General features: G+C 66.7%; 738 protein-coding genes and 9 pseudogenes (1 of these 747 only partly in view). 351 read left to right on the top strand and 396 right to left on the bottom strand.

The window, feature by feature from the left end; translation table 11 throughout:
* Nucleotides 1–106: 106 nt before the first annotated feature.
* Nucleotides 107–1,006 (top strand): polysaccharide deacetylase family protein, encoded by a 900-nt coding sequence (locus MKD50_RS04005; RefSeq protein WP_252666467.1) that lies wholly within the window; start codon nucleotides 107–109, stop codon nucleotides 1,004–1,006.
* A 168-nt stretch (nucleotides 1,007–1,174) separates the two neighbouring features.
* On the opposite strand, the gene MKD50_RS04000 is transcribed toward MKD50_RS04005, so the two are convergent.
* From MKD50_RS04000 to MKD50_RS03985, 4 genes are all read right to left on the bottom strand, one after another.
* The gene (locus MKD50_RS04000; RefSeq protein WP_371925272.1) at nucleotides 1,175–3,280 is read right to left on the bottom strand and encodes a heavy metal translocating P-type ATPase; all 2,106 of its coding nucleotides are present in this window, start codon (nucleotides 3,278–3,280) and stop codon (nucleotides 1,175–1,177) included.
* Nucleotides 3,281–3,635: 355 nt separating this feature from the next.
* Entirely contained in the window at nucleotides 3,636–4,046 is a 411-nt protein-coding gene (locus MKD50_RS03995) for a VOC family protein (protein WP_252666466.1), read from the bottom strand.
* 120 nt (nucleotides 4,047–4,166) lie between these two features.
* The gene (locus MKD50_RS03990; RefSeq protein WP_115701120.1) at nucleotides 4,167–5,624 is read right to left on the bottom strand and encodes a heavy metal sensor histidine kinase; all 1,458 of its coding nucleotides are present in this window, start codon (nucleotides 5,622–5,624) and stop codon (nucleotides 4,167–4,169) included.
* Nucleotides 5,621–6,310: a heavy metal response regulator transcription factor gene (locus MKD50_RS03985; RefSeq protein WP_018008628.1), complete on the bottom strand. Its 690-nt coding sequence runs from the start codon at nucleotides 6,308–6,310 to the stop codon at nucleotides 5,621–5,623. Before MKD50_RS03985 ends, MKD50_RS03990 begins: the two co-directional genes overlap by 4 nt.
* 209 nt (nucleotides 6,311–6,519) lie before the next feature.
* On the opposite strand from MKD50_RS03985, the gene MKD50_RS03980 reads away from it, so the two are divergent.
* Complete coding sequence (locus tag MKD50_RS03980; protein ID WP_252666465.1) at nucleotides 6,520–6,963, top strand: hypothetical protein; 444 nt, start codon at nucleotides 6,520–6,522, stop codon at nucleotides 6,961–6,963.
* Nucleotides 6,964–7,004: 41 nt separating this feature from the next.
* Here MKD50_RS03980 and MKD50_RS03975 read toward each other — a convergent pair whose 3' ends face one another.
* A complete protein-coding gene (locus MKD50_RS03975) occupies nucleotides 7,005–7,256 on the bottom strand; it encodes an H-NS family nucleoid-associated regulatory protein (RefSeq protein ID WP_371925271.1) in 252 nt (83 codons plus the stop codon).
* Nucleotides 7,257–7,561: 305 nt separating this feature from the next.
* Here MKD50_RS03975 and MKD50_RS03970 point away from each other — a divergent pair, with 305 nt between their 5' ends.
* Nucleotides 7,562–7,837: a hydroxyquinol 1,2-dioxygenase gene (locus tag MKD50_RS03970; protein WP_252666464.1), complete on the top strand. Its 276-nt coding sequence runs from the start codon at nucleotides 7,562–7,564 to the stop codon at nucleotides 7,835–7,837.
* Nucleotides 7,838–7,880: 43 nt separating this feature from the next.
* On the opposite strand, the gene MKD50_RS03965 is transcribed toward MKD50_RS03970, so the two are convergent.
* Together MKD50_RS03965 and MKD50_RS03960 are read right to left on the bottom strand one after the other, a co-directional pair.
* Nucleotides 7,881–8,768, bottom strand: coding sequence for a beta-keto acid cleavage family enzyme (locus MKD50_RS03965; RefSeq protein ID WP_115701132.1), 888 nt, complete (start codon nucleotides 8,766–8,768; stop codon nucleotides 7,881–7,883).
* Nucleotides 8,765–9,742 (bottom strand): 3-hydroxyacyl-CoA dehydrogenase family protein, encoded by a 978-nt coding sequence (locus MKD50_RS03960; protein WP_252666463.1) that lies wholly within the window; start codon nucleotides 9,740–9,742, stop codon nucleotides 8,765–8,767. Before MKD50_RS03960 ends, MKD50_RS03965 begins: the two co-directional genes overlap by 4 nt.
* Nucleotides 9,743–9,875: 133 nt before the next feature.
* On the opposite strand from MKD50_RS03960, the gene MKD50_RS03955 reads away from it, so the two are divergent.
* Both MKD50_RS03955 and MKD50_RS03950 read left to right on the top strand, forming a co-directional pair.
* On the top strand, nucleotides 9,876–10,823 hold the full coding sequence (locus MKD50_RS03955; RefSeq protein ID WP_240070837.1) for a LysR family transcriptional regulator: 948 nt from the start codon (nucleotides 9,876–9,878) through the stop codon (nucleotides 10,821–10,823).
* Nucleotides 10,820–11,017, top strand: coding sequence for a hypothetical protein (locus tag MKD50_RS03950; protein ID WP_252666462.1), 198 nt, complete (start codon nucleotides 10,820–10,822; stop codon nucleotides 11,015–11,017). Before MKD50_RS03955 ends, MKD50_RS03950 begins: the two co-directional genes overlap by 4 nt.
* A gap of 214 nt (nucleotides 11,018–11,231) precedes the next feature.
* Here the strand turns inward: MKD50_RS03950 and MKD50_RS03945 are convergent, their stop codons facing one another.
* Nucleotides 11,232–11,402 carry a hypothetical protein gene (locus MKD50_RS03945; RefSeq protein ID WP_252666461.1) on the bottom strand — a complete coding sequence of 57 codons (171 nt, stop codon included), beginning with the start codon at nucleotides 11,400–11,402 and terminating at the stop codon, nucleotides 11,232–11,234.
* A 254-nt stretch (nucleotides 11,403–11,656) separates the two neighbouring features.
* On the opposite strand from MKD50_RS03945, the pseudogene MKD50_RS03940 reads away from it, so the two are divergent.
* Both MKD50_RS03940 and MKD50_RS03935 read left to right on the top strand, forming a co-directional pair.
* Nucleotides 11,657–12,544 (top strand): annotated as a pseudogene (locus tag MKD50_RS03940) (NAD(P)-dependent oxidoreductase); the annotation flags it as partial.
* 170 nt (nucleotides 12,545–12,714) lie between these two features.
* Complete coding sequence (locus MKD50_RS03935) at nucleotides 12,715–12,891, top strand: glycine zipper 2TM domain-containing protein (RefSeq protein ID WP_115701144.1); 177 nt, start codon at nucleotides 12,715–12,717, stop codon at nucleotides 12,889–12,891.
* Between the two features lie 58 nt (nucleotides 12,892–12,949).
* Here the strand turns inward: MKD50_RS03935 and MKD50_RS03930 are convergent, their stop codons facing one another.
* Entirely contained in the window at nucleotides 12,950–13,765 is an 816-nt protein-coding gene (locus tag MKD50_RS03930; RefSeq protein WP_240070841.1) for a glycosyltransferase family 2 protein, read from the bottom strand.
* A 39-nt stretch (nucleotides 13,766–13,804) separates the two neighbouring features.
* Nucleotides 13,805–14,065 (bottom strand): phosphopantetheine-binding protein, encoded by a 261-nt coding sequence (locus MKD50_RS03925; RefSeq protein ID WP_062802929.1) that lies wholly within the window; start codon nucleotides 14,063–14,065, stop codon nucleotides 13,805–13,807.
* Between the two features lie 311 nt (nucleotides 14,066–14,376).
* On the opposite strand from MKD50_RS03925, the gene MKD50_RS03920 reads away from it, so the two are divergent.
* The 9 genes from MKD50_RS03920 (at nucleotide 14,377) to MKD50_RS03880 (ending at nucleotide 24,288) form a co-directional block, all read left to right on the top strand.
* The gene (locus tag MKD50_RS03920; protein ID WP_240070842.1) at nucleotides 14,377–15,060 is read left to right on the top strand and encodes a COG4648 family protein; all 684 of its coding nucleotides are present in this window, start codon (nucleotides 14,377–14,379) and stop codon (nucleotides 15,058–15,060) included.
* Between the two features lie 49 nt (nucleotides 15,061–15,109).
* Nucleotides 15,110–16,858 (top strand): AMP-binding protein, encoded by a 1,749-nt coding sequence (locus tag MKD50_RS03915; protein WP_252666460.1) that lies wholly within the window; start codon nucleotides 15,110–15,112, stop codon nucleotides 16,856–16,858.
* Nucleotides 16,852–17,826 carry a lysophospholipid acyltransferase family protein gene (locus MKD50_RS03910; protein ID WP_252666459.1) on the top strand — a complete coding sequence of 325 codons (975 nt, stop codon included), beginning with the start codon at nucleotides 16,852–16,854 and terminating at the stop codon, nucleotides 17,824–17,826. Before MKD50_RS03915 ends, MKD50_RS03910 begins: the two co-directional genes overlap by 7 nt.
* Nucleotides 17,827–17,843: 17 nt before the next feature.
* Nucleotides 17,844–18,470 (top strand): LolA-related protein, encoded by a 627-nt coding sequence (locus tag MKD50_RS03905; RefSeq protein ID WP_115701157.1) that lies wholly within the window; start codon nucleotides 17,844–17,846, stop codon nucleotides 18,468–18,470.
* On the top strand, nucleotides 18,467–20,881 hold the full coding sequence (locus MKD50_RS03900) for an MMPL family transporter (protein ID WP_252666458.1): 2,415 nt from the start codon (nucleotides 18,467–18,469) through the stop codon (nucleotides 20,879–20,881). Before MKD50_RS03905 ends, MKD50_RS03900 begins: the two co-directional genes overlap by 4 nt.
* Entirely contained in the window at nucleotides 20,878–21,726 is an 849-nt protein-coding gene (locus tag MKD50_RS03895) for a polysaccharide deacetylase family protein (protein ID WP_252666456.1), read from the top strand. Before MKD50_RS03900 ends, MKD50_RS03895 begins: the two co-directional genes overlap by 4 nt.
* A 65-nt stretch (nucleotides 21,727–21,791) precedes the next feature.
* The gene (locus MKD50_RS03890; RefSeq protein ID WP_115701166.1) at nucleotides 21,792–22,994 is read left to right on the top strand and encodes a beta-ketoacyl-[acyl-carrier-protein] synthase family protein; all 1,203 of its coding nucleotides are present in this window, start codon (nucleotides 21,792–21,794) and stop codon (nucleotides 22,992–22,994) included.
* Between the two features lie 9 nt (nucleotides 22,995–23,003).
* Nucleotides 23,004–23,816 carry a beta-ketoacyl synthase chain length factor gene (locus MKD50_RS03885; RefSeq protein ID WP_252666454.1) on the top strand — a complete coding sequence of 271 codons (813 nt, stop codon included), beginning with the start codon at nucleotides 23,004–23,006 and terminating at the stop codon, nucleotides 23,814–23,816.
* Nucleotides 23,809–24,288 carry an ApeP family dehydratase gene (locus MKD50_RS03880; protein ID WP_252666452.1) on the top strand — a complete coding sequence of 160 codons (480 nt, stop codon included), beginning with the start codon at nucleotides 23,809–23,811 and terminating at the stop codon, nucleotides 24,286–24,288. The genes MKD50_RS03885 and MKD50_RS03880 overlap by 8 nt, the downstream gene beginning before the upstream one ends.
* A 24-nt stretch (nucleotides 24,289–24,312) precedes the next feature.
* Here MKD50_RS03880 and fahA read toward each other — a convergent pair whose 3' ends face one another.
* From fahA to MKD50_RS03865, 3 genes are all read right to left on the bottom strand, one after another.
* Entirely contained in the window at nucleotides 24,313–25,575 is a 1,263-nt protein-coding gene (gene fahA / locus MKD50_RS03875) for a fumarylacetoacetase (protein ID WP_252666450.1), read from the bottom strand.
* Between the two features lie 128 nt (nucleotides 25,576–25,703).
* On the bottom strand, nucleotides 25,704–27,023 hold the full coding sequence (gene hmgA, locus MKD50_RS03870; protein WP_252666448.1) for a homogentisate 1,2-dioxygenase: 1,320 nt from the start codon (nucleotides 27,021–27,023) through the stop codon (nucleotides 25,704–25,706).
* Between the two features lie 410 nt (nucleotides 27,024–27,433).
* On the bottom strand, nucleotides 27,434–27,817 hold the full coding sequence (locus tag MKD50_RS03865; RefSeq protein ID WP_018008605.1) for a helix-turn-helix domain-containing protein: 384 nt from the start codon (nucleotides 27,815–27,817) through the stop codon (nucleotides 27,434–27,436).
* A gap of 338 nt (nucleotides 27,818–28,155) precedes the next feature.
* On the opposite strand from MKD50_RS03865, the gene MKD50_RS03860 reads away from it, so the two are divergent.
* From MKD50_RS03860 to MKD50_RS03850, 3 genes are all read left to right on the top strand, one after another.
* Nucleotides 28,156–28,770 carry a TetR/AcrR family transcriptional regulator gene (locus tag MKD50_RS03860; protein WP_252666446.1) on the top strand — a complete coding sequence of 205 codons (615 nt, stop codon included), beginning with the start codon at nucleotides 28,156–28,158 and terminating at the stop codon, nucleotides 28,768–28,770.
* A 166-nt stretch (nucleotides 28,771–28,936) separates the two neighbouring features.
* On the top strand, nucleotides 28,937–29,953 hold the full coding sequence (locus MKD50_RS03855; protein ID WP_252666444.1) for an alpha/beta fold hydrolase: 1,017 nt from the start codon (nucleotides 28,937–28,939) through the stop codon (nucleotides 29,951–29,953).
* Nucleotides 29,954–29,967: 14 nt separating this feature from the next.
* On the top strand, nucleotides 29,968–30,300 hold the full coding sequence (locus MKD50_RS03850) for a DUF2917 domain-containing protein (protein ID WP_252666443.1): 333 nt from the start codon (nucleotides 29,968–29,970) through the stop codon (nucleotides 30,298–30,300).
* A gap of 183 nt (nucleotides 30,301–30,483) precedes the next feature.
* Here MKD50_RS03850 and aliA read toward each other — a convergent pair whose 3' ends face one another.
* Genes aliA through badH form a run of 4 tightly spaced genes read right to left on the bottom strand, consistent with a single transcriptional unit; the run spans nucleotide 30,484 to nucleotide 34,937 of the window.
* A complete protein-coding gene (gene aliA / locus MKD50_RS03845; RefSeq protein ID WP_252666441.1) occupies nucleotides 30,484–32,127 on the bottom strand; it encodes a cyclohexanecarboxylate-CoA ligase in 1,644 nt (547 codons plus the stop codon).
* 51 nt (nucleotides 32,128–32,178) lie between these two features.
* Nucleotides 32,179–33,330 carry a cyclohexanecarboxyl-CoA dehydrogenase gene (aliB, locus tag MKD50_RS03840; protein WP_115701188.1) on the bottom strand — a complete coding sequence of 384 codons (1,152 nt, stop codon included), beginning with the start codon at nucleotides 33,328–33,330 and terminating at the stop codon, nucleotides 32,179–32,181.
* A gap of 21 nt (nucleotides 33,331–33,351) precedes the next feature.
* Complete coding sequence (gene badI / locus MKD50_RS03835; RefSeq protein ID WP_115701191.1) at nucleotides 33,352–34,134, bottom strand: 2-ketocyclohexanecarboxyl-CoA hydrolase; 783 nt, start codon at nucleotides 34,132–34,134, stop codon at nucleotides 33,352–33,354.
* A 35-nt stretch (nucleotides 34,135–34,169) separates the two neighbouring features.
* Nucleotides 34,170–34,937 (bottom strand): 2-hydroxycyclohexanecarboxyl-CoA dehydrogenase, encoded by a 768-nt coding sequence (gene badH, locus MKD50_RS03830; protein ID WP_115701194.1) that lies wholly within the window; start codon nucleotides 34,935–34,937, stop codon nucleotides 34,170–34,172.
* A 140-nt stretch (nucleotides 34,938–35,077) separates the two neighbouring features.
* On the opposite strand from badH, the gene MKD50_RS03825 reads away from it, so the two are divergent.
* The 5 genes from MKD50_RS03825 to MKD50_RS03805 all read left to right on the top strand — a co-directional run bounded on the left by MKD50_RS03825 (nucleotide 35,078) and on the right by MKD50_RS03805 (nucleotide 39,878).
* Nucleotides 35,078–35,599: a MarR family winged helix-turn-helix transcriptional regulator gene (locus MKD50_RS03825; protein WP_115701197.1), complete on the top strand. Its 522-nt coding sequence runs from the start codon at nucleotides 35,078–35,080 to the stop codon at nucleotides 35,597–35,599.
* Between the two features lie 237 nt (nucleotides 35,600–35,836).
* Nucleotides 35,837–36,130, top strand: a complete 294-nt coding sequence (locus tag MKD50_RS03820) for a GYD domain-containing protein (RefSeq protein ID WP_115701199.1) — start codon at nucleotides 35,837–35,839, stop codon at nucleotides 36,128–36,130.
* 171 nt (nucleotides 36,131–36,301) lie between these two features.
* A complete protein-coding gene (locus MKD50_RS03815) occupies nucleotides 36,302–36,526 on the top strand; it encodes a DUF2188 domain-containing protein (RefSeq protein WP_115701201.1) in 225 nt (74 codons plus the stop codon).
* A 68-nt stretch (nucleotides 36,527–36,594) separates the two neighbouring features.
* A complete protein-coding gene (locus MKD50_RS03810) occupies nucleotides 36,595–37,641 on the top strand; it encodes an AI-2E family transporter (protein WP_252666440.1) in 1,047 nt (348 codons plus the stop codon).
* A 137-nt stretch (nucleotides 37,642–37,778) separates the two neighbouring features.
* Nucleotides 37,779–39,878 carry a TonB-dependent siderophore receptor gene (locus tag MKD50_RS03805; RefSeq protein WP_252666438.1) on the top strand — a complete coding sequence of 700 codons (2,100 nt, stop codon included), beginning with the start codon at nucleotides 37,779–37,781 and terminating at the stop codon, nucleotides 39,876–39,878.
* 50 nt (nucleotides 39,879–39,928) lie between these two features.
* Here the strand turns inward: MKD50_RS03805 and fdhF are convergent, their stop codons facing one another.
* From fdhF to MKD50_RS03780, 5 genes are all read right to left on the bottom strand, one after another.
* The gene (fdhF, locus tag MKD50_RS03800) at nucleotides 39,929–42,751 is read right to left on the bottom strand and encodes a formate dehydrogenase subunit alpha (protein WP_252666436.1); all 2,823 of its coding nucleotides are present in this window, start codon (nucleotides 42,749–42,751) and stop codon (nucleotides 39,929–39,931) included.
* A gap of 26 nt (nucleotides 42,752–42,777) precedes the next feature.
* Nucleotides 42,778–44,487 carry an NADH-ubiquinone oxidoreductase-F iron-sulfur binding region domain-containing protein gene (locus tag MKD50_RS03795; protein WP_252666434.1) on the bottom strand — a complete coding sequence of 570 codons (1,710 nt, stop codon included), beginning with the start codon at nucleotides 44,485–44,487 and terminating at the stop codon, nucleotides 42,778–42,780.
* A 182-nt stretch (nucleotides 44,488–44,669) separates the two neighbouring features.
* Nucleotides 44,670–45,989 carry an oxalate/formate MFS antiporter gene (oxlT, locus tag MKD50_RS03790; protein WP_252666432.1) on the bottom strand — a complete coding sequence of 440 codons (1,320 nt, stop codon included), beginning with the start codon at nucleotides 45,987–45,989 and terminating at the stop codon, nucleotides 44,670–44,672.
* Between the two features lie 648 nt (nucleotides 45,990–46,637).
* Nucleotides 46,638–46,856 carry a hypothetical protein gene (locus MKD50_RS03785; protein WP_025584906.1) on the bottom strand — a complete coding sequence of 73 codons (219 nt, stop codon included), beginning with the start codon at nucleotides 46,854–46,856 and terminating at the stop codon, nucleotides 46,638–46,640.
* 132 nt (nucleotides 46,857–46,988) lie between these two features.
* Nucleotides 46,989–47,912, bottom strand: coding sequence for a LysR family transcriptional regulator (locus MKD50_RS03780; protein ID WP_115701216.1), 924 nt, complete (start codon nucleotides 47,910–47,912; stop codon nucleotides 46,989–46,991).
* A 311-nt stretch (nucleotides 47,913–48,223) separates the two neighbouring features.
* Between MKD50_RS03780 and MKD50_RS03775 the strand changes: the two genes are divergently transcribed.
* Nucleotides 48,224–49,165, top strand: coding sequence for a LysR family transcriptional regulator (locus MKD50_RS03775; protein WP_115701218.1), 942 nt, complete (start codon nucleotides 48,224–48,226; stop codon nucleotides 49,163–49,165).
* Nucleotides 49,166–49,281: 116 nt separating this feature from the next.
* Nucleotides 49,282–49,587: an HAD family hydrolase gene (locus MKD50_RS03770; protein WP_012356314.1), complete on the top strand. Its 306-nt coding sequence runs from the start codon at nucleotides 49,282–49,284 to the stop codon at nucleotides 49,585–49,587.
* Between the two features lie 54 nt (nucleotides 49,588–49,641).
* On the opposite strand, the gene MKD50_RS03765 is transcribed toward MKD50_RS03770, so the two are convergent.
* Together MKD50_RS03765 and MKD50_RS03760 are read right to left on the bottom strand one after the other, a co-directional pair.
* Nucleotides 49,642–50,100 carry a DUF2269 family protein gene (locus MKD50_RS03765; protein WP_240070862.1) on the bottom strand — a complete coding sequence of 153 codons (459 nt, stop codon included), beginning with the start codon at nucleotides 50,098–50,100 and terminating at the stop codon, nucleotides 49,642–49,644.
* Nucleotides 50,082–51,362: an SDR family oxidoreductase gene (locus MKD50_RS03760; protein WP_252666430.1), complete on the bottom strand. Its 1,281-nt coding sequence runs from the start codon at nucleotides 51,360–51,362 to the stop codon at nucleotides 50,082–50,084. The genes MKD50_RS03765 and MKD50_RS03760 overlap by 19 nt, the downstream gene beginning before the upstream one ends.
* On the opposite strand from MKD50_RS03760, the gene MKD50_RS03755 reads away from it, so the two are divergent.
* Nucleotides 51,342–51,917: a hypothetical protein gene (locus tag MKD50_RS03755; protein WP_252666428.1), complete on the top strand. Its 576-nt coding sequence runs from the start codon at nucleotides 51,342–51,344 to the stop codon at nucleotides 51,915–51,917. The two genes, MKD50_RS03760 and MKD50_RS03755, sit on opposite strands and share 21 nt — an antisense overlap.
* Before the next feature lie 289 nt (nucleotides 51,918–52,206).
* A pseudogene (locus MKD50_RS03750) lies at nucleotides 52,207–53,105 on the top strand (manganese catalase family protein).
* Nucleotides 53,106–53,160: 55 nt separating this feature from the next.
* Here the strand turns inward: MKD50_RS03750 and MKD50_RS03745 are convergent.
* Together MKD50_RS03745 and MKD50_RS30660 are read right to left on the bottom strand one after the other, a co-directional pair.
* Nucleotides 53,161–54,441 carry an Nramp family divalent metal transporter gene (locus MKD50_RS03745; protein WP_115701229.1) on the bottom strand — a complete coding sequence of 427 codons (1,281 nt, stop codon included), beginning with the start codon at nucleotides 54,439–54,441 and terminating at the stop codon, nucleotides 53,161–53,163.
* Nucleotides 54,442–54,460: 19 nt separating this feature from the next.
* Complete coding sequence (locus MKD50_RS30660; RefSeq protein WP_256461647.1) at nucleotides 54,461–54,586, bottom strand: hypothetical protein; 126 nt, start codon at nucleotides 54,584–54,586, stop codon at nucleotides 54,461–54,463.
* A 268-nt stretch (nucleotides 54,587–54,854) separates the two neighbouring features.
* Between MKD50_RS30660 and MKD50_RS03740 the strand changes: the two genes are divergently transcribed.
* Nucleotides 54,855–55,469, top strand: a complete 615-nt coding sequence (locus MKD50_RS03740) for a TetR/AcrR family transcriptional regulator (RefSeq protein WP_252666427.1) — start codon at nucleotides 54,855–54,857, stop codon at nucleotides 55,467–55,469.
* On the opposite strand, the gene MKD50_RS03735 is transcribed toward MKD50_RS03740, so the two are convergent.
* The 11 genes from MKD50_RS03735 to MKD50_RS03685 all read right to left on the bottom strand — a co-directional run bounded on the left by MKD50_RS03735 (nucleotide 55,436) and on the right by MKD50_RS03685 (nucleotide 70,397).
* Complete coding sequence (locus MKD50_RS03735) at nucleotides 55,436–57,013, bottom strand: AMP-binding protein (protein WP_252666426.1); 1,578 nt, start codon at nucleotides 57,011–57,013, stop codon at nucleotides 55,436–55,438. The genes MKD50_RS03740 and MKD50_RS03735 overlap by 34 nt on opposite strands.
* A 138-nt stretch (nucleotides 57,014–57,151) precedes the next feature.
* Nucleotides 57,152–57,589, bottom strand: coding sequence for a PAS domain-containing protein (locus MKD50_RS03730; protein ID WP_252666424.1), 438 nt, complete (start codon nucleotides 57,587–57,589; stop codon nucleotides 57,152–57,154).
* Nucleotides 57,590–57,745: 156 nt separating this feature from the next.
* Nucleotides 57,746–58,996, bottom strand: coding sequence for a formyl-CoA transferase (frc, locus tag MKD50_RS03725; protein WP_240070869.1), 1,251 nt, complete (start codon nucleotides 58,994–58,996; stop codon nucleotides 57,746–57,748).
* 40 nt (nucleotides 58,997–59,036) lie between these two features.
* Complete coding sequence (gene oxc / locus MKD50_RS03720; RefSeq protein WP_115701241.1) at nucleotides 59,037–60,776, bottom strand: oxalyl-CoA decarboxylase; 1,740 nt, start codon at nucleotides 60,774–60,776, stop codon at nucleotides 59,037–59,039.
* Between the two features lie 501 nt (nucleotides 60,777–61,277).
* Entirely contained in the window at nucleotides 61,278–62,624 is a 1,347-nt protein-coding gene (gene oxlT, locus MKD50_RS03715) for an oxalate/formate MFS antiporter (RefSeq protein WP_172582388.1), read from the bottom strand.
* A gap of 317 nt (nucleotides 62,625–62,941) precedes the next feature.
* A complete protein-coding gene (gene pntB, locus MKD50_RS03710) occupies nucleotides 62,942–64,339 on the bottom strand; it encodes a Re/Si-specific NAD(P)(+) transhydrogenase subunit beta (protein ID WP_252666423.1) in 1,398 nt (465 codons plus the stop codon).
* Between the two features lie 16 nt (nucleotides 64,340–64,355).
* Entirely contained in the window at nucleotides 64,356–65,915 is a 1,560-nt protein-coding gene (locus MKD50_RS03705; protein ID WP_252666421.1) for a Re/Si-specific NAD(P)(+) transhydrogenase subunit alpha, read from the bottom strand.
* Between the two features lie 37 nt (nucleotides 65,916–65,952).
* Nucleotides 65,953–66,735 (bottom strand): fumarylacetoacetate hydrolase family protein, encoded by a 783-nt coding sequence (locus MKD50_RS03700; protein ID WP_252666419.1) that lies wholly within the window; start codon nucleotides 66,733–66,735, stop codon nucleotides 65,953–65,955.
* Nucleotides 66,736–66,884: 149 nt separating this feature from the next.
* Complete coding sequence (frc, locus tag MKD50_RS03695) at nucleotides 66,885–68,117, bottom strand: formyl-CoA transferase (protein WP_115701250.1); 1,233 nt, start codon at nucleotides 68,115–68,117, stop codon at nucleotides 66,885–66,887.
* Nucleotides 68,118–68,431: 314 nt separating this feature from the next.
* Nucleotides 68,432–69,151: a GntR family transcriptional regulator gene (locus tag MKD50_RS03690; RefSeq protein WP_115701253.1), complete on the bottom strand. Its 720-nt coding sequence runs from the start codon at nucleotides 69,149–69,151 to the stop codon at nucleotides 68,432–68,434.
* A 268-nt stretch (nucleotides 69,152–69,419) separates the two neighbouring features.
* Entirely contained in the window at nucleotides 69,420–70,397 is a 978-nt protein-coding gene (locus tag MKD50_RS03685) for a 2-dehydropantoate 2-reductase (protein ID WP_115701256.1), read from the bottom strand.
* A gap of 186 nt (nucleotides 70,398–70,583) precedes the next feature.
* Here MKD50_RS03685 and MKD50_RS03680 point away from each other — a divergent pair, with 186 nt between their 5' ends.
* The 3 genes from MKD50_RS03680 (at nucleotide 70,584) to MKD50_RS03670 (ending at nucleotide 73,891) form a co-directional block, all read left to right on the top strand.
* A complete protein-coding gene (locus tag MKD50_RS03680; protein ID WP_252666417.1) occupies nucleotides 70,584–71,348 on the top strand; it encodes a TerC family protein in 765 nt (254 codons plus the stop codon).
* A gap of 107 nt (nucleotides 71,349–71,455) precedes the next feature.
* Nucleotides 71,456–73,069, top strand: a complete 1,614-nt coding sequence (locus tag MKD50_RS03675; RefSeq protein WP_252666415.1) for an OpgD/OpgG family glucan biosynthesis protein — start codon at nucleotides 71,456–71,458, stop codon at nucleotides 73,067–73,069.
* Between the two features lie 129 nt (nucleotides 73,070–73,198).
* Nucleotides 73,199–73,891 (top strand): GntR family transcriptional regulator, encoded by a 693-nt coding sequence (locus MKD50_RS03670; protein WP_115701264.1) that lies wholly within the window; start codon nucleotides 73,199–73,201, stop codon nucleotides 73,889–73,891.
* A 22-nt stretch (nucleotides 73,892–73,913) separates the two neighbouring features.
* Here MKD50_RS03670 and MKD50_RS03665 read toward each other — a convergent pair whose 3' ends face one another.
* Both MKD50_RS03665 and MKD50_RS03660 read right to left on the bottom strand, forming a co-directional pair.
* Entirely contained in the window at nucleotides 73,914–74,789 is an 876-nt protein-coding gene (locus MKD50_RS03665; protein WP_252666414.1) for an EamA family transporter, read from the bottom strand.
* A gap of 214 nt (nucleotides 74,790–75,003) precedes the next feature.
* Nucleotides 75,004–75,189, bottom strand: coding sequence for a hypothetical protein (locus MKD50_RS03660; RefSeq protein ID WP_115701270.1), 186 nt, complete (start codon nucleotides 75,187–75,189; stop codon nucleotides 75,004–75,006).
* Nucleotides 75,190–75,796: 607 nt separating this feature from the next.
* On the opposite strand from MKD50_RS03660, the gene MKD50_RS03655 reads away from it, so the two are divergent.
* On the top strand, nucleotides 75,797–76,405 hold the full coding sequence (locus tag MKD50_RS03655; protein WP_172581824.1) for a TetR/AcrR family transcriptional regulator: 609 nt from the start codon (nucleotides 75,797–75,799) through the stop codon (nucleotides 76,403–76,405).
* Nucleotides 76,406–76,517: 112 nt separating this feature from the next.
* Here MKD50_RS03655 and MKD50_RS03650 read toward each other — a convergent pair whose 3' ends face one another.
* The 9 genes from MKD50_RS03650 to MKD50_RS03610 form a co-directional block, all read right to left on the bottom strand.
* Nucleotides 76,518–77,681: an alpha/beta hydrolase family protein gene (locus MKD50_RS03650; RefSeq protein ID WP_252666412.1), complete on the bottom strand. Its 1,164-nt coding sequence runs from the start codon at nucleotides 77,679–77,681 to the stop codon at nucleotides 76,518–76,520.
* 348 nt (nucleotides 77,682–78,029) lie between these two features.
* Nucleotides 78,030–79,700 carry a GMC family oxidoreductase gene (locus MKD50_RS03645; protein ID WP_252666411.1) on the bottom strand — a complete coding sequence of 557 codons (1,671 nt, stop codon included), beginning with the start codon at nucleotides 79,698–79,700 and terminating at the stop codon, nucleotides 78,030–78,032.
* A 61-nt stretch (nucleotides 79,701–79,761) separates the two neighbouring features.
* On the bottom strand, nucleotides 79,762–80,046 hold the full coding sequence (locus tag MKD50_RS03640) for a YciI family protein (RefSeq protein WP_115682716.1): 285 nt from the start codon (nucleotides 80,044–80,046) through the stop codon (nucleotides 79,762–79,764).
* Between the two features lie 12 nt (nucleotides 80,047–80,058).
* On the bottom strand, nucleotides 80,059–80,367 hold the full coding sequence (locus tag MKD50_RS03635) for a Dabb family protein (protein ID WP_115682717.1): 309 nt from the start codon (nucleotides 80,365–80,367) through the stop codon (nucleotides 80,059–80,061).
* A complete protein-coding gene (locus MKD50_RS03630) occupies nucleotides 80,364–81,245 on the bottom strand; it encodes an intradiol ring-cleavage dioxygenase (protein WP_252666409.1) in 882 nt (293 codons plus the stop codon). The genes MKD50_RS03635 and MKD50_RS03630 overlap by 4 nt, the downstream gene beginning before the upstream one ends.
* Nucleotides 81,246–81,281: 36 nt before the next feature.
* Nucleotides 81,282–82,250, bottom strand: a complete 969-nt coding sequence (locus MKD50_RS03625) for a sugar ABC transporter substrate-binding protein (RefSeq protein WP_115682719.1) — start codon at nucleotides 82,248–82,250, stop codon at nucleotides 81,282–81,284.
* 40 nt (nucleotides 82,251–82,290) lie between these two features.
* Nucleotides 82,291–83,262, bottom strand: coding sequence for an ABC transporter permease (locus MKD50_RS03620; protein WP_115682720.1), 972 nt, complete (start codon nucleotides 83,260–83,262; stop codon nucleotides 82,291–82,293).
* A complete protein-coding gene (locus tag MKD50_RS03615; RefSeq protein WP_252666408.1) occupies nucleotides 83,259–84,266 on the bottom strand; it encodes an ABC transporter permease in 1,008 nt (335 codons plus the stop codon). The genes MKD50_RS03620 and MKD50_RS03615 overlap by 4 nt, the downstream gene beginning before the upstream one ends.
* The gene (locus MKD50_RS03610; protein WP_252666407.1) at nucleotides 84,259–85,767 is read right to left on the bottom strand and encodes a sugar ABC transporter ATP-binding protein; all 1,509 of its coding nucleotides are present in this window, start codon (nucleotides 85,765–85,767) and stop codon (nucleotides 84,259–84,261) included. The genes MKD50_RS03615 and MKD50_RS03610 overlap by 8 nt, the downstream gene beginning before the upstream one ends.
* Nucleotides 85,768–86,061: 294 nt before the next feature.
* On the opposite strand from MKD50_RS03610, the gene MKD50_RS03605 reads away from it, so the two are divergent.
* The gene (locus tag MKD50_RS03605) at nucleotides 86,062–86,976 is read left to right on the top strand and encodes a LysR family transcriptional regulator (RefSeq protein WP_115713007.1); all 915 of its coding nucleotides are present in this window, start codon (nucleotides 86,062–86,064) and stop codon (nucleotides 86,974–86,976) included.
* A 26-nt stretch (nucleotides 86,977–87,002) separates the two neighbouring features.
* Here the strand turns inward: MKD50_RS03605 and MKD50_RS03600 are convergent, their stop codons facing one another.
* From MKD50_RS03600 to MKD50_RS03590, 3 genes are all read right to left on the bottom strand, one after another.
* The gene (locus tag MKD50_RS03600) at nucleotides 87,003–87,875 is read right to left on the bottom strand and encodes an NAD(P)-dependent oxidoreductase (protein ID WP_252666405.1); all 873 of its coding nucleotides are present in this window, start codon (nucleotides 87,873–87,875) and stop codon (nucleotides 87,003–87,005) included.
* A 34-nt stretch (nucleotides 87,876–87,909) separates the two neighbouring features.
* The gene (locus MKD50_RS03595) at nucleotides 87,910–88,983 is read right to left on the bottom strand and encodes a maleylacetate reductase (protein ID WP_252666404.1); all 1,074 of its coding nucleotides are present in this window, start codon (nucleotides 88,981–88,983) and stop codon (nucleotides 87,910–87,912) included.
* A 153-nt stretch (nucleotides 88,984–89,136) separates the two neighbouring features.
* Complete coding sequence (locus MKD50_RS03590; RefSeq protein ID WP_115682725.1) at nucleotides 89,137–90,087, bottom strand: Bug family tripartite tricarboxylate transporter substrate binding protein; 951 nt, start codon at nucleotides 90,085–90,087, stop codon at nucleotides 89,137–89,139.
* Between the two features lie 190 nt (nucleotides 90,088–90,277).
* Between MKD50_RS03590 and MKD50_RS03585 the strand changes: the two genes are divergently transcribed.
* Complete coding sequence (locus MKD50_RS03585) at nucleotides 90,278–91,015, top strand: hypothetical protein (RefSeq protein ID WP_252666403.1); 738 nt, start codon at nucleotides 90,278–90,280, stop codon at nucleotides 91,013–91,015.
* A 174-nt stretch (nucleotides 91,016–91,189) separates the two neighbouring features.
* On the opposite strand, the gene MKD50_RS03580 is transcribed toward MKD50_RS03585, so the two are convergent.
* The 4 genes from MKD50_RS03580 to MKD50_RS03565 all read right to left on the bottom strand — a co-directional run bounded on the left by MKD50_RS03580 (nucleotide 91,190) and on the right by MKD50_RS03565 (nucleotide 96,904).
* The gene (locus MKD50_RS03580) at nucleotides 91,190–92,224 is read right to left on the bottom strand and encodes an isopenicillin N synthase family dioxygenase (RefSeq protein ID WP_252666402.1); all 1,035 of its coding nucleotides are present in this window, start codon (nucleotides 92,222–92,224) and stop codon (nucleotides 91,190–91,192) included.
* 55 nt (nucleotides 92,225–92,279) lie between these two features.
* Nucleotides 92,280–93,986 carry a CocE/NonD family hydrolase gene (locus MKD50_RS03575; RefSeq protein ID WP_252666401.1) on the bottom strand — a complete coding sequence of 569 codons (1,707 nt, stop codon included), beginning with the start codon at nucleotides 93,984–93,986 and terminating at the stop codon, nucleotides 92,280–92,282.
* Between the two features lie 26 nt (nucleotides 93,987–94,012).
* A complete protein-coding gene (locus MKD50_RS03570; RefSeq protein ID WP_252666400.1) occupies nucleotides 94,013–95,359 on the bottom strand; it encodes an MFS transporter in 1,347 nt (448 codons plus the stop codon).
* A 660-nt stretch (nucleotides 95,360–96,019) separates the two neighbouring features.
* Nucleotides 96,020–96,904, bottom strand: a complete 885-nt coding sequence (locus MKD50_RS03565; RefSeq protein WP_252666399.1) for an SDR family NAD(P)-dependent oxidoreductase — start codon at nucleotides 96,902–96,904, stop codon at nucleotides 96,020–96,022.
* Between the two features lie 275 nt (nucleotides 96,905–97,179).
* On the opposite strand from MKD50_RS03565, the gene MKD50_RS03560 reads away from it, so the two are divergent.
* The gene (locus MKD50_RS03560; RefSeq protein ID WP_252666397.1) at nucleotides 97,180–98,373 is read left to right on the top strand and encodes a chromate transporter; all 1,194 of its coding nucleotides are present in this window, start codon (nucleotides 97,180–97,182) and stop codon (nucleotides 98,371–98,373) included.
* 60 nt (nucleotides 98,374–98,433) lie between these two features.
* On the opposite strand, the gene MKD50_RS03555 is transcribed toward MKD50_RS03560, so the two are convergent.
* The 7 genes from MKD50_RS03555 to MKD50_RS03525 form a co-directional block, all read right to left on the bottom strand.
* Entirely contained in the window at nucleotides 98,434–98,820 is a 387-nt protein-coding gene (locus tag MKD50_RS03555; protein ID WP_240070876.1) for a hypothetical protein, read from the bottom strand.
* 53 nt (nucleotides 98,821–98,873) lie between these two features.
* Complete coding sequence (locus MKD50_RS03550; protein ID WP_252666396.1) at nucleotides 98,874–101,978, bottom strand: efflux RND transporter permease subunit; 3,105 nt, start codon at nucleotides 101,976–101,978, stop codon at nucleotides 98,874–98,876.
* Nucleotides 101,979–101,987: 9 nt separating this feature from the next.
* Nucleotides 101,988–103,109 carry an efflux RND transporter periplasmic adaptor subunit gene (locus MKD50_RS03545; protein WP_115701282.1) on the bottom strand — a complete coding sequence of 374 codons (1,122 nt, stop codon included), beginning with the start codon at nucleotides 103,107–103,109 and terminating at the stop codon, nucleotides 101,988–101,990.
* The gene (locus MKD50_RS03540; RefSeq protein WP_252666395.1) at nucleotides 103,109–103,681 is read right to left on the bottom strand and encodes a hypothetical protein; all 573 of its coding nucleotides are present in this window, start codon (nucleotides 103,679–103,681) and stop codon (nucleotides 103,109–103,111) included. Before MKD50_RS03540 ends, MKD50_RS03545 begins: the two co-directional genes overlap by 1 nt.
* On the bottom strand, nucleotides 103,678–104,895 hold the full coding sequence (locus MKD50_RS03535; RefSeq protein ID WP_252666394.1) for a TolC family protein: 1,218 nt from the start codon (nucleotides 104,893–104,895) through the stop codon (nucleotides 103,678–103,680). Before MKD50_RS03535 ends, MKD50_RS03540 begins: the two co-directional genes overlap by 4 nt.
* Nucleotides 104,896–104,993: 98 nt before the next feature.
* Nucleotides 104,994–105,338, bottom strand: coding sequence for a hypothetical protein (locus MKD50_RS03530; protein ID WP_240070881.1), 345 nt, complete (start codon nucleotides 105,336–105,338; stop codon nucleotides 104,994–104,996).
* 171 nt (nucleotides 105,339–105,509) lie between these two features.
* The gene (locus MKD50_RS03525) at nucleotides 105,510–106,676 is read right to left on the bottom strand and encodes an acyl-CoA dehydrogenase family protein (protein ID WP_252666392.1); all 1,167 of its coding nucleotides are present in this window, start codon (nucleotides 106,674–106,676) and stop codon (nucleotides 105,510–105,512) included.
* 323 nt (nucleotides 106,677–106,999) lie between these two features.
* Between MKD50_RS03525 and MKD50_RS03520 the strand changes: the two genes are divergently transcribed.
* From MKD50_RS03520 to MKD50_RS03510, 3 genes are all read left to right on the top strand, one after another.
* Nucleotides 107,000–108,304 carry an acetyl-CoA hydrolase/transferase family protein gene (locus MKD50_RS03520; RefSeq protein ID WP_240072130.1) on the top strand — a complete coding sequence of 435 codons (1,305 nt, stop codon included), beginning with the start codon at nucleotides 107,000–107,002 and terminating at the stop codon, nucleotides 108,302–108,304.
* 40 nt (nucleotides 108,305–108,344) lie between these two features.
* A complete protein-coding gene (locus MKD50_RS03515; RefSeq protein ID WP_252666391.1) occupies nucleotides 108,345–109,553 on the top strand; it encodes an acetyl-CoA C-acetyltransferase in 1,209 nt (402 codons plus the stop codon).
* A gap of 82 nt (nucleotides 109,554–109,635) precedes the next feature.
* Nucleotides 109,636–111,168, top strand: coding sequence for a class I adenylate-forming enzyme family protein (locus MKD50_RS03510; protein ID WP_252666390.1), 1,533 nt, complete (start codon nucleotides 109,636–109,638; stop codon nucleotides 111,166–111,168).
* A 25-nt stretch (nucleotides 111,169–111,193) separates the two neighbouring features.
* On the opposite strand, the gene MKD50_RS03505 is transcribed toward MKD50_RS03510, so the two are convergent.
* The 3 genes from MKD50_RS03505 to MKD50_RS03495 all read right to left on the bottom strand — a co-directional run bounded on the left by MKD50_RS03505 (nucleotide 111,194) and on the right by MKD50_RS03495 (nucleotide 113,787).
* Entirely contained in the window at nucleotides 111,194–112,096 is a 903-nt protein-coding gene (locus MKD50_RS03505) for a LysR family transcriptional regulator (protein WP_115701299.1), read from the bottom strand.
* A 74-nt stretch (nucleotides 112,097–112,170) separates the two neighbouring features.
* Nucleotides 112,171–112,743, bottom strand: coding sequence for an AraC family transcriptional regulator (locus MKD50_RS03500; RefSeq protein ID WP_240070885.1), 573 nt, complete (start codon nucleotides 112,741–112,743; stop codon nucleotides 112,171–112,173).
* A gap of 135 nt (nucleotides 112,744–112,878) precedes the next feature.
* Nucleotides 112,879–113,787 carry a LysR family transcriptional regulator gene (locus tag MKD50_RS03495; protein ID WP_252666389.1) on the bottom strand — a complete coding sequence of 303 codons (909 nt, stop codon included), beginning with the start codon at nucleotides 113,785–113,787 and terminating at the stop codon, nucleotides 112,879–112,881.
* A gap of 161 nt (nucleotides 113,788–113,948) precedes the next feature.
* On the opposite strand from MKD50_RS03495, the gene MKD50_RS03490 reads away from it, so the two are divergent.
* Nucleotides 113,949–115,130 carry a M20 aminoacylase family protein gene (locus MKD50_RS03490; RefSeq protein WP_240070886.1) on the top strand — a complete coding sequence of 394 codons (1,182 nt, stop codon included), beginning with the start codon at nucleotides 113,949–113,951 and terminating at the stop codon, nucleotides 115,128–115,130.
* Nucleotides 115,131–115,156: 26 nt separating this feature from the next.
* Nucleotides 115,157–116,167 carry a Bug family tripartite tricarboxylate transporter substrate binding protein gene (locus MKD50_RS03485; protein WP_252666388.1) on the top strand — a complete coding sequence of 337 codons (1,011 nt, stop codon included), beginning with the start codon at nucleotides 115,157–115,159 and terminating at the stop codon, nucleotides 116,165–116,167.
* A gap of 27 nt (nucleotides 116,168–116,194) precedes the next feature.
* Here the strand turns inward: MKD50_RS03485 and MKD50_RS03480 are convergent, their stop codons facing one another.
* The gene (locus tag MKD50_RS03480; RefSeq protein ID WP_252666387.1) at nucleotides 116,195–117,694 is read right to left on the bottom strand and encodes a PQQ-dependent sugar dehydrogenase; all 1,500 of its coding nucleotides are present in this window, start codon (nucleotides 117,692–117,694) and stop codon (nucleotides 116,195–116,197) included.
* Nucleotides 117,695–118,091: 397 nt separating this feature from the next.
* Here MKD50_RS03480 and MKD50_RS03475 point away from each other — a divergent pair, with 397 nt between their 5' ends.
* The 3 genes from MKD50_RS03475 to MKD50_RS03465 all read left to right on the top strand — a co-directional run bounded on the left by MKD50_RS03475 (nucleotide 118,092) and on the right by MKD50_RS03465 (nucleotide 120,164).
* Complete coding sequence (locus MKD50_RS03475) at nucleotides 118,092–118,769, top strand: hypothetical protein (RefSeq protein ID WP_240070889.1); 678 nt, start codon at nucleotides 118,092–118,094, stop codon at nucleotides 118,767–118,769.
* 92 nt (nucleotides 118,770–118,861) lie between these two features.
* Complete coding sequence (locus MKD50_RS03470) at nucleotides 118,862–119,473, top strand: hypothetical protein (RefSeq protein ID WP_252666386.1); 612 nt, start codon at nucleotides 118,862–118,864, stop codon at nucleotides 119,471–119,473.
* A 55-nt stretch (nucleotides 119,474–119,528) separates the two neighbouring features.
* Nucleotides 119,529–120,164: a uracil-DNA glycosylase family protein gene (locus MKD50_RS03465; RefSeq protein WP_252666385.1), complete on the top strand. Its 636-nt coding sequence runs from the start codon at nucleotides 119,529–119,531 to the stop codon at nucleotides 120,162–120,164.
* A gap of 42 nt (nucleotides 120,165–120,206) precedes the next feature.
* Here MKD50_RS03465 and MKD50_RS03460 read toward each other — a convergent pair whose 3' ends face one another.
* The 3 genes from MKD50_RS03460 to MKD50_RS03450 are packed head-to-tail and all read right to left on the bottom strand — an operon-like array spanning nucleotide 120,207 to nucleotide 123,737.
* Nucleotides 120,207–121,205: a tripartite tricarboxylate transporter substrate-binding protein gene (locus MKD50_RS03460; RefSeq protein WP_252666486.1), complete on the bottom strand. Its 999-nt coding sequence runs from the start codon at nucleotides 121,203–121,205 to the stop codon at nucleotides 120,207–120,209.
* Between the two features lie 31 nt (nucleotides 121,206–121,236).
* Nucleotides 121,237–122,736, bottom strand: coding sequence for a M81 family metallopeptidase (locus tag MKD50_RS03455; protein ID WP_252666384.1), 1,500 nt, complete (start codon nucleotides 122,734–122,736; stop codon nucleotides 121,237–121,239).
* A 26-nt stretch (nucleotides 122,737–122,762) separates the two neighbouring features.
* Complete coding sequence (locus MKD50_RS03450; protein ID WP_252666383.1) at nucleotides 122,763–123,737, bottom strand: Bug family tripartite tricarboxylate transporter substrate binding protein; 975 nt, start codon at nucleotides 123,735–123,737, stop codon at nucleotides 122,763–122,765.
* Between the two features lie 172 nt (nucleotides 123,738–123,909).
* Here MKD50_RS03450 and MKD50_RS03445 point away from each other — a divergent pair, with 172 nt between their 5' ends.
* Complete coding sequence (locus MKD50_RS03445; protein WP_252666382.1) at nucleotides 123,910–124,917, top strand: LysR family transcriptional regulator; 1,008 nt, start codon at nucleotides 123,910–123,912, stop codon at nucleotides 124,915–124,917.
* Between the two features lie 22 nt (nucleotides 124,918–124,939).
* On the opposite strand, the gene MKD50_RS03440 is transcribed toward MKD50_RS03445, so the two are convergent.
* Nucleotides 124,940–125,764, bottom strand: a complete 825-nt coding sequence (locus tag MKD50_RS03440; protein WP_252666381.1) for an IclR family transcriptional regulator — start codon at nucleotides 125,762–125,764, stop codon at nucleotides 124,940–124,942.
* A gap of 128 nt (nucleotides 125,765–125,892) precedes the next feature.
* Here MKD50_RS03440 and MKD50_RS03435 point away from each other — a divergent pair, with 128 nt between their 5' ends.
* The 3 genes from MKD50_RS03435 (at nucleotide 125,893) to MKD50_RS03425 (ending at nucleotide 129,799) form a co-directional block, all read left to right on the top strand.
* Nucleotides 125,893–127,548 (top strand): GMC family oxidoreductase, encoded by a 1,656-nt coding sequence (locus tag MKD50_RS03435; protein WP_252666380.1) that lies wholly within the window; start codon nucleotides 125,893–125,895, stop codon nucleotides 127,546–127,548.
* A 111-nt stretch (nucleotides 127,549–127,659) separates the two neighbouring features.
* Entirely contained in the window at nucleotides 127,660–128,988 is a 1,329-nt protein-coding gene (locus MKD50_RS03430; protein ID WP_115701341.1) for an MFS transporter, read from the top strand.
* 76 nt (nucleotides 128,989–129,064) lie between these two features.
* On the top strand, nucleotides 129,065–129,799 hold the full coding sequence (locus tag MKD50_RS03425) for a GntR family transcriptional regulator (protein ID WP_240070896.1): 735 nt from the start codon (nucleotides 129,065–129,067) through the stop codon (nucleotides 129,797–129,799).
* Nucleotides 129,800–129,811: 12 nt separating this feature from the next.
* Here MKD50_RS03425 and MKD50_RS03420 read toward each other — a convergent pair whose 3' ends face one another.
* Nucleotides 129,812–130,543, bottom strand: coding sequence for a BON domain-containing protein (locus tag MKD50_RS03420; protein WP_115701346.1), 732 nt, complete (start codon nucleotides 130,541–130,543; stop codon nucleotides 129,812–129,814).
* Between the two features lie 167 nt (nucleotides 130,544–130,710).
* The gene (locus MKD50_RS03415; RefSeq protein ID WP_240070898.1) at nucleotides 130,711–131,379 is read right to left on the bottom strand and encodes an alpha/beta hydrolase; all 669 of its coding nucleotides are present in this window, start codon (nucleotides 131,377–131,379) and stop codon (nucleotides 130,711–130,713) included.
* A 435-nt stretch (nucleotides 131,380–131,814) separates the two neighbouring features.
* Here MKD50_RS03415 and MKD50_RS03410 point away from each other — a divergent pair, with 435 nt between their 5' ends.
* The 5 genes from MKD50_RS03410 (at nucleotide 131,815) to MKD50_RS03390 (ending at nucleotide 137,628) form a co-directional block, all read left to right on the top strand.
* Nucleotides 131,815–134,280: a DUF3772 domain-containing protein gene (locus MKD50_RS03410; protein WP_240070899.1), complete on the top strand. Its 2,466-nt coding sequence runs from the start codon at nucleotides 131,815–131,817 to the stop codon at nucleotides 134,278–134,280.
* A 169-nt stretch (nucleotides 134,281–134,449) separates the two neighbouring features.
* A complete protein-coding gene (locus MKD50_RS03405; RefSeq protein ID WP_252666379.1) occupies nucleotides 134,450–135,337 on the top strand; it encodes a LysR family transcriptional regulator in 888 nt (295 codons plus the stop codon).
* A gap of 59 nt (nucleotides 135,338–135,396) precedes the next feature.
* Nucleotides 135,397–136,512 (top strand): NAD(P)H-dependent flavin oxidoreductase, encoded by a 1,116-nt coding sequence (locus MKD50_RS03400; RefSeq protein ID WP_256503207.1) that lies wholly within the window; start codon nucleotides 135,397–135,399, stop codon nucleotides 136,510–136,512.
* 169 nt (nucleotides 136,513–136,681) lie between these two features.
* Nucleotides 136,682–137,032 carry a mechanosensitive ion channel protein MscS gene (locus MKD50_RS03395; RefSeq protein WP_252666378.1) on the top strand — a complete coding sequence of 117 codons (351 nt, stop codon included), beginning with the start codon at nucleotides 136,682–136,684 and terminating at the stop codon, nucleotides 137,030–137,032.
* Nucleotides 137,033–137,043: 11 nt separating this feature from the next.
* Nucleotides 137,044–137,628, top strand: a complete 585-nt coding sequence (locus tag MKD50_RS03390) for a methyltransferase domain-containing protein (RefSeq protein WP_115701358.1) — start codon at nucleotides 137,044–137,046, stop codon at nucleotides 137,626–137,628.
* Nucleotides 137,629–137,882: 254 nt separating this feature from the next.
* Here the strand turns inward: MKD50_RS03390 and MKD50_RS03385 are convergent, their stop codons facing one another.
* The 4 genes from MKD50_RS03385 to MKD50_RS03370 form a co-directional block, all read right to left on the bottom strand.
* A complete protein-coding gene (locus tag MKD50_RS03385) occupies nucleotides 137,883–140,999 on the bottom strand; it encodes an efflux RND transporter permease subunit (RefSeq protein WP_115701360.1) in 3,117 nt (1,038 codons plus the stop codon).
* 6 nt (nucleotides 141,000–141,005) lie between these two features.
* Nucleotides 141,006–142,166, bottom strand: coding sequence for an efflux RND transporter periplasmic adaptor subunit (locus MKD50_RS03380; protein WP_240070903.1), 1,161 nt, complete (start codon nucleotides 142,164–142,166; stop codon nucleotides 141,006–141,008).
* Between the two features lie 2 nt (nucleotides 142,167–142,168).
* A complete protein-coding gene (locus MKD50_RS03375) occupies nucleotides 142,169–143,614 on the bottom strand; it encodes a TolC family protein (RefSeq protein ID WP_240070904.1) in 1,446 nt (481 codons plus the stop codon).
* A gap of 217 nt (nucleotides 143,615–143,831) precedes the next feature.
* Nucleotides 143,832–144,242, bottom strand: coding sequence for a cobalt-zinc-cadmium resistance protein (locus MKD50_RS03370; RefSeq protein WP_115701367.1), 411 nt, complete (start codon nucleotides 144,240–144,242; stop codon nucleotides 143,832–143,834).
* Between the two features lie 306 nt (nucleotides 144,243–144,548).
* On the opposite strand from MKD50_RS03370, the gene MKD50_RS03365 reads away from it, so the two are divergent.
* Nucleotides 144,549–144,779 carry an antitoxin of toxin-antitoxin stability system gene (locus MKD50_RS03365; RefSeq protein ID WP_252666377.1) on the top strand — a complete coding sequence of 77 codons (231 nt, stop codon included), beginning with the start codon at nucleotides 144,549–144,551 and terminating at the stop codon, nucleotides 144,777–144,779.
* Complete coding sequence (locus tag MKD50_RS03360; protein WP_252666376.1) at nucleotides 144,772–145,131, top strand: type II toxin-antitoxin system PemK/MazF family toxin; 360 nt, start codon at nucleotides 144,772–144,774, stop codon at nucleotides 145,129–145,131. The genes MKD50_RS03365 and MKD50_RS03360 overlap by 8 nt, the downstream gene beginning before the upstream one ends.
* A gap of 6 nt (nucleotides 145,132–145,137) precedes the next feature.
* On the opposite strand, the gene MKD50_RS03355 is transcribed toward MKD50_RS03360, so the two are convergent.
* The 3 genes from MKD50_RS03355 to MKD50_RS03345 all read right to left on the bottom strand — a co-directional run bounded on the left by MKD50_RS03355 (nucleotide 145,138) and on the right by MKD50_RS03345 (nucleotide 148,692).
* Entirely contained in the window at nucleotides 145,138–146,760 is a 1,623-nt protein-coding gene (locus MKD50_RS03355; RefSeq protein ID WP_252666375.1) for a rhodanese-related sulfurtransferase, read from the bottom strand.
* Nucleotides 146,757–147,374 (bottom strand): cysteine dioxygenase family protein, encoded by a 618-nt coding sequence (locus MKD50_RS03350; protein WP_240070907.1) that lies wholly within the window; start codon nucleotides 147,372–147,374, stop codon nucleotides 146,757–146,759. The genes MKD50_RS03355 and MKD50_RS03350 overlap by 4 nt, the downstream gene beginning before the upstream one ends.
* Before the next feature lie 106 nt (nucleotides 147,375–147,480).
* On the bottom strand, nucleotides 147,481–148,692 hold the full coding sequence (locus MKD50_RS03345) for an acyl-CoA dehydrogenase family protein (protein ID WP_252666374.1): 1,212 nt from the start codon (nucleotides 148,690–148,692) through the stop codon (nucleotides 147,481–147,483).
* A gap of 191 nt (nucleotides 148,693–148,883) precedes the next feature.
* Between MKD50_RS03345 and MKD50_RS03340 the strand changes: the two genes are divergently transcribed.
* The 8 genes from MKD50_RS03340 to MKD50_RS03305 all read left to right on the top strand — a co-directional run bounded on the left by MKD50_RS03340 (nucleotide 148,884) and on the right by MKD50_RS03305 (nucleotide 158,360).
* Nucleotides 148,884–149,981: an LLM class flavin-dependent oxidoreductase gene (locus tag MKD50_RS03340; RefSeq protein ID WP_252666372.1), complete on the top strand. Its 1,098-nt coding sequence runs from the start codon at nucleotides 148,884–148,886 to the stop codon at nucleotides 149,979–149,981.
* 34 nt (nucleotides 149,982–150,015) lie between these two features.
* A complete protein-coding gene (locus MKD50_RS03335) occupies nucleotides 150,016–151,032 on the top strand; it encodes an ABC transporter substrate-binding protein (RefSeq protein ID WP_252666371.1) in 1,017 nt (338 codons plus the stop codon).
* Nucleotides 151,033–151,036: 4 nt separating this feature from the next.
* On the top strand, nucleotides 151,037–152,095 hold the full coding sequence (locus MKD50_RS03330) for an ABC transporter permease (RefSeq protein WP_252666370.1): 1,059 nt from the start codon (nucleotides 151,037–151,039) through the stop codon (nucleotides 152,093–152,095).
* On the top strand, nucleotides 152,089–152,967 hold the full coding sequence (locus MKD50_RS03325; RefSeq protein WP_252666484.1) for an ABC transporter ATP-binding protein: 879 nt from the start codon (nucleotides 152,089–152,091) through the stop codon (nucleotides 152,965–152,967). Before MKD50_RS03330 ends, MKD50_RS03325 begins: the two co-directional genes overlap by 7 nt.
* 40 nt (nucleotides 152,968–153,007) lie before the next feature.
* The gene (locus MKD50_RS03320) at nucleotides 153,008–154,180 is read left to right on the top strand and encodes a c-type cytochrome (protein WP_252666369.1); all 1,173 of its coding nucleotides are present in this window, start codon (nucleotides 153,008–153,010) and stop codon (nucleotides 154,178–154,180) included.
* A 391-nt stretch (nucleotides 154,181–154,571) separates the two neighbouring features.
* Entirely contained in the window at nucleotides 154,572–156,338 is a 1,767-nt protein-coding gene (gene xsc / locus MKD50_RS03315; protein ID WP_115702560.1) for a sulfoacetaldehyde acetyltransferase, read from the top strand.
* 223 nt (nucleotides 156,339–156,561) lie between these two features.
* Nucleotides 156,562–157,593, top strand: a complete 1,032-nt coding sequence (gene pta / locus MKD50_RS03310) for a phosphate acetyltransferase (protein WP_240070912.1) — start codon at nucleotides 156,562–156,564, stop codon at nucleotides 157,591–157,593.
* Nucleotides 157,590–158,360, top strand: coding sequence for a sulfite exporter TauE/SafE family protein (locus MKD50_RS03305; RefSeq protein WP_115701393.1), 771 nt, complete (start codon nucleotides 157,590–157,592; stop codon nucleotides 158,358–158,360). The genes pta and MKD50_RS03305 overlap by 4 nt, the downstream gene beginning before the upstream one ends.
* A 27-nt stretch (nucleotides 158,361–158,387) precedes the next feature.
* Here MKD50_RS03305 and MKD50_RS03300 read toward each other — a convergent pair whose 3' ends face one another.
* The 10 genes from MKD50_RS03300 to MKD50_RS03255 all read right to left on the bottom strand — a co-directional run bounded on the left by MKD50_RS03300 (nucleotide 158,388) and on the right by MKD50_RS03255 (nucleotide 168,288).
* The gene (locus tag MKD50_RS03300; protein WP_252666367.1) at nucleotides 158,388–159,692 is read right to left on the bottom strand and encodes an MFS transporter; all 1,305 of its coding nucleotides are present in this window, start codon (nucleotides 159,690–159,692) and stop codon (nucleotides 158,388–158,390) included.
* 45 nt (nucleotides 159,693–159,737) lie between these two features.
* On the bottom strand, nucleotides 159,738–161,231 hold the full coding sequence (locus MKD50_RS03295; protein ID WP_252666366.1) for an amidase: 1,494 nt from the start codon (nucleotides 161,229–161,231) through the stop codon (nucleotides 159,738–159,740).
* 257 nt (nucleotides 161,232–161,488) lie between these two features.
* Nucleotides 161,489–161,665 (bottom strand): hypothetical protein, encoded by a 177-nt coding sequence (locus tag MKD50_RS03290; RefSeq protein ID WP_252666365.1) that lies wholly within the window; start codon nucleotides 161,663–161,665, stop codon nucleotides 161,489–161,491.
* 164 nt (nucleotides 161,666–161,829) lie between these two features.
* On the bottom strand, nucleotides 161,830–162,540 hold the full coding sequence (locus MKD50_RS03285) for a GntR family transcriptional regulator (RefSeq protein ID WP_115701401.1): 711 nt from the start codon (nucleotides 162,538–162,540) through the stop codon (nucleotides 161,830–161,832).
* Nucleotides 162,541–162,610: 70 nt separating this feature from the next.
* Entirely contained in the window at nucleotides 162,611–163,609 is a 999-nt protein-coding gene (locus MKD50_RS03280; RefSeq protein ID WP_252666364.1) for a 2Fe-2S iron-sulfur cluster-binding protein, read from the bottom strand.
* A 21-nt stretch (nucleotides 163,610–163,630) separates the two neighbouring features.
* Nucleotides 163,631–164,110: a GlcG/HbpS family heme-binding protein gene (locus tag MKD50_RS03275; RefSeq protein ID WP_252666363.1), complete on the bottom strand. Its 480-nt coding sequence runs from the start codon at nucleotides 164,108–164,110 to the stop codon at nucleotides 163,631–163,633.
* Between the two features lie 28 nt (nucleotides 164,111–164,138).
* Entirely contained in the window at nucleotides 164,139–165,584 is a 1,446-nt protein-coding gene (locus MKD50_RS03270) for an aldehyde dehydrogenase family protein (RefSeq protein ID WP_252666361.1), read from the bottom strand.
* 25 nt (nucleotides 165,585–165,609) lie between these two features.
* Nucleotides 165,610–166,341, bottom strand: coding sequence for an iron-containing redox enzyme family protein (locus MKD50_RS03265; RefSeq protein WP_115682785.1), 732 nt, complete (start codon nucleotides 166,339–166,341; stop codon nucleotides 165,610–165,612).
* Between the two features lie 172 nt (nucleotides 166,342–166,513).
* A complete protein-coding gene (locus tag MKD50_RS03260; protein ID WP_240070918.1) occupies nucleotides 166,514–167,446 on the bottom strand; it encodes an ornithine cyclodeaminase family protein in 933 nt (310 codons plus the stop codon).
* 59 nt (nucleotides 167,447–167,505) lie between these two features.
* On the bottom strand, nucleotides 167,506–168,288 hold the full coding sequence (locus MKD50_RS03255; protein WP_252666360.1) for a sulfite exporter TauE/SafE family protein: 783 nt from the start codon (nucleotides 168,286–168,288) through the stop codon (nucleotides 167,506–167,508).
* 287 nt (nucleotides 168,289–168,575) lie between these two features.
* On the opposite strand from MKD50_RS03255, the gene MKD50_RS03250 reads away from it, so the two are divergent.
* From MKD50_RS03250 to MKD50_RS03235, 4 genes are all read left to right on the top strand, one after another.
* Nucleotides 168,576–170,114 carry a hypothetical protein gene (locus MKD50_RS03250; RefSeq protein WP_240070920.1) on the top strand — a complete coding sequence of 513 codons (1,539 nt, stop codon included), beginning with the start codon at nucleotides 168,576–168,578 and terminating at the stop codon, nucleotides 170,112–170,114.
* Between the two features lie 61 nt (nucleotides 170,115–170,175).
* Nucleotides 170,176–170,511, top strand: coding sequence for a 2Fe-2S iron-sulfur cluster-binding protein (locus MKD50_RS03245; protein WP_115701418.1), 336 nt, complete (start codon nucleotides 170,176–170,178; stop codon nucleotides 170,509–170,511).
* A gap of 1 nt (nucleotide 170,512) precedes the next feature.
* On the top strand, nucleotides 170,513–170,830 hold the full coding sequence (locus tag MKD50_RS03240) for a ferredoxin (RefSeq protein WP_240070921.1): 318 nt from the start codon (nucleotides 170,513–170,515) through the stop codon (nucleotides 170,828–170,830).
* 33 nt (nucleotides 170,831–170,863) lie between these two features.
* On the top strand, nucleotides 170,864–171,193 hold the full coding sequence (locus MKD50_RS03235; protein WP_240070922.1) for a 2Fe-2S iron-sulfur cluster-binding protein: 330 nt from the start codon (nucleotides 170,864–170,866) through the stop codon (nucleotides 171,191–171,193).
* A 13-nt stretch (nucleotides 171,194–171,206) separates the two neighbouring features.
* On the opposite strand, the gene MKD50_RS03230 is transcribed toward MKD50_RS03235, so the two are convergent.
* From MKD50_RS03230 to MKD50_RS03220, 3 genes are all read right to left on the bottom strand, one after another.
* On the bottom strand, nucleotides 171,207–172,928 hold the full coding sequence (locus tag MKD50_RS03230) for a cobaltochelatase CobT-related protein (RefSeq protein WP_252666359.1): 1,722 nt from the start codon (nucleotides 172,926–172,928) through the stop codon (nucleotides 171,207–171,209).
* The gene (locus MKD50_RS03225) at nucleotides 172,925–173,944 is read right to left on the bottom strand and encodes an AAA family ATPase (RefSeq protein WP_115701430.1); all 1,020 of its coding nucleotides are present in this window, start codon (nucleotides 173,942–173,944) and stop codon (nucleotides 172,925–172,927) included. The genes MKD50_RS03230 and MKD50_RS03225 overlap by 4 nt, the downstream gene beginning before the upstream one ends.
* Before the next feature lie 66 nt (nucleotides 173,945–174,010).
* Nucleotides 174,011–174,859, bottom strand: a complete 849-nt coding sequence (locus MKD50_RS03220; protein WP_371925269.1) for an IclR family transcriptional regulator — start codon at nucleotides 174,857–174,859, stop codon at nucleotides 174,011–174,013.
* 333 nt (nucleotides 174,860–175,192) lie between these two features.
* On the opposite strand from MKD50_RS03220, the gene MKD50_RS03215 reads away from it, so the two are divergent.
* From MKD50_RS03215 to pdeM, 8 genes are all read left to right on the top strand, one after another.
* Nucleotides 175,193–176,629: an amino acid permease gene (locus MKD50_RS03215; protein WP_115701432.1), complete on the top strand. Its 1,437-nt coding sequence runs from the start codon at nucleotides 175,193–175,195 to the stop codon at nucleotides 176,627–176,629.
* 131 nt (nucleotides 176,630–176,760) lie between these two features.
* Nucleotides 176,761–178,323, top strand: coding sequence for a MocR-like pyridoxine biosynthesis transcription factor PdxR (gene pdxR / locus MKD50_RS03210; RefSeq protein WP_115701435.1), 1,563 nt, complete (start codon nucleotides 176,761–176,763; stop codon nucleotides 178,321–178,323).
* A 140-nt stretch (nucleotides 178,324–178,463) separates the two neighbouring features.
* Nucleotides 178,464–178,865, top strand: coding sequence for a nuclear transport factor 2 family protein (locus MKD50_RS03205; protein ID WP_115701438.1), 402 nt, complete (start codon nucleotides 178,464–178,466; stop codon nucleotides 178,863–178,865).
* A gap of 16 nt (nucleotides 178,866–178,881) precedes the next feature.
* Nucleotides 178,882–180,327 (top strand): NAD(P)/FAD-dependent oxidoreductase, encoded by a 1,446-nt coding sequence (locus MKD50_RS03200; RefSeq protein WP_240070926.1) that lies wholly within the window; start codon nucleotides 178,882–178,884, stop codon nucleotides 180,325–180,327.
* 285 nt (nucleotides 180,328–180,612) lie between these two features.
* Complete coding sequence (locus MKD50_RS03195; RefSeq protein WP_256503200.1) at nucleotides 180,613–181,716, top strand: ligase-associated DNA damage response exonuclease; 1,104 nt, start codon at nucleotides 180,613–180,615, stop codon at nucleotides 181,714–181,716.
* Nucleotides 181,713–183,386: an ATP-dependent DNA ligase gene (locus MKD50_RS03190; RefSeq protein ID WP_240070928.1), complete on the top strand. Its 1,674-nt coding sequence runs from the start codon at nucleotides 181,713–181,715 to the stop codon at nucleotides 183,384–183,386. Before MKD50_RS03195 ends, MKD50_RS03190 begins: the two co-directional genes overlap by 4 nt.
* Nucleotides 183,383–186,091, top strand: a complete 2,709-nt coding sequence (locus MKD50_RS03185) for a ligase-associated DNA damage response DEXH box helicase (RefSeq protein ID WP_197716309.1) — start codon at nucleotides 183,383–183,385, stop codon at nucleotides 186,089–186,091. The genes MKD50_RS03190 and MKD50_RS03185 overlap by 4 nt, the downstream gene beginning before the upstream one ends.
* On the top strand, nucleotides 186,088–186,807 hold the full coding sequence (pdeM, locus tag MKD50_RS03180; RefSeq protein ID WP_115701449.1) for a ligase-associated DNA damage response endonuclease PdeM: 720 nt from the start codon (nucleotides 186,088–186,090) through the stop codon (nucleotides 186,805–186,807). Before MKD50_RS03185 ends, pdeM begins: the two co-directional genes overlap by 4 nt.
* On the opposite strand, the gene MKD50_RS03175 is transcribed toward pdeM, so the two are convergent.
* Together MKD50_RS03175 and MKD50_RS03170 are read right to left on the bottom strand one after the other, a co-directional pair.
* Nucleotides 186,792–187,565, bottom strand: a complete 774-nt coding sequence (locus tag MKD50_RS03175; RefSeq protein ID WP_252666356.1) for an SDR family NAD(P)-dependent oxidoreductase — start codon at nucleotides 187,563–187,565, stop codon at nucleotides 186,792–186,794. The genes pdeM and MKD50_RS03175 overlap by 16 nt on opposite strands.
* 529 nt (nucleotides 187,566–188,094) lie before the next feature.
* Entirely contained in the window at nucleotides 188,095–189,012 is a 918-nt protein-coding gene (locus MKD50_RS03170) for a helix-turn-helix transcriptional regulator (RefSeq protein ID WP_252666355.1), read from the bottom strand.
* 436 nt (nucleotides 189,013–189,448) lie between these two features.
* Between MKD50_RS03170 and MKD50_RS03165 the strand changes: the two genes are divergently transcribed.
* The 10 genes from MKD50_RS03165 (at nucleotide 189,449) to MKD50_RS03120 (ending at nucleotide 199,712) form a co-directional block, all read left to right on the top strand.
* The gene (locus MKD50_RS03165) at nucleotides 189,449–189,982 is read left to right on the top strand and encodes a (2Fe-2S)-binding protein (RefSeq protein ID WP_252666354.1); all 534 of its coding nucleotides are present in this window, start codon (nucleotides 189,449–189,451) and stop codon (nucleotides 189,980–189,982) included.
* Nucleotides 189,979–190,956, top strand: coding sequence for an FAD binding domain-containing protein (locus tag MKD50_RS03160; RefSeq protein ID WP_116314631.1), 978 nt, complete (start codon nucleotides 189,979–189,981; stop codon nucleotides 190,954–190,956). Before MKD50_RS03165 ends, MKD50_RS03160 begins: the two co-directional genes overlap by 4 nt.
* A complete protein-coding gene (locus MKD50_RS03155) occupies nucleotides 190,953–193,064 on the top strand; it encodes a xanthine dehydrogenase family protein molybdopterin-binding subunit (protein ID WP_252666353.1) in 2,112 nt (703 codons plus the stop codon). The genes MKD50_RS03160 and MKD50_RS03155 overlap by 4 nt, the downstream gene beginning before the upstream one ends.
* Before the next feature lie 69 nt (nucleotides 193,065–193,133).
* Nucleotides 193,134–194,063 carry a LysR family transcriptional regulator gene (locus MKD50_RS03150; RefSeq protein ID WP_252666352.1) on the top strand — a complete coding sequence of 310 codons (930 nt, stop codon included), beginning with the start codon at nucleotides 193,134–193,136 and terminating at the stop codon, nucleotides 194,061–194,063.
* Between the two features lie 250 nt (nucleotides 194,064–194,313).
* The gene (locus tag MKD50_RS03145; RefSeq protein WP_115701465.1) at nucleotides 194,314–194,667 is read left to right on the top strand and encodes a Zn-ribbon domain-containing OB-fold protein; all 354 of its coding nucleotides are present in this window, start codon (nucleotides 194,314–194,316) and stop codon (nucleotides 194,665–194,667) included.
* A gap of 29 nt (nucleotides 194,668–194,696) precedes the next feature.
* Nucleotides 194,697–195,842 (top strand): thiolase family protein, encoded by a 1,146-nt coding sequence (locus MKD50_RS03140; RefSeq protein ID WP_252666351.1) that lies wholly within the window; start codon nucleotides 194,697–194,699, stop codon nucleotides 195,840–195,842.
* Between the two features lies 1 nt (nucleotide 195,843).
* On the top strand, nucleotides 195,844–196,608 hold the full coding sequence (locus MKD50_RS03135) for an SDR family oxidoreductase (RefSeq protein WP_115701471.1): 765 nt from the start codon (nucleotides 195,844–195,846) through the stop codon (nucleotides 196,606–196,608).
* Nucleotides 196,609–196,618: 10 nt separating this feature from the next.
* Nucleotides 196,619–197,422 carry an enoyl-CoA hydratase/isomerase family protein gene (locus MKD50_RS03130; protein WP_115701474.1) on the top strand — a complete coding sequence of 268 codons (804 nt, stop codon included), beginning with the start codon at nucleotides 196,619–196,621 and terminating at the stop codon, nucleotides 197,420–197,422.
* A 32-nt stretch (nucleotides 197,423–197,454) separates the two neighbouring features.
* On the top strand, nucleotides 197,455–198,438 hold the full coding sequence (locus MKD50_RS03125; protein WP_252666350.1) for a tripartite tricarboxylate transporter substrate binding protein: 984 nt from the start codon (nucleotides 197,455–197,457) through the stop codon (nucleotides 198,436–198,438).
* Nucleotides 198,435–199,712, top strand: a complete 1,278-nt coding sequence (locus MKD50_RS03120; protein ID WP_252666349.1) for a CaiB/BaiF CoA transferase family protein — start codon at nucleotides 198,435–198,437, stop codon at nucleotides 199,710–199,712. Before MKD50_RS03125 ends, MKD50_RS03120 begins: the two co-directional genes overlap by 4 nt.
* Nucleotides 199,713–199,763: 51 nt before the next feature.
* On the opposite strand, the gene gcvA is transcribed toward MKD50_RS03120, so the two are convergent.
* Nucleotides 199,764–200,660 (bottom strand): transcriptional regulator GcvA, encoded by an 897-nt coding sequence (gcvA, locus tag MKD50_RS03115; protein ID WP_115701483.1) that lies wholly within the window; start codon nucleotides 200,658–200,660, stop codon nucleotides 199,764–199,766.
* 193 nt (nucleotides 200,661–200,853) lie between these two features.
* Here gcvA and MKD50_RS03110 point away from each other — a divergent pair, with 193 nt between their 5' ends.
* Both MKD50_RS03110 and fusA read left to right on the top strand, forming a co-directional pair.
* The gene (locus MKD50_RS03110) at nucleotides 200,854–201,738 is read left to right on the top strand and encodes an oxidoreductase (RefSeq protein WP_252666348.1); all 885 of its coding nucleotides are present in this window, start codon (nucleotides 200,854–200,856) and stop codon (nucleotides 201,736–201,738) included.
* Between the two features lie 201 nt (nucleotides 201,739–201,939).
* Entirely contained in the window at nucleotides 201,940–204,003 is a 2,064-nt protein-coding gene (gene fusA / locus MKD50_RS03105) for an elongation factor G (protein ID WP_252666347.1), read from the top strand.
* Between the two features lie 98 nt (nucleotides 204,004–204,101).
* Here fusA and boxA read toward each other — a convergent pair whose 3' ends face one another.
* From boxA to MKD50_RS03085, 4 genes are all read right to left on the bottom strand, one after another.
* Nucleotides 204,102–205,382, bottom strand: a complete 1,281-nt coding sequence (gene boxA, locus MKD50_RS03100) for a benzoyl-CoA 2,3-epoxidase subunit BoxA (RefSeq protein WP_252666346.1) — start codon at nucleotides 205,380–205,382, stop codon at nucleotides 204,102–204,104.
* Between the two features lie 186 nt (nucleotides 205,383–205,568).
* On the bottom strand, nucleotides 205,569–206,996 hold the full coding sequence (boxB, locus tag MKD50_RS03095; protein WP_252666345.1) for a benzoyl-CoA 2,3-epoxidase subunit BoxB: 1,428 nt from the start codon (nucleotides 206,994–206,996) through the stop codon (nucleotides 205,569–205,571).
* A 45-nt stretch (nucleotides 206,997–207,041) separates the two neighbouring features.
* Entirely contained in the window at nucleotides 207,042–208,700 is a 1,659-nt protein-coding gene (gene boxC, locus MKD50_RS03090) for a 2,3-epoxybenzoyl-CoA dihydrolase (RefSeq protein WP_115701496.1), read from the bottom strand.
* A gap of 159 nt (nucleotides 208,701–208,859) precedes the next feature.
* Nucleotides 208,860–209,822 (bottom strand): helix-turn-helix transcriptional regulator, encoded by a 963-nt coding sequence (locus tag MKD50_RS03085; RefSeq protein ID WP_252666344.1) that lies wholly within the window; start codon nucleotides 209,820–209,822, stop codon nucleotides 208,860–208,862.
* Nucleotides 209,823–209,911: 89 nt separating this feature from the next.
* Between MKD50_RS03085 and MKD50_RS03080 the strand changes: the two genes are divergently transcribed.
* The 4 genes from MKD50_RS03080 (at nucleotide 209,912) to MKD50_RS03065 (ending at nucleotide 215,026) form a co-directional block, all read left to right on the top strand.
* Complete coding sequence (locus MKD50_RS03080; RefSeq protein ID WP_252666343.1) at nucleotides 209,912–210,376, top strand: DUF4863 family protein; 465 nt, start codon at nucleotides 209,912–209,914, stop codon at nucleotides 210,374–210,376.
* Between the two features lie 8 nt (nucleotides 210,377–210,384).
* Nucleotides 210,385–211,932 carry a 3,4-dehydroadipyl-CoA semialdehyde dehydrogenase gene (locus MKD50_RS03075; protein ID WP_252666342.1) on the top strand — a complete coding sequence of 516 codons (1,548 nt, stop codon included), beginning with the start codon at nucleotides 210,385–210,387 and terminating at the stop codon, nucleotides 211,930–211,932.
* An 86-nt stretch (nucleotides 211,933–212,018) separates the two neighbouring features.
* Complete coding sequence (locus MKD50_RS03070) at nucleotides 212,019–213,623, top strand: benzoate-CoA ligase family protein (protein ID WP_115701505.1); 1,605 nt, start codon at nucleotides 212,019–212,021, stop codon at nucleotides 213,621–213,623.
* A gap of 47 nt (nucleotides 213,624–213,670) precedes the next feature.
* Nucleotides 213,671–215,026: an MFS transporter gene (locus tag MKD50_RS03065; RefSeq protein ID WP_115701507.1), complete on the top strand. Its 1,356-nt coding sequence runs from the start codon at nucleotides 213,671–213,673 to the stop codon at nucleotides 215,024–215,026.
* A gap of 102 nt (nucleotides 215,027–215,128) precedes the next feature.
* On the opposite strand, the gene ycaC is transcribed toward MKD50_RS03065, so the two are convergent.
* Entirely contained in the window at nucleotides 215,129–215,755 is a 627-nt protein-coding gene (gene ycaC / locus MKD50_RS03060) for an isochorismate family cysteine hydrolase YcaC (RefSeq protein WP_115701509.1), read from the bottom strand.
* 86 nt (nucleotides 215,756–215,841) lie between these two features.
* A complete protein-coding gene (locus tag MKD50_RS03055; RefSeq protein ID WP_115701511.1) occupies nucleotides 215,842–216,519 on the bottom strand; it encodes an isochorismatase family protein in 678 nt (225 codons plus the stop codon).
* Nucleotides 216,520–216,667: 148 nt separating this feature from the next.
* Between MKD50_RS03055 and MKD50_RS03050 the strand changes: the two genes are divergently transcribed.
* From MKD50_RS03050 to MKD50_RS03035, 4 genes are all read left to right on the top strand, one after another.
* Nucleotides 216,668–217,576 carry a LysR family transcriptional regulator gene (locus MKD50_RS03050; RefSeq protein ID WP_240070947.1) on the top strand — a complete coding sequence of 303 codons (909 nt, stop codon included), beginning with the start codon at nucleotides 216,668–216,670 and terminating at the stop codon, nucleotides 217,574–217,576.
* 452 nt (nucleotides 217,577–218,028) lie between these two features.
* Complete coding sequence (locus tag MKD50_RS03045) at nucleotides 218,029–218,262, top strand: isochorismatase (RefSeq protein ID WP_115682814.1); 234 nt, start codon at nucleotides 218,029–218,031, stop codon at nucleotides 218,260–218,262.
* Between the two features lie 108 nt (nucleotides 218,263–218,370).
* Nucleotides 218,371–218,592, top strand: a complete 222-nt coding sequence (infA, locus tag MKD50_RS03040) for a translation initiation factor IF-1 (protein ID WP_008646230.1) — start codon at nucleotides 218,371–218,373, stop codon at nucleotides 218,590–218,592.
* Nucleotides 218,593–218,675: 83 nt separating this feature from the next.
* Complete coding sequence (locus tag MKD50_RS03035; protein WP_115701516.1) at nucleotides 218,676–218,930, top strand: translation initiation factor 1; 255 nt, start codon at nucleotides 218,676–218,678, stop codon at nucleotides 218,928–218,930.
* A gap of 54 nt (nucleotides 218,931–218,984) precedes the next feature.
* Here MKD50_RS03035 and MKD50_RS03030 read toward each other — a convergent pair whose 3' ends face one another.
* The 3 genes from MKD50_RS03030 to MKD50_RS03020 form a co-directional block, all read right to left on the bottom strand.
* Complete coding sequence (locus tag MKD50_RS03030; RefSeq protein WP_018008445.1) at nucleotides 218,985–219,359, bottom strand: hypothetical protein; 375 nt, start codon at nucleotides 219,357–219,359, stop codon at nucleotides 218,985–218,987.
* A 302-nt stretch (nucleotides 219,360–219,661) separates the two neighbouring features.
* Nucleotides 219,662–219,961: a hypothetical protein gene (locus MKD50_RS03025; RefSeq protein ID WP_115701518.1), complete on the bottom strand. Its 300-nt coding sequence runs from the start codon at nucleotides 219,959–219,961 to the stop codon at nucleotides 219,662–219,664.
* 177 nt (nucleotides 219,962–220,138) lie between these two features.
* Nucleotides 220,139–220,342 (bottom strand): cold-shock protein, encoded by a 204-nt coding sequence (locus MKD50_RS03020; protein ID WP_020202065.1) that lies wholly within the window; start codon nucleotides 220,340–220,342, stop codon nucleotides 220,139–220,141.
* 281 nt (nucleotides 220,343–220,623) lie between these two features.
* Between MKD50_RS03020 and MKD50_RS03015 the strand changes: the two genes are divergently transcribed.
* The gene (locus MKD50_RS03015) at nucleotides 220,624–220,842 is read left to right on the top strand and encodes a hypothetical protein (protein ID WP_018008441.1); all 219 of its coding nucleotides are present in this window, start codon (nucleotides 220,624–220,626) and stop codon (nucleotides 220,840–220,842) included.
* An 81-nt stretch (nucleotides 220,843–220,923) separates the two neighbouring features.
* Here the strand turns inward: MKD50_RS03015 and MKD50_RS03010 are convergent, their stop codons facing one another.
* Complete coding sequence (locus MKD50_RS03010; RefSeq protein ID WP_115701521.1) at nucleotides 220,924–223,161, bottom strand: NADP-dependent isocitrate dehydrogenase; 2,238 nt, start codon at nucleotides 223,159–223,161, stop codon at nucleotides 220,924–220,926.
* Between the two features lie 344 nt (nucleotides 223,162–223,505).
* A complete protein-coding gene (locus tag MKD50_RS03005) occupies nucleotides 223,506–225,047 on the bottom strand; it encodes a methyl-accepting chemotaxis protein (protein WP_252666483.1) in 1,542 nt (513 codons plus the stop codon).
* Between the two features lie 276 nt (nucleotides 225,048–225,323).
* Here MKD50_RS03005 and MKD50_RS03000 point away from each other — a divergent pair, with 276 nt between their 5' ends.
* On the top strand, nucleotides 225,324–225,758 hold the full coding sequence (locus MKD50_RS03000; RefSeq protein ID WP_115701526.1) for a phasin family protein: 435 nt from the start codon (nucleotides 225,324–225,326) through the stop codon (nucleotides 225,756–225,758).
* 23 nt (nucleotides 225,759–225,781) lie between these two features.
* Here MKD50_RS03000 and MKD50_RS02995 read toward each other — a convergent pair whose 3' ends face one another.
* From MKD50_RS02995 to MKD50_RS02970, 6 genes are all read right to left on the bottom strand, one after another.
* Entirely contained in the window at nucleotides 225,782–226,087 is a 306-nt protein-coding gene (locus tag MKD50_RS02995; protein WP_252666341.1) for a DUF1272 domain-containing protein, read from the bottom strand.
* Between the two features lie 91 nt (nucleotides 226,088–226,178).
* A complete protein-coding gene (gene gdhA / locus MKD50_RS02990; protein ID WP_115701531.1) occupies nucleotides 226,179–227,522 on the bottom strand; it encodes an NADP-specific glutamate dehydrogenase in 1,344 nt (447 codons plus the stop codon).
* A 379-nt stretch (nucleotides 227,523–227,901) separates the two neighbouring features.
* Nucleotides 227,902–228,657, bottom strand: a complete 756-nt coding sequence (locus MKD50_RS02985) for a DeoR/GlpR family DNA-binding transcription regulator (RefSeq protein ID WP_115701533.1) — start codon at nucleotides 228,655–228,657, stop codon at nucleotides 227,902–227,904.
* Nucleotides 228,658–228,821: 164 nt separating this feature from the next.
* Nucleotides 228,822–230,285, bottom strand: coding sequence for a phosphonoacetaldehyde dehydrogenase (gene phnY / locus MKD50_RS02980; protein WP_252666340.1), 1,464 nt, complete (start codon nucleotides 230,283–230,285; stop codon nucleotides 228,822–228,824).
* Between the two features lie 62 nt (nucleotides 230,286–230,347).
* Nucleotides 230,348–231,610, bottom strand: coding sequence for a phosphonoacetate hydrolase (gene phnA, locus MKD50_RS02975; protein WP_252666339.1), 1,263 nt, complete (start codon nucleotides 231,608–231,610; stop codon nucleotides 230,348–230,350).
* A 61-nt stretch (nucleotides 231,611–231,671) separates the two neighbouring features.
* Nucleotides 231,672–232,388 (bottom strand): phosphonate utilization associated transcriptional regulator, encoded by a 717-nt coding sequence (locus MKD50_RS02970; protein WP_252666338.1) that lies wholly within the window; start codon nucleotides 232,386–232,388, stop codon nucleotides 231,672–231,674.
* 264 nt (nucleotides 232,389–232,652) lie between these two features.
* Between MKD50_RS02970 and MKD50_RS02965 the strand changes: the two genes are divergently transcribed.
* The 5 genes from MKD50_RS02965 (at nucleotide 232,653) to MKD50_RS02945 (ending at nucleotide 238,882) form a co-directional block, all read left to right on the top strand.
* A complete protein-coding gene (locus MKD50_RS02965; protein ID WP_116380007.1) occupies nucleotides 232,653–233,687 on the top strand; it encodes a putative 2-aminoethylphosphonate ABC transporter substrate-binding protein in 1,035 nt (344 codons plus the stop codon).
* A gap of 94 nt (nucleotides 233,688–233,781) precedes the next feature.
* Entirely contained in the window at nucleotides 233,782–234,903 is a 1,122-nt protein-coding gene (locus MKD50_RS02960) for a putative 2-aminoethylphosphonate ABC transporter ATP-binding protein (protein WP_252666337.1), read from the top strand.
* Nucleotides 234,894–236,735, top strand: a complete 1,842-nt coding sequence (locus MKD50_RS02955) for a putative 2-aminoethylphosphonate ABC transporter permease subunit (protein WP_252666336.1) — start codon at nucleotides 234,894–234,896, stop codon at nucleotides 236,733–236,735. The genes MKD50_RS02960 and MKD50_RS02955 overlap by 10 nt, the downstream gene beginning before the upstream one ends.
* A gap of 38 nt (nucleotides 236,736–236,773) precedes the next feature.
* Nucleotides 236,774–237,907 carry a 2-aminoethylphosphonate--pyruvate transaminase gene (locus MKD50_RS02950; protein WP_252666335.1) on the top strand — a complete coding sequence of 378 codons (1,134 nt, stop codon included), beginning with the start codon at nucleotides 236,774–236,776 and terminating at the stop codon, nucleotides 237,905–237,907.
* A 123-nt stretch (nucleotides 237,908–238,030) separates the two neighbouring features.
* A complete protein-coding gene (locus tag MKD50_RS02945; protein ID WP_252666334.1) occupies nucleotides 238,031–238,882 on the top strand; it encodes an EamA family transporter in 852 nt (283 codons plus the stop codon).
* Between the two features lie 30 nt (nucleotides 238,883–238,912).
* Here the strand turns inward: MKD50_RS02945 and MKD50_RS02940 are convergent, their stop codons facing one another.
* Complete coding sequence (locus MKD50_RS02940; RefSeq protein ID WP_305882066.1) at nucleotides 238,913–239,821, bottom strand: LysR family transcriptional regulator; 909 nt, start codon at nucleotides 239,819–239,821, stop codon at nucleotides 238,913–238,915.
* Nucleotides 239,822–239,943: 122 nt separating this feature from the next.
* Between MKD50_RS02940 and MKD50_RS02935 the strand changes: the two genes are divergently transcribed.
* From MKD50_RS02935 to MKD50_RS02900, 8 genes are all read left to right on the top strand, one after another.
* Nucleotides 239,944–240,852, top strand: a complete 909-nt coding sequence (locus tag MKD50_RS02935) for a sterol desaturase family protein (RefSeq protein ID WP_252666333.1) — start codon at nucleotides 239,944–239,946, stop codon at nucleotides 240,850–240,852.
* Nucleotides 240,738–242,318 (top strand): coniferyl aldehyde dehydrogenase, encoded by a 1,581-nt coding sequence (locus MKD50_RS02930; RefSeq protein ID WP_252666332.1) that lies wholly within the window; start codon nucleotides 240,738–240,740, stop codon nucleotides 242,316–242,318. Before MKD50_RS02935 ends, MKD50_RS02930 begins: the two co-directional genes overlap by 115 nt.
* 125 nt (nucleotides 242,319–242,443) lie before the next feature.
* Complete coding sequence (locus MKD50_RS02925; protein ID WP_252666331.1) at nucleotides 242,444–244,930, top strand: GcvT family protein; 2,487 nt, start codon at nucleotides 242,444–242,446, stop codon at nucleotides 244,928–244,930.
* A gap of 327 nt (nucleotides 244,931–245,257) precedes the next feature.
* Complete coding sequence (locus MKD50_RS02920) at nucleotides 245,258–248,092, top strand: xanthine dehydrogenase family protein molybdopterin-binding subunit (protein ID WP_252666330.1); 2,835 nt, start codon at nucleotides 245,258–245,260, stop codon at nucleotides 248,090–248,092.
* Entirely contained in the window at nucleotides 248,089–248,649 is a 561-nt protein-coding gene (locus MKD50_RS02915; protein WP_252666329.1) for a (2Fe-2S)-binding protein, read from the top strand. Before MKD50_RS02920 ends, MKD50_RS02915 begins: the two co-directional genes overlap by 4 nt.
* The gene (locus tag MKD50_RS02910; protein WP_252666328.1) at nucleotides 248,649–249,932 is read left to right on the top strand and encodes a cytochrome c; all 1,284 of its coding nucleotides are present in this window, start codon (nucleotides 248,649–248,651) and stop codon (nucleotides 249,930–249,932) included. Before MKD50_RS02915 ends, MKD50_RS02910 begins: the two co-directional genes overlap by 1 nt.
* A gap of 306 nt (nucleotides 249,933–250,238) precedes the next feature.
* Nucleotides 250,239–251,759 carry an aldehyde dehydrogenase gene (gene adh, locus MKD50_RS02905; RefSeq protein WP_252666327.1) on the top strand — a complete coding sequence of 507 codons (1,521 nt, stop codon included), beginning with the start codon at nucleotides 250,239–250,241 and terminating at the stop codon, nucleotides 251,757–251,759.
* A gap of 2 nt (nucleotides 251,760–251,761) precedes the next feature.
* Nucleotides 251,762–252,163 carry a DUF779 domain-containing protein gene (locus tag MKD50_RS02900; RefSeq protein ID WP_252666326.1) on the top strand — a complete coding sequence of 134 codons (402 nt, stop codon included), beginning with the start codon at nucleotides 251,762–251,764 and terminating at the stop codon, nucleotides 252,161–252,163.
* 74 nt (nucleotides 252,164–252,237) lie between these two features.
* Here the strand turns inward: MKD50_RS02900 and MKD50_RS02895 are convergent, their stop codons facing one another.
* Nucleotides 252,238–252,480: a hypothetical protein gene (locus MKD50_RS02895; protein WP_010812795.1), complete on the bottom strand. Its 243-nt coding sequence runs from the start codon at nucleotides 252,478–252,480 to the stop codon at nucleotides 252,238–252,240.
* 190 nt (nucleotides 252,481–252,670) lie between these two features.
* On the opposite strand from MKD50_RS02895, the gene MKD50_RS02890 reads away from it, so the two are divergent.
* The 3 genes from MKD50_RS02890 to MKD50_RS02880 are packed head-to-tail and all read left to right on the top strand — an operon-like array spanning nucleotide 252,671 to nucleotide 257,056.
* The gene (locus MKD50_RS02890) at nucleotides 252,671–253,636 is read left to right on the top strand and encodes an alpha/beta hydrolase (protein WP_252666325.1); all 966 of its coding nucleotides are present in this window, start codon (nucleotides 252,671–252,673) and stop codon (nucleotides 253,634–253,636) included.
* A 32-nt stretch (nucleotides 253,637–253,668) separates the two neighbouring features.
* Entirely contained in the window at nucleotides 253,669–255,768 is a 2,100-nt protein-coding gene (locus tag MKD50_RS02885; RefSeq protein WP_252666324.1) for a penicillin-binding protein 1A, read from the top strand.
* 34 nt (nucleotides 255,769–255,802) lie between these two features.
* Complete coding sequence (locus MKD50_RS02880; protein ID WP_240070966.1) at nucleotides 255,803–257,056, top strand: arsenic transporter; 1,254 nt, start codon at nucleotides 255,803–255,805, stop codon at nucleotides 257,054–257,056.
* A 6-nt stretch (nucleotides 257,057–257,062) separates the two neighbouring features.
* Here the strand turns inward: MKD50_RS02880 and MKD50_RS02875 are convergent, their stop codons facing one another.
* Entirely contained in the window at nucleotides 257,063–257,254 is a 192-nt protein-coding gene (locus MKD50_RS02875; RefSeq protein ID WP_115701582.1) for an arsenite efflux pump ArsB, read from the bottom strand.
* Between the two features lie 297 nt (nucleotides 257,255–257,551).
* On the opposite strand from MKD50_RS02875, the gene folE reads away from it, so the two are divergent.
* Together folE and MKD50_RS02865 are read left to right on the top strand one after the other, a co-directional pair.
* Nucleotides 257,552–258,298, top strand: a complete 747-nt coding sequence (gene folE, locus MKD50_RS02870; RefSeq protein WP_115701584.1) for a GTP cyclohydrolase I — start codon at nucleotides 257,552–257,554, stop codon at nucleotides 258,296–258,298.
* A gap of 51 nt (nucleotides 258,299–258,349) precedes the next feature.
* Nucleotides 258,350–258,793 (top strand): BLUF domain-containing protein, encoded by a 444-nt coding sequence (locus tag MKD50_RS02865; RefSeq protein WP_115701587.1) that lies wholly within the window; start codon nucleotides 258,350–258,352, stop codon nucleotides 258,791–258,793.
* A gap of 17 nt (nucleotides 258,794–258,810) precedes the next feature.
* On the opposite strand, the gene MKD50_RS02860 is transcribed toward MKD50_RS02865, so the two are convergent.
* Nucleotides 258,811–259,065, bottom strand: coding sequence for a hypothetical protein (locus tag MKD50_RS02860; protein ID WP_115702572.1), 255 nt, complete (start codon nucleotides 259,063–259,065; stop codon nucleotides 258,811–258,813).
* A 144-nt stretch (nucleotides 259,066–259,209) separates the two neighbouring features.
* Nucleotides 259,210–259,374, bottom strand: coding sequence for an FmdB family zinc ribbon protein (locus tag MKD50_RS02855; RefSeq protein ID WP_018008406.1), 165 nt, complete (start codon nucleotides 259,372–259,374; stop codon nucleotides 259,210–259,212).
* 421 nt (nucleotides 259,375–259,795) lie between these two features.
* On the opposite strand from MKD50_RS02855, the gene MKD50_RS02850 reads away from it, so the two are divergent.
* The 3 genes from MKD50_RS02850 to MKD50_RS02840 all read left to right on the top strand — a co-directional run bounded on the left by MKD50_RS02850 (nucleotide 259,796) and on the right by MKD50_RS02840 (nucleotide 265,373).
* Complete coding sequence (locus MKD50_RS02850; RefSeq protein WP_240070968.1) at nucleotides 259,796–260,443, top strand: response regulator; 648 nt, start codon at nucleotides 259,796–259,798, stop codon at nucleotides 260,441–260,443.
* Nucleotides 260,444–260,455: 12 nt separating this feature from the next.
* The gene (locus MKD50_RS02845) at nucleotides 260,456–263,848 is read left to right on the top strand and encodes an ATP-binding protein (protein WP_252666322.1); all 3,393 of its coding nucleotides are present in this window, start codon (nucleotides 260,456–260,458) and stop codon (nucleotides 263,846–263,848) included.
* A gap of 133 nt (nucleotides 263,849–263,981) precedes the next feature.
* A complete protein-coding gene (locus tag MKD50_RS02840) occupies nucleotides 263,982–265,373 on the top strand; it encodes an MFS transporter (protein WP_115701596.1) in 1,392 nt (463 codons plus the stop codon).
* Nucleotides 265,374–265,484: 111 nt separating this feature from the next.
* Here MKD50_RS02840 and MKD50_RS02835 read toward each other — a convergent pair whose 3' ends face one another.
* The 3 genes from MKD50_RS02835 to MKD50_RS02825 form a co-directional block, all read right to left on the bottom strand.
* Nucleotides 265,485–266,462 carry a Bug family tripartite tricarboxylate transporter substrate binding protein gene (locus tag MKD50_RS02835; protein WP_240070970.1) on the bottom strand — a complete coding sequence of 326 codons (978 nt, stop codon included), beginning with the start codon at nucleotides 266,460–266,462 and terminating at the stop codon, nucleotides 265,485–265,487.
* Between the two features lie 94 nt (nucleotides 266,463–266,556).
* A complete protein-coding gene (locus MKD50_RS02830) occupies nucleotides 266,557–267,369 on the bottom strand; it encodes an SDR family oxidoreductase (protein ID WP_115701601.1) in 813 nt (270 codons plus the stop codon).
* A gap of 49 nt (nucleotides 267,370–267,418) precedes the next feature.
* Nucleotides 267,419–268,348 (bottom strand): IclR family transcriptional regulator, encoded by a 930-nt coding sequence (locus MKD50_RS02825; RefSeq protein WP_252666321.1) that lies wholly within the window; start codon nucleotides 268,346–268,348, stop codon nucleotides 267,419–267,421.
* Nucleotides 268,349–268,691: 343 nt separating this feature from the next.
* Between MKD50_RS02825 and MKD50_RS02820 the strand changes: the two genes are divergently transcribed.
* Complete coding sequence (locus tag MKD50_RS02820) at nucleotides 268,692–269,033, top strand: YciI family protein (RefSeq protein WP_252666320.1); 342 nt, start codon at nucleotides 268,692–268,694, stop codon at nucleotides 269,031–269,033.
* Between the two features lie 150 nt (nucleotides 269,034–269,183).
* On the opposite strand, the gene MKD50_RS02815 is transcribed toward MKD50_RS02820, so the two are convergent.
* From MKD50_RS02815 to MKD50_RS02790, 6 genes are all read right to left on the bottom strand, one after another.
* On the bottom strand, nucleotides 269,184–270,245 hold the full coding sequence (locus MKD50_RS02815; protein WP_252666319.1) for a VWA domain-containing protein: 1,062 nt from the start codon (nucleotides 270,243–270,245) through the stop codon (nucleotides 269,184–269,186).
* A 945-nt stretch (nucleotides 270,246–271,190) separates the two neighbouring features.
* Nucleotides 271,191–271,892, bottom strand: a complete 702-nt coding sequence (locus MKD50_RS02810) for an NAD(P)H-dependent oxidoreductase (RefSeq protein ID WP_252666318.1) — start codon at nucleotides 271,890–271,892, stop codon at nucleotides 271,191–271,193.
* Between the two features lie 30 nt (nucleotides 271,893–271,922).
* Entirely contained in the window at nucleotides 271,923–273,110 is a 1,188-nt protein-coding gene (locus MKD50_RS02805; protein WP_252666317.1) for an acetyl-CoA C-acyltransferase family protein, read from the bottom strand.
* Nucleotides 273,111–273,390: 280 nt separating this feature from the next.
* Nucleotides 273,391–274,401, bottom strand: coding sequence for a GlxA family transcriptional regulator (locus tag MKD50_RS02800; protein WP_252666316.1), 1,011 nt, complete (start codon nucleotides 274,399–274,401; stop codon nucleotides 273,391–273,393).
* A gap of 959 nt (nucleotides 274,402–275,360) precedes the next feature.
* Nucleotides 275,361–276,575: a M20 aminoacylase family protein gene (locus MKD50_RS02795; protein WP_252666315.1), complete on the bottom strand. Its 1,215-nt coding sequence runs from the start codon at nucleotides 276,573–276,575 to the stop codon at nucleotides 275,361–275,363.
* A gap of 8 nt (nucleotides 276,576–276,583) precedes the next feature.
* Entirely contained in the window at nucleotides 276,584–277,588 is a 1,005-nt protein-coding gene (locus tag MKD50_RS02790; RefSeq protein ID WP_252666314.1) for a Bug family tripartite tricarboxylate transporter substrate binding protein, read from the bottom strand.
* A gap of 124 nt (nucleotides 277,589–277,712) precedes the next feature.
* Here MKD50_RS02790 and MKD50_RS02785 point away from each other — a divergent pair, with 124 nt between their 5' ends.
* The 3 genes from MKD50_RS02785 (at nucleotide 277,713) to MKD50_RS02775 (ending at nucleotide 280,777) form a co-directional block, all read left to right on the top strand.
* A complete protein-coding gene (locus tag MKD50_RS02785) occupies nucleotides 277,713–278,624 on the top strand; it encodes a LysR family transcriptional regulator (protein WP_240070974.1) in 912 nt (303 codons plus the stop codon).
* Nucleotides 278,625–279,157: 533 nt separating this feature from the next.
* On the top strand, nucleotides 279,158–280,171 hold the full coding sequence (locus MKD50_RS02780; RefSeq protein ID WP_240070975.1) for a 1-aminocyclopropane-1-carboxylate deaminase: 1,014 nt from the start codon (nucleotides 279,158–279,160) through the stop codon (nucleotides 280,169–280,171).
* 417 nt (nucleotides 280,172–280,588) lie between these two features.
* Complete coding sequence (locus tag MKD50_RS02775) at nucleotides 280,589–280,777, top strand: DUF1484 family protein (protein WP_252666313.1); 189 nt, start codon at nucleotides 280,589–280,591, stop codon at nucleotides 280,775–280,777.
* Between the two features lie 37 nt (nucleotides 280,778–280,814).
* On the opposite strand, the gene MKD50_RS02770 is transcribed toward MKD50_RS02775, so the two are convergent.
* Entirely contained in the window at nucleotides 280,815–281,072 is a 258-nt protein-coding gene (locus MKD50_RS02770; protein WP_252666312.1) for an ATP-binding protein, read from the bottom strand.
* A gap of 81 nt (nucleotides 281,073–281,153) precedes the next feature.
* Nucleotides 281,154–282,050: a LysR family transcriptional regulator gene (locus tag MKD50_RS02765; RefSeq protein WP_252666311.1), complete on the bottom strand. Its 897-nt coding sequence runs from the start codon at nucleotides 282,048–282,050 to the stop codon at nucleotides 281,154–281,156.
* Nucleotides 282,051–282,162: 112 nt separating this feature from the next.
* Between MKD50_RS02765 and MKD50_RS02760 the strand changes: the two genes are divergently transcribed.
* Nucleotides 282,163–283,149: an NAD-dependent epimerase/dehydratase family protein gene (locus tag MKD50_RS02760; RefSeq protein WP_252666310.1), complete on the top strand. Its 987-nt coding sequence runs from the start codon at nucleotides 282,163–282,165 to the stop codon at nucleotides 283,147–283,149.
* A gap of 136 nt (nucleotides 283,150–283,285) precedes the next feature.
* Here MKD50_RS02760 and MKD50_RS02755 read toward each other — a convergent pair whose 3' ends face one another.
* From MKD50_RS02755 to MKD50_RS02745, 3 genes are all read right to left on the bottom strand, one after another.
* Nucleotides 283,286–284,680, bottom strand: a complete 1,395-nt coding sequence (locus tag MKD50_RS02755; protein ID WP_252666309.1) for a class II fumarate hydratase — start codon at nucleotides 284,678–284,680, stop codon at nucleotides 283,286–283,288.
* 3 nt (nucleotides 284,681–284,683) lie between these two features.
* Nucleotides 284,684–285,670, bottom strand: coding sequence for a tripartite tricarboxylate transporter substrate-binding protein (locus tag MKD50_RS02750; RefSeq protein WP_252666308.1), 987 nt, complete (start codon nucleotides 285,668–285,670; stop codon nucleotides 284,684–284,686).
* A 183-nt stretch (nucleotides 285,671–285,853) separates the two neighbouring features.
* A complete protein-coding gene (locus MKD50_RS02745; RefSeq protein ID WP_252666307.1) occupies nucleotides 285,854–287,227 on the bottom strand; it encodes a class-II fumarase/aspartase family protein in 1,374 nt (457 codons plus the stop codon).
* A gap of 143 nt (nucleotides 287,228–287,370) precedes the next feature.
* Between MKD50_RS02745 and MKD50_RS02740 the strand changes: the two genes are divergently transcribed.
* The gene (locus tag MKD50_RS02740) at nucleotides 287,371–288,105 is read left to right on the top strand and encodes a GntR family transcriptional regulator (RefSeq protein ID WP_252666306.1); all 735 of its coding nucleotides are present in this window, start codon (nucleotides 287,371–287,373) and stop codon (nucleotides 288,103–288,105) included.
* Between the two features lie 90 nt (nucleotides 288,106–288,195).
* Here the strand turns inward: MKD50_RS02740 and MKD50_RS02735 are convergent, their stop codons facing one another.
* Complete coding sequence (locus tag MKD50_RS02735) at nucleotides 288,196–288,912, bottom strand: TetR/AcrR family transcriptional regulator C-terminal domain-containing protein (RefSeq protein WP_240070983.1); 717 nt, start codon at nucleotides 288,910–288,912, stop codon at nucleotides 288,196–288,198.
* Between the two features lie 144 nt (nucleotides 288,913–289,056).
* Here MKD50_RS02735 and MKD50_RS02730 point away from each other — a divergent pair, with 144 nt between their 5' ends.
* The 4 genes from MKD50_RS02730 (at nucleotide 289,057) to MKD50_RS02715 (ending at nucleotide 293,345) form a co-directional block, all read left to right on the top strand.
* Entirely contained in the window at nucleotides 289,057–289,842 is a 786-nt protein-coding gene (locus tag MKD50_RS02730) for an aldolase (RefSeq protein ID WP_252666305.1), read from the top strand.
* 79 nt (nucleotides 289,843–289,921) lie between these two features.
* Nucleotides 289,922–291,466: an FAD-dependent monooxygenase gene (locus MKD50_RS02725; RefSeq protein ID WP_252666304.1), complete on the top strand. Its 1,545-nt coding sequence runs from the start codon at nucleotides 289,922–289,924 to the stop codon at nucleotides 291,464–291,466.
* Nucleotides 291,466–292,941 (top strand): aldehyde dehydrogenase family protein, encoded by a 1,476-nt coding sequence (locus tag MKD50_RS02720; protein WP_252666303.1) that lies wholly within the window; start codon nucleotides 291,466–291,468, stop codon nucleotides 292,939–292,941. The genes MKD50_RS02725 and MKD50_RS02720 overlap by 1 nt, the downstream gene beginning before the upstream one ends.
* The gene (locus tag MKD50_RS02715; protein ID WP_252666302.1) at nucleotides 292,941–293,345 is read left to right on the top strand and encodes a RidA family protein; all 405 of its coding nucleotides are present in this window, start codon (nucleotides 292,941–292,943) and stop codon (nucleotides 293,343–293,345) included. Before MKD50_RS02720 ends, MKD50_RS02715 begins: the two co-directional genes overlap by 1 nt.
* Nucleotides 293,346–293,488: 143 nt before the next feature.
* Here MKD50_RS02715 and MKD50_RS02710 read toward each other — a convergent pair whose 3' ends face one another.
* From MKD50_RS02710 to MKD50_RS02695, 4 genes are read right to left on the bottom strand one after another with little or no spacing between them, the layout of a single operon-like run.
* A complete protein-coding gene (locus MKD50_RS02710; protein WP_115701637.1) occupies nucleotides 293,489–294,517 on the bottom strand; it encodes a tripartite tricarboxylate transporter substrate binding protein in 1,029 nt (342 codons plus the stop codon).
* 44 nt (nucleotides 294,518–294,561) lie between these two features.
* Nucleotides 294,562–297,033 carry a CaiB/BaiF CoA-transferase family protein gene (locus MKD50_RS02705; protein ID WP_252666301.1) on the bottom strand — a complete coding sequence of 824 codons (2,472 nt, stop codon included), beginning with the start codon at nucleotides 297,031–297,033 and terminating at the stop codon, nucleotides 294,562–294,564.
* Nucleotides 297,034–297,078: 45 nt separating this feature from the next.
* A complete protein-coding gene (locus MKD50_RS02700) occupies nucleotides 297,079–300,396 on the bottom strand; it encodes an acetyl-CoA carboxylase family protein (protein ID WP_252666300.1) in 3,318 nt (1,105 codons plus the stop codon).
* Between the two features lie 56 nt (nucleotides 300,397–300,452).
* The gene (locus tag MKD50_RS02695; RefSeq protein ID WP_252666299.1) at nucleotides 300,453–302,003 is read right to left on the bottom strand and encodes an acyl-CoA carboxylase subunit beta; all 1,551 of its coding nucleotides are present in this window, start codon (nucleotides 302,001–302,003) and stop codon (nucleotides 300,453–300,455) included.
* 176 nt (nucleotides 302,004–302,179) lie between these two features.
* On the opposite strand from MKD50_RS02695, the gene MKD50_RS02690 reads away from it, so the two are divergent.
* Nucleotides 302,180–303,943: a sigma-54 interaction domain-containing protein gene (locus tag MKD50_RS02690; RefSeq protein WP_252666298.1), complete on the top strand. Its 1,764-nt coding sequence runs from the start codon at nucleotides 302,180–302,182 to the stop codon at nucleotides 303,941–303,943.
* A 226-nt stretch (nucleotides 303,944–304,169) separates the two neighbouring features.
* Here MKD50_RS02690 and MKD50_RS02685 read toward each other — a convergent pair whose 3' ends face one another.
* The 7 genes from MKD50_RS02685 to MKD50_RS02655 all read right to left on the bottom strand — a co-directional run bounded on the left by MKD50_RS02685 (nucleotide 304,170) and on the right by MKD50_RS02655 (nucleotide 311,154).
* Nucleotides 304,170–305,204, bottom strand: a complete 1,035-nt coding sequence (locus MKD50_RS02685; protein WP_252666297.1) for a Bug family tripartite tricarboxylate transporter substrate binding protein — start codon at nucleotides 305,202–305,204, stop codon at nucleotides 304,170–304,172.
* A gap of 95 nt (nucleotides 305,205–305,299) precedes the next feature.
* On the bottom strand, nucleotides 305,300–306,211 hold the full coding sequence (locus MKD50_RS02680) for an HpcH/HpaI aldolase/citrate lyase family protein (RefSeq protein ID WP_252666296.1): 912 nt from the start codon (nucleotides 306,209–306,211) through the stop codon (nucleotides 305,300–305,302).
* Between the two features lie 63 nt (nucleotides 306,212–306,274).
* Nucleotides 306,275–307,516: a CaiB/BaiF CoA transferase family protein gene (locus MKD50_RS02675; RefSeq protein WP_252666295.1), complete on the bottom strand. Its 1,242-nt coding sequence runs from the start codon at nucleotides 307,514–307,516 to the stop codon at nucleotides 306,275–306,277.
* A complete protein-coding gene (locus MKD50_RS02670) occupies nucleotides 307,513–308,001 on the bottom strand; it encodes a MaoC family dehydratase (protein ID WP_115701649.1) in 489 nt (162 codons plus the stop codon). Before MKD50_RS02670 ends, MKD50_RS02675 begins: the two co-directional genes overlap by 4 nt.
* Nucleotides 307,998–309,212: an acyl-CoA dehydrogenase family protein gene (locus tag MKD50_RS02665; RefSeq protein ID WP_240987493.1), complete on the bottom strand. Its 1,215-nt coding sequence runs from the start codon at nucleotides 309,210–309,212 to the stop codon at nucleotides 307,998–308,000. Before MKD50_RS02665 ends, MKD50_RS02670 begins: the two co-directional genes overlap by 4 nt.
* A 26-nt stretch (nucleotides 309,213–309,238) precedes the next feature.
* Nucleotides 309,239–309,775: a MaoC family dehydratase gene (locus MKD50_RS02660; RefSeq protein ID WP_252666294.1), complete on the bottom strand. Its 537-nt coding sequence runs from the start codon at nucleotides 309,773–309,775 to the stop codon at nucleotides 309,239–309,241.
* Entirely contained in the window at nucleotides 309,772–311,154 is a 1,383-nt protein-coding gene (locus MKD50_RS02655; RefSeq protein ID WP_252666293.1) for an MmgE/PrpD family protein, read from the bottom strand. The genes MKD50_RS02660 and MKD50_RS02655 overlap by 4 nt, the downstream gene beginning before the upstream one ends.
* 235 nt (nucleotides 311,155–311,389) lie before the next feature.
* Here MKD50_RS02655 and MKD50_RS02650 point away from each other — a divergent pair, with 235 nt between their 5' ends.
* On the top strand, nucleotides 311,390–312,292 hold the full coding sequence (locus tag MKD50_RS02650) for an HpcH/HpaI aldolase/citrate lyase family protein (protein ID WP_252666292.1): 903 nt from the start codon (nucleotides 311,390–311,392) through the stop codon (nucleotides 312,290–312,292).
* Nucleotides 312,293–312,308: 16 nt separating this feature from the next.
* On the opposite strand, the gene MKD50_RS02645 is transcribed toward MKD50_RS02650, so the two are convergent.
* From MKD50_RS02645 to MKD50_RS02620, 6 genes are all read right to left on the bottom strand, one after another.
* Complete coding sequence (locus tag MKD50_RS02645; RefSeq protein ID WP_240987495.1) at nucleotides 312,309–313,034, bottom strand: IclR family transcriptional regulator; 726 nt, start codon at nucleotides 313,032–313,034, stop codon at nucleotides 312,309–312,311.
* A gap of 132 nt (nucleotides 313,035–313,166) precedes the next feature.
* Nucleotides 313,167–313,775, bottom strand: a complete 609-nt coding sequence (locus tag MKD50_RS02640; protein ID WP_252666291.1) for a TetR/AcrR family transcriptional regulator — start codon at nucleotides 313,773–313,775, stop codon at nucleotides 313,167–313,169.
* Between the two features lie 195 nt (nucleotides 313,776–313,970).
* On the bottom strand, nucleotides 313,971–314,933 hold the full coding sequence (locus tag MKD50_RS02635) for a Bug family tripartite tricarboxylate transporter substrate binding protein (RefSeq protein WP_252666290.1): 963 nt from the start codon (nucleotides 314,931–314,933) through the stop codon (nucleotides 313,971–313,973).
* A 45-nt stretch (nucleotides 314,934–314,978) separates the two neighbouring features.
* Complete coding sequence (locus MKD50_RS02630) at nucleotides 314,979–315,761, bottom strand: enoyl-CoA hydratase/isomerase family protein (protein WP_252666289.1); 783 nt, start codon at nucleotides 315,759–315,761, stop codon at nucleotides 314,979–314,981.
* On the bottom strand, nucleotides 315,754–316,899 hold the full coding sequence (locus tag MKD50_RS02625) for an acyl-CoA dehydrogenase family protein (RefSeq protein WP_252666288.1): 1,146 nt from the start codon (nucleotides 316,897–316,899) through the stop codon (nucleotides 315,754–315,756). Before MKD50_RS02625 ends, MKD50_RS02630 begins: the two co-directional genes overlap by 8 nt.
* An 8-nt stretch (nucleotides 316,900–316,907) precedes the next feature.
* Nucleotides 316,908–318,047 (bottom strand): acyl-CoA dehydrogenase family protein, encoded by a 1,140-nt coding sequence (locus MKD50_RS02620; RefSeq protein WP_115701664.1) that lies wholly within the window; start codon nucleotides 318,045–318,047, stop codon nucleotides 316,908–316,910.
* 90 nt (nucleotides 318,048–318,137) lie between these two features.
* On the opposite strand from MKD50_RS02620, the gene MKD50_RS02615 reads away from it, so the two are divergent.
* From MKD50_RS02615 to MKD50_RS02605, 3 genes are all read left to right on the top strand, one after another.
* Nucleotides 318,138–319,325: a CaiB/BaiF CoA transferase family protein gene (locus MKD50_RS02615; protein ID WP_252666287.1), complete on the top strand. Its 1,188-nt coding sequence runs from the start codon at nucleotides 318,138–318,140 to the stop codon at nucleotides 319,323–319,325.
* A 267-nt stretch (nucleotides 319,326–319,592) separates the two neighbouring features.
* On the top strand, nucleotides 319,593–320,540 hold the full coding sequence (locus MKD50_RS02610; RefSeq protein WP_252666286.1) for a lactate/malate family dehydrogenase: 948 nt from the start codon (nucleotides 319,593–319,595) through the stop codon (nucleotides 320,538–320,540).
* 56 nt (nucleotides 320,541–320,596) lie between these two features.
* Complete coding sequence (locus MKD50_RS02605) at nucleotides 320,597–322,075, top strand: DASS family sodium-coupled anion symporter (protein WP_252666285.1); 1,479 nt, start codon at nucleotides 320,597–320,599, stop codon at nucleotides 322,073–322,075.
* A 73-nt stretch (nucleotides 322,076–322,148) separates the two neighbouring features.
* On the opposite strand, the gene MKD50_RS02600 is transcribed toward MKD50_RS02605, so the two are convergent.
* A complete protein-coding gene (locus MKD50_RS02600; protein WP_252666284.1) occupies nucleotides 322,149–323,690 on the bottom strand; it encodes an MltF family protein in 1,542 nt (513 codons plus the stop codon).
* Nucleotides 323,691–323,855: 165 nt separating this feature from the next.
* On the opposite strand from MKD50_RS02600, the gene MKD50_RS02595 reads away from it, so the two are divergent.
* Entirely contained in the window at nucleotides 323,856–324,407 is a 552-nt protein-coding gene (locus tag MKD50_RS02595; RefSeq protein WP_252666283.1) for a GNAT family N-acetyltransferase, read from the top strand.
* Nucleotides 324,408–324,437: 30 nt separating this feature from the next.
* Here the strand turns inward: MKD50_RS02595 and fabI are convergent, their stop codons facing one another.
* The 9 genes from fabI to MKD50_RS02550 form a co-directional block, all read right to left on the bottom strand.
* Nucleotides 324,438–325,220 (bottom strand): enoyl-ACP reductase FabI, encoded by a 783-nt coding sequence (fabI, locus tag MKD50_RS02590; RefSeq protein WP_252666282.1) that lies wholly within the window; start codon nucleotides 325,218–325,220, stop codon nucleotides 324,438–324,440.
* Between the two features lie 73 nt (nucleotides 325,221–325,293).
* Nucleotides 325,294–326,484, bottom strand: coding sequence for an acetate/propionate family kinase (locus tag MKD50_RS02585; RefSeq protein WP_252666281.1), 1,191 nt, complete (start codon nucleotides 326,482–326,484; stop codon nucleotides 325,294–325,296).
* A 4-nt stretch (nucleotides 326,485–326,488) separates the two neighbouring features.
* Nucleotides 326,489–327,427, bottom strand: coding sequence for a phosphate acetyltransferase (locus MKD50_RS02580; RefSeq protein WP_115701680.1), 939 nt, complete (start codon nucleotides 327,425–327,427; stop codon nucleotides 326,489–326,491).
* A gap of 75 nt (nucleotides 327,428–327,502) precedes the next feature.
* Complete coding sequence (locus MKD50_RS02575) at nucleotides 327,503–329,818, bottom strand: DUF3141 domain-containing protein (RefSeq protein WP_252666280.1); 2,316 nt, start codon at nucleotides 329,816–329,818, stop codon at nucleotides 327,503–327,505.
* 302 nt (nucleotides 329,819–330,120) lie between these two features.
* Nucleotides 330,121–330,954 (bottom strand): poly(3-hydroxyalkanoate) depolymerase, encoded by an 834-nt coding sequence (gene phaZ, locus MKD50_RS02570; RefSeq protein ID WP_115702590.1) that lies wholly within the window; start codon nucleotides 330,952–330,954, stop codon nucleotides 330,121–330,123.
* Nucleotides 330,955–331,018: 64 nt separating this feature from the next.
* Nucleotides 331,019–331,459: a phasin family protein gene (locus MKD50_RS02565; protein ID WP_240070998.1), complete on the bottom strand. Its 441-nt coding sequence runs from the start codon at nucleotides 331,457–331,459 to the stop codon at nucleotides 331,019–331,021.
* Between the two features lie 85 nt (nucleotides 331,460–331,544).
* Nucleotides 331,545–333,254 (bottom strand): alpha/beta fold hydrolase, encoded by a 1,710-nt coding sequence (locus tag MKD50_RS02560; protein ID WP_252666481.1) that lies wholly within the window; start codon nucleotides 333,252–333,254, stop codon nucleotides 331,545–331,547.
* A gap of 121 nt (nucleotides 333,255–333,375) precedes the next feature.
* Entirely contained in the window at nucleotides 333,376–333,840 is a 465-nt protein-coding gene (locus MKD50_RS02555; protein ID WP_115701686.1) for a MaoC family dehydratase, read from the bottom strand.
* A gap of 302 nt (nucleotides 333,841–334,142) precedes the next feature.
* The gene (locus MKD50_RS02550; RefSeq protein ID WP_115701688.1) at nucleotides 334,143–335,162 is read right to left on the bottom strand and encodes an AraC family transcriptional regulator; all 1,020 of its coding nucleotides are present in this window, start codon (nucleotides 335,160–335,162) and stop codon (nucleotides 334,143–334,145) included.
* Nucleotides 335,163–335,410: 248 nt separating this feature from the next.
* On the opposite strand from MKD50_RS02550, the gene MKD50_RS02545 reads away from it, so the two are divergent.
* Nucleotides 335,411–336,169, top strand: a complete 759-nt coding sequence (locus tag MKD50_RS02545; RefSeq protein ID WP_252666279.1) for a DsbA family oxidoreductase — start codon at nucleotides 335,411–335,413, stop codon at nucleotides 336,167–336,169.
* 106 nt (nucleotides 336,170–336,275) lie between these two features.
* On the opposite strand, the gene MKD50_RS02540 is transcribed toward MKD50_RS02545, so the two are convergent.
* On the bottom strand, nucleotides 336,276–338,027 hold the full coding sequence (locus tag MKD50_RS02540) for a SulP family inorganic anion transporter (RefSeq protein WP_115701692.1): 1,752 nt from the start codon (nucleotides 338,025–338,027) through the stop codon (nucleotides 336,276–336,278).
* A gap of 236 nt (nucleotides 338,028–338,263) precedes the next feature.
* On the opposite strand from MKD50_RS02540, the gene MKD50_RS02535 reads away from it, so the two are divergent.
* Nucleotides 338,264–338,611: a hypothetical protein gene (locus MKD50_RS02535; RefSeq protein WP_252666278.1), complete on the top strand. Its 348-nt coding sequence runs from the start codon at nucleotides 338,264–338,266 to the stop codon at nucleotides 338,609–338,611.
* Nucleotides 338,612–338,657: 46 nt separating this feature from the next.
* Here the strand turns inward: MKD50_RS02535 and MKD50_RS02530 are convergent, their stop codons facing one another.
* Genes MKD50_RS02530 through MKD50_RS02520 form a run of 3 tightly spaced genes read right to left on the bottom strand, consistent with a single transcriptional unit; the run spans nucleotide 338,658 to nucleotide 341,392 of the window.
* Complete coding sequence (locus tag MKD50_RS02530) at nucleotides 338,658–339,044, bottom strand: hypothetical protein (RefSeq protein WP_115701696.1); 387 nt, start codon at nucleotides 339,042–339,044, stop codon at nucleotides 338,658–338,660.
* A gap of 20 nt (nucleotides 339,045–339,064) precedes the next feature.
* Entirely contained in the window at nucleotides 339,065–339,982 is a 918-nt protein-coding gene (locus MKD50_RS02525; RefSeq protein ID WP_115701698.1) for a DUF2950 domain-containing protein, read from the bottom strand.
* Between the two features lie 18 nt (nucleotides 339,983–340,000).
* On the bottom strand, nucleotides 340,001–341,392 hold the full coding sequence (locus MKD50_RS02520) for a DUF3300 domain-containing protein (protein WP_252666277.1): 1,392 nt from the start codon (nucleotides 341,390–341,392) through the stop codon (nucleotides 340,001–340,003).
* A gap of 338 nt (nucleotides 341,393–341,730) precedes the next feature.
* Here MKD50_RS02520 and ppk2 point away from each other — a divergent pair, with 338 nt between their 5' ends.
* A complete protein-coding gene (gene ppk2, locus MKD50_RS02515) occupies nucleotides 341,731–342,642 on the top strand; it encodes a polyphosphate kinase 2 (protein ID WP_115701702.1) in 912 nt (303 codons plus the stop codon).
* A gap of 33 nt (nucleotides 342,643–342,675) precedes the next feature.
* Here the strand turns inward: ppk2 and MKD50_RS02510 are convergent, their stop codons facing one another.
* Nucleotides 342,676–343,062 carry a hypothetical protein gene (locus MKD50_RS02510; protein WP_252666276.1) on the bottom strand — a complete coding sequence of 129 codons (387 nt, stop codon included), beginning with the start codon at nucleotides 343,060–343,062 and terminating at the stop codon, nucleotides 342,676–342,678.
* Nucleotides 343,063–343,071: 9 nt separating this feature from the next.
* Complete coding sequence (locus MKD50_RS02505; protein ID WP_111516891.1) at nucleotides 343,072–343,326, bottom strand: cytochrome c-type biogenesis protein; 255 nt, start codon at nucleotides 343,324–343,326, stop codon at nucleotides 343,072–343,074.
* A gap of 295 nt (nucleotides 343,327–343,621) precedes the next feature.
* On the opposite strand from MKD50_RS02505, the gene MKD50_RS02500 reads away from it, so the two are divergent.
* Nucleotides 343,622–344,653 (top strand): hypothetical protein, encoded by a 1,032-nt coding sequence (locus tag MKD50_RS02500; RefSeq protein WP_252666275.1) that lies wholly within the window; start codon nucleotides 343,622–343,624, stop codon nucleotides 344,651–344,653.
* Nucleotides 344,654–344,724: 71 nt separating this feature from the next.
* On the opposite strand, the gene MKD50_RS02495 is transcribed toward MKD50_RS02500, so the two are convergent.
* The 3 genes from MKD50_RS02495 to MKD50_RS02485 form a co-directional block, all read right to left on the bottom strand.
* The gene (locus MKD50_RS02495) at nucleotides 344,725–345,237 is read right to left on the bottom strand and encodes a GAF domain-containing protein (protein WP_252666274.1); all 513 of its coding nucleotides are present in this window, start codon (nucleotides 345,235–345,237) and stop codon (nucleotides 344,725–344,727) included.
* A gap of 1 nt (nucleotide 345,238) precedes the next feature.
* Nucleotides 345,239–346,207 carry a Bug family tripartite tricarboxylate transporter substrate binding protein gene (locus tag MKD50_RS02490; RefSeq protein WP_371925276.1) on the bottom strand — a complete coding sequence of 323 codons (969 nt, stop codon included), beginning with the start codon at nucleotides 346,205–346,207 and terminating at the stop codon, nucleotides 345,239–345,241.
* Between the two features lie 66 nt (nucleotides 346,208–346,273).
* Complete coding sequence (locus MKD50_RS02485) at nucleotides 346,274–348,103, bottom strand: gamma-glutamyltransferase family protein (protein WP_115701712.1); 1,830 nt, start codon at nucleotides 348,101–348,103, stop codon at nucleotides 346,274–346,276.
* Nucleotides 348,104–348,229: 126 nt separating this feature from the next.
* Here MKD50_RS02485 and MKD50_RS02480 point away from each other — a divergent pair, with 126 nt between their 5' ends.
* Nucleotides 348,230–349,180, top strand: coding sequence for a LysR family transcriptional regulator (locus tag MKD50_RS02480; protein ID WP_240071006.1), 951 nt, complete (start codon nucleotides 348,230–348,232; stop codon nucleotides 349,178–349,180).
* A gap of 48 nt (nucleotides 349,181–349,228) precedes the next feature.
* Here MKD50_RS02480 and MKD50_RS02475 read toward each other — a convergent pair whose 3' ends face one another.
* The 3 genes from MKD50_RS02475 to MKD50_RS02465 all read right to left on the bottom strand — a co-directional run bounded on the left by MKD50_RS02475 (nucleotide 349,229) and on the right by MKD50_RS02465 (nucleotide 352,959).
* Nucleotides 349,229–351,439: an amylo-alpha-1,6-glucosidase gene (locus MKD50_RS02475; RefSeq protein WP_240071007.1), complete on the bottom strand. Its 2,211-nt coding sequence runs from the start codon at nucleotides 351,437–351,439 to the stop codon at nucleotides 349,229–349,231.
* 32 nt (nucleotides 351,440–351,471) lie between these two features.
* Entirely contained in the window at nucleotides 351,472–352,551 is a 1,080-nt protein-coding gene (locus tag MKD50_RS02470; RefSeq protein WP_115701718.1) for a glycosyltransferase family 4 protein, read from the bottom strand.
* A 195-nt stretch (nucleotides 352,552–352,746) separates the two neighbouring features.
* On the bottom strand, nucleotides 352,747–352,959 hold the full coding sequence (locus tag MKD50_RS02465; RefSeq protein WP_147299787.1) for a hypothetical protein: 213 nt from the start codon (nucleotides 352,957–352,959) through the stop codon (nucleotides 352,747–352,749).
* Between the two features lie 207 nt (nucleotides 352,960–353,166).
* Between MKD50_RS02465 and MKD50_RS02460 the strand changes: the two genes are divergently transcribed.
* The 5 genes from MKD50_RS02460 to MKD50_RS02440 all read left to right on the top strand — a co-directional run bounded on the left by MKD50_RS02460 (nucleotide 353,167) and on the right by MKD50_RS02440 (nucleotide 357,913).
* On the top strand, nucleotides 353,167–354,030 hold the full coding sequence (locus MKD50_RS02460; RefSeq protein WP_111516884.1) for a branched-chain amino acid ABC transporter permease: 864 nt from the start codon (nucleotides 353,167–353,169) through the stop codon (nucleotides 354,028–354,030).
* A 10-nt stretch (nucleotides 354,031–354,040) separates the two neighbouring features.
* Nucleotides 354,041–355,072: a branched-chain amino acid ABC transporter permease gene (locus tag MKD50_RS02455; protein WP_240071008.1), complete on the top strand. Its 1,032-nt coding sequence runs from the start codon at nucleotides 354,041–354,043 to the stop codon at nucleotides 355,070–355,072.
* A complete protein-coding gene (locus MKD50_RS02450) occupies nucleotides 355,065–355,829 on the top strand; it encodes an ABC transporter ATP-binding protein (protein WP_012356559.1) in 765 nt (254 codons plus the stop codon). The genes MKD50_RS02455 and MKD50_RS02450 overlap by 8 nt, the downstream gene beginning before the upstream one ends.
* The gene (locus MKD50_RS02445; protein ID WP_115683440.1) at nucleotides 355,816–356,523 is read left to right on the top strand and encodes an ABC transporter ATP-binding protein; all 708 of its coding nucleotides are present in this window, start codon (nucleotides 355,816–355,818) and stop codon (nucleotides 356,521–356,523) included. The genes MKD50_RS02450 and MKD50_RS02445 overlap by 14 nt, the downstream gene beginning before the upstream one ends.
* Before the next feature lie 217 nt (nucleotides 356,524–356,740).
* The gene (locus MKD50_RS02440; protein ID WP_240071009.1) at nucleotides 356,741–357,913 is read left to right on the top strand and encodes an ABC transporter substrate-binding protein; all 1,173 of its coding nucleotides are present in this window, start codon (nucleotides 356,741–356,743) and stop codon (nucleotides 357,911–357,913) included.
* An 89-nt stretch (nucleotides 357,914–358,002) separates the two neighbouring features.
* On the opposite strand, the gene MKD50_RS02435 is transcribed toward MKD50_RS02440, so the two are convergent.
* Together MKD50_RS02435 and MKD50_RS02430 are read right to left on the bottom strand one after the other, a co-directional pair.
* Nucleotides 358,003–360,705, bottom strand: coding sequence for a DUF6600 domain-containing protein (locus tag MKD50_RS02435; protein WP_252666273.1), 2,703 nt, complete (start codon nucleotides 360,703–360,705; stop codon nucleotides 358,003–358,005).
* Between the two features lie 284 nt (nucleotides 360,706–360,989).
* Nucleotides 360,990–362,318, bottom strand: a complete 1,329-nt coding sequence (locus MKD50_RS02430; RefSeq protein ID WP_115701727.1) for a putative bifunctional diguanylate cyclase/phosphodiesterase — start codon at nucleotides 362,316–362,318, stop codon at nucleotides 360,990–360,992.
* 210 nt (nucleotides 362,319–362,528) lie between these two features.
* Here MKD50_RS02430 and MKD50_RS02425 point away from each other — a divergent pair, with 210 nt between their 5' ends.
* From MKD50_RS02425 to MKD50_RS02390, 8 genes are all read left to right on the top strand, one after another.
* Nucleotides 362,529–364,223 carry a methyl-accepting chemotaxis protein gene (locus MKD50_RS02425; protein ID WP_115701729.1) on the top strand — a complete coding sequence of 565 codons (1,695 nt, stop codon included), beginning with the start codon at nucleotides 362,529–362,531 and terminating at the stop codon, nucleotides 364,221–364,223.
* 39 nt (nucleotides 364,224–364,262) lie between these two features.
* Entirely contained in the window at nucleotides 364,263–364,736 is a 474-nt protein-coding gene (locus MKD50_RS02420; protein ID WP_115701731.1) for a chemotaxis protein CheW, read from the top strand.
* Entirely contained in the window at nucleotides 364,733–366,028 is a 1,296-nt protein-coding gene (locus MKD50_RS02415; protein ID WP_252666272.1) for a CheR family methyltransferase, read from the top strand. The genes MKD50_RS02420 and MKD50_RS02415 overlap by 4 nt, the downstream gene beginning before the upstream one ends.
* Nucleotides 366,021–366,719: a chemotaxis protein CheW gene (locus MKD50_RS02410; protein ID WP_252666271.1), complete on the top strand. Its 699-nt coding sequence runs from the start codon at nucleotides 366,021–366,023 to the stop codon at nucleotides 366,717–366,719. Before MKD50_RS02415 ends, MKD50_RS02410 begins: the two co-directional genes overlap by 8 nt.
* On the top strand, nucleotides 366,716–369,022 hold the full coding sequence (locus MKD50_RS02405; RefSeq protein ID WP_252666270.1) for a hybrid sensor histidine kinase/response regulator: 2,307 nt from the start codon (nucleotides 366,716–366,718) through the stop codon (nucleotides 369,020–369,022). Before MKD50_RS02410 ends, MKD50_RS02405 begins: the two co-directional genes overlap by 4 nt.
* Nucleotides 369,019–370,056 (top strand): chemotaxis response regulator protein-glutamate methylesterase, encoded by a 1,038-nt coding sequence (locus tag MKD50_RS02400; protein WP_115701739.1) that lies wholly within the window; start codon nucleotides 369,019–369,021, stop codon nucleotides 370,054–370,056. The genes MKD50_RS02405 and MKD50_RS02400 overlap by 4 nt, the downstream gene beginning before the upstream one ends.
* A 53-nt stretch (nucleotides 370,057–370,109) precedes the next feature.
* A complete protein-coding gene (locus MKD50_RS02395; RefSeq protein ID WP_371925265.1) occupies nucleotides 370,110–371,147 on the top strand; it encodes a diguanylate cyclase in 1,038 nt (345 codons plus the stop codon).
* A 316-nt stretch (nucleotides 371,148–371,463) separates the two neighbouring features.
* Nucleotides 371,464–372,246, top strand: a complete 783-nt coding sequence (locus MKD50_RS02390; protein WP_115701741.1) for a DUF4397 domain-containing protein — start codon at nucleotides 371,464–371,466, stop codon at nucleotides 372,244–372,246.
* A gap of 74 nt (nucleotides 372,247–372,320) precedes the next feature.
* Here the strand turns inward: MKD50_RS02390 and MKD50_RS02385 are convergent, their stop codons facing one another.
* The 4 genes from MKD50_RS02385 to MKD50_RS02370 all read right to left on the bottom strand — a co-directional run bounded on the left by MKD50_RS02385 (nucleotide 372,321) and on the right by MKD50_RS02370 (nucleotide 376,770).
* The gene (locus MKD50_RS02385; RefSeq protein ID WP_115701743.1) at nucleotides 372,321–372,647 is read right to left on the bottom strand and encodes a helix-turn-helix transcriptional regulator; all 327 of its coding nucleotides are present in this window, start codon (nucleotides 372,645–372,647) and stop codon (nucleotides 372,321–372,323) included.
* A 220-nt stretch (nucleotides 372,648–372,867) separates the two neighbouring features.
* Nucleotides 372,868–374,370: a tripartite tricarboxylate transporter permease gene (locus MKD50_RS02380; RefSeq protein WP_092310851.1), complete on the bottom strand. Its 1,503-nt coding sequence runs from the start codon at nucleotides 374,368–374,370 to the stop codon at nucleotides 372,868–372,870.
* A 13-nt stretch (nucleotides 374,371–374,383) separates the two neighbouring features.
* Nucleotides 374,384–374,845: a tripartite tricarboxylate transporter TctB family protein gene (locus MKD50_RS02375; RefSeq protein WP_115701745.1), complete on the bottom strand. Its 462-nt coding sequence runs from the start codon at nucleotides 374,843–374,845 to the stop codon at nucleotides 374,384–374,386.
* A gap of 434 nt (nucleotides 374,846–375,279) precedes the next feature.
* On the bottom strand, nucleotides 375,280–376,770 hold the full coding sequence (locus MKD50_RS02370) for an MATE family efflux transporter (RefSeq protein WP_252666269.1): 1,491 nt from the start codon (nucleotides 376,768–376,770) through the stop codon (nucleotides 375,280–375,282).
* Nucleotides 376,771–376,998: 228 nt separating this feature from the next.
* Between MKD50_RS02370 and MKD50_RS02365 the strand changes: the two genes are divergently transcribed.
* The gene (locus MKD50_RS02365; RefSeq protein ID WP_111516869.1) at nucleotides 376,999–378,426 is read left to right on the top strand and encodes an NAD-dependent succinate-semialdehyde dehydrogenase; all 1,428 of its coding nucleotides are present in this window, start codon (nucleotides 376,999–377,001) and stop codon (nucleotides 378,424–378,426) included.
* 66 nt (nucleotides 378,427–378,492) lie between these two features.
* Here the strand turns inward: MKD50_RS02365 and MKD50_RS02360 are convergent, their stop codons facing one another.
* From MKD50_RS02360 to MKD50_RS02335, 6 genes are all read right to left on the bottom strand, one after another.
* The gene (locus MKD50_RS02360; RefSeq protein WP_115701749.1) at nucleotides 378,493–378,879 is read right to left on the bottom strand and encodes a cytochrome C oxidase subunit IV family protein; all 387 of its coding nucleotides are present in this window, start codon (nucleotides 378,877–378,879) and stop codon (nucleotides 378,493–378,495) included.
* Nucleotides 378,880–378,887: 8 nt separating this feature from the next.
* Nucleotides 378,888–379,595, bottom strand: a complete 708-nt coding sequence (locus MKD50_RS02355; protein ID WP_240071013.1) for a heme-copper oxidase subunit III family protein — start codon at nucleotides 379,593–379,595, stop codon at nucleotides 378,888–378,890.
* A 23-nt stretch (nucleotides 379,596–379,618) separates the two neighbouring features.
* Nucleotides 379,619–380,266, bottom strand: a complete 648-nt coding sequence (locus tag MKD50_RS02350) for a cytochrome c oxidase subunit 3 family protein (protein WP_240071014.1) — start codon at nucleotides 380,264–380,266, stop codon at nucleotides 379,619–379,621.
* Complete coding sequence (gene ctaD, locus MKD50_RS02345) at nucleotides 380,263–382,020, bottom strand: cytochrome c oxidase subunit I (RefSeq protein WP_115701755.1); 1,758 nt, start codon at nucleotides 382,018–382,020, stop codon at nucleotides 380,263–380,265. The genes MKD50_RS02350 and ctaD overlap by 4 nt, the downstream gene beginning before the upstream one ends.
* Before the next feature lie 10 nt (nucleotides 382,021–382,030).
* Nucleotides 382,031–383,389 carry a cytochrome c oxidase subunit II gene (locus MKD50_RS02340; RefSeq protein WP_252666268.1) on the bottom strand — a complete coding sequence of 453 codons (1,359 nt, stop codon included), beginning with the start codon at nucleotides 383,387–383,389 and terminating at the stop codon, nucleotides 382,031–382,033.
* Between the two features lie 213 nt (nucleotides 383,390–383,602).
* Nucleotides 383,603–384,106: a hypothetical protein gene (locus MKD50_RS02335; RefSeq protein WP_115701759.1), complete on the bottom strand. Its 504-nt coding sequence runs from the start codon at nucleotides 384,104–384,106 to the stop codon at nucleotides 383,603–383,605.
* A gap of 283 nt (nucleotides 384,107–384,389) precedes the next feature.
* Between MKD50_RS02335 and MKD50_RS02330 the strand changes: the two genes are divergently transcribed.
* Both MKD50_RS02330 and MKD50_RS02325 read left to right on the top strand, forming a co-directional pair.
* Nucleotides 384,390–384,569 carry a hypothetical protein gene (locus tag MKD50_RS02330; RefSeq protein WP_012356585.1) on the top strand — a complete coding sequence of 60 codons (180 nt, stop codon included), beginning with the start codon at nucleotides 384,390–384,392 and terminating at the stop codon, nucleotides 384,567–384,569.
* 44 nt (nucleotides 384,570–384,613) lie between these two features.
* Entirely contained in the window at nucleotides 384,614–384,778 is a 165-nt protein-coding gene (locus MKD50_RS02325; protein WP_172582403.1) for a hypothetical protein, read from the top strand.
* Between the two features lie 241 nt (nucleotides 384,779–385,019).
* On the opposite strand, the gene MKD50_RS02320 is transcribed toward MKD50_RS02325, so the two are convergent.
* Together MKD50_RS02320 and MKD50_RS02315 are read right to left on the bottom strand one after the other, a co-directional pair.
* Complete coding sequence (locus tag MKD50_RS02320; RefSeq protein WP_018008339.1) at nucleotides 385,020–385,217, bottom strand: rubredoxin; 198 nt, start codon at nucleotides 385,215–385,217, stop codon at nucleotides 385,020–385,022.
* A gap of 106 nt (nucleotides 385,218–385,323) precedes the next feature.
* Entirely contained in the window at nucleotides 385,324–389,277 is a 3,954-nt protein-coding gene (locus MKD50_RS02315; RefSeq protein ID WP_252666267.1) for a DUF748 domain-containing protein, read from the bottom strand.
* A gap of 272 nt (nucleotides 389,278–389,549) precedes the next feature.
* On the opposite strand from MKD50_RS02315, the gene MKD50_RS02310 reads away from it, so the two are divergent.
* Nucleotides 389,550–390,476 carry a transcriptional regulator GcvA gene (locus tag MKD50_RS02310; protein ID WP_252666266.1) on the top strand — a complete coding sequence of 309 codons (927 nt, stop codon included), beginning with the start codon at nucleotides 389,550–389,552 and terminating at the stop codon, nucleotides 390,474–390,476.
* Between the two features lie 34 nt (nucleotides 390,477–390,510).
* Here the strand turns inward: MKD50_RS02310 and MKD50_RS02305 are convergent, their stop codons facing one another.
* The 5 genes from MKD50_RS02305 to MKD50_RS02285 form a co-directional block, all read right to left on the bottom strand.
* On the bottom strand, nucleotides 390,511–390,921 hold the full coding sequence (locus MKD50_RS02305) for a thioesterase family protein (RefSeq protein WP_240071017.1): 411 nt from the start codon (nucleotides 390,919–390,921) through the stop codon (nucleotides 390,511–390,513).
* An 87-nt stretch (nucleotides 390,922–391,008) separates the two neighbouring features.
* Nucleotides 391,009–391,938, bottom strand: coding sequence for an amidohydrolase family protein (locus tag MKD50_RS02300; protein WP_252666265.1), 930 nt, complete (start codon nucleotides 391,936–391,938; stop codon nucleotides 391,009–391,011).
* A 4-nt stretch (nucleotides 391,939–391,942) separates the two neighbouring features.
* The gene (locus MKD50_RS02295; protein ID WP_371925275.1) at nucleotides 391,943–392,917 is read right to left on the bottom strand and encodes a Bug family tripartite tricarboxylate transporter substrate binding protein; all 975 of its coding nucleotides are present in this window, start codon (nucleotides 392,915–392,917) and stop codon (nucleotides 391,943–391,945) included.
* 55 nt (nucleotides 392,918–392,972) lie between these two features.
* On the bottom strand, nucleotides 392,973–394,205 hold the full coding sequence (locus MKD50_RS02290; protein ID WP_240071020.1) for a CaiB/BaiF CoA transferase family protein: 1,233 nt from the start codon (nucleotides 394,203–394,205) through the stop codon (nucleotides 392,973–392,975).
* 69 nt (nucleotides 394,206–394,274) lie between these two features.
* Entirely contained in the window at nucleotides 394,275–395,054 is a 780-nt protein-coding gene (locus MKD50_RS02285; RefSeq protein WP_240071021.1) for an enoyl-CoA hydratase-related protein, read from the bottom strand.
* A 270-nt stretch (nucleotides 395,055–395,324) separates the two neighbouring features.
* Here MKD50_RS02285 and gbd point away from each other — a divergent pair, with 270 nt between their 5' ends.
* The 9 genes from gbd (at nucleotide 395,325) to MKD50_RS02240 (ending at nucleotide 404,352) form a co-directional block, all read left to right on the top strand.
* Nucleotides 395,325–396,464, top strand: a complete 1,140-nt coding sequence (gene gbd / locus MKD50_RS02280) for a 4-hydroxybutyrate dehydrogenase (RefSeq protein WP_252666264.1) — start codon at nucleotides 395,325–395,327, stop codon at nucleotides 396,462–396,464.
* A gap of 38 nt (nucleotides 396,465–396,502) precedes the next feature.
* The gene (locus tag MKD50_RS02275) at nucleotides 396,503–397,468 is read left to right on the top strand and encodes a Bug family tripartite tricarboxylate transporter substrate binding protein (protein ID WP_252666263.1); all 966 of its coding nucleotides are present in this window, start codon (nucleotides 396,503–396,505) and stop codon (nucleotides 397,466–397,468) included.
* 1 nt (nucleotide 397,469) lies between these two features.
* Nucleotides 397,470–398,660, top strand: coding sequence for a fumarylacetoacetate hydrolase family protein (locus MKD50_RS02270; protein ID WP_252666262.1), 1,191 nt, complete (start codon nucleotides 397,470–397,472; stop codon nucleotides 398,658–398,660).
* Nucleotides 398,661–398,736: 76 nt separating this feature from the next.
* A complete protein-coding gene (locus MKD50_RS02265) occupies nucleotides 398,737–399,723 on the top strand; it encodes a DctP family TRAP transporter solute-binding subunit (RefSeq protein WP_115701780.1) in 987 nt (328 codons plus the stop codon).
* 9 nt (nucleotides 399,724–399,732) lie between these two features.
* A complete protein-coding gene (locus tag MKD50_RS02260) occupies nucleotides 399,733–400,665 on the top strand; it encodes an amidohydrolase family protein (protein ID WP_252666261.1) in 933 nt (310 codons plus the stop codon).
* A gap of 27 nt (nucleotides 400,666–400,692) precedes the next feature.
* Entirely contained in the window at nucleotides 400,693–401,193 is a 501-nt protein-coding gene (locus MKD50_RS02255; protein ID WP_115701784.1) for a TRAP transporter small permease, read from the top strand.
* Between the two features lie 16 nt (nucleotides 401,194–401,209).
* Nucleotides 401,210–402,487: a TRAP transporter large permease gene (locus MKD50_RS02250; protein ID WP_252666260.1), complete on the top strand. Its 1,278-nt coding sequence runs from the start codon at nucleotides 401,210–401,212 to the stop codon at nucleotides 402,485–402,487.
* A gap of 40 nt (nucleotides 402,488–402,527) precedes the next feature.
* Nucleotides 402,528–403,685, top strand: a complete 1,158-nt coding sequence (locus MKD50_RS02245) for an alpha-hydroxy acid oxidase (RefSeq protein WP_252666259.1) — start codon at nucleotides 402,528–402,530, stop codon at nucleotides 403,683–403,685.
* A gap of 55 nt (nucleotides 403,686–403,740) precedes the next feature.
* The gene (locus MKD50_RS02240) at nucleotides 403,741–404,352 is read left to right on the top strand and encodes a PPC domain-containing DNA-binding protein (RefSeq protein WP_240071028.1); all 612 of its coding nucleotides are present in this window, start codon (nucleotides 403,741–403,743) and stop codon (nucleotides 404,350–404,352) included.
* A 127-nt stretch (nucleotides 404,353–404,479) separates the two neighbouring features.
* On the opposite strand, the gene MKD50_RS02235 is transcribed toward MKD50_RS02240, so the two are convergent.
* Genes MKD50_RS02235 through MKD50_RS02215 form a run of 5 tightly spaced genes read right to left on the bottom strand, consistent with a single transcriptional unit; the run spans nucleotide 404,480 to nucleotide 410,615 of the window.
* A complete protein-coding gene (locus MKD50_RS02235; protein ID WP_252666258.1) occupies nucleotides 404,480–405,298 on the bottom strand; it encodes an enoyl-CoA hydratase in 819 nt (272 codons plus the stop codon).
* 36 nt (nucleotides 405,299–405,334) lie between these two features.
* Entirely contained in the window at nucleotides 405,335–406,765 is a 1,431-nt protein-coding gene (locus MKD50_RS02230; protein ID WP_252666257.1) for an aldehyde dehydrogenase family protein, read from the bottom strand.
* Nucleotides 406,762–407,532 (bottom strand): enoyl-CoA hydratase/isomerase family protein, encoded by a 771-nt coding sequence (locus MKD50_RS02225; protein WP_252666256.1) that lies wholly within the window; start codon nucleotides 407,530–407,532, stop codon nucleotides 406,762–406,764. Before MKD50_RS02225 ends, MKD50_RS02230 begins: the two co-directional genes overlap by 4 nt.
* 4 nt (nucleotides 407,533–407,536) lie before the next feature.
* Nucleotides 407,537–409,618: an acetate--CoA ligase family protein gene (locus MKD50_RS02220; protein WP_252666255.1), complete on the bottom strand. Its 2,082-nt coding sequence runs from the start codon at nucleotides 409,616–409,618 to the stop codon at nucleotides 407,537–407,539.
* The gene (locus MKD50_RS02215) at nucleotides 409,611–410,615 is read right to left on the bottom strand and encodes a Bug family tripartite tricarboxylate transporter substrate binding protein (RefSeq protein ID WP_252666254.1); all 1,005 of its coding nucleotides are present in this window, start codon (nucleotides 410,613–410,615) and stop codon (nucleotides 409,611–409,613) included. Before MKD50_RS02215 ends, MKD50_RS02220 begins: the two co-directional genes overlap by 8 nt.
* A 125-nt stretch (nucleotides 410,616–410,740) precedes the next feature.
* Here MKD50_RS02215 and MKD50_RS02210 point away from each other — a divergent pair, with 125 nt between their 5' ends.
* Entirely contained in the window at nucleotides 410,741–411,646 is a 906-nt protein-coding gene (locus tag MKD50_RS02210) for a LysR family transcriptional regulator (RefSeq protein ID WP_252666253.1), read from the top strand.
* Between the two features lie 179 nt (nucleotides 411,647–411,825).
* On the opposite strand, the gene aac(3) is transcribed toward MKD50_RS02210, so the two are convergent.
* From aac(3) to MKD50_RS02180, 6 genes are all read right to left on the bottom strand, one after another.
* Nucleotides 411,826–412,653 carry an aminoglycoside 3-N-acetyltransferase gene (gene aac(3), locus MKD50_RS02205; RefSeq protein WP_252666252.1) on the bottom strand — a complete coding sequence of 276 codons (828 nt, stop codon included), beginning with the start codon at nucleotides 412,651–412,653 and terminating at the stop codon, nucleotides 411,826–411,828.
* A gap of 79 nt (nucleotides 412,654–412,732) precedes the next feature.
* Nucleotides 412,733–413,821 carry an extracellular catalytic domain type 1 short-chain-length polyhydroxyalkanoate depolymerase gene (locus MKD50_RS02200; protein ID WP_252666251.1) on the bottom strand — a complete coding sequence of 363 codons (1,089 nt, stop codon included), beginning with the start codon at nucleotides 413,819–413,821 and terminating at the stop codon, nucleotides 412,733–412,735.
* 174 nt (nucleotides 413,822–413,995) lie between these two features.
* Nucleotides 413,996–414,874 (bottom strand): DUF2950 domain-containing protein, encoded by an 879-nt coding sequence (locus MKD50_RS02195; RefSeq protein ID WP_252666250.1) that lies wholly within the window; start codon nucleotides 414,872–414,874, stop codon nucleotides 413,996–413,998.
* A 3-nt stretch (nucleotides 414,875–414,877) separates the two neighbouring features.
* On the bottom strand, nucleotides 414,878–416,224 hold the full coding sequence (locus MKD50_RS02190; RefSeq protein ID WP_252666249.1) for a DUF3300 domain-containing protein: 1,347 nt from the start codon (nucleotides 416,222–416,224) through the stop codon (nucleotides 414,878–414,880).
* Nucleotides 416,225–416,276: 52 nt separating this feature from the next.
* A complete protein-coding gene (locus MKD50_RS02185; RefSeq protein WP_252666248.1) occupies nucleotides 416,277–416,648 on the bottom strand; it encodes a hypothetical protein in 372 nt (123 codons plus the stop codon).
* Nucleotides 416,649–416,715: 67 nt separating this feature from the next.
* Nucleotides 416,716–417,006, bottom strand: a complete 291-nt coding sequence (locus MKD50_RS02180; protein WP_172582408.1) for a transposase — start codon at nucleotides 417,004–417,006, stop codon at nucleotides 416,716–416,718.
* Nucleotides 417,007–417,791: 785 nt separating this feature from the next.
* Between MKD50_RS02180 and MKD50_RS02175 the strand changes: the two genes are divergently transcribed.
* Both MKD50_RS02175 and MKD50_RS02170 read left to right on the top strand, forming a co-directional pair.
* Entirely contained in the window at nucleotides 417,792–418,751 is a 960-nt protein-coding gene (locus MKD50_RS02175; RefSeq protein WP_115701805.1) for a LysR substrate-binding domain-containing protein, read from the top strand.
* A gap of 419 nt (nucleotides 418,752–419,170) precedes the next feature.
* Nucleotides 419,171–419,836 (top strand): response regulator, encoded by a 666-nt coding sequence (locus MKD50_RS02170; RefSeq protein ID WP_115701807.1) that lies wholly within the window; start codon nucleotides 419,171–419,173, stop codon nucleotides 419,834–419,836.
* A 36-nt stretch (nucleotides 419,837–419,872) separates the two neighbouring features.
* On the opposite strand, the gene MKD50_RS02165 is transcribed toward MKD50_RS02170, so the two are convergent.
* From MKD50_RS02165 to MKD50_RS02140, 6 genes are all read right to left on the bottom strand, one after another.
* Complete coding sequence (locus MKD50_RS02165) at nucleotides 419,873–420,334, bottom strand: MarR family winged helix-turn-helix transcriptional regulator (protein ID WP_092310935.1); 462 nt, start codon at nucleotides 420,332–420,334, stop codon at nucleotides 419,873–419,875.
* Between the two features lie 33 nt (nucleotides 420,335–420,367).
* Nucleotides 420,368–421,963 (bottom strand): MDR family MFS transporter, encoded by a 1,596-nt coding sequence (locus MKD50_RS02160; protein ID WP_252666247.1) that lies wholly within the window; start codon nucleotides 421,961–421,963, stop codon nucleotides 420,368–420,370.
* Nucleotides 421,964–422,087: 124 nt separating this feature from the next.
* Complete coding sequence (locus tag MKD50_RS02155) at nucleotides 422,088–422,879, bottom strand: DUF2182 domain-containing protein (RefSeq protein ID WP_252666246.1); 792 nt, start codon at nucleotides 422,877–422,879, stop codon at nucleotides 422,088–422,090.
* A gap of 10 nt (nucleotides 422,880–422,889) precedes the next feature.
* Nucleotides 422,890–423,534 carry a DUF1326 domain-containing protein gene (locus tag MKD50_RS02150; RefSeq protein WP_252666245.1) on the bottom strand — a complete coding sequence of 215 codons (645 nt, stop codon included), beginning with the start codon at nucleotides 423,532–423,534 and terminating at the stop codon, nucleotides 422,890–422,892.
* Between the two features lie 302 nt (nucleotides 423,535–423,836).
* Nucleotides 423,837–424,805, bottom strand: coding sequence for a tripartite tricarboxylate transporter substrate binding protein (locus MKD50_RS02145; RefSeq protein WP_240071039.1), 969 nt, complete (start codon nucleotides 424,803–424,805; stop codon nucleotides 423,837–423,839).
* A gap of 26 nt (nucleotides 424,806–424,831) precedes the next feature.
* On the bottom strand, nucleotides 424,832–425,953 hold the full coding sequence (locus tag MKD50_RS02140) for a pyridoxal-phosphate dependent enzyme (protein ID WP_252666244.1): 1,122 nt from the start codon (nucleotides 425,951–425,953) through the stop codon (nucleotides 424,832–424,834).
* Between the two features lie 118 nt (nucleotides 425,954–426,071).
* Here MKD50_RS02140 and MKD50_RS02135 point away from each other — a divergent pair, with 118 nt between their 5' ends.
* Nucleotides 426,072–427,016: a LysR family transcriptional regulator gene (locus MKD50_RS02135; RefSeq protein ID WP_252666243.1), complete on the top strand. Its 945-nt coding sequence runs from the start codon at nucleotides 426,072–426,074 to the stop codon at nucleotides 427,014–427,016.
* Nucleotides 427,017–427,040: 24 nt separating this feature from the next.
* Here MKD50_RS02135 and MKD50_RS02130 read toward each other — a convergent pair whose 3' ends face one another.
* The 9 genes from MKD50_RS02130 to MKD50_RS02090 all read right to left on the bottom strand — a co-directional run bounded on the left by MKD50_RS02130 (nucleotide 427,041) and on the right by MKD50_RS02090 (nucleotide 442,242).
* Nucleotides 427,041–430,349, bottom strand: a complete 3,309-nt coding sequence (locus tag MKD50_RS02130; RefSeq protein ID WP_252666242.1) for a hybrid sensor histidine kinase/response regulator — start codon at nucleotides 430,347–430,349, stop codon at nucleotides 427,041–427,043.
* A gap of 53 nt (nucleotides 430,350–430,402) precedes the next feature.
* Nucleotides 430,403–431,110, bottom strand: a complete 708-nt coding sequence (locus tag MKD50_RS02125) for a response regulator transcription factor (RefSeq protein WP_252666241.1) — start codon at nucleotides 431,108–431,110, stop codon at nucleotides 430,403–430,405.
* 198 nt (nucleotides 431,111–431,308) lie between these two features.
* A complete protein-coding gene (locus MKD50_RS02120; protein WP_115701824.1) occupies nucleotides 431,309–431,950 on the bottom strand; it encodes a response regulator in 642 nt (213 codons plus the stop codon).
* 132 nt (nucleotides 431,951–432,082) lie between these two features.
* Nucleotides 432,083–435,475: an ATP-binding protein gene (locus MKD50_RS02115; RefSeq protein WP_252666240.1), complete on the bottom strand. Its 3,393-nt coding sequence runs from the start codon at nucleotides 435,473–435,475 to the stop codon at nucleotides 432,083–432,085.
* Nucleotides 435,476–435,647: 172 nt separating this feature from the next.
* Nucleotides 435,648–438,233 (bottom strand): fimbria/pilus outer membrane usher protein, encoded by a 2,586-nt coding sequence (locus MKD50_RS02110; protein ID WP_252666239.1) that lies wholly within the window; start codon nucleotides 438,231–438,233, stop codon nucleotides 435,648–435,650.
* Between the two features lie 145 nt (nucleotides 438,234–438,378).
* The gene (locus tag MKD50_RS02105; RefSeq protein WP_115701830.1) at nucleotides 438,379–439,137 is read right to left on the bottom strand and encodes a fimbria/pilus periplasmic chaperone; all 759 of its coding nucleotides are present in this window, start codon (nucleotides 439,135–439,137) and stop codon (nucleotides 438,379–438,381) included.
* Between the two features lie 135 nt (nucleotides 439,138–439,272).
* Nucleotides 439,273–439,821, bottom strand: a complete 549-nt coding sequence (locus MKD50_RS02100) for a fimbrial protein (RefSeq protein ID WP_305882064.1) — start codon at nucleotides 439,819–439,821, stop codon at nucleotides 439,273–439,275.
* A gap of 295 nt (nucleotides 439,822–440,116) precedes the next feature.
* On the bottom strand, nucleotides 440,117–441,526 hold the full coding sequence (locus tag MKD50_RS02095; RefSeq protein ID WP_252666238.1) for a sensor histidine kinase: 1,410 nt from the start codon (nucleotides 441,524–441,526) through the stop codon (nucleotides 440,117–440,119).
* Nucleotides 441,523–442,242, bottom strand: coding sequence for a response regulator transcription factor (locus MKD50_RS02090; protein ID WP_252666237.1), 720 nt, complete (start codon nucleotides 442,240–442,242; stop codon nucleotides 441,523–441,525). The genes MKD50_RS02095 and MKD50_RS02090 overlap by 4 nt, the downstream gene beginning before the upstream one ends.
* 245 nt (nucleotides 442,243–442,487) lie before the next feature.
* Here MKD50_RS02090 and MKD50_RS02085 point away from each other — a divergent pair, with 245 nt between their 5' ends.
* Entirely contained in the window at nucleotides 442,488–444,476 is a 1,989-nt protein-coding gene (locus MKD50_RS02085; RefSeq protein WP_256503135.1) for a ligand-gated channel protein, read from the top strand.
* 580 nt (nucleotides 444,477–445,056) lie between these two features.
* Here MKD50_RS02085 and treF read toward each other — a convergent pair.
* The 3 genes from treF to MKD50_RS02070 form a co-directional block, all read right to left on the bottom strand.
* Entirely contained in the window at nucleotides 445,057–446,850 is a 1,794-nt protein-coding gene (treF, locus tag MKD50_RS02080) for an alpha,alpha-trehalase TreF (RefSeq protein ID WP_252666235.1), read from the bottom strand.
* Nucleotides 446,851–446,978: 128 nt separating this feature from the next.
* A complete protein-coding gene (mdtD, locus tag MKD50_RS02075) occupies nucleotides 446,979–448,403 on the bottom strand; it encodes a multidrug transporter subunit MdtD (RefSeq protein ID WP_252666234.1) in 1,425 nt (474 codons plus the stop codon).
* 101 nt (nucleotides 448,404–448,504) lie between these two features.
* Complete coding sequence (locus MKD50_RS02070; RefSeq protein ID WP_252666233.1) at nucleotides 448,505–450,694, bottom strand: TonB-dependent receptor family protein; 2,190 nt, start codon at nucleotides 450,692–450,694, stop codon at nucleotides 448,505–448,507.
* 310 nt (nucleotides 450,695–451,004) lie between these two features.
* On the opposite strand from MKD50_RS02070, the gene MKD50_RS02065 reads away from it, so the two are divergent.
* Nucleotides 451,005–451,625, top strand: coding sequence for a flavodoxin family protein (locus tag MKD50_RS02065; RefSeq protein WP_115701846.1), 621 nt, complete (start codon nucleotides 451,005–451,007; stop codon nucleotides 451,623–451,625).
* A gap of 10 nt (nucleotides 451,626–451,635) precedes the next feature.
* Here MKD50_RS02065 and MKD50_RS02060 read toward each other — a convergent pair whose 3' ends face one another.
* The 5 genes from MKD50_RS02060 to MKD50_RS02040 all read right to left on the bottom strand — a co-directional run bounded on the left by MKD50_RS02060 (nucleotide 451,636) and on the right by MKD50_RS02040 (nucleotide 457,796).
* Nucleotides 451,636–453,036 carry a DUF3526 domain-containing protein gene (locus MKD50_RS02060; RefSeq protein ID WP_252666232.1) on the bottom strand — a complete coding sequence of 467 codons (1,401 nt, stop codon included), beginning with the start codon at nucleotides 453,034–453,036 and terminating at the stop codon, nucleotides 451,636–451,638.
* Nucleotides 453,033–454,451 carry an ABC transporter permease gene (locus MKD50_RS02055; RefSeq protein ID WP_252666231.1) on the bottom strand — a complete coding sequence of 473 codons (1,419 nt, stop codon included), beginning with the start codon at nucleotides 454,449–454,451 and terminating at the stop codon, nucleotides 453,033–453,035. The genes MKD50_RS02060 and MKD50_RS02055 overlap by 4 nt, the downstream gene beginning before the upstream one ends.
* Nucleotides 454,448–455,164, bottom strand: a complete 717-nt coding sequence (locus MKD50_RS02050) for an ABC transporter ATP-binding protein (RefSeq protein WP_252666230.1) — start codon at nucleotides 455,162–455,164, stop codon at nucleotides 454,448–454,450. The genes MKD50_RS02055 and MKD50_RS02050 overlap by 4 nt, the downstream gene beginning before the upstream one ends.
* 21 nt (nucleotides 455,165–455,185) lie before the next feature.
* Complete coding sequence (locus MKD50_RS02045; RefSeq protein WP_252666229.1) at nucleotides 455,186–457,300, bottom strand: TonB-dependent receptor; 2,115 nt, start codon at nucleotides 457,298–457,300, stop codon at nucleotides 455,186–455,188.
* Nucleotides 457,301–457,433: 133 nt separating this feature from the next.
* Nucleotides 457,434–457,796, bottom strand: a complete 363-nt coding sequence (locus MKD50_RS02040) for a hypothetical protein (RefSeq protein ID WP_147299789.1) — start codon at nucleotides 457,794–457,796, stop codon at nucleotides 457,434–457,436.
* 188 nt (nucleotides 457,797–457,984) lie between these two features.
* Between MKD50_RS02040 and MKD50_RS02035 the strand changes: the two genes are divergently transcribed.
* Complete coding sequence (locus MKD50_RS02035) at nucleotides 457,985–459,076, top strand: methyl-accepting chemotaxis protein (RefSeq protein ID WP_115701858.1); 1,092 nt, start codon at nucleotides 457,985–457,987, stop codon at nucleotides 459,074–459,076.
* 221 nt (nucleotides 459,077–459,297) lie between these two features.
* Here MKD50_RS02035 and MKD50_RS02030 read toward each other — a convergent pair whose 3' ends face one another.
* From MKD50_RS02030 to MKD50_RS02000, 7 genes are all read right to left on the bottom strand, one after another.
* A complete protein-coding gene (locus MKD50_RS02030; RefSeq protein WP_252666228.1) occupies nucleotides 459,298–460,635 on the bottom strand; it encodes an aspartate aminotransferase family protein in 1,338 nt (445 codons plus the stop codon).
* Nucleotides 460,632–462,143: an N-acyl-D-amino-acid deacylase family protein gene (locus MKD50_RS02025; protein ID WP_252666227.1), complete on the bottom strand. Its 1,512-nt coding sequence runs from the start codon at nucleotides 462,141–462,143 to the stop codon at nucleotides 460,632–460,634. The genes MKD50_RS02030 and MKD50_RS02025 overlap by 4 nt, the downstream gene beginning before the upstream one ends.
* Nucleotides 462,144–462,170: 27 nt before the next feature.
* Entirely contained in the window at nucleotides 462,171–463,160 is a 990-nt protein-coding gene (locus tag MKD50_RS02020) for a Bug family tripartite tricarboxylate transporter substrate binding protein (RefSeq protein WP_252666226.1), read from the bottom strand.
* Nucleotides 463,161–463,333: 173 nt separating this feature from the next.
* The gene (locus tag MKD50_RS02015; RefSeq protein ID WP_252666225.1) at nucleotides 463,334–464,689 is read right to left on the bottom strand and encodes an AtzE family amidohydrolase; all 1,356 of its coding nucleotides are present in this window, start codon (nucleotides 464,687–464,689) and stop codon (nucleotides 463,334–463,336) included.
* Nucleotides 464,679–464,858, bottom strand: coding sequence for a hypothetical protein (locus MKD50_RS02010; protein WP_252666224.1), 180 nt, complete (start codon nucleotides 464,856–464,858; stop codon nucleotides 464,679–464,681). The genes MKD50_RS02015 and MKD50_RS02010 overlap by 11 nt, the downstream gene beginning before the upstream one ends.
* Nucleotides 464,859–464,861: 3 nt before the next feature.
* Nucleotides 464,862–466,184 (bottom strand): MFS transporter, encoded by a 1,323-nt coding sequence (locus tag MKD50_RS02005; protein WP_252666223.1) that lies wholly within the window; start codon nucleotides 466,182–466,184, stop codon nucleotides 464,862–464,864.
* Between the two features lie 210 nt (nucleotides 466,185–466,394).
* Nucleotides 466,395–467,411: a helix-turn-helix domain-containing protein gene (locus tag MKD50_RS02000; RefSeq protein WP_115683496.1), complete on the bottom strand. Its 1,017-nt coding sequence runs from the start codon at nucleotides 467,409–467,411 to the stop codon at nucleotides 466,395–466,397.
* Between the two features lie 232 nt (nucleotides 467,412–467,643).
* Here MKD50_RS02000 and MKD50_RS01995 point away from each other — a divergent pair, with 232 nt between their 5' ends.
* From MKD50_RS01995 to MKD50_RS01965, 7 genes are all read left to right on the top strand, one after another.
* Nucleotides 467,644–468,765, top strand: coding sequence for an aromatic ring-hydroxylating oxygenase subunit alpha (locus MKD50_RS01995; protein ID WP_115701872.1), 1,122 nt, complete (start codon nucleotides 467,644–467,646; stop codon nucleotides 468,763–468,765).
* A gap of 28 nt (nucleotides 468,766–468,793) precedes the next feature.
* Nucleotides 468,794–470,260 (top strand): aldehyde dehydrogenase family protein, encoded by a 1,467-nt coding sequence (locus MKD50_RS01990; protein ID WP_115701874.1) that lies wholly within the window; start codon nucleotides 468,794–468,796, stop codon nucleotides 470,258–470,260.
* A gap of 86 nt (nucleotides 470,261–470,346) precedes the next feature.
* A complete protein-coding gene (gene betA / locus MKD50_RS01985; RefSeq protein WP_252666222.1) occupies nucleotides 470,347–472,077 on the top strand; it encodes a choline dehydrogenase in 1,731 nt (576 codons plus the stop codon).
* 176 nt (nucleotides 472,078–472,253) lie between these two features.
* Nucleotides 472,254–473,141 (top strand): TorF family putative porin, encoded by an 888-nt coding sequence (locus tag MKD50_RS01980; protein WP_252666221.1) that lies wholly within the window; start codon nucleotides 472,254–472,256, stop codon nucleotides 473,139–473,141.
* A gap of 46 nt (nucleotides 473,142–473,187) precedes the next feature.
* On the top strand, nucleotides 473,188–473,499 hold the full coding sequence (locus MKD50_RS01975) for a CBU_0592 family membrane protein (RefSeq protein WP_240071069.1): 312 nt from the start codon (nucleotides 473,188–473,190) through the stop codon (nucleotides 473,497–473,499).
* Between the two features lie 336 nt (nucleotides 473,500–473,835).
* Complete coding sequence (locus MKD50_RS01970) at nucleotides 473,836–475,494, top strand: trimethylamine N-oxide permease (protein ID WP_371925264.1); 1,659 nt, start codon at nucleotides 473,836–473,838, stop codon at nucleotides 475,492–475,494.
* A 106-nt stretch (nucleotides 475,495–475,600) separates the two neighbouring features.
* Complete coding sequence (locus MKD50_RS01965; protein WP_252666220.1) at nucleotides 475,601–476,554, top strand: PDR/VanB family oxidoreductase; 954 nt, start codon at nucleotides 475,601–475,603, stop codon at nucleotides 476,552–476,554.
* 13 nt (nucleotides 476,555–476,567) lie between these two features.
* Here the strand turns inward: MKD50_RS01965 and MKD50_RS01960 are convergent, their stop codons facing one another.
* The 10 genes from MKD50_RS01960 to MKD50_RS01915 all read right to left on the bottom strand — a co-directional run bounded on the left by MKD50_RS01960 (nucleotide 476,568) and on the right by MKD50_RS01915 (nucleotide 486,469).
* The gene (locus MKD50_RS01960; RefSeq protein ID WP_252666219.1) at nucleotides 476,568–477,596 is read right to left on the bottom strand and encodes an NAD(P)H-dependent flavin oxidoreductase; all 1,029 of its coding nucleotides are present in this window, start codon (nucleotides 477,594–477,596) and stop codon (nucleotides 476,568–476,570) included.
* A 4-nt stretch (nucleotides 477,597–477,600) separates the two neighbouring features.
* Nucleotides 477,601–478,578 (bottom strand): NAD(P)H-dependent flavin oxidoreductase, encoded by a 978-nt coding sequence (locus tag MKD50_RS01955; RefSeq protein ID WP_252666218.1) that lies wholly within the window; start codon nucleotides 478,576–478,578, stop codon nucleotides 477,601–477,603.
* 20 nt (nucleotides 478,579–478,598) lie between these two features.
* Entirely contained in the window at nucleotides 478,599–479,348 is a 750-nt protein-coding gene (locus MKD50_RS01950) for a TetR/AcrR family transcriptional regulator (RefSeq protein ID WP_115701887.1), read from the bottom strand.
* 36 nt (nucleotides 479,349–479,384) lie between these two features.
* Nucleotides 479,385–480,386, bottom strand: a complete 1,002-nt coding sequence (locus MKD50_RS01945) for an ABC transporter ATP-binding protein (protein WP_240071073.1) — start codon at nucleotides 480,384–480,386, stop codon at nucleotides 479,385–479,387.
* Complete coding sequence (locus tag MKD50_RS01940) at nucleotides 480,383–481,402, bottom strand: ABC transporter ATP-binding protein (RefSeq protein ID WP_252666217.1); 1,020 nt, start codon at nucleotides 481,400–481,402, stop codon at nucleotides 480,383–480,385. Before MKD50_RS01940 ends, MKD50_RS01945 begins: the two co-directional genes overlap by 4 nt.
* Nucleotides 481,399–482,214 (bottom strand): ABC transporter permease, encoded by an 816-nt coding sequence (locus MKD50_RS01935; protein ID WP_115701891.1) that lies wholly within the window; start codon nucleotides 482,212–482,214, stop codon nucleotides 481,399–481,401. Before MKD50_RS01935 ends, MKD50_RS01940 begins: the two co-directional genes overlap by 4 nt.
* 2 nt (nucleotides 482,215–482,216) lie before the next feature.
* On the bottom strand, nucleotides 482,217–483,173 hold the full coding sequence (locus MKD50_RS01930) for an ABC transporter permease (RefSeq protein WP_252666216.1): 957 nt from the start codon (nucleotides 483,171–483,173) through the stop codon (nucleotides 482,217–482,219).
* Nucleotides 483,170–484,756: an ABC transporter substrate-binding protein gene (locus MKD50_RS01925; protein ID WP_252666215.1), complete on the bottom strand. Its 1,587-nt coding sequence runs from the start codon at nucleotides 484,754–484,756 to the stop codon at nucleotides 483,170–483,172. The genes MKD50_RS01930 and MKD50_RS01925 overlap by 4 nt, the downstream gene beginning before the upstream one ends.
* Nucleotides 484,757–484,875: 119 nt before the next feature.
* Nucleotides 484,876–486,024: a thiolase family protein gene (locus MKD50_RS01920; RefSeq protein WP_252666214.1), complete on the bottom strand. Its 1,149-nt coding sequence runs from the start codon at nucleotides 486,022–486,024 to the stop codon at nucleotides 484,876–484,878.
* 46 nt (nucleotides 486,025–486,070) lie between these two features.
* Nucleotides 486,071–486,469, bottom strand: coding sequence for a Zn-ribbon domain-containing OB-fold protein (locus MKD50_RS01915; protein WP_252666213.1), 399 nt, complete (start codon nucleotides 486,467–486,469; stop codon nucleotides 486,071–486,073).
* A gap of 235 nt (nucleotides 486,470–486,704) precedes the next feature.
* On the opposite strand from MKD50_RS01915, the gene MKD50_RS01910 reads away from it, so the two are divergent.
* From MKD50_RS01910 to MKD50_RS01855, 12 genes are all read left to right on the top strand, one after another.
* The gene (locus MKD50_RS01910) at nucleotides 486,705–487,850 is read left to right on the top strand and encodes an acyl-CoA dehydrogenase family protein (protein ID WP_115701901.1); all 1,146 of its coding nucleotides are present in this window, start codon (nucleotides 486,705–486,707) and stop codon (nucleotides 487,848–487,850) included.
* A gap of 24 nt (nucleotides 487,851–487,874) precedes the next feature.
* Complete coding sequence (locus tag MKD50_RS01905) at nucleotides 487,875–489,440, top strand: class I adenylate-forming enzyme family protein (RefSeq protein WP_252666212.1); 1,566 nt, start codon at nucleotides 487,875–487,877, stop codon at nucleotides 489,438–489,440.
* Nucleotides 489,437–490,228, top strand: coding sequence for an SDR family NAD(P)-dependent oxidoreductase (locus MKD50_RS01900; protein ID WP_252666211.1), 792 nt, complete (start codon nucleotides 489,437–489,439; stop codon nucleotides 490,226–490,228). The genes MKD50_RS01905 and MKD50_RS01900 overlap by 4 nt, the downstream gene beginning before the upstream one ends.
* A gap of 9 nt (nucleotides 490,229–490,237) precedes the next feature.
* On the top strand, nucleotides 490,238–491,026 hold the full coding sequence (locus tag MKD50_RS01895; protein ID WP_240071079.1) for a crotonase/enoyl-CoA hydratase family protein: 789 nt from the start codon (nucleotides 490,238–490,240) through the stop codon (nucleotides 491,024–491,026).
* Nucleotides 491,027–491,184: 158 nt separating this feature from the next.
* Complete coding sequence (locus MKD50_RS01890; protein ID WP_252666210.1) at nucleotides 491,185–491,649, top strand: SRPBCC family protein; 465 nt, start codon at nucleotides 491,185–491,187, stop codon at nucleotides 491,647–491,649.
* Nucleotides 491,630–491,977 (top strand): ArsR/SmtB family transcription factor, encoded by a 348-nt coding sequence (locus MKD50_RS01885; RefSeq protein WP_115701911.1) that lies wholly within the window; start codon nucleotides 491,630–491,632, stop codon nucleotides 491,975–491,977. The genes MKD50_RS01890 and MKD50_RS01885 overlap by 20 nt, the downstream gene beginning before the upstream one ends.
* A gap of 155 nt (nucleotides 491,978–492,132) precedes the next feature.
* On the top strand, nucleotides 492,133–493,347 hold the full coding sequence (locus MKD50_RS01880) for an efflux RND transporter periplasmic adaptor subunit (RefSeq protein ID WP_115701913.1): 1,215 nt from the start codon (nucleotides 492,133–492,135) through the stop codon (nucleotides 493,345–493,347).
* Between the two features lie 11 nt (nucleotides 493,348–493,358).
* Nucleotides 493,359–494,051 carry an ABC transporter ATP-binding protein gene (locus MKD50_RS01875; protein ID WP_115702604.1) on the top strand — a complete coding sequence of 231 codons (693 nt, stop codon included), beginning with the start codon at nucleotides 493,359–493,361 and terminating at the stop codon, nucleotides 494,049–494,051.
* 12 nt (nucleotides 494,052–494,063) lie between these two features.
* Nucleotides 494,064–495,218, top strand: a complete 1,155-nt coding sequence (locus MKD50_RS01870; RefSeq protein WP_111516808.1) for an ABC transporter permease — start codon at nucleotides 494,064–494,066, stop codon at nucleotides 495,216–495,218.
* A gap of 15 nt (nucleotides 495,219–495,233) precedes the next feature.
* On the top strand, nucleotides 495,234–496,400 hold the full coding sequence (locus tag MKD50_RS01865; RefSeq protein ID WP_252666209.1) for an ABC transporter permease: 1,167 nt from the start codon (nucleotides 495,234–495,236) through the stop codon (nucleotides 496,398–496,400).
* A 273-nt stretch (nucleotides 496,401–496,673) separates the two neighbouring features.
* Complete coding sequence (gene gltS, locus MKD50_RS01860; protein WP_252666208.1) at nucleotides 496,674–497,864, top strand: sodium/glutamate symporter; 1,191 nt, start codon at nucleotides 496,674–496,676, stop codon at nucleotides 497,862–497,864.
* A 13-nt stretch (nucleotides 497,865–497,877) separates the two neighbouring features.
* The gene (locus MKD50_RS01855) at nucleotides 497,878–499,428 is read left to right on the top strand and encodes a TAXI family TRAP transporter solute-binding subunit (RefSeq protein ID WP_252666207.1); all 1,551 of its coding nucleotides are present in this window, start codon (nucleotides 497,878–497,880) and stop codon (nucleotides 499,426–499,428) included.
* Nucleotides 499,429–499,446: 18 nt separating this feature from the next.
* On the opposite strand, the gene MKD50_RS01850 is transcribed toward MKD50_RS01855, so the two are convergent.
* Entirely contained in the window at nucleotides 499,447–499,680 is a 234-nt protein-coding gene (locus MKD50_RS01850; protein WP_115683523.1) for a CDP-diacylglycerol pyrophosphatase, read from the bottom strand.
* 162 nt (nucleotides 499,681–499,842) lie between these two features.
* Between MKD50_RS01850 and MKD50_RS01845 the strand changes: the two genes are divergently transcribed.
* Entirely contained in the window at nucleotides 499,843–500,316 is a 474-nt protein-coding gene (locus MKD50_RS01845) for a DM13 domain-containing protein (protein WP_252666206.1), read from the top strand.
* Nucleotides 500,317–500,509: 193 nt separating this feature from the next.
* Here the strand turns inward: MKD50_RS01845 and MKD50_RS01840 are convergent, their stop codons facing one another.
* Nucleotides 500,510–501,577 (bottom strand): porin, encoded by a 1,068-nt coding sequence (locus MKD50_RS01840; RefSeq protein ID WP_252666205.1) that lies wholly within the window; start codon nucleotides 501,575–501,577, stop codon nucleotides 500,510–500,512.
* A 333-nt stretch (nucleotides 501,578–501,910) separates the two neighbouring features.
* On the opposite strand from MKD50_RS01840, the gene MKD50_RS01835 reads away from it, so the two are divergent.
* Nucleotides 501,911–504,547, top strand: a complete 2,637-nt coding sequence (locus MKD50_RS01835) for a penicillin-binding protein 1A (protein ID WP_252666204.1) — start codon at nucleotides 501,911–501,913, stop codon at nucleotides 504,545–504,547.
* A 49-nt stretch (nucleotides 504,548–504,596) separates the two neighbouring features.
* Here the strand turns inward: MKD50_RS01835 and MKD50_RS01830 are convergent.
* The 4 genes and pseudogenes from MKD50_RS01830 to MKD50_RS01815 form a co-directional block, all read right to left on the bottom strand.
* A pseudogene (locus MKD50_RS01830) lies at nucleotides 504,597–505,002 on the bottom strand (type II toxin-antitoxin system VapC family toxin).
* Nucleotides 505,002–505,244, bottom strand: a complete 243-nt coding sequence (locus MKD50_RS01825) for an antitoxin (RefSeq protein ID WP_240071090.1) — start codon at nucleotides 505,242–505,244, stop codon at nucleotides 505,002–505,004. Before MKD50_RS01825 ends, MKD50_RS01830 begins: the two are co-directional and overlap by 1 nt.
* A gap of 125 nt (nucleotides 505,245–505,369) precedes the next feature.
* Nucleotides 505,370–506,701: a DUF1501 domain-containing protein gene (locus MKD50_RS01820; protein WP_252666202.1), complete on the bottom strand. Its 1,332-nt coding sequence runs from the start codon at nucleotides 506,699–506,701 to the stop codon at nucleotides 505,370–505,372.
* A 17-nt stretch (nucleotides 506,702–506,718) separates the two neighbouring features.
* A complete protein-coding gene (locus MKD50_RS01815) occupies nucleotides 506,719–508,323 on the bottom strand; it encodes a DUF1800 domain-containing protein (RefSeq protein WP_252666201.1) in 1,605 nt (534 codons plus the stop codon).
* Nucleotides 508,324–508,520: 197 nt separating this feature from the next.
* Here MKD50_RS01815 and MKD50_RS01810 point away from each other — a divergent pair, with 197 nt between their 5' ends.
* Nucleotides 508,521–509,444 carry a DMT family transporter gene (locus MKD50_RS01810; protein WP_252666200.1) on the top strand — a complete coding sequence of 308 codons (924 nt, stop codon included), beginning with the start codon at nucleotides 508,521–508,523 and terminating at the stop codon, nucleotides 509,442–509,444.
* Nucleotides 509,428–510,192 carry a helix-turn-helix transcriptional regulator gene (locus MKD50_RS01805; protein ID WP_252666198.1) on the top strand — a complete coding sequence of 255 codons (765 nt, stop codon included), beginning with the start codon at nucleotides 509,428–509,430 and terminating at the stop codon, nucleotides 510,190–510,192. The genes MKD50_RS01810 and MKD50_RS01805 overlap by 17 nt, the downstream gene beginning before the upstream one ends.
* Before the next feature lie 32 nt (nucleotides 510,193–510,224).
* On the opposite strand, the gene MKD50_RS01800 is transcribed toward MKD50_RS01805, so the two are convergent.
* Nucleotides 510,225–510,674, bottom strand: a complete 450-nt coding sequence (locus tag MKD50_RS01800; protein WP_252666197.1) for a group I truncated hemoglobin — start codon at nucleotides 510,672–510,674, stop codon at nucleotides 510,225–510,227.
* A 214-nt stretch (nucleotides 510,675–510,888) separates the two neighbouring features.
* On the opposite strand from MKD50_RS01800, the gene MKD50_RS01795 reads away from it, so the two are divergent.
* Nucleotides 510,889–511,692 (top strand): BPL-N domain-containing protein, encoded by an 804-nt coding sequence (locus tag MKD50_RS01795; protein ID WP_252666196.1) that lies wholly within the window; start codon nucleotides 510,889–510,891, stop codon nucleotides 511,690–511,692.
* A 12-nt stretch (nucleotides 511,693–511,704) separates the two neighbouring features.
* Here MKD50_RS01795 and MKD50_RS01790 read toward each other — a convergent pair whose 3' ends face one another.
* Nucleotides 511,705–512,859, bottom strand: a complete 1,155-nt coding sequence (locus MKD50_RS01790) for a hypothetical protein (RefSeq protein WP_252666195.1) — start codon at nucleotides 512,857–512,859, stop codon at nucleotides 511,705–511,707.
* 181 nt (nucleotides 512,860–513,040) lie between these two features.
* Here MKD50_RS01790 and MKD50_RS01785 point away from each other — a divergent pair, with 181 nt between their 5' ends.
* Nucleotides 513,041–513,355 (top strand): DMT family transporter, encoded by a 315-nt coding sequence (locus MKD50_RS01785; protein ID WP_115702607.1) that lies wholly within the window; start codon nucleotides 513,041–513,043, stop codon nucleotides 513,353–513,355.
* A 24-nt stretch (nucleotides 513,356–513,379) separates the two neighbouring features.
* Here the strand turns inward: MKD50_RS01785 and bcsS are convergent, their stop codons facing one another.
* Together bcsS and MKD50_RS01775 are read right to left on the bottom strand one after the other, a co-directional pair.
* Nucleotides 513,380–514,051: a cellulose biosynthesis protein BcsS gene (gene bcsS, locus MKD50_RS01780; protein WP_252666193.1), complete on the bottom strand. Its 672-nt coding sequence runs from the start codon at nucleotides 514,049–514,051 to the stop codon at nucleotides 513,380–513,382.
* Nucleotides 514,052–514,115: 64 nt separating this feature from the next.
* On the bottom strand, nucleotides 514,116–516,260 hold the full coding sequence (locus tag MKD50_RS01775) for a glycosyltransferase (protein ID WP_252666192.1): 2,145 nt from the start codon (nucleotides 516,258–516,260) through the stop codon (nucleotides 514,116–514,118).
* Between the two features lie 341 nt (nucleotides 516,261–516,601).
* Between MKD50_RS01775 and MKD50_RS01770 the strand changes: the two genes are divergently transcribed.
* The 5 genes from MKD50_RS01770 (at nucleotide 516,602) to MKD50_RS01750 (ending at nucleotide 522,666) form a co-directional block, all read left to right on the top strand.
* The gene (locus MKD50_RS01770; protein ID WP_115701941.1) at nucleotides 516,602–517,591 is read left to right on the top strand and encodes a sigma-54 interaction domain-containing protein; all 990 of its coding nucleotides are present in this window, start codon (nucleotides 516,602–516,604) and stop codon (nucleotides 517,589–517,591) included.
* A 195-nt stretch (nucleotides 517,592–517,786) separates the two neighbouring features.
* Nucleotides 517,787–519,148, top strand: coding sequence for an acyclic terpene utilization AtuA family protein (locus MKD50_RS01765; RefSeq protein WP_252666191.1), 1,362 nt, complete (start codon nucleotides 517,787–517,789; stop codon nucleotides 519,146–519,148).
* The gene (locus tag MKD50_RS01760) at nucleotides 519,145–519,546 is read left to right on the top strand and encodes a DUF4387 domain-containing protein (protein ID WP_371925263.1); all 402 of its coding nucleotides are present in this window, start codon (nucleotides 519,145–519,147) and stop codon (nucleotides 519,544–519,546) included. The genes MKD50_RS01765 and MKD50_RS01760 overlap by 4 nt, the downstream gene beginning before the upstream one ends.
* A 109-nt stretch (nucleotides 519,547–519,655) precedes the next feature.
* Nucleotides 519,656–520,684: a tripartite tricarboxylate transporter substrate-binding protein gene (locus MKD50_RS01755; RefSeq protein WP_252666189.1), complete on the top strand. Its 1,029-nt coding sequence runs from the start codon at nucleotides 519,656–519,658 to the stop codon at nucleotides 520,682–520,684.
* A 125-nt stretch (nucleotides 520,685–520,809) separates the two neighbouring features.
* Nucleotides 520,810–522,666, top strand: coding sequence for an ABC transporter ATP-binding protein (locus MKD50_RS01750; protein WP_252666188.1), 1,857 nt, complete (start codon nucleotides 520,810–520,812; stop codon nucleotides 522,664–522,666).
* A gap of 32 nt (nucleotides 522,667–522,698) precedes the next feature.
* Here MKD50_RS01750 and MKD50_RS01745 read toward each other — a convergent pair whose 3' ends face one another.
* The 4 genes from MKD50_RS01745 to MKD50_RS01730 all read right to left on the bottom strand — a co-directional run bounded on the left by MKD50_RS01745 (nucleotide 522,699) and on the right by MKD50_RS01730 (nucleotide 527,164).
* Nucleotides 522,699–523,505 carry a sterol desaturase family protein gene (locus MKD50_RS01745; RefSeq protein ID WP_240071103.1) on the bottom strand — a complete coding sequence of 269 codons (807 nt, stop codon included), beginning with the start codon at nucleotides 523,503–523,505 and terminating at the stop codon, nucleotides 522,699–522,701.
* Nucleotides 523,506–523,644: 139 nt separating this feature from the next.
* The gene (locus MKD50_RS01740) at nucleotides 523,645–525,024 is read right to left on the bottom strand and encodes an MFS transporter (protein WP_115701951.1); all 1,380 of its coding nucleotides are present in this window, start codon (nucleotides 525,022–525,024) and stop codon (nucleotides 523,645–523,647) included.
* A 158-nt stretch (nucleotides 525,025–525,182) separates the two neighbouring features.
* Nucleotides 525,183–526,457, bottom strand: coding sequence for an iron-containing alcohol dehydrogenase (locus tag MKD50_RS01735; RefSeq protein WP_252666187.1), 1,275 nt, complete (start codon nucleotides 526,455–526,457; stop codon nucleotides 525,183–525,185).
* Between the two features lie 35 nt (nucleotides 526,458–526,492).
* Entirely contained in the window at nucleotides 526,493–527,164 is a 672-nt protein-coding gene (locus MKD50_RS01730) for an alpha/beta fold hydrolase (RefSeq protein WP_256503259.1), read from the bottom strand.
* A 190-nt stretch (nucleotides 527,165–527,354) separates the two neighbouring features.
* Here MKD50_RS01730 and MKD50_RS01725 point away from each other — a divergent pair, with 190 nt between their 5' ends.
* The gene (locus tag MKD50_RS01725; RefSeq protein ID WP_115701954.1) at nucleotides 527,355–528,068 is read left to right on the top strand and encodes a GntR family transcriptional regulator; all 714 of its coding nucleotides are present in this window, start codon (nucleotides 527,355–527,357) and stop codon (nucleotides 528,066–528,068) included.
* Between the two features lie 110 nt (nucleotides 528,069–528,178).
* On the opposite strand, the gene MKD50_RS01720 is transcribed toward MKD50_RS01725, so the two are convergent.
* Complete coding sequence (locus tag MKD50_RS01720; RefSeq protein WP_115683540.1) at nucleotides 528,179–528,505, bottom strand: hypothetical protein; 327 nt, start codon at nucleotides 528,503–528,505, stop codon at nucleotides 528,179–528,181.
* A 32-nt stretch (nucleotides 528,506–528,537) separates the two neighbouring features.
* On the bottom strand, nucleotides 528,538–529,572 hold the full coding sequence (locus MKD50_RS01715) for a helix-turn-helix domain-containing protein (protein WP_371925262.1): 1,035 nt from the start codon (nucleotides 529,570–529,572) through the stop codon (nucleotides 528,538–528,540).
* Between the two features lie 89 nt (nucleotides 529,573–529,661).
* Between MKD50_RS01715 and MKD50_RS01710 the strand changes: the two genes are divergently transcribed.
* From MKD50_RS01710 to MKD50_RS01670, 9 genes and pseudogenes are all read left to right on the top strand, one after another.
* Nucleotides 529,662–530,900 carry an MFS transporter gene (locus tag MKD50_RS01710; RefSeq protein WP_240071106.1) on the top strand — a complete coding sequence of 413 codons (1,239 nt, stop codon included), beginning with the start codon at nucleotides 529,662–529,664 and terminating at the stop codon, nucleotides 530,898–530,900.
* A 71-nt stretch (nucleotides 530,901–530,971) separates the two neighbouring features.
* Nucleotides 530,972–531,820, top strand: coding sequence for a dihydroorotate dehydrogenase electron transfer subunit (locus MKD50_RS01705; RefSeq protein WP_252666186.1), 849 nt, complete (start codon nucleotides 530,972–530,974; stop codon nucleotides 531,818–531,820).
* Complete coding sequence (locus MKD50_RS01700; protein WP_252666185.1) at nucleotides 531,813–532,763, top strand: dihydroorotate dehydrogenase; 951 nt, start codon at nucleotides 531,813–531,815, stop codon at nucleotides 532,761–532,763. Before MKD50_RS01705 ends, MKD50_RS01700 begins: the two co-directional genes overlap by 8 nt.
* Nucleotides 532,764–532,779: 16 nt before the next feature.
* Nucleotides 532,780–534,051 carry a hydantoinase/carbamoylase family amidase gene (locus MKD50_RS01695; RefSeq protein WP_252666476.1) on the top strand — a complete coding sequence of 424 codons (1,272 nt, stop codon included), beginning with the start codon at nucleotides 532,780–532,782 and terminating at the stop codon, nucleotides 534,049–534,051.
* Nucleotides 534,048–535,091 carry a dihydroorotase gene (gene pyrC, locus MKD50_RS01690; protein ID WP_252666183.1) on the top strand — a complete coding sequence of 348 codons (1,044 nt, stop codon included), beginning with the start codon at nucleotides 534,048–534,050 and terminating at the stop codon, nucleotides 535,089–535,091. The genes MKD50_RS01695 and pyrC overlap by 4 nt, the downstream gene beginning before the upstream one ends.
* Nucleotides 535,092–535,122: 31 nt before the next feature.
* Nucleotides 535,123–536,544 carry an aspartate ammonia-lyase gene (aspA, locus tag MKD50_RS01685; RefSeq protein WP_256503128.1) on the top strand — a complete coding sequence of 474 codons (1,422 nt, stop codon included), beginning with the start codon at nucleotides 535,123–535,125 and terminating at the stop codon, nucleotides 536,542–536,544.
* A gap of 14 nt (nucleotides 536,545–536,558) precedes the next feature.
* The gene (locus MKD50_RS01680; protein WP_252666182.1) at nucleotides 536,559–537,236 is read left to right on the top strand and encodes an orotate phosphoribosyltransferase; all 678 of its coding nucleotides are present in this window, start codon (nucleotides 536,559–536,561) and stop codon (nucleotides 537,234–537,236) included.
* 85 nt (nucleotides 537,237–537,321) lie between these two features.
* Nucleotides 537,322–538,584: pseudogene (locus tag MKD50_RS01675) on the top strand (malic enzyme-like NAD(P)-binding protein); the annotation flags it as partial.
* 61 nt (nucleotides 538,585–538,645) lie between these two features.
* Nucleotides 538,646–539,713: a porin gene (locus MKD50_RS01670; protein WP_252666181.1), complete on the top strand. Its 1,068-nt coding sequence runs from the start codon at nucleotides 538,646–538,648 to the stop codon at nucleotides 539,711–539,713.
* 49 nt (nucleotides 539,714–539,762) lie between these two features.
* Here MKD50_RS01670 and MKD50_RS01665 read toward each other — a convergent pair whose 3' ends face one another.
* A complete protein-coding gene (locus tag MKD50_RS01665; protein ID WP_371925261.1) occupies nucleotides 539,763–539,972 on the bottom strand; it encodes a type 2 periplasmic-binding domain-containing protein in 210 nt (69 codons plus the stop codon).
* Nucleotides 539,973–539,976: 4 nt separating this feature from the next.
* Between MKD50_RS01665 and MKD50_RS01660 the strand changes: the two are divergent.
* A pseudogene (locus MKD50_RS01660) lies at nucleotides 539,977–540,072 on the top strand (transporter substrate-binding domain-containing protein); the annotation flags it as partial.
* Nucleotides 540,073–540,088: 16 nt separating this feature from the next.
* On the opposite strand, the gene MKD50_RS01655 reads toward MKD50_RS01660, so the two are convergent.
* Entirely contained in the window at nucleotides 540,089–540,913 is an 825-nt protein-coding gene (locus MKD50_RS01655; protein WP_252666180.1) for a substrate-binding domain-containing protein, read from the bottom strand.
* Between the two features lie 39 nt (nucleotides 540,914–540,952).
* Nucleotides 540,953–541,915 carry a Bug family tripartite tricarboxylate transporter substrate binding protein gene (locus tag MKD50_RS01650; RefSeq protein WP_252666474.1) on the bottom strand — a complete coding sequence of 321 codons (963 nt, stop codon included), beginning with the start codon at nucleotides 541,913–541,915 and terminating at the stop codon, nucleotides 540,953–540,955.
* Nucleotides 541,916–542,039: 124 nt separating this feature from the next.
* On the opposite strand from MKD50_RS01650, the gene MKD50_RS01645 reads away from it, so the two are divergent.
* Together MKD50_RS01645 and MKD50_RS01640 are read left to right on the top strand one after the other, a co-directional pair.
* Nucleotides 542,040–542,942 (top strand): LysR family transcriptional regulator, encoded by a 903-nt coding sequence (locus MKD50_RS01645; protein WP_115701967.1) that lies wholly within the window; start codon nucleotides 542,040–542,042, stop codon nucleotides 542,940–542,942.
* A 258-nt stretch (nucleotides 542,943–543,200) separates the two neighbouring features.
* Complete coding sequence (locus tag MKD50_RS01640; protein ID WP_252666178.1) at nucleotides 543,201–544,145, top strand: DUF808 domain-containing protein; 945 nt, start codon at nucleotides 543,201–543,203, stop codon at nucleotides 544,143–544,145.
* A 96-nt stretch (nucleotides 544,146–544,241) separates the two neighbouring features.
* Here the strand turns inward: MKD50_RS01640 and MKD50_RS01635 are convergent, their stop codons facing one another.
* From MKD50_RS01635 to MKD50_RS01615, 5 genes are all read right to left on the bottom strand, one after another.
* Nucleotides 544,242–545,165: an SMP-30/gluconolactonase/LRE family protein gene (locus MKD50_RS01635; protein WP_252666177.1), complete on the bottom strand. Its 924-nt coding sequence runs from the start codon at nucleotides 545,163–545,165 to the stop codon at nucleotides 544,242–544,244.
* Nucleotides 545,166–545,179: 14 nt separating this feature from the next.
* On the bottom strand, nucleotides 545,180–546,151 hold the full coding sequence (locus tag MKD50_RS01630) for a Bug family tripartite tricarboxylate transporter substrate binding protein (RefSeq protein ID WP_252666175.1): 972 nt from the start codon (nucleotides 546,149–546,151) through the stop codon (nucleotides 545,180–545,182).
* An 83-nt stretch (nucleotides 546,152–546,234) separates the two neighbouring features.
* Nucleotides 546,235–547,170: a hydroxyacid dehydrogenase gene (locus MKD50_RS01625; protein WP_115701973.1), complete on the bottom strand. Its 936-nt coding sequence runs from the start codon at nucleotides 547,168–547,170 to the stop codon at nucleotides 546,235–546,237.
* A complete protein-coding gene (locus tag MKD50_RS01620; RefSeq protein ID WP_115701974.1) occupies nucleotides 547,167–547,850 on the bottom strand; it encodes an RraA family protein in 684 nt (227 codons plus the stop codon). Before MKD50_RS01620 ends, MKD50_RS01625 begins: the two co-directional genes overlap by 4 nt.
* 42 nt (nucleotides 547,851–547,892) lie before the next feature.
* Nucleotides 547,893–548,870: a Bug family tripartite tricarboxylate transporter substrate binding protein gene (locus MKD50_RS01615; protein ID WP_115701975.1), complete on the bottom strand. Its 978-nt coding sequence runs from the start codon at nucleotides 548,868–548,870 to the stop codon at nucleotides 547,893–547,895.
* A gap of 96 nt (nucleotides 548,871–548,966) precedes the next feature.
* On the opposite strand from MKD50_RS01615, the gene MKD50_RS01610 reads away from it, so the two are divergent.
* The 3 genes from MKD50_RS01610 to MKD50_RS01600 all read left to right on the top strand — a co-directional run bounded on the left by MKD50_RS01610 (nucleotide 548,967) and on the right by MKD50_RS01600 (nucleotide 552,630).
* Nucleotides 548,967–549,740 carry an IclR family transcriptional regulator gene (locus tag MKD50_RS01610; RefSeq protein ID WP_115701976.1) on the top strand — a complete coding sequence of 258 codons (774 nt, stop codon included), beginning with the start codon at nucleotides 548,967–548,969 and terminating at the stop codon, nucleotides 549,738–549,740.
* 273 nt (nucleotides 549,741–550,013) lie between these two features.
* Nucleotides 550,014–551,393, top strand: coding sequence for an amino acid permease (locus MKD50_RS01605; protein WP_252666174.1), 1,380 nt, complete (start codon nucleotides 550,014–550,016; stop codon nucleotides 551,391–551,393).
* Nucleotides 551,394–551,469: 76 nt separating this feature from the next.
* Nucleotides 551,470–552,630 (top strand): glycosyltransferase, encoded by a 1,161-nt coding sequence (locus MKD50_RS01600; RefSeq protein WP_252666173.1) that lies wholly within the window; start codon nucleotides 551,470–551,472, stop codon nucleotides 552,628–552,630.
* A 9-nt stretch (nucleotides 552,631–552,639) separates the two neighbouring features.
* Here the strand turns inward: MKD50_RS01600 and hpnA are convergent, their stop codons facing one another.
* Entirely contained in the window at nucleotides 552,640–553,647 is a 1,008-nt protein-coding gene (gene hpnA, locus MKD50_RS01595) for a hopanoid-associated sugar epimerase (protein ID WP_252666172.1), read from the bottom strand.
* Nucleotides 553,648–553,866: 219 nt separating this feature from the next.
* On the opposite strand from hpnA, the gene ispH reads away from it, so the two are divergent.
* The 6 genes from ispH to MKD50_RS01565 are packed head-to-tail and all read left to right on the top strand — an operon-like array spanning nucleotide 553,867 to nucleotide 560,608.
* Nucleotides 553,867–554,865, top strand: a complete 999-nt coding sequence (ispH, locus tag MKD50_RS01590) for a 4-hydroxy-3-methylbut-2-enyl diphosphate reductase (RefSeq protein ID WP_115701978.1) — start codon at nucleotides 553,867–553,869, stop codon at nucleotides 554,863–554,865.
* A 20-nt stretch (nucleotides 554,866–554,885) separates the two neighbouring features.
* On the top strand, nucleotides 554,886–556,058 hold the full coding sequence (hpnH, locus tag MKD50_RS01585) for an adenosyl-hopene transferase HpnH (protein ID WP_240071116.1): 1,173 nt from the start codon (nucleotides 554,886–554,888) through the stop codon (nucleotides 556,056–556,058).
* Between the two features lie 10 nt (nucleotides 556,059–556,068).
* Nucleotides 556,069–557,295 carry a bacteriohopanetetrol glucosamine biosynthesis glycosyltransferase HpnI gene (gene hpnI / locus MKD50_RS01580; protein ID WP_252666171.1) on the top strand — a complete coding sequence of 409 codons (1,227 nt, stop codon included), beginning with the start codon at nucleotides 556,069–556,071 and terminating at the stop codon, nucleotides 557,293–557,295.
* Entirely contained in the window at nucleotides 557,292–558,716 is a 1,425-nt protein-coding gene (gene hpnJ, locus MKD50_RS01575) for a hopanoid biosynthesis associated radical SAM protein HpnJ (protein WP_252666170.1), read from the top strand. The genes hpnI and hpnJ overlap by 4 nt, the downstream gene beginning before the upstream one ends.
* A 50-nt stretch (nucleotides 558,717–558,766) precedes the next feature.
* On the top strand, nucleotides 558,767–559,582 hold the full coding sequence (gene hpnK, locus MKD50_RS01570) for a hopanoid biosynthesis-associated protein HpnK (RefSeq protein WP_172582467.1): 816 nt from the start codon (nucleotides 558,767–558,769) through the stop codon (nucleotides 559,580–559,582).
* Between the two features lie 9 nt (nucleotides 559,583–559,591).
* Nucleotides 559,592–560,608: a lysylphosphatidylglycerol synthase domain-containing protein gene (locus MKD50_RS01565; protein ID WP_240071119.1), complete on the top strand. Its 1,017-nt coding sequence runs from the start codon at nucleotides 559,592–559,594 to the stop codon at nucleotides 560,606–560,608.
* Between the two features lie 26 nt (nucleotides 560,609–560,634).
* Here MKD50_RS01565 and MKD50_RS01560 read toward each other — a convergent pair whose 3' ends face one another.
* Nucleotides 560,635–561,279: an MlaC/ttg2D family ABC transporter substrate-binding protein gene (locus MKD50_RS01560; RefSeq protein ID WP_252666169.1), complete on the bottom strand. Its 645-nt coding sequence runs from the start codon at nucleotides 561,277–561,279 to the stop codon at nucleotides 560,635–560,637.
* Nucleotides 561,280–561,467: 188 nt separating this feature from the next.
* On the opposite strand from MKD50_RS01560, the gene hpnN reads away from it, so the two are divergent.
* Complete coding sequence (gene hpnN / locus MKD50_RS01555; protein WP_252666168.1) at nucleotides 561,468–564,104, top strand: hopanoid transporter HpnN; 2,637 nt, start codon at nucleotides 561,468–561,470, stop codon at nucleotides 564,102–564,104.
* Between the two features lie 36 nt (nucleotides 564,105–564,140).
* A complete protein-coding gene (locus tag MKD50_RS01550; protein ID WP_252666167.1) occupies nucleotides 564,141–564,956 on the top strand; it encodes an MlaA family lipoprotein in 816 nt (271 codons plus the stop codon).
* Here the strand turns inward: MKD50_RS01550 and MKD50_RS01545 are convergent.
* Nucleotides 564,953–565,405, bottom strand: coding sequence for an FKBP-type peptidyl-prolyl cis-trans isomerase (locus MKD50_RS01545; RefSeq protein WP_240071120.1), 453 nt, complete (start codon nucleotides 565,403–565,405; stop codon nucleotides 564,953–564,955). The genes MKD50_RS01550 and MKD50_RS01545 overlap by 4 nt on opposite strands.
* Nucleotides 565,406–565,613: 208 nt before the next feature.
* Here MKD50_RS01545 and MKD50_RS01540 point away from each other — a divergent pair, with 208 nt between their 5' ends.
* From MKD50_RS01540 to MKD50_RS01530, 3 genes are all read left to right on the top strand, one after another.
* Entirely contained in the window at nucleotides 565,614–566,948 is a 1,335-nt protein-coding gene (locus MKD50_RS01540; RefSeq protein ID WP_115701995.1) for a tetratricopeptide repeat protein, read from the top strand.
* Between the two features lie 81 nt (nucleotides 566,949–567,029).
* Nucleotides 567,030–567,410, top strand: a complete 381-nt coding sequence (locus tag MKD50_RS01535) for a DUF6152 family protein (RefSeq protein ID WP_252666166.1) — start codon at nucleotides 567,030–567,032, stop codon at nucleotides 567,408–567,410.
* A 13-nt stretch (nucleotides 567,411–567,423) separates the two neighbouring features.
* Complete coding sequence (locus MKD50_RS01530; RefSeq protein WP_240071123.1) at nucleotides 567,424–567,936, top strand: DUF6644 family protein; 513 nt, start codon at nucleotides 567,424–567,426, stop codon at nucleotides 567,934–567,936.
* 60 nt (nucleotides 567,937–567,996) lie between these two features.
* Here MKD50_RS01530 and copD read toward each other — a convergent pair whose 3' ends face one another.
* Genes copD through MKD50_RS01510 form a run of 4 tightly spaced genes read right to left on the bottom strand, consistent with a single transcriptional unit; the run spans nucleotide 567,997 to nucleotide 572,289 of the window.
* Nucleotides 567,997–568,935 carry a copper homeostasis membrane protein CopD gene (gene copD / locus MKD50_RS01525; RefSeq protein WP_252666165.1) on the bottom strand — a complete coding sequence of 313 codons (939 nt, stop codon included), beginning with the start codon at nucleotides 568,933–568,935 and terminating at the stop codon, nucleotides 567,997–567,999.
* Nucleotides 568,936–569,322, bottom strand: a complete 387-nt coding sequence (gene copC, locus MKD50_RS01520) for a copper homeostasis periplasmic binding protein CopC (protein ID WP_305882063.1) — start codon at nucleotides 569,320–569,322, stop codon at nucleotides 568,936–568,938.
* 49 nt (nucleotides 569,323–569,371) lie between these two features.
* A complete protein-coding gene (locus tag MKD50_RS01515) occupies nucleotides 569,372–570,367 on the bottom strand; it encodes a copper resistance protein B (RefSeq protein ID WP_252666164.1) in 996 nt (331 codons plus the stop codon).
* A 26-nt stretch (nucleotides 570,368–570,393) separates the two neighbouring features.
* Entirely contained in the window at nucleotides 570,394–572,289 is a 1,896-nt protein-coding gene (locus MKD50_RS01510) for a copper resistance system multicopper oxidase (RefSeq protein ID WP_371925260.1), read from the bottom strand.
* A gap of 179 nt (nucleotides 572,290–572,468) precedes the next feature.
* Between MKD50_RS01510 and MKD50_RS01505 the strand changes: the two genes are divergently transcribed.
* Nucleotides 572,469–573,194: a heavy metal response regulator transcription factor gene (locus tag MKD50_RS01505; protein ID WP_252666161.1), complete on the top strand. Its 726-nt coding sequence runs from the start codon at nucleotides 572,469–572,471 to the stop codon at nucleotides 573,192–573,194.
* Nucleotides 573,191–574,588 (top strand): heavy metal sensor histidine kinase, encoded by a 1,398-nt coding sequence (locus MKD50_RS01500; protein ID WP_252666160.1) that lies wholly within the window; start codon nucleotides 573,191–573,193, stop codon nucleotides 574,586–574,588. The genes MKD50_RS01505 and MKD50_RS01500 overlap by 4 nt, the downstream gene beginning before the upstream one ends.
* A gap of 226 nt (nucleotides 574,589–574,814) precedes the next feature.
* Here the strand turns inward: MKD50_RS01500 and MKD50_RS01495 are convergent, their stop codons facing one another.
* The 10 genes from MKD50_RS01495 to MKD50_RS01450 form a co-directional block, all read right to left on the bottom strand.
* The gene (locus tag MKD50_RS01495; protein WP_252666159.1) at nucleotides 574,815–577,256 is read right to left on the bottom strand and encodes a CHASE2 domain-containing protein; all 2,442 of its coding nucleotides are present in this window, start codon (nucleotides 577,254–577,256) and stop codon (nucleotides 574,815–574,817) included.
* Nucleotides 577,234–578,925 carry a FecR family protein gene (locus tag MKD50_RS01490; protein ID WP_252666158.1) on the bottom strand — a complete coding sequence of 564 codons (1,692 nt, stop codon included), beginning with the start codon at nucleotides 578,923–578,925 and terminating at the stop codon, nucleotides 577,234–577,236. The genes MKD50_RS01495 and MKD50_RS01490 overlap by 23 nt, the downstream gene beginning before the upstream one ends.
* Entirely contained in the window at nucleotides 578,918–579,643 is a 726-nt protein-coding gene (locus MKD50_RS01485) for a response regulator transcription factor (protein WP_018006383.1), read from the bottom strand. The genes MKD50_RS01490 and MKD50_RS01485 overlap by 8 nt, the downstream gene beginning before the upstream one ends.
* A 238-nt stretch (nucleotides 579,644–579,881) precedes the next feature.
* Nucleotides 579,882–581,252 (bottom strand): exopolysaccharide Pel transporter PelG, encoded by a 1,371-nt coding sequence (gene pelG, locus MKD50_RS01480; RefSeq protein WP_115702015.1) that lies wholly within the window; start codon nucleotides 581,250–581,252, stop codon nucleotides 579,882–579,884.
* A 2-nt stretch (nucleotides 581,253–581,254) separates the two neighbouring features.
* The gene (pelF, locus tag MKD50_RS01475; protein WP_252666157.1) at nucleotides 581,255–582,850 is read right to left on the bottom strand and encodes a GT4 family glycosyltransferase PelF; all 1,596 of its coding nucleotides are present in this window, start codon (nucleotides 582,848–582,850) and stop codon (nucleotides 581,255–581,257) included.
* Entirely contained in the window at nucleotides 582,847–583,833 is a 987-nt protein-coding gene (locus MKD50_RS01470) for a tetratricopeptide repeat protein (RefSeq protein WP_115702019.1), read from the bottom strand. The genes pelF and MKD50_RS01470 overlap by 4 nt, the downstream gene beginning before the upstream one ends.
* On the bottom strand, nucleotides 583,826–585,265 hold the full coding sequence (locus tag MKD50_RS01465; protein WP_252666156.1) for a PelD GGDEF domain-containing protein: 1,440 nt from the start codon (nucleotides 585,263–585,265) through the stop codon (nucleotides 583,826–583,828). The genes MKD50_RS01470 and MKD50_RS01465 overlap by 8 nt, the downstream gene beginning before the upstream one ends.
* Before the next feature lie 65 nt (nucleotides 585,266–585,330).
* On the bottom strand, nucleotides 585,331–585,897 hold the full coding sequence (locus MKD50_RS01460) for a penicillin-binding protein activator LpoB (protein WP_371925259.1): 567 nt from the start codon (nucleotides 585,895–585,897) through the stop codon (nucleotides 585,331–585,333).
* A gap of 67 nt (nucleotides 585,898–585,964) precedes the next feature.
* Nucleotides 585,965–590,044 carry a tetratricopeptide repeat protein gene (locus tag MKD50_RS01455; RefSeq protein WP_252666155.1) on the bottom strand — a complete coding sequence of 1,360 codons (4,080 nt, stop codon included), beginning with the start codon at nucleotides 590,042–590,044 and terminating at the stop codon, nucleotides 585,965–585,967.
* Nucleotides 590,007–592,772, bottom strand: a complete 2,766-nt coding sequence (locus MKD50_RS01450; protein WP_252666154.1) for a bifunctional glycoside hydrolase/polysaccharide deacetylase family protein — start codon at nucleotides 592,770–592,772, stop codon at nucleotides 590,007–590,009. The genes MKD50_RS01455 and MKD50_RS01450 overlap by 38 nt, the downstream gene beginning before the upstream one ends.
* 1,107 nt (nucleotides 592,773–593,879) lie before the next feature.
* On the opposite strand from MKD50_RS01450, the gene MKD50_RS01445 reads away from it, so the two are divergent.
* From MKD50_RS01445 to MKD50_RS01430, 4 genes are all read left to right on the top strand, one after another.
* Complete coding sequence (locus tag MKD50_RS01445; RefSeq protein WP_010810931.1) at nucleotides 593,880–594,083, top strand: cold-shock protein; 204 nt, start codon at nucleotides 593,880–593,882, stop codon at nucleotides 594,081–594,083.
* A 221-nt stretch (nucleotides 594,084–594,304) separates the two neighbouring features.
* Nucleotides 594,305–595,168 carry a presqualene diphosphate synthase HpnD gene (hpnD, locus tag MKD50_RS01440; RefSeq protein WP_252666153.1) on the top strand — a complete coding sequence of 288 codons (864 nt, stop codon included), beginning with the start codon at nucleotides 594,305–594,307 and terminating at the stop codon, nucleotides 595,166–595,168.
* Between the two features lie 58 nt (nucleotides 595,169–595,226).
* Entirely contained in the window at nucleotides 595,227–597,269 is a 2,043-nt protein-coding gene (gene shc / locus MKD50_RS01435; RefSeq protein WP_115702027.1) for a squalene--hopene cyclase, read from the top strand.
* Entirely contained in the window at nucleotides 597,266–597,958 is a 693-nt protein-coding gene (locus MKD50_RS01430) for a phosphorylase (protein WP_115702029.1), read from the top strand. Before shc ends, MKD50_RS01430 begins: the two co-directional genes overlap by 4 nt.
* 80 nt (nucleotides 597,959–598,038) lie before the next feature.
* Here the strand turns inward: MKD50_RS01430 and MKD50_RS01425 are convergent, their stop codons facing one another.
* Complete coding sequence (locus tag MKD50_RS01425) at nucleotides 598,039–599,304, bottom strand: Hsp70 family protein (protein WP_115702031.1); 1,266 nt, start codon at nucleotides 599,302–599,304, stop codon at nucleotides 598,039–598,041.
* A 232-nt stretch (nucleotides 599,305–599,536) separates the two neighbouring features.
* On the opposite strand from MKD50_RS01425, the gene MKD50_RS01420 reads away from it, so the two are divergent.
* Both MKD50_RS01420 and MKD50_RS01415 read left to right on the top strand, forming a co-directional pair.
* Nucleotides 599,537–600,736 (top strand): CaiB/BaiF CoA transferase family protein, encoded by a 1,200-nt coding sequence (locus tag MKD50_RS01420; RefSeq protein WP_252666152.1) that lies wholly within the window; start codon nucleotides 599,537–599,539, stop codon nucleotides 600,734–600,736.
* Nucleotides 600,733–601,596: a citryl-CoA lyase gene (locus MKD50_RS01415; protein ID WP_252666151.1), complete on the top strand. Its 864-nt coding sequence runs from the start codon at nucleotides 600,733–600,735 to the stop codon at nucleotides 601,594–601,596. The genes MKD50_RS01420 and MKD50_RS01415 overlap by 4 nt, the downstream gene beginning before the upstream one ends.
* A 46-nt stretch (nucleotides 601,597–601,642) precedes the next feature.
* On the opposite strand, the gene MKD50_RS01410 is transcribed toward MKD50_RS01415, so the two are convergent.
* Both MKD50_RS01410 and MKD50_RS01405 read right to left on the bottom strand, forming a co-directional pair.
* Nucleotides 601,643–602,890 (bottom strand): GGDEF domain-containing protein, encoded by a 1,248-nt coding sequence (locus tag MKD50_RS01410; protein ID WP_252666150.1) that lies wholly within the window; start codon nucleotides 602,888–602,890, stop codon nucleotides 601,643–601,645.
* Nucleotides 602,891–603,101: 211 nt separating this feature from the next.
* Complete coding sequence (locus tag MKD50_RS01405) at nucleotides 603,102–603,851, bottom strand: IclR family transcriptional regulator (protein ID WP_252666149.1); 750 nt, start codon at nucleotides 603,849–603,851, stop codon at nucleotides 603,102–603,104.
* Between the two features lie 418 nt (nucleotides 603,852–604,269).
* On the opposite strand from MKD50_RS01405, the gene MKD50_RS01400 reads away from it, so the two are divergent.
* Nucleotides 604,270–604,503, top strand: coding sequence for an IclR family transcriptional regulator (locus MKD50_RS01400; protein WP_231942229.1), 234 nt, complete (start codon nucleotides 604,270–604,272; stop codon nucleotides 604,501–604,503).
* A 162-nt stretch (nucleotides 604,504–604,665) separates the two neighbouring features.
* On the top strand, nucleotides 604,666–605,031 hold the full coding sequence (locus tag MKD50_RS01395; protein ID WP_115702625.1) for a LysR family transcriptional regulator: 366 nt from the start codon (nucleotides 604,666–604,668) through the stop codon (nucleotides 605,029–605,031).
* A 2-nt stretch (nucleotides 605,032–605,033) separates the two neighbouring features.
* Here MKD50_RS01395 and MKD50_RS01390 read toward each other — a convergent pair whose 3' ends face one another.
* The 7 genes from MKD50_RS01390 to soxC (MKD50_RS01360) all read right to left on the bottom strand — a co-directional run bounded on the left by MKD50_RS01390 (nucleotide 605,034) and on the right by soxC (MKD50_RS01360) (nucleotide 611,611).
* Nucleotides 605,034–605,804 (bottom strand): class I SAM-dependent methyltransferase, encoded by a 771-nt coding sequence (locus MKD50_RS01390; protein WP_252666148.1) that lies wholly within the window; start codon nucleotides 605,802–605,804, stop codon nucleotides 605,034–605,036.
* Nucleotides 605,805–605,865: 61 nt separating this feature from the next.
* A complete protein-coding gene (locus MKD50_RS01385) occupies nucleotides 605,866–606,747 on the bottom strand; it encodes an ABC transporter permease (protein ID WP_240071143.1) in 882 nt (293 codons plus the stop codon).
* Between the two features lie 15 nt (nucleotides 606,748–606,762).
* A complete protein-coding gene (locus MKD50_RS01380) occupies nucleotides 606,763–607,599 on the bottom strand; it encodes an ABC transporter ATP-binding protein (protein ID WP_252666147.1) in 837 nt (278 codons plus the stop codon).
* Nucleotides 607,600–607,601: 2 nt separating this feature from the next.
* On the bottom strand, nucleotides 607,602–608,612 hold the full coding sequence (locus tag MKD50_RS01375; protein WP_240071145.1) for an ABC transporter substrate-binding protein: 1,011 nt from the start codon (nucleotides 608,610–608,612) through the stop codon (nucleotides 607,602–607,604).
* Between the two features lie 79 nt (nucleotides 608,613–608,691).
* Entirely contained in the window at nucleotides 608,692–609,624 is a 933-nt protein-coding gene (locus MKD50_RS01370; protein ID WP_252666146.1) for a TauD/TfdA dioxygenase family protein, read from the bottom strand.
* 171 nt (nucleotides 609,625–609,795) lie between these two features.
* A complete protein-coding gene (locus tag MKD50_RS01365; RefSeq protein WP_371925258.1) occupies nucleotides 609,796–610,383 on the bottom strand; it encodes a c-type cytochrome in 588 nt (195 codons plus the stop codon).
* Nucleotides 610,370–611,611, bottom strand: coding sequence for a sulfite dehydrogenase (gene soxC / locus MKD50_RS01360; protein WP_252666145.1), 1,242 nt, complete (start codon nucleotides 611,609–611,611; stop codon nucleotides 610,370–610,372). The genes MKD50_RS01365 and soxC (MKD50_RS01360) overlap by 14 nt, the downstream gene beginning before the upstream one ends.
* 215 nt (nucleotides 611,612–611,826) lie before the next feature.
* On the opposite strand from soxC (MKD50_RS01360), the gene MKD50_RS01355 reads away from it, so the two are divergent.
* The 7 genes from MKD50_RS01355 to MKD50_RS01325 all read left to right on the top strand — a co-directional run bounded on the left by MKD50_RS01355 (nucleotide 611,827) and on the right by MKD50_RS01325 (nucleotide 619,332).
* Nucleotides 611,827–612,957, top strand: coding sequence for an ABC transporter substrate-binding protein (locus MKD50_RS01355; RefSeq protein WP_252666144.1), 1,131 nt, complete (start codon nucleotides 611,827–611,829; stop codon nucleotides 612,955–612,957).
* A 4-nt stretch (nucleotides 612,958–612,961) separates the two neighbouring features.
* Entirely contained in the window at nucleotides 612,962–613,795 is an 834-nt protein-coding gene (locus MKD50_RS01350) for an ABC transporter permease (protein WP_252666143.1), read from the top strand.
* 12 nt (nucleotides 613,796–613,807) lie between these two features.
* Nucleotides 613,808–614,605 (top strand): ABC transporter permease, encoded by a 798-nt coding sequence (locus tag MKD50_RS01345; RefSeq protein WP_115702056.1) that lies wholly within the window; start codon nucleotides 613,808–613,810, stop codon nucleotides 614,603–614,605.
* A gap of 33 nt (nucleotides 614,606–614,638) precedes the next feature.
* The gene (locus MKD50_RS01340) at nucleotides 614,639–615,433 is read left to right on the top strand and encodes an ABC transporter ATP-binding protein (RefSeq protein ID WP_115702058.1); all 795 of its coding nucleotides are present in this window, start codon (nucleotides 614,639–614,641) and stop codon (nucleotides 615,431–615,433) included.
* 26 nt (nucleotides 615,434–615,459) lie between these two features.
* A complete protein-coding gene (locus tag MKD50_RS01335) occupies nucleotides 615,460–616,422 on the top strand; it encodes a TauD/TfdA dioxygenase family protein (RefSeq protein WP_252666142.1) in 963 nt (320 codons plus the stop codon).
* 31 nt (nucleotides 616,423–616,453) lie between these two features.
* Nucleotides 616,454–617,827 carry an LLM class flavin-dependent oxidoreductase gene (locus MKD50_RS01330; RefSeq protein WP_252666141.1) on the top strand — a complete coding sequence of 458 codons (1,374 nt, stop codon included), beginning with the start codon at nucleotides 616,454–616,456 and terminating at the stop codon, nucleotides 617,825–617,827.
* A gap of 230 nt (nucleotides 617,828–618,057) precedes the next feature.
* A complete protein-coding gene (locus tag MKD50_RS01325; protein WP_252666140.1) occupies nucleotides 618,058–619,332 on the top strand; it encodes an O-acetylhomoserine aminocarboxypropyltransferase/cysteine synthase family protein in 1,275 nt (424 codons plus the stop codon).
* Nucleotides 619,333–619,423: 91 nt separating this feature from the next.
* Here the strand turns inward: MKD50_RS01325 and MKD50_RS01320 are convergent, their stop codons facing one another.
* Genes MKD50_RS01320 through MKD50_RS01310 form a run of 3 tightly spaced genes read right to left on the bottom strand, consistent with a single transcriptional unit; the run spans nucleotide 619,424 to nucleotide 622,038 of the window.
* Nucleotides 619,424–620,395 carry a lysylphosphatidylglycerol synthase domain-containing protein gene (locus MKD50_RS01320; RefSeq protein ID WP_252666139.1) on the bottom strand — a complete coding sequence of 324 codons (972 nt, stop codon included), beginning with the start codon at nucleotides 620,393–620,395 and terminating at the stop codon, nucleotides 619,424–619,426.
* Nucleotides 620,392–621,627 (bottom strand): cardiolipin synthase ClsB, encoded by a 1,236-nt coding sequence (gene clsB / locus MKD50_RS01315; RefSeq protein ID WP_252666138.1) that lies wholly within the window; start codon nucleotides 621,625–621,627, stop codon nucleotides 620,392–620,394. The genes MKD50_RS01320 and clsB overlap by 4 nt, the downstream gene beginning before the upstream one ends.
* A gap of 54 nt (nucleotides 621,628–621,681) precedes the next feature.
* Nucleotides 621,682–622,038 (bottom strand): hypothetical protein, encoded by a 357-nt coding sequence (locus MKD50_RS01310; RefSeq protein ID WP_252666137.1) that lies wholly within the window; start codon nucleotides 622,036–622,038, stop codon nucleotides 621,682–621,684.
* Nucleotides 622,039–622,216: 178 nt separating this feature from the next.
* Here MKD50_RS01310 and MKD50_RS01305 point away from each other — a divergent pair, with 178 nt between their 5' ends.
* The 5 genes from MKD50_RS01305 to MKD50_RS01285 all read left to right on the top strand — a co-directional run bounded on the left by MKD50_RS01305 (nucleotide 622,217) and on the right by MKD50_RS01285 (nucleotide 627,049).
* Nucleotides 622,217–623,038, top strand: a complete 822-nt coding sequence (locus MKD50_RS01305) for a MetQ/NlpA family ABC transporter substrate-binding protein (protein WP_240071155.1) — start codon at nucleotides 622,217–622,219, stop codon at nucleotides 623,036–623,038.
* Between the two features lie 236 nt (nucleotides 623,039–623,274).
* Nucleotides 623,275–624,360: a pyruvate dehydrogenase (acetyl-transferring) E1 component subunit alpha gene (pdhA, locus tag MKD50_RS01300; RefSeq protein ID WP_240071156.1), complete on the top strand. Its 1,086-nt coding sequence runs from the start codon at nucleotides 623,275–623,277 to the stop codon at nucleotides 624,358–624,360.
* A gap of 61 nt (nucleotides 624,361–624,421) precedes the next feature.
* Nucleotides 624,422–625,399 carry an alpha-ketoacid dehydrogenase subunit beta gene (locus MKD50_RS01295; protein WP_252666136.1) on the top strand — a complete coding sequence of 326 codons (978 nt, stop codon included), beginning with the start codon at nucleotides 624,422–624,424 and terminating at the stop codon, nucleotides 625,397–625,399.
* A 45-nt stretch (nucleotides 625,400–625,444) separates the two neighbouring features.
* Nucleotides 625,445–626,563 carry a dihydrolipoamide acetyltransferase family protein gene (locus MKD50_RS01290; protein ID WP_252666135.1) on the top strand — a complete coding sequence of 373 codons (1,119 nt, stop codon included), beginning with the start codon at nucleotides 625,445–625,447 and terminating at the stop codon, nucleotides 626,561–626,563.
* Between the two features lie 291 nt (nucleotides 626,564–626,854).
* On the top strand, nucleotides 626,855–627,049 hold the full coding sequence (locus tag MKD50_RS01285) for a ribbon-helix-helix protein (RefSeq protein ID WP_115702077.1): 195 nt from the start codon (nucleotides 626,855–626,857) through the stop codon (nucleotides 627,047–627,049).
* A gap of 1 nt (nucleotide 627,050) precedes the next feature.
* Here the strand turns inward: MKD50_RS01285 and MKD50_RS01280 are convergent, their stop codons facing one another.
* Entirely contained in the window at nucleotides 627,051–628,736 is a 1,686-nt protein-coding gene (locus MKD50_RS01280; RefSeq protein ID WP_115702079.1) for a SulP family inorganic anion transporter, read from the bottom strand.
* 215 nt (nucleotides 628,737–628,951) lie between these two features.
* Between MKD50_RS01280 and MKD50_RS01275 the strand changes: the two genes are divergently transcribed.
* The gene (locus tag MKD50_RS01275) at nucleotides 628,952–629,389 is read left to right on the top strand and encodes a universal stress protein (RefSeq protein WP_115702081.1); all 438 of its coding nucleotides are present in this window, start codon (nucleotides 628,952–628,954) and stop codon (nucleotides 629,387–629,389) included.
* 105 nt (nucleotides 629,390–629,494) lie between these two features.
* Nucleotides 629,495–630,151 carry a peroxiredoxin gene (locus tag MKD50_RS01270; protein ID WP_115682393.1) on the top strand — a complete coding sequence of 219 codons (657 nt, stop codon included), beginning with the start codon at nucleotides 629,495–629,497 and terminating at the stop codon, nucleotides 630,149–630,151.
* A 325-nt stretch (nucleotides 630,152–630,476) separates the two neighbouring features.
* On the opposite strand, the gene MKD50_RS01265 is transcribed toward MKD50_RS01270, so the two are convergent.
* On the bottom strand, nucleotides 630,477–631,454 hold the full coding sequence (locus MKD50_RS01265) for a chemotaxis protein (protein WP_252666134.1): 978 nt from the start codon (nucleotides 631,452–631,454) through the stop codon (nucleotides 630,477–630,479).
* A gap of 295 nt (nucleotides 631,455–631,749) precedes the next feature.
* Here MKD50_RS01265 and MKD50_RS01260 point away from each other — a divergent pair, with 295 nt between their 5' ends.
* The 8 genes from MKD50_RS01260 to MKD50_RS01225 are packed head-to-tail and all read left to right on the top strand — an operon-like array spanning nucleotide 631,750 to nucleotide 639,009.
* Complete coding sequence (locus MKD50_RS01260) at nucleotides 631,750–632,553, top strand: GntR family transcriptional regulator (protein WP_252666470.1); 804 nt, start codon at nucleotides 631,750–631,752, stop codon at nucleotides 632,551–632,553.
* A complete protein-coding gene (locus tag MKD50_RS01255) occupies nucleotides 632,550–634,328 on the top strand; it encodes a fumarate reductase/succinate dehydrogenase flavoprotein subunit (RefSeq protein ID WP_115702087.1) in 1,779 nt (592 codons plus the stop codon). The genes MKD50_RS01260 and MKD50_RS01255 overlap by 4 nt, the downstream gene beginning before the upstream one ends.
* Nucleotides 634,329–634,341: 13 nt before the next feature.
* Nucleotides 634,342–634,587 carry a 4Fe-4S dicluster domain-containing protein gene (locus tag MKD50_RS01250; protein ID WP_252666133.1) on the top strand — a complete coding sequence of 82 codons (246 nt, stop codon included), beginning with the start codon at nucleotides 634,342–634,344 and terminating at the stop codon, nucleotides 634,585–634,587.
* Between the two features lie 40 nt (nucleotides 634,588–634,627).
* The gene (locus MKD50_RS01245) at nucleotides 634,628–636,049 is read left to right on the top strand and encodes an ABC transporter substrate-binding protein (protein ID WP_240071159.1); all 1,422 of its coding nucleotides are present in this window, start codon (nucleotides 634,628–634,630) and stop codon (nucleotides 636,047–636,049) included.
* Nucleotides 636,050–636,063: 14 nt separating this feature from the next.
* Nucleotides 636,064–636,909 (top strand): ABC transporter permease, encoded by an 846-nt coding sequence (locus MKD50_RS01240; protein ID WP_252666132.1) that lies wholly within the window; start codon nucleotides 636,064–636,066, stop codon nucleotides 636,907–636,909.
* On the top strand, nucleotides 636,906–637,712 hold the full coding sequence (locus MKD50_RS01235; RefSeq protein ID WP_252666131.1) for an ABC transporter ATP-binding protein: 807 nt from the start codon (nucleotides 636,906–636,908) through the stop codon (nucleotides 637,710–637,712). Before MKD50_RS01240 ends, MKD50_RS01235 begins: the two co-directional genes overlap by 4 nt.
* Before the next feature lie 26 nt (nucleotides 637,713–637,738).
* The gene (locus MKD50_RS01230; protein WP_252666130.1) at nucleotides 637,739–638,737 is read left to right on the top strand and encodes a HEAT repeat domain-containing protein; all 999 of its coding nucleotides are present in this window, start codon (nucleotides 637,739–637,741) and stop codon (nucleotides 638,735–638,737) included.
* Nucleotides 638,738–638,745: 8 nt separating this feature from the next.
* Nucleotides 638,746–639,009 (top strand): gamma-butyrobetaine hydroxylase-like domain-containing protein, encoded by a 264-nt coding sequence (locus tag MKD50_RS01225; protein WP_252666129.1) that lies wholly within the window; start codon nucleotides 638,746–638,748, stop codon nucleotides 639,007–639,009.
* Nucleotides 639,010–639,016: 7 nt separating this feature from the next.
* Here MKD50_RS01225 and MKD50_RS01220 read toward each other — a convergent pair whose 3' ends face one another.
* Nucleotides 639,017–639,277, bottom strand: a complete 261-nt coding sequence (locus tag MKD50_RS01220; RefSeq protein WP_115702099.1) for a MoaD/ThiS family protein — start codon at nucleotides 639,275–639,277, stop codon at nucleotides 639,017–639,019.
* Nucleotides 639,278–639,306: 29 nt separating this feature from the next.
* A complete protein-coding gene (locus MKD50_RS01215) occupies nucleotides 639,307–640,464 on the bottom strand; it encodes a WD40/YVTN/BNR-like repeat-containing protein (protein WP_252666128.1) in 1,158 nt (385 codons plus the stop codon).
* Between the two features lie 579 nt (nucleotides 640,465–641,043).
* On the opposite strand from MKD50_RS01215, the gene MKD50_RS01210 reads away from it, so the two are divergent.
* Nucleotides 641,044–641,667 carry an N-acetyltransferase gene (locus MKD50_RS01210; RefSeq protein WP_252666127.1) on the top strand — a complete coding sequence of 208 codons (624 nt, stop codon included), beginning with the start codon at nucleotides 641,044–641,046 and terminating at the stop codon, nucleotides 641,665–641,667.
* A gap of 14 nt (nucleotides 641,668–641,681) precedes the next feature.
* Here the strand turns inward: MKD50_RS01210 and MKD50_RS01205 are convergent, their stop codons facing one another.
* Nucleotides 641,682–641,891, bottom strand: coding sequence for a hypothetical protein (locus MKD50_RS01205; protein ID WP_252666126.1), 210 nt, complete (start codon nucleotides 641,889–641,891; stop codon nucleotides 641,682–641,684).
* A gap of 468 nt (nucleotides 641,892–642,359) precedes the next feature.
* Between MKD50_RS01205 and MKD50_RS01200 the strand changes: the two genes are divergently transcribed.
* On the top strand, nucleotides 642,360–643,763 hold the full coding sequence (locus tag MKD50_RS01200; RefSeq protein ID WP_115702107.1) for an NCS2 family permease: 1,404 nt from the start codon (nucleotides 642,360–642,362) through the stop codon (nucleotides 643,761–643,763).
* 146 nt (nucleotides 643,764–643,909) lie between these two features.
* On the opposite strand, the gene MKD50_RS01195 is transcribed toward MKD50_RS01200, so the two are convergent.
* Nucleotides 643,910–644,320, bottom strand: a complete 411-nt coding sequence (locus MKD50_RS01195; protein WP_115702109.1) for a VOC family protein — start codon at nucleotides 644,318–644,320, stop codon at nucleotides 643,910–643,912.
* Between the two features lie 327 nt (nucleotides 644,321–644,647).
* Here MKD50_RS01195 and MKD50_RS01190 point away from each other — a divergent pair, with 327 nt between their 5' ends.
* Nucleotides 644,648–644,956, top strand: coding sequence for an H-NS histone family protein (locus MKD50_RS01190; RefSeq protein WP_111516681.1), 309 nt, complete (start codon nucleotides 644,648–644,650; stop codon nucleotides 644,954–644,956).
* Nucleotides 644,957–645,042: 86 nt separating this feature from the next.
* Here the strand turns inward: MKD50_RS01190 and MKD50_RS01185 are convergent, their stop codons facing one another.
* A complete protein-coding gene (locus MKD50_RS01185; RefSeq protein WP_240987509.1) occupies nucleotides 645,043–645,768 on the bottom strand; it encodes a hypothetical protein in 726 nt (241 codons plus the stop codon).
* Nucleotides 645,769–646,157: 389 nt separating this feature from the next.
* Between MKD50_RS01185 and MKD50_RS01180 the strand changes: the two genes are divergently transcribed.
* The gene (locus MKD50_RS01180) at nucleotides 646,158–647,186 is read left to right on the top strand and encodes an AraC family transcriptional regulator (RefSeq protein WP_252666125.1); all 1,029 of its coding nucleotides are present in this window, start codon (nucleotides 646,158–646,160) and stop codon (nucleotides 647,184–647,186) included.
* 12 nt (nucleotides 647,187–647,198) lie between these two features.
* On the opposite strand, the gene MKD50_RS01175 is transcribed toward MKD50_RS01180, so the two are convergent.
* Nucleotides 647,199–648,119 carry a LysR family transcriptional regulator gene (locus MKD50_RS01175; protein WP_240071170.1) on the bottom strand — a complete coding sequence of 307 codons (921 nt, stop codon included), beginning with the start codon at nucleotides 648,117–648,119 and terminating at the stop codon, nucleotides 647,199–647,201.
* Nucleotides 648,120–648,225: 106 nt separating this feature from the next.
* On the opposite strand from MKD50_RS01175, the gene MKD50_RS01170 reads away from it, so the two are divergent.
* Nucleotides 648,226–649,455: an MFS transporter gene (locus tag MKD50_RS01170; RefSeq protein WP_252666124.1), complete on the top strand. Its 1,230-nt coding sequence runs from the start codon at nucleotides 648,226–648,228 to the stop codon at nucleotides 649,453–649,455.
* Nucleotides 649,456–649,472: 17 nt separating this feature from the next.
* Here MKD50_RS01170 and MKD50_RS01165 read toward each other — a convergent pair whose 3' ends face one another.
* Nucleotides 649,473–650,699: an NnrS family protein gene (locus MKD50_RS01165; RefSeq protein ID WP_115702631.1), complete on the bottom strand. Its 1,227-nt coding sequence runs from the start codon at nucleotides 650,697–650,699 to the stop codon at nucleotides 649,473–649,475.
* 227 nt (nucleotides 650,700–650,926) lie between these two features.
* Between MKD50_RS01165 and MKD50_RS01160 the strand changes: the two genes are divergently transcribed.
* The 19 genes from MKD50_RS01160 to cobA all read left to right on the top strand — a co-directional run bounded on the left by MKD50_RS01160 (nucleotide 650,927) and on the right by cobA (nucleotide 672,018).
* The gene (locus MKD50_RS01160) at nucleotides 650,927–652,207 is read left to right on the top strand and encodes an MFS transporter (protein WP_115702116.1); all 1,281 of its coding nucleotides are present in this window, start codon (nucleotides 650,927–650,929) and stop codon (nucleotides 652,205–652,207) included.
* Between the two features lie 60 nt (nucleotides 652,208–652,267).
* Nucleotides 652,268–653,653, top strand: coding sequence for a NarK family nitrate/nitrite MFS transporter (locus MKD50_RS01155; protein WP_252666123.1), 1,386 nt, complete (start codon nucleotides 652,268–652,270; stop codon nucleotides 653,651–653,653).
* Between the two features lie 189 nt (nucleotides 653,654–653,842).
* Entirely contained in the window at nucleotides 653,843–657,592 is a 3,750-nt protein-coding gene (locus MKD50_RS01150; protein WP_252666122.1) for a nitrate reductase subunit alpha, read from the top strand.
* Nucleotides 657,589–659,139, top strand: a complete 1,551-nt coding sequence (narH, locus tag MKD50_RS01145) for a nitrate reductase subunit beta (protein ID WP_115702122.1) — start codon at nucleotides 657,589–657,591, stop codon at nucleotides 659,137–659,139. Before MKD50_RS01150 ends, narH begins: the two co-directional genes overlap by 4 nt.
* 27 nt (nucleotides 659,140–659,166) lie before the next feature.
* Nucleotides 659,167–659,832, top strand: coding sequence for a nitrate reductase molybdenum cofactor assembly chaperone (gene narJ / locus MKD50_RS01140; protein ID WP_115702124.1), 666 nt, complete (start codon nucleotides 659,167–659,169; stop codon nucleotides 659,830–659,832).
* Nucleotides 659,833–659,946: 114 nt separating this feature from the next.
* Nucleotides 659,947–660,630 carry a respiratory nitrate reductase subunit gamma gene (narI, locus tag MKD50_RS01135; RefSeq protein WP_115702126.1) on the top strand — a complete coding sequence of 228 codons (684 nt, stop codon included), beginning with the start codon at nucleotides 659,947–659,949 and terminating at the stop codon, nucleotides 660,628–660,630.
* Nucleotides 660,631–660,658: 28 nt separating this feature from the next.
* Nucleotides 660,659–661,411, top strand: coding sequence for a peptidylprolyl isomerase (locus tag MKD50_RS01130; RefSeq protein ID WP_252666121.1), 753 nt, complete (start codon nucleotides 660,659–660,661; stop codon nucleotides 661,409–661,411).
* Between the two features lie 15 nt (nucleotides 661,412–661,426).
* Nucleotides 661,427–662,134 (top strand): carbonic anhydrase, encoded by a 708-nt coding sequence (locus MKD50_RS01125; RefSeq protein ID WP_252666120.1) that lies wholly within the window; start codon nucleotides 661,427–661,429, stop codon nucleotides 662,132–662,134.
* A gap of 4 nt (nucleotides 662,135–662,138) precedes the next feature.
* Complete coding sequence (mobB, locus tag MKD50_RS01120) at nucleotides 662,139–662,693, top strand: molybdopterin-guanine dinucleotide biosynthesis protein B (protein WP_115702132.1); 555 nt, start codon at nucleotides 662,139–662,141, stop codon at nucleotides 662,691–662,693.
* Between the two features lie 217 nt (nucleotides 662,694–662,910).
* Nucleotides 662,911–664,587: a nitrite reductase gene (locus MKD50_RS01115; RefSeq protein ID WP_252666119.1), complete on the top strand. Its 1,677-nt coding sequence runs from the start codon at nucleotides 662,911–662,913 to the stop codon at nucleotides 664,585–664,587.
* Nucleotides 664,588–664,661: 74 nt separating this feature from the next.
* On the top strand, nucleotides 664,662–664,976 hold the full coding sequence (locus tag MKD50_RS01110) for a c-type cytochrome (protein ID WP_115702136.1): 315 nt from the start codon (nucleotides 664,662–664,664) through the stop codon (nucleotides 664,974–664,976).
* Nucleotides 664,958–665,332 (top strand): c-type cytochrome, encoded by a 375-nt coding sequence (locus MKD50_RS01105; RefSeq protein WP_240071179.1) that lies wholly within the window; start codon nucleotides 664,958–664,960, stop codon nucleotides 665,330–665,332. Before MKD50_RS01110 ends, MKD50_RS01105 begins: the two co-directional genes overlap by 19 nt.
* Nucleotides 665,332–666,507 (top strand): cytochrome D1 domain-containing protein, encoded by a 1,176-nt coding sequence (locus MKD50_RS01100; protein ID WP_252666118.1) that lies wholly within the window; start codon nucleotides 665,332–665,334, stop codon nucleotides 666,505–666,507. The genes MKD50_RS01105 and MKD50_RS01100 overlap by 1 nt, the downstream gene beginning before the upstream one ends.
* A gap of 8 nt (nucleotides 666,508–666,515) precedes the next feature.
* Nucleotides 666,516–667,502 (top strand): siroheme decarboxylase subunit beta, encoded by a 987-nt coding sequence (ahbB, locus tag MKD50_RS01095; RefSeq protein ID WP_252666117.1) that lies wholly within the window; start codon nucleotides 666,516–666,518, stop codon nucleotides 667,500–667,502.
* On the top strand, nucleotides 667,499–667,993 hold the full coding sequence (locus tag MKD50_RS01090; protein ID WP_371925255.1) for an Lrp/AsnC family transcriptional regulator: 495 nt from the start codon (nucleotides 667,499–667,501) through the stop codon (nucleotides 667,991–667,993). The genes ahbB (MKD50_RS01095) and MKD50_RS01090 overlap by 4 nt, the downstream gene beginning before the upstream one ends.
* On the top strand, nucleotides 667,993–668,502 hold the full coding sequence (ahbB, locus tag MKD50_RS01085) for a siroheme decarboxylase subunit beta (protein WP_252666116.1): 510 nt from the start codon (nucleotides 667,993–667,995) through the stop codon (nucleotides 668,500–668,502). Before MKD50_RS01090 ends, ahbB (MKD50_RS01085) begins: the two co-directional genes overlap by 1 nt.
* A gap of 40 nt (nucleotides 668,503–668,542) precedes the next feature.
* On the top strand, nucleotides 668,543–669,706 hold the full coding sequence (gene nirJ / locus MKD50_RS01080; protein ID WP_252666115.1) for a heme d1 biosynthesis radical SAM protein NirJ: 1,164 nt from the start codon (nucleotides 668,543–668,545) through the stop codon (nucleotides 669,704–669,706).
* A complete protein-coding gene (locus MKD50_RS01075) occupies nucleotides 669,703–671,211 on the top strand; it encodes a nitrite reductase (RefSeq protein WP_252666114.1) in 1,509 nt (502 codons plus the stop codon). Before nirJ ends, MKD50_RS01075 begins: the two co-directional genes overlap by 4 nt.
* A 33-nt stretch (nucleotides 671,212–671,244) precedes the next feature.
* Nucleotides 671,245–672,018, top strand: a complete 774-nt coding sequence (gene cobA, locus MKD50_RS01070; RefSeq protein ID WP_252666113.1) for a uroporphyrinogen-III C-methyltransferase — start codon at nucleotides 671,245–671,247, stop codon at nucleotides 672,016–672,018.
* Nucleotides 672,019–672,053: 35 nt separating this feature from the next.
* On the opposite strand, the gene pobA is transcribed toward cobA, so the two are convergent.
* Nucleotides 672,054–673,223 carry a 4-hydroxybenzoate 3-monooxygenase gene (gene pobA / locus MKD50_RS01065; protein WP_252666112.1) on the bottom strand — a complete coding sequence of 390 codons (1,170 nt, stop codon included), beginning with the start codon at nucleotides 673,221–673,223 and terminating at the stop codon, nucleotides 672,054–672,056.
* Between the two features lie 127 nt (nucleotides 673,224–673,350).
* On the opposite strand from pobA, the gene MKD50_RS01060 reads away from it, so the two are divergent.
* Complete coding sequence (locus MKD50_RS01060; protein ID WP_240071187.1) at nucleotides 673,351–674,259, top strand: helix-turn-helix domain-containing protein; 909 nt, start codon at nucleotides 673,351–673,353, stop codon at nucleotides 674,257–674,259.
* On the opposite strand, the gene pcaDC is transcribed toward MKD50_RS01060, so the two are convergent.
* From pcaDC to pcaH, 4 genes are all read right to left on the bottom strand, one after another.
* Entirely contained in the window at nucleotides 674,247–675,422 is a 1,176-nt protein-coding gene (gene pcaDC / locus MKD50_RS01055; RefSeq protein WP_252666111.1) for a bifunctional 3-oxoadipate enol-lactonase/4-carboxymuconolactone decarboxylase PcaDC, read from the bottom strand. The two genes, MKD50_RS01060 and pcaDC, sit on opposite strands and share 13 nt — an antisense overlap.
* 42 nt (nucleotides 675,423–675,464) lie before the next feature.
* Nucleotides 675,465–676,862, bottom strand: coding sequence for a 3-carboxy-cis,cis-muconate cycloisomerase (locus MKD50_RS01050; protein WP_256503094.1), 1,398 nt, complete (start codon nucleotides 676,860–676,862; stop codon nucleotides 675,465–675,467).
* A gap of 68 nt (nucleotides 676,863–676,930) precedes the next feature.
* Complete coding sequence (gene pcaG, locus MKD50_RS01045; RefSeq protein WP_252666110.1) at nucleotides 676,931–677,512, bottom strand: protocatechuate 3,4-dioxygenase subunit alpha; 582 nt, start codon at nucleotides 677,510–677,512, stop codon at nucleotides 676,931–676,933.
* A gap of 4 nt (nucleotides 677,513–677,516) precedes the next feature.
* A complete protein-coding gene (gene pcaH / locus MKD50_RS01040) occupies nucleotides 677,517–678,218 on the bottom strand; it encodes a protocatechuate 3,4-dioxygenase subunit beta (protein WP_252666109.1) in 702 nt (233 codons plus the stop codon).
* A 94-nt stretch (nucleotides 678,219–678,312) separates the two neighbouring features.
* Between pcaH and MKD50_RS01035 the strand changes: the two genes are divergently transcribed.
* Complete coding sequence (locus MKD50_RS01035; protein WP_252666108.1) at nucleotides 678,313–679,266, top strand: LysR substrate-binding domain-containing protein; 954 nt, start codon at nucleotides 678,313–678,315, stop codon at nucleotides 679,264–679,266.
* A gap of 15 nt (nucleotides 679,267–679,281) precedes the next feature.
* On the opposite strand, the gene MKD50_RS01030 is transcribed toward MKD50_RS01035, so the two are convergent.
* Nucleotides 679,282–680,661, bottom strand: a complete 1,380-nt coding sequence (locus tag MKD50_RS01030; protein ID WP_252666107.1) for an MFS transporter — start codon at nucleotides 680,659–680,661, stop codon at nucleotides 679,282–679,284.
* Nucleotides 680,662–681,114: 453 nt separating this feature from the next.
* Here MKD50_RS01030 and MKD50_RS01025 point away from each other — a divergent pair, with 453 nt between their 5' ends.
* The gene (locus MKD50_RS01025; protein ID WP_115702168.1) at nucleotides 681,115–681,324 is read left to right on the top strand and encodes a DUF2905 domain-containing protein; all 210 of its coding nucleotides are present in this window, start codon (nucleotides 681,115–681,117) and stop codon (nucleotides 681,322–681,324) included.
* Nucleotides 681,325–681,340: 16 nt separating this feature from the next.
* On the opposite strand, the gene MKD50_RS01020 is transcribed toward MKD50_RS01025, so the two are convergent.
* The 3 genes from MKD50_RS01020 to MKD50_RS01010 all read right to left on the bottom strand — a co-directional run bounded on the left by MKD50_RS01020 (nucleotide 681,341) and on the right by MKD50_RS01010 (nucleotide 685,876).
* The gene (locus MKD50_RS01020; RefSeq protein WP_252666106.1) at nucleotides 681,341–683,293 is read right to left on the bottom strand and encodes a methyl-accepting chemotaxis protein; all 1,953 of its coding nucleotides are present in this window, start codon (nucleotides 683,291–683,293) and stop codon (nucleotides 681,341–681,343) included.
* 188 nt (nucleotides 683,294–683,481) lie between these two features.
* Nucleotides 683,482–684,744 carry a phospholipase D-like domain-containing protein gene (locus tag MKD50_RS01015; RefSeq protein ID WP_252666105.1) on the bottom strand — a complete coding sequence of 421 codons (1,263 nt, stop codon included), beginning with the start codon at nucleotides 684,742–684,744 and terminating at the stop codon, nucleotides 683,482–683,484.
* A 109-nt stretch (nucleotides 684,745–684,853) separates the two neighbouring features.
* Nucleotides 684,854–685,876 carry a LysR family transcriptional regulator gene (locus MKD50_RS01010; protein WP_252666104.1) on the bottom strand — a complete coding sequence of 341 codons (1,023 nt, stop codon included), beginning with the start codon at nucleotides 685,874–685,876 and terminating at the stop codon, nucleotides 684,854–684,856.
* Between the two features lie 105 nt (nucleotides 685,877–685,981).
* Here MKD50_RS01010 and MKD50_RS01005 point away from each other — a divergent pair, with 105 nt between their 5' ends.
* Nucleotides 685,982–687,202, top strand: a complete 1,221-nt coding sequence (locus MKD50_RS01005) for an MFS transporter (RefSeq protein WP_252666103.1) — start codon at nucleotides 685,982–685,984, stop codon at nucleotides 687,200–687,202.
* Between the two features lie 13 nt (nucleotides 687,203–687,215).
* On the opposite strand, the gene MKD50_RS01000 is transcribed toward MKD50_RS01005, so the two are convergent.
* A complete protein-coding gene (locus MKD50_RS01000; protein WP_252666102.1) occupies nucleotides 687,216–689,093 on the bottom strand; it encodes a sensor histidine kinase in 1,878 nt (625 codons plus the stop codon).
* 7 nt (nucleotides 689,094–689,100) lie between these two features.
* Nucleotides 689,101–689,775 (bottom strand): response regulator, encoded by a 675-nt coding sequence (locus tag MKD50_RS00995; protein WP_252666101.1) that lies wholly within the window; start codon nucleotides 689,773–689,775, stop codon nucleotides 689,101–689,103.
* Nucleotides 689,776–690,088: 313 nt separating this feature from the next.
* On the opposite strand from MKD50_RS00995, the gene MKD50_RS00990 reads away from it, so the two are divergent.
* From MKD50_RS00990 to xth, 7 genes are all read left to right on the top strand, one after another.
* A complete protein-coding gene (locus tag MKD50_RS00990; protein ID WP_252666100.1) occupies nucleotides 690,089–690,811 on the top strand; it encodes a penicillin-binding protein activator LpoB in 723 nt (240 codons plus the stop codon).
* Nucleotides 690,795–691,280, top strand: coding sequence for a hypothetical protein (locus MKD50_RS00985; protein WP_240071199.1), 486 nt, complete (start codon nucleotides 690,795–690,797; stop codon nucleotides 691,278–691,280). Before MKD50_RS00990 ends, MKD50_RS00985 begins: the two co-directional genes overlap by 17 nt.
* Before the next feature lie 59 nt (nucleotides 691,281–691,339).
* Nucleotides 691,340–692,161 (top strand): hypothetical protein, encoded by an 822-nt coding sequence (locus tag MKD50_RS00980; RefSeq protein WP_252666099.1) that lies wholly within the window; start codon nucleotides 691,340–691,342, stop codon nucleotides 692,159–692,161.
* 11 nt (nucleotides 692,162–692,172) lie between these two features.
* Nucleotides 692,173–693,555, top strand: a complete 1,383-nt coding sequence (locus tag MKD50_RS00975; RefSeq protein WP_252666098.1) for a COG3014 family protein — start codon at nucleotides 692,173–692,175, stop codon at nucleotides 693,553–693,555.
* Nucleotides 693,556–693,698: 143 nt separating this feature from the next.
* Nucleotides 693,699–694,301: an OB-fold protein gene (locus tag MKD50_RS00970; protein ID WP_115702188.1), complete on the top strand. Its 603-nt coding sequence runs from the start codon at nucleotides 693,699–693,701 to the stop codon at nucleotides 694,299–694,301.
* 292 nt (nucleotides 694,302–694,593) lie between these two features.
* On the top strand, nucleotides 694,594–695,676 hold the full coding sequence (locus tag MKD50_RS00965; protein WP_252666097.1) for a BON domain-containing protein: 1,083 nt from the start codon (nucleotides 694,594–694,596) through the stop codon (nucleotides 695,674–695,676).
* A gap of 72 nt (nucleotides 695,677–695,748) precedes the next feature.
* On the top strand, nucleotides 695,749–696,561 hold the full coding sequence (xth, locus tag MKD50_RS00960; protein WP_240071203.1) for an exodeoxyribonuclease III: 813 nt from the start codon (nucleotides 695,749–695,751) through the stop codon (nucleotides 696,559–696,561).
* On the opposite strand, the pseudogene MKD50_RS00955 reads toward xth, so the two are convergent.
* The 5 genes and pseudogenes from MKD50_RS00955 to MKD50_RS00935 form a co-directional block, all read right to left on the bottom strand.
* A pseudogene (locus MKD50_RS00955) lies at nucleotides 696,558–696,770 on the bottom strand (LysR family transcriptional regulator); the annotation flags it as partial. The gene xth and the pseudogene MKD50_RS00955 overlap by 4 nt on opposite strands.
* Before the next feature lie 1,374 nt (nucleotides 696,771–698,144).
* Entirely contained in the window at nucleotides 698,145–698,948 is an 804-nt protein-coding gene (locus tag MKD50_RS00950; RefSeq protein WP_252666096.1) for a hypothetical protein, read from the bottom strand.
* Between the two features lie 418 nt (nucleotides 698,949–699,366).
* Complete coding sequence (locus MKD50_RS00945; protein ID WP_252666095.1) at nucleotides 699,367–700,158, bottom strand: hypothetical protein; 792 nt, start codon at nucleotides 700,156–700,158, stop codon at nucleotides 699,367–699,369.
* A gap of 161 nt (nucleotides 700,159–700,319) precedes the next feature.
* Entirely contained in the window at nucleotides 700,320–701,345 is a 1,026-nt protein-coding gene (locus tag MKD50_RS00940; protein ID WP_252666094.1) for a sensor histidine kinase, read from the bottom strand.
* Nucleotides 701,342–701,983, bottom strand: coding sequence for a DNA-binding transcriptional response regulator (locus MKD50_RS00935; RefSeq protein WP_252666093.1), 642 nt, complete (start codon nucleotides 701,981–701,983; stop codon nucleotides 701,342–701,344). Before MKD50_RS00935 ends, MKD50_RS00940 begins: the two co-directional genes overlap by 4 nt.
* Before the next feature lie 175 nt (nucleotides 701,984–702,158).
* Here MKD50_RS00935 and MKD50_RS00930 point away from each other — a divergent pair, with 175 nt between their 5' ends.
* Nucleotides 702,159–703,853, top strand: a complete 1,695-nt coding sequence (locus tag MKD50_RS00930; RefSeq protein WP_252666092.1) for a hypothetical protein — start codon at nucleotides 702,159–702,161, stop codon at nucleotides 703,851–703,853.
* A complete protein-coding gene (locus tag MKD50_RS00925; protein WP_252666091.1) occupies nucleotides 703,850–705,586 on the top strand; it encodes a hypothetical protein in 1,737 nt (578 codons plus the stop codon). Before MKD50_RS00930 ends, MKD50_RS00925 begins: the two co-directional genes overlap by 4 nt.
* 157 nt (nucleotides 705,587–705,743) lie before the next feature.
* Here MKD50_RS00925 and MKD50_RS00920 read toward each other — a convergent pair whose 3' ends face one another.
* From MKD50_RS00920 to MKD50_RS00905, 4 genes are all read right to left on the bottom strand, one after another.
* Entirely contained in the window at nucleotides 705,744–706,400 is a 657-nt protein-coding gene (locus tag MKD50_RS00920; protein WP_252666090.1) for an HNH endonuclease, read from the bottom strand.
* Between the two features lie 136 nt (nucleotides 706,401–706,536).
* Nucleotides 706,537–706,857, bottom strand: coding sequence for an H-NS histone family protein (locus MKD50_RS00915; RefSeq protein ID WP_252666089.1), 321 nt, complete (start codon nucleotides 706,855–706,857; stop codon nucleotides 706,537–706,539).
* A 716-nt stretch (nucleotides 706,858–707,573) separates the two neighbouring features.
* On the bottom strand, nucleotides 707,574–714,011 hold the full coding sequence (locus tag MKD50_RS00910) for an NACHT domain-containing protein (RefSeq protein WP_252666088.1): 6,438 nt from the start codon (nucleotides 714,009–714,011) through the stop codon (nucleotides 707,574–707,576).
* A gap of 386 nt (nucleotides 714,012–714,397) precedes the next feature.
* Nucleotides 714,398–714,637 carry a hypothetical protein gene (locus tag MKD50_RS00905; protein WP_252666087.1) on the bottom strand — a complete coding sequence of 80 codons (240 nt, stop codon included), beginning with the start codon at nucleotides 714,635–714,637 and terminating at the stop codon, nucleotides 714,398–714,400.
* On the opposite strand from MKD50_RS00905, the gene MKD50_RS00900 reads away from it, so the two are divergent.
* On the top strand, nucleotides 714,629–715,762 hold the full coding sequence (locus MKD50_RS00900) for a hypothetical protein (protein ID WP_252666086.1): 1,134 nt from the start codon (nucleotides 714,629–714,631) through the stop codon (nucleotides 715,760–715,762). The genes MKD50_RS00905 and MKD50_RS00900 overlap by 9 nt on opposite strands.
* A gap of 33 nt (nucleotides 715,763–715,795) precedes the next feature.
* Nucleotides 715,796–716,623 carry an LOTUS domain-containing protein gene (locus tag MKD50_RS00895; protein WP_252666085.1) on the top strand — a complete coding sequence of 276 codons (828 nt, stop codon included), beginning with the start codon at nucleotides 715,796–715,798 and terminating at the stop codon, nucleotides 716,621–716,623.
* A 65-nt stretch (nucleotides 716,624–716,688) separates the two neighbouring features.
* On the opposite strand, the gene MKD50_RS00890 is transcribed toward MKD50_RS00895, so the two are convergent.
* Entirely contained in the window at nucleotides 716,689–717,111 is a 423-nt protein-coding gene (locus MKD50_RS00890) for an HU family DNA-binding protein (RefSeq protein ID WP_111517022.1), read from the bottom strand.
* Nucleotides 717,112–717,780: 669 nt separating this feature from the next.
* Between MKD50_RS00890 and MKD50_RS00885 the strand changes: the two genes are divergently transcribed.
* Nucleotides 717,781–718,014 (top strand): H-NS family nucleoid-associated regulatory protein, encoded by a 234-nt coding sequence (locus tag MKD50_RS00885; protein ID WP_240988341.1) that lies wholly within the window; start codon nucleotides 717,781–717,783, stop codon nucleotides 718,012–718,014.
* A gap of 360 nt (nucleotides 718,015–718,374) precedes the next feature.
* Here the strand turns inward: MKD50_RS00885 and MKD50_RS00880 are convergent, their stop codons facing one another.
* From MKD50_RS00880 to MKD50_RS00860, 5 genes are all read right to left on the bottom strand, one after another.
* A complete protein-coding gene (locus MKD50_RS00880; protein ID WP_252666084.1) occupies nucleotides 718,375–718,683 on the bottom strand; it encodes an H-NS histone family protein in 309 nt (102 codons plus the stop codon).
* A gap of 118 nt (nucleotides 718,684–718,801) precedes the next feature.
* Nucleotides 718,802–719,080, bottom strand: a complete 279-nt coding sequence (locus MKD50_RS00875; protein ID WP_111517020.1) for a DUF1488 family protein — start codon at nucleotides 719,078–719,080, stop codon at nucleotides 718,802–718,804.
* 90 nt (nucleotides 719,081–719,170) lie between these two features.
* Entirely contained in the window at nucleotides 719,171–719,593 is a 423-nt protein-coding gene (locus MKD50_RS00870; RefSeq protein ID WP_252666083.1) for an NUDIX domain-containing protein, read from the bottom strand.
* Nucleotides 719,594–721,672: 2,079 nt separating this feature from the next.
* On the bottom strand, nucleotides 721,673–722,683 hold the full coding sequence (dmpG, locus tag MKD50_RS00865) for a 4-hydroxy-2-oxovalerate aldolase (protein WP_252666082.1): 1,011 nt from the start codon (nucleotides 722,681–722,683) through the stop codon (nucleotides 721,673–721,675).
* Nucleotides 722,684–722,692: 9 nt separating this feature from the next.
* A complete protein-coding gene (locus tag MKD50_RS00860; protein ID WP_371925274.1) occupies nucleotides 722,693–723,568 on the bottom strand; it encodes an acetaldehyde dehydrogenase (acetylating) in 876 nt (291 codons plus the stop codon).
* Between the two features lie 546 nt (nucleotides 723,569–724,114).
* Between MKD50_RS00860 and MKD50_RS00855 the strand changes: the two genes are divergently transcribed.
* Nucleotides 724,115–725,245: an IclR family transcriptional regulator gene (locus MKD50_RS00855; RefSeq protein ID WP_371925253.1), complete on the top strand. Its 1,131-nt coding sequence runs from the start codon at nucleotides 724,115–724,117 to the stop codon at nucleotides 725,243–725,245.
* Between the two features lie 239 nt (nucleotides 725,246–725,484).
* Here MKD50_RS00855 and MKD50_RS00850 read toward each other — a convergent pair whose 3' ends face one another.
* On the bottom strand, nucleotides 725,485–726,384 hold the full coding sequence (locus MKD50_RS00850) for a LysR substrate-binding domain-containing protein (RefSeq protein ID WP_252666079.1): 900 nt from the start codon (nucleotides 726,382–726,384) through the stop codon (nucleotides 725,485–725,487).
* 164 nt (nucleotides 726,385–726,548) lie between these two features.
* Between MKD50_RS00850 and MKD50_RS00845 the strand changes: the two genes are divergently transcribed.
* Together MKD50_RS00845 and MKD50_RS00840 are read left to right on the top strand one after the other, a co-directional pair.
* Nucleotides 726,549–727,391, top strand: coding sequence for a class II aldolase/adducin family protein (locus MKD50_RS00845; protein WP_111517013.1), 843 nt, complete (start codon nucleotides 726,549–726,551; stop codon nucleotides 727,389–727,391).
* Between the two features lie 124 nt (nucleotides 727,392–727,515).
* Nucleotides 727,516–728,835: an MFS transporter gene (locus MKD50_RS00840; RefSeq protein WP_111517012.1), complete on the top strand. Its 1,320-nt coding sequence runs from the start codon at nucleotides 727,516–727,518 to the stop codon at nucleotides 728,833–728,835.
* A 13-nt stretch (nucleotides 728,836–728,848) separates the two neighbouring features.
* On the opposite strand, the gene MKD50_RS00835 is transcribed toward MKD50_RS00840, so the two are convergent.
* Nucleotides 728,849–729,532, bottom strand: a complete 684-nt coding sequence (locus MKD50_RS00835; RefSeq protein WP_111517480.1) for a GntR family transcriptional regulator — start codon at nucleotides 729,530–729,532, stop codon at nucleotides 728,849–728,851.
* A 178-nt stretch (nucleotides 729,533–729,710) separates the two neighbouring features.
* Here MKD50_RS00835 and ilvC point away from each other — a divergent pair, with 178 nt between their 5' ends.
* The 3 genes from ilvC to MKD50_RS00820 all read left to right on the top strand — a co-directional run bounded on the left by ilvC (nucleotide 729,711) and on the right by MKD50_RS00820 (nucleotide 733,483).
* The gene (ilvC, locus tag MKD50_RS00830; protein WP_252666078.1) at nucleotides 729,711–730,727 is read left to right on the top strand and encodes a ketol-acid reductoisomerase; all 1,017 of its coding nucleotides are present in this window, start codon (nucleotides 729,711–729,713) and stop codon (nucleotides 730,725–730,727) included.
* Nucleotides 730,728–730,858: 131 nt separating this feature from the next.
* Nucleotides 730,859–732,418, top strand: a complete 1,560-nt coding sequence (locus tag MKD50_RS00825; protein ID WP_111517010.1) for a Rieske 2Fe-2S domain-containing protein — start codon at nucleotides 730,859–730,861, stop codon at nucleotides 732,416–732,418.
* Nucleotides 732,419–732,490: 72 nt separating this feature from the next.
* Nucleotides 732,491–733,483: a PDR/VanB family oxidoreductase gene (locus tag MKD50_RS00820; RefSeq protein ID WP_111517009.1), complete on the top strand. Its 993-nt coding sequence runs from the start codon at nucleotides 732,491–732,493 to the stop codon at nucleotides 733,481–733,483.
* Nucleotides 733,484–733,932: 449 nt separating this feature from the next.
* Here MKD50_RS00820 and MKD50_RS00815 read toward each other — a convergent pair whose 3' ends face one another.
* The 3 genes from MKD50_RS00815 to MKD50_RS00805 all read right to left on the bottom strand — a co-directional run bounded on the left by MKD50_RS00815 (nucleotide 733,933) and on the right by MKD50_RS00805 (nucleotide 739,803).
* The gene (locus tag MKD50_RS00815) at nucleotides 733,933–737,358 is read right to left on the bottom strand and encodes an adenylate/guanylate cyclase domain-containing protein (RefSeq protein WP_111517479.1); all 3,426 of its coding nucleotides are present in this window, start codon (nucleotides 737,356–737,358) and stop codon (nucleotides 733,933–733,935) included.
* A 36-nt stretch (nucleotides 737,359–737,394) separates the two neighbouring features.
* Entirely contained in the window at nucleotides 737,395–737,544 is a 150-nt protein-coding gene (locus MKD50_RS00810; RefSeq protein WP_181461134.1) for a hypothetical protein, read from the bottom strand.
* A gap of 129 nt (nucleotides 737,545–737,673) precedes the next feature.
* A complete protein-coding gene (locus MKD50_RS00805; protein ID WP_256503244.1) occupies nucleotides 737,674–739,803 on the bottom strand; it encodes a DUF6351 family protein in 2,130 nt (709 codons plus the stop codon).
* Between the two features lie 1,320 nt (nucleotides 739,804–741,123).
* Between MKD50_RS00805 and MKD50_RS00800 the strand changes: the two genes are divergently transcribed.
* From MKD50_RS00800 to MKD50_RS00785, 4 genes are all read left to right on the top strand, one after another.
* Nucleotides 741,124–743,322: a DUF6351 family protein gene (locus tag MKD50_RS00800; protein WP_252666076.1), complete on the top strand. Its 2,199-nt coding sequence runs from the start codon at nucleotides 741,124–741,126 to the stop codon at nucleotides 743,320–743,322.
* 208 nt (nucleotides 743,323–743,530) lie between these two features.
* Nucleotides 743,531–744,163, top strand: a complete 633-nt coding sequence (locus tag MKD50_RS00795) for a Crp/Fnr family transcriptional regulator (RefSeq protein WP_252666075.1) — start codon at nucleotides 743,531–743,533, stop codon at nucleotides 744,161–744,163.
* Nucleotides 744,164–744,385: 222 nt separating this feature from the next.
* Nucleotides 744,386–745,693, top strand: a complete 1,308-nt coding sequence (locus tag MKD50_RS00790; RefSeq protein ID WP_111517006.1) for a GDSL-type esterase/lipase family protein — start codon at nucleotides 744,386–744,388, stop codon at nucleotides 745,691–745,693.
* A gap of 220 nt (nucleotides 745,694–745,913) precedes the next feature.
* Nucleotides 745,914–746,855 carry a helix-turn-helix domain-containing protein gene (locus tag MKD50_RS00785; RefSeq protein ID WP_252666074.1) on the top strand — a complete coding sequence of 314 codons (942 nt, stop codon included), beginning with the start codon at nucleotides 745,914–745,916 and terminating at the stop codon, nucleotides 746,853–746,855.
* 1,496 nt (nucleotides 746,856–748,351) lie between these two features.
* Here the strand turns inward: MKD50_RS00785 and MKD50_RS00780 are convergent.
* From MKD50_RS00780 to MKD50_RS00740, 9 genes and pseudogenes are all read right to left on the bottom strand, one after another.
* Nucleotides 748,352–749,178: pseudogene (locus MKD50_RS00780) on the bottom strand (Bug family tripartite tricarboxylate transporter substrate binding protein).
* 554 nt (nucleotides 749,179–749,732) lie between these two features.
* The gene (locus tag MKD50_RS00775; protein WP_111517004.1) at nucleotides 749,733–751,232 is read right to left on the bottom strand and encodes an amino acid permease; all 1,500 of its coding nucleotides are present in this window, start codon (nucleotides 751,230–751,232) and stop codon (nucleotides 749,733–749,735) included.
* Between the two features lie 689 nt (nucleotides 751,233–751,921).
* Entirely contained in the window at nucleotides 751,922–753,028 is a 1,107-nt protein-coding gene (locus MKD50_RS00770; RefSeq protein WP_252666073.1) for an alkene reductase, read from the bottom strand.
* A gap of 73 nt (nucleotides 753,029–753,101) precedes the next feature.
* The gene (locus tag MKD50_RS00765) at nucleotides 753,102–753,656 is read right to left on the bottom strand and encodes an OsmC family protein (RefSeq protein ID WP_111517002.1); all 555 of its coding nucleotides are present in this window, start codon (nucleotides 753,654–753,656) and stop codon (nucleotides 753,102–753,104) included.
* Nucleotides 753,657–753,793: 137 nt separating this feature from the next.
* Nucleotides 753,794–754,468, bottom strand: a complete 675-nt coding sequence (locus MKD50_RS00760) for a DsbA family oxidoreductase (protein WP_252666072.1) — start codon at nucleotides 754,466–754,468, stop codon at nucleotides 753,794–753,796.
* Nucleotides 754,469–754,574: 106 nt separating this feature from the next.
* On the bottom strand, nucleotides 754,575–755,135 hold the full coding sequence (locus MKD50_RS00755) for a TetR/AcrR family transcriptional regulator (RefSeq protein WP_240988307.1): 561 nt from the start codon (nucleotides 755,133–755,135) through the stop codon (nucleotides 754,575–754,577).
* A 195-nt stretch (nucleotides 755,136–755,330) separates the two neighbouring features.
* On the bottom strand, nucleotides 755,331–755,900 hold the full coding sequence (locus MKD50_RS00750) for a c-type cytochrome (RefSeq protein WP_111517000.1): 570 nt from the start codon (nucleotides 755,898–755,900) through the stop codon (nucleotides 755,331–755,333).
* Nucleotides 755,884–757,104: a sulfite dehydrogenase gene (gene soxC / locus MKD50_RS00745; protein WP_371925273.1), complete on the bottom strand. Its 1,221-nt coding sequence runs from the start codon at nucleotides 757,102–757,104 to the stop codon at nucleotides 755,884–755,886. The genes MKD50_RS00750 and soxC (MKD50_RS00745) overlap by 17 nt, the downstream gene beginning before the upstream one ends.
* A gap of 270 nt (nucleotides 757,105–757,374) precedes the next feature.
* A complete protein-coding gene (locus MKD50_RS00740; RefSeq protein WP_252666070.1) occupies nucleotides 757,375–757,953 on the bottom strand; it encodes a TetR/AcrR family transcriptional regulator in 579 nt (192 codons plus the stop codon).
* Nucleotides 757,954–758,330: 377 nt separating this feature from the next.
* Here MKD50_RS00740 and MKD50_RS00735 point away from each other — a divergent pair, with 377 nt between their 5' ends.
* Complete coding sequence (locus MKD50_RS00735; protein ID WP_252666069.1) at nucleotides 758,331–760,280, top strand: sigma-54-dependent Fis family transcriptional regulator; 1,950 nt, start codon at nucleotides 758,331–758,333, stop codon at nucleotides 760,278–760,280.
* Between the two features lie 76 nt (nucleotides 760,281–760,356).
* Here the strand turns inward: MKD50_RS00735 and MKD50_RS00730 are convergent, their stop codons facing one another.
* From MKD50_RS00730 to MKD50_RS00705, 6 genes are all read right to left on the bottom strand, one after another.
* Nucleotides 760,357–761,106, bottom strand: coding sequence for a TSUP family transporter (locus tag MKD50_RS00730; protein ID WP_252666068.1), 750 nt, complete (start codon nucleotides 761,104–761,106; stop codon nucleotides 760,357–760,359).
* Nucleotides 761,107–761,222: 116 nt separating this feature from the next.
* Nucleotides 761,223–762,533 (bottom strand): MFS transporter, encoded by a 1,311-nt coding sequence (locus tag MKD50_RS00725; RefSeq protein ID WP_252666067.1) that lies wholly within the window; start codon nucleotides 762,531–762,533, stop codon nucleotides 761,223–761,225.
* Between the two features lie 111 nt (nucleotides 762,534–762,644).
* The gene (locus MKD50_RS00720) at nucleotides 762,645–762,962 is read right to left on the bottom strand and encodes a Rieske 2Fe-2S domain-containing protein (RefSeq protein WP_111516994.1); all 318 of its coding nucleotides are present in this window, start codon (nucleotides 762,960–762,962) and stop codon (nucleotides 762,645–762,647) included.
* 18 nt (nucleotides 762,963–762,980) lie between these two features.
* Nucleotides 762,981–764,021, bottom strand: a complete 1,041-nt coding sequence (locus MKD50_RS00715; RefSeq protein ID WP_252666066.1) for a 2Fe-2S iron-sulfur cluster-binding protein — start codon at nucleotides 764,019–764,021, stop codon at nucleotides 762,981–762,983.
* A gap of 12 nt (nucleotides 764,022–764,033) precedes the next feature.
* Nucleotides 764,034–764,495, bottom strand: coding sequence for an aromatic-ring-hydroxylating dioxygenase subunit beta (locus tag MKD50_RS00710; protein ID WP_111516992.1), 462 nt, complete (start codon nucleotides 764,493–764,495; stop codon nucleotides 764,034–764,036).
* 44 nt (nucleotides 764,496–764,539) lie between these two features.
* Nucleotides 764,540–765,757, bottom strand: coding sequence for an aromatic ring-hydroxylating oxygenase subunit alpha (locus MKD50_RS00705; protein WP_111516991.1), 1,218 nt, complete (start codon nucleotides 765,755–765,757; stop codon nucleotides 764,540–764,542).
* 462 nt (nucleotides 765,758–766,219) lie between these two features.
* Between MKD50_RS00705 and aldA the strand changes: the two genes are divergently transcribed.
* Nucleotides 766,220–767,656: an aldehyde dehydrogenase gene (aldA, locus tag MKD50_RS00700; protein ID WP_111516990.1), complete on the top strand. Its 1,437-nt coding sequence runs from the start codon at nucleotides 766,220–766,222 to the stop codon at nucleotides 767,654–767,656.
* 447 nt (nucleotides 767,657–768,103) lie between these two features.
* On the opposite strand, the gene MKD50_RS00695 is transcribed toward aldA, so the two are convergent.
* From MKD50_RS00695 to MKD50_RS00670, 6 genes are all read right to left on the bottom strand, one after another.
* Entirely contained in the window at nucleotides 768,104–768,784 is a 681-nt protein-coding gene (locus MKD50_RS00695) for a Crp/Fnr family transcriptional regulator (protein ID WP_111516989.1), read from the bottom strand.
* A gap of 76 nt (nucleotides 768,785–768,860) precedes the next feature.
* Nucleotides 768,861–770,843 (bottom strand): acetate--CoA ligase, encoded by a 1,983-nt coding sequence (gene acs, locus MKD50_RS00690; protein ID WP_111516988.1) that lies wholly within the window; start codon nucleotides 770,841–770,843, stop codon nucleotides 768,861–768,863.
* Between the two features lie 114 nt (nucleotides 770,844–770,957).
* Complete coding sequence (locus MKD50_RS00685; protein ID WP_111516987.1) at nucleotides 770,958–771,959, bottom strand: AraC family transcriptional regulator; 1,002 nt, start codon at nucleotides 771,957–771,959, stop codon at nucleotides 770,958–770,960.
* Nucleotides 771,959–772,948 (bottom strand): LysR substrate-binding domain-containing protein, encoded by a 990-nt coding sequence (locus MKD50_RS00680; protein ID WP_111516986.1) that lies wholly within the window; start codon nucleotides 772,946–772,948, stop codon nucleotides 771,959–771,961. The genes MKD50_RS00685 and MKD50_RS00680 overlap by 1 nt, the downstream gene beginning before the upstream one ends.
* A gap of 136 nt (nucleotides 772,949–773,084) precedes the next feature.
* Nucleotides 773,085–773,879, bottom strand: coding sequence for an enoyl-CoA hydratase (locus MKD50_RS00675; protein ID WP_111516985.1), 795 nt, complete (start codon nucleotides 773,877–773,879; stop codon nucleotides 773,085–773,087).
* 246 nt (nucleotides 773,880–774,125) lie between these two features.
* Entirely contained in the window at nucleotides 774,126–775,451 is a 1,326-nt protein-coding gene (locus tag MKD50_RS00670) for a sigma-54 interaction domain-containing protein (protein WP_220085013.1), read from the bottom strand.
* A gap of 270 nt (nucleotides 775,452–775,721) precedes the next feature.
* On the opposite strand from MKD50_RS00670, the gene MKD50_RS00665 reads away from it, so the two are divergent.
* The 3 genes from MKD50_RS00665 to metC all read left to right on the top strand — a co-directional run bounded on the left by MKD50_RS00665 (nucleotide 775,722) and on the right by metC (nucleotide 779,261).
* On the top strand, nucleotides 775,722–776,621 hold the full coding sequence (locus MKD50_RS00665) for an MBL fold metallo-hydrolase (RefSeq protein ID WP_252666065.1): 900 nt from the start codon (nucleotides 775,722–775,724) through the stop codon (nucleotides 776,619–776,621).
* Nucleotides 776,622–776,698: 77 nt separating this feature from the next.
* Entirely contained in the window at nucleotides 776,699–778,009 is a 1,311-nt protein-coding gene (locus MKD50_RS00660) for an NAD(P)/FAD-dependent oxidoreductase (RefSeq protein WP_240988309.1), read from the top strand.
* A gap of 76 nt (nucleotides 778,010–778,085) precedes the next feature.
* Nucleotides 778,086–779,261 carry a cystathionine beta-lyase gene (gene metC / locus MKD50_RS00655; protein WP_111516982.1) on the top strand — a complete coding sequence of 392 codons (1,176 nt, stop codon included), beginning with the start codon at nucleotides 778,086–778,088 and terminating at the stop codon, nucleotides 779,259–779,261.
* 50 nt (nucleotides 779,262–779,311) lie between these two features.
* Here the strand turns inward: metC and MKD50_RS00650 are convergent, their stop codons facing one another.
* Nucleotides 779,312–780,937 carry a 3-(methylthio)propionyl-CoA ligase gene (locus MKD50_RS00650; protein WP_252666064.1) on the bottom strand — a complete coding sequence of 542 codons (1,626 nt, stop codon included), beginning with the start codon at nucleotides 780,935–780,937 and terminating at the stop codon, nucleotides 779,312–779,314.
* A gap of 249 nt (nucleotides 780,938–781,186) precedes the next feature.
* Between MKD50_RS00650 and MKD50_RS00645 the strand changes: the two genes are divergently transcribed.
* Nucleotides 781,187–781,405, top strand: coding sequence for a tautomerase family protein (locus MKD50_RS00645; RefSeq protein ID WP_111516981.1), 219 nt, complete (start codon nucleotides 781,187–781,189; stop codon nucleotides 781,403–781,405).
* 262 nt (nucleotides 781,406–781,667) lie between these two features.
* Here the strand turns inward: MKD50_RS00645 and MKD50_RS00640 are convergent, their stop codons facing one another.
* The 10 genes from MKD50_RS00640 to MKD50_RS00595 all read right to left on the bottom strand — a co-directional run bounded on the left by MKD50_RS00640 (nucleotide 781,668) and on the right by MKD50_RS00595 (nucleotide 792,292).
* Nucleotides 781,668–782,057 carry a DUF779 domain-containing protein gene (locus MKD50_RS00640; RefSeq protein ID WP_111517474.1) on the bottom strand — a complete coding sequence of 130 codons (390 nt, stop codon included), beginning with the start codon at nucleotides 782,055–782,057 and terminating at the stop codon, nucleotides 781,668–781,670.
* An 87-nt stretch (nucleotides 782,058–782,144) separates the two neighbouring features.
* On the bottom strand, nucleotides 782,145–783,488 hold the full coding sequence (locus tag MKD50_RS00635) for an MFS transporter (protein WP_252666063.1): 1,344 nt from the start codon (nucleotides 783,486–783,488) through the stop codon (nucleotides 782,145–782,147).
* 191 nt (nucleotides 783,489–783,679) lie between these two features.
* The gene (locus tag MKD50_RS00630; RefSeq protein WP_252666062.1) at nucleotides 783,680–786,004 is read right to left on the bottom strand and encodes a molybdopterin-dependent oxidoreductase; all 2,325 of its coding nucleotides are present in this window, start codon (nucleotides 786,002–786,004) and stop codon (nucleotides 783,680–783,682) included.
* Nucleotides 786,005–786,105: 101 nt separating this feature from the next.
* On the bottom strand, nucleotides 786,106–787,626 hold the full coding sequence (gene adh, locus MKD50_RS00625) for an aldehyde dehydrogenase (protein ID WP_111516979.1): 1,521 nt from the start codon (nucleotides 787,624–787,626) through the stop codon (nucleotides 786,106–786,108).
* 91 nt (nucleotides 787,627–787,717) lie between these two features.
* Nucleotides 787,718–789,394: a cation/acetate symporter gene (locus tag MKD50_RS00620; protein ID WP_111516978.1), complete on the bottom strand. Its 1,677-nt coding sequence runs from the start codon at nucleotides 789,392–789,394 to the stop codon at nucleotides 787,718–787,720.
* On the bottom strand, nucleotides 789,394–789,702 hold the full coding sequence (locus MKD50_RS00615; protein ID WP_111516977.1) for a DUF485 domain-containing protein: 309 nt from the start codon (nucleotides 789,700–789,702) through the stop codon (nucleotides 789,394–789,396). Before MKD50_RS00615 ends, MKD50_RS00620 begins: the two co-directional genes overlap by 1 nt.
* Before the next feature lie 36 nt (nucleotides 789,703–789,738).
* A complete protein-coding gene (locus MKD50_RS00610) occupies nucleotides 789,739–790,182 on the bottom strand; it encodes an OsmC family protein (protein ID WP_111516976.1) in 444 nt (147 codons plus the stop codon).
* Nucleotides 790,183–790,713: 531 nt separating this feature from the next.
* On the bottom strand, nucleotides 790,714–791,025 hold the full coding sequence (locus MKD50_RS00605; protein WP_234825090.1) for a carboxymuconolactone decarboxylase family protein: 312 nt from the start codon (nucleotides 791,023–791,025) through the stop codon (nucleotides 790,714–790,716).
* A gap of 103 nt (nucleotides 791,026–791,128) precedes the next feature.
* Nucleotides 791,129–791,464: a carboxymuconolactone decarboxylase family protein gene (locus MKD50_RS00600; protein ID WP_078199044.1), complete on the bottom strand. Its 336-nt coding sequence runs from the start codon at nucleotides 791,462–791,464 to the stop codon at nucleotides 791,129–791,131.
* A gap of 33 nt (nucleotides 791,465–791,497) precedes the next feature.
* Entirely contained in the window at nucleotides 791,498–792,292 is a 795-nt protein-coding gene (locus MKD50_RS00595; RefSeq protein WP_252666061.1) for an SDR family NAD(P)-dependent oxidoreductase, read from the bottom strand.
* A 485-nt stretch (nucleotides 792,293–792,777) separates the two neighbouring features.
* On the opposite strand from MKD50_RS00595, the gene MKD50_RS00590 reads away from it, so the two are divergent.
* Nucleotides 792,778–793,596, top strand: a complete 819-nt coding sequence (locus tag MKD50_RS00590) for a sulfite exporter TauE/SafE family protein (RefSeq protein ID WP_252666060.1) — start codon at nucleotides 792,778–792,780, stop codon at nucleotides 793,594–793,596.
* 236 nt (nucleotides 793,597–793,832) lie between these two features.
* On the opposite strand, the gene MKD50_RS00585 is transcribed toward MKD50_RS00590, so the two are convergent.
* On the bottom strand, nucleotides 793,833–794,399 hold the full coding sequence (locus MKD50_RS00585) for a TetR/AcrR family transcriptional regulator (protein WP_111516973.1): 567 nt from the start codon (nucleotides 794,397–794,399) through the stop codon (nucleotides 793,833–793,835).
* An 80-nt stretch (nucleotides 794,400–794,479) separates the two neighbouring features.
* Between MKD50_RS00585 and MKD50_RS00580 the strand changes: the two genes are divergently transcribed.
* A complete protein-coding gene (locus MKD50_RS00580; RefSeq protein ID WP_252666059.1) occupies nucleotides 794,480–794,824 on the top strand; it encodes a hypothetical protein in 345 nt (114 codons plus the stop codon).
* A gap of 566 nt (nucleotides 794,825–795,390) precedes the next feature.
* Here MKD50_RS00580 and MKD50_RS00575 read toward each other — a convergent pair.
* From MKD50_RS00575 to MKD50_RS00565, 3 genes are all read right to left on the bottom strand, one after another.
* On the bottom strand, nucleotides 795,391–796,032 hold the full coding sequence (locus tag MKD50_RS00575) for a hypothetical protein (protein ID WP_252666058.1): 642 nt from the start codon (nucleotides 796,030–796,032) through the stop codon (nucleotides 795,391–795,393).
* Nucleotides 796,033–796,085: 53 nt separating this feature from the next.
* On the bottom strand, nucleotides 796,086–796,625 hold the full coding sequence (locus MKD50_RS00570) for a hypothetical protein (protein ID WP_252666057.1): 540 nt from the start codon (nucleotides 796,623–796,625) through the stop codon (nucleotides 796,086–796,088).
* 1,714 nt (nucleotides 796,626–798,339) lie between these two features.
* Nucleotides 798,340–798,846, bottom strand: coding sequence for a DUF6471 domain-containing protein (locus tag MKD50_RS00565; RefSeq protein ID WP_256503064.1), 507 nt, complete (start codon nucleotides 798,844–798,846; stop codon nucleotides 798,340–798,342).
* Between the two features lie 721 nt (nucleotides 798,847–799,567).
* Between MKD50_RS00565 and MKD50_RS00560 the strand changes: the two genes are divergently transcribed.
* The 4 genes from MKD50_RS00560 (at nucleotide 799,568) to MKD50_RS00545 (ending at nucleotide 805,592) form a co-directional block, all read left to right on the top strand.
* Nucleotides 799,568–800,020 (top strand): hypothetical protein, encoded by a 453-nt coding sequence (locus MKD50_RS00560; protein ID WP_252666055.1) that lies wholly within the window; start codon nucleotides 799,568–799,570, stop codon nucleotides 800,018–800,020.
* 601 nt (nucleotides 800,021–800,621) lie between these two features.
* Entirely contained in the window at nucleotides 800,622–803,237 is a 2,616-nt protein-coding gene (locus MKD50_RS00555; RefSeq protein WP_252666054.1) for an integrase catalytic domain-containing protein, read from the top strand.
* A 33-nt stretch (nucleotides 803,238–803,270) separates the two neighbouring features.
* Nucleotides 803,271–804,317: an ATP-binding protein gene (locus MKD50_RS00550; RefSeq protein ID WP_252666053.1), complete on the top strand. Its 1,047-nt coding sequence runs from the start codon at nucleotides 803,271–803,273 to the stop codon at nucleotides 804,315–804,317.
* Between the two features lie 9 nt (nucleotides 804,318–804,326).
* Nucleotides 804,327–805,592, top strand: coding sequence for a TniQ family protein (locus tag MKD50_RS00545; RefSeq protein ID WP_252666052.1), 1,266 nt, complete (start codon nucleotides 804,327–804,329; stop codon nucleotides 805,590–805,592).
* 114 nt (nucleotides 805,593–805,706) lie between these two features.
* Here the strand turns inward: MKD50_RS00545 and MKD50_RS00540 are convergent.
* Nucleotides 805,707–806,417 (bottom strand): annotated as a pseudogene (locus MKD50_RS00540) (LysR substrate-binding domain-containing protein); the annotation flags it as partial.
* Nucleotides 806,418–806,534: 117 nt separating this feature from the next.
* Here MKD50_RS00540 and MKD50_RS00535 point away from each other — a divergent pair.
* The 3 genes from MKD50_RS00535 (at nucleotide 806,535) to MKD50_RS00525 (ending at nucleotide 809,540) form a co-directional block, all read left to right on the top strand.
* A complete protein-coding gene (locus tag MKD50_RS00535) occupies nucleotides 806,535–808,001 on the top strand; it encodes an amidase (RefSeq protein ID WP_252666051.1) in 1,467 nt (488 codons plus the stop codon).
* Nucleotides 808,002–808,063: 62 nt separating this feature from the next.
* Nucleotides 808,064–809,047, top strand: coding sequence for a Bug family tripartite tricarboxylate transporter substrate binding protein (locus MKD50_RS00530; protein ID WP_115702199.1), 984 nt, complete (start codon nucleotides 808,064–808,066; stop codon nucleotides 809,045–809,047).
* A 106-nt stretch (nucleotides 809,048–809,153) separates the two neighbouring features.
* Complete coding sequence (locus MKD50_RS00525) at nucleotides 809,154–809,540, top strand: nuclear transport factor 2 family protein (RefSeq protein WP_012356871.1); 387 nt, start codon at nucleotides 809,154–809,156, stop codon at nucleotides 809,538–809,540.
* A 31-nt stretch (nucleotides 809,541–809,571) separates the two neighbouring features.
* Here MKD50_RS00525 and MKD50_RS00520 read toward each other — a convergent pair whose 3' ends face one another.
* Nucleotides 809,572–810,024, bottom strand: a complete 453-nt coding sequence (locus MKD50_RS00520; protein WP_115702637.1) for a RidA family protein — start codon at nucleotides 810,022–810,024, stop codon at nucleotides 809,572–809,574.
* A gap of 170 nt (nucleotides 810,025–810,194) precedes the next feature.
* Here MKD50_RS00520 and soxR point away from each other — a divergent pair, with 170 nt between their 5' ends.
* Nucleotides 810,195–810,677 carry a redox-sensitive transcriptional activator SoxR gene (gene soxR / locus MKD50_RS00515; protein ID WP_115702203.1) on the top strand — a complete coding sequence of 161 codons (483 nt, stop codon included), beginning with the start codon at nucleotides 810,195–810,197 and terminating at the stop codon, nucleotides 810,675–810,677.
* A gap of 26 nt (nucleotides 810,678–810,703) precedes the next feature.
* On the opposite strand, the gene MKD50_RS00510 is transcribed toward soxR, so the two are convergent.
* Entirely contained in the window at nucleotides 810,704–811,084 is a 381-nt protein-coding gene (locus tag MKD50_RS00510) for a c-type cytochrome (RefSeq protein ID WP_252666049.1), read from the bottom strand.
* A 175-nt stretch (nucleotides 811,085–811,259) separates the two neighbouring features.
* Here MKD50_RS00510 and MKD50_RS00505 point away from each other — a divergent pair, with 175 nt between their 5' ends.
* Nucleotides 811,260–811,667, top strand: a complete 408-nt coding sequence (locus tag MKD50_RS00505) for a hypothetical protein (protein WP_172582420.1) — start codon at nucleotides 811,260–811,262, stop codon at nucleotides 811,665–811,667.
* Between the two features lie 143 nt (nucleotides 811,668–811,810).
* A complete protein-coding gene (locus MKD50_RS00500; protein ID WP_115702209.1) occupies nucleotides 811,811–812,467 on the top strand; it encodes a DsbA family oxidoreductase in 657 nt (218 codons plus the stop codon).
* Between the two features lie 78 nt (nucleotides 812,468–812,545).
* On the opposite strand, the gene MKD50_RS00495 is transcribed toward MKD50_RS00500, so the two are convergent.
* On the bottom strand, nucleotides 812,546–814,834 hold the full coding sequence (locus tag MKD50_RS00495; protein WP_115702211.1) for a nitric-oxide reductase large subunit: 2,289 nt from the start codon (nucleotides 814,832–814,834) through the stop codon (nucleotides 812,546–812,548).
* Nucleotides 814,835–814,868: 34 nt separating this feature from the next.
* Nucleotides 814,869–815,591, bottom strand: coding sequence for an iron-sulfur cluster repair protein YtfE (gene ytfE / locus MKD50_RS00490; protein WP_252666048.1), 723 nt, complete (start codon nucleotides 815,589–815,591; stop codon nucleotides 814,869–814,871).
* 152 nt (nucleotides 815,592–815,743) lie between these two features.
* On the opposite strand from ytfE, the gene norR reads away from it, so the two are divergent.
* From norR to MKD50_RS00475, 3 genes are all read left to right on the top strand, one after another.
* The gene (gene norR, locus MKD50_RS00485; RefSeq protein ID WP_371925252.1) at nucleotides 815,744–817,309 is read left to right on the top strand and encodes a nitric oxide reductase transcriptional regulator NorR; all 1,566 of its coding nucleotides are present in this window, start codon (nucleotides 815,744–815,746) and stop codon (nucleotides 817,307–817,309) included.
* 148 nt (nucleotides 817,310–817,457) lie between these two features.
* Nucleotides 817,458–817,886, top strand: a complete 429-nt coding sequence (locus MKD50_RS00480) for a phasin family protein (protein ID WP_252666468.1) — start codon at nucleotides 817,458–817,460, stop codon at nucleotides 817,884–817,886.
* 197 nt (nucleotides 817,887–818,083) lie between these two features.
* Nucleotides 818,084–819,673, top strand: coding sequence for a histidine kinase N-terminal 7TM domain-containing protein (locus MKD50_RS00475; RefSeq protein ID WP_252666047.1), 1,590 nt, complete (start codon nucleotides 818,084–818,086; stop codon nucleotides 819,671–819,673).
* A 7-nt stretch (nucleotides 819,674–819,680) separates the two neighbouring features.
* Here MKD50_RS00475 and ubiT read toward each other — a convergent pair whose 3' ends face one another.
* The 3 genes from ubiT to ubiU form a co-directional block, all read right to left on the bottom strand.
* The gene (gene ubiT, locus MKD50_RS00470; protein WP_115702221.1) at nucleotides 819,681–820,145 is read right to left on the bottom strand and encodes a ubiquinone anaerobic biosynthesis accessory factor UbiT; all 465 of its coding nucleotides are present in this window, start codon (nucleotides 820,143–820,145) and stop codon (nucleotides 819,681–819,683) included.
* On the bottom strand, nucleotides 820,142–821,074 hold the full coding sequence (locus MKD50_RS00465) for a U32 family peptidase (RefSeq protein ID WP_240071212.1): 933 nt from the start codon (nucleotides 821,072–821,074) through the stop codon (nucleotides 820,142–820,144). Before MKD50_RS00465 ends, ubiT begins: the two co-directional genes overlap by 4 nt.
* 64 nt (nucleotides 821,075–821,138) lie before the next feature.
* Nucleotides 821,139–822,197, bottom strand: a complete 1,059-nt coding sequence (gene ubiU / locus MKD50_RS00460) for a ubiquinone anaerobic biosynthesis protein UbiU (RefSeq protein WP_252666046.1) — start codon at nucleotides 822,195–822,197, stop codon at nucleotides 821,139–821,141.
* Nucleotides 822,198–822,469: 272 nt separating this feature from the next.
* Here ubiU and MKD50_RS00455 point away from each other — a divergent pair, with 272 nt between their 5' ends.
* The gene (locus MKD50_RS00455) at nucleotides 822,470–823,642 is read left to right on the top strand and encodes an NAD(P)H-dependent flavin oxidoreductase (RefSeq protein WP_115702225.1); all 1,173 of its coding nucleotides are present in this window, start codon (nucleotides 822,470–822,472) and stop codon (nucleotides 823,640–823,642) included.
* Between the two features lie 72 nt (nucleotides 823,643–823,714).
* Here MKD50_RS00455 and MKD50_RS00450 read toward each other — a convergent pair.
* Nucleotides 823,715–825,001: pseudogene (locus MKD50_RS00450) on the bottom strand (hypothetical protein); the annotation flags it as partial.
* A 342-nt stretch (nucleotides 825,002–825,343) separates the two neighbouring features.
* Here MKD50_RS00450 and MKD50_RS00445 point away from each other — a divergent pair.
* The 4 genes from MKD50_RS00445 (at nucleotide 825,344) to MKD50_RS00430 (ending at nucleotide 828,748) form a co-directional block, all read left to right on the top strand.
* Nucleotides 825,344–827,383, top strand: coding sequence for a type IV pili methyl-accepting chemotaxis transducer N-terminal domain-containing protein (locus MKD50_RS00445; protein ID WP_252666045.1), 2,040 nt, complete (start codon nucleotides 825,344–825,346; stop codon nucleotides 827,381–827,383).
* Nucleotides 827,380–828,033, top strand: a complete 654-nt coding sequence (locus MKD50_RS00440; RefSeq protein WP_115702230.1) for a response regulator — start codon at nucleotides 827,380–827,382, stop codon at nucleotides 828,031–828,033. The genes MKD50_RS00445 and MKD50_RS00440 overlap by 4 nt, the downstream gene beginning before the upstream one ends.
* 207 nt (nucleotides 828,034–828,240) lie before the next feature.
* A complete protein-coding gene (locus MKD50_RS00435; RefSeq protein WP_012356889.1) occupies nucleotides 828,241–828,399 on the top strand; it encodes a DUF3309 family protein in 159 nt (52 codons plus the stop codon).
* Nucleotides 828,400–828,559: 160 nt separating this feature from the next.
* Nucleotides 828,560–828,748: a DUF3008 family protein gene (locus MKD50_RS00430; protein WP_012356890.1), complete on the top strand. Its 189-nt coding sequence runs from the start codon at nucleotides 828,560–828,562 to the stop codon at nucleotides 828,746–828,748.
* An 84-nt stretch (nucleotides 828,749–828,832) separates the two neighbouring features.
* Here the strand turns inward: MKD50_RS00430 and MKD50_RS00425 are convergent, their stop codons facing one another.
* From MKD50_RS00425 to MKD50_RS00415, 3 genes are all read right to left on the bottom strand, one after another.
* A complete protein-coding gene (locus MKD50_RS00425; RefSeq protein WP_252666044.1) occupies nucleotides 828,833–829,606 on the bottom strand; it encodes a ParB-like protein in 774 nt (257 codons plus the stop codon).
* Nucleotides 829,590–830,039, bottom strand: a complete 450-nt coding sequence (locus tag MKD50_RS00420; protein WP_115702234.1) for a hypothetical protein — start codon at nucleotides 830,037–830,039, stop codon at nucleotides 829,590–829,592. Before MKD50_RS00420 ends, MKD50_RS00425 begins: the two co-directional genes overlap by 17 nt.
* Nucleotides 830,040–830,205: 166 nt before the next feature.
* Nucleotides 830,206–831,063: an SDR family oxidoreductase gene (locus MKD50_RS00415; RefSeq protein WP_183284453.1), complete on the bottom strand. Its 858-nt coding sequence runs from the start codon at nucleotides 831,061–831,063 to the stop codon at nucleotides 830,206–830,208.
* Between the two features lie 348 nt (nucleotides 831,064–831,411).
* On the opposite strand from MKD50_RS00415, the gene MKD50_RS00410 reads away from it, so the two are divergent.
* On the top strand, nucleotides 831,412–832,620 hold the full coding sequence (locus tag MKD50_RS00410) for a BON domain-containing protein (RefSeq protein ID WP_252666043.1): 1,209 nt from the start codon (nucleotides 831,412–831,414) through the stop codon (nucleotides 832,618–832,620).
* Between the two features lie 84 nt (nucleotides 832,621–832,704).
* The gene (locus MKD50_RS00405; protein ID WP_115702240.1) at nucleotides 832,705–833,298 is read left to right on the top strand and encodes a ParB-like protein; all 594 of its coding nucleotides are present in this window, start codon (nucleotides 832,705–832,707) and stop codon (nucleotides 833,296–833,298) included.
* Nucleotides 833,299–833,316: 18 nt separating this feature from the next.
* Here the strand turns inward: MKD50_RS00405 and MKD50_RS00400 are convergent, their stop codons facing one another.
* Genes MKD50_RS00400 through MKD50_RS00385 form a run of 4 tightly spaced genes read right to left on the bottom strand, consistent with a single transcriptional unit; the run spans nucleotide 833,317 to nucleotide 837,094 of the window.
* The gene (locus MKD50_RS00400; RefSeq protein WP_115702242.1) at nucleotides 833,317–834,402 is read right to left on the bottom strand and encodes a DNA topoisomerase IB; all 1,086 of its coding nucleotides are present in this window, start codon (nucleotides 834,400–834,402) and stop codon (nucleotides 833,317–833,319) included.
* A 12-nt stretch (nucleotides 834,403–834,414) separates the two neighbouring features.
* On the bottom strand, nucleotides 834,415–835,272 hold the full coding sequence (locus MKD50_RS00395; RefSeq protein ID WP_115702244.1) for an alpha/beta hydrolase family protein: 858 nt from the start codon (nucleotides 835,270–835,272) through the stop codon (nucleotides 834,415–834,417).
* Entirely contained in the window at nucleotides 835,259–836,464 is a 1,206-nt protein-coding gene (locus MKD50_RS00390) for a DUF3182 family protein (RefSeq protein WP_115702246.1), read from the bottom strand. The genes MKD50_RS00395 and MKD50_RS00390 overlap by 14 nt, the downstream gene beginning before the upstream one ends.
* 60 nt (nucleotides 836,465–836,524) lie before the next feature.
* Nucleotides 836,525–837,094, bottom strand: a complete 570-nt coding sequence (locus tag MKD50_RS00385) for a low affinity iron permease family protein (RefSeq protein WP_115702248.1) — start codon at nucleotides 837,092–837,094, stop codon at nucleotides 836,525–836,527.
* Between the two features lie 363 nt (nucleotides 837,095–837,457).
* Here MKD50_RS00385 and MKD50_RS00380 point away from each other — a divergent pair, with 363 nt between their 5' ends.
* Complete coding sequence (locus MKD50_RS00380) at nucleotides 837,458–837,925, top strand: CBS domain-containing protein (protein ID WP_115702249.1); 468 nt, start codon at nucleotides 837,458–837,460, stop codon at nucleotides 837,923–837,925.
* 23 nt (nucleotides 837,926–837,948) lie between these two features.
* Nucleotides 837,949–838,275 carry a BON domain-containing protein gene (locus MKD50_RS00375; RefSeq protein ID WP_252666042.1) on the top strand — a complete coding sequence of 109 codons (327 nt, stop codon included), beginning with the start codon at nucleotides 837,949–837,951 and terminating at the stop codon, nucleotides 838,273–838,275.
* 84 nt (nucleotides 838,276–838,359) lie between these two features.
* Here the strand turns inward: MKD50_RS00375 and MKD50_RS00370 are convergent, their stop codons facing one another.
* The 5 genes from MKD50_RS00370 to MKD50_RS00350 form a co-directional block, all read right to left on the bottom strand.
* Nucleotides 838,360–838,821 (bottom strand): PRC-barrel domain-containing protein, encoded by a 462-nt coding sequence (locus MKD50_RS00370; protein ID WP_018005539.1) that lies wholly within the window; start codon nucleotides 838,819–838,821, stop codon nucleotides 838,360–838,362.
* A 59-nt stretch (nucleotides 838,822–838,880) separates the two neighbouring features.
* The gene (locus MKD50_RS00365) at nucleotides 838,881–839,471 is read right to left on the bottom strand and encodes a DUF6861 domain-containing protein (RefSeq protein ID WP_240071221.1); all 591 of its coding nucleotides are present in this window, start codon (nucleotides 839,469–839,471) and stop codon (nucleotides 838,881–838,883) included.
* Between the two features lie 107 nt (nucleotides 839,472–839,578).
* Nucleotides 839,579–840,310, bottom strand: a complete 732-nt coding sequence (locus MKD50_RS00360; RefSeq protein WP_252666041.1) for a hypothetical protein — start codon at nucleotides 840,308–840,310, stop codon at nucleotides 839,579–839,581.
* A gap of 217 nt (nucleotides 840,311–840,527) precedes the next feature.
* Complete coding sequence (locus MKD50_RS00355; RefSeq protein WP_252666040.1) at nucleotides 840,528–841,439, bottom strand: sensor histidine kinase; 912 nt, start codon at nucleotides 841,437–841,439, stop codon at nucleotides 840,528–840,530.
* Nucleotides 841,440–841,598: 159 nt separating this feature from the next.
* Nucleotides 841,599–842,999 carry a sigma-54-dependent transcriptional regulator gene (locus MKD50_RS00350; protein ID WP_018005543.1) on the bottom strand — a complete coding sequence of 467 codons (1,401 nt, stop codon included), beginning with the start codon at nucleotides 842,997–842,999 and terminating at the stop codon, nucleotides 841,599–841,601.
* Nucleotides 843,000–843,383: 384 nt separating this feature from the next.
* Here MKD50_RS00350 and MKD50_RS00345 point away from each other — a divergent pair, with 384 nt between their 5' ends.
* Nucleotides 843,384–844,442 carry a sigma-54 interaction domain-containing protein gene (locus MKD50_RS00345; RefSeq protein WP_115681915.1) on the top strand — a complete coding sequence of 353 codons (1,059 nt, stop codon included), beginning with the start codon at nucleotides 843,384–843,386 and terminating at the stop codon, nucleotides 844,440–844,442.
* Here MKD50_RS00345 and MKD50_RS00340 read toward each other — a convergent pair.
* Together MKD50_RS00340 and MKD50_RS00335 are read right to left on the bottom strand one after the other, a co-directional pair.
* Nucleotides 844,427–846,322 (bottom strand): hybrid sensor histidine kinase/response regulator, encoded by a 1,896-nt coding sequence (locus tag MKD50_RS00340; RefSeq protein ID WP_252666039.1) that lies wholly within the window; start codon nucleotides 846,320–846,322, stop codon nucleotides 844,427–844,429. The two genes, MKD50_RS00345 and MKD50_RS00340, sit on opposite strands and share 16 nt — an antisense overlap.
* 324 nt (nucleotides 846,323–846,646) lie before the next feature.
* The gene (locus MKD50_RS00335; protein WP_252666038.1) at nucleotides 846,647–847,651 is read right to left on the bottom strand and encodes an SDR family oxidoreductase; all 1,005 of its coding nucleotides are present in this window, start codon (nucleotides 847,649–847,651) and stop codon (nucleotides 846,647–846,649) included.
* 290 nt (nucleotides 847,652–847,941) lie between these two features.
* Between MKD50_RS00335 and ligD the strand changes: the two genes are divergently transcribed.
* The 4 genes from ligD to ku all read left to right on the top strand — a co-directional run bounded on the left by ligD (nucleotide 847,942) and on the right by ku (nucleotide 854,876).
* The gene (gene ligD / locus MKD50_RS00330) at nucleotides 847,942–850,734 is read left to right on the top strand and encodes a DNA ligase D (protein WP_252666037.1); all 2,793 of its coding nucleotides are present in this window, start codon (nucleotides 847,942–847,944) and stop codon (nucleotides 850,732–850,734) included.
* 127 nt (nucleotides 850,735–850,861) lie between these two features.
* Nucleotides 850,862–851,263, top strand: a complete 402-nt coding sequence (locus MKD50_RS00325) for a hypothetical protein (protein WP_115702264.1) — start codon at nucleotides 850,862–850,864, stop codon at nucleotides 851,261–851,263.
* Nucleotides 851,264–851,573: 310 nt separating this feature from the next.
* The gene (locus MKD50_RS00320; RefSeq protein WP_252666036.1) at nucleotides 851,574–853,610 is read left to right on the top strand and encodes a hybrid sensor histidine kinase/response regulator; all 2,037 of its coding nucleotides are present in this window, start codon (nucleotides 851,574–851,576) and stop codon (nucleotides 853,608–853,610) included.
* A gap of 216 nt (nucleotides 853,611–853,826) precedes the next feature.
* Nucleotides 853,827–854,876, top strand: coding sequence for a non-homologous end joining protein Ku (gene ku, locus MKD50_RS00315; RefSeq protein ID WP_115702266.1), 1,050 nt, complete (start codon nucleotides 853,827–853,829; stop codon nucleotides 854,874–854,876).
* 119 nt (nucleotides 854,877–854,995) lie between these two features.
* Here the strand turns inward: ku and MKD50_RS00310 are convergent, their stop codons facing one another.
* Complete coding sequence (locus tag MKD50_RS00310) at nucleotides 854,996–855,430, bottom strand: BON domain-containing protein (RefSeq protein WP_115702656.1); 435 nt, start codon at nucleotides 855,428–855,430, stop codon at nucleotides 854,996–854,998.
* A 280-nt stretch (nucleotides 855,431–855,710) separates the two neighbouring features.
* Nucleotides 855,711–855,983 (bottom strand): hypothetical protein, encoded by a 273-nt coding sequence (locus MKD50_RS00305; protein ID WP_197716311.1) that lies wholly within the window; start codon nucleotides 855,981–855,983, stop codon nucleotides 855,711–855,713.
* Nucleotides 855,984–856,246: 263 nt separating this feature from the next.
* Between MKD50_RS00305 and MKD50_RS00300 the strand changes: the two genes are divergently transcribed.
* The 5 genes from MKD50_RS00300 to fliD form a co-directional block, all read left to right on the top strand.
* Nucleotides 856,247–857,203 carry an oxygenase MpaB family protein gene (locus tag MKD50_RS00300; protein ID WP_115702268.1) on the top strand — a complete coding sequence of 319 codons (957 nt, stop codon included), beginning with the start codon at nucleotides 856,247–856,249 and terminating at the stop codon, nucleotides 857,201–857,203.
* A gap of 844 nt (nucleotides 857,204–858,047) precedes the next feature.
* Entirely contained in the window at nucleotides 858,048–858,374 is a 327-nt protein-coding gene (locus MKD50_RS00295) for an RNA chaperone Hfq (protein ID WP_115702270.1), read from the top strand.
* Between the two features lie 225 nt (nucleotides 858,375–858,599).
* A complete protein-coding gene (locus tag MKD50_RS00290; protein ID WP_252666035.1) occupies nucleotides 858,600–859,889 on the top strand; it encodes a FliC/FljB family flagellin in 1,290 nt (429 codons plus the stop codon).
* Between the two features lie 147 nt (nucleotides 859,890–860,036).
* The gene (locus MKD50_RS00285; protein ID WP_115702274.1) at nucleotides 860,037–860,393 is read left to right on the top strand and encodes a flagellar protein FlaG; all 357 of its coding nucleotides are present in this window, start codon (nucleotides 860,037–860,039) and stop codon (nucleotides 860,391–860,393) included.
* 33 nt (nucleotides 860,394–860,426) lie between these two features.
* On the top strand, nucleotides 860,427–861,074 hold the beginning of the coding sequence (gene fliD / locus MKD50_RS00280) for a flagellar filament capping protein FliD (protein WP_252666034.1). Its footprint extends 759 nt past the window's final position; 648 of the gene's 1,407 nt are visible here — the first part of the coding sequence; it begins with the start codon at nucleotides 860,427–860,429; its stop codon lies beyond the right edge, outside the window.

Raw genomic sequence — 861,074 nt, 5'->3', positions numbered from 1 at the left:
CGAGATCGGCATGGAAGCGGCGCTGCGCCGCATCTTCGAGGCGTACCGGGGCAAGGTGGTCGAGGCCCGCACGCTGGTCGATTCCGGCAACTGAGCACGCACGCACATGGCACGGATCGCCCTGAAGGTCGACGTCGACACGCTGCGCGGCACGCGCGCAGGCGTGCCCCGGCTGCTGTCGCTGCTGGCGGCCGCGCAGGCACAGGCCACCTTCCTGTTCAGCCTGGGCCCTGACCATACCGGCTGGGCGCTGCGGCGCGTGTTCCGCCGCGGCTTCCTGCAGAAGGTGTCGCGCACCTCGGTGGTGTCGAACTACGGCTTGCGCACGCTGATGTACGGCGTGCTGCTGCCCGGACCGGATATCGGCCGCAAGGGTGCCGCCGAGATGCGCGCCGCGCGCGCCGCCGGACATGAATGCGGCATCCACACCTGGGACCACGTCTACTGGCAGGACAACGTGCGCGAGCGCGATGCCGCCTGGACCCGCGACCAGATGCAGCGCGCCTTCGCACGCTTTCGCGAGATCTTCGGCGAGCCCCCGGCCACGCACGGCGCCGCCGGCTGGCAGATGAACGAGACCGCGTTCCGCCAGATCGACATCTGGGACATGGCGTACGCGTCCGACGGCCGCGGCGACGCGCCCTATATCCCCACCATCGGCGGCGTGCCCTGCCGGCATGTGCAGATGCCGACCACGCTGCCGACGCTGGACGAGCTGATCGGCACCGACGGCCTGACCGAGGACAACGTCCACACGGCCCTGCTGAAGCTGACCGACGGCACGCGCGACCATGTGTTCACGCTGCATGCCGAGCTTGAAGGCGGCAAGCTCGCGCCCGTGTTCGAACGGCTGCTGGCAGGCTGGCGCGCGCAGGGGCACGAGCTGGTGTCGATGGGCACGTGGTATCGCGGGCTGGATTGCGCGACGCTGCCGCGCCTGCCGGTGACGTGGGGGGAGATACCGGGGCGAAGCGGGGAGTTGATCGTGCAGCCAGCACCCGGCTGACAAGCGGGCGCCAGCCGACCGTTGTGTACTCCCTCACCCGCTTGCGGGAGAGAGTTGGGGTGAGGGCCGGAGCTTCCACGAAGTTCGAACGCCCAGTGCTTGCCACGCGCCCGCCCTCACCCCCGCCCCTCTCCCGCTTGCGGGAGAGGGGAGCAAACCAACGGATGATCACCCGCCGCGCCGCGCCCCCACCCGCAGCCCGTTGAACACCACCAGCAGGCTCGCCCCCATGTCGGCGAACACCGCCATCCACATCGTCCCCATCCCCAGCACCGTCAGCACCAGGAACACGGCCTTGATGCCCAGCGCCAGCGCGATGTTCTGCCTGAGGATGGTGGCGGTGCGGCGCGACAGCCGCACGAAGGCCGGGAGCTTGCGCAGGTCGTCGTCCATCAGCGCCACGTCGGCGGTTTCGATGGCGGTATCGGTGCCGGCGGCGCCCATGGCGAAGCCAACGTCGGCACGCGCCAGCGCCGGGGCGTCGTTGATGCCGTCGCCGACCATGCCGATGCGGCCGCCGCGGGCATGGGCCGCGTCGGCCAGCGCGGCGATGGCATCGGCCTTGTCCTGCGGCAGCTGATTGCCGCGCGCTTCGTCGATGCCGACCTGCGCCGCGATCGCCTGTGCCGTGTGCGGGTTATCGCCGGACAGCATCAGCGTCTTGACGCCCAGCGCGTGCAGCTCGGCAATTGCCTGGCGGCTGGTATCGCGCACGGTGTCGGCCACCGCGAACAGCGCCAGCGCGGTGGCCGCGCCGCGGCCGTCCACCCGCGCCAGCAGCACCACGGTCTTGCCCTCGCGCTCCAGCGCTTCGAGCCGCGCTTCCAGCGCCGGCGAGCATGCGCCCATCTCATGCACCAGCCGATGGTTGCCGAGCCGGTATTCGACGCCCTGCACCGTGCCGCGCGTGCCGCGCCCCGCCAGCGCCTCGAACGCTTCCACCGGCAGCGTGGCAATGCCGTCGGCCTGCGCCGCCGTGGCCACCGCGCGCGAGACCGGATGGTCGGAGCGCGCCGCCAGGCTGGCAGCAATGGCGCGCGCATGCGGGACATCGCCGGCCAGCAGCGCGTGGTCGGTCTGCGCCGGCTTGCCGTGCGTGATGGTGCCGGTCTTGTCCAGCGCCACCCAGGCCAACTCGCGGCCCTGCTCCAGGTACACCCCGCCCTTGACCAGGATGCCCCGCCGCGCGGCCGCGGCCAGCCCGCTGACGATGGTGACCGGGGTCGAGATCACCAGCGCGCACGGGCAGGCGATCACCAGCAGCACCAGCGCCTTGTAGATCCAGTCCACCCAGCCGCCGCCCGCCAGCAGCGGCGGCACCAGCGCCACCCCCAGCGCGATCGCGAACACCGTGGGCGTGTAGATGCGCGCGAACCGGTCGACAAAGCGCTGCGTGGGGGCGCGGCTGCCCTGCGCGGCCTCCACGGCGTGGATGATGCGCGCCAGCGTCGAGTCGCTGGCGGGCGCGCTCACGGTGTATTCGAGTTCGCCGGACTGGTTGATCGAGCCCGCGTAGAGCGCATCGCCTTCGGCCTTGTCGACCGGCACGCTTTCGCCGGTGATGGGCGCCTGGTCCAGCGCCGACTGGCCACGCACGACCTTGCCGTCGAGCGCCACGCGCTCGCCCGGGCGCAGCCGCACCAGCGTGCCGACGGCCACGCCGGCGGCCGGCACGGTGTCCCAGCTGCCATCGGCGCGCCGAACCGTGGCCAGTTCCGGCGCCATCGCCATCAGGCCGCGGATGGCATTGCGGGCGCGGTCCAGCGACGCCGCCTCGATGCGCTCGGCCAGCGCGAACAGCACCATGACCATCGCTGCTTCGGGCCACTGGCGCAGCAGCAGCGCGCCGGTCACGGCGATGCTCATCAGCGCGTTGATGTTCAGGTTGCCGTTGCGCAGCGCGATCCAGCCCTTGCGGTAGGTGGTAAGCCCGCCCAGCGCCACCGCCGCCAGCGCCAGCACCGCCGGCAGCCACGGCAAACCCAGGCCCAGCCATTCCGTAGCCTCGGCCCCCAGCGCGGCGACACCGGCCAGCGCCAGTGGCCACCACGGCTTGCGTGCGGCGGTTTCGGGCCACACTTGCTGCGCGGCCTCGGCGCTGAGCGGGACCGGCCGCATGCCCAGGCTTTCGATGGCGCGGGCCACCGGCTCCGCCGACGGCAGCGTGTGGTGCACCGTCAGCACGCGCTGGATCAGGTTGAATTCGAGCGCGGCGATGCCGGCCATGCCGCCCAGCTTGTTGCGGATCAGCGTTTCCTCGGTGGGGCAATCCATGGCGTCGATGCGCCAGGCAGCGGTGCTTGCGCCGGCCGGTATCTCGACCCGAGCCGGCGGCGTCAGCGCGACGGTGGAGGCGCACCCGCCGCCGCAACACGCGGCAGGTGCCGGTTCCGGGGCGGCGTGACTGTGACCGTGAGCGTGGCCGTGGTGATCGTGGTCATGCGCATGGCAGGCGCCATGCGACCTATCGTGCTGTACGGCGTGATCGTGTGGAAGAGCGTCTTCAGGTGACGTGCGAGCCATGTCTTGTTGTTCGCGCTGGTTTGACCTGATGACATTGAAGACCCTGTAGCGGCTACAGAGTCAAGCGGCATGGCCGTCGTGATGCCGGCCCTGCCGCGGCGGGCCGCTAGTGCTCGCAGTTGACCATCCACGACATGCCGAAGCGGTCCACCAGCATGCCGAAGCCTTCGGCCCAGAAGGTCTTCTGGTACGGCACCACTACCTGGCCACCCTGGCTCAGGCCATCGAAGATGCGCTGGCCTTCGTCGCGGCTGACCCCGCCTACCGACAGGCTGAAGCCGCTGAAAGCCGGGCGCTCGCCGGGACGGCCGTCGGACGCCATCACCTGGTTCCCGCCAATCTGGAGATTGGCGTGCATCACCTTGTCCTTCCAGTCATCGGGCACCGCCATGCCCTGGTCCTGCGGCGCGTCCTTGTAGCGCATCGCAAACGTGACCTGCGCTCCCAGCACCTTGCCGTAAAAAGCCACCGCCTCGTCGAAGCGGCCGCCGAAGTCCAGATAAGGTTGCACCTGCATGTTGCTCTCCTGGTTGTCCATCGGGTTGCATGACATGGAACTGCTGCCGGACGCGCCGCAGCAGGGGCGGCCGGCACGCGCGCCATTATCCGCGCGCGCAAGGCAAGTGCAAGAGCGGACTCAGGATACGGCGGCGGGGGCGGAAGGCAGGGGCATCGGCACCGGCTCGGCCGGGAACTGCAGCGTGAACACGGTCAGTCCGTCGACGCTGCGCACCGTCACGCTGCCGCCGTGCAGCCGCATGATGGTGTCGACGATGGCCAGGCCCAGCCCGGTCGATGCCGCCGAGTTGCGCCGCGACGGATCGGCGCGATAGAAGCGGCCGAAGATATGCGGCAGCGTCTCCGGCGGGATCGCCGGACCGGGGTTGCTGACACGGATGCTGGTGCCCGTAGCGCTGCCGGCCGCCATCGGCGCGCGCGCGACGTCGACCCGCACCGTGCTGCCCGCCGGCGCATGGCGCAGCGCGTTGTCCAGCAGGTTGGTCACCGCGCGCCGCAGCAGCGTCTGGTCGGCCTCCACCGGCGCGGAGCCGGAGACCGTCAGCACCACCTCGCGGTCCGCCGCCACGGCTTCGAAGTACTCGGCCATCTTGTCGAGCTCTTCGCGCGCATCCAGCGTGCGCACGTCCAGCGCCACCTGCGCATGGTCGGCGCGCGCCAGGAACAGCATGTTCTCGATCATGCGGGCCAGGCGCTCGTACTCCTCCAGGTTGGACTCGAGCAGCGCTTCATACTCGGCGCTCTTGCGGCTCTGCGCCAGCGTGACCTGGGTCTGCCCGATCAGGTTGCTGATCGGCGTGCGGAAATCATGGGCCAGGTCGGCCGAGAACTCGGACAGCCGCGAAAAGCTGTCCTGCAGCCGCGCCAGCATGTCGTTGAGCGCGGCCGCCAGTTCGCGCAGCTCCGCCGGCGCGCTGCCCACGTCGAGCCGCGTGGCCAGGCGGCTGGTGGTCACCGCGGCGGCATCGGCGGCCATGCGCCGCAGCGGGCGCAGCGCGCGCCGCGCCAGCGCAAAGCCCAGCCCGGCGGCCACCGCCGCGCCGCACAGCGTGGCCCACAGCAACTGGTGGCGATACTCGCGGATCAGCGCGACGCGATAGCCGGCATCGCGCAGCACCACGATTTCGACGGCCTTGTCCGAGTCGCCCAGCTGGCCCAGCGCGGCAATGCCGCGCGAGGGCACGCCGTTCTTCGGGCGCCAGGTCTGCAGCATGCCCTTTTCGGGCTGCGTGGTGGCCGGCAGCACGCGCAGCGGCGGCACGGTCTCGTTGCGCGGGTTCAGCGTCACCAGCGGCTCGCCCTGGCGCGTGCGCACCACCAGGATCAGGCCCTCGTGGCCCATCGCGATATCGGCAAAGCGGTGGGTATCGGCGCGGATCTCGGCTTCGCTGCGCACCTCGCGCAGCAGGTGGCGCACCAGCAGCACCTCGCCCACCAGTTCGCTCTCGTCGCGCCCTTCGAGCTGGGCCGACAGCGCGCTCGACAGGTAGGCCGCCACGCTGGCCAGGATCGCCGCGGTGGCCAGCCCGTAGGCCAGCGCCAGCCGCGTGGTAAGCGAAGACGGCAGCCGCATCATGCGTCCTGCACCCGCTCGTCGCCGTCGTCCAGCACATAGCCCATGCCGCGGCGCGTATGGATCAGCTTGCGTGGGAACGGGTCGTCGACCTTGGCGCGCAGGCGCCGGATCGATACGTCGACCACATTGGTGTTGCTGTCGAAATTGACATCCCACACCTGCGAGGCGATCAGCGAGCGCGACAGCACCTCGCCGCGCCGGCGCGCCAGCAGGTACAAGAGCGCGAACTCCTTCGAGGTCAGGTCGATCTTCTGGCCGGCGCGCACCACGCGGCGGCGGATGGCGTCGATCTGCAGGTCGGCCACTTCGATGAATTCGCTCTCGCGCAGCGGGCCGCGGCGCAGGATGGTGCGGATGCGCAGCACCAGCTCGGCAAAGGCAAAGGGCTTGACCATGTAGTCGTCGGCGCCGAGCTCGAGGCCCTTGAGTCGGTCCGACAGCTCGTCGCGCGCGGTCAGGAACAGCACCGGCGTGTCGCGCTCGCGGCGCAGTTCGCGCAGCACCTCCCAGCCGTCCAGGCCAGGCAGCATCACGTCCAGCACGATCAGGTCATAGGGATGCTCGCGCGCGTGGGCCAGGCCGTCCGCGCCGTCGCGCGCCAGGTCCACCACGAAGCCGGATTCGGTCAGGCCCTTGTGCAGGTAGTCGCCTGCCTTGGGTTCGTCCTCGACAATCAGGATACGCATGATTCAGTCACTTTCGGGCGGCCCAGTGCCGCCATGGCGTAACGCTAGCCGAGGATCGCGGCGAATGGGTAAAGATTGCAGAAATGTCATCGCCATGCCAACGCATTGCCACGGCATGGCAGCGCAAATCACCGGTAGAATGCGCGCTCACCTCCCGTGCGCGCGACTGTCCCGCGCGCATCGTCTCCCATTCTGCCGGTTTCCCTGCGATGAAGCGCCTGCCTGACTCCTTGTTGCTGTCTCTTGCCCTGCTTGCGCTGCCCACTGCGGGCGCCGCGGCGGCGGACACCCGGATGTGCGGCGCGGTGCAGGCGGCTGGCCTGTCGCTGCCGGACCGCCATGTCGCGGCCAAGCTGGCAGCGGAAGCGTCGCTCGGCGGCGCCGCCGACGCGGGTTGCGGCGGCAGCGCGGTGCGCGTGATGGCCGAGCCGGCCGGCACCGGCGCGCCGTTGCAGCTGGGCGAACCGGAGGCTGCGCAGGACACTGCCGCGGGCGCTGCCGCGCAGCCTGCCGCGGCTACCGACGTGCTGCGCGAACTGCCGCCCGAGGTGTTCGTGCACCGCTCTCATGTGGCACCCATGGCCACGCCGGCGGCATTCACCGGCATCCTGCCAATGCTGCCGGTGCTGCGGCTGCTGCCCCCGCACTGCTGAGCTCGACGCGCACAGGGAATTAGCAGGGACCTGGCAGCGACTTAATCGACGCGGAAAAATTCGATCGACTGCCCGGCGTTGACCGCCCGCTGCAGCCAGTCAGGATATTCGCCCTGCCCGTCCCAGCTCTGGCCCAGGGCATTGCGGTACAACGGCCGCGCGCCCGCGGGCTTCGGCGCCGCGGCGGTGGCCGCCGACGGCGCGGGTGCTTCGGCGCCTGCCGATGCCGTCGCAACGTTGTCGAAGCACCCGGCCTCGACCAGGTCGTCGAGGGTCAGGGCATGACGGTCCATTTGCTCGCGGATCCACGCCACCGCAGCGAGTTTGGCTGAATCAGACTCGGACATGACTCTTGTGAGAGGCCCGCTGCATTTCCGCGGGCAATGAAAAACCGGCGATGGAACCACAGGCCGGTCGGACAGCCATGATTCTACAGCCTTTGCCCGGCGGCAGCTTCTCCGGCGTGCTCGCGGTGCCGACTAATGCCCGCGGGATGACGGCATTGTCATGTGGCAGTCATGCTCGTGTGGGGGGCCGACACCTAGACTAGCCACACCGCCGCCCATTCCGGGCCGGCAACCTTACGGAGAAGCGATCCATGCATGCACTCAGGCAAGTCTTTGTCGCCACCGCCCTTATTGCCGGCGTTGCCGGCGCCGCGCAAGCCGCGCCGCGCAGCGTCGATCCGTTCAGCGATGGCGCGCACGGCATCACCAGCACGCGCAGCCCGTTCACCGACGGTGCCAACGCCGCCACCGGCACCCGCAGCAGCTTTACCGACGGCGCGCACACCGCGACCGGTGCGCGCAACCCGTTCGCCGACGGTGCCCACAACCCCAACGGCCCGCGCGACAGCTTCAGCGACGGCGCCTGATAGCCCCTGACGGCTCATTGAAGCGCCGCGCGGCGCGCCTTCGTCAGCGCACCTCGCCGTAGATGCGGCGCGCATCGGCCGCGTCCGCGATCGGCCGGCCCAGCGTCAGCCCGCCCTGCACCGCCTGCGCCACCAGCGCATGGTTGCCGGGCGCACGGCTGCCGTCGCGCAACAGCAGGTTGTTCTCGAAGCCCACCCGCACATGGCCGCCGAACGCGGCGGCCGCGGTCACGCAGGCATTCTCCTCGCGACCGAACGCGCAGATCGCCCACGGCAGCGCATCGCCGCCCTCGGCCGCGGCCTCCAGGAACGGCAGCAGGTCGTGCGGCGACGACACCTGTCCCGCCGCGTAGCGTCCCAGCACATACAGCACCGACCACGCGCCCGGCGGCACCATGCCGCGCGCGCGCATTTGCTGCCAGCGGCGCACGTCGGCCGCGTCATACAGGATCACCTGCGTCATCACGCGTTCGCGCGCCAGCCAGGCGAAGAACGCCGCCAGCTCGCTGTCCGCGACCTCTGGCACCGCCACTTCGCGCAGGCCGACCGAGACCGCTTCGGGGCGCAGCGCGCGCACCATCGCCATCTGCTCGGCGGCCTGGTACACGCCGGCGGCCTCGCTGGTCACCTGCACCAGCAGCGCGTCGCCGACCGCCTGCCTGACCGCCGCCAGCGCGTCGCGGTAGGTCTGCACGTCGAGCGAATGGCGGCCGTCGGCATCGCGCACGTGCATATGCATCATGGCGGCGCCGGCATCGAGGCAGGCACGCGCTTCCGCCGCCAGCGCCGCCGCGGTCAACGGCACCGCGGGATGGTCGCTGGCGCGCTTGTAGGCGCCGTTGGGCGCCACGGTGACGATCAGCGGCGATTCGGCCAGTGCGGCGCGCTGCGGGACAGGCCGGGTGCCGGCTTGGGATGGGGTATCGGTCATGGCTGGATCTCGGGCAGTTCGGGAGCGATCAGCGCCAGGCCGGCGCGCAGCAGTTGGTCATAGCGCGCGCGCTCGGCGGCAATGGTTTCGGGCGTCCATGCGTAAAAACCTTCGCCGCGCTTCATGCCGTGGCGGCCGTCGGCGGCGCGCTCGGACAGGCAGCGCGCGGGATGGTCGTCGTTGCAGAAGGTCGGGTACATGGTGGCGCCGGCGGCTGCATGCACGTCGATGCCGGCGTGGTCGCGCTGCAGCACCGGTCCCGCCGCCAGGAAGCGAAAGCCGAAGCCGAAGCGCACCGCCGCGTCGACGTCCTCGGGCGAGGCAATGCCGCGGTCGATCAGGCTGAAGGCCTCGCGCGACAGCGCATGCTGCAGCCGGTTGGCGAGGAAGCCAGGCAGGTCCTTGCGCACCTTCACCGGGACCATGCCGCAGCGGCGCATGAAGGCGGCCAGCACGTCGGCATGGCGCTCGTCGCTGGCCTCTCCCATCACCACCTCGACCAGCGGCACCAGGTGCGCCGGCATGAAGAAGTGCAGGCCGAGCATGCGTTCGCGCGTGTCCAGGCCGGCGCCGATCGCGCTGATCGGGAAGCTGGAGCTGTTGCTGGCCAGCAGCGTGTGCGGGCGCGCGCGCGCCACCAGCTCGGCAAACAGCGCCTGCTTCAGCGCCAGGTCCTCGGGAATGCATTCGATCACCAGGTCGACCGAGGCCCAGTCCACGACGTCGGGCGTGGCCGCCACCGCGAGGCGTTCCGCGCCCGCTTCACGGCCGATTGCGACGAGGTTGGTGCGCACGCGCGCGGGCAGCGCGCCGGCACGCCCGGCATCGGGTTCGACAATGGTGGTGCGGCACATCGCGCGGGTCAGCACCACGGCGACATCGGCGCCCATGGTGCCGCCGCCCACCACCACGGCATGGGTGGCGCCCGGCCGGCTCAGGATGGATGGCGTTGCGGCGGGGGTAGCGTTCGGCATGTTTTCTCCTGGCATCCCGCCAGTGTAGAGAACCCGCTTTGATTGAAGAAGTCGATTCTCTGGATAAAATGATCACCAAATCAGATCAATCGACTTGAGGTCCGGCCACGGATGCCGCCGGACCGCCGCTCCCATGAACATCAACCTGTCGATGCGCGACATCGAGACCACGCTGGTACTGGGCCGCACCCTGAACTTCCGCCAGGCCGCCAGCCAGCTGCACCTGTCGCAATCCGCCCTGTCGACGCAGATCCTGCGCATCGAGGAAGCGCTGGGCGTGCGCCTGTTCGACCGCACCACCCGCACCGTGCGCCTGACCGCGGCGGGCCAGGTCTTCATGCAGCAGGCTGCGCTGCTGCAGGCGGCGTTCCGCGGCGCCATCGACGCCGTGACCGGCATCGCCAGCGCCGAGCGCGGCCAGGTGGCGGTGGCCGCGCTGCCGTCGCTGGCGGCGCGGGTGCTGCCGCGGGTGCTGATGGCCTACCACCAGGCTCGTCCCGAGGTCGCGCTGAAGGTGTTCGACACCCTGTCCGGGCCGGCCTTCGACCTGGTGCGCGCCGGCGATGTGGATTTCGCGCTGACCGCCGCCAACCCGCAGCAGGCGGACTTGCAGTACGAGCCGCTGCTGTCGGACCGCTTCGTGCTGCTGATCCCGTCGGCGCACCCGCTGGCGCGCAGCCCGGGCCCGCTGCGCTGGGCCGATACCGCTGCCGCGCCGCATGTGTCGATGACTCATCCCAGCAGCGTGCGCCAGTATGCGGAATGGGCCTTCCTGCAGAACCGCATCCGCTTCCAGCCGGTGTTCGAGGCAGAACGCCTGGCTACCATCGCGGCCATGGTTGAATGCGGCTTCGGCGTGGCCGCGCTGCCCGAGATCGCCGCCGGCACGGTGCGCCAGCCCGGCATTGTCGAGCGGCTGCTGACCGCGCCGGTGACCGAGCGCTCGATCGGCCTGGTCACGGCGCGCAACCGCAGCCTGTCGCCGGCGGCGGCCGAACTGGCGGCGGCCGTGCGCGCGCGGCTGGCAAGCCCGCCGCTGCAGGATGCGGCGCCGGCGGCGGCGCCGGAGACCGGCGCATGAGCATCATCGTCGATATCCTGATCCTCGGCGTGCTGCTGGCCATCGTCGCCGTGGTGCAGGTGGCCGCGGCACGGCTGGTGCTGCCCGGCCATCGGCATCGCCATCGGCGCCGGATATCGCCGCTGCCGAAGGACTGGCCGACATGCGCGGCAAGTTTGGCGCCTATACCGTGGGACTGGAGCGACGCCTGCTAATGCTGTTCGCGCTGCGCAAGGGCCGGCTGTCGCTGGAAGCGATGCGCGAGGAGGCGGTGATTCCAAGGAAGCGTTCAACCAGATCGCCCAGGTGATCCAGCACGCGTGGAACGCCAGCCTGGTGCGCCCGCCGCTGCGCGACGTGACGGAAGCTGCGGCCGGGCCCGGCATGGCCCCGGGACCGCAGCCGCAAGGCGGGGTGCCAGGCGTGGCGTCAGGAGGGATCTTTGGTGCGAGTACGCGAGACGGCCGCCATGATGCCGATGCCGAGCACGATCAGACAGGCAATGCCGATATAGACCGGCGCCAGTCCGGCCGTTGACAGGCCCCAGGCGATGCCGCCCACCAGGACCAGCAGGCCGATGATATATAGCGCGAATGACATGAGTCGGCTCCTTCGGGTGTGCAACCTGTGTTCAATGTAGGCAGCGTGCGCGGCGCAAGGGATAGGACAAGGGCGGATGCTGGCGTAGGCGGGTTCTGACCCGCTAGTGACTTGTCAGGATCCTCGCCGACCCCACGGGCTGTCATGCCACGGTGCCGGCGGTTCTGTATCTGTCCGCGGCGCCACCCGGCCCGTATACTCGCGGGACCGGCGCAGTCGCGCCGCACCGATTCCAGACATCAAACAAGCAACGGAGCAGCAGCATGCGTGTCGCATTCCTCGGACTGGGCGTCATGGGTTTCCATATGGCCGGCCACCTGGCCGCCAAGGGCCACGAGGTCACGGTCTATAACCGCACCGCCGCCAGGGCCCAGGCCTGGGTCGAGCGCTTCGGCGGCAAAGCCGCCGCCACCCCCGCGCAGGCGGTGCGCGACGCGCAGGTAGTCTGCTCCTGCGTCGGCAACGACGACGACCTGCGTGCGGTGCTGACCGGACGCGACGGCGCCTTCTTCGGCGCGCCCAACGGTTGCATCTTTGTCGACCACACCACCGCCAGCGCCAACGTCGCGCGCGAGCTGTACGCGGCGGCCGGCGAGCGCGGCCTGCACTTTGTCGATGGCCCGGTCTCGGGCGGCGAAGTCGGCGCGGAAAAAGGCATCCTCACCATCATGTGCGGCGGCGACGCCGACGCCTTTGCGCGCGCCGAGCCGGTCATCGGCGCCTACGCGCGCGCCGTCACCCGCATCGGCGAATCCGGCGCGGGGCAGCTGGCCAAGATGGTCAACCAGATCAGCATCGCCGGCCTGATCCAGGGCTTGTCCGAGGCCATCGCCTTCGGCGAGCGCGCGGGCCTGGACATGCGCCTGGTGCTGGACGTGATCAGCAAGGGCGCAGCCGGTTCCTGGCAGCTCGAGAACCGCGGCCCCACCATGATCGACAACCGGTTCGACTTCGGCTTCGCGGTGGACTGGATGCGCAAGGACCTTGGCCTGTGTCTGGACGAAGCCCGCCGCAACGGCGCGGGCCTGCCGGTCACGGCGCTGGTGGACCAGTTCTACGCCGACCTGCAGCAGATGGGCTGTGGCCGGGCCGACACCTCGTCGCTGATCAAGCGGCTGCGCCAGCACAGCGGCCAGGGCTGAGGCCACGGGCGCGCCACCCTGCCGTCGTCCATTTCCTACAGACCAATCGGCGCCCCACGGAAGGGCCGCGCCGCATCACACGCCTAAAGTGGACGCATGAGGGCCGCGGCCGCTGCGATGTCTTCCCGAGACGTCGTGCGGCGGGCCCGGCCACGAGGCAGGAGACCATCATGTGGAAACTCGCAGGCGCGCTTCTGGTAGGCGCAAGCATGGCGCTGGCCGGCTGTACGGCGGCGGGCGCGGTCGCCGGCGGTGTCGCCGGCCATGAACTGACCGACGGCAGCGCCGCCGGCACCGTCGGCGGCGCCGTGGTGGGTGGTGTGATCGGCCACGAACTGGGCAAGTGACGAGCCGCTACAGCGTCATCGCATCCAGGCCGCCGCGTGCGGCCTGTTTTTGTTTGCGCTAGCGGTGGCTTGATGGCCGCTGCAGGCGCCGCCACAGCAGCACGGGCAACCGCCCCACGAAACCGGCCAGCAGCCGCAGGTGCATGCCGGTCAGCAGCAGGTTGTCGCGCAGGTAGCGGAAGTGGGAGACGCCGCCCTCGCGCCGGCCGAAGTAACGCACCGGCGCGTCGAGGTTGACAGGACGCACGCCGCGCCAGCACAAGCGCACCGCCACCTCCGGGTCGAAATCGAAACGCCGCATCCAGCGGCTGCCCTGCATCACCGCACGCAGGGGCGCGATCGGGTAGACGCGAAAGCCGAACAGCGAATCGCCGATGCCGGCCCACAGCGTCTCCACGTCGACCCAGAAATTGGACATGCGCCGCCAGTAGACCCGCTCGCGCGGGGCGCTGGCGTCGAAGCGCGGTCGGCCCAGCACCATCGCACCGGGGTCGTGCTGCGACGCCGCCATGAACTCCGGGATCAGGTGGGCCGGATGCTGGCCGTCGGAATCCATCACCAGCACATGCGTATAGCCTGCCGCCGCGGCCCGTTCGATGCCGTGCAGCACCGCGGCGCCCTTGCCCTGGTTGCTCGGCAGCACCAGCACCCGCAGCCCGGGGTCGGCGGCGGCCTGCGCCTGAAGCCACTGCGTGCTGCCGTCGGTGCTACCGTCGACCACTACCCATACCGGGGTCCAGGCCACGCGCGCGCCGCGCAGCACCTCGTGCAGGCGCTCGCCGGGGTTATAGCTGGGGATCAGCACCAGGTGGGTCGCCGAAGGCTCGGCGCCGCCTTCCACCAGCGCCGGTGCGGGCGTGGCTTGCTGCGGCATGTCGTGGTCCTGTCCGGGCTAAAGGAAACGGTGGCTGGGCTAGCGCGTGCGGTGTTGCGCCAGGTAGGCGGCCAGGCTGCCCAGGGAGGTGAAGATGGTCTTGTTGTCGGGATTGTCCGAGCGCAGCTCGACGCCGTACTTGCGCGATACCAGCAGGGCGATCTCGAGAATATCGATCGAATCCAGCCCGAAGCCTTCTCCGTAGAGCGGGGTGGCGGCGGTGATGTCCTCCAGCCGCAGTTCGGCGATGTCGAGTTCGTCGAGGATCAGGCGGGCAAGTTCGGTTTCGAGTTCGGTCATGTTGCTAGATGGCTGGAACGCCGCTGCGCCACCCGTGCCGGGCAAGTCGATCCCGGTGCGGGCGTCGGGCACCCGAATGCTATCAAACGGGGCATTGCCGGGCCAGTCGAGAGAAGTTTAGTAACAACATCAACGACCTATTGGGGAATCATGATCGCGTCCGGAGGGTCTTTTGGGGTATAAAGCGTTCGCTTCGCGTGCCACTTGGCGCCTTTCCCGGCGCACCGCACCCCAAGCGCCTTACGCAACACACCAAGCTCCCACAGATGCCTTCGAGCCAGCCCGTCCACCGCCGTTCCCTGACCGCCGCCATGCCTGCGCCGGACGCCGCCGCCCCATCGTGGCGGCGCCATGCGTGGATCGGCGCGGTGGCGGCCTTCGTGGCCTATGAATCGGCCCTGCATCGCGCGGCGCACCAGCCCGGTGCCGAGGTAGCCGCCCTGTGGCTCGGCGCGGCGCCGTTCCTGCTGATCGGCTTCGTGGCCTGCCGCCGGCTGGCCGGGCGCGTGCCCGCCCTGCTGGCGCTGCTCGCCGCGTGTGCGGCGCTGTGGCTGTGGCGCGCGCCGCTGGCCGGCCATTTCGGCTGGACTTACTACCTGCAGCATGCGGGCGCCAATACCGCGCTGGGCGCGATGTTCGCCTTAAGCCTGCGCCGCGGCCGCACCCCGCTCTGCACCCAGATCGCCACCGCCATCCACGGCACGCTGTCCGCCGCGCACGTGCGCTACACGGTGCGCGTGACCCAGGCCTGGACGCTGTTCTTCGCCGCGATGGTGGGCGTGTCGACGCTGCTGTTCGTGCTTGCGCCGGTGGCGGCCTGGTCCAGCTTCGCCAACCTGGCCACGCCGCTGCTGATCGCGTTGATGTTCGCGGGCGAGGCCCTGTACCGCCGCATTGCCTTTCCGGACATGCGCCACCGCGGCCTGCTCGATGCCGTGCACGGCTACCGCGCGCTGATGACGGCCCGTGCGGCCCGGCCCGGGTTGCCGCGCTGAGGCGCCGCCATCCGGCCCCGGCCCCGCGCAAAAGGCACAGGCTCCGTCCATGACCTCACTCCCCATCGTTGCCCACGCTACGCCCGACGACATCATCGCCTGGGTGCACGGACGACCCGTCACCGTGCGGCAGTTCCTCGCCGATGCGGCCCGCCTGGCAGCGGCCCTGCCTACCGGTACCCGTGGCGGCCACGTCTTCAACGCCTGCACCGACCGCTACCGCTTTACCGTCGGCCTGTGCGCGGCGCTGCTGGCGGGCAAGCCCACGCTGCTGCCGCCGTCGCACACGCCCGAGACGGTGCGCCAGCTGCTGGCCTTCGCGCCCGACGCCTTCTGCCTGCATGACCAGCCCGACGCGGCCTTCGACATGCCGGCGCTGCACTACCACGATGGCCTGGCCGCCACCGCCGCCGACGGTCCCTTCGAGATCCCGCAGATCCCGTCCGCGCAGGTCATGGCCTACGTATTCACGTCCGGATCGACCGGCACGCCGGTGCCGCATCGCAAGACCTGGGGCGCCATGGCTGGCAGCGCGCGCGCCGCGGCGCAACGGCTCGGCCTGCTCGACGGGCGCGCGTGGACGCTGGCCGGCACGGTGCCGCCGCAGCATATGTTCGGCCTTGAAGCCACCGTGATGCTGGTGCTGCAGGGCCGCGCGGCGCTGGTGGCCGCGCCGGCGTTCTATCCGGCCGACGTCAGCGCGGCACTGGCCGCGGTGCCGGCGCCGCGCGCCCTGGTCAGCTCGCCGGTGCACCTGCGCACGCTGGTGCAATCCGGCCAGGCGATGCCGGCAGCCGACCTGGTGCTGTGCGCCACCGCGCCGCTTGGCCGCCAGCTGGCCGCCGAGACCGAGGCGCTGTTTGCCGCGCCGCTGTGCGAGATCTACGGCAGCACCGAGACCGGACAACTGGCCACCCGCCGCACCGCGCAGGAAGACACGTGGACGTTGGTGCCGGGGGTGCGGCTGCAAGCCCGCCCCAACGCCGCCGGCGACCCCGGCACAGCCGGCGACGATACCGAGACCTGGGCCGAGGGCGGCCATATCGAGCAGCCGGTGCCGCTGGGCGACGCCATCGCCCCGCTGGATGCGCAGCGCTTCCTGCTGCATGGGCGCAAGGCCGACCTGCTCAACATCGCCGGCAAGCGGACTTCGCTGGGCTACCTGAATTACCAGCTCACCGCCATTGACGGGGTGCGCGACGGCGCGTTCTTCATGCCCGCCGACGCGCATGAAGGCGACACGCACGGGCACGTGGTGCGGCTGGTGGCCGTGGTGGTGGCGCCGGGCGTGGCGCCGGCGCGGTTGCAGCAGGCGCTGCGCGAACGGATCGACCCGGCCTTCATGCCGCGCCCGCTGTACTTTGCCGAGCGCCTGCCGCGCAATGCCGCCGGCAAGCTGCCGCGCGAGGCGCTGGCCGCGCTGGTGGCAACCCTGTCCGGCGCGCAGGACCGCGCTGCCGCGTTGCCACCGGGCTTTGTCATCGACCCCGCCCACCCTGCCATGGCTGGCCATTTCCCGGGCCATCCGATCGTTCCTGGCGTGGTGCTGCTGGACCATGCCGTGCTGGCGCTCGGCACTGCGCTGGGCCGCCCGCTTGCCGTCGCGCAGGCGAGCCTGCTGAAGTTCCTGAGCCCGGTGCGCCCGGGCGAGCGCGTGGAGGTGCTGCACCAGTCCGAGGCGGCAGCCGATGGCGCCGAGACCATCCGCTTCACGCTGCGCAGCGCCGGGCGCGATGTCGCCAGCGGCACGCTGCAGCTACGCGGCGTCGCGGCGCAAGCGGAGGCACGGTCATGCTGAGCTGGCTGTGGCGGCGCCAGGCGCCGCTGGACACGGAATGGTCCCGCCGCGAAGAGCGCGGCAGCATTACGCTGCTGCGCGTCATGACGTGGATCTCGCTGGCGCTGGGCCGGCCCGCCGGGCGCGTGGTGCTGCGTGCGATTGCCGCCTACTTCATGCTGTTCGCGCCGGCGGCGCGCCATGCCTCGCGCGCGTACCTGGACCGCGTGCTCGGACGCCAGGCCCGCTGGAGCGACGGCTACCGGCATGTGTTCACCTTCGCCTCGACCATCCACGACCGCATCTACCTGCTCAACGGCCGCTTCGACCTGTTCGACATCCGCCTGCATGGCGAGCACCTGCTGGAAGCCGCGATGGCGCGCGGGCGCGGCGCCATCCTGCTGGGCGCGCACCTGGGCAGTTTCGAGGTGGTGCGCGCGCTGGGTCGGCGCCATCCGGACATGGAGGTCGCGATCACCATGTACGAAGAGAACGCGCACAAGCTCAACGACGTGCTGCAGTCGATCAATCCGGCGATGCGCCAGGACGTGATCGCGCTGGGCCGCTTCGACACCATGCTGCGCGTGCGCGACTACCTGGACCGGGGCTATATGATCGGCATGCTGGCCGACCGCACGCTGTCGCAGCGCGCCACCGACCCGGTGCAGCAATGCAGTTTCCTCGGCGCGCCGACCGGCTTTCCCACCGGCCCGCTGCGCATGGCGGCCATGCTGCGGCGGCCGGTGTTCTTCATCACCGGCCTGTATCGCGGTGGCAACCGCTACGATGTCCATTTCGTGCCGCTGGCGGATTTCACCGAGACCGCGCGCGGCCAGCGCGAAACGGCGGTGCAGGCGGCGCTGGCGGACTATGTGAGGCTGCTGGAGCGGTTCAGCCGCAGCGCCCCGTACAACTGGTTCAACTTCTATGATTTCTGGCACGCCGGCCCGCCGCTGTCCGAGCAGCCGCCGCCGGGGAACGAGCCCTAACCCGTGAGCCGCCTCTGATGAGCTTCTCCGCGCGCCCTGTCCGCTATCTGTCGTCGACCCTGCTGGCGAGCGCCCTGCTTGCGCTGGCGCCGCTGACGGCCACGGCCGCACCCGCTGCGCCGGCGGCCACCGCCGCGTTCGGCGTCGACCAGCTGATGTCCACGCTGGCGCAGCGCAAGTCCGGGCGCGTGCTGTTTACCGAGACCAAATACCTGGCGCTGCTCGACAAGCCGGTGCAGTCCTCGGGCGAACTGCGCTTCACCGCACCCGACCACCTGGAGAAGCGCACGCTTTCGCCCAAGGCGGAGAACCTGGTGCTGGACGGCGACATGCTGACGGTCGAGCGCGACGGCAAGCGCTACACCATGCCGCTGCAGAACTACCCCGAAATCGCCGCCTTTATCGAGAGCATCCGCGCCACGCTGGCTGGCAACCGCGATGCGCTGGAGCGCTACTACAAGCTCGGTGTCGAGGGCCGTGCCAGCCGCTGGACCCTGACGCTGACGCCGGCGGACTCGCGCATGGCCGCGGCCGTAAGCCAGGTGCGCATCGACGGCCGGCAGGATGCACTGGACCAGGTCGAGATCCGGCAGGCCGACGGTGACCGCTCGGTGATGAAGATCCGGCCGGCCGCGAGCCGATGAGCGCGGCACCGCGCCGCCTGGCGCTGGGGCTGTGGATGCTGGCACTGCTGGCCTGCGCCGCGGTCGTCAGCCGCACCAGCTTCACCGCCGACCTGTCCGCCTTCCTGCCGCGGCTGCCCAGCGCCGAACAGCAGTTGCTGGTGAACCAGCTGCGCGACGGGCTGGTATCGCGCCTGATCCTGGTCGGCATCGAAGGCGGCGATGCCGATGGCCGCGCCAGGGTCTCGCGCGCGATGGCGGCGCAACTGCGCGGCGACCCGCGCTTTGCCTCGGTGCAGAACGGCGAGCCGGTCAACCAGGCGGCGGACCGCGAATACGTGTTCGCGCACCGTTACCTGCTCAGCCCGGAGGTTACGCCGGAGCGGTTCAGCGAACACGGGCTGGCCCAGGCGGTGAATGATTCGTTCGCGCTGCTGGCCTCCTCGGCCGGGCTCTTCACCAAGTCGTTGCTGCCGCGCGATCCGACCGGCGAGGTTGCGGCGATGCTGGCGCAGCTCGATGCCGGCCAGCGCGTGCCGATGCATGCGGGCGCGTGGGCCTCGCGCGACGGCAAGCGCGCGCTGCTGCTGGCGCAGACCGCCGGTGCGGGCTCGGACACCGATGCGCAGGCAGAGGCCATGGCGGCCATGCAGCAAGCCTTTGCCAGCGCCGCCGCGAACGGCCCCTACCAGTTGGTGATGACGGGCCCGGGCGTGTTCTCGGTCAAGGCGCGCGACACCATCCGCCACGACGTCGAGCGGCTCTCGACCATCGGGCTCGCCATCATCGTCACGCTGCTGCTGGCGGTGTACCGTTCGGTGCCGCTGCTGGTGCTTGGGCTGGTGCCAGTGCTCAGCGGCGCGCTGGCGGGCATCGCCGCGGTCAGCCTGGGTTTTGGCGGTGCGGTGCATGGCCTGACGCTGGGCTTTGGCACCACGCTGATCGGCGAGGCCGTCGACTATTCGATCTACCTGTTCGTGCAGTCCGCGCAGTACACAAGCAATGGCCGGCGCGACGAACGCGCCTGGCTGGGCGGCTTCTGGCCGACGGTGCGGCTGGGAGTGCTGACGTCGGTGTGCGGCTTTGCATCGCTGCTGCTGTCGGGCTTCCCGGGGCTGGCGCAGCTGGGCCTGTATTCGATCGCGGGGCTCGCCACCGCCGCGCTGGTCACGCGCTTCGTGCTGCCACAGCTGGTGCCGGCCACGCTGCAGCTGCGCGACGTCGCACCGCTCGGCCGCAAGCTGCAATGGCTGACGCAGCGCGCGCCCCGGCTGCGCTGGCTGGTGCTGCTGCTGGTAGTGGGCGCCTGCGTAGTGCTGGTCCAGCATCGCGGCACGCTGTGGGGCCGGGAACTGCAGGCGCTGAGCCCGGTATCGGCGAGCGACCAGGCGCTGGATACCTCGCTGCGTGAAAACCTCGGCGCACCGGATGTGCGCTTCCTGGTGGTGGTATCGGGCCCGGACCAGGAATCCGTGCTGCAGGGCGCGGAGCGCGTCGCGCATGAGCTGGAACCGCTGGTGGCGCAGAACTTTATCGGCGGCTACGAGAGCCCGGCGCGCTACCTGCCCAGCGCCGCCACCCAGCGCGAGCGCCAGGCCAGTTTGCCGCCCCCCGATGTGCTGGCGCAGCGGCTGCAGTCCGCGATCGCCGCGCAGCCGGTACGCGCATCGGTGTTCGCGCCGTTCCTGGCGCAGGCCGAAGCAGCCCGCACCGGACCCCTGCTGCAGCGCGAGAGCCTGCGCGGCACCTCGATGGCGCTGGCGGTCGACGCGCTGCTGGTGCAACGCAACGGCCGCTGGAGCGCGACGCTGCCGCTGCGCGCGCCGGTGCATGCGCCGAGCCCTGTCAGCGCGGCCGACGGCGTCGACAGCGCCGCGGTGCGCGCGGCGATCCAGCGGGCCGACGTGGCCGATACGCTGTTCGTCGATCTGAAGGGCGAATCGGACCGGCTCTATGCCGGCTACCTGCGCGAGGCCCTGCTGCTGTCGCTGGCCGGACTGCTGGCGATCATCGCCCTGCTGGCGCTGGCGCTGCGCTCGCCGCGCCGGGTGCTGGCGACGGTACTGCCGCTGGCCGCCGCCGCGGTGGTGGTGCTGGGCGGCCTGGCGGCGCTGGGCCAGCCGCTGACGCTGCTGCACCTGGTGGGCCTGCTGCTGCTGGCCGCGGTCGGCTCCAACTACGCACTATTCTTTAATGGCCCGGCGGCAGACGGCCAGGCGGCAGGCGCTTCGCCGCACACGCTGGTGTCGCTGCTGCTGGCCAACCTGACCACGGTCGCCGCATTCGGCCTGCTGTCGCTGTCGAGCCTGCCGCTGCTGCAGGCCTTCGGCCTGACGGTCGGCCCCGGCGCCGTGCTGGCGCTGTGGTTTGCGGCCATCCTCGCGCCCGCGGCCTCGTCCGCGGCAGCGGGGAAGGCCGGGAGTGCAACATGAAGCCGCTATCCGCACCGGGCGTTGCCTTGCCCGAGGGTTCTCCCAGCCGCCCCTGGCGGCCCACCCCGCTGCTATATGGCGCTGCCGCGGTGCATGTGGGCGCCGTCGGCGCGCTGCTCGCCTACCCTCAGGGCGTGGGCTGGGCCGTGGCCGGCGTCGGCGCGACCCATGCGGCGATGTGCGCGGCTGGCCTGTGGCCGCGCAGCACCTGGCTCGGCCCCAACCTGCTGCGCCTGCCGCCATCGGCGGAAGGTTGCGTGGCGCTGACCTTCGACGACGGCCCCAACCCCGACCTGACGCCGCAAGTGCTAGACCTGCTCGACCAGCACGGCGCCAGCGCGACGTTTTTCTGCATCGGCGAGCGCGCCGCGGCGCATCCCGAACTGGTGCGCGAGATCGTGCGCCGTGGGCACGCCGTGGAAAACCACAGCATGTACCACCGGCTGCACTTCTCCACCTTCGGCCCCGGCCGCATGCAGCGCGACATTGCCGCCGCGCAGCTGCTGCTGACGGAGATCACCGGCCAGGCGCCGCGCTTCTTCCGCGCCCCGGCGGGCCTGCGCAATCCCTTCCTGGAGCCGGTGCTGTGCCGGCTCGGGCTGCAACTGGCGGCCTGGACCCGGCGCGGCTTCGATACCCTCAGCGGCAACAACGCCGCGCGCGTGGCGCGGCGCCTGGCCGGCAGGCTGGCCGGGCGCGACATCCTGCTGCTGCACGATGGAAATCCCGGCCTGGACCCTGCCGGCCATCCCCATTGCACCACCGTGCTGCCGGGCCTGCTGGACGCGATCGAACGGGCCGGGTTGCGCTGCGTGACGCTGCGCGCCGCCGTGCCGCCGGGCTGAGCCGCCGCGGCTTGTTACAATTGGCGCTGCCTTCAGAGATTCCTTCCATTCGCCTCACCGAAGCTGTGTCCCCGCTCCTGTTCTCGCATTTCACGGCCACCAGCTGCCTCGGCGCCGGCCTCGACGCCACGCTCGCGGCGCTGCGCGCGCAGCGCGGCGGGCTGGCGCCGTGCCGCTTCGGCGACGTTGCCCTCGATACCTATGTCGGCGAAGTTGCCGGCCTGGACGCCGTCACGCTGCCGGCCGCGCTGGCCGAATTCGACTGCCGCAACAACCGGCTGGCGCAGCTGGCGCTGGAGCAGGACGACTTTGCCGCACGCGTGCGCGAGGCGGCGGCGCGCTACGGCGCCCACCGTATCGGTGTCTTTCTCGGCACCAGCACGGCAGGCGTGCTGCAGACGGAACTGGGCTACCGCCAGCGCGATCCGGCCAGCGGTGCGCTGCCGCCGGACTTCCACTACGGCGGCACGCACAACCCCTACTCGCTGCCGGCTTTCCTGCGGCAGCAGCTGGGCCTGGCCGGGCCCGCGGCGGCGGTTTCGTCGGCGTGCTCGTCCGGAGCCAAGGTGTTCAGCTCGGCGCGGCGCATGCTCGAGGCCGGGCTGATCGACGCGGCCGTGGTCGGTGGCGTGGATTCGCTGTGCCACACCACGCTGTACGGCTTCAATGCGCTGGAGCTGTTGTCGCGCCAGCCGTGCCGGCCCTACGACGTGGCGCGCAACGGCATCTCGATCGGCGAGGGCGCGGTGTTCGGCCTGCTCGAGCGCGTGACCGGCACGGTGGCGGACGATGCCATCCTGCTGGCAGGCATCGGCGAATCGAGCGACGCCCACCATATGTCGACGCCACACCCCGAAGGGCTCGGCGCGCGCATGGCAATGGCGCAGGCGCTGGCCGGCGCAGGCATCGCGCCCGCGCAGGTCGGCTACGTCAACCTGCACGGCACCGCCACGCGCAGCAATGACGCCGCCGAAGCGCTGGCCATGGCCGCGGTGCTGCCCGGCACGCCGTGCAGCTCGACCAAGGGCGCCACCGGCCATGCGCTTGGCGCGGCCGGCGCGCTCGAGGCCGTGATCTGCGCGCTGGCGCTGCGCCACGGCCTGGTGCCGGCCGGCATCAACACCACGCAGCCAGACCCCGCGCTCGATGTGAACTACCAGCTCGCCAACCAGGACACGCCCTTGCGCTTCGCGATGAGCAATGCGTTCGGTTTCGGTGGATCCAACTGCAGCCTGCTGTTCGCCCGTGCGGACGCGGTTGCTCACTGAGCCAGCGCCATGCCGCAGCCCATCTATATCGAAAGCATCGGCCTGCTCGGCCCCGGCCTGAGCGGCTGGCAGCAGTCCAGTGCCGTGCTCGCCGGGCGCGCGCCCTACGCGCACGCGCCCACCGAGCTGCCGCCGCCCGCCGGCCTGCCCCCGGCTGAGCGCCGCCGCACCGGACCCACCGTCCGGCTGGCGCTGGGCATCGGCCAGCAGGCAGTGGCGGCCAGCGGCTGCGATGCCGCGCAGCTGCCGACGATCTTTACCTCGTCCAGCAGCGATGGCCACAACTTCCACGCCATCTGTGAAGCGCTGGCGCAGCCCGAGCCGCTGATGTCGCCCACGCGCTTCCACAACTCCGTGCACAACGCGACCGCCGGCTACTGGTCGATCGCCGCCGGCGCGATGCGCGCCTCCAACGTGCTGTGCGCGATGGACGGCAGCTTTGGCGCGGGGCTGCTGGAAGGCGTGCTGCAGGCCAGCGCCGACGCCGAGCCCTGTCTGCTGATCGCCTATGACACCGGCTATCCGGAGCCGCTGCACAGCTGCCGGCCGATTCCCGATCCGTTTGGGGTGGCCCTGCTGCTCACGCCGCAACCGAGCCCGCACTCGCTGGCGCGCATGGCGGTGGGGCTGACACAGGCGCCGGCCACCACGATGCCGGACACCGCGCTGGAAGCGCTGCGCCAGTCGGCCCCGGCCGCGCGCGTGCTGCCTCTGCTGGCCGCCATCGCCCGCGGCGAGACCGGCACGGTGGTGCTGGATTATCTGGACACGCTGCGGATCGAAGCCGACGTCATCAGCCTCGGCAGCCAGGCCGATGCCTGAAGCGATCAGGGACCGCGCCTGGATCGCGGCGCGCATACCGCACCAGGGCAGCATGTGCCTGCTCGACGGCGTGGTGGCGTGGGACGCGGCATCGATCCGCTGCACGGCAACCAGCCACACGCACGCGGAGAACCCGCTGCGCGCGCAGGACCGGCTGGCAGCGGTATGCGGGATCGAATATGCCGCGCAGGCCATGGCCGTGCACGGCGCCTTGCTGGCCGAGGCCGGGCAGGCAGGCGGCGCGCAGCAGCGCCCGCGCACGGGCTATCTCGCCAGCGTGCGCAAGCTGGTGCTGCAGGTGGAACGGCTCGACGATATCCCGGCGCCGCTGGAAGTCGCGGCGGAGCGCATCAGCGGCGAAGGCGCCACCGTGCTCTACGCCTTTGTCGTCAGCGCCGCGGGACGTACGCTGCTGTCGGGCCGCGCGGCGGTCATCCTTGATGCCGCCGCGCTTGGCGCTGACGCAGGCTGAAGCCTGCCGGCCAGCGCCCTCGCTTCAGCGCGCCGGCAGGATCTTGCCCGACACCGTACCGAAGCCGACGCGATAGCCGTCGCCCTGGCAATAGCCGGTCATGATCACGTCGTCGCCGTCCTGCAGGAAGCTGCGCTGGCTGCCATCCGCCAGCGTCAGCGGCTCGGCGCCGTTGCGGGTCAGCTCGAGCAGGCTGCCGTAAGAGTCCGGCGTGGTGCCGCTGATCGTGCCCGAGCCCATCAGGTCGCCCACGCGCACGTTGCAGCCCGACACCGTGTGGTGCGCCAGCTGCTGCGCCATGGTCCAGTACATCGCCTTGAAGTTGGTGCGGCAGATGGTGCTGGGGACCGCCGCGCCCGCGGGCTGCAGCGCGACTTCCAGCGCGATGTCGTAGGCGTTCTTGCCCTGTTGCTGCAGGTACGGCAGCGGCTCGGGCGATTGCGCGGGATTGTCGCGGCGGAACGGCTCGAGCGCTTCCATGGTGACCACCCACGGCGAGATTGAGGTACCGAAGCCCTTGCTGTTGAACGGCCCCAGCGGCACGTATTCCCATTGCTGGATATCGCGCGCGCTCCAGTCGTTGAGCAGCACCATGCCGAACATATGCGCCGGCGCGTCAGCGGTGCTGACGGGCTCGCCCAGGGCCGAGGGCTTGCCGACGATAAAGCCCATCTCCAGCTCGAAATCCAGCTTGCGGCAGGCGCTGAAAACCGGGCGCGCCTCGTTCGGCAGCTTGATCTGGCCATTGGGGCGATGCAGCGGCGTGCCGCTCACCACCACCGAGCTGGCGCGGCCGTTGTAGCCGATCGGGATTTCCAGCCAGTTCGGCAGCAGCGCATTGTCCGGGTCGCGGAACATGCGGCCGACGTTGGTGGCGTGCTCCTTCGACGAATAGAAATCCGTGTAGCCCGGGATCTCGACCGGCAGGTGCAGGGTCGCGGCCGACATCGGCACCAGCGCCCGGTCGCGCAAGGCGGCGTTGTCGCGCAACGCGGCGTCCGCGCCGGACAGCAGCGCCGTCAGGCGCCGGCGCGTTTCATTCCAGACCGGCTGGCCCAGCGCGATGAAGCGATTGAGACTGTCCGCGGCAAAGGTGCCCCGGGCCGCTTCAGGCAGCAGGCCCGCCTGGTCCAGCGCGGCGAGGTCCAGGACCTGGTCGCCGATGGCGACGCCAACTCGGGGCGCCTGGCCTTGGGTGGAAAACACGCTGTAAGGCAGGTTTTGCAACGAAAAATGGGTGTCGCCGTCGTTGGCGCTGTCGATCCAGCTGGTGTGGGGGGCGGTCATCGGGTGCTCCGGAAATTCTGGCGGCACGGGCGGCGTGCCTGCGGTTGTCTTGGGTGGTGGGCGTCTGCCTTCCCCCTCTCCGGCAAGCAGGCGCGGAGAAAAACGGCGGGATGGCAGGCGCTGCCGATTTAGCGGACGTTCGGGTTGAAATGCTTCTTCAGCCCCTGCCAGCAGGTGTAGTACTCCTGCTGCAGCGACGCCGACTGCGCCGCGTACGGCGTCGGGCGGATCACGCCCGGTGTTTCGAACATGAATGCCATGGTGTTTTCGATGTGGTGCGGCGTCGAGGTGTCGGCGACGCTGGCCTTCTCGAAGGTTTCCGCATCGGGGCCGTGGCCGCTCATGCAGTTGTGCAGGCTGGCGCCGCCGGGCGCGAAGCCTTCGGCCTTGGCGTCATAGACGCCGGAAATCAGGCCCATGAACTCGCTGGCGATATTGCGGTGGAACCAGGGCGGGCGGAACGAGTCCTGCATGGCCAGCCAGCGCGGGCCGAAGATGACGAAGTCGATGGTATCGACGCCCGGCGTATCCGACGGCGACTGCAGCACCAGGAAGATCGACGGATCCGGATGGTCGTAGCTGATCGAGCCAATGGTGTTGAAGCGGCGCAGGTCGTACTTGTACGGCGCGTAGTTGCCGTGCCAGGCCACCACGTCGAGCGGCGAGTGACCGATGTCGGCGCGCCACAGGTTGCCCTGGAACTTGGCCACCAGCTCGAAGCTGCCCTCACGGTCTTCATAGCTGGCCGCCGGTGAGAGAAAGTCGCGCGGGTTGGCCAGGCCATTCGAGCCGATCACGCCCAGGTCGGGCAGCCGGAACAGCGCGCCGTAGTTCTCGCAGATATAGCCGCGCGCCTCGGCGTCGGGCAGCTCCACGCGGAAACGCACGCCGCGCGGGATCACCACGATCTCGTGCGGCTCGACTTCCAGGCGACCCAGTTCGGTCACCATCAGCAGCCGGCCCTGCTGCGGCACGATCAGCATCTCGCCGTCGGCGTTGTAGAAAAAACGGTCCTGCATCGAGCGGTTGGCCAGGTACAGGTGGATGCCGCAGCCGGTCATCGCCTCCGGTCCGCCATTGCCGGCCATGGTGACGATGCCATCGACAAAATCGGTCGGCACGGACGGCATCGCCGGCGGGCTCCAGCGCATCTGGTTCGGCGACGGCGGCACCTGGTCGAAGCGGCTCAGGAAACGCGACTGTTCGATCAGCGTGAACGGCTTGTGCATTGCCGCCGGGCGAATGCGGTACAGCCACGAGCGGCGGTTGTGCGCGCGCGGCGCCGTGAACGCCGTGCCCGACAACTGCTCGGCATACAGGCCATAGGGCGCGCGCTGGGGCGAGTTCTGGCCCACCGGCAGCGCGCCGGGCAGTGCCTCGGTGGCGAATTCATTGGCGAAGCCGGACATATAGCCGTGCTCGACAAGCTGGGTATGCGTGAGGTCCATGGTGGGTCTTGCGTCTCCGGGGTGGGTCCATCAGCGCAGCGCTGGCCGCACGGCGCTTTAATTACGTATTGTGCAATGAATTTACCATATCGTAATCATCGAAACCGGGCGTGTCAAACCGCGGACGTGCGCGGGCAGCATGCGGCGCTCTTGCAGTTGTAGGCGGCGAATCGGGAAATGGGGAGGACGCCGCTGGGGGTGCCAGAAGCGGAAGAAGACAGTAAAGCTTGAAAGCGCCGGCTCAGGCAGTCAGGCCTGCGGCGTCATGGCTGTCCGTTGCCAGAAACGGCTCTCGGGACAAAAGCGGCTCGGCGCGCGCCGGAGGGCACGCGCCGCTTGCGGAGGGTGGCCTGGAGGCCCGCCGCCGGACCGACCCGCACAAGCATGCGGCCGGCCAGGCAGAAGGCGGATCAGACCGGTTTGTGGCCCTCGCCGGTACCGGGGCCGAAACCGCCGCCGGAGGCCGGTGTCGCGGCCGGTGCCGGCGCGCTGCCAGCGGGCTGGCCGGCCATCGAGGCAGCGGTCACGCCGCCGTTGCGGCTGGCAATGAAAGCGTTGACGTCAGCGGCAAGGTGCTGCGGCGCCAGCACCACTTCGAGGCCCAGCGCCTCGCAGGCCGCCAGGAAGGTCGACATGCGGGGGTCGGCCTGGCCTGATTCTGCCCGGAGGTAAGCCTCCCGGGAAATGCCCGCCTTGCGGGCAACGTCCTCCTGCTTGAGCTTGCGCGCGCGGCGCAGCGCCCGCAGTTGCCGGAACGGTTCGCTAGCGCCTCTCGGCACGGCTGTACTGTTCATGTCGGTCTCCAGTCACCAGTGAAAAAAAGTGCGCGGACGTGCATTCGAGTATAGAGCACGCAAAGCGTTCCGTATGTAACCGCCGAAACACTTTGTGCAGATTTATTGCTGGCCCGTCATCTTGCGCCGGCATCTACCGGAAGGCGTCCATCCAAGCGTTGGACAGAGCACAACGCCTTCCCGACGCCTTGACAGTAACGGGCCCTCGGAATTTGCGTTGACGTCACATGCATAGCTGTATGACGTTATGGCCTCCCCAGCACAACAACGCAAGTCGGGGCAACTACCATGCATCCGGTTTCGTTGACAAGCCGACCGGTCGTGCTATTCTTCGCTGCATGCAGAAAGGACACCTCACCCGCAAAGCCATCATCGAGCAGGCGCTGGACGCCGCCGCCAAGGTCGGCTTCGAGCAGTTGTCGCTGGCCACGCTGGCGGCCGATACCAATATGTCCAAGAGCGGCCTTTACGCGCACTTCAAGTCCAAGGAGATGCTGCAGCAGGCGGTGCTGGACCTGGCGGTGGAGCGATTCGGCGACATCGTGATCCGGCCGGCAATGCGCCAGCCGCGCGGCATGCCGAGGCTGCAGGCGCTGTTCGAAGGCTACCTGGAATGGCTGGGCGGCACGGTGACGCAGGGACGGTGCCTGTTTACGGCACTGGGGCAGGAATATCGCGACCGGCCCGGCTCGATCCGCGACTTGGTGGTGCAGTCGCTGAAGGACTGGCACAGCACCGTCGCGCGGGTGGTGGGGGACGCCATCGAAGAAGGCCAGTTTGGGCCGCACGTCGACCCGCGCCAGTTCGCCTTCGAGCTGTCCGGCATCGGCATGGCCTTCCAGCAGTCGTTCAAGCTGCTGGGGCGGCAGGATGCGGAAGCGATGGCACGGCACGCCTTTGCGGCCCTGGTCGCGCGCGCCTCGGCAGGCGCGCCTCATCCCGCGCGGACATGACATCGGCGCCGGCGCTATCCCGCCGGCGGGCAGCAAACCGCTCCGGCGGGCTTTTTTTCTATCAAAAAAAGCACGACTGGTCGGTCTTATAGAAAGCGCGAGACGCCTCCGGCCCGCCCGGTTCCGATGACGCCGCGCAATCCAGAATCCATTGGAGGTCCAGGTCGTGACGCAAGCAGTCTCTTCTCCTTCCCCGGTTTCCCCTTCTCCCGCCGTGGCGGCGGCAGCATTGCGCACCACCGATGCCACGCCTCCGGTCAGCCGCGACGGTACCTTGCAACGTGCCCTGATGGGCCTGCAACGCTTGCGCTGGCAAGCCGGCAGCGTGCTAATGCCTGCGGCGACGGCACGCCGGCTCGAGCGCATCTGGTTCTGCCCGCCGCGGGGCGCCGCCACCTCCGCTGCCCGGCATGCGCTGGACTGTGCGCGCGCCGACTGGGCCCTGGTGACCGGCCATGGGCCCAGCCGGCGCGTGCGGGTCTACCGCTGGGGCAGCGCCGGTCCGGCGGTGCTGCTCGCCCATGGGTGGGGCGGCCATGCGGGCCAGTGGCATGCGGTGATCGATGGCCTGCTGGCGGCGGGCATGCGGGTCGTCGCCTTCGATGCGCTGTCGCATGGCGCCTCCGATGCCGGCGCACGCGGCGCAGCGCAGACTTCGGTACTGGAGATGTCGCGCTCGCTGCTGGCGGCCGCGTGGCATGCCGGCCCCGTCCACGCCGTGGTGGCGCATTCCCTCGGCGGCGCGGCGGCGGCGCTGGCGCTGCGCGAAGGCCTGCCCGCACGCGCCGCGGTGCTGCTGGGCGCGCCCGCCGACATGCGCGCGGCATGCGCCGCGCTGGCGTGGCAACTGGGCGTGGCGCCGGCGGTTCTGGCCCGCATGCAGCGCCACAGCGAACGCTGGCTGGGCATGCCATGGTCCGCCTTCAACGTGCCGGACCTGGGCCGCGACCGCCCGGTGCCACCGACTCTGGTAATCCATGACCGCGACGACAAGGAGGTGCGCTGGGAAGACGGCGCGGCCATCGCCGGCGCCTGGCCTGGCGCGCGGCTGGAGACCACCACCGGCCTTGGCCATCGCCGCATCCTGCGCGATGCCGCGGTGATCCAGCGCATTGCCGGATTCATCCGGCCGCCGTCCGGGCCGCGTCAGCTACCGGTATCCGCCGGCCTGGCCGTAGCCTGAACCAGGAGACCATCATGTACCTGGCAAGCAACGATATGACCGCCACCCTGCCCGCCCGCAGTTCACTGCGGCTGGTCGCCGGGCCCGGCGAACGGGTGGCGGTGCGCTGCACCGCCGGCGAGCTGTGGCTGATCCGCGATGGCGATCCGAAGGACACGGCGTTGACGGCAAGCGAGTGCTTTACCTTGTCCCACGCCGGCCATGTCGAGCTGTATGCGATCACCGCCGCCTCTCTGCATGTCACCCGCTGCAAGGCAGCGCCGGAGCCAGCTCGCGACGCATGGCGACAGCGGCTATGGCGCTGGCTGGGCCCACGCAGCCACGGCTACACCGGCGCCGGCCACTGACCCGAGCCACTGCCTCCATCCGCCTCCGACCGCCGCGTCTGCCGTCCGCCGGCAAACCCCTGCCCGCTTGCCGCGCCTGAGCGTTGGCGGACGGGTACGGTTCATGGCGGTTAATTGCGTAATTGCCGTTGGCAAAACGTCGGTGAGCTTGCGCCCGCGTGCCGGCTACCGGCTGGCGCAGCGTCAGCCCGCATCGCCCAGCAGCATCTCGCGCAGCCGGAACTTCTGGATCTTGCCGGCTGGCGTGGCCGGCAGTGCGTCCCGCACCACCAGTTTCTCGGGGATGTATTGCAGTGCCATCTTTTGCTGTTTGAGCCAGTCGACCATGCCCGCCAGGTCGATGGACTGCCCCGCCCGCGGCACGACGAAGGCGCATGCACGCTCGCCGAGGCGGGCATCGGGATAGGCCACGATCGCCACCTGCGCCACCGCGGGATGCCGGTAGAGCAGGGTCTCGACTTCCAGCACGGGGATGTTTTCGCCGCCACGGATGATCACGTCCTTGCTGCGGCCGGCGATGCGCAGGTAACCGTCCGCGTCCAGCCGGGCCAGGTCACCGGTGTCGAACCAGCCATCGCCATCGGTGCCGTTCAGTTGCGGGCGCTTCAGGTAGCCGCCGAAGTTGGAGCAGGCGCGCACCAGCAGCCGGCCGGTCGCGCCCGCCGGCACGTCCGCGTCGGTGCCGTCGACCACGCGGATCGCCACGCCGGGCAACGGGCGGCCATCGGTGGTCGACGCGCGCTCGTCGCTGTCCTCGGGCAGCGTGGTGGTGACCGCGCCGTTCTCGGTCATGCCCCATGCGGACACGATCTGCGCGCCCAGCGCCTGCCGTGCCTGCTCGACCAGCGTGCCCGGGATCGGCGCGCCCGCGCACAGGAAGATCCGCAAGCTCGGCACCGGCACGCCGGCCTCGGCCACCACGCGCGCCAGGTCGGTCAGGAACGGCGTGGAACCCATGGTAAAGGTCACGCCCTCTTCGCGGATCAGCGCCGCCGCGCGCGTCGGATCCCAGATGTCCTGCAGCACCGCATGCGCGCCCAGCATCACCGGCATCATCAGGCCGTACATGAAGCCGGTCTGGTGCGCCATCGGCGACGCCATCAGTACCACGTCGTCGCCGGTGAGATGCAGCCGGCCGGCATAGGCGACGATGTTGGAGAACAGCGTGTTCGCGGTATGCATCACGCCCTTGGGCTCGCCGGTGGTGCCGGAGGTGTAGATCAGCTGCGTGACGTCGTCCGGACCAGGGCGGCCGCGCTGCAGGATGGTGGCGGCATCGGGGGCGTCTTCCCAGGACGGGCCGCTCAGCAAGGCCTCGAAGCTGTCCTCGCCATCGCCATCGACCACGACGATATGGTGCAGCGCGGGCAGCGCATCGCGCAAAGGCCTCAGCATGTGCGCATGATCGAAGCCGCGGAACAGCTTCGGCACCACCACCACCTTGCTTTGCGCGTGCGCCAGCATGAACGACAGCTCGCGCTCGCGGAAAATCGGCATCACCGGGTTGAGCACCGCGCCCAGGCGCGCGCAGGCCAGGTACAGCACGCTCAGGTGCCAGCCGTTGGGCAGCTGGCATGAGACCACATCGCCAGACACGATGCCGAGGCGGGAAAGGCCCACCGCCACGCGGTCGGCCATGCGCGCCAGCTCCTGCCAGGTGAAGCGCATCACGTATTGACGATCGATGCTGAGCGCGGTCAGCGCGGGGGCGTCGGGCCGGTCACGTACGCACTCGGCAAGATAGTCGTTGATGGTACGGTCCTGCCAGTGCCCGGCGGCAATGCTGGCGGCACGGCGCGGCGCGATCAGTACGGCGTCGAAATCCATGGCGGTCTCCTCGTTGTTGTGTGCTGCCAGTCGCTGCGTCAGGCGCGCGTGTCAGGCGGGTACCGCTTCGCGCCCCGCCCGCGTGCGCGCGATGATGGTCTTCATGATCTGCGCGGTGCCGTCGCCGATCTGGAAGCCGAGCACGTCGCGCAGGCGCTGCTCCATCGCGCCGCGGTCATAGCCCCCGTGGCCGAACGACAGCAGGCACTGGTGCACCACGTCGTACGCCAGCTTGGGCGCCCACCACTTGCACATCGCCGCTTCGGCGGTATGCGGCAGCCCGCGGTCCTTCAGCCACAGCGTCTGCAGGCACAGCAGGCGCGCGCCCTGCACCTGGGTCTCGAAGTCGGCCAGCGGGTGCGACACGCCCTGGAATGCCGACAGCGGCTTGCCGAAAGCCTGGCGCCCGGCCACGTAGTCCCAGGTCTCGTCCAGCGCCACCTGCGCCACGGCCAGCACCTGCAGGCCAATCAGCGCGCGCGAGAAATCGAAGCCCTGCATCACCTGCACGAAGCCCTCGCCTTCCTTGCCGAGCAGATGGCTGGCCGGCACGCGCACGTTCTCGAAGAAGATCGAACCGCGCCCGATGGCGCGCTGGCCATGGCAGTCGAAACGGTTGCGCGTGATGCCCGGAAGGTCCATCGGCACCAGCAGCGCCGACACGCCGCGCGCGCCCGCCGCGACCGGGCCGCTGCGCGCGAACACCACCGCGGCATCGGCCTGGTCGGCAGCGGAGATCGAGGTCTTCTCGCCGTTGAGCACATAGTGGTCGCCATCGCGCTCCATGCGCAGGCGCAGGCTGGCCGCGTCCGAACCGCCGCGCGGCTCGGTCAGCGCGATCGCCAGCAGCGCCTCGCCGCGTGTCAGGCGCTGCAGCCAGGGGCCGGCGATCTCCGGCCGCGCGTGGTGCGCCAGGATCTGCCCGTTCAGCGAGGCCAGCAGGTTGATGTACGACAGGCTCAGGTCGGCGCGCGCCACCGCTTCGTGGATCACGCCGGCCGCGAGCGAGCCCAGGCCCTGCCCGCCATACTGTTCCGGCAGCTCGGGCGCGATAAAGCCCATCTCGCCCATCTCGCGCATCAGCGCGCGGTCGAGCACGCGGGTGCGGTCGCGCTCCAGGTAGCCGGGCGCGACGCGGGCGTCGGCAAAGCGGCGGGCATGCCCGGCCAGCGCCGACAGGTCTTCGTCAAGGTAGGGATTCATGGCTGTCTCCGCTGGCTCCGTTCACTTCGCGTACTTGCGGAAGTCCGGCTTGCGCTTTTCCTGGAAGGCGCGCACGCCCTCGCGCGATTCCTCGGTGTCGTAGTAGAGCTTGAGCGCATACATGCCCATGCCGGCAATGCCGCCCTGGTGCGCCGTATCCATATTGAAAGAGCGCTTGGCGATGGCGAGCGCGGTCGGGCTCTTTTCCAGGATCTCGTCGCACCACTTCTGCACTTCGGCGTCGAGCTGCTCGTGCGGCACCACGGCATTGACCAGCCCCATCGCCAGCGCTTCGGCGGCGGGATAGCGGCGGCACAGGTACCAGATCTCGCGCGCCTTCTTCTCGCCGACCACGCGTGCGAGGAACGCAGTGCCATAGCCGGGATCGACCGAGCCGACACGCGGGCCGACCTGCCCGAACACGGCCTTGTCCGAGGCGATGGTGAAATCGCAGATCGTGCACAGCACGTTGCCGCCGCCGATGGCATAGCCCTGCACGCGCGCGATCACGGGCTTGGGCACGTCGCGGATGGCGTTGTGCAGCTCTTCCATCGGCAGGCCGATGGTGCCGCGGCCGTCGTACTGGCCTTCGTGCGCGGACTGGTCGCCGCCGGTGCAGAAGGCCTTGTCGCCCGCGCCGGCCAGCACGATGGCGCCGATCTCGCGGTCATAACCGGCGCGGTTGATGGCGTGGATCAGTTCGTCGCAGGTGCGGCCGCGGAAGGCGTTCATCTTTTCCGGGCGGTTGATGATGATCCAGGCCGCGCCGTTGCGCACTTCATAGCGAATGTCTTCGTATTGCATGGTGATCTCCGTTGTCAGTCTGGGATGGGTTGCGCTCAGCCGTTCATGGTCAGGCCGCCCGACACGCTCAGCACCTGTCCGGTGATGAACGACGCATCGTCGCCGGCAAAGAACAGCACCGCGCCAGGCAGGTCGTCGGGCTGTCCGATGCGACCCAGCGGGATCGAGCGGGTGAAGGCTTCCACCAGCTTCTCGGGGTTGCCCGCGCCCTGCTTGTAGTCTTCGAACAGAGCGGTCTCGGTCGGCCCCGGGCACACCACGTTCACGGTGATGCCGTGGCGCGCATGCTCGCGCGCGATGGTCTTGGAGAACGACACCAGCCCGCCCTTGCACGCGGCATATACCGCTTCGCCGGAAGACCCCACGCGCGCGGCATCGGAGGCGATATTGACGATGCGCCCGCGCTTGCGCGCCACCATGCCGGGCAGCACCGCGTGGTGCATATGCAGCGCGCCGGTCAGGTTGATGGCAATCAGCCGCTCCCACTGCGCCGGCTCGGTCTTGACGAACGGCCGGAACACGTCCCAGCCGGCGTTGTTGACCAGCACGTCGATCGGGCCCAGCTCCTGCTCCACCGCAGCCACCGCCGCCTCGACGCTGGCGCGATCGGTAATGTCGCAGCGCACGGCCAGTGCGCGGCCGCCGGCATCGCGGATCTGCGCCGCCACGCGTTCACCTGCCTCCGGGTTCAGGTCGAGCACGCCTACCGCCGCGCCCGCACGCGCAAAGCGCAAACAGGTTGCGCCGCCGATACCGCCACCACCGCCGGTCACGATGACCGTCTTGCCTTCGAGTCCTTGCACAGCCGTTCTCCTTTCAGGGTTCCGGTGCTATCGTGCCGGCGGTGTCGCCGCCACATGCGCCACTTATTTAGGTAAATATATTGACGTATAATAGGCGTGACCGACACCGCGTGCAAGGCCGCTATCCTTTGGAAATCACTATGGTTAACCCCGACCAGGGAGGTGAACTCCCGACTAACGCGCGCATGGAACTGGCTAACCGGCTGTTCTTCCGCCTATACCAATGCGCAAACATGTTGCATAAAACCGGTTCACGAGCCGTCGAAGCGGAAGGACTGACGACACAGCAGTGGGCCGTGCTGGGCGCGTTGTCGCGCCCTGAAGCCGCCGATGGCATGAGCGTCGGCGACCTGGCCCGTTACCTGATGGTGAGCCGCCAGAACCTGTCCGGGCTGGTCAGCCGGATGGAACGGGACGGTCACATCACGCTGGCGCCCGACGGGCGCGATCGCCGCTCGCGGCTGGTGCGGATGAGCAAGCCGGGCCGCGAGGTGTGGCTGCACCAGGCGCAGCCGAAGATCCGGCAGTACTACGAGCAGGCGCTGGACGGCTTCTCCACCAACGACCTGACGCACACGCTGCATTACCTGCTGAAGCTGCTGGACAACATGCGCGCGCTGGACGCGCCGGAGGGTGGCGACGGCGGGCCGGCACAGGACTAAGGCGGATCGCTGTATCAGGACTGATACACAGCAGCCCATCCCGAGCCGTGGGGCACCGCGGCATTTCCCGCGACGCGGCCCACCACGTCGGCTGGCGCGCAATATGCGTCGGTATGGGGTTGCTCAGGCCCCCGGCGCTGCGCCGGGACTCCCTGAACCACTGCCCCGGCTTGCTGCGAGCGGTCGCGTGCGCGCAGCCGGGACGGCGTTCGATCGATCCTTACCGGAGATCCCGCCATGACCCGCTATATCGTGCTCGCCAGCTTCACCGACCAGGGCATCCGCGCCGTCAAGGACACCACCAAGCGCGCCGCCGCGGTGCGCGAGATGGGCGCGCGCTTCGGGGTGCAGATGAAAGACATCTACTGGACCCTGGGCAAATACGACATCGTGCTGACGGTCGAGGCCCAGGATGACGCCAGCATGACCGCATTCGGCCTGGCGGTGGGCGCGCTCGGCAACGTGCGCACGCAGACGCTGCGAGCCTTCAATCTGGACGAGATGCAGGGGATTATCGACAAGATGAGTTGAGCCACCTTTGCACTGCCCCTGCAATCAAGAGCGCCCGCCAGGATCCTGGCGGGCGTTGTCGCTTCCGGCTGGCGCTCTGTTCCGGATATCCGACGGCCTTGTCAGACGGCGCCCGATACCTGGTCCGCGGCACAGCGCTGAAACTCATGCTGCCAACTTCCGGAGAGCGCCATGCCAGGCAAGAATATCCATGTCGTGCCGACCCATAACGGCTGGGCCGTCGAAGCGGAGGGACGCTCCGGCAACCAGCAGCGCTTCACTTCGATGGCTCATGCGATCGCTACCGGCGCGGAAAAAGCCCGGCGCGCGCAGGTCGAGTTGCTGATCCATGGCAGGGATCACCAGATCCTGGAGCGCAACTCCTTCGGCAAACCTGCCGGCGACGCCGACGGGTAGTTGCCGGGCACCGCCGTGCAGGGCACCATCGGCATCGTTCCTGGACGAATCTACTCGCGGACCATCCGATGCGCAATTTGAAAGGCTTTTACATCCTTCTGGTCGCCGTCACCATTGCGTTCATCTGGATACTGCTGCCCTTCTACAGCGCGATCCTGTGGGGCACCATACTTGCCATCCTGTTTCATCCGATGCACCGCAAGCTGACGGTGCGCTTCGGCAACCGGGAAAATCTCGCAGCACTGACCACGCTGCTGGTCTGCGTGCTGATGGCCATTGTCCCGGTATTCCTGATGATTGCCACGCTCGCACAGGAAGTGGCCTTTGCCTACCAGCAGATCAAGACCGGCAAATGGGATTTCGGGCAGTACTTCCAGACCGCCGTACAAGCCCTGCCAGCCTCCATCGAGAACTGGCTGAACGAAATCGGGTTGGCCGACGTCGCGGGCTTGCAGGCAAAACTGACCGAAGGGGCCGCCCGCATCAGCCAGTTCATGGCGGCCCAGGCTGTCGCCATTGGCCAGAACACGCTGCAGTTCGCGGTGGGCCTTGGCGTCATGCTGTACCTGGTGTTTTTCCTGCTACGTGACGGCGCGGTGATTTCCCATCGCTTGCGCGAGGCCATGCCGCTGAGCGACGCCCACACCCGCCGGCTGGTCGGCCGGTTCACCACCGTGGTCCGCGCCACGGTCAAGGGCAACGTGGTGGTGGCGGCGGTGCAGGGCATTCTGGGCGGCCTGGCTTTCCTGCTGCTGGGCATCAACGGCGCGCTGTTGTGGGGCACGCTGATGGCGTTCCTGTCGCTGCTGCCGGCCGTCGGCGCCGCGCTGGTCTGGGGCCCCGCCGCGATCTATTTCCTGCTGGCAGGTCCCGTATGGAAAGGCATCGCGCTCATTGCCATCGGCACCCTCGTCATCGGCGCGGTGGACAACCTGCTGCGCCCTGTGCTGGTCGGCAAGGACACCAAGTTGCCGGACTGGGTCGTGCTGATCTCGACCCTGGGCGGCATGTCGGTGTTCGGCATCAACGGCTTTGTGATTGGTCCGCTGATTGCCGCGCTGTTTATGTCGTGCTGGGATATATCGGTGATCGAGGATCGCGACGACGCCATGTGACCGGTTCACGCAGCCATTTCGCCATGTCGCGGCGTCGGGCACGTTGACAAAGCAACTTCGCATACCCGGACCAAAGCCCTAGAAACACGAATTATTCTCATTTATTATTCGGCCTTTTGCTTTTATCCCGGGCCGCCATGCTTTTCCGCCGACTTGCCATACCCGCCGCTGCCAGTTCCCTGCTGCTGCCTGCCGTTGTCTCCCACGCCGCCGAAGAACTTGCCACGCTGCCATCCGTGACGGTCAGCGCCGCCAGTGACGGGCCGACCGACGTCGGCTTCGCCACGCGGCGGGCGGCCGGCGTGACCAAGTCGGGCGAATCGGCGGCCGACGCCGCGCAGTCGATCACCGTGATCACGCGCGACCTGCTCGACAGCCAGCAGGCGCAGAACCTCAGCGACGCGCTGCAGAATTCGGCCGGCGTGGTCACCAATACCTATGGCCGGCGCGGCTGGGACGATTTCATCATCCGCGGCCAGCGCGCTTCGGAATCGGTCTTTGCCGACGGCTTGCTGGTCGACAGCAACAACCGCGTGGCGCAGGAGCTGTTCGGCGTGGAGCGCGTGGAAGTCCTCAAGGGACCGGCCTCGATACTGTTCGGTGCGGTGCAGCCCGGCGGCCTGGTCAATATGGTCAGCAAGCGCCCGCGCGCGGAATTGTTTGGCGAACTGGGCCTGACCGTCGGCAACTATGGCTTCCGGCAGATGACGGTCGACGTTGGCACCCCGCTGGCCAAGGACAGCAAGGCCGCGTTCCGCCTGAACGGGCTGATGATGAACAGCGACGATCCGACCGACTTCGTCTGGTATCGCAACCGCTGGATCGCGCCGTCGCTGACGCTCGAACTTGGCGCGCGCACGGACTTCACCATCCTGGCCAGCCACAACCAGCGCAACTACGTGCGCCAGCAGGGCCTGCCCGTGAATGGCACGCTGGTGCCGAACCGCAATGGCGTGGTGCCGGCCAACCGCTTTATCGGCGAACCGAATGCGCCGTCCTATGACGGCGAGCAGAACCGCATCGGCTACGCGCTGACGCACCGGTTCGACTCGGGCTGGACCCTGAACCAGAACCTGCGCTACCAGACATCGTCGCTGACCGGTACGCTGGTATCGGCCGGCACCATGGCGGTCAACAGCCAGTCGATGAACCGCAGCGGCACGCAGCAGAACTTTTCCGGCAATTCATTCGGCGTCGACACCAACGTGCAGCGGACTTTTGCGTTCACGGGCCATGCCCACAACGTGACCTTCGGCATCGACTACCGGCATACCAAGGAAGACCGCCTGCAGAAGACGTGCCGCGTGGCCGCGCTGAACGTCTACAGCCCGGTCTATGGCGCCAGCATCAACTGCCCGTCCGCCTATAGCGTGGATGCGACCGATACGCTGGATGCGCTGGGCCTTTACCTGCGCGACCAGGTCCGCATCGGGCAGCGCTGGACCGTCACCGGCGGCGTGCGCTACGAATCCGCGCGCACGGGCACAACCGACCGGCTCGCCTCGTCGCGTACCGACAACGACAACAACGCCGTCACCGGCAGCGCCAGCGTGATGTACGACCTGACGCACTGGGCGCGGCCGTACGCGAGCTTCGCCACGTCGTTCCTGCCCAACGCCGGCACCGATGTCAGCGGCGCCACCTTCAAGCCCGAGAAGGGCCGCCAGTACGAGGTCGGCATCAAGTTCGACATGCCAGACAAGTCCGGCCTGCTGACGCTGGCGGCGTTCGACCTGACGCGCACCAATGTGCTCGGCAGCGATCCGGTCAACACGGGTTTCAGCATGGCCGTGGGCGAGCAGCGCTCGCGCGGGCTGGAAGTGGAACTGACGCAGGACCTCGGTTACGGCCTCAGCGTATCGGCGGCCTACGCCTACATCGCCAGCGAAGTCACCGAGGACACCACCGCCGCCAACGTCGGCAAGCCGCTGAACAGCGTGCCGCGGCACAGCTTCTCGGTCTGGAGCCAGTATCGCCTGCGTGGCGCGCTGGCGGGCTGGTACGTCGGTGCCGGCGTGCGGGGCGAGAGCGCCAAGCGCGGCTACAGCTTCAACTACACCGTGCCGGGCTACGCCGTCGCCGATCTTGCCGTCGGCTACGTGGCCTCGCACTGGCGCGCGGCATTCAACGTCAAGAACGTGTTCGACAAGATGTACTACGCGGGTGGCCTGAACAACAACGTGCTGCCGGTGGGCAATCCGCGCGTCGCCATGCTCAACGTGACGATGAGCTATTGAGGCTGGGGTGGTGTTCCGCCGGCGATGCGGAACACCACCGCTCCTTGGGGCTAGGCCGAAGCCGGCTCCAGGATCTGCCCGCCGCCATAGCTCGACTGCACCGGCACCGGTCCGCCCGCCGTCATCCTGATTGCGCAGTACTTGAACTCGGGAATCTTGCCGAACGGGTCCAGCGCCGCGTTGGTCAGCTTGTTGATCGCCGCCTCGTAGTAGCAGAACGGCACGAACACGGCGCCGCGCGGCGTGCCGGCATCGGCGCGGGCATAAAGCGTGACCTCGCCGCGCCGCGACGACAGCGTGACCACGCCGCCCGGCGTGCCACCGAGCGCATCCAGGTCGAGCGGATGCACCAGCGCGACCGGATCGGGCTCGATCGCGTCCAGCACGCCGGCGCGGCGCGTCATGCTGCCGGTATGCCAGTGCTCGAGCTGGCGCCCGGTGATCAGCACCATCGGATAGTCGGCGTCGGGCCGCTCGGCCGCCGGGATGATATCGGCCGGCACGAAACGTCCCCGCCCCGTGGCGGTCGGGAAGCTGTCGGTGAAGATCACCGGCTCGCCCGGATCGCCCTCTTCCTTGCACGGATACGTCACCGCGTGTTCGCGCTCCAGCCGCTCCCAGGTCACGCCGCCGATGCTCGGCATCGCCTGCCGCATCTCGTTGAACACGTCCTCGACGCTGTCGTAGCGCCAGTCCAGCCCCAGCTGCGCCGCCATCTGCTGGATGATCCACAGGTCCTGGCGCGCCTGCCCCGGCGGATTCAGCGCCTGCCGTCCGAGCTGCACGGTGCGGTCGGTGTTGGTGAAGGTACCGGTCTTCTCGGGGAAGGCCGAGGCCGGCAGCACCACGTCGGCCAGGTACGCGGTCTCGGTCAGGAAGATGTCCTGCACCACCAGGTGGTCCAGCGATGCCAGCGCCTCGCGCGCATGCTCGGCGTCGGGGTCGGACATCGCCGGGTTCTCGCCCATGATGTACATGCCGCGCACTTCGCCGCGCTCGATCGCCTGCATCACCTCGACCACGGTCAGGCCGGGCTGGCGGTCCAGCGGCATGCCCCACAGCGCCTCGAAGCTGGCGATCGCCAGCGGATCGTCGACGCGCCGGTAGTCCGGGTACATCATCGGGATCAGGCCCGCATCGGAAGCGCCCTGCACGTTGTTCTGCCCGCGCAGCGGATGCAGCCCGGTGCCGGGCCGGCCGATCTGGCCGGTCATCAGCGCCAGCGCGATCAGGCAGCGCGCGTTGTCGGTGCCATGCACGTGCTGCGACACTCCCATACCCCACAGGATCATCGAACTCTTCGCGGTGGCATAGACCCGCGCGACCTCGCGGATGGTTTCGGCGTCGATGCCGCAGATCGGCGCCATCAGCTCGGGGCTGTAGGCGGCCACGTTGCGCTGCAGCTCGTCGAAGCCGATGGTGCGGCTGTCGATGAAGTCCTGGTCGACCAGCCCTTCGTTGACGATCACATGCATCATCGCGTTGAGCAGCGCCACGTCGGCATCGGGCTTGAACTGCAGGAAGCGCCAGGCAAAGCGCGCCAGGTCCGAGCGGCGCGGATCGGCCACGATCAGCTTGGTGCCGTTCTTCACGGCGTTCTTGATCCAGCTGGCCGCGACCGGGTGGTTCACGGTCGGGTTGGCGCCGATCACGATCACCACCTCGGCCTTGTCGACATCCATCACCGGGTTCGACACCGCGCCCGAGCCGATCCCTTCCAGCAGCGCCGCCACCGACGAGGCATGGCACAGCCGCGTGCAGTGGTCGACGTTGTTGCTGCCGAAGCCGGTGCGCACCAGCTTCTGGAACAGGTAGGCCTCTTCATTGCTGCCCTTGGCCGAGCCAAACCCGGCCAGCGCGCGCTTGCCATGGGCATCGCGGATCTGCGCGAGCTTGCCGCCGGCCAGCGCCAGCGCTTCTTCCCAGCTGGCTTCGCGGAACACGTCCATGACGTGGTCGGGATCCATGACGAAATCGCCCTGCTTCGGCACGCCGTCGCGGCGCACCAGCGGCACCGTCAGCCGCTGCGGATGCTGGACGTAGTCGAAGCCGTAGCGGCCCTTCACGCACAGGCGCTGGTGGTTGGCCGGGCCATCGCGCCCTTCCACAAACTGGATGCGGTTGTCCTTGACGTTGTAGGTCAGCTGGCAGCCGACGCCACAGTACGGGCACACCGATTCCACCTGCTTGTCCGGCACCGCCAGCGCGGCATCGCGCGCGGGCATCAGCGCGCCGGTCGGGCAGGCCTGCACGCATTCGCCGCAGGCCACGCAGGTGGAAGCGCCCATCGGGTCGTCCATGTCGAACACGATGCGCGCGTCGTCGCCGCGCAGCGCCAGCCCGATCACGTCGTTGACCTGTTCGTCGCGGCACGCGCGCAGGCAGCGGGTGCACTGGATGCAGGCATCCAGGTTGACCGCGATGGCCGGATGCGACAGGTCCGCCGCCACGCGTTCGCGCGGGGCGAAGCGTGGCTTGCCGACTTCCAGCCGGGCGGCCCATTGATCAAGCTCGTTGTGGCGCGTGTATTCCGCTTCCGGCATGTCCGACTGCAGCAGTTCCAGCACGGTGCGCTGGGCGCGGCGGGCGCGCTCGGATTCGGTCTGCACCTGCATGCCTGCGGCGGGATAGCGGCAGCAGGACGGCGCCAGCACGCGCTCGCCCTGGATCTCGACCATGCAGGCGCGGCAGTTGCCGGCGGGCTCGAGGCCGTCCTTGTAGCACAGGTGCGGCACGTCGAAGCCTTCGCGCTGCGCCACCTTCAGCAGGCTTTCGCCGGGCTCGGCGCTCACCTCGCGGCCGTTGAGGGTGAAGGTCACGGCTGGTTCGGCGGATTCGACAAGCGCGCGTTCGGCGCGGGTCAGTGCATTCATGTCTGTCTCTCAGGCTCGGGCCGGCATCAGGCCAGTTCGTGCGGGAAGTACTTGATCACGCAGTCGACGGGGTTCGGCGCGGCCTGTCCCAGGCCGCAGATCGAGGCATCGCGCATCACCGCGGACAGGTCATCCAGCGCCGCCAGGTCCCACTTGGGCTGGCGGATCAGGTCGAGCGTCTTGGCCGTGCCGGTGCGGCACGGCGTGCATTGTCCGCACGACTCGTGCTTGAAGAAATGCATCAGGTTGCGCGCCGCCTGCGTGGCGCTGTCGTGGTCGGACAGGATCACGATTGCGGCCGAGCCGATAAAGCAGCCGTAGGGCTGCAGCGTATCGAAGTCCAGCGGGATATTGCCCAGCGCCGCGGGCAGGATGCCGCCCGACGCCCCGCCCGGCAGGTAGCCGTAGAACGCATGGCCGTCGAGCATGCCGCCGCAGTATTCGTCGATCAGCTCGCGCACCGTGATCCCGGCCGGCGCCAGATGCACGCCAGGTCGTTTGATCCGGCCCGAGACCGAGAACGAACGCAGGCCCTTGCGCCCGTTGCGCCCTTGCGCGGCAAACCACTCGGCGCCCTTCTCGAGGATGTCGCGCACCCAGTACAGGGTTTCGAAGTTGTGCTCCAGCGTCGGCCGGCCGAACAGGCCCACCTGCGCCACATAGGGCGGACGCAGCCGCGGCATGCCGCGCTTGCCTTCGATCGATTCGATCATCGCCGATTCTTCGCCGCAGATATACGCGCCCGCGCCGCGGCGCAGCTCGATGCGCGGCAGGCCCGGGACCGGCGGGTCCCGCTGCAGCTGCTGCAAGGCTTCGGCCAGCAGCGCGCGGCAGCCGGCATATTCGTCGCGCAGGTAGATGTAGATCGCCGCCACATCGACCACCTGCGCCGCGATCAGCATGCCCTCGAGGAAACGGTGCGGATCGCGTTCCAGGTAGACGCGGTCCTTGAAGGTGCCGGGCTCGCCCTCGTCGATATTGACCGCCATCAGCCGCGGCGCGGCTTCGCCGCGCACGATGCGCCATTTGCGTCCGGTCGGGAAGCCCGCGCCGCCCAGGCCGCGCAGGCCGGAATCCTCCATCGTGGCCAGCACCGCGGCCGGGTCGAGCCCGCCGCCGGCCAGCGCCTTCAACACGGCATAGCCGCCGTCGCGCCGGTAGGCGTCGTAGTCGATATGCGGTTCGGGCGCATGGCGCACGGCCTTGGCCTGCACGGCGGTGCCGATGGCCTCGGCGGTTGCATGGTCGACCGGGTTCTGGCCGACCAGCGCGGCCGGCGCCTTCTCGCAGCGGCCGATGCAGGGCGCGGCGATCACGCGCACCTCGGTGCCGAGCAGCGCCGGCAGCTTGTCGATCAGGGCCTGCGCACCGGCCAGCTCGCAGGCAATGCCCTCGCACACACGCACGGTCAGCGCCGGCGGCGGCGCGATCTGGCCATCCGCATCCTCGCGCACCACGTCGAAGTGGTGGTAGAAGGTGGCGACCTCGTAGACCTCGGTCATCGACAGCCGCAGCTCGCTGGCCAGCGCGACCAGGTGCGGCATGGCCAGCTGGCCGTAGCGGTCGTTGATGCAGTGCAGGTGTTCGATCAGCAGGTCGCGCCGGCGGGGCATGTCGCCCAGCGCCACGCGCACTTCGGCCAGCGCGGCCGCGTCGACCTGCCGGCCCTTGGGCTGGCGGCGCTTGCGCTGCCGGCTGAGGCCCGTCGCCTCGAGGGGAATGACAACCTGGTTCATGGCGTGCCTGGGTGTTGTTGGTGGGGTTGCGCTGCACGATCAGGAAGGCGCCCGGCGGGCCGCCCTCCTGTCGTGCCTTGTTGTTGTCGTATTGTGCTACCGGGCGCGGCGGCTGTGCAGGCATCGCAGCCGCACGCGTCCGGGTACTGCCGGCGCCGGTGGGCGCCGTACTGCCTTCTTCATCAGGTCAGGTCTTCGGGCACGGTACGGTAACCCATCGGCGCAGCGGTGTTGGCATGCACGTACTTGCGGGCATGGGCCTCGCGCATCGGCTTGAGCACGAACAGCGCCATCGCCGCGGTCAATGCCGCCATGCCCGAGGCCACCATGAACACCGCGTGCCAGTTGCCGGTGGCGGCGGTGATCACGCTGGAGAACGGCACCAGCAATGCCGCCGTGCCCTTGGCGGTATACAGCAGGCCGGCGTTGGTGGCGGCAAACTTGGGCCCGAAGGTGTCGCCGCAGGTGGCCGGGAACAGGCTGTAGATCTCGCCCCAGGCGAAGAACACCACCCCCGTCAGGATCACGAAGGCAACCGGATGGTGGCCGTACTTCGACAGCAGCAGGATGCCGACCGCCTCGACGCCGAAGGCAAAGAACATGGTGCGTTCGCGGCCGATATGGTCGGAGATCCAGCCAAAGAACGGACGCGTCAGGCCATTGAGCACGCGGTCGATGGTCAGCGCGAAGGTCAGCGCCGGCAGGGTCAGGCCGAGGATGGAGATCGGCGCCTCATGCAGGCCGAAATCCTTGGCGATCGGACCCAGCTGCGCGGTGGCCATCAGGCCGCCGGCGGCCATCATCACGAACATCGCGTACATGACCCAGAAGATCGGCGACTTCAGCACCTCGCGCGGCGACGCGTTGTAGGTGGCTGCCGCCTTCAGCGTGCTCTTGACCTCGCTCAGGATCTTGGCCGACGGCGGGTACAGGGCCATGCCGAGGATGAACACCACCAGCCCCTGGCCCAGGCCGAACCACAGGAAGGCCGCTTCATAGCCCGAGGTCTTGATCATGTTGGCGATCGGCACCACGGTGAGCGCCGAGCCGGCGCCGAAGCCCGCCGCGGTAATCCCCGCCGCCAGGCCGCGGCGATTCGGGAACCACTTCAGCGCATTGCCCACGCAGGTGCCATACACCGCGCCCGCGCCCAGGCCGCCAATGGCCGCCGCGACGTACAGCATGGGCAGCGAGGACGCTACCGAGTTCAGTGCCCAGGCCACTGCGCACAGCAGGCCGCCGCCCACCACCACCGGGCGCGGGCCGTACTTGTCGACCAGGTAGCCCTCGATCGGCACCAGCCATGTTTCGGTCACAACGAAGATGGTGAATGCGACCTGGATCGCGGTACGGCCCCAGCCGTATTTGTCGTCGATCGGGTTGACGAACAGGGTCCAGCCATACTGCATGTTGGCAATCATCGCCATGCAGATCACGCCGAATACCAGTTGCACCCACGGCGACGCAAAGCGCGACGTGGACTCCCTCTGCTGCAATTCCATGATGTCTCCTTATAGCGGCGAACCGCCAAGGTGGAAGATGGGCGCCTTCAGACGCCTCTGCGTGACTCTCGGTCGAAGAACAGCTTAGCCGTTCTAGTGCTATACGGTATGTGATATATCAGGTAAGTCAAGCGTATTCTTCGCGGCTGTGCAGCATGCCGCCGCTTTACCTGGTGCCCTAGCCGTCATGGACCGCCCGCGAATGGTGCGCAAGCGGAATCAATGGCAGTTCCGGCAGCATCAAGAGTCCTTGGGAATCAAGCAGTTGCCTTGCGTCTAAGCATAAATCGGCCAGCGCCCGGCAACCGCAAGCATGCCGGGGATCTCGCCATTGAAAAACCGGGAAAACGATCGGTTGGGGAAAGTCCCTAGATGCAGACATGGAGGCCTGCGGGTGTACGTATCCATATGGAATGGCCGGGGATCCACCCGGACCGGGCACACAAAGCGCCGATGGCAGGACAAGGAGCGCGCAAGGAACGCGCAACGAAGCGCCAGGGCGTCGCTTGCGAACAGAGGGGAAGGATAAGGAGGGAGGGAGACGAGCAGCGTGGCGGCCGTGCTCGCCGTGATGGTCGCAAGGGATGCCGGCCGCTACAGCCCTTGCCATCAGCGCTTCAGCGCGAAAGCGCCGCGCGCCAGCGGCCTTCAGGCATAGGCGAGTTCACCGGCGGCCGGCACGATGCGCGACGCGCTGGCGCGGCCCACGCCGTCGCTGTGCTGGTTCGAGCCGAGGCCGGCAAAGCGGCCGTGGTCCTGCGCGGTAACCAGCACATCCATGGGCAGGCGCGTGGCCAGCAGCGTGGTCACGCCCACACCGACAGCAATCAGGGCCAGGCCAAGGGCGACGAGAAGAGCGACTTCCATTTGAAAACTCCAGTAGCGTTGTGATCAGGAGTTTTCATTATATGCTGCGCCGCACTATGTGTAAATATCCTGTATGTAATATATCAGTAGAGGTTTTGCACTAATCCAACATGCCTCCGCCGGGCCTCCTGCTCACACCGTCGTGGCTTCGCGCGCGCGCACTGGTGGCTCCTGGTACTCCTGGCCGCGCAAGGCGTCCCAGATCGCGGCGGCGTTGGGCTTCAGCGAGCGGCTCTTGCGCCGCACCAGCATGACCGTCGACGTCACCTGCGGCCGCAGGGGCCGCATCACGGCGGCCGGATGCATGCCGCCGGCCTGTGCCCGCGACGGCAGCACGCCGATGCCGAGGCCCAGCGCCACCATGCCGAACACCGCAGCGAAATGGCCCAGCAGCTGCAGCGAGCCCGCGCGCACGTGATAGCTGCTGAGCGCCTTTTCCACCGCGGGCTGCACGCCGCACTGCTGGTCCAGCGTCAGCACGCTGGCGTCGCAGAGGTCGCCCCACCCTACGGTGTCGTGCTGGGCCAGCGGATGCTTGGCGGGCAGCACGGCGTGATAGGCGTCGACACACAACGGTTCGCAATACAGGTCGTCGCCGGCGCGCGGATCGGTGGCGATGCCGAAATCGACCTCGCCGCTGCGCACACTCTGCAGCACCGATTCCTGCGAACGGTCCTTCAGGTGGATGGCGATCGCCGGCCACGCCTGCCGGCACCCGGCCAGCCAGGTCGGCAGCGACATCGAGCTCAGCACCGGGTCCGAGGCGATCTGCACCAGGCCCTGGCATGGCCGGCTGGCGCTCTGGCTGTCGCGCAGGGTCTGCTCCACCTCTTCGATCAGGTGGCAGATGCGCTGGGACAGGTGCTGGCCGGCGTCGGTCAGCTCCACCTGGCGCGTGGTGCGGTCGAACAGGCGCTGGTCGATCTCTTCTTCCAGCTCGCGCACGCTGCGGCTGACCGCGGATTGTGTCAGCCCCAGTTCGACCGCGGCGCGGGTAAAGCTCTTGTGCCGCGCCACCGCGGCAAAGGCCTTCAGTTGCGGGAGCGAGATATTCATGGCCTGCCCCCCTGCCCCGCGCCGGCATGGCTGAGGCGAACCCTGTCTTCGGGCATGGCACGGCGCTGCGGGGGCCGCGCGGCTGCGTTCGGTCCGGTCACGATAGTCTCCTTGGTGTTGATCGTGGCTGTGGGCAGCCATCGTTGTTTTTTGGCCATGCTGGTGGCCGGCGGCTGGCTCCCGCGCTGCTGGAGTGCCGGGTTCGGACGGGACATGCAAGGCTGGCGATTGATGCTACTTGAATCTAAGATCAGCACTGCATAAAGTTTTTTATCGTTTATATAGCTGATCGTTTATAGGACGGGAGCCGGATGAAGAACGCCACGCTGCGGCAGCTGAAGGTCTTCGAGACCGTTGCCCGCCATATGAGCTTTTCCCGCGCCGCCGAGGAACTGCACCTGACCCAGCCCGCGGTGTCGACCCAGGTGCGGCAGCTGGAGCATCACGTCGGGCTGCCGCTGTTCGAGCAGCTCGGGAAAAAGATCTATTTGACCCCGGCGGGCCATGAAATGCTGCATTACAGCCGCAGCATCATCCAGCAGTTCCGCGAGGCCGAAGACGCCATGTCGCAGCTCAAGGGCATCTCCGGCGGGCGCCTCAATGTCGCCGTGATCAGCGCCGGCGACTATTTCTTTCCGCGACTGCTGGCGGAATTCATGGACCGCCATGAGGGGGTGACGCTGAACCTGGCCGTGCACAACCGCGAGGAACTGCTGCACCAGCTGGCCGGCAACCTGACCGACCTCGCCGTGATGGTGCGCCCGCCCGAGGGCATGGACACCATCAACGAGGCCTTTGCCCCGCACCCTTACGTGATCGTCGCCGCGCCCAGCCACCCGCTGGTGGGCGTGCGCAATATCCCGCTGGCCGAACTGGCCGACGAAGCCTTCGTCTCGCGCGAGAAAGGCTCGGACACCTGGAACTCGATGCAGGAAGGCTTTGCCGGCCGGCTGTCGAACCTGCGCATCGCGATGGAGATCAAGAGCACCGAAACCATCAAGCAGGCGGTGATCGCCAACATGGGCATTGCCTTCCTGTCAGCCCATACCGTGGGCCTGGAGCTGCAGGCCGGCAAGCTGGCCGTGCTCGATATCGAGGGCTTTCCGGTGATGCTCAACTGGTACGTGGTGCACCGCAAGAACAAACGGCTGCCGCCGGTGGCGCTGGCGTTCAAGCAGTTCCTGATGGAAGAAGGCGCCGACCTGATCCAGACCATCACGGGGGTGGCAGGCTTGATCCGCCAGGATGCCTGAATGGTTTCATAAACGATTACTTATGGTTTTGCTATGAAACTTTAATTATCGTAAATCGTTCACCCTCCCTATGCTTGTCTCAACCCAACTGCCAGCGCGCATCCGAGGAGACCAGCATGAACCCCGCCCAGCAGGAAAGCCGCCACGCCGCCATCACGGTCGGTGCCGACAACCAGCCGATCCCGCGCGAGACCCAGCTCGCGGCGTATAACGCGGCCTTCATCGAACTGGGGCTGCGCTTTCGCTGGGACGCCGCCATGTATGAGTGGCTGTGCGGCATCGAATGCGAAAAGGGACGCGTGGCCCGCTATATCGAGGAACATCACCCCCACCTGCTGGCCGCGTACGACGCCGCGTTCCTGAGCGGGCTGATCTTCGAGAAAAAGAACGAGTACCTGCGCGCGGTCGGCCACCTCAACTGAGCGGCCCGATCGGTTCACGGCGAGGCGCGCGACAGCGGCCTCGCCGTTTTTTGTTCAACTGACCTTGGCCACCATCAGGTAGAAGATGACCAGGAACGAGAACAGCGCCGGGAAGCCCAGTCCGAACCACCACCAGAACAGGCGCCAGTAGGCGCGCGGCAGCCGGGGCCCGTTGCAGTCCAGCGCCACGTCGCGCATGCGCTTCTGCAGCCAGACCACCGGCAGCCAGCAGGCAATGGCGACGGCGTAAAGCACCACCGACCACTTCAGCCACGGCACCGACCACGAGAACCCGGCCATCTTCACCAGCGCATAGCCGGTCAGCGGCTGCAGGATGGCGGTGGAGGCGGTGAAGATCCAGTCAGCGATCACCACCATGCGTGCGGTCGCGGCAACCGTGCGGACATTGCGCGTCAGCGTCGCGCCGACCAGGTAGAAGGCGCTGCCCACGCCGGTGCCGAACAGGAAGGTGGCAGACAAGATATGCAGCCATTTCAGCGTGACGTAGTCCATGCCCGCTCCTCGGTCAGGTGCAGCCACCACAGCACGACCAGCATCGGCACGTTCTTGCTGAGCGGGCCATACGGATGCAGCCAGTATTCCGGCAGGCGCACGCTGATGATGCCGGTGTAGCCCAGGATCAGCGCGATCTGCGCCAGCCACAGCCAGCGCGGGCGCCGCGGCACCACGCACAGCACGCCGAAGGCCAGGTCGAGCAGCGCGGCGCCATACAGCGCCAGCGGCTGCAAGGCCGGCGGCACGCCCGCGCGCGCCAGCAACGCATAGCTGTCGGCCACCGGGTACAGCCCCAGCGAAACCGCCGCGGTGACGATCCACACAAAGGCCAGGCTCCAGCGCAACAGCGGATGGATCCAGCGCTGCAGCGCCTGCGCACGCAACGCGCCGCGCAGTCCCGGCGGGATGAATGCGGGCACCGCCCGCGGCGGCCGCCCGAGCACGCGGGCAAGGCCGGACGGATCCGCCACGCTGCCCTGGTCCAGCATGGTCAGCGCATCGCGCCCGAGCACGCCGCCGGTGGCGCGTTCGGCCAGCGGCATCACCGCCCGCGCCAGCGCGCGCGGCAGCGGCACCAGCCAGGCCTTGCCGCGCAAACCCAGGCCATGGCGCAACGCCTCCAGGTAGTCGGCCAGCGGCAGCGGCGCCGGGCCCACCAGCGCCAGCCGCCCGGAGCGCCAGGGCGCTGCGCCGCCCCATCCGGCCAGCAAGGCCACGATGGCCTGCGCCACGTCGTCGACATGGACCGGCTGCACCGGCTGCCTGCCGCCACCCGGCAGCGCCAGGCAGGGCAGCGTCGCCAGCGCGCAGAACAGCTGCGCACTGGTGCCGTCGGCACCGAACACCAGCGACGGCTGCAGCACCACGGCATCGATGGGCAGGCCGAGCAGGTGCTGGTCGGCCGTGCGTTTGCTGCGATGGAAGTCGGTCAGCGCATGTTCGTCGGCACCCAGCGCCGACATCTGCACCACCAGCCGCACCCCTTGCCGCAGGCAGGCATCGAACAACGCCTGCGGCGCGGCGCGGTGCAGCACGTCGAAGCGCTGGGTCGCGGTCTCGCGGAAGATGCCGATCAGGTTCACCACCGCCTCGACATCGGCCAGCAACGGCGCCCAGTCTGCCGCCGCGGTCATGCGCGCAAAATCGACGGCACGAAATTCGCTTGCCGTGCAGGCATGGCCGCCATGCGGCGCTTCGGGTGCATCGTGCGCAGGCACGTGCCGCACCCCCGCTATCACATGGAATCCTCGATCCAGCATTGCGGCACAGGCATGCCGGCCGATAAAGCCGCTGGCGCCGAGCACGAGCACGCGCTGGATGCGGCCACGGTGCTGCGCCGGGCCGCGGTCTCGGGCACTTGCGCCAGCCTGTTGTCCACCGCCATGCTCGCCTGCGGTGGCAGCGTCGACTGCGGCAGCGCCTTCGCGCCCGTCAACGCCGTCAGCCACTGGATCTGGGGCGAACGGGCCATGCACGTCAACCGGGCGTCGGTGCGGCATACCGTGCTGGGCTATGTCATCCATCATGCGATGTCGGTGTTCTGGGCGGCGTTCTACGAAGGCGCGATGGCAGTCGGCGACGCCCATCGCACTGCTTGCTCCAGCGCCCGCCCCACCGCGCCGGCGCGCGTGCTCGGCGGCCTGGCGATTTCCGGCATCGCGTGTTTCGTCGACCTGAAGTGCACGCCCCAGCGCCTTACGCCCGGCTTCGAGCGCCGGCTGTCGCCCGGCATGCTGGCGCTGGTCTACGTCGTCTTCGGGTTGGCTTTGCCGCTGGGTGCGATGCTGCTGCGGCACGCCGCAAAGCGCGCCTGATTCAGGCCCCCGCCCACGGTCTTTGTCCGTGCTGCTGCACGCAGCGCCAGTAAATTTCACACGGCTCTCCCGCTTTTTACCGTTCCCGTCGCGCCCGCGCGGGTCTTTGCGCTGCGCCCGGCAACGCGCTGTATCAGCCGTGCAAGCTCCACGCCACCGCGCCCGGCCGGATGGTGGCAGCCGGGCATGATCGTTGCGGCCGCGAGCCCCCGGTCGGTCCGTCGCCTCCATACCGCCTGACTCGACCGCTGCGACACGCCTCCCGCTCACCTCTACCGGAGAATCCACCATGTTCATGCACAACAAGCGACTGCAGTACACCGTGCGCGTCTCGCGTCCCGACCCCGGCCTGGCCAACCTGCTGCTGGAGCAGTTCGGCGGCCCGCAGGGCGAGCTGGCCGCGGCATGCCGCTATTTCACGCAGGCCCTGGCCGAGGAGGATCCGGGCCGCAAGGACATGCTGCTCGATATCGCCACGGAGGAACTGAGCCACCTGGAGGTGATCGGCTCGATCATCGCCATCTCAACCGCGGCGCCAAGGGCGAGCTGGCCGAAGGCCTGGACCAGGAAGCCGAGCTCTACCGCTCGCTGCAGGGCGCGGGCAACGACAGCCACGTGACGCAGGTGCTGTTCGGCGGCGGGCCGGCGCTGGTCAATTCGGCGGGCGTGCCGTGGACGGCCGCCTATGTCGACACCATCGGCGAGCCCACCGCCGACCTGCGCTCCAACATCGCCGCCGAGGCGCGCGCCAAGATCATCTACGAGCGGCTGATGAACGTGACCGACGATCCCAGCGTGCAGGAGGCACTGGGCTTCCTGATGACGCGCGAGATCTCGCACCAGAAGTCGTTCGAGAAGGCGCTGTATTCGATCACGCCCAACTTCCCGCCGGGCAAGACGCCGGGCGATCCGCAGTTCGCCAACGTCTACTTCAAGATGTCGCAGGGCGAGGCGATGCGCGGGCCATGGAATGCGGACCGCAACTTCGTCTTCGTCGAAAGCCCGACGCCCGCGGTGGATGGCGGCGATGGCACCGCCCAGGTCGACCTGCCCGCCGAGCAGCAGGACACGCTGGAGGCGTTTGCAATGCGCGGCGCGTCCGACCCGCAGAGCGATCCTGTGACCGGCGCCGAACTGGGATCGGGCGAGGCCGAAGCCGACGACCTGCAGCAGAAGCCGCAGCCCTGACATGCGCGGCGGGTCCGGCACGCTATGGCCGAACTACGTCGGCACTACGTCGGCACTACGGCCGCCACGCCGTCAGCGTCATCGCCACCATCGCCACGTTCATGGCGACGATGATGCCGACGGCCAGCGTGGCCAGCACGAACACCGTGCGCGAATTGGCGTAGCGGCCCATCAGCCTGCGGTCGCTGGTAAAGCGCAGCAACGGGATCGCGGCGAACGGCAGCTGCAGGCTCAGCATCACCTGGCTGACCAGCAGCAGCTGCGCCATGCCGCGCTCGGCAAACAGGATGGCGACCACCAGCGCCGGCACGATCGCCACGCAGCGTGTCAGCAGGCGGCGCGCCCACGGCGGCAGCCGCGTGCGGATAAAGCCTTCCATCACCACCTGCCCCGCCAGCGTGGCGGTGACGGCCGAGCACTGCCCGGACGCCAGCAGCGCGACGCCAAATACCACGCTGGCCCAGGTGGCACCGGTGAGCGGACTGAGCAGGCGATAGGCGTCCTGGATCTCCGCCACATCGGTGCGGCCGGCCGCATGGAACACCCCGGCGGCGGTGACCAGGATCGCACTGTTGATGACGAAGGCAACCGCGAGCGCCGTGACCGTATCGAAGGCGATATAGCGCAGCGCGCGTTCGGTGCCCTGCCGGTCCGCGTGCGGCAGCCGCGTCTTGACCACGGCGGAGTGCAGGTACAGGTTGTGCGGCATCACCGTGGCGCCAATGATGCCGGTGGCGATATACAGCGCGCCGGCGTCGCCCAGCACCGCCATGCGCGGCACCAGGCCCGCGGCCAGGTCCGGCCACGCGGGCTGCGCCAGCGCCAGCATCAGCAGGAAGCAGCCCAGCACCAGCACCACCATGCTGATGACGAAGACTTCCAGGCGCCGATAGCCGCGCTGCTGCAGCACCAGCACCAGCAGCACGTCGAGCACCGTCAGCGCCACGCCCCACGGCAGCGGCAGCCCGAACAGCAGGTTCAGCGCAATCGCGGTGCCGATCACTTCGGCCAGGTCAGCGGCGCAGATCGCCACCTCGCACAGCACCCATTGTGACCACGCCGACAGCGGCGACGCGTGCCGCCGGCACGCCTGCGCCAGGTCCAGCCCGCTGACCAGGCCAAGGCGGCTGGCCATGACCTGCAGCAGCATGGCCATGGCGCTGGCCATCGCCACCACCCACAGCAGGCGATAGCCGTAGGCCGAGCCACCGGCAAGATCGGTGGCCCAGTTGCCAGGGTCCATATACCCGACCGCGACCAGGTAGCCGGGCCCGGCAAAACGCGCGAAGTCGCGCCATGCGTAGGCCGGCGGCGCGGCGGCCAGTTCGGGAGGCATCAGCGCACGGCCAGCGGCGCTACACCGGGGGCGGCAGCAGCCGCGCCAGCATGGAGGCGGCCCCCGCCGCGACGATGAACAGGCCCAGTGCCAGGCGCACGGGATGGCAGCGCCAGCGCCGCCAGAACCAGCCGTCTCGATCCATCGCCGTTCTCCCGGTGGGCCGGACCACTGCGGTGCCGGCAGACTGGCGCAGCGCAAGGATCGTTCCCGCGCGGCAAAGCCCGCCACGCGCTCGCCGCGGCGCACGCGGCGCGCCGCGTGGTAATTCCGGCGCTGCGGCGGTCATGCGGACTTGCAAGCTTTACGCGGGGGAGCGCCGGGTGATGGCGCGTGCGGAAAATCGTCGTAACATACCGCTCCCAACCTAGATCGAACCGGCCGGCGGCAGCCGGACGCATCCCGCCCGCTTCATGGCCACGCGACGCACCGACGAAGACTTTATCCAGGACCTGACGCGCCTGCTGTGCAGCGAAGGCGTCTCGTCGCTGACCATCGGCGAGATCGCGCAGCGCATGCGCTGCTCGCGGCGGCGCCTGTACGAGATCGCGCCGACCAAGGAGGCGCTGTTCGTCGGCATCTGCCGCGATGTGCTGGCGGCCAACCTGGAGCGAGGCTTCGCCGCGGCGCACGCAGAGATCGATGCCGCGCGCGCCGTGTCGGCCTACCTGCACGCCGCGCTGAATACCTCGGGACTGAGCAAGGCGGCGCTGGCCGACCTCGATGCCATCGACAGCGGCCGGGCCGTGTTCGACGCATACCAGCTGGCGCGCGTGCGCGGGCTGGAAAGCCTGCTCGAGGCCGGCATGCGGCAAGGACTGATGGCGCCGCACAACCCGCGGCTGGTGTCCGAAGCGATCCTCGGCGCCGCGCATCGCCTGCGCAGCCAGCAGTTCCTGAAGGACACCGGAATGAAGATGGGCGATGCCTTCAGCGAGTTCTACGAGATCATCCTGAACGGCCTGCTGTGCCGGCCGCACGCCACCGGCGCCGCTCAGGCCACCTGCCGCTCCTGTCCGCCCCAGTAACGCCGGCGGATGGCCTTGCGATCGATCTTGCCCAGCGCCGTCAGCGGCAGCGCATCGGCGAACACCACCTGCTTGGGCGCATTGACCACGCCCTTGTGCCGGGTCACGTGGGTGATCACGTCGGCCTCGGTCAGGCCGGTGCCGGGGCGGGCCACCACCACGGCGGTCACGGCTTCGCCCCACTTGGGGTCGGGCACGCCGATCACCGCGGACATGGCGATGGCGGGATGCAGCGCCAGGCAATGCTCGACTTCGCTGGGGTACACGTTGAAGCCGCCGCTGATGATCATGTCCTTGGCGCGGTCGACCAGGTACAGGAACCCTTCCCTGTCGCAGCGCGCCATGTCGCCGGTGTGCAGCCAGTCGCCGGCAAAGATCCTGGCGTCTTCCTCGGGCCGGTTCAGGTAGCCCTCCATCACCAGCGGGCCGCGCACGCACAGTTCGCCCACCTCGCCCGGCGCGACTTCACGCATCTGCGGGTCGAGCAGCCTGACCTGGTTGCCGGGGATCACCTTGCCGCACGAGCGCAGGCGCTCGGGGTGGTCCGCATCGTGGTCGCGCGGGCTCAAGTAGCTGATGCACATCGGCGCTTCGGCCTGGCCGTAGATCTGCCCGAACACCGGGCCGATGCGGCGCAGCGCGTCGGCCAGGCGCACCGGTGCGATCGGCGCCGCGCCGTAGAGCACCAGTTCCAGGCTGGACAGGTCAGCCGTGTCCAGGCCATCGCAATCGAGCAGCCCGTAGATCTGCGTGGGCACCAGGAAGGTCAGGTTGATGCGGTGCTCGGCCACGCGTCGCAGGAAATCCGCCGGGCTGAACTTGTCGCACAGGTAGATGGTGCCGCCGCGCAGCAGCGTCGGCAGGAACAGGCTGCCGGACGCGTGCGAGATCGGCGTGGTCACGAGGTAACGCACCTGCGCCGGCCATTCGTAGGTGGCCAGCATGTACTGCAGCATCGTCACCGAGGTCCGGTGAGTATGCAGGATGCCCTTCGAACGTCCGGTGGTGCCGCCGGTGTACGACAGCTTGCTGATCTCGGTCGGGTCATCGCCGGGGACCACGGGCGCGTCATCGAAGGCCGCGGCGGCGTGCGCCAGGCCGGCGCCAAACTCGCCGTCGTCGAGCGGTAGCACCTGCAGCCGCGTGCCGGCGGCGAGCGCGCGCGCCCGCTCGGCGAAGCGGGCGTTGTCGACCACCAGCGCCTGCACCCCCGCGTCTTGCAGCACGAAGGCATGGTCCGCTTCCGCCGCCATCGGATGCAGTGATACGGCCTTCAGCCCGGCCAGTTGCGCGGCGATGATGGCCGCCACCGCCTCGGCGCGGTTGCCGACCAGGAAGGCCACGGCGTCCTGGCGCGCCAGGCCGCGCGCAGCGAACAGCCGCGCCATGCGTGCGCTGTGGCGGGCCAGCGCCTCATAACTCAGCGTGACGTCGTCGCCGACCACGGCGGGTACGCCAGGCCGCGCGCGCAGCGCCGCCGTATAGAGCTGGCCGACGGTCGCGCCGCCGTGGACGACCGCAGCCGCCGGAGCCTGACGGGCCATGTTGTCTCCCCTGTAATTGTTGTGGTCAGGCTCCCAATGTAGGGGCCGCCCGGTACCACGTCAACGCTTTTGGTACCGAGAAGGCCGGGTTAATACAGGCTGAAGCGGTGTGCAGAAGTCATTCAGGCAGCGGGAGCCTCAGACCTGTTCCTTGACCTGGTTCTCCAGCTCGACCAGCCGCTTCTTCAGCGCCCGCTCTTCCTGGAAGCGCGCGGTCTCGTCGCGGATCACCGCGACGATGCCGGTAATGGCGCCGGCGGCGTCCTTGAGCAGCGCCACGGTGAAGGCGATCGACATCGCCTTGCCGTCCTTGTCGACCGCCGGCACCTTGAGCAGGTCATGGCCGTAGCGGGTGATGCCGGTCGCCATGGTCTTGTCGTAGCCCTCCCAGTGCCGCCCACGCAGCCGCTCGGGGATGATCAAATCAAGCGACTGGCCCATGGCTTCGGCCTGGGTAAAGCCGAACATGCGCTCGGCCGCCGGATTCCACAGCGTGATGGCGCCCTTGGCGTCGGCGATGATGATGGCGTCGCCAATGGCGGACACCAGTTGTGCGTAGTCGATCTGCTCTGTCATGGGGATTCCCTCTCGTCATCTACAAACGGCAGCGGCTGGGGCGCGCCGGTGCCACCAGGCTAGCGTGCCACATCGCGACGCCACAAGCAAAAACGCCGGAGCCCGCTGTGCGCGCGGCCCCGGCGTCGACGCCGGCACGGATGCCGGCGGTCGGCGTCAGATCACCTGGGACTCGCGCAGGCGCTTGATGTCTTCCGCACCGTAGCCCAGGCCGGCCAGCACCTCTTCGCTATGCTCGCCCAGCAGCGGCGAACCCGTGATCTCCGGCTTCAGGTCGGAGAACTTGATCGGGCTGCCCACCGTCAGGTAGCTGCCGCGCTCCTTGTGCGGCACCTCGGTGATGCTGCCGCTGGCGCGCAGCGACGGATCGGCGGCGATCTCCTTCATCGACAGCACCGGCGAGCAGGGGATGTCGAACTTGCGCAGGATGTCGACCGCCTCGTACTTGGTCTTGTCGGCCAGCCATTCCTCGATGGTGTTGAAAATATCGAAAATATGCGGCTGGCGCGCCTTGGGGGTGGCGTAGTTGGGATCGTCGATCCATTCCGGCTTGCCCAGCGCCTTGCAGATCGGCTCCCAGGCATGGCCCTGGATGGTGAAGTAGATATAGGCGTTGGGATCGGTCTCCCAGCCCTTGCACTTCAGCACCCAGCCCGGCTGGCCGCCGCCGCCAGCGTTGCCGCCGCGCGGCACCACGTCGCTGAAGCTGCCATGCGGGTACTGCGGGTACTCTTCCAGGTAGCCCAGGCGGTCCAGGCGCTGCTGGTCGCGCAGCTTGACGCGGCACAGGTTCAGCACCGCGTCCTGCATCGACACCGCCACCTTCTGGCCCTTGCCGGTCTTGTCGCGGCCGATCAGCGCGGTCAGGATGCCGATGGCCAGGTGCATGCCGGTGTTGGAATCGCCCAGCGCCGCGGCGGAGACCGTGGGCGGGCCGTCCCAGAAGCCGGTGGTCGAGGCCGCGCCGCCGGCGCACTGCGCCACGTTTTCATAGACCTTCAGGTCTTCGTAGTGGTGGCCGTCGCTGAAGCCCTTGACCGAAGCCACGATCATCTTCGGGTTGAGTTCGTTGATGCGCTCCCACGAGAAACCCATGCGGTCGAGCGCGCCTGGACCGAAGTTCTCGACCAGCACGTCGGACTCGCGGATCAGCTGCTCCAGGATCTTTTTTCCGTCCGGCTTCTTCGTATCCAGCGTCAGGCTGCGCTTGTTGGAGTTGAGCATGGTGAAGTACAGCGCGTCGACATCCGGGATGTCGCGCAACTGGGTGCGCGTCACGTCGCCGGAACCCGGGCGCTCGACCTTGATCACGTCGGCGCCGAACCATGCCAGCAGCTGCGTGCAGGCGGGACCCGCCTGGACGTGCGTGAAGTCGATGATCTTGATGCCGTTGAGTGGGAGGTTCACGTTCGTCTCCTATTGGATTAGGGGGTGAAATTCGGGTGGATTACTTCTTGGCCGAGCTTTGCGGATTCAGGTTGGTCAGGCGACCGCTTTCGGTGCCGGCTGCCGGATCGATGACGGCGTTGACCAGCGTGGGCTTGCCCGAGCGCAGCGCTTCGTTCACCGCGGCCTCGAGTTCCGCCGGCGTGGTGACGTTGGCGCCGACGCCTCCGAACGCTTCCATCATCTTGTCGTAGCGCGCACCCGGGACGAAGGTCGTGACCGCCGGGTCGGTGCCGCCGGTGGGGTTCTTGTCGATGCCCTTGTAGACGCCGTTGTTGTTGAAGATGACGATGCAGACCGGCAGGTTGTAGCGGCAGATGGTCTCGACTTCCATGCCCGAGAAACCGAAGGCGCTGTCGCCGCACAGCGCCAGCACCGGCTTGCCGGTCTCGACCGCCGCGGCCACCGCATAGCCCATGCCCACGCCCATCACGCCCCAGGTACCCACGTCCAGGCGCTTGCGCGGCTCGTACATGTCGATCACGGCGCGGGCGTAGTCCAGCGTGTTGGCGCCTTCGTTGACGAACGAGATGCCGGGGTTGGCCTTGACCACATCCTTCAGCACGCTCAGCGCGCCGTGGAAGTTCATCGGCGCGGCATCCTTGGCCCTGGCCAGGGTCTCGGCCATCTTCGCCAGGTTGGTGTCCCTGCGGTCCGCCACCGCGTTCAGCCAGTCGGCGCCCGGCTTGGCGAAGTCATTGCCGATCTTGTCGAGCAGCGCCGATACGCATGAGCCGATGTCACCGACCACCGGCGCGGCGATGGCGACATTGCTGTCCATCTCGGTCGGCGCGATGTCGACCTGGATGAACTGCTTGGGCTTGCCCCAGGTCTTGCCCTTGCCGTGCGACAGCAGCCAGTTCAGGCGGGCGCCGACCAGCAGCACCACGTCGGCCTCCGCCAGCACATAGGAGCGCGCGGCCGAGGCCGACTGCGGATGCGTATCGGGCAGCAGGCCCTTGGCCATCGACATCGGCAGGTACGGGATGCCGGTCTTCTCGACCAGCTTGCGCAGGTCCGCCTCGGCGCGTGCATACGCCGCGCCCTTGCCGAGCAGGATCAGCGGGCGCTTGGCGGTCTTCAGCAGCGCAACGGCGCGGTCGATCGAATCCGGTGCGGGCAGCTGGCGCGGCGCCGGATCCACCACCTTGATCAGCGACTGCTTGCCCTTTTCGGCTTCCAGCGACTGGCCCAGCAGCTTGGCCGGCAGGTCCAGGTACACGCCGCCCGGGCGGCCCGACACGGCGGCGCGAATGGCACGCGCGACGCCGACGCCGATGTCCTCCGCGTGCAGCACGCGGAACGCCGCCTTGGCGTGCGGACGGGCGATGGCCAGCTGGTCCATCTCTTCGTAATCACCCTGCTGCAGATCGACGATCTCGCGCTCGCTCGAGCCGCTGATCAGGATCATCGGGAAGCAGTTGGTGGTGGCATGCGCCAGCGCCGTCAGCCCGTTCAGGAAGCCCGGCGCCGACACGGTCAGGCATACGCCCGGCTTCTGCGTCAGGAAGCCCGCAATCGCCGCGGCGTTGCCGGCGTTCTGCTCGTGGCGGAAGCTGATGACGCGCATGCCGTTGGCCTGCGCCAGACGGGCCAGATCGGTGACCGGAATGCCGGGCAGGCCGTAGATGTTTTCGATGCCGTTCAGCTTCAGCGCGTCGATGACCAGATGAAAACCATCGGTTTGTGCCTGATGTTCTTCCGCGGCGTGACGCTGCAGCTCGTTTCCGACTTCTGCCATGGTTGCTTCCTTCTATGCAAATTGACTGGGGTGGGAATTTTTGTGACTCAGGCTGCCGCGGGAGTGCTCGGGGCCCGCTTCGCTACGACTTCCGACATGCTTGGTCTCCTTATGGACTTGTGTTCGTGGTGCGCGGGGGCTGTGCCCTGCTGCGGTCGGTGCCGGTTCTCGTTCGACCGGTCTTGATGACATACGGTATGTGATATATCAGAGAACGGCAAGCTATTTTCCATCTCTGCGCCCAACTTTCGTCAGTGCACCGCAGCAAACGCGGTCGGATCTGCGCGCAAATCAGCGCAATTCCTCAATGGCAAGGCATTCATTCGCGTTTTGCACAGATACCGGCTGCTATACGCAAACGCACCGCACCGACACACCCGACCACGCAGATATATCACATACACTGTTTCTGACAAGCGAGGGGCCCATAGGCCGCGCCTGTCGGAGCAGCCAGGACATTCCCCTGCCTCGCTTCTTGCGGCATCACGCCCGCGCTGCGGCCTATTCAACGCGGCTGGCCGATGGGTTCGTCGCCAGGCCTCCCTCGGCCACTGGCAGCGCGGAAACCGGGTGGCCGATAATGAATCGCTTGCGCATGGGCGCCAGCACCAGTTTCGCCGACAGCCCCGCCGCGATCGTTACCACCGCTGCCACGGTGAATACCGCTTCCCAGCCCCCTCGTGCCGACAGGACCGAGGCCAGCGGCACCAGCATCGCCGCAGTCCCCTTGGCGGTGTACAGCGTGCCCGCGTTCGCCGCGGCGAACTTGCTGCCGAAGGTATCCGCGCACAGCGCCGGGAAGATCGAGAAAATCTCGCCCCAGAACAGGAAGGTCAGCGCCGCGAAGAACATGAACCAGTACGGGTTGTGCCCTAGCTGCATCAGCCCCAGGAGCGCCAGTCCCTCGCCGATGAAGATCACGAACATCGTGTTCTCGCGGCCGAACCGGTCCGACAGGAAGCCGCACAGCGGCCGCGTGAAGCCATTGCACAGGTTGTCGATCGACAGCGTCATCGTCAGCAGCGGCAAGGTCAGCCCCAGCAGCGTCACCGGCATCGACGCAAAGCCGTAGTCCTTGGCGATCGGCCCCAGTTGCGCCGTCGCCATGATGCCGCCCGCCGCCACCGCGACAAAGCAGGCATAGATCAGCCAGAACACCGGCGTCTTCACCATCTGCCCCGGCGTGTACTCCACCGGGTTGGTCAGCACCGCCTTCGCCGCCACCGCGCCCCTGGGCGGCGTGGGCTTCACCAGCAGCAGCGCCAGCACGAAGATGCTCACCCCTTGCAGGATGCCGAAGAACAGGAACGCCTTCTCATAGCCCGCGCTCTGGATCATGTTGGCGATCGGAATCACGGTGATGGCCGCGCCCGCGCCAAAACCCGCCGCGGTCAGGCCGGCAGCCAGGCCGCGCTTGTCCGGGAACCACTTCAGCGCGTTGCCGACGCAGGTTCCGTAAACGCCGCCGGCGCCGATACCGGCGATCACGGCGGCCACGTACAGCTCCGGCAGCGTGGTCGCATACGCGTTCATCACCCATGCCAGCCCCGCGCAGATGGCCCCGCCGGCCACCACCGGGCGCGGGCCGAACTTGTCGACCAGCCAGCCTTCCAGCGGCACCAGCCAGGTCTCGGTGACGATGAAAATCGAGAATGCCACCTGGATGGCGGAAGCGCCCCAATGGTGCCTGGCATCCATCGGTGATACGAACAGCGTCCAGCCGTACTGCAAATTCGCCACCAGACCCATGCATACCACACCGATTGCCAGCTGGATCCAGCGGTTCCCCAGCCCGCGTCCGTTCACGTCATCGCGACCGGCGGGGGCCGATGCTTCCCATTGCGCCATCTGTCTTGTCTCCAGGTTCGTTCTTGTTTGCGCCCTGGCGGGCACATCAGGGCGTTGTGGATTGCCCTTCTCGCAGTTGGACCGGCGCCTGGCATTGCGGCACGTGAAGTCGTGGATTGATGCTACCCGAAGCTTAATTTGACAAGTCTTAAAGTTTTTTATCGTTTCTATTCACGACCCTTTATATAAAGCGGAACTGGCATGAATCGCCGCCGGCGACGCTCATGCCTGCGGCTTGCCAATGCAACAAGCCACCGGGGCCGCCGGAAAGCGGGCCGCGGTGGCTTGCTGAATCGATACCGCGCCTCGACAGGCGATCAGGCCGGCGCTTCCTCCAACTGCCGCAGCAGTGCATCGACGCTGCCCTTGGCATCGCCAAACCACATGCGCGTGTTGTCCTTGTAGAACAGCGGGTTGTCGACACCCGCGTAGCCGGCCGCCATGCTGCGCTTGGACACCACCACGGTCTTGGCCTTCCACACCTCCAGCACCGGCATGCCGGCAATCGGGCTGGCGGGGTCTTCCAGCGCCCCCGGGTTGACGATGTCGTTGGCACCGACCACCAGCACCACGTCGGCCTTGTCGAAGTCGTCGTTGATCTCCTCCATTTCCAGCACGATGTCGTACGGCACCCGCGCCTCGGCCAGCAGCACGTTCATGTGCCCCGGCAGGCGGCCGGCCACCGGGTGGATGCCGAAGCGCACGTTGACGCCCTGCGCCCGCAGCCGCCGCGCAATCTCGCTGATGGTGCCCTGCGCCTGCGCCACCGCCATGCCGTAACCCGGCACGATGATGACCTCGTTGGCGTCCTTCAGCAGGCTGCTGACTTCCTCGCTCGACACCGGCAGCACCTCGCCCTGCTCGGTCGCCGCGCCCTGGGCCTGCACCGCGCCGAAGCCGCCCAGGATCACTGACAGGAACTTGCGGTTCATGGCCTTGCACATGATGTAGCTGAGGATGGCGCCGCTCGACCCCACCAGCGCGCCGGTAATGATCAGCAGGTCATTGCCGAGCATGAAGCCGGTCGCCGCTGCCGCCCAGCCGGAGTAGCTGTTCAGCATCGACACCACCACCGGCATGTCGGCGCCGCCGATGGCCAGCACCAGGTGCGCGCCGACCAGTAGCGCGATCACCGTCATCGCCGCCAGCGGCACCAGCCCCTGCTGCGGGTCCGGCGCACTGAGGAAGGCATAGCCCAGCCACACGCACACCACCAGCGCGCCGGCGTTGAGGACGTGTCGCCCCGGCAGCAGCATCGGCTTGCCGCCCATGGTGCCCTGCAGCTTCAGGAAGGCGATGATCGACCCGGTAAAGGTGACCGCGCCGATCAGGATGCCGAGGTAAGTTTCGACCTCATGGATCGCCTTCTCGGCGCCGCTGAGCGTGGTCGGCTCCAGGTAGCTGGCGTAGCCGACCAGCACCGCGGCGAGGCCGACGAAGCTGTGCAGCACCGCCACCAGTTGCGGCATCTGCGTCATCTCGACGCGCCGGGCCAGCATGGCCCCGGCAATGCCGCCCACCACCATCGCCACGATGATGATGGCGATGCCGTCTGGACTGCCCGCCAGCACCGTGGTCATGACCGCGATCACCATGCCGGCGATGCCGAGCATGTTGCCGCGCCGCGCGGTGGCGGGATGGCTCAGCCCGCTCAGGCTGAGGATAAACAGCGCACTGGCGGCGAGGTAAGCGATATTGCTGATTCCGGATGGCATGGTTCTCTCCCTGGCCTTAGTCGCGCTGGAACATCTTCAGCATGCGCTGCGTCACCAGGAAGCCCCCGGCGATATTGATGGTGGCCACCAGCACCGCGCAGCCGGCGATCACCGCCGTCAGCAGCGACGGCTTGCCCAGCTGCACCAGCGCCCCCACCACGATGATCCCGCTGATGGCATTGGTCACGCTCATCAGTGGCGTGTGCAGCGCCGCGGTGACGTTCCACACCACCTGGTAGCCGACGAAGATGGCCAGCACGAACACCGTGAAATGCGCCATGAAGGCCGGTGGCGCGACCGCCCCCAGTCCCAGCAGCGCAGCGGCCGCCAGCGCCAGTGCCATCAGCGTCGTCCCGGTGCGGCTGCGCGGCGGCGCGGCTTCGGCCGGCGCCGGGACCTCCGCCGGCGCCTGCTGCTGCGGCACCGCCACCGTCAGCGGCGGTGGCGGCCAGGTCACCGCGCCCTGGTGCAGCACGGTCGCGCCGCGGATCATCTCGTCGTCCATGTCCACCACCAGCTGGCCGTCCTTGCCCGGCGTCAGCTCACTCAGCAGGTGGCGGATATTGGTGCCATAGAGCTGGCTGGCCTGCGCCGCCATGCGGCTGGGCAGGTCGGTGTAGCCGATGATGGTGACGCCGTCGCGGCGCACGCTTTCACCCGGCACGGTCAGCACGCAGTTGCCGCCCTGCTCGGCGGCCAGGTCGACCACCACGCTGCCGGCGCGCATCAGCCGGACAGTGCCGGCTTCCAGCAGCTTGGGCGCCGGCTTGCCGGGGATCAGCGCGGTCGTGATGATGATGTCGACCTCGCGCGCCTGCTCGGCAAAGAGGCGCATCTCCGCTTCGATAAAGGCCGGGCTCATTTCCTTGGCATAGCCGCCGCTGCCGCTGCCATCTTCTTCGATCTCGACCGTGAGGAACTCCGCGCCCAGGCTCTCGATCTGCTGGCGCACCACCGGCCGCGTATCGAAGGCGCGCACCACCGCCCCCAGGCTGCGCGCCGCGCCGATCGCCGCCAGCCCCGCCACCCCCGCGCCGATCACCAGCACGCGCGCCGGCGGGATCTTGCCCGCGGCGGTGATCTGCCCGGCGAAGGGCCGGCCGAAAGCGTGCGCGGCTTCGATCACCGCGCGGTAGCCGGCCATATTGGCCATCGAGCTGAGCGCATCCAGCTTCTGCGCGCGCGAGATGCGCGGCACGCAGTCCATCGCCAGCACCGTGGCGCCGCGCTGCGCCAGGCGCTCCAGCATTGGCATCTGCTGCGCCGGCCAGACAAAGCCGATCAGCGCGGCATGCTTCTTCAGCAGCGCCGCCTCTTCCACCCCCAGGCTGGGATGGACCTGCGGCGGGCGCACCTTGACCACCACGTCGACCGAGGCCCACAGGCTGGCCGCATCGACAATGGCCGCGCCGGCGGCGCGATAGTCGTCGTCCGAGAACGACGCTTCCAGCCCGGCACCGGTCTCGACTACCACCTGATAGCCGAGCTTGAGCAGTTCCTTGACCGAGTCCGGGGTGGCGGCAACGCGCCGCTCGCCCGGGTGGACCTCGCGCGGCACACCGATCGTCATTGGCATGGCATTCACCGTTTCAGGAAAGGGATCTGGCGCCGGCTCAGCCGCGCACGTGGTTGACCAGCGAGCCGATGCCGGCGATCGACACCTCGACCACGGCGCCGTCCTTCATCGAACCAACGCCCAGCGAGGTGCCCACCGCGATCACGTCGCCCGGCATCAGCGTCAGGTCCTGCGAGATCCGGCTGACCTGTTCCTCGGGCGAGAAGATCATGTCCGACAGCGCATAGTTCTGCCGCTCCACCCCATCCAGCCGCGTGACCACGCTGGCGGTCTTCCAGGCAAAGCCGGTGACGATGGCGGGGCCGATGCAGCCGAAGGTGTCGAAGCCCTTGGCGCGGGTCCATTGCGGGAAATTCGGATCGGCCGTGATCAGCTCGGCCGCGGTCACGTCGTTGACGATGGTGTAGCCGAAGATATGCGCGCCGGCTTCCGCCACGGTCACGTTGCGCGCCTTCTTGCCGATGACGATGCCCAGCTCGCCCTCGTAGACGATCTTGCCGTCGTAGCTCTTGGGGCGCTGCACCGCGTCGTTGGGACCGGCCAGCGACGACGCCGGCTTGATCAGGAACAGCGGGTGCGTCGGCACCGGCTTTTCCAGCTTGCGCGCGAGCGCGTGGAAGTTGTTCCACAGCGCCACCACCTTGCCCGGCGCGCACGGCGCGACCACGGTCAGCGCGGCGCGGTCATGCACCGCGCCGGTGAGGCTGGGATTGTCGAAGCCGTCGCGGTCATATTCGACCACGCGGTTGTGGTCGGCCTCATCGATGCGGCCATGGCCGATGCTGCCGTCGGCGCGGCGAAAACGTATCCAGGTTTGCACAGCATGCTCCTTGCGCAGGCAAAGGAAGGCCCCGCCTGCGCCGATGTCGGTTGCAGGAATCGTGGAAAGGGAGGAAGAACGGGACGGCGCGGCGCGCCCGTCATTCCCGCGCGGGCGGGAATGACGGCGGCCATTGCATCAGGCCGGCCTCATACCGCGCCGGCCAGCTTCATCGCGGCGATCTGCGCGGGCGTGCGGCCCAGCCACTCGAGAATCTCCTCGGTGTGCTCGCCCAGCAGCGGCGAGCGTTCCACCTGCACCGGCGAGGCCGACAGCGTGATCGGGCAGCCCAGCTGCACGTAGTTGCCGCGCTGCGGATGCTCGAGCTCGACCAGGTAGCCGCGCTGGTACAGCGACTCGTCCTCGATCAGGTCCTTCATCGACAGGATCGGGCCGCACGGCACATCGACCTCGTTCAGCGCCGCCATCACCTCGAATTTGCTGATGCCGCGCGTCCATTTCTCGATCACGGCGAAGCAGTCGGCCAGGTGCTTGAGGCGTGCTTCCGGCGTGGCGTAGTCCGGATTGGTGATGAGGTCTTCGCGCCCGCACAGGCGCATCAGCGGCTCCCAGCCCTGCGGCTGGATGATGACGTAGACATAGTCGTTGGGGCCGCCCGGCGCGCAGCGCAGCGCCGCGCCCGGCTGCCCGCCGCCCGAGGCATTGCCCGCGCGCGGCACGTGGTCGCCGAAGTCCTCGTTGGGATACTCACGCAGCGGTCCGTTGGCCAGGCGCTGCTGGTCGCGCAGCTTGACCCGGCACAGGTTCAGCACCGCGTCCTGCATCGCCACTTCCACGCGCTGGCCGCGGCCGGTGTGCTCGCGCTGCAGCAGCGCGGCCAGGATGCCGACCACCGCATGCACGCCGGTACCGGAGTCGCCGATCTGCGCGCCGGTCACCGTGGGCACGCCGTCGGCGTCGCCGGTGGTCGACGCCGAGCCGCCCATGCACTGCGCCACGTTCTCGTAGGCCTTGCAGTCGGCGTACGGGCCCGGGCCGAAGCCCTTGATCGAGGCATAGACCAGGCGCGGGTTCAGGTCCTGCATGTGGTCCCAGTCGAAACCCGCGCGCGCCAGCACGCCGGGACCGAAGTTCTCGATCAGCACGTCGCTGCGCTGGATCAGGTCCTCGAGCAGCGCCTTCCCTTCGGGGGTCTTCATGTTAAGCGTCAGGCTGCGCTTGTTCGAGTTGAGCATGGTGAAGTAGAGGCTGTCGGCGTTGGGCACGTCGCGCAGCTGGCTGCGCGTGATGTCGCCGCGTCCCGGCATCTCCACCTTGATCACGTCCGCGCCCAGCCACGCCATCAACTGCGTCGCCGACGGGCCCGCCTGGACGTGGGTCATGTCCAGGATGCGCACTCCTTGCAGGGCTTTGGTTTCCATTGCGAAGGGTCTCCTCTTCCGCTATTTGTAGTCTCTGATGACATACGGTATGTGATATATCAGAAGAGAGCAAGAGGAGTTTGGCGCTTTCGGGGCAAATATCGACGATGCGACGCAGCACGCGCGGGCTATATAGCGGCAAGAAGCATAAAAGCGGACGTTTTCAATGCTGATCTGACATAAAGGCCAACGCGCTTTCCACATTGATATATCACACACCATTTAGTGAAATGCCTTTCGCATGCATGGCGCAGGCCCAAAAGCAAAGCGGCGGACCGAAGTCCGCCGCCTTATGCCCCTGGCTGGTGTCTGTATCAGTCCAGGAAATCGCAGTGCTTCTCGACATAGTCGGCCAGGTCCAGCGAATGCTGCCGCACCAGCCGCTCCGCCAGTTCGGTGTCCCGCTTCTCCAGCGCCTCGATGATGCGCAGGTGGTCAACGATCGATCGCGCCGCGCGATCGCTCTGCGAAATGGTCATCTTCCGGATCGCGCGCACGTGGATAAAGATGTTGCGGATCGTGTCCATGATGATCTGCGACTTGGACAGTCGCACGATCGCCTGGTGGAACACGATATTGGCGTCGGAATACTCTTCGATATGCTCGGCCGGGGTGGAATCGCGGAAGCTGTCGAACATGCTGCGCAGCTGTGCGATCTCGGCGTCGGTGGCATTCTTGGTGGCCAGCCGGGCCGCCATGCTTTCCAGCGCGGCCCACATCTGGATCATCTCGACGATCTCGCGCTTGGTCTTGCGCATGATGTAGATGCCGCGCCGCGGCACGGTGCGCAGGAAGCCTTCCTGCTCCAGCAGCGTCATGGCTTCGCGGATCGGCGTGCGGCTGACGCCCATGGCCTCGCTCAGCACCCGCTCATCCAGCCGGATCTCGTCGCGCGACTGGTAGATGTCGGCGTCGGCGATGGCCTGGCGCAGCATGGCGTAAGCCTGGTCGCGCAGGCTGGCGCCGGCGTTGATCGGTTGTACCGACAGGGACAGCCCGTTGGGCTGGACGATGGATTGGCTTTGCGCAGACATGGATGTGCTCGTGTGAGACCGGCGGCCGGGCGGCCGGAATGGCGCCCTCCGCATTGCTGCACAGCTTAGCAAAAACGCCTGACCCATTATGAAAACGCATCAAATGATGCGCAATCCACATGCATCGGCACAAAAGCGGTGCGCGGCCTGTCGTATATGGTATATCACAATCGACCAGCCTTCCCGTTTCGCGAGCCGGGCAAGCGTCACGTCGCGTGCCCGGCTCGCGCCCTGGAGGACGCCCGACCCGGTGGCGTCCCGCGGCGTCTCAGGCGGCAAGCTTTGCCATCGCGTCGCGCTGCTTGATCAGTCCGAGCACGGCATCGCACATCGGCGTCGGCTCGCCCACCAGCCGCCCCATTTCCTGCACCACCGTCAGCAGCGGATCGATTTCCATGGCCCGCCCCGCCTCCAGGTCCTGCAGCATCGAGGTCTTGTGCGCGCCCACGGCGCCGGCGCCGTCGATGCGACGTTCCACGTCGACGCGGAACTTCACCCCGAAGCGCTCGGCGATGCCCTGGGCCTCCACCATCATCTGGCGCGACAGCGCGCGCGTGGCGGGGTCGGCGGTGATGACATCGAGCGTGGCGTGGGTCAGCGCGCTGATCGGGTTGAAGCACAGGTTGCCCCACAGCTTGAGCCAGATCTCGTCGCGGATGTTGTCGCGCACCGGCGCGTCGAGGTCGGCGGCCATCATCATTTCGCTGAGCCCGGTCACGCGCGCGGAGCGGCTGCCGTCCGGCTCGCCCAGCGGGAACTTCTTGCCGTAGACATGCTTGATCACGCCCGGCGCGACGATTTCGGCGGCCGGATAGACCACGCAGCCGATGGCCCGCTCCGGCCCCAGGCGCTGCCACTGGCGCCCGCCGGGATCGACGCTCTCGAGCGTGCGGCCGGCCAGGTCGCCGCCATGCTTGTAGAAGTACCAGTAAGGAATGCCGTTGACGCCGGTCACGATCGCGGTGTCCCGCCCCAGCAGCGGCTGCAACTGGTCCACGACGCCGGGCACCGAATGCGCCTTGAGGGTGATGAACACATAGTCCTGGGGACCGAGTTCACGCGGATCGCTGGTGCAGCGCACCTTCGCCACCCGTTCCTCGCCATCGATCAGCAGCTTGACGCCGTGCTCCTGCATCGCCGCAAGGTGGGGTCCGCGCGCGACAAAGCTCACCTCGGCCCCCGCCCGCGCAAGCTGCGCCCCGACATAGCCGCCGATGGCACCGGCGCCGTAGATACAGACTTTCATATGCTGCCTCCTTGATGGCTCGATTGGATCTTTTGATATATCACATACTATATTCCGTGACGGCACATGGCAACCTGCAATAGTCCGGTCGGGCGCGCCTTTATCTTTATGTGACAGGCTGCGCGTCCAAGGGGCGCTGCGCTAACATAAAACCTGCATGCGCCTTCCCATCACTCCGGAGCCCTCATGGAAGCGACGTTGGCATTGCTGCAGGATCCCGCCGCCTGGGCGGCGCTGGCCACGCTGGTGGCAATGGAAATCGTGCTGGGGATCGATAACCTGATCTTTATCTCGATCCTGACCAACAAGCTGCCCGCGGAGATGCGGGAGAAGGCCCGCAAGATCGGCATCAGCCTGGCGCTGCTGCTGCGCCTGGGCCTGCTGGCGACCATCGCCTTCATCGTCACGCTGACCCAGCCGCTCTTTACCGTGCTGGGCCATGAGCTGTCCTGGCGCGACCTGATCCTGATCGCGGGCGGCGGCTTCCTGGTGTGGAAGGCCACGCGCGAAATCCATCAACACGTCACCGCCGCCGAGGAAGGCGAGGAAGGCGGCACTACCCAGGCCGTGCACAGCTTTGCCGCCGCCATCGGCCAGATCCTGGTGCTGGACCTGGTGTTTTCGATCGACAGCATCATCACCGCGGTCGGCATGACCGAACACGTGCAGATCATGTTCGTGGCCGTGATCGCGGCGGTGATGGCGATGCTGTTCGCGGCGACCCCGCTGGCCAACTTCATCAACCGCAACCCGACCATCGTGATGCTGGCGCTGGCCTTCCTGATGATGATCGGCATGACGCTGATCGCCGAAGGCCTCGGCACGCACGTGCCCAAGGGGTACATCTATACGGCGATGGCGTTCTCGGCCTCGGTCGAGGGGCTGAACATGCTGGCGCGACAACGGCGCCGGCAGCGCCGCGCCGCGCGCCAGGCGAGCGAGGTGCGGTGAGGCGCTGGCGCCACCCGCTGTAACAGAGGGTGTCCGAACTTTTCCGCGGCGCCGGCGTCTTTTACAGTTCTGCTCAATCCCGGACAATAAAAGGACGCTTTCACCACATGATGAACCGCCGAACCCTGCTGGTCTCCGCCACCGCCTCTGCCGCGCTTGCCGCGCTCGGCATTACCCCATCGGTGCTGGCAGCCGGCCGGATCAAGCTAGGCGAGGCCCAGCCGTTCGGCTTCGACGCCCTGATCGAGCGTGCCCGCGCCCTGGCCGGCAAGCCTTACGCCCCGCCGCCCGCGCCGCCCGCGGACGTGATGTCCAGGATCGACTACGACGCCCACGGCAAGATCCGCTTCCGCACCGAGGACGCGCTCTTTGCCAGCGGCCCGGGCCAGTTCCCGGTCACGTTCTTCCACCTCGGCACCTACTTCCGCAGCCCGGTGCGCATGCATGTGATCGAGCGCGCCAAAGGTGGCACCGGCAAGGCCCGCGAGATCGTCTATGACGATGCTTACTTCGACATGCCGGCCGACAGCCCCGCGCACAAGTTGCCGCCGGGCAGTGGCTTTGCCGGCTTCCGCTTCCAGGAAAGCCGCCTGGGCGACCAGAAAACCCGCGACTGGCGCAAAAACGACTGGGTGGCCTTCCTCGGCGCCTCGTATTTCCGCGCCATCGGCGAGCTGTACCAGTATGGCCTGTCCGCGCGCGGCATCGCCATCGACGTCGCCGAAGCCGGCAAGCAGGAAGAATTCCCCGCCTTCACCCACTTCTGGTTCGAGACCCCGGAGGGCAACAGCGACACCGTCACGGTCTACGCGCTGCTGGATGGGCCAAGCATTTCCGGCGCCTACCGCTTCGTCATGCAGCGCGCCAAGGCCGTGATCATGGATGTCGAGTGCGTGCTGTTCCTGCGCAAGGACGTGGCGCGGCTGGGGCTGGCGCCGCTGACCTCGATGTACTGGTTCTCCGAAAGCATCAAGGGCACCGCTGTCGACTGGCGCCCCGAAGTGCACGACTCCGACGGCCTGGCGCTGTGGAACGGCGCCGGCGAGCATATCTGGCGCCCGCTGAACAATCCGCCACAGACCACGGCGTCGGCCTTCGCCGACGACAACCCGAAGGGCTTCGGGCTGCTGCAGCGCGACCGCCTGTTCGACCATTACCAGGACGGCGTCAACTACGACCGCCGCCCGAGCCTGTGGGTGGAACCGCGCGACGGCTGGGGCGCCGGCTCCGTGCAGCTGGTGGAGCTGCGCACCGACGATGAGATCCACGACAATATCGTCGCCATGTGGGTGCCGAAGGCGCCGGCCAAGGCCGGCAACACCTACCGCCTGCGCTACCGGCTGCACTGGGCGGCCGACGAGCCCTACCCGTCGCCACTGGCGCGCTGCGTCGCCACGCGCCTGGGCAACGGCGGCCAGCCAGGCCAGCCGCGGCCCAAGGGCGTGCGCAAGTTCATGGTCGAGTTCAAGGGCGCGCCGCTGGAGAAACTGCCCTTCGGCGTCAAGCCCGAAGCGGTGCTGACCGCCTCGCGCGGCACCTTCTCCTATGTTTTCACCGAAGCCGTGCCCAACGGCGTGGCCGGGCACTGGCGCGCCCAGTTCGACCTGACCACCGACGGCACCCAGCCGGTCGACCTGCGGCTGTTCCTGCGCCTGAACGGCAAGCCGCTGTCGGAAACCTGGCTGTACCAGTACCACCCGTTCCAGTCGCCGGCGGGCTGACGCCCCTCACCGCGCGGGGCTGGCGCCGGGCCAGCCCCTTTACACCTTATTGCGACACCGTGATGTCAGGCGGGCGCGAGCGGGTATGATGGCTGGCTACGACAGTTACACCGCATCCGCCAGCCTCACATGATTTCTCAAGAGTTCAACGGCGCCGCCGACAGCGGCCAGGCTGCATCGCTCCCGCGCTCGGAGCGCGCCTACCAGCAGTTGCGCGCCGCCATCCAGGCCGGCCAGCTTTCCCCCGGCACCCGGCTGCGCGAGGTGGAACTGGCCGAATCGCTGGGGTTGTCGCGCACGCCGGTGCGTGAAGCGCTGTCCAGGCTGGAATCCGAGGGCCTGGTCGTCAACGAGCCCAACCGCGGCATGATGGTGACGCAGCTCGACGCCAGCATGGTCAGCGAGCTGTACGTGATGCGCGAAGTGCTGGAAGGCACCGCCGCCGCGCTGGCCGCGCGCCACGCCACCGACGTCGAGATCTCGCTGCTGCGCGATATCGTCGAGCGCGATCTCGCCATCGCCGACGATCCCGACCGGCTTGCACTGAACAACCGGCTGTTCCATGAGACCCTGCACCGCTGCGCCCACAACCGCTACCTGCTGAAGACGCTGCGCTCGCTGCACGAGTCCATGGCGCTGCTCGGGCGCACCACGCTGGCGGTGCCGGGGCGTGCGCGCAGCTCGTACGAGGAACACATCTCGCTGGTGGAAGCGCTGGAACAGCGCGATCCGACGCTGGCCGAGCAGATCGCGCGCCGGCATATCCAGCAGGCCTACAAGGTCCGGCTGTCGCTGTGGATCCAGGAGCAGTCGGGCCGCTGAGGGCCCCGCCCGCACAGCGCCGTCAGGCCGCCTGGGCCCGCGCCGCGCGTAGCGTGCCCAGGCTCAGCACAAGCAGCGCCGCAAGGATCAGCACCACCGCGCCCAGCGTCTGCGGCGCGATTTGTTCACCGCCCAGCCATGCGCCCATGGCCAGCGCCACCGGCGGGTTCACGTAGACATAGCTTGCCGCCAGCGTCTGGCTGACCGCCGAGACCAGGTACATGTAAGCGGAGAAGGCTACCAGGGACCCCGCCACCACCAGGTAGACCCAGGCCCAGCCGGCCTGCGCGCTGACGGAAGACGGCCACGGCTCCTGCCGCAGCAGCGACAGCGCCATCAGCACCGCGCCACCGATCACCATCTCCGCGGCAAACGCTGCAGCCCCCGGCGGCAGGTCGAGCCGGCGCGCCAGCTGCGAGCCGAAGGACCAGCTCGCCACCGCCAGCAGCAGCGCCACCACGCCGCCGGTGCTGACCTGGAACTCCGCGCCCGCGGTCAGCACCAGGATGCCGGCGCTGCCGATGGCAATCGCCACATACTCATACCACTTCGGCCGGTTGCCGAAGCATGCGCCCCAGATCAGCGCGAAGATCGGCATCGACCCGATCATCACCGTGGTGGCGCCCGAAGAAATCGTCTGCTCGGCGATGGCAGTGAGTCCCATGCCGCCCACCAGCAGGAACAACGCCGGCACCGCGCAATGGCGCAACTGCCGCCCCGACGGCATCGGCGTGCCGCGCCATGCCAGCCACGCGCTCAGCAGCAGGCCCGCGCACAGGAAGCGCGTGCCCATCATGAACAGCGGCGGAAAGCTCTCCAGCGTAAAGCGGATCGCCAGGTAGGTCGTGCCCCAGACCACATAGGTGATCAGCAGGCACAGCAGCACAAGCGGGGACATGGGCGCACGGGATTCCGGAAAGGCATCCAAGATAGCCCCGTCCGCCACTTTGGCAAAACGAAAAGCACTGGCAAGCCTTGTGAAAGTTGTTCACAAAGCACTCAACTGCCGCAGGCAAAACAAAACCGGCCGCGTTCACCCGGGCGGGCGCACTGATGGCCGGTTCTTCAACGCAGCCCTGAAGGGCCGCAAACTACCGTACTGCCGCCAGGGCTCAGCCGTTGGCGTAGACCACCTTGGCGTTGCGGGCCTGGCTTTGCAGGCGCTCGATCACCGACTGCACGGTGGCGATGGCGCGCTTCACGTCATGGGCGAAGCCCAGGCTTTGCGTGCCGAGCTCGCGCTCGATGAGTTGGCGTTCGAGTTGATCGGTCAGCTTGATATCGGATTGGGTGTTCATGGCGTCCTTCCTTTCGGGATTACCCTCATGGGGTTTTCCCTGATTGTAGCAAAAGAATTGACGCATTGCAGCATTAGGTGAAAGTACGTATGCCCGCTCATGGTTAAGTGATGCTTGCAGCATGGACGTTGCGGGGGATCAGGTGAACCTTGGCGTCCGAAGGGATAGCTGCCGGGCCAAGCGTGGCGGCGCCGTCCCTGGCACCGCGGCGCCGGATCCTGCTGGGCGACATGTTCCATGACGGCATTGATTTTTGACGGCATTCCCACCACTGGGTACCAGTCGCCGGCAGTGGCAAAGGCCGGCCGAACCGCAGCGAGGAATTCACGCGGCGATTGGCAGCCCCTGCGTGCGAGCCAGTGATCTCGGTATCGAGATTGGCCCGGGAGCACGGGCTGCAATCGATATCGGGTCTCGTTAGCTGTACAATTGACCCAAATTCTTTCGAAAGCCGGTCAAAAGAGGGCCGTGGAAGTCGATAGCTCAGATACCGATGAAAAATTCACCGAGTGCTGCCACAAGCGAGCGGACCAAGCCAGCCGCAGGTAGCGTTCCTGGCGTCATTCGGACCAATACGAGAAAGGCTGGGGACGCGACGCGCGATCGCATGCTCGATGCCGCGGAGGCATTGTTTGCAAGGAACGGATACCACGGGACCTCGATGCGGGATGTGGCAGAGGCAACCGATACCCGGATTGCTCTGGTTACGTATCACTTTGGCACCAAGGACGTTCTCTTCAACAAGGTTATCGAACGTCGCGCTTCCTATATGGCGCATCAGCGCATTCTCGCCCTCGATGCAGCACGAACTCGCGCAGGCGACAATCCTGTCCCGCTCGAAGACCTGATTACCGGTTACGTTTATCCGTTCGTGGAACGGAGTTCGCACGGAGGACAGGGCTGGAAGAACTATTCACTGCTGATCTCTCGCGTCTCCAATTCTCCCGATTGGGCGAAGTTCATCAGCGACCACTATGACCCCATTGCGCGTCAGTTTGTCGCTGAATTCCGCCGGAGTTTGCCAACAATCCCCGAAGAGGATATCTACCACGCCTTCAGCTTTATGGTTGGCGCGATGGTTGCCCTGGTGTCGGAACCTGGAAGAGTCGAGAGCCTTTCGCTGCGCAAGTTCAAATCCACCAACCTGGAACAGGCTTTCAAGTGCATGCTCCCGTTCCTGGCCGGCGGTTTTCGGGCGCTCGTTGACAGATCATGACCGTCTTGCCTGGCGGGTCCCGCAGGGGCTCTCACCGGGCATCGCTACAGGAAGTTCTGCGAGGCCGCGGTGAGGGTTCTGCATCAATTTGATATGCAGCGACGCTTGCACGTCATGACTTGGCGGCACGGTTTGCCGCGAGTACATCGGCAATCCAGTCCGCCATGTAATCCGTTGCAAGACTCATGTTGCCGATGCTGCAGTGTTGCTCGCCGCCCTCCTCGGCCGTGAAGATCCGCAGTTCGCGACGCGGGCTGTTGATGCAATCCTCATAGGTCAGATACGCCGACTCCACCGGAACCTGACGATCCAGCTCGCCGTGGTTGATAAGAATCGGCACGCGGATACGGTCGAGAATCCCTTTCAGGGTGAAGCCGCTGGCAGTATCGAGACATGCCTCCACTGATTGCGCGCCAAGCACCCATTGCACGTGCTCAACAAAATGCGGAACCGACTTTTGCGTGCCCTGACCTTCCAGCCGCATGCGGAAGCGCTTGCCGAAGTCGTAGTTCGCCCCCCAGGCGACGCAGCATTTGAAGCGCGGCTCGAATGCGGTGGCGCGCGGTGCATGATAGCCGCCCATACTCAGCGCAATCATGCCAATTCGATCGCGATCTACCTCCGGGCGACGCTCAAGATAATCGATACACGCAGCAGCGGGAACCTCAGCTTCCGGGAAGTTGTGCAGGCCGTGCTTGCGCAACGCTTCTCCGACTCCGGGATTGTCGACGATCAGCGTAGAGATGCCGCGTTTTGCCAAAGCCGCGGGGAAGCCTGACATAAACAAAAATTCTTTGACGCCATCCAGGCCATTGAAGTGCACCATGCAAGGTGCCGGCGTTGCGCCTTCTGCCTTGACCAGCAAAGCTGGCAATACAGCGTCTTGGTAGGGAACCATGACGCGCTCACAATTCACGTGGCCGAGCCCCACATACTTTGCAAAGTAATGGAGCATGCGGTCATACGCCTCCAGACGAGGAGGATAATTGTGGTGCGGCATCCGCTCCGCGGTGATGAGCATGATCGCCGCGCGTCGGTACTTCTCCGACGCCGTCAGGCCATGCCCGGCTTCTTCGTCGCCCGCGGCGCTTGCAGCCAGCTTCTGACCCGCGTCATACCACGCGTGAAAAAACGCCTGGGCCGGGTCCATGCCTTCCGGAATTTTTCCATCGCGTAGCGAACGGGATGCCCGGTCGATCTCATCCATGTTCGCGCCCATATCCAGGGCCATGGAAAGCGACAGGTTCCAGGGGTAATCCGAAAAGTATTCAAGCATCCTCTACCTCTACTGTTTCAACAACAAGCCATCAATCTGTGAGTCTGCGCGCAGTAGCTCCACGGTGAAATCTACGGCGAGCGACAGACAACACACAAATTATCTGTACAGATGACCAAATTGGTATACCTAGGGATTACCCGCTGCAGCCAGACAACGCAAAGCCAACTCGTCGAAGTCGAGACCAATGGCCATTCAATATACCGACGAAATCCCGTCGATATCGGCATGGATCCCCAGATTGCATCGCCCCTCAAGGCGGGTCGAACATTGATGAAAATCCGTGTTTAATTGGTCACATGCACAGCTTACAACTTGCCTGTGTCATCCGAATGGCAGGAATCCGCATCAAACGCGGGCCTTGATCAGGTCAGCAGCCCTCTCTGCCACCATGATGGTTGGCAGGTTGGTATTCGCGCTTGGCACCGACGGCATGACCGAAGCGTCCACGACACGCAGGCGCTCAAGGCCGATGACCCGGCAATGCGCATCGACCACCGCGTCCGGGTCACTGGCATTGCCCATCCGGCAAGTAGACGCCACATGTCCCATGGGTGCCACCGCGCCGAGAATTTCATCGTCCGAAAGGCGCCGCTGCCCCGCCCGATTCGCGATCCATTTGCCCGGCTTCAGTGCCCGGCCAAGCAATGCACGCGAGACGAAGCCCGGCGAGTTCAACGCAACCTTCGCTCCCAACGCAAGCAGGTGCCCGCGTACACCGCCTCGATTGAACTGATTCGCCGCCATCACCGGAGGCAGAATAAAGGCGTCGTGGTAGCAAGTTACGAACTCAGGGGCGGCCAGCAGCATTTCGACCAGCCGAGCCGCCTGCAGCATCCGGGGTGCATCACGCGGGTCGTCGAAGAACCGAAAGTCGATCAAAGGGGTGACATCCGGATCCGGCGATGCCAGGCTGACACGGCCGCGGGAGAACGGCGCATACAGGGCGGCACTGAGCATGGCGAGATCGGTCCCGAAACCGCGCGGTCCGACCCGGCCCAGCAAGGAAAGGAACAGGTCACCATCGGGACTCTCCGCCTGGCCCGACGAGTGCCTCAGCCCGGCGCAGGCAAAGGTGCGCAGCGCCGCGGACTGACGCGCATGGCGCGGCATGGTCATCGCGAACTGCAGATAGGGATGGTTCTGCAGATGGCGTCCCACGCCTTTGAGATGAAGCCGAGGTGCAACCCCCAGTGCCCGCAGGCATTCGGCATCGCCAATACCGGAGCGCAGCAGGATCGCAGGCGAATGGACACCACCCGCGCAAAGGATAATCTCCTCGGCAGCGACACGGGCACGCTCGCCTTTGCTGACGTAGACGGCGCCGGTGACCCTGCCACCGTCGATCTCGAGGTGGTGGACGGTGGCATCGGCCAGGATGGTCAGGTTCGGCCTGGCACGGACTTCCCGGGTCAGATAGCACGATACCCCCGAGGATCGCTTGCCACCGCTTGCAGCGTAAGGCATGGCGAAGAATCCACACCCCGGCTCCTCGTTGATGTCGTCGATAGTCTGAAACCCTCGTGCGTTGAGCACCTTCTCAGCGGCGGCCGCAAATCCCGGCCACTCCGGGCGCGGCGGGCGGCGGATCACGAACGGGCCCGATTGACCGGGTCCAGGTCGCCTGCCGACATCCCCCTCGGCGCGCCGGAAGTAAGGCAGAACATCGTCCCAGCCCCAGCCCGCCGCCCCGGCTCTCACCCAACTGTCGTAGTTGGCCGGCAGTCCCCTCAGCGTCCACATGCCATTGATGCTCGAGCCGCCGCCGAGAACCCTAGCCTGGGGATAGGGGTATTCGTCGCCGTCGGAGCGCCGACGCGCGCGCAAGTCCTTCCAGAAATAGGCCGGATTCAGCGACGCGCTCGGAAAGTCGTCATCGATGTCCGAAGGCACGGCATCCGGTCGGATGTCGGGTCCCGCTTCGAGCAGGCACACCGTAGCCGAGGGATCTTCCGACAATCTCGCCGCGAGCACTGCGCCGGCCGTCCCGCCGCCGATGATCAGGTACGTTACTTTCACTGCGTTCCAGCCAGGATCAGGCTGCGCGACACGTCGGGTTGCGCAAGCCTTCGTTAAGGGTTTATCGATTGTCGACGCGCTTGTTGAATGCATGGATGCTGACTTGCTGCCAGAGTCCGGCGTGCGCAAACGGGTCATTGGCGTTAAAGGCTACGGCATCCCCCTTGTTCTCTGCCTCCACGAGGAAGAACGAGCCGATCATGGTTTCACCGTCATCAGCAACGAGTGGACCAGAGATCAGTGTCTTGATGCGGGCCTGTGCAAGATAGGCCTTGTGCGCATCGTAGTTCGCCAGGCGCAGGGACAGCGCATCCGGCTTGTCGACGGCATGAATGACGTAGAACATTGTTACTTCTCCTTAGTTGGCAATGTAATCAACCTGATATCGGGCGATCCGCAAGTCACCGAGTTCGCGCTTGACACGCTGGTGCTCAGGGTGGCTTGCATAGTCTTCCAGCGCGCTGCGCGAAGCGAACTCTGTATAGAGAACGACATCGCACGCATAATCAACGCGGCTTGAATCCACGCCGATCTCAAGGTGCAGAAGTCCGGGAATCCGGCCGCGCAGGCTCTCGAAGGCGGACTTGAGCCGCGCCACCGCGGAACGCTTTTCGCCCTCGCTGTCGCCACGCAGGTTCCACATCACGATGTGCTTGACGATGGTCACGGCTTCCTCCGCGCCTGGTCGGTCGCCGGATTCAGTACAAAGTCGAAATCCAGCGTGTAGAACGGCGTAGCCGATTGATCGCCATCCGGCGTCGTGCCGGCCGCATGCTCTACCCAGTCCGCGATCAGCGAGGACCGCACACCGAACACCGCATCGCTATCCAGATATTCACCGCCCTCCCGGAATACATGCGTGACCAGCGTCTCGTAACCGGGGGCCGATACCATGAAGTGCAGGTGCGCTGGCCGCCAGGGATGACGCCCCATGGCATCAAGCATCCTGCCAACCGGTCCGTCGTGCGGAATCGGATAGCTTTCCGCGACGATGGACTTGAAGTGGAAATGTCCGGTCGCGTCGGCTACCAGTGTCCCGCGTCCCTGGACATGCCCTTGCGCGAGCTGGACATCATAGAAGCCTTCGGAGTCCGCCTGCCACACCTCCAGCTTTGCACCGGGAATCGCTTCGCCAGAAATCCCGCGGACCTGTCCGCTCACGAAGCAGGGTTGTCCGGCCATGCCGTTGCCGACGTCCGCGCCAAGCTCGTATTCGGGCGCGTCATCGACATAGAACGGCCCGAATACGGTTGCCTCGGTGCAGCCCTGGGGCTTGCGGTGATTCTGCGCGGTGACCAGCGTCGACAAGCCAAGGGTATCGGAAAGCAGGATGAACTCCTGCCGCGTCGGCGAACACGTCTGCCCCACCTCGGTCAGGAACCGGATGCCGGCGGCCCACTCAGCTTCAGTCAGCTTTGTTTCGCGGGCAAAGGCATGAAGGTGCTGGATCAGGCTGGTCATGATTTCCCGGAGCCTCCTGTCCTTCATGTCGATGTTGCGCGCCAGTACCGCCTGGGTAATGGTCTCCTCATTGAGGTTGCGCATGATGGTTACTCCTGAGTTGCAAGATAAAAAGGGGGATCAGGTTTTGCTAACGTCTTCCCAGCTGGGGCAGGTGCGCTTGTCAGCAGGAATATCGAGTGCCTGAAAGTTGGACTTGTCGATCACGGTGGCCGGCAGCACGATCTCTTGCCGGACCGGCAGCCCTCGCAATTTGCGGATCGCGGTCATGGTGCCAAGGCAGCCCTGCACAAAGCCGTTGTAGTCGCCGGTCGCCAGCATCGTGCCATTCTTGATCGCGTCGATCGCTTCCTTGGTGCCATTGATGCCGGAAACCAGAGCCTTGCGATTGGCGCCTTGCAGCGCCTCGATCGCTCCGATCGCCATCGCGTCGTTCGCGGCGAAGACCGCGTCAATCTGCGGATATGACTGCATCAGGTTTTCCATCACCTGCAGTGCCTGCAGACGCTGGTAGTTGGCAGGCTGCGACGCCAGCAGCTTGATGCCGGGGAACGACTTCAGCGCCTCTTTCACCCCGCGCACGCGATCGATGCTGGTGGCGGATCCCTTGACACCTTCCAGCAGGATCAGGTTGCCCTTGCCGTCCATGACCTTGAACAGATGCGTCGCGGTCTTCAGGCCCAGTTCATAGTCGCTCGCGCCGACGAATGCGACGAAGCTGCCGGAGTCACTGCGATCCGTCACGTTGACGACCGGGATGTTCGCAGCATTGATCTTCTTCACGCCCGGCCCCATCGCCTTGTAGTCGACCGGGACGAACACCACGGCGTCAGCCTTCTTGACGACGACGTCTTCGATCTGGCTCATCTGTTCCGGAATGCTGTCCGGCTTGGTAGGGATGTAGTGCGTAGTTTTTGCATTCATGCCCTTCGCCGCCGCATCCGCACCCTGCCGCAGCGCCTGGAAGTATGGATTGGTCTGGTTCTTGGTAAAGACCGCAATCCGTTCACCGTCCGCATGCGCCGCCGTCATGGCGAGCATGCCGAAGCTGGCCAGGGCCGCTAACTGCTTGAGATGTCGGGTATTCATGAGATGTCTCCTGCTATCGGGTAAGTATTGGAATTGAAGTTCAGCGCGTACCGTTGCGGCGACGGGAAATGGTGTCGAGGAATACCGCCAGCACGACGATGACGCCAGTGAGCAGCGGCTGCCAGTTCGCGCTGATGGTCAGCAGATTCATGCCATTGAGCACCAACGTCAGAATGATGGCGCCGATCAGCGTGCCCGAGACCCTGCCCACGCCCCCGAACAGCGACGTCCCACCGATCAGCACCGCGGCAATGGCCGGCAAGGTCAGCGCCTCGCCGATATCGCCCTCGGCCGAGTTCAGGCGCGCGAGGAACACCAGGCTTGCAAGCCCTGCCATGGCACCGCTAACCATATAGACCAGCACCAGGCGCCGCTTGACCGGAACGCCGGACAGGCGCGCGGCGACGGGATTTGCGCCGATTGCATAGATCTCCTGTCCGAACGTGGTCTTCTGCGATACCGCCATGCCCGCAAACAGGAAGACCAGCATCAGGAATACGGGGATCGGCACCCCCAGCAAGTAGCCGCTGCCAATGGCACGGAACGCCGGCGAGAATCCGTGAATCGTTTCACCGGCCATGAACCAGTATGTGAGTCCGTGGAGTACCCACAGCATGCCGTAGGTGGCGATAAACGGTGGAATCCGCAGGGCGGCCACCAGCACGCCATTGGCAAGCCCGATCAGCATGCCGCAGCCAAGGCCGACCCCGACCCCGAGCAGCGTGGAGCCGGTAGCCTTCATGACACTTGCCGCCAGGCAGGCAGACATTGCGACATTCGCACCAACCGACAGATCGAGTCCCCCGGTCAGGATCACCAGGGTGAGGCCCGAGGCGAGCAGGAACAGCAGGCTGGCCTGGCGCAGCACATTGAGCAGGTTCCCGGTTGTCAGGAACGCATCCGATGCGATGGCCAGCAAGGCACAGAGCAGGCCGAGCGCCCCGAGCCGGTACGCGAATGAACGGGCATCGGCGGAAAGCGCAAAGCGCGGCGTGAGCGCGTGGGTGTTCATGCCTTCTCCTTATTCTTGTACGACTCGATCAGCAGGACCACGAGGACGAGCAGCCCGATGGCGGCAACTTGCACCGCGGAGGGCACGCCGAGCAGATTGAGTCCGTTGCGCAGCACACCCACGGTCAGCACACCGAGAAGCGTGCCGGGCAGCCAGCCATTGCCGCGATCGAAGGTGGTACCACCCACCGCCACCGCCGCGATGGCATCGAACTCGAGCCCGATGGCAGCGGTCGGATGCCCGGCGTTCATCCGCGCAGTTAGCAGCAATGCTGCGAGACCTGCCATCAGCCCGCCCAGGGCATAGACCGCGATCAGGTAGCGATTGACGCGAACGCCGGCAAACTTGAGTGCTTCGCGATTGCCACCCAGGGCAAAGACATAAGCTCCGAATCGGGAGCGGTAAAGCAGCCAATGGAACAGGCCGTAGCAGGTTGCGGCAATCCAGAGCGGGATCGGGATACCGAGCCACGCGCCGGCATAGATCGCCGGAATCGTGTCGCCGATGCCGACGACGCTCTGGCCGTCGGTCATCACCAATGCGAACCCTTGCGCCACACCGAGGGTGCCAAGCGTTGCCACGAATGGCGGCATGCCAAGCCACGCAACCAGTCCGCCATTGAGCAGCCCAAACGCGACGCCCACACCCAGGGCGGCCGCCAGGGCGAGGCCGACCGAACCTGTGCCAATCACAACCGTTGCCAGCACCACGCCGCATAGCGTCAGCACCGCGCCGATCGAAAGATCGAGTCCCTCCGTCATGATGATCAGCGTCATCGGCAAGGCAACCAGCAGCAAGATCGTGGATTGAGTGCCGACGTTGAGCAGATTGGCGACACTCAGGAAGCCCTGGCCGGACACGCTGAACACGAGCACCAGCAGAAGCAGCACCCAGGCCGAGCCTGGTACGCGCGCCAGCGCGGGGGTGAGCAAGCTGACAGGCGATGCAGCGGGCGGTCGCGACATGGCGTGCGACAACATTTGGGTATCAGGCGTATCAGACATCGTTCATCCCCAGTTGCAGAATGCTTTCCTCACTCATCTGGCCGTGCGCGAGTTCGCCGGCAATCCGGCCTTCCCGCATGACATAGGTGCGGTCGCAGACATTGATGATTTCCGGCAGCTCGGAACTGATCAGCAGCACCGCAGCGCCTTGCTTCACAAGCCCGTCGATCAGCGCGAAGATCTCGGCCTTGGCGCCGACATCGATGCCGCGAGTCGGTTCGTCGAAGATAAAGAGGCGCGCCTCGGCAAGCAGCCACTTTCCGATCACGATCTTCTGCTGGTTGCCGCCCGAGAGGTTCTGCGCGAGCTGGTCGCCATTGGGGGTTGCGATGCGCAGCCGCTCGATCTCCCTGGCGGACATGACCTCCGCCTTGCCATGGCGGTACCACTGCATCGGAAATGCTCGGTTCAGCCCGGCCAGCAGCAGGTTGTCGCGCACCGAGCGAATCAGCGCCAGACCTTCGGTCTTGCGGCTTTCCGGAATCAACGCCGCGCCGAGCGCCCTTGCCTTTTCGGGTCCCCCGCGCATTGCCTGGCCAAAGATCCGGATCTCGCCCTCACGGATCGGGTCCGCGCCGAACACCGCGCGCGCGACTTCGCTGCGTCCCGAACCGACCAGGCCGGCAAGGCCGACAATCTCTCCTGCGCGCACCTGCAGGCTGACGTTCTCGATGCCATTTCCCGCACTGACGTTGCGCACATCCAGCACCAGCTCGCCGGGCAGCTCGCCCCGCTCGCGGCAATAGCTCATGTCAACCTTGCGGCCAACCATGCGCGTGACGAGCTCGTCGGGCGTCGCGTCGCCGGGTAGATAGCTGCCGACCTTGCGGCCATCACGCATCACCGTAATGCGGTCGCCGAGCGCAAACACTTCGGCCATCCGGTGCGAGATATAGATCAGCGATACGCCGTCGGCCTTCAGCCGGCCGATCACATCGAACAGCCGCTCTGTTTCGCGGTCGGAGAGCGCAGCGGTCGGCTCGTCGAGCACGAGAATGCGCGCATCCTGCGACAGCGCCTTGGCGATCTCGATCATCTGCTGCTGGGCCACGCCAAGACGATGCACCGGGGTATGGGTGCTCAGATCCATGCCGAGCATGTCGAGCAGGCGACGCGCCTCGGCGTGCATCCGTTTGTGGTCGACCGAGCCGGGAAGGCGGCCGCGCGGTTCGCGTCCGAGAAAGATGTTCTGCGCGATATCGAGATACGGGACCAGCGAAAACTCCTGGAAGATCACGGCAATGCCGAGCCGCATCGTATCTGCGGGACCCGACACCTTGACCTGCCTGCCTTCATGGTAGAACTCACCCGCGTCCGCGGCATAGACGCCGCACAGGACTTTCATCAGTGAGGATTTTCCCGCTCCGTTCTCCCCCAGCAGCATATGCACCTCGCCGGGATAGACCGAGAACGAGATATCGTCCAGTGCCCTGACCCCGGGAAAGGTCTTCGAGATGCCACGCATCTCGAACAGCGGTGTGATTTCTTGGATTTTGTTCATGGTCTCCTCTTATGCGCGGTGCCCGATGGCGGAAATAGGTTCGCCTTTCCATCAGCATGTCGACAACCAGATCGCCATGCATGGCATCCATCGTGACGAGCGCAGCGCTGCGAACCGGTGTTCGCATCATGACGTTGCCTCCTTCCTCCTGCATCAGCACTAATTGTTCATTCATTGATGACTGGCTGATTGCAAAGAAGTCTATACTTTAAAAAAACAAAAAAAAATCGCATAAGGGAAATCAATCTTCCTCGCCGCGAGAAAATTGAACGACGCAAGTGTTGGAGACGCTGCATGGATCGGTGGACGGAAATTGAGTTGTTTGTGCAGACCGCGGAATTGGGAAGCCTCACCAAGGCCGCCGAGAATCTGGAAATGTCGAATGCCGCGGCGAGCCGCCACCTGACCTCGCTCGAGCGCAGGCTGGCTGCACGCCTGATCGAGCGAAGTACGCGCCGCCTCTACCTGACGCAGGTCGGAGAGCAATTCTTCAGGCGCTGCAAGGACTTGCTTTCAGAAATGAAGGAAGCAGAGGCCGATGTCAGCGCCAACGTGCTGGAACCGGCCGGCACCCTGACTGTGACGGCATCCCTGTCGTTCTCGATGCTCCACCTGGCGCCGCTGATTCCGGAATTTACCGAGCGCTATCCGAAAGTCAGCGTGAATATCGTTGCCGCTAATCGCTATTACGACATCATGGATAGCGGTATTGATCTCGCCATTCGCACCCGCGAGTTCGAGCCTGATTCCAATCTCACCGTGCGCCGCCTGGCGCAAATGCGCCGCGTGCTGGCGGCATCGCCCCGCTATCTTGAGCGCAAGGGGATGCCTCGCACCATCGAAGATCTCGCCAGTCATGCCATGCTGATCTATTCCTATGCGAATCGCCCCAACGAACTCACGTTCAGCCGCGACGAGGTACAGCAGACCATCAATGTGCGCAGCACGCTGGAATCGAACGACGGTCAGGTACTTCGGGCCGCCGCCCTCAACGGCATGGGCATTCTTGTGCAACCGAAGTACATCGTGTACGACGACATCGTCGCCGGACGGCTCGTGCCGGTGCTGGACGACTGGGACCTGCCACGGCTCACCGTCAATATCGCGTTCCAGACCCGTACACACTTGCCCGCACGGGTTCGGCTGTTTATCGAGTTCCTGGTGGACCATTTCCACCAGATGGACTACGAACGGAAGTGGACGACCTGAACGGTTATCGCGGTCACGACCAGGAATTAGCGCTGCAGGACTCCTGCCGCTTGCCCGGCGAACTTGATCACGGCTGCGTAGTCCTCGCCAGCAAAGCCTTGCGCTGCGGCACCTTGCAGCATCTGGCCAAGCAAAGCGGTCAGGCCCATTGGCACCCGCAGGTCCGCGCCGGCGTCGAGGATCAGGCCGACATCCTTGAGCATCTGGTCAACCGTAAAGGTCGGCGCGTAGTCGTGCACCGCTAGCTGTGCGGACTTCGCCTTGACAATGGGCGATGCGACCGCACTGGCTGCAATCACTTCCCACATGGCCTTCCAGTCGAGCCCCCCCTTCTGGCCAAGCGTCAGCGCTTCCGCGAGCATCCCGGAGGTCAATGCAATCAGCAGGTTGATGACCAGCTTCATCAGGCGGGCTTGCTCCGCGTCACCGAGATAGAACTGGGTCGGGCCGAACAGCGCGAGCAAGGGCTTGACGTGCTCAAACGCCGCGGCGGGACCGGACACCATCGCGGTCAGGTTCGCCGCCTCGGCCATATGGTTGTTGCCCGACACCGTCACCCGCAGGTACGCGATATTGCGTGCCGCCAGGTGCGAGGCCGCGGCAGCCGAAGCCGCCGGAGAAATCGTGCTGGTGTCTACGTAGATGGACCCTGGCGTCGCGCAGGCCGCGACTTCAGCGGATACGGCGGCAAACGCCGCGTCGTGCGGCATAGAACTGAATATCACCTGCGCCGGTGCGACAGCATCGGCAAGCGATGCCGCAATCGCAAGGCCGGCCTCACGTGCCAGTGCAAGCTGGGGTGAGGCGATATCGAACGCCACAACCTCATGCCCACCACACGCCATGTGCCGTGCCATCGGCAAGCCCATCTTTCCTGTACCCAGGAACGCTATCCTCATGCACTCACTCCATTCTTCTCTGTCGTTCGCGTCGTCATGCCGGGCGACTACCGTCGTATGCCGCCTGCAACAATGCCCGGATCGGTTCGCGCTCAATCGGACGGGGATTCCAGTAGGGATTGGCAAGCGCCTGCTCGACTGCGACGTCGATGTCCTGGGCGCGCATGCCGATGTCGCGCAGCGCGAGCGGCGCGCCGTGTTGCCCTGCCAGGTCGTACAGCGCAGCCGCGGCGGAGGTCTGATGGTTGCCAACTGCGCGCTGGATGCGGAACATCGCCTCAGGGGCGGCCGCGGCGTTATAGGCCAGCGCATGCGGCAGCACGATGGTGTGCGTTTCCGCATGCGGCAAGTTGAAACTGCCACCGAGCGTGTGACATAGCTTGTGGTGCAGCGCCATGCCCACGCTGCCAAGTACGGTGCCACACAGCCAGGCGCCATAGAGGCATTGCGCCCGGCCCTCGAGGTTATCCGGCGTCGTCACAACGGCAGGAATGCCTGCGGCCAGGGCGCGAATGCCCTCTTCCGCCATCAATGCCATCACCGGATTGGTGTCGCGCGCATAGAGTCCTTCGGCCGCATGCGCAATGGCATTGAGCCCGCTCGTCACGGTAAGCTGTGCGGGCAGCCCGACGGTCAGCTCCGGATCGTAAAGCGTGACACGGGGCAGCACGCGCGGATTCCGCCCGGTCTTCTTCTGCCCGCCCGCAGTCAGGCCATAGATCGGCGTCATTTCGGATCCCGCATAGCTGGTCGGGATGGCGATATAGGGCAGTCCCGTCTCCAGCGCTATCGCCTTGGCCAGGCCAGTCGTGGAGCCCCCGCCGATCGCCACCGCGCCGTCGGCATCAAGCGCGCTTGCCCGCGCAACCGCCTCCTCCGCACTCTCCTCCGGAACGTGCATGACGGCGCCAGCGTGAATCCCGGCGCAACGCGAGCCAAGCAGGTCTGCGACACGCTGCGCCTCGGATCGCTGATTCGGCGTGCTGAGTACCAAAGCGCGACGCAAACCGAGGCGCTCGGCTTCCGCCGCGACCTGCCGCAGTGCGCCAGCACCAAAAACTACGCGAGCCGCGTTCGCCTCATAGACGAATGACTGGACCGGTTCCATATGTCTCCTGTTAATGCCAGATGGCACGCGGGAAATCCGTTATCGAGACCTTACACGCACGCTGGTTGCGTCGAAACGGCGCGGGCGGAAAACAGATTTCTGGAAAGTGGAAGACTTCTCGCACCGAGCGTCGGACACAACTGCAGGTCGCACTTACTCCATCTGGATACCGAGTGACGGCAGTTGCGTCTTGAACCTCACTACTTCAGACTCCAACTCCTTCGCGAACTGATCCGGGGCCATCAGCACAACGTTCGCCGCATTGATTTTCAGGCTTGCCTGGAACTCAGGCGTCTTTACAGCCTGCTGCAAAGCAGCGTAGAGCTTCTTAACGCTTTCCGGCGACATGCCTGCGGGCCCCAGCAATCCCGACCACGCGGGCACGTCAGCGCCTTTAACCCCGACTTCTTCAAAGGTCGGCACATCCGGCAAGGTCGGGGAGCGCTTCGAAGCCGAAATGGCGAGTGCACGAACCTTTCCGTCCTTGAGCAGAGGCATTGCGGTCGACTCTCCAATGAAGATCGAGTCCACTTGCCCGCCAAGGAAATCACTGACGGGAGACCGGTACGGGACGTGCAGCATCTGAACGCCTGCACCCCTCGCGAACAATGCACCTACCACGTGCGTGGTGTTGCCGATACCGAAAGAGCCAAAGGAAACCGATCCGGGTTTCGACTTCGCTGCGGCAATCAGGTCGCGCACCGTCCGGAATGGCGAGTCAGCACGAACCAGCAGGACGAAGCCGCTGCTTTGCGTGATCATGCTGATGGGTGTGAAGCTCTTGATGCTGTCGTACTGAAGCTTGGCGTGCAGCGCAGCGTTGGTCGCGTGGCCCGCGGTGGTGTACAGCAGTGTCAGCCCATCGGGCTTGGCACGAGCAACCTCTGCAGTACCGACTATGCCGCCGCCGCCCGGCCGGTTATCGACGATGTAACTTTGCCCGGTCGCCTTGCGCAATGCTTCGGCAAGCACGCGTGCGGAGGTATCGAAACTGTTTCCAACGCCAATAGGCACTACGATTCGAACGACTTGCCCCTGCGCCATGGCCGCATTGGCGGCAAACAGGCAGAAGCACGTCGCGAGGAAGATGAACTTGCGTAACATCGATGTCTCCTTTAGCCAGACCGAATATTACACTGTACGCTTGACCAAGTTCAAGGAAGGGTTTCCACCATCATGCTTTAAGCTTTTTGCGCACCACAAAGCGCGCAATTGTCCACATTAGCCCGTCCGTCTTTCCATGTAACTTGGTCACTCGTACCTCTACTGAGCAGCCTCCGAAAAAAAATTTTCGATGAAAACTAAGATGCATGTCAGCCCGGCAATCCGAACGATCATCAACGGTCGCGAAATCCCTCGCCAGATGGTCCTCGAGTGGGAGCAACGCCGCGCACAGATTGTTCTGGGAAAACTGGGCGCCCGCCCTGCCAGCCTCGACCTGGCGGCCATTCGTCGACAATTGCTAGCCCTCAAGCTGGAGCTCGGCGCGGAGGGCTTGATGAAGACCTTGCGTCTTGAGTTAGGGATCTCCTCGCCCCTTGCCGAGCTGACGGCTGCCATGTCTCGCGGCTCCCGCCGCTTCTCCGTGACAGAGCTGATTGTCTCCGGGGGTACAGCAGAACATTTCGTAGACTGGTTCCAGGCGCGCACGCTGAGCAACGACGAGCTGGCGATGCTGTCGGCCGCACCAGACCACTACATGATCCGCACGGGCGCTGGTGGTATTCAAGAAGTCATCGAAACGACTGGAGGCGCGCCATTTTCCACGCGCTTCTTTATCGACTATTCCGACCTGTCGAGCCTGCGATCCCCGCCAGACCAGGCGTACCCGCACCAGATTGCCGGAGTGGCCAGAAGTGCCAAGGGCACTGCTTTAGGAGGCGTTCGCCATCAGTTTCGCAACGAAGGCCAGGGCTTCAGAGCTAAACTCCTGGTCGAGTTTCCCCTGTTGATCCTGCCGCAAGTCGTTTCGGGCCATCAATGGCACCTGGCAAGTGAATTTGGGAATTGGATCGATGCGTGCTTCGCATAATGCAAAGCACTCAACCCTGCACAGACCCGCGCAATGCGCCGAGGGCACAACATCACCGTCGCATGTACCAAGGGTAGGAAACTCGCGGGGCGGGTGCACCTGCCTGGCTTCAGATATGGCTTCGTGCTCACGCGGCCGGCGACAAGACAAAGTTTGCGCGATTGCGGGGATACCTCAAGCCTTTTTCTCGGCGTAGCCGAAGTTGCGGGCGGAGTATCCGGCATAGAAATCCGCGAACGTCAGGTCCGCGTATTTCCTCGGCTGGTCTTCACTGCAGCAGCTCGGCACGCATGAGATGACAGCATCCAGATTCGGGTAAAGGAAGAAGATGGCCGAATAGCGCTCTTCCCTGGTCGAGGCGACCACACGATGCGGGGTAGCGATAAACTGGTCATTGGACCAGGTCCGCAGGGTATCGCCTGTGTTCACCAAAATGCCACCCTCGACGATCGGCTGGTCTATCCACGTGCCGGCCGCAGTCAGAATCTGCAGCCCGGGAGCCGTGGCCGGCGGAATCATGGTGAGGAAACTCAAATCCGTGTGACCGGGCAAACCAAACTGGTTTTCCTCCGGCTTGACCACGGGATAGAAAGCGCTTCGCATCACGGAATCGCTTTTACGGAATGCCTCGTCAAAGAAGTCCGGGGACTGACCCAACGCAACCGCGACCGGCGCCAGCAGGCGCTTGGCAAGTTCGTTGAACTCCGCGTGATAGCGCAGGAACGCTTGTTTATCTTCTTCGGGCAGGGCTTCCGGCCATTGGTTATGCCCGCGAAAACGCTTGCTGCCCCGGAAATCCGGGTCCGTCGGCCCAAGTTCCGGACCGAATTTGAATGCCTCCGTGGCTTGTGGCTTTACCACCTTGTCGAAGCTGTCGCCATGAATGGCGACATTCGGTGCCTGCCAGCCCGACTGGTGCTCGTTCATGCGCACCTTGATTTTTTCGGATGCGGGCAGCGTGAAGAAACTTTCCATCGCCTTGAACACCCGGCCCACGGTCGCCTGAGATGCACCGTGATTGACGATATAAAAGAAGCCAATCTCGGTACAGGCCTCGCGGATTCGCTCACCTACATTTGCGAGAGCCCCGGGAACACCCGCGAAGTACGGCCCCACGTCGATAATGGGAATCTCCTCGGTGATGGCCTGCGACTGCTGGCCTCCGACATTGACTGAAGTCACTTCCTGCCTGCGAAGAACCTTGTTCATGGGAATCCCTGTATGTAAAGCAAATGAAGCTGGGTTAATCGGTTCGTGACACGCTCTAGCGCTGCGGAACGACGGGCAGCAGGAGATACGGGACCATGTCTTCGCCTGCATGCAGCGTGGTCCGGCCTCCAAAAACGGACGGCGGCCGGTCTTCCGGATCGTCGTGCAGGAATGGCCCGCACCCCTTCATCGGGAACTTCACGTTCGACAAGTGCGTAGCTGCTCCCGCGTACTCGTAGTCCTTCCCCCGGACAGTCAAGCCGATGCGCCAGCCGGCAGGTACAACGATGCAGGTGGGCCAGATCTCAACGTCTAGCTCGACCGGCTTTCCCGGCTCAAGCGGCTGCTGCCGCCGGTGCGCATGGTAGGGGCGCCACGGCAGCGAGCGCGCCGTGTCCAGTTCCCGGTGCGATGCGCGCAACCAGCCCTGGGCCACGGGCGTGTGCGGGTCCAAGGCCCCCTGGAAGACCACTTCCTTGTCTTGCGGATCGAACAGACCGAGCACCAGAAAGATGTCCGCGTCGGTGGTCGATGAGGACACGAACAGCTTGCAGGCGAGCGGTCCGGTGATTTCCGTTTCGCCCTCGAACGGCGCGGACATGAAGCGGATGCCGTCCCCCATCGCATCGAAAGTCGCCGAAGCCGGCTCCTCGCTGCCCTCGCTCGACAGCGACTGGCGCTTCAGGTCCAGGTGCATCCTGGTCCATTGCGTGCGCCCCAGCGGCCATTCGCTTTCCGCGCGTTCGACGAACTTGTCCACATGGCGCACGTTCAGCAGGATTGGCGGGCGCTTGTTCCAGCCGTTGTCCTCGCCCTTCAGGTAATGGCCAAAGAACTGCTTCTGCAGGCCCACACCGTAGCGGGTGTAGAACGAGGTCCAGTGCTCCTCACCGTGTATCTCCAGCCATTTCTGCTTCGACCCGGCCTGGACGAAACCCTCTACGTTCCCGCGCAGATGCAGCCCCTGCCCTCCCCAGTTGGCGGCGGACAGAACCGGCACCGTGATTTCGTCCAGCCGCGCCCGGCGCCGCGCATAAAAGTCATCGTCAAACCGGTGGTCATTGGAACGGCCCGATATTTCCGCCCGGTTGGCCTTCAGTTGCGCTTCGCTGAGCGCCTCGTCGCCACACACCAGCTTGCCAGTCACCTTGCTGCGCGGCGCGCTCTCGCCCCGCCCGTACTGGACGGTCTTGACCTGAATCTCCTGCCAGTTCTTGCCAAACGTGCACAGGATGCCGCCGTGGAACGCTGACTCCCGGTAGCCGTCGCTGAAGCCCTCCCAGGGGCAGATCGCGGCCAGATGCGGCGGCCGCATCCCCGCGACAACCCATTGGTTGGCCCCGTAGTACGAGATCCCGTTCAAGCCCACCTTGCCATTCGACCAGGGCTGAACGCCGGCCCATTCGATGCACTGGTAGTAGTCGAGTGCCTCTCGCTCGGAGAAGTGGTCGATGACCCCGGGCGAGCGCCCCGCGCCGCGCGAATCCACGCGCACGACGACGTAGCCGTCCGGCACCCATTTTTCCGGGTCGGCCACCTCCCACGCCTGGTAGAGGTTCGACGAGCCCTCCAGCGCATCCGGGTAGCGCGCGGCCATCAGATCCCAGGCGGTCTTGTAGCCCTCCTGGAAGGACAAGCCCTTACCGTAGGGTCCATAGGTCATGATGACAGGGTAGCTGCCCGGCGCAATGGGCCTGTACACGTCGGCCCGCAGCACGATGCCATCGTCCATCTCGATCGGTACGTCCCAATCGATGGCCATGCAGTCTCTGATTTCCCTTGCTTGTGTCATAGCGCAGATACTCCTTGAACCTGATATTGAAGTTTCGGGCGCCGGGCGGCGAAGACCATGATGACGGCCGCGGCGGCATAGAGCGCGACCACCAGGAGGAGGCTGGAGGCGTTGCTGCCCGTCGAGGTTCGCAGCCAGGTGCTGAGGGAGGGCGTCACCATCGGCGCGATGTTGGCGAGCGAACTCACCAGCGCGAGGCCGCTGGCCGCCTGTTCCTTCGGCAGGTACTCGCTGACGAAGGAGAAGAACAACGGTGTCATGGAAGCCGTGCCGATGGTCGCGATCGAGAGCAGCGCAATTGACACAGCCACGCCACCGTTCAGCCAGGCGATCCCGAGCAGACCGGCCGCGATCAGGGCCACGCCGGCTACGAAATGCCATCGCCGTTCGTTGTTCCGGTCGGAACTGCGGCTCATGAGAATCATGCCCACGGCGCCGACGATGTTCGGGATGGCTTGCAGCAAACCTATGTGAAACACGTCCTTCACACCCCAACTCTGGATTAGCGTCGGTACCCAGAACACCAGTACATAGACCGCGCCGAGGTACAGGAAGCAGATGAACGAGAGCACATAGACCTTGGGATCGCGCAGCAGCGCCCCAAGAGCGCCCTTGTGGCTGCCTCCACCGGACCCACCGCCCCTGGCGAGTCGATCGGCCAGCAGCTTCTTCTGCTCGGAGGAGAGCCATTTGGCCTCAGCCGGCCTGTCGCTCAGGCAGAGGTAGCAGAGAAAGCCAATCAGCAGGCAGGGCGCACCATTGACAATGAACATCCACTGCCAGCCCTGGTAGCCGAGAAAGCCGTGGCCGAACTTCATCAGCGCGCCGTTGACCGGACCGATGAGGATGCCGGAGACAACCGTGGAGGTCATGAACACCGCGATGGCCCGGCCGCGCCGGGCCGGCGGGTACCAGTAGGTGAAGTAGAGAACAACGCCGGGAAAGAAGCCCGCCTCGAAAGCGCCAAGCAGGAAGCGCAGCGTATAGAACTGCCAGGGCTCCGAAACCCAGGCCATGCCGGTAGCACAAGCGCCCCAGCACAGCATGATGCGCAGGATGGTCTTGCGTGCCCCGATCCTCTCCAGCAGCATGTTGCTCGGCACCTCGAACAGGAGGTAGCCGACGAAGAACATGCCCGCGCCGAGAGCAAAGACCTGATCGCTGAAATGGAGCTCGCCCTTCATCTGAAGCTGCGCAAAACCGATGTTCACCCGGTCGATGAATGCAAAGCAGTAGGCAATCAGCAGCAAGGGCAGGATGTGCCAGTTGATCTTGGAAAAGAGCGCCTTTTCCTCCGGGCTCTCAACGAGAACGTCGCTTTTCGGAACGGATATTGCTGTCATGGATAAGCTCCTACCTGGTGTTCGAGCCCGACCGCGATGGCGCACCGCGTCTCGCACTATGCACGATATTATCTGTACACTTGAACAATTATCGTAATCGGAAGAAACCCTGTAGGCATGGAGCGACATCTGGGAAGCTACGGATGTCAGTGGGCGTTCCATCGTGTCGACGAATCCCGATCAGCTTAGCGAGCCAGGCGAACGCGAGCTGCACTCACCGACGGGGGCCTGGTGTCGAGTGCCACGGGTGAAGGCTATATAGGCTCAGGCGGTCGGCACGTACTCGATGGAATCCCTCTCTTTTTATTGGTCACGAGTACAGTCTAAAAATTCGGCAAAGCAGGCAGATGCCGGAGATGCAGGTCAGCTCATACCTTTCATGGCGAGTTGGAACTGGCTGAGTTCATCGGGTCTTGCTGTCACCTTGCGTCATACAAGGGACGCGTCGGTCAGCCTTCAACGCATGAATAGATGCGAATGAAGGGGACGCCAAGCCGAGCGAAGAAGGCGAGCGAGCGGTATGAACCATGCCGGCGAGAATGCCGCAAGGAACAGCGCAAACGATATCAATCAGCGATCAGAGGCAGCTTGCTCTTCGCGACGAATTCCAAGGCGCGAAACCAGCCCTTCGCCCTTGTCCATTCACCTGACCTTTGTGCCTCAGACCAGCCTTGTCCCTGTCGCGCGGGCCAGCTCGCCGAGCAACCGATCTTGATATCGCGTGCCGTGGACGGCGGGGTGCGGCTGCTGCAGCCGCTGGTGGTACCAATACCCTCCGCTGGTCAACGCCTGCGGATCGTTGCTGGTCGCCAGCCACTCCTGGGTTAGATGTCCCAGTCGAAGGTCATCTGGCGCATTCGCGCCGCCCATCTTGGTGGGAACCCAGCCCGGATCGACTGCGTTGCTGTACACGGTGGGCCATAGCCGCGCCACGGCGGCCGCCAGGGTCGTGATGAAAAGCTTGCTTTCCGAATAGGAAGCAGGCCCGGTACGCCCGGACCAGTCGATGCCGTCAAGACTCGTCCGGCCACCTTTGTGCATGCTGCTGCTCAGGTAGATCAACCGCCTGGGGCGCTGGATCAGCGCCGTGAGCAAGTACGGCGCGACGACGTTCACCACCAGGACTTCGGGTCCGGACAAGACTCCCGCGTTGTGGATCACCGCGTCCATCGTGCCAATGGCGTTGACCTGCCGGGCCAGATCCCGAGTCTGCCTCAGGTCGGAAAGATCGCCGATGGTTGCGATGGCGCCCTGCTCCACAAGCTCCCTGACGGCGGGCAGCCGTGCGTGGGAGCGGACGTGCACCACGACCTCATGCCCGCCGCCGAGCAGCGTCCGGGCCGCGGCATGGCCGAGACCATCGGATGAGCCGGTGATGAAGATGCGGGATTTTCGTCCGGTGCTCCGTTGCGCGGGCGTCATGGCGGAAGCCTTCGCGGGATTGGATGGGGATTGCGCCATCGCAGCAGCGACGGCCGGCAACGGCGCCATGGCCAGCCCCGCACCCAGTTGCACACCGTTCAGAATGAGTTTGCGGCGGTCCATGGCTCCTCCTGCGTCAGTCGTTAAGGGCTGCGCTGTCGATGATAAACCGGCAGTTCCCGTGGAGCTTCAACACTGCCCTGCATCCATATGCCGATCCAGGCGCACCTTGTAGAGATCTCTACAGCGTTGAAGTGCTGGCTACGGGGCTCTATCATGCGCAGCATGACCGCGCTTACTGGCCGAAGCCGCACGGTGCTGGACTCGCTTTACGCGCACTTCTCGGCTAACAGAAAGGCCTGAGGAAAGCCTGAACTTCCACCTCTTTTCAACCTCGCATGCAACCTTCCGACACGGCTTTAGCGGAACGCCCGGAGCCGCCTGCCTACACTCTCTGGCAGCTGGTGCTGTATTTCCTGCGGCTTGGCACGCTCGGCTTCGGCGGGCCGGTTGCGCTGGCCGGTTATATGCACCGCGACCTGGTCGAGCGGCGCGGATGGGTCGCCGATGGCGATTACAAGGAAGGGCTGGCACTGGCGCAGCTGGCGCCAGGGCCGCTGGCCGCGCAGCTGGCCATCTATCTTGGCTACGTGCACTACCGCGTTGCCGGTGCCACGCTGATCGGGGTGGCCTTCGTGCTGCCATCGTTCCTGATGGTGCTGGCGCTGGGCTGGGCCTACGTCCGCTTTGGCGGGCTGGCCTGGATGCAAGCGGTGTTCTATGGCGTGGGCGCCGCCGTGATCGGCATTATCGCCATCAGCGCCTATAAGCTGACCACGAAAAGCGTCGGCAGGGACAAGCTGCTGTGGGCGATCTACCTGGTGCTGGCCGCGGTGACCATCGTCACCGAGTCCGAGATCGCCTGGCTGTTCCTCGCGGCCGGCGTGCTGGCGTGGTTCTGGCGCGCGCCGCCAAAGTGGCTGCGGCAGAGCGGCGCGAATGCGCTTGCAGCGGCGCAGGTACCTGCGGCAAGCGGCCTGCTCAGCGCGCTGGACTGGCCGTTGCTGACCCAGATCGGCGTGTTCTTCGCCAAGGCCGGTGCCTTCGTGTTCGGCTCGGGCCTTGCGATCGTGCCATTCCTCTATGGCGGCGTGGTGACGGAGCACCAGTGGCTCAATGAAAAGCAGTTTGTCGACGCCGTCGCTGTAGCCATGATCACGCCCGGCCCGGTGGTCATCACGGTCGGCTTTATCGGTTACCTGGTGGCCGGACTGCCTGGCGCCTGCGTGGCGGCCCTGGCCACGTTCCTGCCCTGCTACCTGTTTACCGTGCTGCCAGCGCCGTACTTCAAGAAGTATGGAAAACTGCCGGCCATCCTGGCCTTTGTCGATGGCGTCACGGCGGCGGCGATCGGCGCCATCACCGGGGCTGTCTTTGTGCTGGCCAAGCGCTCGATCGTCGACGTCCCGACCGCCCTGCTGGCGCTGGCAACGATTGCGCTGCTGCTCAAGTTCAGGAAGCTGCCGGAGCCGGTCATCATTGCGGGCGCCGCGCTGATCGGCCTCGCGATCTATCCGGTGCTGCGCTCCTGAGCAGGACTGCCGGAATTCCGGCATCAGTCCTGTCAGGTTCGCCCGGCAGCAGCCCGGCAATCACTTCGCCACGAAGCGGGCGGTGACGGTCTTGCCGTCGGCAAAGCGGATCGTCGCGACCAGCTTGGAGCCGGCTGTGAGTTGCAGCTTGTCGGCCGCAACCAGCGCATTGTCCGCGCCCGGGTTCAGCGCCGTTTCCGTCTTGCGGGTGCCGCTCAGCACCGTCAGCTTGCCGCTGGCGCCGGCCACGGGCAGCTTCCTGTCATGGTCATCGACATAAATCGTGACGGCACCGTCGCGGTTGACCAGCTCGAACTGCAGGTCGCCGGCGGCCTGCACGATGCCGCCGTATTGCGCAGGCTTGGCGCCATGCGCCATGGCCAGGCCGGAAAGCCCGGACAGGGCAACACTGGCGGCAAACAACATGGCAGGGATCTGTTTCTTCATCGCATACTCCGTTGCTGCAGCGGCTTGCGGGCGCCGCTGCCAAAGCCCGTGAATCAGTAAGTGTCCTCCTGCTGCTGCGACAGGATGCGCTGCAGCGGGCGGCGCCCGAACACCCAGAACGCCAGCGGCGTCAGCATGGAATCGAGCAGGGTCGAACTGACCAGCCCGCCGAAGATAACCACCGCGACCGGATGCAGGATCTCCTTGCCCGGCGCGTCGGCCGATATCAGCAAGGGCACCAGTGCGAACGCCGCCACCAGCGCGGTCATCAGCACCGGCGTCAGCCGCTCCAGCGAACCGCGCACGATCATCGGCATGCCGAAGGTCTCGCCTTCGAAGCGGCACAGGTTGATGTAGTGGCTGACCTTCAGGATGCCGTTGCGCGTGGCAATGCCGGTCAGCGTGATAAAGCCGACCATCGACGCCACCGACAGGCTCAGCCCCGCCAGCCACATCGCGATCACGCTGCCGATCAGGGCGAACGGTATATTGGCCATGATGACCAGCGTCAGGGTGGCGGAGCGGTAGCGCGAGTAGAGCACCAGATAGATCAGCGCCAGCGACACCAGGGACAGCAGCGCGATGCGGCGCGTGGCCTGCTCCTGCGCCTGGAACTGGCCCTCGATGCTGACGAAATAGCCACCGGGCAATCCGGCGCGCGCCGCCGCTTCGCGCACCGCGCCGACGATCTGCGACATATCGGAGCCGTCGGTATTGGCATAGACCACGATGCGCCGCCGGCCGTTCTCGCGCCCGATCTGGTTGGGGCCATCGCCCTCCTCCACGCTGGCGATGGCCGACAACGGCACCGCGCCGCGCGGCGAGTCCAGCATGACCCGGGACAGGTCCTGCGGCGTACGGCCGCTATCGGGCAGGCGCACCACCAGGTCGTGGCGGCGCACGCCGTCGATCAGCTGCGTGACGCGCGTGCCGTCGGACAAGGTCTGCAGCGCCTTCAGCGCCTCGCCGGCTGGGATGCCGTACTGCGCAGCCTTGCGATAGTCGAGCCGCACATTGACCTGCGGAATCAGCACCTGGCGCTCGACCGTGATGTCGACCAGGCCGGGTATCGCCGCCAGGCGCCCACGCACGTTCTCAGCCAGGCCGCGCAGCGTATCGAGGTCGTCGCCATAGATCTTCAGCGCGATCTGCGCCCGCACGCCGGACAGCAGGTGATCCAGCCGATGCGAAATCGGCTGGCCGATCGCCACCGACGCAGGCAGCCCGGCCAGTTGCGCGCGGATCGCGGCCATGACCTGTTCCCGGCTGCGGCCGGAGGGCTTCAGGTCGATGTCGATCTCGGAGGCATGCACGCCTTCCGCGTGTTCGTCCAGTTCGGCGCGGCCGGTGCGGCGCCCGACGCGCGTCACTTCCGGCACTTGCCGGATCAGCGTTTCCGCGAGCGCGCCGATGCGGTTGGCTTCGGCCAGCGCGGTGCCGGGATTGAGCATCAGCGACATCACCATCGAGCCCTCGTTGAAGCCCGGCAGGAAGGCCCGCGGCATCCACGGCACGGTGGCCGCGGCCAGCACCACTGCAACGAAGGCCACAGACAGCACGGCCCTGGCGCGCGGGAACGACCAGGCCAGGAGGCGGGCATCGGCGCGCTTGAGCCATGCCACCAGCGGACTGTCCGGATGGTCGAGCCGCTTCATCCGCGGCAGCAGGTAGTACGACAGCACCGGCGTCACCGTCATCGACACCAGCATCGACGCCAGGATCGAGACGATGTAGGCGATCCCCAGCGGCGCGAACAGGCGCCCTTCGATCCCCGGCAGCGCAAACAGCGGCACGAACACCAGCACCACCACCAGCGTGGCATAGACGATGCCGGAGCGCACTTCGACCGAGGCGCGCCAGATGGTCTCCAGCACGGGCGGCGGGTCGTCCATGCCGGCACGCTGGCGCAACCGGCGCTGGATATTCTCCACGTCGACGATCGCGTCGTCGACCAGTTCGCCGATGGCGATGGCCAGGCCGCCCAGCGTCATCACGTTGATCGACTGGCCCAGCAGGTGGAAGGCCAGCGCGGAGACGGCCAGCGACAGCGGGATCGCCACCAGAGAGATCGCGGTGGTGCGCGCGCTCAGCAGGAACGCGAACAGGATCACCGTCACCATGATGGCGCCATCGCGCAGCGCCTCGACCACGTTGCCGATCGAGGCCTCGATAAAGTCGGCCTGGCGGAACAGCACCTGCGGCGTGGACAGCCCCTGCGGCAGCCCCTGCTTCAGTTCGCCCAGCGCGGCTTCCAGGTCGCGCGTCAGGCGCACCGTGTCGGCGGCGGGCTGCTTCTGCACGCTGACGATCACCGCGGGCTTGCCGTTGAAGCCGGCGTCGCCGCGCTTGAGCGCCGCGGCGTAGCGTACCTGGGCTACCTGCTCCAGCAGCACCGGCACGCCGTCCTGGTAGGCAACCGCCAGGCCCTTGAGGTCGTCGAGCCGGTTGGTGCGGCCGAGATTGCGGATCAGGTATTCGCGGCCGTTGAGGTCGATGAAGCCGCCACTGGTATTGGCGGCGAAGTCGCGCAAGGCACCCTGCACCTGTGCCAGCGCCACGCCGAATTGCGCCATGCGCGCGGTATCGGGCTCGACCCGCAATTGCCGTACCTCGCCGCCGATCGGGATCACCTGCGACACGCCGGGCACCGACAGCAGCCGCGGCCGCAGCACGAAGTCGGCATACTCGCGCGCCTGCATCGGGCTGGCGCGCGCCGGATCGATCGGCAAGGCGATCAGCATGATCTCGCCCATGATCGATGAGACCGGGCCGAGGATGGGCGTGAGCCCGCCCGGCAAATGCTCCTTCACCAGCGCCAGCCGTTCCGACACGAGCTGGCGGTTGCGGTAGATGTCGCTGCCCCAGTCGAACTCCGCATAGACAATGGACAGGCCGACGCCGGACACCGAGCGCACCCGCGTGACGCCGGGCATGCCGTTGAGCGCGGTCTCGATCGGGAACGACACCAGCAGCTCGACTTCCTGCGGCGCCATGCCGCCCGCTTCGGTGATCACGGTCACCAGCGGCTTGTTCAGGTCCGGGAACACATCGACCGGCGTGCGCCATGCGGTGAGGCCGCCGTAGACCATCAGGATCAGCGCGAAGGCCAGTACCAGCAGCCGGTTGCCCAGGCTGGCGCGAACGGTCCAGTTGAACATGCGCGCCCCTCAGCGGATCTGGTTGATCAGCGCCGCGCCGGATACCACCACCCGGTTCTCCGGTGACAGCCCGCCGACCACGACCACGGTGCGCGCATCGAGCACGCGCGCCTCGACCGGCTGCGCGATAAAGCGCTGCGTGCCGGACTTGATCCACACCACCGGCAGGTTGCTGGCATTGCGCACCAGCGCCTCGCTCGGCAGCGCGATGCCGCGGACGGTATCGCTCAGCGTCGCGACCACGGTCACCGGCTGGCCGACGGCCAGCGGCACGTCGTTGCCGCTCAGCCGGAACGTCAGCGGCACCGCGCCGTTCTTCAGGCTGCGGCCGGCGCCGACGAATTCCAGCTTGCCGCCCGTGCCGCTGGCCAGGGCTCCGCCCTTGATGCGGTTGGCCAGCGAACTGTCCGCGCTGCTGGCCTCGATCAGCAGGCGGGCGGGATCGACCACCTCGTACAGCACGTCCCCGGCGGCAACCACCTGCCCTGCCAGCACATTGGCGCTGGCGATCACGCCGCTGGCCGGCGCGGTCAGCGTATCGGTCTGATGCAGGCTCTTGCCGACCGCATCGCGCTGGCCGGACAGACTCTGGACCTCGGCGCGGGCGGCTTCGATTTCCTTGCGCGGAATGCTGTCCGGCAACGACTCCAGGCGCTGCAGCCGCTGCCTTGCCAGCTTCAGGCTGGCGCTCAGGTTGGCGAACTGTGCCTGCTGGTTGCCGATGTCGAAGGGCTCGCTCTTGTGGCGCAGCACGGCCAGCACCTGGCCCTTGGCGACACGCTGCCCCAGCACCGGGAAGCCGCCCGGCGGGGGTTCGATCCAGCCCGGGTGGCCCGCCTGCAGGCGCCCGCCCGCGTTCGGATCGATCGCCACGACGGCGTTCAGTTCCACGGTCACGGGGTGCGCGGCAGGCTGCGGCATCGCGGTCCGTATGCCCATGCGGCGCTGGGCCAGCTTGGGCACGTGGACGCTGCCGTCGGGCAGCCGGGCCAGGCCACTGCTGCCCGACACCGCGGCCGGTGCATCGAGGTGTTCTCCATTCGGGCCGTGCGCGCCGGGTCCGGCCAGCGCCGGCATGGCTGAGCCGGCGGCCAGCGCGATGGCCAAGGTTGCGATATGGGTGGTCTTCATCACGCCGTGCCTCCGTTCCTGTTGCCAAGGCGGCGCTTCACGGCCCAGGCCGCGCCTGCCGCGACCAGCGCCGCAAGCAGGACCAGCCACGGCCAGCGCGCCTGCCACCACGCCAGGCCGTGGTCGTGTCCGTCCGCGGCAACGTTCAGGGTGCCCTCGATCAGGTCCGACTCGTTGCCGGTGACGAGCGTAAACACCAGCGCATGCTGGCCGGGCCGGCGCAGCGACTGCAGCAGCTTCTCGTCGGTAAAGGCATAGTCGCCGGCATCGGCGTGCAGCTTGCCCTGGGCCTTGATGCCGTTGAACTCGACTTCGAGCGTGCCGTCGAGCACCGGCTCGTTGGTGATGTAGCGGTCGACCATGACCGAGAGCTCGTCCGTGGAGAGGCTGCCCACCAGTTCGAATGCTTCCGTATGGGCTTCGAGGGTCGGCTGGGCTTGTGCCGCCGCGCCGGTGCCGGCGGGCGCGTCCAGGTGCTCGCCATCGGGGCCGTGCGCACCGGGGCCGGCATGCGCCGCCGGCGCCGCGAGCGCGAGCGACAGGAACAGGGAAAGAAACAACTGGCGGATCATGGCAGGACTCCGAGCGCCTGGTTCAGGGTGGCAATGGCGATGCCGTGCCGGGCACGCTGGCGCACGAGGTCGGCCTCGGCTTCGAGCGCCTGGTTCTGTGCGCGCAGCACTTCCGGCAGGCCGATCTCGCCGGCATCGAAGGTCTTGCGCAGCAGCGCCGCCCGTTCGGACAGCGTGGCGCTGCGCTCTTGGGTGAGACCGAGCTGCTGCCCGGCCAGCCGCAGCGCGGCCTGCGCCGCGTCGATCTCGGCGCGCACCATGCGTTCGGTGCGCGCGAGTTCGGCCCGGGCCGTCATCAGCTCGGTCTGCGCGGCGGCTTCGCGCGGCAGGTTGCGCGCATCCGTGGCGAACGGGATCCTGACGAACAGGCCGACGGTCTGGTCGCCGGGCATGCCGCCGCCGGCCCGGTCGTTGCGGTACATCACGCCGACTTCCGGCGGGTCGCGGCGCGATTTGCGCAGATAGCCCAGCTGGCGTTCGCTGCGCAGCACGGCCTGTTGCACCGCATCCAGGCGCGGATGGCTCGCGGCCAGGGCGCCCGGGTCTGCTGGCGGCGGCGCCGCTTCGTCGTACCGCGACGGCAGCGCGGCAACGCCGGTGGCTTGCAGCAGCCGCGCGCTGGCCTCGACCACGCGCGCCTCGCTGTCGGCGAGCAGCCCCTGTGCCGCCAGTTGGTCCTGCTGCGCCAGCAGCAGGTCGGTGCGCGCCAGGTCGCCCGCATTGACGCGCCGGCGCACATCGTCGCGCAGCGACGCAGCGATGCCGGCGCGGCGCCGCATCACCTCGCGCTCGCCTTCCGCGGCGGCCAGCTGCCAGACGCGCTCGCGGACTTCCGCGGCAAGATTCAGCCGCGCCAGCGCGGCACCAGCCTCGGCCTCGGCCGCCTGGGCGTCGGCCAGCTCGCCGCGTGCCGCGCGCTGGCCTGGCAGCCACACCGGCACGCCCAGCTGGACCTCGCTCTCGCGCAAGCCGCGCTGCTCGGTCCAGCGGTCGTCACGGTGCAGCAGGCCCAGCGTGGGCGGCCCCGCGATCAGCGAGTCCGCCTGGACCCGGCTGGCCGCCGCCTCCAGGCGCCGCCCCTCGGTGGCCTGGAAGGCGACGGAGCGCTCCCAGGCGGCATCGAACAGCGCGCGCAGGTCGGCCGGCGCGGGCTGGCCATGGGCCGCCGGCATCAGCAACGCCGACGCCACCACGGAGATGAAGAATTTGTGCATGGAATCCCCAACGCAGATTGCAACCAACAGGCAATGCGGCGGGGCGCGGCGCAAGGCATTGCGCCACGGCAGGCAATCAGCAGATCAGTGCCCCGCCGTCAGGCGGGCGCGTGAGGGGGGCGTAACGGTGGACTGGAGCCCGGGTCGGGGATGCGACTGCCGAGGAACGACGGCTCGCGCTGCGTCTGCAGCGTCAGCGGCGGCACCATGCCGGCTGGCAATGGCGCCTGGAAGTGGGTGCCGTAGTCAAAGTCGAGCTGGTGCGACGCGGAAGCCGCGGAATCGTCGAAGGCGATTTCGCCATCCTCATCATGGTGATGCGGAACGTGTTCGGCGTGCGCGGCCATGTGGTCCGGCGGGAAGCCGGCCGCGTGCGCGAGCTGCCGCTGCGCTGCGGCCAACGCCTGCAGCGGCAGGATCAGCATCAGGAGCAAGGCAATCATGCGCGACATAGGGCGGGATTCTACCCGAGCTGCCGGCAATCGAGTGAGACCGGGGCGCCGAATGCCGTAAGCGTCGCCCCAAACGGATTGCCGGCACGAGCAGCCAGGCCGGGACGCCGTTCGCACCGGGCAGGCGCGAAGGCAAGCGGGCCGGCCCTGATGCCATGCCGCTCAGAACGAGCGCGGCAGGCCCAGCACGTGTTCGGCGACGAAGGAGTAGATCAGGTTGGTCGAGATCGGCGCCACCTGGTACAGGCGCGTCTCGCGGAACTTGCGCTCGACATCGTATTCGCAGGCAAAACCGAAGCCGCCGTGGAACTGCAGGCAGGCGTTGCCGGCCTCCCAGCTGGCCTTGGCGGCCAGGTACTTGGCCATGTTGGCCTGGGCGCCCATGGACTCGTGCTTGTCGAACAGCTCGCACGCTTTCCAGCGCATCAGGTTGGCCGCCTCGAGTTCGATGAAAGACTCGGCGATCGGGAACTGCACGCCCTGGTTCTGGCCGATGGGGCGGCCGAAGACCTGGCGCTCCTTCACGTACTTAGTGACCCGGTCCATGAACCAGTAGCCGTCGCCGATGCACTCGGCGGCGATCAGCGTGCGCTCGGCGTTCAGACCGTCGAGGATGTACTTGAAGCCCTTGCCTTCTTCACCGATCAGGTTTTCCTCGGGGATTTCCAGGTCTTCGAAGAACAGTTCGTTGGTCTCGTGGTTGACCATGTTGGGGATGGGGCGCACCGTCAGGCCCTTCTTCTGCGCCTCGTGCAGGTCCACCATGAAGATCGACATGCCCTCGCTCTTCTTCCTGACCTCGGCCAGCGGCGTGGTGCGCGCCAGCAGGATCATGAAATCGCTGTGCTGCACGCGGCTGATCCATACCTTCTGGCCGTTGACGACGTAGCGGCCGTCCTTCTTCACCGCCGAGGTCTTGATCTTGGTGGTGTCGGTGCCGGTGGTGGGCTCGGTCACGCCCATCGACTGCAGGCGCCATTCGCCGGAGGCGATCTTGGGCAGGTACTTTTCCTTCTGAGCGGTTGAGCCGTGCCGCAGCAGCGTGCCCATGTTGTACATCTGGCCATGGCAGGCACCGGAATTGCCGCCGCAACGGTTGATCTCTTCCATGATGACCGAGGCTTCGGTCAGGCCCAGGCCCGAGCCGCCGTATTCCTGCGGAATCAGCGCTGCCAGCCAGCCCGCCGCGGTCAGCGCATTGACGAAGGCCTCGGGATAGGCGCGCTGTTCATCGACCTTGCGGAAATACTCGTCGGGAAACTCGGCGCACAGCGCACGGATGGCATCGCGGATTTCGTGGAAATTATTCGATAGGGTCTGTTCGATCATGGCGCTGCCTTGCGGTCGGTCTGTGTCTGTGGCGGTCGGGTACGTGGCGATCTATGCGGCGACGTGGCGGATGGCCGACGCCGCGTGATAGCCGCCATGGTCGCGGCGTTCGGCCGGCGGGACAATCAGCGATTCCGAAAGCGCGCCTTCCACGCGGCTTAAGTCCCGGGCAGCCAGCGCCCGGCCGGCATTTCGCCAGTGCCGAAGCCGGCCATTGGCATTGTCGAATAGCGCAAACGCGGCTTTGACGACATGCTTCGGGCTATCCGGCGCGGGCCGGCCGATTTCCGGCCGCGTGCCGACCCAACGTTTTCCCCGTGGACATGCACGACCTGGCTTCCCGACTGCAAACCCTGATCCGCCCCGGCGATCACCTCTGGTGGGGACAAGCCACCGCCGAGCCGCTGACGCTGACGCGCGCGCTGGTGGCACACCGCCATGCCATCGCGCGCGGCGGGCGCTTCAGCGTCTTCGTCGGCATCGGCCAGTCCGACACGCTGCAGCCGGAGCAGGCGGACGTGATCGACTTCTTCGGCTATGCCGCCAGCGGGCCGCATCGCCGGCTGGCCAGCGCGGGCGTGCTCGACATCGTGCCGAGCCATTATTCGCACCTGCCGGGGCTGATCCGGCACGGCACGCTGCGCGCGGACGTGGCTTTGGTGCAGGTCTCGCCCGCCGACGAACAGGGACGTCACAGCCTGGGCCTGGTGCACGAGTACATTCCCGCTGCGCTCGACCGGGCCCGCGTGATCATTGCCGAAGTGAACCCAGAGGTGCCGTGGACCCACGGCAGCCGCTATCTCACCGCGGACCAGATCGACCTGCGGGTCGAGGCGCTGCACCCGCCCGTCAGCCTCGAGCGCGGCGCTCCCGGTCCGGCCGAACAGGCCATTGCCCGCCATATCGCCGGCTGGGTCGAAGACGGCGCGACCCTGCAGATGGGCATCGGCAACCTGCCCGAGGCGGTGGTGGCCGCACTGCATGACCGCCGCGACCTGGGGCTGCACAGCGGCGCGGTCGGCGACGGCATTGCCGCGCTGGCCGAGGCCGGCGTGCTGACCAACGCACGCAAGAGCATCGATACGGGCATCGGCATCGGCGGCATCCTGATGGGCAGCGAACGGCTGCGGCGCTGGGCTCATCGCAATCCCCGGCTGCAGCTGCGCGAAACCGCCTATACCCACCATCCCGAAGTGCTCGCCAGCGTGGACAAGCTGACCGCGATCAATTCGGCGATCGAGGTCGACCTGACCGGCCAGGTCAACGCGGAAGTGGCCGCCGGCGTCTATGTCGGCGCCGTCGGCGGCGCGGTGGATTTCCTGCGGGGTGCCGCGCGTAGCCGAGGCGGCCTGCCGATCGTGGCGCTGCCTGCCACCGCCAAAGGAGCGAGCCGCATCGTCGCGCAATTGTCTGGCCCTGTCAGCACGCCGCGTGCCGACGCCGGCCTGATCGTTACCGAGCATGGCGTGGCCGACCTGCGCGGCCAGACCCTGTCGCAGCGCGTGCGCCGCATGCTGGACATCGCTGCCCCCGAACACCGCGCCGACCTGGAGCGCCAGGCCCATGCGCTGCTACGCCAGTGCGGCGCGGCCTTCGTCGCCCTTCCGGGGACGACGCCCACCGACTAACTTGATGATTCACCCGATACCGAATACCAAGGAGACTTCCATGCGCAGAGCTGCAATCGTCACCCCCCTTCGTACCCCCGTCGGCACCTTTGGCGGCAGCCTGCGCCCGGTGCCGGTCGAGGAACTGGCCGCGACCGCCGTGCGCGCCGTGGTCGAGCGCAGCGGCATCGACCCGGCGCGCATCGACGACGTCGTCTTCGCCCAGTCTTATGCCAACAGCGAAGTGCCGTGCGTGGGCCGCTGGGCCGCGCTGCAGGCCGGCCTGCCGGTAGAGGTGCCGGGCATGCAGCTGGATCGCCGCTGCGGCGGCGGCCTGCAGGCCATCGTCACGGCCTCGATGATGGTGCAGAGTGGCGCCGCCGACGTGGTGATCGCGGGCGGCGTCGAGAGCATGAGCAATATCGAGTACTACACCACCGATATGCGCTGGGGCGCGCGCTCCGGCAACGTGCGCTTCTTCGACCGTCTTGACCGCGGCCGCGAGCGCTCGCAGCCGGTGGAGCGCTTCGGCAAGATCTCCGGGATGATCGAGACTGCCGAGAACCTCGCGCGCGACTACGGCATCAGCCGCGAAGCCGCCGATGCCTTCGCCGTGCGCAGCCACCAGCGCGCCGCGGCCGCCTGGGAGGCCGGGCGCTTCGACGCCGAGATCGTTCCGGTGCAGGTGCCGCAGCGCAAGGGCGATCCGGTGGCATTTACGCGCGACGAGGGCTTCCGCCCGCAGACCACGCCCGAAAGCCTGGCCAAGCTGCGCGTGCTGATGCCCAACGGCACGGTCACCGCGGGCAACGCAAGCCAGCAGAACGATGCCTCGGCCGCCTGCCTGATCGTCGCCGAGGACAAGCTAGCCGAACTCGGCCTGACCCCGATGGCCTCGCTGGTGGGCTGGGCGGCTGCCGGCTGCGAGCCCTCGCACATGGGCATCGGCCCGGTGCCGGCGGTGAAGAAGCTGCTGGCGCGCCTGAACCTGACGCTGGACCAGATGGACCTGGTCGAGCTGAACGAGGCCTTTGCCTGCCAGGTGCTGGCCGTGCTCAAGGGCTGGGACTGGCAGGACCAGGACGCGATCGAGCACAAGCTCAACGTCAACGGTTCGGGCATCTCGCTGGGCCATCCGATCGGCGCCACCGGCGTGCGCATCCTGGCCACACTGCTGCACGAACTGCAGCGCCGCGGCGGCCGCTACGGCCTGGAAACCATGTGCATCGGCGGCGGCCAGGGCATTGCCGCGGTGTTCGAACGCTATTGATACCGCAGCGGCGGCGTGCGGCCCGGCCCGGTGCTTGCCCCACGCCCACCGCACGCTTTGCCCGCACAAGGACGCCTGAAACATGCCACCGGACCGAACTGCTCTCACCCGCATCAGCGACATCCCGCGCCACTGGGCCGCACACGCGCCCGGCCATGCCGCCGTCTTCGAAGACGGCCGGACCACCACCTATGCGCAGCTGTGGGCCGGCATCGAGGACGCGCAGCGCTACCTGCAGTCGCAGGGAGTGGGCACCGGCGACCGGGTGCTGGTGGTGGCCGAGAACTGCCTGGCGGTCATCACGCTGGTGTTCGCCTTGTCGGAGCTGGATGCATGGCCCGTGGTAGTCAACGCGCGCCTGTCCGAGCGCGAGATCGAGGTCATCCGCGCCCACTGCCACCCGCGGCTGATGCTGTTCACCCACGCGGCGTCGCCGGATGCGTTGCGCCACGGCGTGCGCTATCGCGCCCGCGAAATCGCCCCGGTCGGCCTGGGCCCGCTGATGGCCGGCGCCGTCGACGACACCGCCACGCGCGAGCCCGAAGCGCTCGCGCGCGACGTGGCCGCGCTGATCTACACCTCGGGCACCACCGGACAGCCCAAGGGAGTGATGGTCACGCACCGCGGCCTGCTGCACTTTGCCGACGTGACCGTGGCCTCGCGCCGCATGCAGCCGGACGACTGCGCCTACGCGGTGATGCCGATCTCGCATGTGTTCGGGCTGGGCACGCTGCTGGTATCGACGCTGCACGCCGGCGCCAGCCTGTACCTGTGCGCGCGCTTCAACGCGGCGGACCTGACCGCGGCGATCCGCGACGGCGCGATCACGCTGCTGCAGGGCGTGCCGACCATGTTCAGCCGCATCCTGGCCCACGTGCGGGCCACCGGCGCGCCCTTGCAGCCGTCGCCGCGCCTGCGCTATCTCTACACCGGCGGCGGCCCGCTCGACCCTACGCTCAAGCGCGATGTCGAGGCAGTATTCGGCCAGCCGCTGCACCACGGCTACGGCATGACCGAGTACGCGGGATCGATGTTCGTGACGCGCATGGACCGGCCGCGCGCCGATTGCGCCGCGGGCGAGATCGTCCCGGGCGCCGACCTGCAGGTGGTCGGGCCCGACGGCACGCCGGTGCCGCCGGGACAGCCCGGCGAACTGTGGATCCGCGGCCCGGGCGTGATGCGCGGCTACTATCGCGCGCCCGCACTGACCGCCGCGGCGCTGCGCCCCGGTGGCTGGCTCAACACGGGCGATATCGGCCGGCTCGACGCCGACGGCGCGTTGTTTATCGTCGGCCGCACCAAGGACCTGATCATCCGCTCGGGCTTCACCGTCTACCCGATCGAAGTCGAATCGGTGCTCAACACGCATCCGTCGGTGCGCGTGTCGGCCGTGATCGGCCAGCCCGCCGCGGACGGCAACGAGGAAGTGATCGCTTTCGTCGAAATCCGCGAGGGCGAGCGCTTCGACGCGCCGGCGTTGCATGACTACCTGGTCGGGCGCCTGTCGCCCTACAAGCGCCCCGAGCGCATGGTGCGCGTGGCGGCCATGCCGACCACGGCCAGCGGCAAGCTGCTCAAGCACCAGTTGCGGCAGTCGCTCGCGGGCCAGGCGTAGCACGCAGGCGTGCGGCGGTGCTGCTTCAGTCCTGGCGCCCCTGCCCGTCTTCCACCAGCAGGTCCACCAGCTTGCGCGCAAACAGCGGCAAGGCGTCGAGGTCGGCCACACAGATCTGCAGCTGGCGCTCGGCCCATTCGTCGTCGAGCTGGACGATGCGCAGCGCCATGGCCCGGGCATGGCGGCGCGCGGTGGTCTCGGGCAGCACGGCCAGGCCGACATTGGCCTCGACCATGCGGCACGCGGTCTCGAAATTGCTGACCTGCACGCGCCAGCGCAGGCTGCGCTGCAGGTCCGCCGCGGCGCGCTTCAGAAAGTTGTGGATGGCGCTGTCCTCGGGCAGGCCGATGAAGTCGTAGTCGAGCGTATCGATAAAATCCACGCGCCCGCGCTCGGCCAGCGGATGGCTCAGCGCGGTCGCCAGCACCAGCCGGTCGCGCCGGTATGGCATGACCTCCAGCCCTTCGGTGCGCACGTTGCCGGCGATGATGCCGATGTCGACGATGCCCTCCTGCACCGCGCGCACGATATCCGGGCTGAGCCGTTCATGCATGTCGATGGTCACGTCCGGATGGCTGACCAGGTAGCTGCGCAGCACCGCCGGCAGGAACTCGCTCATGGCGGTGGTGTTGGCGAACACGCGCACATGGCCTTTGACGCCGGCCGCGTATTCCTGCAGGTCGCCACTGAGCTGCTCCAGCTGGCGCAGCACGCGGCGCGCATGGGCCAGCAGGGTCTCGCCCGCCCCGGTCACCTTCACGCCCTGGCTGCTGCGGCTCAGCAGCTTGACGCCGACGTGTTCCTCCAGGTTCTTGATGCGCGTGCTGGCCGCGGCCAGCGACAGGTGCGAGCGCTGCGCACCTCCGGTCAGGCTCTGTGCCTCCGCGATATGCGTGAACAGTTTCAGGTCGACCAGATCAAAGCGCATGACATCCTTCCCGGGCGTAACGCCGGATTATCGCGCAAACCGCGTCACGGAACACCCCTGACCCGCGCCGCGATTCACGCGACCGAGCGCTGCCGCGGCATGGCGCGCCCGCCGGCAAGCCTTCGCGCCGCTTCCAGCGAGACGCCGAAGCGATCATAGAATGCGCTGTCCAGGTCACCGCCGGCCGGCCAGCCGACCCGCCGCCTGGCCTCGGCAAGGCCCGCTTCGCCCGCCATGACGTCGAACAGCAGCCGCATCAGCCGTTGCGTGCGGCACAGGTCGGTCAGCGCGGTCCCCTGGGCGAACAGCGCGCGGCGCAACTGCGCCGCCGACATGCCGAGCCGTTCCGCGATAAAGGCTGCGTTCCAGGCGTACTGCGGCTGCAGGAACACGCGCTTGGCAATGCGGTGATGCAGGCATTCGGAGGGTTGCGCCGGGGTCAGCCCGCGCAGCTCCAGCGTGCATGCCGCCGGCTGGGCACTGCTGCCATCCAGGCGCAGCGCAAACGCCTCGAACGGCTCTAGGGTGGCCTGCTGGCCGGCCAGCAGCACCCGTTCGTAGCCGCGCCGCCGGACCACCACCCTGCCGCGCTCGGCGCCGACCGACAGCGGAAAAGCCAGCAGCAACTGCTGCAGGCTGGCGTGCATGGAAGACTGCAGACGGACATGCATGGCGGAGCGCGAATGGCGGACAGGATCAAGCTGCATGATCGCCGCAATCCGGCGCGCGCGCCTCTGCCATTCCCGAACACTCCGTTCGCCGCCGCCGCATGCCGCGCCGTGTCAGGCGGCCGGAAACGCCTTCACCAGGTGCCGCAGCAAACCTTCCGCCACCGGCGACAAATACCGGCCGGCACGCGTCAGGATGTGGATGCGGCTGTTGTTCAGGATGGGATTGGCCAGCGGCAGCGATACCAGCTGCCGCAGTTGCGGTTCCTTCAGCGGCACCGAGCGCGCCGTCAGGATATAGCCCAGCCCCATCGCGGCGTATTCCCACAGCACCTTGAAGGAGTTGGTGACCAGCATCGGCTTGAGCGTGATGTGCTCGTCCAGCTCCGCTGCCTGCACATGCTTGCGCACGCCGAACGAACCGGCCAGGAACGCGCCCTGGTGCTGCGCCAGGTCTGCCAGCGTCAGCGCGCGGCGGCGCCGCGCCAGCGGATGGTCCTTGTGCACGTGCGCGCGGATCGGCGACAGCCGCGAATAGTGCGAGTGCAGCCGCGCATCGTCGGGCGGCTGGAACACGAAGCCGATATGGGCCAGGTCTTCCAGCAGCAGCCGCACGGTCTCGTCGGTGCCCGCCACCTGGATGCTGCAGGTGACGTCGGGGTGCTTGCGCAGGAAGCCCTGCAGCACCGGCTCCAGCACCAGGTCGACAAAGCCCTCGCCGAAGGACAGTTCGACATGGCCGCGCTGGGCGTTCTTCAGGTTGTTCACCTCGGCCACGAAGGTATCGTTCAGGTCCTGCTGGCGCCGCGCGAACAGCGCCAGCAGCCGGCCCGCGTCGGTGGCGACCACGCCGCGCCCGCGCCGCTCCAGCAGCGCCAGGCCGGTGTCCTGCTCCAGCCTGGCCACGGCACGGCTGACCACCGACGGGTCCAGTTCCAGCACGTCGGCGGCGCCGCGCACCGAACCGGTCTCGATGATCTGCAGCAGGCACAGCGCCCGCTTGGGGTCCAGCACGTCTTCCATGTCTTGGCCTCCTCAGGCGCAGGCGCAACGTTGTCGTTCCTGGCCGCGCCGCGCGATTTCTTATCGTTGCATTTTATACAACGATTTGTCGCTACCGTTGTCATGGTTTCGGCGGGCCCCTGCGGTGAGAATGCGATGAACCACCACGATCCCGATGTCCCATGACCCTCGCCCTGCCCGCCGACCTGACGTCATCGATCGAGACCCTCGCGCCGGAATTCGTTGCCATCCGGCGCAGGATCCACGCGCATCCCGAACTGGCCTTCGAAGAGCGCCAGACCAGCAACCTCGTCGCGGAACAGCTGGCGGCGTGGGGCTACACGGTGCATCGCGGCCTGGGTACCACCGGCGTGGTGGGCACGCTGCGCAAGGGCCACGGCAGCAAGGCGCTGGGGATCCGCGCCGACATGGACGCGTTGCCGATCCAGGAACGGACCGGACTGGACTATGCCAGCACCATCGCGGGCAAGATGCATGCGTGCGGCCATGACGGCCACACCGCGATCCTGCTGTGCGCCGCGCGCTACCTGGCCGAGTGCGCCGACTTCAACGGCACACTGAACCTGATCTTCCAGCCGGCCGAAGAAAACGAAGGCGGCGCGCTGCGCATGCTGGAGGACGGGCTGTTCGAGCGCTTCCCGTGCGACGAGGTCTACGCGCTGCATAACTCGCCGGGCATGCCGGTGGGACAGATCGGCGTGATCGCCGGCCCCGCCATGGCCTCGTTCGACCGCGCCACGGTCACGCTGCGCGGGCGCGGTGCCCACGGCGCCATGCCGCACCATGGCATCGACGTGATGCAGGGCGCGGCCAGCATGGTGCTCGGGCTGCAATCGATCGTCAGCCGCGAGATCGACGCGCTCAAGTCGGCGGTCATCACGGTGGGCGCGCTGCAGGCCGGCAGCACCTACAACGTGGTGCCCGACACCGCCACCATCAAGATCGGCGTGCGCACGCTCGACCCGCGCGTGCGCACGCTGGTCGAAGAGCGCATCCAGGCCTTCGTCACGGCCCAGGCGCAGAGCTTCCGCCTGCAGGCCGAGGTGGTCTACGAGCGCAAGTATCCGGTGCTGGTCAACCACGCCGCGCAGACCGAATTCGCGCGCCAGGCGGCGCTCCGGCTGGTGGGCGCGGACAACGTGGTGGAGCGCCCGCCGGTGATGGGCAGCGAAGACTTCGCCTACATGCTGGAGCATCGGCCCGGCGCCTATATCCGACTGGGCAACGGCCTGGGCGAAGACGGCGGCTGCATGGTGCACAACCCGCTGTACGACTTCAACGACAAGGCCCTGCCAGTCGGCGCCGCATTCTGGGCGCACCTGGCGCAAAGCTATCTGGTCTGAAAACAGAAACCGAGGAGACACCCCCCATGGCTACCCTGAACCGCCGCCGCTTCCTGCAACACGCCGGCCTTGCCGCCGGTGCGACCGTACTGTCCGGCCTGCCGGCGTTCGCCGCGGAGACCTTTCCCGCCAAGGCCCTGTCGCTGGTGGTGCCCTATCCCGCCGGCGGCGCCAGCGATGCGTCGGCGCGCATCTTCGGCGAATCGATCAGCAAGAGCGTGCGCCAGCAGGTGGTGGTGGAGAACTACGGCGGCGGCACCGGACTGATCGGCGCCAACAAGGTGCTGGCCGCACCGGCCGACGGCTACACCTTCTTCCATGGCTCGATCAACGAGGTGTTCCTGGCGCCGCTGCTGAACCCCGCGGCGCGCTACAAGCCGCAGGACTTCCTGCTGGCCGCGCCCATCAGCGACGCCAACATCGTGCTGATGGTGCGCCATGGCATCGCCGTCGACAGCCTGGACAAGTTCATCGAGTTCGCGCGCCAGGGCAAGGGCAAGTCGCTGACCTACGCCACCGTCGGCATCGACTCGATCTATCACCTGATGGGCGATGCGCTGGCCGCGCGCCTGGGCGTGCCGTTCCTGCACGTGCCCTACAAGGGCGGCGCGCCGGCGCTGCAGGGCCTTGCCGGCGGCGAAGTCGACTTTGCCATCCTGCCCTACCAGTCCAGCTTCGACAGCATGCAGCAGCAGGGCCGGCTGAAGATACTGACCAGCTTCTCGCGCGCCTTGCCACCGGCGCTCAAGTCGGTCCCGCTGATTTCGCAGAGCAAGCTGGTGCCGGATTTCGAATACACCATCGGCGGCGGCTATTTCGTCAGGCAGGGCACGCCGGCAGAGCGCGTGGCGGTGCTGCGCAAGGCCATCGGCGAAGCGCTGGCCAAGCCGGAGATCCGCGCCAAGCTTGAAGCCGAGGGCCGCACCGTGCTGCAGCCGATCGACAGCCAGGAACAGGCGAACCGGATGTTCGAGCAGTACCTGGCGCGCGTCAACAAGCTGATCCAGGGCGTCGGCCGCAAGACCAACGCGGCCTGAGGCGCGGCGAGTTGCGGCGGCAAGGCATCAAGGCGTGCCGCCCGAGGCATCGATCCGGTAGACCCGCCCGCTGTTTGCGGACGTGCCCGGATCGGCCATCACATAGAGCGCCTGCGCGCCATCCACGCCGAAGGAGAACACGCTGCCCGGCACCGTGACGTTCCAGTCGACCGGCTCGGTGGCGGCGCCATCGCGGTACACGAAGCTCTGCAGCTTGCCGGTGCACAGATCGGAATAGAAGTAGCGCCCCCGCAGCGCCGGGCTGGCGCTGCCGCGGTACACGTAGCCGCCGACGATGGCACAGCCGCCTGCCTCGTGGCCGTACTCGAACACGGGCATGGTCAGTCCGCTCTTGTCGCAGGTGGCGGCGCCCACGCACGCGGTGCCCTCGGTCAGGTTCCAGCCGTAGTTCAGGCCCGCACTGGTGGACGGTGCGACGTCGACTTCCTCGCGCTGGTCCTGGCCGACATCGGCGATATACAGCGACCCGGCGTCGAACGAGAACCGCCACGGGTTGCGCAGCCCGAGCGCCCAGATCTCGCCGCGGCTGCCGGACTGGCCCAGCAGCGGGTTGCCGGCAGGCACGCCGTAGCCCGCCGCGCCGCTGACATCGATGCGCAGCATCTTGCCGAGCAGCGTGGCTGCGTTCTGCGCGTTGCCCGCCGGATCGCCGCCACCGCCGCCGTCGCCCGTGCCGATATAGAGCATGCGGTCGGGGCCGAACGCGAGCTGGCCACCATTATGGTTGGAGAAGGTGCCATGCGGGATCGCCAGCAGCACCGTGCCGGCGGCGTCGGCAAGGTCCGGGTTGGCGGCCGAGACATGGTAGCGGGCGATGGTGATGGCGCCAGCGGTATCGGTGTAATAGACGTAGAAGCGGCCGTTGGCCGCATAGTCAGGATCGAACGCCATCGACAGCAGCCCGCGCTCGCCGTCGGTGGTGGTCAGCGCGGCAATATCGAGAAACGGCGTGGCCAGCAGCGCGCCGTCGCGCACGACGCGGATACGGCCGGCGCGTTCCACCACGAACAGGCGCGCATCGCCGGCGGGCGCGGTCAGGAAGATCGGCGCGGAGTACTCGCCGGGCACCTGCGCCAGCGACAACTGCATCGATTCCGGCGCACCGTAGGCCACGCTGGCGGTCGCCCCCGTGCCAGCCGCCACTGCCACCACCTGCGACGGCAGCTGCGGCCTGCGCAACGCACTGCCCCTCAGCACGCTGTCGGCGGTGACGGTATAGCTGCCGGGCGCGAGGTTGGACAGCGTGGTCGACTGGACCACGGCCTGGCGGAACTGGCCCGGCCCCGCAACCGTGATGGCCGCCGGGGTCCCGGACGGCAGGCCCGAAATGGCCAGCGTCAGCGAGCCATTGCCGCCGGCGCCGCCACCTCCCCCACCTGTACCGCCTGTACCGCCAGCGTCGCCCGCACCGGCGCTGTCGCCCCCGCCACCACCTCCGCAGGCTGCAAGGCCCAGGCAGCAGGCGATGGCGAAGCGGCGAAGCGCGTGGCGTAGTGCGTCGGGCATGGCGTGGCTCCTGTGACGGCCGGGGCACCGCCTGGCATGCAGCAGCCGCTGCGCGGCCGCGCACTTGCGCCGGCGTGTCCGGCGGCAGGGGCGCCTTGCCCTTGTAAAGTATGTCATGCGCGCGGCATCGGCCAACCACTGCAGATGCGCTTGAAAGCGCGCATTCCGTACAGGCGTAGTTTCCCGCACCAGCGCCGCTATCATCGGTGTGAATCTTTGCCTACAGTAAATGCGGCGGCGGTTGGCGAGTGCCGGCGGCGCCGCCTTCGCCGTCTGGTCGCGCCCCCGGGAAGACTGCCCGCCCGGGCGCCGCAGGCCCGATGCTGTCGCCCCCGGCACGGGTGCGAGGCTTCGTCGCAGACCTTCGCCGTGGGCAGTTGCTGCCGGGTACAAGCCAGTGCTGACCACTTCCCTAGATCCCCACGCGGCCGAAGCACGGCCGCGACTCCTCGATACCGTCGATCGCGTATGCGAGATGTGCTTCGGCCTGTTCATGGCGCTGACCTTCGTGGGCGCGGTGTCGGCCGTCGGCGCGCCGGCGGACGCCCCGCGCACGATGTTCTTCACGGCGCTCGGCTGCAACCTGGCCTGGGGGCTGGCCGACGCCGTGATGTACCTGGTGCGCACGCTGACCGAGCGCGGACGCAGGCTGTCCCTGGTCAAGGCGGTTCGCAATGCCGGCGACCCGGGCGACGCCATCGCGCGCCTGCGTGATGCGCTTTCGCCGGCCTTGCGCACGCTGGTCGACGATGCCGAGCTGGAAGCACTGCGAGGCCGCCTCGCCCGCACCGCCGACCTGCCCGCGCGCCCGGCGCTGGGCGCGCAGGATTTGCTGGCAGCGGTCGGGATCTTCCTGCTGGTGGTGCTGGCGACGTTCCCGGTGGCGCTGCCGTTTATCCTGTTTGCGGACGTCTCCACGGCGCTACTGGTATCGCGCGTGCTGACCATCCTGATGCTGTTCGGGGCTGGCATCGCACTTGGGCGCCATGCCGGCTTCGGTGGATGGATCGCGGGTGCGGCGATGACGCTGGTCGGGGTTGCACTGACCATGGCTATCATCGCACTTGGGGGCTGACCATGCAGGCCGGAGGCAGGGCTGCACGTCCGGCGGCACGGCCGCCCACGCGGGCCGCGCTACTGGCTCCGCGACTGGCCGCACGCGGTCTGGTGCTGGCCGCGGCCATCGCGCCGCTGCCCTTGCATGCCGCCGAAGACAGCGGCACGCCGGCGAGCGCGGAGGCGGCGGCGTGGAGCGGCGGGATCTCGGCTTACCTCAACCTGCCGCGCGGCAGCGAAGCCTATGTCACGGGCATCGCCATCGCCAAGCGCGGCGTCCTGCACCTGGAGGCGCGCAGCAACTACGAAGGCATGGATGCGTACTCGTTCTTCGTCGGCTACAACCTTGGCTGGGGTGAGGCGTTGCGGCTGGATTTCACGCCGATCCTCGGCATGGTCACCGGCAGCACGCACAGCGTCGTGGGCGGGTTCGAGGCCACGCTGACTGGCCGCTATGCCGATGCCTATATCGAGTTCGAGTACGTGCCGGACGCCGAACCGTCCGGGTACGCCTATGCATGGAGCGAGCTAGCCTGGCGCCCCCGTGACTGGCTGCGGCTTGGCCTGGCGGCCCAGCGCACGCGTGTGCCCGACAATGGCCGCAATCTGCAGCGCGGCGTGTTTGCGCAAGTGAAAGGCAAGCACGTCTCCGGTGCGGTCTACTGGTTCAACCCCGCCGCACACGACCAGATCGCCGTGGTCTCGATCGGGCTGAGCTTCTGACGCGGCCGCGGGCTGTGCGCGAGACTGAGGACGCTTTGTCCGGACAGGTGCAGGCATGAACTTACCGCGCAAAACCAAGCGTCACCAACCGGCCGCGCTCGATGCCCTGCTGGCCGAGGTCCGCGCCTGCCGCGCCTGCGCGCAGCAATTGCCGCTCGGCCCGCGCCCGGTGGTGCGCGCCGGCGCCGGCGCGCGCATCCTGATCGTCGGCCAGGCCCCGGGAACGCGCGTGCACGAAACCGGCATTCCATGGAACGACGCCAGCGGCGACCGGCTGCGGCAGTGGCTCGGGGTCGACGACGCCACCTTCGCCGACACCTCGCATTTCGCCATCATCCCGATGGGGTTCTGCTATCCCGGCCGCGGCAAAAGCGGCGACAATCCGCCGCGCCCCGAATGCGCGCCCTTGTGGATGGACCGCCTGCTGGCACTACTGCCGTCTATCGCCCTGACCCTGCTGGTCGGCCAGTATGCGCAACGGCATTTCCTCGGGGCGCGCCGCAAGCCTACGCTGACCGAAACCGTCCGGGCATGGCAAGACTACGCGCCCGCCTTCATACCGCTGCCGCACCCGTCGCCGCGCAACCAGCCGTGGTTCAAGCAGCATCCGTGGTTCGAGAGCGAGGTGTTGCCGATGTTAAGGGAGCGGGTCAGGCTGCTGCTGCGGCATGGTGCTATGCCAACAGGATAGGCAGCCAGCGCTACCTGCCCCAGCGTAGCGGGTAGAGGAGCCTCATTCGCTAGCCGTAAAACCCGAGGCCGCGACCACCGGCGCCCACTGCGCGCGCTGCGCCTGGATCAGCTTGCGCAAGGCATCTCCCGGCTTGCCGTTCATTTCCATGCCCAGCGCCGCCATCTTGTCGCGCACCGCGGGGTCCTTGACGGCGTCGAGCAGCGCCTTTTCGATCTTCGCCACCGCAGCCGCCGGCGTCCCCGCCGGCACAAAGGCCGAGTACCAGCCGGATGCCGTCTCGAACCCCGGCGCGCCCGCCTCCGCCAGCGTTGGCACGTCAGGCAGCAGTGACGACCGGCGGGTCCCGGTGACGCCGAGGAAACGTATCCTGCCCGCCCGGTACAGTTCCATCTGCCCGCCCACCGCATCGATCCCCAGCGGCAGCGTGCCGCCGATCTCATCGGCCAGCATCATGACTGCGCCCCGATAGGCGGTGGGCAGCAATGGCACGCCAATCGATTTGCCGAGCGACAGCACCCCGAAATGAATACTGCCGCCGAGCGTGACCAGACCGACGCCGCCCTTGTCCGGGTTGCGTTTCACCCATGCCAGGTATTCCGGCATGGTCCGATAGGGCTGGCTGACGCTGGCAGACGCCACCAGCGGCACGTCGGCCAGGTAGGCGACGGGAACCAGGTCCTTGTCAGGGTCATAGGCCAGGCGCTTGTAGGTCAGCGGAAAGATGGTGAATGGCGGCGCGGGGGAAATCAGCACCGTCTTGCCGTCCGGTGGCGCGCGTTTGACGTTTTCCAGTGCCAGCCGCGCCGAGGCGCCGGGGCGGTTCTCGACCAGCACAGGCGTGTCCAGCGAAACGCGCAATTTTTCAGCAAGCGTTCGCGCGAAAATGTCGAGCGCGCCACCGGCCGCAAAGCCGACGACGATGCGCACGGGCGCTTCACCGCTGGCGGCGCTGGCCATGGCGGGAGCGGCACTGATGCCCACAGCCAGGGCCAATGCCAGCGCGGGGGCCAGCCGTTGCAGGGAATTCGGAAATAGCATGCGGGTCACTCCGATTGACGGGCGGCTGCGGTCAGGCAGCATCCAGCTCAGTGTGCGCTTCCAGCGGATAGATGGGGCGGCGCAGGTTGCGGAACGGAAACTGGCTGTAGTCGGAGCTGCAGACGCCGGGGCCGGCCACCAGCACGATCTCGCTGGCGATCGGCTCGAACCCGGCGCGGAAATGCTGGCGCGACTTGATCAGGATGTACTTGCGGCGCGACAGGTCGATGCCCGCGTGCGTGAACACGCCGGTATCGAACGGCTCCTGCGGTTTTTCGCAGATCACCACCAACGTGCCCGCGACATCCAGCACCACGGTGCGGCCCAGGCTCAGCTTCATGCCCGTGAACATCGGGCCGGTGACCTGATAGTTGCCGTCGGTAATGCACTGCACCCGGCCGGTCAATCGTAGCGGGCAGCCCTTCAGGTCCAGCGCCGGCATGTCGGTCTTGCCGCCCACATCCAGTGTGACGGACTGCCCGACGCCGGCGGCAATCAATTCCACCACGGCGCCCGGATCCCAGAACGGCCCGGCGACCACGCCTTCAAGCCCCTGGCGCAGGACTTCGCCCAACACCGTCATTTCGTCCGTTGGCCCGCCTGCGCCACAGTTGTCGCCATGGTCTACCAGCACCACCGGACCCTGCGGCAGCGCCTTGGCGTGGGCGATGGATTGCGCCATCGGCTCGATCGGGAAGACGAAATCAGCCCGGCGTTCCCACGCCATGCCGCAGAGCTCATCGAGCAAGCGCCGGCCCGCTTCGATTCTGGTGGTCTCAGCCACGATCACCACTGCCAGGCCCGTATGCGGGATATCGGCAAGCGGGAAGCCACCGAACACCGAGGCGTTGAGCACTTCGCCATCGCGCTCGGCCGTCATCGCACGCTCCATGATGTCCTTCATGGGCTGCGCGCGCGGGGTCTGGCGCAGCATGTGGGTGAGCATCGGCAGTGTGCGCCACAGCAAGACCGGACGGGCCTCGCCGCGCAGCGCCGCCATCAGGGTACGGGCGGCGCGTACGCCGGTCTCGTACACATCCACGTGGGGATAGGTGCAATAGCCGGCGATCACCGTGGCATTGTCGACCAATGCAGCGCTGAAGTTGGCGTGGAAGTCCAGCGATACCGCGATCGGCGTCTCCGGCGCCACGGCACGGATGCGGGCCAGCAACTCGCCTTCGGCATCCGGATAACCCTCGGCCACCATGGCGCCGTGCAGGTCCAGCATCACCGCATCGCAGCCGGCGCGTACCGCCTCTACGATGGTGGCCGCCATCGACTCGAAGGCTTCGGCAGTCACCATGCCGCTGGGCACTGCGTTCGCCATCAACGGCATCACGAATTCGTCGCCCTGGCGCCGGGCGATATCGATGAATGCGGCCGCGGCGCTGTTGGTGCCCTGGCAGGCACGGACCGCGTCGTCGCCGTAAAGCGGGCCGTCGGTGCTGCCGCGGTTGAACGCGCTCAGGGGCGTGGTAATCGGTGAAAAGGTATTGGTTTCGTGCCGCATCAGGGCAATGACAAAGCGCATGGACTGGCTCCGACAGCGTCAAGGGTTCAGTTGGCCGCGCGCGCAATGGCGCCATAGCGCATCGATTCGTTCTGCAGGAAGCGGCGGGCCTGCTCGGGGGTGGACAGGACCGGCTCGTAGGCAAGCGTCTTCAGGCGTGCGGCGAAGTCCGCTTCATGCACGCTGGCCTTGACTTCCTGGTAGAGCCGTTCGATGACCGGGGCCGGCGTACCCGCCTTGACCACCAGCGCCAGGTTGCCGCGTACCTGCAGTGCATCCGCGCCACCCGACCTCTGCGTTTCAAGGGCGGAAAACTGCTTAACCGGCTCCGCCTGCAGCACGGCCAGGGGCCTGGCCTTGCCATCCTGTACGTAGTTGACCGAAGAGCCGATCACATCGACATGGGCATAAGTCTGGCCGCCAATCAGATCCGCCATGGCCGGCGGCGAGCCGCGGTACGGAACGATGGTGAAGTCCAGGCCATTGCGGCGCTTCCAGTCGGCCAGGCCGAGGTGGGCGGCCCCCGCGACGACGTTAATGCTGATCGACACCTTGCCTGGATTGCGCTGGATATGCGCTTTCAGTTCACTCAGCGTGATCTCCTTGCGGTCGGCGCGCGTGATGATCCAGTGCGGCACGGTGCTGACGATGGTCACCGGCGTCAGGTCATCGGGCCGATAGCGCAGGCCCTTGATTGTGTAGGGATTGATACTGAGCGTGCCGTCGCTGGCAAGCAGCAGGGTATTGCCGTCGGCCTTCTCCCTGAGTACCGACGACACGCCCGGCACGGTCGCGCCGCCAGCGATGTTTTCCACCACCACCGGCTGACCCAGCCGCTGTTCCAGCTTGCGCGCCAGCGTCCGGCCGATGATGTCGTAGGAACCGCCGGCCGGGAACGGCACCACCAGGCGCAGCGGCCGGTCAGGCCACGCGGCCGCTGCACCTGCGCAAGTGGCCGTTAGCAAGGCTGCGCCGGCAAGCATGCAGCGCATGGTCGAGCGCAAACGGGATACTGCTTCCATGGGTCTCCTCCCGAGGTCTGATTACCTTGTGACGGCTTGGAATGAATCAGGTTATGCGCCGACTATATGGGATCGGTTCCGATACCAAAAGCGAATAAAACTCGCCGTTTGTTGATCAGATGGTTAACCCATAAAATGCGCCATTCAACCTCGCCGAACCCCCGCCTGCCCCATGCCCGCCGAAACTTTCGTCCATACCCTGCTTGGCCGCCTCAAGCTGCGGCATCTGCGCATCATGCTGGCGTTGAGCGAGATGCAGACCGCCGCCGCCGTCGCCGTGCGCTTCCATGTCAGCCCGGCGGCGGTATCCAAGACCCTGGCCGAGATCGAAGACATCGTGGGCATGCCGCTGTTCGAGCGCAGCCGCCGCGGCCTGCGGCTGACCGATCCCGGCAGAGAGATGGCGGCGCATGCCGCGGTCTTGCTGGCGCAGCTGGAACGGCTCGCCGAATCGCTGGAGGCGGTACGTGCCGGCAGCCAGGGGGCGTTGCGCATCGCGTTCCGGACCATGTCGGTGCAGCCCTTCCTGGCACGGGCGATGAGCGACTTCTACCGGGATCATCCGCGCGTGGAGATCAGCGTGATCGAAGGCGGCATCGGGGAGCTCGCGGATCAACTCGTGGACGGCTCACTGGATCTGCTGTTCGCCTATGACGATCCGCGCCTGTCGCTACCCGCGCTGCGCGCGGCGCCAGTGGTCCCGGCACAGAAGGTGGTGATCGTCGCAAGCCAGGACCATCCGCTGCTGACGCGCCGCAAGCTGACGGCGCGTGAACTGTCCGGGCAGCAATGGTGTATCCCGGTGGCCGGCTCGCGCATGCTTCACTTGTTGCATTCGGCATTCCAGACGCTGGACGCGCCAGCGCCCACGCTCGGCATCCGCACCAGCGATGTGGCCGCCACGGCCAGCCTGTTGCAGGCCGGTCATTTCCTGGCGGTGTTCCCGGAGCGCATCGCCGCGCAGCTCACCCTGGCCAAGGTGGGAAAAGTGCTTCGCTTCGAACTCGGCAGCCGCGTGGAGCCGGTGGTCGCGGTGTGGAACGACGAACTCACACCGCGCACGCCGGCTCGCCTGTTTCGCGAGCTGGTCATGCACCGGGCCGGCGAAGCTTTCATGGCCGAGCCGGTGCCGTTGCTGGCCGCGCGCGCGGTGGCGGCGGCTGGCGTTCGCAAGCGCTGAGCGGGCGGCCTTGCAGCCCGGCTCAGTGCGTGCACAGCACCGACGCCATCTCCTTCGCCGCACCCTGCAGCGTCGGCACCGCCTGCAGTAACGCTTCCAGCGAGGCCCGCGCCGTCGGCGCGTGACAGGCGATCGCGGCAACCACCCGGCCCGGTCCGGCGCCGTCCGGTTCGCGCACCGGCACCGCCACCGCGCACATGCCGCGCACGAATTCCTCGTGATCGACGCCGATGCCGCGCGCACCCAGCCGGTCCAGCTCGGCATTGAGTGCCGGCAGGTCGGACAGCGTGCGCGGCGTGTGCGCGGCCAGGTCCAGGCGCCGCAGCGTCTGCTGGCGTTCCAGCCGGTTCATCGCCGACAGGAACAGCTTGCCGCTGGCAGTGCAATGCAGCGGCACATGGATGCCGGGCGATAGCTGCAGGCGCAGCGGCTCGTGCGTTTCCACGCGCTCGACGTAAAGCACGCGGTCGCCGTCGAGCGCGGTCAGGTTGCAGGTCTCGCCCAGCCGCGCCACCAGCCGCGCCAGGATGCCGCGGCATTCGCGCAGCAGTGGCGGGCTGCGCAGCGTCTGCAGCGCCAACGCCGCCGCGGCCGGACCGGGCACATAGCCGCGCTCGGCCGGCATCCGCACCACGAAGCCGCTGCGCTCCATCGCCGTGAGCAGGCGCATCAGCGTCGCCTTGGGCACATGCAGGCGCTGCGCGAGCTGCGACAGCGTCTGCGGCTGCTGCGCCCGTGCCAGGCTGGACAGCACCGTCAGCACGCGCAGGCTGCGGGCATCCTCCTCCGGCACCCCGTCCTCTGCTGCAGTGCGATTCTGAAACGGGATTGACATGTTCTGTTTCACAACCGGCGTCTCCTCGCGATTGGGCTTTCCATTCCGGCACGGGAAAATAAAATCCGGAACAGAACGTTTCAGATTATAAATCCAGGCCGCGGGCTCTGTGCCCAGGCCAGAAACAGGAGACAGCGACGATGTCGCAAACCGTTGACTACATCGTGGTGGGCGCGGGCTCGGCCGGGTGCGTGCTGGCCAACCGGCTCAGCGAAGACGGCCGCTATTCGGTCTGCCTGCTCGAGGCGGGCCCGCCCGACCGCTACCCGTGGATCCATATCCCGATCGGCTACGGCAAGACCATGTTCCACAAGCAGGTGAACTGGGGCTTCTATACCGACCCCGATCCCAACATGCTGAACCGCCGCATCTACTGGCCACGCGGGCGCACGCTGGGCGGCAGCAGCGCCATCAACGGCCTGATCTACGTGCGCGGCCAGCGCGAGGACTACGACCACTGGGCCGCGCTGGGCAATCCGGGCTGGGGCTGGGACGACTGCCTGCCCTACTTCCGCAAGCTCGAGCACAACGACCTCGGCGCCGGGCCGACGCGTGGCACCGGGGGCCCGCTCAATGCCACCTCGATCGACCGGCGCCATCCGCTGGTCGATGCCTTCGTCGCCGCCGGGCAGGCGCTGGGCCTGCCGCGCCAGACCGACTTCAACAGCGGCGACCAGGAAGGCGTCGGCTATTACCAGCTCACCACGCGCAACGGCTGGCGCTGCTCCACCGCGGTGGCATACCTGCGCCCGGCGCGGGGGCGCGCCAACCTGCGCGTCGAAACCGATGCGCACACCACCGGCATCCTGTTTGAAGGCAAGCGCGCCGTGGGCGTGCGCTACACCCAGCATGGCCAGCCCTATATCCTGCGGGCGCGGCGCGAGGTGATCCTGTGCGCCGGCGCGCTGCAGTCGCCACAGCTGCTGCAGCTGTCCGGCATCGGCCCGGCGCCGCTGCTGCAAGAGCTGGGCGTGCCGGTGGTGCATGCGCTGCCGGGCGTCGGCGAAAACCTGCAGGATCACCTGCAGATCCGGCTGATCTACGAGGTGGCCAAACCCATCACCACCAACGACCAGTTGCGCACCCTGGCCGGCAAGGCGCGCATGGGCCTGGAATGGCTGCTGCTGCGCAAGGGCCCGCTGGCGATCGGCATCAACCAGGGCGCGATGTTCTGCCGCGCCCTGCCCCAGGAAAGCGCGACGCCGGACACGCAGTTCCATTTCTCGACACTGTCGGCCGACATGGCCGGCGGCACCGTGCATCCGTTCTCCGGCTGCACTTATTCCGTATGCCAGCTGCGGCCCGCGTCGCGCGGCACCGTGAGAATCCGTTCGACCGACCCGTTCGAGCCGCCGTCGATGCAGCCCAACTACCTGTCGGCCGAACTGGACCGGCGCTGCACCGTCGCCGCGGTGCGCTATGCGCGGCGCGTGGCGCAGACCGAGCCGATGCGCGGCCTGATGAAGCGCGAATTCCGCCCCGGCGACGATGTGCGCAGCGACGACGAGATCCTGCACTTCTGCCGCGAGTACGGCGCCACCATCTTCCATCCGTCGGGCACGGCCAAGATGGGTCCGGCCGCCGATCCGCTGGCGGTGGTCGATGCGCGCCTGCGCGTGCACGGCATCGGCGGGCTGCGCGTGGTGGACTGCTCGGTAATGCCCACCCTGGTCTCGGGCAACACCAACGTGCCGGTGGTGATGATGGCCGAGCGCGCGGCAGACCTGATCCGTGAAGACGCGCGGCGCGAGATCCACCACGCCGACGTGGTCGCGCCGATGGCCGCCGCGGCCTGAAGCGGAAAACCGGCGGGCCGGGCATCCATAACCACCAGGCCAGCCCCGCAGCGCATCGGCGTCCATAACCATCCTTCCAGAGGACGCCGCCCACCACCAGAGGAGACAAGCATGACTAGCCCCAACGAACAGGCGATCCGCAAGGTCGCGCTGGCGTCCGTGATCGGCGCCACCATCGAGTGGTATGACTTCTTTTTGTACGGCGTGGTCGCCGGCCTGGTCTTCAACAAGCTGTACTTCCCCGGCGACGACCCGCTGGTGGCCACCATGCTGGCCTACACCACCTTTGCGGTGGGCTTTGTCACGCGCCCGCTCGGCGGCGTGATCTTCGGCCACTTCGGCGACAAGGTCGGGCGCAAGAGCATGCTGGTGATGACGCTGATGATCATGGGCGTCTCCACCTTCCTGATCGGGCTGGTGCCGACCTATGACAGCATCGGCATCCTGGCGCCGGTGCTGTTGCTGCTGCTGCGCGTGCTGCAGGGCATCGGCCTGGGCGGCGAATGGGGCGGCGCGGTGCTGATGGCGTACGAGTACGCCCCGGCGCACCGCAAGGGCTTCTACGCGTCGCTGCCGCAGATCGGGCTGGCGATCGGACTGTGCCTGGCCTCGGGCGTGGTGGCGCTGCTGTCGCTGACGCTGTCGGATGCGCAGTTCCTGGCCTGGGGCTGGCGCGTGGCGTTCCTGATCTCGGCGGCGATGGTGTTCGTCGGCATGTATATCCGGCTCAACGTCAAGGAAACGCCGGAATTCGCCGTGATCAAGCAGCGCAATGCCGAAACGCAGATTCCCTTTGTCGACATGATGCGGCGCTATCCCGGCAATATCGTCAAGGGCATGGGCGCGCGCTATATCGACGGCGTCTTCTTCAACGTCTTCGGCGTGTTCTCGATCACCTACCTGACCCAGACCGTCCATATCAGCCGCACGCAGGCGCTGGTCGGGGTGATGGCGGCGGCGATCGCGATGTGCTTCTTCATCCCGTTCTTCGGCCACCTGTCCGACCGCATCGGCCGCACGCGGGTGTATTTCTGGGGTGCGCTGATCACCGCGCTGTCGGCCTTCCCCGCGTTCTGGCTGATGCTGAACAGCGGCGGCAACACCATGCTGCTGTGGCTGGCCATCGTGGTGCCGTTCGGCATCCTCTACGCCGCGGTGTACGGGCCGGAGGCGGCGCTGTTCTGCGAGCTGTTCGATGCCAGGGTGCGTTACACCGGGATCTCGTTCGTCTACCAGTTCTCGGGCATCTTCGCTTCCGGCATCACGCCCATCATCGCCACGGCGCTGCTCAAGTCGGGCGGCGGCCAGCCCTGGCAGATCTGCGCCTACGTGGCGTTCGCGGGACTGGTGTCGGCGCTGTCGGTAGCGTTGATCGGGCGGGGCGCGGGCGCCGGGGCGCCGCGCGAAAGCGGCGTGCCGCTGCGCGGCCCGGCGCGCTAAGCGCAAGGGTAGCGGCGTCGTTGCGGCAGGCCGGCAATGTCTTAGAATGGCACCACGCTAATGACAGGGACATTGCATGCAACCTTCGGACGGCACCGGCACCGGAACCGGCACCACCGCCGCCCCGCTCCTGCCCAAGGTGGTGCGCCAGCGGCTGCACGACACCGTGGTCGACCACCTGCGCAACTTCATCGTCGAAGGGGTGCTGGCGCCCGGCATGAAGCTGAACGAGCGCGAACTGTGCGAAACGCTGGGGATCTCGCGCACGCCGCTGCGCGAGGCGCTCAAGGTGCTTGCCGCCGAGGGGCTGATCGAGATCTCGCCCAACCGCGGCGCCAGCGTCTCGCGCATGAGCGAGGCCGAGGCGTGGGAGGCGTTCGAACTGATGAGCGGCCTGGAAGCCTTTGCCGGCGAGCTGGCGTGCGAGCGCATCACCGCGCCGGAACTGGCCGAGATCAAGGCGCTGCATTACGCCATGCTGGCCTGCCATGCCCGCAACGACCTTCCTGGCTACTACAGCCGCAACCAGGAAATCCACGACCGCATCGCCGCGGCGGCGCGCAATCAGACCCTGCTGCAGACCTACCTGACGCTGAACCGGCGGCTCAAGGCGATGCGCTTCCGCTCCAACCACCAGACCGACAAGTGGGAGCGCGCGGTGCACGACCACGAAGAAATGATCCGCGCGCTGGAAGCCCGCGACGGCAAGCGCCTGGCGTCCATCCTGCGCCAGCACCTGCTGGAGAAGCGCGCCGCCGTGATGCAGATCCACCCGGATCCGGCCAGCGCGCCTGCCGTGCCCAATGCCTGAGTGCGGCGCGCGTCAGCGCCGCGTCGCCAGGATGCGATAGCCGCGGCTGCAATGCTCCTGCGCCGCGGCGCGGGCTTCATCCGGATCGTCGAACAGGCCGGCCTGGGCAATCCCCGGCACCAGCACGGCCTCGCCGGATTCCGCGCCGAGGAAGCGCCCGTCGCGCGACTGGACGATATACAACACGTCCGCGCCCACCTCTCCCACCGGCTGGCGCCAGCCGGCAGACTGGCCCAGGCGCCGCTGTCCGGGCACGCTGCCGCCCGCGCCGGCCTCCTGCTGTCCGTCGTCCGTACCGCCTGCGCGGCGCGCCACCTGCAGGTTGTTGCGCACCTCATTGACGCCCAGCACGTCTTCGGCCAGCTCTTCAATGCGGTACTTGATGCCGCGCTCGGCCACGGTGCCGGTCAGCGTGACGATGCCCGAGCCAACGTCGACGGTCACGTCCGAGACATCGTCGTCGGCATGCGCCAGCCGTTCGCACAGGTCGTCGCGGATGCGCGTGTCGGTGCGCTGGTAGTTCTTGGGCAGCCGGCGCGATGCGGTCCGCGCCGGGATGCCGGGACGGTACTGGTCTTCCGGACCCTCGCCGTCTTCCGTGCCATAGCGCGCCTGCCCGTAGCCAAAGCCCGAGCCGCCCGGATTGCCGCTGCGCCAGTGGTGTGCCTGGCGCGTATCGCCGGGCTCGCCATAGCCGCGGTTGCGCCACGTTTCCCTGATTTCCGACGGTGGATAGTCTTTCATGGATTGCCTCCGATCTGAACGCGCGGGTTGCGCCATATCTGGCGCCGTGTCTGCTATCGGTAGCATCATCCATGCCTCACGGCCGGTCACCGCGGCGCGCGGCGGCTCGCGCCTCGCGGACCGCCGCGCCGGCGCGCACCGCGCAAGCGCGGCAACGATCGAAGTTTTTACACGGTGGCGCCGTGCGCGGGCCGGTCGAGGTAGCCGCCGACGATGCGCACCAGCAGCGGCAGCTTGCCGGTGAAGAAGTGATCCGCGCCCGGCACCACCACTACGGGCAATGCCTGGGGCCGGGCCCAGTCGAACAGCGCGGCGAGTTGCGCGCGCTCGTCGCGCTCGCCATGGACCACCAGGCAATCGGCCGGCACGGCGGGCGTGTCATAGCTGCGATGGCCTTTCACCACGCCGTAGGGGACGCCCGTCAGCACCAGGTGGCGGATCGGCACGGACTGCGCCGCCAGGGCCGCGGCAACATGGGTCATGACGAAGGCACCGAAGGAAAACCCGGCCAGCGCCAGCGGCAGGCCGGGATGCGCGTCGCGCAGGTGGGACACCACCGCCAGCATGTCCTGCGCCTCGCCGCGGCCCTGGTCATGGGCGCCGCCGGAGCCTTCCACGCCCCGGAAATTCGGCCGCACGGTCAGGTAGCCGCGCGCCACCAGCGCCTTGGCCAACTGGTGCGGCACCTTGTGCGTAGCCGAACCGCCCAGCAAGGGGTGCGGATGGCTCACCACGGCAATGCCGCGCGGATCGCCTTTCGGTCGGTCGACCAGCATTTCAATCGGCCCGGCGTCGCCGTCGACCCTGGCCTTTTCGGTGCCTGACGCCAGCGCCATGCGTTCTCCAGAAGATGTTGAGTGACTGAGGCAATGCGGGCCGCGCAGGGCCCGAAGCCGGTGATGTTACTGCGATGGCGGCGAGCATGCCGACGGCGGCCGCGCCGGCGCCACGGGCATGGATGCGTATCAATTTGTCACAGTGTGCCCGATCCGCCGCGGCATGCGGCGGTGTGGCGGATGCGTTTTTCTATAATTTCGCGAATCGCGCCCAGCCGCTGCCGATGCCAATGCATCGGCGCATTTGGCCTGGCCTGACCATGCGCCGAGGGGATCGCCAGCGAGCGGCGGTCCCCTCGCCTGTTCATTGCCGGTGTCCCGGCCGTTCCCGCATCCGGTCGCCGCGCCGCATCCTGCCTGATGCCGGCGCGACAGGCGATCCCTCAGGTCGATGCCGGACTGCCGCAAGCCGTCACCGTCCGACGAGATTCCGCCATGAGCAACGTTTCACGGCTCGCACTGGGCCTTGCGCTCGCTGCGCTATGCCACCTGATGCCAGCCACCCTGCCCGCCGCGAGCGCGGCGCCGGCATCCGAGGCCGCTTCCGCCACCGAGGCGCAACAGCCGCCCGCCCTCACCCACACCGAAGCCAGTGCCGAACTCAAGCGCCTGCAGACCGAGCAGGACCGCATCAAGCAGCAGGCCTCCGATCCCGACGGCACCACCAAGCTGGATGAGCTTGACCATGACCTGCACAAGCTCGATGCCGATGTCGACAAGCTGTCCGCCGCGCTGGCGCCGCAGCGCGCCCAGCTGCAGGCGCAGCTCGACGTGCTGGGCCCGCCGCCGTCGGACGGCATCGCCAAGGAAGCCCCGGCGGTGGTCCGCCAGCGCGCCGAACTGAACGCGCGGCGCCTGCAGCTCGATGCGCAGCTCAAGCAGGCCGCCGAGAGCAAGGAGAACATCGCCAACCTGAGCGGCCAGATTGGACGGCTGCAGCGCAGCCAGCTGAAAGACCAGCTGGCGCTGCGCTCCGACAGCATCCTGAACCCGCAGTTCTGGAAGCCGATGGTCAGCCCCGCCGCCGAGGACCGCGCGCGCATGGCCGCGTTCCTGGATCAGGTGGCGCCGATGGTGCAGCTGGCCTGGCAGCCGTCGCAGCGCGCCGCCACCATCGCCCTGCTGCTGCTCGCGCTGGGCGTGTGGCTGCTGGGCAAGCGCCTGGCCGAACGCGCGCTGGCCTGGTTCTGCCTGAACAAGCTGCCGCCGACGCGGCTGCGGCGCAGCGCGCTGGCGCTGGCCACCACCATCGCGACGGTGGCCACCACGGGGTTGGCGGTGCAGATCGTCTACAACGCCTTCACCCGCAACTATGAACTGCCGCCGGACCTGATGACGCTGTACGGCGGGCTGGTCAAGCTGACCCTGACCAGTGCCCTGATCGCGGGCCTCGGGCGCGCGCTGCTGTGCACGCGCCACCCGTCCTGGCGCCTGCCCGCCCTGGCCGACCCCGTAGCGCGGGCGATGAAGCCGTTCCCCGCGGTGCTGGCCGGGCTGTTGCTGCTGGCCGGCACGCTGGAACAGCTCAACCGCATTGCCGATACCAGCGTGCAGGTCACGCTGCTGGGGCGCGGGCTGGTCTCGCTGGTGGTGGTGCTGACCATCGGCGCGGCGCTGCTGCGCGCCAACCGCGTGCGCAACGAGCTGGCCGCCGCCGGCGAGCAGCCCGAGGCGCGCGCCACGCTGGCGGGCCTGATCCACGCCGGTGTCACCCTGATCGTGATCGTGTCGATGGTGGCGCTGCTGGCCGGCTATATCAGCTTTGCGCGCTTCCTGACCTACGAGCTGGTCTGGTTCGACATCGTGCTGTGCAGCCTTTACCTGCTGACCCAGGTTACGCGCGATCTGTTCGAAAGCCTGTTCTCGACCCAGCACGCCAGCGGCCAGGTGATCAAGCAGCTGTTCGGCGTCGACGATGCGCGGCTGGAGCAGGCCGCCACCATCCTGTCCGGCATCGGCGCCAGCCTGTTGCTGCTGCTGGCCGTGGTGGCGCTGCTGACCGGCGGCTTCGGCACCACCCCCGCGGACCTGGTCAACAGCCTGGTCACCGTGCTGGGCGGCGAAAAGCTGCGCAGCCTGAACATCATGCCCGAGCGCATCCTCAACGCGCTGGTTGCGCTGGGCGTGGGCATCTGGCTGCTGCGCACGGTGCGGCGCTGGCTGGATGCGGAGCTGCTGCCCAAGCTGTGCATGGAGCCCGGGCTGCGCGCGTCGCTGATCACGCTGTTCAGCAATGTCGGCTACGTGCTGCTGGTGCTGCTGACGCTGTCGCTGCTGGGCGTGCGCTGGGACAACCTGGCGTGGATCGTCAGCGCGCTGTCGGTCGGCATCGGCTTCGGCCTGCAGGAGATCGTGAAGAACTTTGTCTCCGGCCTGATCCTGCTGACCGAGCGCCCGGTCAAGGTGGGCGACATGGTCAGCATCGCCGGCGTCGAGGGCGACATCCGCCGCATCAACGTGCGCGCCACCGAGATCCAGCTCGGCGATCGCTCCACCGTGATCGTGCCCAACTCGCAGCTGATCTCGCAGAACCTGCGCAACGTCACCATGAGCAACAGCACCCAGGGGGTGGCCTCGCTGCAGCTCACCTTCCCGCTGAACACCGACCCGGAGCAATTGCGCGACCTGCTGCTCGACGTCTACCGCGAGAACGAAAGCATCCTCGACGTGCCCGCGCCGTCGGTGATGTTCAGCCAGCTCGCGCCCAACGGCATCACGCTGTCGGTGACCGGCTATGTCGGCAGCCCGCGCATCGCCGCGAATACTCGCAGCGACCTGCTGTTCGAGATCCTCAAGCGGCTGCGCGCCGCCGGCATCTCGCTGTCGGTGCCGCAGTCGCTGCGGCTGGAGAACATGCCGCCGTTCGGGCCCGAACCGGAGCGCGCGCTGGCGACCGGCTGATGGCCGGCGGCGGTGTGCCGCTCTGTTCCCCCGCTACAACGCGGCCTCCCCGCGGCGCGCACGGGGCGGCTGCAACAGATATTCTCTTGGAAAGATTTTCTGTTTTATTATATTCTCCAAACGAGAATATCCAGATGACCTCTTTTCCGCCTGCCGCGCCCAACCCTTGATGGAACTGGCCGAACTCGAAATCTTCCGCGCCGTAGCCACGGAGCAGAGCATCACCCGCGCCGCGCGCCTGCTGGACCGGGTGCAGTCCAACGTCACCACGCGCGTCAAGCAACTGGAAGAAGCGCTCGGCGTGGCGCTGTTCCAGCGCGACAGCAAGCGCATGCTGCTGACGCCCGAAGGGCACCGGCTGCTCGCCTATGCCAACCAGATGCTGGCGCTGGCCGAAGAAGCGCGGCAGTCGGTGCAGGGCGCCGCGCCGTCGGGCCGCCTGCGCATCGGCACCATGGAAAGCGCCGCCGCCAACCGCCTGCCGATGCCGCTGGCGCGCTTCCACGCGGCCTGGCCGGGCGTGGAAATCGAGATCCGCACCGGCACCACGCGCGCGCTGGTCGATGCCGTGCTCGACCACCGTCTGGACTGCGCCGTGGTCGCACACCCCGGCGCAGGGCCGGCGCGCGCGGTCGACATGGATGAACTGGCCCCCGGCCTGGAAGGCACCTATCTGTTCACCGAACACCTGCAACTGGTGCTGCCCGGCAGCCATCCCAAGGCGCACGGGCCGCAGGACGTCGCGTTGCGCCGCCTGGCCGCCTTCCCCAAGGGCTGCACCTACCGCCAGTGCGCGGAAGCCTGGCTGGCGCAGGGCAGCGACGACATGCGCCAGCGCCTGGCCATCACCGAGATGCCGTCGTACCACGCCATGCTGGCCTGCGTCAGCGCCGGCACCGCGATGGCGATCCTGCCGCGCTCGCTGCTGGCGCTGCACCGCGACGCGGTCGACGTGCAGACCGTCCCGGTACGCGCGGTGCACACCTATATCGTCAAGCGTGCCGGCTATGCCACGCACGCCTGCGACGCCTTCGTGCGCGAGCTGCGCGACGGCTGACCCCTGCCGTCCCTCCTCGCCGCACCATCGCCATCGAACCTTGCCAAAGGAGCGCCAAATTGACCCCGACAACCCCCATCGCTGACCGGCTGCCGCTGTTGCGCAGGCTTGGCATTCGCACCCCCATCATCCAGGCACCCATGGCAGGTGTCAGCACGCCCGCCCTCGCCGCGGCCGTCACCAATGCCGGCGGGCTGGGTTCGCTCGGCGTTGGTGCCATGGATGCCGAAGCCGCGCGCAAGGCCATCCGCGAGACCCGCGCGCTGAGCAGCGGCCCGTTCAACGTCAACGTGTTCTGCCATGCGCCGGCCGTTGCCGATGGCGCGCGCGAGCAGGCCTGGCTGGCCTACCTCGCGCCGCGCTTTGCCGAATTCGGCGCGACTCCGCCGACGGCGCTGCGCGAGATCTATCGCAGCTACCTCACCGACGAAGCCATGCACGCGATGCTGCTGGAAGAACGCCCGGCCGTGGTCAGCTTCCATTTCGGGCTGCCCGACGCGGGCCGGATCCGCGCGCTGCGCGACGCCGGCATCGTGCTGCTGGCCAGCGCCACCTCGCTCGACGAGGCACGCGCGGTCGAGGCGGCCGGCCTCGACGCGATCGTCGCGCAGGGCATCGAGGCCGGCGGCCATCGCGGCGTGTTCGACCCGGCCGCCGTCGACGAAGGCCTGGGCACTTTCGCGCTGGTACGCGTGCTGGCGAGGCAGACCCGCCTGCCGGTGATCGCCGCGGGCGGCATCATGGACGGTGCCGGCATCGCCGCGGCGCTGGCGCTCGGCGCGCAAGCCGCGCAGCTTGGCACCGCCTTTATCGCCTGCCCCGAGACCGTGGCCGACGGTCCTTACCGCGAGGCCCTGCTGCAGGCGCGCAAGCCGACCGTGCTGACGCGAGCCATTTCCGGCCGCCATGCCCGTGGCCTGGCCAACCGCTTCACCGAGCTGGGTGCGGCAGCCGACGCGCCCGCCACGCCCGACTACCCCACCGCCTACGATGCCGGCAAGGCCCTGCACGCCGCCGCCAGGGCGCGCGGCAGCGCCGACTTTGCCGCACAGTGGGCCGGCCAGGCGGTGCCGCTGGCCCGGGCGCTGCCGGCGGCGGAGCTGGTCGCGGCGCTGGCCGGCGAGCTTGCCGCCAGCGCGCGCGGGCTGGGGGCGCTGGCCGAAACGCTCGGATAAGCGGTTTCGGACACAGCCGTCTTACCGCGTCTTACATCGGGTTAGAAATAGGCAGGTCTTAAAGCCGCGGTTACAAAGCTAACAAGTCGACCCGGGGCCCGAAACACCTTGATCGCCGCTTTGCGTCCATCATTCAGGAACACAAGCTGTGCATGACAAGGAGTTCGAAATGCGCCCCTCCACCCGCACCGTCGCCGCGGCGGTCCTGGCCGCGACCCTGGTCGCCGCCGGATCCGCCTCCGCGCGCGGCCGGCATCACCACCATGGCGGCTCCAACGCCGGCGCCGTGCTGGCGGTCGGCGCGCTGGCCGGCCTGGCACTGGGCGCCATGCTGGCCTCGGGACCGGTGGTAGCGGCACCGGTCGCGCCGCCGCCCGTCACCTACGCACCCGCGCCGGTCTCGTACGCGGCGCCGGCGGTGCCGCCGGGCTATTGCTACCGCGACTACGACCGTGCCTACGTGCCGTGCGCCCCGCAGCCTTCCGGCTACTACCGCGAGGCGCCGTACTACGGCTACTGAGGCCTGCCGCCATGCCGGTCGACCGCGACTATTTCGCCGGCCTGTACGGCCGCAACCAGGACCCATGGGGCATCGGCACGCGCTGGTACGAAGCGCGCAAGCGCGCCCTGCTGCTGGCCACGCTGCCGCGCGAGCGCTTCGCCCGCGCCTTCGAGCCCGGCTGCGGCGGCGGCCACCTGAGCGTGGCGCTGGCGCCGCGCTGCGACGAGCTGGTGGCGATGGAACTGGCCGAGACCGCGGCCGAGCAGGCGCGGCAACGGCTGGCACCGTTCCCGCAGGCACGCGTGCTGACCGGCGAATTGCCGCAGCAGTGGCCGGAAGGCAGCTTCGACCTGATGGTGTTTTCCGAACTGGGCTACTACTTTCCCAAGCCGGACTGGCACGAGGTCGCCGCCATGGCCGCGCGCGCGCTGGCCGACGACGGCGTCATCGTCGCCTGCCATTTCCGGCATCCGTTCGCCGAGCAGCAGATTACCGCGCAAGCGGTGCATGACGCGATCGGTGCGCAGCGGGGGCTGTATCGGCATATCCGCCACGAGGAGCCGGATTTCGTGCTGGAACTGTGGACGCGGCAGCTGGAGATGCGGCTGGCGTAGGTGCCTGTGTTAGCTGGAAACGGAAAACGCCCCATGCAAGCAGCTACTTGCATGGGGCGTTGTCTTTGCGGCTATTGCCACGCACACCGGTTCCTGATCGACCGTCTGGGTACTCCCTCTCCCGCTTGCGGGAGAGGGTTGGGGTGAGGGCCGGTGCATCGACGAAGTAAAGCGCGTCGGTATGCCAGTGCCTGCCCTCTCCCCCGGCCCCTCTCCCGCAGGCGGGAGAGGGGAGCAAACCAGCGGTTCAACAATTACACCGGCACATCCCGAGTCGGATCCGGCTTGCTATCATCGAACCAGCGGTACAGCGTCGGCACCATCACCAGCGTCAGCAGCGTCGACGTAATCAGCCCGCCGATCACCACCACCGCCAGCGGCCGCTGAACCTCGGAACCCGGGCCGGTAGAGAACAGGAACGGCACCAGGCCCAGCATGGCGATGGTCGCGGTCATCATCACCGGACGGAAACGCTGCGTCGCGCCCTGCACCACCGCCTCGTCGAGCGACAGGCCCGAGTCGCGCAGCGTGCGGATGTACGACACCAGCACCACCCCGTTCAGCACCGCCATGCCCCACAGCGCGATAAAGCCCACCGACGCCGGCACCGACAGGTACTCGCCGGTGACGAACAGCCCGATGATGCCGCCGATCGATGCGAACGGCAGCACCGTGATGATCAGCGTGGCAAAGCGCAGCGAGTTGAACAGCAGGAACAGCAGGAAGAAGATCGCGGCGATGGTGACCGGCACGATGATCTTCAGGTGGCCCATGGCGCGTTCCATGTTCTGGAACTGGCCGCCCCACTCGAGGTAATAGCCTTCGGGCAGCTTGACCTTGGCGCCGGTGGCCTGCTGCAGCTCGGCGACGAAGCCGCCGAGGTCGCGGTCCTTCACGTTGATCATCACCACCACGCGGCGCTTGGCCATTTCGCGGCTGATCTGCGCGGGACCGTCGTTGACGTCGATCCTGGCCACGCTCTGCAGCGGCACCTGCGTGCCGTCCGGCGTGTTCACCAGCAGCTGGCGGATCGACTGCACGTTGTTGCGGAACTCGTCCGGCAGGCGCACCGCCGCCGCAAAGCGGCGCTCGCCTTCGAAGATGTCCGTGGCGCGCTTGCCCCCGATGGCGATCTCGATCACATCGTGGATGTCGGAGACGTTCAGCCCGTAGCGCGCAATCGCCTGGCGGTCGATCTCGATCGACAGGTACTGCTGGCCCGACACGCGCTCGATGCGGATATCCTGCGAGCCCTGGATGCCGCCGGCGACGCGGGCGATCTCGCCCGCCAGCTCGCGCAGCTTGTCCAGGTCATCGCCGAACACCTTCACCGCCACGTCGGAACGCACGCCGCTGACCATTTCGTCGACGCGGTCCGAGATCGGCTGCGCCATCACGATCTGCACGCCCGGAATGGCCTTGAGCTTTTCGCGGATGGCATTGGCGATATCGTCCTGGGTCCAGCCGTCGGGCCACTCGTCGCGGTCCTTCAGGCTCGCGATCGGGGTCGATTCGTTCTGGCCCTGCGGGTCGGCCGGGCTTTCGCCGCGGCCCACGCCCGACACCACCGACTTCACGCCCGGCACGCCCAGCACCAGCTTGTTGGCTTCCTTCTCCAGCTTGATCGACTCTTCCAGCGAGATATTGGGCACGCGGTCGATCGCGGGGACAATCGAGCCTTCCTTCATCTCCGGAATGAACGAGGTACCAAGCAGCGGCACGATCAGCAGCGTGGCGACAAAGGCGCCGACCGCGCTGAGCACGGTCTTGCGGCTGTTGCCCAGCGCCCAGTGCAGCAGGCGCAGGTAGTGGCGCTTCATGAAGGCGATCAGGAACGTGTCATGCTCGGCACCGCCCTTGAGCAGGTACGACGACAGCACCGGCGACAGCGTCAGCGACAGGAACAGCGAGATCGCCAGCGCGATCGAGATGGTGAACGCCAGCGGCGCGAACATCTTGCCTTCCATGCCCGACAGCGTCATCAGCGGCAGGAACACCAGGATGATGATGCCCACGCCCACGATCACCGGCGTGGCCACTTCCTGCACCGCCTTGACCAGGATCTCGGTCTTGCTCAGTCCGGGCTCCTTGTGGCCGAGCCGCTCGAACGCGTTCTCGACCACCACCACCGAGCCGTCGACCATCAGGCCGATGGCGATCGCCAGCCCCCCCAGTGACATCAGGTTGGCCGACAGCCCCGCCTCGTTCATCACCATGAAGGTCAGCAATGGCGTCAGCACCAGCGTGGCCAGCACGATCACCGACGAACGCACGTCGCCCAGGAACAGGAACAGCACGATCACCACCAGCACCACGCCTTCGAGCAGCACCTTGGTCACGGTCCACAGCGCCGCGTCGACCAGCTCGCTGCGGTCGTAGTACGGCACGATCTGCAGCTTGCCCGGCAGCATGCCGCGCTCGTTGATCTCGGCCACGCGGGCCTTGACGCGGCTGACCACTTCCTTGGCATTGCCGCCGCGCATCATCATGACGATGCCGCCGACCGCCTCGGTCTGGCCGTTCTTGACCAGCGCGCCCTGGCGCACCTCATGGCCGATGGTGACGTTGGCCACGTCGCGCAGGTAGACCGGCGTACCGTTGACCTCTTTCAGCACGATGCTGCCGAGGTCCTCGACACCCTTGGCCAGGCCGACGCCGCGGATCAGGTACTGCTCGGCGTAGTGCGGCAGCACGCCGCCGCCGGAGTTGGCGTTGTTGCGCGCCAGCGCCTCGTAGACCTGCTGGATCGACACGCCGTAATGGCGCATCCGCTCCGGGTTGACCAGCGCCTGGTACTGGCGCACATAACCGCCCTGCGAGTTGATCTCGGCCACGCCGGGAATCGAGCGCAGCAGCGGGCGCACCACCCAGTCCTGGGCGATGCGGCGCTCGGCCAGCTCTTCCTGGGTCAGTTCGCGGTTGCCGTCGTCGGCGCGGTCCAGCGTGTACTGGTAGACCTCGCCCAGGCCGGTCGAGACCGGCCCCAGCACGGGCGTGACGCCCTCGGGCATGCGCCCGCCCACTTCGATCAGGCGCTCCATCACCAGCTGGCGCGCGAAGTACACGTCGGTGGCATCGGTGAACACCAGCGTGATCAGCGACAGGCCCGCCTTGTTCAGCGAGCGCATCTCTTCCAGCCCGGGCAGGCCGGTCATGGCCATTTCCACCGGCACGGTGACAAAGCGCTCCACTTCCTCGGGCGAACGGCCCGCGGCTTCGGTGGCAATCTGCACCTGCACGTTGGTCACATCCGGGAACGCATCCACCGACAGCTTGGTGGCAGCACGCAGGCCGAAGAAGAACAGCACCACGGCAAGGACGCACACCACCAGCCGCTGCTTGATGGCGGCTTCGACTAGGGATTTCATCATGGCCGATTACCCTTGTTCGAGGCGCTTGCGCTCGTTGTCCAGGTGGAAGGCGCCCTCGACCACGATGCGGTCGCCGGCCTTCACGCCGTTCTGGACCACGCGCATGCCATCGCTTTCGGCGCCCAGCTTGACGCGGGTCAGGCGGTACTTGTTGCCCGGCATCTCGACATAGACCAGCTCGTCATTGCCGTCGCGCACCACCGCCGCCGCCGGCACCACCAGCTGGTCGACCGGCTTGCCGGCAATCAGCATGCTGGCCAGCATGGCCGGCTTGAGCCGGCCCTCGCGGTTCTCCAGCTCGGTGCGGACCAGCACTGTTCGCGACTGCGGGCTGACCGTGCGGCCCACGTAGATCAGCTTGCCGGTAATGGTCTGGCGGCCGGCGCCGTTGGCCAGCGACGGCACCTCGATCTCGACGCTCTGGCCTTCGGCCACCTGCGCCGCCTGCTGCTCGGGCACCTCGGCCACCACCCATACGCGCGACAGGTCGGCCACGGTGTAGAGCGCGTCGGCGGGCTGCACCACCTGGCCCTGCGCCACGTTGCGCTCGACCACGGTGCCGCTGATGCTGGAATACACCGGCGAGTGCGAGTTGATGCTGCCGCTCTTGGCCAGTTGCGCGATCGAGCTTGCCGACATGCCCAGCACGCGCAGCTGGTCGCGGTAGGCGCGCATCTCGGCCGAGGCAATCGCCAGTTCGCTCTCGCGGCGCTGCAGTTCGCCGCGGCCGATCACGTCGGCGGCAAACAGCTGGCGCGCGCGCTCGGCGTTGCGGTCTTGCAGCTCGGTCTGGGCCTCGCTCTTCAGGAACGCCATCTGCGCCGCGCCCAGCTCGCTGCTGTGCAGGCGCGCCAGCACCTGGCCGGCCTTCACTTCCTGGCCCAGCGTGGCATAAAGGTCGGTGACGCGGCCGGTCACGCTGGCGCCGATGCGCGATACGCGCTGCTCGTCGAAGTCAATGCGGCCGGCCACGCGCAGCATCTCGCTGAACGGGGAGGTGGCCACCGGGGCCACCTTCAGGCCCTTCTGCAGGTTGCCCTCGGGCTGGATCACGCCGGGCGGCAGCTTGGGCGCCTCGGCCACCGGCTCAGGTTTGTCGGAACAGGCCGCCAGGCTGAACGTCAGGACGGCGGCGGCCGTCAGCGAAAGCAGGAAATTGGGACGCATGGTTATTTCTGTTCGATGTTGGACGTCGGCTGCAGGCCCGGCGCGGCGGTGGCGCCCGGGGCGGTCGACATAAGCTTTTCGATCTGGATCGCGGCCAGCTGCAGGTCGTACTGCGCGGCGATCAGCTCATTGCGCGCGCCACGCAGCACGCGCTGGGCATCGAGGTAGTCCAGGATGCCGCGCTCGCCGAAGCGGTAGGCGGCCTCGGCCACGCCCAGCGCCGACTCGGCCTCGCGCACGATGCCGGACTCCAGCGCCGTCACCTGGGCCTGGTTGATTTCGTACTGGCGGTAGGCCGCTTCCAGTTCCTGCGTCAGCTCGAACTCGCGCATCTCCAGCGCGCTGCGCGCCTGCGTGGCCTGCGCGGTGGCTTCGCCCACCGGGCCGCGGCGGCGGTCCCACAGCGGGATGGTCAGGATCAGGCCGATCTGCGAGACGTTGTTGTCGGGCTGGCGGTCGGTGCTCGCGCGCAGCGCCACTTCCGGCCAGCGCAGCGACTTCTGGTAATCGACGCCCAGCTGCGCGCGCTCCAGCTCCATGCGGCGCTGGACCAGTTCGGCGTTGCTGGCGGTCATGGTGTCGCGCAGCGCCGGCAGCGGCGGCACGTCGGGCGACTGGCCCAGCGTGCCCGCCAGCGAGAACTGGCCCGGCATGGCGCCACCCACCTGCTGGCGCAGCGCGGCCTTGGCCTGGTTGACGCGCAGTTCGGCGGTCTGCTGGCTCTTCTGCGACGCCAGCAGTTCGGTCTCGGCCTTGATCAGCTCGTAGCGCGGGGCCTCGCCCACCTCCACGCGCAGGCGTGCGCGCGAGTGGATCTGGCGCATCATCGCCAGGTCTTCCTCGGCCGCGTGCAGTTCGCTCTCGCGGCGCAGCACGTCGTAGTAAGCAGTCTTCACGCGCGCGGCCAGGTCGGCGCGGAAGCCCTGCCGCAGCGCCTGCGACGACTCCAGCCCGCGCGTCGCCATGGCCTCGCGCAGGCTGCGCTGGTGCGGGTAATCGAACTTCTGCACCACGGCATAGCTGGGCGCATTGCCGCTGGCCACGCCCGGCTGCTTGCCCGACATGCGGCCATACAGCACCTCGACCTGCGGATTCGGATAGGCGCGGGCGCTGCTAATGGCGGCGCTGGCCGCATCGACATTGGCTTCGGCGGCGGCCACGCCCTTGTTGGTGGACTGGGCCAGGTCGAGCAACTGGGGCAGCGAGTAAGCGGGTCCGGCGGCGGCGGCGCCGGCAGGAGCGGTCTTCGGTACGGCGGCGGCCGCCAGGATGGCGGCGCCCGGCAGCGGCGCGGCAGCCGGCTTGGCCAGCGGTGCGCGGGCCGCGGGCGCGGCGGCCAGGTCTGTCGCCTTCGCGGACGCGCCGGCTTGGGCGCCGGCCTGGGCCGGGGCCGCGGCAAGCGCCATCAGCGAAAGCGACGCGATCAGGGTCAGCTTGGTGGTTGTCATGAGTCGGGAATGCAAGCAGTACGTCTGCCTTTCGCCACGCTGCCGCCCGCCCGGGGTGACGCCATCACGGGGACGCGGTCACGGCAGGACGCACAACGGCAACGGCATGCCCGCGCGGTCAGGCGGCAGGCAGGCTGGCGATATCAGGCAAAGGGGCGCGGCCCGCGGCTGGGCGGCTGCATGCGGCAGCGCGCATGATGCGGGCGCAGGAAGGCGGTCAGGCCAGGGCTATGGGCGGCCGGAAGAAGGCCGAAGGCGGCGGGTCGGCGCGACCGGGCGGGCGCTGGGCCACGTCACCGCTGGGCAGCAGCAGCTTCACCGGCGGCAACGCAAACAGCGCACTGGATTCTTCGATCTCGTCGAGCAGGTCGAGCGGATCGAGCAGGTCCGCCGACCAGATATTGCAGTACCCGGGTGGCGGGTCATCGCAGATATCGTCGTCGTTAAGCCCGTCGTCGCCGGGCACCACGAGCCGGCCCAGATCGTCCACAGGCTGGGCCGCCGCCATGTCGATCAGGTCCACCCCGGCCTGCTGCGGCCCCGGCAACGCCGCGCGCGCGTCCGCCGCTGCTCCAAAGGAGAGCAGCGACAAGCACATGGCAGTCAGCAGCAGAAACAACAGTCGCATTGGGTCGGGGGCGGAGACGGCATCGCGGGGCCGGGATGTTTAGGGCCGCCGGGATGCTGCAGGACAGCATTGTAACTGAACGATTACGATTGACAGGGAATCGTTACGTTCGTTCCCTTGCTGTAGAGAGATCGCGCGTCTTTCACGTCTTTCAGACTTCTCCCCTCCCCTGCCATTGCCCGTCTCCGTAGGCTTCTGTCACCCTCTGGCCTAGCGGCTCAGAGTTCATCGTCTGCAATTTCGTAATACAGAAACGAGTGACAAATGAGCGCTATAATTGCGTATTACCCATTGTCGGAACCACTCATGCAAGGTACGACCTTGTCATTCCGCGCAAGCGAAGAACTGGCCGAGAAAACCCGTGCGCTGGCGACTGCGGCAGGCCAGAAGACGTCGGACTACATCCGCGACGCCGTCCGCGAGAAAAACGAGCGCGAGATGGCCAACCGTATCGCGATGCTGTCGCGCAAGTTAGGGGCGATGCACCTGGCGGCCAACGAAGAGATGGACAGCACCGCCGGAGACGGCCTTGCTTAAGCTGAGGCGGGGACAGGTCTGGGAGGTCGATTTCGATCCCCAGACCCACCGTGAAGAGCCGGCCAAGCGTAAACGGCCGGCGCTGGTGGTGCAGACCGACCTGCTCAACGATGCCGGCCATCCGACCACCATCGTCGTGCCCGGGACCTCGCAGATCGAGCCGGAGGATTGCTTTCCGCTGCGGGTGGCGCTGGGGAAGCTGCCGGGATTGGCCTATGAAACCGACCTGTTGATCGACCAGGTCCGCGCGATATCCAATCGCCGTTTCATGGGCAGCCGTCCCCTGGCGACGTTGGCCCCCAACCACCTGCGCAAGGTGGAAGAGGCCATGCGCCTGCTGCTGCGGCTGTAGGCCGCCCTACACCACCCTGAACCCATGCGTCCCGTCGCGCTCCAGTTGCGCGATCAGGCCGAATTCCCAATCCAGGTAGCCCTGCATCGCCTCGCGCGGGTTGTCGGTGCCTTCATAGGGGCGCCGATAGCGGTCGGTGCGGTCCGAGGCCAGGCGCGTCTCGCCGCTCTCCAGCGGCAGGCCCGCGGCGATCCAGGCCTGGGTGCCGCCCTCCAGCACGAATACCTCCGCATCGGTCAGGCGCCGCAGGTCGGCCGCGGCAAAGCGCGCCAGCAAGCTGCTGCCGCAGGTAAGCACGTAGCGCCGCGGACGGGGGATGCGGGCCAGCGCGTCGGCCAGCTGGGCGCGGATGACAAAATGCGCGCCCGGGATATGGCGCCTGACGTAGTTGGCGCTGGTGGTGAAATCCAGCACGGCGGTGCCGCCGTCACCGGCATCCAGCCATGCGCCCAGCTGCGCCGCGCCGACGCTGGCGACGGGCGCTGGCGTTGGCACCGGCGCGGCGACCGCCCCGGTTTCGCTGCGCGCCGACGCCGCCACCGGTTCCACCACCCAGACCTCCCAGCCCATCTGCGCCAGCCAGGATCCCGTCATGCCGGCGCGCACGTCGTCATCGTCCGCCAGCACGATGCGCGCGCCGCGCACCGGCGCGCTGTGGTCGGTTTCCTGCACCAGCTGCCCGCCCGGCGCGTTGACGAAACCCGGCAGGTGGCCGTCGGCGAATTCCTCCGGCGTACGCACATCGAAGCGGTACAACGTGCGCCCGGGCGCCTGCAGCGTGTCCAGCTGCGCCAGCGCGATGCGCCGCACGCCGGCCCGGTCGGCGATCTCGCGCGCGCCGCGGCGGGCGCTGTCGCGGTTGGCGTCGCCGACCGTGGCCGGGGCGCGGCGGCTGGCGCCATGGTCCAGCTGCTGGCCGGCCAGGGTCCAGCCGATGGTGCCGTTGCGCAGCGCCGCCACCGGGTTCGGAATCCCCGCGTTCACCAGCGATTGCGTGCCGATGATGCTGCGCGTGCGTCCCGCGCAGTTGACGATCACGCGCGTGCGCGGATCGGGCGCGAGCTCGCGCACGCGCAGCACCAGCTCGGCACCCGGCACGCTGGTGGCGGTCGGGATGCTCATGGTCTGGTACTCGTCGAAGCGGCGCGCATCGACGATCACCACATCGGCCCGGCTGTCGATCAATGCCTGCACTTCCTCGGCCGCCAGCGACGGCGTATGGCGGGCGGCTTCGACCACTTCGCCGAAGGACTTGCTCGGCACGTTGACGTCGCGGAACACCTCGCCGCCGCCCTCGATCCATGCGCGCAGCCCGCCCTCAAGCAGATGCACGCGGGTATAGCCCAGGCCTTGCAGCACCGCCGCCGCGCGTGGCGCCAGGTCAGCGCCGCCATGGTCGCCGTAGATCACGATCAGCGTATCGCGGCGCGGGATGCGCGCCCACGCGTCCAGTTCCAGCCGCGACAGCGGAAAGTTCGCGGCCCACAGCGGGTGCTCCTGCGCGAAGGGATCTTCCTCGCGCACGTCGATCAGTGCGATTTCGTCGCGGTTGCGCAAGGCGTTGCGCACTGCTTCTGGAGAAAACGTCGGAAAGGCCGGCACGTCCGGCGTAGCGGTGACGGTGGTCATGACTGGGCAAGCTCGCGGGAACGGTCCCACGGATTGGGAAGGGACTGGTTGGAATAGCCGGAGACAAAGGGCTTGCGGGTGCCGTCCTCGGCGTAGACCGAGCGGCGCACCGCACCGATATTGGCGCCGTAGACATGGATGCTGACCGAGACGCGGTCGTCGTAGACGTTGTTGACGCGATGGATATCGCCCACGGCCGGCGACACGGCTTCGACCTGGCCGGGCAGCAGGCGCACGCTCGCGCCACTCGCAACCGGGCGCCCGGCGGCATCGAGCGCGAACGCCTGCGCATCTTCCGCGCCGCGCAGCATGCCGATCAGGCCCCACACGGTGTGGTCGTGGATCGGCGTGCGCTGGCCCGGTCCCCAGACAAAGCTGACGATGGAGAAGCGCTCGGCGGAATCGCAATGCAGCAGGTGCTGCTGGTAGTACTCGGGGTGCGGCTGGGCCCACGCCTCGGGCAGCCAGTCATCGCGCGCGACCAGCTTTGCCAGCAAGGCCCCGCCTTCACGCAGGATGCGGGGCTCGTCGGGATGCTGGTCGAGCAGCGCGGCCAGGCCGGTGATGAAATCGCGCAGCGGTGCCAGCGCGTTGGGATCGGGGGAACTGCCCATGGGAATGCTCCGGAGTGTCTCGTTGTGGTGCCGGCTGCCGGGGCCGGCCGCGCGGCCCTCTGCGGGGCGCTGCCCCGCAAACATAGCACGGCGGGCGCGGCGGCGCTTACACGCCGAGCTGCGCGCGCCCGGCGGCGAGCAGGATCGAATCGTTCTGCGGCGTATGGATGCGGCTGCACAGCACGTCGCGATAGTGGCGCTCGAGCGGGTGGTGGCGGCTCAGGCCATGGTTGCCCGACAGCTGCAGCGCCAGCTCCGCCGCGCGGATGGCATTGCCGGTCACGGTGAACTTCAGCAGGCCGCTGTCGGCAATGGCCGGCGGCCCGCCCGCGTCGGTGCGCGCCGCGGCGTCGTCGAGCAACACCTGGTTGACGCGCAGCAGCGCGGCGATCTCGCCGACGGCCTCCTGCACGCGCGGCAGCGTAGCCAGTGGCGCGCCCAGGCTGCCGGGCGCGCGCTCGCGCACGAAGTCGTTGAGCCAGGCCGACGCCGCGCGTGCCACCGCGTCATAGAGGCTGCCCAGCAGCACTACCATCCAGGCCTGCTGGTCCGCGTTCGCGTCGAGGTCCGCCTGGCTGGCGCCGGCCGGGGCCCAGGCCGAGGGCGGACGGATATCGACGGCGTAGTCCGGCGGAATCCAGACGTTGTCGAGCACGGTCTCGTGGCTGCCCGAGGCACGCAGGCCCAGGTGGTTCCAGTTCTCGACGATGCGCACGCCGGCGATACCGGCCGCGGGCCCCGGCACCAGGAACACGCCCACGCGCGGCTGCGGCTCGTCGGTGCGCGCCCACACCGCGAGCCAGCGCAAGGCCGGGATGCCGGTGCTGTACAGCTTGCGGCCGCTGACGCGCCAGCCGTCGGCCACGCGTGTCGCCATCGTGGCCGGCAGGCCGCCGCGCGCGGGCGAGCCCAGCTGCGGTTCCACGCGCAGCGAGTTGATCAGCGCGCCCTCCTGCACCGCGCTGGCGAAGACCTGCTCGCGCAACGCCGCCGGCCAGTGCGAATCGGCGCGCGCAATCGCGCGATGCTGCAGGTAGGTCATGGTCAGCACCAGCGCGGTCGCGGCGTCGCCGCCGGCCAGCGCGGCCACGATGCGGCGCGCCTGCGCCAGCCCCGCGCCGCCGCCACCGTGCGCGCACGGCACCACCTGCGCAATCAGGCCATGGGCGTGCAGCTGCGCAAAGTTGTCGTGCGGGAAGCTGGCCGCGGCATCGTGCGCGCCGGCATCTCCGGCAAAGCGCGCGGACAGCGCCGCCAGCACCTCGCCAAGGCGCGCATCGCTGCCGGGCAGCCGGCGCAGGGCAGACGTCGAAGACATGGAACAGGACTCCGGAAAAGATCAGCGCAGTTGCGCATCGAATGCCGCCTAGCGTAGCGCCGTCATGGCCCGGCGAAAACGATGCTTATTGAATATGGAGCGTCGTTTTTATTCGTTAGCGAAGCCGCGCCGCTGTCGTACTTTCTGCCTCAGCCCAATCCCACCCGACACCGACTTCCAGGAGAGCGCATATGAGCGTCGATTTCATCGGCATGATCCAGAGCCAGAAGCAGTCCGAGATCCATCCCCCGTCAGGCCCGGTGATCGATCGCGACTACGTGCGCGCGTTTGCCCAGGCGCATGAACAGGCCGGCTTCGACCGCATCCTGGTGCCGCACCACTCCACCGGGCCATCGGCGACGCTGACCATCGCCTACGCCGCCAGCGTGACCGAGCGCATCCATTTCATGCTGGCGCATCGCCCCGGCTTTACCGCGCCGACGCTGGCCGCGCGCCAGATCGCCACGCTCGACCAGTTCAGTGGCGGCCGCCTGGGCGTGCATGTCATCTCCGGCGGCTCGGACAGCGAGCAGCAGCGCGACGGCGACTTCCTCGACCACGACCAGCGCTATGCGCGCACCGACGAGTACCTGCACATCCTGCGCCGGATCTGGACCGAGACCACGCCGTTCGACCACGAAGGCCAGTTCTACCGCTTTACCCAGGGCTTCTCCGAGGTCAAGCCCGCGCAGCAGCCGCATGTGCCGATCTATTTCGGCGGCGCCTCGGCCGCCGCGCTGGCGGTTGCAGGCAAGCATGCCGACGTCTACGCGCTGTGGGGCGAGTCGCTCGACCAGGTGCGCGAGCTGACTACGCGCGTGCGCGCCGAAGCCGCGCGCCACGGCCGCACGGTGCGCTTCTCGGTATCGTTCCGCCCGATCCTGGCCGATACGGAGGACAAGGCCTGGGCCCGCGCCGACCGCATCCTGGAACGCACCCGCGCACTGCGCGTTCAGGCCGGCTACAGCCGCGGCGGCCCGCAGCAAAGCGAGGGGGCGCGCCGCCTGCTCGCGGCGGCCGAGCGGGGCGACCGCGTCGACCAGCGCCTGTGGACCGCGATCGCGCGCGAGACCGGCGGGCGTTCCAACTCCACCGCACTGGTGGGTACGCCCGAGCAGGTCGCGCAGGCGCTGCTGGCCTACTACGAACTGGGCGTCACCACCTTCCTGATCCGCGGCTTCGATCCGCTCGAAGACGCCATCGACTACGGCCGCGAGCTCATCCCGCGCGTGCGCGCCCTGGTGGCCCGGCACGACGGCGCCACCGGGCAGCAGCGCCAGGCCGCCTGAACGCTCCATCACAACACCAAGACGGGAATCCCACATGAGCCAGAACCACAGCAACCATGCCGAGCCGCGCCGACGCCGCGTGCTGCGGCTTGCCGGCGCCGCGGCAGTGGCCGCGCCCGCGCTGATCCTGGGCCGGCAAGCCTGGTCGGCGCCGCGCAAGCTGACCTTTGCCTGGAACCAGAATTCCTTTTGCCTGACGCCGGTCGTGGTGGCGCAGGAGAAAGGCTTCTTCGAGAAGAACGGCCTGCAGGTCGACCTGATCAACTACAGCGGCTCGACCGACCAGCTGCTGGAATCGATCGCCACCGGCAAGGCCGATGCCGCGGTGGGCATGATCCACCGCTGGCTCAAGCCGCTCGAAGCCGGCTTCGACGTCAAGATCATCGGCAGCTCGCACGGCGGCTGCGTGCGTCTGGTGGGATCGAAGGCCGCGGGCGTCACCACGCTGCAGCAACTGAAGGGCAAGACCGTCGGTGTCAGCGACCTGCCGGCGCCGGGCAAGCACTTCTTCACCATCCTGCTGGCCAAGCATGGCATCGACCCCGACAAGGACGTCACCTGGCGCCAGTACCCTGCCGACCTGCTCGGCGTGGCGGTCGACAAGGGCGAGATCCAGGCCATCGCCGACGGCGACCCGAATCTCTACCTGCTGGAAAAGCGCACCAACGGCGCCTACGTGGAACTGGCCACCAACCTCACCGGCGAATACGCGCGCAAGGTCTGCTGCGTGGTCGGCGCGCGCGGCGAACTGGTGCGCAACGACCGCCCCGCGGCGACGTCGCTGGCGCGCGCCATCGTGCAGGCCACCGACTATGTCAACGAGAATCCCAACGAGGCCGCAAAGGTGTTCGCCAAGTATTCGCCCAAGATCAATCCGGACGACCTGCGCAAGCTCTACGCCACGCTGACCTATACCCACCACCCGACCGGCGCCGACCTGCGCGACGAGATCGCCTTCTACGCCGATGATTTCCGCCGCATCGGCGTGCTGAAGAAGTCCACCGATGCCAAACGCCTGGCGCAGCACGTCTACGCCAACGTGCTGGGGTAATGCCATGACGACAAGCCAAAGCGCTCTCGACCCTGGCCTCGGCGGCCAGCCTTCCGCGGCGCCCCTGCCGCAAGCGGCCGCCACGGCACGCACCGCCGGTCCAGTCTGGGCCACCGGCATCCTCGCCGCGCTGGCGTGGGCCGGGTTCGGCGCACTGACATGGCAATGGCCCAACCAGGCAGTGGGCTTCAGCGACTGGGCCTATACCGCGGAACTGGGCATCGCCGCGCTGGCCGGCGCTGCCTTGCTGGCCGTGGTGGCGCTGGCCGGCCAGCGGACCCGGACCGCGCAACGCCCACTGGCGGCGTTGCGCGCCGCCGGGCCGTGGCTGGTGGCGCTGCCCGTCGCGCTGTCGGCCTGGGAAATCCTGACCGCCAAGACCGCGATCCTGCCCACGCCCTTCTTCGCGCCGCCGCAAGCGCTGATCGAGGTGTATGCGGACGACTGGCCGCGGCTCGGCGAGAGTGCCCTGAATACGCTGAAGCTGCTGGGGCTGGGCGTCGCGTATGGCGGAATCGCGGGCTTCCTGGTGGGCGTGTCGATCGGCTGGTCGCGCCGCATCGGCTACTGGGTGCATCCGGTGCTGCGCGTGCTGGGGCCGCTGCCCTCGACCGCGCTGCTGCCGCTGACCTTCTACTTCTTCCCCTCGAGCTATGCCGCGGCGGTGTTCCTGATCGCGCTGGCCACGGCGTTCCCGGTCGCGGTGCTGACGTGGTCGGGCGTGGCCGGCGTCAACAAGAGCTATTACGACGTCGCGCGCACGCTGGGCGCCTCGGGCTGGTTCCTGGTGCTGCGCGTGGCGATCCCGGCGGCGCTGCCGCAGGTGTTCGTCGGCCTGTTCATGGGGCTCGGCGCTTCGTTCTCGGTGCTGGTCACCGCGGAAATGATGGGCGTGAAGTCGGGCCTGGGGTGGTACCTGACCTGGGCCCAGGGCTGGGCCTCGTACGTGAACATGTATGCGGCGCTGATCGTGATGGCGCTGCTGTTCTCGGGCGTGATCACGCTGCTGTTCGCCGCGCGCGACCGGGTGTTGTCGTGGCAGAAGGGGACGGTGAAATGGTGAGCGTGGTGGAGCGATTGAAGGCATCGGGGTCTTTTCCGCGCTTGAAGAAGGCTCCCATCTCCCGCAAGCGGGAGAGGGGAGTTAACGCGGCGGCAGGTGAGGACTCGACGGCACGAACCGGGGCCCGCATCGATATCCGGCAGGTCAGCCACTGGTTCGGCCATGGCAACGAGCGGCTGCAGGTCCTTGACGAGGTGGGGCTCAGCGTCGGCCCCGGCGAGTTCGTCGCCCTGCTCGGCCCCAGCGGCTGCGGCAAGTCCACGCTGCTGAGGCTGGTCGCGGGCCTGGAGCAGCCCGCGTCGGGAGACCTCCTGCAGGACGGCGTGCCGATTACCGTCCCGGACCCGTCGCGCATCGTGGTGTTCCAGGATCCCACGCTGTACCCGTGGCGCCGTGTCTGGGACAACGTCGCGCTCGGGCTGCAGGCGCAGGGCATCCTCGCGCAGCAGCGCCATCGCGTGGACGACGCACTGCGCCGGGTCGGGCTGGAATCGTTCGCGCGCGCCTTTCCGCACCAGCTGTCCGGCGGCATGGCGCAGCGCGTGGCACTGGCGCGCGCGCTGGTCAACGATCCGCGGCTGCTGGTGCTGGACGAGCCGCTGGGCAAGCTCGATTCACTGACGCGGCTGGCAATGCAGAGCGACCTGGTCGAGCTGTGGCAGCGCTCGCGCTTCTCGGCACTGCTGGTCACGCACGACGTGGAAGAGGCGCTGTTCCTGGCGCAGCGCGTCATCGTGTTCAGCCAGCGTCCGGCGCGCATTGCTGCCGAGATCCGGGTCGACCTGCCCTATCCCCGCCATCGCGGCGACCCGCGCCTGACCGCGTTGCGCCATGAAGCGCTGCGCCACTTGGGGCTGGACGCCAGCTGGTGACGACACGCATGACGCCGACCGTCCCCGCGCGGGCCGGCCGATGAGCGGCCCGCCGCAGCAGGCATGGCTGAATGCGCTGCTGGTGCTGATCGAGGCGCTGCAGCGCGGCCTGCTCTGGCTCTGGCATGCGCTGGGCCTGACCGCCGACAGCCACGGTCAGCCCGCATGGCCATGGGCGCGGCGCATCGCCAGCGAGACCTTGCTGATCGACCTCGGCCTTGCCCGCCAGGTCGGCCTGACCCTGTGCGCCGTGGCCGTCGCCGTGCTGGCCATGGCGCTGGCGCTGACCTGGCGTCGCCGCCGCGGCGTGCTGGTGGCGGCCGGCGCGCTGGCGCTGGCAGCGGCTCCGTGGCCCAACGCATCGCTGCTGCTGGTGCCAGCCGCGCCCACCAGCTTCCACGCCAGCCCGGCACGGTTCTCCGTCGACACCATCGCCCTCGGCGCGCGCGTCTATGCACAGCATTGCGCCGCCTGCCACGGCACCGACGGGCGCGGCGAAGGACCGCTCGCCGCCAGCCTGGCGGTGTGGCCGCCCACGCTGGCCGGTCCGCTGCTGGCACGGCGCGCCGACGGCGAGCTGTTCTGGCACGTGCTGGCCGGCATGCGCGACCGCCACGGACAGCCCACCATGCCCGCCTTCCGTGACCGGCTTGGCGACGGCGAGGCCTGGGCCGTGATCGACTACATGAAGGCGCTCTCGGCCGGCAGCGGCAGCGCGGGCAACTGGCCCGTGCCGCTGCAACTGCCGGAGATGGCGGTCCGTTGCCCCGGCGCCGCGCCGGTGGCCCTGTCCGCATGGCGCGGCGGGCAGCGCGTGCGGCTGGTGGCGGTTGACGGCACCACCGCGCTGCCGTTCGACGATCCCCGCTTCCTGACCGTGCTGCTCACGCCCGACGGCCGCCCGCCGGCGCAGGTGGCACGCTTCCGGGCCGGCTGCACCGCGGCCTCGGCGCAGGCCTGGCAGGCGGTCGCGGCGATCTCCGGCCTGGCGCCCACGGACCTGGCCGGCACGCAACTGCTGGCCGACCGCGCCGGCTGGCTGCGAGCCCGCGGCATCCCCGGCCGGGCCTGGTCCGACGCCGACCTGGTCTGCGTCTCCGGCCCGGCGGCCGCCACACGCGCCCCCTCCGCCGGCGCCGACGGCCTGACAGCGCTATTGCTGCGCATGGACGCCGAGCCGGTGCGCTTCGTCAAGGGCGGCTTCATTCACTGAGCTGCCGTCACCGGCCCGCACCGTTCGCGTGCGGTCCATCTGACTGACCTTCCCATCTTTTTCTACAGCCAACGCTGGGCCTGGTTACGCGGGCCGGTGGCTGCCTGGCCCCATTCCAGTCTGAATAAATGGCGCATGAGGCACTCAATTTGGCGACAAGTCTCATTTTTTCGTAGATTTCATTCCGTAAATCAAAACTTTCTATTGACCAACGGAATTCTTCCGCCTACATTTCCCCCAACAACCAATTTTCCGGAACGCCTTGTTCCACTTTATAACACCCTCATCAGGAGACAACGCCATGCGCGACCTCGAAACCACCTCGAATCCCGCCGTTTCCGGTGGCTCGGCCGCCGCGAAGGACAGCCAGGTTCCGGCTGGACCGCAGACCATGACCCCGTCCGAAGCCTTTGTCGAAACGCTGGCCGCCAACGGCGTGACCGACATGTTCGGCATCATGGGCTCGGCCTTCATGGACGCGATGGACATCTTCGCGCCGGCAGGCATCCGCCTGATCCCGGTGGTGCACGAGCAAGGCGCCGGCCACATGGCCGACGGCTACGCCCGCGTGTCGGGCCGCCACGGCGTGGTGATCGGCCAGAACGGCCCGGGCATCTCCAACTGCGTGACCTCGATCGCCGCCGCCTACTGGGCCCACAGCCCGGTGGTGATCGTCACCCCCGAGGCCGGCACCATGGGCATCGGCCTGGGTGGGTTCCAGGAAGCCAACCAGCTGCCGATGTTCCAGGAGTTCACCAAGTACCAGGGCCACGTCACCAACCCGGCGCGCATGGCTGAGTTCACCGCGCGCTGCTTCGACCGCGCCAAGGCCGAGATGGGCCCGACCCAGCTGAACATCCCGCGCGACCACTTCTACGGCAAGATCACCGCCGAGATTCCGAAGCCACAGAACCTTGACCGCGGCCCCGGCGGCGAGCAGAGCCTGAACGAAGCGGCCGAGCTGCTGGCCAACGCCAAGTTCCCGGTGATCATCTCGGGTGGCGGCGTGGTGATGGCCGATGCCATCGAGGAATGCAAGGCGCTGGCCGAGCGCCTCGGTGCACCGGTGGTCAACAGCTACCTGCACAACGATTCGTTCCCCGCCAGCCACCCGCTGTGGTGCGGCCCGCTGGGCTACCAGGGCTCGAAGGCGGCGATGAAGCTGATCTCGCGCGCCGACGTGGTGGTGGCGCTGGGCTCGCGCCTGGGGCCGTTCGGCACGCTGCCGCAGCACGGCATGGACTACTGGCCCAAGACCGCCAAGATCATCCAGATCGACGCCGACCACAAGATGCTGGGCCTGGTGAAGAAGATCTCGGTCGGCATCTGCGGCGACGCCAAGGCCGCCGCGATCGCGCTGACCCAGCGCCTCGCCGGCCGCACGCTCGCCTGCGATGCGACCCGCGACGGCCGTGCCACCGAAATCGCCAGCGAGAAGGCAGCGTGGGAGAAGGAGCTGGATGACTGGACCCACGAGCGCGACCCGTACAGCCTCGACATGATCGAAGAGCAGAAGAACGAGCGCACGCCCACCGGCGGCCACTACCTGCATCCGCGCCAGGTGCTGCGCGAGCTGGAAAAGGCCATGCCGGAAGATGTGATGGTGTCCACCGATATCGGCAACATCAACTCGGTGGCCAACAGCTACCTGCGCTTCGAGAAGCCGCGCAGCTTCTTCGCGGCGATGAGCTGGGGCAACTGCGGCTACGCCTTCCCCACCATCATCGGCGCCAAGGTCGCGGCGCCGCATCGCCCGGCCGTGTCGTACGCCGGTGACGGCGCCTGGGGCATGAGCCTGATGGAAACCATGACCTGCGTGCGCCACAACATCCCGGTGACCGCGGTGGTGTTCCACAACCGCCAGTGGGGCGCGGAGAAGAAGAACCAGGTGGACTTCTACAACCGCCGCTTCGTCGCGGGCGAGCTCGACAACCAGAGCTTCGCCGAAATCGCCAAGGCGATGGGCGCCGAAGGCATCGTGGTGGACCGCCTGGAAGACGTGGGCCCGGCACTGAAGCGCGCCATCGACCTGCAGATGAACCACGGCAAGACCACCATCATCGAGATCATGTGCACGCGCGAACTGGGCGACCCGTTCCGCCGCGATGCGCTGGCCAAGCCGGTGCGTTACCTGGACAAGTACAAGGATTACGTCTGAGTCCGAGCTTGCACAGGCACATCGCTTGCGATGGGCGCACTCCCTCTCCCGCTTGCGGGAGAGGGTTGGGGAGAGGGCCGGAGGCTCCACGAAGTCGTGGCGCTTCAGCATAGCCAGCGCCAGCCCTCTCCCCCGCCCCTCTCCCGCAAGCGGGAGAGGGGAGAACACCAAGGGCATAGCGTCGGACGCTGGCCCTTTTTTCAGTTTCACCGAGCCAACCACCATGAAACCCATCCTCCGCATCATCGACCGCGCCCGCGCCGCGCCCCGCCGCATCGTGCTGTGCGAGGCCGATGACCCGCGCATCCTGCAGGCCGCACAACGCGCCACGCAGGAAGGCATCGCGCGCATCGTGCTGGTTGGCGACGCGCGCCAGATCAGCGCCGCCGCGGCCATCCACGGCATCGGGCTGGACGCCATGACGCTGGTCGATCCCGCCACCTCGGCGCTGACGCCCTCGTTCGCGCAGCAGCTCTTTGCGTTGCGCCAGAAAAAGGGCATGACGCTCGACGAAGCCAAACGCGCCGTGCTGGATCCGCTGTGCTTCGCCAATCTGATGGTGCGCCTGGGCCATGCCGACGGTTCTGTCGCAGGCGCCGCCCACACCACCGCCGACGTGGTGCGCAACGCGATCCAGCTGATCGGATTGGCCCCCGGCTTCCGGCTGGTGTCGAGCTTCTTCCTGATGATGCTGTGCGAGCCGTTTCACACGCTCAAGGGCGGCCTGATCTTCTCCGACTGCGGACTGGTGGTCGATCCGGATGCCGAGGCCCTGGCCGATATCGCCATGGCCGCCGCCGACAGCGCGCGCGCCCTGCTGAACGACGAGCCGCGCGTGGCGATGCTGTCATTCTCGACCAGCGGCAGCGCCCACCACGCCGCGGTCGACAAGGTCGTGGCCGCGACCGAGCGCGTGCGCGCGCAGCGCCCCGGCCTGGCCATCGACGGCGACGTGCAGCTTGATGCCGCCATCGTCGCCGAGATCGCCGCGCGCAAGGTCGCGCATTCGCAGGTGAATGGCCACGCCAACGTGCTGGTGTTCCCAAGCCTGGAGGCTGGCAATATCGGCTACAAGCTGGCCGAGCGCGTCGGCGGCGCGAAGGCCATCGGCCCGATGCTGCAGGGCCTGAACAAGCCGGCCAACGATCTCTCGCGCGGCTGCAGCGCCGACGACGTGTTCCATGTGATTGCCGTCACCGTGGTCCAGGCGCAAGCCAGCGCGGAAACGGCCACCAAGGGCGAGCAGGCGGCATGAAAGCGGAATTGTTGTTGCCGCTGCTGGGCCTGCAAGCCCTGCTCGGTGCTGGTACCTATTTCCAGACGGTGACCGGCTTTGGCCTCGGCATGATCGTGATGGGCGCCACCAGCGGGCTGGGTCTGGCGCCGGTAGCCACCGTGGCCGCCGTGGTCAGCCTGGTGACGCTGGCCAACAGCGCCTGCGCGCTGCCGGGCAAGTTCCAGCATATCGACTGGCGCGCCGTGGGCGCGGCGGCGATCGGCATCCTGCCTTCGGTGCTGGTCGGCGTGCTGGTGCTGGAATACCTGAGCAGTACCGCCGCCACCCTGCTGCAGCTGCTGCTTGGCGCGGTGATCCTGTATGGCGGCCTGAGCGCCGCCTTCAAACCCGAGCCGCTGCCGCAACGTTCCGGCGACGGCAGCTTCTTCATGAGCGGCGTCTTCGGCGGCTTGCTGAGCGGCATGTTCGGGGTCTCGGGGCCGCCACTGATCTTCCAGTTCTACCGGCAGCCGATGAAGCCGGTGGAAATCCGCTGCGCGCTGATCCTGGTATTCACCGTGACCTCGTCCGTGCGCACGTTGTTCTCGGCCTGGCAGGGGCAACTGGATGCCGCGATCTGGCTGCAGGCCGCAGTCGGGGTGCCGGTGGTGGTGATTGCCACGCTGCTCGGGCGGCGCTTTCCGCCGCCGTTCTCGCCGACCACGACACGGCGCGTCGCGTTCGGGGTGCTGATCGGGATCGGGGTTAGTTTGATGCTGCCGGCGATATCGGCGTGGGTGCGCTGAGGCGCCGGCAGCGTCTTCCCTTCGCTCTCAGGCCACCGTCCCCGCCGGCCGCGCCAGCGGCGCCGCGTCTTCCTTGCCGCCACTGCCGCCGGCCTGCTCCAGGTCCATGCCGGTGGTTTCGGGCAACAGTGCCGCGGCGACCACCACCATCGCATAGCCGACGCCCGCGACGATCGCGATCGCGGTCGGCAGCGAGGTGTGGCCCGAGCTGAGCCATCCCACCGACAGCGGGAACAGCGAGCCGATCACGCGACCGGCGTTGTACGAGACGCCGTACCCCGTCGCGCGGATATCGTTGGGATAGGATTCGGCGATGGTCGCGCCGATGCCGGCGAACACACCCTGCATCAGCACGCCCAGCGGGAAGCCGAGGAACAGCATGGAGGTGTTGGACACCGGGATCACCATGTAGACGAGCGCGGCCACGAACGCTCCCGCGGCGAACACGATGTAGGTCAGCCGCCGGCCCCAGCGATCGGTGGCATAGGCGCCCGCCACGTAGCCGGCCAGTGAGCCGATGATGGTGACCGTCAGGTAGGAACTGGTGCCGAACACCGACAGGCCGCGCTCGGTCTTGAGGAAGGTGGGCAGCCACGTGGCAATGGCGTAGTACGCCCCCAGCATGCCGCCGGACAGCAGGCTGCACAGCAGCGTCTTGGCCAGCAGCGGCCCGCGGAACAGCCGGCCCAGCCCGGCCAGCGCCGAGCCGTGGTGGCCGGCGGCGCGGCTCTTCAGGAAGATCTCGGGCTCTTCCAGGTTGCGGCGCAGGTAGATCACCACCAGCGCCGGCAGGATGCCCAGGAAGAAGCAGACGCGCCATGCCGTCTCCGCCGGCAGCACGCTGAACGTGATCGCATACACGATCGCCGCCGCGCCCCAGCCGAAGGAATAGCTGCTGGCGGTAAAGCCGGAGTATTTGCCGCGGTGCGCCGGGTTGCGGATCATCTCGGTCACCAGCACCATGCACAGCGACGACTCGCCGCCGAACCCCAGCCCCTGGATCATGCGGAACAGCATCAGCTGCTGCGGCGACTGCGCCAGTCCGCACAGGAAGCACGCGCCCGCGAACACGATAATGGTCCAGCGCAGCACGCGCACGCGGCCATAGCGATCGGCCAGGATGCCGGCCCCGATGGCCCCGACCAGCGATGACACCAGCGTCCAGGTGACGATCGCCCCCGCCGTCGATTTGCTCATGCCCCACTGCCCCAGCAGCGTGGAAATGAGGAAGGAATAAATCATGAAGTCGAACACGTCGACGGCATGCCCCAGGAACGCTCCATAGAATCCCTTGCGCTCCATGCGCGACAAATCACGGAACCAATCGAACATGATCCCCTCCCCAGTGATGTGTGATGTGTTTGTGGTCGGTTGTAATCAGGTGTGGTGCGGCGCCGGCAAGGCGGTCGGCCGCGGCGGCCGGTAGGCATAGCCTGCTTCCTCCAGCAGGCAGGCAAAACGCAAGGCGGTGAGATCCCGGTAGCGGCCGGCGACGATCTGCACGCCCACCGGCAGGCCGCCGGCACCGGGGCCGATCGGCGCCACCGCGGACGGCAGGCCGCACAGACCCGAGTGGCCGGCCCAGAACAACTGCGTGGTCATCGGCTGCGGGGCCCCGTTGACGCTCAGCGTGCGCTCCCACGGCTCGCCGGCTTCGTCGAGCGCAAACGCCGTGGTGGCCGCGGCCGGGCACAGCAGCACGTCGTAGCGGGTGAAGAAGCTGCGCCATGCGGCGGCGAAGCGTTCGCGCGCCGCCTGCAGGCGCAGCCAGTCGCGGTGCCGCAGCGTCGCGCCGGTGTACTGCAGGGTCGCGTAGTCGTGATCGCCGGCGGTTGCGGTGGCACTGCGGGCCAGCGCATCGGCGAAGGCCGCGTCATCCATGTGCACCGAGGTGGTGGCGCGCAGCAGCGTCACGTAGGCATGCCACAACTCGCCGGCGTCGAAGTCCGGCCGTTCGTGCCAGCCGACGTGGGCACCTTGCTCCGCCAGCCAGTGGCCCAGCTGCCCGATCTGCGTGGCGACCTCGCCGTCCGCTTCGGCCTGGGCATGGGTGGGCAACACGGCGATGCGGAAGTCGGCGAGCCGGCGGTGCGGGCATGGCGGCCACTGCAAGCGGTATGGCAGCGCGTCGTCACCGTCCGGGCCCGCAATCACGCGCAATACCGGTTCCAGGTCGCGCGCGCTGCGCGCCAGCGGGCCGGCGACATTGATGTCCTGCTCGCCGAAGCGCGCGGCACCGGTGCCGTGGCCGGCAAGCGGCACCAGCCCGTGGCTCGGCTTGAGCGAGAAAATGCCGCAGTAGTGCGCCGGATTGCGCAGCGACGAACCGATGTCGGAACCTACGTCGAAGAACGACAGGCCGGCGCAGACCGCCGCGGCGCTGCCGCCCGACGAGCCGCCCGGCGTGCGCGCCGGATCGTGCGGGTTGCGCGTGGTGCCGTAGATCGCGTTGTAGCTCTGCCAGTCACGCAGCCCGAGCGGGACATTGGTCTTGCCGAGCAAGATCGCGCCGGCATCGCGCAGCCGCTGCACCACCACCGCGTCGCGCCCGGCCACGTGCCCGCGCAGGGCCGGATTGCCGCAGGTGGTCGGCCAGCCGGCGACATCGAACGACTCCTTGACCGAGAACGGCACGCCGTCGAGCGCGCCGCGTGCGTGGCCGGCACGGCGGCGCCGGTCGCTGTCGCGCGCGGCCGCGCGGGCCGCGTCGAAATCCGACAGCACCATCGCATTGATGATGCCGTGCCATTGCCTCTGCGCCGCCTCGCACGCCTCCACCAGTTGCTCCGACGACACCGTGCCGTCGGCAAGCCGCTGCGCCACCTCCCATAGCGGCGGAATTCCGCCAGTCGTCCAGTCGGGCAGGTTCACATCGGCTCCTTGTCGTTATCCGCGCCGTTCGACGCGGTGGGGGCGTATGAGGGGCTCAGGCGTACTTCTGCTGCGTTGGTATACTATATTCCGTATCGCGCGCAGTGCAAGGAGAATGCGCGCGCGGGCATCCGGCGAGCGGCGTGCGCAAGTTTTGGATGACAGGGGAAGGAAGGCCCGCAGAACGCGTGCCAGGGAGGAAGGCCGGAACAGCCAGAACGCGCGGCGGAGCTCCGCCGCGCGTCAGTCAGCAAGGATCAGCAATGGCCACGGCGCGGCGCGCGGCTGCCCAGCGCGAGGAAGAAGCGGCCGATATCGCGCAGCCGCAGCGGCACCAGCGGGGTGGCATGGCGCACCGCATCGCGGGCGGCAAAGTGGCCGAGCAACTGCTGGCCGACGGGTTGCGAAAGGTAGCGTTGTTCGGAGGACTGCATGGCAAATCTCGTAACCTTGAATGACTACAGTATACACTCAATTGGTGCAGTGCGTCATATCAGGGCACGTCATGCCCTGCTCAGGGGCATCCATGCATGCGGATCCGGGATGGGCCACGCTTCGGTACCACGACGGGACAGCCAGGGGAAGGCAGCCGGAGCGTTCAGGCCGCCTGTGCCGCGCTGCCCTGCCCGTCCACCGGCAGCTCTGCCGCCTTGGCGGCGCTGTAGACATGGCGCGCAGCCAGCAATGCCGCGAGGTCGGCGTCGCCGGCGATCACCGCCTGCAGGATCTGCGCGTGCTCGTCCCAGTTCTGGCGTGCGCGCACCACGTTGGCCGGGCCGAACAGCACCGCGGTGCGCTCGCGCAGCGAACGCATCATTTCCTGCAGCACGCTGTTGGCCGCGATGGTGCCAAGCACTTCGTGGAAGCGCGTATTGAGCGCCAGCAGTTCATCCGCGCGACCCTGCGCCGCAGCCTCCATGCCCTGCCGCAATACGGTTTCCAGCTCCGCCACCAGCGTCGGGTCGCGCCGCTGCGCGGCGAGCTTGGCGTTGAGTCCCTCCAGCGTGGCGCGCACTTCGACCATCTCGCGCGCAATCACCGGCGACAGGCTGGCCACGGTCGCGCCGCGGCGCGGCTCGATCACCACCAGCCCTTCGCTGGCGAGCGCGCGCAGCGCCTCGCGCACCGGGATGCGCGATACACCCAGTTCCGCGGAGAGCTTGTTCTCCACCAGTCGTTCGCCCGGAGCGTATTTGCCGTTCAGGATGCCCTCGCGCAGCTTGTCGGTGACAAGGGCGAACAGCGGCGAGTGGCTGGCACCGAGGCTCAGCGGCTCGGCGGGCGCGGCAGGAGACGGAGTGAGGGACATGGGTCGGCAGAGGCGTAAGCGGAGAGGCTGGCGTCATTGTATACCAGCCATTTATGCATACCGCCATGTCTTAACAAGGGTGCTGGAACGTGAAGCTGTCGGCGTAGAGGTGGTCCGGACTGGCGCCATGCGCGATAAAGGCGGCACGCGCGTCACGAATCATGTCGGGCGAGCCGCACAGGTAAATGGCGTACTCGCTGAGGTCGCCCAGGTCGGCCAGCGCCGCGTCATGCACATGGCCACGCCGGCCCTGCCAGTCCGCGCCGGCGCGCGATAAAACCGGCGCGTAACGGAAGTCGTAGAGCCGTTCGCCCCAGCCCGGGATCTCGCGATGCAGGTACAGGTCCTGCACTTGCCGCATACCCCAGTACAACCACACCGGCGGGCAGTCGGGATCGTCCATCAGCGCTTCCAGGATCGCCTTGATCGGCGCCAGGCCGGTACCTGTGGCCACCATCAGCAGCGGTCGGTAGTCGCTCTCGCGGTAGAAGAAGGTGCCCAGCGGCAACTCGACCTCGATCGCATCGCCGGCGCGCATGCGCGGCAGGATGCCATCGGTAAAGGCGCCGCCGCGAATGCGCCGCACGTGCAGGTCGATGTGCCCGTCACGCGGCACCGAAGCCATCGAGAAGCTGCGCGCGAGCCCGTCACTCAGCAGCTTCAAATACTGGCCGGGCCGGTAGTTCAGCGCACCCGCGCCGGGCACCTCCAGCTCGACGTGCATGACGTCGGCCGACAGCGGGCGCAGCGCCCGCACCACCGCGCGATGCCGTGCCGGTTCGGCGAATGCCTCGTCGTCGCGCGCCGTGCTGATGACCAGGTCGGCCTGCGGCTGCGCCTGGCACGCCAGCGCGTAACCGGCCGCCGCCTCGTCGGGGGTCAGGCCGAACGGTTCCTCGTCGTAGCGCACCTGTCCGTCGAGCAGGCGGATGAGGCAGGTGCCGCAGCCGCCCAGCTGACAGTCGTGGCGCAAGGCAACGCCGGCGCGCTGCGCGGCCTGCAGCAGCGTCTCGCCGCGCTCGACAAGGAAGACCTGCCCGGTTTCGGCGACCTGGATGCGGTACGACATGGACACTCCCCGGCAAGTTGCTTACTTCTTGATGTCGGCCTGCACCAGCACCCGCAGGTCCTGCGGTGCCAGCAGTTCGGCCAGCGCCTGCAGCGCGGCCAGGCCGGCCTGCGTGTCCTGCTCGCCATTGCCGCCGGACAGGCCGATGCCGCCGATCACTTCGTCGTCAACCACGATCGGGAAGCCGCCGACAAAGGCGGCGAACTTGCCCTCGAAGCTCCACTGGATGCCAAATGCCTCGTTGCCCGGCAGCGCCGGACCGTTTGGCGGCGTAGTGAACAGGTGCGTGGAACGCTTGTGGCCCGCGGCGGTGAACGCCTTGTTCCACGCGATCTGCGGACCGGTGATGCGGGCGCCGTCCATGCGCTCGAGCGCGAGCGGATAACCGCCCTCGTCGACCACGCAGATCGACTCCAGCACGCCGATTTCTTCCGAGCGCCGGATCGCGGCGGCAACCATGTGGCGCGCTTCGCGCAGCTCCAGCTTGATGGCTTTCTTCATGACGATGACTCCTTGCTGCGGGACGGGCTCATGCGCCCCGGTAGACGGTCTTGACTTGCGTGTAGAACTCCAGCCCGGTGCGGCCCGACTCGCGGAAGGTCGAGGTGCTCGACCGCTTGACCCCGCCGAATGGCGCATTGACCAGGTTGCCGGTGGTGGTGCGGTTGATCTTGACCGTACCCGCCTCGATGTCGTTGGCGAAGTGGTGGATGTAGCGCGGGTCGCTGGTGACAATGGCCGCGGCCAGGCCGTACTCGGTATCGTTGGCCTTGGCGATAGCGTCGGCGTAGCCGCTGAAGCCGATGATGGCGATCACCGGGCCGAAGATCTCCTCGCGCGCGATCCGCATCTGCTGCGTCACGTCGGTGAATACCGTCGGCGCGACGTAGTAGCCCCTGTCGAACTCCCCGCCGGTCAGGCGCATGCCGCCACAGAGCAGCGTCGCCTCGGACTTGCCGATGTCGATATAGCGCAGCACCGTTTCCAGCTGCCGGGCCGAGGCCAGCGGCCCCAGATCCATGCCCGGCATCATGCCGCTGCCGAGCTTGAGCGTTGCGACCTTCGCCAGCAGGCGTTCGGTATAGGCGGCCTTCACGGATTCGTCCACCAGCACGCGGCTGGTGCCGGTGCAGGCCTGCCCCGACAGCGAGAAGCCGCCCTTGATGGTCAGGTCGACGGCGCGGTCGAGCTCGGCATCCTCCATCACGATCAGCGGGTTCTTGCCGCCCAGTTCCATCTGCGTGCGCGTGGTCAGCGGCACTGCCCGGTGGATCTGCTCGCCCGCGCGCGACGAGCCGGTGAACGAGATCGCGCGCACCGCAGGCGCCTCGGTGATGGCGGCGCCGATTTCGGCGGCGCCGCCGGTGATGAAGTTGAGCACGCCCTTGGGCAGCCCCGCCTGCACCAACGCCTCGGCCAGCCGGTAGCCCGACAGCGGCGCCTCGGACGACGGCTTGAACACCACCGTGTTGCCGGTCACCAGCGCCGGCGCGATCTTGCGCGCGGGAATCGACACCGGGAAGTTCCACGGCGCGATCACCGTCACCACGCCCAGCGGCTCGCGCTGGCTGTAGACCAGCTGGTCGGGGTCGTCGTTGGGATATACCTCGCCGGTGAAGGTCTGCCCTTCCACGGCATAGAAGCGCAGGGTCTGCGCCGAGCGCAGCACCTCGTCGCGCGCCAGCGCCAGCGCCTTGCCTTCCTCGCGGCTCAGCTCGGCGGCGATGCTGTCGGCGTTGGCCTCCAGGTGCTCCGCCGCGCGGTTGAGGATGGCGGCGCGCTTGCCGACCGGCGTCTTTTTCCAGCCGGCAAAGGCCGCTGCCGCGGCCGCCACGGCGGCCTGCCCGTCCACCGCGGACGAGGCCTGGAAGCGGCCCACCAGGTCGGCGGTGTCGGCGGGGTTGACGTTGTCGAAAGTCCGGCCCGACTGGCAGGCCGTCCATTCGCCGTCGATATGGTTCAAGAATACTGTCATCGTCGGTCCCGTTGCGTGGCGGCGCTCAGGCTGCCATGTCGAGTTCGGGCAGCGGCAGCTCCTGCTCGACGTAGTCGTGATAGAGCGCGGTGGTGTACAGCAGCCGCATCTGCGCCCCGATCTCGCAGATCTTCAGGCAGCGCTGCTGCAGCTCCGGCGTGTTGGCGTGCTCCAGCACGATCTGGTAGCCGCGCTCGCCATGGATCTCGTCCGAGACGATATGCAGGTCGAAGAACTCGACCTCTTCGTCGGTGAACTGGTACTTGTCGCGCAGCGTCGGCGTCTGCTTGCGGTAGATCGACGGCACCTGCGATTCCAGCCCGACCACCAGGCCGGCCACCGCCACGATCGGGTCTTCGCGCATGGCCACCGCATAGCACCAGCTCTGCAGGCCGCGCGTGGTGGGCGACATGTTGTCCGGGTCGAGCACGCGCTCGCGCGTGGTGCCGCAGGCTTCGGCAAAACGGATCAGCAGGTCGGTGTGGCGGTCGCCGCCGATCTCTTCCTCGTACATGTTGGCGAGCAGGAAATCCTTGGCTTCGGTGTAGCGGTCCGGCGTGCGGGCGTAGATGTAGCCCAGGTAATCCGCGAACGGGCCGACGTAGTGATAGTGGTTCTCGGCCCAGCGTGCGAGATGGGCGCGGGTCAGCTTGCCGCTGGCCCAGGCCACGCTGAACGGTGCCTGGTTGGCGCTCTTGCCTTTGATCGCTTGTTCGAGGGCGGCACGGAATGCTTCGCGGTTCATCAGTTCTGCCATGACGGGACTCCTTGGTGTCGAGGGGGCGATGCAGTGGGTCGGAATGCCGGAATCCAGTTCGTTTGGAAGTGGTCCCGGCATGTTTGTATACTATATACATTCAATCAGCGGCGACAAGGGCTCTGTTGACTCATCACCTCAGTGTTTACCCGGGAGCGCCGGGGGCCCCGGATCAGCCGGCGCGGCGCTCCGCTTCGACCGCGATACGCGACCACGCGTATCCCGCCAGTGCGACGTCTTCCAGCCCCACGCCAACCGACTTGTAGATCACGATGTCGTCATCGCGCTGTCGCGGCGACACCTTGCCGGTGACCACGTCCGCGAGTTCGACGATTTTTTCTGGCGGCAGCGCGCCGGGACCGGCCAGCACGATATCGCCGGCCTCGCGGGTCGATTGCGGCCGCCACTCCACCACCACGGCGGCAGCGCGGCGCAGCGCGGTGTCATCCAGTTCGCGCGTGTGCGGCAGGCTTGAGCCGATCGCGGCGACGAAGGCGCCGGGCCGGATGGCCGCACCTGCGAACAGCGGCGTGGTCGCGCGCGAGGCGGTGACGATGATGTCGGCCTCGGCCACCGCGGCATCGGGCTCGGCCAGCACAACCGGGATGCCGCACTGCGCCGACAGCCGTTGCGGCATGCCGGCGTCGGCGTGGGGATCGGACACCAGGATGCGCCCGAGCCCCAGCGTGGCGCTGAGCTGGCGCGCGTGCTGCGCGCCCTGCGTGCCGGCACCGAACAAGGCCAGCGTGCGCGCGCCGGCGCGGGCCAACCGCTGCGCCGCCAGCGTGGTGCAGGCCGCGGTGCGCAGGCGCGTGATGGCGCCGGCATCGAGCGATGCGAGCGGACGGCCGTCTTCGGACGAGAAGATCAGGATAACGAACGAAAACTGGCCGTTGATGGTGGTGTAGACCTTGGCCCCAGCCACGCCCTGCTGCGGGATCACCGCGCCCAGCGTCGACAGCTTGACGCCGCCCGCCTCGGTGCGGATCCGCGCCTGCATCGCGGCATCGCCACGCCCGAAGCTGGAAAACGCGGACGCCATAACGGCGAGGGCCGCTTCCGGCGTGACATGGGCATCGATCATGGCATCAGTGATGTGCTGCATGGAAACTCCGCTGGTTGGTGGGTCGGGAAAGTCGGGAAATCCGCTTGACGGGAGCCGCCTCAGGCCAACGCCGCGCGGCCAAGCACGCCCAGCGCGCCGGCCGCGCACAGGCCCAGCAGCAAGCGGCGCACGGCGTGGGCGGAAACGCGGCCGCGCAGCCGGTTCGACAGCGCAAAGCCGGCCAGCAGGAACGGCGCGAGCGCCAGCGCCAGCAACAGTTGCGGCATGTCGAAGCGCCCGGCCAGCGTCAGCATGGCCAGCGACAGCACGGCGCCGCCCGACAGGATGCAGCCCATGGTCGCGCGCATCGGCGCCGGCGCCATGTGCTGCATGACCAGCGCGAACGGCGGTGCGCCGGCCGAGGTTATGGTTCCCATGAAGCCGGACAGCGTGCCGGCGATCACCACGTTGCGCGCGCCCGGCAGCAGCCGCCAGCCGAGCAGGCTCAGCGCCACCGCGACCAGGATCGACAGCGAGAACAGCACCGCCAGCGGCCCCGGCGCCAGCCAGGCGATGGTCAGCACCGCCGCCGCGCCGCCGACGGCCCGCCCCACCAGCGCAAAGCCGGCCACGGGCCAGACGATGGCTTGGCGCTCGCGCAGCGCGCCCATCAGCGACAGGCAGCAACCCATCGCCAGCAGCGGGCCCGGCACCAGTTCCGGGAAAAAGATCGCGCCGAGCGGCGCGCACAGCATGGCAAAGCCGATCCCGCCCACGCCCTGCAGGCACGCGCCGGTCAGGACGAGCGCGCCCATCCACAGATAGTCCGGAGCGGACAGGCCTGGAGGCAGCAGCGTCAGCAAGGCGGCGGGGATGGCGTTGGTCATGGGCGGGAAAAGCATCTTGCACGCATCGCGGGCGTCCATCGAGCTATAACTGTATACAGTCTACATATAGATACAGGCATCAACAACTAATGATGCACAGGCGATGCACCATCATATGACGCCGGATAACCTCCAGCCCAATAAAAGTGCGCCCTTCAAGCACATTGCACCGATCCGGCATCAGCGTTAGTCCCGATGAAAAATCGCTTGGCGCGAAAGACATTCGGAATATAGTATACCGCCACGGACCAGCGCAGTCCGGTGAAACCGCCCCCAACCCCCTCCGCCCCCAGGGAGTCTTCATGTCACAACAAGTCGTGATCGGTGCCGCGCACTGGATCTATCTGTCAGGGGTAGCAGTCATCGTGCTGACGATGATTCTGCGCGCCAATGTCGTCGTCCCCTCGATCGTCGGCACCGCCCTGGTCGTGTTTGCGCTGACCGGCAGCCCGGTGTCGGCGCTGGCCGGGGTGTTTTCGGCCAGCCTGGTCGCCGCGCGCGAGCTGTTCAATATCTTCCTGGTGATCGCCTTCATGACGGCGCTGCTCAATGCGCTAAAGACGCTGCGCTCGGACATCCGCATGGTCGAGCCCTTCCGCGTGGTGATGAAGAACGGGCATTCCGCGTTCTTTATCCTGGCCGGCATCACCTACCTGATCTCGCTGTTCTTCTGGCCGACGCCGGCAGTGCCGCTGGTTTCGGCCATCCTGCTGCCGGCCGCGATCGCAGCCGGGCTGCCGCCGCTGGCGGGGGCGATGGCGATTGCCATCGCCGGACAAGGCATGGCGCTGTCGTCGGACTATGTGATCGGGGTCGCGCCCGGCATCAGTGCCAAGGCCGCCGGCGCGGCGGTCAGCGCTGCGGTGGTGGCCGACCGCGCGCTCGCGCTGTCGCTGATCACCGGCGGCATTGCGCTATGCCTGGCCTACCTGTCGATGCGCAAGCACATCGTGCCGGCGTGCGGCACGCTGCTCGACCGCTGGCAGGCGCGCGCCGGCGGCAGCACCGAAACCACCCATGGCGGCATCACCTTCGACAAGGCCGAGATCGCCAGGGGCACCGCCCACGCCGAACCGCTCGCCACCGACAGCAATATCGAAGCCAGCCTGTCGATGGTCGCACTGCGGCGGGTGAAGTGGTCCAAGTGCTTTGCCATCGTGACGCCGCTGGCCTTCCTCGCGGTGGTCGCCGTGATGGTGCTGCCCAAGCTGGGCACCGGAGTGCAGGACCTGAAGGGCGGCGAGGCCGCGGCGCTGGTGGGCGGGGTCGCCGCGGTGCTAATGATGCTGGCGACGCTGGCCGCGGAAGGCCCGCGCCGGATGCTGGACGTTTGCCCGGAGCACATCACCGACGGCTTCGTCTTCGCCTTCAAGGCGATGGGGTCGGTGCTGCCGATCGCCGGCTTCTTCTTCGTCGGCGCCGGCGAGACCGCGGCGCACATCCTGGGCCTGCCGCCGGGCAAGGCGCCCAGCCTGCTGTTCGAGCTGATCCAGGCCTACCAGCACCTGATTCCCGACAACCACATGCTGGTGGCGTTCGGCGTGCTGCTGGTCGGCATGATCACCGGCATCGACGGCTCCGGCTTCGCCGGACTGCCGCTGACCGGCACGCTGGCCGGCGCACTGGGACCGGTGGTCGGCTTCGACCCCGCCACGCTGGCGGCGGTCGGCCAGATGGGCGCGGTCTGGACCGGCGGCGGCACGCTGGTGGCATGGTCGTCGCTGATCGCGGTGGCCGGCTTTGCCCGCGTGCCGGTGCTCGAAGCGGTGCGCGCGCTGCTGATCCCGGTGCTGATCGGGTTGGGCTGCTCCACCGTGGCGGCGATGGTGTTGTGGTCGTAGCGGACGCAGCACCGCGACGGTTTCCCCCTGCCCTGTTCCTTGACCTTTGCCCCTGATAACGATGCCAACAGTCATCCTGCACAAGTTCGGCCAGACCTTTACCGACGAGGTTGGTCCCGGGACCAACCTGGTGGTCCGGGCCGGCATCCGGCAGTTCCCCTACCCCAACCTGCGCTACGAATGCGGCATGGGCAAGTGCTCGAAGTGCGCGTGCCGCGTGATCGCCGGCGCCGAGCACCTGCCGCCGCCCAACTGGAAGGAAAAGAAGCAACTGGGCGAACGGCTCGAACAGGGCTACCGGCTGGCCTGCCAGCTGTGGATCGAGCATGACATCGAACTGGCCCAGGACGATGTGCCGGCCGCTGCCGCGCTGGCCGGGGCAAGCGCGGGGGCCTGACATGTTCGTGTTGCTGACCAGCCGCCCCGGCCAGTTCCGTACCGAACCCACCGATGGCATGACCGCCGTCGAGGCCTACGATTACGTCTTCTACGGCAAGCCCACCGCCCGCTTCGTCATCGCCGAGCTGGCCGCCGACACCAAGGTCCGCATACGGGAGGAAACGCCGCCCGGCATCGTCAACCTGGTCTCGACCCGTTTCCTCGACAAGTACGCCACGCTCGACGCCGCCCGCGACGCGCTGCGCCAGCTTGCCAGCTTCGGCAGCATGGACATCGCGCTCGTAGCCGTGCCGGTTGCCGTGGACGGCCGCTCCTGAAGCCTTTCGCCTGCACGCCAGCAATCTATCGCCATGATCCAGATCACCTTCCTCACCAACCACGGCAAGACCGTCACGGCACCGGCCAACAGCAACCTGCTGCGCGTGTCGCTGCGCGAGCAGGGCGGCATTCCGTTCAAATGCGGCGGCGGCCTGTGCGGCACCTGCAAATGCCGCATCGAGCAAGGCCGCGAGCATACCGATGCGATCAAGCCAAAGGAGCGCAAGCTGCTGACCGAAGCCGAGCTGGCCGATGGCTTCCGGCTGGCATGCCAGACCTTCATGGCGGGCGATATCGCGGTCTCGTGGCAGCCTAAGACCATGGCCGGACGCCCGCAGCCGGCCGCCGCCAGCAGCGAATAAGCGGGCGCCGCCGCTAGCGCCGCCTGGCCCCCACCAGCCCCGCGACCTCGTCCAGCATCGCCATATCCACCGGCTGCGACAGGTCCAGCGCCAGCGTGTGCCGGTAATACGGGCTCAGGTCCAGCCCGACCCCGAGCCCAAGTATTTCGACATCCCGCAGCGACTCGTGCCGCGCCACCACGGCCTTCAGGTGGTTGTCGAGATAGCAGGCGTCGTTGGCCTGCCCGGTCGCGGTATCCATCGGGCTGCCGTCGGACACCACCACCAGGATGCGGCGCGCCTTGCCGCTGGCATGCAGGCGCGCGCAGGCCCACTCCACTGCCTCGCCGTCGACACCTTCGCGGAACAGGTCGGCCTTCAGCAACGCGGTGATGTCGGTGCGGGCGCGCCGCCAGCTGCGCTGCGCGTCCTTGAACACCATGTGGCAGGTTTCGTTGAGCCGGCCCGGGTGCTGCGGCCGGCCGCGCGCGAGCCAGTCGCTGCGCGCGCGCCCGCCGTTCCACGCGTTGGTGGTGAAGCCCAGCACCTCGGTGGCGACGCCGGCCTGGTCCAGCGCGCGGGTAAGCAGGTCGACCAGCAGCGTCAGCGGCTCGGCCTGTGCCTTCATCGAGCCGGAGCAGTCGACCAGGAAGCCGACCACGCAATCGGCATGGGCCTTGTGCGCTTCCTGGCGGAAAAGGCGGCGCTCGGCGGGCGAGCTGACCAGCTGCGCCAGCCGGCGGCCGTCGATGCGGCCGCTTTCCTCGCCGAACGACCAGCCGTCGACGCGCGGCTGCGACAGCGCTGCGCGCAGCCGGCGCGCCAGCCGGGCGACGTTCACGCCGGCGCGCGCGATGCGTGCGTCCAGCCGCGTGCGGTACTCGTCCAGCAAGGCCCGGCGCACCAGCGTGGCAGCGTGCACTTCGCGGTCGTAGCGGGTGGTGTAGATGCGGTAGCCATCGGTGGCGGCGGCGAGCACGCGGCTATGGCCGCTGTCGGCCAGGGCGAAGTCTTCCGCGGGCGGTTCGTCGAAGTCGAGCCACAGCGCGAAACCGGCGCGCGCAGCGGAGGCGGCATGGTCGTCGTCTTCGCCGGCGCCGGGCGCTTCGGTGCGGATCATCTGCGCCACCGCACGCGCAAGCGCCAGCGCGTGTGTTGCGTAGGCGGCCTGGTCGTGGCGTTGCGCACGCAGCCCCGCCAGCTGGTTGCCCAGCATCGGCACGATGGCGGCGCGCGTGGCCTCGATCAGGTCTTCTGTTTCTTCGAGCACGGGCGCGCCGGTCAGCCGCGACCACGCCACCTGCGCCACGGTATAGAGCAGGATGCCGAGATGCCCGTCGGTCAGCCCGGAACGATGGAAGGCGCGCGACCACGCCAGGAAGCGATGCTGCAGGTTGGCCGCGACGCCAGCCATGCCGCGTGGCAGGCGGGTCTCGCAGCGCAGTTGCTCGAGCAGCTCGAACACCAGGCGCTCGACCGCATCGGCCGGGCACAGCCGCCGATGCAACGCGGCGTCGGAATGCGCCTGGCGCAGCGCGGCGCCATCGGCGGCACCACGCAGGCACGCGGCGGTGTCGGTGTCCGCATCGGTGCGCAGGTGCGGCGCATGCAGCGGCACCGGGCGTAGCGCGCGCCACAGCTGGCCGTCGCGGAAATGCAGCGCCGCATCGCCGGTGAGCGCGCGCACCGCCGCGCCGGACAATTCATCCTGCCGCTGGCGCCGGCGCAAGCGCTGGGCCAGCGCCGCCGCATTCATTGCGCCGGCTCCGACGCGGCGCAGACGCCGGCCGCCTCGCCCGGCAGGTGGCCGAAGCAACGCTGGTAGTACTCCGCCACCACCGGGCGCTCGGCCTCGTCGCACTTGTTCAGGAAGGTCAGCCGGAACGCGAGCGCGGGATCGCGGAAGATCTGGCAGTTCTCGGCCCAGCTGATCACGGTGCGCGGCGACATCAGCGCCGACACATCGCCCGCGGCAAAGCCGCGCCGGGTCAGGCCGGCCAGCGCCACCATGGCATCGACCAGCGCGCGCCCGTCGGCGTCGTCCAGCTCGGGCACGCGTGCCAGCACGATGCCGGCCTCTTCGTCATGCGGCAGGTAGTCTAGCGTCGCCACCACGTTCCAGCGGTCGATCTGCGCGTGGTTGAGCAGCTGCGTGCCGTGATAGAGCCCGTTGACGTTGCCCAGCCCCACGGTGTTGGAGGTGGCAAAGAGACGGAAGGACGGATGGGGGCGGATCACGCGGTTCTGGTCCAGCAGCGTGAACTTGCCATCGCGCTCCAGGATGCGCTGGATCACGAACATCACGTCGGGCCGTCCCGCGTCGTATTCGTCGAAGATCAGCGCGACCGGGCGCTGCAGCGCCCACGGCACGATGCCTTCCTGGAACTCGGTGACCTGGCGGCCGTCGCGCACCACGATGGCGTCCTTGCCGACCAGGTCGAGCCGGCTGATGTGGCCGTCCAGATTGACGCGCACGCAGGGCCAGTTCAGCCGCGCGGCCACCTGCTCGATATGGGTCGACTTGCCGCTGCCGTGCAGGCCCTGCACCATCACGCGCCGGTCGCGCATAAAGCCCGACAGGATCGCCAGCGTCACCTCGGGCTGGAAGCGGTAGGCCGGATCGATCTCCGGCACGTGGTCGTCGCGCTGGCTGAAGGCCGGCACCATCAGGCCGGAATCGATGCCGAACACGCTGCGCACCGGAATCATCCGGTCCGGCTTGCCAAACTGCTCTTGCGTCACCTTGTGCTCCTCGTTACCTCGCTGCCTCATTGCTTCGGGCATGCCATGCCATCGGCACGGCGGCAAGCGGAGCGGTGCCGCGTAACGCCGTGCCTGCTATTCGTCCTCTTCCGCGGCGTCCGCGGCCTCGGTGCCGCCCTGCCAGCTGCCCGCGCTGTCGGCCTCGATTGCCGCCAGCGCCGCCGCCGCCCGCTGCAGCGCGGGCAGCAGCTGCACTGCCTTGTCGCGCGCCACCCGCATCACTGGTGCCTGCAGCGCCAGCCCCAGGTTGGACTTGCCGCCGTCGGCGGCCGGCACCAGCACGCCGATGCAGACCAGCCCCGGCAGGAATTCCTCGTCATCCATCGCGTAGCCGTCGCGCTTCACCCGCTCCAGTTCCGCCTCCAGCTGGCCATGGTCGGTCAGCGTGTTCTGCGTGTAGCGTTCCAGCTCCACGTTGCCCAGCAGCCGCTGCCGCTGCGCCGGCGCCAGCTGCGCCAGGAACAGCTTGCCGGTGGCCGAGCAGTGCGCCGGCACGCGCGAACCCGGATGCAGGTAGAAGCGCAGCGGCGCCGCGGTCTCGACGCGATCCAGGTACAGCACCTCGCCGCCGGAGAACGCGGTCAGGTTGCAGCTCTCGCCCACCTCTTCCACCAGCCGGCGCAGCACCATGTGGCGCGCGCCGTGAGAGGTGCTGTTGAGCAAGAGGTTCTCCGCCAGCCGGCGCAGCCGCAGGCCGGTGCCGTATTGCCGCCCGTCGCCGTTGCGCTGGATCAGTCCGGCCGCCTCGAGCTGCTGCAGCATGCGATGCAGCGTGGGCTTGGGCAGGCCGGTTTCTTCCACCAGCGCCTGCAGGTTGAAGGACTGGTCCTTCTCCGCGATGACTTCGAGCAGGCCGAACAAGCGCAGTGCCGGCGTGTCTCCGTCCGGCCTGGCGTCACTTTTGGCGAGGCGTATATCGTTCATGCCTGGCTCCATCATAGGTAAGTTTCATTTTCAGAGTCAAATCATATCAATTATCGAAACTTCTGGTTGACCTTCCTCCGCGAACGGCCTACATTCCGGTTAAACAATAATTTTTCGGAACTTCTGGTTCCACTTTTTAAGCGAACGCCGGAGACAAGTCACATGTACGGATAGGCCATCCTCTCCCGGGATTGCAAATACTGAACGACCACGGCCCCAGGCTGGCATTTACTGCCCCGCCACCTATACCGAAGAGAAGCCGTGGCGCCTGCCTTAATCGCTGGACTGGCTGCAATGCAGTACCGACAGCAAGCGCAGCACAGGAGACACAACATGATCCAACAATCACCGTCCGGCAACGGACTATCCCACGGCCTCAAGCAACGCCACATGACCATGATCGCGCTTGGCGGCGTGATCGGCGCGGGGCTCTTTGTCGGCAGCGGCGTCGTCATCAAGTCGGCCGGCCCGGCCGCGGTCGTTTCCTTCCTGATCACCGGCCTGCTGGTGGTGCTGGTGATGCGCATGCTGGGCGAGATGGCCTGCGCCATGCCCGGCAGCGGCGGCTTCTACGAGTATGCACGCGAAGCGTGGCGCGATCGGCCCGCGGTGGGCAACCTGGCCGGCTTCCTGACCGGGTGGATGTACTGGTACTTCTGGGTCATCGTGGTGGCGCTGGAAGCGGTGGCGGGCGCGGACCTGGTGCGCTACTGGCTGCCGGACGTGCCCAACTGGATCATCAGCCTGGTGCTGCTGGTGATGCTGACCCTGACCAACCTGGTATCGGTCAAGTCCTTCGGCGAGTTCGAGTTCTGGTTCGCCTCGATCAAGGTGGCGGCAATCATGGTGTTCCTGTTCGTCGCCGGCGTCTACGTGCTGGGCCTGGCGCCCGGGTCGCACGGCATGGAGGTGGCCAACCTCACCGCCAACGGCGGCTTCATGCCCAACGGCATCGTGCCGGTGCTGACCGGCGCGGTGGCAGCCACCGGCTTCTACTTCGGCGCCGAGATCGTCACCATCGCCGCCGCCGAAACCGCCGAGCCGCAGAAGGCCGTGGCCAAGGCCACCAGCTCGGTGATCACGCGCGTGCTGGTGTTCTATGTCGGTTCGATCCTGCTGGTGGTCTGCCTGGTGCCGTGGAACTCCACCAGCATCGCCACCCCTTACGTCAGCGCGCTGAACGTGATGGGCGTGCCGGCGGCCGCGCAGATCATGAACGCGATCGTGCTGACCGCGGTGCTGTCGGCGCTCAACTCGGGCCTGTACGCGTCCTCGCGCATGCTGTTTGCGCTGACGCGTCGCGGCGACGCGCCGCAGTCGCTGGCCCGCGTCAGCCGCAACGGCGTGCCGGTGCGCGCCATCCTGGTGGCGACGCTGTTCGGCTACGGCGCGGTGGTGATGTCCTATGTCTCGCCCGATACGGTGTTCGCCTTCCTGGTGAATTCGTACGGCACGGTGGCGATCTTCGTCTACATCCTGATTGCGATCTCGCAGCTGCGCCTGCGTTCGCGGCTGGAGCGCGAGGCCCCCGGCCAGCTGCGGGTGCGCATGTGGTGCTATCCGTATCTCACCTATGTCGCGATCCTGGGCATGCTCGGCATCGTGGTGGCGATGGCCTTCATTCCCGACCAGCGCACGCCCCTGGCGCTGGGCGTGGTGAGCCTGGCGCTGCTGCTGGTGGCCTATGCCACGCGCCAGCTGTTTCGGCGTGGCGTGGATCCCGTAGTGCCGCTGGCGGAACTGCCGCGCCGCGACCTGCACAAGTATTGAAGCGCAATCAAGGCGCAAGGAAGCGCCGATGGCTGGCGTCGAGATGCCAGAAGCAACTGAACCATGACTGACGGGGCGCGCCGGTGCGGTATGCTGGCGCGCTTCGCCGTTCAGGAAACGCCCCCTGTCCCATGAGCCTGAAGTCTCCCACCACCCTCTGGTCGCAGCTGTTCCAGCAGCATGTGCATTCGGGCCTGAGCCTGCAGGGCAAGATCCGGCAGATGCTGGTCTCGGCCATCCTTGACGAGCAGCTGCCGCAAGGCGAGCCGCTGCCCAGCAGCCGCGAGCTGTCGGCGCAGCTGCGGGTGGCGCGCAATACGGTGGTGCTGGCCTACCAGCAGCTGGTCGACGAGGGCTACCTGGTCGCGCGCGAGCGCAGCGGCTACTTCGTCAACCCGGAGATCCTCGGCACCCGCGTCAGCGGCGTGGCCTCGCTGCGCGGCGAACCGGTGCCGGCGCGCGCCGGCGAGCCCGACTGGGAGCGGCGCTTCGTGTTCCGTCCCACGCAGCAGCGCAATATCGTCAAGCGCGCCAACTGGCGCGACTATCCCTACCCTTTTATCTACGGCCAGTACGACCCGGCGCTGTTCCCCACCGCGGACTGGCGCGAATGCTGCCTGAAGGCGCTGAGCGTGCTCGACATCCACGACTGGGCTCAGGACATGATCCTGCGCGACGACGAGTCGCTGGTGCAGCAGATCCGCACCCGTGTGCTGCCGCGCCGCGGAGTCTGGGCCGGCACCGACGAAATCGTGATCACCGTGGGCGCGCAGCAGGCGCTTTACCTGCTGGCCGACCTGCTGGTCAGCCCCGACACGCCGGTGGGCATCGAGGACCCCGGCTATCCGGACGCGCGCAACATCTTCGGCTCGCACACGTCGAACCTGGTGCCGCTGCCGGTCGATGACCACGGCCTGACGCTGTCCGACGCGCAGCGCGCCTGCGACTACGTCTACGTGACCCCCGGCCACCAGTGCCCGACCACCGTCACCATGCCGCTGGCGCGCCGCCAGGCGCTGCTGCGGCAGGCCGAGGAAGCGGACTTCGTGCTGATCGAGGACGACTACGAGGCCGAGAGCCGCTTCGAGGGCGATCCCACGCCCACGCTCAAGAGCCTGGACCGCAGCAACCGCGTGATCTACGTCGGCAGCCTGTCCAAGAGCCTGGCGCCGGGGCTGCGCATCGGCTACATCGTCGGCCCCGCCGCGCTGATTGCGGAGCTGCGCGGCGCGCGCCGGCTGATGCTGCGGCACCCGTCGGCGTACATCCAGCGCGCGTTCTCGCTGTTCCTGTCGCTCGGCCACTATGACGCGCACCTGCGCCGGCTCGCCGCCGCGCACCGGGAGCGCGCCGAAGCGGTGCTGGCGGCGCTGGCCACGCATATGCCGGATTTCCGCGCGGTGCCGATCGCCGGCGGCGCCTCCTGCTGGATTGAAGGACCGCCCTGGCTCGACGCCGATGCGCTGGCACGGCTGGCGGAGTTGCAGGGCGTGCTGATCGAGCCCGGCAGCGTCTTCTTCATGGCCGAGCCCGCGCCGCGCAATGGCTTCCGGCTGGGCTACTCGTCGATCTCGCTGGACCGCATCGAGCCCGGCATCCGCGTGCTGGCCGGCGTCGCGCGTGAACTGCAGGCCACCGCCGGCAGCGCAACGGCCCCCGCCGCCGTCACTTCGCGGGCCCGCCCCGCCGCCTGAGCGGGACTGCGGCCGCGCTGGCGCCGCTGGCCCAAGCGATAGTCCCGAACTGGCGCTACAGCGCCACGGCCGGTTTCCCTATCCTCGAGTCATGGCCGGTTCCCGACGGACCGGCACACAACACTCACGGAGACCAAGCCATGTCCAAGGACAACACCGCCGCCGGCATCGAACTGCTGCAAGCCTTCAACGACGCCTGGAACCGCCACGACATCGACGCGCTGATGGCCTGCATGGCCGATGACTGCGTGTTCCACGGCGTCGCCGGCCCCGACCTGCTGGGCCGCAGCTTCGTCGGCCGCGAGGCGGTGCGCGAAGGCTTCCAGCTGGCCTGGCAGACCTTCCCTGATGCGCAATGGGTAGATGGCGACCACTTCGTCGTCGGCGACCGCGGCGTCAGCGAATCCACCTTCCGCGGCACCCGCGCCGATGGCGCCCGCGTCGAGGCGCGCATGGTCGACGTGTTCACCTTCCGCGGCGGCAAGATCGCGGTGAAGAACGCCTACCGCAAGGACCGCCCGCCGGTGGTGGCCGCAGCCTGAAGCGAGGAGACGCGCCATGCAAGCCGTAGCCCCCCGCAGCAGCCTCCTGGCCGGCGAGCAGTCGACCGCCCCGACCCGGCCGTACGACCCCGCCTACGACCCGCTGCACACCCCCACGCCCGGCCATGGCCGGGAATACGCGCCCACCTACTGGATCGGCACCGCGGGCGAGCCGCCCGCCGACGACGGTCCGATCACGCACGACATCGACGTCGACGTGGCCATCATCGGCTCGGGCTTCACCGGCCTGACCTGCGCCATCTTCCTGGCGCAGGAATACGGCATCAAGGCCACCGTGCTCGAGGCCAACCGCGTCAGCTGGGGCTGCAGCACGCGCAATGGCGGCCAGGCGCAATGCGCGTCGGGGCGACTCAAGCGCTCGCAGTGGATCCAGCGCTACGGCCTCGATACTGCGCTGCGCCTGCACCAGGAGGTCTGCGACGGCATGGAGACCTTCAAGGGCCTGATCAAGGACATCGACTGCGATCCGCAGCCCGGCGGCCACCTGTATATCGCGCACCGCGACAAGGTAATGCCCGGGCTGGAGAAGGAAGCCAAGATCCTGCGCGAGGTGTTCAACTACGACGCGCGCATCCTCGATGCCGACACCGTGCGGCGCGAATACGTCGACGACAAGGAAGCCGCGGGCGCCATGCACGAGCCCGAGGGCATCGGCATCCATGCCGGCAAGCTCGCCTTCGGCTACCTGCGCCGCGCGCGCGCGCTCGGCGCCAAGGTGCATCCGTCCAGCCCGGTGACGGGCTGGGAAACGCGCAATGGCGTGCACTACCTGCGCACCCCGGGCGGCATCGTGCGCGCCCGCGCCGTCGGCGTGGCCACCGGCGGCTACACCTCGCAATCGCTGCACCGCGAGCTGAAGAACCGGCTGTTTCCGATCCTGTCGAACTCCATCGTCACGCGCCCGCTCAGCGCCGACGAACTGGCCGCGTGCAACTTCCGCACCACGCAGGTCATCACCGACACCCGCATCCTGCGCCACTACTACCGGCTCATGCCCGACGGTCGCCTGCAGATCGGCAGCCGCAGCGCCATCACCGGCAACGACGCGCCGCAGGACCAGTACAAGCAGAAGCTGATCGCCGACATGCACCGCAAATTCCCCGCGCTGCAGGGCATCCAGATCGACTACTCCTGGTGGGGCTGGGTCGACGTCAGCCACGACATGATGCCGCGCATCACCCAGCCCGACCCGGCGCAGTCGATCTACTACGCCATGGGCTACGGCGGCAACGGCGTGATGTACTCCGCCCAGGCGGGCAAGCGCCTGGCCGCGCTGATCGCCGGCAAATCGTCAGCGCTGCCGGAACTGCCGATCTTCGGCTCGCCGCTGCCGTTCCCCAATGTGCGCGAAATGGTGGAATCGCAGATGTTCGCGCCGTTCCGGCGGTTGGGGCAGCGGGTGCTGTATCACTGGTATCACCTCAAGGACGACGTGCTGTAAGCAGTCTGGCGCTGCCGGCTGAAAGCGCACGCCATCCCTGCCACCGACCTTCGAACTCCCGATTGCGTACTCCCTCTCCCGCTTGCGGGAGAGGGAAGCACACCGTCAGCCGCGTTGCGTTGAATCGGTTGCGTCAAGCGCGCCCCCGCTTGTCAGACCCCCACCGACACCCTAACCAGCCCCCACCGCCTCCACACCCGGCAGCGCCGCGCAGTATGATGCCCAGGTCTCCCTCCGCGGGAGCATCGCGGCCACGCAGCGGCCGCAGTGCATCAGGAGGCACGCTTGGACACGACCCGGCAGCTCCCAGATTCCGCCCGCCCCGGCGACCTTATCGTCGCCCGGCCGCAAGGCCTCTATTGCCCGCCCGGCGATTTCTACATCGATCCGTGGCGCCCGGTCGAGCGCGCCGTCATTACCCACGCCCACTCCGACCACGCCCGCTTCGGCCATGCGCACTACCTGTGCGCGGCGCCCGGCCGCGGCGTGCTGCTGGCGCGGCTGCCCGGCATCCAACTCGATACCCTGCGCTACGGCGAACGCATCACCCACCACGGCGTCACGCTGAGCCTGCATCCGGCCGGGCACGTGCTGGGCTCCGCGCAGGTGCGGCTGGAGCATGGCGGGCAGGTCTGGGTGGCCTCTGGCGACTACAAGCTGGAAGCCGACGGCACCTGCGACCCGTTCGAGCCGGTGCCCTGCGACACCTTCATCACCGAAAGCACGTTCGGCCTGCCGATCTACCGCTGGCCGCCGCAGGCGACGCTGATGGCCGAGATCTTCGACTGGTGGCAGGCCAATGCCCGTGCCGGGCGCGCCAGCGTCGTCTACGCCTATACCTTCGGCAAGGCGCAGCGCATCCTGCATGGCCTGCTGCGGCATGCCGGCGCCGATGGCATGCCCGGCCCGGTGATCGTGCATGGCGCGCTGACGCAGCTCAACGCCGCCTATGCCGAGGCTGGCGTCGCGCTGCCGCCCACGGCGCTGGTCTCGGAACTGCCGGCGCGCAGCCCGCTGCTGCGCCAGGCGCTGGTGGTGGCGCCGCCGTCGGCGCAGCGCTCGCCGTGGCTGCGGCGTTTCGGCGATGCCTCCGACGCCTTCGCCAGCGGCTGGATGCAGCTGCGCGGCACGCGCCGGCGGCGCGGCGTGGACCGCGGCTTTGCGCTGTCCGACCATGCCGACTGGCCCGGACTGCTGCAGGCGATCAGCGCCACCGGCGCCGCACGCATCATCGTGACCCACGGCAACGTGCCGGTGATGGTGCGCTATCTGGGCGAGCGCGGCTGGCAGGCGCAGGCCTTCGACACCGAGTACGGCGACGACGATGAAGCCGCGCGCCCGGACCCGGCGGTGTCCGCCGAAGCGGGCCAGGAAGAGGCCGCGCCATGAAGGCCTTTGCCGACCTCTACGCCGCGCTCGACGGCACCACGTCGACCAAGGCCCGGCTGGCCGCGCTGGTCGAATACCTGCGCGTCGCGCCGCCCGGGGATGCCGCCTGGGCCGTCTACTTCCTCGCCGGCGGCAAGCCGCGCCAGATCGTGCCGGTATCGCTGCTACGCGACCTCGCACGGCAGGCCGCCGACCTGCCCGACTGGCTGTTCGAGGAAAGCTACCAGGCGGTCGGCGATCTCGCCGAAACCATCGCGCTGCTGCTGCCGGACCCGCGCGATGCCGACCACGCCGGCCTGGCCGAATGGGTCGAGCAGCGCCTGCTGCCGCTGCGCGGGCTGCCGCCGGAAGCGCTGCTGCCGCGGCTCGATGCGCTGTGGCGCCCGCTCGATGCGCATGGCCGGCTGGTGCTGTTCAAGCTGATCACCGGCGCCTTCCGCGTGGGCGTGTCGCGCCTGCTGGTCACGCGCGCGCTGGGCGAGGTGGCCGGCATCGACCCCAAGCGCGTGGCCGAGCGCATGGTCGGCTACACCGACCTGTCGGCGCGGCCCGACGCGGCGCGCTTGCTGGCCCTGCTGGCGCCCGAGGACGAGGACGACCGCGCGCTGCGCGCCGGCGGCCAGCCGTATCCGTTCTTCCTGGCCCACCCGCTGCAGGTGCCGGCCGAGCAGTTCGACAGCGTGCTGGGCGCGCCCGGCGCGTGGCTGGTGGAATGGAAGTGGGACGGCATCCGCGCCCAGCTGGTGCGGCGTGGCGGCCAGACCTGGCTGTGGTCGCGCGGCGAGGAACTGATCACCGAGCGCTTCCCGGAACTGCAGCAGGCCGCCGCGACGTTGCCGGACGGCACCGTGCTCGATGGCGAGATCGTGATCTGGCAGCAGGGGCGCGTGCAGCCGTTCGCGCTGCTGCAGCAGCGCATCGGCCGCAAGACGCTGAGCGCCAGGCTGCTGCGCGAAGCACCCGCCATCCTGATGGCGTACGACCTGCTCGAGTGGCAGGGCGAGGACTGGCGTAGCCGCCCGCAAGCCGAGCGCCGCGCGCGCCTGGAACAGGTAGTCGCCGCGCACGTCCACCCGGCGCTGGAACTGAGTCCACTGGTCGACGCCGACAGCTGGGAACACTATGCCCGCCTGCGCGACGCCTCGCGCGAGCTGGGCGTGGAGGGCTTCATGCTGAAGGCCGCCGGCGCGGCCTATGGCGCGGGCCGCACCAAGGATGTCGGGGTCTGGTGGAAGTGGAAGATCGACCCGTACTCGGTCGATGCCGTGCTGGTCTACGCGCAGCGCGGCCACGGCCGCCGCGCCAGCCTCTATACCGATTTCACCTTCGCTGTCTGGAACGGCGCGCCCGGTACGCCGGGCCGCGCGCTGGTGCCCTTCGCCAAGGCCTATTCCGGGCTGACCGATGCCGAGATGCGCGCGGTCGACGCCATCGTCCGCCGCACCACGGTCGAGAAGTTCGGTCCGGTGCGCAGCGTGGAGCCGACCCAGGTGTTCGAGCTCGGCTTCGAAGGCATTGCCCGCAGCGGCCGCCACAAGAGCGGCATCGCGGTGCGCTTTCCGCGCATGCTGCGCTGGCGCACCGACAAGCCGATCGACGAGGCCGACACGCTGGCCACGCTCGAAGCGATGCTGCCGGTCCCCGGCGCGGCGCGGGAGGATGCGGCATGAACCCGCCGCGCGGCGCGCGCCAGCGGACGTCTCCTGTCATCGACCCGGCCCCGCCTGCGCTGACCGTGGCGCAGGGCATGCAGGCGCTGTTCGACGCGCGCGGCTGGCAGCCCTTCGCCTTCCAGCGCGAAGTCTGGACCGCGATCGCGCGCGGCCAGAGCGGCCTGCTGCATGCCACCACCGGCACCGGCAAGACCTATGCGGCATGGCTGGGCGCGCTGATGGCGTTCGCCACGCCACGCACGGCCCTGTCGCAAGACAAGCCTGCGCCGCCGCTGACCGTGCTGTGGCTGACGCCGATGCGCGCGCTGGCGGCCGACACCACGCGCGCGCTGCAGGCGCCGCTGGCCGAGCTGGACCTCGACTGGACCGTCGCGCTGCGCACCGGCGATACCGGCAGCGCCGAGCGCGCGGCGCAGCAGCGGCGCTTGCCGACCGCACTGGTGACCACGCCCGAAAGCCTGACGCTGATGCTGACCCGCGCCGACGCGCACGACACCCTGCGGCGCGTGCGCATGGTCGTGGTCGACGAATGGCACGAGCTGCTCGGCAACAAGCGCGGCGTGCAGGTGCAGCTGGCGCTGGCGCGGCTGCGGCAATGGCAGCCCGCGCTGATGGTATGGGGGCTGTCGGCCACGCTCGGCAACCTGCCGCACGCGGCCGACGTGCTGCTGAGCGGCGTACCTGATGAGCGACGCGTGCTGGTGCACGGCCATACGCCGAAGACCCTGGTGATCGATACCCTGCTGCCCGACAACGCCAGCCGCTTCCCGTTTGCCGGCCACCTGGGCCTGTCGATGCTGCCGCACGTGGTCGAAGAACTGGCGCACGGCGGCACCACGCTGGTGTTCCTCAATACGCGCTCGCAGGCCGAGCTGTGGTACCAGGCGCTGCTCGACGCGCGCCCGGACTGGGCGGGCGAGATTGCCTTGCACCACGGCTCGCTCGACCGCGCGGTGCGCGAATGGGTAGAGCTGAACCTGAAGAACGGCGCGCTGCGCGCGGTGGTGTGCACCTCCAGCCTGGACCTTGGCGTCGACTTCCTGCCGGTGGAGCGCGTGCTGCAGGTCGGATCGCCCAAGGGGGTGGCGCGCCTGCTGCAGCGCGCGGGGCGCTCCGGCCATGCGCCCGGCCGCGCCTCGCGCGTGACGGTGGTGCCCACGCACAGCCTGGAACTGGTCGAGGCCGTGGCCGCGCGGCATGCGGTGCAGGCCGGCCGGATCGAGGCGCGCGAGTCGCCCGACAAACCGCTCGACGTGCTGGTGCAGCACTTGGTCACGGTGGCGCTGGGCGGCGGCTTCCGGCCCGAAGCGTTACTGGCCGAGGTGCGCTCCGCCTGGGCCTACCGCGGCCTGACCGGCGAGGAATGGCAGTGGTGCCTCGACTTCGTGCGCCAGGGTGGCGCCACGCTGACGGCGTACCCGGATTTCCGCCGCGCGGTGCCCGACGACGCAGGCGTCTGGCGCGTGCCGGACGCGGGGCTGGCGCGGCGCCACCGCATGAGCGTGGGCACCATCGTCAGCGATGCCACCATGCAGGTGCGCTACTGGAGCCGCGCGGGCAGCGGCGGCGCCTCGCTGGGGTCGGTGGAAGAAGGCTTTATCGCGCGGCTCGCACCCGGCGACTGCTTCCTGTTCGGCGGCCGGCTGCTGGAACTGGTGCGGGTGCAGGAGATGACCGCCTTCGTGCGCCGCGCGACCGGCCGGCGCCCGGTAGTGCCGCGCTGGAACGGCGGCAAGATGCCGATGTCGACCGAGCTGGCCGAGGCCGTGATCGACACGCTCGCCGCCGCCGCGGCGGGCCGGCTGGATCCGCGCGACACCCCAGAGCTGCCGCTGATCCAGCCACTGGTCGACCTGCAGGCTCAGTGGTCGGCGCTGCCCTCGCGCCACACGCTGCTGGCCGAATCGCTGCATTCACGCGAGGGCTGGCACCTGTTCCTCTATCCGTTCGCCGGACGCTCCGTGCACCTTGGCCTGGGCAGCCTGCTGGCATGGCGGCTGGGACAACAGGTGCCGGCCACGTTCTCGGTGGCGGTCAACGACTACGGGCTGGAACTGCTGGCGTCGGCGCCGGTGGACTGGGCCCGCTGGCTGCCGCAGGTTCTCGCCGACGAGCGACGGCGCGACCTGGCCGCCGACGTGCTGGGCAGCCTGAATGCGGGCGAACTGTCGTTGCGGCGTTTCCGCGAGATCGCGCGCATCGCCGGGCTGATCTTCCAGGGCTACCCCGGCGCGCCCAAGAGCGCGCGCCAGCTGCAGGCATCGTCCAGCCTGTTCTACGAGGTCTTTCGCAAGCACGACCCGGGCAACCTGCTGCTGGGCCAGGCCGAACGCGAAGTGCTGATGCAGGAGCTGGACGCGCACCGGCTCGCCGCGACGCTGGAGCGGCTGTCCGCGCTGAAGCTTGACCTGCACGCGCTGAAGCGGCCCACGCCGATGTCGTTCCCCCTGGTGGTGGAATTCCTGCGCGAGAAGCTCAGCACCGAGAAGCTCGCCGACCGCATCGCGCGGATGCTGGCCGACCTCGAACTGGCGGCCGGGCCCGAGCCCGGCGAAGCCGCGGGCATGCCAGCCGAGGTGATGGCCGATGCCGTGGCCGAAGCCGCGCGCTTCGGCATGGCCGACCATGCCGGCCCGTCTGCCCGCACCGCGCGCCGGCCCCGACGCCCGCGCAAGCCGTCGAAGCCGCTGCCGCTGCTATGAGCCCCGACGCCCGCACCTTGCAGCAGGGTGGCGCGATGGCGGTGTCGGCCGCCGGCGAAACGCTGTGGCTGCTGCCCGAACATGCGCTGTGGTGGCAGGCGGCCGGCATGCTGATGGTGGCCGACGTCCACTTCGGCAAGGCCGCGGCGTTCCGCGCGCTGGGGCAGCCGGTGCCGCACGGCACCACCAGCGACAACCTCGCCGTGCTGACCCGGCTGGTGCAGCAGCTGCCGGTCGATGAACTGGTCTTCCTCGGCGACTTCCTGCACGCGCGCGCGTCGCGCACGCCAGCGGTGCTGCAGGCGTTGTACGACTGGCGCCAGGATTTGCCGCCGCGGTTGCGCTGCACGCTCGTGCGTGGCAACCACGACGCGCGCGCCGGCGATCCGCCCGCGTCGCTCGGCATTGCCGTGGTGTCCGAACCCGCGTTAGCGGGCCCGTTCGCGCTATGCCATATGCCCGGCACGTCGACGCTGGGCTATGTGCTGGCGGGCCACCTGCACCCGGCCTGCCGGCTGCGCGGCAGCGGCGCCGACAGCCTGCGCCTGCCCTGCTTCCTGTTCGGGCCGCGCGGCGCCATCCTGCCTGCGTTCGGCGCCTTCACCGGCCATGCCACGGTGCGGCCGCAGTCCGACGAGCGCGCCTATGTGGTCGGCGGCGGCAGGGTCTGGCCGGTCGGCCCCTGGCGTCAGAACAGCGGTCAGAACAGCGTATAGCCGCCGTCGATGACGAAGGTATCGCCGGTGTGGTAGGCCGAGGCCGGGCTCATCAGGTAGACCGCGATGCCGGCGAAGTCGCTGCCCTCGCCCCAGCGGCGCATCGGCACGCGCTTGTGCACCATCTCCTGGAAGGCATCGTTGCCCTGCGCCGCGCTGGTCATCTCGGTCTTGATCCAGCCCGGCAGGATCGAATGGGCGCGGATGCCCTTGCGCGCATACTCGACCGCGAGTCCGCGCATCATCGAGATCACGCCGCCCTTGGTGGCGGCGTAGTGCTCGGCGCGCGGCGCGCCTTCGATGGCGGCGACCGAGGCCGTGCTGCACAGCACGCCGCCCTCGCCCTGCGCCAGCATCTGCCGCACCGCCGCGCGCAGCGTGAAGAAGGCGCCGTCCAGGTTGACGCGCAAGGTCCGGCGCCAGGCCTCGGTCTCGAGCTGGTCGAACGGTGCCTTGCTGCCGCTGCCCACGCCGGCGTTGGCAAAGCAGCCGTCCATGCGGCCCAGCGCCGCCACCGTGCGCGCCATCGCGGCATCGACCGCCCGCTCGTCGCCCACGTCGCAAAGCTCCGTATGCACCTTGCGCCCGTGCCGGCCCAGCCGGTCCGCCGCGGCGGCGTTCTTGTCCGCGTTGGTGCCCCAGATCGCGATATCGGCGCCGGCGGCGGCCAGTCCTTCGGCAATGCCCAGGCCGATGCCGCCGTTACCGCCGGTCACCAGTGCCACCTTGCCGGTCAGGTCGAACGGATGCGTGCTCATGTCTGTCTCCTCGGATGGTTTGTCGCTGTCTTGGCCGAACATTGTTGGCAGGACACGCGCAAAAGCTCGTCGTCGGAACAGATGAAATTCCTAAGGGAAAGGGAAAAATCGGGCGTGGCGGTGCCACGCCGCACTGCAGCAAGGGCATCACGACGATGCCCGCGGTACGCGCACCGACAGTCGTGCCGGGGTCTTGCGCGGTACGCTATGCGATGTGGCCTAGCGCAAGCCGAAGAAGCTGAGTACCGCGAGAATGATGACTACGGCTCCAACAAGCCAGACGATATTCATGACAGCTCTCCTTGTCCCAAAGGTCCCGACGCGGCCTCAACCGACGCCTTGTGGCGGGTGGATGGTCGACCCGGTCACATGACTCTCGGGCCAGCGATATACCCATCGCTGTCAGTACCTCCCGCAACATTCGTGCCTTGAGTTGCCGGTGCATCGGGCGGCGCACCAGCGACCGTTGCAGGCGCCAGCACACGCCGCGTGCGCCACGAATCCACGGATTACAAGGATAGCCAGGGTCTTAATTACAAACGCATGACATCGCGGCCTGCGGCACTTGTGGCGGCTGTGGCGACGCATCCGCGCCAGGCGTGGTGCCGTATCTGAGCAGCTCGCCGGGCGTGCAGCCGAAATGCCGCTTGAAGCGCCGCCCCAGGTGCGACTGGTCGGAGAACCCCACCAGCGTGGCCACCAGCGCCAGCGGATAGTCGCCAGAGCGGATCATCTCGCGCGCGCGCAACAAGCGCACGCGCTCGACATACGCCATCGGCGTTTCACCCATGCTGCGCTTGAACATGCGCGCGAAATGGAAGCGGCTGACATTGGCGAGATCTGCCAGCGCCTGCAGCGTCACCACCTCCGGGGTGCCATGGATATAGTCCAGGACCCTGCTCAGCGCATGAGGCTGCAAGCCGCCGGGCGTCGGCGAGGCCCCCGGGTCGCCGACATTGAAGCGATGCACCAGATGGGCGGACAGCGCGCAGGACAGGGACTCGGCAATCAGCAGCTGCGCCGGATGCGCGGTGAGCTGGAGTTCTCGCGCGAGCGTGAAGATCAGGGTCTCGGCAAAGCCGTCGCGCACGCCAAAGCAGTTGCGCAACCGCTGGGTGCCGCGCGGCAGGCGCATGGTGGCATCGGCGGCTTCGTCCAGCAGGCTCGGTGGAACCCTGGCAATGACGATGGAGCCGGGCCGGTCCCAGCTCCAGCCGGACTCGACTTGCCGCGGATGCAGGCTGAGATTGCCGGGAAAGACGATGCTGCGATGGACCTGGCCCAGGCGCCGCTGCTCCAGCGAGGCATGTCCGGCCAGCCGCATCGCCAGCATGTCGTGGTCCAGCTCCGGCGACGACACCGCCCCGCCCGAGCGCCAGTGGTGGACCTGTACGGTGATGCCCGCCCACGGCCGTCCGCGGCTGCTGACATCGGGACTAAACGGCAACTCCGCATCGATTACGCCATGTCTGGTTGACGCTCGCATAGGCACTGAACCCCGCAAGGCCCAGGTCGGTAGCGTCGGGGCCAGGGCCACGTCCCCGCTGCGCATGGAAGCATATGAAGTTATCGGGGCGAAGTAAACCGGCCTGCACACGCCCGCAGCAAGCCCGGGTCGAAGACGCAAGAATCGTCCAGCGCAGCGCAACGTCATTCTATTTCGATGACCGCCTGTGGCGGTAGCGTTGCGATGACTGCCCGCCAGTCCGAAGTCGCCATGCACCCTTCGCTGACCGTGGCGACGGGACGCGCCCACCCTGCAGCAACTTGCAGAATGCGCCTCCGGTCGTTACCGCAGCGGATTGCTGAACGGGTGCAAGCCTGCAGAGCGTCCGTCCCCACCGGCTCAAATCCATCGGGCCCAGCAAAGAGGAATGTCAACCATGTCAAGTCCTGTTCGTTCCAACGGCACCCAGTCAGAGTCGGGCGATGCCGGCGGCTCGCCCCGCATGCCGCTGCGCATGACGATCAACGGCACGCCGCATCAGCTCGACATCGATCCGCGCGAATCCCTGCTCGACGTACTGCGCGAGCGCCTGGACCTCACCGGCGCGAAAAAGGGATGCAACCAGGGCGCATGCGGCGCCTGCACGGTGCTGGTGAACGGGCGCCGCATCAACAGCTGCCTGACCCTGGCCGCACTGTGCCACGACGCGCAGGTGCGCACCATCGAGGGCCTGTCGGCGCCCGGCGCTGCATTGCATCCGCTGCAGGCCGCGTTCATCGCGCACGACGGCTTCCAGTGCGGGTTCTGCACCGCCGGCCAGATCATGTCGGGCGTTGCCTGCCTCGACGAGGGCCATGCCTGCTCGGCCGACGAGGTGCGCTTCTGGATGAGCGGCAACATCTGCCGGTGCGGGGCGTACCCGGGCATCGTCGCCGCGATCGCCGAACTCGGGCAAAGGAAGCTGCCATGATTCCCTTCACCCTGCACAAGGCCGGCTCGGAAGCCGAAGCCCTGGCGGCCGCCGCTGCCGGCGCCCGCTTCATCGCCGGCGGCACCACGCTGGTGGACCTGATGCGCGAGCACGTGGAACAGCCCGCGCGCCTGGTGGACATCAACGCGCTGCCGCTGAACCATATCCGCGCGCAAGGCGACGAGCTGGTCATCGGCGCGCTGGCCCGCATGGCCGACGTGGCCGCGCATCCGGACGTGCTGCGGCTGCAGCCGGTGATCGCCGAAGCGCTGATCGAAGGCGCCTCGCCGCAATTGCGCAACATGGCCAGCATCGGCGGCAACCTGCTGCAGCGTGTGCGCTGTCCCTACTTCCGCATGCTCGACGCGGCCTGCAACAAGCGCGCGCCGGGCAGCGGCTGCGCGGCCGTCGACGGCCTGCACGCAGGCCATGCCATCCTGGGCACGAGCGCGCATTGCAGCGCCACGCACCCGTCCGACCTTGCGGTCGCGCTGGTGGCACTGGATGCGGTGGTCCAGGTACGCGGCCCGGACGGCGCGCGCCACATCGCCGTGGAAGACCTGTACCGGCTTCCCGGCACCACGCCGCATCTGGAGCACACCCTGGCGCCCGGCGAACTCATCGTCGAGGTCAGGGTTCCGGCGCTTTCGTGCGGGCGCACCGCGCGCTATCTGAAGGTGCGGGATCGGGCTTCTTATGAGTTTGCCCTGGTATCGGCCGCGGCGGCGTTCGAGCTCGGCGACGGCGTGATCCGCGCCGCCCGCCTTGCCTGCGGCGGGGTTGGCACGCGGCCATGGCGCATGCGCGCGGCCGAGCTGGCGCTGCAGGGCAAGCCGCCGACGCGCGCGAGCTTCGAGGCGGCGGCCTTGACCACGATTGCGGACGCCACGGCGCTGCCGGGCAACCGGTACAAGGTGGCCCTGCTGCAACGCACGGTGGTACGGGCCCTCGAACTGGCAGGAGAATGCAAATGAACACCAACCACATCGGCCAGCCGCACGCCCGCGTCGACGGCCGCGCCAAGGTCAGCGGCAGCGCGCAATACGCCGCCGACTTCAACCAGCCCGGACAGGCCTACGCCGTCATCGTCGGCGCCTCGATCGGACTGGGACGGCTGACGGAACTCGACACCGAAGCCGCGCAGCGCGTGCCCGGCGTGCTGGCGGTGCTGACCCACCAAAACACGCCAAAGCTGGCTTACGCGCCGCACAAGGGCTTTATCGATCCGGAGCATGGCGAGCGCCTGCACGTGCTGCAGGATGACCGCGTGCGCTTCTACGGCCAGCCGGTCGCCGTGGTCGTGGCACAGACGCTGGACCAGGCCGAGCACGCCGCCACCCTGCTGCGGATCGGCTATGCCGCGCAAACCCCGGTCTGCGACCCGCTCGACCTGCGCGCCGAAGCCGTGGTGCCGGAGGCGGGACGCGAGCCGGGGCCGCACGCAGCGGACCGCGTGCGCGGCGACCCCGACGCGGCACTTGCCGCCGCGGCCGTCAGCATCGATGTGCACTACGATGCCGCCCGCGAGAACCACGTGCCGATCGAGCCGAACGCCACCGTTGCCGCCTGGGAAGGCGAGCAGCTGACGCTCTGGAGCAAGAGCCAGTTCGTGGTCAACGAGCAGGCCGAGATTGCGGCGATCCTGGGCCTCCCGGCCGGGAACGTGCGCGTGGTCTGCCCGTTCATCGGCGGCGCGTTCGGCACCAGCCTGCGCACCTGGCCCCACGTCACGCTCGCGGCGGTGGCCGCGCGCGTGGTGGGCAGGCCGGTCAAGCTGGTGCTGTCGCGTCGGCAGACGTTTCATCTGGCGGGGCATCGACCGCGCACGGTACAGCGCGTGGCGCTGTCGTCCACGCCCGACGGACGGCTGACCGCCATCGTGCATGAAGGCAGCGGCGAAACCAGCCGCTACGAGCAGTTCGCCGAGGCGCTGACAGCGGTCACGCCGTTCCTCTATAGCTGCCCGAACGTGCGCACCCGCTACCGGCTGGTGCCACTGGACATCAGCACCCCCACGTATATGCGCGGCCCGGGCGAGGCCACCGGCATCTTTGCGCTGGAATGCGCGATGGATGAGCTGGCGCATGCGCTCGAGATGGATCCGCTCGAGCTGCGCCGGCGCAATGAGCCCGGGCTCGATGAAGGGATGCAGTTGCCGTTCTCGAGCCGTTCCATGCTGGCCTGCTACGAGCGCGGCGCCGATGCGTTCGGCTGGTCGCGCCGCACGCTCGCGCCCGGCTCGATGCGCGACGGCCGCCTGCGCATCGGCTGGGGCATGGCGTGCGCGAGCTACCCGGTGTTCCATGGCCAGGCCAGCGCGCGGGTGCGCCTGCTGGCCGACGGCACTGCCGAAGTCGAGGCCGCCGCCAGCGACATGGGGCCTGGCACCTATACCTCGATCACCCAGATCGCCGCGGAAACGCTGGCGCTGCCGCTGGAGCGCGTGCGCTTCAGCCTGGGCAACTCTGACTTTCCGCCAACCCCGCCGCATGGGGGCTCGATGACGCTGGCGTCGGTGGGCTCGGCGGTGCGCGCCGCCTGCATTGCGGCGCTGGACCAGCGCCGCAATGCGGGCCATGGCAGCGGCATCATCGAGGCCAGCGCCACCGCAGGACCGGATGCGGCGGTGCGCGGCCGGTTCTCCATGCACGCCTTTGGCGCGGTGTTCGTCGAAGTCGCGATCGATCCCGACGTCGGCACCATCCGGGTACGGCGTGTGGTTGGCGCCTATGGCGCGGGCCGCATCGTCAATCCGCGGCTGGCCGCCAGCCAGTGCACCGGCGGCATGGTCGGCGGCATCGGCATGGCGCTGATGGAGCGAACCGCGCTGGACCCGCGCGACGGCCGACCGGTGAATGCGCACATGGCGGACTACCTGGTGCCCGTCAACCTGGATATCCAGGGGCTGGAGGCGCATTTCGTCGACGAAGTCGATCCCCACGTCAATGAGCTGGGCGTCAAGGGACTCGGTGAGATCGCGCTGGTGGGCGTCGCCCCGGCCATCGCCAATGCCGTCTTCCACGCCACCGGAAAACGCGTGCGGGAGCTGCCGATCCGCATCGAGCACCTGGTGGAGCACTAGTGGCCTGGCTGCCTGGGTGGTCATGACTGGCGCTATGATGGGCACATTCCCAACCTCTGGTTGCCAGTCATGGACAAGGCCCGGGTCCTCACCCTCTTCCTCGGCGTGGTGCGCGCAGGCAGCTTCCGGCGTGCCGCGGTCGAGGCCGGTGTCACGCCGCAGGCGGCGAGCAAGGCGGTGCTCACGCTCGAGGCGCACCTGGGCGTGCGCCTGCTGCACCGGACCACGCGCAAGCTCAGCCTGACCGAGGAAGGCGCGCGGCTGTTCGAACTGACCGCGCCCGGCATGCGCCAGCTCGACGAAGCGCTCGAGCAGGTCCGTGCCAGCCGCGGCGACGACGACGGCCTGATCCGCCTGACCGCGCCGCCGTCGCTCGGCAGCCGCGTGCTGGTGCCGCTGGTCAAGGGCTTCCGCGACCAGCATCCCGGCATCGGCTTCGATGTAGTGCTGAGCGACCTCTTCACCGACCTGGTCGAAGCCAGGATCGACGTGGGCTTCCGCGTCGGCACCAGCCCCGGCCAGAACCTGGTGGCGCGGCGCCTGTGCGACCTGCCGCTGGTGATCTGCGCCGCGCCGGAGTACCTGGCGCGGCACGGCGAGCCGGCCACGCTCGACGACCTGCTGCGGCACCAGTGCACCGGCTTCCGCCGACCCGCCACCGGCCGCATGGTGCCGTGGGAACTGCAGGTGGACGGCAACCTGGTGTACCAGGAGCTGCCGGCCGTGGCCAGCTTCAACGACGTGGAAACCGAGGTCGAGGCGGTCCGCGCCGGCATCGGCATCGGCCAGCTGCCCGCCTACATGGTCCATGCCGACCTGGTCAGCGGACGGCTCAGGGCAATCCTGACCGGATACAGCAGCAGCCAGGTCGGGCTGTACATGTACTACCCGCACCGCAGCCAGATGCCGGTGCGGGTCCGGCGCTTCATCGATTTCGTGGTGGCGGCCTCGCGCGGCGCGGAGCAGTCGTTGTCGCGGTTGGTGGGGGTGGCGGACTAGGACGGTCCGTCACCAGCTGGTGCCACGGCGCCCGCAGCGGGCGCCGTTATCCTCCGCGCGCCTTAGCGGCCGGCAGCGCCCGCTGCTGGCTTGACTCCCCTTCCCCTCTACGCCCCTTTCCCTCGCCTTTTCCTTCCCTTCCGCTGGACTTTAACTTGACTTTTCCTCAAGCGAAAGCGCCTGAAATATCGTTTGTCGCGCGGCCCGCCGGCGACAACCATTACACCAGGCCCAACCGCAGGAGACAGCCATGTCAGACCAGCCCTATCCGCTCTGGAGCGCGGAACCCGTCCCCCATCTGCTTGCCTCGCGCGAGCGCGCCACCGGCGCCTGGATCTTTCCGGCGCTGCCCGCCGACTCGCCGCTGGCCGAGGGCCATGAGGCCGTCGCCATCGCCGGCACGGGCACGCTCTACAGCTATACCGTGATCCACCCCGCGCCCAAGACCGGGCAGCCGCCGTACGCGCTCGGCTATGTCGATTTCGTCGGGCCGGTGCGCATCTTCGGCCGCCTGCTGGGCGCGGCGCGCCCGGTCATCGGTGCGCGCTACGCGCCGCGGCATGACGCCGAGCTTGGCTATGTGTTCGAAGCCGTCCCGGCCTGAACGATCGAGAGAAGGAAAAGGTAAGCACCATGCAGGACATCTACATCCACGGCGGCGCGATGACGCCGTTCGGCCGCCATCCCGGCGTGCTGGCGCCGGAACTGGCGCAACAGGCCATCCTGAAGGCGCTGGCCGACGCCGACGTGCCGGCCGGCCGCATCCAGGCGGTCTACTGCGCCAACGTGCTGGGCGGCATGATCCTCGGCCAGCTCATCGTGCGCGACCTGGGGCTCAAGGGCATCCCGGTCTACAACGTCGAGAACGCCTGCGCCAGCGGCGCCACCGGCGTGCACCTGGCGCGGCACGCGCTGCTGGCCGGGCAATACGACACGGTGCTGGTGTTCGGCATCGAGCAGCTCACGGCGCTCGGCGGCGGCACCATCCCGTTGCAGCGCAACGACCACAAGACCGAGCTCTATGCCAGGTCCGGCATGGTGCTGCCCGCGGTCTATGCGATGCGCGGCACGCGCTTCCTGTACGAGCGCGACGCCCGGCCGGCCGACCTGGCCGAGGTTGCGGTCAAGAACCGCCAGCACGGGTCGCTCAACCCGTACGCGCAGCAGCGCAACACCACCACGGTCGAAGAAGTGCTGGCCTCGCGCATGATCGCCGACCCGCTGACGCTGCTGCAATGCTGTCCGTCGCAGGTCGATGGCGCCGCCGCGCTGGTGCTAAGCACGCACCGCCCGGCGCAGGCGCGGCCGGTGAAGGTGCTGTCGTCGGTGGTGGTCTCGGGCATGCGCGAAGAGGCCGACGACGACATCCTCGATGCCGAGATCACCGCGCGCGCCGCGCGCCAGGCCTACGTGCAGGCCGGACTCGGGCCGCAGGACGTCGACGTGGTCGAATTGCACGACGCCTTCACCATCGCCGAGCTGCTCTACTACGAAGCCCTCGGCCTGGCGCCGCGCGGCGAGGCCGTGGCCCTGCTCAGGTCCGGCGCCACGCGCCTGGGCGGGCGCGTGCCGGTCAACCCCAGCGGCGGGCTGCTGGCCAAGGGCCATCCGCTGGGCGCCACCGGCGTGGCGCAGATGGTCGAGATCCTGTGGCAGCTGCAGGGCCGCGCCGGCGCACGCCAGGTGGCGCAGGCCCGCATCGGCCTGACGCAATGCACCGGCGGCGGCATCGCGGGCGTGGACCACGCCGCCTCGTCCGTCCACCTGCTGGGAGTCTGAGATGCGCACACAAAGCTTCGATCCCGCGCACGTGGCGGTGGTGACCGGTGCCGCGCGCGGCATCGGCCTGGGCATCGCCACGCAGCTGGCGCGCCAGGGCCTGGCGGTGGCCTTGCTCGACCGCGACGCGGCCGCGCTCGATGCCGCCGTCGGCGCGCTGGTTGCCGAGGGCTTCGATGCCTTCGGCGCCAGTGCCGACCTGACCGACTCGGCCGCCGTCAACGACGCCTTCGCCCAGGTGCTCGCACGCACTGGCCGCGTCGACTACCTGGTCAACAACGCCGGCGCGGTGCGCGACATGCGCTTCCTGAAGATGAGCGACGAAGACTGGGACCTGGTCGTCGACACCAACCTGCGCTCGCAATTCCTGTGCTGCCGCGCGGCGCTGCCCGGCATGGTCGAGCGCGGCTACGGGCGCGTGGTCAATATCTCGTCGCGCGCGTGGCTGGGCGGCTTCGGGCAGGCCAACTATGCCGCGGCCAAGGGCGGCGTGGTCAGCCTGACGCGTTCGCTGGCGATCGAGTTCGCGGCCAAGGGCATCACCGTCAACGCGGTGGCGCCGGGCATCGTCGATACCCCGCTGTTCCGCGGCTTCGCCGCGGACGTGCAGGCCAGGCTGCAGAAATCGGTGCCGGTGCAGCGCATCGGCACCGCCGACGATATCGCCAATGCGGTCAGCTTCTTCCTTGACCCACGCGCATCGTATGTGACCGGGCAGGTGCTCTATGTCTGCGGCGGGCGCAGCCTGTCGTCGCCCAGCGTATAAGGAGGCCGCCATGACTGTACGACTCCATCTCGAAGCCGCGGTCGCGGTGCTGACCATCGACCGGCCCGAGGCGCTCAATGCGCTGGACGTGCCCACCCTGCGCGAACTGCGCGACCACCTGGCCGAAGTGCGCGACCGCGACGACCTGCGCGTGGCAGTGCTGACCGGCGCCGGCACGCGCGCCTTCTGCGCGGGCGCGGACCTGAAAGGCACGCGCGAATCGCCTGCCAGCTACGCGCAAGCGCTGTTCCGTGCCCCGCAGCCGGCTGCCGACATGGGACTCTATATCCGCCTGATGGACCTGGCCGGCCTGGACCTGTGCAAGCCGCTGATCGCGGCGGTCAACGGCCACTGCCTCGGCGCGGGTCTGGAGCTGGCGCTGCAATGCGATGTGCGGATCGCATCGGCACAGGCGAGCTTCGGCCTGCCCGAAACGGCGGTCGGCTCGATTCCGGCGGTGTCGGGACTGCACCGGCTGCTGAAGGCCGTGCCCGCGGCGCATGCAATGCAGATGGTGTTGACCGGCGAGCGCATCGATGCGGAACACGCGGCCCGCATCGGGCTGGTCAGCGAGACGGTGGCGCCGGACCTATTGCTCGACCGCGCGCTGGCGATCGCCGCGCGCATCGCCGCCAATGCGCCGCTGGCGGTGCAGGCGGTCAAGCGGCTGTCGCGCCAGACCAGCCACCTTGGCGACGCCGACGCGCAGCAGCTCACCGAGCTCTACTGGGGCGTGCTGCGCGATACCGCCGACCGTACCGAGGGCCGACAGGCTTTCGCCGAGAAACGCCAGCCCCGTTTCACCGGGCGTTGAGCGTTCGAAATCCAATCGACAGGAGACAGACCATGACTGGCATGACCCGATTCGCACGCACGGCGCTCGCCGCCATGCTGGCCGCCACGGCGCTGGGCGCGGCGGCGCAGGCGCCCTTCCCCGCGCAGAAGCCGATCACGCTGGTGGTGCCGTTCGCCCCCGGCGGCGGCAACGATATCCTGGCGCGGCTGATCGCGCCCAAAATGGGCAAGCTGCTGGGCCAGACCATCGTGATCGAGAACAAGCCGGGCGCCGGCGGCAACCTCGGCACCGATTTCGTCGCTCACGCGGCACCCGATGGCTATACGCTGGTGATCGCCTCGAGCCAGGTCACGATGAACCCCTTTCTCGGCAGCAAGGTGCCTTTCAATATCGAGCGCGACTTCGCGCCGGTGGGGCGCATCGCCGCGGTGCCGATCATGCTGGTGGCCAATCCGGAGCAGCCGTTCCGCACCCTGCAGGACTTCATCCAGTACAGCCGCGCCAACCCCGGCAAGCTCAGCTACAGCAGCCCGGGCAACGGCACGCCGCAGCACCTGGCCGGCGAAGTCTTTGCCAAGCTCAATCGCACCGAACTGCTGCACATCCCGTATCGCGGCACCGGGCCATCGATCACCGACCTGATGGGTGGCCAGGTGCAGGTCTCGTTTGCAACCATTGCCTCGGCGATCCAGTATGTGCGCGCCGGCAAGCTGCGCGCGCTGGGCATTGCCGGCAACAAGCGCACGGCGCTGATGCCCGACCTGCCCACCTTTGCCGAGGCCGGCATAACAGGCTACGACGCCGAGCTGTGGTACAGCCTGCTGGCGCCGGCGCACACACCCGGCGCGGTGGTCGACAAGCTCAACGCCGCGCTGGCAGCCGCGCTGAAATCGCCCGACATCGCCGAGCAGATGGCCAGGCAAGGCTTCGAGCCGCAGGCCTCGTCGCCGGCCGAGCTGAAGGCCCATATCGGCAAGGACCTGGCGCGCTGGCAGCGGCTGATCCAGGACAACGGCATCAAGGTGGCGCTATGAACGCGCCCGCCCTTGCCGCCACGGCGCAACCCACGCTGCGCAACGCCCTGGACGGCCTGACCGTGATCGACTTCACGCAGATCGGCGCCGGGCCGACCTGCACCATGCTGCTGGCCGACATGGGCGCCAGGGTCATCAAGGTGGAGCCGCCCGGCGGCGAACTCGGCCGCGGCCTGGGCCCCGCATGGATCGGCGACGACAGTGCGCTGTTCCACGGTTTCAACCGCAACAAGCTGGGCGTGGCGCTCGACCTGAAGTCCGCCGACGGCGTGGCGGTGGCGCGCCGCCTGGTCGCGACCGCCGACATCGTGGTCGAGAGCATGCGTCCCGGCGTGATGGCGCGCCTCGGCCTCGATCATGCGCAACTGGCGGCCGACCATCCGCGGCTGATCTACTGCTCGATCTCGGCCTACGGCCAGCACGGACCCTATGCGCAGCGCGCCGGCGTCGACGGCATCCTGCAGGCCGATGCCGGCCTGATGAGCCTGACCGGCACGCCCGACGGCGAACCCTGCAAGGTGCAGGCGCCGGTGGTCGACGTCATGACCGGCTATGTGGCCAGCATGGGCGTGCTGGCCAAGCTGGCGCAGCGCGCGCGCGACGGTCTGGGCGGACATCTCGACGTCAGCCTGTTCAATGCGGCGCTGGCGCTGCAGCAGTCGTCCCTGACCAGCTATGGCGCCGACGGGCAGCTGCCGCAGCGCATCGGCAGCGCCGCCCCCTACTCCGCGCCCAACCAGGCCTTCCGGACCGCCGACGGCTGGATCATGGTGGCAGCCTACATGCCCGAGCGCTGGCGCCGGCTGTGCGATGTGCTAGGCCAGCCAGGCCTGGCCGACGACCCGCGCTTTGCTACCCCGGCGCTGCGCGTGGCCAATCGCGCCGCCATGGTGGCAGCGCTGAGCGCCGCGTTCGTGAAGCACACCACCGCGTGCTGGCTGGCGTTGCTGCACGAGGCCGACATCCTGTGCGCGCCGGTGGCGAACTACGAGCAGGTCCTGGCGCATCCGCAGTTGGCGGCCAACCGCATGATGCAAAGCGTGCAGCACGACACGCTGGGCGAGATCCGCATGCCGGGCTTCCCCATCAACAGCGTGCAGGAGAACGCGCTGCCGGCACGTCCGGCGCCGGCCCGCGGCCAGCATACCGAGGCCGTGCTGGCCGAGCTTGGCTACCGCCACGACGAGATTGCGGCCCTGGCGGCATCGGGCGCGGTCCACTGCGGCGTGCCGGCGGCGCGAAAGGCGGCCCCGCCGGTGACCGCCACCGCGTAAGCCTGCACCGCTTCAGCCCAGCGCTTCAGCCCTGCGCTTCAGCCCAGCGCTTCAACCCTGCGCTTCGAACTGCGCCAGCAGCCACTGCCGGAACACCGCCATGCTCGGGCTCTCCTTGCGGTCCGCCGGCGTCAGCAGGTAGTAGGTGAAATCGCCCATGTCCACGGTCTGGCGGAACGGCGCCACCAGCCGGCCCGCATCGAGGTCGGCCGCCACCAGGAAGCGCTGCGCCATCGCAAAGCCCTGGCCTTCGACCGCCGCCGCATAGGCCATGGCCGAGCTCTGGAAGGTCATGCCGCTGCGCGCGTCGACCGCCTTGTCGGCGCGCGCGGCTTTGAGCCAGTGGCTCCAGTCATCGGGCCGCGCGATCGAATGCAGCAAGGTCTGGTGCTGCAGGTCGGCGGCACGCTTCACCTTCGGCCCCGCGCCAAGCAGCGCCGGGCTGCACACCGGCACCAGGATGTTCGACACCAGCCGGTAGGCGTTGACGCCGTGCCACTTGCCGTCGCCCAGCCGGATGGCGCCATCGATATCTTCCCTGCGGAAGTCGACCGGATCGAGCGAGGCCGTCAGCAGCACCTCGATGCCGGGATTGGCGGCATGGAAACTCGACAGGCGCGGGATCAGCCAGCGCATGGCAAAGGTGGTATAGGCGCGCACCTTGAGCTGCCTGCGCCGGGCGCGCTTGCCCAGCCGGCGCGTGGCTTCGCGCAGGTCATCCATCGCCCGGGTCACGGCGCGGTAGTAGTCCTCGCCGGTTCGGGTCAGCGAGATCTGCCGGTGGCCGCGATGCAGCAACTGCACGCCCAGGCCCTGTTCGAGCGCGCGGATCTGCCGGCTGACGGCGCCAGGCGTGACGTGCAGCTCTTCGGCCGCGACGGTGATGCTGAGATGCCGCGCGGCGGCCTCGAAGGCGCGCAACGCGTTCAGTGGGGGCAGTTTGTCCATGCCGGCGAGTCTGCCATACGGTTGAGATTTGCTCAATCGAGGCGGACGCGAATCCATTGGCAACTCGCCGTTGCTATTTAAACGCCATTAGGGTGGCTAGTGTTGCGGGCTTCGCCAGCCTAAATTTGTCTCCGTGGCCCCCGCCATCCGACATCGCAGTCCAACACCACGCAAAACGCAAAGGAGATTCACCATGTCCGTCATCCAAACCCAAGCCATCCCTACCCACCCCGCCGGCACCAAGGTCTGGTTCATCACCGGCGCCTCGCGCGGCTTCGGCCTCGAGCTGACCCGCGCCGCGCTGGCCCGCGGCGACCGGGTGGTTGCCACGGCGCGCAATTCGCAGGCCGTCATCGGCGCCGTGGGCGAGCATGAACACCTGCTCGCGGTGGCGCTCGATGTCACCAGCGAAGACCAGGCGATCGCTGCTGCCGAGGCCGCGGTGGCGCGTTTCGGCCGCATCGACGTGCTGGTCAACAACGCCGGCTACGGCCTGCTGGGCGCGGTGGAAGAGGCCTCGGCCAGGGAGGTCGAGCAGCAGTTCGCCACCAATGTGTTCGGCGTGCTGGCGGTGACGCGCGCGGTGCTGCCGCAGATGCGCCGCCAGCGCAGCGGCCATATCGTCAATATCTCGTCGATCGGCGGCTATGCGGCGTATCCGGGCTGGGGCGTCTATGGCGCAACCAAGTTCGCGGTCGAAGGTCTGACCGAAGCGCTGTCGGCCGAGCTGGCGCCGCTGGGCATCCACGCCACGGTGGTCGAACCGGGCTTCTTCCGCACCGATTTCCTCGACGCCAGCTCGCTGGTGCGCGTCGGCACGGAGATCGGCGAGTATGCGGAGACGGTCGGCGCGATGCGCGCACACATGGCCTCGGCCAATCACCAGCAGCCCGGCGACCCGGCCCGGCTGGCCGCGGCCTTGCTCGCGCTTGCCGACAGCGACACACCGCCGGTGCGGCTGCCGCTGGGTTCCGACACGGTCGCCCGCATCGCCGACAAGCACCGCAAGGTGGAAGGCGAGCTGGCCGCGTGGCATGCGCTGGCGGTGTCGACCGACCACGCTGACGCGCGCGGCTGAGCCCGCGCCACACGCCACACGGTTTGCTGCACTGCAGCCAAGCCTGTGCGTCTCCAGAAGAGGCCGGCCGAGCGCCGGCCTCTTCACTTGAAGTCGCCCTTGCGTCGGGCATTGCACGGTATCGGCACGCATATATGTCGCTTCCGCCGAATTTCGCCAATAATGCCCTGAGAGTCATTGCCGGACGAACCGAGAGCCACCATGCACGAGAGTCCCGATGCCATCCGCACTGTCGCCCTGCTCGGGCACGCAGGAAGCGGCAAGACCTCGCTGGTCGAGGCGCTGCTGCACAAGGGCGGTGCGGTGCACACGCCTGGCAGCGTCGAACGCGGGTCCACCGTGTGCGACAACGATCCGCTCGAGCGCAAGTACAAACGCTCGCTCAGCGCCGCGGTTGCCCACCTGGACTACCGCGACACCCGCATCTACCTGATCGACACCCCGGGCTACCCGGACTTCTCCGGGCATGCCATCAGCGCGCTGGCCGCGGTCGAAACCGCGGCCATCGTCATCAATGCGCAGACCGGCATCGAGATGACCACGCGCCGCGCCATGGCGTGGGCGCAGGCGCGCCAGTTGTGCCGGATGATCATCATCAACGGCATCGACGGCGACAAGGTCGATCTGCCCGCGCTGCTGGCGGAAATCCAGGAGGCCTTCGGCAAGGAATGCCTGCCCATCAACCTGCCGGCCGGCCACGGCGGCAAGGTGGTCGACTGCTTCTTCAATCCGGCCGGCGAGTCGGATTTTTTATCGGTGGCATCGGCGCACGATGCGCTGATCGACCAGGTGATCGAAATCGACCCCGAGCTGATGGAGCTGTACCTGGAGCAAGGCGAGGCCATCACCCCGGAGCAACTGCACGCGCCGTTCGAGCGCGCGCTGCGCGAAGGCCACCTGGTGCCGATCTGCTTTACCTCCGCCGTCACCGGCGCCGGCATCGAGGCATTGCTGGACGTGTTCGTGCGGCTGCTGCCCAATCCCACTGAAGGCAACCCGCCGCTGTTCTACCGCTCCACCGGCGCGGACGCCGAGGGCACGGAACGGCGCCAGGCGGTGCGCGCCGAACCGGTGCCGGACAAGCATGTGCTGGCGCATGTGTTCAAGGTGGTGATCGATCCCTATGTCGGCAAGCTGGCGATCTTCCGCATCCACCAGGGCACGGTCACGCGCGACAGCCAGCTCTATATCGGCGAAGGCCGGCAGCCGTTCAAGGTGGCGCACCTGCTGCGGCTGCAAGGCAAGGAGACCCAGGAAGTGCCGCGCGCCGGCCCCGGCGATATCTGCGCCGTGGCCAAGGTCGACGAACTGGGCTTCGACGCGGTCCTGCACGATGCCACCGAGGACGGCAACATCCACCTGACCCCGCTGGAGTTCCCCACCCCCATCTATGGCCTGGCGATAGAGCCGGCGCGGCGCGGCAACGAGCAGCGCCTGGCCGAGGTCCTGCACAAGCTCAGCGCCGAGGACCCGTGCCTGCGCGTCGAGCATCCGGCCGGCACCAACGAGACCGTGGTGTTCGGCCTGGGCGAGTTCCACCTGCGCTGCGCGCTGGAGCGGCTGACCGATCAGTACAAGCTGGAAGTGGCAACGCGCCCGCCCAAGATCGCCTATCGCGAAACCATCGGCGCCAGGGCCGAAGGCCATCACCGGCACAAGAAGCAGACCGGCGGCGCCGGCCAGTTCGGCGAGGTGATGCTGCGCATCGAGCCGCTGGCGCGCGGCGCGGGCTTCGACTTTATCGATGCGGTCAAGGGTGGCGCGATTCCCGGGCAGTTTATTCCGGCGGTCGAGAAAGGCATCCGCCAGGCGCTGGACAGCGGCCCGCTGGCAGGATTTCCGATGCAGGACGTGCGCGTGACGGTGTACGACGGCAAGAGCCACCCGGTCGATTCCAAGGAAGTCGCGTTCGCCACCGCGGGGCGCAAGGCCTTTATCGACGCGGTGCTCAAGGCCAGGCCGAGCGTGCTCGAGCCGATCGTCGATATCGAGGTCACGGCGCCGGGCAGCGCCATGGGCGATATCATCGGCGACCTGTCGACCAAGCGCGGTCAGGTCCATGGCACGCGCACCGCGGCCGGCAATACGGTGATCGTCGCCGGGCAGGTGCCGCTGTCGGAGCTGAACGACTACCAGTCACGGCTGAACAGCATCACCGGCGGGCATGGCAGCTACACCATCCAGTTCAGCCACTACGACAACGTGCCGCCCGCGCAGCAGGAGAAGATGGCGGCGCGGCACAAGGCGCAGCCGGATACGGATTAGACGTACAGTCTTGGGGCATTGCGCACGCGCTTGATTACTCCCTCTCCCGCGCGCGGGAGAGGGGAGCAAACCGGCAGGGAGCCCGGGTCGGAGCAAGTTCAATACGTCTCCAGATGCAACCGCCCCTCCCGCTTCAACCTTTCGGCCACCCCCTCCCAATTCAACCCCGCCTGCTGCGCGACATCGCGCAGCGCCAGCACCACGCCCTCCTCCATGCTCTTGAGCCCGCAGACATAGAAGTACGTATCGGGTGAAGCCAGCAGCGCCGCCAGGTCCGCCGCACGCTCGCGCATCAGGTCCTGCACATAGCGCTTGGGCTGCCCCGGCGTGCGCGAGAACGCGAGGTTGATGTCGATGAAGTCCTTCGGCAGCTTTTGCAGCGGTCCGAAGTACGGCAGTTCCTGCTGCGTGCGCGCGCCAAAGAACAGCATCAGCTTGCCGCCGTCGAACTTGCCGGCCTTGCGCAGCCGCCGGCGCCATTCGGTCATCGCCCGCATCGGCGCGCTGCCGGTGCCCGTGCAGATCATCACGATATTCGAGCGCGGATGGTTGGGCATCAGGAAGCTGGCGCCGAACGGCCCGATCACTTCCACCTTGTCGCCGACCTTCAAATCACACATGTAGTTCGAGCCGACACCACGCACGGGATTGCCGTCGTGGTCCTGCAGCACGCGCTTGATGGTCAGCGACAGGTTGTTGTAGCCGGGGCGCTCGCCGTTGCGCGGACTGGCGACCGAATACTGGCGGGCATGGTGCGGTCGGCCGCCGGCGTCGGTACCCGGCGGCACGATGCCGATCGACTGGCCTTCCAGCACCGGGAACGGCGTGGTGCCGAAGTCCAGCACGATGTGGTGGGTATCGTATTCGCGGCCGACCTCGGTCACGCGCGCGTTGCCGGTGACGGTGGCGGTGATGGTCTTGGTGGGCGCCTTGGCGCCATACAGGTTGGTGTAGGCATGCGCGGCGGACCACGGCGGCACGGTGGCGCCATAGCGGGCACTGTTGAAGGCTTCCTCGGCGGTGCCGGCCAGCGGCGATGCCACGGGCAGCGCCGGCGCTGCCGACTGCATGTCGGCGCCAGGGGCCAGGTCGGCGAGCTGCTCCGGCGACAGTTCGTCCGGCAGGGCGTCCCAGGTCAGCTGCTCGTCGACGCTATAGGCGCGCAGCTTGGGCACGTCGCGCCAGTTGTCGATCGATCCCGTCGGACACGGGGAAATGCAGGCCATGCACAGGTTGCACTTGTCGGCATCGACTACGTAATTGCGCGAGTCGTGCGTGATCGCACCCATCGGGCAGGTGGCTTCGCAGGTGTTGCAGCGGATGCAGATCTCGGGATCGATCAGGTGCTGCTTGATGACTTGAATTTCTGCCATGTCCATGGCGGTCTCCAGAATCAGAGGGCTTCCAGGGCGTATAGTCCGTGCCCGCGGTGTTCCCCTCTCCCCTCAGGGGAGAGGGCAGGGTGCGGGGTGGTTGAAGCACCGGCGCTTCGTTGATGCTCCCGCCCTCACCCCCGCCCCTCTCCCGCATGCGGGAGAGGGAGCAAACCCGCAGGAAGGCTCGCCTCAGTTAAACCGCACGTACTCGAAATCCACCGGCTGCCGGTTGATACCCATCACCGGCGGCGCGATCCAGTTGGCGAACTTGCCGGGCTCGACCACGCGGCCCATCAGGCTGGCGACGAAGGCGCGGTCGCCGTCGGTAGGCAGCCACTGGTCGCGGAAGTCGCGCCATTCGGCGTCGGAGATCACGCGGCCGTCGGGCGATACCTTGACCCCGGCGAGCGCACCGATATTGCGGTGGAACGCCTTGTGCGGCACCTTCAGGCGGAACGGGATGCCGGCCTTGTCGATGACCTTGTTCCAGCGCTCGATGCCGGCCATGCTGTCCTTGATGTAGTCGTCGCGCAGCACCTCGTTGAGCGCGTTCAGCATCGGCACCTCTTTCTCGGTCAGCTGGCCGTTCTGCGCCTGCAGCACGCGATAGGTCTGGCCCTTGAGCACGTGGTCGTCCGTGCGCTTGCCTTCTTCGTAGCGGCCCTTCAGCCCGGTGCTGTAAAAGGTGGCGGCGTTGCTCGACTCATCCGCGCCGAACAGGTCGATGGTGACGCTGTAATGGAAGTTCAGATAGCGCTGGATGGTAGGCAGGTCGATCACGCCGGCGGCGCGCAGCTTTGCCGGATCGTCGCTCTTAAGTTCGTTCATGACCTGGCAGGTGCGCTGGATCACGCGCGACACGCCACTCTCGCCGACAAACATATGGTGCGCTTCCTCGGTCAGCATGAACTTGGTGGTACGCGCGAGCGGGTCGAAGGCGCTCTCGGCCAGCGCGCACAGCTGGAACTTGCCGTCGCGGTCGGTGAAGTAGGTGAACATGAAGAACGACAGCCAGTCGGGCGTCTGTTCGTTGAACGCCTGCAGGATACGCGGGTTGTCCTGCTGGCCGCTGCGGCGCTCCAGCAGCGCCTCGCCCTCTTCGCGGCCGTCGCGGCCGAAGTACTTGTGCAGCAGGTAGACCATGGCCCACAGGTGGCGGCCCTCTTCCACGTTCACCTGGAACAGATTGCGCAGGTCGTACATGCTGGGCGCGGTCAGGCCGAGATGGCGCTGCTGCTCCACCGATGCCGGCTCGGTATCGCCCTGCGTCACGATGATGCGGCGCAGGTTGGCGCGATATTCCCCGGGAATGTCCTGCCACGCGTCCTCGCCCTTGTGGTCGCCGAAGTGGATCTTGCGGTTGGCCTCGGCCGGGTTCAGGAAGATGCCCCAGCGGTAGTCCGGCATCTTGACGTGGCCGAAATGGGCCCAGCCCTGCGGATCGACGCTGATCGCGGTGCGCAGGTAGATATCGTGCTGGTGCGAACCTTCCGGGCCCATGTCGTTCCACCAGCTAAGGTAGTTGGGCTGCCACTGCTCGAGCGCGCGCTGCAGGGTGCGGTCTTCACTGAGGTTGACGTTGTTGGGGATCTTGTCGCTGTAGTTGATGCCGGACATGGTGGTCTCCTGGGGAGGACGATTCGGTTGTCGTTAGCTGCGGGATCAGACGCGGTTCCAGTCGAAGGCGGCCTTGTCGCCCTTGCCATAGACCTTCAGCGCGCCCTTGTCGCCGACCGCGTTGGGGCGCTGGAAGATCCAGTTCTGCCACGCGGTCAGGCGGCCGAAGATGCGCGTGAACATGTTTTCCTGGCCGTTGAAGCGCAGGTTGGCTTCCATGCCGGTGAGCGCATCGGGCGACATCGCCACGCGCTCTTCCAGCGCGATGCGCACTTCGTCGGTCCAGTCGATGTCGTCGGGGTTGGCGGTGACCAGGCCCAGCGCCCAGGCGGCATCGGCATCGAGCGGCTGGCCGGCCCTGGCGCGCACGGCATCGAGCGCCGGTTGCTCGTCGTAGAAGCGCCGTCCCAGGCGGCTCTGGCCGGTGGCCATCGGGTACAGGCCGAAGTTCACGTCCGCCACGGTGATCTTCGGCGCGCGCGCCTCGTCGTCGGGCAGCGCCAGGTGGTAGCTGCGGTCGCACGCCAGCGCCAGTTCCAGGAAGGTGCCGGCAAAGCAGGAATCGGGCTCGATCAGCGCGAACAGGCTGCGCGACGACACGTCCAGGCGGCTCAGCGTGCGACGCAGCAGGCCGATGGTTTCGCGCACGAACCAGTGGTCCTGGTGCGCCAGCAGCGTGGCGTCGGTGGCCAGCACCGCGGTGGCGTCGCCGCTGGTCTTGATCAGCCAGGTGCCGATGTCGAGTTCGTTGGTACGCATCGACAGGATCGCGTCTTCCAGCTCGCGCGCCAGTTGCAGCGGGTACCAGCCGGCGCCGGCTTGTACGATATCGTCGAGGTTCTGCGGCTGCGGCCCCGTCGGCGCCTTGACCGTGAAGGTGGCGGTGCGGCCGGCGCGGTCGATCTCGACCGTGACGTGCTTATAGCGCAGCGCATCTGCTTCGATCACGCGCTCGATCGGGGCGAGCGCGACGCCTTGCGCATCGGCCGGGCGGTCGCTCTGCGCGGCCAGCGCCAGCGCGCGTTCCCGCACCTTCTGCGCAAACACCGCGGGCTTGGCGATATCGTCGACCAGGCGCCAGTCCTTGGCGCGCTGGCCGCGCACGCCTTCGGTGGTGGTGCAGAAGATATCGGCGAGGTCATGGCGCACATGGCGCTTGTCGGTGACGCGGGTCAGGCCGCCGGTGCCCGGCAGCACGCCCAGCAGCGGCACTTCCGGCAGGCTCACCGCCGACGAGCGGTCGTCGACCAGCAGGATCTCGTCGCAGGCCAGCGCCAGCTCATAGCCGCCGCCGGCGCAGGCGCCGTTGACCGCGGCCAGGAACTTCAGGCCGCTGTGCGCTGAGGAATCCTCGATGCCGTTGCGGGTCTCGTTGGTGAACTTGCAGAAATTGACCTTCCACGCATGGCTGCTGACGCCGAGCATGAAGATATTGGCGCCGGAGCAGAACACCTTGTCCTTGCCGCTGGTGATGACCACGGTGCGCACTTCGGGATGCTCGAACCGAATGCGGTTGAGCGCGTCGTTCAGTTCGATGTCGACGCCGAGGTCGTAGCTGTTGAGCTTGAGCTTGTAGCCGGGGCACAGGCCGGCGTTCTCGTCGATGTCCACCGCCAGTGTGGCGACGGGGCCGTCGAAGGCCAGCTTCAGGTGCTTGTATTGGGCGGGATCGGTCTGGTAGTCGACGCGGGGGGCGGTGGTCACGGCGGGGTCTCCTCAGCGAAACTGCACTATCGTGCATCAACGGGTCTCTGGTTGAAAGAACTATAATTCGTCAAACAGATTTTCCGCAAGCACTATTGTGCAGATTTCAGAAGGCGTGATCGCCGATGCCCTCCGTCTCCGCTGATTGAGGCAGCGCCGTCACACCGGCATGCGCAACGCCTCCCGCACCAGCCCGCGCAGCTGGGCAAAGGTGGCGTCGAGCGGCTGCGCGCTGGTATCCAGCGAGAATTCCGCCTTGGAATAGAAAGCGGCGCGGCCGGCCAGGATCTGGCGCAGGTCTTCCATGGCCTCCTTGCTGGCCGCCATCGGGCGGAAGTCACCCTGCGCCCGCACCCGCTCCATATGGTGTTCCGGCTCGGCCTGCAGCCAGACCGTGGTGCAATGGGCCAGCAGCAGGTTGAAGGTGGCCGGGTCCGACACCAGCCCCCCGGGCGTGGCGATCACGGCTTCGGGGTAGATCTGGATGGCCTCTTCCACCGCCCGGCGCTCATAGCGGCGGTAGGCATTCATGCCGTACAGCCCCTGGATCTCGGCAATGCTGCAGCCGGCGAACTTCTCGATCTCGCGGCTCAGCTCCACGAAAGGGAAATCCAGGTCTTCGGCCAGCATCCCGCCCAGCGTGGTCTTGCCGGCGCCGCGCAGGCCGATCAGCGCCACGCGCGGGCTGCGCGCGCCCTGGACCGCGTTCTCGCCGCCGGTGCCCAGCATCTCGCCCACGGCAATGCGCACGCGCCGCAGCGTGGCTTCGTCGCGGTGCTCCAGCAGCTCGCGCAACAGGATCCACTCCGGCGACGACGTGGTGACGTCGCCCAGCAGCCCGGCCAGCGAGCACTGCAGCGCCTCGGCCACGTGCTGCAGCACCAGGATGGAGGCGTTGCCGCTGCCGTATTCCAGGTTGGCGAGATGACGCTCGGAGACGCCGGCCGCCTGCGCGGCGGCCTTGCGGGTCAGGCCGCGGCAGGCGCGCTGCGCGCGCACGCGCTCGCCCAGGGACACCAGGAAAGGGTTCTTCTCCGGCCCGTTGGCCGCCGCGTCGCTTGAACCATGCTGCAGTTCCCCATCCGGGGTTAACCCAGATTCATGCAATATAGTGCTTGACATGACTTCACCGCGGCTCTATTTTTCATACATGCACAATAATGCATGATGCCGGTGAAGGCAACCGGCGCATCAGACGGAGCCCCCGCCCTATGTCCCCAACCGAATTTCGCAGCCAGATCGCGCGGCTCACCGCGCAACTGGCCGGCCGCCCGCTCGACGCGGCGCTTGATGACTGGCTCAACGCCGAGCACGGCGCCGGCAGCCCCACCTACCAGCAACTGCTGGCGTCATGCCAGGCCGGCGTGGCCGACGGCTGGCTGTGCGACCGCGACGGCGGCGGCATCCGCTACGGCCGCGTCTTCAAGCCTGCCGACGACCTGCACGGCTTTTCGGTCGACGTGGTCGACATGAACGACATCGCCGGCCCGCACCACACCCATCCCGAGGGCGAGATCGACCTGATCATGCCGCTCGACCGCGACGCGCGCTTCGACGGCCGCCCCGCCGGCTGGCTGGTGTGCCCGCCGGGCAGCGCCCATCGCCCCACCGTCAGCAACGGCCGCGCGCTGGTGCTGTACCTGCTGCCGCAAGGCCGCATCGACTTCACGCGCTGAGATCCACAATGACCGAACTCCTTTCCAATTACCTCGGCGGCACCTGGCAGCATGGCAGCGGTGGCGGCACCGCGCTGTTCGACCCGGTGCTCGGCAACGAACTGGTGCGCGTCGACGCCACTGGCCTGGACCTGGCGGCCGGTTTCGCCTTCGCCCGCGAGCAGGGCGGCGCCGCGCTGCGCGCGCTGAGCTACCGGCAACGCGCCGCGCTGCTGGCCGAGGTAGTCAAGGTGCTGCAGGCCCATCGCGATGCCTATTACGACATCGCCACCGCCAACAGCGGCACCGTGCGCAACGACTCCGCGGTCGACATCGATGGCGGCATCTTCACGCTGGGCACTTACGCACGGCTCGGCGAAACCCTCGGCGACCGGCATCACTTGCCGGACGGCGAAGCGGCCCGGCTGGGCAAGGACCCGTTGTTCCAGTCGCAGCACGTGCTGGTGCCCACGCGCGGCGTGGCGCTGTTTATCAATGCCTTCAACTTCCCCGCGTGGGGCCTGTGGGAGAAGGCCGCGCCGGCGCTGCTGGCTGGCGTGCCGGTGATCGTCAAGCCCGCTACCGCGACGGCCTGGCTGACCCAGCGCATGGTGCGCGACGTGGTCGAGGCCGGGATACTGCCGGCGGGCGCGCTGTCGGTGGTGTGCGGCAGCGCCGCTGGGCTGCTGGACGCGCTGCAGCCGTTCGACGTGGTCTCGTTCACCGGTTCGGCCGACACCGCCGCGGTGATCCGCTCGCATCCGGCCATCGCCCGGCGCTCGGTGCGCGTGAACATCGAAGCGGACAGCATCAATGCCGCCGTGCTGCTGCCGCAGGATGGCCCCGGCAGTGCTGCCTTCGACCTGCTGGCGAAGGAAGTCGTGCGCGAGATGACGGTCAAGTCCGGCCAGAAATGCACCGCGATCCGGCGCATATTCGTGCCCGAGGCCCTGTACGCCCAGGCCGCCGAGGCCATCGGCGCGCGCCTGTCGAAGGTAACCGTGGGCAACCCGCGCCACGACTCGGTACGCATGGGCGCACTGGTCAGCCGCGCGCAGTTCGACGCGGTGCAGGCGGGGCTGGCCGAGTTGCGTACGCACGCGCAGGTGCTGCATGACGGCGCGCGCCAGCCGCTGGTCGATGCCGACCCGGCGGTGGCCTGCTGCATCGGCCCGACGCTGCTGGGCGTGACCGATGCCGACGCGGCCGCCGCGGTGCACGACACCGAAGTGTTCGGCCCGGTCGCCACGCTGCTGCCCTTCCGGGATACCGCCCATGCCCTCGACCTGGTGCGCCGTGGCCAGGGCTCGCTGGTGGCCTCGCTCTATGGCAGCGACGCGGCCGCGCTCGGCGCCGCCGCGCTGGAGCTGGCAGACAGCCATGGGCGCGTGCATGTGATATCGCCCGACGTGGCGCAGCTGCACACCGGCCACGGCAACGTCATGCCGCAATCGCTGCACGGCGGCCCGGGCCGCGCGGGCGGCGGCGAAGAGCTGGGCGGACTGCGCGCCCTGCACTTCTATCACCGCCGCTGCGCCATCCAGGCCAGCACGGCAGTGCTCGGCACCCTGGCCTGAGCGAACCGCCCCACCCGCATTCTCGCGCCGCCACATCCGCATGGCGGCGCGCGGCACACCGTACATCAGCAACGGGGAGACAACCCATGAACGCCACGCCCGCAGCGCCACCGGCCCCGCCACCCGGCGCGACCTTCAATTTTGCCGCGCACCTGCTTGCCTGCAACGCCGGCCGACCCGGCAAGCTGGCTTATCTCGACGACGACGGCCAGCTCACCTATGGCGAACTCGGGCTGCAGGTGCGGCGCCTGGCCGCGGCACTGCTCGCTGCCGGCATCCGCCGCGAAGAGCGCGTGCTGCTGCTGATGCACGACTGCACCGACTGGCCGGTCTGCTTCCTCGGCGCGATGTACGCCGGCATCGTTCCCGTGGCCGTCAACACCCTGCTCACCGCCGACGACTACGCCTACATGCTGCAGCACAGCCGTGCGCAGGCGGTGCTGGTGTCGGCGGCGCTGTTGCCGGTGTTGCAGGATGCGCTGGCACGTCCGGGGCATGAGGTGCGGCAGGTGCTGGTATCGCGTGCACAGGCACCGCTGCCCGAGGGCATGGCCACGCTGGACGCGGTGCTCGCCGCGCAGGCGCCGCTGCCGGCGCCCGCCGCCACCGGATGCGACGATCCCGGCTTCTGGCTCTATTCGTCCGGATCGACCGGCCAGCCCAAGGGCGTGGTGCACAGCCACGGCAACCCGTACTGGACCGCGGCGCTCTATGCCGGGCCGGTGCTCGGCCTCACCGAGCAGGATGTGTGCTTCTCCGCGGCCAAGCTGTATTTCGCCTACGGGCTGGGCAACGGCCTCAGCTTCCCGCTCAGCGTCGGCGCCACGGTGGTACTGATGGCCGAGCGGCCCACGCCCGATGCCACCTTCCGCCGCTGGCTGCAGCACCAGCCCACGGTGTTCTTCGGCGCGCCGACCGGCTATGCCGGCCTGCTCGCATCGCCGGCGCTGCCGGCCCGCGCCGAGGTCGCGCTGCGGCTGTGCTCGTCGGCCGGCGAAGCGCTGCCGGCGGACCTCGGCGAGCGTTTCACCGCGCATTTCGGCTGCGAGATCATCGACGGCATCGGCTCCACCGAGATGCTGCATATCTTCCTGTCCAACCGTCCCGGCCAGGTGCGCTACGGCACCACCGGCTGGCCGGTGCCGGGCTACACCATCGAGCTGCGCGACGAGGACGGTCGCCCCGTGCCCGACGGCGAGATCGGCGACCTGTATATCCAGGGCCCCAGCGCGGCGATGATGTACTGGGCCAACCGCGAGAAGTCGCGCGAGACCTTCCGCGGCGGCTGGACCAAGAGCGGCGACAAATACGTGCGCAACCCCGACGGCAGCTACAGCTACGCCGGCCGCAGCGACGACATGCTCAAGGTCAGCGGCATCTATGTGTCGCCGTTCGAGGTCGAGGCCACGCTGGTGCAGCATCCCGCGGTACTGGAGGCCGCGGTGATCGGCGTGCCCGACCAGGACGGGCTGGTCAAGACCAAGGCCTTCGTGGTGCTGAAGGCCGGCGCGCAGCTGGGCGAGAGCGAACTGAAGGCCTTCGTCAAGGAACGCCTGGCTGCCTGGAAGTATCCGCGCACGATCGCCTTCGTCGAGGCGCTGCCCAAGACCGCCACCGGCAAGATCCAGCGCTTCATGCTGCGCGAACGAGAACTGCAGGCCGCCGCAGAGCGTGCCGCCGCGGTGGCGTGAGCGGCAACGCCGCCCCTGCCGCCACCCCAACCATCCGGAGACAAACCATGCGTCAGATCGATGTCCACCAGCTGGCCGACACGGCCCGCTTCAACCGCTTCCATGCGCTGATCCTGTTCTGGTGCGCGCTGATCATCATCTTCGACGGCTATGACCTGGCCGTGGCCGGCATCGCGCTGCCGTCGATCATGAAGGAGATGGGCGTGAGCGCCACCAGCGCGGGCTTCATGGTCAGCTCGGCGCTGTTCGGCATGATGTTCGGCGCGATCTTTCTCGGCACCGTGGCCGACCGCATCGGACGCCGGCGCGCCATTGCCGTCTGCATCGCGCTGTTCAGCGTGTTCACCGCGGCGGCGGGCCTGACCAGCGACCCCGTCAGCTTCAGCGTGACGCGCTTCCTGGCGGGGCTGGGCATCGGCGGCGTGATGCCCAACGTGGTGGCGCAGATGACGGAGTATTCGCCGCGCAAGCTGCGCGGCACGCTGGTGACGCTGATGTTCAGCGGCTATTCGGTCGGCGGCATGCTGGCCGCGCTGCTGGGCAAGGGGCTGATCGAAAGCTACGGCTGGCAGTCGGTGTTCTTCGCCGCCGGCCTGCCGGTGGTGCTGATCCCGCTGGTGCTGCGCGCGCTGCCGGAGTCGATGCCCTACCTGATCCGCACCGGCCAGACCGCCGCGCTGCAATCCGTGGTATCGCGCCTGGTGCCGTCGCATCGCGCGCAAGTCGGCGACGTCTTTACGCTGGCTGCGGACGACAAGGCCGGCAGCACGCCGATCCGCCGCCTGTTCCAGGACGGCCGCGGCGTCAGCACGGTGATGTTCTGGGTCGCGTTCTTCATGTGCCTGTTCATGGTGTACGCGCTCAGCTCGTGGCTGGCCAAGCTGATGGCGGGCGCGGGCTACAGCCTGGGCTCGGCGCTGACCTTCGTGCTGGTGCTGAACTTCGGCGCGATGCTGGGCGCCATCGGCGGCGGCTGGCTGGCCGACCGCCTGCCGATCAAGCACGTGCTGATCGGCATGTATGCGCTGGCGGCGGTGTCGATCACGCTGCTGGGCTATCCGATGCCGAGCGCCGCGCTGTTCGTGGTGGTGGGCCTGGCGGGCGCGTCCACCATCGGCACGCAGATCGTCACCTACGCCTACGCGGGCCAGTTCTACCCGATGGCGGTGCGCGGCACCGGCATCGGCTGGGCCTCCGGCGTGGGCCGCAGCGGCGCCATCCTGGCGCCGATCGTGATCGGCGTGCTGGTGGGGATGTCACTGCCGCTGCAGCAGAACTTCATGGCGATGGCGATCCCGGCGGTGATCGCGGCGGGTGCCGTGTCGATGATCAATCACCGCAAGTCGGCCTCGGCGCAGGCGGATGTCGCTGCGCCGGTGCGGGCGGCGGTGCGGGAGGCCTGAGGGAAATTGCTTGCGACCTGAGTCCTGCCGCATGCCCATTGTTTGCTCCCTCTCCCGCTGGCGGGAGAGGGCGCGAACCAGCAGCTTGCCAAAGCGCGTTGCCTACTTCCCGCCCTTCACCGTCGTATAGGCCGTGATCAGGTTGCGGTAGTCCGGGATATGGTTCGAGAACAGCGTGCCCAGGCCTTCGATGTCGTTGCGCCAGTCACGGTGCAGTTCGCAGGCCACGCCGAACCACGTCATCAGCTGCGCACCGGCTTCCGCCATCCGGTGCCAGGCCGAATCGCGCGTGATTTCGTTGAAGGTGCCCGAGGCATCGGTCACGACGAACACTTCAAACCCCTCCTCGATCGCCGCCAGCGCCGGGAACGCCACGCAAACTTCCGTGACCACGCCGGCGATCAGCAACTGCTTCTTGCCGGTGCCGCGCACGGCCGCGACGAAGTCTTCGTTGTCCCAGGCGTTGATCTGGCCAGGGCGTGGAATGAACGGCGCATCGGGGAACATGGCCTTGAGCTCGGGCACCAGCGGTCCGTTGGGGCCATCCTCGAAGCTGGTGGTCAGCACCGTCGGCAGCTTGAAGTACTTGGCCAGGTCGGCCAGCGCCAGCACGTTGTTCTTGAACTTGTCGGGCTCGATGTCCCGCACCAGCGACAGCAGGCCGGCCTGGTGGTCGACCATCAGCACGGCGGCCTGGGTCTTGTCCAGGCGCTTGTAGGGCTTACTCATGGCGCGCTCCTGTGGAGAAATTGCGGGCGCGGCCAGGGATCCCTTGCCGCGCCCGCGTTGAGAGGCAGTGCCTACAGGTTAGGACGTTAACGCTGGGAGTCCAGTACCTCGTGCTTCTTCTCGACTTCCTGCGCCTTCATGTAGCTTTCGATCAGCAGCTGGTAGGCCGGGAAGATCCTGGTATAGACCTCGGCCCATTGCTGCGCGTCCGGGCGGTTCCAGCTCTGCTGCAGCTCCGACGCCACCGCGGCGGTGTCCATCGGCACCACGCCGGCCTGGACGATGCGCGCCAGCGTGATTTCCTGCGCCATCTTGGAATAGGTGCCCGAGGCGTCGACCACCGCGAACACCTTGTAGCCGTCAGCGACCGCGCTGATCGATGGGAACGCCATGCACACGCTGGTGATGGTGCCGGCGATGATCAGGGTCTTCTTGCCGGTTTCGCGCACGGCGGCGACGAAGTCGGGGTTGTCCCAGGCATTGATCTCGCCCTTGCGCGCGACGTATCTGGCATGCGGCGCGTTTTCGTGGATCTCCGGGATGAGCGGGCCGTTGGGACCCTGCGGCACCGAAGCGGTGGTGATCACCGGCAGCTTGCACAGCGTTGCCATCCTGGCCAGGGCGGCGGCGCGCAGGCGCAGCTCGGGCATCGGCATGTCGCCCACGGTCTGGAACAGGCCACTCTGGTGGTCGATCAGCAGCATTGCCGTATCGGCGGGATCGATGGCCGGACGCTTGCCGTTGAAATTGGCGGGTGTGGTCATTGGGCATTCTCCTATGCGGTTGGCAAAACCGGCGGACCGGACCATCCGGAACCGACCGTGTTGCGGAAGCATAGGACTTGGCAAATCCGCCCGGTAGACCGGAAAATCTGCCCTCAGCGTCCTACTGGCAGGACGACAGGAGCGGCCGTTGCATCCGGATCTCAATGACCTGTACTACTTCGCGCAGGTGGTCGACCACCAGGGCTTTGCCCCGGCCGGCCGCGTGCTGGGCATTCCCAAGTCCAAGCTCAGCCGGCGCGTGGCGTTGCTGGAAGAGCGCCTGGGCGTGCGCCTGATCCAGCGCTCGACGCGGCGCTTCTCCGTAACCGAGCTGGGACAGACCTATTACGCCCACTGCAAGGCCATGCTGGTCGAGGCCGAGGCCGCCGAGAGCGCGATCGAGCAAAGCCGCGCCGAGCCCAGCGGGCTGGTGCGCATGACCTGCCCGGTGGCCCTGCTGCATGCGCACGTGGGCGAGATGGTTGCCGACTTCATGGCGGCCAATCCCAAGGTGATCGTGCACCTGGAGGCCACCAACCGGCGCGTCGACGTGGTGGCCGAGGGCATCGACCTGGCCGTGCGCGTGCGCGTGCCGCCACTGGAAGACAGCGACCTGGTGATGCGCGTGCTGTCCCAGCGCGCCTGGAGCTTTGTCGCCAGCCCGGCGCTGCTGGACCGGCACGGACCGCTGCTGGCGCCGGCGGACCTGAACGCCCTGCCCACGCTGGACCTGGGCCCGCCGCGCCCGTCGCACACCTGGTCGCTGTACGGGCCCGGCGGCGCCAGCGCCGACCTGCACCACAAGCCCCGGCTGGTCACCGACGACATGATCATGCTGCGCACCGCGGCGGTGGCCGGCGCCGGCGTCGTGCAGCTGCCGGTGATGATGATGACCGACGAGCTGCGCGATGGCCGCCTGGTCAAGGTGCTGCCGGAATGGTCGGTCAAGGGCGGCGTGATCCACGTCGTGTTTCCGTCGCGGCGCGGGCTGCTGCCGTCGGTGCGCGAACTGATCGATTTCCTGTCGCAGCGCTTCGCGCAGATCAGCGAATCCTGAGACCGGCGGCGCGCCCCGCGCCACGGGCAGTGGCCGTCACGCGGGCGGCCGTGGCCCGGAAGTGGTATCATCCACGTTCCCATGTACAGACCGGATCGGCAACGCCCGCCTTCTGTGCATCTGCCGCAGACACTCTCTGCTTGTAAGCACTTCCGTAGCGGCATATCAGGCGCAAACCCGGGTCGACACCCGGTGCGTCCTCGGGCCCACAGCCCATCACCCTTTTCCGACCAGCGGCTGGTCCGCTCCGCGACGATCGCCCGTACCCCCGGTACGCCGGCGCCCCGGCTTGCGCAGGCATGGTCCACTTCACGCCAGATGCAACGCCCGTGCTGGCGCGCGGGCCCGATGCTGGCACATCGCAACGGCTGACGGCCGCCACCGCGCCACGCGCCGCATCGGCATGCCGATGCCCACGCTGCCGACGGCCGCGCCCAAGAACAGGTAACCCATTGAATCGAGTCAACTCCATCCAGCACAGCCCTTATACCGTTTCCGTCTATCCGATCGAGCAGGAACCCGGCCTCTGGTTCGCGACCTACATGATTGCGGAATACCGCAACGGCGCCGAACGCATCGTGGCCAACGTGGCCATGCGCCATGACACCCACCGCTCCGAAGCCCGCGCCAGGCAGGCAGCGCGCCGCGCGGGCGAACATGCCGCGGCGCGCCTGCGCCAGCAGTAGGCCGCGCCGCAAGCCGCCTCGTCAGTCCCATCCCATCGGTCCGCCACTATCCGGCTGGCCGCCACCACGGCACGCGCGCAAGCCGCGCGGCTACAGCAAGGAGCTCCCTTGGCAAAAGAAGAACTGGTCGAATTTGGCGGCAAGGTGTCGGAAGTGCTGCCCGACAACCGCTTTCGCGTGATCCTGGAAAACGGCTTCGAAGTCTGGGCGTACTCGTCCGGGCGGCTGAAGAAGAACCGCATCCGCGTGCTGGCGGGCGACCGTGTCACGCTGGAGATGTCGCCCTATGACCTGACCAAGGGCCGCATCAACTACCGGCACAAGTCCTAGCCGGCACCCCTTCGCCATGGCATGCGCCGCGCCGGCGCGTGCCGTCCCGCAATGCTCTATCCCTCAATCAAGGAGAATCGATCATGTCCGTCATCGAAGAATGGGAAGCCCTGCACCTGACGCCGGAAGGCTGGCAGCCGGGCAGCTACCGGCACGCGCCCTGGCAAGCCGTGGAAATCGCACCGCCCGCGGCGGGCGTGCTGACCGTCAGGCGCCATGTGACGGCCACCTATTGCGGTCCGTCGCGCGCGGTGGAGGACCGTACGCCGGAGATCACGGACATGGCGCTAATCGAAGCGCTGCTGGAGCGCCACGGCGACCCCGTGTTCCAAATTTGACGCCAGGCGGCGTTCCGCGCAGCCGCCTACTGTTGCCGCTGGCGCACTGACACGTCAGCCAAGCACGCGCACATGCGGCCGGGCCGTCCTGAGCCCGGCGCCGACCGTGCGCAACTCGCCGTCCCACGGGGCGGCGGCCAGGTCCAGCACATAGTCGCCCTCGCGCGCTTTGTCGTGCAGCTGGTCGCGCACCACCTGGCCGATGGCCAGGCGGCACAGCGCCTCGCCATTGGTGGCAAGCTGGCCGCGCAATGCGGCCGGGTCGGTCAGCACGCCGAACGAACGCCGCCCCACGCCGACGAAGCTGGTGAACAGCACGCCGGTGGGACGCTCGGCATCGATAAAGCAGATGGCCACGTGGTAGGTGGTGCCTTTGCCCTCGCCGGGCAACGTGCACAGAAAACCGGATGATCCCGTACGTATGTCCATGAACGGACTCCTTGCAGTCTGACAGATGACGCCGCGCGCCTCCGGTTGCGCAACGGGCCGGATCGGCCCGCACGCTGCAAACACCGGCGCCCTATAGCGACGCCCTATAGCGACGCCCTTTAGCGACCCCTACAGCGACGCCCTACAGCGATGCCCTACAGCGACGCCACGGATTCACCGGCAACCAGCCCGTTGATGATGTCTTCGCCGAACTGCAGCGCGCCGCGGCACGCCGACGGCTCCATGCGGCATGATGCCGCGTCGATGGAAAGGAGAAATGCAGGAACGGCGCCGGGGTCTGCTCAGGACACCGGCAATCCGGACGAGGTCACCGACACCCCGGGCACCGCGCCGTTGATGATGGCTTCGGCATAGCGCAGCGCACCACGGCGGGCGCCGCCGACGTTGTCCCACGGCGTGGCATCCAGGCGGAACGTGCGCGCCTGCGCGCCTTCCGGCGACTCGCCCTCGAGACAGATCACCACCGCTGCATCGAACGAGCGGTCGGGCCGGGGCTCTGGCCACACGCGCGTGATGGTGTGCTTGTACACCAGGGGATAGAGGTCGTACCCCTTGTAAGTCGCAGCTGGATAGATATCCATGGCAGCCTCCGGCGGAATGGTGGTGTTGCCCCCACTCTACGCCTGTTGCGGGCCGCGCAGTGGCTTTATTTCGCCATCGGCCGGCATCATGCCGGGCAAAAAGAAAAAGCTCCGCCACAGCGGAGCTTTTCTTATCGAACTGGCGCCGGGGCGCTCAGCTCAACTGGTTCGGCGCGCTCAGATCGGCTCGATCTTGGTCGCGGCCGGGCCCTTCTGGCCGACGCCGGCGACGTAACGCACCTTCTGGCCTTCTTGCAGCGACTTGAAACCGCTGCCCTGGATTTCGGAGAAGTGCGCGAACAGGTCGTTGCCGCCTGCATCAGGCGTAATGAAGCCAAAACCCTTCGAATCGTTGAACCACTTGACGGTACCGGTTTCCATGTTGGATTCCTCAAAAAGTATTTCTTGCCTGGCAAAAGCGCCGGCAAGGCATGACGATCAAGGAAGTAACTTGGAGAATAAGTGGCGCCGTGTGGGCAAGCACCTGGACTTCGAGATTGCTGCTTGAAAGACCTGCACTCACCCTTATACAGGTGCCTCCGCCCCGGGTCAATGCACTTCGCCAGATCGGCAGGAAATTGCGGCAATATGCGTCGCATGGGCTGGCTGCGGGCCGCGCTGTCCGTGCGTGCTACAGTGCCGCATCGAACGGACAAGAACGAATGACACTCTGCCCTGCCTGCCAGGCCATCGAACGCCACCGCCGCGGTGCCCCCGGGCACGCCGCGCTACGCATCACCGACACCCAACGCATCAAGCCGCCCGGTTCGGCCGCGGTGACCATCAGCACCTTTGTGTGCCAGGACTGCGGCGCGCGCTGGACTTACCGGGACCAGAAAAAAGGCACCGAACAAGGCTGGGAAGTACAACCGGACACTTAACGCCCGGCCCTGAAAAGAAAAACCCCGGACCAGAGTCCGGGGTCTTGTTCACGCGCGGCCCGCAACGCGGGCCGACTGCGCTCAGGCTGCCACCGAGGCCAGCGCCGCGTTCAGCGTCTGGCTCGGGCGCATCGCGGCGCTGAGCTTGGCCGCGTCCGGCTGGTAGTAGCCTCCGATGTCCACCGGCTGGCCCTGCACCGCGGCGAGTTCGCCGACGATCTTCTGCTCGTTGTCGGTCAGCGTCCTGGCCAGCGGCGCGAACCTGGCGGCCAGTTCCGCGTCGTCCGACTGCGCGGCCAGTTCCTGGGCCCAGTACATCGCCAGGTAGAACTGGCTGCCGCGGTTGTCGAGCTGGCCGGTCTTGGGCGACGGGCTCTTGTTGTTGTCGAGCAGCTTGCCGGTGGCGGCATCCAGCGTCTTGGCCAGGATCTTGGCCTTGCCATTGCCGGTCTTGATGCCGACGTCTTCCAGCGACACCGCCAGCGCCAGGAACTCACCCAGCGAATCCCAGCGCAGGTGGTTTTCTTCCACCAGTTGCTTGACGTGCTTGGGTGCCGAGCCGCCGGCGCCGGTTTCATACATGCCGCCGCCGGCCATCAGCGGCACGATCGACAGCATCTTGGCGCTGGTGCCGAGTTCCATGATCGGGAACAGGTCGGTCAGGTAGTCGCGCAGGATGTTGCCGGTCACCGAGATGGTGTCCAGGCCGCGGATCACGCGTTCCAGCGTGTAGCGCATGGCGCGCACCTGCGACATGATCTGGATGTCCAGGCCGCTGGTGTCGTGGTCCTTCAGGTAGGCCTCGACCTTCTTGATCAGCTCGGCCTCGTGCGGACGGTACGGGTCCAGCCAGAACACCGCCGGCATGCCCGAGTTGCGCGCGCGCGTGACGGCCAGCTTGACCCAGTCGCGGATCGGCGCGTCCTTGACCTGGCACATGCGCCAGATGTCGCCCTGCTCGACGTTCTGCGTCAGCAGCACTTCACCGGTGGCCAGGTCGACGATGTTGGCGACGCCGTCTTCGGCGATCTCGAAGGTCTTGTCGTGCGAGCCGTATTCCTCGGCCTTCTGCGCCATCAGGCCGACGTTGGGCACGGTGCCCATGGTGGTCGGGTCGAAGTTGCCGTTGGTCTTGCAGAAGTTGATGATCTCCTGGTAGATCCGGGCGAAGGTGCTTTCCGGGATCACCGCCTTGGTGTCCTTCGGACGGCCGTCGGCGCCCCACATCTTGCCGCCGATGCGGATCATGGCCGGCATCGAGGCATCGACGATCACGTCGTTGGGTGCGTGCAGGTTCGAGATGCCCTTGGCCGAGTCCACCATCGCCAGTTCGGGGCGATGCTCGTGGCAGGCGTGCAGGTCGCGGATGATCTCTTCGCGCTTGGAGCTTGGCAGCGACTCGATCTTCTCGTACAGGTTGACCAGGCCGTTGTTGACGTTGACGCCCAGTTCGTCGAAGAGCGCGCCGTGCTTGGCGAAGGCTTCCTTGTAGAAGATCTTGACGGCGTGGCCGAACACGATAGGGTGCGACACCTTCATCATGGTCGCCTTGACGTGCAGCGACAGCATCACGCCGGTGGCGCGGGCGTCTTCGAACTGCTCTTCATAGAAGGCGCACAGGGCCTTCTTGCTCATGAACATGCTGTCGATGATCTCGCCGTCCTGCAGCGCCACCTTGGGCTTGAGCACGATGGTCTTGCCGCTCTTGGTGATCAGCTCCATCTTGACGTCGCGCGCGCGGTCCAGCGTCATCGACTTCTCGCCGTGGTAGAAGTCGCCGTGCTTCATGTGCGCCACGTGCGTGCGCGAGGCCATGCTCCACTCGCCCATGCTGTGCGGGTGTTTGCGCGCGTAGTTCTTGACCGCGGCCGGGGCGCGGCGGTCGGAGTTGCCTTCGCGCAGGACCGGGTTCACGGCCGAGCCCAGGCACTTGGAATAGCGCTTCTGGATCGCCTTTTCTTCGTCGGTCTTGGGATCTTCCGGATAGTCGGGCACCTTGTAGCCCTTGCCCTGCAGTTCGCGGATGGCGCTGACCAGCTGGTGCACCGAGGCCGAGATGTTCGGCAGCTTGATGATGTTGGTGTCCGGCAGCTGCGTCAGCTTGCCCAGCTCGGCCAGGTTGTCCGGCACGCGCTGCGCTTCGGTCAGGAATTCGGGGAACTCCCCCAGGATCCGGCCCGCCACCGAGATATCGCTGGTGGTCACGTTGATGCCGGCCGGCTTGGTGAAGGTCTGGATGATCGGGAGGAACGCACTGGTCGCCAGCAGCGGGGCTTCGTCGGTCAGCGTGTAGATGATGGTGGGTTGCTGGGTACTCATTGCTTCTCTCAGATCCTCTATCGGTGGGTGGGACTTCTGCCTGCCGGGTCACGGTCAGGGCAACAAACTAGGCGAAAAGTAGAATTTTGCCTCAGTTTGCTTTCACGAATCTGAAAACCACCGCATCCGGGCCGGCAATCGGGCAGAAAATTGGGCTGATCACGGGCTTGTGCGGTCGGATGGCGTCCATTGCACCTGAACGGTGCCGTCCAGACGGGGCCATCAAAAAATGGGGACAGGAATGCGCCGCCGGCTGGCCGGCAAGTGCCACCGACGAATCACATCCGCGGTGAGGTCGCGCGCCCCGCTCCGCAAAGGGAGAGGGGCAAACTGCAGCAAGCCCATCAGGCCGCCAGCCTGAACGTCGCCACCGCCTCCTTCAGCCGCTGCGCCTGCTCCTCGAGCGAGCCCGCCGCCGCCGCGGCCTCTTCCACCAGTGCCGCGTTCTGCTGCGTCACCGTATCCATCTGCGTCACCGCCTGGTTCACCTGCTCGATGCCCGAGCTCTGCTCGGCCGACGCGGCGCTGATCTCGCCCATGATGTCGGTCACGCGCTTGACCGCGGCGACGATCTCTTCCATGGTCTGGCCCGACTGCGTCACCAGCATCGAGCCCTTTTCGACGCGATCGACCGAATCGCCGATCAGCGCCTTGATCTCCTTGGCCGCGGTAGCGCTGCGTTGCGCCAGCGTGCGCACTTCGCCCGCCACCACCGCAAAGCCGCGGCCCTGCTCGCCGGCGCGCGCGGCTTCCACCGCCGCATTGAGCGCCAGGATATTGGTCTGGAACGCAATGCCCTCGATCACGGCGATGATGTCGACCACCTTCTTCGACGCGCCGTTGATCTCTTCCATGGTCTCGGCCACCTTGCCCGCGACTTCACCGCCCTTTTCGGCGATATCCGAGGCGTTGACCGCGAGCGTGCTGGCCTGGCGCGCGTTGTCGGCGTTCTGGCGCACGATGCTGGTCAGTTCTTCCATGCTGGCGGCGGTCTGCTGCAGCGAGGAGGCCTGTTCCTCGGTGCGCTGCGACAGGTCGGTGTTGCCCGCCGCGATCTGGCTGGTGCCCGACACGATCGATTCGGTGCCGGCGCGCACCTGGCGCACGATGCGCAGGATATTGGCGTTCATGTCCGCCAGCGCCTGCAGCAGCTGGCCGGTCTCGTCGCGGCTGTCGACCTCGATGCGGCTGGTCAGATCGCCCGACGCCACCGTGCGCGCCACCGCCACGGCGCGATGCAGCGGACGCGTGATGCCGATGGTGAGCCAGAACGCGAACGCAATGCCGATCCCCAGCACCACCACGCCCAGCCCGATCAGGCTGTTGCGCGCGTTGACGTAGATGGCGTTGATCTCGCGCGCGGTGGCGTCGATGCTGGCGCGCTGGATGTCGAGCAGCTTCTGGATCTCGGCCAGGTAGGCGTCGCCGGCGGGAACGAACTCCCGCTCCAGCACCTGGTTGGCTTCCTCGGTCAGGCCTTCCTGCTTGAGCCTGGTGATCTTGTCGCGGCCGTTGTTGTAGGGGTCGCGCACGCTGAGGATCTTCTGGAACGCGGCCTTTTCCTGCTCCGAGCCGAGCATCGGCTGCAGCTTGTCGCGCAGCTGGGCAATGCCTTCGATCGATGCCTTGGTCTCGGCGGCAAAGAACTGGCCCAGCGACGGGTCGGCGCTGCGCGCCACCGCGGTGGTACGGCGCACACTGGTATGCATGAGGCGGTACCAGTCGCTGACCAGCCGCTCCTTGGTCAGCGGCTGCTGCATCATCGCGTGGGTGCGCTCGGCCACCTGCTGCAGGCGCAGCATGCCCAAGCCCGTCATCAGCGCCGCAAGCAGCAATACCACCCCAAAACCGATGCCGAGGCGAACCCCGATACCTAGATTCTTCATTTCTTCTACCTGATTAGCATTGGTCATGGCGAAGTGCTGCCGCGCCTGAAACGGCTCGGCGCAATGCTCTTCGCTCTCATTGTCCGCGGGTAGGCCGGGTCGGGCCGACGCACCGGCGGGCTATGGATGCCAACGGCAGCGGCGACGGTAACTTTAGGGTCTTCCTCGATTGACGGCCAGAAGTGTGCGGATACCGGCTATAGTGGACAGGATCCCGGCCAAAGGGCACGCCCCCCCGCCGGCCGACCTGCCAGTCCTTCCACCAGGAGACCCAGCATGGCCACGCCTCCCAATCCCTTTGCCGATTTCACCAGGATGATGGAACAGTTCCGCCTGCCGGGTGTGGACATGAGCGCGGTAGTCGAAGCGCGCCGCAAGGACATCGAGGCCCTGACCGAGGCCAACCGGCTGGCCTATGAAGGCATGCAGGCCATCGTGAGGAAGCAGCAGGAGATCTTCGCCCAGACCATGCAGCAGCTGCAGGCGGCCGCCCAGCAGTACGGCACGGCGAGCAATCCGGCCGAGGCCATGGCCAGGCACAGCGAGTTCGTGCAGCAGCAACTGCACCAGGCGCTGGAGAATATGCGCGCGCTCGCCGAGACCGCGCAGAAGGCGCAAGCCGAGGCGCTTGCGGTGATCAGCAAGCGCGCCGAACAGAACGTGAAGGAGGCCGGGGAAATTCTCCAGCCGAAAACCAAACCCCGCGGCTAGCGCCGCTCAGCGAAACCGCGCGGCTAGCGCCGCTCAGGCGGGACCTGCCCCACCGCCTCGACCAGGCGGGCATGCGCGGCCAGGTCCACCGGCCGGTGCTTGACCGTGGTACTGGCCGGGTTGTTGCCCAGGTAGTTGCCGTTCTTCCAGTCCTGCGCCGGCCGCACCGGCCGCGGCGCGAAGCCGCCGCCGCAATTCGGGCAGACATTGCCGAGCAGTTCGACGCAGCCCGCGCAGAAGGTGCATTCAAACGAGCAGATGCGCGCTTCGACTGAATCCGGCGGCAGGGGCTTGTTGCAGTGTTCGCAGCCTGGTCTGAGTTCCAGCATGGCGCATGGCTCCTTTTCTGGATGAGCGGTTCGGGAGCGCCATCGTAGCCGGATTCCGCGCGGCCGGCATGGCGCCGGCCGCTGCTCCAGGTCAGATCACGCCTTGCGCCAGCATGGCGTCGGCCACCTTGACGAAGCCGGCGATGTTCGCGCCTTCCACGTAGTTAATGTAGCCATCCGCCTTCTGGCCGTGGTGGATGCAGTTCTGGTGGATGTCCTTCATGATCGCGTGCAGCTTCTCGTCGACCTCGGCATGGTGCCAGGACAGGCGCATCGCGTTCTGCGACATCTCCAGGCCCGAGGTCGCCACGCCGCCGGCGTTGCTGGCCTTGCCCGGCGCGTACAGGATCCTGGCGTCGACAAAGCGGTCCACCGCCTCAAGCGTCGACGGCATGTTGGCGCCTTCGGCCACGCAGATCACGCCGTTGCCCAGCAGGGTCTCGGCATCGTTGCCGTCGAGTTCGTTCTGGGTGGCGCACGGCAGCGCCACGTCGGCGGGCACGTGCCACGGGGTGCGCCCGGCTTCGAAGCTCATGCCGTGGCGGGCGGCAAAGTCCGACAGGCGGCCGCGCTCTTCATTCTTGAAGGCCATGACTTCGGCCAGCTGTTCGGTGGTCATGCCCTGCGGGTAGTGCAGCACGCCGCCGGAATCGGACAGCGTCAGCACCTTGGCGCCCAGCTCGATCGCCTTCTCGGCCGCGTACTGCGCCACGTTGCCCGAGCCGGAGATCAGCACGCGCAGGCCGTCGAAGCCGCGCCCGCGACGGTGCAGCATTTCCTGGGCGAAGTAGACCGTGCCGTAGCCGGTCGCTTCCGGGCGCATCAGGCTGCCGCCGTAGGCCAGGCCCTTGCCGGTAAACACGCAGGCCGACTGGTTCGACAGCTTCTTCATCATGCCGGCCATGAAGCCGACCTCGCGCGCGCCCACGCCGATGTCGCCGGCCGGGATGTCGGTATCCGGGCCCAGGTGGCGGTACAGCTCGGTCACCAGCGCCTGGCAGAAGCGCATCACTTCACCGTCCGACTTGCCCTTGGGATCGAAGTCCGAGCCGCCCTTGCCACCGCCCATGGGCAGCGTGGTCAGCGCGTTCTTGAAGGTCTGTTCGAAGCCCAGGAACTTCAGCACCGACAGGTTCACGGTCGGGTGGAAGCGCATGCCGCCCTTGAACGGGCCGATGGCGGAGCTGTGCTGCACGCGGAAGGCGCGGTTGACCTGGACGCGGTTCTGGTCGTCGGTCCATGCCACGCGAAACTGGATCACGCGCTCGGGCTCGACCAGTCGCTCGAGCAGGGCCTGGTCGGCGTAGCGCGGGTTGCGCTCGACGAACGGCCACAGCGTCATCATGACTTCCTTCACGGCCTGGAGGAATTCGGGTTGATTGGGGTCGCGGCGGGCAACCCCCGCCAGAAATGCTTCAAGGGAAGGAGAATTCACGGATGTCTCTTGCTGTGCTGGAGTGGCAGGGTCCGGCAGCCTTGCCGGCTGGATGCCGGTCTGCGGTGCCGTCTGGCGTTGCGCCGATGGAAGGTGGGTCGCCTCCGGTTTATCGGACGGGCACGGCTGACCATGCCGGTCCGACAACCCAGCACTTTAGCACCGCCATGGGGCACACAACAGTCAAAACACCTGTGACAGCGGCGTCAAAGCCGCATTTTGGTGCGCGGCCGGACGGATTTGCGTGCGATCAGCGGACATGGCGGTTCAGTTAGCCGTCGTTCCCGCGAAGGCGGGACCCCAGTGACTTCATCCCCGAAGGGGACGTGCAAGACGCTGGATTCCCGCCTTCGCGGGAATGACAGGCCAGGGCAGCACGTTACGCAATCAGCAGCTTGTTGCCCCGTTCCTTCAGCGCCGCGCCCAGCTCCGGATCCGGCGCCATGTCGGTAATCACCCAGGCCGCCAGCTCGGCATGCTTGATGGTGACGCCGGTGTTGCGGCCGAACTTGGTGTGGTCGGCGACCACGCAGGCCACGTCGGCGGCCAGCAGCATGCGGCTGCGCAGTTCGGCCGCGGCGCGCGAGAAATCGCAGATCTCGCCGCGTGGCGTGATGCCGCCGATGCCGATAAAGGCGAAGTCAGTGTGGTAGCGCGACAGCTGCTCGATGGTGTCCCACCCGTGGGTGGCGTCTTCGTTGTCCTGCAGCTCGCCGCCCAGCACGATCACGCGGTTGCCGTTGCGCCGGCCCAGCAGCTGGGCGATGGCCAGGTCGTTGGTGTAGACCAGCAGGTTGTGGTGCCCGTGCAGCGCCTGCGCCACTGCATGCGTGGTGGTGCCGTAGTCGAGGATCAGCGAAGCACCGTCGCGCACCAGCTCGGCCGCGCGCACGCCGATGGCGCGCTTGCCCTCGGCATTGACCTGCGCGCGGGTCTGGGTATCGGGCTCGGTCCGGTCCGGCGCCAGCGCGCCGCCATGGGTCAGCACCAGCAGCCCGCGCGTGGCCAGCGCATTGAGGTCGCGGCGGATGGTCTCGCGCGATACGTCGAGCTCGCTCACCAGCTCGCTGATGGCCAGCGCGCCGGTCGCGGACAGCTGGTCGAGGATGTATTTCTGCCGTTGTTCGGCGAGCACGGGGACTCCGGGAGGGTCGGGGACTTGGGGGCTGATTCTAGCGCAGCAGGGTCACCCCGAGCGACCTTGCGCGAAACTGCGACGGCCCTTCCCGTAACCGCCTGGGTTCTCCCTCTCCCGCGCGCGGGAGAGGGGAGCAAACCCGCAGCGGTTTCAGCCCTGATTCACCCCCACGGCAACGTAATCGTCTTCAAATTGGTAAAGCTCTTCGCCGCCTCCTGCACCCCCTCCTTGTAGCCCAGCCCCGAGTCCTTGATCCCGCCGAACGGCGTCAGTTCGATCCGGTAGCCAGGCACTTCCCACAGGTTGACGGTGCCCACATGCAGCGAATTGGCGATTTTTGTGAAGGCCTCGATATTGTTGGTGCACACCCCCGACGACAGCCCGAACGCGGTGCCGTTGGAGATCCGGATGGCATCGTCCACATCGCGGAAGGTGATGATGGGCGAAACCGGACCGAAGGTTTCCTCGCGCACCACCGTCATCGACGGATCGACGCGGTCCAGCACCGTGGGCGCATAGCTGGCGCCGTTGCGCTGGTTGCCGACCAGCAGCCGCGCGCCCTGCGCCACCGCCTCGTTGACGCGCGCCTCGAACAGCATGGCCGCGTCTTCGTCGATCACGGTGCCCATGTCGACGCCGCGGTCCATCGGGTCACCGTATTTCCAGGCGCGGGTCTTCTCGACCACCAGTTCGGTGAAGCGCGCAGCCACGGCCTGGTGCACCAGCATGCGCTTGACCGCGGTGCAGCGCTGGCCGGAGTTCTTGTACGAGCCCTGCACCGCCAGGTCGGAGGCGCGGTCCAGGTCGGCGTCGTCCAGCACGATCAGCGGGTCGTTGCCACCCAGCTCGAGCACCACGCGCTTGTAGCCGGCCTTGCTGGCAATGTACTTGCCGATCGCGACGCCGCCGGTGAAGGTGACCAGGTCCACCGCCGGGTGTGTGATCAGCTCGTCGGCGATCTCGCGCGGGTCGCCGGTGACCACCTGGAACATCTGCGGCGGCAGACCGGCTTCGTACAGCAGGTCGGCGAGGTAGAACGCCGACAGCGGCACCTTTTCCGATGGCTTGAGCACCATGCGGTTGTTGGTGGCGATCGACGGCGCGACCTTGTGCGCGACCTGGTTCATCGGGTGGTTGAACGGCGTGATGGCGCTGATCACGCCCATCAGCGGCTCGCGCTGCGTCATCACGCGGCGCTTCTTGCCGTGCGGGGTGAGGTCGCACGAAAACAGCTGGCCGTCGTCGCGCAGCGCCTCGGTGGCGGCAAAGCCCAGCACGTCGGCGACGCGGCCGATCTCGTACAGCGAATCCTTCTTGGACAGGCCGGATTCGAGCGTGATCAGGTCCGAGGCCTCCTCGGTGCGCTCGCGCAGCAGGGCCGCGGCGCGGTTCAGGATGGCGGCGCGCTCATAGCGCGTCAGCGTGGCGCGGTAGGCCTGGCCCACCTCGAAGGCGCGGCGCACATCGTCGAGCGTGGCCTTGGGCACGGTGCCCACCAGCGATCCGTCAAACGGGTTGCGCACTTCGATGAGGCGCTCGCGCACGATCTTCTGGCCGTCGATGCGCAGCGCTTCGGCGCGGAAATGGGGGCTGACGGCGCCAGCGGGAAATTGGGGGGCGTTCATGAGTCTCCTCCGGTAGATGCGGGTCAGGCAGCGGCTCGAACCGCCAGATGCGATGCAGGCGTTCAGTGCAGGTGGTTCAGCGCGACATCGAAGATGTCGAAATTGCGCAGCATGGCCTTGCCGGGAATGCCGGCGGTGGCGCGGTTGAACACCAGCGGCACGGTCTGCTCCGACACGCCGCCGTGCGAGCGCAGCGGCGCGTCGAGGCCGGACAGGTCATGGCGGCTGCGGCTGGTGCCCAGCACCACATGCTTGTCGCTGGTGACCACCAGATCGCCAACGCGGTCGGACGGCAGCTCGAAGCGGGCACAGGCGTCGGCGTTGGTCAGCACGCTTTCCACGCCTTGCAGGTCGGACAGGCGCGCCTGGATCGCGGCAGCGTCGGCATCGTCGGGCAGGTAGATGGTGGCGTAGGAGCCCAGCGCGCCGTGGTGGACCACGTACGGATCGGTGATCGGCAGGATCACGCGCGCGCCGCCGTCTTCCACGCCGCGGCCCAGCCAGGCATCCAGCTGGTCCTGCAGGTAGATCACGTTGGGCGCCTTGGTGGCGTCGTCATGCTTGGCGTTCATGCCGTGGTCGGCGGTCAGCGCCACCACGCAGCCGAGTTGGTCCAGCCGCGCCAGGTACTTGTCCATCATCGCGTAGAAGGCATTGGCACCGTCCGAGCCGGGCGCGAACTTGTGCTGGATATAGTCGGTGGTGGACAGGTACATCAGGTCCGGGCGGCGCGTTTCCATCAGGCGCACGCCGGCGGCGAAGACAAATTCGGACAGCTCGGCGCTGTAGACGTCCGGCACCGGCATGCCCACCAGATCGAGCACGCCGTCGATGCCGTTCTCGGCCACGGTGGCCTGGTCGGCCTTCTCCGACGAGAAGCAGATGCCGCGCATGCCGTGGCCCAGCAGCCGGCGCAGCTTGTCCTTGGCGGTGACCACGGCCACGCTGGCGCCAGCCTCGGCAAAGGCGGCCAGGATGGTGCCGGCGCGCAGGTACTTGGGGTCGTTCATCATCACTTCCTCGCCGCGCCCGCCGTTGGCGCTGCGATCGAAGAAGTAGTTGCCGCAGATGCCGTGCACGGCCGGCGGCGCGCCGCAGACGATGGACAGGTTGTTGGGGTTGGTGAAGGTCGGCACCACGCACGCGCCGCGGAACGCGGAACCGGCGTCCAGCAGCCGCTTCAGGTAAGGCGCCCGTCCGCTGGCCGCGGCGGCCTCCAGGTAATCGAACTCGCAGCCGTCGACGCAGACCACCACGACGGGCTGCTGCATCCAGCGATAGCTGCGCTGGTTGACGGTGATGGTGCGGGCGTTGGTATCGGGCATGGTCGGTTCCGGTGCGGGATCGCGGTCGGTAAGGCGGTAGTCGAGTTGGATTCGGTCAGGTTCAGGCGGCGCCATCGGTGCCGGTGCCGGGGCCCGCCGCGGCCACCGCGGCATGCATGCGCGCGCGGCCGCGCTCGACGTGCTCGCGCATCAGGCGCGCGGCCAGTTCGCCGTCGCGCGCGGCAATCGCCGAGACGATGGCGCGGTGCTCGCGGGTGGAATCGGGCATGGCGGCGTGGCTGCGCGACAGCGCCTCGCGCCGGAACAGCGTCAGTTCCTTGACCAGGCGCCGGTAGGTCTCCAGCAGCTTGCGGTTGCCGGCCAGCTCGACCATGCGATCGTGGAAGGCCAGGTTCAGCCGCGTGTATTCATCGACATCGCGCGCCTGGCTCGCCGCGTCGAGCGCCTCCACCAGGGCGCGCAGTTCGCGCAGGCTCTCGGGCGTGATGCGCGCGGCCAGCTGCCGGCCGATGAATTCGTCCAGCACCGCGCGCAGTTCATAGATCTCATCGGCTTCCTCCACCGAGATGGCGCGCACGTACACGCCGCGGTTCTTCTCGGTGCGTAGCAGCCCTGCCTGCTCCAGCGCGCGGAACGCCTCGCGCACCGGACCGCGCGACACATTGAGCTGCCCGGCGACTTCGATCTCATTGAGCTTGGCGCCGGGCGCCAGTTCGCCGGACATGATCCGCAACTCCAGTTCGCGCTGCACCAGGGTAGTCAGGGACTGGCTCTGCAGGATGGTGATTTCGCTCGCCAGCGGGCCTTGGCGTGACATGAACACTCCCGTTTGTGACGGATTCAGCAATATCGAAAATCCTTATTGCCATTAAAGCAAGCGGTTTGTATATTGTCAACAATCAAGACATCGGCGCAGTCAGAGGGGTGACGAAGCCAACGCCAAAAATCGGGCACATGTCTTGCAAGTGTTGTAGCACAAGGGTTTCACGGTGATTCGATGTTGTGCAGCGCGCCCCGTGGCATTGCAACAGATTCACCACATTGACACATTTCTCCACCTACAATGCCGGAAGGAGTCCCCATGCAACCGTCCTTCACCACCACCCTGCGCACCGCCGCCACCCTGCTTGCGCTAGCCGCCTCCGGCACCGCGCTGGCCCAGAAAACCACGCTCACCGTCTATACGGCGTGGGAAACCGAGACCCTCAAGCCCTATGCCGAGGGCTTCGCCAAGGTGGCGCCCGATATCGAGCTGAAGTACGTGCGCGATTCCACCGGCGTGATCACCGCCAAGGCACTGGCCGAGAAGGCCAACCCGCAGGCCGACGTGATCGCCGGACTGGCGGCGTCGAGCCTGGAACTGCTCAAGCAGGAAGGGATGCTCGCGCCCTACACCCCCAAGGGCTTCGAGAAGCTGACGCGCGACTACAGCGACAAGGCCACGCCGCCGTCATGGGTGGGGCTGGATGTGTGGGGCGCGACCATCTGCTTCAACACCATCGAGGCCAAGAAGCGCAACCTGCCGCGCCCCGAGACCTGGAAGGACCTGGCCAAGCCGGTCTACAAGGGCACCATCGTGATGCCCAACCCGGCCTCGTCCGGCACCGGCTTCCTCGACGTGACCGCCTGGCTGCAGCTCTACGGCGAGCAGGAAGGCTGGAAGTACATGGACGCGCTGCACGAGAACATCGCGCAGTACACGCATTCCGGCTCCAAGCCCTGCAAGCAGGCCGGCTCGGGCGAGTTCCCGATCGGCATCTCGTTCGAGCTGCGCGCGCACAAGACCCTGGCCGCGGGCGCGCCGATCGAGATGATCTTCCCCAAGGAGGGCCTGGGCTACGACATCGAGGCCGCCGGCATCGTCAAGGGCACCAAGAAGATGGAGGCCGCGCAGCGCTACCTGGACTGGCTCGCCAGCAAGGAAGCCAACCAGCTGTTCGCCAGGGACTGGGCCATCGTCGCCTACCCGGGCGTGGCGAGAAAGGTCGAGACCATCCCGGCCAACTACGAGCAGATGCTGGTCAAGAACGATTTCGGTTATATCGCCAAAAACCGCGAGAGGGTGCTGACCGAATGGCAGAAGCGCTACGCCAGCAAGTCGGAGAAGCAGCCCTGAGCGCCTGAGAGCCGTTTTGTACCGGCGCCGCCGGCCCGCCTCGCGGGCAGGCGGCGGCGGGGTCCCCCCAACAGAACACACCAGGCCCCACGCCATGCAGACCTCCACATCCACGGCCGAGACCTATCTCAGCCTGAAAGGCATCCACAAGCGCTTCGGCGGCAGCAGCGGCGCCTTCGTCGCCCTGCACAACATCGACCTCGACGTGCGCCAGGGCGAGCTGCTGTGCTTCCTGGGCCCGTCGGGTTGCGGCAAGACCACGCTGCTGCGCATCATCGCGGGGCTGGAATCGCAGAACGCCGGCACCATCCATCAGGGCTGGCGCGATATCTCCACGCTGCCGCCGATGGAGCGCGACTACGGCATCGTGTTCCAGTCCTATGCGCTGTTCCCCAACCTGACCGTGGCCGACAACGTCGCCTACGGCCTGGTCAACCGGCGCATGCCGCGCGACCAGCGCCGCGCGCGCGTGGCGGAACTGCTGACGCTGGTGGGGCTGCCCGATCGCGGCAACCAGTATCCGGCGCAGCTGTCGGGCGGCCAGCAGCAGCGCGTGGCGATCGCGCGCGCGCTGGCCACCTCGCCCGGCCTGCTGTTGCTGGACGAGCCGCTGTCGGCGCTCGACGCGCGCGTGCGGGTGCGGCTGCGCAGCGAGATCCGCGCGCTGCAGCAGCGCCTGAACATCACCACCATCCTGGTCACGCACGACCAGGAAGAGGCATTGTCGATGGCGGACCGCATCGTGGTGATGAACCAGGGCGCGATCGAGCAAGTCGGTACTCCGGCGCAGGTTTACCAGCGCCCGGCCACGCCGTTCGCGGCCGACTTCGTCGGCAAGACCAACATGCTGGGCGCACGCGTCTGCGGCGACGGCGAGCTGCACCTGGGCGGCGTGCGCATGCGCTGCGCCGCGCCGGCGGGCTGCTGCCCCGACGAGGACGTGCAGGTGTTCTTCCGCCCCGAAGACGTCTGCGTGCGCGGCATCGAACAGCATGGCCCCAATGTGCTGGAGGCCACCGTCGACAAGATCGAGTTCCTCGGCGCGTTCTCGCGGCTGACGCTGCGGCTGCCCGATGCCGCACCCGCGGCCGGTGGCGCGCTGTATGCCGACCTCTCGCTCAATGACCTGCACGAGCTGCGCCCGCACACCGGCGACCGGCTGCGCCTGGCCATTCCCGCTGACCGTATCCGCATCTTCCGCCACGCATGCGCATGAGCCTCACTGCGGCGCCGGCCACCACGTCTGCCTCCCTGCCGGCTACCGATACCCTAGCCCCCGCCTCGGCCAGCGCGCCGGCGGGGCCCGCCAACCCTGGTGCGCAGCCCTCCCCGCTGCAGGCAGCGCCGGTCTCGCCGGCGCTGGTCGCCACCGCAGTGCGCGCGCACTGGACCGACCGCCTGGCCCACGTTCTGCTGGCGCTGGCCGCGCTGGCGCTGGCCTGCTTCGTGCTGGCGCCGATCGTGATGATCCTGGCCAAGAGCGTGCAGAACCGCGACGGCACCCTGGCCGGCATCGCCCACTTCCGCGCCTATTTCGAATCGCCCGCGCTGCTGCGCTCGGTGTGGAACAGCCTGTGGGTCTCGGCGCTGGCCACCTGCATCACGGTGCCGCTGGCGTTCGGCTTTGCCTATGCGCTCACACGCAGCCGCATCGCCTGCAAGGCGCTGCTGCGCAACCTGGCGCTGATCCCGCTGCTGGCGCCCTCGCTGCTGGCAGCCATCTCCTTCATCTTCTGGTTCGGCAACCAGGGCCTGTTCAAGCCCTGGATGGGCAGCACCCAGATCTACGGGCCGCTCGGCATCGTCGCGTCGCTGGTGTTCGCCACCTTTCCGCATGCGCTGATGATCCTGATCACGGCGCTGTCGCTGACGGATGCGCGGCTGTATGAAGCCGCCGATGCGCTGGGCACCTCGACCGTGCGCAAGTTCTTCACCATCACCGTGCCGGGCGCGCGCTACGGGCTGGTCAGCGCCGCCATGGTGGTGTTCACCTATGCAATCTCGGACTTCGGCATCCCCAAGGTGATCGGCGGCAACTTCCACATGCTGGCGACCGACATCTACAAGCTGGTGATCGGCATGCAGGATTTCTCGCAGGGTGCGGTGGTGTCGCTGATGCTGCTGGTGCCGGTGGCCGTGACCTACTGCGTCGACGCGCGCGTGCAACGCCGCCAGATGGCGCTGATGTCGGCGCGCTCGGTGCCCTACGTGCCGCGCCGCAGCCCGCGCTATGACATGGCCATGGCGGTGTTCTGCTGGCTGATGGCGGCGCTGATGCTGGCGGTGATGGGCATGGCGGTGTACGCGTCTTTCGTCAAGCTGTGGCCGTACAACTTCTCGCTGTCGCTGAACCACTACCGGGTCGGGCTGGTCGAGGGCGGCGTGGTCGATTCGTACCTGAACAGCTTGCGCATGGCGGGCCTGGCCGCGGTGATCGGGCCGGTGTTCATTTTCGCCACCGCCTACCTGCTGGAGAAGACCCGCGGCATGGACTGGCTGCGCGGCTTCGTGCGGCTGATGGCGGTGCTGCCGATGGGCGTGCCGGGGCTGGTGCTGGGCCTGGGCTACATCTTCTTCTTCGTGCCGCAGGCCAATCCCCTGCACGGGCTGTACCAGACTCTGGGCATCCTGGTGCTGGTGACCATCGTCCACTACTACGCATCGTGCCACCTGACCGCGGTGACCGCGCTCAAGCAGCTCGACAGCGAGTTCGAGGCCGTGTCGGCATCGCTCAAGGTGCCGTTCTACAAGACCTTCTTCAAGGTCACGGTGCCGGCCTGCCTGCCCGCCATCCTGGAGATCTCGCGCTACCTGTTCATCAATGCGATGACCACGGTCTCGGCGGTGGTGTTCCTGTACGGCGCCGATACCAAGCTGGCCTCGGTCGAGATCGTCAACCTGGACGAGTCCGGCGACATCGGCCCGGCGGCGGCCATGGCCACGCTGGTGGTGCTGACCTCGGCCTTCGCCTGCCTGCTCTATTACCTGCTGCAACGCGTGCTCGATTGCAAGACTCAGGCCTGGCGCCAGGGCCAGGGCAACGACTGATCTTCCCTCTTTCACTCCTTCCCAATCAGGAGCTCACCATGATCCGCGGCAACGATCCGATCCTTCTGACCCCCGGCCCCCTGACCACCTCGCTCGCCACCAAGCAGGCGATGCTGCGCGACTGGGGCTCGTGGGATGCCGGCTTCAACAGCATCACGCGCAGCCTGTGCGACGACCTGGTGCGCATCGTCCACGGCGACGGCACCCATGTGTGCGTGCCGATGCAGGGCAGCGGCACCTTCTCGGTGGAAGCCGCCATCGCCAACGTGGTGCCGCGCGACGGCAAGGTGCTGGTGCCGCAGAACGGCGCCTACTGCCAGCGCATCCTGAAGATCTGCAAGGTACTCGGGCGCGCCAGCGTGGAACTGCCGATCCCGGAAGACCAGCCCGCCAGCGCCGCGCTGATCGAGGAAGCACTGCGGCGCGACCCGTCGATCACGCACGTGGCGCAAGTGCACTGCGAGACCGGCGCCGGCGTGCTCAACCCGCTGCAGGACATCGCGCTGCTGTGCCAGCGCCTGGGCAAGGGCCTGATCGTCGATGCCATGAGCTCGTTCGGCGCGATCGAGATCGATGCCCGCACCATGCCCTTCGATGCGCTGGTGGCCGCCACCGGCAAGTGCATCGAGGGCGTGCCCGGCATGGGCTTCGTGCTGGTGAAGCAAGAGGTGCTGGAAGCCAGCCAGGGCAACAGCCACTCGCTGGCGCTGGACCTCTACGACCAGTACGTCTACATGCAGAAGACCACGCAGTGGCGCTTCACCCCACCGACGCACGTGGTGGCGGCATTCCGGGCCGCGCTGGACCAGTTCCTGGAAGAGGGCGGCCAGCCGGTGCGCGGCGCGCGCTATCGCCGCAACTGCGACACGCTGGTAAAGGGCATGGCGGCGCTGGGCTTCCGCGCCTTCCTGCCGGCGGCGGTGCAGGCCCCGATCATCGTCACCTTCCACGCGCCGGCGGATGCGCGCTATGACTTCAAGAGCTTCTACGCCAAGGTGCGCGAGCGCGGCTACATCCTGTACCCGGGCAAGCTGACCCAGGTGGAAACCTTCCGCGTGGGCTGCATCGGCGCGATCGACGACAACGAGATGCGCAACGTGGTGACGGCAATCGGCGAGGTGCTAAGGGAGATGGGGATCGAGATGCAGGGGCGGCTGGCAGAGGCGGCTTGACAGACTGAACGTCCCAAGTCGCCCGCAGCAAGCTCCCCTCTCCCGCAAGCGGGAGAGGGGAGAAAACATGCGGGTTCGCGTAATGTCCCGACGCAGCAAACCACAAGAACCAACCACCCCTTCATGTCCCTCCCCCCGGATTTCCACGGCCTCGCCTTTGCCGCCGTGATGCTGTCGGCGCTGATGCACGCGTCGTGGAACGCCATCGTCAAGATCGGCGGCGACCGGCTCTCGTCGATGGCGCTGATCGACACCTTCTGTCTGCTGGTGGCGCTGCCCTTCCTGCTGCTGGTGCCCGTGCCCGCGCCGCAGGTGTGGCCATTCCTGCTGGCCACGGTGGCGCTGGAGGTGGTCTACAAGTTGTCGCTGGTGGCCGCCTACAACCGCGGCGACTTCAGCCAGGCCTATCCGCTGATGCGCGGCTCGGCGCCGATGATGGTGGCGATGCTGCTGTTGCTTACCGGGAGCGAGCGGTTGGGCCCGGGCGGCTATGCCGGCATCGCGCTGATCTGCTGCGGGTTGGTCAGCCTGGTGCACTGGCGCCGGCAGGCGCCCGACCTGCTTGGCTTCGCGCTGCTGGCCGGGGCCTGCCTGGCGGGCGGCACCGTGATCGACGGCACCGCGGTCAAGCGCCATGGCGAGGTGCTGACCTACATCGTGTGGCTGCAGGCGATGTCGCACGTGTTCATGCCCGGCTACGCCTTTGCCCGCCGCGGCACGTCACTGCTGACGCTGCTGCGCACGGAATGGAAGCGAGCCGGCATCGGCGGCATCAACCGCGTGGGCTCGTATGCGCTGATGCTGTGGGCCATGACCATGGCGCCGGTGGCCAAGCTGGCGGCGCTGCGCGAGTCGAGCGTGATCTTCGCCGCGCTGCTGGGGCACTTCCTGCTGCGCGAGGCTTTCGACCGGCGGCGGCTGATTGCCACAACGCTGGTGCTTGCGGGCATTGTGACGCTGCAGATGGCGCGGTAGCGGTCATATTCCCGTGGCGATCCGCGTCAGCTAGCTGTTCATTTCGCGGGCTACCCGCGTGAAGCAGGCGATGGCATTCTGCGCCATCGGCGATGGCGTCCGGTTGCGAAGGCTCACCACTCCCATTTCGGAATACAGCGAGGGCAGCCCGCGGATTTGCAGCGGCAACAGCGCGCCTGACTCAACATCTGTCCGCATCGACACCTGCGTCGCGGCAAGCACCGTGTCGGTGGACAACGCCACGCGCCGGAGCACGGCAATGTCATCGCATTCCAGCGCAAGAACGGGTTCCTGGCCCGCAGGTAAACCAAGCAACCTTGCCAGCGCAGCTCGCACCGGGCTTGGCAGCTTCGTCGCCGCGATGCCATACGCCCAGGCGTCCTTCAACGAGCATTGACGTCCGGCAAGCGGATGCGCGGCGCGGACGTAGAGGTCGCCGCGCTGCTTTCCCAGGGGATGGATATCCAGCGCCGCGTCATCGGGCAGGTCGCGCACATCGGCGACGAAGAACTCGATATCCTCGGCGCGCAGGCGTTCCAGCAACTGCTGCCAGTTGCTCTCCTCCACGCGCAAGGCAACCTCCGGATGCAGTCGGCGCAATTCGGTCAGCACCAGCGGCAAGAGGGTCGCGGCCGGGAAGGGCCCGATGCCGAATGCCGTGTCGCCCAACTGACTGTCGCGATAGAGATCGACATCGCGCTGCAGGCAGCGTGCCTCGAACAGCAGCCGCCGCGCCCGCGCGACCACGAATTCGCCGGCCGGGGTTGGCCGCACATCTCCGACCTCGCGATCGAACAGGCGGATGCCAAGGTCGCCTTCAATGGCCTGGATGCTGCGACTGAAGGCTGGCTGGCTAAGGTGAACGCGCTCCGCCGCCCGCGCGAAATGCAACTCATCGGCAAGCGCCAGGACATGACTGAGGCGGCGGAGGTCCATCATTTCAATGCTCTCAACGCATTAGAACATTGCAAAGTATGCATTGGACGCATTAGCACGGCAAGCCTACAGTCATTCGGACGCTGGCGTCATACAGCCCATAAAGCGAGATCGGAGACACCCACATGAGTCCGCAGCTACAGAACATATTGATCGTGACACTCATGCTTGGCTTTGCCGGGCTGGAGATCGTCACACGGCGCTACAAGGATAGCGTTCACGCTACACAGGAAGACACCCGGCTGGAACTGGCCATGTTCCTGAGCTTGCTGGCGGTGGTGCAGCCGCTGCTCTTGCTCGCCACGAACGTGCTCTGCAGGTGGCTGATTCCGGAACAGCGTGGCGCCTGGGCGGACCTGCCGTGGTGGGCCATGGCCGCGATCCTGCTGGTTTGCGATGACCTCACCCAGTACTGGTGGCATCGGATCTCGCATACCCCACTGTTGTGGCCATTGCACCGTGCGCACCACACCGCGCAATACATGAGCATCCGCATCACGTACCGCAACAACTTCTTCTATTACCTGATGATGCCGGGTCTCTGGTTCGCGGGTGTGTTGCTGTACCTCGGCTTTGCCAAGGTCTACGGCGTCTACTTCGTCGTCAAGATCGCCGTGATTCTCGGGGCGCACAGCGCATGGCGCTGGGACGAACCCTTGTACAGGATCCGTGTACTGCGCCCGCTGATGTGGCTGCTGGAACGGACCATCTCGACGCCTGCCACGCACTGGGCCCATCACGCGCTGACCAACGAGGACGGCATCGGGCATTACAAGGGCAATTTCGGCAATCTCCTGTTCTTCTGGGACATCCTGTTCGGCACCGCCCACATCACGCGCAAGTACCCGGCCAAGGTCGGCTTGCAGGACGATCTGATCTTTGGCCAGGAGCGCTGGTTCATCCAGATGTTCTACCCGCTGTGCCAGTCTCGTCGCGCACATTCCGCGCTGCGCTTTGGCGGCCGCGCCTATGCCGAAGAGGAAACCCGATCCGATACGCTGCCGCAGGCCACCGAACAGCGGAGGTCGGCATGAATGACCGCGCGCTGACAGATCAGCAGGCCAGCCAGGTCATTGAGCATGCCCGCGTGGAAGCGCTGTTCGCTGCCCAGCAGCAGGCCTTCCTGCAGGACACCTGCCCGGACGCCGGCACAAGACGGAACCACCTGCGCGCACTCAAGCGGCAACTGCTGCGCTACCAGGACGTGCTGGCCGAGGCAATTTCGCGCGACTTCGGCGAGCGGGCCGTGGCCGAAACCAAGATGTTGGAAGTCCTGCCGACCACGCTCGAAATCCGGCACGCGATCTCGCACCTGCGCCGCTGGATGCGCCCGAGCCGGCGCAGGCCCGAACTGCTGTTTGCGACCAACAGCCTCCAGGTGAGATACCAGCCCAAGGGCGTGGTCGGGGTCATCGCCACCTGGAATTTCCCGGTCTACCTGTCGCTCGGGCCGCTGGTGACAGCGCTGGCGGCAGGCAACCGCGTCATGATCAGGATGCCGGAGACCACTCCGGCCACCAACGCCACGCTCAGGAAGATGCTGGGCGAGGTCTTCGCCGAGGACCATGTTGCGCTGATCGGCGAGGAGCTGGAAGACCCCGCCGTCTTCACCGCCCTGCCCTTCAACCACATTGTCTTCACCGGCTCGCCGGCGGTGGGCCGCATTGTCATGGCCCAGGCAGCGCGCAATCTCACGCCGGTCACGCTGGAACTCGGCGGCAAGTCGCCTGCCATCGTGTTGCGCGACTATCCGGTGCGCGAGGCCGCCAGAAGCATCGCCCATGGCAAGGGGATCAACTGCGGGCAGATCTGCGTGGCACCTGACTATGCATTGGTGCCGCGAGAGCAGGTGGACGCCTTCGTCGAGGCATTGCAGCAGAGCTTTGTGAAACTCTTCGGCAAGCTTACCGGCACCAACGCCGACTACACAGCGCTGGCCACCGACCGCCACGCGGCGCGGATACTGGACCTGCTGGACGATGCACGCGCCAAGGGCGCGACGGTCATCGCCTGCGGAGAGGTTGGCAGCGGGCGGCGCATGCCACTCCATATCGTCACGCATTGCACGCCGCAGATGCGCCTGATGCGCGAGGAAATCTTCGGCCCCGTCTTGCCCGTGGTGCCCTACGACACGCACGAGCAAGCAATCGAAATGGTGCAGCAGCAAGCACGCCCGCTGGCGCTGTACTGCTTCAGCCATGACAGGCCTGAACGCGAGAAGCTGCTGGCGCGCACGCATTCCGGCGGGGTCACCATCAACGACTGGGCCTGGCACGTGGTCAACCACGATGCGCCCTTTGGCGGCGTCGGCCAGTCAGGGATGGGCAATTATCACGGCGAGGAGGGATTCCGGGAGCTGTCGCACGCGCGCACCGTGTTCAAGCGGCATCGCTTCTTTCCCATCGGCTTGTTCCATCCGCCGTATGGCAACCTTGCGCAGCGCCTGACGCTGAAGCTGTTCGCCGGACATGGCGATCCTGAGGTGAAAGCGCCCTTCTGACCTCTGGCGCTTTAGTTGCCGCTGCCGCGTGGCGTCGACAGCTCTGTTGCATTTTGCGTTGTTGTTTGGCATTTTGTGGAATAAGATTCAGCCACACGCTGATCATCGTTCCCAAGGTGCCCTACATGCCCCCACCACTGCCCTCCCAAACCCGCGTCGTCATCATCGGCGGCGGCATCATCGGCTGCAGCGTGGCCTACCACCTGACCAAGCTGGGCTGGAAAGACGTGGTTCTGCTTGAGCAAGGGCAGCTCTCGTGCGGCACGACCTGGCACGCAGCGGGCCTGGTCGGCCAGCTGCGCGCGCAGGAGAGCATGACCAAGCTGATCCGCTACTCAACCCGCCTCTACAGCGAGCTGGAAGCGGAGACCGGCCTTGGCACCGGCTGGAAGCAATGCGGGTCGCTGTCGGTGGCGCGCACGGCTGAGCGCATGACGCAACTGCGCCGCACCGCGGCGGTGGCTCGGGCCTATGGTGTTGAATGCGAAGTCATCTCTGCGTCCCAGGCCGGCGAACTATGGCCGGTGATGCGCACCGACGATCTGCTTGGCGCGGTGTGGCTGCCGGGCGACGGCAAGGCCAACCCGACGGACCTCACGCAGGCGCTGGCACGTGGCGCGCGCTCACGCGGCGCGGTGGTCGCGCAGGACACCAAGACCACCGCGGTCCACACCCGCGATGGCCGCGCCACCGGCGTCAGCTGGCGCAACAAGGCCGGCGAAGAAGGCCGCATCGACGCGCAGATCGTGGTCAATTGCGCGGGGCAGTGGGCGCGCCAGGTGGGGCTGATGTGCGGCGTGACCGTGCCGCTGCATTCGGCCGAGCACTACTACATCGTCACCGAGCGCGTTGCCGGCGTGCATCCCGACCTGCCGGTGATGCGCGACCCCGACGGCTTTATCTACTTCAAGGAGGAAGTGGGCGGGCTGGTGATGGGCGGCTTCGAGCCGGACGCCAAGCCCTGGGGCATGCAGGGCATCCCCGAGCCGTTCGAGTTCCAGCTGCTGCCCGATGACTGGGATCAGTTCCAGATCCTGATGGAAAACGCGCTGGTGCGCGTGCCGGCGCTGGAAACCGCGCAGGTCAAGCAGTTCTACAACGGCCCGGAGTCCTTCACGCCAGACAACAACTTCATCCTCGGCGAGGCGCCGGAGCTGCGCAATTTCTACGTCGGCGCCGGCTTCAACTCGATGGGCATCGCCTCGGCCGGTGGCGCCGGCATGGCGCTGGCCGAATGGATCGTCGCGGGCGAGCCCACCATGGACCTGTGGCCGGTCGATATCCGCCGCTTCGCCGGCTTCAACGGCAACCAGGGCTGGCTGCATGACCGCGTCAAGGAAACGCTCGGGCTGCATTACGCCATGCCGTGGCCGAACCGCGAACTGGAGAGCGCGCGGCCGTTCCGCCGCTCGCCGCTGTATGCGCAGCTGCGCGATGCCGGCGCCGGCTTCGGCAGCAAGATGGGCTGGGAGCGGCCCAACTTCTTCGCGCCGGCGGACGCATCGCCCCAGATCGAATACGCCTTCGGCCAGCAGAACTGGCTGCCGTGGAGCGGCGCCGAGCACCGCGCCTGCCGCGAGGGCGTGGCGCTGTTCGACATGAGCTCGTTCTCCAAGTACCTGGTCAAGGGCGCCGATGCCGAGGCGGTGCTGCAGTACGTGATGAGCAACGACGTGGCGGTGCCCCCGGGGCAGACCGTCTATACCGCGATGCTCAACGAGCGCGGCACCTATGAGTCCGACCTGACCGTGACGCGGCTGGCGCACGACCAGTACCTGGTGGTGACCGGGTCGGCGCAGACCACGCGCGACTTCAGCTATATCGAGCGGCTGATCCCGGCCGACCAGCGCTGCGTGATCGTCGACGTCACCGGACAGTATGCGGTGCTGGCGGTGATGGGACCGCGCTCGCGCGAGCTGCTGCAGAAGGTATCGCGCGCGGATTTCTCCAATGACGGCTTTCCCTTCGGCAGTTCGCGCGAGATCGACCTCGGCTACGCCACCGTGCGTGCCACGCGCCTGACCTACGTGGGCGAGCTGGGCTGGGAACTGTACGTGCCGGTGGAGTTCGCGGTGGGCGTGTACGAGACCCTGCATGAGGCTGGCCGCGCGCTCGATCTGGTCAATGCCGGCTATTACGCGATCGAGTCGCTGCGGCTGGAAAAGGGCTACCGCGCCTGGGGCCGCGAGCTGTCGCCCTCGGTCAACCCGTTCGAGGCGGGACTGTCGTTCGCCTGCAAGCTGGCCAGCGGCATCGATTTCCGCGGGCGTGAAGCGCTGCTGCGGCTGCGCCACGCGGGCGCGCCCGCGCGGCGCATGGTGGTGGTGACGGTCGACGGCGCCAGCGATGCCATGCTGTGGGGCGGCGAGGCCGTGCTGCGCACCGGCCCCGACGGCAGCGTGCGCCCGGTGGGATCGCTCAGTTCCGCCGCCTTCGGCCATACGCTGGGCTGCCCGGTCGGCATGGCGCTGCTGGCGCGCGCGGACGGGCCGGCCGATGCGGCGTGGCTGGAAGCCGGCAGCTACCACGTCGACCTCGCCGGCGCCCTGCTGCCCGCGCGCGTGCACCTGCGCGCGCCCTACGATCCGGCCTCGGCACGGCCCAAGGCCTGAACGCAAGGGCGTGAACAAAAAGCCGGCGGGGAATATTCGCTCCGGCTGATAACCACTATTCAACGCCCTGCCTTGAGGTAAACCCTAGGCCACGGCGACAATCGCGGGGTCAGCGCAGCCGTTCAGCGCCAGGACCATGACAACCATGCCCCGCCCCGATTCACCCGCGCCGCAGCCGTAGTGACTGACGGCACGCCAGGCCCTGCAGCGGCCGCACCATCGCGGCCGCGTCCCCCTGAACACCTGAACCGTATCCGCGCCAGTCCCCGGCTGGCCCGCGGATGGCTGCCCTTGCCGCGCAATCTTGCGCATCCCCCAAGGAAATCCATGCCCAGCTTCAACCCTTCACGGCGCACCTTCCTCAAAGCCAGCGTCGTGGCCGGGGTGTCGGTCTACATCGCACCCATCGGCGGCAAGGCTTTCGCGGCCTTGTTCGAAGACAAGATCCTGACCCCCGTGCAGTGGGACGCCAGGGCCGGCGCCCCCAGGTTCCGCATCGACGGCATCGCCAAGGTCACCGGCGCCAAGGTGTTCGCGCGCGATATCCGCTCGCGCGACATGCCGCACTGGCCGCGGCAGCAGTCGCACGCCTTTATCCTGCGCGCGACCCGGGCCGACCGCGTCTACGATGGCTTCGACCTCGGCGTGCTGGGCGACGAACTCAAGCCCGACCGCATCGTCACCGCCGACGACCTGGTCCGCGACGGCGTCGCCTTCCCCGCCTTCTACGGCGACGACATGCTGCTGCCCGCCGGCAAGACGCCGGCCTACCTGGGCCACGCGGTGGCGATCCTGATCTACCACGACTTCGCGCGCTTCCGCTTTGCCAAGGACAAGCTCAAGTTCCGCGACGACGTAATCCGCTATGGCGCCAGGACCGGCCCGCTGGAGCGCGACCCGTGGGGCACCTTCCGCTTCGTCCGCGTGGGCGGCGCCACACCCTATGCGGACGACGTGTTCTCCAGCCTGAAGAATGCGCCGGTGTTCCCCAGCATGATGCGCAAGCACCAGCCGGTCTGGCCGGACGGCAAGAACCACGGCCAGCTCGGCGAACAGGGCATGCACCACGCCGCGCGGATCCGCGCGCAACTGGCAAGGCCGTCCGCCGACTGGCTGGTGCTGGAGCGCGAGTACAACTCGCAGTCGGTCGATACCGCCGCGCTCGAGCCCGACAACGCCAACTGCTGGTACGACGCCGCCGCGCAGGCGCTGCACATGGTGGTGCCGACGCAAGGGCCCAACGAGGTCGCCGAAAGCGTGGCCGAGATGCTGGCGAAGGCAAAAGGCGCATTCCCGGTGCAGCAGGTGTTCCTGCACCCGTGCTACACGGTCGGCTACGGCTCCAAGGACCACTACAACTTCCCCTTCTATGGCCTGGTCACGGCGCTGTACGCCGACGGCAAGCCGGTGCGGCTGGCCAACGACCGCTACGAGCAGTTCCAGACCTCGATCAAGCGCCACGCCTTCAGGATGCGCTACCGCATCGCGGTGGACCGCAACACCGGCCTGTTCCAGGCTTTCCAGGGCGACCTCGAAGCCAACGGCGGCGGGCGCTCGAATTTCTCGCCGTCGGTGGCGATGGTAGGCGCCACCGCGGCGCAATCGATCTACTACTTCCCGAACAACGACCTGACCGCGGTGGCGATCGCCTCGCGCGCCGTCGACGCGGGCTCGGCGCGCGGCTACGGCACGCTGCAGAGCATGGCCGCGACCGAGATGATGGTCGACGAGTTCGCCGAGCAGCTCAAGCTCGACCCCATCGAGTTCCGGCTGAAGAACGCGCTGCGCTCGGGCATGAAGAACACCCAGGGCGCGATCCCCGCCGGGGCAATCCGCGTCGACGAGGTGCTGGAGGCAGCGAAGGTCTATCCGCTGTGGACCAACCGCGCCAGCAAGAAGGCGGAGTACGAAGCCGCCCACCCGGGCCGCCGCTATGGCGTGGGCTTTGCCTGCGTGCAGAAGGACTTCGGCACCGGCGCGGAAGCGTCGTTCGCCAAGGTCGAGCTGAAGGCCGACGGCAGCATCGTGCTGCATCACTCCGGCGCCGAGATCGGCACCGGCATGTCGACCTCGCAGGCCGCCGCGGTGGCGCGCTGGCTGGGCAAGCCGGCGGGCGAGGTGCGCACCTCCGTCACCGACTGGACCGACCTGCCGGTGACCGCATCCGGCGATCCCTACCTGATGAGCCAGGCCGAGCAGGACAGGCTGTCGGCCAATCCGCGCTGGTCGCCGGCCTATGCCTCGCCCGCCAGCGCCACCAACTCGGCCTACTACTTCACGCACAGCACGCGCGAGGCCGCCCGCGTGGTGTTTTTGCACGGCCTGTGGCCGGCGGCGATGGCGATCTGGAGCCAGGGCATTGGTGGCGGCCAGGCGGCCTCGCTGGTGGTGCGCGTGGAAGATGCACGCTGGGTCGACGGCAAGCTCAGCGCCGGCGGCCTGCAGGCGCTGCCGCTGGAGCAGCTCGCGGCCAAGGCGCACGAGCTCGGGCTGGTGACCGGCGCCACCGTGCATGCCTTCAACCGCTGGCAATGGAGCGAGGCCGATTTCGACATCAACGGGCACGCCGCGCGCCTGCCGGTCGATGGCCTGTCGGTGCGCTACGGCGACGGCGCCGATGCAGCGCGCAAGGCGCGCATGCGCAGCCCGGGCGGCTGGCATGTGCTCGATCGCAGCAAGGTCCATATCGCCCCCACGCAGCGCAACAACGCCGCGGTGACCTACTACAGCGCGGTGGGAACCTTCGTCGAGCTGTCGGTGCACGAGGCCAGCGGCAAGGTGGAAATCCTGTCGCACCACTCGATCATGGAATGCGGCACGCAGCTGTCGCCGCAGCTGGTGTCCGGCCAGCTGCAGGGCGGCATCGCCATGGGCATCGGCCACGCGCTGCATGAATACCTGCCGCTCTACGAGGACGGCCCCGGCAACGGCAGCTGGAACTTCAACCGCTACCACCTGCCGCGCGCCAGCGACGTGGCGGTGTGGAGCCAGACCGGCACGGTGCTGCCGCCGGTCACCGAAACCGACCCGCCCAAGGGCATCGCCGAGGTGGTGATGATCCCGGTGGTGGGCGCCATCGTCAACGGCATCGCGCATGCCATCGGCCACCGCTTCACCGACCTGCCGGTGACGGCGGCCAAGATCCAGGAGGTACTGGCATGAGCATCGCCACCCAGCCCATCACGCTCAACCTCAACGGCAAGGAAGTCGGCCCGGTCGACGTGCCCGAGGGCCTGATGATGATCGATTTCCTGCATGAATACCTGGACCTGACCGGTTCGCGGCTGGGCTGCGGCCAGGGCATCTGCCACGCCTGCGTGGTGATCCACGACAAGCCCGACGGCACCAGCGAGGAAGTGCGCAGCTGCATCACCGGCGCGCACTGGTTCCATGGCCGCAAGGTGCGCACCGTCGAAGGCCACGGCAAGCGCAACGAGCAAGGCGAGGTGGTCGAGCTGACGCCGGTGCAGCAGAAGTTCCTGGAGCACTTCAGCTTCCAGTGCGGGTACTGCACGCCGGGCTTCGTCAACGGCGCCACCATCCTGGTGGAACAGCTCAAGCGCAAGCCGGTGTCGAAGGACCAGGTCGAGGCCACCATCACCCGGGCGCTGGACGGCCATATCTGCCGCTGCACCGGCTACGTGCGCTACTACGGGGCCGTCAAGGACGTGATCACCAGCACGCCGGGCCTGGTGCTGGACAGCGGGAGCGACAAGTGATGCAGCGCACGCCCCTGATGATGGCCACGCGCGCCGCGCTGGCCGCCATTGCCGCGGCCGCAATCATGGCCGGCTGCGGCAGCCGCACCGAAGCCATTGCCCCCGCGGCCGACCAAGCCCCCGAGGCGCAGCTGTCGCCCGCCGAACAGATCGAGCGCGGCCGCTACCTGGTGCGCGCCGCCGACTGCGCCGCCTGCCATACCGCGCCGCAGGGCGCGCCGTTCGCCGGTGGCGTGGAACTGGCCTCGCCCTTCGGCACCTTCTACGGCACTAACATCACCCCGGACAAGACCCACGGCATCGGCAACTGGAGCGCGGATGACTTCTACCAGGCGTTGCATGACGGCAAGGCCCCGGGCAAGCAACTCTATCCGGCGATGCCGTACACCTCGTACCGCGGCCTGTCGCGCGCGGATGCGGATGCCATGTACGCCTACCTGATGCAGGTGAAGCCGGTCGCCGTGGCCAACCGCCCGCACGACCTGCAGTTCCCGTACAACCTGCGCTTGGCGCTGGCGGGCTGGAACCTGCTGTTCCTCGAGCACAAGCTGCCGGATGCTTCCCAGGGCAATTCGGCATCGTGGCAGCGCGGCCGCTACCTGGCCAACGCGTTGGGCCACTGCGCCGAATGCCACACGCCGCGCGCCGCGTTCGGCCGGCTGGATCTGTCTAAGCCGCTGGCCGGCTCCGCGCTGGCGCGCATCGGCGCGCCTGACATCACGCCCGCCGGCCTGGCCGCGCGCGGCTGGACCGCCGCCGACCTGCAGCAGTTCTTCGCCACCGGCATCGCGCCGCAAGGGTCGGCCTTCGGCGAGATGTCCCCGGTGGTGCATCTGAGCAGCCAGTACCTGAACCAGGGCGACCTGGCCGCGATGAGCACCTACCTGCTCGGCGACCAGCCGCCCGCGCCGCAGCCGGTAAAGGCCGTGAGCGCCGACGCCGCGCAACTGGCACCGGGCCGCCGCCACTACGTCGCCGTCTGCGCCGGTTGCCACGGCCGCGAGGGCGAAGGCAAGCCGCACGTGGCGGTGTCGATGGCCGGCAACTCGACGGTGCGCAACGCCGACGCGCGCAACCTGATCGTGTCGATGCTCGATGGCATCGAGGCGCAGCGCTTTCCGGGCGTGGAGGCGATGCAGGAAATGCCGGGCTTTGCCGGACGCATGAGCGACGACGAACTGGCGCAACTGGCCAACTACCTGCGTGCGACGTGGGGTGGCCAGCCAGCCGATGTGAGGCCGGGTGATGTGAAGGCGCTGCGCGCGGCCGGACCGGGGCATTGACGACTGCCCGCGGCGCTAATCATCCCGCCGTTTTGCTCCCCTCTCCCGCTCGCGGGAGAGGGGAGCGATTGCGTGAGCTAGCAGCAAGCGTTAACGCTGTTGCATAACCAACGAATCCGCCGAGTGTTCCAATCCTGAACACCCGCTGTCACGCACTGGCACACCCGGGCCGATTCCGCCGCCAGATCTGCGGTTACTCCCCGCTTTTCCGCCCTCTCCCGCCCCGGCACACCTCTTGCGATCTGCTTCCGTGCGCACGGCCCACGCCGTGACGGCACCACACAGATCACTCGAACGGAGCGAGACATGAACATGGCGGAAATCGCCCAGCTGGGCGTCAGCAACCCCTACAAGCAGCAGTACGACAACTACATCGGCGGCCAGTGGGTGCCGCCCGCCGGGGGCGAGTACTTCGAGTCCATCACCCCGATCACCGGCAAGCCGTTCACGCGCGTGCCGCGCTCGAACCAGCAGGACGTCGACGCCGCGCTGGACGCCGCGCACGCCGCCAAGGCCACGTGGGCGCGCACCTCTACCACCGAGCGCGCCAATATCCTGAACCGCATCGCGGACCGCATCGAAGCCAACCTGAAGCTGCTGGCGGTAGCGGAGAGCATCGACAACGGCAAGCCGGTGCGCGAGACCACCGCAGCCGACCTGCCGCTGGCGGTCGACCACTTCCGCTACTTCGCGGGCTGCATCCGCGCGCAGGAAGGCGGCATTTCCGAGATCGACGGCGACACCATCGCCTACCATTTCCACGAACCGCTGGGCGTGGTCGGCCAGATCATCCCGTGGAACTTCCCGCTGCTGATGGCCACCTGGAAGCTGGCGCCCGCGCTGGCTGCCGGCAACTGCGTGGTACTGAAGCCCGCCGAGCAGACGCCCGCCTCGATCCTGGTGCTGATGGAGGTGATTGGCGACCTGCTGCCGCCGGGCGTGGTCAACGTGATCAACGGCTTCGGCCTGGAGGCCGGCAAGCCGCTGGCATCGAGCCCGCGCATCAGCAAGGTGGCGTTCACCGGCGAGACCACCACCGGCCGGCTGATCATGCAGTACGCCTCGCAGAACCTGATCCCGGTCACTCTGGAACTGGGCGGCAAGTCGCCCAACATCTTCTTCGAAGACGTGCTCGCCGCCGACGACGCCTTCTTCGACAAGGCGCTGGAAGGCTTTGCCATGTTCGCGCTGAACCAGGGCGAGGTCTGCACCTGCCCGTCGCGCGCGCTGATCCAGGAATCGATCTACGACCGTTTCATGGAGCGCGCGCTCAAGCGCGTCGCCGCGATCCGCCAGGGCCATCCGCTCGACACCGGCACCATGATCGGCGCGCAGGCGTCGGCCGAACAGCTGGAAAAGATCCTGTCGTATATCGACCTGGGCCGCAAGGAAGGCGCGCAGTGCCTTGCCGGCGGCGAGCGCAACGTGTTCGAGGGCGACCTGGCCGGCGGCTACTACGTCAAGCCGACGGTGTTTGCCGGCCACAACAAGATGCGCATCTTCCAGGAAGAGATCTTCGGCCCGGTGGTCTCGGTCACCACCTTCAAGGATGAGGAAGAGGCGCTGGCCATCGCCAACGACACGCTCTACGGCCTCGGCGCCGGGGTCTGGACGCGCGACGGCGCGCGCGCGTTCCGCATGGGCCGCGGCATCCAGGCCGGCCGCGTGTGGACCAACTGCTACCACGCCTACCCGGCCCATGCCGCGTTCGGCGGCTACAAGCAGTCCGGCATCGGCCGCGAGAACCATCGCATGATGCTCGACCACTACCAGCAGACCAAGAACCTGCTGGTGAGCTACAGCCCCAACGCGCTCGGGTTCTTCTGACCATGGCAGACCCGGGCACCGCGCCGGCCGCGCTGCCGGTCCAGCGTGTAGTGGCAACGCCGGCCGCGCTGGCGCTGATCGCCGAGCTGGCCGCGCGCCATGGCCCGCTGATGTTCCACCAGTCCGGCGGCTGCTGCGACGGCAGCGCGCCGATGTGCTATCAGGCCGGCGAGTTGCTGGTGGGCCCGGGCGATGTCTGCCTGGGCCAGATCGGCGGCGCCTCGTTCTACATGACGCGCGCGCAGTTCGAGTACTGGCGCCACACCCGGCTGGTGATCGACGTGGTGCCTGGCGCGGGCGGGATGTTCTCGCTGGAGGGGCGCACGGGCAAACGGTTCCTGACGCGCTCCGAGCTGTTCAGCGACGCAGAGGCCGCGTGGCTGGCGGCGCAGCCGGAACCATGATGTCGTAATGCCCGAAATGCCGCGTGGAGCGATGGCGTGCGGGGCATGAATGCCCGCACGCCATTCCCTGCGGCTCAGCGCTTCTCGTCGAGCAGGTCGTTCAGGATTTCGTCGAAGGTCGCCTGCGCGTCCTCCAGCGCCTGCAGCGCCGCGTCGAAGGTCTGCAGCGCCAGTTTCGACGGCTTGCCGCTGCCCTGCGGCGGATAGTGGGCCTGCAGCGCCGTGAAGGCGACCTGCACCTGCCGCGTGGCCGCAACCACGCGTTCCATGGCCTGCGCCTCTTCGGCGCGGTATTGCTCGTGTTTCTGTTCGCTCATGCCGGTTGGCTCCCTGAAGGCGCGTCGTCTCGGTGGGGTGCGCGCGCCCGAATGAGGCATATCGTACAAGAACTGCGCGGGCCGGCTTGCGCCGCGGCCACCCCGCCGGCAAAAATAAGGTAGGCTGCGCGGCTGGGCGGCAAGGCCGGCGCACACGCGCCACGCCTGGCCGCGGCCACTGACGAATGCCATGCCATTGACCACCCGCCGCGCGCTGGCGGCCGCGCTGATGACCGCCAGCGGCTTCGCCTGCTACTGGACCTACCTGACGCTGAACCAGGACCGGCTGCTGTTCGACGCGCGCCGGCGCCCGCCGCGCGACCTGCCCGACGGCATCATCGGCTATTCGCACCTGATTCCCGGCGGCGTGGTGCGCGGCTACATCTATCACGCGCCCGGCGACACCGTACGCGACCTGCTGTTCTACCTGCCGGGCCGCGGCGAGGATGTGCTCGAAACGCTGCAATACGCGCGCTGGCTGCCTGCCGGCATGGGCTTCGCCACCTACGATTACCGCGGCCTGGGCCACTCCGACGGGCGCCCGTCCGAGGGCGCCGCGGTGGCCGACGCCAGCCAGTTCCTGCTGCATGTGCGGCGCGTGTTTCCCGATACCCGCGTGCATGTGGTGGGCCGCAGCCTGGGCACCGGCGTGGCGATCCAGCTGGCAGACCTGCAGGATTTCGAGAGCCTGCAGCTGATCACGCCCTACGACTCGCTGCTCGAGCTGGTGCGCAAGCGCTTTCCGCTGGTGCCGCTGCGCCAGTTGATGCGCCACCACTTCGACTCGATCTCGCATTGCAAAAAGGTCGTGCAGAGCACCAAGGTGCTGCTGGCTGCCACCGACGAAGTGGTGCCGCACGCCTGCTCGGAACGGCTGATGGCGGCCTGGCCCGGCCCGGTGGCGCTGCAGACCGTGCCGGATACCGATCACTTCACCATCATCGAGCGCGAGGAAACCTGGTTGTCATTGTGCGACTTTGCGCGCCAGCACAGCCAAGCGCGCCTGCGCGTGGCCGCGGTCCAGGCCGGGTCTCAGCCGGCCGAGCCAGAGCCACCGGCCCAGCCGGGCCCGCGGGCCGCGCCAGCGGCGCCCCCGCCGCAGCCGGTCGACCATGACGAGCTGGGCAATCCGCTGCCGCTGGCGGCCAACCGCTGAACCGGCCGGTGGCAGCGGGTAAAATGCGGCCCATGAAAAAATTCGCAGTCAAGGCAGGCGGCGCCGCACTGGCGCTGGCTGCCGCCGGTGCCTTGCTGGCCGGTTTTGCCGCCGTGGTCAGCCTGCGGCAGCTTCCCCCCGTCGATGCACTGCGCGACTACCGGCCCGATGTGCCGCTGCGCATCTACACCAGCGACAACGTCCAGATCGGCGAGTTCGGCAGCGAGCACCGCGAGTTCATTCCCTTCGAGCAGGTCCCGAGGCAAATGGTGCAGGCGCTGCTCGCGGCCGAGGACGACCAGTTCTACCAGCACCAGGGCATCGATATCCCCGGCGTGTTCCGCGCCGCACTGGCCAACCTGGGCCAGGGCTACGCCCAGGGGGCTTCCACCATCACCATGCAGGTGGCGCGCGCGTTCTACCTGTCGCGCGAGAAAACGCTGGCGCGCAAGTGGTACGAGATGCTGCTGGCCTGGCGCATCGACCACGCGCTGCCCAAGGACCGCATCCTCGAGCTGTACATGAACCAGGTCTACCTGGGCGAGCATGCCTATGGCTTCGGCAGCGCCGCGCATGCGTACTTCGGCAAGCCGCTGGCGTCGCTGTCGCTGGCCGAGACTGCGATGCTGGCGGGCTTGCCGAAGGCGCCGTCGGCGGTGAACCCGGTGGTCAATTTCGCGCGCGCCAAGCGGCGCCAGGAGTATGTGCTGGGACGCATGCTGGCGCTGGGCATGATCAGCCAGGACGATTATCGCGACGCCCGTGCCGCGCGCCTGGCCATCAGCGACGACAGCCCCGGCAGCTTTGCCGGTCATGCGGAGTACGTGGCCGAACTGGCGCGCCAACTCGCGCGCGAGCGCTTCGGCGACGACGCCTACACGCGCGGCCTGAACGTCTACACCACGGTGTCCTCGGTGCGCCAGACCCTGGCCTACGATGCCGTGCACGGCGGGCTGGAGCGCTACGCGCGCCGCCACCGCAAGTTCGTCAAGGACCTGTCGCAAGGGCCGCAGGCCGCGCTGGTCTCGCTCGACACAGGCACCGGCGCGATCGAAGCCATGGTCGGCGGAGCCGATTTTGCCGCCAGCCGCTTCAACCACGCCACCCAGGCGCTGCGCCAGCCGGGTTCGACCTTCAAGCCCTTTATCTATGCCGCGGCGCTGGAGCGCGGCGTGTCGCCCGGCACGCTGATCAACGACGCGCCGCTGCCGAATGGTTCGCGCTGGCAGCCGGCCAACGACGACGGGCGCTTCGTCGGCCCGATCAGCGTGCGCCAGGCCCTGGCCGAATCGCGCAACCTGCCCGCGATCCGCACGCTGCAGGCGATCGGCATCCCCTATGCGGTGGAATTCGCCAGCCGCTTCGGCTTCTCGCCCAGGCGGCTGCCACGCTACCTGCCGCTGGCGCTGGGCACCGGCACCACCTCGCCGCTGCGCCTGGCCGCGGCCTATGGCGTATTCGCCAACGGCGGCCACCGCGTCGAGCCCTACCTGATCGAGCGCATCACCGACAGCGACGGCAACGTGCTGTTCAGCGCCGCGCAGGAAGCCGGGGAGCGCCCGGTGCCGCCGCCCGTGATCAGCGCGCGCAACGCCTTCGTGATGGACAGCCTGCTGCGCAGCGTGGTCGATGCCGGCACCGGCACCGGCGTGCGCCGCTACCTGCGCCGCGACGACGTGGCCGGCAAGACCGGCACCACCAACGACTCGGTCGACGGCTGGTTCGCCGGCTATGCCGGCGGCGTGGTCACGGTGGCGTGGATGGGCTATGACGACAACCGCAGCCTGGGCGAGCATGAGTTCGGCGCCACCACCGCGCTGCCGGTGTGGGCCGCCTACATGGAAGGCCGCCTGGCCGGCGTGCCGGTGGACGACGTGCAGGCCCCCGCCGGCGTGGTGCGGGCCGGCGGCGACTGGATGTACGCCGAGAACGCCGACGGCAGCCAGGGCATCGCCGCGATCGGCTTCCCACCGCCCGCGCCCGCCACGGCGCCCGCCAGCCAGCCGCTGACCGAGCCGGTCGCGAGCAACCTGGGCAGCCCCTCCCCGGCGGCCCCGGCCGCGCCCACCCCCGTCATCAGCACGAAGCCTGGCGTCCCCGCGCCTGCAGCGCCGGCCGAAAACCCGCTGTAAACTTGCCGCTTCCCCGATTTCCATCCCGAACCCGATGTCCAGCCACACCCCGCTGCTGATCTGGTCGGTCGCCGCGCTGACCACCGCTGGCGTCCTGTTCCGCCCCTTCCGCCTGCCCGAAGCCTTCTGGGCTGCCGGCGGCGCCGTGCTGCTGTGCGCCACCGGCCTGATGGCGCTGCCTGAGGCTCTTGCCGCGGTGCTGCGCGGCTACGACGTGTACCTGTTTCTGGCCGGCATGATGCTGATCGCGGAACTGGCCCGCAAGACCGGCCTGTTCGACCACGTTGCCGCGCTCGCCGTGCGGCAGGCGCGCGGCTCGGCGCCGCGGCTGTTTCTGCTGGTGTACGGCTTCGGCACGCTGGTGACGGCGTTCATGTCCAACGACGCCACCGCCGTGGTGCTGACGCCCGCGGTGCTGGCCGCGACCCGCGCCGCGCGCGTGCGCCGGCCGCTGCCCTACCTGTACGCCTGCGCCTTTATCGCCAACGCGGCCAGTTTCGTGCTGCCGATCTCCAACCCGGCCAACCTGGTTATCTTCGGCGAACGCATGCCGCCGCTGGCCGGCTGGCTGGCGAGCTTCGCGCTGCCGTCGGCGGCCGCGATCCTGGCCACGCTGGCAGCGCTGTGGTGGACCCAGCGCGCGGCGCTGGCCGAGCCCATCGCCGCTGACGTGCCGGTGCCGCCGCTGTCGCGCCAGGCATGGATGAGCGCGCTGGGCATTGTGCTGACCGGGCTGGTGCTGCTGGTGGCCTCGCTGCGCGGCAACGCGCTGGGCTGGCCCACCTGCGCCGCGGGCGTGGCCACGCTGCTGCTGGTTTGCGCCACCCGGCGCGAACTGCTGCGGCCGACGCTGCGCGAGGTTTCGTGGGGCGTGCTGCCGATGGTGGCCGGCCTGTTCGTGCTGGTGGCGGCGCTGGAGCAGACCGTGGTGATCGGCCAGCTTGCCGACGCGGTCGCGGCCGCCTCGCGTGACGGCGGCGCGCTGGCGCTGCTGGGCGTGGGCGCGGTGGTGGCGCTGGCAGGCAATGTCGTCAACAACCTGCCGGCCGGACTGATCGCGGCTTCGGCGCTGGAAGCCGGGCATGCCTCGCACGCGGTCAGCGGCGCGGTGCTGGTCGGCATCGACCTGGGCCCCAACCTGTCGGTCACCGGCTCGCTCGCCACCTTGCTGTGGCTCACTGCGCTGCGCCGCGAGGGGCATATGGTCAGCGCCGGCCAGTTCCTGCGCGTGGGTGCCGTGGTGATGCCGGCGGCCATGCTGCCGGCGCTGGCGCTGCTGCTGCTTTAAGCGCCCTCAGCCGTTGGCGGGCACATTGGCCGCCGTGCTGCACGGCGCCGGCGACAGCGGCCGGCGCAGTCCGGCCGCGCCCGGGCGCACGGCACTGGCATGGTGTTCCGCCACGCCGGTTTCCACCGGCGTGGCCGGTACCGGCACTGTCACCACATGGAGCAACATCAGGCTGCTGCACGGAAAGGCGATCGGCATGATGAGGTGGATTCCGACAAAGCGTCAGGCCGCGAATTGGCCGCGGCCGGGTGCCGGCAGCCTGCGACGGGCTGCCTGGTGTTGTGCGGACATTATGTGGGCTTGTCGGCGCCCTGCGGGGCGGGCTTGAGCGATGTCACGAACTCTTCATGGAAAGCGCAGCGGTTGTGGCGCATCCGCCCCACCGCAACGACTTTTCCCGGCGAGCGCGCGGGTTGTGAGGCCACGGCATCTGCCATATAGTGAATCCGGCACACACCCGCTGCGCAGCCATTCACACCATCACCGCCCCCATCCATGAACAGCAAGGACGCAGCGCACCGCGCCAAGGACAGCAACACCGGCGAAAGTGCCGGTCATCCCGCCGCCAGTGTCTCGGCCCGCATCCGCGCGCGGCTGGAAGCCGCGCAGGAGCGCTTCCACGCCAACGACAATATCGCCCGCTATATCGAGCCGGGTGAAATGGAGCAGCTGCAGGCCGAAGTCCAGGCCCGGCTTCAGGACGTGCTGCGGGCACTGGTGATCGACGTCGACAACGACCACAACACGCAGGAAACCGCGCGCCGCGTGGCCAAGATGTACCTGAAGGAAATCTTCGCCGGCCGCTATGCCAAGCCCCCGCCGGTGACGGAATTCCCCAATGTCGGCCAGCTCAATGAACTGATGATCGTGGGCCCGCTGCGCGTGCGCAGCGCCTGCTCGCACCACCTGTGCCCGATCATCGGCAAGCTGTGGATCGGGGTGATGCCGAACCAGCATTCCAACCTGATCGGGCTGTCCAAGTACGCTCGGCTGGCCGAATGGATCATGTGCCGCCCGCAGATCCAGGAAGAGGCGGTGGCACAGGTGGCCGACCTGCTGCAGGAGAAGATGAGCCCCGACGGCCTCGCCATCGTGATGGAGGCCGAGCACTTCTGCATGCACTGGCGCGGCGTGCGCGACACCGACGCCAAGATGACCAACAGCGTGATGCGCGGCTCGTTTCTGAAGGACGACAGCCTGCGCCGCGAATTCCTCACGCTGCTGAACCATAATCGCGGCTAGCGGCCCGGGCCCTGCCGCCACACGGAGCGCCATTACCGGAGCGCCACCACCATGCTAGTCCGACTGCTCTATGCCAGCCGTGCCCGCCAGGCCATCGATGCCGCCGTGCTCGATGCCATCCTGGCCGCCAGCCTGGAACGCAATCCGCGCCACGGCATCACCGGCGTGCTGTGCCATGGCAACGGCATCTTCCTGCAGGCGCTGGAAGGCGACCGGCAGGAGGTGTCGCAGCTGTTCCAGTCGATCGCGCGCGATCCGCGCCACCACGACGTGACCCTGCTGCATTTCGAGGAAACCTGCACGCGCGACTTTGCCGGCTGGGCGATGGGGCAGGTCAATGCGGCGCGGCTCAATACCGCCACCCTGCTCAAGTTCTCCGCGCGCGCCGAGCTCGACCCGTACCGCACCGGCGGCGCGGCCTCGTTGGCGCTGCTCAAGGAACTGATCGCCGGCGCATCGGTGGTGTCGCGCAGCGGCGAGCGTGGCAGGCACTGAGCCGCGCCGGCGACCTGCTAGACCGTGACCGGCCCGTACAGGCCGCATTCGAGGTCGCTCTCGAACTCTTCCATCCATGCCGTTCCGGCGCCGGCCTCATAGACGCTGGTGTTGTCGGTGCCGACGCGGCGCACGCTGACGCGCCGCGCGCCAGCGTCATCGACCTCGTCGGTAATGTCGAACATCTCCGCGGCCAGCCCGACACGCCTGCATACGTCCAGGACCTGCTGCTGCTCGTCGGCGGGAAATTCAGTGAACGGTCTCGTTGCCATGGCATCCTCCGTCAAGGTTGAGATCGCCGCTTGCGCGCAGCGCGAACGCGCGCGGCACCGCAGGCGCCACGCATGAAGCAGCACGCGCGCAGGCATCCGGCCGGCGGCGCGTCCGCACCCTCCTGGGATCTTGTTGTTCGAGACTCAGCTCTTGCGCTGGGTCACCGCCACGAACGGCGCCGGCGCGTGCTGCACGGACTGGCTGCCGCAATTCGGGCACGGTGGATGGGCAGAGGCATGTTCCGCGAGATGCTCGGTTTTTTCGAACACATGGCCGCACTTCTCGCAGCGGTATTGATAGACGGGCATGGCATTCCCCCACGCGGTGCACACGCCGCGGGGCGCGTGTCAGCTTCATTCTAGGACAGCGGTCCGTGCCGCCAAGCGCCAAAATGCGCGCTGCGCCGGGATGTGGTTGGCATGCGTGGCCGGCGATGTCGCCACGGCGGCACTTTGCCGTGCATTGATCTCCCGCAATGGCTGTATCGCAAGACAAGCGCCGGAATCCTGCGCAAACCCAGGTCAAGCCGGCGCGGACTGCCGCTTATCTTCCAGAGATGTCATTGCATCGGCCGGATCCGGTCCTTTGCGCGATCCTGCGGCATCCGCGAACTAGCCGAATTCCGATTCAGCGAGGCGCGGAATCTGGCCAGAATCCGAGTCCTGTGATGACGCCACCGCACGGCGACACCAGCCGGAACCCGGTTGCCGTCTCACCCGGAGATTGCTCATGAACGACCAAGTCCTGCGCGTTGCCCTGGCCGACGACCACCCGCTGGTGGTGGCCGCGCTGCGCGACTGCCTGCAGCGCAGCGCGCGCGTCCAGATCTGCGCCGAATGCCGCAACGGCACCGAGCTGCTCGGCACGCTGGCACGGCATCCCGCCGATATCGCCATCACCGATTTCTGCATGGGCCACGGCGATGCCTCGCTGGACGGCTTCAACCTGCTCAGCCGGCTGGCGCGGCGCCATCCGGCGACGCGGGTGGTGGTGATCAGCGCCCGCTCCAATGCCGCCATCGTCCGGCGCGCGATGAAGCTGGGCGTGCGCGGCTTCGTCAGCAAGGAGGATCCGCTCGAGGAAGTGGTGCGCGCCTGCGCCCACGCCGCGTTCGGCAGAGGCTGCTTCTGCTCGCCCGCGGTGCACGCGGTGCTGCAGCGCGCGGCGCTGCCCGGCACGCCCGCGCGGGAGCCGACCCAGCGCGAGCTCGAAGTCATCCGGCTCTATGCGCAGGGCGCGCAACTGACCGAAATCGCCGCCAAGCTGGGCCGCTCGGTCAGCACCATTTCCAGCCAGAAGACCGTGGCCATGCGCAAGCTCGGCGTGCAGACCAATACCGGCCTGATCCGCTACGCCTATGACAACGGGTTGATCTGACCGCCCCGGGCCATGCAGCAAGACCCCGACCGCACCCGCGAGACCCTGGCCGGCACCTTCGACGCGCTGGCCGACCACGCCCGCCGGCAGCAGCACCTGTACTCGGTGACCATCGCCGCGCTGATCGCCATCGTGCTGTGCTCGGGCACGCTGCTGGCCGGGCTGGCGGCGGACCAGCACCTGGACTACCGGCGCAGCCAGGTCGCGCATTATGTCGGCACGGTATCGCAGCGGCTGCATAACGAAGCCTCGTTCGTGCGCCGCACCGCGCTCAGCATTCGCTACCATCTGCGCGCCGCCGTCGCGGCCCCGTCGCGCGACCCCGACGTCGAGGCCTTGCGCCGCACCGGCGCGGCCGGCATCCATGTCGAGGCCGTGCGCAAGGACTACCATCTGCTGGCCGCCGACGCCACGCGCCAGGCCTGGGGCGCGGACCTGCCGACCGAGTTCGCGCGGCTGCGCCAGGTCGCGCTGGCCGCGGTGGCCACGCAGCAGGCCTTCGACCTGGACCATGGCGCCTACGCGGTCTCGCTGGACGAGGACAGCGCGGTCGTGATCCGCCAGCCCGAGGCCGGCGCGCGCGCGCCGCTGGCGCTGGATCCGGCGCTGATACCGCGCCTGCGCGCGCAGCTGACCCGCGCGCTGCTTGACCGCACCGGCCACGCCGTGCCGGCGCGCGACCAACCCGTCTGGCTGGGGCCGCTGCGCGACCCCGTGGACGACAGCCCCATCATGGTCCTGGCCGGCGCCGCCTATGCCGGCGACTCCCCCACCATGCTGGTGGCCGCCTGCGTGCCGGTGCAGGCGTTCCTGGCGGGCCTGGCGCCGCCACAGGACCATGCCGGCCTGGCGCTGCTCAATGACGCGGACCGCCTGATCGATGTGTGGCCGCATGCCGGCACGCTGACCTCGGCCAGCGCCCGCGACATCGCCGCGCGGGTCCGTGGCCTGCCGCACAACGCGCTGCGCCTGACGCGCTCCGGCGTGGTGCTGGTGCAGCCGTTGCAGCCCGGCTTCGGCGTGCTGGTCTACCACCTGCCGTACCGGCTGCTGTTCAGCGCGCTGGCGGCCGAACTGGCGGTGATCGGCGCCGCCATGCTGCTGCTGACCGGCGCCATCGTGCTCGCGGCGCACTACTGGAGCCGGCACCTGCTGCGGCGCTCGCATGCCGAAGCCCGGCGCGCGCTGGAAAGCGAGCTGATGAACCAGGTGCTGGTCAGCGCCACGCCGGTCGGCCTGTGCATCGTGCGCCACGACTACACCGTGCTGGCCTGCAATCCGCTGGCGGCATCGCTGCTGCCCGCGCGACCGCACCAACCGCTGCCGGCCGCGATAGCCGGGGCGCTGTCGCGGCAGCCATGCGGCGCCGCCGGCGGCCCTGCATCGGTCTGCAGCATCACGGTGGCGGCCCCGGAAGCGCCAGGCCCTGCCGAAGCGGCACCGCGCTTCCTGCAGATTACCTATGCCCCGGCGCGCTACCGCGATGAAGCCGTGCTGTTCTGCGCGGTCCAGGACTGCACCGCGCAAGAGACACTGCAGCAGCAGTTGCGCTCCGCCCAGCAGGCCACCGAAGCGATGCTGCGGGTGCGATCGACCTTCTTTGCCGCGATGAGCCACGAGATCCGAACGCCGCTGAACGCGCTGCTCGGCAACCTGGAGCTGCTGGCGCGCAGCGGCGGCATGGAGCCGCACGCGGCGCGGCTGCGCGCGCTGGAGACCGCCGCCGGCTCGCTGCGCCGCATCGTCAACGATGTGCTGGACTTCTCCAAGATCGACGCGGGCCAGCTGGCGCTGGTCAATGCGCCGTTCCGTCCGGTCGAGGCCCTGGAGAGCCTGGCGCTGGCCTATGCGCCCATGGTTGCGGGCCGCCCGCTCCGTTTCTGCCTGCAGCTGTCGCCGACGCTGGATACGGAAGTCGTGGGCGATCGCACGCGGCTGGTGCAGGTCTTCAACAACCTGCTGAACAACGCCTTCAAGTTCACCGCCAGCGGCCGCATCACGCTGAGCGGCGAACTACAGGCCGATGCGCACGGCATGCAGCGGCTGGTCTGCCGCGTCAGCGATTCCGGCATCGGCATGACACCGGCACTGGCGGCGCGCGTGTTCCAGCCGTTCGTGCAGGGCGATGCCGCTGCCACCAGCCGCTATGGCGGCACCGGGCTGGGGCTGTCGATCTGCGCCAGGCTGTGCGAGCTGATGGGCGGCGGCATCGTCGTCAACAGCGTGCCGGAGGTGGGCAGCGCGTTCACGGTGTCGGTGCCGCTGGCGCCGGCCAATGCAGAGCCGCACGCGCCAGCGGCGGCCCGCGTAACGCACAGCGGCCGTGTGCTGGTGCTGTCGCAGGACCATCGCACCGGCGCTTCGATCGAAGCATGGCTCAAGACCGCGGGCTGGCATACCGAGGCGGTGGCCTCCATCGCCACGGCGCAGGCAAGCGTGCAGCACAGTGCGCCCGCTGCCGTGGTCGCGACCGAAGACTTTGCGCCAGCGGCGCTGGATGCGCTGCGCCGGTCCGCGCCGCTGGTGTGGCTGACGGCCGACGGGCCGCATCGCCCGCGGCAGCACAGCTCCGGCATGGTGGAGGCCTCGGCGTTCAGCCATCGCGCACTGCTCGACGCCGTGGCGGCCGCCACCGGTGCAACACAGCAGGCGACGACGCCCATGCCCGCCCCCGCACCGCCAGCGCTGCCCGCGCCCGCGGCGGCGCCCCTGACCATCCTCGTGGCCGAGGACAACCCGCTGAACCAGTCGCTGGTCGCAGAGCAACTGCAGGCAATCGGCTGCCACCCCATCGTCACGGGCAACGGCAAACAGGCACTGGCGGTGCTGGAGCATACGCGCGTCGACGCGCTGCTGACCGACCTGCATATGCCGGAAATGGATGGCTACGCATTGCTGCACGCCGTGCAGGCGAAGTATCCTGGCCTGCCGGTGATAGCCTTCAGCGCCGTGGCATGCAGCGATCCCGAGCACGACTGGCGCCTGCGCGGCTTCTCCGGCTACCTGGCCAAGCCGGCCTCGCTGCAGGACCTGGACGCCTGCCTGCGCGGCCTGCCTTGCGCCGCCATCGATGGCGGCGCCTGCGCGCCACCGCGCGACCCGGCCACCGCGGTGGAGACCCCGCGCCGCCGCTACGAAGACATGCTGCGCCGACAGCTGCAGCAAGACCTGCCGGCGCTGGCCGGCATCCTTGCGCAGCAGGACCTGGCCGGCTTGCGCCACTGGGTACATGCCGCGGCGGGCGCTTTCATGATCGTGCGGCGCCAGTCCATCGTCAGGGAATGCCGCGACCTGGAGGCACTGTGCGAGGCGGCACCCGGCTGGGCCCCGGCCATGGCCGAAGCGGCAGACAACCTGTACAAGCGGCTGCAGCGCTACGCGCTCGGCGCCGCGGCGGGGTCCTGACCCCTCAAAGCACCGCCCTACCACAATTGGCGGATTTGCGAGCAGCCCCACGCGCGACCATAATGGCAACGCCGCGCCGTGGCCCGCCTGGCCGATCCGACCCGGGCGCGGCATTGTCTCCAATGTCTCCCCCATGCCGCCAGAACAAGGCCTGCCCCAGCCCCAGCGCACCTGGGCCATCCTCACCGTTTTCTTCGGCCTGATCATGGCCGTGCTCGACGGCTCGATCGCCAATATCGCGCTGCCGTCGATCTCGCGCGAACTGCAGGCCGATCCCGCCAGTACCATCTGGGTCGTCAACGCCTACCAGCTGACGGTGACGGTATGCCTGCTGCCGCTGTCGTCGCTGGGAGACATCCTGGGCTACAAGCGGGTCTACCGCGCGGGGCTGGCGACCTTCCTGGTGGGCTCGCTGCTGTGCGCGCTGGCAGTCAACCTGCCGATGCTGGTGGCCGCGCGCGTGCTGCAGGGCATCGGCGGCGCCGGCATCATGAGCGTCAACACCGCGCTGGTGCGCTTTATCTACCCGCCCACGCGCCTGGGCCGCGGCATCGGCCTCAATGCGCTGGTGGTGGGCGTGACCATCGCGGTGGGCCCATCGCTGGGCGCGCTGATCCTGGCGGTGGCCAGCTGGCCCTGGCTGTTCGCGGTCAATGTACCGGTAGCCATCGCCGCGCTGGCGCTGAGCCGCACCGCGCTGCCGAACACGCCGCCGCAGCCACGCGGTTTCGACTACCCCAGCGCGCTGCTGTCGGCGCTGGTGTTCGGCATGTTTATCCTGAGCGTCGACGGCCTCGGCCACCCCGGCTGGCGCCTGGCCGGCTGCGCGGGCGTGGCGCTCGCGGTGGGGGTGGGCTGGCTGCTGGTGCGGCGCCAGCGCGGACGCGCCGCGCCGCTGGTGCCGGTGGACCTGTTCGCGAGCCGCGCCTTTACGCTGGCGGTGGGGACTTCGTTCTGCTCGTTCATGACGCAGATGCTGTCCTTTATCGCGCTGCCGTTCTTCCTCGAATACCAGCTCGGGCGCTCGCTGCAGGAGACCGGCCTGCTGATCACGCCGTGGCCGCTGATGGTGGCGGTGATGGCCGCGGTCTCGGGCCGGCTGTCGGACCGCTATCCGGCCAGCATCCTCGCCGGCATCGGCCTCGCGATGCTGGGCGGCGGACTGATCGGCCTGGCCACGCTGGGGCCCGACGCGGGCAGCTTCGACATCGCCTGGCGCATGGCCATGTGCGGCACCGGCTTCGGCTTATTCCAGTCACCCAACAACCGCGCCATGATCGGCGCCACCCCGCCGGAACGCAGTGGCGGCGCCAGCGGCGCGCAGGCCACCACGCGGCTGCTGGGGCAGACCACCGGCACGGCGCTGGTGGCGCTGCTGTTCAGCTTGTCGCCGGCCAGCGCGGCGCGCATGGCGTTGTATGTGGCGGCGGCGGTGGCGGCGGTGGGAGCGATGATCAGCCTGAGCCGGTTGCGCGATCCCGGAGGTGAGACGGCGGTGCGGGAGGCGGTGGAGCCGGATGCGTAGATGAGAATGCGCTGAGAAGCGGCCGGTTTGCGCCCCTCTCCCGCGAGCGGGAGAGGGAGCACACAAGCGGGAATGGGAAAGCCCGTCGCTAATGCTCTGTCGGCACCTAACCTACTCCGCCTTCGCCCCCGACTCCTTCACCACCCTCGCCCACTTGGCGATTTCCTGGCGCTGGTACGCGGCCAGCTTTTCCGGCGTGCCGAGCACCGGATCCAGGCCCAGCGTCTTCAGCTTCGCCTGCACCTCGGGCAGCGTGAAGATGCGGTTGAGCTCGGCATTCAGTTTGGCCACCACCTCCTTCGGCGTGTTCGCCGGCGCGAACACCGCGAACCAGGAATCCGCCTCGAAGCCCGGCAAGCCCTGCTCGGCCAGCGTCGGGATATCCGGCGCCGAGGCCGAGCGCTTGGCGCTGGTGATGCCGAGTGCGCGCAGCTTGCCTTCGCGCACCACGGGCAGGGCCGAGGGCAGGTTGTCGAACATCATGGTGATATGGCCGCCGAGCAGGTCGGGGATGGCCATGGCACGGCCCTTGTAGGGAACGTGCGTGATCTTGACGCCCGCCAGCGTATTGAACATTTCCCCCGCCACATGCGGCGAGGTGCCGATGCCGGGCGTGCCGAAGGTCAGGCCGCCCGGCCGCGCCTTGGCCAGCGCGATCAGCTCCGCCACGTTCTTCGCCGGCACGCCGGGATTGACCACCAGCACGTTGGGCGTCGAGGCGATCAGGATCACGGGCGCGAAGTCCTTGACCATGTCGTACGGCATCTTGCTGTACAGCGCACCGTTGATCGAATGCGTGCCGACGGTGCCGAGCGCCAGCGTATGGCCGTCGGCGGGCGCGTGGGCCACCGCCTCGGCGCCGATATTGCCGCCCGCGCCGGGCTTGTTGTCGACCACCACCGGCTGGCCCCAGGCGGGCGAGATCTTTTCCGAGACGATGCGCGCCAGCGTGTCGGGCGCGCCGCCGGTAGGGAAGCCCACCACGATGCGGATGGGCTTGGCGGGATAGCCCTGTGCCTGCGCGGTCGCCGCGCTGGACAGGAAAGATGCGGCAAGCACTGCCGCCGCGGCAACGGTACCGAAACGCATGGGATGTTCCTCCGGTTGCACGCGGCTGCGTGGCCGCGCGCATTGTGAAGGCGGCGGCAATGCCGCCGCCGGAACCTGCCAGGCTGCCCGCGCTTCAGACCGCGATGCCGCCGAACTCCTGCATCACCTTGTCATGCAGGCGGCGCATGCCGCGCAGCCAGCGGTCATAGTCCTGGCCCTTGCGGCGATAGTACTCAAGCACTTCGGGGTGCGGCAAGATCAGGAAGCGCTCGTCGGCCACGCCTTCCAGCGTCACCGCGGCGACATGCTCGGCGGTGACCGAGCCCTCCTGCAGGAAGCCCTTGCGCTCGCCGTTCTCGCCGAACAGCATATTGGTCTGCACGCCCTGCGGGCAGATGCAGCTGACCTTGATGCCGCGCTCGCCGTAGGTGATCGACAGCCACTCGGCAAAGCCGATGGCGGCATGCTTGGTCACCGCATACGGTGCCGAGCCGATCTGCGACAGCAAGCCCGCCGCCGACACCGTGTTGACGAAGTAGCCGTCGCCGCGCTCCAGCATCTGCGGCAGCACCGCCTTTGCCGCATGGATGTGCGCCATCACGTTGATGTCCCAGATGCGCTGCCAGTCGCCGGCGCTGGCGTCCAGGCCCTTGCGCAGGATGATGCCGGCGTTGGAACAGAAAATATCGACCTGGCCGAAGCGCTGCGTGGCCAGGTCAGCCAGCCCCTGCACCGCAGCCGCGTCGGCCACGTCGACCGGCTGGGCAAACACCTGGCAAGCGGGCACGGCCGCCTGGACCTCGGCCGCCACCGCGGCGGCGCCGGCCGCGTTCAGGTCAGCCACGGCCACGCCGCGCGCGCCGGCCTGGGCAAAGGCCAGTGCCAGCGCGCGGCCGATGCCGGTGGCCGCGCCGGTCACGACGACGGTCTTGTTGCGTACTTCCATGGGTGGTCTCCTCGTTGAATTCGAATGCCGGCATCTGCGGCCGGACGCATCAGGCCCGCTTCGCCGCGCCGGGCTCGGGCCCGGGTTCCGGCTGTGCCGAGGCAAAGCGCGCGGTCGCGCGCGCGCCGCCCGGCTGCCACAGCCGCGCTTGCAGGGTCTGCGCCAGCTCGCGCACGCGCGGCCCCAGGTTGGCTTCCAGGATTTCCGGCGACAGCCGCGCCGCGGCGCCGCCGATATTCAGCGCCAGCACCTCGCTGCTGCCCGCCAGCCGCAGCGGCGCCGCCGCGCCGCTGACGGTGCGGTCCCATTCGGCATGCGCCACGCAGAAGCCGCGCCGCTCATGGTCACGCAGCGCACACTCCACGCCCGCGCGCAGGGCCGGCCAGCGCGCACCGTAGTGCCGGGCCAGCTCCGCCAGCGCGGCCTCGCGGTGATCCGCATCCAGTCCCGCCAGCCATGCCCGCCCGATCGCCGAGGTGGCCATCGGCAGCCGCGCACCCGGCGCCAGCCGGATCACCAGCGCGCCGCGCGGCTGGCAGCTTTCCAGATAAACCATGGCGTGGCGGTCCGGCATCGCCAGCGCCACCGTGCAATCCGTCGCAAACGCCAGCGACTGCATCAGCGGCTGCGCGATCTCGCGGATGCCGGCGCCCCCGACATAGCGGTGCCCCAGCACCATCGCGCCCTGCCCCAGCCGGTACTTTTCCGTCGCCTCGATATAAGTCAGGTAGCCGAGCGTGGCCAGCGTATAGGTCAGCCGCGACACCGTCGGCCGCGGAATGCCGGTACGCCGCGACAGCTCGGCATTGCCCAGGTAATCGTCCTGCGGACCGAACGCGCGCAACAGCTCCATGCCGCGCGCCAGCGCCGTGACGAAATTGCGGTCCTCGGCACAGCCATTGCCCGCCGGCACGTCGGCCGGCACCAGGATGTGCGCGGCATCGGGCGGCGGCGTGGGAATGGTGGTGGTGCGTTTCATGGGCAGCGCATGGGGCAGGCCCATTAGATTGCAGCAAAGGCGGCGGCCGCAGGGGCGCTATGTAGGGAAAGCATGTGCCCTAGAAACGGTGTTCATGGAGGCCATTCGACAGGCCGGCGCCTGTCACATCTGTCGCGCCAGAGGCGTCACTTAACGGATTGCTTATGGGCTGGCAAAGAATCGCTGCGACTGGATGCAGGTCCAGCCCAGCCCGTTGCACGACGCCGCGGTGAGGGGCATGCCATTCACAGGAGCGTGCGATCATCCGTACCAGGGCGCGTTACAGACCGTCCCATCACCCGTCAGGCCTTACCAACATCACCGTCAACCGGAGGACAAAACGATGACGAAATACCTGATCTCCTTTCCCGCAACGGCGATGAAAGTTCCCGCCGAGGAGCTCGCCGCCGTGGGCGAAGCTGCGCGCGAGGTCATACGCGAGGCGAAGGCTGCAGGCGTGTACGTGTTCGGTGGCGGTATCAACGCGGACGCCGCGCCGCTCATGGTCGCCTCCGACGGCACGGTCACAAACGAAACCTATCCCCAGACGAAGGAGTTCGACGGTGGCTTTTGTATCCTGCAGCTCCCGTCGCGCGAAGCCGCTATCCTGTGGGCTGCCAAGATCGCCAAAGCTTGCCGGTGTTCGCAGGAACTCCGCGAGTTTGGGGATGATCCTGAGAGTTGAGGGGCGGGGTCGGTCCCACTTCGATCGAGCTGGGCTTGCTCGTTGAACGGGAGCTTTGTGACAAAGCGAAGGGCAGCAGCAATACAGTGTTTACCGCTCCCTTCGGCTCCCCTACCCGCTCCAAGAATACGTGCGACGACTGACTTATGGTCACCGTCGGAACCACAACAATGACAGACTACAAGCAGCGATCAGCAGCACAACTGAGGTCCCGGCCAGCAAAGAACTGATTTCGGTCTCCCTGCGTTCGAGCGCGAAACGGGCGCTAAGCTGCCGATATACCCGCGTCAGATCCGCGGCCGAGCCGGCCAGGAAGTACTCGCCAGCAGTCAGCGTCGCGACCGCGCGCAAAGTCGGCTCATCCAGTTGTGTGAAGGAGGACTGGCTCGACTCTGCTTGGCCGTGCGGGGTACCGTAGCCTACGGTATAGACGCGAACCCCACGCTGGGCAGCCATGCGCGCGGCGTCTATCGGATCTGGCCCGGTGGTCCGGCGACCATCGCTGAGCAGGATTACCACTCCGTGCCGATAAGAGCCGGGCATCGTCGGTGGCTGTTCCAGTTCGCGCTTGCGAACGGCGTCCGCCGCAGCAGCTTCGGACCGCGTTCTTCCACCAGGTCCCGGAGCCAGGGTCTCGCCGCGGAAAAGGATAGCTTCGAGGTCGATGCCATCATCGTCGGGAAACAATACCGCCAGGGCCTGGATCAGTCCGCTGCCTGTCGCCGTGCCGTGTTGGAGTTGGAAGCGATCGATCGCATCCAGCATGTCCTGACGGTTGTCGGTTGGAGGCTGCACTACGGTGGCCGTGGCGGCAAACGAGACAATGCCCAAGCGCACGCTTGCAGGCAGTCCGATGACAAGATCTCGTGCGGCCTGCTGCGCGGCACTGATCCGACTGGGCGCCACGTCGGTTGAATTCATGCTGAGGGAGGTATCGACAGCCAGTACCACTGTGATGATGTCTGACGGCAGGGTGATGGTCGCGGCAGGCCGGGCGCACGCCAGAAGGGCCGCACCCAACGCCAAGAGAAAAAGCAGCGGCGGGATGTGACGCCGAAGGCGTAGGCTGTGCCCCAACGCGGCGCGCGGCAGAGCAAGACTGGCATACAACAGAGCAGCTTTCTTGCGTCGTGCTATCAGGTAGACGTAGGCACCTGCTAGCAAAGGGAGAAACCACAACAGCCAGAGCAATTGCGGCCAGAGAAACTGCATGCCGTACTCCATGGCGCGTTGATAAAGCGATGATACTGCAGGCTTATGCGCCAGGTGCAATGAGCATGTTTGCCGATCGGCAACGGTAAAATGCGCACGAAAAGAAACTTACCGCACACTGAGTCCCGGCCCCTTCCCTACGGCCGTCATCACGCCTGCCGCGCCATCGGCCTAGCAGTGTCGGTGCTGGCCTGCTCAACCGTGCTTGTTGATACAGACAAAGGACGCGACGCGTTCCAGCGCCTCCATCTCGGCGAGGATGCGGCGCCTTCCACCAGGTAGCTTTCACCCTCCGGCGTCAGGCTGATACGACACGTGGTCCGGTTATGCACGGCAGACCGATGATCCGACGGCTGAGACCGGCCATGAGCCGCCGTTGGAGCCCTTGCGCTTCGGTCACTCGAACGTCGGTTTTATCTCAGATAGCGGCCGATTCCCATGCTCTCATGCTTAGCGTTGGCAAATAGGATACGCGGTCTCATGGGACCACCCCACCCGGACCGACAACGCCGCCGCTCAGGGGCTACTACTCCGCGCCCTTGTAACTGCGGCCTGCTATGGGCGTCGACAGATTGTAAGAGCGTAAGAACAGCACACTGACCGCACCGATGACGCCGAACAGGCCCGCCACGCCAGCGTCGAGGTAGTAGCGAGCTTCAAGGTGCAGCGCCAACACGACCTACAAGATGCTGAACGCGCCGAACACCGTCGCTTGGAGCAACTGAGCAGCCATTGCTGTTGCATTAGCTCAGCGCACTACTAGATGCTGTTTCGGACTCAACACCCAACCTGTCTCTAAATCGCGAGTTTTCGCATTTTGGCCACGCTGTCGGGCGTGGCGCTACCGGTGGCGCGCCCATCTCACTTGTGAGAAGCTCTGAAACCCTGACCTGACCGAAACACGGCCGACTACACGCACGATCTGGTGGGGTGACAAGCGAGCCCTCAGAGCCGTCGAGACAACGTCGAATCAAAGTCGCCAATCTTGGGCATCTGCAAGATCGGACGCTGCTCAAGACTAGTTAGTTCTGAGCGCCATTGATCAAGCATGACTGAACGTTCCTGGAGGCTCACATACGGCACGTGATAGGAAAAGTGCGGCTTGAGGACATCAAAGCCAACATAGCCCAACGTACCTTGAAGCAAGGGCCGTAGCATCATTTCGAGGTCTCCGTGGATACCGCCATCACAAACCATAGCTTTTCGCCCTCCGAGCGTGGCACACACCAATGCCTTCTTTCCCTTCATGCCGCCGTGTTCATAGATGCGCCGCCCACCATAGAAAGCGCCCGATACGAACACACGGTCAATCCACCCTTTAAGGATTGCCGGCGCGGCGAACCAATAGATCGGGAACGTGAGTAGAAGAAGGTCGCATCGTCGGACCTTCTCGATCTCCTTGATGATGTCTAAAGACAACGTTCCCGTATCGAGTCCGTGCCTCTGTTCAAGCGCGTAGACCAGGTACTTGGCATTCTGAGGAACCAGAAAATCCGCTGCACTCGCGACCGGATTGAAGTGCTGCGCATACAGGTCGGTTATCTCGATGTTGTGGCCCGCCGCCGACAAAACGTCGATCGCCGCCTTCTTCAGCGCTGACGTGAACGATTCTGGCTCGGGATGCGCGTGAACGATTAACACATTCATGTCTTGACGTCTCCTGCATCGGCGCAGTGCTTACAAGCGCTCGATAACGACGGCAATACCTTGGCCGCCGCCAATACACATGGTCACGAGGCCGTAGCGGCCAGCGGTCCGTTGAAGTTCGTGAATGCACTTCACAGTCAGGATGGCGCCGCTTGCACCAAGCGGATGCCCCAGAGCAATTGCACCGCCGTTGGGGTTCGTCTTGTCGGGATCAAGTCCCAGTTCGTGGCAAACACTGAGTGCCTGTGCTGCGAATGCCTCATTGGATTCAATAACGTCCAAGTGGTCGACACGAAGTCCTGCTCGCTTGAGTGCAAGCTGGACCGCCGGGATTGGTCCGGTTCCCATCAGCGACGGCTCGACCCCCGCTACCGCGTATGAAACCAGTCGTGCCATCGGACGAAGCTTCAGACGCTCCGCGGCGCTTTCGTCGGCCAATAGGCACGCCGCAGCGCCGTCATTCAATCCGGATGCATTGCCGGCGGTGACCGTTCCGTTTTCCTTATTGAAGGCCGGCTTAAGTTTGGCAAGGGACGCAAGCGTAGTGTCCTTCTTCGGATGCTCGTCCTCGTCAAACATGACACTGCCGTGACGTCCCTTTACCTCCACTGGCACAATCTGCGATGCGAACCTGCCCTGTTCGATGGCCTCAACTGCGCGCCGCTGACTCTCCAACGCGAAGGTGTCTTGCGCCTGTCGGCTGATCCCGAATTTTTTCGCGACATTTTCGGCGGTAATGCCCATGTGGCCTGCGCCGAAAGGATCGGACAATGCGCCAGTCATCATGTCAACAAGCTTTGCATCGCCCATCCTGGCGCCCCAACGAGAACTCGAGACGGCATAAAGAGCGCGCGACATTGTCTCGACCCCGCCGCCTACGGTCACCTCGGTCTCTCCGAGTCGAATAGCATTCGCGGCTGTCACGATCGCCTGAAGCCCGGAGCCACAAAGCCGGTTCAATGTGAGTGCCGTCGAACCCGTAGGCATTCCCGCCTGCAATGCAGAGACGCGCGACACATACATATCCCGAGCCTCGCTGTGGATCACATTGCCCATTACCAGTGCTTCCGCAAAGTGCGGTGCGAGCCCGGCTCGCTGCAACGCAGCCCGCACGACAATAGTGCCAAGCTCGCATGCCGAAACTTCCTTTAATGCTCCGCCGAAGGTTCCGATGGGAGTGCGGACAGCGCTGACGAATACCACGTTCGGGTTGGACATTTTTGCTCCTGGGATTGAGGAAACGAATTCGACCGCAGGAGCGCATGGCTAGAAATGGTCAGCGCTCGACAACAATCTGCGGCGAAGTTTACGATCCCCAACCCGGGGGCTACAGCGGCAAAAATGACATTTTCTGTGCGAATAGCGCCAAACGCCATCGACCTGAATCGTTGCACCGTATGGTTGCTATGCCTCGAGCGTTAGGGGCTTTGCGACGTCCGTCAGGTCGCTGCAGAGCATATGCGCAAGCAATATTGGCGACGCCGCTCAAAAAGAAGCCTCAGCTCCCCTTCCCTTCGCTTCCAAAACGCCCGCGATAAGCCCCTGGGCTTAGCCCTACCTTCTCCCTGAACAGTCGACAAAACGAACTTGTATCGTTGTACCCGACGCTCACGGCGATCTGTTCGACATTGAGGTCCCCTGTTTCCAGCAAACTCCGTGCAGCCTCGATCCGCAAGCTTTGAAGGTAACGAAGAGGAGACTGAGACAACGCGGCCTGAAAGCGGCGAATGATAGTTCGCTCGCTGACGCCTAGATCTTTCGCCATCTCCGACATCCTCACGTCTTTGATCATATTTTTCTGCAGCCAATGCTGCGCACGGTGCACCACGGAATCGCCGTGGTCTTTGTCCGTCAGCAGCGGGAGGTACGGCGTCTGCTTGGTCTGACTGACATCTATGAGCATCGACTTGGCACACTGCGAAGCGATAACCGGCCCCGCGAAGCGTTCGATGATGCGAATTGTTTGCAAGAGGTACGAGGCGGAGGCGCCGGCGCAGACAAGGCGGTCAGCTTCGGTAATGACAGGATCAAGCTGCAGATTGACTCTTGGGAATCGTCGACTAAACTGTTCCGCCAGCCACCAACTCGTTGTCGCCAGGCGTCCGTCGAGTAGCCCGGTCGACGCGAGGACGAAGGTCCCAGTGCAGTTTGCAGCGAGATAGGCCCCCGCATCCCATTGACTCACCAACCACTCACGGACGACCGACTGCCGCGCCAGCAACCGGTCGAATGCCTTGCTGCCGGAATAGTGAGCACTTGGAATAAAAACAATACTGAACTGGTCACCCGCACGAATAGGCCGTGTGGCTACTTGGAGTCCGTTGCTTGTGACAATCGGCCCTCCGGTGGGGGAAACAAACTGCCACTCAAAATGCGAGCCCTTGGCGCCGTGTCGCTTCCTCAAATGCGAATTCGCAATCTGCAGAACATCGGCGAAGCCCCCCAGGCTCGACGCGTAGCATTCGTCATACGCCAGGATAGCGGCACGGTGCGCGGAATGTCCGACCATACAATCGACCTGTGCAAAAATTCACTGCATCGCGGGGGAGCAGTCACCCTCGACAAACACAACATCCCAGCCACAAGTGCAATGGATTGTCATCACCAGTACGGACAGCCGCCGAAGTTACGTAGGCGTCGCCCGCCTATGGGGATAGAACACTCAGCGCAAGAGATGTCTCAATTCGCACAACATATGGCAGTTTAGCCAATGTACGGCAACGCCGCCAGCCAAGAAACTATGCATGAATCAGTTCTGAGCCGCAGCCATGTTGCTCGCGCACTGCGGAAACGAAGCGGACGCGCTTGCGCTTGCGCTTGCGCTTGCGCTTGCGCTTGCAAGTAGTTGTGACACTGCCTGCCTTCGGCCGCCTGGCACGCCAGCGTGGGTCGTCATTTGGGTTTTGTTTTTGATCAGTCCCCGGCAGACGAGAGTGTTGGGTGCTGGTGGGCTTGATTGAAGGAAACCACGCTCTTGAATTGAGCCAACTTATGAAGTGCTAAGGGAATTGCGCTAACCCCTTAGAAGCCCAGGGCGTCTCGCGCCCGCGTCGACATCGATCTGGCGTCATGCACGCGTACTTGCACGAGTTCGCGATACCGATCCGCATGCGGCGGGGGATGGCATCGACCAGCTAGATTTCATAGTCAGCCTGAGGGCTGCGCAGTAGAGCCTTGCATTGCAAATATGTCTACGCAACTCAACAACTTTCCCCTAATCAACCGCTCGTCCTACCGGTATATGAAACAGCCGGCTCCCCCGAGCACTTGGTCGTGCCGTGGACATGTAATGCAACCGAAGGGCTGCATTGCGTCAGATTTCTGCCCTTCAATTGCGGCTTAGCCGAACGGCTCTGATGGGTCGATTCCGGCCTTCGACCATCTCTTGTCCTCGGACCAAGTGCGTGCCCATCTCGCCGAACTGCTCAGAACGAGGCGCAAATCTTGAGCGTCCCACACTCGGCTAGCCTAGGCACTTGTCCGGGCGTCCGCCGCGTGGCCCGGCCATGGCTGGTCCACCAGGAAGCGCTCGCATAGCAGCGCCCAGTAAGCCGCGCCCACCGGAATATTCGCGTCGTTGAAGTCATAGCCTGGGTTGTGCACCATGCAGCCGCCCTCGCCCCCCTCGCCATTGCCAATCCACAGGTAGCAACCAGGCACCGCGTCGAGCATGAAGGCGAAGTCCTCGCTCGCCGCGATCGGTGGTGCCTGGCAGTTGACGTGAGCGGGCCCCAGCAGTTCCAGCGCAACCTGGCCAGCAAACGCCGTTTCCGCCGGCGTGTTCACCAGCACCGGATAACCGCGCTCGTAGTCGATCTGCGCCGCCACGCCGTAGCTTTGCGCCTGAGCAGTGACCAGTTCGCAGATGCGCTGCTCGACCCGATCGCGTACCTGGCGATCCAGCGCGCGCACACTCAGCCTGAGCACGGCTTGCGCAGGGATGATGTTGGAAACGGTGCCCGCCTGGAAAGCACCCACCGTGATCACCGCCGTTTGCAGCGGATCGACATTGCGCGCCACGATGGTCTGCAAGGCCATCACGATCGAAGCGCCGGCCACGACCGGATCGGCCGCGTTGTGCGGGAACGCCGCATGGCCGCCGATGCCTGTAAGCGTGATGGTCACGTTGTCGGCCGAAGCCTGCGCCGCGCCCTGGCGCATCAGCAGCCGGCCCGGCGCCGAGCCGGGGGCGTTGTGCATGGCGAAGATAGCATCGCAAGGGTACTTGTCGAATAGTCCCGCTTCCATCATCCGCCTGGCCCCACCCAGGCCCTCCTCCGCCGGCTGGAAGATCAGGTTCAGCGTGCCGCTGAAATTACCATGCAGTGCGAGATGCCTGGCCGCGCAAAGCAGCATGGCGGTATGCCCGTCGTGCCCGCAGGCATGCATTACGCCGGGATGGCAGCTGGCATAGGGCAGCCCGGTGGCTTCGGCCATCGGCAGCGCGTCCATGTCGGCGCGGATGCCGAGACTGCGGCTGCCGCTGCCGCGCCGCAGCCGGCCAACGACGCCGGTGGTGCCGAGCCCGCGTTCCACCTCGTAGCCCCATTCGGCGAGCAGGCGGGCCACGATCCCGCTGGTGCGGTGCTCCTCGAAGCCGAGTTCCGGATGGCGATGGATGTCGCGGCGGATGGCAACGAACGCTTCCGTGCTGTCCCGCAGCGCGGCCACGAGGGGATGCATGGCGTCCTTCATTGTGGCTGCAGGCCGATGGCACGGGCGATGCCGCGGTACTGGTCGATGCTCTGCTGGTAGGCCTTCTGGCTCTCCGCCAGCGATGCCGGACGGGATGCGGGCAGGTTCGCGGCATCCAGACTGGCACGTACCGCCGGGTCGGCCAGCGTCTGCGCCAGCGCCTTGTGCAGCGCCTGCACGACCGGCTCGGCGGTGTCCTTCTTCACGAAGACGCCGGCCCAGGTCGAGTAGTTGAAGCCGCGCAGCGCCCTGCTTTCATTGACGCTCGGCACGGACCTGACCGCGTCGAGCCGCGTGGGTGACAGCACCGCCAGCATCCTGACCTGGCCGGTTCGCATGCGCTCGATGTCGGGCTTGCCGAACGGCGAGATAAAGATATCGACGATGCCGCCCACCAGGTCCTGGATCACGGGCGCGCCGCCCTTGTAGGGCACGTGCGTCATCGGCGCCCCGATGGTCTGCGACAGGTGCGCCCCGAGCAGGTGGTAGAGCGAGCCGATGCCGACGCTGGCATAGGTCAGCGGCTTGCCCGCGCGGGCCGCCTGCGCGGCATGGGCCGCGAGTTCATCGACATCCTTCACCGGCAGGTCCTTGCGCACCAGGATGGCCAGGTCGACCGCGCCGACCATGTGTACCAGCCGGAAGTCCTCGCTCTTGTACTTGATGGCGGCATTCGCCAGCGGCGTCGTGATCAGTTCGCCGGGGCCGGCCTGCAACAGCAGGTGCCCGTCGGCCGGCGCATGCAGGACCTTCTGCGCGGCGATCGCGCCGCCGGCCCCGCCCAGGTTCTCGACGATGACCGGCTGGCCGAACTGCCGGCCCAGCGGCGCATTGAGGTTGCGGGCGACCACGTCCGACAGCCCGCCCGCCGGGAACGGCACCAGCAGCGTGACGGGCCGCTCGGGATAGGCGTAGGCCGGCGCCAGGCCCATGCACAGCAGGCCGGCCACCGCGCCGCGCAGCAGCCGGCGGGCAATGTTCTGGAATCGGATTCGGGTCATGGCAGTCTCCTCGCGTCTTGCGTCGCTTTGTGTGTTGTGCGAAGGATCGTATCGGCCAGCCTGCTATGTGTCCAATGCATTACTCGTCTAAAATCTATTCATAAAACTCATTCACGAGGCATCGATGCACCTCAAGCACCTGCGGCACCTGCTCATGGTCGCGGACGCGGAATCGTTCAGCCGCGCCGCGCAACGGCTGCACCTGACCCAGTCGGCGCTAAGCCGCAGCATCCAGGCGCTGGAGGACGAGCTCGGCGGCAAGCTGATCGACCGCCATGGCCGGCGCAATGTACTGACCCCGCTGGGCGAACTGATCGCCGAGCGGGCCCGGCGCATGCTGTTCGAGGAAGCCGAGCTGCATCGCAGCGTCGAACTGTTCCACCGCCATCACCTCGGCGCCATCCGTGTCGGTCTGGGCGCGGGCCCCGGCGCGGTGCTGATGACGCCGTTTCTGCGCCACATGGCCATGCACCACCCCGGGATCCAGGCGGCGGTGTCACTCGGCACTTCCGACGCGCTGATGATCCAGCTGCGCCAGCGCACGCTGGACGCGGTGATCGTCGAGGTCACCAGCGTGGCGCCGGCCACCGATCTGCGCCACGAACTGCTGGCGCAGCTTCAGGGCCGCTTCATCTGCCGCGCGGGCCATCCGTTGCTGCTGCAGGCCGCGGCCGGCGAGGCCGTGACCTTCGACGATGTCATGCGCTATCCGCTGGCGTCGGCTCCGCTGAGCGCAGAAGTCGCGCGCGGGCTGGTAAAGCGCTTCGGCCCGCGCGCCGATCCCGAGCATTGCCTGAGCCTGCGCTGCGAGAACGTGCGCAGCCTGGTGGACGCCGTGCTGGATTCGGACGCGATCCTGTTCAGCATCGTCGCGGCGGTGCGGACGGAAATCGCCGAAGGGAAGCTGTGCCAACTTGCGACCACGCCGGCGGTCGACGACGGCCCCCGCTATGCGTTCTTCACGCTGGCGGGCCGGACCGAGGCGCCGAGCATGGCGCTGTTCCGGCGCTTCGTGGACGAGCACCTGCACGACTGACGGGGGCTTTGGGCGACGCGATTTGAAAGTGTTACCGGCGAGAGCCTGTCCGAGTGGCTTGCGATGCCATCCGCTGGCACGTCCGGTTTGCGCGGCCGTTCAGGCGCTATCACTTGCCGAATGCTGCGTGGCAGCAGCGTCTCAGTCCGGCCATGCGGCGTCGTTCGACCGCCTATGGACTGAGACGCTCAGCCGTCCGGTCTCTAATTGGAAACAGCCAGTCGGCCACCGACTATGCAGGCGAATCATCGGCCATCGCTGCCACTCTGTGTGACGAAGACAGGCCGGTGTAGCCCCAAAGCCCTTCCTTAATCTGTTGCAATCCGATCCGACCTGATAATCACATCGGATCGTTGTATTGGGTGCTCAGGCTATACCGTGAGGCGCGAGCGTACGCGACACAAGTCCTATTTGAATTCCACTTCGCCCCCAGGCGAGGCGCCGCAGGTGAAGGTGCGCCACGCTCCAATATCTTGCCCTTTTGGACCTAATCTAGAGTCAATCTTCCCCCATTCTTCGACAGGGAGTTCGCCATGGCACTTGATCTCGAAAATCGCTTCGGCCGCATCTCGCTTGGCTTCTTCCCATCGCCGATTCATCGGCTCAATCGGCTGTCCGATGTGCTCGGCATTTCGGTGTGGGCAAAGCGCGACGATGTGTCGTCCGGGCTCGCGTTTGGCGGCAACAAGATTCGCAAGCTTGAGTGGCTCGTCGCTGACGCAGTGAAACAAGGCGCCGACACGCTCGTTTCCATCGGCAACATTCAGTCGAATCACACGCGCCAGGTTGCGGCCGTCGCGGCGGTGCTCGGCATGCGCTGCCGGCTAGTGCAGGAGGAGTGGACACACTGGGACGATCCGGTCTACGACAAGGTCGGCAATATCTTGCTGTCGCGGCTGATGGGCGCCGAGACGCTGCTGGAGGGAGAGGGCTACTCGACCGAGGTGAAGGAGACGTGGTCGCGCGCCCTCGAGCAGGTGCACCGGGAAGGCGGCAAGCCTTACGCGATTCCGGCGGGTGCATCCGATCATCCCCTTGGTGGCCTCGGCTATGCGAACTTCACCGATGAACTCGCGCGTCAGGAAAAGGAAATGGGCGTATTTTTCGACACCGTGATCACCGCGACCTGCACCGGCTCGACACAGGGCGGCATGGTCGCAGGCTTCAAGGCGCAGGACAGACCACGCCGCCTGATTGGCATCGATACCGCATGCAACGAGGCGATGACGCGCCGCGCCGTGGCGAAGAGCGCGCGACAGACGGCGGAACTGATCGGCATCGGCAAGCCAATCGACGACGCCGACGTGATCGTCGATCCTCGTTTCGCGGGTCCGGACTATGGCCTGCCCGACGATCTGACGATCGATGCGATCCGCACCGCAGCGCGGCTTGAGGCGATGCTTACCGATCCGGTGTACGAGGGCAAATCGATGGCGGGCCTGATCGCGATGGCGAAGGCGGGTGAGATTCCGAAGGGAACGAACGTGCTGTACGTGCATCTGGGCGGCGCGCCCGCTCTCAACGCTTATCACAAGGCGTTCGCGTGATCGGCTTGCACAAGATCGTATGAGCCCCGCGATCACTCAGTCATTCGAACGTCGAGTCTCGCCATGACTCCCATAACGCACCTGCCTTGATCCCACCACACCAACTTCAAGTACTTGGCCGCCTCCATTGCGAATCGTCTGATCGCCATCCCCCACGGAGAATGGAAAACTTAGCCCATCACCGAAACAACGGTGATCGGGCGTCGCAACCCGCTATTCTCTCTGACGGATGGTCGCTCATGCGACCATCCCACACGCACGCGCGCGTCGCTTCACTATGGCGGGCCGGGTGGGGCAGCCGATAAGGCTGGCCGGTGTTCGTCAGAGAGCCGGTATTGCGACCCCCGCTGTCAGGCCCGCCACCCTCTTCCGATTGCGGCATCAGGCGGGTCTCCCAACCTTCTTCAGGAGAACGCAATGCAAGAGAAAACCCATCCGCAGCACGAAACCATTTTCATTGGCATACCGGCAGAAACCGTGGAATCGCTCGACCGTGTCCAGGCCGGCATGGATAGTGTCCTGTCGCTGCTGGAAATTGAAAGCGAACGCTCGGAAGGCTGCCACCGGCGTCCATTGCCTGCTGACGATGATCAAGCTGCAGCTTGATCAGGTCGCAGAGGCGTTGAGCCCCGAGGCTGAAGCGTCATGACACCTGCTGATCCGGCTCAGCCCCTGCCGCGGCCCCGTCTTCGCGCAGCCAGACGATAAATTCCGCGCCCTGCCCGACCGTACTTTCCACGGTAATGCGGCCACCATAGCGCTCGACCAGCGCGTAGCTGATGGACAGGCCGAGGCCGGTGCCCATCTGCTTCTTGGTGGTGAAAAGCGGATAGAACAGGTTGGGCAGGTCTTCTTCCAGCCAGATTTGCTGTCCCTCGCCGCATGGGAACGTACCGGCCAAGTTCGTCGGGCCTACTGCGTGCAGGCATGGCCTCGTACGCAAGCCTTTCGCCTCGCCCCCATTGATTATCACCATTGAAGGCTACGCGCTCTTGCTATAAGCAGACAATCCTGCCGCCAGTGCCGCAAAGGTCACGGCGCAGCGCGCGCTTTCCCGCAGGTCTTCATGCATGGCAATCCAGGTGTCCATCGTCAGCGAGAACTGGCGGTGGAGGATCCGCACCAGCTGCTTGTCCCGCGCGGCCAACGCTGACTGGCACACACCGATGCCCAGGCCCGCGCGGATAGCCGCCAATTGAGCCAGGTCGCTGTCGGCCCGGAAAGCGAAGCGGTCCCGCGAAAACTCAGGGGCCTTTTCCTGGAACCGGCGAATATAGGCGTTCTCCTGATCGAAGCCGATCAGCGCGTGGCCGGACAATGCCTCCATCGATCTGGGAACCCCCCGGGCCGCAAGGTAACGCTTATGGGCGTGCAGGCCGAGCTCGATCCTGCCGACGCGCCTGGCCACCAGTGCCTGCTGCACCGGCTGGAACATGCGTACCGCAATGTCCGCCTCGCGATGCAGGAGATCGTCGGCCCGGTTCGACAACACCAGCTCGATCACCAGTTCCGGATGCTCGCCATGCAGCGCGGCCAGGATCGGCGGCAGCACTTCGACGCCGATGACCTCGCTGGCCGTCACTCGGACCGTGCCTCGCACGCCGGCTCCGTGGCCACTTGCCGCCCGCCGCAGGGCGGCCGCCGTGGCAGCGATACCGGCGGCATAGGGCCTCAGTTCCAGCGCGGCGTCCGTGGGCGCGAAGCCATCAAAGGATCGGGTAAAGAGCGTCAGCGCGAGAGCCGCCTCGAGGTTGTCAATGTGCCGCCCTACGGTCGGTTGCGTCAGGCCCAACGCCCGTCCCGCCGCGGATAGCGAGCCAGTCTCCATAACCTGGAGAAAGCTCCGGTACCACTCCCAATTCGGTTCGCTGTCGGCCATGGTATGCAAATTTGTTTAGCTGCTAGCAGATTCTAGGCAATTTTCTTTTTCGCTGTCCATGCGCACACTGCCGTGATTCGCAACCCGTTCGCCCCACCCAAAGGAAGCCACCATGTCCAGGATCGCATTGTTCGGCGCCGCCGGCGTCATTGGCAAAAGCATCGCCTCGGCTCTGCGCAGCCAGGGCCGCGCCTACCGCGTCGTCGGCCGCAATGACGCCAGCCTGCGCAAGGCCTTCGGCGCCGACCCATTGGCCGAAATCGTTACCTGGAACCCGGATTCGCCGGCCTCGGTGCGCGCCGCCGCGGACGGCGTGGACACGCTGATCTACATGGTCGGCGTGGACTACTGGCAGTTCGACTTGCACCCGAAGCTGATGCGCCAGACTCTCGATGGGGCGGTGGCCGCCGGCGTCCGGCAGTTGATCCTGATTGGTACCGTGTATCCCTACGGTCGGGCGGGGTCCAACCCGGTACGCGAAAGCCATCCCCGCGAACCGCACACTTTTAAAGGCCGCATGCGCAAGGCCCAGGAGGACCTGCTGATGCAGGCCCATGCCGACGGCCACATCCGCGCTACAGTGTTGCGCCTGCCGGACTTCTACGGCCCCGGCGTGGAGGCCAGCCTGCTGCATCGCGCTGCACAGGCAGCGGTGCATGGCGGCACCGCCGACATGGTCGGCCCGATAGACCGCCCGCATGAGTTCGTGTTCGTGCCGGATGTCGGCCCGGTGGTCGCGCGGCTTGCCGATACACCCGCCGCCTTCGGCAAGATCTGGCACCTCGGGGGTGCCGGTACCACGACCCAGCGCGATCTGGTCGCGGAAATGGAGCGCCAGACCGGCGCGAAGCTCAGGTTGCGCGTGGCGGGCAAGACGATGCTGCGGCTCATTGGCCTGTTCAACCCCTTCATGCGCGAGATGGTGGAGATGCACTACCTGATGAGCGAGCCGCTGATCATGGACGACTCGGCGCTGCAGCGGCTGATCGGCCCGATCCACAAGACGCCCTATGCGCAAGGCATCCGCCAGACGCTGGCGGCGGTTCCCGGGAATCGCGCTCCACTGCGACGGCCTGAAGCGGATGGACAGAACCCATGAAGCACGAATGCGCCTTAGGGTGAGGGAAAATCAGATCGTGGATGCACCACGTTCTATTTTGCACGCCGGTGTCGCAGCACACTGCCCGCGTGAAAAGAGTCCCCGACCTCGCGCAAAGTGGCCCAGTCTGCCGAGGTTATCCCGCCCCCTGTGCCATGCGCCGCAAATCAACGAGACGGTCATACTCGTCGCCGCTCAGGATTCCGAGGCTGACGGCCGCCTCGCGTGCGGTGCAACCGTGAGCCTTGCCATGTGCGACGATCCGCGCCGCCTGATCGTAGCCGATATGTGGGTTGAGCGCGGTAGCCGCCAGGAGCGGAGCGTCAAGCTGGCGCGCGAGTCGGTCACGATCGGGTTCCAGTGCGGGAATCACTCGTTCTGCTACGGTACGGGCGCTATCGGCAAGCACACGGATCGACTGCAGCACGTTGTAGATGAGGACCGGCTTGGCCACATTGAGTTCGAAGCTGCCGGATGCCCCCGCCATGGTTGCGGTGACGTGGTTGCCGGCAACCTGCATGCCCGCCTGCACCATGACCTCGGCGATGGTCGGATTGCGCTTTCCCGGCATGATCGAGGATGTCAGGCCCTCATCGGGCATGACAAGCTCTCCGATGCCACAGTGCGGGCCGGAACTCATCCAGCGCAGGTCATTGGCGATCTTGATGAAAGAGGCCGCGATGACGTTCAACACGCCGGACAATTCCAATAGCGCATCGTGTGCGGCCATGCCCTCGACCTTGCATGGGTTCGGACGAAATGGCAAACCGGTCAAGCGACTCGCCTCGGCGCAGAATGCCTCGGCGAAACCTGCCGGCGCATTGAGCCCCGTGCCTGCCGCCGTGCCTCCCTGCGGCAAGGACAGCAGGCGCGGCATCGTAGCTTCCACCCGCTCGATGCCATGGCCCACCTGGGCCGCGAAAGCCTCGAAGCCCCGTCCCAGCGTGGTTGGCACCGCATCCATCAGATGGGTGCGGGCCAACTTGAGGATGTCCGCAAAGGCGGCCGCGCGCGACTGCAGACTGGCACGCAGCGCGCCCAGCGCCGGCAGCAGGCGGTCTTCGAGCTCCATCACGGCGCTCAGGTGCATCACGGTCGGAAAGCTGTCGTTGGACGACTGCGAGCGGTTGACGTGGTCGTTGGGATGGACCGGACGCTTCGTGCCCAGCGCCTCGCCCAGCCGCTCGTTGGCACGATTGGCGATGACCTCGTTGGCGTTCATATTGGTCTGGGTGCCAGACCCCGTTTGCCAGATGGTCAGCGGAAAGTGTGCATCGAAGGCACCGCTGCGCACCTCGGCCGCGGCGGCGACGATGGCCTGGGCCAAACCGGGCTCGAGTTCCCCGCACTTCAGATTCGCAACCGCCGCCGCCATCTTGTGCAGGCCGAACGCATGAATCAGGCATGCCGGGAACCGCTCGGTGCCGATGTCGAACACGGCCAATGCGCGCTGGGTCTGGGCGCCCCAGTACCGGTCAGCCGGAATGTCAACCGGACCAAAGGCGTCGTGCTCTACGCGAGTCTTTAGCATCGTTCAATCCAGCGAGATATTTGCCTTGGCCGCCAGGACCTTCCAGCGCGCCACCTCGCTCTCGGTATGTTTGCCGAGGGCGCTGGCGGTGTACTTGCCCGCCGGCAGCATCTGGATGGCCTGGGCGGACAGGCGGTCCGTGAATGCCTTGTCATTCATGACCTTCAGGTAGGCGGCCTGCACCTTGTCGATCACCGGCTGCGGCGTTCCCTTCGGGGCGTAAATGCCGTACCAGGTGGCCGCTTCGAAACCGGGGGCCACCGTTTCCGCCAGCGTCGGCACATCCTTGAGCTGCCCCACCCGCGTTGCCGAGGTGACGGCGAGGGCGCGGACCTTCGCTTCGGTGATTTGCGGCAAGGCCGTGTTGGTCTGGTCGAACATGCCATCGACCTGTCCGCCGATCACGTCGATCAGTGCAGGTCCCGCACCCTTGTAAGGCACCAGCGACACCTTGATACCCGCCGCCGAAGCGAACATCGCCGCGATGAGGTGCGAGGTGGAGCCCATGCCCGCATTGCTGATGAACAACTTGCCCGGGTTCTGCTTGCCGTACTCGACCAGCGCTTTCACGTCCCTGGCCGGATGGTCCTTGCGAACCATCAGCACCATCGGCGTATCGGGGAAGCGAAACACCGGGGCGAAATCCTTCACCGGATCATAGGGCAGCTTCTTGTACAGCGCGGGGGCAGCGCCCATGTAGCCCATGTGCCCGACCAGCATGGTGTAGCCGTCGGCCTGCGCGCGGGCCGCCTTGGCCGCCCCGACCGTACCGCCTGCGCCGGGGGAGTTGTCGATAACGATCGACTGCCCCAGCTCGCGCGACACGCGTTCTGCAATATTGCGGGCCAGCGCGTCGGTGGGGCCACCGGCCGCGAACGGGACGATCCATGTGATCGGCTTGGTCGGCCACGCCTGGGCATGGGCCGGCGCTGTGGCGGCGAGCATGGCGACGGCCAGCGCGGCACGCACGAAGTTGGCGAAGGATTGCATGCTTTTGTCTCCTGTATGCGTCTTGTAGATGGGATGGTCAGCGGGCCATGGCCCGCTCCAGCGGCACGCCGTCGGGATTAACCAAGACGGCGATACCACGGCAGCCGCTTGGGTGTCGCCTCGATCGGCGCGTGAGTGGTAGAAGTATTCATCTATGTCTCCTGCGAACCGGGGCGCGCGACTTCAGGCCACTTCGCCGGACAGCGCAATGGCGCGATCTACCATTTGCGGCGCCAGGCCGAGGTAGTTCACCGGGTCCACCATGTGTTCGATGTCTTCGCGGTCGAAGTGCTGCGTCACGATGGGCAGCGCGAGGAGCGCTTCGGCCAGCGTGCCGCCCTGCTCGTTCACGGTGCGGCAAGCGTCGTAGACCACGTCATGGGCCTGCTGCCGGCCAATGTGCGGGGCCATGCGCATCATCACGGCTTCGGCCACGATCAGGCCCTTGGAAATGCCGAGGTTCGTGGCCATGCGAGATGCATCGACGATCAGTCCGCCAAGCGCGAACTTCGCCTGGTGGAGTGCGCCGGCCGTCAGGATGAAGCTCTCGGGGATGGCGATCCACTCGGCATGCCAGGGTCCGGTGGCGCGCTCGAAGTCCTGCACCAGTGCATCGACCATCAGGCCGGCGTGCTGGCGCACGGCCTTCGAGGCGGCCAGCATCAGCTCGCTCGAGATCGGGTTGCGCTTCTGCGGCATGGTGCTGCTGGCGCCGCGCCCCTTGACAAAAGGCTCATAGACTTCGGCAAACTCGGTCGAGGCCATGATCATGATGTCCAGCGCGATCTTGCCGAGCGAGCCGGTGATCAGCGCCAACAGGTTCACCGCCTCGGCAAAGCCGTCGCGCGCCACGTGCCAGGTGGTAGCCGGCACGCCCAGGCCCAGTTCCTGCGCCAGCGCGCGCTGCACATCCAACCCCTTCTCGCCCAGCGACGCCAGCGTGCCCGCGGCCCCTGCAAACTCGACCACGGCCACCCGCGGGCGCAGTTCGGCCAGGCGCTGCTGGTGACGGTCGAACATCGCCAGCCAGATGGCAACCTTGTAGCCGAAGGTCACCGGCAAGGCTTGCTGAAGGTGGGTACGGCCAGCCATCGGGGTGTCGCGGTGCTTGACGGCCAGGCCGGCCAGAATGCCGCGCAAGGCGCGGATATCGGCTTCGATGCTGTCGAGCGCATCCCGCACCTGCAAGGCCACGGCGGTGTCCATGATGTCCTGGGTGGTGGCACCCCAGTGAACATAGCGGCCGGCCTCGCCACACATTGCCACCAACTGATGCACCAGCGGCAGGATCGGATAGCCGACAATATCGGTTTCTTCGCGCATGTGGTCGAAGTCGATACGCTCGATACGGCTTTCCCGGGCAATGACCTCGGCCGCCTGTGCGGGGATGACGCCCGTACGCGCCTCTGCCCTGGCCAGGGCGACTTCAACGTCGATGTAGCGTTGTACGAGCGCGCCATCCGAAAAGATCTCGCGCATGGCTTTGGTGCCGAAGGCATCGCGAAACAACGCGGAATCAACGACGGTACTGGCAGCAGGAATCGTGTAGTGGGGCATGACGGACCTTGTGGAAATCAGGCGGGAATTCGCATATGTTCGAACATATCCGCCATTAAATATGTTCGAACATATCTTGGAAATGCGCGTTAACCCTCAAAAGGGTGCGCATCAGGTCACCATAAAAGTGCTGTAAAGGGCCAATGAGCAAATCAAACGCTGCAGACATCAAGGGGCAATTGCTGGAAGGCATCACCTCAGGACGCTTCCCGGTGGGAACGCTGCTGCCCACCGAGTTCGAGCTGTGCGAGCAGTACCAGGCCAGCCGCTACACGATTCGTGCGGTGCTGCAAGAACTGCAGGACATGGGGCTGGTATCGCGCCGCAAGAACGTCGGCACACGCGTGGAGGCCATGCGTCCGAAGGCCGTGTTCAAGCCGACGCTGGCGTCCGTGGAAGACCTGATGCAGTTTGGCGAAACGCACCGCCGCGTGGTGCAGTCGGTGGAAACGGTGACCGCGCCGGCAGAGGTAGCGGCGGATCTGGGCGGCACGCCCGATACGCTGTGGCTGCGCATTTCGAGCGTACGGCTGGACGAGGACGCCAGCGCGGCACCGATGGCGTGGACCGACATCTATATCGAGGCCGGCTATGCGGACATCGGGCCGATCGTGCGCGGCATGCCGGACGTGCTGGTCAGCTCCTTGATCGAGTCACGCCACGGTCGACCGATTGCCGAGATCGAGCAGGATGTACGAGCTTCGACGCTGCAGGACTCGCGCATCGGCCATGCGCTGGGGCTGGAGTTGGGATCGCCTGTGCTGAAGATCGTGCGCCGCTATATCGACGAAGCGGGGGAAACGTTCGAGGTATCGGTGACCATCCATCCTGCAGAAACGTTCTCCGTTACGACTCGCCTGAAACGCACGGCGGGATGATTTTTATAAGCGAATCGAGCGTGCGCTCGGCGTTCGCCGTGGGCACTCCGTTGTATCGATCATCCTTTGTTCCCCCGCCAGGGCGTCCATTTATCCGCGTCGTTCAGAACGCTTTCTTGCCGGACTGGCGACGCTCTTGCCTGCATTCAGGGATGGGGCAGCCTTGCTCGGGGGCTCGCTGGCCAGCTGCTTGACGCCTGCGATGATCAGTTCCAGCCCCGTACTGAAGCGTGCATCGAAATCGGTGGAAAAGATGGCCTCCCGCGCCGCCATATTCCTCGGATAGCCGCGCCGCGCCAACTCCTCGAACGCAGTCTTGCGTGAAGCGACATCGAACGCGCTGTGGGGTCCGAGTGCCTGTTCTTCCATCACAAAGCCCAGGATGTAGTAGAGAACGCTGAAGGAATACGTCGAAGCACGGCACACATCGACGCCGGCCAGCTCGAATGCTTCCAACATCGACTCGTTGATGCGCAGCACGTTGTCCGACACGACATAGGTGCCCGCAAAGACACGGGCACCATCACGGCGTTGCCTTAGCGCCTGCCGCAGCGCGGCAGCAATTTGCCTGAGCCGGCTGTCCCAGGGCTGATCCGGGCTCTGGGGCAGGACAACATTGATGACCAGTGCGTCCGCCACGGCATCGATAAGTTCTTGTTTCCCGCTGAAATGCCAATAGAGCGACGGGGCCTGTATGTCGAGGGCCAGCGCCAGCTTGCGCAGCGTCAATCCATCAAGACCCTCCTGATCCAAAAGGTCCAAGGCCGCTTGAATGACCTGGTCACGTTGAATCTTTGGAGCTTTCATTGAAATCCGTGTTTGCAATCTAACACCGTTAGTGTACCATCGCTCGCAACTACCTAACACCGTTAGGTTTGAACCGGCTTAGCCACGCCGCACAGACGCGCGCCGCTGAGCGAGGGATGGCAGTAAGACCAAAGGAGGCAACAGATGACGCATGAGGACCGGAAGAGTTTCACGGAGGATCAGGTCAGACGGTTGGCCGTCGGCCTTCAACCCGGCAGCTGGACGGAGGAGGAGAAGATCGCGCTCGCATGCCGCATGCTGGCGCTGGAAGGACACTCGCGCACGCTGGCGGGGCAAATTACGGTGAGAAGCGCGCAGGGCACGTTCCTGACGACGCCACTGGCGGTGGGTTTCGACGAGGTCGACACCGGCCAGATCCTTCGCATCGACGAATCGATCAACGTCATCCAGGGCAGCGGCGCCGCCAATCCGGCGATCCGCTTTCACCTGTGGATCTACCGCGCGCGTCCTGACGTCAAATGCATCATCCATACCCATGCGCCATACATATCGGCCCTGTCCATGACCGGGAGGCGCTTGCGCGTGGCCCACATGGATGCCACGCCGTTTGCCGATGACTGCGGATTTCTCGCTGAATGGCCTGGACTGCCGATCGCCGACAGTGAAGGCGAGATCATTGCCACGGCACTCGGGAAAAACCGAAGCGTGCTGCTTGCCCATCACGGCTTTCTCTGCGCCACCGGCTCCATAGAGGAGTCGGCTTATCTGTCGATGCTGATCGAGAACGCTGCGCAGCTACAACTGATGGCTGAGTCGACCGGCTCGATTGCCGAACTCGATCCTGGCCTGGCAAGGGAATCCCATGACTTTCTGCTGCGCCCGGAAATCGTCCGGGCGAGCTTTGCCATGTTTGGCCGACGGGCGCTCCGTGCCAGTTTGCCAACGCCATGGGCTGGCCGTGCTTCCTGACTAGCGGTCTTGTCGAAACACGTCGGAAATTGCCACCGACATTGACCGACACGGGAACCAATACCTTCGGGAGTAAAAAATGCTTACCAAATATCAAGTCGTCATTGCCGGTGCTGGTCCGGTAGGGTGCTGGCTGGCGGGAGAACTGCAACTCGCCGGAATCTCGACCCTGGTGCTGGACCAAAGCGAATCGATCGATCCTCAGTCGCGGGCCTTGACGGTGCACCCACGCACGATCGAGACCTTCGCATCGCGAGGCGTGGAAAAGGCGTTTCTCGATGAGGGGGTTGCAATCCCCGCCGGACATTTTGGGCTTCTGGATTACCGGCTCAACTTCCGACCGCTCGAGTCGCCGTATCCCTTTACCCTGGCGATTCTTCAAGCGCGGACGACCGAGCTGCTGCAACAGCGGGCACGCGATCTCGGCGCCGAGATCCGACGCGGGCACCAAGTCCAGTCGTTTACGGAAACCGAATCGACGGTCACCGTCGCAGTGCAAGGTCCAGACGGGCCCTACTCCGTGGACACTGAGTACCTCGTCGGCTGCGATGGCGTGCGAAGCACGGTGCGGAACTGCGCCGGGATTCCCTTCCCCGGCACCGATGCCACCGTCTACGGATGGCTAGGTGACGTCATTCTGGACTCCCCACCCAACGACGTTGCCATCAACAAATGGACGTCCGCCGGAGCGATTGCGGTAGTCAAGCTCCCGGGAGAGCGTCATCGGCTTGTCGGAATTTCTCCCGATGACGTCCGGACGGATCGTCCCGGAGCGTTCACGCTCGAGGAACTGCGGGCAAAAACTGTCGCGATCATGGGGACTGACTATGGCATGCACAGTCCTTCGTGGCTGTCGCGCTACAGCAATACCGCCCGGCAGGCCGAGGCTTACCGCAAGGGACGCATCCTGCTGGCCGGCGACGCCGCACACCAGCATATGCCGGCCGGCGGCGTCGGCCTGAACGTCGGCATCCAGGACGCCATGAACCTCGGCTGGAAACTCGCCGCGACAATCCATGGCTGGGCCCCGGCGGGCCTGCTCGACAGCTACCACGCCGAACGCCATCCGGTCGGTCAGAACCTGCTTGAGCACACTCAGGCGCAGACGTTACTGATGAGTGTCTTCACCAATGAATGCCGGGATCTGCGTTCATTGCTCCAGAAGCTGATCCTGGAGAACCCTGCGCTCGAGATAAGCCTGGTCAAGCGGCTGACTGGCCTGTCGGTTGCCTACCCGTCCGCCGGGCCGGCTCATGCTCTCGTCGGACAGCGTGTTCCAGACCTGATGTTCCAGCGTTCAAGCGAGGGCATGTTCCAGAAGCTTCACAACGGGCGCTATGTCATGCTCGATCTGCGAGCCGATACGGCGTTGGCCAGCCCACTCCGCTGCGATGACCTTGGGCCCCATGCCAGCGCTTGCGTGGACATGCATTTCACTGCGTTGACGCCCGATGCGCCAGCCTCCTGGGCCGGTCTCACCGCCATGCTGGTGCGTCCTGATGGATATCTTGCCTGGGCGAGCGCGGACCACGAGACGGCGACACTGAAAGCCGAGTTAGCCAAGATAGGCAGCGCCACGTTCGCGCCAGTCTCGGCAGCATCGATCACCGCGGAGGTCCACTGATGAACGCTTACTCGCCGCAACAGCTCAAGGCCTGCGACGGTTCAGCAGTCTTGCCCGACTGCATGCTTATTGGCGGTGTCCTGGTTAAAGGCGCCGCCACCATGGACGTAGTGAACCCGGCCACGGGCATGGTCTTTGGTGTCGCGCCGCGCGCATCGGCCAACCAGGTTGAGCAGGCCATAGCAAGCGCAAAAGCAGCGCTGGAAAAGTGGTCGCGCAGCGATCTAACGTACCGGCGCAGTGTGCTGCGGGACATTGCCGACGCCGTCGACGCGAATGCCGGCCAGCTTGCATGCCTGCTCACGCAGGAACAGGGCAAACCCATTGCCGATGCGATGATGGAAGTCCAGGGCACTGCCACGTTCTTTCGGCATGTCGCCGACGCTGAACTGGGGCCGGTTTCCCTCGAACACAGCGTGGTCCGCCAGGTCGAAATGCATCGACGTCCGCTGGGTGTGGTCGCGGTGATCGTACCCTGGAATTTCCCGTTGCTGCTGATGGCCTTCAAGGTTCCTGGCGCGCTCCTGACCGGTAACACGGTCGTGATTAAACCGGCTGCGACGACCCCGCTGACGACCTTGATGTTCGCCCGGCTGGTTGCCTCCATCGTTCCGGCCGGTGTGCTCAATGTGGTAACCGACAGCAACGACCTGGGCAGCATTCTGACCTCGCATCCGGATATCGCGAAGGTGTCGTTTACCGGCTCCACCGCAACTGGGTACTCGGTGATGGCCAATGCGGCAAAAACGCTGAAGCGTGTCACCCTCGAACTGGGCGGAAACGACCCGGCCATCGTGCTTGATGACGCCGTTCCGGCAGACATCGCGCAGGGCATCTTCCGTGCCGCCTTCTTCAATGCAGGTCAGGCGTGCATTGCCATCAAACGTCTGTATATCCACTCATCCATCTACGACGAGCTTTGCGCTGAGCTGGTCAGCCTTGCTACAGGCGTCACGGTTGGCGACGGATCGCACAGCGGGACGACCATGGGGCCACTCCAGAATCGTGCCCAGTATGAAAAGGTCAAGGGCATTCTGGCCGACGCCGCTACGAAGGGACGGATTGTAACTGGCGGCCAAATTGACGATAGCGAAGGCTACTTCATCCGTCCGACCATTGTCGCTGATATCGAGGAAGGTGCCCGGCTGGTCGACGAGGAGCAGTTTGGCCCGGTGCTTCCGCTAATTCGTTATACCGATCTCGACGACGCCATTCGACGCGCGAATGCCAGCGAATACGGTCTTGGGGCGTCGGTGTGGTCCTCGGACGTCAGCCGGGCCCGGGATGTGGCGGAACGACTGGTATGCGGCAGCGTCTGGATCAACCAGCATCTTGATCTGGCCCCGCATATTCCGCAGGCGGGCGCAAAGCAGTCTGGGTTCGGCGTAGAGCTTGGCGGCGAAGGCCTTCTGGAATTTACCCAGATTCAAGTCGTCAACATCCGCGGCGACAAGGTACAAGAGGAGTTGAGTTGATGGGAAACAGCGTACGCAGGATCAACCCTCCGGGGCTTCCGCAACTTGAGAGCGTGATCTCCCACGCAATTGTCGTGGAGCCGGCAGGCCTGATCTATACCTCAGGCCAGCTGTCATGGGATGAGAGCGGTGCCTTGGTCGAAGGCACGATGATCGAGCAGTTTCGCCGGGCCTATGCCAACATCGATCTCGTGCTCCAGGCCGCAGGGTCTTCGCGGGAAAAGATCGTGAACGAGGTGATCTACCTGGTCGATTATTCACCCGATACCGCCGGTGAACTGGTGGCGGCGCTCGCATCGGCACGACCGCCAGGGTCGGTTCCGCCCACGAGCACCGTCGTCGGGGTCCAGACGCTTTTCGCGCCTGGCTTCCTGGTCGAGGTGCAAGTGGTTGCAACGACCTGACCAGGTCACGCGCGCGGGGGTCCCGCGGCATGCACCCGGTAGCGCCAGGCCAGTCTGCCGCAAGACCGCCGCCTGGCGCTATCAGACCCATCCACCGAAGTGCACATTGCTCGCAGAATTCGCGTGCCGCGTCGTCTGCCGGCTCAATCGAGAGTAATGGCTTCGCGCTGGATCACCGCGGTCCAGTTGCCCTCCTCCCTTGCCACGCGCTTGGCGAAACTGGCCGGATCGATCATCACGACATCGCCTTGCTGGCCCAGCGCTGTCTTGGCCTTGCTGTCCTCGAGCAGCCCTTGCGTGACCGAATGCAGCTTCTGCACGATCTGCGGCGGCGTGCCGGCCGGTACCAGCATGCCGATCCAAAAGGTCACGTCGAAGGGAGAGATGCCAAGCTCCTCCAGCGTTGGCACATCCGGCAACTGCGCCATGCGCTTCGGTGCGCTAACGGCGAGGGGCTTGAGCTTGCCCGCTTTTATCTGAGGCAGCGCCGTCCACGTGTCGAAGGCGGTATCCAGCTCACCGCTGATCACGGCCAGTTGCGCCTGTGCCGCGGACTTGTACGGAATGTGCGTGGTCTTGATCCTGGTGCGGTTGTTCAGCATGGCAAAGCTGAGATGCGCGATATTGCCCGGCCCGGCCGAGCCATAGCTGACCTTGCCGGGATGCTGCGTCGCGTAGCGCACAAGCTCCGGCACCGAACCGACCGCGTTCTTCTGCGACCAGTCAGGATTGGTGACGAGGATAAAAGGCGCCTCGAGGACCAGCGTGACCGGCGTGAAGTCCTTGGGCGAATAGGTGCCCTTCTTGTAGATCTGCGGGTTGATGGTGATGCTGCTGGAGTTAGTCACCAGCAAGGTATAGCCGTCGGGCGCAGCCTTGGCGGCCTCGCCCACGCCGATCAGTCCGTTCGCGCCCGCCTTGTTTTCCACCACCACAGGCTGGCCGAGGGACTTGGTCAGCCGCTCCGAAAGAACCCGGGCCACGGTATCCGTGAACGACCCCGCCGGAAAGGGAACAATCATCCGGATCGGCTTGTTGGGCCAGCCGGTATTCTGCGCCGCGGCCGGCGCGGCCATCGTGGTAGCCAGAATGCCAAGCGCGGCCGCCGCCACGCCGAGTTTGCCGGCCTTTGCACCTGCCTGGCAGCGCTGGATCCATGTCGGTTTGTTCATGTCGTCTCCGTATCGTGAATGGTGTTTCTGAATACTTGCAGGGCTTATGGCATTGGCGTTGCCCGCCGGGGTTTCGCGACGGTGCCGGTGATGCCCTGTTGTGCCAGGCTTGCGATCCGGTCCGCGCCCAGCCCAAGCACGCGGCGCAGCACCGCTTCGGTGTGTTCGCCCAGCGTCGGCGCGACATGGCGGATGGGCACGGGGTCCGGCCCGGTCCTGAACCATGCGGTGCTGGCTGTGTAGGTGCCGATGTGGGCGCGCTCGACTTCGCGCCAGAACCCGCGCGCGCGCAGGTGGGGGTCCTGCAGCACCTGCGACATGGGCAGCACCACGCCGGCGGCGATGCCGGCCTGTTGCAGCTGGTGCATTGCCGCTTCGGCGTCGCGGAGCACGCACCAGGACTTGATCGCCTGCTCGATCCTGTCCTCCTCGGCGCGCCGTCCCGCGGCCTGCGCCAGGCGGGGATCGGCCGCAAGGTCGGCCCGGCCGATCGCCCCGCACAGCGCGGGCCAGTCCGCGTCGGTCACCGTCAGCACGATCCACGCATCGTCGCCTGCGCAACGGAAGCATCCATGCGGGGCATGCATCGGATGGCGATTGCCCTGCCGCGGCGACACGGCGCCGCAGACGGATTGCTCCAGCAGGAACGGTGCGGCCATCGGCAACATGGCCTCCACCTGCGACAGGTTGATGTGGCGCCCCTGGCCAGTCGCTTGCTGGGCAAACAGCGCAAGCAGGATCGCCGCGCCGCCGTTCAGGCCGCCGATCGGATCGCCATAGGCGTACGACGTCATGGCGGGCGGACCATCGGGATGCCCAGTGTATAGCGGCAGCCCGCTGGCCTGCTCGAGCGTGCCGCCGTACGCACGGGTATTGCTCCACGCGTTGCCGAGTCCGAAGGCCGGCATCGACAGCATCACCAGCCGTTCGTTCCTGGCGCGCAGTGCTTCGTAGTCCAGGCCGAGCTTTGGCAGGACCTCGGCGGAATAATTCTCGATGACCGCGTCGGCACCTTCGACCAGCTGCAGCAGCAACTGCTTGCCTTCGGGGCGTGTCAGGTCCAGCGTGATCCCCAGCTTGTTGCGGTTCATCAGGTTGAAGTTCGAGTTCTTCTCGTACAGCCTGTCCCGATAGAACGCCTCGGTGAAATTGGCGCCGCGCCACCAGTCGGGATAGCCTGTGCTTTCGACCTTGATGATCTCCGCGCCAAAGTCGGCCAGCGTCCGCGCAGCCAGCGGCCCCGCCCAGCCCATGGTCAGGTCGACGACGCGAACGCCCTGCAGCGGCAAGCGCTCGCCGGCCGTGCGCCTGAGGCTCAGGCGCGGGCGATGATCCAGTCCCGCGGTGCGGTAGTGCAGGTCATGCGCGCCCTTTGCCGGCGCATTGCCGCCGGGCAGCGGACCTGCCGCCTCGAGACGCAGCGGCACCACCGGGCCCTCGAACGAAGCGCCGCCCACGCCGACCGGCACGAAAGCGCCGCGCTGCCGGTGCACTGCCTGGCCCAGCAGGGTCTCCATGGTCGGCACGATCACGGCCGGATGCTTCTTGTCGCCCAGTACCTCGAACCACTGCCGGGCCGTGCGCGTCAGAAACGCGGGCAGCAGCAGCGCGTCGATCTCGTCGGCGCGTTCCATCCGCTCCGGCCCGCTTGCGTAGCGTGGATCGCTGCCGAGGTCCGGACGACCGATGGCCTCGCACAGGCCCTTCCACTGCGGCAGCGTGTGCGTAAAGATGCCGATCCACCCTTCGGCGGTCTGGTAGATCCCGGCCGGATGCGTGCCGCAGAACCGGTTGACGCCAAGGCGCCGCAGCGGATGGCGCTGGTCCTGCACCATGCCCGCTTCCATCTCGACCACGCCGAACACCGCTTCGTGGGCGCTCAGCACATAGCGGCGGCTGCCCTGCCCGCTTCCGATCAGCGCCGCGACGGCGGCCGAGAATGCGCTCAGACCGACCACGATCGCCGACTGAACGTCGTGCGGCATGTGCGGCGGCCCATCCGCAGGGCCGCTGCCGTGCACGGCGCCGGCAAGCCCGCGGCACACGGCTTCGGCGCCGGCGTAATGGCTGTACGGCCCGCTCTCGCCAAACCAGGTCAGCGCCACCTCGATCGGCTCGTGCAGTGGCGTGTCGCCGGCCGCCCGTTGCCAGACCGGGGTGGCGAGGATGCCAGGGCCTTCAGCCAGCGCACGGGCGTCCAGCACCACGTCGCACGTCAGCGCCAGCTGCGCCAGCCACGCGCCGTCCTCTACTTGTCGGTCGTCGGCGGTAACGCTTCGCTTGTTGGTGTTCAGCCACGCAAACAGCGCGCTTTCCGGCTGGCCGGCATCCGCCGCGCTGACCAGCGGCGGCATCCGCCGCCACGCGTCGCCCGCCGGACTCTCCGCCTTGATGACCTCGGCGCCGAAGTCGGCAAACAGCTTGCCCGCGTACGCCAGCGCCGGGCCGCTGCCGACCTCGAGCACGCGCAAGCCGCCCAGCGCCAGCTGCGCCGGGTCAAACCCATGCTTCATCATGGAAACCTCTTGTGCTGTGTGCAGGGATTGGTCGGGCACGGTGCTTTACCACGCATCGATGAATCCGCGGCGCTCCCTGCGGCCGCGCAAGTCCGCCGAGGCGATGCCCTGGGCGATCCACTTGCGGGTCTGCGCGGGGTCGATCACCGCATCGATCTCGACGGCGGCCGCGGTGTTGATCGCGTGGCCGCGCTCGTAGGACTGGGCCACCAGCCTGTCGAACAGCGCCTTGCGCTCGGGACCATCCGGCACCGCCTCAAGCTCCTTCTTGAAGCCAAGCCTGACCGCGCCCTCCAGACCCATCGGCCCGAATTCGCCGGTCGGCCACGACACGGTAAAACTTGCCGAGCGGAAGCCACCGCCCGCCATGGCCATCGCACCCAGGCCATAGCCCTTGCGCAGCGTCACCGCCAGCAACGCGACCCGCAGCTTGGCCGCCGTCAGGAACATGCGCGACACGTGCCGCACCTGCGCCCGGGCCTCGCATTCCGGACCCACCATGAACCCCGGGGTGTCGATCAGCGAGATGATCGGCAGGCCGTGCGCATCGCACAGCTGCATGAAGCGCGACGCCTTGTCCGCGGCGTCCGCATCGATGGCGCCGCCAAGGTGATAGGGGTTGTTGGCCATGATGCCGACGGGCTGGCCTTCCACGCGGGCCAGCGCGGTGTGGATGCCCGCGCCGAAGCCGCTGCGCAGCATCAGCACGCTGCCGGTGTCGGCGATGCCCTCGATGGCCTTGCGGGTGTCATACACGCGCAGCCGGTTCTCCGGCACGACATGGCGCAGCGCCAGCGCTTGCGGCGCGCTCCAGTGCGCCACGCGCCCCTGGAACATCGACAGGTAGTGCTTCGCCGCCCGCACGGCTTCGGCCTCGTTGTCGACCAGGATGTCGACCACGCCGTTGGCGACCTGCACCGATGCTGGACCGACGTCCTCGGGGCGGAAGATGCCGAGGCCGCCGCCTTCGATCATGGCCGGTCCCGCCATGCCGATATTGGCCGACTTGTCGGCAATGATGACGTCGCAGCAGCCGACGAAGGCCGCGTTGCCGGCGAAGCAGCGCCCCGAGACAATGCCCACCACCGGCACATTGCCGCTCAGCTCGGCAAAGGCGGCGAACGACGGCTGGTACAGCCCGGACACCGAAGGGAAATCCACGTCCCCGGGCCGGCCGCCACCGCCTTCGCCGAACAGCACCAGGGGCAGCTCGTCGCGCAGCGCCACCTCGACGATGCGGTCGGTCTTGATGTGGTTGCGCTTGCCTTGCGTGCCGGCCATCACCGTGGCGTCGTAGGCCATCACCGCGCTGCGTGCCCGCTCCTTGCCGACCAGTTCGCCGTTGATATGGCCGATGCCGGTGATCAGGCCATCCGCCGGGGTGTTGACGATCAGGTCCTGCTGGGTGCGGCGCGACGACTGCGCGGCGAGCGCCAGCGCGCCGTACTCCACGAACGTATCCGGGTCGCACAGGTCGGCGACGTTCTCGCGCGCGGTGCGCTGGCCGCGCGAGCGGCGCCTGGCGACGGCATCGGGTCGCGCGGCGTCGTCCAGGTAGGCATGCCGGTCGAGCACGCGCTGCAGGTCGGCGCGGATCGCATCGGGATCGGCCTGCGGCGCGGCGGCCACGGCGATGCCATCGGCCTCGAGCTGCTCCAGCACGATCAGCACCTGGTTTTCCGAAGCCAGCGCGCCCGGCTCCAGCCGCAGGTCGACCACGCGCCCGCCGCATTCGGCGACGATGGCGTGCTCCATCTTCATGGCGTCGAGCACCGCGACGGTCTGGCCGGGCTTGACGATCTCGTCCAGCGCGACGCCAATCTCCACCACCCTGCCCGTCAGCGGGGCACGAACCGCCACCAGGCCCTCGCTGATTTCCTCTTCCGGATCGGCGTGGCGTGGCGCGAGCGGCTGCGATGCGCCGGCCGCGCCGCCCAGCAAGGCTTCGTGCGCGCGTCCAGCTTGCGCAATGGCTTCCGCCGCCGCGCTCAGCTCCGGCACGATCGCCTCGAAGTGCCGGGTATGGACATCCTGCGCGACGAAATCGTCTCGCTGCACCAGCGCGCGCAGCAGGTTGAGGTTGGTTGGCACGCCGGCGATGCGGAACTCCGCCAGGCTGCGCTGCAGGCGCCGTACCGCCGCGTCGAATTTCGGCGCTGCGCTGGTGACGATCAGCTTGGCCAGCAGGGTGTCGAAATTGGGCGACGGTTCATAGCCGGTGTAGCCATGCGAATCGACGCGGACGTCGGGGCCCGAAGGCGGGTCGAAGCGCTCCAGGCGGCCGTGTGCGGGACGCGCCAGGCCCTGTGCATCGGTCATCTCCGCATTGATGCGCACCTGGATGGCATATCCCCTGGCCTGCGGCGGCGCAGCGGGATCCAGGCCGAGACCGGAGAGCGTCTGTCCCGCGGCGATGCCGATCTGCAGCGCGACCAGGTCGACGCCGGTGACCTGTTCGGTGATGGTGTGCTCGACCTGCAAGCGCGGATTGGCCTCGATAAAGACAAAGTCCTTCTGCTCGCCGGACTCGGTTTCCTCGACCAGGAACTCGAAGGTGCCCAGGCTCTGGTAGTTGACGCGGCGCGCCAGCCTGAGCGCCGCCTTGATGATCTGCTCGCGCAGCTGCGGCTTCAGTACCGGGCTGGGGGCGATCTCCACCAGTTTCTGGAAGCGGCGCTGCAGGGTGCAGTCGCGTTCGCCGAGGGCAATCACGTGCGCGCCGTCGCCGGCGATCTGCACTTCGATATGGCGCGCGCGGGCAACCAGCCGCTCGGCATAGACGGCATCGATACCAAACGCCGAGCCCGCCTCGGAACGGCAGCGTGCATAGGCTTCGGCCAGGTCTTCACGCCGGCGGACCACGCGCATGCCGCGGCCGCCGCCACCGCCCACCGCCTTGATCACCACGCCCGCGCCGCCTTGCTGGTCGAAGAAACTGGTGATGTCTTCCAGCGAGGCCGCGCCGCGCGTCGCCGGCATGACGCGCACGTCGCAGTCGGCCGCCAGTTCAAGCGCTCGTCCCTTGTCGCCGAACAGCGCGAGCTGCTCGACGGTGGGGCCGATGAAGCGGATGCCGGCGTCATGGCAGCCCTGGGCAAAGTCGGCCCGTTCGCTGAGGAAGCCATAGCCCGGATGGATCGCATCGCAGCCGGATGCCTTGGCCGCGGCGATGATGCCTGCCATGTCGAGGTACGCAGCCGGCCCGGCGCCGTCGAGCGCAACCGCCTCGTCGGCCAGGATCCGGTGCAGCGCGCCCTGGTCGTCCTGCGAATAGACCGTGACGGTCCCGATCTCGAGATCGCGTGCGGCGCGCAGCACGCGCAGCGCGATCTCCCCTCGATTGGCGATCAACAGCTTCTTCAATGCAGTCTCCTCTCTGTAATTCGATGTCCGCGGCGTGCCCGAGTCCAGAGCCGCGCTCAGGGCCGGATGCCAAAGCGGCTGATCCCGGCCTCGCGCAGCGGCGCCGCCAGGTTGGCGAACTCGCACAGCAGCGTGCGGGTGTCGCGCGGGTCGATGATGTCCTCGATGACGAAGGCTTCCGCGCTGCGGAACGGCGACGTCAGGCTGCGTACGCGCAGCTCGATCTCGGCGCGCTTCTGCACCGGATCATCGGCGCCTTCGATCTCGGCCTTGTAGGCAACGTCGAGGCCGCCTTCGAGCGGCAATGCGCCCCAGTTGGCGGAGGGCCAGGCGTAGCGGAAATTGAAGCGCCCCATGTGCTGGTGGCCGGCCGCCGACACGCCATAGGCGCGGCGCAGGATCACCGAGCACCACGGCACCGTGGCCTGGTAGAGCGCCGACAGCGCGCGCACGCCGTAACGCATGATCCCTGCCTTCTCTGCGTCCAGGCCGACCTGGAACCCGGCCGTATCGACCAGGTTGACCACCGGCAGATGGAAGGCCTGGGCCATGTCGACGAAGCGCGTGAATTTCTCGGCGCTGTCGCTGTCCCAGCTGCCGCCATGGAAGGAAGGGTCGCTGGCGATCACCGCCACGGGCCAGCCATCCAGGCGGGCCAGCGCGGTCACGACGGCGCAGCCCCAGTGCCGGCCGATCTCGAAGCAGGAATCGGCATCCACCAGCGCCTGCATGATCGGCCGGATCTTGTAATCGGCCCGGCTGTCCCGCGGAATCGCCGACAGCAGCCATTGGTCGCGCCGCGCGGGGTCGTCGCCGGGCTCGCCGCGCGACGGCAGCTCAAAGACGGAAGGCGGCAGATAGGACAGGAATTGGCGGGCGCGCGCGAAGGCCTCCTGTTCGGTGCGGACCTCATCGTCGACCACGCCATTGCGGGTATGGATCTGGCTGCCGCCCAGCTCGTTCTTGCTCAGCGCCTCGCCCACGCGGGCCACGACCGAGGGCGGGCCCTCGCTGAACAGTTGCGAGGTTTCCTTGACCATCACCGAATAGTGGCTCGCGGCCACGCGCGCCGCCCCCATGCCCGCCACGGAACCCAATGTCAGCGACACCACCGGCACCACCGACATGTTCTCCACCACGTGTTGCCAGACCTTCATGGTGGGAATCAGGGTATGGCCCTTGATCTCGATATTGCGCACCGAACCGCCGCCGCCGGTGCCGTCGACCAGCCGGATCATGGGCAGCCGCAGGTCGTGCGCCATCTTCTCGGCATGGACCAGCTTGTCGCCCACTGCGCCCTCGTTGGCACCGCCGCGCACGGTGAAGTCGTCCCCCACCAGCACCGCCGGCCGGCCGCCGACCTGCGCGCGGCCCATCACCAGGTTCGACGGAACCAGGTCCACCAGCCGGCCGTTGCTGTCGTAGCGGCCGCTTCCGGTCAGGCCGCCGACCTCGCGGAACGAGCCGGGATCAGCCAGGGCATCGATGCGCTCGCGCACGGTCAGCTTGCCGGCGGCCTTGTGGCGCTCGACCTTGGCTTCGCCGCCCATCCGGGCGGCCAGGCGTCGACGGTGGGCCAGTTCATCGATTTCGGGCTGCCAGCTCACTGTCCTCTCCTGTGTCTTTGTGCGGTACATGTGTGTTCAACTTCCCGCAGGAGCCGTGCCAGCCCATCAGGCGTCACTTAGTCATTGATTCGATTGAATAATTTTTCTGACGCGATTACGATGCCTCCAATAACTACACAACGTGTCCGCAGCACAAGCACGCACGGAGACAAAAATTGTCCTCATTGACAACACAAGACGGAGACAAGTTCGCGCTCGGCGTGCTCGTCTGTTCCAGCGACGGGATCCGCGAGGCAGCGCTCGGTGCGTGTGCCGATCCCGCCATCGCCGACGCGGCGGTCGCGGCATGCGCCCGAGCGGGCGCGCCGGGTTCGGGACGCAAGCTGTTCCCCGTCGAGGCAGCCAACCGGCGCTTCATCGGCCTGTCTCTGGAAGACGGCGACCGACAGCTGATCGTCCTGCATCACGCCGACACGCAGGCCGTGCTGCTCGACTTCCTGGGCACAGTGCCCTTCGCCGGCGCGATCCTGGATTACTTCCTGAACGACCCATACCAGGCCATCACCGTGGTCGACAAGGCGGGACGAGTGCGTTTCATCAGCCCCGTCCACGAGAAATTCCTCGGCCTCGACACCGGCGGCGGCATCGGCCGTCCGGCGGCCGAGGTCATCCCCAATTCGCGGCTGCCGCAGGTGGTCGCCAGCGGGAAGGCCGAGATCGGGCAGTTGCAGCAGCTCGACGGCGCCACCCGCGTGGTCAACCGCATGCCGATCCGCCAGGACGGCGAGGTGGTGGGCGCCATCGGGCAGGTCATGTTCAAGGGGCCGGAAGCCCTTGGCCGCATGCACAAGGAGCTGGTTGAATTGCGCTCCGAGGTAGCGCGCTACCAGCGCGAGGTCGATGGCCTTCGCCACGGCCTGCACGAGCGGCAACCGACGTTCGGCCTGATCGGCGAAAGCGCGCCGATGCAACGCCTGCGCCGCGAAATCCAGACCGTGGCCCGCCTCGACGTGCCGGTGCTGATCCTGGGCGAAAGCGGCACCGGCAAGGAACTGGTGGCCCGTGCCATCCACGGCGCCGGGGCCGAGCCGGCCAGCGCGCGGCCGCTGGTCAGCCTGAACCTGGCGGCCCTGCCCGCCACGCTGATCGAGTCCGAGCTGTTCGGCCATGCGCCCGGCGCCTTCACCGGCAGCCAGCGCCAGGGACAGGCGGGCAAGCTCGAACTGGCTGCGGGCGGCACCGTCTTTCTCGACGAGGTCGCCGACATCCCGCTGGAAATGCAGGTCAAGCTGTTGCGCGTGCTGGAAGACCACATGGTCGAGCGCCTTGGCAGCCGCCGCGCGCAGCGGGTCGACTTCCGGCTGGTCTCGGCCACCAACCGCGACATCCCCGAACTGATCGATGCCGGCCGTTTTCGCCTTGACCTGTATTACCGGCTCAGCGGCGTGGTGTTGCGCATCCCCGCGCTGCGCCAGCGGCGCGAGGATATTCCGGCACTGCTGCAGCATTTCGTCGACGCCTTCTGCACGCGCAACGCCATGCCGGCGCCGGGCATCGACCACGAAGTGGCGCGTTACCTCGCCGGCCAGCCATGGCCGGGCAATGTGCGACAGCTGCGCCAGCGCATCGAGGAGGCACTGGTCTTTTGCGATGGCCGGACGCTGCGCGTGGCGGATTTTGCACGCGGCGAGTCGGCGCGCGGGCTAGCGGGACCGCAAAGCCAGCCCGCCGTGCATGCGCCCGAAGAAGCGTATCCCTACGAGACTGCCGCGACGGACAACCTGCCATCGCCCTCCGCCGTACCTCGCTCACCCGCCGAGTCCGCCGCGGGCATGCGGGAGCTGGCCTACGCCGCGGTGATGGACGCCGTCGCGCGCCATGGCGGCAACAAGAAACGCGCGGCCGAGCAATTGAAGATTTCCCGCTCGCATCTGTACAAGATCCTGGAGCGCGGGCCGCACGCGTCGCGATCGAAATAGGTGCCTCCGTTCAGGCTGACGGCTACTGGTAGGTTCATCAGGCGCCGTGTAGCCGTCATAGCCGCCAGGCACGAACTGGACGCAGTACCGGAACGTGGCTCATGGCGGCGATGCCGCAGCCAAGGGCCAGCACGATGGCGCCGGCCCGGAAACCGCCCGAGTGCGGCCGGATAGCTGGCGAACCGATGCATGCCGAGGGGTAGCAGCACCGGCTCGTCCATGACCATCACTCCATCTGTAGCCCCACCGTCCTCGTCATGGCCTGGTAGGTCGGCCAGGTGCGGCCGATGAACTGCTGCAGCGCTTCACCGGTCAGGGGCGTGTCCTGGCTGCCCAGCTGCTCGCGCACATTCCTGACCGCGTCCGATTCGGTGACCGACTGCCGCACCAGCGTGGCGAGCGTCGAGACGATGCCGGCAGGCAGCCCGGCGGGCCCCAGCAGCATGTTGCACTCGGCCAGGTTGCTGAACACGGGATCCGAGATGCCCTCGTCCGCCCAGGTCGGTATGCCCGGCAATTTGGCCGAACGCGGCCCGGAGATCACCAGCAGCGGCTTGAGCCCGCCGGACGCCAGCCCGCCCGACATGCCGAGCAGCGAGCCGGCCCCGATATCGATATGCCCGGCCAGCAGATCGCCGATCATCGCTCCCGTGCCCTTGTAGTTGATGATGTCGAGCTGGGCCCCGGTCAGCTTCTTCAGCTGGGCCACCATCAGTTGCCAGCCCGAGCCGATGCCGTAGTTGCCGACGCTGACCGGCCGCTTCTGCGCCAGCGCGATCAGTTCCTTGAAGGTGCTGGCGGGCAGACCCTTGGTCGCCACCATCACGCCGACGCCGGTACTCATCGACGCCACCGGGGTGAGCTCGCGCGAGGGGTCGATGGGCGGCTTCTTCAGCAGTACCGGCGCTTGCGCCAGCTGGCTGTGCAAGGTGCACAGCAGCATGCACCCGTCGGGCTTTGCACGGGCCACCGCCTCGGCGGCGATCATGCCGATGCCGCCCGGCTTGTTTTCCACCACCACCGCCACCTTCAGCCTGGCGGAAAAGAACTCGGCGAACGCGCGCGCGGTGCTGTCGTTGGACGAGCCCGGCGCCTGCGCCGCGATGATCCGGATGGGACGCGAGGGCCAGTCGCTGGCAAGCGCCTGGCGTGGCAGCCAGGGCAGCACAGCCGCCCCCGCCGCGGCGCCGAGCAATTGGCGCCGGCGCAGGTTGACGGTATCCGCGGGCAAGTCGTTGCCCGGACCAGGTATGGAATGCATGGGTCTTCTCCCGAATGCTGCAAGCCCGCGGCCGCGATGGGCCGCAGGCACCCTGGCCGCGGCAATGCGCCACGGCCGGCACGGATGGCATGCCGCTACATGCCGATCAGGTCGGCGCGCTGCACCAGGTTCCTGACGATGCGGACCGAGGCGATGTCGATCATCTTGCCCTCGTACTGGACCGCGCCCAGGCCTTGCGACAGCGCTTCGTCATAGGCACGGATCATGTCGCGGGCACGTGCCACGTCAGCAGCGGCCGGCGAGAAGACATCCTGTGCCAGTTCGACCTGCGACGGATGGATGGCCCACTTGCCAACCATGCCGAGGATCATGGCGCGACGCGCTTCCTCGCGGAACGCCTCGGGGCTGCGGAAGTCGGCGAACGGGCCATCGACGGCATCGAGCCGGTGCGCGCGCGCGGCAATCGTCAGCCGCTGGCGCTGGTAGTGCCAGATGTCGCCCGGATAGCCGCCGCTGCCGCCGATGTCGCGCATGGATACGCCCTGGCTGGCCGAGTAGTCGCCCATGCCGAAGATCAGGCATTCCAGCCGCGGCGTCGACGCGGCAATGGCCTCGACGTTCATCATCGCCTCGACTTCCTCGACCAGCACGTCGATGCCGATGCGGTGGCGCAGGCCGAGCTTCTTCTCCATCATCGACAGCAGCTTGTCGACGAACTGCACATCGGCCGCCGACATGGCCTTGGGCAGCATGATGACATCGAGGTTGCGGCCGGCGCCCTCCACCACTTCGATGATGTCCTCGTAGGCGTATTCGGTGGTCAGGTCGTTGATGCGCACGCAGCGCGTGGTGCGGCCCCAGTCGAGCCCGTTGAGCGCATCGACGATCTTGCGCCGTGCCGGGCGCTTTTCGCTGGGCGCCACGGCGTCTTCCAGGTCGAGGAAGACGAAGTCCACGCCCATGCCCGCGGCCTTGGCCATCATCTTCTCGCTCGAGCCCGGCACGGATAGCTGGCAGCGGCGCAGCCGCTTGATCTTCTCCTGCATGATGTTGTCTCCTGCTTGTTGTACTAGTGTTGTCTTTCGCTTCGTCACGGCGTGGCCAGCCGCTTACTGCACCACGCCGTCCGCGCGCAGCGCGGCGATCTCGCCGGCATCGAAGCCGAGGTCGGCCAGGGTGCGGTCGGTGTGCTCGCCAACCATCGGCGCGCGCTGCCGTACGCCTCCGGGCGTAGCGCTCATGCGCACCGGACTGCCCGCAATCGTCAGCGCGCGCGCCGCGCCGGGCTGCTCGGCCTCGACCAGCATCCCGCGAATGCGGAAATGCGGATCGTCGAAGATGTCGGCGGCATCGAACACCGGGCCGAACGGCACCTCGCCGCCCAGCATCCCGGCAAGGGCGCGCTTGGTGTGGCGCATGGTCCAGGCTGCGACCGCCTGCTCCACCTGCGCGCGGTGTCGCACGCGCAACTCGTTGGTGGCAAAGCGCGGATCGTCGGCCCATGGCGGATGGCCCATCCGTTCCACCAGCAGGCGCCAGAAGCGGTCGTTCGGCACGCCCAGGCTGATATAGCCGTCGCTGGCCGGGAACAGCCCGAACGGGCACAGCAGCGGGTGACCGTTGCCCTCGGGTCCCGGCGCCTGCGCCGAGGCGCTGTACTGGAACACCATGCGCTCGCACACCGCCAGCACGGCGTCGACCATGGCCACGTCCACGAACTGGCCGCGGCCGGTGCGCTGCGCGTGCCAGCATGCCGCCGCGATGCCGTAGGCCAGGAACATGGCCGGGACGATATCGCCGACGCCCGGGCCGATCTTGGTCGGCGCGCCGCCGCGCTGCGGGCCGGTAATCCCCATGATGCCGCCCATCGCCTGCGCGACGGGATCGTAGGCGGGCCAACCCGCATAGGCGCTCTCGCCGCTGCGCGGATCGCCGAAGCCGCGCAGCGCCGCGTACACGAGCTTCGGGTTTTCTTCGGCGAGCCGTTCATAGCCCAGCCCGAAGCGTTCCATCACGCCGGCGCGGTAGTTCTCGACCAGCACGTCGGCGCCTCGCACCAGCCGCAGCAGCGTCTCGCGCCCGGCGGCCTGCTTCAGGTCCAGCACCAGCGATTCCTTGTTGCGGTTGATCGAGCCGAAGTAGCCGCCAAAGCCGCCGGACTCCATCCGCAACGCGCCATCGAGATGCGGGCCGTTGCGCCGGGTCTGGTCGCCCCCCGGCGGCTCGATCTTGATCACGCGCGCGCCCTGGTCGGCAAGCATCATCGAGCAATAGGGGCCGGCCAGCATCTGGGTCAGGTCGAGCACCACCATGCCGTCGAGCGCGCCCCTGGCGTGGTCATCCGCGCTCATCGCCCGCCCCAGTGGCTGTTGCGCTTGACCAGCGCGGTGCGCTCCGCCTGCACGCACAGCTTGTCGTCCTGGTTCACGCCGTAGTGGCGGAAACGGACGATGCCGGCATCCTCGCGATCGCCGTCCTCCTTGCCCAGCACCTCGGTGAAGGCGTAGAGCGTGTCGCCGTGGAAGACCGGATGCGACAGGCGGATCTTGTCCAGCGTCAGTTCTTGCAGGCACTGCTCGGCGGTGTCCTGCGCCGCAAGCCCGAGCACCATCGACAGGTTGATCCCGCCGAAGACCACCCGCTGTGCGAAGATGCCGCCGGCGGCGCGCCGCATGGCGTCTTCATTGAAGTGCCCTTCGGCCGTGTTCATGACCATGTTGGTCAGCATCACGTTGTCCATCTCGGTCACCGTCTTGCCGCGCGCATGGCGGATCAGCATGCCCGGCTCGAAGTGCTCGAAGTACCCGTCGGGACTGGTGAGTGCGCAGAGTTTCATGCCGCCTCCTTCGACTGCCGCACCTGCCCGCCGAAGGCGCGGCTGGCGATCATGCCCTCGACCTCGGACTTGCCGAGCAGGCTGTTGGCGATGATGCGTTGCTGGATCTCGGAAGTGCCTTCGAAGATCTTGGTGAGGCGCGCGTCGCGCCAGTAGCGCTCCACCGGGAACAGCCTGGTATAGCCCGCGCCGCCGAAGATCTGCAGCGCCTGCGAGGTCACGCGCTCGGCCATTTCCGAGGCGAAGTACTTCACCATCGACGCCTCCTTGTCGCAGCGGCGCCCGCTGTCGATTTCGTTGCAGACGAAGTAGAGCAGTTGCCGCGCGGCTTCGATCTCGGTGGCCATGGTGGCGATCTTGAAGCGGATCGCCTGGTATTCCGCGATGGGCATGCCGAACTGGCGGCGCTCGAGCGAATAGGCGATCGCGTCTTCCAGCGCGCCCTGCGCCAGGCCGATCGCCCGTGCCGCGGTATGCGCGCGGGCACCCTCCAGGCCCTTGGCCATCAGCAGGAAGGCCTTGCCTTCCGGGCCCATCAGGTTGCGCTTCGGCACGCGCACGCCGTCGAGCGCCAGCTCGAAGGTCTTCCAGCCGAAGTACCCGATCTTCGGGATCGGCGATCCGGTCATGCCGGACGGAAAGCCGCCGCGCTGCTTCTCGATCATGAAGCACGATATGCCTTCCCAGCGCTTGTCGGGCGACGGCGGCGCGGAAGTACGCGCAAACACGATCAGGTAGTCGGCACCGTCGGCAAAGGTGCACCAGTACTTGTTGCCGGTCAGCACCCATTCATCGCCGTCCGGCACGGCCCGGCACGAGATCGACGCCAGGTCGGAGCCGGTATCCGGCTCGGACAGCGCGCTGGCATTGAGGAATTCGCCGCGCACCACGCGCGGCAGGTATTCGCGCCGCATGTCTTCGGGCATCGACTTCATGATCCAGCCGCCCTGCGCACGCGCCACGATCGACGCCACCGACATCCAGCCGCGCGACAGCTGCTCGCAGATCAGGCAATACTCGAAGATCCCAAGGCCCAGGCCGCCGTATTCCTCCGGGATGGTGATGCCGAAGTAGCCCATCTCGGCCATCTTGTCGCGCAGCGACATCGGGATCTCCGCATCCGGGCCGTCCAGCGCGTTGGCCACCGGCAGCACCTCTTTCATGGTGAACTCGCGCGCCGCATCGCGGATCATGCAACGCGCTTCCGTCATGTAACCCAGACCGTCTCCTGACATGCTTATCCCCTCATCCTGACCAGATTGGTACGCTTGAATTCGATCACTGCATCGCCCTGCTGATTGCTGCCCCGCGTGTGCCACGTGACGATGCCGTAGCCGGGGCGGTTGCTCGCCGGCCGCCGCGACACCACCACCGAGCTGGCATAGAGCGTCTCGCCGGGGTAGACCGGCCGCAGGTAGGCCAACTCGTCGACCCCGAGAAAGGGACCGCCGCCCTCGGACAGGTCTTCCACCGACAGGCCGAACACGGTGTTGAACACCAGCAGCGGATTGACCGGCACGCCGGGGTGGCCGTTGGCGCGCGCCACCGCCTCGTTGGTGTATTGCGGGTTGTAGTGCAGCGTCAGCACCGAGAACATGGTGTTGTCCGCCGCGGTGACGGTGCGGCCCCAGTGATGGTCGAAGCGCCGGCCCGGCTCGAAGTCCTCGTAGCGGTTGCCGCGGGCGCGCAGCCGGGCCTCGGCTTTCAGGCGCGCGACGACAGGATCGGCGGCGATCTCGGGGACGCGCCCGATGGCGGCTTGGGTGGTTGTCATTGCATTGCCTCAAACAAGGGTTCGACGGAAGGAAGCCGGTCCAGCGTGTCGACCACCGACACCAGCTTGGCGAACTTGGCCGCGCCGATGCGCGGCACGGCGATGGCCTGCGCCTTGTCGACCAGGCGGCGCCACTGCATGGCAAGGTCCACCGCGGGCACCGCGACATTGGCCTGCGCGCGCAGCGTGCGGCCGTCGCGCGTCAGGATCTCGACCGTGGCGGCATTGCGGTCCAGGTCCGGGTCCGGACCAGGCACCACCTGCAGCGCGATCCGCTGGCGCGCCCTGACATAGCGCGGCGCGAGCGCGGTCTCGGGCGAGTACAACGCGAGCGACGCCGTGGGCGCGCCGTCCATCGCCAGCGCCGCCAGATGCTGGATCGCGAACTTGATCTCCAGGCCGGTCTGCGGGTTGGCGATATCGCACACGCCGCGATGCGGGCCGGACACGAAGATGGTCATCGACTCGAGCGCATCCAGGTCGATACGATGCTCGCGGCAGGCCTGGCGCACGGCTTCGATGGTGGAGTGCGTTAGGTAGCAGGACGCATGGAACTTGAACAGGGTGCGTTCGATCGCCATGCCCGCACGGCGCTCGAACGTGGCCGGGAACGCCGGCGCGGCGGGCGCCTGGGTGCGGCCGAAGCCCTGCTCGCACTCGATGCCGCTGGCATTGGCGGTGAAGCCGCGCGCGGCCAGGCGGGCCGCGATCACACCGTTCATGGCGGCCTTGCCCGCGTGCAGCGGCTTGGCCATGGTGCCGAACATGCATTTGAGCCCGGCCGCCTGGGTCGCGGCGAGTCCGAGCGCATGGGCAGTGCGGACCGGATCGAGTCCCCCCAGCCGCGCACAGGCGGCGGCTGCGCCCAGCGTGCCGGTGGTGCCGGTCGGGTGCAGCCCGAGGCGATACTGCTCCTCCCCCACCACCTCGCCGATCCGGCTTTCGACTTCATGGCCCAGGATCAGCGCGCGCAGCAGGTCCTTGCCGCTGGCGCCGGCCACCTGGGCCACTGCTAGCGCCGCGGGCGCCACCGGCACGGTCGGGTGTCCGCGCATCGCCGAAGCAACATCGTCAAAGTCGAGCGCATGTCCCGCGGCGCCGTTGATCAGCGCGGCCTGTGCCGGCTCGGCGCGCAGCGGGCTGCCCACCAGCGCGCACGGCAAGTCGCGCAGGCCGGCATATTCGGCGACGAGCATTTCGACCAGCGGCTCGCGCGCGGCGGCGAGGGTCACCGCGATCCAGTCGAGCATGGCATGGCGTGCCCAGGCGAAGGCCGGCGCGCCGAGCTCGGCGTCGTCGACCGTGCTGGTCCAGTCGGCCAGCGCGCGGGTGAAGCCGGTGCGGTCCGCTGTGTTGTCGAGGGTATGGTCAGGTTCCACTCGGATGCATCGCCGCGTTGGCCGGCGCCGTGTTGTTGTCGATGGACCCAGTATTGGCGAATGCCGGCAGGCGCGGCATCACATATGTGATGAATGGCGGCCGCTGACATCCATCACATATGCGATGGATGTGCGGGCGTGCAGGACCGAAACTTTCGTCCGTGGCCATGCGCTGCGCACACTGGCCACCCTGTCCCGCCTTCGTCAACCCTTCGCGTCCACGACGCCACCGCTCATGACCATGACCCAGTCCGCGCCCCGCCGCTCCGTGCTGTATGTGCCTGCCACCAATACCCGCGCCATCGAGAAAGCCCGCCACCTGCCCTGCGACGCCATCGTGTTCGACCTGGAAGACGCCGTGGCCCCGGCGATGAAAGCCCAGGCCAGGGATAACCTGGCCAGCGCGTTCGCCGCGCAGCCGTTTGCGGCGCAGGAAACGGTGATACGTGTCAATGCGCTGGCAACCACGGAGTTCGATGCCGACCTGCGCGTCGCGGCCACATGCGGAGCCGATGCCATCCTGCTGCCGAAGGTCGACACCGGAGCCGACCTGGAGCGCTTCGCCGCGGCCATCGGCACCATCACAGGCGGCGCCGCGCCGAAGCTATGGGCCATGATCGAAACCGCTGCCGCGATCCACCATATCGACGGCATCCTGCAAGCCGGCCAGCGCCGGCAGGTGCAACTCGACTGCCTGGTGGTGGGCACCAATGACCTGGCCAAGGAAACCGGCGTCTATCCGGGCGACAGGCGCGCGTACCTGCTGCCCTGGCTGATGTCGGTGGTGCTGGCGGCAAAGCGCCATGGCACGGACGTGCTCGACGGTGTGTGGAACGACTTCGGCGACCGCGCCGGCTTCGACCATGAAGTGCTGCAGTCGGTCAGGATGGGCTTTGACGGCAAGACACTGATCCACCCGTCGCAGGTCGACCCGGCCAATGCAGCATTTACGCCGTCGGACGCCGCCACTGCCGAGGCGCAGGCGATCGTCGCGGCCTTCGCGCGGCCCGAGCATGCCGCCGCGGGCGTGATCAACCTTGAGGGACGCATGGTCGAGCGCCTGCACCTGGAACAGGCCACGCGCCTGCTGGCGCGGCTCGACGCGATCCGGGCGCGCAGGGAACGGCCCGGCCGCTGAACGCGCGCGCCAGCGCTCAGCAGTCCTGCGCCACCGCCAGCACCGCGGCCAGCAGTTTTTTCCGGCGCGCGTGCAGGCGCGCCACCGGGCCACCGGTGCCGATGCCCAGCCACTGTCCGCGGATGGGTGTGGCCATCAGCGTGGCAATCACCCCTGCCCCCGGCGTGGCCAGGCTGGCCGATTCGTAATAGCCCTGGCGACGCGCCAGCTCGACCTCGCGCAGGATCTCGGCGGGCCGTGCCGGGGGCTCGCCGGCGGCCGCCTCGGCGTTGTAGCGGCGCAGCAGGCGTCCGATCTGCTCGTCGTCCATCCGGGTCATCAGCATGATGCCGATCGCGGTGCGATGCATCGGCCGGACGATGCCCGACGCAACCGACAGGCGCAGCGCATGGCTGGATTCGATCACGGACAGGTATTGCAGCATGTTGCCGCTCTGGCGGCCCAGCAGTACGGTCTCGCCGGTTTCGCTCGACAGGCGGCGCATGGCGTCGTGCACCGATGCGCCGGCGCCTTGCCTGCGCGTGGTCCAGCCGCACAGGAAGGCGACCCGCACCGACGGGCAATAGGTGCGCAACTGCGCATCGAATTCCATGTAGCCACGCGCCACCATGGTCCGCAGCAGCATCGAGACACTGGACTGCGGGATGCCGAGGCGCTCGGCGATCTCGCCGACGCGCAGCGGCCGGCGCACGCGCTCGAACAGTTCCAGCAGGTCGAACACGCGATTTGCCGACTTGACCATGCCGCTGTCCATAGCAATCCCTCCCTGGCCCGCGCCGCTGCGGCGCTGTCTTTTGCCACGCTTCGGCGCGGCCGGCGTAGCCCGGGAGCTGCCTTGCCGCCCACCCTTGGCCATCGTCATGGCGACGGCCTTTTACAGCAGCCACTCCCCGATCATGCGCAGGATTTCCGCCTTCACGGCGGCCGGATCCATGGAGGCCCGGTTCAGGCGATGTACGGAGATACCGCGCAGCAGGCTCATCAGGATGAAGGCCGCGGCCTTTGCATCGACGTCCGCGCGGATCTGTCCCAGGGTCTTGGCCTCGTTGAGCTTGTACTCGACATAGGCCATGTTCTTCTCATTGTAGTCGTGGACAAAGCCATGCAGCGGCGAGTCGGCCACGGACGAGTCCAGCACGATGAAGAACATCGCCCGGATACTGTTGACCGCGCTTTCCGGGCGCTGGGTGTAGGCATCCACCAGCGAATAGATGCCATGAATGCCGCTGGTGTCGCTGCCATCCTTCTTGCGCTGGGCATTGAATTCACGCGACAACTGTTCCAGGCACTCCGCCAGCAGCTTTTCCTTGGAGCCGAAGTGGGTGTGCGCCAGGCCGCGGCTATAGCCGGCCTTGGTGCCGACTTCATTCATGGTCAGCCCCGCCAGGCCCTTCTCGGAAATCAGCTCGATAGCGGCCTGCACCATGCGGCCGACGGACTCTTCACGCCGTTGCTCCTGGGTGCGACTGGATTGATGCTTCATAGGTAGTGAATGTGATGCCGCCTGCGGATGGTTGGTGGTGTCGTCGTGCCTCGCGTCGAGCAAAGATCCGGCTGGTGCGACGCGAAATGAAGCCAGATTGTACCGAAGGGAACGGGCCGCGCTCCAGGCAGCGCCGGCCCGCCGCTACGCGCCGGTCGCTGGGTTCGCAAGCTGCCGGGCAGCCGCGCGGGCCCGTCAGCCCGGCTGGATATTGGCCTTTTCCGCCACACGCTTGAAGCGCAGGTATTCCGCGCGCTGGAATTCGCCCAGGTCGCCAAGCGCCTTGTTCAGGAAAGTGCCGGCGCGCTTGGCCTGGTAGGCCTTTGCCTCCTCCGTCTTCTGCGCGGCGGAGATGGCTGCGGCAAGCTCGTTGAGCTTGTCCTGCGGGGTGCCGGCCTTCATCGAGAAAGACGACCAGACATAGGACTCGAAGTCGGTGTAGCCCAGTTCCTTCATGGTCGGGACATTGGGCAACAGCTTGTCGCGCACCCCGCCGGTAATGGCAAGCACGCGCAGCTTCTTGCCCTTTTCCATGGGGGCGATACCGGTGATATCGTTCAGGCCGATGTCGAGCCGGTTGCCGATCACGTCCGTCACCATCGGCGCGCCGCCCTTGTAGGGCACGGGCGTGGTCTTGATGCCCGTCGCCTGCGCCAGCCACTCGCCCACCAGCCGGTAGCCTTCGGAATAGTTGCCTACCGAGATCGGCTTGCCGGTGACCTTGTAGCGGGCCACCACATCGGCAATGGTGTGGTACGGCGAATCGTTGCCGGCGACAAAGGCCGCGGCCGAGATCGCCAGGCCGTGCAGCGGCACCAGATCCTTGAACGGGTCGTAACCGAGGTTCTTCACCATCACCGGGTTGACCGCGATCAGCGAGTTGCTGCCCAGCAGGATGGTGTTGCCGTCTGCCGGTTCCGCCAGCACCGTGCGCACGGCGATGAGGCCGCTGGCGCCCGGCTTGTTTTCGACCACGATGGCGCGGCCCAGGGCCTTGCCGATCTGCTCGGCGTAGAAGCGCGCGCCCTCGTCCGAGCCGCTGCCCGCCGTGAACGGCACGATCACGCGAATCGCCTTGCCCTGCGCCCGCGCGATGCCGGGAAATGCCAGCGTTGCCGCGCCCGCCAGCAGGGTCGCGCCAAATTGTCTGCGTTGCATGTCTTTGTCTCCGTTTATCGATCGTCCGTGCCTGCCCTGCAGGCGTCAGTCTTCAAAGACCGGGAGGCGCCTTTCCGCCATGGCTTTCACGCCTTCGGCAAGGTCCGGCCCGGCAAACTGGATCGCCTGCTCCGCGCTTTCGCGCGAGATGGCATTGCGGATATGGCTGAGCGAGTCGGCCTTCAAGGTCTGGCGCGTGGACTGCAGTGCCCGCGGCGACGAAGTGGCCAGTTCCCGCGCCAGTGCCAGCGCGGCGCCACGCACCTCGGCCCTGGGTACGATGAAGTCCACCAGCCCCATCTCCCGGGCGCGTGCCCCGTCGACGCGGGTGCCGGTGTAAAGCATCCAGGCCGCCATCTGCTTGCCGATCAGCGCGGGCAGCGTGTACGAGAGCGCAAAGCCGGGGTGAAAGCCGAGGCGGTTGAAGTTGGCGGAAAAGCGCGCCTGCGCGCACGACACGCGAAAATCCGCCGCCAGCGCCAGGCCCAGGCCACCACCCACTGCCGGCCCCTCGATCGCCGCCACGATCGGCTTGCCGAAGCTGAAAATACGCAAGGCCTCGAGGTAGATCGGATTGATGCGCGAGGCGCTGCGCGGTGCCGCGGCGCCATCGCGCCGCGAAAAGTCCGCGCCCGCGCAGAACGCGCTGCCGCCCGCTTGCAGCAGCACCGCGCGGCAGGTCTTGTCGCCCTGCAGCCGGTCCAGCTGGTCGGCGATCCGGGCAATCATGTCCACATCGAAAAAATTGTGCGGCGGGCGGTTCAGCTCGATGATGGCGACATGGCCGTCGCGCTGGCTCAAGATGACTTGGTCCGTGGTGTCAGGCATGGGTGGCGTTCCTTTCTGCTTGCATCGATTCGGCGTGCCCGACAGCCGGGCTTGCCGCGCCATCCGCGGACGGCAGGGTGCGCGCCGTCAGATTCGGCCAGAACTGGTCGGAGCCCGCCTGGATAAAGGCCTGGCCCAGACGCTGCGCCCATTCGGTGCTGGTGCCGGCCTCCGCGCGCCACGCCCACAGGCGCCGGGTGGCGAAGTTCAGCGGGTATTCGTAGGTAAAGCCAATCGCGCCATGGACCTGGTGCGCGATCGAGGCGCCGGTGCGCACCGCGTCGCTGGCCGTCACCTTGGCGACCGCTGCGCTGAATTCCGCCTGCGGCGCGCTGTGCTGGTGGATCGCTGGCAGGTCGCGCAGCGCCGTCGTGGCCGCCGCATAACTGCAGGCCACTTCGCCGGCCAGCACTGCCAGTTGCTGCTGGATCGCCTGGTTCTTGCCGATGGGCTTGCCGAACTGCACGCGGTCCTTCGCATACTGCACCGCCAGGTCCAGCGCGTAATCCAGTGCGCCGGTCAGCTGCGCCGCGGTGGCGGCGGCGTAGCATACTTCCAGCGGCCGGCTCAGGCTCGCAATGTTGGCAGCCAAGGCATGAGAAACCACGGCCTGATCCAGCACTACCGTATCGGCCGGCAGCGATGCGGCATCGGCCTTGGGCTCGATCCGCACGCCGGGCCCCTCGGCATCCACCAGCGCGAGGCAGCCAGCCGCCTCGACCACCAGCCAGCGGGCGTGGCGCGCCCACTTCACGGCGGTCATCGTGCCGGACAGGGTGGCCGGCTTGCCGGCGTCATGGCTGCTCAATACCAATGAGCGGGTCTGCGTCCCCGCGGCAAGCGCGAACACGCTGTCGGCAGCCAGGTCCAGCCCGCAGCGCGATGCCAGGTACTGGCCCACCACGGCTTGCGCCAGCGGTACCGGCGCCTGCGTGTAGCCCACCTGATAGAACAGCGGCAACGCCTCGGACCAGGACGCCTCGATCCCTCCGTGCGCCTCGCGGCACAGGATCTTGGTCATGCCGCTTTCGGCGATGGTTTGCCACAGCGCGCCGGCGAATGCGCCGGCCTCGACCGCCGTCAGCAATTCCCGGCTCACCTCGTTGGCCAGCAGTCGCCTGACGGTTTCTTCAATCATGTTGTCGCTCATCGCAGCCCCAGTCCTTTCGCAATAATTCCGCGCAAAATCTCTCTCGTACCCCCGCGCAGCGAGAACGACGGCGCTGCCAGCGTTACCAGGTTCAGCACCTGGTCGAATTCGCTGCCATCGCCCAGCCGGTCAGGGAATACCTCATAGGCAATATCGGGCAGCGACTGCTCCAGCAGCGCGCCCTGATCCTTGACGATGGAGGCGGCCAGCGACGGGTCCTGGCCCTCGGCCAGCATCAGCGCGATGCCCTGCGACATCTGGCGCAGGGTGGCGTAACGCGCGATCACCTTGCCAAGCGCCACCGCCTGCTGGCGGTTGCCGGCATCGGCGGCATCGAGCATCTCCAGCAGCAGCTGCGTGCTGCTAAGGAAGCGCTCCGCCCCGGAGCGCTCGTACTTCAGCTCGTTGATGACCTGGCTCCAACCCTTGCCCTCTTCGCCGACGAGGTGGTCGTCGGGGACAAAGACATCGTCGAGGATCACCTCGTTGAAGATGCGCGTGCCCAGTTGCGACACGATCGGGCGCACGGTCACGCCCGGCCGGTCCATCTCGATGAAGATCTGGCTCATGCCGGCGTGGCGGTCATCGCCGCGTTCGCTGGTGCGCACCAGCGCCACCATGTAGTGTGCATGGTGGGCGCCCGAGGTCCATACCTTGCGGCCGTTGATCTTCCAGCCGCCTTCCACCTTGGTGCCGCGCGTGCGGATCGAGGCCAGGTCGGAACCCGAGTCAGGCTCGCTCATGCCGATGCAGATAAAGGCCTCGCCGCGGCGGATCTCCGGAATGATCTTCGGGGCAAGCTTGTCCCGGCTGTAGCGGATCAGCAGCGGGCCCATCTGCCGGTCCGCGGCCCAGTGCGAACCCATCGGCGCGCCCACGGCCAGCAGTTCTTCGAGCATCACATAGCGCTCCAGCATGCTCTTGCCGCCGCCGCCGACGTCGGTCGGCCAGGTCATGCCGAGCCAGCCCTGCTCGCCCATCTTTTTCGAGAATGCGGGGTCGCGCCCGGCCCAGTTGTGCGCCCGCTCGACGCGGGAATACCTGGTCATGTGCTCTTTGGCAAACGTCCTAGCTTCCTGGCGCAGCGCCTCGCATTCCGGAGGCAAGTCGCCCACCGCGATGTGCAACGTATCCATGTTTATCCTTACTTGCTTGCGAACAAGCAACACTCTATAGTCAATGCATCGAATCCGCTCTAGGTAATTACGAGGAGAAGCCAGTCCACTATGAAAGCAAGCGACACGACCGACCCGAAGCAACCTTCCGCCACGGTGCCCCGCGGCCCTCTTGCCGGTATCCGGGTGCTGGACCTGACCGCCGTGGTGCTGGGTCCGGTCGCGACCCAGGTGCTGGCTGACTACGGTGCCGAAGTGATCAAGGTGGAGCCGCCCGAGGGCGACCTGATGCGTGCCAACGGTGTTAGCCGCACGCCCGGCATGAGCTCGACCTTCATGAATATCAACCGCAACAAGAGTTCGGTCTGCATCGACCTGAAGACGGAGCAAGGCAAGGCGCAGTTGCGCCAGCTGATTGCCCGCTGCGACGTGCTGGTGCACAACATCCGCGTCAAGGCGATCCAGCGGCTGGGCTTTGACTATGATGCGGTGGCACGGATCAACCCGAACATCATCTATTGCGCCGCCACCGGCTTTGGCGAGGGTGGCGCCTTTGCCGGCCAGCCCGCGTTCGACGACATCATCCAGGGGGCTTGCGGCCTGGCCCATCTGGTGGGCCACGAGAGCGGCGTACCAGACTATCCGCCCACGCTATTGGCCGACAAGATCGCCGGCCTGGCCACGGCCAACGCCATTCTCGGCGCACTGGTGCACAAGGCCCGCACCGGCGAAGGCCAGTACGTGGAAGTGCCGATGTTCGAGACCATGGTCGCCTTCACCATGACCGAACACCTGGGCGGCCATGGTTTCCACCCGCCCATCGGCGATGCCGGCTATGCGCGGCTGCTCAAGGGCGGGCGCAAGCCCTCGCCGACACGGGATGGCTATATCGCCGTGCTGCCGTACACCGAGCAGCACTGGAAGGCCTTCTTCCACCGCTTCGGGCGCGGCGAGTTCATCGACCAGTTCAATATCGGCAGCCGCATCGAGCGCAACAAGAATATCCAGGCAATCTACGCGGAGTTGCGCAAGATCACCGCGCAATACACCACTCGCAAAATGATGGACGTTTGCCGGGAGATGGATATCCCGGTCGCTGAGATGTACTCCATCCACACCATCCAGGACCATCCCCAGGTGCAGACCACAGGCTTGTTCCAGACCATGGGGCACCCCACCGAAGGCGAAGTGGTGACGACGCGTCCGACCGCGATTTTTTCGAAAACGCCTGCGTCGATCTATAAGCCCGCGCCTAACCTGGGCGAGGATACCGAGCGTATCCTGAATCCCGCGCCGTGACGCGATGGGGGTATCCGCCAACACTGGCACGCGGGGCGTTGCATCGCGATATGCGCTGCGGCCACGGAGTTGTGGCTTGTCCCCGCGCACGAGCGCGTCCGCCGCGCAATCCCCGATGCCAGTTTCGTGTCGTACCTTGTGAGTGCGCGGACCGGCTGTGGGGCGGGGTTGAAAATGGTGCGCGGTTGCCCTAGTGTTCATACGGCGAATTCGACATAGATGCCGATGAGTCGGGCCGTTGAATACATGTCCCAACGGAGGCATGCGATGCGTCAGCCCAAGATTGTCATTGTTGGGGCAGGCCTGGTGGGCGGCTCGGCGGCACTATTTACGGCTCTGGCCATTCCGAGCGCAGAGATCGTCGCCATCGACCTCGCGCGAGTCAGGGCGGAAGGACAGGTGCTCGACCTCGCCCATGCCGCGGCGTTCTGGGGGCACCATCGCTTCCAGGCTGGTGAATACGAAGACGCCCGCGACGCAGATATCATCGTGATAACGGCCGGCGTCGGTGTGAAACCGGGCCAGACACGCCTGGACCTGGCCAAGACCAATGCGGAAGTCGCGCTCGAGATTGTCGATCGGGTGGCCGGGCTCGCACCCAATGCAATTTACGTCATTGCCGCCAACCCCTGCGACGTTCTTGCCGCTGTCGTATTTAACCGCCTCGGTTGCGCGCGGGAGCGTGTCATCAGTACTGGCACCTCGCTCGATACGGGGCGACTGCGCTCGCTGCTCTCCGAGCGCCTGGGCGTCGTCGCACCGGCGATTCATGCCTACGTCCTGGGCGAACACGGCGAGTCCGCCCTAATCGCCTGGTCCGGCGCGACGGTTTCCGGGATGTCCCTCGACGCGTTCCTGACCAAGAGCGGCAAGGAACTGGGGCCTGCCAGCCGCGATCTGATCCTGCGCTCCGTCCACGAGGCGGCCAAGCTGATCAAAGAAGGGAAAGGGGCCACCCACTATGGCATTGCCAGCGCGATCGGCCGCATCTGCGAGGCTCTCGTGCACAACACCGACCTCATCATCACGGTCGGTATCGTGCACGCCGAAATCGAAGGAATTTCCGAGGTATGTCTGTCGCTGCCGCTGGTGCTCAATAGCACTGGCGCCCAACTGCTGGCCTACCCGGACCTTGACGCCATTGAGCGTACGTCCCTGCAACGCAGCGCAAGCATCGTCAAAGAGGCCACCGACAGCGTCCGGGCGGCACTGTAGATCCACGGCTTCAGGCTGGAAACTCGTCAAAATTCAATGCCATCAGGAGGCAAATCATGGCTCTGTCTCATGCCAAGGAAACGCCGCCGCCGAGTACTCCCGCGACGAAGCCAACACTTCCCGCCAGTCAACTTGGCAAGACCTGGAAATTCCTGGTCCCGCTTGGCATCGGCATTATCTTGTGGTTCCTTCCGCCGCCGGCTGGGCTAGAGCTAAATGCGTGGCACATGTTTGCAGTATTCGTTGCGACCATTGCCGGCATCATGACAGCACCGCTGCCGATGGCGGCAGTCGCCATCATTGGCGCAACTGCAGGCGTACTGGTTGGGGTCGTGTCGTTTGCAGACGTAACCAGATCCACGGGTACCGATCTGGTCTGGCTCGTGCTGCTCGCCTTCTTCATTTCCCGCGGCGTAATCAAGACCGGTCTGGGGCGTCGTATCGCGTTGCTGTTCATGCGACTATTGGGTAAGCGGACAGTGGGCTTGGGTTACGGACTGGCCATGACCGAACTGCTGATTTCGCCCGCCATGCCAAGCATCACCGCCCGCGCCGGCGGAGTCATGCTGCCGATTACCCGTGCGATCGCAGAAGTTCTTGGCAGCCATGCCGGCGATCCCGAATCCCGAGGCAAGGTAGGAAGCTATCTGATCCTTTGTGCCTTCCACGCGAATATCATTACGGCAGGGATGTTCATCACTGCGATGGCTGGTAATCCGCTTTCCGTCAAGCTGGCTGCAGACCAGGGGGTCTCGATCAGCTGGCTTGAGTGGGCGGTGGCTGCATCCGTCCCCGGGTTGCTATGCCTGGCGATCATTCCCCTGGCGATGCTGTGGATTGCCCCGCCGGAGATCCGGAAAACGCCCGATGCGACGGCGCTGGCGCAGAGAGAGCTTGCGGCGATGGGAAGCATCTCCTCCAAGGAGATCATCATGGGCGCGATCTTCTTCGGCTTGCTGGTCCTCTGGATTTTTGGCGAGAACCTGAAGATCAGTGCGACGCTCGCCGCTGCTCTCGGTGTCTCGCTGCTTTTCATCACTGGTGTGCTGACCTGGCAGGACGCCCTCGACGAGAAGTCAGCGTGGGACACCATGATCTGGATTGGCTTGCTTATCATGCTTGCGTCCAAGCTCAACGAATACGGCATGGTCAAGTGGTTCGGCAAGGAATTCGGCGCCTATCTCGAGGGCTTCCCGAGGCTGGCTGTCTATATGCTGGTGGCGGCAATCTACTGCTACATACACTACTTTTTCGCCAGCGCCACGGCACATATCAGCGCTCTGTTTCCACTGTCGATGGCACTGATGGTTGCCGCCGGCATTCCTCCCTTCACGGCAGCCGTGGCCCTTGGCATTCTGAGCAACATCAACGGTTGTCTGACGCAATACGGCATCGGTTCGGGTCCAGTAATGTTTGGCGCTGGCTATGTTTCGCAAGGAGATTGGTGGAAGGCCGGGTTCTTCATGAGTCTGATCTACATGGTCATCTGGCTGGTCGTAGGTCCGCTTTGGTGGAAGTTGCTCGGGCATGTCTGAGGCGCAGCCCTGTTGCCAGCAACGGTCCCGCAGGTAGTTGCCAGGCGGTCCCCCTATGGTTGGGCTGCCGCCGCTACTTCTGTACCTGCCTGATGGCGCGCTCGCGCGACGCCTGCATGTCCTGCATCAGCCGGTACGCCGCGTAGTACTTGAAGATATTGCGCACATAGGTGGTGGTCTCGATGCCGATCTTTTCCGCCACCACGATCTCGACGTTGTTGAACCACTTGTCGGGATCCAGTCCGCGCGCCGCCGCTTCCTTGCGCATCTTGGCGATATTGCCCGGCCCGGCGTTATAGCTTGCAAAGGCGAACAGCGGCCGGTTCGCTTCCGAGAAATGCGCGTCGGGGAAGTACTTCGTCATCAGCCGGTCCATGTACTTGGCGCCGGCGTGGACGTTGGCCTCGGCCATCCGGATATTGCCGACATTCAGTTCCTTGCCGGTGGCAGGCATGATCTGCATGATGCCGACCGCGCCGACATGGCTGCGCGCCTCCTGGTTCAGCTGTGATTCCTGGAAACCCTGCGCGGCCAGCATCAGCGGGTCGAAGCCATAGTCCTTGCCGTATTTTTCGAAGAAGCCGATGGTCTGCTGGAAGCGCTTGTACTCGGCATCGTCGGTGTTGTTCTTGATCTGCTTGATGCGCAGCATGGTCTGCTTTAGCCGGTACTCCGCTCCGCCCTGCTTCTTGACGACATTGAGGTAGAAGTCCTCGATTGCCTGCCGCAGTTGCGGGCTGTTCTTGCGGTAGGCCCAGCCGGTATAGCTACCTTCGCGCACGGCGAGGTCCTGGCGCACCTTGATATTTGGCAGGATCTGCGCCCACGTCGCGGCCTTCCAGTCATCGACCACCAGGATCTGCAGCACGCCCGCGTTGAGCATCTCGAGCGCGTCTTCGTCCTCGAGCGCGTCGGGCAGCATGACCAGCTTGACCGGCGCCTTGCCGGCGCGGCGCAGGCCGTCGTTCAGCACGGTCAGGCTTTCGAAATAGCTGCTGGCGCGCCGGACATGCACGGTCTTTCCGGCAAGATCGTCGAGGCGCTGCAACGGCGGCGCCTTTGGCCCCGTGATCACCAGCTCGCGCACCGGCTTGCGGTCGCGCGGCGCGGTGAAGTCCACCTGCCTGAGCCTGCTTTCGGTCTCGGTGAGGTTGCCGGCGGCGATATCGCCAAGCCCCGCCATCAGGTCGGGCAGCAGCCGGTCGCGCGTCGTCGGGATGATGACGACGGTCAGCGGGCGCTTGCCGAGCTGGTCGGCGTATTTCTTGTTCAGGTAGCGCTCGAAGTCACGCACCAGCTCCGCGGTCAGTCCGCGCTCGCGGCCCTTGTCGCTGAAGTAAAGCGTGCGGCTGTACGGCACCAGCACGCGAATGACGCGGCTCTTGAGCATCACGTCGAAGTCGCCGGTACGGGGCTTGTTGGCAAGGTTCAGGCCGCGCGGCTTGGCGGGAGTGGCCTGGCCGGTCGCGGCGGTAGCGGCAGGGGACGACGCTGGCGGATTTGGCGATGGCTGAGCTTGCTGGGCAGCGGCAGAGGGTCCGCAAAGGCTGAACGCGCCCATCAGGCCGTACATAAGAAGGCCTGCCAGCCAACGGGAAGGGCGGACAGCGGACATGGCGGGATCGCAAGCCGCGCAAGCAAGCGCGCGGTTTGCCCATATGGAGTCTAGGCACGAAATGGGGAGTTGCAAGCGGGTGCCGGCACCGGAATTGCGCATCAACTACTATGAACTGCATCTGCCCAGGCTATTCCCTGCTCACCTCATCTATCTTCACTGCCCATGCAAGAGAGCGATCCGGCAACCGTATTTGCACCATTCAATGTCACCGTGCGCGACGGTCGCGAGCTCCTGGTGCGGGAAATCGGCGAAGGTGACAAGGCCGGCCTGCTGGCCGCGTTCAACCAGCTGTCCGCCGATGCGCGGTACACCCGCTTCATGGCGGCCATGCGGCAACTGCCGGAGGCAATGCTCGAGCAGGCGACGCATCCGTCGCCGGAGCGCGAGTTTGCCCTGGTGGCGATCGCCACGGAGAACGACGCGCCTGCCATCGTCGGCGGTGCCCGCTATGCTGCCGCACCGGGCAGCGACGCTTGCGAGTTCGCCGTGACGGTCAGCGACGACTGGCATGGGCTCGGTCTCGCCAGCCAGTTGCTGTGGGTATTGATCGATGTTGCCAGGCGCCGCGGCTATCGGCGCATGGACGGTTATGTGCTGTCGTCGAATACCGCCATGCGACGCCTGGCGAAGCGCCTGGGATTTGCCGACACACCGTGCCCCGACGACGCCACGCTACGTGTCGTCACGCTGGCGTTGCAGGACAGCGGGCAATAGCTGGCGCGGGCGCCCGCTCGGGGGCGGCGCTCAGGCCATGATGTTGACGCCCCCATCGACATACAGGGTTTCGCCTGACAGCCGCCGGGCGTACGGCGTGGCCAGGAATGCGCAGGTGTAGCCCACGTCCATGATGTCGACCAGTTCGCCGAGCGGCGCGCGCTGCACCGCGTCGGCGAGCATCAGGTCGAAATCCTTCAGGCCCGATGCCGCGCGGGTCTGGAGCGGCCCGGGCGAGATCGCATGCACGCGGATACCCTGCGGGCCAAGTTCGTACGCCAGGTAGCGCGACACCGCTTCGAGCGCCGCTTTCACGGGTCCCATGACGTTATAGTTCGGCACCACCTTGTTGGCGCCGTGATAGCTCATGGTGAACATGGTGCCGCCGTCGCGCATCAGCGGCGCCGCCAGGCGGGCCATGCGTATGAAGGAATGGCAGGATACGTCCATGGCCCGGGCGAAGCCTTCCGCCGAACAATTGAGCAGGCCGCCCTGCAGGTCATCCTTCGGGGCCCAGGCCACCGAATGCAACAGGATATCGAGCTTTCCCCACTGCTCCCTGATCCGCGTGAACAGCGCATCCATTTCCGCCTCGCTGGTCACGTCCAGCGGAAGGAAGATCGGGGCGGAAAGTTCCTGTGCCACCGGTTCGACATATTGACGGGCTTTTTCGCCGGCATAGGTGATGGCAACTTCCGCGCCCAGTTCGTGGAAGGCCCGGGCGCAACCGTAGGCAATGGAATGCGCGTTCGCAATCCCGCAGACGAGTGCCCTGGTATTGGCGAGAATCGGCGGTCTGTTCTCGGGTGTCATGTCGCGTCCCCTGAAGGTTCATTGCTGCCGCGGCGCCCATCGCGCCGTGTCGATCACTCTGCCGGTTCGGCGGTCATGGCGCGGGCGTCGCAATGATCTCCCGGGTATGCCTGGCGATCATCAACTCCTCGTCGGTCGGGATGACCCAGACGGGTACCTTGCCCGATACCTCGCTGATCCGCGGCCCGTTACGCGCATTGGCCGCGGCATCGATGCTTACGCCCAGCCATGCCGCCTGCCGGCACACGCGCTCGCGAACCGGTGCCGCATGCTCGCCGATGCCCGCGGTAAATACCAGCGCGTCCAGTCCTTGCGCGGCCGCAGCGAGCGAGCCAAGCTCGCGCGCGATGCGGTACGTGTACACCTCGACGGCAAAGCGGGCACGCGCGTCGTCGCTGGCGAGCAGTGCGCGCATATCGCTCGACAGGCCGGACATGCCGAGCAATCCCGACCTGCGGTAGATCAGGTCCTCGATCGCCCCGGCATCCATGCCGAGCTCGCCCATCAGGTACAGGATCACGCCCGGATCCAGGCTGCCGCAGCGCGTTCCCATGGGCAGCCCGTCCACGGCGGTGAAGCCCATGGTGCTGGCCACGCTGCGCCCCGCCACCAGTGCGCACATGCTGCTGCCATTGCCGAGATGGGCGACGACGGTGCGGCCCGCCGCCGCGGCGGCGTCGATGCGCGGCAGGACGCCGGCAATGTACTCGTAGGACAATCCATGGAAGCCATAGCGCCTGACGCCGCGTCCGGTAATCTCCACCGGCAGCGCGAACGCCTGCGCCGCTTCGGGCTGCGCGCGGTGGAAGGCGGTGTCGAAACACGCCACTTGCGGCAAGGCCGGATGCCGCTGCGCGAGAATGCGGATGGCTTTGAGATTGTGCGGCTGGTGCAACGGCGCGAGCGGGCACAGCGTGTCGAGTTCCGCCAGCAGCGCATCGGTCACCCTTGCCGGCTGCGTGAAGCGCACGCCGCCGTGCACCACCCGGTGCCCCACCGCGGCGAGCGTATGCCCTTCCCCATGGCCGCGCAGGAAATCCGCCAGGTAGGCGATAGCGCCTTCGTGCCCGAGCTGGGTGCCGGCATCCCACTGCCTGGCTTCGACTTCGGCGCCGGCCGCGTCGGCCGCGCGAAACGCCGGAGCGGTGTAAAGCCCTTCGAGGCTGCCGCGCAGTACCAGCCTCAGTGCGTTGTCATGGACATCGTAGGCGCGGTACTTGAGGCTTGACGAGCCCGCGTTCAGGACCAGGATGATCTCTGCCATGACGTCACCCCGCCACCTGGGTGGACTCTCGCCGCGCCTTGGCGACCAGGGCAGCCACCGCGCACGACGCCAGCCGCGTCGTCACGGCGTCGGCACGGCTGGTCAGGATGATCGGCACCCGCGCGCCCAGCACGATGCCGGCGGCATCCGCGCCGGCAAGGAACGTCAGGCTCTTGGCGAGCATGTTGCCGGCGTCCAGGTCGGGCACCAGCAAGACGTTGGCGCGCCCGGCCACCGGCGAATCGATTTTCTTGATGCGTGCCGCATCCAGGTTGATGGCATTGTCCAGCGCGAGCGGGCCGTCGACCACCGCGCCGGTGATCTGGTGGCGGTCGACCATCTTGCACAGCGCGGCGGCTTCGATGGTGGAGGGCACCTTGGGATTGATGGTCTCCATGGCCGACAGGATCGCCACCCGGACTTCCTTCAGTTGCAGGGCGTGGGCCAGGTCGATCGCGTTCTGGAGGATATCGGCCTTTTCGGTCAGGGTCGGGGCGATATTGACGGCGGCGTCGGTCACGATCAACGCGTCCTCGTGCCCGGGCACGTCCATCACGAAGCAGTGGCTGATGCGCCGGGCGGTGCGCAGGCCGCTGTCGCCCCCGACCACCGCCCCCATCAGCTCGTCGGTGTGCAGGCTGCCCTTCATGATGGCCTCGGCCTTGCCTTCGCGCACCAGTTGCACCGCGGCCGCAGCCGCCGCGTGGCTGTGCGGCGCATCGACGATCGGGTACGCGCCGAGGTCGATGCCGCCGGCACGCGCGGCGTCCTCGATGCGGCTGCGCGGCCCGACCAGGATCGGCGCGATCAGGCCCATGCGGGCCGCCTCGACTGCGCCTTCCAGCGACGCCTGATCGCATGGATGCGCCACCGCGGTCGGGGTGGGCGGGATGGTCTTGCAATAGTCGATCAGCCGCTGGTACTTCTCATGTCTGGCGTTCACGGCATGCTCCTGCTCTGGTTTCAGCGTGGTCGGCGGGCGGCGCTGGGTACCCACGTGGTCTCGTACCGCATCGCCCTAGGACGCACGGGTGAGCGGTGCGCCAGCGGCGCGGCCGCGCTCGGGTTTCGGCGCCAGCACCGCGCGGATCCGCCCCAGCATCGCAGCCTGCTCCGCCGTGGGGCTGGTGCCAAGCAGGCGCTCGTCGGTACGCAGTTTTTCTGCCAGCGCATGCAGCCGCTGGCGGTCAGCCTGGTGCCTGAGCAAGGCCGGCAGCGTCTCCAGCGCCTGCTCGGGCGCGTACCGGGTGATCAGCTCCTGCTGGCCCCGGGTCTTGCGCCAGGCGTCAGAGGGGAGTTCCGGCAGGAAGTCCGCGTAGTCCGTCACCAGCTCCTTGCGCAGTTCCAGCCGGGACAGCGGCAATGGCTCGCCCTTGCGATTGAGCAGGCAGGCCAGCCGGGCAATCGCCTCGGTGTATCCGCCCTCGCCGACCGAGGCCAGCGCGGCCCTGACTTCCGGCGATTCCTGCGGCGCCATGGCGGCCGGCGCGGAAGGCTTGTCCAGCGACAGGAACGAGAACAGGTTGGCGTACAGGTTGAAGAACGATGCCTCCGTCATCGCGTCGCGCACGGCGCGGTAAGCGTCGAGGCCGGCACTGAGCATTTCCGCCGCCGCCTGTTCTTGCTGCCTCAGCGGATGGTCATCCGCCATGACCTGGCGGTTCGCCCTGACCGCCTCGGCCGCGGGCTTCAGCCAGGCCATCCAGGGATTCATGTCCGAGAACGCCCAGTTCTGCACCCGCAGCGGATGGAACTCGCGCAGCATCCGTGCCGACGCCTCGTTCGACATTGCCTGGACGAACGGTTGCGCGAACAGTTCATAGGCGCGCTGGTTGAAGTCCGACAGCGCGGCAACGGCCTCGAACGGTTTCTCGTCGGCCCGCTCGAAGCGGTTGAGCCGGCCGGCGAGCTCCTCCAGCGAATGTTCCTCGAACTCGACCTCGTATTCGATGCCATCGCCGCGCTTGTGTTCGTGGATGACCATGCCGTAGAGGCCCGGGGGCAGCAGTTCGATGCTCTTGAGCACCGAAACGATCTGCGCATGCTCCTTCTGTGCGACCTTGCCGGAGACGAAGATGCCAAGATGGCCCACGCTCCGGTGCATCATCCCGACGATGACCTGGCCGCGCGCCTTGATTTCGTCGGTACTGCCATAGACGTCAACGACCCAGTTGAAGGCCTGCTGCGGCGGCGTGATGTTGTCGCCCATCGAGGCAAACAGAACGATCGGCGCCCGGATCTCGCGCAGGTCGAAGCCCTTGCCGCCTGCCGCCTTGACGTCGCCGCTCCACAGCTTGTTGCCGACGAACAGGTTGCGCGTGATCCATTCGATCTCCTCGCGGTTCATCAGGTAGTAGCCGCCCCACCAGCGCTCGAACTCGAGGAAGCGCGGCGGCTCGGTATCGGCCTTGCGGTACAGGTTGTAGTACTTGTCCCACAGGCTGTTGGCCGGGTTCAGGTTCTCGAAGTTCTGGACCAGCCAGGCGCCGTCGAACTTGCCGTTGCCGAGGTCCGCCGTAAGCGATGCCAGCCAGGTGCCGCCCAGCAGGCCACCGGAATAACGCATCGGATTGTCGCCCTCGCCCGCGCTCCAGGCACCGCTCCAGTACGACATCGGCGCACCGTTGATGACGATCGGGCCGGTGTCGTCCGGGTCCGATGCACCGAGCATCATCGCGGCCCAGCCACCCTGGCAATTGCCGATGATGGCCGGCTTGGCGCTGTCCGGATGCAGGGCCCGCACCTTGCGGATGAACTGTTGCTCCGCCTCGCATACGTCGAGCAGCGTCTGCCCCGGCTCCGGGTCACGGAAGAAGATAACAAAGTAGACCGGGTGGCCGGCACGCATTGCCACGCCCACCTGCGAATCGTCCTTGAACCCGCCGATACCCGGGCCGTGCCCGGCACGCGGATCGATGATGACATAAGGGCGGCGGCTGTCATCGATGGTCATGCCTTCGGGCGGCGTGATTTTCAGCAGCGCGTAGTTGACTGGGCGCGCGAACTGGCGGCCATCCATCACGGTTTCGTAGTCGAAGTGCAGGACCGGCTTGAGACCGTGCGTAGCGTTTTCCACAAAGTGGTTGCCCCGCTCCCTGAGCGTGTCCCAGAACAGGATGGCACGCTGCATGCTGTCGACGGCGTAGGCATAGCCGTTCATCGGATCGAGGCCGGCCGTCCACTGCGCCGGCGCGGGAGCCGCGTTGTCCTTGCCCATGGCCTCCTGCACACGATGTGTGTAGGCCTCCTGCGCGTTCCTCAGCCGCTTTTGCAGCACGACACCCGTCTTGACGCCCACCTCACGCGCGTGAGCCAGTTGCTTGCCTGCATCCATGCCGTCCTCCGCCAAGAATCCTGCTGCATCCAGTACTTATGGTGGATACACCCCTTCAGCCTGCCCGGGTTGTCCCTGCATACCCTGGACCGGCCCCGCTGGATGGTCCCGGGTGCGTCCATATTCCTGCTCTGACCAACTTTAATGGGAGCCGGTCCCGCGGCAGAGATGAAATTTTTCCAAGCGCGAGATAAGAAAAACCGCCCACCCGAAAGGGTGATGCCCGGCTCACGAACCGCAGCATGCGCCCCCATCCGGGTGGCGTGCCGCGTGCGCGTCAAGGCGTGCGCCGAAGCGGTTAACTATGCGCGCAGGAAGCGGCGGATGGTCCTGGCTGCGCTGTCGGCGCCCGTCACAAGAAACAGGTGCCCGTCGTCGACCAGCTGCAGCGCCGCGTGGGGAATGGCCGCGGCCAGGATTCTGGCATTGACCGGCGGCACGATCGGGTCGTCGGTCCCGTGCATCACCAGCGTGGGCTGCTTCAGCGCGCCCAGCCAGGGCAGGCTGCTCCAGCCCCAGGCCGCCAGCAGCTGGTAGAGGTAGCCTCGTCCGCGCGGCGGCTGCATGTGCCGGCCGTGCTGGTCGAGCCATGCGGGGTCATGGCGCAAGGCGCCGCCATACAGGTCGGCACCAACGCGGCGCAGGTACTGCGGATCGGTATAGCGGCGCAGGCCGATCATCTTGGTCAGCACTGACAGCCTGCCGGGCACCATGATGACGCCGGGCGAGGTGGCCGCCAGGACCAGGCGCCTGCAACGGCGGGCATGAAGCCGGGCAAACTCCTGCGCCAGCGCTCCGCCCCACGACACGCCCAGCGCATCCACCTGGCCATCGTAGCCAAGGCGCGACAGCAGCCGGTCGGCCAGCACGCAGAGACTGGAGAAGCGGTAAGGCATCAGCGGCGCGGGAGAGCCGCCCACGCCGGGAACGTCGAAGAGAATCACTTCGATGTCGGGCAGTGCGTCGACAAAGGGCCTGAGCAGTTCGAAGTTGGCGCCGATGCCGTTGAAGACCAGCAGCGGCGGGCCTGCGTCCCGGCCCGGCCGGATGCCGGTCCTGAGTATCTGGCCGTCCAGATCCACGGTCCGGACCTGGAGCTTGTGGCCGGCTGGCGTGCCGGCATCGATGGTTGTCATCAGTTCGTCCTGGAGACGTTTGGCGCGCGGGCATGGCCGGCGCGCCGGCCATGCCCGCCGGCGTTTATGCCTTGGGGCGCAGGATGCCCTTGACCTCCTCGACGTTCTCGGCGATGCGCCGGCCGACCGTGGCGATGCTGTCCGCCTGGGTCTTGTAGAGCGTATCGCTCAGGCCGCGCAGGCCGGCCACGGCCTTGTGCAGCGAGCGCGGCAGCGCTTGCGCCACCCTGGCGGAAGCCTTGCCCTCCGCGGGCTCGCCGCCGCGCGCCAGCGCCTGCAGGTCGGCGGCGGTGTCGCACAGGTACTCGGCCTGCAGGCGCACCACCGATTGCAGGCCGCTCAGCAGCGTGATGTTGATGCTGGCCAGCGCCTCGATGTCCTTGCGGCGCGACTCGAGGATCGCGGCCGGGTCCAGGCGATTGTGCCGGACGAAGTCGAGCAGCTTGCGGTGCGGGGCCTGGGACGCCTGCCGGGCGGCGGCGTCCGCGGTGTTGGTGGATTCCATCTGGGTATCTCCTCACGGTTGGGTTGCAAAAATCGAAACTGCGGTGGGCCGCCACGCCATGGGCCTGCGCCCATGGACCCGCGCATCACGCTTCGCTCACATAGCGTCCGGGCGCCTCGCCACAAGGTGCGAATCTCGCGCTGCCGGGAACCTCGGGCGCGCGGCGCTTTGGTCCTGAGCGCGCCTTCAGCCATTGGCTCCAGTGTTCCCACCACGAGCCCTGCACGGCAGTCGCGCCGTCAAGCCAGGCCTGCGGATCGGCGGCCGCCGCGCCGCCGCGGCAGAACTTCGCCTTCGGGTTGCCGGGGGGATTGACCAGGCTCTGCACGTGGCCGCTGGAACTCAGCACGAACTCGGTGCGCCCGCCAAAGGCGTGCATCGACCGGTAAACCGCCTTCCATGGCGTGATGTGGTCGGTCATGCCGGCCAGCACATACTTGTCGCAGGTAACGTCCGACAGCGTGATGGCGTGGCCCAGCACGTGCAGCGTGCGCGGCGTGGCGAGCTGGTTCAGCGTAAGCATGTCGAGGAACTGGCCGTGCAGGCCGGCGGGCAGCCGGGTGGTGTCGTTGTTCCAGTAGAGGACATCGAAGGCCGGCGGAGCATTGCCGAGCAGGTAGTTGTTGACCCAGTAATTCCACACCAGGTCGTTGGGCCGCAGCCAGGCAAAGATCCGTCCCAGCGCCGCGCCGTCGAGCACGCCGAGCGCCTGGCTGCCCTGCCGCGCTGCCGTGACGGCCTCGGGCGTGCTGAACAGCCCGAGCTGAGACTCCGCATCGAGTCCGAACACCGACACCATCAGCGTCGCGGCATGCACCAGCTTTTCGCCGCTGGCGGCGCAATAACCCATCAGCGCCGCCATGGTCATCGCGCCGGAGCAGGCGCCATGCAGGTTGACGTCGGCACTGCCGGTAATGTCGCGGATCGCCCCGATCGCCTCGATCAGCGCGCTGACATAGGTGTCCAGGTTCCAGTCGCGCTGCGCCGTGGTGGGATTGCGCCAGCTGACGATGAATACCTGCAGCTCCTGCGCCAGCAGGTACTCCACCATGCTCTTGCCGCTGGCCAGGTCGAACACATAGAACTTGTTGACCTGCGGCGGCACGATCAGCTGCGGCCGCGCATGCACGCGGGCCGTGGACGGCGCGTACTGGATCAGCTCCAGCACTTCGTTGCGGAACACCACCGCGCCCGGCGTCGTCGCCAGGTTCCGGCCGACGCTGAAGGCTTCCTTGTCTACCTGGGCTGGCATGCCGCCGTTGCCCAGGGTATCGGCGACCAGGTTGGCCAGCCCGCTGACCAGGTTCATCCCGCACGACTCCACCGTCCTTCTCAGCGCGGCGGGGTTGCCCAGCAGGGTATTGGTCGGGGCCAGCGCATCGATCACCAGCTCGGTGAAGTACTGCGCGCGGTGCTTGCTGCGCGCGTCCATCACCGAGCGCCGCACCAAGCCGCCAAGTGCGTCTCGCCAGGCCTGGTAGCCCTGCAGCGACATCCGGTACAACGGGTTGTCGCGCCAGGCGGCATCGCCAAAGCGCCGGTCCCGCGCCGACGGCAACGGCGCCGAGCCATCCAGGACGCTGACGAGATCGTGCGCCAGTTGCGCCTGCTGCTCGAGCACGAGCACCGGCTCCTGTACGCACTGCGCGCCGATCTGCTGCGCGGTGCTGACGAAGTCCTCCGGCCTCAGGCCGACGAATGGATTGGGACCGGCCAGCGCCGGGTTCGCGTCGATGGCTTCGATGGCTTCGATGGCTTCGATGGCTTCGATGGCCCCGGCCGCGGTGGCGGCCATCACCGTCGCGGCCTGCTTGTTCCTGCCGGCTTTGCTGGCCGGCCGGCGCGCCCTGGATGCGGTTGTCATGTTGCTGCTCCTGCCTCTGCCTTGTTCTCTGCCCTGTTCCCCGTGTCCCGCCTCATGCCATGACAAGCGCCAGGGCTTCCGCCACCATTGCCGGCCTGGCTTCGCCCTCGACTTCCATCGTGTTCTCCATGCGCAACAACACACGGCCGTCGCCCTTGTCATCGACGGCCAACAGCCTGACGCGGTTGCGCACGCGCCCGCCTGCCCTGACCGGCGCCAGGAAGCGGGTCTTCTCCAGGCCGTAGTTCACCGCGGCGCGGGCGTCGCCCGGCACCACGCCCATGCCGGTCAGCTTTCCCGCCAGCAGCGACAGCGTCAGGTAGCCATGGGCGATGGTGCCGCCGAACGGGCTTTCCTTGCGGGCGCGCTCGACGTCAACGTGGATCCACTGGCGGTCCTCCGTGCATTCCGCGAACGCGTTGATGCGCGCCTGGTCCACTTCCATCCACTCGGACACGCCGAGTTCCTTGCCGACGAACGCGCAGAGCGTTGCCATGCTGTAGCCTTCGATTGCCATATGTCCCCTCGCTTGATTCGGTGCCGCGCGTTGGCCCGCGCGGATCTGATGCCGGCATCGTAGTGGCGGCGCGCGCCAGGGCGGCTACCAAATCCGGCCCAATCGCTGACAAAACCTGCCGCTTTGCGCGCGTGTGCCGCGGCAGCCGCGCACTGCCCACGCGCAGCCGCCCGCGATGGCGTAAACGGTCAGTCGCCGGCCGGCATTGCCGGCACATTGCCTGGCTGAGATACGTGGCTGAGATGCGCGGCTGAGATACGCGGCTGAGATACGCGGCTGAGATGCGCGGCTGAGATACGCGGCTACGGCGCGCGGCGGTAGGCGTTCGGCGTGCTGCCGGTCCAGTGGCGAAAGGCACGATGGAACGCGGTGGGATTGTCGAAGCCCACGTCGAAGGCAATGGCCGCGATCGGATCCGCCGAACGCGTCAGGCGCTGGATGGCGATATCGCGGCGGACATGGTCCTTGATGGCCTGGAAGGTGGTGCCTTCCGCGGCAAGGCGGCGGCACAGCGTGCGCACCGAACAATGCAGCGCCAGCGCCGCGGCCTCTATCGTGGGTGGCTCAGGCAGGCGGTCGGCCACGTACTGCCGCACGCGATGACAGGTCATCTGCTCGTCGAACGAGACAAAGATCCAGTCCTCGGGCGCGCGCGCCAGGAATTTCTCCAGATCCGGCTTGCGTTGGCGCACCGGCATGTCGAGGTAAGCCGCGTCAAAGATCATGCGGGTCCGCTGGCAGCCGAAATGCACCGGACCGGGAAACAGGTAGAGATGGTCGCTGGCCAGCGGCGGCCGGCCGGATGGCAGTTCCACCGCCTGCAGCGCAATCTCCTTGCGAACCAGCCACGACGTGACGCCATGCACCAGCTTCAGCATCAGCTCGCGGCCCAGCATGCTCACGGCGGGCGACGCCGGATACTCCATCAGCTCCACATAGCCCGAAGCCCCATCGCGCCGCGACTCGACGCGGAAATCGTCGAGGATCAGGTGGAAGAACTGCCCGAACCGGTGCAGCGCCACTTCCAGCCTTGGCGCATCCAGCAAGCTCAGGCACAGGTACTTGAGCGTGCCATTGCGCAGCGGGCGGCTGAAGATGCCCGGCATTTCATCGTCGTGTTCGTGTGCGAGCAGCCGGTACAACGTGGCGAACTGCTCTTGTGTCACGCGCGCCGCCGGCTCCGCCAGCAATTCGGCCGCAATGCCGGAGCGCTCCGCCAGCCGCGCGATCGCCATGGGGTCGGCGCCGCAAAGAAAGCCGTTGACGACAGAGATGGGGACGGTAGGAGACAAAGCGTTCACGCCAGCGCGCCGGCAATGCATGCCGCGGGAAAGAGGTCGGCGCATTCTGCGGCTGCCGCCCGCGAACACGCAAGCTGCCGGGGGGCCGCCGGACATCGTGTTTTCCCTGCCTGTCACGAAATGTCAATTGATCGTCCCGTATCGTCAAAATTTCCTCGCACCATTGGACCAAACTCCGTGCTCACCGCAGACGGCAACAAGAGCCGTGGGACCGCGCCGCCGGCTACCCGGCAGGTGCCCGCACCGATGATGTGAGCAGGAGCCAACGCATGCAATGCCCCGACAATTCCCCACACCCCGACAACGGTTCCAGGCGCCAGTCGTTTGCCTCGGAGCAACCGGCGACGCTTTTGGTCGAGGCCTATTTCGACCTGATCTGCCCCTGGTGCCTGATCGGCAAGAAGCACCTGGAAACCGCCATCGATTGGCTTGGCCGCGAGCGCCCGGACGTCGCCGTGCAGGTGGCGTGGCGTTCTTATCCGCTGATCCCCACGACCCCGCCTGCCGGCCTTCCGTACCGCGAGTTCTACCTGGCGCGGCTGGGCAGCCCGGAGGCCGTGGCGATGCGCCAGGCGCAGGTGCGTGCCGCGGCAAAGGATGCCGGCCTCACGCTGGCGCTGGAGCGCATCGAAACCTTCCCGAACACGCTTCTGGCCCACCGGCTGGTGCGCCATGCGCGCCAGCAGGCGGGCGCTGGCGTGGCTGGCTTGCTGATCGAAGAACTGTTCCAGCGCTACTTCATTCGCGCCGAAAATATCGGCGACCCGCAGGTTCTGCGGCAGGCCGCGGCTTCGTGCGGCCTCGCCTTGCCAGGGCATGCCGACAGTACCGGCGGGCATGACCTGGACTGGCTGCCATCGGTGCACGGCCCGCTCGACCCGCCGGCGCGCCCCGGTCTCGGCGTTCCGTGTTTTATGTTCAACGGCACGCACAGCGTGTCGGGTGCGCGCCCGCCCGAGGTGCTGCTCCAAACCATGCACCAGGCGCTGGCACGTGCCAAACGGCGCGCCACCTTGGCGGCCGGCTAAGGACTTGAGCGCTGGCCGCAAGGCCAAAACCAGGCAAGCCCCTCCCACCACTAATACGCGAAGACACCCGGAAAAACGGCGCGCCTCGCTGCCGAACCGCCGCGGCTCACCCCGCGCCGGGCGCAGGCGCCCTGCCCTTGCCGACGTAGTCATCCACCGCGCCGCCGACGGTGGCGTGGAAGTTCTTCTCGCCGATCAGCTCCAGCAGCTCGAAGCGCTTCAGCTTGTCGCGCACCGGATCCTTCATCTCGGCCAGGTGCACCGCGATGCCACGCTCGTGCAGCGTCCGGATCAGTTCGCGCAGCATGTCGGCGGAGGTCACGTCCACGCTGGTGACAGGCTCGGCGGCCACCACCACGCGGCGCACCGGAGTGGGCGAGTCCTCCACCGCCTCCATGAGCCGCTCCTGGAACAGCTCGGCATTGGCAAAGAACAGCGGCGCATCCCAGCGGAACAGCAGCAGGCCGTCGATGCGTTTCGCATGCGGATAGCGTTGCACGTCATGGTAGCCACGCAGCCCTTCGACACGGCCGAGCACGGCAAAATGCGGGCGCCAGCCATCCCACAGGAACTCGATCACGGCAATCACCACGGCCAGGCAGATGCCCGGTATCGCGCCAAACACCGCCACCGCGGCAAAGCACACCATGGACAGCCAGAACTCCCATTGCTGGATGCGATAGATGCGCCTGAGATCTGCGAACTCGAACAGGCCGAGCGCGGCGGCAATCACCACTGCCGCCAGCGCGCTGCTGGGCAGGTACTGCAAGAGGTTGGGCGCAACCAGCAGCAGCACCGCCACGGCCAGCGCGCCGACCACGCCGGTCAGCTGCGTCTTCGCCCCGGCGGCCTCCGCCACCGGCGTGCGCGAGGCGCTGCTGCTGATCGGGAAGCCCTGGAAGAAGCCCGCGGCCAGATTGGCGGCGCCCAGGCCCACCATCTCCTGGTTCGGGTCGACCCGGCTCTGGTAGCGCGCCGCATAGGTGCGCGAAAGCACGCTGGTATCCGCGAATGCAATCAGCGCGACGGCGCAGCCGCCCAGCACGATCTTGACCAGGTCGGCGCCGCTGAGCCACGGCAGCGCCAGTTGCGGCAGGCCCTGCGGGATCGGGCCGAGCACCTTCACGCCGGCCCGGTCCAGGCCGAAGACGCTTACCGCGATGGTGGCCAGGACCACCGCGATCAGAATGCCGGGCAGCCGCTCAAAGCGCTTGAGGAGCAGGATCAGCACCAGGCTGCCAGCGCCGACTGCAAAGCTGTACCAGTTGGTCTGGCCGTCCAGAATGGCCCGGCCCAGCGCCAGGATCTCGCGCAGCGGCCCGCCCTCGTCGATCGAGATGGCGAACAGCTTGGGCAACTGGCTGACCAGCACCGTCAGCGCGATGCCATTCATGTAGCCGTAGCGGATCGGCTTGGACAGCAGCTCGGTGATAAATCCCAGCCGCAGCAGCCCCATCACGATGCAGACCACGCCCGAGACCACCGCCATCATGCTGGCCGCGGCGATCGCGCGCGCGGGATCGCCAGCGGAGACCTGGATCACCACGGCGAGGATCGGCGCCGCCAGCGCCGAATCCGGCCCCAGCACCAGGACGCGGCTGGGACCGAACACGGCATAGACCAGCAATGGCACGACCGTGGCGTACAGCCCGTACACGCCGGGCACGCCCGAGGCCTCGGCATAGGCAATGCCGACCGGCACGAGCATGGTGGTCAGCACCAGGCCGGCCGCCAGGTCGCGCGGCAACCAGGCGGCCTGGTAGGTCCTGAGCATGGTCAGGCCGGGCAGCCAGCGCCACCAGCCGGGCTCGCTCCGTGCGCTGCGCTCGCCATGCGGGGTAAGCGGTTCAGTCTGCATTGGGCCTGTCCTGGGTTAAGGCGCGCTACCGCCTGCGTGGACTACCGGCGCTGGGTGCGTGTCAGGGCTGTGCCGGACCAGGGGACGCTGCAGGTCGCGGCGCGTGCGCCGGCAACAAGGCACTGGCAATCCACGCCTTGGCACATATCATGGTTGTCGGGCCGGACGATCGGGCAATGGTGCTCGCGGCTCGCGGCACCGCCATGCGGCATTGCCGATCGCAACCGGGGTCTTTCATGCTGATCTCCAGACAATGCATGGCCGTGGCGCTGCTGGCACTGGGCTGCACCGCCGCAAGCGCACAGCATGCCTCGGCGCCGGATGCCGCCGGCGCCATCGCCGAGGCCGTGCAGGGCGGTGCCAGCCCCTACCGCCCACCGGCTGCCCCCAGCGAAGACCCGGACCAGGCCAGGCGGGCCAAATGCGAATCGCTGAAGGCGCAGTACAACGCCACCTCGAAACAGCGCTCCTACCAGTCTTCCGGCCCGGCCACGCAGACAGCCCAGGGACGCACGATCCCCAAGATCGAGCGCGACAAGTCCCGCAAGTCGCTGCAGGAAGCCTATCGGGCCAACTGCACGTAGCCGCGCCACGGGTTGCGCGCGCGCTGGCGTGGCAAGGGAGGCCGGCTCAGCGCCCCATGCGCGCGTCATAGCTGCGCGAGATGCGCTGCATCAGGCCCGGGTCATCGGGGTCGCCGCCGTCAAACTGCACCCGCACCGTGCCGTCGGCCTGGCGCCGCACGCTTGCCGACACCGGCCGGTTGTTGCGGCTGCCGGCGATGGTGCCGGCGGTCGCATCCTGCACCCGGATCGTTACGCCCTGGTCTTGCAGCGCGCCGGCGGCGGCGTCAAAGGCGCGATCGTAGCGCGTAGGCTGCGAGCCGGGGTAGGTGGTTGGCACCATCGCCACCGGCTCGACCGGGTAAGGGTATGCGCACGCCGACAGCCACAGCACCACGCCAGCCGCGGCCACGACACCCGGCGCAGCGCCCGCCCGCTTGATGGCGCGCTTCATGGCCCCACTTGTAGCGCATGTCATGGCGTCACCCGGCTCCAGCCGGGGCCGGGATCGAACGACCGGATCTTCGCGGCCTGGGCCGCACTGTCGGGCCCGAGGTCGCGCTCGAACAGCTGGCCGTCGTGGCTGACCATAAAGCTCTGCACGCCGGTATCGCCATACTTCACCGGCCAGGCCAGCACCGCAAACCCGCCGAAGAGCTTGCCGTTGACCACATAGTTGTACGCGCCGCCCGGCGCGTGCGGGCCTTGCGCGGTCAGCAGCTTGTAGTGGTAGCCATAGTAGCCCTGCCCGGCCTTGCCCTTGCCGGCGGTAAGGAAAGCTGCCCCCAGCGGGCTGGCTGGCTCGCCGTCGCGAGTCGGGTAGTACAGACCATCCCGCTTGCCGGCGGTGCTCGCCAACTGGCCCGCATAGACCAGCACGCCATCGCCGTCGTGGTCGGTCTGGGCATATTCGTTCTGGGCATCGTAGATCGCCAGCATCGTCTGCATCACCGCCAGCTCGTTGCGCCCGACACGGCGGATGCGCATCTCCTCGACCCCGGCGCGGGTATCGAACTGCCAGCCCCTGGTGCCTTTTACCAGCGGCACCGGCAGGGTCCAGCCGTCGTTGCCCACGGCGATGCGGGCGTGGCTGTCGTCGACCGGCTGGAGCGCGTGCGCGACCTGCCATTGCTCCAGGAAGCGTTGCCGGACTTCTGCGCCCACGGGCGGTATCAGCTGGCGGAAATCATTGCCCAGCAGCGCTTTCATGGCAGTGTCGTCCTGGCGGGCAACAGCGTCGCCGAAGGCGTTCATTGCCGCCTCGGCCGATTCGAAGGGCTTCTGCGCGCGCGCCGCCGGCCCGTACGCCATGGCGAGCACGAGCAAAAGGCTGGGCAGCCAGCCCAAATACCGGACCGGATGGCGCAAGGCAAGGGCGAGAGGTGAGGTCATGATCGAGGCTCCCTGCACTTAGCGCCTGCCGCCGCGGCCACCGCCACCGCCGCCAAAGCCGCCGCCGCGGCCGCCACCACCACCCCCAAAGCCGCCGCCGCCACGGTGCGCGCCGGCTGACTGCATGCTGGACCGGCCGCGGTCGAAGTCGCGCTGCGAAGCCGCGCCGCCGCCCACGCCCTGGAAGGCGTTGTCGCGCCCGCCTCCGCCCCCGCCGCCGCGCGAGCGGTCGTAAGCCCCGGCGCGATCGGAGACGCCGGCGCGATCGGAGACGCCGGCGCGATCGGAGACGCCGGCGCGGTCGGAGACGCCGGCGCGATCGGACGCGCCGCCCCGGTCGGCACCGCCGGGACGATCCGACAAGGCCGCGCGCTCGCCGCCGCCAGTACGTTCGAGCCCGCCCGTGCGATCGCGCTGACCACGATCGGCGACCTCGCCGCGGCCGCCGGCTCCGCCTTCGCGGCCCCGAAAATCATTGCGGCGGTCGGCGCCCGGCACATCGCGCGAGAATTTCTCGCGCGTGGCGTTGTCCCGGTAGGCCACGCCCTGGCGGTGGCTGGCGTCATGCTGCCAGCGTCCGCCGGCCTGCACCTTGGTGCGGTCGAAATTGCGGTCGATATTGGTGGCGCGGTTGACGTTGATATTCACGTCGCCCCCGCCCCAGTTGCAATTGCCGAAGATGGCGCCGGCCGCGGCCAGCCCGACGCCCCAGGCAAGGCCGGTGGCCAGCGCCGCGCCCGGATAGTAGGCGGGATACGGCGGCCAGTAATACGGCGGGTAGGCCGGATAGCTCCAGGCGCCGTAGACCACCGTGGGGTTGTAGGCCGGCACGTAGATCACCTGCGGGTCGGCCGGCTCGATGCGCACCACGCTCTGCGTGCCGGTGGCGCTGCTGGTGGCGGGCTCGACGATGACCGTCTGCTGCTCGGTGCTCTTGAGGTTGCCCGATTGCTGCGCCCGCGCGCGCAGGCGCTGCACCGCGGCAAGCACGTCCTTTTCCTGCGCCAGGAAGGCATCGCCGAGCTTCTGGGTCCAGTCGAGCTTGTCGTTCATGGGCTCGAGCGCCTGCGGGAATGCCACCAGTGACTTCACGCTGACATCCCATGGCTGGTCGGCCACCGCCTTGACCGCGGCATCGCCCTTGATGCCGGGATTGGCCTTGAGCCAGCGCGCAGCGTGAACGATCTCCAGCGGGTAGGTCGAGGCCATCAGCACCTGCGACAGCACCGAGTCGGGATACAGTGCGATCGGCGCCACCAGTGCCTCGATCTCCTCTGGCTTGAAGGCTGGGGTCTGTCCCTGCGCGCCCGCCGGCGCCCCCTGCGCGCCGGCGCCGGCTGCCACGGCCATCAGCGCCGCCAGCAGCCATGCCCGGCCGGATCCAAGCAGCCGTTTCACCAGAAAGGCCATATTCCCTCCTCGCGACCGGGTGCGGCGCTTGTGCGGCATGGGCGTGCGGCGCATGCCGTTTTCGAATGCGATGGGTGCGGGCTGCCGATGCGCGCCGCTTTGGCGCGCGCGTTCATGCTGAATACGCGATATGAAGGTAGTACGGCATTTATGGGATTTCAACCGATTTACGGCGGGCACCGCCATTACCGGAAATTTGTACATAAAATTGATTCGCGTCGATTCCGTTGCCGCCTGGCCTCCATTGCGAAAACCATCCGCCATTCCGCGCCGGATGACCACGTGCGCGGCGGCATGGCGGAAACAGAAAGTGGCATTGCAAGGCGGAGGGAAAAACCATGGCCAAAGGCAAAGGCAAGGGCAAGCACCACGACAAGCACGACATCGACGAGCCGTTGCGCGAGACCGATGGGGACAACGCCGCCACCGGCGCAAACGAGGCCACGGACGAGCCTGCCGAGCCGGGCAAGCAGACCGGGCGGCTGTCCGAGAAGCAATACCGCAAGCAGCTGTTTGCACTGCACGTCGAGCTGGTCAAGCTGCAACAGTGGGTGCAGGCGCGCGGCATCAAGGTGTGCATCGTGTTCGAAGGGCGCGATGGTGCCGGCAAGGGCGGCACCATCAAGGCAATCACGGAGCGAGTCAGCCCGCGCGTGTTCCGCGTGGTCGCCCTGCCCGCGCCTACCGAGCGCGAGAAGACCCAGATGTATGTACAACGCTATCTGCCCCACTTGCCCGCGGCCGGCGAGGTCGTGATCTTCGACCGCAGCTGGTACAACCGCGCCGGCGTCGAGCGGGTGATGGGTTTCTGCACCGAAACCCAGGCCGAGGAATTCCTGCGCGCCGTGCCACTGGTCGAGCGCGCCATCGTGAACTCCGGCATCATCCTGATCAAATACTGGCTCGAGGTCAGCCAGGAGGAGCAGACGCGCCGGCTACAAGCGCGCATCCACGACGGGCGCAAGCTGTGGAAGCTCACCGACATGGACCTGCGCTCGTACAGCCGCTGGTACGACTATTCGCGCGCGCGCGACGCCATGTTTGCCGCCACCGATACCGACTACGCCCCGTGGCACGTGGCCAATTCCAATGACAAGCGGCGTGCCCGGCTGAACCTCATCACCCACTTGCTGGCGCAGATCCCGTACGAGCAGATCCCTCGCAAGGCGGTCAAGCTGCCTGCCAGGCAGAAAGCCGGGGGCTACCGCGAGCCGAACTACCCATACCGCTACGTGGAGGAACGGTACTAGCCACGCGCGCCCCGGGGCTGACCCGGCCCGGCGCTAGTCCGGCAGCTTGCGCGACTTCCAGCCGCCCTGCTCCTTGCAATACCAACCGGTCCACGATTCCGACTGCCCGGCGCGGCGGAACTCGCTGCGCACCTGGCGACAAGCGTCGCCGCGATCCGTGCGCGTCTGCAACGGCGTGAACGATCCTTCCACCGCGCGGTGCCGCTGGTCCGCCGGCAAGCTGAACGCAACGCTTGCGCCGTCGGCGGCCTGGTCCATGGTCTTGCCAAAGACGCCCCACGCGGAATTCAATTGGGCCTGGCCCAGCGTGCCGACGATGGTGCCTGACAGGTAGTGGTCAAAGTAGCCCCAGGCCGGCCACGCCGACACGGCAGCGGCAAGCCCGGCGGCAGCGGCTACGCGCCGGCAGCGAATGGCCATGGCGCCTCCTTACTCGAAGCGCTCGGCCAGTACCATGGCGTCGACCTTGCGCTGCTTCCAGAAAATATGGTTGATACGCGGCACCAGTCCGCGCAGCGTGCCGGCATCGACTTCGTTGAAATGCAGCGTCACGGCCGGCCGCGAGCCATCGCCCTCCACGCGGGTGATGTCGTCGAATGCCGGCAGTCCGTAGCGCACCAGAAAGTCGCGGATTTCGTCATCGGTGGTCCCCGCGTCGATATTCACCAGCATCATTGAACTCATGGTCCTCTCCTTGGCGTTGCGCGACCCGCTACCGCGCCGGTCTGCCCGAAGGTATGCCAGGACGGATCGGCCGGTGCACTTTGAAGCGCGAAAAGCCAGAGCCGTGCGTACGCATCGTCATCAAAGTCCTGGCGCACTGCGTCAATGAATCATAGATTGAACAGGCAATCAAGGCACGGCATCGCCGCATAACCCCCTGCCAACGGAGGGATACCTGCGGCTGCCACGACGTGTTGGCCAACCGGACCGCCAGCACAGAACCGCGCGAGCGGCAGGGGCGGGACAATGCAGGAGCATGCTGATGGGCTTCCTGGGGTGGATGCGCCGGCGCAAAACGCAGGTCCCCGCACGCGAATCGCGGGAGCTTGCCGAACTGACGGAACGCGTGACCCGTCTCAGTCCGCGCCTGCGGCTGTTGCCGCACTACCAACAACGGGTCCGGCCCGCGCTGGAACAGGCACTGGACTATGTGCGGGGACTGGTCCAGGACCTTCCCGCGCCGCGCGACGCCAGCAAGGAAGCCTGGGCCAGCGACCCTTATATTCACGCCTTCTTCGGCACGCCCCGTGACGTGGAGCTGGGATTCAGCCGGTCTCCCGAATTGCGCGAGTTCTTTGCGCAGTCGCCCGATGCGGCGCAGGCCTATGCTGTGCTCGGCATGGCAATAGCCGAGCGGCGCACGCTCGGTGTGGCGCTGGAAGGCGATGTCATGCGCTCGGACGTGCCCCAGACCGTGATCAGCTTCAGCGATCACAAGGTCAGAATCATTGCCTGCACCGAAGCGGCCCTGCGCGAGGAAATCGTGCGGCGGCTGTTCGACCAGTTGACCCTGGAGAGCCTGGCCCGCGTCGCAGCCGGCAAGTCGCGCCGCAACGTGCTCGAGCGCGAGCAGGCGCTGCTCGTGGCGCGCCTGCGCCTGCTCGAGCGGCAAGGCACCGGCATGCGCTCGGTGCTCGGCGGCGATGGCGATGGCGACGGCGGACCCGGCGAGCAGGCCACGCTGCGCGAACAGGTTGCGCAGAACGACCGGGAACTGGCGCAGCTCGGCAAGGATGCCGGGGCGCTTGAACGCCAGCTGGAATGCCTGGCCGAGGTATTGACGAACGCGCGCGCCTTCCTGTCCATTGAGCCACGACACCTCCGGCTCAGCGCAATGAACGTGCTGCTGGCACCGGAAAGCACGGCGCCGGCGCACGAGATCGAGCTGCTTACCGCACGCATCCCGGGCGATCCGCCGCTGGTGCGATCCTTTACGCTGGTGCGCTTCGCCCGTGGCGACATGCTGTCATCCGGCGCCCTGCTCGATGAGGCGGCACGGCTGCTCTGAAGGCGGGGAAGCGCATCAGCCAGCATCGACGCGATGCGGGCCGGCACCGCAGGTGGATCAGATGGCCGCGTTCATGCCCGCGCCTCCAGGCAGTCCCGTACGGCGGAACCGGCCAGCGCCGCCAGCACACGCAACGCTGCCACCTCCGCCGGCGACCATGCGGAGCGATCCGCCAGATAGTTGAAGGTCCCGATCACGCGCGAATGGCAGCACAGCGGCACATTGACCACCGCCGTGCAGCCAAGCGCGCGGATAATCTGCACGTCATCGAACACCTCCGCCAGCGCGGCATCGCCCTCGCCGACAAAGACCTCGCCGCGCTCGAGCAACTGGCGCCGCCATGGGCCGTCGCCCTTCTGCTTGCGTCCGCCGACCGGATAAGCGGATGGGTGGGACGACCACAGCCGTTCGATCTGGGCCGGCCCGGCATGCCAGGCGTTGATGGTGAGCAGGCCGGGGCCCAGCGCCTGCAGGGTGGCGGCGCCGATCGCGTCGAACGCGGCGCGGGGATCGCCGGCCTGCTGCAGCTGGTCGCACAGCACATTGGCCGCGGCCACCAGCGAGGCGGTGCGCAGCAGGCTCATGTCATTCCCCCTTGATGCCGAGTTCGCGGATCAGCTTGCCATAGCGGTCGGCATCGCGCTGCAGGATGGCGCCGAACTGCTGCGGCGTGGAGGTCGCGGTCTCGACGCCGATGGCGTTCATCTTGGACTTGACCTCGGGCAGCGACATCACCGCGTTGATCTCGCGGTTCAGGCGCGCGGTCAGTTCGGCCGGCATGTCCTTTGGACCGAAGGCACCATACCAGACCGCGAGCTCATAGCCGGGAACGGTTTCGGCCACGGTGGGCACATTGGGCAGCAACGGCGAGCGCTTGCCCTCGGTGACGGCCAGCAGGCGCAGCTTGCCGCCCTTCACGTGCGGCAGCGTCTGGGTGCCGGCCGAGAACAGCAGCTGGGTCTGGCCCGCCACGGTGTCGACCACGGCGGGCGCGCCGCCCTTGTACGGCACGTGCAGCATCTGCACGCCGGCCATCTTCTCGAACAGCACCGCGCTCAGGTGGTTGGTCGAACCCGGTCCGGCGCTGGCGTAGGCCAGCTTGCCCGGATTGGCCTTGGCGTAGGCGATCAGCTCCCTGACGTTCTGCGCCGGCACCGACGGATGCACCACCAGCGTGTTGGTGACGTAGGCCAGCAGGCCCAGCGGCGTGAAATCCTCCACGCCGCGGAACGGCATGTTGGGCATCAGCGCGGGGTTCATCGCGTGCGTGCTCATCGAGCCGACCAGCAGCGTGTAGCCGTCGGGCCTGGCACGCGCCACCATGGCCGAGCCGATATTGCCGGAGGCCCCGGGCTTGTTGTCGACGATCACCGGCTGGCCCAGCGACCGCGTCAGGTGTTCGGACAGCACGCGCGCCAGGATATCGGTCGAGCCGCCGGCGGCCCACGGCACGATCAGCGTGATCGGCTTCTGCGGCCAGTTGTCGGCGGCGCGTGCGGCGCCGCCCAGGCACATCGCCAGCGCGGCCATGCCGCCCAGCAGGGTCTTGGTCATCCATCGCATGGTGTTACTCCTCCGTCTTCGTTGCGGTCTGTCGATTGGGTGGAACCGGTTGGATCGTCAGCGTCCGGCGGCATAGCCTTGCATGCCGCGCGGATTGGCGCCGGCGCGCAGCACCAGCCGGCCGCGGGCGTCGAACTGGCGCGAGCAGGCCGACATGCGGCCCTCGGACCAGGGCTCGCCCACGCGCACGTCGTGGCCGCGCTCGCGCAGTGCCGCCAGCGTGCTGTCCGGGAAGCGCGATTCGATGCTGATGCGGTTGAGCACGGTCTGGCGCGGCCAGAACGACGCCGGGAAGTGGTCGACATGCCAGGCCGGCGCGTCGATCGCCTCCTGCAGGTTCATGCCATGCACGGCATGGCGCAGGAAGAATGCCAGCGACCACTGGTCCTGCTGGTCGCCGCCGGGCGTGCCGAACACCATGTAGGGTTCGCCATCGCGCAGCGCCAGCGATGGCGACAGCGTGGTGCAGGGCCGCTTGCCGGGCTCCAGGGTATTGGGCAGGCCGGGTTCCAGCCATGTCATCTGCAGGCGGGTATTGAGCGCAAAGCCGAGCGCCGGAATGGTCGGGCTCGACGACAGCCAGCCGCCCGACGGCGTGGCCGCGACCATGTTGCCGTGGCGGTCGATCACGTCGATATGGCAGGTATCGCCGACAAAGATCTCCTGTTCGGCCCACTCGGCCACCGGCGGCAGTTCGGCGAAGGTGGGCTCGCCCACGCCGAAGCGCACGTCGGCGCGCTGCAGCGTGCGCGTGGCCGCGGCCAGGTCGGGCAGGCGCGGCGCAATGCCGTTGACCGTGCCGGCCTCGAGCGACAGCGCCGCCTGCGCGCCGATGCGCTGTGCGCGCGCGGCCAGGTAGCCATGGTCCAGCAAACCCGCCAGCGGGCTCGCGGCGAAATGCGGATCGCCGTACCACGCCAGCCGGTCGGCCATGGCGAGCTTGGCGGCTTCGGCAATGCGGTGCACGAACTCGGGTGAATCCGCCGCATGCTGCTCCAGGCCGGCATGGCGCAACATGCCCAGTTGCTGCAGGAAAACCGGACCCTGGCTCCAGATGCCGCACTTGGCCACGGTATAGCGGCCGAAATCCAGGGTCGCGGGGGCCTCGATCTCGGGCGTCCAGCTTGCCATGTCCTCGAGGCGCAGCAGGCCCGCGTGCTTGTCGCCGGTGGTGTCGCGCACCGGCGTACGGCGGCAGTACGCATCGATTTCCTGCGCCACGAAGCCGCGGTACCAGCAATCCAGCGCCGCATCGATCTGGCCGGTGCGGGTATCGCTGCGGCGCTGCGCCTCTTCGACGATGCGGGTATAGGTGGCAGCCAGCACCGGCAGCGTGTGCAGGCTGCCGGGGCGCGGCACCTTGCCGTCGGGCAGCCAGGTCTGGGCCGAGCTGTGCCATTCGTCGCGGAACAGCGCCTGCACCGCCAGGATCGCGCGCGTGATGCGCGGCACCAGCGGAAAGCCGTCGCGCGCATAGCCGATGGCGGGCGCCAGCACCTCGGCGAGGGTCCAGCTGCCATGCTCGCGCAGCATCGTCAGCCAGGCGCCGAAGGCACCGGGGACGGCGGCTGGTATCAGGCCGATGCCGGGCACCAGGTCCAGGCCCATGGCGCGCAGCGCGGCGGGATCGGCCAGCGCCGGCGCCGGGCCCTGCCCGCACACCGAGCGCATGGCGCGCTCGCGCTCGCTCCAGTACAGGATCGGCACTTCACCGCCGGGGCCGTTCAGGTGCGGCTCGACCACCTGCAGCACAAAGCCCGCGGCGACCGCGGCATCGAAGGCGTTGCCGCCGCGCTCCAGCACGCCCATGGCGGTCTGCGTGGCCAGCCAGTGCGTCGACGCCGCAACGCCAAAGGTGCCAACAATCTCGGGACGAGTGGTGAACATGGGGAATGCTCCTGTGATGCCGGCCAGTATAGGTTTGCGGAATAACCAGCTGTGCCTGTTTGGTTATTGTGGTATTACCATCTGGCAATACCATCATCGCGCCCGCCCCCGGCGCAGCAAGCCCCCGTGTCCATCGCCCCCGACAAGCTGGTCCACAACCTGGTATCGCGGCTGCGCCTGCGCCACCTGCCGCTGCTGCTCGCGCTGGCACGGCAGCGCTCGGTGTCGCGCGTGGCGGCCGAGCTCAATCTGTCGCAGCCCGCCGTCACCAAGGCCCTGCGTGAGATCGAAGACATCTTCATGGTGCCGCTGTTCACCCGCACCCGGCGCGGACTCGAGCCCACGCCCACCGGCCTGGCGGTGCTGGCGCACGCCCGGCTGACACTGGCCGATGCCGACGCGCTGGGGCGAGAACTGGCGGCGATCGAAGCGGGCCTGTCGGGCCGTCTGCGCCTCGGCGTGATTCCCTACATCAGCCGCGGCGTGCTCGATACGGCCTGCACCTTCGGCCTGGCGCAGACCCCGCGGGTGTCGGTGCTGGTGCGCGAAGGCACCACCGACGAGCTGGTCAGCGCACTGCGCGAACATGAACTTGACTGCGTCATCGCGCGCACCTTCTTTGCGGCGGGCGCGGACATCGTGCAGCAGCCGCTGTATCGCGAAGAGCCGGCGCTGGTCGTGCCCACCGCGGCCGCGACGCGGCTGGCGCGCGGCGCGCTCGACTGGCACCGGCTGGCCGAACGCGACTGGATCCTGCCGCCGCCCAACACGCCGATCCGGCGCACCATCAACACCATCTTCGCGGTGGCGGGGGTGGCGCAGCCGACGCCGATGGTCGAGACGTATTCGATCAAGACCATGGCCACGCTGATGCGCAGGCATCCGGCGGCGACGACCATCGTGCCCAGGGCCGTTGCCAGCGAACTGGCCGAGGCCAAGGGCGCGGCGGTGCTGCCGCATGCGCTGAGCTGGGACCTGCCGCCGGTGGGCGTGATGTGGCGGCGCCAGCCGGTGGAGGACGATGTGGTCGCGGCGCTGGTGGCGTGCCTGCGCGCGCTGCCGGCAGAGCTCGCGTAGCGCGCGGCGCGCGCCCCGGCAAGGCCCGCACCCGCTCACCGCCAGAGCCTAATTCCGCGTCAACACCCGCACCGGCCCGCGCCGCTCCAGCACGTCTACCACCACGCGCTCGCCGGAACGTCGCACCGCGACGTCGGCGCTGCCGCCGCCGACGCCCAGGTTGCGGAACACCACCTCGTCCAGGAATGGCGGCAGCGACGGGTTTTCGAACGTAATCGCCGGCTCCTGCGTGTCGAAGTCCAGCCCCAGGCAGGCCTGCAGCATCAGCAGCGGCGCGGCCGCGGCCCAGGCCTGCGGCGCGCACGCCACCGGATAGAAGGTCGGCCCCTGGCTGCGCTGGCGCGCGAAGCCGCAGAACAGCTCGGGCAAGCGGCGCAGCTCGATATAGCTCGATGCCGCGAACAGGCCCTCGAAGATGCGGCTGGCTTCGGGGTGGTAGCCGTAGCGCGCCATGCCCGCCGCGATCAGGGCGTTGTCGTGCGGCCAGACCGAGCCGTTGTGGTAGCTCATCGGGTTGAAGCGCGCCGCGTCCGCGGCGACGGTGCGGATGCCCCAGCCACAGAACGACGTGCTCTGCATCAGCGTGCCCACGACCGAGGGCACGCGCTCCGGCAGCGCGATGCCGGTAAACAGCGTATGCCCCGCGTTGGAGGCGCGGATGCGGCACGGCTGCTTGCGGCCATCCAGCGCCAGCACATAAGTGCCGAGCGCGGGGTCATAGAAGTGCTTGTCGAAGGCGTCGCGCAGCACTTCCGCCCTGGCGGCATAGCGGGCCGCGCCCTCGCTGTCGTCCAGCGCCGCGCGGATCTGCGCCGCGGCCTGCCAGGCGCCGTAGGTGTAGGCCTGCACCTCGGCCAGCGCGATCGGGCCGGCGGCAAGCCGCCCGTCCTCGTGGAACACCGAATCGCGGCTGTCTTTCCAGCCCTGGTTGATCAGGCCCTCGGGCGACTGCCGGCCATATTCGACAAACAGGTCGCCGTCGCGGTCGCCGTATTCGCCGATCCACTCCAGCGCGGCCTGCAGCCTGGGCCACAGCGCGCGCACGGTGTCGACATCGCCGGTGCGCCGCAGGTAGGCGCCGGCCAGCAGCACGAACAGCGGCGTGGCATCGACGCTGCCGTAATAGAGCGCGAACGGCACCTCGCCCAGGCGCGCCATTTCGCCATGGCGCATCTCGTGCAGGATCTTGCCGGGCTCGGCATCGGCGCCGGGGTCGACGGTCTCGGCCTGCATCGCGGCAAGGTACTGCAGCACGCCGCGCGCGATCTCGGGATCGAGCCATAGCGTCTGCAATGCCGTGATCAGCGCATCCCGGCCAAACACCGTGCTGAACCACGGGATGCCGGCATACGGGTAAGGTCCGTGCACAGTGTTGGTCAGCAGCATGTACAGGTCGGAGATGCTGCGCCGCGCGACTTCGTTGAACAGCTCGTTCGAGGTGGTGATCGACGCCGCGCGCCCGGAGGAGCGCCGCAGCTCGCGCCGGGACTGCAGCAGCGCGCCGAGAAACGACTGCGCCTCGCGCTCCTCATGATCCACCGACTTGCAGCGGATCTCCATGCGCAGCAACTGCATGCACGACGGCTTGAGCAGCAGCGTGAAGCTGGCGCGGCTGCCGCTCAGCGCCTGCGGCTGCGGATCGAACGAGAGCCGGGTCTCGCGCCGCGCCTGGTCCAGGCCGGTATAGCTCAGCGTGACCGCGGCGCCGTCGACTTGCGGCGGGTGCGTGGTGCCGCGCCGCAGCCGCTGCGTGCCGCGTACTTCGAACAGGTCGGCAAAGTCCGCATCGAAGGCGATGTCGATGCACACGCGCCGCGGCCGGTCGTCGAAGTTGCGCACGCTCAGGCGTTCATAGCAGGCACCGTTCCACAGAAAGCGCGACCGGCGCAAGTGGATCAGGTCGTGCTCGAGCCACAGCGCGCCCTCCTGGTCGAACAGGTCCGGATTGGTCAGGTCGCAGGTCAGTGCGGCATTGTCGTCGCGCAGCGTCGACGACAGCAGCATCGGGCGCTGCCCTTCCACCGTCAGCCGCAGGAAGGACAAGTGGCGCGTGTCGAAATGGAACAGCCCCTCGGGGCTGCCCGGCGCACCGATCGCATCGCCGTTATGGTCGAACAGCGCGAAGGTGTCGCCATGCTTGAGCGTGCGCGGGCGCCGCTCCTGCAGCGACGCGGCCGCGGGGATATAGAACTGCGCGACGTCGCCGGCGCCGGCGACCGCCACCGAGCGGTTGGGATGTTCCGTGGATTCTGCAGGCATGAGGGGGGCTCTCCAGCAGTGGTCGTGTGCGGTTATGCGAGCGCCAGTCCGTCGGCCTCGCCATGTGCCTGGCCCGCGTCGCCGGGGTGCGGCAAGCCCTGGTAGATGCGCACGTAGTCGCGCGCCATCCGCTCCGCGGTAAAGCGCGCTTCGAACGCGGCACGCACGCCGGCGCGCGGCAGCGTGGCCACGCTGGTGACGGCAGCCACCGCTTCGTCGACGCTGTGCACGATATAGCCGCTGATGCCCGGCTCGATCACCTCCGGCACCGAACCGCAGTCGAACGCAATCACCGGCGTGCCGCACGCCATGGCCTCGATCATCACCAGGCCGAACGGCTCGGGCCAGGCGATCGGGAACAGCAGCGCGCGCGCATTGCCGAGGAACGACGACTTCGCCGACTCGTCGATTTCACCGATGTATTCGACTTCGGCATGCGCTGCCACCAGCGGGCGGATCACTTCCTGCCAGTAGGTGCGGTCGACCCGGTCGACCTTGGCCGCCATCTTCAGCGGCAATCCCGCGCGCGCGGCCACCTCGATGGCATGGTCGGGCCGCTTTTCCGGCGAGATGCGGCCAAGGAACGCCAGGTAGTCGCCCGCCGGATGGGCGCAGTAGTCCAGCAGCGTCGCCGGGATGCCGTGGTGGACCGTGCCCACCCAGTTCACCGGCGGCAGCGGCGCGCGCTGCGCGTCGGAGACCGACACCAGCGGGAATTGCGGGAAATGCGCGTAGAAGGGCTGCAGCTCCGGCAGGTCCAGCCGCCCGTGCAAGGTGGTCAGCGCGCGCACCGGCAAGCGCCGCAGCAGCGGGCATTGCAGCATGTCGATGTGGAAATGCAGGACATCGAAGCGCGTGGCGGCAGCCATTACGCGGTCGAGCATCATCACGTAGTAAGGCAGATGGTCGCCGACGTTCGCATCGAGGCGCAGTGCCATGTCGCAGCACGGCACCAGTTCGGCGCCGGTGACCGAGTCGCCGCTGGCGAACAGCGTGACCTGGTGGCCCTGGCGCACCAGTTCTTCCGTCAGGTACGAAACGATGCGCTCGGTGCCGCCATACAGGCTCGGCGGGCAGCGTTCGGCGAGTGGTGCAATCTGCGCAATCTTCATCGGCTCTCCCCCTGGTCATCAGCAAACTGCAGGGTGGATTGCCGCGACAGTGCCTGAGGCTGATGAAGGCACCATAGAAAGCGGCGGGGGCTTTTTCAAGCTGGTCCGGACCATGCAGGCGCGGCATGGAAACCATGTAGCGCAGCGATGATGGCGGCGCTGCCCGTCAGGGCTTACCCGAAGGCGTGGCGCCCACTATTTCGCGGTGCGGAATAGCGGGCCGCTTTCCTTGACGGTGCCCGCGCGCCTATGCAAAAGTCGGCGAAAACGAACGATCGTGCGGGAACGCTTTCCCGACACGGCGTCACCGGACGGCAACGCCGTCCGGCTTGCCGGGCGGCCATCGCGCCGCATCGCACAGGAGACACCGCCATGCAGCATCCGCAGCACCGCATTGCGCACCACCATTGCTTCGTCCCGCACGCGGACGTGGCGCCTCCGCGCAACCACGCACGCACCGTCGCGCTCACTCCGGCACGACAACCCGCGCTGCCGTCGGCCTGACCCACTGCGCCCGAGCTTCACCTGCGCGGCCGCACCTGGCGTCGCCGCGACGGAACACGCACGGCCATTGCCGGCGCGTGCCTGCTTTCCCGAACCGTAAGAGGTACCCCCGTGGCATTGTTCCTTCAACAGTTCCTGAACGGCCTGACGCTGGGCGGCGTGTACAGCCTGGTGGCGCTTGGCCTGACGCTGGTCTACGGCATCCTGCACGTGCCCAATTTCGCCCACGGCGCCTTCTACATGGCCGGCGCCTACGTGTCGTACTACCTGATGACGGCGCTGGGCGTGAACTACTGGCTGGCGATGCTGGGCGCGGCGCTGGTGGTGGCGGTGCTGTCGATGCTGGCCGACCGGCTGGTGTTCCATCCGCTGCGCAACTCGCCCGAGCTGCACGACATGATCGCCGCCATCGGCATCCTGCTGTTCCTGGAGGCCGGCGCGCAGGCGCTGTGGGGCGCGGACTTCCACCGCATGCCCACGCCCTATGGCCAGATCGTCGACGTGTTCGGCCTGACCGCGCCGCTGCAGCGCCTGCTGATCATCGGCGCCGCGTTTGCGCTGATGGTGCTGCTGCACCTGTTCCTGACCCGCACCATGACCGGCGCCACCATCATGGCGATGGCGCAGAACCGCGAAGGCGCGGCGCTGGTCGGCATCGACGCCACGCGCGTAACGCTGCTGGTGTTTGCCATCTCCGGGGCGCTGGCCGCGATCGCCGCCACGCTGTACGCGCCGATCAACCTGGTCTACCCCAGCATGGGCAACCTGGTGATCACCAAGGCCTTCGTCATCATCATCCTCGGCGGCATGGGCAGCATCCCCGGCGCCATCGTCGGCGGGCTGATCATCGGCATGGCCGAGAGCTTCGGCGGCTTCTATGTTTCCACCGACTACAAGGACATCATCGCCTTCGTGCTGCTGGTGGTGATCCTGTCGATCCGGCCGCAGGGCCTGTTTGCCGGCAAGGCAGCCTGAGGAGCAAGACATGAAAGCACTGCAAGGAAAGACCGGCTGGATGCTGCTGCTGGCACTGGCCATCGCGTTCCCGCTGATCACGCCCAACAGCTACTACCTGACCGTGATGACGCTGGCCTTCATCTATGCCATTGCCACGCTCGGGCTGAACCTGATCACCGGCTATACCGGCCAGCTGAACCTGGCGCACGGCGGCTTCATGGCCATCGGCGCCTATACGCTGGGGATCCTGACCGTGGACCACCAGGTGCCGTTCTGGCTGGCCTTCGTGCTGGCCGGGGTGCTGTGCATGGTGCTGGGCTATGTGGTCGGCGTGGTGTCGCTGCGCCTGAAGGGCCATTACTTCTCGATCTTCACCATGTGCGTGGGCTACATCATCTACCTGCTGATCGAGAAGTGGGAAAGCCTGACGCACGGCACCGTGGGGCTGATCGGCATCCCGGTGCCGGCGGCGATCGGGCCGCTCAGCTTCGACAGCGTGCAGGCGCAGTATTACCTGGTGCTGGCCTTCCTGGCGGTCGGCGTATTCCTGATGCACCGCATCGTCACCTCGCTGCTGGGGCGCAGCTTCATGGCCGTGCGCAACAGCGACGCGCTGGCCGAGGCGCTGGGCATCAACCTGATGCGCACCAAGGTGCTGTCGTTCGTGCTGTCGGTGGGCTATGCCGGTTTTGCCGGCGCGCTGTACGCGGGCCAAGTGCGCTTCCTGGGCCCGGACATCGCCCGCACCGACCTGACCTTCGACATGGTGATGTCGATGCTGGTGGGCGGCATCGGCACGCTGTTCGGGCCGCTGCTGGGCGCCGTGCTGGTGCCGTGGATCACGCAGTCGCTGCAGTTCATGCAGGACTACCGCATGCTGGTGTTCGGGCCGGTGCTGGTGCTGCTGATCATCTTCGTGCCCGACGGCATCGTCGGCTCTTACCTGAAAAAGCAGGCGCGCAAAGCCGCCGCCGAGCGCCGCGGCAAGCTGGCCCAGCCCGCCGCCGCGAGCCACACCGCCGCTGTACCGACCACCCGCGCCGGAGCCGACCATGCTTGAGATCCGCAACCTGACCAAGAAATTCGGCGGCCTGACCGCCGTGCACGATGTCTCGGTGACCTTCGAGCAGGGCCATATCAACGCCATCATCGGCCCCAACGGCGCCGGCAAGACCACCTTCTTCAACCTGGTCGCGGGCACCCATGCGCCCTCCTCCGGCCAGATCCTGTTCAAGGGCCAGGACGTGGCCGGCCTGCGCGCCGACCAGATCGCGCGCCTCGGCGTGGCCCGCACCTTCCAGGCGACGGCGCTGTTCGACCGCGCCACCGTGCTCGACAACCTGATCGTCGGCCACCGGCTGCGCACCCGTTCCGGGCTGGGCGACGTGCTGTTCAACACCCGCCGCCTGCGCGAGGAAGAGCGGCTGTGCCGCGACAAGGCCGAGGCCGCGCTCGACTTCGTCGGCCTGTCGCACCTGGCGCACGAGGTTGCGGCCGACATCACGCAGGAGGCGCGCAAGCGCGTGGCGTTCGCGCTGGCGCTGGCGACGGACCCGGAACTGCTGCTGCTGGACGAACCCGCCGGCGGCGTCAACCCGGAAGAGACCGTCGGCCTGGCCGAGCTGATCCGCAAGATGGTGCGCCATGGCAAGACCGTCTGCCTGATCGAACACAAGATGGACATGATCATGCGGCTGGCCGACAAGATCATGGTGCTGAACTACGGCGAGAAGATTGCCGAAGGCACCCCCGCGCAGATCCAGCAGGATCCGCATGTCATCGAGGCCTACCTGGGAGCCGACCATGTTGCAGCTTGAACGCGTCTCGCTGTCGTACGGCAGCTTCCGCGCGCTGGACAACATCACCCTGCATGCCGGCGCCGGCGAGCTGGTGGTGCTGCTGGGCGCCAACGGCGCCGGCAAGAGTTCGATCTTCCTGGCGATGAGCGCGATCCACCGCATCAGCGGCGGCAGCATGCGCTTCGACGGCCGCGAGCTGTCCGGCATGAAGCCGTCGCAGATCGTGCAGGCGGGACTGGTGCATTGCCCCGAGGGGCGCAAGCTGTTCCCGGCGATGAGCGTGGAGAAAAACCTGGTGCTGGGCGCGTATGTGCACCGGCGCGACGGCGCGGGCATCCGCAAGACGCTGGAAGAGGTCTATGAATTGTTCCCGATCCTGCGGCAGAAGAAGGACGATGCGGCCGGCTCGCTGTCCGGCGGGCAGCAGCAGATGGTGGCGCTGGGACGCGCGCTGATGAGCCGCCCGCGTGCGCTGCTGCTGGACGAACCGTCGCTGGGCCTGGCGCCGCTGGTGGTCAAGCAGATGTTCGAGATCATCCAGCGCATCAACCGCGCGGGCACCACGGTGCTGCTGGCTGAGCAGAACGCTTATGCGGCGCTGGGGATTGCACATCGCGCTTACGTGATCGAGAGCGGGAGGATCGTGATGGAGGGAGATCGGGATGCGTTGTTGAAGGATGAAGGGATTCGCAAGGCGTACATCGGAGGATAGAAGCAAAGGCCTTAGCCATCACGATTGAGTACTCCCTCTCCCGCTTGCGGGAGAGGGTTGGGGTGAGGGCCGGCGTGTCAGACGAAGTGCATGCGTTGGCATAACCACGTCCTGCCCTCTCCCCCGCCCCTCTCCCGCAAGGGAGAGAGGGGAGAAAACAAGCGGTCGGCCAGAGATGGCAGATCGAATAGATGCAGTACTTTCAGGAGACAACACCATGCAACACAACCTCATGCGCCGCATCTTCCCGCTGGCCGCCACCGCCGTGGCCGCGATGCTGGCCTCGGGCGCCGCGCTGGCGCAGGAAGTGGTCAAGATCGGCTACACCGGCCCGCTCTCCGGCGGCGCCGCGCTGTATGGCAAGAACGTGCTGTCCGGCGTGCAGATGGCGGTGGACGAGATCAATGCCTCGGGCCTGGAGGTCAAGGGCAAGAAGGTCAAGCTGGAGGTGGTGGCGCTGGACGACAAGTACTCGCCCGCCGAGGCCGCCATCAACGGGCGCCGCCTGGTGCAGCAGCACAAGACCCCGGCGGTGTTCGTGCCGCATTCGGGCGGCATCTTCGCGCTGCAGGCCTTCAACGAGCAGGAGAAATTCCTGGTGATGGCCTACTCCAGCGTGCCGCGCATCACCGATGCCGGCAACAAGCTCACCATCCGCATCCCGCCGGCCTATACCGGCTATATCGAGCCGTTCATCAAGGCGCAGATGAAGCGCTACGGCAAGAACGTGGCGCTGGCCCCGGCCGACCACGACTACGCCAAGGCCTGGGTGCAGGCCTTCCTGCCGGCGTGGGAAGCGGCCGGCGGCAAGGTGGTGGCGAACAACCCGATGTCGTACACCAAGGCCACCGACTTCTACAGCGGCGTGTCGCGCGCCATCAGCGAGAAGCCAGACGTGATGTTCGTCGGCGGCCCGTCGGAGCCGACCGCGCTGGTGGTCAAGCAGGCGCGCGAGCTGGGCTTCAAGGGGGGCTTTATCGTGATGGACCAGGCCAAGATGGACGAGATGGCCCGCGTCACCAACGGCCTGGGCATGCTGGAGGGCTCGATCGGCGTGCTGCCGCTGGTCAACGACAGCCGCCCCGCCGCGCAGGCCTTCAACGTCCGGTACAAGAAGCTGCACGACGGGCGCGATGCCACCACCGAGATGTCGCTGAACTACACCATGGTATATGCGCTGGCCGGCGCGATGAAGCTGGCCGGCACCACCAGCGACGCCGCGGCGATCCGCGCGAAGATGCCGGATGCGGTCAAGGGCCTGGCCAAGGAGGTCAATCCCAACGAAGTCGACGGCATCGACGCCAAGGGCGGCTCGATGGCCGACACCGTGGTCGGCTGGGTACAGAACGGCAAGATCTCGCAGGTCCGCTTGTCCGAACTGGCGAAGTAAGGCGGGACACGCTGCCGGAACCGCACCAGCACAAACCCCGGCATGCCGCGAGGCATGCCGGGGTTTTTCATTGGGGCGGCCGGGCGTGACTAGCGGCGATCGCCGTCGCGGCCCTGGCGCGCCTCCATCTGGCCACGCTCGTGCTGCGCGCGCTGCTGCTGTTGCATCTGCCGCTGCTGGTCCATTTGCTGGCGCTGGTGCTCCTGCATCTGGCGTTGCTGCTCGTGCATCTGCCGTTGCTGCTGCTCGGCCTGGCGCTGCATGGCCTGCTGGCGCTGCTGCTCCTGCATGGCCCGCTGCTGCTCTTGCATCTGTCGTTGCTGCTGTTCGGCTTGTCGCTGCATGGCCTGCTGGCGCTGCTGCTCCTGCATGGCGCGCTGCTGCTCGTGCATCTGCCGCTGTTGATCCTGCATCTGCCGTTGTTGCTGCTCAGCCTGCCGTTGCATCGCCTGCTGACGCTGCTGTTCCTGCATGGCACGCTGCTGGTCATGCATCTGCCGCTGCTGCTCGGACTGCCGTTGCATGGCCTGCTGGCGTTGCTGCTCCTGAATGGCACGCTGCTGGTCCTGCATCTGGCGCTGCTGCTCCGCGTGCCGCTGCATCGCCTGCTGGCGCTGCTGCTCCTGCACGGCACGCTGCTGATCCTGCATCTGGCGCTGCTGGTCCGCCTGCCGCTGCATGGCTTGCTGGCGCTGCTGCTCCTGCATCGCGCGCTGCTGCTCCTGCTGCTGCCGCGGCTGCTGTTCGGCCTGGCGCTGCTGCGCTTCCTGCATCTGGCGCTGCTGTTCGAAGCGCTGGCGCTGCATCTCCTGCGATTGCCGCGCCGGATCCGGGCGTTCCTGACCGTCGGCCCACTGGCGCGGCGGCATGCGCTGCTGGCGCTGTTCTTCCAGCTGCCGTTGCTGCTCCCGCAAGGCGCGCTGCTGCTCGATCTGCTGGCGCTGCTGTTCGCGCTGCATGGCCTGTTGCTGCCGCTGGGCGTCGCCGGGCCCGCCCGGCTGCCCGGCAAAGCCGCGCGCCTCGTCGGGCCGGGTGCTCTGGCCGCGGCCAGGGCCGCGCCACGGCTCGCCCCGGGCCTGTGCATCGTTGCGATCCGCGCGGCCGTCGCCGTCGGCATCGATACGACCAGGGCGCGGCTGGACCGGAGCGTGGTCGCGCGATGCGATCGCGGCCTGGCTCATGCGCACGTCCGGCACCGGCCGTGCGTCGCGGCCGGGCCGGCGTTCGTTGCCGCCGCGCCAGGCCGGGCCGGCCCCGGGCACGACCCCGCCCTCGCGCGCAAAGCGCCGCGCCAGGTCTTCCGTGGCCGGGCGCCCGGGCGTGCGCGCGGCGATGGCCTGGCGCTCGAAGCCATGGCGCGCCTGCGGCGGCAGCGGCCGCATCGGCGCCGCGCCCACCAGGCTGCCCTTGACCGGCGCCACCGGCGGCGCGCCGTGGGCCTCGCCCGTCGGCAGATTGCGCCATTCGGGGCGGTGCAGGCCGCGCGCCGGCCGTCCTTCGACAAAATTGCGCGCCGGCATGCCGGTGATGGCGCCAGGCACGTTGCGGTTGGCGTAAGGCGGCGGGCGGCGGTCGCCCATCACGAAGTTGTTTACCGTAACCCGGTTGATGCGGGCGACATAGGTCGGGCTGGCGCGATAGACCGGCCGGTAGGCGTCGCGCGGTCCCAGCGGATACCAGGCCACGCCCGGTCCGCTGCCCACGCGCACGCTCCAGCCCGGCCCGGCGGCGCCGACGAAGGCGACCAGTGCCGGCGCATAGCACGGCCGCACGCGCGGGCCGGGCACCCAGCCCCAGCGCGAGCCCACATAAGCCCAGCGGCCGTAATGCGACGGCGCGAAGCCCCACGGCGCGTCGTCGATCCAGGTCCAGCCCCATGGCGCGATCCAGGCCCAGTGGCCGGCGCTGTACGGCACCCATCCCGCGCTGACCACGCGCGGGAACCAGATCGCGCCGTAGCCCGGGTCTTCCTGCCAGTCGCCATAGCCGTCCAGCGCGGCGTAGCCCGGCATCTCGCGCGGCACATAGCGCGCCGACTGCGAAGCGTCCTCGCGCGCGTCGCGCGCCGCGGTCCAGCGGTCGAACGCATCTTCCGGCACCGCGCCGCCGCCCGCGTCCGCCAGGTCGGTGCCGGCAAAACGCATGCGGTCGCCGCGCTGCAGCTCGATGGTGCGGCTGTCGCCGTAGACCACCGCGCTGCCATGACGCATGGTCACGGTGGTGGTGCTGCCGTCCGGCGCCACGTCCAGCCGGTAGTCGCCGGGCTCGCGCGGCACGAAGGCCAGGTTGGGGGTATCGACCTCGACGGTCTGGCCTGGCGGCAACGCGCGCACGCGCACCTGCAGCGTGCCCTGGGTCAGCTTGACCTGGGTGGTGCTGTCGTCCAGGTTCAGGATGCTGGCGGCGGTGGCGCCGCCCATGCGCAACGCCACCGTGCCGGCGTGCAGTTCGGCGCGGCCGCCCGGGTCCAGCCAGAGCCGGTCGCCGGTGGTGACCGGCCGGTTCAGCCCGGCTTCGGCCCAGGCGTCCGAGCCGGCGGGCGCAAAGCTGAGGTTGCCGTCGACCGCGGTCAGCGTGGCGACACGCGAGGAAGGATCGGCCTGCTGCTGCGCGGCGTCGGCCACCGGGGCATCGAGGTAGGGTTCGCCCGGCGCGGCGGGCACCTGCGCCAGTGCAGCAGCCGCCACTGCGAGGCCGGCTGCGGCCGCCAGCGCGGTCAGCGCCAGCCGGCCGCCGAGGTGACGTGGATAGCGACCCGGATAGCGGCCAGCGGATTGGAAAGGATCAGACATGGAAGGGCAGGAGCGGGACCCGACACGGGTCGGCGGGCAGGCCGGCCCACGCCGGCGGCCACCCTATTGTCACCATACATGGCCCCGGATGCCGCGGCGCGTCCGGCGCGGCACAGTTTGTAAGCTCGTATTTCGCCTTGTGCCAGGGCCGTGCGGCCCTGGCGGTGCGCGCGGCAGGCTGCGGGCGGGCCGGCGGGCGGCGCCCCCGTGGCCAGGGCGGATCGGCCGTCAAAGGTGGAAACAACTTCGGTGCGCCGGACAGACGAGCCCGGGCCGGATGCCGCTCAGCGGCCGGATTGCTGGCGCAGCATCTCGGTCAGGCGCTCGGCCGGCATCGGGCGCCCGTACAGGTAGCCCTGCGCCTCATCGCAGCCATTGGCCAGCAGGAAATCGCGCTGCTCGGGGGTTTCCACGCCTTCGGCCACCACGCCGATGTGCAGGCTGGCGCCCACATTGATCACCGAGCGCACGATCGCCGCGTCGACCGGGTCTTCGGTCACGTTGCGGATAAAGGACTGGTCGATCTTGAGCCGGTCCACCGGGAACGACTTGAGGAAGCTGAGCGAGGCATAGCCGGTGCCGAAGTCATCGCAGGTCAGCGTGATGCCGTCACGGCGCAGCGCCTGCAGCTGGTCCGAGACCTCGTCGCCCTGCTGCAGGGCGATGGTTTCGGTGATCTCGATCTCCAGGCAATCGGGCGCCAGTTCCAGCGCCCGCAGGACGTGGCGGACCTCGGTCAGCAGGCGGCTTTCGGACAGCTGGGCGGCGAACAGGTTGATCGCCACGCGCGGCGGCTGCGGAAACGCCAGCGCCCAGGCACGGGCCTGGGCACACGCAGTCTGCAGCAGCCACATGCCGACATCGCTGGCGATGCTGCTGCCGGCCAGCGCGTCGATGAAGGCGGCCGGCGACAGCAGCCCGCGGGTGGGATGGCGCCAGCGCATCAGCGCCTCGGCGCCATGGACCCGGCCGTCGCGCAGGTCGACCTGGGGCTGGTACAGCAGCTCGAACTGGCGCTGGCCATAGGCCTCGTGCAGGGCCTGCACCAGCGACAGCCGCGTGGTCACGTCCGAGCGCATCTGCGGCTTGAAGAAGCGGATGGTGCGGCCGCCGTCGTGCTTGGCCCGCGCCAGTGCCAGGCTGGCCGCCGCCAGCATGTCCGAGCCCTGTTCGCCGGCCGCGGGCGCGACGCACGCACCGATGCTGGCCAGCACATGATGGCGGCGCCCGGCATGTTCGTGGGGGGAGGACAGCATCGACAGGATCGCGGCGCTGACGTGGCGCACCAGCGTGGGATCGGCAATGGAGGGCAGCAGCACGCCGAATTCATCGCTGCCGATGCGGCCGATCACGGCGTCGCGGGGCGAGGCATCGCGCAGCCGGCGGGCCACGCGCTGCAGGATGATGTCGCCTTCGGCATGGCCATGCATGTCGTTGAAGGCGCGGAAATCGTCAATGCCGATCAGCAGCAATGCGCAGCGCGGCACAGCCTCGCTATGCAGGCGTGCCTCCAGCCGTTTCAGAAAGCCCTGGCGATTGTCAACGCCGGTCAGCGGATCGAGATCCGAGCCTGGCGAGGCGCCAGCCGACTTCGCCCCCGACTTGGCCACCATCCCTGCCCCATCTGTAATTGTCGACATTGTTACCTGCTAGCAATTTAGCAAGTGTGACGAAAACTTGGAAAAAATCAAGCAGTTCCGATACTCGCCTAAACCCCTAGGCGCCGGCGCAACGCCGGCCCTGCCGCGATCCTGCTGCGCGTTGAATCAGGCGGCCGCATACAGTACCCTACCGCGCATTGGGGGCGCGGCCCTGCCCGCCGCATGGTCCCGCTCCGCCCCCGCAGCCCGCCTTGCCAGCATCGGCCACACCCTGAACAAGAACATCACCGGGATCTCACCGTGAATGAATGGACCATCCGCACGCGCATCCTGGCAAGCTTTTCACTGATCCTGCTTGTCATGGCACTGATGGGCGTGGTCGCCTATACCCGCCTGCTCGCGATCGAGCGCGGAACCGCGCTGATGCTGCAAGACGCGCTGCCCGGCCTGAACCACAGCACCGGCATCCGCGGCGTGTGGGGCGAGCGCTATGTGCTGGCGTGGCAGACCATCAACGCCACCGACGAGGCCCAGCGGCGGCGCTTCCAGCAGCAGGGCCAGGAGGCCGCCAGCCGCCTGGACCAGCTCGAGCAGCAGTACGAATCCTCGATCACGCGCGACGATGACCGTGCTGCCTTCAAGGCCTATCGCGACCTGCGCGCGCGCTACGAGCAGGCGGCGCAGGTCCTGTCCCGCCAGGCGGACTGGAACGGCGCCACCGCCGCGGCGGCGCTGCGCGGCGAGGCACATGACCGCTGGCTCGATGCGCGCCAGGCGACCCAGCGCCTGGTGGACGACAACAGCGCGGTCAGCGCGCGCGCCGCGCAGGGCATCGACGATGCCGTCAATGCCGCGAAGCTCGGCATCGAAGCGGCGCTGATCGTGGCCGTGGTGGTGGCGCTGGTCTGCGGCTACCTGCTGCTGCGCGCAATCACGGTGCCGATGCAGTCGATCGTCGGCCTGCTGGCCGGCATCCGCGCCGGCGACCTGCGCCTGCGCATGGCGCTGCGCCGCAAGGACGAATTCCTGGAAGTGGAGGAAGGCTTCAACCAGATGACGGGCGAACTGACCTCGCTGGTGGGCCAGGCCCAGCGCACCGCGATCCAGGTCACCACCTCGGTCAACGAGATCGCCGCCACCGCGCGCCAGCAGCAGGCCACCGCCACCGAGACCGCCGCCACCACCACCCAGATCGGCGCAACCTCGCGCGAGATCTCGGCCACCGCGCGCGACCTGGTGCGCACCATCCACGAAGTCTCCAGCGCCGCCGAGCAGGCCGCGGGGTTGGCGGGCACCGGGCAGGTCGGGCTGTCGCGCATGGAAGGCACCATGCAGCATGTGATGGATGCCGCCGGCTCGGTCAACGCCAAGCTGGCCACGCTCAACGAGAAGGCCGGCAATATCAACCAGGTGGTGACCACCATCGCCAAGGTGGCCGACCAGACCAACCTGCTGTCGCTGAACGCCGCGATCGAGGCCGAGAAGGCCGGAGAATACGGCCGCGGCTTCGCCGTGGTGGCCACCGAGATCCGCCGCCTGGCCGACCAGACCGCGGTGGCCACCTACGACATCGAGCAGATGGTGCGCGAAATCCAGTCGGCGGTTTCGGCCGGCGTGATGGGCATGGACAAGTTCTCGGAGGAAGTGCGCCGCGGCATGTCCGAGGTCACGCAGGTTGGCGACCAGCTGTCGCAGATCATTGCCCAGGTGCAGTCGCTCGCGCCGCGCGTGCTGATGGTCAATGAAGGCATGCAGGCCCAGGCCGGCGGCGCCGAGCAGATCAACCAGGCGCTGATGCAGTTGTCCGAGGCCGCGCAGCAGACCGTGGAATCGCTGCGCCAGTCGAGCCAGGCGATCGACGAGCTGACGCTGGTCGCCAACGACCTGCGCAGCGGCGTGTCGCGCTTCAAGGTCTAGGCTGCCGGTTCCCGCACCGGGCCGTTGCGCGCCGCCGCCATGAAACTCTTCCTGCTGTTCCGCCTCGGCGCCGACCACTACGCGCTCGATGCCGCCGAGGTGGCCGAAGTGCTGCCGCTGACGCGCCTGAAGCAGATTCCCGGCGCGCCGGCGTGGGTGGCGGGACTGATGCAGCGGCGCGGCCAGCCGGTGCCGGTGGTCGACCTGCCCGCGCTCGCCACCGGCGTGCCCGCGGCGCTGCGCACCAGCACGCGCACGGTGCTGGTCCATTACCGCCGCGCTGAAAGCGAGCCGGTGCGGCTGCTCGGCCTGCGCCTGGAGGCGGCCACCCAGACCTTGCGCTGCCCGGCGGAATCGTTCGTCGATGTCGGCATCGCCGGCGCCAGCCCGCGCTATCTCGGTCCGGTGCGGCATGACGCGCGCGGGCTGGTGCAATGGGTCAGGGTCGGCGCGCTGCTGCCGGACGACGTCCACGCCATGCTGTTCGCCGACGCTGCCGGGGAGCCCGCGTGAGCACCGCCGCGCATATCGAAGCGCTGCTCAAGGCCCGCATCGGGCTCGATGCCGGCGCCATCGGCAGCGGCGCGGTGGCGCGCGCCGTGCGCGAGCGCCAGCAGGCGCGGCACGCGCACGATACCGAGGCCTACTGGCAGCTGCTGCAGGGCACCGCCGACGAATTCCAGGCGCTGATCGAGGCCGTGGTGGTGCCCGAGACCTGGTTCTTCCGGCATCGCGAGGCCTTGCTGGCGCTGGGCCGCTTTGCCGCGGAGCGCGCCTTTGCCGACGGCAGGCGCACGCTGCGGCTGCTGAGCCTGCCCTGCTCCACCGGCGAAGAGCCGTATTCGATCGCCATGGCGCTGCTCGATGCGGGCGTGCCGCCGGGGCGCTTCTATATTGACGCGGTCGACATCAGCGCATGCGCGCTGGCGCGCGCGCGCCAGGCGCAATACGGCGCCAATGCCTTCCGCAGCGCGCCGCTCGACTTCCGCGACCGCTATTTCACCGCCACGCCCACCGGCTATGTGCTGGACCCGCGCGTGCGCGCGCAGGTGCGGCTGCTGCAGGGCAACCTGGTCGAGCCCGGCCTGCTGGCGGGTGAAGCGCCCTATGACTTCGTGTTCTGCCGCAACCTGCTGATCTACTTCGACGCCGCCGGGCAACGCCAGGCGGTGCAGACGCTGGTGCGCCTGACCATGGCCGACGGCCTGCTCTTCGTCGGGCCGGCCGAGGCCAGCGTGCTGAGCGCGCAGGGGCTGGAGCCGGTCGGCATCCCGCTCTCCTTTGCCTTCCGCAAGCCGGCGGCCGCAGTGCCGCGCGCCCGCGCCCCGTCCCACCCGCCGGTCCACGCCACCCTGCCGCCGCGCATGGCCGCGCCGCCGCGGCTGCCGCGCCCGCCCGTGACCATGCGTCCACCGGTGGTGCGTGCGCCCGCGCCGGCCGCACCACCGGCCGCGAACCCCGGGGCCGACACGCACGCTGCCGCGCTGGCCGCCATCGCGGCCATGGCCGACCGCGGCCAACTGGATGCGGCCACCGCCGCCTGCCTGGCGCTGCTCGACCGTGCCGCGCCCGATGCCGATGGCAGCGCCATGGCCGATGCCTATGGCATGCTCGGCGTGCTGCACGACGCCGCCGGCCGCATCGCCCAGGCGCACGCAGCCTACCGCAAGGCGCTGTACCTGGATCCGTCGCACCAGGAAAGCCTCTATCACCTGGCCGCGCTGCTCGACACCGAAGGCGACCACGACGGCGCCACCCGCCTGCGCCAGCGCGCGCAGCGCCACACCCGCAAGCACCATGGCTGAGACCCAGGCCCATCCCTTTGCCACCGTGGTGCGCGCCGCAGGCGTGGACGACTGCTGGCGGCGCATCGGCGTGCGCGGCGACGGCAGCTGCCCGGCGCTGGCCGAGCACGCGCACTGCCGCAACTGCCCCACCTACGCGCAGGCCGCCGCGATGTTGCTGGACGCGCAGCAACTGGACCAGGCCCTGCAGGAACCGCCGGATGCCGCCGACGACAGCGGCGACGACAATGCCCGGGACGCCAACGCGCTGGCATGCCTGGTGTTCCGCGTCGGCGAGGAATGGCTGGCGCTGCCGACCGCCGCGCTGGGCGAAGTCAGCGCGCCATGCCCGGTGCATTCGCTGCCCCACCGGCGCGACGCCGCGGTGCTGGGGCTGGCCGCGGTGCGCGGCAACCTGCTGGCCTGCCTGTCGCTGGCGCACCTGTTCGACACGGGCGCGGCCCAGGCCGAGCCCGATGCCGCCGGCAGCCGTTTCCTGATCCTCGGACAAGGCCGCGCCGCGATCGCGCTGCCGGTGGCCGAGATCGCCGGCATCGTGCGCGTGCGGCGCGCCGCGCTGCAGCCGCTGCCCGCCACGCTGGCACGGGGCTCGGCCCGCTATACGCAGGCGCTGTTCGTCGACCAGGGCCGCAGCGTCGGCCTGCTCGACGCCGCGCAAGTCCGCCAGGCGCTGGCACGGAGCCTGGCATGAACCCCGAACAACTGCGCGACGCCTCGCTGCTGGAACTGTTTGCACTCGAGGCCGACGCCCAGGCCGAGATCCTCAACGCCGGCCTGCTGGCGCTGGAGCGCAACCCGGGCGCGCCCGCGCAGCTGGAGGCGTGCATGCGCGCGGCTCACTCGCTCAAGGGCGCGGCCCGCATCGTCGGCCTCGACGGCGGCGTACGGCTGGCGCATGCGATGGAAGACTGCCTGGTCGCCGCGCAGGGCGGCATGCCGCTCGCCGCCGCGCATATCGATGCGCTGCTGCAGGGCACCGACCTGCTGCTGCGCATCGGCCATCCGCCCGGCGGCGATCCGAACTGGTCCGAGCAGGCCGGCCGCGCCGAGATCGACGCGGTGGTGCAACGGCTGAATTCGCTCGACGGCGGCGCGCCGGCGCAGCCCGCGGCGGCGGACGCGCCCGCATCCGTGGCGGCACCGATCCGCACCCCTGCCCCGCCGCTTCCGCCCGAGCCTGAACCGGCACCATCGGCACCGATGGCTGCGCACGCCGCCGAAGGCCCCGAGCGCATGCTGCGCATCAATGCCGATGCGCTGGACCAGTTGCTGGCGCTGTCGGGCGAGGCCATGGTCGAATCGCACTGGCTGCGGCCCTTCGGCGCATCGCTGCAAAAGGCGCGGCGCCAGCAGGCGCGCGCGCTGCGCGCGGCCGACACGCTGCAGCAGGCCCTGCGCGAAACGCAGGATGGCGACGGCGCGCATGCCTTGTCTGCAGCCTGCGCGGCGCTGGCCGAGCTGCGCCAGCTGCTCGACGATGGCCACCAGCAACTGGCGGCGCGGCTGGACGAGTTCGAGCAGTACGACCATCGCGCCACGCGGCTGGCGCGCCGGCTCTACGACAGCGCGCTGGCCTCGCGCATGCGCCCGCTGTCCGACGGCCTGGCCGGCTACGCGCGCATGGTGCGCGACCTGGGCCGCTCGCTCGGCAAGTCCGTGCACCTTGAACTGTCCGGTGCCGGCACGCAAGTGGACCGCGACATCCTCGAGGCGCTCGACGCACCGCTGGCCCACCTGCTGCGCAATGCCGTCGATCATGGCATCGAGGCGCCGGCGGTGCGCGCGGCGCAGGGCAAGCCGCCCGAGGGCGTTGTTACGCTGCACGCGCGCCACAACGCCGGCCGGCTGCAGATCGAGATCTCCGATGACGGCGCCGGGGTCGACCTGGAAGCGCTGCGGCGCGCCATCGTGCGGCGGCGGCTGGCCTCCGAGGACACGGCGGCGCGGCTGTCGCAGGCAGAGCTGCTCGACTTCCTGCTGCTGCCCGGCTTCAGCATGCGCGACACCGTCTCCGAAGTCTCCGGGCGCGGCGTCGGCCTCGACGCGGTGCAGGAGATGGTGCGGCGCGTGCGCGGCAGCCTGCGCCTGACGCAGCAGCCGGGCCACGGTCTGCACTTCAGCCTGGAACTGCCGCTGACGCTGTCGGTGGTGCGCACGCTGCTGGTGGACGTGGCCGGCGAAGGCTATGCCTTCCCGCTGGGCCGCGTGCTGCGCGCCACCTCGGTCGCGCGCAGCGAGATCGAACAGACCGAGGGCCACCAGCATTTCCGCCACGAGGGCCGCGCCATCGGGCTGGTCAGTGCGGCGCAGGTGCTGCAGCGGCCCGGCGCCGACACGCCGGCACGCGAGCAGGTCCCGGTGGTGGTCATCGGCGAGGGCGAGCGCACCTATGGCATCGCGGTCGACCGCATGCTGGGCGAGCGCCTGCTGGTGGTGCAGCCGCTGCCCGCGGCACTGGGCAAGCTCCGCGACATTGCCGCCGGCAGCCTGACCGACGACGGCACGCCGGTGCTGATCTTCGATGTCGAGGACATGATCCGCTCGGTCGAGAAGCTGGTGTCCGAAGGCCGCATCGAAGGCGTGCGCCAGGGCGCGGCGGCGAGCGTGCAGGCGCGCGCGCGCCGGGTGCTGGTGGTGGACGATTCGCTGACCGTGCGCGAGCTGCAGCGCAAGCTGCTGGCCGGGCGCGGCTATGACGTGACGGTGGCGGTCGACGGCATGGACGGCTGGAACGTGCTGCGCGCCGAGCCCTTCGACCTGGTCATCACCGACATCGACATGCCGCGCATGGACGGCATCGAGCTGGTGCGCCGGATCCGCCAGGACGCCGCGCTGCGCCAGCTGCCGGTGATGGTGGTGTCGTACAAGGACCGCGAACAGGACCGCCAGCGCGGCCTCGAGGCCGGCGCGGACTATTATCTGGCCAAGGGCAGTTTCCAAGACGCCGCGTTGCTCGACGCGGTCCAGGACCTGATCGGCGAGGCACGTCCATGAAAATCGGCATCGTCAATGATTCCGCGCTCGCGGTGGCCGCGCTGCGCCGCGCGCTGGCGCTGGATCCGTCGTTCGAGATCGCGTGGATCGCCGGCGACGGCGCCCAGGCGGTGCAGATGGCCGCGCACCAGACCCCGGACCTGATCCTGATGGACCTGCTGATGCCGGTCATGGACGGGGTCGAGGCCACGCGCCGGATCATGGCCGCCACGCCGTGCGCCATCGTGGTGGTGACCATGGACCTGGGCCGCAACGCCTCTCAGGTCTTCGACGCCATGGGCCATGGCGCCATCGACGCGGTCGACACCCCCACGCTGGCCGAGGCCGATGCCCAGCTTGCCGCCGGGCCGCTGCTGCGCAAGCTGCGCAATATCGCGCGCCTGCTGGCGGGCCGGGTGGCGCCGCAGCACGCGCTGGCGGTGGCGCCGCGCGCCGTCAGCGCGGCGCGGCTGGTGGCGATCGGCGCCTCGGCCGGCGGCCCGGCCGCGCTGGCCACGCTGCTGGGCGCGCTGCCAGCGGACTTCGGCGCCGCGGTAGTCACCGTGCAGCATGTCGACGAGGCCTTCGCCGCCGGCATGGCCGAGTGGCTCGACGGACAGTGCGCGCTGCCGGTGCGCATCGCCCGCGCCGGCGAGGCCCCGCAGGCCGGCACCGTGCTGCTGGCCGGCACCAACGACCATCTGCGCCTGGCCAGCCCGAGCCGGCTGGCCTATACCGAACAACCCTGCGATTACCTTTACCGCCCCTCCATCGACGTGTTCTTCGAAAGCGTGGTGGAACACTGGCGCGGCGACGTGATCGGCGTGCTGCTCACCGGCATGGGGCGCGACGGCGCGCTGGGCCTGAAGGCCATGCGCGACCGCGGCTTCCTCACCATCGCCCAGGACCGCGCCACCAGCGCCGTGTACGGCATGCCCAAGGCCGCCGCCGCGCTCGGCGCCGCCGCCGAAATCCTGCCGCTGCCGCGCATCGCGCCGCGGCTGGTGCAGGCGTGCGGCCCGGCGGCGCTGACCTGGCCCGCGCCGCCTGCCTGAAAGAATGCAACCGGTCCCAGGCCGTGCCGGGACCGCGAGAACAGGAATTGAACATGCAACCCGAATCCTCCAACCCCGCCGGCATGCCCGCGCGGACTCCCGCCGCGACCGACAAGCAAGAGTACCTGGCCATGGTGCTGCTGGTGGACGACCAGGCCATGGTCGGCGAAGCGGTGCGCCGCGCGCTCGCCACCGAGCCCGATATCGACTTCCATTACTGCTCGCAGCCCGAAGAAGCGGTGGCCGTGGCGCAGCGCACCAAGCCCACCGTGATCCTGCAGGACCTGGTGATGCCCGGCGTGGACGGGCTGACGCTGGTGCAGCGCTACCGCGACAACCCGGCCACGCGCGATATCCCGATCATCGTGCTGTCGACCAGGGAAGAAGCCGCGACCAAGGGCGCTGCCTTTGCCGCCGGCGCCAACGACTACCTGGTCAAGCTGCCCGACAGCATCGAGCTGATCGCGCGCATCCGCTACCACTCTCGCTCGTACCTGAACCAGCTGCAACGCGACGAAGCCTACCGCGCGCTGCGCCAGAGCCAGCAGCAGTTGCTGGAGACCAACCTGGAGCTGCAGCGCCTGACCAACTCGGACGGGTTGACCGGCTTGTCCAACCGGCGCTATTTCGACGAATACCTCGGTGCGGAATGGCGCCGCGCGCTGCGCGAGCAGACCGAGCTGGCGCTGCTGATGATCGATGTCGACGCCTTCAAGGCCTACAACGACACCTATGGCCACGTCGCCGGCGACGACGTGCTGCGCCGCGTCGCCGCGGTGATCCGCGACAATTGCGCGCGCGCCACCGACCTGCCTGCACGCTTTGGCGGCGAGGAGTTCGCCATGGTGCTGCCGGGCACCTCGCCCGGCGGCGTGCGGCTGCTGGCCGAAAAGGTCCGTCGCGCGGTGCAGGGGCTGGCCATCGCCCACAGCGGCTCGCCCGCACTCGACTGCGTCACCGTCAGTATCGGCGGTGCGGTGCTGGTGCCACAGCCCGACGCGCAGCCAAGCCAGCTGGTGAAAGCGGCCGATGCGGGCCTGTACCAGGCCAAGCGCAATGGCCGCAACCAGGTCATGATATCGCCCGCCTGAGGCACGGCGGCAACAACCGGTTACACATCTGCACAGGCGACATGGCGGCCCGCGGGCGCGCCTCGCCGCGCCGCCGCGCTTGCGCTGCCAAGGCGCGCCGCCTGCCGCGCCCGCGCAGGCATCACTTCCTGTCGGAATCGTCCGACACTGAATTCGGAGCGTCGCGCCTGTCTGGCCTACGGCTTCAAACCTATCGTTGCATCACGGCAAGCGTGATCCCGCGCCTGCATACCAGATAGCAACTGGCCACGCGGCCGCCGCGATCCGCGCCGGCATGGGCCAGCTCGTCTCTGACTCTAACAGCAAGAGGTGACCCATGCTTCGATCCAAGACCCTTTTCCTCGGCCTCGCGCTGGCCGCGACCGCGGTGCTGTCAGCATGCGGCGGCGGCGATGACGGCATCGACGACCGCATCGGCCTGAGCAAGCCAAGCGTGCGCGTGATCCACGCCGTCACCGGCGGCCCCAATGTCGACGTGCTGCAGAACGGCGCGCTCACCAGCATGGTCAACAAGCCCTACAAGTTCGTCTCGACCTACTTCAACGTTGAAACCGGCAACCAGCTGATCTCGTTCAACGCCGCCGGCACGCAGACCGAACTGGCCCGGAGCAGCCTGGTGGCGGCCACCGGCCACAAGTACACCGTGGTGGCGGTGCCGGGGGCGGCCACCGCGGAAACGGTGACGATCGACGATCCGTTCGGCAAGGGCCTGCTGTCGAACAAGGCGCGGGTGCGCTCGCTGAACGCCTCGTTCAATGCGCAGAACATCGACATCTACGTGACCCTGCCCGCGATCGACCTGAACTCGGTCGCGCCGACCTTCGCCGCGGTGGGCTACAAGCAGGCCTCGCCGGCATCGGGCCAGGATTCGATCGACCTGGACGGCAACACCACCTACCGCCTGCGCATCACCCCGGCCGGCTCCAAGACCGTGATCTTCGACTCCGGTGCGCTGACGCTGGCCAACAATGCCGACTGGCTGATCACCACCATCCCGTCGGATGGCATCGCCGGCCTGACGCCGAACAAGATCAAGGTGCTGGTGGCGCGTGGCGACGACGAGTCGCAAGCCGGCCTGGAACTGGTGACGACGCAATAACGCTGTCGCGGTTGCCCGTGGCAGGCGGGCAGCATGCGGGAGGCCGGTCCGGAGGGACCGGCCTCTTTTTTTATTCAGGGCTCGGCGGCGGGCCGCGCCGGGGCTTCGTCGGCCGGCTCCAGCTCCGCCTTCAGCACGGCCAGGTGCGAGATATACGACTCCAGTTCGGCCCGTCCCTGCGCGGTGATGCAATAGACGCGGCCGCTGCCTTCGACCAGCTCGGCGGTGATGGCGCGGGCCATCATCAGGCTGCGCAGGATCGGCCGCAGCGAGCGGATGTTCTTGTCGATGCCGCGCTCGCGCAGCCGGTCAACCAGGCTGAGCACCGTCGACGGGCTCGACTGGACCAGCTTGAGCACATAGATTCTGGAGAAAAAGCGGTCAAGGGTAGGCGGTTTCATGGGCGCTGTCGGCGCACCCGATGGTGCGGGAATCCTGATCATCATGCGCAGCCCATGACTGCTGCCGCAGTCGGGCACTCTCTGGGAAACAGGGCGGGCGGATGCGCGGCGCGCGCCGCGCCCGCGAAAGAAAACGGGGTGCGCGAAGGCACCCCGAAAGCTTGCGTTGCTTGCGCCGGCCGCTTGCCGGGCCGGCGCCATTCCGGGACGCTCGCTGGCGCTAGTCTTCCTGGAACGCTTCCTCGCGCTTGGCCTTGATCGACGGCAGCGCCACCACTGCCACCAGCGCGGCGGCCGCGATCAGCAGGCCCACCGACAGCGGCCGGGTCACGAACACGCTGAAGTCACCGCGCGACAGCAGCAGCGTGCGGCGGAAGTTCTCTTCCATCATCGGCCCCAGCACGAAGCCGAGCAGCAGCGGCGCCGGTTCGCACTTCAGCTTCAGGAACAGGTAGCCGATCACGCCGAAGCCCGCGGCCATGAACACGTCGAAGGTCTGGTTGTTGACCGAGTACACGCCGATGCCGCAGAACACCAGGATCGCCGGGTACAGGAAGCGGTACGGCACGGTCAGCAGCTTCACCCAGATACCGATCATCGGCAGGTTCAGGATGATCAGCATCAGGTTGCCGATCCACATCGAGGCGATCAGGCCCCAGAACAGCGACGGGTTGCTGGTCATCACCTGCGGGCCGGGCTGGATGTTGTGGATGGTCATCGCCCCCACCATCAGCGCCATCACCGCATTGGGCGGAATGCCCAGCGTCAGCAGCGGGATGAACGAGGTCTGCGCCGCGGCGTTGTTGGCCGATTCCGGACCGGCCACGCCCTCGATCGCGCCCTTGCCGAACTCATGCGCGTTCTTGGAAGTCTTCTTCTCCAGCGAGTACGCCGCGAACGAAGCCAGCGAGGCACCGCCGCCAGGCAGGATGCCCAGCGCCGAGCCCAGCGCCGTGCCGCGCAGCACGGCCGGGATCATGCGCTTGAAGTCCTCCCTGGTCGGGAACAGGTTGGTGACCTTGTTGGTAAAGGTTTCGCGGGCTTCCTTCTGCTCCAGGTTGGCGATGATCTCGGCAAAGCCGAACATGCCCATCGCCAGCGCGACGAAATCGATGCCGTCGGTCAGCTCCGGCACATCGAACGAGAAGCGCGCGGCGCCCGAGTTGACGTCGGTGCCGATCAGCCCCAGCAGCAGGCCCAGCACGATCATCGCGATCGCCTTGGGCAGCGAGCCCGAGGCCAGCACCACCGCGCCGATCAGGCCCAGCACCATCAGCGAGAAGTACTCGGCAGGGCCGAACTTGAAGGCGATTTCCGACAGCGGCGTGGCAAACGCGGCCAGGATCAGCGTGGCGACGCAGCCGGCGAAGAACGAACCCAGGCCCGCGGTGGCCAGCGCCACCCCTGCCCTTCCTCGCCTTGCCATCTGGTAGCCGTCGATGGTGGTCACTACCGACGACGATTCGCCCGGCAGGTTTACCAGGATGGCGGTGGTCGAACCGCCGTACTGCGCGCCGTAGTAGATACCGGCCAGCATGATCAGCGCGGCCACCGGCGGCAGCGTGTAGGTGATCGGCAGCAGCATGGCGATGGTGGCCAGCGGCCCCAGGCCCGGCAGCACGCCGATCAGCGTGCCCAGCACGCAGCCCAGGAAGGCATAGGCCAGGTTCTGCAGCGACAGCGCGGTGGAAAAGCCCAGCGCAAGGTGTTCAAACAATTCCATGATGCGGCGCTCCTTAACCGGTGATGAAGGCCGGCCACACCGGCATCTGCAGGTTGATGCCGTACACGAAGGCGCCCAGGCTGATCAGCACCAGCACCACCGCGTTGAGCAGCGCCCCCTTCCAGCTGAACTCGTGGCTGGCCATCGACGACACCAGCACCAGCACGAATACCGACAGCACCATGCCCAGCGGCTTGAGCAGCAGGCCGAACAGCACCACCGAGCCGAGGATCCACAGCAACGTCTTCAGGTCCCAGCGGGCCAGGTGGTCCTGCTCGCCCTTGGGCGACAGCGAGGCCAGCAGCACCACCGCCCCCAGCGCCGCGAGCACCAGCCCCAGCAGGAATGGAAAGTATCCGGGTCCCATCTTGGCGGCCGTCCCCATGGAATAGCCGCGAGCGACCCAGGAAAAGCCCAGCCCGACCAGAATGAACATCAGGCCGGAGGCAAAGTCCTTTTGGCTGCGTATGCGCAAAACGATTCTCCTCAAAGTTCATGAAATGCCGTGCCGGGGGCGCACTGGCTCAGGCGCAGCAGGCATGCAAGCGGGCATGCTCCCCGACGGTTGACCCGAACCTTAGAGACGTGATCTTTCAGGTGCCTTTCATTTGTCCTGTTTTAGGGGTATTTACCAATGAACCCTTAAAACAAGGCAAATCCGGCGATGACGCACGCGTCAATACATCACGTTGTGATGTATTTGGATGAAAGAAATACGAAAGGAAAGTCGACAGGAACGTCAGTAGAAACAAGACGGCACGCGCCCGTGCATCAAGGCAGGGCGCGGCCGCAAAGACGCGTGCCGATGCCCTGGCGGCAGGGCACGCGTGTGCTGGGAAGGAGTGTCAGCGGTGACACGATGACACATCGATCTTTCGGAAGGCTTTCAATGCGGGCGTCGCAGGGCAATCAGCGCGCGGCCTCGGCCGTTGGCCTGGCGCTGCTGGCCGCTTCGACGACCTCGCCGGCGTCTTCGCACGGCGTGCCCATGCTGGTATCGGGCGCCTGCCCCACGGCCTCTGCAGGATGCGGCGCGGCGGGCAGGATCTGGCTGCCACGCCAGTTGCCCAAGCGGTAGTAGCCGAGCGCCAGCGCCAGCGACACCACCGAGCCGAGCGGAAAGCTCCACCAGATCGCGTCGGCGCCGAGGCGCGGGCCCAGCGCCCAGGCAAACGGCAGCCGGATCACCCACATCGACAGGAACAGGATCACCAGCGGCGCCATCACCGCGCCGGTGGCGCGCACCGTGCCGAAGATGACGATGGTGAAGCCGAACAGGATGAACGACCACAGCACCACCACGTTGATATGCTGGGCAATGCCGATGGCGACGCCGTCGGTGCCAAGGAACAGCCCCAGCGAATGGCGATTGAACAGGTAGATCAGCGCCACCAGCGCCCCTGTCATCGCCAGGTTGAACAGCAGCCCCATGCGCGTGATGCGCGCCACGCGCTGCCACAGCCCGGCGCCGACGTTCTGCGCCACCATCGACGATACGCTCGCGCCCACCGCCAGCGCGGGCATCTGCACATAGGTCCACAGTTGCGACGCCACGCCGTAGGCGGCGGTGGTCTGCGAGCCATGGGCGTTGACCAGCGCCATCATCACGATGGCGGACGACGAGATCACCACCATCTGCAGGCCCATCGGCAGGCCCTTGACCACCAGCGCGCGCAGGATCGCCGGGTCCGGCACCAGCAGCGCGAGCTGGCCGCGATGCAGCAGCAGGAAATGCCGGCGCCGGTACAGCAGCGCCATCATCGCCGCCAGGCTCGCCAGCTGGGCGATCAGCGTGGCCAGCGCCGAGCCGGCGATGCCCATGGCGGGGACCGGGCCCACGCCGAAGATCAGGATCGGGTTGAGCGCCACGTCCAGCACCACCGACAACAGCATGAACCAGAATGGCGTGCGCGAATCGCCGGCGCCGCGCAGCGTCATCATCACGAAGTTGTAGAAGTACATGAACGGCAGCGCCAGGAAGATGATGCGCAGGTAGGCCACTGCCAGCGGCGCGGCATCGTGCGGAGTCCGCATCGCGGCCAGGATGTCGGGGGTATAGAAGTAGCCCAGCGCCGAGGCCAGCACCGACAGCGCGACGAAGAAGGTGGTGCTGGTGCCCACCACGCGCCGCGCCTGGTCCACGTCGCGCGCGCCGACCGCCTGGCCGATCATGATGGTGTTGGCCATGCTGACGCCGAACACTACGCCCAGCAGGAAGAACAGGATGATGTTGGCGTTGGAGGTGGCGGTCAGCGCGGCCTCGCCCAGGAAGCGCCCGACCCAGACCGAATTGATCGAGGCGTTAAGCGACTGCAGGATGTTGCTGCCGAGCACCGGCAGCGAGAACAGCAGCAAGGTGCGGCCGATCGGGCCGGTGGTCAGTCTGGCATCGGGCTTCATGGGGCGTCGCGCGAGGGAAATCCGCCCAGTCTATTCCTGCCCCGCGGTGGCCTACAAGCATGCCGCGGCGTCCGCACCGCCGCCAGCGCCGGCCGACCCGGGGGGCCGGGGCCCGACGGCCCGACGGGCCCGTTCCCGCACATTGCCGCCTGGCATGCACCCGGCGCGCTGCATGAACGCGGCGGCCGGGTTAAGCTTGCGGTTTCACCGCCCACCAGGAGAACACGCATGTACCAGGATCTCGCCCTCTATATCGACGGGGAATTCATCAAGGGAGGCGACCGGCGCGAGCAGGAGGTCATCAACCCGGCCACGCAGGAAGTGCTGGGCCAGCTGCCGCACGCCACGCGCGCCGACCTGGACCGCGCCCTGGCCGCCGCGCAGCGCGCCTTCGAAAGCTGGAAGAAGACCTCGCCGCTGGAGCGCGGCAAGATCCTGCGCCGCGTCGGCGAACTCGCGCGCGAGCGCGCCCGCGACATCGGCCGCAATATCACGCTGGACCAGGGCAAGCCGCTGGCCGAGGCGGTCGGCGAGATCATGGTCTGCGCCGAGCACGCCGACTGGCACGCCGAGGAATGCCGCCGCATCTACGGTCGCGTGATCCCGCCGCGCCAGCCCAATGTGCGCCAGCTGGTAGTGCGCGAGCCGATCGGCGTCTGCGCCGCGTTCACGCCGTGGAACTTCCCCTTCAACCAGGCCATCCGCAAGATCGTCGCCGCGGTGGGCGCGGGCTGCACGCTGATCCTGAAGGGACCCGAGGACTCGCCCAGCGCGGTGGTGGCGCTGGCGCAGCTGTTCCACGATGCCGGCCTGCCGCCGGGCGTGCTCAACATCGTCTGGGGCGTGCCGGCCGAGGTCTCGACCTACCTGATCGAATCGCCGATCGTGCGCAAGATCTCGTTCACCGGCTCGGTGCCGGTGGGCAAGCAGCTGGCGGCGCTGGCCGGCGCGCACATGAAGCGCGTCACCATGGAGCTGGGCGGGCATTCGCCGGTGCTGGTGTTCGACGATGCCGACATCGACCCGGCCGCCGAGATGCTGGCGCGCTTCAAGCTGCGCAATGCCGGCCAGGTGTGCGTGTCGCCCACGCGCTTCTACGTCCAGGAGAAGGCCTATGACCGCTTCCTGGCGCGCTTCACCGAGGTGATCGGCTCGATCAAGGTCGGCAACGGCCTCGAGGACGGCACCCAGATGGGGCCGCTGGCGCACGAGCGCCGGGTGCTGTCGATGGAGCAGTTCCTGGACGATGCCAGCCAGCGCGGCGGCAAGGTGGTGGCGGGCGGCTCGCGCCTGGGTGACAAGGGCTACTTCTTCGCGCCGACCGTGGTCACCGACCTGCCCGACGACGCGCGCCTGATGACCGACGAGCCGTTCGGCCCGGTGGCGCCGGTGACGCGCTTCAAGGACACCGCCGAGGTGCTGCGTCGCGCCAACAGCCTGCCCTTCGGCCTGGCGTCGTATGTGTTCACCAACTCGCTGAAGACCGCAACCGAAGTGTCCAACGGCCTGGAGGCCGGCATGGTCAACATCAACCACTTCGGCATGGCGCTGGCCGAAACCCCGTTCGGCGGCATCAAGGACTCGGGCATCGGCAGTGAAGGCGGCCTGGAGACCTTCGACGGCTATCTGGTGACCAAGTTCATCACCCAGGTCTGAGCACCCGGGCGCGGTGCAAGGCGGCCTGCCGCCGGCGCCCTCCCCGGGGCCGGCGGCGCCTCCCCGTCAGCGGAAGAAGATGCCGCGCGTCAGGAACGTATGATTCGCTTCTTCCGCCATCAGCCAGACCAGCACCAGCAGGCATAGCGGCGGGATCAGGATGGCGCAGATCAGCGCCATGCGCTCCCATGCCATGTGCATGAACACCGCCACGATCAACCCTGCCTTCAGCCCCATGAACAGCAGGATCAGGGTCCAGCGCAGGTAGCCGGTGAAGTGGAAATAGTCGACCAGGTACGACAGCGTCGACAGCACGAACAGCAGCAGCCAGATTTTCAGGTACAGCCCGATCGGGTGCTCCTGCCCGTGGTGCGCGGCGTCCCCGCCAGTGGCGTGCGCGGGCGTTGCTGGCGCCGCGGGATTTGCCGCGGGCGTTGCCGGGTTAGATGCCATGGCCACCCTCACCAGAGATAGAACAGCGCAAAGATAAACACCCACACCAGGTCGACGAAGTGCCAGTACAGCCCGGCGATCTCGACGATCTGGTAGTTGCCGGTGGCCTCGTAGCGCCCGCGCAGCACACGCGTGGCCACCACCAGCAGGTAGATCACGCCGCACGACACGTGCAGGCCGTGGAAGCCCGTGATCATGAAGAAGGTCGAGCCGAACTGCGCCGCCCCCATCGGGTTGCCCCAGGGCCGCACGCCCTCGTCGACGATCAGCTTGGTCCATTCGAACGCCTGCATGCCGACGAACAGCACGCCGAACGCCGCGGTGACGAACATCAGCGTCGCGCATTCGCGGCGCGCGCGCCGGTAGGCGAAGTTGACCGCCATCGCCATGGTGCCGCTGCTGGTGATCAGCACGAAGGTCATGATCGCGATCAGCAGCAGCGGGATGTCGGCGCCGCCCACATGCAGCGCGAACACCTCGCTCGGGTTAGGCCACGGCACCGTGGTCGACATGCGCACGGTCATGTAGCCGGTCAGGAAGCAGCTGAAGACGAAGGTGTCGGACAGCAGGAAAATCCACATCATCGCCTTGCCCCACGACACCTTGAAGGCCTGCTGGTCCGACGACCAGTCGGCCAGCAGGCCGCGCACGCCGCCGACCGGTGGCGCGGGCGCCACCGCGGGGGCGGCCGATGGTGAAGACAGTTGCGTGGACATGCCGGTCCTCCTTGCCGCCGGCGCTAGGCCGTGCCGCAGATGTAGCGCACCAGTTCGGGCGTGAGCCATCCCAGCGCCGCCAGCAGCACGGCCCACACCGCCAGCAGGAAATGCCAGTAGCGCGCGCACAGCCGCAGGCGCAGCACCGCGGCCTCGCCGCTGCCGCGTGCCGTCATGGCAACGCCCCAGCCCGCCAGGCCGCCGAGCACGTGCAGCCCGTGCATCGCGGTCAGCAGGTAGAAGAAGCTGCCCGCGGGATTGCCCGCCGGCATCACTTGCATCGCGCCCAGCGCCTGCCAGGCCCACAGCTGCGAGGCGACGAAAGCGGCCGCCCCCAGCCCGCCCAGGCGCAGCGCGCGCCGCGCCGCGGCCATCTCGCTCCGGCCCGCCGCGCGCGCGGCCACCGCCATCGCCACGCTGCCCGCGGCCAGCAGCGCGGTCGACAGCCATACCTGCCACGGCAGCGCGATGCGGTGCCAGTCCGGGCTGTCCATGCGCAGCGCATAGGCGGTCAGGAACAGCGCGAACAGCGACGTGACCACGCCCATGAACACCCACAGGCCGATGCTGGCCGGCGCGCGGCGCTGCGGATGGCGGTTGGCGGCGTTCTCGCCGGACGGGTTGCCGCCGAAGTCGTCGCGGCTGACCTTGTACAGGGCTTCGGCGTTCATGCTACGGCTCCGCGGCTGGCGTGCGGTTCAGGCTCGGCGCCGCCCTGCTCCGGCGGCGCGTTCTGCGCGATAAAGTCTTCACGCGCGCCCGGTACGCTGTAGGCATAGGCCCAGCGGTACACCACCGGCAGGTGTGGGCCCCAGTTGCCATGCGCGGGCGGGGTCTGCGGCGTCTGCCATTCCAGCGAGGCCGCGCGCCAGGGGTTGCCGTCGGCCTTGCGCCCGTGACGCAGGCTCCAGAACAGATTGAAGACAAAGAGCAGCTGCGCCGTGGCGACGACGAACGCCGCCACCGAGATATACATGTTCATCACATGCGCCGATTCCGGGATAAAGGCGTAGTTCTCCCAGGCGTAGTAGCGCCGCGGCATGCCCAGCACGCCCAGGTAGTGCATCGGGAAGAAGATGGCATAGGTGCCGACGAAGGTCACCCAGAAATGGATGCGGCCCATGCTGTCGTCCAGCATCCGCCCGGTGACCTTGGGGTACCAGTGGTAAAGGCCGCCGAACACCACCAGGATCGGCGACACCCCCATCACCATGTGGAAGTGCGCCACCACGAAGTAGGTATTCGACAGCGGGATGTCGACGCTGACGTTGCCCAGAAACAGCCCGGTCAGCCCGCCGATGATGAAGGTGCTGATGAAGGCGATGGCGAACAGCATCGGCACGGTGAAGTGGATATCGCCGCGCCATAGCGTGATGACCCAGTTGTAGACCTTGATCGCGGTCGGGATCGCGATGATCAGGGTGGTGGTGGCGAAGAAGAATCCGAAGTACGGGTTCATGCCGCTGACGAACATATGGTGGGCCCACACCACCACCGACAGCACGCCGATCGCCAGGATCGCCCAGACCATGGTGCGGTAGCCGAAGATGCTCTTGCGCGAATGCACGCTGATCAGGTCCGAGACGATGCCGAAGGCCGGCAGCGCGACGATATAGACCTCGGGGTGGCCGAAGAACCAGAACAGGTGCTGGAACAGCAGCGGGCTGCCGCCCTTGTACTGCAGCTGCTGCCCCATCGACACCATTGCCGGCATGAAGAAGCTGGTGCCCATGGTCTTGTCGAGCAGCATCATCACCGCCGACACGAACAGCGCCGGAAACGCCAGCAGCGCCAGGATGGTGGCCATGAAGATGCCCCACACCGACAGCGGCATGCGCAGCAGCGTCATGCCCTCGGTGCGCGCCTGCAGCACGGTGGTGACGTAGTTGAGCCCGCCCATCGTCGCCGCGACGATGAAGATCGCCAGCGACACCAGCATCAGGATGATGCCCCAGTCGTGTCCGGGCGTGCCGGCCAGGATGGCCTGCGGCGGATACAGCGTCCAGCCCGCGCCGGTGGGTCCGCCCGGCACGAAGAAGCTGGCCAGCAGCACGATCACCGACAGCAGGTAGACCCAGAAGCTGAGCATGTTGAGGAAGGGGAACACCATGTCGCGCGCCCCCACCATCAGCGGGATCAGGTAGTTGCCGAAGCCGCCCAGGAACAGCGCGGTCAGCAGGTAGATCACCATGATCATGCCGTGCATGGTCACGAACTGGTAGTAGCGGTTGGCGTCGATGAACTCGAAGCGGCCGGGGAAGCCCAGCTGCATGCGCATCAGGTTGGACAGCGCCACGCCCACCAGGCCGACCACGATCGCCACGATGGTGTATTGCACGGCGATGACCTTGTGGTCCTGGCTCCAGACATAGCGCGTCCAGAAGCTGTGCGGCGCGTGATGGGCGGCGTCATCGGCATAGGCCATGCAGGTCTCCTCACTGGCGCGGCGGCGCGGGCGCGGCCGTGGGCGGCACCGCGACGGCCGTCGAAGTGGTATAGGTGCCGGACGCGGCGCCGGCCGTGGCCGCGGGCGCTGCCGAACCGGCGGCCGCCGTGGTCGCGGCGCTGGTGGTGGCGGCCGCTCCGGCCGGCACGTCCGCGGGGGCCACCGGCGCCACCATGCCGGCGTCCGCCGCGCCGCTGCCGACGGACTTGATATACGCGGACAGCGCCGCCAGCTCGTCGTCGCTGACCGGCAGCTTCGGCATTACCGGGCCGTAGCCCTTGACCAGCCGCGCATGCGGGTCAGCGATCTCCTTGTGCAGGAAGGCATCGTCCACCCTGGCGCTGCTGCCGTCGGCAAAAGTCTCGGTCTTGCCGTACAGGCCTTTCCAGGTCGGCCCCACGCCCGGATTGCCGTCGATGCTGTGGCAGCCGACGCAGCCCTTGCTCTGCGCCAGCGCGCGGCCCTTCTCGATGGTGCCGGCCGCACCCGCGGCACCAGGCGCGGCCGCGGCCATCGCCGCAGGCGGCGCCGCGGCCTTGGCCAGCGTCATGGCAAAGGTCTGCTGCTTCGCCAGCCACGCCTCGAACGCAGCCGGCTCTTCCACCACTACCGTGCCGCGCATGTTGTAATGCCCCACGCCGCACAGCTGCGCGCACAGGATGTCGAAGCGCCCCGCCTGCGTCGGTGTGAACCAGAACGACGTCACCATGCCCGGCACCATGTTCATGCGCGCGCGGAACGGCGGCACGTAGAAGTCATGCAGCACGTCCTTGGAACGCAGCAGCACCTTGACTGGCTGGTTCAGCGGCAGGTGCACCTCCGGACCGACGATGACGATGTTGTCGAGCCCGCGCGGGTCGTCCGGATCCAGCCCGAGCGGATTGGCGCCAGTGACGAAGCGCGCGTCGGACGCGCCCAGCTGCCCGCTCTTGCCGGGAAAGCGGAAGGCCCACGACCACTGCTGCCCGACCACTTCCATCACCATCGCCTCGCGCGGCGGGCGCACGTAGTCGGCATAGACGAACAGGCCCGGCGCCAGCAGCAAGATCACGCCCAGCGTGGTGCCGCCGATCAGCCACAGTTCCAGCCTGCTGTTTTCGGGATGATAGGAGGCGCGATGACCGCTGCCGCCGTTGGGATGCGGCGCATCATGACGGAAGCGCCAGACGATGTAGCCGACGAACAGGTTGATGCCGATAAAGAAGATGCCGGTGATGACGAGCGTAATGGTCAGCGTGTCGTCCATCTGTTTCCAGTTGGACGCCAGCGGCGTTGCCCACCACGGGCTCAGGAAATGGAAGAGCACCGATCCGGCAACCATGACGACGAGTGCGATGGCCATCGCCATATCCACCCTCCTCCTCGCGCGCGGCGAGGGATGCGCAAGTCACGCAGGTAGAGATAAGACTAGTGCATGCCGTCAGGTCACTGCAAGGCGACACGCCGGAGCATTGGTGGCGCACTGCACAAGTGCGCCGTACAAGGAAAAAGCGGCGGCGGGAACCCGTGGTCCCCGCCGCCGCAGCGCTGTGTTGCCCGCGCGTATACAGCCGGCGCCAGCTCAGTGCGACACGTCCTTGCTCTCCAGCTTCCAGTAGCACGCCGCCGCCGCCATGCCGAAGATCAGGTGCCCGACGAAGGTGTGCCAGCCGCGCACCTCGACAAACCACGGGAACGCCCGCGTCATCACATAGAAGTTGAAGACGTAGACCACCGCCCCGAACACCGCGCCCGCCAGCATGGCCAGGCCCAGGCTGGAATCAAGCGTGAACGGCGCCAGGATCGCCGCGAGGATCATGCCGAGCACCGCGCCCAGCACGAAGTGGATCACCAGTGCCGCGGCCACGGTGCCGACGCTGAACAGCGAGGTCTGCAGCACCTCGGGGCCCATCACGATCGCCGCGATCATGCGCGTGGCCACCCACGGGTTGACGCCCGACACCATCGACGACCAGAACAGTTCCAGCACCAGCAGCAACGCGCCCGCCGCCAGCCCCGACACCGCTGCCGCGGTCCAGTCAGGCAGTCGTCGCACGTAGTGGTGCGATTGCATGTGAAGTTCCATAGCCACCTCCGTCTCTCTCGTCGGCGGGGCATCGCACGAAAGGGGAAACACGCCCCGCGTCTTTGCTCAGCATAGGACACGGGTTTCCCGCTTCGGGGCCGGCAAGCCAAAAAAGGCTCGGAGTGCGTACGTGGCGCAACGGCCTGGCGCGGGCGAGTGCAGCGGCCGCTACCTGCGCACTCGGGCACAAGCGCCGCATCGGGGACAATCCCGATGCGCACACCGTCCATACCGCACACACTGCCTATACTGGAATCACAAAAGAGAGAGACAGGAGACCGCCATGCACTTCACCGCGCATGATCTTGTATTCCTGATTCCGATGGCGCTGGTAGGCGTGATCGCCATGGGCTCGATCCCGGTGACCGCCAGGTTCCTGCGCATCAGTTGCCGCACCATGGGCGCGCTGATCGGCGCACTGGTCGCGGTGCTGGTGCTGGAGGCATTACCGCTGCTGATCTGACTCCCGCCGGAATCCGGTCCACGCGTAGTGGGAGGAGGACCGCCATGTCGGTCGGCCTGCTTGCAGCCATCATGGTGGCGTTATTGTGCATCACCGTGTGGCGCGCGCTGTGGCGCTGCAGTCATCCGTACCGGATGCGGTATCGGCGGTGCGAGGTGCAGCGGCAGCGGGCGGGGCTTTGCCGGCACGCGCCGCGCAGGCACGGCTGAACGCCGCGCGAGCGTTAATGCCTTTCAGTTGCTGCATCAAACACCTCAGTCATTCCCGCGCAGGCGGGAATCCAGTGTCTTTCACGTCCCTTCTCAGCAAATGGTGTCTATACTGCGCCCACTTCCGCTCCGGATCGTGGCGCAGTTTAAAAACTGCGCCACAACTGCGCCATCACTCGAGCGAACTGCGCCACCCTGCTGAAGTCACCAGAATAGGACCAACAGAGAAGTGCGTGCAGCGTTACAGCTCGATCATCGCGAATTCGCCCTTGCCGACGTCGCATTCCGGGCAGCGCCAGTCATCGGGAATGTCCTCCCAGCGCGTGCCGGGGGCGATGCCGTCTTCCGGCCAGCCCTGCTCTTCGTCGTACACCCAGCCGCAGATCACGCACACCCACGTCTTGTAGGCGACGGCGGCTTCCATTGGCTCCTGCTGCAAAATTCACTCCTGATTCGGCGATGGAACGGATTGTCCGGGCCGAATCATACCGGTTTTCCCGGCAGTGCCCGTGGCGGCGCCGCGCGGTGCGGCGCCGCCACCCGCGCTAGCCGCGGATGGAAAAGTCCACGCGGTTGGGCGTGCCTTTGTCCTTGATGCCCTCGGCGCTGAGCTTGGGCGCGGTCAGGAACAGCCGGCTCTCGGGCACCTTGCCTTCGCGTTCGAGCGACTGCTTGACCACCAGCGCGCGCTGCTCGGCCAGGCGCTTGAGGTCGGCCTCGGTGACGGTGGCGTTGGCCATCAGCAGCTTTTCCATCTCCTCGGGCGGCAGGGTCTTGGCAAAGCCGACGAAATTGCGCGGCTTCTTCATCGAGGTGCGCTTGTAGACCTGTTCCAGGTACTTGGGGTACTCGGCCTTCGACACCTTGACCTCGGCGCCCTGCTCGCCGGCCTCATCGTCGCCCGCTGCGGCCCCGGCCTGCGCGTTGTCGCGCAGGTCGCGCCGCTTCTGCTCGGCCACGCGCGCATCCAGCCAGGCGCGGCGGGCGCCGGCTTCATCGGTGGCGGGATCGATGCGGCCGCTGATTTCCAGCCGCAGCGAGGGCCGGTCATTGAGCGCCTGGCCCAGCTTGGCGATCTTGTCCCTGGCCGACGGGGTCAGCGTGGCGGTGCCGGGCGCGAACTCGACATAGCCCAGTTCCTCGCCGCTGCCGCCGAAGGCCGAGGCGATCAGCGAGAACGGCGAGGTGATCGCCTTGGTCAGCAGGTTGACGATCACGCGCACGATCACGCCGCCGATGCTGAACTCCGGATCCGACAGCGAGCCCGACACCGGCAGGTTCACATCGATCACGCCATTGCGGTCCTTGAGCAGCGACACCGCCAGCAGCACCGGCAGCTTGGTCGCATCGGGGCTGTCGACGCGCTCGCCGAAGGTGAGCTGGTCGAGGAACAGGTGGTTGCGCGCATCGAGCCTGCCGTTCTCGATCTTGTAGGCCACGTCCACGGTCAGCTTGCCCTTGGTGATGGGGTAGCCGGCGTACTTGGCGGCATAGGGCGTGAGCCGGGTCAGCTCGACGCCCGCGGCCTTGGCGGCAATGTCGAGGAACAGCTGCTCGCCCAGCGGATTGAGCTTGCCGCTGATATTGACCGGCGCGTCGTCGTCGATGCGGCCATCCAGCACCAGGTCGGCCGGGGTGGGATCGCCCGACGACACCTTCGACACCGAGCCCTTCATGCCGGTCAGGTTGGCGGTGTAGTTGGGCTTGACGAAGAAGTCCGAGAAATTGATGTTGCCCTTGTCGACCGAGACCCCGCCGATGCGGATCTGCGGCTTGGGCCCGCCCGGCTTCTGCCCGACCTGGGCGCTGCGCGTGTCGCCGGCCTGCACCGGCGGCGCGGCCGGCGCCGAGGCCGGATTAGCCTGCGTCAGGCTGGTGGACGGCGCCGCCTCGCCCTTCTCCGCACCGCCGGCCATCACGTCCTGCAGGTTCAGGCGGCCGTTGGCGTTCAGGATCACGCGGGCGTAGAAGTCGGACAGCGCGACATTGCCCAGGCTCACGCGCATCGGCCCCTTGCTCTCGTCCATCGCAAAGTCGATGCCCGACACCGCCAGCGAGCGCCAGCGCAGGAAGTCGTCGCCGCTGACACGGTCCACCGTGCGCACGTTGCCGGTCTGCACGTTGCCGTTGAAATGCGCGGCGAGCGGCTTGCCGGCCGGCGCATCGACATTGAGCCGGCCCTTGACCGTGAGCGTGCCGCTGCGCAGCGCGGCGTTGAAGCGGTCAGCCAGGTAAGGCTGCAAAGGGGTCACGTCGAACTGGCGCAGGTCCAGCTGCAGGCGGCTGGCCGGCAGCGCGGGCAACACCGTGCCATCGATGCCGATCACGCCGCGGCGGCCGGATTCGGCATGCAGCTTGACCGGCACCGCCGCCGGCGTCAGCGGCCAGGCCAACGCGCCGGTGCTCAGGCCGATATTGCGGAACTGGTGGATCACCGGGCGGCCGCGGTTGGCCTGGGCCGGCTGGTAGTCCGCGAGGCGGGCGCTGCCGCCTTCCACCACGACCTTGCCAATATTGGCCTTCCAGCCGCCGCCCGCCGCCGCGCCGTTGGCGCTGGCCGGTGCCGTGCTCCGCGGCGCCGCGCGCGCCTGCTGCGCGGATTGGCTCGCCCACAGCCGCGCCATCTCGATCAGCTCGCCGCGATGGTCGCGCGTGGCGGCGATCTGCGGTTGCGCCAGCGTCACCTGGCCGGTGGCAAAGGTCTGTTTGGCGAGGTCGAACTGGATATCGTCCAGCACCAGCTTCTGCGCCTGCAGCAGCGGCAGTGCGGCACCATCCCGGTCGCTGCCGCGGTTGCCGGCGCGGTCGCGCGCGCGGCGGCCGGCGCCCTGTTGCCTGTCCGCGGCATGCGCATCGGCTGCGCTCGCGCGCGGTGCAGCGGCGGCCGGCATTACCACCGGGTCGCGCGTGGCGACGTACAGCGGCGCCAGCTCCAGCCGCGATTTTTCCAGCACGAACTGGAACTGCGGCGCGCCCCACGCCATGCGGTAATGCAGCTCGGCATTGACCGCGGTAGTGCCGAACTGGCTGCGCAGCTCGCGCGGCCACCAGGCGGCAAACCCCTGCGGCCGCAGCCCGGTGGTTTCCAGCGTGCCGGCCATCGAGCCGTCGCGCAGCAGCAGGTCGCCGGTATGGTGCAGGGTCTGGCCATCGGCCACGGTCAGCGTGGCCTCGACGCGCACGGGCTTGTCGGCGTCGGTGCCGGCAAAGCCCTTGACCTCGGCATCGAGCGGCCCGAGCGCGAGCTTGCCCGGGCCCGATGGCGCCAGCGCATCTTCGAATCCCACCCGGGCCTGCCTGACGACGATGCGCTCGACCGCATAGCGCCACGGCACTTCCTTGGCCGCGGCCGTCGCGGGGGCTGCCGGCACCGCCGAGGCGGCAGCGGGAGCCGAGGCCGGCGCCGGTGCCACGCCATCGGTGGACCGGCTCACCGCCTGCGGCAGGAATGCCGTGGCCAGGTTCAGCGAGCCATCCGCGCGCCGTGCCGCCTCCAGCGCCAGCCCTTCGATCTCGACGCTGCGCAGCTGCGCGCGATGCGCCAACGGCTCCAGCCTGGCGATATCGACCGCCAGCTTGCCGCTGCGGACGAGCGGCTGGCCGGCGCGCGTGCGCACCTCGGCATCGCGCAGCGCGGCGGTGCCCAGCACCACCATCTCCTGCGTGTCCTGCTGCTGGCGGAACGCCACCGTCAGGCGCGTATCGAGCTTGCCGGACTTGACCTCGGCATCGCGCAGCGTCGGCGCGAACGCCATCATCCGCGCCACCTCGAGCCCGTCGAAATTGATGTTGAGCCGGGTCTGGCGTGAATCGGCAAAAGGCAGCACCTCGCCGTCCAACGCCAGCGGCGTGCCGTTGACCTGCGCGCTCAGCGTGGGCCGGGTCACGATCTCGACGTCGTGCGGCAGGTTGGACAGGAACGGCAGCGTCAGCGTCAGGTTGTCGACGCGCAGGGTGGTGTCGAGCAGCTTGTCGTCATAGCGCAGGCTGCTGCCGGTCACCGCGATGTTGTTCACCGAGAAACGCGCCGGCCTGGCATCGGCCGGCTTGGGCGGCAGCGCCGCGAACTTCTCCTGCACATCGACAAAGCTCATGCGGCCGTCGGCGCCGCGCACCACGTGCACGGCCAGGCGGTCGACATGCAGGTTGTCGACCACCGGCGCCAGGTGCCAGACCGAGGCCAGCGAGGTATTGGCCCGCGCCTCGCCCAGCGTCAGCGCCGGCGTCTGGCCGTCGCGCTCGTAAATGGTCAGGTCGGTCAGCGTGGCCGCCAGCTCGAACGGCCGCACATGGGCCTGCCCCAGCGTGACCTTGCGCCCGAGCGCCTCGGTCGCGTTCTTTTCGACCAGGTATTTGATCAGCGGCGGCCCGCCGAAATACCCGGCCAGCCCGAACACCGCCAGCGCCGCCGCCACGCCGACCGCAATGCGCACGGCCACCCGGCCGCGCGGCGTGGCAGCCACCGTGGCTGCCGCCTGGATGGATTGCTTGAATGCCATGACGTTCCAGAAATTCCGACCCCGCAATCCGGCGCTGCACGCTTCTTTGTGCCCCGGATTTCACATTTTTCGACATTATGGCAACGGTTCAGGACAAAGCAAAGAAATCGGGCCCGGCGCGGGACGGAATTGTCCAAGGCCGCAAACGCAGCTGTCCTGAATTCACCTACATGGCGCCGGCCCCTATTCCCATGCAGTGGCACGAATGCTATCGTGCAGCGGCTTGCCGGCCCCACGTCGGCAAGGCATCTACAGGATTGCGTACCACCGCTATGTCGAGACAGATTCCCCCACTCAACCCGCTCAGGGCGTTCGAAGTGGCTGCCCGGCATCTGAGCTTCACGCGCGCCGCGGAGGAACTGTTCGTCACGCCGTCGGCGGTCAGCCACCAGATCAAGGCACTGGAAGAGAGCCTTGGCGTGCAGCTGTTTATCCGCGAGGCCAAGGCCCTGGTGCTGACACCGGCCGGCAACGCCTACCTGCCCAGCGTGCAGCTGGCCTTCAAGCAGCTCGCGGATGCCACCCATCGCCTGCACAGCAAGGACCGCCCGGCGCTGAAGGTCAACATGCCGCCCACCTTCGCGGTCAAATGGCTGATCCCGCGCATGGACCGCTTCATGAAGGCGAATCCGGATATCGACCTGAAGGTGTCCACCTCGAACCATCGCATCGACTTCGAGCGCGACGATTTCGACATGGCGATCCGCTATGGCCGCGGCGACTATCCCGGCCTGCACTGCGAGCTGTGCATGGCGGTCGAGGTCATTCCCGTGTGCAGTCCGGCGCTGCTGCAAGGTCCGCAGCCGCTCGAAACGCCGTCCGACCTGAAGCACCATACGCTGCTGCACGACGACAGCACTTACACGGACGTGAGCAACCCCGACTGGGCGATGTGGCTGGAACACGCCGGCGTGACCGATGTCGATGCCAGTCGCGGGCCGTCGTTCTGGCCGAGCCACCTGGTCATCAACGCCGCGCTCAATGGCCTGGGCGTGGCGCTGGTCAAGAAGAACTGGATCGAGCAGGACCTGGCTGAAGGCCGGCTGATGCGCCTGTTCGAATCGATCCGGCTGCCGGTCGAATTCTCTTACTTCGTGGTGTTCCCGAAGGAGCGGCTGCAGGATCGCCGCATCCGCTGCTTCACTGACTGGATCCGCGCGGAAGTGTCGCAGGACCAGCGGCAGCCGGCCCCCGTCTGAGGGCGGCTTGCGGGGCGCGTCCCGCTGCGCGGCTTCAGGCGGCGGCGGGCATCGATGCCGTCTTTTTCTGCACGCGTGCGCGCAAGCGCTCGACATCGACCACGAAGCGGCGATGCGTGCCGCTGCAAACCCGCTCCACCGCATCGTCGGCCGTCACGCTGAAGGTGATGCTGCGGCCATCGATGGCCGTGACCTCGGCGTGAATGCGCACCTCGCCGCCCAGCGGCGTGGCACCCGTGTGTTGCACCGACACCTCCGCGCCCACCGAGCTTTCGCCGTCATCGAGAAAGCCTTGCAGGAAGTCGAGGCAGGTCTGTTCGATATCGCGTACCAGTTCGGGCGTGGCGTAGATGCGCAGGCTTTCGCCAAGAAAATCGATGGTGCGCTGGCGGTCGACCGTCAGCGTGCGCGCGCAGGCGGCGCCGGGTTGCAATCCGTTCTTCATCATGGGTTCCTTTCAGGTCTTGGGGCGAAGCCGCCCTCCCCGCCCCGGCGCGAACCGGGCGGGCGGCGGATCGTTGTCGATGCGTTGCTACAGGCGATAGAAGCGCACCGCGTTGTCGTGCCACAGCGCGCGCTGCTGTTCGGGCGGATAGACGGCGATGGCGGCCCGGAAGCCTGCCACGATGGTGCCGTAGCTCGCCACCAGGCTGTCCACCGGATAGTTGCTGGCGAACATGCAGCGCTGCACGCCGAAGATGGCGATGGCGTCGCGGATCACGGGCACGTTGTCGGCCTGCGTCCACGGCTTGCCAGGCAATCCCAGGCCAGAGATCTTCACGGCGACATTGGGTTGCGCGGCCAGCCCGGCCATCGCGGAGCGCCAGCCGGCCAGGCCGGCTTCACTGCGGTCGGCGGGCAGCCCGGTATGGTTCAGGATCAGCTGCGTGCCCGGGAAAGCCCGCGCCAGTGCCGCCGCCTGGTCCAGGTTCCACCACGGCGCCTGCAGGTCGAAGGACATGCCATGGCGGGCCAGCAAGGCGTAGCCTCGCCGCCAGCGTTCGTCGTCCATCGAGCCCGGCACGCCGCGGCGCGCGTCTTCGCGCCGCGCCGCGGTCACCGGCTTGTTGCGGATGCCGCGCATCATGGCGCAGGCGGCATGGCCCGCCAGCATTTCCTCGACATCGCCGCGGTCAAGCTGGGCATGGCCGACGATCACCGTGGGCCGCCCCGTCCGCGCGGCGAGCTGCGTCAGCCATGCGGTCTCGTCGACGGGATTGGCGCGCGCCCATTCGGCTTCGACATGCACGGTCTTCACCGGCGCGCAGCCAGCTGTGTCGCGGGCGAGATCCTCCGGAAGATAGTTCCTGCGCAGCGCCGAATAATCACCATAGCGGAAGTTCGGCACCGTCTCGTCCTGCAGCCAGGGGTAGGGGTTGCGCCGCAGGTCCCAGAAATGCTGGTGCGCGTCGATAAAGGGCTCGACGGACGCCGCGCCTTCCACGGGTGTGTTATCGCGCACGGACCTACTCCTTGACGCTGATGCGGCTGGCCAGTTGCTTGAACTGCGCCGACTCCTTCACCATGGCGGCCTGCAGCGTCACGTCATCGGCATAGGTATCGGTGCTGAAGTGCAGCTTCTCCAGCGTCTGGCGCATCACCGGCTCCTGCACCGATTTCGCAATCGCGGTCTTCAGTACCGCGATCACCTCGGGCGGCGTGCCCTTCGGGGCCGAGATGCCGCGCCAGATTCCCATCGACAGGTCGATATTGCGCTCCTTCAGCGTTGGCACGTTGTCGAAGCCGCTGACCCGCTTGTCGGCCATCACCGCCAGCACCTTGAGCTTGCCCGCGGCCACATGCGTGAAGACCTCCGCCGTGCTGACCGTGACCGCATCGATATGCCCGCCCAGCAGCGCGAGCGTGGCAGGAGCGCCGCCGGCATACGGGATATGGTTGAACTTCGCGCCGGTCTTGTCGGCCAGCGCGGCGGCCGCCATATGCCACGCGGAGCCCTGCCCCGCGTTACCCACGCGGATATTGGCGTCCGGCTTGCGCGCATCGGCCACAAACTGCTCGATCGTGCTCCACGGCGCATCGGCCCGCACCGCCACGGCGGCCGGGTCCGCGTTCAGGCGTGCGATGGGGATCAGATCCTGGTAGGTGAACTTGGCCAGACCGAGGTAGTTCAGGAAGGTCAGTTCGCTGGACGACAGCACCAGCTTGTAGCCGTCCGGCTTCGCGTGGACCACTTCCCCAAGGCCTACCGCGCCGGTGGCACCCGGCTTGTTGATCACCACGATCGGCTGCGGCAGGTGTTTGGCGGCCGCGGCGGACAGCGCGCGCGCGACCACGTCCGCCCCGCCGCCTGCCTGCCACGGCACGATCAGTTCGATGCGCCGGCTCGGGTAGGTTTCCGCACTTGCCGTGGCCGTACCACCCAGCAGCCCCAGCACCACTGCCGCCGGCATCGCCCAGCGCCGCATCAGCGAACGTGACATCGTCGTCATGGTTGTCTCCTGTCTTTTATCGGTATAGATGAGGATCGCGGCGCGCTCAGGCGGCGCCGCGTTCCAGTTCCTGTGCGCGGGCCGGTGCGCCGAACGCCCCCTGCGCACGCAGCCGCGTGACGGTGGCCGCGTCCAGGCCGAACTCGCCCAGCACCTCATCGGTATGCTGGCCCAGCAACGGCGCCGGATAGCGCACCTGCTGCGGCGTGCCGCTCAGCTTGACCGGAAAGCCCAGCGCCTTGACCCGTCCTTCGACCGGGTGCTCGATCTCCAGCACCATGTCCCGCGCCACCGCCTGCTCGCTGGCCAGCGCTTCGTCGTAGGTGAAGATCGGCGCCGCCGGCACACCGGCCGCGAGCAGCGCATCGACCCACTCCGCCGCCGGCTTGCGCGCGAATTCTGCCTCAATTTCAGGAATCAGCGCGGCGCGGTTGCGGATACGGGCGGCGTTGTCGGTAAAGCGCGGATCGGCAAGCAGGTCGGGCCGCCCGATCACCTCGCACAGCGCAGCCCACAGCTTGGGGTTGGCCGCACCGATCACAAAGTGCCGGTCGGCGGCGCGCACCGCCTGGTACGGCGCACTCATGCGGTTGGCGCTGCCGATCGGCACCGGCACCTCGCCGGTGCCCCAGAACTCGGCCGACTCCCACACCGACAGTCCCAGCGCCGTCTCGAACAGCGACGCATCCACGTATTGCCCCTGCCCGGTATGCTCGCGCCCCATCAGCGCGCTGAGCACGCCGTAAGCCGTAAACAGCCCGGCCCCCAGGTCGGCGATGGGCACGCTGGCCTTGACCGGCGGCGCGTCCGGATGGCCCATCACGCTCATCACGCCCGACATGGCCTGCGCGATCAGGTCCAGCCCCGGGCGCCGCGACCACGGCCCGGTCTGGCCGAACCCGGAGATGCTGGCATAGACCAGGCGCGGATTGATCTCGCGCAGCACCGCATAGTCGATCTTCAGGCGAGCGGCCACGCCCGGACGGTTGTTTTCCACCAGCACGTCGGCGCCGCGCACCAGTTCATAGAAGGCCTCGAGGCCGGCCGGGTTCTTCAGGTCGATCTCGACACTGCGCTTGTTGCGGTTCAGCGCCAGGAAGCCGCCGCTGTCATCGCCCTTGAGCCGGAAGCCCATCGACTTGCGGGTCTGGTCGCCGGCACCCGGCGCCTCGACCTTGATGACGTCGGCGCCCATGTCGCCCAGCAGCATGCAGCAGAACGGACCCGCCATGATCTGGCTGACGTCCAGGACCTTGATTTTCGATAACGGCAAATTCATGGATACCACCTGAGGTTGGGGCGGCCGCGTGGGGTTGGCGGCGCCGCGATGCTTGGATAGAAGGTGCTGTCAACGGCCCACGAACTGCGGCCGGGTCTTGTCGATAAAGGCGCGGTGCCCGATGCGGAAATCCTCGGTATCGAAGCAGGCATAGGACTCGGCATGCTCTTCCGGGCGCAGCGGCGTCGGATCGAGCAGCCGGCGCACGAACTGCTTGTGCCATCGCGCCACCAGCGGCGCGCCGGCGGCGATGCGCCGTGCCGCCGCGTAGGCTTCATCCGGCACGGCCTCGTCCGCCACCACGCGATTGACCAGGCGCTTGTGCAGGGCCTCGTCGGCATCGAACACGCGGCCTTCCAGGACGATCTCCAGCGCGCTCGCCGGACCCGCCAGCGCCACCAGCCCGCCCAGTTCGCCATACGACATCACCAGCCCGAGCCGGTTGACCGGCACGCCAAAGCGGCTCGACTTGCCGCAGATGCGCAGGTCGCACATCGAAGCGATCTCCAGCCCGCCGCCGACGCAGGCGCCCTGGATCAGCGCGACGGTCGGGTGCCGGCATTCGGCGATGGCGCGCATGGTGGCGTTGGTGATCTCGCCATACTGCTGCGCCTGCGCGGCGTTGGCGCGCATGGTGTCGAACTCGGCGATGTCGGCGCCGGCGGCGAAGGCCTTGTCGCCGGCGCCGCGCAGCACCACGCAGCGCAGCGTGTCGTCGGCCGACAGGCGCTGGATGGCGTCGGTCAGGCCCTGCCACATGGACAGGTCCATGGCATTGAGTTTGTCCGGGTTGTTCAGCGTGATGGTGGCGACCTGGGCGTCGCGCTCGATCAGGATCGGTTGTCTCATGGTTGTCGTTGGTGTGTAGGGGGCCCGGCAGCGGGCAGTGGTCCGGAGTCCGGCTGGTCTGCGCCAGTCTAGGGCCCGCGCCGCGCGCCGCAAAACGAGAAAATCTCAGCGCCGCTTCAAGAAAAACTAGGCGTGCGCTGCTGTGAGTTTTTCTTGGGCTGCCTTCAAGTAATTCCACGTTGTGACCCGCGGGCCTTGTTCCTAGACTTCGTCACCAATGGCCCGCCCGCCCCGCGGCATCCGGCACACCCCACACAGCATGGAGACAAGATGGCCCTCATCAACTACATCACCCAGATCCAGATCGACTTCGGCGCGATCGGCCTGCTGGCCCAGGAATGCGAGCGCATCGGCATCACGCGCCCGCTGGTGGTCACCGACGCAGGCGTCAAGGCCGCCGGCATCGTGCAGCGCGTGCTGGAGCAGCTGCGCCCCGGCTGCGAGGCGGTGATCTTCGACGGCACGCCGTCCAACCCGACCGAGGCTGCCATGCGCGAGGCCATGCGCCTCTATGGCGAGTACCGTTGCGACGGCATCATCGCGGTGGGCGGCGGCTCGCCGATCGACCTGGCCAAGGGGGTCGCGGTCTGCGCTACCCACGACGGCCCGCTGCGCCAGTTCGCCGCGATCGAGGGCGGCGTGGCGCGGATCACGGCTGCCACCGCGCCAGTGATCGCCATCCCCACCACCGCCGGCACCGGCAGCGAAGTCGGCCGCGGCGCGGTGCTGATCCTTGACGACGGGCGCAAGGTCGGCGTGCTGTCGCCGTACCTGGTGCCGCGCGTGGCGATCTGCGATCCGGAGCTGACGCTGGGCCTGCCGCCGATGCTGACGGCGGCCACCGGCATGGACGCCATCGCGCATTGCCTGGAAACCTTCATGGCCCCGGCCTTCAACCCGCCCGCCGACGGCATCGCGCTCGATGGCCTGCGCCGCGCCTGGCTGCACATCGAGCGCGCGCACCGCGATCCGCAGGACCGTGCCGCGCGCCTGGCCATGATGAGCGCATCGATGCAGGGCGCGCTCGCGTTCCAGAAAGGGCTGGGCTGCGTGCACAGCCTCAGCCACGCGCTAGGGGGACTGAGGCCGACCCTGCACCACGGCACCCTGAACGCCGTGCTGCTGCCGGCGGTGATCCGCTTCAATGCCGAGGCACCGTCGATGCAGACTGACGACAAGCCGGGGCGCATCGCGCAGGCCATGGGACTCCCCGATGCCAGCGCCGTCGCTCCGGCCATCACGGGCATGAACCGGCGCCTGGGCCTGCCCGCCGGCCTGAGCGAGATGGGCGTCGACCCGGCCCTGTTCCCACGCGTCGTCGACTACGCCCTGGCCGACCACTGCCACAAGACCAACCCGCGTGAAGCCAGCGCCGAGGACTACCTCGCGCTGCTCGAGGCCTCGCTGTAATACCGGCGCATTCCAACAACAACATCAGGAGACAACATATGCGACGTCGCACCTTCCTGTGCGCGGGCGCGGCCACATTGGCCACGCCGCTGGCAGCCTGGTCCCAGGCACTGCCGACCAGTCCGATCCGCATCATCGTCGGCTTCCCGCCCGGCGGCGGCACCGACGTGATGGCACGGGTGATCGCGCAGCAGCTGTCGGCGCTGTGGCGGGTGTCGGTCATCGTCGAGAACCGGCCCGGCGCCGCCGGCGTGGTCGCCGCCGAGTACACCGCGCGCCAGGCGCCGGACGGCACCACCCTGCTGATGACCAACATCAGCAACCATGCCATTGCGCCCAGCCTGTACCCGAAGCTGGGCTACTCGGTGGAGAAGGACTTCACCCCGATCATGCTGGTCGGCGTCACGCCCAATCTGCTGATCTGCCATACCGGCGGGCGCGCGCGCTCGGTGGCCGACGTGGTCGCGCTGTGCCGCAGCCAGCCGGGCAAGATCACCTTCGGCTCTTCCGGCGCCGGCGCGGCGCAGCACCTCGCGCTGGAGATGTTCAAGCTGCGCGCCGGCGTGGATGCGCTGCACGTGCCGTACCGCGGCTCGGCGCCGATGCTGACCGACCTGATCGGCGGCCAGATCGACTTCAGCTTCGAGACCATGACTTCCGCCACGCCGCAGATCCAGGGCGGCAAGGTGGTGGCGATCGCGCAGACGCGCCCGCGTCGCGCGGCCAGCTATCCCAACGTGCCGACGTTGGCGGAATCGGGCTTTCCCGGCTTCGATGCCGGCACCTGGTACGGGCTGGTCGGACCGGCCGGGCTGCCGGCTCCCATGGTCCAGCGCATGAATGCTGACCTGAACAAGGTGCTGGCGCTGCCCGACGTGGCGGGCAAGCTTGCCGGCTTCGGTGCCGAGGACGGGGGCGGCAGCGCGGCGCGCTTTGCGCAGTTCATCGCCACGGAGCGCGCCAAGTGGGCGCGTGTGGTCAAGGACGCCAACGTCAAGGTGTGACATGACACGACGCATCTCGGTCGAAGAAACCCTGCCGCGCGACGCCGAGCGCGCCTTGCTGGTGGGACGTGCGTGGCTGCCCGGCCCGCACGGCGGTCCCGTGACGGTGGTGGTGCGCGGCGCGGAACTGTTCGATATCACGGCCACCGCGCCCACCATTGCCGGCCTGCTCGCGCTGCCTGACTGCGCCGACCATGTGCGGCACGCCGCCGGGCCATCGCTGGGCCCGCTGCAGGACTGGCTCGACGCGACCTGCGCGCAGGGGCCGGACCCGGAACATCGCCACCTGCTGGCGCCGAACGACCTGCAGGTGGTCAAGGCCGCCGGCGTGACCTTTGCCGCCAGCCTGGTCGAGCGCGTGATCGAGGAGCGCGCGCGCGGCGACGCGGCCAGCGCCGCGGCGGTGCGCGAGAGCGTCGGTGCCATCGTCGGGACTGGCTTTGCCTCCATCCGACCCGGTTCGCCCGAGGCCATGCGCATCAAGGAGGTGCTGGTCGCGCAGGGGTTGTGGTCGCAATACCTTGAGGTCGGCATCGGCCCGGACGCGGAGATCTTCACCAAGGCCGCGCCGCTGTCGTCGGTGGGCACCGGCGTGGATGTCGGCCTGCATCCGGCATCGACCTGGAACAACCCCGAGCCCGAGGTGGTGCTGGCGGTATCCCCGCGCGGCGAGATCGTCGGCGCGGCGCTGGGCAACGATGTCAATTTGCGCGACTTCGAGGGGCGCAGCGCACTGTTGCTCGGCAAGGCCAAGGACAACAACGCATCCTGCGGCATCGGCCCGTGGATCCGGCTGTGCGATGCGCATTTCGGCATCGACGAAATCGCGCGAACCGAAATCGGCCTGACCATCGAAGGCGAGGATGGCTTCGTGCTGCATGGCGCCAGCGCGATGACGCAGATCAGCCGTTCGCCGCAGGAACTGGTGGCGCATGCGATGGGCGCGCACCACCAGTACCCCGACGGCATGATGCTGTTCTGCGGCACGCTGTTCGCGCCGGTGCAGGATCGCGACGCGCCGGGCGCCGGCTTTACCCATCACCCCGGTGATCGCGTCAGCATTTCGGCGCCGCGCCTCGGCGGCCTCGTGAACTGGGTCGGCACCAGCGATGCGCTGCCGCCGTGGACCTTCGGCATCGGCGCGCTGATGGAGAGCCTGGCCCGGCGCGGGCTGCTGCATCCGCCGCCCTGACCGCATCCGCCCCGCACGGGGCACCCCAGAGCCCGGCACACATCGACCGGGCCGCATCACAAACCCAGGAGACACCATGAAACACGTTATCCCGCATATCGTGCTGGCAGCGCTATTGTCCGTTGCCGGCGTGGCACAGGCACAGACGCAGGCACCGGTGAAGCTGCGCTTCGCCCATACTGTTCCGGAATCTGACTCGCAGCACCAGGCCGCGCTCGCCTTCAGCAAGAAGGTCAGGGAGCGCACCCAGGGCGGCGTCGAGATCCAGGTCTTCGCCAACAGTCAGCTCGGCAACGACACCACGCTGGTCACGGGCGTGCGCAGCGGCACCATCGACATCGGCGCCACCGGCAATCCCTTTGTCACCGGACTGGCGCCACGGCTGAACGTGCTCGACCTGCCCTACCAGTTCGAGGACGGCCCGTCGGCCTACAAGGTGCTGGACGGCGCCGTCGGGCGCTCGCTGCTGGATGAGCTGGGCGCCCACCGCATCAAGGGCCTGGCGTTCTGGGAGATCGGCTTCCGCAGCCTGGGCAACAACAAGCGCCCGGTCAACAAGGCCGAGGACATCCGCGGCCTGAAGATCCGCACCACGCCCAACCCGTCGCATATCAAGGCGTTCCAGCTGCTGGGCGCGAGCCCGCAGCCGATGCCGTTCGCCGAGGTCTTCGGCGCGCTGGAATCCGGCGCGGTCGACGGCCAGGAGAATCCGCCCACGCTGATGGTCTCGGCCAAGATGTACGAGGTGCAGAAGTACGTGTCGATGACGCGTCATGCCTATACCGCGCTGGTGGTGCTGATGAACAAGGCGAAGTTCGACGCGCTCAGGCCCGAGTACCAGAAGGTGCTGCTGGAAGAGGCGGCCGCCGCCGCCACCTACCAGCGCAAGCTCAATGCCGACAACGAGGCCGCGGCGATCGCCACGCTGCGCGCCAGGGGCGTGCAGGTCAACGAGCATCCCGACAACGCCGGCATCCGCAAGGTGGTGCGCGAGGAGACGCGCCAGCTGTTCGTGCAGAAAAACGGCGACGCCGTGCTGCGCGCCATGGATGCCCAGCGCTAGGAGCACGCGATGCCTGCCATGCCCGCCGCCATCGTCGATGCCCACCACCACCTGTGGCGGCTCGGCTCCGCGCGCTATCCCTGGCTGCAGGAGGGATACGACCCTGCCGCATTCTTCCTCGGCGACTACGCCACGCTGCGCCAGGACTTCGCTCCCGCCGACTACCTGCGCCAGTGGGACGGCTTGCCCCTCATTGCCAGCGTCCACGTGGAAGCCGAGCGGCATGCCGACGAGTCGGTGGCCGAGACTGCGTGGCTGCATCAGGCGCACGCGCGCCATGGCTTTCCCAACGCGGTGGTCGCGCATGCCGACTTCAACAGCGACACGCTGGCGGACCAGCTGCGCGCGCACCAGGCCTTCCCGCTGGTGCGGGGCTTGCGATGCAAGCCGCGCACCAGCCCGACGGCGGATGGCAGCGTGCGCGGCCAGCGCGGCACGCTGCAGGATCCGCGCTGGCTGTCCGGGTTGCAGCGGCTGGCGGAGCACGGCCTGGCGTGGGACCTGCGGGTGCCGTGGTGGCACCTGGAGGAAGCCGCCGAGGCGATCGCCGCGGTGCCGGGGCTTGCGGTGGTGGTTGAACACACCGGCCTGCCGTGGGACCGCACCGAGGCGGGCCTGTCCGGCTGGCGCCGCGGGCTGGCGGCGCTGGCCGGCCTGCCCGGGGTGCACCTGAAACTGTCCGAGTTCGGCTTGCCGGGCGCGGCATGGGATCGCGCCGGCAATGTCGGCGTCATCCGCCAGGCGCTGGAGATCTTCGGCTGGCAGCGCTGCATGTTCGCCAGCAACCTGCCCGTGTCGGGGCTGCGCGCATCGCTGCATGAAATCGTCAATACCGTCGCCGCCGCGCTCGAAGGCCTGCCCGACGCCGCCGCGCAGGCGGTGTGGCACGACAACGCCATGCGCTTTTACCGGATCGGGGCGCCGGCAGCGAGCCTGCGCTGAGTCCCCGTCCTCCAGGAGTCTTCAATCATGAACCGTATAACGCTGCGCCTGATCCAGGGCGCGATGGTCGCCATGATGGCCACCATGATCGTGCTGGTCTTTGGCAACGTGGTCCTGCGCTACGTCTTCAATTCCGGCATTGCCTTCTCCGAAGAAGCCTCGCGCTTCGTCTTCATGTGGCTGACGCTGACCGGCGCCTTGCTGGTCATGCATGACAAGGCCCACCTCGGCATGTCCACCGTGGTATCCCGGCTGGGCGAGACCGGGCAGCGTGCCTGCCGCCTGCTCGCCGACGCGGGCGCGCTGGGCTGCTGCCTGCTGCTGGCCCATGGCGCCTGGCAACTGGTGGCGATCGGCATGGACGACCGCGCTCCCGTCACCGGCGTGCCGCTGGGCGTGGTCTATGCCTGCCTGCTGGTGTGCAGCGTCGGCATGGCAGCGATGCTGCTGCACGGGCTGTGGCGCCTCGCCAGCGGACGCATGGCGCAGCATGAACTGGTGCCGCAGTCCGGCGCCTCCGGCGAATAAGCGCAAGGAGCCTGTCATGACTATCTTTGTCTTTGTCGGCTCGCTGCTGGGCGCGATGTCGCTCGGCATGCCCATCGCCTTTGCGCTGCTCGCATCCGGGGTTGCGCTGATGCTGCACCTGGGCAACTTCGATACGCAGATCCTCGCGCAGAACATGCTCGAGGGCGTCAACAACTATCCGCTGATGGCGGTGCCGTTCTTCATGCTGGCGGGCGAGCTGATGAACGCTGGCGGCCTGTCACGGCGCATCGTGCGCGTTGCGGACGCGGCGGTCGGGCACGTCCGTGGCGGGCTGGGCTACGTGGCGATTATCGCGGCGACGGTGGTGGCCAGCATCTCCGGCTCGGCCGTGGCCGATACCGCCGCGGTCGCCGCGCTGCTGATCCCGATGATGCGCAATGCCGGCTACAACGTGCCGCGCGCGGCGGGACTGATCGCGGCGGGCGGCATCATCGCGCCGGTGATCCCGCCGTCGATCGCCATCGTGGTGTTCGGCGTGGTCGCGCAGGTGTCGATCACCAAGCTGTTCCTCGCCGGCATCGCACCCGGCGCGATGATGGCGCTGACGCTCGCCGTCACCTGGCACTTCTGTGCGCGCAAGGAAAAGCTTGGGCCCACCGCACCCTTCAACGCCCGCCGCCTGGCCAGGGCCGCGCTTGACGGCATCTGGGCCCTGGTGCTGCCGGTGGTGATCATCGGCGGCATGAAGATCGGCGCGTTCACGCCGACCGAGGCGGCGGTGGTGGCCGTGGTCTACGCCATGGTGGTCGGCCGCTTCGTCTACGGCGAACTGAAGCTGCGCGCGCTGCCGGAACTGATCGTCACCGCGGCCAAGACCTCCGCCACGGTGCTGTTCCTGGTGGCCTGCGCGCTGGTGTCGGCATGGCTGATCACCATCGCCAATATCCCGGCGCAGGTGACCGACCTGCTCGAGCCGTTCATCGACAACAAGATCCTGCTGATGTTCGTCATCATGGTCCTGGTGATCGTGGTGGGCACCGCGCTCGACCTGATGCCGACGGTTCTGATCATGACCCCGATCCTGATGCCGGTGATCACCAAGGCCGGCATCGACCCGGTGTACTTCGGCGTGATGTTCGTGCTCAACAACGCCATCGGCCTGCTGACGCCGCCGGTGGGCACGGTGCTCAACGTCGTGGCGGGCACTTCGCGCTGCAGCCTCGATAGCGTGATCGGCGGCGTCTGGCCGTTCCTGCTGAGCCTGACCGCGCTGATGTTCCTGTTCGTGCTGTTCCCGCAGCTGATCCTCGTGCCGGCCGCATGGCTGCATTGAGTCCGCAATCGTTCCGCTTCTTCTCCTTGCAGGACACAAGATGTCATCCATCAACGAGATCGAGGACCTGCGCCGGCTCGCCCGGCGGCGGGTGCCGCGCATGTTCTATGAATACGCCGACTCCGGTTCGTGGACCGAGTCCACCTACCGCGCCAACCAGCGTGAGTTCGGCCGCATCCTGCTGCGCCAGCGCGTGGCCGTGGATATCGGCGAGCGCCGCGTCGCCACGCGCATGCTGGACCAGCACGTGGCCATGCCGGTGGCGCTCGCCCCGACCGGGCTGGCCGGCATGCAGCATGCGGACGGCGAGATCCTGGCCGCCCGCGCCGCGCGCGATTTCGGCGTGCCGTTCACGCTGTCCACGGTCAGCATCTGCTCGATCGAGGACGTGGCCGAGGCCACCGGCGGCCATCCGTTCTGGTTCCAGCTCTATGTGATGCGCGACCGTGCCTTCGTCGAACGCCTGATGGACCGCGCGCGCGCCGCGGGCTGCCCGGCGCTGGTGCTGACGCTGGACCTCCCGGTCAGCGCGCAGCGCCACAAGGACCTGCGCAATGGCCTGTCGGCGCCGCCGCGCCTGACGCCCTGGAACCTGCTCAACATGATGGGCAAGCCGCGCTGGTGCCTGGGCATGCTGGGCACGCGCCGCCGCACCTTCGGCAACATCATCGGCCATGTGCAGGGCGTCGACGACATGACCTCGCTGGCCGACTGGTCGAGCCGCCAGTACGACCCGACGCTGGACTGGGACGACGTGGCGTGGATCCGCCGCCGCTGGCCCGGCAAGCTGGTGCTCAAGGGCATCCAGGATGTCGAGGATGCGCGGCTGGCGTGCCGGTCGGGCGCGGATGCGCTGATCGTGTCCAACCACGGCGGCCGCCAGCTCGACGGCGCGCCGGCATCGATCCGCGCTTTGCCAGCCATCGCGGACGCCGTGGGCGAGCGCATCGAAGTCCATATGGACGGCGGCATCCGCTCGGGGCAGGACGTGCTGAAGGCGGTCGCACTCGGCGCCCGGGGCGTCTATATCGGCCGGTCGATGCTGTACGGCCTTGGCGCCATGGGACAGGCCGGCGTGACGCGGGCGCTGGAGATCATCCGCAAGGAACTCGACCTGACCATGGCCTTCTGCGGCCACACCGACATCCGCGCGGTCGGCACGGACATCCTGCTGCCGCCGCATCCGCCCGCCTCGTAGTTTTCCTGCCGTAGCCACCAACCCAACCGCAAACAAACCAGACCGGAGACAACAGATGACCATCGTTCGCCAAACCCTGCGCGCCCGCCAGGCGCTCGCCAGCCTCGCAGCGGCCACCGCCGTCGGCGCCGTCGCCCTGATGCCCGCGCCAGCCGCGGCGCAGCCGGCGTCTTCCGCCGAATGCAAGGCGGCCCTGGACGCCCGTGCCCAGAACCCCAACTACCCGCGCGACAGCGTGCCGCGCTACATCAAGACCCCTACCGGCTACCTGCTGGTGCTGCGCATGGGCGACAACGTGTTCGAGCAGATCGAAGCCTTTGCCCTCTGCGAGAAGGTGCCCAGCGCGAGCCTGTCGGCGATCGGCTTCGCCAACGTCACCTTCGGCTTCTGGGATGCCGCGAAGAAGCAGTTCAACCCGCGCACCTTCCGCAACGTGGAGATGGCCAGCATCGTCGGCAGCCTGGCGTGGAAGGAAGGCAAGCCGTCGATCCATGCGCATGGCGTGGCCGGCGACAGCAGCTTCGACACCTACGGCGGCCATATCCTGTCGATGGAGGTCGGCACCGGATCACTGGAGGTAACGGTCATCACGCATCCCCAGCTACTTGAACGTGGCACCGATCCGCGTATCGGTGCCAATGTGCTTGGGCTGCGCGATACGCACTGAGTATCCTTTCTCTGGGGTTGGCAGATGCAAATTGCACGTCTGCCAACCAGGGGCTCTGGCTGACGGTGCGCGAGCACGCAGTAGCGGGCAAGCCAACGTCCGGATTGACGTTGACTTGTGCTGCGGTCTACTTGCCAGTGAAGTTCGCTTGCCGCCTCTCAATAAAGTGAGCGACGCCTTCCCTGAAGTCCTCGCTCTGGATACTGTCGAACATTTCGGCGTTGGCCATGCGCGTCGCCTCCGCCAAGGACTGGAAGGGCTGCTCCCACATCTGACGCTTCATCACGTGGATGGAACGGGGCGAGACATTGCGGGCAAGATCGTCGGCATAGTCCAGCGTCAGGTCCAACAGATCGTCCGGTTCGAACACACGGTCGACCAGGCCAATGCGCAACGCCTCGTCGGCCCGCACCTTGCGCGCGGAGTACAGCAGGTCCGCCGCATGACCGGGGCCGACCACGCGCGGCAGCAGCCACGAGATCCCGTGTTCGGCAATGAGGCCGCGGCGGGCGAAGGCCGTGCTGAATGCGGCGCTGCTGCTGGCAAAGCGCATGTCGCTGTAGAGGGCAAACACCAGCCCCAAACCCGCTGCCGCGCCGTTGATGGCTGCGATCACGGGCTTGCGCATGGCCGGAAAGTAGCCATAGCGCGTCTGGTAGTCGGCGCGCCGGTTCATGTCGAACGGCCGCATCCACTGCGCCCCGCGAATATCATCCGGCGGCAGCACCTCGAGTTCGTTGATGTCCATGCCTGCGCAGAAGCCCTTGCCTGCCCCGGTCAGCACCACCACGCGGATACTGTCGTCGCGGTCGACGGCTTCCATGGACTCGCGCAATTGCGCCTCCATGACCTTGGTCAGCGCATTCAACTTGTCGGGGCGGTTCATGGTCACGACGGCGATGTGCTCGCCCTTGCCTGCGCGGGTAAAAGTAATCTGGTCTTCCATGTCGGACTTCCTTTGTGCTTGCTTCGTGTTGCCTGCTCAGGCCTGGCGGGCGGAGGGGGGCAGCTGGATCGATTTCGGCTCCAGGAACTCTTCGAGCCCGTAGATGCCGCCCTCGCGTCCCACGCCGGACATGCCGAAGCCCCCGAACGGCGCCGCCGGGTTGAAACGGGCGCCATTGACGTCGACCTGCCCGGCCCGCAGCGCATTGGCGACGTCAAGTGCCGTCGCGTCAGGCCCCCAGACAGTAGCCGCCAGGCCGTAGGCAGTGCCGTTGGCAAGCGCGATCGCTTCGTCGACGGTGTCGTAGCTCAATACCGCCAGCACTGGGCCGAAGACTTCCTCATTTGCCAGCTGGCTGTCGGGCGCGACGTTGCCGAAGATGGTCGGGGCAACAAAGTACCCCGAAGCGGGCACCGGCGCTTCGGAGCCACCGGCAATCCGGTCGAAGCCGGCACGCTCCGCCTCGGCGATGTGGGCCAGCACGCGTTCACGTTGCTGTGCCGACAATAGCGGGCCGATGCGGGTGCCGGCTTCGGCGGGATCGCCGGGCGTCATGGCGGCAGCGGCATCGGCAAGCAGCTGCCGGCAGTGCGCATAGGTTTCGCGCGCCACGATGAGCCGGGTCGTCGCGCTGCAAGTCTGGCCTGAATTGAGGAAGCACGAACTGACAGTCGCTTTGACCGCTTGCCCGAGATCCGCGCCGGGCAGCACCACAGCGGCGGACTTGCCGCCCAACTCCATCGACAGCCGCTTCATGTCACCGGCCGCCGCTGCCGCCACCTTGCGGCCCACCGCCGTTGAGCCGGTGAACGAGACCATTCGGACCTCCGGATGCGACACGAGCGCTTCACCGACCGCCGCACCGCCGGAAACAATGTTGACGACGCCGTGCGGGACACCGGCGGCTTCGCAGGCGGCCATCAGCCGCACGGTCGCGGACGGGGCCAGCTCGGATGGCTTCAGCACCACCGTGCAGCCCGCCAGCAGCGCCGGGGCCAGTTTGGCCGTGATCTGGTGCAGGGGGTAGTTCCACGGCGTGATCGCTGCGACCACGCCGACAGGCACCATGGTCACGCGAGAGTTGCCGACGTCGCTGACAAACCGGAACGTCTCGGCAAGCGCCGCGGTAGCGCGCCACGCCGCGATCGGCATGTCGACCTGGATGCGTTGTGACAGCTTGAGGGGCATGCCGACTTCGCGCGAAATCTCATTCGCGAGATCCGTCGCGCAGTCCTCCAGCGCCGCCGCGATGCCGAGCAGATACGATGCCCGCGCGGCGGCACCGATATGCTGCCAGCCGGCTAGCGCTTGCGTCGCCGCCAGCACGGCGTCAGCGACATCGCTGGCATCGCCGAGATGGACCTGCGCCAGTGGGGCCTCGGTCGCTGAGTCGTGCACGAGAATCGTTTCATTATGGCGAACTGTGCGCCGCGCGCCGCCAATATAGTGTTCGTTCAGTTGTTTCACTGTGACTCCCTTGTTTTTCGTTGGCTCAGGAACCCGGCCATCACGCGCTGCGGCTCACCATCGGCGTAGCATTCCAGCTGGGCGCGAATGCCGGCGACGCAGGCCTCGTCGAAACCCGCTTGCGTCATGGCGCGGAAACGTTGCTTGGAAAGGCGCACGGCCGTCGGCGGCAACGCGGCCAGGGTCCGGGCTCGCTCCACGGCGTTCGACATCAGCTCCGCTTCGCTGCACAGCGCGGTCACCAGTCCGATGTCGAAGGCGCGCTGCCCGTTGATCAGTTCACCCGACAGCGACATCTGCACGTTATGGGTATGGCCGACGTGCAGTGTCATCAGGTACGACCCGACGATGCTCGCCAGCCCCGCCTTGACCTCAGGCTGGCCCCAACGGCTGTCCGGCGTGGCCAGCCGCCAGTCCGCGCACAAGGCAAGCTGGAAGCCCGCGCCTGCGGCCACGCCGCGCACGGCGGCCACGCAAGGCTTGTCCAGCTCGCGCACGGCCTGGTACATCGCCCGTTGCCGGTTCAGCCAGGGAACGATCTGCTGCCACGTCACCGCGGCCGCTTCGTCAAGATCCTGTCCGGCGCAGAATGCACGCTCGCCAGAGCCAGTCAGTACGATGGCGCGTACCGAGGACTGGGCGTTGAGACGGCCGAGCGCATCGATCAACTGCCCGCGCAACTCGTCATTGACAGCGTTCATCCGCGCCGGCCGGTTCAGCGTGACGATCGCGATGTCGTCATCCTGTTTGACTTGTATGGCTTCCATGTTTTCAGTGTTCCTGCAGTTCCACGACGGCATCGACCGCCACCGCACCTTCACCGGCAGCCATCACCATCAGCGGGTTGATGTCGACCGATTTCAGCGCGGTCCGGTGACGCAGCGCCCAGTTGCCCAGCGCCACGGCGGCTGTCGCCATCGCCTCCAGATCGAGTGCCGGGATGTCGCGATAGCCGTCAAAGAGCGGCGCCAGGCGCAGCCGTGCGCAGGCCGCCTTCACGTCGTCGGCGGTAAAGGGCGCCAGCAGCGTGACGATGTCCTTGCGCAATTCGAGCAACGTACCGCCCTCACCGATCATCACCAGCGGCCCGAACACGGGATCGACCGAGACGCCCAGCGCGAACTCGTGGCGGCCCTTGACCATCGCCGCGACCACCACTTGCGGCGAGGCCACACCAAGCCGCTGCAGTTTTTCGAAGCAATCTTGCGCGGCCCTGGCTGTGCCTGCTGCATCGGTGAGGCGCAGATGAACCAGCCCGTGTTCGCTCTTGTGCGGCACTTCGGCCGCACAGCCCTTGACCACCACGGGCACGCCTCCGAACGCCCCGAATGCGGCCGCCGCCTCCTCGACATTGGCGCACAGGCGATATGGCACCACCGGTAGGCCGGCTTCGGCGAGCAGCGCCAGGCTGCGTGCCTCGTCCTGCAAGCCGCTGCCGGCAAGCGCGGCGGTGGAGGGCCAGCCCGCGTTGACCGCGGCCGCTTCCAGGCGATGGTGGGCGGCATACTGGGCCAGCGCCGCGACGGCATCGGCCTCGGTCACGAACACAGGCACGCCGTGCCTGGCAAACACCTCGCGCACGGTCTGTTGCGGTGCGCTGGTCGCCAGCGGCTTGCCCTGCGCCGTGCTGAAGGCCGCGGCATCGCGGGCCAGCGCCTCGACGTCGTAGCCGGGGCCAGCCACCGGTATGCCGACCATCACCATGTCGGCCTGGGGGTCGGCGCCCAGCGCGTGGAGCACGCGCGGGAACATGTCCCCCTTGCCCAGCAGCGCCGCCGTCATGTCGAGCGGGTTGCTGGCGGTGCCGAATTCCGGAAGGATCGCGCCCAGTTCACCGAGCGTTGCGGGCCGCAGTTCCGCCAGCGGCAGCGCATGCCGCTCTGCCAGGTCGGCCGCCATCACGCCGACGGCGCCGCTATGGCTCATCACGACCGTCCTGCCCTGCCCCGCCGCGTGCCCTTGCAGATACAGCGGCACGGCCCGGACCAGTTCGCCGATATCGCCGGCGCGCCAGATACCATGGCGGGCCAGAAACGCATCGATCGCCGCGTCGTTGCCCACCAGCGCGCCGGTATGCGAGGCCGCCGCCTGCGCCCCGCGCTGGCTGTTGCCGGCCTTGATCGCCACGATGCTGGCGCCGCGTGCCCGCGCCAGTTCAGCCGCCTGGGCAAGTTGCGCCGGGTCCGAGATCGATTCGAGATAGACCAGGATCAGCCGCACGTCTGCGTCGGTGGCCACCGCTGCGGCCAGCGCGCAGGCATCGAGATCGGCGTCGTTGCCGGTGGCGACCAGGTAGCGCACGCCGTAACCGGACTGCCGCAACAATGCGTAGGGCATGACGCTGGCTGCGCCGCTCTGGCTGATGATTGCGATCGGGCCGTCCTGCGGCGCGACTTCCATGAACATCGTGGAAAAGTTCAGTACCGCTCCGCTGGCGAAGTTGGCGGTACCCTGCGCGTTGGGGCCTACCAGCCGCATCCCGCTTGCGTTGGCCACACTAACCAGCTCCTGCTGGCGTTGCCGGCCGGCCGCGCCGGTTTCGGCAAACCCCGACGCCATGATCACCGCAGCCTTGACTCCGGCCTCGGCACATCGCCGCACCTGCTCAAGCGCGGCATCGCCCGACACGGCGATCACCGCAGCATCCGGCGCCTTGCCGATCGCGCCAAGATCGGGATAGGCGCGATATCCCTGGATGGTCGAGCGCGCCGGGTTCACCGGGAAGACTTCACCCTGGTAGCCGAAGGTACGCATGTAGTGGATCGGCCGGCCACCCACCTTGTTGGGATTGTCCGAGGCGCCGATCACGGCGACCGATGCGGGCGCAAATAGCGCGTTGAAAATCTCAGTCAAGGGTCGCTCCCGATGCCTTGACCACCGACGACCACTTGCCTGCGTCGTGCTGGATCAATTTCGAAAAATCGGCGGGGGTGCCGGGCAGCGGTCGCGCGCCGAGTGCGGCAAGCTGGCTCTGGACCTGCTCCTGAGCAAGCATCTTCTGCAGTTCACTGTTCAGGCGGTGGATTACGTCAGGCGTGGTGCCCTTCGGCGCGGACAGGCCGAACCAGATCGTCACGTCAAAGCCTGGCAGGCCTGCCTCGGCAATGGTCGGCACCTTCGGCAACGCTTCCGAGCGGCGGGCGCCCGTGACGCCCAGCGCCTTGACCTTGCCGCTGCTGATGTACTGGACCTGGCTCGATACCGTATCGAACATCATCGAGATGCGGCCGCCGAGCAGATCGGTAAAGGCGGCCCCCGACCCCTTGTATGGCACATGAACGATGTCGATCCCGGCCATCGACTTGAACAGTTCGCCCGATAGATGGTTGGAACTGCCATTGCCGGCCGAGCCGAATGTCAGCATGCCGGGCTTTTGTTTGGCCAGCGCAACCAGCTCCTTCAGGTTGCTGACCGGCAAGCCATTGGGGACCACCAGCACATTGACGGTCGAGGCCACCGATCCCACCGCATCAAACGATTTGAGCGGGTCCACCTTCAGCGACCGGTAGAGCGCAGGATTGATCGCCATCGTGCCAGTGGTGGAGAAAAACAGCGTGTAGCCGTCCGGTGCCGCCTGCGCTACCGTTTCGGTGGCAATGGTGCCGCCCGCGCCGCCGCGGTTGTCGATGACCACGGGCTGACCCAACTGCTGCGATAGGTGCTGGCCAATGAGGCGCGCCATCGCGTCGGTCGGCCCACCGGCTGGAAACGGCACGACCAGGCGAAGCGGCCTGGACGGATAACCCGTTGCGGCGCCGGCCGAGGCGCAAAAGGCAAACGGGGCTGCGGCGAGGATCAAAGTGCACACCGGCGACCGGATTGCGCTGAATACAGCAGAAAACTGCGGCATTGTCGTCTCCATATATCGGTCTTCCTTCTCTCTTACCGGAAGAAGTGGTTGGAGTGTATGGAGTCCCGCGCCAATCCAACAGAGTAGAATCTGCGATATCAGATATCCACTTTCTGGATGGGTCCGTGAATTTGAAGCAACTGGAAACCGTAGTCCTGGTGGCGGAAATGGGTTCCCTCTCCCGCGCAGCGCGGACGCTGGGAATCGCCCAATCTTTGGTGAGCCGCAGCATCGCCCAGATCGAGGCCGAATGGGGAGACCGGCTGTTCGACCGGACCGGTCGTGGCGTGGTGCTGTCGGAATTCGGCAAGCGGATCTTTCCGCAGATCGAATTGCTGCTTGCCCAATCCGAGCGACTCAATGATGAAATACGGAACGCAGCCGGGATCCCGTTCGGACTGGTCTGCATCGGAGTCCTGCCGTCGATGACCCGCCGGCTCGTCCCCGCCTTGTTCGAAGACCTGCGCGCCACGGCACCCGGGGTACGCCTGCGAGTCGTCGAGGGCTTCAGCGGGCAACTCGACGAGCAGTTGGAATCCGGTCAACTGGACCTCGCAGTCATCAACCGGTATGGCCCCGGACCGCGGCAGGATGAGGACATCCTTGCCACCGTTGCCACCTACCTCGTCTGCCCGCCCGGGCATGCGTTGGCCAGCGAGCGGACGGTCGCCTTCCACCGCCTCGGCGGCGTGCCGCTGGTTTTGCCACCGACACCGAATGGCCTTCGCCTTGTCCTTGACCAGCATGCCCGCCAGCAAAACATCGCGCTGGATGTCGCGCTTGAGGTGGAATCGCTGAACACCATGAAGGAAGTCGCGTTGTGCGGCCACGCGATGACCATACTGCCGTTGCTTGCTGTCGACGAGGAAATAAGAAACGGCCGGCTGGCCGCTGTCGAGATCGTTGAACCGGGACTGCCCCGGTCGATTGCGTTGGGCGTTACCCATCACCATCCGATGTCGCGAGCGGCAAAGCTGGTGCTTTCCCGGCTTCGCGCACTGGTGCCGCGCGTTGCCGGCGGCGGTAGGTGAAGGCACGCACCAAACGACTAATTAGCAGCACCTTATGCCGGGCTTGGTACAAGAGGAGAGCCGTCGAGTCCCTGAACCGCGAGTTCAAGATTCAATTTACTGCGCGCCGCCTACAGCGCCGACTCTCAGTAGTCGCGCGCGGGGTGATGACGCCATCGCGCCAGATAAAGCGGGGTCGATCAGCGTCCCGGTTTCGCGGACGGCGCGAAATACAGCTGTTCCAGGTAGCTGACGCCGAACGCCACGATATCCCGGGCATCGAACAGATAGCAGTGCGCACACCCCACCTGGCCTTCGGTGTGCCGGCCTAAGGGAACATAGGCCCTGGCGATGGTTTCTACCCCGTCCGGCTGGCCTTCGATGGCAAAGCAATCCAGAATCCCGTTCGAGTCAAAGTCCTCTACGGTCTTCCACACGGTCTGTCCGTCCGCGCCCTGCAGAGGCATCTCATATGTGACGCGGCGCTTGCCGGGGATCTTGGCAATGGCCTCGGCGTAGTGAAGGACGGTCAGAGCATCGAGGCCAGCGCCCAGCAGCAGCACTTTGCCGCGCTCGTTAACAAAGCGCTCGATTGGAGAGCCTTTGCCAAAGGCTTCACCAAGCCGATGTGGCTCGATCAGGAATCTTGCGCGCGGCCCGAGCGCGACCATGGAGGCGTCAGGATGGCCGCTTCGCAAGGCGCCCGGGGATGAGGCGAGGTAATGGTTGAGCAAGCCGAAGCCGCGATACGTGCCTGCCGTGGCCGGATCGAAAGGCGGCCAGTTGCGCCGCTGCTGTTCATCCATCTTCGCACCCTGCAGCGTCTCTTCGTAGGGAGACCGGTCCCATGAGGCATAACCTAGCAGCGTGCCTTCCGGGCCAACGGCGTCGCGAAGTGCTGCCACAAGGGCAACAGCGCCTCCGTCGATAGGACCGATGGCCTTTAGCGAGGCATGTACCATCACAAGGTCGCCGGCATTGACTCCGAGCGAGCGAAGTTCGCAGGTGATTGTGGTTTGGCTTCGCATTGTCCGCTTTCCATGTGCTGATCGGTGCGACGCCGGGCGAGTATCCGCCAGCACATACTCAGGCGTCTACCACTGCACCTCAGCGCCGATACTGCCGAAAAAACTCCCACATCATCGCGCTCGCATCCGGCCCGATATCGCTGTGGTAACTGTAGCGGTCGTCGCCGCCGCTCCAGGCATGGCCCAGACCCTCCACCTCGACCAGCGTCACCAGGTCGCGCTGCCAGCGGCCGAAGCGGTATTCATGCGAGCGGCCCGGCATGTCGCCTTCCGGCTCGAAGCGAGCGGGGCGGCCGGCGAGGCGGTCTTCCAGGCCGTTGTAGGCCAGGAACTGCCGCGCCAGCAGGCGGCCGTTGACCGGATGCACCGCGTCGTCGGCCAAACCATGGATCACCAATGCGGGTATCTGTGGGCCGCCCGGCGTTACGCCGGCGGCATCGAGCAGCCAGGCGGGCTCGGCCTCGGAGCCTTCCTGCATCGCGCGCAGGCCGGCGCGCGGGTTGCCGGCCGCGCCGATGACCACGCCGGAATGGAGCGCCACGGCGGCCACCTTGTCCGGGTAGCGCAGCGCCACCACCGCGGCCATGGCCGCGCCGGCGGACATGCCCGCCAGGTAGATCTCGCGCTCGCGTACGTCATGGCGCGCCGCCAGCGCGTCGACCAGCGCGGCCACGGCCTGCGCCTCGCGTCCGCCGTCGGCCGCACCGAGGTCGAACCACTGCCAGCAGCGCTGCACCTGGCGGCGCAATGGCTGTTGCGGGTAGGCGACGATAAAGCCTTCGCGTTCGGCCAGTGCATTGAGGCGCGTACCCGCGGCCAGGTCGTCCGGCGTCTGGCGACAGCCGTGCAGCACCACCACCACCGGTAGCGGGCCGCGATGTGCCTTCGACGGGGTGTAGAGGTGATAAGACAGTTGCGGCACCAGTTCGCCTGGCATGGGTGACAGGCGCAGCCGGTGCGCCTGCCAGCTGCCGGGCAGGATGCCGGGATCTGCGACCGGGCGCGCGGGCCGGGCAGGCCGGGGTGCGTCGGCCAGGCGCGCCGGTGTGAGCGGATTGAGCGAATCCATGCGCCGGAGCCAGGATTTCACCTGGGCTTCCGTGCGGGTCTGCGCGCGGCCTAACCGCCGCATGCGGGCATGCCAGTCTGCTGCAAGGCTCTTCGTCATGAGGACTCCTGTGTGACGGAATCTCCCCCTATGCCTTTATTGTTGCGTTGCAGCATACCACAGGCGAGAGTTGTCCACCCGCCATTGGCGGCGATGCGTCGGGGCAAACAGAGCTGTGACGATGCCGGGGGCCGCCGGCGGTCCACGACCGCCGAGGCGCGCAAGTGGAAGATGTCAGCGATCGGCTACCCGCTTCCAGCCTTCGGGCGAGAAACTGCGCATGGCCCGGGCGCGCGATGCCGTGCCGGGCCCCAGGTCCCGTTCATAGAACACACGGTCACTGCCAAGCAGGAAGGTGTGGACGCCGGTATCGCCGTAGCGCGCCGGCCATGCCACCAGACCGTAGCCGCCGTCGCTGCCCGGGGCGGCCGGCAGGATGCGATAGTGATAGCCGTAGAACGCGTCGGCGGCAGGCGTTTCCGGCCCCATCGCCAGTGCATCGGGACCGAGCGGGCTGGCGTCCTGCTCGCGGGCGGCGGGCCAGTAGAGTCCGTCAGTCTTGCCTGGCGTGCTGATCAGCCGCCTCGCGTAGCGGCCCTGGCCCACCTGCTCGGCATAGCGCTGCTGGGCGTCGGCCAGCTGCAGCAAGGTCTCCATGGTGACCAGTTCGTTGCGACCAAGGCGGCGGCGCCGCACTTCCTGCTGGCCAGCGGGCAGGTCGAACTGCCAGCCACCCTTCTGGCGGGCAAGGGGCACCGGGAAGGTCCAGCCGCTCTCTCCCACCGCGATGCGCGCGCGGTTATCGCCTTCGGGCTGCACGGCATGGTGACGCGCCCACGCGCCCAGGAAGTCATAGACGTCGTCCTGGTCGATCGAGCCCTGCGGCACCAGCAACTGGTATTGCTTGCCCAGCACACGCTGCAGTGCGTCGCCATCGCTGCGTGCGATAGCGTCGCCGAGCGCGTCGGCCGCCGCTCGCGGGCTGGCAAAGACCTGCTGCGCCGCGGCGGGGACGGCCAGCGACAGGGCCACGGTCGCAGCCACCAGCGCCAGCACGGGCGCACCGCGAAGAAAGGCGACGGCGGGCATCGGGTTACCGGTCGTGCGCATCATGCATTACCTCCGGCCATGGCCAAAATGTTCACCGCCGCCGAGCCTGGCTCCGCCCCCTGGCCCATCGCCGTGGCGCATGCCGCCCTGGTTGAACCCGGCCGCGCGCACCGGCGCCGCCTGGTGCTGGGACAACCCGGCGCGCTGCGTCTGCTGGCGCACGCGATCGCCGTTGCCGGCATCGCGCAATGCGCTGTCACGATTGGCATTGCGCGCTCGGTCGCGTGCCGCGGCCTGGTCGGCGCGCTGGTGCTCGGCCCCGGCGGGATGCGGAGTGCGCGTGCCGGCACCGCCTGCGCCTGGCCGCACGCCCTCCGGGCGGCCGGCCACGCCGCCGGCATGGCCGGGAATCGCCTGGCCGGTACGGCCTTCGAACGAGCGCGCGGCGCGATCGCGGGCCTGGTCGCGCGCCGACGGTTCGCGCTGCACGGCCCCGGCGCCGCCGACGCGTTGGCCCGGTTGCGCGCCAGCCTGGCGATTGGCCAGGCCGGCCTGGCGCTGCTGGTCATAGCGGCCGCGCACCGCCGCGTTGTGGTAGGGCACGTTGCCGCGCCGGGCCGGGTCGTGCTGCCAGTTCACGTTGGCACGGTTCACGTCCAGGCGCTGGTTGACATTGATGTTGTTGTAGCGGTTCACATTGATGTTGACATCGTGGTCGTGCCAATCGAATCCGCCCCACATCGCGTCGACCGCGGCCACACCCAACCCGAAACCGATGCCCGACACCAGCGCCGTGGCGAACACCGAGCCCGGCGGCGGTGGGTAATACGCCGGCGGATAGGCGGGATACGGCCAGGCGCCATAGACCGTGGTCGGGTTATAGGCAGGCACGTAGACCACCTGCGGATTGGCCGGTTCGATTTGCACGATGGTGGTGCCGCCGGTGCTCTGGGTCACCACCTTCTGCTGCTCGGTGGTCTTGAGCGTGCCCGCTTTTTGCGCCTGCAGGCGCAAGCGCTGCACCGAGTCCATCACGTCATCGGGCTGCGCCAGGAAGGCATCGCCGATCGACTGCACCCACTGCGGCTGGCGTCCCATCATGTCGAGCACCGACGGGAAAGCGGCTAGCGACTGCACGCTGGGGTCCCAGTTCTGGCTCGCCACCGCCTTGGTCGCGGCGTCGCCTGACAGGCTGGGATTGGCCTTGGACCATTGCGCCGCCGCGGCCACATCGGCCGGATAAGTGGCGGCCATCAGCACCTGGGACAGCAGCGCATCGGGATACAGCGCCACCGGCGCGGTCAGCTGGTCCAGTTGTGCCTGGCTCAGCGTGGTTTGCGCCAGCGCGGGCTGCAGTGGCGCCATCAGCATCAGTGCCAGGCACCAGGCGAAAAGCCGTTGAAGACGATGCATGTTGACGCTCCACAAGTTCGCAAGTGACAGCCGGCCGCCGCCAGGGCACCGCTCAGCGGCGCTCCTGCGCGCACTGCTGGCGATACGCTTCTTCCAGGCGCTTGCGATCCGCCTGGCGTTCCAGTGTCGGGTAGGTGCGCCCGTCAGCCGTGGTGACCGAACCTTTGCCGGTGGACCATTGCGGTCCGCCGGGCAGTGCGTTGATCTGGTCGAGCAAGCCCTGGCAGTGCTGCCGCTGCGATGCCGAAAGCGTGCCGCCGGGCCCTTCCACCAACCCCGTGGCCTCATCCAGTATCCGCGGCGGTGGCGGCGCCACCATCGGCGTAGCAGCCGCAGCCGCGCTGGCATTACCAGCCGCCCACAGCGGGGCAGCCACCATGGCGGTGCATGCCAGCAGGCCCGCCTTGATCAGAAACTTCGTCAAACCCATTACTCCAGAGCCGTCCACGGCGAGTCTCAGGCCGTGGGCATGTTGCGGAAACCGTCCGTCGCTAGCGGTCCTTGCCGCTCCCGCCGCGGCGGCCGGTGCGGTTGCGCATCAACTCAAGCTTGAGCAGCGCGTCCGCAAGCATACTCTTCAGCCTGGTATTCTCTTCCTGCAGTTCGCGCAGCTTGCGCCCGTCGCGCGCCTCGCCGTTGCCGGGCTGACCGTAGCGGCTGCGCCATCCGTAGAACGAAGCATCGCTGAAGCCATAGCGCGCGCACAACTCGCGCACCGGCACGCCGCTGGCCGCCTCGGCAAGATAACCGCGGATCTGTTCTTCCGAATACCGTCTGTTCACGATTCTCTCCGCTTCGCAACGGCGGGGCCCAGGCGTCGCACAGCCAGCCCGCGACGCCAACCGTGCCGACTCTCGCGGTAAGTTAGCCCACGGTCGCCGCAAAAGGCAATTCAGTGTCTTCGCAGTGCGAGTTAAGAAAATTATCGCTGCGCACCGGTGGCAGCCATTGGCATGCGTCACCAAATTTCGTTATTCCAATTTGGAAATTGCATGAACTGATTGCATGCAAATGTCACCCAAGCGGGGGATGAAATACCGTCACCCAGAACTGGTATTTGGCGCCAAACCTGCCCGCAAACGGCGACAGCAAGCCATGTCTGGGGCGCGATACAAAGACCAGGAAAAAGATTTGTCAGGTCTGCCATCAATTCAAGTTTCTATGACTTTTTCTAAGCATGTATTAAGATTCCTCGGCATAACTAAATTTCACACGCCTTCGCACGGGGCCTAAGCGGCGCCGGCAGAAGCGCGGTCCGGCAGCGCGCACCATGCAGAAGTCGCCCAGCATGCCGGTACACCCATTCCGGCCCTCGGCATGCGCCGGATTTGACGGATCAAAGAGTCGCTAAGCTGCGGATCCAGACTACGTGGACACTGGCATGTCACGCGTGTAGTGAAACATCCTGCCGGAGCCTTGCGTGCGGGACTTCATGCTGGCCCACTTGGCTCCCGTGGCGTGGCTGACGGCTCGCCCTGGTTTCATGCGCACCATCACTGGCGCATCGCTGTTTGCATCAGACCGACAAGGAAGAAGAAAGCGAAGTCATGTATCGGGAGAAGTCGGAATGCGTCATGTCAGCACTAAGTTGTTGCATGTCTTTGTTCTGGTCATGGAGTACCGTGACCTGAGTGCAGTTGCGGCTTGCACCCAAGGACGCGTGCCCACGGTGGCCTACAGCCTGGCGCGCTTGCGCGAGATCACCGGCGACCCGTTGTTCGTCAAACGCAACGGCATGCTCGAGCCCACCCCGCACGCGCTGCGACTGGAACAGACGGCGCGCCAGATCCTGGCGAAATGGAACCACCTGGTGCGGCCCGGCGAAGCGGGCCTGAGCAAGCGCCGCGAAGACGGCAGGCGCGTCTCCATCGGTTTTTCCTCATCGATCGGCGACCCCGTCATCACCGAGATCCTGACCGCGTTGTGCGAGCAGTTCCCGCAAGACAGCTTTGTCACGCGCCCGGTGATTGCCGACGCCGCCCTTGCCGGCCAGTTGGGTGACGGCGAACTCGATTGCGCCTTCGTCGTCGACAGCGGCCATGATCCCGAACGCGTGCGCCAGCACAACATCATGGCCACGCCGCGCCGATTGGTCAGCGCCACGCGCGGCGGCACGCATGATGAGAGCGAGAGTGCCTGGATCCTGTTGCAAGAAGACAGCGAGGCCGGCAGCCCGCTGCGTACCTTCCTGAGCCGGCAAGCCAGCACGCCCGGTCATCGCGAGACGGTGGTGCCCTCGTGGCATACGCAGATCACGCTGCTGCATTCCGCCGGCGGCATCTGCCCCGTGCTCGATTTCAACGTGCCACTGGTCACGCGTGAGCGCAAGACCCGGCTGCTGGCGCCACCAAGCAGCTTCCCCGAATGGGCCGCGCTGCATTTCTGGGGGCCGGAGCGCAGCCGCGACCAGGGCGTGCTGCGCGATGTCATGGAAGTCGGCAGCGCCGTGCTGCGCGAACCGCTCAAGGCCATCGACGGGCGCCGCAACGGGCGTCCCCCAGTCCCGGCCGAGGCCGCAACGACCTGACGCCAGGCGCGACACCAACCGGCACACGGGCGCTGTCCGCCGCAAGGCGGCAGCGCCCTTTCTTGTCACGGACCGTTGTCACGGATCGGCGACAGCCGCGCCGTTTATCACATTCGCGAGATCGATTTTCGAATTAGCGGCCCGCGCTGCACACGCGCGCGCCGGATGGCGCAAGGATCTTTTCGGGCCATGATTTACGAATCCTCCTAGTTCCGCCGCACTGGCTCGCCGCTATGCTGCCATGGCATTGCCGCAGTCCGGCCGTCTCCCGTCTGGCCCGGACCGGCGGTCATGCGAGCAGTTGTCCGGCGCCTCTATGTCTGGCGTCATTTTTGCGCCGCACGTCGCCCAGGCGTGCGGCGTTTTCTTGACGTTTGCCGAAGGCTGCGCCGCCTGAACAAGAATCGAGGAGCAACCCGATGGCATTGAGGATCCTGCTTGCCGACGATCACCCGCTGGTCTCGGCGGCCGTCGCCGACCGCTTGCACACCCAGACCGGCTGGGAAGTCTGCGGCAGCGTGACCAGCGCGACGGCGCTGCTCAACAGCATCGACAGCCTGCGCCCCGACGTCGTCATCACGGACTACCACATGCCCGCGCAGGGCGAACGCAACAGCGACGGCCTGCGGCTGCTGGCAAGCCTGCGGCGCCGGCATCCATCGATGGCCGTGATCGTGCTGACCATGATCACCAACCCGCTGGTGCTGCGCTCCATCCTCGACACCCAGGTGCACGGACTGGTGCTGAAGGACGCCCCGCTGACCGAACTGGTCACGGTGGTATACCGCATCCAGCGCGGTTTTCATTACATCGGCAAGTCGGCCATGGAAGTGCTGTCGCAGGCCGACCCGGGCAGCCTGGCGGGAGCCGGTCGGGCCGGCGCGGATCGCCTGTCGCGGCGTGAAATGGAAGTACTGCGGCTATACCTGACCGGGCGCTCGGTCAGCGAGATCGCGATCCAGCTGTGCCGCAGCGTCAAGACCATCAGCCGGCAGAAGAATTGCGCCATGCAGAAGCTCGGCGTCACCAACGACCGCGAGCTGTTCGAGTTCGCCGCGCTTAACGGACTGCTGCTGAGCGGCTGAGCGCAGCGGCCCCGCATGGCATGCGGTGTCGCGACATCAGGCCGCGTCGGCCGGCTCCGCCGCGCGGGCCTGCGCGTGGGCAATGCCCGCCTCCAGGCGCGCCAGCCCGCGCGACAGTTCGCGCATGGTCGTGGGCGAGACCTCGGACAGCACGTCCTCGAGAAACGCCGAGCGCAGCGGCATGGCGCGCGCCACCACCTCGCGCCCGGCCGGCGACAGCGTGACATGGGTCACGCGGTTGTCGCGCTCGGACGTGGTGCGCTCGACCCAGCCCAGTTCCTGCATGGCCTTGAGCTGGCGCGTCAGCGCACCAGGGTCCATGACGACGAGGTCGGCCAGCGCCTTCTGGCCGATGGCGCCCTCCTGGTGATGCAGCGCATGCAGGATGCGCCAGCGCGGCAAGGGTAGTCCCATGCGCTGCTCGAACGCCCCCGCATAGGCGCGGTAGGTTCGGCCGAACTGCTGCAATACGGCCACGCTCTGTCGCTCCAGTTCCATCCGTTCTCCTCAGGGTAATTTGCCGTCCGTGCTTCAGTCCGCCGCCATCGCCGGCGCGGGGCCGCGGGTCAGCTTGATCGACGGCACCTGGCGCGCGCACCACACCCCCAGCGCGGCCGCCGCCCCCGCCACCACCAGGCCAAGGTGGATGGAGCCCACCAGCGACACACGCGCCTGCTCCAGCAGCAATGCGCCATTGTGCCCGGCCTGCTCCAGCTGGCCGAGCAGCGCCAGCTGCGAAGCCTTGTCGATCAGCACCTGCGGGTCCGCCATGCGCGACGCCCACTGGGTGGCATTGGCGCCGGCCAGCGCGTGCTCAACACCGCCGGTGTAGCTGCGCGTCACCAGCGTGCCCACGATTGCGGTGCCAACCATGCCGCCTACCATGCGCAGCGACTGCAGCATGGCCGTGGCGATGCCAAGGTGCTCGCGCCCCGCGGTCTGCTGGGCGAACACCGTCAGGTTGGGCATGATAAAGCCAAGACCCAGGCCGCCGACCAGCATGATGGCCATCAGCACGCCATGCGGCATGCCACGCGTGGCCTGCGACAGCCCCAGGCATGCCAGCGCCAGCATGCCGAAGCCGGCATAGAGCATGGTGTTCGGCCGGCGGATGCGCGTCACGATGCGGCCGTTAAGGATGCTGCCGACAGTGATGCAGACCACCAGCGGCGTGATCAGTAGCCCCGCCTCCTTGGGCGAGTAGCCGAAGCCGCCCTGGAACAGCAGCGGCGCATACAGCAGCAGCGCAAACATGGTGAAACCGGCGAACACCGAGAGCTTGAACAACGGCGCCAGCCCCGGATCGCGGAACATTTCGACTGGCAGGATCGGATTGGCGCAGCGCCGCTCCCACTGCCACAGCGCCACCAGTGCCACCGCCGCCAGCACGAGCAGGCCCGCGGTATAGGCATCGAGCCCCCGCGCCGGCAACAACTCCACGCTCATCTGCAAGCTGCCGAGCCCCGCCGCGATCAGCAGCGCCCCCAGCCAGTCCACGCGGATCGGCCCGCGATGCGCCTGCTGGCGCAGATGCGGCAGGTAGCGCCAGGCGAACCACAGTCCCAGCACGCCCACTGGCAGGTTGACGTAGAACACCGCGCGCCAGCCGTACCACTCCGTCAGCAGGCCGCCCAGCGACGGTCCGACCGCATTGGCAATGCCAAACGCCGCGCTCAGCATCACCTGCCAGCGCAGCCGCACGTGCGAATCCGGAAACAGGTCGGCGATGCAGGCAAAGGCGGTACCGACCAGCATGCCGCCGCCAATGCCCTGCAGCGCGCGCGCCGCCACCAGGAACGGCATGTTCGGCGCCATGCCGCACAGCGCCGAGGCCACCGAGAACACCACGATCGAGGCCAGCACGAAGGGCTTGCGTCCGTAGTAGTCGCCCAGCCGGCCGAACACCGGCACGGTAATCACCGAGGTCAGCAGGTAGGCCGTGGCGACCCACGCGTAGTACTCGAACCCCTGCAGTTCCGCCACCACCGTGGGCAGTGCCGTGCCGACCACGGTCTGGTCCAGCGCCACCAGCATCACCACGAAGGCCACGCCCAGCATGGCCAGCAGCGACTCGCGAAACGGCAGGACCTGGCCGGGAGGCTGAGGACTTTGTGGTTCGGGGGTCATTTTATTGCTCGATCAATCGTTGCATTGTCAAGAATTATAAGGCAACTTTTGCGGCCTTGCCTTGCCGCCTCAGGCACGGTTGTGATGCCCGCGCCCCGGGGAGCATGAGCGGACGGAAGCCCCGCTACGCCAACAAGGTGGCGCCGGCCCAGGCGATCAACAGGACCCCCAGCACACGGCCGGCGCGCTCGCCGCCGGGCAGGACCTTTTCAACGAAGACCACCACGGACAGCGCGGCGATCCAAACGATGTTCATGATGCCGCCGACGAACAGCAACGCCATCAGCACCCAGCAGCAGCCCACGCAGTAGGCGCCATGGCGCAGGCCGAGCAAGAAGCTGCCGGCGGCGCCGGGACGGCAATGCGCGACCAGGAACGCTGCCGGCGAGCGGCACTGCGCCAGGCAAGCGTGCTTGAGCGGCGAAAACTGATAGACGCCCGCCGCAAGCAGCACGCTCGCGGAAAGGAATGCGCTCTTCGACCACAGCATCATTGCCGAAATGAGGCCGGTCGGTTGCAGCGCCAGCTGCAGCCATGCCGCGCCGATGGCGAATGCCAGCCATGCGGTGAGATAGCCGGCCAGCAGAAGTATCGACGTAGCAACTGACCCGCCGCCGGAGGTGGGGTGATGCCGCAATACCCGCCGATATAGCAAGACGACCGGCGCCGCGCTGGGCGTCATCATTGCGATCATCATCACCCACCACATCAGGATGACGGTGGACAACGGCGTATCCATGCCGCCCATGCCACCGGGCAGCCGATGCGGAAAAAGCGTGACTGCCGTCATGTCGAGCGCAGACATGCCGGTCCCTGCCCCCGTCCACAGATAGCCCCACGACAGCGCGACAATGACGACGATGCCGAATAGCGTGATGGCGCGCTCGCGTCCGAGGACGTATTCGAGACTGCTCATGCGAAACCGCTCATGCGGCAGTGCGATGCCGGATCAGCCCCTTGTTGTTCATGTGCAATCGTGCGAACTGCGCGTAGGCGCCGTTGAGATCCAGGGCGATATTGCCTTGCGAGCGGCTGGTGCCGGAGCCGATCTCGGCAAGCTCGTACTCGAAGCCGTGCGGCAGATCGATCCGGGCACGATGTTCGGCGCCCGTCACCGGGTTGCGGATCGGTTCGCCGACGGTGTCGAACACGCCTTCGACATGGATCCGGCCGCGGCGGGCGTCGACATCGACGTCGAAATCAATTTTCGTGAAGATCGGATCGAAGGCTTGCTCGAGGGTCGACGCGAATACCGCGAACATGGTCGCGAACGGCTCGGTGTCCTGGCCGGTCATGATCTTCAGGACGGCTTCGCGCTGCTCCGGGCTGGCCCGTTCGTCGACGATCGGCTGACACTTTCCTCTCCCTTCGTGGATCGGGCCGGGCCACTGGAACACCACCGCGATGTTTAGGCCGTCGAGTCGCACGTCGCCATAGTAGCCGTCGCTGATCGAGATCGCGCCCATTGCTTCGCAGAAGCCCTTGGTTGGCAGCGCGTTGAACTGGCATGGGCAACCATAGGAGCAATTGCAGTTGATCAGCTCGGTGCCTTGGATTTCCCAGGGGGTCATGGCAGTCCTCCTTGCGCTTGACGTCTTGAGCGCCTGCTTATCGTTCCCGCACGATGGGCAGTCTGGCTTGAATCTAGTGTGCAGCAAGGGGAAGTCAAGACGAGAGCTGTGCAGGCATGTGCGTTGGCCTACCCACCACCCGGCGGTACTGCTGTTCCCGCTGGCGCTGGCGATCCCCACAGCGTACGCGTCTATCGCCTGAGCCGGACGGAGCGGGCGTAACGCCGGTCCCAAGCGATGTGCGTGCCGTATACGACTACCGCCGGATGCGCATGCGATTGCCCGTCGCGCCCGGGCTCTTGCTATTCAGGTTGAATACCCGCCTGCTTCACCAGATTCCCCCAGCGGTCCACCTCGGTGCGCAGCCGGTCGCCGAGTTGGGCGGGGGTCGACGCTTTGAGATCGATGCCCTGGCTGTCGAGCCGGGCTTTGGCCTGCGGACTCGCCAGCGCTGCGCGGACTTCGTCCGCGAGCCGGTTCACCACCGTGGTCGGTGTCCGTGCCGGAGCGACCAGGGCCCACCACTGGCTGACCTGCATGCCCGGGAGCCTGGCTTCGGCGGCGGTCGGCACGCCGGGAAGCGCGGCCACGCGCGCCGGGCCGGTCACCATCAGCGCCGAGATCTTGTTGCCGCCAAGCAGGCTGCTGCCGCTTGCCAGCGTGGCGAAATGCCCCTTGACCAGTTGCGCGGAGACATCGGTCAGCGCTGGCGCCGAGCCGCGGTACGGCACGGGGTCGACCGCGATACCCGCCTGGCTTTCCAGCATCTTGGCGGCCAGATGGCTGATCGACCCGTTGCCACTGGTGGCCAGCTGCAGCGGCGCTCCCGCCTTGCGCGAGTCCGCCAGGAAACGCTGGATCTCTCCGGCGCGGTACTGCGTGCTGTCCGCGAACAGGACCAGCGGCGCCTCGCCCAGCAGTGACACCGGCGTGAAGTCGCGCAACACATCGTAGGGCATCTGGCGGAACACGGATGGCGCAACGGTGTGCGCCAGCTCGATCACGCCCAGCGTGTAGCCATCCGGTGCGGACTTGGCCAGCGTGTCGGCACCGATGCGGCCGGAGGCACCGGCGCGGTTGTCGACCACCACGGGCTGGCCCATCGATTCGCTCATGCGCTGCGCGACCGCACGCGCCAGCGCATCGGTACTGCCGCCGGCGGCCCAGGGCACGATCAGCCGGATCGATTTTTCCGGATAGGCGGCCAGCGCCGGTGGCATATGGGCCGCGAGGCAGCAGGTGATGGCAGTCAGCAGGTAACGCAGCTTCATGATTGTCTCCCCAAGGTGTATGAAATTCATGCCTGGCCCGGATCGCGGTCGCCGCGCGCGGTCAGCATCAGCATCACGGCTTCCGTCCGGTCGATGTGCCCGTCGGCGCGTAGTGCCTGCGCCGCGGCAAGGCCCGCGCCGGCGCACAGTTCGACCCAGAATCCCGCGGCGGCGAGATGGCGGGTGCCGTCGCGTGCCGCCGCGTCGTCGATGACCACCGCGCCGCCGCCCGAGCGCCTGACGGCAAGGACCTGCTGCGCGGTCACGGTGGAGCCGGCGGTAGAGAACTGCAGGGTCGTGCCGGCGAAGTCGGACTGCTGCGATGCGCCGGCCAGCACCCGCGACAGCCGCGGGAACGGCTCGACCGCCCAGAGTCGCGGCAGTTTCGGCAGGTGCCCCAGCGCGACAAGGTCCCGCAGCGCGCTGTAGATGCCCCACAACAAATCGCCGCGCGCGGTGGGAACGATGACATGGTCGGGCCGGCACCCTTGCGCCACCCACTCCAGCGCCACGGCCCGATACCCTTCCACCCCGAATACGGGGCTGCCGACCGCCGGCACGCTGTAGTTGGTCAGCGCAAAGGCACCGTCGTCCCGTACGCGCCGGCGCACATGCGCCCAGCGCGTATGACCGCTATCGCAAACGACGCGCCGTGCGCCGTAATGGCGTAACCCCGCGTCGAACACGGCGGGCAGCGCCTGGTAAGTCGCCACTTCGCAGTCCAGTCCGGCGGCGGCGCAATAGGCCGCCGCCGAGACCGCGGCGTTGCCGCTGGATGCCAGCACCACCTCGCGCGCGCCGATATCGAGGGCCCGGCTGACGGCCTGCGCCGACATGCGGTCCTTGTGCGAGCCGGTCGGGTTCGCGCCTTCGTTCTTGATCCAGACCGACGCCACGTCGGCCAGCGACGCCAGCGCCGGCACCGGAATGCATGGCGTGGCCCCCTCCCCCAGTGACATGCCGTCCAGGTAGGGCTGCCAGTGGCCCCATGTATAACTTCCGCTTTTCGGTGCAAAATCCAGTGCCTGGGCGTCGTAGACCGCCTCAAGGCTGCTTGGATGGCCGGCGACCGCGCAGGCCGGGCAGCCCTCCGGCATCTCGTCGAGCGGATAGCGGGCGTGGCAGGTAATGCATCGCAGCTCCTGCATTGCCGGGTTGATGAGCGGTCGGGTCTGAGGCAGATTGCCGCTGGCGCGCATGGTAAAGGCCGGAGTGAAGGTGGCACGAGTCTATGCGAGGCCACGCTGCCTATGTGCAGGCGCGCCGATGATCGACTTAAGTAAAACTTATAGGGTAGAGATGGAGACAGCCGCCGATTCGGGCATCAGCGCCCGGCAGGTCGAGGTGTTCCGCATAGTCATGCGCCTGGGATCGGCGCGCCGTGCCGCCGAGGCCCTGCATATCAGCCAGCCCGCCGTGACCCAGATCGTGCTGCAGCTGGAAAAAGCGGCGCGACTAAGGCTGTTCGACCGCAGCAAGGGGCGCATGGTGCCGACGCCCGAGGCCGCGTCCCTGATGGACGAAGTCGAACGCGTCTATGTCGGCCTCGACGCCGTGCAGCGCCGGATCGATCAGCTGCGCGCCCATGAAGATACGGTGCTGCGCGTGGGAGTGCTGCACGCCATGGCGTCCAGCGTCGCGCCGACGGCGGTGGCGGACTTCGTCCACCGCTATCCGCGCGTTCGCTGCCAGCTGGAGGTCGACAGTTCCCGCGGCCTGCGCGAGCGCTTGCTTCAGCGCGAGCTCGATATCGCCTTCATGGGCGACGAAGCGGACACCAGCGGACTGACTGCTTCCGAGTTCTACGCAGTGCAGGCCGTTTGCGTCGCGCCCGCGACACACCCGTTCGCGGCGCGCGCGAAAATAGCCATCGAGGATCTGGTCGACGTACCCCTGATCGGCCTCGACCCCGGCGATCCCGCGCAACGCCGGCTGCAGGCATGCTTTGCCGAACTGGGCATCGTGCCGCGTTTCGTGGCGACGACACCGTACAGCCATACGCAATGTTCCCTGGCGCTGGCCGGCGCGGGCCTGGCCATTACCAATCCCCTGGTCGCCCGCACCTACGTCGCGCTCGGGTTGCGCAGCGTCCCTTTGAGCATTCCGGTCCGATTCCGCGCCATCCTGGCGTTCCATCCGGGCCTGGGCCAATCCACCGCGGCACAGCAGTTCGTGAGCCTGTGCCGTCAGCGCCTGGCCGATCTGCAGTAAGGCAGGCGCGACCGCAGCGCCATGTCAGGCGGCGTGGCTGCCGCACTGCGCTTCCAGCCGCTGCGCCAGTTGCTCCAGTTCCGCGTGGATGGCCTGCCAGTCGGCACCGATGGCACCCAGCCCCGCGCGCCGCACGGTCTGTTCCAGCCAGCGGCAGGCCTGGCTCTGGACCGGATGGCCCATCACCGACAGCGCACCGGCCAGGCCGTGCAGGCGCTCGGCGAAGGTCTCGGCATCGCCCGCGCGCAGCGCCTCGGCCAGGGCGCGCTGGTCATTGCGCAGCGCATCGGCGTGCAGCACGGCGCCCCCGGCGTGCCGGTCGGGCTCCGTACGCGCGGCTACGCGGCTGCCGGAGATGTCCTCGAGCAGCTCGCGCAGCGTGGCCAGGCCCACCGGCTTGGTCAGGCAGCGGTCGATGCCGGCGTGCCGGCAGCGCTCGGATACATCGGGTCCCACGCTCGCCGTGATGGCGACAAGGGGCATGGCGTGTCCCGCCTCGCGCAAGCGCCGCGCCAGCGTGAAGCCGTCCATGCCCGGCATCTGCAGGTCGGTCAGGATCAGGTCATAGTGCCGGCCCGACGCCAGCGACAGGGCCTCGGGACCGTCGTGGGCCAGGTCGACCGTTTGCCCCAGGCTTTCCAGCTGCTCGCGCATGACCACCTGGTTGATGGGATGGTCTTCCACCAGCAGCAAGGCCAGCTGCGCCGCCGGCGCCTCGGCGCGAACCGGCGCCGCGGCGGGCACCGCCTCCATCTCCGCGCCCGCCGCGGCCGCGATCGCGGCGACCAGGCCCTGCCAGGCGTAAGGCGAGGCCACCACGGGGGTCTGGGCCAGGTCCGGCGCGATCGGTGCCAGCGCGGAAATCACCACATCGGCATCGGGGCAGGCCGACAGCGCCTCTTCGTCGCAGACCAGCACGTCGACCGGCGTCACCGGGGGCGCGCCGGGATCGTACCGGACCGCGCGTGCGCCGTAGTACCGCAGCAACTGCTCGACGCCCTGGTAAAGCTCCTGCAAGGTGACGTTCAGGCCGACGCTCAGGCCGCGCAGCGCGGCCTGCGGCCAGGGCTGCGCTGGCGTCGCGATGCCGGCGCTGGCCAGCGGCAGGCAGACGATAAAGCAGCTGCCCAGGCCCGGCTCGCTGACCACGCGGATCTCGCCGCGCATCAGTTCGACCAGCCGCCTGCAGATCGACAAACCCAGGCCGGTGCCGCCATAGTGGCGCGTATCGGGCTGCTCGGCCTGCACGAACGGCTCGAACAGGCGGCGCTGGTCGTGCGCCGCAATGCCGATGCCGGTATCGACCACGCGGATCTCGACGCCTTCGGCGCCGCCGCCCTGGGCAGGCCGCATGCGCCTGGCCGTGACGATCACCTTGCCCTGCTCGGTGAACTTCACCGCATTGCTGACCAGGTTGTTCAGGATCTGCTCCAGCTTGACCACATCGGCCATCACCGGTTCGGACAGCGACGGATCGTTGATGCACAGCAGGCGCAGGTGCTTGCGCGCGGCTTCGGCGGCAAAGCCCCGGGTCACTTCCTCGACCACCTCGTCAAGCCGGCACGGCCGCGGCTGCAGCGACATTTGCCCGGCCTCGATCTTGCTGAAGTCGAGCACGTCGTTGATGATGTCGATCAGCGATTGCGAGGCGTGCTGCATTACGGCCAGCTGATCGCGCTGGCGCGGCTCGAGCCGGGTCAGGCTCAGCAGTTCGATGCTGCCCAGCATGCCGTTGAGGGGTGTGCGGATTTCGTGGCTCATGGTGGCCAGGAACGCGGACTTGGCCCGGTTGGCGGCATCCGCCGCGCGGATCGCCTCGTGCAGGCGCGCCTCGCCGCGGCGCGCCTCGGTAACGTCATTGAGCGCGCACAGCAGGGCCGCGCGGACTTCGTAGGTGATCTGTACCAGGCGCACTTCCAGGTAGCGCGTCTCGCCGTTGCTGCAAGCCATGTCGACATCGAAGCAAGGCAGCACCTGCGGCGGGCCTTCGGCGCTGGCACCGCAGCTGGCCAGGCGCGCTTCGCAGGCGTCCTGCAACTGCGCCAGCCCGGCGGGCGTGGCCTGGTCGATCAGTGCCTGGGCCGCGGCATTGGACAGCAGCACCTGGCGCGTGTTGCGCTCGACGATCATCAGGCCCACGCCCGCCACTTCGATCACGAAGCGACCCAGCGCATCGCTTTCCTGCAAGCGCCGGGACTGGCGTTGCGCCGGCCGCATGATGCGCCGGTCGATCAGCCAGATCCACGCGAAGATCAGCAGCGACAGCGAACCGGTCAGCCCCACCATCCACAGCGTGTTCTCCCGGAACTGCCGCCACACGCGGCCGAGATCGACCACGCTCACGGTGCGCCAGCCCCAGGCGTCGAGCGGATAGTCCAGCACCACCACGTGCCGCAGCAGCCCGTACCGCACCAGCGATGAACGCACCGTGCCCGGCCGCGCGCCGCCGGCCGCAAGCGCCGCGGCGACGGGCGCCGCGAGCGGGCCGGCCGGCATGCCGTCGGCGCCCAGCACCATGCCGGCATCGGTCAGCAGCATGAAGTCGCTATCCTCGGGCGGGTCGTCGGGGAGCATCGGGGACAGCGGGAACTCCATCGCCAGCACCGCTGCCGGCTCGCCGCCGTCCTGCACCAGGGTGGCAAAGGTGACCGTGCGGATGCCGCTGATCCAGTCCTGTGCCGGCGCCAGCATCACCGCCTGGCCCGGGTATGCGCGCAGGCGCGCCACCAGCGCATCGCCGCGCAGGCGCTGCAGGGTATTGCGCAGAAATACCTGGCGCGCGTCATCGCGCTGCAACAGCATGCGCGCCGGATTCAGCCGGCGCGGAATGACGTACAGCTGGTCGGCGTGCAGGTCGATCAGGTAAGCGTTCTGCACATCGCGGTATTGCAGGTTGTTGACGCGGAAGGTGAACGTCATGACGTGGGCCAGGTCCTTCAGCCGCTTGCCAGGCTGGCTGGCTGGCGCGGGCGGCACCAGCAACGCGATGTAGGGCCGGTCGCCGCGGCGCTGCAGGCGCTCGGACCATTGCGCGTCGCTGACCGCCGCGACATCGTCGGCGAGGCCGATATCGGACAGCCGCGCCAGCGATCCCTGTGCGCGCACGGTCAGCGCCTCGGCCAAGTGCAGCGTGGACTGCAGCTGTTCGGACTGCGCGTGCAGCACCATGCCCTGCCGGTCGATCGCCTCGCGCAGGCGGTAATGGAGCAGCACGCCCCAGGACAATACGGTCAGGCCCACCACGCAGGCCGAGAACAGATAGACCAGATAGCGGATCTGGCGAATGCTCAACGGCAATGCGGCGCTGGTGTCGGCCGGCATCAGCCTTTTCATTGCTTACCTCGTAATCACCTCGACCGGCCCGGGCGCGTGCTGCGCCGGGCTTCTCACAACATGCCGCGCTGGATGGCGAAGGCGGCGAGCTCGACGTCGTTGTCGGCGCCGACCTTGCGCATGACGCTCTGCTTCTGCGTACTGATGGTCTTGACGGTGCGCCCGGTCCGCACCGCGATTTCGGTCACGGACAGGCCGGACAGATAGAGCCGCAGCACTTCGCTTTCGCGGGTAGTGAGCAGTTCGGCCCAGTCGTCGAAGTCGCCAAGGCCGCGGCAGCGCCGGCCCCAGATCAGGTCACAGGCGATTTCCGACACCGAAGCCAGATCCAGGTGTGCCATCCGCACCGCCTTCACGACCTCGTCGGCGTGGTCGCGGGCGGTCACGACATTGCGGCAGCCATCCTTGATCAGTTGCAGCACGCCGGCGCGGTCCGCGATATTGGCGATCGCGACCACGCGTTGCCGGCCCAGCGAGGCGAGCCGCGCACCCAGGCGCGCGTAGCTGCCGGAACGCGCATCGTTGCCGGTGCCGAGCGGGAACCGCAGTGCCACCACGTCGCAAACGCCGTGCCCCAGCGCCTGCACCAGGCCGCGCTCGTCGGCGACCAGGCCTGCCAGTTCAATGCAGGCGCTGGCCTCGAGCCGCCGGCCCAACAGCCGCCGCATCACGGGTTGCGAGTCCGCGACGATCACCCGGATTTTTTTCATGACCGCTTTACGCTCCAGCGTTGTCCCGGTCTCAGGATGGGCCATGCGCATGGCTTTCGAAATCAGCCAAGCCTGAAATGTCCGCGGTATTTTCTGATCAGCAGCTGCCGAGGGGCCGCGCGGCCGCGCGCAGGCCGGCAATAACGGCGCGAGTCAGCGCCGCGCGCAAATCGGCGGTGAAAAAGAGAGAGGGGAAGAGCGAGGGGAAAAAAGGAAGCCTAACCTGGATTGCTCACGCGGCCGCGATTATTACGCACCGCCAAGCAGGCCGTTGGTGCGGGCATATTCGTAAAGCTCATAATCGTTTGCCAGGCCCAGCTTTTTCATGGCAATGCTTTTTTGCGCGCTGATGGTCTTGCTGCTGCGATTGGCCTGGCGCGCAATCTCGATGACCGGCACGCCGGCCGCGCACTGGCGGATCACTTCAAGTTCCCGGCGCGTCAGGATCGGCCGGCGCGACAGTTCATCGAGCCCGCCCGAGGCAAGAATGGCGCGCACCGAGGCCGGCTGGTAGCTCAGGCCGCTGAACGCGGCGCGCACCGCGGGAATCAGTTCCTGGACCGGATCGGTCTTGTTGAGGATCACCGAAATTCCGACTTTCTGGATATTGCGGATCAGCGCCGGATTATCCAGCATGGTCATGACCACGATGCGCGTGGTGGGATAGCGGCGCCGCAGCATCTGCAGCATCGGCAGGCCATCGCCAAACTGCCCGCCGGGCATGGAGTAATCGGTGACGATGACGTCGCAGTCGGTGCTTTCAAGCAACGATACCAGTTGCGTCGAATTGGTGGCGCTGCCCACGACCTGCATGCCCACTTCGAGGGCCAGCACACGACTCATTCCGTCAAGGACGACGGGGTGGTCATCGGCGATGATTATTTTGATCATTCTTACCCCCTGATTTTTCGGTTCCATGGCCACGCAGCGGTGTGCCTAAGAACTGAGCCGGTATTCAATACCGGTCATCTTCGCTGACTTGAATATTAGGAGTCTTCCGAAAAACCCGAATTAAGGTATTCCTTAAATAGTACTCCGCCAATCGCCAGGATGGCCGTTCCGGCTGCCGCTTTTGCTGCCGTTCTGGCTGCATTTCTGTCCGCTTGCCGGATCCTCGGGCTCGTCGAAGTACGCTGCAAGATACAAAGCCAGGTTGTCGACATGGGCCTGCACGGCCTCCTGCGCCTGCGCCACATCCAGTTCCAGTTCCCGGCACAACGCGACGATTTCTTCGCCGTCTGCGGCCAGTGCCATGGCGCCGCGCATGCGATGGACGTGGTGGCGGATCGCCTGCCATTCCCCGCTGCGCGCGGCAGCGGACAGTGCCGCGAAATCGTCGCGCATGGTATGCGCCAGCAGCGCCAGGCTGGCGGCGCTGTCAGGGATTCGCGGCAACCCCGCTTCGTCGTCGGCCGATCGCACCTGCCCGGCCGCATGTGCCGGCAGCACTGCCCGCAGGCACTCGGCCAGGGGACCGAGCAAGACGGGCTTGAACAGGTAACGGTCCATGCCGGCTTCCAGGCAGCGCTCCGCCTCGCCCTGCGCGATGCTCGCGGTCAGCCCGACGATCGGTACGGTCACCCCTTGCGCCCGCAGCCTGCGGCTCAGTTCATTGCCGTCCATGCCGGGCATGTGGACATCGGTGAGCACCAGGTCGAAGGTGCGCTGCTGCCACAGCGCCAGCGCTTCTTCACCGCCGCTCGCCAGCGTGGCGCGGCAGCCAAGGCGGTCGAGCTGCTGCTGCATCAGCAGCCGGTTGTAGGGATGATCGTCGACCACCAGAATCTCCAGGCCCAGCTGGGGCACGGGATTGGCTGCTGTCGCCGCTGGCGGCGCGCTCGCCGGCTTCATGCCGGCGGCCAGGCACAGCGCGCGCAGGATGCCGGCCTGGTGATAGGCATTGACCAGCCAGCTGCCGCCGGCGAGCTGCGGTTCAGCCGGGCCATCGGCACGTCCGAACACCACGCCGGCATAGCCCTGCGGAATCGCCGCGATACGGCGGGTGGCGACGAACAGCACCATGCCGGGTTCCGGCGCGGGCCCGTCGCAGGCGATCGCCTTGCACCCCGTCGCGCGCAGGGTCTCGATGGCATGGTTGCGGATCTCGTCGTCCTCGGTCAGCACGGCCACCGGCGGCAGCACCGGTTCCAGCGCCGGGCGCGGCCCCGCCTGCGGCAGCCGCAGCAAGACCCGGAACACGCTGCCCTTGCCGGGCTCGCTGTGCACCGAAACGCTGCCATTCATCAGCGCGGCCAGCCGCCGGCAGATCGACAAGCCCAGGCCCGTGCCGCCATACCGCCTGGCGGTGGACGGGTCGGCCTGCACGAATGGCTCGAACAGTTTTTCCTGTACTTCGGGCGCGATGCCCGGCCCGGTATCCGCCACCTCGAGCTGGATCGTGATCGTGCCTGCAGGGTCGGCAGCCTCCGGCACAGCGGTTCCCTCTTCGCGCGGCGCGCGCCCCAGGCGCACGATGACATGGCCCGTGGCGGTGAACTTCAGCGCATTGCCGAGCAGGTTACCGATGATCTGGCGCACCCGCACGGGGTCGCCTGCCAGGCACGGCAGGCCCGGCTCCGGATAGCACGACAGCGCAATCCCCTTTTGCAGTGCGATCGGCGCGTGCGCCCGCACCGTCGACTCGAGCAGGTCGACCGGATCGAACGGCACGCTGTCCAGCTGCATCTGGCCCGCTTCCGCGCGCGAGTAGTCGAGCAGGTCGTCCAGGATCTGCAGCAGCAGCTGCGACGAAGACTGGATGGTCGAAAGCATCTCAAGCTGGCTGTGCCCCAGGGCTGTCAGCGACAGCAGTTCCAGCGTGCCCAGCATGCCGTACAACGGCGTGCGGATCTCATGGCTCATGGTGGCCAGAAAGCGCAGCTTGGTGGCGCTGGCCTCGTCGGCAAGCTGGCGCGCGCGGGCCAGCTTGCGGTTCGCCTCGCGTTCTTCCGTGACATCATGGATCGCGCACAGCAACACGTCCTCGCCCTCGAAGCGGGTACGGCGGCCGACCACCAGCACATCGCGCGCGCCGCCGGCGCCGGCAGGCACCCGCACCTCCAGACGCACGGGCGTTTCGCCGCGCCGCGCCAGGATGGCGTCCAGCCATGGCCGGCCTTGCGTGCGCGCATCGAGCGGCAGCCATTGCGCGGCCAGCGCGTTCTCGGCGCGCACATGCGCATCGGCGGTGCGCACCACCCGCAGGCCCACCGGCGCGGCCTGCATCACCGTGCGGTTGAAGCGCTCGCTGTCCTCGATGCGCTCGGCGTTGCGCTGCATCGGCACCAGGACCCGGCGCCGGACCATGCGCGCGCCTTGCAGCACCGCGGCGACGCCGAGCCCATAGAGCAGCAGCGCCACGCCCAGCGCCAGCCCGTGGTCGGCCAGGCCTCGCGACAGCGGATAGGCATAGGCCGCGCGCCAGCCGTGGTCGCGCGCCATGCTACCGATCATCAGGCTGCCTTGCTCGAACCAGTAGGCCACGCCCTGCTCGCCGGCGGCCAGTTCGCGCGCGACGCGGTCGCTCATGGCCTGCGTGTGCAGCCAGCCGGCATCGCGGCCCTGGAACAGCAGCTTGCCGCGCTCATCGAAGAACACGGCGCGCTTGCCCGATACCTGCTGCACCGCTTGGGTGGCCCCCGGCAGGCTGACATCGCCCATCAGGGTGCGGATCGGAATGGCGGTCGCGGTATAGCCGAGCAGCGTTCCGGTGGCGTTGCGAACGGGCAGGAAGCAGCTCAGCATGGTTTCCTGGCCGATCAGGCCCGGATAGGGACCGGCCCACAGCGGCGTGCTCGCCGGCGTCGAGGCCCGCGCCTCGCGCGACCGGCGCGCCAGCGCCTTGGCCCAGTTGCTGACGGCATCGGCAACCAGCGGCCCGCTCAGCGGCAGCGCCGCCGGCAGCGCGGGGGTCACCAGCGCCTCGCTGCCGTCCGCCAGCAGAAACACCGAGCGCACGCCCTGCGGCGCCGTGCCCCAGTACGCGCGCTCGAAGATGGCAAAGCGGATGATGTGCGACACCGCCGCGGAGCGGTCGGCGCCCGGCACCGGCGCGCCGCGCATCAGGGTCGCGGGATTGATCAGCCCGGGCAAGTCGACGGCTCGCGCGCTGCCCGCGGGCACGGCCATCAGCAAGGCTTCCAGCTGGGTCGCGGGCCGGTCGCTGCGCACCAGCCGGTACTCTGGCCCGGTAATCTCGGCCATGCGCCGGATAAAGTACTCGTGGATGGCCTTGGCCGCCAGCACGGCGCCAAAGTGCTGGCGCGCGGCCCATGCCTGCTCCCAGACGACGCGCTGGAACCGGCTATGCAGAAACAAGGCGAGGCAGCCGCTGATGACCACGATCAGCAGGGCGGCAACGACGGCGAGAAGGCGACCGGGAAACTGCTTGCTTGCGCGAGACAGCCAATTGGGCATTGGCGAAACTCCTTCTCAGCAACCTGCCTGACGCGGCTCGGGAACCGGGCCGTCTTCCGGCGCCCGATGGCCGGGGAATTGCCTATGGATTATGCATCAACATCCCGGCTCTTCCTGGCACGCCGCCGTGTCGCGATGGCTGGCGGGCCATGGACGACGTCATGGCCCCGGGTCAGCGCGCCGCCGATGCCACGCAGGCCGCGTCAAGCACTGCCAGCGGATTGGCCGGGCGCGCCGTTTCCGGCGGAAGCGCATAGCGCAGCGCGCACGAGGATTTCGCATCGCTGCCCCATTTCACCAGCAGTTCGCCGCGGTCCTGCTTCAGCCCGCGCACGATCAGGCGTCCGCCCTGCCCGACGGTGCCGGCCGCCTGGCCCTGCGCATCGGTGACCTCCGCCCCGAACGGCAGCGGCGCCCCATCCGGGCCCATGACCCGCAGGATCGCTGCGCGCCCGGGGTTCTCGGTCTCGAACTTCATCTTCACGATGGCGCCCGCGGTGGGTGCGGTGTTTTGCTGCGTAGTCTTCAGCGCCACGCTGAGCGGCAGCCCCTTGGGATCGATCTCGATCTGGTTGCGGGAGAACGGCGTCAGGCTCGGCACGAGGGCGTGGCCCCACGGGTCCACGCGCAGGCCGCTGCCATTGGTCACGCGCGCGCCGGCTGCGTCCGCGGCCTCGATAATGGCCATGGTGTCGCCCGGCATCGGCGTGAACGCCACGCCGCCGGCATAGGCAACGATGCCGCCGCTGATGCCGAAGCCGGCCTGCGAGTAGTTGCGGCCCTTGCTGGCGCTGGCGGTGACGGTGGCAAATGGCGACACATAGCCGACGTTCGCGCCCACGGTGGCGGTGTCGGTGCTGTTGCCGCCGCCGGTGTAGCCGGCATTGATGCCGTAGGTGAAGGCGTTGTCGTCGCCGAGCGTGCCGGACACCGATTCCTGCAGCGAGGTACCGCCAGCGGAGTCGTGCGACAGGCTGGTCATCGAGTACGGCGCATGCTGGCCACTGCCCAGCGGGATGCCCACCGTGAGCATCACCCGGTTATCCCATTTGCCCGCATTGACATTGAACTGGCGCGACGCCGAGACCCCGTAGTTGATGCGTTTGTAGCTGTTGTTGTAGCCCGCCTGGAACTGGGTGTCGCTGCCGCTGCGGTTCCAGTAGTTCTGCGTGGACCCGGTCAGGTAGAACGAGCCGTAGCCTTGCGGCAGCATCTGGTTGATGGTCACCTGCAGCCGGCCGCGCTGGATCCCGCCCATGAACATGCCCGCGGCCATGCCGCGCTGTTCCAGGTCGCGCAGCGCCATGGCATCGGACATGCTGAGGTAGCCGCTGCTGGAGTAGCGGTAGGCGGCCAGGGTCAGGTTGGTGTTGGTCGGCGCCACCAGCTTGCTGTAAGACAGCCGCAGGCTCTGGCCTTCGCGCCCGCCCGCCTCCTGCAGCGTGGTCCAGGCTTGCGTGATGTCGGCACCGAAGGCGCCCAGGTCAGTGTTCAGCGCCCCGCCGCCCATCACCGCGGTGTAGTCCTGCGCCACGATAAAGCCGCCGTAGCCCGTCACCATATTGCTGATGCCATGCTGGACCGTGGCCTGCATCATCATCGGCCGGCTGTGGAGCGAGACATTGCGGTATTGCCCCACGGTAATGCTGTAGCGCGTGATGCCCGGGCGCAGCGCATTGACGGCCGCGGCAAAAGGCAGGCGCGAGATGCGCACGTTGCCGTCGGCTTCGGTGATCACCAGTTCGAGGTCGCCCCCATATCCGGTCGGATACAGGTCGGTAATCTCGAACGCGCCCGGCGCCACCGTGGTTTCGTAAATGATGTTGCCGCTCTGGCGCACCTGCACCCTGGCATTGCTGTTGGCAATGCCGCGCACGACCGGCGCATAGCCGCGTTGCGATTCCGGGTACATGCGGTCGTCGCCGGCAATCTGCACGCCGCGAAACCCAAAGCTGTCGAACAGGGCCCCGTCGGTATAGGCCTCGCCGATCACCAGCTGGCTGCGGATCGGCGCCAGCGAGCGCTGCAGGCTAGTCTGCACGCTCTGGTAGCGGCTGCCCTCGAAATCGCCATGGGTCAGGTTGCCGACATGGCGGAAGCGCCAGCCGCCGAAATTGAAGCCTGCGTTCAGCCCGACGTAGCTCTGCGTGGTCGAGAACCCCGCCGCATCCGAGTGGTAGACGTTGGCGTTGTACTGCAGCCGCGCCGCGGTGACGCCCTCGTCCCAGTACTTGGGATCGACATAGCCGCGCGCCGTGCGCGACATGGCAATCTGGGGCACGGACACGTCCAGCCGCTGCTCGCCGTTGTCGAAGCTGGCGGTGGCATCGGGCACCAGCTCGGGCAGCGCCACGCAGCCCGCCACCAGTTTTGCCGAGGCCTCGGGCGAGAGTTTCGACAGGTCGATGCCGATGCGCTCGACCGCGGCGCGGTCGAAGCAGGGCTGCACGTTGCGCGTATCGTCGCCGACCTGTCGCAGCGTCGCCTCGGTCCGGCCCAGCCAGGCATCGTTCACGTAGAGCTCTGCGCGATAGCTTCCGGGCAAGGCCACGTTGCCCTTGTTGAAGCGGCTCACGTCGATGCGGACGCCGCCCGGCTGCTGCAGGAAGGTGTCGTTGAACTCGACTTCGGCGAGCATGGTCGAAGCGCCGGGGCCGCCAACCGCTCCCCATGCATTCACGCTGGCAAACAAGGACAACACCACCGCGCTGGCCGGACGCAGCCGCGACGGGAACGACGAGGTCTTCTGGGTTTTCATGGTCTATGCCGGATAACTGGCACTGCGCGGGCAACACTTGCCCCTGCCGCCTGCGCGGCATCGTCAATCGAAGGCATTCAGCCTGGAGGTTCGCCGGGCGGCGCCCGGCGCTAGGTCAGCGCGAAATTCAGTGCGAAGTTCAGCGCTAAAGGGCCGGGGCGGTGCGGCTGTCGAGCGCGGCTTCGCCGCGGGCGGAGCCGCCGTAGTCATTGATGGTGTTGAAGCGGACCGTGGCGTCCGGGCCTTGCGCCACCTCGCCGGTCAGCGGAAAGCTCTTGGTTTCGCCCGGCCCGATCATGCCGCCTTCTTCAAAGCGGGCGGTCCTGCCGCCGCCGACCAGTTCGATCCGGGAGAAGGAAACGTGATACGCGCTCGGGTTGCGGCCTTCCAGGGCAGGCTTGCCGCCGGCCTGGACCACGCGCCAGCGGATCATGGCCGGGGCTTCCTCGGCCGTTCCCTTCAGGCCGGCAGGACGAAAGAACAGCTTGATGCGTGAACGGAACGCCAGTTGCAGCTTGTTGGCATCGGCCTGGTCCGCGCCAGGCTTGGGGGGGATCTCCAGCACGTTGAGCCAGAACACGGATTCGCGGTCCTGCGCCAGCGGCTCGCCGGTGTAGAGGATGCGCAGCGTCTGGCCCTTGCCGGGGTCGATGCGCGACACCGGCGGCGTCACGGTGAACGGCACGTCGATGGCGGCGGGCGCGGCCTTGGGATCGCCTTTGTCGATCCACGCCTGCGTCAATGCGGGTGTCTTGCCTTCGTTGGTCAGCTTGATGGTGGTCTCGCTCTCCTGCGCGCGATAGATGACCCGGGTGCCGGCGATGACCACGGAGGCCTGCGCTTGCACTGCACTCAGGAGCCCCAGCGCAACAACGCCGGCGGAAATCAGGGACTTGATCGTCATGTTCTTGCTGGCAGCGGGCGCCGGCTCGGGTGAACCGGCAGCCGGATCGGCCGCCAAAATGGTTTACCGGCGCGACGTCAGTTGGTGAAGGCGCGGAGCGCGCCGGTATCACGCTCCGCACCTGCGGCGCTGGGTTTACTCGTAGGAGATCGAGTACATCACGCTGGAGTTGGCGGCACCGGCCGTGGCCTGCCCAGTGGCGTAGTACTGCGCGTAGTACCACAGCGTGGCCGCGCCGTTGACGAGCGCCACCGCGTTCGAGTTTTGCGACAGATTGGTGTAGCCGGCCTTGATCGGAGTGTTGGCGGTGCCGCCATTCAGCAGCCGGATCTGCACGTTCGTGGCGCCGCCCGCATCCACGATCAGGTTGCCGGTGGTGGCATCGGTAGTCGGGCCGGCCTCGAAGAACGTATGGACGTTGCCGGTATCCGGAGTGCAATCGGTCAGCGCGATGTTGAACGGCGTCTGGCCGGCAACGTCGCCGAGCTGCTTCAGGGTCGAGGCGGAGACCGTCGGCAGCCGCACAGTAAAGTCGCTGAAGGGGGTGCCGTTGCCGTTGATCTTGCAGGTCTGGGCGGTGATGTTGCCATTGAAAGTAATGGTGCCATCGACGGCATGGGCAGACTGCGCGCCCATGGCGGTACCGGCAACGATCAGAGCGGCGAGAAGCTTGTTATTGGTCATGATGGGTGATTCAGAGGTTGGTAGGTCAATGGCTTGCGGATCCGGCGGATCCCGCCCTGCCCCGTGCCGCGTGCCACTGCCGATCAGCTTGTGCAGTGGCCGGCCGCCCCGGGGACAAGTGGAATATAGGGATGGGGCTTAATGCCACCAATCAGGCAAGCCTTAGATCTTGTTCGGAATTTTCCCTTTGACATGGGCAGGGTCACCCCATGATGCGTCGGCACCACCAGCGGCTGGCGTGGCGGCCAGCCAGCTCCCTGCAGGCCGCCCTGTTGCAGGGCCGGCGCCGCGCGCGTCAGGCCAGGCGCGGCAGGTGCACCGATACCGCCAGTCCGCGCGGCTGCGCATTGCGCGCGGATACCGTGCCGCCATGCGCGGCGATACCCGCCTGCGCGATACTGAGCCCGAGCCCTGCGCCGGCCGGATGGCCCGGGCCGCTGCGCACGCGATAGAACGGTTCGAACAGGCTTGCCAGCGCTTCGGCCGGCACGCCGGGACCACCATCGACGATGTCGAGCCGGATCGCTTCCGCGTCAGCCTGCAGCGTCACGCTCACCGGCGCGGCCGGATCGGTGTACCGGATGGCATTGCGCAGGATATTCTCGATCGCGCTGCCCAGCGCAGCGGCATCGGCATCGAAGACCAGCTCGTCCGGCGCGGTCCAGTGGATCGCCACACCCCGGGCCGCGGCCTCGAAGCGGGCATCGGCGACGATCACGTCGACCAGATCGGCGAGGTCGACGGGGCTGCGCACCGGCGCCATCGCATGCAGCCGCGCCAGCTGCAGCGTGCGTTCGACCAGGGCATCGAGCCGCTCGGTCTCGCGCTCGATGCGATCGAACTGCAGCGCGAGCGTGGCATCGCGGCGGCGCGCCAGCTCCAGCGACAGGCGCAGCCGCCCCAGCGGCGAGCGCAGCTCATGCGCAATATTGCGCAGCAGCTGCTCGCGCCAGTCCACCAGGCGCTGCAGTTGGTTGGCCATGGCATCGAAATCGCGTGCCAGCTGGCCGAGCTCGTCGGCGCGGCGGGCCAGCACCGGTGGCGTGCGCGTGGCCAACTCGCCTTCGGCGAGGGCCTGCGTGGCTTCGCGCAGGCGCCGCACCGGGCCGGTCACATGCCGCGTCAGGGCCCAGCACAGCGGCGCCGACACCGCCAGCGCGAACATGCCGAGCGCCAGCGCCACCGGCGACAGGTGCAGCACATCCCAGCGCGACGAGTCGAACGGCAGGAACAGCAGCAGGAGCTCGCTGCCGTCCGGCAGCGCGATCGGTTGCGGGTCCCACCACGACACGCGCGCGCCGGGCCGCGGCACATGCGCGACCGCATGGCCGATCATGCCCGCGCGCCACATCGGCACGATGCGGTCGGCCAGATGGTTGCGCAGCCGCGCCGGCAGTTGCCGGCCCAGCATGTCCCGCAGCGCGTCGTCGACGATATAGACGTCCAGCGCCGAGTCATGCGAATCCATCGCCCGCAGCCAGCGCCGCAGTCCGGGACGCCCCTGGGTCCGCGCCACCTCGACCGCGTCGGCGGTGAGCGCGGCGGGGCTCAGGCCGTCGAGCGCCTCGAAGCGGTACCAGGCCACCGCCGCCGTCAGCGCCATGCCGATGCCGACGATCGCGGCCATGCCCAGCCAGAACGCCAGGAAGTTGCGCCAGAACAGCGGCAGCGGCAACAGCGCGCGCACGCGCCGCCAGCCGTTCACGGCGCCTGCACCAGCAGGTAGCCCTGGCCGCGCAGGTTGCGGATCCGCAGCGGCGACGAGGTGCCATCGAGCGCCAGCTTGCGGCGCAGCGCGCTGACGTGGGTGTCGAGGCTGCGGTCGTAGCGCTGGGGAGCGCGTCCCAGCGCGAAGCGCCCGATTTCTTCACGCGTCACTACCCGGCCGGCCGAGCGCATCAGGATTTCCAGCACGCGCTGCTCGGCGCCGGTCAGCGTGGCCAGCGCCGGCCCGTGCATGGCTTCGCCTGACGCCAGGCTCAGGCGCAGGGCGCCGGCCTCAAGCCACGGGCTGGTGCCGGTGGCCGGCGTGGCGCACTGGAACCGGCGCAGCACCGCGTGCATGCGCGCGCGCAGTTCGCGCGGGCTGAAGGGCTTGCTCAGGTAGTCGTCGGCACCGAGTTCCAGCCCGAGCACGCGGTCGGTCTCGTCGCCATGCGCGGTAAACATGATCACCGGGCGCTGTGAGCGCGCGCGGTGCCGCCGCAGCAGGTCCAGGCCGTTGCCGTCGGGCAGCATCAGGTCGAGCAGCGCGACGTCGTAGTCGTTGCGGGCGAGCAGGGTCTCGCCCTGCGCGCGGGTGTGCGCCAGCGTGACGGTGCAGTGATCAGGCTCCAGGTATTCGCGCAGCATCTGCGCCAGTTCCAGGTCGTCGTCGATCAGCAGCACGCGCGCGGGCGGCGTGTGAGAGCACATCAGCATGCAGCTTGCCGGGGCCCTGGCGGGCAGGGAGCGGGCCGCCAGCCTCCGGTTCCGTCAAGAAACGTCAAGAAAACAAAAGCTTTCCAAAGTGACTGGTTAGCAATTTGCATCCCCGATTCTAATATGAGAATGATTGTTATTTGCATACAGCGAGGAAAATAATGAAGGACAGGCAGGCCGCCGGAAGCGGTTGGGCATTGAAGGCGGCAGCACGGGCAGTGGTTGGGACGGCAGCAACGGGAGGCATGCCGCGGGGTCAATGGACGAAAGGGCTGGCCGCGGTCTGCGCGGCTTCGGGCATGACCGGGGCCTGGGCCCAGGCCCCGGAAGCCAAGACGGAAGCCACCCTGGCTACCGTGGTGGTGACCGCGGCGGGCAGCGCGCAGGATATCCGCGATGCCCCCGCGTCGATCAGCGTGGTCACGCGCTCGGACCTGGAAAACAAGGCTTACCGCGACCTCAACGACGCGCTGGTGGAAGTGCCGGGCGTGATCGTCAGCGGCGGCGGCGACCGCACCGATATCAGCCTGCGCGGCATGGGCGCCAAGTACACCCAGGTGCTGATCGACGGCAAGCGCCAGAGCTCGCGCGAGACCCGTACCAACTCCGACTCGTCCGGCGTCGAGAGCAGCTGGACCCCGCCGCTGGCCGCGATCGAGCGGATCGAGGTGGTGCGCGGCCCGATGTCGTCGCTGTATGGCTCCGATGCCATGGGCGGCGTGGTCAACATCATCACGCGCAAGGTGCCGAAGCAATGGACCGGCGAGCTGCGCGGCGATGCCACGCTGCAGCAGCACAGCGACTCGGGCAACCAGTACCAGGGCAACTTCTACCTGGCCGGCCCGCTCAAGAGCGACCTGCTGGGGCTGCAGCTGTACGGCCAGAGCACGCACCGCGTCGAAGACGACATCGATTACGGCTTGCGCGGCCGCCGCGCCGAGAGCCTGACCGCCAAGCTGGCGCTCACACCCACGCGCCAGCACGACATCGTGTTCGAGGCCACCGGCATGCGCCAGCAGCGCAGCGAGACCGTGGGCAAGACCGTGCCGCCGCTGCCGCCCGGCACGCCGTGCCCGCGCACCGGCTGCCCCACCTCGTCGGAGACCGACTACCGCAGCGAGAAGTACGCGTTGTCGCATACCGGCCGCTGGGGCTTCGGCGTCTCCGACAGCTATGTCCAGCAAGAGGAGTTCGACAACCGCAGCCGCCGGATGAAAATCAAGAACCTGGATGCGCGCACCAGCTGGGCCATGCCGCTGGGCAAGCACATGCTGTCGGTCGGCGCCGAATACCTGAACCAGCGCCTGAACGACCAGACCGGCAACCAGATCGCGGGCGGCCCGAACCGGGTCGAGCGCTACCAGTGGGCCCTGTTTGCCGAGGACGAATGGCGCCTGGCGCAGAGCTTTGCACTGACCGGCGGCGTGCGCATGGACCATGACCAGAATTTCGGCCAGCACTACAGCCCGCGCCTGTACGGCGTCTGGCACGCGGCCGAGCGCTGGACCGTGAAGGGCGGCGTGTCCACCGGCTTCCGCGCGCCGGACCTGCGCCAGACCGTCGCCGGTTGGGGCCAGACCAGTCGCGGCGGCAACATGTACGGCAACCCGGACCTGAAGCCCGAGACCATGGTCTCGCAGGAACTGGGCCTGCTCTACGACAAGGGCAACGGCCTGCAGGGCGGCGTGACGCTGTTCAACAATGACTTCAAGGACAAGATCACGCGCGTTGCCTGCCCGCTCACGCAATGCACCGACGGACCCAACCAGTTCGGCGCCGCCCCGACCACGTACATGAACGTGGATCGCGCCTACTCGCGCGGCGTGGAAGCCAGCCTGCGCTGGCCCATCGCGCAGGCGTGGTCGCTGACCGGCAGCTACACCTACACCCGCTCGGAACAGAAGAGCGGCCAATACCAGGGACAGCCACTTAACCAGTTGCCGATGCACCTGCTGGTCGCCACGCTGAACTGGCGCCCGTCGGAAAAGATCAACGCGTGGGCCCGCGTCAACTACCGCGGCAAGGAAAGCCAGCCGATCACCGGCCCGTCTTCCAGCACCGTGGTGGCGCCGTCTTACACCTTCGTCGACCTCGGCGCGACCTACGCGGTCACCAAGAACGTGTCGGTGTTCGCCGGCATCTACAACCTGTTCGACAAGCGGGTGAACTACACCGACTACGGCTATGTCGAGGATGGGCGGCGCTACTGGATGAGCGTGGCGGTGAAGTTTTGAAGGATGGGTTTAGGGGTTGTGGCACGGTACGCGTCGCCGCTCGCTTGGCGCTGACATGTCTCGGCCTCCGAGGGGGTTGAAGTCTCGACTTCGTTGAGGCTCCCGCCCTCTCCCCCGCCCCTCTCCCGCAAGCGGGAGAGGGGAGCAAACAAGCGGGAGGGAGACATCCTTTGGTCTCGCCCGCGTCGGCGCCGTGCGAGGGCAGCGACGCACTCCGTGCCAGAGCAGTAGACCTAAGATTGGGAGCGCGCGCAGCGCAGCCGAAGGCGTCCCACCAATAGCGCCCGCAGCAGGCTGCCTACACCCTGTTGGGATCGTTCAATAGTCAGTGATCGTAGGCACCGCCCCTGACTCACATAGCGTAGCAGGGTCGAACGGGCAACCACGCCCAAACGGAAACCACCACCGCCCGAACCACCCCCGCCGTGGAATTGATTGCCAGCCGCTTAGGCGACGCGCTTTTTGGTTACTTTTTGGCGCTCGGCCAAAAAGTGACCCGCCCAGCAGGGCGGAACCAGGCGGTTCAAAAGCCGACAGCATGTCACCAACAGCGACCAATTACCACCGCGCGACGGTACGCTCACCCCGAAGCCCCCACGCCATCCGCGCGGCACGTTGCCGGCACCTCGCCGTAGCGTGCCATCAGCGCCCCGGCAACGGCATTGGTCCAGCCAAACCCGTCCTGCAGCGGATACTCGCCGCCGCCGCCGCCCTGGGCGGCCCCTTCGATATGCCGGATGCGGTATTTTTCCACCAGCTTGCATTCGTGGGTGTAAAGGCTGGCCACCGTCGCCAGCCAGCGCCGCGCAATCTCGCGCGCGAGGGCCTCGTGGCCATAGCGCTCCAGGCCGCGTACCGCCAGCCACTGCAGCGGCGCCCAGCCGTTGGGATGGTCCCATTGCTGGCCCGAGCTGCACTCCGTGGTGGCCAGGCCGCCGTCGACCAGCAGCCGCTGCTGCACCGCCTGCGCCACCGCTTGCGCCTGCGCCGGAGTGGCCAGGCCGAGATAGAGCGGCATCACGGTGGCCGCGGTCAGGTACCGGCGCGGCGCGCCGCGGCACCAGTCGTAGTCGACGAAAACGCCCGCGGCGCCGTCCCACAGGTATTGCAGGATGGCCGCCTCGCGCCGTTGCGCCGCGGCGCGGTAGGCCTGCGCCGCGGCCTCGCCGGCCTGCTCGCACAGCGCGGCGAGCCGCTTTTCCAGGTGCCACAGCAGCGCATTGAGATCGACCGGCAGCATTGCCGTGGTGCGGATGGTAGCCAGGTCAGCGGGCTGGCCGCCGCGCGGGTCAGGCGCATCGAGCCAGCGCGAACTGAAGTCCCAGCCCGACTCCGCCGCGGCGCGCAGGTCGCGGAACACCATATGGTGCGGGCGGCCGCTGCGCAGCGCGGTCTCCATGTCTTCCAGGAAGGCCTCCTCGCGCGGCCATGGGCGGTCGTCCCAGTAGCGGTTGAGCAGCGCGCCGTCGGGCAGGCAGACCACGCGGCGGTGCGCATGGCCGGCGCACAGGCCGTCGGCGCCGTCCATCCAGAAGGCATACTCGCGGCGCAGCTGCGGCAGGAAGTCGAGCGCGCTGGCCAGTTGCTCACGCTCGAGCAGGTCCACCATCAGCGCGAACACCGGCGGCTGCGAGCGGCTCAGGTAGTAGTTGCGGGTGCCGTTCGGCACCAGCCCGTAGGTGTCGATCAGGTAGGCGAAATTTCGCGTCATCTCCACCATCAGGTCGCCGTGCCCGCTGCGGGCCAGCCCTTCCATGGTGAAGTAGGAATCCCAGTAATAGAGTTCACCGAAGCGCCCGCCCGGCACCACGTAGCGGTGCGGCAGCGGCAACAGCGACGACAGCGGCGGATGCGCCACGGGTGCGCGCGTCAGCACCGGCCACAGCCCGTCGATATGCTCGCGCAGGGTGCTGGCCGGATCGGATACGTAATGGCTGTCCGGCACGGTGGCGCGGGTGAAGTACGCCTGCACGAAATCCGCCAGCGAGAAGCCGGGCGCGTCGCGGGTTTCGCGATAGCGCGCCACGATCAGGTCCGGGTCGCAGTTGGGAATGCAGTCCGGGAAGGTCTTGCTGTCGGCGAACAGGCCGCTGTGCTGGACGTCGACGAACAGCTCGCAATAGCGTGCCGCGGGCGACAGCATGTCTGCGCAGGCGCAGCCCGGCAGCGTGTGCGGCGGCGGGCAGTCGCGGTGCGTGATCCAGGCCGGCTGCGCCGCCGCATGGATCTTGCCGGGCGCCGCGGCCGGCCCGGCCACGGCGCCGGCCCCGTCGGGCGTGGCCGGGGCGCTGCGCGGCACCGTGCTGCCGCCTGTGGCGGCACCGGGCGATGGCGGCACCGCGGGTTCGGAATCGGGCTTGCCGGTTGGCCGCATGGACGCCTCCTTGTACCGGCCGCGCCGGCTCCGATGGGATAGAAATAGGAGCCGCGGCGCGCACGGTAAGTTCGCCGCCGAGCCGCAAAGCGGCGCATGTGCCACGCCGGGGCAAGCCCAGGCGCGCGCTACACCTCCTTCTCGCCGTGCTGCACCGGGATCGCCGGCGCCGGCTCGCGCACGCCCAGCTGCATGAAGATCCAGGCCGACGCGCAGGTGATCAGCCCCATGCAGACAAAAGTCGCATGGAAGGCCGGCAGCACCGCCGCGGGATCCCCGCCAAAGCGGTGCTGGAAGGTCGCCAGCAACGCCCCCGCCGCGGTCACGGCCAGGCTCATCGACAGCATCTGCACCATCGACAGCATGCTGTTGCCGCTGCTGGCGCCGGCGCCGCTGAGGTCTTTCAGAGTGACCGTGTTCATCGCCGTGAACTGGATCGAATTGACCATGCCGAACAACGCCAGCAGCGGCACCAGCAGCCACAGCGGCAGCTGCGGCGTGATCAGCGCAAAGGCGGCCATCACCACGCCCACCACGAAGGTGTTCGACACCAGCACGCGCCGGTAGCCATGGCGCTGGATCAGGCGCGTGGCCAGCCGCTTGGAGGCCATGCCGGCCGCGGTGACCGGCAGCATCATCAGGCCGGCGTCGAGCGGCGCATAGCCCAGGCTGACCTGCAGCGTCAGCGGGATCAGGAACGGCATCGAGCCGTTGCCGATGCGCGCGAACAGGTTGCCCAGCAACCCGACGCTGAAGCTGTGGATGCGGAACAGCCGCAACGGGAACAGCGGCTGCTTGCGGCGGTTGGCATGCAGCCCGTAGGCGGTCAGCGCGGCCATGCTGGCGATCAGCAGCATCAGCACGGTGGCGTGCTGGAAGCCCAGCCCGGCCAGGCCGTCGAGCGAGAACGACAGCGCCAGCATGGCGGTGGCCAGCAGCAGGTAGCCCGCGATGTCGAAGCGGCCGACGCCGGCCAGCCGCGCATTGGGCATGTAGCGCACGGTGGCCAGCGCTCCCAGCACGCCGACCGGCACGTTGATCAGGAAGATCCAGTGCCACGACAGCGCCTGGGTCAGCCAGCCGCCCAGCGTGGGCCCGATCAGCGGGCCGATCATGCCGGGGATGGCGACGAAGCTCAGCGCCTGCAGGTACTGCTCGCGCGGAAAGGTGCGCAGCACCGAGAGCCGCCCTACCGGCAGCAGCATCGCGCCGCCCACGCCCTGCACCACGCGCGCGCCGATCAGGAAGTTCAGCGTCGGCGCGTAGGCGCACAGCAGCGAGCCGGCCACGAACAGCGCGATCGCGGTCTGGAAGATGGTGCGGGTGCCGAAGCGGTCGGCCAGCCAGCCCGAGGCCGGGATGATCACCGCCATCGTCAGCGAGTAGGCGATCACCACCGACTGCATGCGCAGCGGGCTCTCGCCCAGGCTATGCGCCATCGACGGCAGCGCGGTGTTGACGATGGTCGAGTCCAGCGTCTGCATGAAGAAGCCGACCGCCACTACCCACAGCATGATGCGGCGGGTACGGTCGTCGGGCGCGGGCGAGGTCATGGTGCGGCTCCGGGTCCGGCCGGCGCCGCGGAGACCCGGTGCGCGCCGGCCAAAGCCAACACCTTAAAGGGCAACGACGGCCGAGGCAATCGACGCCAGGCTTACAGCGCGGCGCGCAGCCCGATGAAGAAGCGCCGGCCCGGTGCCGGCTCGAAGTAGCGGCCGTTGGCCTCGTTGACGATCACCGAGCCGATGTAGCGCCGGTCGGCCAGGTTGTCGATGCGGCCGAACAGGTAGAGGCGCGTCGGGCCGATGCGCAAGGCGTAGCCCGCGCGCAGGTTGATCACGGCATAGCCTGGCGCCGCCTGGGTGTTGAGGTCGTCGGCATAGACGCGGCTGTCGACACGCAACTCGGCCCCCAGTGTCAGCGGCGCGAGCGGCCGCCACGACAGGTCGGCGGCGAGGCTGTGGCGCGCGGTGCCGGGCAGGCGGTTGCCGGCCGCCACCGCCTGCCCCTGCGCATTGACGAAGCCATCGCCGAAGTATGCATCGAGCCAGGTATACGCCAGCCCCGCCTCGACCCGGCTGCCGCCGTCCTGGCCCGGCGTGCCGACCTGACCCAGAAAGCCGCCGCGCCAGCCCAGCTCCAGCCCGCGCCGGCGCACGCCGCTGACATTCTGGTAGACGGTGCGACCGGCGTTGTTCGATTGCGGCACCACCTCGTCATGGCTGTCGGCATCGAACAGCGCCGCTTCCAGCCGCTGCCCCGACCCTTGCCACTTGATGCCGATCTCGCCCTGGCGGCTGGTCGAGGCCTGCAAACCCAGGTTGCTGCCGACACCGCCGGGGCCGTAGGCGACCTCGGTCAGCGTCGGGGTCTCGAAGCCGCGGCCGAGGTTGGCGTAGACGTTGAGGGAATCCAGCGCATGCCAGACCACGCCCAGCACCGGGCTGACATTGCTGTAGCTGGCATGGCCGCTGTCGTCGGGGCTGGCCGCGGTGATGAAATGGTCGTCGATGCCCAGCCGCACGCGGCTGGCGCGCGCCCCGCCCACGAGTTGCCAGGCCGGATGAAAGCTCCAGTCGAACTGCGCGAAGGCGCCAAGGTCGGTCGCGGTATTGGTCTCGTCGCGGCGCAGCGCACCTTGCGCGCCGTTCTGGTTGACGTAGCCGTTGCGGCCGTCGCGCATGCCGTTGGCTTCGAGCCCGGCGCTCCACAGCAACGGCAGACCCGCGGCCGTGGTGGTGCGCCGGCTCCAGGACAGCGCGGCGCCGCCGAAGGTGCGGTCCAGGTCGACGATGCCGCCGGACGAGGTCGGCGCGACGCCGCTGAAGCCCAGCCGCTGGTACAGGTTACGCGTGCCGCCGTACAGCCGTGCCGACAGGCTGTCGGTGCCGCTGACCTGGTGGTCCACCACCACCCCGGCCTGCGCCTGCTCGACGGTCTTTCCGGTATCGAACTGGCTGGCCGCGGCCACCGCCTGGCGCGGATCGGCATCGGCCTGCGCGCGGGTCAGGCCGAGCGGGTCCTGCGCCAGCGGCTGGTTGAAGTAATTGAACTGGCCGGTCACGCGCGTGCCGCTGGCCGGCTGCGCCACCACCCTGGCATTGAGCTGGTAGCGGCGCGCGGCGCTGTGCTCGCGATAGCCGTCGGTCTGGTAGGTCCACGCATCGAGCGAGCCGCCGAGCCGCTCATTGCCGCCGGCCAGCGCCACGCCGGCCTGCCACTGCCCGTCGGCGCCGAAGCCGGTCGAAACGCGCCCGGTAAAGCCATCCCTGGGTGGATCGGGCGTGAACACCTGCACCACCCCGCCCGAGGCGTTGCCATACAGCTGCGCGAACGGGCCGCGCAGCACCTCGACCCGGCTGGCATTGGCGAGGTCGGCCGTCGATGCCTGCCCCTGCCCGTCCGGCATGGTGGCGGGAATGCCGTCGACATACAGCCGCACGCCGCGCACGCCGAAGGTCGAGCGCGTGCCGAAGCCGCGCACCGCCAGCTGCAGGTCCTGCGAATAATTCTGCCGGTCGCGCACCGCCACGCCCGGCACGCCGGCCAGCACCTCCGACAGGTTCACCAGCGGCGTGGCGCTGCGCAGCGGGTCGACCGGCACGCTGTCGATCGCGGCGGGCGCGTCGAAGCGGCGTTGCTCGCTGCGGGTGGCGCTGACCACTACGTCGGGCAGGGTCTCGCCGGTGGCCGCGGCAACGGCGCTGCCGGGCGCGTCCGCCGCCCGCGTGGCGGCGCTGGCCAGCATCAGCACCACGCACGCCAGCGTAGAACGCGCCGGGAAACGATGAGGGGAGCGGCGCTGCTGCCGCATCGCCGGGACCTGCCTGCCGCCTGGGTGCATGGGAGTCGGAAGCGGTTGCGGGTGCGGCGCGGGATCGGGCAGCGCCGGGGCACGGGTGAATACAGCGCAACTTTATCCCGGCCGCGACGCAATGGCTACGCGCAGAGGCGCGGGGAAAACCCGTGGACCGGCGCCGGGGCACCTTCCGACCTAAACCTCAAAAAATTTCAATAACTTATTGCGGAAGCACTCCTGCTTGTACTGCTTCGCCACCCTACACTTTCCTCACCAGCCGCTGCAGCCCGCAAACTTCCACCAGGCGACGCAGCATAACGATATTCAGATTTTCGAAATCAAAGGATCGCCAATCATGACCACCGCCTCCACCCGCGTTGCCATCGTCTACCACAGCGGCTACGGCCACACCGCCCGCCAGGCCCAGGCCGTCGCGCGCGGCGCCGGCAGCGTTGCGGGCACCGAAAGCCTGCTGATCCCGGTCGAGGACATCGACCAGCACTGGGATACCCTGGAACAGGTCGATGCCATCATCTTCGGCGCGCCGACCTACATGGGCAGCGCCTCGGCCCAGTTCAAGGGCTTTATGGACGCGACCTCGCGCAATGTGTTCGCCAAGGGCGGCAAGTGGGCCAACAAGGTGGCCGCCGGCTTTACCAACGCGGCCTCGCGCTCCGGCGACAAGCTGGCGACGCTGCAGCAGATCGCCATCTTCGCGGCGCAGCACGGCATGCACTGGGTCAACCTGGGCCTGCCCCCGGGCCACAACAATTCCAAGTCGACCGAGGACTCGCTGAACCGCCACGGCTTCTTCCTGGGCGCGGCGGCGCAGTCGGATGCGGACGTAAGCGCCGAGGTGGCGCCGCCGCCGGCCGACCTGCGCACCGCCGAACACCTGGGCGCGCGCGTCGCCGAAGTGGCGCAGCAGCTGGTCGCGGGGCGGCAGGCGCTGGCGGCGCTGAAGGAAGCGGCCTGAGCGCCGCGCGTCAGGGCCGGTCCAGCCGGCCCCGGCACCGCCACAGCAAGCCCACCAGCGCAGCGGCAAGTGCCAGTTGCCGCAGCCCGGCGCGCCATACGGCACGCCATGAGGGTTGCTCCGTCCAGGCGAAGCGCGGCGCGTTGGCGTAGTCGTGCGGCAACACCCCGCGATAGCTCATGATGCGCGGTACGAAGAAGGCGCGCCACTCGGCTTCGAAGCGGTTCACCTGCGCCATGTAGCGGGCGTAGCGCGGGGCGTCGTGCCCCGCCAGCCGGTCGGCCGCGAGCAGCAGCGACAGCGGCGGCGACAGCCACGCCCAGCGTTCCGCGTGCTCGAAGCGCTGCGCGCGCACGCGCTCGAAGGCGGCAGCGATCGGCTCGATCCGCGCGGCCTGGTCGAGATAGCGCGGCATAAATGAAACCGGCCAGCTGTGCTGGCGCGGCTCTGCCGGCGCCCATTGCGGATTGGCGCGGTACCACGCCCGCACCAGGTCCGCTGCAGCGGCTTCGGCGACCTGCTGGGCGGCGCGCATCTGCACGATCGCGGCCAGCCGCGACGGCATCGGCGCCATGCGGTCGGTCGCCGCCGCGATCATCGCCGGTGCGCCGAACGTGAGCACGGCCCACAGGCCCAGGCCGGCCAGCACCGCCGTGGCAGCGGAACCCGGCAGCAGGTTCAGCCACGCACTCGCCGCACTCCAGAACAAGACGAACGCGGTCAGGCAGAACACCCACGCGCCGAAAGCGCGCAGGGTCGCCGCCGGGTCCAGCATGAACGCCAGCAGCGAAGCCAGCACCGCCAGCGTCCACACCGCGCCGGTCCGCACCGCCATCGCGGCAAGCAGCAGGCGCCAGCCGGCCGCGCCCTGCGCCAGCGACATCCGCCACGTGCCCTGCTCGCGCTCGCCCTGGACCATGCCCGCGCACAGGCACACCAGCAGCAGCGGCACCAGCAACGCGAGCGCCGTCGCCAGGTCCGCCATGCCGTAGCGCTGCAACAGCGGATTGCCCAGCTTCTCCTCGTTGCGGGCGTCGGTATGGCGGCTTTCCACGGTGACGCGGATGGCGGGCGGCAGCAGTTCGAGCATGCCGCTGGCCAGCGCGCGGCCGCCGGCTGCGGGCAACAGTGCCGCAGGCGCGTGCGCCCGGGCGAAGCGGAACGCCGCCATGGCGGCCTGGTCCCCCGCGGCCGGCGACGCCTGCGCGCCAGCCTGGCGCAGCGCTGCCTGCGTGCCGGCTTCCAGCTGCTGGAACTTGCCATGCCAGGCGCGCGCGCCCAGCCCCGACACCACTGCGCAGGCGCACAGCGCGGCAGCGGTCAGCAGCAGCCCCCAGCGGGCGCCACGCGCGCCCCACAACGCCCGCCATTGGGCCGCCAGCAGGCGCCCGGTCTGTCCGATCTGGTTCATGGCCGCATTCTCCGCAGGCAACCGTACAGCCCGGCCAGCGCCACCGCACACCACCACAGCAGGCAGGCGATCTCGGGCCACGCCGCGCGCAGCGCGAAGCCCGCCGGCGGCATGGTGTAGGCAAAAGGCGGGATCGCGCGCCACAGCGATGCGCCCGCATATTTGTCGTCGAACGAGGTCAGGCCGCGCGTATGGCCGGCATCCCAGGTATCGATCGCCGTATTGACGGTCTGCCGGTAGCGCTCGGCGGCGGTCTCGTAGTGGCGCTGGTGCGCCAGGTCGGTGCCGGCAATCTTCATGGCGAAGTTGCGCATCGCCAGCGTGGGGCTCAGCAGCGCGGCCGCGCGCATCACGTTCTCCTGCGCCGCGTAGCGCTGCCACAGCGCATCGAAATGCAGGGCGTGGACGCGGTCGGCGTAGGCGTCGCGCTGTAGCCTGCGCAGCGGCGCCGCACCCACCGGCAGGTCGGCCAGTCGGGTCACGCCGTAGCGCGCCAGCAGCGCCGCGTCATGGCGCGCGGTGCGGGCGGCCAGGTTGCCGTCGCCCGGCAGCCCTTCCAGGTAGTCGTGCTGGATCGCGGCCCAGAAGGCTTGCGCCGATGGCAGCGGCACGGCATGCCGGGCCAGCGCCGCGCCGACGCCGGGGATCACGAAGACAAAGGCCAGCCACAGCCCGGCCAGCGCCAGCAACGCGCTCCTGCCGTCGGCCATCCACGCCGACACCGCCAGCCCCAGGCCCGCCAGGATGGCGGTGTAGAGCAGGCAGCCGGCGCCCAGGCCGGCGGCGCGCCACCACACCGCGGCATCGAGCGCGCCTTGCGCATGGCTGGCCGCCACCGGTGCCAGCGCCAGCGCGACCGAGAAAACGGCGAAGCCCGCGACCAGCGCGAGGAACTTGCCCGCCAGCAGGCAGGCCGGGGCCATGCCGACGCCGTGCAGCATCCGCAGCGTGCCGCGCTGGCGCTCGCCGCTGACGGCATCAAAGCTGACCGCAAGCACCAGCAGCGGCAATAGCGCCGCGAACACGAAGCCGGCGCTCAGGTCGCCAAAGCGCGCGGAGGGCAGCGCGTCCTGCGCCGGCTCGAAGCGCGCGAGATTGCGCCGGTGCGGCTCCAGCCACAGCGCCTGGCCGAAGTAATCGCGCAGCCCCGGCTCGATCGCCGTCAGCGCCGAGGCCGGCCGGAACGCATACAGGCCGAAGTGCGCCCCCCGGTGCGGATGCTTGTCGCCCTGCTCGTCCCACTGCTGGCGCGTGGCCGCGGCCGCCTGCGCCACTTCGCCGGCGACCGTGGCGTGCCGCTGCAGCGACACCAGCACGGCGATGGCCAGCACCACGGCACCGATGCCCAGCAGCGCTGCGACCCGCCCCTCCCTGAACATCGCCTTGAGTTCCTTGCGCAGCACGGCCCCGATCATGATGCCGCCCCCGCTGCGCGCGCGTGCGCCAGGTAGGCGGCGGTCAGCGTCTGGTGGTCGAGCGTGGAGGCGTCGAACTCGGCCACCAGCACGCCGGCACGCAGGATGCCGATGCGGTCGGCCAGCTGCCTGGCGTTGAACAGGTCATGGGTGGCCATCAGCACTGCCATGCCGGCATCGGCGGCAGCGCGCACGCGGCGCGCCATGTCGTCCGCGGCGGCCGGGTCCAGCCCCGATGTCGGTTCGTCGAGCAGCAACAGCGACGCCGACCTGCCCTGTGCAATCGCCAGCCCGACCTTCTGCCGCATGCCCTTCGAGTAGCCGCGCACGCGCCGGCCCTGCGCCTCGCGCGCCAGCCCGGCGCGGTCCAGCAGCGCGGCGGCCTCGGTGCGCGACAGCGCAATCCCCGCCATCGCGCAGAAATAGTCCAGGTTCTCCACGCCGGACAGGTAGGGATACAGCGCGACATTCTCGGGCAGATAGGCCACGCACCGCCTGACCGCCACCGCATCGTCCGCCGGCGACAGCCCGTCCACGCGCACCATGCCGGCGGCGGGCGGGACAAAGCCCAGGATGGCGTCGATGGTGGTGGTCTTGCCCGCGCCATTGCCGCCCAGCAAGGCATAGACACAGCCCGCGGGCACGCAAAGCTGCAGGCCGTCGATCACGCGACGGCCGTCGCGCAGGACGACCAGGTCATGGATTTCAAGCATGTGGGGTCTCCGTCGGGCAGGTCAGAAGAAGTAGCGCGCCGCCATGCCGAACTGCCATTTCGGCTGAGGCGAGACCAGCAGCCCGGCTGCCGAGCCATAGGCGGCCTCGGTCGAGAACCGGTGCGGCTGCAGCACCGCGAACAACGACAGCTGGTATTGCTTCCAGTCCAGCACCCCGCGCAGGTCGAAGCGCGTGTAGGCCGGCATGAAGCGCAGCTGGGTCTGCGGCGTCCCCATGTAGTACGGGATGCCGGTGGTCAGGTAGGCGTCGGCATTGACGGTCAGCTGCACGCCCTGCAGCCGCTGCCGGTATTCCGCCCCGAGCTTGAGCTGGTGGCGCGGCACCGACAGCCTGGCGCCGGTGTTGGGCAGCGGGTTGTTGGCTTCGGCCTGGATGATGTGGCCGTAGCTGGCATAGAGCGAAACCGGGCGCACCGGCCGCCAGCGCGCCTCGACTTCGTAGCCCTTGCGGGTGGTGTCGCCCACCGATCGGAACGAGCCGTCCGCCTGCCCGACGATCTCGTCCTCGTTGAGGGTGTAATAGGCCGCCGCGGTGACCGTCAGGTTGCGCGCCGGGGTTGCGGTGAAGCCCACGTCGTAGGACTTCACCTTCGACGGCGATACGTCATAGACCGTCCCGCCGGGCGCGCCCAGCGGCCCGGGCGCGCCGTTGCTGCTGATCTGCTCGGCGGCGGGCGAGCGGAAGCCCTGGGCGACGTTGGCGAACAGGTCGAGCCCGGGCAGCACGGTCCAGGCCGCGCCGAGCTTCGGCGTGGTGACTCCCTTGAAATAATCCGTGCTGGCTGCCGGCAGCTTGCGGTTGACGATGTCGTAGTCGAACCAGTCGCGCCGCAGGCCGGCACTGAGCTTGACCGCATCGACCGGCTTGAACTGCGCCTGCACGAACAGCCCGTAGGTCAGCAGGCTCAGCCGCTGGGCGTTGACATAGTTGGCGGTAGGCACGCCCCGCAGCCAGATCTGGCGCTGCGCGTCGCCGTGGTCGCGGCGCACCTCCAGGCCGGCCATGAGCGCGGCGCGCTCGCCGAAGGCAACGTTGCCGGCCAGCCGGCCACCGAAGATGCTGCGGTCGTCGGAGCCGACGGTATGCTGCACGCTGCTGGTGGCGATACCGCGCTCGCGCTCGAAGGCTTCGCCGTACAGCGTCGCGTACCAGCCTGCTTCGCCGTGCGCGGGCGCGCGGTTCAGCGCGAACATCGAGCGCTTGCCGCTGCCGAAGCCAGGCAGGCCGTACTGGGTCGAGCGCGGGTCCACCTTGCCCGACTGCAGGTCGCTCAGCAGCAGGTAGCCGGCCGCCGTCGATTCAGCGCGATAGTGATTCAGGCGCAGGCTGTAGAGACCTTCGCCGATGCGGGTCGACAGCTTCCAGAACAGATTGTCGCGCTCGGTGCTGCCGTCGTAGCGGTAGCTGTGGGTGCGGTACAGGTCCGCGACGAACAGCGACTCGATCGGTTGCGCCTCAGGCCGCAGCGCATGGCGGCCCGACAGCACCAGGGTGGCGCGCTTGCCGTCGTAGCGGTCCAGCCCGATGCCGAAGCTGGACGGCACCTCGCCGGACTGGGTCTGGATCGGCACCGCGCCGGCCCGGTTCTGGTCGCCGTACAGCGCCGACACCGGCCCCTTGATGACATCGATCTGGCCGATCATGTCCGGCGTCAGCCATTCCAGGAAGGCCGGACCGTGCCCCGCCCCCGCCTGGCTGGACGGCATGTTCTGCGGCACCCCGTCGACATAGACCGCGGTGTCGGCACCGTGCGTGCCCTGGGTGGCAAAGCCGCGCATGCGGAAGCCATTGCCGGTATCGCCCTGGTCGATATTGTTGGCCACCACGCCGGGCACGCGGCGGAACATGTTGGAGATGTCCCGGCCGATATTGATGGTGGCCAGTTCCTCGGCCGTGACCACCGATACCGCTGCCGGCAGGCCCGCGCTGTCGGTGGTGACGACGTTGCGCCGGTCGTGCGGCCGGTCATCCTGCGTCGCCACCACGCTGACTTGCGGCAGCATGCCGTGACCGGCTTCGGCCGCGGCGGGCTGGCTGAGAAGACCCGATGCCAGCGGCAACAGCGCGCAAGCGAAGGCGCGCGCGGTACCCGTGTGTTGGTTGTTGTTGTTCATGAACCCTTGCGACGGCGCGCACGCAAGCCGCTGCGGGCAGCGGGCGGGCCGTACCACTCCAGACGTGAGCAAGCCACCCGCCTGAGCTGGCGGGCGGGGAACCGGACGTAAGCGGAAGGCGGCGCCGCGGCGTTCAGCCGGCGGCGCAGGGCTGCGCCGGGGGCGCGCGCAAGGTGGGGGGTGAAAGGAAGCGGGTGCGCCATGGCGGCGCGGTGACAGCGACCGGCCGGCTCCGCGACAGCAAGCGCCGGATCACGCCCAGCAGCTGGGCCGCGAACGCGATGCACAGGAACAGATGCAGCCGGGGCGAACACCACAGGCAATCGCACTCGGTCTGGTCTTCGGCAGGGGCGCGCCCGGATTCGACGGCCCCGGCTCCGTCGAACTGGTCCGCAGCCATGGCCACGGCCGGGTGCGCCGCCGGCGTCGACGCTTCCGGCACGGCATGCACGTGCGTCGCCGCCGCCCACGCCTGCACGAGAACGAGCAGGAGCACGGCCCAGGCGAGACGCACGAGGTTCGCATGCAGTCGCATTGAAGGTGGCGCTGGCGGTTTCGACGGGCGCCATCATAACGCAACTCAATTGCAAATGTAAGCGGCACCGCTCGCCAGAAGGCTAAAGCTCTCGCCCTTCCCCGCCGTTAAGCAATGGGGTCGCATTGGGACGGAGACAGGAGACAGAGATGCAGAATCTTGGCATTCGCATACGCCTGGGCGCGGCGTTTGGCGCCATGTGGTCGCTGCTGGCGATCGCGATCGCGGTGGCCTTGCCGCGCTTGCAGGACGGCGCCGATGCGCGGCGCGTGCTGATCGCGCTGGCTGCGGCAGCGCTATGCGTGGCCGTGGGCGCGGTCTGGGGACTGGCGCGCGGCATCGAGGCGCCGTTGTCCGAAGCCGTCCACATTGCCGAAACCGTGGCCGCGGGCGACCTCAGCCAGGAGTTCGATACCGAACGCGGTGGCGAGTTCGGCCGGCTGCTCGGCGGTCTGGGCGAGATGGAAGACATGCTGACCGACCTGGTGACGCGCATCCGCACCGCCACCGACTCCATTACCGACGCCTCGCACCAGATCGCCGCAGGCAATACCGACCTGTCGCAGCGCACCGAAGAACAGGCCGCGGCGCTGCAGCAAACGGCGTCGAGCATGGGCGAGCTGACCGCGATGGTGCAGCAGAACACCGAACGCGCCCGCGCCGCCAACGGCATGGCGGCCAGCGCCTCGGGCATCGCCGCGCGCGGTGGCGAAGTGGTGGGCAACGTGGTGCAGACCATGTCGGCGATCAGCGCCAGCTCGCGCAAGGTCACCGAAATCATCGAGGTGATCGAAGGCATCGCCTTCCAGACCAATATCCTGGCACTGAACGCCGCGGTCGAAGCGGCCCGCGCGGGGGAACAGGGCCGCGGCTTCGCCGTGGTCGCGGGCGAGGTGCGCACGCTGGCACAGCGCAGCGCCGCCGCGGCGCGCGAGATCAAGCAACTGATCGACGATTCGGTGCAGCAGGTCGACAGCGGCTCGGCCCTGGTCGGCCAGGCCGGCGCGACCATGCAGGAAATCGTCCAGGCGGTGGCCAGCGTCACCGGCCTGCTGGGCGAGATCACCGCGGCATCGGAACAGCAAAGCGCCGGCATCGCCGAGGTCAACGAAGCCGTGACGCAGATGGACACCGTCACGCAGCAGAACGCGGCGCTGGTGGAGCAGGCGGCCAGCGCATCGCAGGCGCTGGCGGGGCGCGCGACGGAGTTGCAGCAGGTGGTGGGGGAGTTCAGGCTGTAGGGGTGCGGGCTAGCGCTGGCCCGCTGCGCGCTATTTGCCTCGGTCGATTCAAACGCCCGCTTGTGTACTCCCTCTCCCGCTTGCGGGAGAGGGTCGGGGTGAGGGTGGGAGTCTCGACGAAGTCAGGCCTGCGGTATGCCACCGCCTGCCCTCTCCCCCGGCCCCTCTCCCGCAAGCGGGAGAGGGGAGCCAACCACCAGCAAGCGGTGCCTTCCAGCAGATCACACCGTAACGCTCACCGGAAGCACCGACTGCACCGCCACGGCAAAGCGGTCAACGATATTGTCGATATCCCGCGGCGTGCAAATGAACGGCGGTGCGAACAGCACGTGGTCGCCATGCACACCGTCGACGGTGCCGCCCATCGGATAAACCAGCAGCCCGTTCTGCATTGCCGCGGACTTCAGCCGCGCGTGCGTCTTCAGCGCGGGATCGAGCGTGGCCTTGCTGTCGCGGTCGGCGACGAATTCCACGCCGACGAACAGGCCGCGACCGCGCACATCGCCCAGGTTGGGGTGGTCGCCAAGGGCCTCGCGCAGCCGCTGGCGAAGTTGCTCGCCGCGGGCCAGCACGTTGGCCAGCAGTTCGTCCTCGACGATGGTCCGCTGCACCGCCAGGGCCGCGGCGCAGGCGGTGGCGTGGCCGATATAAGTGTGGCCGTGCTGGAAGAAGCCGCTGCCGCCGACGATGGCGTCATAGATCCGGCCCGTCGACAGCATCGCGCCGATGGGCTGGTAGCCGGCGCCCAGGCCCTTGGCGATGGTGACGATGTCAGGCACCACGCCGTCCTCTTCGCAGGCGAACAGGTAGCCGGTGCGGCCCATGCCTGACATCACTTCATCGAGGATCAGCAGCACGCCGTACTTGTCGCACACGGCGCGGATGCGCTTCAGGTAGTCACCCACCGGCGGCACCGCGCCGGCGGTGGCGCCCACCACGGTTTCGGCGACGAAGGCCGCGACCGTTTCAGCACCGAGGTCCAGGATCCTGGCTTCCAGTTCATCCGCGAGGCGTTGCGCGTATTGCGCATCGCTCTCGCCCGCCTGCCGGTCGCGGTACGCATAACAAGGCGACACATGCTGTGCCGGCACCAGCAGCGGCAGGAACGGCTCGCGCCGCCAGGCGTTGCCGCCGATGGCGAGCGCGCCGAGCGTATTGCCGTGATAGCTCTGGCGGCGCGCGATAAAGTGGCGGCGCGCGGGCTGTCCCACCTCGACAAAGTACTGGCGCGCCAGCTTCAGCGCCGATTCCACCGCCTCCGAGCCGCCTGAGACGAAATAGACATGGTCGAGATCGCCCGGCGCGGCCTGCGCCAGGGTCTGGGCCAGCGTCTCCGACACCTCGGTGGTGAAGAACGAAGTATGCGCATAGGCGATGGTGTCGAGCTGCGCCTTGATCGCCTCGATCACGCGCGGATGGCCATGCCCGAGGCAGGACACGGCGGCGCCGCCGGAGGCGTCCAGGTAGCGCCGGCCGGTGCTGTCGATCAGTTCGATGCCCTGCCCGGCCACGGCAACGGGCAGTTGCTGGCGTGGGTTGCGGTGGAATACGTGAGTCATGATGGTGTGGTGGTGACAGTGTGTTCGGTGGCAAGGCGGCGCAGCACGCGGCCGGAAAATGCCGGCCGCGCGCTGCCCGCGGCGTCGCCGGCCTGCGCGGCTTGTTGCCAGACCTGCGCGCCGTTGACCCAGACGCCGTCAATGCCGGTGCTGAGCTGCAGCGGGTCTTCAAAGGTGGCGCGGTCCTGCACGCGCTGCGCATCGAACAGCACCAGGTCGGCAAACCAGCCCGGCGCGATGCGGCCGCGGTCTTGCAGGCCGTATTGCTGCGCGGCCAGCCCGGACATCTTGTGGATCGCGGCCTCGAGCGTCAGCAGCTGCTCTTCGCGCACCATGCGCGCGAGGATGCGCGGGAACGTGCCCCACTGGCGCGGATGCGGGCGTGGGTCGAACGGCAGGCCGTCGGAGCCGAACATGGTCAGCGGGAACTGCGCGATGCGCGCGACGTCGCGTTCGTCCATGATGAAGTAGATCGCCGCCGCGGGACGCAGCCTGGCGAGCAGCGCCTCCTCGTCCAGCCCCAGTTCCTGCATCAGCTCATGGAAATCGCGGCCGCCCGCCGGGGGGTAGCCGGTGGACCACGTGATCAGCGTGCGCGTGGACTGGCGCACGCGGTCCAGCCGCAGCATGGTCGAGGTGGCAGGATAGGGATGGCAGTCCAGGCACAACGGCTGCACGCGCGCGGCCTCGGCCAGCAGCCCCAGCGTTTCGGCCGAGCGGCCATGGTTGCGCTTGCCCGCCACCTTGTGGTGCGAGAACACCACCGGGCAGTCCAGCGCGCGGCCGATGCGCAGCGCCTCCTCGATCGACGGCACGATGGCGTCGGTCTCGTCGCGCAGATGGGTGGAATAGAGACCGCGATGGGTGCGGACCGGCTCGCACACGGCGATGATTTCCGCTTCAGTGGCGGCGGCAGCCGGCGGATAGAAGGTGCCGGTGGACACCCCGAAGGCGCCCGCCTCCATCGCCAGCCTGACCTCGGCGCGCATCGCGGCAATCTCCGCGTCATTGGCGGGGCGGTCCAGCTCCGGCATGGCACGCACGCGCAGCGTGGAGTGCCCCAGCAGCGGCACCACGTTGACGTTGGCCGGCGCCGCGCGCAGCGCGTCGAGCCACTGCGCGAAGGTACCGAAGCGGAACAGCGCGGGCGGGCCCAGCAGGTCCAGCGGCTGCGGCGGCGCGCCGCTGACGAGCGGCGCCACGCTGATGCCGCAGTTGCCGGTCACCACCGTGGTGATGCCCTGCGACACCTTGGGCGTCATGTCCCGGTGTACCAGCAGGTAGCCGTCGTCGTGCGTATGCGCGTCGATGAAGCCCGGCGCCAGCACGCGGCCGCTGCAGTCGACGGTGTGGTCCGCGGCGATGCCGGCGCAGTCGCCTACGGCAACGATGCGGTCACCGCTGACCGCGACATCGGCGCTGCGGCGCGCCGCGCCCGTGCCATCCACCACCGTGGCGTTGCGAAAGAGCAGGTCGGCGCGTCGGGGCGCCGGGGATTGCGATGCCATTGTCAGTCCTTGTCTCGTCGACGGGCCTTACTGCGGCGCGATGCCGGCCTGCCTGACCACGGCCGCCCATTTGTCGGTTTCGCGCGCGGCATAGCCGGCCAGCGCCTGCGGCGTGCCGCCGACCGGCTCGGCGCCCAGCGCGGCGAATTTCTCGCGCATGGCCGGCTCCGCCAGCGCGCGGTTGAAGGCGCCGTTGAGCCTGGCCACCACGTCGGCGGCGGTGCCCTGCGGCGCCACCAGGCCGCCCCACGCCACGCCCTCGAAACCAGGCACGCCGGATTCCGCGATGGTCGGCAGCGCCGGCAGCAACGGCGAGCGGACCAGGCTGGTCACGGCAAGCGGCTTGAGTTTGCCGGCCTTGATCAGCGGCAGGATGGTGGGCATGTTGTCGATCAGCACGTTGACCTGGCCGCCCACCACATCGGTTGCGGCCTGCGGACTGCCCTTGTAGCCGACATGGGTCCAGGCAAGGCCCGCCTTGTCGGCCAGCAGCTGCCCGGTGAGGTGGCCGGACGTGCCTTGTCCGGGCGAGGCGTAAGTGACCTTGTCCGGGTTGGCCTTGATGTGGGCCACCAGTTCGGCAAAGCTCTTCACCGGCATGTCGGGACGGACCGCGATCACGTTCGGCACCTTGAACAGCAGCACCACCGGAACCAAGGCGTCGGGCCGGTACGGCAGCTTGCGGAAGGTGCTCTTGTTGATCGACAGCGTGACGTTGTTGGCGTAGCCGAGCGTGTAGCCATCAGGCGCGGCGCGCTCGAGCTCGGAGATGCCGATCACGCCGGAGGCGCCGGGCTTGTTGTCGATCACGAAGGACTGGCCCAGCGACTTGCCGGCCTCGGCGCCCAGCGCGCGCATCAGCACGTCAGGGCTGCCGCCGGCTGCCGACGGCACCACCAGGCGGATCGGTCGCGCCGGATAGGTATCGGCCGCCGCCGGGCCGGCCAGGAGGGCGGCGCCCAGCCACAGCAGGGTGGCCAGCGACCTTCGCTTTTGCTGCTGCCTTTGCTCTTGCATCTCGATATCCCGTTCAGTCCCTGGGGTTGGCGCCGGTCAAGGCGCTTGCAGTATAGGGGCACTTCCGCACCCAATGCAACATTTGTTTCCCAAGATGATTCATACGAAACAATTAGAATGGAAATTCGCGGCAACCAGCCTTCTGTAACGCGAATTCCTCAATGAAACACTCGTTACATAGAGCGGGAAACCGCCCTGCGGCACAGGCCCTCCACCTCGAGAAAACGCCCCGCCGCCAGCGCCAGGCTTTCCCGCCACGGCGGTGCCACGATCTGCACGCCGGCGGGCAAGCCCTGGCCGGCACAAGGTGCGGCCACCACCGGCAGGCCCGCCAGCGACAACGGCCGCGTCATGTGGCCGGCATCGGCGCGCGGCCGGTAGACGCGGCCGGCAACTTCGACCACATCCGCGCCAATCGGCGTGGCCGCATAGGGAGTCGAAGGAGCCAGCAGCAAGTCGACGTGGTCGAACAGCGCCAGCAGGCGCTGCCGCCACGCCGCCTGGTACCGGCGCGCGGTGTCATACCAGTCCCGCGGCATGGCCAGCCCGGCCAGGATGCGCTGGCGCACGAAGGCGCTGTAGCCGCCATGGCGCGCGGAGAAATCCATGGCCTGGTGGTTGCGTCCGACTTCATAGGCGGAGATCACCGATGCCGCATCGCGCGCGGCATCCGCTTCGGGCAGGTCGATGGTGCGCACCGCGCCGAAGGCCGATGCCACGCGCAGCACTGCCGCCTGCACCGCGGGCTCGGCAAAATCGGCAAAGCCTCGGCCGAGCACGCCCACGCGCAACGTCGCGACGCCGCGATTTTGCGCATTCTCTGGCGCATCCATGCCGAGCATCGCCGCGTAGGCCAGCGCCAGATCGTCGGCACTACCCGCCATCGGCCCGACCGTATCCAGGCTCTGCGCATACGGCACGCATCCCCGCAGCGATAGCCGGCTCGTGGTCGGGCGCAGTCCCCAGATGCCGCAGAACGCGGCCGGCGCGCGGATCGAGCCATTGGTGTCCGAGCCCAGCCCGAACGGCACCACGCCGGCCGCCACCAGCGCCGCGGTGCCCGCCGACGAACCGCCGGTGATGCGCGACGGGTCGAGCGGGTTGCGCACCGGGCCGCCGATCACGTTTTCGCCGGTGGCGCCGCATGCGTATTCGTCCATCGCCGCCAGCGCGACCGGCACCGCGCCCGCGGCCATCAGCGCCTCGACCGCAGCCGCATCGCGCGTCGCCGGCGGCTGCTGCGCGCGCGGCGCGGCACCGGCCAGGGTGGCGTGGCCGCGCACGTCCAGCAGGTTCTTCACCACGAACGGCACGCCGGCCAGCGCTGGCAGCGGCAGGCCGCGGTCGCGCCGGCGGTCCAGCGCCGCCGCCTGCGCCAGAGCGGCGTGCTCCAGCAGCGCCGAGCAGCCATTGAGCGGCGCCGCGGCTTCGGCGCGCTGCAAGGCGTCGCGCACCAGCTCGACGGCAGTGCGCGCGCCGCTGCGCACTTGCGCTGCCATGGTGGCAGCGGTCAAGTTGTCAGCGGTCATGTTGGCCCTCTCCTTGCGCCAGCGCCTCGCGCAAGCGCGCCACCATCGCCGCCATGCCGGCCAGCAGCGCGGTGGCCTGCGCGCAATCGTGCGGCGCAACCGGTAATTGCAGAGATGCCGTGGCTTGCGCTACCAGGCGGGCGGGGTCATCGCCACATGCTTGCATCATGGTTCAGCTCCGCGACTGCATCAGCTGGCGCGGGATCGCCAGGATCAGCACCGCCGCGGCCAGCATCAGCCCGGCCAGCGCCAGCACCCCCAGCGAGATGCTGCCGGTGCTCTGCTTGATCCCACCCATCAGCACCGGACCGATCAGACCGGCCAGGCTGGCGGCACTGTTGATCATGGCGATGCCGCCGGCCGCGGCGGTGCCGGCCAGCACGCGGCCGGGCAGGCTCCAGAACATCGACAGCGTCGACATCAGCCCGGAAATGCCGATGGTCAGGAACACCATCGCCAGCACCGTGTGGTGCGGGAACAGCGTGCTGGCCCACATGCCCGCCGCTGCCACCAGCAGCGGCAGCGCGGCGTGCAGGCGGCGCTCGCCGGTGCGCTCGGCGTGCGCGGCGTTGAGGTTCATCGCCACGCAGGCCACGGCATACGGGATCGCGGTCAGCATGGCAATCTCCAGCGGCGACGACATCCCGGTCGACTGGATGATGGTCGGCAGCCAGAACACCAGTCCGTAGTTGCCGATATTGAAGAGCAGGCAGATCGCCATCAACACCCACAGGATCGGCGACTTCAGCGCGGCGCTGAAGCGGGTGTTCTTCTTCGCGTTCTCGGTGCCGAGCGTGCGGGTGATGGTGGCGGCTTCGGCCGGCGTCAGCCACGGCGCGGCCTCCGGCGCTTCCGGCAGCATGCGCAACAGCAGCAGGCCCAGCAGGATGGCTGGCAGCGCCTCGATCAGGAACATCCATTGCCAGCCGTCGAGCCCGTGCAGGTCGTGCGTGGCCGACATCAGCGCGCCGGAAAGCGGCCCGCCCAGCACCATGCCCAGCGGCATCGCCAGGAACAGGATCGACATGATGCGCGACTGGCGGTCGGCCGGGTACCACTTGTTCAGGTACATCACCGCCGCCGGGAAGAAGCCGGCCTCGGTCACGCCCAGCAGGAAGCGCGCGGCGTAAAACTCCACCGGCGTGGTCACGAACATGGTGGCGGCCGACACCAGCCCCCACAGGATCATGATGGCCGCCATGCAACGGCGCATGCCGAAGCGGTAGATCAGCAGGCTGCACGGCACCTGGCACAGCATGTAGCCCCAGAAGAAGATGCCGGCGCCGAGGCCGTAGACCACGTCGCTGAGCCCGAGCGCCTGCTGCATCTGCAGCTTGGCAAAACCGACGTTGACCCGGTCAAGGTAGCTGAAAAAGTAGCACAGCACGATAAACGGCACGATGCGGCGCGTGACCTTGGCGAACGCCGTGTCGGCGGCATCCGGCAGCGCAGCGGCGTGGCCCGGCGACTGCATGGCTGGCTTGGCCAGGGACATGATGGTTTTCTCCTCCGTGTACAGGCGCGCGGGGGCCGGCGCCAGGAGATGCCATCATAGCCGGCAATGAAACAAACGTTCCAGCATGGTTTACACTGAAACAAACGATATTTTCGTGGCACCGGGTGACGGACCATCCCGCCCAAACAAAAAAAGGGCGGCAACGCCGCCCTCCAATGACCCGGCCACCGCGCGGCCGGCCTGCGCTACCTATCCGGGCGTGACGTCCTGCGACGCCCCCACCATGGTCAGCGCGTTGCCGTGCTCGTCCAGCGTGACCTCGCCTTCTTCATGGATGTCGCGCAGGCTGCCGTCCGGCAACTGGATCCGGTAGTCGACCCGATACGGCGCCTTGTCGACGATGGCGGCGCGGATCGCGGCCTGCACGCGCGGGCGGTCGGCCTCGACGATCGATGCCAGGTAGCGCTCCATGGTCACCTTGAACGCCTGCGGGGCCCAGCCAAAGATGCGGTAGGCCTCGTCGGTCCAGGCGCAGTCGTCGGTCTGGATGTTCCAGTACCAGCCGCCCAGGTGCGCAATCTGCTGCGCCTTGGCCAGCAGCGCCTCGCTCTGGCGCAGCGCGGCCTCGGCGCGGCGACGCTCGGTAATGTCGAGGCTGACGCCGATCATCTTGACCGGGCGCTGGTCGAAATCGCGCACCAGCGTGGCCCGCGACGAAATCCAGCGCGTGTTGTCCTCATGCACCACGCGGAATTCCCACTCGTGCATCTCCTGCGCACCCAGCGTGCGGGCCAGCACTTCCTTCAGCCGCGCCACGTCGCCCGGATGCACGCAGGCCCAGAAATCGTCCATGTTGCGGATATGGCGGCCGAACAGCGAGACGTCGTTGGAGGAATAGGTCAGGCCATCGGTGAGCACGTTCCATTCCCAGGTGACGATGCCCGAGACCTCCTGCGCAAACTTCATCCGCGCCTCGCTTTCCATGATCTCGGCGAGGTGCTTCTGGCGCAGTTCCTTGATGTGCGGGTCGGACGCGGTGCTGGCCTCGAGGTCGGCAATGGCCTGCTCGCCGTAGCGCAGCCACAGCCAGTTGACGCCCAGGTAACGGGCCAGCGCGAGCAGGCGCTCGTATTCGATCTCGCCGCCGCGCGTCCACTTGTGCACGGCCGACGGCGATACCGACAACGCCTCCGCCACCTGCTTGAGCATGATCCTTTTGCCTTCCAGCACCCCCTTCAGGCGCGTGGCAAAAGTGTCTTCGGTCATGGGGCTCCTCCGCTTTTTTTCAACCGATGGTGAATTGAGTAACTCGAACCTTACACCATCCCCGGATTTCGCGCGAATTCATAGCCATCAACAATTTACATCAGCGCAACCATCGCTTTTTTCAATTGCAACAACCGGCTCGGCTTCACTAGACTTCATCTCACATCACTGATGGTGATTTAATTTACTTACAGTGAATCGACAAGGCACGAGACCAACGAGGAGACACCCCATGCAAGAGACCGCCGCCCCCGTCTGCAGCACCACGCCGCCGCTCGCGTACACGCTGCCGGCCCACTACTACACGTCGCAGGACGTCTTCGAGCAGGAAAAGAAGACCATCTTCGCGCGCAGCTGGGTGTGCGTGATGCACAAGAGCCAGGTGGCCGAGAACAACCAGTACGCCACCGCCCAGGTAGCGGGCGAGAACATCTTCGTGGTGCGCGGCCGCGACGGCGTGCTGCGCGCCTTCTACAACGTCTGCCCGCACCGTGCGCATGAACTGTTCGCCGACGGCGCCGGCAAGGCGAAGAACGTCATCACCTGCCCGTATCACGCCTGGTCGTTCGGCCTGGACGGCAAGCTGATCCACGTGCGCAACGCCGAGAACGTGCCGGGCTTCTGCAAGGACAACGCCGGGCTGACGCCGGTGCGCGTGGAAGAGTTCTGCGGCCTGGTGTTCGTCAACCTGGACATGGACGCGAAGCCGCTGGCCGAACTGGCAGGCAGCCTCAACGACGAGATCCGCGCGCGCTGCCCGGATGTCGACAAGCTGGTGCCGGCGCACAAGCTCACCTACGAGATGAAGGCCAACTGGAAGGTTGTAGTCGACAACTACCTGGAATGCCTGCACTGCCAGACCGCGCACCCGGCGCTGGTGGAGTCGATCAAGATGGAGACCTACAAGCATGAAGTGCGCGGCCTCTACACCAGCCAGGTCGGGCAGACCCGCTCGGGCAGCGACGCCTTCACCTATGACAGCGACGCCCCCAACACCGACTTCGCCGCGTACTGGCTGTGGCCCAACGTGACGCTGAACGTGCTGCCGGGCGACGGCAACTACGGCGTCTTCTACATGTTCCCGGTGGATGCCGACACCACCATTCAGCACTTCGAGTTCTACTTCCGCGACAGCACGCCCACGGCCGAGCAGGAACAGCTGATCGAGTACTACAAGAACGTGCTCAAGCCCGAAGACCTGAGCATCGTCGAATCGGTGCAGCGCGGCCTGAAGTCGCGCGGCTACCGCAACGGGCAGGGCCCGCTGCTGGTCACCGACGACAAGACCTCGGCCATCGGCGAGCACGGCGTGCAGCACTTCCAGCAGATGGTGCTCGACGCCCTGGCCGCCTGAAACCACCAGATCAACCGGAACCGCAGCAATGATCCAGACCCAGCTCTATATCGACGGCCAGTGGCAGTCGCCCATCGACCAAGGCACGCGCGCCATCGTCAGCCCGGCCGACGAAACGGTGATCGCCCAGGCCGCCGAAGCCACCCGCGCCGACGCGCGCCTGGCCATCGCGGCCGCGCGCCGCGCCTTTGACGGCCCGTGGCGCCAGACCACGATCCGCGACCGCGCCAGGCTGCTGAACAAGATTGCCGAATTGATCGACCGCGATGCCGAAAAGCTCGCCCACCTCGAATCGCTCAACACCGGCAAGACCCTGACCGAAAGCCGCACCGACATGGGCGATATCGCCGCCACCTTCCGCTACTTTGCCGGGCTGGTGGCGTCGGAATCGGGCGCCGTCAACGAAGCGCCGCACCACGTGATCAGCCGCACGCTGCGCGAGCCGGTCGGCGTGTGCGGCCTGATCACGCCGTGGAACTACCCGCTGCTGCAGGCCGCGTGGAAGATCGCGCCAGCGCTGGGCGCGGGCAACACCGTGGTGATCAAGCCGAGCAACCTGACGCCGCTGACCACGCATCATTTCACGCAGCTGGTGGCCGAGCTGGACCTGCCGCCGGGCGTGTTCAACCTGGTGACCGGCGGCGCCGAAGTGGGCGCGGAACTGGCTGAAAGCGTGGACGTGGACCTGGTGTCCTTCACCGGCGGCGCGTTTGCCGGCGAGAGCATCATGAAGGCCGCCACCGGCAACTTCAAGCGCATCGGCCTGGAGCTGGGCGGCAAGAACCCGAATATCGTCTTTGCCGACGCCGACCTGGATGCCGCGGTCGACTACGCGCTCAACGCCGCGTTCTTCCACGCCGGACAGGTCTGCTCCGCGGGCTCGCGCCTGATGGTCGAGGACAGCATCTATGATGCATTCATCGGCCGGCTGGCCGAGCGCCTGCCGCGCATCGTGATCGGCAACGGCTTCCATGGCGAAACCCAGATGGGCCCGGTGCAGTCGGCGCAACAGCACGAGAAGATCCTCGGCATGGTCCAGGCCGGCATCGCCGAGGGCGCGCGCCTGGTCCACGGCGGCAAGCGGCCGGCGGGCGACGTGTACAAGAATGGCTACTGGCTGGAACCGACGCTGCTGGCCGACGTGACGGCCGGGATGAAGATTGCGAAGGAGGAGATTTTCGGGCCGGTGATCACCGCCGAGCGCTTCCGCTCCGAAGCCGAGGCGCTGCGTGCCGCCAACGACACGCCGTATGGCCTGGCCGCCGCGGTCTGGACCCGCGACCTCGACAAGGCCAACCGCATGTCGCGCGCGCTGCGCTTCGGCACGGTGTGGGTCAACGACTACCACCCGTACTTCCCGGAAGCGCCGTGGGGCGGCTACAAGGCGAGCGGCATCGGCCGCGAGCTGGCCCGTATCGGCCTGGACGAGTACACCGAGCTCAAGCACAGCTATATCAACCTCGCCCCGAAGGCGATGGGCTGGTTCGGCGCCTGAGCGCAACTGACTTCGCAATCGCGTGCGCGGTGGCACCGCCCCCGGGGCTGCCACGCACGGCGTCACGCAAACAAGGAGATTGCACCATGCAGGCAATCCATGAATACGACTACATCATCGTCGGCGCGGGCTCGGCCGGTTGCGTGCTGGCGTCGCGGCTGACCGAGGACGCTGGTGTCTCGGTGCTGCTGCTAGAGGCCGGCGGCCCCGACTGGCGCCTGGACTGGCGCACGCAGATGCCGGCCGCGCTGGCGTATCCGCTGCAGGGCACCACCTACAACTGGGCCTATGTCACCGAGCCCGAGCCGCACATGAACCACCGGCGCATGACGCAGGGCCGCGGCAAGGGCCTGGGCGGCTCGTCGCTGATCAACGGCATGTGCTATATCCGCGGCAATGCAATGGACTACGACGGTTGGGCGGAAACCCGGTCGCTGGAGAACTGGAGCTACGCCGACTGCCTGCCCTACTTCCGCAAGGCCGAGACCTACGACAAGGGCGCCAACGACTACCACGGCGGCAACGGCCCGCTGCACGTGACCACGCCCAAGGCCGGCATCAGCCCGCTGTTCGACGCCTTTATCAAGGCCGGCGAGCAGGCCGGCTACGGCCGCACCGATGACCTCAACGGCTTCCGGCAGGAAGGCTTCGGCCCGATGGACCGCACCACCACCGCGGGCGGGCGCCGCTGCAGCACCTCGCTGGCCTACCTCGACCAGGCCCGCGAACGTCCCAACCTGACCGTGCATACGCGTGCGCTGGCCGACCGCATCCTGTTCGCCGGACCGCGCGCCATCGGCGTGTCGTACCTGCAGGGCGACCACGTGCGCGAAGCCCGCGCGCGCCGCGAGGTGATCGTCAGCAACGGCGCGATCGCGTCGCCGCAGCTGCTGTTGCGCTCCGGCGTGGGCAATGCCGACGAACTGCGGGCGTTCGGCATCGATACGGTAGCCGACCTGAGGGGCGTGGGCGAGAACCTGCAAGACCACCTGGAGATGTACCTGCAGTACGAATGCACCAGGCCGGTCTCGCTGTATCCGGCGCTGCAGTGGTGGAACAAGCCGGCGATCGGCATCGAGTGGTACCTGCGCGGCACCGGCACGGCGGCCTCCAACCACTTCGAGGCGGGCGGCTTTATCCGCAGCAGCGACGAGTTCGCCTGGCCCAACCTGCAGTACCACTTCATCCCGCTGGCGATGAACTACGACGGCAGCAACCCGGTTAAGTCGCACGGCTTCCAGTGCCACGTGGGCTCGATGCGCTCGCCCAGCACCGGCTTCGTCAAGCTGGCCAGCCGCGACCCGCGCGTCAAGCCGCGGCTGCTGTTCAACTACATGGCGCACGACGTCGACTGGCGCGAGTTCCGCGCCGCGGTGCGGCTGACGCGCGAGATCATCGGCCAGCAGGCGATGGACCAGTTCCGCGGCCGCGAGATCAAGCCCGGCATGATGGTGCAGAGCGATGCCGAGATCGACGCCTTCGTGCGCGAGCATGCCGAGACCGCGCTGCACCCGTCCTGCACCTGCAAGATGGGCGACGCCTCCGACCCGATGGCGGTGGTCGACCACCAGGGCCGCGTGCATGGCTTGTCTGGCCTGCGCGTGGTCGATGCGTCGATCATGCCGAAGATCGTCACCGGCAACCTGAACGCGCCCACCATCATGATGGCCGAGAAGCTGGCCGACGTGATCCGTGGCCGCGCGCCACTGCAGCGTTCGACGGCGCCTTACTACAAGGCGGCGCCCGCGCGCATGCAGACGGTGGCGGAGCGCGCGCAACCGCCTGCCACGCGCATGCCCCTGCCGATGCCCGCCTGATCCCAGCGGCGCGGCGCGCGGGCCTTCCGCCCGGAACCTGACTGCGGCACCTGTGCTGCCGGGACCAGCGTCCCGGCGGGCAGAGTGCGCCCGGTCGGACGCGTCGCGCCTCCCCATCACCAAAGCCGGCGACCCGTAAACAAATCCAGACCGGCTGCAAGGAGGAGACAACTTCCATGCTGCGCAAATGCTTTCCCGCAAGATGGGCCCTGCAAGGCGCCCTGCCCCTGTTGCTGTGCCAGGCGCTGCCCGCGCTGGCGCAGGCCGACGGCGACACCACGCTGGCGGTCGCGCCGGTGCCGCAGGTCACCGCTACCGTGCCACCGGCCGAAGCCGCCGCGGCGACGTCGCCATGGAGCGCCAACATGACGCTGACCTCGCAGTACGTCTCGCGGGGCTTTCGCCAGACCTGGGGAAAACCTGCCGTGCAGGGCGGCATCGACTACGCCCACCCCAGCGGCTTTTCCGCCGGCACCTGGATGTCGAGCATCAGCGACAAGTTCATCGAGGGCGGCACGGTCGAATGGGACCTGTATGCCGGCTATACCGGCAGCGTCGGCGACTTCGTCTACGCCGGGCAGGTCTACTACTACCTCTACCCGGGCGCGAAGCTGCAATACGCGCAGACCAAATACAACTACGGCGAGGCGGTCGCGTCGCTGACGTACAAGTGGTTCAACGTCAAGTACTGGCTGACGTATACCCCCGACTACTTCGGCTACAACAGCGCCTCGCTGCTGACCGGCAACAACCTGCACAGCCGCGGTTCCGGCTACCTGGACATCAACGGCACCTTCGACCTGGGCCACGGCGTCACGCTGCTGCTGCACTACGGCCAGGAGCGCGTGCGCAACTTTGCCGCCTACAACTTCCGCGACGTGCGCGTGGCGCTGTCCAAGGCCTTCGAGGGCGGCTGGACCGTGACCGGCGCCTATACCCGCGGCTGGGGCCGCACCGACGTCTACGACAAATACACCACCGGCGCGCTGGATTCCTCCGGCAACCCGTCCGTTTCCAATCCGCTGAAAAGCACGTTCCTGGTCTCGGTGACCAAGACGTTCTGACGGCGCTTATCCACCGCTGTACCACTGCCTTACGAAGCACACCACCATGGCCTCCCTGGGTCTTACCGACGCGACCGGTCTTGTCGGCGTTGCCGCCTACGTTGCCGCGCACTTCGCCGTGCAGGTCCTGCACAAATCCCCGACCGGCCGGCTGGCCGTCGTCCTCAACGTGATCGGGCCGAGCTGCATCCTGATCTCGCTGGCCGGCGCCTTCAACCTGGCGTCGTTCCTGACCCAGTGCTTCTGGCTGGTGCTGACCTTACTGGGCTGGTGGCGCAATCGCCGGGCCGGACGCGCCGGAGGCGCGATGGTGGAAACGCTGGGCGGTCCGCGCCCCGGCCAGCCCGTGCAGCAGTAGCAAAAGGGACGGCCGGGCACTCCGCAACGCAATACAAAACTTCCGTTGCCTTGCTGCTGTGCCCTTCCTATACTCACCAAAACACCATAGGTAATCTAATTTACTTTTGGTAAATCAACAGACCGGGATGCCAGGCGCCCTGCGAATCGGGCGACTGGCAACCCGGGATGACAACAGGAGACAACCATGAAAAACGCCCCCAGAATCCCCGCCAGACATTCCCGACCGTCGTAACCCCGGCAGGCAGTACCGCAACGTACCCACCAGACCGCAGACGGCAGACCGTGACGGAGCCTAGCTCCCGCAACACGGCGACCCGGGAAGCAAGGAGACATCGTGTATTCACAGAAAGACGTGCTGTCGCTCGGCGCGCAGGCGCCGCTCGCCCCCGCGCAGCAACCCCAGCAGCAAACCCAGCAACCCACCGCATCGCACGAACTGCAGCGCAGCCTGACCTGGAAGGACGCCTTCTGGGTCACCAGCGGCGTGCCGGCGGGCGTGCTCTTCACCATCGGCGGCGTGTCCGCCACCATTGGCAACCCGGCCTGGGTGATCTGGATCCTCGCCATCCTGGTCGGCTTTGCCCAGTGCTTCGTCTACGCCGAGATCTCGGGCCTGTATCCGCACAAGTCGGGCGGCGCGTCGGTGTACGGCGCGATGGGCTGGGTCCGCTACAGCAAGTTCGTCGCACCGGTCTCGGTCTGGTGCAATTGGGTGGCGTGGTCGCCGATGCTCGCGCTCGGCACCAGCCTGGCGGCCGGCTATATGCTGAGCGCGCTGTTCCCGGCCGATTCCGTCATCAACACCTGGCAGCTGACGCTGGTGGACCTGGGCTTCGTCAGCAAGGGCCTGACGCTGCGGGTGAATTCCACCTTCCTGCTCGCCACCGCGTTCCTGCTGATCACCTTCAAGCTGCAGCACAGCGGCGCTTCCGCGGCCGCGACCACGCAGCGCATCCTGGGCATCGCCTCGCTGACGCCGCTGGTGGTGATCGCGCTGGTGCCGCTGTTCACCGGCGACATGCCTTCGACCAGCTTCTTCCCCTTGCTGCCGCTGACGCATGACGCTTCCGGCGCCGCGGTGCTGGGCGGCTGGAACGCCGCCGGCATCAGCACGGCGATGGGCGCAATGTTCCTGGCGTGCTGGTCGACCTTCGGCTTCGAGACCGCGGTGTGCTACACCCGCGAGTTCAAGGACCCGCAGAAGGACACCTTCAAGGCAATCTTCTGGTCCGGCGTGCTGTGCCTGTTCATGTTCATCGCGGTGCCGATCGCCTTCCAGGGCTCGCTCGGGCTGCAGGGCATGCTGGCGCCCGACATCATCGACGGCTCCGGCGTGGGCGCGGCAATGGCCAGGTTCGTCGGCGGCGGCGCGGTGGTGTTCAACGTGATCGTGGTGATGCTGGTGCTGGCGATCCTGCTGATCGTGATGACCTCGATGATGGGTTCGTCGCGCACGCTGTACCAGGCCTCGGTCGACGGCTGGCTGCCGCGCTACCTCTCGCACGTGAATGAGCACGGCTCGCCCACGCGCGCCATGTGGACGGACCTGCTGTTCAACCTGTTCCTGCTGCTGATGTCGAACTACATGGCAGTGCTGTCAATCAGCAACGTCTGCTACATGATCTTCGTGTTCCTGAACCTGCAGTCGGGCTGGATCCACCGCATGGACCGCCCCGACTGGCCGCGCCCGTACAAGTGCAAGAACTGGCTGCTGGCGCTGGGCGCGTTCCTGGGCTTCTTCGACCTGGCCTTTGTCGGCGCCGGTGCCAACTTCCAGGGCGAACACACGCTGCGCAACGGCCTGATCGCCGCGCTGCTGATCGTGCCGGTGTTCATCTACCGGCACTACATCCAGGACAAGGGCTGCTTCCCCGAGTCGATGCGCCGCGACATGGAACTGCCCAACGCGCGCGCCGGCGTGCTGCCCTATGTGGCGCTGGTCGTCGGCGGACTGGTGGTGTGGATTGCCGCCAGGCTGACGGTCATTACCTGATGGCCCGGGCGGGCCGGCGCCATGCCGGTCCGCCTTGCCTCCCGCATTCCCTGCATTTCCTGCATTCCCCGCGTCTCCCGCAATCCCTGAATTCCGAGGTACCGCCATGACTGACACGCTTCGCGTACGCGTCGGCCGCGTCGAGCCGCTGGCCGCCGGCATCAAGCGCTTCACCCTGCAACCTTGCGACGGCGGCGCGCTGCCCGCCTTCGACAGCGGCAGCCACGTCGTCGTCCACATGGACGGCGGCCGGCTGCGCAACGCCTATTCGCTCACCAGCACGCTCGGCGAGCCCGCCCACTACCAGATCGCCGTGCGGCTGGAAGAAGCCTCGCGCGGCGGCTCGCGCTTCATGCACGAGCAGGTGCGCGAAGGCGACGAACTGCGCATCGGCGCGCCCGCCAACCTGTTCAGCCTGGACCACAACGCCGGCCGCCACCTGCTGATCGCCGGCGGCATCGGCATCACGCCATTCATGACGCATATCCAGGCGCTGGCCGCGCGCGGTGCCGACTTCGACCTGCACTACTGCTTCCGCAATGCCCAGTCCGTCGCCTTCCTCGACGTCCTGCCCGCCACCTTGCAGCCGGGCCAGCTGCACCTGTATGAAAGCGACAGCGGCACCCTGCTCGACATCGCCGCGCTGATCGCCGCACAGCCGGAGGACACCCACGTTTACGTGTGCGGCCCGGCCCCGCTCAACGACGCCGTGGTCAACACCGCGCGCGCCGCTGGCTGGGACCCCACGCGCATCCACTTCGAGCAGTTCCGCAACGAGGTCGACGCCACCGGCGGCGCCTTCGAGGCCGTGCTGCAAAAGAGCGGTCTGACGCTGCAGGTCGGCGCCGACGAATCCCTGCTGCGCGCGATCGAAAAGGCCGGGGTCAAGGTGGACTGCATGTGCCGCGAGGGCATCTGCGGCTCGTGCGAGACCGCGATCCTGGAGGGCGAAGCGGACCATCGTGACCAGTACCTGTCCGATGCGGAGAAGGCGGCGCAGAAGACGATGATGCTGTGCGTGTCGCGCTGCAGGGGCCAGCGGCTGGTGCTGGATCTGTGACCCAGCCGCAGGCTTACGCCGGCAACGCAGTCCTGCGGTGGGCCAGCGCGTCGCAGGCGGCGCGCGCATCGGCCACCAGCCTCGCCACGATCCGGCCGGCGGGTTCGATCGCATCCGCGAAGCCCCCCGCCGGGCCAAGCGACACAATTCCCGCATCGACCTCGCCGTCCAGATAGACACGCTGCCGTGTGCGCGACGACAGGATCAGGTCGCCGAAGGCCGCGTGATTGCGCGCCCCTTGCGCCTCGAGGCGCTGCACCGCGCGGGCGCTGTCGTTGGCGAGCACGCGCCAGGTATCGCCAAGACTGCCGAGGATGGTGGTCGAGCAATGCTCGTCCGACGCGATGATGCGTTGCTTCAGCGCATCGTGCGCGGCGATTTCGCTGGCGACCATGAAGCGGCTGCCCATCACCACGCCATCGGCTCCCAATGCCAGCGCGGCGGCGATCTGCCTGCCGCTGCCGATGCCGCCGCCGATCACCAGCGGCAGCTCCAGCCGCTCCAGCGCAAAGGCGCCATTGACGAAGGCCGACAGCTGGTTGGCGCCCGGATGGCCGCCCTCCTCCAGCCCGACCAGCGCCACCGCGTCGACGCCCAGCCGCTGCGCCGTCACCGCATGGCGCACGCTCGGGCACTTGTGGACCAGGATGCCGCCGCAGTCATGGATGGGGCCGACCAGCGCTTCGGGCGAACTGCCGGCGCTCTCGAACAGGCGCACGCCCTCTTCGAAGGCGATGCGGATCCAGTCCGGCACCATCCGGTTGAAGCCCTCGCGCCGGGAGATCGTCAGGTTGACGCCGAAGGGTTGCCCGCCAGTCAGCGCGCGGCAGCGGCGCAGGTCGGCGCGGTAGTCGTCCAGCGATTCGAACGAGCGCGCCGTGATGAAGCCCATGGCGCCGGCATTGACCACCGCGGCCACCACGCCGGAGGTGCCGAGGTGATGCATGCCGCCGAGCAGGATGGGGTAGCGGATGCCCAGCAGTGTGGTCAGCCGGGTCTGCAGCACGGGGTCCGGCGCCGAGCCGATTGCGCGGGTGTCCATGGCGTCAGGCCGCGGCCAGCAGGTCAGTGGTGTCGTGCTGCGCGGCCTTGTACTGTGCCGACAACTCGTCCACCAGCCCGGCCACGTCCCGCACCGCGTCGACGCCCGACACCGAATGGCCCGCGCTCCAGACATCGACCCAGCGGCGCGGCGCGCGCCCGCCGTTGTGGTGCTCGCTATACAGCTCCGCGGCCCGCTGCGGCGTGATGGGGCCGGCCAGCGCCTTGGGATCGAGGCCGGCGGCAACGACTGACGGGCGCAGCATATTGGTGTCCAGGCCGGTGAAGGCCTGCGTCAGCATGACGTCGTCGAGCGAACTGTCGACCAGCATCTGGCGATACGCGTCGCTGGCCATGCTCTCGGGCGTGGCGATAAAGCGCGTGCCCATGCAGCCGAGGTCGCAGCCCAGCACGCGCGCCGCCCACAACGCGGCGCCGTCGGAAATGCCGCCGGACAGCACCAGCGGGCCGTCGAACATCTGGCGCACCGCGCGCACGAAGGCAAAGGTATTGAGCCAGCCAGTCTGGCCGCCGGCACCGGCGGTGAGCAGCACCAGCCCGTCGGCACCCGCCTGCAGCGCCTTCTCGGCATGGCGCAGGGTGGCGACGTCGGCCAGCACCATGCAGCCGACGTCGTGCAGCGGCTTGACCACCGCGGCCGGCGAGCCAACGCTGGCGATCACCATCTCGACCTTGTGCCGGACCAGGACCGCCACGTCCTCGGCCAGCATTTCCGGCTTGCGGCGCATGATCAGGTTGGGGCAGGCCGGGGCGGTCGGGCCATCGACCGCGGCGCAGTGCGCGGCTACCCGCGTCAGCCATGCATCCAGTTCCTCGGCCGAGCGCGCGTTGACGGTGGGGAAGGATCCGATCACGCCGCTGCGGCAGGCGGCCGAGACCAGGTCGGGACCGGAAACGCGCAGCATGGGCGCGGCGATCAGGGGCAGCCGCAGGCGGCCGGAGAGCGAGGCGGGCAAGGTCATGGCAAAGGGTTCCTGAAGATTCAGTCGGGAGGCATCGGTGCCGGCGCGGAAGCATCCGGGGCCGCCGGGGCAGCGGCGTCAGCCCCCTCGGCATCGGCACGCGCCGCGGGCGTGGCGATGCCCTGCCGGAAGATGCGGATCAGCATTTCGCCCAGCGCGGGCAGGTCCACGTGTTCGGGGTCGATCAGCGACTGCGCCGTCACGCCGCGCAGCGTGCCCAGCAGGATCAGGCCGAACATCTCCGGATCGACGTCGCTGGCAATCTCGCCGCGCGCGATGCCGATGCGCACCTGCGCGGCGAACGCCGCGACACTCTCGGCATTGATGGGCCGCGCCATCTGCTGCAGCTCGGGCATCGACGAGAACGATTCCCCCCACAGGATATGCAGCGCGCGCGACGGCACCGGATCCGCGCCGGCCATGCCGACATAGGCGCGCACGGTGGCCTCGAGGTTGGTCAGCCCCGGCCGCACCCGTACCGGGCTGTGCTCGCGCGACCACTGTGCGAAGCGGCGCCGGAACCGGTCGACGATGAACTGGTAGACCTGCAGCAGCAGCCGGGTCTTGCTCTTGAAGTAGTAATTGGGCAGCGAGTGGCTGTAGCCGGCCTCGCGACCCACATCGACCAGCGACAGCCGGGACGCGCCGTTCCTGGCGATCAGCTGGATCGCGACGTTGATCATCCGGCTGATGGCGGCCTCGCGCAGCTCGGCGTTGGTCTTGCTTTCGGCATCGGCGGCGGGTGCGGCGGACTCGGACTGCAAACTCATGGCGACTCTCTGAATGACTTGCGGCGCTGCCCGGGGTCATGACAACGGCAGCGGGTAATGACAGGCAACGGCGTGCCCGGGCGCGTCCGCGCACGCCTGCAGCGCGGGGGCCTCGCGCGCGCAGCGCTCGCTGGCGCGGGCGCAGCGCGTGCGGAAGCGGCAGCCGGACGGCACGTCCAGCGGCGACGGCGTCTCGCCGTGCGCCAGCGCCGGCCGCAGCAGGCGCCGGGCAGGGTCCGGCGACGGCACCGAGGCCAGCAGCGTGGCAGTGTACGGATGGCGCGGCGCGCGGTAAAGCGAGCCCGCCGGCGCCAGTTCGCACACCTTGCCAAGATACATCACCATGACCCGGTCGCTGACGCTGCGCACCACGCCCAGGTCATGCGAGATAAACAGCAGGGTCAGGCCATGGGCCGCCTTGGCGTCTTCCAGCAGGTTCAGCACCTGCGCCTGCACCGAGACATCGAGCGCCGAGACCGGTTCATCGCACACCAGCAGCTGCGGGCGCAGCACCAGCGCGCGCGCGATGCTGACGCGCTGGCACTGGCCGCCGGACAGCTCCCACGGCCGGCGCTTGCCGACCACGTTGGGATCCAGCCCCACGTCCGCCAGCGCCTGCGCGGCGCGGGCGCGGCGCTGGGCGGCGCTGCCCTCGCCCGCCACCACCAGCGGCATCTGCACGATGTCGAGGATGCGCTGGCCAGGGTTGAGCGAGGACATCGGATCCTGGAACACCATCTGCATGCGCCGGCGCAGCGCGCGCAAGGCGGCGCCGCGTGCCTGCGCCAGCGGCACGCCGTCGAAATCGACCGAGCCGGACTGCGGCGCCGGCAATGCCATCAGCGCGCGCGCCAGCGTCGATTTGCCCGAGCCGGACTCGCCCACCACGCCGAGCGTTTCGCCGCGGCGCAGGTCGAAGGAGACGTCGGAGAGCGCCTGCACGCGGCGGCCGCCCCTGGCATGGTAGGTCTGCACCAGGTTGCGGGCGCGCAGCAGCGTGGCGGTGTCCTGCACCGGGGTAGGAAGTCGGGCGGTCACGTCAGGTTCTCCTGCACAGGATGCCAACAGGCATAGAAATGGCCGCCGCCGGCGGGCATGGCGTGCGGGGCCGCGCTGTCGCATTGCCCGGCCCGGGCTGCGCAGCGCGGGGCGAAGCGGCAGCCCGCAGGCGGCGCGGTCAGGTCGGGCGGCTGGCCCGGGATGGCCGGCAGGCGCGCATGCGGCTGGGCGTCGGCGCGCGGCACCGACTGCAGCAGCGCGTGCGTATAGCGCATGCGCGGGCGCCGCAGCACGTCGGCGACGCTGCCCTGCTCCACCATGCGGCCGGCGTACATCACGGCGACGTCGTCGCACATTTCGGCGACCACGCCAAAGTTGTGCGTGATCAGCAGCATCGCCATGGCGTGGCGCTCCTGCAGGCGGCGCAGCAGGTCAAGGATCTGCGCCTGCACGGTCACGTCGAGCGCGGTGGTGGGCTCGTCGGCGATCAGCAAGCGCGGCGTGCAGGCCAGCGCAATCGCGATCACCACGCGCTGGCGCATGCCGCCCGACAGGCGGTGCGCGTACTCGCTGGCACGCTGGCGCGGATCGGCGATGCCGACGTCGGCCAGCAGCTCCACCGCCCGCTCGCGCGCGGCGCGCGCCGACAGGTCGGTATGCTGGCGCAGCACCTGCTCGAGCTGGCGGCCGATGGTCAGCACCGGATTCAGCGAGGTGAGTGGGTCCTGGAAGATCATGGCGATCTCCTTGCCGCGCACGCCCCGCATCTCGCGCTCGCCGAGCTGGCGCAGGTCGCGCCCGTTGAAATCGATCCGACCGGCGGGGGGGCGGGCCACGCCCGCGGGCAACAGGCCGATCAGGCTGCGCGCCAGCACCGACTTGCCCGAGCCCGATTCGCCGACCACGCCGAGCGTCTTGCCGGCTTCGAGCGTGAACGAGACCCCGTCGACGGCGCGCAGCACGCCTTGGGGCAGCACGAATTCCGTCCTGAGGTCGGTGACCGCGAGCAGCGGCTGGCCGGCGGACGTAGTGTGAGATGCGGCGGATGTCATCATGCGGCCCTCGCCCTGCCGTCGAGACGGCGCTGGAGTTCTTCGCCCACCTGGTTGAGGGCGAAAATCGTCAGGAACAGCATGCCGGCCGGGAAGAACACCGCATGCGGCCCCTCCACCACGCGCGACTGCTCGCTCGCCATCATCGAGCCCAGCGACGGCGCCGGCGGCGGCACGCCCAGCCCGAGAAAGCTGAGCGCGGCCTCGGCCAGCGCGCCGATCGCAACCAGCAGCAGGCTGTAGGCCAGCAGCGCCGGCACCAGGTTGGGCAGCAGCTCGCGCACGATCAGCCGGGCGTGCCCCATGCCGGCCGCGCGCGCGGCGGTGACGAACTGCTGCTCGCCAAGCCGCAGCGTATTGGCGCGGGCGATGCGGATCACCGCCGGCACGAACACGATGCCGAGCGCCACCACCACCTTCACCAGCGGCGGCCCGGGATAGGCCACCATGGCGATCACCAGCACCAGCGGCGGAAACGCCAGCATCACGTTCGACAGCATCAGGATCGCGCGCTCGACCCAGCCGCGGAAATAGCCGGCACAGACGCCCAGCGTGCCGCCGACCAGCAGCGCCAGCGTCACCGAGCCCAGGCTGACCACCGCGGTGATGCGGAAGCCGTACAGCGTGCGCGCCAGCACGTCGCGGCCGAGCGAGTCGGCGCCGAACCACCGGGTGGCGTCGGGCGGGGCCAGCATGTCGGCCAGGTGCAGGCGCATCGGGTCGCGCAGCGGCAGCCAGTCGGCCAGCAGCGTGGCGCCGGCCACCAGCACCAGCCAGGCCACCGAGAGCAGGTAGAGCTTTGGGGATAGTCGCATGGTCAGCCTTCGGCATCGCGAAGCAGACGGGGATCGACCAGGGCGTAGGCCAGGTCCGTCAGCAGGTTGACGAGAATGAACAGGATCGCGACGAAGAGCACGATGCCCTGCGTCATCAGGTACTCCTGCTGGTAGATCGACTCCACCAGCAATTGCCCCACGCCCGGCAGAGCGAACAGCGTCTCGATCACGATGGCGCCGCCCATCAGCCGGCCCATGTTCACGCCGACCACGGTGATCAGGTTGAGCGACGACGGCCGCAGCGCGTTCTCGAACAGGATGCGCCAGGTTGGCAGGCCCATGCCGCGCGCCAGCGCGATGTAGTTCTGCTGCAGCGTGCCGACCATCTCGCTGCGCAGCAGGCGCAGGTACACCGGCACTTCGATCAGGGCCAGCGACAGCACCGGCATCACCATGCTCTCGAGGTTGCCGGAGATGCTTTCCGACAGGCTGACGTAGCCGGTGGCCGGCAGCCATTGCAGCCGCAGCGCCAGCACGTAGACCAGGCCCAGCGCCAGCACGAAGGCCGGCGTCGACAACAGCGCCAGGCAGCCGGCCAGCACGCCGTGGTCCAGCTTGCTGCCGCGCCGGTAGGCGCTGAGGATGCCCAGCGGCACCGCCAGCACGAGCGCGACCACCTGCGTCAGCAGCACCAGCTCGATCGTGACCGGCAGGCGCGACAGGATCACGTCGAGCGTGGCCTCGCCGGAATGGATGGCATGGCCGAGGTCGCCGTGCAGCACGTCCCACAGCCAGCTCAGGTAGCGCAGCGGCAGCGGCCGGTCCAGCCCCAGCTCCAGCCGCAGTGCGGCGACGCGGTCGGGCGTGGCGGCGTCGCCCAGGATGATCAGGGCGATATCGCCCGGCAGCAGCGCCACCAGCAGGAAGCTCACCATGGACACGGCAACCAGGGTAGCCGCCACCGTCAGTGCGCCGGTCAGCAAGCATTTGAGTTTCATCGTGCATGGCCTCCCGTTTCGCGCCAGATGCCGCCGAAACGCACCAGGCCGTCCGGCACCACGGTGATGCCGTGCACGGTCTTGCGCGCGGCGATGGTGTCGCTCACGTTGTAGAGAAAGGCATAGGGCATGAGCTCGGTGGCCAGCACGCGCGCGAAGTCGCTGTAGATCGCCGCGCGGCGCGCCGGGTCGCTGGTGCGCATGCCGTCCTCCAGCAGGCGGTCGACGCGGGCGTTGCGGTAGCCGCCGTAGTTGCTGCTCGGCTTGACCGGTGCGAAGCGCGAATGGAAGAAAATGAAGGCATTGGAATGCGGATCGGCCCGTCCGGTGAAGCGAAAGATGCTCGCCTCGAACTGATGCGAGGTCATGTTCTGTACCAGCCGGTTCTGGTCGAACGGAACCAGCTCCACCTTAATGCCGGCCTCCTCCCACATCTGCTGCAGTGCCTGGGCCAGGTTGCGAGTGTCCGGGCTGTTGTTGAATTGCAGCGTGAAGGACACCGGCTTGCCGTAGTCGGCCAGCAGCGCCCTGGCCCGCGCCAGGTTGTAGGCCGGGTAGACGTCGCTCGGCTGAGTGATGCCGGCCACGCCCTTGCCGAAGGGGCTGTAAGCCAGGCTGGGCACGCCGAAGCCGAGCGTGCGCGCCAGCAGCAGGCGGTCGATGGCGTGGGCCACGGCCTTGCGCACGCGCAGGTCGTCCAGCGGCGGCTGGTTGAAGTTGAAGTAGATGCCCTCGGTGCCGAAGCCGTCGGGGTAGTACAGCGCCACACGCTTGTCGGCGCGGATGGTGTAGACGAAGCGCGCGGTGGGCTGCAGGATCATGTCGGCCTGGCCCGACAGGAACGCCGCTTCCCGCGTCTCGGGGTTCTGCATGCCGCGGAACACGACGCGGTCGAGGTACGGCTCGCCAGCGCGCCAGTAGTCCGGATTGCGCGCCACCACGAAGCGGCTGTTGCGCACCCATTCGACAAAGCGGAACGGGCCGGTGCCGACCGGGCGCGTGCCGATGCCGGCCGGGTCGGCCCTGAAGGCCTTGGGCGAGACCATGATGCCCGGGGCATCGGCCAGCACCGTCGGCAGCGCGGCATTGGGCTCGCTCAGCACGAATTCCACGGTCGACGGGTCGAGCGCGCGCACCTCGCGGATCTCGCGCATGCTGCTCAGGCAACGGCAGCGGTTGGCCGGGTCGCGCGTGCGCCGCAGGTTCGCCACCACTGCGTCGGCGTCGAACGGCGTGCCATCGTGGAAACGGATGCCCTGGCGCAGGCGGATGCGGTAGCGCAGGCCGTCGGTCGACACGGTATAGCTCTCTGCCAGCCACGGCACGGCCCGGCCCTGGGTGTCGATGTCGAACAGCGATTCATAGACCGGCGTCGACAACTGCCGCTCGGTGAAGGTGCCGGTACGAATCGGGTCGACCACGGCCGGGTCCTGTGCCAGCCCGACGGTCAGCGTGCCGCCGCGGCGCGGAGCGGGGCTTTCCGCGGCCAGCGCTGGCGCCAGTCCGCCAAACCCGGTGAGCGCCGCCATCAGCGCGATACCGGCACGCGCCTGTACCCGGCGCGCGCATCTTGTCCAACGCATGTCGTCTCCTCTGTTGTAAGCCGGCGGGTCTGTGCCTGCCGTTGCCCGGTGCCGCGTCGGCGCGCGGCTTGCCGTCCCTCGATGCGTCCTGTTACGTCGCTGTCCGCTGCAACGCCTGTTCAGTCGCGCTGGAGCGTGTGCACGTAGCACACCGCGCCCACGCCCACCATGTGCGCCAGGCCCACGCGCGCGCCGGGATGCTGGCGTGCGCCGGCCTCGCCGCGCAGCTGCAGCGCGATCTCGCCGATCTGGCCAATGCCGGTCGGGCCAATGGGATGGCCCATGGCAATCAGGCCGCCCGACGGATTCACCGCGCAGCGGCCGCCGATGTCCCACGCGCCTTCCCTGAGCAGCGGCACGGCGCGGCCGGGGCCGCACAAGCCCATGGCCTCGACATATTCGACTTCTTCCACGGTGAAGGCGTCGTGCAGTTCGAGCACGTCGATCTGGTCCGGACGCAGTCCGGCCTGCTGCAGGGCGAGACGCGTGGTCTCCTCGGTCAGGTTGGCGTCGAAGCGGGTGGCGTCCTCATACAGCCGCTGGCTGCGCGCCGCGGATGCCGTGACCCGCACCGGCTTGCCGCCGTCCACGCCGAGGCGGCGAATGGCCGCTTCGGAGGCGACGATCACCGCCGCCGCGCCCTCGCCCACCGGGCAGCACTGCAGCGTGGTCAGGCTGCCGGATACCGGGCGGCCGCCCAGCACTTCTTCCAGCGTGCGGGGCTGCTGGCGATGCGCGTTGGGATTGCGCGCGCCGTTGCCGTGGTTCTTCACGGCAACGCGGGCGAAGTCCTGCTGGTCCACGCCGTGGCGCTGGGCGTACTGGTCGGCCAGCAGGGCGAAGTGCGTAAAAGGAACGATGGCGTCCTCGGCCAGTTGCGGAATGCCCATGGCCGCTTCGCCGCGTGCCACCGGTGCGGGCTTGTCGACCCCCACGGCGAGCGCCACCTCGCACATGCCGCTGGCGACTTCCATGCACGCCTGGCGGAACGCCGCGGAGCCCGAGGCCGAGGCGTTCTCGACGTGCATCACCGGAATGCCGGTGGCGCCGAGATGGCGCAGCATCGGCCGGCCGGGCGCCATCGGCAGCAGCGCCTTGGCAAAGTAGGCGGATTCCACCGCCGGCCATTCGATGCCGGCGTCGGCCAGCGCGCCGCGCACGGCGGCGAGTCCGAGCGTGGCGTAGCTGTCTTCACTGAGCGGCTGGTAACGGTGCCAGCCGGCGCCGATCACGTAGACCGGGCGCATGTCGTTGAGAGTGCGTTGCATGGCGTTCGGGAACTCGGGATTTCGGAATCGTGCAGTGCGGCGCAAATCAGCGCTGCGTGGTGAAGCGCAGGTCGAGCGCGGCGCCATCGGGACCGGCGACCTCTGCAAGCGTGGCGTAGAGCGGCTGGTCCGCGCGCAGCGGCACGTCGGGGTTGCCGTCGAGCAGCGTGCGCAGCACCGGGCCGTCGTCGAGCCTGACGGTGACCACCGTGAACGGCGGCTCGCGGTCCTTGCGCGCATGCAGCATGACCCGCGCCGCGGCCACCAGCCGGCCTCGGCCCGCCAATAGCGTCGGCGTCAGCGCATTCCCGGTCGCGCCACAAGCCTCGCAGCCGTAGGCCTGCATGGGAAAGAACACATGGCCGCAACGGCAGCGGGCGCCGTGCAGCACGGGCTCGCCGTCAGGCGAGAGGGCGTAGAGCTGGGGTTTCAGCAGGGCGGGCATGGAACGGTCATCCGGGTTGGAGAGTGCTAACGTTTTTTAGTCTCGTAACTTATTAGATTCTTTGCAAGTATCCAGCCAATGAAACGCGTGAATTCGCGGGTATTCACCTATCCCGACCGTTTTCAACGGCGTGAGGCTAGGGTTTATCCCAAGGTTTACATAATTTCTTAGTCCACTATCTAATAAGTTAGCGCGCTGAGATATCAGCACGCCGTCCAACAAGGAGCGAACCACGATGTATGCATTCAGCGAGGAGACGCGCGCCATCCGGGAGCTGGTCCGGCGGCTGGTCGACGATTTCCAGATGCCACTGGAGGCGCGCGTCCTCCGGGGCGAAAAACTCACGCGCGCCGATTACGCGCCGGGGCGGCGCGCGGCCCGGGAGGCCGGACTGTGGCGGCTTGGCGTGCCGCAAGACCTGGGTGGCGCCGGCTTGCCGCTGGTTACGCTGCTGGCCATCACCGAAGAGAATTTCCGCTGCCTGACGCCGCTGCGCTTCGGCGGCCGGGCCCTGCCCAACCTGTACGGCCTGCAGGGCGAACAGCGCGAACGCTACCTGGAGCCCTTTCTCAACGACACCAGGGTGCTGGCCTTTGCCCAGACCGAGCCCGGCGGCGGCGCCGACCCGGCCGGCGCCATCCAGACCTTTGCCCGCCGCCAGGGGGACGGAGACAAGGACGGGGACGGCTGGGTGCTCAACGGCACCAAGGTGTTCATCAGCAATGTCGCCGACGCCGACGTGGTCTTCGTGGTGGCGCGCACCGACAAGGCAAAGCGCGCCGGCGGCATCTCGATGTTCGCAGTGGAGACCGGCAACCCCGGCATGATCCGGCGCGAGATTCCCATGCTTGGCGGCTTCGTCACGCATGAGCTGATCTTCGACGACTGTCGGGTGCCGGCACATGCGCTGGTGAGCAGCGAGGGCGGGGGCTTCCGTCAGGCACAGCAGGCGCTGTCGGCGGCACGCTTCGATGTGGCCGCGCGCGCGCTCGGCATCGCGCAGCGCTGCCTCGAGATGATGATTGCCTACAGCAAGGAGCGGAAGGTCTTCGGCGAACCGCTGGCCGCGCTGCAGGCGACGCAGTCGGCCATCGTCGATTCGTGGGTGGAAATCCAGCAGAACCGCCTGCTGGTCTACCGCAGCGCCGAGCGGCACGACGCCGGCGAGGACACCCGCGTCGAAGCCGGCATGGTCAAGATGACCTGCACCGAGATGGTCGATCGCGTCATCGACCGCGCCATCCAGCTCTACGGCGCCGCCGGCTGCGCGCTCGATAACCCGCTGGCGCATTGGTACAACCACCAGCGCCTGGCGCGCATCTACGAAGGGCCGACCGAACTGCACAAGTACCGCGTGCTGGCCCGCCACCTGCTGTCCTGACCCGCCAGGACCCAAGGAGAGAACATGCAAGCTTCCGTAGAGACCGCGCAGGTGCCGCAGCCCGGCACCGTCGAGCACTGGGCGCGCGCGCGGCCCGATGCGCTCGCCGCGATCGAGGGCGAGCGCGCGCTGAGCTGGGCCGCGCTCGACGACCAGGCTAACCGGCTCGCGCATGCCCTGTCGGCGCGCGGGCTGGGCCGCGGCGACATCGTCGTGGTCCGCACCCAGATCCGGCTCGAGTGGATGGCCATCGCCGCGGCATGCGGCAAGCTCGGCTGCTCGCTGCTGGGCATGAACTGGCGGCTCACGCCCGCCGAGGTGCGCTACGTGCTCAACAACAGCCGCGCCAACGCCATCGTCTGCGACGACGCCGACCCGGCCGCGCTGCTGCCAGCGTTCGACGGCCAGCCGCTGAAGGCCGCGGTGTCGCTGGACGTCGCCGCGGCAGGCTTCGACCATTACGCCGATCTGGTCGCCGCCCCTGCCCCCGCGCGATACTCTGCGGGCCAGCCTGGCCTGATCATCTACACCTCCGGCACCACCGGCTTGCCCAAGGGGGTGCTGATGCGCGGCAGCGCGGATATGTCGGACCCGATCGTCACCGAATATCTGGCGGATGTCGGCGCCCACCGCACCACCTCGGCCGAGGCCTGCTTCCTGCTGACCATGCCCGTCCACCATGGCTCGGGCCCCTCGCAGATATGGGCGGCGCAGAAGGCCGGCGCGCTCACCGTCATGATCCGGCGCTACGACCCGCTCGCCGTGCTGGACGCGATCCAGCGCTACCGTGTGAGCCACTGGACCGGCGTGCCGACCATGTTCAAGCGGCTGGCGGCGCTGCCGCCCGGCACCGTGGCACAGCACGACCTCACGTCACTGCAGTCGATCACGGTGGGCGCGGCGCCGGTGTCGGATGCGCTCAAGCAATGGATCATCACGCATCTCGGCGACTGCCTCTACGAAGGCTACGGCTCGACCGAGACCGGCATGGTCAGCCGCATGATGGCCGGCGACCAGCAGCGCAAGCCCGGCTCGAGCGGCCGCCCCTACCGCCACGTGCGCATCGAGATCCGCGATGCCGACGGCCACGTGCTGCCGGTGGGCCATTCCGGCGAGATCTGGGCCTGGACGCCGGTGGCGATCCGCAACTACCTGAACGCCCCCGCGCTCGGCACCGACACGCGGGATGAACGCGGCCTCTTCCGCACCGGCGACGTCGGGCGGCTCGACGACGAAGGCTTCCTCTACATCAGCGACCGCGCCAAGGACATGATCATTTCCGGCGGCGTGAACATCTATCCGGCCGAAATCGAGGCGGCGCTGCAAACCCACCCTGCCGTCGCCGACGCCGCGGTCATCGGCATCCCGGACGAAGAGTTCGGCGAGAGCGTGATGGCGTTCTGCGAGATCAAGCCCGGGCTGAGCGTTGACGAACCTGCGCTGCTCGAACACTGCGTCGGCCAGCTCGCCTCGTACAAGCGCCCGCGCAATATCCGCATCGTCGACGAACTGCCGCGCAATACCGTCGGCAAGCTGCTCAAGCGCGACCTGCGCGCGCCCTTCTGGAAAGACAAGGAGAAAAACGTATGAACAACCTGCTCAGCCTCAGCGAACGCGTGATGCTGGTGACCGGCGCCGGGCAAGGCGTGGGGCGCCAGATCGCGCTGCATGCCGTCGCCCACGATGCCGAAGGCGTGGTGGTCAACGACTACTTCCTAGACCGCGCCGAAGCGGTGGCCGAGGAAGTGCGCGCCGCCGGCGGCCGTGCCATCGCCGTGCAGGCGGACGTGACCAGCCATGAAAGCGTGCAGGCGATGTTCGCCACGGCACGCGAGGCTTATGGCCGTGTCGACGTGCTGGTCAACAACGCCGGCAATGCCGGCGCCACGCCCAGCGCCGATGCGCGCAAGCCGTTCTGGGAGACCGGCCCCGATGCATGGAACAGCTTTATCGGCGTCAACTTCTACGGCGTGATCCACTGCACCGCCGCCGCGATCCCGGACATGATCGCGCGCCAGGCGGGCCGCATCATCACCATCATCTCCGATGCTGGCCGCATGGGCGAATCGAACCTGGAGGTGTACTCGGGCGCCAAAGCCGGCGCGGCGGGCTTCATGCGCGGCGTGGCGCGTGCCATGGGACGTTACAACGTCACGGCAAACTGCGTCGCCATCTCCGCTACCGTTACCCCGGCGATCGAGGAACGACTGAAAGCGGACCCTGAGCGCACCAAGAAGATGATGGAGAGATACGTGATCCGCCGTCCGGGCCGGCCCAACGACGTCGCCAACATGGTGACCTTCCTCGCCTCGGATGCCAGCAGCTGGATCACCGGCCAGACCTATCCGGTCAACGGCGGTTTCTCGTTCGCCCTGTAAGGAGACGCCATGTCAGATACCCGTACGGACACCCAGGCGCCGCGCGTCCTGACCGAGCGGCACGGCCATGTGCTGGTGATCACCATCAACCGGCCGGAGGTGAAGAACGCCTGCGACGGCCAGACCGCGCTGGAGATGAACGCGGCGATGGACCAGCTGGACAACGACCCCGGCCTGTTCCTCGGCATCATCACCGGCGCCGGAGGCGACTTCTCCGCCGGCGCCGACCTGAAGGCGGCGGCGCGCGGCGAACTGCGCGAACGTCCGCCGCGCGGCGGCTTCGGCGTGTTCAAACGGCCCGCGCGCAAGCCGTTGATCGCAGCGGTCGAAGGCGTAGCGGTTGGCGGCGGCCTCGAGTTGTGCCTGTCGTGCGACCTGATCGTCGCGGCAAAGAACGCGCGCATGGGCCTGCCGGAAGTGCGCCACAACCTTGCCGCGATTGGCGGCGGGCTGTTCCGGCTGCCGCGGCGCATCCCGTACCACATCGCCATGGAGCTCGCACTGACGGGCGAGCTCAAGGATCCATCTTTCTTCGCACCGCTGGGGCTGGTGAACCGCGTGGTCGAGCCCGGGCAGGCGCTGGACCAAGCACTGGCGCTGGCACTAAAGCTGATGGCCAACGGCCCGACGGGTCTCGCGGCGGCCAAGGAAATCATCTTCCAGTCCGCCAACTGGACGGATGAAGAAGCCTGGGAGAAGCAGATGCCGATCGCCGCCGTCGCGATCGAATCGGAGGATCGCAAGGAGGGCCTGAAAGCGTTCGTGGAGAAGCGCAAGCCGGTGTGGCGAGGGGTATAGCAGGCGTGACCCGAGGCTTCATCGCCGGTGGCGGTGCAGCCTCGCGAGCGGACGGAGTGCCGGTCGGCTTTTTCTGTGACATCGGTTGCGCTAACCGATCCCGTCGCCTAATATGCAACCACTTAGTTGCATATCGATCCACTCCAAGGAGACCGCCCATGCCTTCCGACACCGACCGCATCGAACGCAGCATCCTGATCGAAGCCCCGGTCGCGCGCGTCTGGCACGCGCTGACCGATGCCGATACCTTCGGCAGCTGGTTCGGCGTGCGCTTCGACGGCGCCACCTTCGCCCCGGGCAAGCGCGTGGTGGGCAGCATCACCTATCCGGGCTATGAATACCTGAAGTTCGACGTCCAGGTTGAACGCATGGAGCCGGAACGGCTGCTGTCGTGGCGCTGGCATCCGGCGCCGCTGGAGCGCGGACGTGATTATTCGGACGAGCCGGCCACGCTGGTGGAATTCACGCTGCGCGCGGTGGAAGGCGGCACCATGCTGACCGTGGTCGAGTCCGGCTTTGACCGGATCCCGCCGGAACGGCGCCAGGAAGCCTTCCGCATCAACAGCGGCGGCTGGGATGAGCAGGTCAACAATATCCGCCAGCATGTTGCCGGCACTGACTGAGGCGCCGGAACTGCGGCAGTCCGCCGCGGTCTTTGCCGCGCTCGGCGACGAAACCCGGCTGCGGCTGGTGGCCGCGCTGTGCGCCGGCGGCGCGATGTCGATCGCGCAACTGACCGCGGGCAGCGCCATGACGCGGCAGGCGGTGACCAAGCACCTGCAGGTGCTGGCGCAGGCCGGGCTGGTGCACGACAGCCGCGCCGGTCGCGAGCGCCTGTGGCAGTTCGAGCCCGGCCAGCTCGATGCCGCGCGCCGGTCGCTGGAAGCGATCGGGCGGCAATGGGAGTTTGCGCTGGGCAAGCTGAAGCTTGCGGTGGAGGGCGAGCATTAGCTGGATTTCTCAATTGCCCTGCCACTTTGCTCCCCTCTCCCGCTTGCGGGAGAGGGAGCAACCAAGCGGTCGTTGGCTGCCGCACAGGTCACGAAGTCACTCCCTATCACCGCTATACTGACAGCCCCGCCCATTCCAGCGAGAGGAAGCGCGCAGTGGCTGACCACGACCTGTCCAGGCTCAAGATCGACCGGCAAGCCGCCGCGGCCGGCGTCCGTATCCGTCCGCGGCGCCGGTGGCTGCGCTACGCGGCCGTCGCGGTGGTGCTGCTGGCGCTGGCCGGCATTGCCTTCCGGCTGGCCGGCCCGCGGCCGGTGCAGACCGCCACCGTCACCTCCGCCTACCCCACGCAGAACTTCACGCTGCTGAACGCCACCGGCTATGTCGTGCCGCAGCGCAAGGCTGCAGTCGCATCGAAGGCGCAGGGCCGGCTGGAATGGCTGGGCGTGCTGGAAGGCTCGCGCGTGAAGAAGGACGAGGTGATCGCGCGGCTGGAAAGCAAGGACGTGGCCGCGTCGTTCGCGCAGGCCCAGGCGCAGGTCCAGGTGGCGCAGGCCAACCTGGCGCTGCAGCAGGCCGAACTGAAGGACGCGGAGGTGAACCTGCGCCGCTCCAGGATTCTGATCGTGCCGAACGCGATCTCGCGCACCCAGTACGATGCCGACGTGGCGCGCTTCGACAAGGCGCGGGCCTCGGTGAACAGCTCGCGCGCGTCGGTCGCGTCGGCGCAGGCCAATGCGCGCGCGGCCGAGGTGGCGGTCGAGCAGACCGTGGTGCGCGCGCCGTTCGACGGCGTGGTGCTGGTCAAGCATGCCAACGTGGGCGACAACATCACGCCCTTCTCCGCCGCGGCCGACACCAAGGGCGCCATCGTCACCATCGCCGACATGGAGACGCTGGAAGTCGAAGCCGATGTCGCCGAATCCAATATCGCCCGGATCCGCGTCGACCAGCCCTGCGAGCTGCTGCTCGACGCCCTGCCCGGCCTGCGGCTGGCCGGGCAGGTTTCGCGCATCGTGCCGACGGTGGACCGCTCCAAGGCCACGGTGCTGGTCAAGGTGCGCTTTGTCGACCGCGATGCGCGCGTGCTGCCCGACATGAGCGCCAAGATCGCCTTCCTGTCGCGCGCGGCCACCGCGCAGGACCGCCAGCCGGTGGTTGCGGTGCAGCCGGCCGCGATCGCCACGCGCGACGGCCGCCAGGTGGTCTACGTGGTCAGGGACGGCAAGGCGCACGAGATGACGATCAAGAGCGGCGCCAAGCTGGGCGAACTGGTGGCCGTGCAGGGCGTCAAGCCGGGCGACGTAGTGGTGCTGTCGCCCGGCGACCAGATCGGCGACGGCAGCCGCGTGACCACGGCCAAGCCATGAGCGAGGGCCGCATGAGCGCCGCGCCGCTGGTGCAGATCGACCACGTCGCCAAGTCCTACCGGCGCGGCATGCAGACCGTGCCGGTGCTGACCGATATCTCGCTGGAGATCGGCGCAGGCGATTTCGTCGCGCTGATGGGCCCCTCGGGCTCGGGCAAGAGCACGCTGCTGAACCTGATTGCCGGCATCGACCGGCCCGACCGCGGCACCCTGCGCGTCGCCGGGCTGGACATCACGCAACTGCCGGAAGCGGCGCTAGCCGACTGGCGCGCCGCCAATGTCGGCTTTATCTTCCAGTTCTACAACCTGATGCCGGTGCTGACCGCGTTCGAGAACGTCGAGCTGCCGCTGATGCTGACGCGGCTGCCGCGCGCGGAGCGGCGCGCGCGCGTGGAACTGGTGCTCGACATGGTCAACCTGGCCGACCGCATGAGCCACTATCCGTCGGAGTTGTCGGGCGGCCAGCAGCAGCGCGTGGCGATCGCGCGCGCGCTGATCACCGATCCCGCGCTGATCGTTGCCGACGAGCCCACCGGAGACCTCGACCGCACCTCGGCGGCTGAGATCCTGGCGATGATGCAGCGGCTCAACGCCGATGCCGGCAAGACCATCATCATGGTCACGCACGACGCGCACGCCGCCGCCGCGGCTGGCTCGCTGGTGCACCTGGAAAAGGGAGAGCTGATCCGTGGCGAGCCGGCGTAGTCTCCATTCACCATGTACGCGCTCAAGCTGATCGCCCGCAATGCGCTGCGGCACAAGCTGCGCACCACGCTGACGGTGTTCGGACTGGTGATCGCGGTGCTGGCGTTCGGGCTGCTGCAGACCGTGATCGATGCCTGGTATGCCGGCGCCTCGGCCGCCTCCAGCGCACGGCTGGTCACGCGCAATGCGATCTCGCTGGTGTTTCCGCTGCCGCTCAGCTACGAAAGCCGCATCAAGGGCATCGACGGCGTAACCATGGTGGCGCGCTCCAACTGGTTTGGCGGGGTCTATCGCGATCCCAAGAACTTCTTCGCGCAGTTCGCGGTCTCCGACAACTACCTCGACCTCTACCCCGAATTCATCGTCCCGGACGCGCAGCGCGCCGACTACCAGCGCGACCGCAAGGGCGCACTGGTGGGGCGCCAGCTGGCCGACCAGTTCGGCTTCAAGGTCGGCGACGTGATCCCGATCAAGGGCACCATCTACCCCGGCACCTGGGAATTCGTGGTGCGCGGCATCATGGACGGGCGCGACGAGAGCACCATCACGCGCCAGATGGTGTTCCACTGGGAATACCTGAACGAGACCGTGCGCAAGCGCACCCCGCGCCAGGCCGACCAGGTCGGCGTCTATATATTGGGCGTCGGCAACCCCGACAACACCGCGGCGATCTCGCGCCAGGTCGACGGTGTGTTCCGCAATTCGCTGGCCGAGACCCTGACCGAAACCGAGCAGGCCTTCCAGCTGGGCTTTGTCGCGATGTCGAACCAGATCATCGCGGCGATCCGCGTGGTCTCGTACGTGGTGATCGTGATCATCATGGCGGTAATGGCCAACGCCATGGCCATGAGCGCGCGCGAGCGCACCGTCGAATACGCCACGCTCAAGGCGCTGGGCTTCGGCCCCGGCTTCCTGGCGCTGCTGGTGTTCGGCGAATCGCTGGCGCTGTGCGTGGCCGGCGGCGCGCTCGGCATGCTGGCCACGCCGCCGGTGGCCACTGCCTTCAAGCAGGCGGTGGGCGGCGTGTTCCCGGTGTTTACGGTATCGCCGCAGACCATGCAGTTGCAGGCGGCGTGCGCGCTGGCGGTGGGTATCTTTGCCGGCATCGTGCCGGCGCTGCAGGCAGCGCGCGTGCGCATCGTCGAGGGCCTGCGGGCCATCGGCTAGCGCGAGGGGAGCGCCATGGCCATCCCGTTGACCTATATCGCGCGCAACCTGTGGGCCCGGCGCCTGACCACCGCGCTGACCGCGGCCGGCCTGGCGCTGGTGGTGTTCGTCTTTGCCACCATGCTGATGCTCGACGCCGGGCTGAAGAAAACCCTGGTCACCACCGGCGAGCACGACAACGTGGTGGTGATCCGCAAGGGCGCCGAAACCGAGATCCAGAGCGCGGTCAACCGCGACCAGGCCAGCATCATCGAGATGCACCCGGCCGTGGCCATGGGCCGCAACGGCCGGCCGCTGGCGTCGCGCGAGGCCGTGGTGCTGATCTCGCTGACCAAGGCCAGCACCGGCCAGCCGTCCAACGTGGTGATCCGCGGCATCTCGCCGGCAGGCATGGATCTGCGCCCGCAGGTGCGGCTGGTGGCCGGGCGCACGTTCCGGCCGGGCTCGTCCGAGATCATCGTCGGCAGCAGCATCGCCGGTGGCTTCGCCGGCGTGCAGATCGGCGGGCACCTGCGCTTTGCGCAGCGCGACTGGACCGTGGTCGGCCACTTCGACGCCGGAGGCAGCGGCTTTGACTCCGAGATCTGGGGCGACGTCGACCAGCTGATGCAATCGTTCCGGCGCAATTCGTATTCGTCGATGGTGGTCAGGCTGGCCGATTCCGCGCTGTTCGAGCGCTTGCGCGCCGATCTCGACGTCGATCCGCGCCTCGCCGACGAGGCCAAGCGCGAGCAGGCCTTCTACAGCGACCAGTCCAAGGCCCTGTCGGGCTTTATCAATATCCTGGGCTTTACGCTGTCCACCATCTTCTCGATCGCGGCGATGATCGGCGCCATGATCACCATGTACGCCTCGGTGGCCAACCGCGTGGCGGAGATCGGCACGCTGCGCGCGCTCGGATTCCAGCGCGCCAGCGTGCTGGCCGCGTTCCTGGCCGAAGCGGCGCTGCTGGGCCTGGTCGGCGGCGCCGCGGGGCTGGCGTGCGCGGCGCTGATGCAGTTTGCGTCGTTCTCGACCACCAACTTCCAGACCTTCGCCGACCTCTCGTTCCGCTTTATCCTGACCCCGGCGATTGCGCTGCAGACGCTGGCGTTCTCGATCGCGATGGGCCTCGTCGGGGGATTCCTGCCGGCGGTACGGGCGGCGCGGATGAATATTGTGGAGGCGTTGCGGGCGCGTTGACCTATGCGCGCTGCTGCCGGTTTTGCTCCCCTCTCCCGCTTGCGGGAGAGGGGCGGGGGTGAGGGCCGGCGCCTCCACGACAGTTATGTCCTGAAAAACCACTGCCCCCGCTCAATGTGGCTCCAAGCTAGACCACCCCTCACCCCGGGCCTCTCCCCATGAGGGGAGAGGGAGAGCACCATCGCCCTGGCGCCGCCCATCCTTTCCTTGCCTTCTCTCCCGTGCCCGACTACAACCCGTAGTGATGCATGCTACGCGTCAGGACGCCCCCCGATGAACCTTGACCTGCTGGCCTCATTGCTGACTGCCGTGGTGGTGCTGTTGATCGGAACGCTGGTCAACCGCAGCGTCGGCGTGCTGTCGCGCTACAACATTCCCGATCCCGTCACCGGCGGCCTGCTGTTTGCGATCATCGCGTCGACGGCGATGGCGGCGGTGAAATTCCGCGTGGTGATCGATCCCGGCATGAAGCCGGTGCTGCTGCTGATGTTCTTCGGCGGCGTCGGCCTCTGCGCCGACCTGCGCATGCTCCGGCGCGGCGGCAAGGCGCTGGTGATCTTCCTGATCATCCTGCTGCCTTATATCGTGGTGCAGAACTTAGTGGGCGTGGCCATGGCGCGGGTGCTGGACCTGCATCCGATCTTCGGCCTGGTAAGCGGCTCCATCACGCTGGTGGGCGGGCACGGCACCGGCGCGGCCTATGCCGAGCGCTTTGCCGAGGTCAACAACCTGCAGGCGGTGATGGACCTGTCGATGACGGTGGCCACGGTCGGCCTGATCGTCGGCGGCATCATCGGCGGACCGGTGGCGCAGTACCTGATCTCGCGCTATCGGCTGCGCTCGACCGCGCGCGAGGCCGGCGACACCGAGGAGGAAGCGGCGGCGGTCTCGCCCGTCACCACCGTGGGCGCGCTGGCGTCGCTGGCCGGCATCCTGGCCGCGGTGATCGGCGGGCGCTGGATCGCCGCGCAGATGCCGACCGGCGCCATCACCATCCCGGGCTTCCTCTGGTGCATGATGCTCGGCATCGCCATCCGCAACCTGCTGCCCTTTGCCGGCATGCGCTTTGACGACCGTGCCACCGACCTGATCACCAATGTCTGCCTGTCGCTGTTCCTGGTGATGACGATGATGGCGCTGGACCTGGCCGACGTGGCGATGTCCGCCGGCCCGTTCCTGCTGATCATCGCCATGCAGGTGGTGTTCATCATCCTCTACGTGGTGCTGGTGTGCTTCCGCTTCATGGGGCGCGACTACGAGGCCGCCGTCACCTCGGCCGCGTTCATCGGCTTCAACATGGGCTCGACCGCCACCGCCATGGCCAATATGCGCGCCATCACCGCGCGCTACGGGCCGGCCCCGACCAGCTTCCTGATCACGCCGCTGGCCGGGGCGTTCTTCGTCGACCTGATGAACGCGTTCGTGCTGACCATGATGCTGGCGCTGCCGCTGATCGGGGGCTGAGATGGGGGCTGAGATGCGGCGCCGCGCCCTGCTGACCCTGCTGTTTGCCCTGCTGGCCAGCGCCTGGCTGGCGGGATGCGGCGCCGGCCCGGCCGCCGACGGCATCCGCGCCGGCGTCGAAGAGCGGCTGGCACTGGCGCTGCCGCCGGGCACGGTGCAGGTGGTGGGCCTTGAGCGCCGCGGCTCGCAGGCCGATACCAAGGCCCCGGCGGGCGAGACCCGCCGCATCGTCTATTTCGACGCGCAACTGAAGCTGCTGCGCGACTATGACTTCGGCGCCTGGGATTCGCCCGGCGTGGCGGGCCTGGTGTCGGCGCTGGGCGCGGGCCCGCGCGGCATCACCGGCATCACCAGCGGCGGCAACAAGGCCGGCGATATCATCCGCGCCCACGGCACCGCGCTGTACCGGCGCGATGGCGAGCGCTGGGTCGGCGTGCTGCCGGCCGGCTACCGCCCGGCCGAGGCCCCGGCCGTCGCCACCAATGCGCCGAGCGGCCCGGCGGCGATCCTGGACGCGATGCGCAAGGTGATCGACTCGGTGCAGAAGGACGCGTCGCCGGCGCAGCGCGCGGTGATCGAGCAGGAGCTGACCACCGCGCACGCCAATATCCGCGCGCGGCTGGCGCGGGTCAATGAAGGCTATGCCATTGCCGCCGGTGCCGAGCACGGCCAGTACTTGCGCTTTGCGCAGGCGCTGGTTGCCGGCACGCGCGTGCGCGCGATCCCGCTGGTCACGCACGGCGGCGAAGAGAACCTGCGCCTGCTGCGCGCGGGCAAGGTCTCGGTGGCACTGGCGCAGGGGGATGCCGCGCTGGACGCTTACGAGGGCAAGGACGCCTTCGCCGATGACGGCCCGCAGGCCTCGCTGCGCGCCATCGGCAGCCTCTATCCGGAACCGGTGCATGTGCTGGTGCGCGATGGCGATCCGGCGCGCTCGGTGTCGGACCTGCGTGGCAAGCGCATCGCGGTGGGCGAGCGCGGCTCGGCCTCGCGCCATACCGCGCTGCGCGTGCTGGGCGCGCATGGCCTGACGGACAAGGACTTCAAGGCCGAGGAAGTGGGGCTGGGTACCGGCCTGGTGGCGCTGCGCCAGAACCAGGTCGACGCCGTGATCCAGGTGATCGGCGTGCCCGCCGACAGCATCCGCGATGCGCTCGCCGAAATGCCGCTGCGGCTGCTGCCGCTCGACGAAAAGGCCATCGTCGCGCTGGTTGGCCGCAAGGCGGGCTATTTCCGCGCATCGATCGCGCCCGGCACCTATCCCGGCCTGAGCGCGCCGGTGCGCACCATCGCCACCGCGGCCGTGCTGGTGACCGGCCCGGACCTGTCCGACAACGAAGTGGCCGACCTGACCCGGCTGGTCTACCGCAACGGGCGCGACCTGGTCGCGCGCGGCAGCGCCCAGGGCGGACAGATTTCGGTGGCCACGGCGCGCCAGGGCCTGATGATTCCGCAGCATCTGGCGGCGGCCAAGACGCTCGACGCCATGGGCGCGGGCGGCCGCGCGCCGGCCCCGGCCAGGCCGGCCAGCACGCCTGCCGCATCCGCGACGCAGGCAAGGTAGGGGGTGCGCTGGCGGGCTTCAGCGCCGGCCCGATACGCCGTAGAACGTTCCTGCGCGTGGATTAGACACCACATAAGCGTGGCGCTGCGCCCAGAACTGTGCGGTACGGAAGGCTTCGGCCTCGCGCTCGCTCCAATCCGTTGCCAGCAACGGCAAAGCCTCGGCATCGGTGGTCAGGTAGACGCGCGCCTGATAGCGGGCGGTTTGCATCGTGCCGGTACGGATAGTGCGGATCGTGACGTGGAGGGTCATAGGCAGCTTCTCGACAGGGCAACTACCAGATCATAACCACTTCCATGTGTTGGATTGGTGAAACCGTTGCGAATGTGCCAAGGCCGTCAACCTGCCACGGCGCTGTCAGGTTCCGGCGCCGGCGCCGACATACCGGCATCGCCATCCCTTCCGGAGCCCGCCATGACCGCCAGGCCCGCCATCCTCGTGCTGACCCACCTCGCCATGCTGGCGGCCGGCTTTGCCGCGGGCATCTATGTGCTGCCGATCCTGACGGCTCAGCCGGGCGCCAGTGCCGGGCAGGTGCAGGCGGTATCGCAACAGGCGCGCTATGCCGGCGCCTTCCGCAAGGACCTGGCCGGCAGCGACGCGCTGCACTGGGCCAGCGGGCGGCTCCATGTCTCGGCCAATGCGCTCGCCTTTGAAGGCAGCGTGGCACCGGGACCGGACTACCGGATCTACCTGGCGCCGGCGTTCGTCGACAACAAGGCGGGCTTCCTGCGGATCAAAAATCAGTCGCTGCAGGTCGGCGAACTCAAGACCTTTGGCAATTTCACGGTGCCGTTGCCGCCAGGCGTGGACCCGGCGCAGTATGCCGCGGTAGTGATCTGGTGCGAGCGCTTCGGGCAGTTTATCGGGGCCGCGCGGTATAGATAGGGACCGGGCGCGGGAGCGCGGCTGGCGATGGCGTTGCCGGCGCAGCAGAGCGGCGGCGCAAGCGGAAAAAGGGGCCGGTCAAGACAACCGGCCCAACGAACCCCGCAAGACCAGCCGCAGGTGTCGATATGAGAGTTAAGCACCCGCCAGTGCTGGCATGGCAGCCGGCCGGGCGGGCATCAGGCAGTGACGCTCAGAAGCGATGACGCAGGCCGATGGTGGCGCCGGTCTGGTTCTCGCCGGCAACCACGGTGCCCACGCCGTTCAGGCCCAGCGCCGAGCCCGACTTGTTCTTCGAGTAGCCGACGTTCAGGTACACGTCGGTGCGCTTGGACAACGAGTAGTCCGCCGACAGCACGAACATCCACGGATCCGCGTCGCTGTTGCGGGTGTCGTTGTAGTACGCCGCGCCGGTCAGCAGGAACGCCGGGGTGAAGCGGTACTGGGCGCCGGCCCAGTAGACGTTGCTGCGGGTCTCGGCCGCGGTGGCGCTGGAGACGCCGTCGTCGCGCAGCCAGCGATAGCCCGCGAACACCTTGGCCCCGCCGAAGGCGTAGGCCGCACCCACCGCCGCGCGCTTGGCGGCGCGGTCCTGCAGCGCCACCGTGCCGCCGTGGAACTGGTCGTAGGCCGCGCCGACCGAGAGGCCGCCCGCCGCATACGACAGGCCGCCGCCGAAGTTGCGCCCGACCTTGGTCTCGCCCGGCACTTCATTGTTGTCGCGGCCGAAGCTGTAGAAGCCGGTGGCGGTCAGGCCGCCGAACTTGCCGGTGTACTTGATGGCGTTGTCGGCGCGGCCGTTGAAGGCCGAGTCGACGCTGTTGAGCGAGTAGCGCGGGCCCACGCCCATCGGGTCGAAGGCCCCGAACAGGTCGTACAGCGCGTTCTGCTGGCGGCCCAGCGTGACCGCGCCCCAGCCGCCCTGCAGGCCGACGTAGGCCTGGCGGCCGAACAGGCGGTTGCCTTGGCCCGAGGTGCCGGTGTCGACGTCGAAGCCGCTTTCCAGCACGAAGATGCCCTTCAGGCCGCCGCCCAGGTCTTCAGTGCCACGCAGGCCCCAGCGCGAGCCCGACAGGTTGCCCGAGTTCAGGCGCACGGCCGTGCCTTCGGCGCCGCCGCTGCCCGGCACGTTGCTGATCACTTCGACGCCGGCGTCGACGATGCCGTAGAGCGTCACGTTGGACGTGGACTGGGCCGACGCCACCCCGGATGCGGCCGACGCGGCCGCTGCTGCCGTCATTGCAAGGAGAGCTTTCTTCACTGTAGTTTCTCTGTGTTCTGTTTGAGGCACGACACCGCACCGGACCCAGAGCCGCGATCGTCATGGAGCGTCATGGCAAGTCATGACGATCGCGGCCCAGCCGGGCAACCCGGCAACGGCGCATCGTCCGCACGAGAGGCGGCCCTGGCATTGTGGCGGCGCAATATGAAAGCTTTGTGACCCATGCGACGCAGCATGAAGTGGCGCATCGCGCGCGGATGGGGGTTTTCCCTGTAACGGGCCGGAACGTTTTGGTAGGATGCAGGCTTTTCCGACGACGGTAATGCCAGTGTCCCGTGCCGCCCCGCGCCCGTGCCTCGACCGCTTCGCCTCATGAAGCTGGCTGAGATCAAGACCCGGCTTGCCCCGCTGCTTGCCTCGTTTCCGGCTTCACTGCCTGCCCCGCTCCGGCGAGGGCTGTCCCGACTGGCGGCGCGCACCGCGCGCGCCGGCCTGACCCGGCCCGGCACGCTGCGCCCCACCCGGCGCGGCCTGCTGGCCGGCCTGGCCGCGCTTCCGGCGGCGCTGCTGCTCTATGTGCTGGTGCTGATCCCGTTCACGCCGGGCATCAGCGATATCCGCAAGGCCAAGTCCGAGCAGCCGGCCCAGGTGCTGTCCGCCGACGGCAAGGAGCTGGCGGTGTTCAAGTGGGCCAACCGAGACTGGGTACCGCTCAAGCAGATCTCGCCCAACGTGGTGGCGGCGCTGATCTCCACCGAGGACCACCGTTTCTACCAGCACCACGGCCTGGACTGGCGCCGCATCGCCTCGGCCGCGCTGCATACCTTTTCCGGCGACCGCCAGGGCGGGTCGACCATCACCCAGCAGCTGGCGCGCAACCTCTATCCCGACGAGATCGGCCGCGCGCCCACGCTGACGCGCAAGCTCAAGGAAGCGATCACCGCGCTGAAGATCGAGGCGCTCTACACCAAGGACGAGATCCTCGAGACCTATCTCAACACGGTGCCGTTCCTGTACAACGCCTTCGGCATCGAGATGGCGGCGCGCACCTACTTCGACCGCCCGGCCCGCTCGCTCGACGTGCTGCAGAGCGCCACGCTGATCGGCATGCTCAAGGGCAACAGCTACTACAACCCGGTAATCAACCCCGAGCGCGCGCTCGACCGGCGCAATACCGTGCTGGGGCAGATGGTCAAGCGCGGCAAGCTCGACGCGGCGCGCTACGAGCAGCTGAAGAAGCGGCCGCTGCGCATCGACTTCGAGCGCCAGACCGAGCCGCCCGGGCCCGCGCCCCATTTTGCGCAGCAGCTGCGCAAATGGCTGATCGGCTGGGCCGACCGCAACGGCTACGACATCTACGCCGACGGCCTGGTGGTCCACACCACCATCGACGCGCGCCTGCAGGCCATGGCCACGCAGGCGGTGGTGCAGCAGGGCAACCGGCTGCAGGCGGTGGCCAACGCCGCCTGGGCGCCGCGCGCGGGCTGGGCCGCCAACAAGCCGCTGGTGCAGGCCTTGGTGCGCGAGACCCCGGAGTACCGCGCCGCGGTCGCCGCCGGCACCGCACCGGACGAGGCGCTGCGCCACCTGATGGCCGACAGCGCCTTCCTGCGCGCGCTGCACCAGAGCAAGACGCGGATCCAGGCCGGCTTTTTGGCGATCGATCCGCGCAACGGCGAGATCCGCGCCTGGGTCGGCAGCCGCGACTACACCCAGGACGCGTTCGACCACGTGCAGCAGGCGCGCCGCCAGCCGGGCTCGACCTTCAAGCCCTTCGTCTACGGCGCGGCCTTCGACGAGGGCAAGACGCCCGACGACACGCTGGTGGACCAGCCGGTGGAAATCGCGCTGTCCGGCGGGGAGATCTGGCGCCCCAGCGACGAAGGCCGGCCCACCGGCCGCGCCATGACGCTGCGCGACGGCCTGGTCTATTCGCGCAACACCATCACCGCGCAGCTGATGCAGGAAGTGGGCCCCGCGCGCGTGGCACGGCTGGCGCGCAACATGGGCGTGCGCGACAGCGAGCTCGACGTGGTGCCGTCGCTGGCGCTGGGCACCAGCCCGGTCACGCTGAAGGAAATGGTGGCTGCCTACGGCACCATCGCCAACGCCGGCGACTACATCGCGCCGACCATGGTGACGCGCATCGAAGACCGCCAGGGCAATGTGCTGCAGGTGTTCCGCCCCGCACGCGCCGAGCACGCGCTGCCCGCCGCCGCCACGCAAACCCTGCTCGACGTGATGCGCGACGTGATCGACCGCGGCACCGGCGCCGGCATCCGCTCGCGCTTCGGCATCCGCGCCGACGTCGCCGGCAAGACCGGCACCACCCAGGACAATGCCGACGGCTGGTTCATCCTGATGCATCCGGAACTGGTGGCGGGCGCCTGGGTGGGCTTCAACGACAGCCGCATCACGCTGCGCAGCGACTACTGGGGCCAGGGCGCGCACAGCGCGCTGCCGATGGTGGGCGATTTCTACCAGCGCGCCCTGCGCGCGCGCATCATCGATGGCCGCGCCCGCTTTGCGGAGCATGAAGAGACGCACTTGTTTGCGTCGCTGGGCACGCAGCTGCACGGCTGGTTCAGCCAGCTGTTCACGCGCGACAAGGCCAGCGAGACCCCGGCGCCGCGCCCGGCGCCGCGCCGCCCGGCGTTGCCGGCGCAGGAAGCCGAGATCGCGCCGCCGGCCGCTGCGTCGGCCGCAGCGGCCGACAGTGACCATGATGAGTCCAGCCTGGCGCTGGATCGGGGGGAGACGGTGATGGCGGTGCCGCCGGGTTTCGCTACAGACGCCTCCGCGGCACGCGCTGGGGATCCGCCGGCGGCGTCGGCGGCGCCGGTGTCGCCAGCGGCTTCAGGTTCGGCCGCCTATCCGGGCGTTTCCGCCGGTCCCGCAGTCCCGGTCCAACCAGCGGTGCCTGCGCCTGCTGCCCCGCCCGCTTATGTTCCACCCACCAATGCTCCGGCGCCGGCAAGCGGCGCCTTGCCCAACGCTGCACCGGGCTGACGTTGGAACGTTGCCGCCCGCAGCAGATGGGAAAACTGCCCGCCCGCTTCTATATGGGATTCAGCCAGTTTTCACAGCGCAATCCCTTCACGCGCGCAAATTCCCCAATGTTGTCGGTTACCAGCACGGCATCGAGTGACAGAGCGTGCGCGGCAATCAGCATGTCATTGGCTCCAATCACCCGGCCGCTGCTTTCCAAGGCAGCGCGTAAGCTGCCATAGCGAACATCGGCATCGCCGTCCAGCGGCAACACCCGCAGTCCCGCCAGGGCCTCGCTGACACGTTCGCTCAGCGCTGCGGAGCCCTTCTTGGCGGCGCCGAAGCGGAGTTCAGCCGCCACGATGATGGAAGTGCACAAGCTACGGCTCGATCGAAGCGATCCGCGCGGCGCAGGCACCGCGCGTATTGCGGATGGCGTCCGAAATAATGTTGGTATCGAGCAGAAACGAGGTCATCAGAGATCGACATCATCTGCAGGCAGGTTATCGATCTCTGGCCAATCCACATCGATAGGTTCCCATTGCGCCAGCAGGGCTCGCAATGGCATCGACGCAACCGGCTCGATGATTAGATGGTCGCCTTCACGACGCAAGATGGCCTCTTCGCCCGGCAACTCGAACTCACGCGGAATGCGAATCGCCTGGTTGCGGCCATTGCGGAACAGTCTTACATGGCGGATTTCGTCAGTCTGAGCCATACGTAACTCCTAAGCAGATGCCAAAGCATCTGCCGAACGACTAATGAACGCAATGAGCTGAAGCGCCTTTAACACATCACATTCTCTTTAAAGCCGAGTATCGGGGATCGCCAATGCCGTCGCCATCACACCAACCCGATATCACGCCCCGCCACCCCCGGAAACACCTGCGCCAGCCGCTCCGCATCCAGGCCGTACAACCTGCGGAACAGTCCCCCCAGCAGCGCCCGGTACTCGTTGCGCACCGGCCAGTCGCGATCCTGGTTGAGCGTGGCCGCTTCCACCGCAACCTGCTCGCCGGCGATGCGCCCGCCGCGCACGGCGCCGCCCAGCACCCAGTAGACCGTGCCGTGACCGTGGTCGGTGCCGCGCGTGCCGTTCTCGCGGAAGGTGCGGCCGAACTCGGACAGCACCACCGCGGTGGTCTTGCTCCATGCGGGACCCATCTCCGCGGCAAAGGCCGACAAACCGCGGCCCAGGTTGTCGAGCAGCCCGGCCAGCTGGCCCTGAGCGGCGCCCTGGTTGACGTGGGTGTCCCAGCCGCCCACGTCGATAAAGCCCAAATTGAAGCGCTCGCGCATCAATCCCGCCATGCGCCGGGCCTCGACCTCGAAGCCGCGGGCGCTGAGCGCGCGGCGGCTGGCGGCCTGCATCTCCTGCTGGCGCGACGCCATGTTGGCCGGGCCGGCGCCAGCCATGCCGCCCTGCGCCGCTTCCGCCTGCGCCTGGCGCGCGACGGTCGCGCGCAGCTCGAAGCCCTCGTCGATCAGTGACTCGAAGCGCGTGCCGCGATACATCTGCGCCAGCAGCCGTGCCTGGCGGGCATCGAAGGGGGCCCGGCCGGCGCCCTTGAGCGAAACATTGGGCACGTCGCGCGGGCCGGACAGCACCAGCGGCAGTCCATCGGTGAACGCCACCGGCGCGGCCTGGCCGCCCATGGCCTGTGCCAGCCGGTTGAGAAAGCCGCTGCCGCGCAGCGCAGCCACAGCCTGACGGCTTTCGCCATGGCCGGGCAGGCCGGCCTCGATGCCGTCCTGGGTCTCGAAGTGGCTGCGCGACAGGTCGTGCGTGCCGGCGAACGGCACGAAGGCCAGCTGGCCCTGCTGCCACAACGGCAGCAGGGTCGGTGCCAGCGCCGGGTGCAGGGCCCAGTCGCCGATGCCGCGCGCGGCGCTGTCGGCGCCAAAGGCGGATGCCAGCGCCACCGCGGCATTGGGATCCGCGTCGGCACCCGGCGCCGGCGGGCGGCGGATGGCGATATTGGGCCGCGCCGCGTAGTAGAAATCGCTGCCCGCCGGCACCAGCACGCTGGCTGCGTCATAGCCGCCGCGCAGGAATACCAGCAGGAAGCGTGCGTCGGCCTGCGCGGGCAGCGCGTAGACGCGCGAGGCGATGGCTGGCAGCGCCAGCCCGAGTGCGGCGCCACCCATCGTCTTGAGCCATTGTCGGCGTTGCATGGTGCTCTCCGTTGCCTTCAGCGCTGCATCCATTCGGGCGAAGCCAGCAGCAAGGTGTTCCATTCGGCCTGCGACTCGGCCTGGTCCAGCGCGGCGCGCGTAGCCGGGCCCAGGTTGGCTTCGATGGCGTCGTAGTAGAGCTTGTTGCCGATCGTCGGGAAGCGCGCGCCGCGCGGCGCGGCGCCATCGCCCGCGAACAATCCCGCCGGCCCCGAGCCGATCGCGCGCGCGATCTCGAAACGCCGCACCATCTGCCCCGAACTGGCCCACGCGCTTTCCGCCGACGGGTAGCCGTCGGGCGCCACATGGCCGTACAGCGGCTCGCCCAGCTGGTTCAGCCAGTTCATCACCGGGCGCAGGTTGGCCACCTGTCGGCCTTCATAGGCCAGTCGCAGCGACGACACCACATAGACCATCGGGTCCTTGAACTTGCGCGCGGACGGGTCCGCCTGCCGGTCCAGTTCTGGCGCCAGCAACATGGTGCGCAGCACCGCGGCGATATCGCCGTCGGTGCGCGTGAAGGTCTGCGCCATGCGCTCGACCAGTGCGGGCGGCGGGTTGTCGGCGATGAAGTGGGCCGCCAGCCGGGCACTGACAAAGCGCGCCGTGGCCGGCTCGCGCGCCAGCATCGACACCGCGCGCGCCACTTCGTCGAAACCGGATGGCTCGATGCGCTGGCCCAGCAGCAGCTTGGCGCCGAAGTCGTGGCGCGCGGGATTGAACTCGAACAAGCCGTCGCTGCGGTACAGGTTTGCGCGCGCGGGGGGCAGCTTCGGCGGCGGTGTGCCGCGCAGGTTCACGCCTACGCCGGTCAGCACGCGCGCCAGTTCCTGCACGTCCTGCTGCGTATAGCGCGACCCGCTGGGGCCGCCCGAGACGCCCAGCGTATGCAGCTCCATCAGTTCGCGCGCGTAGTTCTCGTTGACGCGGTTGGCGCTGCTCTGGGCATTGTCGAGATAGACCAGCATCGCCGGCGCGGTCACCGTGGCCATCAGCAGGTCGCGGAAACGGCCGAGCGCGTGCGGCCGGATCGCGCGCTCTTCGTAATCGGCCAGCAGCAGCCCGACCTGACCCTTGCCCGCATAGACGTTGAAATGGTTCATCCAGAACCATGTCATCTGCTCGCGCAGCTGCGCCGGCGAATACAGCGCGCGCAGCAGGTGGCGCCGCCCCACATCCGCGACGATCTCGCGCCCCTGCAGGTTGAGCGCCTGGCGCGCCTGCTGCCGGCTCGCGTCGTCGGCCAGGGCATCGATGCGCTGGCGCGCCTCGCGCGCGGCCTGGACCTGCGCGGCGGCGCCGTCGCGCAGGTTGGGCAAGGCGGCAATGGCGGCCGCCAGCTCGGGTGGATCGGCCAGCGGCATCGCCAGCTGCTGCGCGAGGAAGCCCTTGCGGCCCAGCCGGTGCAGCGCGTCCAGCGAGGCCTGGTCGGCGCCGTAGGTAACGGTATTGAGCCAGCGCAGGTCGGCGGCCGCCGCGGCGCCATGGCCGTCGCCGTTGCCCGGCCCCGCCTGCAGCAGGGCACAGCCTGCCAGGCACGCGGCCAGCGCCAGCACCGCGGCGGCGCGCCAGGCGCTCACGCGCCCGCGGCCAGGTGGTCTTGCATGCTGCGCTGGATCCATGTGGTTCACCTCGTCCGGTTCGATCCCCATCACCATGTTACGTGGCAGGCCCGGTCCGGTTGACGCGACGACGCCACGCGAGTGTTACCAGTGCTTTTCAGTGCGAGATTGCCGGATTTGCCAAGACAGCGGCGCCGCGCCTCGTTAGCCTTGCCCTTTTCCGCCCTTTCCGCTACCGGAGCGAAAACCCTGCCCGCATGTCGCGCCCCCTGTCCACTGCCGCCTGGCTGCCCGCCGCGGCCTTCGTCCTGATCTGGTCCACCGGCTTTATCGTCGGCAAGGCCATCGTGCCGCTGGCCGACACCAGCCTGTTCCTGCTGGGCCGCTTTGCCGTGGCCGGGCTGATGTTCGTGGCCTGGTCGCTGGCCGCGCGCGCGGCATGGCCGCCGCTGCGTGAGGCGCCGCGCCACCTGCTGGCCGGCGCGCTGATGCAGGGCCTCTACCTGTGCGCGGGCTACGGCGCCGTCGCCCAGGGCTTGCCGCCGGCGATCATGGCCCTGCTGGGCGCGCTGCAGCCGCTGCTGACCGCGCTGCTTGCCATCCCCCTGCTGAAAGAGCTACCTTCCAGGCGGACCTGGCAAGGGCTGGCGCTGGGTGCGCTCGGCGTCGCGCTGGTGGTTGCGCCGGCGATGCAGGCCGGCCTGCACGGCGCGGCCCGCCCGGTGTCGCCGTGGATCATGCTGCTGGGCGTGCTGGCCATTGTCTCGATCACCATGGGAACCCTGTTGCAGAAAACCGCCATCGCCGCCTGTGACCTGCGCGCCAGCTCGGCGTGGCAGAACCTGGGCGCCATGCTGGTCGCCGCCGCGATGGTGGCGATCCAGGCAGCCGGCGCGCCGCTGCACTGGCACGGCGGCCCAGCGCTGTGGGCCGGGCTGGCCTGGGCCGCGATCGGCCTGTCCGGTGCCGGCACCTGGCTGCTGGTCAGCCTGGTGCGGCGCGGCCAGGCCGCCAATGCCGCGGCGCTGATGTTCCTGGCGCCGCCGCTGGCGGCGCTGCAGGCCTGGCTGCTGTTCGGCGAGCATCTTGGTGCGGTGCAGATGCTGGGCATGGCGGTGGCGGGTGCCGGCGTCTGGCTGTGCCAGACCCGTGGCAGGATGCGGCATGCCGAAGCCCGCTGAAGCGCGCGCCGCGCCGCTGGTCGAGCACCGGCGCTACCGGCCGCAGCCGGAGGGCCACCAGCACGGCTACCACCAGCTGCTGTTCGGCCTGGCCGGCGCCTCCGAGCTGGAGCTCGACGGCCACCTCTACCGCGTCGACGACCGCACCGGCCTGATCGTGCCGGCCGGCAGCCATCATGACTACATGGGCTACCAGGGGAACCTGCAGCTGGTGGCGGACTTCCCCGCGCATTCGGTGGCGCTGCCCGCGCGGCTGATGGCGCGTCCACGCGCGTTCACGGTGGACGGCGCCTTTGGCAATCGGGTGCGGACTCTGGCGGCCGGGCGCACGGCGTGCGCGGCACGCGCGCCGCAGGCAGACTGGCACCTTGCGGCAACCCTGGCCGCGACGCTGGCCGACAGCCTCGGCGTGCCCGCCGACCGCGAGGTCTTTCCGCTGATGGCCATAGATGCCCATCTGCGCGCCAACCTGGCCGCGCCGCTGCGCGTGCCGGAACTGGCCGCGCATTTCGGCTGGAGCGTGCGGCGCTTCCAGACCCTGTTCGCCGAGGCCTTCGGCGATACCCCGCACCGCTACCAGACCAGGCTGCGGCTGGACCGCGCGCTGCAGTGGCTGTCGGACTCACGGCTGCCGCTGGCAGAGATCGCGCTGATGTCAGGCTATCCGGACCAGACCACCTTCACGCGCAGCTTCACGCGGCGCTTCGGGTTGCCGCCAGGGGCATGGCGGGCGGCCACGCGCGGCTGAGACCGAGAGTGCTGACCGCCTTGCGCGACCGGTTACCGAGAGACGATATCCTGGCGCATCGGCCCCAGAATCCCCAGCAATTCCTTCTGGTCGCGCGCCGGCACCTTGAACTTGTTGAGCGATTTCACCAGGTCATCGACCAGCGCATCGAACTCGTCATTGCTGATGGCCATGCCGGCATGGGCGGTTTTCATATCGCGGCCCGAATAGGTACAGGGTCCGCCAGAACCCGCGCAGATCTGCTCGACCAGCCGGGTCTTCAGGCGCGGCATATCGGCATTGGCAAACTTCGCCTTGATGCGCGGGTCGGTCGCCAGGTTGCCGACGAAGTCGTCGACCACCGCGGTGATCGCCGGCATGCCGCCAAGCCGGTCGTATAACGACGAAGTCGCGGCGGGCGTGGCACGCTCGGGGGTTGCGCAACCGGCAAGCCCGAGCAGCGCCGTCAGAACAAAGCCGCACAGAACAGCAGAAATACGCATGGCTGCCTCCCTTCCGTTATCCGGTCGCTTGCGGTCGGAGCCAGTTGCGCCGCGGCGCAATTTGCATTGACAACGTGCGAGGATTGCGTGACACCGCCGGCTTCGGCTGTTTCAGCATAGCAGGTTGGTCACGCCTTGCTTTCAAGCGTACGGCGGCATGGCGTTTTCGATGCCGAACCGCTAGAGTCGGAAACGACCAGACACGAATGCGGCGATGCCAAGACCCCAGATCCTCACCTATGTCGACGCCGGCGCGTCGGACTGGACCGCATGCCTGATGCGCACCATCGGCCATCAGCTGCCCGCGGGGGCCTATGAAATCCGCGCGGTGATGGCCAGCGAGATCCGGCACGACGCCACGCTGTTCGACGACGCGGTGATGTTCGTCATGCCGGGCGGCGCCGACCTGCCCTATTGCGCCTTGCTGAACGGCGCGCCGAACGCGCGCATCCGGCAGTTTGTCGAACGGGGCGGCGTCTACCTCGGGATATGCGCGGGCGCCTACTACGCCTGCCGCGAACTGGCCTTCCACGCCGGCACCAGCGGCGCCATCTGCGGCCCGCGCGAACTGCGGCTGGTGGATGCGGTGGCGGTCGGCTCGCTGCCTGAACTGACCGGCGGCAAGCTCTATGACGGCACCCCGCGCACCACCGCCGCGGTGGAACTGCGCACCACCGACAAGCTGACCGAAGTCCCGCTGTCGCTTTACACGCATTACCACGGCGGCTGCCGCTTCGACTTCGCCGACGCTCCCGGCCCCGGCACCGAGGTCCTGGCCGTCTATGCAGGCATCGCCGGCACACCGCCCGCCATCGTCAGCGCACAGGTGGGCAAGGGCCGCGCGCTGCTGACCGGGGTCCATCTGGAGATTTCGGAGCGGGAGTGCAAGGATGCGTTGCGCGGCCACAGCGATATGTCCCAATACCTTCATGTGTGCGACCGGCTGGCGGAAACGGGCGACGCGCGCCTGGCGGTGTTTCGGCAGTTGCTGGCGCAGGGTGGCCTGTCGCTGGCCTGAGTGGCCGCCACCCTAGCGTGCTGCCGTGCCAGCCACTCCCTCGGTGAAGTGGTAGAGGTGCGTGTTGTCAGGCGCCTCGCTGATGCCCTCGCCGCTCGGGCGGAACTCGATATGGCGCTGGTACTTGTCGCTGTCGGCCCGGGCGTCGCGCTCGGCGGCTTGCAGCGCCTCGGCATACGGCATGGGATCCTTCGATTTCTCGATCTCGAGCAGCAGCGTCTGTTCATTGACCCGCACGCTGTACTTGCCGAGGTTGAACAGCAGGTACATCGCCAGCAGGTTGTCATAGTCCTGGTAGGCGCCGGCTTCGCGGCGAAAGTCGAGCGACAGCACCGAGGGAAAGCGGTCGGGCAGGTTCTTGAAGGCGATTTTTTCTTCCTCTTGCGGATCGACATAGGTCGAGCCGCGGTACTTCTTGTACAGCACCACATCCATGCCGTAGTTGCGCCGGCCCCATTCCCGGATCAGCTTCATCGCCATCTCGGTCGGGATATTGGCGGTGGCTGCCGCGATCATGCGCTGCCCTGAAAACAGCGTCGCGCCGGTCACCTCGAGGTCGCGGTAGCCGGCGCCATACTTGAAGGCGGCGCCGATGGTCTTGGCGCAGTTCAGGCGCAGGTAGTCGTAGCGGATCGGCCCGTGGTGATATTCGGTGTTGCTGCGTTGCTGGTGATAGTCGTCGTTGATGCGGCGGAAGTACGCGGCCAGCGCTGCCTTGTCCGCCGCGGGCACGCCATAGACCCGCACCCCGATGACCGAACGCTTGTAGATCTCGCCGAAGTCGAGCCCGAACGATGCGGTCTCGGCGACCGTGGATACGGTCTTGAACAGGTATTCCTGCTTGGGGATGGCGATCATCAGATCGGTGGTGTAGCGGCCGCTCGCATGCGCGGGGTCGCGATCGGCGTAGAAGTTGGCCGAGTAGACCCTCTCTTCGCCCGCCGCGTCGTCACGCAGCGCCAGCGCGATATGGCCGGCGGATCCGCCCTTGGAGGTGCCGAAGCTGATCAGCAGTTCCAGGTCATAGGGGTCTTCGTGCAGCCTTGCCGCGATCTGTCCGAGGTTGGCGGGCTCAGGCCCGCCCTTGCTGCCGAATTCGCTGGCCAGGGCCAACTGCGGCAAGAGCAGCGCAATCGCGACGAACCACAGCACCGACCTCGTTCTCATTATTTCCCCCGATTCTGGACGACCCAGGGCATGACCATGACGTGCCGACGATACCATGCGGGCCACCGCCGCGGCGCTCGCCCCGCCCAGCGATCCGGTACAATGCTCCCCTTTCGAGGACGACCTCGCCCGCACCGGGTATGAATGTCCGGGACGGCCCGGCTCTGATCAGGGAGCCATCATGGCCTGGATATATCTCGTCATCGCCGGAGTGCTGGAGGTTCTTTGGGCGTACTCCATGAAGCTGTCCGACGGCTTTTCGCGCCCCGGCTACTCGGCCATCACCATCGTGGCCATGATTGCCAGCTTCGCCCTGCTCTCCCTTTCCATGAAAAGCCTGCCGCTCGGCACGGCCTACACCATCTGGACCGGCATCGGCGCCGTGGGTGCCTTCCTGGTGGGGCTGTTCGTGCTGGGCGAACCCGCCAGCGCCGCCAGGATCCTGGCCGCCGTACTGATCGTCAGTGGGCTCGTCATGATGAAGGTGAGTTCCTGAACCGCAGTGTCGTTCCGGCCACGCTCAGAACGCCTTGCTCAGTTCCAGTCCGCCATAGAAGGAACGCGGCTCGCCCGCGGTCTTCCTGGCGCCGCCGAAGAATCCCAGGTTCACGCCCTTGCCGATGGCAATGCCGGTCACGACCAGGCCGCCTTGCGTGGCATGGTAGAACGGGTCGCCGTGCTTGATGAATTCCACGCCGGCCCAGGCTTCGCCAAAGACCTTGTAGAGCAGGCGTCCGCGCGCCCAGTAGGCCCTGGGCCCGAAGTTGTAGCTGGCGATGCCGTTGACCGCCCAGTTCCGGGCAAACTCCTGTTGGCCCAGCACGGTCAGCGCAAGGCCCCACTCGCCGCCGTCAGAGCGGTTGTCCGCCCCCTCCGGCGACACGCGGTTATAGCGATAGCGGGCGCCTGCCGAGAACTCGGCCCAGCCCGTCGACCAGCCCTTCTGCACGCCGAGGGCGGCCTCGGCCGCCTGTCCGTTCACCGTCACGGTGGTGCCGTTGGTACCGTACTTGTAGTGGTAGTCGCTGACCACGAACTTCTGCACCAGCAACGGCACCGGCAGCAACTTGCCGCTGATCCCTACGTATTCACTGCGCTCGCCACCGCCGGCCAGGCTGGCGCCGCCGAACAGGAAGGGATCGGCCGCGGCCGGCAGCGATGCCAGCAGCGCCAGCCCGCCGAAGAGTGTCATCGCTGCCAGCCGCCGGCATGCTGCGCCATGGCCTCTGTACGCCATCATCAATATCTTTCCCGGGTTAAGCCGCGCTATGCGTTGCAATGTTGTACAGGTGGAAATCACCGGTCGGCGTGGTCACCCGACCCGTGGGCGTGAGCCGGACCGCCTGTTCCTGAATGGCGCCCGCCTGCGCCGCCATGGTCTGGCGCAGGGTTGCGCCGGCGTTGAGGTCCAGCTCGATGCTGCTGAACAGCAGCGGTGCCGCGCCGTCGATGGTGGCGATGGCCACCGGCAGCATGCCGACGCGCAACGGCTGCATCAACAGCGCGGCGGCCCAGCTGTACGCCGCGGACGGGCGTCCCCCGTCACGCCCGAGGATCTCGGCAAGACGTGTCAGAGGCGGCGTCTCGGTCTCGCGCAGGGCTCCCATCTCGAGTTGGAGCCTGCTGCCGAACAGGAAGGTTTCCAGCGCACCGGTGTTGCCTTGCGCGCTCCAGTTGAAACGCAATCCGACCGACATGCCGTAGGCGGCGCCGGGCCGCGACGCCTTGACGAAGGTGGCGATGGCGGTGTCGTGGACGATGAGGTTGGGCAGGTGCACCGCAACCTCGACCACGTCGCCCAGGGCCAGGCCGGGCATCGCTTCGCCCAGGTAGAGCGCGCCGTTCGGTGACAGGTCCGCGGTCAGTCCCAGACAGGTCTTGCCAGCGACGGTCAGGGTAGCCGGAACGCGCAGCGGAAAGCGGTATTCGCTGCGGCGGTTGCGCGAGTGCTTGTGCGCGTATGCACCCACCGCGATGGCCGAGCCCAGCGACATCAGCGTCCAGAACAGCGTCACCAGGCCGGCGCCGAGCGGGATCCCGCCCGCGTAGATGCGGTAGAGGCCGACCGGTATGCTCGCGGCGGCCACGGCACAGAGCACCAGCAGCGGCGACAGCCATAGCCACATCTTGCCGGTCTGAGACATCTGCTTGTCGGTCACGGCAAACGGGATATTCTTGCGGAACAGTCCGACACTGGTCGACATGAACGCAAAGAACCGCGCCATGGCGTACTGCTCGCTCAGGAACAGCGAGTTGTAGCCGCGCCCGAGTTCCAGGTGCACCAGGATCGAAAGCAGGTAATACAGGCAGAACAGCAGCAGGAAATTGTCCAGCGGCGAAATGATCGGCAGCACACCGGTCAGGAACACCACGGGTGGGGTCAGGAAAAAGATCAGCTTCTGCCAGCCTTCGAAGAAGAACAGTGCCGAGGCCAGGTAATTCAGGCGCTGCCCGAGGGTGAGCCCGCGGCTGAACAGGATGTTCTCGCGCCGGAACACCTGCATCGCGCCCATGCCCCAGCGCATGCGCTGTTTCAGGTAGGTGTCGATGCTATGCGGCGCCAGCCCGAACGCCAGCGACTCGGCATGGTATACGGACTGGTAGCCGAGCTTGTGCAAGCGGATCGCGGTGTGCACGTCCTCGGTCACCGTTTCCGTCGCGAAGCCGCCGATCCGCGCCACCGCGGCGCGCCGGATCACGGCACAGCTGCCGCAGAAGAATGCGGCATTGAGCGCGTCCTTGCCGCGCTGGATCACCTTGAAGAACAGCGCCTGCTCATCCCACACTCGCTTCTTGCCCAGGCGGTGGTTGAACGAATCGATGTTGAAGAAATCCTGCGGCGTCTGCACGAAGGCCACGCGCTCGTCGCGGAAATAGCCCAGGGTCTTGACCAGGAAATCCTTGCGTGGCGCGTGATCGGCATCGAAGATCGCAATGAAATCGCCAGTGCTGTGCCGCAGCGCATGGTTCAGGTTGCCGGCCTTGGCGTGGGCGTTGTCGCCGCGCGCGAGATAGCGGCAACCCAGTTCCTGCGCCAGCGCGCGCATCGATTCGCGGCGGCCGTCGTCCAGCAGCCAGGTGACATGCGGATAATCCATGCGCATCACCGCCAGCAGCGTGCGGCGGATCAGTTCGACCGACTCGTTATAGGTCGGCACAAAAACATCGACACTGAGGCCCGGCTCGGGCGGCGGCGCTTGCCGCACCGACAGCCGGTACGTCATCAGCACGAACAGCAGGCCGCTGATATAGCCGTAGACTTCCGCCGCATAGAGCGGGAAGGAAAACAGCGGTGCCGCGAGGTTGATCGTGTCGACGCGCCAGGCCAGGTACGTCAATCCCACCAGCACGTACACCATCACAAGCACCCTGATCGACCGGGTGGGCTGTTCCGTGGTCATATTCTTGTTCTTTGCGCGCGTTGGTCTAGCTGGTCACGATGACGGGCTGCCAGGAAGGCAAGGGAGCAAGCGGAGTCGAGCGATAACGGGGCATTGGCGAGAGGCCGAAACACCACCCCGTTACAGCATAGAAGATTTGGCACATTCAGTAAGTCGTGCACAGATCTGAAAAACGCTAATCTCAGAATTCAGTGTCTTTGCGGGTTGCATGCTCAGGTAGCATCCATTTCTTGCCGGCACCAGGTGGCCACGCCGGCGTGGTCCACCCGCCCGTTTAAAATTCTTGGCACGTGCCCGTTCCGTCGGATTTGGCGCGTTTTCCTGTCATCACCCCATGCGCAATGAATGCTCCCCTGGAACTCGTCGGAAACCATCCGTCGGTCGCTGCCCTGCGCGACCTGGTCGCGCGCGTGGCAAGAAGCCAGGCGCGTACCGTCCTGCTCTACGGTGAAACCGGCACCGGCAAGAGCCTGGTGGCGCGCCTGCTGCACCAGCAGTCGAGCCGCGCGGACGCCGAGTTCATCGACATCAATTGCGCGGCAATCCCGGGGCAGTTGCTGGAGTCCGAACTGTTCGGCCACGAACGCGGTGCCTTCACCGGCGCGGTGGGCAAGAAGGAAGGGTTGATCGAGGCCGGCAATGGCGGCACGGTGTTCCTGGACGAGGTGCGGGAGCTCGACCTGGTGATGCAGTCCAAGCTGCTGACGCTGCTGGATACCCGGCGCTTCCGCCGCGTCGGTGCGATCAGGCCGATCAGCGTGGACGTGCGCTTTATCGCCGCCACCAACAAGATCCTGCTCAGCGAGGTCAATGCGGGCAAGTTCCGCGAGGACCTGTACTACCGGCTGCAGGTCATCTCGATCAATATCCCGCCGCTGCGCGAACGCGGCGACGACATCCTGCTGCTCGCGCACAACGCGCTGCAGCGCTACAACCGCCAGTACGGCAGCCGCATGGAGCGGCTGGACCCGGAAGTCGAGCGCATCTTCCGCGCGTACCGCTGGCCCGGCAATGTGCGGGAACTGGAGAACCTGCTGGAGCGCATCTGCCTGCTCGAACCCGGCCACTGCGTGCTGCCGGCACACCTGCCGGCGCGGATCCTGCGCGAGATGAACCTCGCCGCGGCGACGCCGGCGGACCTGATGCCCATGACTGCAGCGCCGGCCGGTCCGCTGGATTACCACGCCGCCACCGCGCAGTTCCAGGCAGGATTGATCGAACAAGCCCTGACGGCCTGTGGCGGCAATCTCGCCGAGGCCGCACGCCGGCTTGGACTGAGCCGCCATGCCTTGCGGCACCAGATGGGCAAGCTCGGATTGCCCTCCGCCTGATGCAGCGTGCATCCCGCGCAACGGCGTGGAATTCACGCCAACCAGGCGCGCGAAGATCGCGCGCTCGCTCCTCCCATCGTCACAAGCCTTTGATCCTAAAAGGAAATTTCATCATCGTCAGGCTGGCACAGCTTCTGCGTATTGGGTGTCGCGTGACTCGCTTTAACGAAGCGACACCTAACCGGAGAATGTTGAATGCAGTCGCTGAAGATCATTTGCCCCAATGGCCATCTCGGCTTTGCCCCGCTGCGCACGGGCAGTTTCGATATCGGCGTGGCCGCCGGACCGCACTACATCGCGGCCGATTCGGGCAGCGATGATGTCGGGCCGGTGCCGCTGGGCTCCGATACCTCCACCAGCCCCGAAGCATGGCAGCGCCACGATCTCGAGCACATGCTGCTGGCCGCGCGGCGGCTGGGCGTGCCGATGATCATCGGTTCGGCCGGCGATACCGGCACCAACAGCCGCGTCGACCGCTATGTCGAAATCCTGCGCGACCTCGCGCAACGGCACCGCCTGCCGCGCTTGCGCATCGGGTATTTCTATTCCGAAGTGCCGAAGTCGCTGGTGCGGGAGCAAATGGGCGCGGGGGAAACCATCCGCGGTCTCGACGGCTTTGCCGACCTGAGCTTGTCCGAACTGGACGCCACCGACCGCATCGTCGCCATGGCTGGGGTCCACCCGTACCTGGAACTGCTGCGCCAGGGCGTCGACGTGATCATCGGCGGGCGCAGCTCCGATGCCGCGGTGTTCGCGGCGCCGGCGCTGCATCACGGCTTTGCCGCCGACCATGCCTACTACCTGGGCAAGGTGCTGGAGTGCGCCTCGTTCTGCGCGGAGCCGTACGGCGGCAAGGAAACCGTGCTGGGCGAAATCACCCGCGACGACGTCCGCGTCACGGCCATGCATCCCGAGCAGCGCTGCACCATTGCCTCGGTGGCCGGACATGCCATGTACGAGCGCTCCAATCCGTTCGAGGAATTCGTCGCCGGCGGCAGGCTCGACATGAGCCAGTGCCGCTACGAGCAGCTCGATCGGCGCACCACCCGCATCACCGGCGCCCGCTTCGAACCCGCGCCGCAGGTGCGCGTCAAGCTGGAAGGCGCGGGCAAGGTCGGCGAGCGCTACGTGGGCCTGTGCGGCATCCGCGACCCGTACACCATCGCCAACGTCGACCGCGTCATTGCCTGGGCGCGCGAACAGGTGCGCGCGCGCTTCGGCGACACCGGCTATTCGCTGCACTACAACGTTTACGGGCGCGACGGGGTGATGGGTGAACTGGAACCGCTGCGCGACCGCCCCGGCCACGAGCTTTGCGTGATGGTGCAGGGCGTCGCGCCCACGCGCGCGATGGCGGAGGAAGTCGCGATGATCGGCCTGCGCCAGATGTTCTACGCGCGGCTGCCGGATGTGAAGGGCACCGCCGGCTCGGTGTCGTTCCCGCTGGACGAGGTGCTGCACGCCAGCCCCGCCTATCGCTGGACGCTGAACCATACGATGGCAGTGCGCGATCCGCTCGCGCTCTTCCCCACCCATGTCGTCGAAGCAGGCGTTTGACGCGCCCCGTTGCCAAGGAAGCCACCATGACCATTGCCAGCCACTCCTCGTCCTCCCCGGCCGCCGCGCCCACCGCCGCCTCGACGCAGCCGCTGCACGCGCTCGCCAAGACCATCCGCAGCAAGAACGCCGGGGTCAACAAGATCACCTTCGACATTATTTTCCGCGAGCAAGCCGAATATGAACGGGTCAAGCGCTCGCGGGTGCTGACCCGCGAAAGCATGGCCGCGCTGTTCCGCGTGCCGGTCTCGCGCATTTCGGATTTCGTCGAGTACGAACCGGCCTTCGCCATCAAGTTCACCATGTACCGCGCGCAGCCCAGCGGCAGCGCGGGCGATGGCGATATCTTCGGCGCGCAGCAATATGCGCCGCTGCTGACGCTGGAGATCCCGGCCTGATCCTTTCGCGCGGCGTGCCGTGGTCCCGGGTGGGCCGGGCCGCGCGCCGGCCGCTTCCGCAGCGTGGCCGCTCTGCCTTGCTGCAACACGACGATTTCCGGAACGACGTATGGACAAGACCTGTTTCAAGCGCATCTGGCACCGGCTGGCATGCCGCCTGCCCGCAACGGTGGCCGCGGCGGCGATGGCCGCCTCCCCGCTGCCTGCCACCGCTGCGCCGCCCGATCATGCCGCCACGGTCCCGCCGCTGATGCGCATCGTGGTGCCGTTCTCGGCGGGCGCCAGCAACGACGTGATCGCGCGTGCCATCGCGCCGGCGCTGGCGAAGCGCCTGGGCAACACCGTGATCGTGGAGAACCGGCCCGGTGTGGCGGGCGTGCTGGGCGCAGACTACGTGGCCAAGGGGCCGCGCGACGGCTCCGTGCTGCTGCTGACGTCGTCGACCTTCCTGACCGCTGCCGCCACGCAGGCGCGCTCGCCGTATGACCCGCTGGCCGCGTTCGCACCCGTTGCGCTGGTGGCCGACGGCCCGCTGCTGCTGGCGGTGTCGTCCACCAGCGCGGCATCCAGGTCGATCCGCACGCCGGCCGATCTTGTCGCCGCGGCGCGCGCCAGGCCCGGAGCGATCAGCTATGGCTCGGCCGGGGTGGGTTCGCTCGGCCAGCTCGCCACCGAACTGCTGTGCGACAGCGCCAAGGTCCAGATGATGCACGTGCCGTACAAGGGCGCGGCCAACGCGCTGCTCGACCTGGCCGCCGGGCAGATCGACGTGATGATGTCGAACTACAGCTCGATCGCCACGCAGATCAAGTCCGGCAAGGTCAGGCCGCTGGCCGTGACCTCCGCGGCGCCGAATCCCGCGTTTCCGGACTTGCCGCCATTGGCCGCGTCGGTGCCGGGCTATGGCATCGAGATCTGGGTCGGCGTGCTGGCGCCGGCGGGCGCGCCCGCCGCGCTGGTGCAGCGGCTCAATCGCGAGATTGCCGAGATCGCCGCGTCGCCGGAGGTGCGAGCGATCCTGGAGCCGGACGGCTCGCGCCCGCTGGCCGCGACGCCCGCGGAGTTCGGCGCGCGCATGAAGCACGACCTTGCGCAGTGGAAGCGCATCGCCGTGGAACGCAAGATCGTCGCGGAATAGGCGCGGCCCGGCCACGCCCTGCACCGCCTAGCCTACGGGGGTAGAATCTGCGCCTCGCACCGAAGAAGGCCGCCCGGTCCGCATGCCGGCTGGAGCGCGGGCCTTCTGCCGTTTCGGAGGACCCCGTGCTGCGCGCGTTCGAACGTCTGCTTGATCCCTTCCCGCCCGACGAGGCACCGCCGCCGCCCAAGGGCCTGGCGGCCTTCCTGTGGGCCTGCACCCGCGGTACCCGCCGCTACTTCGTCGCGCTGGCGCTGCTGAGCGCCGGCGTGTCGATCTACGAAGCGTGGCTGTTCTCCTTCCTCGGGCAAGTGGTGGATCTGCTGGCGGCGTGGCAGGGTAACCGCGAAGCCTCGGCACAGGAGCAGCGGGTGCTGTGGGGGATCGGCATCGTGCTGGTGACCAGCATCGGCCTGGTGGCGCTGCGCACCATGGTGCAGCACCAGGTGCTGGCGATCAACCTGCCGCTGCGGCTGCGCTGGGATTTCCATCGGCTGATGCTCAGGCAGAGCCTGTCGTTTTTCTCCGATGAATTCGCCGGGCGCGTCACCACCAAGGTCATGCAGACCGCGCTGGCGGTGCGCGAGGTGCTGTTCACCTTCATCGAGATCGTGCTCGCCATCGGCGTGTACTTCATCACCATCATCGCGCTGGCTGGTGGCTTCGATTTCCGGCTGATGCTGCCCTTCATCGGCTGGATCGCGCTGTTCGGCCTGGCCATGCTGTATTTCGTGCCGCGGCTGGGCAAGGTCGGGCAGGAGCAGGCCCATGCGCGCTCGTCGATGACCGGACGCGTGACCGACGCCTACACCAATATCACCACCGTCAAGCTGTTCTCGCACACCCGGCGCGAGGCGCACTTCGCGCGCGCGGCGATGGAGGATTTCAAGGAAACCGGGTTCCGGCAGATGCGCCTCGTCAGCCAGTTCGAGATCGTCAACCAGGCCCTGGTGGTGGCGCTGATCCTGGCGGCGGGCGGCTATGCGCTGTGGCTGTGGCACGGGGCCGAGATCGGCACCGGCGCGGTGGCCGCGGTCACGGCCATGGCGCTGCGCATCAACGGCATGTCGCACTGGATCATGTGGCAGATGGCCTCGTTGTTCGAGAATATCGGCACGGTGCAGGATGGCATTGCCACGCTGACGCACGTGGCCAAGGTGCAGGACGCGCCGGGCGCGCCGGCGCTGCAGATCCGGCGCGGCGAAGTGGAATTCGACCAGGTCCGCTTCAACTACAACGGCGAACGGCAGGTGCTCGACGGCCTCAGCCTGACCGTGCGTCCCGGCGAGAAGATCGGGCTGGTGGGCCGCTCCGGCGCGGGCAAGTCCACGCTGATCAACCTGCTGCTGCGCTTCTACGACGTAGACAGCGGCCGCATCCGCATCGACGGGCAGGACATCGCCCGGGTGACGCAGGACAGCCTGCGCAGCGCCATCGGCATGGTCACGCAGGACACCTCGCTGCTGCATCGCTCGATCCGCGACAACATCGCCTACGGCCGCCCCAACGCCACCGACGAGGAGATCCGCCACGCCGCCGTGCATGCCCAGGCCGACGACTTTATCCGCCAGCTGAGCGACCAGCACGGGCACACCGGCTACGACACGCTGGTCGGCGAACGCGGCGTCAAGCTCTCGGGCGGCCAGCGCCAGCGCATCGCGATTGCGCGCGTGATGCTCAAGAACGCGCCCATCCTGCTGCTGGACGAAGCCACCAGCGCGCTGGACTCGGAAGTGGAGGCCGCCATCCAGGAAAGCCTCGACGAGATGATGGAGGGCAAGACCGTGATCGCGATCGCCCACCGCCTCTCCACCATCGCCGCCATGGACCGCCTGATCGTAATGGACCAGGGGCGCATCATCGAACAGGGCACGCATGCCGAACTGCTGGCGAAGAACGGCACCTATGCGCGGCTGTGGCGGCACCAGAGCGGCGGCTTCCTCGGAGAGGAACAGGAGGAGGTGCCGGACTCGGTCGAGTAGCGCGGCGGGCGGTCGCCAGGCACGCAGAGCGGCTAGGCGGCCATGGCCCGGCGTTCGTCTTCATCGAGCACTGGCCCGTCCAGCGTCACGCGCGAGTGGTCGGTGCGGAATTTCCGGATGATCGGCTTCAGCTCTTCCTTGACGTGCGCTTCGCTGTAGCCGTTGAACAGGTGCCCGAGGAGGCCGCGGCGCAGGTCGGACGTGCCCATGATGTAGTCAGCGATCGGGAACGTCAGGTTCATGTTGTACTTCATCATGATGCCCATGTTGTGATGGGCGGTGTGGTGGCGCCGGATCGTATTGATGAAGGGCATGTTGCGCACGAACCAGTTGTCGTGCACATGGCAGCAATAATGGAAGGTCTCGTAGATCAGGTACTGCGCCACCATGGTGATGAAGACAAAGTAGCCGGCGTTGGCATTGAAGATCAGCGATGCCAGGTAGCCCAGGCCACCGCCGCCCACGCCGAGCGTCGCCAGCACGCGCCACGGGAAGAACACGATGCGGAATTCGCGCGTGGTGTCGATGGTGGGTTCCTGGTCGGTGAAGTACTGGTGGTGCTGGCGCGTGTGGCGCTCATAGATGGCGCGCAGCGCAAAGACATTGATGCGGCGGTGCATGACATAGCTGTGCATGAACCATTCCACGAAGTTGCCGGCCAGGAATACCGGCAGGATCAGCGCCCACTCCCAGGTTACGTGGTGCAGCCGCTGGATGGCCCACCACAGCGCGCCGGTGCCGACGCCGTAAATTACAGCGATATGCAGCAGGCCGTTGTAGAGCGGGCTGATATCGGCCTTGTATTGCTCCCTGAATTTGCGTTGGCGTTCCGTCATCATGATTGCATCTCCGTAAATCCGCGCCGCACTAACATATCAGTTGGATATAAAAGTCCGGCGACCCAAAAAATGCCCCTGGTGGCCAGGGGCGCCAATGCAGGCGCGGCGGGACGCCGCGCGGGGAACCCGCGTCGAACCGCTAATGCGAGACTTCCTCCAGCGCCTTGCCGCGGGTTTCGACGCCCAGCAGCAGGACCACCGCAGCCGCCACCGCAAAGGACAGGGCGCCAAGCGTGAAGACACCGCCCTGCCCCGCCACCGGCAGCAGCACGCCGACCAGGTAGGGTCCTGCCAGCGAGCCGATGCGGCCGACCGATGAGGCAAAGCCGGAGCCGGTCGCGCGCGAGCGCGTGGGGTACAGTTCCGGCGTATAGGCATAGAGCACCGACCACATGCCGAACAGGAAGAACTGCATGCACAGACCCGCGGCGATCAACTGCTCCACCGGCAGCCGGTGCACGGCCGCCTGACCATAGGCATACGCGGCCACGGCGCTGCCGATCAGCATGAGCGCGCAGGTCGGCTTGCGGCCCCACTTTTCCAGCAGCCACGCCGAGAAGATGAAGCCGGGAATGCCGGCCAGCGAGATATAGACCGTGTAGAGCACGGACTTGGTCACGGCATAGCCCGCTTGCTGCAGCAGCGCACCGAGCCACGTGGTCAGTCCGTAGTAGCCCAGCAGTGCAAAGAACCAGACCGACCACAACATGATGGTGCGGCGCGCGTAGGGGCCGCTCCACAGCTCCATGAAGCGCGCCTTGCGGCTCGGCGCCTGCGCGCCGCCGAAGGTGGCGGACACCGCCGGCAGCGGACGGCCCGAGGCGCGTTCCACGCGCCGCTCGATGCCGGCCATCACCGTATCGGCCTCCGACTTGCGGCCCACGTCTTCCAGCCAGCGCGGCGACTCCGGCACCATGCGGCGCACCACAAACACGAACACCGCCGGCACCGCCAGCGCGATAAAGATGCCGCGCCAGCCGATCACCGGCAGCAGCAGGTAGGTCAGCGCGCCGGCCGCGATAAAGCCGATCGGCCAGAAGCCCTCCAGGATCGCGACATACTTGCCGCGGCTCTTCGCGGGCACGATCTCCGACACCATCGACAGGCCGATCGGAAACTCCATGCCCATGCCGAAGCCGAGCAGCACGCGATAGATCATCAGCGAGGTCACGCTGTCGGCCAGCCCGCACATCAGGCTGCCCACGCCCCAGAAGATCATGCTGACCTGGAACACCGGCTTGCGGCCGAAGCGATCAGCCAGCAGGCCGGCGATGGCCGCGCCCAGGAACATGCCGAGAAAGCTGGAACTGGCCAGCAGGCCGGCCTGCGCCGCGCTCAGGCCGAATTCCGCCTTGATCGAGCCCAGCACGAAAGTCATCAGGCCCAGATCCATCGAATCGAAAAACCACGCCGTGGCGATGATGCCGAACAGCGAGCGTTGGTAGCCGGTCATCGGCAATCGTTCCAGCCGCGCCGCGATACCGGCCTCCAGCCTGAGGGCGCCTGCAGACATGTCCATGGTTGTCTCCTGTGTCAATGAGACGCGCTCTGTGGTGGCGCGCTTCGTAATATATTAGTTGCACATTTCTGATGTTCAAGTAATGGTTTACCGCCAGGGCCAGGCAGCCGCTGGCGGCACGAGCGAGGAAAGCGCCGGATAAATTCCCTGTCAGCGCACTACGCCACGCGGCGCCGCTGTGCCGGAGCGTGCGTTTCGGCCGAGAGCGTGCCCGCCCACGCATTGCGGACGATGGCGGCATAGCGCGCGGGCACGTCCGGCACGGGGAAGGCCTTGGCCAGGCGCGTGACAGCCAGTGCATCGCGCACCAGCGCATCGATGTCGCCCTGGCCGATGCCGCAAGCCTGGAGCGTTGTCGGCAAGCCAACGGCTGCCACCAGTTCGCGCACCACGCCGGGCACGCGTGCCAGCGCGATATCGGGATCGCGGTCGGAGACGTGCAGCAGGCGGGCAATCGCCAGCAATTCCTCGCGGCGCACGTCGGCCAGCGCATCGAGCACGTACGGCAGCATCACCGCGTTGGTGGTGCCATGCGACAGGTGCGTCAGGCCCGCGACCGCGTAGGCAATGCCATGCACGGCGTTGAGTCCCGCGCTGCCATATGACAGCGCCGCATAGACGCTGGCGTAGCTCATGCCGATGCGCGCTTCGCGGTCAGTGCCGTCCTGGTAGCTGCGCAACAGGTACCGGCCGCACAGGCGGATCGATTCGTGCGCGAACAGCATCGTCAGCGCATTGCGGCCGCTGTAGCCGGGGTCCGCTTCGCCGCCGCGGTCAAAGCTGGCGGAATCGAGCGTCAGGCAGGACTCGATCGCATGGGTCAGCGCGTCGATGCCGGCATCCGCGGTAACCCGCGGCGGACAGGTGTAGGTGAATTCGGGGTCGACCAGCGCCACGGCCGGGCGCAGCCGGTTGTCCATGACCGCCACCTTGGTCGCGTTGTCCGGATCGACCAGGATCGCTCCGGGCGTTGCCTCCGAGCCCGTGCCGGCCGTGGTGGGCATCGCGGCCAGCGGCAGGATGGGTGTGCCGGCATCGATGCTGCCAAGGAACGCGCGCACGGGCTTGCCGCCAGGCAGGGTCAGGCACAGCGCCTTGGCCAGGTCGATATTGCTGCCGCCGCCGAGTGCGATGACATGGTCGAGCGGTGCGCCGCCGAGCCGCTCCCGCACGGCCGCCGTGGCCGCATCGCACAGCGTGGTGGTGGGATCGGGCATGCCGCCGTCATAGATCAGCAGCTCGACGCCGTGCGCGCGGGCGCCGGCGACGAGTTCATCCACCCACGGTGTGCCACCGGTGAAGAACGTGTCCGTCACCAGCAGGCCACGGCGATAGCCGAGCCGGCGCAACAGCGCAGGCAGCTGCGTACGGCATCCAGCGCCCATGACCAGCCGCGCCGGCGCGCAGAAATATACGAGGTCTTCCACTCTCATGCTGTCTCCTTTGGGGGATTTCGACTTGTCGGGCGCTATGCCAGCTGCGCCGGCCAGCGTGCACGCAGATGGCGGGCGATCTCCCGCATGCGTTGCGTCAGCACGCCATGGCCGGCGCCCTGGAGCACGAGCAGTTCGGCGTCGGCAATGCCGTTGGCCAGCATCTCGCCGTGGGCGAGCGGACAATCGTCGTCTGCGCTGCCATGGATAACCAGCGTCCGGCAACGTATCTGTGCCAGCGCGGCACGCTGGTCGGTGTGGCGGATCGACTGCCAGGTCCACGCCACGGTGCGATGGTCCGCTGCCTCGCGCAGCCCCAGCCGCCGTTCGCGCATGGCAATGGCTTTCAGCAATGCTTCGCTGGACGCGGCATCGAACCATTGCACCGCGTTCAGCCGCGGTGTGCCGGAAATCAGCAAAAGCTCTGCAGGCATCGGCTGTTTCGGGTTGTTGCGTGCACCGGCAAGATAAGCCAGCGCCACCGATACGCCCAGGCTCCATCCAGCCAGCACGAAGGGGCCGCGCACGAACTGGCAGAGCGTGCGGCGCAGCAATTCGGCACCGGCATCGAGCGAGCAAGCCTGTGCATCGGCCGGTGGCATCGCCTTGCCGCGCCCCGGCAGGTTGGGCAGGACGAAGGTACAGCGCTCGGCCAGCTGTTGCGCCAACGGCATCCACGCGTCGCGCGTGCCCTGGATGCCATGCATGGCAACCACCGTCACAGGCCCCTGCCCGGCGACCAGTACGTCATCGTCCACCATGCCGCCTCCGCACACATCTAATATATTAGTAGGATAGTAGCAGAAAACAGGGCATGCGCAAGCCTGCGGAGCGCTGTGTACAGAAGCTGCGTATGGCTCATATACAATGGGCTTCCGAGCTCCCAAACCCTTGGCCATGAACGCAAAAACCGCTACCCGCCCGCGCGCCGCCGCTGCACCAGAGCCGGAAGAGACGACCAGCCAGCGCGGCAAGCTGACCGACCTGGCTTACGAGCAGATCGAGGAAGCGATCGTGACGCTGCAGCTGGCGCCGGGCAGCTCGGTATCCGAGCTGCAGCTGAGCGAAATGACCGGCATCGGGCGCACGCCCATTCGCGAAGCGATCCAGCGGCTGGCGCGCGAGCACCTGATCATGGTGCTGCCGCAGCGTGGCTTGCTGATCGCGCCGATCGACGTCGGCAGGCAGCTGCGCCTGCTCGAGACCCGCCGCGAGGTGGAACGCCTGATCTGCCGCAGCGCCGCGCGGCGTGCGACGCCCCAGCAGCGCGATCATTTCAAGCGGCTGGCCAGGGAATTCGAACAGTCCTCACGCAACGGCGACGATGTCGCCTTCGTCCGCGCCGATCGTGAATTCAACGAACTTTGCCTGGTGGCGGCGCGCAATGAATTTGCCGAGGGCGCCATGCGGCTGATGCATGGCCTGTCGCGGCGGTTCTGGTATCTCCACTACAAGGAAGCCGCGGACCTGCCCACCATGTCGAAGCTGCACGCCGCCGTGGCCTCGGCCATCGCGCGCGGCGAGGTCGATGGCGCCGGCGCCGCGCTCGACGCGCTGCTGGACAATATCGAGGAGTTCACGCGGGCGACGGTGCTGGGGGACTATCGATAGGTCGCAGGGCGGGCACTCATGTCCGCCCCAACCACCGCAGCCGCACCGAAGAACCGGCTGGCCAAGTCAGCACTCCCGGCCTCACCGTTGACAAGCCTCATCGGGCCAACTCAAAAGAGCTGGCGCCGGCCATCATAGTCGAGGACGATCCGGTTCATCGCGCCCAGCAGCTCCCGTTCCCCGCCGCTAAGCGACTGCTCGATCGAGCGCATATAGCCCAGCAACTGCGCCTGGGCGGCATTGGCCACATCGGTGGTAATCCCCTCGTCGTCATGCAGGATCACATACGACCGCGCAAACCCGTAGACCAGGAAGTACGCGGCGGCGTGGTCCGGATCGGCAGACATCAGGGCCAGCGATTGCTCCTTGACCTTGAGGAATGCGTCCGTCCCCGGCACGCTGCTGGCAAACTGCTCTGTAACCGTCTTGAAGTCCATGGATAGTCTCTCAGGGGAAAAAAACGAACCGCTCAGACCTGCTGCAGCATGCGCCGCAACAGTCCGGCACCATCGGGGCCCTTGTAGGCGCGTTGCCAGAGTGCCTCGACCATGTTTGTGTAAAGCGATACCGCTTCCGGCGCGGCCGTCACCGAGGCGATGCCCGCCGAAATGTTGGGAAACTCGCCGAAACGGAACGGACTGATGGCCACATACGAGCCGGTTGGCCGCTCGAAGATCTGAAATGTCGCGTTAGGCATGCTCTCGTTGACAATGCCGATCTGCATCCCCGCATGCTGCTGTTCCAACAGCACCGCGATGCGCTCCACTTCCGCGCGCGCCGCCAGCGATCGCTCCATCCGGGTCGCGGGAGGCAGGTCCATCCGGCCGATCAGCCCGAAATGGACGAATCGTTCAAGCTCGCGCAATCCGATCAGGCTGATGATCGGCGCCGGGTGCGATGCATACGATTCCTTGCGCTCGCGCAGCAAGGCCATGATGGCCTGGATGCGGCCGTCGTCGTTGTCGCCGCTCTCCCTGAGCATCTGCTCCAGAAAGCGGTCATAGTCCGGCGAGGTCAGCAGGAACGAAATCGGCTCGAAGTGCGCAAGGATCCGGGTGGCGCCCTGCTCGAGCTGGCGCATGCGTTCGATGTAGGCGATGGCTGACGGGTAGTATTCCGTGCCCGCGCCGAGCAGCGATTCCAGCGAGGTATCGAGGATGCCGGCCAGGCGCTCGAGCGTCTCGATCTTGACGATCTCGCCCTTCTCCATGCGATAGACCGCTGCGCGGGAAATGCCCAGCACCTCGGCAATCTGCTCGGCCCGCAGTTGCGCGCCCAGCCGATAGGCACGCAGGCGCGCGCCCAGTGCCTCGAAGTCGATCCCGCCGGTACCGGTGGCGCGACGTTCCATGTCTGTCTCAATAATTAGATTGATGTCACTATAGCATGGTGCCGGCGCGGCGCCCATCCCGTCGCCATAGCGTGTAGGGAAAAACCCGGAAACACCAGAATAACGCTTGCCATGCCGCGGAAGGCCGCATAGTCTAAAAAAATAGATTTTCATTGATGCCACGCAGTTCCTTTGCGCCATAGGTCACGAGGGAAGCGATGCAGTGATTTTTAAGACCTATTCAGTCTAAAAATGGAGACAGCATGACAAGCCAGCCCCTCACCCAACCCGTAGCCGCGACGGAGTCGACGACGTCGCCCTACGCGTGGAAAGCCCTGGCCGGCTCCGCCATCGGCTACGCCATGGACGGGTTCGACCTTCTGATTTTGGGCTTCATGCTCCCGGCGATCAGCGCCTCGCTTCTGCTGACTACCGGCCAGTCCGGTGCGCTGGTCACGTGGACGCTGGTCGGGGCGGTGGCCGGCGGCATCATCTTCGGCGCATTGAGCGACCGCTATGGCCGTGTCCGGGTGCTGACGTGGACCATCGTCCTGTTCGCGGTATTCACGGGCATGTGTGCCCTGGCCCAGGGCTTCTGGGACCTGCTGGTCTATCGGACCATTGCCGGCATCGGGCTCGGCGGCGAGTTCGGCATCGGCATGGCGCTGGCCGCAGAGGCGTGGCCGGCCAGCAAGCGCGCGCGCGTGTCGTCCTATGTCGCGCTGGGCTGGCAATCGGGTGTGCTGATGGCGGCGTTGCTGACGCCGTTGCTGCTGCCGCTGGTGGGTTGGCGCGGCATGTTCGTGATCGGCGTGCTGCCGGCGCTGGTGGCATGGTTCATCCGCAACCGGCTGCACGAGCCCGAAGTGTTCGTGCGCAGCGCACGCACGGAGAAAAAGCCCAATGCATTCAGGCTGCTGGTCGCGGATGGCAAGACCACTCGCACCAGCCTGGGCATCGTGATCCTGTGCTCGGTCCAGAACTTCGGCTACTACGGCATCATGATCTGGCTGCCCACCTACCTGTCCAAGGCGCTGGGCTTTTCGCTGACCAAGTCGGCCTTGTGGACCTCGGTGACCATCGTCGGCATGATGATCGGCGTCTATGTCTTTGGCCACCTGGCCGACCGCATCGGCCGCAAGCCGACCTTCCTGATCTTCCAGGCCGGCGCGGTGGCAATGGTGCTGGCCTATGCCAGGCTGTCCGATCCCATGACCATGCTGTGGGCCGGCGCCGTCATGGGCATGTTCGTCAACGGCATGATCGGCGGCTATGGCGCGCTGATTTCCGAAGCGTACCCGACCGCGGCACGGGCCACCGCGCAGAACGTGCTGTTCAACATCGGGCGCGCCGTCGGCGGGCTGGGGCCCATCGTAGTCGGCGCCATCGCCGCGGCGTATTCGTTCCAGCTGGCGATCGCACTGCTCGCCAGCATCTACGTGATCGACATGATCGCCACCGTCGTCCTGATCCCCGAACTGAAGGGCGTGGAACTGGAATAACGCCGGAACCACTCACCAGCCATTGCTCCGCTGCGCCGCCCGGCGCAGCGCCATCCTCAGGAGTTACCAACATGTGTGCCACCGTGTGTAGCGCGGGTTCCGCGGCTACCGTAGCCTCCTATCGCTGTCGAATCGTTGAACATTACTGGGTCAACCAGCGCTACAAGTACATCCGGCTCGAATCGGAGGCCCCGATCGCGACGATGACCCGGCCGGGACAGTTCTACCAGCTCAGCTGTCCCGCTACCGCCGAGGCCCAGCCCTTCCTGCTGCGGCCGATGAGCGTCTATGGCGCCGGCCCGGAAAGCGGCCGCATCGAGTTCCTATACAACGTCACCGGCGTTGGCACGCGCGCGATGGCCACGCTCCCGGTCGACGGCCATCTGGACATCGTCGGTCCGCTTGGCAACACGTTTACGTTCGAGCCCTCGTTCCGGCGCATTCTGGTGGTCGCGCGCGGCGTCGGGCTGGCGACGATGGCGCCGCTGATCCGCCAGGCTGCCGACGCCGGCACGGACATCACCGCGATCATGTCGGCGCGCACCTCGGCCGACCTGATGGAAAAAGAGTTCCTGCGCGGTGCCAGCGCCGAGGTTCACGCTGTGTTCGACGCCGACGGCACTTCCTCGGTCGAGGCGGTCGAGGCCCTGACCCGCCGCCTGATCGACACGCAACGGCCCGATGCGGTCTACACCTGCGGCTCGCACCGCCTGCTGATGCTGCTCCAGCGCGTACTGGAGGATCACCCCAGCGTCCAGGGCGAGGTCGCGATGGAGCAGCGCATGGCCTGCGGCATGGGCGTGTGCCTGTCGTGCGTGCGGCTGTTCGATTGCGATGGCGACAAGCAGTTCCTGCGCGTCTGCCGCGAAGGTCCCGTTTTCAAGATTCGTGAAGTGGTGGGGGAGGTGGAATTTGGCTAATCTGACTGTACGGGTTGGCGACCTGACGTTGCGCAACCCCGTGATGCCCGCATCCGGCTGCTTCGCCATCGAGTACCGCGAGGCGATGGATCTCAACCGGCTGGGCGCGCTGGTCATCAAGAGCGTCTCGCCCAGGTCGCGTGCGGGCAACCCCACCCCGCGCGTGGCGGAAACCTTCAGCGGAATGCTGAATTCGATCGGCATTCCCAGCAAGGGACTCGACTACTACCGCAAGGAAATCCTGCCCGCCTATACGCAATACGACACGCCCGTCGTCGTATCGATTTCCGCCGATACGGCCGAAGAGTTCGGCGCCGCCTGCGAAGAGATGTCGTTGCCGGAAGTCGCAGTGATCGAGGCCAATATCTCATGCCCCAACCTGGAAGCCGACGGCATGGCCTTTGCCATGCTGCCCGAGAGCACCTACAAGGCAGTCTCCGCGATTCGCCGCCGCACCCGGCACCCGTTCTGGGTCAAGCTGACGCCTAACGCGGGCAATATCGCCGCGGTCGCGCGCGCGGCCGAGGAAGCCGGTGCCGATGCGATCGTGATGGGCAACACCGTGCTCGGCATGGCGATCGATATCCGCACGCGCAAGCCCAGGCTTGGCAATGTCATGGGCGGCCTGTCCGGGCCGGCGATCAAGCCGATTGCCCTGCGGCTGGTGCACCAGTGCTATCGCGCCGTGCGCATCCCCATCATCGGCTGCGGCGGCATCCAGAGCGCCGAGGACGCGATCGAGTTCATGCTGGCGGGGGCGTCGGCAATCCAGGTCGGCACGGCCTCGTTCCGGGACCCCGGCATCATGCGGAAGATCATCGACGGGCTGGATGCGTACTGCGAGCAAGCCGGCATCACCTCGATCCGCGACCTGACGGGGCAGGTGATACTGGACCGCCAACTCAGCGACCGCTGGCTGCGCTTCGCGCAGCAGTCGGGTTGAGCAACCGGACATGTCCATGGATATCCTGGAACTCAAGCCGCTGGCGGAACAATTGTTCGCCGACATCGGGGCGCTGACGTTCGACGGCGTCGGCATTACCCGCGACAGCTATGGCGCCGGCGAATCGGCCGCGGCCGACTACCTTCGTCGCTTTGCCGGGCAGCACGGGCTGGACGTACGGAGCGATCGCGCGGCCAACCTCGTGTTCGCCCTGCCCGATGAAGACCCTCGTGCACCGGCCGCGTGGGTCGGCTCGCATGTCGATTCTGTCCCACAAGGCGGCAACTTCGACGGCCTGGCGGGAATCGTCGCTGGCCTGCTGTGCCTGATCGCTCGCAAGGCGCAGGGTGGGTCCGGCGCCGCGCCGTTGCGCGTGATCGCCTTCCGGGGCGAGGAAAGCGCGTGGTTCGGCAAGGCCTATATGGGATCGGGCGCCGCGCTGGGCAAGCTTGGCCCGGACGACCTGGCACTGAAGCACCGCAGTTCGGGCAAGACACTTGCCGATTGCATGGCCGCGGTCGGTGCCGACGTCGAGGCCATCGCGGCACAACAGCCCTTGTTTGACCGTGCTGCAGCCGCGGCATACCTGGAACTGCATATTGAACAGGGCCCGGTGATGGTGGCCCGCAAGCTGCCGCTGGCGGTGGTGCCCGGTATTCGCGGGAACATCCGGCACAACCGCATTACCTGCCTTGGCGAACCCGGCCATTCCGGCGCGGTGCCGCGCTGGCTGCGCAAGGATGCGATGTTCGCGGTGGCCGAGCTGATCACGCGGCTCGACGAACACTGGAAGGTGCTGCTCGAGCGCGGCATGGACCTGGTGGTGACCACGGGTGTGGTGTCCACCGACCCCGCGGAGCATTCCATTTCCCGGATTCCGGGCAAGGTCGAGTTCAGCTTCGAGGTTCGCAGCAAGAGCGTGGACACGCTGGAAGGCTTCTACCAGTTGCTGCGCACGGAGTGCAAGGCCATCAGCCGCGACCGCGGCGTGCATTTCGAGTTCGACCGCCGTATCGAATCGGCCCCGGCGACGATGGACCCGGCGCTGTCTGGCCTGCTGCGCGACGCGTGCGCCGGCGCCGGACTTCCGCTCGAAATGGTGCCGAGCGGCGCCGGACACGACGCCGCGCTGTTTGCCAATGCCGGCATCCCCACCGCCATGCTCTTTGTGCGCAATGAGCACGGCTCGCACAACCCGGACGAAGCGATGGACCTGGACGATTTCATGCTCGGCACGCAAGTCATGTATCGGGCACTCGACGGCCTCCGCGCCGGGAGGCAGCCATGACCGTGCAGTCCCTGACCATCCGCCGGCCGGACGACTGGCATCTGCACCTGCGCGACGGCGACCTGCTGCGCGCAGTGCTGCCGGCGTCCGCCAGCCAGTTCGGCCGCGCCGTGGTGATGCCCAACCTGAAACCGCCGGTTACCACCGCGGAGGCGGCCATCGCCTATCGTGAACGTATCCTTGGCGCATTGCCGCCGGGGTCCGCCTTCACGCCGCTGATGACCTGCTACCTGTGCGACACCACCGCTGCGGCGGAGATCCGCGCCGGGTTCGACGCCGGTGCCTTTGCCGCCGCAAAGCTGTATCCGGCTGGCGCCACCACCCATTCCGAGTATGGCGTGACCTCGATCGACCGCATTGCCGGCGTGCTGGCCGTCATGCAGGACATCGGCATGCCGCTGCTGGTCCATGGCGAAAGCACCGATCCGGCGGTCGATGTCTTCGATCGCGAAGCAGCATTCCTGCAGGCCACGTTGCGGCCCCTGCTGGCCCGCTATCCGCGCCTGAAGGTGGTGCTGGAACACATTACCACCGCCGAGGCGGCCGACTTGGTCCTGCGCGACGCCAGCGGCAGGCTGGCCGCCACCATCACGCCGCAGCACCTGATGTTCAACCGCAACGCCATGTTCGCGGGCGGCATCCGGCCGCACTACTACTGCCTGCCGGTATTGAAGCGCGAGCGGCACCGGCTGGCGCTGCGCCGTGCCGCGACCTCGGGCTCGCCGGCATTCTTTCTCGGCACCGACTCGGCGCCGCACGATACCGCAGCCAAGCAATCCGCATGCGGTTGCGCGGGGATCTTCAGCGCGCCGGTCGCCTTGCAGGCCTACCTGACCGTGTTCGAGGAGGAGCATGCCCTGGATCGCTTCGAAGCCTTCGCCAGCGACAACGGCGCGCGCTTCTACGGCATGCCGCCCAACCAGGAGACCATCACTTTTCATCGCAGCCCCATGCACGTGCCGGAGCAGGTCGAACTGCCGGACGGCCGGCGCATCCGTCAGTTCCTCGCCGGCGAGACGCTGCCATGGACGCTGGCCTAGCGAACGCCAACCCTAATCGGATCGCATCATCATGACCAATACCTATCGCACCGAAGCCGACCTGCTTGGCGAACGCCAGGTGCCGGCCGACGCCTACTACGGCGTCCACACCCTGCGGGCCTGGGAGAACTTCCAGATCAGCGGCACGCCCATCTCCTCGTGGCCCGAGCTGATCATTGCACTGGCATCGGTCAAACAGGCTGCGGCCGAGGCCAACGCCGAGCTTGGCCTGTTGCCCGCGAACCTGCGCGACGCCATCCTCGCCGCCTGCCATGACGTGCGCGAGGGCATGCTGCACGACCAGTTCATTGTCGACACGATCCAGGGCGGAGCCGGCACGTCGACGAACATGAATGCCAACGAGGTCATCTGCAATCGCGCGCTCGAGCACATGGGGCACGGCAAGGGCGAATACCGCTTCCTGCATCCCAACGAGCACGTCAACATGGCGCAAAGCACCAATGACGTCTATCCGACCGCACTGCGCATTGCCACATACTTTGCCATCGAGCACCTGCTCGAAGCGATGGAAGTCCTGCGCGCGGCGTTCGAACGCAAGTCCACCGAGTTCTCCGGCCTGCTCAAGCTCGGCCGCACCCAGTTGCAGGATGCGGTGCCGATGACGCTGGGGCAGGAGTTTTCGACCTACGCGGTCATGCTCGAAGAAGACATGGCGCGCCTGCGCGAAACCGCCTTGCTGATCCGCGAGATCAACCTGGGCGCCACCGCGATCGGCACCGGCATCACCGCGCACCCCGACTACGCGCCGAAGGCCTTGGCCGCGCTGCGCCGCATCACCGGCATCGACCTGTGCCTCGCGCCCAACCTGGTGGAAGCCACGCAGGATTGCGGCGCCTTCGTGCAGATCTCCGGCGTGCTAAAGCGTATCGCCGTCAAGCTGTCCAAGACCTGCAACGACCTGCGGCTGCTGTCCAGCGGGCCGCGCGCCGGCTTTGGCGAGATCAACCTCCCGCCGATGCAGGCGGGCTCGTCGATCATGCCGGGCAAGGTCAACCCCGTCATTCCGGAGGTGGTCAACCAGATCGCCTTCGAAGTGTTCGGCAACGACACCACCATCACCTTTGCCGCGGAGGCCGGCCAGTTGCAGCTCAACGCCTTCGAGCCGGTGATCGCCGCCAGCCTGCTACGCAGTTTCCGCCACCTGACCAACGGCTGCCTGACCCTGGCGCACAAGTGCGTCGACGGCATTACCGCCAACCCCGAACGCCTGCGCGAGACCATCGAGCGCTCGATCGCGCTGGTCACGGCGCTCAATCCCGTGATCGGCTACAAGAACGCGACCTCGGTCGCCGCCGAGGCCCATGCCAGGGGCACCACCATCCGCGAAGTGGTGCTGGCACGCGGCCTGATGACTGCCGAGGCGCTCGACGAGGCATTGCGCCCTGAAACCCTGATCCGGCCGCGTGCCGACAAGCTCGGCGGCAAGCCATGAACGAGAGCGTCCTCATGCCCCACCATCGGTGCGCGCTTGCGCTGCAGGGGTCCGTCGGCCGCGCGCTGGTCGAGGCCGGCTGCGTCCGCTTTCGCGGCGACGAACCTTTTCGCCTGCCCTCGGGCTGGGCCAGCCCGGTCTATATCGATTGCCGCCGGCTGATCTCATACCCGGCACTGCGGCGCGCGCTGGTACAGCGCGGCGTGCAGCTGCTGCGCGAGCGCGGCCGCCTGGACGGCATCGACGTGGTCGCCGGCGCGGAATCCGGCGGCATCGCGTACGCGGCGTGGGTGGCCGAGCTGCTCGAGGTGCCGATGGTCTACGTGCGCAAGGAAGCGCGCGGCATCGGGCCCAGCGCGCAGATCGTCGGCGAGATCCGCACGGGCGACCGCGTGCTGCTGGTCGACGACATGATGGCAGCGGGACGGTCCAAGGCCGTCTTCTGCGCCGCACTGTCTGAGGCCGGCGCCGTCGTGCGCGACCTGCTGGTCCTGTTCGACTACGGCACCTTCCCGACGCAAGCGGCACTGTCGCGCTGGCAGCCGGCCGTCCATGCGCTGGCGACATGGCGCGAGGTCCTCGACGCGCTGAGGGGGACCGGGGCCGCCGCCGAGACCGACCTGGCCGACTTGCAGGCCTTCCTGGCCGATCCGCCGGGCTGGTCCGGCAGGCACGGCGGCATCGCCGCGTAGCCCTCAACAACGGATTGTGTGCCGGCCGCTCGCCCGTCATCACGGGCGGTGGCCCCCTTTTGCCCAAAATTTCCCCAAACCCACCATGGACGACGCCTTCAAGCAAAGCGCCCTTGCCTACCACTGCACCCCGACCCCCGGCAAGATCTCGGTCACGCCGACCAAACCCCTCGGCAACCAGCACGACCTGGCGCTGGCCTACTCGCCAGGCGTGGCCGCCGCCTGCGAGGCCATCCACGCCGAGCCCCTCGACGCCCGGCACTACACCGCCCGCAACAACCTTGTCGGCGTGATCACCAACGGCACGGCGGTGCTGGGACTGGGCAACCTCGGGCCGCTCGCCGCCAAGCCCGTCATGGAAGGCAAGGCCTGCCTGTTCAAGCTGTTCGGGGATATCGATGTGTTCGACCTGGAGCTGGCGGAGACGGACCCTGGCAAGCTGGTCGAAGCCATCGCGATGCTGGAGCCGACCTTCGGCGGCATCAACCTCGAAGACATCAAGGCCCCGGAGTGCTTCCACGTCGAACAGGCGCTGCGCCAGCGGATGCAGATCCCGGTGTTCCACGACGACCAGCATGGCACCGCGATCATCGCCGCCGCGGCGATCCTGAACGGCCTCAAGGTGGCCGGCAAGTCGATCGACCGCGTCAGGCTGGTGTGCTCCGGAGCCGGCGCCGCCGCGCTGGCGTGCCTGGACCTGCTGGTCAGCCTTGGACTGCCGCGCGGGCACATCGCCGTGCTGGATTCGCGCGGCGTCATCCTGACGGACCGGCCAGCGCTAGATCCCAGCAAGCGCCGCTTCGCGCAGGAACCCGCCGTCTATGCAGCGCGAAGCCTCGGCGAGGCGCTGGAAGACGCCGACGTGTTCCTGGGCTGCTCCAGTGCGGGGGTGCTCAAGCCTGCCATGCTGCGCGGCATGCGCGAGCGGCCGCTGATCCTGGCCCTGGCCAACCCCGAGCCTGAAATCCGCCCGGAAGCGGCGCGCCAGGCGCGGCCGGACTGCCTGATCGCGACCGGCCGCTCCGACTACCCCAACCAGGTCAACAACGTGCTGTGCTTCCCGTTCATCTTCCGGGGCGCGCTCGACGTGGGTGCGACCACGATCACCGAATCGATGAAGCTGGCTTGCGTACACGCGCTGGCCGCGCTGGCCGAAGAGGCGCCCGGGCCCGAAGTCGCCGCCGCCTACCCCGGCAAGTCCCTGGTCTTCGGCCCCGACTACCTGATCCCTACGCCGTTCGATCCGCGCCTGATCACGCGCCTGGCACCGGCCGTGGCCCAGGCGGCCGCCGACGCCGGCGTGGCGCGACGTCCGATCCAGGACATGGCGGCCTATCGCGCGCACCTGGCGGCGCGCCGCCGGCAAGTTTTTCCACGCCACACCAACTGAAAACAATACGGAGGAGACCATGCATCTGAAACACCGGGCCCTGGCAGCGGCGGCGCTGGCCGCAAGCCTTGCACCGCCGGCCCTGGCGCAATCCAGCGTCACCCTGTATGGCCAAGTCGACGCCTTCGTCGGCAGCACCCGCGCCTGGGGCGGCGAGCGCACGGCCATCGTCGGCGCGGGCGGCATGCAGACTTCCTACTGGGGCATGCGCGGCGCCGAAGATCTCGGTAACGGGCTCAAGGCGATATTCGACCTGAATGGGTTCTACCGCGTCGACACGGGCCGCTTCGGCCGCTCCGATACCGACGGCTTCCTGACCCGCAGCGCCTATGTCGGGCTGCAATCTTCGAGGTATGGCACGGTACGGCTCGGGCGCAATACCACGCCGTATTTCCTGTCGACGATCCTGTTCAATCCGCTGGTCGATTCCTACAATTTCGGCCCGTCGATTTTCCACACCTACAAGACGGCAACCGATGGACGCGTGTTCGATCCCGGCATCATCGGCGACTCCGGGTGGTCGAACTCGGTCGTGTACTCCTCGCCAACCGCTGGCGGCCTGACCGTGAACCTGATCTATGCGTTCGGCGAGCAGCCGGGCAGCAACGGCCAGAACAAATGGGGCGGCAACGTGACCTGGTTCAACGGCGCCTTCGCCGCGACGGCTGCCTTGCAGCAGGTACGATTCAACAGCGTCCCTGGCGATGTGACGGCACCCGCAGCCCTCGCGGGCTTCGACAAGCAGACTTCGGCGCAGCTTGGCGTCACCTATGACTTCGGTGTCGCGAAGCTGTTCGGGCAGGCACAGTACATCCGCACCGCCATCAACGGCGCGCAGGGCGATATCCGGCATGCGAACGGACAGGTCGGCGCGTCGATTCCTGTCGGGGCGGGCAGTGTGCTGGCCTCCTACGCCTATGGCAACACACGCAACGATGTGGCGGGAATGGGCCGGCATACGGCCGGCATTGCCTATGACTACAACTTGTCAAAGCGGACCGATCTGTATGCCGCGTATTTCTACGACCGCGTAACAGGGCGGCCGCATGCCGAGACGATAGGGGCCGGCATGCGGCATCGGTTCTAGGGTCATTCCCGCCGCGGAATCCGCCACTCCCGCCGCACCGTCTGCCGGCTCAATCGAGCGTGATGGCTTCGTGCTGGATCACCGCCGTCCAGTTACCCTCCTCCCTTGCCACGCGCTTGGCGAAAGTGGCCGGATCGATCATCACGACATCGCCTTGCTGGCCCAGCGCTGTCTTGGCCTTGCTGTCTGCGAGCAGCCCTTGCGTGACCGAATGAAGCTTCTGCACGATCTGCGGCGGCGTGCCGGCCGGTACCAGCATGCCTGAATGGCACCGCACGGGCTGGCTGATCGCCACGGAAAAGCGGCCTGGCATCACGCCGCCGCAGCCTCTGCTGCCCGAACTGCAAGCACGCTTCAAGATGAAGCCAACCTTCCTCAACGCTTCTGCCCCTGCCCCAGCTCCGGGGGCGCCGGGGGCGGCAGCGGCGTGGCCACGGGCTCCAGCCCGGTGTTGCTGACAATGGATGCCGCCGCGGGCGAGGCCAGGAATCGGATGAAGCGGGACGCTGCCGCGCTTTGCCGGCCCGCGACCGTTCCCGCGGAAAAGAATACCCTCTGCTGCAGCTCGGTGGGCAGCGGCCCCACGTAGTCCAGTTCCTTGAAAGGCAGCAGCTCGCTGACCTGCTGGAAGCCGATCTCGGCATCGCCCCGCGCCACCACGGCGCCGACCCGCTCGCTGTAGATCTTGCGCGCCTTGTCCTGGATCTGCTCCGCGACGCCAAGCCGGGCGAACAGCTCGGTGGAGAGGTAAGTCCCGCTGGCACTGGCGGAATAGGCGATGGACTTCGCGTTGAGCAGGGTCTGCTTCAGCGCCTCGGCCGTGCTGATATCCGGCTTGGGCGTGCCCTTGCGCACCGACATGCCGATCAGCGAGCGCGCCAGGTCGACCCGGCTGCCGGCGGCGACCTTGCCTTGCTCGACCAGCTTGTCCAGGCCCGAGTCCGCCAGGATCACGACATCGAAGCTTTCGCCGCGCGCCAGCCTGCTGGGGATGGAGTCGGGCGCATTGCCCATCGACGCGCCATAAGCGGTGATGACACGGTCCTGCGTGGCGGCCTCGTACAGCGGCACCAGTTGCTGGTAGGCCGCGGTAAAACCGCCCGAGGTGATCACGCGGATCTCGTCGGCCCAGGCCGGCGCGGCCAGCCATAGCACGAATACCAGCAACGCGTGCCTGCCGGCAGGGATGTTCAGTTTCATGTGGTCTCCTCTGGTTCTGTATTGCGGCGCTGCCGCGCGTCAGTCTTCTTTCATGTTGGCGGCGCGCGCAATCGGGCCAAGCCGCGCTTTCTCACCGGCAAGGAACTTGGTGAAGTCGGCCCGGGTCCCGCCCATCGGCTGGATGCCTTGCGGAATCAGCCTGGCCCGCAGTTCAGGCGACTTGATGGCGGCATCGATGGCCTTGTTCATCTTGTCCAGGATCGCGTCGGGGGTACCGCGCGGCGCGAAGACGCCGGACCAGTGACCGATGAAGACGCCGGGATAGCCGAGTTCCGCGGTGGTGGGCACGTCCGGCATGGCGGCAATGCGCGTATTCCACGTCGACGCGATCGCTCGCAGCTTGCCGCCCTTGACCTGCGGCAGCACCACGACGCTGGCTTCGGAGGTCGCGTCCACCTGCTTGCCCACCACGGCGACCATGCCTTCCGAGCCGCTCTTGTAAGGGATGATCTCGAGTCTTGCGCCCGTGGCCAGCTTCAGCATTTCCGCGACGAAGTGCGGCGTGCTGCCGGTTCCCGCCGTGGCGAAATTCAGGCTCTTGGCGCTTTTGCTGCTGGCCACCAGGCTCTTGAGGTCCTTGATCGGCGAGTCGGCGGACACCACGATGACGGACGGGCTGACGGCCAGCATGGCCACGGGCACCAGATCCTGCTCCTTGTACGGGAGGTGGGACTTGATCATGGCGTTGGTAATCACGCCGGCGGCGGGTGCCAGGAAGGTGTAGCCGTCCGGGGCGGACTTGGCTACGTAGTCGGCACCCAGCACCGAGCCGGCGCCGGGCTTGTTCTCGACAACGATGGTCTGGCCAAGCTGCTTCGACGCCGCTTCGGCCACGGCGCGGGCCACCAGATCGTTGGCGCCGCCGGGACCGAACGGCACCACGAACTTCACAGGCTTTGCGGGCCAGGCATCAGCCCAGGCGGAAAGGGTGCATGCGCTCAGCGTCAGGGCGAGCGCGAGATGGCGGACGGCGGGTTTCAAGGCAGGTCTCCGGGATGCGTATTGTGTCTGCGCTTTTCGGCACGACACGACGTCCCGATCAGGCATTGCAAGGGTAGTCACGCGCGACTATTCTGTGAATTGCAATGGTCTGATGATTTCATGCATGCCGCGCATCAATTTCGCCCTTGAAGATTTGCAGGCCTTTGTCGCAACCGCTGAAAAGGGCAGCTTCCGCATGGCGGCCGAGGCGCTGCATATTTCGCAACCGGCACTGAGCCGGCGCATCGAAAAGCTGGAAACAACGCTGGGTTCGCGCCTGCTGGACCGGACCACGCGTCGCGTCGAGGTGACCCATGTCGGCCGCCAGTTCCTGGAAGAGGCCCGCGCCGCGCTCGATATCCTGGACCACGCTGTGTTCCGGCTCGGCGACGAAGCAGCGCTGCAACGCGGCCTGGTGACCGTGGCAGCGATACCGTCCGCTGCCCTGCATTGCCTGCCCCATGCGATCCGCGCGTTTGCCGGGCGGCATCCCGGCGTGCGCGTGCGCGTGGTCGACGAAAGCGCCAGCAGCGTACTGGCCAGCGTGCTGTCCGGAGAATCGGACTTCGGCCTTAACTTCATGGGCGCGCAGGAGCCCAATATCGACTTTCGCGCCATCCGCGCCGAACGCTACCGGCTAGCAATGCGCCGGGACCACGCATGGGCCGGCCGGGAACGCGTGGCCTGGCAGGAACTGGCCGGACAACGGATGGTCAGCGTGTCCCGGCACAGTGGCAATCGCGCCCTGATCGAAAACGCCATCGCCCACCTGGAACAGCGACCGACCATTCACTACGAGGCCAACCACGTCGTGGGCGTGCTGGCGCTGGTCGAGGCCGGCCTTGGCATGGCCGTGCTGCCTGGCATGACGGTGCCGCCGGATCATCCGCGGCTTTGCGCCATTCCGCTGGTCGAGCCGGATGTAGACCGCGTACTGGCGCTGATACGCCGCCGGGACAGGCCACTGCAGCCCGCCGCGCAAGCGTTGTACGAGACCATCTCGTTGTCGATGGCGGGTGATGCATGACGAAGGGGCCGGTTGGCGAGGTGCCCGCCGGTGCCGGACCGAACCCATGTTCTACAATCTCGCCGGCTGCACCGGAAACCACGCGGTACCGACGGCCCGCCCCATGCGTCATGGCCACCATCGCCGACGCCAGGTGGCAAGCCGCTCAACCGGCGGCCGGTACGAAACCTGCTTGCACGACCCACCACATCGAGGAGCATCACCGAATGACAAACTGGCTGCATCAGCGGCAGCTTTGCCGCGCGCGGAGGCCCTGACATGGCAGGTTCGAGCTTGCTGGTATTGATCGACGACATCGCCACCATCCTGGACGATGTCGCGGTCATGAGCAAAATGGCGGCCAAGAAGACTGCGGGCGTGCTGGGCGATGACCTGGCGTTGAACGCGCAGCAGGTCAGCGGCGTCAGGGCGGAGCGTGAACTGCCGGTGGTATGGGCGGTTGCGCTGGGATCGATCCGCAACAAGGTGATCCTGGTGCCGGCGGCGCTGGCCATCAGCGCCTGGGCCCCCTGGGCCGTGGTGCCGTTGCTGATGGTGGGCGGCGCGTTTCTTTGCTACGAAGGCTTTGAAAAACTGGCACACCGGTTCCTGCATAGCAAGGCCGAGGACGCCGCAAATCACGCACGTGAAGTCCAGGCCGTCTCGGACCCCGCCGTCGACATGGTGGCGTTCGAGAAAGAGAAGATCAAGGGCGCGGTCCGCACCGACTTCATACTCTCGGCTGAAATCATCGTGATCTCGCTGGGCACCGTCGCCAACGCGCCCTTCGGCCAGCGGCTCGCCGTCCTGTGCGCGATCGCGGTCATCATGACCATCGGCGTCTATGGCCTGGTGGCGGGCATCGTAAAGCTCGATGACGCGGGCCTGTACCTGAGCAAGCAGGCATCGGCGGGACTGCGCTGGCTGGGGCAAGGTTTGCTCCGGCTGGCACCGTGGCTGATGAAGGCCTTGTCGTTTGCCGGAACGGCGGCGATGTTCCTGGTCGGCGGCGGCATCCTGATGCACGGCATTCCGGCGATGCACCACGTGACCGAAGCCGCGGCGCTGGCGGCGGCAGGAGTGCCGGCAATCGGCGGTGTGCTGGCGGTGCTGGCGCCGGTGTTGCTGGACGGCATTGCCGGCATCGTCGCCGGCGGGCTGGTGCTCGCAGCGGTGAGCGTGGTGAAGGCCGGCATGCGGGCGTTGCGGCCTTCGGCGCGCTAAGTGCGGCGGTCGGGCGCCAGCAATCCGGTGCCTGAGCCCTGAGCCCTGAGCCTCGGGGCCGGCAGCGCCCCTCGCAAGCGCGCCGAGGACAAATCGTCAGGCCACAACCCCGCCATGCACCGGCGCACCGCCTTCGGGCACCTCCGCACTCAGAATCGTCCCCGTGGTGGATTCCGTCATCAGCAGCGTCTTGCCGTCAGCGCCGCCGAAGCACAGGTTGGTCAACGACGCGCCCACCGGCGTGCGAATGACTTCGACCGGCTCGGCGCGATGGTTCAGCACCCAGACATAGCCGAGCCCCGGATTGGCAACCAGCAGGAACCCGTCGGCACGCATGGCCAGCCCGTCCGGACCGCTTGGCCCGTATGACGTGAAGAACTGGCCCACCTTGCTGACGGAGCCGTCGGCCTGCAGCGGCACGCGCCACACGCAGTTGCCGCGTGTCATGGCGACATACAGCACCTTCTCGTCGGGCGACAGCACCAGGCCATTCGGGCTTGGCGCATTGTTCAGCAGCACATCGAGCTTGCCCGCGGGCGACAGGCGGTAGACGCGGCCAGTGGGATTATGCATGCCGGTCTGGCCCTGGTCCGTGAAGTACAGGTTGCCCGCCGAATCGAAGGTCAGGTCATTGACACCGCGGAAGCGTTCCGAATTTCGGCGTTCCAGGAACGGCGTCACCGTCCCGGTCTTCGGATTCAGCCGCATCAGCCCGTTGCGGTAATCGGTCAGCAGGAAGTCGCCGCCGGCCAGGCGCTTCATGCCGTTCGGCTCGCCGTCGTACTCGGCCACCAGTTCCCAGTTGCCCTGCAGCGATACGCGGAACACGCGGCCATAGGGAATATCGGTTACCCACAGGTGGCCCTCCGCCCAGACGGGGCCTTCGAGGAATGACTCGGTTACCGCGCCGCCGCGATTGGCCAGCGACCACGCGTTGTCCCGGTCCTGGCGCCGAAACGATTCCGGCAGGCGGGTAAGCACCGTGGCGTCGCGGACGGTGGGTTGCCGAAGCAGCATCATCGTGGTCCCCGGTGTTACTGCTTTTCGATATTGGCCTTTTGTGCCACGGCCGCCCATTGCGCGGTTTCACGCTGGATCAGCTGTGCAAACTCGCTGCTGTCCAGGCTGCCCGGCTGCGAACCCATTTGTGCCAGGAATTGCTTCATGTCAGGCGACCGCAGCGCTTTCTGGATTTCGACCTGCAGATGGGCGATCACCTCGGCCGGCGTTCCCTTCGGCGCCGCCAGGCCCGACCAGTTGAACAGGTTGAACGTCGGCAGTCCGGCTTCGGCGAAGGTCGGCACATTGGGGAACACCTCGAGCCGGCTTTTGCCGCTGATGCCAAGCAGCCGCATCTGGTTGCCCTTGACCTGTGCCAGCGCGGTCGGCGTCGACACCACCAGCAGATCGACGCTGCCGCCCAGCAGGCCCACCATGGCTTCGCCGGCGCCCTTGTAGGGCACGTGCATCAGCTTGATCCCGGCGGCCTGCTGGAAGGCCTCGGCGGAAAAATGCGGCGAGCTGCCCGGGCCGCCGGTACCGTATGTCACTTCACCCGGATGCGCCCTGGCGTAACTGATCAGGGAAGCCAGGTCCTTGAAGCGCGAATCTGCCTTGACCCCAACCACCACCGGCGAGAACGCGAACGGTGCGATCGGCACGAGCGCGGTCTGGTGGTCCCAGTTAAGCTTCCTGAACACATAGGGCAGCGTGGTGTAAGAGTTGTCATTGGCCAGCAGCGTATAGCCATCGGCCGGCGCCTTGACGACCAGCGTGGTGCCGATGGTGCCGGAAGCGCCCGGCTTGTTCTCGACCACGAAACTCTGGCCGGTCTGCTCGGTAAGCTTCTGCGCCATCTTGCGGGTCACCACGTCGACGGCGCCGCCCGGCGGATTCGGCACCACAATGCGCACGGGCTTGTCCGGATAGGCTGCAAACACCGGCGACGCGCTGGCAGCGGCCATCGCCGCGACGACAGCAAAAAGACCAAAGGTGCGATGAACCATCATTGTCTCCTGGCAGCCGCGGCCGGTCCGGCTTGCTGTCAGCCGGCCGCGATGCCTGCATTTTTTGACCAGTAAAGCTTCGCTTAAGCCGGAGTGGCAGTGTCTTGCAGCACCGCAAGCACATTCTTCGCAGCACCCACACCCATGTTCACGTAAGCCGCATCGCTCACGCCTCCGATATGCGGCGACAGGATGACGTTCGGAATTTGCTGGAACGGATGCGGCACGGTCATCGGCTCGACAGCGAAGCTGTCCAGGCCCGCCGCGTAGAGCTTGCCGTTGAGCGCCTCGGCCAGCGCCGACTCATCGATCAGTCCGCCGCGCGCCGTGTTGACCAGGATGGCGCCGTCCTTGAACAAGGCCAGCGTCTCGTGGTTGAGCATGCCGCGGTTTTCGTCGGTCAGCGGGCAGTGCAGCGACACCACGTCCGATGCCTGGTAGAGCTGCGGCAGTTCGCTGACCAACGTGACCCCTGCGGGCGCTGCCTTCGCATAAGGATCAAAGGCGATCACGCGCATGCCCATGGCCAGGCCGGTCACCGCGACGCGGCGACCGATCTCCCCCAGGCCGACGATGCCCAGGGTGCGGCCATTGAGTTCGATGGTCTTGTGGGTCGACTTGTCCCAGTGGCCCGCGCGCATGCGCTCGTTCAGTTGCGGCACCGCCTTGGCACAGGCGAGGATCAGCGCCCAGGCATGTTCGGCCACGGCGGCGGCGTTGGCGCCCACCGCGGCCTTCACCGCGATGCCGCGCGCGGCCGCGGCCTTCTGGTCGATCACGTCGATGCCGCTGCCGTGCTTCGAGATCACCTTCAGGGCCGGCGCCGCATCCATGACTTCGGCCGTCACGTTGCCATAGCGCACGATGATGCCGACCGGGTTGTGCTGCCGCGCCAGCGCGACCAGCTCGTCGGTCTGCGGCTTCTTGCCCGCGAACACGATCTGGTAGTCACCAAGCAGCGCGAGCGCTTCCGGTGCCAGGTCCGCACCCGTGACGATAATGACGTCCTTGCCGGTCACAGGGCTTCTCCCTGCTTCAGGACGCCGGCCGTCACCAGCGATGCCAGCAGCCAGGGCGCGGTGGTATTGCCCTCCTTGATCTGTGCGATGCGCATGGCTTCGGCCTCTTCCTTCCTGGCCGCGGCATCGAGCAGCGCTTCGATCTTGCCGCGCTCGACCACCACCAGGCCGTCGGCATCGCCGCAGATATAGTCGCCCGGATTCACCGTGACGCCGCCGACGGAAATCGGGTGGCCGATGCGTCCGCCGACTTCCTTGGTCGGGCCGTTGGGATTGGTGCCCACAGAAAAGACCGGGAACTGCATGTCCTCCAGTTCCAGGCTGTCGCGCACGGCGCCGTCGATCACGACCCCGGCCAGCCCGCGCTGGCGCGCGGCATGCATCATGATCGTTCCCATCAGCGCGGAGGTCTGGTCGCCCTTGCCGTCCACCACCAGCACATCGCCGGGCTGCGCCAGCGCCAGTGCGGCGTGGATCATCAGGTTGTCGCCGGGACGGACCTCCACGGTGAAGGCGGGACCGGCGACTTTCATGGTCGGGCGCAGGGCGCGGATGCGGCCGTGCAGGGCGCCGCGGCGTCCGCCGACATCCGACAGGATCGCCGGCTGGAAGCGGGCGGCACGCTCGATGATGGCGGCGGGCACACGCTCGAACGATTTGATGATGTTGGGCAAGGTCATGGAAAACTCCAGCAAGATGAGTGGGATAGGGGTCGAAGCCGATCAGTCCAGCTTGGTGCCGGAGGCCTTGATGACCGCGGCCCAGCGTCCGATGTCCTGCCTGATCAGCGTGGTGAAGGCTTCGGGCGTGCCCACCAGCACTGACGCGCCTTGCTCGTTGAGCTTCCTGGCGAGCGCCGGGGACTGCAGCGCCTTGTTGAACTCTGCATTGAGCCGCACGACGATGTCCTTCGGCGTCGCGGCCGGCGCGACGAAGCCGAACCAGGTCGCCGTCTCGAAGCCGGGATAGCCGGACTCGGCCACGGTCGGAACCTGGGGCAGGTCCGCCACGCGCTTCGCTGACGTCACCGCCAGCGGCCGCAGCTTGTTGTTCTTGATATGGCCGAGCAGGGTCGGCACGGATGCCATGTACAGGTCCACCTGTCCGCCCATCAGGTCATTGACCGCCTGTGCCGCACCCTTGTACGGCACATGGGTGAATTTGACTTTCGCGGTGCTTTGCAGCTGCTCGCCGCCAAGGTGGGCAACGGTGCCATTGCCGGGCGAAGCGAAGTTCAACGATGCCGGCTTGGCCCTGGCGGCCTGGATCACGTCCTTCATGGTCTTGTACGGCGAGTTGACGTGCGTCACCAGCACCAGCGGCGCGGAGGCAACCAGGCTGATCGGCGCCAGGTCCTTCAACGGGTCATACGGCAGCCGCTCGTACAACGAGGCATTGATGGCCAGGTTGCTGGTCTGCCCCATGGCGATGGTGTAGCCATCGGCCGGCGCCTTGGCCGTCGCGTCGACGCCGAGGTTGCCGCCGGAACCTGGCTTGTTTTCCACGACAAAGACCCAGCCGGTGGACTTCGCCACGGTATTGGTCACCTCGCGCGCGATGATGTCGGTGCCGCCGCCGGCCGGGAACGGCACGATCACGCGGATGGGCTTGGCGGGATATGGCGACGCGGCATGGACGCTGGCGGATGCCATCAGCAAGCCGGCAAGGGCCAGGAGGACGCGGCGGGATGTGGACTGCATGGATGTCTCCGAATCTCGTTTCGTTGTGATTCGGATTGTGGTGCATCGTTTCACGGCATACAATGCCGTTTCACACTGTGCACCGCATTTCGTGCCATGAACCCTAAAAGTGATTCCCTCAACGCGTCAGCCGCTGAGGAGGGCTCCGGCGCCGTGATCGCCGTGACGCGCGCGCTGCGCGTGCTGGAAGCCTTCGGCGTCAACGATCCGCAGCTGTCGCTGGCTGAGCTGAGCCGGCGCACCGGCATCCACAAGACCACGGTGCTGCGCCTGGCGCGCACGCTGGCGGCGGACAACTACCTGGTGCAGAAGGAAGACGGCAACTGGCGCCTTGGCCGCGCGGCCGGCTGGCTGGGCGCGTGCTACCAGGCCACTTTCAACGTGCAGGAAGTGGTCGAGCCGGTGCTGCGCGAATTGACCATCAAGACTGGTGAAAGCGCTTCGTTCTACGTGCGCGAGGGTCAGCAGCGAACCTGCCTGGTCCGTGTCGAAGGCCCGCAGGCCATCCGCCATCACGTCAGGATCGGCGCGGCGCTGCCGCTGGACAGCGGCTCGCCCGGGCGGGTCATCCTGGCGTTTTCCGGCGAGCCGGGGGAGCTTTACGAGATGATCCGCCGCCGTGGCTTCCACCTGTCGCTTGGCGAGCGCGAGCCCGAAGTCTCCAGCGTGTCCGCACCGGTGTTCGGATTGCACTGGCGCCTGCTGGGCTCGATGTGCATTTCCGGGCCGACTTCCCGGCTTGGCGAAGCGCGGCTGCTGGAACTGGCGCAGACCGTGGTCGACGCCGCGAACAAGCTTTCATATGCGATGGCGGGCAGTCAGCGGCCCGCGCTGCCAGGCGACAGGCAGCCGGCAACCTGGCATCCCTGACCGGCCCGTCCTGCATTCCCGGCCGGCCACCGTGCCGGCTCCCTGCGCGCCCTCCCCGGCCCGTGCCATGTCCTTGCGCGCGGCCGCCGACATCCCGCGGCGCCAGCAACTTTTCCTGCATTTCGGCACGAATTCAGCAACAAATATCCCCGTTATCTGATTAACCTGCCCGCTCTTTTCCGTTTGCGTGCGCCGCAAACGCAAAAGTTCTCTGCCCCCGCCAGCCCCACAAGGGCTGGCGCGGCCATTCAGATCACACGGAGACAACGAACAATGAGTGCAAGCGCAGAACATCTGCAACGCGGCCTGGGCGAACGCCATATCCGGCTGATGGCGCTGGGATCGGCCATCGGCGTGGGCCTGTTCCTGGGCGCCGGCAATGCCATCAAGATGGCGGGCCCGGCAATCATGCTGGCCTACCTGATCGGCGGCGCGATGATCTTCCTGATCATGCGCGCGCTGGGCGAGATGGCCGTGCACAACCCGGTGGCCGGCTCGTTCTGCCGCTACGCGCAGGACCACATGGGCCCGCTGGCGGGCTACCTGACCGGCTGGAACTACTGGTTCCTGTGGCTGGTGACCTGCGTGGCCGAGATCACCGCCGTGGCCATCTACATGGGCATGTGGTTCCCCGACGTGCCGCGCTGGATCTGGGCGCTGGCGGCGCTGGCCGCGATGGGCTCGGTCAACCTGATGGCGGTCAAGGCCTATGGCGAGTTCGAGTTCTGGTTCGCCATGATCAAGATCGTCACCATCGTGCTGATGCTGATCGGCGGCGGCGCGATGATCGTGTTTGGCTTCGGCAACGGCGGCGTCGCCACGGGCATCTCCAACCTGTGGGCGCACGGCGGCTTCATGCCGAACGGCGCCTCGGGCGTGCTGATGTCGCTGCAGATGGTGATGTTCGCGTACCTGGGCGTCGAGATGATCGGCCTGACCGCCGGCGAGGCGCGCAACCCCAAGAAGTCGATTCCGGACGCGATCAACTCGGTGTTCTGGCGCATCCTGATCTTCTACGTCGGCGCGCTGTTCGTGATCCTGGCGCTGTACCCGTGGAAAGAGATCGGCGCGCAGGGCAGCCCGTTCGTGCTGACCTTCGAGCGCCTGGGCATCAAGACCGCCGCCGGCATCATCAACTTCGTGGTGCTGACCGCGGCGCTGTCGTCGTGCAACGGCGGCATCTTCAGCACCGGGCGCATGCTGTACAACCTGTCGCTGCAGGGCCAGGCGCCGGCGGCCTTCGCCAAGGTGGACCGCAACGGCGTGCCGCGCCGCGCGCTGCTGGTGTCGATCGCCGCGCTGCTGGCCGGCGTGCTGCTCAACTACCTGGTGCCGGAGAAGGTCTTCGTCTGGGTGACCGCGATCTCCACCTTCGGCGCGGTCTGGACCTGGGCCATCATCCTGGTCACCCAGATCCAGTTCCGGCGCTCGCTCGCGCCCGCGGCGCGCCAGGCGCTGGCGTTCCGCATGCCGTTCTGGCCGTATGGCTCGTATATCGCGCTGGCCTTCCTGGCGCTGGTGGTGGCGCTGATGGCCTACTTCCCCGATACGCGCGTGGCGCTGTACGTGGGGCCGGGCTGGCTGGTGCTGCTGACGATCTGCTACTACGCGCTCGACATGCGCTCGCGCGGGCCGGTGAGCTACCGCGCCTGAGCCACCGGCGGGCCCGCGCCCGCCGGCTGGCCATCGCCTAAAATGGCCCCCGAACCATGCCACCGCAGGGGGCCGCATGACCGAGACCACCGTGCCCGGCGCCGCCATGGCGCTGTCGCTGCTGTCGCTCACGATCTGGGGCGTGCTGCTGTTCGGGCGCGCCGGCTTCTGGCGCGTGCGCAGGCCACCGGCCGCGCCGGCGCCGGCGCACTGGCCGGAAGTGGTCGCCATCATCCCCGCGCGCGACGAGGCCGGGGTCATCGGCAGCGCGGTGGCGGCAGTGCTGGGCCAGCGCTACCCGGGCCCGCTGGCGCTGGTGGTGGTGGACGACCACAGCGCGGACGGCACTGCCGATATTGCCCGCGCCGCCGCGGCCACCACCGCGCGGCCCCACTCGCTCACCGTCATCGGCGCGCGCGAACTGCCGGCCGGCTGGAGCGGCAAGGTCTGGGCACAGTCCGAAGGCCTGGCCGCCGCGGACCGCATCGCGCCGCGGGCGCGCTATGTCTGGCTGACCGATGCCGACATCCGCCACGGCCCGGGCGTGCTGGCCGGCCTGGTGGCGCGCGCCGAAGCGGAGCGGCGCGACCTGGTCTCGCTGATGGTGCGGCTGCGCTGCGTCTCGGCATGGGAACGGCTGGTGGTACCGGCCTTTGTCTTTTTCTTCGCCAAGCTCTACCCCTTTGCCCGCGTGCGCGATCCGCGCAGCCGCGTTGCCGCCGCGGCCGGCGGCTGCATGCTGGCGCGCCGTGCGGCGCTGGCGCGCATCGGCGGCTTTGCCGCGATCCGCGGCGAGCTGATCGACGACTGCAGCCTGGCCGCGCGCATCAAGCCCGGCGGCGCCATCCGGCTGGACCTGGCCGACGACAGCGTGTCGCTGCGCCCCTATGACGACTGGCGCAGCCTGTGGGACATGATCGCGCGCAGCGCCTACACGCAGCTGCGCCACTCGCCGCTGTGGCTGGCGGGCGCGCTCGCCGGCATGGTGCTGACCTATTTGGTGCCGCCGGTGCTGGCGCTGGGCTGGCGGGTATGGCCGGCATGGCTGGCCTGGGGGGCGATGACGCTGGCCTACCTGCCGATGCTGCGCGAGTACCGCCAGCCGTGGTGGCTGGCGCCGCTGCTGCCGGTGACGGCGCTGTTCTACCTGGGCGCGACGCTCGACTCGGCGCGCCGCTACCGGCTGCGGCGCGGCGGGCAGTGGAAGGGCCGCAGCCAGGCCCCGTTGCGCCCCTGAGCCGGCGGCTCAGGGATGGCCCAGGTATCCGTGCGCACGGAACCACGCCAGCGCGTCGCGCAGCCCCTCCTGGTACGGGCGCGGCTGATACCCCAGTTCCTTGCGCGCCTTGTCCGAGGTAAAGAACATCCGGTAGCGGGACATATTGAGTCCATCGACAGTCAGGAACGGCTCCTTGCCGGTCAGCCGCGCCGCCGCTTCCGCGCCGTAGGCCAGCGGATACAGCGGCCAGCGCGGCAGCTGCAGGGTCGGGGGGCGCCGGCCGCACAGCTGGGCGATATCACGCAGCATCTGCTGCAGCATCACGTCCTGCCCGCCCAGGATGTAGCGCTCGCCGGTGCGGCCGCGCTCCAGCGCCAGCAGATGCCCGTTGGCCACGTCGTCGACGTGGGCCAGGTTCAGCCCGGTATCGACAAAGGCCGGGATCTTGCCGGTAGCGGCCTCGACGATGATGCGGCCGGTCGGCGTGGGCCGCACGTCGCGCGGGCCGATGGGGGTGGACGGGTTGACGATGACCGCGGGCAAGCCGTGTTCGGCGATACGTTGCTCGACCACGCGCTCGGCCAGGACCTTGCTGCGCTTGTAGGCGCCAATGGCTTCATGGGGGCGCAACGCCGCGGTCTCGTCCACCGGTGCCTGCGCGCCGGCGACACGCAGCGTGGCCACGCTGCTGGTATAGACCACGCGCTCGACGCCGGCCCGCTGCGCGGCCTCCATCACCGCCAGCGTGCCATCGACATTGGTGCGCACGATGTCTTCCGGATCGCGCGCCCACAGCCGGTAGTCGGCGGCGACGTGGAACAAATAGCGCACGCCCTGCAGCGCCGCGGCCACCGCGGCGGCATCGCGCATGTCGCCCTGGACCACGGTCAGCGGCAGCCCGGCAAGATTGGTGCGGGGGCTCTGCGGGCGCACCAGCACGCGCACGCGCCAGCCGCGCGCCAGCGCCTGGCGCGCCACCGCCGAACCCAGGAAACCCGCGGCACCGGTCACCAGCACGTCATCGTTTCTGCTCATCAGCCCGTTTCCTCGCAAGGCGGCGTCGCCGCGGCCGGCCCCGCGCCGATCATGGCGGCGCCAGACAAAGCCGGCGTGTCGGGTATATAGTAACCACCGTGCGAGGAAAATGTGATCCGCGGCGGATCTCCGGTGGGTCGGGCTCGATACCGGGCATCGTTTTCCGTTGCGCGATCCCAAACACTGAAACCCGTAGCAAAAGGGTCGGGGGCCTTCTCCATGCAGGTGATTCTTGCTCAGCCCCGGGGCTTCTGTGCCGGCGTGGTGCGCGCGATCGAGATCGTCGACCGCGCCCTCGTCAAGCACGGGGCGCCGGTGTTCGTGCGGCATGAGATCGTGCATAACAAGCACGTCGTACAAGGACTGAAGGACAAGGGCGCGCGTTTCGTCGAAGAACTGGACGAAGTGCCGGCCGGTGCGGTGACCATCTTCAGCGCGCACGGGGTCTCGCGCGAGGTCGTCGCCGATGCCAGCCAGCGCCAGCTGCATGCCATTGACGCCACCTGTCCGCTGGTGATCAAGGTCCACACCCAGGGCCGGCAGTACGCCGCCAGCGGCCGCACGGTGATCCTGATCGGCCATGCCGGCCACCCCGAGGTCGAAGGCACCATGGGACAGATCCCCGGCAAGGTAATCCTGGTGCAGAACGAGGCCGATGTCGGCAAGCTCGACCTGCCCGACGACACCCCGGTCGCCTACGTCACCCAGACCACGCTGAGCGTGGACGACACCCGCAATATCATCGCCGCGCTCGGACGGCGCTTCAGCAACCTGGTCGGGCCGGACACGCGCGACATCTGCTACGCCACGCAGAACCGCCAGAGCGCGGTGCGCGACCTGTGCAAGCTGGCCGACGTGATCCTGGTGATCGGCGCGACCAACAGTTCCAACTCCAACCGCCTGCGCGAGATCGGCACCGAGAGCGGCGTGCCCAGCTACCTGCTCGCCGAGGGCAGCGAGCTCGACCCGGCCTGGGTGCGCGACGCCAACGTGGTCGGCATCACCGCGGGCGCCTCGGCCCCCGAGGCCATGGTCGAAGACGTGATCGCGGCGCTGCGCCGGCTGGGGCCAGTCGAGGTCAGCACCATGGCCGGGCGCGAAGAGCATGCCGAATTCCGGCTGCCGGCCGAACTGGCCGACGTGAAGCCGCCGGCGGCATCGGCCGAGACTGGCACGGACGCCGCGCCGGCCGCCGCCAACGAGAACATTGCAGGCTGAACCAACCAGAGGAAGCTGTCGTGGCCATTCCGCTCCTGCAGGTTGCCCGCGTGGGCGCCTATATCGTCGGCAAGCACCTGTCGCGGCAGAAACGCTATCCGCTCGCGCTGATGCTCGAACCGCTGTTCCGCTGCAACCTGGCGTGCTCCGGCTGCGGCAAGATCGACTACCCGGATCCCATCCTGAACCAGCGCCTGTCGGTGCAGCAATGCCTGGAGGCGGTGGACGAGTGCGGCGCCCCGGTGGTGTCGATTGCCGGCGGCGAGCCTCTGCTGCACAAGGACATGCCGCAGATCGTGCAAGGCATCATCCGGCGGCGCAAGTTCGTCTACCTGTGCACCAATGCGCTGCTGATGGAAAAGAAGCTGGACCAGTACCAGCCCAGCCCGTATTTCATCTGGTCGGTGCACCTGGACGGCGACCGCGAGATGCATGACCGCTCGGTGTGCCAGGAGGGCGTTTACGACCGCTGCGTCGAGGCGATCCGCGCGGCCAAGGCGCGCGGCTTCCGCGTCAATATCAATTGCACGCTGTTCAATGACGCGCAGCCCGAGCGCGTGGCCAGGTTCTTCGACTCGGTCAAGGCGCTGGGCGTCGATGGCATCACCGTGTCGCCGGGCTATGCCTATGAGCGCGCGCCGGACCAGCAGCATTTCCTGAACCGCGGCAAGACCCGCCAGCTGTTCCGCGACATCCTCGGCCGCGGCCGCGCGGGCAAGAACTGGGCGTTCAGCCAGTCGACGCTGTTTCTCGACTTCCTCGCCGGCAACCAGACCTACCACTGCACCCCGTGGGGCAACCCGGCGCGCACGGTATTCGGCTGGCAGCGGCCGTGCTACCTGGTCGGCGAAGGCTATGCCGCGACCTTCCGCGAACTGATGGACGAGACCGACTGGGACGCCTACGGCACCGGCAACTACGAGAAATGCGCCGACTGCATGGTGCACAGCGGCTACGAAGCCACTGCCGTGGCCGACACCTTTGCCCATCCGCTCAAGGCGCTCGGCGTCAGCCTGCGCGGCGTGCGCACCAGCGGCCCGATGGCGCCGGACATTGCGCTGGACCGGCAGCGGCCGGCCGAATACGTGTTCTCGCGCCACGTCGAGATCAAGCTCGAGGAAATCCAGCGCAACCGGCCGCCCGCCAAGCAGCCGCGGCCGGCCGAGGCGCCTGCCAGCGCCGCCACGCACTGAAGCCATTGCCATGGCCGCCGGACTTGCCAGCTTCCTGCCCGGCGCAGCGCTGGTTTGCGTGGCGGCTGGCTATGCACTGGCCGCGGCCTGGCTGTCGCGACGCAAGCCTGCGCCACGCGGCGCCATGGCCGCCACACCGGTCAGCGTGCTCAAGCCGCTGTGCGGCGCCGAACCCCGTCTCTACGCCAACCTGGCGACCTTCTGCCGGCAGCGGCATCCGTGCTTCCAGCTGGTGTTCGGCGTGCGCGCCGCGGACGATCCCGCCATCGCCGTGGTGGAGCGGCTGCGGCACGACTTCCCGACCTGCGACATCGCCCTGGTGATCGACCCGCGGGTGCATGGCAGCAACCTCAAGGCCAGCAACCTGATCAACCTGTCCGGCGCGGCCCGGCACGATGCGCTGGTCATCGCCGACAGCGACGTCGCGGTGGCGCCCGACTACCTGGCCCGCGTGACGGCGCCGCTGGCGGATGCCGGCGTCGGCGTGGTCACCTGCCTGTACCGTGGCCATGCCATCGGCGGCTTCTGGTCGCGCCTGGGCGCGCAGTTCATCGACGACTGGTTCGTGCCGGCGGTGCGCATCGCCCACGCGGGCGGCTCGCGCCGCTTTGCCTTTGGCGCGACCATCGCGCTTCGTCGCGACGCGCTGGCTGCCATCGGCGGTTTCGAGGCGGTGCGCGACCGGCTGGCGGATGATTTCTGGCTGGGCGAGCTGACGCGGCAGCTTGGCTTGCGCACGGTGCTGTCGGACGTGGAGGTGACGACCGATATCACCGAAGACCGCTTCACCCTGCTGTGGCGGCATGAGCTGCGCTGGCTGCGGACCATCGCCTCGCTGAACCCCGCGGGTTATGCGTTCAGCTTCGTCACCTTCACCTGGCCGATGCTGGCGCTGGGGATGTGGCTGGCGCCGCTGCCGCCAGTGATGGCTGCGGCAGCCGTCGGCATGATGGCGCGCAGTGTGCTGGCGGGCAGCGCCGCGGCGGCAGTGCGGGCGCCGTTGCGCGATGGCTTGTTGCTGGCGTGCTGGGCGCTGGCGTTGGCTGGCAAGCGGGTGTGGTGGCGGGAGCAGGTGCTGTCGGTCCACGACAGGCAGCGCTCCGGTCAAGCGCCTGCCCTCTCCCCCGCCCCTCTCCCGCAAGCGGGAGAGGGGCTGGGGGAGAGGGCCGGCGCCGCCACGAAGTCCTCACCTGACACCCCACCTTTCCCCGGCATCCATACCAAGAGGCCGTTATGAAAAAAACCCTTTTTCTGCAGGCCCCGTCCTTCGACGGCTTCGATGGCGGCGCCGGGTCGCGCTACCAGGCCAAGCGCGAGATCAAGTCGTTCTGGTACCCGACCTGGCTGGCGCAGCCGGCCGCGCTGGTGCCCGGCAGCCGCGTGCTCGATGCCCCGGCCGACGGCCTGACCGTGCAGCAGACGCTGGAGATTGCCGCGGACTATGAACTGGTGATCATCCACACCAGCACGCCGTCCTTCCCCACCGATGCCAGATTCGCCGAGGAACTGAAGCGGCGCAGCCCCGGCGTGATGATCGGCATGGTCGGCGCCAAGCCCGCGGTCGATCCCGGCGGCACGCTGGGCGCGAGCGACGCCATCGACTTCGTCTGCCGCGAGGAATTCGACTACACCTGCCAGGACGTGGCCGCGGGCAAACCGCTCAAGGACATTCTCGGGCTGTCCTATCGCCTGCCGGATGGCTCGCTCGAACACAACGGCCAGCGGCCGATGATCGAGGACATGGACGCGCTGCCGTTCGTGGCGCCGGTCTACCAGCGCGACCTCAAGATCGAGAACTACTTCATCGGCTACCTGAAGCATCCTTACGTGTCGATCTACACCGGCCGCGGCTGCCGTTCGCGCTGCACCTTCTGCCTGTGGCCGCAGACCGTGGGCGGGCACCGCTACCGCACGCGCTCGGCCGCAAGCGTGATCGCCGAGGTGAAATGGATCAAGGAGAACATGCCCGAGGTCAAGGAAATCATGTTCGACGACGACACCTTCACCGACTTCAAGCCGCGCGTGGAAGAGATCGCGCGCGGGCTGGGCCAGCTGGGCGTGACGTGGTCGTGCAACGCCAAGGCCAACGTGCCATACAGCACGCTCAAGATCATGAAGGAAAACGGGCTGCGCCTGCTGCTGGTGGGCTATGAGTCCGGCGACGACCAGATCCTGCTGAACATCAAGAAGGGGCTGCGCACCGATATCGCGCGCCGCTTCACAGAGGACTGCCGCAAGCTCGGCATCCAGATCCACGGCACCTTCATCCTGGGCCTGCCGGGCGAAACCCGCGAGACCATCGAGAAGACCATCGAATACGCCAAGGAAATCAACCCCCACACCATCCAGGTCTCGCTGGCCGCGCCCTATCCCGGCACCACGCTGTACCGCCAGGCGGTGGAGAACGGCTGGCTCGAGGAGAACAAGGTCATCAACCTGGTCAACGACCAGGGCGTGCAGCTGGCGGCGATCAGCTATCCGCACCTGTCGAAGGAGGACATCTATCACGGCGTGGAGACCTTCTACAAGCGCTTCTACTTCCGTCCCGGCAAGATCTGGGAAATCGTGCGCGAGATGCTCGGCAGCTGGGACATGATGAAGCGGCGCCTGCGCGAAGGCGTGGAGTTTTTCCGCTTCCTGCGCTCGCACGAGGCCTGATCCTGGGCCGGGCGCTTTCCGGTGCGGCACCCGCTGCGGCACACCGCGCGCTGATCGTCACCGCCGACGACTTCGGGCTGCACCCGGCCGTCAACGAAGCGGTGGAACTGGCCCACCGCGACGGCGTGCTCAACGCCGCCAGCCTGATGGTGGGCGCGCCCGCGGTGGCGGATGCGGTGGCGCGCGCGCGCCGGCTGCCGGCGTTGCGCGTCGGGCTGCACGTGGTGCTGGCCGATGGCCCGGCCACGCTGCCGCGCGCGCGCATCCCGGCGCTGGTCGATGCGCACGGCCGCTTCGGCTCGGCCATGGCGCTGGACGGTTGCCGCTTCTTCTTCCTGCCCGCGGTGCGCCGCCAGCTCGCCGCGGAAATCCGCGCCCAGTTCGAGGCCTTCGCCGCCACCGGCCTGGCGCTGGATCACGTCAATACGCACAAGCATTTCCACCTGCATCCGACCGTGCTGTCGCTGATCCTGTCGATCGGGCGCGACTACGGGCTGCGCGCGATGCGGCTCCCGCGCGAGGCGGGCGCGCCCTGGCTGCTGCGCCCGTGGCTGGCGTTGCTGCGCCGCCGGCTGGACCGCGCCGGCATTGCGCACAATGACTACGTGGTCGGCATCGCGCACAGCGGCCAGATGGACGAGGCCGCGTTGCTGCAGGCGCTGGCGCAACTGCCCGCGGGCGTGGGCGAGATCTACCTGCATCCGGCGGTGGTGTCCGGCGCGGCCATCGCCCCGTCGATGCACGGCTACCGCCATGCCGACGAACTCGCCGCGCTGCTGTCGCCGCGCGTGCGCGCGGCGCTGGAGCGCGCGGCCCACCGGCACGGCGGCTTTGCCGATGTGCTCGGCGGCAGGACGCTGCGCTGACGATTGCCGATGAAACGCCTGGCCTACCTGACCGGACTGCTCGGGCTGCTGGCGCTGACCGCGCTGGTGATCCACCAGGGCGCCGGCGATATCGCCGCCGTGATGGCCCGGGGCGGCTGGCCCCTGTTGCTGCTGGTGCCGCTGCACGCGCTGCCGCTGCTGCTCGACGCGCAGGGCTGGCGCGTGCTGCTGACCTCCGCCGATCCCGATGAGCGTGCCGGGGTCGGTTTCCTGTGGTGGGTCGCCGCGGTGCGCGAAGCGGTGGGCCGCCTGCTGCCCACCGTGGGCGTGGGCGGCGAGCTGGTCGGCATCCGCCTGACGCGGCTGCGCATCCACGACACCACCGCCGTCACCGCCAGCGTGGTGGTCGAAGTGATGGTGACGATGTTTTCGCAATACCTGTTCGCCGCCAGCGGCGTGCTGATGCTGGTGGCCGCGCTGCAGCAGCGCGCCGGCGCGTGGATCATCCTGGCCGGCCTGCTGCTGTCGCTGCCGGTGCCGGTGCTGTTCGCGCTGTCGCTGCGCCACGCCGCCTTGTTCGAGAAGCTGGAAGGCGCCGCGCGCCGGCTGTTCGGCGCCGACCACCGCGTCGTCGCGCTGATCGACGGCGCGCGCCTGGACGCGCATATCCGCGCGCTCAACCGGCGCCACCGCGAACTGGCCAAGGCCTTGTGCTGGCAACTGGCCGGGCTGCTCAGCGGCACGCTGGAGATCTGGCTGGCGCTGTGGCTGCTGGGCCATCCGGTCCCGTTCTGGCAGGCGCTGGCGATCGAGTCGCTGACGCAGGCCGCGCGCCACGTGGCGTTCTTCGTGCCGGCCGGGCTGGGCGTGCAGGAAGCGGTGGTGATGCTGCTGGGCCAGGTGCTGGGGATGAGCGCGGAGGTGGCGCTGGCGCTGGCGCTGGTCAGGCGCGCGCGCGAGATCCTGTTCGGGGTGCCGGCGCTGCTGTCATGGCAGTGGGTGGAACTGCGCCGCTGGCGACGCGGCGGCGATAGCAGCAACGATGGCGGACAGCCCGCGCGCTAGCGTGCGGCCGCGTCCGCAAAGGTGGTTCAGATCTCCGACGCCTGGCGCGCGTTGTGGGTGGTCAGGTACTTCACCAGCCCGTCGACCCCGTTGCGCGCGACGATGTCGGCAAACTGCTTGCGGTACACCTCGATCAGCCACGCCCCCATCATGTTGATGTCATAGATTTTCCAGCCGGTCGCGGTGCGCTGCAGGCGGTAGTCGATCTGCATTTCGTCGGCATTGTTGATCACGCGCGTCTGCACCACCACGTCGGCGGCGCCGCTGGCGGCTTTGGCCGGCTGGTAGCGGAACCTGACGTTCTGCTCGCGCAGTTGCGCCAGCGAGACCGCATAGCTGCGCACCAGCAGGGTCTGGAACTGCTCGTACAGCTGTTGCTGCTGCTCCGGCGTGGCCGTGCGCCAGGCGCCGCCCAGCGCCAGCCGCGTGGTGCCCTGGAAATCGGTGTAGGGCAGGAATTGCTGCTGCACGACCGCGGTGATCTTGCCGAGATCGCCGGCGCGGGTCGCCGGCTGCGACTGGATGGTGCCGATCACGCCTTCCACCGCGGCCTGCACCAGCCGCTCGGGGCTGGCGCGCAGGTCGCCGGGCTGGACTGCCTGGGCGTGCACGACGGATGCCATGGCCATCGCCGCAAGCGGCGCCACGGAAAGCAAACGGTGAATCGTCATGGATGCAAGAGCGGGGAAATGACGGAAGTCGGTGCGGCGGTGACGCCGCGCTATATGACGCCCCGGCCGGCACCGGCTGACAGTGTATAGCGGATCGGCACGCATCGCGGCCGCGCCGGCGCAGCATGGCGCATGCGGCACGGCGCCAGCCGATATACTCGCGGTTCGTGCTCCTTCCGGATCCGTCCATGCTGACCTCGCTGCTGACACGCATCGTCCGGCTTGCCACCGCCTGGCCGTGGCGCGTCATCCTGCTGGCGGCACTGCTGACGGCAGCCAGCGGCGTCTACGTGGCCCGCAACTTTGCCATCAACACCGACATCGGCCGCCTGCTGGATTCCGACGCGCCCTGGGCCCAGCGCGACGAGGCCATCGCCAGGGCCTTTCCGCAGCGCGGCCAGATGATCCTGGCGGTGGTGCAGGCGCCGGCCGCGGAGCTGGCCGATGCCGCCGCCGATGCGCTGGCCGAAACCTTGCGCCGGCAGCCGGCGCGTTTCACCGCAGTCAGCCAGCCCGGCGGCGGCGCCTTCTTTGCGCGCAACGGCCTGCTGTTCGCCGGCACCGATGAAGTCAACCAGCTGACGCAGCAACTGACGCAGGCGCGCCCGCTGGTCAACGCCCTGGCACACGATCCGACGCTGCGCGGCCTGTCCGATGTACTCACCACCACGCTGGCGCTGCCGCTGCAGATGGGGCAGGTCAAGCTGGGCGACATGGCCGGGCTGATGGGCAGCAGCGCGCGCACACTGGACCAGGTGCTGGCCGGCAAGCCCGCCGCGCTGTCGTGGGCGGGGCTGCTCGACGACAGCCTCAAACCCGGCCCCGACGGCCAGGTCTACCGCTATGTCGCGCTCAGCCCCGTGCTCGACTACAGCGACCTCAAAGCCGGCGCCGCGGCGGCGCGCGCGATCCGCCACGCCGCGGACGAACTGCAGCTGGCGCAGCGCTACCAGGCCTCGGTGCGCCTGACCGGGCCGCAGGCGCTGGCCGACGATGAATTTGCCTCGGTCAGCGATGGCGCCGTGCTCAACGGCGTGCTGACGGTGCTGGCAGTGGTGCTGATCCTGTGGCTGGCGCTGCGTTCGGCGCGGCTGATCGTGGCGGTGCTGGCGAGCCTGTTCGCCGGACTGCTGATCACCGCCGCGCTGGGGCTGGCCATGGTGGGCGCGCTGAACATGATCTCGGTGGCCTTCGCGGTGCTGTTCGTCGGGCTGGGCGTGGACTTCGGCATCCAGTTCGGCGTGCGCTACCGCGCCGAGCGCCATGGCCGCGACCATATCGTCGATGCGCTGGGCCTGGCCGCGCGCGCCGTGGGCGCGCCGCTGGCGCTGGCCGCCGCGGCCACGGCGGCGGCGTTTTTCTGCTTCCTGCCCACCGACTACCGCGGCGTGGCCGAGCTGGGCCTGATCGCCGGCGTCGGCATGGTGGTGGCGTTCGCCACCACCTTCACGCTGCTGCCGGCGCTGATCGCGGTGCTCAGGCCCGGCGGCGAATCCGCGTCGCCGGGTTTTGCCTGGCTGGCGCCGGCGGACCGCTTCTTCGACCGCTACCGCAAGCCGGTGCTGCTGGTGACGCTGCTCGCCATCCTCGCAGGCGCACCGCTGCTGCCGCACCTGCGCTTCGACTTCGACCCGCTACACCTGAAGGACCCGCAGTCCGAATCGATGGCCACGCTGCTGGCGCTGCAGGACGCGCCGCAGGCCGGCACCGACGATGTCAGCGTGCTGGCGCCATCGCTGCCGGCCGCGCACGCGCTGGCGGGCCAGCTCGCGGCGCTGCCCGAAGTGGCGCGCGCGGTCACGCTGCAGAGCTTTATTCCCGACAACCAGCCGCCCAAGCTGCAGGCCATCGCGGCGGCCTCGGCCGCGCTGATGCCGGCGCTGACTCAAGCCCCCGCGGCGCCCGCCACCGACGGCGCGCGCGTCAATGCGCTGCGCAATGCCGCGCGGCAACTGGCCATCGCCGCCGACGAACATCCCGGTCCTGGCGCCGCCGAAGCGGCGCACCTTTCCGCCACGCTGAAAAAGCTGGCCAGCGCCGATGCGCCCATGCGTGACCGCGCCGAGCGCGCCATCGCCCTGCCGCTGCAGCTGGCACTGGCCAGGCTGAAGCTGGCGCTGACGCCGCAGGCGGTCAGCCAGCAGACGCTGCCGCCCGAGCTGGTGCGCGACTGGATCGCCCCGGACGGGCGCGCGCTGGTCAACCTCAGCCCGAAGCTGCCGCCGCCGGCCAGCGCACAGCGCGAAGCCGCGCTGGCACGCTTTATCGCCGCGGTGCAGCGCGTGGCGCCCGCCGCCACCGGCGGACCGATTTCGATCCGCGGCTCGGCCGATACCATCATGACCGCGTTTGCGCAGGCGGGGGCCTGGGCGGTGCTGTCGATCACCATCCTGCTGTGGATCACGCTGCGCCGCTTCGGCGACGTGCTGCGCACGCTGATCCCCCTGCTGGTGTCGGCCGTCGTCACGCTGGAACTGTGCGTGGTGTTCGGCATTGCGCTGAACTTCGCCAACGTGATCGCGCTGCCGCTGCTGCTGGGCGTGGGCGTCGCGTTCAAGATCTACTACGTGATTGCCTGGCGGCACGGCAAGACCCAGCTGCTGCAGTCCAGCCTGACCCACGCCGTGCTGTACAGCGCCGCCACCACCGCGGTCGCCTTTGGCAGCCTGTGGCTGTCGCAGCATCCCGGCACCGCCAGCATGGGCAAGCTGCTGGCGCTGGCACTGGCCTGCACGCTGGTCGGCGCGGTCTTCTTCCAGCCGATCCTGATGGGCCGTCCGCGCGAGGGCAGCCATCACGAGCCGGAGCAGCCGGCCCGGCCCTGAACCGCTCTTCTCGCGCGACCGATCCTGTCTGCCTCGATGCCTGTTCCGCTTCGCTTTCCGACGCTCGCCACGAGCGCCATCGCCGCAGCCGTGCTCGCGGGCTGCGCCACCGGCCCGCGAGCCAGTCCGGCCGATCCGCTGGAGCCGATGAACCGCGCCATCTTCACCGTCAACGACAAGCTGGACCAGTATGTCGCTGAACCGGTGGCCAAAGGCTACAAGGCGGTCACGCCGGAGCCGGTGCGCGCGGCGGTCAGCAATTTCTATTCGAACCTCGCGGACATCGGCAACCTTGCCAACAACCTGCTGCAGGGCAAGGGCGTGGCGGCGGCGGAGAGCTTTATGCGGGTAGCGATGAATTCCGTGCTGGGCCTGGGTGGGCTGATCGATATCGCCACGCCGGCAGGGCTGCCGAAGCACTCGCAGGACTTCGGGCTGACGCTGGGCACGTGGGGGGTGCCGCCAGGGCCCTACCTGGTGCTGCCGCTGTTCGGCCCCAGCTCTTTCCGCGACGGCGCGGGCCTGTATGTGAATTTCTGGTTCGATCCCACCACCTATGCCGAGCCGGCGGTGCGCAACTCGGTGTACGGGATGAACGTGGTCGACGTGCGCACCAACCTGCTGGGCGCGACCGACCTGCTCAAGCTGGCGGCGCTGGACAAGTACGCCTTTGTGCGCGACGCGTACCTGCAGCGGCGGCGCTACCTGCTCGGCGAGAACACCGCGTTGCCGGACTACGGGGATGACGAGGACGTTGGCGCGGAACCGGCGCCGGCAGCACCGGCAGCACCGGCAGCACCCGCCGGCACGCCGGCGCCCGCGCAGCCGCAGGCGCCGCGCCGAGGCGCTTAGCTGCCGATACCCAGCAGCACCACTTCGAAGGTCAGCGTGGCGTTCGGCGGGATCGTACCCGGCACGCCGCGCGCGCCGTAAGCGGTGCCCGCCGGGCAGGTCAGGCGCGCCTTGCCGCCCACCTGCATGGCCTGCACGCCCTCGGTCCAGCACGGGATCACGCGGTTGAGCGGGAACGAGATCGGCTGGCCGCGCTTGTACGAGCTGTCGAATTCGGTGCCGTCCGCGAGCGTGCCGCGGTAGTGCACCTGTACCGTGTCGGTGGCCTTGGGCGAGGCGCCGGTGCCCTTGATCAGGTGCTGGATGGTCATGCCCGACGCCAGCGTCTGCGGCGCCGCGGCAGGAGCGGCAGGGGCAGCGGAGGCGGCAGGCGCCGAAGCGGCCGGCCCGGCAGCGCAGGCGGCGCCGGCAAGGGTCAGGGTGCCAAGGAAAAGCGCGAGTGTTTTCATGGAAGGCCTGCTCTCGAGGTCGTGATTGGGGATGCGGCAGTTTAACCGACGCGCGCCGCCGGTATGGCGGCGGCGGCATATCGGGCACCGCGGCCGCGCCGCCCGCAGGCATGGTGCGCCGCACCGCGCCGCGCCCGTTACACCGGGCGTTTTGCCGTCTACGATGGTTCGTGACAGCCCGCTGCCGTGCGGGCGCACGGAGACGGTCATGGCACTGACGGATTCCAGGGACCTCGCGGTCTCGACCTTGAACACGCGATCGGTGGCGCAGTACGAGACCGCCCTGCGTCTGCTGAACGGCTACTACGGCGACCCGCTCGCCGTGATCGACGCGGCGCTGGCCGACGACCCCGGCTTTGCCATGGGCCACGCGCTGCGCGCCGCGCTGATGGTCACCTCGGGCGACGGCACCGCCGAGCCCATGCTGCGCCAGAGCGTCGAGGCCGGCGAGGCCCTGCACGCCCGCGCCAACGAGCGCGAGCGCCGCCATATCGCCGCGGCGCGCGCCTGGCTCGACGGCGATTTCGAGCGCGCCGTGCGCTGCTATGGCGACATCGTGATTGATTATCCACGCGACCTGCTGGCGCTGCAGACCGCGCACCTGGGCGACTTCCTGCTGGGCCAGTCGACCATGCTGCGCGACCGCGTGGCGCAGGCGCTGCCGCACTGGGATGCGGGCATGCCCGGTTACGGCTTCGTGCTCGGCATGCACGCGTTCGGCCTGGAAGAGACCCAGCTCTACGAGCGTGCCGAGGAAGCCGGACGGCGCGCGCTGGAATGCCAGCCGCGCGATCCGTGGGCCGTGCACGCGGTGGCACACGTGATGGAGATGCAGGGCCGGCTGGCCGACGGCATTGCCTGGCTGGAAGGCCGCCGCCAGGACTGGGCCGACGACAACATGCTGGCGGTGCATAACTGGTGGCACCTGGCGCTGTTCCTGCTGGAAGACGACCGCACCGACGAGGTAATGGCGCTGTACGACCGCGCCATCAGCCGGCCCGCGCCGGCGATCGCGCTGGACCTGGTCGATGCCTCCGCGCTGCTGTGGCGGCTGCACCTGCGCGGCGTGGACGTGGGCCGGCGCTGGCATGCAGTAGCGGATGACTGGCTCGGCCGCGGCGCGGCCGGCTATTACGCCTTCAACGACGTGCATGCGGTCATGGCCAGCCTGGGCGCGCAGCGCCCCGCCGCGGCCGACCAGGTGCGCGCCGCGCTGGAGCGGGCCGCGCTGGGCAACGGCACCAACGCGATGATGTCGCGCGAGGTGGGGCTGCCGGTGGCCGATGCGCTGATCGCGTTCGCGCAGGGCGATTACGCCACCGCCATCGAACTGCTGCTGCCGGTGCGCCTGGTGGCCCATCGCTTTGGCGGCAGCCACGCGCAGCGCGACGTGATCGGCCTGACCCTGCTCGAAGCGGCGCTGCGCAGCGGCAGTGGCAACCTGGCGCTCGCCCTCACCGCCGAGCGCGCGGCGCTCAAGCCCGTCAGCGCGAGCCTGCGCCGGCTGGTGCAGCGCGCCGACACCTGCCGCGCACAACCCTAAGGCGCTGGCCGGCGCGGCGGGCAGGGGCCGCAAGGACGGAAATGGGCGCCTATACTGCACCTGTCCTGACCGGAGACCCCCATGCCCAGCATCCGCGCCCTGTTCCGTCCCGCCCTGCTACGCCCCATCCTTGGCACGGTCGCCCTGGCCATGGCGGCCGTGCCGGCCCTCGCCCACCACGGCTGGTCCACCTATGACGAGACCAAACCCATGACGCTGACCGGCAAGATCGTCGAAAGCCATTACGAGAACCCGCACGCGCATATCCGCATCGACGCCGGCGGCAAGCGCTGGCTGGCGGTGCTGGCCCCCGTGTCGCGCATGGAAGCGCGCGGCGCGACCTCGGACAAGGTCGCGGTGGGCCGCGAAGTCACGCTGGTCGGCTACGCCAGCAAGGAAAAACGGGACGAACTGCGCGCCGAGCGCATCACCATGGACGGCAAGACGGTCGAGCTGCGCTGAGCCGGCACGCCGCATGCCGGCGCTCTTCACCGCGTGGACGGAATGGGCCAGCACGCTGGCGCGGCTGCCATTCGCGACCGCGCTGCGCAGTTCGGCGTGGGCCTATCCCGCGGTGGAGATCGTCCACCTCGCCGGCATGGCGCTGCTGTTCGGCTCCATCGTCGTGGTCGACATGCGGCTGGCGGGGCTGGGCCGGCGGCTGCCGGTCAGCCTGCTGCTGCGCCATGCACTGCCCTTCACCGTCGGCGCCTTCATCGCCGTCGCGGCCAGCGGCGTGCTGCTGTTCGTGGCCCATGCCGACGAACTGGCCGCCAACCCCGCGTTCCTCGCCAAGCTGGGGCTGATCGCGCTGGCGCTCGCCAACGTGTTGTGGTTCCACGCCGGGCCCAGCCGCAGCCTGCATGACCGTGAACGCGGCTGGGACGCCGACGCCCCGCCGCCTGCCGGCGCCCGCCTGAACGCCATCCTGTCCATTGCCGCCTGGCTGCTGGTGATCTGCGCCGGACGGCTGATCGCTTATGTCTGAAGCGGCACGCCGGCACGCAAGCATTGGCTGGCCCATGCCGCGAGTGCCAGCCCGCGGCAGTCATGCCGGCGTCGGCGACTGCATGCCCAGCACCGCCACCAGCGCCAGCACCAGCGCGGCGGTGCCGGCTTCCAGCAGCAGGCTGCGCCGCAGCGCCTGGACTGCCTGCAGCGCCGGGCCCCGCTCGCCGGTGCGCGCCGCCGCTTCCAGCCGCGGCGCCAGCGCAAACCGGTTCGCCGCCGCCAGCCCGAGCATGGTGGCAAACAGCGCAAGCTTGGCCGCCAGCAGCCCGCCATAGGACATCGGCGCAAATTCCGGCAGCACCGGCCCGACGATGAGCCAGTAATTGAGCACGCCGGTAATCACCAGCAGGGCCACGATGCGGGTACCGATGCGCGCGAAGCCGTTGGCACTGCGGCTCAGCAGCGCAAGGGCCTCGCCGTGCGGCGTCGACCCGGGCCATGCCAGCAGCAGGAACGCCGCCAGCGCTCCCACCCATGCGCCCGCGGCGAGCAGGTGGATCACGTCCGAGGCCAGGTGCAGGTAGCGCACCGCGCCGTCGTGCATCGCGCCATGCCCGCCCCACGCCAGCGTGGCCAGCGCCACGCCGCCATACGCGGCCAGCACGGCGCAGGGCGCGCGCAAGCGGCGCAGGTCCATGCCGGCCCGCACGAACAACAGCAGCGCCGCCACGCGCACGCACCAGGCCACGCCGAAATCGGTCCCGGTAACGATCATCGCCAGCACATGGGCCTGCAGCGCGGCATAGTCCGACGCGCCCGTCATGGCACGCGCCATCTCGACCAAGGCCAGCAGCGACAGCGCGATGCCCACGCCGGCGCCACCAATTGCCAGCGCCCGGCAACGGCGCGCGAAGCGGCCGGCGCGTTGGTCCCGTTTCAGTGCGTAGAGGCAGAACAGCGGCAGGCCGAACACCAGGGCGAGGTCGAGATAAAGAGCCAGGCGCAGCCCGGCGGCCAGCCATTGCGGCTGCGCCAATTACTTCACCGTGAACGTGACGTTGCCGTTGACGGGATGGGTGTCGGAAGACACCGCGCGCCAGTCCACCCGGTAGCTGCCCGGCGGCAGCGGCTGCGTGGGGGTGATGACCATGGTCTTGGGGTCATCGCTGCCCGAGACCTTCGCGGCCATCTTCATCGGCGCATGGTTGGCCATGCCCGGCATCCCGGTCATCACCAGGTTGGCGCCGGAAAACTGCGTGACGAGGTTCTCGGAGAAGCGCAGCTCGATCTTCTGCGGCGCCGGCACCTCGGCCTTGTCGGCGGGCGTCGACGCTTCCAGTTTCGGATGCGCGAAGGCAAGGCTGCTGGCCAGCGCGGCAGTGGCCGCAATCATGGCGTGGATCAGGGGGCGATTGGCATGCATGATGGTCTCCGCTGAGGGATGTAGAAGTGGGATGGTGCGGGCGACCGCGTCAGAACCAGACGCGGACGCCGGCGACGAAGCGCGTTTCGCCCGACTTGCCGCCGGCGCTGCGGATCATGTCCGCGGTATTGCCGAAGCTCTGGTAGCGCTCGACGCCGATATACGGGGCGAACTGCCGGCTGAACTCATAGCGCAGCCGCAGCCCCACGGTGCCGTTGGACAAGCCGCTGCCGATGCCCACTTCGGGGTCGTTCTTGCCATAGAGGTTGGCCTCGATGCGCGGCTGCAGGATCAGGCGCTGCGTCAGCAGCAGTTCATACTCCGCCGACAGCCGCAGCGCGGTGCGGCCGCTGGTGCCGACATAGGCGGTGGCATCGACCTCGAACCAGTACGGCGCCAGCCCCTGCACGCCGAACGCCAGCCAGTTGCGCGCCGGGCGCCCGCTGCCGGCGTCGTTGCGCAGGCCCAGCTGGGTGTCCCAGTAGCTGGCCACGGCGTGGCCCCACAGCAGCTCGGTGCGCGCTTCGTGCAGCTTGCCCCCGGAGGCCTCGCCCTCGGCCTTGAGCACCAGCTTGTCGAAGCTGTTGCCGAACCATGCCTGCGCCTCGTAGGCGGCGGCATTGTGGCCGTTGGCATGGGCCCATTCCAGGCGGTCGACCAGCACCGAGGCGAACAGGTGCTCGTCGGCCATGACCAGCTGGCGCTTGTCGCCGAGCGCGTACTGGCCAACGCCGAGCTGGTAGCCGCCGGAATAGGCGTGCGGGTCGCGCGCGTCGGGCGGTGCGCTGCCGCCCTGCATCTTCATGTCGCCATGGTCCATCGCGGGGGCCGACTCTTGCGGCGGCGCATTGGCGCCGTCCATGGTCTGGATCTCCGGCTGGTCCATGCCTTGCATCTGGCTATGGTCCATAGCCTGCACCGCGGCAGGCGCGGCCTGTTGACCGTGGCCGTGCGCATGGCCGGCATGCGGGTCCTGCGCAAAGGCTGCGCTCATGGCGCCCAGCGCCAGCGCCGCGGCCAGCATGGTCTTCTTGTATCCGGGCATAAAAATCGTGAGTTCAGCTTGCTTCATCACGCCACCACCACTTCGCGGAACATGCCCGCATCCATATGCAGCATCAGGTGGCAATGCCAGGCCCAGCGTCCCAGGGCATCGGCCGTGACCAGGAAGCTGATGCGCTGCGCCGGCTGCACCGGGATGGTGTGGCGCCGCGCCTGGAAGCTGCCGTCGGGCGCCTCCAGCTCGCTCCACATGCCGTGCAGGTGCATGGGGTGGGTCATCATGGTGTCGTTGTGCAGGATCACGCGCAGCCGTTCGCCATGCTTGAAGTAGATCGGCGTGGACTTGCCGAACTCGACCCCGTCGAACGACCACGTATAGCGCTCCATATTGCCGGTCAGGTGCAGTTCGACCTCGCGCCCCGGCCCGCGTGCATCCATGGCCCCGCCGACGGTGTGCTGGTCGGCCAGCGTCAGCACGCGCCTGCCGTTGTTGCGCAGGCCGATGCCAGGGTCGTCGAGGTTGGTGCGGGCCATGTCGACGCGCATGTCGGTGCTGGCGCCGTATTCGGTGCGGGCATGCCGTGCGGTCTTGCTGGGCACCCGCAGCGCATCGGGGGGCGCCATCGCGTGCTGGCTGTGGTCCATGCCGGCGTGGTCCATGCCCGCCATCGGCATCGCGCCATGGCCGGCGTGAGCACCGTGGCCGCCATCTCCTCCATGGCCGCCGTGGCCGGTCATCGCGCCCATCATGTCGGTCATGCTCAGCCATTCGGCCCGGTCCAGCGCGGGCACCGGCGCCGACAGGCCTTCTCGCACCGCCAGCGTGCCGCGCGCATAGCCGGTGCGGTCCATCGATTGCGCGAACAGGGTGTAGGCGTCGTCCTGCGGCGTCACGATGGCGTCGCAGGTCTCGCCGGGACCGAAGCGGAATTCGTCGACGGTGACGGGTTCGATGTCCTGGCCGTCGACCTGCACCACGCGCAGCCTGAGGCCGGGGATGCGCACGTCGTAGAAGGTGTTGCCCGAACCGTTGATAAAGCGCAGGCGCACGGTCTCGCCGCGGCGGAACAGGCCGGTCCAGTTGCCCGCCGGCGTGACGCCGTTGGCCAGGTGGGTCAGGGTGGCGCTGGACAGGTCCGCCAGGTCGGTCGGGCTCATCCGCATCTGGTTCCACATGCGGCGCTTGTCCAGCGCCTGCTTCAGGCCGTCGCGCGAGACGTCGCGGAAGAAGTCGACCACCGTGGGCTGGTTGTAGTTGTAGTAGTCGCCCTGGATCTTGAGCTTGTTCAGCACCCGCATCGGGTCTTCGTCGGTCCAGTCCGACAGCAGCACGGTATGGTCGCGGTCGGCGTGCGCGCGCTCGTGCCCGGAAGCCGGATCGATGACGATGCCGCCGTACACGCCGGTCATCTCCTGGAAGCCGGAGTGCGAGTGATACCAGTAGCTGCCGGTCTGCGTGACCTTGAAGCGGTAGGTAAAGGTCTCGCCGGGCGGGATGCCCGGGAAACTGATGCCGGGCACGCCGTCCATCTGGTAAGGCAGGATGATGCCGTGCCAGTGGATCGAAGTGGCCTCGCGCAGGCGGTTGGTCACGCGGATGGTGACGGTGTCGCCCTCGCGCCAGCGCAGCGTCGGGCCGGGCAGCATGCCGTTGATGGTGGTGGCGATGGCCGGCTTGCCGGTGTAGTTGACCAGCGACTCGCCGATCACCAGGTCGAACTCGGTGCCGCGCAGCACCGGGCCGGCACCGCTGCCCGCGGGGGCGGGCTGTCCCTCGCGCGCGCCGCCGCCGTGCCCCGCATGCTGCGCCCAGGCGCTGCCGCCAAACCCGGCCAGGCCGGCCACCACGCCGCCGGCGGCCAGCCCCTGCACGCAGCGGCGGCGCCGGAGATCAGGCAATCCGCAGAGCGGGTCGGGCAGCAAAAGAGGCAGCGCTGGGCGGCCGGGGCTTGGATGGCGTCGCATGTCACGTCGGTTTGGTTAGTTGGCACGCCAAGCGTAGCCAGCGCCACCCTACCGAGGTCTGACCGGAACATGACAATCCGGTAATCTTGCGGTCATGTTGGCGCCGGCAACGCCGGCGTAGAGTTGGCTGGCCGTAATAGGGAGCGGTTGGCCGGCCCGATCGCATAAGGAAAGCGCTGATGAAACTGCTTGTGGTGGAGGACGAATCCAAGACCGGCGAATACCTGCGCCAGGGGCTGACCGAGGCGGGCTTCGTCGTCGACCTGGTGCGCAACGGGCTGGACGGCCAGCACCTGGCCATGACCGAGCCCTACGACCTGATCATCCTGGACGTGATGCTGCCGGACGTGGACGGCTGGCGCATCGTGCAGGCGCTGCGCGCGGGGCAGAACCCGGTGCCGGTGCTGTTCCTGACCGCGCGCGACAGCGTGGCCGACCGCGTCAAGGGGCTGGAGCTGGGTGCCGACGACTACCTGGTCAAGCCGTTCGCCTTCTCCGAACTGCTGGCGCGCGTGCGCACGCTGCTGCGCCGCGGCAGCGCGCAGATGACGCTGGACCGCATCCAGGTGGCCGACCTGGTGCTGGACCTGACCCGCCGCCGCGCCACGCGCGCCGGGCGCCGCATCACGCTGACCAGCAAGGAGTTCGCGCTGCTGGAGCTGCTGGCGCGCCGCCGCGGCGAGGTGCTGCCGCGCTCGCTGATCGCCTCGCAGGTGTGGGACATGAACTTTGACAGCGACAGCAATGTCATCGACGTCGCGATCCGGCGCCTGCGCGCCAAGATCGACGACGGCTTCGAGGCCCGCCTGATCCAGACCGTGCGCGGCATGGGCTATGTGCTGGAGGCGCCCGAAGCCGCCGACGAAGCAGGCACGCCGCCGGCAAACGAAGGGCAGGCCACATGAAACCCGGGCTGTCGTTGACGGCACGGCTCACCATCCTGTTCTCGCTGTCGTCGGCGGCGGTGCTGCTGGGGCTGGGCGTGCTGATCTGGCTGGCGATCGACGATCATTTCGCCGACGAGGACTACGCGGTGCTGGCCGACAACGTGCGGCTGATCGAGAAGATCGCCGCCGACGGCCCGGCGGCGTCACTGCCGCAACGGCTGGGGCCGGCGCTGGAACACCATGCCGGCTTCGTCGCCGAAGTGCGTGGCGCCGAGGGCAAGCGCCTCTACGCCACGCGGGATTTCGACTTTCGCCCGGCGCTCGCCGCCGCCGCGCAGGCGCCGGCAGCAAACGACGCCTTTGCCTGGGAACAGCAGGGCCAGACCTACCGCGGCCTGCGCGCGCAGCTGGCGCTGGCGCATGCTGGTGCACAGTCGGGCGGCCAGCCGGGCGCGCTGCAGGTGCTGGTCGGCATGGACACGGCGCTGCATGACCACTTCCTGCACGCGTTCCGCAACACGCTGGCCTTCTACGGCATGCTGGCGGCGCTGGCGAGCGGGCTGCTGGGCTGGTGGGCGGCGCGCCGCGGGCTGTCGCCGCTGCGCACCATGGCCTCGCGCGCACGCATCGTCACCGCGCACAAGCTGGACGAGCGCATGCCGGTCGAGACCGTGCCGGTGGAAATGGCCGACTTGGCCGCCACCCTCAACGCGATGCTGGAGCGCTTGCAGCGCGACTTCGCCCGCCTTTCGGAATTCTCATCGGACCTGGCGCACGAACTGCGCACGCCGATCACCAACCTGATGACGCAGACCCAGGTGGTGCTGTCGCAGCCGCGCGATGCCGCGCGCTACCGCGACGTGCTGGCCTCCAACGTGGAAGAGCTGCAGCGGCTGTCGCGCATGGTCTCGGACATGCTGTACCTGGCCAAGACCGAGCACGGCATCATGCTGCCCAGCGCGGAACCGATCGAGGTGGCGGATGAAGTCCAGGCGCTATTCGATTTTTACGATGCGCTTGCCGAGGACAAGGGCGTGCGGCTCACGCTGCGCGGCCGCGGCCGCATCACCGGCGACCGGCTGATGCTGCGCCGGGCGCTCAGCAACCTGTTGTCGAATGCGCTGCGGCATACCCCCGCGGGCAAGGGCATCTGGGTGGAGATCACGCCGGGTGCCGACGCGGTGCAGGTGGTGGTCGAGAACGAAGGCGAGACCATCCGGCCGGAGTTGCTGCCGGCGCTGTTCGACCGCTTCTTCCGCGCCGACAAGTCGCGCGCGCGGCCCGAGTCGGATGGCGCGGGACTGGGGCTGGGGCTGGCGATCACGCAGGCCATCGTGGCCGCGCACGGTGGCGCCATCGGCGTGTCGTCGGAGGCGGGCAAGACGCGCTTTACCCTGACGTTCCGCGCCTAGTTTCGCGCCTGGTTTCGCGCCTGGTCTCGCGGGGCTTGGGCCTGGGGCAAAAAAAGCCGCCCACGCCAGTTACAGCCGTGGGGGAGCTGGCGTGGGCGTGAAGACCACCGGATGCGGCTCCAGCGGTGCTCCGATGCTACGCAAATCCCCCGTTTGCGACTGCCAACAATTGTGTCGGCGGCCGTAACAGGCAGTGCCCTGAAACGCGTCCCGGGCCGCGATCACGTCATACCGAGGCAGGCGGCGAGCTCGCGGAAAACGGCAGCTCGATGCGGAACACGGCACCCATGCCGGGCTGGCTGCGCACGCTGGCCCGGCCGCCATGCCGCTCGGCGACGGCGCGCACCAGCACCAGGCCCAGCCCGGTCCCTTCCGGCGCGCCCTGCTGGCCTTCGTGCAGCCGCGCAAACGGCTCGAACAGCCGGGCCTGGTCGGCCTCGGCAATGCCCGGCCCATGGTCCTGCACGGCTACCACGAAGCGCTCCGGCGCGCGCGTCAGCGACACCGTTACGGTCGCGCCCGCGGGGCTGAACTTGATCGCATTGCTGACCAGGTTGGCGATGGCGCGCACCAGCAACGCGGGTTCGCCCAGCAGCACCGCGGGGTCGTCGGGCAGGTCGATCTGCAAGGACACCTCGCGCGCCTTGGCCAGCGCCCATAACTGGTCGGTGGCGTCGAGCACCAGCCCGCCGAGTTCCACCTCCATGAACGCCAGCGCCTTCGACTCCGCGCGCGCGACGCTGATGAAATCGTCGGCCAGCGTCAGCGTGCGGCGCGCATGCGCGCCGATGCGGGCCAGCACGCCGCTGTTTGCGGTGGCATCGCCCGGGCTGGTGCCGCTGGTGCCCGCCTGATGCGCGCGGCGCTCTTCCAGTTCGATCAGTGCCAGGATCGACGCCTGCGGCGAGCGCATGTCGTGCGACAGGAAGCGCAGCATCTGCTCGCGCTGGCGCTCCGCCAGGCGGATCGCGGTGATGTCGACCACGCTGACGATCAGGCCGGCCGCGGCGCCGGATTCGCCATGCAGCGGCGCGCCATGCAGCAGGTAGCGGCGGTCGCCGCGCCCGGACACTTCGATGCCACCCTCGGGCACCGGCGCCGGCATGACGGGCGCACCGGCGTAGCGATCGTGCAGCGCCTGCCAGTAGGCCAGCGCCGGTGCCGGCGCCGGGCACACCGCCTCGATCAGCGCGCGGATGCCGGGACGCGGCAGGCCCGGCTCCACCGGCCCTTCCGGTAAGCGCGCCAGCACCGCCGGGGCCAGCGCCACGCAGCGCCGGTTGGCCAGCAGCACGCCGCCGTCCAGGTCGCAGATGGCGGTGGCATCGGGCAGGCTTTCGATCCCGTCGGAGAGGAACCGGCGCAGGCCGCGCAACTGCGCGCTGACGCCATAGACCGCGCGCATGCGGCTGTCGAGCGTGGCGCCGGGGTGGCGCGGCGCGGGCATCACGCCGGGCTCGCGCTCCAGCCGCGCCAGCTCGTCGCTCAGGAAACGCAGCGCCGCTTCCTGGCGCAGCCAGCTCCACAACGGATAGAACAGCACGCAGCCCAGCACCGCGGCGGCCGGCGCGAACCATAGCCGCGCCAGCGCCAGCAGCGCCAGCGACCCCAGCAGCAGGCCCGCCAGCAGCAGCCCCGTGACCACCAGCGCACCGCGCGGCGGCAGCCGCAGCGCCGCCAGCGCGGCCAGCAGCACCGCCAGCAGCGTGCCGCCGGCGTGCCATGCCGGCGACACCGCGACAATGGCATCGCCGTCGCTCACTGCCTGCACCGTGTTGGCCAGGATCTCGACGCCGCTCATGCCGCGGCCATCGCGCGAGACCGGCGTCGGCAGTACGTCGCCCATGCCGGTGGCGAGCGCGCCGATCAGCACCGCCTTGCCGGCAAACCCGGCCGGATCGATGCGGGCTTCGAGCACGTCGCGCACCGACACGCGGGCAAAGGTGCCGGGCGGGCCGGCGTAGGGGATGCGCAGGCGGCCGCTGCGTTCCCAGCCATTGGCTTCGGTGACCACGGCGGGCTCGTGGCGCACGCCCTGGGGCAGCGCGCCCGCGCGGCCGAAGCCAGCCATCACCGCGCCCAGGTGCGGCACGCCGGCGGCGGCGACCGGGTGCGGGCCTTCGCGCAGATAGACCTGGCGCGCCACGCCATCGGTATCGACCACCATGTTGATATGGCCAACGGCGGCGCCCAGTCCGGCCAGCGGGTAGCGCACCAGCATGCCGGCGGGGCCGGGCTCGGCCAGCACCGGCAGCACCACGTTGCCGGCCAGCGCCATGCTGCGCGCCAGCACGGCGTCGTCTTGCGGATATCTGGTATCGCGCTCGGACAGGATCACGTCGACGCCGATCACGCGCGGGCCGCCGGCGGCGATGCGTTCGATCAGCTGCGCCAGCACCGCGCGGCGCCACGGCCAGCGGCCGATGGCGGTGATGCTGGCGTCGTCGATGCCGACGATGACGATGTCGTTGCGGGCGGGATGATGCTGGGCGCCGATGGCGATGTCGTAGGCGGCCAGGTCGGCGCGTTCGGTCCAGCCCTGGCGCGCCGCCAGCATCACCAGCGCCAGCACCGCGGCCGCCAGCAGGCACCATTCGACCAGCGTGCGCTGGCCGAAGGCGCGCGCGGCGCGCGGGCCGGCTGCGTCAGCGGAGCCGGATGCGGCCACCGCCGTCCGGCCGGTCGCCCGAACCGATTGCGCCGCCCTGCCCGTCGCGCAGCATGGCGATGACTTCGATGCGCTGCGGCGCCGAGAACGCGGCCGGGTCAGGCGCCACGCCCGGCGCGGCGCGCGCCACGCGGATGAAATAGACGCCCGGCGCGGGGCGCGGCAGGTCGATGGCGTTGGTGGCGGTGTGTTCGTCCGCCAGCAGCGTGGCAAAGCCCGCATCGGCCGCCAGCTGCACCCGGTAGCCGGGGCCGCCGCCGCCATCGGGCCAGCCGATGTGCAGCGCGCCGCCGTCGTCCTGCAGGGTGGGCACCGGCGGCTTGGGCTCGACGCGGAACGGCACCGCGTCCGACCACGGGCCCGGCAGGCGCGCCGCATCGACACTGCGCACGCGCCACCACCAGCGGCCCGGCGCCAGCGCCTGCGCGGCGGGCGACGCGGCGGCGGCGTGGACGGCGGCGTCGCGGGTAAAGGCGGCATCAGTGGCGAGCGCCAGCTCGTAGCTGGCCGCGCCCGGCACCGTGGCCCATTCGAAACTCACGGCATCGGCATAGCGCACCGCCTCCGCGGCAGGCTGCTGCGTGAACGGTGCCGGCGGGTTGAGCCGCACCGAGACCGGCGCCTGCGCGTCATGGCCGGTCAGCTGGTGCCGGTCGATGGCGCTGACGCTCAGGTACAGCGTGCCTTCCGGCAGGCCGTCGACACGCACCCGGGCGGCACCGGCGCCGCTGGCGGTGCCGGTCCAGACCAGTTCGCTCAGCGCCGCATCGCGCGCCACCCGCACGCGGTAGCCCACGGCGCCCGGCACTGGTTGCCAGGCCGCCTCGAACGAGGGCCCCAGCACGGTTTCATTCGGCGGCAGCAAGACCGGCGCCGGCAGCAGCGCCACCGGCCGCGACAGCTTTCCGCCCGCCGACACGCCGATGCCATAGCCGGCCTCGAGCGACGCGGCCGCGGTCATCGCGCGCTCCGGTACCGCTGCCGCTGCCGTGCTTGCGCGCGCGGCGCTGACGCCGACACGGCCTTGCAGCACCTCGCTGCGGCTGCCGCCCGCGTCGGCCGAAACGCGATAACGGGTGCCGCGCACGCCGGTCACCATCATCGGCGTATGCATCTCGAAGCGGCCGACACCGCCGCCCTCGGGCGCCACGCGGGTCTCGGCCGCGCCCTTGTCGATGCGGATCACGGTATCGACCAGGCCGCTGCGCGCAAAGGTGCGCAGCCGGTTCACCGCCACCGTGGTGCCGGGCGGCAAGGTGACGCGGGTGCGGTCCGGCAGCTCCAGCGTGGCCGAAGCGCCGGCCGGGGTCTCGATACGCGCCGCTTCGTCCAGGGTCATGCCGACCTGCACCGGCCGGCCGTTGGCGCGCACCGCGCCGCTCACGTAAACCACGCGCGCCGACGCCGCCTGCTCCGGGATCTGGCTCAGCGGGATGCGCACGCGCGACCCCGGCACCAGCCGGTACGGATCGGCCACGCCGTTCAGGCGCTGCAGCGTGCGCCAGCCCTGTTCCGAGGCCATGTAGCGCGAGGCCAGCCCGATCAGCGTATCGCCCGGTTCCACCACGTAGATAAAGTCGGCGCCCTGCGCGCCCGCGGGCCCGGCCTGCGCGGGCACTGCCGCACCGGCCAGCAGGGCCAGCGCGATACCGCGCACGACCCTACGCATCGCGGTCCTCGTCCGCCTGCGCCTCGGCCGCGGAAATCTCTTCGAAACGATAGCCGTGCGAATACACCGAGGTCAGCCGCACGCCGTTCTCGGGTCGCAGCGCCAGCTTCAGGCGCAAGCGGGAGATATGCGTGTCGAGCGTGCGCGAGCCCGCCCCCATGGCGCGGCCCCACACCGCCTGCTCCATCACCTCGCGCGCCAGCAGGCGCCCGGTATTGCGAAACAGGAACAGCGCCAGCTCATATTCGCGCGGCGACAGCACCGCGGCTTCGCCGCCGACGGTGATGGTGCGCGCGTGGGTATCGACGGTATAGTTGCCGCGCCGGATCAGCTCGACTTCCTGCGCGGCCTCCGGATAGGCGCGGCGCAGCAGCGAGCGCACGCGCGCGACCAGCTCGCCGGCGCGGATGGGCTTGAGCATGTAGTCGTCGGCGCCCACCGTCAGCCCGTCGACGATATCGGCTTCGGCGGTGCGGCTGGTGACGAACAGGATCGGCGGCATGTTGCCGGACTTCTGCCGCACCCAACTGACCAGTTCATAGCCGCTGGTGCCCGGCAGTTGCCAGTCGACCAGCAGCAGGTCGTAGGCGCGCTCGCGCAGTGCGCGCAGCAAGTCGGCGCCGTTGGCGAAGGATTCGCATTCGAAACCGGCTTCGCCCAAAATCTGCCGGATCAGTTCGGCCTGATCCGGATCATCCTCCACGGATGCAATTCGCATACCTCTACACCCTTCTGCCAGCTTCCGACTGCAACTGCGGTCTCTGCCACGGCGTGTCGACGGCCCGGCCGGCAAGTCATTCTTTGTATTTCACCCTGGCAAGGGGGCGCGGCCGTCGATCTGAACCGGCGGGCCAGGCCGAAGCCCGCCGGCTGCCGCCATGTTACCCAATCGCGGCCCATTCCGTCGAGACGCCCCGACGAGGGGTGCGGCGGGCACCATCGCTGCCTGCCACGCGCTATTGCAGCATGTAGGTCTCGTACTCCAGCCGCTCGAGCTTGTGGTCCAGCATGGCCAGCGCCAGCGCCACCACCACCAGCAGCGACACCGCGAAGCCATAGCCGTACCAGGCCGGTCCCAGTTGCAGCGTCACCAGCGTCAGGGCGCAGTTCAGCACCACGAACAGCGCGGTCAGCAGCAGCACCTCGCGGCGCCGGTCCAGGTAGAAGTAGATGTTGAGCACGCCCAGCAGCACCACCTGCAGGCTGGCGCCGATCACATCGACGTACAGCAGCGGCAGGTACAGCTCGGAAATGCCCAGCAGCCGCAGCACCCACACGCCCACCGCGAACAGCAGCAGCGCGGCGATGGCCTGCACCTTGACGATCTCGTACAGGCCCAGCCGGATGGTCTGGACCATGGTGTTGCGCATGTCCTCGATATGCTCCAGCGAACTGCCGCCGCGCACCGCATCGTAGAACGCGTCGTAGTATTCGACGAAATCGGTCTCGATGCGCACCAGGAACACCGCCATGCCGGGGATGATGGCGAGGTAGGCCAGGAACACCGGGATGTCGTAGATGATCGACGCGCGCAGCGGCCCGATCACCTGGTGGCCGGTGGACTGCGCGTACCAGAACATGAACTTGTCGATCCAGATGCCCAGGTTGTAGAGCAGCCCGATCGCCACCAGGCTGGGGTAGGCATAGCGGCGCCGGAACACCTCGAACGAGATGAACTGGCGGCTGGTGTAGTTGCGGTAGATCAGCGTCACCATGCCGGTCAACAGGCACAGCTGGCCCGCGACGAACCCGCCCAGCAGCCCTTCCATGCCGTAGCCGCGCAGCCCCAGCGCGGCCGCCACCGAGACCGCGTAGCCCAGCAGGAAGGTCCAGACGATGGCCTTGTACTGCTTCATGCTCGACAGGAAGATCGCGGCGATCCAGATATTGCTCAGCACCACGAAACCCGCCACCATCAGCAGCCGGTACAGCACCGACTGCGCGCCAAAGCTGAACACCGCGCACGCCACGCCAATGCCGCCCGACAGCACCGTGGCCAGCAGCGCCACCGCGTGGTAGTTGCTGAGGATCAGGTGGTCGCGCTTCTCGAACAGCCGGTCGGAGGTAAAGCGCGTGAACGACAGCTGCATCGGCCCGGTCAGGATCAGGCTGCCCGCGATCAGGTAGGTCACCGAGACCTGGAACTGCGTGATCAGCGTGCCCGGCACCACGAATGGCAGGCTCAGCATGCCGATCAGCAGGATGCCGACGATCGACAGGATCCACGGCCCCGAGCTGATGATGCCGGCATACGCGTAGGCGCTCAGCATGCCGGACAGGTTGTCCCGCCGCAGCATCTTGCGCAGCTCGAATCCAATCCCGGCCATGCTCAGGCTCCTCCGTGGACCGGGCAGCGCGCGGGATTGCCGCCGTGCCGTGCTGGTCCGTCATGCCCGGCGCCATCGGGCTGCGCCATCAGCCGTTGATACAGTTCGCGGTAGCTGCCCACCATGCGCTCCTGGGTGTAGTAGCGCTCCACGCGCGCCACGCCCGCGTCCTGCGCCGCCTGCCAGCGCGCCGGCTCGCGCAGCAGCCCGAGCGCCGCCGCGGCCAGCGCGGCGGGGTCGGCGATGCGCACCACCTCGCCCGCCTGGCCCAGCGCGGCGTCCGCGCCGGGCAGGCCGAACAGCAGCTCGCGGCACGAGCCCACGTCGGTGGTCACGCACGGCACGCCCGCGGCAAAGCCTTCCAGCACCACCAGCGGCAGCGCCTCGCTGATCGAACTGAGCACCAGCACGCCCACCTGCGGCAGCAGCGCGTCGATGCGCTGGAAGCCGAGGAATTTCACCTTCTTGCCCAGCCCCAGGCTTTCGGCCAGGCTGCGGCATTCGCGCGCGTATTCGGGGTCTTCGTCCTCCGGGCCGGCGATCCAGCCCTCGGCCTCGGGGTATTCGCGCACCACCGTCAGCATCGCGCGGATAAAGGTCTTGACGTCCTTGATCGGCACTACCCGGCCGATCAGGCACAGCACCGGCGGCACCCCCGGCTGGCGCCGCGCGCGCAGCGGCGCCAGGCGCGGCAGGTCGATGCCGTTGGGGATGCTGCGCGTGCGCGCCTCGGGCGCGCCGTCCTGCACCTGGCGGCGGCGGTTGCCTTCGTACAGCGCGACGATGTCGTCGCCGGCGTCATAGCAGACCCGGCCCAGGGTTTCGAAAAAGCGCACCCACAGCTCGCGGAAATAGCTGATCTGGGAGATGTCGCGCTCGAACACATTGCGGTTGTCGCGGATCCACTGGCTCTGGAACAGGTCGATCTTGCGTTCCTTGGTATAGATGCCGTGCTCCGACACCAGCAGCGGGCGCTGGTTGCGGTGGCGCAGCAGCGCGCCCAGAAAGCCCGCATAGCCGGTGGAGACCGTGTGGTAGACGCGCGCCGGGATCAGCCCGTCGGCAATCCGCACCAGCTGCCACAGCGGCTTGTGCATGATGCGCACGGTCCAGAAGTAATCGGTGAAGGACGGGTCGGTGCAGAAGCGCCGGTATTGGTCAGTGATGGTCTGCCAGGCACGACGGCTGTACAGGAATGCGTCCTCGCCCAGCGCGCCGCCCTCGCGCAGCGCCGGCATCAGTTCGCGGATCATCGCGCCGGCCTCGGCCTCGCGGCCCGGCTCGCGCAGCAGGTCGTGCAGGCGGTCGGCGGCGTCGAACGCCTTCGCGTCGCCGCCGCGGCCCTGCGCCAGCGGCGGCGGCGGAAAGTCATAGAGATAGTGCGTTTCCAGGTGCACCACGTTGGCCGGCAGCTGGTAGGCCATGTCGCCATAGTCCTCGCGCCGGCTGCCGATAAAGACGATGCCGAAGCGCAGCTGGGGGAACGCCCGGATCATCTGGTTGACCCAGCTCGACACGCCGCCGCTTACGTACGGGAAGGTCCCTTCGAGCAGCAGCATGACGTCGGCCGACGCCGCTTTCAACGAAATCTCGCTCATGATTGCCAGTACCGCAGCAGGGGCCGCACCAGCGGGAGCGGCGAGGGGCTGTCAAACGATGCCATCAGCTGGCGCACCGCGGCGTAGTCGCGTTCCAGGTAGGCGGCTTCGGCCAGGTGCGGCAGCACGCGCTCGCGCGCGAAGCCGAGCGCCTCGGCGCGCTGCAGCCAGGCGCGCGCCTCGCGCGGGGCGTTGCGCGCCAGTGCCAGGCGTCCGCGCATGTACCACAGCGAGGCAATGCTGTCGTCGTGCGACAGCGCCGCGCTGGCGTAGCGCTCGACCTGGCTGGCGGTATAGCGGTAGACGTCGCCCTGCACCAGGTTCTGGTAGATCAGTTCCCAGTACAGGTCGGCCAGGCGCTTGCTGATCTCGGCGCGCTCGCTCGGGCTGTAGGCGGTTTCCAGCCGCGGCAGCTCGGCCAGGATCTGCTGGGTCAGCTGCTTCTCGGCACCGTCCAGCATGCCGTAGGCCAGCAGCCGGATATCGTCGGCGCTGTCGGCCAGCAGCTCGCGCAACACCGGGCTGACGGTGCGGGCCGGCATCGACTGCATCGCCACCAGCGCGGTCATGCGCTCCGGCAGCGGCGCGTGCGCATTGCCCAGCTGCGCCCGCAGCCGCGCGCCGCCGCCATGCGTGACGCGCGACATCAGGTGCGTGACGAATTCGGGCAGGCCCACAGTGCCGATGCCGCTGGTGTCGATGCGGCGCGGGAACAGCTTCGACAGCAGATAGCTGCCCACGCACACCAGCGCGCCGCCGAGCGGCACGAAGAAGCAGAACAGCGCCAGGAAGCCGTAGCTCCACGCGAACGGCACGCGCATGCGCCGCGGCAGCAGGCGCCACAGCAGCAGCGCCGTCAGCGCCGCGGCCACCGCCTGCGTGCCCAGGAACGCCAGCAGCAGCGCAGTGCTGTTGCCGGCGCGCGCCAGCAGCGCCAGCGCGGCGATCTGGGCGGCCAGGCCGCCGGCGCCGAGCTTAAACATGGGGCGCTTCCCCGGCCGCCGGTGTCGACCGCGCCGCCGTGCCGTCCACCTGGGCCCGGCGCAGCAGCTTGACCAGCGCCTCTTCGGCGCCGGTCGCCGGCACCGCCAGCGTGTAGACGCCGATGCCGGCGCTGGTGAAATCGGTGCCGAACTGCGCCCGCAGCATGTCTTCGATACGCACCAGATAGGCCGCCACGGCCTGCGCATCGGACAGCGGCATCAGCGTCAGCATGGCGCGGTGGTGGGGATTGACCAGCGGCCAGGCCACGTCCAGCGCGCGCCGGCTGCGCACCACCTGCTCGAACAGCGCATCGCGCTCGGGATCGGTGTCGAACACCAGCACCACCACCGAGCTGTCGATGCCGGTCTCGCGCTGCAGCCGCGACAAGCGCGCATAGTCCAGCGCAAACGGATACGGGCACGCCGGCAGCGCCGCCAGGATGGTGCGGGTGGCGCCGGCATGCTCGACGCCGTCGGCGTAGTAGCCCAGCAGCACCATCAGCATCTGCAGGTTCTCGTAGTTGAGCGACAGGAACGGCATGCGCTCCACCACCAGCAGGCCGATCAGGTGGTCGGAGCCCGCCAGCACCGGCGCCACCGCCACGTAACGGGTGCGCGCATCGTGCTGCAGGCCGTCGGCGCGCAGGTGGGCGAGTTGGCGCGTGTCCAGGCAGTGGCGCACCAGCGGATCGGTGGGATCGAGCGTGAAGGCCGGGCCGATGCTGGCCGCGGGCTCGGCCGCGACGCGCTCGCCATCGCAGGCGTAGAGCGCGGCCGCCTCGGCCTGGCAGGCCTGCGCCACCACCTGCAGCACCGGCCGCGCGCCGGCCAGCACGTGGCCGCCGCGGGCGGCCTCTTCCAGCGCCACGCCGCGCAGCTGCGACAGGGTGTCGCGCAGCGTGGTGGGCCGCGCCAGCAGGTCGTTTTCCAGGCGCGAGTGGGAGATGCGCAGCAGGTAGTGGTTCTTGGTCAGCGCCGCCAGGCGCTCGTCCAGGTAGCGGTTCACGGCGCGCGCGCGCGCCAGGCGCGTGCCCCAGATATCGCCGAACTGCCCCGCCACCAGCACCAGCAGCAGGCCGCCCAGGAAGAACAGGCGCGGGAACGGGCCGGGCATCACGCCGGTCTGGTGGTACACATACCAGGCGCCCAGCAGCATCAGCACGCTGCCCACGCCGATCAGCGTGCCGTAGCGCAGCGCCAGTATCACCGGCAACAGCCAGGCCCACGGAAAGCCCATGCCCAGCAGCAGCGGGTTCTGCGGCAGCACCAGCCAGGCCAGCCCCAGCGCGGCCAGCATTGCCACTACCAGTTCCACCACGGCGGCCGGCCCGGTGACCGCGGGCGCGAGCAGGCGCGCATAGCGCCCGCCCAGGCCGATGCCCTGTCCCTGCCGCGCGCGATAGGTGTTGTCAGCCGTCTTGGCCACGCTCATCCCCTTGCCTCAACCATCCATCGCCGCGCTGGCGCGGCGCCGTGCCGATAAACGCCACCCTCACCTCAGCCCTGCATCAGCGGCGCCAGCAGGCGGCGCAGCAGTTTCTGCGCGGTGCCCGACAGCGAGGCGCGGCTCCAGCCGCTGTCGCTGCCGGTGGCGGACCACACCACTTCGCCGCTGCTCACGTCGAGCAACTGCAGCGAGATGCCGACCGCCGGCTCGCCGTCCACGCCTACCTTGTAGCGCCATTCCTGCACCGCGCCGGTGAGCGCATAGCGGGCCTTCTCGGCGCGCGCCCACTCCAGCGCCTTGCCCACCGCCTCGCGCTCGGCCGGCTCGAACAGCGTTTCCGGGTTCAGCGCGGCCGGATAGCGCTTCAGGCTGGCCACGCCGCCGGTCTTCAGCAGGCTCTCGGCGATGGCTTCGGCGCGCAGGCCGGCCTGCGGCGTCTCGGTGTAGTTGACGATCGGCAGCACCGCGATGGTCTCGCCGCGCGCCAGCGCCGGCGCGCGGCCGACGTCCGTCACCGCGCAGCCCGCCAGCCACAGCGCCGCGCCCAGCGCGCCACACCATGCCGCCAGCCGCCTCGCCACCGTCTTGTCCGTCATGCCCGTGCCTTGCTTGTTCATGTTCATCCCCTTTTTCCGTATTGCCATATCTGTTGATGCCCCGCCTGTCCCGCCATGCGCCGCGCGCTCAGTACAGCCAGCGGTAGCGCATTCCCAGTTCCGTCATCGGCCGCCCGCCATTGCGCGCCGCGGTCTCGTGCGAGACATAGAGCGCCAGGTGGTCGTTGCCGAACACCGAGCCCGCCACGCCGCCCTGCACGCGGAAGTTCTGCCGCGCGCGGGTGTCGTGCAACAACCCGATTTCGCCGAACGGCCGCCACTTGCGGGTGTATTCGTCCAGCAGCTCGGTGCCGAAGCCGAACAGCACGCCAGCCTGCGTGAAGCCCTGCGGCATGTAGAACGCCGGCGTCGCGGCATCGCCGGCCGGCACCAGCGCGGCCTGGCGCGGCGTCAGGCTGCCGCCCTGCGTGCTGTAGCTGGCGTGCGTGGCGACCACGCGCACGGTGTAGTCCGGATACGCGGTGCGGATCTTGTAGCCGGCCTCGACGTCATACACCATGCCGCGGCCCAGCGTGCTGCGATCCTGGCCGCGAAAGCGGCTGTACTCGATGCGCGCGCCGACGAACTCGCGCAGGCTGAAGCGCCACGTCGCGCCCAGCCCAAGCACGTCCTTGGCGCCGCCCACGCGCAGCGGCGCGGATTCGTCCGCCGGCTGGTTGAGCCCGGCCAGCGTGCTGAACTGCAGCCGCCCCTGCTGGTTCCATTCGCCGAAGAAGCGCGCCGTGGCCATGGTGTCGAGGCCCTCGCGGTAGCCCGCGGTGGCGCGCCAGCGCTGGTTGCTGTCGCGGTAGCCCAGCGACAGGTCGGCGCTCCGGTCCGACGCTGGCACGTTGGCGAGCTGCCGCGGATCGGTGCTGCGCTGGTCGCGCCAGGTGCCGCGCAGGTTCAGGTCATAGCCATCCCACAGCCGCACGCCGCCGGCCAGGCTGCCTTCGGTGAACTCCAGCGGCTTCTGGTGCATGAAGCGCACGCGCGGCTCGATCGCCTGGGCGTTGAACAGCAGCGTGTCGCGCAGGGTTTCCTGCAGCGCGTCGTCGGAGCGGGCCCGCTCCTGGGTTTCGAAGGCCAGCGTCTGCGCCGCGCCCAGGCGGTCCAGCCGCTGGTTGCCCTCGATCTGGCTCGCCAGCGGCACGCGGCCCGCCTGGCGCTCGAGGATGCGGTCCAGGCTGTTCAGGTCCTGCCGGTCCAGCGCGATCGCCACCTCGGCATACGCCGGGCGCTGCAGCCGGCTGGCGTACTGGCGCGCCAGCCAGGCGCGCGCCAGTTCGTTCGATTCGGCGGACATCGCCCACGCCAGCGCCGCATCGCGGCCGGCGGCCGACAATGCGGCCTCGCGCCGCGCTGCGTCGCGCACGACCTCGGCGGGGACGGGCTCGCGCAGCGGCGGCATTCCTTCGATCTCGCCCAACTGCGACGGCGCGGCCGCGCCCGGCGGGCTGAGTTCGCGCACCGTCGTGGAAGCGCGGTCGGCGCGCAGCATCTGGATCACCAGCGCGCGCGAGACCTCGCCCGAGGCAAAGATCTGCCCCAGCGCCACGGTCTGGCGGCGCAGGTCCGAGCGCGACGGCGCGCCCGAGGCATTCTCGCGCTCCTCGTCGCCATCGGCATGGTCCGGGCGCATGCGCGCATCCCCCGCGCCGCGCCGGGCCCAGCCACGATGCAGGTCGATCCACGCCTGCCGGCGCACGCGCCAGGCCATGTCGGTCTGGCCGACGGCTTCATAGGCATCGGCCAGCAGGCTGAGCCAGAGCGGATCGGCGCTCTGGCCGTCGTTGAGCTTGCGCAGGTAATGCAACGCCGCACGCCCGTCGTGGAAGCGCATATGGCCGGCGGCGAAGGCGCCCCACAGCTCGGGATTGTCCTCGGCCTGGTCCTGCAGGCGGCGCATCAGCGCGCGCACCTCGGTATCTGTGCCCTGGTCGACCAGCGTCCACAGCAGCGCCGCCAGCGTTTCGGTGTCGGCATCCGGCAAGCCCGCGGCATGGCGCAGGTCGGCCAGGGCCTGCTCGCGCTGGCCCGTCACGCGGTAGTACTCGGCGCGCCGCATCAGGAAGCGGCCCGACTGCCGGGCGGCGCGGCGCTGCTCCGCGCTCATGTCCTGCAGCAGCCGCTCGATGCGGCGGTAGGCACGGGCGCGGGTGTAGTAGTACAGCGCCAGCTCCAGCGACGCCGGGCTGGCGCTGCGGCGCCAGTCGGCTTCGGCGATGCGGCCGGCGTCGATCGGGGTCTTGTCGTAGTAGGCGATCAGGTTGGAGAAGTCCGCTGCCTGCGTGGCGCGGACCTGGCCCAGGCAGTCGCTGCGCGCCGGGCCCTCCGGCAGCTGCCGGCAGTGCTCGTCGCGCGTCTGCGCGGTCGCCATCATCAGATGCCGATAGCCGTCCTGCAGCAGGTCGTCGCGCTGGTTGAGCCGCGCCAGCTCCGTGAACGTGCGCCAGAACAGCAGGTCGCGCGGACCCGTCGCGGCGCGCGCCGGCAGCATCGCGTCCAGCGCCTGGGGCAGCCGGCCGCGCACATAAAGCAGGTTGGCCAGCTTGAGCGCGTAGCCCGGGCGCGGGCCGAAGCGCTGCTGCAGCTGCGTATAGAGCTGGAAGGCGCGCTCGTCCTTGCCGGCGCGTTCGGCCAGCGCGGCATGGCGTTCCATGATGTCGCGCGCCTTGGGGCCCCGGCTCAGGCCTTCGAGGAAGCGCATGGCCTCTTCCGGCTCGCCCAGGCGTTCGTAGGTGGCCACCACCTCGTCCACCGTCTTCAGGTCCGAGCCGCCCGCGCGGTGGCGCAGCGCGGCCAGGTAGGCGCGATCGTCGGACAACCCCGGCGCCAGCCGCATCACCGCGTCCCACGCGCGCTCGTCGTTGGTGGCGCGGGCATAGTCGAGCCAGCTCTTCAGTGCCACCGCCGGCTGGCGGTTCCATTCGGCCACCTGCGCCAGCCGCTCGCGCCAGACCGGCTCGCCCGGCAGCCGGCGCACCGCGGTCTCGGCCACGCGCTGGGCCTGGTCGAGCTTGCCCGCGGCCAGGAACACCCGATAGGCCAGTTCGTAGTCGTCGGCATTGAACTTCGTATCCTCGGGCTGCGCGGGCGCGGCCTGCTGCGCCGCGATCCTGCGCACGCCGAGCTGGCCCGAAGCGCCCAGCGCCTCGCGCAAGGCCAGGCCGCGCGGCCCGTCGAGAAACACCACGCCACGCTCGCGCCACGGCTGGCTGGCGGCGATGCGCCGCACCTCGTCCTCGTGCGCGGCCAGCGCGGCCGGTTCCGCATGGCCGGTGCCGCGCAGCCGCGCCGACACCTTCAGCAGCCGCTCGACATAACGGCTGGCCTGCTCCGGCTTGTTGGCCGCCAGCGCCAGCCGGGTCAGGTAGCGCAGCACCTCGGGGTCGTCGAGCAGCGTGCCGCCGTGGCGCTCGGCCTGCGCCAGCGCCTCGTCCAGCAGGTTGCCGGACTGCAGGGTCTGCACCGCCTTCAGGAACAGTGCGCGCCGCTCGGCCAGCGTGGTCGCGGCCCCCTGCTGCGCGAACAGTGCGTTGGCGGCGTCGCGGTAGTCGCCGCCGGCAATCGCCATCTCCGCCAGCTGGCGGTTCCAGAATGCCGCGTTGTTGCGATCCTGGCTCGCCAGCGCGGTATAGAACCGGCGCATTGCGGCATCCGCGCCGGCCTGGCGTGCCTGCGTGGCCAGCGCCTGCAGCTCCGCCACGCTCCAGCGGCGGCCGGCGGCCTGGTCGAGCAGGCGGCGCAGCTGCGCCAGGTTCTGTTCGCGCTCGGCCGTTTCCGGCAGCGCGGCCCAGGCGCGTTGCTGCGCGATCTCGATACGCGTGCGCAGCACCTGGCCCGACAGGTCCGTGCCTTGCACCGCCTGCATCCGCTCCAGCATCGCCTGCGCGTCTTCCAGGCGGCCGGTGCGCGCGTACTGCTCGGCCAGCACGCCCATGAAGGCGGGATCGTCGGGCGTGACCTTCCACCAGGCCTCCAGATAGGCCATGGTCAGCCCGTCGATGGTGCGGCCCTGCCCCAGCAGCCGGTCGCGCAGGGTTTCGCGCGGGAACATCAGCGCCAGGCCGATGCCCACGATCGCGGTAAAGGTCAGCACCAGCGTCGGCGGCAGCAGCCGCTCGCGCTCAGCCGGCGCAGCGGACTTCGACTTGTTGCCTGACATGATTGGGATCGGTCACGGGTGCGGTGTCGACGCGCAGCGTGTTGCGTTCGCGCACGGCCGCCACGGGCTTGCCATCGACGCTGACGCGGCAGTGGCCGGCGTTGGCCAGGCGGAAGAACGGCTTGAAATAGCCACTGAAGGCAAAACGGGTGACGCCGTCGCGCTGCGACCAGTCGCGCACGATGCCGCTGGCTTCCGCCAGCTGCGGCGTGGCCGGCGCCGGGGCCGCGGCCTCGCGCACGTTAAAGCGCGCGTCGCCGCCGTCCAGGTGCAGGTAGACGCCACCGCCGGGCGCCGGCGAGGTCCCGGTCACGCCCTTCGCCGCGGCAACGTCGGGCAGGCCCGCGCCACTCCAGCGCAGGTTGCGCAGGTTGCCGTCGCCGCGCACGATCCATTGCGTGCCGCGGCTGCCGGCACTGCCGTCGCCCACTTCGCGCGCCACCGCCATCTCCTGCCAGTCGAGCACCTTGCGCACGTAATCGGTCGAATGCAGCGGCAGCAGCGGCTGCGCCAGCACGTAGTCATAGACCTTGCGCAGCGCCTTCAGCGACGCCGCCTTGGTGCCGGAATAGCTGTGGTAGTAGATGTTCACGGGCTTGAAGCGATACGGCCGGTCGGTCAGCTCGAAGGTCTCGATCACGCGCTCGAAGCCGTAGTACGGGCCATGCCACAGGTTGGTGTAGACGTTCTCGTTCTGGTTGGGCGCGAACACCTGGAAGGTGCCGCCCGGCTTGTTGATGCCCAGCGGCGCGATCGCGGTCCAGCTGGGATTGCTGCGCGTGATCAGCGTGTCGCCGCCGTTCATGTTGAACACGCGCGCCTGGTCGGTCAGCCGCAGGGCCTCGGCCGGCGGCTGGCAGTCGCCCGACCACAGCAGCAGGCTGACCGGCTTGCCGGCGGGCGCCAGGTTGCGGTTGATGTAGTCGATGGAACCGCCGATCTCGCGGTTCAGGTCCATGGTGTAGCCGGGGATGCTCAGGTGGAAGGCCTCGTCGCCCGCGCCCACCGCGGCGTTGCCACCCTGCGCTGGAACCGTGCGCGCCCACTCGAACGGGTGCGAGAAGGTATGGCTGGCCACCTCGACATAGGGCTGGGCGAAGATCTTGCGCGCGATCGGCTCGAGCTGGGCACTGAGCTTCGGGTACATGCCGTCGCGGCTGATCTCGCCCTGGATCACCGACATGGTCATCGGCAGCCGGTAGCGATCGAAGATCTCGCGGAACAGTACCTCGCCGGAGTAGCCGCCGCCGGGAATCTCGGCGCGCGAGGCAAAGCCGTCGCCATCGATATGGATGGTCAGCAGGCGCCGGCCGTTCTCGGTGGTGACGTCGGGCACCGGCATCGCGGGCAGGCGCAGCGCCTCGCGCAGGAAGTCCAGCGGCTGCACCACCCAGCGGCTGTCGGCGGTGCCGATGCCGCTCTCGTGCACCGCATACGGCCCCAGCACATAGCCGCCCCACGGCGTGATGGCCGCGGCGTCATAGGTCAGCGTGCCGGAGCGCAGGCGCAGCAGCGTGCGGAAGCCGTCGCCATCGGGCACCTGGATCGCCTCGGCCTGGTTGCGGTCGGGCGCCACCGGCATCTCGAAACCCATCATCGGGTCCTTGGCCAGCACCTCGACCGGACCCGACACGCGCCCCCTGACCGCCTTCAGGCCGAAGCCGCGCGCCACCGCGCCACTCACGCTGGTGCCGAAGTCGTTCAGGAATACCACCGGCATGCCCTGCGCCATGCGCGCCTGCACCCAGGTGTGGAAGCGGCCCGGCTGCGCCGTGATCTTGCCCGTCAGGTACATCACCACGCCGGCATAGCGGTCCGGGCCGATCTCGGGCAGTTCCTCGCTGGTGTCGGCAAACTCGACGCGGTAGCCCATGTAGTTGAGCGGCATCGAGACAAAGCGCACGCCCTCGGACTGGTCGAGCGCCACGCCCGGGCCGCGCTCCTGCACCACCAGCACGCGCCGCGGCAGCACTTCGACCTTGCCGATGCCGATGGTCTGCAGGCCGGGGTCGGCAACATAGGGGGTGATGCCCAGCGCGCGGATGCGCCGCGCGGTGTCGCGCGCGCAGCGGCGGTCCGCCGGCGGGCAGTAGTCGATCGACACCACCGGCAGCCGGTATTGCTCGTGGATGGTGCGCGCCTGCGCCAGCAGCCAGTCGCGGTCGGCCTGCGGCACCTCGACATAGCGGCCCTGGGCCTGGTTCCAGCCGCGGAACAGCGACTCGAAGGCGACGGCATACGCCAGCCCGTGCACCTGCGGCAGGATCTCGAAGCCGCGGTTGAAGATCAGCCGGGCGTCGGGGTAGCGCGCCTTGATCGCGCGCACCACGCGCACCAGGCCGGCTTCCTGCCGCGCGCGCTCGGCGTCGGTTTTGGCGGCGAGCTGGTACGAGTCCAGGGTATCGAGGAAGAAGCCGCGGAACCCCCGGGCCCACAGCGGCGCGATCACCTTGTCGACATAGAAGGCGGGCCAGCCCTCGGCCGCCTGGTCGATCACCGGCGCGTTCCACGCGTCGTTGCGGCCAACGAACCAGTGCTTGGGAATGTCCTTGAAATACGGGCGGCCTTCCAGCACCTCGCCCACGCTGACATAGGCAAACCAGGCGGTCGAGGGCGTTGCGACCTGGCGCGGGTCGAAGCCGCTGTCGGGTTCGACCACGGCGATATCGAAGGCCTGCAGCGCGTCGACCGGCGGCTTGGCGCCGTAGTGCAGCGCGATCGACGGCATTGCCGGAGCCGCTGCCGCAGCGCCGGACGCCGGCTGTGCCGCGGCGGCCCCGACCGCTCCAAGGGCAAGCGCCAGCGCAGCGCACTGCGCCAGATGCCTTAGCCAGGCCAGCCATCCGGGCCGGCATGGCGTGCGGCCACCCCGGCCGCGCCGGCTGCCTTGCGCTTCCCCCAGTCGATTCACAGCGTTCTTTCCTTTATTTTTGCGCACCCGAAGTGCACGGTGCCAGACATTTTAGAGGCGGTTCGGGACCGCGTGGGCCTGGTTCTGACCGTCAATTCGGAGAAGTCCGATGGTATCCGGCCTCCGCATGCTAGAGCAGGCGCCGGACCCGTATTGTCAACAATTGTCCCGAAAAGGAGACAATGAACTGGCTTGCACGTTAACGGCTGCCTTCCTGACAGATGGTTCCGCCACCTGCGCTGGCCGGGACGCCGGGAAAGATGGATCCGCGCTACGCCTGCCGACGTCGCTGTCCGTTACTGGATTTCCGGACAGGCCCGTTTGCCACGACATGAAATCCTTGTGTTCATTCTCTTATGTATGGACGCGCATGCAGGCCATTGACTCATGTATTGACATGGATGACCTGCCGGCTGTCACGGGTATTGTGGTTTATCCGCATAATGTTATATCGGCGCCGGCCTGGCCTCACCCGAACGCGGTAGGAAAGGTGCCGTAAAAATTTGTAAAAAAGATGGCACCAGCTTGCAGCGGGCGGCAGCCGATTATGCACGACAACATGGCACGCGGCCCGACTGCGGTGCACACACAGGCAAACGCGCCAATAAAAAATCAGGGAATTCACTGAACCGGTACTGAAGTAGAAAACGCTAATATCTCCTGTCGGAACCTCTCATCATGATTAGGCGCTTAGCCTGATTGACACATCGGGAAAATTCGGCAGAATGATTCCCACTTGTGCAGCGCCCATTCGGTGTGTCATTTGGTGTTGTCGTTCCTGACGATTTCGGTTGTCACGACAGCGACATCTCGAAGTCATATGGAATGCGCTGGCGGGGAACATAAAAGAGATCCGCTGGGTGCGTTGCACACGGTGTATAACGAGCGTTTTCGCTCATTTTGAAATTCAAGGTTGAGATAGACATGGAAACCGGTACCGTTAAGTGGTTCAACGACGCCAAGGGCTTCGGCTTCATCACGCCGGATGAAGGCGGCAACGATCTGTTCGCGCACTTCTCCGCAATTGAAGGCAATGGCTTCAAGTCGCTGAAGGAAGGCCAGAAGGTGCGCTACGTCAAGGCCATGGGCCAGAAGGGCGAGCAAGCCACCAAGATCCAGGCCCTCTGATACCGGTGAGGCCCGGGCTGGTCCGACGGACCAGCCGGCACGAAAGCCCCGCAGCATTGCGGGGCTTTTTGTTTTAGGTGCGCCGTACTGGAGCACGGTTGCAGCCGCGCCGTTGCAGGTGAAATTGCTATAATCGCCCGACCTACAACCACCTCCCGGGCCCGTGCGCGCCAATGCCGCGCGGCCGGCGCGGGACGGTAAGCAGCGTGTCGAGGAGTTACGTGGCCGGTACTCAGATCGCAGCTTCAGACAGCCGTGCCGCCGTCGGCGGCCAGGCAGGTCCCGCCGCCTCGTCGGGCAGTTCCTTCCATGCCGCGCTGCGCATCCTGCCAGCCGCACAGCGCCAGGCCATGTTCGAGATCTACGCGTTCTGCCGCGCCGTCGACGATATCGCCGACGGCGGCGCGCCGCATGCCGAGCGCCTGGCCGCGCTCGACGCCTGGCGGCGCGACCTCGGCGCCTGCTACGCCGGCAACCCGCCCGCGCCGCTGCAGCCGCTGTGCGCGCAGATCCGCGCCTTCAATCTGCAGCAGGCCGACTTTCTCGCCGTGATCGACGGCATGACCATGGACGTGGTGCAGGATATCCGCGCCCCCGATGCCGCCACCCTCGACCTGTACTGCGACCGCGTGGCCAGCGCGGTGGGCCGGCTGGCGGTGCGCGTGTTCGGGATGGAGACGGATTGCGGAATTGCGCTGGCGCACCACCTGGGCCGTGCGCTGCAGCTGACCAATATCCTGCGCGATATCGACGAGGATGCCGCCATCGGCCGGCTCTACCTGCCGGCCGAGGCGCTGGCGGCGGCCGGCATCGCGACCGCCACGCCCGCAGCCGTGGCCGCGCATCCGTCACTGGGCCAGGCCTGCGCAGCCGTGGCGCGCGAGGCGCAGGCCCACTACGAGCAGGCCGAGGCCATCATGGCGCGCTGCCCGGCACGCCAGGTGCGTTCGCCGCGCATCATGGCCGAGGTCTACCACAGCATCCTGGCGCGGCTGTGCGCGCAGGGCTGGCGGGCGCCGCGCCAGCGCGTGCGCCTGCCGCGCGCGCAATTGCTTTGGATCATGCTGCGCCACGCCATTGTCTGAGCGTGGCATGTCGATGCATGCCGGTGCCGCCACGGGTGCGCCGGCACAAGGAGGCTGCATGTCGATGAACGAGACCGCCCTTGCCCACGCCGCGCCGCAGGTGGATTCCGCGCAGCGTGAGCCGGCCGGCCCGCAGCAAGCGCCTGCGACGCGCCTGTCCGCGCCGGCGCTCGACCATGGCATCGACCGCGCGCTCGACGCGCTGCTGCACCAGCAGCGCCCCGATGGCCACTGGATCTACGAACTCGAAGCCGACGCCACCATCCCCGCCGAATACGTGCTGATGGTGCACTACCTGGGCGAAGACCCCGACCTCGACCTGGAAGCGCGCCTGGCCCGCTACCTGCGCCGCATCCAGAACCCGGACGGCGGCTGGCCGCTGTTCCATCAGGGCCGCTCCGACGTCAGTGCCAGCGTCAAGGCGTATTTCGCATTGAAGATGGCGGGCGACGATCCGCAATCGGCGCCGATGCAGCGCGCGCGCCAGGCGATCCGTGCCATGGGCGGCGCCGAGGCCAGCAATGTGTTCACGCGCACGCTGCTGGCGCTGTACGGCGTGCTGCCATGGAAGGCGGTACCGATGATGCCGGTCGAGATCATGCTGCTGCCGCGCTGGTTTCCGTTCCACCTGTCCAAGGTCTCGTACTGGGCCCGCACGGTGATCGTGCCGCTGCTGGTGCTCAACAGCCTGCGCCCGCAGGCGCGCAACCCGCGCGGGGTCGGCATCAACGAGCTCTTCGTCGGCAACTGCCACACGGTGGGCCTGCCGCCGCGCGCGGCCCACCAGCATGCCGGCTGGTACGCGGTGTTCCGCGGGCTCGATGCACTGCTGCGCGTGGCCGAGCCGCTGTTCCCGCGCACGCTGCGCCGGCGCGCCATTGCCGCGGCACAGCGCTTCGTGCGCGAGCGCCTCAACGGCGAAGACGGTCTGGGCGCGATTTTCCCGGCGATGGCCAACAGCGTGATGATGTTCGACGTGCTGGGCGTGCCGCCCGACGATCCGGCGCGCGCGGTGGCGCGGCGTTCGCTCGAGCGCCTGCTGGTCGAGCACGGCGACGAGGCCTATTGCCAGCCCTGCCTGTCGCCGGTGTGGGATACCGCGCTGGCCACGCACGCGCTGCTGGAAACCGGCGATGCGCGCGCGGCGCAGGCCGCCGGGCGCGCGCTGGACTGGCTCAGGCCCTTGCAGGTGCTGGACCTGCGCGGCGACTGGGCGGTGCGCCGCCCGCTGGTGCGCCCCGGCGGCTGGGCCTTCCAGTATGCCAACGCCTACTACCCCGACGTCGACGATACCGCGGTGGTGGCCGCCGCCATGGACCGCTTCATGCGCGCGCACCAGGCGCCGGGGCGCTATGGCGACGCCGTCGCGCGCGCCACCGAGTGGATCGTCGGCATGCAGAGCGGCAACGGCGGCTGGGGCGCATTCGAGCCCGAGAACACGCACCTGTACCTGAACAACATTCCCTTCGCCGACCACGGCGCGCTGCTGGACCCGCCCTCCGCCGACGTGTCGGCGCGCTGCCTGTCGATGCTGTGCCAGACCGGCGCCACCCCCGGCACGAGCGAGCCCGCCGCGCGCGCGCTGCGCTACCTGCTGGCCGAGCAGATGCCCGACGGCAGCTGGTTCGGGCGCTGGGGCACCAACTACATCTATGGCACCTGGAGCGCGCTGTGCGCGCTGAACGCCGCCGGCCTGCCGCCCACAGCGCCCGAGTTGCAGCGCGCGGTGGCGTGGCTGGCGCGGATCCAGAATGCCGACGGCGGCTGGGGCGAGGACGGCAGCAGCTACCGGCTCGACTACCGCGGCTACGAGCCCGCGCCCAGCGTGGCCTCGCAAACCGCGTGGGCGCTGCTGGCGATGATGGCGGCGGGCGCCGCGCAGCATCCCGCGGTGGCGCGCGGCATCGACTACCTGCTGCGCACGCAGCAGCCCGGCGGCCTGTGGCATGAGCCCCGCTTTACCGCGGTGGGCTTCCCGCGCGTGTTCTACCTGCGCTATCACGGCTATGCGCGCTATTTTCCGCTGTGGGCGCTGGCGCGCTACCGCAACCTGCAGCGCGGCCGGATTGGCCAGAGCGGCCAGGTGTCGTGGGGCCTGTGACCGCGCCATTCGTGCTGGTCGTCACCGGCATGGCGTTCGAGGCGCGCATCGCGGCCGGGCCGCACTGCCGCGTGGTGCACGGCGTGCGCGGCCTGGCGCTGGAGCAAGAGGTGTCGGCAATGGCCAGCCGGCACTGCATGGGCATCCTCAGCTTTGGCGTGGCGGGCGGGCTGGAGCCGGCGCTGGCGCCGGGCGATGCGGTGCTGGCGGATGCGGTGTGCGCGCCCGGCGAGCGCTACGACACTGACACCACCTGGACGCGCGCCATGCACGCAGCGCTGCCGCACGCGCGCATCGGCACCGCGGCCGGAGCCGACCAGCCGGTCCTGACGGTGGCCGCCAAGGCCTCGCTGCACCGGGCCACGGGGGCGCTGTGCGTCGACATGGAATCGCACCTGGCCGCACGCATGGCGGCGGCGTGCCGGCTGCCGTTCGCGGCTTGCCGGGTGATCGTCGATCCGGCTGCCCGTGCCGTGCCGGCAGCCGCCGCGGCCGGCATGGGCGATAACGGCAAGACCGATGTCGCCGCGGTGCTGGGCGGGTTGCTGCGCGCGCCGCAGGAACTGCCAGCGCTGTTGCGCCTCGCTGGCGATGCTGCGGCCGCGCGCGGGGCGTTGCGAGCCGCAAGGCTGGCGCTGGGCGATGTATTCGGCCTGCGCGACATGCGCTCGCAGCAAGCTGACTTTTGATGGGGTACTTCCCTCTCCCGCTTGCGGGAGAGGGGAGCAAACAGCCGGGTACTCAGGCGCCCGCAGTCAACACCACTCCCTCACCCAAACTTCCTCACCGCATCCAGCGCCAGCCCGCTGCCGATGCTGCCGAACCGGTCTCCTTCCACGCAACGCGCCTCGGGCAGCAGCGCTGCCAGCCGCTGGCGCAACAGCGGCACGCTGCTGGAGCCGCCGGTAAAGAAGATGGTATCGACGGCGGCGCCGCGCACGCCGGCATCGGCCAGCAGCTTGTGCACGGTCTGCTCGGTCTTGGTCACCAGCTTGTCGATCGAGGCATCGAACTCGTCGCGCGTGATGGCCAGCGACAGGCCCGGTTCCAGCCGGTTCAGGTCAACCTCGGTGCTGTCCGTGTCCGACAGCGCGATCTTGGCGCCTTCGACCTGGAGCGCCAGCCAGTGCCCGGCGCGCTCGCGGATCAGCCGCACCAGGCGGTCGAGCTTGACCGTGTCGGCCGCGTCGCGATAGTTGTCCATCACCAGCGACCACGCCTTGCGCGTATAGAGGAGGTTGATGGTGTGCCAGCTGGCCAGGTCGAAATACTGGCTCGACGGCATCGCCTTGCCGTTGCGCAGCGCGCTGCCCAGGCCCAGCAGCGGCATCGCGCGCGCCAGGCTGAGCGCGCGGTCGAAGTCGGTGCCGCCGATGTGCACGCCGCCGTTGGCCAGGATGTCGTCGCGCCGGTCGCTGCGCGCGGCGCGTTCGGGCGACAGCCGCACCAGCGAGAAGTCCGAGGTGCCGCCGCCGATATCGGCAACCAGCACCAGTTGCTCGCGCGTGATGCCCGCTTCGTAGTCGAAGGCCGCCGCGATCGGCTCATACTGGAACGCGATCTCGCTGAAGCCCGCGTCGCGCGCGATCCCGGCCAGCGTGTCTTCGGCCAACTGGTCGGCCACCGGATCCTCGTCGATAAAGAACACCGGACGCCCCAGCACCGCGCGCGAGAACCCGGTGCCGGCGGCCTGCTCGGCGCGCGTCTTCAGCTCGCCGATGAAATGCGCCAGCAGCTTGCGGAACGGCATGGCCTGGCCCATCACCTCGGTACTGTCGTCCATCATCGAGGTGCCCAGCAGGCTCTTGAGCGAGCGCATCAGCCGGCCCTCGTAGCCCGCCAGGTAGTCGCCCAGCGCGGCGCGGCCGTAGCTGACGAGCGGATCCTCGGCATGGAAAAAGATCACCGACGGCAGCGTCGCCTTGCCATCCTCCAGCGGCAGCAGCGCGGACGCGCTGCCGGGGCGGCTCCAGCCCACCGTCGAGTTGGACGTGCCGAAATCCAGGCCGCATGCGTTTGACATCTTCGATTCCATTTTCCTGCCAGCAAAGTGGCCCGCGCGGCGCAAGGCGGTCGCGGGCGGGGGCGCTATTGTAGGGCAGCGACCGGGTCCGTGCCCGTCGGGCTCCGCCCGCCATGCCAGGCGCACGGACAAGCCCGGCCTTGACAGGGATGCGAGGCGGCTCCTATGCTGCGTAGGTTCTTTACAAAAGATTGATGTTCTGTTGTACAGAATTAATCTGCGCGACGAATATCTGACCCCCGCCATGCAAAAACCGCTACGCAACGTCCGCGTGCTCGACCTCACCAATGTGCTGGCCGGGCCCTTTTGCTGCCACCAGCTTGCTCACCTCGGCGCCGAAGTGATCAAGGTCGAAACTCCCGGCAGCGGCGACCTGGCGCGCCAGCTGGGCGCCGACCCCGAGCTGAACCAGCGCCTGATGGGCGTGTCGTTCCTGGCGCAGAACCCCGGCAAGCAGTCGGTCACCCTGAACCTGAAGCACGCCAGCGGCAAGGCGGTGTTCCGCAAGCTGGTGCAAAGCGCAGACGTGGTGGTCGAGAACTTCCGGCCCGGCGTGATGGCGCGCCTGGGACTGGGCTATGAAACCCTGAAGCAGGACAACCCGCGTCTGATCTACTGCGCGATCTCGGGCTTCGGCCAGGACGGGCCGCTCGCCGGCCTGCCCGCCTATGACCAGATCATCCAGGGCATGGCCGGCGTGATGCAGATCACCGGCGACGCGCACAGCGCGCCGCTGCGGGTGGGCTATCCGGTGTCCGACACCATCGGCGGGCTGACCGCGGCGCTGGCGGTCTCGGCGGCGCTGGCCGATACCGGGCGCACCGAGGGCTATTTCATCGACGTATCGATGCTGGAGGCGACGCTGGCCACGATGGGCTGGGCGGTGTCCAATCACCTGATCGCGGGCCGGGCGCCGACGCCGATGGGCAACGAGAACATGACCGCGAGCCCCTCCGGCACCTTCCGCACCGCCGACGGCCTGCTCAATATCGCCGCCAACAAGCAGGAACAGTTCGAAGCGCTGTGCCGCGTGGTGGGCCGTCCGGCGTTGGCTGACGATGCGCGCTTCGCGCAGCGGCAGGCGCGGCTGGCCAACCGGCCCGCGCTGACGCAGGCGCTGGAAGCCGAACTGGCAACCAGGCCGGCCGCCGAGTGGTGGCCGCTGCTGACCGCGGCCGGGGTGCCGGCGGGGCCGGTACTGGACGTGCCGCAGACGCTGGCCCATCCGCAGGTCAGCGAGCGCGGCATGATCGGTGACTTTGCCGATGCCCCGGGCGTGGGCCGCGACATCCGCGTGGTGCGCACCGGCTTCAAGCTCAACCGCGAAGCGCCGGCGGTCGACACGCCGCCGCCGCAACTGGGCCAGCATACGCGCCAGGTGCTGGGCAGCCTGGGCTACAGCGATGCGGACATTGATGAACTGAACCGGGAGGGTGCGATATGAGCGGCAGCCAGACACAGGACGACGGCATGGATGCCGGCCAGCGCCTGTCGCAGGACTGGTGGCGCACCGGCATCATCGACATGCGGCCGGGCGAGATCCGCTACCGCGGCTACCCGATCGAGCAGCTGATCGGCCGGGTGTCGTTCGCGCAGATGATCTGGCTGATGCTGCGTGGCGAGCTACCCGGGCCGGGCCATGGCGAACTGCTGGACGCGGCGCTGATGGCCGCGGTCGACCATGGCCCGCAGGCACCCAGCATCGCCATCGCGCGCATGGCGGCCACTTGCGGCGTGGGGCTGAACAATGCCATGGCGTCGGCCGTCAACGTGCTGGGCGACGTGCATGGCGGCGCGGGCGAGCAGGCGGTGGCGCTGTACCAGGACGTGGCGCAACGGCTGGACGCCGGCAGCACGATGGCGCTGGCCGTCGAAGACGCGCTGCGGCACTACCGCGACCTGCACGGCAAGTACGTCGGCGGCTTTGGCCACCGCTTCCATCCGGTCGATCCGCGCGCACCGCGGCTGCTGGCGCTGGTCGCGCGGGCGGCGGAAGACGGCGTGGTGAGCGGCCGCTACGCGGGCATCGCGCGCGCGCTCGAGGCTGCGCTCGGCGCCGGGCGCGGCAAGCCGATCCCGATGAACATCGATGGCGCCACCGCGGTGATCTACGCCGAACTGGGCTTTGCCGCGCCGCTGGCGCGCGGGCTGTTCTGCCTGTCGCGCTCGGTCGGCATCCTCGCGCACGCGTGGGAGCAGCAGTGCGAGGGCGGGCGCAACAAGGGCCCGATGCCGCGCCAGTTCCTGTGGCGCTATGACGGCGCGCCGCCGCGCGACGTGCCGGAACCGCACAAGCCCACTTAAAAGTCCGCATCAGCGGCAACACCCGCCGGCAGGCCGGATCGGACGCTCAGCCGGCCAGGTCCGGTTGCGGCTGCAGCAGCGGCGCAGCCGCCGCGCCGGCGGCGGGCTGCGCCATCGACGATGCCAGCACATAGCGGTCGCGCCCATGCGCCTTGGCGTGGTAGAGCGCGCGGTCGGCATCGGCGAACAGGGTCCGCCACAGCGCCTCCCGGCTGCCCGCGCCGCCGCGCAGCTGCGCCACGCCGATGCTGACGCTGGCATGGCCGCGCCCGGCGGGCAAGGCAATCGCATGCACCTTGCGCAGCACGCGGTTGGCCAGTGCCGAGGCCTGCTGCTCGTCGGTATGCGGGCACAGCACGCAGAACTCTTCACCGCCATAGCGCCCGGCCACATCCGAGGCGCGGCGCGAGTTGTCCAGCGCCTGCGCCACTTCGCGCAGCACCGCATCGCCGGCATGGTGGCCGCAGGTATCGTTGACCTGCTTGAAGTAGTCGATATCGATCACCAGGCACGACAGCGGCTGGCCATCGCGCTGCCAGCGCGCCACCAGCGACAGCGCCGACATCTCCAGCGCGCCGCGGTTGAGCAGCCCGGTGAGGGCGTCGATGCGCGCGCCGCTTTCGTTGTGCGCGACGATCTGCTCCATCGCCATCACGGTAAAGCCGAACAGCCCCAGCAGCGTGGCGATCAGCGGCGCCAGCACCCAGGCCGAACCGGCCGGGCTGGCGAAGAACAGGGTCAGCGGCGCCGCGACCGTGCCGCCCGCGGGCAGGCTCATGGCGTGGCTGAAGCCCGCCAGCTGCGTCGCCAGTTGCACCAGGCTGGCCACCAGCACCAGCGGCGCCCCGATGCTGCGGCGCCCGCGCCCTGCGCGCGCCAGCGTGGCGAAGGTGGCCAGCGACACCAGCGCCAGCACGCCATAGACGATGCGCAGCACCAGCTGCGGACCCTCGGGCAGGCCGCTGGAGGCCGCCATCAGGCCGAGCACGATCGCGCCCGCCCCCACCAGCGCGCCCGGATGCGCCGGCACGCCGTAGTAGACCCGCACGCCGCGGTAGATCAGCAGCCAGCCGGCGACGAAGGCGAATGCACCCAGCGTGCCGAGCTGGCCAGTGCCGCTGGCCGCGCTGACCGCCAGCGCCAGGCCCGCGGCCGACACCAGCACATGGCCGAAGGCCCACAGCCGACCCGCCGTGCTCGCGCGCAGCGCAAACACCAGCCCCGCTGCAATGATCAGCGTGCCGCAGAAAAACACCATCATCACCACCGCAATGGTCTGCTGGTCCAGGTGCAAGGGATTTCCTCAAGGATGCCGTCCGCCTGCCGTCAATATCGATCGGCGGGCATCGGGGCACGGGGGCGCGACGCGAGGCATGCGGGCGCTGATTTCACCAGATGTGACGTGCGCTGTTTTTCATGCCAGCCGCATGATAGCCCGTGCCGGCGCTAGCTTGGCACCCCCTGCAAGCCGGGTCGGGTGCGCTGCGCCCCGCCACGGTTTCCGATCAGTCCGGAACTGTCGATGCCGGGGTGGCCTGCGGCGCCGTGCCGCCGAGCGCGCGCGTCAGCGAGCGCGCTGCCTGCAGCACATCGTCGCGGAAAGCGTCGCGGTAGCGCGCCGCCGGACAGGTCAGCGTCAGCGCGCCGGCCAGCACACCGCCCGGGCCGAAGACCGGCGCGGACACGCCGGCCAGATCGGGGCTGCGGTCGCCGACCAGCGCCGCCACGCCGTCTTGCCGGATCCGGTCATAGAGCTCGCCGCGCTCGCCGGCGAAGGCACGCAGCACGCGCGCGCCGGCGCCGCGGTCGCGCGGCAGCAGTTCGCCCGCGCGCACGTGGTCGCGCACCGGCTGTGGCGAATCGACGCGGTACAGGCACAGCCGGTGTTCGCCTTGCTCGACATGAAAGGCCGCGCTCTCGCGCGTGGCGCTGACCAGTTCGCGCAACGCCGGCATCACCACCGCCTCGAGCGAGAACGACGCCGCGTAGACCGCGTGCAGCCGCGCCACCTCCGGCCCCAGGCCATAGCGGCCGTCGGCGTGGCGCAGCACCAGCCCGGCATGTTCGAGCGATGCCAGCAGGCGCAGCAGCGTGCTCTTGTAGAGGCCGCTGCGCTGCGCCAGTTCGGCCAGCGCCAGCGCGCCATCGCCCTGCCGGAACACCGACAGCACGAACAGCGCCCGGTCCACGGCGATGGCGCCGCCGGCGGCGGCGTGCTTGTCGGCTTCGGAAACCTGTGCGGCTTTGCGGGGCATGGCGGGCGGCGGGTGATGAACGGCGAAGGCGTTGGGTTGAAACGATGTGCCACCGTATAGAACGCTCCGGGGGTTGTCAATCCGCGCTCCCGGCGGAGCCATGTGCCGTCGCGTCGACGCACCCCCGCTGGCATGGTGGCGTTTTTCTGCAACACCCGTACCCGCTGCCAGGCTGGAGCGCGCGTTCGCACAAGCGCCTTTTCCGCCCTCTGGACCACCGCATGCGCCACATCGCATGCCGCGCGCTTAGCCTATTCGCCACTCCTGGCTTTGCAAGCGGAATCAGCGGGGTAAATTGCCCCGGCTTTTGCTTTAGCGGCCGCTGCACCGGATGGATAGAATCATGCGTTGCTCAACTCCGCACCCTCCTGCTGTTTCCGCCGCAATGTCTCATCGCCGTGCTATTCCCGACCTTGGTATGACCGTTCCCGCACTCTCGCTTGGTGCCATCCTGGACGACCTGCGCAGCGCCCCGCGGCCGCTGACCCCCGCGGAATATGCATACCTGGCCCAGCTGCGGCTACGCATCGTCACTGGCGACGCCGACCTGTGGACCACGCTCGAAACCGCGGGCGTGCCATGCAGCGAACGCCGCCTGTCGCCCGACGTGGTGCTGGCACTGACCGCGATCGGCCAGCTGCCGATGCATTGACTGCGTCGCTGCCGCACGCCTCGCCGGAAGATTCCGCGCTGCATTTCTGAATCCGGCTGCCCACCAGCCCCGTGCCGCCCCGCTACGATCGATCCACTTCGATCCGCCGGGGACCCGTAGCAGCGCGCGAGCGCGAAACCGCCCCCCGGCCATGACATGGGCATGGCTTACCGACTCATCAACCGGCGCGTCTCGTTTCTCTCCCTGCGTGTCTTTGTCGCGCTGATGCAGCATCGCGACGCCGGCCGCGCCGCGCAGGCGCTCGGGATCCAGTCGCAACGGCTCCATTACCAGCTGCGCCAGCTCGAGGCCGCGCTCGGCATGCCGCTGTTCCAGCCGTGCGGCACGGCCTGGCTGCCGACCGCGGCCGGATTCAATGCCTTGCCCAAGATCTGCGCCATGCTCGAGATCTGGGAGCAGATCGAGGCCAGCACGCGCGCGCGGCGCAGTGCGGAAGCGGACCGGCAGCACGAGCGCTGCGCGGTGCGCGTCGGCGCCGCATTCTGGGTGCGGCAGGCGACCATGTAGGCTCAGGCGAGCCGTTCGCAGTGATAAGCCTCGGTGCGGTACGGGAAGGCAACCTCGGCGCGGGCCGACAGCGCCGGATGCTGGTCGATGAGCGCGTGCAGGCGCGCGCGCACGCGCGCCTGCTCCGGCTCGGGCAGCGACGCAATGAAGCTGACCGACATGACGCGATCCACGATCACCTGCCGTGGCGGCCCCACATGGGCGTAGGGCAGGGTCTGCAGCGCCAGCGGCCCGAAGCCCTCGGCGGGAAACACCCGCTTCCAGTCACCCTTGTGGAAGCGCGGGGCGTCGCCTTCATACGGCGCCATGATGGCAGTCAGCTGCGCCACCCAGTCCACGCTTTCATCCCGGACGTTCCATACCAGTCCGAGCCGGCCGCCGGGGCGCAGCACGCGGCGAATCTCGGCCAGCGCGCGCGCGTTGGCAAACCAGTGGAACGCCTGTGCGCAGACCACGGCGTCGACGCTGGCGTCTGGCAAAGGGATCGCCTCGGCGCTGCCCTCCAGGGCTTGCACCGGCGCCACCGCGGCCGCCAGTTGCGCCCGCATCGGCTCCACCGGCTCCACCGCGATTACCGTCGCGCCGGTCTGCACCAGCCGGCGCGTGAACTTTCCGGTGCCGGCCCCGAGATCGAGCACGACGCGGCCGGCATGCAAGTCAAGCGCGCCGCGCAGCCAGGTGTCGATCCCGGCGGGGTATTCAGGTCGACCGCGCGCGTAGGTATCGGCCTGGCTGGCGAATCCCTGGGCGGCGGCTTGATGGATGGCGGTCATGGGCAGGCTCCGGTTCGTTACCGGAGCCGTAGCCTACGCGCCCGCGCGGCATCGGGCAAGGCTAGTGCTGCATGCCCCAGCGGCGCACGGTCAGCCGCTCCAGCGTGGTGAACACCAGTCCCTCGACCAGCAGCCCGATCAGGATTACCGCGGCCAGCCCGGCGAACACGCGGTCGGTATAGAGCTCGTTGCGGTTCTGGAAGATGAACCAGCCCAGCCCGCCCTGCCCCGAGGACGCGCCGAACACCAGTTCGGCGGCGATCAGCGTGCGCCAGGCGAAGGCCCAGCCGATCTTCAGGCCGGACAGGATCGCGGGCAGCGCCGCCGGCACCAGCACCAGCGCGACATAGCGCAGCCCGCGCAGGCCGTAGTTGCGTCCCGCCATGCGCAACGTCGGCGGCACCGCGCGGAAGCCCGCGTACATGTTCAGCGCCAGTGGCCACAGCACCGAATGGATCAGCACGAACACCAGGCTGCCGGTGCCAAGCCCGAACCACAGCAGCGCCAGCGGCAACAGCGCTATCGCCGGCAGCGGGTTGAACATCGCGGTAAGCGTGTCCAGCAGGTCGCGCCCGAGGCGCGTCGATACCGCCAGCGAGGTCAGCACGAACGCCAGTACGATGCCGGCGGCATAGCCGCGCAGCAGCACCGAAAGGGAGATCGCCGCCTTGCCCGGCAGCTCGCCGCCGGCCACCGCCGCGCCAAAGGCGCGCAGCGTGGCCAGGCACGAGGGCAGCAGCAGGTCGTTGTCCTGCACGCGCGCCACCGCTTCCCAGATCAGTCCCAGCGCCAGCAGGATCAGCGCCTTGCGCAGCCAGTCTTGCTGCCACGCGCGCTGGTGCCACGGCAACGCGCGCGCCAGCGGGGCCTCGGTAAACGGCTCGGGCTCGCGCTCGTATTCGGGCCGCAGCGGGTCGGGCAGGGTCAGCGTAGTTTGCGTCATGATGCGATGTCGGTTTCAGCGTGCCGCCGCGCTGCGCGCCGGCGGCGGGTCGATGGTGGCCGGCGCGTCGAACAGCAGGCCGTGGATGCGCCGCGCCGCGGCCTGGAATTCGGCGCCGCCCTGGCTCGCCAGGCTGAACTGGTGGCTGTTGAGCTCCGCGCGCACGCGGCCGGGGTGCGGCGACAGCAGCAGGATGCGGCTGCCCACCACCAGCGCCTCTTCGATCGAATGCGTGACGAACAGCAGCGTCAGCGCGGCGTCGTCGCACAGCGCCAGCAGTTCTTCCTGCATGCGCCGGCGCGTCAATGCGTCCAGCGCGGCAAAGGGTTCGTCCATCAGCAGCACCTTGGGGCGCATGGCCAGCGCGCGCGCGATCGCCACGCGCTGCTTCATGCCGCCCGACAAGGTGTGCGGATAGGCACCGGCAAACCCGGCCAGGCCCACCTTGCGCAGGCTGTCCAGCGCCAGCTCGCGCGCGGCCGCGCGCGACAGGCCGCGCGCGTGCCGCAGCGGGAACATCACGTTCTGCAGCACGGTCTTCCAGGGCGGCAGCTGGTCGAACTCCTGGAACACCACGATGCGGTCCGGGCCGGGCTGCTGCACGCGCCGGCCTTCAAGGCGGATTTCGCCCTCACAGGGCGCGACGAAGCCGGCCGCCGACTTCAGCAGCGTGGACTTGCCGCAGCCGGAAGGACCCAGCAGCACGAAGCGGTCGCCCGCATGCACGTCGAAGCTGACGCGATGGGTCGCGCGCACGATGCGGCCGGGCGTGCGGTATTCCAGCGACACGCCGTCCACCTGCAGCAGGGGCGCGGGCCGGTCCGAAACCACGCGCAGGCTGTGGGTGGCCATGTTCAGCTCCCTTGCGCGGTCACCGGATCCGCGAAGAAATAGTCCTGCCAGGACTTCGGCTGGTTGCGGATCGCGCCGACGCGATGCATGAACGAGGCCAGCGCAAAGGTGTTCTGCGGCGCCACGCGGAATTGCACCTGCGGGTTCTTCAGCACGCGCAGCAGCAGCGCGCGGTCGGTGCGGGCCTTGCTCTGGCGCAGGTAGATGTCCGCGGCGGCCTCGGGATTGGCGGTGGCAAAGGCGGCGGCTTCGGCCAGCGCATCGACAAAGGCGCGATAGGTCTTCGGGTTGTCGTTGCGGAACTTCTCGGTGGCGTACAGCACCGTGGACGAGCTCGGTCCGCCCAGCACGTCGTACGAGTTCAGCACGATGCGCGCATTCGGGTTGCCGGCCAGCTCCTGCTCCTGGAACGGCGGGTTGCCGAAGTGGCCGGTGATTTCGGTGCCGCCGGCGATGATGGCCGCCGCCGCATCCGGATGCGGCACCGCCACCGTCCACCGGTCCAGCCGGTTGTATTCCTTGTCGCCCCACTGCTTGGCCGCGGCGAGCTGCAGCACGCGCGACTGCACCGAGACCCCGACCGCCGGCAGCGCGATGCGGTCCTTGTCGGTGAAGTCGGCAATGGTCCTGACCTTGGGGTTGTTGCTCACCAGGTAGTACGGGAAGTTGCCGAGCGACGCCACGCCGCGCACGTTCTGCTTGCCATGGGTGCGGTCCCACAGCGTCAGCAGCGGCCCCACGCCGGCGCCAGCGATATCGATGGCGCCCGACAGCAGCGCGTCGTTGACCGCCGCACCGCCGGACAGCTGGGTCCATTCGACCTTGATGTCGACACCCTGCTGCCGGCCGTGCTTTTCAATCAGCTGCTGGTCGCGCGCCACGTTGAGCAGCAGATAGACCACGCCAAACTGCTCGGCGATGCGCAGCTTGCCTTCGGCGTGCGCGGTGCCGGTGATGGCCAGGCCGGCGCTGAGCGCCAGCAGGCCGAGCTTGCGGGACAGACGAGAGAACATGTTCAGGACTCCGGGGCATGCGTTGGACAGGCATTCGCGCAGGCGAACGCCCTGGGAAGACCGGCGATCGCTGCCGCGCTCAGCGCGGCACGTCGCCTTCGATGGTGGTGCGGTACATCACGCGTCGCAGCTGCGGCGGACAGCCCGCCGCAAGATGCAGCAGCGAGCGGTTGTCCCAGAACACCAGGTCGTGCGGCTGCCAGCGGTGGCGGTAGAGATGCGCGGGGCTGACGCTGTGCGCAAACAGCTGGTCGAGCAGCGCGCGGCTCTCGTCCTCGGGCAGGCCGGCGATGCGGGTGGTGAAGTGTTCGCTGACGAACAGCGCCTTGCGCCCGGTCTCCGGATGGGTCCGTACCACCGGCTGCAGCACCGGCCTGACTTGCGCCACCTGCGCGGGCGTCAGGTCGGGCCGCCACGGGCTGCGCTGCTGCAGCTCGGCGTAGCGCGCCAGGTAGGTATGTTCGGCCTGCCGGCCATCGATCGCGCGCTTGAGCGCGGCCGGCAGCGTGTCCCACGCCAGGTGCATGTTGGCGAACAGCGTATCGCCGCCTTCGGCGGGCAGCTCGCGCGCATGCAGCAGCGAACCCAGGCTGGGCCGTTCCTTGTACGACAGGTCCGAATGCCAGAAGTGGCCGGCATCGCCCAGCCCGATCGGCTTGCCGTCCTCGACCACGTTGGAGACCACCAGCACTTCCGGATGGCCAGGCAGCTGGAACTGGTGCAGCACGTGGATCTGCAGCGGGCCGAAGCGGCGGCTGAAGGCGATCTGCTGCGCGGGCGTGATGCGCTGGTCGCGGAACACCAGCACGTGGTGGTCGAGGTGGGCGCGATGGATGCGCGCGAACTCCGCTGCCGACAGCGGTTGCGACAGGTCCAGTCCGATCACCTCGGCACCCAGCGGCGCATCGAGCGCGCGGATCTCGAAGCGACCGGCGGCAACAGAGGAAGAAGCGGTGGCAAGCGGTGCGTTCTGCGGACGCGAAGCTAGGGCGTGGGCGGTTGCGGTCGTCATGGCAAGCTCTGGCATACGGGGGAAACCGATGCGGCATCCGGGATGCCGCGTACAAGCTTGCACTGTAGAGAGCGGGCCACTGCGGGGTCAACGAATCATATCGCTGGCCCTTATCCGCTCAGCGCATATCCATGTCTCGACATTGGCGGGCCCCGTCAAGGCCGGCCAGGCTCACGGCTTGCCGGGGCAGCCGCTGCGGCAGGGCACGTTGGCCGTGTCCGGTCGCGCGTCGGCGACAAAGCCATCGCGGTTCGGCATCTTCACCTGCGGCAGCGTGCGCGCGTCCAGCACCGCATCGGCGGGCACGATGCCGTTCCTGTGCAGCAGCCATGCGGTCACGGCATAGACCTCGTCCGGCGCCAGGCTCTGCGGTGCGTCGTACGGCATGGCACGGTTGATGAAGTCGAACACCGTGGTCGCATAGGGCCAGAAGCTGCCGATGGTCTTGACCGGATCCTTGCCCTTGGCGGCATCCGCGAGCGTGCCTTGTCCGCCCACCAGCGCATCGGCGGGCTTGCCTTCGCCATTGGCGCCGTGGCACGCGGCACAGCGTTGCGCATAGACCTGCTGGCCTTGCGCGACCGTGCCGCGGCCCCGCGGCAGGCCGGCGCCGTCTGGCGTGACATCGATATTCCGCGCGGCAAGATCGCGCTCGCTGACGGGGCGGCCCAGGCCGTAGGGCTGCGCAGCGGCGCCGTGGGCAGCGCAAGCCAGCGCCAGCATCGCGGCGGCGCCGCGGATTGGATCAGGCACGCGCATTGGCAATGCTCCCGTCGGCGGCCACGCGCCAGCGCTGGATCGCGTTGTAGTGATAGGTGGAAGCCACGCCGCGCGCGGCCACCAGCTGGTCCGGCGTGGGCTGGACATTGCCGGCTTCATCGATGGCGCGGCTCTCCAGCGAAGCTGGCCCGCCATCCCAGCGCCACGGCAGGCGGAAGCGCACCAGCGCGCGGTCCAGCACCGGCTCCTGCAGCTGCGCCTCGCGCCAGCTGCGCCCGCCATCGACCGACACCTCGACGCGGCGGATCCGCCCGTGGCCCGACCACGCCAGGCCCGAGATCTCATAGAACCCGCGCTCACGCAGTTTGTGATCCGGCGCGGGGAAAGTGATCACGGATTTCACGTCCATCAGGAAGGTGAACTGCCGCGCGCTGCCGTCGGGCAGGGAGTCGGTGTACTTGGCGGTCTCTTCGCGCGACATGAACGGCGCGCGGCCCAGCTTCAGCCGCCGCAGCCACTTGATGCTCATGTTGCCCTCATAGCCCGGCAGGAACAGCCGCAGCGGATAACCATGCTCGGGCCGCAGCATCTCGCCGTTCTGCGCATAGACCAGCAGTGCATCTTCGAGCGCCTTGGCCAGTGGCACGCTGCGCGTCATGGCTGCGCCATCGGCGCCTTCGGCCAGCACCCAGGCCGCATCCGGCGCCACGCCGACTTCGTCGAGCACCACGGACAACGGCACGCCGGTCCACTCACAGCAAGACAGCAGGCCGTGGCTGATCTGCACGGACTTGGCGCCGGGCGCCTTCCACTCGCGCCCGGTGTTGCCCGAGCACTCCAGGAAATGGATGCGGGACACCGACGGCAGGCGCACCAGGTCGTCCATGGTGAAGATGCGCGGGCGCGCCACCAGCCCGTGCACCGCCAGCCGGTGCTGCGCCGGGTCGATCAGCGGGATGCCGGCGTGATGGCGCTCGAACACCAGCCCGGTCGGCGTGATGATGCCGCGCAGGTCCTGCAGCGGCGTCATCGACGAGTTGGCGCCGGGCAGCGGCGCCGCGCTGCGGCTGCGCCGCACCACGTCTTTCTCGAACGGGGATGGCTGGCCGTAGGCATGCCACAGCACGGGCTCGCCCGGCGTGCGCGTCCACGGCGCAACCGTCAGGGGTTCAGCGCGCGCCGCAGTGGCGGCGCCGGCCGCGGCGGCGCCCAGCACCGCCCCGCGCTGCAGGAAGCGCCGGCGGCCGGAACTCAGGTCATTGCTCATCGTAAGGGCGTGGTCAGTCTGGTAGCGATCAAAATGCGCAGACTGTAGGACAGCAACGGCACTCGGCCAACGAAGAAGAATGCATGCCGATATGCCAACGCCGCGCTGCGCGCCATATGCGCGGGGCCGATAACCAAAGCCGGAATCATTCGTTCTGGTCCGCGCGCAGCGCCGCTTATCGTGGAGCCGTCCTCAACTTCAAGAAGGTCTGCACGATGACGACCCCGCGCCCCGATGCCACCGCTGCACCCACGCTGACCCGCCGCGAGCTGCTGCGCTGCGCGGCCTGGTCCGGTCTGGGCATGGCGGCTTCGCTGTCGCCGCTGTCCGCGTTCAGCGCCAGCCCGGCCGCGCGGCCTGATGTGATCCGCGTCGGCGTGGCCCAGCCCGCCACCGGCACCCCGCCCAGCTTTGCCGGCAGCTCGCTGGCGATTGCCCATGCACGCGGCTGGCTGGAGGAGTCGTTCAAGCCAACCGGCACGCGCGTGGAGTGGTTCTTCTTCAAGGGCGCCGGCCCCGCCGTCAACGAGGCGCTGGCCAACCGCCAGCTCGACTTCGCGCTGCAGGGCGACCTGCCGTCCATCGTGGCGCGCTCCGCGGGCCTGAAGACGCGGCTGGTGCTGGCCACCGGCGTGCGCGCCAACATCTACGTGGGCGTGCCACCCGATTCGCCGCTGAAGACGGTCAGCGACCTGCGCGGCAAGCGCGTGTCGCTGTTCAAGGGCACCAACATGCATCTGCCGGCGCTGCGCCTGCTGGAAGCGAACGGGCTGTCGGACAAGGACCTGCGCCTGCTGAACCTGGACACGGCCGGCTACCTGGCGGCACTGTCCACGCGCGACATCGACGCCGCCATCGGCGCCATGGACATCCTGCGTCTGCGCGACAAGGGCGCGGTGCGCATCCTGTACTCCAGCAAGAACCAGTCGCCGATCTACACACGGCAAAGCCACGTACTGGTGAGCGACGAATTCGCCGAACGCTATCCGGAGGCCACGCAGCACCTGGTGAAGGCCGCGGTCGAGGCGGCGCGGTGGGCCTCGGACGAGAGCCATCGTGAAGAAGTGCTGCGCACCTGGGCGCGTGCGGGCACGCCTTATGACCACTGGAAGGAAGACTTCGACGGCGAGCCGCTGCGGGTGCGGCTGAACCCGAATTTCGATCCCTTCCTGGTCAGCCGCTACAAGGACGCGGTCGAGCAGGCCTATCGCTTCAAGCTGAGCCGTGCGCGCTTTGACGTGGACCAGTGGATCGACCAGCGCTTCCTGAAGGCTGCACTCACCGACCTGAGCCTGCAGAGCTACTGGCCCGTCTACCAACCCAACGGCAAGATCCTGGGAGCCTGACATCATGTCTGTCGCCGATTCGCTTTCACTGCCAGCCGCCGCGGCGCCGCGCGTGGCGGCTCCGCGCAGGCCACTGCGCTGGCAGGATGCCGCCCGCTGGCTGCTGGCCTGGCCGGTGCCGCTGGCGCTGCTGCTGGTCTGGTACGTGGCCGCCCGCAATGCCTGGATTCCGCCGCAGGTGCTGCCCGCACCCGAGGACGTCGCACGCACGCTGGCCGACCTCTGGCAAAGCGGTGAACTGCAGGCCAACCTGGCCATCAGCGCGCTGCGCGTGGCCGGCGGCTTTGCCGTGGGGCTGGCCGGCGGGCTGGCACGCGCGGCCATGGGCCTGTCGCCGACATTGCGCGACTACGTCTACCCGACCTTCAAGGCGTTCAGCCAGGTGCCGATGCTGGGCTGGCTGCCGCTGCTGATGCTGCTGGTCGGCATCGACGAAGCGCTCAAGGTGATCCTGATCGCCAAGGCCGCCTTCGTGCCGGTGGCGCTTAACACGTACAAGGGCATCGGCAGCGTGCCGACACGCTACCTGGAAGTGGCGCGCGTGCTGCAGCTCACGCGCTGGCAGACGCTGTCGCGCGTGGTGCTGCCCGCCGCGGCCGCGCCGGTGTGGAACGGCGTGCGCTACGGCTTGACGCACGCGTGGCTGGCGCTGGTGGTGGTGGAGCTGCTGGCCTCGTCCGAGGGGCTGGGCTACATGATTGTCTACGGACGCCAGCTGTTCCAGCTCGACATGGTGCTGGCCGCCGTGGTGGTGGTGGGCGTGGTTGGCTTTGCGCTGGACAAGACCCTGGCGCTGGCCGAAGGCGCGGTGCTGCGCTGGCGCAAGCCGGGCTTCTGAGGCGAGGCCGCGATGACCACTTCTGCTATCCCCCGCCGTATTCGCCTGCCCCGCGCCTTGCGCGGCTGGGTGCTGCCGCTCGCGCTGCTCGCGCTGTGGTGGGCCGCCGTGCGCTTTGGCTGGACCACTTCGCCGCTGCTGGTGCCAGTCTCCAGCGTCTGGGACACCGCGGTGCGCCAGCTGCAAAGCGGCGCGCTGGCCACGGCATTGGCCGCCAGCCTGTGGCGCGACCTGGCCGGCTTTGCCATCGGCGCCAGCGCCGGGCTGGTGTTCGGCACGGCGCTGGGTCTGTCGCGCCTGTTCGAGCGCCTGGTCGGCCCGAGCTTTCACACGGTCAAGCAGATCTCGCTGTTTGCATGGATCCCGCTGATCTCGGTCTGGTTCGGGCTGGGCGATGCCGCCAAGGTGGTGTTCCTGTCGCTGGCCGCATTCTTCCCGGTGGTGCTGAACACCTTCGAAGGCATCCGCGCCGTGCCGGCCGACCTGCTCGAGGTGGCGCGTGTCCTGCGCTTCAACCGCACCCAGGTGCTGTGGCGCGTGGTGCTGCCGTCGGCGGTTCCGTCGATCTTCGCCGGCATTCACCTGGGCCTGATCTATGCGTGGCTGGCGACGCTCGGCGCGGAGTACCTGCTGGTATCCGGCAAGGGCATCGGCAACACCATGACCGACGGCCGCGAAAACTTCTGGATGGACCTGGTGATCTTCGGCGTGATCGTGGTCGGCCTGGTCGGCTTCACGCTGAACTGGATCGCCAGCCGCATCGAATCCCGCCTGCTCGCCTGGCGCGGGCGCTCGGTGGCCGCGGGCTGAGCCGCACTGCCCCTTACTGAACGGAGAGAAAAAATGCCACATGCCGGCACGCTAAGCATCGCGCACCTGCACAAGCAGTACGAAGTCGAGGGCCGGGCGCTGCCCGTGCTGGAGGACATCACGCTGACCATCGCCCCGGGCGAGTTCGTCAGCATCGTCGGCGCCAGCGGCTGCGGCAAGTCCACCCTGCTGCGGCTGGTGGTGGGGCTGGAACAGGATTACCGCGGCGAGATCCTGCTGGACGGCAAGCGCGTATCGGGCACCAGCCTGCAGCGCGGCATCGTGTTCCAGGAGCATCGTTTGTTCCCGTGGCTGACAGTCGAGCAGAACATCCGGCTGGCGCTGCTCAACACCCCAGGCAGCGACGCCGAGAAAGACCGCAACGTTGCCGAGCATATCGCGCTGGTTGGCCTGCGCGGCTTCGAGCAGGCCTATCCGCACCAGCTCTCTGGCGGCATGTCGCAGCGCGTGGCGATTGCGCGGGCACTGGTGACGCGGCCGGAGATCCTGCTGCTCGACGAGCCCTTCGGCGCGCTCGATGCGATGACGCGGGCCTACCTGCAGCAGGAGCTGCAGCGCATCTGGCAGGCCGAGGGCATCACCATGATCCTGGTCACCCACGACGTCGAGGAAGCCGTCTTTTTGGGCGACCGCGTGGTGGTGATGGAACCCCGGCCCGGCCGCATCCGCCGCATCCTGCCGGTGGACCTGCCGCATCCGCGCGAACGCGCCGGACTTCCCTTCGCGCGGGCGCGCGATGCCGTGCTGCGCGAATTCGCCGGGCAGGAGCCCGTCGTGCAGCGGGCCCCCGAACCTGAACTCGCCTGACCCACCCCTATCCCCGGAGCTTCGTGATGACCCAAGCCAACGCCACGCCAGACCAGACCGCCCAGCTCGACATCCACCCGGTTGCCGGCCGCATCGGCGCCGAGATCCGCGGCGTCGCGCTGCACGGCGACCTGCCGCCCGCCACCTTCGCCGCCATCCGCGCAGCCTTGCTCAGGCACAAGGTGCTGTTCTTCCGCGACCAGGTGCATCTGGACGATGCCGCACAGCAGGGCTTTGCGCGCCTGTTCGGCGACACCGTGCCGCACCCGACCGTGCCCTCGCGCGACGGCACGCAGCTGCTTGAGCTCGACTCGCAGCACGGCGGCCGCGCCAACTCCTGGCATACCGACGTGACCTTCGACCTGGCCTATCCCGCGGTCTCGGTGCTGCGCGCCGTGACCGTTCCCGCCGCCGGCGGCGATACGGTGTGGGCCAACACCGCCGCCGCTTACCAGGACCTGCCCGAGCCGCTGCGCGACCTGGCCGACAAGCTGTGGGCGCTGCACACCAACGACTACGACTACGCGGCCACGCGCGTAAATCCGAGCGACGAAGGACTGAAGCGCTACCGCGAGGTATTCACCTCGGCGCTCTACGAGACCGAGCACCCGGTGGTGCGCGTGCACCCGGAAACCGGTGAGCGCACGCTGGTGCTGGGGCACTTCGTCAAGAAGCTGCTGGACTACGCGTCGGCCGATTCGGCGCACCTGATTGCCGTGCTGCAGGGCCATGTGCACCGGCTGGAGAACACCGTGCGCTGGCGCTGGCGCGCGGGCGACGTCGCGATCTGGGACAACCGCGCCACCCAGCACTACGCCATCAACGACTATGGCGACGCGCACCGCGTGGTGCGCCGCGCCACCGTGGCCGGCGACATTCCGGTCGGTGTGGATGGCCGCCGCAGCAAGGCGGTGAAGGCGGGCGCGCGCGGCGAGGGCGCGGCGCCGGCCAACCAGTCCGCCGGTGCCGCGCAAAGGCAAGCGGCCTGATCCAGCCAGCTTCTTCAGGAGAGCACGATCGATGTCATCGCAAAAGCCGCCGCGCCAGCTGCATCTGGGCGCCTTTCTCCAGGCCACCGGGCACCATGTCGCCGGGTGGCGCCATCCCGGCGCGCAGGCCGATGCCGGCCGCAACCTGGCGCACTACATCGGGCTGGCGCAGCGCGCCGAGGCCGCGGGGTTCGATGCGCTGTTCCTGGCGGACGGCGTTGCCATCCGCGGCATGGACGATGCCACCCTGCCGCGCACCGCGCGCGCCGCCACCTTCGAGCCGCTGACGCTGCTGTCGGCACTGGCGGCAGTGACGCAGCGCATCGGCCTGGTGGCGACCGTCTCCACCACCTACAACGAGCCCTTTCATGTGGCGCGCAAGTTCGCCTCGCTCGACCACCTCAGCGGCGGCCGCGCGGGCTGGAACGTGGTGACGTCGTGGTCGGATGCCGAAGCGCGCAACTTCAGCCTCGAACGTCATCCCGCGCACGCGGATCGCTACGCCCGTGCCGAAGAGTTCGTCGACGTGGTCACCGGCCTGTGGGACACCTGGGAGGACGATGCCTTCCTGTACGACAAGGACAGCGGCCGGCATTTCGATGCGGACAAGCTGCACACGCTGGACCATCGCGGCGCGCACTTCCAGGTGCGCGGGCCGCTCAACGTCGCGCGCCCGCCGCAGGGCCATCCGGTGATCGTGCAGGCCGGCTCGTCCGAGGCCGGGCAGGAACTGGCCGCACGCACCGCAGAGGTCATCTTCACCGCGCAGCAGTCGCTGGCCGATGCGCAGGCCTTCTATCGCGGCCTGAAAGCGCGGCTCGCGCGCTATGGCCGCACGCCCGACCAGCTCAAGATCCTGCCGGGCGTGTTCCCGGTGGTGGGCCGCAGCGAGGCCGAGGCGCACGAGAAATTCGAAGCGCTGCAAAGCCTGGTCCATCCGTCGGTGGGGCTGGCCCTGCTGTCGCAGCACCTGGGCGGGATCGACCTGAGCGGCTATCCGCTGGACGGCCCGCTGCCCGACAACCTGGCCGAACCGAACGGCGCCAAGAGCCGCTTCCAGCTGGTTACCGGCCTGGCCCGGCGCGAGGGGCTCACCATCCGCCAGCTGTGCCTGCGCGTGGCCACCGCGCGCGGCCACTGGTCGATCCACGGCACACCGCAGTCCATCGCCGACCAGCTGCAGGCGTGGTTCGAGGGCGAGGCCGCCGATGGCTTCAATGTCATGCCGCCGTGGCTGCCGGGCGGGCTCGATGATTTCATCGAGCTGGTGCTGCCGGAGCTGCGCCGGCGCGGGCTGTTCCGCGAGCGCTATACGGGCACCACGCTGCGCGAGCACCTGGGGTTGCGCCGGCCGGAGAACCTGCGCTGGCAGCAGCTCGAACCGCCGCTCGCAGTCGGGGCATGACCGCTGCGCCGCGGCGCCGCGCATATCCAAATGCAATAAGTTTCCTTGCCTCGCGCGAGCGCCGCCGGCAACCATAGCAGCCACGCCGCAGGGGCGTGCGCGGGCCGGCTGGTACCATCGCACGGCCTGGTGCGCCCGTGCGGCGCACTGCTCGGCAAGCCCGGCGCCAGGGCAGGCACTGCCCCCGCGCGCCGGTCCGGCACCCAACAGCGAGAAGAAGAGAGAAGAAGATGAGACTCGAAACCCTGGCCGTCCACGGCGGCTATTCGCCCGATCCCACCACGCGCGCGGTGGCCGTGCCCATCTACCAGACGGTGGCGTACGCCTTCGACAACGCCCAGCATGGCGCCGACCTGTTCGACCTGAAGGTGGCCGGCAACATCTACAGCCGCATCATGAACCCGACCAACGACGTGCTCGAGCAGCGCCTGGCCGCGCTCGAGGGCGGCGTGGGCGCGCTGGCGCTGGCGTCGGGCATGGCGGCGATCACCTATGCGATCCAGACCATTGCCGAGGCCGGCGACAACATCGTCTCGTCCAGCCAGCTCTACGGCGGCACCTACAACCTGCTGGCGCACACGCTGCCGCAGTCCGGCATCGAGACCCGTTTTGCCGACGGCCGCAACCCGGCCAGCTTCGGCGACCTGATCGACGCGCGCACCAAGGCCGTGTTTGTCGAGTCGGTGGGCAACCCGCTTGGCAACGTGGTCGATATCGCCGCGATCGCGCGCGTGGCGCACAACCACGGCGTGCCGCTGATCGTCGATAACACGGTGCCGTCGCCCTACCTGTGCCGGCCATTCGAGCATGGCGCCGATATCGTTGTGCATTCGCTGACGAAGTACCTGGGCGGCCACGGCAACAGCGTCGGCGGCGCCATCGTCGACAGCGGCAAGTTCCCATGGGCGCAGCACAAGGAGCGCTTCCGCCGCCTGAACGAGCCCGACGTGTCGTACCACGGTGTCGTCTATACGGAAGCGCTGGGGCCGGCCGCCTATATTGGCCGCGCGCGCGTGGTGCCGCTGCGCAATACCGGCGCGGCGCTGTCGCCGTTCAACGCCTTCCTGATCCTGCAGGGCATCGAGACGCTGGCGCTGCGGCTGGACCGCATCACCGACAACGCGCTGGCGATCGCACGCCACCTGCAGCAGCACGCCAAGGTGGCGTGGGTCAATTTTGCCGGCCTGCCCGACCATGCCGACCACGCGCTGGTGCAGCAATACCTGGGCGGCCGCGGCCCCGGCATCCTGTCGTTCGGCCTGAAGCAGGGCGGGCGCGAGGGCGGCGCGCGCTTCCTCGATGCGCTGCAGCTGTTCACGCGGCTGGTCAATATCGGCGATGCCAAGTCGCTGGCCACCCACCCGGCGTCGACCACGCACCGCCAGCTCAACCCCGAGGAACTGCAGGCGGCCGGCGTCAGTGAAGACATGGTGCGGCTGTCGATCGGCATCGAGCATATCGACGACCTGATCGAGGACCTGGACCGCGCGCTGGCCGCGGCCTGACCTCCTGCCCGCTCCGCTACCGCTGTTTTTCTCCCCTCTCCCGCTCGCGGGAGAGGGGCCGGGGGAGAGGGCAAGCGCATGCACTCGCCGATCATCTCACCTCTTCCTCGCCACCGCGCTTGCCCCGCGCCTCCAGCACGAAATAGCTCACCGCCCCGATCATCAACGGAATCAGGTAATACAGCGCCCGATACGCGATCAGCGCCGCAAGCAGCAGCCCGTGCGGCACCTGGTCGCCCAGCATGGTCAGGAACACGGTCTCGATCACGCCCAGCCCGCCGGGGATGCGCACCACCACGCCCGCCAGCCCGGACGCCAGCAGCACGCCCAGCACCGTGAAGTAGGTCGCATGCGTATGCAGCAGCGCGTACAGGATCGCCCCCATCGACATCCAGTGGGCGGCCGACAGCACGCATTGCAACGCGGCGAAGCGCACCGTGGGCACATAGATGTCGTGATCGCGTACGGTACGGTGGCGGCCGTGCCAGAGCGCGCACGCTGCCAGATAGGCGGCCGGGAGGGCCAGCATCAGCATGCCGAGCATCCGCGTCAGTGCCGCGGGAATGCCCCACTCCGGCGGCAGCACCACCAGTTCGCCGGCGAGGATGACGCCCGCCAGCACCGCATAGCCGAGCCAGTTGGTGGTGACCACCACCACGAACAGGCTCCAGATTTGCGGCGCGCTCAGTCCCGCGCGCGAGTACAGTCGGTAGCGCACGCCCGCGCCGCCCAGCGTGGCGCCCAGGTTGAGGCTGAGCGTGTAGCTGACATAGGAGATCGCCATCACCCGGCGCAGCGGCAGCGGGTGCCCGGCATAGCGGCAGCCGAGCACGTCGAACTGGCTGTACAGCAGCCCGCTCAGTGCCACGAATCCGGCCGCCGGCAGCAGCGTGCGCGCATTGAAGCCGCGCAGCGCTTCCAGCACCGCGTTCCAGTCGATGGTGCCCAGCTTGCGCGCGATCAGCGCCAGCACGGCGGCAATAAAGAGGATGCCGATGGCACGGCGCCAGGCCGGCCAGTGCGCGTGCTGGCGGATGGCGGTCAGGGCCTCGGCGCCCGTCATTCCGCGCCTCCGCGCAACACCACCACGCGCCGCGCGTTGCGCCGCCCGCCGGGCATCGGCTGCACCAGCCGGGGCGCATGCGCCGGCAGCCAGCCCGCCCAGGCCGGGAAGCGCCGCAGGAAGTGGAACATCAGCGTCGCGCCCAGCGCATCGAGGCGGTTGCGCGGAGACTTCAGCCCCGGCGGCACCGCGCGGCAGCGCGCGCCGATCAGCGCTTCCAGCCGGCCGCGCAGGTGGCGTGCAAAGGCTTCATCGCGGATCACGAGATTGGCCTCGAGGTTCAGCGACAGGCTCAGCGGGTCGAGGTTGCTTGAGCCGACCGTAGCCCAGTCATCATCGACCACCGCGACCTTGCCGTGGAACGGCCGCTCGACGTATTCGAGGATCTGCACCCCCGCGTCCTGCAGCTGCGCATAGAGCAGGCCGCCGGCGCGCGCCACCCACGGCATGTCGGGCTTGCCCTGCAACAGCAGCCGCACCCGCACGCCGCGCGCGGCGGCCTCGCACAGCGCATGCAGCAGCCGGTAGCCCGGCAGGAAGTACGCGTTGGCGATGATGACCTCGCGCCGCGCCGCGCGGATCGCGTCCAGGTAGGCAAACTCGATGTCGTTGCGGTGGCGGTGATTGTCGCGCGTGACCAGCCTCGCGCGTGCGGCTTGCATGCGCGCATCAGGCCGCTCGCGTTCGGCCGCAGGCGCGGGCAAGGGAGGCAGCGGCGGGCACGCGCCTGGCATCGCACGCACCAGGAAGTCGTGCACCTGGCGTGCGAACGGCCCGCGGATTTCCACTGCATAGTCCTGCTTGGCCAGCGGCCCGAACTGGTACAGGTGCTGCGCCGAGAAGTTGAGGCCGCCGACGAACGCCACCTCGGCATCGACCGCGATCAGCTTGCGGTGCATGCGCCGGAAGATATGCGTGCGCACGCCGAACAGCCGCGGCCGCGGCGAGAATGTGCAGAACTGCACGCCTGCATCGACCAGGCTGGTGATAAAGGCCGGCGACAGGTCATGCGAGCCGAATCCGTCCACCGTCAGTGCCACGCGCACGCCGCGGCGCGCCGCCGCCAGCAGGGCCGCGTGCAATTTGTGACCTACCTCGTCTTCAAAGAGGATAAAAGTTTCCAACAGTACGCTTCGGCGCGCGCGTGCAAGAGCGTCGAACACGCACGGAAAATACTCCTCGCCGTTCTCCAGCAGGCGGAAGCGGTCGGAAGCGGTCGGCAGCTGTGTCATGGCCGGGAAATCGCCGCAAAAACCATGCCAGCGAAAAGCCCGGGCCAACCGCCGCTAACCCCGGCGACGGCCGCGCCGCCAGCGGGCCAGCACCGCGGCGGCCAGCGCACCGGCCGCCACGCCGGCAACGAAGATCGCCACCGTCATGCCACTCCACGGGCCCGCGGCCTCGGCGTCCGCGCTGCCGCGAGCCAGCGGGGCGAGCGACTGCCAGTCGGCGGCGGTGAACTGCGTCATCGCGGGCGCGCCATCGAGCCCGTACACGCACACCTCGCCGCCGGGCAGCTTGCAAAAGCGTGCCGGCGGGCAACTGCGCAGAATGGCCTGGGTCTCGCCTTCGCCGCAGCGGGCGCCGGCGCTGCGCAGCACCTGGATCGTGACGTCGGGATGCTTGGTCAGTTGTTCAGGCATGGCAACCTCCCATGGCATTTCAAACGGGTGACGCCTGCCTACAGCGTAGGTCCTTATTCCGTGCCGGCATATCGCCATGCGTAATCGCTCGTTCGTCCATTGGCTGCTTTTCCATACAATGGCTCGATGCCACGGCGCGACGCCGCGGCCACAACACCACATCAAAGGGGAGCATCCGATGCAATACGGAAAATTCGGCCTGGCCGCGCGGCTGGCGGCAGCCGTGCTGGCGCTGGGCGTGGTGCAAGGCGCCGGCGCGGCCGATCCGGACAAGAAGGAAATCCGCTTCGGCGCCACCGCCGGCCCGTATGCCGACCAGATCCGCCATGGCGTCAAGCCGGTGCTGGAACAGCGCGGCTACAAGGTCACCATCGTCGAGTTCAGCGATTACGTGCAGCCCAACCTGGCGCTGGCCGACGGGGCCATCGACGCCAATGCCTTCCAGCATGTGGCCTATCTGAAGAAATTCTCGGCCGACCGCAAGCTGGCGCTCAGCGACGTGATCCAGGTGCCGACCGCGCCGATCGGCATCTACAGCCGCAAGCACAAGGCGCTGGCCGAGGTGAAGGCGGGCAACACCGTGTCGTTGCCGAACGATCCGACCAACCTGGCGCGCGCCATTGCCATCCTGCAGCAGATCGGCTGGGTCACGCTCAAGCCCGGCACCGACCCGATCCGCGCCAGCGAACGCGATATCGACGCCAACCCGCACAAGCTCAAGCTGGTCCAGCTCGAAGCCGCGCAGCTGCCGCGCTCGCTCGACGATGTCGACTATGCCTTCGTCAACGGCAACTATGCGCTGGCCTCGGGCCTGAAGCTGACCTCGGCGCTGGCGCTGGAGAAGATTCCGGACTACTACATGAACCTGGTCGCGGTGAAGACCGCCGACCTGAACAAGCCCTTCGTCAAGGACATCCGCGAGGCCTACCAGTCCGCGGAGTTCAAGGCGGTGACGCAGCAGCGCTTCGCCGGCTTCGTGCCGCCGCCGTACCAGCGCTGACACTGCGCCCGGCCTGGAAGGCTGGGCGGCGGCCCGCGCGTGCATCGCCGCATTGTGCGCAGCAAGACAATTTCGCGCCGCGCCGGCCGCGCAAATGCCCTACACTCAAGCTCAAGTCCCCCGCGCCCAAAAGGCACGGCAGGGATCACAACGCGATCATTGCCGCGGAGGGTTGCGAAGATCCTCGCCCCGCTCCGCGCGGATCCTGTCGAGACAACCGCATCGAGAGACCTGCCATGTCCACGGTTGCGCGCTTTGAGATCGGCTATACCCGCTACCTTGCCCCACCGGGCGACACCACTCCCACCACTGCTCCCCCTCCCCCGTTCGCCAGCGACCCTGACGCGCTCGTACCGCTGTACCAGGCGATGGTGCTGACGCGCCAGTTCGACCTGAAGGCAATCGCGCTGCAGCGCACCGGCAAGATCGGCACCTTTGCCTCGGCGCTGGGCCAGGAGGCGATCGGCGTGGGCGTGGCCTGCGCGATGCGGCCGGAGGATGTGCTGGTGCCCTCGTACCGCGACCATGCGGCGCAGTTTGTGCGCGGTGTCACGATGACCGAGAGCCTGCTGTACTGGGGTGGCGACGAGCGCGGCAGCGGCTTTGGCGCGGCGCCGCATGACTTTGCCAACTGCGTGCCGATCGGCACCCAGGTGTGCCACGCGGCCGGCGCCGCCTACGCGTTCCAGCTGCGCGGCGAGCCGCGCGTGGCGGTCTGCCTGCTGGGCGACGGCGGCACCTCCAAGGGCGACTTCTATGAAGGCATGAACATGGCCGGCGCCTGGCGCGCACCGCTGGTGATCGTGATCAACAACAACCAGTGGGCGATCTCGATGCCGCGCAGCGGCCAGACCGCGGCGCAGACGCTGGCGCAGAAGGCCATTGCCGCGGGCATCCCGGGGGAGCAGGTCGACGGCAACGACGTGGTCGCCGTGCGCCACCGCGTCGGCGAAGCGGTCGCGCGCGCGCGCGACGGCGGCGGCCCCGCGCTGATCGAGGCCATCACCTACCGGCTTGGCGACCACACCACCGCCGACGATGCCTCGCGCTACCGCGACGAGGCCAGCGTCAAGGCGCACTGGCAGCATGAGCCGCTGCTGCGGCTGCGCACCCACCTGCTGGCCCTGCACGCCTGGGATGCGGCGCGCGAGGAGGCGCTGGTCAGGGCCTGTTCGCAGCAGGTGGCACAGGCGGTCGAAGCCTACCTGGCGATGCCGCCGCCGGACCCGGCAGCGATGTTCGACTGCCTGTACGCGGCCATGCCGGCCGAGCTGCAGGCGCAGCTGGAGATCGCGCGGCGCTTCCCGGGGCAGCACGGCTAGCCGCCGCTGCACGGGCACCCGTCCGCACTCCTCCATCGAACCGGCCCACAGCGAGCGAACCATGGCGGAAATCAATCTGGTCGAAGCAGTCAACCTGGCGCTGGCCCATGCGCTGGAGCACGATCCCGACGTGCTGCTGCTGGGCGAGGACATCGGCGTCAACGGCGGCGTGTTCCGCGCCACCGTGGGCCTGCAGGCGCGCTTCGGCGCCGCGCGCGTCATGGATACGCCGCTGGCCGAAGGCGGCATCGTCGGCGCGGCCATCGGCATGGCGGCGATGGGGCTCAAACCCGTGGCCGAGATCCAGTTCACCGGCTTTATCTACCCGGCGGTCGATCACATCATCAACCACGCCGGGCGCATGCGGCACCGCACGCGCGGGCGCCTGGCCTGTCCGCTGGTGCTGCGCTCGCCGTGCGGCGCGGGCATCCACGCGCCCGAGCACCACTCCGAAAGCCCGGAGGCGATGTTCGCGCATATGCCGGGCATCCGCGTGGTGGTGCCATCGTCGCCGGCGCGCGCCTACGGGCTGCTGCTGGCCGCGATCGCCGACCCGGATCCGGTGATCTTCCTCGAGCCCACGCGGCTGTACCGCCTGTTCCGCCAGGAAGTGGCCGACGACGGCGCGGCGCTGCCGCTCGATACCTGCTTCACGCTGCGCGAAGGCAGCGACCTGACGCTGGTCAGCTGGGGCGCGATGGTGCAGGAGACGCTGGCCGCCGCCGACGCGCTCGCCGCCGAAGGCGTTACCGCGACCGTCATCGACGTGGCCACGCTCAAGCCGCTCGACATGCAGACCATCCTCGACGCGGTCACGCGCACCGGCCGCTGCGTGATCGTGCATGAGGCCCCGCGCACCGCAGGCTTCGGCGCCGAGATCGCGGCGCAGCTGGCCGATGCCGGGCTGTACTCGCTGGCCGCGCCGGTGCAGCGCGTGACCGGATTCGATACCGTGGTGCCGCTGGCGCGGCTGGAATACACCTACCTGCCCGGCGTCGCGCGCATCGTCGACGCCGCGCGCCGGGCGCTGGCGGCGTAGGCACCAGTCGGTGCGCACCCCGTTCAAGCCTGCCAAGGAGGACCGATGAGAGTCTTCAAGCTGCCCGACCTGGGCGAAGGCCTGCAGGAGGCCGAGATCGTGGCCTGGCACGTCAAGACAGGCGATACCGTGACGGCGGACCAGCCGCTGCTGTCGGTGGAAACGGCCAAGGCAATCGTCGAAATCCCGTCGCCCTATGCCGGCAGCATCGGCAAGCTGTTCGCCCAGCCCGGCGACATCGTGCACCTGGGCGCGCCGCTGGTCGCCTTCGAAGGTGCCGGCGACGATGCCGACGCCGGCACCGTGGTGGGCTCGGTCCAGGTCGGCACGCACGTGGCCAGCGAAGCCGCGCCACCCGGCACCGCGGCGCCCGCGGCGGGCATGGCCGCGCGCGTCAAGGCGACGCCCGCGGTGCGCGCGCTGGCGCGCCGGCTTGGCGTCGACCTGGCGATGGCCACCGCCTCCGGGCCCGAAGGGGTGGTCACCGCCGCCGACGTGGAACGTGTCGCCAGCACGCTGGCCGAGCTGGGTGCGCCCGAGGAACTGCGCGGCGTGCGCCGCGCGATGGCGCAGAACATGGCGCGCGCGCAGGCGGAAGTGGCCGCCGCCACCGTGATGGACGACGCCGACATCCACGCCTGGCACGCCGGCGCCGATGTCACCATCCGGCTGGTGCGCGCGCTGGTGGCCGGCTGCCGCACCGAGCCCGGCCTCAATGCCTGGTATGAAGGGCAGACCGGGCGCCGCCACGTGCTGAAGAAGATCGACGTCGGCATTGCCGCGGATCTGCCCGAGGGGCTGTTCGTGCCGGTGCTGCGCGATGTCGGCAATCGCGACGCGGCCGACCTGCGCCGCGGCCTCGACCGCATGCGTGCCGACATCCGCGCGCGCACCATCGCCCCCGAAGAGATGCGCGGCAACACCATCACGCTGTCCAACTTCGGCATGATCGCGGGGCGCTATGCGGCGCCCATCGTGGTGCCGCCCACCGTGGCGATCCTGGGCGCCGGCCGCGTGCGCGACGAAGTGGTCGCGGCCGGCGGCGTGCCGGCGGTGCACCGGGTGATGCCGCTGAGCCTGACCTTCGACCACCGCGTGGTGACGGGCGGGGAAGCGGCGCGGTTCCTGGCGGCCGTGATTGCGGATCTGCAGATGGCGGAATAGGGCTGGCCGCGGCAGGCACCGCAAGGCAAGGTACGACAGGCTTGTCCAACACCGCCTGTGTACTCCCTCTCCCGCTGGCGGGAGAGGGTTGGGGTGAGGGCCGGAGCTTCCACGAAGTTCGAACGCCTCGTGCTTGCCACACGCCCGCCCTCACCCCCGCCCCTCTCCCGCAGGCGGGAGAGGGGAGCAAACCGCCGGTGTACCGAAACCCTCCAGACCACACGGCAGCGCTGTATATAATGCCCATCCAATCGCCGCCGCCATCTCCGGCCCGGAGCGCCGCACACCCTCATGGAATCCAAGACCGCCCGCCTTACCATCCTGATCGATCCGGTCAAGAAGAAGGCCTTTGAAACACTGTGCGCCGCACAGGACCTGACGCCGTCGCAGGTGGTGCGCCAGCTGATCCGCGATTACCTGACGCAGCATGGCGTGGATTACGCCACCAAGCCGAAGCCGGCGGGCAGCACGCGCCAGAAGAAATGACTCAGCGCGGGACGGTGCCCTCGCCTGGCTTGTCCCCGGCCAGCGCGGCGCAGCGTTGCGCCGCCTGCGCCAGCGACTCCGCGTAGTTGCCCTCGCCCAGCGCCGCCAGCACCCCCGCGCGCGCCAGCTTGTCCCGCACCCTTGGGTTGGCTTCGGCCAGCACCACCGCTACACCGCGCTTCTGCAGCGTGACGATCACCGCCTCGAGCGTCTGCAGGCCGGTCATGTCCATGAAGGGCACGCGGCCCAGGCGGATCAGCAGCACGCGCGGCTCGGTATGGGTCTGCACCAGCGCACGCTCGCACGCTTCGACAGCACCGAAGAAGAACGGGCCGTCGATGACATAGACCAGCACGCCCGACGGCATCGGCGCCGCCGCGCCGGTGCCGGCATCGCCCAGTTCGCGCGCCACCGCCTCGGCGGCCTGGGGTGCCACCTCCACCGATGCCGACATGCGCCGCAGGAACTGCAGCATGGCCAGGATCACGCCGATATTGACCGCCACCACCAGGTCGGTCAGCACCGTCAGCGTAAAGGTGATCAGCAGGATCGCGACATCGGCGCGCGGCGCGCGCCGCACCATGCGCGCAAACTGGCGCATCTCGCTCATGTTGTACGCCACTACGAACAGGATCGCGGCCAGCGCGGCCAGCGGCACGCTGGCCGCGAGCGGCGCCAGGAACAGCAGCACCAGCACCAGCGTGAGCGCGTGCACCACGCCAGCCAGCGGACTGTTGCCGCCGTTGCGGATATTGGTGGCGGTGCGCGCGATCGCGCCGGTGGCGGCAAACCCGCCGCACAGCGGCGCCAGCACATTGGCGATGCCCTGGCCCACCAGCTCCTGGTTGGAATCATGCCGGGTGCCGGCCATGCCGTCGGCCACCACCGCCGACAGCAAGGACTCGATCGCGCCGAGCATGGCGATGGTGAAGGCCGGGCCGGCCAGTTCCAGCACGCGCGCCAGCGTGATGTCCGGCAAGGCCGGCACCGGCAGGCCGCGCGGCAGGCCGCCGAAGGCGCTGCCGATGGTGGCGACGCCGTCGAAGCGGAACAGCGCCTGCGCCGCGGTCGCCACCACCAGCGCCACCAGCGGTCCCGGCACGCGCCGCAGCCAGCGCAGCCGCGGCGCGCCCACCACCAGCGCCAGGCTGCCCAGCGCCAGCGCGGTGGTGGCCGGGTGCCATTGCGGCAGCGCCTGCAGCAGGTGCCAGAGCTTTTCATGGAAATGCGCGCCGGCCACCGGCGGCAGCCCGAAGAAATCGCGCCACTGGCCGACAAAGATGATCACGCCGATGCCGGCGGTGAAGCCCACGATCACCGGCGCGGGAATGTAGCGGATCACGCTGCCCAGCCTTGTCAGTCCCATCGCCAGCAGGATCAGGCCCGCCATCAGCGTGGCGATCTGCAGGCCGTCGATGCCGTGGCGCGCCGTCACCGCGGACAGCACCACGATAAAGGCGCCGGTGGGCCCGGCGATCTGCAGCCGGCTGCCGCCGAACAGCGACACCGCCAGCCCGGCGACGATGGCCGTGTACAGGCCCTGCTCCGGCTTGGCGCCCGAGGCAATCGCGAACGCCATCGCCAGCGGCAGCGCCACCACCCCCACGATCACGCCCGACACCAGGTTCGGCAGCCAGTTGCCGCGGCGGAACAATCCGGCCAGCCAAGCTTCGCGCAGCGCAATCATGCTTCGGTCCCTTCCATCGGTGCGGGGGTAGAGATGCATCGGATGATAACAGGATGTTAATGTCTGGCCGCGCCGCCGGCCATGCTGGCGGCGCGGCTTCGTCGCCCCGGTGTCCTGTTCCTTATGCCGCGCAATTCCTATACTGGATTGGCTCGCCCGCCAGTGCGCGGACGCGACGGACTGGCGCGGTATCTCTCTGCAAGCGGAGGCTCATCATGTACAGGCACCTCCTAGTACCGACCGACGGCTCCGCGCGCGCCGATGCCATGGTGGGTCGCGCGATGGCATTCGCCAGCCGCATCGGCGCCCGCGTGACCGGGCTCCATGTGCTCCCCGAGTATCACGTGCTGACCTACCGGCTGACCAGCCTGCAAGACACCAAGAGCAACTTCGCCGCCGAGGCCGCGCGCCACGCCGACACCTTCCTGGCCGCGCTCAGCCACACCGCGGCGCAGGCCGGCGTGCCCTGCGACACCATCACCGCCACCGACGACCATCCCTGGCAGGCCATCATCGCGTGCGCGCAGCAGCGCGAGTGCGACCTGATCGTGATGTCGTCGCATGGCAAGCGCGGGCTGCAGGCCCTGCTGATCGGCAGCGAGACGCACAAGGTGCTGACCCACAGCACGATCCCGGTGCTGGTTTTCCGCTAACCGGGAGACGGCGCCACGGCGGGACAGCGGGGATAGCGGGGATAGCGGGCAACAGTGCGCGGCGACGCGCGATTCCAAACCAAGCCAACTGCAAGGAGCGCAACCATGGCGATTCGACTGGGCGAGCAAGCCCCTGATTTCACCGCCGAGACTACGGAAGGCCAGATCAGCTTCCACGAGTGGATCGGCGACGGCTGGGCCATCCTGTTCTCGCATCCCAAGGATTTCACGCCGGTGTGCACCACCGAGCTGGGCTACATGGCCCGGCTCAAGCCCGAGTTCGACAAGCGCAATACCAAGATCATCGGACTGAGCATCGATCCGGTGGGCGACCACCAGCGCTGGGTCAAGGACATTGAGGAAACGCAGGGCTGTACCGTCAACTACCCGATGATCGGCGATGCCGACCTGAAGGTTGCCAAGCTCTATGACATGATCCACCCCGAGGCCAGCGGCAGCGGCCCGCGCACCGCGGTCGACAACGCCACCATCCGCTCGGTGTTCATCATCGGCCCGGACAAGAAGGTGAAGGCGATGCTGGTGTACCCGATGAGCGCGGGGCGCAATTTCGACGAGGTGCTGCGGCTGCTGGATTCGCTGCAGCTCAACGCCAAGCACACCGTGGCCACGCCGGTCAACTGGAAGCCGGGCGAGGACGTCATCATCCCGACTTCGGTCTCGGACGAGGAAGCCAGCAAGAAATACCCGCAGGGCTTCAAGACGCTGAAGCCGTACCTGCGCACGGTGGCACAGCCCAAATAGCCCAACGCACACTAAGGTAGGGGAACAGGGAGAGCGAGGAGCGGCGGCGCGAGGGAGCGCGGCGGCGCGGGAGCCCGCGCCAGACCGCGGCCGGGGCTTCCCGGCCGGCATCGCCCGATGCCGGCCGGGAGCGCACCGGCGGGCCCGACTTGTCCACAAAAAATATCCACAGGAACAGTGGATATCCCCCCTCTTGACAACCGCGAAGGGCGCGCCCGCGCTGGAACGTGCTGGAGTGCCCGTTTTATAGGCAACCAACCGGCGTACGGGAATGGTTGCGGGCGCTTGCATTTTGTGCCTGCCGCTCAGACCCGTGGCAGCGTGCTTAACGGGTCAGCACCGTACGGATGGTGTCGGCCAGCTCCTTGGCGACGAACTTGGCCACATAGGCATCGGCCCCCACCTTGCGCACATGTTCTTCGCTGGCCTCGCCCGACAGTGATGAATGAATCACCACGGGCAGCGATTTCAGCCGGCTGTCGGCCTTGATCTTGCGGGTCAGCGTAAAGCCGTCCATCTCGGGCATTTCCAGGTCGGTCAGCACCAGCGCCACGTCGTCCTGCACCGGGCGGCCCTGGCTGGCGGCCTCTGTCGCGATGCGGTCCAGCAGTTCCCAGGCTTCCTTGCCGGACTTGGTCATCACCACCGGCGCGCCCAGGGCCTTCAGGCCCTGCTCGATCAGCCCGCGCGCCAGCGCGGAGTCGTCGGCGGCGATCACCCTGGCGCCCGGCCGCAGCTGCAGCTGCGGCCCGACCTCGCCCGGATCCACGTCAGGCTGGCGCGTCGGCAGCACGTCGCGCAGGATCTGCTCGACGTCGAGCACCTGCACCAGACGCGCCGCGTCCGTGCCGCCCTCGGCCCCGTCCGCGCCGCCTTCCAGCTTGGCGATGCTGGTCACATGGCCGGTGCGCACGCTGGCCTCGGCCGAATGCACCTGGTTCCATTCCAGCCGCACGATTTCCTCGACGGCTTCGACCGCGAAGCCCTGGGTCGAGCGGGCGTATTCCGTCACCAGCAGGATGCCCAGGCCGCCGCGCGGCTTGCAGCCCACCAGCCGCGGCAGGTCGATCACCGGGATCACCTGGCCGCGGATATCGGCCATGCCCAGGATCGACGGGCTGGCACCGACCACGGTGGTCACCGGCGGCATCACCAGGATCTCGCGCACCTTGAAGACATTGATGCCGAACAGCTCCGACTGGCCGGAATGCTCCGCCTCGCCGAGCCGGAACAGCAGCAGCTCGAACTGGTTGTTGTTGGTGAGGTTGGTCCGTTCGTCGATGTCCCTCATGGAACTGCTCATGCGTTGCTCCCGTGCCGTGCGTGTGTGTTGCCGCCATCGTTGTCATCTGCCCGCGGCCGCGGCGGAGGGCGCACGGCAGGGTCCATGACTGGATATCGGCGAGCGGCATCGGGAGTTGAGTGGCGCAGCCAGCGCAAGTTCGGATTTCATCCTTGCATATCCGGATTGCTTCGTTCCTCCGGCACGGCGTCGTCCATATAGTGATTCCCAACTTGTCATAACACGCTATGTCGATCCGATGACCTCCCGGACCAACGCGGTACCCGCCCTCGGCGCCACGGCATTGCCGGCCCCCATGCCGATCCCGCTGCCGCTCTATACGCAGATCAAGGATGCCTTGCGCGCCCGCATCCTCGACGGCACCTATCCGCCGCACCACCAGATGCCGTCGGAGAGCGAGCTGGGCGAGAGCTTCCGCGCCAGCCGCATCACCGTGCGCCAGGCGCTGGGCGACCTGCAGAAAGAGGGTCTTATCTTCAGGATCCACGGCAAGGGCACCTTCGTCTCCAGGCCCCGCGCCTTCCAGAACGTGACCTCGCTGCAAGGCTTTGCCGAAGCGATGTCGAGCATGGGCTATGAAATCCTGAACCAGGTGCGCAGCTGCAAACGCGTGCCCGCCAGCCGTCACGTTGCCGCGCAACTGCATCTGCGCGAAGGCGACCCGGTGGTGGAGATCCGGCGCGTGCGCCTGCTCAACCGCGAACCGGTGTCGCTGGAGCTGACCTGGGTGCCGGAGGCCGTCGGCCGCCGCCTGCTCAATGCCGACCTCGCCACGCGCGACATCTTCCTGATCCTGGAAAACGACTGCGGCGTAAAGCTCGGCCATGCCGACCTGAGCGTCGACGCGATCCTCGCCGACGACGACCTGACCCGGGCGCTGCGCATCCAGGACGGTGCGCCGGTGCTGCGCATCGAACGCCTGACCCACGACGCGCAAGGCACGCCGATCGATTACGAGTTCCTCTACTTCCGCGGCGACGCGTTCCAGTACCGGCTGCGCGCAGACCGGCACAAGGCGGCGCCCGCCACCAACGTCAACCACACCGCAGGCCGCGCCCGGCCCCGCAAACCAGCCAGCAAGGGGAAGCCCTCCGCATGAACACCCTGACTCACGAATACGACATCGTTGTCGTCGGCGGCGGCACCGCCGGCCCGATGGCCGCGATCAAGGCCAAGGAACGCAATCCCGCGCTGCGCGTGCTGCTGCTCGACAAGGCACACGTCAAGCGCAGCGGCGCCATCTCGATGGGCATGGACGGGCTCAACAACGCCGTGATCCCCGGCCACGCCACGCCCGAGCAGTACACGCGCGAGATCACCGTGGCCAACGACGGCATTGTCGACCAGTCCACCGTCTATGCCTACGCGCGCCATAGCTTCGCCACCATCGAGCAACTGGACCGCTGGGGCGTGCGGTTCGAGAAGGACGAGACCGGCGACTACGCAGTGAAAAAGGTCCATCACATGGGCTCTTACGTGCTGCCGATGCCGGAAGGACATAACGTCAAGAAGGTGTTGTACCGCCAGCTCAAGCGCGCGCGGGTGGAGATCACCAACCGCATCGTTGCCACGCGCGTGCTGACCGACGCCAGCGGCGCCGCCAGCGGCGTGATGGGCTTCGACTGCCGCACCGCGGACTTCCACGTGATCCGCGCCCGCGCCGTGATCCTGTGCTGCGGCGCCGCCGGCCGCCTGGGCCTGCCCGCGTCCGGCTACCTGATGGGCACCTACGAGAACCCCACCAATGCCGGCGACGGCTACGCCATGGCCTATCACGCCGGCGCGGCGCTGGCCAACCTGGAGTGCTTCCAGATCAATCCGCTGATCAAGGACTACAACGGGCCGGCCTGCGCCTACGTAACCGGCCCGCTGGGCGGCTATACCGCCAACGGCAAGGGCGAGCGCTTTATCGAATGCGACTACTGGAGCGGCCAGATGATGTGGGAGTTCTACCAGGAGTTGCAAGGCGGCAACGGCCCGGTGTTCCTGAAGCTGGACCACCTGGCCGAAGAAACCATCCAGACCATCGAGACCATCCTGCACACCAACGAACGCCCCAGCCGCGGACAGTTCCACGCCGGGCGCGGCACCGACTACCGCAAGCAGATGGTCGAGATGCATATCTCCGAGATCGGCTTCTGCAGCGGCCACAGTGCTTCCGGCGTGCATGTGAACGAGCGCGCCGAGACCACGGTGCCGGGCCTCTATGCCGCCGGCGACATGGCCGCGGTGCCTCACAACTACATGCTGGGCGCCTTCACCTATGGCTGGTTTGCCGGGCAGAACGCGGCCGATTACGTTGCGGGCCGCGCCCTGCCCGAAGCCGATGCGGGCCAGGTCGGAGCGGAGCGTGCGCGCGTGTTCGCACCACTGGCCCGCGCGAGCGGCCTGCCGCCCGCGCAGGTGGAATACAAACTGCGCCGCATGGTCAACGACTACCTGCAGCCGCCCAAGGTCACGCGCAAGATGGAAATCGGCCTGCAGCGCTTCGATGCCATCGCCGAGGACATCGACCAGATCCGCGCCGTGAATCCGCACGAGCTGATGCGCGCGGTCGAGGTGATGGCGATCCGCGACTGCGCGGAGATGGCGGCACGTGCCTCGCTGTTCCGCACCGAGAGCCGCTGGGGCCTCTACCACCATCGCGTCGACTATCCGCAGCGCAATGACGCCGAATGGTTCTGCCATACGCACCTCAGCAAGGATCACGCCGGGCGCATGGTCAGCCACAAGCGCGAGATCGAACCGTACATCGTGCCGGTGGAAGGCGACGACGCCACCGCTTACCAGCGGCTGCGCGTCGGCCGCGGCCACGCTCCCGCCACGACCGCCACGGCCGCAATATCCGGACCCGCCACCCTGGCTGCCGCCTGAAGGAACCCACGCCATGGCCTACACCCCGCATGAAATCACCCAGCGCAGCAGCGCACCCGTCACCATCGATGAAGACAAATGCATTGCCGACAAGGGCTGCACGGTCTGCGTCGATGTCTGCCCGATGGACCTGCTGGCTATCAACCTGGCCAAGGGCAAGGCCTATATGCAGTTCGACGAGTGCTGGTACTGCATGCCTTGCGAGAAGGATTGCCCGACGGGCGCGGTCCGGGTCGAGATCCCGTACCTGCTGCGTTGATAGCCCCGCTTCATGACCACAGCACCACAGAGATAGCCCCATGAAAGCCTCCACCAGCCTCCACCTGTTCGTGGCGCTGGCCGCCGCCAGCCTCGGCGGCGCAGCCAGCGCCGAAACTATCCGTGTCGCCATCGGCACGCAGGACACCACCATCAATTGCGCCACCGGCGGCCTGCTGATCCGCGAACTGAAGCTGCTCGACAAATACTTGCCACGCACCGGCAAGTACAAGGACGTCACCTACGACGTGCAATGGAAGAACTTCACCTCCGGCCCGCCGCTGACCAACGAGATGGTGGCGGACAAGCTCGATATCGGCGCCATGGCGGATTTCCCCGGCTCGCTCAATGCCGCGGCCTTCCAGAAGGCCGGCAAGAAGAGCCTGTTTATCGCGCCCCTGTCGGGCAATGCGATCGGCACCGGCAACGGCATCGTGGTCCCCACCGATTCCCCGGTCCAGTCGCTGGCGGAGCTCAAGGGCAAGACCATCTCGGTACCGTTCGGCTCGACCGCGCACGGCATGCTGCTGCGCGCGATCAAGCGCCAGGGCTGGGACCCGGACAAGGACGTGACGCTGGTGTCGCAGTCGCCCGAGGTCGGTGGCTCGGCGCTGCAGGCGCACAAGGTCGACGGCCATGCCAACTTCGTGCCGTTCCCCGAGTTGTTCGCCTTCCGCGGCTTTGCCCGCAAGATCTATGACGGCTCGCAGGCCGAGGCGCCCACCTTCCACGGCGCGCTGGTGAGCGCGGACTATGCGCAGAAATATCCGGAGATCGTGGTGGCGTACCTGCGCGCCGCCATCGAGGCCGACCGGCTGATGGCGGCCGAGCCCGAGAAATACAGCGAACTCATTGCCAGGGTGACCGGCATCGACGCCGAGGTGGACTACCTGTTCCACGGCCCGCTCGGCCTGCAGAACCGCGACTACACCTGGAAGCCGGAATACCGCCAGGCGCTGCAGACCTCGATCGAGACGCTGAAGCTGCTCAAGCGTACCGATGCTGACCTGAGCGCCGACACCGTGATCGACGACCGCTACATCCGCGAAGCCTTCAGGCTAGAGGGCCTGGACTACGAGGCGCGCCTGAAGGCCTACGACAAGCAGCCCCTCGCCGCCAGGGACGCGGGCAGCGGCAAGCCCATCGCGGAACCGAAGCTGGCCGCGCAACTTTGGCTGCGCGGCGAGCCCAGGGTGCGCGCCTATGCCTCGCCGGCGGCAGCGTTCGCCGCGCTCAGGCAGGCTGCAAAGGAGGGCCGGCAGGCGCGCGTGCTGTATGTGCATGACCGCAATACCGGCCTGAAGCTGCTGGCGAACAAGGCGTGGTACGTGCAGGACGGCAAGGGACAGGTCAGCGCCTTCCTGCTCAAGGGCTCCGCCGATGGCTGGGCCAAGGCCAATGGTGGCAATGTGCGCGACTTCGCCGCGGTCAGCGGCGCAGCCGTTGCCGTCGCCAGCAACTGACGCGGAGCGCAGCGATGACCGCAATCACGCTTGAAGCCGGGCCGTCCCCGGTGGCGCCGGCCGGGGCGGGCGCGGCACGCGGGCGGCTGGTGCGCTGGCTGGTGCGCCTGGCCGCGCTGGCGGCCTGCATCGTGCTGTGGCAACTGGCTTCGTCGCACCGGGCCCATCTTGGCATTGTCACGTTCGCCAACGTGCCGGCGCCCAGCGACGTGGTACCAGCGGCCTGGCAATTGCTGCAGTCGCCCAAACTCGTGCTGCACCTGGGCAACAGCCTTTACCGCGTGTTTGCCGGCTTCGGCGCGGCGGCCGTGGCGGGCATCGTGCTCGGCATGGCGATCGGCCGCTCGCGCTGGCTGGAAGACCTGCTGCTGCCGCCGCTAGAGGTGCTGCGCCCGATCCCGGGCGTGGCGTGGATTCCGCTGGCAATTTTGATGTTCCCCTCGTCGGAGCTGAGCATGATCTTCATCACCTTTATCGGGGCGCTCTTTCCGATCCTGCTCAACACCATCCACGGCGTGGAGCGTACCGATCCCCGGCTGGTCGCCACGGCCCGCAGCCTGGGCGCGCGCCGCTGGACGCTCTTCCCCGAGGTGCTGCTGCCGGCGGCGCTGCCCAGCATCGTCACGGGCCTTGCGATCGGCATGGGCACGTCCTGGTTCTGCCTGGTCACGGCCGAGATGATCGCGGGCCAGTACGGCATTGGCTACTACACGTGGGAGGCCTACAACCTGCAGAACTATGCCGACATCGTCGTCGGCATGCTGCTGATCGGCGCCTTCGGCATGGGCAGCAGCGCACTGATCAAGCGAACCGGCGCGTGGCTGATGCCATGGACCCGCCTGCAGCAGGTGCGTGCATGACGAGCCAACCGATCCGCGCGGGCCGCCTGCAGGTGCGCGGCCTGGACGTGGCGCTGGGCCACGGCGAGTCCGGCTTTACCGCCGTGCGCCAGCTTTCCATCGACATTCCCGCCGGGCAGTTCGTCTGCATCCTGGGGCCGTCGGGCTGCGGCAAATCCACGCTGCTGGGCGCTATCGCCGGCCACCTGCCGGTGGCGGCGGGCGAGATCCTGCTGGACGGGGCGCCCGTGCGCGACCCCGACCCGGAGCGCGGGCTGGTGTTCCAGCAGCACTCGCTGTTCCCGTGGAAGTGCGTGCTCGACAACGTCGGCTTCGGCCTGAAGATGCAGGGCGTTCCCGCCGCCGCGCGCAAGCGCGAGGCGCAGGCCCTGCTGGATCTGGTCGGGCTGGGCAGTTTCGCGCGGCGATATCCGGCCGAGCTCTCGGGCGGCATGCAGCAGCGCGTGGAGATCGCGCGCGTGCTGATCAACCGGCCGCGCGTGCTGCTGATGGACGAGCCCTTCGGCGCGCTCGACGCGCAGACCCGCGCCCACATGCAGGCGCTGCTGCTCGACATCTGGACGCAGGTGCGCACCACCGTGGTCTTTGTCACCCATGACATCGACGAGGCGTTGTTTCTCGCAGACCGGGTGCTGGTGATGTCGCAGCGGCCCGGACGCATCCTGGAAGATATCGCCATCCCCTTCGAGCGGCCCCGCCGCGCCGAGCTGATGACCGATGACGATTTCATCCGGCTCAAGCGCCGCTGCCGCGACCTGCTCCATGACCACACCCAGGCCGGCGCGCGCGCGACTGCCGCCTGACTGCCATATCGACCCGACTGCCATCCATGCCGCACGATTGCGCTTTGCCTGACCCCTCCCTGCCTGACCTCGATCCCGCCATCCGCGCGCTGGCGCTGCGCCTGGCCGACCCCGACCCCGCCGTGCGCCGCGTGGCCCTGCTGCAACTAGCCGACCTGGAGGACGAAGACGGCGTGCCGCTGCTGCTGCAGCGGCTGCAATCCGACCCGGCCGAGACCGTGCGCGCCGAAGCCGCGCGCACGCTGGCCAGCTGGGAACAGGCAGAGGTCGTGCCGGCCCTGGCCGCCGCCCTGGCCGATCCCAGCCGCGAAGTGGCGCACGCCGCGGCGCAAGGGCTGTCAGAACTGAAAGACCCGGCTTCCGGCGCCGCCCTGCTGCCGTGGGTCACGCACCAAGACCCCTTTGTCCGCGCGGCCGCGTGGCGCGGCCTGCGCGAGTTGCGCCATGCGCCAGGCTTCGATGCGGCCATGGCCGCGCTGTCCGATGCAGCCGCGCCGGTGCGGCGCGAAGCCGTGGCCGTGCTGGGCTGGCTCAAGCGCAACGAAGCCTTGCCGGCGCTGGCCCAGGCCGCCACCGGCGACACCGACACCGACGTGCGGCGCGCCGCCGCCGGGGCCCTTGGCCTGGCAGCCGACCCGTCGGCACGCGACGCCTTGCTTGCGGCGCTGCGCGACAGGGCCTGGCAGGTGCGGGAAGAAGCTGCGCGGACCATGGGAAAACTGAATTTCCCCGACGCCGTGCGCCCGTTGATCGACGCGCTGGAAGACCCCTACTGGCAAGTCCGCCTGCAGGCCGCCAGGGCCCTCGGCAAGCTGCGCGATCGCGCCGCGACGGTACCGCTGACAGTGCAACTGACCCACGCCATCAGCAACCTGCGCAAGGAGGCCGCGCTGTCGCTGGGCAGCCTGCAGGATACGGCGGCGCTTCCGGCCCTGACCGTTGCGGCGGACGATGCCGATCCGGAGGTACGCAAGGCCGCGCGCATCGCGCTGGCGCAGATCGGCTCGCCGCCGGGACCGGCATGAGCAGCGGCATGGTCATCCCCACGCGCCTGGAGCTGTCGCGCAGCGAAGGCGCGCTGCGCATCTGCTGGCCGGACGGACAGCGCCAGTCGCTGGACCCGACCCGGTTGCGCGCGGCATGCCGTTGCGCCGCCTGCCGCGGCAAGCCGGTTCAGGGCGGAATGCGCGACCTGCAAATCGTCGCCCTCGGGGACATGGGCTACGGCGTGCAGATCGTGTTCAGCGACGGGCACGACCGCGGCATCTACCCCTGGCAGTACCTGCAGGCGCTATAGCCGGGTTTCACCCGCCTGCCAGCGCCTGCAGGATATGCACCTCGTCGGTCTCCTGCAACGGCGCATCCAGCCGCATCAGCTGTGCGCGATTGACGAAGACGCGGATATACGGCCGCAGCTTGCCCTGCTCGTCGACGATGCGAAAACGCATGCCGGGAAACTGGCGCTCGAGGTCGTCGAGCAGCTCGGCAATGCTGGCGCCGTGGCCCTCGACATATTCGCGCTGTCCGGTATAGGAAAACAGCGGCGTCGCGATACGGACCTGCATGTTAAATCCTCCGGCGCGGTGGCCGGCGCTCAGGCCGGACGCGCCACGCTGACCGCGTAGATCTGCGGCAGGTTGCGGGCGATGCATTGCCAGGCCTCGCCTTCGTCCGCGCTGGCCCATAGCTCGCCGCCGGTGGTGCCGAAGTACACGCCCACCGGAGCATGGCCGTCGGTGGCCATGGCCTGCCGCTTGACCGTGAACCAGCCCTGTTCGGCGGGCAACCCCCGGTCCTGGCGCTGCCAGGTCTCGCCGCCATCGCGCGTGACATAGGCGGCGGGCCGGCCGCCCGGGCTGACGCGCGGCCATACATCGCTGCCATCCATCGGGAACACCCACACCGTGCGCGGGTCGCGGCGGTGCGCCACGATCGGGAAGCCGATGTCGCCGACTTCGGCCGGCATCGCCTCGCCGATCCGCTTCCACACGCCTTCGCGGCGGTCCATCCGGTAGATGCCGCAATGGTTCTGCTGGTACAGGATGTCCGGGTTGGCGGGATGCTGCAGCATGCAGTGGGGGTCCTGGCCGTATTCCGGGTTGGGGTCGGGCAGGAAATTGGCGATGCTGCCGCGGTTCAGCGGCTTCCAGTCGGCGCCGGCGTCGGTGCTCTCGAACACGCCGCCGCTGGACATGCCGATATACAGGTGGCGCGCATCACGCGGATCGACCAGCACGGAATGCAGCTTGGGACCGTCGGGGGTGCCGTCCTGCTCGCCGCCGGTCCAGGCGCGCCACATCGGATGATCGTTGAAGCCGCGCACCGGCTCCCAGGTCGCGCCATGGTCGGCACTGCGGAACAGGCCCTGGGGCGAGGTGCCGGCGTACCAGGTGCCGGGCTCGCTGGCATGGCCGGGCGTGAGCCAGAACACGTGGTCGACCACGCGGCCGCTCTCGCCCTCGGGCACCTTGTCGAACGCGGGCGGGCGCGCCGCCTCGGTCCAGTTGCGGCCGCCGTCGGTGGAGCGGAACACGGTCGGGCCCAGATGGCCGGTGCGGGCCGCCATCAGCAGGCGCGACGGCTCGCGCGGGTCCTGCACGATATGGTGGATGGTATGGCCAAGGAAAGTCGGGCCGTCGATCCGCCAGCTGCGGCGCGCGGCGTCGCTGGTCAGGAACCAGGCGCCCTTGGTGGTGGCCACCAGCAGGCGGACCGGGCCGGTATCGGTTTCAGCAATGGGGGAAGTCGTCATCTTGGCTCCTGCAAGAAGGCCGGGTGAACGATGTTTCCGAGTCTAGTACATGTAGACAGTGTTCACAATGAACGATGGCGACGCGCGCTGCCAGCCCCTGCGGAGCCGCCCGGCGGCATACGACGTAGAACGGAGTTCCCTGCGGAAGCAGGCAACTTGGCTGGACATTCCCGATGAAGTGTGGCATAAGCAATGTTCCTTCGCACCCTTTCGCCCCCAGCCTCCATGTCTTGCTCCGCCCGTTTCGCCACCCTGAACCGTCCGGCCCAGCCGGCGGCAGGCGTGCGTGTACGCGCCGCGCAGCAAGGCCTTGCCCTTGACCTGGCCAGGCACTTCCCCGCCTGCAACCCGGTCCGCCGCGCCGTGCTTTTCCTGGCCGTGCGGGCAGTTCGGGGCGCCACCCTCCAGCCCTGAGCTTTCCCGCACGGCCCATGTCGCGGATGCCATCCGGCACCCGCTCGATCATGCAGCCAGGAGAAAGCCAGACATGTCACCGCTCTACCGCCACACCTTTTGCGCCATGGTGGCGCTCGCCGCCCTCTACCTGCTCCTCAACTCTTGAACGAGTCGGAGGCTGCCATGGCGAATTTCCATGCCCTGCGCCTGCCGGCGCCGGCGCTGCCGCGCGCGCTCGAACTGCGCATCGACGTTGAACTGGCGCCCAACGAGATCGAGCGCGAACTCGACGCCCTGCACGGCCGCATCGGCCGGCCGGGCGACCGCCTCCATGCAATGCCTGCCCTGCCGGCCGGCGCGCCGGGCCTGCGCCTGCGCTACCGCCAGGCCGATGGCGAGTACTACGTGTATGTGGAAGACGTGATGCAGCGCCGGCTGGCCGGTTATACCGTCTTCAACCGACTGATCGAGGTCGGCCGCCGGGCCGATCCGTGGGTGCGGGCACCGCACAGCAAGTTTGCGCCCGCTTACCAGCGCCGCGGCCTGGCGCGGGCGCTCTATCGCTGGGCGCTGGACGGCGGGCTATGCCTGCTGAGCGGCGCGCGGCAGTCGGCCGGCGCCCACGCCTTGTGGCACGCACTGGCCCCCGACTACGCCCTGGGCTATGTGGATTTGCGCAGCAAGACGCTGACGTGGCTGGGCGACGCGGTCGATGCCGCCACGCGCGATGGGCTGCATACGCGCATGCTGCTGCTCGGGCGCGGCTGGACGCTGGAGGGGTTCATGGCCCGCACCGGCATGTACTGACGCCGCGCGGGGCTTTACAGCCAGCGGATCGGCGCCGCCTCGCGGGCATTGGCCGCGTACAGCGTCCAGCCCTGCGCGAAGTAGGTGCGCACGCGCGCGGCCAGCGACTGGCCGCCGCCCATGCGGGCGTAACAGGCGACATCGCGCGCCGGCTCCGCGGCGGCGGGCTTTGCGGACTTGGGCTGTGCGGGCTGGCGATAGAGAGTGTCGGCGAGTGCTTGCATGGCGATTCTTCCTTTCCGGTTGGGAAACAGGTTTAGTGTCTCGTGAAGCACTTATGGCCGGGATTCGGCCCGGATCGCGAGACGATTCAGGGTTATCCCTAGTATAAAGAAGTCGACCGCCGGGCATCCGGGTCATTCCCTATAGGCTGTATATGCATCGCCTGATAATGGCAGCCGCCGAAAACGCCACCTGACGCGACTTCGCCGCTCGGAGATATGCAGGCATCACATTCGATATTCTTCCTTGCACATGCCGCGCATTGAGCGCCGGTGATGATGGCTGGCGCCGCCTCACCTAGCCTTCAGCCTTGCCCGGATCACGCCCACAGAAGGCACCGACAAGCGGCACACCGATAACCGCGGGGTTGGCCAGGATTTCCGCCTCCAGCCCAGACCAGAACCACGTGAGACCGCCTGACGACGTTCCGCACGACGGACGTTGCAGCGCCCGCAAGGAGACAGCCCATCATGATCGAACAACCCTATCCGTCGTCCGCGGCGGAGGCCGATCCCGCCCGCCCCCACGCCCCCCATGTGCCGGAAGTCAAAGGCCGGCTCGATGCCTTCTTCGAAATCACCGCGCGCGGCAGCACCCAGCGCCAGGAAGTGGTGGCCGGCGTCACCACCTTCATGGCGATGGTCTACGCCGTCTTCGTCGTGCCGGGCATGCTGGGCAAGGCCGGCTTCGACACCAGCGCGGTCTTCGTCGCGGTGTGCCTGACCACGGCCTTCGGCTCGCTGCTGATGGGCCTGTGGGCCAAGCTGCCGATCGCCATCGGCTGCGCCATCTCGCTGACCGCGTTCATGGCCTTCGGCCTGGTGCTGGGCCAGGGCCTGTCGCCCGCGGTCGCGCTCGGCGCGGTGTTCCTGATGGGCCTGATCTTTACCGCGATCTCGGTCACCGGGGTGCGTTCCTGGATCCTGCGCAACCTGCCGGCCGGCGTGGCGCACGGCACCGGCATCGGCATCGGCCTGTTCCTGCTGCTGATCGCCTCGAATGAAGTCGGGCTGGTGGTCAAGAACACGCATGCCGGCCTGCCAGTGGCGCTGGGCAAGATCACCTCGTTTCCGGTGGTGATGTCGGTGCTGGGCCTGGCCGCGATCTTCGGGCTCGAGCGCCGCAAGGTGCCGGGCGGGATCCTGCTGGTGATCATCGCCATCTCGGCGCTGGGCCTGGCCTTCGATCCGGCGGTGAAGTTCACCGGCGTGTTCGCGCTGCCGTCGCTGAGCGCACCGGGCCACGAGTCGCTGATCGGCGCCATGGATGTGCGCGGCGCGCTGACGGCCGCCGTGCTGCCGAGCGTGCTGGCACTGGTGATGACCGCGGTGTTCGACGCCACCGGCACCATCCGCGCCGTCGCCGGGCAGGCCGGGCAGCTCAATGCCGCCGGCCATATCCACAACGGCGGGCGCGCGCTGACCGCTGATTCGGTCAGCTCGATCTTCTCCGGCATGTTCGGCGGCGCCCCGGCCGCGGCCTATATCGAGTCCACCGTCGGCGTCGCCGCCGGCGCCAAGACCGGCCTGACCGCCGTGGTGGTGGGCCTGCTGTTCGTGGCGGTGATGTTCTTCTCGCCGCTGGCCGCGCTGGTGCCGTCGTACGCGACCGCGCCCGCGCTGATGTACGTCGGCCTGCTGATGCTGTCGAGCGTCAGCCGTTTGCACATGGACGACCTGGTCGATGCGCTGGCCGGCCTGGTCTGCGCCGTGTTCATCGTGCTGACCTGCAATATCGTCACCGGCATCATGCTCGGCTTCTGCACCCTGGTGGTGGGCCGCATCGTGGCCGGGGAATGGCGCAAGCTCAATCTCGGCACCGTGGCGATCGCGGTGGTGCTGGCGGCGTTCTACGCCGGCGGCTGGGCGATCTGACACCACCCTGCATGACCGCGTCCCGGATGATGCCGGGACGCTGACAACCAGATGTCTCCTCCACCGCGATCCAGGTGGATTTCAAGCCCGGGCTTCCTGCTTTCCCGGGCTTTTTTTTTTGGCGCTGGCCCGGCGCGATAGCGCGTTCACTGCGACGCCTGCATTGCCGCCATATCCATATACACCAGCTCCCAGACATGGCCATCCAGATCCTGAAAGCCATGGCCGTACATGAAGCCCAGATCCATTGGCGGCTTGTAGGTATTGCCGCCCGCCAGCACCGCGGCATTGACCATTTCATCGACGCGGGCGCGGGTTTCCAGCGACAGGCAAACCAGCACTTCGGTGGCTTTGCGCGCGTCGCAGATGTCATTGGGCGAGAAGCTGCGGAACTTGGCTTCGGTAAGCAGCATCACGAAAATATTCTCGCCGACGATCATGCAGGTCGCGGTATCGTCGGTAAATTGAGGATTGAAGGAAAAGCCCAGCTGCGTAAAGAAGGCAATCGACTTCTGCAGGTCGTGCACTGGCAAATTGACAAAGATCTGCTGACTCATAGAGGGCTCCGGTAGTCGTGACGTGGCACTGCGCGGGGCGCAGACAAACAGTCTAGGCGCTAAAGCCGGGCGGCGCGCGTATTTCGATTGGCCCTGAATGAGGGCAAGAAAATGGAAACCCGGCACAGCAAAACGACCATTGGCTGGGGCAATGTCGCGGCCATGGTTGCGGCAATCGTTCCCGCATTCGGCATGACAATGATGCCGACCAGCGCCCCGACAATCTGTCCGTGCAATCTGCGCTATTTTTTGTAAAATTTTTTCAGGTGCCCTGTCACCTGAATTTCTAGTACCATGCAGCGGCCTAATTGCAGAAAGGGGATATAAATGGCGACATACAAGCAACTCCTGGCTGAGAAGGAAGCGCTGGAAGCCAAGCTGAATGAAGTGCGCGCGAACGAAGTGGCAGGCGTGATCGATAAAATCCGCGAACTGATGACCGAATATGGCCTGACTGCGGAAGACATCCTGCCCCGGCGCAAGCGCGGCCGTCCTGCCGGCAGCAGCGCGCGCAAGACTGCGGCCGCCCTGCCCCCGAAGTACATGGATCCCAAGACCGGCAAGACCTGGTCGGGCCGCGGCCGTGCGCCGGCCTGGCTGGGCAAGCGTCCGGAGCGCTTCCTGATCGAGCAGTAAGTCAGTCCTGCCGCAGGGCTCAGCGGGCCGCGCCGGTTGCCCGCTGCCCCGCCAACCCGTCCGCAGCCCGGGGGCCCGGACGGGCTTCACAACGCCTGGCAGACATAATCCTTTCGTAGCGCCCTGAAACCCTGCTGCGTCGGCTCGGCCGTCAGGCGCGCGCCGCCGTCGGCCAGCGGCTGCAGGCGCAAGATCCGCGCCGAACACTGGCTGGCGGTCTCGTCCCGCTGGTATCGGATCTCGTACTGCGCGCCGGCCACCGGCACGAATGACACGCCCGCGGCGCAGCGCATCTCGGGCAGCGGCGGCGCGGCGGCCGAAGTCACCGCCACATAGATGCGCCGTCCCGCCTCGACCAACCGTTCACGCGTGCGCGCGGCCGGCTCCGGCGAACGCCCGGCCATGTCCAGGCTGCGTTCCCTTCCCATCGCCGACAACTGCCTGCCCATCCCCGCCAGCACCAGCGGCCGGGCCGGCTCCGGGCATCTGGCCGGATCGACGATGGCGAACGAGGTGTTTTCATCGGTGCTGGTCACCAGCCGCACGCTGGCGGACGGCGCACCGGCAGGCACCCGGTATTGCGCCACGCAGCCCGACACCGCCACGGCGGCGGCGAGCATCGGCAACACGGCAAGGCGGGACGGGAAGGCGAACGACCGGTCATGGCGCATGGCGGCGGGCAGGTTGAGTCGCGAAAAGAGAAGGATGCCGCTTTGGTGGGCTTTAGCGGCACGATGACGAAAAATGGGACATGGACGAGCCCCGATCGTGCTGTGACCGGCCAACCGTCCGAAGCCACTGGTGCCGGACAAGCGGCATCACGCCGTCAAAACCGCCCAGCATACGCGCTTCCCACCCCTGCGGGGCAGCCGCACAAACCCATGTTGAAAACTCCGACGTGATATCCACAGAATCTGTGGATATCCTCCCGTTCCCTGTCCGAAAACCCCGGTCTGTGCGCCACCGCACCGGCCTGCCCAAAATTTAAGCAACGGGTTGCAGCGACCCGCCAAGCCAGCGGCGACGCGGCCCTTCCGGTCGCCTGGCATCCAAGGGCGCCTCCATGCGCGTCCGTTAAGCTGCCTGGCACACACTTCCGGCCGCCCCGCGCCCTTGAAGGGGCCATCGTCAACGCGTAATCTCTTTCGTACCGGGGGCTGCACTGGCGCACTTGCGCCACCTTGCCAGCCAGAAGACGACGATGCCACAACAAGAGCCTATCCAGGCCGGGCCGTTGCCTCGTGACCTGCTGCACGCGCTGCGTGAAGGCGGTTACGACGTATCGGCACTCGCGCCTGCCCCGGAATCCGACACCGACTCCGACTCCTGCGACCACCAACCTGCCGCGCATGCGGCCGACCCGCAACAGGCCATCCACCTGCTGCTGGCCGTCTATCACGCCACCGGCGACCCCGCCATCGGCTTGTGGCTGGGCAGCCGGATGCCGCCCGACCTGCTCGGCCTGGCCGGCCTGCCCGCGATGGCCGGCCCGTCATTGGGCACGGCCCTTCGGCGCATTGCGCGCTACCAGAAGCTGCTGGCCGGCGACCGCGTCGAGCTGCGCCGCCAGGGTGACGAAGCCTGGGTCTGCATCCGCCCGAGCGATCCCGAGGCGCCCGACAGCCGGCCGCGCATCGACATGGAGCTATGCTCGCTGCTGGCCTTCGGCCGGCGCTTCACGCGCAAGCCGCTGCATCCGCTGCGGGTGTCGCTGCGCATCGGCCGGCCAGCGTGGCACCTGCGCTATACCGAGGCCTTCGACTGCCCGGTGCGCTTCGGCGAGCCGGAAGACGCGATCGTGTTCGGCCGCCGCGACCTGGCGCTGCGGCTGATGGCGCGCGACCGCTCCAGCCCGGCGGCGCCGTCCGCCAGCCGCGACCTGCGCCCGGCCGCGGCCTCGCTGGGCGATGTCCGCACCGCCCTGCAGCAGCTGGCGGGCGACCGCGCCCTGAGCCTGGCCGCGGTGGCGCGCCACCTCGACATCAGCGAGCGCACCTTGCAGCGCCGTCTGATGGCCGCCGGCACCAGCTTCCGCACGCTGTGCGAAGACGCGCGGCGCGAGCTGGCCGGGCATTACCTGAGCGAAGGTGCGCTGTCGCTCGGCGAGATCGCGTTCCGGCTCGGCTTCGACGATGCCAACTCGTTCTTCCGCGCGTTCCGCCGCTGGACCGGCATGACGCCGGGCGACTACCGGCGCCACGCCGCGCCCGCGCCGCAGCCGCCGGCCTAGCCAGGGCCGGGCTCACCCGCCGCGGAGTTGCTCCCACGGCGGGTCGTCGCCAAGGCGCTCGGCCAGGAAATCGACGAAGGCGCGCACCCGCGGCGGCACCAGCCGCCGCTGCGGCATCACCGCGTAGATGCCGGTGTCGGCCAGCGGGTAATCGGGCAGCACCTGCACCAGCCGCCCGGCCCGCAGGTCGGCGCAGACATGCCAGGCCGAATGCAGCGCGATGCCAAAGCCCGCCAGCGCCGCGTCGGACAGCAGTTCGCCGGTATTGGCCTCGATCCGGCCGCGCACGCGCACGGCAATCTCGCCGCCCGCGCCATCGCCCAGCCGCCACACATCCTGCCGCCCCTGGCTGCCCACCAGCAGCAGGCAATCGTGCCGGGCCAGGTCCTGCGGCGTGCGCGGCGTGCCGCGCCGGCGCAGGTAGTCGGGCGAGGCGCACAGCAGCCGCCGGTTGTTGGCGAGCCGGCGCGCGACCAGCGCCGAATCGTCGAGCGCGCCGATGCGGATCGCCAGGTCAAAGCCGGCGCTGACCAGGTCCAGCACGTGGTCGCTCAGATTGACGCTGAGCGATACCCCCGGATGCCGCGCCAGGAATTCCGGCAGCAGCGGCGAGACATAGAGCCGCCCGAACGACGACGACGTCGTTACCCGCAGGGTGCCGGTGATGCCGGTGCCCGCCTGCCGCAGCGACGCCCCGAGCGCCTCCAGGTCGTCCACCAGCGCGCGCCCCTGTTCGGCCAGCACCGCGCCCTCCGGGGTGGCGTGCAGCCGGCGAGTGGTGCGATGCAGCAGGCGCACGCCCAACTCGCGCTCCAGCCGTTGCAGCCGCTGGCTCGCCACCGCCACTGACAGGTCCAGGCTGCGCGCCGCGGCACTGATCGAGCCCAGGTCGAGCACGCGCAGAAACAGGCCGATATCGCCGATCCGGTCCATGATTTTCAAGACTTTATTGAAACTGATTATGGATCATGCCGGTTTTTACTGAAGCCGCAAAGGCCCAGACTGCCGGCTTCGTCCTCTCTTGCGCCCCTGTCCGACCATGGCTTCCTCCCCTTCGACCCTCGCCGCTCCCGTCCGGACCCGGCTGCCGCTGGCGTTGTACGCGCTGACCGCCGGCTCCTTCGGCATCGGCTGCGCCGAATTCGTGATCATGGGCCTGCTGCTGCAGGTTGCCGCCGACCTCCAGGTGACCATCGCCGCCGCCGGCATGCTGGTGTCCGGCTATGCCCTTGGCGTGTTCGCCGGCGCGCCGGTGCTGACGCTGCTGACCCGCCGCATGCCGCGCAAGGCGGTGCTGATGGCGCTGATGGTCATCTATACCGTGGGCAACGCCGCCTGCGCGCTGGCGCCCGACTACACCACGCTGATGATCGCGCGCGTGCTGACCTCGCTCACGCATGGCACCTTCTTCGGCGTCGGCGCCGTGGTCGCGACCGGGCTGGTGCCGGAAGACCGCCGTGCCTCGGCGATTTCCGTGATGTTCTCGGGCCTGACCCTGGCCACGCTGCTGGGCATGCCCGCCGGCGCCTGGCTGGGCCTGCACCTGGGCTGGCGCTCGACCTTCTGGGCCATGACGCTGGTCGGGCTGCTGTCGCTGGCGGTGATTGCGCTGCTGGTGCAGAAGAGCCAGGACCACGGCGCACGCGTCGCGCTGCGCGACGAGCTGGCTACCATCGGCCGCCCGCAGGTGCTGCTGGGGCTGTTGATGACGGTGCTGCAGTCGATGGGCATCTTCGCCGTGATCACCTACGTGCAGCCGCTGCTGACGCGCGTGTCCGGCTTTGGCGAGGCGGCGGTATCGCCGATCCTGCTGCTGTTCGGCGCCGGCATGATCGTCGGCAACGTGCTGGGCGGCCGCTTTGCCGACCGCACCCCGACACGCGCGGTGCTGGCCACGCTGGCGGCGCTGACGCTGGTGCTGGCGGCGATGACGCTGGCCATCCACAGCCAGGTGCTGGTGGTAGCCTTCGTCGGCATCCTCGGCGTCGCGGCTTTTGCCACGGTGTCGCCGCTGCAGCTGCGCGTGCTGCGCCACGCCCACGGCGCCGGTGAGAACCTGGCCTCGAGCTTCAATATCGCCGCATTCAACCTGGGCAACGGCCTGGGCGCGTGGATGGGCGGGGTGGTGGTCGATCACGGCCCTGGGCTGACGGCACTGCCCTGGGTTGCGGCACTGGCGCCGACGGCGGCGCTGGCGGTGGCGTGGCTGAGCGTGAAGCTGGAACACGGCGCGCGCGCCCGCGCGCCAATGGCGCAAGCCTGCCCCTGAGCGCCAGCGCGATCTCGTCAGCCCGGCTTGCCGTCCACGCGCGGACGCGCCAGCCGCGGCGCATACGTCAGCGCATAGAGTCCGAAGCCTGCCACCCAGCATGCGCCCGCGCCCCATACCCAGTGCAGGTAGCCGGCGGGCCAGGCCATCGGCCCGAACACGCGCAACACCGCCGCCGCGGCCACCAGCCAGTACGCCGCGGTCTCGGCGCGGCCGGCCACCAGCATGCGGCCGGTGTGGCCCAGCGCAGTGCGGGTGATCATGGCGATGATCGCCACGCCGAGCACGCCCACCGTGAATGCGTGCGTCGCCAGCCCGGCCATCACCAGTCCGAGCGCACCGAGCCCCTGCAGCAGCAGCGCCAGCGGCAGCCACGCGTAGGCCAGGTGCAGCACCCACAGGATCGGCCGGTTGCCGACCGCGTAACCGCGCCACCCCGCCACGCGCGCGCCCAGCACCAGCGCCGCCAGCAATGACAGCGCCGCCGCCAGCCATGCGGGCACGGGCAGCAGCCCGGCCGCCAGCCCGAGCACCGCAGCGGGAATCACCAGCCGATCCACCTGCCGGTACTGGCGCAGCCGGAAGCCGGGAACCGCATTGGTGGTGAACATCGGAATCACGCGCCCGCCGATCACCACCACGAACAGCGTCACCAGCGCCACGCCGGCGCGGCAGGCCACCATCGCGCCGGCGTCATGGCCGCGCGCCTGCAGCCACAGGCTGGCGATATCGGCCAACGCCAGCAGCCATAGCGCGAGCGCCAGCGGATAGTTGCGGCGGTTGCCGCCGCGCACCAGCGTGCGCGTGAAGGCCAGCGCCGCCAGCGGCAGGAACACGGCTTCGATGGCGAAGGCCACGGTCCCCGGCGCCACCCACAGGCCCACGCGTCCGGCCAGCCACAGTCCGAACAGCACGGCCAGCGCCGCGCCGGTCGGCGTGGGCTGCCCGGTCCAGGCACGTCCCGCCGTGAACAGGAATCCCACCACGATCGCCGCGGCAAAGCCGAACACCATCTCGTGCGCATGCCAGAACATCCCGGGCAGCACTGGTGCCGGACCGACCGATTGCATGCCCGCCAGCATTGCCGACCAGGCCGCGATCGCCAGCGCGGCAAACACCGCGCCGCCCAGATAGAACGGCCGGAAGCCCAGCGCAAACAGGGCAAAGCCACGTGGCGGCGGGCCCGGCGGGGCCTTGCCGGAGGGCGGCGTGCGCCGCGCGGGAAGGATGGGGATGGTGTCCATGTCAGCAAGGGCAATGAGGATGCGCAGCGGGCGCGGCGGTACCACGCACTGCGCCGCAAGTCGTCCCCACGATAGCACCGCCACCGCGCCGGCGACCTCCCCCGGTAGAACTACTTCCAAAGGCAGTCAGCGCCCGCCCGTGCGCTGTGCTGCCGGCGAATAGGCAGCACCAGCGCCCGCCCCTACTCTGGCATCACCCCCGCCAAAGTTGACACAGGAGCATGGCCATGGCCACCCAACCCCGCGCGCCGGAGCCGATCCCGCCCGGCGCCGCAATGACACTGGCGTCCAGTACTTTTGCCTTTACCATCTGTTTTGCCGTGTGGATGCTGTTCGCGGTCCTCGGCATTCCCCTCAAGCAACAGCTCGGCCTTAACGACACCGAATTCGGCCTGCTCGCCGCCACCCCGGTGCTGAGCGGCTCGCTGATCCGCGTGCCGCTGGGGCTGTGGACCGACCGCTTCGGCGGCCGCATCGTGTTCTTCGTGCTGATGCTGGCCACCGTGATCCCGATCTGGCTGATCTCGTACGCAACCACGCTGTGGCAGCTGCTGGTGCTGGGCCTGTTCGTCGGCCTGGCGGGCGGTTCGTTCTCGGTCGGCACGCCCTACGTGGCGCGCTGGTTCCCGCGCTCGCGCCAGGGGCTGGCGATGGGCATCTTCGGCGCCGGCAACTCGGGCGCGGCGCTGACCAAGTTCGTCGCGCCGGCGCTGATCCTGGCGGCCGGCACCTGGACCGTCGTGCCGCGCGTGTATTCGGTGGCGATGCTGGCCACCGCGCTGCTGTTCTGGGTGTTTTCGCGCAGCGATCCCGCGCACATGGTCAAGTCCAGCGTCGGCTGGCGCGAGCAGCTGGCGGTGATGCGCGATCCGCGCGTGTGGCGCTACTCGCAGTATTACTCGGTGGTGTTCGGCGGCTATGTCGGCCTGTCGCTGTGGATGACCAAGTACTACATCGGCGAATACGGCTTCGACATCAAGACCGCCGCCTTTCTGGCCGCCTGCTTCTCGCTGCCGGGCGGTGTGCTGCGCGCCATCGGCGGCTGGATCTCCGACCGCTACGGCGCCCATCGCACCACCTGGTGGGTGATGTGGGTGAGCTGGGTCGGCTTCTTCCTGCTGAGCTATCCGCAGACCGACTTCATCGTCCAGACCACCGGCGGCCCGCAAGGCTTCCGCATCGCGCTGACACCCACGGTATTCACCATCCTGCTGTTCGTGGTCGGCATCGCCTTCGCCATCGGCAAGGCCTCGGTGTTCAAGTTCATCTCCAACGACTTCACCCACAACATCGGCGCGGTCTCCGGCGTGGTCGGCCTGGCCGGCGGGCTGGGCGGCTTCGTGCTGCCGATCCTGTTCGGCATGCTGGCCGACCTGACCGGCATCCGCAGCAGCTGCTTCATGCTGATGTACGGCACCGTGTGCGTGAGCCTGGTGTGGATGCACTACAGCCACCGCACCGAACGCCAGCGCAAGGCCCAGGCCGTCGGCCTGACCCAGGCCGCTTGACACCGCACTGCGGCACCGACCAACGCGCCTCCGCGCATTCTTCAACAAGGCACACTGATCATGACCTCATCCGTACTGACCCGCTGGGAGCCCGAGAACGCGGCGTTCTGGCAAAGCGAAGGCGAGCGCATCGCCTACCGCAACCTGTCGATCTCGATCCCGGCACTGATGCTGGCCTTCGTGGTCTGGATGCTGTGGAGCGTGGTCGCGGTCAACCTCGACCGCGCCGGCTTCGCCTTCACCAAGAACCAGTTGTTCTGGCTGACCGCGCTGCCGGCGCTGTCCGGCGCCACGCTGCGCATCTTCTACTCGTTCCTGGTGCCGGTGTTCGGCGGGCGCCGCTTCACCGCCATCTCCACCGCGCTGCTGCTGATCCCGGCGCTGGGCATGGGTTTCGCGCTGCGCGACCCGTCCACCGGCTATCCCACGCTGCTGGTGCTGGCGCTGCTGTGCGGGCTGGGCGGCGCCAACTTCAGTTCGTCGATGGCTAATATCAGCTTCTTCTTTCCCAAGGCGAAGAAGGGACTGGCCACCGGCCTGAATGCCGGCATCGGCAACCTCGGCGTATCCGTGGTGCAGTTCGTCACGCCGCTGGTGGTGTCGCTGGCGGTGTTCGGCGCGCTCGGCGGCGAGCCGCAGCAATACCAGGCCAACGGCGCCACGCACGACCTGTGGCTGCAGAACGCGGGCTTTATCTGGGTGCCGTTCATCGTGGTGTCGGCGCTGGCCGCGTGGTTCGGCATGCATGACATCGCCGACGCCAAGGCCTCGTTCGCCGAGCAGGCCGTGATCTTCAAGCGCAAGCACAACTGGCTGATGTGCTGGCTCTACGTCGGCACCTTCGGCTCGTTTATCGGCTTTTCGGCCGGGCTGGCGCTGCTGACCAAGTCGCAGTTCCCGGGCGTGAACCCCACCGCCTACGCCTTCCTGGGGCCGCTGGTCGGTGCCCTGACGCGTCCCGTGGGCGGGTGGATTTCCGACAAGCTCGGCGGCGCGCGCGTCACGCTGTGGACCTTCGTCGGCATGATCGCGGCGGTGTTCGCGGTGCTGGCGGCGCTGCCGCACGACGGCGCCGGCGGCAACTTCACTTGGTTCCTCGCGGCCTTTATCGCGCTGTTCGCGCTGACCGGCATCGGCAACGGCTCGACCTTCCGCATGATTCCGGTGATCTTCCTGACCGAGCGCCAGCGCGCCGCCAAGGGCCAGGGCGACGCCGCGCAGCGCCAGGCGCTGCAGGACGCCGGCAAGGAATCCGCCGCGGTGCTGGGTTTTTCCGGTGCGATCGGTGCCTACGGCGGCTTCTTTATCCCCAAGAGCTTCGGCACCTCGCTCGAGCTGACCGGTGCCCCCGACGCCGCGCTGTATTGCTTTATCGCCTTCTACCTCAGCTGCGTGCTGGTGACGTGGTTGTACTACGCGCGCCGCAACGCCCCCATGCCCTGCTGAACGCCTTGCCGGCCGGCCTAGTTCTTCGGAACTAGGCCCGCGCCGGCCACCTCCCCCGATCGCCATCCGGCGGCTGTTCCACCAGCGAATTGGCCGCCGCCCCGCTCCCCCATAAGCTCGAGGTGTCCCTGCAAATGCTCCCGGGCAACCGTCGGAGCCCCGCAGAATAGCCTCGCGGAGAACAAGCAAATGAGTCATTTCCTGGATCGACTGAAGTTCATGTCGCGCGTCAAGTCCACCTATGCGGACGGCCACGGCGCGGTGGTGAACGAAGACCGCAAGTGGGAAGACGGCTACCGCAGCCGCTGGCAGCACGACAAGATCGTGCGCTCCACCCACGGCGTGAACTGCACGGGTTCGTGCTCCTGGAAGGTCTACGTCAAGAATGGCCTGATCACCTGGGAAACCCAGCAGACCGACTACCCGCGCACGCGCCCGGACCTGCCCAACCACGAGCCGCGCGGCTGTCCGCGCGGCGCGTCGTACAGCTGGTACGTCTACTCCGCGCAGCGCGTCAAATACCCGATGATCCGCGGCCGCCTGATGGAGATGTGGCGCGAGGCCCGCAAGACCATGGACCCGATCGCCGCCTGGGAATCGATCAGCCAGGATCCGAAGAAGGCGGCGCGCTACAAGAGCGTGCGCGGCCAGGGCGGCTTCGTGCGCGCCGACTGGAACACCGCCACCGAGATGATTGCCGCGGCCAACGCCTTCACTGTGAAGAAATTCGGTCCGGACCGCGTGATCGGGTTCTCGCCGATCCCGGCGATGTCGATGGTGTCGTACGCCGCCGGCGCGCGCTACCTGAGCCTGCTCGGCGGCGCCTGCCTGTCGTTCTACGACTGGTACTGCGACCTGCCGCCGGCCAGCCCGCAGGTCTGGGGCGAACAGACCGACGTGCCCGAATCGGCCGACTGGTACAACTCCACCTACCTGATGGTGTGGGGCTCTAACGTGCCGCAGACGCGCACGCCCGACGCCCACTTCTACACCGAGGTGCGCTACAAGGGCACCAAGACCGTCGCGGTCTCGTCCGACTTTGGCGAGATGGTCAAGTTCGGCGATATCTGGCTGGCGCCGAAGCAAGGCACCGATGCCGCGCTGGCGATGGCGATGGGCCACGTAGTGCTCAAGGAATTCCACGCCAGCGGCAAGTCCGCGTACTTCCGCGACTACGTCAGGCAGTACACCGACATGCCGATGCTGGTGCTGCTGCGCCAGAACCAGGACAACGGCGATACGCTGGTGCCCGACCACTTCCTGCGCGCCTCGCACCTGGCCGACAACTTGGGCGAAGCCAACCATCCCGAGTGGAAGACGCTGCAGATCGACGATGCCACCGGCGAGATCGTCGCGCCCAACGGCTCGATCGGCTTCCGCTGGGGCGAAGGCGCGCACAACGGCGGCGAGAAGGTGGGACGCTGGAACCTGGAAATGAAGGACGGCGGCAGCGGCCGCACAATCGAGCCGCGCCTGTCGTTGGTCAGCCAGCACGATGAAGTGGTGGAAGTGGGCTTCCCCTACTTCGGCGGCGAGCACGACGAACTGCTGCGCCGCCGCGTGCCGGCGCGCCGCATCACGCTGGCCGACGGCAGCAGCGCGCTGGTGGCGACCGTGTACGACCTGCAGATGGCCAACTACGGTGTCGACCAGGGCCTGGGCGGCCCCAACGTAGCGGCGTCGTATGAGGACGACGTGCCCTACACCCCCGCCTGGCAGGAGAAGCACACCTCGGTGCCGGCGCGCCTGGTGACCCAGGTTGCGCGCGAGTTCGCCGACAACGCCGACCGCACGCAAGGCAAGAGCATGGTGATCGTCGGTGCCGCGCTGAACCACTGGTACCACAACGACATGATCTACCGCGGCATCATCAACCTGCTGATGATGTGCGGCTGCATCGGCAAGAGCGGCGGCGGCTGGGCCCACTACGTCGGCCAGGAAAAGCTGCGCCCGCAGTTCGGCTGGGCCCCCCTGGCATTCGGCCTGGACTGGTCGCGGCCGCCGCGCCAGATGAACGGCACCTCGTTCTTCTACAACCACACCAGCCAGTGGCGCCACGAGAAGCTGGGCGTCGATGAAATCCTGTCGCCGACGGCCGATCGCAAGCGCTATGACGGCCTGTCGCTGCTGGACCTGAACGCGAAATCCGAGCGCATGGGCTGGCTGCCGTCGGCGCCGCAGCTGGGCGCCAATCCGCTCGACGTGGTCGATGCGGCCGAGCAGGCCGGCAAGGATCCGGTTGCGTACACCGTCGAGCAGCTGAAGTCGGGCGCGCTGCAGTTCGCCTGCGACGATCCCGACAACCCGGCCAACTTCCCGCGCAATATGTTCGTGTGGCGCTCCAATATCCTGGGCAGCTCGGGCAAGGGACACGAGTATTTCCTGAAGTACCTGCTCGGCACGCAGAACGCCGTGTTCGGCGACGAGAACGACGCCATCACGCCGAGCGAAGTCAACGTGCGCCCGGCCGCCGAAGGCAAGCTCGACCTGCTGACCGTGCTCGACTTCCGCATGAGCACCACCTGCCTGTATGGCGACATCGTGCTGCCGACGGCCACCTGGTACGAGAAGGACGACCTCAACACGTCCGACATGCACCCCTTCATCCACCCGCTGTCCGAAGCCGTGCAGCCGCTGTGGGAAAGCAAGACCGACTGGGAAATCTACAAGACCATCGCAAAGAAATTCAGCGAGATCGCCGGCCCATACCTGGGCACGCGCAAGGACCTGGTGTGCACGCCGCTGCTGCACGACACCCCGGGCGAACTGGGCCAGCCGTTCGAGCCGAAGGACTGGAAGGCCGGCGAGTGCGACCTGGTCCCGGGCAAGACCGCGCCGTCGATGACGGTGGTCGAGCGCAACTACGCGGACATCTACAAGAAATTCACCTCGATCGGCCCGCTGCTCGACAAGCTCGGCAATGGCGGCAAGGGCATCAACTGGAACACCCAGCATGAGGTGAAGGAAATCGGTGACCTGAGCCACACGGTGACGGAACCCGGCGTGAGCCAGGGTCGCCCGAAGCTCGAAACGGCGATCGACGCCGCCGAGATGATCCTGACCTTCGCGCCCGAAACCAACGGCCACGTCGCCGTCAAGGCATGGGAAGCGTTGTCGAAGATCACCGGCCGCGACCACACCCACCTGGCCGAGGGGCGCGAGCACGACAAGATCCGTTTCCGCGACGTGCAGGCGCAGCCGCGCAAGATCATCTCCGCGCCGACGTGGTCGGGGCTGGAATCGGAAGAGGTCAGCTACAACGCCGGCTACACCAACGTGCACGAACTGATCCCCTGGCGCACGCTGACCGGCCGCCAGCAGTTCTGGCAGGACCACCGCTGGATGCTCGACTTCGGCGAAGGCGCGTGCGTGTACAAGCCCGCGATCGACACCAAGACGGTGGCGCCGATGCTGGGCAGGAAGCCCAACGGCAACCCGGAGCTGGTGCTGAACTGGATCACGCCGCACCAGAAGTGGGGCATCCACTCTACCTACTCCGACAACCTGCGCATGCTGACGCTGTCGCGCGGCGGCCCGCACGTGTGGATCTCGGAAGCCGAGGCCAAGGCCAACGGCATTCGCGACAACGACTGGGTCGAGGTGTTCAACGTCAACGGCACGCTGACCGCGCGCGTGGTGGTGTCGCAGCGCGTACCGAAGGGCATGTGCCTGATGTACCACGCCCAGGAAAAGATCGTGAACGTGCCGGGCGCCGAGACCAGCGGCATGCGCGGCGGCATCCATAACTCGGTCACGCGTGCCGTGACCAAGCCCACGCACATGATCGGCGGCTACGCGCAGCTGGCCTACGGCTTCAACTACTACGGCACCGTGGGCAGCAACCGCGACGAGTTCGTGATCCTGCGCAAGATGAAGAAGGTCGACTGGCTGGAAGGCCCGCTCGTGGAAAAGACTGAGAAGGAAGGAGCAACGCAATGAAGATCCGCGCCCAGGTGGCCATGGTGCTGAACCTCGACAAGTGCATCGGCTGCCATACCTGCTCCGTGACCTGCAAGAACGTCTGGACCAGCCGCGACGGCGTCGAGTACGCCTGGTTCAACAACGTCGAGACCAAGCCCGGCATCGGCTATCCCAAGGAATGGGAGAACCAGGACAAGTGGCAGGGCGGCTGGAAGCGCAATGCCGACGGCACGCTGGAGCCGCGCCAGGGCGGCAAGCTGAAGATCCTGGCGAACCTGTTCGCCAATCCCAACCTGCCGGCGATCGACGAGTACTACGAGCCCTTCACCTACGACTACGAGCACCTGCAGAAGGCGCCGCTGTCGCAGACCCCGCCCACCGCGCGCCCGGTCTCGGTGCTGACCGGCCGCAAGATGGAAAAGATCGAGTGGGGCCCGAACTGGGAAGACGACCTCGGCGGCGAGTTCAGCTCGCGCGGCCGCGACAAGCTGTTCGATGACGTGCAGAAGGAGATGTACTCGACCTTCGAGAACACCTTCATGATGTACCTGCCGCGCCTGTGCGAGCACTGCCTGAACCCGGCCTGCGTGGCCTCGTGCCCGTCCGGCTCGATCTACAAGCGCGAGGACGACGGTATCGTGCTGGTCGACCAGGACAAGTGCCGCGGCTGGCGCATGTGCATTTCGGGCTGCCCGTACAAGAAGATTTATTTCAACTGGCAGAGCGGCAAGGCCGAGAAATGCCTGTTCTGCTATCCGCGTATCGAGGCCGGCCAGCCCACGGTCTGCTCCGAGACCTGCGTCGGCCGCATCCGCTACCTCGGCGTGATGCTGTACGACGCCGACCGCATCGAGCAAGCCGCGTCGGTGGCCGACGAGCGCGACCTGTACCAGTCGCAGCTCGACGTGTTCCTCGATCCGCACGACCCGGCGGTGCAGGCCGAGGCGCTGCGCCAGGGCATTCCCCAAGCCTGGCTGGAAGCCGCGCGCAAGTCGCCGGTCTACAAGATGGCGTGCGAGTGGAAGATCGCCTTCCCGCTGCACCCGGAGTACCGCACGTTGCCGATGGTCTGGTACGTCCCGCCGCTGTCACCGATCCAGTCGGCGGCCGAGGCCGGCCACATGGGCATGAACGGCATCATCCCCGACGTCAAGAGCTTGCGTATCCCGGTCAAGTACCTGGCCAATCTGCTGACGGCGGGCGACGTGATGCCGGTGCTGTCGGCGCTGGACCGCATGCTGGCGATGCGCGCCTACAAGCGCTCGCAGGTGGTCGACGGTGTGCAGGATCTGGACGTGCTCAAGCAAGTGGGCCTCACGCCCGCTCAGGTCGAGGACATGTACAAGACCATGGCCATCGCCAACTACGAGGACCGTTTCGTGATCCCGTCCTCGCACAAGGAGATGGTCGAGGACAGCTTCAACGACAAGGCCAGCTGCGGCTTCACCTTCGGCAACGGCTGCTCGGGCGGCACCTCGGACGGCGCGCTGTTCGGCAAGAAGCCGCAGGGCAGCGTGCACTTTGTCGACATGCCCAGGTCGCGCAAGAAGGCAGTGATGAGCTGAACGTCCGCGAACGAACCGGAGAAGAACATGCCCCTCTATCCCATCCTCAGCGCGCTGCTCGGCTATCCCGAGCAGGACCTGATCGACGCGCTGCCCGAGATCGACGCGGCGCTGGCCGAATGGCCGCAGGCGCGCATACTGCTGGCGCCGGTGACCGACATGCTGCGCAGCGAGACGCTGATCACGCTGCAGGAGAACTATGTCGCCACCTTCGACCGCAACCCGTCGCACTCGCTGCACCTGTTCGAGCACGTGCACGGCGAAAGCCGTGACCGCGGCCAGGCCATGGTCGATCTGATCGACGAGTACCGGCGCGAAGGCTTCGAGCCCGCGGCATCCGAGTTGCCCGACTACGTGCCGCTGTTCCTGGAGTTCCTCGGCGCGCTCGCGGCCGACGGCAACGAGGCACGCGCCGAACAACTGCTGGGCGAGGCGATCCACGTGCTGGCCGCGATCGGCGACCGGCTCGCGCGCAACCAGAGCCCGTACGCCGGCGTGTTCGCCGTGCTGCGCACGCTCACCGACGTGCAGCCGCAACCGCAGCAGGAACCGCCGGTGCGGGACATGGACGAGGCGCTGGAAACCTTCGGCCCGGGCGCCGACGGCGTGGAGCCGCTGCTGGCCCCGCACACCGGGCCGCAGGCAGTGAAGTTCTATCCGCGCGGCACGGCACCGGCGCCTGCGGCCTGCTGACATGCCTTCGCGAGTCGCTTGTTTTCGCCCCTCTCCCCTGAGGGGAGAGGGGAACACAATCGGCAAAGACGCACACGCACGCCCTTGCAGCCACACTTACCGAGCTAATACACCATGGCAACCCTCCACCAATTCCTCTTCGGCATCTACCCGTACATCGCGCTTGCCATCTTCCTGTTCGGCAGCCTGGCCCGCTTCGAGCGCGAGCAATACACCTGGAAGAGCGACAGCTCGCAGGTGCTGTACCGCGGCAACCTGCGCACCGGCAACATCCTGTTCCATGTCGGCATCCTGGGCCTGTTCTTCGGCCACCTGGTTGGCCTGCTGACCCCGGTGGCGGTGTGGGACGCGCTGGGCGTCTCGCACGGCTTCAAGCAGGGCGTGGCGATGGCCGCCGGCGGCGTGATGGGCACCATGTGCCTGGCCGGCCTGCTGATCCTGCTGCACCGCCGCCTGACCAGCGCGCGCGTGTCCGCGGTGACCCGCACCGGCGACAAGGTGCTGCTGCTGTGGCTGTTGGTGACGCTGCTGCTGGGCCTGTCCACCATCTTCGAATCAGCCAGCCATATGGACGGCCACATGATGGTGCAGCTGATGAACTGGGCGCAGCACATTGTCACGCTGCGCGGCGACGCCGCCGGCTTTATCGCCGACGCGCCGCTGCTGTTCAAGGCGCATCTGTTCATGGGCATGACCCTGTTCGTGATCTTCCCGTTCACGCGGCTGGTGCATGTGTGGAGCGGCTTTGCCTCGCTCGGCTACCTGGGCCGCGCCTGGCAGCTGGTGCGCAGCCGCTGAACGCCGCAAACCCGACAAGGAGAATCCTATGCCTGTCACCGTCAACGGCGTGGAACTGCGCGACGCCGATATCGAGAGCGAACTGGACCACCATCACGACGCCGCCAACCCGGCGCGGCTGGCCACCATCTCGGCGATCCTGCGCCTGCTGATGCGGGCCGAAGCCTCTCGCATCGGCCTGGACGCCGAGGCCATGGACGACGACGCGCTGGCGCAGGCGCTGCTGGCGCGCGAGGCGGCCACGCCCGAAGCCGACGAAGCCAGCTGCCGCCGCCACTACGACAGCCACCCCGAGCGCTTCCGCGAAGGCGAATGGGTGGAAGCCGACCATATCCTGTTCCAGGTCACGCCCCGTGTGCCGCTGGACGCGCTGCGCGAGGTCGCGGCGCAGACGCTGGCACTGGTGCGCGGCGATCCCGCGAGCTTTGCGCATCATGCCAGCGCACTGTCCAACTGCCCCAGCGGCGCCAACGGCGGCCGGCTGGGCCGCGTGTTCCGCGGCGAGACCGCGCCGGAGTTCGAGCGCGCGCTGTTCGCCGCCCAGCGCGACGGCGTGCTGCCGCAGTTGCTGGAAAGCCGTTTTGGCCTGCATATCGTGCGCATCCTCGAGCGTTGCCCGGGCACGCGCCTGCCGTTCGAGGCGGTGCGCGGCGAGATTGCGCGCGCCCTCGGCGCCGCCGCGCGCGACCGCGCCTGGAAGCAGTACGCCAGCCTGCTGATCGGCCGGGCGCGCATCGAAGGCATCGAGCTGGAGGGCGCCGACAGCCCGCTGGTGCAGTAGCGAGCGGAGGCCGCCGTGCATCACATCGAACATCTGCTCAAGGGTTTCGAACGCTTCCAGCAACGCTATTTCGACGACGAGCCCGGGCTGTTCGACACCCTGCGCGCCGGCCAGCGTCCGCCGACGCTGCTGATCGGCTGCAGCGACTCGCGCGTCGACCCCGGCCTGCTGCTCGGCTGCGATCCGGGCGAGCTGTTTACCGTGCGCAATATCGGCAACCTGGTGCCGCCCTGCACCGGCCGCCACGAGGGCAGCCTGCATGGCGTGTCCGCGGCGATCCAGTTCGCGGTGCAGCAGCTGCGCGTGGCCCGCATCATCGTGATGGGCCACGGCGGCTGCGGCGGCATCCGCGCGCTGCTGGCGCAGCCGGCCGACGCCGGCGACCATGCGCCCGACGACGGCCAGGATCCGGACTACCTGGGCGCCTGGGTGCGCATCGCCGCGCCGGCGCGGCGCCAGGTGGAAGAGACCCTGGCAGCGGCCAGCGCCGCGCAGCGCGAGCGCGCCTGCGAGCAGGCGGCGATCCTGGTATCGCTGCGCAACCTGCAAACCTTCCCGTTCGTGCGGCGTGCGCTGGAAGCCGGCGCGCTGACGCTGCACGGCTGGTATTTCGATCTCCAGGCCGGCGCGCTGCTGGCCTATTCGCAGCGCGCCGACAGCTTCCTGCCGCTGGTGTGCCCGCTGCCCGCCCAATCAGAAACCTGCGAACCCTGCGAACGCTGACCCCATGCATCCCTTCATCCTTGGCATCACCGGCACCTCCGGCAGCGGCAAGACCACCCTGATCACGGCGCTGCTGCCCTGGTTCCGCGCCCAGGGCCTGACCGTCAACGTGATCAAGCACAGCCACCACCCGCTCGAACTCGAGCCGCCGGGCAAGGACAGCGCACGCTTTCGCGCGGCCGGTGCGGCCGAGGTGATGGTGGCCTCGCCCTATCGCTACGCCATCGTGCGCGAACTGGCCGACGAGGCCGAGCCGACGCTGGCGCAACAGGTCGCGCGCCTGCGCCCGGCCGACATCACGCTGGTCGAAGGCTTCCGCCGCGAGGCGATCCCGCGCATCGAGGTCTACCGGCCCGCGCACGGGCGCGCACCCTACTATCCGGGCGATCCGTCGATCATCGCGCTGGCGACCGACAAGCGCATGGACACCGTGCTGCCATGCATGGCGCTGGACGATATCGCGCAGATCGGCGACTTTATCCTGGCCTTGCGCGACCAGGCCGCCGCCATGCCGGAGGCGGCGCCCGGCATGGCGCGTGTGCCGGCGCTGACGCTGTAGCCTGGCCCAGCCGGCCGCACGCCACGGCGACACGCCTGCCCGCCGGGAACGACAGCTCATCGCCTTCCGCATGTCGTTCCCGAGCTCCCTGCTTCGTTTGATGCCAGTCAATCCCATGTCGGCAGTGTGTGCGCATGATCGCCACATGACGACAGGTCCAGGCAACACCGCCTGTGCACCGCGCAATCGCTTTCCCACCGCTGATCCACGGCACCCCATGAAAGCAAAAAACTGGCTGTATCCGGCAATCGCGGCCTTGCCGCTCTCGCTCTGGCTTGGCCTGCCTCACGCTGCCACCAAGGCCGACTCCAAGACCGCGCCGAAGGCTGAACAGAAGGCCGCCATCCCCACCCTGACCACCGCTGAATTCGATCACGCGCGTCAGATCTACTTCGAACGCTGCGCCGGCTGCCACGGCGTGCTTCGCAAGGGCGCCACCGGCAAGGCGCTGACGCCGGACATCACCCGCGCGCGCGGCACCGAATACCTGAAGACCTTCATCAAGTACGGCAGCCCCGCCGGCATGCCCAACTGGGGCACCTCGGGCGACCTCACCGACAAGGAAGTCGACCAGATGGCACGCTACATACAGCTCGACCCGCCGACGCCGCCCGAGTTCTCGCTCGCCGATATCGAGAAAAGCCGCAAGGACATCGTGCCGGTGGCCAAGCGCCCGACGCAGAAGATGAACCAGTACAACCTGGACAACCTGTTCTCGGTCACGCTGCGCGACGCCGGCGAAGTCGCGCTGATCGACGGCGACAGCAAGCAGATCATCAATATCGTCAAGACCGGCTATGCGGTGCATATCTCGCGCATGTCGGCGTCGGGACGCTACCTGTACGTGATCGGCCGCGACGCGCGGCTGGACCTGATCGACCTGTGGCTGCCCAAGCCCGATATCGTCGCCGAAGTGAAGATCGGCATGGAGGCGCGCTCGGTCGAGACCTCCAAGTACAAGGGCTACGAGGACAAGTACGCCGTGGCTGGCTCGTACTGGCCGCCGCAGTACGTGATCATGGAGGGCGACACGCTCAAGCCGCTCAAGGTGGTGTCCACGCGCGGCATGACCGTCGACAACGAATACCACCCCGAGCCGCGCGTGGCGTCGATCGTCGCCAGCCATTTCCATCCGGAGTTCGTGATCAACGCCAAGGAGACCGGCAAGATCCTGATGGTCAACTACTCGGACCTGGCCAACCTGAAGACCACCACCATCGACTCGGCCAAGTTCCTGCATGACGGCGGCTTCGATTCGACCGGACGCTACTTCCTGGTGGCCGCCAACGCCTCCGACAAGATCGCCGTGGTCGATATCAAGGAAGACAAGCTGGCGGCGCTGGTCAACGTCGGCAAGACCCCGCACCCGGGCCGTGGCGCCAATTTCACGCATCCGCAGTTGGGCCCGGTCTGGGCCACCAGCCACCTCGGCGACGAGACCATCAGCCTGATCGGCACCGACCCCGCCGGTCACCCCGCGCAGGCGTGGAAGGTGGTGCAGACGGTCAAGGGCCAGGGCGGCGGCTCGCTCTTCATCAAGACCCATCCCAAGTCGTCCAACCTGTGGGTCGATACGCCGCTGAACCCGGATGCCAAGCTCAACCAGTCGGTCGCGGTGTTCGACACGCGCACCCTCGACGCCGGCTTCAAGGTGCTTCCCATCGCCGAGTGGGCCGACCTGAAGGGCAGCGGCGCCAGGCGCGTGGTGCAGGCCGAATACAACAAGGCCGGCGACGAGGTCTGGTTCTCGGTGTGGGGCACCAAGGATGGTGAATCCGCGCTGGTGGTGGTCGACGACAAGACCCGCACGCTCAAGACCGTGATCAAGGACAAGCGCCTGATCACGCCGACCGGCAAGTTCAACGCCTACAACACACAGCACGACGTCTACTGAGCCGGCGCCCTCGCTGCGCCGCGGCGCGGCGAGGGCCGCCAGGGCCCCGCGTGACTTCCATGGAGAAATGCATCATGCGAACACAACCTGCGCTGCTGGCAGCGTTCGGCTGCCTGCTGGCATTCGGCGCCGCCATGCCGGCCCACGCCAGCCAGACCCTGGCATCGAGCAAGGCCTGCCTGGCGTGCCATGCCATCGACAAGAAGATGGTCGGCCCCGCCTTCCAGGACATCAAGGGCAAATACACCGGCAGGAAGGACGCGCAGGCGCAGATGGTCCAGTCCATCCTGAAAGGCAGCAGCGGCCGCTGGGGCCCGGTGCCTATGCCGGCCAACGCCGTCAGCGCGGCCGACGCCAACACGCTGGCCAAATGGATCCTTTCCCTCTGAGCCGCATTGGATGGTGCCGCGCCGCGGCTGCGGCGCTGGTCGCCACAGCCTGCGCCAGCGCACTCGCCGCGGCGGAGCCGCCCGCACCGGCGCGGCAGGCGCAACTGGCGCACTGGCTGCGCGATGACTGCGGCGCCTGCCACGGCATGACCCTGCGCGGCGGGCTGGGCCCGCCGCTGACACCCGCAAGCCTGGCAGGCAAGCCCCCTGACGGCCTCGTCGCCACGGTGCTGTACGGCCGGCCCGGCACGGCGATGCCGCCTTGGCAACCTTTCATGACGCAGGATGAAGCCCGATGGCTGATCGATCGACTGCAGGCCGGCCAGCCGCCGGCCGTCACGCCGCAGGCCAACTGATGCGCGGGCTGGCCGCGGCGGCATGCGCTGCGATCGTCGCCGTGCTCGCCGCCGGTTGCGCCGGCACCGTGCGCGGCACCGGCGACCTCGGCGTGGTGGTGGAGCGCGCCGCCGGCCGGCTGCAGATCGTCGAGACCACCGGCATGACCCGGCTGGCCACGGTCGAAGGGCTGGGCGACCTGTCCCATGCCAGCGTGGTGTTCTCGCGCGATGCGCGCTACGCGTATGTGTTCGGCCGCGACGGCGGATTGACACGCGTGGACCTGCTTGGCGCACGCATCACGCACCGCGTGCTGCAGGCCGGCAACAGCATCGGCGGCGCCATCTCGCAGGATGGCCGCGTGGTCGCAGCGCAGAACTATGCGCCGGGCGGCATCCGGCTGTTCGACGCGCAGACGCTGGCGCCGTTGGCAGACCTGCCGGCGATCGGCAGCGACGGGCGCCGCGCCAAGGTGGTCGGGCTGGCCGACCTGCCCGGCCGGCGCTTTGCCGCGAGCCTGTTCGAATCCGGCGAGATCTGGATCATCGACGCCAATGACCCACACCACCCGCAGGTGGTCCGCGTGGCCGCCGGGCGCGAGCCTTACGACGGGCTGGTCACGCCCGACGGCCGCTGGTACCTGGCCGGCCTGTTCGGCGAAGACGGCCTGGCGCTGGTCGACCTGTGGCAGGCGCCGCCGCAGGCGCGCCGCATCCTTTCCGGCTACGGCCGCGGCAACGCGCCGCTGCCGGTCTACAAGATGCCGCATCTGCGCGGCTGGGCCATGGCGCAGGGCATGGCGTGGCTGCCGGCGGTCGGGCGCCATGAAGTGCTGGTGGCCGATCCCGCCAACGGCTGGCGCGAGGCGGCGCGCGTGGCGCTGGCGGGCCAGCCGGTGTTCGCCATGGCGCGGCCCGACGGGCGCCAGGTCTGGGTCAATTTCGCCTTCCCGCACAACGACACCGTGCAGGTGATCGACACCGCCACGCGCCAGGTGCTGCGCACGCTGCAGCCCTGCCGCGGCGTGCTGCACATGGAATTCACGCCCAAGGGCGAGGCGCTGTGGCTGTCCTGCCGCGACGACAACCGCGTCGAGGTCTACGACACCGCCACCCTCGAACGCGTGGCCACGCTGCCGGCCGACAATCCCAGCGGCATCTTCTTCACCGCGCGCGCCCAGCGCTTCGGCATGTAGGGCACGCCATGTTCAACGAGCAAAGCCTCTATGACCAGTTGCAGCGCGGCTTCCCGCTGCAGCCCCGGCCCTACCAGGCGCTGGCCGCGAAAGCCGGACTGTGCGAGCACGCGCTGCTGACCTTGCTGGCGCGCGATCTCGGCAGCGGCCGCATCAGCCGCGTCGGCGCGGTGTTCGCACCCAACGTGATCGGCGTCAGCACGCTGGGCGCCTTGTCGGTGCCGCCGGCGCAGCTGAACCGCGTCGCGGCGCGCGTCAGCGCCTGCGCGGCGGTCAGCCACAACTACGCGCGCAGCGGCCATCGGTACAACCTGTGGTTTGTCGCGGGCGCGCGCGAGCGCGGCATGCTCGATGCCACGCTGGCGTCGATCGGCGACCTCACCGGCCTGTCGCCGCTGGACCTGCCGATGGCGCGCGAGTACCACATCGACCTGGGTTTTCCGCTGGCACGCCAGCACGGCGCCCGCCCGCGCCGGGCCGCGCTGGCGGTGCCCGCCGCCGCGGTGGCGCTGGACGACGATGACTGGCGCCTGGTCGCGGCACTGGAAGCCGGCCTGCCGCTGACGCCGCGCCCGTTCCATGTGCTGGCCCGGCAAGCGCGCCTGGGCGTGCCGCAGGTGTTCGAGCGGCTGGCGCAATGGTCGGCGCAAGGCGTGATCCGGCGCCTGGGGGTGGTGCTGCGCCACGGGCGCTTTGGCTACCGCCACAACGCCATGTGCGTGTGGGACGTGCCCGACGGCCGCGTCGACGCCATCGGCATGCGGCTGGCGCGGCAGCCGCGCGTGACCCTGTGCTACCGCCGCGAACGCCGGCTGCCGGACTGGCCCTACAACCTGTTCGCGATGATCCACGCCCGCAGCGCGCAGGACCTGCAGTCCGCGCTGGTCCAGGTCCGGGCTGCCGCCGGCCTGGAGCAGGCGCCGGGCTCGGTGCTGGTCGGCACGCATTGCTACAAGCAGCGCGGCACGCGCTACGCCACCCAGGTGCCGGCATGAACAGCGCCGCCAGCACGTCACGCGACGCGCTCGATCCCGTCGCTCCCATCGCTCCGCTGGACCGCCGCATCGTCAACGCCCTGCAGCGCGGCCTGCCGCTGGTGCCGCGCCCGTACGCCGAAGCTGCCGCGGCGCTCGGCATCACCGAGGCCGTGCTGCTGGAGCGGCTGCGCGCGCTGCTCGCCGCCGGCGTGCTGACGCGCTTCGGACCGCTGTACCACGTCGAGCGCGCGGGCGGACGCTTCGTGCTGTGCGCCTGCCATGCGCCGGCGGCGCGGATGGACGCCGTCGTCGCCGCGATCAACGCCCACCCCGAGGTCGCGCACCACTACGCGCGCACCCACCACCTGAACCTGTGGTTCGTGCTGGCGGTGGCGCGGCCGGATCAGGTCGCGCCGGTGCTTGCGCGCATCGCCGCCGCGGCCGGGGTTGAGGTGTTGCCGTTTCCCAAGGAACGCGAGTTCTTCGTCAACCTCTATCTGCCCGCCTGATGCCCGACGCTGCCGACGCTGCCGATCCCACTGACCTGGCGCTGATCCGCGCCACCCAGGCCGGCCTGCCGCTGGTATCGGCCCCCTACGCCGCGGTCGCGGCGGAACTAGGCCTGACCGAGGCGGAAGTCATCGCACGCCTGGCGGCGATGCAGGCGCGCGGCGTGCTGCGCCGCATCGCCGCCGTGCCCAACCACTACCGGCTCGGCTGGCGTGCCAATGGCATGACCGTGTGGGACGTCGACGACGCCCGCATCGATGCGCTGGGCACGCGCGTCGGCGCCCTGCCCTTCGTCAGCCATTGCTATCGGCGTCCGCGCCGCCTGCCCCACTGGCCCTACAACCTGTTCGCGATGGTTCACGCGCGCTCGCGCGAACAGGCCGCGCCCCAGGTCGCCGCGATCGCGGCACTGCTGGGCGACGCCTGCCGCGCGCACGATGTGCTGTGGTCCACCCGCGTGCTGAAGAAGACCGGGCTGCGGTTGCCGCCGGCCCCACGCAAAGCCTGACCCCGGCCCCGACTGAACGAACCGATAGGAAGCCCCAACCATGTTCCGCCTGTCCCGCTTCATGGAAGCCCTGCGCGATGACGGCCCGCTGCCGCCGCCGCGCCCGCCCGCCGGCCCGGTGGTGATCTGGAACCTGATCCGCCGCTGCAACCTGAACTGCCGCCACTGCTACGCCACCTCCGCCGACACCGACTTCAAGGGCGAGCTCGATACCGCCGAAGCGCTGAACGTGCTCGGCCAGCTGCGCGCGGCGCGCGTGCCGGCGCTGATACTATCCGGCGGCGAGCCACTGCTGCGCCCTGACCTGTACGAGATTGCCGGGCACGCGCGCGCGCTCGGCTTCCACCTGTCGCTGTCGTCCAACGGCACGCTGCTCGATGCCGGCCACGCGGCGCGGCTGGCGGCGACGGGCTTCGACTACGTCGGCGTCAGCCTCGACGGCCTGCCCGCCACGCACGACCGCTTCCGCCGCAGCGACGGCGCCTTCGCCCAGGCGCTGGCGGGCCTGCGCACGGCACGCGCGGCCGGCCTGCGCGTAGGCGTGCGCATGACGCTGACCGAAGCCAACGCGACACAGCTGCCCGAGCTGGTGGCGCTGGCCGAGCGCGAGGGCATCGACAAGTTCTACCTGTCGCACTTCAACTATGCCGGCCGCGCGCTCAGCCACCGCGCCGATGACGCACGCCATGCCCGCACCCGCGCCGCGCTGGACTGGCTGTTCGACCACGTCTGGCAGCGCGCGCGCCGGGGGCAGGCGGGGGACTTCGTCACCGGCAACAACGATGCCGACGGCGTGTACCTGCTGTACTGGATCGCCAGCCGCTTTCCGCACCGTATCACCGACATGCGCCAGCGGCTGGAGCGCTGGGGCGGCAACGCCACCGGCGTCGGCGTGGCCAATATCGACAACCTCGGCAACGTCCATCCCGATACGATGTGGTGGCACGTGACGCTGGGCAATGTGCGCCAGCGGCCGTTCGCCGCAATCTGGGCCGACCGCGCCGATCCGCTGATGGCGGGCCTGGCCAGCTCGCCGCGTCCGCTGCAGGGACGCTGCGCGGGCTGCGCGCACCGCGCCATCTGCAACGGCAATACGCGCGTGCGCGCCTTTGCGCTGACGGGCAACCCGTGGGCCGAAGACCCGGGCTGCTACCTGAGCGATGCCGAGATCGCGCACGCGCCAGGCGCGGAGGTCGCGGCATGACAGCGCTGATCCGATGGCTGGCCGCGCTGGCGCTCGCCTGCCTCGCGCCAGCCGCAGCCGCCGCCGACCCGGCCGCACTCTACGGGCAGCACTGCGCCGCCTGCCATGGCGCCGACCGCCTCGGCGCCATGGGCCCGGCGCTGCTGCCCGAAAGCCTGGAGCGCCTGCGCGCCGGCGAACTCGACGCGGTGCTGCGCGACGGCCGCGCCGCCACGCAGATGCCGGCGTTCGCGGGCACGCTGGCTTCGGCCGAACTGCAGGCGCTGGCAGGCTGGCTGCGCACCGCGCCCGCCGCCGCGCCGCAATGGGACGAACAGGCCATCCGCGCCAGCCATATCGTGCACCATGCGCCCGGCAGCCTGCCGGCGCGGCCTCTGTTCAGCGCCGACCCGCAGAACCTGTTCGTCGTGGTCGAGGCGGGCAGCCATCACATGACCGTGCTCGACGGCGACCGGCTGGCGCCAATCCATCGCTTTGCCACGCGCTTCGCGCTGCATGGCGGTCCCAAGTTCAGCCGCGACGGCCGCTTCGTCTACATGGCCAGCCGCGACGGCTGGGTCAGCAAGTACGACCTGTGGAACCTGGCGTATGTGGCCGAGACCCGGGTCGGCGTGAACACGCGCAATGTGGCGGTCAGCGATGACGGGCGCTGGGTGCTGGCCGGCAACACGCTGCCGCGCGCGCTGGTGCTGCTGCATGCCGAGGACCTGTCGCTGGCGCGGGTGATCGACGTCGCCGGGCGCAATGGCGGGCGTTCGCGCGTCTCCGCGGTCTACGATGCCGCGCCCCGCCACAGCTTTATCGCCGCGCTGAAGGACATCCCCGAGGTCTGGGAGATCCCGTATGCCGACGCCGCGGGCGCGCCGCTGCCGCCTTCGGCGCTGCTGAAGCCGCGCGCGATCGAACTGGACGAGGTGCTCGACGACTTCTTCTTCGACCAGCCGTACCGCCATATCCTGGGCGCCTCGCGCCAGGGTGGCGGCCAGGTGATCGACCTGCAGCAGGGCCGCAAGGTGGCGTCGCTGGCGCTGGGCGGCATGCCGCACCTGGGCAGCGGCATCACCTGGCAGCGCGATGGCCGTGAGGTGATGGCCTCGCCCGACCTCGGCCAGGGGCGCATCACGGTGATCGACATGCAGGACTGGCGCACCGTCGCCACCGTGCCGACCAACGGTCCGGGCTTCTTCCTGCGCAGCCATGAGCGCACGCCCTACGCCTGGGCCGACGCCATGATGAGCCCCAGACGCGACACCCTGCAGGTCATCGACAAGCACAGCCTGCGCGTGGTCGGCAGCGTCACGCCCAGCCCGGGGCGCACCGCCGCGCACGTCGAGTTCACGCGCGACGGGCGCTACGCGCTGGTCAGCCTGATGGAGCGCGACGGCGCCATCGTGGTGTATGACGCCGCCACCTTGCAGGAAGTCAGGCGCCTGCCGATGGACAAGCCCATCGGCAAGTACAACGTCTTCAACAAGACCACGCGCTCGGCCGGCACCAGCCACTGAGCGCGTGGCGAGATCCCGATGCAGGAGTCCAACATGCAAGCACCGCTGAAGCCCGGCAAGGTCTGGCTGGTCGGCGTCGGCCCCGGCAGCCCGGACCTGGTCACGGTACGCGCCATGCGCGCGCTGGCCGCGGCACAAGTCTGGCTGGTCGATGACCTGGTGTCGCCGGAGATGGCCGGCTATGCCAGCCCGGGCACCCATGTGGAGTGGGTCGGCAAGCGCGGCGGGCGCTGCTCGGTGAGCCAGCAGCGCATCCAGCAGCTGACGCTGCAGCATGCGCTGGCCGGCCGCGCGGTGGCGCGGGTCAAGGGCGGCGATCCGCTGCTGTTCGGGCGTGGCGGCGAGGAGGCCGCGTTCCTGCGCGGCCACGGTCTGCAGGTCGAGATCGTCAACGGCATCAGCAGTGGCATGGCCGCCGCGCAGGCGCTGGGCATTGCGCTGACGCATCGCGCGCACTGCCACGGCGTGACCTTCGTCACCGGCCATACCAGTGCCGACGGCTCGCCCGACTGGCAGGCGCTGGTGCGTGGCGGCACTACTCTCGTGATCTATATGGGCATGAGCCGCCTCGCCGCGATCCGCGACGGCCTGCTCGCCGCGGGCATGGAGGCCGGCACGCCGGCGGCGGTGGTGATGTACGCCGGCAGCGAGCACGCGCGCAGCTGGACCGGATCGCTCGGCACGCTGGCCGAATCGCTCGCGGCCGGGCTGGCGAGCCCGGCGGTGGTGCTAGTCGGCGGCGTGGTCACGGACGCGCTGTCCACAGTGCAGGCGATGGCTCCGGGCGCGGGCTCGCTGGCCGCTTAGCTGCTGCTAGCGGCGGTGGCTTCTCCTCAGCCCTGTCAGTACGGCAACCCCACATAGTTCTCCGCCAACGCCCGGCACGCCGCCTCCGAGCCCACCAGGTAATCGAGCTCGGCCCGCTGCATCCGCAACGAAAACGGGTCCGCATCGGGGAAGCGATGCATCAGCGAAGTCAGCCACCATGAAAAGCGCTCGGCCTTCCAGATGCGGCGCAGGCAACGCGCCGAATAGGCATCCAGTTCGCGCTTGTCGTCATGCCGGCAGGCGGCAATCAGTCCGTCGGCCAGGGTCAGTACATCGCTGGCGGCCAGGTTCAGCCCCTTGGCGCCAGTGGGCGGCACGATATGCGCGGCATCGCCGGCCAGGAACAGGTTGCCGAAGCGCATCGGCTCGCACACAAAGCTGCGCAGCGGCGCGATGCTTTTCTCGATGCTGGGGCCCGTCACCAGCGACTGCGCCGACGGCGGATCGAGGCGGCGGCGCAATTCGTCCCAGAAGCGCTCATCGGACCAGTCCTGCACGCGCTCGCTCGACGGCACCTGTATGTAGTAGCGGCTGCGCGCGCGCGAGCGCATGCTGCACAGCGCGAAGCCGCGTTCATGGCTGGCGTAGATCAGTTCGTCCGCGACCGGCGGTGTGTCGGAAAGGATGCCAAGCCAGCCGAACGGGTAGACACGCTCGAACAACTGCGTCGCGGCCTGCGGCACGCTCTGCCGGCAGATGCCATGAAAGCCGTCGCAGCCGGCGATGTAGTCGCAGTGGATCTCGTGCGCCATGCCATCCTTGCGGTAACGAACCAGCGGCCTCGCGCCATCGAAGTCGTGCAGGCTGACCTCCTGCGCGTCATAGACCGTGGTGATTCCCGCTTCCCGGCGTGCCGCCATCAGGTCCCGCGTGACCTCGGTCTGGCCGTAGACGGTCACGCTGCGGCCGACCAGCGCGTGCAGGTCGATGCGATGCCGCTGGCCATCGAACGACAGCTCGATGCCGTCGTGGACCAGCCCGTCCTCCTGTAGCCGCGCCGCCACGCCCGCGCGCTTCAGCGCATCGACGGTCACGCTCTCGAGGATGCCGGCGCGGATGCGCCCGAGCACGTATTCCGGACTGCGTTGCTCGACGATGATGTTGTCGATGCCCGCCCTGGCGAGCAACTGCCCGAGCAACAGGCCGGCGGGGCCGGCGCCGATGATGGCAACCTGGGTGCGCATGGGTTGTCTCCTTGTGCGTATCGATCTGGTGGCGCTAACGATAGTGCCCGCACACCCGCTACGGAATGGACAGATGGAACCAATGACAGGACAATCGGAACATTGCTGGTAAACACTGACGCCCCCCGTGAGACCTGTCCCGACCTACTCCCTGTACGGCGTGAATTCAACCGAGCCGCTGTCCGACCAGCTGCATTTCGAATCCATCGCCGCGCGCAGCCGCCTGCACGGGTGGGAGATCAAGCCTCACCGGCATGAGCGCTTCCTGCAAATTCTGTACATCCATGCGGGTGGCGGCGAAGCCCTGCTCGAAGAGCGCCGCGAGCCGCTGCGCAGCGGCTCGCTGGTGACGATGCCGCCGCGGCATATCCACGGCTTCGTGTTTACGCCGGACACTGACGGCATGGTCGTGACCATGACCGACAGCCACCTGCGCACGCTGCTGGCGGGTGTGCCGGACGCGCTGCCGCTGTTCGACCAACCGCGCCATGACCGCGTGCGGCGCGGCCACGTGCTGGCGAGTTCGCTGGCGCTGTTTCGGGGGGAGATGGAAGCCGTGTCTGCCTGGCGCGGGGCATCGCTGTCGGCGCTGCTGACCCTGGTGCTGATCGGTATTGCGCGGCTGGCCAATGCCGATCAGCCGGCCGCCGCGCGCAGCAGCAGCCGCCCGGCGCGGCATTTCCAGCACTTCCAGCAACTGCTGGAATCCGGCTACCGCGAACAGAAGGAGATCGGCTACTACGCCGGCGCTATCGGGATCACGTCCACGCAACTCAACCGCGTGTGCCGCCACGCCTCGGGGCAATCTGCCCTGCAGATGATCCACGCGCGCGTGCTCGCCGAAGCGCAGCGCGACCTGCTCTTCAGCGACCTGGAAATCAAGCATATCGCGCTGTCGCTCGGGTTCTCCGATGCGGCGTACTTCTCGCGCTTCTTCGCGCGGCAGGTGGGCCAGACGCCCACGGAGTTCCGGCACTCGGGGCGGGCGCGGCTGCCCGCGTTCGCGGTGCGCTGTTCGATCCGTCAGGCTGGCTGATCCATGCCGGCGAAAATTTCCTCTGCCATGTGGAAGGCCGAGTTCGCCGCCGGCACACCGCAATAGATCGCCGCCTGCAACAGCACCTCCTTGATCTCGTCGCGCGTCACGCCGTTGTTGGCGGCTGCGCGCAGATGCAGCTTCAGTTCTTCCGAACGGTTCAGCGCCACCATCATGGCGATGGTCAGCAGGCTGCGCGTATGGCGCGGCAGGCCCTCGCGCGTCCAGATCTCGCCCCAGGCATAGCGCGTGATCAGGTTCTGGAACTCCTGGTTGAGCGGCGTCTGCCGCGCCAGCGAACGATCGACATGCGCGCTGCCTAGCACCTCGCGCCGCACCGAGAGGCCGGCGTCGTAGCGCGCGTGGTCGTCGGTGGCGGGCCGGCGCCCTTGCACGAAATCGATCAGTGCGGCAGTAAAACAGCCGGGCTGCTCGAAGCTCGAGATATGCGCGGCAGGCAATTCGATAAAACGCGCACCCGGAATTGCATCGGCCAGCGTGCGGCCCTCCTGCGCGCTGGTCGACGGGTCCTGGCTGCCGGCGACAACCAGCACCGGCACCGTGATCGACGACACCGCCTCGCGGAAGTCTGCGTCGCGCACCGCTGCGCAGTTGGCCGCATAACCACGCGGATCGAGTCCCGCCAGCACGCTGCGCAGGCCGTCCAGCGCGCGGTCAGAGGTGGCGGCAAACCCCGCTGTGAACCAACGTTCGATGGAGGGCGCGACCATCACGTCCATGCCATCGCGCAGCACGGTGTCGATGCGCGTGTTCCATGCCTCCGCGTTGCCGATCTTTGCCGCGGTATTGGCCAGCACGATGCGGCAGAAGCGCTCGGGCGCATGGATGCCGAGCCACATCCCGGTCAGGCCGCCCATCGACAGGCCACAGAACACGGCCTGGCCGATGCCCAATGCGTCGAGGATGGCGATCACGTCCTGGCCGAGTTGCTCAACCGTGAAGGCATCGCCCGGCGCGGACGAGCGGCCGTGTCCGCGCGTGTCGTAGCGCACCACGCGAAAGCGTCCGGCCAGCGCGGCGGCCTGCGGCTCCCACATGGTGTGGTCGGTGCCGAGCGAGTTGGAGAAGATGATGGCCGGCGCGGCTTCGGGGCCGTCGACGGTGTAGAAGAGCCGGGCACCGGCGTGGTGTAGGTAAGGCAAGGAGGTCTCCCTGGATATTGGTGTGTTGAGTTCAGTGGGCGGTCACTGGCTAGCTGAAGCGGGGGCCCTCGCCACCGCTTCCCGCCACGCCGCCACCGCCGCATCCGCGAACCGCGCCGACTGCCCCGCGTAATTGGCCGGATCGGCCAGCCGCTCCAGCGCAGCCTCATCCAGCAGCCCGGCATGCGCGGGATCCTCCCGCAGCATCGCTGCCAACGCGTCGCGCAAACCCGTGCCTTGCTCGATCGCGCGCCGCGAGGCATTCTCCACCAGCTTGTGCGCCACCAAGCGGCCGATGCGGGCACCCAGCGCGAGCATCGCGGCCTCGCCGAGAATCAACCCATGCGTGAGATCGAGGTTGGCCCGCATGCGCGCCGCATCGACCTGCAGCCCCGCCACCACCTCGCCCATCTGGCGCAGCGCGCCCGCGGCCAGCGTGACGATCTGTGGCAGCGTATCCCATTCCGCCTGCCAGCCGCCAAGCGCACGCTCGTGTTCCTGCACCATGCCTGACAGCATGGTGGCCACCAGCGGCGGCACGCGCACCGATGCCGCCAGCACCGCCGCGCAGCCGACCGGATTGCGCTTGTGCGGCATGGTGCTGGAACCGCCGCGGCCGGGCCCGGTGGGCTCGGCCACCTCCGCCACCTCGGTCTGCATCAGCAGCGAGATGTCGCGTGCCATCTTGCCCAGCGTGCCGGTCAGCATGCCGAGCGTGGTGGCGACTCCAACCATGCGGTCGCGATGCGCATGCCACGGCAGCACGGGTGCGACCAGGCCGAGTTCGCGGGCCAGTGCGGCGGTCACGCCGGGCGCGGCGTCGCCGAGACTCGCGAGCGTGCCCGCGGCCCCGCCGAACTGCAGTGCGCGGGCCTGCGCATGTGCCGCATCAAGGCGGGCCAGGTCGCGGCGCAGCGCGTCGAGCCAGCCGGCGGCCTTGCAGCCGAAGGTGGTCGGCAGAGCATGCTGCAGCCACGTGCGCGCCACCATCGGCGTGGCGCGATGCGCGCTGGCCAGCACGGCGCAGGCTTCGCCCAGGCGTATCAGGTCGGCATCGAGCGCGCGCAGCGCATCGCCCAACTGGAGGACCAGCGCGGTGTCGATGATGTCCTGGCTGGTGGCGCCCCAGTGCACGAAGCGCGCCGCATCGGCATCGTGCGCCGCCACCGCGGCGGTCAGTTGCCTGACGAAGGGAATGGCAAGATTGCCGGCAGCGACCGCAGCCTGCGCCAGCGCGTCGCGGTCGATGGCGCCGAGGTCGCGGCAGACCTCGGTGATGACTGTCGCGGCAGCGGCCGGGATCACGCCGCATTGCGCTTCGGCGCGCGCCAGCGCGGCCTCGACCGCAAGCATGCGTTGCACGGTGCCGGCGTCGGAAAAGATGTCCAGCACTGCGGGGCTGCCGAACATGGGGTCGGTGAGACGCATGACGGTTGGCATGGGGGCGATCGGTAGGGGTCGTGGCGATGACGACCCAGTGATTATGCGTCTGTCGCCAGCGGCGCGGGTCAGATATCGAAGAACACCGTCTCGCCGGGACCTTGCAGCACGATATCCCAGCGCAGCGTGCCGTTGCCGGCATCGTTGCCGGAATGCTTGCCAACGAGCGTGCCGCGCCGCCCGGCCGGCACCAGCGCCAGCACCGGATCGGCTGCATTGGCCGCGGCCTCGTCCGGGAAGTACATGCGCGTGGCAACGTGCTTGACCAGCCCGCGCATGAACACCGACACCATGATGTGCGGCGCCTGCGGCCGGCCGTCGGCCCCGGGCACGGCGCCCGGCTTGACGGTGACGAAGCGGAACGAGCCGTCGGCCTCGGTCGGCACGCGGCCGAAGCCGGTAAAGCCTGGCACCAGCGGCATTTCGCGCGTGTCTTCGGCATGGCGGTAGCGGCCCGCGGGATTGGCCTGCCAGATCTCGACCATGCCGTCCGGCACGGGCTCGCCGTTGCCGTCGGTGACGCGGCCTTCGATCACGATGCGCTGGCCGGCCAGTGCCGGCGCGCTGGCGGTCAGGTCGGCGCAGTTCAGCCCGCTCAGGCCGATATGGAGGTAAGGACCGACGGTCTGGGATGCGGTGGCGTAAAGCATGGTCTTACTCCATCGGCGTGGCATCGCGGCCACGCAGCACGATATCGAAACGGTAGCCGAGCGCGTATTCGGGCTGGGTAGTCTCCCAGTCGAGACTGGCGATGAGCCGGTCGCGCGCCTTCTCGTCCGGCACGCAGTTGAAGATCGGGTCGAACGGCAACAGCGGATCGCCGGGGAAGTACATCTGCGTCACCAGCCGCGTGGCGTAGGCATTGCCGAACAGCGAGAAGTGGATATGCTGCGGCCGCCAGGCGTTGTGGTGGTTGCGCCAGGGATAGGCGCCGGGCCTGATGGTCTTGAACCGGTAGTGCCCGTTGGCGTCGGTGACGGTGCGGCCCTCGCCGGAGAAATGCGGGTCCAGCGGCGCGTCATGCTGGTCGCGCTTGTGCACGTAGCGGCCGGCTGCGTTGGCCTGCCACACCTCGATCAGCGCGTTCGGAACTGGCCGGCCATTCTCGTCGAGCACGCGGCCGGTCACGAGAATGCGCTCGCCGATGGGCTCGCCGCCATTGCCGATGGTGAGGTCGTTATCGCCTTCGCGGACGAACTCGGCACCGAAGGCTGGACCGGTCACTTCGGACAGCGACTGCGGCAGCGCGATCAGCGGCTGGCCGGGCGAGCGCTTCTGCGTGGAAGCATAGGCATCGAAGCGGTATTCGGGCTGCGTGTCCCAGTAGGGACGGCGATATTGAGCAAAACGGGTCATTGCGTGGTCTCCTTGTCATTGGCATGGCAGGACTTTAGGCAACACATAAAGTCATGTAAATTGAGTTTTCTGAGAATTACGATAACTTTCCCGCATGAAAACCACCGCCCGGCCCCCGCTCGAAATCTTCCGCAACCGCGTGCGGCTGCGGCATCTCTATTGTTTCGTGGCGGTGTCGCAGACCCAGCACTTGGGCCGCGCCGCCGACCGCCTCGGGCTGACGCAGCCAGCCGTGTCCAAGACCCTGAGCGAACTGGAGGAGCTGACCGGCACCCGCCTGCTGGTGCGCCAGCGTGCGGGCACGGAACTGACCACCGCCGGCACGCGCTTCCTGCGCCACGCGCTGCGCATCCTTGCGGATATCGATGCGGCGGCCGACAGCATGGCCGGCGAGCAGGCGCAACCCCGGGAGCGCATCCGGCTGGGGGCGTTGCCCAGCGTCGTGCCGGCGGTGCTGACCGATGCCTTGCTGCGCTTCCGTGCCGCGCATCCCGAGGTCGGCCTTGCCGTCCAAACCGGCATGAACCGCGGCCTGATCGACCAGCTCAAGGCCGATGTGCTGGACCTGGTCATTGGCCGCATGGATGACCCGGTTGCCATGGAAAGCCTGTGGTTCGAATCGCTCGGGCCCGACTCGCTGGCCCTGGCGGTACGCCCCGCGCATCCTCTTGCCGCCGTCTCGCGGCCGACCTTGCTCGACGTGCTGGCATGGCCGCTGGTAATCCCCGCCGCGGGCTCGATCCCTCGCCACAACACCGAAAGCCTGCTGGCCCGCCATGGCCTGCCGCTGCCGGGCGGATGCGTGGAAACCTCGGATGCCTACCTTGGACGGCTGCTGGCCCGCCACAGCGACTGCGTATGGGCGGCGCCGCTGTCCGCCGCGCAGCGCGCGGTGGCCGAGGATGAGCTGGTCCTGCTGCCGCTCGATACGCAGGGCACCGAGGAACCGATCGGCCTGCTGCGGCACGGCGACCGCACGCTCAGCCCGATGGCCGAAGCGCTGGCCGACTGCATCCGCGCCGCGGCCCGGCCGCTCGCCGCCGAGTGAGAGGTCCGTAAGATCTCAGTGAGCGGCCACGCCTGCGCTGCCGGCTGCATCGGCACCTGGCGCACGGCTGCCGCTGACATGCTTGACCACCAGCGCACCGGCGGCCAGGAATGCCGGCACGGCGAGCAGCGTAAAGATGGTGTCGAAGCCGAGATGCAGGCGCAGCAGTTCGGCACCGAGCAAGGCCCCGGTGATGCCGCCGAAGCGGCCGATACCAAGCATCCACGCCACCCCGGTGGCACGGCCCTGCGTCGGGTAGAACGCCGCCGCCAGCGACGGCATCGACGACTGCGCGCCGTTCATCGCGGTGCCCGCGAGGAAGATCAGCGCGCCCAGCAGCACCTGGTTGCCGATCCCGTGCCCCACGGCGTAGATCAGCACGCCGGTGGCCGCGTAGGTGATGGCGATCACCTTGTTCGGATTGAAGCGGTCCATGAACCAGCCCGCCGCGATGGTGCCGATGCCGCCGCCGAGCGGGAACAGCGCCGTCAGGAATGACGCGTGCCGTATCGAGAAGCCGGCGTCCTTCATCAGCGTGGGCATCCAGCTCGTCAGCAGGTAGAAGATGACCAGGCCCATGAAGTAAGTGCACCACAGCATCGCCGAACCCAGGCGATAGCCCGGCGCCAGCACGGTGCCGATGGCGGAGCGGGTCGCGGGCGCCTGCTCGCCGATGATGAAGGCGTTCGCTGCCCCCACCTCCGCGCCGGTCACGCGCCGCAGCAGCTGTCGGATCTGGTCGGCGGGATAGTTGCGCACCACCATGTAGCGCACCGACTCAGGCAGCAGCACCACCAGCAGCAGCGCGAGTGCAAGCGGCACGATGCCGCCCAGCAGCAGCACGCTGTGCCAGCCGAAGTGCGGGATCATCGCGGCGGCGACAAAGCCGCCGGCGGCGGAGCCGAGCGGAAAACCGCAGAACATGGTGTTGACCAGCACCGCCCGGCGGCGTTGCGGCGCGAACTCGGCGGTGAGCGTCACGGCATTGGGCATGGCGGCACCCAGGCCCAGGCCGGTCAGGAAGCGCAGCACCGTCAGCCAGCCCAGCGTGGGCGCGTAGGCCGTGGCCAGGCTGCAGGCGCCAAAGAAGAAGACCGACAGCACCAGCACCTTCTTGCGGCCAATGCGGTCGGCCAGCGGACCGGCAAAGATCGCGCCGAAAGCAAGGCCGAACAGCGCCGCGCTCATGACGGGTCCGAGGGCCGATTTTTCGATCCCCCAGTCCTGCACCAGCGCCGGCGCGATATACCCGATGGCGGCGGTATCGAAACCGTCGACAGCAACCACCAGGAAGCACAGCACAAGAATGAGCCACTGGTAGCCAGTGAATCGCTGTCCGTCGATCAGGGCCTGGACGTCCGCGACGCCAGCCTTGGGGTGAAGGGATTGAGGCACTGTTGTCTCCGTCTGCCGTGGAAATCGCGCGGTCCGCCTGCAAGCAGGCGCGACTGGCGCTACGCCATTGTTCTAATAGCGAACTAACGTTCTCTAATTGAACGCATCTTAGGCAAGGGGCATCGGGGCCAAGAATTGGCGTTAACCCGGCAACAGACGCCTGGACTGCGGCGCCGCGATTCACCAGCGCTTCGCTCTTATCGGGCTATTGATCTGCTGCCAGACGGATTCGAAGATATTTTCTTCCACGGACTTATATAGCCGTGCAATTTTCCACCCGACTCATAGAGTCGAATAAGGAAATTTCATATCAAAAGCGCCAGCCTTCAATTTACATTCCAGGCATCTGCGAAAAGCCGGCAATTCTGGCCAGTTGGCGCGGGCAACAGGTTGGAATCAACGCGTCAACCCAGAGGTCAAATGCTCAAGTTGTCCTCACGCTCTTCCATCCCGATGCAACGCCTGCTCCTCATCCTGGGCGCCACGCTGCTTGCCGCCGGCGCTGCCTGGCCCTGGCTCGCCAAACTGCCGTTCGAGCGCCTTGGCCGCCTGCCCGGCGATATCCATATCGTTCGCGACGGCTTCAGTTTCTACCTGCCGATCACGACCTGCATCCTGGTGTCGGTGGTGGTTTCGGTGGTGATCTGGCTGCTGCGGCGCTAAGCCCGCGGCAACGGCATCAGTCCGCCTGCGCCTCGGTGCGGAACACCGCCACCGCCCGTTGCATCTGCAGTGCCTGCTCCCGCAATGACTGCGCCGCGGCCGCGGCCTGTTCCACCAGCGCGGCGTTCTGCTGCGTGACCTGGTCCATCTGCGCCACCGCCTGGTTGACCTGGCCGATGCCGCTGCTCTGTTCGCGCGAGGCCTCGCTGATCTCGTCCATCATCGCCGTGACCCGGCCGATGGCCGCGACGGTGCCGGCCATGGTCGCGGCAACGTCCAGCGCCAGCGTATTGCCCGCGGCCACGCGCTCGCCGGATTGCGAGATCAGCATGCGGATCTCCTTGGCCGAGGCGCCGGCGCGCTGCGCCAGCCCGCGCACTTCGCTGGCCACCACGGCAAAGCCGCGACCGGCCTCGCCCGCGCGCGCCGCCTCCACCGCCGCGTTCAGCGCCAGGATATTGGTCTGGAAGGCAATGCCGTCGATTACCGCGATGATGTCGGCGATGCGCCTCGAGTCGGCGTCGATGGCCTGCATGGTCTGCTGCATGCGGCCGACCGCGTCGCCGCCGGCGCGCGCCGCGGCAGAGGCTTCGCGCGCCAGCGCGCTGGCCTGCCCGGCGTTGCCGGCGTTCTGCTGCACGGTGGCGGTCAGCTGCTCCATGCTGGCAGCGGTCTGCTCCAGCGACGACGCCTGCTGCTCGGTGCGCTGCGACAGATCGATATTGCCCTGCGCGATATCGGCGGCCGCGGCCAGCACGTTGTGCGCGCCGGCCTTGGTGTCGCCGATCAGCGTGCGCCAGCCCGCGGCCAGCGCCAGCAAGTGCCGCTTGATTTCGCTGAGCTCGTCGCGCCCGCGCACCGCAAGCCCCACGGTCAGATCGCCGGCATTGATGCGCGCGACCATCGCGGCGACCTCGCGCACATCGGCGCGCATGGCGCGGCTGAAGCCGATGAACAGGTAGAACGCGGCGCCCACCGTCACCAGCGCAATGCCGGCCAGCCACGCGATCTGGCGGGCCTGCGCCGCGGCACGCTGTGCCAGCATCTCGGCGGCGATTGCGGCGAATTCGCGGCTGGCTTCCGCCACGCCTTCGATAGCGGCGGTGGCTTCGTCAAAGTAGGCCCGGGCCTCGATATCGATGCCGGCCGCGCCCAGCATGCGCAGCTGCAGCGTGCGATGGAAGCGGTCCATCGCATCCAGCCGTGCCAGCGCGGCATCGATGCGCGCGCGGTAGCCGGGCGCGGCCTTGCCGACGCGCGCGATATCGCGCCGTATCGTGTCCAGCCCTGCGCGGATCTGTTCGGCCAGGGCACCGAGTCCCGCCTGCTGCGCGGCGTTGGCGTATCCGCCCTGCGCGATGATGCCGGCGCCGCGCCCGCGCGCCAGCGCGCTCTGTTCGGCCAGGCGCGGCATCGGTCCCGTCAACAGGCTGACCAGGTAGTACGAGCCCGTGTCGCTGTCCAGCGCCAGTTGCGAGCGCTCGGCGACGTCGGCGATATACGCCTGCGTCTGCCGCACCAGCGCGCTGTGGCGCTCGAACAGCGGCCCGGCCGCGGTGTCCAGCCCAGGCCCGCGCAATTGCTGCCAGTCCTGCTCCAGCTGGCCCATGCCAGGGGCGAGTGCAAAGTCGGGATTCTGCGCAATGCTGCGCGCCAGCGCGGCGAGGCTGGCAACTGCCTGCTGATCGGCCTTGTCGAAGGTAGCGCGGAAGGCGGCATTGCCCGACAGCACCGCATGCGCGGCGCCACGGCGGACCTGGACCTCGCGCATGAAGTCGAGCGCGTGCCCGACCACCGCCAGGCCGCGGATTTCCTGGCTGGTGGTGCTGCGCGCTTGCGCCGCATCGCGCAGCGCCACGGACAGCGCGCCGACCAGGGGTACCAGGAACAGCACGGCAATCAATGCCAGCTTGCGGCGGATATTCAGGCGCGCCATCAGGCGCTCGGCGGGAAAGAAGAAGGGGGGCATCGATGGTCTCGGAGGGGCTGGGTTTCCCCTGCTATCGGCCCCGTTTAGCGGTGCTGAAGCGCAAATGTCCGGGTTTTTGACCATGCGCAAATGCGGTGCGACCAAAGCGCTGAAGTTGGGCAGAACGCGCGCCGAACAGGGGCATGCCGCCCTGTTGGCGGGCGGTTTTTCGGGTATCGCCGGTCGGGTTACAGCTGTGCGCCAATCAGCGAGGCCAGGCGGTCGCGCAGCCGTTCCCGCCACGGACGGTTGCGCCACGCCTCATAGGTCATCGCCCGCGACAGCTTCAGGTCTTCCTCGAAGATCCGCGTCTGCTGCGCGGCAAACCCCGCGTCGAGGATATTGAGCGTGGCTTCGTCATTGAGGCGGAACGAACGGTTGTCGAAGTTGGTGGACCCCACCGAGACCAGCAGGTCGTCGACGATCAGCACCTTGCAGTGGTACATGGTCGGCGCGTACTCGGCGATCAGCGCGCCGGCCTTCAGCAGTTCGCCCCAGCGCGCGCGCGACGCCGAGCGCACGGTTTCCGAATCGATATGCTCGCCCGGCACGATCACCCGCACCCTGACGCCTCTTGCCAGCGCCGCCAGCAGGGCCTTCTCGGTGAGCGCGTCGGGCACGAAATACGCCGCCGACAAATCGATGGTGCGCGCCGCGGCGGTGATCGCCAGGTGGTACATCAGCGCCATGCTCTCGCTGCCGCCCGTCGGCGAGCTGCTGAACATCTGCGCCCGCCCATTGCCGACCGGCGCCAGCTCGGGAAAGTAGTCGGGGCCGTGCGGCACCGCGCCGCTGACCTTGATCCAGTTGTCCAGGAACACCGACTGCATCTGGCCGACCACCGGGCCTTCCACCTCGAAATGCGTATCGCGCCAGTGGTCGGGGTCCTGCGCATGGCCGGTCCACTCCGGCGCGATGCCGACGCCGCCGGTAAAGCCGATGCGGCCGTCGACCACCAGCACCTTGCGGTGGGTGCGGTTGTTGAGCTTGCCTACGGTGTACCAGCGCACCGGGTGGTAGCGGCGCACATCCACGCCGGCACTCGTCATCAGTGCGAGCGCGCCCTCGTCGATCTTGGAGCTGCCGACCGCGTCCAGCAACACCTTGACGCTGACCCCGGCCCTGGCGCGTTCGGCCAGTGCCTGCGCGAACTCGTGGCCGATATCGCCCGACCAGTAGATATACGACTCGAAGTTGATGGTCTTCTGCGCGGCGCGGATCGCGCCCAGCATCGCCGGGAAAATCTCGTCGCCGTTCCTGAGCACGCGGTAGCGGTTGCCATCGACCACCGGCGGGCCCAGCAACACGCCCAGCTCGCGCGCGAACTGCGGGTCTTCCAGGCTGTAGAGGCGGTCGAGGCGGCGCTCGATGCGCTTCTCGCCGCCGACCAGGTTGTAGGCGACGATGCCTGCCAGGGCAAGCAACACGACGGCGGCGGCAAACGCGAACATGCGGCCCCTTGTCCGAAACCTGGGAAAGACGCGGCGGATCACGCAGGCACCATGATGTCGGAGCGCGGGGTTGCCCGCGGCGGATGTAGTGGCCGATACAGGATAGGCGTTATCGGCGCGCTTGTGGCATCCGGCCCGCGCCGCGCCCGCGCGGCACGCGCGGCCGTTCGACCATGCCGGCGGTCGGGATGGCCTGCCGCATGGCGTCGGCGAACAGGCGCAGCTTGGCCGGATAGAAGCGCGCATGCGGATAGACCAGGTAGATCGGCAGCGGATCGGCCTGCCATTGCGGCAGCAGGTGCAACAGCCGGCCGCTGGCGATGTCGTCGGCAAAGATCCACGACGAGCCCACGGCCACGCCCAGTCCCAGCCGGGCTGCCGCATGCAGCGCGTACAGGCTGTCGGTGCTCATGCGCGGCGCGAACGACAGGCCCTGGCGCGCCTCGGTCTGCAGGTTCTGCAGCACGATCTCGTTGCGGTAGAACGTGCGCAGCGCCAGCCAGGGCAGGCCTTCCAGGTCCTGCGGCCGGCGCGGCAGCGGCTTGCCGTCGAACAGCGATGGCGCGGCGATGACCGCGCGCGGCACTTCCGCCAGGCGCACGGCCACCAGGCCGGGTTCATGCACCTCGCCCACGTGGATCGCGCAATCGATCGCTTCGGCGATGAAGTCCGGGGTCCGGTCGTGCAGCAGCCATTCAACCGCGACCTGCGGATATTGCCGCAGGTAGTCCGCCAACGGGCCCACCAGCACCTCCTGCCCGAACGCGTGCGGCACCACCACGCGCAGCGTGCCGCTGGGGGCGTGGCCGACGCCGCGCACGTCGGCCTCGAACCTGGCCCAGTCGGCCACCAGTTCGCGCGCGCGCTCGTAGCAGCGCGCGCCGTCTTCGGTCAGCTTCATCGCATGCGTGGACCGCTGCAGCAGGCGCACGCCCAGCAGCCGCTCCAGTGTCTGCAGGCGTCGGCTGATGGTGGGCTGGGTGGTCTGCAGCTGCGCGGCGGCCAGCGACAGGCTGCCGGCCTCGACGATGCGCACGAAGGTCTGCATCAGGTCGATGCGGTCAGCGCCGGGCGCACCGCGGGTGGCGGCGGCAGGGGCGGCGCTCGGGTTGGCGGCTGGCTGGCCTTTCATACGCGTCTCGTATAGCCATTGTTCACCCCGCACGTCTACCAGAATCGGCGCGCGTGGACAACACTTCGGCCATCCCAACCCCCTTGCGAACCGCGCAAACCCGCTATGTCCCCTGTTCCCGCAACCTCGCCCGCCGCCACGCTGGCCAGCCCTGCCGTGCCAGCGCGACTGGTCCTGCTGCTTGCCACCGGCGCCGGCCTGGCGGTGGCCTCGCTGTATTACAGCCAACCCATGCTCGGCGTGATGGCCCCCGATCTGCACGCCACGGATGCCACCGCCGGTGCCATCCCTACCCTGACGCAGCTCGGCTATGCGCTGGGCATCCTGCTGCTGGCGCCGCTGGGCGACCGCTATGACCGCCGCCATATCATCGTGGCCAAGGCGGTGGCACTGGTCGGCGCGCTGCTGCTGGCGGGCCTGGCGCCGGGCATCGGCATGCTGCTGGTGTCGAGCCTGGTGGTGGGCCTGTCCGCCACGCTGGCGCAGGACATCGTGCCGGCGGCCGCCGCGCTGGCGCCGGCCGCGCAGCGCGGCAAGGTGGTCGGCACCGTGATGACCGGACTGCTGCTGGGCATCCTGCTGTCGCGGGTGGTCAGCGGCTTCGTCGCCGCGCACTTCGGCTGGCGCGCGATGTTCCTGCTGGCCGCGGCCAGCATCGCGGCGGTCGCGCTGGTGGCGCGACACCAGTTGCCGCGCTTTGCCCCGGCCACGACGCTGCCGTATCGCGCGCTGCTGGCCTCGCTGGCGGCGCTGTGGCGCGAGCATGGCGCGCTGCGCCGCGCGGCGCTGGCGCAGGGGCTGCTTGCGGTGGGTTTCAGCGCGTTCTGGTCGACGCTGGCGGTGATGCTGCACGGCGCGCCCTTCCACCTGGGCAGCGAGGCCGCCGGCGCGTTCGGCCTGGCCGGTGCCGCCGGCGCGCTGGGCGCGCCGCTGGCCGGGCGCCTGGCCGACCGCGGCGGCCCGGAACGGGTGACCCGCGCGGGCGCGGCGCTGGCGGCGCTGTCCTTTGCCGCCATGCTGCTGACCCCCCTGGTGCCGACGCAGGCGCAGCTGTGGCTGACCGGCGCCAGCGCCATCGGCTTCGACCTGGGCGTGCAGGTGGCGCTGGTCGCGCACCAGACCATCGTCTATGGCATCGACCCGGGCGCGCGCAGCCGCCTCAATGCGGTGCTGTTCGTCTGCATGTTCACCGGCATGGCCGCCGGCGCGGCGCTCGGCAGCCTGGCGCTGGCGCGCTTCGGCTGGACCGGCGTGGCCGCGCTCGCCACCGCCGCGGCCCTGGCTGCGCTGGCGGTGCGGCTGCTGCCGCAGCGCGCGGCGCAGTGAGCCGGAACCGGCCCTATGCCGCGGGCGCGGCCCCTGCCCCGGGCGTGCCCGCCTCGTCGCCCTGCGCCGGCGCCAGCGGCACCTCCACCGTCAGCGCCGTGCCGCCGGGCGCCGAGCGGATCTGCAGGCGGCCGCCGATCGCCGCGGCGCGCACCTGCATATTGCGCAGCCCGCGTCCGCCGCGCGTGGCCTGGGCATCGAAGCCGCGGCCGTCGTCGGCCAGCGTGATGCGGATCGCCTGCGCGTCCGCCTGGGCGGTCACGGTCAGCGTGCGCGCGGCCGCGTGCTGCAGCACGTTGGTGATGCCTTCCAGCAGCAGGTATTGCAGCTCCTGCACCTTGCGCGCGGAGAAGTGCGGCAGCGCCGGCAGCCGTTCGACCTCCCAGCGGATCTCCAGTCCGGCATCGGCGATGCGCGGCCCCAGCCGGTAGCGCAGGTTGCCCAGCACCGCGGCCAGGTCGCCGCCGGTGTCCTGCATCGCATCGATGGAAAGCTTGAGCGAATCCAGCGCATGCCGCACTTGCGTCGCCACCTCCGGGCGGCTGGCCTTGCCCGACTCCAGCATCGACAAGGTCGTGACCAGCTGGCTGCCCAGGCCGTCGTGCATGTCGCGCAGGATGCGGCCGCGCTCGCGCAGCGCGGTTTCTTCGGCGGCAATCTTCTGCGTGCGCGCAAAGGCCGCGCGCAGCTGCGCCTCGCGCTGCGCGACGCGCTCGGTCAGCACCTGGTTGGCGTTCTGCAGGCTCTGCACCGCGCTGGTGTAGCGTTCCGCCAGCATCCACGCCATCACCACGCTGAACGGCACCGAGACATAGCGGGTCATCGAATGGACCCAGTAATAGTCGCCGGTCAGCCAGACCTTGATCCAGTCCCCCAGGAACAGCACCGCCGACACGCCCACGGTAACGGCCAGCAGCGTTGCCTCGCGGCTGGGCCGGCGCAACGCGCCCCACACCATCGCGCCGGCCACGGTCAGGATGATGCCGACCTTGAGCAGCCAGCTCAGCGGAAACACCAGCGGATGGCTGGAGATGGCAGCCAGCGGCGCGATCACTGGCAGCGCCAGCCACAGGTAGGCATTGAGGGTGCGATGCAGCCAGCGCCACGGCACCCGGATCACCAGCAGGCAGAACCTGGCGATGGCGCCCAGGAACACTTCGCGCGCTGCGGCGACGATATAGCCGCGCATTTCCGCCGGGATGGCGAGGTCATCGACGAAGTAGTCGAGCAGGCGCACGCTCCAGGCAACCTCGGCCAGCCCGTACAGGCCGAACAGCGGATCGCGCTGGCGCCACCAGATCAGCAGCGCCAGGCCGCCCAGCACGACGCTCAGCACCGCCGCGATCAGCGGGCCGACCACGCGCAGCAGGAAGGCCCGCTCATACTGCGCGCGCACCTCGGCGGCCGGGCCCACCGTCACCGGCAGCAGGCCCGAGCGCGCATAGGCGCGCGCGGCCACGGTGATGCGCAGCAGGTTGCCGTGCGTGTTGGCCAGCTCTGGCGGCACCGCGACGTAATACGGACGCTTGGCCAGGGCCGACGCCGGCGCGTCCAGGCGCCCGCCGGCGGCGATCAGCACGCCGTTGAGGCGCACCTCGTAGCTGCCGCCGGCCCATGGCACGAACAGCCCGCCGGGCGCCGCCGCGGGCCAGTTGCGGTCAAAGCGCAATTCGTAGACCACGGTGCCGGACTTGCCCGGCATCACCCGATCCCAGTAGTCAGGCAGCGTCAGCGCGCGCGCCGGCAGCACGGTGCCGTCGGCGAGCGTCGCCGAGCGCGTGGCCTCGGCCAGCGCCATGGTCTGCGCCGCTGCCATGCCGGGCAGCAGCAGGCTGGCGCACGCCAGCAGCAGGGCAAGCACGGTGCGCAGGGAGGGCGACCAGGACGGCATGGCGCGCTTACAGGGACTTGAGCAGGCCGAGCTTGGCCGCCTCGAACACGGCCTCGCCACGCGAGCGCACCGCCAGCTTGCCGTAGATGTTCTTGATGTGCGATTGCACGGTATGCACGCTCAGCCCCAGGTAGCGGGCGGTTTCGGCGTAGGTATAGCCGCGCGAGATCAGGTCCAGGATCTCGTTCTCGCGCACCGACAGCGTTACCCCCGCGCCAGCACCCGCATCGCGCGCGGCCGCCTCGGGCGGCGCGCCGCGCAGCCGGTTCACCACCTGGCGCGCGATCAGCGGGCTCATCGGCGAGCCGCCCGCGCGCAGTTCGCCGATCGAGGCGGCGATGCGGTCGGTGGTTTCATCCTTGAGCAGGTAGCCGATGGCGCCGGCCTCGATGCTGGCCAGCACATGCTGGTCGTCGCCGAACACCGTCACGACCATGCATTCGCAGGCAGGATAGCGCTCGCGCGCGTTGCGGATCACGTCGATGCCGCTGCCGTCGGGCAGACCGAGGTCGCACAGCAGCACGTCGGGCTGGTGCTGCGCCAGCCACGCCAGCGCCTCTGCCACGGTCGAGGCGCAGCCCGACACCGCGGCATCTGCCGCATGCAGGTCGACGGCCTGCACCAGCCGGCGCAGCGCCAGGGGATCGTCTTCGACGATGAGGACTCTTGTTGTGCTTGCCATGCCTGTATTCCCGAGCCACGCCGCGGTGCGACCCCTGTGTTGCCGCGCGCTGCGCTGGTTTGGCAGGTTGCGCCGGCACGACGGCGGATTCTGACATATCCCGTCCGCGCGCGGACGGCCCGGCGGGCCCGTTCAGGGTAAACGCCGCCGCCCGTACCCATCGCACGGCCGCGCGGCCTTGCCCATCCCATATTCAGGGGAGGCGGGGCGCCGGGCCTGCTCCTATGATCGCGGCAAAACAGCCCCGCCGGTCCGCGTCGCGTGCCGCCGGCGCGGGCAACAAAGCCATGACGGGAATACGGGGAGCATGACCGTGACAGACAAGACAGCCGGCACACCGGCCGCACGGGAAATCGGGGAAGCAGGGGGCGGAGCCGCGCGCACCATCCCGCCAACGGCCGCGCTGCGGCTGGCTGGGGGGATGGCGGCATGCGCGCTGGTAGCGCTGCTGGCGGGATGCCTTGCCACGGCACCGAACGCCGCCGGCGTGTCCGCAATGGAACTGGACCCCGGCCGCAAGGGCGCGGTGTCCGGCGTCGGCCTGGAGGGCCACGACATCGTCGCCATGGCCGACCAGATGATGCGCGACATCCTGGCGCAGCCGCGCTTCGCGCCCGGCCGCGACGGCAAGCGCCCGCGCATTGCCCTGGACGGCGCCAACTTCATCAATGACAGTGCGCAGCCGCTGGACCGGCAGCTGATCGTGGACCGGCTGCGCGTCAGCCTGAACCGCGCCGCGCAGGCGCGCATCCAGTTTGTCAGCACGCAGACCGCGCTGGTCGAGCGCGAACGCCAGGCCAAGCGCAGCGGCGCCACCGACGCCGGCACGCTGGGGCTAACCCGCGCGCGCCTGGGCGCCGACTACAGCCTGTCGGGCCGGATCGGTTCGCTCGACAGCCGCAGCGCCGCCACTGGCATGGTGCAGCGCTACATGCAGATCTCCTTCGAGCTGGTCGAGGTGGAAACCGGCGAACTGGTCTGGAGCAACATCTATGCGTTCCAGCGCGCCGCGGCAGACGATGTGGTCTATCGCTAGCCGCTGCGGCGCGCTCGCCGCGGCATCGCTGCTGGCGGGCTGCGCCGCCACGCCGCCCGCCCATACCGGCTGCACGCCGTGGCAGCAGCAGCGCGCGCGCCCGGCCCTGCCGGTCTCGTTCCTGTCGCCGGAACTCGCCGCCATGGTGGCGATACCTGAAGCCGGCACCGCGTCCAACCCCAGCGGGCTGGGCGCGGTCCACGCCGGCCTGCACAACTGCACCGAATTCGACGTCGCGCTGCTGGTACGCACGCGCTTTCGCGCGGCGCAACCGGGTGCCGCGGCCGAGCCGCCGAGCGCCTGGCGCGCGCTGGTGCTGCCGCCCCGCACGCAGGCCGACTACGCCGAGCATGCCGTCATGGCCGGTTCCGTGCCGGCCGCGCTGGAAATCCTTGACGCCCAGCGCGCGCAGCAGCCCTACCGTCCGGGACAGCTCTATCCGGCGCTGCCCGGGCCCGCGCGGCCTTGACGTTTGACGGCCGTGTCTGCCGTACAGACCTCCTCTACCGCCTTTCCCATGCCCCAGCCATGACCGTTGCCCACTTCATGCCACGCTTTGCTTCGCTCGCCACGCCGCTGGCCGCCCTCCTTGCCGCCCTCCTTGTCACCGGCTGCGCGGCGCCGCCGATGGCGCTGAAATCCATCCGCACCGGCGGCGACAGCGCGCCCGCAGTGCGCGCCGACGTGGCCGGCAAGGCTGACCTGGCGGGCCTGAATGTCGGCGATACCGTCGCCGTTTCGCCCGGCAACAACAAGGTCGTGGTGGCCTCGACCCCGCTGGTCTACACCCTGTATGAAGACGGCATGGTGACGCAGGCCGAGGTCAGGCGCCAGCAGCTCACGGTCAACCGCAAGGACGCGCCGCGCATCGAGTTCATCAAGGGCGAGCTGCACCGCGGCGACTTCATCCGCCGCGAGATCCTGCTGGACCTGCACAGCAAGGACCCGGACGAGTTCAACCGCACCATCCACTTCCTCGCCTTCAACCGCGGCGACAAGGTCTTTCGCGGCGACCTGACGGTCTATGACCTGCTGCCCGCCGAGCTGGAGCTGGTAAGGCTGGGCAGCGCCAACAAGTACACCGACCAGACCATGGTCAAGGGCGTGCTGAGCGGGCTGCCGTTCCTGTCGCTGGTGACGCTGGCCATGGACAACTATTCGCGCTCCGACGAAGCGGTGCCGATGCGGCATGACCGCCTGGACCAGGTGCAGAAATTCACCTTCCAGCGGCTGGTGCTGGAGCCCGGCCAGGCCGTCGGCTTCACCATGCATGTGCGCTACCAGCTGCCAGACGAAGCGGAACTGGCCGACCTGCGCGAAACCGCCGCGCCGCTGGCGCGGCAGCAGTAAGGGGGCGCCCCATGCGGATTCCCCATCCAGCCGGGGTATGGCGGCGCACCTGCGCGGCGCTGCTGGCGCTGGCGCTGGCCGCGCCGCTGCCCGGCGTGGCGGCCTGGTTCGGCAGCGACGAGAAGCGCCTCGCGGCCGAGGCGGACCGCTTTGTCGCCGACAAGCCCGCCGAGCTCCAGCGCATCCTGCATACGCTGTACATGGAGGGCGAATGGAATGCGGTGCTCAACCTCGACCTGCTCGGCCTGGCCGCGATCGAGGCCGGCCGGCCGCGCCTGGCCGAGCGCGCCTTCGACATGGCCGCGGCTCGCATCCTGCGCGTCTATGCCGATGACCCCCATGCCCGGCAGGCGCGCTCGCTGTGGTCCGCCGAGAGCGTCAAGGACTGGAAGGGCGAGCCGTACGAACGCGCCATGACGTTCTACTACCGCGGCCTGCTCTACGCGCACGCCGGCGACTACCAGAACGCCCGCGCCGCCTTCCTGCAGGCCGATATCCAGAACGCCTTCGGCCAATACGAGCGCACTGACGATGGCCACGGAAGCTTTGCGCTGATGGCATGGCTGGCGGCATGGGCCTCGCAATGCGCCGGCGACCCCGCGCGCGCGGCCGAGCTGGCAGCCCGTGCCGCTGGCGCGGCCGAGCCGTTCTACGCGCAAACCCGTGGCGCGCTGCCGCGGCACCTGAGCCTGTTCGAAGCCGGCCTCGGGCCGGAGAAGGTCACGCTCGGCGAGACCAGGAGCCTGCTCGGCTTCCTGCCGCAAGGCGCGGCCCCGGGCGCGCCACGGATCGGCTACGGCGCGCTGGTGAAGCCGCTGGCCGCGGGGACCGCCGCCAGCATGGACCGGGTCGCGCTGACTCGTGGCGGACGGCCAATCCAGGGCATCCTGGACGGCAAGGCGGTGTTCAAGGAAAGCACCGCCACGCTGGCGGACGCCGCCGGGGCGTTGTCGTCGGGCCTGGCTCAGGCGGCAGTGTCAGGAGTCAGCAGCGGCAACGCCAGCCTGGCACAGGGCCTGGGCACCGCCGGTGCGGCCGGCTCGCTGCTCAGCCTCGCCGCCGGGGCGCTGTCCGGCGCGGCCAATGCCGAGGCCGATACCCGTTACTGGGCGTCCTTGCCCAAGACCATCTATATCGAGGCGCTGGCCGCCCCGCTGGCCCAGCCGGCGGTGCAGTTCAGCTTAGCCGCCGGCGGCAAGCCGCGCGCGGCGCTGCTGCAGGGCCGCCAGGGCGACTGCTCGCTGGCCTGGGGCCGCGAGCATTCCGCCTTCGATGGCGAGCACGGCGGCGTGGCCAACCCTGCGCCGTGGCCCGCCGAACCGGTCGAGTCCGGGCGCGAACGCGCCAACGCCGTGCTGCGCAACGAGCTGCTGGTGCTGCCGTTCGGGCCGTAGCCTTCCAGACCCGTTCGGGGGATACCGGCCTCATTTCTCGACCGTTGCGGTGCTTTTGGCAGTTCTGTTGGATTTTGCAAGATGTACGCATACAATGCCCCGGCGTCGGCCGATAGAGCTGGCGGACCTGGAGAAGAAGCAAAATGCAGACGGGAAAACTGATGGCAGGGCTGGTCCTGGCCGGGTTGCTGGCCGGTTGTGAATCGATGGATGGCGCAATGTCCTCCATCAACGGCGTGCTCGACGGCACTGGCGACGTGCTCAGCGGAGACTTCCGCATGCTGGCCGACCCCAAGCCGGCTTCGCTGGGCGACATCTGGGCCGACTGGAAGAAGAACGAAATCACGGCGAAGAAGAAGTGGGACGCGCAGGCGATCCTGGTGTCGGGCACGGTCTCGCGCATCACCAAGGTCGACGGCCTGAGCATCACCAACGACACCATCGCGGTCTACTTCAAGGATTCGGTCAATCCGCAGTGCACCGGCAAGGCGCTGATGCGCGATGCGATGCTGGTCAACCAGAAGAAGATCAGCAACCTGCAGACCGGGGACAAGATCAATGTGACCGGCGTGCTGGCCACCAGCGATGCCGAGTCGTACAACAGCAGCAACAAGGAATGCTATTTCGCCTTCGCCAAGTCGAAGATCGAAGCGGCGCCGGCAACCACGGCCGCCACCGGCACGGCGGCCCCGTCGAAGGCCGCCACCAGCACCAGGTCGAGATCGACCAAGACCAGCAAGAAATAAGCAGTCCCGCGCGGAACGCGCGCCGGCGGCGGCCATGAACCGGCCGCCGCGCTCCATGCCTCCCCTGGGCCTGCTGCGTGCGGACCACGCCACTCGCTGCCGCCAAGTCTGCATCCCTTACACGCTCTGAAAGCGTTGCACGGACGTCCGTCCGCCCGGTTCCCGTCTGCCGGGGCTCCGAGGCCATTCGGCCGCACGGTACGAATCTTGCCCCTTGCTGATATCCGCCCGCGGTGCCGGCGTGATTTTGCGCCGGTTTCTGCACATGGCGTTACCTTGTCAGGAAATCAGCATGGGCTACTACTACGATGAGCGTGAAGCGCGCGACCAGCGCGAGCGCCGCCAGGCATGGGACGACGATGACTGGCAGCCGGAATCGGAACGCGACCGCTGGCAAGCGCAGCGCAGACGCCAGCAAATGGCCTCGGGCCAGACCAGCTACGGCGGGCCCGCCCGCCCGGCCCGGGAATTCAATGAGCAGTACGGCGCCAGCCGCTATCCCGACTATCCCCGCGAGGGGCGCTACGGCAGCGACCTGCGCTACGGCCTGAACGGCGGCTACGGCTGGGAACGTGCCGGCGAATGGCGCGACCCGCAGGCCTGGGAGCGCGACGACGAATACGCGGAACAGCAATGGCGCCAGAGCGCCGAACGTGCCCGCGAGCCGCGCGAGCGTTATCAGGCCCGCGAGCGCTACGAGGGCCGCGGCTCGTCTCGCGACGAGGGCCGCGAGCGCTATTTCAGCGACCTGCGCAGCGACCGCCGCTACTGGACCGATCCGGACGACGACGAGGAGGAAGAACACCGCTATACGGTGCAGAGCCACAGTCCGGGCTATCGCCAGTACGCGCAGCGGCGCGGCTGGGAGACCGATGAAGACCGCGACGACGATCGCGACGATGACCGCGAGCACGGCATGCTTTACAACCTGGGCCGCCGCATCGGCGAAGTGGTGGGTGACTGGTTCGGCACGCCCGACGAACGCGAACGGCGCTCCGGCCCGCGCGGCTACCAGCGCAGCGACGAGCGCATCCGCGACCAGATCTGCGAGCGGTTAAGTTACGCACGCGGCGTGGACGTCAGCGACGTCAGCGTGGATGTCAACGACGGCGTGGTGTCGCTGACCGGCAGCGTGCGTGACCGCGGCCAGAAGTACTACATCGAAGACATGGCCGACGGCACCTACGGCGTCAAGGAAGTCAACAACGATATCCGCGTGCGCCGCGACAGCGACCGCGTCGGCGATGCGCCGAGCGGCGCCCTCAGCGCGGGCAGCGCCAGCAGCTCCGCCAGCCCGGGCAGCACCGGCAGCGCGACCGCCACCACCGGCGGCAGCGCCACCAGCGCCACCACGGGCAGCACCTGGCGTGCATAAGGCCGATAGCCGGCGGAAGATTCCGCCGGCTTTTTTTGTCGCTCCCTTCACCGCCCGCACTGCCCGCACCGCATGCCCGCGTCCACGCTGAAGATCGCCACCTTCAACATCAACGGCATCCGCAGCCGCGTGGCTGCGCTGTGCCACTGGCTCACGCGGGAAGGCCCGGACATCGTTTGCCTGCAGGAACTGAAGACCGCCGACGAGAGTTTTCCCGAGCGCGAGATCCGCGATGCCGGCTACGGCGCGATCTGGCATGGCCAGAAGTCCTGGAACGGCGTCGCCATCCTGGCGCGCGGCGCGGAGCCGGTCGAAGTGCGCCGCGGCCTGCCCGGCGACCCCGACGACAGCCACAGCCGCTACCTGGAGGCGGCGGTCGCAGGCATGCTGATCGGCTGCCTTTACCTGCCGAACGGCAACCCGCAGCCGGGGCCGAAGTTCGACTACAAGCTCGCCTGGTTCGAACGCCTGATCGCGCATGCGCAGACGCTGTTCGACAGCGGCCACCCGGTGGTGCTGGCCGGTGACTACAACGTGGTGCCGACCGACCAGGACATCTACAACCCGCGCTCCTGGCGCAAGGATGCCCTGCTGCAGCCGGAAAGCCGCGACGCCTACGCGCGCCTGCTGGCGCAGGGCTGGACCGATGCGCTGCGCCAGCACCATCCCGACGCGCCCATCTACACCTTCTGGGATTACTTCCGCCGGCACTGGCAGACCAACTCCGGCCTGCGCATCGACCACCTGCTGCTGAGCGCCGAGCTGGCGCCGCGGCTGCGCGACGCCGGCGTCGACCGCTGGGTGCGCGGCGAAGACCACCCCAGCGACCATGCGCCGGCGTGGGTGGTGCTGGGCCCGGCGGCGCGGCGCAAGCGCGCGGGCTAGCCCCCCGTGGCCTCGGCCATTAGCTTGTCGCGGATAAAGCCCAGGAAGGCGCGCACGCCCTCCGGCAGCGTGCGCCCCGCCAGCGTCTGCAGTTCGATCGCCCGGCTGCGCATGCCGCGTTCGCGGATGGTCGCGGCATGCAGCTCGCCGCGGCGCAAGCGGTCGCCCACGGTCACGCTGCCCGAGATCGACAGGCCGCCGCCGTGCAGCGCTGTCAGCTAAACCATTTCCCTGGACAAAGATAAACCATTTCGTTGTGGTTCTATTGGGAAGCGGGTGACCAGCGCTTCTCTGACGTAAAGTATAACGCTGGATTTCTCGCAATAATAAGGCAATTCTTTGGATTTTTAACACTTGAGGAACCAAGAGTCTTTTTCCACAAAAATCATGACAGGGAATACGCCTCGCCACCGAAAATCCATCCGAACCCTATGGCCCCATGACGTTATAGACCGTATAACACGAAATAACTATTTCGCCTAAAAATGTCCAGTAGCAAACATACTTCGGAAGATTTCTAGAGAACGCGGGAATAACACCCATTACCCAAGAGACTGACGCTCCGGACTCGCCTTTTTCCCGGCTTCTCCACCGACTAATATTGCAGTGTGCCTCCCGACGCACCACTGGCTGCGACAAAAGCAGAACGACACCTCGCAGCGAACTCCAACCCGGCTTTCAGCAGCCCTTGCATCGGCTCGGCCCTTCACCGGTCCCTCAGAGCGCCGACGGGGGCTTGCTCGCACAGCTTTGGAGCGTGACATGGAAAATCAGAAGCAAGTCCCCAAAGACTTTCCACATCGATATATACCAGCGGTGCTCCCCGGAACACAACCTAAGCTATGCGTGCGCAAACGTCCTGACGGAACATATGGCAGCGGAGAAACGGCAGAGGAGCGCTATGAGCGGTGGCAAACCTGCGAGGCACTGCTCTGTCATCTCCAAGCCATCATCACATCCAGCGAGCCAGGCGCCCCTCCCGAGTCTTCGGCGAGGCTCGAACGAGTGCGAGCTGTCGTACCTTACGAGATGTGGCTGACCCCCGATGAGCTGGATTGGGTAGAGCATCACCTACTCACATCTGACAAGTAAAGGGATAGGCCTATCATGCTCAGAATCACCGTCGAAGCCGTTCGCGGAGCCCGACATTGACGCGGGAATGACGGTCGCCACGGCCTATATAGGTAGGCTCGAGCGAAGCGCTGTGTCCGATTACGCCGTCCAACTCATCGAACCGCCTTTTTCTGATGGAAAGGACTGTACACGCGCTTCGCAGCGTCTGACTTTGACTTGGTGCTCGCGCGCTGACTGTAGGCTTGACTGGAACCGAAGAGTTGCCGCAGCGACCTCAAGCGCCGAGTGTTCCCATCCACCAGTCGACCGCCTGCCGAGCCTTTCTCGTCATAGCTTCCCAGAAAGGGATTCCGACGAGGTTTGTTTCGACCATCGAAACAACGCACACTATCTGTGCCTGATGAAGGTCTTTACAGAAGACGAGTAAGCGGAGTTTTGACAGGCGTTGGCACCCAAGCGCGCGATGCGACGTACCTGTGCCCATACTGCCGGCAATGGTAAGAGAGGCTCTAGATGGCATACCAAAGTTTTTTGTGCCTTGCGGAAAAAGAAACGAGGGGCTTGCTAGAAACAACACTTCCTTGCATGAAAAACAGGATGTCAAAGAGCCGACCAACTTGGTCTTTGAGTGCGGGGAATTTGCTAATTGCAATCGCGTCTTCCAATAACTGCCGTGACCTCGACAAACAATCTGCGATGTAGAACGGCAAGGCACAAACTCGCTTAGCATCGGCACGGTTGTGAGCCGGCATTAGATACTGAGTACGAACTCTCCCCCGCCATGCAAATCCAGAAAAACCTGCGACGTGCAAACCCGCCCGGACCTGGCTGTCGAACGCCGGCATCAGTCCAGTAATTAGTAACAGCGCTTTCATGGGATACGTTACGTTGGTGTTACCCACTAGAAGACCGTCGGCTAGCTCATTAAGCGTATCAATGAGGCATATGTCAAAATCCTCGACATTTTGGAAGACACCACCAGTCTTAATGGACCGCTCCCCATCGTCCAAGGACATCCCATCTAGCGAGGCGGCTAGCCTCTTTAGTTTGCCGCGAAGAGATACATCGCTCAACAATTGGCACACCGCAGGCTCCCGGCGGCATGTCGGTGCCGACCGCTTGCCCGCGCCCCAACCCTCCAACGCTTCGATTAGACTGCAAGCCAGAAGGTTTACTGAGGCGATGGACGGGTTGTTCGAGAGATAGTCGCTCGCTGCAGCGCGGACAGAGAAGTAGTCTCGGTGATAGACTGGGTTAAAAGTGTCGATTGCCGTGGCGATGGCCTCGGCGTCAGATGTAACGTTCAAGTTCATTGAGTCACAGGGACTGCAAGACAACTTCGTTCCCTCCCAGATGCGCCAGTTAGGCGGACTGTTCTCTCCTCAGGCATCCCTGCGGCGGAGCCTAACGACAAAATCTTCCCGTCGTTCGATATCACGCTGGAAGATTCCACCCTTCCCGGGGAACCGGCGCTTCGACTACGCGGCCGCAAGCTTGTTACAACAATGTGTGCCGGCATCGGCTTTTTGTCAGTGTCTATCCGAGCCGCAGACCGTGAACTCATTTTCGTCGCCAACGCATACCTCTGTGACTCCCGGGCCAGGCCGCAGCCATCAGCTCGTCGAGGGCCTCGAGTCGGTCATTCACTCTGAAAAGTCCCGGGATTCAGAAGCGTACGGACCCGTGGGTCATCGCCGTGTGCCCGATATCGCCTCTGCCCTGGCTGACCCTCTAATCGGGAAGAAACTTTGCTAGCCCTTCATCTTCATGAATCTGGCGCTGAGGAATCTTGAACTCCTCAAATTTTCGTGCGTCGAAAGGAGAGAAAACGGCCTTCTCTCTGCCGTACAGCCAAAGCTTCTTTAACGCTGAATCGCCTACTGCCCGCTGGTCAACGCGGACAAACAGAAGTACGCCCCCAGCGAAAATTCGATACATGTTTGCGCCTGTTCCCTGCTCGCGGTCCGCTTTAGGCGCTCGGTATGCGAACACCGATTCATCAGTCCTATTGAGCCGGAGACGAAGTAGAGCAGCATTTAGAAAGTCAGGAACGTCGCTCTCTCCAAATGCGGCGCGGCGCATCGGCTCTTGGTAGCGACCGAGTGAAATTCGTCCGTATTCTTTCTTTGTAATACTGTACTTATAGAGAATGGACGCGCAGAACCTGAGCATAGTTTCTGCACTACGCTCTACATCTACCAAAGCACCGTCAGCGTAGGCCGTGGCCTTCTTCCGGATTTCCCTGAACGTCTCGATTGCCTCACCCTCCACCATTCCTAGCGTTCCGTCACATTTTATGCAAAGGATGTCAGTATCGAAGGTACCTGACTGCGACGGAAAGAACTTCTTGTCATTCTCAGTCACTCCAGTCGCAATCTTCTTGTCTACCATCACTTCTTGACAGATTGCTTTAGGAAGAAGGTGCGCGCGCATGGTTGAAGATGCGCCACAGTTTACGCAAGGCATAGCGTTAGTAGCTTCCAGTGGGATGTCGGTCATGAGCGCAATAAAGCGTCCCTTCATATATTTGTACTTTAATGGCGTCACCTCCTAAATCTTCACCCATCAGTCCAAGAATAACGACTATGTCTCCATTCGGTCGTAAGCGCCAGGGCGACCAATCGCTCCAGTCCTTATTCAGGTTCACCGTGATAAGCGCTTTTTCACATCTATCTGACTCAACATCAAGAGAAATCGCGCCCCACGGTCGACAAAGGTAAATTAACTATCATCTGTATAACTTGGCCACTCGCCTCACATCGAATGCTTCCAAAATGCGATGCCACAACTTCGCGGGCGAGGAACAATCCGAACCCTCCGCCCTCAACCGCATTGGCAAATCTCACCCCACGCTCGAAGCAGCGTACGGGGTCAATGCGATGACGAGATTCATTCTCCACCACCATGATGGCGCGCTGTTCTGTCGCCTGCACAGTGATGTCTATCCGTTGTCCCTTCTCCCCGTATTTGATAGCGTTCTCAAGCAGAACTGCAGGTATCAAGGGGAATGACTTTTGACTACCCTTAACTATTGCTCTCACGCCGCTGACGTGAATGGACATTGACCGAGCTGCAGCACGTTCCTGGTAGATTCGCTTCATCTTGAACGCGAGGTCGTACAGGTTCACGGTGGAGTCAAGTGGAAGGGAGCGCATCCCTTCGATATTGGAGAGAGCCTCCAAGATGTCAAAGTTATTCCTCATCAGTTCTGCGGCGCCCTTGATACTCAGGAGGCCTCTCGTCTCGCCGGTATCAGAGATGGCGCGCTCAGCGTGCTGGATGATGGTGCCGTTCAACTTTCTGAGTTCATGAAACGCCTGCGGTAACACCTTCGACGCTTCAACCAACGCGTCAGCTTTAAGCGTAATCAACTCGTCAACCAGTTTGACTACTGAATCGACTGAGTTCCTTGTTACTCTATTGACCGCGAATTTCTTGGCGACCTCCCGTTCGCGCTCAGACCCAAAGCGTGGATGTGCTATGACCCCTGAAACGGCCCACTTCTTACCATTGATATCGAAGCCCTTGGTTGTGAATCCGAACGGACACTCCATGAAGCGACCGGGAATGAGCGCCTCGTAGTGTCGACGACACTGCTCGTTGGACTTCACTTTTTCATGGCACACCGCAGGGGCAGGAACTTCGGTGCCATCGATGACTGTAAGTTTGGCAATGTCGGTAAGGGGCAAGAAAGACAGCGGCCTGGTCATACGAATATTTTTCCGATGATTGCCTCGACCGTCTTCTCTGCCGTCATACCAACCGCTTTGGAGAGGTACTCTTTGAATTTCGTCTTATCTTTTCCAGCCAGCGCCTTGCTGAGAGCCGTCCGCATTTTTTCTCGTTCTTCGCCCCGGCTGACGGCGAGCTTCGTTATTAGAGCTTCAAATAGATGCTCTTTGCCAAGCGCTTTACGCAGTTCTTCCTCGATGAGTAGCATCGAGTCGCCGAGCCCCATGTCCTTCGGAAGCACGGCATGGCTGAGGCGGAAGAACTCCGACTCAGACGCGTTAAGGCTTCTGGATGTATAGGCAATGATGCGAGTACGTGGCGAAACCCGACGGATGTGCTTAATAAGGTCAAGCCCTTGGCCTGCGCCCAGACGTTGACCGACGCCGTAATAGTCGACGATTGCAACATCGTAAAGCTGAGCGTCGTAGTTTCTCAGGTCGTCCCCCGTTCTATCGTGCTCGACCACGAATTGGCTGCTTTTGATATGTTCAATGAGCAGTGGCTCCTCATCGTCGATGAAGGCGATTCTTCCTTTTTGAATCAGTTCTTCCCGCGTCAACGCTCCGTCGAACGTGGCCAGTGGCTCTGCCCTGCTTCCAAACAGCTTCCCAAACATGTAGACCCCTCCGTGTTGTAGTAACATTTTATTACATCTCGAGGCTGGCTGCGAAGACGGTCCGAAAGCGAAAAGATAACTGCGACGTTTGCAAGAGGCATGAGTGTCGACTTCGCACGCCAGGCGCCGCAATGTATCGCGCAAGTTGGCTGAAAGACGACCATGGGGAGGGGTGATGCAATCGATTGATGAAGCGGTCTCGGCTCTACGAGAAGGGCGTTGGGAAGACTATCTCGCAGCGATTCATCCGCGATTGAGGTCAGAGAAAGACCAGCTTTGGCGGGACCTGGCGGCGAAACACCCTGCTTCCGTGAATCTAATTTCTTTGCTAACGACCTTTTCGAAGCACCAGACTCTGGACGTTTGCCATCGCTTCCTTCCGGCAATCGGTGTTCTGCCCAGTTTTAGCCAGGAAGATGCGCTTACTCTGCTCCAGTACGCCGAATCAATCGATGCTTCGCATAGATTTGGGCCAGGCCAACAATTGGGACTTCAAATCCGAGGCCGCAACGAGCTAGGCGTCTTTCTTGGCGACAACCTTAGAGCCAGGGGAACACTAACCGAGGCCGCTCGCCAAACTTGGGCTCTCGCTTTCGCGAGCGGCGCACCGCAGGCCGCTGCGCGCTATGGGGTGGGCCTTATAGCCGACAACCTCCGCGACATGCAGCTGCTCGGCAGCCTGATTTGCTACCTCCCAATGAACTCGCCCGAGGTTTGCACAGAATTGCTTCCTCATGAGGTACAAATTGCAGACCTGCTGAGAAAGTACACCACTGAATCTCCGGATGCATTCTGGGCGTCCATAGCGTCTTTCGCGAAGGTATCGGCGCGGGCTGCAGACCTCCTAATCGAAGCTATTAACGCTGATGACGAAGTCGCCGCCGCAAAGACAGCGAGGACACTATATGGAGTCGATACCCCGACTTATGGCGCAAATTCTGTACCACTAGAAAATGTTGTCAGGCGTTTGCTAGAAATCGGCATTACCCATGCGAACAGCCGAGCAATGGTTGACCAACCGATATCGAGCTTACTCCACCACGACGCTCTTCGCCCACTGGTTGTTGCCAGTCTGGTTGAACTCTACGCCCAGCGTGCGAACGTGGTTGAGTTGTTCGGTGAAACCTTCACAGGCGTCGCAAGCCATCCGACCGCATTTGCCACTCTCTTGTCTGAGTGGCTGCTTCGCTCCGGAACGTATTTGCCCTCAATCCGAAGTCTCATTTCGCTCTGCACTACGGACCAAGCTTCCGCCACACTAGACGGTGCAGCCTTCCTGGCTCACGGGGAAAGGGACACTCTCACTGCGGTGCGACGAATACTGGCGACAACCCATCATGGGCCCACACTATGCCAATTCATCGCCGCGATTGCCGACATGCATCAACTCGGCGACACCCGCTTTGACCTTGCTGGTCAGATGCTCAACCTCAGCTTCGCAGAGTATCCAGGAGCCACTGAAGATTTTCTGAAACAGAGAACACGGCCTAACCAGCGGTCACATGCTGCCTCACGCGTCTATCGCGAAGTATATGCGCACGTGCTGCGTTGGCGTAGGGTCCTCACCAAACTTCCGTCTTTACAGGAAGTTCGCGCAACCGACGCCGAAGTTCAAACGATTCGCGCCTTGAAGCGCCGCTTTCAGCGCGAAGTGATGCGAGTGGCCGCGGAAAAGTCGGTGTTTGCCGAAATATTCCACACAGCAAACCTTGCCCAAGGCCGCAGGTTCGCGACGCACTCACGATTTGGAGCACCGCAAATGGCAACGATGGCGCAATCGAGTCATTACGTAGAACTTCCATCGAGCGAGCTTTCTGACCCGATGGGTGGCGAGCTTGCCCGCATGAAACTTCTTGAGAACGCGCGATGACAGACAGCCTTCGGTTACTGCTTGAGGACTTTCTCGGCCTGATGCGCGAAGAAGGAGAACTGGACGCCTTCCTTCCTTTGCTTATGTCTTCGATGGGCCATGAGGTGGTGTATCGCCCTCAGAAAGGGCCTCGCCAATATGGCGTGGACATCGTTTCTGTTGGAAAGGATGCCGACGGCGTGAGGAAGCTCTTCATTTGGCTGGTGAAATGTGGAGACATTGGCAGAACAGACTGGAACTCCGGGCCACAGTCAGTCCGCCAATCCATGGACGACATTCGAGACGTGTATTTGGCCAGCCATGTCGCCCCTGAGCACAAGGCGCTCAAAAAGAGAGTTCTGATTGTCACCAACGGAGACTTCAGGGCCAATCTCAACGAGACCATAGCGTTATTCTTAACGAAGTGGTCACGCGAGACCAAGGTTCAAACAGAACAAGTAAATGGCTCAAAGCTGGCAGCCTGGACAGAGAAATGGCTGCTCGATGAATACATCCTCCCGACTTCGAACAGAGCCTTGCTCCGTCGAATGCTTGCGAACGCGAACACACCAGATTTGTGCGTCCAGGTTGGCGAGGCCCTCGTCGACAGCATGCTAGATAGCGCGCTTGCCCCTGCATCTAGTCACGGGGCCAGAACTAAGCGTCTGCTGACCGGCTTGCGGGGTATCCGCACTGCCTTGAATGTTCTTCATGTCTGGGCTACGAACGAGAACAACCTTCTCGGCCCATACATCTTGTCGCGCTACGCCGTTCTTGCAACATGGGCGAGACTACACGAACGCCTGAAGGTTGCCGACTCAGACGCGTCCAGAGAATTCGGCGGCCTGCTCTTTCAGCTCGCGTCAATCGCGAAGGCTTACCATCAACGCCTCGACGCCTACTATCACGTTCAGGACGCCTTTGCCCACGTCCTTCCCGACAGTTTATTGGTCTCCAGGACCGTGTTCGACGAATTAGGTCGGCTTGGCCAACAAGGTTGCTTCTGGGCATTTCACGGAGCAGTCGCTGGCAGGTCTGACTTCAGCGTCTACGCTTTCGAGTACTCCGCAAGAATACGAGCTCTCCTGCAGACGCATAAGTGCAGTGCTCTTCCGGCATTCGATTACCACGCAGCAAACATACATACAGCGCTGTTACTCCTCGTAGCGACGGGGAACGAGAACGAGGCTCGGAGTTGGGTCAGGAGAATCAGCCAACGGATGTACTATGCGACTGCTCTCCGCAAGTACCTTCCGATGTCAGCAACATTTGATGACGCAATTCTCGTCCGGCACGGGTACGAAGAAGTGAGCGCCGAGTTCCAGCCGGCTTCAACGCTCCTTCCGGTCTTGCTTACTTGGACCGCAGTTCTCGGTATGGACGATAGTTACGAATTCCTGAGAGCGGACGTTCTACCCAAAATGAAATCGACAACGCCCAACTTCTGGAGCTCGGAACACGGTTACGACGGTACCGTATCTGATGCCAGGTCTATGCACGAGCATGGTATTGGCGAAACAATACTGGATATTCCCGATGAACCTCATGAGTTCCTGCGGCAGATGTCCGTCGGGTTGGAGGGCGTGGAGCACATTGAACAGTCTTCCTGGTATCAGGCGCCGGCACCCTACATTCCGATTCTCGCGGCCATGCATTGGCAAGCCCAGATTCCTCGAGAGATGATTGTTCAGCAAGCAATGGCGTTTGCAGGCGTGGAACTCGCACCATCTACAGAAGAAGAATCGGAAAGTTAGGCGGATATCAGCGGAAACGCATAGAAGGCATCTCGTACGCTTCCTTCATGCGTATCCGACAAGCTCCCCTCGCCTGGCATCCTTTCACGCAAGTCCAGCAAATCAGAGTTCACGTCACGCGTAATGGCAAAGGGCGACCCGGTGTGCGTCGGCACGGTCAGCCGTAATGTTGCTCGCGATGGCAGTTCGGGCAGACCGCTATCGCGTTCTCGACTGTATCGTCCCCTCCCTTCGCCAAAGGCACAACATGGTGAACCTCCAGGTAAGGTTCACCTGTAGACCTCCGGCTGAAAGGAGCGCTGGAATTGCAGGATTCGCACGTACCGGCAGCTCGGTAGAGTACTTCAGCAATTACGTCAGGGTTGCGGTCAAACACTCGCGTTAGAACGAACTTCTCCGCCGGCTTCGGCTGTGCTCTCGTAAGACGAGCACGCCGACGTGAAACGTCGTCCCGCAGCGCGCGACCGACCTGAGCGTCCAGCTCGGCATAGAATCCAGCTGCTTCATCAAAAAAACGTGCCTCAACGTCCGGCTTGCAGGTTCCGCACGGCGAGATGGCCACTGAAACACCATTGGTCTCCGCAAGAAGCTGTTGGGAAATGAGGTCGTATCGATGCGAGCACAGTTTGGTGTATTGACCGGACGTATATGGCGCGTTTTTCCCACTCTTTATTGTTCCGCACGTAGCACGATGCAACTTCGGGGTGTACTGATGTGCGGGATGGCGGATGTTGAGCACAAGTCCATCTGGGTTGCTGTCCAGCCAATTCATGTACCCGCCTTCATCATTTCTGAAGTGCGCAACCTTTGTCATCGAAGTCAGGCAATATCCTTTCTGAACTCCCGTGGCTCAGACCCAAAAGCCACCACCGCATTTGCTGCCGCAGAACAGTGGCATCCCGTGTCGACTCAGGCGACAGTAGACCGTTGTGCAGAGGTCTATGCGGTTCTCATTCTTCAGCAATGAGGAATCGGTTGGGATTCTTACCGAGCCAAGCGGGAGCCCTGCCGCGACCGGACCAGGTCTTTCCCGACTTTGGGTCGCGATACTTTGCCGGCAGCGGCTCCTTCGCTACCGCGGCCTTGCCAGACGTACTACCTGCGGGCCGCCCGCGGCGCCGTTTCCCTTGGATGTCCTCAAGTGAAAGGTTGTACTCGGCCATCAAATTACGGATTTGTTCGATGACGCCCGCGATTTCGTTCGCGCGTACCTCTGCAAGCTGGGTCTCGAGAGCTTCCTTCTGCGCCATCAGTTGCTTGTAAGTTGCCATGTTTCTCCTTGGGGCGTCTCTCTGGGACAGTTCGTAGGAGGTTATACGCCAACTGCATCGAAATTGGCAAGCAGACTGCTCGCTGCCATCTGTCTCGTTCGCGCGGAGTCAATACCCCTCCTCGTGAAAATAGACGACGTCGAACAGTATATTGCAGAATTTTGAATCTCTCGAAGTTGCCTAAGCATTGTCGAAATGCCCGAGTCGCTCCAACAGACGTCCACCCCTGAATTACTGGAGGGCCGTCGAACTGTTCTTTCCTCAGAGCATCCCTGCCGCGGAACCGAACGACAAGACCTTTCCGTCGTTTAATATTGCTGAGGGAGATGCCGCCCTCCCTGGGAACCAACTCATCGGCTTCGCAGCCGCAAGCTAGGCTACAACAAGGTGTGGCGGCATCGGGCCTGGGGCAAACACCCGGGGCAGTAGATAAGCGCGCAGATGGCGACACGGCAATGTTCTCTATCTCCGTGGCCGATGACGGGCGTCCCATTTGCGTACGCGGGTTTTATCGCACTGTGCCTAGGCGCTTGGACGCACTGTGAGCTACCGGCTTAAGGACAAGCAACGGGCAGGACAGACGAACAGCCGGGCCGCTGCCAAGGCGGCCGGCCGATGGTAGCCGGTGGGTCAGAGTTACTTCGGCGATTCTTGGTAAAGCGGATCACTTTAAAATGGGCTTTGACAACTAGGAAGGATGACCAACCCCAAGTGCTTCAATAGTCTTGCTTCGAAGCCTTCTTTGCGTGCCAAAGCCTCAGAATTCCGTCATCGTCTCTTAGTCCAACAAGAACGGATTTGACGCCGCTCGAAGGGTCGTAGTCACGCGACGATCGGTATTTCCAAAGCTTCATCGTGAAAACAAGTCGTCGGTTAAGCGCGGACAATGTCGCAGAAAGCCAATCGGGCGAAGCCCACAAAATCTCACCATCCTCATGACGACGATTTCGCCTGTTATCGGGATCTGGTTTCCAGCTGCCCCAGACCTGGCTTCTCAGAGCGAGACTTCCATCAGCCGTACGCCAATCACCGCTGTTTGGCTCATTGGTCAACTCCAGACTCTTCGTGAGGTCGATTCCAAGACGCGGTCTCCCGCCCGGTCCCTCCGCCGCGATTTCATCGCCCACGTCTATACCGAGACTATGCGTCTCGGGTGCCCAGATCAACGGGCCGAAAGGGCTCTCCTGACGGTAGGTGTGGTCGTAATATCCCTGATCCCAAAACTCCGGCAACCAAAAATCATGGCTAGGTTGCTTGGCCAATGCAATGCATCGACCTATGGCGCCCTTTCGCTCTGTCAGCGCCGACGTGATGCTGACAGTCACGCCGTCAGGCGAAGACCAGCGCCCATATAGTGGAAGCAGTGCGTCGACGGCTGTGTCCACGAAGCCCAATTTCTGCAACACAGTTTGTTGATCCTGCAGCGTTTCATGCGGGCCATCCCTTTCTCCTAGCAAATTTTCTTTCGCCTGCTGAGGAACAGGATCCTTCCGGTCCGACAGCCATGAGCCGTCATCGAATGTGATGTCGAAGCGATCACGCCACTCCAGCCACGGTGAGCCCCCATTAGCTTCATAGCTACGAACGACCACCGGGAGCGTCTTTGAAAGGCTGGTGGCAGCATTAAGCAATGCGTGTCTTTGAATGTGCTCGCGGTAGAACTCATACCGATCGCCCCGATCCCACTCGTAACGCTTTCGGCCGTCAAAAAAATCTAGCGAGGTGGCCTCCGGCCATCGGCGCGTAATCTCAGCTGCAATCGTATCCTCGACCATTGCCTGTGGGACATTGAAGAGATGAGCCAGGGTGCTGATCTCACTTTTTGTGAACTCATAGTCGAAGCGAAATCCCGATGTCGGTTTTGCAGCAGGCGGGTAGGTGTCGCTGATGACAATGCCGCGTGGTGGCTGGTTGATCTCCTTGAGCAACGCCTCCAACTCCCCATGGCTCTCTCTGCCGCTACTGACGTGCCTCAGACATCTGGCGACGTGGATTTTGTGTATAACGTGCAGGTCACTTCGTTGAGCAAGAGCCAGCAGCTTGGGCCGGATGACCCCCATGATTTTTCCATCGTGCAAAGCGGCCCGAGCCAGCCCCATCAGCAACCACTGCTGAGAGTTTTGGAACGAGAGTTTCCGGTCTTTCGATGCCAGAGCCGCGACTTCTCTTTGGTCAAAGCGCTCGAGTAATAGACCAATGTCGTCGCTGAGCCCCAACTCGACGAGCGTGTTCAGCCCCCTCGCAACGCTCCAGCGGATATAGCCATCGTCCTCACCGAGGAGGTGCCAAATGACGTCGGCGATGAACCCCACCTCAGTCTGATCAATTGCTTGCTCCGGGCGGAATGCTCCTTCTCCCATCTCGTCGGCGATACGGGACGCCGGCCCGGACAGCAATAACTCCAAGCTCTCGAGACCGGACTGGCCCGATGCTACATCACATAGGGCGGTGGCCAACTGCAGCCACTCATCACCGTCGAGCTCGACCTCATCCGCGGCAACCTTGCGCAGGACGAGCTGTAACACAAAGCGCTTGTCACTGCAGAAGTCTGACAGCTGGCGAATGCTGCGCGCGATGTCGGTGAACTGACCTTCGAACAGCTCGGCGCCCTTGCACTCGAACAGTCGTTCAACCAGCGCTTTTGCATTTGAAACGAGGTGCGTGGATGAGCCGGCCCAGGCGGCGAAACGCTCGGCTATTATGTCCAACGACTGAGTAAGATTCAGCTCGACAGCATCGCAGACCGCGAACAAGAATGCCAAACGTTTAGGGTACGGGCACGAGGCATGCAAACCAACGATAAAGCGCTGCAGGGCAGCGTAGTCGAGTTTGTCGTCCGCCTGGATGTTCCTTATAGCCTTATCAATTGAATTCGCAGAAGACGGATCGCAGCCCGATACCAACGTCGCTATGAGGCTATCAACCTCCTCCTTACTTGACTTTGGGGTTTTAACGGTCAGGAAGTCCGGCGACGAATTATTGTAACTATTAGACTCATCCCGCTTGCGCTCCGCCTCCACCTTGAGCCTTTCGATCGCCTCTCGCTCATCAATGGTGATCGCGTTTGGATACTGATTGCCCGTTTCCAGGAAGCTCTCCCAAAGCGAAGGCCAAGCACCAAACGGGTGCTCGGCGCGCAGTTTTGCGACGACCGCAAGAAAGATCCGCCTCTGATCTGCGGGCCCGGACATTCTCAGCAAGTCGGCAACCCCATCTCCGGAGCACCAGTCCCACCAGCCATGCTCCTCACAGATTGTCAAGACAAAGGCAGCGCGGCGTGGATTGAGATTTCCGTTCTTGGCCAGAAAACATGCAAGCTGCGGCAATCCGTAAGACAGGTCCGCCACGTCTTGGTCGTGCCAACGCACGAGCTTGGCTATCGCCGGAAGCCCTATGGACTTGGCTGCGGCACGCCCGAACAACGTCCATCCGAATTTGCTTGGCTCGTCCCGCATAATGGCCTGGCAAAGGTTCATTAGCCGCTGGGCGAGTGCGGGCTTTAGGAAGCCGCCTTGCTGGACGCTCGCGAAACGAAGCAGCGAGTAGATTTGCTCATAACTCTCTCCGCCCATCTGGTCTAACTGAGCCAGACCTTGTTGGTAGTATTCACGGGCCTCGTCGACGCTCATGGGCACAAGTGAAGCCGCAAGATCTACGTAGGCATCGCCGCGTTGTTCAATGTTGTCATCCTGGCGGATCTGTTCTGCAACATGCTGCGCGAATTCACCTGCAAGCTCATGCAGGGGCGGCCGCTGAGCAAGCTGACCCAAAACGTCGATCCTCTGCTGGACCAAGAACCGTCCGGCGGACATCCGACTGATCAATGTCTTGGCTTGGTCGGCCGAAATCCCGGGGGCATGATTTAGCAGGATGCCGACACAACCGAACCCAATGGTACGGACAAGTAGATCGGCCGCACTTTCAGCCTTCCAGTGCACGCCGTTGCGCACGTGCCTGCCCCATCCATCTAGGAAGGCGCTGACGCTGGCACCCGTGAGCCCATTGCCGGAAAGAACGGCTTCCCCGATCGGCCGCGTCAGGTCGAGCGCACGCTCAATTCCTTCGCTGATTTCCTCACGTTCCCGGTCGTTGAACCTCGCCCTGACTTGGTTCTTGACGTTCTTCTTGCCAGGGCTGGCGGGTGCGGGTTCGTACAGCTCCTTCAGAAACGCCACCAGCTCCCTCTTGGTCGAGATAGCCTTTGCCTGTCTGGTAACTTTCACTTCATTTGGGAGCAGGTCATGATAAGCAACGGGTCTTCCAGCGGACCAAGCGCGAACACAGGCGCGGAGAATCGGGGCCCAAGCTCTTGAGTTACCGTAACGCTCGCCGTAGGCGTAGGCCGACGGCCGGGCAGGTGGCGCGTGACGGATGATTGCCGCGGCGGCGGCTCGCGAGCTGTAGAAGAGCGTTGTCAAAGCTGCCTGTTCAATGTCGACGCGGTCCCTTTGCTCGGACTCCATTGAGAAGCCCTCATTTTCCTCATCATCATCGTTGGCAGGCGCGGGTTTTCCAGCCGTCTTCGCGAGCGCCTTCACCTGCCGCCTACTGAGATAGCGGGGGCGCGAGAGGAGCCGCAGCTTGAGCGCATGCGATGTGCATTGGTCGCTAGCGGCAAAGGACACAAAATCCGCGAGTACCATCGAGCCGTTTACCTTGTCAAACAGCTCTAGCAGCTGCAGGAGTTCATCGCTCGCGGACAGCGAGAAGCGATCATTCCAGCGAGCGAGGTTGCGATCAACAGTGCCGAACGCGCCTTCGGCAACATGCTGAAATAGCACCGCCGCGTAGTCCTCGACTTCTGGAGCGGCGCGGTCGCGATGTGCCTCGTCACGCGACTGCGCGATATGCCAGTTGATCCACCGTACTGTGCTCTCGCACTGAATTTGCGCTTCTTCGTTGTCATTTGCAAAGCGGTGCGCGACCGTGAGCCGTGCACTTCTGGCTCCACGCCATCCCGAGCGATCCGAGAAAAGGCGGCGATAGGCGTCAGCATCACCAAGTACAATCGCAAGAGCAGGCGAGCTGCGAATGAACTCGTCGCCTCGCATGTTAGCCGTTGTGGCTTGGGCCAGCCGCATGCTGAGTCCCAGCACCCGGTCGAAGTCATCTTCAGCTACCGCCAATCGAAAGGCTGCACGAAGCCGTGCGAGCGTCAGCCGACGGCGGCCGAAGTCTGACTGCACCGTTGTTGGGAAGTTGGTTGAATCGGCGAGTGCGAATGCTCGGTCGCTATCTTTGATGACGACCAGAAAGTGCGGCAGCGCTTCAGCGGCATATACCGATGTCCCCTGCGAAGACATAAGGCGGTCGGCAATAGCTCTTTGAGCCTCCGGCCGCTCGGAGAAAGTCTCTCGAACATATGTCTCCGTAGGTTCGTCGCGGAAGATCGCACCGTGCGAGGTGGTTTCGAGCATCGGAGTCAAGTCCGATGCAGCGGTATTCACCTGAGCCACAGACCAGCCAAGCGCATCCGCCAGTTCCTTGAGCGGAATTGGCGGGGGAAGGAGTGAAAGCGCGACGAAGAATTCTGTTACCTCTGAATCTGCCCATCCGGCAACATGCAGATCGGAGACGATCTTGGTGCAACGTTGTGCAATGATTTCTGTGACCGTAATAGGAGTGGTCAAATTTTTGCCAAGGACATTCATGTCCCAGGTCTGAACGAGGTAATCGAGGATACGAGCGTTCCGGCCAGATCGCGCCAAAGCGGTGGCTATCTCGATGCCAGATGCACCTGGCTTGCGATCTTTCAGAAATCCGCGGGCCTCGGAGTCGGTGAATGGTCCTAACTCGACCTCTTTTACCGTGGTGCGGGCAATGACCTTGTCCTTTCGGTGCGTGCGCGCCGTAAGCAGCATTTTCACGCCGTCGATCGGGTCTTCGTCGATGGCTGCAAGAAGAAGCTTCGGAAATGCCTCTTCGTGGCGGTAGTCGGCCTCAAGCTGTGCGTTATCCGCAGCATCGACGATGATAAGCAAGCCGAGCTTTTTTGATTGAGTTCGGATCGCCGTCGCTGCCTGTGCAAGTCGTTTGCGCGCCGCCTTAATAATTTTGCGACTGTCATCGCCACCTGGTAGCATCGGATCACATAGTGTCTGTGAGGCCAGTTCGTTGACAATCTGCACCAGCCCGATTCTGGGGAGGTGCCGGGAGTGATTGTCCGAGCGGTACGAGCCACCGCCGAAGCAATCAAAAACGACGACCTCAAATTCGTTCGCCATCCTGGAAGCGAGGCTTTGGACAAATACGGTTTTGCCCACTCCGCCCTCGGCGTGGACGCATACGGGCAGTTCTGACGCTTTGACCAGATCACCTACCGTCGAAAGTTCAGCTCGCTCAACGACGGCGCCCACGTCGATGAAGCGCGTGTCGGCCGGGAAAAGGTCCTCTGGTTCGCAATCGAGTGCATCTAAGACATCTTCGCGATGGATCAGGTTCTTGCCCTGACCGCTCGGGCCGGCCTTCTTCAGGACGAGGTCCTGGAGCTCGTGAAGCCGGAGCCTTGCCTCTGAATCGGCGCCGGCCGACCAGTCGGTGAGTGTTCGCCTGAGCGCGTTGCTTTGACCTGCAAGGCTCTTCTCTCCGGCTCGAAAAACTATCCTCGAGAAGAGACGGCTTGCGTCAGACAGGCCGCGGTTGGCGCACCACCTCTTTAAGTTACGAGTCTGAGTGGCTGCGCCGGGGTCTGAAGGAGTCGTTCCCTCAATGAGGGACTTTATCGCGTCCCAAAGACTTTCCGCGAATTCTGAGTTCGTGACGAAGATGAACGATGCCTTTTTGTCGACGACGGCTGTCGAAGACTCCTTCTCGTAGCCAAGAATCGTGTCGGAGAACTTCTCGATCGTCTTTTTCAGAAAGGCCGCTGTGACCGCCTCTTCGCGAAGCTTGTATTTGAACTGAACAGTCTCGAGCCGCTCGCAGGTCTGAAAGTTGTCTCCGCGTCCATAATAGAGGACAAGGTCAGCCACTTCTTCGGCCCGCGCTCCAGGACTGGCTGTCTCGGTAGATGAAATCCCCTCTACGGCTATTGCAAATAGATCGTCATTCGGAAATACCAGCTGCAATGCCCGCCTGGCAGCCCATCTCTCGTGGAAGGTGTGGCCTGCGCGAGATGCGCGGACGGTATCGATGTCTGTGTCAATATTCTGCATTATTGTTATTTTGCACTTTTCCCGCAACAGAGCTTAATCCCTTCATTGCACCGATTGTATGCGAGCCAAGGAAGGCGATAGTCCCCAGGGCGCCCTCCCCCTTGGTGAGCTGATGCAGCCCTTCCTCAGCTGGGGCGCTTCCCCATGGGAAACCCCCGACATCCTAACCTCTCACTTTAGGCCCGCTTTGGTTGGCTACGGCCATCGGTCGTGTGACGGAGTTTCGGTGATCTCAGTCGGATGCTCCCGAACCGGGAGACCTTCCCCGAAAATCGGCGATGAAAGAAAAGAAGCTCGAGAAGGTGTCTCAGTGGGAGGCTTCCCATTGTGCGCAGTACCCGATTGGCAGCCAGGGGCGTCGGTCCCGGCTGCGCCCCCCCCACAAGTCAGCCCCGCTTCGCCAGCCGCCCGAGCTCCTCCAGCACCAACCCCTTGAACTGCTCGAACACGACCCAGTTGTTGTACTCAGCGCTCCAAAATCCCCGCCCGCGGCAAATCGGCTCAATCAACTCCCGAACCGGCTCACAGATAGGGTGATAGATCGCAATGTTGTTTCTCGGCAATTCCCGAGCCCGCACGGTCACGCCCAGCACTGAAAACGTCCATACTCCGTCTCGTTGAAACATCTGAACCTCCACGTTGAAAGTGAGGTCAGGCTAGTTGGCAGGACGAGAGAGAAACAGCCATCAACAGTGGACGAAACTGTGGCGTACAGAAATTTATCCTTAAAAATCAAAAGCATAGATGCATCATCGAGCAACGACAGCAGCCCCACGCCAGCCGAGGAAGAGGCGGCTCTGGAGACCTTCCTGGCGTTCTTCTGCCGACCGGACGATCGCAAAACGTGGGCATTGAAGGTGGCGCGCGCACTTGCAGAAACGGCCCTTGAGCGATTGCGGGGTGGCAAGCAGCGGGCGGAATTCAATTCAGCGAACGTGGCGGAAATGGTCGGTCACACCGTGGCACCCGAGGCCGCCACGAGCTGGCTGTCTGGCATATGGTCCAAACTAAAGCGCGGTCTGGATGAGCGCGAGCCTGGAATGCAAGACACGATCAGCCAGGCTGGCCTTCCCTACTACGCCTGGCCAAGGAAAACGGCTAGCGGTGGTGGCGCCGGCCACAGCTCTACCTACGCGATGGACTTCATCCGACTCCCTAAGGTTGAGGGAGAAACCGCCCCGCCGCCTCCCGGAAGCATAACGTACGTCCGTGACGTGACCTTGAGACCAGCATTCTGGGTGAGACCGCTGGTGGAGGCCGGTTTTGCGCTGAAAGGATGGCGTCGGTACCTGTTCCTTTGGTACGGCTTGGGCGGCCTTGCGTTCGTCGGCGGCTTGCTCGTTCTCCTGTGGACGATCCTAACCACCCAGGCGACTCGGCGTCCGAGCGGAGAGATTTTCACTCTGCTACTTCTCGCTGGTATGGTGGCCTGGGCGGGATACACCGCCCTCCGCCCGTTCTGGAGGCTCATCGACCTGCGCATCATCATGGCACCCGATGCTCTACTGTCCCTTCGCGAACGAGGCGTCCAGCTTGAGGCCGCAAAGGAACCATTGGAGGACGGGCGGTCGGTTCGGATTATTCGACTTGTCAGATACTCCGGCAGTTGCCCCATCTGCGGTGAAGTCGTCCACCTGCAGGATGGCGGCAAGGAGTTCCCCGGCAGACTGGTTGGCAAGTGCGATGAACACCCCGCCGAGCATGTCTTTTCGTTCGACCGGCACACGAAGGTGGGCAAACCGTTGCGGTAGCAATCTTCCACACGAACAAGACGGGAACAGCGGATGGACGACGCACTGAAGTCTCTCACGGACGAGGTTCTGCTCAAGATGGGCCGGAACCTGCTTCTCAATCAGCAGGTGGAGCACCTGATAAAGGCCATTCTCGGCCTTGCCAAAGTCGAGGGAACGTCATCCGATGCCGCAGCCCGACTTGAGGCGCGCCAAGCGGCCTTAACCACAACATCGATGGGCGGACTGCAAAGAAAATTTCGCAGCGAACTTCTTGCTCTGGAAGAGAATCCGCAGAATCACGAACCGGTTGATCCTTCACAACCCTTTTTCAGCACGGCCTTCCGGTTCGACCTTGAGGCAACCGACAGAGAGGCTCTGGAAGCTGACCTCGACGTGCTAACCGCGGACCAGAACGAACTCGCGCACCACTTCTTGCCGCGCTGGCAACCTCGTTCTGCATCAGCGATGGCCGAGGCTAGCGCTCATCTGGACCAGCAGCGAGAGAGGATTCTTGCAATGCATCATCGCCTCAAATCGATGCATGGCTCGATGGCTGAGACACTACAGTCAGCTACGAACTTCTGGTCGTCCGACGATGGCTCGGCCGCCATTGAGCTCATCCATCTCCAGAGCAGCAGACTGGTTGAATTGCTCAACAAAGTCACAGTAGCTCTGAAGCGTCCAGATGGGTGGACCGACCTGGCTCACGCGGAGAACGTTGTAAATCGCTTGGAACCGGACTCGCTTGCTCGCCGCAAAGCGCGGTACGGCGAGGAGAGCCTTAAGGCGCTAGTCCACAAATCCGGATTATTCGACGTCGCTGAAGAGAAGCTTCCCGGAGGCACGAGGACCTTGATTCGACTGCGCGAGGGCGGCTAGCGAACCGGTAAGACAAGAAAGGGAGCGGCAGCTTCCCCTTCTTCTGCTACCAAATGCCGTACATCTTAGAGTGCGGCGTCCTTCAGCTTCTTCAGCGGGCGAACCTTAACCTTCACGGATGCCGGCTTAGCTGCAAACCACTGCTCTTGGCCCGTGAAAGGGTTCTTGCCAAAGCGCTTCTTCGTGGCCGGAACCTGAATCGCCGAAACCTTGAACAGCCCCGGCAGCGTAAACTCCCCAGCGCCCTTCTTGTGGACAGCGCTGACGATGGTGTTCTCAAGATGGTCCAGGACGGTTTTTACAGCCTTCTTGTCCAGCTCGGTTTGGGCGACCAGGTGCGCTAGCAGGCTCGATTTGTTAAAGGTGTCCTTCAGCGGCTTGGCTACAGGCGCTGCAGCAGCCCTCTTCGCTGCGGGTGCGGCCTTCTTCGCCGGCGCTGCCGGTTTCTTTGCCGCAGGTTTCGTGGCGGCCGTCTTCTTCGTTGCCATTTGGCTCTCTCGGAAAAACACCGGCATTAGTGCCGGAATCTGCCCAGCATAGCGAAAAGTCTAGGACGAGTCCATGCGGAAAAGCCATCAACCCGGCTACGCGGAATCAGGCCGTTATTGGAGCGAGTTTTCCCATCCACGGAATTCAGTGAACCGATCACCGTTGGAGCGTTCGACGGAAATATGCTGGCCCGAATGAGCTATACCGAGGGTGCAAACGCATGCTCAAACCCACGAAAGGCGAGCACGTTCGTGCCCCCATCCACCCCATCCTGAAATGGCCCGGCGGAAAACGCAGCCACAGCCAACACTGCGGAAGCTGCTGCCCGCGGGCAATTGCCTCGTTGAGCCGTTCCCGGCCGGAGCAAGCGTGTTTCTTGGAACCGACTATCCGAGCTACCTGCTCCTTGACGCGCACCAACTCGCAGACGAAACTATCTGCGCGCCAGGTAGCATTAGAGACAGATGCACGAGGTCCCGCCGCCGGCTACTCCCACTGCTGCGCGACTCGAAGATCATGTATATTCGTTGCACGCGCCATTGAACAGCGAAGTCATGATGCATCATCCACAAGGAGTTTCTCCTCCGTTGCTTTTCAGGAATACGGATCGCTCCGATGCGCTCGACTTGCGCGAACGCGCTAACGCTATTCTGTGGGTGAAGTCACAGATGGCCCGTCACGGAATTACTCCTGAGGCTTTGGAGGCTGCGGGATGCTTTTCTGTCGCTCAGGCGATGCAGACTACCCAAGTCTGCTACAGAGATGCTCACGGCCATACCTGGGATGGCAAGGGCAACATTCCAGATTGGTTGCAGCGCGCCGTCAACGCAGGCCAATCTGTCGAGCATTTCAGAGTTGCAGATACGCTTGCAGTGAAAGGGCCAATCCGTCCTGCCATTTGAGCGGCTACAAGCGGCACATCGGCTCGCTTCTGCCAGCTAAAACGGCCGTCGCGCGCGGTAAGACCCATCCTGAGGCGCCGCGGTTGGTCAGGGATGCACTAGGCGGCGCGCCCAGAACGCGATAGACCTCGAAGCCGTTTCACTCGCTGCATTGCAGCAGAATGCCCCGAATTGATACCCGAGCACAATTCTCTGTGCGTCTGGTACCGATGCATCCCTGTCGACAACGTTTAGGATTGAGGTTTCAGGCAGTAGGAGGAAGCCGACCAAGCCGGCTCCGGCGGGGCCCTTGACGCGATCGGATCATTTTGCGGCGGCGGCGCTCCTGTAATCCTATTCCAACATCCCTGAGCGCTGAACTTACTCCTCGGCGATGAGGAATCGCTTTGGATTTTTTCCCAGCCACGACGGGGCGCGACCGCGGCCGGACCAAGTCTTACCGGTCTTGGGATCCCGATATTTCGGCGGAACTTCCGACTTCGGCTTGCTTGCACCGCTGCCAGCGGGACGGCCACGACGACGCTTGGTGATGTCATCGACCGTCAGACCATACTCAGCCATCAAATTCTGAATTTGCTCGATAACACCCGCGACTTCATTGGCACGCGCTTCTTCCAGATGAGCCTCGAGGGCCTGCTTCTGTGCCATAAGTTCTTTGTAAGTTGCCATTCGGTGTATCCCCTTTTCAGACTATAAAGGTACAGCATAATGCAAAGTGCGTCTCAAATGTATATGAAATTTCACTTCTACCAGCCGGTGACTTGTCACCAGAGTTCCAAGCTGCCCTCTAAAAGTCGCTGGATTTCAGAACTATGCGGCCGGAACTCGGTACAGCCCGATTGCGCGCCGCAACAGTCCTGATGCGCTCCCATCCCTGACGGAAAGCCTCAAGGAGCGCAGCATCGCGCTCGCTAACGGAAAGATCCGAAAGCTCCAGACCGAAATGGTCCTCCAACGCTTCGCGGCTTACCACGAAGGTTTGATTGTGTCCGCCGATCAGATAGTCAAACTGGACTCCGATGTCGTCATCGATGTACGTCACCTTGAGCCCATGGGGGTGGACCATAGTGCGCTCCCAAACACCTTTCGCCGAAGTTCGAAATATACCTACTCTTTTCGCTTAGCTTTGCTAGGAAGCAACCTTCCGCGCTTGCACCTAGCTTTGGATATTGACAGCCATCTCCGCCCACTCAAGAATCGATGCGAATATGGTGGGCAAAAGCTTCCTGGCCTCTGCAAAGCTTACCCATCGAAACGCATGGTGCTCAGGCCGACCGAGCTCTGCGCTAACCGGCAAACTCACGTCGCCGCTTGGCGAAAAGGCAAGATAGAAGCGCGCGATCTTACCGCGACCATAGGCTTCAGTTTCCCGATAGTCTTCACCCCAACGAAACTCGAGATCAGATAACCCCGTCTCCTCTATGGTCTCGCGCAGTGCCGCCTGTAGTGCGCCTTCCTCGGGCTCTGGCAAGCCTTTCGGAAGGTCCCAGTTCCGATATGCGCGTAGGACAAGGCAGCGCCACTCGTTGGCAACGCAACGTACGACCACCAAACCAGCCGAACGCTTATGGGGCATCATCGACAGAAATCCTCCTACGTGCGTTCTGACCCAATGAGCCTACACCGCCTCGCATAGCACGAATAGGACACGGGTAACGGCACCCCTCAAGCGAACACTTCCGTCCCAATGGCCCCCTCGACCGCCGAAGGTTGTACACGGGCACTACCAGCACGGGATATCAAACGGCAGGTCTGGTCCTGGAAGCCAGGCGATCACTATGTGCTTTATGGTAAGAACAACACCATTTATGGCGTCGTTCATGGCTAGGGTACATCCAACAACGGCTCGTTCGCTTCGTGGGACGCTTATGACTTTAATCTGCCTAGTAACACCCGCACACCAGCGACCGTTTCGGCAGCTTACGCCGCAAAGCAAAAGCTGGACGGCACTCTGACTGAGACCGGACAAGGCATTACCTTCACCTCGACCTATGACGCGAGCTACGAGACGGCCGCGTCCCTCATTAAGGTTGCTGTGTCATACAACGGGTCAGCAGCGACGGGTAGCGGCAGCTCGCCCGTTAGCCTTACCTTCAACAGCAACGGTACCATCAGCGGAAGCTCGACTGTCAGCGGACAGGCTGCGTGCACTTACTCCGGCACCCTTACCCCTGGGTCTGGCAAGAACGTCTTCAGTATCTCCGTCAAGTTCAATGGAGGATCGTGTGCACTTGGCAGTGCGACGGTGTCCGGGGTCGCCGTTCCCGTGGTGAGTGGCTCGACGACCACGCTCTATGCGGTTGGTCTTCTGCCAGATCGCAGCAATGGCTTCCTCGGTGTCGGCGCAAAGAACTGATGGACCATTCCAGCAAGAGGCTCAGCTGCATGAGTCCGCGCTAATCCGGCACTGACTGAGCGGCGAGGTGATGGTGATTTCCCACAAACAATGGAAGCGCACCATCGCAAACGCAGTGCGCACTGCCGCTCGGCCACTCTTCCCCTATGTATTGCGTCCGTCCTGGTCCAGAATGAGGAAAGCTTAATTCTTTTGACGTCACAACGTTCGATATAGCAGATCGGTCCAATTCATAGCACTCGCACGCACATATACTTTCATGTCACACGTCGGCGACCCCAAGGCGCCCGACGGGAGGGCCGTCCTTTCCATTGAAAGGCTTCGGCGGTGACCGCCTCGTTGGTCGGCTAGATTACGGCAGCAACGGGAGGAGACCGGTCTCTGTGGGGGAAGAGTTGAGACGACTGGCACGCGGGTGAAGATAGCGCGTGACTCGACAAGACTGTCGGACTCAGTCAAATCTGACTGATGGAAGGAACCGATACAAGCGTACTGGGGGGTCTTCGGCTATGCCTAGCAACCCTAAAGGGAGGATATGCTTACTCAAAACGAGTGGAGATCCCCGATTGAGGATAGAAGGTTATTCCAGCTCCTACGAAGGTATGCATCTTCAACCGGAATAAGCAGATTCGTATCTGCATTTTTGCGAGGACGACAGACGAGGATATCGATACGTGAGGATGTAGACCGCGTCGCGGTCGGGCAGCCGGGGTAGACGAGTACGGAGGCGATCCTTTACTCAGCTCCACTTTGGGCTTCCCCAGCTACCCTGCCCTTCTCCGGCAAGTGCCCTACGGATACCCACCGCCCGCCATTTTCGCGCGACGTCCGACCATAGCAAGTCACCGCGCCCCTCATACAGCCAGTATGCTCGTGACTCGGTACCCGCGCGCTACTCGGGAACCCCTCGTCTCACCCGCCGCCGGCGCGCTGCCCCAGCAAGCTTGCATCATCCGTATCTGCACAGCGAGGAAGTCGCGCCATGAGGCCACGCAGGCGCGGCACTAGATCGGCTGTTGAGGGAAAGTAGCGTGACGGCCGGTTGTTTCACTTTCGTGAAACTGCAGAAAGACCCCGCCCATGGACCGAAGCGATGCAGGATTTCCATGCTGGCCAACGGAAGTACGGCATCTGAGGTGCGGACGGCGGCATGGCTTCTATGAGTATATGGAAAACGCAGGCCATCTACTTGCTGACCCCGTAAGTCAGCCATTGCCAGGCAAAGAGGTGTTGCCGAGCGGGCGACACCATTTCGTGCACTTTGCTATGCGTCATTCAACCAGCCTGCCGCTCTCGGCGGATCTAGCTGGTAGAAGTACACGACAATTTCTGCGCCTCTTCGATTACGACGTCTTCCTGGGCAGCAACCACCTTGCGCTCGCCAAGGCGCAACACTAGTGCCCGCGGGTCACAACGGTACGTTTCCGCAGCATGCCTAACGGGATGGATGTATCCGCCATACACATTCGCATATCCCATGAGTAGGGAGTCGTTATCGATGACGGGCATGGGTTGCGGAGCCACTTGCTGGGCGAAAACGTCGGCTGCGTCCATGATGCCGAACAGGTCGGCCTCTACTTCGTGACCGGCGCGCTTGAGCGCCGCGATTGCGACTTCAGTCTGCGCATTGCCCGCGCCACCACCGAAGCCCTTGAGACTCCCGTCTATGAACGTAGCGCCTTCGTCCACTGCGGCAAGGATGTTGCCAATGGCCAAGCCGAGGTTATTGTGGGGATGGAATCCGATCGGAATCTTCACAGCTTGGCGTACCGCGCGAATGCGCGCTGCCACTTCGCCAGGAACCAGATGGCCCTGCGATTCGGCTAGGTTCACATAGTCTGCACCGTACGACTCCAGTTTCTGGGCTTGTTCCGCCAACTGTTCCGGGCTGGCCATGCCGGCCGAAATCAAGTAGCCGACGGTGAACATGCCCAGATCTTTGGCCCGACGCAGATGCTGCTCAGTCACATCGGCCTCGGTGCAGTGCGTTGCAATGCGAGCCACGCTCACTCCGACCTCTGCCGCCATTTCTAAATCAGCAAAGAGCCCAAAACCGGGCAAAAGGAGAATGCCGACCTTTGCCCGCTTCACGGCGCTGCACGCAGCTTCGAGTAGTTGGCGGTCAGTCGACGGCCCCCGCCCTACATGGAGGCAACTTCCGCCGAGGCCGTCACCATGGCCGACTTCAATGATGTCGACCCCCGCGGTGTCCAGCGCGGCTGCTGTCGCATGCACAATTTCGGGAGTGAACTGGTGACGATATGTATGATTTCCGTCGCGCAAGGTTACGTCCACGAAAGTAATTTTTGCCATGAATGCCTCCTAGAATTGAGTCGCGCAATAGCGATCCGCAACGGCCACTGCAGCCGCGTTGATGATGTCCAGGTTTCCTGCATAGGGCGGCAGGAAGTCTCCGGCTCCTTCAACCTCGACTCCAATCATGAAATGATCGTCGCGCAAGAACGGCTCAACGGTGAGACGGTATCCGGGAACATAGCTCTGGACCTGCTTCACCATTTCCAGCACAGAGTCCTTTACTCGCTGCTCATCGACATCGCGATCCACAATCGTATAAATGGTGTTGCGCATGATGAGAGGTGGATCGGCCGGATTGATCACTACCATTGCCTTGCCGCGGCCAGCGCCACCGACCTCCATCAGAGCCTTTTGCGAGGTACGCGTGAACTCCTCGATGTTCTCTCTAGTGCCCGGGCCGACGCTTCTGCTGGAAACGGTTGCAACGATTTCGGCGTACTTCACCTTCGCAACACGGCTCACACCGTGCACAATCGGAATTGTCGCCTGCGCCGCGCAGGAGATTAGGTTCACATTTTTTGCGTCAAACCCGTCGTCCATGTTCACGCACGGAACGACACTGGGGCCAACCTTCGCAGGTGTGAGATCAATTGCGAAGATCCCTGCCTCCTTGAAGCGGGGCGCGTTTTGCCTGTGCGCACGGGCCGAGGTTGCTTCGAAAACGATTCCAATGCCACCTTCTTCGAGAATCGCCTCTACTCCGTCGGTAGAGGTCCCATAGCCAAGTTCTCGCGCTCGCGCCAAACCTTCCGAGGCGGGATCGATGCCGGCCACCAGGCGCAGGTCAAACATAGGGTTTCGTTGGAGCTTGTACATCAGGTCGGTGCCGATATTTCCCGAACCCAAGATGGCAACGGGCATTCTTCGTGATGGTGTTTTCATGGCGTAGTTTTCTGTTGCGCTATCCGCAAGCGTCAAAATGTTGCTTTTCAAAGTGCGCGGCTCAGATCGGTACACACAGCTGGCCCCGGTTCTTGTATTTCGGGATAAATCACTCGTTCGATGATGCGCAGCACGTCGCCATCTAGTTCATCGTCGTAACGGCCGGCAGCAAAGAGCTTCGTGTCCCCCGCGGTATCCGTATGGATGAGCAGGACTCTCGAGTGGACCATGACCGCACCGCCTTCTCCACGATCGACCGAATAGACGGCATCGCTCGTCGATTTAGCAGCCTGATGCTGGGCAACCTACCGGCGGGGGACTTACCTTTAAGGGCCTCATCGGCCCGCGCTCGCCCCCTTGGCTAAAGGAGGACAGGGTGACCTGCAATGCAGGGCTGTTCTCGTTGCTCCGACGTTTATGACGTCGCATGCCCGAGCGAGAAATCAATGCTGGTTGCAGCAATAGTAGGATTCGATTTCGTATACCGCAACCTTCATTTCATTTTTTCTCATAGGGGTTTCTACTCAGTGTACCGGTCTCTCAGCCGTGCGAGTCCTAGTTCGCCCACAGCGGTTACACCATGAAGCACAAGCTCCTGCGTATCCGCGCGCACTCAGCAGGGCTTCACAAGAGAGGCCGGTCGCTTTCTCCCCACGGGGCGGAGACCTAACATTCCAAATACCGGCTCGCTACAGATCTCTGTTGTTCAGAGCCCTATGCACTGACCCGCTATACAATGAAACTTTTATTTCGAAATGTGCCGGGTTCTTTCGGCACCCGCCTCATAACGTGACGAAAAATACACCTAGACCTGGGCGACCGGCCCTTCGCGCCAAGGGTGATGAGGGTGCAGGAGTGACAGGGTCACTCGCACGCGGGCTACAAGTTCTTGATGTCCTTAGGCAGGCGAATGGGTTCGTATCGTTATCGGACATTGCCGCTGAAACGGGCCTGGACGCGAGTACGGCACACCGACTCCTGCAGACGCTGGTGGAACACGGCTACGCCGTGCGCGAAGAAGTTCAGAAGCGCTATCTGCCGGGGCCGTTGGCGCTATCCCCCCTGTCACTGTTTCACCCCATCACTCAGCTACGACGGGAATCGGCACCGACGCTTCATTCCTGTCAGAAATCCGTAGGGGGGGCAACGGTTGCGCTTGTGCTATTCATAGGCAGCGAACGGCTGATAGTGGACTTCGTCCAAGGCACCAATCCGCTTTCGCCCTACTACGACACTTGGCTCAAGAGCCCATTGCACGGATCCGCCTCTGGAAAGCTCCTACTTGCATGGATGACCGGGGATGAACGTGAGCGTTTACTCGGTCCGGGTCCTTACGAGGCCCACACGTCGAAAACGATCACAGAACAAGCAGCGCTCATGCAGGAACTCAATTTAGTCCGCATGCAAGGCTATGCCGTGGCGCGCGATGACTATTACGACGGATTGATGGCCGTTGGCGCGCCCCTGATTCACCAGAACGAGCTACAGCCACTCGGTGCACTTCTCGTGACTGCGCCGAGTGATGCTGTGGCAAGCGAGGCCGAGGAAGCTATTGGCGCGCAACTGAAGGCAGCATCGAAGCTCTTGATGAACGCTGCTCCTTCATTACAGATTCTCAAACAATGGACTGGTCGCGGGGCTGCCCGCCGGCATTTGGCCAATACGAGCTTCGCATAGACGGGCAGCGGAGATCATTCAGCAATGATGCGCCCTCCCTTCCGACATCCTGAAGATGACGGAGGGGAGGAGCGAGGACGGGGGCTGACTCAATCACTGTGACGTGGCGCTGATGCTGCCAAGCCTGTATCACGAACAACTACGCACCCACGCGCCGATGTACTTAGGGTCTGGGTATCACGCTGGTGCCGGTGGGCTTTGAAGCTGAATCTGCAGGTTGCGCACATGAGAGGTAAGCGCTATTCATGAAAGGGCACGTCAAGCTGATCAGTAAGCCACTGAACGAATGCGGCTACCTTGTGCAGATGGGCTTCATTCTGCCGATAGGAAAGGAAATGGGTCTCGCGCGCAATGTGCGTGAACTCATCCTCGCCAAGTGCAATCAGGTCTCCCTTCGACAGTTCGCGCTCAGCTAGCCGGATGCTCTCCAGGGCGATGCCCATGCCATCGACCGCAGCCGAAATTGCCAGTGCGCCCCGGTCAAATGAAGCTCTCGGGCGCGTCGGACAAACCAGGCCGTTCGCTCCGAACCAATCCGGCCATGTGACACGACTCAGTTGAGAGTCAATAAGCGGCAGCGTTTCCATCTGGGCACGCACCGACATCTTCGCGTCAATGATAGACGGCGAACACAGCGGAAGAATGCGCTCCTGCCCTAATGGCTGAACAACCAGCCCAGCCCTGGTATGTGCAGAGCCATAGGTAATCGCCAGATCGAGTTCACGCGCCTGCGTTAGATCAATAGCTTCCGCCCCCGACGACAGTCGAATCGTAATGTCCCCATGTGTCTGCATAAACTTCGGCAGCCGGGGTCCAAGCCATTTGACAGCAAAGCTAGGAGCGCAATAGACGGCGAGCACTTCTGACTGCGGCGCAAGTGCTACCTCGTTGCAGGCGGCTTCAATCACGTCGAATACGCGGGAAAGGCTTTCCAACAGACGCTCCCCTTCCGGCGTCAACTCGACCCTTCGATTTCGCCGGTCAAACAGCTTTCTATTGAAGTACTCCTCCAACTCCCGAACTTGATGACTGATTGCTGACTGCGTCAGGTGCAGCTCCTTCGCCGCAAGCGTAAAGCTCTCCAAACGCGCTGCCGCCTCAAATGCACGCAGCAGCACAAAGTTGGGAATTCTTCGCATGGGAAAGACGTAAATGTATGAATGAAGTTCATGTTTCCATGAACATCCATCGTTTGTCAACGAACCTCGTGGCGACGACTATGAAGACGTGCCGCAACGGAGCCCGAAGCTCCCAGCGCGAACCACCAATCAGGTCCCTACGACATTCTCAACAAGGAGTTGACATGGCAGCCGTACTTAACCGCGAACCGCGGGTCTTCAACGACAAGGAGCGCACCTCCATTTATCAGCCAGAGCAGATGGGCCTCATCTTTCCATCTGTGCCCAAGTTCTCATCCATCGCGGAGGAGCGGCAGCATCTCAAAGAGCGGTTGGTGGCAGCATGCCGTGCATTCGCTCTCGAGGGCTTCGATTACGGCTTCGCCGGCCACCTGACGGTACGGGACCCGGAGCATCCGGAGTTGTACTGGACGAACCCGATGGCAGTGCACTTTGCTCAGGTCAACGTGTCGAGCCTGATTTGCGCAGACCACGAAGGCCGCGTCGTCGAGGGCGACTACGCCATCAACCGCGCGGGCTTCGTATTGCATGCCGCCGTGCATGAGGCTCACCAGGACATCGTTGCGATGTGCCATGCCCATACGGAGTACGGCACTGCATTCGCCTCGCTGGGCAAGCCGCTGGATCCCATTACGCAAGACGCGGCCGCCTTCTACGAAGATCACGTGGTCATCGGCGATGAAGCCGGAAAGGTCGCAGTCGAAGTGAAAGGCGGTCACAAGGTCGCCAATGCGTTCAAGGGCGTCAAGGCCGCCATTCACCAGAATCATGGCCTTCTGACCGCCAGCCGCCACAGCATCGAGGCGGCCGCCTTCTGGTTCATTGCTCTGGAGCGCTGCTGCAAGCAGCAACTGATGATCGAAGCGACGGGGATTACACCGCACTTGGTTTCGCCGGACCGTGCACGTTACAGCCGTGAGCATGTCGGCAGCGACTATATCGGCTGGCTGCACTTCCAACCAATCTGGGATCACCTGCGCGTCACGCAGCCCGACATGTTCGACTAATCCTCCGCTTCGCTCCGCCGAGGTCGCAATCCAGCGACTTCGGCCATTGGCCGCCAGACAGCTTGGGCACACACGCGACGGCCACCCCCATTTCGAGAAATGCAGCCCCCAAAGGAGACACCCCATGCAAACCACGACGACCGTGGTGACGCCTTACGTCGCTACTGAATCAGCAACCTACTCGAAGGTCATGTGGCGGCTATTGCCGTTTCTGTTCCTCTGCTATATGTGCGCGTACCTCGACCGCATCAATGTCGGTTACGCCAAGCTGCAGATGATGCAGGACCTTGGCCTGAGCGACGCGATTTACGGACTTGGGGCGGGCATCTTTTTTGTCGGTTACCTTCTGTTCGAAGTGCCCAGCAACCTGATTCTGCTGCGCGTAGGCGCGCGGCGCTGGATCGCACGCATTATGGTGACTTGGGGTCTCATCTCCGCGGCCATGATGTTCGTGAAGAGCCCGACAAGCTTCTACATCATGCGTTTTCTGCTTGGCGTGGCCGAAGCGGGCTTCATTCCAGCGATTCTGCTTTACCTCACCTACTGGTTTCCGGCATCGCGCCGAAGCAAGGTCACCGCGCTGTTTCTGACCGGCATCCCGATGTCCGGTGTCATCGGCGGCCCGCTTTCTGGCTGGATCATGAGCGCCATGCACGGCTCGCACGGCATGGCCGGATGGCAATGGCTCTTCTTGCTGGAAGGCATTCCCACCGTGCTCGTCGGAGTCATTGCCTACTTCTACCTTGACGACAAGGTCGCGGATGCCAAGTGGCTGAGTGCGGCCCAACGGACAATGATCGAAACCAATCTGGCCGCGGAAAGCAAGGGACACACCCTGCATTCGGTTCGCGATGGACTGACCAATCCCCGCATCCTGCTGCTCAGCGCGATTTACTTCTTCTTCACGATGGGCCTGTATGGCGTGAGCTTCTGGTTGCCAACCATCGTCAAGGCAAGCGGAGTATCAGATCCGCTGGATATTGGCCTGCTGTCTGCAATTCCCTACGCGGCTGCCACGGCTTCGATGATTCTTGTCGGTCAAAGCTCGGATACACGTGGTGAACGCCGCTGGCACCTGGCCATACCGGGCGCTCTTGGTGCGCTTGGCCTGTGCGTCAGCGTTGCCTATGCCAACAATACGGCCGTAGCCATGCTGGCACTGACTATCGGTACGATGGGCATCATGACTACGATTTCCCAGTTCTGGACGCTACCGCCGGCGATTCTTGGTGGCGCAGCCGCTGCGGCCGGCATCGCGCTGGCGAACTCTGTAGGAAGCATTTCCGGTGTCATTAGCCCATATCTTATCGGCTGGGTGCAGACCACCACTGGCACCACGGGCAATGGAGTCCTGGTCTTGGCGGCAAGCTTGGTGGTCGGCGGACTGCTTGTGTTCACTGTTCCCGCGCGTCTGGTGAATATCGGTCGCAAAGACAAGCAGTAACACTCGCGAAACACTACGCCGTCTGGCGAGTATCACTGAAGTACTCGTCCAGACGGCTAATTAGATTTTCCCTCGCGCGCGTAGTATGCAGTTCGGTCAACTCGGCCGCGCGCGCGCTATCGCCTGAGGCGATGGCCTCAGCAATGGCTTCGTGCTCGTCCCATATCGACTTGCGCTGTTGAGCCGAAGATTGAAGCACAGCGCCCATTGCTCGACGCAGATGAACCCAGTAGGTTTGCGCGTTCTGCTCAAGCAGCGGATTGCCCGTCGCCCTGTAGATGGCGTGATGGAACGCCATATCCGCGTCGATCATCGCCTTCACATCCTCGCCTTGCGCCGCACGACGCCCATCCGAAATGAGCTTGGGGTCCACCTTGAAATGGCGCTTTGCGGCCAGTCTGGCGGCCAGCGCATCGAGCGAGCCTCGAATTTCATAGAGGTGGCCAATCGATTCGGCGTCCAGAGGCGCAACCAAGACCCCTCGACCCGGCGCGTCCTGAACAAAGCCGTCCTTCTTCAAGATCCTAATCGCCTGGATCACCGGCGAACGCGATACCTGCATCTGTTCAGCGATCTCCTCCTGTGTGAGTCGCGTCCCAGGCGCCAACGTGCCATCACTGATGGCATCAAGAAGCATCTTGTACACCTCATCTACGTAATCAGGACGGGCTTGGATTTTCGGAAAGGTTGCTGACATGGCTTGCTGCCTCTGCATTCTGTATTCAGATAATTTTGGTCCACTCGTCCACTCATTGCAATGACTGTCTAGGGGCTTAAATTAGGACCTTGACTTTCGCGGGGGACGATCTAACAATATGAACTCTGAATACAGAGTTCAGCGTTCAAAGTGTACCGAACCGGCAGAGGAGCCTCGAATGAAAGTTTTTTATGACAAAGATGCCAATACGTCTCTTTTACGTGACCGGCGAGTCGCGGTGATCGGATATGGGTCCCAAGGTCATGCACATGCTCTCAACCTGAAAGACAGCGGCGTCGACGTGGTGGTCGGAGTGCGCGAGGGTGGCGAGTCCTGGCGTAAGGCGGCAGCAGCAGGCTTGAAAGTCGCGACCGTCGAAAAGGCGGCGTCTAGCGCTGACCTGGTCATCCTGCTCATCCCTGACGAGACGATTGCTCGGGTGTATCGCGAAGCGGTAGAGCCGTCGATGCGACAAGGCGCGACGTTGGCCTTCGCCCACGGCTTTAACATCCACTATGGACAAGTCGTACCGCGCAGTGATCTCGATGTCATTATGATTGCGCCGAAAGCCCCAGGTCATACTGTCCGTTCAACGTACACCGGCGGCGGCGGGGTTCCAGCGCTCATCGCGGTGGCTCAAGATAAGTCAGGGAGCGCCCGGGACGTTGCGTTGGCCTATGCTTCGGCGATTGGATGCGGGCGGTCAGGGGTGATTGAGACAGACTTCCGCGAAGAGACGGAAACTGACCTTTTCGGCGAGCAAGCGGTACTTTGCGGCGGAACTGTGGAGCTCATCAAGGCAGGCTTCGACACGCTAGTGGAAGCTGGCTATGCCCCCGAGATGGCGTACTTCGAATGCCTTCACGAGTTGAAGCTAATCGTCGACCTAATCTACGAAGGCGGCATCGGCACGATGAACTACGGCATTTCCAACAACGCTGAGTTCGGCGAGTACCTGACCGGGCCTCGCATCGTCACGGACGACACACGTGCTGCAATGAAAGCCACTCTGCACGCCATTCAATCGGGCGAGTATGCAAAGGCCTTCATCCTGGAAAGCCAAGCTGGCGGCCCCACGCTGCAATCCCGTCGACGCCTTACGGCCGCCCATCCCATTGAAATCGTCGGCGCAAAGCTGCGAGCGATGATGCCTTGGATTGGTCAGTCCGCGCTGGTGGATCGTGCTAAGAACTAGTCACAAAGCACCGAATCCCTGAGGTAAACCCCCACTTACAAGGCCAAATTGACACCCTAAACTCTGTATACAGAGTTCCGAAGTCAGTAGACAGATTTCAAAGATAGCCATATCCCCATAGGAGACTCACGATGACTACCACTCCTTTCGACAAGAACGACCCGTCCCGCGCTTCTGCCGGCAGTGTCAGCAGCGCAGCCGCTACCCCCAAGAAGCTGATTCCGTACGGCGGCTACTACACGAACCGTGTGCCTGACCACGATCCGGAACTGACCGAGACGGGGCCGGGTACGCCAATGGGCGAATACATGCGCCGCTTCTGGCATCCGGTCTGCATGTCCATGGAACTGACCGATACGCCCCGCTTTTTGAAGATCCTCAACGAGGAACTGGTCGCATTTCGCGACGGCAGCGGCCGCGTCGGCGTGCTGCATGCGCATTGCTGTCACCGCGGCGCGTCGCTCGAATATGGCGCGATCCAGGAACGCGGCATCAAATGCTGCTACCACGGCATGGTGTTCGATGTCGACGGTGCCTGCCTGCATGTGCCCTTCCCCGCAGGTGAGGAGAAGGAAGCCGAGAAGTATGCCTGCTCGATCCGCCAAGGCGCATACAAGGCCATCGAGCGCAACGGCCTGGTGTTCGCCTACATGGGCCCGCCGGACGAAGAGCCGCCGTTCCCGGAATGGGAGCAAGATTTCACCGTGCTGCCTAGCGACGAACTGGTGGCATACAGCAACTTCCAGCACTGCAACTGGCTCCAGGTGCAGGACAACGCAGCCGACAACTTCCACCCGACGGCACTGCATGCAGCGAAGAACGTAGTGGGCGGCAAGTTCCAAAGCACGACCTTCGATGAGGTCGGCGCCGCATCAATGGAAGTCGCACCCGACATGCAATTCATACCGGTCCACGGCGGCCGTGGCTTGGCCTGCGCCGGTGCGCGCCGCGTGGACAAGGACAAGATGTTTTTGCGCATCCAGCACCAGGTGCTACCCAATCTCAGCCTGCACGCGTACACGTCGGAAGACGGCTCGCAGAAGAAACTGTTCAGCCGGTTCCACATCATTCGCTGGACGGTGCCCGTCGACGACGAGAACAGCAAGATGATCGGCTGGCGCGTAATGGGGCCGGGTATCGACACGCGCGGCGTGGGCGACAAGCGCCTGGTCGGCTACGAGAGCATTGACTTCCTCGATGGCCAGGTTGCCATGCGCCGCCCTGAACGCTTCGGCAAGTACACGCTCGAGGACATGCCGCCGATTCCGTCGAACCACCGCGAACGCGAGAACTACAAGAACGCGCAGTACGCCCCCGGCGACTACGAAGCCATCATCAGCCAACGCCCGATCGCCGTGCACTCGCTGGAGAACCCGACCAAGTTTGACGCCGGCTTGTTCGCCTTCCGCAAGATGCTGCGCGACGCCGTACGCGGCACCAATGCTGCCGCCGCAGCACAGGGTTTCGCGGAATGGCTGCGCGAGGTCAACGGCGCGCCGAATAGCTACTGCTCGGGCAATGTCTTCGAGCTGCCGGAGGCCGACACCATGGAGCAGGAAGTGGCTAATCGGCGCCTGCTGGCTCGCAAGGCTGTCGCCATCCTGACCGAGGCCGACAGGCTGTCCGGCGAGGCCCGCGCGGCGTACGTCAAGGAAAAATTCGACGAACTGGAGCAAAGCCTCAAGGGCTGACCCCACGCCGCAATGAATTGCCGGGCGGCACGCAACCGCCCGGCAGATGTACCTGGAGACGCGAGGTTCTACATGAACGCCCCCACCAATGAGCGCGAAGCGCTGACTCATCTTGAACTGGTCCTACGGCAGGTTCGCATGGAAGCTGCCGGGATCAACTCCTACGAATTCGTCGATCCCGAAGGAAACGAGCTGCCAGCATTCACGCCCGGCGCCCACATCGACGTTCACATCGCCCCAGGCGTCATCCGGCAGTACTCGCTGTGCAACAGTCCGGAAGAACGCCATCGCTATGTCGTCGCTGTCCTGCGAGATGAATCGGGGCGCGGCGGATCCCGGGGAATGCACGAAACCCTCCGTGTTCCGAACCGGGTCAGGGTCAGCGTCCCGCGCAACAACTTCCGGCTGTCCGACGACGCATCGAAGATCATCCTGCTCGCCGGTGGAATCGGTGTGACCCCGCTCAAATCCATGGTGCACCAACTCGAGGCCGAATCGAAGAATTACGAGCTTCACTACTGCGCGAAGGGACCAGAATTCGCGGCGTTCCAGAGTGAACTGGAAGGCATGGCGAAGACAGGTAAGGTTCACTGCCATTTCGATGGCGGCGACCCCGCCAAGGGTCTGAATATCGCCCAATTGCTGCAAACCCCTCAGGTCGGCACCCACGTCTACTACTGCGGGCCGGGTGGCTTCATGGAAGCCTGCAAGCAGGCGACTGCCCACTGGCCTGCGGATGCTGTGCACTGCGAGCACTTCAAGGCGCCGATACAGAAAGTGCCTGCTGAAAGTTCCGGCACAGACGAAGGCTACATCGTCGAGTTAGCTGCTTCAGGGCGAAAACTGACCGTCTTGCCGGACCAAAATCTGGCAGAAGTTCTTCAGCAAGCCGGCGCGCCTGTAGAAACGTCCTGCGCTTCTGGATTGTGCGGGACATGCAAGGTTCGCCACTTATCTGGCCAGATCGACCACCAGGATTTCATCCTTGACGAGAACGAACGGCAGAGTTTTATGACGCCTTGCGTGTCGCGAGGCTGCGGCGGAACGCTCGTGTTGGACCTGTAGATGGCAAGACAACCGGAGTCGGACCCATGCATCACGATTGTCGTCCACTCGCATTGATCGTATTGCTCAGCGGTCTGGCTTCGACCGGAGCTTTTCCTAATGACAACGTACTGACGAAGGCAGCGGCGTCCGTGCAAGCGGCTGTCGTCCGATCCATTGACAATCGGTTGAGGACGTGTGGGGCGGAACAGTGCTCGCGCCTGTTGCTCCTGAAGGAGGGCTTGCTTTCCACGCGATGCCAGCCGCGCTTACCGACAATCGTGCTGTCGACCTCGCTCATGACCGCGTGGGCAGACACCCCAGTCGTGTCTTGCGCTGACTAGAAAATAGCGGAGTGACCCGCTTCCCGGTCGGGCAGCCAGGAACCAATTGCCTGGTCCCGCGCAGCGAGTTGCCACGCATTGCCGCTGTCGCCATAGCGTACGTCGCCCTGGACTAGAAATCCTCCCTTACGTCAGGCTTTCCAGCAGCGCCTTTACCTCCTGCCAGTCCGCAGTATCGAATCCCTCGGTGAACACGCCGTGAATCCCAGCCAGCATGCGGCGCGCATCGTCCGTCTTACCCTCTCGCTGCCATAGGCGGGCCAAGCTCAGCGAGGCGCGCAACTCTAGCGAGCTGGCCCCCTGCTCATGAGCAATCGCCACTGCTTTACGCAAACAATCTTCCGCCTCTTGATCCTTGGCGAGCGCTCCATGAGAAGTTGACTGCAAAAGCAGTTCACCCTTGAGATGATGCAACATCGATTGAGCGTACCGCTCTTGCTTGGACTCTGCCAGTGCTTGTGCCTCAGTCAGAGTGGCAAGCCCAGCTTCCGGGTTCCCGGATAGCCCGTAGACCTCCGCCAGCAAACCTAAGAGCCGGGACTGTCCCAGTGCAGCGCCAGTGGCTTTACTGTCCACGATGCCTTCCTGTATCCGGGCAATTCCCTCAACCGGATTGCCTTCTACTGCCAGGGCCCAGCCGCGTAAGATAGCTCCCCACGCTAGATATAGTGGAAATCCTTGCTCGCTAGAGAGGGCGATGGCTGCATCAGCATACTCCCGCACCTGTTGGGTCTCACGCCGGAACTGGTGCAATTCGGCCGCGAAAAGCAGGCTCAGTGCAAGGCTGAAGGGTTCCGAGCATTTCTTGGCCAGTGCCAGAGCCTCCTCGTTGCGCTGGCGGGATTGGTCCGGAAAGCCCAGAAACCAAAGAATCCAACCTAGCGCGCTCAACGCATGGATCGCTGGGAGGCGACCGTAGCCGAGCAGGAAATCACGCACGTACGCATCGGGACGATGAAGGGAGAGCACTTGCTCCATATGCGTGCGCGCTTCGCCGAACCGACCAAGGCGCAACATGCTTGCCGCGGCGGTGCGATGCGCCTCTGCCAAATGCTCCGATCTTTTCGAGCGCTGCGCGAGTTTGAGCAAGCGCTCGGCGAGGTTGAGTGCCGTTCCGTACTGCCCATGAATTTGATAAAAGGACCACAAGCCCAGCTGCGCTGAGAACAGTTCCGGAGTTTCACCGCCCTGCTCGCATAGGACAAGCGCGCGCTTGTAGGTCGACTCCACTTCAGCTGATGCCTGCCCGCGCGCCGCCATCCAGGCTGGGCCCAGTGTTAGCAGCAAGATGAGTTCTTCGCGTGCCCGCTCCTGCGAATCAGGAGTGGATTTGAGAATCTCGAGGGCTGTACTGAGATGGCGGATGGCTTCGAGGTGCGCCGAACGCTCCAAGGCCTGTTGAGCCGCCAGGTGGAGGTACTCAATCGCCTTCGGTACATTGCCGCTCTTGCTGTAATGGTGAGCCAACTCGCTGCAATAGTCTTTCTGGCGGCCCGGATACAGCGCCTCGATGGCCTGGGCCGTCCGCTCATGCAGCATGCTGCGCTGTCCCGTCAGCAAGGAATTGCCTGCAACCTCCTGGGTCAAGGCATGCTTAAACGAATACTCCACCTCGGGTAAAGCTGGACACTCGAAAATGAAATCCCCTTGCTGCAGATTGCCCAGCAGAGCGCGCAATTCCTCCTCCGGCAGAGCCATGACACGCCGGATCAGGCTAAGCGGAAACTCCTTACCAATGACCGCAAGCGTCTGGAGCAATTCCTTCTGCGCAACCGGAAGCCGATCGATACGGGCAGCAAGCACCCCCTGTACGGTCGTCGGAATATGTAGGTCCAACGGAGCCTTCTCAATCCGGTAGCCGCCGGACTGGCCGAGCAGGACATTTTCCTCAACTAGCGTCTGGACCACCTCCTCCATAAAAAATGGGTTGCCTTCCGTCTTAGACAAAATCAGCGATGTCAGAGGAGCGAGGGAGGTATGGTTGCCCAGCAGTCCCGTTAGCAGGCCCTGCGCTTCGGGCTGCCCTAACGGCTCCAGATGAAGTTGGGTGTAATACCGCTTGCCGCTCCAATCATGCACGTACTCCGGGCGATAATTAATCAGCAGCAGGATTCTGGCTTCCGGCACATATTCAATGAGGATGCTGAGGAACGCTTCGGTCTCGCTGTCCAGCCATTGCAAGTCTTCGAACAAGACCATAAGTGGCTGGTTCTGGCTTTCCCGCACCAGCAGGCGTGCGATGGCTTCGAAGGTACGTTGGCGCCGGATCGCCGAGTCCATAGTGGACAGTCCCGATCCAGGTTCGCTGAAGCCAAGCAGGTAAAGCAGGTAGGGCAAATGCTCCGCCAGGGTGCGATCCAGTATCATCAGCCTGCCAGCGACCTTTTCGCGGCTCTGGCGCGCATCATCCTGCATCGTTATCTGAAAGTAGTTCCTCAGGAGATTGACAAGAGGTAGGTAAGGAAACGCCTTGCCATGCGAGACCGAGAAGGTTTCGAGCACCATGCAGCCTTGCTGCGAACACAATTTGAACTCGTGGAACAGGCGCGATTTACCAACGCCCGCCTCGCCAAGCACGCCGACAATCTGCCCTCGCCCTACCTTAGTTAGGATATAGGCGTCCTGCAGTCGCGTCAGTTCGGCCTGGCGGCCGACAAACTTGGCCAGGCCGCGATGCGCTGCCACTTGCAGGCGTGTTCGCAATGGACCGAGCCCGAGCACCTCGTACACCGCAAGCGGCTCCCGGAGTCCTTTAACGTTGGTGGTTCCGAGATCCTTGAACTCGAAATATCCCTTGGTTAGCTTGTACGTCGATTCACTGACTAGGATCGAAGATGGCATGGCGACGCTTTCCATGCGCGACGCGATATGAATGGTGTTCCCCACCGGGTCATAGTCGGTGTGCAGATTGTCCCGGCGTATGGACCGCACCACCACTTCACCAGTATGGACTCCGACCCGAATCTGGAGCGGTACACCCTGTTCCATGCGGACCCGGTCGCCATGGCGACGCATCGCTTCTTGCATGTGCAGCGCACCATAAATGGCTCGCATGGGGTGATCTTCATGCGCAATGGGGGCGCCGAACAGCGCCAGGATGCCATCGCCAAGCAGCTTCGCGACATAACCCTCATAGTGGTGCACGGCGTCCATCATCAGGCACACCACGGGGTCAATCAGTCCGCGCGCCTCCTCTGGGTCGAGATCCTGGATTAATGCTGTCGAGCCAGCCATATCCGCAAACAGCGCGGTAATTGTCTTGCGTTCGCCAGCTGAGGCTCCCCTGGCTTCCATGGCTGCCCATTCGGCAAGAATGCGCTCGGCCAAATGGGGTGGCGTGTACAGGACAGGCGCAGCAATAGCGACGTGCGAGACCGGTGCAACGGGACGTGCAACAGGTTCGGGCAATGGAAGGCCACATGCGCTGCAGAACTTTGCGGCGGAACTCGACTCAGCGCCGCATTGAGGGCAGGCCTGCGAAATTCTGTTCCCGCATTCCTCGCAGAACTTTGCGTGCGCGGAATTTTCATGACCGCAACTTGCGCAGCGCATATCGCCCTCTGACCACATTCACCTGCCACGCCCCCATTAGAGGCGCAATTCAGCTATATCGCAAGGCAAATTGCAGCCGGCCTGGACGGGAGAGACGCCCAAGGTGATCTGCTTTATCAAAAGCGCCTGATGTGCATCAACCGCAACTTGGGCGGTGAGCGCCTCAACTTCGACGTTCCAGTCCACGAGCGCACTGCATCGCCCCGCCGTGGCCACAGTGATCGCAGCTTAGGAATGACGGCCTTCCGAGTCTCCAAGCGCGCCTGGCCGCCTAACGTTGGCTGCGGCCAGGCTTCCAGGACGAGCAATCGGACTTTACTGAAGCTGTTCCGCTACTCCTGCGCTTGGATATGTAAGCCAAGTTCCTTTCAACGGCTTGCTACCAACGCTCGCACGCCCGTAGTCACAGACTCCAGTAGGGAACACCGCTTTGAGTCTCGCAAGCTGGCTTGCAGAAAGGCCCGGGTAGTCCGAAGCGTTGACCGGCACTAGCTGACATTTGAGTACGTCGTCTGTCAACGGCCCACCTGCCACCATGCGTGGATTCAGATAGAAAGGCATGATCTGCCCACACTGCCCTCCATTGTTCGGGTCCGCGGTCTCAGCAATTTGGGTACCTTCCGACGTAAAGCAGGCGTCAGTTAGTCCTCCGGGCTTATTGGCAACAACTCTTTGGGCCGCAGTGGCGTAGACACGCGTGTCATTCTTCATCGCCATGAGCCATTGATCCATCTTCTGCAAGACGTAGCCTTCACCGTCCAGCGGGGTTGCGGACGACCCAGGCGGCGGAGCGGCAGAGCTGAACCGCAGAATCACATGATTTTTCGCGTTGCCGCGCTCCCGCATCAATCGTGCACGTGTACTGAGAGAGCGGATGCTGTCATGGACATTCGCGCTAGTACCAGGGTCGCTACGTTGGTCGATAATTGGAATATCTCCAAGGTTTTCAGCACTATTTATACGGCCAAATTCATAAAGATTGTTAAGCGCAATCGGACTAGCGGAGGAACGTGCCCCTTGCAATTCTCCATCGCTGGTAAATCCGCCAACCATTTCATTCAAAGTCACGAACTGTTCAGCGGAAATATGACCCGCTTTAAAAACCTTCAGACCGTACTGCACACCGACATTATCGTACCCCCTCGCGGCATATCCTGTCCCGGAATCCACGCCGACAAGATTCTTGATACCTGAATACAGATCACAACGAACCCCACTCGGATTTGCTATGGGATCATATCCGTCAGCCGAAGAAATCTCCAAAGGACATTGATTATAATCCAGCACCGCACCTAAATAATTCCCCAATGGCTTTTCATTCTTCCTTGCAACAAGCCAATCCGGAGTATATGTGCCCATCCATTGTTTACATGTGTCCCAAGTATTATACCCAGACACTTCCTGCTTCTGCTGATCAGTCCATACCAAATTGCTCGAAGTAAATGCACGATCTAGCAACGTGCAATCCGCCACATTTGGAACAATCGAATGAAGATCGGAAAATGAAGCGGCGGGCGTAATGCCATCCAGAATTCCTGGATAGTTGTTAGCGATCAGATGCTGTTGCATAGACCCGCCTGACGCTCCCCAGCCCATGGTGTAGATAGGAGCGCCAAACCTCTTTATAAACGCCTCTTTTACCATTGAGGCTGTCTCTGCCGAGAGAACGTCGTTAGCGTTATTACCAAACTTGGTAAGGGTGGAACCAAGCACAGCGAAACCAGCTGCGAGCTTCTTCTCTTCGGAAGTTAGTGGTCCTGCCACTGTGTCCGATGCGTTCCCTATATCGTACCCTTGTCTGTAGCCGGCCGAGGCACTACCGCCAAACACGAACACGAGCTTACGGTTCCAACCTTGGTACTGAGCCTCGGGACTCGGCATGGCGTCCTTTTGGGGATCATGGAGAACTGAGAACTGATAGATCGCGCGGTTTAGCGTACCCGTTTCTACACGTACAATGAAGTTGACCGTTTTACCTTCTGTTGTGGTCGTCGTAGCAAGATCATCAGGATAGCTCGCTGTCGATAGAAGCGCCTTGAAAGTGCGGGTCACCGTCGACTTGTAGATATAACTGATGTTTGTTGGCGCATTGCAAAACACGTCTTGTGCCGGGCCTAGCGTAGTACCGTTCTTGAGATTGAATTTCTGTGTTTCACAAATCCATGGCATCTGATGAGGTCCAGAGATGATTGGACCGTTCCGGTCATGATTTCGGAGAACAAGAGTTGTCTGACCTCGGCCGAAGGAAATGAGCATCCTGTTCTCGCCAACCGCGAACCCACTAACAAGTCCCACTAGCCTTCCGTCTGACGTTGGCTTAAATGCCGAAGTTACATCTGTACTGCCCAGCATCACCTTGAGGTCGCCTGCGGCACCTGTCGGCTTGCTCACGGAAATAACTGCGGACCCACCACTAACCATGTCTGGTCGGCTTGATACAACCATCGCCGTTGGGACCTGGACCGGGGAATCATCGGAACTCCCGCCACATCCAGCGAGCGATACCGACGTCAGCGTGAATACCATCAATCTGACTCTCAAGCTCTTCATGTCTCCCTCCTATGAAACTATTTATTATTTATGTTTCACACCATCAATGAATTTGCCACTGGGATAAATTGCGAAGCGCCGTAGACAACACAAATGCGATTAATGCACAACTATGTAGACTTACTCACCATGCCGCCCCACGCGTTCGTCTAGCTCATAGGCTCTTGCGAAACAGCCCAATCGCCCGATACGCGTTCAACTGTAAGTTGATTCGCGAGCCAAGATTGGTACCAAACTGACAGTCTCGCGTGGGGTTAACCCTTGCTAGCGAGCAGCGCGTATATGTAGACAATGCCTACCGCCACTGGCCAATTGTCTTCACTGGGAAGCCTTAGCACATCCGAGCACGCATAGCGCGTATATCCGGTTCCGATGGAAACTTGTACGCGTTCCTTCACCTATTCAAGCGGCACACTGCCATCACCGCTCACACGCGTCTCGATGCAGCGAAGGACATGCTTGTCAAAGGCCAGTGCAGCGTGACGGCGGTCGCGATGTCTTCCGGCTTCAACAATTGAGCCACTTTTCGAAGGCATTTAAGTGCCACTGGGAATGACGCCTTCTGCCGTGCTTCTACTCTTGTGCTAGTTGTGCAGGAAAGCAGGCAGAAGAGACTGTGGCATGTGACCTCGGGGCTGTTGCGCTGCAAGGTGCTTCTTTTGGCATGTCTGAACGAGCCCGCTCACAAATAGTCCTCGACACCGTTGGGCATGCGCATGGCGCTCCTGCAATTCCATCTTCTTCACGCCATCCCCGACAGCCAAACGGCAGCCTGGTGTAGCCCCAATTATTCGCCTCAGCCAGCCGCTCACAGCGGTGTTGCCGGTAGGGAATATCCCTCGTTTTTTCCATGGCTACGCGCGAAGCTTACATGGAACTTACAGTTGCCGAAAATCAGAAGCCAGCATTCCGAATGCTAACTAGTATTTCCCGACGGGTTGAAGCTCGGACTTGGTTCAACATAACAGCGTCCCTAGGGTAAATCCCCAGCCCGAAATGTCCCTCCATGGACCGTCAGAACCACCACGAGACTCTATGGTTCTGGCGGTACGTGAAGGTGTGGATCAAGCCGTGATGAAGGCACCGATGGTGTGTTGCCCTGCACAACAGTGCACTGTCTGTCCATTGGCGATCTTCGACTCGGCGGTGCCGTCCAACCATCATCTACAGCGAAACGAGATGCCTATTACTAAACCTATCGTCCTGAGCGCGCTAATGACAACCCTGTTGCTCCATGGCTGCGGCGGAGACGACGACAGCGTTGCTAAAGAGCCAACGGACGCTCAGCTCAGCGTACTATCGAGTCGCCCCGACATGGTGAGCGGTGGATCGGCCCTAGTTTCCATTGCGCTTCCTTCCGGGGTAACTCTGGAGCGGGTGAAGGTTCTGCGCGGAAGCACCGACGTCACCAAGAATTTCAAGCCGTCCGGTTCGTCGCTGGTTGGCCTTGTCAGCGACTTGCAGCTGGGTGAAAACAAAGTGAGCGTGTCTATCGACGACCGTCCCAAAGGTCAGCTGAGGATTCTTAACTATTCCCGTAACGGACCGATCATCTCCGGACCGCAGCAGACTCCTTGGCTCTGCGAAACCGAGAAGTTCAAGCTTCCCGATGGCACGACGATGGGCCAGGCACAAGACGAGTTCTGCAACGCGCCCACCAAGGTATCGTACATCTACATGCCAGAAGGTGGGCAAGCCTACAAGCCACTCCCCTCTTTGGGCACATTGCCAGCGGACATGTCAAAGACCACGACATCCGACGGAAGGACTGTGAACTATATCGTTCGGGTGGAAACAGGCACTGTGAACCGCGCCATCTATCAATACGCCATACTTTTTGACCCGACGACTGAGGCAGAGCCCACGCCGACCGCGCAGTACAAGGGGTGGAACGGCAAAATGGTCTATGTGTACGGGGGCAGCGCCGCATCCGGTTACCACCAGGGAGACTTGATATCTTCGTCCCCGACGGACATCCTCACAGAGAAAGACAAGCTCTCCAAGGGATTTGCGGTCGTGACCTCCACCTTGAATATTTTCGGAGTCATGGCGAACGACGTGGTGTCAGCGGAAACCACATCCATGGTGAAGGAATTATTCATCAAGAAGTTCGGCCCGGTGAAATATACGATTGGCACTGGCGGCTCGGGCGGGTCCATGCAGGTCCATCTTATCGCCAACAACTACCCTGGACTTTTAGATGGCATTGCACCAGCTGCGAGTTTTCCGGACAACCACTCCATGGTTCATCCGGCGATAGACTGTGCGGTACTGGCGCGGGCAGTCAACGAATCCGGAGTGGCTTGGAGCGATGCTCAGAAAACCGCCGTTGCCGGCTTCAATACGTGGAATACCTGTAACAGCCCAGCGGGGGCATGGACGAACAATTTCGCACCAATGTGGTTGCAAGCTACGCGCAGCTCCATCCCTCTTTTCCCGTGGCAGGACGGCTTCCTCGACGTAAACAATTGCAGCCTGGCTCTGCCGGTGGAGTGGATCTACGATCCCGTCACCAACCCCGGGGGACTTCGCTGCGACTTGTATCAAGCTATCCGCAACCAGGTTGGGATTGATCCTGCGACCGGACAGCCCGCGCGTGCCTACGACAACATTGGTGTGCAGTACGGGCTGAACGCATATAAGGCGGGGACGATCTCGGCGGACCAGTTCCTCGTGCTGAATGAGAAAGCGGGGGGCTACGACAATGACGGACTGCCGACCCGCGCTCGAACTGCGGCTAGCCAGATGGCACTCAAGAATCTTTTCCAGTACGGAAGGATTACCAGTGGTCAGAACCTCGGCAGTATCCCGATTGTCGACAGCCGAACAGACCCCGGTCTCAGACCAGATGTGCATGACAGCGTGAGATCCATGGCGATGCGTGCGCGCTTGGTTCGCGCGAACGGCAGCGCGGGCAACCACGTCATCTTGAGACGCAATGGCATGCCGTTGCCGCCCGGATCTGGAAGCAGCACTAGCATGGACTCGTTCCTGATGCTCGACCAATGGGTGTCCAATATCAAGAGCGACACGAAGGAATACTCCAGCCCACTGGCCAAAGTGACCGCAAACAAGCCGCCGGAACTCAATGACACGTGTCAGGACCCTTCGGGAGCGTTGATCACGGAAACCGCCGACGTCAACAACTCCGGACGTTGCGGCGCGGTGATGCCGTTCTACGGAGATCCTCGCATCGCCGCAGGCGCTCCTCTGACCGGAGACGTTCTGAAGTGCCATCTCAAGCCGATTCGGGATGAAGACTACGCTGGGATGAGGGGCGATCAACTGGCGCGCCTGCGCAGCATCTTCCCGCAGGGAGTATGTGACTACTCATTGCCCAGCGTTGGTGCCGAGGACTTGCTGGGGACCTGGTTGGCCTACCCGTCGGCGGGAACTGCGAAGCCCCTGAACTGAATCTACGCCTGACAAACAGAGGCCCCGGATTCGCCAGATCCTGGGGCTTCTGATATCGACGGCTGCGCAGCGCACAACCTCCGGTTCGTCCCGAAAGCCTCATCATGCAACAGCGAACAAGCTTGACCAGAACATCACAATGAGGAATCGTCAAAAAACTAGCGCCCGCGACTTCCTAGCATGCACGCCATGGGTGGAGGCTATTCCGTTGAGCGCCCGATCCCGCATTTTCGAAGACGCCTACGAAGCAACCTTCCTTCCGGGAGAGATCGTCGCAAGAAAAGGGGAAGCAGCACTATCCTGGATTGGCGTCATGGAGGGCCTCCTCAAGCTGAGCGACGTTCGACCTTCCGGAAAGCTCATAATGTTTGCTGGCATACCGCCAGGTGACTGGATTGGGGAAGGGACTCTTTTTAAAAAAGAGTTGCGGCGCTATGACGTCGTTTCGGTCTGTCAAACACGAACAGTAAATCTTCCTGCTTCCACATTTCGCTGGCTCCTAGATACCTCCATCGAGTTTACGCTCGTTGTAATGGCGCGGCTGAATGAGCGTCTGGCGCGCTTTATTGAGATGATGGAGATTGACCGCATGGATGATCCTGTCGCCCGGGTGGCCAGGACGATTGGGGCCTTCTATAACCCGATTCTTAGTCCAAGCCTCAATCCCGCTTTGACCCTCTCTCAGTCAGAATTAGGTGAACTGATAGGCGTTTCTCGTCAAACCATCGGCTCCGCTCTCAAACAGTTACAGACCCAGGGGCTTGTCCACGTCTGCTACGGTAAAACAGTCGTATTGCAACCCCACGCCCTGCGCGACTATGAAGAGCGGGAAGCGGAGTAAGTCCCCTCTTCCAGCGCCATTGCGGCAGGGCCTTATGCTGCGGTTGCAGCACCCCAACTCGCCTCTGCGTGAGCGCCAATCCTCCATCTGCATCAGGGTTTTCCCGCGCAGTTTTCCATTTCCACCTGACCTGCTTACACGAAGCTTACAACGCCACCAGACGTAAAATCAGTGGGTCTCCGTATCCAGTACAAAGTGAGTACAACTATAGAGGAGACGACCATGCGTAAGTTCTGTATCGCCTTTTCACTAGCCATTGCGGCTGTCCTCTCGGGCTGTGGTGGAGGCGACAACGACACTCCACCATCCTCTGCGTCGCCGCCGACACAGACTTCAACATTTGAGGTTGCTGCCTTTGTCGCGCCTCAAAGCGATCTTCTTGAGGAAACTGGTTTCGCGGGCTTAACACCAAGCTTTCCCCAGTTCAAGGAACAAACCATTCGACAAGTTGCGCATCTATCCACAGGCGGCAGCGCACTGAAGATCAAGTTTTCGAACTTGTTCGGTGTAGAACCGCTGACTTTAGATAAGGTCCACATTGCGCGCAATCTTGGGAATGGCAACATAGATGCTTCGACAGATAAGGCGCTGACATTCTCCGGCAGTCAATCAGTGACAATTGCTCCCGGGTCTGAGGTTTACAGCGACGTGATCGCGTATCCAACAGCAGCCTTTACGGACATTTCCGTAAGCATCTACATGAAGAGTGCAACCGTACGAACCGCCAGAAGGTTTTCAACGACAACGACCTACCTCGGAACAGGCGACCTTACTTCGTCTGCCGCGATGCCAAGCGCTACGAAGCTCAGCTCAATCTACTACATGTCGCAAGTTTCGGTGGTCCGAGACAGCAAGGTCAACGTCATTGTGGCAATGGGTGATTCCATTACCGAAGGAGGTGGCAGCACTACAGATGCATATAACTCATGGCCTGATCAGCTAGCAAGGATTGCAAACTCTCGTTTCGAAGTTGCAGTTGTCAATGCTGGCTTAGGTGGTAATCGCTGGGTGAAGGATGGCCTAGGCCAGTGCGGACTTTGCAGGCTGGACCGTGATGTGCTGTCTGTCCCAGGCGTTACCCACGTCATCCTATCGCTAGGCGTCAACGACATTGGACTTGGGTACTACTACTCGAATACCTTCAAGGATCCGAGTCAGTTGGTCACTGCCAAACAGATTACTGACAACATCCAAGCCGCAGTGGACAAGGCCAAGGCTAAGGGTATCAAGGTGTTCCTCGGCACGATTACGCCATTCAAAGGCACCTACTATTACACCTCTGGGCAGCCTGGCGAGGTTCCCTTCGGCGCAACAGTTCCCTATAACGGCGAGCAGGTTCGTCAGGACGTTAATGCGTTCATTCGTGCAAACAAGACAATTGACGGGTTCATCGATTTCGACAAGGTCATGCAAGATCCTTCAGATCCACAAAAGGCCCTGACCGCGTGGACGTTTGATGGCACGCTGCATCCGAACGACGTAGGGTACGCACATATGGCGCAAGCAGTTGATGTCGAAACGCTTCGCTAGGCTTGACCGAAGCCGCTGATACTTCCGGCTGCATCTCGAAAATGGGAGACAGCCGGAAGGAGAGTCGCACCGACAACTGGATCCGCGGCACCTGGATGAGAACCCCTCTGCACAATTGTTGTTTTCCCCTTGACGTTTTATCGATGAGGGAGGAGGCTGCACACCCAGAAGATGCTGACCCGGCAGAACGAAGATCCACCGGGCATTGAGGGAGATATGCATGGAGGTGCAAACAGAGTTCCCGGAGGGGTGGTTGCAACTAGCCCAACCCTCTCGGTGGGATGGATTACATATCAATCACTTAGTAGCGCCAAGCTACGAAGGTGAGTTCCAAACGTCCACGGTAATCGTCTCGTTCATCAAGAAGGCAGCGCGCTCCTCCGAAGCCCCCTCTATATCAGGCCGTTGGAAGGAACTCGGGATCACTTCCGGGACGATTTGCTCTTTGCCATTTCACTATGGAGACAAGATAAGGACAGAAGGAAACGTTGAGGCGATCAATTTGTTTGTTGATTTTTATTGGTTGAAGAGCTGCCTTAATGACAGCCTGGATCTTTTCGACAGGCCACTTTATGGCATGCACGATAAGGTTTCTCAATGTTTGATAGAAGACATATACAAGGACAATCAATCCGGGACACCAAATGGCCTTATCTATTCCGAATCTTTGGCATTAGCCTTGCTGCATCGACTAAACGCGAAATCGCTGCAGAGGCCTGTGGATATCAGAGTTCAGCGAGAACAGCGGATCATCGGCATTGCCATCGACTATATCCATACGAACTTGCATGAATCTCTAGCATTGGCCGATATTGCTCGAGCGGCGGGCTACGAAGGCGATCTCTTCGCATTCCTTCGACTTATGAGGCGACACACAGGCAAGCCACCTCATCGCTACATTTTGGATACTCGCCTCGAAGTAGCAAAAAAGATGCTATTAGGAGGCAAGCATAGTGTCACTGACGTAGCGATGTCTTGTGGCTTCGGTAATATGAGCCACTTCTCCACCGCTTTCAAACGCCATTGGGGCGTGACTCCGTCTTCATTACTTCGAACGCCTTCCCATTTGTGGCCGGCCAATCTCGTCATGTTCTCCAAAGAGCCAGACATCTTCGGAGCGAACGACGGGAAACGCCCTATAGAGCAGGGGAAAGCCGGCTAGCTTCTGCCGCAGGAAGCCTCAACCTGAGTACACTACGCGGACAAAGCTCGAGAGAATGCGCACCCCGGCTGCGTCAAATTCGACCAGCGTCAAGAGGACTCCTTTTTGCCGAACCTCGGCCGCATTCACCGGCCATTGCACATGACGGAATCCTGTATGTCTCCAAGCCAACTGCCACTCGACCCGGTCAGCGGCACCATCGCCGGTGAAGACGCAGCAACGCAGATCACAGTGCCTGGCGAACTGCGCTGCAGCATACTCACATGCTTCTACGGGAGCGTCTGGCTCCTTAACCCTTGGTGATCACTGAGGTGATGGCAGGCAGAACCGAGATGATGGTGCTTGGAGAAGCACCGCTATCCGACACATCCGAAGTGTGAGGAACCGAGCGTAGGGTGTGACGCACAACGAGGTCGCCGCTCTTGCCCGATGTACCCTCCATTAGCGAGATAGTGCCGGGATACGACGTATCAAACTACTTTGGACTTTGGGGAACAGCAGGTATCAGCCTGAGCTCACAAGGCGCATTGCTGGCCTATTCGCCGACGCGGCGAAGTCGGAAAAGGCGCGGGACGCCTTCTATTCAGTGAGTGGCACTGCTGTCCGCACGTCGACACCTCTGGAACTGGCGGAATACCAACGGCACGAGGCACAGAACCTACAGGCGCATGATCCGTGCGGCAGGAATTGTTCCGGAATAGCCTACTTCATAGCGTGGCGGGGGCGTCGGCTTGAAATTGAGCCCGCGCCAGCGAGCTAGTAACGTATTGAGAGCGGCCTGCCACAGCAGGCAAATCACCTTATATTTTTTCCACCGTGTGATGGCCGCCGATATAGCTAATGAATCTAAGCCATCCCACCTTTACGGAGATATACGATATTGTCACACGTCGGCCGGGGCGACCGACGGGAGGGCCGCCCTTTCCATTGAAAGGCTTCGGTGGTGACCGCCTCGTTGGTCGGCTAGATTACGGCAGCGACGGGGGGAGACCGGTCTCTGCGGGGGAAGAGTTGAGACGACCGGCACGCGGGCGAAGATAGCGCGTGACTTGAAAAGACTGTCGGAAGCATCCAGGTTCCGGATGCCAGAAGGAGCCTCGCTTGAGCGTGTAGGGGCCTTCGGCTGTCCCTAGCATATATAAAGTGAGAATATGCTTACTAAGAAAACCTAAACATATCCTTACGTAAGCATATGTATTTGGTTATTCCTGAGCCTATGCTTAGGTTTCCATAGGTATTGGGAATAACCCAATACTCCTTAGCACAGATTGCTCCGTCAGTTGAGCATACGTGGACGTGCACATGGACCGCTTCGCGGTCGGGCAGCCAGGAAGGACGGTACGGATGCAAGCCATTCCTGCTCGGTACACCTCCAGCAAGTTGTCCGTTGCGGCGGGGGCTGGAGACTGGAGCCCAAGGCCTCACAATAGGTCGGCAGAGGGGTTGCGTACATCATGGCAACCCCACCGCATGAGCGCCGTTCCCTACGAAAGGCGTCAGTCGAGCTTAATGCCCGCATCGTCGACGACCTTCTTCCACTTTCCGGTCTCGTTTTTGATGAACGTGGAGAGGCTTTCCGGCGAACCGCCGGCAGGCTCCAGTCCCATCTCAGTCAGCTTTGCCCTCGTTTCTTTTTCCTGCAGGATGCCATCAATCTCCCGATTCAGCTTTGCGATGACATCTTTAGGCGTGCCGGCAGGCGCTACAAACGCTGACCAGAAAATCATCTCGAAGCCTGGCACGCCGGATTCGGCTACCGTGGGAAGATCCGGATACTCTGCGGAACGCTTTGCTGTGGTAATTGCCAGCGCCCTCAGCTTGCCTGCCTTCACCAGCGGCATCGCCTCGGGTACTAGGGCCATCATGACTCGGACTTGGCCAGCCATCAGATCCTGTAGTGCAGGCGCGCCCCCTTTGTACGCCACATGAGTGGTGTCGATATGCATCACTCTTTTGTACAACTCCATGCCGAGATGACTTGGTGTTCCGTTTCCTGCAGAGGCATAACCCTCTGTTCCAGGCCGGCTTTTCAAGTACTTCAGTAGCTCCGGCATAGACTGCGCTGGAACGTTTGGATTCACAACAATCACGCTCGGGATCGTTGCGGCAAGCGTAATTGGCGCGAAATCCTTTTGGGGGCGTAAGCCAGCTTGCTGTACAAGCTCGGATTGACCGACAGTCCCGTCATGGTGGAGAGAAAGATGGTGTAGCCATCAGGTGCCGATTTAGCGACGAAGCTCGCAGCGATTGCTTCGCTGGCGCCAGGCCTGTTGTCGACCACCACTGGTTGGCCAAACTTTACGGATAGCTTTTGACCGACCATCCGTGCGACGGCATCTGTCGAGCCGCCAGCAGGATAAGGCACAACGAGGCGAATCGGTTTGGTGGGATAGTCGGCTGCATACGATGCTGCCATCGTTGAGACCAGTGCGGTACAGGCGACGAGGCAGGAAACAGTGAACTTCATCTGAATTGCTCCAAAGAAACCCGCCCTGAGGGCGGGCAGAGACAGGAGTGCCCCCGGCAGTAGGCAATCCCAATTTCTACAACTACGTGACGCAACTGCTCTGCTCGTTGAAGCGGTTCCAAGATCAGAGGCGTTTGCCCATCTTCACGACTCCCTGGTCCATTTCGCCCACTGCCAAGCGTTCCTGGCTCACTTGTCCGAGGCGGCCAAGTTTCTGCAGCACGGTCAGCAAACCCGCTCTCGTCACCTTCTGCGCTGCGCGCCGGCGCGAACCGACTTAACGGGGCTCACGACTCAGCGGCTGGGATGCGCAGTTGGTGCACCACCTCGGTCAGGTCTTCGCCGCCTAAACACACGGATCCGCGACAAGAACGTTGATCTATCTGCACATATCACTCTGCACATTGTGATCAATTTTCCACCTGAGAGCCTTGCGCATAGGTTGATATACGGAATCGCTCTTTCGATCCTGTCGCCTTTCGTCCGGCAAGGCGCCAGCCAAGTGCCAAGCCAATAGCGAGTACCGGAATCATTGCGAACGTAATCGTCCCATTCGGATAGTCCAAAGCCATCAATAGCAGCACGACTGCGAGGAACACCAAGGTAAGCCACGACGTGAATGGCGCGCCAGGCATCCGAAACGAAACATCACGCATCTCGCCGCGATTCACTGCGCGCCGGAAGAGAATCTGGCAAAGGACGATTGACGCCCACGTCGTAATGATGCCGATGGCAGCAATATTGAGGACAATCTCAAATGCTCGCTCTGGAACGATATAGTTCAGAGGGACGCCAATCGCAATGAGGCAGATCGTCACCACAATGCCGCCATAAGGTACGCCGCGGGCGTTCATCCTGGCGACGTATTGAGGAGCTGACCCACCCATGGCAAGGGACCGCAACACACGCCCAGTGGAGTACAAGCCAGCATTGAGATTAGACAACGCAGCTGTGAGCACAACAACGTTCATAATGCTGTCGACATGCGGGATTCCCAGCTTGCTGAAGAACGTCACGAACGGGCTTTCATGCGCACTATATGCAGTCCAAGGGAGCAGAGTGATCAGCAGCAGGATCGATCCAACGTAAAACAGTGCGATCCGCCACATAACGCTATTGATGGCTTTAGGCAACACCTTACGGGCATTTTCGGTTTCACCTGCTGCGACCCCAACAAGCTCAATGCTGGCATACGCGAATACCACACCCTGAACAATCAGGACGGCGGGAAGAACCCCATGCGGAAAGATGCCGCCATTGGTCGCGATGAGTTGCAGTCCCGGAGTATGTCCGTCAATAGACTGTCCACTGGCGAGAAAGAATGTTCCAACAACCAAGAACAACACGATTGCGCCGACCTTGATAACGGAGAACCAAAACTCCATTTCGCCGAACAGTTTCACTCCGATCATGTTAATGACCGACACAACTGCGAGTGCTCCTAGCGCAATTGCCCACTGAGGTGCGTCGGAGAAGATTGTCCAGTACTTCAAATAGATTGCAATAGCCGTGCTGTCAGCGATGCCCGTTGCCGCCCACGCCAAATAGTACATCCAGCCTGTGACAAATGAAGCGCGCTCGCCCATGAACTCACGCGTATAGGAAGCGAAGCTCCCACTTGTCGGCCGGTGCATGACCAACTCACCAAGTGCTCGCATAATAAAGAACGCAAAGACGCCACATACGAGATAGGCGAGTGCCAAAGCGGGCCCCGCACTTTGCAATCTGCCGCCAGCACCCAGGAACAAACCAGTCCCAATTGCGCCCCCCATCGCGATCATTTGCACGTGCCTGGGTTTTAGCTTCTTTTCATAACCTGCTTCGTGAGAAGCCAGCCAGCTTTCCTTCCCGGGATTGCCGTCGCTTTGTGTTTTGGCAGCGGGGGCTGCTCTGTCGTTAAACCTCTCCACTTATATTCCTCCTCTGATTTACGTGCTTATTAAGTACTTCCAATGACGTAGAGCGGAACTGCATCTCTTTTTACGCACGTCTACTTACCCACCAGTAAGGCGGCTAGCGTTGCGAAGCTCGCTGCGAGCGAGGGTTCCCTTCAACCAAAACTAAAGTTTGCAACGGTAGTTGGCGCGGCCACGTCGCGCCCTGCATCCCTTAGTGGCAACCGGAAGTCCAATGTTTTCAGCATAGCCTACTTACTAGTTGGTAAGCAGTCAATCCGGGGTAACACCGATCTGGCGCCCCATGCCAGGAAGATATGCTCCAAGCATCCGTCCACGGTGTGGAAATGGGTGCAATGCTTGCGCTAGTCGCAGTGGCCATGGGGTGCACAGCGCTCCCCGAATCGATGAGAAAAATTGCGCCAGTAGTCTCAAGCTACTTTGCAAAAAAAAAGGGCTAGTAGGTTTCCCCTACTAGCCCGTACACCGCTCTTTCGCAGAGAGCAAAAATGCGCATAGCAGCCGCGAACGCAGCAGACGCTGCACTCGTGGGATAGCCATGAAGCAACCACACCGGTGGTCGTCTGCACGCAAGATCTTATGAGTGGCAGTCACCGCGACTTCGAAGTCGCGGCACATGTCTGCATCAGGCCACGGACCGTCAACGCCTCCCATGCATGCTTACGTCGCAAGTAACGTTTCCGTTATACAGTTTCACGCTCGTAGCGCGGATAGTCGGTATATCCCTTCGCTCCGATGACGCCATAGAACGTGGATCGATCGCTTTCTGCAAGCGACCAGCCGTGTTTCATGCGTTCGACCAGGTCCGGGTTAGCAATGTACGCAGTTCCGAACGCAACAAGGTCCAACTCGCCCTTCTCCAACTCCGCATCGGCGATTTCGCGATTGAATCCGCCAGCGGCAATCAGCGTGCCTTGATAAGCTTCGCGGAACTTAGCCCCAAAGCCGGCCGGCACATCCGCAGCAGTAATGGTGGGCTGATAGTTCAGATGCACGTATGCCAGTTCTCGCACATTGAGTTCGGCCGCGACACTCATCCACGCTTCCTCTTCGTCGGCATAGGCCCCCAAATCGTAGAGTCGTCCAAACGGCGAGAAGCGAACGCCGACCTTTTCACCGCCAATTGCGGCAGCAAGGGCGTCCACTGTTTCCAGCAGGAAGCGTTGGCGATTCGCAAGAGAGCCACCATACTCATCCGTCCGCGTGTTCAGCTCACTGCTGAGGAATTGGTCAAACAGGAAGCCATTCGCTGCCATGAGCTCGACTCCATCGAACCCTGCCTCCATCGCGCGCAACGCAGATGAAACGAAGTCCATCGAGACACGCCGGACCTCTTCAGTAGTCAGTGCTCGCGGAACACTAGGCGCGACGGGGCCGGCCTCGCCGGTTTCTGACCATGCGTAGACGGTTGTATTCGTAGCGGGGACTGTGCCCGAGGACACCGGAGCGGCATTGCCGGGTTGAATGGAAACATGAGACATCCGACCAACGTGCCACAACTGCGCGAAGATTTTGCCGCCATTCTCATGCACAGCAGCGGTGACCTTGCGCCAGGCCTGAGTCTGTTCGTCAGTGTAAAGCCCTGGCGTATACAGGTAACCACGGCCTTCATCAGAAATCGGCATCCCCTCTGTAATGATCAGGCCAGCCGATGCTCGCTGGGCGTAATAGAGGGCCGTGAGTTCATTTGGAACGTTATCGGTCGTTCTGGTCCGCGTCATCGGGGCCATGACCACCCGATTGGCCAATGAGATGCCGGACAGATTGTATGGAGTAAACAGAGTGTTCATTACGTTCTACGATAAGGAGTTGAGCGCCGAGGAGTCGACTTCGACGTGACAGAGGAAAGATGCGATTGCCAGGCTACGCCTCACGAATCTCCAGCGTGGGAACCATGCGGATGGCCTTGGAGAAGTTAGCCAGGTTCACCGACGTTTTGGTTACGATGTCATGCAGCTTCTCCACTTGTTCGCGCGACGCGTCAGTGTGCAACCGCACGGCGTAGCTCACTTCGTCGTAGCCAGGATTAACGGTTTCGTCCAGGCCGAGGAAGCCACGCAAGTCCAGTTCGCCGTCGGTTTCGATTTCCAGGCTATGGACCGTGATCCCCATCGCTGCAGCGTTGACAACGTAGCCCACCGAGAGGCAAGCGTTGAGCGCAGCCATGAGCAGTTCCTGAGGATTCGGAGCGGAGTTTTGCCCGAGCAATTCAGTGGGTTCATCTGCGGCAATTTCGAAATGCCGCTGGTGTTCGACCCCACCCAGGGAATAGTGGCTAACAGTCGCCACGCTACGAGTCTGGTGCTCCCATTTCGTCTTGACGTTGAAGCGGGCGCTTCGCTTTGAAATATCTTCGGCCACACCTTTTGCAAATTGGCTCAAAGCTGCAACGTCGATACCATTCGGTTTATCATTCATTGGATGAGTTCCTTCTTAAAAAGGCGCTTTCGCGCATATGAAATTTCCAGGACACATGACGTGTCCACTAACCTGCGAATGTCGGCCCCCTTGGTTGCCAACACCGCCTAAATGAGAAGACTGGCTTCTCCTGCTAACTAACTTGTACAGCCATTGATACTGCAAGTCGCTCCAGCAGCCACTGCCGAGTCCTCCACATCAGCAGCTGCCTTTAGCAGGGTCGCCTCAAAACTGGCCACTTCGCGCACTCCCGAGACAAAAAACTTGTCAGCAAACACAAACAGGGGGACCCCATTTGCTACATGACTTGCCTCGTTCTCATCACGCGCTATCTCTGATTCCAGTTCACGGGACTCGAAATCGAAGGATGTGGTAACGCCGAGCTCTTTTGCGAGAGCGAGAAGTACGTTGGCATCAAAGATGTTGAGTCCGTCGGTGGTAACACCACGGTAGATTCCTTCAATCATCCGTTGCCTGTCGGCTGAGGACTCGATACTCTTGACCAGAGCGTGCGCAGCGGTCGTATCACCAAAGCGCATGGTGTCAAAGTTGTACTTCAAGCCTTCCGTTACGCCTGCTTTTGCGACTGCCGCCATCATGCCTTCGGCTGCAGACGAATTACCGAACTTTGCATAAAGAGCCTCCTTAAAATCCACCGGAGCCATGCCTCTAGCAAGGCGGTAGGCCTTGTGTGTGACGACTACCTCGACTTGATTTTCCAGAGCCGCCACGGCTTTTTCAAAACGTCGCTTGGCAATCCAGCACCACGGACATACAAAATCCGACCAAATCTTGACATTGACTCGTTTCATGATCATGCTTCGCAACACCATACCTACTAGTAGGTAGGCGCCGACGTTAAATAAAAGGACCAGTCCGTGCGGATGGCCCTAGGTGCAACCAGGGATAAATCAGCCCCTACTTATCGAGGCCCGCCACAAGTCGAATAAAGTTCCAATCCAGCGCCTCACCGTCCTTCAGCGCCCAGTTAATAAAACTTGCGCCTTCCAGTGCACTTAAAAGTTGGAAAGCCTTCTGCCGCGTGCCGGGAGCTGCCGGAATCTCTCCATTGACAACCCCCTTATCGAGTATCTTTGTTAGCCACTTCAATTGAAGATCGAAGAAATGGTGCGTGAGCCTTTGCAAACCCAGCGGTAGCGCGGCCATTTCAGCAGCGAGTGCACCGCAGAGTGGCAACAAGCCACCCTCACTGCTGGCACTGAAAGCGAGGAAAAACGCCTTCAGGCGGCCTTCCAAGTCTTCATGGACCAGTTCGATCCGCTCAAAGTCGATGCGTACCCTATCGATGTAGGCTTCGACAATGGCTACCCCCAAATCTTCCTTGGTTGGAAAATGGTGATGGATGCTTGCCTTCTTGATACCGACGGTTTCAACAAGGTCGGCGTAGCTGAAAGCAGCGTACCCCTTCGAGCGCATCAAATTTTCCGCCGCGCACACCAGCGCTTCCCGCGTTCCCATTGCCGTCATCCGACTAACCCACCCTACGTCATCCAATGCAGGTATTCTACCTACTAGTTGGTTGGTTGTCAAACACCGACTGGCGAGCACGAAAGATGTGACACGTTATTATCATTACGGAAGGAGTAGAGCCGTTTTCGCCACTCGAAATGAGGAAAGCGGGATACAAAAAGAACGCAAGCTTGCTTCGAGCAACTAAGGCTTCTTGCCTCTGGGGTCAGGAATAAAGCCGTCTCGGTTCGGCATCTTCACATTCGCAAGGGTCTTATCGCTCAACGTGGCAGTGGAGTCAATGATCTTCCCTTCCGAAAGGATATAGGCAGACAACGCATATACCTCATTGTTGGTTAGACTACCAGGCGCATTAAAAGGCATGGCACGTTTGATGTAATCAAAAAGGGTTGTTGCATATGGCCAATAGCTTTCAACTGTCTTTACTGGGGCTTTAGTTGGATCATTATTAACCAATGTTCCACGGCCACCTATGAGACGATCAGCAATTCCTCCCTCGAGGCTAACACCATGGCATGCTGCACATTTTTGCTGAAAGATCTGCTTCCCTTCCTTCGCACTGCCAGCTCCCTTTGGCAATCCTGTACCGTCAGGCAGAGGAGATATAAAGCCTGCCAGATCTTTCTCGGTCGCAGGCGACCCAAAGCCATACGCTCGCACACTTTCCGCGGCAATCGATAGTCCCTGGCCGCCACCCACGTAAAGAAAGCCAAGGAGGACTACATCACGCATGCGCCTAGCTGTGGTGAACATTGGAGACTCTCCCGTCGGATGCGACTTTCCAGCTTTGAATTGCATTTAGGTGATAAACCGAGGCGACTGGCCCATTGGTGCCTCGAACTTTGGTAAGCTCAGCCAGCGTTGGTTGCCGATATCCAGTGTCATCGACACAGCGACTTTGCAGGACACACTCTTTTCCATCCCATTGCCATGCGAATCGGAAGCGTGTGTGACAGATCGGGAGAACCGGTCCTTGCAATTTTGCCTCCGTCCAACTCTTTCCACCATTGACGCTAATCTCAACCTTGCGGATGCTGCCGCGGCCAGACCATGCGAGCCCTGTAATCTCATAAAAGCCGGGGCCACGCAGTAACATCTCTCCTGAGGGATATGTAATCACGGACTTTGCATCCATCTCGAATGAAAATTGGACGGCCTTTCCATTCGGAAGCAAATCAGTGTACTTAGATGTCTCCTCTCTCGTCATAAATGGCCGGTCGGAAATCTCCAGTCGTCTTAGCCATTTGATATGTGTATTCCCTTCATAGCCGGGCACGATAAGGCGCAACGGGTATCCTTGCTCAGGACGAATGGCTTCACCGTTCTGACCATATGCCAAAAAGCAATCCTTTAATGCCTTGTCGAGAGGAATACTCCGAGTCATGACTGCTGCGTCGCCACCTTCTGCCAACAGCCATTTGGCGCCAGGCTTTACACCAACTTCGTTCAGAATCGTAGCGAGCGGAACGCCGGTCCACTCGGACGTTGAGGTCAATCCGTGCGTCCCTTGCACTGTCTTCATCGTCGGCTTTACCCATTCGGTCAGACCATTCCCCGAACACTCAATGAATAAGATGCGGGATACCGATGGGAAACGCCTTATATCCTGCATACCAAACTTCTTGGCCTGCTTCACCATGCCATGGACATAGAGCATGTGCTTGGAGGGATCAATTGTCGTGATACCTCCATGATGGCGTTCGAAGTGAAGTCCGGAAGGGGTGATAATCCCGAGACCATTTTGAAGCGGCGTCATCGTCCACGATGACTGGTTCGTCGGTGTTTTAGGTTGAGTGCGGATCTCGGTCTCAAACTGCGAACGCGTTCCATAGCCGCCATCTGCCCATGTGTCTTCACCCTGAACTTTTGTCGGATCTGAGGGGGCATCACGGTTTTTCGCCCCTGCCGGTGCAGCTGACATGGCATTGGTAGCTATCCCCGCACCCATTGCGACCATACCGCTAGCCAGGAACGCTCTGCGATTATACGAATGGCTTTCACCCAGGAAATAGGGAGAGTCGGGCCTCCTTCGTTCGATATTTAAAAAGCCTTCTTCCCTCTCTTGGCGATCTTCCACCGTTGGTCCCGCCCAAGGAATTGTTCGGCCGCCGGATTTCTCGTGCATCGGGTTGTCTCCATAGGGGTTAGGGACTGTACCGATTGGTCGGTACAGTTTGGCCCGTGATAATGTCTTACCGGGCCTCGATGAGAAGCTTTAAATTAAGTTTTACCTCTGCACCATTCGAAGCGCCATCTCATTTAGACGCTCCGCTATTGCTTCCGGGCTAACCGTACCTTCTGGGCGAATCCAAAGGTAACTGTAGAAGTACATACCCAGCACGCCCTTCAAAACGACGGGATCGTAGGGATGAAAAATTCCCAGGTCAGCTCCATCGACCAAGACCGCGCGCCATGCCTTTTCGTATTTCGAGTGTAGCGCCATGACTTCTGCACGTCGGCCAGCAGTTAGCGATTGCACGTCACGGAAGCAAACCGTCAGTTCAGCCTGGTGCGACGCGATCTTCAACACGAGATGCCGGCCAAGTAATTCGATTCTCTCGCGTGGATCGATATCCGCATTAAGCTGTTCGGCGAAAGCTGCAAGATCCGTGATGTACTCTCGCGTAATCTCGTAAAGCAAGTCCTCCTTGCTGTGGATATGGTGGTATAGCGCTCCGCGTCCCAGGTTGACCGCCTCTTGAATCGCGTTTATGCCTACAGCGTGGTATCCCCGTTGCGCAAAAAGCTGCGCCGCAGCCCTAAGGATGCGGTCTCGTTGCTGGCTGTGACTGGTTCCCTTCACCATATGCTTGCGGCTCCCCTCAATGTCTGCACTCCAGAATAGGGCGCTGGACCGACCAGTCAATACAATCCTGCACTTTTAACGTTTTGTGCTAAAAAAGTGCAGCCTTTGGCCCATGCGACCGGGACTACAGCGCTTCAACGCGCAATTTCTGTACCGAACGGTCCACCAAGCGGACGCTGTGGATGTGCCGGGCGCAGACGGAAATGGCAGACCTTAGGAAAGCGGCACCTACCTCCATGAGCGGAAGCGCTTCGGGCAAACGATAGGCGGCTGCCTGCCCACAAAGGGGCGCGCCTTATGCCGTGAACTGCTTTACCATAACGATGAGCGTTGACCAGCGAAGTCGCGCCCCTCACCCCAAAACAGTGGAGACACGTGTGCCCCTGGAGTTCCATCAAGCCAAAGGCGCCCTAGCAAAACATGCCTTGGAGGCATCTTGGCAGCGTTCTATTGCGTCAGGATTGGCCGAAACACATCAGGTTCTTCCACCTGTGACGTCCTGGGCAGATGGCCGGGCGGTTAGGTCTCGCAACAGCAAACTTCTTAAATATGCCGAGCCTTCTGTCGAAAACACATTCGAACAGATGGCCGGTACCGGCACGGTGGTTGTGTTAGCCGATGCCGAGGGCATCATTGTTTGTAGCAAGGGCGATGCGGACCTAATGTCCGGGCCTTTCGGTCCCCTCTTTCAGCCGGGAGTTAGTTGGTCAGAAGCGATTGCTGGCACAAATGCGATCGGCACATGCGTAGCCAGCCGTGCGCCGGTAACAGTCGACTTGGCTGAGCATTATCTGATCCCATTTCGTTCCCTGAGTGGGGCAGCAGCACCATGTTTCGACTCTGCCGGCACAATCGCAGGCGTTTTCGCCGCATACAGCACCAGCCCTGCCATCCACGCTCTTCCGTTGATTCGTACTGTAGCGGTGCTGATAGAGAACCGCATGCTTGTGCGCGAGATGGCCGACGAGATCGTCGTCGTTTTCCATCCTGTGGCTGAGTACCTTACGACCATCAAGCAAGCGATCGCGGTGTTTGGATCTGACGGAAAGCTACTCGGCTCCAACAGCGCAGCACGCTGTCTCCTAAACCTGGACCCCCGCGATACCCTTGGCAAGCGATTCACGGATTTGTTCGGCTTCAACTTTTCATTGGAGCGCTTTGTCGACAAGGCTCGCGCGATGCGAGGCAGCCAGTTTGCAGCCTCTCTCCGGGATGGCCGCGAGGTAACGATGATCGTAAACGTGGGAGTTACCGGCGAGGCAGCTTGCTCAGCCCGGGCGCCCACTGATGCCAGTCAAAGTACGGATCAACAACAAACGAGGCCAAGAAGCGCACGCGTCCTCCTAAAGGACCTCGACCTCGGTGACCCGCAGATGCAACGAGCGATTCAGAAGGCATCGATGATACTTGGCTCTGATATCCCACTGCTTATTGAAGGCGAATCAGGCGTTGGCAAAGAGGTCTTTACCGCTGCGTTTCACAACTCCGGGCCTCGGCACAACGGACCTTTCGTGGCTGTCAACTGTGCAGCGATTCCAGAGGGGCTGATTGAGTCTGAACTGTTCGGTTATGAGGAAGGCGCATTTACCGGTGCGAAGCGCAAAGGCTTCCCCGGAAAAATTTTGCAGGCAAATGGAGGAACGCTATTTCTTGATGAAATCGGAGACATGCCTCTCTCCCTTCAAGGCAGGCTGCTGAGGGTGCTACAGGAGCGTCAAGTCACCCCGCTCGGCAGCACGCGGAGCATGCCTGTGGATGTCTCCATCGTTTGCGCAACACATCGTTCGATGATTGACGAGGTCACGGCCGGTCGCTTTCGCGAGGACCTCTACTATCGCCTGAATGGTCTTCGCATACGTCTCCCATCTCTTCGGGAAAGAAAGGACATCTCCTGTCTAATTGACTTTGTCATCAACGCAGAGAGTGGCGGCAGGAAAATTGAAGTCACACCGGACGTGCGCCACGCGCTTTGCACTCACCCATGGCCAGGCAACATCCGTCAGCTTCAAATGACTCTGCGCACCGCGCTTGCAATCCTCAGGGATGGCACTGAGCTAAGGCTTGAGCATTTGCCAGATGAACTAGTTCCAACCGAAGGCTCGGAAACGCCGTCCCAGGTGGAAGCGCAACCCTGCGACTTGGCACAAATAGAGATGGATGCCGTCCGACGAGCCATAGCCGCATCCGATGGAAACATGTCCGAGGCTGCCCGCATATTGGGCATCAGTCGCAAGACTCTATACCGCAAACTGGAGAAGCTATCGGCCCAGTCTACGGCAGGCCAGGTTGCAAAAGAGCAGGCCGCCCCGGGAACAAAGGGCACATGATGGGACCGATCTGGTGCCTCAATGCCATCAGGCTGGCGGTACCGCTCAGCCTGATCCGGTTGTGGACGAACGCGGCTCATCGCCACCCCATCGCAAAGATACAAATGCCCATCGCTGAGAGCAGCAAGAAAGCCGCGCGCCGTATTGCCAAGTCAGAAAGCTGGGGTGGAAATCGAATGAACAACGCTGTTGTAATTGCCACCACCGGAACCGATAGTAGCCCCAGATAGACAGCGTTAGAATCGACGCCTCCATTTGCTGCGAGGATAGTAATCCGCATGAGCGAAATGGTGCCAAAAATTCCGAGGAGCGTGAGCCGTACCTGCTCCAATGCCAGGGGCTGTATGTAGAACTGGTAGATGATAGGCGGACCAGGTACGCTGAACATTCCACCCAGGACGCCACCTACACCTCCAGCCAATACAAAGCTTGTCGATCGAGAGGTCTCCGCTCTTGCACGGGGACGCACACATAGCGTAGCCCCGGCAATCAAAACAACCAAACCAAGAGTCAGTTGTAGCAGCGTGGCGCTGCGTGAGCTAACAGTATCAAGCAGCCAGACACCTAACGGCACCCCAGGAATTATCCCTAACAGAGTACGGACAAAGAGCTTTCGGTTCAAGAGATGGAGATTTCCGCGAAGCGCGAGCGCAGTATTCACCAGCGTCATGATATTGATTGCAGTCGCGGTGGTTTCAATTCGCACGAGTTGAAGCACGACTGCAGCGCCAAGTACGAAGATGCCAAGGGCAAACCCTGTGAAGGCTTGCAGGTAGCTCCCTATGGCAACTATGCAAAGAAAACCAATCAGGGCTGTGGTGCTCACGGTCGCCTCCAAGGCGCGCTAGACCAAAAATGAAGTCGCGCCACTTTTTTGTTCTCGCATCAAGCACTGGTGGAAAACGAGAAAAGGCGCGACTCAGTCGCGCCTTGCATTGGCTTTTATGCCACTACACTGCATTCGCTCTCTAGTGCGGACTTGCGGCGGCTGAGCGCAAAAATCCCGATAAAAGCCATCACCTCAGAGGCAATGAGCAGCGCTGAGATCGGCCAGGTACCGTACTTCGGGAGCACCGCGGTTGAAAACAGAGGCACAAGGCCGCCGATGATCGTCGCAGCCTGGCTGCCCAGCGAGATACCGGTATACCTGAGCTGTTCGGGGAACAGCTCAGTAAAGTACGCCGGCAAAGCTCCCCACATCGCCCAGAGGGGGCCAGCCATCAGCATCATGGCTAGCCAGACCCATTTAATCTCACCGAGATCAACGATGGTGAAAAACGGAAATGCTATGGCAGCGAGAAACAAGAATCCAGTCAGGAAGATCGGCTTTTTTCCGATACGGTCCGACAATGCGCCCGCGGCGAGGATGACAAGGGTGAGGACAAGGTTGACCACGACAACACCGAGGAGCACCATCGATCTGTCCAACTTCAGGACAGAAGTGGCGTAATAGGTCAAAAATACCCACACGGTGTAGAACGGGACAGTAATCGCGCCGAGGTAGATGAACGCGGTATGCACAACAACCCCCGGATGATTTCGCAGCACCTCAACAACGGGGAACTTGGCGATCTTGCCGGCTGCTTGCGCTTTCCGGAACGCGGGCGTTTCAGTGACCTTCATCCGGATATACAGACCTGACAGCAGCATAACGATGCTGAGCAAGAACGGGACGCGCCAACCCCAGGACATGAACTGTTCTTTGGTCAGAAAGTACGATGCGCTGAACAGGACGGCGGTAGCAATAGCCAGACCAATTGTGGCACCGATTTGAACAACACTGCCGAAAAAGCCACGGCGAGCTGGCGGTGCATACTCAACCGCCATCAACACTGCCCCACCCCACTCGCCTCCAAGCGCGATGCCTTGCAGGAAGCGGCAGATGGTCAGCAAGATCGGTGCCCATATTCCAATCACCTCATACGTCGGCAATAGCCCGATTGCGAACGTTGAAGCGCCCATGAGTGTGAGCGTGGTAATCAGCATTGTCTTACGGCCGATTCGGTCACCGTAGTGCCCGAAGACAATGCCGCCTAGTGGTCGCGCCACAAAGCCGACTGCCAAGGTGCCGAAAGAGGCAAGCGTGCCGGCAACTGAAGAATAGGCGGGAAAGAAAAGTTGGCCGAAAACTAGCGCCGCCGTGAAACCATACAAAAAGAAGTCGTACCACTCCATGATGGTTCCAACCATACTTGCGGTTGAAACACGTGCTGGGGATACCGGCATCTCATTGTCTAGAGTATTGCTGGTCATCGTTGTCTCCTCGTTTCGTGTCGACGATGGATCTAGTAGTAAGTGCGCTAATGATTTAGTGGGTTGCGCAAATGACGGGCGGGGAATTGCACCAAGCCGTCATGACCATGGCTACAGCTTCATTTCGGGATCTACGTAGATGGCCTCTCCTTCCATATCGACCCTATAAACATTCAGTGGGCACTCTGCGAGCCCCACGGGCTCCCCTGTTGCTACTTTCCACTGCCACATATGCTGATGGCACGTCAGTACCTCACCGTCGAACAGCCCATCCTCTAAGCGCACCTCCTGATGTGGGCAAACGCCATCGCAGGCGTAAATCTGGTCATCCACCCGCAACAGAAGAATGGATGCTCCACCGGCGAGATCGAAGGTGGCCATGCCGTTCTCGGCAATGTCTCGGCGGTCACAGACATAATGACGTGCCATTTCCTTACTCCTTGCGAGTCAGTTAAATTTGTCGTACGAAATGTTCGTCGGGCTGAGCTTGCCTTGCAGTACAAGGCCGCGCATAGCCGCGTCAACTGCCGGAGGCGGACCTGCTAGAAAAGCATGGACATCTGAAAGTCGTCCCTCCATCTGCTTCAACGCCACCTCGTGAACGAGGCCCCGTTTGAACGCCAACCCCGGATACTGATGAGCGACATCTAGCGAAACCGACTCATCGGAAATGCAAATCGTAACGTCGAGCCCGCCTCGTGCTGCACGCGAGAAGCCAGCTAGACGCTCCAAAAAGAACGTGTCTCGCATAGAGCGCACGCCGAAGAAAACAGCACCCGTCTTGTCCCAAAAATAGTCTAGCTCTTGCGCATGCGAAAGAATGGACATCATCCCAGCCACGCCGCTGCCTCCAGCAATACAGAGCAAGTTCTTCTGCAGCGACGGTTTGAAGACGGCTTGTCCAAGTGGGCCCATCACACGCACAGACGTTCCCACCTGGTTCGTCCCAAAGTAAGCTTCTGAAAGACCTCCCCCGGGCTTCCTCTTGATCAGCAGTTCAAGCCTGCAAGAGTCACGCTCGTAATTGACGATTGAATATGCTCGGTATCCACTGATACCTGGAGTTCCAAGCAGCACGAACTGACCCGCCCGGTAGTTCATCGGCTCCTGAAGTTCGATCTCCCATGAGGCCACATCGTGCGTCAGCAACTCCCAACGGGTCACCGTCCCTTCAGCGGTAAACGGTCGAATTTCATCGGGTGCAACCTGAGATACGGACTGCTTCAACTCGATTTCGCAGTCACCCCGCGGCGCACACTGGCACAGCAGAATTTCGTCAGATTTCGCTGTGGGCTTCTTGCCGGGGGCGGCACTCCACAGGTCTTCGACCTTGCCTGCCGCGAGTCGCGCGCTGCAGCTTCCGCAAGTTCCGCTTGCGCACGCATACGGCAGTGCAACCCCACTGGAAAGGCCAGCCATCAACAAGCTCTGGCCTTCGTCAGCCGTGAACTCATGGCGCTCGTTGCGAGAGTGAATGGTGATCTTCATGATGTTCAAACTCTAGAAAGGAACGTGATAGCCTTTTCCGAGCATTCTGGTATCCAGTCGTACCTCTCGGTCCACCAGTACTGCCCCATCGCTGCTGACCTGGATCTCGTCGAGGTACTTACCGACTGCGACGAGAGAGGTAGTCCCACCTTGATGCTCAGTGCGAAATACCTGAAGTGCTGACATGACCTTCACATGACCTTCCTGGCCTGCCGGTTCTACTGTGAAGATCGAAAAATGGCGCGTGAGCGGTGTCCGGTCCATGTTCTGCTTCGGCAGCAGATTGAATAAATCCTTCAGATCGCGCTTGTTCTTTTCCAGCCAAAGCATGTCTTTTCGGATCTCCGGACTATATGCGGTGATCCGATAGTTGAAGTTCTCGTGGCAAAGGTTCAGGTATCCTGCGTAGTCGTTTCCATCTAGCGCCAGGCATGTTTTTGCGATCAGCGCACGAACGGTGCTTTCGATTTCCATGTCTATGTCCTGTATTGAGTGTGGCAGTTCTTCTGGTTCAGGGTTCACAGCTCGCAAAAAGGGTCAGACGCCTTCCGTCCCATGCGACGACTCCATTCCTGATAGAAGTGGCGCATGCCAACTTCGTCGTGAATCTTGTTGTTCTCTACCCGCGCATGCAGGATGACAGGAGCTTCGCTTCGGTCGGCAAGGGCAAGACCCTGTCCATATGCCCCCATGAGATCCTCGGGGAGATTGCGTCCGAATGGGCCCCAGATGGAGTTGTGCATACGAACACGCGCCGCCCTTTCTTCGGCGGTATCGGCCTTCAGACCAAAGCCGCGATACTCAATAAGCAGCTTGTTGGGGCCGAGCGGCAGAACCGTGTCGAGTCGGAATGCCGGAGCTCGAATATTGAACGTCGCACCGGGGAAGAGGTCGACCAGCGCCCACCGGTTGGGACCCAATCCTGGCCAGCCGAGCGTCTGCTTCTCATGACCTTTCATTGCGTCGTACTTCAGCATCATGTCCGTAACCTGGGCATGACCGCCTTCGAAGGTGACGAACTCCCGGTCGAAGTAGCCGGGCTGCAGCATACCCGTGACCCGGTTGTGGTAATGCATGTAGTCGTGGTACAGCTCGCAGTTGGTGTCATGCCAAAGCTTGTAGTTACCCTCGACAACCGCGCGGTGGTAATGGAAGATCTCCAGAGGCTCCGCCAGCATCTCTGCCAAGGGGTCAAGAGCGCCGTTGAGGTACTCTTTGAGCGAAGGCCCGTTATCGTCGACGTTGACCCATACGAAACCACCGTGCGCAACTTCCGACCGGAATTCGCGCAGGCTGTAATCGCACTTCGACACACGGTCCTGGTAGCCCTCCTTTTCCCGAGGGATGTCGACGCAGTTCCCGCGCGCATCAAATGCCCACGCATGGAAAATGCAAGTGATGCGCTTTGGCCCGCCGGACGCGCTCGCTGCCGCAATCGATCCAGAAGCTTCGTGCAACAGCAAGTTGCCTCGGTGAGGGCAGATATTGTTGAAGACGTGAATCTTGTTGTCCTCGTCCCGGATGATGATCATGTTGTGGCCGCCAGGGTGCTCGTACAGGCGGTAGTCAAGCGGTGCCGGCAATTCGCTTTCATGACAGGCGACCAGCCAACATTTGTCGAAGATCTGCTGTTGTTCTTCCTTGAAGATCTCTTCGTCCGTGTAGATCCTCGGATCTACGAACTGCGATGCGGTAAGGGAAGGTCTCCGGGTCCATTCCGAGCCGTTGCGCGACATTTCTGCTCCTTCTGTGGGTCAAGTAGGTGGACTGCACCCTTCCCTCTACAGGTTCTGTGCCAGCCCGGCTTTACCTAGGGGAAATCCCGACGATCGATGCGCGCCAAGGGAGCAATTCATGCTGTTTTCCGCAGTGCAGCACGCGTTCGGCCCTATTCGGAGAGCGGCCCCTGTGTCGAACCGACCCAACTCCCCCGCGCGCGCTGTAGCGTTTGGAAACACCTGTCACCCACCCATCCATAGCGCCAGGCAGCTCCAGCTGTGCGTAGCAGGCAGTTCTTGAGGGTCTGTGGCAACCACAAGAGCCGAATCAGACTTGGCACGACCATTGCAGTTTCAGCCTTTAGCCGACAGGTGCATTCACCGCGTCTTCCCGGCAAGACCCGCCCACGCGTACCGAGGAGACAGGACGCGGGTGCGTGGAGAGTTCCATGTCTGACTTGCAATTCCAAAGGAGCAGGAATGTTCAACGACCATCGCAACTTCATTGATGGGGTGTTTTCCAAACAAGCTTCAACTGCGCAGTTGGCGGTACTGAATCCAGCGACCAACGAGACGCTCGGCTATATCCCTGATTCGGATCAAGCCGACATCAACGCTGCGGTTGCCGCGGCACGGCGCGCGCAAGGCCCATGGGAACGGCTTCCGGCCATTGAGCGCGCAAGTTTTCTCCGCCGCATTTCCGCCAAGATTCGTGAAAACAAAGCGCGACTTGCGGAGCTAATTACTCGCGAACAAGGTAAGGTGCTGAGCCTGGCGGAGGTGGAGGTAAACTTCACCGCCGACTACATCGACTACATGGCCGAATGGGCGCGCCGTATTGAGGGCGAGGTTCTAACAAGCGACCGCCCGAACGAAACGATTCTGCTGCTGCGCAAACCAATCGGCGTAGTCGCGGGCATCCTTCCGTGGAACTTCCCATTCTTCCTGATTGCTCGCAAGATGGCTCCGGCTCTTGTGGCCGGCAACACGATTGTCATCAAGCCGAGCGAAGAGACGCCGCTGAACGCGTTTGAGTTTGCGAAGCTGGTCGCCGAGTGCGACTTGCCGCCTGGTGTCTTCAATCTGGTTGGGGGCGGCCGAGACGCAGGCGCGACGCTGGCCGGCCACTCCGGCGTGGACCTTGTATCGTTCACAGGAAGTGTGGGCACTGGCGTTCATATCATGCTGGCGGCCGCCCCCAATCTCACGCGGGTCAATCTGGAGCTAGGCGGGAAGGCGCCGGCGATCGTCCTGGCCAGCGCTGATCTTGACCTCGCGGCCAACGCCATTTACAACTCGCGTATATTGAACTCCGGTCAAGTCTGCAATTGCGCGGAGCGAGTCTACGTTGAGCGCTCAGTCGTTCCAGCTTTCACTGAGAAGATCGTCGCGCTGATGAAGGCGGCTACCTTCGGCGACCCCCTAGTAGACCGAACCGTCACCATGGGTCCGCTGGTCAGTGCCGCGCAGCTCTCGAAGGTCGCTGCGGCAGTTGAGACAGCCAAAAGTCAAGGCGCGCACGTGGCGCTTGGTGGCAGGGTTGCAGACCGCGCGGTCGGCCACCATTACGAGCCGACCGTGCTGGTTGATTGCAACCATGACATGGACATCATGCGCACGGAGACGTTCGGCCCCGTGCTTCCGATTCAGGCGGTTGATTCGCTGGACGAAGCAATTCGCTACGCTAACGACTCGGAGTATGGCCTGACATCATCCATCTTCACCAACGATCTGAATGCGGCCATGCACGCATGCCGCGAACTGAAATTCGGTGAGACCTACGTCAATCGCGAGCACTTCGAAGCGATGCAGGGTTTCCATGCGGGCCGACGGAAGTCGGGCATCGGAGGTGCGGACGGCAAGCATGGCCTCTATGAGTATATGGAAACGCAGGCCATCTACATGCAAACGAAATAAGTCAGCCACTGCCAGGTAAAGGGCGTTGCTCTGGTAGAGCAACCCCTTTTTTTTTGCTGGCGCAATTGACGCTGGGAAGTCGTTGCCCCTCACTTAGCTGGTCATCAATTGAATGACTGCTCAGCGTCGAGCAACTCCTTCTGAAAAGCGTGAAGAGCCACAGAATGATGGTCGCTGCCCCAGAACAAATGTGTTCACGCCCGTGCGACCGTCGACGGTAGTGGCAGAACCTTTACCTAGCGTGTGACATGCACTGCGTGGAGTCGACCACGGCCTGGAAAACCTTCAGGAAATAGAGATCGATATTTCGCATTGAGTCTTATATCTCGACCGGTCTTTGTGAATCAGCGAGCATTCTTAGCCATGTTCCACAAGACAGCCGCTCGATACTCCCTTCTGCAACCGCGCTCTGGGCCGGATAATTTCGCACCCAGGGAGAATGCCACTTCAAGGTCTAAGAGCATTCCACGCCGACGCCTCAGCTTCATCTGCTGCGCAAAGCAATGCGGCCATCGCCTCACTAGCGGCTTGCGAGCTATCGCTCGACTGCAGGATTTGCTTCCGCATCATGGATATTGCCTGGATGCACTGCCTGAGTGCATGTTCCTTCTTCAGTGCCGCCTCCTGAGCAAGAGACGGAAGGCTGCGAGGCCCCTCCTGCCAACCGCTTCGTGGCTCGCTATAGCTCAGCAGCAGATTCCCAATTAGCGCCAGATCCTGATCTAGGCGAGCAATCATCTGGTCAATCACCCAGCGGCTAAAGTGCCGGCTGTCGTCGAGCAGCCACTGAAATGTGGCTAGTGGAACTAGCGTCACAACGCTGGGCCGGACAGCACTCACGGCATAAGGCCGGGGCTGCCGATTCAGTATGGCGCCTACGCCGAGCCAGGCCCCAGCGAACACGCTCGAAAAAGCAACGCACCGACCACCGCCGTCAACTGCATCGATTCTCAAGGCGCCTTCGATCACACCGAGCCAGTGCTGAGGAGCGGACCCACGCTGACAGACTACTTCACCAGTCCGATAGTGCTGGACAGACGCGTCCTGCTTGACGCGATCAAGCTGTTCGTCGCTCAATCCCGCACTCCAAGCAGCGGTGTCGATGAATCGAGAAATATCAATGGACATGGTCGTCAGCACTGAGTGCGCACTTGCATCGTGCAATCGGACTCCCGAGACCCGCGACAGGTCCAAGGAGCCGAGGTCACTGACTCTGGCTCAGTTGCTCCAGGATTCCCGGATTCTCCAGCGTCGAAATGTCCTGCGTAATATGCTCACCCTTAGCCAGGGATCGCAGCAGGCGACGCATAATCTTACCCGAGCGCGTCTTAGGGAGATTATCGCCGAACCGAATTTCCTTCGGTTTGGCGATGGGACCAATTTCCCTGCCTACCCAGCTACGCAACTCTGCCGCAATCCGGTGGGACTCGTCACCTTCTGGGCGCGAGCGCTTGAGTACCACGAAGGCACAGATTGCCTCGCCAGTCGTATCATCGGGACGTCCTACCACTGCTGCTTCGGCCACCAAGGGGTTAGACACCAGCGCCGACTCAATTTCCATTGTGCCCATGCGGTGCCCCGACACATTCAGCACGTCGTCGATGCGGCCCATGATGGTGAAGTACGCGGTTTCCTTATCGCGGATCGAGCCATCACCAGCTAGGTAAAGCTTGCCGCCTAGTTCCTCTGGAAAATAGCTCTTCTTGAACCGCGTGGGGTCGCCCCAGATGGTGCGGATCATCGACGGCCACGGCCGCTTGATCACCAGAAGGCCGCCGTTTCCATTGGGCACCTCTTGGCCAGTCTCGTCGACAATTGCCGCCATGATGCCAGGCAATGGCAGCGTACATGAACCCGGAACCAATGACGTTGCGCCTGGCAGCGGCGCAATCATATGCCCACCCGTTTCAGTCTGCCAGAATGTGTCGGCGACGGGGCACCGCCCTCCGCCAACGGTGGTGTGGTACCACATCCAGGCTTCTGGGTTAATTGGCTCGCCTGCGGTTCCCAGCAAACGAAGACTGGACAAATCGTACTGCTTCGGATGGATACTCTCGTCGGCTTCCGCTGCTTTGATCAGCGCGCGAATGGCCGTCGGTGCGGTGTAGAAAATGTTGACTTTGTGGCGCGCGATCATGTCCCAGAAGCGGCCCGCATCAGGATAGGTCGGAATACCTTCAAACAGGACCTGCGTAGCGCCCGCTGCCAGTGGTCCGTACGCGATATAGGTATGCCCAGTAACCCAGCCAATATCAGCAGTACACCAGAAGATGTCATCGGGCTTGATGTCGAAGGTCCACTTCATCGTCATCCGCGCCCACAGCAGATAGCCCCCTGTGCTGTGCTGCACGCCCTTGGGCTTCCCCGTTGAGCCTGACGTGTAGAGCACGAACAGAGGATGCTCTGCACTAACGGGCTCAGGCTCGCAGGTATCCGGCTGGTCGGCGACGAGGTCCTGCATCCAGTGGTCGCGCCCTGCTGTCCATCCCACGTTTCCGCCGGTGCGGCGGTAGACGATGACGTTCTCAACCGCCTCGCAGCCACCCAGCGCCAGAGCGTCATCTGCGATTGCCTTCAGCGAGAGCGCTTTGCCGCCACGCATCTGCTCGTCGGCTGTAATCAGCGCCACCGCTCCCACATCGGTGATCCGCTCATGGAGCGACTTTGCGGAGAAGCCGCCAAACACGACCGAGTGGGTTGCGCCCAGGCGCGCACAGGCCTGCATTGCGACGACGCATTCCACGGACATCGGCATGTAGATAACAACCCGATCGCCCTTTTTGATGCCGCGCGTCTTCAGCCCATTAGCAAACCTGCATACCTTAGCGTGCAACTCGCGATAGGTGAACCGTGTCACCGTACCGTCGTCAGCCTCGAACACGATTGCGACCTTATCCGCGTTGCCGTTCTGAAGGTTGCGGTCTAAGCAGTTATACGACGCGTTGAGCTCACCATCTTCAAACCAGGTGTAGAACGGCGCATTGCTTTCGTCCAGCACCTTAGTAAAGGGCTTGTGCCAGTGCAGCAGTTCGTGCGCGTGACGAGCCCAAAAACCTTCGTAGTCGCGCTCGGCTTCCTCGCACAACGCATGATATGCATCCATACCACGAACCGCGGCCTCGGAGCTGAAGTCCGAGGGAGGCGGAAAAATACGGTGTTCCTGCAGGTGTGATTCAATCATCGTCATTGCTCTCAAGAAAACAATCCGTGCTGCACCGGGCGTCGCTCGCCCTCCTCGGCCCGACTCCAACGACCAGGTCAAGTTTTCGGTCTTACTCAGAATGGTTGCTGTCGGATCAAGCTATCGCCGTCGCTCGTGCTGAACCATTGGCTTTTCTTGCTTGCGCCAGGCAGCCGGGGGGATTCCAAACTCTCGCTTGAAAGCTCTGTTGAACGAGGTCTCAGACTCATATCCAACCTTGGCGGCAATCTGGGCAAGACAGTCCTCTGTCGCAAGCAACGCACTTGCCGCCAACGAGATTCTCCACCGCACCAAATACTGCATCGGCGGTTCACCGATACTCGCAACGAAACGGCCAGCGAGCGCCGAACGAGAAAGACCGACTGCTTTCGCGATCTGCTCTACTGTCCATGGGGCCGCGGGGTCTTGATGCATGAGCGATAGCGCTCGTTGGACGAACCTGTCATTTGAGACGAGCAGAATCGATCCTTTGATTCGCTCTGCCTCCTTTACGTAATAGCGCATTGCTTCAACAAGCATGAGCTCAGAAATTCTCTGCACAACGACAGAACTTCCCACCGTCACACAGGCTGACTCGGCAAGGCAAGTCGTCATCGAGACACGAAGCCATTCCGCAAGAGCGTCGCCCCGAGGGATTCTCAAGAATCTCGGCATGCCCGTCAGCAGCGATGAAAGACCCTGCCCGCCTTCAAACGCGACGAACCCGCATACCACCTTCGCAGCTCGGTCGAACTGCGTCTCCTTCTTTACGCCATACCTTTGTACGTCAATACCACTTCGAAGGTTTTCGCATTTCACCTCAATCGCTCGCAACCGTTCATTGTCCTGACCACTACCTGCAAGGAAGTGGCTGTCGCCTTGCGGAAAAAAAATCATGTCGCCAGCGCTAAGCTCGACTTCTCCTCCGTCTCGCATCCATGCCAGGCATTGGCCTTCCGTAACCAGATGGAAAGCCATCAGGATCTCAGAGCGAGGCGACAAGAAGTCCATAATGGCTTGCGGGGCCGGGCTGACATAACACCACTGGGAGCGCAGTTCAGACTCAAGAAAAACTGAACCGGTCAGCCGCATAGACCGGAGGATGTCCGCGAGTACATCCATCACGCCTCCGCCCTTTGATTGGCCTCCACCTTACCGCTACACCGTCGCATCTCGCCGCGCGAACCAGCCATCTCCTCGAATACCCAGTCTCGAAAGGATCGGACGACTGGCCGATCCAAGGAGCGCTGCGGGCAAGTGAAGAAGTATGAATACGGGCAGTCGAGCGCATGCTTCGTGGGGGCAACCAGGAGGCCCGACGCGATCTCTGGTTGAACAAACCGGCCTTCCATCAGCAAGATTCCTTGACCCGCGATTGCGGCCTCCAAGGCGAGCAGCGCGTTGCCAAAGCGCCGCTCCTTCAGTGATGCCGGTTCCTGCATGGATGCCGAAGCAAACCATTCCAACCAACCGAATTTTTCCGTGGCACGGGACGTCGACGTGTCGCAGAGCAACGGGCCATCCATCAACCTGTCCGGCGACGTAGTTATCTCCTGGGCTAGTTCGGGCGAGCAATATGGCTTGAGTTGAACGTCCAACAACTTCTGCACATAAAGTTCCGGATAAATTCCGTGCCCCAATCGGATAGAGAGGTCAATGCCGCTTCTCAAAAAACCAGCAGCATCCGGCGGACTCACCGCTTCAGAATCTATCGAACCGATGCTGGCCTGGATGCGGACCTCCACCTCCGGACAACGCTCGTAGAAATGATGCAAGCGCGGTACGAGCCATTTGGTGGCAAACAGGGGCTCGGCACATACCGTAATGCCCCACTGTGAATTTCCATCCCGGCGCATCTGCTCAACCGCATCACTCAACGCCTCAAAGCCCTGTTGCAGCAGAGGGAGAGCCGCAACAGCAACAGGCGTCAGACTGACCGTCCTGTTGTGTCGCAGGAACAATTCCACGTCGAGGTACTCTTCGAGGGCCTTGACCTGATGGCTGACCGCCGCCGGCGTGACGTGCAGCTCTTTGGCAGCACGAGCAAAGCTCCTTGTCCGTGCAGCCGCCTCAAAATATAGTAAGGCAATTAGTGGAGGCAAACGTCTCATGGTCTCCGTCTCGTTCGTCCATCAGCGAAATCCCGTCCGATCTGGAAGCCACATCCGGGAGTAGCTGAATCCCCCGATGCTGCAATCATTCAAAATAGCTTTCGCTCACAAGGGTGAAGCGAAACGATACTGATGCTCAGTAGCTCCAGACGGGATTTCGTTTGGAAAGGAAAGCATCGATACCCTCCTGTGCATCCTTGCCCATCAAGCTGACTGCGATTCCGTCAGTTGCAAAGTCATAGGCATCTGCAAGCTCCATCTCGCGCTGCCGATAGAACTGGGATTTCCCAAACCGCAGGGCGACGCCACTCTTGCTCGCAATCTCGTTTGCGAGATTCGCCACCGTCTGGTCGAGTTCATCGTGCGGGACAACCTCATTGACAAGGCCCCACTGCGCCATAGTTTTCGCGTCAAAGAAACGACCCGTGAAGAGCATGTTGAAGGCGTGACGTGCTGGAATGGCCCGCGTGATGGCGACAGCGGGCGTTGCACAGAATGAGCCCAAGTTAATTCCAGCAGCCGCAAACCTTGCATTCGTACTGGCGATAGCCAGATCGCACGCTGCGACAAGCTGACAGCCCGCCGCGGTCGCATCGCCATGGACTTTGGCAATAACTGGAACTGGCGTGGCTCGGATGTTCATCATTACCCTAGAGCACAACGCGAACAAGGAGCGGTAGTACTCAAGCGTCGCATTCTGACGCATGTCTTTCAGGTCATGGCCCGCACAGAAGGCGCGGCCCGAGCCCGATATGACAACGCATTTGACCTGAGTGTCTTCCGAGATTCGCAGGAGTTCCACTTCAAGTGCAGCAAGAAGCTCCTCCGACAGGCAGTTCATCGAAGTGGGGCGATTCAACTGCAAAGTTACGACGCCAGCCTCGTCGCTGCGTACTAATACAGGTTGTGTCGCACGTCCAGTTTCGTTCATCCCTATCTCCGGTAGGCTTCGCTTTCTTCAACTGTGGATCGCTGTGCTGTCCTGCGCATTTGCACACGTTGGCGCGGCAAAGTCCGCACCGCACTTGCTTTTCACAGCCAATGATAAGTGGGGAAGCTCTCAGCGAATAGCGAATTCTTCTAGCCGATTGATTAGAAAAACTAAAGTGAATGCAAGCGCAAAGCGAACGCCCGGGGGACGCGGCGGGGCTGAACATTAGTTAGTTCGGTGCTCTCTCTATTTGGAGCTCGCTAGGCCGAGCGCACTTAGGCGGCGGTACAGCGTGCGCTCGCTGCAGCCGATATGTGCAGCCAACGCCTTACGAGTCCCCGCAAACTCCCGCGCCAGGCGCCGAAGTTCAGCGTCATCCGGCATGACCGCCGGTTGGCCCCGTTGGAGCGGCGAGGTGTGGACCACCGGCGGCTGCACCGACCTGCCCTGGAGTTCCGTAAGCTCCGGCGGCAAATCCTTGGCGCGTATGACTTCGTCGTCGGCAAATAACATTGCCCGTTCCAGCGCATTGCGCAGTTCGCGAATGTTGCCCGGCCATCCATACGCGCATAGGCGCGACAAGGCCTCACTATCGATACGCAGACTGTGCGCTTGGGGTACAGCCCTTCGCAGCAACGACTGAGCCAGCAAGGGAATATCGTCGGGACGTTCACGCAATGATGGCAGGTGGATCGGAAAGGCGTTGATCCGGTACAGCAAGTCCTGCCGGAACGTGCCTTGCGCAACCATTTGCTGTAGCGGCTTGTGGGTGGCTGCAACCAAACGAAAATCCGCGGAGTGCGTTTCGAGTCCACCCACACGTCGAAAAGTACGAGATTCGATAAGCCGTAGCAGCTTGACCTGCATGGTCAAGGGGACGTCACCAATCTCGTCCAGGAAAAGCGTACCTTGCTGGGCTGTTTCGACCAGACCGGGCTTACGAGCTATAGCACCGGTGAACGCCCCCTTCTCGTAGCCAAATAGTTCGCTTTCGAATAGTGCTTCTGACAGTCCAGAGCAATCTACTACGACAAACGGGCCAGCAGCACGGTCGCTGGCGTCGTGGAGTGCCCGAGCGAATACCTCTTTGCCAGTGCCCGATTCCCCTTGCAGCAAGACCGGCAGGGCCGACGGCGCAACTCGGTGCAGTTGTTCCACTGCGACATTGAATGCCGGCGAGCGTCCAACTAACCCTCCCGCGCTGGCGCGAGCAGAAGCGCTCTTGACCGTTGCTAGGCGCTCGACGAATGCCATGATGGCGCCATCAGGGCCCTTGATAGGCCTGAGCTCAACATCCACGTGCTCGGGACCTCTGGGGGTATGGTGCACATGCAGAACCCGGTCGCTTCCGAGGGTCTCTCGGGCCTTCTGCATCGGACAGTGTTCCCCGGCCTTGTCACAGGGCACCTCATACCCATGTGATACTTGATAGCACTTGCGGCCAACATACTGTGTGCCATCGCCGGCAAACTGCCGTTGATATGCCGCATTGGCGGCCACAATGTTGTAGTCGGGATCCAGCACGATCATCGGCTGCACTTCGTGCTCGAGGAAGCCGATCAGCGGCCGCATTGCCTGTGCACTGGCGGAGATTTCTCCGACCACGGAACCCTTCTTGCGTGTCGTCATGATGGAAAGTAGTAGCGCCACCGGGCACTGCCACACCCCGACACTGCCACCTCTGCCAATGGCAGCGAGTATGCCATACCTCCACCGCTTCAGGGCGTGCACATCTTCACTATATGCTCGTTATTTAATGGACTTCTGAGGCTCCACTGAATGTCCGCCGGACTGGCACGAAACTTGTGTCGGCTAGCATAAGTTATTAAAGAACGGACAACCGTGGCAGCCCAGTTGACTTCACCCGCCCCGCGTCTCGCGGTCGAATCCTTTTTCGACTCCAGAACAAGCACCATCAGCTATCTCGTCTTCGACGAGACCTCACGCCAGTGCGCAATCATCGACAGTGTGCTGGACTATGAGCCAAGTGCCGGTCAGACATCAACCGCCAGTGCCGACAGGTTGCTTGCGCGCGTCGAGTCCCTGAACCTATCCGTGACGTGGATACTGGAAACTCATGTCCATGCTGATCACCTTTCCGCTGCATCCTATTTGCAGTCCCGTGTCGGAGGAAAATCTGCCATTGGGGAGCAGATTTCTGTAGTGCAGGAAGTCTTCGGCGGCCTATTCAACGCCGATCCCGGCTTCGCGCGCGACGGCAGCCAGTTCGATCGACTGTTGGCGGACGGCGACCGCTTGCAAATCGGTGGACTTGAAGTTTCCGTCCTGTCCACCCCAGGCCATACCCCGGCGTGCGTGACATATGTGGTCAGCGATGGACGTCAACGAGCCGCGTTTGTCGGCGACACGCTGTTCATGCCGGACTACGGTACTGCTCGCTGCGATTTCCCCGGCGGCGATGCACATACGCTGTACCAGTCTATCCAGCGCATCTTCGACCTGCCGCTGGATACCGTGCTCTATATGTGCCACGACTACCAGCCGGGTGGTCGGGCGCCGCGCTTCAGCTCAACCGTCGACGAGCAGCGCCGCGAAAATTTGCACGTTCGGGACGGCATAGCCGAGAGCGACTTCATCTCTATGCGCACGCAACGCGACGCAACGCTTGGCATGCCGGCTTTGCTTCTGCCGTCAGTACAAATCAATATGCGCGCCGGGCGACTTCCAGAGCCCGAATGCAATGGTGTGCGCTATCTAAAGATTCCACTCAACGCGGTGTAGCACAGGCCTACCGCTGCATTTTTTCCTTGCCGCCTCGGGATGAACGAGACGGCTTCCACCCTCCACCTGACGAAATCATGGATCCGCGCCCCCACGATCCCAGCACTCACACACCCCTGCTCGACGAACGTCGGCCCACCTCCCCTGCCGCCAGACTGGTGGACAGCCATACCATCGTTATTGTCGGCGCCGGCGCGGCGGGAATTGCAGTCGCAGCTAGCTTGCGTGCGCGAAACCCATCGCTCGATGTCGCCCTGATTGACCCTGCTTCCACTCACTACTACCAGCCAGGCTGGACGATGGTGGGTGGCGGGATTTTCAAAGCAGCTGACACCGCGCGAGACATGTCAGCCTGCATCCCCCCTACTGTCTCCTGGGTACGAGCGGCGGTTTCAGCCTTCGAGCCGGAGCGCAACGAAATCCTCCTGGACAGCGGCCGTCGGATCCGATATGAGCGCCTGGTTGTCTGTCCAGGTCTCAAACTGAACTGGCAAGGCATCGAGGGTCTACAAGAGACACTGGGTCGCAATGGCGTTACCTCGAACTATCGGTTCGACCTCGCCCCGTACACCTGGAAGCTGGTCAATGCTCTACGTGGAGGCAATGCAGTCTTCACTCAGCCTCCCATGCCGATAAAGTGCGCAGGCGCACCGCAAAAGGCCATGTATCTTGCCTGCGATGCCTGGCGAAGGGCAGGAATTCTCCAAGACATGAACGTCAGCTTCTTCAATGCCGGGGCCGTGCTGTTTGGTGTGCCCGACTACGTCCCAGCACTGATGTCTTACGTAGAGGCATATGGCATCGCCTTGGGCTTCCAGCACAGGTTGGTTGCGATCGACGGATCCAGAAAACTCGCTCGCTTCCAGCGGATTTTGCCGGACGGAACGACCACCACCGTCGAACACGGCTTTGACATGATTCATGTGGTACCACCACAGACGGCACCAGATTTCATCAAGTGCAGCCCATTGGCCGACTCTGCCGGCTGGGTGGATGTGCATGCTGGCACGCTGCGCCATACAGCGTTCGACAACATCTGGGCACTTGGCGACGCCGCCAACACCAGCAATGCGAAGACCGCCGCGGCAGCGCGCAAGCAGGCACCCATCGTCGCACACAACGTGCTGGCCAGTCTCGGCTTGGAACACGGAACAGCGTGTTATGACGGGTATGGCTCCTGTCCCCTCACGGTCGAGCGAGGCAAGATCGTCCTTGCCGAGTTCCTCTATGGAGGAAAAGTGAGCCCGACCCTTCCCACATGGCTCATTAACGGCACGCGCCCCTCACGCGCTGCCTGGATGCTCAAGGCCAACGTATTACCGGCGTTGTATTGGGAGGCAATGCTCAAGGGCCGGGAGTGGTTGGCGCGGCCAGCTATTAGCCGGTAACCGCTGCCGGCAGGGGCTGTAGTTCGTCTCCCCTGTCGCCAGCCTATTGAATTGCAAGTCAGTCAACGCCTTATATATGCAGAGCAAAACCTGTCCCACCGGAATCGATACCATCCTGAGCCATGCCGGTAGCTCCCCAAATGACCACCATGGTTTTGTGAACCCGCCGGTCTATCGCGGCTCGACTGTTGTCTTTCCAGACGTTGAAACGATGACCCGCGGCCCGCAGCGCTATCAATATGGGCGCCTAGGAAATCCGAACACCGCGGCACTGTGCGATGCGATCTCCACGCTTGAAGGGGCCGAAGGAACCGTCCTGTGTCCGTCTGGCCTTTCCGCCTGCATCACTGCCATTCTCACCGCCGTTGGAGCGAACGGCCATGTCCTGATGCCGGATAGCGTATACGGACCGGTTCGCCACTTCTGCAGTACAGCCGCCCAGCGGCTCGGGATCGAAACGACCTACTATGACCCCCGTATCGGCGGTGGAATCGAGTCGCTGTTCCGACCCAATACCATGGCGGTCTACACCGAATCGCCGGGTTCGCATACCTTTGAACTCCAAGATATTCCGGCCATCGCCGAAGTCGCCCATCGGTGCAACGCTCTGGTAATCATGGATAACACGTGGGCAACACCTATGTATTTCAAGGCCATTGCTCACGGCGTCGATCTTTCGGTAATGGCCGCGACAAAATACATCACCGGCCATTCAGATACCTTGCTCGGGACCGTCGCCGCGTCAAGCCGAGCCTGGGACAGACTCAAGGACTTCCACTTCCAGATGGGCCAGTATGCCAGTCCGGACGATGTAGCGCTCGTGCTACGAGGCCTTCGCACACTTGGTGTACGGCTGCCCCGACACCAGGAAAGCGCGCTGAGAATCGCGAAATGGCTTGAGAGCCGCGAGGAGGTCGCAAGGGTCATCCATCCCGGGCTGCCGTCACATCGCGACCACGCAGTCTGGCTCAGAGATTTTTCTGGTGCCAGCGGCTTGTTCTCCTTCGTCACAAGGCCGGCGCCGGTGGAGGCTGTTCACAGTATGCTTAACGACCTGTCCTACTTCTCGCTGGGCTACTCCTGGGGAGGCTTCGAAAGCCTTGCGATGACCATGGATCCTAAGACTGTGCGTACTGCGACTAACTGGGATGATCAAGGGCACCTAGTACGGCTGCATATCGGATTGGAGGATCCGCGTGACTTGATCGCGGATCTGGAGGAAGGCTTCAAACGCTTCCGCGCAAAGCACTAAAGCATACAGCGGCCGCACCATACATCAGGGTGCGGCCCTATTACCCTCCATCACTCAACGCATGCCGCCTTGACACCGGTTCCTACAAGCATCTCACGCAACCGCATCTTCTGAATCTTCCCGGTGGCATTGATGGGCATCGCGTCGATGAAAATCACGTCATCCGGAATTGACCACTTCGCGATCCTTCCGGAGTAGAAGGAAAGCATCTCATCTCGCGATACCTTGCTTTCTGGCCGTCTGACAACGAAGACAACTGGTCGCTCACCCCATTTTGGATGCGGCAGAGAGACACATGCTGCCATAGAGACGCCGGGATGGGAGGCAGCAATATTCTCGATGTCGATTGACGATATCCACTCGCCGCCGGACTTGATGACGTCTTTCAGTCGGTCCGTGATCTGCAGATAGCCGTCTGCGTCAATCGTTGCAACGTCACCGGTTGGAAACCATCCGTTTTCAAGTGCTGTGTCAGCTTGACCAAAGTACGCGCCTACGACCCAGTGACCGCGCACCATCAGTTCACCGCACGACTCACCGTCCCATGGCTGTTCGGTGCCTTTGCCGGCGGAGATCTTCATATCGATCCCGAACAAGGCTCTGCCTTGCTTATCCAACACGCGCTCCCGGGATTCTTCAAGCATATCCTGGTGATGCGCGAGCAGCGTTCCACAGGTGCCTACGGGCGAAGTCTCGGTCATTCCCCAGGCCGGGAACGCGTGGATCCCTGCGATTCGGCAAGACTCTCGTAGAACCGGCGGCGTTGTGGCTCCTCCAATTACGATGCGGCTCAGCGTGGAGAACTTCGCGCCGGTGTCCTCTACATACCGGAGCATGTCAATCCACACCGTCGGCACGCCGGCGGCAAAAGTCACACGCTCCTCCTCCAGCAAGGCATAAAGCGATTCGCTGTCATTGTTGGCCCCTGGAAGTACGAGCTTCGCCCCAACCATGGCGGCAATATATGGGAAGCCCCAGGCGTTGACGTGGAACATGGGAACCACCGGCATGATCACGTCTTTGGCGGAACAGTTGAGCGAATCCGGCATGGCCGCAGCGTAACAATGCAGCAGTGTTGAGCGGTGCGTATACATCACGCCCTTGGGATTACCAGTCGAGCCAGAGGTATAGCAAAGCGCCGAAGGACTACGCTCGTCAAAAGTCGGCCAGGCTGAGCTTGGCGCGGCGGCCGCCATCAAGTCTTCATAGCATAGCAAGTCGATCGTCGATGAAGCCGGCATTGCAGCTCGCTCGGCCAGGGCAACCCACTTCTCTACCCGGGGGCAGTGCTGCGCAAGCTGCTCTACCAGCGCAAGGAAGGTCAGATCGAAGAAGACGACACGGTCGTTTGCGTGGTTGACAATGTAAGCGATCTGATCCAAATGTAGCCGTGGATTGACCGTGTGGCACACCGCTCCGCTGCCAGACGTGCCGAAGTAGATCTCGAGGTGCCGGTATGTATTCCATGCAAGCGTTCCGACCCTGTCGCCGAAATTGACACCGAGCCTTCCCAGCACACTTGCAAGCTGACGGGACCGCCGTTCGCAATCACGGTACGTGTATCGATGCAGTCCTCCCTCGACACAGTGCGTTACGATCTCTGTTCTACCGTGATGGCGACTCGCATGCACGATTGCGTCCGAGATCATTAGCGGCATGTACATCATGTGGTTCATTCAATGTCTCCTCTTTCTCACCTTCCCTGCCAGCCCGGAGCACCAGGGCACCCCGATGCGTCGACAAATCTGACATGTGAATTCTTCTTGATCTCGCACCCGCTCACCATAGAGCCAGTTCAACGACGGCGTATTGGTCAAGAATTCAGGCGTCTCTGTCATTCAAGTCATGCACCAGAAGCACGCATACTCAATAGACGCAAGGCGAGACTGCCTAGCGTCAACTCAAACGGATCGCAAGGAACACTTATGCCGCTCATCAACGTAAAAGTCATCGAAGGCGTCTTCTCCGCAGCCGACAAGGAAAAGATCATTTCCACCCTTACCGACGCCATGGTGTCGATCGAGGGCGAAAACATGCGCCCCGTTACGTGGGTTGTCGTTGAAGAAGTAAAGAGCGGTGACTGGGGCATTGCCGGCAACGCACTAACGACCGAGAAGGTTAAGGCACTGGCCGCAGGCAAGTAGCCGGCCCCGAAGGGACTCCAGCGGCGACCCTTGAAGGGACCAAGCTTTCGCCGTTGGGGTCCTTTCATCGTTTCCTCAGCTTGCGCTATCTTTAACTCGCAACCAGGGTGCTTGACCAGATGGTTCTGGTCACCCATAGCAGCCAGATCCGTAAGTCCCTCCGCCCTCCCTCCAGTCCCTCGGCAATTGCCTCAAGCCTAAGGGCTGGGTCACGCAAGGCTCCGCGGACATCCCCTCTCTCTCAATACCGGCTGTGGCCAGGCTAGGCCCCGCGCTCTGGCTCGAACCCAACCAACTGGTCGGACTCCTCGTCGCTGAACAGACGCGATCGTGTCAGGAATCGTAAGCCGGTAGCCCGTTCGATGGAAAACATGCCACCGTTGCCCGGCACCACGTCGATGATTAGTTGCGTATGGCGCCAGTACTCGAACTGAGATTCGCTCATGTAGAACGGGGAGCCACCGATTTCTCCCAGCTTGATGTCGGAGCTCCCTAACAGAAACTCATGGCGCGAGAAACACATTGGTGCACTACCGTCACAGCAGCCACCGGACTGGTGAAACAAGACCGGCCCATGTGTTTCTATCAGGCGAGAAATCAGTGCCAACGCAGCTTCAGTGGCGACAACTCGCGGCGGAATACCCGAATTCATAGAGATCTTCCCAAAAAAAACGGCCGCCAGGAAAGCGCGGCCGGCAAACACCACCATGGAGATTTCCCGGCACTCTCCACTGAAGTACTACACCGATCTTTCGCTCAGAGCTTCCTTATAGGTTTCCCGTGCAAGTGCGGTCGCGACAAGGCTTATGAGTCCCAGCCCGATCATGTAGAGACAGATACCCCAAGTCTTCCCTCCGTTAACCTTGAGCAGCAAAGTGGCAATCAGCGGCGCCAGGCCGCCTGACAACACGGCACCGATGGCATAGCCAATATTTGCACCGCTAAGACGAACCTTGGTGCCAAAAAGCTCCGAGAAGTACACGGCTTGCGGTCCGTACATGGCGTCATGCAACACATTCAGACCGATAATCATCCCGATTGTGATAAGGACCACGGAGCCACTCTGAGCCATCCAGAAGAACGGCACGACGAAGAGCATCGACGCGACCGTCCCAAACATGTACACCTTTTTCCGCCCGATGAGATCCGACAGGTACGACCATGCAGGGAGCGTAACGAAGCCGATTGCACTCGAAATCAGAATAGCCTGCAAGCCAATTGATTTGTCAAGCTTCAACGTCCCGACGATGTAACTTAGCATGAATACGCTGTACAGATAGAACAAGGCATTTTGCAAGAGCTTCATTCCGATCGTCAGATACAGCGTCCGCCTCTGAGTGCGCAACATTTCCATTGCGGGTGCTTCAGATACCTCCTTCCGTTCCTTTATCCGTTCGAAAACCGGCGATTCATGCAGCTTCAGGCGGATAAACATGCCAATCAGCACCATCACGACGCTTCCAATAAAAGGAATTCGCCATCCCCATGCTAATAGCTCTTCGTTGCTCATACTTGAAGAAACGAGCATGAACACCAACGTTGAGAGCAATAGCCCTGCGGGACCGCCGATTTGCGGAAAGCTCCCGAACAAGCCGCGCCTGTTAGCTGGCGCATGCTCAACTGCCATTACAACAGCAGAACCCCATTCTCCGCCCACAGCGAATCCTTGAACAAGCCGCAGAAAGCACAGCATGACAGCAGCCCAGGCCCCGACCGTTTCGTATGTCGGCAACAGCCCGATTGCAACAGTGCTACCTCCCATGAGCCATAAGGAGAGTACCAGTATGGTTTTTCTCCCTACGCGATCTCCATAGTGCCCGAATACCGCTGCCCCGACGGGTCTGGCAATGAAACCTACGGCATAAGTTGCGAATGCTGCGATTGTTCCGACCCATGGATCCATCGAGGGAAAGAATAGATGGGGAAAAATCAGTGCCGCACAGGTGCCGTACAAATAGTAGTCATACCACTCCACTGCCGTGCCAATAAGGCTTGCGACGGCTACCTTCCGGTGCTCGCCTCTTGATATCGGCGGGGCTGCCATTGCGTCCATCGGACGCGTTTCCGCGACGCGCGTTGTCATCCTTGTCTCCTCTAATAGTTAGTGACTGCGGTGATACCTAATCAGCTACAGGCATTGGAAAGGCTATTCCGCGAAACTCTGATCAAGACAGCGTCAGCTTCGAGAGCCGATGCACAGTTATTGCAGGCGCCACCGGGGTCGAATCCGCCCTTAGTTTGGCTTCGCCCTATTTGCTTGCAAAGTGCATCTAATTAGCCGGGGTTAGTAATGACCGGCGCGTCAAATACTTCGATCCCCGGCACAGATTCTGTGAATTTCGCTATCTCGACACGTGCTGAATGAGATGCAGGACCTTGAGCAAGTCGCGAGGTCCGTAGATCGTGGGTAAGAACGTTTGGATTCCCGTGACGGTCTCGACTGTCTGGGGCTGAAAAGTCGGGGTCATACCAGGCACCCGTGCAAAGGAATACCACCCCTGGCTTCATTTGGTGGGTGACGACGGCCCCTGCAAGGCAACGGCCGTGCTCATTCATCACCTCAACGACATCGCCGTGGGCGATGTCTCGTGCCTCTGCGTCCCGTGGGTGGATCAAGATTGGCTCACGACCCTGGACCTTTCGGCTCAAACTGAAAGCGCCATTGTCGAGTTGACTATGAAGCCGGGTCTCTGGCTGACCAGATAACAGCGAGAGAGGAAACTGCTGGGCCGTCGATGACTGCCATGCACGTGGTGGAAACCACGTGGGGTGGCCCGGACAATCGCTATAACCGAAACCTGCAATCACGTCCGACGCCAACTCAATCTTTCCGCTCGGCGTCGGGAGTGGAAAGCTGTTCGGATCGGACCGGAACTCGGAGAGGAAGACCGCATCCATATTTCTATCCTCGAGCTCAATTACATCTCCCGAAAGGAAATCCTCCCAATCTGGCAACTCGATCCCGCTACGCTCTGCGTTATCTTGGAGTTCGCTCCACATCCTTTGGAGCCACTCCGATGAGGATAGGCCCTCACTAAACTGCATCCCTAACCCGAGGCGTTTCTCCAAGTCGCAATAGATGTCGTACTCGCAGCGAGCCTCGCCGGGTGAAGGGACCGCCTGTGGCATGGGAATGAGCGAATTGTCCTGAGTACCGCCACAGAAGTCGGTTCGTTCGAGCGGTGCCGCGACCGGCAATACGATATCGGCGTGTCGCGCGGTGGCCGTCCAGTTGATCTCATTGACGATGATGGTCTCTGGGCGCTGAAACGCCTGGCGCAACCGATTCAGGTCCTGATGATGATGGAAGGGATTACCACCGGCCCACCACACCAGCCTGGCGTCCGGGAACTGCATCTTCTGCCCGTTGTACTCATAGGCTTCGCCTGGGTGGAGCAGCATATCGGCAATCATTGCGACAGGGATGTATGTGTCCACAGGATTTTCACCTTGGGGAAACGCCGGCCATCCTATTGGCCTGTCCACACATCCCATAGTCGCTTCCGAAGCATAGGCAATGCCGTACCCGCCGCCCGGCAGGCCAATCTGTCCGAGCATTGAGGCCAATGCAACCGTCATCCAGAGCGGCTGCTCGCCATAATCCGCACGCTGAAGTGCCGCAGCCGTACAGATGAGTGTCCGTTGGGCAGCCATCTCGCGCGCAAGGGTTCGGATGCGTGTGGCAGGCAGGCCGGATTGCTTCGCAGCCCAGTCCGCGTCCTTTGGCTGCCCATCGGGCTCTCCCCGAAGATATGACTCAACCTTTTCGAATCCCACCGTGTAGCGAGCGAGGAAGCTTCGATCTACCAGGCCTTCGGACAGAAGCGTGTGTGCGATTCCCATCATGATGGCCGTATCGGAACCTGGGGTCGGCGGCAGCCACTCCGCCTCGAGAAAGTCCTCAGCATCGCCGCGAAACGGACTGACGTTGATGAAGCGGACCCCGGCTTGCACGCAGTTCTCGAGTTCGAGGCGCAGCCGATGCTTACCGACACCGCCACTGCCCACTTGCGCGTTCCTCAACGGCAGTCCACCGAACATGACTACCAGTCGTCCCTCTTTGGCGACTGTGCGCCAACGCGTCGCTTGCTTTACATGATCACGAAAATTTCCGACGATATGTGGCATCAGTACCAGCGCGGCGTTGAAACTATAGTTGCCCTCCGAGCGGACAGAGCCTCCAAATGCGTTGAGAAAGCGCTTCAACTGACCTTGCGCATGGTGGAATCGTCCCGCACTTGCCCATCCGTAGGAACCTGCAAAGATAGCTTCGTTTCCATGCGTGGAACGGACCCTCAACAATTCTTCGGACACCAGATTGAGAGCGGCGTCCCAACTTACTTCGACATACCGGTCCTTTCCACGCTCACCCGAACGTGACAAAGGCCCGTTACGCAAGTAACTTTCCCGAATCGACGGTCGGAGGACACGCGCGGTGCCTTGAAGGCTATCGGCTATGTTCTCGTTGATTCGCGATGGATATGGATCGTGCCGGTATGGCGCTACGGACTGTATCCGACCCCCAACCGTTTCCACTACCCCGGCTCCCCAGTGGCTGGCCGTAATCGTTTTGCGAATGTTGCGGGAAGAATCGTTCATGGATCAATTTTTCCAACACGGAAGCAACTAGCAACGCCACTACCGGAATAGATGGAACAACCACCCCGGGGCTCCCACGAGGGAGACCGGGGACAGAAAGATCAGAAGAAGCCGAGGGCGTTCGGGCTGTAACTGACCAGCATGTTCTTCGTCTGTTGGTAGTGATTAAGCATCATCTTGTGATTCTCGCGCCCCATACCAGACTGCTTGTAGCCACCGAACGCAGCATGTGCCGGATAGGCGTGGTAGCAGTTGGTCCAGACACGGCCCGCCTGAATTTCGCGACCAAAACGATAGGCACGAGTGCCGTCGCGGGTCCACACTCCTGCTCCGAGACCGTACAACGTATCGTTGGCAATCTCGAGTGCTTCCTCTTCAGTCTTGAAGGTCGTCACCGACAACACCGGCCCAAAGATCTCCTCCTGGAAGATTCGCATTCTGTTGTGACCGCGGAATACGGTCGGCTTGATGTAGTAGCCGTTCGCGAGGCTGCCGTCCAGAACTTTGCGTTCTCCACCAGCAAGCAATTGCGCTCCCTCCTGCTTGCCCAAGTCGATATACGAGAGGATCTTGTCGAGCTGTTCGTTGGATGCTTGAGCCCCAATCATGGTCGACAAGTCCAACGGGTTCCCCTGTTTGATTGCCTCGACGCGCTTGATTGCGCGCTCCATGAATCGGTCGTAGACCGACTCCTGAATCAGCGCGCGAGAGGGGCACGTGCAGACCTCACCTTGATTCAGGGCGAACATGGCGAAGCCCTCGAGCGCCTTGTCGAAGAACGCATCATCCTTGTCGAGAACGTCCTCGAAGAAGATGTTGGGACTCTTGCCACCCAACTCCAGCGTGACCGGAATCAGGTTCTGGCTGGCGTACTGCATAATCAGCCGACCGGTCGTCGTTTCACCCGTGAACGCAATCTTGGCGATGCGCTTGTTGGATGCCAGCGGCTTGCCAGCCTCCAAACCGAAGCCGTTGACGACGTTGAGAACGCCCGGGGGTAGCAAGTCTCCAATGACCTCGAGAAGCACCATGATTGACGCGGGCGTCTGCTCAGCGGGCTTGAGCACCACACAATTGCCTGCGGCCAGAGCCGGGGCAAGCTTCCACGTTGCCATCAGCAACGGGAAGTTCCAGGGAATGATTTGCCCGACGACACCAAGCGGCTCGTGGAAGTGGTACGCAACGGTGTCGCGGTCGATTTCCGAGATGCCACCTTCCTGAGCTCGAATCACGCCGGCGAAGTAGCGGAAGTGGTCGATAGCCAGTGGCAAATCCGCAGCCATCGTTTCACGCAGCGGCTTACCGTTGTCAATCGACTCGGCTACAGCCAGTCGCTTCAGGTTTGCTTCCATCCGGTCGGCGATGCGTGCCAGGACGTTTGCTCGCTCGGTGACCGAAGTTCGTCCCCAGGCGTCCTTGGCAGCGTGCGCAGCATCCAGGGCGAGTTCGACGTCATCCGCGTTCGAGCGTGCGATCTTGCAGAAGACCTCGCCAGTAATCGGCGACTGGTTATCGAAATACAGGCCGGAAACCGGGGGAACCCACTTTCCACCGATAAAGTTGTCGTAGGACGATTGATACGGAAATTCGATGCCCAAGAATTGCATCTCGGCGTGGTTCATTTTGTTGCTCCTTAGTTATATTGGGATCCGGCGTCTTACATATAGACAGTCGTCATGGCCGGTGGCGACTGCGCTTACCTTGGAAATGCACTCAATGTTTGCTTGCGCTCGCTGCACCCAAGCCGGTTTGGGCCCGGATCCAGCTTGCGTCAAATGCACCCCGTTCCACTTTCGAGCGTTCCGTCTTGTCGAACTTCGAAAAGACAAATGCTGCAAGAAAGGCAATTGGCATCGAGAAAAGAGCGGGGTTCTCGTAGGGAAACACAGCCGCAACGTTGTGCAGTACATCTACCCAAACCGCCTTGGATAGAATCACCATGGTCACCGCAGAAGTCAGCCCTGCGATGCCCCCCGCCAGTGCGCCACGCGTTGTGAGGCCTCGCCAGTAGATGGCCAACACAAGCACCGGGAAGTTGGACGAAGCGGCGACTCCGAAGGTCAGGCTCACGAGAAACGCAACGTTCTGGTTTTCGAACGCCGTTCCGAGCACAACCGCGACCACGCCCAAGCCCAGCGTCGCCCAGCGCGAGACACGCATTTCGGAGCTTTCCTTTACCTTCCCTTTGCAGATGATGTTGCTATAGATATCGTGCGCGATGGCAGATGCACCAGCCAATGCTAGGCCGGATACGACGGCGAGAATCGTTGCGAACGCGACCGCGGACAAGAATCCCAAGAAGATATTCCCGCCGACTGCGCTTGCCAGATGCATTACCGGCATGTTTCCGCCGCCCAGGATCTTCCCTCTTACATTGCCGCCTTCGAAGAACGCTGGATCACTACCGACGATGACAATCGCGCAAAGCCCCAGAGCACAAACCATCAGGAAGAAAGCTCCAATCAGGCCGCTCGCAACAAATACACTTTTGCGAGCCTCCTTGGCGTTCGGCACAGTAAAGAACCGCATCAGAATGTGGGGCAGACCTGCTGGGCCCAGCACTACGCCGATTGACATGGAGATGGCTGAGATTGGGTCAGAAAGCAACCCATTGGGCCCCATGATCTTCCCACCATCCTTGTGAACGTCGACGGCTTGCCGAGCCAGTTCATCAAAGCTGAATCCGAAGCGAGACATGGCCAGGAACAGCAGCAGCGCTCCCCCAAAGAGAAGCAGTGCTGCCTTGATGATCTGTACCCACGTAGTGGCGATCATGCCGCCGAAAGTCACGTAGACCACCATCAAAACGCCCACGACAATGACCGCATGCTGATAGTCAAGTCCGAAGAGCAGCTTGATGAGTTGGCCTGCGCCTACCATTTGCACTACCAAGTAGAAGCACACCACCGTGAGGGAGCTCACCGATGCGAAGAGGCGGACCTTAGTTTTGTCCAGACGGGCCGAGACGATATCCGCCAGCGTGTACTTCCCCAGGTTCCGCACCGGTTCGGCAAGCAGAAACATGATGATTGGCCATCCGACGAAGAAGCCAATCGCGTACACGAAACCGTCGTAACCTCTCGCGAAGACCAGGCTGGACAACCCCAAGAGCGTGGCGGCGGACATGTAGTCGCCGGCGATAGCCCACCCGTTCTGCATCCCTGTGATACCCCCGCCTGCGCTATAGAAGTCAGACGTCGAGCGCGTTCGCCTGGCCGCCCACCACGTAATTCCAAGGGTTGCAAGGACGAAAACCAAGAACATCAGAATTGCCGGGACATTGAGGGGCTGCTTTTCCGCTGCGGAAACAACAGGCCCACAGAAGGCACTGCCAACCCAAGCCGCCAGCAGACTTCCGACAATGATGTGGTGCAAAGACGTTGAACGCATCAGTGCACCTCTCGCAGAAACTGGGCGTTGAGATCGTCGAAGCGACGATTGGCACAGAAAACGTACCAACCAGTAAGCAACCAGGAGAGGATGATGAGCGCGGCACCAATAGGCCAGCCTACCGTCACGAGTGACTTCTCCGAAATTGGCAGGCTGAGCAGGGTCGGATAGAAAGCGGCAGTAAGTATGAATCCGTAGTATCCGACCAGCACGACGAGACTCAGGACCATCGATAGCCTGGTTCTCTCATATACCAACTCACGGAAGCACCGGTTTCTCAAGAGCTTCGTGATTTCTATATTTTTCATTTGTCTCCTCCATTTCTTGGGTCTTGATGCCCTAGGCTAGGAAATGGATACCTTCGCTTTCAATGAGTTTCGGATGAAGCAGTTCTTGTGTGCCGCTGCGTGCAACCGAGCAAGGACATTGCTGTCCGGCAGCTTGGTACCGCCAAAGACGACCTTGGGACTAAGCTCGACCCGGCCGATACCCAGCAGACCATCCTCCAGTTTCTCCAGGTGACCGACCGGCGAGTCATCGTATTGCTCGACTCGGTACCCTTGAAGATCCGCAATTGCGAGAAATGTGAGCATGTGGCAACTCGCCAACGCTGTGACGAGCAGTTGCTCAGGATCTGCACACCGGCTGTCGCCCTTGTACTCTTTCGACGCCGAGACGTTCACGTTCTGCTCGCCATTGAGCGATACCTGGTGGTTGCGCGAATAGGTATCGCTCTCCAACGGATGAGCGGTCCTGCTCCAGTGAACAGATGCGGCATGCTTTGACATCGTTTACCTCCTATTTGAGTGGGGAGTCCCTGCCGAGGCGCATGTGTGTATGCGTGCTAGGATCGTAGGGCTCATCCACATAGGCGTAAAACGACATTTCTTGCTTCGATTGCTTAGGCCAGCTAAGCCTCTAGGCAACCAACCATTGCATGGAGTAAGGTCGAGGCCTCACGCTGGCGTGGAGGCCCGGCCTCAGTCCTCGCGTCCAGTGGACTAACATCAGGATCCAGAGTTAGTTGTGACAGCAAAGTCTGCCCTGCGCTCCGAATGAACAAAAACCGCGGCCGCAGTTTGCTAGCCCAGCGCGTTCCCGCAATCCGAACGACTCGTACGGCATGTGCAGATAGCAGGAGGAGCAATGGTGTTCCGCTGCTGCGCGTGTAATAGCGCACACCATGCAGAAGTTGTCGCTGGCATGCAATCACCGCTTGGATGCGATGTAAAGAAAGATAGTTAAACAGTCGCTCCCCTTGCGACCGAGCATTGCATCGCAAGAGGATTTGTACCGTCAAGGCACACTACGCCCCGAGCTTAGAGCTCTTCAAAAGCTTCGAGCGCGCGGGCAGAGTAGACATAGGCAGCCCCAGCGTTAAGTGCAATGGCCGTGCCAAGCGCTGCAGAAATCTCAGCCTTGCTTGCACCAGCCTTCTTAGCCGCGGCTGCGTGCGCGGTAATACAGCCGTCGCATCGTGTAGTCACTGCAACAGCCAGGGCGATGAGTTCATGAGTTTTGGCATCCAGGATGCCGTCTGCGCGAGTTGCGGTTTCCAGGGTGTGGAACGCTTCTGCCACAGGCTTGTTTGCTTTCGCGAATCCGCCAACGCTCTTGATCAGATCCGTCATTCGTTCAGTCCATTTGCTCATAGCTTCTTTGCATCCTTTCAGTTTTAGCTGCTAGCTGGGTATTACGTATTCGTTGTCGTGTATCGTTGCCCAGAAGGAGACCTTACAGTTCCTCGTAAGCTTCCAGAGCTCGGGCGGAATATACGTACGCAGCGCCTGCATTCAGGGCAATTGCGGTACCAAGTGCCGCCGAAATTTCGGCCTGGCTGGCCCCGGCTTTCTTTGCGGCAGCGGCGTGCGCGGTAATACAACCGTCGCATCGGGTGGTCACGGCTACGGCCAGCGCGATAAGCTCGTGGGTTTTGGCGTCCAGAGTCCCCTCGGCTCGGGTCGCAATCTCGAGGGTATGGAAGGCCTCTGCCACCGGCTTGTTGGCTTTCCCGAAGGCTCCGACGCTCTTTACGAGCGCCGTCATTTTTTCAGCCCATTTTGCTGCCATGTAACGTCTCCTTTCAGGTAAAAATTTCGCGTATCACTTTCCGAGTTTCCGGCCTGCCGACACACCACCGTCGACGTCCCAAACTGCCCCTGTCACCCAGGAAGCCTTATCGGAAAGCAAGAAAACGATTGCCTCGGCGACATCGAGGGGCGTGCCATTGCGGCCGAGGGGATGAAAGCTATGGAAATCTTTAAGGGCGTCGTCCAGCTGCTCGCCGGGAATGAAGCGCTCGAAGATTCGGGTTGCGACGATGCCCGGGCAAACTGCGTTGACACGAATGCCATGCTCTGCCAACTCGGTTGCCACATGCTTGGTCATGGCTTCCAGCCCAATTTTCGCCATGGAATAGGCTGAAGCAGGCACCGTTTCAATGGCTTGTTTCGCTGCACTCGCCGTGATGCTGACGATAGAACCCGGCTGTTTTCTGGACACCAACGATGCAGCGACCTGCTTGGTGATGAAAAACAGTGCGCGGTTCAGGTTGAGATAGTTGTTGTAGTCTTCCAGCGAGTGTTCAAGGAATGCTTTCGGGTAGTAGATCCCTGCGGCATTCACGAGCATGTCAATATCCTTGTGCTCGCTCTCCAACTTACTGATGAGGTCTTGAACGCTCTCAAAGTCAGAGAGATTGGCCGTCAGGGCGAATGCCTTAGCTTCTCCCGTGACTGCAGCTAGTTTTTGGCGAGCTGCTTCCGCCTTTTCCGTGCGGTTGCCGATGACGACGACAGCAGCGCCTTGCTCGGCGACCATCAGAGCTGTCTCGAGGCCGATTCCGCTTGTTCCACCTACGACCAGGAGTTTGCGGCCGTCAAATTGTTTAGCTTGCATAGTTTTTCCTCACTTGGGAGCGGTCAACCTACCAACTAGTTGGTAATCTCCCTGGTCAAAAAAAGGCGCTGCGCCATTTGGGTTGTATGGCCATCCCGAGACGCAGCACCCTACCTACTAGTTGGTTAGTATCGTATGCGAGCCGTTTAGTACTGTCAAGGTGAGATTTCGAGTTACTTTAGACGCACTTTGTGGTCTAGCTGCCAAAGGCTGCCATCTGCCGCTATGGCAGTGAATATGTCGCACTAGGCGCTGCTCTTCGCCCGCAAGACGGCCTCTCGCGCTCGCTGTGTCCTTGTTTCTTCTGAGAAATCAATGGAAATCCTGGTCATGCCTTCAGGCAGGCACAAAAATTGATCCCTTACCAAAATGGATCGTTCATGACGGACTACGTGGCAGCGCAACCCCACATCGCTGCCGGGATGTGCGTGCCGGGGGCGTCTGCCCGCCCGTGAGTCCCTCATATTTACAGTCGAACTACATCAATGAACAGTTTTATTGGCAGCAGCGCGGCACTAGGTGCCGTAGTCGGTGTAATCCTGGCTCTAACCGGCGCAGGTGGCGCCATTCTCGCAGTACCACTGCTGCTGTTCGGTTTGCATTTGAACATCGCAGAGGCTGCGCCAGTGGCCTTGCTTGCGGTTAGCCTGTCAGCTGCAGTTGGTGCTGCCATAGGATTGCGTGCAGGCATCGTGCGCTTCCGAGCCGCCGTACTGATGGCTGTAGCCGGTACAGTCGTATCGCCGATCGGACTTTGGCTTGCACACCGTCTGCCTAGTGGTCCTTTGACTTTGCTCTTCGCTCTGGTTTTGGCCTTCGTGGCCCTGCGGATGTTCGTGCAGGCGCCCTCAAAGCCGAATCCCAGCCATTACTCCTCGCAGCCTTTGCCGCCTTGCCAGTTGAGTAATGCTACTGGCCGCTTTGTCTGGACGGCCTCCTGCAGCCGTGCACTCGCTCTCTCTGGGGTTGGCGCCGGCTTCCTATCCGGCCTACTCGGCGTTGGAGGGGGTTTCGTCATCGTCCCTGCTCTTAGAAAAGCTACCAACGCCCCGATGCACGCAATTGTGGCGACATCCCTGACCGTTATCGCACTGGTCTCCGCTTCCGGGGTTGTATCTACTGCGATTGCGGGGCGTATGAACTGGAGCGTCGGTTTGCCGTTCGCAACAGGGGCCTTGCTCGGAATGTTGGGCGGTCGACGCGCCGCAAGCAAACTAAGCAGAAGGCACCTTGAACAAGGTTTCGCTCTGGTCGCTGCCTTGATTGCTCTCGGAATGGTTGTACGCGTCGTCATGCGTACCTAAGGCACGGACACAAGGCTACGCCATCCGCCAGTATGGTCCGCGGGAGAGGGGTTATATCTACTGCCAGATATCTACCGTGATGCTGGTCTTAGAACGCAGGCCGCAAGCCAAGTCAAGCAGTGCGGAGCGCTGGACGCGGCCCCCTTACCGTCGCGCTAGCCAATCCTTCAGCCAGGCGCTTCGGCTTCCTGCCGGAAAGATGTGATAGAGGGCGGCGGTTTCCTTCATAAGGTCGCTCAAACCGCAAGCTCGCGGAGCGACTCCTCAAATCCTGTAAGGATCGACGCATTGTCCCTTAAGGCCCAGCCCACGAGGGAGCCGCCCTCCAGGGAGCTGAGAAGCATTAGGGCCGACCGCTTCGCTGAGCGATCAGCACGCAGTTCCCCGGCAGCAATGCCGCCCTCGATAATGCGTTCTAGCCACTGCAAATGCAGCTGAAAGAAGGTCGAGGTCAATGACCGCATGCTCTCCGGTAAGACCGACCACTCCGCAGACAACGCGCCACAGAGAGGCAGCATGCCGTCATTCAATGAGTCAGCGAAAAGTTGAGCATGGGCAACCAGCTTGTCCTTTGCCTTACGGTGCTTAGCGTCGATGCGACTCAGACATTCCCGAAACCGCTCCAGATATTCGTTTACAAGAGCAACACCGAGGTCCTCTTTCGTTGGGAAATAGTGATGGACAGCAGGTTTCGAAATCGAAGCGCTCTTGGCTAGGTCAGCATAGCTGAAATCAGAGTATCCGCGCGTGCGGATGAGATACTCCGCGTGTTGGAGAAGTGCAGTTCGTCGGTCTACGGTCATGACCGGCTTATACCTTCTAGTTGGTAAGATGTCAATGTCTCCCACCCAACCTGGCAGAAGGATACTCGCAGGACTTGCTGATGGAATTGGACAGGGAGCTCGCTGACGTCCTTCCCCAAGCGCAAGACCTCGTCTACCGCTTCATCGATGCTCCGGCAACCATGTCCAAGCGAGAGCTGGTCGCACTCTTGCAAGACGCTGGCACTGACCATGAAGTTGGGACGAAGAGACTGGAATTCCTTCTCTATTACGGCATCATTGGACTCCAGACGCCGGAGCGGACCTACTACATCTTCGACGTCAACTACGACCAAAAAGTCCTCCGAATCCGTGTCGAGCGGGCCGGTGAAGAGGCGGTCTTCGCAATTAATCCGGCGTTCTGGCCAGCACTGGACATTCGGTCTCCTTCAAAAAACGGAAACTAGTAGCACAGACTGGCCGGCGCTCACTTGCATAAAATGGCCGCGTTTCGAGCTCCTACAGCGCGGCCGTCCCACGAGAGGCTACTGCGCGGGATATGCCCAAATTGAGGATGTTCGCAGTGCGCGTCCTGCGTGAAGGCCGGTAGAGGTGCACTGGGCGACAATGAAGGGCCGAGGCCAAAGGCCACATTGTGAATGCTAAGGTCATTCGGGCCCAACCGGATGCTCGACGGTCGAGACGGCCAGATCTGAGAACGCAACTCCTTCGACAACGCCAGCATTGTTCCTAGAAGCTCGGCCCAGGCAATCTCAAATCAAATGCCTTTAAGCGATAGTACAAGCTTGATACTCTTAAACTGGTCGGGTTGTGGCACCAGCGGCACGCGGGCGGACATAAGCGGGTACCCTCGGGTCAAGCCCCACCACGCCGGCGGCGGCAGCTATCACAGACCGGCCGGGAGCCAAGTGCTTCCACGCCGTGTGTCGCCATGTCTAGCGGAAGCGCGATGAAAAGCGAGCACGGCATTTTGCCGTGCTCGCACGAGTTTCCCATCTACCTCGTGACCAGCTCAGGCCGGGTCGATTCCAAGCAGGGGTTGGTCGTCTGACTCGCTGTCTTGGAACCAATGTGGTTCGAAGCAATAGACGAGCCCCCTTTCGTTCGGATATGCAAAGCACTCGCGAAGACGGCAATACAGCCAATAGAATTCTTCATGTCCGTGGGCTTTGGCAACGTGCTCCCATTCGTCGAAGTCACGGACGAGTTTCGCGCAAACGGCCGGCCCGAATGTCACGCCTCTGAGTCCATAGCGAACCAACTCCCAGAACGGACCGCGGCCGCCTGTGTCGGGATACTTCTCTTTGTCCTCCAGGGCACCGGCAACCTGCACAACCCACTCATCCAGGGAACAATCCTTGATGAACCGCGCGTTCTTCGCAACGATAATTGTGAGAATTCGGCACCAGTCCAAGAAGATGAGATTGTGGTACTTCCCTTCGACGCGGCATGTAAGTTCCTTTTTCTCATCGTGTTCGTACACGGCGCCAATTTCCAACCCTTCGGCCAACCCAGGGTATGACCGAGGTGCCACGACAAAAACCACGTTCTTCAGTGGTTCGTTGGTGACTGCGCACAGGTCAAACTGCTTAGGATGTCGAGGTACTTCGCGCTTCTTTACGTCGGTCAACGCGACAAGAAAGCTTGATTGCATGGTTACTCCAAATGGGTCAAGTGCAAAACAAAGAGCGGGGCTCTATTGCGAGCTCATGAGAGCCGATAGTAGGACCTCACTATCCCATTCTTAGTCGCGTTCGCGAAACACGAACGCAGCCACCAATATGTCAAGTAGAACGCGTCGTCGTTGAAGGTGTTGTCGCCGATAAGCGTCGGAGGCAAGTCCACCTTTTCCAAAACCTTTGATGCCCGGTCATTCCACGCATCAAAGTCAGCGACAATCTTCCTGGCTGCACTCGGGCCGAACGCCTCCATCGAATAGTCGTTGTGAAGCAATTCAATAAAAGAACCGTCAGCGGGGTAGGCGTCCGGATTCTCTCGGTCGAAGCCAACCAGTTTCGCCAAGACGTCGTGCCAGTCCCACTTGAGTTCCAACGAGTATTCGTGCCGAAAATCGTAGGTGTAGATGGATGAGCTTTTCAGTCCATCGGACCCGTACAGATTTGGTGCCGCGTCGATATACGTCGCGTTTTCCAACCTGTGGCCGGTTCTCGGGTCTATCCACCACCCAAACAAGCTCACCCCCTCCTCCAGGAGCTTCAGGCCCTTGCACAACTCGTACATGTACATTTCTGTTGTTTCCTACATTCGTTGCGAGCGGGCCGATTGACCCACCTGCGCAGCATCGATGTAACTGCAAGAACGTATATCTCCGAAGCGAGTGGATGATTCGGGTGGACGGATGAGTCCAAGGTTTTCCAGCGATGCGAAGCAGGAGCGGGAGCTGAAAAGAGGAAGAAAAAGAGGCTGTTTTTGAAACGCTCGCGGGACAAAAATCAGTGCGTTAATCGCACCGTCGCCGGAAGTGCAGCTGCGGTCTAGCTAGGAGTTGCGCTCGGCCATGCAGGAGGCGACGTCGGTACGACGCCATCGAAGTGGAAGGTTGGGTCCCAGATGTGCGCGCAGAGGCAGAGTATGCGGCTGTCTTTTGGCGCGGCGGAGAATGGTTGCGGGACTGACCTTGAGAATGGCCGCAAGGTCGTGGGCGTCGAGGTAGGCGTTCGAGGGTAGATGCATGTCGAGCATAGGTCCGTCGGCCATTCAAATGCGACGGCTACCCCAAATGCGGTCGGCGAAGAGGAGGAATCTACCGGACGCCGGCAGCACCGCATCCCACACAGACGCATCTACACGGTGGCGCTGTGCCATGCTTGCGATCGCGTTCGCCTCGCTCTGGGCACCAACGAGACTGGCTATACCGTCTCACCGTCATGCGCCTTCCCTAGAGCCGAAGCCGTACTCGCCTAGTACCCTTTTCCGCAAGTCTAGAAATTCAGAGGTCACGTCGAGCGTCGTGACGAGCCGGGCATCGAAAGTGGCGCAACACTCCACGAAAGACGCCGCGACTGCCGCCACTCCTGGCTCGCCAACCAATCGATATCGTAGACCGTTCGCAGATTCAGCCACGAGTCTGCGGACGTCTTGAAAAACCAAGGGCTGAGTTATCCACAATCGTCTTGCAGCCCCAAATCGCCCGAAGATGTGCCATCGCGGATGGTACGTCTGCAAGAGCCGCCAATCCGTGACGTGGATTTCCTCCTTCCCAGCCAAGAGCGCTATGACTATCCCCATGTCAAATCTCCTGCTCCGCTAAAGACGAGCCACAAAGTCCACTACGCCGTAGGGGTAGCATCGTTTTTGTCTCCCGGCGGAAGATACTGCGAACTCACGTTTATCTGTCGCGTTACGTTGTTCACAATCACCCACATTGCCCAGGTATGCATGCCATCTGGGTCATCTCCTGGGTCGCCTATCAAGGTATAACGGCGTCCACTTCGGGTTCTTCCAGTCCGACTTTGCGCGTCAAACGACATGATTGCTGAGCTCACACGACCGGTACCGCTCGCAATGGACTGGCCAACGAAATGGTGCTCACCAGGCACGGTCTCAATGACCTGCCAACGACGCAGGCCAATTTCGGGCTCACTATCTAGAGATGTAACCGACCAAATTGGCATAGCTTGCCACCAAGGAGGAACCGCAGCTCTACTCGGCTTCAGTGATGCCTGAAACGCTGCGCGGACCTCAGCGACAGCTCGAAGGTTCGAGCTCAACTGGGCGTGGCGGCCAGCAACTGCGGATGGGGAAAGACCGCTGTCAGGAAGTAGTTCTGCTTATGAGCGACAGCGCTTGTGACGAGTGTAGGCCGTGCAGCAACAGAATCAAGGTCGGGAGTCCCGGTCTAGGTCTCTGAGAGTGACGTATTGGGAGAATGCTCAGCCTTTCCTTGCATTCTCTGTTTTATGGCCTAGGCTGTCGGTATGGTTTTTTACATACCGTGATTTTAACCACCATGCACGTACAACTTCGCAGTCTCTTCGATGTCGCTCTGGTCAACGAACCGCTGAAGCAACGTGACAGGAGCAACGGCTGAGAGTTGGAGCAGTAGCGTGAACGGAAAGCTTCCCGATGAGACTTGCTGCTCTAGCTGTGTGGCAGTCACCACAATGCCTAGCTTCAACAACCGTTTTTCCAGGACATCGTATGTCAGACCGTGATGTTCCAGCTCACGAAGAAAGGTTCTGGCGCAGGCCTCTTCCCATGACTCACGGCGCTTCGGCAACACCAATTCATCGGGAAGGTCAGCTTGCACTGCAGACAGAAGTTGGAAGAAGAAGCTGCAACGAAAGGAGCCGCGCTGAACCTTACCCTCAACGGCGCGAACGGACTCCTTCAAGGAGGCGGCCGCAAGGCAGTCGACAAGTTGCTCGTACGACACGCCTTTTCGCACCAGCAAGCCGCGGGCAGTGCGCGACGCTAGCCGCGTCCACGCTGTATCAACATGACTCAAGCGGTCCTCGCTGATGTTGTTGCCCTGTTAACCGTATACCGTTGAAACAGGGAATAGCCGACTCGTCCAAGCAGAAGTAAAGCCATCTCCGGCAGAGCCAGGCAACTCAAGAACGGTGCAGCGCATGCATTGTATCTGGTCCGTTCACCTGCGGACCACGATGCACGACAGTGTGCGCGCCCTCTTTTGCCAAGCTCTTCGTGGCCACTCTCTATCTCAATCCTGAGGGCATTCTTCACCCTCCGCATGCCGTTGCGAAACGGAACGCTGCTTCAGCAACCTTCGCAGTCAACATAGCACTGTTCGAAGAGCTTTTGCTCACATCTCCGCCAACTGCAATCATCCTGCACAGTTGGTACATCCTAGAGGCGGGTTACCGGGACGCTCTATCCTGCTTGCCAAGCGCGACGCGCGCAAGCGTCATCGGCGCAACCCTTCCAGGCAACAGACTTCACCGATACCACCACCCTGCCGTGACCGCTCGACGAGAATGGTTGCGTGCGGACCTCCAGCGCCGCCGCCCTCCTCATCCAATTCTTCTCGACACAGATTGGGGCCAAGTCCTGCCGATTCTCTCTGAGTCCAGCGTCATCATCGAAGCCCGAACTGACCTGACCACCGCAATCCACGCGTTACGTACCCTTCTTTTGGAGGTGAGCACGGTCTACCGCCCACCCAAGCGAAACGGTGGCGACCACAGGAATCGAGAGGAGCAGGCGTGATGAGAATTCTATTCTTTGTGTGCGACGGAGTTCTCCACCCTTCGTGCAAGGGAGTTCCGGCTCAGCACCGCCAGGCGACGGCAAGCAGCATCCTGGACGCCGGCTTCTTCCAATGGTCGGCTCATTTGGCCGAAGCACTCCAGGGATACAACGACGTCGTTCTTATCAACGAGTGCGATTGGGGCGTCAAGCTCAAGCAACGTACCTTCTTGCAATGCCTCGGGCCATCTGGCCGGTGGTTCGCCGGTGCTCTCGACAGCAGGCCTACGTCGATTGAAGGCGCCAGAGCCCTCTTTCTTCATGTCGCACATCCGATTGACTGGATGCGAATCCTCCCACGGCCTCAGCCAGCAGACGCCGAGCGCGTCCTTCTGGTCGACCCCAAACACGGTATTTCGGCGGCAGCGGCGAAGCAATCGCTCCACAGACACTGGCATAAAGAACCGATATGAACAGTATCACACCGATTATTTTTGGCATAAGAGTTAATGCCCCTTGACCGAACACGTATTTGTCGTTAATCGCGGGAAAAACCCTATGCAACCGCTCGCATAGTTTCGCAAAAAACGCTTGCACACCTCGCGAAGAAGAATAAACTCGACTCACCATGGAGACTGTACACATGGAACACAGGAAACCCCACGTCACACCGCCCAGTTAGACCGCTTCCGCATAAGACGGCTCGTTAAGAACGTCGCTTGTAGCTGCTCACGCAAGGTCTTTTCGAGAAATTCAAAATTTCCCGAGGGAAGGCTGTGTTTTCACAACTCCGAACGCTAGTCGTTTTGAGATGCCCCACTATTGCCCGCGACCTTAAGAACGCGTCGACCTTGGGAAGGGCGAAATTCGCCGGGAAATCGCCTGTGCGACATTCAAATTAAAGGACTACAAATGGACTATGTAAGGCTCCATGAACACGTAGAGAACATCCTGTGTCAGATGGACATGCCCGAGGAGGGTCGACATTATATTCGGCGCGCCATTAATGAAGGACCCTCTCGAACACCGAGGAATCATTATGGCAATGTGATGTCACGAATTCCCAGCAGAAAAATGAGCCGTTCCGTTTTAGTGGAAAGCATGGCAGGAGAATTGGCGAAAGCAATGGAATACGAAAATGACGAAAATATAATCGCGTATTTTTCGCAACCGCCAGAAATTCAAGTGGATTATATCGATAAGAACGGCAAACGCCATGGAACGGGGCCCTATCACCCAGATTTTCTTGTCGTGACCAAGATGTCAGTTTATGTGGATGAAGTAAGAGACGACGCTCGGCTGTATGCCCAAACACTGAGCCATCCCGACTCTTACTTTCGAGATGAAGAAGGGGCGTTCCACTTCCTCCCCGCTGAGCAGATTTTCAAAAAAATGGGCGTACCTTACAAAATAGTAAAAAACTCGTCTATTAATACTCGACTTCTTAACAATGCTCGATTTCTCAAAGATTACCTCCGAGAGGACGCGCCCCCAATCCCTAGCGACACATTGCAGCAAATCACTGAAATCTTGGAGGAGCGAAAATATGTCTCCTACACGGAGCTCCTCGAACAGTATCGAATCTCAGCAGACCATATTTTTTCTGCTATTGCTGGGGGATATGTTGACGTCAACCTCAACGTAGAGAAGCTCGATGTGCCGTCGGATTTAATCATTTGCCGGGATGCGGCCATATCGACCGCCGTCCGAGCAGCTCGCCAAAAAGAGCTTCAGCCGGTCCTCCCGTTGCCTGGCGTCATGCGGTTGCGCTCCGGAACTGTCATCCGATATGACAATGTTGAGTACACAGTTGTCATGTGTGGAGAGCGCCAGCTGCACGTGCAAGACAAAGATGGATACATCTCGGTACTGGAGTTGGAGGCAGTTTTGGCCCTAAACGAACTGAATGCAGTTTCTTCCAACGCTCCTGGGATACCGGCAGACCCAAAGAAGACGCTACACGATTTCAGCTCTGCCCAATGGGCGAGAGCCGAGACTCGGCTAAATGCCCTCGATAACTGGGACCTCAAAGCATTCTCCAGAAGTTCGCTGGAAAGCTTCAAGCGCAAAGTACGAGGTATGAAAAGTCAGCTAGACAAGCTGATTGCATTGATGGACAACATCCCAAACCGAGGAAATTTCTACCCTCACTTCACAAACGCGTCGGAAAACAAATGCTTCATCGATGCTATAAAAAGCTACAACTCTCCCGAGCGCATGACGAAAAGGGGTGCGTATGGAACTTATACGAAGTTAATTGACCATCATATAAAAGAACATGGAGAACCGCTCACGCGCAGGTCTTACGCGACATTCTGTAAAAACTGCAGAGATGCTGAAGACATCTTGCGCCGAGAGGGCCTGAAAGCAGCATATCAAAAATATCCGATTGACTCTCTGTTCGCCCAGTCTTTTCCAGTTCACGGAACGAGGCCGCATGAAGTTTGCTACATAGACCATACCACTATACCCCTCGACACCAGAGACGTGGAGGGCGTAGACCTCAGCAAACCTTACATAACGCTAGCGGTGGATGGCACCACCCGACACAGGCGTGCGTTTTGGCTTTCTTACAACCCGCCCAGCGCGGCTTCCGTCCTTATGGTCCTCCGCGACTACGTCCGTCGGCATAAGCGCCTCCCAACAATTATCGTCGTAGACAACGGAAAAGAGTTCCATTCGCATGAGCTAATTTTCTTTTGCTACCTCTACGGCATCGAACTTCGCTATCGTCCCCCCGGCCAGCCTCGTGCCGGCGCAATCGTCGAGCGGGCGTTCGGGGCAATGCAGGAGGAGGTAATTCAGCAGCTTCGGGGCAATACGACCAATATGGTAGACCCGAGAATGGTGTCGCGGTCAGTAAACCCGTTCGACCGTGGAGTATGGACGCTGCCAGCGCTTTACTTCATGTTGGACGAATACTTCTCGCAATACGCCGACCGAGCACACCCGGCCCTCGGCATGAGTCCAAATGAAAAGGAGAGGCGGCAGTTTAGGGAAAGCGGCTTACGTGAACACACTCTAGTGCGATTCGACGAGAACTTGATGCTGCTTACATGCCCCCACGCAAAAAAGTGGTTTCAGCTCGTAGACAATCGACGCGGAATATATATTTACGGTCAATTCTACTGGCACGAGTCATTCAAAAAGCTGGAGAAGGGTACTCGCCTTGAAGTTCGAGTAGAACCGTGGGATGGAAACGTACTATATGTGTGTGTGGAAAAGCTGGGATGGCAGTGCGCCATTATTCGCAACCTCGAGCCGTATCGCGGCAAGACCAATTATCAAATTCAGCAAATGTGCAGAGAATCAGCTCGTGCCAAAAGCCAGCTTGCCAAGCAAGCCATTGGCTCCGGAAAAGTTCTCACGGAGAAGGCGGAGTTGTTCATACCGGGCCCGTTCGATGACCGCATGACAAGGCAGCAAGCGGAGATGGGTCATCTGGCTAAGCGGCTCGGGATGTCCATTGCCAGTTCCCAAGCCGCAAAATTTCTCGAAAAAACCACTGCGGACCACATCAATTCACCTTTCGGGAACCTGGATTGGGGGAAAGAAAAAGATGCCGCTGGAGAAACGGACAGTGAAACGCGGAGCGACGGTACTGAAATGCCAGAGGACGAACGCGAACGCAGCGTCCCTCATCCCCAGGTCAATGAGGCCACGCTTAATGCCTTCCGAAGCTATGTATAAGCCTTTCTTGTCCAAAGACCGAAGGAGAACTCCATGTATAAGCGTAACCCAAAGTTCGTTCACCCTGAGCTAGTCCACGTACTCTCCACAAGCAAGACGAGGCGCTTAAGTTGGTTCGAGAACTTAAATGTCTCACATTCAAACCTTGCCACCGCCCTCAATGACCTTCTTGAGTACGCACAACGCGGACGAAATACCAGGTTTATATTCCTAATCGGAATGACCGGCGTAGGGAAGACAAGCCTTGCCGAAAATGCCTTGTCCACGGCACTCACTGTGTTATGGGAGGAAGAAGAAATCGAAATTCCTTTTATGTATGTGCCAGTTGAGACCAATGATGAACCGCGTTTTGCGTGGAAGAACCTGTACAGCGCAATTCTGGAACAAGGCAGCTCCATCCCCGTTGAAAGCGTGCGAGAGGGGGTGTGCAGTGGCGATATCATGAGATTCTCTAACAATAAGCGCTACACCTTGGCCGCGCTTCGAAAGGCCATAAAGAGGATGGCCAAGGAACGAGGCCTAAAAGTCATTATTTTCGATGAGGCATACTACTTTCTTCGCTTTAGCAGCCTAGATGTCATGGACACCGTGAAGTCGTTTGCGGAGCAAATAGATGTAAAACTAATTTTTATCGGAAGTTATGAATTGCTAAAATTGGCGGCACAGTACTCAATACAAATTCGGCGCACCGAAGTTGTTCCGTTTTTTCGCTACGACCCCAAGAAGAAGAATGAGATGAGAGAGTTTATGACCGTCATCGAGAAATTCACTTCAAATTGGCCTTGCGACCATATTCCAAATTTTCTGGCTGCAGCTGACGAACTGGCGGTTGCGTCGATGGGAGGAGTCGGCCAGTTGTCGGCCATTCTAGCGAATTTCTTAGGTATTCAGCTTCGTAACAAGGGTGAGATTTGGACGCCCGAAATGTTTGGAAAAGCTTTGAAAGCAACAGGTCTGGACGAAGAAATGCGTGAGCAGATAAGAGAGGGGGAAGCGGAGCTTAGGCGCAAGTACGCCATCAAGAATGGTTTCTGCACGAATCAGGGTATAGCGACAATCAAAGAGAAGTTGACCAGCTGAGATTCGAAAATGTCTCCCCTTTACAACCTTGCGCCCATAGGCTTCGGGACAAGTCTTGCAGAGTCGCTAGTTAGCTACGATTTTCGGTTAGCCAATGCGCACTGCGTTTCCGTGCGGACCCTGAATAGATGCGTGCTGGCTCCCGTCATGGGTTGGCAAGAGGATAGGGTGTTGAACAACTCATGGTCAGGATGTGGAGCGTCCGCGATGGTCAGCATCGGAGGTGCATCCCAGGCGTGGGCAGCTGCGTTAAACAAGGCAACAGACAGGAACGATTTACAACTGGCAACCCTGAATTTTGCATCGGGTTTTTTATCAGCACACCGCCTACATACGAGGTGTGCTCGATATTGCAGGGAATGTTTGCAAGATTTTGTGCTCAATAGCGAAGAACCCTGGATACCACTTTTATGGCACGTTGATGTAGTGACCGCGTGTCCGATTCACCGCACCAGGCATCGTATCCGCAGATGTGGAACATCGGAAGGATTCTTCTATCAACCGCTGCGCAGAGTACTCCCTGAAAACTGTTGGATATGTGGTCGGATTTTCTGTCTTTGCGACAAATCTCCGTCGGTGGAGGCTACTGACGAAGAGGTAGCCGTAGCGGAACTCGTTGGGGAGCTAATTGCAATCGGGACCTCGGGAATAGAGATGCCGACGGATGCCTTGCAGCTTTGCAACGAATCAATGCCTTCTGTTCTGGGGGAAAATTGGCTTCGCCGCAGCGCAGCGGCCTGCAATATCCACGCTGGTGGAGTGCATCACATGTTTAGACAACCGGGCGCCCGGACGTCGCTGCCCGGGCTTGTTCGATACTGCCTGTGCAATCAACTGTCACTTGCTCAAATGGCTCTTGGCAAAGCTGAGTACCGGTCTTGTGACACCCCCAGCTTACATCGCCCAGCGAAACATGACGCCGTCAATCCGGAGCGTATTCGAGAGGAGGTGTTGAAATCGATTGCGTCGGGGGGCGTCCGAAGTTTGCGAGACCTGGCACGAAGGCTCCATCATGACCCCAAATCACTTGAACGGGCGGTTCCAGACCTGATGCCGGCGCTTAAGCTCGCCAACGCGGCATTTTCTGTCGCAGAAAGCAATATTGCTGCTGCGAAACAACAAGATGAATGCCGCAGGATTATTGAAGCACTCCTCCGAGCGGGCTTACCCCTAACACTCCGCAATGCACGAGAGCAAACTGGAAAGGCTTGGCACACGAACAGCAGGAAGGCCAAAATGTTCGTGGCGATGCGTGAGCGATACATCCATGAATAAGCGGCCCCCGCACACGCGACTACATTATTGATGAGGCACGAAATGAAGTAATTCGCTGGATTTTTCGCAGTAAAGTGAAAAGTCCGAATCGTCCAACGAATTGCTTTAGCTGACAAGCACGAAGCTGGTCAGGGTCTCGAAGTGGTTGGTCACCAGCACCGGCTCGAACACCATGCCGCGCTCGCCGCAGGCCAGGTCGAACAGCTGGCGCACGGTGTTGTCGCCCTCGGGCAGCGCCAGCGGGTACGGCTGCATCTGCGCCAGCGTGACGCTGCGAAAGCGCGCCAGCGGATGGTCCGGGCGCATGATGGCGATCACCGGCGCCGCCTGCCGGTGCGCGATGCGGATGCCCTGCTCGGCGGCGCGGCTGTAAGTGATGCCGATATCCGCGTCGCCGTGCAGCACGATGCCGGTCACATCTGCCGGCGGCGCCACGCGCACGTGGAACTGCAGGCCCGGATAGCGCTGGCGGAACTCGGCGATGATGCGCGGCAGGAAGTCGATCGCAAACCCGGCGGAACTGGCCACGCGCACCCGGCCGCGGCGCAGGCCCTGCAGCGCGGCGACCTCGGACACCACGCGGTCGGCTTCCAGCGCGCCGCGCAGCGCGTAGGCCGCCAGCAGTTCGCCGGCGGCGCTGGCCACCATGCCGCGCGGGCGGCGATCGAACAACGGCACGCCGAGCAGGGCCTCGAGCGCGGCGACCTGCCGGCTCACCGCCGATACGGTCACATTGAGCCGTTGCGCCGCCTCGGTCAGCGAGCCGCTGCGGACCACTTCCAGGAAATAGCGCAGCGAGGTGTCCTGCAGGCGATGCGACAACATGGGGGCGGGCTCCGGCCGGTTTGCGTTTTACGCAAGGATATTTGAAAAAATCGTCGATTGCGGGAAAGCACCGGTCGCCCGTATGCTTTTCCCAGACATCACCGGAGACCTCGCGCCATGGCGACAGCCCAGACCCCCGCTACCTCGACCAACCCGATCACCGAGCTCGATGCCGTCGCGCTGTCGCGGGCCATCCATGCGCGCGACCTCTCCTGTGTGGAAGTGCTCGATGCCTTCCTCGGCCAGATCGACCGCCACAACCCCCGCGTCAATGCCATCGTCGCCGCGGTGGATCGCGACACGCTGCGCCGGCAGGCGCGCGCGCTGGACGACGAGCTGGCGCGCGGCACCAGCCGCGGCCCGCTGCATGGCTTCCCGCAGGCCCCAAAGGACATCAGCCCCGCCGCGGGCATGGTCACCACCAAGGGCTCGCCGATCTTCGCCGGCCAGGTCAGCGACACCGATGCCGTGATCTTCGAGCGCATGCGCGCCGGCGGCGCGATTTTTGTCGGACGCACCAACTCGCCGGAATTCGGTCTCGGCGGCCATACCTACAACCCGGTCTACGGCACCACCCGCAATGCCTTCGACCCCGCCCGCTCCGCCGGCGGCAGCAGCGGCGGCGCCGCGGTGGCGGTGGCGCTGCACATGCTGCCGGTGGCCGACGGCTCGGACATGATGGGCTCGCTGCGCACGCCCGCGGCGTTCAACCATGTGTATGGGCTGCGCACCTCGGTCGGCTGCGTGCCGCACGGCCCGGGCGACGAAGTGTTCTTCCAGCAGTTCAGCGTGGCCGGGCCGATGGCGCGCAACGTGCCGGACCTGGCCCTGCTGCTGTCGGTGCAGGCCGGCTTCGATGCGCGGCTGCCGCTGACGCGCCGCAACGAGGCGCCCGGCACCTTTGCGCTGCCGCCCGAACGCGACTGGACCGGCGTGCGCATCGGCTGGCTCGGCGACCTGGGCGGGCACCTGCCCACCGAAGCGGGCCTGCTCGACACCTGCGTGCAGGCCCTGGCGCACCTGCGTACGCTCGGCTGCACCATCGACGCGGCGCTGCCGGACTTTGACCTGGAACGCCTGTGGCGCGCGTGGATCGACCTGCGCAGCTTCTCGGTGGCGGGCGCCAACGCCGCGCTGTACCACGACCCCGCCAGGCGCGCGCTGCTCAAGCCCGAGGCGGTCTGGGAGATCGAACGCGGCCTGGCGCTGCCCGGCACGCGCTTGTATGAGGCCATGGCCGAACGCAGCGCGTGGTACCAGGCGCTGCGCGCGCTGTTCGAGCGCTTCGACTACCTGGTGCTGCCGGCCGCGCAGGTATTCCCGTTCGATGCCGACTGGGACTGGCCGCACGCCATCGACGGCCGCGACATGGACACCTACCACCGCTGGATGCAGGCGGTGGTGCCGGCCACCATGGCCGGGCTGCCGGCGCTGGCCGCACCCGCCGGCTTCGGCCCGCGGGGCCTGCCCGCCGGTATCCAGATCATCGGCCCGGCGCAGGCCGACGCCGCGGTGCTGCAGCTGGGCCATGCCTACGACCAGGCCGGCGGATTCTCGCGCGTGCGCAGCCCCTGGCTGGGCTGAGCCCCGCTGCCCGTCGATTCCCGATTGCCTCCCATTCCCATAACTGCCGCAGGAGTGCCACGATGACTGCAATGCCCCCGAAGCTGTTTCTCGCCTGCGCCACCGCCCTGGCGGCGCTGTCCGCCGCGCCCGCCGCCCACGCGCAAACGTGGCCGGAGCGACCGCTGCGGCTGGTGGTGCCGTTCGCCGCCGGCGGCGCCACCGACGTGCTCGGCCGCCTGCTGGCGGTCGGCCTCGGCGAAAAACTCGGCCAGTCGGTGGTGGTCGAGAACAAGCCGGGCGCCAGCACCGTGATCGGCGCCACCCAGGTGGCCAAGGCCGCGCCCGACGGCTACACGCTGCTGCTGGCGGCCAGCACCACGCTGACACTGAATCCGGCGATCCGCCAGAACCTGGGCTACGACCCGATCAAGAGCTTCACCCCGCTCGGCCTGGTCGCCGACATGAGCCTGGTGCTGGTAGCCAACCCCGACACGCAGATCGCCTCGCTCAAGGACCTGGTGACACAGGCCAAGGCCAACCCGGACAAGTTCTCCTATGGCTCGTTCGGCGCCGGCTCGTCGGTGCATTTCGGCGCGGAGATGCTCAAGGCCGCCACCGGCATCCGCATGGTCCACGTGCCGTTCAACGGCAGCGCGCCAAGCCTGACCGCGCTCGCCGGCGGCCAGGTGCCGGTGGCCGTCGATACCGTGGTGGCGACCCTGCCGCTGATCAAGGGCGGCAAGATCCGGCCGGTGGCGGTGCTGTCGCCGCAACGCCTGCCGGCCTTGCCGCAAGTGCCGACCGTCGCTGAAAGCGGCTACCCCGGCTTCCAGATGGGCACCTGGTTTGCGCTAATGGCACCGGCCGGCCTGCCCGCGCCGGTGCAGCAGAAGCTGGAAAAGGCACTGGCCGACGTCGCCAATTCCCCGGCCACGAAGGCGCGCATGGTCGAGCTGGCGTTGACGCCGGCTTATGGCAATGGTGCGGCGGTGAAGGCTCGGGTGGAGAAGGAATTGCCGGAGATGCGGGCGGTGGCGGCGCGGGCAAATATCCGGGCGGAATAACGAGGGCGTTTTCGTTGGCTCCGTTTGCATACAAAACTGGAATACAATCGACGCTTTCAACGTTGCGGCATGGCCAGGCCCTGCCGCCCCAGTTTTGGAGGAGATCATGACGTTTTCGGAAACCGGCCTGACGTCCCGCCACGTGGCCGCGCTCGCGCCGATCGAGGACTACCTGCAGGGCCATATCACCGGCAAGGCCGAATTCATGTACAAGGCTTTCGCCGCCGACGCACGGATCGTCTCGTTTCGTGACGGCAAGCTGCATTCGCTGACGGTCGAGGAATTCGCCACGGCGCGCTGCCCCGGGCATCCGGCCGCGGACGAAGCCCAGCGCAAGCGCTTCATCACGCAGTTCGACGTGGTCGGCAACGCCGGCGTGGCCAAGGTGGTGCTGGAATACCCGGGCGTGACCTTCACCGACTACATGACGCTGCTCGAGATCGACGGCGTCTGGAAGATCGTCAACAAGACCTTCAGCGCCGCGGCGCGCTGAGTCCGGACTTCAATTCCCGAACTGCCGCGGCTCAGGCCGGCAACACCGCTGTCGCTTCGATCTCGAACAGCATGTTGTCCAGCGCCAGCCGCGGCACCGGGATCAGCGTGCAGGCCGGCGTCGGCCGCTCGCCCCACATCTCGCGCAGCGCCGCGCCGAAGGTGCGCAGGCGGTCGTGCGAATGGTCCACCACCAGCACCGTGAGCTTGGCCACGTCGCCGACGTCGGCACCGGCCGCCTGCAGCGCAATGCGCAGGTTCTGCATGGCACGCGCCACCTGGCGCGGAAAATCGAGCGGCAGGCAGCCCGCCGCATCCTCGCCGCCCTGCCCCGAGACATAGACGATGCGGGCCGGGCCTTCGACCAGGGCCACGTGCGAATAGCCGTTGGGCCGCGGGTCATACAGGCCGTCGGGATTGAGCAGGCTCAGCGAGTCGTTGGGACGGGCGAAGGGCACGGCCGGCGTGACTGGCAATGCTGGCATGGCGGGTGAGCCCAGCGACGAGGGCGAGAACGGAAACATGGTCATCGGCTTGTGGAAGGCATCTCGGACAGAGGAGCCGCCAGTATCAAACCTCAAGTTAGGTTAAGGTCAAGCGCGGCCATGGTGGTAGCATGGGCATTCCTGCGTTCCTCCGTTGACTTCCCTTTGCCATGGCTTCGAGGCAACCGCCCCCCTCCCCGCGCCGGCGCCGCCCCGCGCCCGCTGAAGAACTGCTCTCCGTTGGTGAAGTCTCGGCGCGCACCGGCATTGCGGTGTCCGCCCTGCATTTCTATGAAGCGCGCGGCCTGATCGCCAGCACCCGCAGCGGCGGCAACCAGCGCCGCTATGCGCGCGCCGTGCTGCGGCGCCTGGCGGTGATCCGCGTGGCCCAGCGCATGGGGCTGCCGCTGGCGGTAATTTCCGACGCCATGCAAAAGCTGCCCGACGGCCGCGCACCCACGGTGGCGGACTGGCGCAAGCTCTCCGCCAGCTGGCGCGACGACCTCGACGAACGGATCCGCACGCTGACGCAACTGCGCGACCAGCTGGACGGGTGCATCGGCTGCGGCTGCCTGTCGCTGAAGGCGTGTCCGCTACGCAATCCGCATGACGCGCTGGCGGGAGAAGGACCGGGGCCGCATTTTGCGGCGTGAGGCTGCGCGGCCAAGGCCGTGCCGGCTTACTTGAAGGTCTCGAGGTACGCCAGCAGATCCGTGATCTGCTGGTCGTCGCCCAACCCCCAGAACCGCATCTTCGTGCCGGGCACCACCTTGCCGGGCGAGCGGACGAAGGTGCGCAGGGTGTCGTGCGACCACACCACCTTCGACGCGCGCATCGCGTCCGAATACTGGAAATCCGACGTGCTGCCGGCCGCGCGGCCGAAGATCCCGTTCAGCTGAGGACCAAAGCCCGCGCGCGCATTGCGCCCGACGTGGTGGCACGAGGCGCAGCGTGTGGCAAACAAGGCCTTGCCGGCCTGGAGATCGGCGGCGGCCATGGCGGCGGTGGGAATGGCGGTGAAGGCGGTCAGTGCCAGCAAGGTGGCGAGGGTACGGCGCATGAGCAGCTTGGAAGGAAAATGCCTGGACAACGGGTTGGGATGATACAGGCAAGGCCCGCGCGCCCCGTCCAGGCGCGGGGTTACACCGCGTCACACTTGCAACACTTCGCGCGCCCCATATTACAGCCCGCCCCCCTACAGTGAGCCCATGTCCAACGCCCCTTGGGAGGCAGCCATGAAACGAATCTTCGCAATGGCGGTAGCAGGTGGTGCAATGCTGGTGGCCAGCGCTGGTGCTTACGCCGGTGTGAATATCGATATCGGCATCGGCGTGCCCGGCGTGGTGGTGGCGCAGCCGGCGCCGGTCTACCATCCGGCCCCGGTCTATGCGCCGGCGCCGGTGTACGCGCCCGCACCGGTGGCCTACGCGCCGCGCCCGGTCGTGGTGGCACCGCGGCCCGTGGTGGTGGCGCCGGTGCCGGTGCGCTACGACAATGACCGCGGCTATCGTCGCGCCTACTATCGCGGCGATTACCGCGAGGGCTACCACGACCACCGCCGCGAATGGCGCGGGCGCGAGTGGGAGCACCGCCATGGCGACCACGATGACCACGGCCGCGGCCACGGGCGCCGCTGGGACTGAACCCCGCCACGGCGCGGCGGGCGGACGCGCGGCCACCGGCTGAAGCGTCCGCCTGCAAGGATCCGCCAGTCACGCTACCCTGTCGGCAATTTCCAATCCGGGCCGGGGTCATGGCCTCGCCCCGTCCATGCCCAGGAGCAGCCATGCCACAACCCCTCAAGATCGACTTCGTCTCCGACATCGCCTGCCCCTGGTGTGCCATCGGCCTGGCTTCGCTGCAACTGGCGCTGCAGCGCGTGGGCGATGCGGTCGACGCCGAGATCGTCGTGCATCCGTTCGAGCTGAACCCCGGCATGCGCCCGGAAGGCGAAGCCATCGTCGACTATCTTGGCCGCAAGTACGGCCGCACCCCGGCGCAGATCGCCGAAACCCAGGCGATGATCCGCGAACGCGGCGCCGCCGTGGGCTTTGCCTTTGGCCCGCGCACCCATGTCTACAACACCTTCGACGCCCACCGCCTGCTGCATTGGGCCGGGCTGGAAGGCAAGCAGCTGCCGCTGAAGCAGGCGCTGCTGCGCGCCTACCACGCGGACGGCAAGGACCCCAGCAACCATGACGTGCTGGTCGACGCGGCCGAGTCCGTCGGCCTGGATGCCGCCGCGGCACGCAAGGTGCTGGCGGGCGACGACTATGCCGACGCGGTACGCGCGGAAATCGAGGAATACCAGCGCATGGGCATCCAGTCGGTGCCGTCGATCATCTTCAATGACCGCTACCTCGTGACCGGCGGCCAGCCGGTGGAGGCCTTCGAGCAGGCCATCCGCGACATCGCTGCCGAAGCGCGGCAGGCGCAAGGCTAGCCTTTTTCCTTGGCCGCCAATGCAAGTGGCCCGCCCGGTAACCCGGGCGGGCCACTCTGCTTTCGGCGCACTAATCGTTCAGCGCGCCGCGGGCTTCATCCCCACGGTGACGGCATCGGCCGAGCGCGGCGTGCGCGTGGCCAGGCCCAGCACCACCTGCCACGCGAACGACACTGCGCCGGCGATAAACACCACGTCGCCGAAGGTGCGCACCCAGCGCAGCGTTTGCAGGATGGGCTGCTGCATGAAGGCCTCGCTGCGCGCGTACCAGGTGCCATGCTCGACGCTGGCCAGGAACTGGATGATGCCGATCGGCAGCAGGCTGGTGCCGATCATCAGCACCAGGCCGAAGTTCAGGCCCCAGAACGCGGTCTTCATCAGCGCCGGGCTGAGCCGGTAGGCCGGACGCACGTAGCGCAGCACCAGCAGCGTGAAGCCCAGCGCCAGGAAGCCGTAGACGCCGAACAGCGCGGCATGGGCATGGACCGGCGTGGTGTTCTGGCCCTGGATGTAGTACAGCGCGATCGGCGGGTTGATCATGAAGCCGAACACGCCCGCGCCCAGCATGTTCCAGAACGCCACCGCGACAAAGCACATCAGCGGCCACTTCAGGTCGGCCATCCATGGCGCGCGCCGCTTCAGGCTCCAGTTTTCCCACGCTTCATGGCCCAGCACGATCAGCGGCACCACTTCCAGCGCGCTGAACGCGGCGCCCACCGCCATCACCGGCGTGGTGGTGCCGGCAAAGTACAGGTGGTGGAAGGTGCCGGGAATCCCGCCCAGCATGAACAGCGACGCCGACGCCAGGCTGGCCGCGGTGGCCATCGGGCGCGACACCAGCCCCAGCGTGGAGAAGATGAAGGCCAGCGCCGTGGTAGCGAAGACCTCGAAGAAGCCCTCCACCCACAGGTGCACCACCCACCAGCGCCAGTACTCCATCACCGTCAGGCTGGTGCGTTCGCCATAGGCCAGGCCCGCGCCATAGAACAGGCCGATCGCCACCACCGACGAAGTCAGCAGCGCCAGCAGGTTGCGATCGGTGCCGCGCGCGCGCAGCGCCGGCAGGATGCCGCGCATCATCAGCACCAGCCAGATCAGGATGCCGGCGAACTTGCCAATCTGCCACAGCCGGCCCAGGTCGACATACTCGTAGCCCTGGTGGCCGAGCCAGAAGTTCAGGTGCGGCGGCAGCTTCTGCGCGATCGCCAGGTAGTTGCCGGCGAACGACCCCACCACCACGACCACCAGCGCCCAGAACAGGACATCGACGCCCAGGCGCTGGAACTTCGGGTCCTTGCCGCCGTTGATCAGCGGCGCCAGGAACAGCCCCGCGGCCAGGAAGCCAGTGGCGATCCAGAACAGCGCGCTCTGGATATGCCAGGTGCGCACCAGCGCGTACGGGAACCACTGCGACACGTCGATGCCGTAGAACTTCTGGCCTTCGACGGTGTAGTGCGCGGTGAAGCCGCCCAGGAACACCTGGAACACGAACAGCGCCACCACCAGGAACAGGTATTTGCCCAGCGCGCGCTGCGACGGCGTCAGCGCCACCGACAGCAGCGGGTCGCGCGCCGGCGCCTGCGGCGGGGTTTCCTCCTTGCCGCGCAGGAAGGCCCACGCCCACACCAGGAAGCCGACGCCGGCCAGCAGCACCACCACGCTGATCACCGACCACACCACGTTTTCGCTGGTGGGCTGGTTGCCGATCAGCGGCTCGTGCGGCCAGTTGTTGGTGTAGGTGGCCTCATGGCCCGGGCGCGCGGTCGATGCGGCCCACGCGGTCCAGAAGAAGAAGTGCGTCAGCTGCTGGCGGCGCTCGGCGCTCGGCAGCGTGTTCTCCTTCATCGCGAAGTGCTCGCGCGTGGTGTGCAGCGCCGGCGCGTCGGAGAAGAGCTGGTCGTAGTAGGCGGCGGTGTCGGCGATGGCTTGTGCGCGGCGCTTTGACACGGTCAGCACGTTGCTGTCCGGATCGGTGGCATTGCCGCGGTACTCGGCGCGCAATTGCTCGCGCAAGGCGGCCTGCGCCGGCGCGTCTAGCTGCGCGAACGAGCGGCCGTGGCCGTCGCGCGCGGCCAGCTCCAGCCACGCGGTCAGTTCGCGGTGCAGCCAGTCGGCGGTCCAGTCCGGCGCCTGGTAGGCGCCGTGGCCCCAGATCGAGCCGAGCTGCATGCCGCCGACGGACTGCCATGCGGTCTGGCCGTCGAGGATGTCGTCGCCGCTGAACAGCGTGCGGCCCTCGGCCGTGACCACCTTGGCCGGGATGGGCGGGGCCTGGCGGTACACCTCGACGCCGTAGTAGCCGAGCAGGGAGAAAGTGATCGCCAGCACGGCGATCAGCAGGAACCAGAGTTTGCGGTAGGGACCCATGATGCGAAGTCGTTGAGGGTGGTGTCGGGCGGGCTCAGGCGTGCGCCGAGCAGCCGCAGCCGTTGGCCTGCGGGATGGCGGAAGCGGTGGCCGCCGCGGTTTCGAACAGCACGTTGTTTTCCAGGTGGATGTGTTCCATCAGGTCTTCGCGCAGCGCGCGCAGGCCCAGGTAGAGCGCGCGCCAGGTATTGCAGGCCGCGCGCGGCAGCGTGATGTCATCGGTCAGCTCGGCCAGCCGCTGCAGGGCCACGCCATGGTCATCATGCTCGGCGCGCATCACGGCGATCGGGCGGCTCGCGGCGGCATGCAGGCCGCGCAGCAGCATCGGGAACAGCACCTGCTCTTCCTTCTGCATGTGCGATTCCAGCTCGCCCAGCATCTCGCTCAGGTGGTCGGCCAGGCCCAGCGGGCACTCCGGCCGGTCGCCGTGGACCTGCTCGACGCGCCGCGCCAGGCGGATCAGCTCGGGCAACTGCTCGCGATGGCGGGCGTGGAAGCGCACCAGGATATGCTCGATCAATGCCGGCGGCGCGGCCCTGTTCCAGTCCTGCGCAGAAGGATCCGCGTCGTTCTGCAGGGCTTGCAGCTGTGCTGCGATGGCGGCCACGGCGGCGGCATCGAGCCCCTTCTGCTGCGCGGCGTCGCGCAGGGTCTGCTTGCCGCCGCAGCAGAAGTCCAGACCGTGGTCGTGGAAAATGCGGGTGGCGCCGGGGATCTGGCGGGCCAGCTGGCCCAGCGAATGGTCTTGCAACGTCATGGCGGTTTCTCCGTGTGGATGTGGTGACCGCAAGACATACGCGAGCAGCGTGCCAGTTAAAAACCCCGTGTAATCAAGGTCTTGGAAAACACAGGGTATTAACTACCTTATACTTCCCACGGTATTAACTACCCTTTATGGTGTTTTCCACCATGATTCCTGCCACCGCCATGTATCCCGACCTGCTGGCCGACCTTGTGATCGATCTGCCGCACGCGGTGCGCCTGCAGCGGCTGGTCAGTGCGTTGCGCACGCATTTCCGCTGCGGTGCGGTGGCGCTGCTGCGGCTGGAGGAAGACCACCTGCGCCCGGTGGCGGTGGACGGCCTGGTGCGCGACGCGCTGGGCCGGCGCTTCGCGGTGGGCCTGCATCCGCGCCTGGCCGCGATCCTGGCGCGCCGCGGCGTGACCTGCTTCCATCACGACAGCATGCTGCCGGACCCGTACGATGGCCTGATCGACGAGCATGTGGGCGAGCCGCTGCCGGTGCATGACTGCATGGGCACCCGGCTGGAAGTGGACGGTCAGCCGTGGGGCGTGCTGACGCTGGATGCGCTGGCAGTCGGCACCTTCGACGGCGCGGCCCAGGCCGAACTGCAGCGGCTGACGGTGGTCGTGGAGGCCGCCATCCGCACCACCCGGCTCGAGGGCGAGATCCGTGCGCTGCAGCTCGCGCGCGGCACGCCGGAGTCCGAGGAAGGCGCGGCCCCCCACGACATCGGCGCCGAGATCATCGGCCAGAGCGAGGCCATCGCCAACCTGCTGCATGAACTGGAGGTGGTGGCCGACACCGATCTGCCGGTGCTGCTGCTGGGCGAGACCGGCGTGGGCAAGGAGCTGTTCGCGCACCGCCTGCATCGCCAGTCGCGCCGGCGCGCGCAGCCGCTGGTGCATGTCAACTGCGCCGCGCTGCCCGAGTCGCTGGCCGAGAGCGAGCTGTTCGGCCACGCGCGCGGCGCCTTCTCCGGCGCCACCGGCGAGCGCCCCGGTCGCTTCGAGGCCGCCGACGGCGGCACCCTGTTTCTGGACGAGGTGGGCGAACTGCCGCTGGCGATCCAGGCCAAGCTGCTGCGCACGCTGCAGAACGGCGAGATCCAGCGGCTGGGCTCGGACCGGCCGCGCCGCGTCAACGTGCGCGTGATCGCCGCGACCAACCGCAACCTGCGCGAGCATGTGCGCGACGGCTCGTTCCGCGCCGACCTGTACCACCGCCTGTCGGTCTATCCGATCCCGATCCCGCCGCTACGCGAGCGCGGCAACGACGTGCTGCTGCTGGCCGGGCGCTTCCTCGAACTGAATCGCGCCCGCCTGGGACTGCGCAGCCTGCGGCTGTCGGGCGGCGCACAGGACGCGCTGCGCCACTACCGCTGGCCCGGCAACGTGCGCGAGCTGGAACACGTGATCAGCCGCGCCGCGCTGCGCGCGGTCAGCCGCGGCGCGGGCCGCAACGACATCGTGACGCTGGAGCCGGAACTGCTCGACCTCGACGGACTTGAGTTGCCGCAGGCCACGCAGGCCGGCACCGGCGCGGCCAGCGCGCCCGACACGCCTGCGCCGGCCGCGGGCATCGCGCTGCGCGATGCTGTCGAGCACACCCAGCGGGCCTGCATCGCGCAGGCCCTGCGCGACCACGGCGGCAACTGGGCGCAGGCGGCGCGCCAGCTCGGCATCGACGCCAGCAACCTGCACAAGCTGGCCAGGCGCCTGGGCTGCAAGTGAAGCGAGCGGCAACGGGGTCCGGGTGTCGCGGCATGGCAAGTCGGGCCATTAGCGCATAAGCTGATCCGGATGCCCACGCAGGGCGCCATCGTCGTGTGCAGCAATTGCCGCCCACTGCGCGCACGGCCCGCCACTGGAGAATCCCGTGATGTTGACCACAACGCAAATCTTCTGGCCGCCGGTGTTCTGGCCCTTCCCCACTGTCTACGCCAGCTTGCCGCAGCTCGAGGCCATGCAGGCCGACCTGGCCGGCACCTGGCACCGCATGGCCGAACTCAACCTGGACTTCACCCGCACCCTGTTCGAGAACATCCAGTTCGACGCCATGGGCACGATGATGGAGCCGGACCCCGAAGCCCGCTATGCGCGCGAGATCGCCAGCGAGCTGCCGCTGCTGGGCGCTCCGCTGCATTACGCTTCGACCATGCTGGAGCTGTATGCGCGCGCGCAGCAGAAGTGGATCGACGGCTGGGGCCACCTGCTGACGGGCGGCATGGGGTTCGAGTGGCCGGGCCTGCGGCGGAACGTTGTCGACATCCCGTTCTGGCTGGTGCGGGAAACCCCGGCACAGACCTGACCAGGTCCTGTCCCGCCACGGCGCAATGGACCGGGCGGCGGCCGGCCGCCGCTGTTGCATCGGCGCACCCGCTGCCAAGCCAGCGATGACGCCCGGTATCATGCTGCCTGACGAGATCGCGGAGCGCACGCAACCGGCGTGCGCCTGGCCGGGCGGCGGCACCCATGCCCGGGTCTCGAAGACGCGCGCCGCCTTCAATGCCCTCATATTCGCTGGTTCTCCTGCTTACCGTCGCCGTGGTTGCCTGCATCGGCATGGCCATCGCCACCTGGCCGCGGCGCGACGATCCGACCGTGCAGGCCTTCCTGGTGCTGGCCGCGGGCGCGGCCACCTGGAGCGGCGGGCGCCTGCTCGAGATCAGCTCGACCGACCTGGAGGGGCGCATCCTGTGGGCCAAGATCCAGTACCTCGGCATCGTCGCCGTGCCGATCGGCTGGCTGGTGGCGATGGTGCACCTGAGCCGCCCGCGCTACGTGGTGCCCTGGTCCCGGCTATGGCTGCCGGTGCTGGCGGCGGTGGTCACCGTGGTGATGGTCTTTACCAACGAGCGCCACGGCCTGGTGTGGCCGCGCATCACGCTGATGCCTCCGGGCGTGCTGCCCGGCGCGGTGTTCGACCATGGCATCGGCTATGCCGTGGTGGCGGCGTGGTCGTACCTGCTGCTGGCGCTGAGCCTGTATTTCCTGGTCACGGCCGAGGTGCCCAACGGCGCCTTGTCGCGCCGCGGTCGCGCCATCCTGGGCGGGGGCCTGGCCTTGCCGCTGGTGGCCAATGTCGCCTATCTCAACCGCTGGACCGGTCCGCTGGGCGGCGACCTGACCCCGGCGACGTTTTCACTGATGGCGGCGCTGGTGTGGTTCTGCGGGCTGCGCACGCACCTGGACGATATCGGCCACTACGCGCGGCTGCGCGTGTTCGATGCGCTCAGCGAAGGCTGCGTCATCGTTGACGGCCACGGCACCGTCGTCGAATTCAATCCAGCCGCGGCGCAGCTGTGGCCGGCGCTGCGCCGCGGCGATCCGCTGCCCGCCGGCTGGGACACGGCGCTGCGGCGTCCTGCTGGCGAACACCCGGCCAACAGCCCGGCCGACAGCGCGGCCGTGCCCTTCGTACCGCCCGGCGCACCGTTCGAACTGACCGGCGAACACGTCGCGCGCCTGGACGGCAGGCAGATGGGCAGCCTGCTGTTCCTGCGCGACATCAGCCGCTTCCAGTCGCGCGAACTGGCGCTGAGCGCGCGGCTGGGCCAGACCGAAGAGCAGCTGTGGCAGGTCCAGGCGGACCTGGACATCGACGCCCTGACCGGCATCCGCAACCGCCGCTACTTCCAGCGCGAATCGATCGCCGCCGTGACGCGAGCGTGCGAGCACGGCCAGCCGCTGGGGCTGCTGATCCTGGACGTGGACCAGTTCAAGCAATACAACGACCTGCATGGCCACATGGCCGGCGACGATTGCCTGCGGCAGATCGCCGGCGCCCTCAGCGGCGTGCTGCACGGCGAGCAGTTCTGCGTGAGGCTTGGCGGCGAGGAATTCGCCGCGGTGCTGCCCGGCGCGAGCCGGGACGAGACCCGCGAGCTCGGGCGCCGCATGGTGGCCGCGGTGCGCGAGCTCGGCATTGCGCACCAGGGCACACCGGTGCAGCCGGTGGTGACCATCAGCGTGGGCGCGGTCTGGGCCGTGCCCGAAGCGCCGCGGCTGGAACCGCTGCTGCACCGCGCCGACAGCGCGATGTACCGCGCCAAGCGCGCCGGCCGCAACCGCTTCATGCTGGACGGCGACGCCTGAGCCGCGCTCAGGAAGCGGCGCCGGCCCGGCCCGCGGCGGCGCCATGCAGCGCCACCAGCCGCGATGCGGCCTGGCTGACCCACGCCGGCCGCGGTGCGGCATCGAGCCAGTACTTGACCTCCAGCCCCAGCGCGGTATCGCCGCTGATGACCAGCCGGCGCTGGAAGAACAGCGTGTCGGTGTCGGCCTCGCCACCCAGCAGGCGCAGGTAGTCCACCGCGCAGGCACGCAGCGTCAGCGCGGGCTCGGCGTCGGTGCTGCCGGCGCGAAAGCGCCCGCCCTCGCAGCGGAACGGCACGGCCAGCTCCAGGTCCTGCACCGTCAGCAGGAAGGCATGACCGTCCAGCGCCGCGGGCGGCTCCAGCCAGCCGGCGCGGCGCGCCAGCTCGAGCGCGGCCACCAGTGGCAGTGCCCGCGCGCGTGCCGGCAGACGCCGGTGCACGCCGGCCATCAGCTTGTGCAGCGCGCTCATGCCGGGGCCTCCCAGGCAATGCCGGCGCGGCCGTGCCAGTAGCCATTACATGGCTCGGCGCCAGCCGGCGTGATGGCGCTGGCAGCGGGCGCGCGTTGCCCGGCGCGGATCGCCGCCAGCTGCTGCACCACTGCGAGGGTGCCCGACGAATGCGGGCTGACGCGCAGCATCCCCACCCCCATCCGCGCCATTTCCAGCGCCTCAGCGCACAGGTCCAGGCAGGTGGCGCTCTGCGTCTGCACCCCGTTCAGCGTGAAGAACGCCTGCCCTTCGCCGGTCGCGGCGACCAGGCCATCGGGATAGTCCATGCAGCGGAATTCGCAGCTGTCCTTGCGCAGGCGATGGTGGCGCGCGGTAAAGCAGCGCGCCGAGAACGCCAGCGGCAGGCGGCCCCAGACAAAGGCTTCGAGCTGCGTACCGGCGGGCCGCGCCGCGGCCAGCGCGGCCAGCGTGGCGCCGTCCATCTCCACCGGCGCGACGCAGCCCACCGCGCCCAGGCCGGCGAGCCACGCCAGCGTATCGGCATGGTAGGCGTTCAGATGCGGGCCGCCGACGAAAGGCCGCCCGCCCATGCAACGCACCGCGCCGGGATCGTTGGCCTCGACCAGGTAGTCGTCCTGCGCGCAGACGCGCCGCATCCAGGCGATATCGGTATCGGACTCGACCAGCACCGGCGTGGACAGCACCACTTCCTTGCCGGCATCGCGCAGCATCTGCGCAATCTCCAGCCATTGCGCATGGCGGATTTCATGGCGGCGCGTGCAGACGGTTTCGCCCAGATAGACGCGCTCGACCGGCGCCTCGGCGACCGACGCATAGAACTGCAGCACGGCCTCGCGCGGCCAGTAGTACAGCAGCGGGCCGAGGGCGATGCCGAAGCCGGGCATCGCGGCGGCGTGCGGCCTCGCGGCCGCGGTGGTGTGTGGCATGTAAAGCTCCGTCGTGGCCGGCATGTCCCGCATATCCGGATACAGGCAGGTGGGTGTCATGGTGTCAGCGCCAGGGGCGGTCGTAGGCGCCCTGCGTAACCTGGTCGCCTTCGGCATGGCGCCCCAGCGTGCCCTGCCATTCCTGGCGCGGCGCGAAGCGGGCGGGATCGGCGCAAGCGGCGTCGATCGCCGCGCGCAGCACGCCGACCACGTCGCCGACATAACGCGGGCTGCGCTGGCGCCCTTCGATCTTGATCGCGGCAATGCCCATGTCGATCAGCGCCGGCAGCAGCGACAGCGCATTCAGGCTGGTCGGCTCCTCGAGCACGTAGCCGCGCTCGCCCTCGACCTCGAAGCGGCCCTTGCACAGCGTCGGATAGCCGGCCGGCTCGCCGGGCGCATAGCTGTCGATCAGGATGCCCGACAGCCGCGCCTGCATGGTGCCGTCCTGCTCGGTCCAGCGCACCGCATGCGCGGGCGAGCACACCCCCTTGTTGTTGGGCGAATCGCCGGTGGCATACGACGACAGCAGGCAGCGCCCCTCGGCCATCACGCACAGGCTGCCGAAGCCGAACACCTCCAGCTCGACGCTGGTCTGGCGCGCCAGCTTTCCGATCTGCGCCAGCGACAGCACGCGCGGCAGCACCACGCGGCGGATATTGAAGCGCTCGCGCATCAGTTCGATGGCATCGGCATGGGTGGCCGAGCCCTGCACGGACAAGTGCAGCCGCAAGTCCGGATGGCGCGCGCAGGCATAGCCCATCAGGCCCGCGTCGGCCATGATCACGGCATCGGCGCCAAGGTCCGCGGCCGCATCGACGGCGCGGTGCCACTGCGCCACCGCGCCCATCTGCGCAAAGGTGTTGATGGCGAACAGCACCTCGGCGCCGCGCGCATGGGCCTCGGCCACGCCGGTGCGGATGTCGGCCTCGGTGAAGTTCAGGCCGCCGAAGTTGCGCGCGTTGGTGGCATCGCGCAGGCCCAGGTAGACCGCGTCGGCGCCGTGCTGCAAGGCCACGCGCAGCGCCGCCAGCGAGCCGGCGGGCGCAACCAGCTGCGGGCGGCGCGGCGCGCACGCGGCGGCCGACGGGGAGTCGGATCGGGCGGGAATGGAACAGGTCATCGGAGATGGCGCCGGCGGCGGCGCGGGGGAAGGAAGACAGCGGCCGATGCTAGCCAAGCGCCCGCGCCAGGGGCTTGACCGCGCGCAAACCCACGCCAACAGCACCCTGGCCGCGACGAGCTATGCCGGTCGGCGTAGGCCGATGGCAGGCCACCCGGCCAGGGTTGACCTGCGGCAAACGCGGGCCCGTGCCGCTGTGCCACGCTTGCGCGTCATCCCTGCGCCGGGGCCGCCTTGCGGCCCGGCGTCCATCCCCTTCCGGAGACCCGTTTATGAATCACCCCTGGCTCAAGCTGGGCGGCCGCCGCCTGCTGCCGATCGTGCAGGGCGGCATGGGCATCGGCATCTCGGCCCACCGGCTGGCCGGCGCCGTCGCACGCGAAAACGGCGTCGGCACCATCGCCAGCATCGACCTGCGCCACCACCACCCCGACCTGATGGCGCGCACCCGCGGCAGCCGCGGCAGTCTTGGCAAGCCCGCCATCGAAGCCGCCAACCTCGAGGCGCTGGACCGCGAGATCCGCGCCGCGCGCGCCGCCTCCGAGGGCCGCGGCCTGATCGCCGTCAACGTGATGAAGGCGGTCGGCTCGCACGCGGCCCTGGTGCGGCAAGCCTGCGAAAGCGGCGCCGATGCCATCGTCATGGGCGCCGGGCTGCCGCTGGACCTGCCCGAACTGACCGCCGGCCACCCCAAGGTGGCATTGATCCCGATCCTGTCCGAGGCGCGCGGCATCGGCCTGGTGCTGCGCCGCTGGATGAAGAAGGGCCGGCTGCCCGACGCCATCGTGGTCGAACACCCGGCGCACGCCGGCGGCCACCTGGGTGCGGCGACCATCCAGGACCTGTCCGAGCCGCGCTTCTCGTTCTCGCGCGTGCTGGGCGAATGCCGCGAACTGTTCGCGCAGCTGGGACTGGCCTGGGACAGCATCCCGCTGATCCTGGCCGGCGGCATCGACAGCCACGCCAAGGTGCGCCACTGGCTGGGCGAAGGCGCCGCCGCGGTGCAGCTGGGCACGGCCTTCGCCGTGACCGAGGAATGCGATGCGCATCCGGCCTTCAAGCAAGTGCTGGCCACCGCGCGGCCGGAAACCCTGCGCGAATTCACCAGCGTCGCCGGCCTGCCCGCGCGCGCGGTGCTGACGCCGTGGCTGCAGCGCTACCTGTCGAGCGAAGCGCGCCTGCAGCGCCGCGCGCGCGTGCGCGAATGCCTGGAAGGATTCGATTGCCTGCAGGCCTGCGGGCTGCGCGACGGCATCGCGCGCATCGGCCAGTTCTGCATCGACCTGAAGCTGGCGCAGGCGGTGCGCGGCGACGTGGAGCGCGGCCTGTTCTTCCGCGGCCGCGGCGCGCTGCCATTCGGCGAGGCCATCCGCCCCGTGGCGGAGCTGATGCACTACCTGCTGACGGGGGAAAAGCCGGCCGGGCTGACACCGGCGGCCGGCTGACCGCTTGTGTGCTCCCTCTCCCGCAGGCGGGAGAGGGGAGCAAACCGGCGGCACGCCCATCCCCTCCACAACACGCGGCGGCAACCCTCCGCACCTGCGCATCTGCCGCATGCAGCGCAGCGCCGCCAGCAATTGCCATCCCAGCCACGCATTGGCACCCGCCAGCAGCAGCCCGCCGACGCGGGCCAGCAGCGCTGGCGCCAGCGGCAACGCCAGCAGCACCGCATAAGCCCCCAGCAACAGCCACGCCTGCCCGCGCTGCAGTCCTGGCGCGATGATCGCCTGCATCGCCGGCACGCGCGCCCTGGGCGGCAACAGCCGGCGCAGGTGCAGCCAGACCAGGAACGGCACGATCTTGCCCAGCATCGCCGTCACCGGCAGCACGCCCACGCCGACCAGCGCCATGGTGCCGGCCCACCACGCCAGCGGCAGCGCCGCCGCGGGCAGGACCACGGCAGCCGCCCCCAGCGCCGCCGCGCCGAGCATGCTGGCGCATGCCACCGGCCACAACAGCCACAGCGGATCGTGACGCCGCCGCGCGCGCAGCGTGCCGGCCAGCCCGCATGCCCCCAGCGCTGCCACGAATGACAGCCACACCACCAGCGCGGCCCGTGCCAGCACTGGTTCCCCTGGCCACAGCACCAGCGCGGCGCTGAACATTGCCAGCGGCCCCCAATGACCCACCGGCAGCCAGTGCGCCAGCGCTGCCGGCGCGCGCGGCGTCTGCCAGAACATCGGCAGCACCGTGGCCGCGACCCCGCTGACCAGCGCCGCCAGCCAGCCGCCCAGCGCCCACGCCATATGCAGGCCAAGCGCCTGCGCCACCGGCACGCGCCACAGCCCGCCGAAGGTGCCTGCCAGCGCGATGCCGGCCAGCACCGCCGCCATCAGCGGCGCGCCGATGCCCGCCAGCGTGCGCGTGGTGGCGTCCACCGCGGGCACGCGCCGGCCCGCGGCGAGCAGCACTGCGCCTACCAGCAGCAGGACCGCGCCAAGGGCGGCGGCAACCCGCATGGCTGCCGGCTCACCGCCCAGCAAGCCGAAACCGAGCGCGGCCGCCACCGCCGCGCCGGTCGCGGCCATGAACGGCGCCAGCCGCCCGGCACCGGGAACGTCCACACGCGCCATCACCGGCATCATCTGGAACAGCGCCCCGACCATCACCGGCAGCAGCATGCCCAGCGCCAGCGCATGCACTGCCGCCAGCGTCAGCGGCGCAAAGCGGTCGGGCAGGCCCGCCGCCGGCCCCGCAGCCAGCAGCAGCCCCGCGGCCGCGCCCAGCCATGGCGCTGGCATCAGGCAACCAAACACCAGCGCAGGCCGCGGCGCGCGCGCGTAGTCGAGATCCGCGCCTTTCATGCGCGTGCCCCGGCGTGGCGGCGAGGACGCACTCGAGCGCCGCTTGAGAGGGACATCACCATCGCTCCATTCTTAACAGTTCTCACAAAAGGACCGATGCCATGCCGGCCCGGCGTGCAGGGTTTCACGCCTTGGCGCCAGGCGCAATGCCAACCAAGCGCCGCGACCCGCACATACGCCGTCCAAAGCCGGGTTTCTTTGATCTGGCGCAGGAAGCCCAGCCTGTCGCGCGGGGAAAATCGCTTCCGTTCCCTGCGTACCCTGCTTGCGATGTCCATCGGGCCCCTGCCCGAATTCCTCCACAGGCCGCGACGGGTCACTCTGGTAGCCCCCCATACCGCCATGCCTGATACCGATCCACCTGCCGTCCCCGCCACGGCGGCATCCGCGTTGCCCGCGCTGCGCCATCGCCTTTCCACGCGCATCATCTCGCTCTCTCTCGCCGTGCTGCTGGTGGTGCTGGGCATGATCTCCGGCACGCTGTGGCTGTCCTGGAAGCTGGAAGGCGCCGGCGCCGCCATCAACGATGCCGGCAGCCTGCGCATGCGCGCCAACCGCGTGGCGATCGAGCTGGCGCTGGCGCACGCGGGCCGCGCCAATGACCTGGCCGCGCAGGTGCAGGCGCTGGACACCACGCTGGCACTGCTGAAGAAGGGCGACGCGGCGCGGCCGCTGTTCCTGCCGGACGAGCCCGCCATCCATACGCAACTGGCGCGCGTCACCCATGACTGGCAGCAGGAGCTGCGCCCGCTGGCCGGCACCGGCGCGGCGCCGGCCGCATACATTGCCGCGCTGCCGGCGTTCGTCGCCCAGGCCGACCGCCTGGTCGGCATGATCGAACACGACAGCGCGCGCAAGACCGACCTGCTGCGCCTGTCGCAAACCGCGCTGGCCCTGATGGCCTGCATCGGCACGGTCGCCGTGATCTACCTGCTCTACCTGTGGATCATCCTGCCGGTGCTGCGCCTGCAGGACGGCTTGCGGCGCATGGCCGCGCGCGAATTCTCGCTGCGCCTGCCGGTGGAAAGCCGCGACGAGTTCGGCACCCTCAGCGAGGGCTTCAACCGCATGGCGGGCGAACTGCAGGGCCTGTACCACGACCTCGAAGCGCGCGTGGCGCAGAAGACCGCCGAGCTGGAACGCCACAACCGCGACCTGGAAACGCTGTACGAGATGGCCGCCTTCCTGAACCAGGCCGCCGACGCCGAAGCCATGGCGCAGGGCTTCCTGGCGCGGGTGATGCGCCAGTTCGATGCCGATGGCGGCAGCGTGCGCGTGCTCGACAGCCGCCACGGCCGCATGCACCTGCTGGCCGCCGCGGGCCTGCCGGCGGCGCTGGCCGAGGCCGATTCCTGCGCCTCGGCCAACGGCTGCCATTGCGGCGATGCCACGCGCGAGGCCGTGATTGCCATCGTCGACCTGCGCGGCGCGGCGCGCACGGGCACTGCCGACGAAACACCGTGCGGCCGCGACGGCTTCCAGTCGCTGGCGGCGTTCCGCATCGAAAGCCAGCGCGGCGCCACCGGCATGTTCGCGCTGCACTTCCGCACGCCGCGCAAGCTGCCGCCGTCGGACCGGCAACTGCTGCAGACGCTGGCGCAGCACCTGGGCACCGCGCTGGAACACCTGCGCCTGTCCGCCACCGCGCGCCAGCTGGCGGTGGTGGAAGAGCGCAACCTGGTGGCGCAGGGCCTGCACGACAGCATCGCCCAGGGACTGAACTACCTGAACCTGCAGGTGCAGCTGCTCGACGACGCGGTCGCGCGCGACGACCTGGCCGAGACCCGCGAACTGGTGCCGATGCTGCGCCATGGCGTGGAAGAGAGCTACCAGGACGTGCGCGAGCTGCTCAACAACTTCCGCTCGCGCCTGGGCACCGGCGAGCTGCGCCCCGCGGTGGAAGAGACCGTCGGGCGCTTTCGCCGGCAATGCCGCACCGAGGCCACGCTGGCCATCGACGAACGCGGCGGCGCCTGGCCGCTGTCGCCCGAGCAGCAGCTGCAGGTGCTGTTCATCCTGCAGGAGGCGCTCTCCAACGTGCGCAAGCACGCCATGGCGGCGCACGTGGCGGTGGCACTCAGCCATGGCCGCGACTTCCGCCTGGTGGTGCAGGACGACGGCGAGGGCTTCGATGCCGACGAACTGGCCACCCGCGCCGACGCGCATATCGGCCTTAGCATCATGCGCGAGCGCGCCGCGCGGCTGGGGGCCCAACTGCACGTGCAGGCCAGCCCCGGCAGCGGCGTGCGCATCGAACTGGTACTGCCCGCCGGCAGCCAGGGCGCCGCCCGGCGCGACCGCGGTGCCAGCCCGATCACCAGCCCCATCACCAGCCTTAGCCGCCTTGGCAGCCTGACCCTCCCGAGCGAGACCCAGCCATGACCATCCGCATCCTGCTGATCGACGACCACACTCTGTTCCGCTCGGGCATCCGCGCGCTGCTGCAGCGCCAGGCCGACTTCGAGATCGTCGACGAAGCCGCCGACGGCGTGGAAGGCATCAAGCGCGCCAAGCAGCACCGCCCGGACGTGATCCTGCTCGACCTGAACATGCCGGGCCTGTCCGGGCTCGAAGCGCTGCAGCTGCTGGTCGAGGACCTGCCACAGACCGCGGTGATCATGCTGACGGTGTCCGAGGAGGCCGAGGAGCTGGCCGCCGCGCTGCGCGGCGGCGCGCGCGGCTACCTGATCAAGAACATCGAGACCGAGGCACTGATCGCCGGCATCCGCCGCGCCGCCGCCGGCGAGCCGGTGATCTCCGACAGCATGACCGCCAAGCTGGTGGCCCAGTTTCGCGCGCCCGCGCCTGTGGCCGCGCCGCGCCAGGAAGAAGCGCCGCGGCTGACCGCGCGCGAGCGCGAGATCGTGCAGGGCCTGGCCCGCGGCGAAAGCAACAAGGAGATCGCGCGCGACCTGGGCGTGGCCGAAAGCACGGTGAAGATCCACGTGCAGAACATCCTGAAGAAGCTGAACCTGGCCAGCCGCGTGCAGGTGGCGGTCTATGCGGTGGAACACGGCCTGAACACGGCCTGAACACGGCCCGAACACCGCCCGCGCTGGCCGCGCGGGTCGCCTTGCCCGCACTTGGGCGTCGTCCGATTCCTACATCGATATCAGTCCCTGCCCGGAGGGATGCCCGCACCCCTTGTTCTACGCTGAACGGTAAGCGGATGGCTCTTCGGAGCCGCCTCGGAGTCGGAAGCCGCGCGGCTTCCCCGATCCACGAACAAGGAGCACGCCATGGGCATCGGCACCATCCTTCTGATCATCCTCGTCCTGCTGCTGATCGGCGCCCTGCCGGCCTGGCCGTACAGTTCCGGCTGGGGCTACTGGCCGAGCGGCGGTCTGGGACTGATCGTCCTGATCGTGGTGCTGCTGGTGGTGCTGGGCCGGATCTAGCGTCCGGCAGGCAGCGAACCGCGGCACGAAGCACGCACGCAGTCTTGCGTGCCGGCCGCGCTTGTCGCGACCGCGCCTGGCACCTATAACGAAGCGCGGGCACGCGCGTCTGCGTGCGCCCGGTCCTTTCAACCTTTTCACCTTTCGCAAGGAGACTCAGATGCCAGCAAAATCCAAGGCGCAACAACAGGCCGCCGGAGCGGCGCTCTCCGCAAAGCGCGGCGAAAAGAAGGCCGGTTCGCTGAAGGGACCGTCCCGCTCGATGTACAAGTCGATGAGCGAGAAGGAACTCGACAAGATGGCTTCGACCAAGACCAAGGGCATGCCGAAGCACAAGTCGGAACGTTGACCGTACGCGCCGGCCTGCGGGCCGGGCCGCGCTGTCAGCGCGGCGGCATACCAGGACAGGGCAGGCGCAACGCCTGCCCTGTTGCTATCCGGCCCTGCCGCCTCTGCCCTTGCCCGTCTTCAGCGGCTTCGCCGGTTTGCCGGTCTTCCCCTCCAGCGGTCCGCCACAATAGCCCGGCAGGCGCCTGGCCCGGGGGCTGCGCGCAAGCTTGATCGATTCCGCCAGCGCCAGCCCGAACCCCGCAATACTGTGCAGGTCCTGCTCTACCCGCTTGCGCAGGAACCCGGCCCAGCAGAAGTCGCCATAGGCCCTGTCCGGCTTGCGGTACGCGCCGGCTTCTCGGGCAAAGGCGGCCAGGCTGCGATACGGGTCGTCGCGCATGCTGCGCACGGTCGAGGGCAGGGCCCTGGGCCCCTGCCGCTTGCCATATTCATCGTAGGGATGGACATGGCCCAGCTGGCGCATGCGCTTCCAGAACGCGGCGGCGTCCAGGTCGCTGAAGTCTGCCAGCACCCGCACCGGCGCGTGCTGGTAGCCGAGGTCCAGCCACGCGCGCGCCCAGTGGTGGTGGTCGACGATATAAAGCTCTCCGCCCGGCCCCGCCACGGTCTTGATGCGATGCCGGCGCATGAAGCGCTGCAGCGCCTCGCGGTCTTCCGGATCGGCGTGGCGCTGCGTGACTTCCATCTTGTGGTAGACGTGGATGTAGCCGAGCGTCAGCTGGGTCGGACGCAGCCGCGCCAGTTCGGCAATGGCCTTGCCGCGCGAGCAGCGTGGCGCCACCACCGGCGCGGCGACCGGTTCGGCGCCGGGGCCCGGGTCGGCCGGATCGGCGGGGCGTTCAGTCGTGCTCGACACGTTTCTGGTTGACGAAGTGCTCGAGCTCGCTGCCGGGGTCCTCGTTGCCGGTGCTCTCTTCGGCGGTCGCGTCGCTGGCCAGCGGCCGCGGCCAGTATTCGCCCTCGCCCTCGCGCACCGGCTCGCCGGGCCGGGCCGGATCGAAATCGGTCCACTGCCCGCACTCCCAGGTGCCCTGCGCGCGCTCGAGCTGGCTGGCGCCGGTTTCGCGCAGCACGTCGATGACCACCGAACCCAGCCCGTTGTTGACGCACGCGGCCAGCATGACGTTGTCGGCCGGCTGCCGCGCGGCAGCGTCCTGCTGGTCCGCGGCGCGGTCCCGCACTGACACGATGGATACCTCCCAGACCGAGAACCCGCGCGCGAACAGCGTGCGCGCGGCATCCTCGGCGCTGGCGAGCGAATCGAAACGTCCGGCGATAATCGATGACATGATGCCTCCCAGAGATTGGCGATGGCGGTCGGCTGATCTCACCCGTATTGCAAGAGCCACGCCCGCGCAGGATCTGCACGGCACGGCAGGCAGCGCGACCGGCGCATGCAATATTTGCAAACGCGGCCCCGAACTACATGCGCGCGCATGGCGCCAACCCGGTCGATCAGCCGTTCACGACCTCGCCGCCATTGATGTGCAGGATCTGCCCGGTGATATAGCTGGCCGCGTCGGAAGCGAGAAACACATAGCCCCCGGCGACCTCGAACGGTTGCCCCGGGCGGCCCATGGGCGTCTTCTTGCCGAACTGCGCCACTTCTTCGGGGCTGAAGGTGGACGGAATCAGCGGCGTCCAGATCGGGCCCGGGGCCACACCGTTGACGCGGATGCCGCGCTCCACCACCTGCAGCGCCAGCGAGCGCGTGAACGACACGATCGCGCCCTTGGTCGCGGAATAGTCCAGCAAGTGCTTGCTGCCGCGATAGGCGGTGACCGAGGTGGTGTTCAGGATCGACGCACCGGCCTTCAGGTGCGGCAGCACCGCGCGCGTCAGGTGAAACATCGCAAACACGTTGGTGCGGAAGGTGGCCTCGACCTGGCTGGCCTCGACTTCCTCGAGAGATTCCTTGGGGTGCTGCTCGGCGGCATTGTTGACCAGGATGTCGAGCTTGCCGTACTGCTGCAGCGTCTGCCGCGCGACCGCCTCGGCGTGGTCGCAGTCGGCGAGGTCGCCGGCGATGGCCAGGCATTTGCGCCCGGCCTGCTCGACCAGGTTGACGGTCTCGCGCGCATCGGCGTGTTCGTCCAGATAGGCGATGGCGACATCGGCGCCTTCGCGCGCAAACGCCACCGCAATGGCACGGCCGATGCCGCTGTCGCCGCCGGTGACCAGCGCCACGCGTCCGTTGAGCCGGCCGCTGCCGACGTAATCGTCCGCGCCGCTGTCCGGCTGCGGGCGCATCGGGGCTTCGAGGCCGGGCTGGCGCGACTGGTGCTGGGGCGGGACACTCTTGGGGGTGGACATGGCAGTCTCCTGTCGGGGGTGGCCGCGCCAGGCGACGTCGGCGTGACGGGGCGCCGCGGCCATGCAAGATGCCAGGGTGGCGCGCAAGTTCCATGCCGCAAAGCGCAAGGCGCCGGCCCGCATGCCGCCACGCGCGGCGGCACCGGCCCGGCGGGGCTGCCCGTAACCCTTACATCGCACGGCAATCCTTACAGCGCGCCGCGTTATCACGCTGCGCCGCTTCGTCTACGCGCCGGGGCACGGATTTTGCGGCCTTCTCCATATCCGAAACGTCAACGGCTTCCGGCGCCTGCCGCACATGCCTGCGGGCAGTGCCGGCGCGCGGGGCCTCACCGCCAGGAGGCAGATATGTTCAACTTCCGCAATGACCGCGGCAACCGCGGCCGGCCCGAAGCGCAACGCCGCGACCGCGGCCCCGAGCAAAGGATGCGCGATGAGAGCGAGGGCCGCGGCTCGGAGGACTGGGGGCAGGAATGGGGCGAGGATTGGCGCGGCGAGAACAGCCTGCGCCGGGGCGAGTATGGCGGTCATGGCTATGAAAGCCGCCAGCGCTGGGAAGAAAACCGCCGCGACGAAGAGCGTGAGCATCGCAACGAGCAGCGCAACGAAAGCCGCGGCCAGGGCCGCAGCATGGGCAGCGAGCGCGAATCTTCGCGCCACGGCGGCCCGTGGTATCAGCAGGACACGCCCGCCGGCCAGCGCCGCGGCAGCTGGGGCGAGAGCGGCTATGGCGCCGCCGATGTCGGCGGCAGCGGCCATCCGTACAGCAGCGCCTATGGCGGCTACCGGCCATCGCAGCAGGACAGCGGCTACCGCAGCGAGGAACGCGAATCGGGCTACGGCTATCGCGACGAAGACCGCTTCGGTCCGCGCGGGCGCCGCAGCGAATCCGGCGGCCGCGGGGAACGCTATGAGCGCGACGAACGCAGCGAGCGCAATCAGCGCGGCCAGGGCGGCTGGGCCTCAGAACGCGGGCGCAGCGAAGGCGGCCGTGCCATGCACTGGCAGGAAGGCAGCGAACGCGACCGCGCCCAGCGGGGCGGGCAGCCCAGCTATGGCGGCGGCTACTTCGGCGATCCGGGTCGTGGCGGCCAGTCGTTCAGCGGCGGGCAGCGCGTCTACGACCCGGGCTACCGGCGCCGCACGCCGTTCGCCGGGCAGGCCAGCGCCTCCGGCACGCAGGGCGGGCAGCATGCCGGCCGCCGCGCCACCGGCCCCAAGGGCTACCGGCGCTCTGACGAGCGCGTGCGCGAGGATGTGTGCGAACGCCTGGCGATGAACCCGTATATCGACGTCGGCGAAGTCAGCGTCGAGGTAGCGAATGGCGTCGTGACGCTGGACGGCACCGTCAGCGAGCGCCGCGAGAAATACGTGGTCGAGGAGATCGCCGACGCGGTGTTCGGCGTCACCGAGGTCGACAACCGCCTGCGCGTGCAGCGCCAGCAAGGCAGCTCGTGGGCGGCAGGCTCCGAGGTGGGCGGCGACACCTCGAGCAACAGCAGCGCCACCGCGTCGACGGGCGGCACTTCGCCGGACCGCACGCTCAACAAGAGCTGAGCCTTGCCCTCCGGCCGAGCCCCCGCGCACACGGCGCCCGCTCCACGGCGGGCGCCGCGCAAGCTGGCGCCTGACAGCAAGCTGATGGTGCCGCTCGACGCGCTGCGTCCCACCCAGATCACGGTGGGCGGCTACCACGTGGCGCAGAAGATCCACGTCACGCGGCGCGTTGCGCCCGAGGCGCGCGCGGCGTTCCTGGACCGGCACCGCGTGCACCTGGTGATCGGGCCAGAGCAACTGCTCTATGTGGTCGATCACCACCACTGGGTGCGCGCCTGGCATGACCTGGGACTGACCCATGTGCCCGGCCTCGTGCGCGCCGACCTGAGCGACATGGACACGCCGGTTTTCTGGCGCCACATGGTCGCCAATCACCTGGTCCACCCCTACGACGAGCATGGCCGCCGGCGGCCGCTGACGGAACTGCCCGAGGCCATCCACGATATGCGCGACGACCCGTACCGCAGCCTGGAGGCCTTCGTGCAGCTGGCGGGCGGCTATCGCAAGGTCAAGACCGCCTACCCCGATTTCCGCTGGGCAGACTTCTTCCGGCGCCACGTGCCGGGGCCGTTCGACACGCCGCATCACTTCGCCTTTGCGGTGGCGAGCGCGTTCAGGCTGGCGCACTCGCGCGAGGCCAGGGACCTGCCTGGCTATATCGGCGCGCTGGGGTGCTGAGCGCCGGGCCAGGGACGATCATCCGTTATTGCGCTTCTTGCCATTTGCTGGATGTGTCTGGCTTGCCGCCAGCAACTGCAGCAGCCGCGCCTCGTCCGCGCGCAGCCGCGTCATGGCGGGCGCGCGGCCGCGCGCCTGCAGCACGCCGGCCAGGTAGGCATCGATAACGTCGGGGTGGACGTAGCACTTGCGGCACACCGCGACGGTGTTGCGCAGCTGGTTCGCGACCTCGCGGACGGCATCGGTCACTGCCTTGCGGCGCGCGCTCTCGCTGGCCGCTTCCGGCAGCTTGCGCAGGATCGCCAGCGCATGCACGCTGCCGGCCCAGGTGCGGAAGTCCTTGGCGGTAAAGTCCCCGCCGGTCACTTCCTGCAGGTAGGCGTTGACATCGGCCGAGCCGATCTCGCGGATCTCGCCGTCGCTGTCGCGGTACTTGAACAGGCACTGGCCCGGCAGGTCGGCGCAGTTGCGCACGATGCGCGCGAGGCGCGGGTCGTTGACCGAGACGTCGTGCGTGATGCCGCTCTTGCCGGTGAACTGGAAGCGCAGCCGGCTGCCGCGCACGGTCACGTGGCGCCGCCGCAGCGTGGTCAGGCCGTAGGTGCGGTTCTGGCGCGCGTAGCGCGGCGAGCCGACCCGCACCAGCGTGGCGTCGAGCAGCAGCACCACCGCGCCCACCACCTTCTCGCGCGGCATGCCGTTGCGACGCAGGTCGCGCGCCACGCGCGCGCGCAGCCGCGGCAGCGCGGCGCCGAACGCCGCCAGCCGCGCGTACTTGTCGGTATCGCGCAGCGTCGCCCATTGCGGGTGGTAGACGTACTGCTTGCGCCCGCGCGCATCGCGCCCGGTGGCCTGCAGGTGGCCGCGCGGATCGGGGCAGATCCACACCGACTCGTAGGCCGGCGGGATCGCCAGCGTCGCGATGCGCGCCAGCGTGGCGGCATCGGTCACGCGCTTGCCGTCCGGGCCGGTATAGCTGAAGCCGCTGCCATGGCGCCGGCGCGTGATGCCCGCGCTGCCGTCGTCGACATAGCGCAGCCCTGCGTCGCGCAGCACCGTGTCGAGCGCGGCGGGGGCTTCGGTGGCGGGCAGCGTGCTGTCCATGGGCGCGCGAGCTCAAGCGGCACCCGGCGCGCTGGCCGACTCGGGCTGCGGGGTTTCGAGCCCGGCGTCGGGCGCGGGCGGCGCGGGCTTTGGCGGCGCCGGTGGCACCGCGCGCTCGGCTGTGACCGGGCCGGCGCGGGCCACGGTGACCATTTCACGCAGCCAGTTGACCAGCATGCTGCTGTAGGTGCGCTGGAATTCCTCGTCGCTCAGCCCATGGTCGGCGCCCTTGATCACGCGGTAGGTGAGCGAGTTGGCATGGATGCAGGAATCGACATAGCTCATCACCACGGCATGGGGCACGATCTGGTCGTGCTCGGATTCGATCACCAGTACGTCGCCGGTAAACGCGGTGCAGGCGCGCAGCGCGCGATTGCTCGCGGGCGGCACCATGCTGCGCCGGTAGGTCACCAGGTCCTGCTCGCGGTGCAGCTGGCGCTTGGGCAGGTCCCAGCCCGTGTCCATGTACAGCGCCGGGGCCCGGAACGCCAGCCAGCGCACCTGTCGCAGGCTGCTGAGCAGCGCGGCCAGGTAGCCGCCATAGCTGCTGCCCACCACCGCGATCGCGTTGCGGTCCACCTCCGGCTGGCGCACCAGCACATCGTAGGCCGCCACCACGTCGGCAAGGTTGCGCGTGCGGCTGACGGTCTCGTATTGCGCGCGCGTGCCGGCATGGCCGGTCAGGTCGAAGGTCAGGCAGACGCAGCCCAGCCCCGTCACCTTGCGCGCCCGCGCCAGGTATTGCTGCTGGCTGCCGCCCCAGCCGTGCACGAACAACACACCCGGCAATTTGGTTTCCGGGCTGATCAGGGTACCGGCGATGGTGCCGCCTTCGCTTTCGATCTGCAGCAGTTCTTCATGCGTTGCCATCGGATTCAGGCTCCAGTCGTGCGTACTTGGTCAGGGGACCGACATGGCGGTCTTCGCCCTGGTAGTAGATCTCGGCGTCATCCGGCACGCGCACATCGTTGCCGTAGACCTCGCGCGTCGACGCCACCACGCGCGTGCGCGCGGGGTCGTCAAGCAGCGCCGCCAGCGCCACCAGTTCGGCACCGGTGGCACCGCCCACGCGCCAGGACTGCTCCAGCACGCCGCCGAGCATCTGCCCGCAATCGGCGTTGCCGGCCGGCGCGCCAAAGGCGACGTCGTAATTGCAGCGCGACAGCACCATGCCGCCGCCCTCGCCATAGCAGGCCAGCGCGGCCTCGTGGTACACCATCGCCGCGCGCACCGCGGCGAGGATGCGGGCGTCGAACGGGTGCTGCAGCAGCGCGTCAAAGCCGCCCCGCACCACGGTCAGGGTCGAGCCGCCGTAGACCTTCTGGCCGCGGTTGTTCTCGGTCAGCCCCTGCGTACCGCAATAGCTCGCTTCCAGTCCCGCCAGCACGACCTTGCCGACGCTGAAGGTCTGCGGCGCGCGCAGGTCGCGCTCCACCACCAGGCCGTTTTGCTCGACCTCGTCCGGGGCGAGCGCGGCCAGCGCTTCCTCCAGCGCGGCTTCGCCGTCGACCACGCGCTGGCCCAGCCCGCCGACACCGCCGGTATCCTTCAGCCGCACCGGCCCCAGCGTCAGCAGCCGCAGCGCCGCGATGCGCGCATCGCCGAGGCTGAACGCGGTAAAGCCTGGCAGCGTGGCGCCCACCACGCGCCGCACGAAGGTCTCGGACCAGCCTCGTGGCGCCGCGGCACCGGGCTCGACCAGGCCGTGCGTGATCGCCTTGGTGGCGACGAACGCATACGGCACCACGCCGCCGAAGAGATCGCCCTCGCCCTGCACGCCCAGGCTTGCCGCCAGCTCTTGGCCGACCAGCGTCTGCGCCGGCACCAGGTACGGCGCGGGCCGTCCCGCTGCTGGCCCGGCGTAGCCGCCGGCGAACGGCTGGCCGGCAATCCGGGCCACCTTGCGGGCAATATTGGCAAGGGTCATGCCATGGTGGCTGTCGGCCCGGTCCAGGGTCTCGCAGCCGTAGGCCATCACCGGGCGGCTGCCCTGCTGCGCGGCTGCCGGTCCCGCAGCCGGCAGCACCGGTTTTCGCTTGCTTGCGTTGCTGGATGCGGTCACGGCCTGCTCCTGTTTCGGTTGGTCGCATGGATCCTGCGCAAGGGGCCGCTGGCCGGCAAGCTAGGAGGCTGCCGAGGCGGGGGTTGCGGGTGCGCCGCCGGCGGTCGCGGCGGGCGGATGCCCGCGCGCGGCCCGCGCGTGACGCTTGGCGGCATGGTTTTCGCGCGCCTCGTCGAGCGAATGGCTGGTCTTGATGCCGTCTTCCTGGTCCGCCAGCTCGGCCAGCTGGCGGTAGAAGCTGACCAGCTGGCGCAGTTCTTCCTCGTCCAGGTCTTCGATCGACACCAGCATGTTGCTGGCCTCGCGGTGCGAGGCCAGCAGTTCGTTGAGCTTCAGGTGGACCGCCACGGCGTCCTTGTTCTGGCTCTGCTGGATCAGGAACACCATCAGGAAGGTGACGATGGTGGTGCCGGTATTGATCACCAGCTGCCAGGTTTCGGAGTACCCGAACATCGGGCCTGTGAGCGCCCACGCCACCACCACGCCGACAGCCAGCACGAAGGCGGTCGGCGACCCGGCATGGCGCGTGGCGCCGCCGGCAAAGCGGTCGAACAGGTGCAGCACGGTGGCACGTTTGCCGGCGCCGGGCCGATGGCCAACGCCGGGCAGGATGGGGCTGGATTTGCGCATCGTTGCACTCCCACGGATAAGTCGCCGGATTGGCCGCCGGGACTGATGATGGCTTGGGCGGCATGCTGATTTCATTGTATGGAGCGCATGGCCAATGTGCAGCGGGCGCAGTCCTACAACGGGCGCAGCACTTGCCGCGCCCTACTCCTTTCGTTTCTACATCGGGTGATAAATCTTGCCGGCAGCGTGACCGCGTTCATGCGCGCGGGGCGTGCGCGGGCGACGGGAACGCTTCTTGCGCCGCATGCCATGACGAAGCGGCGACTCCCGGTGCGCCGGTGGCTGCCGGCGCCGGAACGCCGCCCTGTTGACCAGGGCCCGATCCGCACCCGGTGTCGGTCCCACCAGCAAACGGAGCCAGCCATGTTCCAGTCTCCCGCCACCCAACCCCGCGCGCCGCGCCGCGTCGTCGACATCATGACGCGCCAGCCGGCCTATATCACCCCCGATGAAACCATCCAGCATGCCGCGCAGCTGATGGCGGACCTGCACGTCGGCTCGCTGCCGGTCTGCGACGGCCGGCGCCTGGTCGGCATGCTGACCGACCGGGATATCACCGTGCGCGCCACCGCCGGCGGCCAGCCGCCGCAGGCCACGCGCGTGGCCGATGCGATGTCGCCGCAAGTGCAATGGTGCCTCGAAGACGAATCGCTCGAAGACGCGCAGCACAAGATGGAAGCCGCGCAGGTGCGGCGCCTGCCGGTGCTCGATCACGACCATACCCTGGTGGGCATCGTGTCGCTCGGCGACCTCGCCAGCAAGGGTGCCGATACGCGCGATTCCGGCGAGACGCTGGCGTCGATCTCCACGCCTTCGGCGCCCGCGCGCTGAAGCCGCATCGACCAGGAGCCGCGATGAGCGCAAACCCTTCCGCCGATGACGAAGCCCTGCGCGTGGCCGTACGCGCCCAAATTGCCGCGGCCTTCGATGGCCGCTTTCCGGACGACGTGACGCTCGAGGTGGTGGACCGGCGCGTCACCGTGCGCGGCTGCGTGGAAGACGTAGACACCGCGCAGCGCGTGGAAAAGGCCGCGGCGGTCAGTCCCGGCGTGCTGGGCGTGCATAACGCGCTGTCGACGCGGCAGCCGCCCGCGCCCGAGCCGCAGGGACAGCCCGCCGGCAGCGGCAGGCACGCCGACCCGGCCGACAAGCCGGCCGGGCAGGTGAACCACAAGGTCTGAACGACAACGCTCAACGACAAGGCGCCGGAGGTTTGCTCCGGCGCCCTGGCGTTTACGAGGTGCTAATGGCCCGATGAGTTGTGATCAACCCCAAGGGTCATAGCGGTCGGCTTCCCAGTACGGCGAGATGCCGTAGTACTGGTGGATGCTGGTAGCCCATTGCGAGTCGGCCATGGTCGGCCAGTGGTCCTTGTCGAAGCCCGGCGCGGCCTTGAGCCGGTCTTTCTCGACGCCGAGCACGAAGCACTTGCGCCGCGTGTCCAGCGTCAGCGCGGACCACGGCAGCGCGAACAGCTTTTCGCCAATGCCGAGGAAGCCGCCCATGGCCAGCACGGCATAGGCGACGCGGCCGCCGAGCACGTCGATCATGATGTGGTCGATGGTGCCGATGTCGTCGCCGGCCGGGTCAACCACCTTGTTGCCCTCGAGCGTGTCGGCCGCCATCACGAACGGGCCGGGTCCCGGGGAATTGCGGTCGATGCCGCCGACGATCGAGGCGCCGTGCGGATGTTCGGCGCCGGGCGTTTCAGGTTGGACTGGATTCATGGATACCTCCGTTTGGCTGCTCGGGAAGCGGGTTGGGGCGAAATGCGTAGCGCGATGCGCTAGCGGCGTGCGCGCGTGTCGGCCGGCACCGGCGGTACCAGCGGATCGAAGTCGGCCCAGCGGCCATCGACCCACTGGCCGTCGGCGCGCTCGACATCCTTGGCGCCGCCCTGGCGCAACACGGTCGCGACCGTGTCAGCCGTGGCGGTGTCGGTGCTGGTCAGGTGCGCAGCCAGCACGACCCCGGCATTGCGCACCGGCGGCTGGCCGGTGCGCGGGTCGCGCCCGGCATGGCGCGCCAGCGCCAGCGCGCCCGCGAGCGAGCCCAGGTAGGCACCCAGCCCGACCGCGAATATCAGCACCAGGATCGACAGCGGTGGCGTCGCGCCCAGCGCGGCCACCAGCGCCGCACCGACCGCGGCGCCCACGGCCGCGCCGATCAGCACCCCGCTGATGGCGCCCACGCCCGCTTTGCGCGCGCCGGCGTCGGCGGCGTGGTCGCCGCCGATGGCATAGGCGGCGTGCTGCCCGGGCGGGTTCACGTAGAACAGGTTCAGGTCGTGGTCGGCAAACCCCTGCGCGCGCAGCCGGCTTGCGGTGGTCTCGGCGGTGGCGAAGCTGTCGAAGCGGCCGGCGATGATGGCGGACATGGTGGCTCCTTTTCGTTCATCGATGTGTTCGGAACCGCGGCGGGGCCGGTGGCAGCCACGCCGCGGCGCTTGGACTCAAGGTGGACTAAAGGGGGCAGGCACGCTCCTCAGCGCTTGGCCGACTTGCCCGGCTTGGCGGACTTGGCCGCAGTCCTCGCCCCGGCCTTGCCCCCGGCCGCTGCTCCGGTCTTTGCGGCAGGCTTGGCTGCGCGCTTGGTAGCGGGCTTGGTAGCGGACTTGGCGGCAGGCTTGGCCGTCGCCGACCTGGTCGCAGCGGAGCCGGTGGTTGCGGACCTGGTCGTGGACTTGGCAGCAGTCCTGGCCGGCGACTTCGCGGCCGGCATGTCGCCCGCCTTCGAACCCGCTTTCGCGCTCGCCTTCGCGCCCATCTTTGCAGCGGGCTTGGCCGAGCGCCCAGACTCCGCGGCTGCGCCCTTGCGCTGGCCGGCCGGCTTCGCGCCTAGCGGCTGTTCCTGGCTGCCCTCCCTGAGCTTCCAGTCGACGTCGTCGCGCGCGGTCTGCGTCTTCTTCTCGGCATGCATGGCAGCGCTGGGCGAGATCGGATCACTGGCCGGGAAGGTCATCTCAAGCGAATCGTCGACGGCGGCCTGGTAGGTCTTGGCTTCCTTGCCGCGCGGCCGGGTGCCCGCGGCCGGCTTGCCGGCTGCGCCCTTGCCCGCGGACGGGCCACTGCTGCGGGTGGCCGGCGCGGTGCCGGCGCGCGCCGATGGCGCGGCCCTGGTGGACTGCGCGGACCGCGTAGCGGTCGCGGACTTCGCCCGGGACGGCTTCTGTGCAACCTGCTCGGCCTGGGCGGACTTGCGGCTGGCGTTGGGCATGGTTGTTCCCTCCTTGGTTTAGGGTGCTTGATCCATGCAAGGGGCGGGCCAGAAGCTGATCAGCGGCCCTGCACGCAGGCAGGCGCTTCAGCGCGCGTGTGAACGCTGCCGTACCATGGCGCGCGGCCAGCGCGCGATGGCGTCGCGGGCAAGTGGTACGCGTAGCGTTGGCGCCGGCCGGGTAAAAACTACATCGATAGCGGCAGCGGAGCCGCCTTCAGGCCTGGCGCATATGGCGCGGGAACCGGACCGCGATGCAGACGCTGACCTTGTCGCTGTCGCAGCCGTCGCTCTCCGCGCTCAGCACGGCGCCGTGCATTTCCACCATGCGCCGCGTCAGCAGCAGTGCGCTGCTTTGCCGGGACGGCGGCTCGCCGCCCTGCGGCGGACGGCGGCCGAAGAAGTCGGTCAGAGCCGCCAGCCGGCTGGCGCCGCGCTGCGAATCCAGCGGCGGGCTTTCGGTAATGCGCAGCTTGACGTAGTCGGGCTCGCTGAACAGGTGCACGCTGACCGCGCCGCCCGTGGGGGCGCGCCAGATGCAGTGCACCAGCAGGTGCCGCAGCAACGGCGCCAGCCGCATGGCATCCCCATCGATCCGGTAGGCGGCGGCATCCGGCGCGTCCGGGGCCGCGCCCGGCTCGGCGGTCGCAGCCTCCGACCAGATCGCAGAGCCGTCCGCGCTCAGCGGTGACAGCAGCACGCCGCGCGCCTCGGCCGCATGGCGCCGGTCGGCGATGGCCTGCAGCGCCAGCGCGCGCAGGTCCAGTTGCTGCCAGCGGGGCGGGGCCTCGTCGGCCAGCAGCCGCACCCCCTCTTCCATTTCCTCGATCAGTGCCAGCTGCTGCTGCATGCCCGAGCGGATGCCGTCGAGCGCGCGCTGCGCCGGCGCCGGCGTGGTATCGAAGGCGCGGTCCAGCACGTAGGCCCAGCTCTGGATGGCGTTCAGCGACGAGCGCAGGTCATGCGCGGATTGCTCGATCAGCGTGCCGACCTCCTGCACGCTGCGCACCGGCTGGACGCTGCCGTTGCCGGCCGCGGCCTGCGCGTTCGGCGCCAGCGCGTCGGACGGCCGCGCGGAATCTGGCTCAGAGTTGCCCGGCAAGCCGGACGGCGGAGATAGCTGCGTCATGTGCGGATCGGCCGCAACGGCCCGTAGACATGGCAGGCCGGATCGGCCGGAGACATTGCCATGCTCGGAAGCAAGAAACGTGCTCCACGCGCCCATGCCGCCACCGCAGCCGCCGCGCGCACCGGCCATCCCCGTGGTCCCAAGGGATCGCGCACGCCGTCATCCGGTTGCGGACGGGCCCGAGTCGTTGCGCGAGGCCCGCAGCCACTCTGGCAATTCGCCACGGGCGGCATAATCTTCCAGCCGGTTGTACAAAGTCTTCAGGCTGATGCCGAGGATTTCCGCCGCGTGCTTCTTGACCCCCGCGCACTGCTCGAGCGTGGCGAAGATCAGCTGACGGTCGGCGTCGGCCAGCGACATGCCCACCGGCACGGACACCACGGCCGCGCCCGGCGCCTGCGTGGCCGCGACCTGCAGCGGCACCTGCGCCTCCGTGATGAGATCGTCGTCGGCCATGATGAAGGCGCGCTGCACGAAGTTGCGCAGCTCGCGCACGTTGCCGGGCCACGCGTGCAGGCGCAGGCTGTCGAGCACATTGGGCGCGAAGCGGCGTTGCACGCCCTGCTCGGCATTGAGCTGGTCCAGCATCATGTTGGCGATCTGGATGACATCGTCGCCGCGCGCGCGCAGCGGCGGCAGCTCCACCGGGAAGACATTGAGCCGGTGGAACAGGTCGGCGCGCAGCTTGCCGTCGGCGACCGCTTCCTCGGGGTTGCGGTTGGTGGCGGCCAGCACGCGCACGTCGGCATGGCATTCGCGGTTGGTGCCGACCCGCATGAAGGTGCCGGTCTCGAGCACCCGCAGCAGCTTGACCTGCAACTCGGCCGGCATCTCGGTGATTTCGTCGAGGAACAGCGTGCCGCCGTCGGCGCGCTCGAAATAGCCCTTGTGCTGGCGATCCGCCCCGGTAAAGCTGCCGCGCTCGTGGCCGAACATCTCGCTTTCGATCAGCGTGGGCGAGATCGCGCCGCAGTTGACTGCCAGGAACGGCTGGCGCCGCCGCGCCGACAACTCGTGCACGGTCTGCGCGGCGAGCTCCTTGCCGGTGCCGCTTTCGCCGATCAGCAGCACGGTGGCCTCGGTGGGCGCCACACGGGCGAGCTGGTCGTAGACCGCCTGCATCACCTCGGAGCTGCCCATCAGGCGCCCGAAGCGGCCGTAGCGGCGCAATTCGCCACGCAGCGAATGGATCTCGGCGCGCAACTCGCCGGTGGTGGCCAGGCGCTTGAGCACGGTCTGCAGCCGCGCGACGTTGATGGGCTTGACCAGGTAATCGGTGGCGCCGGCGCGCAGCGCTTCCACCGCGCTCTCCACGCTGGCGTAACCGGTGGTCAGGATCACCTCGACGCCGGAAGCGCCGACCTCTTCGAACAGCTCCATGCCGTTGCCGTCGGGCAGGCGCAGGTCGGCCACGATGGCTTCCGGCATGCGCCAGCCGATCTGCAGGCGCGCTTCACGCAGCGTGCCGGCGGTGGCCGAGGTGAAGCCTTCCATGGCTACGATCTCGGCCAGGGCGGCGCATGCGTTTTCGTCGTCATCGACAATCAGGATGTGGGGCATACGATCCGTCAGTGAGACCTAATGGAAACTCAAGGCAAAGCCCCGGGCGCTGCCTTCCGCAACCGCAACGCCGGCCGGCACCGGGGTCCGCGGAAATCCGCCGGCGCGCCTCATGCGTGGCGCGTACGGCAGCCTTGGCAGGCACAGAAGGGCACGGCCCTGACTGCGGATTCTGGTCCGCGGGGGCGGGTCCACACTGCGTAATGCCAGTCTAAGCCCGGGCAGGCACGGTCGTTGCCGGTGTCCGTCTGACACAGCTGTCGGAACTTGCCGCGCAGGTGCGCGCCGCTATGGCAAGCCCCCACGCCAAAGGCTAGCATAGGAACTTCTCCCGGCAACCCGCCACCTGCAACCCTCGATCGGCCGATTTCGGGCCAGCAACCCGTGCCAGTGACCGCCAGCACTTCGCGGCGCAGCAACGCCGCCTCTTCCAGCCACGGCGCCAGCCACGGCGCCGGCACCGCGCCGGCCAGCGAACCCGCGCCGCGCCGCGCCGTGCCGTCGCAGGTGTCGCTGCTGTGGGAAAGCACCGCGCCCGCAATGCAGCGCCTGCTGGCGCAGATCGAGCGCGTGGCGCCCACCGATGTCACCATGCTGGCGGTGGGGGAAAGCGGTTCGGGCAAGGAAGTGGTGGCGCGCGCGGTGCATGAACGCAGCGCCCGCCGCAACGGCCCCTTCATCGCCGTCAACTGCGGAGCGATCCAGCCCACGCTGATCGAATCCGAACTGTTCGGCCACGAAAAGGGAGGCTTTACCGGCGCCATCGAGCAGAAGGCGGGCTACTTCGAGCAGGCCCAGGGCGGCACGCTGTTTCTCGACGAAGTCACCGAGATGCCGCTTGAGATGCAGATCAAGCTGCTGCGGGTGCTGGAGGGCCGCACCTTCCACCGCGTCGGCGGCGATACGCTGATCGCCACCGACGTGCGCATCCTCGCGGCCACCAACCGCGACCCGGTGGAAGCCGTGCGCGGCGGCCAGCTGCGCGAGGACCTGCTGTACCGGCTGGCGGTGTTCCCCTTGCATATCCCGCCGCTGCGCGAGCGGCCCGACGATATCGTGCCGCTGGCACGCCACTTCCTGGCCGAGTACAACGCCATGGAGCGCACCGACAAGAGCTTCTCGGCGGGTTCGCTGGACCGCCTGGTGCGCTACGACTGGCCCGGCAATGTGCGCGAGCTGAAGAACGCGGTTTACCGCGCCTTTATCCTCGCCGACAAGGTGGTGGAGATCGGCAACCCCAACCTCGCCACGCAGGCGCCGCGGCCGACCACCGTCGACGGCGTGGTCAACGTGCGCGTCGGCACCACCCTGGCCGACACCCAGCGCGAGATCATCATGGCGACGCTGGCGCGCTTCGACGGCGACAAGCGCCAGGCCGCGCGCGCCCTCGGCATCAGCCTGAAGACGCTCTACAACCGGCTCGACGCCTACCGCTCCTTGTGAGGCCCCGGGGCTCTTGCCGGCAGCGGCTCGGCCAGGGCCCGCGACAGGGCCTCGATCGACAGCGGCTTGGTCAGGTGCGCGTCGAAGCCGGCCTGCCGGCTGCGGCGCTGGTCCTCGGCGGTGCCGCGCCCCGACAGCGCCAGAAACTGCACCGTGCGGCCGCGCAGGTCCTTGCGCAGCGCTTCCAGGACTTCATAGCCCGACATGTCGGGCATCTGCAAATCGAGCAGCACGCAGTCGGGCCGGAACGCCGCGGCCACGCCGACTGCCTGCTGGCCGCTGTGCACCGCCTGGGCCTCGTGGCCAAGCAGGGTCAGCAGTTCGGCCATGCTGTCGGCGGAGTCGACATTGTCATCGACCACCAGCACGCGCCGGCACGGCGCCCTGCCCGGCGCCAGCGTGGTGGGGTCGGCCGGACGTGCGCTGGCGCGCGGCAGGATCACGGTGAAGGTGCTGCCCTTGCCCGCGCCCGGGCTGTCGGCCTGGATCGCGCCGCCATGCGCTTCGAGGATGGCCTTGGCCAGCGCCAGGCCGATGCCCAGCCCGCTGCGGCTGCCGGCATCGCTTTCCTGCGTGAACAGGTTGAAGATCCGGTCCAGCGCCGCGCGTTCCAGCCCGCGGCCGGTATCCGACACCGCGGTGATCACGCGCTCGGCCTCCACGCTGACATGCACGCAGACGGTTCCCCCGCGCGGCGTGTACTTGGCGGCGTTGCTGAGCAGGTTCAGCAGCACCTGCCCGAGCCGCGCGGCATCGGCCCGCACAAAGGGCGAGACCTCCGGCAGCGCCACCACCAGTTGCTGGCCTGACGCTTCCAGCGTGGGACGGATTGCTTCCAGGCTGGTAGCGATCACTTCGTTATAGGACGTCGGCGTCAGCTCCATCTTGAGCTTGCCGGCAGTCACGCGGCCCACGTCGAGCAGGTCGTTGACCAGCCGCTCCACCTGGCGCAGCTGTCGGTCGATGATCTCGGCGCAGCGGCGCACGCGCGGCCCGGTGTCGGGGGTCAGCACGATCACTTCGACGGCATTGCGCACCGGCGCCAGCGGGTTGCGCAGCTCGTGGGCGAGGATGGCGAGGAAGGACTGCAGGCGGCGGTTGCCGGCATCGAGCATTTCCAGCCGCAGCGCATCGCTGAGGTCGCGCGCGGTCCACAGCAGGCCTTCGGGACAACCGGCCGCGTCGCGCACCAGCACCATGCGCGTGGCGCAGCGCATTACCGAGCCGTCCTTGCGCGCCAGCCGTTCTTCGCCAGCCCATTGGCCGCAGGCCCGTGCCGCCTCCAGCGCGGCCTGCGGGCGGCCCGCGGCGGCGTCCTGGCGGGTATAGAGCCAGGCCAGCGGCCGGCCCGCCGCCTCTTCGGCGGTATGGCCGGCAAGCGCGCGCGCGCCCGCGTTCCAGCTGCGGATGGTGCCGTCGAGCGAGAGTTCGCAAACCGCGGTGCAGGGCAGGTTATCGGCCAGCAGGCGCAGCTTGTCGTCGGCCAGGCGCGCGTGGTCGGCGGCGGCCTGCTGCACGGTGGTGTCGCGGCAGGACACGATAAAGCCCGTGCCCGGCGCGCCATCGGGCAGGTCCGCCGCGTCCATGCACCGCATGTCGCAGCTGGCCCGCAGCAGGCTGCCGTCGCGGCGCACGCGCCAGCCTTCGTCGCGCGCCTGGCCGCTTAGCTCGGCCGCATCCAGCCATTGCTGCGCCAGGCCCGCGGCAGCGTCCTGGGGACGGTGCAGCCGCGACACATGACTGCCGACGATCTCCGCGGCACTGTAGCCAAACAGCCGGCGTGCCGGTTCGGGCCACGCCACGATCACGCCATGCGCGTCGAGTTCGAACACCGCGCAATCCTGCACCGCGTCAAGCAGGCGGCGATACCGTTGCGCCAAATGGAGGGAGTCTCCGTCCGACGCCAGGCCGCCGGACGATTCCACGAGGGTCGAGCGAACTTCCGTTGCCGCTTGCATCCCGGTCATGATCACATTCGGTAGATCGGATTGTCGACGGTCTGGCCTGCGTAGCGCGCAGCCACGGCCGGCGCAGAGGCACAGCGCCAAATGCCCGCGAGGCGCGGGCATTCAAGTCAATAATAGGCGCTCGCTGCCCTTGCGCCACCCGATATCGCGGCGCAAGCGACGCACGGCGCGTTCCGGGGAGTCAGAGAACGGCGGCCCGCCGCACGCATGCCGTCGGCGGCGGTGGGCGGCGCAGCGCTAGCGGCGGCGCAGCTGGACCATGGCCGCGACCGCGGCGGAGGCCCCGACCACCAGCGCGGTGGTCAGCATGGGGTAGCGCGCGGTGGTGGTGTACGGGCATGAATGTAGCGCGGCGTGGGTGCCGGTGCGCTCCTGCAGGCCGCTGCCGCTGCCGTAGAGCGCGTTGTCCTCGAGCGGGCCGGCCGGATGGCGGGTCTGCTGGGCGCGGCCCATGAAGCGGCGCATGAAGCGGTCGAAGGTGTGCGGCGCATGGTACGCGGCGGCCGAGAAGGCCTTGGCCGCCGCGCCCACGAACAGTTCGCGGCGCGGGTTTTCCGCGGCGAACAGGATCGCGGCGGCGGCCAGGGCCGGGTCGTACAGCGGCGGCGGCAGGCGCGGCTCGACGTCGAGGAAGTTCTTGGCGTGCATCGCCAGCGGAGTTTCCAGGCCGGCGGGCTTGATCAGCGTCACGCTGACCGGGGCCTGCTCCTGCTCCAGCTCCAGCCGCAGCGAATCGGTGAAGCCCTTGATCGCATGCTGCGAGGCCGAGTAGGCGCTCTGCAGCGGCATCGGGCCGTCGGCGGCCTCGCTGCCCATGTTGATGATGGCGCCGCCACGCTCGCGCAGATGTGCCGCGGCCGCCAGCGAGCCATGCACGGTGCCCCAGTAGTTGGTGTCGAACAGCCGCCGCTGGTCTTCCAGCGGCACGTCGCAATGGCGCCCGAAGATGGTCACGCCGGCGTTGTTGATCCAGGTGTCGAAGCCGCCGAAGCGCTCGATCGCGGCATGCGCCACTTTGCCGACTTCATCGTGCCGGCCGACATCCGCCACCACCGTGATCACTTCGGTGCCCTGCTCACGCAACTCTTCCGCCAGCTGGTGCAGCGACCCCTCGCTGCGCGCCACCAGCACCAGGCGTGCGCCCTGCTGCGCCGCCTTGCGCGCGGTGACCAGCCCAACGCCGCTGCTGGCGCCGGTCAGCACAATGACCTGCGAGCTGATTCTCTTCAAGGTGGGTTTCATCTGCCGCTTCCTCCAGTGGGGAGGCCCGGCCCGGCGCCGGGCGTATCGGTGAGAAGTCGCAAGGAGCGTTCCCGTCGCGGCCCCGCCGTGACCGCGGCGGCGGGGCATGACGTCCACGGCAGATTTACAACGACGGGTAAGAACCACATGGCGCCGCGGGCGCATCGCGGCGATGACCGCTGCCGCGCCGTTCCCGGTTGCCCGCTCCGTGCGGTATGTAGGACGGGCGCCGATTTCAGCGCGGCCATGTGCTGCCTAAGCTGGATGCATCCACGCAACCGGCGACCGCCATGGCCAAGACCACTTCGCAGGACTCGCGCGCACCGCGCGCCGCTGGCAAGCGTGCGGCGAAGCCTGCCGCCAGGACGACCTCGGCGAAGTCCGCCACCAAGCCCGCCACTAAGCCGGGCACCAAGCGCGCCGCCAGCGCGCGCCCCGCGGCACGCGGCGCGGCACCGGCTCCGGGCACGCCCGCTGCGCTCGAAAAATACCTTCGCATGCGCGACTTCGGCGCCACGCCCGAGCCCAGCGGCGCCGCTGCCCGCGCCGCACCGCGCCAGCGCGCTGCGGCGCTGTCTTTCGTGATCCAGAAGCATGCGGCACGGCGGCTGCACTACGATTTCCGGCTTGAGCTGGGCGGCACGCTGAAGAGCTGGGCCGTGCCCAAGGGGCCCAGCCTGGATCCCGCCGACAAACGCATGGCGGTCCATGTGGAAGACCATCCGATGGACTACGCCGGCTTCGAGGGCGTGATCCCCGCCGGGCACTATGGCGCCGGCACGGTGATCGTGTGGGACCGCGGCACCTGGGTCCCGGTGGGCGACCCCGAGGCAGGCTACCGCAGCGGCAAGCTCAAGTTCGAGCTGCGTGGCGAAAAGCTGCACGGGCACTGGACCCTGGTGCGCATGCACGGCAGCCGGCAGAAGGAGCAGGACGCCTGGCTGCTGATCAAGGAACGCGACGACGCCGCGGTGCCGGCGTCGGAGTTCGACGTGGTCGAGGCCCTGCCCGACAGCGTGCTGGGCGGCACGCAGCCCAGGCCCACGGCCAAGCGCGCCGGCGCCGGCAAGGCAGCCGCGGCGGCCGAAGCCCCTACACCGCCAGCGCATGACGCCATCCGCGCGTTGAAACCGCCGCCCGGCGCATCGCGCGCGGCGCTGCCGCTGGCGCTGGCGCCGCAACTGGCGACGCTGGTCGAGAAACCGCCTGCCGATGCCGCGGCCTGGCGCTACGAGATCAAGTTCGACGGCTACCGGCTGCTGGCACGCGTCGACGGCAACGATGTGCGGCTGTTCACGCGCCAGGGCCACGACTGGACCAGCAAGCTGCGCGCGCTGGCGCGTGATGTCGGCGCGCTGGGCCTGCCCGACGGCTGGCTCGACGGCGAAATCGTAGTGCTCGGCAAGCACGGTGAGACCGACTTCCAGGCCTTGCAGAATGCCTTCGATACCTCGCGCGTCGAAGCCATCCAGTACTTTGTCTTCGACCTGCCCTACTTCGCCGGCCATGACCTGCGCAAGGTGCCGCTGGTGCAGCGCCGCGCGCTGCTGCGCCGGATCTTCGGGCACAACGCCTCGCCGCGCCTGCAGTTCAGCGAAGACTTCGAAGCCAGCGCCGGCGACATGCTGGACGCGGCGTGCCGCATGAAGCTCGAAGGCGTGATCGGAAAGCGCGCGGACGCTGGCTACGTCAGTGCGCGCAGTAATACGTGGATCAAGCTCAAATGCACCCTGCGCCAGGAATTCGTGGTGGCGGGCTTCACCGATCCCAAGGGCAGCCGCAATGGCATCGGCTCGCTGCTGCTGGGCGTGCACGACAGCGGCGGGCGCCTGCGCTACGCGGGCAATGTCGGCACCGGCTTCGACACCCGCACGCTCGACGAGCTGCGCGCGCAACTGGACGCGCTGCGTGCCGATGCGTCGCCCTTCCACACGGTACCGGTCGGCGTGCGCGGGCATTGGGTCAAGCCCAGGCTGGTGGCTGAAGTGTCGTTCGGCAGCTGGACCCGCGAAGGCCGGGTGCGCCATGCGGTGTTCCATGGCCTGCGCACCGACAAGCCCGCCGGCGCGGTCTCGGTGGAGCAGCCGGCGGCGCCCGCTGGTAAAGGCAAGGCGGCAGCCACGACGCGGGACAAGCCATCAAGCAGGCCCGAGTCCAGGCCAAAGGCGGGCGCGGCCAAGCGCCAGACCGCGGTGGGCGGCAAGGTCTCGATCAGCCACGCCGAGCGCGTGATCGACGCCGAGTCGGGCCTGACCAAGGGCGAGCTGGTGCGCTACTACGAACGCGCCGCGCCGCTGATGCTGCCGCACCTGCGCGGGCGCCCGATCGCGATGGTGCGGGCGCCCTCGGGCGTGGGCGGCGAGCAGTTCTTCCAGCGGCACAGCGACACGCTGCGCGTGGATGGCCTCAACGTGCTGGACCCGGGCCTGTGGCCGGGACACCCCGCACTGCTCGAGATCGCCTCGGCCGAGGCGCTGGTCGCGGCCGCTCAGCTCAACGTGGTGGAGTTCCACACCTGGAATGCGAGCAAGCGCAGCATCGACCGGCCCAACCGCATCATCTTCGACCTCGACCCCGGCGAGGGCGTGCCGTGGACACAGGTGCAGGAAGCGGCCGCGCTGATGAAATCGCTGCTGGACGAGCTGGGTCTGGCCAGCTTCCTCAAGACCAGCGGCGGCAAGGGCCTGCACGTGGTGGTGCCGGTGACGCCGCGCGCGGGCTGGGACGAGCTGAAGGATTTCGCGCGCGACGTGGTACTGCACGTGGCCGCGACACTGCCGCAGCGCTTCGTCGCCAAGAGCGGCGCGCGCAACCGGGTCGGCAAGATTTTCATCGATTACCTGCGCAACGGCATGGGCGCGACCACGGTGGCGGCATTCTCGGCGCGCGCGCGGCCCGGGCTGGGGGTATCGATTCCGGTGGCGTGGGAGGAACTGGACACACTGACCAGCGCCGCGCAGTGGACCGTCGCCAACGTCGAAGCGCGGCTGGACGCGCTCGAAGCGGCCGACCCGTGGGCGGACTACGCCGGCACCCGGCAGGCCATTACGCGCGCCGCGGCACGCCTGGCGCGCGCCGGATAGCCCCTGCGCCGGAGCTGTCGTGGCCCCTGGCCGGCGGCACATTTCTTGCCCCTTGGTGACGAGAATGTCCTGGCGATATCCATGTTGCGAATCACGCCAGGACGGCAACACCCAACGGAGACAGACCATGGCCCCACTCAAGATTCTCGCGAACCTGCACGCCGCTGGCAGCACCGGCGCGGCCCCGCGCGACCGCCGCGGCCTGCGCCGCCTGCTGCTGTCCTGTGCCATGCTGTCCTGCGCGGCAGCACCGGTGCAGGCCAAGCTGCCCCCGCCCACGCCCGAGCAGCAGCAGGCAGCCGAAGCCAAGAAGGCCAAGGAAGCCGAAACCGCCAAGCAGCAAGCCGACGCGCTGGCTGCGGTGCAGGACCGGATTGCCGCGCGCTTTGGCAAAGGCACCGACTACAAGGGCTGGACCGAGCCGGGCAAGATCCCGCAGAAGGCTGCCGAAGCGCCGCGCTCCACCGGCCCGCACGGCGGCACCTCGCCCAGCGCCGAGGCTCACAGCGGCGAGGCGGCGCGCCGCTAGCCTCGCGCACGCCGGCCCGGACGGCGGCATGCCGCCCCGTGCCCTCCCCGTCCGCGACGTTGCCCAGCCGGCACGCGTCTTGCCACTGCGAAGCGGAACGGCTCGCGCAAAATACCGCGGCCACGTTGATCACAAGGGGGACGGCGATGAACTGGGGGATGGGGGATTGCAGGATTTTCAAAGGCAGTACCGGCCACCGTGGTAATCCTTACACGCGGTGGGCGCGGAGCAGCGCGCTTTTACACGGCGCGGCGCCGCGGTGCTGCCCGTCATCGCGCGTTCGCGCCGGCGCGCCGCGCAGGGTGCAGCCATGAAGCCGCAAGCCAACCGCGCCCCGCTGATCCTGAACGTCGAGGATCGCGAAGGACCCCGCTACGTCAAGAGCCGCATTCTGCATCGCGGCGGCTTTTCCGTGATCGAGGCGGTCACCGGCCATTCGGCGCTGTCGCTGGTGCGCCAGCACGCGCCGTCGTTGGTACTGCTGTCGGCCAGGTTGCCGGACATCAGCGGCCTGGAAGTGTGCCGCCTGCTGAAAGAAGATCCACAGACCGCGCGCACGCTGGTGCTGCTGACCTCGCCCGGGCTGGCCCAGTCGCGGCAGCGCGTGGAGGCGCTGAACTGTGGCGCCGACGGCTACCTGGTCGAGCCCGCCGAACCCGAGGAAATGCTGTCCAGCATCCAGGCGCTGCTGCGCCTGCGCGGCGCCGAAGACGCCTTCCACCGCACCTCGCGCGCCCTGCACGAGCATGAAGACATGTTCCGCCAGCTCGCCGAATCGCTGGCCGACGTGGTGTGGATCCTCGATCCGTCGACGCGGCGGCTGCTGTTTGCCAGTTCCTCGCTGGCGACCATCTGCGGCCACTCGGCCGAGCAGCTGATGGACGACCCGCGCCTGTGCCTGCAGCGCGTCGCGCCGGCCGACCGCGCGCGCGTGGAAGCCGCCGTGGAGAGCATGCTGCGCGACGGCAGCATGGATATCGAATTCGCGGTGGCCTTGCCAGGCGGCGAGATGCGCGAAGTCCGCGCGCGCGCCTTCCCCATGCGCAGCCGTGGCGGCGCCGACGACACCGACAGCGCGCAGGCCGGTGCCGTCGGCCAGCCGCTGCGCATTGCCGGGATCTGCCAGGACGTGACGCTGCAGAACCGCGCCGGACGCACCTTGCGCGACGAGGAACGCCGCAAGGACCAGTTCCTGGCGATGCTGGCGCATGAGCTGCGCAACCCGCTGGCACCGCTGCGCAGCGCCGCCGATCTGCTGCAGCAGCTCGCGCCCACGCGCGAAGACATGTTCCGCGCGCGCGACATCATTGGCCGGCAGGTGCATCACCTGACCCGGCTGGTCGACGAGCTGCTCGACATCTCGCGCTTCAACCAGGGCCGCATCACGCTGCGGCAAGACCTGGTGGAGCTGCGCACCGCGCTCAATACCGCGGTGGAAGCCGTGCGTCCGGTGCTCGACGCCTACCGGCACACGCTGCGGCTGTCGCTGCCCGAGCAGCCGCTGCCGGTGCGCGGCGACCTGGTGCGCCTGACGCAGATCTTCAGCAACCTGCTGCAGAACGCTGCGGCATACACCCCCGCGGGCGGCATGATCTCGGTCGAAGCCGGCTTCGACGAGAGCACACCGGAGACCGTGCCGGATGCGGTCTCCGGCGGGCAAGTCACGGTGCGCGTGCGTGACAACGGCACCGGCCTGTCCGCAGCACTGCAGCGGCAACTGTTCGATCCGCTGGCCCCGCCCGACCCGGCCAGGGAGAACGACGCTCCCCCGGAGGCACCGCACAGCGCATTCCCGCATGACGGGCCGGGCATCGGCCTGACACTGGTGCAAAAGCTGGTGCAGCTGCACGGCGGCACCATTCGCGCCTTCAGCGCCGGCCCCGGCCAGGGCAGCACCTTCACCGTGACGTTGCCGGTCGAGCCGTGGCAGAACTGGCATCCCGGTTCCGGCAAGGCCGGCCCGCGGCGCAGCGTGCCGCGCCGCATCCTGGTGGTGGACGACAACGTCGACGCGCTCGAGGCCATGACGATGGCACTGCAGGCCATGGGGCACACCGTGGTGACCGCGCCCGACGGCCCCAGCGCGCTCGCGCGCGCCAGCGACGCGCGCCCGGACCTGGTGCTGCTGGACCTGGGCATGCCGGCCATGGACGGCTTTGAAACCGTGCGCCGCTTGCGCGCGCTGCCCGAACTGCGCGGCGCCAGACTGGTCGCGCTGACCGGCTTCGGCCAGCCCGAGGACCGCCGCCGCGCACTGGCGGCGGGATTCGACCAGCACCTGGTCAAGCCCGCCGACCTGGACGCGCTGACGCGGCTGTTGGATGAGCTGGACCAGCAGCAGGCCTAGCGCCATGCCTGCGCCGGCTGAAGCCTTTACCCGAGCCTTCAACAAGGAGCTATCCGTGCATACCACGCCCGATCCCGACATCCCGCCCCGCGAGCCCGAAGTCCCGCCGCCGGAGCCGCCGCCGGGCCCGCCCCAACCCGTGGAAGACCCGCCTCCGGGCGACATGCCGCCACCACCGCCGCAACGCGCGGGCGTCCGTGGCAAAGGAGCGATCAAGTGTCCCGCATCATCTGGAAAGGCGCCATTGCCTTCGGCCTCGTCAACATCCCCGTCGTGCTGCGCCCGGCATCGCGCAGCCAGTCGCTCGACCTGGACCTGCTAGACGTGCGCGACATGGCCCCGGTGGGCTACCAGCGCATCAACAAGAGCACCGGCAAGCCGGTCGACAAGGAGCATATCGTCAAGGGCTACCAGTACGCCAAGGACGAATACGTGCTGCTCAACGACGAAGATTTCCGCCGGGCCAATGTCGAGGCCACGCAGACCGTGGACATCGTCAGCTTTGTCGATGCCGAGAGCATTCCGCCGTACTACTTCGACACCCCGTACTACCTCGAGCCCGACAAGCGCGGCGAGCGCGGCTATGCGTTGCTGCACCAGACCATGCGCCGCACCGGCAAGGCCGCGCTGGCCCTGGTGGTGCTGCGTGCGCGCCAGCACCTGGCGGCGATGCTGGTGCACGACGACGCGCTGGTGCTGAACACCATGCGCTTCGCCGACGAAGTGCTGCCGATCTCGGAACTGCGCCTGCCCAAGGCGGTCAGCGGCAAGGCCACCGGCGCGCGCGGGCGCGAGATCGAGATGGCCGCCAAGCTGGTCGAAGACATGACCGAGGACTGGGCCCCCGAGCAATACCGCGACACCTACCGCGACGACCTGATGGCGCGCATCGAGGAAAAGATCGAATCCGGCAAGACCCACCAGCTGACACCGCCCGCGGAAGAGGAAGAAGCGCCGCGCCAGGGCGCCAAGGTCATCGACATGGTGGCGCTGCTGCGCCAGAGCCTGGGCAAGCGCGGCAAGGGCAGGCAGGAAGACGAGAGCGAGGCCGAGACCGAAGCCGAGCCCGCACGCCGCAAGACCCCCGCGCGGCACGCCGCCGCGCGCAAGCAGCCCGCCGCGAAGCGCGCCAGCGCCACGCCGGCCAAGCGCACGCGCAGTACCGGCTCAAAGACCACCAGCACCAAGCGCGCCGCCAAGAGCGAATCGCACGCGCCAGCCGCGCGCAAGGGCGCCGGCACGACGGGCAGGAAGCGCGCGGCCTGATCCGTTTCTACGGACTCAAACGTGCCGCTTGGGTACTCCCTCTCCCGCGTGCGGGAGGGGGCCGGGGTGAGGGCCAGCGTCTCGACAAAGTTCAACCCGTCGAGTTTCCACCGCTCCCCTCACCGGGTCGACACCTTCAAGTTGTCATTCACCGACGTCACCCCCTCGACGCTGCGAATCGTCTTCAATGCCAGGTCGTGCTGCTGCTGGGTCGGCACCGTGCCGCTGACTTCCACCGCCCCCTGTTGCGTCTTCACCTGAATGCCGGTGGACTTGAGGTCCTTGGTGCCGAGCAGCCGGGTCTTGATCTTAGTGGTGATGGCGCTGTCCTCGATGCTTTGCCTGGCGTTGTCGACCCCGGTCACCGCGCCGGTGTCCGGGTCGGGCCGCCCGGGCATGCCCGGTGCCGAGTTGACCGGCGCCACCGGTGCCTCGTCGGCCGCAACGAAGACCAGCCCGCTCTTGTCGAGCGCCAGCGCACTACCGGCAGCCGCCGCCAGCGCCGCGACGCAGGCCATGCGCACGGTGCGCGCGGTGGTTCGGGAAAATCGCATGGCTTCCTCCTTGAGGGTCCAGCGCAGGCCGCTGCCGGGCTGGCACGCGGCGCCACTGGCAAGGCATTTTTCAGCAAGCTCCATACCCACCATGGGGGCCGGGCGGCCCTGCCGCAACCGCGCCGGATGCTGTGTAAAACGGGCCACGCGTTGTAAAAGCGCCGCGGCGCGCGCGTGGCGCATCGCGCGCATCGCGCCGGCCCAGGCGGCGTGGCGGCGCTGTCGTGCTTGGCATGGCGATTGCGAAGCAAGGTCTGCGGCAGTTCGCCGCGTCAAGGAGCTAGCAATGGGACAGCAGCAACAGCCGGGTCAATCGCAGTCGGGCCAATCGCAATCGGGCCAGAAGCAGCAGGAACAATCGCAAACTGGCCAACGCGGCAGCCAGCAGCAACCTGGACAACAAGGCGGCGGGCAGATGGGTGACAAGGACCGCATGCAGGACCAACAGCAGCAGCAGGACCGCGGCAGCTCGCAGCCTGGCCAGCAAAGCGGCCAGCGCGGCGGCCAGCAAGGCGGCCAGGGCGGGCAGATGGGTGGCCAGCAGGGTGGACAAGGCGGACAAGGCGGACAACGCCAGCAGTAACACCCAGCCGCTACAACAAGGCAGCTATCCGGGTATGTGCGTGAGCAACATGCGGTGCTGACGCAGGGGCATACGCCGGAGATTGGCAGGCCGGAACTCTGAACGGGGCTCCGGCCCTTTTTACGGGTGGCGGTCGCGGCGGCGCGCTGCGCGCGCAGGCTGCCACCATCGCGTCACCATCCCGTGTATGCTGGCCCTGACCCGATCCCTTTTCCTTCCAGGCAGTACCAGCCTTGTCCAGCGTCACTGACCCCGCCCCGGGCAGCGCCACGCCGCAGCGCCGCGGCCCGCTGCATCAGCTCTCCGCGAGACTGCGGGAGCAGGCAGGTGCGCACGTGCGCGCGCTGACCCGCAGCAACTCCGGCCTGCGCCTGGACTATGACAACCCGCCCGGCGACCCCGGCCTGTTCGGCCCGGAAGCGGTCTGCTGGCGCGTGCATGCGGATTTCCCGGCGATGCTGGCCGGCGGCGTCAGCGCGCTGCTGCTGCAGACGCTGCATCCGCTGGCGCTGGCCGGGGTATGGGACCATTCCAGCTTTCGCACCGACATGCAGGGGCGCCTGGGCCGCACCGCGCAGTTCATCGCCGGCACCACCTATGGCAGCCGCGCCGACGCGATGGCGCTGATCGAACGCGTGCGGCGCATCCATACCGGCGTGTCCGGCATCGCGCCGGACGGACGGCCCTACGCGGCGTCGGACCCCGCGTTGCTGACCTGGGTGCACGTGGCCGAGGTCTCGAGCTTCCTGGCGGGCTACCTGCGCTATGTCGGCCCGCTCGGCGCTGCCGAGCAGGACCGCTATTACGCCGAGGTGGCCAGCATCGCGCAGTTGCTCGGCGCGACCGAGGTGCCGCGCTCGCGCGCCGAAGTGGACACCTATCTCGAATCCATGCGGCCCGCGCTGATGGCCAGCGAGCGTACCCGCGAAGTAGTGCGTCTGGTCAGGAAGATGCCGGTGGCCAATCCCTTGCTGCAACCGGCGGTGAGCATCATGACCGACGCCGGCATCGCGCTGCTGCCGCCATGGGCACGCCGCCAGCTCGACCTGGACGGGCCCTCGGTCCGCCGCTCCGCGGCGTTGGCCGGCATGCACGTGCTGGCGCCGGCACTGCGCTGGGCGCTGGGCGCCGGCCTGGCGGCCCGGGCCCGGCGGCGTGTGGCGCGAGGCACGGACGCTCGGACGGGTTGAGAGATTGGGGCCGGACAGGTCCGCGAACGAGGTGGGTTGCAGCCGAACAGGGCCGATCAGCGAACGCTTTCGGAGAGCAAAACGGAAATAGCGCCAGATTCCCCCGCATTTCAGGGAATCGGGCGCCGACGAAGTGGCGTTAAATGTGGCTCGGCATTCCGAACGGCCGGTCGGGTTATTCGACGTCCGGCCATAGCGCCGCAGAGCGCGATTCAAACGACGCGGGCAAAAAAGAAGCCCACGCGCGGGGTGCTCGTAGGCTTTCCAGGACTGCTCGAGCCAAACAGCTCTTGTTACGAATATAAACGCGCTTACATGAGGTGTAAATCCCGCTTCTATCAGGGGATTCCCTAGCGCGAGACGCGCGCCTGCGCGTATTTCTGGCATTTTTGCCCCTGAAATCACTTTCAGGTTACTTCTTGCAGAGGCTGGCAATTTCCTGCCAGCCTAATGCCCGCCTGGCCTTGTCGGCCAGGGGCACGCCGTCTCACGCCCGCATAAGCGCCGCTCGCTACCTCAAATCGCAGGAAAAAAGCAAACAAATTAATAGAGCGTAGCCTCTAGACCACGAGCGGCGTGCCGTCCGTCAACGCTTGTAAAACTTTGTTACTCTCACCCCTGAAGTATTCCCCTTCTCTTCTGGCAGCGCCAACCGCCGGCCATTGCACGACAATCCGGGGCCTGCATGCCGGGCCGGGTCTCGAGGCAATCCAGGCGGCCAGTCCGGTCGCCGTTACCGAGAGCGGATGTTTCCCTCGCCGCCCAGGCCGAGCCGCACCCCAAGCCGCCGGCCAACGGACCGTTATCAGCCGCCAGAACCCTTGCGGGCTCTTCCGGAGTCGTTGTGAAGAAGAAGGAAATCCGGGCCAAGCAACCCAGCCGACGGCAACTGCAGTCCCAGCAATTCGCCGCGTACCGCATTACTCAGTCCCCGGTGATCGTGCACTTGTCCAACGGCGCCCGGCTGCACGGGCTGGTGCTGGCCGCCGACGATTTCGTGCTGCTGCTCGGCCGGCGGCCCGACGACAGCCAGCCCACCGTGGTCTACAAGCGCGCCATCTGCCTGGTCACGCAGGCCGATGCGCCGGAGGTGGTAAATGTCGCCCCGGAAACGGTGGCCGCGCCGGATTTCGTGCCGCTCTATATTCCGCGCACGCGCAAGCGCCGCTAGGCCGGCGCCTCTTCCAAACGCCTTCCCGCCTTTGCCGACTGTCGTGGTACGGCGCCTCCTCCGCCCTGCCGGCACCCCGCGAAACTATCGCGGAGATCACTCTAAACCTTTGCCTTGCCCGGTCGATAACCCAAGCAACGGAGGCACTCTACGCCCTGCAAAGCAGGCCGCCAACGTTACGGCACTAGCCGGAATGCCCAAAACTTTGCATATAGGAGTCGTACCATGGCGCAAGTCATTAACACCAATTCGTTGTCTCTGATGACTCAGAACAACATGAACGCCTCGCAATCGTCGCTGAACACGGCGATCCAGCGCCTGTCGTCGGGCCTGCGCATCAACAGCGCCAAGGACGACGCCGCCGGCCAGGCCATTGCGAACCGCTTCACCGCCAACATCCGCGGCCTGACGCAAGCCCAGCGCAACGCCAACGACGGCATCTCGCTGGCGCAGACCACCGAAGGCGCGCTGACCGAAGTCAACAACAACCTGCAGCGTATCCGTGAACTGAGCGTGCAGGCCGCCAACGGCTCGAACTCGGCTTCGGACCTGAAGTCGATCCAGGACGAAATCTCGCAGCGCCTGTCGGAAATCGACCGCACTTCGCAGCAGACCGACTTCAACGGCGTGAAGGTGCTGTCCGCCAACGCCAAGCCGCTGACCATCCAGGTTGGCGCCAACGACGGCGAGACCATCACCATCGACCTGAAGCAGATCGATTCGTCGACGCTGGGCCTGAAGGGCTTCAGCCTGAGCAGCAACGCCCTGAACGTCAGCGAAGCCATCACCCAGACCAACACCGATGGCACCCCGGAAGCGGTCGACCTGTCCTCGGCCGCCACCTCGCTGGGCGTTGCCGCCAGCAGCCTGAGCCTGCACAACGTCAAGGACGCCGCCGGCGCCGCCACCGCCAACTTCGTGGTCAAGTCGGGCGACGACTACTACGCCGCTTCGGTGGACGATGCCACCGGCAACGTCGTGCTGAACCGTGCCGACCTCGAGTTCACCGATCCGGACAACGGCGTGACCACCGCGACCGCGCTGGCTAACCAGCTGGTCAAGGTCGGCGCCGACAGCACCGGCGCAGTGACCGCCTTCGCCACGATCCAGGGCCGCAACTTCGCCGTCGGCGCTGGCGCGCTGGCCAACGGCGGCGCCACCCCGACTGACTTCGACTACACCGGCACCGACATCGTCCTGAGCGGCGCTGGCGCCACGGCCGAATTCGCCGGCGCGTCGAGCGTCGACCCGCTGAAGAAGCTGGACGCCGCCCTGAAGATCGTTGACGACCTGCGCAGCTCGCTGGGTGCCGTGCAGAACCGCTTCGACTCGACCATCGCCAACCTGGGCACGACCGTGACCAACCTGTCCTCGTCGCGTTCGCGCATCCAGGACGCAGACTACGCCACGGAAGTGTCGAACATGACCCGTGCGCAGATCCTGCAACAGGCTGGCACCTCGGTCCTGTCGCAAGCCAACCAGACCACGCAAAGCGTGCTGTCGCTGCTGCGTTAATCGCTTCCGCAGACTGGCATACGAGGCTGGGCCGCAAGGCCCGGCCTTTTTGCCAGGGCAGCCGGAACGCGCTGGAGCGTTTCGCAGGCAGACCGCTGCCTGCCAAGCGTTTCAACCTGAACCCGCCACACGCCAACGGAGCCGAGCATGGCGCTTCCCCCTACCGTGAAACCGACCGCAGTGCGCCTGCCGTCCGATGTGCCGGCCCCCGGCACGATGGCGACCCCTGCACGCGCCGGCTTGCGCGCGCGGGAGAATGACACCGCGCGCGCCCCGACGCAAGCCGTCGCCGCGTCCGCCGCGATCGGCGAGCTGGTGGAAGCGTTCAAGACCACCTCGATCGGCCTGCGCTTCGAGATCGACGAGGCCACGCACCGTGTCGTCACCAAGGTGATCGACAAGGAAACCGGCGACCTGATCCGGCAGATGCCCACCGAAGAGGTGCTGCGCATCGCCCGCGCCATCGACAAGCTGCAGGGGCTGTTCGTCAGCCAGGCGGCCTGAGACCTGATCAACAGTTGAAGACGAGACAATAAAATGGCAACGATCTCCTCCATCGGCATCGGCTCCAACCTGGAGCTGAGCACCCTGCTGGACCAGCTGCAGAAGGCCGAGCAGGCGCCGCTCGAAGCCATCAACACGCAGGCCAAGAGCTACCAGACCAAACTGTCCGCCTACAGCCAGGTGCAGAGCGTGCTGGACGCCTACAAGGCCGCCGCCACGAAACTGTCGAACGCCGCCACCTTCGGCGCGGTCAAGGCCTCGGTCGGCACGCCGGACGTGATGTCGGTGACCACCGCGGCCAATGCCGTGCCGGGCAACTACACCATCACCGTCAACATCCTGGCCACTGCGCAATCCCTGGTCAGCGGCAACGTGGCCGACCAGAAGGCCGCGATCGGCGGCGGCGAGCTGGTGTTCGATTTCGGCGAGGCGCTGGCCACCGGCGGCGCGCCCGCCAGCACCAAGAAGGTCACCATCCCGGCGGGCTCGTCGCTCGAAGGCATGCGCGATGCCATCAACAAGGCCGGCATCGGCGTGACTGCCAGCATCGTCAATGACGGCAGCGCCAGCCCGTATCGCCTGGTGCTGACCTCGGACAAGACCGGCACGCAGGCCACCATGCGCGTGTCGTCGACGGACCCGGCGCTGAGCAACGTGGTTGCCTTCGACCCGGCCGCGGCG

The sequence above is a fragment of the Cupriavidus mimosae genome, assembly GCF_023952485.1.
GTDB lineage: Bacteria > Pseudomonadota > Gammaproteobacteria > Burkholderiales > Burkholderiaceae > Cupriavidus > Cupriavidus taiwanensis_C.
Note: the sequence above shows the minus strand (reverse complement) of the source record. Positions and strands in the feature narration are given on the sequence as shown.

Excerpts from the sequence above, each read along its gene's own strand:
- MKD50_RS04005 (WP_252666467.1), top strand. The coding sequence starts at position 107 with ATGGCACGGATCGCCCTGAAGGTCGACGTCGACACGCTGCGCGGCACG.
- MKD50_RS04000 (WP_371925272.1), bottom strand. The coding sequence starts at position 3,280 with ATGGATTGCCCCACCGAGGAAACGCTGATCCGCAACAAGCTGGGCGGC.
- MKD50_RS03995 (WP_252666466.1), bottom strand. The coding sequence starts at position 4,046 with ATGCAGGTGCAACCTTATCTGGACTTCGGCGGCCGCTTCGACGAGGCG.
- MKD50_RS03990 (WP_115701120.1), bottom strand. The coding sequence starts at position 5,624 with ATGATGCGGCTGCCGTCTTCGCTTACCACGCGGCTGGCGCTGGCCTAC.
- MKD50_RS03985 (WP_018008628.1), bottom strand. The coding sequence starts at position 6,310 with ATGCGTATCCTGATTGTCGAGGACGAACCCAAGGCAGGCGACTACCTG.
- MKD50_RS03980 (WP_252666465.1), top strand. The coding sequence starts at position 6,520 with ATGAAGCGCCTGCCTGACTCCTTGTTGCTGTCTCTTGCCCTGCTTGCG.
- MKD50_RS03975 (WP_371925271.1), bottom strand. The coding sequence starts at position 7,256 with ATGGACCGTCATGCCCTGACCCTCGACGACCTGGTCGAGGCCGGGTGC.
- MKD50_RS03970 (WP_252666464.1), top strand. The coding sequence starts at position 7,562 with ATGCATGCACTCAGGCAAGTCTTTGTCGCCACCGCCCTTATTGCCGGC.
- MKD50_RS03965 (WP_115701132.1), bottom strand. The coding sequence starts at position 8,768 with ATGACCGATACCCCATCCCAAGCCGGCACCCGGCCTGTCCCGCAGCGC.
- MKD50_RS03960 (WP_252666463.1), bottom strand. The coding sequence starts at position 9,742 with ATGCCGAACGCTACCCCCGCCGCAACGCCATCCATCCTGAGCCGGCCG.
- MKD50_RS03955 (WP_240070837.1), top strand. The coding sequence starts at position 9,876 with ATGAACATCAACCTGTCGATGCGCGACATCGAGACCACGCTGGTACTG.
- MKD50_RS03950 (WP_252666462.1), top strand. The coding sequence starts at position 10,820 with ATGAGCATCATCGTCGATATCCTGATCCTCGGCGTGCTGCTGGCCATC.
- MKD50_RS03945 (WP_252666461.1), bottom strand. The coding sequence starts at position 11,402 with ATGTCATTCGCGCTATATATCATCGGCCTGCTGGTCCTGGTGGGCGGC.
- MKD50_RS03935 (WP_115701144.1), top strand. The coding sequence starts at position 12,715 with ATGTGGAAACTCGCAGGCGCGCTTCTGGTAGGCGCAAGCATGGCGCTG.
- MKD50_RS03930 (WP_240070841.1), bottom strand. The coding sequence starts at position 13,765 with ATGCCGCAGCAAGCCACGCCCGCACCGGCGCTGGTGGAAGGCGGCGCC.
- MKD50_RS03925 (WP_062802929.1), bottom strand. The coding sequence starts at position 14,065 with ATGACCGAACTCGAAACCGAACTTGCCCGCCTGATCCTCGACGAACTC.
- MKD50_RS03920 (WP_240070842.1), top strand. The coding sequence starts at position 14,377 with ATGCCTGCGCCGGACGCCGCCGCCCCATCGTGGCGGCGCCATGCGTGG.
- MKD50_RS03915 (WP_252666460.1), top strand. The coding sequence starts at position 15,110 with ATGACCTCACTCCCCATCGTTGCCCACGCTACGCCCGACGACATCATC.
- MKD50_RS03910 (WP_252666459.1), top strand. The coding sequence starts at position 16,852 with ATGCTGAGCTGGCTGTGGCGGCGCCAGGCGCCGCTGGACACGGAATGG.
- MKD50_RS03905 (WP_115701157.1), top strand. The coding sequence starts at position 17,844 with ATGAGCTTCTCCGCGCGCCCTGTCCGCTATCTGTCGTCGACCCTGCTG.
- MKD50_RS03900 (WP_252666458.1), top strand. The coding sequence starts at position 18,467 with ATGAGCGCGGCACCGCGCCGCCTGGCGCTGGGGCTGTGGATGCTGGCA.
- MKD50_RS03895 (WP_252666456.1), top strand. The coding sequence starts at position 20,878 with ATGAAGCCGCTATCCGCACCGGGCGTTGCCTTGCCCGAGGGTTCTCCC.
- MKD50_RS03885 (WP_252666454.1), top strand. The coding sequence starts at position 23,004 with ATGCCGCAGCCCATCTATATCGAAAGCATCGGCCTGCTCGGCCCCGGC.
- MKD50_RS03880 (WP_252666452.1), top strand. The coding sequence starts at position 23,809 with ATGCCTGAAGCGATCAGGGACCGCGCCTGGATCGCGGCGCGCATACCG.
- fahA (WP_252666450.1), bottom strand. The coding sequence starts at position 25,575 with ATGACCGCCCCCCACACCAGCTGGATCGACAGCGCCAACGACGGCGAC.
- hmgA (WP_252666448.1), bottom strand. The coding sequence starts at position 27,023 with ATGGACCTCACGCATACCCAGCTTGTCGAGCACGGCTATATGTCCGGC.
- MKD50_RS03865 (WP_018008605.1), bottom strand. The coding sequence starts at position 27,817 with ATGAACAGTACAGCCGTGCCGAGAGGCGCTAGCGAACCGTTCCGGCAA.
- MKD50_RS03860 (WP_252666446.1), top strand. The coding sequence starts at position 28,156 with ATGCAGAAAGGACACCTCACCCGCAAAGCCATCATCGAGCAGGCGCTG.
- MKD50_RS03850 (WP_252666443.1), top strand. The coding sequence starts at position 29,968 with ATGTACCTGGCAAGCAACGATATGACCGCCACCCTGCCCGCCCGCAGT.
- aliA (WP_252666441.1), bottom strand. The coding sequence starts at position 32,127 with ATGGATTTCGACGCCGTACTGATCGCGCCGCGCCGTGCCGCCAGCATT.
- aliB (WP_115701188.1), bottom strand. The coding sequence starts at position 33,330 with ATGAATCCCTACCTTGACGAAGACCTGTCGGCGCTGGCCGGGCATGCC.
- badI (WP_115701191.1), bottom strand. The coding sequence starts at position 34,134 with ATGCAATACGAAGACATTCGCTATGAAGTGCGCAACGGCGCGGCCTGG.
- MKD50_RS03825 (WP_115701197.1), top strand. The coding sequence starts at position 35,078 with ATGGTTAACCCCGACCAGGGAGGTGAACTCCCGACTAACGCGCGCATG.
- MKD50_RS03820 (WP_115701199.1), top strand. The coding sequence starts at position 35,837 with ATGACCCGCTATATCGTGCTCGCCAGCTTCACCGACCAGGGCATCCGC.
- MKD50_RS03815 (WP_115701201.1), top strand. The coding sequence starts at position 36,302 with ATGCCAGGCAAGAATATCCATGTCGTGCCGACCCATAACGGCTGGGCC.
- MKD50_RS03810 (WP_252666440.1), top strand. The coding sequence starts at position 36,595 with ATGCGCAATTTGAAAGGCTTTTACATCCTTCTGGTCGCCGTCACCATT.
- MKD50_RS03805 (WP_252666438.1), top strand. The coding sequence starts at position 37,779 with ATGCTTTTCCGCCGACTTGCCATACCCGCCGCTGCCAGTTCCCTGCTG.
- fdhF (WP_252666436.1), bottom strand. The coding sequence starts at position 42,751 with ATGAATGCACTGACCCGCGCCGAACGCGCGCTTGTCGAATCCGCCGAA.
- MKD50_RS03795 (WP_252666434.1), bottom strand. The coding sequence starts at position 44,487 with ATGAACCAGGTTGTCATTCCCCTCGAGGCGACGGGCCTCAGCCGGCAG.
- oxlT (WP_252666432.1), bottom strand. The coding sequence starts at position 45,989 with ATGGAATTGCAGCAGAGGGAGTCCACGTCGCGCTTTGCGTCGCCGTGG.
- MKD50_RS03785 (WP_025584906.1), bottom strand. The coding sequence starts at position 46,856 with ATGGAAGTCGCTCTTCTCGTCGCCCTTGGCCTGGCCCTGATTGCTGTC.
- MKD50_RS03780 (WP_115701216.1), bottom strand. The coding sequence starts at position 47,912 with ATGAATATCTCGCTCCCGCAACTGAAGGCCTTTGCCGCGGTGGCGCGG.
- MKD50_RS03775 (WP_115701218.1), top strand. The coding sequence starts at position 48,224 with ATGAAGAACGCCACGCTGCGGCAGCTGAAGGTCTTCGAGACCGTTGCC.
- MKD50_RS03770 (WP_012356314.1), top strand. The coding sequence starts at position 49,282 with ATGAACCCCGCCCAGCAGGAAAGCCGCCACGCCGCCATCACGGTCGGT.
- MKD50_RS03765 (WP_240070862.1), bottom strand. The coding sequence starts at position 50,100 with ATGGACTACGTCACGCTGAAATGGCTGCATATCTTGTCTGCCACCTTC.
- MKD50_RS03755 (WP_252666428.1), top strand. The coding sequence starts at position 51,342 with ATGGAATCCTCGATCCAGCATTGCGGCACAGGCATGCCGGCCGATAAA.
- MKD50_RS03760 (WP_252666430.1), bottom strand. The coding sequence starts at position 51,362 with ATGCTGGATCGAGGATTCCATGTGATAGCGGGGGTGCGGCACGTGCCT.
- MKD50_RS03745 (WP_115701229.1), bottom strand. The coding sequence starts at position 54,441 with ATGCCTCCCGAACTGGCCGCCGCGCCGCCGGCCTACGCATGGCGCGAC.
- MKD50_RS30660 (WP_256461647.1), bottom strand. The coding sequence starts at position 54,586 with ATGGATCGAGACGGCTGGTTCTGGCGGCGCTGGCGCTGCCATCCCGTG.
- MKD50_RS03740 (WP_252666427.1), top strand. The coding sequence starts at position 54,855 with ATGGCCACGCGACGCACCGACGAAGACTTTATCCAGGACCTGACGCGC.
- MKD50_RS03735 (WP_252666426.1), bottom strand. The coding sequence starts at position 57,013 with ATGGCCCGTCAGGCTCCGGCGGCTGCGGTCGTCCACGGCGGCGCGACC.
- MKD50_RS03730 (WP_252666424.1), bottom strand. The coding sequence starts at position 57,589 with ATGACAGAGCAGATCGACTACGCACAACTGGTGTCCGCCATTGGCGAC.
- oxc (WP_115701241.1), bottom strand. The coding sequence starts at position 60,776 with ATGGCAGAAGTCGGAAACGAGCTGCAGCGTCACGCCGCGGAAGAACAT.
- oxlT (WP_172582388.1), bottom strand. The coding sequence starts at position 62,624 with ATGGCGCAATGGGAAGCATCGGCCCCCGCCGGTCGCGATGACGTGAAC.
- pntB (WP_252666423.1), bottom strand. The coding sequence starts at position 64,339 with ATGCCATCCGGAATCAGCAATATCGCTTACCTCGCCGCCAGTGCGCTG.
- MKD50_RS03705 (WP_252666421.1), bottom strand. The coding sequence starts at position 65,915 with ATGCCAATGACGATCGGTGTGCCGCGCGAGGTCCACCCGGGCGAGCGG.
- frc (WP_115701250.1), bottom strand. The coding sequence starts at position 68,117 with ATGGAAACCAAAGCCCTGCAAGGAGTGCGCATCCTGGACATGACCCAC.
- MKD50_RS03690 (WP_115701253.1), bottom strand. The coding sequence starts at position 69,151 with ATGTCTGCGCAAAGCCAATCCATCGTCCAGCCCAACGGGCTGTCCCTG.
- MKD50_RS03685 (WP_115701256.1), bottom strand. The coding sequence starts at position 70,397 with ATGAAAGTCTGTATCTACGGCGCCGGTGCCATCGGCGGCTATGTCGGG.
- MKD50_RS03680 (WP_252666417.1), top strand. The coding sequence starts at position 70,584 with ATGGAAGCGACGTTGGCATTGCTGCAGGATCCCGCCGCCTGGGCGGCG.
- MKD50_RS03675 (WP_252666415.1), top strand. The coding sequence starts at position 71,456 with ATGATGAACCGCCGAACCCTGCTGGTCTCCGCCACCGCCTCTGCCGCG.
- MKD50_RS03670 (WP_115701264.1), top strand. The coding sequence starts at position 73,199 with ATGATTTCTCAAGAGTTCAACGGCGCCGCCGACAGCGGCCAGGCTGCA.
- MKD50_RS03665 (WP_252666414.1), bottom strand. The coding sequence starts at position 74,789 with ATGTCCCCGCTTGTGCTGCTGTGCCTGCTGATCACCTATGTGGTCTGG.
- MKD50_RS03660 (WP_115701270.1), bottom strand. The coding sequence starts at position 75,189 with ATGAACACCCAATCCGATATCAAGCTGACCGATCAACTCGAACGCCAA.
- MKD50_RS03655 (WP_172581824.1), top strand. The coding sequence starts at position 75,797 with ATGCTCGATGCCGCGGAGGCATTGTTTGCAAGGAACGGATACCACGGG.
- MKD50_RS03650 (WP_252666412.1), bottom strand. The coding sequence starts at position 77,681 with ATGCTTGAATACTTTTCGGATTACCCCTGGAACCTGTCGCTTTCCATG.
- MKD50_RS03640 (WP_115682716.1), bottom strand. The coding sequence starts at position 80,046 with ATGTTCTACGTCATTCATGCCGTCGACAAGCCGGATGCGCTGTCCCTG.
- MKD50_RS03630 (WP_252666409.1), bottom strand. The coding sequence starts at position 81,245 with ATGCGCAACCTCAATGAGGAGACCATTACCCAGGCGGTACTGGCGCGC.
- MKD50_RS03625 (WP_115682719.1), bottom strand. The coding sequence starts at position 82,250 with ATGAATACCCGACATCTCAAGCAGTTAGCGGCCCTGGCCAGCTTCGGC.
- MKD50_RS03620 (WP_115682720.1), bottom strand. The coding sequence starts at position 83,262 with ATGAACACCCACGCGCTCACGCCGCGCTTTGCGCTTTCCGCCGATGCC.
- MKD50_RS03615 (WP_252666408.1), bottom strand. The coding sequence starts at position 84,266 with ATGTCTGATACGCCTGATACCCAAATGTTGTCGCACGCCATGTCGCGA.
- MKD50_RS03610 (WP_252666407.1), bottom strand. The coding sequence starts at position 85,767 with ATGAACAAAATCCAAGAAATCACACCGCTGTTCGAGATGCGTGGCATC.
- MKD50_RS03605 (WP_115713007.1), top strand. The coding sequence starts at position 86,062 with ATGGATCGGTGGACGGAAATTGAGTTGTTTGTGCAGACCGCGGAATTG.
- MKD50_RS03600 (WP_252666405.1), bottom strand. The coding sequence starts at position 87,875 with ATGAGGATAGCGTTCCTGGGTACAGGAAAGATGGGCTTGCCGATGGCA.
- MKD50_RS03595 (WP_252666404.1), bottom strand. The coding sequence starts at position 88,983 with ATGGAACCGGTCCAGTCATTCGTCTATGAGGCGAACGCGGCTCGCGTA.
- MKD50_RS03590 (WP_115682725.1), bottom strand. The coding sequence starts at position 90,087 with ATGTTACGCAAGTTCATCTTCCTCGCGACGTGCTTCTGCCTGTTTGCC.
- MKD50_RS03585 (WP_252666403.1), top strand. The coding sequence starts at position 90,278 with ATGAAAACTAAGATGCATGTCAGCCCGGCAATCCGAACGATCATCAAC.
- MKD50_RS03580 (WP_252666402.1), bottom strand. The coding sequence starts at position 92,224 with ATGAACAAGGTTCTTCGCAGGCAGGAAGTGACTTCAGTCAATGTCGGA.
- MKD50_RS03575 (WP_252666401.1), bottom strand. The coding sequence starts at position 93,986 with ATGGCCATCGATTGGGACGTACCGATCGAGATGGACGATGGCATCGTG.
- MKD50_RS03570 (WP_252666400.1), bottom strand. The coding sequence starts at position 95,359 with ATGACAGCAATATCCGTTCCGAAAAGCGACGTTCTCGTTGAGAGCCCG.
- MKD50_RS03565 (WP_252666399.1), bottom strand. The coding sequence starts at position 96,904 with ATGGACCGCCGCAAACTCATTCTGAACGGTGTGCAACTGGGTGCGGGG.
- MKD50_RS03560 (WP_252666397.1), top strand. The coding sequence starts at position 97,180 with ATGCAACCTTCCGACACGGCTTTAGCGGAACGCCCGGAGCCGCCTGCC.
- MKD50_RS03555 (WP_240070876.1), bottom strand. The coding sequence starts at position 98,820 with ATGAAGAAACAGATCCCTGCCATGTTGTTTGCCGCCAGTGTTGCCCTG.
- MKD50_RS03550 (WP_252666396.1), bottom strand. The coding sequence starts at position 101,978 with ATGTTCAACTGGACCGTTCGCGCCAGCCTGGGCAACCGGCTGCTGGTA.
- MKD50_RS03545 (WP_115701282.1), bottom strand. The coding sequence starts at position 103,109 with ATGAAGACCACCCATATCGCAACCTTGGCCATCGCGCTGGCCGCCGGC.
- MKD50_RS03540 (WP_252666395.1), bottom strand. The coding sequence starts at position 103,681 with ATGATCCGCCAGTTGTTTCTTTCCCTGTTCCTGTCGCTCGCGCTCGCG.
- MKD50_RS03535 (WP_252666394.1), bottom strand. The coding sequence starts at position 104,895 with ATGCACAAATTCTTCATCTCCGTGGTGGCGTCGGCGTTGCTGATGCCG.
- MKD50_RS03530 (WP_240070881.1), bottom strand. The coding sequence starts at position 105,338 with ATGATTGCCTTGCTCCTGATGCTGATCCTGCCGCTGCAGGCGTTGGCC.
- MKD50_RS03525 (WP_252666392.1), bottom strand. The coding sequence starts at position 106,676 with ATGATCGAACAGACCCTATCGAATAATTTCCACGAAATCCGCGATGCC.
- MKD50_RS03520 (WP_240072130.1), top strand. The coding sequence starts at position 107,000 with ATGCACGACCTGGCTTCCCGACTGCAAACCCTGATCCGCCCCGGCGAT.
- MKD50_RS03515 (WP_252666391.1), top strand. The coding sequence starts at position 108,345 with ATGCGCAGAGCTGCAATCGTCACCCCCCTTCGTACCCCCGTCGGCACC.
- MKD50_RS03510 (WP_252666390.1), top strand. The coding sequence starts at position 109,636 with ATGCCACCGGACCGAACTGCTCTCACCCGCATCAGCGACATCCCGCGC.
- MKD50_RS03505 (WP_115701299.1), bottom strand. The coding sequence starts at position 112,096 with ATGCGCTTTGATCTGGTCGACCTGAAACTGTTCACGCATATCGCGGAG.
- MKD50_RS03500 (WP_240070885.1), bottom strand. The coding sequence starts at position 112,743 with ATGCACGCCAGCCTGCAGCAGTTGCTGCTGGCTTTTCCGCTGTCGGTC.
- MKD50_RS03495 (WP_252666389.1), bottom strand. The coding sequence starts at position 113,787 with ATGGAAGACGTGCTGGACCCCAAGCGGGCGCTGTGCCTGCTGCAGATC.
- MKD50_RS03490 (WP_240070886.1), top strand. The coding sequence starts at position 113,949 with ATGACCCTCGCCCTGCCCGCCGACCTGACGTCATCGATCGAGACCCTC.
- MKD50_RS03485 (WP_252666388.1), top strand. The coding sequence starts at position 115,157 with ATGGCTACCCTGAACCGCCGCCGCTTCCTGCAACACGCCGGCCTTGCC.
- MKD50_RS03480 (WP_252666387.1), bottom strand. The coding sequence starts at position 117,694 with ATGCCCGACGCACTACGCCACGCGCTTCGCCGCTTCGCCATCGCCTGC.
- MKD50_RS03465 (WP_252666385.1), top strand. The coding sequence starts at position 119,529 with ATGAACTTACCGCGCAAAACCAAGCGTCACCAACCGGCCGCGCTCGAT.
- MKD50_RS03460 (WP_252666486.1), bottom strand. The coding sequence starts at position 121,205 with ATGCTATTTCCGAATTCCCTGCAACGGCTGGCCCCCGCGCTGGCATTG.
- MKD50_RS03455 (WP_252666384.1), bottom strand. The coding sequence starts at position 122,736 with ATGCGCTTTGTCATTGCCCTGATGCGGCACGAAACCAATACCTTTTCA.
- MKD50_RS03450 (WP_252666383.1), bottom strand. The coding sequence starts at position 123,737 with ATGGAAGCAGTATCCCGTTTGCGCTCGACCATGCGCTGCATGCTTGCC.
- MKD50_RS03445 (WP_252666382.1), top strand. The coding sequence starts at position 123,910 with ATGCCCGCCGAAACTTTCGTCCATACCCTGCTTGGCCGCCTCAAGCTG.
- MKD50_RS03435 (WP_252666380.1), top strand. The coding sequence starts at position 125,893 with ATGTCGCAAACCGTTGACTACATCGTGGTGGGCGCGGGCTCGGCCGGG.
- MKD50_RS03430 (WP_115701341.1), top strand. The coding sequence starts at position 127,660 with ATGACTAGCCCCAACGAACAGGCGATCCGCAAGGTCGCGCTGGCGTCC.
- MKD50_RS03425 (WP_240070896.1), top strand. The coding sequence starts at position 129,065 with ATGCAACCTTCGGACGGCACCGGCACCGGAACCGGCACCACCGCCGCC.
- MKD50_RS03420 (WP_115701346.1), bottom strand. The coding sequence starts at position 130,543 with ATGAAAGACTATCCACCGTCGGAAATCAGGGAAACGTGGCGCAACCGC.
- MKD50_RS03415 (WP_240070898.1), bottom strand. The coding sequence starts at position 131,379 with ATGGCGCTGGCGTCAGGCACCGAAAAGGCCAGGGTCGACGGCGACGCC.
- MKD50_RS03410 (WP_240070899.1), top strand. The coding sequence starts at position 131,815 with ATGAGCAACGTTTCACGGCTCGCACTGGGCCTTGCGCTCGCTGCGCTA.
- MKD50_RS03405 (WP_252666379.1), top strand. The coding sequence starts at position 134,450 with ATGGAACTGGCCGAACTCGAAATCTTCCGCGCCGTAGCCACGGAGCAG.
- MKD50_RS03395 (WP_252666378.1), top strand. The coding sequence starts at position 136,682 with ATGCGCCCCTCCACCCGCACCGTCGCCGCGGCGGTCCTGGCCGCGACC.
- MKD50_RS03390 (WP_115701358.1), top strand. The coding sequence starts at position 137,044 with ATGCCGGTCGACCGCGACTATTTCGCCGGCCTGTACGGCCGCAACCAG.
- MKD50_RS03385 (WP_115701360.1), bottom strand. The coding sequence starts at position 140,999 with ATGATGAAATCCCTAGTCGAAGCCGCCATCAAGCAGCGGCTGGTGGTG.
- MKD50_RS03380 (WP_240070903.1), bottom strand. The coding sequence starts at position 142,166 with ATGCGTCCCAATTTCCTGCTTTCGCTGACGGCCGCCGCCGTCCTGACG.
- MKD50_RS03375 (WP_240070904.1), bottom strand. The coding sequence starts at position 143,614 with ATGACAACCACCAAGCTGACCCTGATCGCGTCGCTTTCGCTGATGGCG.
- MKD50_RS03370 (WP_115701367.1), bottom strand. The coding sequence starts at position 144,242 with ATGCGACTGTTGTTTCTGCTGCTGACTGCCATGTGCTTGTCGCTGCTC.
- MKD50_RS03365 (WP_252666377.1), top strand. The coding sequence starts at position 144,549 with ATGCAAGGTACGACCTTGTCATTCCGCGCAAGCGAAGAACTGGCCGAG.
- MKD50_RS03355 (WP_252666375.1), bottom strand. The coding sequence starts at position 146,760 with ATGACCACCGTCACCGCTACGCCGGACGTGCCGGCCTTTCCGACGTTT.
- MKD50_RS03350 (WP_240070907.1), bottom strand. The coding sequence starts at position 147,374 with ATGGGCAGTTCCCCCGATCCCAACGCGCTGGCACCGCTGCGCGATTTC.
- MKD50_RS03345 (WP_252666374.1), bottom strand. The coding sequence starts at position 148,692 with ATGTCTTCGACGTCTGCCCTGCGCCGGCTGCCCGGCAGCGATGCGCGC.
- MKD50_RS03340 (WP_252666372.1), top strand. The coding sequence starts at position 148,884 with ATGAGCGTCGATTTCATCGGCATGATCCAGAGCCAGAAGCAGTCCGAG.
- MKD50_RS03335 (WP_252666371.1), top strand. The coding sequence starts at position 150,016 with ATGAGCCAGAACCACAGCAACCATGCCGAGCCGCGCCGACGCCGCGTG.
- MKD50_RS03330 (WP_252666370.1), top strand. The coding sequence starts at position 151,037 with ATGACGACAAGCCAAAGCGCTCTCGACCCTGGCCTCGGCGGCCAGCCT.
- MKD50_RS03325 (WP_252666484.1), top strand. The coding sequence starts at position 152,089 with ATGGTGAGCGTGGTGGAGCGATTGAAGGCATCGGGGTCTTTTCCGCGC.
- MKD50_RS03320 (WP_252666369.1), top strand. The coding sequence starts at position 153,008 with ATGAGCGGCCCGCCGCAGCAGGCATGGCTGAATGCGCTGCTGGTGCTG.
- xsc (WP_115702560.1), top strand. The coding sequence starts at position 154,572 with ATGACCCCGTCCGAAGCCTTTGTCGAAACGCTGGCCGCCAACGGCGTG.
- pta (WP_240070912.1), top strand. The coding sequence starts at position 156,562 with ATGAAACCCATCCTCCGCATCATCGACCGCGCCCGCGCCGCGCCCCGC.
- MKD50_RS03305 (WP_115701393.1), top strand. The coding sequence starts at position 157,590 with ATGAAAGCGGAATTGTTGTTGCCGCTGCTGGGCCTGCAAGCCCTGCTC.
- MKD50_RS03300 (WP_252666367.1), bottom strand. The coding sequence starts at position 159,692 with ATGTTCGATTGGTTCCGTGATTTGTCGCGCATGGAGCGCAAGGGATTC.
- MKD50_RS03290 (WP_252666365.1), bottom strand. The coding sequence starts at position 161,665 with ATGCAGTCCTCCGAACAACGCTACCTTTCGCAACCCGTCGGCCAGCAG.
- MKD50_RS03285 (WP_115701401.1), bottom strand. The coding sequence starts at position 162,540 with ATGTCCCTCACTCCGTCTCCTGCCGCGCCCGCCGAGCCGCTGAGCCTC.
- MKD50_RS03280 (WP_252666364.1), bottom strand. The coding sequence starts at position 163,609 with ATGTCGTACCGCATCCAGGTCGCCGAAACCGGGCAGGTCTTCCTTGTC.
- MKD50_RS03275 (WP_252666363.1), bottom strand. The coding sequence starts at position 164,110 with ATGAAGAAAGCCATCAAGCTGGAGCTGCGCGAAGCGCGCCACATGGTT.
- MKD50_RS03270 (WP_252666361.1), bottom strand. The coding sequence starts at position 165,584 with ATGACAGTATTCTTGAACCATATCGACGGCGAATGGACGGCCTGCCAG.
- MKD50_RS03265 (WP_115682785.1), bottom strand. The coding sequence starts at position 166,341 with ATGGCAGAACTGATGAACCGCGAAGCATTCCGTGCCGCCCTCGAACAA.
- MKD50_RS03260 (WP_240070918.1), bottom strand. The coding sequence starts at position 167,446 with ATGCAGCACATCACTGATGCCATGATCGATGCCCATGTCACGCCGGAA.
- MKD50_RS03255 (WP_252666360.1), bottom strand. The coding sequence starts at position 168,288 with ATGCTTTTCCCGCCCATGACCAACGCCATCCCCGCCGCCTTGCTGACG.
- MKD50_RS03250 (WP_240070920.1), top strand. The coding sequence starts at position 168,576 with ATGTCACAACAAGTCGTGATCGGTGCCGCGCACTGGATCTATCTGTCA.
- MKD50_RS03245 (WP_115701418.1), top strand. The coding sequence starts at position 170,176 with ATGCCAACAGTCATCCTGCACAAGTTCGGCCAGACCTTTACCGACGAG.
- MKD50_RS03240 (WP_240070921.1), top strand. The coding sequence starts at position 170,513 with ATGTTCGTGTTGCTGACCAGCCGCCCCGGCCAGTTCCGTACCGAACCC.
- MKD50_RS03235 (WP_240070922.1), top strand. The coding sequence starts at position 170,864 with ATGATCCAGATCACCTTCCTCACCAACCACGGCAAGACCGTCACGGCA.
- MKD50_RS03230 (WP_252666359.1), bottom strand. The coding sequence starts at position 172,928 with ATGAATGCGGCGGCGCTGGCCCAGCGCTTGCGCCGGCGCCAGCGGCAG.
- MKD50_RS03225 (WP_115701430.1), bottom strand. The coding sequence starts at position 173,944 with ATGAGGCAGCGAGGTAACGAGGAGCACAAGGTGACGCAAGAGCAGTTT.
- MKD50_RS03220 (WP_371925269.1), bottom strand. The coding sequence starts at position 174,859 with ATGAACGATATACGCCTCGCCAAAAGTGACGCCAGGCCGGACGGAGAC.
- MKD50_RS03215 (WP_115701432.1), top strand. The coding sequence starts at position 175,193 with ATGATCCAACAATCACCGTCCGGCAACGGACTATCCCACGGCCTCAAG.
- pdxR (WP_115701435.1), top strand. The coding sequence starts at position 176,761 with ATGAGCCTGAAGTCTCCCACCACCCTCTGGTCGCAGCTGTTCCAGCAG.
- MKD50_RS03205 (WP_115701438.1), top strand. The coding sequence starts at position 178,464 with ATGTCCAAGGACAACACCGCCGCCGGCATCGAACTGCTGCAAGCCTTC.
- MKD50_RS03200 (WP_240070926.1), top strand. The coding sequence starts at position 178,882 with ATGCAAGCCGTAGCCCCCCGCAGCAGCCTCCTGGCCGGCGAGCAGTCG.
- MKD50_RS03190 (WP_240070928.1), top strand. The coding sequence starts at position 181,713 with ATGAAGGCCTTTGCCGACCTCTACGCCGCGCTCGACGGCACCACGTCG.
- MKD50_RS03185 (WP_197716309.1), top strand. The coding sequence starts at position 183,383 with ATGAACCCGCCGCGCGGCGCGCGCCAGCGGACGTCTCCTGTCATCGAC.
- pdeM (WP_115701449.1), top strand. The coding sequence starts at position 186,088 with ATGAGCCCCGACGCCCGCACCTTGCAGCAGGGTGGCGCGATGGCGGTG.
- MKD50_RS03175 (WP_252666356.1), bottom strand. The coding sequence starts at position 187,565 with ATGAGCACGCATCCGTTCGACCTGACCGGCAAGGTGGCACTGGTGACC.
- MKD50_RS03165 (WP_252666354.1), top strand. The coding sequence starts at position 189,449 with ATGTCAAGTCCTGTTCGTTCCAACGGCACCCAGTCAGAGTCGGGCGAT.
- MKD50_RS03160 (WP_116314631.1), top strand. The coding sequence starts at position 189,979 with ATGATTCCCTTCACCCTGCACAAGGCCGGCTCGGAAGCCGAAGCCCTG.
- MKD50_RS03155 (WP_252666353.1), top strand. The coding sequence starts at position 190,953 with ATGAACACCAACCACATCGGCCAGCCGCACGCCCGCGTCGACGGCCGC.
- MKD50_RS03150 (WP_252666352.1), top strand. The coding sequence starts at position 193,134 with ATGGACAAGGCCCGGGTCCTCACCCTCTTCCTCGGCGTGGTGCGCGCA.
- MKD50_RS03145 (WP_115701465.1), top strand. The coding sequence starts at position 194,314 with ATGTCAGACCAGCCCTATCCGCTCTGGAGCGCGGAACCCGTCCCCCAT.
- MKD50_RS03140 (WP_252666351.1), top strand. The coding sequence starts at position 194,697 with ATGCAGGACATCTACATCCACGGCGGCGCGATGACGCCGTTCGGCCGC.
- MKD50_RS03135 (WP_115701471.1), top strand. The coding sequence starts at position 195,844 with ATGCGCACACAAAGCTTCGATCCCGCGCACGTGGCGGTGGTGACCGGT.
- MKD50_RS03130 (WP_115701474.1), top strand. The coding sequence starts at position 196,619 with ATGACTGTACGACTCCATCTCGAAGCCGCGGTCGCGGTGCTGACCATC.
- MKD50_RS03125 (WP_252666350.1), top strand. The coding sequence starts at position 197,455 with ATGACTGGCATGACCCGATTCGCACGCACGGCGCTCGCCGCCATGCTG.
- MKD50_RS03120 (WP_252666349.1), top strand. The coding sequence starts at position 198,435 with ATGAACGCGCCCGCCCTTGCCGCCACGGCGCAACCCACGCTGCGCAAC.
- gcvA (WP_115701483.1), bottom strand. The coding sequence starts at position 200,660 with ATGGACAAACTGCCCCCACTGAACGCGTTGCGCGCCTTCGAGGCCGCC.
- MKD50_RS03110 (WP_252666348.1), top strand. The coding sequence starts at position 200,854 with ATGTCCGTCATCCAAACCCAAGCCATCCCTACCCACCCCGCCGGCACC.
- fusA (WP_252666347.1), top strand. The coding sequence starts at position 201,940 with ATGCACGAGAGTCCCGATGCCATCCGCACTGTCGCCCTGCTCGGGCAC.
- boxA (WP_252666346.1), bottom strand. The coding sequence starts at position 205,382 with ATGGACATGGCAGAAATTCAAGTCATCAAGCAGCACCTGATCGATCCC.
- boxB (WP_252666345.1), bottom strand. The coding sequence starts at position 206,996 with ATGTCCGGCATCAACTACAGCGACAAGATCCCCAACAACGTCAACCTC.
- MKD50_RS03085 (WP_252666344.1), bottom strand. The coding sequence starts at position 209,822 with ATGTCAAGCACTATATTGCATGAATCTGGGTTAACCCCGGATGGGGAA.
- MKD50_RS03080 (WP_252666343.1), top strand. The coding sequence starts at position 209,912 with ATGTCCCCAACCGAATTTCGCAGCCAGATCGCGCGGCTCACCGCGCAA.
- MKD50_RS03075 (WP_252666342.1), top strand. The coding sequence starts at position 210,385 with ATGACCGAACTCCTTTCCAATTACCTCGGCGGCACCTGGCAGCATGGC.
- MKD50_RS03070 (WP_115701505.1), top strand. The coding sequence starts at position 212,019 with ATGAACGCCACGCCCGCAGCGCCACCGGCCCCGCCACCCGGCGCGACC.
- MKD50_RS03065 (WP_115701507.1), top strand. The coding sequence starts at position 213,671 with ATGCGTCAGATCGATGTCCACCAGCTGGCCGACACGGCCCGCTTCAAC.
- ycaC (WP_115701509.1), bottom strand. The coding sequence starts at position 215,755 with ATGAGTAAGCCCTACAAGCGCCTGGACAAGACCCAGGCCGCCGTGCTG.
- MKD50_RS03055 (WP_115701511.1), bottom strand. The coding sequence starts at position 216,519 with ATGACCACACCCGCCAATTTCAACGGCAAGCGTCCGGCCATCGATCCC.
- MKD50_RS03035 (WP_115701516.1), top strand. The coding sequence starts at position 218,676 with ATGTCCGTCATCGAAGAATGGGAAGCCCTGCACCTGACGCCGGAAGGC.
- MKD50_RS03030 (WP_018008445.1), bottom strand. The coding sequence starts at position 219,359 with ATGGACATACGTACGGGATCATCCGGTTTTCTGTGCACGTTGCCCGGC.
- MKD50_RS03025 (WP_115701518.1), bottom strand. The coding sequence starts at position 219,961 with ATGGATATCTATCCAGCTGCGACTTACAAGGGGTACGACCTCTATCCC.
- MKD50_RS03020 (WP_020202065.1), bottom strand. The coding sequence starts at position 220,342 with ATGGAAACCGGTACCGTCAAGTGGTTCAACGATTCGAAGGGTTTTGGC.
- MKD50_RS03015 (WP_018008441.1), top strand. The coding sequence starts at position 220,624 with ATGACACTCTGCCCTGCCTGCCAGGCCATCGAACGCCACCGCCGCGGT.
- MKD50_RS03010 (WP_115701521.1), bottom strand. The coding sequence starts at position 223,161 with ATGAGTACCCAGCAACCCACCATCATCTACACGCTGACCGACGAAGCC.
- MKD50_RS03005 (WP_252666483.1), bottom strand. The coding sequence starts at position 225,047 with ATGAAGAATCTAGGTATCGGGGTTCGCCTCGGCATCGGTTTTGGGGTG.
- MKD50_RS03000 (WP_115701526.1), top strand. The coding sequence starts at position 225,324 with ATGGCCACGCCTCCCAATCCCTTTGCCGATTTCACCAGGATGATGGAA.
- MKD50_RS02995 (WP_252666341.1), bottom strand. The coding sequence starts at position 226,087 with ATGCTGGAACTCAGACCAGGCTGCGAACACTGCAACAAGCCCCTGCCG.
- phnY (WP_252666340.1), bottom strand. The coding sequence starts at position 230,285 with ATGAACGCCCCCCAATTTCCCGCTGGCGCCGTCAGCCCCCATTTCCGC.
- phnA (WP_252666339.1), bottom strand. The coding sequence starts at position 231,610 with ATGCCCGATACCAACGCCCGCACCATCACCGTCAACCAGCGCAGCTAT.
- MKD50_RS02970 (WP_252666338.1), bottom strand. The coding sequence starts at position 232,388 with ATGTCACGCCAAGGCCCGCTGGCGAGCGAAATCACCATCCTGCAGAGC.
- MKD50_RS02965 (WP_116380007.1), top strand. The coding sequence starts at position 232,653 with ATGCAACCGTCCTTCACCACCACCCTGCGCACCGCCGCCACCCTGCTT.
- MKD50_RS02960 (WP_252666337.1), top strand. The coding sequence starts at position 233,782 with ATGCAGACCTCCACATCCACGGCCGAGACCTATCTCAGCCTGAAAGGC.
- MKD50_RS02955 (WP_252666336.1), top strand. The coding sequence starts at position 234,894 with ATGCGCATGAGCCTCACTGCGGCGCCGGCCACCACGTCTGCCTCCCTG.
- MKD50_RS02950 (WP_252666335.1), top strand. The coding sequence starts at position 236,774 with ATGATCCGCGGCAACGATCCGATCCTTCTGACCCCCGGCCCCCTGACC.
- MKD50_RS02945 (WP_252666334.1), top strand. The coding sequence starts at position 238,031 with ATGTCCCTCCCCCCGGATTTCCACGGCCTCGCCTTTGCCGCCGTGATG.
- MKD50_RS02940 (WP_305882066.1), bottom strand. The coding sequence starts at position 239,821 with ATGATGGACCTCCGCCGCCTCAGTCATGTCCTGGCGCTTGCCGATGAG.
- MKD50_RS02935 (WP_252666333.1), top strand. The coding sequence starts at position 239,944 with ATGAGTCCGCAGCTACAGAACATATTGATCGTGACACTCATGCTTGGC.
- MKD50_RS02925 (WP_252666331.1), top strand. The coding sequence starts at position 242,444 with ATGCCCCCACCACTGCCCTCCCAAACCCGCGTCGTCATCATCGGCGGC.
- MKD50_RS02920 (WP_252666330.1), top strand. The coding sequence starts at position 245,258 with ATGCCCAGCTTCAACCCTTCACGGCGCACCTTCCTCAAAGCCAGCGTC.
- MKD50_RS02915 (WP_252666329.1), top strand. The coding sequence starts at position 248,089 with ATGAGCATCGCCACCCAGCCCATCACGCTCAACCTCAACGGCAAGGAA.
- MKD50_RS02910 (WP_252666328.1), top strand. The coding sequence starts at position 248,649 with ATGCAGCGCACGCCCCTGATGATGGCCACGCGCGCCGCGCTGGCCGCC.
- adh (WP_252666327.1), top strand. The coding sequence starts at position 250,239 with ATGAACATGGCGGAAATCGCCCAGCTGGGCGTCAGCAACCCCTACAAG.
- MKD50_RS02900 (WP_252666326.1), top strand. The coding sequence starts at position 251,762 with ATGGCAGACCCGGGCACCGCGCCGGCCGCGCTGCCGGTCCAGCGTGTA.
- MKD50_RS02895 (WP_010812795.1), bottom strand. The coding sequence starts at position 252,480 with ATGAGCGAACAGAAACACGAGCAATACCGCGCCGAAGAGGCGCAGGCC.
- MKD50_RS02890 (WP_252666325.1), top strand. The coding sequence starts at position 252,671 with ATGCCATTGACCACCCGCCGCGCGCTGGCGGCCGCGCTGATGACCGCC.
- MKD50_RS02885 (WP_252666324.1), top strand. The coding sequence starts at position 253,669 with ATGAAAAAATTCGCAGTCAAGGCAGGCGGCGCCGCACTGGCGCTGGCT.
- MKD50_RS02880 (WP_240070966.1), top strand. The coding sequence starts at position 255,803 with ATGTCCAGCCACACCCCGCTGCTGATCTGGTCGGTCGCCGCGCTGACC.
- MKD50_RS02875 (WP_115701582.1), bottom strand. The coding sequence starts at position 257,254 with ATGCCGATCGCCTTTCCGTGCAGCAGCCTGATGTTGCTCCATGTGGTG.
- folE (WP_115701584.1), top strand. The coding sequence starts at position 257,552 with ATGAACAGCAAGGACGCAGCGCACCGCGCCAAGGACAGCAACACCGGC.
- MKD50_RS02865 (WP_115701587.1), top strand. The coding sequence starts at position 258,350 with ATGCTAGTCCGACTGCTCTATGCCAGCCGTGCCCGCCAGGCCATCGAT.
- MKD50_RS02860 (WP_115702572.1), bottom strand. The coding sequence starts at position 259,065 with ATGGCAACGAGACCGTTCACTGAATTTCCCGCCGACGAGCAGCAGCAG.
- MKD50_RS02855 (WP_018008406.1), bottom strand. The coding sequence starts at position 259,374 with ATGCCCGTCTATCAATACCGCTGCGAGAAGTGCGGCCATGTGTTCGAA.
- MKD50_RS02850 (WP_240070968.1), top strand. The coding sequence starts at position 259,796 with ATGAACGACCAAGTCCTGCGCGTTGCCCTGGCCGACGACCACCCGCTG.
- MKD50_RS02845 (WP_252666322.1), top strand. The coding sequence starts at position 260,456 with ATGCAGCAAGACCCCGACCGCACCCGCGAGACCCTGGCCGGCACCTTC.
- MKD50_RS02840 (WP_115701596.1), top strand. The coding sequence starts at position 263,982 with ATGCCGCCAGAACAAGGCCTGCCCCAGCCCCAGCGCACCTGGGCCATC.
- MKD50_RS02835 (WP_240070970.1), bottom strand. The coding sequence starts at position 266,462 with ATGCGTTTCGGTACCGTTGCCGCGGCGGCAGTGCTTGCCGCATCTTTC.
- MKD50_RS02830 (WP_115701601.1), bottom strand. The coding sequence starts at position 267,369 with ATGGAAGTACGCAACAAGACCGTCGTCGTGACCGGCGCGGCCACCGGC.
- MKD50_RS02825 (WP_252666321.1), bottom strand. The coding sequence starts at position 268,348 with ATGAAACGCACCACCACCATTCCCACGCCGCCGCCCGATGCCGCGCAC.
- MKD50_RS02820 (WP_252666320.1), top strand. The coding sequence starts at position 268,692 with ATGACGAAATACCTGATCTCCTTTCCCGCAACGGCGATGAAAGTTCCC.
- MKD50_RS02815 (WP_252666319.1), bottom strand. The coding sequence starts at position 270,245 with ATGCAGTTTCTCTGGCCGCAATTGCTCTGGCTGTTGTGGTTTCTCCCT.
- MKD50_RS02810 (WP_252666318.1), bottom strand. The coding sequence starts at position 271,892 with ATGAATGTGTTAATCGTTCACGCGCATCCCGAGCCAGAATCGTTCACG.
- MKD50_RS02805 (WP_252666317.1), bottom strand. The coding sequence starts at position 273,110 with ATGTCCAACCCGAACGTGGTATTCGTCAGCGCTGTCCGCACTCCCATC.
- MKD50_RS02800 (WP_252666316.1), bottom strand. The coding sequence starts at position 274,401 with ATGGTCGGACATTCCGCGCACCGTGCCGCTATCCTGGCGTATGACGAA.
- MKD50_RS02795 (WP_252666315.1), bottom strand. The coding sequence starts at position 276,575 with ATGCATCCCCTCGTGGCCGCGCTGCGGGACAGCACGGAAGCGTTCGTT.
- MKD50_RS02790 (WP_252666314.1), bottom strand. The coding sequence starts at position 277,588 with ATGACCCGAATCCGATTCCAGAACATTGCCCGCCGGCTGCTGCGCGGC.
- MKD50_RS02785 (WP_240070974.1), top strand. The coding sequence starts at position 277,713 with ATGCACCTCAAGCACCTGCGGCACCTGCTCATGGTCGCGGACGCGGAA.
- MKD50_RS02780 (WP_240070975.1), top strand. The coding sequence starts at position 279,158 with ATGGCACTTGATCTCGAAAATCGCTTCGGCCGCATCTCGCTTGGCTTC.
- MKD50_RS02775 (WP_252666313.1), top strand. The coding sequence starts at position 280,589 with ATGCAAGAGAAAACCCATCCGCAGCACGAAACCATTTTCATTGGCATA.
- MKD50_RS02765 (WP_252666311.1), bottom strand. The coding sequence starts at position 282,050 with ATGGCCGACAGCGAACCGAATTGGGAGTGGTACCGGAGCTTTCTCCAG.
- MKD50_RS02760 (WP_252666310.1), top strand. The coding sequence starts at position 282,163 with ATGTCCAGGATCGCATTGTTCGGCGCCGCCGGCGTCATTGGCAAAAGC.
- MKD50_RS02755 (WP_252666309.1), bottom strand. The coding sequence starts at position 284,680 with ATGCTAAAGACTCGCGTAGAGCACGACGCCTTTGGTCCGGTTGACATT.
- MKD50_RS02750 (WP_252666308.1), bottom strand. The coding sequence starts at position 285,670 with ATGCAATCCTTCGCCAACTTCGTGCGTGCCGCGCTGGCCGTCGCCATG.
- MKD50_RS02745 (WP_252666307.1), bottom strand. The coding sequence starts at position 287,227 with ATGCCCCACTACACGATTCCTGCTGCCAGTACCGTCGTTGATTCCGCG.
- MKD50_RS02740 (WP_252666306.1), top strand. The coding sequence starts at position 287,371 with ATGAGCAAATCAAACGCTGCAGACATCAAGGGGCAATTGCTGGAAGGC.
- MKD50_RS02735 (WP_240070983.1), bottom strand. The coding sequence starts at position 288,912 with ATGAAAGCTCCAAAGATTCAACGTGACCAGGTCATTCAAGCGGCCTTG.
- MKD50_RS02730 (WP_252666305.1), top strand. The coding sequence starts at position 289,057 with ATGACGCATGAGGACCGGAAGAGTTTCACGGAGGATCAGGTCAGACGG.
- MKD50_RS02725 (WP_252666304.1), top strand. The coding sequence starts at position 289,922 with ATGCTTACCAAATATCAAGTCGTCATTGCCGGTGCTGGTCCGGTAGGG.
- MKD50_RS02720 (WP_252666303.1), top strand. The coding sequence starts at position 291,466 with ATGAACGCTTACTCGCCGCAACAGCTCAAGGCCTGCGACGGTTCAGCA.
- MKD50_RS02715 (WP_252666302.1), top strand. The coding sequence starts at position 292,941 with ATGGGAAACAGCGTACGCAGGATCAACCCTCCGGGGCTTCCGCAACTT.
- MKD50_RS02710 (WP_115701637.1), bottom strand. The coding sequence starts at position 294,517 with ATGAACAAACCGACATGGATCCAGCGCTGCCAGGCAGGTGCAAAGGCC.
- MKD50_RS02705 (WP_252666301.1), bottom strand. The coding sequence starts at position 297,033 with ATGATGAAGCATGGGTTTGACCCGGCGCAGCTGGCGCTGGGCGGCTTG.
- MKD50_RS02685 (WP_252666297.1), bottom strand. The coding sequence starts at position 305,204 with ATGCATTCCATACCTGGTCCGGGCAACGACTTGCCCGCGGATACCGTC.
- MKD50_RS02680 (WP_252666296.1), bottom strand. The coding sequence starts at position 306,211 with ATGCAGGAGAAGATCAAGCGGCTGCGCCGCTGCCAGCTATCCGTGCCG.
- MKD50_RS02675 (WP_252666295.1), bottom strand. The coding sequence starts at position 307,516 with ATGAGCGCGGATGACCACGCCAGGGGCGCGCTCGACGGCATGGTGGTG.
- MKD50_RS02670 (WP_115701649.1), bottom strand. The coding sequence starts at position 308,001 with ATGAAACTCTGCGCACTCACCAGTCCCGACGGGTACTTCGAGCACTTC.
- MKD50_RS02665 (WP_240987493.1), bottom strand. The coding sequence starts at position 309,212 with ATGACGGAAGCGCGTTGCATGATCCGCGATGCGGCGCGCGAGTTCACC.
- MKD50_RS02660 (WP_252666294.1), bottom strand. The coding sequence starts at position 309,775 with ATGACAACCACCCAAGCCGCCATCGGGCGCGTCCCCGAGATCGCCGCC.
- MKD50_RS02650 (WP_252666292.1), top strand. The coding sequence starts at position 311,390 with ATGACCATGACCCAGTCCGCGCCCCGCCGCTCCGTGCTGTATGTGCCT.
- MKD50_RS02645 (WP_240987495.1), bottom strand. The coding sequence starts at position 313,034 with ATGGTCAAGTCGGCAAATCGCGTGTTCGACCTGCTGGAACTGTTCGAG.
- MKD50_RS02640 (WP_252666291.1), bottom strand. The coding sequence starts at position 313,775 with ATGAAGCATCAATCCAGTCGCACCCAGGAGCAACGGCGTGAAGAGTCC.
- MKD50_RS02635 (WP_252666290.1), bottom strand. The coding sequence starts at position 314,933 with ATGCAACGCAGACAATTTGGCGCGACCCTGCTGGCGGGCGCGGCAACG.
- MKD50_RS02630 (WP_252666289.1), bottom strand. The coding sequence starts at position 315,761 with ATGCCTGACACCACGGACCAAGTCATCTTGAGCCAGCGCGACGGCCAT.
- MKD50_RS02625 (WP_252666288.1), bottom strand. The coding sequence starts at position 316,899 with ATGATTGAAGAAACCGTCAGGCGACTGCTGGCCAACGAGGTGAGCCGG.
- MKD50_RS02620 (WP_115701664.1), bottom strand. The coding sequence starts at position 318,047 with ATGGATACGTTGCACATCGCGGTGGGCGACTTGCCTCCGGAATGCGAG.
- MKD50_RS02615 (WP_252666287.1), top strand. The coding sequence starts at position 318,138 with ATGAAAGCAAGCGACACGACCGACCCGAAGCAACCTTCCGCCACGGTG.
- MKD50_RS02610 (WP_252666286.1), top strand. The coding sequence starts at position 319,593 with ATGCGTCAGCCCAAGATTGTCATTGTTGGGGCAGGCCTGGTGGGCGGC.
- MKD50_RS02605 (WP_252666285.1), top strand. The coding sequence starts at position 320,597 with ATGGCTCTGTCTCATGCCAAGGAAACGCCGCCGCCGAGTACTCCCGCG.
- MKD50_RS02600 (WP_252666284.1), bottom strand. The coding sequence starts at position 323,690 with ATGTCCGCTGTCCGCCCTTCCCGTTGGCTGGCAGGCCTTCTTATGTAC.
- MKD50_RS02595 (WP_252666283.1), top strand. The coding sequence starts at position 323,856 with ATGCAAGAGAGCGATCCGGCAACCGTATTTGCACCATTCAATGTCACC.
- fabI (WP_252666282.1), bottom strand. The coding sequence starts at position 325,220 with ATGACACCCGAGAACAGACCGCCGATTCTCGCCAATACCAGGGCACTC.
- MKD50_RS02585 (WP_252666281.1), bottom strand. The coding sequence starts at position 326,484 with ATGGCAGAGATCATCCTGGTCCTGAACGCGGGCTCGTCAAGCCTCAAG.
- MKD50_RS02575 (WP_252666280.1), bottom strand. The coding sequence starts at position 329,818 with ATGGATGCAGGCAAGCAACTGGCTCACGCGCGTGAGGTGGGCGTCAAG.
- phaZ (WP_115702590.1), bottom strand. The coding sequence starts at position 330,954 with ATGACAACCATCGATGCCGGCACGCCAGCCGGCCACAAGCTCCAGGTC.
- MKD50_RS02565 (WP_240070998.1), bottom strand. The coding sequence starts at position 331,459 with ATGGAATCCACCAACACCGCGGACGCCGCCGCCCGGCAGGCGTCCCAG.
- MKD50_RS02560 (WP_252666481.1), bottom strand. The coding sequence starts at position 333,254 with ATGGCCGCCACCGCGGCCGGGGCCATCGAAGCCATCGAAGCCATCGAA.
- MKD50_RS02555 (WP_115701686.1), bottom strand. The coding sequence starts at position 333,840 with ATGGCAATCGAAGGCTACAGCATGGCAACGCTCTGCGCGTTCGTCGGC.
- MKD50_RS02550 (WP_115701688.1), bottom strand. The coding sequence starts at position 335,162 with ATGCATTGCCGGCGCGCTGGCGTGAACGCTTTGTCTCCTACCGTCCCC.
- MKD50_RS02545 (WP_252666279.1), top strand. The coding sequence starts at position 335,411 with ATGCAATGCCCCGACAATTCCCCACACCCCGACAACGGTTCCAGGCGC.
- MKD50_RS02540 (WP_115701692.1), bottom strand. The coding sequence starts at position 338,027 with ATGCAGACTGAACCGCTTACCCCGCATGGCGAGCGCAGCGCACGGAGC.
- MKD50_RS02535 (WP_252666278.1), top strand. The coding sequence starts at position 338,264 with ATGCTGATCTCCAGACAATGCATGGCCGTGGCGCTGCTGGCACTGGGC.
- MKD50_RS02530 (WP_115701696.1), bottom strand. The coding sequence starts at position 339,044 with ATGAAGCGCGCCATCAAGCGGGCGGGCGCTGCGCCGGGTGTCGTGGCC.
- MKD50_RS02525 (WP_115701698.1), bottom strand. The coding sequence starts at position 339,982 with ATGACCTCACCTCTCGCCCTTGCCTTGCGCCATCCGGTCCGGTATTTG.
- MKD50_RS02520 (WP_252666277.1), bottom strand. The coding sequence starts at position 341,392 with ATGGCCTTTCTGGTGAAACGGCTGCTTGGATCCGGCCGGGCATGGCTG.
- ppk2 (WP_115701702.1), top strand. The coding sequence starts at position 341,731 with ATGGCCAAAGGCAAAGGCAAGGGCAAGCACCACGACAAGCACGACATC.
- MKD50_RS02510 (WP_252666276.1), bottom strand. The coding sequence starts at position 343,062 with ATGGCCATTCGCTGCCGGCGCGTAGCCGCTGCCGCCGGGCTTGCCGCT.
- MKD50_RS02505 (WP_111516891.1), bottom strand. The coding sequence starts at position 343,326 with ATGAGTTCAATGATGCTGGTGAATATCGACGCGGGGACCACCGATGAC.
- MKD50_RS02500 (WP_252666275.1), top strand. The coding sequence starts at position 343,622 with ATGCTGATGGGCTTCCTGGGGTGGATGCGCCGGCGCAAAACGCAGGTC.
- MKD50_RS02495 (WP_252666274.1), bottom strand. The coding sequence starts at position 345,237 with ATGAGCCTGCTGCGCACCGCCTCGCTGGTGGCCGCGGCCAATGTGCTG.
- MKD50_RS02490 (WP_371925276.1), bottom strand. The coding sequence starts at position 346,207 with ATGACCAAGACCCTGCTGGGCGGCATGGCCGCGCTGGCGATGTGCCTG.
- MKD50_RS02485 (WP_115701712.1), bottom strand. The coding sequence starts at position 348,103 with ATGTTCACCACTCGTCCCGAGATTGTTGGCACCTTTGGCGTTGCGGCG.
- MKD50_RS02475 (WP_240071007.1), bottom strand. The coding sequence starts at position 351,439 with ATGCCTGCAGAATCCACGGAACATCCCAACCGCTCGGTGGCGGTCGCC.
- MKD50_RS02470 (WP_115701718.1), bottom strand. The coding sequence starts at position 352,551 with ATGAAGATTGCGCAGATTGCACCACTCGCCGAACGCTGCCCGCCGAGC.
- MKD50_RS02465 (WP_147299787.1), bottom strand. The coding sequence starts at position 352,959 with ATGGTGGTGCGCAATGCGGTGCTGCGGATGCTGCATGGCGGTGTCTCC.
- MKD50_RS02455 (WP_240071008.1), top strand. The coding sequence starts at position 354,041 with ATGAAAGCACTGCAAGGAAAGACCGGCTGGATGCTGCTGCTGGCACTG.
- MKD50_RS02450 (WP_012356559.1), top strand. The coding sequence starts at position 355,065 with ATGCTTGAGATCCGCAACCTGACCAAGAAATTCGGCGGCCTGACCGCC.
- MKD50_RS02445 (WP_115683440.1), top strand. The coding sequence starts at position 355,816 with ATGTTGCAGCTTGAACGCGTCTCGCTGTCGTACGGCAGCTTCCGCGCG.
- MKD50_RS02440 (WP_240071009.1), top strand. The coding sequence starts at position 356,741 with ATGCAACACAACCTCATGCGCCGCATCTTCCCGCTGGCCGCCACCGCC.
- MKD50_RS02435 (WP_252666273.1), bottom strand. The coding sequence starts at position 360,705 with ATGTCTGATCCTTTCCAATCCGCTGGCCGCTATCCGGGTCGCTATCCA.
- MKD50_RS02430 (WP_115701727.1), bottom strand. The coding sequence starts at position 362,318 with ATGGTGGCCAAGTCGGGGGCGAAGTCGGCTGGCGCCTCGCCAGGCTCG.
- MKD50_RS02425 (WP_115701729.1), top strand. The coding sequence starts at position 362,529 with ATGGTCCCGCTCCGCCCCCGCAGCCCGCCTTGCCAGCATCGGCCACAC.
- MKD50_RS02420 (WP_115701731.1), top strand. The coding sequence starts at position 364,263 with ATGAAACTCTTCCTGCTGTTCCGCCTCGGCGCCGACCACTACGCGCTC.
- MKD50_RS02410 (WP_252666271.1), top strand. The coding sequence starts at position 366,021 with ATGGCTGAGACCCAGGCCCATCCCTTTGCCACCGTGGTGCGCGCCGCA.
- MKD50_RS02405 (WP_252666270.1), top strand. The coding sequence starts at position 366,716 with ATGAACCCCGAACAACTGCGCGACGCCTCGCTGCTGGAACTGTTTGCA.
- MKD50_RS02400 (WP_115701739.1), top strand. The coding sequence starts at position 369,019 with ATGAAAATCGGCATCGTCAATGATTCCGCGCTCGCGGTGGCCGCGCTG.
- MKD50_RS02395 (WP_371925265.1), top strand. The coding sequence starts at position 370,110 with ATGCAACCCGAATCCTCCAACCCCGCCGGCATGCCCGCGCGGACTCCC.
- MKD50_RS02390 (WP_115701741.1), top strand. The coding sequence starts at position 371,464 with ATGCTTCGATCCAAGACCCTTTTCCTCGGCCTCGCGCTGGCCGCGACC.
- MKD50_RS02385 (WP_115701743.1), bottom strand. The coding sequence starts at position 372,647 with ATGAAACCGCCTACCCTTGACCGCTTTTTCTCCAGAATCTATGTGCTC.
- MKD50_RS02380 (WP_092310851.1), bottom strand. The coding sequence starts at position 374,370 with ATGGAATTGTTTGAACACCTTGCGCTGGGCTTTTCCACCGCGCTGTCG.
- MKD50_RS02370 (WP_252666269.1), bottom strand. The coding sequence starts at position 376,770 with ATGAAGCCCGATGCCAGACTGACCACCGGCCCGATCGGCCGCACCTTG.
- MKD50_RS02365 (WP_111516869.1), top strand. The coding sequence starts at position 376,999 with ATGTACCAGGATCTCGCCCTCTATATCGACGGGGAATTCATCAAGGGA.
- MKD50_RS02360 (WP_115701749.1), bottom strand. The coding sequence starts at position 378,879 with ATGGCATCTAACCCGGCAACGCCCGCGGCAAATCCCGCGGCGCCAGCA.
- MKD50_RS02355 (WP_240071013.1), bottom strand. The coding sequence starts at position 379,595 with ATGTCCACGCAACTGTCTTCACCATCGGCCGCCCCCGCGGTGGCGCCC.
- MKD50_RS02350 (WP_240071014.1), bottom strand. The coding sequence starts at position 380,266 with ATGAACGCCGAAGCCCTGTACAAGGTCAGCCGCGACGACTTCGGCGGC.
- ctaD (WP_115701755.1), bottom strand. The coding sequence starts at position 382,020 with ATGGCCTATGCCGATGACGCCGCCCATCACGCGCCGCACAGCTTCTGG.
- MKD50_RS02340 (WP_252666268.1), bottom strand. The coding sequence starts at position 383,389 with ATGGCGATGGCCATCGCACTCGTCGTCATGGTTGCCGGATCGGTGCTC.
- MKD50_RS02335 (WP_115701759.1), bottom strand. The coding sequence starts at position 384,106 with ATGGAACTTCACATGCAATCGCACCACTACGTGCGACGACTGCCTGAC.
- MKD50_RS02330 (WP_012356585.1), top strand. The coding sequence starts at position 384,390 with ATGCACTTCACCGCGCATGATCTTGTATTCCTGATTCCGATGGCGCTG.
- MKD50_RS02325 (WP_172582403.1), top strand. The coding sequence starts at position 384,614 with ATGTCGGTCGGCCTGCTTGCAGCCATCATGGTGGCGTTATTGTGCATC.
- MKD50_RS02315 (WP_252666267.1), bottom strand. The coding sequence starts at position 389,277 with ATGGCATTCAAGCAATCCATCCAGGCGGCAGCCACGGTGGCTGCCACG.
- MKD50_RS02310 (WP_252666266.1), top strand. The coding sequence starts at position 389,550 with ATGTCGAGACAGATTCCCCCACTCAACCCGCTCAGGGCGTTCGAAGTG.
- MKD50_RS02305 (WP_240071017.1), bottom strand. The coding sequence starts at position 390,921 with ATGAAGAACGGATTGCAACCCGGCGCCGCCTGCGCGCGCACGCTGACG.
- MKD50_RS02295 (WP_371925275.1), bottom strand. The coding sequence starts at position 392,917 with ATGTCACGTTCGCTGATGCGGCGCTGGGCGATGCCGGCGGCAGTGGTG.
- MKD50_RS02290 (WP_240071020.1), bottom strand. The coding sequence starts at position 394,205 with ATGAATTTGCCGTTATCGAAAATCAAGGTCCTGGACGTCAGCCAGATC.
- MKD50_RS02285 (WP_240071021.1), bottom strand. The coding sequence starts at position 395,054 with ATGAGACAACCGATCCTGATCGAGCGCGACGCCCAGGTCGCCACCATC.
- gbd (WP_252666264.1), top strand. The coding sequence starts at position 395,325 with ATGGCCCTCATCAACTACATCACCCAGATCCAGATCGACTTCGGCGCG.
- MKD50_RS02275 (WP_252666263.1), top strand. The coding sequence starts at position 396,503 with ATGCGACGTCGCACCTTCCTGTGCGCGGGCGCGGCCACATTGGCCACG.
- MKD50_RS02270 (WP_252666262.1), top strand. The coding sequence starts at position 397,470 with ATGACACGACGCATCTCGGTCGAAGAAACCCTGCCGCGCGACGCCGAG.
- MKD50_RS02265 (WP_115701780.1), top strand. The coding sequence starts at position 398,737 with ATGAAACACGTTATCCCGCATATCGTGCTGGCAGCGCTATTGTCCGTT.
- MKD50_RS02260 (WP_252666261.1), top strand. The coding sequence starts at position 399,733 with ATGCCTGCCATGCCCGCCGCCATCGTCGATGCCCACCACCACCTGTGG.
- MKD50_RS02255 (WP_115701784.1), top strand. The coding sequence starts at position 400,693 with ATGAACCGTATAACGCTGCGCCTGATCCAGGGCGCGATGGTCGCCATG.
- MKD50_RS02250 (WP_252666260.1), top strand. The coding sequence starts at position 401,210 with ATGACTATCTTTGTCTTTGTCGGCTCGCTGCTGGGCGCGATGTCGCTC.
- MKD50_RS02245 (WP_252666259.1), top strand. The coding sequence starts at position 402,528 with ATGTCATCCATCAACGAGATCGAGGACCTGCGCCGGCTCGCCCGGCGG.
- MKD50_RS02240 (WP_240071028.1), top strand. The coding sequence starts at position 403,741 with ATGACCATCGTTCGCCAAACCCTGCGCGCCCGCCAGGCGCTCGCCAGC.
- MKD50_RS02235 (WP_252666258.1), bottom strand. The coding sequence starts at position 405,298 with ATGGAAGACCAGATTACTTTTACCCGCGCAGGCAAGGGCGAGCACATC.
- MKD50_RS02225 (WP_252666256.1), bottom strand. The coding sequence starts at position 407,532 with ATGGAAGCCATACAAGTCAAACAGGATGACGACATCGCGATCGTCACG.
- MKD50_RS02215 (WP_252666254.1), bottom strand. The coding sequence starts at position 410,615 with ATGCCGCAGTTTTCTGCTGTATTCAGCGCAATCCGGTCGCCGGTGTGC.
- MKD50_RS02200 (WP_252666251.1), bottom strand. The coding sequence starts at position 413,821 with ATGACGAAGAGCCTTGCAGCAGACTGGCATGCCCGCATGCGGCGGTTA.
- MKD50_RS02195 (WP_252666250.1), bottom strand. The coding sequence starts at position 414,874 with ATGATGCGCACGACCGGTAACCCGATGCCCGCCGTCGCCTTTCTTCGC.
- MKD50_RS02190 (WP_252666249.1), bottom strand. The coding sequence starts at position 416,224 with ATGCATCGTCTTCAACGGCTTTTCGCCTGGTGCCTGGCACTGATGCTG.
- MKD50_RS02175 (WP_115701805.1), top strand. The coding sequence starts at position 417,792 with ATGCGTCATGTCAGCACTAAGTTGTTGCATGTCTTTGTTCTGGTCATG.
- MKD50_RS02170 (WP_115701807.1), top strand. The coding sequence starts at position 419,171 with ATGGCATTGAGGATCCTGCTTGCCGACGATCACCCGCTGGTCTCGGCG.
- MKD50_RS02165 (WP_092310935.1), bottom strand. The coding sequence starts at position 420,334 with ATGGAACTGGAGCGACAGAGCGTGGCCGTATTGCAGCAGTTCGGCCGA.
- MKD50_RS02160 (WP_252666247.1), bottom strand. The coding sequence starts at position 421,963 with ATGACCCCCGAACCACAAAGTCCTCAGCCTCCCGGCCAGGTCCTGCCG.
- MKD50_RS02155 (WP_252666246.1), bottom strand. The coding sequence starts at position 422,879 with ATGAGCAGTCTCGAATACGTCCTCGGACGCGAGCGCGCCATCACGCTA.
- MKD50_RS02150 (WP_252666245.1), bottom strand. The coding sequence starts at position 423,534 with ATGACCCCCTGGGAAATCCAAGGCACCGAGCTGATCAACTGCAATTGC.
- MKD50_RS02145 (WP_240071039.1), bottom strand. The coding sequence starts at position 424,805 with ATGAAGCTGCGTTACCTGCTGACTGCCATCACCTGCTGCCTCGCGGCC.
- MKD50_RS02140 (WP_252666244.1), bottom strand. The coding sequence starts at position 425,953 with ATGCAGGAGCTGCGATGCATTACCTGCCACGCCCGCTATCCGCTCGAC.
- MKD50_RS02135 (WP_252666243.1), top strand. The coding sequence starts at position 426,072 with ATGATCGACTTAAGTAAAACTTATAGGGTAGAGATGGAGACAGCCGCC.
- MKD50_RS02130 (WP_252666242.1), bottom strand. The coding sequence starts at position 430,349 with ATGAAAAGGCTGATGCCGGCCGACACCAGCGCCGCATTGCCGTTGAGC.
- MKD50_RS02125 (WP_252666241.1), bottom strand. The coding sequence starts at position 431,110 with ATGCGCATGGCCCATCCTGAGACCGGGACAACGCTGGAGCGTAAAGCG.
- MKD50_RS02120 (WP_115701824.1), bottom strand. The coding sequence starts at position 431,950 with ATGATCAAAATAATCATCGCCGATGACCACCCCGTCGTCCTTGACGGA.
- MKD50_RS02115 (WP_252666240.1), bottom strand. The coding sequence starts at position 435,475 with ATGCCCAATTGGCTGTCTCGCGCAAGCAAGCAGTTTCCCGGTCGCCTT.
- MKD50_RS02110 (WP_252666239.1), bottom strand. The coding sequence starts at position 438,233 with ATGAAAACCCAGAAGACCTCGTCGTTCCCGTCGCGGCTGCGTCCGGCC.
- MKD50_RS02105 (WP_115701830.1), bottom strand. The coding sequence starts at position 439,137 with ATGACGATCAAGTCCCTGATTTCCGCCGGCGTTGTTGCGCTGGGGCTC.
- MKD50_RS02100 (WP_305882064.1), bottom strand. The coding sequence starts at position 439,821 with ATGACCAATAACAAGCTTCTCGCCGCTCTGATCGTTGCCGGTACCGCC.
- MKD50_RS02090 (WP_252666237.1), bottom strand. The coding sequence starts at position 442,242 with ATGCTGATGTGCTCTCACACGCCGCCCGCGCGCGTGCTGCTGATCGAC.
- MKD50_RS02085 (WP_256503135.1), top strand. The coding sequence starts at position 442,488 with ATGCCGCGGGGTCAATGGACGAAAGGGCTGGCCGCGGTCTGCGCGGCT.
- treF (WP_252666235.1), bottom strand. The coding sequence starts at position 446,850 with ATGCGGCCAACCGGCAAGCCCGATTCCGAACCCGCGGTGCCGCCATCG.
- mdtD (WP_252666234.1), bottom strand. The coding sequence starts at position 448,403 with ATGACCTCGCCCGCGCCCGACGACCGTACCCGCCGCATCATGCTGTGG.
- MKD50_RS02070 (WP_252666233.1), bottom strand. The coding sequence starts at position 450,694 with ATGCACCCAGGCGGCAGGCAGGTCCCGGCGATGCGGCAGCAGCGCCGC.
- MKD50_RS02065 (WP_115701846.1), top strand. The coding sequence starts at position 451,005 with ATGACCACCGCCTCCACCCGCGTTGCCATCGTCTACCACAGCGGCTAC.
- MKD50_RS02060 (WP_252666232.1), bottom strand. The coding sequence starts at position 453,036 with ATGAACCAGATCGGACAGACCGGGCGCCTGCTGGCGGCCCAATGGCGG.
- MKD50_RS02055 (WP_252666231.1), bottom strand. The coding sequence starts at position 454,451 with ATGATCGGGGCCGTGCTGCGCAAGGAACTCAAGGCGATGTTCAGGGAG.
- MKD50_RS02050 (WP_252666230.1), bottom strand. The coding sequence starts at position 455,164 with ATGCTTGAAATCCATGACCTGGTCGTCCTGCGCGACGGCCGTCGCGTG.
- MKD50_RS02045 (WP_252666229.1), bottom strand. The coding sequence starts at position 457,300 with ATGAACAACAACAACCAACACACGGGTACCGCGCGCGCCTTCGCTTGC.
- MKD50_RS02035 (WP_115701858.1), top strand. The coding sequence starts at position 457,985 with ATGCAGAATCTTGGCATTCGCATACGCCTGGGCGCGGCGTTTGGCGCC.
- MKD50_RS02030 (WP_252666228.1), bottom strand. The coding sequence starts at position 460,635 with ATGACTCACGTATTCCACCGCAACCCACGCCAGCAACTGCCCGTTGCC.
- MKD50_RS02025 (WP_252666227.1), bottom strand. The coding sequence starts at position 462,143 with ATGGCATCGCAATCCCCGGCGCCCCGACGCGCCGACCTGCTCTTTCGC.
- MKD50_RS02020 (WP_252666226.1), bottom strand. The coding sequence starts at position 463,160 with ATGCAAGAGCAAAGGCAGCAGCAAAAGCGAAGGTCGCTGGCCACCCTG.
- MKD50_RS02015 (WP_252666225.1), bottom strand. The coding sequence starts at position 464,689 with ATGACCGCTGACAACTTGACCGCTGCCACCATGGCAGCGCAAGTGCGC.
- MKD50_RS02010 (WP_252666224.1), bottom strand. The coding sequence starts at position 464,858 with ATGATGCAAGCATGTGGCGATGACCCCGCCCGCCTGGTAGCGCAAGCC.
- MKD50_RS02005 (WP_252666223.1), bottom strand. The coding sequence starts at position 466,184 with ATGTCCCTGGCCAAGCCAGCCATGCAGTCGCCGGGCCACGCCGCTGCG.
- MKD50_RS02000 (WP_115683496.1), bottom strand. The coding sequence starts at position 467,411 with ATGACCGAAGACACTTTTGCCACGCGCCTGAAGGGGGTGCTGGAAGGC.
- MKD50_RS01995 (WP_115701872.1), top strand. The coding sequence starts at position 467,644 with ATGCAAGAGACCGCCGCCCCCGTCTGCAGCACCACGCCGCCGCTCGCG.
- MKD50_RS01990 (WP_115701874.1), top strand. The coding sequence starts at position 468,794 with ATGATCCAGACCCAGCTCTATATCGACGGCCAGTGGCAGTCGCCCATC.
- betA (WP_252666222.1), top strand. The coding sequence starts at position 470,347 with ATGCAGGCAATCCATGAATACGACTACATCATCGTCGGCGCGGGCTCG.
- MKD50_RS01980 (WP_252666221.1), top strand. The coding sequence starts at position 472,254 with ATGCTGCGCAAATGCTTTCCCGCAAGATGGGCCCTGCAAGGCGCCCTG.
- MKD50_RS01975 (WP_240071069.1), top strand. The coding sequence starts at position 473,188 with ATGGCCTCCCTGGGTCTTACCGACGCGACCGGTCTTGTCGGCGTTGCC.
- MKD50_RS01965 (WP_252666220.1), top strand. The coding sequence starts at position 475,601 with ATGACTGACACGCTTCGCGTACGCGTCGGCCGCGTCGAGCCGCTGGCC.
- MKD50_RS01960 (WP_252666219.1), bottom strand. The coding sequence starts at position 477,596 with ATGGACACCCGCGCAATCGGCTCGGCGCCGGACCCCGTGCTGCAGACC.
- MKD50_RS01955 (WP_252666218.1), bottom strand. The coding sequence starts at position 478,578 with ATGACCTTGCCCGCCTCGCTCTCCGGCCGCCTGCGGCTGCCCCTGATC.
- MKD50_RS01950 (WP_115701887.1), bottom strand. The coding sequence starts at position 479,348 with ATGAGTTTGCAGTCCGAGTCCGCCGCACCCGCCGCCGATGCCGAAAGC.
- MKD50_RS01940 (WP_252666217.1), bottom strand. The coding sequence starts at position 481,402 with ATGATGACATCCGCCGCATCTCACACTACGTCCGCCGGCCAGCCGCTG.
- MKD50_RS01935 (WP_115701891.1), bottom strand. The coding sequence starts at position 482,214 with ATGCGACTATCCCCAAAGCTCTACCTGCTCTCGGTGGCCTGGCTGGTG.
- MKD50_RS01930 (WP_252666216.1), bottom strand. The coding sequence starts at position 483,173 with ATGAAACTCAAATGCTTGCTGACCGGCGCACTGACGGTGGCGGCTACC.
- MKD50_RS01925 (WP_252666215.1), bottom strand. The coding sequence starts at position 484,756 with ATGCGTTGGACAAGATGCGCGCGCCGGGTACAGGCGCGTGCCGGTATC.
- MKD50_RS01920 (WP_252666214.1), bottom strand. The coding sequence starts at position 486,024 with ATGCAACGCACTCTCAACGACATGCGCCCGGTCTACGTGATCGGCGCC.
- MKD50_RS01915 (WP_252666213.1), bottom strand. The coding sequence starts at position 486,469 with ATGCCCGCCCTGCTGAAACCCCAGCTCTACGCCCTCTCGCCTGACGGC.
- MKD50_RS01910 (WP_115701901.1), top strand. The coding sequence starts at position 486,705 with ATGTATGCATTCAGCGAGGAGACGCGCGCCATCCGGGAGCTGGTCCGG.
- MKD50_RS01905 (WP_252666212.1), top strand. The coding sequence starts at position 487,875 with ATGCAAGCTTCCGTAGAGACCGCGCAGGTGCCGCAGCCCGGCACCGTC.
- MKD50_RS01900 (WP_252666211.1), top strand. The coding sequence starts at position 489,437 with ATGAACAACCTGCTCAGCCTCAGCGAACGCGTGATGCTGGTGACCGGC.
- MKD50_RS01895 (WP_240071079.1), top strand. The coding sequence starts at position 490,238 with ATGTCAGATACCCGTACGGACACCCAGGCGCCGCGCGTCCTGACCGAG.
- MKD50_RS01890 (WP_252666210.1), top strand. The coding sequence starts at position 491,185 with ATGCCTTCCGACACCGACCGCATCGAACGCAGCATCCTGATCGAAGCC.
- MKD50_RS01885 (WP_115701911.1), top strand. The coding sequence starts at position 491,630 with ATGTTGCCGGCACTGACTGAGGCGCCGGAACTGCGGCAGTCCGCCGCG.
- MKD50_RS01875 (WP_115702604.1), top strand. The coding sequence starts at position 493,359 with ATGAGCGCCGCGCCGCTGGTGCAGATCGACCACGTCGCCAAGTCCTAC.
- MKD50_RS01870 (WP_111516808.1), top strand. The coding sequence starts at position 494,064 with ATGTACGCGCTCAAGCTGATCGCCCGCAATGCGCTGCGGCACAAGCTG.
- MKD50_RS01865 (WP_252666209.1), top strand. The coding sequence starts at position 495,234 with ATGGCCATCCCGTTGACCTATATCGCGCGCAACCTGTGGGCCCGGCGC.
- gltS (WP_252666208.1), top strand. The coding sequence starts at position 496,674 with ATGAACCTTGACCTGCTGGCCTCATTGCTGACTGCCGTGGTGGTGCTG.
- MKD50_RS01855 (WP_252666207.1), top strand. The coding sequence starts at position 497,878 with ATGCGGCGCCGCGCCCTGCTGACCCTGCTGTTTGCCCTGCTGGCCAGC.
- MKD50_RS01850 (WP_115683523.1), bottom strand. The coding sequence starts at position 499,680 with ATGACCCTCCACGTCACGATCCGCACTATCCGTACCGGCACGATGCAA.
- MKD50_RS01845 (WP_252666206.1), top strand. The coding sequence starts at position 499,843 with ATGACCGCCAGGCCCGCCATCCTCGTGCTGACCCACCTCGCCATGCTG.
- MKD50_RS01835 (WP_252666204.1), top strand. The coding sequence starts at position 501,911 with ATGAAGCTGGCTGAGATCAAGACCCGGCTTGCCCCGCTGCTTGCCTCG.
- MKD50_RS01825 (WP_240071090.1), bottom strand. The coding sequence starts at position 505,244 with ATGGCTCAGACTGACGAAATCCGCCATGTAAGACTGTTCCGCAATGGC.
- MKD50_RS01820 (WP_252666202.1), bottom strand. The coding sequence starts at position 506,701 with ATGCAACGCCGACAATGGCTCAAGACGATGGGTGGCGCCGCACTCGGG.
- MKD50_RS01815 (WP_252666201.1), bottom strand. The coding sequence starts at position 508,323 with ATGGATCCAGCGCAGCATGCAAGACCACCTGGCCGCGGGCGCGTGAGC.
- MKD50_RS01810 (WP_252666200.1), top strand. The coding sequence starts at position 508,521 with ATGTCGCGCCCCCTGTCCACTGCCGCCTGGCTGCCCGCCGCGGCCTTC.
- MKD50_RS01805 (WP_252666198.1), top strand. The coding sequence starts at position 509,428 with ATGCCGAAGCCCGCTGAAGCGCGCGCCGCGCCGCTGGTCGAGCACCGG.
- MKD50_RS01800 (WP_252666197.1), bottom strand. The coding sequence starts at position 510,674 with ATGCGTATTTCTGCTGTTCTGTGCGGCTTTGTTCTGACGGCGCTGCTC.
- MKD50_RS01795 (WP_252666196.1), top strand. The coding sequence starts at position 510,889 with ATGCCAAGACCCCAGATCCTCACCTATGTCGACGCCGGCGCGTCGGAC.
- MKD50_RS01790 (WP_252666195.1), bottom strand. The coding sequence starts at position 512,859 with ATGAGAACGAGGTCGGTGCTGTGGTTCGTCGCGATTGCGCTGCTCTTG.
- MKD50_RS01785 (WP_115702607.1), top strand. The coding sequence starts at position 513,041 with ATGGCCTGGATATATCTCGTCATCGCCGGAGTGCTGGAGGTTCTTTGG.
- bcsS (WP_252666193.1), bottom strand. The coding sequence starts at position 514,051 with ATGACACTCTTCGGCGGGCTGGCGCTGCTGGCATCGCTGCCGGCCGCG.
- MKD50_RS01775 (WP_252666192.1), bottom strand. The coding sequence starts at position 516,260 with ATGACCACGGAACAGCCCACCCGGTCGATCAGGGTGCTTGTGATGGTG.
- MKD50_RS01770 (WP_115701941.1), top strand. The coding sequence starts at position 516,602 with ATGAATGCTCCCCTGGAACTCGTCGGAAACCATCCGTCGGTCGCTGCC.
- MKD50_RS01765 (WP_252666191.1), top strand. The coding sequence starts at position 517,787 with ATGCAGTCGCTGAAGATCATTTGCCCCAATGGCCATCTCGGCTTTGCC.
- MKD50_RS01755 (WP_252666189.1), top strand. The coding sequence starts at position 519,656 with ATGGACAAGACCTGTTTCAAGCGCATCTGGCACCGGCTGGCATGCCGC.
- MKD50_RS01745 (WP_240071103.1), bottom strand. The coding sequence starts at position 523,505 with ATGATGACGGAACGCCAACGCAAATTCAGGGAGCAATACAAGGCCGAT.
- MKD50_RS01740 (WP_115701951.1), bottom strand. The coding sequence starts at position 525,024 with ATGGACATGTCTGCAGGCGCCCTCAGGCTGGAGGCCGGTATCGCGGCG.
- MKD50_RS01735 (WP_252666187.1), bottom strand. The coding sequence starts at position 526,457 with ATGAGAGTGGAAGACCTCGTATATTTCTGCGCGCCGGCGCGGCTGGTC.
- MKD50_RS01730 (WP_256503259.1), bottom strand. The coding sequence starts at position 527,164 with ATGCATGGCATCCAGGGCACGCGCGACGCGTGGATGCCGTTGGCGCAA.
- MKD50_RS01725 (WP_115701954.1), top strand. The coding sequence starts at position 527,355 with ATGAACGCAAAAACCGCTACCCGCCCGCGCGCCGCCGCTGCACCAGAG.
- MKD50_RS01720 (WP_115683540.1), bottom strand. The coding sequence starts at position 528,505 with ATGGACTTCAAGACGGTTACAGAGCAGTTTGCCAGCAGCGTGCCGGGG.
- MKD50_RS01715 (WP_371925262.1), bottom strand. The coding sequence starts at position 529,572 with ATGAAAATCTATTTTTTTAGACTATGCGGCCTTCCGCGGCATGGCAAG.
- MKD50_RS01710 (WP_240071106.1), top strand. The coding sequence starts at position 529,662 with ATGACAAGCCAGCCCCTCACCCAACCCGTAGCCGCGACGGAGTCGACG.
- MKD50_RS01705 (WP_252666186.1), top strand. The coding sequence starts at position 530,972 with ATGTGTGCCACCGTGTGTAGCGCGGGTTCCGCGGCTACCGTAGCCTCC.
- MKD50_RS01695 (WP_252666476.1), top strand. The coding sequence starts at position 532,780 with ATGGATATCCTGGAACTCAAGCCGCTGGCGGAACAATTGTTCGCCGAC.
- pyrC (WP_252666183.1), top strand. The coding sequence starts at position 534,048 with ATGACCGTGCAGTCCCTGACCATCCGCCGGCCGGACGACTGGCATCTG.
- aspA (WP_256503128.1), top strand. The coding sequence starts at position 535,123 with ATGACCAATACCTATCGCACCGAAGCCGACCTGCTTGGCGAACGCCAG.
- MKD50_RS01680 (WP_252666182.1), top strand. The coding sequence starts at position 536,559 with ATGCCCCACCATCGGTGCGCGCTTGCGCTGCAGGGGTCCGTCGGCCGC.
- MKD50_RS01670 (WP_252666181.1), top strand. The coding sequence starts at position 538,646 with ATGCATCTGAAACACCGGGCCCTGGCAGCGGCGGCGCTGGCCGCAAGC.
- MKD50_RS01665 (WP_371925261.1), bottom strand. The coding sequence starts at position 539,972 with ATGCTGGTACCGGCCGGCACGCCGCCGCAGATCGTGCAGAAGCTTCAT.
- MKD50_RS01655 (WP_252666180.1), bottom strand. The coding sequence starts at position 540,913 with ATGAAACTGAACATCCCTGCCGGCAGGCACGCGTTGCTGGTATTCGTG.
- MKD50_RS01645 (WP_115701967.1), top strand. The coding sequence starts at position 542,040 with ATGCCGCGCATCAATTTCGCCCTTGAAGATTTGCAGGCCTTTGTCGCA.
- MKD50_RS01640 (WP_252666178.1), top strand. The coding sequence starts at position 543,201 with ATGGCAGGTTCGAGCTTGCTGGTATTGATCGACGACATCGCCACCATC.
- MKD50_RS01635 (WP_252666177.1), bottom strand. The coding sequence starts at position 545,165 with ATGATGCTGCTTCGGCAACCCACCGTCCGCGACGCCACGGTGCTTACC.
- MKD50_RS01630 (WP_252666175.1), bottom strand. The coding sequence starts at position 546,151 with ATGGTTCATCGCACCTTTGGTCTTTTTGCTGTCGTCGCGGCGATGGCC.
- MKD50_RS01620 (WP_115701974.1), bottom strand. The coding sequence starts at position 547,850 with ATGACCTTGCCCAACATCATCAAATCGTTCGAGCGTGTGCCCGCCGCC.
- MKD50_RS01615 (WP_115701975.1), bottom strand. The coding sequence starts at position 548,870 with ATGCAGTCCACATCCCGCCGCGTCCTCCTGGCCCTTGCCGGCTTGCTG.
- MKD50_RS01610 (WP_115701976.1), top strand. The coding sequence starts at position 548,967 with ATGAACCCTAAAAGTGATTCCCTCAACGCGTCAGCCGCTGAGGAGGGC.
- MKD50_RS01605 (WP_252666174.1), top strand. The coding sequence starts at position 550,014 with ATGAGTGCAAGCGCAGAACATCTGCAACGCGGCCTGGGCGAACGCCAT.
- MKD50_RS01600 (WP_252666173.1), top strand. The coding sequence starts at position 551,470 with ATGACCGAGACCACCGTGCCCGGCGCCGCCATGGCGCTGTCGCTGCTG.
- hpnA (WP_252666172.1), bottom strand. The coding sequence starts at position 553,647 with ATGAGCAGAAACGATGACGTGCTGGTGACCGGTGCCGCGGGTTTCCTG.
- ispH (WP_115701978.1), top strand. The coding sequence starts at position 553,867 with ATGCAGGTGATTCTTGCTCAGCCCCGGGGCTTCTGTGCCGGCGTGGTG.
- hpnI (WP_252666171.1), top strand. The coding sequence starts at position 556,069 with ATGGCCGCCGGACTTGCCAGCTTCCTGCCCGGCGCAGCGCTGGTTTGC.
- hpnJ (WP_252666170.1), top strand. The coding sequence starts at position 557,292 with ATGAAAAAAACCCTTTTTCTGCAGGCCCCGTCCTTCGACGGCTTCGAT.
- MKD50_RS01565 (WP_240071119.1), top strand. The coding sequence starts at position 559,592 with ATGAAACGCCTGGCCTACCTGACCGGACTGCTCGGGCTGCTGGCGCTG.
- MKD50_RS01560 (WP_252666169.1), bottom strand. The coding sequence starts at position 561,279 with ATGACGATTCACCGTTTGCTTTCCGTGGCGCCGCTTGCGGCGATGGCC.
- hpnN (WP_252666168.1), top strand. The coding sequence starts at position 561,468 with ATGCTGACCTCGCTGCTGACACGCATCGTCCGGCTTGCCACCGCCTGG.
- MKD50_RS01550 (WP_252666167.1), top strand. The coding sequence starts at position 564,141 with ATGCCTGTTCCGCTTCGCTTTCCGACGCTCGCCACGAGCGCCATCGCC.
- MKD50_RS01545 (WP_240071120.1), bottom strand. The coding sequence starts at position 565,405 with ATGAAAACACTCGCGCTTTTCCTTGGCACCCTGACCCTTGCCGGCGCC.
- MKD50_RS01540 (WP_115701995.1), top strand. The coding sequence starts at position 565,614 with ATGGCACTGACGGATTCCAGGGACCTCGCGGTCTCGACCTTGAACACG.
- MKD50_RS01535 (WP_252666166.1), top strand. The coding sequence starts at position 567,030 with ATGCCCAGCATCCGCGCCCTGTTCCGTCCCGCCCTGCTACGCCCCATC.
- MKD50_RS01530 (WP_240071123.1), top strand. The coding sequence starts at position 567,424 with ATGCCGGCGCTCTTCACCGCGTGGACGGAATGGGCCAGCACGCTGGCG.
- copC (WP_305882063.1), bottom strand. The coding sequence starts at position 569,322 with ATGCATGCCAATCGCCCCCTGATCCACGCCATGATTGCGGCCACTGCC.
- MKD50_RS01515 (WP_252666164.1), bottom strand. The coding sequence starts at position 570,367 with ATGCCCGGATACAAGAAGACCATGCTGGCCGCGGCGCTGGCGCTGGGC.
- MKD50_RS01510 (WP_371925260.1), bottom strand. The coding sequence starts at position 572,289 with ATGCGACGCCATCCAAGCCCCGGCCGCCCAGCGCTGCCTCTTTTGCTG.
- MKD50_RS01505 (WP_252666161.1), top strand. The coding sequence starts at position 572,469 with ATGAAACTGCTTGTGGTGGAGGACGAATCCAAGACCGGCGAATACCTG.
- MKD50_RS01500 (WP_252666160.1), top strand. The coding sequence starts at position 573,191 with ATGAAACCCGGGCTGTCGTTGACGGCACGGCTCACCATCCTGTTCTCG.
- MKD50_RS01490 (WP_252666158.1), bottom strand. The coding sequence starts at position 578,925 with ATGCGTAGGGTCGTGCGCGGTATCGCGCTGGCCCTGCTGGCCGGTGCG.
- MKD50_RS01485 (WP_018006383.1), bottom strand. The coding sequence starts at position 579,643 with ATGCGAATTGCATCCGTGGAGGATGATCCGGATCAGGCCGAACTGATC.
- pelG (WP_115702015.1), bottom strand. The coding sequence starts at position 581,252 with ATGGCCGGGATTGGATTCGAGCTGCGCAAGATGCTGCGGCGGGACAAC.
- pelF (WP_252666157.1), bottom strand. The coding sequence starts at position 582,850 with ATGAGCGAGATTTCGTTGAAAGCGGCGTCGGCCGACGTCATGCTGCTG.
- MKD50_RS01470 (WP_115702019.1), bottom strand. The coding sequence starts at position 583,833 with ATGTTTAAGCTCGGCGCCGGCGGCCTGGCCGCCCAGATCGCCGCGCTG.
- MKD50_RS01465 (WP_252666156.1), bottom strand. The coding sequence starts at position 585,265 with ATGAGCGTGGCCAAGACGGCTGACAACACCTATCGCGCGCGGCAGGGA.
- MKD50_RS01460 (WP_371925259.1), bottom strand. The coding sequence starts at position 585,897 with ATGAACAAGCAAGGCACGGGCATGACGGACAAGACGGTGGCGAGGCGG.
- MKD50_RS01455 (WP_252666155.1), bottom strand. The coding sequence starts at position 590,044 with ATGTCAGGCAACAAGTCGAAGTCCGCTGCGCCGGCTGAGCGCGAGCGG.
- MKD50_RS01450 (WP_252666154.1), bottom strand. The coding sequence starts at position 592,772 with ATGCCGTCGATCGCGCTGCACTACGGCGCCAAGCCGCCGGTCGACGCG.
- MKD50_RS01445 (WP_010810931.1), top strand. The coding sequence starts at position 593,880 with ATGGAAACCGGTACCGTTAAGTGGTTCAACGACGCCAAGGGCTTCGGC.
- shc (WP_115702027.1), top strand. The coding sequence starts at position 595,227 with ATGTCGATGAACGAGACCGCCCTTGCCCACGCCGCGCCGCAGGTGGAT.
- MKD50_RS01425 (WP_115702031.1), bottom strand. The coding sequence starts at position 599,304 with ATGGAATCGAAGATGTCAAACGCATGCGGCCTGGATTTCGGCACGTCC.
- MKD50_RS01420 (WP_252666152.1), top strand. The coding sequence starts at position 599,537 with ATGCAAAAACCGCTACGCAACGTCCGCGTGCTCGACCTCACCAATGTG.
- MKD50_RS01415 (WP_252666151.1), top strand. The coding sequence starts at position 600,733 with ATGAGCGGCAGCCAGACACAGGACGACGGCATGGATGCCGGCCAGCGC.
- MKD50_RS01405 (WP_252666149.1), bottom strand. The coding sequence starts at position 603,851 with ATGCCCCGCAAAGCCGCACAGGTTTCCGAAGCCGACAAGCACGCCGCC.
- MKD50_RS01400 (WP_231942229.1), top strand. The coding sequence starts at position 604,270 with ATGACCGTTCCCGCACTCTCGCTTGGTGCCATCCTGGACGACCTGCGC.
- MKD50_RS01395 (WP_115702625.1), top strand. The coding sequence starts at position 604,666 with ATGGCTTACCGACTCATCAACCGGCGCGTCTCGTTTCTCTCCCTGCGT.
- MKD50_RS01390 (WP_252666148.1), bottom strand. The coding sequence starts at position 605,804 with ATGACCGCCATCCATCAAGCCGCCGCCCAGGGATTCGCCAGCCAGGCC.
- MKD50_RS01385 (WP_240071143.1), bottom strand. The coding sequence starts at position 606,747 with ATGACGCAAACTACGCTGACCCTGCCCGACCCGCTGCGGCCCGAATAC.
- MKD50_RS01380 (WP_252666147.1), bottom strand. The coding sequence starts at position 607,599 with ATGGCCACCCACAGCCTGCGCGTGGTTTCGGACCGGCCCGCGCCCCTG.
- MKD50_RS01375 (WP_240071145.1), bottom strand. The coding sequence starts at position 608,612 with ATGTTCTCTCGTCTGTCCCGCAAGCTCGGCCTGCTGGCGCTCAGCGCC.
- MKD50_RS01370 (WP_252666146.1), bottom strand. The coding sequence starts at position 609,624 with ATGACGACCGCAACCGCCCACGCCCTAGCTTCGCGTCCGCAGAACGCA.
- MKD50_RS01365 (WP_371925258.1), bottom strand. The coding sequence starts at position 610,383 with ATGCGCGTGCCTGATCCAATCCGCGGCGCCGCCGCGATGCTGGCGCTG.
- soxC (WP_252666145.1), bottom strand. The coding sequence starts at position 611,611 with ATGAGCAATGACCTGAGTTCCGGCCGCCGGCGCTTCCTGCAGCGCGGG.
- MKD50_RS01355 (WP_252666144.1), top strand. The coding sequence starts at position 611,827 with ATGACGACCCCGCGCCCCGATGCCACCGCTGCACCCACGCTGACCCGC.
- MKD50_RS01350 (WP_252666143.1), top strand. The coding sequence starts at position 612,962 with ATGTCTGTCGCCGATTCGCTTTCACTGCCAGCCGCCGCGGCGCCGCGC.
- MKD50_RS01345 (WP_115702056.1), top strand. The coding sequence starts at position 613,808 with ATGACCACTTCTGCTATCCCCCGCCGTATTCGCCTGCCCCGCGCCTTG.
- MKD50_RS01340 (WP_115702058.1), top strand. The coding sequence starts at position 614,639 with ATGCCACATGCCGGCACGCTAAGCATCGCGCACCTGCACAAGCAGTAC.
- MKD50_RS01335 (WP_252666142.1), top strand. The coding sequence starts at position 615,460 with ATGACCCAAGCCAACGCCACGCCAGACCAGACCGCCCAGCTCGACATC.
- MKD50_RS01330 (WP_252666141.1), top strand. The coding sequence starts at position 616,454 with ATGTCATCGCAAAAGCCGCCGCGCCAGCTGCATCTGGGCGCCTTTCTC.
- MKD50_RS01325 (WP_252666140.1), top strand. The coding sequence starts at position 618,058 with ATGAGACTCGAAACCCTGGCCGTCCACGGCGGCTATTCGCCCGATCCC.
- MKD50_RS01320 (WP_252666139.1), bottom strand. The coding sequence starts at position 620,395 with ATGACGGGCGCCGAGGCCCTGACCGCCATCCGCCAGCACGCGCACTGG.
- clsB (WP_252666138.1), bottom strand. The coding sequence starts at position 621,627 with ATGACACAGCTGCCGACCGCTTCCGACCGCTTCCGCCTGCTGGAGAAC.
- MKD50_RS01310 (WP_252666137.1), bottom strand. The coding sequence starts at position 622,038 with ATGCCTGAACAACTGACCAAGCATCCCGACGTCACGATCCAGGTGCTG.
- MKD50_RS01305 (WP_240071155.1), top strand. The coding sequence starts at position 622,217 with ATGCAATACGGAAAATTCGGCCTGGCCGCGCGGCTGGCGGCAGCCGTG.
- pdhA (WP_240071156.1), top strand. The coding sequence starts at position 623,275 with ATGTCCACGGTTGCGCGCTTTGAGATCGGCTATACCCGCTACCTTGCC.
- MKD50_RS01295 (WP_252666136.1), top strand. The coding sequence starts at position 624,422 with ATGGCGGAAATCAATCTGGTCGAAGCAGTCAACCTGGCGCTGGCCCAT.
- MKD50_RS01290 (WP_252666135.1), top strand. The coding sequence starts at position 625,445 with ATGAGAGTCTTCAAGCTGCCCGACCTGGGCGAAGGCCTGCAGGAGGCC.
- MKD50_RS01285 (WP_115702077.1), top strand. The coding sequence starts at position 626,855 with ATGGAATCCAAGACCGCCCGCCTTACCATCCTGATCGATCCGGTCAAG.
- MKD50_RS01280 (WP_115702079.1), bottom strand. The coding sequence starts at position 628,736 with ATGATTGCGCTGCGCGAAGCTTGGCTGGCCGGATTGTTCCGCCGCGGC.
- MKD50_RS01275 (WP_115702081.1), top strand. The coding sequence starts at position 628,952 with ATGTACAGGCACCTCCTAGTACCGACCGACGGCTCCGCGCGCGCCGAT.
- MKD50_RS01270 (WP_115682393.1), top strand. The coding sequence starts at position 629,495 with ATGGCGATTCGACTGGGCGAGCAAGCCCCTGATTTCACCGCCGAGACT.
- MKD50_RS01265 (WP_252666134.1), bottom strand. The coding sequence starts at position 631,454 with ATGAGCAGTTCCATGAGGGACATCGACGAACGGACCAACCTCACCAAC.
- MKD50_RS01260 (WP_252666470.1), top strand. The coding sequence starts at position 631,750 with ATGCCGATCCCGCTGCCGCTCTATACGCAGATCAAGGATGCCTTGCGC.
- MKD50_RS01255 (WP_115702087.1), top strand. The coding sequence starts at position 632,550 with ATGAACACCCTGACTCACGAATACGACATCGTTGTCGTCGGCGGCGGC.
- MKD50_RS01250 (WP_252666133.1), top strand. The coding sequence starts at position 634,342 with ATGGCCTACACCCCGCATGAAATCACCCAGCGCAGCAGCGCACCCGTC.
- MKD50_RS01245 (WP_240071159.1), top strand. The coding sequence starts at position 634,628 with ATGAAAGCCTCCACCAGCCTCCACCTGTTCGTGGCGCTGGCCGCCGCC.
- MKD50_RS01240 (WP_252666132.1), top strand. The coding sequence starts at position 636,064 with ATGACCGCAATCACGCTTGAAGCCGGGCCGTCCCCGGTGGCGCCGGCC.
- MKD50_RS01235 (WP_252666131.1), top strand. The coding sequence starts at position 636,906 with ATGACGAGCCAACCGATCCGCGCGGGCCGCCTGCAGGTGCGCGGCCTG.
- MKD50_RS01230 (WP_252666130.1), top strand. The coding sequence starts at position 637,739 with ATGCCGCACGATTGCGCTTTGCCTGACCCCTCCCTGCCTGACCTCGAT.
- MKD50_RS01225 (WP_252666129.1), top strand. The coding sequence starts at position 638,746 with ATGGTCATCCCCACGCGCCTGGAGCTGTCGCGCAGCGAAGGCGCGCTG.
- MKD50_RS01220 (WP_115702099.1), bottom strand. The coding sequence starts at position 639,277 with ATGCAGGTCCGTATCGCGACGCCGCTGTTTTCCTATACCGGACAGCGC.
- MKD50_RS01215 (WP_252666128.1), bottom strand. The coding sequence starts at position 640,464 with ATGACGACTTCCCCCATTGCTGAAACCGATACCGGCCCGGTCCGCCTG.
- MKD50_RS01210 (WP_252666127.1), top strand. The coding sequence starts at position 641,044 with ATGGCGAATTTCCATGCCCTGCGCCTGCCGGCGCCGGCGCTGCCGCGC.
- MKD50_RS01205 (WP_252666126.1), bottom strand. The coding sequence starts at position 641,891 with ATGCAAGCACTCGCCGACACTCTCTATCGCCAGCCCGCACAGCCCAAG.
- MKD50_RS01200 (WP_115702107.1), top strand. The coding sequence starts at position 642,360 with ATGATCGAACAACCCTATCCGTCGTCCGCGGCGGAGGCCGATCCCGCC.
- MKD50_RS01195 (WP_115702109.1), bottom strand. The coding sequence starts at position 644,320 with ATGAGTCAGCAGATCTTTGTCAATTTGCCAGTGCACGACCTGCAGAAG.
- MKD50_RS01190 (WP_111516681.1), top strand. The coding sequence starts at position 644,648 with ATGGCGACATACAAGCAACTCCTGGCTGAGAAGGAAGCGCTGGAAGCC.
- MKD50_RS01180 (WP_252666125.1), top strand. The coding sequence starts at position 646,158 with ATGCCACAACAAGAGCCTATCCAGGCCGGGCCGTTGCCTCGTGACCTG.
- MKD50_RS01175 (WP_240071170.1), bottom strand. The coding sequence starts at position 648,119 with ATGGACCGGATCGGCGATATCGGCCTGTTTCTGCGCGTGCTCGACCTG.
- MKD50_RS01170 (WP_252666124.1), top strand. The coding sequence starts at position 648,226 with ATGGCTTCCTCCCCTTCGACCCTCGCCGCTCCCGTCCGGACCCGGCTG.
- MKD50_RS01165 (WP_115702631.1), bottom strand. The coding sequence starts at position 650,699 with ATGGACACCATCCCCATCCTTCCCGCGCGGCGCACGCCGCCCTCCGGC.
- MKD50_RS01160 (WP_115702116.1), top strand. The coding sequence starts at position 650,927 with ATGGCCACCCAACCCCGCGCGCCGGAGCCGATCCCGCCCGGCGCCGCA.
- MKD50_RS01155 (WP_252666123.1), top strand. The coding sequence starts at position 652,268 with ATGACCTCATCCGTACTGACCCGCTGGGAGCCCGAGAACGCGGCGTTC.
- MKD50_RS01150 (WP_252666122.1), top strand. The coding sequence starts at position 653,843 with ATGAGTCATTTCCTGGATCGACTGAAGTTCATGTCGCGCGTCAAGTCC.
- narH (WP_115702122.1), top strand. The coding sequence starts at position 657,589 with ATGAAGATCCGCGCCCAGGTGGCCATGGTGCTGAACCTCGACAAGTGC.
- narJ (WP_115702124.1), top strand. The coding sequence starts at position 659,167 with ATGCCCCTCTATCCCATCCTCAGCGCGCTGCTCGGCTATCCCGAGCAG.
- narI (WP_115702126.1), top strand. The coding sequence starts at position 659,947 with ATGGCAACCCTCCACCAATTCCTCTTCGGCATCTACCCGTACATCGCG.
- MKD50_RS01130 (WP_252666121.1), top strand. The coding sequence starts at position 660,659 with ATGCCTGTCACCGTCAACGGCGTGGAACTGCGCGACGCCGATATCGAG.
- mobB (WP_115702132.1), top strand. The coding sequence starts at position 662,139 with ATGCATCCCTTCATCCTTGGCATCACCGGCACCTCCGGCAGCGGCAAG.
- MKD50_RS01115 (WP_252666119.1), top strand. The coding sequence starts at position 662,911 with ATGAAAGCAAAAAACTGGCTGTATCCGGCAATCGCGGCCTTGCCGCTC.
- MKD50_RS01110 (WP_115702136.1), top strand. The coding sequence starts at position 664,662 with ATGCGAACACAACCTGCGCTGCTGGCAGCGTTCGGCTGCCTGCTGGCA.
- MKD50_RS01105 (WP_240071179.1), top strand. The coding sequence starts at position 664,958 with ATGGATCCTTTCCCTCTGAGCCGCATTGGATGGTGCCGCGCCGCGGCT.
- MKD50_RS01100 (WP_252666118.1), top strand. The coding sequence starts at position 665,332 with ATGCGCGGGCTGGCCGCGGCGGCATGCGCTGCGATCGTCGCCGTGCTC.
- ahbB (WP_252666117.1), top strand. The coding sequence starts at position 666,516 with ATGTTCAACGAGCAAAGCCTCTATGACCAGTTGCAGCGCGGCTTCCCG.
- MKD50_RS01090 (WP_371925255.1), top strand. The coding sequence starts at position 667,499 with ATGAACAGCGCCGCCAGCACGTCACGCGACGCGCTCGATCCCGTCGCT.
- ahbB (WP_252666116.1), top strand. The coding sequence starts at position 667,993 with ATGCCCGACGCTGCCGACGCTGCCGATCCCACTGACCTGGCGCTGATC.
- nirJ (WP_252666115.1), top strand. The coding sequence starts at position 668,543 with ATGTTCCGCCTGTCCCGCTTCATGGAAGCCCTGCGCGATGACGGCCCG.
- MKD50_RS01075 (WP_252666114.1), top strand. The coding sequence starts at position 669,703 with ATGACAGCGCTGATCCGATGGCTGGCCGCGCTGGCGCTCGCCTGCCTC.
- cobA (WP_252666113.1), top strand. The coding sequence starts at position 671,245 with ATGCAAGCACCGCTGAAGCCCGGCAAGGTCTGGCTGGTCGGCGTCGGC.
- pobA (WP_252666112.1), bottom strand. The coding sequence starts at position 673,223 with ATGCGCACCCAGGTTGCCATCATCGGCGCCGGCCCCGCCGGCCTGTTG.
- MKD50_RS01050 (WP_256503094.1), bottom strand. The coding sequence starts at position 676,862 with ATGCCAACCGTCATGCGTCTCACCGACCCCATGTTCGGCAGCCCCGCA.
- pcaG (WP_252666110.1), bottom strand. The coding sequence starts at position 677,512 with ATGCTTTACGCCACCGCATCCCAGACCGTCGGTCCTTACCTCCATATC.
- pcaH (WP_252666109.1), bottom strand. The coding sequence starts at position 678,218 with ATGACCCGTTTTGCTCAATATCGCCGTCCCTACTGGGACACGCAGCCC.
- MKD50_RS01035 (WP_252666108.1), top strand. The coding sequence starts at position 678,313 with ATGAAAACCACCGCCCGGCCCCCGCTCGAAATCTTCCGCAACCGCGTG.
- MKD50_RS01025 (WP_115702168.1), top strand. The coding sequence starts at position 681,115 with ATGCAACGCCTGCTCCTCATCCTGGGCGCCACGCTGCTTGCCGCCGGC.
- MKD50_RS01020 (WP_252666106.1), bottom strand. The coding sequence starts at position 683,293 with ATGCCCCCCTTCTTCTTTCCCGCCGAGCGCCTGATGGCGCGCCTGAAT.
- MKD50_RS01015 (WP_252666105.1), bottom strand. The coding sequence starts at position 684,744 with ATGTTCGCGTTTGCCGCCGCCGTCGTGTTGCTTGCCCTGGCAGGCATC.
- MKD50_RS01010 (WP_252666104.1), bottom strand. The coding sequence starts at position 685,876 with ATGAAAGGCCAGCCAGCCGCCAACCCGAGCGCCGCCCCTGCCGCCGCC.
- MKD50_RS01005 (WP_252666103.1), top strand. The coding sequence starts at position 685,982 with ATGTCCCCTGTTCCCGCAACCTCGCCCGCCGCCACGCTGGCCAGCCCT.
- MKD50_RS01000 (WP_252666102.1), bottom strand. The coding sequence starts at position 689,093 with ATGCCGTCCTGGTCGCCCTCCCTGCGCACCGTGCTTGCCCTGCTGCTG.
- MKD50_RS00995 (WP_252666101.1), bottom strand. The coding sequence starts at position 689,775 with ATGGCAAGCACAACAAGAGTCCTCATCGTCGAAGACGATCCCCTGGCG.
- MKD50_RS00985 (WP_240071199.1), top strand. The coding sequence starts at position 690,795 with ATGTGGTCTATCGCTAGCCGCTGCGGCGCGCTCGCCGCGGCATCGCTG.
- MKD50_RS00980 (WP_252666099.1), top strand. The coding sequence starts at position 691,340 with ATGACCGTTGCCCACTTCATGCCACGCTTTGCTTCGCTCGCCACGCCG.
- MKD50_RS00975 (WP_252666098.1), top strand. The coding sequence starts at position 692,173 with ATGCGGATTCCCCATCCAGCCGGGGTATGGCGGCGCACCTGCGCGGCG.
- MKD50_RS00970 (WP_115702188.1), top strand. The coding sequence starts at position 693,699 with ATGCAGACGGGAAAACTGATGGCAGGGCTGGTCCTGGCCGGGTTGCTG.
- MKD50_RS00965 (WP_252666097.1), top strand. The coding sequence starts at position 694,594 with ATGGGCTACTACTACGATGAGCGTGAAGCGCGCGACCAGCGCGAGCGC.
- xth (WP_240071203.1), top strand. The coding sequence starts at position 695,749 with ATGCCCGCGTCCACGCTGAAGATCGCCACCTTCAACATCAACGGCATC.
- MKD50_RS00950 (WP_252666096.1), bottom strand. The coding sequence starts at position 698,948 with ATGAACTTGAACGTTACATCTGACGCCGAGGCCATCGCCACGGCAATC.
- MKD50_RS00945 (WP_252666095.1), bottom strand. The coding sequence starts at position 700,158 with ATGAAGGGACGCTTTATTGCGCTCATGACCGACATCCCACTGGAAGCT.
- MKD50_RS00940 (WP_252666094.1), bottom strand. The coding sequence starts at position 701,345 with ATGACCAGGCCGCTGTCTTTCTTGCCCCTTACCGACATTGCCAAACTT.
- MKD50_RS00935 (WP_252666093.1), bottom strand. The coding sequence starts at position 701,983 with ATGTTTGGGAAGCTGTTTGGAAGCAGGGCAGAGCCACTGGCCACGTTC.
- MKD50_RS00930 (WP_252666092.1), top strand. The coding sequence starts at position 702,159 with ATGCAATCGATTGATGAAGCGGTCTCGGCTCTACGAGAAGGGCGTTGG.
- MKD50_RS00925 (WP_252666091.1), top strand. The coding sequence starts at position 703,850 with ATGACAGACAGCCTTCGGTTACTGCTTGAGGACTTTCTCGGCCTGATG.
- MKD50_RS00920 (WP_252666090.1), bottom strand. The coding sequence starts at position 706,400 with ATGACAAAGGTTGCGCACTTCAGAAATGATGAAGGCGGGTACATGAAT.
- MKD50_RS00915 (WP_252666089.1), bottom strand. The coding sequence starts at position 706,857 with ATGGCAACTTACAAGCAACTGATGGCGCAGAAGGAAGCTCTCGAGACC.
- MKD50_RS00910 (WP_252666088.1), bottom strand. The coding sequence starts at position 714,011 with ATGCAGAATATTGACACAGACATCGATACCGTCCGCGCATCTCGCGCA.
- MKD50_RS00905 (WP_252666087.1), bottom strand. The coding sequence starts at position 714,637 with ATGTTTCAACGAGACGGAGTATGGACGTTTTCAGTGCTGGGCGTGACC.
- MKD50_RS00895 (WP_252666085.1), top strand. The coding sequence starts at position 715,796 with ATGGACGACGCACTGAAGTCTCTCACGGACGAGGTTCTGCTCAAGATG.
- MKD50_RS00890 (WP_111517022.1), bottom strand. The coding sequence starts at position 717,111 with ATGGCAACGAAGAAGACGGCCGCCACGAAACCTGCGGCAAAGAAACCG.
- MKD50_RS00885 (WP_240988341.1), top strand. The coding sequence starts at position 717,781 with ATGGCCCGTCACGGAATTACTCCTGAGGCTTTGGAGGCTGCGGGATGC.
- MKD50_RS00880 (WP_252666084.1), bottom strand. The coding sequence starts at position 718,683 with ATGGCAACTTACAAAGAACTTATGGCACAGAAGCAGGCCCTCGAGGCT.
- MKD50_RS00875 (WP_111517020.1), bottom strand. The coding sequence starts at position 719,080 with ATGGTCCACCCCCATGGGCTCAAGGTGACGTACATCGATGACGACATC.
- MKD50_RS00870 (WP_252666083.1), bottom strand. The coding sequence starts at position 719,593 with ATGATGCCCCATAAGCGTTCGGCTGGTTTGGTGGTCGTACGTTGCGTT.
- dmpG (WP_252666082.1), bottom strand. The coding sequence starts at position 722,683 with ATGGCAAAAATTACTTTCGTGGACGTAACCTTGCGCGACGGAAATCAT.
- MKD50_RS00860 (WP_371925274.1), bottom strand. The coding sequence starts at position 723,568 with ATGAAAACACCATCACGAAGAATGCCCGTTGCCATCTTGGGTTCGGGA.
- MKD50_RS00850 (WP_252666079.1), bottom strand. The coding sequence starts at position 726,384 with ATGCGAAGAATTCCCAACTTTGTGCTGCTGCGTGCATTTGAGGCGGCA.
- MKD50_RS00845 (WP_111517013.1), top strand. The coding sequence starts at position 726,549 with ATGGCAGCCGTACTTAACCGCGAACCGCGGGTCTTCAACGACAAGGAG.
- MKD50_RS00840 (WP_111517012.1), top strand. The coding sequence starts at position 727,516 with ATGCAAACCACGACGACCGTGGTGACGCCTTACGTCGCTACTGAATCA.
- MKD50_RS00835 (WP_111517480.1), bottom strand. The coding sequence starts at position 729,532 with ATGTCAGCAACCTTTCCGAAAATCCAAGCCCGTCCTGATTACGTAGAT.
- ilvC (WP_252666078.1), top strand. The coding sequence starts at position 729,711 with ATGAAAGTTTTTTATGACAAAGATGCCAATACGTCTCTTTTACGTGAC.
- MKD50_RS00825 (WP_111517010.1), top strand. The coding sequence starts at position 730,859 with ATGACTACCACTCCTTTCGACAAGAACGACCCGTCCCGCGCTTCTGCC.
- MKD50_RS00820 (WP_111517009.1), top strand. The coding sequence starts at position 732,491 with ATGAACGCCCCCACCAATGAGCGCGAAGCGCTGACTCATCTTGAACTG.
- MKD50_RS00815 (WP_111517479.1), bottom strand. The coding sequence starts at position 737,358 with ATGCGCTGCGCAAGTTGCGGTCATGAAAATTCCGCGCACGCAAAGTTC.
- MKD50_RS00805 (WP_256503244.1), bottom strand. The coding sequence starts at position 739,803 with ATGGTTGTATCAAGCCGACCAGACATGGTTAGTGGTGGGTCCGCAGTT.
- MKD50_RS00800 (WP_252666076.1), top strand. The coding sequence starts at position 741,124 with ATGACAACCCTGTTGCTCCATGGCTGCGGCGGAGACGACGACAGCGTT.
- MKD50_RS00790 (WP_111517006.1), top strand. The coding sequence starts at position 744,386 with ATGCGTAAGTTCTGTATCGCCTTTTCACTAGCCATTGCGGCTGTCCTC.
- MKD50_RS00785 (WP_252666074.1), top strand. The coding sequence starts at position 745,914 with ATGGAGGTGCAAACAGAGTTCCCGGAGGGGTGGTTGCAACTAGCCCAA.
- MKD50_RS00770 (WP_252666073.1), bottom strand. The coding sequence starts at position 753,028 with ATGAACACTCTGTTTACTCCATACAATCTGTCCGGCATCTCATTGGCC.
- MKD50_RS00765 (WP_111517002.1), bottom strand. The coding sequence starts at position 753,656 with ATGAATGATAAACCGAATGGTATCGACGTTGCAGCTTTGAGCCAATTT.
- MKD50_RS00760 (WP_252666072.1), bottom strand. The coding sequence starts at position 754,468 with ATGAAACGAGTCAATGTCAAGATTTGGTCGGATTTTGTATGTCCGTGG.
- MKD50_RS00755 (WP_240988307.1), bottom strand. The coding sequence starts at position 755,135 with ATGGGAACGCGGGAAGCGCTGGTGTGCGCGGCGGAAAATTTGATGCGC.
- MKD50_RS00750 (WP_111517000.1), bottom strand. The coding sequence starts at position 755,900 with ATGTTCACCACAGCTAGGCGCATGCGTGATGTAGTCCTCCTTGGCTTT.
- soxC (WP_371925273.1), bottom strand. The coding sequence starts at position 757,104 with ATGGTCGCAATGGGTGCGGGGATAGCTACCAATGCCATGTCAGCTGCA.
- MKD50_RS00740 (WP_252666070.1), bottom strand. The coding sequence starts at position 757,953 with ATGGTGAAGGGAACCAGTCACAGCCAGCAACGAGACCGCATCCTTAGG.
- MKD50_RS00725 (WP_252666067.1), bottom strand. The coding sequence starts at position 762,533 with ATGACCAGCAATACTCTAGACAATGAGATGCCGGTATCCCCAGCACGT.
- MKD50_RS00720 (WP_111516994.1), bottom strand. The coding sequence starts at position 762,962 with ATGGCACGTCATTATGTCTGTGACCGCCGAGACATTGCCGAGAACGGC.
- MKD50_RS00715 (WP_252666066.1), bottom strand. The coding sequence starts at position 764,021 with ATGAAGATCACCATTCACTCTCGCAACGAGCGCCATGAGTTCACGGCT.
- MKD50_RS00710 (WP_111516992.1), bottom strand. The coding sequence starts at position 764,495 with ATGGAAATCGAAAGCACCGTTCGTGCGCTGATCGCAAAAACATGCCTG.
- MKD50_RS00705 (WP_111516991.1), bottom strand. The coding sequence starts at position 765,757 with ATGTCGCGCAACGGCTCGGAATGGACCCGGAGACCTTCCCTTACCGCA.
- aldA (WP_111516990.1), top strand. The coding sequence starts at position 766,220 with ATGTTCAACGACCATCGCAACTTCATTGATGGGGTGTTTTCCAAACAA.
- MKD50_RS00695 (WP_111516989.1), bottom strand. The coding sequence starts at position 768,784 with ATGTCCATTGATATTTCTCGATTCATCGACACCGCTGCTTGGAGTGCG.
- acs (WP_111516988.1), bottom strand. The coding sequence starts at position 770,843 with ATGACGATGATTGAATCACACCTGCAGGAACACCGTATTTTTCCGCCT.
- MKD50_RS00685 (WP_111516987.1), bottom strand. The coding sequence starts at position 771,959 with ATGGATGTACTCGCGGACATCCTCCGGTCTATGCGGCTGACCGGTTCA.
- MKD50_RS00680 (WP_111516986.1), bottom strand. The coding sequence starts at position 772,948 with ATGAGACGTTTGCCTCCACTAATTGCCTTACTATATTTTGAGGCGGCT.
- MKD50_RS00675 (WP_111516985.1), bottom strand. The coding sequence starts at position 773,879 with ATGAACGAAACTGGACGTGCGACACAACCTGTATTAGTACGCAGCGAC.
- MKD50_RS00670 (WP_220085013.1), bottom strand. The coding sequence starts at position 775,451 with ATGCGGCCGCTGATCGGCTTCCTCGAGCACGAAGTGCAGCCGATGATC.
- MKD50_RS00660 (WP_240988309.1), top strand. The coding sequence starts at position 776,699 with ATGGATCCGCGCCCCCACGATCCCAGCACTCACACACCCCTGCTCGAC.
- metC (WP_111516982.1), top strand. The coding sequence starts at position 778,086 with ATGCAGAGCAAAACCTGTCCCACCGGAATCGATACCATCCTGAGCCAT.
- MKD50_RS00650 (WP_252666064.1), bottom strand. The coding sequence starts at position 780,937 with ATGAACCACATGATGTACATGCCGCTAATGATCTCGGACGCAATCGTG.
- MKD50_RS00645 (WP_111516981.1), top strand. The coding sequence starts at position 781,187 with ATGCCGCTCATCAACGTAAAAGTCATCGAAGGCGTCTTCTCCGCAGCC.
- MKD50_RS00640 (WP_111517474.1), bottom strand. The coding sequence starts at position 782,057 with ATGAATTCGGGTATTCCGCCGCGAGTTGTCGCCACTGAAGCTGCGTTG.
- MKD50_RS00635 (WP_252666063.1), bottom strand. The coding sequence starts at position 783,488 with ATGACAACGCGCGTCGCGGAAACGCGTCCGATGGACGCAATGGCAGCC.
- MKD50_RS00630 (WP_252666062.1), bottom strand. The coding sequence starts at position 786,004 with ATGAACGATTCTTCCCGCAACATTCGCAAAACGATTACGGCCAGCCAC.
- adh (WP_111516979.1), bottom strand. The coding sequence starts at position 787,626 with ATGAACCACGCCGAGATGCAATTCTTGGGCATCGAATTTCCGTATCAA.
- MKD50_RS00620 (WP_111516978.1), bottom strand. The coding sequence starts at position 789,394 with ATGCGTTCAACGTCTTTGCACCACATCATTGTCGGAAGTCTGCTGGCG.
- MKD50_RS00615 (WP_111516977.1), bottom strand. The coding sequence starts at position 789,702 with ATGAAAAATATAGAAATCACGAAGCTCTTGAGAAACCGGTGCTTCCGT.
- MKD50_RS00610 (WP_111516976.1), bottom strand. The coding sequence starts at position 790,182 with ATGTCAAAGCATGCCGCATCTGTTCACTGGAGCAGGACCGCTCATCCG.
- MKD50_RS00605 (WP_234825090.1), bottom strand. The coding sequence starts at position 791,025 with ATGACGGATCTGATCAAGAGCGTTGGCGGATTCGCGAAAGCAAACAAG.
- MKD50_RS00600 (WP_078199044.1), bottom strand. The coding sequence starts at position 791,464 with ATGGCAGCAAAATGGGCTGAAAAAATGACGGCGCTCGTAAAGAGCGTC.
- MKD50_RS00595 (WP_252666061.1), bottom strand. The coding sequence starts at position 792,292 with ATGCAAGCTAAACAATTTGACGGCCGCAAACTCCTGGTCGTAGGTGGA.
- MKD50_RS00590 (WP_252666060.1), top strand. The coding sequence starts at position 792,778 with ATGAACAGTTTTATTGGCAGCAGCGCGGCACTAGGTGCCGTAGTCGGT.
- MKD50_RS00585 (WP_111516973.1), bottom strand. The coding sequence starts at position 794,399 with ATGACCGTAGACCGACGAACTGCACTTCTCCAACACGCGGAGTATCTC.
- MKD50_RS00580 (WP_252666059.1), top strand. The coding sequence starts at position 794,480 with ATGGAATTGGACAGGGAGCTCGCTGACGTCCTTCCCCAAGCGCAAGAC.
- MKD50_RS00575 (WP_252666058.1), bottom strand. The coding sequence starts at position 796,032 with ATGCAATCAAGCTTTCTTGTCGCGTTGACCGACGTAAAGAAGCGCGAA.
- MKD50_RS00570 (WP_252666057.1), bottom strand. The coding sequence starts at position 796,625 with ATGTACATGTACGAGTTGTGCAAGGGCCTGAAGCTCCTGGAGGAGGGG.
- MKD50_RS00560 (WP_252666055.1), top strand. The coding sequence starts at position 799,568 with ATGAGAATTCTATTCTTTGTGTGCGACGGAGTTCTCCACCCTTCGTGC.
- MKD50_RS00555 (WP_252666054.1), top strand. The coding sequence starts at position 800,622 with ATGAGCCGTTCCGTTTTAGTGGAAAGCATGGCAGGAGAATTGGCGAAA.
- MKD50_RS00550 (WP_252666053.1), top strand. The coding sequence starts at position 803,271 with ATGTATAAGCGTAACCCAAAGTTCGTTCACCCTGAGCTAGTCCACGTA.
- MKD50_RS00545 (WP_252666052.1), top strand. The coding sequence starts at position 804,327 with ATGTCTCCCCTTTACAACCTTGCGCCCATAGGCTTCGGGACAAGTCTT.
- MKD50_RS00535 (WP_252666051.1), top strand. The coding sequence starts at position 806,535 with ATGGCGACAGCCCAGACCCCCGCTACCTCGACCAACCCGATCACCGAG.
- MKD50_RS00530 (WP_115702199.1), top strand. The coding sequence starts at position 808,064 with ATGACTGCAATGCCCCCGAAGCTGTTTCTCGCCTGCGCCACCGCCCTG.
- MKD50_RS00525 (WP_012356871.1), top strand. The coding sequence starts at position 809,154 with ATGACGTTTTCGGAAACCGGCCTGACGTCCCGCCACGTGGCCGCGCTC.
- MKD50_RS00520 (WP_115702637.1), bottom strand. The coding sequence starts at position 810,024 with ATGCCAGCATTGCCAGTCACGCCGGCCGTGCCCTTCGCCCGTCCCAAC.
- soxR (WP_115702203.1), top strand. The coding sequence starts at position 810,195 with ATGGCTTCGAGGCAACCGCCCCCCTCCCCGCGCCGGCGCCGCCCCGCG.
- MKD50_RS00510 (WP_252666049.1), bottom strand. The coding sequence starts at position 811,084 with ATGCGCCGTACCCTCGCCACCTTGCTGGCACTGACCGCCTTCACCGCC.
- MKD50_RS00505 (WP_172582420.1), top strand. The coding sequence starts at position 811,260 with ATGAAACGAATCTTCGCAATGGCGGTAGCAGGTGGTGCAATGCTGGTG.
- MKD50_RS00500 (WP_115702209.1), top strand. The coding sequence starts at position 811,811 with ATGCCACAACCCCTCAAGATCGACTTCGTCTCCGACATCGCCTGCCCC.
- MKD50_RS00495 (WP_115702211.1), bottom strand. The coding sequence starts at position 814,834 with ATGGGTCCCTACCGCAAACTCTGGTTCCTGCTGATCGCCGTGCTGGCG.
- ytfE (WP_252666048.1), bottom strand. The coding sequence starts at position 815,591 with ATGACGTTGCAAGACCATTCGCTGGGCCAGCTGGCCCGCCAGATCCCC.
- norR (WP_371925252.1), top strand. The coding sequence starts at position 815,744 with ATGATTCCTGCCACCGCCATGTATCCCGACCTGCTGGCCGACCTTGTG.
- MKD50_RS00480 (WP_252666468.1), top strand. The coding sequence starts at position 817,458 with ATGTTGACCACAACGCAAATCTTCTGGCCGCCGGTGTTCTGGCCCTTC.
- MKD50_RS00475 (WP_252666047.1), top strand. The coding sequence starts at position 818,084 with ATGCCCTCATATTCGCTGGTTCTCCTGCTTACCGTCGCCGTGGTTGCC.
- ubiT (WP_115702221.1), bottom strand. The coding sequence starts at position 820,145 with ATGAGCGCGCTGCACAAGCTGATGGCCGGCGTGCACCGGCGTCTGCCG.
- MKD50_RS00465 (WP_240071212.1), bottom strand. The coding sequence starts at position 821,074 with ATGCCACACACCACCGCGGCCGCGAGGCCGCACGCCGCCGCGATGCCC.
- ubiU (WP_252666046.1), bottom strand. The coding sequence starts at position 822,197 with ATGACCTGTTCCATTCCCGCCCGATCCGACTCCCCGTCGGCCGCCGCG.
- MKD50_RS00455 (WP_115702225.1), top strand. The coding sequence starts at position 822,470 with ATGAATCACCCCTGGCTCAAGCTGGGCGGCCGCCGCCTGCTGCCGATC.
- MKD50_RS00445 (WP_252666045.1), top strand. The coding sequence starts at position 825,344 with ATGCCTGATACCGATCCACCTGCCGTCCCCGCCACGGCGGCATCCGCG.
- MKD50_RS00440 (WP_115702230.1), top strand. The coding sequence starts at position 827,380 with ATGACCATCCGCATCCTGCTGATCGACGACCACACTCTGTTCCGCTCG.
- MKD50_RS00435 (WP_012356889.1), top strand. The coding sequence starts at position 828,241 with ATGGGCATCGGCACCATCCTTCTGATCATCCTCGTCCTGCTGCTGATC.
- MKD50_RS00430 (WP_012356890.1), top strand. The coding sequence starts at position 828,560 with ATGCCAGCAAAATCCAAGGCGCAACAACAGGCCGCCGGAGCGGCGCTC.
- MKD50_RS00420 (WP_115702234.1), bottom strand. The coding sequence starts at position 830,039 with ATGTCATCGATTATCGCCGGACGTTTCGATTCGCTCGCCAGCGCCGAG.
- MKD50_RS00415 (WP_183284453.1), bottom strand. The coding sequence starts at position 831,063 with ATGTCCACCCCCAAGAGTGTCCCGCCCCAGCACCAGTCGCGCCAGCCC.
- MKD50_RS00410 (WP_252666043.1), top strand. The coding sequence starts at position 831,412 with ATGTTCAACTTCCGCAATGACCGCGGCAACCGCGGCCGGCCCGAAGCG.
- MKD50_RS00405 (WP_115702240.1), top strand. The coding sequence starts at position 832,705 with ATGGTGCCGCTCGACGCGCTGCGTCCCACCCAGATCACGGTGGGCGGC.
- MKD50_RS00400 (WP_115702242.1), bottom strand. The coding sequence starts at position 834,402 with ATGGACAGCACGCTGCCCGCCACCGAAGCCCCCGCCGCGCTCGACACG.
- MKD50_RS00395 (WP_115702244.1), bottom strand. The coding sequence starts at position 835,272 with ATGGCAACGCATGAAGAACTGCTGCAGATCGAAAGCGAAGGCGGCACC.
- MKD50_RS00385 (WP_115702248.1), bottom strand. The coding sequence starts at position 837,094 with ATGCGCAAATCCAGCCCCATCCTGCCCGGCGTTGGCCATCGGCCCGGC.
- MKD50_RS00380 (WP_115702249.1), top strand. The coding sequence starts at position 837,458 with ATGTTCCAGTCTCCCGCCACCCAACCCCGCGCGCCGCGCCGCGTCGTC.
- MKD50_RS00375 (WP_252666042.1), top strand. The coding sequence starts at position 837,949 with ATGAGCGCAAACCCTTCCGCCGATGACGAAGCCCTGCGCGTGGCCGTA.
- MKD50_RS00370 (WP_018005539.1), bottom strand. The coding sequence starts at position 838,821 with ATGAATCCAGTCCAACCTGAAACGCCCGGCGCCGAACATCCGCACGGC.
- MKD50_RS00365 (WP_240071221.1), bottom strand. The coding sequence starts at position 839,471 with ATGTCCGCCATCATCGCCGGCCGCTTCGACAGCTTCGCCACCGCCGAG.
- MKD50_RS00360 (WP_252666041.1), bottom strand. The coding sequence starts at position 840,310 with ATGCCCAACGCCAGCCGCAAGTCCGCCCAGGCCGAGCAGGTTGCACAG.
- MKD50_RS00355 (WP_252666040.1), bottom strand. The coding sequence starts at position 841,439 with ATGACGCAGCTATCTCCGCCGTCCGGCTTGCCGGGCAACTCTGAGCCA.
- MKD50_RS00350 (WP_018005543.1), bottom strand. The coding sequence starts at position 842,999 with ATGCCCCACATCCTGATTGTCGATGACGACGAAAACGCATGCGCCGCC.
- MKD50_RS00335 (WP_252666038.1), bottom strand. The coding sequence starts at position 847,651 with ATGAAACCCACCTTGAAGAGAATCAGCTCGCAGGTCATTGTGCTGACC.
- ligD (WP_252666037.1), top strand. The coding sequence starts at position 847,942 with ATGGCCAAGACCACTTCGCAGGACTCGCGCGCACCGCGCGCCGCTGGC.
- MKD50_RS00325 (WP_115702264.1), top strand. The coding sequence starts at position 850,862 with ATGGCCCCACTCAAGATTCTCGCGAACCTGCACGCCGCTGGCAGCACC.
- MKD50_RS00320 (WP_252666036.1), top strand. The coding sequence starts at position 851,574 with ATGAAGCCGCAAGCCAACCGCGCCCCGCTGATCCTGAACGTCGAGGAT.
- MKD50_RS00310 (WP_115702656.1), bottom strand. The coding sequence starts at position 855,430 with ATGCGATTTTCCCGAACCACCGCGCGCACCGTGCGCATGGCCTGCGTC.
- MKD50_RS00290 (WP_252666035.1), top strand. The coding sequence starts at position 858,600 with ATGGCGCAAGTCATTAACACCAATTCGTTGTCTCTGATGACTCAGAAC.
- MKD50_RS00285 (WP_115702274.1), top strand. The coding sequence starts at position 860,037 with ATGGCGCTTCCCCCTACCGTGAAACCGACCGCAGTGCGCCTGCCGTCC.